At 70.5% G+C, this 922,746-nt stretch carries 761 protein-coding genes, 1 tRNA gene, 18 pseudogenes and 2 riboswitches (2 of these 782 cut by a window edge); of the genes and pseudogenes, 341 read left to right on the forward strand and 439 right to left on the reverse strand.

Annotation, left to right across the window (positions count from 1 at the left end; translation table 11 throughout):
- The 5 genes from OG385_RS01430 to OG385_RS01450 all read right to left on the reverse strand — a co-directional run.
- A protein-coding gene (locus OG385_RS01430) for a right-handed parallel beta-helix repeat-containing protein (RefSeq protein ID WP_266851073.1) crosses the window boundary here: on the reverse strand, nucleotides 1-2,166 show its 5' portion. It extends 57 nt beyond the left edge of the window; only the first 2,166 of its 2,223 coding nucleotides appear in the window; its start codon is at nucleotides 2,164-2,166; its stop codon lies beyond the left edge, outside the window.
- Complete coding sequence (locus OG385_RS01435; RefSeq protein ID WP_266851075.1) at nucleotides 2,163-3,623, reverse strand: M1 family metallopeptidase; 1,461 nt, start codon at nucleotides 3,621-3,623, stop codon at nucleotides 2,163-2,165. Before OG385_RS01435 ends, OG385_RS01430 begins: the two co-directional genes overlap by 4 nt.
- Entirely contained in the window at nucleotides 3,620-5,293 is a 1,674-nt protein-coding gene (locus tag OG385_RS01440; protein ID WP_323183622.1) for an extracellular solute-binding protein, read from the reverse strand. Before OG385_RS01440 ends, OG385_RS01435 begins: the two co-directional genes overlap by 4 nt.
- A 52-nt stretch (nucleotides 5,294-5,345) precedes the next feature.
- Nucleotides 5,346-6,206, reverse strand: coding sequence for a carbohydrate ABC transporter permease (locus tag OG385_RS01445; RefSeq protein WP_266860547.1), 861 nt, complete (start codon nucleotides 6,204-6,206; stop codon nucleotides 5,346-5,348).
- 85 nt (nucleotides 6,207-6,291) lie between these two features.
- Nucleotides 6,292-7,293, reverse strand: coding sequence for a sugar ABC transporter permease (locus OG385_RS01450; protein ID WP_266851078.1), 1,002 nt, complete (start codon nucleotides 7,291-7,293; stop codon nucleotides 6,292-6,294).
- A 340-nt stretch (nucleotides 7,294-7,633) separates the two neighbouring features.
- Between OG385_RS01450 and OG385_RS01455 the strand changes: the two genes are divergently transcribed.
- From OG385_RS01455 to OG385_RS01475, 5 genes are all read left to right on the forward strand, one after another.
- Nucleotides 7,634-8,620: a hydroxyacid dehydrogenase gene (locus tag OG385_RS01455; protein WP_266860549.1), complete on the forward strand. Its 987-nt coding sequence runs from the start codon at nucleotides 7,634-7,636 to the stop codon at nucleotides 8,618-8,620.
- 62 nt (nucleotides 8,621-8,682) lie between these two features.
- Entirely contained in the window at nucleotides 8,683-9,777 is a 1,095-nt protein-coding gene (locus OG385_RS01460; protein WP_266860550.1) for a LacI family DNA-binding transcriptional regulator, read from the forward strand.
- Nucleotides 9,778-9,918: 141 nt separating this feature from the next.
- Nucleotides 9,919-11,346: a M60 family metallopeptidase gene (locus OG385_RS01465; RefSeq protein ID WP_266851080.1), complete on the forward strand. Its 1,428-nt coding sequence runs from the start codon at nucleotides 9,919-9,921 to the stop codon at nucleotides 11,344-11,346.
- A gap of 46 nt (nucleotides 11,347-11,392) precedes the next feature.
- Nucleotides 11,393-13,846 carry a polysaccharide lyase 8 family protein gene (locus OG385_RS01470; RefSeq protein ID WP_266851082.1) on the forward strand — a complete coding sequence of 818 codons (2,454 nt, stop codon included), beginning with the start codon at nucleotides 11,393-11,395 and terminating at the stop codon, nucleotides 13,844-13,846.
- 136 nt (nucleotides 13,847-13,982) lie between these two features.
- Nucleotides 13,983-15,851: a DUF2264 domain-containing protein gene (locus OG385_RS01475; protein WP_266851083.1), complete on the forward strand. Its 1,869-nt coding sequence runs from the start codon at nucleotides 13,983-13,985 to the stop codon at nucleotides 15,849-15,851.
- Nucleotides 15,852-15,944: 93 nt separating this feature from the next.
- Here OG385_RS01475 and OG385_RS01480 read toward each other — a convergent pair whose 3' ends face one another.
- The 5 genes from OG385_RS01480 to OG385_RS01500 are packed head-to-tail and all read right to left on the reverse strand — an operon-like array spanning nucleotide 15,945 to nucleotide 19,928.
- Nucleotides 15,945-16,514, reverse strand: coding sequence for a GAF domain-containing protein (locus tag OG385_RS01480; protein WP_266851085.1), 570 nt, complete (start codon nucleotides 16,512-16,514; stop codon nucleotides 15,945-15,947).
- Nucleotides 16,511-17,164, reverse strand: a complete 654-nt coding sequence (locus OG385_RS01485) for an ATP/GTP-binding protein (RefSeq protein WP_266851086.1) — start codon at nucleotides 17,162-17,164, stop codon at nucleotides 16,511-16,513. Before OG385_RS01485 ends, OG385_RS01480 begins: the two co-directional genes overlap by 4 nt.
- A complete protein-coding gene (locus OG385_RS01490) occupies nucleotides 17,142-17,513 on the reverse strand; it encodes a DUF742 domain-containing protein (protein WP_266851088.1) in 372 nt (123 codons plus the stop codon). The genes OG385_RS01485 and OG385_RS01490 overlap by 23 nt, the downstream gene beginning before the upstream one ends.
- A gap of 2 nt (nucleotides 17,514-17,515) precedes the next feature.
- Complete coding sequence (locus OG385_RS01495; RefSeq protein ID WP_266851090.1) at nucleotides 17,516-17,950, reverse strand: roadblock/LC7 domain-containing protein; 435 nt, start codon at nucleotides 17,948-17,950, stop codon at nucleotides 17,516-17,518.
- Entirely contained in the window at nucleotides 17,940-19,928 is a 1,989-nt protein-coding gene (locus OG385_RS01500; protein WP_266851092.1) for a sensor histidine kinase KdpD, read from the reverse strand. The genes OG385_RS01495 and OG385_RS01500 overlap by 11 nt, the downstream gene beginning before the upstream one ends.
- Nucleotides 19,929-20,320: 392 nt before the next feature.
- Between OG385_RS01500 and OG385_RS01505 the strand changes: the two genes are divergently transcribed.
- From OG385_RS01505 to OG385_RS01515, 3 genes are all read left to right on the forward strand, one after another.
- On the forward strand, nucleotides 20,321-21,577 hold the full coding sequence (locus OG385_RS01505) for a cytochrome P450 (protein ID WP_266851094.1): 1,257 nt from the start codon (nucleotides 20,321-20,323) through the stop codon (nucleotides 21,575-21,577).
- A 166-nt stretch (nucleotides 21,578-21,743) separates the two neighbouring features.
- Nucleotides 21,744-22,967, forward strand: coding sequence for a cytochrome P450 (locus tag OG385_RS01510; protein ID WP_266851096.1), 1,224 nt, complete (start codon nucleotides 21,744-21,746; stop codon nucleotides 22,965-22,967).
- Entirely contained in the window at nucleotides 22,964-23,620 is a 657-nt protein-coding gene (locus tag OG385_RS01515; protein WP_266851098.1) for a TetR family transcriptional regulator, read from the forward strand. Before OG385_RS01510 ends, OG385_RS01515 begins: the two co-directional genes overlap by 4 nt.
- Before the next feature lie 93 nt (nucleotides 23,621-23,713).
- Here the strand turns inward: OG385_RS01515 and OG385_RS01520 are convergent, their stop codons facing one another.
- A complete protein-coding gene (locus OG385_RS01520; protein ID WP_266851100.1) occupies nucleotides 23,714-23,923 on the reverse strand; it encodes a DUF397 domain-containing protein in 210 nt (69 codons plus the stop codon).
- Entirely contained in the window at nucleotides 23,905-24,747 is an 843-nt protein-coding gene (locus OG385_RS01525; RefSeq protein ID WP_266851102.1) for a helix-turn-helix transcriptional regulator, read from the reverse strand. The genes OG385_RS01520 and OG385_RS01525 overlap by 19 nt, the downstream gene beginning before the upstream one ends.
- 263 nt (nucleotides 24,748-25,010) lie before the next feature.
- Between OG385_RS01525 and OG385_RS01530 the strand changes: the two genes are divergently transcribed.
- Together OG385_RS01530 and OG385_RS01535 are read left to right on the forward strand one after the other, a co-directional pair.
- Nucleotides 25,011-25,298 (forward strand): hypothetical protein, encoded by a 288-nt coding sequence (locus tag OG385_RS01530; protein ID WP_266851103.1) that lies wholly within the window; start codon nucleotides 25,011-25,013, stop codon nucleotides 25,296-25,298.
- A 62-nt stretch (nucleotides 25,299-25,360) separates the two neighbouring features.
- A complete protein-coding gene (locus OG385_RS01535; protein WP_266860551.1) occupies nucleotides 25,361-25,549 on the forward strand; it encodes a hypothetical protein in 189 nt (62 codons plus the stop codon).
- Nucleotides 25,550-25,582: 33 nt separating this feature from the next.
- On the opposite strand, the gene OG385_RS01540 is transcribed toward OG385_RS01535, so the two are convergent.
- Genes OG385_RS01540 through OG385_RS01555 form a run of 4 tightly spaced genes read right to left on the reverse strand, consistent with a single transcriptional unit; the run spans nucleotide 25,583 to nucleotide 29,024 of the window.
- A complete protein-coding gene (locus tag OG385_RS01540; protein ID WP_266851105.1) occupies nucleotides 25,583-26,155 on the reverse strand; it encodes a YbhB/YbcL family Raf kinase inhibitor-like protein in 573 nt (190 codons plus the stop codon).
- On the reverse strand, nucleotides 26,152-26,718 hold the full coding sequence (locus OG385_RS01545) for an isochorismatase family protein (RefSeq protein WP_266851107.1): 567 nt from the start codon (nucleotides 26,716-26,718) through the stop codon (nucleotides 26,152-26,154). Before OG385_RS01545 ends, OG385_RS01540 begins: the two co-directional genes overlap by 4 nt.
- Complete coding sequence (locus tag OG385_RS01550) at nucleotides 26,715-28,553, reverse strand: MFS transporter (protein WP_266851109.1); 1,839 nt, start codon at nucleotides 28,551-28,553, stop codon at nucleotides 26,715-26,717. Before OG385_RS01550 ends, OG385_RS01545 begins: the two co-directional genes overlap by 4 nt.
- Before the next feature lie 30 nt (nucleotides 28,554-28,583).
- The gene (locus OG385_RS01555) at nucleotides 28,584-29,024 is read right to left on the reverse strand and encodes a MarR family winged helix-turn-helix transcriptional regulator (RefSeq protein WP_266851110.1); all 441 of its coding nucleotides are present in this window, start codon (nucleotides 29,022-29,024) and stop codon (nucleotides 28,584-28,586) included.
- Nucleotides 29,025-29,094: 70 nt separating this feature from the next.
- Between OG385_RS01555 and OG385_RS01560 the strand changes: the two genes are divergently transcribed.
- A complete protein-coding gene (locus OG385_RS01560; RefSeq protein ID WP_266851112.1) occupies nucleotides 29,095-29,619 on the forward strand; it encodes a dephospho-CoA kinase in 525 nt (174 codons plus the stop codon).
- A 29-nt stretch (nucleotides 29,620-29,648) separates the two neighbouring features.
- On the opposite strand, the gene OG385_RS01565 is transcribed toward OG385_RS01560, so the two are convergent.
- Nucleotides 29,649-30,449 (reverse strand): alpha/beta fold hydrolase, encoded by an 801-nt coding sequence (locus OG385_RS01565; RefSeq protein ID WP_266851113.1) that lies wholly within the window; start codon nucleotides 30,447-30,449, stop codon nucleotides 29,649-29,651.
- 62 nt (nucleotides 30,450-30,511) lie between these two features.
- Here OG385_RS01565 and OG385_RS01570 point away from each other — a divergent pair, with 62 nt between their 5' ends.
- The 3 genes and pseudogenes from OG385_RS01570 to OG385_RS01580 all read left to right on the forward strand — a co-directional run.
- Nucleotides 30,512-30,931 carry a MarR family winged helix-turn-helix transcriptional regulator gene (locus tag OG385_RS01570; protein WP_266851114.1) on the forward strand — a complete coding sequence of 140 codons (420 nt, stop codon included), beginning with the start codon at nucleotides 30,512-30,514 and terminating at the stop codon, nucleotides 30,929-30,931.
- A 14-nt stretch (nucleotides 30,932-30,945) separates the two neighbouring features.
- Nucleotides 30,946-31,876: pseudogene (locus tag OG385_RS01575) on the forward strand (alpha/beta fold hydrolase); the annotation flags it as partial.
- Nucleotides 31,877-31,974: 98 nt separating this feature from the next.
- A pseudogene (locus OG385_RS01580) lies at nucleotides 31,975-32,052 on the forward strand (MerR family transcriptional regulator); the annotation flags it as partial.
- Between the two features lie 15 nt (nucleotides 32,053-32,067).
- Here the strand turns inward: OG385_RS01580 and OG385_RS01585 are convergent.
- Nucleotides 32,068-32,661, reverse strand: a complete 594-nt coding sequence (locus tag OG385_RS01585) for a GNAT family N-acetyltransferase (protein WP_266851115.1) — start codon at nucleotides 32,659-32,661, stop codon at nucleotides 32,068-32,070.
- 170 nt (nucleotides 32,662-32,831) lie between these two features.
- On the opposite strand from OG385_RS01585, the gene OG385_RS01590 reads away from it, so the two are divergent.
- The 3 genes from OG385_RS01590 to OG385_RS01600 all read left to right on the forward strand — a co-directional run bounded on the left by OG385_RS01590 (nucleotide 32,832) and on the right by OG385_RS01600 (nucleotide 34,380).
- Nucleotides 32,832-33,395 carry a hypothetical protein gene (locus OG385_RS01590; protein WP_266851117.1) on the forward strand — a complete coding sequence of 188 codons (564 nt, stop codon included), beginning with the start codon at nucleotides 32,832-32,834 and terminating at the stop codon, nucleotides 33,393-33,395.
- Nucleotides 33,392-33,742: a transcriptional regulator gene (locus OG385_RS01595; protein WP_266851119.1), complete on the forward strand. Its 351-nt coding sequence runs from the start codon at nucleotides 33,392-33,394 to the stop codon at nucleotides 33,740-33,742. Before OG385_RS01590 ends, OG385_RS01595 begins: the two co-directional genes overlap by 4 nt.
- A gap of 119 nt (nucleotides 33,743-33,861) precedes the next feature.
- Nucleotides 33,862-34,380 carry a DUF1203 domain-containing protein gene (locus OG385_RS01600; RefSeq protein WP_266851121.1) on the forward strand — a complete coding sequence of 173 codons (519 nt, stop codon included), beginning with the start codon at nucleotides 33,862-33,864 and terminating at the stop codon, nucleotides 34,378-34,380.
- Between the two features lie 59 nt (nucleotides 34,381-34,439).
- Here the strand turns inward: OG385_RS01600 and OG385_RS01605 are convergent, their stop codons facing one another.
- Both OG385_RS01605 and OG385_RS01610 read right to left on the reverse strand, forming a co-directional pair.
- Nucleotides 34,440-35,633 (reverse strand): MBL fold metallo-hydrolase, encoded by a 1,194-nt coding sequence (locus OG385_RS01605; protein WP_266851122.1) that lies wholly within the window; start codon nucleotides 35,631-35,633, stop codon nucleotides 34,440-34,442.
- Nucleotides 35,634-35,791: 158 nt separating this feature from the next.
- Nucleotides 35,792-36,592, reverse strand: a complete 801-nt coding sequence (locus OG385_RS01610) for an SGNH/GDSL hydrolase family protein (protein ID WP_266851124.1) — start codon at nucleotides 36,590-36,592, stop codon at nucleotides 35,792-35,794.
- 272 nt (nucleotides 36,593-36,864) lie between these two features.
- On the opposite strand from OG385_RS01610, the gene OG385_RS01615 reads away from it, so the two are divergent.
- Complete coding sequence (locus tag OG385_RS01615) at nucleotides 36,865-37,680, forward strand: tyrosine-protein phosphatase (RefSeq protein ID WP_266851126.1); 816 nt, start codon at nucleotides 36,865-36,867, stop codon at nucleotides 37,678-37,680.
- Between the two features lie 26 nt (nucleotides 37,681-37,706).
- On the opposite strand, the gene OG385_RS01620 is transcribed toward OG385_RS01615, so the two are convergent.
- The 18 genes from OG385_RS01620 to OG385_RS01705 form a co-directional block, all read right to left on the reverse strand.
- Nucleotides 37,707-37,886: a DUF6126 family protein gene (locus OG385_RS01620; RefSeq protein WP_266851127.1), complete on the reverse strand. Its 180-nt coding sequence runs from the start codon at nucleotides 37,884-37,886 to the stop codon at nucleotides 37,707-37,709.
- Between the two features lie 76 nt (nucleotides 37,887-37,962).
- On the reverse strand, nucleotides 37,963-38,529 hold the full coding sequence (locus OG385_RS01625; protein WP_266851129.1) for a helix-turn-helix domain-containing protein: 567 nt from the start codon (nucleotides 38,527-38,529) through the stop codon (nucleotides 37,963-37,965).
- Between the two features lie 70 nt (nucleotides 38,530-38,599).
- Nucleotides 38,600-39,997, reverse strand: coding sequence for an aspartate aminotransferase family protein (locus OG385_RS01630; RefSeq protein ID WP_266851131.1), 1,398 nt, complete (start codon nucleotides 39,995-39,997; stop codon nucleotides 38,600-38,602).
- Nucleotides 39,994-41,874 carry a 1-deoxy-D-xylulose-5-phosphate synthase gene (gene dxs, locus OG385_RS01635; RefSeq protein ID WP_266851133.1) on the reverse strand — a complete coding sequence of 627 codons (1,881 nt, stop codon included), beginning with the start codon at nucleotides 41,872-41,874 and terminating at the stop codon, nucleotides 39,994-39,996. The genes OG385_RS01630 and dxs (OG385_RS01635) overlap by 4 nt, the downstream gene beginning before the upstream one ends.
- Nucleotides 41,875-42,117: 243 nt before the next feature.
- Nucleotides 42,118-43,140, reverse strand: a complete 1,023-nt coding sequence (hpnH, locus tag OG385_RS01640) for an adenosyl-hopene transferase HpnH (RefSeq protein ID WP_266851135.1) — start codon at nucleotides 43,138-43,140, stop codon at nucleotides 42,118-42,120.
- A 5-nt stretch (nucleotides 43,141-43,145) separates the two neighbouring features.
- Nucleotides 43,146-43,790 carry a 1-hydroxy-2-methyl-2-butenyl 4-diphosphate reductase gene (locus OG385_RS01645; protein WP_266851137.1) on the reverse strand — a complete coding sequence of 215 codons (645 nt, stop codon included), beginning with the start codon at nucleotides 43,788-43,790 and terminating at the stop codon, nucleotides 43,146-43,148.
- A complete protein-coding gene (gene shc, locus OG385_RS01650) occupies nucleotides 43,790-45,817 on the reverse strand; it encodes a squalene--hopene cyclase (RefSeq protein ID WP_266851139.1) in 2,028 nt (675 codons plus the stop codon). The genes OG385_RS01645 and shc overlap by 1 nt, the downstream gene beginning before the upstream one ends.
- Nucleotides 45,818-45,919: 102 nt before the next feature.
- Entirely contained in the window at nucleotides 45,920-47,002 is a 1,083-nt protein-coding gene (locus tag OG385_RS01655) for a polyprenyl synthetase family protein (RefSeq protein ID WP_266851141.1), read from the reverse strand.
- Nucleotides 46,999-48,387, reverse strand: a complete 1,389-nt coding sequence (hpnE, locus tag OG385_RS01660) for a hydroxysqualene dehydroxylase HpnE (protein ID WP_266851143.1) — start codon at nucleotides 48,385-48,387, stop codon at nucleotides 46,999-47,001. The genes OG385_RS01655 and hpnE overlap by 4 nt, the downstream gene beginning before the upstream one ends.
- A 127-nt stretch (nucleotides 48,388-48,514) precedes the next feature.
- Nucleotides 48,515-49,465, reverse strand: coding sequence for a presqualene diphosphate synthase HpnD (hpnD, locus tag OG385_RS01665; RefSeq protein WP_266851145.1), 951 nt, complete (start codon nucleotides 49,463-49,465; stop codon nucleotides 48,515-48,517).
- A complete protein-coding gene (gene hpnC, locus OG385_RS01670) occupies nucleotides 49,462-50,382 on the reverse strand; it encodes a squalene synthase HpnC (protein WP_266851147.1) in 921 nt (306 codons plus the stop codon). Before hpnC ends, hpnD begins: the two co-directional genes overlap by 4 nt.
- A gap of 480 nt (nucleotides 50,383-50,862) precedes the next feature.
- On the reverse strand, nucleotides 50,863-51,648 hold the full coding sequence (locus OG385_RS01675) for an ABC transporter ATP-binding protein (RefSeq protein WP_266851149.1): 786 nt from the start codon (nucleotides 51,646-51,648) through the stop codon (nucleotides 50,863-50,865).
- Nucleotides 51,641-52,570: an ABC transporter permease gene (locus tag OG385_RS01680; RefSeq protein WP_266851150.1), complete on the reverse strand. Its 930-nt coding sequence runs from the start codon at nucleotides 52,568-52,570 to the stop codon at nucleotides 51,641-51,643. Before OG385_RS01680 ends, OG385_RS01675 begins: the two co-directional genes overlap by 8 nt.
- Before the next feature lie 97 nt (nucleotides 52,571-52,667).
- Nucleotides 52,668-53,513 (reverse strand): glycosyltransferase family 2 protein, encoded by an 846-nt coding sequence (locus tag OG385_RS01685; RefSeq protein WP_266860553.1) that lies wholly within the window; start codon nucleotides 53,511-53,513, stop codon nucleotides 52,668-52,670.
- A 50-nt stretch (nucleotides 53,514-53,563) separates the two neighbouring features.
- Nucleotides 53,564-54,343, reverse strand: a complete 780-nt coding sequence (locus OG385_RS01690) for a CDP-alcohol phosphatidyltransferase family protein (RefSeq protein ID WP_266851152.1) — start codon at nucleotides 54,341-54,343, stop codon at nucleotides 53,564-53,566.
- Nucleotides 54,321-55,382 carry an iron-containing alcohol dehydrogenase family protein gene (locus OG385_RS01695; protein WP_266851154.1) on the reverse strand — a complete coding sequence of 354 codons (1,062 nt, stop codon included), beginning with the start codon at nucleotides 55,380-55,382 and terminating at the stop codon, nucleotides 54,321-54,323. Before OG385_RS01695 ends, OG385_RS01690 begins: the two co-directional genes overlap by 23 nt.
- Nucleotides 55,370-56,122, reverse strand: coding sequence for a phosphocholine cytidylyltransferase family protein (locus OG385_RS01700; protein ID WP_266851156.1), 753 nt, complete (start codon nucleotides 56,120-56,122; stop codon nucleotides 55,370-55,372). Before OG385_RS01700 ends, OG385_RS01695 begins: the two co-directional genes overlap by 13 nt.
- Nucleotides 56,119-57,894: a DUF5941 domain-containing protein gene (locus OG385_RS01705; protein ID WP_266860555.1), complete on the reverse strand. Its 1,776-nt coding sequence runs from the start codon at nucleotides 57,892-57,894 to the stop codon at nucleotides 56,119-56,121. Before OG385_RS01705 ends, OG385_RS01700 begins: the two co-directional genes overlap by 4 nt.
- A 274-nt stretch (nucleotides 57,895-58,168) precedes the next feature.
- On the opposite strand from OG385_RS01705, the gene galE reads away from it, so the two are divergent.
- The 4 genes from galE (at nucleotide 58,169) to idi (ending at nucleotide 61,294) form a co-directional block, all read left to right on the forward strand.
- Entirely contained in the window at nucleotides 58,169-59,158 is a 990-nt protein-coding gene (gene galE, locus OG385_RS01710) for a UDP-glucose 4-epimerase GalE (RefSeq protein ID WP_266851158.1), read from the forward strand.
- 142 nt (nucleotides 59,159-59,300) lie between these two features.
- Complete coding sequence (locus OG385_RS01715; protein WP_266851160.1) at nucleotides 59,301-60,242, forward strand: cation diffusion facilitator family transporter; 942 nt, start codon at nucleotides 59,301-59,303, stop codon at nucleotides 60,240-60,242.
- A gap of 93 nt (nucleotides 60,243-60,335) precedes the next feature.
- Entirely contained in the window at nucleotides 60,336-60,605 is a 270-nt protein-coding gene (locus OG385_RS01720) for a hypothetical protein (protein WP_266851162.1), read from the forward strand.
- 113 nt (nucleotides 60,606-60,718) lie between these two features.
- Entirely contained in the window at nucleotides 60,719-61,294 is a 576-nt protein-coding gene (idi, locus tag OG385_RS01725) for an isopentenyl-diphosphate Delta-isomerase (protein WP_266851164.1), read from the forward strand.
- Here idi and OG385_RS01730 read toward each other — a convergent pair.
- Nucleotides 61,260-61,763, reverse strand: a complete 504-nt coding sequence (locus OG385_RS01730; protein ID WP_266860557.1) for an ATP-binding protein — start codon at nucleotides 61,761-61,763, stop codon at nucleotides 61,260-61,262. The two genes, idi and OG385_RS01730, sit on opposite strands and share 35 nt — an antisense overlap.
- Before the next feature lie 313 nt (nucleotides 61,764-62,076).
- On the opposite strand from OG385_RS01730, the gene OG385_RS01735 reads away from it, so the two are divergent.
- Complete coding sequence (locus tag OG385_RS01735; protein ID WP_266851165.1) at nucleotides 62,077-62,868, forward strand: enoyl-CoA hydratase/isomerase family protein; 792 nt, start codon at nucleotides 62,077-62,079, stop codon at nucleotides 62,866-62,868.
- Here the strand turns inward: OG385_RS01735 and OG385_RS01740 are convergent.
- Together OG385_RS01740 and OG385_RS01745 are read right to left on the reverse strand one after the other, a co-directional pair.
- Nucleotides 62,855-63,490, reverse strand: a complete 636-nt coding sequence (locus OG385_RS01740; protein ID WP_266851167.1) for a DJ-1/PfpI family protein — start codon at nucleotides 63,488-63,490, stop codon at nucleotides 62,855-62,857. The genes OG385_RS01735 and OG385_RS01740 overlap by 14 nt on opposite strands.
- Before the next feature lie 10 nt (nucleotides 63,491-63,500).
- Nucleotides 63,501-64,499, reverse strand: coding sequence for a GlxA family transcriptional regulator (locus OG385_RS01745; protein WP_266851169.1), 999 nt, complete (start codon nucleotides 64,497-64,499; stop codon nucleotides 63,501-63,503).
- A gap of 211 nt (nucleotides 64,500-64,710) precedes the next feature.
- Here OG385_RS01745 and OG385_RS01750 point away from each other — a divergent pair, with 211 nt between their 5' ends.
- Together OG385_RS01750 and OG385_RS01755 are read left to right on the forward strand one after the other, a co-directional pair.
- Nucleotides 64,711-65,565 carry a hypothetical protein gene (locus OG385_RS01750; protein ID WP_266851171.1) on the forward strand — a complete coding sequence of 285 codons (855 nt, stop codon included), beginning with the start codon at nucleotides 64,711-64,713 and terminating at the stop codon, nucleotides 65,563-65,565.
- Nucleotides 65,566-65,738: 173 nt separating this feature from the next.
- Nucleotides 65,739-68,144, forward strand: coding sequence for a Tex family protein (locus OG385_RS01755; protein WP_266851173.1), 2,406 nt, complete (start codon nucleotides 65,739-65,741; stop codon nucleotides 68,142-68,144).
- Nucleotides 68,145-68,256: 112 nt separating this feature from the next.
- Here OG385_RS01755 and OG385_RS01760 read toward each other — a convergent pair whose 3' ends face one another.
- Complete coding sequence (locus OG385_RS01760; protein ID WP_266851175.1) at nucleotides 68,257-69,894, reverse strand: ABC-F family ATP-binding cassette domain-containing protein; 1,638 nt, start codon at nucleotides 69,892-69,894, stop codon at nucleotides 68,257-68,259.
- A gap of 211 nt (nucleotides 69,895-70,105) precedes the next feature.
- On the opposite strand from OG385_RS01760, the gene OG385_RS01765 reads away from it, so the two are divergent.
- Both OG385_RS01765 and OG385_RS01770 read left to right on the forward strand, forming a co-directional pair.
- Nucleotides 70,106-71,599, forward strand: coding sequence for a M1 family metallopeptidase (locus OG385_RS01765; RefSeq protein WP_266851177.1), 1,494 nt, complete (start codon nucleotides 70,106-70,108; stop codon nucleotides 71,597-71,599).
- Nucleotides 71,600-71,754: 155 nt separating this feature from the next.
- A complete protein-coding gene (locus OG385_RS01770; RefSeq protein WP_266851179.1) occupies nucleotides 71,755-72,789 on the forward strand; it encodes a LacI family DNA-binding transcriptional regulator in 1,035 nt (344 codons plus the stop codon).
- On the opposite strand, the gene OG385_RS01775 is transcribed toward OG385_RS01770, so the two are convergent.
- The 3 genes from OG385_RS01775 to OG385_RS01785 form a co-directional block, all read right to left on the reverse strand.
- Nucleotides 72,752-73,696, reverse strand: coding sequence for an oxygenase MpaB family protein (locus OG385_RS01775; RefSeq protein ID WP_266851181.1), 945 nt, complete (start codon nucleotides 73,694-73,696; stop codon nucleotides 72,752-72,754). The two genes, OG385_RS01770 and OG385_RS01775, sit on opposite strands and share 38 nt — an antisense overlap.
- Nucleotides 73,697-73,869: 173 nt before the next feature.
- Nucleotides 73,870-75,363: an alpha/beta hydrolase gene (locus OG385_RS01780; RefSeq protein ID WP_266851183.1), complete on the reverse strand. Its 1,494-nt coding sequence runs from the start codon at nucleotides 75,361-75,363 to the stop codon at nucleotides 73,870-73,872.
- 69 nt (nucleotides 75,364-75,432) lie between these two features.
- Nucleotides 75,433-75,912, reverse strand: a complete 480-nt coding sequence (locus OG385_RS01785; RefSeq protein ID WP_266851184.1) for a hypothetical protein — start codon at nucleotides 75,910-75,912, stop codon at nucleotides 75,433-75,435.
- A gap of 176 nt (nucleotides 75,913-76,088) precedes the next feature.
- Between OG385_RS01785 and OG385_RS01790 the strand changes: the two genes are divergently transcribed.
- The 3 genes from OG385_RS01790 to OG385_RS01800 all read left to right on the forward strand — a co-directional run bounded on the left by OG385_RS01790 (nucleotide 76,089) and on the right by OG385_RS01800 (nucleotide 77,936).
- On the forward strand, nucleotides 76,089-76,514 hold the full coding sequence (locus OG385_RS01790; protein WP_266851186.1) for a MarR family winged helix-turn-helix transcriptional regulator: 426 nt from the start codon (nucleotides 76,089-76,091) through the stop codon (nucleotides 76,512-76,514).
- A 137-nt stretch (nucleotides 76,515-76,651) separates the two neighbouring features.
- The gene (locus OG385_RS01795; protein WP_266851188.1) at nucleotides 76,652-77,059 is read left to right on the forward strand and encodes an SgcJ/EcaC family oxidoreductase; all 408 of its coding nucleotides are present in this window, start codon (nucleotides 76,652-76,654) and stop codon (nucleotides 77,057-77,059) included.
- Between the two features lie 115 nt (nucleotides 77,060-77,174).
- On the forward strand, nucleotides 77,175-77,936 hold the full coding sequence (locus OG385_RS01800) for a MerR family transcriptional regulator (RefSeq protein WP_266851189.1): 762 nt from the start codon (nucleotides 77,175-77,177) through the stop codon (nucleotides 77,934-77,936).
- 56 nt (nucleotides 77,937-77,992) lie between these two features.
- Here the strand turns inward: OG385_RS01800 and OG385_RS01805 are convergent, their stop codons facing one another.
- From OG385_RS01805 to OG385_RS01815, 3 genes are all read right to left on the reverse strand, one after another.
- A complete protein-coding gene (locus tag OG385_RS01805) occupies nucleotides 77,993-80,164 on the reverse strand; it encodes a 3-hydroxyacyl-CoA dehydrogenase NAD-binding domain-containing protein (protein WP_266851191.1) in 2,172 nt (723 codons plus the stop codon).
- Between the two features lie 46 nt (nucleotides 80,165-80,210).
- On the reverse strand, nucleotides 80,211-81,425 hold the full coding sequence (locus OG385_RS01810) for an acetyl-CoA C-acetyltransferase (protein ID WP_266851192.1): 1,215 nt from the start codon (nucleotides 81,423-81,425) through the stop codon (nucleotides 80,211-80,213).
- A gap of 85 nt (nucleotides 81,426-81,510) precedes the next feature.
- The gene (locus OG385_RS01815; protein WP_266851193.1) at nucleotides 81,511-82,629 is read right to left on the reverse strand and encodes a CaiB/BaiF CoA-transferase family protein; all 1,119 of its coding nucleotides are present in this window, start codon (nucleotides 82,627-82,629) and stop codon (nucleotides 81,511-81,513) included.
- A gap of 131 nt (nucleotides 82,630-82,760) precedes the next feature.
- On the opposite strand from OG385_RS01815, the gene OG385_RS01820 reads away from it, so the two are divergent.
- Nucleotides 82,761-83,999, forward strand: a complete 1,239-nt coding sequence (locus OG385_RS01820) for an ROK family protein (protein ID WP_266851194.1) — start codon at nucleotides 82,761-82,763, stop codon at nucleotides 83,997-83,999.
- A 159-nt stretch (nucleotides 84,000-84,158) separates the two neighbouring features.
- On the opposite strand, the gene OG385_RS01825 is transcribed toward OG385_RS01820, so the two are convergent.
- Nucleotides 84,159-86,888: a beta-N-acetylglucosaminidase domain-containing protein gene (locus OG385_RS01825; protein ID WP_266851196.1), complete on the reverse strand. Its 2,730-nt coding sequence runs from the start codon at nucleotides 86,886-86,888 to the stop codon at nucleotides 84,159-84,161.
- 245 nt (nucleotides 86,889-87,133) lie between these two features.
- On the opposite strand from OG385_RS01825, the gene OG385_RS01830 reads away from it, so the two are divergent.
- Nucleotides 87,134-87,550: an SsgA family sporulation/cell division regulator gene (locus tag OG385_RS01830; RefSeq protein WP_266851198.1), complete on the forward strand. Its 417-nt coding sequence runs from the start codon at nucleotides 87,134-87,136 to the stop codon at nucleotides 87,548-87,550.
- Here the strand turns inward: OG385_RS01830 and OG385_RS01835 are convergent.
- Together OG385_RS01835 and OG385_RS01840 are read right to left on the reverse strand one after the other, a co-directional pair.
- Nucleotides 87,547-88,506: a GNAT family N-acetyltransferase gene (locus OG385_RS01835; protein WP_266851200.1), complete on the reverse strand. Its 960-nt coding sequence runs from the start codon at nucleotides 88,504-88,506 to the stop codon at nucleotides 87,547-87,549. The genes OG385_RS01830 and OG385_RS01835 overlap by 4 nt on opposite strands.
- 134 nt (nucleotides 88,507-88,640) lie before the next feature.
- Nucleotides 88,641-89,165: a YceI family protein gene (locus tag OG385_RS01840; protein ID WP_266851202.1), complete on the reverse strand. Its 525-nt coding sequence runs from the start codon at nucleotides 89,163-89,165 to the stop codon at nucleotides 88,641-88,643.
- Nucleotides 89,166-89,260: 95 nt separating this feature from the next.
- Between OG385_RS01840 and OG385_RS01845 the strand changes: the two genes are divergently transcribed.
- The 4 genes from OG385_RS01845 to OG385_RS01860 all read left to right on the forward strand — a co-directional run bounded on the left by OG385_RS01845 (nucleotide 89,261) and on the right by OG385_RS01860 (nucleotide 93,807).
- Nucleotides 89,261-89,836: a MarR family winged helix-turn-helix transcriptional regulator gene (locus tag OG385_RS01845; protein WP_266851204.1), complete on the forward strand. Its 576-nt coding sequence runs from the start codon at nucleotides 89,261-89,263 to the stop codon at nucleotides 89,834-89,836.
- 87 nt (nucleotides 89,837-89,923) lie between these two features.
- Nucleotides 89,924-90,769 (forward strand): class I SAM-dependent methyltransferase, encoded by an 846-nt coding sequence (locus OG385_RS01850; RefSeq protein WP_266851206.1) that lies wholly within the window; start codon nucleotides 89,924-89,926, stop codon nucleotides 90,767-90,769.
- Between the two features lie 272 nt (nucleotides 90,770-91,041).
- The gene (locus tag OG385_RS01855) at nucleotides 91,042-92,640 is read left to right on the forward strand and encodes an ABC-F family ATP-binding cassette domain-containing protein (protein WP_266851208.1); all 1,599 of its coding nucleotides are present in this window, start codon (nucleotides 91,042-91,044) and stop codon (nucleotides 92,638-92,640) included.
- Between the two features lie 189 nt (nucleotides 92,641-92,829).
- Nucleotides 92,830-93,807, forward strand: coding sequence for an acyl-ACP desaturase (locus OG385_RS01860; RefSeq protein ID WP_266851210.1), 978 nt, complete (start codon nucleotides 92,830-92,832; stop codon nucleotides 93,805-93,807).
- Nucleotides 93,808-93,986: 179 nt separating this feature from the next.
- On the opposite strand, the gene OG385_RS01865 is transcribed toward OG385_RS01860, so the two are convergent.
- Together OG385_RS01865 and OG385_RS01870 are read right to left on the reverse strand one after the other, a co-directional pair.
- Complete coding sequence (locus tag OG385_RS01865; RefSeq protein ID WP_266851211.1) at nucleotides 93,987-94,232, reverse strand: WhiB family transcriptional regulator; 246 nt, start codon at nucleotides 94,230-94,232, stop codon at nucleotides 93,987-93,989.
- A gap of 70 nt (nucleotides 94,233-94,302) precedes the next feature.
- Nucleotides 94,303-95,082, reverse strand: coding sequence for a VOC family protein (locus OG385_RS01870; protein WP_266851213.1), 780 nt, complete (start codon nucleotides 95,080-95,082; stop codon nucleotides 94,303-94,305).
- 241 nt (nucleotides 95,083-95,323) lie between these two features.
- Here OG385_RS01870 and OG385_RS01875 point away from each other — a divergent pair, with 241 nt between their 5' ends.
- Nucleotides 95,324-97,621: a DEAD/DEAH box helicase gene (locus OG385_RS01875; RefSeq protein WP_266860559.1), complete on the forward strand. Its 2,298-nt coding sequence runs from the start codon at nucleotides 95,324-95,326 to the stop codon at nucleotides 97,619-97,621.
- Between the two features lie 57 nt (nucleotides 97,622-97,678).
- Here OG385_RS01875 and OG385_RS01880 read toward each other — a convergent pair whose 3' ends face one another.
- From OG385_RS01880 to OG385_RS01950, 15 genes are all read right to left on the reverse strand, one after another.
- Nucleotides 97,679-99,118, reverse strand: a complete 1,440-nt coding sequence (locus OG385_RS01880; protein ID WP_266851215.1) for a gamma-aminobutyraldehyde dehydrogenase — start codon at nucleotides 99,116-99,118, stop codon at nucleotides 97,679-97,681.
- A 143-nt stretch (nucleotides 99,119-99,261) separates the two neighbouring features.
- Nucleotides 99,262-100,503, reverse strand: coding sequence for a lytic transglycosylase domain-containing protein (locus tag OG385_RS01885; protein WP_266851216.1), 1,242 nt, complete (start codon nucleotides 100,501-100,503; stop codon nucleotides 99,262-99,264).
- Between the two features lie 41 nt (nucleotides 100,504-100,544).
- Complete coding sequence (locus OG385_RS01890; RefSeq protein ID WP_266851217.1) at nucleotides 100,545-101,360, reverse strand: hypothetical protein; 816 nt, start codon at nucleotides 101,358-101,360, stop codon at nucleotides 100,545-100,547.
- Nucleotides 101,361-101,384: 24 nt separating this feature from the next.
- A complete protein-coding gene (locus tag OG385_RS01895; protein ID WP_266851218.1) occupies nucleotides 101,385-101,945 on the reverse strand; it encodes a hypothetical protein in 561 nt (186 codons plus the stop codon).
- Between the two features lie 11 nt (nucleotides 101,946-101,956).
- The gene (locus OG385_RS01900) at nucleotides 101,957-102,565 is read right to left on the reverse strand and encodes a hypothetical protein (RefSeq protein WP_266851219.1); all 609 of its coding nucleotides are present in this window, start codon (nucleotides 102,563-102,565) and stop codon (nucleotides 101,957-101,959) included.
- Nucleotides 102,562-103,074: a hypothetical protein gene (locus OG385_RS01905; RefSeq protein ID WP_266851220.1), complete on the reverse strand. Its 513-nt coding sequence runs from the start codon at nucleotides 103,072-103,074 to the stop codon at nucleotides 102,562-102,564. The genes OG385_RS01900 and OG385_RS01905 overlap by 4 nt, the downstream gene beginning before the upstream one ends.
- Complete coding sequence (locus tag OG385_RS01910; RefSeq protein ID WP_266851221.1) at nucleotides 103,071-104,333, reverse strand: MlaD family protein; 1,263 nt, start codon at nucleotides 104,331-104,333, stop codon at nucleotides 103,071-103,073. Before OG385_RS01910 ends, OG385_RS01905 begins: the two co-directional genes overlap by 4 nt.
- Nucleotides 104,333-105,442 carry an MCE family protein gene (locus tag OG385_RS01915; protein ID WP_266860561.1) on the reverse strand — a complete coding sequence of 370 codons (1,110 nt, stop codon included), beginning with the start codon at nucleotides 105,440-105,442 and terminating at the stop codon, nucleotides 104,333-104,335. Before OG385_RS01915 ends, OG385_RS01910 begins: the two co-directional genes overlap by 1 nt.
- Nucleotides 105,443-105,522: 80 nt before the next feature.
- On the reverse strand, nucleotides 105,523-106,707 hold the full coding sequence (locus OG385_RS01920; RefSeq protein WP_266851222.1) for an MCE family protein: 1,185 nt from the start codon (nucleotides 106,705-106,707) through the stop codon (nucleotides 105,523-105,525).
- The gene (locus OG385_RS01925) at nucleotides 106,704-107,753 is read right to left on the reverse strand and encodes an MCE family protein (protein ID WP_266851223.1); all 1,050 of its coding nucleotides are present in this window, start codon (nucleotides 107,751-107,753) and stop codon (nucleotides 106,704-106,706) included. Before OG385_RS01925 ends, OG385_RS01920 begins: the two co-directional genes overlap by 4 nt.
- Nucleotides 107,750-108,781, reverse strand: a complete 1,032-nt coding sequence (locus tag OG385_RS01930; protein ID WP_266851224.1) for an MCE family protein — start codon at nucleotides 108,779-108,781, stop codon at nucleotides 107,750-107,752. Before OG385_RS01930 ends, OG385_RS01925 begins: the two co-directional genes overlap by 4 nt.
- Nucleotides 108,778-110,019, reverse strand: a complete 1,242-nt coding sequence (locus OG385_RS01935; RefSeq protein ID WP_266851225.1) for an MCE family protein — start codon at nucleotides 110,017-110,019, stop codon at nucleotides 108,778-108,780. Before OG385_RS01935 ends, OG385_RS01930 begins: the two co-directional genes overlap by 4 nt.
- Entirely contained in the window at nucleotides 110,016-110,819 is an 804-nt protein-coding gene (locus OG385_RS01940; RefSeq protein WP_266851226.1) for an ABC transporter permease, read from the reverse strand. Before OG385_RS01940 ends, OG385_RS01935 begins: the two co-directional genes overlap by 4 nt.
- Before the next feature lie 3 nt (nucleotides 110,820-110,822).
- Complete coding sequence (locus tag OG385_RS01945; protein ID WP_266851227.1) at nucleotides 110,823-111,680, reverse strand: ABC transporter permease; 858 nt, start codon at nucleotides 111,678-111,680, stop codon at nucleotides 110,823-110,825.
- Nucleotides 111,677-112,666, reverse strand: a complete 990-nt coding sequence (locus tag OG385_RS01950) for an ABC transporter ATP-binding protein (RefSeq protein WP_266851228.1) — start codon at nucleotides 112,664-112,666, stop codon at nucleotides 111,677-111,679. Before OG385_RS01950 ends, OG385_RS01945 begins: the two co-directional genes overlap by 4 nt.
- 504 nt (nucleotides 112,667-113,170) lie before the next feature.
- Between OG385_RS01950 and OG385_RS01955 the strand changes: the two genes are divergently transcribed.
- Nucleotides 113,171-114,115, forward strand: a complete 945-nt coding sequence (locus OG385_RS01955; RefSeq protein ID WP_266851229.1) for a hypothetical protein — start codon at nucleotides 113,171-113,173, stop codon at nucleotides 114,113-114,115.
- A gap of 149 nt (nucleotides 114,116-114,264) precedes the next feature.
- Here OG385_RS01955 and OG385_RS01960 read toward each other — a convergent pair whose 3' ends face one another.
- Entirely contained in the window at nucleotides 114,265-115,770 is a 1,506-nt protein-coding gene (locus OG385_RS01960; protein WP_266851230.1) for a DUF6801 domain-containing protein, read from the reverse strand.
- A 171-nt stretch (nucleotides 115,771-115,941) separates the two neighbouring features.
- Entirely contained in the window at nucleotides 115,942-116,514 is a 573-nt protein-coding gene (locus OG385_RS01965) for a hypothetical protein (protein ID WP_266851231.1), read from the reverse strand.
- Between the two features lie 644 nt (nucleotides 116,515-117,158).
- Between OG385_RS01965 and OG385_RS01970 the strand changes: the two genes are divergently transcribed.
- From OG385_RS01970 to OG385_RS02000, 7 genes are all read left to right on the forward strand, one after another.
- Nucleotides 117,159-118,361, forward strand: a complete 1,203-nt coding sequence (locus tag OG385_RS01970; protein WP_266851232.1) for a helix-turn-helix domain-containing protein — start codon at nucleotides 117,159-117,161, stop codon at nucleotides 118,359-118,361.
- 132 nt (nucleotides 118,362-118,493) lie between these two features.
- Nucleotides 118,494-118,955 (forward strand): SCP2 sterol-binding domain-containing protein, encoded by a 462-nt coding sequence (locus OG385_RS01975; RefSeq protein WP_266851233.1) that lies wholly within the window; start codon nucleotides 118,494-118,496, stop codon nucleotides 118,953-118,955.
- A gap of 131 nt (nucleotides 118,956-119,086) precedes the next feature.
- The gene (locus OG385_RS01980) at nucleotides 119,087-121,150 is read left to right on the forward strand and encodes an MDR family MFS transporter (protein WP_266851234.1); all 2,064 of its coding nucleotides are present in this window, start codon (nucleotides 119,087-119,089) and stop codon (nucleotides 121,148-121,150) included.
- A 177-nt stretch (nucleotides 121,151-121,327) separates the two neighbouring features.
- Nucleotides 121,328-121,699: a BlaI/MecI/CopY family transcriptional regulator gene (locus tag OG385_RS01985; RefSeq protein ID WP_266851235.1), complete on the forward strand. Its 372-nt coding sequence runs from the start codon at nucleotides 121,328-121,330 to the stop codon at nucleotides 121,697-121,699.
- Entirely contained in the window at nucleotides 121,696-122,640 is a 945-nt protein-coding gene (locus OG385_RS01990; protein WP_266851236.1) for a M56 family metallopeptidase, read from the forward strand. Before OG385_RS01985 ends, OG385_RS01990 begins: the two co-directional genes overlap by 4 nt.
- A 105-nt stretch (nucleotides 122,641-122,745) precedes the next feature.
- Nucleotides 122,746-124,020, forward strand: a complete 1,275-nt coding sequence (locus OG385_RS01995) for an FAD-binding protein (RefSeq protein WP_266860563.1) — start codon at nucleotides 122,746-122,748, stop codon at nucleotides 124,018-124,020.
- A gap of 56 nt (nucleotides 124,021-124,076) precedes the next feature.
- Nucleotides 124,077-126,959, forward strand: coding sequence for a glycoside hydrolase family 2 TIM barrel-domain containing protein (locus OG385_RS02000; RefSeq protein WP_266851237.1), 2,883 nt, complete (start codon nucleotides 124,077-124,079; stop codon nucleotides 126,957-126,959).
- Between the two features lie 70 nt (nucleotides 126,960-127,029).
- On the opposite strand, the gene OG385_RS02005 is transcribed toward OG385_RS02000, so the two are convergent.
- The 3 genes from OG385_RS02005 to tdh are packed head-to-tail and all read right to left on the reverse strand — an operon-like array spanning nucleotide 127,030 to nucleotide 130,210.
- Complete coding sequence (locus tag OG385_RS02005) at nucleotides 127,030-127,944, reverse strand: LysR family transcriptional regulator (protein ID WP_266851238.1); 915 nt, start codon at nucleotides 127,942-127,944, stop codon at nucleotides 127,030-127,032.
- Nucleotides 127,941-129,128: a glycine C-acetyltransferase gene (locus OG385_RS02010; protein ID WP_266851240.1), complete on the reverse strand. Its 1,188-nt coding sequence runs from the start codon at nucleotides 129,126-129,128 to the stop codon at nucleotides 127,941-127,943. Before OG385_RS02010 ends, OG385_RS02005 begins: the two co-directional genes overlap by 4 nt.
- 53 nt (nucleotides 129,129-129,181) lie before the next feature.
- Complete coding sequence (tdh, locus tag OG385_RS02015) at nucleotides 129,182-130,210, reverse strand: L-threonine 3-dehydrogenase (protein WP_266851242.1); 1,029 nt, start codon at nucleotides 130,208-130,210, stop codon at nucleotides 129,182-129,184.
- A 268-nt stretch (nucleotides 130,211-130,478) separates the two neighbouring features.
- Here tdh and OG385_RS02020 point away from each other — a divergent pair, with 268 nt between their 5' ends.
- Nucleotides 130,479-130,874 carry a ribonuclease gene (locus tag OG385_RS02020; protein ID WP_266851243.1) on the forward strand — a complete coding sequence of 132 codons (396 nt, stop codon included), beginning with the start codon at nucleotides 130,479-130,481 and terminating at the stop codon, nucleotides 130,872-130,874.
- A gap of 6 nt (nucleotides 130,875-130,880) precedes the next feature.
- Here OG385_RS02020 and OG385_RS02025 read toward each other — a convergent pair whose 3' ends face one another.
- A complete protein-coding gene (locus OG385_RS02025; protein WP_266851245.1) occupies nucleotides 130,881-131,375 on the reverse strand; it encodes a YchJ family protein in 495 nt (164 codons plus the stop codon).
- Between the two features lie 174 nt (nucleotides 131,376-131,549).
- Between OG385_RS02025 and OG385_RS02030 the strand changes: the two genes are divergently transcribed.
- Nucleotides 131,550-132,497, forward strand: a complete 948-nt coding sequence (locus tag OG385_RS02030) for a GNAT family N-acetyltransferase (RefSeq protein WP_266851246.1) — start codon at nucleotides 131,550-131,552, stop codon at nucleotides 132,495-132,497.
- A 10-nt stretch (nucleotides 132,498-132,507) separates the two neighbouring features.
- On the forward strand, nucleotides 132,508-132,801 hold the full coding sequence (locus OG385_RS02035; RefSeq protein ID WP_266851248.1) for a YciI family protein: 294 nt from the start codon (nucleotides 132,508-132,510) through the stop codon (nucleotides 132,799-132,801).
- Between the two features lie 192 nt (nucleotides 132,802-132,993).
- Here the strand turns inward: OG385_RS02035 and OG385_RS02040 are convergent, their stop codons facing one another.
- A complete protein-coding gene (locus tag OG385_RS02040; RefSeq protein WP_266851249.1) occupies nucleotides 132,994-133,656 on the reverse strand; it encodes a TetR/AcrR family transcriptional regulator in 663 nt (220 codons plus the stop codon).
- Between the two features lie 274 nt (nucleotides 133,657-133,930).
- On the opposite strand from OG385_RS02040, the gene OG385_RS02045 reads away from it, so the two are divergent.
- Nucleotides 133,931-135,079: a DMT family transporter gene (locus OG385_RS02045; protein ID WP_266851251.1), complete on the forward strand. Its 1,149-nt coding sequence runs from the start codon at nucleotides 133,931-133,933 to the stop codon at nucleotides 135,077-135,079.
- Here the strand turns inward: OG385_RS02045 and OG385_RS02050 are convergent.
- Nucleotides 134,997-137,180, reverse strand: a complete 2,184-nt coding sequence (locus OG385_RS02050; protein WP_266851253.1) for an alpha-galactosidase — start codon at nucleotides 137,178-137,180, stop codon at nucleotides 134,997-134,999. The genes OG385_RS02045 and OG385_RS02050 overlap by 83 nt on opposite strands.
- Nucleotides 137,181-137,362: 182 nt before the next feature.
- On the opposite strand from OG385_RS02050, the gene OG385_RS02055 reads away from it, so the two are divergent.
- Complete coding sequence (locus OG385_RS02055) at nucleotides 137,363-138,448, forward strand: hypothetical protein (RefSeq protein ID WP_266851255.1); 1,086 nt, start codon at nucleotides 137,363-137,365, stop codon at nucleotides 138,446-138,448.
- Here OG385_RS02055 and OG385_RS02060 read toward each other — a convergent pair.
- The 6 genes from OG385_RS02060 to OG385_RS02085 form a co-directional block, all read right to left on the reverse strand.
- The gene (locus OG385_RS02060) at nucleotides 138,442-139,944 is read right to left on the reverse strand and encodes a cytochrome P450 (RefSeq protein WP_266851256.1); all 1,503 of its coding nucleotides are present in this window, start codon (nucleotides 139,942-139,944) and stop codon (nucleotides 138,442-138,444) included. The two genes, OG385_RS02055 and OG385_RS02060, sit on opposite strands and share 7 nt — an antisense overlap.
- A gap of 45 nt (nucleotides 139,945-139,989) precedes the next feature.
- The gene (locus OG385_RS02065; RefSeq protein ID WP_266851258.1) at nucleotides 139,990-140,604 is read right to left on the reverse strand and encodes an ATP/GTP-binding protein; all 615 of its coding nucleotides are present in this window, start codon (nucleotides 140,602-140,604) and stop codon (nucleotides 139,990-139,992) included.
- Nucleotides 140,585-140,959, reverse strand: a complete 375-nt coding sequence (locus tag OG385_RS02070) for a DUF742 domain-containing protein (RefSeq protein ID WP_266851260.1) — start codon at nucleotides 140,957-140,959, stop codon at nucleotides 140,585-140,587. Before OG385_RS02070 ends, OG385_RS02065 begins: the two co-directional genes overlap by 20 nt.
- On the reverse strand, nucleotides 140,956-141,363 hold the full coding sequence (locus tag OG385_RS02075; protein ID WP_266851262.1) for a roadblock/LC7 domain-containing protein: 408 nt from the start codon (nucleotides 141,361-141,363) through the stop codon (nucleotides 140,956-140,958). The genes OG385_RS02070 and OG385_RS02075 overlap by 4 nt, the downstream gene beginning before the upstream one ends.
- Nucleotides 141,360-142,940: an ATP-binding protein gene (locus OG385_RS02080; protein WP_266851264.1), complete on the reverse strand. Its 1,581-nt coding sequence runs from the start codon at nucleotides 142,938-142,940 to the stop codon at nucleotides 141,360-141,362. The genes OG385_RS02075 and OG385_RS02080 overlap by 4 nt, the downstream gene beginning before the upstream one ends.
- Nucleotides 142,941-143,199: 259 nt before the next feature.
- Nucleotides 143,200-145,833 (reverse strand): AAA family ATPase, encoded by a 2,634-nt coding sequence (locus tag OG385_RS02085; RefSeq protein WP_266851265.1) that lies wholly within the window; start codon nucleotides 145,831-145,833, stop codon nucleotides 143,200-143,202.
- 333 nt (nucleotides 145,834-146,166) lie between these two features.
- Between OG385_RS02085 and OG385_RS02090 the strand changes: the two genes are divergently transcribed.
- A complete protein-coding gene (locus tag OG385_RS02090) occupies nucleotides 146,167-146,940 on the forward strand; it encodes a DUF2127 domain-containing protein (protein WP_266851267.1) in 774 nt (257 codons plus the stop codon).
- Here OG385_RS02090 and OG385_RS02095 read toward each other — a convergent pair.
- Entirely contained in the window at nucleotides 146,930-147,553 is a 624-nt protein-coding gene (locus tag OG385_RS02095; protein WP_266851269.1) for a histidine phosphatase family protein, read from the reverse strand. The two genes, OG385_RS02090 and OG385_RS02095, sit on opposite strands and share 11 nt — an antisense overlap.
- 214 nt (nucleotides 147,554-147,767) lie before the next feature.
- Nucleotides 147,768-148,337, reverse strand: a complete 570-nt coding sequence (locus tag OG385_RS02100; protein WP_266851271.1) for a histidine phosphatase family protein — start codon at nucleotides 148,335-148,337, stop codon at nucleotides 147,768-147,770.
- A 282-nt stretch (nucleotides 148,338-148,619) separates the two neighbouring features.
- Here OG385_RS02100 and OG385_RS02105 point away from each other — a divergent pair, with 282 nt between their 5' ends.
- From OG385_RS02105 to OG385_RS02115, 3 genes are all read left to right on the forward strand, one after another.
- Nucleotides 148,620-148,844, forward strand: a complete 225-nt coding sequence (locus OG385_RS02105; RefSeq protein WP_266851273.1) for a CbtB-domain containing protein — start codon at nucleotides 148,620-148,622, stop codon at nucleotides 148,842-148,844.
- Between the two features lie 27 nt (nucleotides 148,845-148,871).
- Nucleotides 148,872-149,639: a CbtA family protein gene (locus tag OG385_RS02110; RefSeq protein WP_266851274.1), complete on the forward strand. Its 768-nt coding sequence runs from the start codon at nucleotides 148,872-148,874 to the stop codon at nucleotides 149,637-149,639.
- A 321-nt stretch (nucleotides 149,640-149,960) separates the two neighbouring features.
- Complete coding sequence (locus tag OG385_RS02115) at nucleotides 149,961-151,388, forward strand: alkaline phosphatase family protein (RefSeq protein ID WP_266851276.1); 1,428 nt, start codon at nucleotides 149,961-149,963, stop codon at nucleotides 151,386-151,388.
- A gap of 171 nt (nucleotides 151,389-151,559) precedes the next feature.
- Here OG385_RS02115 and OG385_RS02120 read toward each other — a convergent pair whose 3' ends face one another.
- The 3 genes from OG385_RS02120 to OG385_RS02130 all read right to left on the reverse strand — a co-directional run bounded on the left by OG385_RS02120 (nucleotide 151,560) and on the right by OG385_RS02130 (nucleotide 154,859).
- Nucleotides 151,560-151,988 carry a VOC family protein gene (locus tag OG385_RS02120; protein WP_266851278.1) on the reverse strand — a complete coding sequence of 143 codons (429 nt, stop codon included), beginning with the start codon at nucleotides 151,986-151,988 and terminating at the stop codon, nucleotides 151,560-151,562.
- Nucleotides 151,989-152,218: 230 nt separating this feature from the next.
- Nucleotides 152,219-154,264, reverse strand: coding sequence for a hypothetical protein (locus OG385_RS02125; RefSeq protein ID WP_266851279.1), 2,046 nt, complete (start codon nucleotides 154,262-154,264; stop codon nucleotides 152,219-152,221).
- Between the two features lie 139 nt (nucleotides 154,265-154,403).
- Entirely contained in the window at nucleotides 154,404-154,859 is a 456-nt protein-coding gene (locus tag OG385_RS02130; RefSeq protein ID WP_266851281.1) for an HD domain-containing protein, read from the reverse strand.
- Between the two features lie 129 nt (nucleotides 154,860-154,988).
- Here OG385_RS02130 and OG385_RS02135 point away from each other — a divergent pair, with 129 nt between their 5' ends.
- The 5 genes and pseudogenes from OG385_RS02135 to OG385_RS02155 all read left to right on the forward strand — a co-directional run.
- Nucleotides 154,989-155,720 (forward strand): response regulator transcription factor, encoded by a 732-nt coding sequence (locus tag OG385_RS02135; protein WP_266851283.1) that lies wholly within the window; start codon nucleotides 154,989-154,991, stop codon nucleotides 155,718-155,720.
- 115 nt (nucleotides 155,721-155,835) lie between these two features.
- On the forward strand, nucleotides 155,836-157,782 hold the full coding sequence (locus tag OG385_RS02140) for a cell wall metabolism sensor histidine kinase WalK (protein ID WP_266860565.1): 1,947 nt from the start codon (nucleotides 155,836-155,838) through the stop codon (nucleotides 157,780-157,782).
- Nucleotides 157,783-157,904: 122 nt separating this feature from the next.
- On the forward strand, nucleotides 157,905-158,393 hold the full coding sequence (locus OG385_RS02145) for a hypothetical protein (RefSeq protein ID WP_266860567.1): 489 nt from the start codon (nucleotides 157,905-157,907) through the stop codon (nucleotides 158,391-158,393).
- Between the two features lie 129 nt (nucleotides 158,394-158,522).
- Nucleotides 158,523-159,179, forward strand: a complete 657-nt coding sequence (locus OG385_RS02150; protein WP_266851284.1) for a class F sortase — start codon at nucleotides 158,523-158,525, stop codon at nucleotides 159,177-159,179.
- Between the two features lie 164 nt (nucleotides 159,180-159,343).
- Nucleotides 159,344-159,772 (forward strand): annotated as a pseudogene (locus OG385_RS02155) (SPW repeat protein); the annotation flags it as partial.
- 202 nt (nucleotides 159,773-159,974) lie between these two features.
- Here OG385_RS02155 and OG385_RS02160 read toward each other — a convergent pair.
- The 3 genes from OG385_RS02160 to sucC form a co-directional block, all read right to left on the reverse strand.
- Nucleotides 159,975-160,059: transfer RNA gene (locus OG385_RS02160), tRNA-Leu, on the reverse strand.
- Nucleotides 160,060-160,235: 176 nt separating this feature from the next.
- On the reverse strand, nucleotides 160,236-161,189 hold the full coding sequence (gene sucD / locus OG385_RS02165; protein WP_266851286.1) for a succinate--CoA ligase subunit alpha: 954 nt from the start codon (nucleotides 161,187-161,189) through the stop codon (nucleotides 160,236-160,238).
- A gap of 1 nt (nucleotide 161,190) precedes the next feature.
- Entirely contained in the window at nucleotides 161,191-162,441 is a 1,251-nt protein-coding gene (gene sucC, locus OG385_RS02170; RefSeq protein WP_266851288.1) for an ADP-forming succinate--CoA ligase subunit beta, read from the reverse strand.
- 165 nt (nucleotides 162,442-162,606) lie between these two features.
- Here sucC and OG385_RS02175 point away from each other — a divergent pair, with 165 nt between their 5' ends.
- The 4 genes from OG385_RS02175 (at nucleotide 162,607) to OG385_RS02190 (ending at nucleotide 169,132) form a co-directional block, all read left to right on the forward strand.
- A complete protein-coding gene (locus tag OG385_RS02175; protein WP_266851289.1) occupies nucleotides 162,607-164,289 on the forward strand; it encodes a thiamine pyrophosphate-binding protein in 1,683 nt (560 codons plus the stop codon).
- Nucleotides 164,290-164,300: 11 nt separating this feature from the next.
- Nucleotides 164,301-165,530 carry a formyl-CoA transferase gene (gene frc / locus OG385_RS02180; RefSeq protein WP_266851291.1) on the forward strand — a complete coding sequence of 410 codons (1,230 nt, stop codon included), beginning with the start codon at nucleotides 164,301-164,303 and terminating at the stop codon, nucleotides 165,528-165,530.
- Entirely contained in the window at nucleotides 165,530-167,665 is a 2,136-nt protein-coding gene (locus OG385_RS02185; RefSeq protein WP_266851292.1) for an acetate--CoA ligase family protein, read from the forward strand. The genes frc and OG385_RS02185 overlap by 1 nt, the downstream gene beginning before the upstream one ends.
- 69 nt (nucleotides 167,666-167,734) lie before the next feature.
- The gene (locus tag OG385_RS02190; RefSeq protein ID WP_266851294.1) at nucleotides 167,735-169,132 is read left to right on the forward strand and encodes an OFA family MFS transporter; all 1,398 of its coding nucleotides are present in this window, start codon (nucleotides 167,735-167,737) and stop codon (nucleotides 169,130-169,132) included.
- A 149-nt stretch (nucleotides 169,133-169,281) separates the two neighbouring features.
- On the opposite strand, the gene OG385_RS02195 is transcribed toward OG385_RS02190, so the two are convergent.
- Both OG385_RS02195 and OG385_RS02200 read right to left on the reverse strand, forming a co-directional pair.
- The gene (locus OG385_RS02195; protein WP_266851295.1) at nucleotides 169,282-169,959 is read right to left on the reverse strand and encodes a GntR family transcriptional regulator; all 678 of its coding nucleotides are present in this window, start codon (nucleotides 169,957-169,959) and stop codon (nucleotides 169,282-169,284) included.
- Nucleotides 169,960-170,099: 140 nt separating this feature from the next.
- Nucleotides 170,100-171,038, reverse strand: coding sequence for a beta-ketoacyl-ACP synthase III (locus OG385_RS02200; RefSeq protein ID WP_266851297.1), 939 nt, complete (start codon nucleotides 171,036-171,038; stop codon nucleotides 170,100-170,102).
- A 296-nt stretch (nucleotides 171,039-171,334) separates the two neighbouring features.
- Here OG385_RS02200 and OG385_RS02205 point away from each other — a divergent pair, with 296 nt between their 5' ends.
- The 6 genes from OG385_RS02205 to OG385_RS02230 all read left to right on the forward strand — a co-directional run bounded on the left by OG385_RS02205 (nucleotide 171,335) and on the right by OG385_RS02230 (nucleotide 178,942).
- Nucleotides 171,335-172,351: a 2-dehydropantoate 2-reductase gene (locus OG385_RS02205; protein WP_266851299.1), complete on the forward strand. Its 1,017-nt coding sequence runs from the start codon at nucleotides 171,335-171,337 to the stop codon at nucleotides 172,349-172,351.
- Nucleotides 172,352-172,455: 104 nt separating this feature from the next.
- Entirely contained in the window at nucleotides 172,456-174,414 is a 1,959-nt protein-coding gene (locus OG385_RS02210; RefSeq protein WP_266851300.1) for a molybdopterin oxidoreductase family protein, read from the forward strand.
- Between the two features lie 4 nt (nucleotides 174,415-174,418).
- On the forward strand, nucleotides 174,419-176,371 hold the full coding sequence (locus OG385_RS02215; protein WP_266851302.1) for an NAD(P)H-dependent oxidoreductase subunit E: 1,953 nt from the start codon (nucleotides 174,419-174,421) through the stop codon (nucleotides 176,369-176,371).
- A complete protein-coding gene (locus OG385_RS02220) occupies nucleotides 176,368-177,225 on the forward strand; it encodes a 2Fe-2S iron-sulfur cluster-binding protein (RefSeq protein WP_266851304.1) in 858 nt (285 codons plus the stop codon). The genes OG385_RS02215 and OG385_RS02220 overlap by 4 nt, the downstream gene beginning before the upstream one ends.
- 67 nt (nucleotides 177,226-177,292) lie before the next feature.
- Nucleotides 177,293-178,132, forward strand: a complete 840-nt coding sequence (gene fdhD / locus OG385_RS02225; protein ID WP_266851306.1) for a formate dehydrogenase accessory sulfurtransferase FdhD — start codon at nucleotides 177,293-177,295, stop codon at nucleotides 178,130-178,132.
- A 147-nt stretch (nucleotides 178,133-178,279) separates the two neighbouring features.
- Nucleotides 178,280-178,942, forward strand: a complete 663-nt coding sequence (locus tag OG385_RS02230; RefSeq protein ID WP_266851308.1) for a hypothetical protein — start codon at nucleotides 178,280-178,282, stop codon at nucleotides 178,940-178,942.
- A gap of 53 nt (nucleotides 178,943-178,995) precedes the next feature.
- Here the strand turns inward: OG385_RS02230 and OG385_RS02235 are convergent, their stop codons facing one another.
- Nucleotides 178,996-179,463, reverse strand: a complete 468-nt coding sequence (locus OG385_RS02235) for a MarR family winged helix-turn-helix transcriptional regulator (protein ID WP_266851310.1) — start codon at nucleotides 179,461-179,463, stop codon at nucleotides 178,996-178,998.
- 113 nt (nucleotides 179,464-179,576) lie between these two features.
- Between OG385_RS02235 and OG385_RS02240 the strand changes: the two genes are divergently transcribed.
- Nucleotides 179,577-180,503 carry a zinc-binding dehydrogenase gene (locus tag OG385_RS02240; RefSeq protein WP_266851312.1) on the forward strand — a complete coding sequence of 309 codons (927 nt, stop codon included), beginning with the start codon at nucleotides 179,577-179,579 and terminating at the stop codon, nucleotides 180,501-180,503.
- Here the strand turns inward: OG385_RS02240 and OG385_RS02245 are convergent.
- Nucleotides 180,493-181,515 (reverse strand): bile acid:sodium symporter family protein, encoded by a 1,023-nt coding sequence (locus tag OG385_RS02245; RefSeq protein ID WP_266851314.1) that lies wholly within the window; start codon nucleotides 181,513-181,515, stop codon nucleotides 180,493-180,495. The two genes, OG385_RS02240 and OG385_RS02245, sit on opposite strands and share 11 nt — an antisense overlap.
- A 119-nt stretch (nucleotides 181,516-181,634) precedes the next feature.
- Here OG385_RS02245 and OG385_RS02250 point away from each other — a divergent pair, with 119 nt between their 5' ends.
- A complete protein-coding gene (locus tag OG385_RS02250) occupies nucleotides 181,635-182,501 on the forward strand; it encodes a LysR substrate-binding domain-containing protein (protein ID WP_266851316.1) in 867 nt (288 codons plus the stop codon).
- A gap of 41 nt (nucleotides 182,502-182,542) precedes the next feature.
- Here OG385_RS02250 and OG385_RS02255 read toward each other — a convergent pair whose 3' ends face one another.
- The gene (locus OG385_RS02255; RefSeq protein WP_266860568.1) at nucleotides 182,543-183,553 is read right to left on the reverse strand and encodes an Lrp/AsnC family transcriptional regulator; all 1,011 of its coding nucleotides are present in this window, start codon (nucleotides 183,551-183,553) and stop codon (nucleotides 182,543-182,545) included.
- A gap of 135 nt (nucleotides 183,554-183,688) precedes the next feature.
- Here OG385_RS02255 and OG385_RS02260 point away from each other — a divergent pair, with 135 nt between their 5' ends.
- Complete coding sequence (locus OG385_RS02260; RefSeq protein WP_266851318.1) at nucleotides 183,689-185,191, forward strand: MFS transporter; 1,503 nt, start codon at nucleotides 183,689-183,691, stop codon at nucleotides 185,189-185,191.
- A gap of 458 nt (nucleotides 185,192-185,649) precedes the next feature.
- Nucleotides 185,650-187,470: a long-chain fatty acid--CoA ligase gene (locus OG385_RS02265; RefSeq protein WP_266851319.1), complete on the forward strand. Its 1,821-nt coding sequence runs from the start codon at nucleotides 185,650-185,652 to the stop codon at nucleotides 187,468-187,470.
- Between the two features lie 110 nt (nucleotides 187,471-187,580).
- Here the strand turns inward: OG385_RS02265 and OG385_RS02270 are convergent, their stop codons facing one another.
- Nucleotides 187,581-188,573 (reverse strand): glycosyl hydrolase family 18 protein, encoded by a 993-nt coding sequence (locus OG385_RS02270; RefSeq protein ID WP_266851320.1) that lies wholly within the window; start codon nucleotides 188,571-188,573, stop codon nucleotides 187,581-187,583.
- 293 nt (nucleotides 188,574-188,866) lie between these two features.
- Here OG385_RS02270 and OG385_RS02275 point away from each other — a divergent pair, with 293 nt between their 5' ends.
- Nucleotides 188,867-189,703 carry an aldo/keto reductase gene (locus OG385_RS02275; protein WP_266851322.1) on the forward strand — a complete coding sequence of 279 codons (837 nt, stop codon included), beginning with the start codon at nucleotides 188,867-188,869 and terminating at the stop codon, nucleotides 189,701-189,703.
- A gap of 183 nt (nucleotides 189,704-189,886) precedes the next feature.
- Here the strand turns inward: OG385_RS02275 and OG385_RS02280 are convergent, their stop codons facing one another.
- Both OG385_RS02280 and OG385_RS02285 read right to left on the reverse strand, forming a co-directional pair.
- Nucleotides 189,887-190,750, reverse strand: a complete 864-nt coding sequence (locus OG385_RS02280; protein WP_266851324.1) for a trans-aconitate 2-methyltransferase — start codon at nucleotides 190,748-190,750, stop codon at nucleotides 189,887-189,889.
- Nucleotides 190,751-190,853: 103 nt separating this feature from the next.
- Entirely contained in the window at nucleotides 190,854-191,159 is a 306-nt protein-coding gene (locus OG385_RS02285; RefSeq protein ID WP_266851325.1) for a 4a-hydroxytetrahydrobiopterin dehydratase, read from the reverse strand.
- 49 nt (nucleotides 191,160-191,208) lie between these two features.
- Between OG385_RS02285 and OG385_RS02290 the strand changes: the two genes are divergently transcribed.
- On the forward strand, nucleotides 191,209-192,015 hold the full coding sequence (locus OG385_RS02290; protein ID WP_266851327.1) for a helix-turn-helix domain-containing protein: 807 nt from the start codon (nucleotides 191,209-191,211) through the stop codon (nucleotides 192,013-192,015).
- Between the two features lie 98 nt (nucleotides 192,016-192,113).
- Here the strand turns inward: OG385_RS02290 and OG385_RS02295 are convergent, their stop codons facing one another.
- From OG385_RS02295 to OG385_RS02305, 3 genes are all read right to left on the reverse strand, one after another.
- Nucleotides 192,114-192,338: a hypothetical protein gene (locus OG385_RS02295; protein ID WP_266851329.1), complete on the reverse strand. Its 225-nt coding sequence runs from the start codon at nucleotides 192,336-192,338 to the stop codon at nucleotides 192,114-192,116.
- A 112-nt stretch (nucleotides 192,339-192,450) separates the two neighbouring features.
- Nucleotides 192,451-192,822 carry a hypothetical protein gene (locus tag OG385_RS02300; protein WP_266851331.1) on the reverse strand — a complete coding sequence of 124 codons (372 nt, stop codon included), beginning with the start codon at nucleotides 192,820-192,822 and terminating at the stop codon, nucleotides 192,451-192,453.
- A gap of 72 nt (nucleotides 192,823-192,894) precedes the next feature.
- A complete protein-coding gene (locus OG385_RS02305; RefSeq protein WP_266851333.1) occupies nucleotides 192,895-194,298 on the reverse strand; it encodes an NADP-dependent succinic semialdehyde dehydrogenase in 1,404 nt (467 codons plus the stop codon).
- Between the two features lie 153 nt (nucleotides 194,299-194,451).
- Here OG385_RS02305 and OG385_RS02310 point away from each other — a divergent pair, with 153 nt between their 5' ends.
- Nucleotides 194,452-194,931, forward strand: a complete 480-nt coding sequence (locus OG385_RS02310; protein WP_266860569.1) for a MarR family winged helix-turn-helix transcriptional regulator — start codon at nucleotides 194,452-194,454, stop codon at nucleotides 194,929-194,931.
- A 197-nt stretch (nucleotides 194,932-195,128) separates the two neighbouring features.
- Entirely contained in the window at nucleotides 195,129-197,186 is a 2,058-nt protein-coding gene (locus OG385_RS02315) for a phosphocholine-specific phospholipase C (RefSeq protein WP_266851335.1), read from the forward strand.
- Nucleotides 197,187-197,280: 94 nt separating this feature from the next.
- Here OG385_RS02315 and OG385_RS02320 read toward each other — a convergent pair whose 3' ends face one another.
- Nucleotides 197,281-199,362, reverse strand: a complete 2,082-nt coding sequence (locus OG385_RS02320; protein ID WP_266851336.1) for a phage holin family protein — start codon at nucleotides 199,360-199,362, stop codon at nucleotides 197,281-197,283.
- Between the two features lie 362 nt (nucleotides 199,363-199,724).
- Here OG385_RS02320 and OG385_RS02325 point away from each other — a divergent pair, with 362 nt between their 5' ends.
- The 6 genes from OG385_RS02325 (at nucleotide 199,725) to OG385_RS02350 (ending at nucleotide 205,448) form a co-directional block, all read left to right on the forward strand.
- Complete coding sequence (locus OG385_RS02325; RefSeq protein WP_266851337.1) at nucleotides 199,725-200,495, forward strand: MBL fold metallo-hydrolase; 771 nt, start codon at nucleotides 199,725-199,727, stop codon at nucleotides 200,493-200,495.
- Entirely contained in the window at nucleotides 200,492-201,124 is a 633-nt protein-coding gene (locus tag OG385_RS02330) for a DedA family protein (protein WP_266851339.1), read from the forward strand. Before OG385_RS02325 ends, OG385_RS02330 begins: the two co-directional genes overlap by 4 nt.
- Nucleotides 201,125-201,340: 216 nt before the next feature.
- Nucleotides 201,341-202,309 carry an alpha/beta hydrolase gene (locus OG385_RS02335; protein WP_266851341.1) on the forward strand — a complete coding sequence of 323 codons (969 nt, stop codon included), beginning with the start codon at nucleotides 201,341-201,343 and terminating at the stop codon, nucleotides 202,307-202,309.
- The gene (locus OG385_RS02340) at nucleotides 202,302-203,468 is read left to right on the forward strand and encodes an acyltransferase (RefSeq protein ID WP_266851343.1); all 1,167 of its coding nucleotides are present in this window, start codon (nucleotides 202,302-202,304) and stop codon (nucleotides 203,466-203,468) included. Before OG385_RS02335 ends, OG385_RS02340 begins: the two co-directional genes overlap by 8 nt.
- Nucleotides 203,455-204,783, forward strand: a complete 1,329-nt coding sequence (locus OG385_RS02345) for a sensor histidine kinase (RefSeq protein ID WP_266851345.1) — start codon at nucleotides 203,455-203,457, stop codon at nucleotides 204,781-204,783. Before OG385_RS02340 ends, OG385_RS02345 begins: the two co-directional genes overlap by 14 nt.
- Nucleotides 204,780-205,448, forward strand: coding sequence for a response regulator transcription factor (locus OG385_RS02350; protein ID WP_266851347.1), 669 nt, complete (start codon nucleotides 204,780-204,782; stop codon nucleotides 205,446-205,448). The genes OG385_RS02345 and OG385_RS02350 overlap by 4 nt, the downstream gene beginning before the upstream one ends.
- Nucleotides 205,449-205,575: 127 nt before the next feature.
- Here the strand turns inward: OG385_RS02350 and OG385_RS02355 are convergent, their stop codons facing one another.
- Both OG385_RS02355 and OG385_RS02360 read right to left on the reverse strand, forming a co-directional pair.
- Complete coding sequence (locus tag OG385_RS02355; RefSeq protein WP_266851349.1) at nucleotides 205,576-206,745, reverse strand: MBL fold metallo-hydrolase; 1,170 nt, start codon at nucleotides 206,743-206,745, stop codon at nucleotides 205,576-205,578.
- 31 nt (nucleotides 206,746-206,776) lie between these two features.
- On the reverse strand, nucleotides 206,777-207,994 hold the full coding sequence (locus OG385_RS02360; RefSeq protein WP_266851351.1) for an aminotransferase class I/II-fold pyridoxal phosphate-dependent enzyme: 1,218 nt from the start codon (nucleotides 207,992-207,994) through the stop codon (nucleotides 206,777-206,779).
- Nucleotides 207,995-208,300: 306 nt separating this feature from the next.
- Between OG385_RS02360 and OG385_RS02365 the strand changes: the two genes are divergently transcribed.
- Nucleotides 208,301-209,806, forward strand: coding sequence for a bifunctional phosphatase PAP2/diacylglycerol kinase family protein (locus tag OG385_RS02365; protein WP_266851353.1), 1,506 nt, complete (start codon nucleotides 208,301-208,303; stop codon nucleotides 209,804-209,806).
- Nucleotides 209,807-210,234: 428 nt separating this feature from the next.
- On the opposite strand, the gene OG385_RS02370 is transcribed toward OG385_RS02365, so the two are convergent.
- A complete protein-coding gene (locus tag OG385_RS02370) occupies nucleotides 210,235-212,103 on the reverse strand; it encodes a transketolase (RefSeq protein WP_266851354.1) in 1,869 nt (622 codons plus the stop codon).
- 312 nt (nucleotides 212,104-212,415) lie between these two features.
- Between OG385_RS02370 and OG385_RS02375 the strand changes: the two genes are divergently transcribed.
- Together OG385_RS02375 and OG385_RS02380 are read left to right on the forward strand one after the other, a co-directional pair.
- Nucleotides 212,416-213,225, forward strand: coding sequence for a methyltransferase domain-containing protein (locus tag OG385_RS02375; protein ID WP_266851356.1), 810 nt, complete (start codon nucleotides 212,416-212,418; stop codon nucleotides 213,223-213,225).
- A 115-nt stretch (nucleotides 213,226-213,340) separates the two neighbouring features.
- Complete coding sequence (locus OG385_RS02380; RefSeq protein ID WP_266851358.1) at nucleotides 213,341-213,739, forward strand: VOC family protein; 399 nt, start codon at nucleotides 213,341-213,343, stop codon at nucleotides 213,737-213,739.
- A gap of 36 nt (nucleotides 213,740-213,775) precedes the next feature.
- Here OG385_RS02380 and OG385_RS02385 read toward each other — a convergent pair whose 3' ends face one another.
- Nucleotides 213,776-215,716 (reverse strand): DUF5107 domain-containing protein, encoded by a 1,941-nt coding sequence (locus tag OG385_RS02385; protein ID WP_266851360.1) that lies wholly within the window; start codon nucleotides 215,714-215,716, stop codon nucleotides 213,776-213,778.
- 253 nt (nucleotides 215,717-215,969) lie between these two features.
- On the opposite strand from OG385_RS02385, the gene OG385_RS02390 reads away from it, so the two are divergent.
- On the forward strand, nucleotides 215,970-216,305 hold the full coding sequence (locus OG385_RS02390; RefSeq protein WP_266851362.1) for a DUF6204 family protein: 336 nt from the start codon (nucleotides 215,970-215,972) through the stop codon (nucleotides 216,303-216,305).
- An 82-nt stretch (nucleotides 216,306-216,387) separates the two neighbouring features.
- Here OG385_RS02390 and OG385_RS02395 read toward each other — a convergent pair whose 3' ends face one another.
- The 6 genes from OG385_RS02395 to OG385_RS02420 form a co-directional block, all read right to left on the reverse strand.
- Complete coding sequence (locus OG385_RS02395; RefSeq protein ID WP_266851364.1) at nucleotides 216,388-216,942, reverse strand: GNAT family N-acetyltransferase; 555 nt, start codon at nucleotides 216,940-216,942, stop codon at nucleotides 216,388-216,390.
- A 64-nt stretch (nucleotides 216,943-217,006) separates the two neighbouring features.
- Entirely contained in the window at nucleotides 217,007-217,987 is a 981-nt protein-coding gene (locus OG385_RS02400) for an LD-carboxypeptidase (RefSeq protein ID WP_266860571.1), read from the reverse strand.
- A 53-nt stretch (nucleotides 217,988-218,040) separates the two neighbouring features.
- The gene (locus OG385_RS02405; protein ID WP_266851366.1) at nucleotides 218,041-220,038 is read right to left on the reverse strand and encodes a prolyl oligopeptidase family serine peptidase; all 1,998 of its coding nucleotides are present in this window, start codon (nucleotides 220,036-220,038) and stop codon (nucleotides 218,041-218,043) included.
- 13 nt (nucleotides 220,039-220,051) lie between these two features.
- Nucleotides 220,052-221,398, reverse strand: a complete 1,347-nt coding sequence (locus OG385_RS02410; RefSeq protein ID WP_266851368.1) for a M20/M25/M40 family metallo-hydrolase — start codon at nucleotides 221,396-221,398, stop codon at nucleotides 220,052-220,054.
- The gene (locus tag OG385_RS02415) at nucleotides 221,391-222,224 is read right to left on the reverse strand and encodes a M55 family metallopeptidase (RefSeq protein ID WP_266851370.1); all 834 of its coding nucleotides are present in this window, start codon (nucleotides 222,222-222,224) and stop codon (nucleotides 221,391-221,393) included. Before OG385_RS02415 ends, OG385_RS02410 begins: the two co-directional genes overlap by 8 nt.
- A gap of 106 nt (nucleotides 222,225-222,330) precedes the next feature.
- Nucleotides 222,331-223,095 (reverse strand): AraC family transcriptional regulator, encoded by a 765-nt coding sequence (locus tag OG385_RS02420; RefSeq protein WP_266851372.1) that lies wholly within the window; start codon nucleotides 223,093-223,095, stop codon nucleotides 222,331-222,333.
- 100 nt (nucleotides 223,096-223,195) lie between these two features.
- On the opposite strand from OG385_RS02420, the gene OG385_RS02425 reads away from it, so the two are divergent.
- Nucleotides 223,196-224,020 carry a phytanoyl-CoA dioxygenase family protein gene (locus OG385_RS02425; RefSeq protein WP_266851374.1) on the forward strand — a complete coding sequence of 275 codons (825 nt, stop codon included), beginning with the start codon at nucleotides 223,196-223,198 and terminating at the stop codon, nucleotides 224,018-224,020.
- Between the two features lie 48 nt (nucleotides 224,021-224,068).
- Here OG385_RS02425 and OG385_RS02430 read toward each other — a convergent pair whose 3' ends face one another.
- Nucleotides 224,069-225,232, reverse strand: a complete 1,164-nt coding sequence (locus tag OG385_RS02430; RefSeq protein ID WP_266851376.1) for an ROK family protein — start codon at nucleotides 225,230-225,232, stop codon at nucleotides 224,069-224,071.
- A 153-nt stretch (nucleotides 225,233-225,385) separates the two neighbouring features.
- On the opposite strand from OG385_RS02430, the gene OG385_RS02435 reads away from it, so the two are divergent.
- The 6 genes from OG385_RS02435 (at nucleotide 225,386) to OG385_RS02460 (ending at nucleotide 233,363) form a co-directional block, all read left to right on the forward strand.
- Nucleotides 225,386-226,690 (forward strand): extracellular solute-binding protein, encoded by a 1,305-nt coding sequence (locus OG385_RS02435; protein WP_266851378.1) that lies wholly within the window; start codon nucleotides 225,386-225,388, stop codon nucleotides 226,688-226,690.
- Nucleotides 226,687-227,613 carry a carbohydrate ABC transporter permease gene (locus OG385_RS02440; RefSeq protein ID WP_266851380.1) on the forward strand — a complete coding sequence of 309 codons (927 nt, stop codon included), beginning with the start codon at nucleotides 226,687-226,689 and terminating at the stop codon, nucleotides 227,611-227,613. Before OG385_RS02435 ends, OG385_RS02440 begins: the two co-directional genes overlap by 4 nt.
- Nucleotides 227,610-228,488, forward strand: a complete 879-nt coding sequence (locus OG385_RS02445) for a carbohydrate ABC transporter permease (protein ID WP_266851382.1) — start codon at nucleotides 227,610-227,612, stop codon at nucleotides 228,486-228,488. The genes OG385_RS02440 and OG385_RS02445 overlap by 4 nt, the downstream gene beginning before the upstream one ends.
- Complete coding sequence (locus OG385_RS02450; protein WP_266851383.1) at nucleotides 228,485-229,741, forward strand: Gfo/Idh/MocA family protein; 1,257 nt, start codon at nucleotides 228,485-228,487, stop codon at nucleotides 229,739-229,741. The genes OG385_RS02445 and OG385_RS02450 overlap by 4 nt, the downstream gene beginning before the upstream one ends.
- 83 nt (nucleotides 229,742-229,824) lie before the next feature.
- On the forward strand, nucleotides 229,825-232,212 hold the full coding sequence (locus OG385_RS02455; RefSeq protein ID WP_266851385.1) for an Ig domain-containing protein: 2,388 nt from the start codon (nucleotides 229,825-229,827) through the stop codon (nucleotides 232,210-232,212).
- 158 nt (nucleotides 232,213-232,370) lie between these two features.
- Nucleotides 232,371-233,363, forward strand: coding sequence for an MASE1 domain-containing protein (locus OG385_RS02460; RefSeq protein ID WP_266851387.1), 993 nt, complete (start codon nucleotides 232,371-232,373; stop codon nucleotides 233,361-233,363).
- Nucleotides 233,364-233,418: 55 nt separating this feature from the next.
- Here the strand turns inward: OG385_RS02460 and OG385_RS02465 are convergent, their stop codons facing one another.
- The 4 genes from OG385_RS02465 to OG385_RS02480 all read right to left on the reverse strand — a co-directional run bounded on the left by OG385_RS02465 (nucleotide 233,419) and on the right by OG385_RS02480 (nucleotide 239,955).
- The gene (locus tag OG385_RS02465) at nucleotides 233,419-234,141 is read right to left on the reverse strand and encodes a class I SAM-dependent methyltransferase (protein WP_266851388.1); all 723 of its coding nucleotides are present in this window, start codon (nucleotides 234,139-234,141) and stop codon (nucleotides 233,419-233,421) included.
- 110 nt (nucleotides 234,142-234,251) lie between these two features.
- Nucleotides 234,252-236,690, reverse strand: coding sequence for a SpoIIE family protein phosphatase (locus OG385_RS02470; RefSeq protein WP_266851389.1), 2,439 nt, complete (start codon nucleotides 236,688-236,690; stop codon nucleotides 234,252-234,254).
- A gap of 217 nt (nucleotides 236,691-236,907) precedes the next feature.
- Nucleotides 236,908-239,313 (reverse strand): MFS transporter, encoded by a 2,406-nt coding sequence (locus OG385_RS02475; RefSeq protein WP_266851391.1) that lies wholly within the window; start codon nucleotides 239,311-239,313, stop codon nucleotides 236,908-236,910.
- Between the two features lie 186 nt (nucleotides 239,314-239,499).
- On the reverse strand, nucleotides 239,500-239,955 hold the full coding sequence (locus tag OG385_RS02480; RefSeq protein WP_266851393.1) for an SRPBCC family protein: 456 nt from the start codon (nucleotides 239,953-239,955) through the stop codon (nucleotides 239,500-239,502).
- Between the two features lie 144 nt (nucleotides 239,956-240,099).
- On the opposite strand from OG385_RS02480, the gene OG385_RS02485 reads away from it, so the two are divergent.
- Entirely contained in the window at nucleotides 240,100-241,155 is a 1,056-nt protein-coding gene (locus OG385_RS02485) for an Rv2578c family radical SAM protein (RefSeq protein WP_266851395.1), read from the forward strand.
- 28 nt (nucleotides 241,156-241,183) lie between these two features.
- Here OG385_RS02485 and OG385_RS02490 read toward each other — a convergent pair whose 3' ends face one another.
- The 4 genes from OG385_RS02490 to OG385_RS02505 form a co-directional block, all read right to left on the reverse strand.
- Nucleotides 241,184-241,768, reverse strand: a complete 585-nt coding sequence (locus OG385_RS02490; RefSeq protein WP_266851396.1) for a HEAT repeat domain-containing protein — start codon at nucleotides 241,766-241,768, stop codon at nucleotides 241,184-241,186.
- Nucleotides 241,769-241,875: 107 nt separating this feature from the next.
- Nucleotides 241,876-242,574 carry a gamma-glutamyl-gamma-aminobutyrate hydrolase family protein gene (locus tag OG385_RS02495; protein ID WP_266851398.1) on the reverse strand — a complete coding sequence of 233 codons (699 nt, stop codon included), beginning with the start codon at nucleotides 242,572-242,574 and terminating at the stop codon, nucleotides 241,876-241,878.
- Nucleotides 242,575-242,658: 84 nt separating this feature from the next.
- Complete coding sequence (gene eat / locus OG385_RS02500) at nucleotides 242,659-244,137, reverse strand: ethanolamine permease (protein WP_266851400.1); 1,479 nt, start codon at nucleotides 244,135-244,137, stop codon at nucleotides 242,659-242,661.
- 137 nt (nucleotides 244,138-244,274) lie between these two features.
- The gene (locus OG385_RS02505; protein WP_266851402.1) at nucleotides 244,275-245,006 is read right to left on the reverse strand and encodes a FadR/GntR family transcriptional regulator; all 732 of its coding nucleotides are present in this window, start codon (nucleotides 245,004-245,006) and stop codon (nucleotides 244,275-244,277) included.
- Between the two features lie 74 nt (nucleotides 245,007-245,080).
- On the opposite strand from OG385_RS02505, the gene OG385_RS02510 reads away from it, so the two are divergent.
- The 12 genes from OG385_RS02510 to pssA (OG385_RS02565) all read left to right on the forward strand — a co-directional run bounded on the left by OG385_RS02510 (nucleotide 245,081) and on the right by pssA (OG385_RS02565) (nucleotide 259,944).
- On the forward strand, nucleotides 245,081-246,448 hold the full coding sequence (locus OG385_RS02510; RefSeq protein ID WP_266851404.1) for a glutamine synthetase family protein: 1,368 nt from the start codon (nucleotides 245,081-245,083) through the stop codon (nucleotides 246,446-246,448).
- Nucleotides 246,449-246,459: 11 nt separating this feature from the next.
- Nucleotides 246,460-247,833, forward strand: a complete 1,374-nt coding sequence (locus tag OG385_RS02515; protein WP_266851405.1) for an aldehyde dehydrogenase — start codon at nucleotides 246,460-246,462, stop codon at nucleotides 247,831-247,833.
- Nucleotides 247,834-247,843: 10 nt separating this feature from the next.
- Complete coding sequence (locus OG385_RS02520) at nucleotides 247,844-248,629, forward strand: 3-oxoacyl-ACP reductase (protein WP_266860572.1); 786 nt, start codon at nucleotides 247,844-247,846, stop codon at nucleotides 248,627-248,629.
- A gap of 436 nt (nucleotides 248,630-249,065) precedes the next feature.
- Entirely contained in the window at nucleotides 249,066-250,847 is a 1,782-nt protein-coding gene (locus OG385_RS02525; RefSeq protein ID WP_266851407.1) for a 3-hydroxyacyl-CoA dehydrogenase family protein, read from the forward strand.
- Between the two features lie 91 nt (nucleotides 250,848-250,938).
- Complete coding sequence (locus OG385_RS02530) at nucleotides 250,939-251,754, forward strand: TetR family transcriptional regulator (RefSeq protein WP_266851409.1); 816 nt, start codon at nucleotides 250,939-250,941, stop codon at nucleotides 251,752-251,754.
- A gap of 389 nt (nucleotides 251,755-252,143) precedes the next feature.
- A complete protein-coding gene (gene ccrA / locus OG385_RS02535; protein WP_266851410.1) occupies nucleotides 252,144-253,538 on the forward strand; it encodes a crotonyl-CoA carboxylase/reductase in 1,395 nt (464 codons plus the stop codon).
- Nucleotides 253,539-253,547: 9 nt separating this feature from the next.
- A complete protein-coding gene (locus OG385_RS02540) occupies nucleotides 253,548-255,560 on the forward strand; it encodes a protein meaA (protein WP_266851412.1) in 2,013 nt (670 codons plus the stop codon).
- Nucleotides 255,557-256,531, forward strand: coding sequence for a CoA ester lyase (locus OG385_RS02545; RefSeq protein WP_266851414.1), 975 nt, complete (start codon nucleotides 255,557-255,559; stop codon nucleotides 256,529-256,531). The genes OG385_RS02540 and OG385_RS02545 overlap by 4 nt, the downstream gene beginning before the upstream one ends.
- A 3-nt stretch (nucleotides 256,532-256,534) precedes the next feature.
- Nucleotides 256,535-257,038: a MaoC family dehydratase gene (locus OG385_RS02550; protein ID WP_266851416.1), complete on the forward strand. Its 504-nt coding sequence runs from the start codon at nucleotides 256,535-256,537 to the stop codon at nucleotides 257,036-257,038.
- A 42-nt stretch (nucleotides 257,039-257,080) separates the two neighbouring features.
- Nucleotides 257,081-258,286 carry an acyl-CoA dehydrogenase family protein gene (locus tag OG385_RS02555; RefSeq protein WP_266851417.1) on the forward strand — a complete coding sequence of 402 codons (1,206 nt, stop codon included), beginning with the start codon at nucleotides 257,081-257,083 and terminating at the stop codon, nucleotides 258,284-258,286.
- Nucleotides 258,287-258,455: 169 nt separating this feature from the next.
- Nucleotides 258,456-259,103 (forward strand): phosphatidylserine decarboxylase, encoded by a 648-nt coding sequence (locus OG385_RS02560; RefSeq protein WP_266851419.1) that lies wholly within the window; start codon nucleotides 258,456-258,458, stop codon nucleotides 259,101-259,103.
- On the forward strand, nucleotides 259,090-259,944 hold the full coding sequence (pssA, locus tag OG385_RS02565) for a CDP-diacylglycerol--serine O-phosphatidyltransferase (protein WP_266851421.1): 855 nt from the start codon (nucleotides 259,090-259,092) through the stop codon (nucleotides 259,942-259,944). The genes OG385_RS02560 and pssA (OG385_RS02565) overlap by 14 nt, the downstream gene beginning before the upstream one ends.
- A gap of 91 nt (nucleotides 259,945-260,035) precedes the next feature.
- On the opposite strand, the gene OG385_RS02570 is transcribed toward pssA (OG385_RS02565), so the two are convergent.
- The 5 genes from OG385_RS02570 to OG385_RS02590 form a co-directional block, all read right to left on the reverse strand.
- Nucleotides 260,036-260,446 (reverse strand): MarR family winged helix-turn-helix transcriptional regulator, encoded by a 411-nt coding sequence (locus OG385_RS02570; protein ID WP_266860574.1) that lies wholly within the window; start codon nucleotides 260,444-260,446, stop codon nucleotides 260,036-260,038.
- 168 nt (nucleotides 260,447-260,614) lie between these two features.
- Entirely contained in the window at nucleotides 260,615-261,775 is a 1,161-nt protein-coding gene (locus OG385_RS02575; protein WP_266851423.1) for a glycerate kinase, read from the reverse strand.
- Nucleotides 261,776-261,874: 99 nt separating this feature from the next.
- On the reverse strand, nucleotides 261,875-262,417 hold the full coding sequence (locus OG385_RS02580) for a methylated-DNA--[protein]-cysteine S-methyltransferase (protein WP_266851425.1): 543 nt from the start codon (nucleotides 262,415-262,417) through the stop codon (nucleotides 261,875-261,877).
- A 31-nt stretch (nucleotides 262,418-262,448) separates the two neighbouring features.
- Complete coding sequence (locus tag OG385_RS02585) at nucleotides 262,449-263,918, reverse strand: AlkA N-terminal domain-containing protein (protein WP_266851426.1); 1,470 nt, start codon at nucleotides 263,916-263,918, stop codon at nucleotides 262,449-262,451.
- Between the two features lie 76 nt (nucleotides 263,919-263,994).
- Nucleotides 263,995-265,410 carry an NAD(P)/FAD-dependent oxidoreductase gene (locus OG385_RS02590; RefSeq protein WP_266851428.1) on the reverse strand — a complete coding sequence of 472 codons (1,416 nt, stop codon included), beginning with the start codon at nucleotides 265,408-265,410 and terminating at the stop codon, nucleotides 263,995-263,997.
- 87 nt (nucleotides 265,411-265,497) lie between these two features.
- Between OG385_RS02590 and OG385_RS02595 the strand changes: the two genes are divergently transcribed.
- Nucleotides 265,498-266,301, forward strand: a complete 804-nt coding sequence (locus OG385_RS02595; protein ID WP_266851430.1) for a nucleotidyltransferase domain-containing protein — start codon at nucleotides 265,498-265,500, stop codon at nucleotides 266,299-266,301.
- A gap of 38 nt (nucleotides 266,302-266,339) precedes the next feature.
- Here the strand turns inward: OG385_RS02595 and OG385_RS02600 are convergent, their stop codons facing one another.
- The gene (locus OG385_RS02600; protein WP_266851432.1) at nucleotides 266,340-267,884 is read right to left on the reverse strand and encodes a cytosine permease; all 1,545 of its coding nucleotides are present in this window, start codon (nucleotides 267,882-267,884) and stop codon (nucleotides 266,340-266,342) included.
- Between the two features lie 203 nt (nucleotides 267,885-268,087).
- Between OG385_RS02600 and OG385_RS02605 the strand changes: the two genes are divergently transcribed.
- Complete coding sequence (locus tag OG385_RS02605; RefSeq protein WP_266851434.1) at nucleotides 268,088-268,861, forward strand: GntR family transcriptional regulator; 774 nt, start codon at nucleotides 268,088-268,090, stop codon at nucleotides 268,859-268,861.
- Between the two features lie 30 nt (nucleotides 268,862-268,891).
- Here the strand turns inward: OG385_RS02605 and OG385_RS02610 are convergent, their stop codons facing one another.
- From OG385_RS02610 to OG385_RS02630, 5 genes are read right to left on the reverse strand one after another with little or no spacing between them, the layout of a single operon-like run.
- Nucleotides 268,892-270,397, reverse strand: coding sequence for an aldehyde dehydrogenase (locus OG385_RS02610; RefSeq protein WP_266851436.1), 1,506 nt, complete (start codon nucleotides 270,395-270,397; stop codon nucleotides 268,892-268,894).
- Complete coding sequence (locus OG385_RS02615) at nucleotides 270,369-271,148, reverse strand: alpha/beta fold hydrolase (RefSeq protein ID WP_266851438.1); 780 nt, start codon at nucleotides 271,146-271,148, stop codon at nucleotides 270,369-270,371. The genes OG385_RS02610 and OG385_RS02615 overlap by 29 nt, the downstream gene beginning before the upstream one ends.
- On the reverse strand, nucleotides 271,145-271,696 hold the full coding sequence (locus OG385_RS02620; protein WP_266851440.1) for an amino acid synthesis family protein: 552 nt from the start codon (nucleotides 271,694-271,696) through the stop codon (nucleotides 271,145-271,147). Before OG385_RS02620 ends, OG385_RS02615 begins: the two co-directional genes overlap by 4 nt.
- Nucleotides 271,693-272,295, reverse strand: a complete 603-nt coding sequence (locus tag OG385_RS02625; protein WP_266851442.1) for an amino acid synthesis family protein — start codon at nucleotides 272,293-272,295, stop codon at nucleotides 271,693-271,695. The genes OG385_RS02620 and OG385_RS02625 overlap by 4 nt, the downstream gene beginning before the upstream one ends.
- Entirely contained in the window at nucleotides 272,292-273,470 is a 1,179-nt protein-coding gene (locus OG385_RS02630; RefSeq protein ID WP_266851444.1) for an LLM class flavin-dependent oxidoreductase, read from the reverse strand. The genes OG385_RS02625 and OG385_RS02630 overlap by 4 nt, the downstream gene beginning before the upstream one ends.
- Before the next feature lie 304 nt (nucleotides 273,471-273,774).
- Between OG385_RS02630 and OG385_RS02635 the strand changes: the two genes are divergently transcribed.
- From OG385_RS02635 to OG385_RS02645, 3 genes are read left to right on the forward strand one after another with little or no spacing between them, the layout of a single operon-like run.
- Nucleotides 273,775-274,266, forward strand: a complete 492-nt coding sequence (locus OG385_RS02635; RefSeq protein ID WP_266851446.1) for an ester cyclase — start codon at nucleotides 273,775-273,777, stop codon at nucleotides 274,264-274,266.
- Nucleotides 274,263-274,784 carry a flavin reductase family protein gene (locus OG385_RS02640; RefSeq protein WP_266851448.1) on the forward strand — a complete coding sequence of 174 codons (522 nt, stop codon included), beginning with the start codon at nucleotides 274,263-274,265 and terminating at the stop codon, nucleotides 274,782-274,784. The genes OG385_RS02635 and OG385_RS02640 overlap by 4 nt, the downstream gene beginning before the upstream one ends.
- Nucleotides 274,768-275,412, forward strand: a complete 645-nt coding sequence (locus OG385_RS02645; protein ID WP_266851450.1) for a cysteine hydrolase family protein — start codon at nucleotides 274,768-274,770, stop codon at nucleotides 275,410-275,412. The genes OG385_RS02640 and OG385_RS02645 overlap by 17 nt, the downstream gene beginning before the upstream one ends.
- 9 nt (nucleotides 275,413-275,421) lie before the next feature.
- Here OG385_RS02645 and OG385_RS02650 read toward each other — a convergent pair whose 3' ends face one another.
- The 6 genes from OG385_RS02650 to OG385_RS02675 form a co-directional block, all read right to left on the reverse strand.
- On the reverse strand, nucleotides 275,422-276,249 hold the full coding sequence (locus OG385_RS02650; RefSeq protein ID WP_266851452.1) for an inositol monophosphatase family protein: 828 nt from the start codon (nucleotides 276,247-276,249) through the stop codon (nucleotides 275,422-275,424).
- A gap of 41 nt (nucleotides 276,250-276,290) precedes the next feature.
- The gene (locus OG385_RS02655; protein WP_266851454.1) at nucleotides 276,291-278,093 is read right to left on the reverse strand and encodes a gamma-glutamyltransferase family protein; all 1,803 of its coding nucleotides are present in this window, start codon (nucleotides 278,091-278,093) and stop codon (nucleotides 276,291-276,293) included.
- A gap of 489 nt (nucleotides 278,094-278,582) precedes the next feature.
- Complete coding sequence (locus OG385_RS02660) at nucleotides 278,583-279,350, reverse strand: FAD:protein FMN transferase (RefSeq protein WP_266860576.1); 768 nt, start codon at nucleotides 279,348-279,350, stop codon at nucleotides 278,583-278,585.
- Nucleotides 279,351-279,983: 633 nt separating this feature from the next.
- Nucleotides 279,984-280,847 (reverse strand): universal stress protein, encoded by an 864-nt coding sequence (locus OG385_RS02665; RefSeq protein ID WP_266851456.1) that lies wholly within the window; start codon nucleotides 280,845-280,847, stop codon nucleotides 279,984-279,986.
- On the reverse strand, nucleotides 280,844-281,140 hold the full coding sequence (locus OG385_RS02670; RefSeq protein ID WP_266851458.1) for a hypothetical protein: 297 nt from the start codon (nucleotides 281,138-281,140) through the stop codon (nucleotides 280,844-280,846). The genes OG385_RS02665 and OG385_RS02670 overlap by 4 nt, the downstream gene beginning before the upstream one ends.
- Before the next feature lie 195 nt (nucleotides 281,141-281,335).
- Nucleotides 281,336-281,779, reverse strand: a complete 444-nt coding sequence (locus OG385_RS02675; RefSeq protein WP_266851460.1) for a phage holin family protein — start codon at nucleotides 281,777-281,779, stop codon at nucleotides 281,336-281,338.
- Nucleotides 281,780-282,021: 242 nt separating this feature from the next.
- On the opposite strand from OG385_RS02675, the gene OG385_RS02680 reads away from it, so the two are divergent.
- The 5 genes from OG385_RS02680 (at nucleotide 282,022) to OG385_RS02700 (ending at nucleotide 286,246) form a co-directional block, all read left to right on the forward strand.
- Entirely contained in the window at nucleotides 282,022-282,681 is a 660-nt protein-coding gene (locus tag OG385_RS02680) for a DedA family protein (protein ID WP_266851462.1), read from the forward strand.
- Nucleotides 282,678-283,283, forward strand: a complete 606-nt coding sequence (locus tag OG385_RS02685; RefSeq protein WP_266851464.1) for a phosphatase PAP2 family protein — start codon at nucleotides 282,678-282,680, stop codon at nucleotides 283,281-283,283. Before OG385_RS02680 ends, OG385_RS02685 begins: the two co-directional genes overlap by 4 nt.
- Nucleotides 283,280-284,032, forward strand: coding sequence for a phosphatase PAP2 family protein (locus OG385_RS02690; RefSeq protein ID WP_266851466.1), 753 nt, complete (start codon nucleotides 283,280-283,282; stop codon nucleotides 284,030-284,032). The genes OG385_RS02685 and OG385_RS02690 overlap by 4 nt, the downstream gene beginning before the upstream one ends.
- Before the next feature lie 229 nt (nucleotides 284,033-284,261).
- A complete protein-coding gene (locus OG385_RS02695) occupies nucleotides 284,262-285,095 on the forward strand; it encodes a hypothetical protein (RefSeq protein WP_266851468.1) in 834 nt (277 codons plus the stop codon).
- Between the two features lie 101 nt (nucleotides 285,096-285,196).
- Nucleotides 285,197-286,246 carry a biotin/lipoate A/B protein ligase family protein gene (locus tag OG385_RS02700; protein ID WP_266851470.1) on the forward strand — a complete coding sequence of 350 codons (1,050 nt, stop codon included), beginning with the start codon at nucleotides 285,197-285,199 and terminating at the stop codon, nucleotides 286,244-286,246.
- Between the two features lie 30 nt (nucleotides 286,247-286,276).
- On the opposite strand, the gene OG385_RS02705 is transcribed toward OG385_RS02700, so the two are convergent.
- Entirely contained in the window at nucleotides 286,277-287,275 is a 999-nt protein-coding gene (locus OG385_RS02705) for a TIGR03842 family LLM class F420-dependent oxidoreductase (RefSeq protein ID WP_266851472.1), read from the reverse strand.
- 420 nt (nucleotides 287,276-287,695) lie between these two features.
- On the opposite strand from OG385_RS02705, the gene OG385_RS02710 reads away from it, so the two are divergent.
- Together OG385_RS02710 and OG385_RS02715 are read left to right on the forward strand one after the other, a co-directional pair.
- The gene (locus OG385_RS02710; protein WP_266851474.1) at nucleotides 287,696-288,280 is read left to right on the forward strand and encodes a nuclear transport factor 2 family protein; all 585 of its coding nucleotides are present in this window, start codon (nucleotides 287,696-287,698) and stop codon (nucleotides 288,278-288,280) included.
- Nucleotides 288,281-288,433: 153 nt separating this feature from the next.
- Nucleotides 288,434-289,399: a cyclase family protein gene (locus tag OG385_RS02715; RefSeq protein ID WP_266851476.1), complete on the forward strand. Its 966-nt coding sequence runs from the start codon at nucleotides 288,434-288,436 to the stop codon at nucleotides 289,397-289,399.
- 31 nt (nucleotides 289,400-289,430) lie between these two features.
- Here OG385_RS02715 and hydA read toward each other — a convergent pair whose 3' ends face one another.
- The 4 genes from hydA to OG385_RS02735 form a co-directional block, all read right to left on the reverse strand.
- Nucleotides 289,431-290,834, reverse strand: a complete 1,404-nt coding sequence (gene hydA, locus OG385_RS02720) for a dihydropyrimidinase (RefSeq protein WP_266851478.1) — start codon at nucleotides 290,832-290,834, stop codon at nucleotides 289,431-289,433.
- A gap of 216 nt (nucleotides 290,835-291,050) precedes the next feature.
- On the reverse strand, nucleotides 291,051-292,331 hold the full coding sequence (locus tag OG385_RS02725; RefSeq protein ID WP_266851479.1) for an aspartate aminotransferase family protein: 1,281 nt from the start codon (nucleotides 292,329-292,331) through the stop codon (nucleotides 291,051-291,053).
- Nucleotides 292,328-293,170 (reverse strand): nitrilase-related carbon-nitrogen hydrolase, encoded by an 843-nt coding sequence (locus OG385_RS02730; protein WP_266851481.1) that lies wholly within the window; start codon nucleotides 293,168-293,170, stop codon nucleotides 292,328-292,330. Before OG385_RS02730 ends, OG385_RS02725 begins: the two co-directional genes overlap by 4 nt.
- A gap of 265 nt (nucleotides 293,171-293,435) precedes the next feature.
- Nucleotides 293,436-293,687: a helix-turn-helix domain-containing protein gene (locus OG385_RS02735; RefSeq protein WP_266851482.1), complete on the reverse strand. Its 252-nt coding sequence runs from the start codon at nucleotides 293,685-293,687 to the stop codon at nucleotides 293,436-293,438.
- Between the two features lie 41 nt (nucleotides 293,688-293,728).
- Between OG385_RS02735 and map the strand changes: the two genes are divergently transcribed.
- Nucleotides 293,729-294,496: a type I methionyl aminopeptidase gene (gene map / locus OG385_RS02740; protein WP_266851484.1), complete on the forward strand. Its 768-nt coding sequence runs from the start codon at nucleotides 293,729-293,731 to the stop codon at nucleotides 294,494-294,496.
- A 21-nt stretch (nucleotides 294,497-294,517) separates the two neighbouring features.
- Here map and ggt read toward each other — a convergent pair whose 3' ends face one another.
- Nucleotides 294,518-296,344 carry a gamma-glutamyltransferase gene (gene ggt / locus OG385_RS02745; RefSeq protein ID WP_266851485.1) on the reverse strand — a complete coding sequence of 609 codons (1,827 nt, stop codon included), beginning with the start codon at nucleotides 296,342-296,344 and terminating at the stop codon, nucleotides 294,518-294,520.
- Between the two features lie 118 nt (nucleotides 296,345-296,462).
- Here ggt and OG385_RS02750 point away from each other — a divergent pair, with 118 nt between their 5' ends.
- Nucleotides 296,463-297,206, forward strand: coding sequence for a hypothetical protein (locus OG385_RS02750; protein WP_266851487.1), 744 nt, complete (start codon nucleotides 296,463-296,465; stop codon nucleotides 297,204-297,206).
- Here the strand turns inward: OG385_RS02750 and OG385_RS02755 are convergent.
- Nucleotides 297,145-297,768 (reverse strand): hypothetical protein, encoded by a 624-nt coding sequence (locus OG385_RS02755; RefSeq protein WP_266851489.1) that lies wholly within the window; start codon nucleotides 297,766-297,768, stop codon nucleotides 297,145-297,147. The genes OG385_RS02750 and OG385_RS02755 overlap by 62 nt on opposite strands.
- 94 nt (nucleotides 297,769-297,862) lie before the next feature.
- Between OG385_RS02755 and OG385_RS02760 the strand changes: the two are divergent.
- A pseudogene (locus OG385_RS02760) lies at nucleotides 297,863-298,171 on the forward strand (CocE/NonD family hydrolase C-terminal non-catalytic domain-containing protein); the annotation flags it as partial.
- Nucleotides 298,172-298,381: 210 nt separating this feature from the next.
- Here OG385_RS02760 and OG385_RS02765 read toward each other — a convergent pair.
- The 5 genes from OG385_RS02765 to OG385_RS02785 form a co-directional block, all read right to left on the reverse strand.
- Nucleotides 298,382-298,822, reverse strand: a complete 441-nt coding sequence (locus OG385_RS02765; protein ID WP_266851491.1) for a DUF6278 family protein — start codon at nucleotides 298,820-298,822, stop codon at nucleotides 298,382-298,384.
- Nucleotides 298,823-298,904: 82 nt separating this feature from the next.
- On the reverse strand, nucleotides 298,905-299,684 hold the full coding sequence (locus tag OG385_RS02770) for an exodeoxyribonuclease III (protein WP_266851493.1): 780 nt from the start codon (nucleotides 299,682-299,684) through the stop codon (nucleotides 298,905-298,907).
- Between the two features lie 30 nt (nucleotides 299,685-299,714).
- On the reverse strand, nucleotides 299,715-300,362 hold the full coding sequence (locus OG385_RS02775) for an MBL fold metallo-hydrolase (protein WP_266851495.1): 648 nt from the start codon (nucleotides 300,360-300,362) through the stop codon (nucleotides 299,715-299,717).
- 4 nt (nucleotides 300,363-300,366) lie between these two features.
- A complete protein-coding gene (gene pcaC / locus OG385_RS02780) occupies nucleotides 300,367-301,668 on the reverse strand; it encodes a 4-carboxymuconolactone decarboxylase (RefSeq protein WP_266851496.1) in 1,302 nt (433 codons plus the stop codon).
- Between the two features lie 916 nt (nucleotides 301,669-302,584).
- Nucleotides 302,585-303,490, reverse strand: a complete 906-nt coding sequence (locus tag OG385_RS02785; RefSeq protein WP_266851498.1) for an RNA polymerase sigma factor — start codon at nucleotides 303,488-303,490, stop codon at nucleotides 302,585-302,587.
- 98 nt (nucleotides 303,491-303,588) lie between these two features.
- Here OG385_RS02785 and OG385_RS02790 point away from each other — a divergent pair, with 98 nt between their 5' ends.
- Nucleotides 303,589-303,804, forward strand: coding sequence for a hypothetical protein (locus OG385_RS02790; protein ID WP_266851499.1), 216 nt, complete (start codon nucleotides 303,589-303,591; stop codon nucleotides 303,802-303,804).
- Nucleotides 303,805-304,081: 277 nt separating this feature from the next.
- Here OG385_RS02790 and OG385_RS02795 read toward each other — a convergent pair.
- The 4 genes and pseudogenes from OG385_RS02795 to OG385_RS02810 all read right to left on the reverse strand — a co-directional run.
- Nucleotides 304,082-304,226 (reverse strand): annotated as a pseudogene (locus tag OG385_RS02795) (IS701 family transposase); the annotation flags it as partial.
- Nucleotides 304,225-304,551, reverse strand: coding sequence for a hypothetical protein (locus OG385_RS02800; protein WP_266851501.1), 327 nt, complete (start codon nucleotides 304,549-304,551; stop codon nucleotides 304,225-304,227). The pseudogene OG385_RS02795 and the gene OG385_RS02800, both read right to left, overlap by 2 nt.
- 99 nt (nucleotides 304,552-304,650) lie before the next feature.
- Nucleotides 304,651-306,048: a DUF4331 domain-containing protein gene (locus tag OG385_RS02805; RefSeq protein WP_266851503.1), complete on the reverse strand. Its 1,398-nt coding sequence runs from the start codon at nucleotides 306,046-306,048 to the stop codon at nucleotides 304,651-304,653.
- Between the two features lie 77 nt (nucleotides 306,049-306,125).
- A complete protein-coding gene (locus tag OG385_RS02810) occupies nucleotides 306,126-306,368 on the reverse strand; it encodes a hypothetical protein (RefSeq protein WP_266851505.1) in 243 nt (80 codons plus the stop codon).
- A gap of 815 nt (nucleotides 306,369-307,183) precedes the next feature.
- Here OG385_RS02810 and OG385_RS02815 point away from each other — a divergent pair.
- Both OG385_RS02815 and OG385_RS02820 read left to right on the forward strand, forming a co-directional pair.
- Nucleotides 307,184-308,368, forward strand: coding sequence for an alpha/beta hydrolase (locus OG385_RS02815; protein WP_266851506.1), 1,185 nt, complete (start codon nucleotides 307,184-307,186; stop codon nucleotides 308,366-308,368).
- Nucleotides 308,369-308,442: 74 nt separating this feature from the next.
- Nucleotides 308,443-309,250 (forward strand): IS5 family transposase gene (locus OG385_RS02820; protein WP_266851508.1). Its coding sequence is split into 2 segments (ribosomal slippage): nucleotides 308,443-308,907 and nucleotides 308,909-309,250, totalling 807 coding nucleotides; the frame shifts between segments, so codons are not numbered across the junction.
- Nucleotides 309,251-309,277: 27 nt separating this feature from the next.
- Here OG385_RS02820 and OG385_RS02825 read toward each other — a convergent pair.
- Nucleotides 309,278-309,409 (reverse strand): annotated as a pseudogene (locus OG385_RS02825) (IS5/IS1182 family transposase); the annotation flags it as partial.
- 135 nt (nucleotides 309,410-309,544) lie between these two features.
- Between OG385_RS02825 and OG385_RS02830 the strand changes: the two are divergent.
- From OG385_RS02830 to OG385_RS02850, 5 genes and pseudogenes are all read left to right on the forward strand, one after another.
- The gene (locus OG385_RS02830; protein ID WP_266851510.1) at nucleotides 309,545-310,339 is read left to right on the forward strand and encodes an SDR family oxidoreductase; all 795 of its coding nucleotides are present in this window, start codon (nucleotides 309,545-309,547) and stop codon (nucleotides 310,337-310,339) included.
- Between the two features lie 54 nt (nucleotides 310,340-310,393).
- On the forward strand, nucleotides 310,394-310,819 hold the full coding sequence (locus OG385_RS02835; protein ID WP_266851512.1) for a transposase: 426 nt from the start codon (nucleotides 310,394-310,396) through the stop codon (nucleotides 310,817-310,819).
- A gap of 615 nt (nucleotides 310,820-311,434) precedes the next feature.
- Complete coding sequence (locus OG385_RS02840) at nucleotides 311,435-311,794, forward strand: hypothetical protein (protein ID WP_266851514.1); 360 nt, start codon at nucleotides 311,435-311,437, stop codon at nucleotides 311,792-311,794.
- 215 nt (nucleotides 311,795-312,009) lie between these two features.
- A pseudogene (locus tag OG385_RS02845) lies at nucleotides 312,010-312,626 on the forward strand (DUF1206 domain-containing protein).
- Nucleotides 312,611-312,810 (forward strand): annotated as a pseudogene (locus tag OG385_RS02850) (RNA polymerase sigma factor SigF); the annotation flags it as partial. The pseudogenes OG385_RS02845 and OG385_RS02850, both read left to right, overlap by 16 nt.
- Before the next feature lie 24 nt (nucleotides 312,811-312,834).
- Here OG385_RS02850 and OG385_RS02855 read toward each other — a convergent pair.
- The 3 genes from OG385_RS02855 to OG385_RS02865 are packed head-to-tail and all read right to left on the reverse strand — an operon-like array spanning nucleotide 312,835 to nucleotide 315,300.
- On the reverse strand, nucleotides 312,835-313,212 hold the full coding sequence (locus OG385_RS02855; RefSeq protein ID WP_266851515.1) for an STAS domain-containing protein: 378 nt from the start codon (nucleotides 313,210-313,212) through the stop codon (nucleotides 312,835-312,837).
- Between the two features lies 1 nt (nucleotide 313,213).
- The gene (locus OG385_RS02860) at nucleotides 313,214-314,497 is read right to left on the reverse strand and encodes a PP2C family protein-serine/threonine phosphatase (RefSeq protein WP_266851517.1); all 1,284 of its coding nucleotides are present in this window, start codon (nucleotides 314,495-314,497) and stop codon (nucleotides 313,214-313,216) included.
- Nucleotides 314,497-315,300: an alpha/beta fold hydrolase gene (locus tag OG385_RS02865; RefSeq protein WP_266851518.1), complete on the reverse strand. Its 804-nt coding sequence runs from the start codon at nucleotides 315,298-315,300 to the stop codon at nucleotides 314,497-314,499. Before OG385_RS02865 ends, OG385_RS02860 begins: the two co-directional genes overlap by 1 nt.
- A gap of 205 nt (nucleotides 315,301-315,505) precedes the next feature.
- Here OG385_RS02865 and OG385_RS02870 point away from each other — a divergent pair, with 205 nt between their 5' ends.
- Entirely contained in the window at nucleotides 315,506-316,519 is a 1,014-nt protein-coding gene (locus tag OG385_RS02870) for a YdcF family protein (RefSeq protein WP_266851520.1), read from the forward strand.
- A 149-nt stretch (nucleotides 316,520-316,668) separates the two neighbouring features.
- Here the strand turns inward: OG385_RS02870 and OG385_RS02875 are convergent, their stop codons facing one another.
- Nucleotides 316,669-317,046, reverse strand: coding sequence for a hypothetical protein (locus OG385_RS02875; RefSeq protein ID WP_266851522.1), 378 nt, complete (start codon nucleotides 317,044-317,046; stop codon nucleotides 316,669-316,671).
- Nucleotides 317,047-317,197: 151 nt separating this feature from the next.
- Here OG385_RS02875 and OG385_RS02880 point away from each other — a divergent pair, with 151 nt between their 5' ends.
- A complete protein-coding gene (locus OG385_RS02880) occupies nucleotides 317,198-317,716 on the forward strand; it encodes an adenylate kinase (RefSeq protein WP_266851524.1) in 519 nt (172 codons plus the stop codon).
- Between the two features lie 792 nt (nucleotides 317,717-318,508).
- Here OG385_RS02880 and OG385_RS02885 read toward each other — a convergent pair.
- Complete coding sequence (locus OG385_RS02885; RefSeq protein ID WP_266851526.1) at nucleotides 318,509-319,477, reverse strand: alpha/beta hydrolase; 969 nt, start codon at nucleotides 319,475-319,477, stop codon at nucleotides 318,509-318,511.
- A gap of 384 nt (nucleotides 319,478-319,861) precedes the next feature.
- Here OG385_RS02885 and OG385_RS02890 point away from each other — a divergent pair, with 384 nt between their 5' ends.
- A complete protein-coding gene (locus OG385_RS02890) occupies nucleotides 319,862-320,110 on the forward strand; it encodes a hypothetical protein (protein WP_266851527.1) in 249 nt (82 codons plus the stop codon).
- A gap of 318 nt (nucleotides 320,111-320,428) precedes the next feature.
- Here OG385_RS02890 and OG385_RS37455 read toward each other — a convergent pair whose 3' ends face one another.
- Together OG385_RS37455 and OG385_RS02900 are read right to left on the reverse strand one after the other, a co-directional pair.
- On the reverse strand, nucleotides 320,429-320,842 hold the full coding sequence (locus OG385_RS37455) for an NUDIX domain-containing protein (RefSeq protein WP_328379241.1): 414 nt from the start codon (nucleotides 320,840-320,842) through the stop codon (nucleotides 320,429-320,431).
- Nucleotides 320,843-320,916: 74 nt separating this feature from the next.
- The gene (locus tag OG385_RS02900; protein ID WP_266851530.1) at nucleotides 320,917-321,774 is read right to left on the reverse strand and encodes a hypothetical protein; all 858 of its coding nucleotides are present in this window, start codon (nucleotides 321,772-321,774) and stop codon (nucleotides 320,917-320,919) included.
- Nucleotides 321,775-322,450: 676 nt separating this feature from the next.
- Between OG385_RS02900 and OG385_RS02905 the strand changes: the two genes are divergently transcribed.
- A complete protein-coding gene (locus tag OG385_RS02905; protein ID WP_266851532.1) occupies nucleotides 322,451-323,098 on the forward strand; it encodes a hypothetical protein in 648 nt (215 codons plus the stop codon).
- Between the two features lie 511 nt (nucleotides 323,099-323,609).
- On the opposite strand, the gene OG385_RS02910 is transcribed toward OG385_RS02905, so the two are convergent.
- Together OG385_RS02910 and OG385_RS02915 are read right to left on the reverse strand one after the other, a co-directional pair.
- On the reverse strand, nucleotides 323,610-324,434 hold the full coding sequence (locus tag OG385_RS02910) for an SDR family oxidoreductase (RefSeq protein WP_266851534.1): 825 nt from the start codon (nucleotides 324,432-324,434) through the stop codon (nucleotides 323,610-323,612).
- Between the two features lie 153 nt (nucleotides 324,435-324,587).
- Nucleotides 324,588-324,958 (reverse strand): annotated as a pseudogene (locus tag OG385_RS02915) (DNA polymerase III subunit alpha); the annotation flags it as partial.
- 127 nt (nucleotides 324,959-325,085) lie between these two features.
- Here OG385_RS02915 and OG385_RS02920 point away from each other — a divergent pair.
- Nucleotides 325,086-325,448, forward strand: coding sequence for a heme-binding protein (locus OG385_RS02920; RefSeq protein ID WP_266860578.1), 363 nt, complete (start codon nucleotides 325,086-325,088; stop codon nucleotides 325,446-325,448).
- A 108-nt stretch (nucleotides 325,449-325,556) separates the two neighbouring features.
- Here the strand turns inward: OG385_RS02920 and OG385_RS02925 are convergent, their stop codons facing one another.
- The 6 genes from OG385_RS02925 to OG385_RS02950 form a co-directional block, all read right to left on the reverse strand.
- Nucleotides 325,557-326,138 (reverse strand): hypothetical protein, encoded by a 582-nt coding sequence (locus tag OG385_RS02925; protein WP_266851536.1) that lies wholly within the window; start codon nucleotides 326,136-326,138, stop codon nucleotides 325,557-325,559.
- Nucleotides 326,138-327,283 (reverse strand): ROK family glucokinase, encoded by a 1,146-nt coding sequence (locus OG385_RS02930; protein ID WP_266851538.1) that lies wholly within the window; start codon nucleotides 327,281-327,283, stop codon nucleotides 326,138-326,140. The genes OG385_RS02925 and OG385_RS02930 overlap by 1 nt, the downstream gene beginning before the upstream one ends.
- A 25-nt stretch (nucleotides 327,284-327,308) precedes the next feature.
- Nucleotides 327,309-328,277: an ATP-binding cassette domain-containing protein gene (locus OG385_RS02935; protein WP_266851540.1), complete on the reverse strand. Its 969-nt coding sequence runs from the start codon at nucleotides 328,275-328,277 to the stop codon at nucleotides 327,309-327,311.
- Nucleotides 328,274-329,311 carry an ABC transporter permease gene (locus tag OG385_RS02940; protein WP_266851542.1) on the reverse strand — a complete coding sequence of 346 codons (1,038 nt, stop codon included), beginning with the start codon at nucleotides 329,309-329,311 and terminating at the stop codon, nucleotides 328,274-328,276. Before OG385_RS02940 ends, OG385_RS02935 begins: the two co-directional genes overlap by 4 nt.
- Entirely contained in the window at nucleotides 329,308-330,312 is a 1,005-nt protein-coding gene (locus OG385_RS02945) for a sugar ABC transporter substrate-binding protein (RefSeq protein WP_266851544.1), read from the reverse strand. Before OG385_RS02945 ends, OG385_RS02940 begins: the two co-directional genes overlap by 4 nt.
- Nucleotides 330,313-330,623: 311 nt before the next feature.
- Nucleotides 330,624-331,388 carry a GntR family transcriptional regulator gene (locus OG385_RS02950; protein WP_266851546.1) on the reverse strand — a complete coding sequence of 255 codons (765 nt, stop codon included), beginning with the start codon at nucleotides 331,386-331,388 and terminating at the stop codon, nucleotides 330,624-330,626.
- Nucleotides 331,389-331,464: 76 nt separating this feature from the next.
- On the opposite strand from OG385_RS02950, the gene OG385_RS02955 reads away from it, so the two are divergent.
- The gene (locus OG385_RS02955; protein WP_266851548.1) at nucleotides 331,465-332,469 is read left to right on the forward strand and encodes a Gfo/Idh/MocA family oxidoreductase; all 1,005 of its coding nucleotides are present in this window, start codon (nucleotides 331,465-331,467) and stop codon (nucleotides 332,467-332,469) included.
- Nucleotides 332,470-332,540: 71 nt separating this feature from the next.
- Here OG385_RS02955 and OG385_RS02960 read toward each other — a convergent pair whose 3' ends face one another.
- The 5 genes from OG385_RS02960 to OG385_RS02980 all read right to left on the reverse strand — a co-directional run bounded on the left by OG385_RS02960 (nucleotide 332,541) and on the right by OG385_RS02980 (nucleotide 337,100).
- Nucleotides 332,541-332,969: a PaaI family thioesterase gene (locus OG385_RS02960; protein ID WP_266851568.1), complete on the reverse strand. Its 429-nt coding sequence runs from the start codon at nucleotides 332,967-332,969 to the stop codon at nucleotides 332,541-332,543.
- Between the two features lie 43 nt (nucleotides 332,970-333,012).
- On the reverse strand, nucleotides 333,013-334,200 hold the full coding sequence (locus OG385_RS02965; protein ID WP_266851569.1) for a cytochrome P450: 1,188 nt from the start codon (nucleotides 334,198-334,200) through the stop codon (nucleotides 333,013-333,015).
- A 4-nt stretch (nucleotides 334,201-334,204) separates the two neighbouring features.
- Nucleotides 334,205-334,885 carry a response regulator transcription factor gene (locus OG385_RS02970; RefSeq protein ID WP_266860580.1) on the reverse strand — a complete coding sequence of 227 codons (681 nt, stop codon included), beginning with the start codon at nucleotides 334,883-334,885 and terminating at the stop codon, nucleotides 334,205-334,207.
- The gene (locus OG385_RS02975) at nucleotides 334,873-336,087 is read right to left on the reverse strand and encodes a sensor histidine kinase (protein WP_266851571.1); all 1,215 of its coding nucleotides are present in this window, start codon (nucleotides 336,085-336,087) and stop codon (nucleotides 334,873-334,875) included. The genes OG385_RS02970 and OG385_RS02975 overlap by 13 nt, the downstream gene beginning before the upstream one ends.
- 185 nt (nucleotides 336,088-336,272) lie before the next feature.
- Entirely contained in the window at nucleotides 336,273-337,100 is an 828-nt protein-coding gene (locus OG385_RS02980) for an AIM24 family protein (RefSeq protein WP_266851573.1), read from the reverse strand.
- Between the two features lie 217 nt (nucleotides 337,101-337,317).
- Here OG385_RS02980 and OG385_RS02985 point away from each other — a divergent pair, with 217 nt between their 5' ends.
- Nucleotides 337,318-338,055, forward strand: a complete 738-nt coding sequence (locus OG385_RS02985; RefSeq protein WP_266851575.1) for an SDR family NAD(P)-dependent oxidoreductase — start codon at nucleotides 337,318-337,320, stop codon at nucleotides 338,053-338,055.
- A gap of 133 nt (nucleotides 338,056-338,188) precedes the next feature.
- Here the strand turns inward: OG385_RS02985 and allB are convergent, their stop codons facing one another.
- Nucleotides 338,189-339,526 (reverse strand): allantoinase AllB, encoded by a 1,338-nt coding sequence (gene allB, locus OG385_RS02990; RefSeq protein ID WP_266851577.1) that lies wholly within the window; start codon nucleotides 339,524-339,526, stop codon nucleotides 338,189-338,191.
- Between the two features lie 298 nt (nucleotides 339,527-339,824).
- On the opposite strand from allB, the gene OG385_RS02995 reads away from it, so the two are divergent.
- On the forward strand, nucleotides 339,825-340,628 hold the full coding sequence (locus OG385_RS02995; protein WP_266851579.1) for an IclR family transcriptional regulator: 804 nt from the start codon (nucleotides 339,825-339,827) through the stop codon (nucleotides 340,626-340,628).
- A 109-nt stretch (nucleotides 340,629-340,737) separates the two neighbouring features.
- Here the strand turns inward: OG385_RS02995 and OG385_RS03000 are convergent, their stop codons facing one another.
- Together OG385_RS03000 and OG385_RS03005 are read right to left on the reverse strand one after the other, a co-directional pair.
- Nucleotides 340,738-341,430 carry an ABC transporter ATP-binding protein gene (locus OG385_RS03000; RefSeq protein WP_266851581.1) on the reverse strand — a complete coding sequence of 231 codons (693 nt, stop codon included), beginning with the start codon at nucleotides 341,428-341,430 and terminating at the stop codon, nucleotides 340,738-340,740.
- The gene (locus tag OG385_RS03005) at nucleotides 341,427-342,470 is read right to left on the reverse strand and encodes an ABC transporter permease (RefSeq protein WP_266851583.1); all 1,044 of its coding nucleotides are present in this window, start codon (nucleotides 342,468-342,470) and stop codon (nucleotides 341,427-341,429) included. Before OG385_RS03005 ends, OG385_RS03000 begins: the two co-directional genes overlap by 4 nt.
- A gap of 135 nt (nucleotides 342,471-342,605) precedes the next feature.
- Between OG385_RS03005 and OG385_RS03010 the strand changes: the two genes are divergently transcribed.
- Entirely contained in the window at nucleotides 342,606-343,811 is a 1,206-nt protein-coding gene (locus tag OG385_RS03010; protein WP_266851585.1) for a sensor histidine kinase, read from the forward strand.
- Nucleotides 343,808-344,452 carry a response regulator transcription factor gene (locus OG385_RS03015; RefSeq protein WP_266851586.1) on the forward strand — a complete coding sequence of 215 codons (645 nt, stop codon included), beginning with the start codon at nucleotides 343,808-343,810 and terminating at the stop codon, nucleotides 344,450-344,452. The genes OG385_RS03010 and OG385_RS03015 overlap by 4 nt, the downstream gene beginning before the upstream one ends.
- Here the strand turns inward: OG385_RS03015 and OG385_RS03020 are convergent.
- Both OG385_RS03020 and OG385_RS03025 read right to left on the reverse strand, forming a co-directional pair.
- On the reverse strand, nucleotides 344,421-344,777 hold the full coding sequence (locus OG385_RS03020) for a VOC family protein (RefSeq protein WP_266851587.1): 357 nt from the start codon (nucleotides 344,775-344,777) through the stop codon (nucleotides 344,421-344,423). The genes OG385_RS03015 and OG385_RS03020 overlap by 32 nt on opposite strands.
- The gene (locus OG385_RS03025) at nucleotides 344,777-345,085 is read right to left on the reverse strand and encodes a DUF5955 family protein (protein WP_266851588.1); all 309 of its coding nucleotides are present in this window, start codon (nucleotides 345,083-345,085) and stop codon (nucleotides 344,777-344,779) included. Before OG385_RS03025 ends, OG385_RS03020 begins: the two co-directional genes overlap by 1 nt.
- 263 nt (nucleotides 345,086-345,348) lie before the next feature.
- Between OG385_RS03025 and OG385_RS03030 the strand changes: the two genes are divergently transcribed.
- The 5 genes from OG385_RS03030 to OG385_RS03050 all read left to right on the forward strand — a co-directional run bounded on the left by OG385_RS03030 (nucleotide 345,349) and on the right by OG385_RS03050 (nucleotide 351,336).
- Complete coding sequence (locus OG385_RS03030) at nucleotides 345,349-345,918, forward strand: NTP transferase domain-containing protein (protein ID WP_266860582.1); 570 nt, start codon at nucleotides 345,349-345,351, stop codon at nucleotides 345,916-345,918.
- 213 nt (nucleotides 345,919-346,131) lie between these two features.
- Nucleotides 346,132-347,754 (forward strand): malate synthase A, encoded by a 1,623-nt coding sequence (gene aceB / locus OG385_RS03035; protein WP_266851589.1) that lies wholly within the window; start codon nucleotides 346,132-346,134, stop codon nucleotides 347,752-347,754.
- A gap of 540 nt (nucleotides 347,755-348,294) precedes the next feature.
- Nucleotides 348,295-349,734 carry an NCS1 family nucleobase:cation symporter-1 gene (locus OG385_RS03040; protein WP_266860584.1) on the forward strand — a complete coding sequence of 480 codons (1,440 nt, stop codon included), beginning with the start codon at nucleotides 348,295-348,297 and terminating at the stop codon, nucleotides 349,732-349,734.
- An 82-nt stretch (nucleotides 349,735-349,816) separates the two neighbouring features.
- The gene (locus tag OG385_RS03045) at nucleotides 349,817-350,578 is read left to right on the forward strand and encodes an aspartate/glutamate racemase family protein (protein WP_266851590.1); all 762 of its coding nucleotides are present in this window, start codon (nucleotides 349,817-349,819) and stop codon (nucleotides 350,576-350,578) included.
- 137 nt (nucleotides 350,579-350,715) lie between these two features.
- Nucleotides 350,716-351,336 (forward strand): TIGR03086 family metal-binding protein, encoded by a 621-nt coding sequence (locus tag OG385_RS03050; protein WP_266851591.1) that lies wholly within the window; start codon nucleotides 350,716-350,718, stop codon nucleotides 351,334-351,336.
- 15 nt (nucleotides 351,337-351,351) lie between these two features.
- Here the strand turns inward: OG385_RS03050 and OG385_RS03055 are convergent, their stop codons facing one another.
- Both OG385_RS03055 and OG385_RS03060 read right to left on the reverse strand, forming a co-directional pair.
- Nucleotides 351,352-352,749 carry a cytosine permease gene (locus tag OG385_RS03055; protein ID WP_266851592.1) on the reverse strand — a complete coding sequence of 466 codons (1,398 nt, stop codon included), beginning with the start codon at nucleotides 352,747-352,749 and terminating at the stop codon, nucleotides 351,352-351,354.
- A riboswitch (TPP riboswitch) is annotated at nucleotides 352,741-352,835 on the reverse strand. (Overlaps the previous gene by 9 nt.)
- Nucleotides 352,836-352,951: 116 nt before the next feature.
- Nucleotides 352,952-353,635, reverse strand: a complete 684-nt coding sequence (locus OG385_RS03060; RefSeq protein WP_266851593.1) for an alpha/beta fold hydrolase — start codon at nucleotides 353,633-353,635, stop codon at nucleotides 352,952-352,954.
- A 267-nt stretch (nucleotides 353,636-353,902) separates the two neighbouring features.
- On the opposite strand from OG385_RS03060, the gene OG385_RS03065 reads away from it, so the two are divergent.
- Nucleotides 353,903-354,829, forward strand: a complete 927-nt coding sequence (locus OG385_RS03065) for a chitosanase (RefSeq protein ID WP_266851594.1) — start codon at nucleotides 353,903-353,905, stop codon at nucleotides 354,827-354,829.
- Nucleotides 354,830-354,938: 109 nt separating this feature from the next.
- Here the strand turns inward: OG385_RS03065 and OG385_RS03070 are convergent, their stop codons facing one another.
- From OG385_RS03070 to OG385_RS03100, 7 genes are all read right to left on the reverse strand, one after another.
- Nucleotides 354,939-356,288 (reverse strand): nucleobase:cation symporter-2 family protein, encoded by a 1,350-nt coding sequence (locus OG385_RS03070; protein WP_266860586.1) that lies wholly within the window; start codon nucleotides 356,286-356,288, stop codon nucleotides 354,939-354,941.
- A 456-nt stretch (nucleotides 356,289-356,744) separates the two neighbouring features.
- Nucleotides 356,745-358,130 carry an 8-oxoguanine deaminase gene (locus OG385_RS03075; protein ID WP_266851595.1) on the reverse strand — a complete coding sequence of 462 codons (1,386 nt, stop codon included), beginning with the start codon at nucleotides 358,128-358,130 and terminating at the stop codon, nucleotides 356,745-356,747.
- A gap of 174 nt (nucleotides 358,131-358,304) precedes the next feature.
- On the reverse strand, nucleotides 358,305-359,228 hold the full coding sequence (gene pucL / locus OG385_RS03080; protein ID WP_266851596.1) for a factor-independent urate hydroxylase: 924 nt from the start codon (nucleotides 359,226-359,228) through the stop codon (nucleotides 358,305-358,307).
- 7 nt (nucleotides 359,229-359,235) lie between these two features.
- Nucleotides 359,236-359,625 carry a hydroxyisourate hydrolase gene (gene uraH, locus OG385_RS03085; protein WP_266851597.1) on the reverse strand — a complete coding sequence of 130 codons (390 nt, stop codon included), beginning with the start codon at nucleotides 359,623-359,625 and terminating at the stop codon, nucleotides 359,236-359,238.
- A 5-nt stretch (nucleotides 359,626-359,630) separates the two neighbouring features.
- Complete coding sequence (gene uraD / locus OG385_RS03090) at nucleotides 359,631-360,200, reverse strand: 2-oxo-4-hydroxy-4-carboxy-5-ureidoimidazoline decarboxylase (RefSeq protein ID WP_266851598.1); 570 nt, start codon at nucleotides 360,198-360,200, stop codon at nucleotides 359,631-359,633.
- Between the two features lie 217 nt (nucleotides 360,201-360,417).
- Nucleotides 360,418-360,795: a helix-turn-helix domain-containing protein gene (locus tag OG385_RS03095; RefSeq protein ID WP_266851599.1), complete on the reverse strand. Its 378-nt coding sequence runs from the start codon at nucleotides 360,793-360,795 to the stop codon at nucleotides 360,418-360,420.
- Nucleotides 360,792-361,052: a hypothetical protein gene (locus OG385_RS03100; RefSeq protein WP_266851601.1), complete on the reverse strand. Its 261-nt coding sequence runs from the start codon at nucleotides 361,050-361,052 to the stop codon at nucleotides 360,792-360,794. The genes OG385_RS03095 and OG385_RS03100 overlap by 4 nt, the downstream gene beginning before the upstream one ends.
- Before the next feature lie 125 nt (nucleotides 361,053-361,177).
- Here OG385_RS03100 and OG385_RS03105 point away from each other — a divergent pair, with 125 nt between their 5' ends.
- From OG385_RS03105 to OG385_RS03115, 3 genes are all read left to right on the forward strand, one after another.
- Nucleotides 361,178-361,999, forward strand: coding sequence for a TIM barrel protein (locus OG385_RS03105; protein WP_266851603.1), 822 nt, complete (start codon nucleotides 361,178-361,180; stop codon nucleotides 361,997-361,999).
- 35 nt (nucleotides 362,000-362,034) lie between these two features.
- Nucleotides 362,035-362,925, forward strand: a complete 891-nt coding sequence (locus OG385_RS03110; RefSeq protein WP_266851604.1) for a 2-hydroxy-3-oxopropionate reductase — start codon at nucleotides 362,035-362,037, stop codon at nucleotides 362,923-362,925.
- Nucleotides 362,926-363,124: 199 nt separating this feature from the next.
- The gene (locus tag OG385_RS03115; protein WP_266851606.1) at nucleotides 363,125-364,582 is read left to right on the forward strand and encodes a catalase; all 1,458 of its coding nucleotides are present in this window, start codon (nucleotides 363,125-363,127) and stop codon (nucleotides 364,580-364,582) included.
- A gap of 435 nt (nucleotides 364,583-365,017) precedes the next feature.
- Here the strand turns inward: OG385_RS03115 and OG385_RS03120 are convergent, their stop codons facing one another.
- Both OG385_RS03120 and OG385_RS03125 read right to left on the reverse strand, forming a co-directional pair.
- On the reverse strand, nucleotides 365,018-365,674 hold the full coding sequence (locus OG385_RS03120) for a response regulator transcription factor (protein WP_266851607.1): 657 nt from the start codon (nucleotides 365,672-365,674) through the stop codon (nucleotides 365,018-365,020).
- Nucleotides 365,671-366,876 carry a sensor histidine kinase gene (locus tag OG385_RS03125; protein WP_266860588.1) on the reverse strand — a complete coding sequence of 402 codons (1,206 nt, stop codon included), beginning with the start codon at nucleotides 366,874-366,876 and terminating at the stop codon, nucleotides 365,671-365,673. The genes OG385_RS03120 and OG385_RS03125 overlap by 4 nt, the downstream gene beginning before the upstream one ends.
- Before the next feature lie 343 nt (nucleotides 366,877-367,219).
- On the opposite strand from OG385_RS03125, the gene OG385_RS03130 reads away from it, so the two are divergent.
- Together OG385_RS03130 and OG385_RS03135 are read left to right on the forward strand one after the other, a co-directional pair.
- Complete coding sequence (locus OG385_RS03130; protein WP_266851609.1) at nucleotides 367,220-368,206, forward strand: ABC transporter ATP-binding protein; 987 nt, start codon at nucleotides 367,220-367,222, stop codon at nucleotides 368,204-368,206.
- Nucleotides 368,203-369,225, forward strand: coding sequence for an ABC transporter permease (locus OG385_RS03135; protein ID WP_266851610.1), 1,023 nt, complete (start codon nucleotides 368,203-368,205; stop codon nucleotides 369,223-369,225). Before OG385_RS03130 ends, OG385_RS03135 begins: the two co-directional genes overlap by 4 nt.
- A gap of 95 nt (nucleotides 369,226-369,320) precedes the next feature.
- On the opposite strand, the gene gcl is transcribed toward OG385_RS03135, so the two are convergent.
- Entirely contained in the window at nucleotides 369,321-371,111 is a 1,791-nt protein-coding gene (gcl, locus tag OG385_RS03140; RefSeq protein WP_266851612.1) for a glyoxylate carboligase, read from the reverse strand.
- A gap of 203 nt (nucleotides 371,112-371,314) precedes the next feature.
- Between gcl and OG385_RS03145 the strand changes: the two genes are divergently transcribed.
- Entirely contained in the window at nucleotides 371,315-372,184 is an 870-nt protein-coding gene (locus tag OG385_RS03145; protein WP_266851614.1) for a hypothetical protein, read from the forward strand.
- A 27-nt stretch (nucleotides 372,185-372,211) separates the two neighbouring features.
- On the opposite strand, the gene OG385_RS03150 is transcribed toward OG385_RS03145, so the two are convergent.
- Entirely contained in the window at nucleotides 372,212-373,810 is a 1,599-nt protein-coding gene (locus OG385_RS03150) for an AMP-binding protein (protein ID WP_266851616.1), read from the reverse strand.
- Entirely contained in the window at nucleotides 373,807-375,486 is a 1,680-nt protein-coding gene (locus OG385_RS03155; RefSeq protein ID WP_266851617.1) for an AMP-binding protein, read from the reverse strand. The genes OG385_RS03150 and OG385_RS03155 overlap by 4 nt, the downstream gene beginning before the upstream one ends.
- Before the next feature lie 138 nt (nucleotides 375,487-375,624).
- Between OG385_RS03155 and OG385_RS03160 the strand changes: the two genes are divergently transcribed.
- Entirely contained in the window at nucleotides 375,625-376,449 is an 825-nt protein-coding gene (locus OG385_RS03160) for a helix-turn-helix transcriptional regulator (RefSeq protein ID WP_266851619.1), read from the forward strand.
- Nucleotides 376,450-376,575: 126 nt separating this feature from the next.
- Nucleotides 376,576-377,430 carry a GNAT family N-acetyltransferase gene (locus OG385_RS03165; protein ID WP_266851620.1) on the forward strand — a complete coding sequence of 285 codons (855 nt, stop codon included), beginning with the start codon at nucleotides 376,576-376,578 and terminating at the stop codon, nucleotides 377,428-377,430.
- Nucleotides 377,431-377,454: 24 nt separating this feature from the next.
- Here OG385_RS03165 and dmpI read toward each other — a convergent pair whose 3' ends face one another.
- The 3 genes from dmpI to OG385_RS03180 all read right to left on the reverse strand — a co-directional run bounded on the left by dmpI (nucleotide 377,455) and on the right by OG385_RS03180 (nucleotide 379,834).
- Nucleotides 377,455-377,637, reverse strand: a complete 183-nt coding sequence (dmpI, locus tag OG385_RS03170; RefSeq protein ID WP_266851622.1) for a 4-oxalocrotonate tautomerase DmpI — start codon at nucleotides 377,635-377,637, stop codon at nucleotides 377,455-377,457.
- A gap of 115 nt (nucleotides 377,638-377,752) precedes the next feature.
- On the reverse strand, nucleotides 377,753-378,643 hold the full coding sequence (locus OG385_RS03175; protein WP_266851624.1) for a LysR family transcriptional regulator: 891 nt from the start codon (nucleotides 378,641-378,643) through the stop codon (nucleotides 377,753-377,755).
- Between the two features lie 87 nt (nucleotides 378,644-378,730).
- Nucleotides 378,731-379,834, reverse strand: a complete 1,104-nt coding sequence (locus tag OG385_RS03180; RefSeq protein WP_266851625.1) for a winged helix DNA-binding domain-containing protein — start codon at nucleotides 379,832-379,834, stop codon at nucleotides 378,731-378,733.
- 264 nt (nucleotides 379,835-380,098) lie between these two features.
- Between OG385_RS03180 and OG385_RS03185 the strand changes: the two genes are divergently transcribed.
- On the forward strand, nucleotides 380,099-381,253 hold the full coding sequence (locus tag OG385_RS03185) for a magnesium and cobalt transport protein CorA (protein ID WP_266851627.1): 1,155 nt from the start codon (nucleotides 380,099-380,101) through the stop codon (nucleotides 381,251-381,253).
- A gap of 249 nt (nucleotides 381,254-381,502) precedes the next feature.
- Complete coding sequence (locus OG385_RS03190; protein WP_266851629.1) at nucleotides 381,503-383,725, forward strand: NEW3 domain-containing protein; 2,223 nt, start codon at nucleotides 381,503-381,505, stop codon at nucleotides 383,723-383,725.
- Nucleotides 383,726-383,917: 192 nt separating this feature from the next.
- On the opposite strand, the gene OG385_RS03195 is transcribed toward OG385_RS03190, so the two are convergent.
- The 6 genes from OG385_RS03195 to OG385_RS03220 all read right to left on the reverse strand — a co-directional run bounded on the left by OG385_RS03195 (nucleotide 383,918) and on the right by OG385_RS03220 (nucleotide 390,678).
- Nucleotides 383,918-384,682 carry a hypothetical protein gene (locus OG385_RS03195; RefSeq protein WP_266851631.1) on the reverse strand — a complete coding sequence of 255 codons (765 nt, stop codon included), beginning with the start codon at nucleotides 384,680-384,682 and terminating at the stop codon, nucleotides 383,918-383,920.
- 172 nt (nucleotides 384,683-384,854) lie between these two features.
- A complete protein-coding gene (locus tag OG385_RS03200; protein WP_266851633.1) occupies nucleotides 384,855-386,144 on the reverse strand; it encodes an MFS transporter in 1,290 nt (429 codons plus the stop codon).
- 152 nt (nucleotides 386,145-386,296) lie between these two features.
- The gene (locus OG385_RS03205) at nucleotides 386,297-387,235 is read right to left on the reverse strand and encodes a sugar phosphate isomerase/epimerase (protein ID WP_266851634.1); all 939 of its coding nucleotides are present in this window, start codon (nucleotides 387,233-387,235) and stop codon (nucleotides 386,297-386,299) included.
- Between the two features lie 145 nt (nucleotides 387,236-387,380).
- On the reverse strand, nucleotides 387,381-388,499 hold the full coding sequence (locus tag OG385_RS03210; protein WP_266851636.1) for a Gfo/Idh/MocA family protein: 1,119 nt from the start codon (nucleotides 388,497-388,499) through the stop codon (nucleotides 387,381-387,383).
- A gap of 83 nt (nucleotides 388,500-388,582) precedes the next feature.
- Nucleotides 388,583-389,506, reverse strand: coding sequence for a sugar phosphate isomerase/epimerase (locus OG385_RS03215; RefSeq protein WP_266851638.1), 924 nt, complete (start codon nucleotides 389,504-389,506; stop codon nucleotides 388,583-388,585).
- On the reverse strand, nucleotides 389,503-390,678 hold the full coding sequence (locus OG385_RS03220; RefSeq protein ID WP_266851640.1) for a Gfo/Idh/MocA family protein: 1,176 nt from the start codon (nucleotides 390,676-390,678) through the stop codon (nucleotides 389,503-389,505). Before OG385_RS03220 ends, OG385_RS03215 begins: the two co-directional genes overlap by 4 nt.
- Nucleotides 390,679-390,847: 169 nt before the next feature.
- Between OG385_RS03220 and OG385_RS03225 the strand changes: the two genes are divergently transcribed.
- From OG385_RS03225 to OG385_RS03245, 5 genes and pseudogenes are all read left to right on the forward strand, one after another.
- Nucleotides 390,848-392,035, forward strand: a complete 1,188-nt coding sequence (locus OG385_RS03225; protein ID WP_266851642.1) for an ROK family transcriptional regulator — start codon at nucleotides 390,848-390,850, stop codon at nucleotides 392,033-392,035.
- Between the two features lie 757 nt (nucleotides 392,036-392,792).
- Nucleotides 392,793-393,461, forward strand: a pseudogene (locus tag OG385_RS03230) (alkaline phosphatase family protein); the annotation flags it as partial.
- Between the two features lie 54 nt (nucleotides 393,462-393,515).
- Nucleotides 393,516-394,334 carry a chitosanase gene (locus tag OG385_RS03235; RefSeq protein WP_266860590.1) on the forward strand — a complete coding sequence of 273 codons (819 nt, stop codon included), beginning with the start codon at nucleotides 393,516-393,518 and terminating at the stop codon, nucleotides 394,332-394,334.
- A gap of 209 nt (nucleotides 394,335-394,543) precedes the next feature.
- On the forward strand, nucleotides 394,544-395,809 hold the full coding sequence (locus OG385_RS03240) for an MFS transporter (protein WP_266851644.1): 1,266 nt from the start codon (nucleotides 394,544-394,546) through the stop codon (nucleotides 395,807-395,809).
- 41 nt (nucleotides 395,810-395,850) lie between these two features.
- Nucleotides 395,851-396,867, forward strand: a complete 1,017-nt coding sequence (locus OG385_RS03245) for a hypothetical protein (RefSeq protein WP_266851646.1) — start codon at nucleotides 395,851-395,853, stop codon at nucleotides 396,865-396,867.
- A 55-nt stretch (nucleotides 396,868-396,922) separates the two neighbouring features.
- Here OG385_RS03245 and OG385_RS03250 read toward each other — a convergent pair whose 3' ends face one another.
- The 3 genes from OG385_RS03250 to OG385_RS03260 form a co-directional block, all read right to left on the reverse strand.
- A complete protein-coding gene (locus OG385_RS03250) occupies nucleotides 396,923-397,720 on the reverse strand; it encodes an SAM-dependent methyltransferase (protein ID WP_266851648.1) in 798 nt (265 codons plus the stop codon).
- 108 nt (nucleotides 397,721-397,828) lie between these two features.
- The gene (locus OG385_RS03255) at nucleotides 397,829-398,533 is read right to left on the reverse strand and encodes a M24 family metallopeptidase (RefSeq protein ID WP_266851649.1); all 705 of its coding nucleotides are present in this window, start codon (nucleotides 398,531-398,533) and stop codon (nucleotides 397,829-397,831) included.
- On the reverse strand, nucleotides 398,520-399,338 hold the full coding sequence (locus OG385_RS03260) for a class I SAM-dependent methyltransferase (RefSeq protein WP_266851651.1): 819 nt from the start codon (nucleotides 399,336-399,338) through the stop codon (nucleotides 398,520-398,522). Before OG385_RS03260 ends, OG385_RS03255 begins: the two co-directional genes overlap by 14 nt.
- A 392-nt stretch (nucleotides 399,339-399,730) precedes the next feature.
- Here OG385_RS03260 and OG385_RS03265 point away from each other — a divergent pair.
- A pseudogene (locus tag OG385_RS03265) lies at nucleotides 399,731-400,204 on the forward strand (ATP-binding protein); the annotation flags it as partial.
- Nucleotides 400,123-400,512, forward strand: a pseudogene (locus OG385_RS03270) (LuxR C-terminal-related transcriptional regulator); the annotation flags it as partial. The pseudogenes OG385_RS03265 and OG385_RS03270, both read left to right, overlap by 82 nt.
- 6 nt (nucleotides 400,513-400,518) lie before the next feature.
- On the opposite strand, the gene OG385_RS03275 reads toward OG385_RS03270, so the two are convergent.
- The 7 genes from OG385_RS03275 to OG385_RS03305 all read right to left on the reverse strand — a co-directional run bounded on the left by OG385_RS03275 (nucleotide 400,519) and on the right by OG385_RS03305 (nucleotide 406,481).
- Nucleotides 400,519-401,397 (reverse strand): urease accessory protein UreD, encoded by an 879-nt coding sequence (locus OG385_RS03275; protein ID WP_266860592.1) that lies wholly within the window; start codon nucleotides 401,395-401,397, stop codon nucleotides 400,519-400,521.
- Between the two features lie 59 nt (nucleotides 401,398-401,456).
- Nucleotides 401,457-402,134, reverse strand: a complete 678-nt coding sequence (ureG, locus tag OG385_RS03280; RefSeq protein ID WP_266860594.1) for an urease accessory protein UreG — start codon at nucleotides 402,132-402,134, stop codon at nucleotides 401,457-401,459.
- Between the two features lie 113 nt (nucleotides 402,135-402,247).
- Complete coding sequence (locus tag OG385_RS03285; protein WP_266860596.1) at nucleotides 402,248-402,934, reverse strand: urease accessory protein UreF; 687 nt, start codon at nucleotides 402,932-402,934, stop codon at nucleotides 402,248-402,250.
- A gap of 80 nt (nucleotides 402,935-403,014) precedes the next feature.
- Complete coding sequence (ureC, locus tag OG385_RS03290; protein ID WP_266851653.1) at nucleotides 403,015-404,739, reverse strand: urease subunit alpha; 1,725 nt, start codon at nucleotides 404,737-404,739, stop codon at nucleotides 403,015-403,017.
- Nucleotides 404,739-405,185 carry an urease subunit beta gene (locus OG385_RS03295; RefSeq protein WP_266851655.1) on the reverse strand — a complete coding sequence of 149 codons (447 nt, stop codon included), beginning with the start codon at nucleotides 405,183-405,185 and terminating at the stop codon, nucleotides 404,739-404,741. Before OG385_RS03295 ends, ureC begins: the two co-directional genes overlap by 1 nt.
- Before the next feature lie 32 nt (nucleotides 405,186-405,217).
- Nucleotides 405,218-405,523, reverse strand: coding sequence for an urease subunit gamma (locus OG385_RS03300; protein WP_266851657.1), 306 nt, complete (start codon nucleotides 405,521-405,523; stop codon nucleotides 405,218-405,220).
- A 4-nt stretch (nucleotides 405,524-405,527) separates the two neighbouring features.
- Nucleotides 405,528-406,481: an urea transporter gene (locus OG385_RS03305; protein ID WP_266851658.1), complete on the reverse strand. Its 954-nt coding sequence runs from the start codon at nucleotides 406,479-406,481 to the stop codon at nucleotides 405,528-405,530.
- Between the two features lie 580 nt (nucleotides 406,482-407,061).
- Between OG385_RS03305 and OG385_RS03310 the strand changes: the two genes are divergently transcribed.
- Nucleotides 407,062-407,412 (forward strand): hypothetical protein, encoded by a 351-nt coding sequence (locus tag OG385_RS03310; RefSeq protein WP_266851660.1) that lies wholly within the window; start codon nucleotides 407,062-407,064, stop codon nucleotides 407,410-407,412.
- Here the strand turns inward: OG385_RS03310 and OG385_RS03315 are convergent.
- Nucleotides 407,387-407,956 carry a hypothetical protein gene (locus OG385_RS03315; protein ID WP_266851662.1) on the reverse strand — a complete coding sequence of 190 codons (570 nt, stop codon included), beginning with the start codon at nucleotides 407,954-407,956 and terminating at the stop codon, nucleotides 407,387-407,389. The two genes, OG385_RS03310 and OG385_RS03315, sit on opposite strands and share 26 nt — an antisense overlap.
- Nucleotides 407,957-408,324: 368 nt before the next feature.
- On the opposite strand from OG385_RS03315, the gene OG385_RS03320 reads away from it, so the two are divergent.
- Entirely contained in the window at nucleotides 408,325-409,467 is a 1,143-nt protein-coding gene (locus tag OG385_RS03320) for a D-alanyl-D-alanine carboxypeptidase family protein (protein WP_266851664.1), read from the forward strand.
- A gap of 85 nt (nucleotides 409,468-409,552) precedes the next feature.
- Here OG385_RS03320 and OG385_RS03325 read toward each other — a convergent pair whose 3' ends face one another.
- The gene (locus OG385_RS03325; RefSeq protein WP_266851666.1) at nucleotides 409,553-410,422 is read right to left on the reverse strand and encodes a UbiA family prenyltransferase; all 870 of its coding nucleotides are present in this window, start codon (nucleotides 410,420-410,422) and stop codon (nucleotides 409,553-409,555) included.
- A gap of 167 nt (nucleotides 410,423-410,589) precedes the next feature.
- On the opposite strand from OG385_RS03325, the gene OG385_RS03330 reads away from it, so the two are divergent.
- From OG385_RS03330 to OG385_RS03340, 3 genes are all read left to right on the forward strand, one after another.
- Nucleotides 410,590-411,657 (forward strand): type III polyketide synthase, encoded by a 1,068-nt coding sequence (locus OG385_RS03330; protein ID WP_266851667.1) that lies wholly within the window; start codon nucleotides 410,590-410,592, stop codon nucleotides 411,655-411,657.
- Between the two features lie 117 nt (nucleotides 411,658-411,774).
- Entirely contained in the window at nucleotides 411,775-412,320 is a 546-nt protein-coding gene (locus OG385_RS03335; RefSeq protein ID WP_266851668.1) for an isoprenylcysteine carboxyl methyltransferase family protein, read from the forward strand.
- A complete protein-coding gene (locus OG385_RS03340) occupies nucleotides 412,317-413,330 on the forward strand; it encodes an NAD(P)/FAD-dependent oxidoreductase (RefSeq protein ID WP_266851669.1) in 1,014 nt (337 codons plus the stop codon). The genes OG385_RS03335 and OG385_RS03340 overlap by 4 nt, the downstream gene beginning before the upstream one ends.
- Nucleotides 413,331-413,343: 13 nt before the next feature.
- Here OG385_RS03340 and OG385_RS03345 read toward each other — a convergent pair whose 3' ends face one another.
- The 6 genes from OG385_RS03345 to OG385_RS03370 form a co-directional block, all read right to left on the reverse strand.
- Nucleotides 413,344-414,750 (reverse strand): LLM class flavin-dependent oxidoreductase, encoded by a 1,407-nt coding sequence (locus tag OG385_RS03345; RefSeq protein WP_266851671.1) that lies wholly within the window; start codon nucleotides 414,748-414,750, stop codon nucleotides 413,344-413,346.
- 123 nt (nucleotides 414,751-414,873) lie between these two features.
- The gene (locus OG385_RS03350) at nucleotides 414,874-415,629 is read right to left on the reverse strand and encodes an ABC transporter ATP-binding protein (RefSeq protein WP_266851673.1); all 756 of its coding nucleotides are present in this window, start codon (nucleotides 415,627-415,629) and stop codon (nucleotides 414,874-414,876) included.
- The gene (locus OG385_RS03355; protein ID WP_266851675.1) at nucleotides 415,605-416,567 is read right to left on the reverse strand and encodes an ABC transporter permease; all 963 of its coding nucleotides are present in this window, start codon (nucleotides 416,565-416,567) and stop codon (nucleotides 415,605-415,607) included. The genes OG385_RS03350 and OG385_RS03355 overlap by 25 nt, the downstream gene beginning before the upstream one ends.
- Nucleotides 416,564-417,628, reverse strand: a complete 1,065-nt coding sequence (locus OG385_RS03360; RefSeq protein WP_266851677.1) for an ABC transporter substrate-binding protein — start codon at nucleotides 417,626-417,628, stop codon at nucleotides 416,564-416,566. Before OG385_RS03360 ends, OG385_RS03355 begins: the two co-directional genes overlap by 4 nt.
- 50 nt (nucleotides 417,629-417,678) lie before the next feature.
- Nucleotides 417,679-418,221, reverse strand: a complete 543-nt coding sequence (locus OG385_RS03365; protein ID WP_266851679.1) for a flavin reductase family protein — start codon at nucleotides 418,219-418,221, stop codon at nucleotides 417,679-417,681.
- A 369-nt stretch (nucleotides 418,222-418,590) separates the two neighbouring features.
- The gene (locus OG385_RS03370) at nucleotides 418,591-419,880 is read right to left on the reverse strand and encodes an ROK family transcriptional regulator (protein WP_266851681.1); all 1,290 of its coding nucleotides are present in this window, start codon (nucleotides 419,878-419,880) and stop codon (nucleotides 418,591-418,593) included.
- 425 nt (nucleotides 419,881-420,305) lie between these two features.
- Here OG385_RS03370 and OG385_RS03375 point away from each other — a divergent pair, with 425 nt between their 5' ends.
- Nucleotides 420,306-420,812: a MarR family winged helix-turn-helix transcriptional regulator gene (locus OG385_RS03375; protein ID WP_266851682.1), complete on the forward strand. Its 507-nt coding sequence runs from the start codon at nucleotides 420,306-420,308 to the stop codon at nucleotides 420,810-420,812.
- A gap of 40 nt (nucleotides 420,813-420,852) precedes the next feature.
- On the opposite strand, the gene OG385_RS03380 is transcribed toward OG385_RS03375, so the two are convergent.
- The gene (locus tag OG385_RS03380) at nucleotides 420,853-422,100 is read right to left on the reverse strand and encodes a cytochrome P450 (RefSeq protein WP_266851684.1); all 1,248 of its coding nucleotides are present in this window, start codon (nucleotides 422,098-422,100) and stop codon (nucleotides 420,853-420,855) included.
- Nucleotides 422,101-422,250: 150 nt separating this feature from the next.
- Here OG385_RS03380 and OG385_RS03385 point away from each other — a divergent pair, with 150 nt between their 5' ends.
- The 3 genes from OG385_RS03385 to OG385_RS03395 all read left to right on the forward strand — a co-directional run bounded on the left by OG385_RS03385 (nucleotide 422,251) and on the right by OG385_RS03395 (nucleotide 424,096).
- Nucleotides 422,251-422,430 carry a hypothetical protein gene (locus OG385_RS03385; RefSeq protein ID WP_266851686.1) on the forward strand — a complete coding sequence of 60 codons (180 nt, stop codon included), beginning with the start codon at nucleotides 422,251-422,253 and terminating at the stop codon, nucleotides 422,428-422,430.
- A gap of 197 nt (nucleotides 422,431-422,627) precedes the next feature.
- Nucleotides 422,628-423,611 (forward strand): glycosyltransferase family 2 protein, encoded by a 984-nt coding sequence (locus OG385_RS03390; protein ID WP_323183625.1) that lies wholly within the window; start codon nucleotides 422,628-422,630, stop codon nucleotides 423,609-423,611.
- Nucleotides 423,608-424,096, forward strand: a complete 489-nt coding sequence (locus tag OG385_RS03395; RefSeq protein WP_266851688.1) for a GtrA family protein — start codon at nucleotides 423,608-423,610, stop codon at nucleotides 424,094-424,096. The genes OG385_RS03390 and OG385_RS03395 overlap by 4 nt, the downstream gene beginning before the upstream one ends.
- Here the strand turns inward: OG385_RS03395 and OG385_RS03400 are convergent.
- From OG385_RS03400 to OG385_RS03425, 6 genes are all read right to left on the reverse strand, one after another.
- On the reverse strand, nucleotides 424,071-425,567 hold the full coding sequence (locus OG385_RS03400) for a DUF6056 family protein (RefSeq protein WP_266851689.1): 1,497 nt from the start codon (nucleotides 425,565-425,567) through the stop codon (nucleotides 424,071-424,073). The two genes, OG385_RS03395 and OG385_RS03400, sit on opposite strands and share 26 nt — an antisense overlap.
- A gap of 153 nt (nucleotides 425,568-425,720) precedes the next feature.
- A complete protein-coding gene (locus tag OG385_RS03405; RefSeq protein ID WP_266851691.1) occupies nucleotides 425,721-426,872 on the reverse strand; it encodes an XdhC/CoxI family protein in 1,152 nt (383 codons plus the stop codon).
- A 38-nt stretch (nucleotides 426,873-426,910) separates the two neighbouring features.
- Nucleotides 426,911-428,389 carry an NCS2 family permease gene (locus OG385_RS03410; RefSeq protein WP_266851692.1) on the reverse strand — a complete coding sequence of 493 codons (1,479 nt, stop codon included), beginning with the start codon at nucleotides 428,387-428,389 and terminating at the stop codon, nucleotides 426,911-426,913.
- Between the two features lie 236 nt (nucleotides 428,390-428,625).
- The gene (locus OG385_RS03415) at nucleotides 428,626-431,010 is read right to left on the reverse strand and encodes a xanthine dehydrogenase family protein molybdopterin-binding subunit (protein WP_266851694.1); all 2,385 of its coding nucleotides are present in this window, start codon (nucleotides 431,008-431,010) and stop codon (nucleotides 428,626-428,628) included.
- Between the two features lie 2 nt (nucleotides 431,011-431,012).
- Complete coding sequence (locus OG385_RS03420) at nucleotides 431,013-431,606, reverse strand: (2Fe-2S)-binding protein (protein ID WP_266851696.1); 594 nt, start codon at nucleotides 431,604-431,606, stop codon at nucleotides 431,013-431,015.
- A complete protein-coding gene (locus OG385_RS03425; RefSeq protein ID WP_266851698.1) occupies nucleotides 431,606-432,496 on the reverse strand; it encodes a xanthine dehydrogenase family protein subunit M in 891 nt (296 codons plus the stop codon). The genes OG385_RS03420 and OG385_RS03425 overlap by 1 nt, the downstream gene beginning before the upstream one ends.
- Nucleotides 432,497-432,782: 286 nt before the next feature.
- Between OG385_RS03425 and OG385_RS03430 the strand changes: the two genes are divergently transcribed.
- A complete protein-coding gene (locus OG385_RS03430; protein ID WP_266851700.1) occupies nucleotides 432,783-434,486 on the forward strand; it encodes a PucR family transcriptional regulator in 1,704 nt (567 codons plus the stop codon).
- Nucleotides 434,487-434,638: 152 nt separating this feature from the next.
- A complete protein-coding gene (locus OG385_RS03435; protein ID WP_266860600.1) occupies nucleotides 434,639-435,409 on the forward strand; it encodes a hypothetical protein in 771 nt (256 codons plus the stop codon).
- Nucleotides 435,410-435,493: 84 nt separating this feature from the next.
- Here the strand turns inward: OG385_RS03435 and OG385_RS03440 are convergent, their stop codons facing one another.
- Nucleotides 435,494-436,324: a GntR family transcriptional regulator gene (locus OG385_RS03440; protein ID WP_266851702.1), complete on the reverse strand. Its 831-nt coding sequence runs from the start codon at nucleotides 436,322-436,324 to the stop codon at nucleotides 435,494-435,496.
- Between the two features lie 120 nt (nucleotides 436,325-436,444).
- Between OG385_RS03440 and OG385_RS03445 the strand changes: the two genes are divergently transcribed.
- Nucleotides 436,445-437,293, forward strand: coding sequence for a (2Fe-2S)-binding protein (locus OG385_RS03445; protein ID WP_266851704.1), 849 nt, complete (start codon nucleotides 436,445-436,447; stop codon nucleotides 437,291-437,293).
- Between the two features lie 166 nt (nucleotides 437,294-437,459).
- Complete coding sequence (locus OG385_RS03450; protein WP_266851705.1) at nucleotides 437,460-438,530, forward strand: DUF2637 domain-containing protein; 1,071 nt, start codon at nucleotides 437,460-437,462, stop codon at nucleotides 438,528-438,530.
- A 26-nt stretch (nucleotides 438,531-438,556) separates the two neighbouring features.
- On the opposite strand, the gene OG385_RS03455 is transcribed toward OG385_RS03450, so the two are convergent.
- On the reverse strand, nucleotides 438,557-438,955 hold the full coding sequence (locus tag OG385_RS03455; protein WP_266851707.1) for an ATP-binding protein: 399 nt from the start codon (nucleotides 438,953-438,955) through the stop codon (nucleotides 438,557-438,559).
- Between the two features lie 220 nt (nucleotides 438,956-439,175).
- On the opposite strand from OG385_RS03455, the gene OG385_RS03460 reads away from it, so the two are divergent.
- On the forward strand, nucleotides 439,176-442,322 hold the full coding sequence (locus tag OG385_RS03460; RefSeq protein ID WP_266851709.1) for a glycoside hydrolase family 38 C-terminal domain-containing protein: 3,147 nt from the start codon (nucleotides 439,176-439,178) through the stop codon (nucleotides 442,320-442,322).
- Nucleotides 442,323-442,504: 182 nt separating this feature from the next.
- Nucleotides 442,505-443,704 (forward strand): cytochrome P450, encoded by a 1,200-nt coding sequence (locus OG385_RS03465; protein WP_266851710.1) that lies wholly within the window; start codon nucleotides 442,505-442,507, stop codon nucleotides 443,702-443,704.
- A gap of 50 nt (nucleotides 443,705-443,754) precedes the next feature.
- On the opposite strand, the gene OG385_RS03470 is transcribed toward OG385_RS03465, so the two are convergent.
- The gene (locus tag OG385_RS03470; RefSeq protein ID WP_266851711.1) at nucleotides 443,755-445,497 is read right to left on the reverse strand and encodes a pyruvate dehydrogenase; all 1,743 of its coding nucleotides are present in this window, start codon (nucleotides 445,495-445,497) and stop codon (nucleotides 443,755-443,757) included.
- Between the two features lie 107 nt (nucleotides 445,498-445,604).
- Nucleotides 445,605-446,981 carry a protein phosphatase 2C domain-containing protein gene (locus OG385_RS03475; protein ID WP_266851713.1) on the reverse strand — a complete coding sequence of 459 codons (1,377 nt, stop codon included), beginning with the start codon at nucleotides 446,979-446,981 and terminating at the stop codon, nucleotides 445,605-445,607.
- Between the two features lie 266 nt (nucleotides 446,982-447,247).
- On the opposite strand from OG385_RS03475, the gene OG385_RS03480 reads away from it, so the two are divergent.
- The 3 genes from OG385_RS03480 (at nucleotide 447,248) to OG385_RS03490 (ending at nucleotide 451,402) form a co-directional block, all read left to right on the forward strand.
- Nucleotides 447,248-448,291 (forward strand): helix-turn-helix domain-containing protein, encoded by a 1,044-nt coding sequence (locus OG385_RS03480; protein WP_266860602.1) that lies wholly within the window; start codon nucleotides 447,248-447,250, stop codon nucleotides 448,289-448,291.
- Between the two features lie 140 nt (nucleotides 448,292-448,431).
- Complete coding sequence (locus OG385_RS03485) at nucleotides 448,432-448,914, forward strand: DUF456 domain-containing protein (protein WP_266851715.1); 483 nt, start codon at nucleotides 448,432-448,434, stop codon at nucleotides 448,912-448,914.
- A 133-nt stretch (nucleotides 448,915-449,047) separates the two neighbouring features.
- Entirely contained in the window at nucleotides 449,048-451,402 is a 2,355-nt protein-coding gene (locus OG385_RS03490; RefSeq protein WP_266851716.1) for a Tat pathway signal sequence domain protein, read from the forward strand.
- A 160-nt stretch (nucleotides 451,403-451,562) separates the two neighbouring features.
- On the opposite strand, the gene OG385_RS03495 is transcribed toward OG385_RS03490, so the two are convergent.
- The 4 genes from OG385_RS03495 to OG385_RS03510 form a co-directional block, all read right to left on the reverse strand.
- The gene (locus OG385_RS03495) at nucleotides 451,563-452,345 is read right to left on the reverse strand and encodes an ABC transporter permease (protein ID WP_266851718.1); all 783 of its coding nucleotides are present in this window, start codon (nucleotides 452,343-452,345) and stop codon (nucleotides 451,563-451,565) included.
- Complete coding sequence (locus tag OG385_RS03500) at nucleotides 452,342-453,361, reverse strand: ATP-binding cassette domain-containing protein (RefSeq protein WP_266851720.1); 1,020 nt, start codon at nucleotides 453,359-453,361, stop codon at nucleotides 452,342-452,344. The genes OG385_RS03495 and OG385_RS03500 overlap by 4 nt, the downstream gene beginning before the upstream one ends.
- 81 nt (nucleotides 453,362-453,442) lie before the next feature.
- The gene (locus OG385_RS03505; protein ID WP_266851722.1) at nucleotides 453,443-454,300 is read right to left on the reverse strand and encodes a DUF4097 family beta strand repeat-containing protein; all 858 of its coding nucleotides are present in this window, start codon (nucleotides 454,298-454,300) and stop codon (nucleotides 453,443-453,445) included.
- Nucleotides 454,301-454,410: 110 nt separating this feature from the next.
- On the reverse strand, nucleotides 454,411-454,935 hold the full coding sequence (locus OG385_RS03510; RefSeq protein ID WP_266851724.1) for a toxin-antitoxin system HicB family antitoxin: 525 nt from the start codon (nucleotides 454,933-454,935) through the stop codon (nucleotides 454,411-454,413).
- 265 nt (nucleotides 454,936-455,200) lie between these two features.
- On the opposite strand from OG385_RS03510, the gene OG385_RS03515 reads away from it, so the two are divergent.
- The gene (locus OG385_RS03515) at nucleotides 455,201-455,566 is read left to right on the forward strand and encodes a PPOX class F420-dependent oxidoreductase (protein ID WP_266851726.1); all 366 of its coding nucleotides are present in this window, start codon (nucleotides 455,201-455,203) and stop codon (nucleotides 455,564-455,566) included.
- An 83-nt stretch (nucleotides 455,567-455,649) separates the two neighbouring features.
- Here OG385_RS03515 and OG385_RS03520 read toward each other — a convergent pair whose 3' ends face one another.
- Nucleotides 455,650-456,981: a DNA-3-methyladenine glycosylase 2 family protein gene (locus OG385_RS03520; protein ID WP_266860604.1), complete on the reverse strand. Its 1,332-nt coding sequence runs from the start codon at nucleotides 456,979-456,981 to the stop codon at nucleotides 455,650-455,652.
- Between the two features lie 81 nt (nucleotides 456,982-457,062).
- Entirely contained in the window at nucleotides 457,063-458,181 is a 1,119-nt protein-coding gene (gene rsgA / locus OG385_RS03525; RefSeq protein WP_266851728.1) for a ribosome small subunit-dependent GTPase A, read from the reverse strand.
- A gap of 460 nt (nucleotides 458,182-458,641) precedes the next feature.
- On the opposite strand from rsgA, the gene OG385_RS03530 reads away from it, so the two are divergent.
- From OG385_RS03530 to OG385_RS03540, 3 genes are all read left to right on the forward strand, one after another.
- Nucleotides 458,642-460,258 carry a N,N-dimethylformamidase beta subunit family domain-containing protein gene (locus tag OG385_RS03530; protein WP_266851730.1) on the forward strand — a complete coding sequence of 539 codons (1,617 nt, stop codon included), beginning with the start codon at nucleotides 458,642-458,644 and terminating at the stop codon, nucleotides 460,256-460,258.
- A 126-nt stretch (nucleotides 460,259-460,384) separates the two neighbouring features.
- The gene (locus OG385_RS03535; RefSeq protein WP_266851732.1) at nucleotides 460,385-461,602 is read left to right on the forward strand and encodes an esterase family protein; all 1,218 of its coding nucleotides are present in this window, start codon (nucleotides 460,385-460,387) and stop codon (nucleotides 461,600-461,602) included.
- A gap of 87 nt (nucleotides 461,603-461,689) precedes the next feature.
- Nucleotides 461,690-463,219, forward strand: a complete 1,530-nt coding sequence (locus OG385_RS03540) for a hypothetical protein (protein ID WP_266851734.1) — start codon at nucleotides 461,690-461,692, stop codon at nucleotides 463,217-463,219.
- 29 nt (nucleotides 463,220-463,248) lie between these two features.
- Here OG385_RS03540 and OG385_RS03545 read toward each other — a convergent pair whose 3' ends face one another.
- From OG385_RS03545 to OG385_RS03560, 4 genes are all read right to left on the reverse strand, one after another.
- On the reverse strand, nucleotides 463,249-463,455 hold the full coding sequence (locus OG385_RS03545; RefSeq protein WP_266851736.1) for a hypothetical protein: 207 nt from the start codon (nucleotides 463,453-463,455) through the stop codon (nucleotides 463,249-463,251).
- Nucleotides 463,452-463,895, reverse strand: a complete 444-nt coding sequence (locus OG385_RS03550; RefSeq protein ID WP_266851738.1) for a hypothetical protein — start codon at nucleotides 463,893-463,895, stop codon at nucleotides 463,452-463,454. Before OG385_RS03550 ends, OG385_RS03545 begins: the two co-directional genes overlap by 4 nt.
- Nucleotides 463,896-463,901: 6 nt before the next feature.
- A complete protein-coding gene (locus OG385_RS03555; protein WP_266851739.1) occupies nucleotides 463,902-465,161 on the reverse strand; it encodes a hypothetical protein in 1,260 nt (419 codons plus the stop codon).
- Between the two features lie 546 nt (nucleotides 465,162-465,707).
- Nucleotides 465,708-466,475, reverse strand: coding sequence for a TetR/AcrR family transcriptional regulator (locus OG385_RS03560; RefSeq protein ID WP_266851740.1), 768 nt, complete (start codon nucleotides 466,473-466,475; stop codon nucleotides 465,708-465,710).
- A 132-nt stretch (nucleotides 466,476-466,607) separates the two neighbouring features.
- On the opposite strand from OG385_RS03560, the gene OG385_RS03565 reads away from it, so the two are divergent.
- Nucleotides 466,608-468,227 (forward strand): carboxylesterase/lipase family protein, encoded by a 1,620-nt coding sequence (locus OG385_RS03565; RefSeq protein WP_266851741.1) that lies wholly within the window; start codon nucleotides 466,608-466,610, stop codon nucleotides 468,225-468,227.
- A gap of 135 nt (nucleotides 468,228-468,362) precedes the next feature.
- On the opposite strand, the gene OG385_RS03570 is transcribed toward OG385_RS03565, so the two are convergent.
- Complete coding sequence (locus tag OG385_RS03570) at nucleotides 468,363-468,698, reverse strand: hypothetical protein (protein WP_266851743.1); 336 nt, start codon at nucleotides 468,696-468,698, stop codon at nucleotides 468,363-468,365.
- Between the two features lie 206 nt (nucleotides 468,699-468,904).
- Between OG385_RS03570 and OG385_RS03575 the strand changes: the two genes are divergently transcribed.
- Nucleotides 468,905-469,705: an SAM-dependent methyltransferase gene (locus OG385_RS03575; RefSeq protein WP_266851745.1), complete on the forward strand. Its 801-nt coding sequence runs from the start codon at nucleotides 468,905-468,907 to the stop codon at nucleotides 469,703-469,705.
- A 113-nt stretch (nucleotides 469,706-469,818) separates the two neighbouring features.
- On the opposite strand, the gene OG385_RS03580 is transcribed toward OG385_RS03575, so the two are convergent.
- On the reverse strand, nucleotides 469,819-470,598 hold the full coding sequence (locus OG385_RS03580) for a FadR/GntR family transcriptional regulator (RefSeq protein ID WP_266851747.1): 780 nt from the start codon (nucleotides 470,596-470,598) through the stop codon (nucleotides 469,819-469,821).
- A 408-nt stretch (nucleotides 470,599-471,006) separates the two neighbouring features.
- On the opposite strand from OG385_RS03580, the gene OG385_RS03585 reads away from it, so the two are divergent.
- The 9 genes and pseudogenes from OG385_RS03585 (at nucleotide 471,007) to OG385_RS03625 (ending at nucleotide 478,002) form a co-directional block, all read left to right on the forward strand.
- Nucleotides 471,007-472,176: a Gfo/Idh/MocA family protein gene (locus tag OG385_RS03585; protein ID WP_266851749.1), complete on the forward strand. Its 1,170-nt coding sequence runs from the start codon at nucleotides 471,007-471,009 to the stop codon at nucleotides 472,174-472,176.
- Between the two features lie 393 nt (nucleotides 472,177-472,569).
- A complete protein-coding gene (locus OG385_RS03590) occupies nucleotides 472,570-473,613 on the forward strand; it encodes an enolase C-terminal domain-like protein (protein ID WP_266851751.1) in 1,044 nt (347 codons plus the stop codon).
- An 81-nt stretch (nucleotides 473,614-473,694) separates the two neighbouring features.
- Nucleotides 473,695-475,662, forward strand: coding sequence for a glycoside hydrolase family 3 N-terminal domain-containing protein (locus OG385_RS03595; RefSeq protein ID WP_266851753.1), 1,968 nt, complete (start codon nucleotides 473,695-473,697; stop codon nucleotides 475,660-475,662).
- Entirely contained in the window at nucleotides 475,575-475,787 is a 213-nt protein-coding gene (locus OG385_RS03600) for a glycoside hydrolase family 3 C-terminal domain-containing protein (protein WP_266860606.1), read from the forward strand. The genes OG385_RS03595 and OG385_RS03600 overlap by 88 nt, the downstream gene beginning before the upstream one ends.
- Entirely contained in the window at nucleotides 475,784-475,957 is a 174-nt protein-coding gene (locus OG385_RS03605; RefSeq protein WP_266851755.1) for a hypothetical protein, read from the forward strand. Before OG385_RS03600 ends, OG385_RS03605 begins: the two co-directional genes overlap by 4 nt.
- A 168-nt stretch (nucleotides 475,958-476,125) precedes the next feature.
- Nucleotides 476,126-476,257, forward strand: a pseudogene (locus OG385_RS03610) (SAM-dependent methyltransferase); the annotation flags it as partial.
- Nucleotides 476,258-476,393: 136 nt separating this feature from the next.
- Nucleotides 476,394-476,675 (forward strand): hypothetical protein, encoded by a 282-nt coding sequence (locus OG385_RS03615; protein WP_266851757.1) that lies wholly within the window; start codon nucleotides 476,394-476,396, stop codon nucleotides 476,673-476,675.
- A 16-nt stretch (nucleotides 476,676-476,691) separates the two neighbouring features.
- Nucleotides 476,692-477,648, forward strand: a complete 957-nt coding sequence (tgmB, locus tag OG385_RS03620) for an ATP-grasp ribosomal peptide maturase (protein WP_266851759.1) — start codon at nucleotides 476,692-476,694, stop codon at nucleotides 477,646-477,648.
- A gap of 156 nt (nucleotides 477,649-477,804) precedes the next feature.
- On the forward strand, nucleotides 477,805-478,002 hold the full coding sequence (locus OG385_RS03625; protein ID WP_266851761.1) for an Ig-like domain-containing protein: 198 nt from the start codon (nucleotides 477,805-477,807) through the stop codon (nucleotides 478,000-478,002).
- Between the two features lie 189 nt (nucleotides 478,003-478,191).
- Here the strand turns inward: OG385_RS03625 and OG385_RS03630 are convergent, their stop codons facing one another.
- From OG385_RS03630 to OG385_RS03640, 3 genes are read right to left on the reverse strand one after another with little or no spacing between them, the layout of a single operon-like run.
- A complete protein-coding gene (locus tag OG385_RS03630) occupies nucleotides 478,192-479,022 on the reverse strand; it encodes a carbohydrate ABC transporter permease (RefSeq protein ID WP_266851763.1) in 831 nt (276 codons plus the stop codon).
- Entirely contained in the window at nucleotides 479,022-479,999 is a 978-nt protein-coding gene (locus tag OG385_RS03635; RefSeq protein ID WP_266851764.1) for a carbohydrate ABC transporter permease, read from the reverse strand. The genes OG385_RS03630 and OG385_RS03635 overlap by 1 nt, the downstream gene beginning before the upstream one ends.
- Nucleotides 479,999-481,291: an extracellular solute-binding protein gene (locus OG385_RS03640; RefSeq protein ID WP_266851766.1), complete on the reverse strand. Its 1,293-nt coding sequence runs from the start codon at nucleotides 481,289-481,291 to the stop codon at nucleotides 479,999-480,001. Before OG385_RS03640 ends, OG385_RS03635 begins: the two co-directional genes overlap by 1 nt.
- A 318-nt stretch (nucleotides 481,292-481,609) precedes the next feature.
- On the opposite strand from OG385_RS03640, the gene OG385_RS03645 reads away from it, so the two are divergent.
- Entirely contained in the window at nucleotides 481,610-483,991 is a 2,382-nt protein-coding gene (locus tag OG385_RS03645) for an Ig domain-containing protein (protein WP_266851768.1), read from the forward strand.
- A 95-nt stretch (nucleotides 483,992-484,086) separates the two neighbouring features.
- Here OG385_RS03645 and OG385_RS03650 read toward each other — a convergent pair whose 3' ends face one another.
- The 4 genes from OG385_RS03650 to OG385_RS03665 all read right to left on the reverse strand — a co-directional run bounded on the left by OG385_RS03650 (nucleotide 484,087) and on the right by OG385_RS03665 (nucleotide 491,792).
- The gene (locus OG385_RS03650; protein WP_266851769.1) at nucleotides 484,087-486,480 is read right to left on the reverse strand and encodes an Ig domain-containing protein; all 2,394 of its coding nucleotides are present in this window, start codon (nucleotides 486,478-486,480) and stop codon (nucleotides 484,087-484,089) included.
- A 50-nt stretch (nucleotides 486,481-486,530) separates the two neighbouring features.
- Entirely contained in the window at nucleotides 486,531-488,936 is a 2,406-nt protein-coding gene (locus OG385_RS03655) for a ricin-type beta-trefoil lectin domain protein (protein ID WP_266851771.1), read from the reverse strand.
- Between the two features lie 497 nt (nucleotides 488,937-489,433).
- Nucleotides 489,434-490,585, reverse strand: coding sequence for a low temperature requirement protein A (locus OG385_RS03660; protein ID WP_266860607.1), 1,152 nt, complete (start codon nucleotides 490,583-490,585; stop codon nucleotides 489,434-489,436).
- A 223-nt stretch (nucleotides 490,586-490,808) separates the two neighbouring features.
- Entirely contained in the window at nucleotides 490,809-491,792 is a 984-nt protein-coding gene (locus tag OG385_RS03665; RefSeq protein WP_266860609.1) for a L,D-transpeptidase, read from the reverse strand.
- A gap of 248 nt (nucleotides 491,793-492,040) precedes the next feature.
- Between OG385_RS03665 and OG385_RS03670 the strand changes: the two genes are divergently transcribed.
- Nucleotides 492,041-496,081: an amino acid adenylation domain-containing protein gene (locus tag OG385_RS03670; RefSeq protein ID WP_266851773.1), complete on the forward strand. Its 4,041-nt coding sequence runs from the start codon at nucleotides 492,041-492,043 to the stop codon at nucleotides 496,079-496,081.
- Nucleotides 496,082-496,172: 91 nt separating this feature from the next.
- Nucleotides 496,173-496,523: a hypothetical protein gene (locus tag OG385_RS03675; protein WP_266851775.1), complete on the forward strand. Its 351-nt coding sequence runs from the start codon at nucleotides 496,173-496,175 to the stop codon at nucleotides 496,521-496,523.
- Nucleotides 496,524-496,727: 204 nt separating this feature from the next.
- On the opposite strand, the gene OG385_RS03680 is transcribed toward OG385_RS03675, so the two are convergent.
- From OG385_RS03680 to OG385_RS03695, 4 genes and pseudogenes are all read right to left on the reverse strand, one after another.
- Complete coding sequence (locus OG385_RS03680; protein WP_266851777.1) at nucleotides 496,728-499,082, reverse strand: LuxR C-terminal-related transcriptional regulator; 2,355 nt, start codon at nucleotides 499,080-499,082, stop codon at nucleotides 496,728-496,730.
- 281 nt (nucleotides 499,083-499,363) lie between these two features.
- A pseudogene (locus OG385_RS03685) lies at nucleotides 499,364-499,477 on the reverse strand (AraC family transcriptional regulator); the annotation flags it as partial.
- A 69-nt stretch (nucleotides 499,478-499,546) separates the two neighbouring features.
- A complete protein-coding gene (locus OG385_RS03690) occupies nucleotides 499,547-499,723 on the reverse strand; it encodes a hypothetical protein (protein ID WP_266851779.1) in 177 nt (58 codons plus the stop codon).
- A gap of 286 nt (nucleotides 499,724-500,009) precedes the next feature.
- Nucleotides 500,010-500,144 (reverse strand): hypothetical protein, encoded by a 135-nt coding sequence (locus OG385_RS03695; RefSeq protein ID WP_266851780.1) that lies wholly within the window; start codon nucleotides 500,142-500,144, stop codon nucleotides 500,010-500,012.
- A gap of 22 nt (nucleotides 500,145-500,166) precedes the next feature.
- Between OG385_RS03695 and OG385_RS03700 the strand changes: the two genes are divergently transcribed.
- Entirely contained in the window at nucleotides 500,167-500,412 is a 246-nt protein-coding gene (locus OG385_RS03700) for a hypothetical protein (RefSeq protein WP_266851782.1), read from the forward strand.
- 39 nt (nucleotides 500,413-500,451) lie between these two features.
- Here the strand turns inward: OG385_RS03700 and OG385_RS03705 are convergent, their stop codons facing one another.
- Entirely contained in the window at nucleotides 500,452-501,306 is an 855-nt protein-coding gene (locus OG385_RS03705) for an alpha/beta fold hydrolase (RefSeq protein WP_266851784.1), read from the reverse strand.
- Nucleotides 501,307-501,396: 90 nt separating this feature from the next.
- On the opposite strand from OG385_RS03705, the gene OG385_RS03710 reads away from it, so the two are divergent.
- Nucleotides 501,397-502,353: a LysR family transcriptional regulator gene (locus OG385_RS03710; RefSeq protein ID WP_266851786.1), complete on the forward strand. Its 957-nt coding sequence runs from the start codon at nucleotides 501,397-501,399 to the stop codon at nucleotides 502,351-502,353.
- 405 nt (nucleotides 502,354-502,758) lie between these two features.
- Here OG385_RS03710 and OG385_RS03715 read toward each other — a convergent pair whose 3' ends face one another.
- Nucleotides 502,759-503,913, reverse strand: a complete 1,155-nt coding sequence (locus OG385_RS03715; protein ID WP_266851787.1) for a YihY/virulence factor BrkB family protein — start codon at nucleotides 503,911-503,913, stop codon at nucleotides 502,759-502,761.
- A 17-nt stretch (nucleotides 503,914-503,930) separates the two neighbouring features.
- Between OG385_RS03715 and OG385_RS03720 the strand changes: the two genes are divergently transcribed.
- The 17 genes from OG385_RS03720 to OG385_RS03795 all read left to right on the forward strand — a co-directional run bounded on the left by OG385_RS03720 (nucleotide 503,931) and on the right by OG385_RS03795 (nucleotide 522,577).
- Nucleotides 503,931-505,568: an acyl-CoA dehydrogenase family protein gene (locus OG385_RS03720; RefSeq protein WP_266851789.1), complete on the forward strand. Its 1,638-nt coding sequence runs from the start codon at nucleotides 503,931-503,933 to the stop codon at nucleotides 505,566-505,568.
- A gap of 422 nt (nucleotides 505,569-505,990) precedes the next feature.
- Nucleotides 505,991-507,304: a GAF domain-containing protein gene (locus tag OG385_RS03725; protein WP_266851790.1), complete on the forward strand. Its 1,314-nt coding sequence runs from the start codon at nucleotides 505,991-505,993 to the stop codon at nucleotides 507,302-507,304.
- Nucleotides 507,305-507,355: 51 nt separating this feature from the next.
- Complete coding sequence (locus OG385_RS03730; protein ID WP_266851792.1) at nucleotides 507,356-509,986, forward strand: GNAT family N-acetyltransferase; 2,631 nt, start codon at nucleotides 507,356-507,358, stop codon at nucleotides 509,984-509,986.
- Nucleotides 509,987-510,019: 33 nt separating this feature from the next.
- Nucleotides 510,020-510,598, forward strand: a complete 579-nt coding sequence (locus OG385_RS03735) for a GNAT family N-acetyltransferase (protein WP_266851794.1) — start codon at nucleotides 510,020-510,022, stop codon at nucleotides 510,596-510,598.
- A gap of 148 nt (nucleotides 510,599-510,746) precedes the next feature.
- Entirely contained in the window at nucleotides 510,747-510,830 is an 84-nt protein-coding gene (locus OG385_RS37345; RefSeq protein WP_310591794.1) for a putative leader peptide, read from the forward strand.
- 174 nt (nucleotides 510,831-511,004) lie between these two features.
- A complete protein-coding gene (locus OG385_RS03740) occupies nucleotides 511,005-512,702 on the forward strand; it encodes a nitrite/sulfite reductase (RefSeq protein WP_266851796.1) in 1,698 nt (565 codons plus the stop codon).
- Nucleotides 512,699-512,887, forward strand: coding sequence for a hypothetical protein (locus tag OG385_RS03745; RefSeq protein ID WP_266851798.1), 189 nt, complete (start codon nucleotides 512,699-512,701; stop codon nucleotides 512,885-512,887). The genes OG385_RS03740 and OG385_RS03745 overlap by 4 nt, the downstream gene beginning before the upstream one ends.
- Nucleotides 512,884-513,585 carry a phosphoadenylyl-sulfate reductase gene (locus tag OG385_RS03750; protein WP_266851800.1) on the forward strand — a complete coding sequence of 234 codons (702 nt, stop codon included), beginning with the start codon at nucleotides 512,884-512,886 and terminating at the stop codon, nucleotides 513,583-513,585. Before OG385_RS03745 ends, OG385_RS03750 begins: the two co-directional genes overlap by 4 nt.
- A complete protein-coding gene (gene cysC / locus OG385_RS03755) occupies nucleotides 513,585-514,154 on the forward strand; it encodes an adenylyl-sulfate kinase (protein ID WP_266851802.1) in 570 nt (189 codons plus the stop codon). The genes OG385_RS03750 and cysC overlap by 1 nt, the downstream gene beginning before the upstream one ends.
- Entirely contained in the window at nucleotides 514,151-515,086 is a 936-nt protein-coding gene (gene cysD / locus OG385_RS03760; protein ID WP_266851804.1) for a sulfate adenylyltransferase subunit CysD, read from the forward strand. The genes cysC and cysD overlap by 4 nt, the downstream gene beginning before the upstream one ends.
- A complete protein-coding gene (locus tag OG385_RS03765; RefSeq protein ID WP_266851805.1) occupies nucleotides 515,087-516,445 on the forward strand; it encodes a sulfate adenylyltransferase subunit 1 in 1,359 nt (452 codons plus the stop codon). It begins immediately after the preceding gene.
- A gap of 246 nt (nucleotides 516,446-516,691) precedes the next feature.
- A complete protein-coding gene (locus tag OG385_RS03770) occupies nucleotides 516,692-517,804 on the forward strand; it encodes an aliphatic sulfonate ABC transporter substrate-binding protein (protein WP_266851807.1) in 1,113 nt (370 codons plus the stop codon).
- A 103-nt stretch (nucleotides 517,805-517,907) separates the two neighbouring features.
- Nucleotides 517,908-518,693, forward strand: a complete 786-nt coding sequence (locus tag OG385_RS03775; protein ID WP_266851808.1) for an ABC transporter ATP-binding protein — start codon at nucleotides 517,908-517,910, stop codon at nucleotides 518,691-518,693.
- Complete coding sequence (locus OG385_RS03780) at nucleotides 518,680-519,558, forward strand: ABC transporter permease (RefSeq protein WP_266851810.1); 879 nt, start codon at nucleotides 518,680-518,682, stop codon at nucleotides 519,556-519,558. Before OG385_RS03775 ends, OG385_RS03780 begins: the two co-directional genes overlap by 14 nt.
- A 6-nt stretch (nucleotides 519,559-519,564) precedes the next feature.
- Nucleotides 519,565-520,314, forward strand: coding sequence for a sirohydrochlorin chelatase (locus OG385_RS03785; protein ID WP_266851812.1), 750 nt, complete (start codon nucleotides 519,565-519,567; stop codon nucleotides 520,312-520,314).
- 366 nt (nucleotides 520,315-520,680) lie between these two features.
- The gene (locus OG385_RS03790) at nucleotides 520,681-521,589 is read left to right on the forward strand and encodes a zinc-binding dehydrogenase (RefSeq protein ID WP_266851814.1); all 909 of its coding nucleotides are present in this window, start codon (nucleotides 520,681-520,683) and stop codon (nucleotides 521,587-521,589) included.
- A 70-nt stretch (nucleotides 521,590-521,659) separates the two neighbouring features.
- Nucleotides 521,660-522,577 carry an AraC family transcriptional regulator gene (locus OG385_RS03795; protein WP_266860610.1) on the forward strand — a complete coding sequence of 306 codons (918 nt, stop codon included), beginning with the start codon at nucleotides 521,660-521,662 and terminating at the stop codon, nucleotides 522,575-522,577.
- A 260-nt stretch (nucleotides 522,578-522,837) separates the two neighbouring features.
- Here the strand turns inward: OG385_RS03795 and OG385_RS03800 are convergent, their stop codons facing one another.
- Together OG385_RS03800 and OG385_RS03805 are read right to left on the reverse strand one after the other, a co-directional pair.
- Nucleotides 522,838-525,486, reverse strand: coding sequence for a fibronectin type III domain-containing protein (locus OG385_RS03800; RefSeq protein ID WP_266851816.1), 2,649 nt, complete (start codon nucleotides 525,484-525,486; stop codon nucleotides 522,838-522,840).
- Nucleotides 525,487-525,668: 182 nt separating this feature from the next.
- Nucleotides 525,669-526,691, reverse strand: coding sequence for a ketopantoate reductase family protein (locus tag OG385_RS03805; protein ID WP_266851817.1), 1,023 nt, complete (start codon nucleotides 526,689-526,691; stop codon nucleotides 525,669-525,671).
- 60 nt (nucleotides 526,692-526,751) lie between these two features.
- On the opposite strand from OG385_RS03805, the gene OG385_RS03810 reads away from it, so the two are divergent.
- Nucleotides 526,752-527,147 carry a hypothetical protein gene (locus OG385_RS03810; protein ID WP_266851819.1) on the forward strand — a complete coding sequence of 132 codons (396 nt, stop codon included), beginning with the start codon at nucleotides 526,752-526,754 and terminating at the stop codon, nucleotides 527,145-527,147.
- Nucleotides 527,144-527,944 carry an ABC transporter ATP-binding protein gene (locus tag OG385_RS03815; RefSeq protein WP_266851821.1) on the forward strand — a complete coding sequence of 267 codons (801 nt, stop codon included), beginning with the start codon at nucleotides 527,144-527,146 and terminating at the stop codon, nucleotides 527,942-527,944. Before OG385_RS03810 ends, OG385_RS03815 begins: the two co-directional genes overlap by 4 nt.
- Before the next feature lie 42 nt (nucleotides 527,945-527,986).
- On the opposite strand, the gene OG385_RS03820 is transcribed toward OG385_RS03815, so the two are convergent.
- Together OG385_RS03820 and mgt are read right to left on the reverse strand one after the other, a co-directional pair.
- A complete protein-coding gene (locus tag OG385_RS03820; protein WP_266851822.1) occupies nucleotides 527,987-528,535 on the reverse strand; it encodes a DUF1697 domain-containing protein in 549 nt (182 codons plus the stop codon).
- Between the two features lie 67 nt (nucleotides 528,536-528,602).
- Nucleotides 528,603-529,814, reverse strand: a complete 1,212-nt coding sequence (gene mgt, locus OG385_RS03825; protein ID WP_266851824.1) for a macrolide-inactivating glycosyltransferase — start codon at nucleotides 529,812-529,814, stop codon at nucleotides 528,603-528,605.
- A 132-nt stretch (nucleotides 529,815-529,946) separates the two neighbouring features.
- Between mgt and OG385_RS03830 the strand changes: the two genes are divergently transcribed.
- Both OG385_RS03830 and OG385_RS03835 read left to right on the forward strand, forming a co-directional pair.
- A complete protein-coding gene (locus OG385_RS03830; RefSeq protein WP_266851825.1) occupies nucleotides 529,947-530,798 on the forward strand; it encodes a phosphotransferase enzyme family protein in 852 nt (283 codons plus the stop codon).
- Nucleotides 530,799-530,989: 191 nt separating this feature from the next.
- Entirely contained in the window at nucleotides 530,990-531,334 is a 345-nt protein-coding gene (locus tag OG385_RS03835) for a glyoxalase/bleomycin resistance/extradiol dioxygenase family protein (protein WP_266851827.1), read from the forward strand.
- Nucleotides 531,335-531,489: 155 nt separating this feature from the next.
- On the opposite strand, the gene OG385_RS03840 is transcribed toward OG385_RS03835, so the two are convergent.
- Together OG385_RS03840 and OG385_RS03845 are read right to left on the reverse strand one after the other, a co-directional pair.
- Nucleotides 531,490-532,203: a 3'-5' exonuclease gene (locus OG385_RS03840; RefSeq protein ID WP_266851828.1), complete on the reverse strand. Its 714-nt coding sequence runs from the start codon at nucleotides 532,201-532,203 to the stop codon at nucleotides 531,490-531,492.
- A 144-nt stretch (nucleotides 532,204-532,347) separates the two neighbouring features.
- Entirely contained in the window at nucleotides 532,348-533,580 is a 1,233-nt protein-coding gene (locus OG385_RS03845) for an SAV2148 family HEPN domain-containing protein (RefSeq protein ID WP_266851830.1), read from the reverse strand.
- 218 nt (nucleotides 533,581-533,798) lie between these two features.
- Here OG385_RS03845 and glgX point away from each other — a divergent pair, with 218 nt between their 5' ends.
- Both glgX and treY read left to right on the forward strand, forming a co-directional pair.
- Entirely contained in the window at nucleotides 533,799-535,991 is a 2,193-nt protein-coding gene (glgX, locus tag OG385_RS03850; RefSeq protein ID WP_266851832.1) for a glycogen debranching protein GlgX, read from the forward strand.
- Between the two features lie 49 nt (nucleotides 535,992-536,040).
- Nucleotides 536,041-538,392 (forward strand): malto-oligosyltrehalose synthase, encoded by a 2,352-nt coding sequence (treY, locus tag OG385_RS03855; RefSeq protein ID WP_266851834.1) that lies wholly within the window; start codon nucleotides 536,041-536,043, stop codon nucleotides 538,390-538,392.
- 39 nt (nucleotides 538,393-538,431) lie between these two features.
- On the opposite strand, the gene OG385_RS03860 is transcribed toward treY, so the two are convergent.
- A complete protein-coding gene (locus OG385_RS03860; RefSeq protein WP_266860612.1) occupies nucleotides 538,432-538,998 on the reverse strand; it encodes a DUF1707 and FHA domain-containing protein in 567 nt (188 codons plus the stop codon).
- Nucleotides 538,999-539,126: 128 nt separating this feature from the next.
- Between OG385_RS03860 and OG385_RS03865 the strand changes: the two genes are divergently transcribed.
- A complete protein-coding gene (locus OG385_RS03865) occupies nucleotides 539,127-540,089 on the forward strand; it encodes a GNAT family N-acetyltransferase (RefSeq protein ID WP_266851836.1) in 963 nt (320 codons plus the stop codon).
- Between the two features lie 96 nt (nucleotides 540,090-540,185).
- On the opposite strand, the gene OG385_RS03870 is transcribed toward OG385_RS03865, so the two are convergent.
- Together OG385_RS03870 and OG385_RS03875 are read right to left on the reverse strand one after the other, a co-directional pair.
- Nucleotides 540,186-541,298: an alpha-L-fucosidase gene (locus OG385_RS03870; RefSeq protein ID WP_266851837.1), complete on the reverse strand. Its 1,113-nt coding sequence runs from the start codon at nucleotides 541,296-541,298 to the stop codon at nucleotides 540,186-540,188.
- Nucleotides 541,295-542,674 (reverse strand): GH1 family beta-glucosidase, encoded by a 1,380-nt coding sequence (locus tag OG385_RS03875; protein WP_266851839.1) that lies wholly within the window; start codon nucleotides 542,672-542,674, stop codon nucleotides 541,295-541,297. Before OG385_RS03875 ends, OG385_RS03870 begins: the two co-directional genes overlap by 4 nt.
- 149 nt (nucleotides 542,675-542,823) lie before the next feature.
- Here OG385_RS03875 and treZ point away from each other — a divergent pair, with 149 nt between their 5' ends.
- A complete protein-coding gene (gene treZ / locus OG385_RS03880) occupies nucleotides 542,824-544,569 on the forward strand; it encodes a malto-oligosyltrehalose trehalohydrolase (RefSeq protein ID WP_266851841.1) in 1,746 nt (581 codons plus the stop codon).
- A 28-nt stretch (nucleotides 544,570-544,597) separates the two neighbouring features.
- Here treZ and OG385_RS03885 read toward each other — a convergent pair whose 3' ends face one another.
- On the reverse strand, nucleotides 544,598-545,722 hold the full coding sequence (locus OG385_RS03885; RefSeq protein ID WP_266851843.1) for an aminopeptidase P family protein: 1,125 nt from the start codon (nucleotides 545,720-545,722) through the stop codon (nucleotides 544,598-544,600).
- A 77-nt stretch (nucleotides 545,723-545,799) separates the two neighbouring features.
- A complete protein-coding gene (locus tag OG385_RS03890) occupies nucleotides 545,800-546,420 on the reverse strand; it encodes a nucleoside/nucleotide kinase family protein (protein WP_266851845.1) in 621 nt (206 codons plus the stop codon).
- A gap of 75 nt (nucleotides 546,421-546,495) precedes the next feature.
- On the opposite strand from OG385_RS03890, the gene OG385_RS03895 reads away from it, so the two are divergent.
- Nucleotides 546,496-546,885, forward strand: coding sequence for a VOC family protein (locus OG385_RS03895; protein WP_266851847.1), 390 nt, complete (start codon nucleotides 546,496-546,498; stop codon nucleotides 546,883-546,885).
- 34 nt (nucleotides 546,886-546,919) lie between these two features.
- On the forward strand, nucleotides 546,920-548,410 hold the full coding sequence (locus OG385_RS03900) for a hypothetical protein (RefSeq protein WP_266851848.1): 1,491 nt from the start codon (nucleotides 546,920-546,922) through the stop codon (nucleotides 548,408-548,410).
- Nucleotides 548,411-548,661: 251 nt separating this feature from the next.
- Here the strand turns inward: OG385_RS03900 and OG385_RS03905 are convergent, their stop codons facing one another.
- Nucleotides 548,662-549,519 carry a class II fructose-bisphosphate aldolase gene (locus tag OG385_RS03905; RefSeq protein ID WP_266851850.1) on the reverse strand — a complete coding sequence of 286 codons (858 nt, stop codon included), beginning with the start codon at nucleotides 549,517-549,519 and terminating at the stop codon, nucleotides 548,662-548,664.
- Between the two features lie 3 nt (nucleotides 549,520-549,522).
- Nucleotides 549,523-550,407: an SIS domain-containing protein gene (locus tag OG385_RS03910; RefSeq protein WP_266851852.1), complete on the reverse strand. Its 885-nt coding sequence runs from the start codon at nucleotides 550,405-550,407 to the stop codon at nucleotides 549,523-549,525.
- A gap of 124 nt (nucleotides 550,408-550,531) precedes the next feature.
- Here OG385_RS03910 and OG385_RS03915 point away from each other — a divergent pair, with 124 nt between their 5' ends.
- Nucleotides 550,532-551,317 carry a DeoR/GlpR family DNA-binding transcription regulator gene (locus OG385_RS03915; protein ID WP_266851854.1) on the forward strand — a complete coding sequence of 262 codons (786 nt, stop codon included), beginning with the start codon at nucleotides 550,532-550,534 and terminating at the stop codon, nucleotides 551,315-551,317.
- Here OG385_RS03915 and OG385_RS03920 read toward each other — a convergent pair.
- The 10 genes from OG385_RS03920 to OG385_RS03965 form a co-directional block, all read right to left on the reverse strand.
- On the reverse strand, nucleotides 551,304-552,521 hold the full coding sequence (locus OG385_RS03920) for a Gfo/Idh/MocA family protein (RefSeq protein ID WP_266851856.1): 1,218 nt from the start codon (nucleotides 552,519-552,521) through the stop codon (nucleotides 551,304-551,306). The two genes, OG385_RS03915 and OG385_RS03920, sit on opposite strands and share 14 nt — an antisense overlap.
- 47 nt (nucleotides 552,522-552,568) lie before the next feature.
- Nucleotides 552,569-554,218, reverse strand: coding sequence for an extracellular solute-binding protein (locus OG385_RS03925; RefSeq protein ID WP_266851857.1), 1,650 nt, complete (start codon nucleotides 554,216-554,218; stop codon nucleotides 552,569-552,571).
- Nucleotides 554,219-554,252: 34 nt separating this feature from the next.
- Entirely contained in the window at nucleotides 554,253-555,116 is an 864-nt protein-coding gene (locus OG385_RS03930; RefSeq protein WP_266860614.1) for a carbohydrate ABC transporter permease, read from the reverse strand.
- 71 nt (nucleotides 555,117-555,187) lie between these two features.
- Nucleotides 555,188-556,201 carry a sugar ABC transporter permease gene (locus OG385_RS03935; protein WP_266860616.1) on the reverse strand — a complete coding sequence of 338 codons (1,014 nt, stop codon included), beginning with the start codon at nucleotides 556,199-556,201 and terminating at the stop codon, nucleotides 555,188-555,190.
- Between the two features lie 338 nt (nucleotides 556,202-556,539).
- On the reverse strand, nucleotides 556,540-557,268 hold the full coding sequence (locus OG385_RS03940) for a 4'-phosphopantetheinyl transferase (RefSeq protein ID WP_266851859.1): 729 nt from the start codon (nucleotides 557,266-557,268) through the stop codon (nucleotides 556,540-556,542).
- Nucleotides 557,269-557,276: 8 nt separating this feature from the next.
- On the reverse strand, nucleotides 557,277-557,897 hold the full coding sequence (locus OG385_RS03945; RefSeq protein ID WP_266851861.1) for a TetR family transcriptional regulator: 621 nt from the start codon (nucleotides 557,895-557,897) through the stop codon (nucleotides 557,277-557,279).
- 136 nt (nucleotides 557,898-558,033) lie between these two features.
- The gene (msrB, locus tag OG385_RS03950) at nucleotides 558,034-558,441 is read right to left on the reverse strand and encodes a peptide-methionine (R)-S-oxide reductase MsrB (protein ID WP_266851863.1); all 408 of its coding nucleotides are present in this window, start codon (nucleotides 558,439-558,441) and stop codon (nucleotides 558,034-558,036) included.
- A gap of 9 nt (nucleotides 558,442-558,450) precedes the next feature.
- Nucleotides 558,451-559,845 (reverse strand): UDP-N-acetylmuramate--L-alanine ligase, encoded by a 1,395-nt coding sequence (gene murC / locus OG385_RS03955; RefSeq protein ID WP_266851864.1) that lies wholly within the window; start codon nucleotides 559,843-559,845, stop codon nucleotides 558,451-558,453.
- A gap of 45 nt (nucleotides 559,846-559,890) precedes the next feature.
- Nucleotides 559,891-560,361, reverse strand: a complete 471-nt coding sequence (locus OG385_RS03960; protein ID WP_266851865.1) for an indole-3-glycerol phosphate synthase — start codon at nucleotides 560,359-560,361, stop codon at nucleotides 559,891-559,893.
- Nucleotides 560,362-560,465: 104 nt separating this feature from the next.
- On the reverse strand, nucleotides 560,466-561,263 hold the full coding sequence (locus OG385_RS03965) for a pyrimidine reductase family protein (RefSeq protein ID WP_266851867.1): 798 nt from the start codon (nucleotides 561,261-561,263) through the stop codon (nucleotides 560,466-560,468).
- 8 nt (nucleotides 561,264-561,271) lie between these two features.
- Here OG385_RS03965 and zapE point away from each other — a divergent pair, with 8 nt between their 5' ends.
- Both zapE and OG385_RS03975 read left to right on the forward strand, forming a co-directional pair.
- Nucleotides 561,272-562,369 carry a cell division protein ZapE gene (gene zapE, locus OG385_RS03970; RefSeq protein ID WP_266851869.1) on the forward strand — a complete coding sequence of 366 codons (1,098 nt, stop codon included), beginning with the start codon at nucleotides 561,272-561,274 and terminating at the stop codon, nucleotides 562,367-562,369.
- A 43-nt stretch (nucleotides 562,370-562,412) separates the two neighbouring features.
- The gene (locus OG385_RS03975; RefSeq protein WP_266851870.1) at nucleotides 562,413-562,838 is read left to right on the forward strand and encodes an OsmC family protein; all 426 of its coding nucleotides are present in this window, start codon (nucleotides 562,413-562,415) and stop codon (nucleotides 562,836-562,838) included.
- Between the two features lie 43 nt (nucleotides 562,839-562,881).
- Here the strand turns inward: OG385_RS03975 and OG385_RS03980 are convergent, their stop codons facing one another.
- The 4 genes from OG385_RS03980 to OG385_RS03995 form a co-directional block, all read right to left on the reverse strand.
- Entirely contained in the window at nucleotides 562,882-563,103 is a 222-nt protein-coding gene (locus tag OG385_RS03980; protein ID WP_266851872.1) for a hypothetical protein, read from the reverse strand.
- Nucleotides 563,104-563,186: 83 nt separating this feature from the next.
- Complete coding sequence (locus OG385_RS03985; protein ID WP_266851874.1) at nucleotides 563,187-563,855, reverse strand: ABC transporter; 669 nt, start codon at nucleotides 563,853-563,855, stop codon at nucleotides 563,187-563,189.
- The gene (locus OG385_RS03990; RefSeq protein ID WP_266860618.1) at nucleotides 563,852-564,721 is read right to left on the reverse strand and encodes an ATP-binding cassette domain-containing protein; all 870 of its coding nucleotides are present in this window, start codon (nucleotides 564,719-564,721) and stop codon (nucleotides 563,852-563,854) included. The genes OG385_RS03985 and OG385_RS03990 overlap by 4 nt, the downstream gene beginning before the upstream one ends.
- A complete protein-coding gene (locus tag OG385_RS03995) occupies nucleotides 564,718-565,395 on the reverse strand; it encodes an AIM24 family protein (RefSeq protein WP_266851876.1) in 678 nt (225 codons plus the stop codon). The genes OG385_RS03990 and OG385_RS03995 overlap by 4 nt, the downstream gene beginning before the upstream one ends.
- A 114-nt stretch (nucleotides 565,396-565,509) precedes the next feature.
- On the opposite strand from OG385_RS03995, the gene OG385_RS04000 reads away from it, so the two are divergent.
- The 3 genes from OG385_RS04000 (at nucleotide 565,510) to OG385_RS04010 (ending at nucleotide 569,630) form a co-directional block, all read left to right on the forward strand.
- A complete protein-coding gene (locus OG385_RS04000) occupies nucleotides 565,510-566,235 on the forward strand; it encodes a peptidyl-tRNA hydrolase (protein ID WP_266851878.1) in 726 nt (241 codons plus the stop codon).
- 169 nt (nucleotides 566,236-566,404) lie between these two features.
- Nucleotides 566,405-567,835: a DUF692 domain-containing protein gene (locus tag OG385_RS04005; RefSeq protein WP_266851880.1), complete on the forward strand. Its 1,431-nt coding sequence runs from the start codon at nucleotides 566,405-566,407 to the stop codon at nucleotides 567,833-567,835.
- Between the two features lie 136 nt (nucleotides 567,836-567,971).
- A complete protein-coding gene (locus OG385_RS04010; protein WP_266851882.1) occupies nucleotides 567,972-569,630 on the forward strand; it encodes an alpha/beta hydrolase in 1,659 nt (552 codons plus the stop codon).
- Between the two features lie 30 nt (nucleotides 569,631-569,660).
- Here the strand turns inward: OG385_RS04010 and hemQ are convergent, their stop codons facing one another.
- The gene (gene hemQ / locus OG385_RS04015; protein WP_266851883.1) at nucleotides 569,661-570,398 is read right to left on the reverse strand and encodes a hydrogen peroxide-dependent heme synthase; all 738 of its coding nucleotides are present in this window, start codon (nucleotides 570,396-570,398) and stop codon (nucleotides 569,661-569,663) included.
- A 4-nt stretch (nucleotides 570,399-570,402) separates the two neighbouring features.
- Entirely contained in the window at nucleotides 570,403-571,824 is a 1,422-nt protein-coding gene (gene hemG / locus OG385_RS04020) for a protoporphyrinogen oxidase (RefSeq protein ID WP_266851885.1), read from the reverse strand.
- Nucleotides 571,825-572,032: 208 nt separating this feature from the next.
- Here hemG and OG385_RS04025 point away from each other — a divergent pair, with 208 nt between their 5' ends.
- Nucleotides 572,033-573,412 carry an FAD-dependent oxidoreductase gene (locus OG385_RS04025; RefSeq protein WP_266851887.1) on the forward strand — a complete coding sequence of 460 codons (1,380 nt, stop codon included), beginning with the start codon at nucleotides 572,033-572,035 and terminating at the stop codon, nucleotides 573,410-573,412.
- 69 nt (nucleotides 573,413-573,481) lie between these two features.
- On the opposite strand, the gene hemE is transcribed toward OG385_RS04025, so the two are convergent.
- Nucleotides 573,482-574,546 (reverse strand): uroporphyrinogen decarboxylase, encoded by a 1,065-nt coding sequence (gene hemE, locus OG385_RS04030; RefSeq protein WP_266851889.1) that lies wholly within the window; start codon nucleotides 574,544-574,546, stop codon nucleotides 573,482-573,484.
- A 92-nt stretch (nucleotides 574,547-574,638) separates the two neighbouring features.
- Between hemE and OG385_RS04035 the strand changes: the two genes are divergently transcribed.
- From OG385_RS04035 to OG385_RS04065, 7 genes are all read left to right on the forward strand, one after another.
- Nucleotides 574,639-575,289 carry a DUF3000 domain-containing protein gene (locus tag OG385_RS04035; RefSeq protein WP_266851891.1) on the forward strand — a complete coding sequence of 217 codons (651 nt, stop codon included), beginning with the start codon at nucleotides 574,639-574,641 and terminating at the stop codon, nucleotides 575,287-575,289.
- Between the two features lie 312 nt (nucleotides 575,290-575,601).
- On the forward strand, nucleotides 575,602-576,258 hold the full coding sequence (locus OG385_RS04040; RefSeq protein WP_164259399.1) for a response regulator transcription factor: 657 nt from the start codon (nucleotides 575,602-575,604) through the stop codon (nucleotides 576,256-576,258).
- 118 nt (nucleotides 576,259-576,376) lie between these two features.
- On the forward strand, nucleotides 576,377-577,660 hold the full coding sequence (locus OG385_RS04045; protein ID WP_266851894.1) for a ribonuclease D: 1,284 nt from the start codon (nucleotides 576,377-576,379) through the stop codon (nucleotides 577,658-577,660).
- A 141-nt stretch (nucleotides 577,661-577,801) separates the two neighbouring features.
- Nucleotides 577,802-581,458 (forward strand): beta-galactosidase, encoded by a 3,657-nt coding sequence (locus OG385_RS04050; RefSeq protein ID WP_266851896.1) that lies wholly within the window; start codon nucleotides 577,802-577,804, stop codon nucleotides 581,456-581,458.
- Between the two features lie 181 nt (nucleotides 581,459-581,639).
- On the forward strand, nucleotides 581,640-582,869 hold the full coding sequence (locus tag OG385_RS04055) for an acetyl-CoA C-acyltransferase (protein ID WP_266851897.1): 1,230 nt from the start codon (nucleotides 581,640-581,642) through the stop codon (nucleotides 582,867-582,869).
- The gene (locus OG385_RS04060; RefSeq protein WP_266851899.1) at nucleotides 582,866-584,998 is read left to right on the forward strand and encodes a 3-hydroxyacyl-CoA dehydrogenase NAD-binding domain-containing protein; all 2,133 of its coding nucleotides are present in this window, start codon (nucleotides 582,866-582,868) and stop codon (nucleotides 584,996-584,998) included. Before OG385_RS04055 ends, OG385_RS04060 begins: the two co-directional genes overlap by 4 nt.
- A 180-nt stretch (nucleotides 584,999-585,178) precedes the next feature.
- On the forward strand, nucleotides 585,179-586,210 hold the full coding sequence (locus OG385_RS04065; protein WP_266851901.1) for a signaling protein: 1,032 nt from the start codon (nucleotides 585,179-585,181) through the stop codon (nucleotides 586,208-586,210).
- Nucleotides 586,211-586,334: 124 nt separating this feature from the next.
- Here OG385_RS04065 and OG385_RS04070 read toward each other — a convergent pair whose 3' ends face one another.
- The 5 genes from OG385_RS04070 to OG385_RS04090 all read right to left on the reverse strand — a co-directional run bounded on the left by OG385_RS04070 (nucleotide 586,335) and on the right by OG385_RS04090 (nucleotide 593,665).
- The gene (locus OG385_RS04070) at nucleotides 586,335-587,951 is read right to left on the reverse strand and encodes a glycosyltransferase family A protein (protein WP_266851903.1); all 1,617 of its coding nucleotides are present in this window, start codon (nucleotides 587,949-587,951) and stop codon (nucleotides 586,335-586,337) included.
- A 43-nt stretch (nucleotides 587,952-587,994) separates the two neighbouring features.
- Entirely contained in the window at nucleotides 587,995-588,822 is an 828-nt protein-coding gene (locus tag OG385_RS04075; protein ID WP_266851904.1) for an Ig-like domain-containing protein, read from the reverse strand.
- The gene (locus OG385_RS04080; protein WP_266851906.1) at nucleotides 588,819-589,634 is read right to left on the reverse strand and encodes a rhamnogalacturonan acetylesterase; all 816 of its coding nucleotides are present in this window, start codon (nucleotides 589,632-589,634) and stop codon (nucleotides 588,819-588,821) included. The genes OG385_RS04075 and OG385_RS04080 overlap by 4 nt, the downstream gene beginning before the upstream one ends.
- Before the next feature lie 50 nt (nucleotides 589,635-589,684).
- Nucleotides 589,685-591,838: a hypothetical protein gene (locus OG385_RS04085; protein WP_266851908.1), complete on the reverse strand. Its 2,154-nt coding sequence runs from the start codon at nucleotides 591,836-591,838 to the stop codon at nucleotides 589,685-589,687.
- Nucleotides 591,839-592,099: 261 nt separating this feature from the next.
- Complete coding sequence (locus tag OG385_RS04090; protein WP_266851910.1) at nucleotides 592,100-593,665, reverse strand: hypothetical protein; 1,566 nt, start codon at nucleotides 593,663-593,665, stop codon at nucleotides 592,100-592,102.
- 286 nt (nucleotides 593,666-593,951) lie between these two features.
- Here OG385_RS04090 and OG385_RS04095 point away from each other — a divergent pair, with 286 nt between their 5' ends.
- Complete coding sequence (locus OG385_RS04095; protein WP_266851912.1) at nucleotides 593,952-595,013, forward strand: LCP family protein; 1,062 nt, start codon at nucleotides 593,952-593,954, stop codon at nucleotides 595,011-595,013.
- 156 nt (nucleotides 595,014-595,169) lie between these two features.
- On the opposite strand, the gene OG385_RS04100 is transcribed toward OG385_RS04095, so the two are convergent.
- From OG385_RS04100 to ngcE, 10 genes are all read right to left on the reverse strand, one after another.
- Nucleotides 595,170-596,216 carry a hypothetical protein gene (locus OG385_RS04100; protein WP_266851914.1) on the reverse strand — a complete coding sequence of 349 codons (1,047 nt, stop codon included), beginning with the start codon at nucleotides 596,214-596,216 and terminating at the stop codon, nucleotides 595,170-595,172.
- Between the two features lie 112 nt (nucleotides 596,217-596,328).
- Complete coding sequence (locus OG385_RS04105; RefSeq protein ID WP_266851915.1) at nucleotides 596,329-597,804, reverse strand: amino acid permease; 1,476 nt, start codon at nucleotides 597,802-597,804, stop codon at nucleotides 596,329-596,331.
- Nucleotides 597,805-597,967: 163 nt separating this feature from the next.
- Nucleotides 597,968-599,890, reverse strand: a complete 1,923-nt coding sequence (dxs, locus tag OG385_RS04110; protein ID WP_266851916.1) for a 1-deoxy-D-xylulose-5-phosphate synthase — start codon at nucleotides 599,888-599,890, stop codon at nucleotides 597,968-597,970.
- A gap of 185 nt (nucleotides 599,891-600,075) precedes the next feature.
- Nucleotides 600,076-601,362, reverse strand: a complete 1,287-nt coding sequence (locus tag OG385_RS04115; RefSeq protein ID WP_266851918.1) for a sugar ABC transporter permease — start codon at nucleotides 601,360-601,362, stop codon at nucleotides 600,076-600,078.
- The gene (locus tag OG385_RS04120) at nucleotides 601,359-602,147 is read right to left on the reverse strand and encodes an ATP-binding cassette domain-containing protein (RefSeq protein ID WP_266851920.1); all 789 of its coding nucleotides are present in this window, start codon (nucleotides 602,145-602,147) and stop codon (nucleotides 601,359-601,361) included. The genes OG385_RS04115 and OG385_RS04120 overlap by 4 nt, the downstream gene beginning before the upstream one ends.
- A gap of 173 nt (nucleotides 602,148-602,320) precedes the next feature.
- Nucleotides 602,321-603,427, reverse strand: coding sequence for a sugar ABC transporter substrate-binding protein (locus OG385_RS04125; RefSeq protein WP_266860620.1), 1,107 nt, complete (start codon nucleotides 603,425-603,427; stop codon nucleotides 602,321-602,323).
- A gap of 132 nt (nucleotides 603,428-603,559) precedes the next feature.
- Nucleotides 603,560-604,759, reverse strand: coding sequence for an ROK family transcriptional regulator (locus OG385_RS04130; RefSeq protein WP_266851922.1), 1,200 nt, complete (start codon nucleotides 604,757-604,759; stop codon nucleotides 603,560-603,562).
- Between the two features lie 303 nt (nucleotides 604,760-605,062).
- Complete coding sequence (locus OG385_RS04135) at nucleotides 605,063-605,977, reverse strand: carbohydrate ABC transporter permease (RefSeq protein WP_266851924.1); 915 nt, start codon at nucleotides 605,975-605,977, stop codon at nucleotides 605,063-605,065.
- Between the two features lies 1 nt (nucleotide 605,978).
- The gene (locus OG385_RS04140; RefSeq protein ID WP_266851926.1) at nucleotides 605,979-606,902 is read right to left on the reverse strand and encodes a carbohydrate ABC transporter permease; all 924 of its coding nucleotides are present in this window, start codon (nucleotides 606,900-606,902) and stop codon (nucleotides 605,979-605,981) included.
- Nucleotides 606,903-606,951: 49 nt separating this feature from the next.
- Nucleotides 606,952-608,397 (reverse strand): N-acetylglucosamine/diacetylchitobiose ABC transporter substrate-binding protein, encoded by a 1,446-nt coding sequence (gene ngcE / locus OG385_RS04145; RefSeq protein WP_266851928.1) that lies wholly within the window; start codon nucleotides 608,395-608,397, stop codon nucleotides 606,952-606,954.
- A gap of 472 nt (nucleotides 608,398-608,869) precedes the next feature.
- Here ngcE and OG385_RS04150 point away from each other — a divergent pair, with 472 nt between their 5' ends.
- Nucleotides 608,870-612,694 carry a GH92 family glycosyl hydrolase gene (locus OG385_RS04150; protein WP_266851930.1) on the forward strand — a complete coding sequence of 1,275 codons (3,825 nt, stop codon included), beginning with the start codon at nucleotides 608,870-608,872 and terminating at the stop codon, nucleotides 612,692-612,694.
- Nucleotides 612,695-612,953: 259 nt separating this feature from the next.
- Nucleotides 612,954-614,123 (forward strand): xylose isomerase, encoded by a 1,170-nt coding sequence (gene xylA, locus OG385_RS04155; RefSeq protein ID WP_266851932.1) that lies wholly within the window; start codon nucleotides 612,954-612,956, stop codon nucleotides 614,121-614,123.
- Nucleotides 614,124-614,213: 90 nt separating this feature from the next.
- Here xylA and acnA read toward each other — a convergent pair whose 3' ends face one another.
- On the reverse strand, nucleotides 614,214-616,928 hold the full coding sequence (gene acnA / locus OG385_RS04160) for an aconitate hydratase AcnA (protein ID WP_323183627.1): 2,715 nt from the start codon (nucleotides 616,926-616,928) through the stop codon (nucleotides 614,214-614,216).
- Between the two features lie 445 nt (nucleotides 616,929-617,373).
- Here acnA and OG385_RS04165 point away from each other — a divergent pair, with 445 nt between their 5' ends.
- A complete protein-coding gene (locus OG385_RS04165; RefSeq protein ID WP_266851934.1) occupies nucleotides 617,374-618,414 on the forward strand; it encodes a hypothetical protein in 1,041 nt (346 codons plus the stop codon).
- Between the two features lie 174 nt (nucleotides 618,415-618,588).
- Here OG385_RS04165 and OG385_RS04170 read toward each other — a convergent pair whose 3' ends face one another.
- Nucleotides 618,589-619,527, reverse strand: coding sequence for a S41 family peptidase (locus OG385_RS04170; RefSeq protein ID WP_266851936.1), 939 nt, complete (start codon nucleotides 619,525-619,527; stop codon nucleotides 618,589-618,591).
- A 57-nt stretch (nucleotides 619,528-619,584) separates the two neighbouring features.
- Here OG385_RS04170 and OG385_RS04175 point away from each other — a divergent pair, with 57 nt between their 5' ends.
- The 4 genes from OG385_RS04175 to OG385_RS04190 all read left to right on the forward strand — a co-directional run bounded on the left by OG385_RS04175 (nucleotide 619,585) and on the right by OG385_RS04190 (nucleotide 626,007).
- Nucleotides 619,585-620,127, forward strand: a complete 543-nt coding sequence (locus OG385_RS04175; protein ID WP_266851937.1) for a helix-turn-helix transcriptional regulator — start codon at nucleotides 619,585-619,587, stop codon at nucleotides 620,125-620,127.
- Nucleotides 620,128-620,393: 266 nt separating this feature from the next.
- A complete protein-coding gene (locus tag OG385_RS04180; protein ID WP_266851939.1) occupies nucleotides 620,394-621,923 on the forward strand; it encodes a UDP-N-acetylglucosamine 1-carboxyvinyltransferase in 1,530 nt (509 codons plus the stop codon).
- A gap of 595 nt (nucleotides 621,924-622,518) precedes the next feature.
- Complete coding sequence (locus tag OG385_RS04185) at nucleotides 622,519-622,962, forward strand: hypothetical protein (RefSeq protein ID WP_266851940.1); 444 nt, start codon at nucleotides 622,519-622,521, stop codon at nucleotides 622,960-622,962.
- A gap of 207 nt (nucleotides 622,963-623,169) precedes the next feature.
- Nucleotides 623,170-626,007, forward strand: coding sequence for a glycoside hydrolase family 2 TIM barrel-domain containing protein (locus tag OG385_RS04190; RefSeq protein WP_266851942.1), 2,838 nt, complete (start codon nucleotides 623,170-623,172; stop codon nucleotides 626,005-626,007).
- Nucleotides 626,008-626,090: 83 nt separating this feature from the next.
- Here the strand turns inward: OG385_RS04190 and OG385_RS04195 are convergent, their stop codons facing one another.
- Entirely contained in the window at nucleotides 626,091-627,392 is a 1,302-nt protein-coding gene (locus tag OG385_RS04195) for a hypothetical protein (protein ID WP_266851944.1), read from the reverse strand.
- Complete coding sequence (locus tag OG385_RS04200; protein WP_266851945.1) at nucleotides 627,389-627,685, reverse strand: hypothetical protein; 297 nt, start codon at nucleotides 627,683-627,685, stop codon at nucleotides 627,389-627,391. Before OG385_RS04200 ends, OG385_RS04195 begins: the two co-directional genes overlap by 4 nt.
- Nucleotides 627,686-627,773: 88 nt before the next feature.
- On the opposite strand from OG385_RS04200, the gene OG385_RS04205 reads away from it, so the two are divergent.
- Nucleotides 627,774-628,496, forward strand: coding sequence for a TetR/AcrR family transcriptional regulator (locus OG385_RS04205; RefSeq protein ID WP_266851947.1), 723 nt, complete (start codon nucleotides 627,774-627,776; stop codon nucleotides 628,494-628,496).
- Between the two features lie 219 nt (nucleotides 628,497-628,715).
- Here OG385_RS04205 and OG385_RS04210 read toward each other — a convergent pair whose 3' ends face one another.
- The 3 genes from OG385_RS04210 to OG385_RS04220 all read right to left on the reverse strand — a co-directional run bounded on the left by OG385_RS04210 (nucleotide 628,716) and on the right by OG385_RS04220 (nucleotide 630,873).
- Nucleotides 628,716-629,090, reverse strand: a complete 375-nt coding sequence (locus OG385_RS04210) for an SH3 domain-containing protein (RefSeq protein ID WP_266851949.1) — start codon at nucleotides 629,088-629,090, stop codon at nucleotides 628,716-628,718.
- Between the two features lie 298 nt (nucleotides 629,091-629,388).
- Nucleotides 629,389-630,195, reverse strand: coding sequence for an ABC transporter permease (locus tag OG385_RS04215; RefSeq protein WP_266851950.1), 807 nt, complete (start codon nucleotides 630,193-630,195; stop codon nucleotides 629,389-629,391).
- 183 nt (nucleotides 630,196-630,378) lie between these two features.
- Entirely contained in the window at nucleotides 630,379-630,873 is a 495-nt protein-coding gene (locus tag OG385_RS04220) for a hypothetical protein (RefSeq protein WP_266851952.1), read from the reverse strand.
- A 215-nt stretch (nucleotides 630,874-631,088) separates the two neighbouring features.
- Between OG385_RS04220 and OG385_RS04225 the strand changes: the two genes are divergently transcribed.
- The 8 genes from OG385_RS04225 to OG385_RS04260 all read left to right on the forward strand — a co-directional run bounded on the left by OG385_RS04225 (nucleotide 631,089) and on the right by OG385_RS04260 (nucleotide 638,761).
- The gene (locus tag OG385_RS04225; RefSeq protein WP_266851954.1) at nucleotides 631,089-632,210 is read left to right on the forward strand and encodes a PP2C family protein-serine/threonine phosphatase; all 1,122 of its coding nucleotides are present in this window, start codon (nucleotides 631,089-631,091) and stop codon (nucleotides 632,208-632,210) included.
- A 446-nt stretch (nucleotides 632,211-632,656) separates the two neighbouring features.
- Nucleotides 632,657-633,814, forward strand: coding sequence for an ATP-binding protein (locus tag OG385_RS04230; protein WP_266851956.1), 1,158 nt, complete (start codon nucleotides 632,657-632,659; stop codon nucleotides 633,812-633,814).
- Nucleotides 633,811-634,221: a roadblock/LC7 domain-containing protein gene (locus OG385_RS04235; protein WP_266851958.1), complete on the forward strand. Its 411-nt coding sequence runs from the start codon at nucleotides 633,811-633,813 to the stop codon at nucleotides 634,219-634,221. The genes OG385_RS04230 and OG385_RS04235 overlap by 4 nt, the downstream gene beginning before the upstream one ends.
- Nucleotides 634,218-634,598, forward strand: a complete 381-nt coding sequence (locus OG385_RS04240; protein ID WP_266851959.1) for a DUF742 domain-containing protein — start codon at nucleotides 634,218-634,220, stop codon at nucleotides 634,596-634,598. The genes OG385_RS04235 and OG385_RS04240 overlap by 4 nt, the downstream gene beginning before the upstream one ends.
- Complete coding sequence (locus OG385_RS04245; protein ID WP_266851960.1) at nucleotides 634,573-635,163, forward strand: ATP/GTP-binding protein; 591 nt, start codon at nucleotides 634,573-634,575, stop codon at nucleotides 635,161-635,163. Before OG385_RS04240 ends, OG385_RS04245 begins: the two co-directional genes overlap by 26 nt.
- A gap of 9 nt (nucleotides 635,164-635,172) precedes the next feature.
- Entirely contained in the window at nucleotides 635,173-636,540 is a 1,368-nt protein-coding gene (locus OG385_RS04250; protein WP_266851961.1) for a cytochrome P450, read from the forward strand.
- Between the two features lie 165 nt (nucleotides 636,541-636,705).
- Nucleotides 636,706-637,896, forward strand: coding sequence for a cytochrome P450 (locus tag OG385_RS04255; protein WP_266851963.1), 1,191 nt, complete (start codon nucleotides 636,706-636,708; stop codon nucleotides 637,894-637,896).
- Nucleotides 637,897-637,996: 100 nt separating this feature from the next.
- Nucleotides 637,997-638,761: an enoyl-CoA hydratase/isomerase family protein gene (locus OG385_RS04260; RefSeq protein ID WP_266860622.1), complete on the forward strand. Its 765-nt coding sequence runs from the start codon at nucleotides 637,997-637,999 to the stop codon at nucleotides 638,759-638,761.
- A 51-nt stretch (nucleotides 638,762-638,812) separates the two neighbouring features.
- Here the strand turns inward: OG385_RS04260 and OG385_RS04265 are convergent, their stop codons facing one another.
- Genes OG385_RS04265 through OG385_RS04275 form a run of 3 tightly spaced genes read right to left on the reverse strand, consistent with a single transcriptional unit; the run spans nucleotide 638,813 to nucleotide 641,190 of the window.
- Nucleotides 638,813-639,646, reverse strand: a complete 834-nt coding sequence (locus OG385_RS04265) for an alpha/beta fold hydrolase (RefSeq protein ID WP_266851965.1) — start codon at nucleotides 639,644-639,646, stop codon at nucleotides 638,813-638,815.
- Between the two features lies 1 nt (nucleotide 639,647).
- Entirely contained in the window at nucleotides 639,648-640,046 is a 399-nt protein-coding gene (locus OG385_RS04270; protein ID WP_266851967.1) for a RidA family protein, read from the reverse strand.
- A gap of 34 nt (nucleotides 640,047-640,080) precedes the next feature.
- On the reverse strand, nucleotides 640,081-641,190 hold the full coding sequence (locus OG385_RS04275) for an acyl-CoA dehydrogenase family protein (RefSeq protein WP_266851969.1): 1,110 nt from the start codon (nucleotides 641,188-641,190) through the stop codon (nucleotides 640,081-640,083).
- A gap of 88 nt (nucleotides 641,191-641,278) precedes the next feature.
- Here OG385_RS04275 and OG385_RS04280 point away from each other — a divergent pair, with 88 nt between their 5' ends.
- Nucleotides 641,279-642,877, forward strand: coding sequence for an AMP-binding protein (locus tag OG385_RS04280; RefSeq protein WP_266851971.1), 1,599 nt, complete (start codon nucleotides 641,279-641,281; stop codon nucleotides 642,875-642,877).
- Between the two features lie 73 nt (nucleotides 642,878-642,950).
- Nucleotides 642,951-643,793 carry a GNAT family N-acetyltransferase gene (locus OG385_RS04285; protein WP_266851973.1) on the forward strand — a complete coding sequence of 281 codons (843 nt, stop codon included), beginning with the start codon at nucleotides 642,951-642,953 and terminating at the stop codon, nucleotides 643,791-643,793.
- Here OG385_RS04285 and OG385_RS04290 read toward each other — a convergent pair.
- A complete protein-coding gene (locus OG385_RS04290; protein ID WP_266851975.1) occupies nucleotides 643,786-646,104 on the reverse strand; it encodes a bifunctional salicylyl-CoA 5-hydroxylase/oxidoreductase in 2,319 nt (772 codons plus the stop codon). The genes OG385_RS04285 and OG385_RS04290 overlap by 8 nt on opposite strands.
- On the reverse strand, nucleotides 646,089-646,916 hold the full coding sequence (locus tag OG385_RS04295) for an enoyl-CoA hydratase family protein (protein WP_266851977.1): 828 nt from the start codon (nucleotides 646,914-646,916) through the stop codon (nucleotides 646,089-646,091). The genes OG385_RS04290 and OG385_RS04295 overlap by 16 nt, the downstream gene beginning before the upstream one ends.
- A gap of 268 nt (nucleotides 646,917-647,184) precedes the next feature.
- Between OG385_RS04295 and OG385_RS04300 the strand changes: the two genes are divergently transcribed.
- Nucleotides 647,185-647,616, forward strand: coding sequence for an ATP-binding protein (locus tag OG385_RS04300; RefSeq protein ID WP_266851978.1), 432 nt, complete (start codon nucleotides 647,185-647,187; stop codon nucleotides 647,614-647,616).
- Here OG385_RS04300 and OG385_RS04305 read toward each other — a convergent pair.
- The 12 genes from OG385_RS04305 to OG385_RS04360 all read right to left on the reverse strand — a co-directional run bounded on the left by OG385_RS04305 (nucleotide 647,588) and on the right by OG385_RS04360 (nucleotide 661,358).
- Nucleotides 647,588-649,054: an amino acid permease gene (locus OG385_RS04305; RefSeq protein ID WP_266851979.1), complete on the reverse strand. Its 1,467-nt coding sequence runs from the start codon at nucleotides 649,052-649,054 to the stop codon at nucleotides 647,588-647,590. The two genes, OG385_RS04300 and OG385_RS04305, sit on opposite strands and share 29 nt — an antisense overlap.
- A gap of 146 nt (nucleotides 649,055-649,200) precedes the next feature.
- Nucleotides 649,201-650,208, reverse strand: coding sequence for an ornithine carbamoyltransferase (argF, locus tag OG385_RS04310; protein WP_266851982.1), 1,008 nt, complete (start codon nucleotides 650,206-650,208; stop codon nucleotides 649,201-649,203).
- Nucleotides 650,209-650,328: 120 nt separating this feature from the next.
- Entirely contained in the window at nucleotides 650,329-651,555 is a 1,227-nt protein-coding gene (locus OG385_RS04315) for an arginine deiminase (protein WP_266851984.1), read from the reverse strand.
- A gap of 87 nt (nucleotides 651,556-651,642) precedes the next feature.
- Complete coding sequence (locus OG385_RS04320) at nucleotides 651,643-654,291, reverse strand: polynucleotide kinase-phosphatase (RefSeq protein WP_266851985.1); 2,649 nt, start codon at nucleotides 654,289-654,291, stop codon at nucleotides 651,643-651,645.
- A complete protein-coding gene (locus OG385_RS04325) occupies nucleotides 654,288-655,802 on the reverse strand; it encodes a 3' terminal RNA ribose 2'-O-methyltransferase Hen1 (RefSeq protein WP_266851987.1) in 1,515 nt (504 codons plus the stop codon). The genes OG385_RS04320 and OG385_RS04325 overlap by 4 nt, the downstream gene beginning before the upstream one ends.
- A 43-nt stretch (nucleotides 655,803-655,845) precedes the next feature.
- A complete protein-coding gene (gene mmuM, locus OG385_RS04330) occupies nucleotides 655,846-656,760 on the reverse strand; it encodes a homocysteine S-methyltransferase (protein WP_266851989.1) in 915 nt (304 codons plus the stop codon).
- A gap of 8 nt (nucleotides 656,761-656,768) precedes the next feature.
- The gene (locus tag OG385_RS04335; protein WP_266851991.1) at nucleotides 656,769-657,689 is read right to left on the reverse strand and encodes an LLM class F420-dependent oxidoreductase; all 921 of its coding nucleotides are present in this window, start codon (nucleotides 657,687-657,689) and stop codon (nucleotides 656,769-656,771) included.
- A gap of 105 nt (nucleotides 657,690-657,794) precedes the next feature.
- Nucleotides 657,795-658,283 (reverse strand): DUF6099 family protein, encoded by a 489-nt coding sequence (locus OG385_RS04340; RefSeq protein ID WP_266851993.1) that lies wholly within the window; start codon nucleotides 658,281-658,283, stop codon nucleotides 657,795-657,797.
- 122 nt (nucleotides 658,284-658,405) lie between these two features.
- A complete protein-coding gene (locus tag OG385_RS04345) occupies nucleotides 658,406-658,756 on the reverse strand; it encodes a nucleotide pyrophosphohydrolase (protein ID WP_266851994.1) in 351 nt (116 codons plus the stop codon).
- The gene (locus tag OG385_RS04350; protein WP_266851996.1) at nucleotides 658,753-659,877 is read right to left on the reverse strand and encodes an AAA family ATPase; all 1,125 of its coding nucleotides are present in this window, start codon (nucleotides 659,875-659,877) and stop codon (nucleotides 658,753-658,755) included. The genes OG385_RS04345 and OG385_RS04350 overlap by 4 nt, the downstream gene beginning before the upstream one ends.
- Nucleotides 659,878-659,933: 56 nt before the next feature.
- On the reverse strand, nucleotides 659,934-660,329 hold the full coding sequence (locus OG385_RS04355; RefSeq protein WP_164266402.1) for a cell division protein SepF: 396 nt from the start codon (nucleotides 660,327-660,329) through the stop codon (nucleotides 659,934-659,936).
- A gap of 153 nt (nucleotides 660,330-660,482) precedes the next feature.
- Entirely contained in the window at nucleotides 660,483-661,358 is an 876-nt protein-coding gene (locus OG385_RS04360) for an ABC transporter substrate-binding protein (protein ID WP_266851998.1), read from the reverse strand.
- 296 nt (nucleotides 661,359-661,654) lie between these two features.
- On the opposite strand from OG385_RS04360, the gene OG385_RS04365 reads away from it, so the two are divergent.
- The 3 genes from OG385_RS04365 (at nucleotide 661,655) to OG385_RS04375 (ending at nucleotide 662,917) form a co-directional block, all read left to right on the forward strand.
- Entirely contained in the window at nucleotides 661,655-662,005 is a 351-nt protein-coding gene (locus OG385_RS04365; RefSeq protein WP_266852000.1) for an SCO4225 family membrane protein, read from the forward strand.
- Between the two features lie 70 nt (nucleotides 662,006-662,075).
- Nucleotides 662,076-662,408 carry a cupin domain-containing protein gene (locus OG385_RS04370; RefSeq protein ID WP_266852001.1) on the forward strand — a complete coding sequence of 111 codons (333 nt, stop codon included), beginning with the start codon at nucleotides 662,076-662,078 and terminating at the stop codon, nucleotides 662,406-662,408.
- 86 nt (nucleotides 662,409-662,494) lie between these two features.
- Nucleotides 662,495-662,917 (forward strand): hypothetical protein, encoded by a 423-nt coding sequence (locus tag OG385_RS04375; RefSeq protein WP_266852002.1) that lies wholly within the window; start codon nucleotides 662,495-662,497, stop codon nucleotides 662,915-662,917.
- Nucleotides 662,918-663,029: 112 nt separating this feature from the next.
- On the opposite strand, the gene OG385_RS04380 is transcribed toward OG385_RS04375, so the two are convergent.
- Both OG385_RS04380 and OG385_RS04385 read right to left on the reverse strand, forming a co-directional pair.
- Nucleotides 663,030-663,758, reverse strand: a complete 729-nt coding sequence (locus OG385_RS04380) for a GntR family transcriptional regulator (RefSeq protein ID WP_266852004.1) — start codon at nucleotides 663,756-663,758, stop codon at nucleotides 663,030-663,032.
- Nucleotides 663,755-664,282, reverse strand: coding sequence for a peptide deformylase (locus OG385_RS04385; protein WP_266852005.1), 528 nt, complete (start codon nucleotides 664,280-664,282; stop codon nucleotides 663,755-663,757). Before OG385_RS04385 ends, OG385_RS04380 begins: the two co-directional genes overlap by 4 nt.
- Nucleotides 664,283-664,307: 25 nt before the next feature.
- Between OG385_RS04385 and OG385_RS04390 the strand changes: the two genes are divergently transcribed.
- Together OG385_RS04390 and OG385_RS04395 are read left to right on the forward strand one after the other, a co-directional pair.
- Nucleotides 664,308-665,216 (forward strand): threonine/serine dehydratase, encoded by a 909-nt coding sequence (locus OG385_RS04390; protein ID WP_266852007.1) that lies wholly within the window; start codon nucleotides 664,308-664,310, stop codon nucleotides 665,214-665,216.
- Nucleotides 665,217-665,367: 151 nt separating this feature from the next.
- Nucleotides 665,368-666,147, forward strand: a complete 780-nt coding sequence (locus tag OG385_RS04395; protein ID WP_266852009.1) for an SDR family NAD(P)-dependent oxidoreductase — start codon at nucleotides 665,368-665,370, stop codon at nucleotides 666,145-666,147.
- A gap of 46 nt (nucleotides 666,148-666,193) precedes the next feature.
- Here the strand turns inward: OG385_RS04395 and hypB are convergent, their stop codons facing one another.
- Nucleotides 666,194-667,033 carry a hydrogenase nickel incorporation protein HypB gene (gene hypB, locus OG385_RS04400; RefSeq protein ID WP_266852010.1) on the reverse strand — a complete coding sequence of 280 codons (840 nt, stop codon included), beginning with the start codon at nucleotides 667,031-667,033 and terminating at the stop codon, nucleotides 666,194-666,196.
- 2 nt (nucleotides 667,034-667,035) lie between these two features.
- Nucleotides 667,036-667,365 (reverse strand): hydrogenase maturation nickel metallochaperone HypA, encoded by a 330-nt coding sequence (locus OG385_RS04405; RefSeq protein ID WP_266852011.1) that lies wholly within the window; start codon nucleotides 667,363-667,365, stop codon nucleotides 667,036-667,038.
- A gap of 353 nt (nucleotides 667,366-667,718) precedes the next feature.
- Between OG385_RS04405 and OG385_RS04410 the strand changes: the two genes are divergently transcribed.
- The 12 genes from OG385_RS04410 (at nucleotide 667,719) to OG385_RS04465 (ending at nucleotide 680,838) form a co-directional block, all read left to right on the forward strand.
- Entirely contained in the window at nucleotides 667,719-668,774 is a 1,056-nt protein-coding gene (locus OG385_RS04410) for a hydrogenase expression protein HypE (protein WP_266852012.1), read from the forward strand.
- A gap of 34 nt (nucleotides 668,775-668,808) precedes the next feature.
- Nucleotides 668,809-670,602, forward strand: coding sequence for a nickel-dependent hydrogenase large subunit (locus OG385_RS04415; RefSeq protein ID WP_266852013.1), 1,794 nt, complete (start codon nucleotides 668,809-668,811; stop codon nucleotides 670,600-670,602).
- Nucleotides 670,602-671,546 carry a NifU family protein gene (locus tag OG385_RS04420; RefSeq protein ID WP_266852015.1) on the forward strand — a complete coding sequence of 315 codons (945 nt, stop codon included), beginning with the start codon at nucleotides 670,602-670,604 and terminating at the stop codon, nucleotides 671,544-671,546. Before OG385_RS04415 ends, OG385_RS04420 begins: the two co-directional genes overlap by 1 nt.
- Nucleotides 671,543-672,196, forward strand: coding sequence for a DUF5947 family protein (locus tag OG385_RS04425; protein ID WP_266852017.1), 654 nt, complete (start codon nucleotides 671,543-671,545; stop codon nucleotides 672,194-672,196). The genes OG385_RS04420 and OG385_RS04425 overlap by 4 nt, the downstream gene beginning before the upstream one ends.
- The gene (locus OG385_RS04430; protein WP_266852019.1) at nucleotides 672,193-672,849 is read left to right on the forward strand and encodes a DUF6084 family protein; all 657 of its coding nucleotides are present in this window, start codon (nucleotides 672,193-672,195) and stop codon (nucleotides 672,847-672,849) included. The genes OG385_RS04425 and OG385_RS04430 overlap by 4 nt, the downstream gene beginning before the upstream one ends.
- 5 nt (nucleotides 672,850-672,854) lie before the next feature.
- On the forward strand, nucleotides 672,855-674,270 hold the full coding sequence (locus OG385_RS04435; protein ID WP_266852021.1) for a hypothetical protein: 1,416 nt from the start codon (nucleotides 672,855-672,857) through the stop codon (nucleotides 674,268-674,270).
- 168 nt (nucleotides 674,271-674,438) lie between these two features.
- The gene (locus tag OG385_RS04440) at nucleotides 674,439-674,933 is read left to right on the forward strand and encodes a hydrogenase maturation protease (RefSeq protein WP_266852023.1); all 495 of its coding nucleotides are present in this window, start codon (nucleotides 674,439-674,441) and stop codon (nucleotides 674,931-674,933) included.
- Nucleotides 674,934-674,935: 2 nt separating this feature from the next.
- Nucleotides 674,936-677,548: a carbamoyltransferase HypF gene (gene hypF, locus OG385_RS04445; RefSeq protein WP_266852024.1), complete on the forward strand. Its 2,613-nt coding sequence runs from the start codon at nucleotides 674,936-674,938 to the stop codon at nucleotides 677,546-677,548.
- 94 nt (nucleotides 677,549-677,642) lie between these two features.
- A complete protein-coding gene (locus OG385_RS04450; protein ID WP_266852026.1) occupies nucleotides 677,643-677,945 on the forward strand; it encodes a HypC/HybG/HupF family hydrogenase formation chaperone in 303 nt (100 codons plus the stop codon).
- Complete coding sequence (gene hypD, locus OG385_RS04455) at nucleotides 677,942-679,045, forward strand: hydrogenase formation protein HypD (protein ID WP_266852028.1); 1,104 nt, start codon at nucleotides 677,942-677,944, stop codon at nucleotides 679,043-679,045. The genes OG385_RS04450 and hypD overlap by 4 nt, the downstream gene beginning before the upstream one ends.
- An 8-nt stretch (nucleotides 679,046-679,053) precedes the next feature.
- Entirely contained in the window at nucleotides 679,054-680,121 is a 1,068-nt protein-coding gene (gene hypE / locus OG385_RS04460; RefSeq protein ID WP_266860624.1) for a hydrogenase expression/formation protein HypE, read from the forward strand.
- Nucleotides 680,122-680,838, forward strand: coding sequence for a DUF6390 family protein (locus OG385_RS04465; protein ID WP_266852029.1), 717 nt, complete (start codon nucleotides 680,122-680,124; stop codon nucleotides 680,836-680,838).
- A gap of 1 nt (nucleotide 680,839) precedes the next feature.
- On the opposite strand, the gene OG385_RS04470 is transcribed toward OG385_RS04465, so the two are convergent.
- Complete coding sequence (locus OG385_RS04470; protein ID WP_266852031.1) at nucleotides 680,840-681,367, reverse strand: DUF6790 family protein; 528 nt, start codon at nucleotides 681,365-681,367, stop codon at nucleotides 680,840-680,842.
- A gap of 57 nt (nucleotides 681,368-681,424) precedes the next feature.
- On the opposite strand from OG385_RS04470, the gene OG385_RS04475 reads away from it, so the two are divergent.
- Both OG385_RS04475 and OG385_RS04480 read left to right on the forward strand, forming a co-directional pair.
- Entirely contained in the window at nucleotides 681,425-681,889 is a 465-nt protein-coding gene (locus tag OG385_RS04475; RefSeq protein WP_266852033.1) for a MarR family winged helix-turn-helix transcriptional regulator, read from the forward strand.
- Between the two features lie 166 nt (nucleotides 681,890-682,055).
- A pseudogene (locus tag OG385_RS04480) lies at nucleotides 682,056-682,541 on the forward strand (transposase); the annotation flags it as partial.
- Here OG385_RS04480 and OG385_RS04485 read toward each other — a convergent pair.
- Nucleotides 682,523-682,630, reverse strand: a pseudogene (locus OG385_RS04485) (IS5/IS1182 family transposase); the annotation flags it as partial. The pseudogenes OG385_RS04480 and OG385_RS04485 overlap by 19 nt on opposite strands.
- 2 nt (nucleotides 682,631-682,632) lie before the next feature.
- On the opposite strand from OG385_RS04485, the pseudogene OG385_RS04490 reads away from it, so the two are divergent.
- Nucleotides 682,633-682,962: pseudogene (locus OG385_RS04490) on the forward strand (transposase); the annotation flags it as partial.
- Nucleotides 682,963-683,244: 282 nt separating this feature from the next.
- Here OG385_RS04490 and OG385_RS04495 read toward each other — a convergent pair.
- A complete protein-coding gene (locus OG385_RS04495) occupies nucleotides 683,245-684,810 on the reverse strand; it encodes a gamma-glutamyltransferase (RefSeq protein ID WP_266852034.1) in 1,566 nt (521 codons plus the stop codon).
- 66 nt (nucleotides 684,811-684,876) lie between these two features.
- On the opposite strand from OG385_RS04495, the gene OG385_RS04500 reads away from it, so the two are divergent.
- The 4 genes from OG385_RS04500 to OG385_RS04515 all read left to right on the forward strand — a co-directional run bounded on the left by OG385_RS04500 (nucleotide 684,877) and on the right by OG385_RS04515 (nucleotide 687,273).
- Nucleotides 684,877-685,863, forward strand: a complete 987-nt coding sequence (locus OG385_RS04500; protein ID WP_266852036.1) for a transcriptional regulator — start codon at nucleotides 684,877-684,879, stop codon at nucleotides 685,861-685,863.
- 31 nt (nucleotides 685,864-685,894) lie between these two features.
- Entirely contained in the window at nucleotides 685,895-686,614 is a 720-nt protein-coding gene (locus OG385_RS04505; protein WP_266852038.1) for a VC0807 family protein, read from the forward strand.
- 166 nt (nucleotides 686,615-686,780) lie between these two features.
- Entirely contained in the window at nucleotides 686,781-687,020 is a 240-nt protein-coding gene (locus tag OG385_RS04510; protein WP_266860626.1) for a DUF1877 family protein, read from the forward strand.
- Nucleotides 686,959-687,273, forward strand: a complete 315-nt coding sequence (locus OG385_RS04515; RefSeq protein WP_266860628.1) for a DUF1877 family protein — start codon at nucleotides 686,959-686,961, stop codon at nucleotides 687,271-687,273. The genes OG385_RS04510 and OG385_RS04515 overlap by 62 nt, the downstream gene beginning before the upstream one ends.
- A 90-nt stretch (nucleotides 687,274-687,363) precedes the next feature.
- On the opposite strand, the gene OG385_RS04520 is transcribed toward OG385_RS04515, so the two are convergent.
- Nucleotides 687,364-688,293, reverse strand: coding sequence for a LysR family transcriptional regulator (locus OG385_RS04520; RefSeq protein WP_266852040.1), 930 nt, complete (start codon nucleotides 688,291-688,293; stop codon nucleotides 687,364-687,366).
- Between the two features lie 183 nt (nucleotides 688,294-688,476).
- Complete coding sequence (locus OG385_RS04525; RefSeq protein ID WP_266852042.1) at nucleotides 688,477-689,079, reverse strand: TetR/AcrR family transcriptional regulator; 603 nt, start codon at nucleotides 689,077-689,079, stop codon at nucleotides 688,477-688,479.
- 143 nt (nucleotides 689,080-689,222) lie between these two features.
- Between OG385_RS04525 and OG385_RS04530 the strand changes: the two genes are divergently transcribed.
- The 14 genes from OG385_RS04530 to OG385_RS04595 all read left to right on the forward strand — a co-directional run bounded on the left by OG385_RS04530 (nucleotide 689,223) and on the right by OG385_RS04595 (nucleotide 707,866).
- Nucleotides 689,223-690,719 (forward strand): cytosine permease, encoded by a 1,497-nt coding sequence (locus OG385_RS04530; protein WP_266852044.1) that lies wholly within the window; start codon nucleotides 689,223-689,225, stop codon nucleotides 690,717-690,719.
- Nucleotides 690,716-692,188: an aldehyde dehydrogenase gene (locus OG385_RS04535; RefSeq protein WP_266852046.1), complete on the forward strand. Its 1,473-nt coding sequence runs from the start codon at nucleotides 690,716-690,718 to the stop codon at nucleotides 692,186-692,188. Before OG385_RS04530 ends, OG385_RS04535 begins: the two co-directional genes overlap by 4 nt.
- Nucleotides 692,185-693,498: an ArgE/DapE family deacylase gene (locus tag OG385_RS04540; RefSeq protein WP_266852048.1), complete on the forward strand. Its 1,314-nt coding sequence runs from the start codon at nucleotides 692,185-692,187 to the stop codon at nucleotides 693,496-693,498. The genes OG385_RS04535 and OG385_RS04540 overlap by 4 nt, the downstream gene beginning before the upstream one ends.
- 122 nt (nucleotides 693,499-693,620) lie before the next feature.
- Entirely contained in the window at nucleotides 693,621-694,970 is a 1,350-nt protein-coding gene (locus OG385_RS04545) for an aspartate aminotransferase family protein (protein ID WP_266852049.1), read from the forward strand.
- Between the two features lie 137 nt (nucleotides 694,971-695,107).
- Entirely contained in the window at nucleotides 695,108-696,646 is a 1,539-nt protein-coding gene (locus tag OG385_RS04550; protein ID WP_266852050.1) for an APC family permease, read from the forward strand.
- A gap of 363 nt (nucleotides 696,647-697,009) precedes the next feature.
- Nucleotides 697,010-698,464, forward strand: a complete 1,455-nt coding sequence (locus OG385_RS04555; RefSeq protein WP_266852051.1) for an MFS transporter — start codon at nucleotides 697,010-697,012, stop codon at nucleotides 698,462-698,464.
- A 97-nt stretch (nucleotides 698,465-698,561) separates the two neighbouring features.
- Nucleotides 698,562-700,124: an FGGY family carbohydrate kinase gene (locus OG385_RS04560; protein WP_266852053.1), complete on the forward strand. Its 1,563-nt coding sequence runs from the start codon at nucleotides 698,562-698,564 to the stop codon at nucleotides 700,122-700,124.
- A gap of 114 nt (nucleotides 700,125-700,238) precedes the next feature.
- Complete coding sequence (locus tag OG385_RS04565) at nucleotides 700,239-701,912, forward strand: glycerol-3-phosphate dehydrogenase/oxidase (protein WP_266852054.1); 1,674 nt, start codon at nucleotides 700,239-700,241, stop codon at nucleotides 701,910-701,912.
- Nucleotides 701,909-703,462, forward strand: a complete 1,554-nt coding sequence (locus OG385_RS04570) for an FAD-binding oxidoreductase (RefSeq protein WP_266852056.1) — start codon at nucleotides 701,909-701,911, stop codon at nucleotides 703,460-703,462. Before OG385_RS04565 ends, OG385_RS04570 begins: the two co-directional genes overlap by 4 nt.
- 40 nt (nucleotides 703,463-703,502) lie before the next feature.
- Nucleotides 703,503-704,159 (forward strand): glycerol-3-phosphate responsive antiterminator, encoded by a 657-nt coding sequence (locus tag OG385_RS04575; RefSeq protein ID WP_266852058.1) that lies wholly within the window; start codon nucleotides 703,503-703,505, stop codon nucleotides 704,157-704,159.
- A gap of 6 nt (nucleotides 704,160-704,165) precedes the next feature.
- Nucleotides 704,166-704,468 carry a putative quinol monooxygenase gene (locus tag OG385_RS04580; RefSeq protein ID WP_266852060.1) on the forward strand — a complete coding sequence of 101 codons (303 nt, stop codon included), beginning with the start codon at nucleotides 704,166-704,168 and terminating at the stop codon, nucleotides 704,466-704,468.
- The gene (locus OG385_RS04585) at nucleotides 704,465-705,604 is read left to right on the forward strand and encodes a zinc-binding dehydrogenase (protein ID WP_266852062.1); all 1,140 of its coding nucleotides are present in this window, start codon (nucleotides 704,465-704,467) and stop codon (nucleotides 705,602-705,604) included. Before OG385_RS04580 ends, OG385_RS04585 begins: the two co-directional genes overlap by 4 nt.
- Nucleotides 705,605-705,734: 130 nt before the next feature.
- Nucleotides 705,735-706,547: a FadR/GntR family transcriptional regulator gene (locus tag OG385_RS04590; RefSeq protein ID WP_323183628.1), complete on the forward strand. Its 813-nt coding sequence runs from the start codon at nucleotides 705,735-705,737 to the stop codon at nucleotides 706,545-706,547.
- A complete protein-coding gene (locus OG385_RS04595) occupies nucleotides 706,544-707,866 on the forward strand; it encodes an MFS transporter (protein ID WP_266852064.1) in 1,323 nt (440 codons plus the stop codon). The genes OG385_RS04590 and OG385_RS04595 overlap by 4 nt, the downstream gene beginning before the upstream one ends.
- Nucleotides 707,867-707,950: 84 nt before the next feature.
- Here OG385_RS04595 and OG385_RS04600 read toward each other — a convergent pair whose 3' ends face one another.
- The 3 genes from OG385_RS04600 to proP all read right to left on the reverse strand — a co-directional run bounded on the left by OG385_RS04600 (nucleotide 707,951) and on the right by proP (nucleotide 712,916).
- Complete coding sequence (locus OG385_RS04600) at nucleotides 707,951-710,833, reverse strand: FUSC family protein (protein ID WP_266852066.1); 2,883 nt, start codon at nucleotides 710,831-710,833, stop codon at nucleotides 707,951-707,953.
- Nucleotides 710,830-711,288, reverse strand: a complete 459-nt coding sequence (locus tag OG385_RS04605; RefSeq protein WP_266852067.1) for a MarR family winged helix-turn-helix transcriptional regulator — start codon at nucleotides 711,286-711,288, stop codon at nucleotides 710,830-710,832. The genes OG385_RS04600 and OG385_RS04605 overlap by 4 nt, the downstream gene beginning before the upstream one ends.
- Nucleotides 711,289-711,383: 95 nt before the next feature.
- Nucleotides 711,384-712,916: a glycine betaine/L-proline transporter ProP gene (gene proP, locus OG385_RS04610; protein WP_266860631.1), complete on the reverse strand. Its 1,533-nt coding sequence runs from the start codon at nucleotides 712,914-712,916 to the stop codon at nucleotides 711,384-711,386.
- Nucleotides 712,917-713,308: 392 nt separating this feature from the next.
- On the opposite strand from proP, the gene OG385_RS04615 reads away from it, so the two are divergent.
- Together OG385_RS04615 and OG385_RS04620 are read left to right on the forward strand one after the other, a co-directional pair.
- Nucleotides 713,309-714,616 carry an MFS transporter gene (locus OG385_RS04615; RefSeq protein ID WP_266852069.1) on the forward strand — a complete coding sequence of 436 codons (1,308 nt, stop codon included), beginning with the start codon at nucleotides 713,309-713,311 and terminating at the stop codon, nucleotides 714,614-714,616.
- 160 nt (nucleotides 714,617-714,776) lie between these two features.
- The gene (locus tag OG385_RS04620; protein ID WP_266852071.1) at nucleotides 714,777-715,352 is read left to right on the forward strand and encodes a DUF4232 domain-containing protein; all 576 of its coding nucleotides are present in this window, start codon (nucleotides 714,777-714,779) and stop codon (nucleotides 715,350-715,352) included.
- An 82-nt stretch (nucleotides 715,353-715,434) separates the two neighbouring features.
- Here the strand turns inward: OG385_RS04620 and OG385_RS04625 are convergent, their stop codons facing one another.
- Nucleotides 715,435-716,226, reverse strand: coding sequence for a DUF4232 domain-containing protein (locus OG385_RS04625; protein ID WP_266852072.1), 792 nt, complete (start codon nucleotides 716,224-716,226; stop codon nucleotides 715,435-715,437).
- 65 nt (nucleotides 716,227-716,291) lie between these two features.
- Nucleotides 716,292-718,190 carry a protein kinase gene (locus OG385_RS37350; protein WP_323183629.1) on the reverse strand — a complete coding sequence of 633 codons (1,899 nt, stop codon included), beginning with the start codon at nucleotides 718,188-718,190 and terminating at the stop codon, nucleotides 716,292-716,294.
- Between the two features lie 64 nt (nucleotides 718,191-718,254).
- Between OG385_RS37350 and OG385_RS04635 the strand changes: the two genes are divergently transcribed.
- The gene (locus OG385_RS04635; RefSeq protein WP_266852073.1) at nucleotides 718,255-718,839 is read left to right on the forward strand and encodes an RNA polymerase sigma factor; all 585 of its coding nucleotides are present in this window, start codon (nucleotides 718,255-718,257) and stop codon (nucleotides 718,837-718,839) included.
- A gap of 177 nt (nucleotides 718,840-719,016) precedes the next feature.
- Here the strand turns inward: OG385_RS04635 and OG385_RS04640 are convergent, their stop codons facing one another.
- From OG385_RS04640 to OG385_RS04650, 3 genes are all read right to left on the reverse strand, one after another.
- Complete coding sequence (locus OG385_RS04640; protein WP_266860632.1) at nucleotides 719,017-720,294, reverse strand: MFS transporter; 1,278 nt, start codon at nucleotides 720,292-720,294, stop codon at nucleotides 719,017-719,019.
- Nucleotides 720,295-720,576: 282 nt separating this feature from the next.
- Complete coding sequence (locus OG385_RS04645) at nucleotides 720,577-721,746, reverse strand: acyl-CoA dehydrogenase family protein (protein WP_266852075.1); 1,170 nt, start codon at nucleotides 721,744-721,746, stop codon at nucleotides 720,577-720,579.
- 45 nt (nucleotides 721,747-721,791) lie between these two features.
- The gene (locus tag OG385_RS04650; protein WP_266852076.1) at nucleotides 721,792-723,348 is read right to left on the reverse strand and encodes a long-chain fatty acid--CoA ligase; all 1,557 of its coding nucleotides are present in this window, start codon (nucleotides 723,346-723,348) and stop codon (nucleotides 721,792-721,794) included.
- Nucleotides 723,349-723,490: 142 nt separating this feature from the next.
- On the opposite strand from OG385_RS04650, the gene OG385_RS04655 reads away from it, so the two are divergent.
- Nucleotides 723,491-724,132 (forward strand): TetR/AcrR family transcriptional regulator, encoded by a 642-nt coding sequence (locus OG385_RS04655; RefSeq protein WP_266852078.1) that lies wholly within the window; start codon nucleotides 723,491-723,493, stop codon nucleotides 724,130-724,132.
- Nucleotides 724,133-724,218: 86 nt separating this feature from the next.
- Nucleotides 724,219-725,430: a serine hydrolase gene (locus tag OG385_RS04660; protein WP_266852080.1), complete on the forward strand. Its 1,212-nt coding sequence runs from the start codon at nucleotides 724,219-724,221 to the stop codon at nucleotides 725,428-725,430.
- A 46-nt stretch (nucleotides 725,431-725,476) separates the two neighbouring features.
- On the opposite strand, the gene OG385_RS04665 is transcribed toward OG385_RS04660, so the two are convergent.
- Nucleotides 725,477-726,493 carry an Lrp/AsnC family transcriptional regulator gene (locus OG385_RS04665; protein WP_266852081.1) on the reverse strand — a complete coding sequence of 339 codons (1,017 nt, stop codon included), beginning with the start codon at nucleotides 726,491-726,493 and terminating at the stop codon, nucleotides 725,477-725,479.
- 171 nt (nucleotides 726,494-726,664) lie between these two features.
- On the opposite strand from OG385_RS04665, the gene OG385_RS04670 reads away from it, so the two are divergent.
- Nucleotides 726,665-728,074, forward strand: coding sequence for an MFS transporter (locus OG385_RS04670; protein ID WP_266852083.1), 1,410 nt, complete (start codon nucleotides 726,665-726,667; stop codon nucleotides 728,072-728,074).
- Nucleotides 728,071-729,264: a M20 family metallopeptidase gene (locus tag OG385_RS04675; RefSeq protein WP_266852085.1), complete on the forward strand. Its 1,194-nt coding sequence runs from the start codon at nucleotides 728,071-728,073 to the stop codon at nucleotides 729,262-729,264. The genes OG385_RS04670 and OG385_RS04675 overlap by 4 nt, the downstream gene beginning before the upstream one ends.
- Before the next feature lie 67 nt (nucleotides 729,265-729,331).
- Here the strand turns inward: OG385_RS04675 and OG385_RS04680 are convergent, their stop codons facing one another.
- The 11 genes from OG385_RS04680 to OG385_RS04730 form a co-directional block, all read right to left on the reverse strand.
- A complete protein-coding gene (locus OG385_RS04680) occupies nucleotides 729,332-730,645 on the reverse strand; it encodes an MFS transporter (protein ID WP_266852087.1) in 1,314 nt (437 codons plus the stop codon).
- On the reverse strand, nucleotides 730,642-731,943 hold the full coding sequence (locus tag OG385_RS04685; RefSeq protein ID WP_266852089.1) for an ATP-grasp domain-containing protein: 1,302 nt from the start codon (nucleotides 731,941-731,943) through the stop codon (nucleotides 730,642-730,644). Before OG385_RS04685 ends, OG385_RS04680 begins: the two co-directional genes overlap by 4 nt.
- 35 nt (nucleotides 731,944-731,978) lie before the next feature.
- Nucleotides 731,979-732,776 (reverse strand): CDP-diacylglycerol--serine O-phosphatidyltransferase, encoded by a 798-nt coding sequence (pssA, locus tag OG385_RS04690; RefSeq protein ID WP_266860634.1) that lies wholly within the window; start codon nucleotides 732,774-732,776, stop codon nucleotides 731,979-731,981.
- 186 nt (nucleotides 732,777-732,962) lie between these two features.
- Complete coding sequence (locus tag OG385_RS04695; RefSeq protein WP_266852091.1) at nucleotides 732,963-733,952, reverse strand: branched-chain amino acid transaminase; 990 nt, start codon at nucleotides 733,950-733,952, stop codon at nucleotides 732,963-732,965.
- Nucleotides 733,949-734,626 carry an HAD family phosphatase gene (locus OG385_RS04700; protein WP_266852093.1) on the reverse strand — a complete coding sequence of 226 codons (678 nt, stop codon included), beginning with the start codon at nucleotides 734,624-734,626 and terminating at the stop codon, nucleotides 733,949-733,951. Before OG385_RS04700 ends, OG385_RS04695 begins: the two co-directional genes overlap by 4 nt.
- A complete protein-coding gene (locus OG385_RS04705) occupies nucleotides 734,623-735,960 on the reverse strand; it encodes a D-arabinono-1,4-lactone oxidase (protein ID WP_266852095.1) in 1,338 nt (445 codons plus the stop codon). The genes OG385_RS04700 and OG385_RS04705 overlap by 4 nt, the downstream gene beginning before the upstream one ends.
- Nucleotides 735,957-736,865, reverse strand: a complete 909-nt coding sequence (locus OG385_RS04710) for an NAD(P)-dependent oxidoreductase (RefSeq protein WP_266852097.1) — start codon at nucleotides 736,863-736,865, stop codon at nucleotides 735,957-735,959. The genes OG385_RS04705 and OG385_RS04710 overlap by 4 nt, the downstream gene beginning before the upstream one ends.
- 9 nt (nucleotides 736,866-736,874) lie before the next feature.
- Complete coding sequence (locus tag OG385_RS04715) at nucleotides 736,875-737,549, reverse strand: RraA family protein (RefSeq protein WP_266852099.1); 675 nt, start codon at nucleotides 737,547-737,549, stop codon at nucleotides 736,875-736,877.
- Nucleotides 737,550-737,599: 50 nt separating this feature from the next.
- Nucleotides 737,600-739,516: a transketolase C-terminal domain-containing protein gene (locus tag OG385_RS04720; protein WP_266852100.1), complete on the reverse strand. Its 1,917-nt coding sequence runs from the start codon at nucleotides 739,514-739,516 to the stop codon at nucleotides 737,600-737,602.
- A 34-nt stretch (nucleotides 739,517-739,550) separates the two neighbouring features.
- Complete coding sequence (locus tag OG385_RS04725) at nucleotides 739,551-740,360, reverse strand: SDR family oxidoreductase (protein WP_266852101.1); 810 nt, start codon at nucleotides 740,358-740,360, stop codon at nucleotides 739,551-739,553.
- Nucleotides 740,361-740,367: 7 nt separating this feature from the next.
- Complete coding sequence (locus OG385_RS04730; RefSeq protein WP_266852102.1) at nucleotides 740,368-741,417, reverse strand: N-acetylneuraminate synthase family protein; 1,050 nt, start codon at nucleotides 741,415-741,417, stop codon at nucleotides 740,368-740,370.
- Between the two features lie 300 nt (nucleotides 741,418-741,717).
- Between OG385_RS04730 and OG385_RS04735 the strand changes: the two genes are divergently transcribed.
- Complete coding sequence (locus OG385_RS04735) at nucleotides 741,718-742,980, forward strand: ATP-grasp domain-containing protein (RefSeq protein WP_266852104.1); 1,263 nt, start codon at nucleotides 741,718-741,720, stop codon at nucleotides 742,978-742,980.
- A complete protein-coding gene (locus OG385_RS04740) occupies nucleotides 742,977-744,248 on the forward strand; it encodes an ATP-grasp domain-containing protein (protein ID WP_266852106.1) in 1,272 nt (423 codons plus the stop codon). The genes OG385_RS04735 and OG385_RS04740 overlap by 4 nt, the downstream gene beginning before the upstream one ends.
- A gap of 56 nt (nucleotides 744,249-744,304) precedes the next feature.
- Here OG385_RS04740 and OG385_RS04745 read toward each other — a convergent pair whose 3' ends face one another.
- The 3 genes from OG385_RS04745 to OG385_RS04755 all read right to left on the reverse strand — a co-directional run bounded on the left by OG385_RS04745 (nucleotide 744,305) and on the right by OG385_RS04755 (nucleotide 749,241).
- Entirely contained in the window at nucleotides 744,305-745,150 is an 846-nt protein-coding gene (locus OG385_RS04745; RefSeq protein WP_266852108.1) for a hypothetical protein, read from the reverse strand.
- Nucleotides 745,151-745,537: 387 nt separating this feature from the next.
- Nucleotides 745,538-748,411, reverse strand: a complete 2,874-nt coding sequence (locus OG385_RS04750; RefSeq protein ID WP_323183630.1) for an AAA family ATPase — start codon at nucleotides 748,409-748,411, stop codon at nucleotides 745,538-745,540.
- Between the two features lie 50 nt (nucleotides 748,412-748,461).
- Nucleotides 748,462-749,241 (reverse strand): TetR/AcrR family transcriptional regulator, encoded by a 780-nt coding sequence (locus tag OG385_RS04755; protein ID WP_266852110.1) that lies wholly within the window; start codon nucleotides 749,239-749,241, stop codon nucleotides 748,462-748,464.
- Between the two features lie 663 nt (nucleotides 749,242-749,904).
- On the opposite strand from OG385_RS04755, the gene OG385_RS04760 reads away from it, so the two are divergent.
- Nucleotides 749,905-751,476: an MFS transporter gene (locus OG385_RS04760; RefSeq protein ID WP_266852111.1), complete on the forward strand. Its 1,572-nt coding sequence runs from the start codon at nucleotides 749,905-749,907 to the stop codon at nucleotides 751,474-751,476.
- 262 nt (nucleotides 751,477-751,738) lie between these two features.
- The gene (locus OG385_RS04765) at nucleotides 751,739-752,419 is read left to right on the forward strand and encodes a TetR/AcrR family transcriptional regulator (RefSeq protein WP_266852112.1); all 681 of its coding nucleotides are present in this window, start codon (nucleotides 751,739-751,741) and stop codon (nucleotides 752,417-752,419) included.
- Nucleotides 752,420-752,452: 33 nt separating this feature from the next.
- Here the strand turns inward: OG385_RS04765 and OG385_RS04770 are convergent, their stop codons facing one another.
- From OG385_RS04770 to OG385_RS04835, 14 genes are all read right to left on the reverse strand, one after another.
- Complete coding sequence (locus OG385_RS04770; RefSeq protein WP_266852114.1) at nucleotides 752,453-757,744, reverse strand: type I polyketide synthase; 5,292 nt, start codon at nucleotides 757,742-757,744, stop codon at nucleotides 752,453-752,455.
- 19 nt (nucleotides 757,745-757,763) lie between these two features.
- A complete protein-coding gene (locus OG385_RS04775) occupies nucleotides 757,764-773,978 on the reverse strand; it encodes a type I polyketide synthase (protein ID WP_266852116.1) in 16,215 nt (5,404 codons plus the stop codon).
- 210 nt (nucleotides 773,979-774,188) lie between these two features.
- A complete protein-coding gene (locus tag OG385_RS04780) occupies nucleotides 774,189-774,857 on the reverse strand; it encodes an O-methyltransferase (RefSeq protein WP_266852118.1) in 669 nt (222 codons plus the stop codon).
- Nucleotides 774,858-775,076: 219 nt separating this feature from the next.
- A complete protein-coding gene (locus OG385_RS04785; RefSeq protein WP_266852120.1) occupies nucleotides 775,077-776,186 on the reverse strand; it encodes an HAD family hydrolase in 1,110 nt (369 codons plus the stop codon).
- Between the two features lie 24 nt (nucleotides 776,187-776,210).
- A complete protein-coding gene (locus tag OG385_RS04790) occupies nucleotides 776,211-777,311 on the reverse strand; it encodes an acyl-CoA dehydrogenase family protein (RefSeq protein WP_266860636.1) in 1,101 nt (366 codons plus the stop codon).
- A gap of 1 nt (nucleotide 777,312) precedes the next feature.
- Entirely contained in the window at nucleotides 777,313-777,603 is a 291-nt protein-coding gene (locus OG385_RS04795; protein ID WP_266852121.1) for an acyl carrier protein, read from the reverse strand.
- A complete protein-coding gene (locus OG385_RS04800) occupies nucleotides 777,600-778,466 on the reverse strand; it encodes a 3-hydroxyacyl-CoA dehydrogenase family protein (RefSeq protein WP_266852123.1) in 867 nt (288 codons plus the stop codon). Before OG385_RS04800 ends, OG385_RS04795 begins: the two co-directional genes overlap by 4 nt.
- Nucleotides 778,463-779,875, reverse strand: coding sequence for a methylaspartate mutase (locus tag OG385_RS04805; RefSeq protein WP_266852125.1), 1,413 nt, complete (start codon nucleotides 779,873-779,875; stop codon nucleotides 778,463-778,465). The genes OG385_RS04800 and OG385_RS04805 overlap by 4 nt, the downstream gene beginning before the upstream one ends.
- The gene (locus OG385_RS04810) at nucleotides 779,872-780,363 is read right to left on the reverse strand and encodes a cobalamin B12-binding domain-containing protein (protein ID WP_266852127.1); all 492 of its coding nucleotides are present in this window, start codon (nucleotides 780,361-780,363) and stop codon (nucleotides 779,872-779,874) included. Before OG385_RS04810 ends, OG385_RS04805 begins: the two co-directional genes overlap by 4 nt.
- On the reverse strand, nucleotides 780,360-781,601 hold the full coding sequence (locus OG385_RS04815) for a type III PLP-dependent enzyme (RefSeq protein WP_266852129.1): 1,242 nt from the start codon (nucleotides 781,599-781,601) through the stop codon (nucleotides 780,360-780,362). Before OG385_RS04815 ends, OG385_RS04810 begins: the two co-directional genes overlap by 4 nt.
- The gene (locus OG385_RS04820) at nucleotides 781,598-783,073 is read right to left on the reverse strand and encodes an AMP-binding protein (RefSeq protein ID WP_266860637.1); all 1,476 of its coding nucleotides are present in this window, start codon (nucleotides 783,071-783,073) and stop codon (nucleotides 781,598-781,600) included. The genes OG385_RS04815 and OG385_RS04820 overlap by 4 nt, the downstream gene beginning before the upstream one ends.
- Nucleotides 783,074-783,228: 155 nt before the next feature.
- Nucleotides 783,229-783,426, reverse strand: coding sequence for a ferredoxin (locus tag OG385_RS04825; RefSeq protein ID WP_266852131.1), 198 nt, complete (start codon nucleotides 783,424-783,426; stop codon nucleotides 783,229-783,231).
- A 16-nt stretch (nucleotides 783,427-783,442) separates the two neighbouring features.
- Nucleotides 783,443-784,537, reverse strand: a complete 1,095-nt coding sequence (locus OG385_RS04830) for a cytochrome P450 (RefSeq protein WP_266852132.1) — start codon at nucleotides 784,535-784,537, stop codon at nucleotides 783,443-783,445.
- 285 nt (nucleotides 784,538-784,822) lie between these two features.
- A complete protein-coding gene (locus OG385_RS04835) occupies nucleotides 784,823-786,391 on the reverse strand; it encodes an AMP-binding protein (protein ID WP_266852133.1) in 1,569 nt (522 codons plus the stop codon).
- Nucleotides 786,392-786,591: 200 nt separating this feature from the next.
- Here OG385_RS04835 and OG385_RS04840 point away from each other — a divergent pair, with 200 nt between their 5' ends.
- Nucleotides 786,592-786,834 (forward strand): phosphopantetheine-binding protein, encoded by a 243-nt coding sequence (locus OG385_RS04840; protein ID WP_266852135.1) that lies wholly within the window; start codon nucleotides 786,592-786,594, stop codon nucleotides 786,832-786,834.
- Between the two features lie 104 nt (nucleotides 786,835-786,938).
- On the opposite strand, the gene OG385_RS04845 is transcribed toward OG385_RS04840, so the two are convergent.
- The 6 genes from OG385_RS04845 to OG385_RS04870 form a co-directional block, all read right to left on the reverse strand.
- Nucleotides 786,939-787,802: an ACP S-malonyltransferase gene (locus OG385_RS04845; protein ID WP_266860639.1), complete on the reverse strand. Its 864-nt coding sequence runs from the start codon at nucleotides 787,800-787,802 to the stop codon at nucleotides 786,939-786,941.
- 230 nt (nucleotides 787,803-788,032) lie between these two features.
- Complete coding sequence (locus tag OG385_RS04850; RefSeq protein WP_266852136.1) at nucleotides 788,033-788,950, reverse strand: proline iminopeptidase-family hydrolase; 918 nt, start codon at nucleotides 788,948-788,950, stop codon at nucleotides 788,033-788,035.
- Complete coding sequence (locus OG385_RS04855) at nucleotides 788,947-800,307, reverse strand: type I polyketide synthase (protein WP_266852138.1); 11,361 nt, start codon at nucleotides 800,305-800,307, stop codon at nucleotides 788,947-788,949. The genes OG385_RS04850 and OG385_RS04855 overlap by 4 nt, the downstream gene beginning before the upstream one ends.
- A 7-nt stretch (nucleotides 800,308-800,314) precedes the next feature.
- Complete coding sequence (locus tag OG385_RS04860) at nucleotides 800,315-811,084, reverse strand: type I polyketide synthase (RefSeq protein ID WP_266852140.1); 10,770 nt, start codon at nucleotides 811,082-811,084, stop codon at nucleotides 800,315-800,317.
- Between the two features lie 44 nt (nucleotides 811,085-811,128).
- Entirely contained in the window at nucleotides 811,129-815,844 is a 4,716-nt protein-coding gene (locus OG385_RS04865; protein WP_266852142.1) for an SDR family NAD(P)-dependent oxidoreductase, read from the reverse strand.
- 131 nt (nucleotides 815,845-815,975) lie between these two features.
- Complete coding sequence (locus tag OG385_RS04870; protein ID WP_266852144.1) at nucleotides 815,976-821,528, reverse strand: type I polyketide synthase; 5,553 nt, start codon at nucleotides 821,526-821,528, stop codon at nucleotides 815,976-815,978.
- A gap of 352 nt (nucleotides 821,529-821,880) precedes the next feature.
- Here OG385_RS04870 and OG385_RS04875 point away from each other — a divergent pair, with 352 nt between their 5' ends.
- The 6 genes from OG385_RS04875 to metF all read left to right on the forward strand — a co-directional run bounded on the left by OG385_RS04875 (nucleotide 821,881) and on the right by metF (nucleotide 826,701).
- On the forward strand, nucleotides 821,881-822,654 hold the full coding sequence (locus OG385_RS04875; RefSeq protein WP_266852146.1) for a thioesterase II family protein: 774 nt from the start codon (nucleotides 821,881-821,883) through the stop codon (nucleotides 822,652-822,654).
- A gap of 38 nt (nucleotides 822,655-822,692) precedes the next feature.
- Entirely contained in the window at nucleotides 822,693-823,562 is an 870-nt protein-coding gene (locus OG385_RS04880) for a metallophosphoesterase (protein ID WP_266852148.1), read from the forward strand.
- Entirely contained in the window at nucleotides 823,559-824,329 is a 771-nt protein-coding gene (locus OG385_RS04885; protein WP_266852149.1) for a 4'-phosphopantetheinyl transferase, read from the forward strand. The genes OG385_RS04880 and OG385_RS04885 overlap by 4 nt, the downstream gene beginning before the upstream one ends.
- A 107-nt stretch (nucleotides 824,330-824,436) precedes the next feature.
- Nucleotides 824,437-825,654 (forward strand): methionine adenosyltransferase, encoded by a 1,218-nt coding sequence (gene metK / locus OG385_RS04890; RefSeq protein ID WP_266852151.1) that lies wholly within the window; start codon nucleotides 824,437-824,439, stop codon nucleotides 825,652-825,654.
- 1 nt (nucleotide 825,655) lies between these two features.
- Nucleotides 825,656-825,781 (forward strand): hypothetical protein, encoded by a 126-nt coding sequence (locus OG385_RS04895; protein ID WP_266852153.1) that lies wholly within the window; start codon nucleotides 825,656-825,658, stop codon nucleotides 825,779-825,781.
- A complete protein-coding gene (metF, locus tag OG385_RS04900) occupies nucleotides 825,778-826,701 on the forward strand; it encodes a methylenetetrahydrofolate reductase [NAD(P)H] (protein WP_266852155.1) in 924 nt (307 codons plus the stop codon). The genes OG385_RS04895 and metF overlap by 4 nt, the downstream gene beginning before the upstream one ends.
- Here the strand turns inward: metF and OG385_RS04905 are convergent.
- The 3 genes from OG385_RS04905 to OG385_RS04915 form a co-directional block, all read right to left on the reverse strand.
- Complete coding sequence (locus OG385_RS04905) at nucleotides 826,653-828,911, reverse strand: GH92 family glycosyl hydrolase (protein WP_266852157.1); 2,259 nt, start codon at nucleotides 828,909-828,911, stop codon at nucleotides 826,653-826,655. The two genes, metF and OG385_RS04905, sit on opposite strands and share 49 nt — an antisense overlap.
- A gap of 246 nt (nucleotides 828,912-829,157) precedes the next feature.
- A complete protein-coding gene (locus OG385_RS04910; protein ID WP_266852159.1) occupies nucleotides 829,158-831,956 on the reverse strand; it encodes a galactosylceramidase in 2,799 nt (932 codons plus the stop codon).
- A gap of 300 nt (nucleotides 831,957-832,256) precedes the next feature.
- On the reverse strand, nucleotides 832,257-832,382 hold the full coding sequence (locus tag OG385_RS04915) for a hypothetical protein (protein WP_266852161.1): 126 nt from the start codon (nucleotides 832,380-832,382) through the stop codon (nucleotides 832,257-832,259).
- A gap of 477 nt (nucleotides 832,383-832,859) precedes the next feature.
- On the opposite strand from OG385_RS04915, the gene OG385_RS04920 reads away from it, so the two are divergent.
- Nucleotides 832,860-834,764 carry a DUF2075 domain-containing protein gene (locus OG385_RS04920; protein ID WP_266852163.1) on the forward strand — a complete coding sequence of 635 codons (1,905 nt, stop codon included), beginning with the start codon at nucleotides 832,860-832,862 and terminating at the stop codon, nucleotides 834,762-834,764.
- A gap of 500 nt (nucleotides 834,765-835,264) precedes the next feature.
- Here the strand turns inward: OG385_RS04920 and OG385_RS04930 are convergent, their stop codons facing one another.
- Nucleotides 835,265-835,921 (reverse strand): TetR/AcrR family transcriptional regulator, encoded by a 657-nt coding sequence (locus OG385_RS04930; RefSeq protein ID WP_266852165.1) that lies wholly within the window; start codon nucleotides 835,919-835,921, stop codon nucleotides 835,265-835,267.
- 178 nt (nucleotides 835,922-836,099) lie between these two features.
- Here OG385_RS04930 and OG385_RS04935 point away from each other — a divergent pair, with 178 nt between their 5' ends.
- The 5 genes from OG385_RS04935 to OG385_RS04955 all read left to right on the forward strand — a co-directional run bounded on the left by OG385_RS04935 (nucleotide 836,100) and on the right by OG385_RS04955 (nucleotide 844,167).
- The gene (locus OG385_RS04935; RefSeq protein WP_266852167.1) at nucleotides 836,100-838,376 is read left to right on the forward strand and encodes a glycoside hydrolase family 3 C-terminal domain-containing protein; all 2,277 of its coding nucleotides are present in this window, start codon (nucleotides 836,100-836,102) and stop codon (nucleotides 838,374-838,376) included.
- A gap of 129 nt (nucleotides 838,377-838,505) precedes the next feature.
- Nucleotides 838,506-839,735, forward strand: a complete 1,230-nt coding sequence (locus OG385_RS04940; protein ID WP_266852168.1) for a glycoside hydrolase family 1 protein — start codon at nucleotides 838,506-838,508, stop codon at nucleotides 839,733-839,735.
- 143 nt (nucleotides 839,736-839,878) lie between these two features.
- Nucleotides 839,879-841,642, forward strand: coding sequence for a sulfatase (locus OG385_RS04945; RefSeq protein ID WP_266852169.1), 1,764 nt, complete (start codon nucleotides 839,879-839,881; stop codon nucleotides 841,640-841,642).
- Between the two features lie 170 nt (nucleotides 841,643-841,812).
- Nucleotides 841,813-843,156: an MFS transporter gene (locus tag OG385_RS04950; protein WP_266852171.1), complete on the forward strand. Its 1,344-nt coding sequence runs from the start codon at nucleotides 841,813-841,815 to the stop codon at nucleotides 843,154-843,156.
- A gap of 159 nt (nucleotides 843,157-843,315) precedes the next feature.
- Entirely contained in the window at nucleotides 843,316-844,167 is an 852-nt protein-coding gene (locus OG385_RS04955) for a formylglycine-generating enzyme family protein (RefSeq protein WP_266852173.1), read from the forward strand.
- Between the two features lie 129 nt (nucleotides 844,168-844,296).
- On the opposite strand, the gene OG385_RS04960 is transcribed toward OG385_RS04955, so the two are convergent.
- Nucleotides 844,297-845,625, reverse strand: a complete 1,329-nt coding sequence (locus OG385_RS04960; RefSeq protein ID WP_266852175.1) for a class I SAM-dependent RNA methyltransferase — start codon at nucleotides 845,623-845,625, stop codon at nucleotides 844,297-844,299.
- A gap of 150 nt (nucleotides 845,626-845,775) precedes the next feature.
- On the reverse strand, nucleotides 845,776-847,896 hold the full coding sequence (locus tag OG385_RS04965; protein WP_266852177.1) for an APC family permease: 2,121 nt from the start codon (nucleotides 847,894-847,896) through the stop codon (nucleotides 845,776-845,778).
- 235 nt (nucleotides 847,897-848,131) lie between these two features.
- Between OG385_RS04965 and OG385_RS04970 the strand changes: the two genes are divergently transcribed.
- Both OG385_RS04970 and OG385_RS04975 read left to right on the forward strand, forming a co-directional pair.
- Nucleotides 848,132-848,800 carry a TrkA family potassium uptake protein gene (locus tag OG385_RS04970; RefSeq protein ID WP_266852179.1) on the forward strand — a complete coding sequence of 223 codons (669 nt, stop codon included), beginning with the start codon at nucleotides 848,132-848,134 and terminating at the stop codon, nucleotides 848,798-848,800.
- Nucleotides 848,800-849,477: a TrkA family potassium uptake protein gene (locus OG385_RS04975; RefSeq protein ID WP_266852181.1), complete on the forward strand. Its 678-nt coding sequence runs from the start codon at nucleotides 848,800-848,802 to the stop codon at nucleotides 849,475-849,477. Before OG385_RS04970 ends, OG385_RS04975 begins: the two co-directional genes overlap by 1 nt.
- Before the next feature lie 150 nt (nucleotides 849,478-849,627).
- On the opposite strand, the gene OG385_RS04980 is transcribed toward OG385_RS04975, so the two are convergent.
- From OG385_RS04980 to OG385_RS05015, 8 genes are all read right to left on the reverse strand, one after another.
- Nucleotides 849,628-850,365, reverse strand: coding sequence for a DUF3159 domain-containing protein (locus OG385_RS04980; RefSeq protein WP_266852183.1), 738 nt, complete (start codon nucleotides 850,363-850,365; stop codon nucleotides 849,628-849,630).
- Between the two features lie 3 nt (nucleotides 850,366-850,368).
- Nucleotides 850,369-850,719, reverse strand: a complete 351-nt coding sequence (locus OG385_RS04985; RefSeq protein ID WP_266860640.1) for an OB-fold nucleic acid binding domain-containing protein — start codon at nucleotides 850,717-850,719, stop codon at nucleotides 850,369-850,371.
- Between the two features lie 145 nt (nucleotides 850,720-850,864).
- On the reverse strand, nucleotides 850,865-851,563 hold the full coding sequence (locus tag OG385_RS04990) for a response regulator (RefSeq protein ID WP_266852185.1): 699 nt from the start codon (nucleotides 851,561-851,563) through the stop codon (nucleotides 850,865-850,867).
- On the reverse strand, nucleotides 851,560-854,136 hold the full coding sequence (locus OG385_RS04995) for an ATP-binding protein (protein WP_266852187.1): 2,577 nt from the start codon (nucleotides 854,134-854,136) through the stop codon (nucleotides 851,560-851,562). The genes OG385_RS04990 and OG385_RS04995 overlap by 4 nt, the downstream gene beginning before the upstream one ends.
- A 214-nt stretch (nucleotides 854,137-854,350) precedes the next feature.
- The gene (locus tag OG385_RS05000) at nucleotides 854,351-855,493 is read right to left on the reverse strand and encodes an XdhC/CoxI family protein (protein ID WP_266852189.1); all 1,143 of its coding nucleotides are present in this window, start codon (nucleotides 855,491-855,493) and stop codon (nucleotides 854,351-854,353) included.
- Nucleotides 855,486-857,627, reverse strand: a complete 2,142-nt coding sequence (locus tag OG385_RS05005; RefSeq protein ID WP_266852191.1) for a xanthine dehydrogenase family protein molybdopterin-binding subunit — start codon at nucleotides 857,625-857,627, stop codon at nucleotides 855,486-855,488. Before OG385_RS05005 ends, OG385_RS05000 begins: the two co-directional genes overlap by 8 nt.
- Nucleotides 857,624-858,616, reverse strand: coding sequence for a xanthine dehydrogenase family protein subunit M (locus OG385_RS05010; protein ID WP_266852193.1), 993 nt, complete (start codon nucleotides 858,614-858,616; stop codon nucleotides 857,624-857,626). Before OG385_RS05010 ends, OG385_RS05005 begins: the two co-directional genes overlap by 4 nt.
- A complete protein-coding gene (locus OG385_RS05015) occupies nucleotides 858,613-859,248 on the reverse strand; it encodes a 2Fe-2S iron-sulfur cluster-binding protein (protein ID WP_266852195.1) in 636 nt (211 codons plus the stop codon). The genes OG385_RS05010 and OG385_RS05015 overlap by 4 nt, the downstream gene beginning before the upstream one ends.
- 297 nt (nucleotides 859,249-859,545) lie before the next feature.
- Here OG385_RS05015 and OG385_RS05020 point away from each other — a divergent pair, with 297 nt between their 5' ends.
- Nucleotides 859,546-860,124, forward strand: a complete 579-nt coding sequence (locus OG385_RS05020; protein ID WP_266852197.1) for a TetR/AcrR family transcriptional regulator — start codon at nucleotides 859,546-859,548, stop codon at nucleotides 860,122-860,124.
- A gap of 184 nt (nucleotides 860,125-860,308) precedes the next feature.
- Here OG385_RS05020 and OG385_RS05025 read toward each other — a convergent pair whose 3' ends face one another.
- The 8 genes from OG385_RS05025 to OG385_RS05060 form a co-directional block, all read right to left on the reverse strand.
- Nucleotides 860,309-860,974 (reverse strand): potassium-transporting ATPase subunit C, encoded by a 666-nt coding sequence (locus tag OG385_RS05025; RefSeq protein WP_266852199.1) that lies wholly within the window; start codon nucleotides 860,972-860,974, stop codon nucleotides 860,309-860,311.
- Nucleotides 860,975-860,979: 5 nt separating this feature from the next.
- The gene (kdpB, locus tag OG385_RS05030) at nucleotides 860,980-863,076 is read right to left on the reverse strand and encodes a potassium-transporting ATPase subunit KdpB (protein ID WP_266852200.1); all 2,097 of its coding nucleotides are present in this window, start codon (nucleotides 863,074-863,076) and stop codon (nucleotides 860,980-860,982) included.
- Nucleotides 863,073-864,749, reverse strand: coding sequence for a potassium-transporting ATPase subunit KdpA (gene kdpA / locus OG385_RS05035; protein ID WP_266852202.1), 1,677 nt, complete (start codon nucleotides 864,747-864,749; stop codon nucleotides 863,073-863,075). The genes kdpB and kdpA overlap by 4 nt, the downstream gene beginning before the upstream one ends.
- Before the next feature lie 6 nt (nucleotides 864,750-864,755).
- The gene (gene kdpF, locus OG385_RS05040; protein ID WP_266852204.1) at nucleotides 864,756-864,854 is read right to left on the reverse strand and encodes a K(+)-transporting ATPase subunit F; all 99 of its coding nucleotides are present in this window, start codon (nucleotides 864,852-864,854) and stop codon (nucleotides 864,756-864,758) included.
- A complete protein-coding gene (locus tag OG385_RS05045) occupies nucleotides 864,851-864,985 on the reverse strand; it encodes a hypothetical protein (protein WP_266852205.1) in 135 nt (44 codons plus the stop codon). The genes kdpF and OG385_RS05045 overlap by 4 nt, the downstream gene beginning before the upstream one ends.
- A gap of 202 nt (nucleotides 864,986-865,187) precedes the next feature.
- The gene (locus OG385_RS05050) at nucleotides 865,188-865,961 is read right to left on the reverse strand and encodes a DUF3710 domain-containing protein (protein WP_266852207.1); all 774 of its coding nucleotides are present in this window, start codon (nucleotides 865,959-865,961) and stop codon (nucleotides 865,188-865,190) included.
- A gap of 1 nt (nucleotide 865,962) precedes the next feature.
- Complete coding sequence (gene dut, locus OG385_RS05055) at nucleotides 865,963-866,478, reverse strand: dUTP diphosphatase (protein WP_266852209.1); 516 nt, start codon at nucleotides 866,476-866,478, stop codon at nucleotides 865,963-865,965.
- A complete protein-coding gene (locus OG385_RS05060) occupies nucleotides 866,475-867,059 on the reverse strand; it encodes a PaaI family thioesterase (RefSeq protein WP_266852211.1) in 585 nt (194 codons plus the stop codon). Before OG385_RS05060 ends, dut begins: the two co-directional genes overlap by 4 nt.
- A gap of 58 nt (nucleotides 867,060-867,117) precedes the next feature.
- Here OG385_RS05060 and OG385_RS05065 point away from each other — a divergent pair, with 58 nt between their 5' ends.
- Entirely contained in the window at nucleotides 867,118-867,570 is a 453-nt protein-coding gene (locus OG385_RS05065; RefSeq protein WP_266852212.1) for a DUF3093 domain-containing protein, read from the forward strand.
- Nucleotides 867,571-867,586: 16 nt separating this feature from the next.
- Here OG385_RS05065 and OG385_RS05070 read toward each other — a convergent pair whose 3' ends face one another.
- The 4 genes from OG385_RS05070 to OG385_RS05085 form a co-directional block, all read right to left on the reverse strand.
- On the reverse strand, nucleotides 867,587-868,570 hold the full coding sequence (locus OG385_RS05070; RefSeq protein WP_266852214.1) for a hypothetical protein: 984 nt from the start codon (nucleotides 868,568-868,570) through the stop codon (nucleotides 867,587-867,589).
- An 11-nt stretch (nucleotides 868,571-868,581) separates the two neighbouring features.
- A complete protein-coding gene (locus OG385_RS05075) occupies nucleotides 868,582-868,878 on the reverse strand; it encodes a DUF4193 domain-containing protein (protein WP_164260119.1) in 297 nt (98 codons plus the stop codon).
- Between the two features lie 395 nt (nucleotides 868,879-869,273).
- Nucleotides 869,274-870,521 (reverse strand): cell wall metabolism sensor histidine kinase WalK, encoded by a 1,248-nt coding sequence (locus tag OG385_RS05080; RefSeq protein ID WP_266852216.1) that lies wholly within the window; start codon nucleotides 870,519-870,521, stop codon nucleotides 869,274-869,276.
- A 7-nt stretch (nucleotides 870,522-870,528) separates the two neighbouring features.
- The gene (locus OG385_RS05085; RefSeq protein ID WP_266852218.1) at nucleotides 870,529-871,182 is read right to left on the reverse strand and encodes a response regulator transcription factor; all 654 of its coding nucleotides are present in this window, start codon (nucleotides 871,180-871,182) and stop codon (nucleotides 870,529-870,531) included.
- 309 nt (nucleotides 871,183-871,491) lie between these two features.
- Here OG385_RS05085 and OG385_RS05090 point away from each other — a divergent pair, with 309 nt between their 5' ends.
- A complete protein-coding gene (locus OG385_RS05090) occupies nucleotides 871,492-871,701 on the forward strand; it encodes a hypothetical protein (protein WP_266852220.1) in 210 nt (69 codons plus the stop codon).
- Between the two features lie 98 nt (nucleotides 871,702-871,799).
- Here OG385_RS05090 and OG385_RS05095 read toward each other — a convergent pair whose 3' ends face one another.
- On the reverse strand, nucleotides 871,800-872,600 hold the full coding sequence (locus tag OG385_RS05095) for an inositol monophosphatase family protein (protein ID WP_266852222.1): 801 nt from the start codon (nucleotides 872,598-872,600) through the stop codon (nucleotides 871,800-871,802).
- 55 nt (nucleotides 872,601-872,655) lie between these two features.
- The gene (locus tag OG385_RS05100) at nucleotides 872,656-873,768 is read right to left on the reverse strand and encodes a ferrochelatase (RefSeq protein WP_266852224.1); all 1,113 of its coding nucleotides are present in this window, start codon (nucleotides 873,766-873,768) and stop codon (nucleotides 872,656-872,658) included.
- Between the two features lie 139 nt (nucleotides 873,769-873,907).
- Here OG385_RS05100 and OG385_RS05105 point away from each other — a divergent pair, with 139 nt between their 5' ends.
- Nucleotides 873,908-875,185, forward strand: a complete 1,278-nt coding sequence (locus OG385_RS05105; RefSeq protein WP_266852226.1) for an MFS transporter — start codon at nucleotides 873,908-873,910, stop codon at nucleotides 875,183-875,185.
- Nucleotides 875,112-876,464, forward strand: coding sequence for a D-arabinono-1,4-lactone oxidase (locus OG385_RS05110; protein WP_266852228.1), 1,353 nt, complete (start codon nucleotides 875,112-875,114; stop codon nucleotides 876,462-876,464). Before OG385_RS05105 ends, OG385_RS05110 begins: the two co-directional genes overlap by 74 nt.
- A gap of 47 nt (nucleotides 876,465-876,511) precedes the next feature.
- Here the strand turns inward: OG385_RS05110 and OG385_RS05115 are convergent, their stop codons facing one another.
- Nucleotides 876,512-877,507 carry a hypothetical protein gene (locus tag OG385_RS05115; protein WP_266852230.1) on the reverse strand — a complete coding sequence of 332 codons (996 nt, stop codon included), beginning with the start codon at nucleotides 877,505-877,507 and terminating at the stop codon, nucleotides 876,512-876,514.
- Between the two features lie 476 nt (nucleotides 877,508-877,983).
- Between OG385_RS05115 and sepH the strand changes: the two genes are divergently transcribed.
- Nucleotides 877,984-879,051 (forward strand): septation protein SepH, encoded by a 1,068-nt coding sequence (gene sepH / locus OG385_RS05120; RefSeq protein ID WP_266852232.1) that lies wholly within the window; start codon nucleotides 877,984-877,986, stop codon nucleotides 879,049-879,051.
- A gap of 67 nt (nucleotides 879,052-879,118) precedes the next feature.
- Here sepH and OG385_RS05125 read toward each other — a convergent pair whose 3' ends face one another.
- Complete coding sequence (locus OG385_RS05125) at nucleotides 879,119-879,946, reverse strand: sulfurtransferase (protein ID WP_266852234.1); 828 nt, start codon at nucleotides 879,944-879,946, stop codon at nucleotides 879,119-879,121.
- Between the two features lie 205 nt (nucleotides 879,947-880,151).
- Here OG385_RS05125 and OG385_RS05130 point away from each other — a divergent pair, with 205 nt between their 5' ends.
- The gene (locus tag OG385_RS05130) at nucleotides 880,152-880,925 is read left to right on the forward strand and encodes a VOC family protein (protein WP_266852236.1); all 774 of its coding nucleotides are present in this window, start codon (nucleotides 880,152-880,154) and stop codon (nucleotides 880,923-880,925) included.
- An 81-nt stretch (nucleotides 880,926-881,006) separates the two neighbouring features.
- Here the strand turns inward: OG385_RS05130 and OG385_RS05135 are convergent, their stop codons facing one another.
- The 7 genes from OG385_RS05135 to argH form a co-directional block, all read right to left on the reverse strand.
- Nucleotides 881,007-882,452 carry an MmgE/PrpD family protein gene (locus tag OG385_RS05135; protein WP_266852238.1) on the reverse strand — a complete coding sequence of 482 codons (1,446 nt, stop codon included), beginning with the start codon at nucleotides 882,450-882,452 and terminating at the stop codon, nucleotides 881,007-881,009.
- Nucleotides 882,449-883,423: a polysaccharide deacetylase gene (locus OG385_RS05140; RefSeq protein WP_266852240.1), complete on the reverse strand. Its 975-nt coding sequence runs from the start codon at nucleotides 883,421-883,423 to the stop codon at nucleotides 882,449-882,451. Before OG385_RS05140 ends, OG385_RS05135 begins: the two co-directional genes overlap by 4 nt.
- Nucleotides 883,416-884,330: a polysaccharide deacetylase gene (locus OG385_RS05145; RefSeq protein WP_266852242.1), complete on the reverse strand. Its 915-nt coding sequence runs from the start codon at nucleotides 884,328-884,330 to the stop codon at nucleotides 883,416-883,418. The genes OG385_RS05140 and OG385_RS05145 overlap by 8 nt, the downstream gene beginning before the upstream one ends.
- A gap of 61 nt (nucleotides 884,331-884,391) precedes the next feature.
- Entirely contained in the window at nucleotides 884,392-885,267 is an 876-nt protein-coding gene (locus OG385_RS05150; protein WP_266852244.1) for an ABC transporter substrate-binding protein, read from the reverse strand.
- A 119-nt stretch (nucleotides 885,268-885,386) separates the two neighbouring features.
- Nucleotides 885,387-886,190 (reverse strand): amino acid ABC transporter ATP-binding protein, encoded by an 804-nt coding sequence (locus tag OG385_RS05155; protein ID WP_323183632.1) that lies wholly within the window; start codon nucleotides 886,188-886,190, stop codon nucleotides 885,387-885,389.
- Nucleotides 886,187-887,116, reverse strand: coding sequence for an amino acid ABC transporter permease (locus OG385_RS05160; protein WP_266852246.1), 930 nt, complete (start codon nucleotides 887,114-887,116; stop codon nucleotides 886,187-886,189). The genes OG385_RS05155 and OG385_RS05160 overlap by 4 nt, the downstream gene beginning before the upstream one ends.
- 161 nt (nucleotides 887,117-887,277) lie before the next feature.
- Nucleotides 887,278-888,702, reverse strand: a complete 1,425-nt coding sequence (gene argH, locus OG385_RS05165) for an argininosuccinate lyase (protein WP_266852248.1) — start codon at nucleotides 888,700-888,702, stop codon at nucleotides 887,278-887,280.
- 214 nt (nucleotides 888,703-888,916) lie between these two features.
- Here argH and OG385_RS05170 point away from each other — a divergent pair, with 214 nt between their 5' ends.
- Entirely contained in the window at nucleotides 888,917-889,564 is a 648-nt protein-coding gene (locus OG385_RS05170; protein ID WP_266852249.1) for a GntR family transcriptional regulator, read from the forward strand.
- A 98-nt stretch (nucleotides 889,565-889,662) separates the two neighbouring features.
- Here the strand turns inward: OG385_RS05170 and OG385_RS05175 are convergent, their stop codons facing one another.
- The 4 genes from OG385_RS05175 to OG385_RS05190 all read right to left on the reverse strand — a co-directional run bounded on the left by OG385_RS05175 (nucleotide 889,663) and on the right by OG385_RS05190 (nucleotide 895,298).
- Nucleotides 889,663-890,313: a thymidine kinase gene (locus tag OG385_RS05175; RefSeq protein ID WP_266852251.1), complete on the reverse strand. Its 651-nt coding sequence runs from the start codon at nucleotides 890,311-890,313 to the stop codon at nucleotides 889,663-889,665.
- 56 nt (nucleotides 890,314-890,369) lie between these two features.
- Complete coding sequence (locus OG385_RS05180) at nucleotides 890,370-891,566, reverse strand: alkaline phosphatase family protein (protein ID WP_266852253.1); 1,197 nt, start codon at nucleotides 891,564-891,566, stop codon at nucleotides 890,370-890,372.
- Nucleotides 891,566-892,153 (reverse strand): DUF5998 family protein, encoded by a 588-nt coding sequence (locus OG385_RS05185; protein ID WP_164260094.1) that lies wholly within the window; start codon nucleotides 892,151-892,153, stop codon nucleotides 891,566-891,568. Before OG385_RS05185 ends, OG385_RS05180 begins: the two co-directional genes overlap by 1 nt.
- A 151-nt stretch (nucleotides 892,154-892,304) precedes the next feature.
- On the reverse strand, nucleotides 892,305-895,298 hold the full coding sequence (locus OG385_RS05190; protein WP_266852256.1) for a bifunctional GNAT family N-acetyltransferase/acetate--CoA ligase family protein: 2,994 nt from the start codon (nucleotides 895,296-895,298) through the stop codon (nucleotides 892,305-892,307).
- A 140-nt stretch (nucleotides 895,299-895,438) separates the two neighbouring features.
- Between OG385_RS05190 and OG385_RS05195 the strand changes: the two genes are divergently transcribed.
- Complete coding sequence (locus OG385_RS05195) at nucleotides 895,439-895,720, forward strand: HPr family phosphocarrier protein (protein ID WP_266852258.1); 282 nt, start codon at nucleotides 895,439-895,441, stop codon at nucleotides 895,718-895,720.
- 11 nt (nucleotides 895,721-895,731) lie between these two features.
- Here OG385_RS05195 and OG385_RS05200 read toward each other — a convergent pair whose 3' ends face one another.
- On the reverse strand, nucleotides 895,732-896,625 hold the full coding sequence (locus OG385_RS05200; protein WP_266852260.1) for an NADP-dependent oxidoreductase: 894 nt from the start codon (nucleotides 896,623-896,625) through the stop codon (nucleotides 895,732-895,734).
- Between the two features lie 70 nt (nucleotides 896,626-896,695).
- Between OG385_RS05200 and OG385_RS05205 the strand changes: the two genes are divergently transcribed.
- A complete protein-coding gene (locus OG385_RS05205) occupies nucleotides 896,696-897,265 on the forward strand; it encodes a TetR/AcrR family transcriptional regulator (RefSeq protein WP_266852262.1) in 570 nt (189 codons plus the stop codon).
- A gap of 205 nt (nucleotides 897,266-897,470) precedes the next feature.
- On the opposite strand, the gene OG385_RS05210 is transcribed toward OG385_RS05205, so the two are convergent.
- From OG385_RS05210 to OG385_RS05225, 4 genes are all read right to left on the reverse strand, one after another.
- Nucleotides 897,471-898,148, reverse strand: a complete 678-nt coding sequence (locus OG385_RS05210; RefSeq protein WP_266852263.1) for a GntR family transcriptional regulator — start codon at nucleotides 898,146-898,148, stop codon at nucleotides 897,471-897,473.
- A 229-nt stretch (nucleotides 898,149-898,377) separates the two neighbouring features.
- The gene (locus OG385_RS05215) at nucleotides 898,378-899,139 is read right to left on the reverse strand and encodes a M23 family metallopeptidase (RefSeq protein WP_266852265.1); all 762 of its coding nucleotides are present in this window, start codon (nucleotides 899,137-899,139) and stop codon (nucleotides 898,378-898,380) included.
- A 12-nt stretch (nucleotides 899,140-899,151) separates the two neighbouring features.
- Nucleotides 899,152-899,311, reverse strand: a riboswitch (cyclic di-AMP (ydaO/yuaA leader).
- A 261-nt stretch (nucleotides 899,312-899,572) separates the two neighbouring features.
- Nucleotides 899,573-900,940, reverse strand: coding sequence for a pitrilysin family protein (locus OG385_RS05220; protein ID WP_266860644.1), 1,368 nt, complete (start codon nucleotides 900,938-900,940; stop codon nucleotides 899,573-899,575).
- Between the two features lie 20 nt (nucleotides 900,941-900,960).
- A complete protein-coding gene (locus OG385_RS05225; protein ID WP_266852267.1) occupies nucleotides 900,961-902,364 on the reverse strand; it encodes a pitrilysin family protein in 1,404 nt (467 codons plus the stop codon).
- A 181-nt stretch (nucleotides 902,365-902,545) separates the two neighbouring features.
- Here OG385_RS05225 and OG385_RS05230 point away from each other — a divergent pair, with 181 nt between their 5' ends.
- Entirely contained in the window at nucleotides 902,546-904,993 is a 2,448-nt protein-coding gene (locus OG385_RS05230; protein ID WP_266852268.1) for a DNA topoisomerase (ATP-hydrolyzing) subunit A, read from the forward strand.
- 30 nt (nucleotides 904,994-905,023) lie between these two features.
- Here OG385_RS05230 and OG385_RS05235 read toward each other — a convergent pair whose 3' ends face one another.
- Nucleotides 905,024-906,175 carry a GTP-binding protein gene (locus OG385_RS05235; protein ID WP_266852270.1) on the reverse strand — a complete coding sequence of 384 codons (1,152 nt, stop codon included), beginning with the start codon at nucleotides 906,173-906,175 and terminating at the stop codon, nucleotides 905,024-905,026.
- A 152-nt stretch (nucleotides 906,176-906,327) separates the two neighbouring features.
- A complete protein-coding gene (locus OG385_RS05240) occupies nucleotides 906,328-907,467 on the reverse strand; it encodes a citrate synthase/methylcitrate synthase (RefSeq protein WP_266852272.1) in 1,140 nt (379 codons plus the stop codon).
- Nucleotides 907,468-907,632: 165 nt separating this feature from the next.
- On the opposite strand from OG385_RS05240, the gene OG385_RS05245 reads away from it, so the two are divergent.
- Together OG385_RS05245 and OG385_RS05250 are read left to right on the forward strand one after the other, a co-directional pair.
- Nucleotides 907,633-908,961, forward strand: a complete 1,329-nt coding sequence (locus OG385_RS05245; protein ID WP_266852273.1) for a citrate/2-methylcitrate synthase — start codon at nucleotides 907,633-907,635, stop codon at nucleotides 908,959-908,961.
- A gap of 41 nt (nucleotides 908,962-909,002) precedes the next feature.
- Nucleotides 909,003-910,637, forward strand: a complete 1,635-nt coding sequence (locus tag OG385_RS05250; RefSeq protein WP_266852275.1) for a sensor histidine kinase — start codon at nucleotides 909,003-909,005, stop codon at nucleotides 910,635-910,637.
- Nucleotides 910,638-910,748: 111 nt separating this feature from the next.
- Here OG385_RS05250 and OG385_RS05255 read toward each other — a convergent pair whose 3' ends face one another.
- The 7 genes from OG385_RS05255 to OG385_RS05285 all read right to left on the reverse strand — a co-directional run bounded on the left by OG385_RS05255 (nucleotide 910,749) and on the right by OG385_RS05285 (nucleotide 916,341).
- Complete coding sequence (locus OG385_RS05255; protein ID WP_266852277.1) at nucleotides 910,749-911,261, reverse strand: SRPBCC family protein; 513 nt, start codon at nucleotides 911,259-911,261, stop codon at nucleotides 910,749-910,751.
- 239 nt (nucleotides 911,262-911,500) lie between these two features.
- The gene (locus tag OG385_RS05260) at nucleotides 911,501-911,992 is read right to left on the reverse strand and encodes a nucleoside deaminase (protein ID WP_266852279.1); all 492 of its coding nucleotides are present in this window, start codon (nucleotides 911,990-911,992) and stop codon (nucleotides 911,501-911,503) included.
- Between the two features lie 66 nt (nucleotides 911,993-912,058).
- The gene (locus OG385_RS05265) at nucleotides 912,059-912,466 is read right to left on the reverse strand and encodes a Dabb family protein (RefSeq protein ID WP_266852280.1); all 408 of its coding nucleotides are present in this window, start codon (nucleotides 912,464-912,466) and stop codon (nucleotides 912,059-912,061) included.
- Complete coding sequence (locus tag OG385_RS05270; protein ID WP_266852282.1) at nucleotides 912,463-913,110, reverse strand: TetR/AcrR family transcriptional regulator; 648 nt, start codon at nucleotides 913,108-913,110, stop codon at nucleotides 912,463-912,465. Before OG385_RS05270 ends, OG385_RS05265 begins: the two co-directional genes overlap by 4 nt.
- Before the next feature lie 334 nt (nucleotides 913,111-913,444).
- A complete protein-coding gene (locus tag OG385_RS05275; protein ID WP_266852284.1) occupies nucleotides 913,445-914,476 on the reverse strand; it encodes an ABC transporter substrate-binding protein in 1,032 nt (343 codons plus the stop codon).
- Between the two features lie 157 nt (nucleotides 914,477-914,633).
- Nucleotides 914,634-915,536 (reverse strand): ABC transporter permease, encoded by a 903-nt coding sequence (locus OG385_RS05280; RefSeq protein ID WP_266852286.1) that lies wholly within the window; start codon nucleotides 915,534-915,536, stop codon nucleotides 914,634-914,636.
- Entirely contained in the window at nucleotides 915,526-916,341 is an 816-nt protein-coding gene (locus OG385_RS05285; protein WP_266852288.1) for an ABC transporter ATP-binding protein, read from the reverse strand. The genes OG385_RS05280 and OG385_RS05285 overlap by 11 nt, the downstream gene beginning before the upstream one ends.
- Before the next feature lie 168 nt (nucleotides 916,342-916,509).
- On the opposite strand from OG385_RS05285, the gene OG385_RS05290 reads away from it, so the two are divergent.
- Nucleotides 916,510-917,232: a response regulator gene (locus tag OG385_RS05290; RefSeq protein ID WP_266852289.1), complete on the forward strand. Its 723-nt coding sequence runs from the start codon at nucleotides 916,510-916,512 to the stop codon at nucleotides 917,230-917,232.
- Here OG385_RS05290 and OG385_RS05295 read toward each other — a convergent pair.
- The 3 genes from OG385_RS05295 to OG385_RS05305 all read right to left on the reverse strand — a co-directional run bounded on the left by OG385_RS05295 (nucleotide 917,206) and on the right by OG385_RS05305 (nucleotide 920,043).
- Nucleotides 917,206-918,798 carry a cation acetate symporter gene (locus tag OG385_RS05295; protein ID WP_266860646.1) on the reverse strand — a complete coding sequence of 531 codons (1,593 nt, stop codon included), beginning with the start codon at nucleotides 918,796-918,798 and terminating at the stop codon, nucleotides 917,206-917,208. The genes OG385_RS05290 and OG385_RS05295 overlap by 27 nt on opposite strands.
- 11 nt (nucleotides 918,799-918,809) lie before the next feature.
- Nucleotides 918,810-919,280, reverse strand: a complete 471-nt coding sequence (locus OG385_RS05300) for a DUF485 domain-containing protein (protein ID WP_266852291.1) — start codon at nucleotides 919,278-919,280, stop codon at nucleotides 918,810-918,812.
- A gap of 202 nt (nucleotides 919,281-919,482) precedes the next feature.
- Nucleotides 919,483-920,043 carry a TetR/AcrR family transcriptional regulator gene (locus tag OG385_RS05305; protein WP_323183931.1) on the reverse strand — a complete coding sequence of 187 codons (561 nt, stop codon included), beginning with the start codon at nucleotides 920,041-920,043 and terminating at the stop codon, nucleotides 919,483-919,485.
- Between OG385_RS05305 and OG385_RS05310 the strand changes: the two are divergent.
- Nucleotides 919,933-920,615 (forward strand): annotated as a pseudogene (locus OG385_RS05310) (zinc-binding dehydrogenase); the annotation flags it as partial. The gene OG385_RS05305 and the pseudogene OG385_RS05310 sit on opposite strands and share 111 nt — an antisense overlap.
- Nucleotides 920,616-920,704: 89 nt before the next feature.
- Here OG385_RS05310 and OG385_RS05315 read toward each other — a convergent pair.
- The 3 genes in view from OG385_RS05315 to OG385_RS05325 are tightly spaced (each overlapping or abutting the next) and all read right to left on the reverse strand, a layout consistent with a single transcriptional unit that may run on beyond the window.
- A complete protein-coding gene (locus tag OG385_RS05315; RefSeq protein WP_266852297.1) occupies nucleotides 920,705-921,379 on the reverse strand; it encodes a response regulator transcription factor in 675 nt (224 codons plus the stop codon).
- Nucleotides 921,376-922,524, reverse strand: a complete 1,149-nt coding sequence (locus OG385_RS05320; protein WP_266852299.1) for a sensor histidine kinase — start codon at nucleotides 922,522-922,524, stop codon at nucleotides 921,376-921,378. Before OG385_RS05320 ends, OG385_RS05315 begins: the two co-directional genes overlap by 4 nt.
- On the reverse strand, nucleotides 922,521-922,746 hold the 3' portion of the coding sequence (locus tag OG385_RS05325) for a CcdC protein domain-containing protein (protein ID WP_266852301.1). It continues 296 nt past the right edge of the window; the window shows 226 of its 522 coding nt (coding positions 297-522); its start codon lies off the right edge, out of view — the gene reads right to left on this strand; the stop codon is at nucleotides 922,521-922,523. Before OG385_RS05325 ends, OG385_RS05320 begins: the two co-directional genes overlap by 4 nt.

The following is a 922,746-nucleotide window of genomic DNA, read 5'->3' on the forward strand; positions in this document are numbered from 1 at the left end:
CTTCACGTACCGCGTGTCGGTGTTCAGGTCCAGCACCGTGGGCCGCAGCGCCTTGCCGCCGACGTGGACGGTCTTCTTGTCCGCCCGGACGTCGAAGCCGGCCGTCGTGGTCGAGGCGTCGTTCCAGATCTCGATCCGGCCGACGTGCCGCACTGAGCCCAGATCCACCTGCCACCAGGCGCCCTGCTCGGAGAGCGTCCGGGTGTCCGTCGAGGTGTCCCCGTCGATGGCCAGTACGGCGGCGGCCCCGTCGGTGGACGACTGGGTGGCGGTGCCGGTGCGGGCCAGGTCGGGGCTGAGCTGCTCGACGGAGCCGCGGTGCGCGCCGGCCGCCGAGGCGATCTTCAGCGCCGCCGCCGGGAGCTGTTCCAGGCGGGTGTGGTTGTCCGTCATGGTCGAGCCGGTCCCCGCGATGGGGGGCGCGTCGGTGTCGGTCCAGTTGCCGCGTGCGGTGTTCTGGATGCCGTAGTCGGCCCAGTTGGAGACCCACTTGTAGCCGAGCCGGGTCAGGACGTTGTTCTCGACGGTGATGTACGAGGACTGCTCGTCGAGGTAGATGCCGTTGCCGTCGCGCTCGGTGTTGCCGTACGCGGAGCGGTTGATGTAGTTGCCGGAGACCACCGTGCCGGGCTGGGCGCCCTGGGTGTAGATCGCGCCGCCGTCGTGCTGGGCGTCCTTGACCTGCATGACGTTGGTGATGCGGTTGTCGGTGATCCGGTTGTCGCGCAGCACCGACTTCTGCGCCTCCGGCTGGTTCCAGCCCCAGCCGACCGAGATACCGGAGTAGGGCAGCTGGTCGAGGCTGTTGTGGTCGATCACGAGTCCGGCTTCGTAGCCCGCCCAGACCGCGGCCGCGTCGGTGTACTCGACGGCGGCGCGGGTGACCGTGTTGTAGGCGAACGTGTTGCGCTCACCAGCCAGTTCGGGCACGGGGTTGGGGTCGGTGTCGCCGATGTACGCGGCGCCCGACGACAGGTCGGTGAAGTCGGAGTGGGTGATCCCGGAGTCCTTCGTACCGGCTTCGAGGATCGCACCGGCCCCGCCGAGGTGGGTGAACGACGCCCCGTCGACGGTGACATGGCGGCCGCCGTGCACGGTGAGCGCGGCCGACGGCTTGGTGTAGTAGCGGCCGGAGTGGTCGACGGGACCGGTGGCGCCGGTGAGGGTGAGGCCGGCCTGCATCCCGGCGTAGCCCTCGTCGGTGTCCGGCTGGTGGTAGGCGGCGTAGGCGAAGCCGATCCCCCGGATGGCGACGTCGTGCGCACCGTCGACCGTCACCAGCTGCTCCGTGACGGGCGTGACGGCGGTGGTGTGCCGCATGTTCTCGCCCTTGCGCGGCAGGTACGTGATGGTGTGCGTGGCCGAGTCATGGACGAACTCGCCGGGCTGGTCGAGGAGTTCGGGTGCGTTCTCGAAGAACGCGACACCCGTGTAGCGAGTGGAGTCCACGGTCGTGGAGTCCCAGGCGGGGCCGGTGCGGTCGGTGCCGCTGGCCGAGTTGGTCCAGCAGGGCTGGGCGAAGGTCATGGTGTCGCCGCTGACCCCGGCGATCCGGCAGTGGTAGTTGCGCCAGCGGACCTTGATGACGGCCTCGGCGTCGGTGGGCCGCTTCCAGTCGGCGATCCCGGTCGCCTTCGCGCCGGTCATACCGGTCTTGGTGGCGTCGCAGACACTGGCGGCGCAGGCTCCGCCGCGGGCGGGAGTGGCCCGGACGCCGTTGACGAAGAGCTGCCGGGGTGTGACGCCGTCGGGCACCCGGGCGGTCCAGGCCCCGCCGGACGTCCTGGTCCAGCCGGTGACCGTACGGCCGCCGGAGAGGACGGGGCGGGCGCCGGGCGCCGCGGTCCAGGTGGTGCCGGAGTCGGCAGCGGTGAGCTTCAGGGCCGCGGTGCGGGTGTACGTACCCCCGGCGAGCTGCACGGTGACGTCATCGCCGTGCAGGGTGCGGGCCTTGTCGCGGGCGCCGTCCAGGGAGCAGGGGCGGCTGTGGGTGCAGGACGCTCCTGCGCCGTGCGGGGCCGCGTACAGGGTGTCGGTGTGCGAGGGCCGGGCGGCCTGCGCGAGCGGCGCGGTGGCCAGCAGCGCCGCGACGGCGGCGAGCGCGGTGCCGATGCGGCGGGCGGCCGGGCGGTGGATGGCTGAGCGGTGCGTGGTGCGGCGGTTCATGCGGCGGCCTTCCAGTCGGGGTGGCCCGGCATCGGCGGGTTGGTGGCGCCGAACAGCCAGTCGCGCAGAAAACGGTCCAGGGTGCGGTCGCCCGTGACGTCGACGGTGTGCCGGATGAACTGCTCGCTGGTGTACGTCGAGTCCTTGAACCGCCGGACCCACTCGCGCATGATCCGGTCGAACGTACGCTGTCCGACCTGCTGGTTGAGCGCGTACAGCACGAGCGCGCCGCCGTCGTAGATGTTGGCGCCGCCGAGCGCCTTGGGCAGTCCCGGCGGGCCGTCCTTGGCGCGGACCGCGTCCAGCGTCCCGTAGGTGGCCTTCATCTTGTCCGCGACGACCGACCAGCCGCGCTCCTCGCTGTACACGGCCGCGTAGTAGGTGGCGGGCCCTTCGTTGAGCCAGGCCTGCTGCCAGTCGTGCGGGGTGACGGAGTCGCCGAACCACTGGTGGGTCATCTCGTGGACCATGGTGTTCTCGTACGTCGGGTTGCCGTCGGCGTTGAGCTTGAACCAGTTGGTGCCCATCAGAGTGAGGGTCTGGTTCTCCAGCGCGTCGGTGTAGCCGTCGTAGATGTGGAGCCCGTACGTGGAGAACGGGAACCGCCCGAACTTCGCCTCCAACCAGGCCAGATGGTCGACGGTGCGCGCGACGATCGGCGCGTAGGTGTCCTCGTGGCCCTGCGGCACGATATGGCGCAGCGGCAGACCGGTGTGGCTGCTGCCGTACAGATAGGTGCCCTTGACGACCGCGATGCCGAGCAGTTCGGTGGGCATCCGCTCGCGGAGCGCGAAGTGCCAGACCGCCGAGCCGTCGGCGCGCGGGGTCCGGTGCAGCAACTCGCCGTTGGCGGCAGCCACATAGCCCTTCGGGGCGCTGATGTGGAAGGCCCAGGTGGCCTTGTCGGACGGGGTGTCGTTGCAGGGCAGGAAGGTGTCGGCGCGGGAGGACTGCACCGCGGACGCGAAGCCGCCCTCGCTGCCGAACACCCAGCCGCCCAGGCCGAGCCGCTTGTCCTTGCCGTTGCCGTGGTAGCGGATCTCGACGGTGAAGGGCCGGCCGTCGTGCAGCGGACGGGCCGGGGTGAGCGTCAGCTCCTGGCCGCTGCTGCCTGCCGACAGCTCCCAGCGGGCGGCGTGGCCGTCGACGGTGACCGCGTCGATGGTGTGGCCGTCGGTGTCCAGGTTGAAGGCGGACAGGTCCTGGGTGGCCCGCGCCGATATCCGCACTGCGGCGGTGAAGTCGTAGGTCACCGGGGTGAAGTCGAAGGTCAGGTCGTAGTGCGTGACCTCGTAGCCGCCGTTGCCGAGGGTCGGGAAGAGCGGGTCGCCGACCCCGCTGGAGCCGGGCTTCGGATCGAAGGAGCGGGCCAGGGCGGGTGTGCCGAGTACGGGTACGGCCGCGGCGGCGGCCACCGCCGCGCCGCCGAGCTGGAGGACAGTGCGTCTGGTGGTCACTTCTTCCCCTTCTGGACTGCCTCTTCGAACTCGTGACGGGCCTGCTCCGCGCCGTGCGCCAGGTACTGCTTGGTCAGCTCGGAGTAGTACGACATGGGCTTGCGGCCGGAGACGATGTCCTTGAGGCCGTCCAGCTTGAGCGTGTAGAGGCTGCCGTAGCCCTTGGAGTCCCAGGTGGGCGACGAGACCTTGAGGGTCGGGTCCTGCTCCATGATCGGGATCATCTTGGCGTACGCCTCGTGGACGTACCGCACACCCTTCTCGGTGTCCGTGCTGAACACGGCCGGTACGGCGGAGGCGAGCATCTTCCAGGGGACGGTGGCGTCCTGGCTGCCCTTCTTGGTGAGGATCGGGTTGCCCTTGGCGTCACGGGTGAAGTCGGTGCCCTCCACGCCGTAGTTGATGAGGGTGTACTCCTCGCTGCCGAACGGCGACGCGGCGAAGTCGGCGAGGGCGAGGAGCTGCTTGACGCGCTCGGTGGACGCCTTCTTGATGTGGGTGTTCTGGAGCGAGACGTTGTCCATCCAGGCGATGGCCTTGTCGCTGAACGGTGTGATGGGCCGGGGGTCGAACTTCTTGTTGACGGCCGCCATCGCCGCCACATAGCCGGTGCTGGGGGTGTAGTACGACGGCATCCCGTCGTACACATAGGCGCCCTTGCCGTTCTTGAACATGTCGGTGTACTGGGACTTCTGCGCGCCCGACATGCCGATCGTGCCGGGGTAGTAGCAGCCCGCCTTGTACAGCTTGCGCGACGTCTCGACCGCCAGGCGGAACTCGTCCGACTCCAGGTCCGTCGTGAACTTGCCGGTCTTCGGGTCCATCCGCCAGTAGAGGGGCGCCCCCGCCGACATGGCGAGCAGGTTGGTGGCGCTGGCGATGATGGCGTACTGGTCCTTCTTCGGGCGGGTCAGCTCCTTGCAGACCTCGACGAACTTGTCGAGGCTGGTGATCTCGTCGAGGCTGGAGACGCCGACCTCGGCGAAGAGGTCATGGCGGTAGAAGCCCGCGCCGCCGGTCCCCATCCGGGAGATCGGGATGCCGAACAGCTTCCCGCCGAAGATGGCTCCCTCCCAGGCCGCCTGCGGGATCGCCGCGAGGTTGGGGTAGTCCTTGACCTTGTCGCCGGCCAGGAAGGGCGTCAGATCGGCGCACTTGGCCGCGCAGAACGCCGCCTTGTTGTCGACGCCGCCGGTCTCCGGGTACATGAAGATGTCCGGCAGCGTGTCGCTGGCGACCATCGTGGTGAACTTGGTCGAGTAGTCGTCGGTCGGGACCGCGGTGACGTCGACCTTCCCGCCGAGCAGCTTCTCGATCGCCTGCCAGGCCGCGTTGTTGCCGCGTGCCGGAGGGGGCGGCGAGAAGGTCTCCATCGCCGCCGATATCGGCTTCGCGCCCTTGAGGACCTGTCCCTTGGTGGCACGCGGCGTGGTGGCCGGGTACCGGTAGAAGGCCTGCGGCACACCCGCGGCCGTCCCCGGCAGGTCGGGCTTCAGGCCGATGTTGCGCACGGTGGTGGTGGGCAGCAGGTCGGCGCTCTTGGCCTCGGCCTTGGCGGCCGTACCGCCGTCGCCGCAGGCGGCGAGCAGCGGGGTCGCGGCGAGGCCGAGGCCTATGCCCGCTCCCAGGCGGAAGAGGGTTCTGCGATTCATCGGGGTGGAGCTCGGCACGGACATCTCCTTGAGAGAAGGGAGGGAAGGCCGGGGGGTGGCGGAGGCGGGTTCAGCCCTTGATGGCGCCGGTGAGCACGCCCTTGGTGAAGTAGCGCTGGACGAACGGGTAGACGAGCAGGATCGGTACGACGGCGACCACCAGGACGCCCATCTGCACGGCCTCCTGCGGGGCGACGCTCTCGCCGGCCGCGGCGCCGCTGAGGCTCTGGCCCTGGAGGACGAAGGTGCGCAGCACCATGGGCAGCGGCCACTTGTCCGAATCCTGGAGGTACAGCAGCGAGTTGAAGAAGGCGTTCCAGTACGCGACGGCGTAGAAGAGGCCGACGACCGCGATGACCGCCTTGGAGAGCGGCAGGACGACCTGGAGCAGGATGCGGAAGTCCCCGGCGCCGTCGACGCGCGCCGCGTCGTACAGCTCCTCGGGCAGGTTCATGAAGAAGGCGCGCAGCACGACCAGGTTGAAGGCGCTCATCAGGGTGGGGATGACGAGTGCGGCGTACGTGTTGTAGAGGCCGAGCTGGTTGACCAGCAGGAAGTTCGGGATGATGCCGGCGTTGAAGAGCATGGTGAACAGGGCCGTCATCAGGATGAAGCGGGAGCCCGTGACATTGCGGCGGGAGAGCCCGTACGCCATGCCGATGGTGGCCAGCAGGCTGGCCGCGGTGCCGAAGACCGTGATGCCCACACTCACCAGGAGCGCCCGGGTCACCACACCGCCGGTGAAGATGGTCCGGTACGCGTCGAGCGTCGGGTGCTCGGGCCACAGGACGAGGCCGGTGGACTTGATGATGTCGGTCTGTGAGGCGAAGCTCGTGCCGATGACGCCCAGCAGCGGGTAGGCCACGGCGAGCACGACCAGGACCAGGACGATGCCCTTGCCGGTGAGGCCGAGGCGGGTCGGCCGCTCCATCCACGGCGGACGGCCGTCCGACGGCGTGATCACGGGTGCCGCCGCGAGAGGCGCCGCCGTGACGGGGGCTTTCGCCGGTGTCTTCTCAGCTGTCCGCACCGCGGTACACCCCTTCGTGGCCGAGACGGTGGGCGAACTTGTTCGCGCCCAGGACGAGGACGGTTCCCACGACTGCCTTCACCAGGCCGACAGCCGCCGAGATGCCCCACTGGTTGTCCTTGATGCCGTGGTAGTAGACGTAGGTGTCGAGTACTTCACCGGAGCCGGGGCCGACCGCGTCGCGCTGGAGCAGGATCTGCTCGAAGCCGACGGAGAGGATCTGGCCGAGGTTCAGGATCAGCAGCAGGATGATCACCGGGGCGATGCCGGGGAGCGTGACGTGCCACAGCCGGCGCCAGCGGCTTGCGCCGTCGATGGCCGCCGCCTCGTACTGCTGCTTGTCGATCCCCAGCAGCGCGGCGAGGATGATGATCGTCCCCCAGCCCGCGTCCTTCCAGATGGACTGGAGGGCGATCAGCCAGGGGAAGGCGTTGGGGTCGCTCATCATGTCGTAGCGCGGCAGCCCCAGGTCCCCGAGGAGATCGGGCAGCAGCCCGGCGCCGCCCAGGACCTGCTGGAAGATCGAGACGATGATGACCCAGCCGATGAAGTGCGGCAGATAGACCACGCTCTGGATGAACCGGCGGAGCTTGTCGCTGACGATGCTGTTGAGCAACAGGGCGAGCGCGATCGGCACGGGGAAGAAGAAGATCAGCTGTACGAAGGCGATCTCGACCGTGTTCGCGGTCGCCGACCAGAAGGCCGGGTCGGCGAAGGCGCTGGAGAAGTTGGCGAAGCCCGTCCACGCGCTGTGCATGTATCCGAGGTACGGCTGGTAGTCCTGGAAGGCGACCATGTAGCCGAGCAGCGGAATGTAGTGGAACACCACGAAGTACAGCAGTCCTGGCAGGGTCAGCAGCAGCATCACCTTGTCGCGCTTGATCCGCTGCCACAGGGACAGCCGGTGCTGGGCGACGCGGGGTGGGGATGGCGCTTTGGACTTCCTGCGCCGCTTGTCCAGCGGCATCGGAGGTGCTGTTTCAGCCATGGTGCAGTCCTGTTCGGCTGGGGTGGCGCAGAGCGAGCCTTCTGCCGCCGCAACGTAGTAAGCGGTTAACCCCACCGTCAAGAGATCGGAGGAAACGTCTGCGTTACTCGATGTTTCTGCCGGAGAGATCGCCCGGATAGGTCCCCAAATAGCGGCGCAAAGGGGGCAGATGGCCACGCAGATCGCTTGACGTTTGACGTCTGGGCTCCCTAGCGTGCCGCCCATCAATAGAACGCGTTTACTGTCCGGAGGCAGGGTGCGAACCACCGACGAGGCACCGGCCCAGACCGGTACGGACGAGCCGGACCCGCCCCCGCGGCGGCCTCGCACCGTACTGGCCATGGACCCCGGACTGATCGACGACATCTTCCCGCCACGGGTACGCACCCGTCTTGAGGAATCGGCCGATCTCCATCCGCCCTATGTCATCAGGGAGTTCAACTCCCCCGATGCAGCCGCCGCGCTGGCCGGCGCCGAGGTGCTGCTCACCGGCTGGGGCTGCCCGCCCATCGACGCCGGACTGCTGGAGCGGGCGCCGAGGCTGCGGGCCGTCATCCACGCGGCGGGCACCGTCAAGACGTTCCTCGCCCCGGAGGCGTACGAACGCGGGGTCGCGGTGTCGTCGGCGGCCGACGCCAACGCGGTACCGGTCGCGGAGTTCACCCTGGCCGCGATCATCATGGGCGCCAAGCGCGCCTTCCCGTTCGCCCGGCTCTTCCGCGAACGCCGCACCCACCGCACCGCCGCCGACCTCGACCGGCAGCACTGGATCGGCACCCACGGCCTGACCATCGGCGTCATCGGCGCCTCCCGGATCGGCCGCCGGGTCATCGAACTGCTCCGGGTACTCGAAGCGGACATCCTGCTGTACGACCCGTATGTCACCCCCGCCGAGGCCGAGTTGCTGGGGGCCGTCTCCACCGACCTCGACACGCTGATGGCGACCAGTGACGTGGTGACCGTGCACGCGCCCGACACACCCGTGACCCGGCAGCTCCTCGACGCACGGCGGATCGGTCTGATGCGCCCCGGCACCCTGCTGGTCAACACGGCACGCGGGCGCCTGGTCGACACCGAGGCACTCACCGGGCACCTGGTCAGCGGGCGGCTCGACGCCGTACTCGATGTGACGGACCCCGAGCCGCTGCCCCCGGGGCACCCGCTGTGGGACCTGCCGAACGTCTTCATCACCCCGCACATGGCGGGCGCCCAGGGCAACGAGATCGGCAGGCTCGGCGAGCTGGCCGTGGATGAGCTCTGCCGCTACGCGGGCGGCCTTCCGTTCCATCACCCCGTCCACCTGGCCGACTTGGAGCGGATCGCATGAACGGCCCCGCCTCGCAGGCCATAAGCTCAGCGGCACAGGACGACAACCAGGGGGTGGGACGGATGCGCCGCCAGACCTCGGCAGCCGACAGCCGACGACGCGCGACCGTCACCGACGTGGCACGGCTGGCGGGGGTGTCGACCGCGACCGTCTCCCGTGTGCTGAACCGCAACTACCCGGTGGCCACGGCGACCCGGGAGCGGGTCGAGGAGGCGATGCGCGAGCTGGGCTATGTCGTCAACGCGCACGCCCGCGCGCTGGCCGGGGTGTCGGGGCGCACGGTCGGCATCATCGTCAACGAGCTGATCGACCCCTTCTACGCCTACATCGCCCGCGGTGTGGAGCGGGAGGCGAGCCTCGGCGGACGGCTCTGCCTGGTCTGCTGCACCCAGGGCGACCCCAAGCGCGAGCTGGCCTTCATCGAGCTGATGCACGAGCGGCGCGCCGACGCCGTGGTCGTCGTCGGCGGCAGCGTCGCCGACCGCGCGCACACCGCCGAACTGGGGCGCAGGGCCCGCGATCTGGAGGCCGGCGGATCGAAGCTGGTGCTGTGCGGGCGGCCGTCGCTCGGCGAGGAGGCGTGCGGCGCGGCCGTCGAGTACGACAACGAGGGCGGCGCCTTCGCCATCACCGACCATCTGCTGACCCAGGGCCACGAACGCATCCTCTACCTCGGCGGTCCACCGGCCCTCTCGACCACCCGTGACCGGCTGGCCGGGCACCGGCGCGCACTGGAGCTGCGTGGTGTGGCCCGGGATCCCGGGCTTGAGCAGCTCGGCTCGTTCAGCCGCTCCTTCGGGCGCGGCCGGATGGCCGAACTCCTGCGGGAAGGACCGGACTTCACCGCGGTCTTCGCGGCCAACGACAATGTCGCGGCCGGTGCGGCCCAGGCCCTGGAAGAAGCCGGGGTCCGGGTGCCGCAGGACATGTCACTCGCGGGGTACGACGACATCCCGGTGGCGCAGGAGCTGCGGCCCCGGCTGACGACCGTGCACATCCCGCTGGAGGAGATGGGGCGCCAGGCCGTGCGGCTCGCGGTGCCCGGCGGGGACGAGGACGAGTGGCGGGAGCCGAGCACCGGCACCGTACGGCTCGGCACCCATCTCGTGGTACGCGATTCCGTGGCTCCGCCGCCGGCGCGCGGCCGCCGGGCGTGACCGCTTACTTACAGCCTGTCCCCAGTTGGCCATAGTAAAAGACAGTAACTTCCCCGATCCTCTTGCGGGTTGATAGCAACCGCTTACATGCTGACGCGCAGTTCGTACGCCACTCCATCACCTCTGCCCCTGGGAGTCCGGATGCGCCCTGCCCACCTGCCCCTCACCTCCGCCGCGGTCAGCCGCCGCTCCGCGCTCGCCGCGCTGGCGGGTGCCGGAGCCATCACCCTGCTCGGCGCCGGCAGTGCTTCGGCCGACGGATCCGCCGCCCGCACCGCCGGTCCGGCGGGCACCGGATCCCACGACGGCTCCCACGACGGCGCCACGATGCTGATCGAGGCGTTCCCCGGCGCGGAGACCGAGCGGCTGCGGCTCGACCGGTCGCTGCGTGCCAGCGAGTTCATCCCGACCGGCCGCTACGCCGCACCCGGCGCACAGGTCACGGTGCGGATCCGGCCGGGCCACGGGGCGCTGCCCGTCCTGCACATCGGGACGTTCGACGACTACAACACGAACCCGGACCTCAAGGCCCCCCGGGTGTTCCCGCTGCGGGCCGGCGAGAACACCGTCTCCGACGCCTACGGCGGCCCCCTCTACCTCAGCTTCGCCGGCCACGGTCAGCAGGCGGCGGTCACCTTCGTCTCCGGCACGGCGCGGATGGCCGGTTTCGAGCTGGGGCGCACCTCCGAGGCGGACTTCCAGCGGCAGCTGGACAGCATCACGGACGTGCCGTGGGTGGAGCTGACCACCGGGCACACCATCCTGACGCTGACCCGCGAGGGCGCGCTGCTCTACCGCGGTGAGGACCACGCGGCGCTGCTGCGGCTCTTCGACACCATCATCGACTCGCACAACAGAATCAGCGGCCTGGTCGGGCCGAAGCCCCTGAACCGCCCCAAGGCCGGCCGCTACCACTTCAACGAGGTGAGCGTCGTCCCCAAGGGCGTCGGCGCCTACGCCTGGCACGGCTTCAACGGCTTCCCCCGCGCCTATATGGACCGCCTCTGCACCGTTCAGGGGCTGCGCACCCGGGGCTGGGGGCTCTACCACGAGCTGGGCCACCTCAACCAGCAGGCCGCCTACCAGGCGGGCGGGCTCACCGAGGTCACCGTCAACATCTACTCGCTGGCCGCCCAGCGCACCCTGGGCCAGCCGTCCAACCTGCTCACCAAGGACGCGACGACCGGGCTCAACTGGTTCCAGTCGGCGGCGCCCAAGGTCGGCACGCCCGGCATCGCGTACGAGACGACGTTCGGCCCGTACGAGCAGCTGGTCCCGCTGCGTCAGCTGGAGCTGGCCTTCGGCGACGACTTCTGGCCGCGGCTGCACCAGCTGGTCCGCACCGAGCACCAGCACGACGCGCCGGTCGAGGATTACGACCACGACCCGGCCGTGGAGGCCAGGCAGTACCGGGCGCTCTCCACCTACGCCAGCCGGGTGTCGGGATACGACCTGACGGACTTCTTCGTACGGAAATGGGCCTTCCCCATCGATGCCACCGGGGTCGCCGAGATCGCCGCGCTGCGGCTGCCGAGCCCGCCCGTCGACCCCAGCTCGCTGAGCGACTGACCCCGCCCGACCGACTCCGGAACCGAAGGGACCGAAGGAAACCGCCATGGAACAGCCTCATTCCGCCCTCAGCAGGAGAACGCTCCTCGCCGCCGGGGCCGCATCGGCAGTCGCCGGGGCCACGGGAGCGGGAACGGCGCGAGCCGCGTCCCCCGCCGCCGGTGACGCTCGGGCGGCCGACGCGAAAGACACGGCAGACGCGACCGGCACAGCCGACACCTACGAGGCCGCGCTCGTCCGCGCCGAACAGCTCATCACCGGGGGCGATTTCGACGCGTCCGACCCCGATTTCGCCGCCGCGCTGGCCGCACTCGACGCGTCGGCCGCCGACTTCTGGAAGCGGCTGGACCGCACCGCCGCCCGTACCGCGCTCTGGCCGGACTACGTCCCGGTGACCGATCCGGGGATGTTCAGCCAGAGCTACACCCGGCTGCGGACCCTCGCCACCGCCTGGGCGACCACCGGCGCGGCGCTGCACGGCAGCGACGAGGTGGCGGACGCGCTGGTGTCCGCGCTGCGCTTCCTGCACGACACCGCGTACAACCCGGACAAGCGCGAGACCGGCAACTGGTGGTTCTGGGAGATCGGAGCGCCGCGCGCCCTGCTGGACTGCTGTGTGCTCCTCAGGACGCGCGTACCCGCCGACGATCTGACGGCCCACCTGGCGAGCGTCGAGAAGTTCGCGCCGAATCCGGACCGCCGCACCAACTCCCCCACCCTGGCCGAGACCGGCGCCAACCGGTCGGACAAGTCCGTGATCACGGCGCTGCACGGGCTGCTCGCCCGCGACCCGGCGAAGGTCGCGCTGGCCCGTGACGGCCTCTCCGACGTACGCGACAAGGGGCTCAACAGCCTCTTCCAGAACGTCACTTCGGGCGACGGCTTCTACGCGGACGGCTCTTTCATCCAGCACGACGCGGTCGCGTACACCGGCTCGTACGGCACGGTGCTGCTCGGCGGGGCCGCGTATCTGAGCGCGCTGCTCGCAGGTTCGCCCTGGGCGGTCAGCGATCCGCACATCTCCGTGATGTACGAGGCGGTCACCGGGACCTTCTCACCGGTGATCTTCGACGGGCTGATGATGGACGCGGTGCGCGGCCGGGCCATCTCGCGGGAGCGGGCCGCCGACCACACCGACGGCGCGGCAGCCGTATCGGCCATCCTGCTGCTGGCCGGCGCCGCGCCGGCCGCCGTCGCCGACGGCTGGCGGGCGACGGTCAAGGGCTGGATCGAGCGCAACCGCACCGATCCCTACCTCGGTCTGGTCGGGATCCCGCAGGTCGCGCTCGCCAAGGAACTGCTCGCGGACCGGAGCGTCACCGCCGCGGACCGGGTGACAGGTCACCATGTCTTCGCGGACATGGACCGGGTGGTGCACCGGCGGCCCGGCTGGTCCATGGCGCTGTCCCTCTCATCGAAGCGCATCGCCGCCTACGAGGCGGGCAACGGCGAGAACCTGCACGGCTGGTACACCGGTGACGGCATGACGTACCTCTACACCGGCGACGACCTGGGCCAGTTCGGCGACGGCTTCTGGCCGACCGTCGACTCCTACCGGCTGCCCGGCACCACCGTGGACACCCGCCGCCGCGCGGACATCACCGAAGGCGGCTACTACCTGCCGGGGAACACCGTCGCGGGCGGCGCGGTGCTGGACGGGCGGTACGGCGCGGCCGCCATGGAGCTGGCCGCGCAGGGCAGCACCCTGGTGGCCCGCAAGTCGTGGTTCCTGGCCGACAACGCGGTGATCGCGCTCGGGGCGGGCATCACAGCCAGCGACGGCCGCACGATCGAGACGGTCGTCGAGAACCGCAATCTGCACACGTCCGGCGCGCCCCGGCTGACCGTGGACGGCCGGCGCCAGCCGTCGGAGCAGGGCTGGAACGGCACGTTCCACGGCGCCCGCTGGGCCCATCTGGAGGGGGTCGGCGGCTATCTGTTCCCGTCGTCGGGCACTTCGCTGAAGGCGCTGCGCGAGGAGCGCACCGGCCGCTGGAGCGATCTGGACACGGGCGCGGACACCGCCGGTTCGACCACCCCGGTCACCCGCCGGTACGCGACGCTCTGGCTGGACCACGGGGTCTCCCCCACCGAAGCCTCGTACGCCTACATCCTGCTGCCCGGTGCGTCAGCGGCCGCCACCGCGGTCCAGGCGCACAGCCGGCCGGTGCGGATCGTGGCCAACAACGCCACCGTGCAGCTGGTCGAGGTGGCCAGGACCGGGCTGACCGCGGCCACCTTCTGGCAGCCGGGGACCGCGGCGGGTCTCACCGCGTCCGGCCCGGCATCGGTCCTGCTGCGGAGGCACGGCGGCGGCTACTCAGTCGCGGTCGCCGACCCCGGACACGAGCAGCAGACGCTGACGCTGGAACTGCCTTTCCGCGTGAGGGAGGTGGTCCGCGCCGACAGCACGGTGAGCGTCGCCACCGGACGCCGCCCGGTCCTGACGATCGACGTGGCCGGTTCGCGCGGCCATACTCACACCGCCGAGCTCCGCTGACACCCGTCCTGCCGGTGCCGGCGGGCCTGCGGGCCCCGCCGGCACCGGCCCACCCATTCCACGGCCCTCACCCATTCCACCGCCCCCGCCCATTCCACGGCCCCCGCCCTTCCCACAGCCCAGGAGCACCACCCGGATGACCCCGCCCTTCCTCCACCTGCCCCCGACCGACCGGCTCCTCTCCTCGCGCACCGGCTGGACCCGCGCCCACTGGGAGACGCTGGCCGACCGGATGCTGGACGCACTCGTGCCGTACGCGACCCCCGGTTTCGCCCAGTACCGGCTGCCGGGGCGCGGCAGTTGGTCGGGGGTGGTGTCGGACGGCCTCGAAGGGTTCGCGCGCTCCTTCCTGCTGGCCGCGTTCCGGATCGCGGGGGCGGGCGACGGGGCCGATCCGGCTCTGGTGGAGCGGTACGCGCAGGGCCTGGCCACCGGCACCGATCCGCGGTCCCGGGAGGCCTGGCCGAGGCTGACCGAGTGCTCCCAGCAGATGGTGGAGGCCGCTTCGGTCGCCGTGGCGCTGCACGAGACCCGCCCCTGGATCTGGGACAAGCTGGATACCCGGGTCCAGGAGCGGGTCGTGGACTGGTTCTCCGGCTTCGTCGGCAGCCGTACGTGGGACAACAACTGGCGTCTTTTCCAGGTGGTGTCCGAGCAGTTCCTCGCCTCGGTCGGCGCCCCGTACAGCCAGTCGGACATCGACGGCGGGCTCGACCGGATCGAGGACTGGTACGTCGGCGACGGCTGGTACACCGACGGCGACGGGCAGAACTTCGACTACTACATCGGCTGGGCGCTCCATCTGTACCCGCTGCTCTGGTCCCGGATCGCCGGTGAGGACCCGGACACCGGGCGCACCAAGGTCTACCGGGAGCGGCTCCGCCAGTTCCTGGACGGATACCAGCACTTCTTCGGCACGGACGGCGCACCCGTGCACCAGGGCCGCTCCCTCACCTACCGGTACGCGGCGCTCGCCCCGGTCTGGATGGGCGCCCTGGCCGACTGCACCCCGCTCTCCCCCGGCCGTACCCGCCGCCTCGCGTCGGGCACCCTGCGGCACTTCGCGGAGCGCGGGGTGCCCGACGAGCGCGGGCTGCTCACACTGGGCTGGTACGACACGTTCCTGCCCACCACCCAGCCGTACTCGGGTCCCGCTTCCCCGTACTGGGCGTCGAAGGGCTTCCTGGGGCTGCTGCTCCCGGCCGATCACCCGACCTGGACGGCCCGCGAACAGGCCCTGCCCATCGAGGAGTCGGACCAGTACACCGCGCTGCCCGCACCCGGCTGGCTGCTGCACGGGACCCGGCACGACGGCATCGTCCGGCTCATCAACCACGGGAGCGACCACAATCCGCCGCAGGGCGAAGCGGAGGACGACCCGCACTACGCCACGTTCGGCTACTCGACGGCGACCGCCCCCGATGCGGCGCCGCACGCCCGGGAACGGGCCGTGGACAACCATCTCGCGGTGCTCGGCCCGGACGGTGTGCCGTCGCGGCGGCGGCGCATCAACAGGCTGGCCTGCGAGGGCCGGACCGCGTCGTCCTGGTACGAGGACGCGGGGGCCCGGGTCGAGACGACGAGTGTGCTGCACGGCCCCTGGGAGATCCGGGTGCACCGGGTGGACGCCGCACAGGGCGTGACGGTACGCGAGGGCGGCCACCCGGTGGCCGCCCAGGAGCGCCCCTCGTCCGACGAGGGCGCCGGGTGGGCGCTGGCCCGTACGGCGGACGGGCTGACGAGTGCGCTCGTGGGGCTGCACGGCTGGGACGGGGCACAGGCGTCGGTCGCACGAGATGTGCAGGCCAACGCGTACGGCCCGCACTCCGCGACACCGTGTCTGAGCTGCGGCCGGCACCCGGGCGGGCGGAGCGTGCACGTCAGCCTGGTCGCCCTCTCGCGGGACGCGGTGCACCCCAGGGCGCTCCAGGAGTCGATCTCCGTCACGGTCACGGACGGCACGGTCGAGCTGCTGTTCCCGGACGGCACGACCGTGACCGCCTGACCGAACCGCCGCGGCGGGCGCTGGGCTTGGACACGAGAGGTTTGATCACGAGGGGTTCGAACACGAAGGGTTTGAACAGGGGGCGGCGGCCAGTCAGATCCCGCCGTCCTCCCGGTGGTGGATCTGCGCGACCAGCTCCGCCGCCGCCGCTTTGATGGTCTCCAGACCGGCGAGCCCCCACTGCCGCGGCACGGTGTCCACGACGCACACCGCGCCCAGTGCGGTGTCCGTACGGTCGATCAGAGGTGCCCCCAGATACGAGCGGATGCCGATCTCGTCCACCACCGGATTCCCGGCGAACCGCGGGTAGTCGCAGACGTCCTCCAGGACGAGCGCCTTGCGGCGGGCGACGACATGCGGGCAGTACCCGTGGTCGCGGGCCATGACGCGGTTGATCCCGCAGGCCGCGGCCACCGCGCTCAGGTCGCTGCCCGAGTGCGTCCCGGCCGGGGTGTGCAGTCCGGCGAAGAACTGCCGGTTCTCGTCGATGAAGTTGACCAGGCCGTACGGCGCCCCGGTCGCCTCGGCGAGCCGTCGGGCGAACTCGTCGAAGACCGGGTCGGGGTGCTGCCCCAGGCCGAGTCTGCGCAGCCGCCGCCCCCGGACGGGCGCGTCCCGGTCGACGGGGGTCAGCAGCAGCCGCCCGGTCGGGTCGTACGTCATGGGTGGACTCCCTGGGTGGTGACCGGACCCGGCACCTGGCCGGTAACCGGGTCTGTTGCCGGGTCTGTTGCCGGACCGGCCTCCGGCGCGGTGTCGAGCAGATGGCCCACGAGGGTGACCAGCGTGCGGATTCCCGAACTGGCGATACGGGCGTCGCACAGCACCACGGGGATCTCCGCCCGCAGGTCGAGTGCTGCCCTCACCTCGTCCGCCCCGTAGCGGAACGCCCCGTCGAACTCGTTGACGGCGACGATGAATCCGATGCCCCGCTGCTCGAAGAAGTCGATCGCGCCGAAGCATTCGGCGAGGCGGCGGGTGTCTGCGAGCACCACGGCGCCGAGCGCGCCCGCGGAGAGTTCGTCCCACATGAACCAGAAGCGCTCCTGGCCGGGCGTCCCGAAGAGGTAGAGCACATGCTGCGGGTCGAGGGTGATCCTGCCGAAGTCCATGGCGACGGTGGTCGTGGACTTGGACTCGACCCCCTCCAGGCTGTCCGTCTGCTCACCGGCCTGGGTGAGCATCTCCTCCGTGCTCAGCGGTGAGATCTCGCTGACCGCTCCCACGAAGGTTGTCTTGCCGACCCCGAAACCGCCCGCGACCAGGATCTTCAGCGCGGTGGGAAAGAGATCAGAGCCGTCGTCGTAGGCCATCGAGCACTGCCTCCAGCAAGGAAAGGTCGGTGGGGTCTTCGTCGGGGCGGGGCGCGCGCGTGGTGACCGCCCCGCTGTCCATCAGGTCCGAGAGCAGCACTTTGGTGACGACCACGGGCAGCCGCAGATGGGCCGCGATCTCCGCCACCGAAGTGGGCCGCTCACTGAGCCCGAGTGTCTGCGCGTGGTCGGGGCCGAGGTGGGACGGGAGCGGCACCCCGGTCGCCATCACCTGGGAGAGCAGGTCCAGCTGGGCTGTGGGCCGGGTGCGGCCGTTGCTCACGGCGTACGGGCGGATCAGCCGGCCGGCCGCCTCGTCGAGCCATGGGCTGTCCTGCTGGAACGGCACGTTCAGCGCCCCGTGGCGCTCGATGCGCCGACCCGGCTGCGGGCCGGTGTCACCAGATAGGGCCGCACGCTCTTCACCAGCATGGCCATTTCGTATCCGAGCACCGCCGCGTCCGTCTCGCGCCCGGCCAGTACGGCGAGACAGGTGCCCGAACCCGCGGTGGAGACGAACAGCAGGGTGGAGTCGAGTTCGACCACCACCTGCCGGACCTCCCCGCTGTCGCCGAAGCGTGTTCCGGCGCTGCGGCCGAGCGAGTACAGGCCGGAGGCGAGGGCCGCCATGTGGTCGGCGCTGTCGGCGTCGAGCCCGTGCACGGACTTCACCAGCCCGTCGGCGGAGAGCAGGACGGCGTTGCGGGTGAAGGGGACGCGCTGGACCAGGCCGCTCAGCAGCCAGTCGAGATCGGACACCTGCGCGGTCGGCGCTTCACTCACCATGGTGCATCTCCTCCTTGGAGGAATCGTCGGAGAATCCGTCGGGGGAACCGCCGGGGAAATCGTCGTCACGGTGCGGCAGTCGGCCGCCGTCCGGCCTCTCGCGGTCCGGCCTCTCGCGGTCCGGCCTTTCGGGCTCCGCCTCGGCGAGGCTGATGCCGCGCTGGAAGGCCGCCATCAGGCCCGGATCGTGGACGGCCGGGTGCTCCTCGTCCGTCCGGGGTGCGGGCGCGTCCTTGAGCTGGGGGACCAGGTGCTGCTGGCTTCTGCGCCGGGGCAGATCGGGCCGGTCCGCGGGCGAGAGCAGCGGTACGGGCCCGGTGTCGTACCGCGCGCCGTCGGTCACCGCTCCGGTGTCCGGCGGCGGCCCGTGGTGGGCGCCCGGGAGGGCCGCGGCCGGATTGGGCCGCGTGCCCTCCGGCTCCCGTACGGGCAGCGGCGGGGCGGAACGGCCGGACGGAGCCGCCAGCTCATCGGGGGCGATGGACGAGTGGGGCCCGGCCTGGAGCAGGGCGTCCGCCGTCCGCGGTCCCGGCCGGAGCGGGTCCGGGTGTGTCAGCGGGTCCTGAGGTGTCAGTGGGGCCCGGCGCGCCAGTGGGTCCGGATGTGCCGGTGGGTCCTGGTACGCCTGCGAGACCTGCTGCGCCTGGGGGGACTGCTGTGGCTGCTGTGGATGGGGGATACGTCCGGCTGCCCCAGTCTGGAGCCCGTTCTCGTCGGCGCCGAGCAGGGCGGCGGGCAGGACGAGTACGGCCTGGACCCCACCGTAGATATTGGTCTGGAGCCGGACCGAGACACCGTGCCGGCGGGCCAGGGCGGCGACCACGTACAGCCCGATCCGTCCGTCCTGGAGCAGATGGCCCACATTGACCTGGTCGGGCTCGGCGAGCAGGGCGTTCATCCGGTCCGTCTCGGTCACGGACATACCGAGGCCCCGGTCCTCGACCTCGACGGCCAGTCCGGCGGTGACGTGCTGGGCACGCAGCAGCACCTGGGTGTGCGGGGCGGAGAACACCGTGGCGTTCTCGACCAGTTCGGCGAGCAGATGGATGACGTCGGCGACAGCGTGGCCGCGCAGCGTTCCGTCGACCGGCGGCACCAGTTTGACGCGCGGGTACTGCTCGACCTCGGCTACAGCGGAGCGCATGACCTCGGTGAGGGAGACCGGATTGGACCACTGGCGCCGGGAGATGGCACCGCCGAGCACCGCGAGGTTCTCCGCGTGCCTGCGGATACGGGTGGCGAGATGGTCCACCTGGAAGAGGCCCTTGAGCAGTTCGGGGTCCTCGACCTGGTACTCCAGCTCGTCGAGCAGCTGAATCTCCCGGTGCACCAGCGACTGGAGGCGCCGGGCGAGATTGACGAACACCTCGACCTTCTGCTCGTCGACGGTGGTCACGGCGGGCGGGGCGATCCGCGCGGCCCGCACCACGGACTCCACGGCGGCTTCCTGGGCCCGGTTCAGCTCAAGGGCGAGCAGGTCGAAGGCGTCGCCCCGCGACGGCCCGGCGGTACCGCCCCGTCCGCCGGGCGGCGCCTCCCCCCTGCTGAGCCGGTCGACCACGCCCCGCAGGTCGGCCTGGCCGCGCACACTGGAGCGGCGCAGCGCGGTGCACCGGTCGAGCACTGTCCTGGTGACCCGGTCGGCGCCCAGCGCGGCGGCGGCCATGGCGGCCGCCGCGAGAGCCGCACATCCGGCCAGCACCCCACGCAGCGCCACCGAGGGGTGTACCCCGGCGGAGTGGATCGTGTAGACCACGGCCGCGGTGCCGCTCAGCGCCGCCACGACGGTGGGAAGAATGGCGGTACGCAGCAGCTGCGGCCGTATGCGGACCTCGGGCGTCGGCGGTACGGACCGCGAGCGGCGGGCGGACGGAGCCGGGGAAGGGCCCGGCCGGGAGGCCGGGCGGCTGCCCGTCCGGCCGTGCCGTCCGCCTTCCGGCCGGTCGTTCCGCGCTTCAGGTGCGCGAAGTTGAGACATCAGCGTCCTCGGTACGTGGGATACCAGGGCTCACCGACAGGGAATACAACTCACCTGACGCGTCTCCCTGTTGATCAGCAGCCACTCACAGTAGTCGCCACGCCGTGGCGTCCGATGTCTAGTTGCCGAACTTGCGCGCCGAGCGTCCCGCTCTGGTATGAGGGCTCGTACGCACGGCCGAAAATTATGCTGCTGTCACGGCCCCGATATGACTGGCGGCGCCGACATGACGTACGGAGCTGACATGACGGACGGAGCTGACCATGGCTGACAGGACCGACATAGCTGACAGTGCCGGCAGAACTGCCGGGGCCGACCAGGCATCGGGCCTGCGGAACGGCTGGGCATATGGTCCGGGCAGTATTGCGCGCATGACGAATATCCGTTCACGCATGACCACGTGGCTGGGCCGCCGGTATCTGGCGAATATCCGCAAGAAGGGCTTCGACCTGTCCCGCGCCTCGATGCTTCCCGAGGCGACCCTCATGCCGCTGCGCCGCACCGGCCTCGACCCGGTGGCCGACCTCGGCGAACTGCGGGAGAGGGAACCGGTCAGCAAGCTGTCCGTACCGCTCGGAATGAACATCTGGCTGGTCACGGGCTACGAGGAGACCAAGGCGGTACTGGGCCGCACCAAGGGCTTCAGTAATGACTTCACCAATTTGATAGGCAGCGGCGGCGTCACCGAGGACCAGCAGCACCCCGGCGGCCTCGGTTTCTCCGACCCGCCCGTCCATACGCGTCTGCGCCGGCTGCTCACGCCGGAGTTCACCATGCGCCGGCTCGCCCGGCTCACCCCGCGCATCCACGAGATCGTCGAGGACCGGCTCGACGAGATGGCGCGGACACCGGGCCCGGTCGACCTCGTCCAGGCCTTCGCACTGCCGATCCCCTCCCTGGTCATCTGCGAACTCCTCGGCGTCCCCTACGAGGACCGGGAGGACTTCCAGCGCCTGGGCACCACCCGCTTCGACCTTTTCGCCGGGGCCGACGCCTCGTTCGGCGCGATCTCCGAATCCCTCTCCTACCTCCGCGACATCGTCAAGAAGCAGCGCGAGAACCCGGGCGACGGACTGCTCGGGATGCTGATCAAGCAGCACGGCGACGCCATCGACGACGAGGAGCTGACCGGCCTCGCCGACGGCGTGCTGACCGGCGGCCTGGAGACCACCGCCAGCATGCTCGCCCTGGGCACCCTGGTACTCCTCCAGAACCCGGACCACTTCAAGACCCTCCGCGAGGACGACGCGGCCGTGAGCCCCTTCGTGGAGGAGCTGCTCCGCTATCTCACGGTGGTCCAGGTCGCCTTCCCGCGCTTCGCCCGCGAGGACATGGAGATCGCCGGTACCCGGATCGCCGCCGGCGACATAGTGCTCTGCTCCCTCAGCGGCGCGGACCGGGACGCGTCCCTCGGCCCGCACATGGACACGTTCGACCCCACCCGCCCGACCTCGTCGCACGTCGCTTTCGGTTACGGCATCCACCGCTGCATCGGCGCCGAACTCGCCCGGATGGAACTGTGCGCGGCCTACCCGGCCCTGCTCCGACGCTTTCCGGCCATGTCGCTGGCCGTACCGGAGGAGGAGCTCGCGTTCCGCAAGTACTCCGCCGTCTTCGGTGTCGACTCCCTGCCCGTAAACCTGGGCTGACCGGCGCCGGTCGCGCGCGGTCCGGTCCCGCCGGAGCAGGGGCGGGCGGGGCCGGCGAAGGGGCGCCCTCCCTTTTAAGTCACGCGCTTGACTTATGCCGGTGGGCTCCCTTCACTGATCGCGTACGCCGGAGACGACCCGGGCACGGGATGGCGAAGGGGCCGCGATGACACAGGACTTCCGCGAGGGCACGCTCAACTACCCGCTGGAGATGGCGGGCGCACTGGAACCGCCGGCCGAGTGGGCGGAGCTGCGGGACAAGTGCCCGGTGGCGGGCATCAGACTGCCCAGCGGGGACGAGGCGTCGTTGCTGACGCGCTACGACGACGTCCGGCTGGTCCTGTCCGATCCGCGCTGCACACGCCGGATGGACGCGGACGACGCCGCCAGGATCTCGGAGAACGATTCCGGCGGAGTCTTCAACGACTCGATGGCGGAGTCCATCAACTCCGCCGGGCAGGCCCGCTGGCGACGGATGCTGACCAAGTGGTTCACGGCGAAGCGGATGACCGCGCTGCGGCCGGGGATCGAGGCGATGACCCATCAACTGATCGACGGGATGGTCGAAGGGGCGGCCGGGGACGGCACCGCGGACCTCAAGGCGAGCGTCGGGTTCCCGCTGCCGGTCTGGGTGATCTGCGATCTCCTCGGCGTCCCGGACACCGACCGGGACCGCTTCGCCCGCTGGTCGGACATGCTGCTGAATCTGACGCGGTACGGCCAGAGCGAGATCGACGCCGCGAAGGCCGAGTTCCACGTCTATCTGGCGGAGCACCTGGAGACGAAGCGGGCCGAGCCGGGTGACGACCTGCTCAGCGCGCTGATCACGGCGGTCGACCCGGACGGCGGCCGGCTCACCGACGACCAGCTCGTCGCCACCGGACAGGCTTTGCTGGTCGCCGGTCATGAGACGACCGCCAACATGATCGGCAAGATGATGGCCATGCTGCTCGCGGACCGCGGGCGGTGGGAGCGTCTGGTCGCCGACCGCTCGCTGGTGCGTCCGGCGGTGGAGGAGGTACTGCGCTTCGACGCCAACCCCGGTTTCGGGATGCCCCGTTACGTGAACGAGGACATCGAGGTCTCCGGCACCGTACTGCCCCGTGGCACCACCGTGGTGTGCAGCATGGCCGCGGCCAACCGGGACGAGGCCGCGTTCGACGGGGCCGACGCCATGACGCTCGACCGGCGCCCCAACGCCCACCTCGCCTTCGGCGCGGGCCCGCACTCATGCCTGGGGCAGTCGCTCGCGCGGACCGAGTTGCAGACCGTGCTGGATGTCCTGCTCGATCGGCTGCCGACCCTGGAACTCGCCGTCCCGGCGGATGAGTTGCGCCGGGTCGAGGGTCTGGTCGTCGGCGGGCTCCGCGAGCTTCCGGTGCGGTGGTGACCGTGCCGGCCGCGAGAACCTCCCGCTCCCAGCGGGCCGACGGGACCAGGGAAGCCATTCTCGACGTGGCCGAGCGGATGTTCGCCGAACACGGTGTGTTCGCCGTCTCCAACCGCCAGATCAGCGAGGCAGCCGGACAGGGCAACAACGCCGCAGTCGGCTACCACTTCGGCACGAAGACCGACCTGCTGCGTGCGATCGTCCGCAGACACAGCGAACCGATCGACACCGTGCGGCGGCGCATGGTCGACGCGACCGGCGATTCGGCGGAAGTACGGGACTGGGTGGCCTGCCTGGTCCGTCCGAGCACCGAGCACCTGGCCGAGCTGACCCACCCCACGTGGTACGCGCGGTTCGGCGCACAGCTGATGACCGATCCGGTGCTGCGGGAGATGGTGATCGACGAGTCGTTCGGCCCGTCGATCCAGCAGACCCTGGACGGGCTCAACCGCTGTCTGCCCGGACTGCCGCTGCCCGTACGGATCGAGCGCGGCGACATGGCCCGCAACCTGCTGGTCCACATGCTCGCGGAACGCGAACGCGCCCTCGCCGACGGCGCCCACACAGCCCGCGCCAGCTGGCACACGTACGCGACCGGCCTCATCGACGCGATCACCGCGATCTGGCTGGCACCTGTGACATCGGCCGACTGAGCAGCCCGCCGACCAGTGGCCATGACGAGGCAGCCCCCGCCGACCGGTGCCGGTCGGCGGGGGCTGCCTCGGTGACTCGGGGCGTGGGTGCGGTCAGGCCTTCAACTCGCCGTCGCACAGGGCAGAGACGAACGCCGACCAACCGTGCGCGGCGAACGTGAGCGCGGGGCCGTGCGGGTTCTTGCTGTCGCGTACGGGAACGATGGCGGCGAAGTCGTCGGAGACCTCGACGCACGCACCACCATCCTGATTGCTGTAGCTGCTCTTGCGCCACGTCGCGGCATTCAGGTCGACGATTCGCACGAAACTTCCTCCAACAGGCGCAGGATGTATTTTCGCGACTCAGCGGGGGACAGCGCCAGGTCGCGCACCGAATCGTACGCCTTCTGAAGTCGCACAACCGGCGCACTGTCCTCGATGAGTTCGCCCCGGTATCCGTTCTCGGTGTAGGCCACCGTCCGGCCTTCCGGCAGCAGCAGATACCACACATCGAAGCCCATCAGCGCGTGCAGACCGGCGCCCTGGGGCAGTACGTGGACGGTGATGTTGTCCCGCCCCACCGCTTCCAGCAGATATTCCAACTGCGCTCGCCACTCCGCCGCATCCCGCAGGGGCGTGCGCAGCGCAGCCTCGGAAAGAATCGTTCGGAACGTCGGCGCATCGTCTGTCCACAGCAGTTCGCGGCGCCCCATCCTTGCCTCGACCTGCTGCTCCAGCTCAACTCCCTTGAGTCCACCAGCAGCCAGCACATCCCGCGCATACCCCGGCGTCTGCAACAGACCTGGCAGAACGCTCACCGCGAAATGCCACAGGCTGGTCGCATCCGACTCCAGAGCCATGTACTGCCGGTACCGCTCACGGAACTGCGTACGGTCCCTCATGGCCAGCTCCCAGAGGACGAGCAACATCCCCTGAGTGCCGAAGTAATGGTCCAACGCCTGAACCACTTCAGGCCCACCCAGCGTCTCGCCCTTCTCCATCTTGCCGAACAACGAGTAGTCCCAGCCGAGCCGTTCACCGAGCTGCCGCAGGTTGACCCCACGCTGGGCGCGCAGTTTCCGTAACTCCTCCGCGAACCGCTGGCGCGGCTCCTGGCTGCGGCTGGTGACGAGGCGTCGTTGCGGCATTGCGCTCCTTCCAGGGCGCTCCGGCCTGCCCGGAATCCGCCCCCGTACCGGTACACATACACGCGCGCCCGCCCGTCCCCCGCATTCCCTGTGGAACGTGTGGAACGACCCGGACCGCAGGAGAACGAGATCGCGCCATCGGTGCACCCCGGCCCACCTGGGCGGCATTCTCGTAACACCCCCACTACGCACCGTAATTCACGGCTGGTGGGCCGGGCAGCAAAACCTCACAATCCACGGAAACCGACCGCAAGGAGCCCCCCATGCCGACGCCTCCTCCGCTCCCCCGCCGTACGCCCCACGGCGGCCCCTCCACCGACAGTCCGAAGGTCCGGGAGGCGCTCGACGCGCGCGACACGCTCGCAGCGGCTCTGACCAGTGCCGGCATCCAACTCCCCGCCATGGACGTACGCACACCCTGGTTCGAGCCCGAGCCGGAACAGGACGACACCCCGACAAGCACCCGATACGCGCTCGTGTACCTCGGGGTGTGCTCCGCGCCGGTCGCGCTCGCGCTGGCCGCCGTCATCGCGAAGGGTGCGGGCCGGTGAACTCCACCCGGCAACCGGGCCCGGACACCGCACTCCCCCGCCCCGGAACGGCCGTTCGCGACATCGCGAGCAACCGCGTCGGCATCGTCATGGGGCACGAGGGCCCCTACCTCCAGCTCAGGCCGCTGGGCGGCGGCCGCGAGTGGGACGCCGACCCGGCGCGCGTACGCCCGGTCGGCCCGGCCGAACTGTTACAGGCCCGCGTCGCCGAGGCCAACGCCCGCAGCCGCTCCGAGCCGGGCACCGGTTGAGTGGCAGCAGTCGTCCGCAGCTTCGTCCTGGGGTCAGCGTTCGTATACGCCGGTCAGTCGGCCACGGTCGAGGACGCGTGCGGTGATGGCGGGCAGGAGGGCTCGGGGCCGTGCCCGGTCCACCGGCATCGCTCCGGGAGCGCTGTCCACGGGGGTGGAGAGAGCGAAGAGCTGGAAGGTGTAGCGGTGCGGCCCGTGGCCCTTGATGGGCCCGGGGCCGTGGTAGCCGCGCCCGATGGTGGACCGCAGCACCTGCACTCCGGTGGCTGGATTCCGTGCAGCGAGGGCGCCGGGGCCGAGGTGGTCGATTGCCGGGTCGATCAGGGCGAGGCAGTGCACGGCGGGTTTGGTGAGCGGGACGTCGATGTCTTCGACGGCCAGGAGGAGTTGGGCGGTGCCGGGTGGCGGTGCGGACCAGGCCAGGTGGGGGGAGAGGTCGTCTCCGCCGATGTTCTTCGCACAGCACTCCAGCGGAAGGGTGTCGCCGTCGCCGAAGCGCTGGCTGGTGAGGGCCATCAGCTCGGGGCCCTGGAGGTTGGGCAGGTTCCACGCCGTGTGGGTCTCGCCTGCCCTGCGGTTGTTCAGGAGTCGGCCGAGCAGGGTCATCGTGTTGCCTCCACCGTGTCGATGACCTCAGCGGTGGTGGCGGTTTCGCCGAGCTTGGGGAAGACGCGCTCGATGCTGTGGCGGTGTGCGTCGGCGTCCGGGTCGCTCATGGCGTCGGTGGTCAGGACGACGTGGTAGCCGTAGTCGGAGGCCGAGCGCGCGGTCGACTCGATGCCTGAGCTGGTCGAAATGCCGGTGAGCACGACCTGAGTGACGCCCAGATCCCGCAGGAGGGTGTCGAGGCCGGTGTCGTGGAAGGCACTGCGCCGCCGCTTGGTGATCAGGTGGTCGCTCGGCCGGACATCGAGTTCGTCGACGAGATCGGCCCAGCCGTCCGGCAGTGCCGCACCGTTGCGGGACCGTCCGGCCTCGGTGCGTCCCGGCGCACGTCCGGTGACGTTGACCAGTACCACGGGCAGGTCGTGCCGCCGGAACTCGGCGGCCAGAAGGGCCGCCTGCTTGACGACGGTGGCGGCCGGTCCGTCGGTGTGGGCCCCGACGATGCCCTTCTGCAAGTCGATCACGACGAGCGCGGACAGGGGATCGATCGTTGTCAGTGTCATGTGGTGGTTTCTCCAGTGGAGGTCGGCTGGTTGCCGGGGTCGGACGGTTCGGACTGTGAAGTGGCCCCTGCCGCCGGCGCACCTGTCCGGTCGCGCGAGGGGACACCGGTGGCGGCCCCCACCGGGCCCGGGGCCCTGGCGGCGGGGCCGGTGCCGGTGCCGCGCAGGGCGGAGGCGACAGCGGCGAGGAGAGCGAGGACGGCACCGAAGGCGAACACGATGACCAGCCCGGAGTGGAAGGGCCCGGATATCAGGTTCGGGAAGAACTCACTGCCGGTCAGGTTCTGTTGCTGCGCTGCCGTCAGGTGGGACAGGGCGCCGCTGGGCTGGAGCAGATGCCGCATCGGATTGACGCCCAGTTGGGCCGCGAACAGGGACGACACCGGGGGCAGGCTGCCGACCTGGGTGGCGACGTGGGCCGATACGCCCTGCTGTTGCAGTCCGCTGGTGAGGGTGTGCGGGAGACTGCCGGCCAGCCCGGCGATCATGAGGGAGAAGAACACTCCGATGGACACAGCAGTGCCGGAGTTCTGGAAGGTGGCACGCATACCGGAGGCGACGCCGCGCAACTGCGCGGGCACGCTGCCCATGATCGAGGAGGAGTTGGGGGAGGCGAACATGCCGCTGGCTATTCCGTTGAGTGCGATCAGCACCGCGAAGATCCAGTAACTGAAGTTGATCGGCAGGAGCATCAGGCCCAGGAAGGTGGCGCCGAACAGCAACGCGCCGCCGGTGGCCAGGCCCCGGGAGCCGAACCGGTCGGAGAGGTAGCCGGAGACGGGGCCCGCGGCGAGGAACCCGGCGGTCAGCGGCAACATGAAGAGGCCGGCCCACAGTGGCGTGTCGCTGTAGTCGTAGCCGTGCAGCGGAAGCCAGATGCCCTGCAACCAGATGATCAGCACGAACTGCATCCCGCCACGGCCGATGGAGATGGCCAGGCCCGCCATATTGCCGAAGGTGAAGGCCCGTTGGCGGAAGAGGCTCAGTTGGATCATGGGCGCGGAGACACGTTTCTCAATGGCGACGAATGCCGCCAGGAGCACCAGGCCGCCGACGATCATCCCGTCGGCCAGCGGGTTGGTCCAGCCCATGGTGTGCCCGCCGTAGGGTTGCAGGCCGAAGGTGATCGCGATCAGGACCGCGCTGAGGCCCACCGCGAAGGTGATGTTGCCCCACCAGTCGATCCGGCCGCCGCCGCGCTTCCCGGTTTCCCGCAGGGTGCGGTAGGCCCACAGCGTGAAGAACACGCCGACGGGCACATTCACCCAGAACACCGCCCGCCAGTCCCAGGCCGACAGCAGTCCCCCGGCGACCAGGCCGATGAACATCCCGCCCAGCCCCGCGACCTGGTTGATGCCCAGCGCGAATCCGCGCTGCTCCTGGGGGAAGGCGTCGGTCAGGATCGCGGCCGAGTTCGCGGTGAGCATCGAGCCGCCGACGGCCTGCACCACTCGCCAGGCGATCAGCCACATCGCTCCGTGGCCGCCGTCGAAAGGATCGAAGGACAGCAGGACCGAGGCGAAGGTGAAGACCGCGAACCCGGAGTTGTAGATCCGTACCCGGCCGTACATGTCGCCCAGGCGGCCCACCGTGACCACCAGGACGGCCTGTACCAGCCGGTACCCCATGATCATCCACAGCAGGTAGGCGATATTGCCCGGAGCGAGCGGGTCCAGGTGCACACCACGGAAGATCGCCGGCAGGGCGATCAGCACGATGGAGCCGTCCAGCGCGGACATGAAGACCGCGGCGGTTGTGTTCGTGAGCGCCGTCCACTTGTACCGGTCGTCACCGGCCGGGCGGTTCAGGGCGCGCGTCTTGGGAGGATCTGCCATCAGCTTGCGTCCTCGCGGTTCCGTCGGGTGTCAGATGTTCTGTGCCAGCCGCTCCAACAGCGGTGCAGCCGCTGCGAGTTGCTGAAGCTCCGCATGCGTGAACGTGTCGCCGGTGAGGGCCCGGGCGATGAGTTCGGCCCGCGCGTTGCGCTTGTCCTTCAGGGCCTGCACACCGGCATCGGTCACTGTCAGCACCACACGCCGCCCGTCGTCCGGGTCCGGACGGCGGTCGACCAGACCACGGGCCCGCAGCGTGCCGAGGGTCGCCCCCATGGCCTGCGCGGTGATCTGCACTTCCCTGGCCAGCGCCGACGAGGTGGTGGGGCCCGAGCGCTCCAGGTGCGACAGCGCGGTCCGCTCGGGCATCGTGAGTCCGCCCTCGACCGGCACTTGCCGTACCCGCCGCACCAGCACACTGAGACTCGCCAGCAGGGCTGAGGCGACTCCGTCGGGGTCCAGATCGTCGTTCATATACTAAGGCTACTTTATCAACCAGCCTTAGTAAATCCGGGGCCCGGACGGCCTTGCCTACACTGGCGGCATGTCGTTGGTGTGGGTGACGGGGAACTCAGGGACTGGCAAGTCGACGGTCTGCGAGATGCTACGAGCCCTGGGCCACGCTGCGTTCGACGCCGATGAGGGCTTCAGCCGCTGGATCGACCGAGGCACCGGCAAGGCCGTGACGGACCCTCCCTGCCCTGTTCCGGAGGGGTGGCTCGATCGATACGGATGGGCGATCACCCGCGAGCGCGTTGAGGCCCTTGTTGAGGATTCTCGTTCCCGAGTCACGTTCCTGTGCGGTTCGGCGGAGAACGAGGCAGACGTCCGTGATCTTTTCGACCTCACCGTGTGCCTCGTGATCGACGAGGACACCCTCCGCCACCGACTCGCCACCCGTACCACCAATACGTTCGGCCGACATCCCGAAGAGCTGGCAGCAGCCCTGAAATGGAATCCTCGGATGCGGGCTGTCTACGAGCGTCGTGGCGCGACGATCATCGACACCTCCAAGCCGGTGGCCGAGGTGGTGGAGCACGTGATCGGCGCGGCTCAGCACCTGGGTTAGCGGGAAGTCATCCGGCCGCCAACGGCCACTCAGTGTTGGTTGATAGAGCGCGTGGTCGTCTCGTGCAGGTGGGCGTCGATCAGGGCGATGGTGGCTTCCGGCTGTTCGATGTGCGGAAGATGGCCCGCCTCGGCGATGACGTGAAGTACGCCGTTGGCGAAGGCCTCGGCGTACGCCGCACCGTAGGCGGGGGTGACGATGCGGTCGCTCTCTCCCCAGACCAGGAGGGCAGGCGCCTGCACACGTCCGAGTCGGCGCAGGAGTTTGCGGTCGTGCATGTAGGGGTCGCCCGCGAGGGTGCGCATGGTGGCCATGTTGGCCTGTCGGCGGGCGAGTTCATCGGAGGGGGCGCCGACGGGGTCGACGTAGTAGCGGTCCGGGTCGTGCCAGGAGTGTTCGGCCACGCCGCGCGCGTCGAGGGCGAAGAAGTCGGTGATCGGTTCGGTTTCGACGTTCACGCCGACGGCGTCGATCAGGATGAGGCCGGTGATGATTCCCGCAGTGTCGCGTACGGCCATCTCGGCGGCGATCCAGCCACCGAGCGAGGAACCGATGACGAGGACATCGTGCAGTCCGCAGTCGTGCAAGAGGTGGAGGTAGGCGAGGGCGAGGTCATCTGTGCCGGTGAGCCATTCGGGACAGTGGGTGCCGTCCCAGCCGGGATGTATGGGCGTGATGGCGTGCGCGGTACGGGAGATGTGCCGGGCTAGGCCGGCGACCGTGGCCGGCCCCCCGCCGCCGTGCAGGAGCAGGACCGGCCGGCCGGCTCCGGCTTCGGACAGGGTGAGGGACAGGTCGGAGTACAGGGCTGCTGCGTGATCTGTGGGCATGCCTCCAGAGTAACTAAACATCTTTATCTAAGCTAGCTTGGTCATGTCGTAGACTTCGATCCATGAATGGTGAGCTGCAAGACCTTGGCAGAGCGGTCAAGCAGGCCCAGTACCGCCAGCACCGGGCGCTGGACAGTGCGCTCTCGACCGTCGGCACCACGCTGGCTCAGTGGGATGCCCTGCGCGCGATCAGCCGCACACCCGGGGCATCGGCCCGCGAACTGGCCGCGGCGACGTTCCAGACCGAGCAAGCCTTCGGAACGCTCGTCCGCCGGCTGACCGCCCAGGGCACGGTCGAGCGCCGGCCGGGACACGGTCGGCGCATCGAGCACCACCTCACCCCCGCCGGCGAGCAGGTCCTGACGGCCGGTCACAAGATCGCCGACGAGGTCCTCACCGCCTGCTTCTCCCCCCTGCCCGCAGCGGACCGCGCGACCCTGCTCGACCTGCTCCAGCGCCTCAACGCGGCAGAAGCCGCATAGACCCGACCGCCGAGCCCGGCCCTCGCCGATGGGAGCAGGGCGTCCCTCTCGCCGATTTCGTCGCCGATCCGCGCGCGCAGATGCCATTCCTCTGCTCTTGACGCATGGCTGGCCGGCAGCATCGCTGAGTTCATCGATGTAGTGGACGAGCTGGCTGATCCGAAAGAAGCGGACGCGCCGGCGCTCCACGTCGTGGTCCCGTCGCTACCGGGCTTCGGTTACAGCGACAAGCCGGCCACCACCGGGTGGGGGACCGAAAAGATCGCAGCCGCATGGGTGGAACTGATGGGAAGGCTCGGCTACACCAAGTTCGCGGCCCACGGCGGCGATTGGGGAGGGAATATCACCACGGTTCTCGGCGGCAGGTTCCCGGCGCACGTCCTCGGCATTCACACCACTTTCACGGAGGCACCACCCGGATTGACAACGGACGGGCTGACGGCGGTCGAGCGCCAATGGACCGAGGACACCCGCGATTTCTGGCACCACCGCGCGGCGTACGCGAAGCAGCAGGCGACCCGACCGCAGACCATCGGCTACTCACTCGTCGACTCACCGGTCGGGCTTCTTGCCTGGATCCTCGACAAGTTCGCCGAGTGGTCCGACACCGAAGACAGCCCGTTCGAGACGATTTCCATAGACCGCGTTCTCGACGACGTCACCCTGTATTGGCTGACGCGGACCGGCGCATCGGCGGCCCGCATCTACTACGAAAGCCACAACTCGCTGGACCCCGGACTACGGGCCGACGTCCCGTCAGCAATCACTATGTATCCCCGTGACATCGAGAAGTGTCCGCGCCCCTGGGCGCAGGAGCGGTACCGGCAGATCGTCCGATGGAGGTCGCCCGAAAACGGTGGACATTTTCCGTCGCTGGAGGTTCCCGACTATTTCGTCAAAGATCTGCAAGAGGGCCTCGCGGCAGTGCTGGCAGCCCATAGGTGAACGTGGTCGGGCAGGGCGTGGCGAAGTGAGCGTGGAGCATGTCGAGGCCGGCCGCCCCACAGCGTCGGATCAGCTCGAAGTGCGGCTGTTCGGCTTGGCCGGCGGACAGGGGCTATCGCTACTACACCGCCACCCAGCTCGCCCGCCTCAACCGGATCATCGCGCTCAAGGACCTCGCGGAGATGTACGCCCTATCCGCGCGATGCTTGCCCGGACGGCGCCGAAATCGGCACGGCCGACGGCTGCCACTCCCGCTTGATCAACCCGAACACCCACGAGTCGGATACCTCGCCGTTCACGACGCAGTCTTCCCGCAACGTCCCTTCCCGTACGAATCCGATCTTCTCCAGGACTCGGGCAGATGCCACGTTGCGCGTATCGGTCTCGGCCTGAACTCGATTCAGGTCCAGTGTGTCGAATGCCCAACGCAGCAAGGCGTGCGCGGTCTCCGTCGCGTAGCCGTGGCCCCACATCGCATCGCCGAGGCAGTAGCCCAACGACGCGCTGCGGTAGTCCGCGTTCCATCGGGTCAGACCGCACCAGCCCACGAAGGCCCCATCGGAAGCACGGTCGATGGCCACCCGCGCCCCGGTGCCTTCGTCCGCCATCGTCCGGCACTTCGCGATGAAGCGCTCCGCACGGTCCCGGTCGTTCCACGGCGCGGAGTCCCAGTAGCGCAGCACGTGGGCGCTGCTGTGCAGCGCGAAGAGGGAGTCCGCGTCGGCGTCGGTGAAGGGGCGCAGTCGCAGGCGAGCGGTGTGCAGTACGGGAGTGGCCAAAGTCATGCGCACCATGGTGCGTCCTCATGGGGCGGGCCGAACACCGAATATCCGATCCCGGTCCGGTCCTCACCGCCGAGGCGCAGCCTGCCAGCAGATCGTCAGCGCACGGACCTCCGGCGCTCCCCGCCCAGCGGGAGCGCAAGTACTTTCCACCCTGGAAAGTATGTGGCACGATGGCAAGCGACAGCCCGATCGTGTGCCCCAGGAAGGTCCGTGTGCTCATGCCGCCGCAGGAGAACGAGTCCGTACGTCTCAAGTCGACCGTCGGCTCGGTGGAGTACGCCGCGGACGCCCTGCGTGACGTGGAGACGGCACAGGAGCGGGCCCGCCTCAAGGCCGGCCTCCTCCCGGCCTGGTACGGACCGGCAGCGGCCGCGGCCGTGATAGTGCCGAGCGCGGTCCGGGCCTGGAGCGACGGCAAGGGCGCTCAGGCAACTCTGATATCGCTCGTGGTGGCGCTCCTGGCGGTCGTCGTCGTCGCCGTGCTCGTACGGGCGGCGCGCAGGGGAGCCGGGGTTCTGATCGACCGGTCCTGGCCCGCGCGTCTGTGGCGGAGCCGGGTCGCGCTGCCGGCCGTCTTCGTGGCGGGCGCCCTGGCTGGGGGGCTGTGCTGGGGCCTCGGAGCGAGCCAGAGCACGGCGCAGCTCACGGCGTTCGTCGTGTTCGCGCTCGGTGGGTGGGTGACGTGCCTGGTCCGGAACGCGATGATCAGGCGGACCCTGGCGGAGCTGGCATGACAGGCGCTCCACAGGGTGAGGGGCGGCCGGCACTGGACGAGACGATCCAGCATCCGACCCGGCTGGCCGTCGCCGCGTTCCTCTCCGCGTGCGACGAGGCCGAGTTCGCCGCCGTACGCGACGGCTGTCAGGTGTCCGACTCGGTCCTCAGCAAGACCGCTTCCGCGCTGGAGGCAGCCGGATATCTGGACATCCGCAAGGGCCATGTGGGCAAGCGGCCCCGGACCTGGCTGTCCCTCTCTCCCGTCGGCCAGCAGGCGCTGGACGACCACCTCACCGCGCTCCAGGACATCGTGGCCGCGGCCCGGCAGGCCAGCACCCGGGAGCAGGCCGGGCAGAGCGGCTGAGCGGCTGAGCGGCTGAGCGGCTGAGCGGCCGGATGCCCTCGTCCTGTCATTCGGATCATGTCGGCCTCGGCGTCAGAATTCCGCCAGCGCCTTCGGGGCGCGCCGCCGAGAGTGGAGCCATGACCGCCTACGCAGCTCTTCCCATTCCGCCCGCCGCCCTGCGGGAACTCCGCGTCTCCGACGACTCGGGCCGGCCCCTGCGGCCGTACACCGCCCGTGAGGACGGCATTCCCGTCGACTCCGTGGGCAGCCCGCTGCGCTGCTGTCTGCGGGCCGTCGAGCCCGGCGAGCGGGTGGCTCTCGTCTCGTACGCACCCCTGCGGCGGTGGGCGGCTGCGACGGGCGCCGCCCCAGGGGCGTACGACGAAGCGGGGCCGGTGTTCATCCACGCCGACGAGTGCGAGGGTCCGCGCGACGCCCACGGCTACCCCTTCGCACGTCCGGGGGCGCAGCGCACCATCCGGCGCTACAACGCCGAGGGGCACATCATCGGCGGCCGTCTCTTCGAAATCCCCGAGGACTCCGGGGCCGGTTTCGACCGGGCCTTCGACGATGCGTTCGCGGTCCCGGAGGTGGCGATGGTGCACGTACGCGCCGTGGAGTACGGCTGCTTCCAGTTCGCGGTACGGCGGCCGTAGGGCGCACTGGGCCCGCTCACCGGCGGTCTCTCGCCGGGCGGTGAGCGGGGGCCCAGTGCTCAGGTGTGCTGCTCCTCCGCGAGGCCGAGTCCGCTCCGGTCGGCCGGGGCGGTGTCCGGTTCCACGGTGGCGCGCCACGGGTGGGCGACCGGCGGGGACACCGCCCGCCACCACGGCTCGGACGGGATCTTGCCGGTGGGCTCGAAGGGTTCCCCGGCCCTGGGCAGCGCCACTGCCTGCCCGGCCTCCCCCGCGGCGTCCCGCGTCCACTCGCCGGGCTCCGCCCACGGGTGCGTGGCGAGGTTGAAGGTGCCCCAGTGGATGGGCAGCAGCACACCACCGGGCTTACCGCCCTGGAGATCCAGATGGGCCCGCACGCCTTCGGCCGGGGTCATGTGGATGTCGGGCCAGTACTCCGAATAAGCGCCGATCTGGATCATCGTGGCGTCGAAGGGGCCGTGCGCGGCGCCGATGTCCACGAATCCGGGGAAGTACCCGGTGTCGCCGCTGTGGTAGATCCGGTGCTCGGGTCCGGCGACGGCCCAGGACGCCCAGAGCGTGTGCTGCTGGTTGCGCAGCCCCCGGCCGCAGAAGTGCCTGGCCGGCGTGGCGGTCAGCCGGATGCCTGCCACTTCCGCGGTCTCGTTCCAGTCCAGCTCGCGCAGCCGGGCCGCGGGCACGCCCCAGCGCTCCAGGTGGGCGCCCACGCCGAGCGGTACGGCGAAGACCGTGTCGGTCCCGGCGAGTGCCTTGATGGTGGGGAGGTCCAGGTGGTCGTAGTGGTCGTGCGAGATCACCACGGTGTCGACGGGCCCCAGAGCGGCGAGCGGCAGCGGCACCGGGTGCAGCCGCTTCGGCCCCGCGAACGAGAACGGTGAGCAGCGCTTGCCCCAGACCGGATCGAACAGCACCCGCCGGCCGTCGATCTCGGCGAGCACGGTGGAGTGACCCATCCAGGTGAGCCGCAGCCCCGAGGCCGGTGGCTTCGCGAGGTCGGCGACCGTGGTCGCGTGGACGGGCACGGTGCCTTCGGGGGATCTGAGGGCCCGCTCCTCCTTGCGGAAGTAGACCTTCGCGAACTCGGTCATGGAGCCGGCCGGCCGGGTCCTGGCGCCCACCGGGTTCTGGAACACGCCGTCGGCGAAGTTCGGTGAGCGGCGGATACGCGCCATCCGCTCTCCGGCCGGGTCCGCACCGAAGCTCTCCGGCCGCAGCGCGCGGAGCCGGGGCGACAGAGAACGGGAATCGGGCACGAGGACCTCCAGGTGTGCGATGTCGATCCATTATGTGCGGCGAGCACGACGCTTATGTGCGGCGGGCACGACCGTGGAGGAACGGCCCCGTGAACGGTCGCCGCCGCCGGGGCACGGATCTGTCCCGCCGGATCCGTGCCGGGGCATGCGGACCCGCGTCAGAGCGGCAGCAGGTCGGGGCGCTTGGCCTCCACATGGTCGCCGGACGACTCGCCGCGGAGCCTGCGGCCTATCCACGGCACCAGGTGTTCACGGGCCCAGTGGATGTTGTCGCGCCGTACCTCGGCCGAGCCGCGCGGCGGCTCCGGGGGCCACGGCTGGTCCGGGTCCGCGGGTACGTCGAGACCGAGCACCTGCGCGGCCCGCAGCGCGACACGCGTGTGGCCCTCGGGCGAGAGATGCAGCCGGTCGTCGTCCCAGGCGCGCCTGTCCTGGATGGTCTTGAGGGACCACAGGTCGAGCACCGGGGCGCCGTGCCGGGCGGCGATGACCCGCACGTGCTCGTTGTACGTGGCGATCTTGCCGCGCAGATGGCGCAGGACCGGCACACCGCGGGTGTCGAACCCGGTGGTCACCATGACGGTGCCGACCGAGCCGGTCAGATCGGCGAGCGCCCGCTCGAAGCGCTCGGCCGCGTCGTCCGGGTCGGAGCCCGGCCGGATGATGTCGTTGCCGCCCGCCGAGAAGCTGACCAGGTCGGGGGCGAGCTCCTTGGCCCGCGGGACCTGCTCCTCGACGATCTGGTCGAGGAGGCGTCCGCGCACCGCGAGGTTCGCGTAACGGAAGGTGTGTTCGGGGACGCGGTCGTCCAGGAGTACGGCGAGCCGGTCGGCCCAGCCGACGAACTTCCCGTCGGGTCCGGGGTCTCCGACTCCCTCGGTGAAGCTGTCGCCGATCGCCGCGTACGACCCGATGATGTCTCTGTTCTTGATTGCCGAAATTGCCGAATCGTCTGCCACAACGGCCAATCCTGCACCTCGCGATGTGACCTACGCGACCGTATTAAGGGGGTGACGGGCCGTGAGAAAGGCCACCTGGGCAGTTTGTCTAAAGACGGAATAAGGGAAGCGTCCGCGCTTCTCCGGGGCACGATGCCTGCATGGCGCACCGATGTCGTATCGTCAAAAATCCAGGGCCGTTACGACACGGCCGGACGGCCGGTGCCACGGCACTGGTCCACCATGCGCCGACGGCGGCGACCAGCCGCGCCGGCAGGACACCGAGGAGCCCCGTGACGCAGCAACTTCCGCAGGTCCCGTCGGCAGAACCCGAGCTTGCCGGAGTCCGCAACTTCCGCGATGTGGGCGGGCTGCCGACCGTGGACGGACGGCGGGTGCGGCAGGGCAGGCTGTTCCGCAGCGGTCACCTCGCGCACGCGACCGCCGAGGACGCGGCTTTCCTGTCCTCACTCGGGCTCCACACGATCTTCGACTTCCGCAACGCCTCCGACGTGGCCCTGGACGGACGGGACGTCGAGCTGGCGGGCGTCCGCAATGTCAACATCCCGCTGACGGACCCGGCGGACGGTTCCCAGTTCTGGCGCATGGTCAGCGACGGCGATCTGGACCAGCTGCGCCAGGTCCTCTCCGACGACCGGGCCGCGGGCCGGATGGCCAGTTCGTACCGGTCGATCATCACCACCAGGACCGCCGAGCACAGCCGGGTGCTGCACGCTCTCGCCGAGGACAGCGTGCCTGCCCTGATGCACTGTGCGGCCGGCAAGGACCGGGCGGGACTCTCGATAGCGGTGACGCTGCTCGCGGTGGGGGTGGAGCGCGACGCCGTCGAGGCGGACTACCTCAAGTCGAACGACCCCCGGCGGCGCTACCTGTACAAGCGCAGTGACAAGTCGCCCGACGCGAACTCCGACGAGGTCATGCGGCTGCTGAGCCCGCTCTTCGAGGCCCGCGCCGAGTATCTGGAGATGGCCTTCGCGGCCATCGACGAGACGTGGGGCACCACCGACCGCTATCTCACCGAGGGTCTGAAGCTCAGCCCGGAGACGCGCGAGAAGCTGCGCGCGCGGCTGCTCGAAGACGCCGCCTGAGCCACCGGGCGAGGACGGCCGGACGGCTACTGCTGACCGCCGAGCGTGAACAGCAGATAGAGGAAACCGGCGAAGAGGTGGCCCGCCACCAGATAGGCGAAGAGCCGGATGACGAGCCCCCGGGGGAACTTCTTCTCCTCGCTCGACTTCTCCGGGTGCGCGCTCTCGCGATGCGGCTTCTCCGGGTCTGTTTCTGTTTCCGGCATGGTGCGGCCTCTCTTCGGAACGGATCGCGTGCGGGACCGGCCTCAGTGCGGCTCAGGGCTCAGTGCAGGACCGGGCTCAGTGCAGGTCGGGGCTCTGGATCAGGGTGTGCATGAAGAGCAGCTCGGTCCCGCCCCGGGTCGCCGCGGCGATCCGGTGCGGGGTGAGCGAGTCGAAGTGGGCGCTGTCCCCGGGGTCGAGATCGTGCGCCGCGTCCCCCAGGGTCAGCCGCAGCTTGCCGCTGAGGACGTAGATCCACTCCTCGCCGGGATGGACCCGGACGAGCTCGCCCTGCGCCCCGTACGGCACTTCCACGCGCAGTGCCTGCATCGCCCGGCCCGGGGAGCCCGCCGTGTGGTACGTCCAGCCGTCGGCCTCGACGGAGTCCCGGCGGTCGCCCCGGATGATCGGGTCCCGCTCGGGCGGCACCTCGCCGAGCAGCTCGGAGACCGACGTACCGTAGATGCGGGCCAGCGAGAGCAGCATGGGCAGCGACGGCTGCCGTGCTCCGGTCTCCAGCCGGGAGAGGTGCGCCGGGGAGAGACCGGCCCTGCGGGCGGCGGCCTCCAGCGTGAGCCGTCCTCGCCGGCGCAGTTCGCGCAGGCGCGGGGCGACATCGGGCAGATCCTCCGCTGGGGTGCTCATACCCACCATTGGGACAGCAGAATGCCTCAGAGGCAACTTTCTTGCCTCTGAGGCAAAAAGCCGTCGGCCCTCAGCGGTTGGCGACCGCCTGCTTCACCAGGGTCCGCCCGAAGTCCCACATGAGTCCGCCACCGCCGTGCGCGTCGTCCATGACAGCGGTGAACGCCTCGACGAAGCGGTCCACGTCCGCCTCACCGATGACCAGCGGCGGGATCAGTTTGATCACTTCCAGATGGTCCCCGGAGACCTGGGTGAGGATGCGGTGCTTCTGGAGCAGCGGTACGACGACCATCTGCGCGAAGAGCCCCTTGCGGGCCGCCTGGAGCATGGTCCACCGGCTGCGGAGCTTCAGCGACGTGGGGCGGCCGAACTCGATGCCGATCATCAGCCCCCGGCCGCGTACGTCGTGGAGCAGCTCGTACCGGGGAATCAGCGCGGCCAGCCGGGACTTCAGCAGCTCGCCGGTCGTGCGGGCGTGGGCGACGGTCTCCTCGTCCTCCATCACCGAAAGCACGGCGAGCCCGGCGGCCATCGCCTGGGCGTTGGAGCCGAAGCTCGCCGAGTGGACCAGCACCCGGTCCATGGACGAGTAGACCTTCTTGAAGATCCAGTCCTTGCCCAGGGTCGCGCTGACCGGTACGTACCCGCCGGAGAGCGACTTGGCCACACAGACCAGGTCCGGCTCGACGCCCTCCTCGTGCTGGTAGGCGTAGAAGTCACCGGTCCGCCCGAGTCCCGTCTGCACCTCGTCGGCGATCAGCAGGGCCTTGTGCCGGTGCAGCAGCTCCTGGGCCGCCCGCAGGAAGCCGGGCGGGGACTCCAGGACCCCCTTGCCCTGGATCGGCTCGACCACGAAGCCCGCCACGTCCCCGCGCTTCAACTCGCGTTCCAGCGCGGCCAGATCACCCATGCTGATCGCCGTGTCGGGCAGCAGCGGTGCGAATCCGTCCCGGAAGCCGTCCTCGCCGTTGACCGAGAGCGAGCCGGTCGTCAGCCCGTGGAAGGCGTGCGAGCAGTAGAGGATCCTGGGCTTCCCTGTGGCGTACCTGGCGAACTTCAGCGCCGTCTCGACGGCTTCCGTACCGCTGTTGCCGAAGAACACCCGGTCCAGGTGCGGCGAGTGGGCCAGCAGCTTCTCGGCGAGCAGGCCGGGCAGCGGCTGGCAGTCGAAGCGGGTCAGGTCGGCGAGCGAGGCGTCCAGGACGTCATGCAGCGCCTTGCGGACGACCGGATGGTGCCGGCCGAGCCCCATGACCCCGAAGCCCGCGAGCATGTCGAGGTAGTCGTTGCCGTCCGCGTCCCAGAAGTGGGCGCCCTCGGCACGCTCGTAGACGTTGTCGAAGCCGATGGTGTGCAGCATTCTCGGCAGCTGGTGGTTGAGGTACCGGGTGTGCAGCTCGTAGCGCTCGGCACCTCGTTCGGCCAGCAGGGTCGTCAGGTCGAAACCCTTGGGTGCGCCTTCCGTCATTCCGTCTTCTCCTTGGCTTTCAGGGCGGCGCTGATCCGTCCTGCGATCTCGACGGGCGTGAGCCCGATGTCGGCCAGCACTTCGGCACGTTTGGCGTGCGGGAGGAACTGCTCGGGGATTCCGAAGGTCCGCAGCGGTACGTCGACCCCGGCGTCCCGCAGCGCCTGGCCGACCGCCGAACCCACGCCGCCGCTGCGGCTGTTGTCCTCGGCGACCGCGACCAGCCGGTGTCCGGCGGCGAGTTCGGGGAGTTCGGCGTCCACCGGTTTGACCCAGCGCGGGTCGACGACCGTGCAGCCGACGCCGCCGCCTTCGAGGAGTTCGGCCGCCTGCAGGCAGACCGGGGCGAGCACCCCGACGGCGACCAGCAGCACCTGGGGCCGGTCCGCCCGGTGCAGTACGTCCATACCGCCGACCCGGCCGACCGCCGGGAGCGGCTCGCCCACCGACTCCTTGGGGAAGCGCAGTACGGTCGGCGCGTCGTCCACGTCGACCGCCTCCCGCAGCTGGGCACGGAGCTGGTCGGCGTCCCGGGGCGCGGCTATCCGCAGTCCCGGTACGGCCTGGAGGACGGACATGTCCCACATGCCGTTGTGCGAGGGCCCGTCGGGGCCGGTGACCCCGGCCCGGTCGAGGACGAACGTCACCCCGCACCGGTGCAGGGCCACGTCCATCAGGAGCTGGTCGAGTGCCCGGTTGAGGAAGGTCGCGTACACGGCGACCACCGGGTGCAGACCACCGGTGGCGAGTCCGGCGGCCGAGACCGCCGCGTGCTGTTCGGCGATCCCGACGTCCCAGACGCGGTCGGGGAAGCGCTCGGCGAACTCGGTGAGGCCGACCGGGTGCAGCATCGCCGCCGTGATGGCGACGACATCGGGGCGTTCGGCTCCGATCGCGGCGATCTCGGCGCCGAACACCGAGGTCCAGGAGGGTCCGCCGGGCGGGGCGAGCGGGGCGCAGGTCAGCGGGTCCATGACGCTGACGGTGTGGAAGCGGTCCGCTTCGTCCTCCAGCGCGGGCCGGTAGCCGCGCCCCTTCTCGGTGAGGCAGTGGACGAGCACAGGACCGTGGAAGCGCTTGGCCCGGTTCAGTGCCGACTGCACGGCCGCCAGGTCGTGCCCGTCGACCGGGCCGACGTACTTCAGCCCCAGGTCCTCGAACATGCCCTGCGGTGCGAAGGCGTCCTTGAACCCCTTCTTCGCGCCGTGCAGCGACTCGTACAGCGGCTGTCCCACGACGGGGGCCGCCCGGAGCACGTCCTTGCCCCAGGCGAGGGCCCGCTCGTAGCCGTCGGTCGTGCGGAGGGTGGCGAAGTGGTTGGCCAGGCCGCCGATCGTCGGGCCGTACGAGCGGCCGTTGTCGTTCACGACGATGATCAGCGGGCGGTCCCTGGCGGCCGCGATGTTGTTGAGCGCCTCCCAGGCCATGCCGCCGGTGAGCGCGCCGTCACCGATCACGGCGACCACATGGCCGGTCCTGCCGAGCACCTCGTTGGCCTTGGCGAGGCCGTCGGCCCAGCCCAGCACCGTCGAGGCGTGCGAGTTCTCGATGACGTCGTGCTCGGACTCCTCGCGGGAGGGGTAGCCGGAGAGGCCGCCCTTGCTGCGCAGTTTGGAGAAGTCCTGCCGGCCGGTGAGCAGCTTGTGCACATAGCTCTGGTGGCCGGTGTCCCACAGGATGCGGTCGACGGGTGAGTCGAAGACCCGGTGCAGCGCGACGGCGAGTTCGACCACCCCCAGGTTCGGCCCCAGGTGTCCCCCGGTCCTGGCTACCGCCTGGATCAGGAACTCCCTTATTTCTACGGCCAGTTCACCGAGTTCCGCCTCGGCGAGCGCCTTCAGGTCGTGCGGTCCCCGGATATTCTCCAAGATCGACACGCTCAGGCCCCCTCTCGGATTTTGTATCGCTCACACATCCGGTGCCGGTCGGTGACGGAGCCGGCGCCCGGGTCATCGACAGCACCGGAACCGGCGCGTACGCGCCTGAGAGCCTTTCGGCCGGCCTCTGATCGGGCGATCGAAGGTCACCCGAAAGGCTCTACGGCCGCCGGCCCGACCTGGACAGGTCGGGCCGGCGGCTCGGGGAGCCCGGGTGCGGCAGGCTCTCCTGCGACCGTCACGTCACCCGCGGTTTCCTGAAACCGTCTCGCGGGCGGCCCGGATGGTCTCCTTGAGGGAGCTCATCGTGGCGAGTACGGCAGTCGGCTCGTAACCGCAGTGCGCCATGCAGTTGGCACAGCGGTCGTCCTTGCCCCGGCCGTACTTGTCCCAGTCGGTCTTCTCGACCAGCTCCTTGTACGTGGGGACATACCCGTCGTTCATCAGATAGCAGGGGCGCTGCCAGCCGAAGAGCGAGTAGTTGGGAATGGCCCACGCGGTGCAGGGGAAGTCCACCTTGCCTTCCAGGAAGTCCAGGAAGAGCGGCGAGTGGTTCAGGCGCCAGCGGCCCCTGTTCCCGCCGGCGAAGGACTTCTTGAAGAGTTCCCGGGTCTGTTCGACCCCCAGGAAGTGCTCCTGGTCCGGGGCCTTCTCGTAGGCATAGGCGGGCGAGATCATCATCTCGTCCACCTCCAGATCGTCATTGAGGTAGTTGAGCACCTCGATGATGTTCTGCGGGGTGTCCGTGTTGAAGAAGGTGGAGTTGGTCGTGACGCGGAAACCGCGCCTCTTGGCCTCCTTGATCGCCTCCACGGCTTCGTCGAACACTCCCTCCTTCGCCACCGACTCGTCGTGCCGCTCGCGCAGCCCGTCGATGTGCACGGTGAACGCGAAGTAGGGCGAAGGCGTGAACTTGTCCATCTTCTTGCGCATCAGCATCGCGTTGGTGCAAAGGAAGACATATTTCTTCTTTGCCACCAGCTGGCGCACGATTTCATGGATCTGCGGGTGCATGAGGGGCTCACCACCCGCGATGGAAACCATCGGAGCACCCGATTCAAGGACGGCCCCCACTGCCTGCGCCACCGGCATGCGCTGCTTGAGCACTCCCGCCGGATGCTGGATCTTCCCGCAGCCCTCACATGCGAGGTTGCACGCGAAGAGCGGCTCCAGCTCGACGATCAACGGGAACTTCTCACGCTTGCGGAGCTTCTGTTCGAAGAGATACGTCCCGACCCTGATGGTCTGACGGAGCGGCATGGCCATCTAGCTCACCTCCTGGGGAGCAGCAAAGAACGGTGCCATTCATAGAAAGCTGGAAGGACGGCACGGAGTACGCGGAAGGCCGATATTCCACCGCGTACCGTCCCAATACGGACGAGTTCATGTTCTGGAGCGTCCACGACCACTCGTACGGCCGCAACCGGGCGGGGCCCGGTCCGTACAGCACTCCAGAGCGTCGCCGCGGATTCCATGTCCACGGCGATCGCCCCTGTGGCACGCAGCTCGGCCCTTTCGTGGCCGCGTACAACATGGTCTGACCCGGTCAGCGGACCGGTGTGCACAGTACGCCCGGGCAGGGCGGCGGCGAGTGCTTTTGCGAGCACCTCGGTGCCCACGCAGGCGGTGGCGCCCCTGCTGTCCCTGGTCTCATCGGCGACGATCACATCACCCGGATGCATTCCGGGTGCGAGACCGGCGCAGAAGCCGGAAGCGATCACGGCGGACTCCCGCGAGGGGAGCTCACCGAGTGTGCGGGTGACGGCGTACGCGGCCGCCTCGGGCCCCATGCCCGTACGGAGTACGGTCACCGGGCCCGGTGCGCCGCCGCGGCGGCCGCCCGTGCGCAGGGCGAACCGCTCGATGCCCAGCGCACAGGCGATCAGCAGCGGGGCGCTGTCCGGAGCCTCGGTCATCAGCTCCCCTGCCGGGTTCCGGCGAAGGGCTCACCGTTGACGTACCGTCCCAGCGCGGTCAGCGGGAAGACCTGCCGGTACAGGTTGTAGTTGATCGAGAAGTCCCAGGGGAAGCCGGTACCGGTGAAGTACGGCTCGTCCCATGAGCCGTCCTGGCGCTGCGTCTCGGCGAGCCAGGAGACACCCCGCTCCACGGCCTTGTTCTCCCGCTCCCCCGCCGCGAGCAGCGCCAGCAGCGCCCAGGCGGTCTGGGAGGGCGTCGAAGCGCCGTGCCCGATCCACTCCTCCTCCTTGTACGAGCGCAGGTCCTCGCCCCAGCCGCCGTCATCGTTCTGTACGGACTCCAGCCAGGAGACCGCACGGCGGATCGCCGGATGGGAGACGGGCAGCCCGGCCGCGGTGAGGGCCGGGACCACCGACCCGGTGCCGTAGATGTAGTTGACGCCCCAGCGCCCGAACCAGGCGCCGGTCGCCTCCTGTTCGGCGAGCAGCCACTCGATGCCGCGCCGGGTGCGCGGGTCGTGCGTCTTGCCCTCGACGGCGAGCATCTCCACGACATGGCCGGTGACATCGGCCGACGGCGGGTCGATGACCTCGCCGAAGTCGCAGAACGGCAGCCGGTTGGGGAACGGGCTGGTGTTGTCGGCGTCGAAGGCGCCCCAGCCACCGTCCTTGCACTGCATACCGAGGTTCCAGCGCACACCGCGCGCGATGGCCCCTTCCAGCCGCGCCCGGTCCGGCACCCGGACCCGGCGCAGCGCGAGGGCGACCTCGGCGGTGTCGTCGATGTCGGGGTAGTTGTCGTTGTGGAACTCGAACGCCCAGCCACCGGGGGCGAGTCCGGGGCGGCGCACCGCCCAGTCGCCGGGCCGGTCGATCTCCTCGGCGAGCATCCACTCGGCGGCCCTGACGAGGGCCGGGTGGTCGGGGCTCAGCCCCGCGTCGGCCAGCGCGATCGTGGCCAGACAGGTGTCCCACACCGGGGACTGGCAGGCCTCGATCATGCGGGCGCCGTCCTCGCGCCAGATGGCGAACCGGTCCAGCGACTCCAGGCCCGCCCGCATCACGGGGTGGTCGATGTCGTAACCGAGCAGATGGAGTGCGATGACCGAGTACACGGCGGGCGGCTGGATGCCGCCCCAGCAGCCGTCGTTCTCCTGCCGCTCGATGATCCACCGGGCCGCCGCGTTCATGGCCACCTTGCGGAGTCTTCGCGGGGCGACCTTGTGGTAGATGTGCAGCGCCTTGTCGAGGTGCTGGAACGCCCCGTCCCAACTGACCAGCGGGGCAGGCCGCTTGGCCGGATTCGGGTCGGCCGGGTCGGTGTGCAGCTCGTCGAGTGCGAAGGGGGCCGGGCGGACCGGGCGCTTCGCCGAGACGACGGTGAGCGGCACGATCGTCTGCCGGGCCCAGCAGCCGAAATCGTAGATGTTGAGCGGGAACCACTTGGGCAGGAAAATCATCTCAGGTGGTAGCTCGGGGAGGTCATCCCATTTCCACCAACCGAAGAGGGCGAGCCAGATCCTGGTGAACACCCTGCTCGCGGCCACGCCTCCGTTGGCGCGGATGAAGGCGGACGCCAGCGCCATGTGCGGGGCGTCGGGGGCGTCCCCGGCGAGCCGCAGCGCCACGTACGCCTCGATGGTGGTGGAGAGTTCGCCGGGGCCCTCGAAGAAGGTGGCCCAGGTGCCGTCCGCGCGCTGCTCGCCCCGGATGAACTGTCCGGCGGCCTTCGTGGTGCGCTCGTCCTGGATGCCGAGGAACTGCCGCAGCAGCAGGTCTTCGGCGTCCATGGTCACGTTTGTTTCCAGGTCGCCCTTCCACCAGCCCTGGGCGTCCTGGGCTTCCAGCAGGTATGCGACCGAGCGCTCTGCGGCCCGCTCGGCGGCGTCATGCACCGGGTGACCGGCAAGAATCGTTTCGGTGGTTTCAGTAGGTGCAGTTGCTGTAGTTGTCTCAGCTGTTCCCGTTGCCGAGGCTGCGCGGGGCTCCATGGCTCCGGGGCTTCCGTCGGTCGTCGCTGTCATGGCTTCCCCTTCGTGCAGTGCTTCCTCTGCTGTGCTGGGGTCTCCGTCGGCCGGTGTCCCGGGGACACCGGCCGGCGACCGCGAGTTATGTGGCGATGGTGATCATCTCTTCCGTACTACGACGAAGTCGGCGAGCGCGATGAGCTGCGCCCGCACCCTTTCCGGCATCTCGACCCCGGTGAGCGCGTCGATCGCGATCGCGTGCTGCCTGCGGGCCTCCTGCGAGGTCCACTCCCGGCCGCCCGCCTCCTCGATCAGAGCCGCCCGTACGGCGAACTCCTCCTCGGAGAACGTGTCGAAGTCACTGCTCTTGGCGTCGGCTGCGAGCAGTTCGCCCAGCCGTTCCGACGCCGGTCCGCCGGCCGCGAGAGCCGCGACGACGGGCAGGGACTTCTTGCGCTGGCGCAGATCGCTCCAGGTCTGTTTTCCGGTGGCCTCCGGGTCGCCCCAGATGCCGAGCAGGTCATCGACGGCCTGGAACGCCAGGCCGAGGTGGTAGCCGTACGCCTCCAGCGTGTCGGCCGTGCGGTCGTCGGCGCCGCCGAGTACCGCACCGATGGAGACGGCGCAGGCCAGCAGGGCGCCCGTCTTGTTGCCCTCCATCTCCAGGCACTCCTCGACGGTGACCCGTTCGCGGTGCTCGTAGGAGATGTCCTGGGCCTGACCGTCGATCAGTTTCCTGGTGGCGGTGGTCAGACGGCGCGTGGCGCGGCCGGCCTCCACGGTGCCGAGCTCCAGCAGGATCTCGTTCGCGAGCGCGAAGAGCGCGTCGCCGACGAGGATCGCCTGCGCGGGGCCGTGCACCTTCCAGACGGTGTCCCGGTGGCGGCGCTGTTCGTCACCGTCCATCAGGTCGTCGTGCAGCAGCGAGAAGTTGTGCACGAGTTCCACCGCGACGGCGCCGGGGATCCCGGCTTCGGCCGAGGCTCCGGCTGCCTCGGCCGACAGCAGCGCGAGCGCGGGGCGTACGGCCTTGCCGCCGTCCCCGTCCGCGGGGCGCCCCTCGGCGTCGATCCAGCCGAAGTGATAGGCGGCGACCGTGTCCATGGGCGGTGCGAGCCGGTCAATGGCAGCGCGCAGCACCGGTGAGGACAGGGTCCGTCCGCGCTCCAGGAGCGCGACAATATCGACGGTGTCTGCGGCCGGGGTCACAGGCTCTCCTCTTGTTCCAGTAACAGTGCTCATGCCGCCTCCTGAAGCGGATGGTCGTGGGTACGGCCGAGCGTGGTGAGCACGGCACCGGCGGCGCTGAGACCGCTGCGCACCGCGCCCTCCATGGTCGCGGGCCAGCCAGTGGCGGTCCACGCCCCGGCCAGGCAGAGGCCGGGGATGCGGGTGCGGGCGCCGGGACGCAGCCGTCCGACACCAGGGGCCGGAGTGAAGGTCGCGGTGCGCTCACGGGTGACGAAGAAGTCCCGTACACCGGCGCCGCGCGCCGCGGGCAACAGGCGCTCCAGCTCCGGGAGATAGCGCTCTCTGAGAACGGAGACGGGCTGGTCGATGTCGTCGTCGGCGACGGACTGGGACAGCGCCAGGTACTGCCCGCCGCCCTGGAGACCCGAGGAGTCCGTACGGTCGAAGACCCACTGGACCGGGGTGCCGAGCGCGGCGAAGAAGGGCCGGCGGAGCACCTTGCGGTCGTACACGACATGGACGTTGAGGATCGGTGACGTACCGATCTCCAGCAGCCTCTCCGGCTCGTCGAGCGCCCCTTCGGGGAGCAGCGCATGGGCCTCGCGCTGCGGTACGGCGAGCACCACGGCGTCGGCCTCCAGCGTCTCGCCGTCGGTCTCCACCCGCCAGCTCCCGTCCGCGGCCCGGCCGACACCGGCGACCCTGGCGCGCAGTTCGGTGCGCACCCCCGCCGCGTCGAGGGCCTTGCGGGCCAGCGTGTCGTGCAGGGCGCCCAGCGGCACCTGGGCCCAGCCGATGTCGGCCGCGCCCGCTTCGGAGAGCAGCCCGGTCTTGAAGACCATCGCGGCGAGACCCAGCGAGGCGTGCGGCGCGGTCGCGTTGAGCGTCGCGACGCCCACCAGGTCCCAGAGGGCTTCGATGGTGCGGTCGGACTGCCCGTGCGCGCGCAGCCAGCTCGCGAAGTCGGTGTCGTCCAGGGCGGGATCGGCGAGGTCGAGTCCCTTGAGCGCCAGCGCGGCGCGGCCGACGCTCGCCCGCTCGGCGAGCGAGAGATGCGGGTACGTCGCGAGGCTCCGGGCCAGGTGCAGCGGCACCGGCAGTCCGCTGCGGCGCAGCCGGCCAAGACGCGGGCCGCTCGCGGGCGCGATGTCGAGCACGGGCACGTCGAGCCGGTCCTGGAGGGGCGCGAGGGCGGCCCCTTCGATCCGGTCGAGGAACCAGCGGTACGCGGTGCAGCAGCGCAGGTACACGTGCTGGCCGTTGTCGACGGTCAGTTCGCCGCGCTGGAAGGAGAAGGCGAGACCCCCCAGCCGGGGCCGGCCTTCGAGCAGGGTCACGCGTACGCCCGCGCCGGCGAGTTCGAGTGCGGCGGTGGTACCGGCCAGCCCCCCGCCGACCACGACCGCGCGCGTCGGCCGCGCCGCGTCGGCTGTCATACGCCCCCCTTCCAGGACCGGCCGTCCCGGTGAGGACGGCAGGTTGTCGAAGTCAGGGACGCGTGATCTTCCCCGGAGGTTGAGTACCGCTCGGCGGACCGTTGCGGAGCGGGTCTGTCGAGGGGCATCAGGCGCGCCTCCGGGCGCTCTGACGTGTGATGTTCCGGGTGTCGAGACCGGAGAGACCGCGGACCGCGACGTACGCCTTCTCCCGGCCGGGCAGCGAGACCCGGCCGCGCAGGACCGCCTCGGGGTCGCGCTCGATGCGGTCCAGGAGGCGCCGGTAGATACCGGCCATCGCGGCGACGCATGCCCCGCTGCGGCGGTCGAGGAAGGGCAGCAGCCGGTAGCCCTCGGCGAACAGGGCGCGGGCGCGGCGGACCTCGAAGTGCACAAGACCGGCGAAGTCGGAGCCCGCCGGCGGCGTCGCACTGTGGAAGCCGTCCGAGCAGCCGAACTTGGCGAGGTCTTCAGCGGGGAGATAGGTGCGGCCGTTGCCCGCGTCCTCGCGGACGTCCCGGAGGATGTTGGTGAGCTGGAGTGCCAGGCCGAGCGTGTCGGCGTACTGGGACGCCCGGTCGGCGGCCGCCGTGCTCGCGGCGTTGCCGAAGACTCCGAGCGAGAGCCGGCCGATGGCACCCGCGACGCAACGGCAGTAGACCTCCAGGTCGTCCCAGGTCTCATAGGTCTCGCCGCGTACGTCCATCAGTACGCCGTCGATGAGTTCGTCGAGCCCGCCGAGCGGGATCGGGAACCGGCGTGCCGCGTCGGTCAGGGCCACCGCGACCGGATCGGTTTCGTCCTCCTCCACGGCTCCTTCGCGGATCCGTCCGAGGAGGTCGCGCGTCGATTCCAGCCGCTCCCGCTTGACGTCGGGGGCCAGGTCCCCGTCGCCGATGTCGTCCACACGTCGCGAGAAGGCGTACAGCGCGGACATGGCCTGCCGCTTGTCGGCGGGCAGCAGCCTGATGCCGTACGCGAAATTCCGCGCCTGCTGTCCCGTGACGGCCTCGCAGTACGTGTACGCGGCCATCACGGGCCCCGAAACCGGCGTTTGTCCCTCCACGGTCCGGCTCACCCCTCTCTACGCGTTCCTCGCAGGACGGCTCCCGTTTCGCGCAACAGGCCGAACTTGGTGGCTTTGGGCGGTCCGGGAAGCACGTCGAATCCGGCGGCGGAGACCGCCTGGAGGGCGGCGCTTCCACCGGCCACGAACCCGGCGAGCAGCAGCTTGAGCCTGCCATGGACGCTACCCACCAGCGGGGCGCCTTCATTCAGCAGGCCCCGGGCGCGTTCGGCTTCGTAGGCGATGAGCGCGCGCACCGATGCGCCCGCGCTCGGGACCGCCAGATCCGCCTCCTGGACGTGGAACTCCTTCATGTCCCGGGCGGGAAGGTAGATGCGGTCGCGGCCGAGGTCCTCGGCGACGTCCTGGAGGTGCTCGGCGATCTGCAGCGCCGTGCAGACGGCGTCGGAGCGCCGGATGCGCTCGGGGCTCGCCGTGCCCGTGATCTGCAGGACGAGACGGCCGACGGGGTTGGCCGAGAGCTCGCAGTACGCGAGGAGGTCCTCGTAGGTTTCGTAGCGCCGGACCGTCTGGTCCTGGCGGTTGGCCGCGATCAGCCCGAGGAACGGCTCAGGGGTGAGGGCGCAGCGGCGGACGGTCGGCCGGAGCGTGCGCAGGATGGGGTGGCGCGGCTGCTCGCCCGGTCCGGCGAAGACGCGCTGCAGGTCGGCCTCGAACGCGTCGAGCATCGCGAGGCGGTCGTCGGCGCGCGCGGGGTCGAGCCCCAGGAGCCGGGCCTCGGTCGCGGGAGACGCGAGGTCCCCGTCGCCGATGTCGTCGACGAGCCGGGCGTAGCCGTAGACCGCCATCAGGTCGTCGCGCCAGGCGCGCGGCAGGAAGAACGGGGCTACCGGGAAGTTCTCCCCGGACGCCTTGTCGAGTGTGGTGCGCGCATGGCTGTCGGTGCCCGCGTCCCGGACGCCCGTCACCGCATACTGCCAGGCGCGGGAACGGCGGAAACATCGCGGAGCTGGGACACGTCCGTTGCCATTGCCGTCACATCTCCCGTTCTACACTGCTGACTCAATACAACCCATTTCGGACACGCCGCGCAGACTGTCAGGCAAGGCGACGCCGGGTTGGCGACGCAGGGTATTGGCCCCGCTTGCCGTGAATCAGCACCGGTACAGCTTACGTTGTACAACGACTGGCACGTCAGCGGGGTGCAGTGCGCATTACAAGAACACTTCAATCCTCCGCAACCTTCCCCGCAGGCACAGTACTTGACGATCACTTGACTCACCCGGACCTGTGCACAACGGTCCGTCATTGGCCTGAACAGCCTGCTCGCACCGGCGTGTCGGGATGTTGCGGGCAGCGGGTGACCGCAGGGCAGCGGCCCCCCGCCGGAGGTTCCGGCGGGGGGCCGCTGTGGTGCTGCGGGAAGGCGGGAAGGGCCGACGGGGCGGCTACTTGCCGGTCTCCTTCTCGTACGCCTTGACGACCTCCTCGGTCGGGCCGTCCATCAGCAGTTCGCCCTTCTCCAGCCACAGGACGCGGTCGCAGGTGTCCCTGATCGACTTGTTGCTGTGGCTGACGAGGAAGACCGTGCCGGCCTCCTTCCGCAGCTCGCGGATGCGCTCTTCCGAACGGATCTGGAACTTGCGGTCGCCGGTGGCCAGCGCCTCGTCGATCATGAGGACGTCGTGGTTCTTGGCCGCCGCGATGGAGAACCGGAGCCTCGCCGCCATGCCCGACGAGTACGTCCGCATCGGCAGGGTGATGAAGTCGCCCTTCTCGTTGATACCGGAGAAGTCGACGATCCCCTGGTACCGCTCGCGGATCTCCTCGCGCGACATGCCCATGGCCAGACCGCCGAGGATCACATTGCGCTCGCCGGTCAGGTCGTTCATCAGTGCGGCGTTGACACCGAGCAACGACGGCTGGCCGTCGGTGTAGACCTTGCCGCTCTCCGTCGGCAGCAGCCCGGCGATGGCCCGCAGCAGGGTGGACTTGCCGGAGCCGTTGGAGCCGATGAGCCCGATGGCCTCGCCCCGGTAGGCCGTGAAGGTCACCCCGCGTACGGCGTGCACCTTGCGGACACCGCGCGCGGCGCTCTTGTCTTTGCCCACGATGCGGCTGAGCGCTGCGGTGGCCGCGCCCTTGCCGCCGCCGCCGGCGTTGACGCGGTACACGATGTGCACGTCGTCCGCGATGACCGTGGGGATGTACCCCTGATTGGTTTGCTCAGCCACGGCCGTACCGCTCCTCAGCCTTCCAGAAAAACACGAAGCCCACGAGGCCCAGCAGGACCGCCCAGGCCGCTGCGGCCGCCCAGACGTGCGGAGGCAGGTTCTCGGCGCCGTAACCGTCGATCAGAGCGAACCGGACCAGGTCCATGTAGACGGTGGCCGGATTCCACTGGAGCACATGGGCGATCCACGGCGGCTTGCCCTTGAGCATGACCGTGATGGAGAACATCACGCCCGACGTGTACATCCAGGTACGCATGATGAACGGCATCAGCTGCGCGAGGTCGGGCGTCTTGCTGCCGAGCCTGGCCATGATCAGGGCCAGGCCCGTGTTGAACACGAACTGCATCGCGAGGATGGGGATGACCAGGAGCCAGGACAGCGACGGATAGCTGTGGAAGCAGACGGCGACCACGATCAGCACGATCATCGAGTACAGCAGCTGCTGGAGCTGCTGGAGCGCGAACGAGACGGGCAGCGAGGCCCGCGGGAAGTGCAGCGCCCGCACCAGACCGAGGTTCCCCGAGATCGCCCGGACACCGGCCATCACCGAGCTCTGCGTGAAGGTGAAGACGAAGACCCCGGTCACCAGGAAGGGGATGAAGACGTCGTGCGGCAGCCCCCGCCTGGTGTTGAGGAGCAGGCCGAAGATGAAGTAGTAGACCGCCGCGTTGAGCAGCGGGGTCGCCACCTGCCAGACCTGGCCCAGCTTGGCCTGGCTGTACTGGGCCGACAGTTTCGCGGACGAGAAGGCCAGGATGAAGTGGCGCCGTCCCCAGATCTGGCGGACGTACTCCATGAGTCCAGGCCGGGCACCGCTCACCGACAGGCCGTACTTCCCGGCCAGCTCGGCCGAGGACAGACCGTCGTCGGGAGACGGGCGGTCGCTCAGCGCGACCGCTCCGTCATGGGTTGTGTCACTCACAAGTTGAAACTTTCGTGTTCAAGATGCGCTGCTGGATCGGGACCGGGCTCGGATGCCGGGCCCCGGAGTACGTCCGATGCTCTCAGAATCGAGCTTCTCAGATCACCGGAGGCCGGCCCAGTCGGGTCAGCCGCCAGACCGTACGCCATTTCATCGGTCGGCGTGGTCCGCAGGGAGTCGTCCAGCCCTCCTTGAACCCGCCGAACCATGCCTTGAGCGCGGCTCCGGAGGGGCGGCGGACCAGCGTGAGCAGCATCCACACCCCCAGGTAGACCGGCACCAGCGGTGCGGGCAGGTTCCGGCGGGCCAGCCAGACACGGTTGCGGGCCACCATGCGGTGGTAGACCGCGTGCCTGGACGGGGCCGTGGTGGGGTGGTGCAGCACCATGTCGGACCGGTAGTCGATCATCCAGCCGGCGTCGAGGGCCCGCCACGCCAGGTCGGTCTCCTCGTGCGCGTAGAAGAACTCGCCGGGGAGCGGTCCGGCCTCGGCGATGACCTTGGACCGTACGGCGTTGGCCCCGCCGAGGAAGGTCGTGACGCGCGAGGAGTGCATGGGGTCGGATGCGCGCAGCCGGGGGACGTGGCGGCGCTGGGTGACCCCGGTGTCGGGGTCGGCGATCCGGAAGCTGATGATGCCCAGCTCGGGGTCGGCCGCGAAGGCCTGGCGGCACAGCTCGGCCGTGTCGGTGTTGGGCAGCAGCCCGTCGTCGTCGAGGAAGAGCAGGATGTCGACGTCGGTGCCGGCCGGGCCGAAGGCCTCGATGCCGACGTTGCGGCCGCCGGGGATGCCCAGGTTCTCGGGCAGCTCGACGGTCCGTACGCCTTCGGGGACGTCCGGCACGGGTGCGCCGTTGCCGACGACGACCGTCTCGACCGGGTCGCCGTCCTGCTTGGCGACGGAATCCAGCAGTGCGCGCAGCTCGTCGGGGCGGTTGCCCATCGTGATGATGACCGCGCCGACCTTCGCGGAGCCGCCCGCGCCGGGGGCCGTCACTTGAGCCTGCTGGAGGCGAGGACGGACACGAGGTGGAGCAGGGACTGCAGGAGCGCGATGCCCGCCAGCACGGCGACGCCGAGCCGCGTGAAGAACAGGTCGCCCCTGATCTGGTCCACGATCGCGAGGACCAGGATGAGCAGCGACGCCTCGATGCCGAGGACGAGCCGGTGGAACTTCAGCGCCGCGGCCGCCCTGCGGGCCAGCGCCATGCCGGAGGAGCGCGGCTCGGACGCCGTCTCCTTGACCGGCGGCAGTCCCTGCTGGTGGCGGGCGACGCCGACGAGGTCGGTCTCGGACTTGATCATGACGGCGCCGAGGGCCGCGAGGGTGCCGAGGAAGGCCCACAGCCAGTCGATCCGCCCGGAGCCCCAGATGTCGGCCGCGCGCAGACCGAAGCCGACGAGGACCGCGGCGTCGAGTACATAGGCGGCTACGCGGTCCACGTAGACGCCGACCATCGAGTACTGCTTCTTCCAGCGGGCGACCTCGCCGTCGACGCAGTCGAGAAGCAGATAGAGCTGAGCCATCAGCACGCCGAGCACCGCGCCCCAGATCCCCGGCACGAGGAGGGCAGGGGCGGCGAAGGCGGCGGCGACGGTCATCACGTAGGTCAGCTGGTTGGGCGTGATCCGCGTGTTCACCAGGTGCCGGTCCACGCGCAGCGAAATCTCGCGCATGTAGAGCCGGCCGCCCCAGTGCTCGCCGCTCCGCCGGTCCTTGACGCCCGGAGGGTGAACGACCGGGCGGAGTTCAGCTACCGATGGCTTTTGCATAGTCGGCGTAAGCGTCCTTGATCTGGTCTGCGGACAGGTTGAGGTGTTCCAGGATCGTGAAGCGTCCGGGGCGGGTCTGCGGGGCGTACCGCACGACCTGGACGAACTCGTCCACGCTGAAGCCCAGCTCGCCGGGCAGTACGGGCAGGCCGTGCCGGCGCAGGACGTCCGCGAAGAGCCCGGCCTCGTCGGCCGCGCCGCGCAGGTGCATCGCGAAGGCGGCGCCGAGACCGACCTGCTCGCCGTGGCTGCCGGCCCGCTGGGGGAAGAGCAGGTCGAAGGCGTGGCAGATCTCGTGGCAGGCACCGGACGAGGGCCTGGTGTCGCCGCTGATCGAGATCGCGATGCCGGAGAGGACGAGCCCCTCGGCGAGCACCATCAGGAACTCGTCGTCGCCGACCCCGCCGGGGTGGCGCAGGACCGCCTCGCCCGCGGTGCGGGCCATGGCCGCCGCCAGTCCGTCGACCGCTTCGCCGTTGACCTTGTGCGAGAGCTCCCAGTCGGCGATGGCCGAGATGTTGGAGATCGCGTCACCGACGCCGGAGCGGATGAAGCGGGGCGGTGCCTCACGGATCACATCGAGGTCGACGACGATCGCGATGGGGGTCGGGACCCCGTAGGAGCCGCGTCCGTTGTCGTTGTCCAGGGTGGATACCGGCGAGCAGATGCCGTCGTGCGAGAGATTCGTCGCTACGGCGACCATCGGGAGCCCCACCCGGGCCGCCGCGTACTTCGCCACGTCGATGATCTTGCCGCCGCCGAGGCCGACCACCGCGTCGTACCGCTTGCCCTTGATCCCGTCGGCCAGCCGCACCGCGGAGTCGATGGTGCCGTCGGCGACGGAGTACCAGTCGGCCCCGGGCAGCACCGGCGCGAGCTTCTCGCGCAGTGCCCGGCCCGAGCCGTCACTGACGGCGAGGGCGAGCTTGCCGGAGGCCGAGATCCGCTGGTCGGCGAGGAGCCCCGCCAAGTCGTCGAGGGCGCCACTGCTGATGTCGACGACGACCGGGGACGGGATGAGCCTCGTCAGTACTGGCACGCGATGCCACGGCCCTTCGCGAGGTCGTCGTGATTGTCGATCTCGACCCAGGCGACGTCCCCGATCGGGGCCACGTCGATACGGAAGCCGCGGTTCACCAGCTCCTGGTAGCCGTCCTCGTAGTAGAGGTCGGGGTCGCGCTCGAAGGTGACCTTGAGCGCGTCCGCGAGCTCCTCGGCGGCCTCGGGCTCGATGAGGGTGACCCCGATGTACTCGCCGGTGGCCGTCGAGGGGTCCATCAGCTTGGTGATCCTGGTCACCGCGTCGGTGCCGTCCGTGATGACCTTCATCTCCTCGTCGGCGAGGTGCTTCACCGTGTCGAGGGCGAGGACGATCCGCCGGCCTTCGCCGCGCGCGGCCAGCAGCGTCTTCTCGACGGAGACCGGGTGCACGGTGTCGCCGTTGGCGAGGATCACACCCTGCTTGAGCACCTCACGGGCGCACCAGAGGGAGTAGGCGTTGTTCCACTCCTCGGCCTTGTCGTTGTCGATCAGCGTGATCGTGACTCCGTACTTGGCCTCGAACTCCGCACGGCGCGCGTACACCGCCTCCTTGCGGTAGCCGACGACGACCGCGACCTCGGTGAGTCCGACCTCGGCGAAGTTGCTCAGCGCGATGTCGAGAACGGTGGTCGGCTCGCCCTCCCCCTCGGGGCCGACGGGCACGAGGGCCTTGGGCAGCGTGTCGGTGTAGGGACGCAGACGCCTGCCTGCGCCGGCCGCCAGTACGAGGCCGATCATGCGGGTTCTCCTTCGTCATGTACAGCGGGTGCTCCGGAGGACACCCAGAAGCGGATGCTCTCCGCGAGGACCACGATCGCCACGGCCACGGCGAGCACCGTGAGCGCGACTGCGAAACCGTCACCGGCGGTGTGCTCCGCCGTGAGCAGGGCGGCGAGTACGGCGACCACCAGGGTCCGGCCGTCGTGGCCGCCGATCGTACGCACGAGCCACCGGGGCGGCGCGCCGGTGCCGCCCTTGATGCGGTACACCGTGTCGTAGTGATGGTAGGCGACGGCCGCCACCAGTCCGAAGGCCGCGGGCAGCGCCTCGTGGACATCGGAGCGGGCCGCGAGCACGAGGATCGTGACGTATTCGGCCGCCCGGAAGACCGGGGGCACCAGCCAGTCGAGCGCGCCCTTGAGCGGGCGCGAGACGGCCGTTCCGGAGAGTACGCAGTACACGGCGGCGGCCACGGCGGGCCACCAGCTGCCGACCGGCGCGAAGAGCGACACGGCCACCACGAGGGCGCCGCCCACGAACGCGATCACCGGCAGGGCGCCGCGCGGTCCCTTGAGGAACCGTGCGAAGAGCTCGGCGAGCGGTCCCGAGTCGGCGAGGTCGGCCAGTGCCTGGGCGGCGCGGTCGGTGCGGGTGGCCCGGCGGGTCAGCGAGCGCAGGATCCGGCCGGCCGTGGTGTAGCAGGCGGCCAGGGCGCAGCCGATGAGGAGCGCGTAGAAGACGATCCGGGGGGTGGTCACGGCGGTGAGCACGGCGATCATGGCCCAGCGTTCACCGATCGGGAGCACGATCATGCGGCGCACCCAGACCGTCCAGCCGACGCTGTCGAGCTTGTCGGAGAGGGCGGCGGTGGGGCTTGTGTTGGCTGTCGCGTCGTGGTTCGCCTCGTTGAAGGAGAAGTCCACGACGTGCCGGCAGGTCTGGAGGACCATCGCGCCGAGGGCCAGCACCCAGATGTCGTCGCCGTTGCGGGCCGAACCCAGCGCGAGCCCCGCGTAGTAGGCGTACTCCTTGGCCCGGTCGAAGGTCGCGTCCAGCCAGGCGCCGAGCGTCGAGTACTGGAGCGAGTACCGGGCGAGCTGACCGTCCGTGCAGTCCAGGACGAAGGAGCAGAGCAGCAGCACTCCGGCGGCGATGTATCCGCCGCGGGTGCCGGTCGCGGCGCAGGCCGCCGCTATCAGTGCGGTGATCAGCGAGGCGGTGGTGACCTGGTTCGGGGTCAGCCCGTGGCGGGCGCACCAGCGTGCGATGTACCGCGAGTAGGGGCTGATGCAGTACGTCGTGAAGAAGCCGTCCCGGGACTTCACCGCCGTACGGAGCCGCACGGCCTCGTCATCGACGGCGGCGACGGCGGCCCTGGCCTCGTGGCGGGACTGCGGGTCCTGCGGGACCGAGGCGACCAGCGTGCCCAGCTCGGGACGCTGCACAGGGGTCCCGGCGCTGTCCAGCGCCGCGGCCAGGGTGTCGGGGCGCGGTTCCGCGGCCGCCAGTACGCGGTTGAGCGCGGGGCGCGCCTCCGGCTGGACCGCGAGCGCGCCGGGGACCGCGGCCGCCGCGAAGCGGGGATCGGTCAGCGCCAGGCGGAGCGAGTGGAGATGGCCGACGAAACGGGTGTCGACGACCGCCACGCGTTCGTCGGCCGGTGCGGCGGTGAGCAGCTGCGCGGTCTCTGCCGCGTCGGCTGCGATGCGTACATCGAAGCCCAGCGACCGCAGATCGCCCTCCAGCGACGATCCGGGTACCGGCGCACCGGCGAGGATGGCGGTCGACAGACGAACTCACTCCTTGGAGCTGGCGTAACACACGCGGAGACGGCCCGGTCCCGGCAGGGGCGGGCGGCATGTCGGCAGAGGCTATCTGATGGACGTAAGCAGGCGTTCACGGGCCGTTTACGTCCCGATCCGACCGGGCATGACCCCGCGCCACCTGCTGCGGTCATCATGATCGATCCATGCCTCGCCCCACAAACCGTGCTCCCGTTCCGCTCGGAAGAGGCAGAGCCGCGGTGTCTCCGGGGCGTCTCCGGGGTGTCTTAGGGTGGCCGGTATGACGTGGCTGATCACAGGTGGGGCGGGGTACATCGGAGCGCATGTGGCGCGGGCGATGGTGGCGGACGGCGAGCGGGTGGTCGTCCTGGACGACCTGTCGAGCGGGCTCGCCGAGCGCCTTCCGGCCGGGGTCGAGCTGGTGCGCGGCTCGGTGCTCGACCGCGGCCTCCTGGACGCCACCCTGACCGCTCACGGAGGCGACATCACCGGGGTCGTGCATCTCGCGGGCAAGAAGCAGGTCGGGGAGTCCGTCGAGCACCCGCTGAGCTACTACCGGGACAACGTGCACGGCCTGACCGTGGTGCTGGAGGCCGTGGTCGCCGCCGGGGTGCGGCGCTTCCTGTTCTCCTCGTCGGCCGCCGTCTACGGCGTCCCCGAAGCGGAGCTGATCACCGAGTCGACGCCCTGCGCGCCCATCAATCCGTACGGCGAGACGAAGCTGGCCGGCGAGTGGCTGGTGCGGGCGGCGGGCACGGCGCACGGCCTGTCCACCGCCTGCCTGCGCTACTTCAATGTGGCGGGTGCGGCCGCGCCCGGGCTGGCCGACATCGGGGTCCACAACGTCATCCCGATGTTCTTCGACCGGCTGACCCGCGGTGAGGACCCGCGGATCTTCGGCGCCGACTACCCCACACCCGACGGCACCTGTATCCGTGACTACATCCATGTCGCCGATCTCGCCGACGCCCATGTCGCCGTGGCCCGCAGGCTCTCCGCCGACGGCGGTGCGGGGGATCTCACGCTCAATGTCGGCCGCGGCGCGGGCGTATCGGTGCGCGAACTGGCGGACCTCGTCGCCTCGGTCACCGGGCTGCCGATGTCCCCCGTGGTCGGACCGCGCCGTCCGGGCGACGCGGCGAAGGCCGTCGCGTCGGACGAGCTGATCGCCGGGGAACTCGGCTGGAAGGCCTCGCGCGGGGTGCGCGAGATGGTCGAGTCGGCCTGGGAAGGCTGGTGCCTGCGACACCCCGGCGCGCGCCGCAAATGATCTCGCGCCCCACTCTGACCTGCCATTATTTCCGCAGGTCAGAGTAGCTGACAATGGTGTTCGGTCTCGTGTTGCCCGATACCCCTGCCCCGTAGTTGGCTGACCTCTCGGGCCGGCACGCTCACGATCGGGAGGCGCTCTCATGGGGGCTGGGCACGACCACGGGCATGCGCACGGCGGACCGCCGCCTACCGGGACCGCCGGGGCCGCTCACCGGGTTCGCCTGCGCATCGCACTCTGCATCACACTGACCGTGATGGTGGTGGAGATCGCCGGCGGTCTGCTGGCCGACTCGCTGGCGCTGCTCGCGGACGCGACACACATGGCGACGGACGCGCTCGGGCTTGCGATGGCGCTCCTGGCGATCCACTTCGCCAACCGCCCGGCCAGCGAGAACCGGACCTTCGGCTACGCACGGGCGGAGATCCTGGCCGCACTCGCCAACTGCCTTCTGCTGCTGGGCGTGGGCGGTTACGTCCTGTACGAGGCGATCCAGCGCTTCATCACGCCGGCCGAGACAGCGGGCGGCCTGACGATCGTTTTCGGCCTCATCGGTCTGGTCGCCAACATGATCTCGCTCTCCATCCTCGTCCGGGGGCAGCAGGAGAGCATCAATGTCCGCGGCGCCTATCTGGAAGTGATGGCCGACGCGCTCGGCTCGGTCGCCGTGCTGATCTCGGCCACCGTGATCCTGACGACGGGCTGGCAGGCGGCCGACCCCGTGGCCTCGCTCGTCATCGGCCTCATGATCGTCCCGCGTACGGTCAAGCTGCTGCGCGAGACACTCGACGTACTGCTGGAAGCGGCCCCGAAGAACGTCGACATGGGCGAGGTCAGGGCCCACATCCTGGGCCTCCCCGGAGTGGCCGACGTCCACGATCTGCATGCGTGGACGATCACTTCGGGGATGCCGGTCCTCTCCGCGCACGTGGTGGTCAGCCCCGACACCCTGGACGCGATCGGTCACGAGAAGATGCTGCACGACCTCCAGGGCTGCCTCGGCGCCCACTTCGACGTCGCGCACTGCACCTTCCAGCTGGAGCCGGGCGGCCACGCGGAGCACGAGGCGAAGCTCTGCCACTGAGCTCTGTCACTGAGCTCTGCCACTCAACCGTGCCGCTGAGCCCTGCCACCGGGCCGCGGGCCGAGCGGATCGATCCGTACACTCGTGGCCGGCATGGCCGAACTCCCCCTCTCCGACGGTATGTTCGATCTTGTCCGGGCCGAGGGGTCCGGGTACATCATCGGCGCGGCGGAGTGCCGCGCCTTCCGGGAGTCCGCCGGCTCCCCGCTGCGCACCGCGGGCGAGGCCACCATGGGGCAGGCGCTTGCGGGCAGCCGCGAGGAACTCGCCATGCACCGGGAGCACGGTGGCGAATACGGCTGTGCAGCATATGCGCTGCGCCCGATGCACGGGGCCGGTTTCCCGGCAGGCGCCCAATTCTGATATTCCGGTCGGTGGCCCCGCCACGCAGTGTGGCGGGGGCACCGACACGTCCTGCGCTCCGAAGTGCGGACAAGCCGCTTTTGTACGGCAGACTGAGGAGCCGGTGACGCCCGATGCGAAGGATGGTTATGTCGAACGGCGCAGCAGAAGCGATCATGCTCGAACTGGTCGATGAGAGCGGCAGGACCATCGGAACGGCGGAGAAGCTCGCCGCACACCAGGCACCCGGCCAGCTGCACCGGGCCTTCTCGGTGTTCCTCTTCGACGGAGCGGGACGGCTGCTGATCCAGCGTCGGGCACTCGGTAAGTACCACTCCCCCGGCGTGTGGTCCAACACCTGCTGCGGGCACCCTTATCCGGGCGAATCCCCCTTCGCGGCGGCGGCCAGGCGCACCTATGAGGAGTTGGGCATCTCCCCGGCGCTGCTGGCCGAGGCGGGCACGGTGCGTTACAACCACCCGGACCCCGATTCGGGCCTGGTGGAGCAGGAGTTCAACCATCTGTTCGTCGGGCTCGCCCAGGCGGAACTGCGGCCCGACCCCGACGAGGTGGACGACACGGCGTTCGTCACCGCCACCGAACTGGCCGAGCGGCACTCGTCCGCGCCGTTCTCCTCGTGGTTCATGACGGTGCTCGACGCTGCGCGCCCCGCGGTCAGAGAGCTGACGGGGCCGAACGGGGGCTGGTAACGACCGGGGCGAGCGGCAGCGCGGACCAGATGACCTTGCCGCCGCTCGCCGTCTGTTCCACCCCGCAGGTCCCGCCGGCCTCCGCGGTGATCTCGCGTACGAGCATCAGGCCGCGCCCCCCGGTCTGCCCCTGGTCCGCGTCCAGCGCCCTCGGCCGGTAGGGGTGGTTGTCCTCGACCGACACCCGGATCCAGGAGGCCCCGACGGCGACCTCCACGGCCACCTCCGGGGAGAGCAGCGCGGCATGGCGTACGGCGTTGGTGACCAGCTCGGAGACGATCAGCAGCAGGCCCTGGACGGTGTCCGGGCCGACCGGGACCTGCTGGCGCGCCAGCAGATCGCGTACGGCGTGCCGGGCCTGCGGTACGGAGACGTCGACCGACGGGGCGGTGAACCGCCAGACGCCTTCGTAGGGCAGGGAGCCGGCGACCGCCGGGTCGGGCGGGCTGTTGCTCCCGCGGCTCTCCATATCCCGGCTCCCGCCCTCGCTCTCGATGGTGACCACGCATCGAGTGTTGGGAATGAGCCGGTCCGCACCGAGCAGCTGAACAGAAGTCAGCGCTAATCGTCGCTATTCGAAGGAATGTGACCGATCCCGTTAAGGGCGTGTCTATTTCTGGTGTCTATTGGCGGCTTTGGTGACGGGTGACAGAGATGTCCGCGGACCGTCCTTCAGCCCGCCGGAGACCACCGGAGACCACCGGAGAACCGCTGCGGGCCACCGGAGACCGTTCCGGGCAGCGGCTGATCACCGGCTCGGCCGGGCCGATAGCATCCGGCTCATGGAGCCGCAGCTGAAGCACACCGTCGCCGACGGGGTCGCCACCGTCGTGATCAGCAACACCGCCAAGCGCAATGCCATGACGGCTGCCATGTGGCGGGCCCTGCCGGCGCTGCTCGACCGGCTGGCGGACGACACCGGCGTCCGCGTCCTGGTCCTGACCGGAGCCGGGAACACCTTCTGCGCCGGGGCCGACATATCGACACTCCGGGACCCCCATGAGGACCCCCGCGAGGACCCCCAGCGACTCGCGGTCCGGGCCGAGGAGGCTCTCGCCGCCTTCCCGAAGCCGACACTCGCCGCCGTGCGCGGGTACTGCGTGGGCGGCGGTTGCCAGCTGGCGGCAGCCTGCGACCTGCGGTTCGCCGAGGAGGGCTCCCTGTTCGGGGTGACTCCGGCAAAGCTCGGGATCGTCTATCCGGCGGCCTCCACCGCGCGGCTGGTCTCCCTGGTGGGTCCGGCGACCGCCAAGTACCTCCTGTTCTCGGCCGAGTTGATCGGCACGGACCACGCGCTGCGGACCGGCCTGCTGGACGAGGTGGTGCCCAGGGACCAGCTCGGCCCGCGGGTGGCGGAGTTCAGCCGGGTGCTGGTGTCCCGCTCGCAGCTGACGCAGACGGCGGCCAAGGAGTTCGCCGCGGGCCGGGACGACCGGGGCGCGTACTGGCGGGCGGCGGCGCGGGACTCCGACGACCCGGTGGAGGGGGTCACGGCGTTCCTGGAGCGGCGGGAGCCCCGCTTCACCTGGACCCCGCGTCCCGGGGCGGTGTTGCGAGGCACTACCGGAGGATGAAGCGGCTCCTCCCGCGCATCTCCTCGACCAGGTCGGCCGGGGCCTTCAGCGGCGAGCCCGCGTCGTAGGGCGGCTGCGGGTCGTACTCGGCGCCCAGCTGGACCGCCTGCGCATACCGGTCCCCGGCGACCCGGCCGACCAGGGTGAGTGCCATGTCGATACCGGACGACACCCCGGCCGCCGTGATGAACTTGCCGTCGGTGACGACCCGTTCGCCCGTCGGTTCGGCCCCGAACGCGGCCAGGCTGTCCAGCGCCAGCCAGTGGGACGTGGCGCGGCGGCCGTCGAGCAGACCCGCTGCCGCCAGCAGCAGCGACCCCGTACAGACGGAGGTCGTCCAGGTGCTCGCCGCGTCGGCGGCACGCAGCCAGCCGAGGAGCTCCTCGTTCTCCATCTGGGCGGTCTGCCCGGGCCCGCCCGGCACCACGACGATGTCGGGTCGCGGCACCTCGTCGAGTGTCCGGTCCGCGACAAGCTGGAGGCTGCCTGCGTCATTGCGTACGGGGCCGGTCCGCTCGGCGACGAAAATCGTCTCGGCATCCGGGATGCGGCAGAGCATCTCGTAGGGGCCGACCGCGTCCAGTGCGGTGAAACGGTCGAAGAGAACGATCGCGATCTGCATGGTGTGCCTCTCAGTCAGGCTGCGACGGGGTGTCGGACGGGGCGCCCGATCGGTGGGCGGCGGGTGAGCGGAAGCGGCGGCGGTACTCGGCAGGCGCGGTGCCCAGTGCTTTCAGGAAGGCGCGGCGCATGGCCTCCGGTGTGCCGTAGCCACAGGTGCGGGAGATCTCCGCGACCGAGTCCGCCGTGTCTTCGAGAAGTCGCCGGGCGTGTTCCAGCCGGACGCCTTCGACGTAGCGTCCCGGTGTCGTCCCGGTCTCCGCGCGGAAGGCGCGGGCGAAGTGGCGGGGCGAAAGACGGGCGCGGTCCGCGAGGGATTCGACCGACAGATCGCCGCAGGGGTGCTCGCTGATCCACTGCTGGACTTCGCGCAGCGGATCGCGCCGCGCCGTCTGGGTGGCGAGCTGGACACTGAACTGGGCCTGGTTTCCCGGGCGTCGGAGAAAGACCACCAGATGGCGGGCGACGGTCAGCGCGATGTCGCGGCCCAGGTCCTCCTCGACCAGTGCGAGCGCCAGATCGATACCGGCGGTGACTCCGGCGGAGGTGGCGAGCCTCCCGTCCCGCACGAAGATCGGCTCGGGGTCGACCTCGACGGCCGGGTAGGTCCGCGCCAGGTGGTCGCAGACCGACCAGTGCGTGGTGACGCGGTGGCCGTCCAGCAGGCCGGCCCGGGCGAGCAGCAGCGCGCCGGTGCACACCGAGACGATGCGCTCGGCGCGCGGGGCGTGCTCACGCAGCCAGTCGATCAGCCGGGGGTCGGGCGTGCGGGTGCCCTGGCCACCGGGGACCAGCAGCGTGTGCGGGTCCCCGGCATCGGTCAGCGCGCCGTCCGGTACGAGCGTGAGGCCGCTGGACGTGCGGACGGCCGATCCGTCGAGCGAGGCCGTACGGACGGTGTACGCGTCCCCGCCGAGACGGCCGGCCCCTGTGAACACTTCCAGGGGGCCGGTCACATCAAGGCTCTGTAACTCGTCGAAGAAGACGATCAGCAAGGATCTCTGCGGCATACGACTCATCATTGGCGCCGAGCGACATGTCCGCAATGACGAATGTCCCACCTTTCCTGCCATACCTGCCATACCTGCCGCACCACCCGCCTCACTCGCTGCCGTAGCGCGCCGCCCGCCGCCCCTTCTCCGCCGGTCTCGCGCCCCGCATCCGCCGCCCTTCTCCACCCCTCCCTTCCCCACGTACCAACCAGTCGGTAACATTCAGGCCATGACCTCGCTCCAGCCGCGCGCCGGCCGTCGCTGCCACAACTCCGTCAACCCGCTGCACTCGACGCTCTACTTCTCCCCCGACTTCACCGAGCAGCTCGCCGGTGTCGGGATCGACGACGCGGGCGCCGCCTACTTCGCCGGGCGCGGTGCGGCGATGGGGGCTGTGGGCCCCGGCACGATCGCCGCCACTTTCTATAACTTCAACCCCGAGCTGATCGCCCGCCATGTCCCCGCCGTGTGGGAGACAGCCTCACCGCGGACCGTGCTCGACGCCCGGCTGCGGGCCGCCGACGCCACGCTGCGGCGGCTGCTCGGCGAGGAGGCGGTGGCGTCCGACGCGATGGCCGAGGCGGCGCGGCTCGCGCTGCGCGCGGCCGAGGCCTGCACCCGGCACGCCCGGCCGCTGTACTCCGCCCACGCCGACCTGCCGGTCCCCGAGCAGCCCCATCTCGCGTTCTGGCACGCGGCGACGCTGCTCCGCGAGCACCGCGGCGACGGCCATCTCGCCGTGCTGCTCGCCGCCGGGCTCGACCCGCTGGAGGCGCTGGTGAGCCACACGGCGACCGGCAAGGGCATGGCACCCCGCTGGATCCTCGCCACGCGCGGCTGGCGCCGGAGCGACTGGGACGCGGCCGTGGAGCGGCTGCGCGGGCGCGGGCTGCTGGACGCGGACGGCGGGCTCACCGATGCGGGCACCAAGCTGCGCCAGGACGTGGAGTCGGACACCGACCGCCTCGACCTCGCACCGTACGAACACCTGGGCGCCGAGGGCGTGGAGCGCCTCACCGAGCTGGCGCGCGGCTTCCTCGCCGCCGCAGTCGCGGCGGGCGCCTTCCCGTTCAGCCTCAGCTGATCCGGTCCCGGGCGGGCGTACCCCGCTCCGCCGGCCCCGCCTGCCACAATGCTGATGCACTGTTTCCCCGCGCGGCGGCGGGCCGGCTCCCACCGGCGGCCCGATCACCGCGCGGGGTCCGGGGGCTGCTCCGGAAGAATGCGGCAAGCTCAGCGAGAAGGCGGTACGGGATCGTGACCACGACCACCCCAGTTTCCATCGAAAGCAGGATCGCGGAGGAGCTCGGCGTCAGGGAACGGCAGGTGAAGGCCGCCGTCGAGCTGCTCGACGGCGGCTCGACCGTGCCGTTCATCGCGCGCTACCGCAAGGAAGCGACCGAGATGCTCGACGACGCGCAACTGCGCACGCTGGAGGAGCGGCTGCGCTATCTGCGGGAGCTGGAGGAGCGGCGGACGGCAGTTCTGGAGTCCGTACGGGAGCAGGGCAAGCTCGACGACGCGCTGGAGGCGCAGATCCGGGCCGCGGAGACGAAGGCCCGGCTGGAGGACATCTATCTGCCCTTCAAGCCGAAGCGCAGGACCAAGGCCCAGATCGCGCGGGAGGCCGGTCTCGAACCGCTCGCAGACGGGCTGCTGGCCGACCCCTCGGTGGAACCGCTCGCGGCTGCGGCGGCGTTCGCCGGCGCGGACAAGGGCGTCGCCGATCCGGCCGCCGCGCTGGACGGCGCACGGGCCATCCTCACCGAGCGGTTCGGCGAGGACGCCGACCTCATCGGTGAGCTGCGTGAGCGGATGTGGACGCGCGGGCGGCTGACGGCGAAGGTGCGGGACGGCAAGGAGGAGCAGGGCGCCAAGTTCGCCGACTACTTCGAGTTCGCCGAGCCGTTCACCGCGCTGCCCTCGCACCGGGTGCTGGCGATGCTGCGGGGCGAGAAGGAGGACGTGCTCGACCTGGCCCTGGAGCCGGAGGAGCCGTCGGACACCGCCGGTCCTTCGGCGTACGAGTCGATGATCGCGCGGTGCTTCGGGGTGGCGGACCGCGGCAGGCCGGGCGACGCATGGCTGACCGAGACGGTGCGCTGGTCCTGGCGCACCCGCATCCTGGTCCATCTGGGGATCGATCTGCGGCTGCGGCTGCGGACGGCAGCCGAGGACGAGGCGGTCAAGGTCTTCGCGTCCAATCTGCGTGACCTGCTGCTGGCGGCCCCCGCCGGGACCCGTGCCACGCTCGGGCTCGACCCCGGCTTCCGTACGGGTGTGAAGGTCGCCGTGGTCGACGCGACCGGCAAGGTCGTGGCCACCGATGTGATCCACCCGCACGTCCCCGCGAACCGGTGGGACGAGGCGCTGGCCAAGCTGGCCCGGCTCGCGAAGGAGCACGCGGTCGACCTGATCGCGATCGGGAACGGCACCGCGTCGCGCGAGACGGACAAGCTCGCCGGTGAACTGTGTGCGAAGTACCCCGAGTTGAAGCTGACGAAGGTGATGGTCTCGGAGGCGGGGGCTTCCGTGTACTCGGCGTCCGCGTTCGCCTCGCAGGAGCTGCCCGACATGGACGTGACGCTCCGGGGCGCGGTGTCGATCGCCCGCAGGCTCCAGGATCCGCTCGCCGAACTGGTCAAGATCGACCCCAAGTCGATCGGGGTCGGGCAGTATCAGCACGACCTCTCCGAGGTGAAGCTCTCCCGCTCGCTGGACGCGGTCGTCGAGGACTGCGTGAACGGTGTCGGAGTGGACGTCAACACCGCGTCCGCCCCGCTGCTCTCCCGGGTCTCCGGTATCGGCTCGGGGCTCGCCGAGAACATCGTGGCGCACCGCGACGCCAACGGCCCGTTCCGGTCGCGCAGGGCGCTCAAGGACGTGTCGCGGCTGGGCCCCAAGGCGTACGAGCAGTGTGCGGGCTTCCTCCGCATCCGGGACGGCGACGACCCGCTGGACGCGTCGAGCGTGCACCCGGAGGCGTACCCGGTGGTGCGGACGATGACCAAGAAGGCGGGCGGCAGCTCGCTCGTCGGGAACGCGGCGCTGCTGCGCTCGCTGGATCCGGCCGAATTCGTGAACGACACCTTCGGGCTGCCGACGGTGACGGACATCCTGCGGGAGCTGGAGAAGCCGGGGCGCGACCCCCGGCCCGCGTTCAAGACGGCCACCTTCAAGGAGGGCGTCGAGAAGCTGGGCGATCTGACGGCCGGGATGGTCCTGGAGGGCGTGGTCACCAATGTGGCCGCGTTCGGCGCGTTCGTCGACATCGGGGTCCACCAGGACGGCCTGGTGCATGTGTCCGCGCTGTCCAGGACGTTCGTGAAGGACCCGCGTGATGTGGTCAAGCCGGGCGACATCGTCAAGGTGAAGGTGATGGACGTCGACATCCCGCGCAAGCGGATCTCGCTGTCCCTGCGGCTCGACGACGAGGCCGGAGCCAAGCCGGGCGGCGGCAAGGAGCGGCAGGACCGGGGCAAGCGGGCGCAGGACGGCCAGGGCGGCCGGCCTCCGCAGCAGCGGCAGGGCGGCGGGGGCCGTCGCGGTGGCGGCGGGGGTGGCGGCCGGACGTCAGCGCCGGCACCGGCCAACAGCGCGATGGCGGACGCGCTGCGGCGGGCCGGGCTCACCGACCCCGGGCGCGGTAAGGGGCGCGGCTGAACCCGTGGTTCCTACCGCCGGATGACCTGACGCACGTCGCCGGGCGGGCCTGTTCGGGCCCGCCCGGCGATGTGCGTCAGGGATGTGCTCAGGGTCGTTCGGCCTGGCCGGTTCAGACTTCCGTGACCTTGCCGTCGGCCACCTCGATACGGCGCGTCGTACGGACCGCGTCCAGCATCCGGCGGTCGTGGGTGACCAGCAGCAGAGTCCCCTCGTACGAGTCGAGGGCCGACTCCAGCTGCTCGATGGCCTCCAGGTCCAGGTGGTTCGTGGGTTCGTCAAGCACCAGGAGGTTGACGCCCCGGCCCTGCAGCAGCGCGAGGGCGGCCCTGGTCCGTTCGCCCGGCGAGAGGGTGGTTGCGGGCCGCAGCACATGCGCCGCTTTCAGGCCGAACTTCGCGAGGAGCGTACGGACTTCGGCGGGCTCGGTGTCGGGAACCGCCGCGCAGAACGCGGCCAGCAGGGTCTCCGTACCGTAGAAGAGGCCGCGGGCCTGGTCGACCTCGCCGACCACGACGCCGGGGCCGAGCGCCGCGTGCCCGGTGTCCAGCGGCACACGGCCCAGCACCGCACCGAGCAGGGTGGACTTGCCCGCCCCGTTGGCTCCGGTGATGGCGACCCGGTCGGCCCAGTCGATCTGGAGGTGCGCGGGGCCGAAGGTGAAGTCCCCGCGGACGACGCTTGCGTCCCGCAGGGTGGCCACCACGGATCCCGAGCGCGGAGCGGCCGCGATCTCCATCCGCAGCTCCCACTCCTTGCGGGGTTCGTCCACGACGTCGAGGCGCTCGATCATGCGCTGCGTCTGCCGGGCCTTGGCCGCCTGCTTCTCGCTCGCCTCGCTGCGGAACTTACGGCCGAGCTTGTCGTTGTCGGACGCCTTGCGGCGGGCGTTCTTGACGCCCTTGTCCATCCAGCCGCGCTGCATCTGGGCCCGGCCCTCAAGAGCGGCCTTCTTGTCGGCGAACTCGTCGTACTCCTCCCTGGCGTGCCTGCGGGCGGTCTCCCGCTCCTCCAGATATCCCGCGTACCCGCCGCCGTAGAGGGTGATCTGCTGCTGGGCGAGGTCGAGTTCGAGGACCTTGGTGACCGTACGGGTGAGGAACTCGCGGTCGTGGCTGATGACGACGGTGCCCGCACGCAGCCCGCCGACGAAGCGCTCAAGACGGTCCAGGCCGTCGAGGTCGAGGTCGTTGGTCGGCTCGTCGAGGAGGAACACGTCGTACCGGGAGAGCAGCAGCGAGGCGAGACCGGCGCGGGCCGCCTGGCCGCCGGAGAGCGAGGTCATCGGCTGGTCGAGGCCGACGGTGAGACCCAGCGACGCCGCCACCTCATCGGCGCGCTCGTCGAGATCGGCCCCGCCGAGGTCGAGCCAGCGCTCCAGCGTGGTGGAGTACGCGTCATCGGCTCCCGCGACCCCGTCGACCAGGCCCTGAGTGGCCTCGTCCATGGCGCTCTGGGCGGCGGCCACCCCGGTGCGCCGGGCGAGGAACTCGCGTACGGTCTCGCCCTCGCGGCGCTCCGGCTCCTGCGGGAGGTGGCCGACGGTGGCGGTGGGCGGCGAGAGCCTCAGCTCGCCCTCCTCCGGGGTGTCGAGTCCGGCGAGGAGGCGCAGCAGGGTCGATTTGCCCGCGCCGTTCACACCGACGAGACCGATCACGTCTCCCGGCGCCACGACGAGGTCGAGGCCGGAGAAGAGCGAGCGGTCACCGTGGCCCGCGGCGAGGTCTTTGGCGACAAGGGTTGCAGTCATGAGGGAACCGATCCTAATCGGGCCGCGCCGCGCCCTCCTGACCAGGCGGCCGGTGCCCCCGGCGGGGCGGGCGGCGCGGGGTGCGGTGGTGCGGCAGAGTCCATGTCGGCCGAATGGCGATCCTGTGACAGCTGTGACCGTGGACATGACTAGTGGCGGGTGGGCTGAATAGGGTCGAACACAACGACGACCCCCACGACTTGGAGCATCAGTGCACCGCAGACTCATCGTCCCGAGCGTGCTCTCGGCCGCCTCGCTTCTGCTGGCGATCCCGGCATCGGCGGCCGGCTTCACGCCCGGGGCACCGGGCATCGGCGACCCGTACTACCCGGCATACGGCAACGGCGGATACGACGTCTCGCACTACGACCTCAAGCTGAAGTACCAGCCGTCGACGGACCGGCTGGACGGCACCGCGACGATCCTGGCCACCACCACCCAGGATCTCTCCCGGTTCGATCTGGACTTCCTGCTCGATGTGAGCGAGGTGCGCGTCAACGGCGCCAAGGCCTCCTTCGCCACATCGGGGCAGCACGAGCTGGTGGTCACCCCGGCCAAGGGGCTGGCCAAGGGCTCCGCGGTGACCATCGTGGTCCGCTACAGCGGTGTGCCGTCCACCAAGTCGGCGTACGGCTTCAACACCTGGCACCGCACCCCGGACGGCGCGGTCGCGGCGGACGAGCCCGAGTCGGCGTGGTGGTGGTTCCCGAGCAATGACCACCCGCTGGACAAGGCCACGTACGACGTGTCGGTCTCGGTGCCCGACGGCACCCAGGCGATCAGCAACGGCGTGCTCCAGTCGCAGCGTTCACAGCTGGGCCGGACCACGTACAACTGGCGGTCCAACAAGCCGCAGGCCACCTATCTGACGACGCTCGCCGTCGGCAAGTTCGACATCACCAACGGCACCACGGCGGCGGGTGTGCCGATCATCAACGCGTACAGCAAGGACCTGGGCGACAACGCCGGCGCCGCGCGCGCCAGTGTGGAGCGCACCGGGGAGGTCGCCGACTGGCTGAGCGGGTACTTCGGCCCCTATCCCTTCAGCGCGCTCGGCGGCTATGTGCCGAACACCACCACCGGGTACGCGCTGGAGACCGAGACCCGGCCGTTCTACAGCCCGAAGCAGTTCGCGAACGGCGCCAATGTCTCGGTGGTCGTCCATGAGCTGGCGCACCAGTGGTACGGCGACGACGTGTCCCTCAAGGGCTGGAAGGACATCTGGATCAACGAGGGGTTCGCGTCCTACGCCGAGTGGCTCTGGTCGGAGAACCAGGGCGACGGGACCGCGCAGGAGCTGGCGGACTATGTGTACGCCTCGCACCCGGCCGACGACGCGTTCTGGAAGGTGAAGCCGGGCGATCCCGGCGCGGCGAACCAGTTCGACGACGCCGTCTACGACCGGGGCGCGCTCGCCATCCAGGCGCTGCGCGACAAGATCGGTGACACCGCGTTCTTCAAGATCCTCAAGGGGTGGCCCGCCGAGCACGCCTACGGCAACGCGTCGGTGGCCGACTTCGAGAAGTACGCCGAGCAGGTCTCGGGGACGCCGCTGGACGCCTTCTTCGACACCTGGCTGTTCACCCCGTCCAAGCCCGCAGCGGGGGCGGCGAAGCAGGCCCGGATCGCGCATACGGACGCCCGGCCCGTGGCGCCGAAGTCCTGGCGGCAGATCGAGCGGACGCACACCGTCCACGACCGCTGACCTGCGACAGGAGGCCGCGCCGTCCCGTCGGCCGGGGCGGCGCGGCTTCCGGCGCGCGGCGGGCGGTGGTTACGCTGCTCCGATACCGCGGCCCGAGCACCGCCGCGGAGCGAGTACCCGTACGCCCTGCTGCCGCGCCCGACGAGGAGTACCCGTTGACCGATCCGATCCACGGCTCCCGGCCGACCCTGGAGGCCGTCGCGGCCCGCGCGGGTGTGTCGCGGGCGACGGCCTCGCGCGTCGTCAACGGCGGTGCCGGTGTGCGGCAGCCGCTGGTGGACCGGGTCCAGCAGGCTGTCGAGGAACTCGGCTACGTACCGAATCACGCGGCCAGGACGCTCGTCACCCGGCGCAACGGCGCGGTCGCGGTCATCATCGCCGAGCCGGAGATCCGGATCTTCTCGGACCCGTTCTTCTCACAGCAGCTGCGCGGCATCAGCCGCGAACTGACGGCCCACGACTCGCAGTTGGTGCTGCTGCTGGTGGAGGGCAGGCAGGACTACGACCGGATCGGGCGTTATCTGGCGGGCGGCCATGTGGACGGCGCGCTGGCCTTCTCGCTGCACACCGAGGATCCGCTGCCCGCGGTGATCCACCGGGCCGGTATCCCCACGGTCTTCGGCGGGCGGCCGGTGTGGGCGGGCCCCGAGTCCGGTCTCGCGCTGCCCTACGCCGACTGCGACAACCGGGGCGGCGCCCGCACGGCGGTCCAGCATCTGGTCTCGCTCGGACGCCGGCACATCGCGCACATCGCGGGCCCGCAGGACCAGACATCGGGGATCGACCGGCTGGACGGCTACCGGGATGTCCTGCTGGACGTCGACCCCGGGCTCACCGCACACGGGGCCTTCACGGTGGAAAGCGGCGCCGCGGCGATGTCCGAACTGCTTGAGCGGCGGCCGGAGGTGGACGCGGTGTTCGCGGCCAACGACCTGATGGCATCGGGGGCGCTCCAGGTCCTGCGGGAACACGGCCGACGGGTCCCCCACGACGTGGCGGTGGTGGGGTTCGACGACATGGAGAAGGTGGCGGAGTGCACCGACCCGCCACTGACGACGGTCCGTCAGGACATCGAGGGCATGGGGCGGTTGATGGTACGGATGCTGCTCCGGGGCCTGGACGGGGAGGGCGTCACACCGCCCGACTCCGTGATCATGCCGACCGACCTGGTCCGCCGGGTCTCCGCGTGACGTCCGGCGGTGTGACGCTCTCCCTGCCGGCCGGCGCGCCGCCGGACATCGCCGCCCGGTGGGCCGCCCGCGCCGCACGGGCCAGCGGCAGATAGCGCACCCGCTCGGGAAGCACGGGCACGACGGCCCGGACACACCGGCCGAAACGGCGCAGCGCCCGCTCCTGCGAGTCCGTCCACTCCAGACCGATCGCCTGACGTGCCTCCGGCGGCATCAGCCCCACGGTGACGAAGTGCCGGAAGCGGGCCAGCGGCGGCAGCAGCACCGGCCAGAGCAGCCGGAGCAGCGAGCGCAGCGGACGAGGTCCGCGGTCCGGGGGCGGTACGGGGCTGCCCGGGTCGGTCAGCTCCCGCACCACCGGGGTGGCCTCGATCTCGTCGGCCAGCATTTTCCGGTAGTACGGCCAGAACTCCTCGATGGTCTGCGGCATGTCCCGGTCGGCGATGCCGAGGACCCGCCCGACCTGGAGCCACTCCGCGTACAACTGCCGTTCCTGAGCGTCGGTGTAGGGGCGTCCGAGGTACTTCCGGCCCTGCAGGAAGACCGGGAAACCAGTGGCGTGCACCCAGGAGAAGGTGGCCGGAGCGAGGGCCTGGTACGGGCGGCCGCGGGTGTCGGTGCCGCGGATGGTCCGGTGCATACGGCGCAGCCTGCGCCCCTCTTCGGTAGCGGCGGCCCCGCCGTACACCCAGAGCTGCATCGAGCGCAGCGAGCGCTCGCCGCGGCCCCATGGGTCGGTACGGAAGACGGAGTACGCGTCGACGCCGGCGCCGACGGCCGGGTGTGCCACCTGCATGGTCAGCGCCGCGGGCAGCGTGAGCAGCACCCGGATGTCACCGACCTCGCTCCACAGCACACCGCCCGGCGGCGGTGGCGGCGGCCCGGCCGGCGTGGTGCGGCTGCTCATTGGCGGACTCCCGTCGCTGCTCCCGTCGGTCGTAGCGGGCTCCTGCCCGCGGCCCGTTCTTCCCTGCGTCCAGTATGCGACGGCCGAGGCCGGAGCGGCGCGGGGAGCGGGGAGGGGCAGGACGACCGTGGCCCGCGCGACCAGGGCGCAGGCCGGGCGGGGCACTCGAATGGTCAGGGGCTGGCCGGCTCTGCGGGGCAGTAGCTGTCGTGTGCGGCCCGCTTCCCGGTGGCCAGGTAATCGGTCACCGCGTCGTTCCCGCAGGCGTTCGAGCCCGTCAGGTAGGCCACGTGCCCGCCCTGGTCGACGGTGACCATCCGGGCCCGCTCACCGAGGGCCCGGCGCGTCCGCAGCGCCCCGGAAAGCGGGGTCGCCGGATCGCGGAGGTTCTGCACCATGAGGACGTTCGAGGGTCCCCGGTCGGTGATTTTCACCTTCGGCTCGGCGGGGGCAGGCCAGAAGGCGCACGGCCGGATGTTGGCCACGAACGCGCCGTACATCGGGTGGCGGACGCGGTCGACCGCGACGTTGTGCTGATAGGTCGCGAGGGCCGTCGGCCAGCGGGAGTCGCCGCAGATCACCCCGAGGTAGGCAGCGGGGAAGTTGTCGCTGTACGCGCCCCCGCCGCCGGTGTCGCCGGAGCCCGGGGGCGGCTGGTCCGTGTCCAGGGCGTGCCAGGTGGCGGCGAGGTAGGCGAAGTCGCTGTCGTCGCGGATGGCCCCCGCGGTGACGACGCGGAAGGTCGTGCCGTCGTATCCCTGTACGGACTTCTTGTCGAGGCGCGCGGCGAGTTGGAAGTACTTCTCGCGGACCGCGGACGGTGTGCTGCCCAGGTGGTACTGCTGGGGTGCGGCCGCGGCGAACTTCGCGAAGTCGGGGAAGCGGGTCTCGAAGCCCGTGCCCTGGCCGCGCAGCGCCGCGACGTCGTAGCCCTCGGGCGGCAGGCTGCTGTCGAGCACGATGCGGTCGCCGCGCCGGGGGAAGAGAGTGGTGTACACCGCGCCCAGGTAGGTCCCGTAGGACTCGCCGTAGTACGAGATCTTCGGCACGCCCAGTGCCGCTCGGATCCGGTCCATGTCGCGCGCGGTGTTCGCGGTGGTGATGTGCGGCAGCAGGTCCGCGGTCTTCGATGTGGCGCACCGTGCGGCGAGGCTCTTCGCCGTCACGGCCTGCTTCGCCACGTCGGCCGCGCTGCCGGGGTTGGGCGGGTTGGCCGCCACCTCACCCTGAGCACTGGTGAAGCCGCAGGTCAGCGGGGTGCTCTGGCCGACGCCTCGTGGGTCGAAACCGATCACGTCGTAGCGGTCGCGCACCTTCTGGGGCAGCTTCATCAGTGCGGGAACGGGGAGCCCGGGCAGGCCGGGGCCCCCGGGGTTGAGCAGCAGTACGCCGCGCTTCTCGGCCGGCTTCGTGCTCGCCAGACGGGACACCTCGACTTCGATCGTCCGCCCGTCGGGGTGACCGTAGTCGAGCGGCACCGCGAGCCGCGCGCACCGCAGGGCCGCCTCCGTCGGGCTGGGGCACGCGCCCCACCGCAGCGGCGACCGGGAGGGCGCACCCTCCTGCGACCGGGACGGCGCGCCCGCCGTGGCCATCTGCGAGACGCCCGAGGTCACCGCGACCGCGCCCACCGTGACGGCGAGCGCCGCGAGCCAGGTCCTGCGCATGGTTGTTCTCCTCACTTCGATAAGGCAGTGGGCCGAGAGGGCAGTGGAGGCCGACGCTTCGGCCGGGCGTCAGCCACCCGCGAGGGAGGTCGACCGGACGGCCGCCGCCGCCCGCTTGCGGCGCCTGCGCAGCAGCACGACGACGAGCGCGAAGACCTGGAGCGCGGGGTCCAGGCCCGGCAGGTCGGCGGTGGTCTCGGAGTGGACGTCTCCGGTGCGGCGGATCGTGCCGACGGGCACACCGTCGTCGCCTGCCATGGTGTACTCCCGGCCCGCCGCCGCGGTCTGGCGGAACGGGATGACCCGACCGGAGCACGTCATGTTCCAGATGCGGCGCACCCGGTCCGTGGTCGCGACGACGGTCCCGCCGACGTCGAGCAGTTCGTAGACACCACTGAAGCGGTGAGTGCGGATCTGGTAGTCGGCCCCGCTCAGGGTGAACCGTGCGCCGATGCGGCCTCGGCGCAACGAGAACGTCGTCAGCGCCCGGCCGTCCTCGGTCAGCTCGTAGTCCTGGCTCGGCAGATGAATCCTCTTCGCATGCAACATGACCCCATTGCAGCATCGGTCCACGGCGCGGACCCATGTCATTTGTCATGCGCGACCGGGTGACAAGCGGGCGCCCGGACAGGGCCGTTTCGGTGGGAACGGTCAGCTGCTACGTTTCCCGGGTGAGGAAAGGACCTGCCACGCGAAGCGCCGGCGCTGAGGAGCCACTCGGCTTCGTGATTGCTTCGGCGGGCAACGCGGCGGCCCTCGCCTTCGAGTCCGCCCTGGCCGCGGAGGACCTGCTGCCGCGGCATTTCGCCGTACTGCGCGGGCTGCGTGACGGCGAGGAACACGCACAGCAGCAGCTCGCCTCATCGCTGGGCATTCCGGCCAGCCGTCTGGTGGGGCTGCTCGCGCTGCTGATCGAGCGGGGCCTGGTGGAACGGCGCGAGTCGCCGGCCGACGCCCGGGTGAAACTGGTCCGCCTGCGGAAGGAGGGCCGGGTGGAACTGGAGAAGTTGATCCGGCTCGCGGGCGCGTCGGAGGAGCGGCTGACCGCGGGGCTGACGGCCGACGACCGGTCGGAGCTGCGCCGGTTGCTCGGCATCGTCTACGCCAATGTCGCCGTCGAGCCCGAAGGTCGTCCCGTCCGGGCCTGGTGACCGGCCCTTCCGGTCCGGGTCCCCGGTCCGGTGACCGGTAGGGGCTTGCGCAAATCGTTTCGGTAGGAATAGTTTCAGTGGGAAGCAATTGAGCGCTGCCGAGAGGCGGCCGACCACAGCCGACCGAGGAGACGACGATGGCGGTCACGAATCAGGACACGGTCGAAGGATTCCTGGAACGGATCCGGGATGCCTGGGACGCGGGGGACGCGAGCGGCTACGCGGCACAGTTCGCGGAGGACGCGTCATATGTGATCTTCATGGGGGACGCCATGCTCGGGCGCGCCGCCATCGAGCGGACACACCGTGAGGTGTTCACCCGGTGGCAGAAGGGCACGCGCATGACGGTCAAGCCGATCGACGTGCGGATGCCGGACGAGTCCACGGCGGTGGTGACCACCGTCGGCGGCGTCGGCAAGGGCAGCCGGATCGGCTTCGACAAGTTCCAGACGTTCACGCTGCACCGCCAGGAGGGACGCTGGGAATGCGTGGCCTTCCAGAACACGAGGATGAGCCGCCGGTCCAAGCGCGCCTACCGCTCCTGACGGTTGCCCACGGCCGCCCCGGACTTTCACAAGGATGGTGCGACAGCAATACTGTTGTACCGGACCGAGTGATCGACCCCGACCGACCGGGTATCCGGGAAACGAGGCACAAGCAATGGCGACCTGCCCCGACAGCACGGGCCCGGACACGGCTGCGGCCCTCACGGTCGACGAGCTGGCCGCGCGCGCCGGGGTGACCGTCCGCACCGTCCGCTTCTACAGCGCACGCGGCCTGCTCCCCCCGCCGGTGATCGGGCCGCGCCGCGTCGGACTGTACGGCCCCGCGCACCTCTCCCGGCTGGCGCTCGTCGAGGAGTTGCAGCACCACGGGATGACGCTGGCCGCGATCGAGCGCTATCTCCGCCAGCTCCCCGAGGGCCTGAGCGCGCATGATCTCGCGATCCACCGCGCCGTGGTGGCCTCGTGGGCGCCGGAGGGTGCGGACGAGGCGACCCGGGCGGAGCTGGAGCGCCGGGCGGGCCGGCCGCTGCCCGAACCGGACATCGACCGGCTGGCCGCGATGAACGTGCTGGAGCGAGTCGAGGGCGACAAGGACGCTTTCCGGGTGGATCCGGGGCTGCTCGCGCTCGGTGTGCAGTTGCTCGACGTGCCGATCGCCCACGAGACGATCCTGGCCGCGCGCACGGTGGTCCTTGAGCACACCCGGGCCGCGGCGAAGGAGTTGACCCGGCTCTTCCAGGACGAGGTGTGGGGGCCCTACCGGGAGCGGGAGAGCGACCCCGACGCGGTGGAGGCGATGAAGACCCTCTCCGCCGATATGCAGCCCATGGTGGTGCAGGCGCTGGTGACCGCGTTCCAGCGGTCGCTCAAGGAGGAGCTGCGGGCCCGTTACGCGGACGGACCCGCAGCCCCCTGACCCGGCCGGACAGCCGGGTCGGACCTGCCCCGGCCCCGTCTCCCGGCCTTCCGGCCTCAGCTGTCGCTGAACGTCTCGCCCCGCTCGGCCTTCCCGACCAGCAGCGCGGGCGGCGCGAACCGCTCCCCGTACTGCTCGGCGAGTTCACGGGCGCGCGCCACGAAGCCCGGCAGGCCACCCTCGTAACCGTTGATGTACTGGAGCACACCGCCGGTCCAGCCCGGGAAGCCGATGCCGAGGATCGAGCCGATGTTGGCGTCGGCGACCGAGGTCAGGACGCCCTCCTCCAGGCAGCGGACGCTGTCCAGCGCCTCGGAGAAGAGCATCCGCTCCTTCATGTCGGTGAAGGGGACGTCCGCCCCGGACTTCGTGAAGTGCTCACGCAGCCCCGGCCAGAGTCCGGTCCGCCTGCCGTCCTCGTAGTCGTAGAACCCCGCTCCCCCGCTACGGCCCGTCCGGCCGAACTCGTCGACCATCCGGTCGATGACGGCGTCCGACGGGTGCCCGGCCCAGGTGCCGCCCGCCTCCTCGGTGGCCCGCTTCGCCTCGTTGCGGATCTTGCGCGGCAGGGTGATCGTCAGTTCGTCCATCAGCGAGAGCACCCGGGCCGGGTAGCCGGCCTGGGCGGCGGCCTGCTCGACCGATGCGGGCTCGACGCCTTCGCCGATCATCGCCACGCCCTCGTTGATGAACTGGCCGATGACGCGTGAGGTGAAGAACCCGCGGGAGTCGTTGACGACGATCGGGGTCTTGTTGATCCGGCGTACCAGGTCGAAAGCGCGGGCCAGCGCCTCGTCGCCGGTCCGTTCGCCCTTGATGATCTCGACGAGCGGCATCTTGTCGACGGGCGAGAAGAAGTGCAGCCCGATGAAGTCGCTCTGCCGCTCGACGCCTTCGGAGAGCAGCGTGATGGGGAGCGTGGAGGTGTTGGAGCAGAGCAGCGCGTCGGGCTCGATGACGCCCTCGATCTCCTGGAACACCTTGTGCTTGAGCGACACGTCCTCGAAGACCGCCTCGATCACCGCGTCGCAGCCCGCCAGGTCGGCCGGGTCGCCGGTCGGGGTGATGCGGGCGAGCAGCGCGTCCCGCTGGGCCTCGGTGGTGCGGCCGCGCGAGAGGGCCTTCGCGAGCAGCTTCTCCGAGTACGCCTTGCCCTTCTGCGCGGCCTCGGCCGACACGTCCTTGAGTACGACGTCGATCCCGGCGCGCGCACAGGAGTAGGCGATACCCGCGCCCATCATCCCGGCGCCGAGCACGGCCACCTTGCGGACCTCGCGGGGTTCGATCCCCTGGGGGCGGCCGGCACCGGAGTTGACCGCCTGGAGGTCGAAGAAGAACGCCTGGATCATGTTCTTCGCGGTCTGCCCTGTGACCAGCTCGGTGAAGTACCTGGCCTCGATGGTCAGTGCCGTCTCGAAGTCGACCTGGGAGCCCTCGACGGCCGCGGCGAGGATGTTGCGCGGCGCGGGATAGGGGGCGCCCTGCAACTGCTTCTTCAGGTTGGCGGGGAAGGCGGGCAGGTTGGCGGCGAACTTCGGGTTGGACGGGGTCCCGCCGGGGATCTTGTACCCCTTGACGTCCCACGGCTGCTGCGACTCGGGGTGGGCGTCGATAAAGGCGTGCGCCTGGGCCAGCATCTCGTCGGCGGTGGCGGCGACTTCGTGGACGAGGCCGTTCTCCAGGGCGCGCCGCGGGTTGTACCGGGTGCCCTGGAGGAGCACCTTGAGCAGCGCGTCGGCGATGCCCATCAGCCGTACGGTCCGGGTGACACCGCCGCCGGCCGGCAGCAGACCGAGGGTGACCTCGGGCAGGCCGATCCTGGAGCCCGGCGCGTCGAGGGCGATGCGGTGGTGACTGGCGAGGGCGATCTCGTAACCGCCGCCGAGCGCCGAGCCGTTGATGGCCGCGACGACCGGCTTGCCCAGGGTCTCGATGCGGCGCAGCGAGTTCTTGATGGCCGTACCGGTGTCGAAGGCCTGCTGGGCGCGGTCGGGCCCGACCTGGATCATGTCCTTGAGGTCGCCGCCCGCGAAGAAGGTCTTCTTCGCGGAGGTGTAGATGATGCCGCGGATGGAGTCCTTCTCGGCCTCCGCGCGGTCGGCGACGGCCGCGATCGACTCCTTGAAGGCCTGGTTCATGGTGTTCGCGGACTGGTTGGGGTCGTCGAGGACGAGGGTGACGACGCCGGTCCCGTCCTGTTCCCAGCGGATGGTGGTGTTCTCGCTCATGGTGTGGCTGCTCCGTGAGGGCCGTGGGTCGTGGGAGGGGAGGCGGTCAGAGACGCTCGACGACGGTGGCGATGCCCATGCCGCCGCCGACGCAGAGCGTGGCGAGGCCGTACCGCTGGTCGCGACGGGCCAGTTCGTCGATGAGGGTGCCGAGGATCATCGCGCCGGTGGCGCCGAGCGGGTGTCCGAGTGCGATGGCTCCGCCGTTGACGTTGATCTTGTCCAGCGGGAGTTCCATGTCCCGGGCGAAGCGCAGCACGACGCCGGCGAAGGCCTCGTTGATCTCCACGAGGTCGATGTCGCCGATGGTCAGACCGGCCTTGGCGAGCGCCTTGCGGGTGGCGGGCGCGGGCCCGGTCAGCATGATCGTCGGTTCCGATCCCGAGACCGCGGCCGAGACGATGCGGGCCCGGGGCGTCAGCCCGTACCGCTCGCCGACCTCGCCCGAGCCGATGGCGACCAGCGAGGCGCCGTCCACGATGCCGGAGGAGTTGCCCGCGTGGTGGACGTGGTTGATCTTCTCGACCCAGTGGTACTTCTGCAGCGCCACCGCGTCGAAACCGCCCATCTCGCCGATGGTGGCGAAGGACGGCTTGAGGGCGGCCAGCGAGTCGGCGGTGGTGCCCGGCCGCAGGTGCTCGTCGTGGTCGAGGACGACCAGCCCGTTGCGGTCGGTGACGGGGACGACGGAGCGGGCGAACCGGCCGTCCTTCCACGCCTCGGCGGCCCGCTCCTGCGAGAGCGCGGCGTAGGAGTCGACGTCGTGCCGGCTGAAGCCCTCGATGGTGGCGATGAGGTCGGCGCCGACGCCCTGGGGTGCGAAGCCGGTGTCCCAGTTGGTCATCGGGTCCATCGCCCAGGCCCCGCCGTCGGAGGCCATCGGGACGCGGGACATCGACTCGACGCCGCCCGCCAGGATCAGGTCCTCCCAGCCGGAACGGACCTTCGCGGCGGCCAGGTTGACGGCTTCCAGACCGGAGGCGCAGAAGCGGTTCTCCTGGACACCGGCCACCGTGTCGGGGAGGCCGGCCGCGACGGCCGCCGTGCGGGCGATGTCGGAGCCCTGGTCGCCGACCGGGCTGACCACACCGAGCACGATGTCGTCGATGGCCGCCGGGTCGAGACCGGGGAACCTGCGGCGCAGCTCATGGATCAGCCCGACGACCAGGTCGATGGGCTTGGTGCCGTGCAGGGCGCCATTGGCCTTCCCGCGCCCGCGTGGGGTGCGGATCGCGTCGTACACAAACGCTTCGGTACTCAAGACAGCGGCCTTTCGGGATGCGGATCGAATGCGGGTGCGGGTGATGTGCGGGTGCGGGTCGGGGTGAGGCGGGCCGGAATGCCGGTCAGGTGAGTCCTTGTACGTCCCAGTCCCGGGCGACCTCCGCCGTGTCGGCACCGGGCTGGGCGGGTCCGAGCCGTACGGAACCGGGGGTGGCGGAGAAGCGCGGCGCCGGCGCGGGCTGGGTGATCCCGCTGTGCTCGATGAACGTCCCGCGGGCGGCGAGATGCGGGTGTTCCGGCGCCTCACGCAGCGAGAGCACCGGCGCCACACAGGCGTCGGACCCCTCGAAGAGCGCCGTCCACTCCGCCCGGGTCCGGGTCAGGAAGCGGGCGGCGATGGTCTCGCGCAGTCCGTCCCAGCGAGCGAAGTCCTTGCGTGCCGGGGCTTCGGACGCGATACCGAGCAGCTGCACGAACTCGTCGTAGAACTGCGGCTCCAGGGCGCCCACGGCCATGTACTCGCCGTCCGACGTCTCGTAGCTGCCGTAGAACGGGCAGCCCCCGTCGAGCAGGTTCGCCCCGCGCCTGTCCTGCCAGCCACCCGCCGCCAGCATCCCGTGGATCATGGTGGCGAGGTGCGCGGCGCCGTCCACGATCGCGGCGTCGACCACCTGCCCCGCTCCCCCTTCGGTGCGTGCGTGCTGGAGCGCGGCGAGGATGCCGATGACCAGATAGAGCGAGCCGCCCGCGTAGTCACCGACCAGATTGGCGGGGACGGTGGGCGGCTCGCCGGGGCTGCCGATCATCCCCAGGGTGCCGGTGACGGCGATGTACGCGATGTCGTGCCCGGCGCGTCCGGCGAGCGGCCCCTCCTGCCCCCAGCCGGTCATCCGTCCGTACACGAGCTTCGGGTTGCGGGCGTGGCACTCCAGCGGGCCGACGCCGAGACGCTCGGCGACACCCGGCCGGTACCCCTCGATCAGGATGTCGGCGCGCTCCACGAGTCCGAGGACACGGGCGGGTCCGTCGTCGGCCTTGAGGTCGATGAGCACCGAGCGCTTGTTGCGGTTGGTGAGGTCGTACGCCGGGTTGACCGCGAGCCCCGTGCCGCCGGGCCGGTCGACCCGTACGACGTCGGCGCCGAGGTCCGCGAGGACCATCGCGGCGAAGGGACCGGGCCCGATCCCCGCCAGCTCGACCACCCGGACCCCCGCCAGCGGGCCGTTCCCTGCCTCTGCCATCACGCCCCCAGGACTGTGACACAACTGATGTGACATCGATGATGTTAAGAACGTGTTCCACTCCGCACAAGACTTTTGGCTGAGCATCCGCTTAGTGGCGCGGTACGGGGTCGCATAGGCTCAGCGGCGATATGACCAATAACCTCACGCCGCTCGGCCCCAAGGCCGACAAGGACACCGTACGGCGGCAGAATCTCAGCCTGGTGCTGCGCGCCGTGCGGGAGCAGGGCGAGGCCACCAGGGCCGGTGTCGCCGCACGGGTGGGGCTGACCCGGGCGGCCGTTTCGTCGCTGGTCGAACAGCTCCTGGAGAGCGGCTTCCTCGCGGAGTCGGGCAAGACGTTCAGCGGGCAGGCCGGGCGGCCCGGCACGGTGCTCAAACCCGCCCGCACGGGCGTGGCGGGCATCGGCGTCGAGATCAACGTCGACTATGTGTCGGTCTGTGTGGTGGACCTGGCGGGCACCGGCCGCGTACGTCGGACGGAGCACCTGGACAACCGGGGCGCGCCGCCGGCCGGCGTGCTGGCCCGCGCCGCGCGTGTCGCGGCACGGGCGCTGGATTCGGCGCGGGAGCAGGACCTGCGGCCCGTCGGCGTCCAGCTGGCGCTGCCGGGTCTTGTCTCCGGGGGGACCGTGCGGCAAGCACCCAACCTCGGCTGGAACCGGGTGGCGGCCGAGGGGGTTTTCGCCCAGGCCCTCTCGGCGCTGCGCCCGGACAGCCGCCCGCTGCCGGTCAGTTCGGACAACGAGGCCAATCTGGCCGCGCTGGCCGAGCTGTGGTTCGGCGGGCTCGGCGCGATCCGCAGTTTCCTCTATCTGACCGGTGAGATAGGGGTGGGCGGCGCCCTGGTGCTGGACGGCGAACTGCTGCGCGGCGCCCACGGGTTCGCCGGTGAGATCGGCCATGTGGTGGTGGACCCCGACGGCCCGGAGTGCCGGTGCGGCTCGCGCGGCTGCCTGGAGCAGTACGCGGGCCAGTCGGCGCTGCTGTGGGCCGCCGGGATAGACGAGAGCGCCGGACCGTCCGGGGTCGCGGAGCTGGAACGGCGCGCGCACTCCGGCGACGAGCGCACCGTGGCCGCCGTCGCGGAGGCCGGGGTGATGCTGGGGCGGGTGCTGTCGGGGGCGGTGAACCTCTTCGACCCGGACGCGGTGGTGCTCGGCGGGATCTACCGCGGCCTGATGCCCTGGCTGGCGCCGGGTGCCGACCGGGAGCTGACCGGCCGGGTGATCTCCGGGCTCTGGCCGCGCGGCAGCGGCAGACTGCGTGCCTCATCGGTGGCGGGGGACGCCGCGCGGGGTGCGGCGGCGCTGATCGTCCAGGAGGTGCTGGCCGATCCGGTCGCGTACACGGAACAGCGGGCGGGGTGAGAGCACCCCGGTGCGCCGGGGCGGGGTGACGGCGGGCCGGGAGCGGGCCGGGAGCGTACCGGTGCGCCGGGGGGGTGCGCACCGCTGTCCGGATATGCCGTGGGGGCCCGGCGGTTCGTGGCCGCCCGGCCCCCACGCCACTGCGCGGTGTTCCCGCGGCTACTGCACGGCCACCTCATTGATCTGCGGCGCCGCCGAGCCCTTGGCCCACAGCAGGCGGACCGCGTCGGCGGTGACCGCACGGGTCGTGATGTGTGTGTACGGGCCGGTCGTCGCGCCGAGTGTCTGCCACCGGCCACCGGTACGGATCTGCACGGCCGCCTTGACGCCGTTCACTCCGCCGGGAGCCAGCACGGTCACCGAGTGCACCGTCTTGGCCTGCGGCAGGACGACGTCCAGGGACTCACCGGCCGCGGGTGCGCGTGAGGCGCGGTAGACGCTCTCCGCGTTCCCGTCAGCGGCGGATGCCTGGGTACTGCCGTCCGCCGCGGGCGGGTTTCCCGTGACGGCCGGTGCGTCCGCACCGCCCACGTGGAACTCCCGTACCACCACCCAGTTGGTCTGGTCGGCGGTCGCCCGGGCCCGTACGTACCGCGCGGTGGTGCCCGCCGGGGCCGTCGCCTTGGCCGTCGGCGAGTCCTTGAACGAACCGAGCGTGTGCCAGGTGCTGTTGTCCGACGAGTACTCCAGGACGCCCTGGTGGAGGTAGTCGGACTCGCTGCCGGACTTGCCCATGGTGACGGTGACGTCGCTGATGGGACGCTGGGCGCCGAGGTCCACCCCGACCCAGTCGTCCTTGGCCGCCGCGGCACTGCTCCAGAAGTAGGTGGAGTCGTCGCCGTCGGTCATCCGGGCCGGGGCGTTGCCCGAGTAGACACCCAGGTCGCTCTGGCCCGCCGGCTGCGGCGGAAGCCCGATGAGCCGGCCCTCATCGGTGAGCGCCCGGTTCACGAACGCGTCGAGCACACCGTCACCCACGACCACCGGGATCTTCCCGCCGTTCATGTCGGTGTAGACCGGCGCCTTCGCCTTCGCGACGAGACCGGCCAGCTGCTGCCGCTCCTGCCACGCGGCGGCGCCGTGCCCGGCCTTCGCGTCGTCCAGCATCCGCAGCGCGGCGAGTGTCGCCGTACCCCACGCCTGCGCGGAATCGAGCCAAGGACCGGCGTCGGTGACGAAGCCCTTGTCCGGCAGCTGTGCGCGCAGCACACCGGGGGCGTCGTGCAGCTCGCGCAGGGAGGCCGCGAGGGTGCGGGACGACGCTTTGCCGTCCCAGTAGCGGGAGATGACCGCGGACAGCTCGGGCGCCTCCTGTTTGTTGAGCGACGAGCTGTAGTTGACGTCGGTGAAGGCGCGCAGGGCCCGTTCCACCCGCGGGCTGCCGCCCGAGAGTTCGTGCACGGCCTGCCGGTAGGAGCGGTCGGGGTCGTACGCCGCGTCGTTCCACGTGTAGTCGGCGACGGTGTACAGGGCGAGCTTCGAGGCGTACGGCTGGATCATCGGGTTGGCCGTGATCCCCGCGAGCTGTTCGGCGAGCCCCTTCTCCCGTCCGTTGAACGGGCCGAGCAGCAGCCGGTTGGTCACGTAGTCGTTGACCGGGTAGTTGTCCCAGGTCAGGATCTGATGGCCGAACACCGTACGGGCGGACTTCGCCTGCGCGACCGTCATGGTCGGTGCGACGACGCCGACACCGGTCCACTCCACCAGGACGTCCTTGTCGAGCTGTCCGGCGATGGCGGTCTTGTACGGGGACGGGGTGACGTCGTAGTACTCGGTCGGCACCATCTCCAGCGGCTGCGCGCCCTCGTGGGTCTTGATGAACTCCTTGTTGACCCGGTTGAGCAGATACGCCTGCGCGGCGCCGGCCGCACCGCCACCGGTGCCGAACTTCGCCTGGTCGGCGTCGCAGTTCCAGTGGGTGTAGCTGATGTCGTCGAGCGGGATGGCGAACTGCCGCACGCCGATGTCCCAGATGGTCTGGAGCTTGTCGACCAGTGCCTTGAGGTCGGCGTCGGAGCTGTAGCAGGCGCTCAGTCCGGGCGAGAGCGCATAGGTGAACTGGACGTGGTTGGCACGCGCCCGGTCCACCAACTGCTTGATCGTGGCCAGCTGGTCCGGCGGGTAGGCGTCGCGCCACTTGTCCCGGAGGTAGGCGTCGTCCTTCGGCGAGTACACGTAGATGTTCATCTTGTGCGCGCCGTAGAAGTCCATCTGGTCCAGACGCGCGGCCTGCGACCAGGGGGTGCCGTAGAAGCCCTCGATGGTGCCGCGTACAGGTGTGGCGGGCCAGTCGCGCACGTTCAGGCCGCGCACCGGGGCACCGGGGCCGCTGCGGTGCGGGAGCACCTGGCGCAGCGACTGGGCGGCGTAGTACGTCCCGGTCGCGTCGGCCCCGGAGAGCACGATCCGGCCCGCGCTGTCGCCGTGGGCCCGGCCGGCCGCGAGTACGTAGCCCTCGGCGGCGAGGCCCTGCGGGCCCTGCACGCCGAGTGCGGTGAGGGCGGTGGCGGACGACGGGTTCTCGCCGGGGCCGCCGACGTAGACCGCCAGCCGGTCCCGGCCGGTGCTCTTCGGCCCGACGGACAAGTGGGAAGCTCCGGCGGATTTCAGGGACTTCTCCACCAGGGAGAGCGCTGCGGCGTCGGTCGTGCTGCCGGTGACGATGTCGACGTACGGGGTGATACGGACACTGTCGGAGCGGACGGACTCGGACTGCGGTGCGGGGGTGATGACAGGGGCGGCCGGCTTCGGGGCCGCGCTCGCGGTCCCGGCGGTGACCGCGCTGAGCGGGGCGGCCGACAGGGCCAGCGCGAGGCCGGCCACGAGGGGTCTGAGCAGGGGCCCGGAGAGCGGGCCGTGATGCGGTACGGCCGGCTTTTTGCGGAACATCAACGATCCTCCACGGTTCGGCACCTACCCCTGAGCGGGGCTGTGGAGGACTAGACCACTCGCCTGATTGTGTGTCAATGATGCGCGCAGGAAGGCTTTTCCGAGCAGCTGCGCGCATGACCCGCCACCCTTCCACCGCAGGGTGATGGATGTCACTCGGTCTTCCGGTGCACGGAACGGTCCCGCCGGACGTCTGACCCTTCGAGGGAACACCGTCGGCCGAACCGCGAGAAGGGAGCGAGACCTTGCCTCGTGTCGTCGAACAGGCTGTCCAGGCTCGCCTGGTCACACCCGCACCCCGGATGGAGACCGTCCCGACCACCTTGCGCTACGACCGTGCGGACCCCTTCGCGGTCGCCGTGGGCTTCCCGCCGCAGGCCACGCTGGCGGGCGTGGCGGTCACCTGGGCGTTCGCACGCGACCTGCTGGGCGCGGGGCTCCGTGCGCCGGCCGGTGTGGGTGACGTACGGATCCGGCCGTTCGGCTACGACCGGACCGTCCTGGAGTTCCACTCCCGCGAGGGCGTCGCGATGGTCCACATCCACACCGCCGAGCTGCGCCACTTCCTGAAACGGACCGAGACGCTCGTCCCGACCGGGCGCGAGCACCGCTATCTCGACGTGGACCAGGACGTCGTGGAACTGCTGCGGGACGCCTGCTAGGTCCTGTCCGCTGTCCCGGTTCTGATCAGCGGCGCGTCCCGCGAGAGCTCCCGGAACCCGACGCCGTAGTACAGGCCGCGCGCCTCCGGGTGCCCCGGCGCACCCAGGCAGGCGACCGTCGCGTGAGTGGCCCCGGCCGCCCGCGCCAGCCTCATCCCGTGCAGGAGCATGGCCCTTCCCAGGCCGAGCCGCCGGTAGTCCGGATGCGTTCCGACCGGCTCGAACTCGACGGTCCTGTTCGCTCCGTCGAGCCACATGATCGTCGAGGCTGCCATCGTCCCGTCCGGCGCCTCCACCAGGATGTGCAGGTCGCCGCGGTAGGACGCCGTCCGCCGGACGCCCTCATAGCTTTCGGCCGTGTACGTCGAGGGGGCCCAGGCATCCACATGGGCCCGGACCGCGGCCTCCGGTCCGGCCTCGTCCGCGGTGCGGAACCGGAATCCGTCCGGCAGCACCGGCCGGTCCACATCGGTGAGGTCCCGCTCGTTGAGCTGGGTCCAGTCCCCGGTGTCGCCGAGTGCGGCCGGGTCCACCGCATAACCGTGCGCCATCCACCGCTTCAGGGCGAACTCGTCGGCGGCACTCGGTATCACCGTGCGCTCGGGACCGGCCGCCACACCCTCGTACCAGTCGATCACTTCGTCGACCAGCCCCGCGTGGTCGGGATGGACCTGATACGTCAGAGAGGTACCGGTGGCCTCCTTCACCGACCCGTCACTGCGCCTCACCCGGCGCGGAAGACAGGCCCAGCCCCACGCCACCGGATCCCCGCCCACGAACCACAGCCGACGCGGCCAGGCCGCACCCTGGGCGGCATGGTCCTTGCCCCAGATCCAGGCCAGCTCCCCGTACGACGCGCCGGCGCCGATCAGGTCCGGACGGACGGCGGTGACACGCTGAGCCAGGCCCTGCATGAGGGGCACGTCCGCGGCGGTCATCAAATCCAAGCGCGTCATGGTGCGCCACTGTGCCAGGGCCCCGCGAGGCCGTCGATCGGTTTTCCGGCGCCGCCCGGCCGCAGCACCCAACGGCACGACACACCCGGTGGCACGGCACGTGCAGCGCATCGCCGCGGCGGCGGAGCCGATGGTCAGGCCTTGGTGAACCGGGCGCTGATGACCAGGTGGTTCCTGAGTCCCGCGCCCATCTTCGAGAACGTCATGCCCCACTCGCTGCGGTCGATTTCGGCCTCGACCACCACAGTGGCCCCGTCGTCGTCGGCGGCGGTCACCCGGCCGACGAGTGCGAGCTGCTGTGTCCGGCCGTGCAGCGTCAGTGTCCCGGTCAGCTCGACCCGGCCGGAGGCGGACACCGTGCCCGCGGTGGCCTCGTAGGTGATCGTCGGGTACTTCGCCACCTCGAAGAAGTCGGCGTCGCGCAGGTGCTGGTCCCGCTTGGCCGTGCCGGTGTCGATGGAGGCCGCGTCCACGACCAGCGTGCCGCTGACCGATCCGTCGGGGCCCACGGTGCCGCCGCCCTCGACCGCCTTCGCCGTGCCCTTCACCGGCAGCAGCCACATCGCCTTGGTGCGGATCGTGATCGAGGTACGGGCGGGGTCCAGGCTCCACGCTCCGGCGAGTCCGGCCGGGTCGAGAGGAGTGGGGTCGGCGGTCATGGGTGCCTCCAGCGGCCGTGGGTCATTGCTTCGGTCCGCACCATACTTTGGTTGGCCGAACCATTCGATCCAATCGGAAACAGTACGATCTGATCGTGATATTCGGACCACGCCCGCAGCCCGCCGACACCGCGGCGCAGGCCGGCGAGCCGGCCGGGGGCTCAGCCGTCGCCCCGGCCGAGCCCCCGGATCCCGGCGGGGTACCGGCTGCCGCGCCGTGCACGGTGCACGAGGGACTGCGCAATCTGGTGCAACTCCTCCCGCGCGTGGCACGTGCGCTGCGCTCCCGTACCGGACGCGGCGGGGTCTCGGACACCGTCCTCGGCCCGCGGCACGGCGCGGCCCTGGCGCTGCTGCGCGAGGAGGGCACGACGGTCGGGAACCTCGCCGCGGTCCTGGACCTCAACCTGGCCACCGTCAGCGGCCTCGTGGCGGACCTGGAACGGGCCGGGTTCGCCGAGCGCTCGACCGACCCCGCGGACCGTCGGCGCACCCTGGTGCGGATCGTCCCGGACCGGGAGGCGGCGGTGGACCGCTGGCTGGAGGAGTCCGCAGCACCGATCACCCGGGTCCTGCAACGGCTCAGCCCGCAGGAGCGCACCGTCTTCGTCAAGGCGATGGGCTATCTGGAGGCCGAGCTCAACGACGCGGGCTCGCCCTCCGGCCATTGAGCGGGCGCGGCAAACGCCCTGGTGCAGCGGTCGGCGGTGACCGCCCCGGCGATCTCGCATGCGGACGGGATCGGCGATACTCGCGGCATGGCTGACCACGGCGCGGACAACGGATACCTGCTCGACAACCAGCAGGCGGAAGCCGGCATCCGCTTCGACGCGCTGGCCGAGCTGTTCGATCCGGTGACCTTCCGGCACATCGACCGGCTCGGCGTCACGGCAGGGATGCGGTGCTGGGAGATCGGCGCCGGCGGCCCCACCGTTCCCATGGGTCTGGCCGCGCGGGTCGGTCCGGACGGTGCCGTGGTGGCCACGGACATCGACACCTCGTGGACCGAGTCCGCTCTCGGCACCGGCAGCGATACCGGCACCGACGGGAACATCGAGGTGCTGCGCCACGACGTGGCGGCCGACCCGCCGCCGCCCGGCGGATTCGACCTGGTCCACGCACGGCTGGTCCTGGTCCACGTCACCGACCGGGCCGAAGCCCTGCGCCGGATGGTGCAGGCGCTGCGTCCCGGCGGCCTGCTCCTGGTCGAGGACGCAGACCCCGGACTCCAGCCACTGCTGTGCCCCGACGAGTCCGGCCCCGAGCAGCGGCTCGCCAACCGTCTGCGGTCAGGTTTCCGCGAGCTGATGGCCGCGCGCGGCGCGGATCTCGCCTACGGGCGGACGCTCCCCCGGCTGCTGCGCGAAGCCGGCCTGGACGACGTACAGGCGGACGCCTACTTCCCCATCACCTCGCCGGCCTGCACCGTCCTGGAAGCCGCCACCGTGCGCCAGATCCGCTCCCGTCTCGTGGCAGCCGGGATCGCCACCGACGAGGACATCGACCAGCATCTGGCGAACGTCGCCACTGGCCGGCTCGATCTGGCGACGTCCCCCATGATCTCCGCCTGGGGGCGCCGCCCCGCCGGACCGCCGGCGCCGTGACCACGGGCGCCCGCGTACGACCGGACGCGGTAAATCGCTTTGCGGGCGGGCCGGATCGGCCGTAACGTTCTCCCTGGCCCTGTTGTCGTTGATCGGAGTAGGACATTGCGCTACTGAGGTCTTGAGACACCGTGCCGTGCAGTGACCACACCTGCGCGCACCGCGTGTGACCTCGGTATTCGAGCTGTCCTCCCGGAACAGGGCTTTCTCTGTGCCCTGCGGTGTCTCCACCCGTTGCCCCCACCCCTTTTCGCAGCAACCGGGAGACCCGTATGTCAACCCATTCGTCCACCCATATCTCCTGCACCGCGCTCTCCTTCTCCTGGCCGGACGGAACCTCGGTCCTCGACCAATTCCAGCTGGCCGTCGGCCCGGGCAGGACGGGCCTCATCGGCGTCAACGGGTCGGGGAAGTCGACCCTGCTCCGGCTGATCGCAGGTGAGCTGACCCCGAGCGGCGGAGCCGTCCGCGTCACGGGCGACATCGGCTACCTCCCGCAGAACCTCGTGCTCGACACCGCGCTGCGCGTGGACCAGGCGCTGGGCATCGACGTGCAGCGTGCCGCACTGCACGCCATCGAGGCAGGTGACGCGAGTGAGGAGCACTTCACGGCGGTCGGCGACGACTGGGACGTGGAGGAGCGCGCCCACGCGGTGCTCGGCCAGCTCGGACTCGGCTCGGTCGGTCTCGACCGGAGCATCGGCGAGGTGTCGGGCGGTGAGTCCGTCCTGCTGAGGCTCGCCGCACTGCTGCTGCGCAGGCCGGACGTCCTGCTGCTCGACGAGCCGACCAACAACCTCGACCGGCACGCCAGGCAACGGCTGTACGCGGCGGTCGACGCCTGGCCCGGAGTGATGGTCGTGGTCAGTCACGACCGTGAACTCCTGGAGCGCGTCGACCAGATCGCCGATCTGCGGGACGGCGAGGTCCACTGGTACGGCGGGGCGCTGTCCGCGTACGAGGAGGCCCTCGCGGTGGAACAGGAGGCGGCCGAACGCATGGTACGGGTCGCGGAGGCCGATGTGCAGAAGCAGAAGCGCGAACTGGCCGACGCCCAGGTCAAACTGGCGCGGCGCAAGCGGTACGGGCAGAAGATGATGGAGCAGAAGCGTGAACCCAAGATCGTGATGGGTGCGCGGAAGCGCGCGGCGCAGGAGTCGGCGGGCAAGCACCGCATCATGCACACCGAGCGGCTGGACGACGCGAAGGAGCGGCTCAGCGAGGCGGCGGACGCGGTGCGGGACGACGACGAGATCCGGATCGAGCTGCCGTACACCAAAGTGCACCCCGGCCGGAGCGTGCTGACCCTGCGGGAACTCCAACTGCCGTACGGGAGCGGTGTCGAGGGCGAGTTCACCGCGCACGGGCCCGAACGGATCGCCCTGGTCGGGCGGAACGGCTCGGGGAAGACCACGCTGCTGCGGACCATCGCGGGTCAGCTGGAGCCGGTCTCCGGGGAGGCGACGGCCCATGTGCCGCTCCGCTTCCTGCCGCAGCGGCTCGACGTACTGGACGACGGGCTGAGCGTCGTCGAGAACGTGGCGCGCAACGCGCCGGACGCCGGCAACAACCTGATCCGGGCACGGCTCGCCCGGTTCCTCTTCAAGGGGGCGCGTGCCGACCAGCCGGCCGGCACGCTCTCGGGCGGCGAACGGTTCCGGGCGGCGCTCGCCGCGCTGCTGCTGGCCGAGCCCGCCCCGCAGCTGCTGATGCTCGACGAGCCGACCAACAATCTGGACATGGCGAGCGTGCGCCGGCTGACGGCCGCGCTGGAGTCCTACGAGGGGGCGCTGATCGTGGCCAGCCACGACCTGCCGTTCCTGGAGTCGGTCGGCATCACCCGGTGGCTCACACTGGGCGGCAGCGAATAGCCCGGCTTGATCCACACGCCCGGCCCGAGGCGTGATGTGGCTCTCCGTATCGAGACCCGACCTGGAGGCATAGCAGACTGTAACGGTGCATATCGGAACCGGGGCTTGGCTGGGGCTTACTGCCGCCTTAACCTACGGAGACGTAACCTACGAATCCGTAGGTAAATACTCCCGTCCCCAGGAGCCCCCGTGACGATCACCTCTCCCCACCTCGGCAGTACGGACGCGTGGACAGACGCCCGGCTGCTGTATGCGCTGGAGGAGGTGGTGGAGAAGGAACTCAACCGCCATCTCTCCGTGGCCAAGGACTGGATGCCCCACGAGTACGTGCCGTTCTCCGACGCGCGCAACTTTCCCGGCTTCTTCGAGGACGGGAAGGCGTGGGAGCCCGAGCAGTCCAAGGTCACGGACATCGGCAGGACCGCGCTCGTGGTCAACCTGCTGACCGAGGACAACCTCCCCAGCTACCACCACGAGATCGCCTCACTCTTCGGGCGCGACGGCGCCTGGGGCACGTGGGTGCACCGCTGGACCGCGGAGGAGGGCCGGCACGGCATCGTGATGCGCGACTACCTGCTGGCCTCGCGCGCCGTCGACCCGGACAAGCTGGAGCAGTTCCGGATGGCGCACATGGCGGAGGGCTTCGAGTCCGACAACCGGCACTCGATGCTGCACTCGGTCGCGTATGTCGCCTTCCAGGAGCTCGCCACCCGGGTCTCGCACCGCAACACCGGCCACCAGTCGGGCGACCCGGTCTGCGACCGGATGCTGGCGCGGATCGCGACCGACGAGAACCTGCACATGGTCTTCTACCGCAATCTGCTGGGCGCGGCCTTCGAGATCGCCCCGGACCTCACCATGCAGGCGGTGCGCGACGTCGTCGTCGACTTCCGGATGCCGGGGCACGGGATGCCCGGCTTCGAGCGGGCCGCCGCGCAGATGGCGATCGGTGAGATCTACAACATGCGGATCCACCACGACGATGTGCTCCAGCCCGTCCTGCGGTACCTGAAGGTCCTGGACATCGACGGGCTCGGCCCGGAAGGACTGAAGGCGCAGGAGGAGTTGGGCATGTACATGGGCGGTCTGGACTCCGAGGCTGCCAAGTTCGACGCGAAGCTCGCGGCCCGCAAGGCCCGGATGGCCGCACGCGCCGCAGCGTCGTAGCCCCGGAGGCTCGGACGCCCGGAGAACCCGGAGAACCCGGAGCCACGGTGGATCCGGTGGCTCCGGAAACTCACCGGCGCGCTCTTCCCACCCCGGCCGGTGCCGCATGGCGGCCGTCGGCCGGGGTGGTGGCGCCCCCGGTTGCGGGCCCCCCGGCCCGTGTCCCCGTCCGGCCCGCGTCAGCTCGCGTCACGTCTCAGGCCGTACCGCTCCTTCTCGGAGAGTCCTCCCCAGACTCCGAACCGCTCGTCGTGATCGAGTGCGTACTCCAGACAGGCCACTCGCTCCTCGCAGATTCCGCAGAGCCGCTTGGCCTCACGCGTGGAGCTGCCCGGGTCGGGAAAGAAGAACTCCGGCCCCGTCTGGGCGCACAGAGCCCGCTCCTGCCAGGCGAGCTCAGGGGCGTTGCTGGTGGTGATCGACATGATGGACACAGTGCCCGGCAACGATCAATGTCTGTTCAACAAACGATGAACGAGCTTCCCGCCGCAGGTCTCACGCACCGCCGGACTCACCCTTGATCAGCGCGAACTGCGCTCCGTGGGGGTCGGTCGCCTTGGCGATCCGGCCCACGCCCGGCAGGTCGACCGGCTCCATGACGACGGAGCCGCCCAGCCGTTGCGCCGATGCCACCGCCGCGTCGGTGTCGGACACCTCGAAGTACGGCAGCCAGTAACCCGCGTCGGCCGCGCCGGTCTGGACGAAGCCCCCGATGTTGGCCTCGGGGCCGCGGCCCGCCGGGGCCGCCATCGTGTACGTACCCCCGGGGTACGGCGCGGAGTTGGTCTCCCAGCCGAACACCGCGTGGTAGAAAGCGGCGGCAGCCGGGACATCCGTGGTGTACAGCTCGGTCCAGCAGAGCGAGTTCGGGTCGTTCACCACGCCCATGCCCTTGTTCTCCCCCGGCTGCCAGGTCGAGAAGGGCGCACCTGTCCTGTCCGTGAATCCGGACATACGACCCAGGGTGGCCACGTCGTGCGGTCCGAAGAGCGAGGTTCCACCCGCCGCCTCGACGTCCCGCGCGGTCGCTTCGGCGTCCTCGGTCTGGAAGTAGACGGACCAGGACGCCTTGCCCGCCGGGCCCTCCGTCCCCTGCATCACCCCGCCGACCATTTTCCCGTCCAGGAAATACAGGCCGTAGCCACCGAAATCGGGGCCCGCCGACCGGAACTCCCAGCCGAACAGCGCGCCGTAGAAGGCGGTGGCCCCCTCCTGGTCGGGGGTCGCCAGATCGATCCAGTTGGGTGAGCCTGCGGCGAACGGGATGCTCAGCATGGTGCGCTCCTCGGTTCGGGGGTGGCCGGGGTCCCCCGTCGGCCTGCGTTTCCGAGTCTTGCACCGGGCACTGACAATCCGGCCCGCCGCGGGCCTCCGGGTACGGCCGGGCGGGTAGCCGGGCGACCCCAATGGCGTACCTGATCCGCACCCCGGACGGCGCCCCGCCCGCCCTTCCGGCGCGCCCCGGGACCGGCCGGAGTGTCCGGCGCCGCGTGAGATCATCCCTCCGGTGAGCGGCGTGAAGCACGGTCCGGCCCCGGCCGGCAGAAGAGCCCGAGCCCTCCTCCTGGAGGCGGAGCGGCTGCTCGGCGCGGCGCGGGCCGTCGTCGCCGACCGTGCCGCGGCCGCCGACGCCGTACGGAGCGCGCTCGCCCCGCTCCAGCAGGAGCTGGCCAGGGCCGAGCTGGAGCCGATCCCGCTCTCCCGGCTGCGGGACGTCACCGAGGGGCGGCTGCGGCTCGGCGCCCTGGAACAGGCGGGTCTCACCACGGTCGCCCAGGTGCACGACGCGGGCCGCTACGCGCTGCGGCAGCTGCCCGGGGTCGGCGCCCAGACCGCCGACCAGGCCGTCGCCGCCGCCGGGCAGATCGCCCGGGCGGTCGAGGAGACCGTCACCGTACGGATCGACATCGACCGTCCCGAGCCGCGCACGACGGCGCTCGTCAGATCGCTGCACGTGCTGGCGCAGGCCGGGCCCGAACTGCGCCGCGCCCATGACGCGGCGCAGCGGCTCAGCGCCGGGCTCGACCGCCTCTTGCCGCAGGCCGGGCCGGCCCGCAGCAGGCTCCGCATGGCGCTGGCCGGCCGGACCCGGCGTACGGAGGTGCTCGCCGCGCTCGAAGCCGTCGGGGAACTCACCCGGCAGTCGGCGGCGGACGGGGTGCCGCTGCTCCTCGCCCAGGTCTCGGCCGATCTGCTGCGGGTGCCCGCGTCCGACGCCGAGGCCTGGGTCGGCTTCGAGCTGCGCTCCGCCGACTACTACAGCCTCCTGGCGGAGTTCTCGGGCCAGGGCGCCGATCTCGCCGCGGCGGAGGGGTTCGTGCCCTCCGCCATCGCCGAACGGGTCCGTGCCCAGCCGCTGGACGACAGCAGGCTGCGGGTGTCCCTGCGTGGCTACCAGGCTTTCGGGGCACGGTTCGCGCTGGTGCAGCGCCGGGTGATCATCGGGGACGAGATGGGGCTCGGCAAGACGGTCCAGGCCATCGCGGCGATGGCCCATCTCGCGGCGGGCGGCGCCACGCACTTCCTGGTCGTCTGCCCGGCGAGCGTACTGATCAACTGGACGCGCGAGGTGGGCTCGCGCTCCACGCTGGCCGCCCGGCCCGTGCACGGACCGGCGCGCCGGACGGCCTTCGCCCGGTGGTGCGAGCAGGGCGGGGTGGCGGTCACCACCTTCGACGTGCTGCCTCTGCTCGCGGTCCCGGACGACGTACGCCCGGGGATGCTCGTCGTCGACGAGGCGCACTTCGTCAAGAACCCCCTCACCCGGCGGGCGAAGGCCGTGGCGGACTGGGCCGGCCCGTCCGAACGGGTGCTTTTCCTGACCGGCACGCCGATGGAGAACCGGGTCGAGGAGTTCCGCAGTCTGGTCCGCAGGCTCCAGCCCGAGCTGGTGCCCGCGGTCCGCGACCGGGACGCGGCAGCCGGCTCACAGGTGTTCCGCAGGGCGGTGGCCCCGGCCTATCTCCGCCGCAACCAGGACGATGTCCTCACGGAGCTGCCCGCGCTGGTGCACGTGGACGAGTGGGAGGAGCTCAGTGCGGGGGACCTGACCGCGTACCGGGAGGCCGTGTCGGACGGGCACTTCATGCGGATGCGCCGGGCCGCGTACGCCCGCCCGGAGGGTTCGGCGAAGCTCCGGCGGCTGCGCGAGCTGGTCGGTGAGGCGGCCGCCAACGGGCTGAAGGTCGTGGTGTTCTCGTACTTCCGCGAGGTACTGGCCACAGTGGGGACGGCCCTCGGCGGGACGGCGTACGGACCGGTAGAGGGCGCTCTGCCGGCCGCCCGCCGCCAGGAGCTGGTCGACGCGTTCTCGGCTGCCCCCGGGCACGCGGTGCTGCTGAGCCAGTTCCAGGCCGGCGGGGTGGGCCTCAACATGCAGGCGGCTTCCGTCGTCATCCTGTGCGAGCCGCAGATCAAACCGGCCATGGAGCACCAGGCCGTGGCGCGCGCCCACCGCATGGGACAGGTCAGGACGGTGCGGGTGCACCGGCTGCTGGCCGCCGACAGCGTGGATACGCGGATGCTCGGCGTACTGGCCGACAAGACCCGGCTGTTCGACGCGTACGCCCGGCGCAGCGAGGTGGCCGAGGCGACGCCCGACGCCGTCGACGTCTCCGACGGGGGCCTCGCCCGGCGGATCGTGGAGGAGGAGCAGCTGCGGCTGTTCCTGGCGAAGCGGGAACCGGCCGAGGGGGGACCCACCGGGAGCGGACTCTCCGGGGGACAGCCTCCCGCGCCGGAGATGCGGGAGATCCCGCGGCAGGGGGCTCCTGAGCGGCGGATCTGTGAGCAGGAGGCGGCCGGGGACGGGTGAAGGCCCGCATCCCTGCGGGCCTTCACGGGTACCGGTGTCGCGGCGGACCGCCGAGTGTCAGAGCGCGGTCATGACGTGCTTGATCCGCGTGTAGTCCTCGAATCCGTACGCCGAGAGGTCCTTGCCGTAACCGGAGAGCTTGAATCCGCCGTGCGGCATCTCCGCGGCGAGCGCCCCGTGGTTGTTGATCCACACGCAGCCGAAGTCCAGGCTCTTGGACATCCGCATCGCGCGCTGGTGGTCCTTGGTCCACACCGATGAGGCGAGCGCGAAGTCGACGCCGTTGGCGTAGGCGACGGCCTGGTCCTCGGTGCTGAACGACTGGACGGTGATGACCGGGCCGAAGACCTCGTTCTGGATGATCTCGTCGTCCTGGTGCAGTCCGGAGACGACCGTGGGGGCGTAGAAGTACCCCTGGTCGCCGACCCGGTGGCCGCCCGCCTCGACCGTGGCGTGGCCGGGGAGCCGGTCGATGAACCCGGTCACCTGGGCCAGCTGGTTCGCGTTGTTCAGCGGGCCGAAGAACGCGTCGGCGACCTCCGGGCCGCCGGTCCTGGTGGCTGTCGCCGCCTTGGCGAGCGCCTCGACGAACGCGTCGTGGACCGACTCGTGCACGATGACACGGGTCGCCGCCGTGCAGTCCTGGCCCGCGTTGAAGTAGCCGGCCACCGCGATGTCCTCGGCGGCCTTGGTGAGAGCTTCGCCGTCGAGGTCGTCGAAGACGACGACCGGCGCCTTGCCGCCCAGTTCCAGGTGGACCCGCTTGACGTCCTTGGCCGCCGAGGCCGCGACCTGCATGCCCGCCCGTACCGAGCCGGTGATCGCGGCCATCGCCGGGGTGGCGTGCTCGACCATCAGCCGGCCGGTCTCCCGGTCTCCGCACAGGACGTTGAACACGCCTTCGCTGTGGCCGAGTTCGGCCAGCACTCCGCCGATGATCTCCGCGACCAGGACGGTCGACGCGGGGGTGGTGTCGGACGGCTTGATGACGACCGTGTTCCCGGCCGCGAGGGCGGGAGCGAACTTCCAGACCGCCATCATCAGCGGATAGTTCCACGGCGCGACCTGCGCCACGACGCCGACCGGCTCCCGCCTGATGATCGAGGTCAGCCCCTCCATGTACTCGCCCGCCGACCGGCCCTCCAGGAGCCGGGCCGCCCCGGCGAAGAAGCGGATCTGGTCCACGACCGGCGGGATCTCGTCGTCCGTCAGCTGCGCGAGCGGCTTGCCTGTGTCGCGCGCCTCGGCCGCGATCAGCTCGGCCGCCCGCTCCTCGAAGACGTCCGCCACCCGCAGCAGCACCTTCTGGCGTGCGGCGGGGGTCGCGTCGCGCCACGCGGGGAACGCGGCGGCCGCGGCCTCCATGGCGGCGTCGACGTCGGCGGCCCCCGACAGCGCGGACGTCTCGTACACCTCTCCCGTACAGGGGTCGATCACATCGAGAGTGCGGCCGTCGGCCGCCTCCTTGAACTCACCGTTGATGTAGTTGCGCAGCATGGACACCAGCCTCACGGAATCCGCGGCCCGCGTGACCGGACAATGTGGAGCACCCGCCCCAGCCGCCCCCTACAGAACGGCACAGTCGGAGGAGGGCACGGACGAAGGAGCACGGTCGGAGGAGCAGGGCCCGAGGAGCACCGTCAGGACGGCGCACCCGGGGCTCCGGGGCCGGACGCGCAGCCGTCGCCCGGGGTGCTCGGCGTGCTCGTCGGGGCCGGGTCCGGCGTGGGCGAGCCGGAAGGGGACGGTGACGGCGACGGGCAGTCCGGCGGTGTGCTGCCGCCGCTGCCGGGGTCGGGCGACGAGGTGTCCGGCGGTCCCGACGTGGGGCCCGACGAAGGCGAGCCGGTGCCGCCGCCCGGATCTCCCGGGGCGCTCGGTGAACTGCCGGGCGGAGTCGGCGTGCCGCCGTCGGACGGGCTCGCGGACGGTGTGTGGGAGGGCGCGGGACCGATGACGATCCCGCCGCCGTGGCCCCCGTGTCCGTGCCCCTGTCCGTGTCCGTGTCCGCCGTGCTGGTGCGCCTTGCCGGTCTGTGCACCGTCGTTCGCGCCGCCCGCGCCCGGGCTCCTCGGCAGGACCCCTTCGCCGTCCGGGACCGCGTGCGTCCCGTGCCGGTAGAAGGAGAGCCAGGACAGCACCAGCCTCAGATAGGCGTCGGAGTGGTTGTAGCTGAGGACGGCGCTGTCCAGACCGCCGCTGCTGCGGAGATCACGGCCCCCGGCACAGAGATAGTGTCCGGCGGCGAGCGCGGCGTCGAAGACGTTGTCGGGGTCCTTCTTGCCGTCGTGATTCCCGTCCTGCCCCCAGGCCGCCCAGGTGGACGGGATGAACTGCATCGGGCCCACCGCCCGGTCGTACGTCGCGTCACCGTCGTACGCTCCGTGGTCGGTGTCGGGGATGTGCGCGAAGCCCGAGCCGTTGAGCACCGGCCCGAGGATCGGCGCGAGGGTGGTGCCGTGCTTGTCGACCGCCCCGCCCCGCGCCTGCCCCGATTCGACCTTGCCGATCGCGGCGAGCAGCTGCCAGGGCAGCCCGCAGGCGCGGTCGCTGCGGCGCAGCTGTGCCTCGGCCGACCGGTAGGCGGCCAGCACGGTCGCCGGGATCCCCGACTGTTCGTACACCGGTCCCACGCCACTGGCATCGACCGGATTGCCCGGCGGGGGCGGAGTGACCAGCGGCGGGATCTCGGTGTGGAACGAGTTGTCCGTGGGGCCTTCGACCTGAGCGGTGGTCTCACCGGCCGGTACGGATGATCTCTTGGGCTGCGGCAGCTGATGGTGCACGAGCCCTGGCGCCTGCGAGGCCGTGAGCGCGGCCATGGCCACCGCGGCCACCGCACTGCCCCCCAGTCCCCGCCGCATCCGCCGCACGTGCCTCATATGCCGCTCCCTCATCGGAGTTCCGGAATCCCCGGGCTGGGTCACCGGGTGAAGGTGTCGATGTTCGCGATCCGCCACTTGCCGCCACCGCGCACCGCGTCCACGGCGAACATGGCCGCGGCGTAGGTCGTCCGGTCCTTCTTCGCCGCTGTGTCGGTGTTGCTCTGGTCGGCGTAGAGGAGCACGCGCGCGCGGTCGCCGTCGATCAGCTCCACACCGCTCTGGGTGACGGTGGTGGTCAGCACGAGCTTCTGCTTGGCCGCCTGCGCGCGTACGGCCGCCAGCATGTCCTTGTGCTGCTTGACGGCCTTCCCGGTGAGGAGGGTCGCCGCGGCCCGGTCGGCCTTGGCCGTGTTGGTGTAGTCGTACGAGAAGAGGGCGTTGACGGCGCTGGTGACCTGACCCTTCACCTCGGTCGTACGGGCCACGTCGCTCAATGCGCCGTTGCTGGTCGCGGCGGAGTCGTGCAGGGCGGACGCCCGCGTCCCTGCGTAGGCGGCGAATCCGCCGAGCAGCACGGTGAGGACGGCGAGCACCACGGGCAGCCGCACCAGGGTACGGAGCCACGGGCGTGCAGCCCCGGCCGTCCCGGACGCGGCCCCGGCGCCGGACCCGGTAGCCCCGGCCGCTTCGGGTCCGGTCTCTTCCGGTCCGGCCTCTTTCGGTCCGGCCGTTTCCGGTTCGGCCGTTTCCGGTTCGGCCCCTACGGCTTCGGCATCCGCGGCGGCACCAGGACCGGCACCGGCGCCGGGACCGGGCGCTTCGGGCTGGTCCTCCGCCGGCCGTGGCCTGACGCGTACCGGGGCCACGGCCGCCAGTCGCCGCTGCCGGTTGATGAGATGACGGGTGGTCGACATGTCGTCCTCAGCTCCTCTCCTGGGTCAGCCGGCGGTGTTGCCGACGGGTGCCTGGCCCAGGGCGCTGAGTTTCCAGCCCCCGGACGTACGCGTGAGTTCGCCGAGCAGCCGGCTCTCCTTCTCGGCCGGTTTGCCCTTCGGCGCGGTCACCGTGATCCGCAGCGCCACCATCACGCTCGCCCTGCCCGCCCGGTCGTCCAGTTCGGTGACCGCGCCGGAGAGCACCCTCGCCGTGGAGACCGTCTGCGCCTGTTTGATCTGCTTCTCGAACTCGGGCCTGCCATCGGTGAGTTGCTTGTGCAGATCCCCGGTGGTCGACGCCTCCCACGCGTCGAGGCCGGTCGTCAGCTTCCGGTGGTCCAGGGTGTTCATGTTCTGTACGGCCTGCTCCCCCGCGGCCAGTACCTGGTCCCGCGACCGTGCGTACGCGGCGGAGTCGTCGTGCGCTGCCGCGTACCAGGACCACCCTCCCCAGCCCGCCGCACCCGCGGCCAGCAGCGCCAGCGCGAGCGCCACGACGGTCAGCGGATTCCTTGCCGTCCTGAGCGTCCCGAGCGTCCTGGTTGTCCTGGGTGTCCTGGGCATGTACGTCTCCCTCAGCGGGCCGTGATGTCGGTGATCAGCCAGTTGCCGCCGCGGAGTTCGGCGGTCACCGACAGCTGCGCGGCCACCACCCCGGCCGGTCTGTCCTTGCGCTGTGCGGTCTGGTCGAGGAAGACCAGCAGCCGCGCCTCGCTGCCGGTCAGCCGGGTGACTCCGGCCCGCACCACCTGGGTGGTGAGCGTCAGCTTCTGCTCCTTCGCCCGCTTCCCGACCTGTCCGAAGAGCGCCGTGTACTGCTTCGCGGCCTTCCCCGCGAGCAGTTCGCGCGCCGACTGCGCGGTGACGTCGGTGGCCTGCGGCGTGTAGGAGAGGACCTTGCCGAGCGTGTCACTGACGTCCCCGGTGACCTGCGAAGTGGCCTCCGTGTCGGTGAGCGCGCGGTTCCCGGCGGCCGGGGTGCTCCTCAACTGGTGGGCCCTGAACAGCATCCCGGCCCCACCGAGCACCAGCAGCAGGACGGCCAGACCTGCCGCGAGCAGGGCCCGCCGGTGACCGCGACCGCTCGCCTCGGGCGTCTCCTCGTCCGGGGCGTCCGGGGCGTCCTGCGTGTCCTGAGTGTCCTGGGCGTCCACTCCTCCGACGTCCTCCACAGTGCTGCTCACGCGCCCTCCTTACCGACCGGCACTGCGCTGAGTGCGGTGACTTTCCAGCCGTCCGGGGTGCGGGCGAGCGTGGCAGTGAAACGCTTACGGTCGGTCGTGGCCGTACCGCCCCTGGGGGTGATGGCGACCTTGACGGTGGCGATCAGCGCCGCCGTGCCCGCCCGGTCGTCGAGCGCGGTGAGCGCGGCGTCGGTGACAGTGCCGCGCGCGGAGGTGCCGGCCTTGGTCAGGGTGGTGCGGTCGGTGGCCCGGGTGGCCGCCAGCTTGTCGTGGAGCGCCCCGGTCGAGGCGTCGAGCCACTGCCGAAGCCCGCTGTCGGTGTCCTTCACATCGAGGGTGTTGAGCTGGGCGACCCGTTCGCGCCCGGCCGCCAGCGCGGCGTCCCGGGACGCCGCGTACCTCAGCGAACCGTCCTGGTGCGCCTGCCAGTACACCCACCCGGAGACCGCGCAGAAGACGACGGCCAGCGCGACGGCCACCCAGCTCAGCACCTTGGTACGGGTGGTCACGCGCCGCCTCCGAGACCGAGCAGGCCGCCCAGATCGGTGGGGCCGCCGGCGGGCAGTGCGGGCGTCCCCAGGGCGCCGGGGAGTGAGCCCGACCCTCCGGCGTCCGTACCCAGGAGCAGGGATCCCGGCTTGGCGGGTGCCCGGAGCGGGCCGCCGCCCGGTGCGTTCGCCGAACCGCGCACTTCCTTGCCGGTACTGGGCGGGGATGTGCAGCGGGCGCTGGTGTTGAGCTCCGAAGTGGCGCTGGTGTCCAGGCCGTTGCGGTACGTCGTCCCGCCGTACCCGGCGGTGCACGGCAGCGGCGAGAAGAAGGTGACGGCCATACCGAAACGTGCTCCCTTGGCGTTGATCGCTGTCGCCCCGGCCGCGGCCACCGCCGGCAGTTTCACCAGCAGTTCCTCCGTACCGCGCTGCCGGGTGACCGCCACGTCGGAGGTGGTCAGCAGATTGGCGACGACCACACTCAGATCCGGGTTCAGATCTCTGAGCAGTCCGCTGACCTGTGTCGCGGCCTCGGGCGTGGCCGCGATGAGCGCGCGCAGATCGGTGTCGGATTCCACCAGCTGTCCGGCAAGGCCCTTGGCGCCCCTGGCGAAGGACTTCAGCGCTTCGCCCTCCTGTGTCTGGGTGTGGAGCACCGTCTCGCCGTCGGTCATCAGCTTGGTGTCGGTGGGCAGCGCCTTGTCCGCGGCCTTGAGGAAGTCCTTGCTGCTGTCCATCAGTACCTGGAGGTCCTCGCCGCGCCCGTCGAACGCGGCGCCCGACTCGTCCACGACCGTGCGCAGCGCGTCCAGATCCACCGAGGACGTCAGGTCGTTGACGCTGGTGAGGACGTTGGTCACTGGGGCCGGGATGCTGGCGTCGGCGCGGGCGATCCTGGAGCCGTCCTCCAGGTACGGGCTGCCCGTGGCGGCCGGCCGCAGATCGATGTACTCCTCGCCGACCGCCGACAGGTTGGCGACGGACGCCTTGAGATCGGCGGGGATGGGGGGCGCCGAGTCACTGATCCGCAGGTCGGCCTCCACCCCGTCACCGGTCAGCCGGATCGGCCCGACCCGGCCCACCGAGACGCCCCGGTAGGTGACGTTGGCGTGGGTGAACAGGCCTCCGGTCTCCGGGAGTTCGACCTTCACCACGTAGTAGCCGCGCAGCCCGACCAGATGCCCGAGGTCGGCGTAGCGGGCGCCGAGGTAGCCGAGGACGAGCACCGCGATCAGCAGGAAGGCGATGTTCTTCAGCCGGGTGGCCCTGGTGACCATCAGTGGCCGCCTTCCGTGGACGGGGCGGTGAGGGAGGGCAGCGGCAGCGGCGGGGTGGCGGCGCCCGCCTTCCGCGACGCGCTGGCCCCGTCGGTGGTGCCTCCCTGCGCGCCTCCTCCCGAAAGGGTGATCGGCGGAACGATCCGGGTCCCGGGCACGGCCGTCACATCCAGATAGACATTGAGGTAGTCGCCCTTCACACCGCGCAGCACCTCATCGGTGAAGGGGTACGTGAAGAGCACCTGCAGCGAGTCGGGCAGGTCCTTGCCGGAGTCGGCGAGCTGCCGGAGCGTCGGCGCGAGCGCCTTGAGGTCGGCGACCATGTCGGCCTTGCTCTTGTTCACGGTGTCGACGGCGACCCCGGAGAGGGTGTCGAGCGCCTTGAGCATGGTGATCAGGGAGCCGCGCTGTTTCTCCAGCACCTTCAGCCCGGGGCTGAGCCCGGTGAGCGCCTTACTGATCTTCTCCTTGCGGGTGGCGAGCGTCGCGGAGAGCCGGTTGACGCCGTCGAGCGCCTGGGTGATGTCGCTCTTGTGCCCGTCCAGGCTGGTCACCAGGGTGTTGACGGACTGGAGCGTGGAGCGGATCTGCGGCTCCCGGCCGCCCAGGGTCTTGTTGAGTTCGGTACTGATGGTCTTGAGCTGCTGGACGCCGCCGCCGTTGAGCAGCAGCGAGAGCGCGCCGAAGACCTCCTCGACCTCCGGGTTGCGGTTGGTGCGCGAGATCGGGATGGTCTGGCCGTCGGTGAGCCGGCCGGCCGAAGCGCCCTTGTCGGGGGCGGTGAGCTGGATGAACTTCTCGCCGAGCAGGCTGGACTGTTCGAGTTGGGCGTAGGCGTTCCGCGGCAGGCGCACCTTGCCGTTGACCCGCATGGTGACCCGCGCCGACCAGCTCCCCGGCGAGAGCGTGATCCTGGAGACCCGGCCGACGGCCACGTCGTTCACCTTGACCGCGGCCTGCGGGACCAGGTTCAGCACATCGCCGAAGTCCGCGGTGATCTCGTACGGGTGCGAGCCGAGGTCGGCGCCACCGGGCAGCGGCAGGTTCTCGATGCCGGAGAACGACGGCGCCGCGCAGCCGCCGAGGGCAACGGTGCAGCCGACGGCCATAGCGACCGCGGCCGCGATGCCCGTACGCGAGGTGCGGGACGTACGGGAGGTGCGGGACGTACGGGAAGCAGTGGTCCGGCTCATCGGGCGGCCCCCTTGTGTGCCGTGGGATTCGCGGCCGTCCTCGACGGGGACCCGTACACGTCACCGACCGCCGGGAGCGGCAGCGTGGGCAGCGACTTCCGCTGTGACGGCTGTACGGGGACCAGGCCGTCGAGCCCCGCGCCGGCCGGGACCCCGCCGGCGGCTCCGGTCGCCGTTCCGGCCGTGGACGCCGCGCCCGCACCGCCGAGTCGGCCGTTCATGCTGATCTCGTTGAGGTTGCCCCGGCCGTCGATGGTGCGGTGCACGGGGTCGTAGGCGTTGAGGAGGTTCCCGGCCGCGAGCGGCGCGTCGTCCAGCATCTCGGCGAGCGAGGCCCGCTGTTCGACCAGCGTGTCGGTGATGGGCCGCAGCCGGCTGACGCTCTTCTTGAGGGACCCGCGGTTCTCCTCGATGAAGGTCTTCACCTGGCCGAGCGCGGTGCCCAGTTCCTTCAGGGCGGTCCCGAGATCGTCCTTGTCGTCGTTGAGGAAGCCCGAGACCGTGGCGAGCTGCTGCTCCGCCGTGTGCACCTTTCCGTCGTTGCCCTTGAGCATCGTGGTGAAGGACTGGAGGTAGGCGAGGGTGTCGAAGAGGTTGCCGCTGCTCTTGTCGAGTGTCTTGGCCGCCTTGCCGAACTGCTCGATCGAGTCGCCGATCGCCTTGCCGTTGCCCTTCAGGTTGGCCGCGCCGGTCTTGAGCAGATCGTCCAGCGCACCCTTCGAGTTGGCGCCCTTCGGCCCGAGTGCGGTGGCCAGCTGGGTGACGCTCGCGTACAGCTGGTCGACCTCGACGGGGGTGGCGTTGCGGTCCGCCGCGAGTGTGGCCCGGTCCTTGAGCTGCGGGCCGCCGGCGTACGCGGGTGACAGCTGGACGTACCGGTCGGCGACGATGCTGGGCGCGACGATCAGGGCGCGGGCGTCGGCCGGCACCTTCACGCCCTTGTCGAGGGCGAGGACCACCCGTACCTCCCGGCCCTCCGGCCGCACGGAGTCGACCCGGCCCACCTTGACTCCGAGAATCCGCAGGTCGGAGCCTGCGTAGAGGCCGGTGGCCCGGTCGAAGTAGGCGGTGATCCGGTGGCCTCCCGCACTGTCGAGGGCCATGACCCCGGTGGTGGTCACTCCCGCGACCAGGACGAGCCCGGCCCCGATCCCCACGAACCGCCTGGTGGTGTGGTTCATCGGCTGCTCCCCTGGCTCTGCCGGGGCGACACACATCCGGTGGCCGGAGGTGTGCCCGCGGGCAGGTAGTTCTTCGGGACGAGCCCGCAGATGTAGCTGTCGAACCAGCGCCCGTTGCCCAGGGTGTTGCCGACGAGCCGGTAGTAAGGACCGGCCAGGGACAGCGCCTTGTCCAGGCTCTTGCGGTTCTTCAGCAGGACGGCCGTGACCTTGTCGAGCGCGGTCAGGGTGGGCTTCAGCTGCTTGTTGTTGTCCTTGACCAGGCCGGTCAGTTCCGTACCGAGGTCGGTGGTGCCGGTGAGCAGCCGGCGGATGGAGTCCCGCCGGTTCTGGATCTCGCCGAGCAGCAGATTGCCGTCCTTGAGGAGGGCGTCGAAGCTGCTGTTCTTGTCGGAGAGGGTCTTGGTGAGCTGTTTGCTGCCCTTGAGCAGCTTGGCCAGTTCGGCGTCGCGCTGCGAGACCGTCCGCGACAGCGCGGAGAGGCCGGTCGCCGCGTTCTTCACGTCGGGGGGCGAGTCCTTGAAGGTGTCCGAGATCGTCTCGAAGCTCTTCGCGAGCTGCTTGGTGTCGAGGTCGCCGATGGTGTCGCTGAGTCCGCTGAACGCCTGGGTGACGTCGTACGGCGATGTGGTGCGGCTCAGCGGGATCCGGTCCGACGGGTTCTGCGGCCCGGTGCCGACCGGGTCGAGTGCCAGGTACTTGTCGCCGAGCAGCGTCTTGATGGCGATGGCCGCCGTGCTGGAGTTCCCGACCCAGGCGTCCTTGACCTTGAAGGTCACCTTCACCTTGGCGCCGTCGAGCGCGACCGCTTTCACCTGGCCGACCCTGACCCCGGCGATCCGTACCTCGTCGCCGGGGCCGATCCCCGCCGACTCGGTGAAGTCGGCGGTGTACGTGGTGCCGCCGCCGATGAAGGGCAGCGAGTCGGCGCGGTAGGCGGCGAGCCCGATCAGGGCGAGCACCAGCAGTCCGACCACGCTCACGGCGACCGGGTTGCGCTCCCGTACGGGTTTGAGCCGCGGGAGCCGCAGGCGGGGCGCGTTCATCCCTGGCACCTCGATTCGGTGACCGCGATGCCGGTGGGCGGCTTGCTGCCGTCCGATGTGGTCACGCCCGTCACGCGGGCCTCGCAGAGATAGAGGTTGAGCCACGATCCGTAGGAGGCGAGCCGGGTGACGGCCTGCATCTTGCCGGGTGTGTTCCGCAGGAAGTCCTGGAGCTGCGGGGTGCCGTCGCCCAACTGCTTCGACACCCTGCCGAGTTCGCTGATGTCCTTCTTCAGCGGCGCCCGGCCGTCCTGGAGCAGTCCGGCGGTCGAGGTCGTCAGTGCGCCCATCGCGGTGATCGCGTCCCCGAGGGGCTTGCGGTCCCCGGCGAAGCCGGTGACGAGCTGCTGGAGGGTGACGACGAGGTCGTTGAAGTCCGACTCCCGGTCGTTGACCGTCGTCAGTACCGTGTTGAGGTTCTTGATGACCTGGCCGATGACCTTGTCCTTGGCGGCGACCGTGGTGGTCAGCGATCCGACGTGCTGGAGCAGGCTGTCGACGGTGCCGCCCTCGCCCTGGAGCACCTGCACGATGGAGTTGGCGAGCTGGTTCATCTCGGCCGGGGCCAGCCCCTGGAGGAGCGGCTGGAACCCGTTGAACAGCTCGGTGAGGTCCAGGGCCGGTGTGGTGTGCGAGAGCTGGATGGTGTCGCCGGGCGGGAAGTGCTTCCCGACGGGCCCGGTGCCCTGCTCCAGGTCGACGTACCGCTGGCCGACCATGTTGAGGTACTTGATCGACGCGGTCACCGAAGCGGGCAGGGTGCGCCCCTTGTCCACCGCGAAGCGCACCTCGGCGAGCCGCCGGTCGGCGACCTTCACGGACTCGACCTGGCCGACCTTCACCCCGGCGATCCGTACGCTGTCCCCGGCGATCAGGCCGGTGGCGTCGGTGAAGCGCGCCCGGTAGGAGACGGTGTCGCCGACATCCGTGTTGGCGATGCTCAGCCCGAGTACCACGGTGGCCAGCGAGGTCACCAGGACGAAGACCAGGGACTTGACGAGCGGAGCCGTCAGGCTGCGGCGCTTCACTTGAGCCTCACCTCCGCACCGCGGAAGACCGGGCCGGCCAGCAGGCTGCTCCAGTCGGGAAGGGACTGCGCCGAAGCCTTCGCGCCGGGGGCAAGGAGTTCGTTGACGAGCTGGTTCTCCTGGGGCGAGTTGGGCAGCCCGAGGCTGTCCGACTTCTTCGCGCCGGTGGCGGCGGTCGGCACGGTCTTGCCGATGTAGGGGACGGAGTAGCAGTGCGGCCCGCCGCTCGCGGTGTAGGACGGGGTGTCCCGGCCCGGTGTGTACTTCCCGAGTGAGGGGACGGAGACGAGGCTGACATGCAGTCCCGGCTCGTCCGTTCCCTTGCCGAGTGCCTTGTCCATGGCGGGGACGAAGCCCGCCAGGGTGCTCAGGGTGCAGGGGAATTCGGGGGCGTACTTCGCGAGGAGTTCCAGGGTGGGCCGGCCGGTCGCGGAGAGCCGGATGATGTTGTCCTTGTTCTGCTGGAGGAAGGCCGTGACGTCCTGGGCGGTTCTGGTGGTGGTGCCGTACAGGCCCGCCAGTTCGGCCTGCTTCTCGGCGAGCGTCGAGCTGGTGGTGGTGAAGTCGGTGAGCGCGCTGAGGATGTCGGGCGCCGCGTCGGAGTAGACCTTGGTGACCTTCACCAGTTCCGCGATGTCCCGGTTGAGCGTGGGCAGTTGAGGGTTGAGCTTCTTCAGGTAGGTGTCGAGGGTGACGAAGGTGTCGCCGAGCTGCTGCCCCCGGCCGCTCAGGGCCTGCGAGACGGCGGTCAGCGTGGCGGAGAGCTTCTGCGGCTCGACCGCGGTGAGCAGCGGCAGCACATGGTCGAGCACCTGCTCCAGCTCGATGGCGTTGCGCGAGCGGTCCTGCGGGATGGTGTCGCCCGCCTTGAGCGCGCGGGTGGACGCGTGGGCCGGCGGTACGAGTGCGACGTACCGCTCACCGAACAGTGTCGTCGGCAGCATCTGCGCGGTGACGTCGGACGGGACCTGGCCCAGCTTGTCCGGCTGGATGGCGAGGGTGAGCCGGGCGCCGCCGCCGTCCGAGCTGATGCCGCGCACCTGCCCGATGACGACACCGCGCAGCTTCACATCGGCGTTGAGGTGCATCTCGCTGCCGACGGTGTCGGTGTCCACCCGGACCGTCGCCGAGTCGGTGAAGTCCTTCTGGTACACGGCGATCGACAGCCAGATCAGCAGGGCGGGGACCACGATGAAGACCACGCCGGCGAGCCTGCGCCGTACGGTCCGCGCGTTCATCCGGCCACCTTCACGGTCGTGGTGGCGCCCCAGATGGCGAGGGAGAGGAAGAAGTCGGTGACGCTGATGAGCACGATGGCGTTGCGCACCGAACGGCCGACCGCCACCCCGACCCCGGCGGGGCCGCCGGTGGCGCGGAACCCGTAGTAGCAGTGGGCCAGGATCACCAGCACGCTGAAGATCAGCACTTTGAGCACCGAGAGCAGGACGTCGTCCGGGGAGAGGAACAGGTTGAAGTAGTGGTCGTAGGTGCCGGACGACTGCCCCTTGAAGAGGACGGTCACCAGACGGGACGCGACGTACGAGCTGAGCAGCCCCATCGCGTACAGCGGGATGATCGCGACGACCCCGGCGATGATCCGGGTGGTGACGAGGTACGGCATGGAGCGCACCCCCATCGCTTCGAGGGCGTCCACCTCCTCGTTGATGCGCATCGCGCCGAGCTGTGCGGTGAAGCCCGCGCCGACGGTCGCGGAGAGGGCGAGTCCGGCCACCAGTGGGGCGATCTCGCGGGTGTTGAAGTACGCGGAGATGAACCCGGTGAAGGCGGCGGTGCCGATCTGGTTGAGCGCGGCGTATCCCTGGAGGCCGACGACCGTCCCCGTGAAGAGGGTCATGCCGACCATCACGCCGATGGTGCCGCCGATGACTCCGAGGCCCCCGCTGCCGAAGGCGACCTCGGCGAGCAGCCGCTGGACCTCTCTGATGTAGCGGCGAAGGGTACGCGGGATCCAGATGAGCGCCCGTACGTAGAAGACGAGTTGGTCGCCGGAGCGGTCGAGCCAGCCGAGCATGGACATCTCTCAGCTCCCCTTCGCGGGGACGATCTGGAGATAGACCGCCGTGAGGACCATGTTCACGAAGAACAGCAGCATGAAGGTGATGACGACGGACTGGTTGACCGCGTCCCCGACACCCTTGGGGCCGCCCCTGGGGTTCAGACCTCGGTAGGCGGCGACGATCCCCGCGAGGAACCCGAAGATCAGCGCTTTGACCTCGCTGATGTAGAGGTCGGGCAGCTGGGCGAGCGCGGAGAAACTGGAGAGGTAGGCGCCCGGTGTGCCGTGCTGAAGGATCACGTTGAAGAAGTAGCCGCCGAGTGTGCCGACGACCGAGACCAGTCCGTTCAGCAGGACCGCCACGAACATGGTGGCGAGCACCCGGGGGACGACGAGGCGCTGGACGGGTGAGACGCCCATGACCTCCATCGCGTCCAGCTCCTCGCGGATCTTCCGGGAGCCGAGGTCGGCGCAGATCGCCGAGCCGCCGGCGCCCGCGATGAGCAGCGCGACGATCAGCGGGCTGGCCTGCTGGATGACGGCGAGCACGCTCGCTCCGCCGGTGAAGGACTGGGCGCCGAGCTGCTGGGTGAGCGAGCCGACCTGGAGGGCGATGACCGCGCCGAAGGGGATCGAGACCAGGGCGGCGGGCAGGATGGTGACGCTCGCGATGAACCAGAACTGCTCGATGAACTCCCTTACCTGGAAGGGTCTTCGGAAGACGGCCCGGGTCACGGTGGCTCCGAGGGCGAAGAGCTTCCCGGTCTCGCGCAGCGGGGCGAGCACCCGCAGCGGCGGGCGGGGCTGCCGGTAGTCGGCGGCCTTGCCCCCGCCGCCGTCCGCGGACGGCTCGGACGGTCGGACCGGTACCTGTGCGGTCATGGCCGGCCACCGCCGGAGGCCGGGGCCGCGTAACTCCTGAGGATGGCGGTGCGCGCCGCTTCGGGCAGCTCCGCCATCATGCCCAGCACGCGTTCCCTGCGGCGCAGCACCGCCTGGCGCTCCGGCAGCCCTTCGGACGGTTCGAGCTGCGGGACGATGGGCCGCGGCGCCTGCGGGCGGGAGCCGGCCGCGCTGCGCTGCTCGGCCGCGAGGGTCGCCGCGTCCTTCTCCTCGGACATCCCGATCGGCCCTTCGCGCCGGCCGCTCAGGAACTGCGCGACCACCGGCTCCTCGCTGGTGAGGAGCAGTTCGCGGGGCCCGAAGGTGACCAGGTTGCGCAGGAAGAGCATCCCCATGTTGTCGGGCACGGTGGCCGCGATGTCGAGATTGTGGGTGACGATCAGCATCGTCGCGTCGAACTGCGCGTTCAGATCGATGAGGAGCTGGGAGATGTACGACGTACGGACCGGGTCGAGTCCGGAGTCCGGTTCGTCGATGAGGATGATCTGGGGGTCGAGTACGAGGGCGCGCGCGAGACCGGCGCGCTTGCGCATTCCGCCGGATATCTCCCCCGGCAGCTTCTCCTCCGCGCCCAGGAGGCCGACCATGTCCATCCGCTCCATGACGATGCGGCGGATCTCGGACTCCTTCTTCCTGGTGTGCTCCCGGAGCGGAAAGGCCACGTTGTCGAAGAGGGTCATCGATCCGAAGAGTGCACCGTCCTGGAACATCAGGCCGAAGAGCTTGCGGGTCTCGTAGATGTCGCGCTCGGGGCTGTTCACCATGTCGACGCCGTTGATGAGCACACTGCCCCGCTCGGGTTTCAGCAGCCCGATCAGAGACTTCAGGAACACGGTCTTTCCGGTGCCGGAAGGGCCGAGCATCACACTGACTTCACCGGCCGGGAGCGTGAGTGTCACGTCCTGCCAGATTCTCTGCTTGCCGAAAGACTTCGTGAGCCCTTCAACAACTACTTCGATTCCCATCTCACCTCCTGCATGCACTCACGAAGTGACAGAAGTGCGCCGAGAGGCGCACGTTAAGTTCACCGGCGCCGCCGGGACAAGCCCTTGAACAGGTAACTCCCCAAGAAATTGAGCTACTTGTCATGAGGTGACAAGCCCGTGCGGAAACCTTGTTGAAAAGTGCTCACTCACAGCATGGACGCAGGTGAGGGACTTACACCCGGCCTCAACCGGCCGAGAGGTTCGCGGAGAGCGACGTTACGGCCGGGTAACCTGGGGCCGCAATAGCCAGCCCCGCAAGTTTTGTCCCGGCATCTCGCCGCCGCCCTCCCCTTTGCGGTAACTGAGCAGCTCAGCAAGGAAATTCATCCAGAAGTGATAAATTCCGCGAGCAGGATTGTGCAGCGGTGTTTCCCGCCAGTAACCTCACGGCTCGGTGAATTCACACCTGTTCCGGCACGCCGCAGACCCATCAGGTCCGAGTACGGCACCGCCTTCCGGCCGGCTGCCGAAAAAGGGGAAGACATGAGATCCGTTTCCACCCGGTCGCGTCTGGGGCTGCTCGCCGGCTCCACCGCCCTCGCCGCATTTGTGTCCGTGGGCACGGCCACCGCGGCCAGCGGGCCCGTGAACCTCAACGGCAGCTGGGCGCCGTTCTCCCGGTGCCCCGTGGACGCTCCGGCGATGCTGGCCGCCGACGGGCAGAGCGACACCGCGCTCTGCGTCTCCTCGCACTCGGCGAACGGCTCCATCAAGCTCGGCAACTCCGTCGTGCCCACCGGAGCGAGCGATCTGCAACTCGGCGTGATCACCCACCCCGACGGCTCATCGACGCTGGTCTCCCCCGCGGGCGGCGCCCTGGTGGCCGACTCGGCACAGCTCCCGGGCGGCCTGCTGGGCCTGATGTGCCCGAGCAACGTCCCGTTGGTCAGCGGCATCTGCCACCAGATCACCGACAACAGCCTCAACCGGGTCACCGCCACCATCGAATCGGTGAACAACCCGAGCGACTTCACCCTGCTGGCCGGGGCCACCACGGGGAAGCCGATCGTGACGCTGCCGGTGCGGATCCATCTGCAGAACCCGTTCCTCGGCGACAAGTGCTACATCGGCACCTCGTCGGACCCCATCCTGCTGCGCCCGCAGAACGTCACCGCCCCGACCCCCGGCACCGAGGCGTTCGACGCCGACGGCACCGCCGACCCGAACGGCGCCCTGGGCCGGATCAACCTCATCGGCGCGAACCAGGGCGACTCGGCCTACGCGGTCCCCGGCGCCAGCGGTTGCGGGCTGGACCTGCTGAACTGGGCGGTGAACCTGAAGACGGCGCTGCCGTCCGCATCGGGCAAGAACAGCGTGACCCTGAACAGCGCTTCGACCTATGTCGCCACCCTCAACGACCCGGCGAGCGTCGCCCCTGGCGAGGGCAAGGCACTCTCGGACGCCTGGCACTCGGCCGTACGACCCTGACGGGTCTCGCCACACCTGCCCCGATGGGGCCGCCCCGGCTGCGGGGGCGGCCCCATCGGCCTGCCGGGCCCGGTGATGCGGCCCGGCACAGCGCCCGGTGCCGACAACCAGCCATTCATGGCGAGCGGTCGGCACGACGGAGCGTCACCTCACGGCTTGGAGGTCCCGGAGCCCGGCAGCTCGGGCATATCGGGCGGGCAGAGATTGTTGGGCGAGTCAGGAATGCAGGTCGTCCCCTGATTCATCTCAATACTGTTCCCGGGCCCCGAGAGTGATGCGGTGAAAAGCGGATCCAGGTCCTCACCGTTCGCACCGCACCCGGAGAACTTGGGAATGTCTATCGTGCCGTCGAGCGTGCCGCCGTAGAAGACATTCGTGTATTTGGCACCGCCGTTGAGAACCACCTTGTACGGTGTCGCGGTTCTGCACGCACTGCCGACATCCAGTGGAGTCCCGTTCACCTTCACGTCGTACAGCCGCAGGGACTGTTTGAACGAGATCACCGAGAACACACTCGTGCCGACATTCCCGGTCGATATGGTGACCGGCCCTGTCTCGAAATGCACCTTCGCCGTGACCGGCTGGAAGCCGAACGTCAGGAACGTCGATTCGGCGTCGGGGAGCCGCAGGTCCGCGAGTGAGTCGAGCCGCAGATAGAGGCCACCCGGCTGGACGCTCGACCGCACCGAGGAGTGGACGACCGCCAGCACGCTGATCGTCACCGGCTTGCGCTTCGGGTCATTGATGATCATCGCGCCGTTGAGCTTGCTGACGTTGGCCACCCCGAGGGCGTACGCGCAGCCCGGACTCCCGGGCAGGTCGTACTCCCCGGGTGTGGCACCCGGCGGCGCCACGGGCGCGTCGCTGATGTCGACCTTGCCCTTCGGTATCACGGTCGGGCACTTGCCCACCGGGGCGGGGTCGGACCGGGGCTGCACCGTGACACCGCCGTCCGCGTCCTTCCGTCCCTTCCCGCCGGCCGGCGTGCTGGCTCCCGGGCTGCCCGGCGAGGTGGCGGGACCGGTGCTCCCGGCCCCCGGTACCGGAACGGTCCCCAGCCGCAGGTCCTGGCCGGCGGCCGGCTCGCAGACCAGCGGGACCGGCTCCGGGGCGCCCTGCTGTCCGGTGCCGGGCGTCGCGGTCAGCAGCCCGAGCTTCAACTCACCTGCGGCCAGGGTGACATCACCCGTGCCGCCGACCGTGACGGTGGGCACCGGGCCCGAGTGGACGAGCCGCACATCGCCCTCCGCCGGAACAGGCGTACTGGGCGCGGCGAGATCCGACCACATCGCCGTGGCCGACTGGTCGTTCTGGCTCACCTTGACGGCGAGTGAGCCGGTGCTCAGCACCGCGTCGGTGTCCTTCGGCAGCAGCGCCGCGAGATCCCCGCGGGCCAGCCCGACCGTGACCTTCACCGGCCCCGGCTGCACGGGTTTGCCGGCCTCGGCGGATGCCGGCAGGTTCATCGCCACCTCGACGGTGGCACGGCCGGAGCCGGAAGGGAGACCGCAGTCGTACGAGAGGGTGGCCGGGGTGCCGCCCTCACCGGCGGCCGAGCCGTTGCCGGCCAGCAGTCCGGCGACGAGCGCGGCCGCCGCGGCCGAGGCCAGCCGTACCGGCCGCCTGCCGCCCTTCGCAGGTGTCCTGGGATTCATGCCGGCCCTGTCCCTCCGCCTCATACGGTCTTGTCGCTGTACGGGTCTGGTCGCTGTACGGTCCGGTCGCTGCTCTGCCGCGCGGTCCTGCCGGCTGCCGGGCCGCAAACGTGAAATCCGGGCCGGAGGCAGTCCTGCCGCCTCCGGCCCGTAGCGCTGTGCCCACCCGCGTTACGGCGTGCTGATCACCGGCAGGGTGCTCACCGCGTACGAGGCGTTGAAGCTCGCCACGTCACCGTTGTTGATGAGTCCGAGGCAGCTCGCGCCGGACGCGACCAGGCCGTTGCCCGTGCCGTCGATCACCAGGGCGTGGGCCGTGTTGTCGTAGTGGCCGTTGACCGTACCCGTGAAGTCGGCCGCGCAGCCGACGCCCGAGATGTGCGCCGAGATGGCGCTGACGGTGCCGTTGACCCAGGTCGGGTGGGTGGAGTTCATGCTGACCGCGTTGATCTTCCACGGGGTGGCCTTCATCGTGACGTTGAAGGTGATGCCGGCCACGCTGCAGCTGGTGAACTTGATGGTGCCGATGGTGCCGATCCCGGCGCCGTCGGGGCTCGTCGCCTGGAGCGAGCCCGCGGTCACGTCGGACGACGCACAGTTCAGAGTCGCCGCGGGCACCGCCAGTGAGGGGTTGACGGCGTGCGCGGTGTAGGCGCCGGAGTGGGTGACCGTCCACGAGGACGTGGCGGTGGCCGATGCCGATGTCGCGGCCAGCCCGACGGCCGCACCGATGGCGGCGGTCACGACTGCGGCTCTTGCGGCAAGCTTGTGCATGGTGTGATTTCCCTTCGTGGCGTCTTGATCAGATTCCCGGAGTTCCGTCCCCGAAGAACGGAACCCCCACGAGGTTCACTTGGCCGGAAGGCGGTTTCGTCCCGGGCGACCGTTTGTCCCGACCGTGCGGCGATGACGCTACGATTGAGTAACCTGAGTCCGCAATGGCCTGTACGAAGAAATCCGGGGGCGGGTTCTCCGTGGTGGATTTCCTGTTGTCCGGCGAGTAAGCGCCGAGGTCCGCATTAGCTGAATGTGAGTAATTCCGCGTGGCCCGCCGTGTGACCGGGTGACAGTTGCCCGTTCCTGGCCCGGCCGGCTCCCGGCATCACAGCACTCGTTCCGGCCGGCGCCTTTTTCTTGTCAGCAAATGACAAAGGAACGCGCCGAAACCGGAGAGGAATTGACCGGCCGGTCCGTCCGGCGCCCGGAACCCACGCCATGGATTGGCTGGATACGCTCCCCCGCTCACCTCCGGCCCTGTCGTGGTTGTGTCCACCGGCCCCCGCCTTCGGCTATGTTCGGCAGCCCAAATTGGTACGCACCTGAAGGTCTCCGGGAGCGCTCTCCCGTCGGCCACCCCCACCGGGCGCCGGAGAGCAAGGGGTCGAGGAATGCCGGGAGTTGCACAACCCTCGGACATCGGAGAACCACTGGGACCGCTCCCCCAGGAGTTCGCGGCCGTCATGCGGCCCGAACTCCCCAGCCTGATCAAAGAGATCGGGCTTGAGGTCACCCGCGCCTACCCCGAGTACGCACGGCTGCTCGAAGGCCCCTACGCCCAGGGCATCCGGATCGGCGTGGAGCAGAACATCTCCGTCTTCGTCGACCAGGTCGCCGAGCCCACCGCGTCGTCCGCGCTGCGGGACGAGATGTGCCGGAGATTCGGCCGGTTCGAGGCGTACGAGGGCAGGAGCCTGGACCAGCTCCAGGGCGCGTACCGGCTCGGCGCCCGGATCGCGCTGCGGCGGGCGAAGCGGGTGGGGCGGCGCTACAACCTCTCCCCCACCCTGATGCTCACCTTCGCCGACGCGCTGTTCACCTATGTCGACGAACTCGAAGCGCTGTCCCGCGAGGGCTATCTGGAGGTCAGGACGGCCGGCGGGGACCAGCTGGACAACCAGCGGCGCCGCCTGCTGCATCTGATTCTCGCGGGCTCGCCGGTACCCCGCGCCGCCATCGCCGAACTCGCGGAGCAGACCTGCTGGACACTGCCCGAACAGGTCACCCTGGTCGCCCTGCGACCGCCCGCGGGTATCCCTTCCGCCCTTCTGGACAACGATGTCCTCGCCGATCTGGCGGAGCCGCAGCCCCATCTGCTGATCCCCGGGCCGTACGACGAGCGAAGACAGCACATGCTCGACGCCGCACTCCCCGGAGCGCACCGCACCATCGGCATCGACGTCCCCCTCGCGAACGCCGCGGACTCGCTCCGCTGGGCCCGCCGGGTGCTCGACCTCGTCGACACCGGCATCATCGGGGACGCCCCGACGATCCGCTGCGAGGACCACCTGGTGACCCTCTGGCTGCTCTCCGACCGGGCGCTCCTCGAACAACTGGCAGGGCGGGAACTGGCCCCCGTCTCCCACCTCACCGCGAACCGCAAGGACCGTCTCCTGGAGACGCTGCACGCCTGGCTCGCGACTCGCGGCACCGCCGCCCAGCTGGGTGAGGTCCTGGATGTGCACGCACAGACCGTCCGCTACCGGATGCGCACCCTGGAGAGCATCTTCGGACAGCAACTGTCCGATCCGGAGCGGCGGTTCGCCCTGGAGATCGTCCTGCGCGCGATGCGGCTCGAATCGAGCGGCAGCTGATCCCGGCGAGCGCCCTCCGGATCCGGGCTCTTCCGGGCGCCGGCCCGGCGGCCGGACCGCCACCTTGCCCGTACGCCCGCCGCGCCATAACGTGACCTCCCGGTAAATTTACTCGGTAGTAAGGAAGCGCTCGTGGCGGACAACATCAGCGAGAGACTGGCGGAGCTGGATTTCGCTTCCGTCACTCCGCAGGAGTTCGCGAAGATCATCAAGGGGCTCTCCCCCAGGCAACTCGGCGAAATCGCCCGCGGTGACCTGCGACGGCAGGTACTCGCGGAGGTATTCGGGCGCGTGGAGCGGCAGTTCCGCCCGGACAGCGCCGGTTCGCTCGCCGCCGTGATCCGCTGGAAGATCACGGGCGAGAGCGACGTGGTGTACGAGACCACGATCGCCGACGGCGTGTGCACCGTCGCCGAGGGCCGCTCGGAGGCCGATCCGCGTCTCACACTCACCATGGGCGACGCCGATTTCCTCAAGCTGGTGTCCGGCAACGCGAGCCCGGTGACCCTCTTCATACTGCGCAAGGTCAAGATCGCGGGAGACCTGGGCCTGGCCTCGGGGCTCACCCGGTACTTCGACATCCCCAAGGCCTGAGAGCCACGCACTGACAACACGGGTACCGCCGAAACACGGGTACCGCCGAACGGCCGAACCTCACGGCGCGGCGATCGCCGGTCCGGCCTCCTGCGTATGCGCCGTTCGCGCGCCGGTGTGAGGGTGCCACTGTGACGACCGCCAGCAGTCCGGCCCCTGCCGCACCCCCGGTACTCGACGTCCGGCAGCGGAACATCGTGTTCGGCACGATCATGCTGGGTGTGCTGCTGGCCGCTCTCGACCAGACGATCGTCGGTACCGCGCTGCCGACGATCGTCTCGGACCTGGGCGGGGCGTCGCACATGTCCTGGGTGGTCACCGCGTATCTGCTCGCCGAGACGGTGGCGACCGTCCTGGTCGGCAAGTTCGGTGACCTCTTCGGCCGCAAGCTGGTCTTCCAGGTGTCGGCGGTCATCTTCATCACGGGCTCGTTCCTGTGCGGCCTGGCGACGGACATGTCCCTGCTGATCGCCTGGCGTGCGGTCCAGGGCATCGGCGCTGGCGGGCTGATGGTCACGGCGATGGCCCTGATCGCGGATGTCATCCCGCTGCGCGAACGCGGCAAGTACCAGGGCGCGATCGGTGCCGTCTTCGGGGTGTCCACGGTGATCGGCCCGCTGCTCGGCGGTGTGTTCACGGACCATCTGACCTGGCGCTGGGCGTTCTACGTCAACGTCCCGATCGCCGTCCTGGTGGTGATCGCGGCCGCCCGCAACATCCCGTCCGTCAGATCCGCCGGCCGGCCGGTCATCGACTACCTGGGCATCTCGCTGGTCACGGTCGGGGCGAGCGCGCTCATCCTGGCCACCAGCTGGGGCGGCAACCAGTACGCCTGGGGCTCCGGCGCCATCATCGGGCTGTTCGTGCTCGGCCTGGCCGCGCTCGCGCTGTTCTGCGTCGTCGAGACACGTGCGGCGGAACCGATGCTGCCGATGCGGCTGTTCTCGAACCCGGTGTTCGCGGTCTGCTCGATCCTCAGCTTCATCGTCGGCTTCGCGATGCTCGGGGCGATGACCTTCCTGCCGACCTATCTGCAGTACGTCGACGGTGACTCGGCGACGATCTCCGGAGTGCGGACGCTGCCGATGGTCATCGGGCTGCTCATCGCCTCCGTGTTCAGCGGGAACGTCGTCAGCAAGACGGGCAACTACCGGATCTTCCCCATCGTCGGAGCACTGGTGATGGCGGCGGGGCTGTTCCTGATGTCCCGGATGGGCCCGCACTCGGGGGTGTGGCGCGAGTCGCTGTACATGTTCGTGCTCGGCCTCGGCATCGGGCTCTGTATGCAGGTGCTGACCATCGCCGTGCAGAACACCGTCGACTACGCCGATCTGGGCACCGCGACGTCCGGGGTGACGTTCTTCCGTACGCTCGGCAGCGCCTTCGGTACCGCGGTGTTCGGCACCATCTACGCCAACACCCTCAAGCCGAAGCTCGGTACGGCCATCGGCCAGGCAGCGGCGGTGTCCGGTACCGGGCCGGTGCGGATCGCCCGCGCCGCCCAGGACCCGAAGTCGCTGCACAGGCTGCCCGGCCCCACGGCGGCCCCGATCATCGAGGCGTACGCGCACACCATCCACACCGTCTTCCTGTGGACGGTGCCGGTCGCGCTCATCGGTTTCGTCGTGGCGCTGTTCCTGAAGCAGGTGAAGCTCCGCGACTCCGCCCGCGCCGGGTCGACCGACATGGGTGAGGGCTTCGCCGCACCCGCGTCCGGGGACTCGGCCACGATGCTGGAGTTCTCCGTCGCGAAGATCCTGCACAGCCAGGGCCCGGACTCCGCCCGCCGGATCGTCGCGGAGTCCGACACCCGGCTCGACGTGGCGGGCGCCTGGGCCGTGATGCAGGTCGAGCTGCTCACCCGGCTGGTCGGGCACGCGAGCATCGGGGTGACCGCCGCCCGGTACCGGATCCCGCCGGAGGTGCTGGTGCCGGTCTTCGACCGGATGGTCGACGAGGGCTACCTCACCCGGGACGGCAACCTCTTCTCGCACACCGAGGCCGGCCGCCGGGAGGCCGGGACGATCACTGCGGCCTGGGCGCACTGGCTGAACACCCGGCTGGAGGCGGACACCGGCAGGCCGCGCAGCGCCGAGCTGCGGGCGGCGGCGGACGCCATCGCCAAGCGGCTGCTCGCCGAGGACCTGGCCACCGGTCTGCCGCACGCCCGCGGGACGGCCCCGGCCGCGCGCTGACCCGGGCCCGGCGCAGCCCCGCCCGGGGAACATCGCAGGCCAGGGGGGCTCGGGATCCGGACGCCGGGCGTTCTTTCATAATGGTGTTCGGGGCCTTCGCGGCGAAGGCCCCGGACGACCACGACAGTCCGGCCCGCCGACCGGATCAGCAGCGCCCATTCCTGGAGGAAGAGCCCCATGAGCGAGGAGCACCCGGAACGGCGCCCGGCCGGCGAGCTGGAGGCGAGCGTGCTGGCCGTGCTGTGGGCTGCCGGGGATCCGCTGACCCCCGCCGATGTGCAGCGCACCCTCGGCAGCGGGCTGGCCAGGACCACCGTGACGACGATCCTGAGCCGGCTGCACGACAAGGGGTGGGTCACCAGGTCCCGCGAGGGCCGCGGCTTCGCCTACACCCCGACCGAGGACTCCCCCGGGCTCACCGCCCGCCGGATGCACTCCGAGCTGGAGAAGGAGCAGGACCGCTCCACGGTGCTCGCCCGTTTCGTCTCCCGGCTGAGCTCCGACGACGAGCGGCTGCTGCGCGAGCTGCTGGAGAGCGAGGGCAAGTGATCTACGCGGTGTGGGTACCCCTGCTGATGCCGCTGCTCGTGGCGCCCGCCGCCCGGTGGCTCGCCGAGCTGCTGGCGCCGCGGCAGGCCGTCCGGCTGCTGACGGCGGCGGCGCTCACGCTCGGCTGCTGCTCGGCCACGGCGCTGGGGCTGCTCGTCGTGGCGGGTCTGCTGCGGCTCCCGCCCGTAGCCGCCCTCGGCCGGCTGATCCACCCGGTGGGCGGTGACGGGCCGGACACCACCGTCGTCGCGGCCGTGGCGGCCGGTGCCGCGCTCGCCGTCGGCGCCACCGCGCTGGTACGGACCGTGCTGCGGCAGCGCGCCGAGCTGCGCGCGGCCCGGCGGCAGGTCGGGGCCGGCGGCGAACTGGCCGTGGTCCGGGACACCGCCCCCGACGCGTACGCGCTGCCCGGCCGCCCCGGCCGGATCGTCGTCACCACCGGGATGCTGCAGGCCCTGGCACCGGCCGAGCGCGAGGCGCTGTTCGCCCATGAGCGCGCGCACCTCGCCGGGCGCCACCACCTCTTCATCGCGGCGGCGGAGCTGGCCGCGCTCTGCCACCCGGCGCTGCGCGGACTGCGGGCACCGCTCGGTTACGCCCTGGAGCGCTGCGCCGACGAGTCGGCGGCCGGGGCGGTCGGCGACCGGTCCCTCGCGGCCCGTGCCATCGGCCGCGCCGCGCTGGCCGGCCACCGGGTGCCCGCCGCGCGCCCCAGCGTCGTACTGGCCGCCACGGCCGGCCCTGTCCCGCGCCGGGTCGCGGCGCTCCTGGGCCACCGTCCGGCCGGCACCCCGGACCGCGGGTGGCACGGACGGGCCGCCCGTGCTCTCGCCGGGGCGCTGCTGGTGTGCCTCTCGCTGTCGGCGGGCGGAGCGCTCGACGCCGCGACGGATCTGCACGGCGGCATCGAGGCGGCCCAGGCCGCGTCCGGCCACCACTGACTGCGTCCGGCCACCACTGACGCGTAACGCGGCGGCGGCACCGGGCGGGCCCCGGCCGAATGCCCCGCTCAACACCCCTGCTGCGCCGCCCGACCGGCGATTAGCATCTCGAAGATGTTGACGAACTGGGCGGGGAACATCGCCTTCACGGCACAGCGCATCGACCGGCCCACCACCCTCGACGAGCTCCGCGCGCTCGTCGCCGCCTCCGCCCGGGTGCGCGTGCTGGGCAGCGGCCACTCGTTCAACACCATCGCGGACACCGACGGCACGCTGGTCTCGGTGGCCGGACTGCCCCCGGAGATCGAGGTGGACCGGGCCGCGTCCACGGTCCGGGTCGCGGCGGGCGTACGGTACGCCGAGCTGGCCAGGGAGGTGCACGCGCACGGGCTGGCCCTGCCCAACATGGCCTCCCTCCCGCACATCTCCGTGGCGGGCTCGGTGGCCACCGGCACCCATGGGTCCGGGACCGCGCTCGGCGGGCTGGCCACCGCGGTCAGGGAACTCGAACTGGTCACCGCCGACGGCGAGCTGCGGACGACCGGCCGCGACCGGGACGGCGAGCGCTTCGCCGGGTCCGTGGTCTCGCTGGGCGCGCTCGGCGCCGTCACCTCGCTCACCCTGGATCTGGTACCGGGTTTCGAACTGGCGCAGCGGGTCCGCACCGGGCTGCCCCTGTCGGTCCTGGACGAGCACTTCGACGCGGTGACATCGGCGGCGTACAGCGTCAGTCTCTTCACCGACTGGAGCGGTCCGCACTTCGGACAGGTGTGGCTCAAGTACGTGGCCGGCCGCGAGCCCGAGTTCCCCTGGGCCCCCGAGGCGCCGGGTCCGCTGCACCCCGTACCGGGTGTGCCGCCCGTGCACTGCACCCAGCAGCAGGGAGTGCCGGGGCCGTGGCACGAGCGGCTGCCGCACTTCCGGGCCGGGTTCACACCGAGTTCGGGCGAGGAGATCCAGTCGGAGTATCTGGTGGACCGGCGCCACGGGCTCGCCGCGCTGCACGCCGTCGACGCGGTCCGGGACGTGGTCGCACCGCTGCTGCAGGTCTGCGAGGTGCGGACGGTGGCCGCCGACGACCTGTGGCTGAGTCCGGCCTACGGTCACGACACGGTCGGGCTGCACTTCACCTGGGTCAGGGACACCGTGGCCGTACTGCCGGTGCTCCGCCTGCTCGAAGAGCGTCTTGAGCCGTTCGCCGCGCGTCCGCACTGGGGGAAGCTGTCCACCGTGCCGGCCGGGCGGCTTCCCGCGCTCTATCCGAAGCTGGCCGACTTCCGGGCCCTGGCCAGGGAGTACGACCCGCAGGGCAAGTTCACCAACGCCTTCCTGGCGCCGCTGCTCGATGATGCCCGAGCATCGAACACAAGCCTGTCGTAAGGGCGTTGTCGCGCGCATCCGGCCCGGGAGACCCCAGAGCGAGGAGAGCAGCACCGATGAGCACCCCGTACTACGAAGACGTGTCCCCCGGCACCGGCGCCCTTCCGGCGCGTGCCAGGTACGCGGCATCCGATGCCATGACCCTGTCGCTGAACGGAAGGTGGCGCTTCCGGCTCTCGCCGACCGCGGACGCGGCCGACGACTCGTTCGCCGCGCGGGGGTACGACGCCGGGAGCTGGGACGAGGTGGCGGTCCCCGGCCACTGGGTCCTCCAGGGACATGGTGCGCCGATCTACACCAACCATCTCTACCCCTTTCCGGTCGACCCGCCGCGCGTACCGACCGGCAACCCGACCGCCGACCATCTGCACACGTTCGACCTGCCGTCCCAGTGGCCGTCGGCCGGAGACGCCGTGCTGCGGTTCGACGGGGTCGAGTCGTGCGCCCGGGTCTGGCTGAACGGCGAGGAGCTGGGCGAGTTCAAGGGCAGCAGGCTGCCCCACGAGTTCGCGGTGGGCGCGCTGCTGCGGCCCGGCGGCAATGTGCTCGCGGTCCGCGTCCACCAGTGGTCGTCCGGGTCGTATCTGGAGGACCAGGACCAGTGGTGGCTGCCGGGCATCTTCCGCGATGTCACGCTGCTGCACCGCCCGGAGGGGGCCGCGGCTGACTTCTTCGTGCACGCCGGCTACGACCAGGTGACCGGCCGGGGCACCCTGCGGGTGGACAGCACGGTTCCGGGCCGGGTGACCGTCCCGGAGCTCGGGGTCGAACTGGCGGCCGGTGACGAGGTGTCGGTGCCGGTCGAGCCGTGGACGGCGGAGACCCCGAGGCTGTACGACGGTGAACTGGCCACCGCGGGTGAGCGGGTGGCGCTGCGCATCGGCTTCCGTACGGTCCGGGTCGAGGACGGCGTCATCAAGGTCAACGGGCGGCGGATCCTCTTCCGCGGGGTGAACCGCCACGAGTTCCACCCGGACACCGGCAGGACGCTGGACCTGGAGACCATGCGGGCCGATGTGGTGCTGATGAAACAGCACAACATCAACGCGGTGCGCACCAGCCACTACCCTCCCCACCCGGACTTCCTCGGACTCTGCGACGAGCTGGGGCTCTGGGTCGTCGACGAGTGCGACCTGGAGACCCACGGCTTCACCGAGCAGGACTGGCGGGGCAATCCGGTCGACGACGAGCGCTGGACCCCCGCCCTGCTGGACCGGGCGGCCCGCATGGTGGAGCGCGACAAGAACCACCCCTCGGTCGTCATCTGGTCGCTGGGCAACGAGTGCGGGACCGGGCGCGGGCTCACCGCGATGGCGGACTGGATCCGGGACCGCGACCCGGACCGGCCCCTCCACTACGAGGGCGACCGGTCCTGCGCGGACACCGACATGTACTCGCGGATGTACGCCTCGCACGCCGAGGTGGCGGCCATCGGCCGCGGCGAGGACGGCGGGCCCGCGGAGCGGCGCCAACTCCCCTTCATCCTCTGCGAGTACGGGCACGCCATGGGCAACGGCCCCGGTGGCCTCACCGAGTACCAGCAGCTCTTCGACGCGTACGAGCGCAACCAGGGCGGCTTCGTCTGGGAGTGGATCGACCACGGCCTGACCCACCCCGCACTCGGCTACGCGTACGGCGGTGACTTCGGCGAGGAACTGCACGACGCCAACTTCGTCTGCGACGGGCTGCTCTTCCCGGACCGCACCCCGTCCCCCGCTCTCGCCGAGTACAAGAAGGTCATCGAGCCGGTCGGTATCGAAGGCGACGGAGCGGCGGGGACGGTCCGTATCGTCAACCGCTACGACTTCACCGGTCTGTCGCACCTGGTCTTCGAGTGGTCGTACGAGGTGGCGGGCGGGACCGTGAGCGCGGGCGTCCTCGACATACCGGAGCTGGCACCCGGCAAGCGGGCCGAGGTACCGCTCCCCGCCCCGCCGGACACGGACCGGGACGCCGAGAGCTGGTGGACGGTGCGGGCGCTGCTCGCCGACGGCAGCCGCCACGAGGTCGCCTGGGCGCAGCTGCCCGCCGCGCCCGGCCGGCGGGCGGGCGTGGCGGTGCCGGAGAGCAGCGGCCCGCGCCGCGCCGGGGAGCTGATCACGCTCGGCCCGGCCGTCTTCGACGCGCGCACCGGGGAGTTGCGGACGGTCGGGCGCCCGGCTCTGCGGGAGCTGCGGCTGGACGTCTGGCGGGCGCCGACGGACAACGACAACGGTACGGACCCGGTGACCGGCGCCCGTTACGGGCAGCTCTGGCGCGAGCTGGGGCTGCACCGGATGCAGCACCGCCTGGACGCCGTCGAGCTGTCCGGCACCGCGCTGACGGTACGGACCAGGGTGGCGCCCGCGGCGCGGGACGCCGGACTGCTGACCGTGTACCGGTGGACCAGTGACGGGACCCGGCTGCGGCTCACGGTGTCCGTCACGCCCGACGGCGCGTGGAATGTGCCCCTCCCACGGCTCGGGATCCGCTTCGTGCTGCCGGCCGGCGCCGAATCTGCCGTCTGGTGCGGCGGCGGCCCGGGAGAGGCGTATCCGGACACCCGGGCGGCGTCGAGGCTCGGCCGGTGGGAGTCGTCGGTCGACGCCCTCCAGACGCCGTACGTCCGTCCGCAGGAGAACGGCGCCAGGGCCGACGTCCGGTGGGCCGCGATCGGGGGCGTACGGGTGGCGGGCGACCCGGAGTTCGGCTTCACGGCACGCCGCTGGACGAGCGAGCAGCTCGACGCGGCGGAGCACCGCACGGACCTGCGCCCGGCCGGCCGGCAGGTCTGGGTGAACCTCGACCACGCCCAGCACGGCATCGGCTCGCAGTCCTGCGGTCCCGGCGTCCTCCCGCAGCACCAACTCCATGCGGGGCCGGCCGAGTTCAGCTTCACCTTCACCGAGGACACAGAGTCGGCCATCGTCACCGGCGAGACCGGTGAGCCCGTGTCCTGAACCGGTACGCACACCGGGCCGGGCCGGGCCGGGTCGGGCCGCGCACCCCGGCGCCCCGCCCGGTGTGCGGTCAGCCCGTGGGCAGTCCGGCCGAGGCCGCGACGAGGGCGTCGAGGAGCGGCCGGAACAGCGGATGCTCCTCGGCGCCGCGCCGTACGGCGGCGAACACCCGGCGGGTGGCGGCCGGGCCCTCCACCGGGCGGACCACCGTGTCCTTCAGCTCCATCCCGCGCAGCGCCGAGCGGGGCACCAGCGCGACCCCGGCGCCCGCGCCGGCCAGCGCGACGACCGCCCTGAAGTCGTCCGAGGAGTGCACCAGCCGGGGCTGGAACCCGGCGCGCTCGCAGGCGAGGAGCACCACGTCGTGGCAGGGGTTGCCCGGATAGGGGCCGATCCACTCGCTGTCGGCCAGCTCCGCGAGGGTGACGTGCGGGCCCTGGCCGAGGGGGTCGCCCGCGGGCAGTACGGCGTCGAAGGGCTCGGCGTACAGCGGCACCCGGGCGAGCCTGCGGTCGTCCTCGCGGGGCGCCCCGCGGTACTCGACGGCCAGCGCCAGATCGGCCTCGCCGTCCAGGACGAGGGTGAGGCTCTCGTCCCCCTCGGAGTCCCTGGCCCTGACCCGGATGCCGGGGCTGCGCTCGGCGAGGGTGCGGATGGCCGGGGCCAGCACCTCGGCGATCCCGGTCGCGAAGGCGGCGACCGTGACCTCGCCGGAGACTCCGCCCGCGTACGAGGCCAGCTCGGCTTCGGCCCGCTCCAGCTGGGCGAGTACGGCGTGGGCGTGGGTGAGCAGGATCTCACCGGCGGCCGTCAGCCGTACCCCCCGGCCGCTGCGGGTCAGCAGCGCGTGCCCGGTCTCCTGCTCCAGCGCGGCGAGCTGCTGGGAGACGGCCGAGGGGGTCAGATAGAGCGCTGCGGCCGCGGCGGTCACCGTACGGTGGTCCGCCACGGCCCGCAGAATACGCAGGCGGCGGGGGTCGATCACCCTGCCATTGTCGCCCGTGCGTCGATGAACGCCGCCACGGCACGTTCCACGTCGGCGGTGGAGTGCGCGGCCGAGAGCTGGACCCGGATGCGGGCCTTGCCCATCGGGACCACCGGGTACGAGAAGCCGATCACGTAGACCCCGCGTTCGAGGAGCAGCTCGGCCATCCGGCCCGCCTCGGCCGCGTCGCCGATCATCACGGGGGCGATGGCGTGGTCACCGGGCAGGATCTCGAAGCCCGCGTCGGTCATCTTCGTACGGAACAGCCGGGTGTTGGCGTCGAGGCGTTCACGCAGCTCACCGGCCGACTCGATCAGGTCCAGGACCTTCAGCGACGCGGCGGCGATCACCGGGGCCAGCGAGTTCGAGAAGAGGTACGGGCGCGAACGCTGGCGCAGCAGGGCGACGATCTCGGCGCGGGCCGCGACATAGCCGCCGGAGGCTCCGCCGAGCGCCTTGCCGAGGGTGCCGGTGATGATGTCGACCCGGTCCATCACCCCGTGCAGTTCCGGGGTGCCGCGGCCGCCCGCGCCGACGAAGCCGACGGCGTGCGAGTCGTCCACCATGACCATCGCGTCGTAGCGGTCGGCCAGATCGCAGATCTCGGCGAGCGGGGCGACGTACCCGTCCATCGAGAACACACCGTCGGTCACGATGAGCCGGCGGCGGGCCCCGCCGTCGGCCGCTGCCTTGAGCTGCTGCTCCAGGTCGGCGAGGTCGCGGTTGACGTAGCGGAAGCGGCGGGCCTTGGAGAGGCGGATGCCGTCGATGATGGACGCGTGGTTGAGGGCGTCGGAGATCACCGCGTCCTCGGGGCCGAGCAGCGTCTCGAAGACTCCGCCGTTGGCGTCGAAGCAGGAGGAGTAGAGGATCGTGTCCTCCTGACCCAGGAAGGCCGACAGGCGCTGCTCCAGCTCCTTGTGGACGTCCTGGGTGCCGCAGATGAAGCGTACGGACGCCATGCCGTAGCCCCAGCGGTCCAGCGCGTCCTTGGCGGCGGCGACCACGTCCGGGTGGTCGGCGAGGCCGAGGTAGTTGTTGGCGCAGAAGTTCAGCACCTCGCCGGACGCGACGCCGACGGCGGCGCTCTGCGGGGTGGAGATGACACGCTCGGGCTTGAAGAGACCGGCTTCGGTGATCTCGTCGAGGGTGGCGCGCAGACCGTCGCGGACGGACTCGTACATCAGGGTGCTCCTCGTGGTGTTCGGGTCAGGAGGTTCGAGTCAGGCGGTCCGGGTCAGGCCGTCCAGTCGAGAATGATCTTGCCGCAGTGGCCGCCCGCGGCTTCGTCGAAGGCCGCGTCGAAGTCCTGGTAGGCGTACTTGCCGGTGATCACCGGGGAGAGGTCGAGACCGCCTTCGAGCAGCACCGTCATCGCGTACCAGGTCTCGAACATTTCCCGGCCGTAGATGCCCTTGACCGTGATCATCGAGGTGACGATCTTCGCCCAGTCGACGGCGAACTCCTCGGCGGGCAGGCCCAGCATCGCGATACGGCCGCCGTGGGTCATGTTGTCCACCATGTCGCGCATGGCCTCGGGCCGCCCGGACATCTCCAGACCGATGTCGAAGCCCTCCTTGAGGCCCAGGGCGCGCTGCGCCTCGGCGATGCCGCTCTCGGCGACATTGAGCGCGAGCGTCGCACCGGCCTTGCGGGCCAGGTCCAGGCGGTAGGGGCTGACATCGGTGATCACGACGTTGCGCGCGCCGGCGTGCTTCGCCACGGCCGCCGCCATGATGCCGATCGGGCCCGCGCCGGTGATCAGCACGTCCTCGCCGACCAGCGGGAAGGAGAGCGCGGTGTGGACGGCGTTGCCGAACGGGTCGAAGATCGCGGCGATATCGAGGTCGACCTTGGTGCGGTGCACCCAGACGTTGGAGGCGGGGAGCACCACGTACTCGGCGAACGCGCCGTCGCGTCCCACGCCGAGGCCCACCGTGGAACGGCACAGGTGCCGGCGCCCCGCGAGACAGTTGCGGCACTTGCCGCAGACGAGGTGGCCCTCGCCGCTGACCAGGTCGCCGACGGCGATGTCGGTGACGTCGGCGCCGACATCGGCCACCTCGCCGACGAACTCGTGGCCGAGGATCAGCGGGGTCCCGACGGCCTGCTGCGCCCAGCCGTCCCAGGAGCGGATGTGGAGGTCCGTGCCGCAGATCCCGGTGCGCGCCACCTTGATCAGTACGTCGCCGGGTCCGGCCTCGGGCTCGGGGACGTCCAGGAGCCACAGCCCGGGCTCGGCATGCTGCTTGACAAGGGCCTTCATCGCGGCGGCTCCAGGCGTGACGGTGACGTTCGGTGGACGGCACCAATCTGCCGAGCGGCGGCCCCCCAAGTCCATCGAGGATTTCTTAAGCGGGGTCACAGCGGAGCTTCACGCGACGCCCCGGCGGCCTTCGCCTGCCGCCTCCGTGCCGACCGGTGCATGCGTATTGCGTGAAAGTTCGGTAGAGGTCAATTACCCCCTGGTAAAGCGGAAGTGACGGTTCATCACGTCTCTTCCGCTGGGCTCCCGGCACCCTCATCCTGGACCCATGCGAATCACTCTACGCGCGTTGCGCACCCGTGCTGCTGCCGTCGGCATCGCCACCGCGATCGTCGTCACGCCTACCGTGTTCCTCGCGACCGAAGCCCATGCCACCGTGAGCGGCACCATCTGTTACGGCGCCCTCCCCTCCCAGGCACACGACACGCTGGACCTGATCAAGACCAACGGCCCGTTCCCGTACTCACAGGACGGAGTCGTCTTCCAGAACCGGGAGGGCGTGCTGCCGTCGCAGTCCACGGGCTACTACCACGAGTACACGGTGAAGACACCGGGCAGCTCGACCCGCGGGGCCCGGCGCATCATCACCGGCGAGAAGACCGCCGAGGACTACTACACCGCCGATCACTACGTCACGTTCAAGCAGGTCGACTTCACCTGCTGACCGGGGTCAGGATCCCTGCCCGGCTCCGCCGTCTCCCTCCACGACCCCGTCCACGTACACCCAGGCGCCCTCGTACCGCTCGAACCGGCTGTGCTCGCGAAGCTCGCCGGGCTCCCCCCGAAAGGTGTAGTGGGCGCGGAAGGTGACCGTGCCGGTGGTGTGGAAGGCGGTGCCGCCGGTGGTCGCCAGGATCTCCAGGCGCCGCCACCACTGCCCCGCGTCGAAGTCGACGCGGGGCGGCCGTGTTTCCGGGTGCCAGCTGCGCAGCAGATACGCGCCATCCTCGACGGCGAAAGCACTGAACCGGGACCGCATGAGCGCCTCGGCGGTGGGTGCGGCGGACTGTCCGCTGTGGAAACGGCCACAGCACTCGCCGTACAGGGCGGACAGACCGCAGGGGCAGGGCGCATCGGCGGCCGGCCGGCCCCGGCGGCCCTGCTGTGCCTGCTGTGCCTGCCGAGCTTGCTGAGGCCTCTGCGGCCGGGGGGTACGTCGGGACATACCCTGCATTCTGCCCGCAGACGGCACACGGCGGCACCGGGGCTCCCGTGCGGGGCGGGCATCCGTCCGCCGGCAGATATCCGGTTGCTGCGGGGGCCGCTCGCTGACTAGGTTCACCGGGCCTTCCGAACCGTCCTCGCCGCCCGAACCGTCCGCACCGGCCCTGGAGTTGCCTTGTCCGTTCGCCTCACGCCACTGACAGACCCGGGGAGCAGCCCGTCGAGCCACCGCCTGGTCTGGCTGGCGTCGGACGCGGACGGCAACCCGGTCGGCTCGCTCTTCCTGCGGCTGTTCACCAAGCCGGGCCAGGACCATCTCGCGGAGCTGGAACTCCAGGTGCACCCGGCCGAGCGGCGCAGGGGCACCGGGTCGCGACTGCTCGGAGCGGCCGTGGACGCCGCCCGGCAGGACGGCCGCAGCACCGTCATCGCCCAGGCCGGAGCCGGATCCGATGGGGCGGCCTTCCTGGCGGGCCGGGGCTTCCGTGATGTCCTGAGCCTCACCTACACACGGCTCACGCTCGCCGACGCGGACCTCCCCGCCCTGGCCCGCATCGTCGCGCAGCACAGGCCCGGCTACCGGTTGCTGTCCTGGGACGGAACGGTCCCCGACGAGCTGGCCGACACCTTCGCGGCAGCACACCGCGCGATGGACGACATGCCGATGGGCGAGACGGACTACGGCTCGGTGGTCTGGGACGCGGACCGCGTCAGGGAGGCCGCCGCGGTCGTCCGCAAACGGGGCGACCTGCTGTACACGGTGGCGGCGGTGGACGAGTCGGACGGCTCGATCGCCGGGTTCACCGAACTGGTCGTCCCCGGCGACGGGACGGGCGACGCCCAGCATTACGGCACCGGCGTACTGCCCGAGCACCGGGGGCGCGGACTGGCGCGCTGGATGAAGGCCGAGACGATCCACCGGACCCGCGAACGCCACCCCGCACTCGGCGGACTACTCACCGACACCGCGGACGGCAACCTGCCCATGCGGGCCGTCAACGACGCGCTGGGCTACACGCCGACCCACCGGACGATCGAGTACCAGCTGGACCTGGACCTGGACCAGGACCGGGAGCGGGGAACGGCAGCCGCACCGGACAGCGACAGCGACAGCGACAGCTAGCCTGCGGATCATGTTCGTACTGGAATTGACCTACACCGGCCCCATCGAGCGCGTGGACGAACTGCTCGGGGAGCATGTCGCCTGGCTGGACGCGGCGTACGCGGCAGGCGTCTTCATCGCATCGGGCCGCAAGAACCCACGCGACGGCGGGATCATCCTCGCGGCCGGCGAAGACCGCACAGCGATGGAGAAGCTCACCGCGACGGACCCGTTCATGACCGCGGGCGTCTGCACCTACCGGATCACCGAGTTCATCGCGACGAAGACGGCGCCCGGACTCGACGCGTTCCGCCAGGAGTTGTAGAGCGCGGACCGATCCGGTCGCCGGAGCCCCCTGCGCCGCCCGGAGTCCGCCGTTGTGCGGGCGGGCTCCGGGCGGAGGGGCGCGCCGCCCCCGTCCCCACGGTGCGGCGCAGGCGGTCCGCCGTCATCCGCTCGGCGACGGCCGCCAGTCTTCAGGGCCCGGTGCCTTCAGGCACGGGCTTCTGGATGTCCATCAGGCCGGACTCGCGGGGTCCGGTACCTTCGGGGTCTCGCGGTCGCGGGAGCCCGCCAGTCCCAGAGCGGGAAGCACCGCACCCTCGATGAAGCGGCTGAGGTACTCCGCATCACCGTAGTGGCCCTCCAGCATCGGCCGGATACGCATCGCACCCAGCAGCTGGGGCGCGACGAACTCCAGCGCCGGGTTGTCCGCCGCGACCTCGCCCCTGGCCACCGCACGGGTGACCATCGCGTTGATCGCGGCCGCCGCCGGCTCGACCAGCCCTTCGCGCAGCGCCTCAAGAAGCTCCGGGTTCTGCAGCGCCGCGTGGCTCAGCGCGTGCATCAGCGGGGTGTCGCGCCCCGAGTGCGCCCCCAGCGACGTCGCGGTCTCCCGCAGGTCCCCGGCGAGCGTACCGGTGTCGATGCTGGTGAGACTCCCGGCGCGGGTGCCGCGCAGGGCGCACGCCACCAGCTGCGGCTTGCTCCCCCACTGCCGGTAGAGCGTGGACTTGCCACAGCGCGACCGGGACGCGACGCCCTCCATCGTCAGCGCGTCGTAGCCGCCCTCACGGAGAAGCTCCAGTACCGCCTCGTAGAACTCCTGCTCACGCTCCGGTGTGATCTTGGAGCGCGAGGACGCCGTCGCGGGCTGCGTCGCGGAGTCCTGGGATGACATGAGCTCTCCCTTTCCGTGTGACGAGGAGCATCGTTATTCCATCGTACCGATACGCCAGTGTACCGATACGCTGGTGTACCGATACGTCTCCGTATCGGTACACTGTTGTTTCGATGATGCGTGATCCGGACTCCCCGGACTCCGGATCGAACTTTCTGTTACGCAGTGCAAAGCGATGAAAAGGGGTCGGGGTGATGAGTGCCCTCGCCACACCAGTCGAACGGGAGCCGTACTCCGCGCCCGCCCGTGCGCTCGCCGCCCGTGGAGCGTGCCCGTGAATGCCACCCTGGCCGCCGTCGCCCTCTCGCTCCTCTCCGCCGTCGGTTATGCGACGGCCGCGGTCGCTCAGGAGCGTCTCGCGTCCCGTACCCGGCCCGGCTCCGGGCTGCTGCGGCTGCTCGGCCACGGCGCCTGGTGGTGGGCGGTCGGCCTCAACGCGGCAGGGGCCCTCCTGCATGTGGCGGCGCTGAAATACGGGTCGCTCACCCTCGTACAGCCGCTCGGCGCACTCACCCTGGTCGCGGCCGTCCCGCTGGGCGCACGTCTCGCCGGGCGCCGGGTCGCCAGGACCGAATGGCGCGGCACCGTACTCACGCTTCTCGGCCTGGCGGCGCTGCTGCTGGCCGCCGGGGGCACGCCTCCGCACGAGACGCTCTCGCTGCCCGAGGCACTGGGGATCGCGGCGGTGGCTGTCGTCCTGGTCGCGGCGCTCGTACGGCGCTCGGGCAGGCCGGGCGCACGCCCCGGGCTGCGCTTCGCCACCGCGTCCGGACTCGTATCGGGCGTCGCATCGGCGCTCACCCAGACCGTGACGGTCTCGGTCACCGACCACACCCACGGTCCGGCGATCAGCTGGCGGACGGCCGTCGTGGCGCTGCTCGTCGCGGCCTTCGCGGTGGGCGGGCTGCTGCTCTCGCAGACCGCGTACCGGGGCGGCCTCGGCGCCCCGCTCGCCATGGTCACACTCGCAAACCCCGTCGCCGCGTCGGTGATCGGCCTGGCCCTGCTGGGCGAACGCCTCCAGGGCGGGGCCGTCGGAGTGCTGCTCGCCGGGGTGGGGGCGGTGGCCGCCGCCCGGGGAGTGGTCCTCCTCACCCGGGCGACCGCCACGGCACCGGCCGCGACTCAGCCGCCGGCCGCGCCACCGTCATCCACCCCGTCCACCCCCTCGGTGCCGCCGCCCCTGCTGCGGTCGTCCGCCGCACCCGAGCCGCCGACACCGCTGCCGTCGTCCGCGGCATCCGAGCCGCCGGCCCTTCCCCGGTCGTCCACCAGGCCCGAGCTGCCGGTCACCGTCCCGCTCCGGCCACCGCAGCCGCAGACCGCGCCCGCGTCGTCCGCTACACCCCCGCCACCCTCCGTACCTCGATCAGCAGCGCCTGCCCAGGATCGAGCACCGGCATCGGCACCCCTGCTCCACTGAGCACCGGTCCGGGCAGCGCCACCCATCCGTCCAGGGCGGCCGTGACCCAGGCGGGCGCGAGCACTTCGCGGAACGAGGGCAGTCCGGCCTCCGTCCGGACGCGGACCCGGTAGCTCCCCGTACGGTCCAGGCCGGGCAGCGCGATACGCCCCGGCTGGGCCTCCGGCGAACTGGCCAGCTGCGCCCAGCAGTACAGGGCGGCGCTCGCGTCCGGAGCCACCACCCCGTGCAGCAGCGCGGCGTCGCCGCCGAGATCCGCGCGGACCACCCGTCCGCTGTGCAGCAGCGGCCGCAGCTCCTTGTAGAGCGCGCCCCAGGCCGTCAGCTCCGCCAGCTCGTCCGGCGAGCACGCACCGAGGTCCCGCTCGATTCCGGCGTGGGCGAACAGCGCGGTGAGCAGCCGGAAGGAGCTGTCCGTGATCCGCCCTGTGGTGTGGCTGCGGGCCTCGCCGACATGCGAGCCGATCAGCTCGGGCGGCAGCAGCTGGCCGGTCCAGCGCTGGATGGCCTGGCGCTCGACGGGATCGTTGCAGTCCGACGCCCACACCCGGTCCGTACGGGCCAGGACCCCCAGGTCCACGCGGGCCCCGCCGCTGGAGCAGCTCTCGATCTCAAGACCGGGGTGCCGTTCCCTGAGTGCGTCGAGCAGCCGGTACAGCGCCTCGGTCTGCGCGTGCACGCCCGGACGGTCACGGCCGTCCGCCGACCGCTGGACGGCTTCGTGCAGGTCCCGGTTGTGGTCCCACTTCAGATAGTCGACGGAGTACCGCGTGACGATCGCGTCGAGCGATGTGAGCAGATACGCCCACGCCTCGGGATGCCCGATGTTGAGGCCGTACTGATGGCGGGAGCCGGGACCCAGCCCGGCGCTCGGCCCGAGGATCCACCCGGGGTGGGCGCGGGCCAGCTCCGATTCGAGGTTGACCATCTCCGGCTCGACCCAGAGCCCGAACTGCATACCGCGCGCGTGCACCCGGTCGGCGAGCGGCGTCAGCCCGTCGGGCCACACCGCGGTGTCGACGGTCCAGTCCCCCAGCCCCGCGGTGTCGTCCCGGCGGCCGAGGAACCAGCCGTCGTCCAGCACGAACCGCTCCACGCCGATGTCGGCGGCCAGGTCGGCGAGGGCGACAAGACGCTCGGGCCGGTGGTCGAAGTACACGGCCTCCCAGCTGTTCAGGGTCAGCGGGCGCGGCGTCACCGGATGCGAGGGACGTGCCCTGAGCAGCGCGTGGAAGCGGTCGGCGAGCCCGTCGAGCCCGGTGCCGGACCAGCTGAACCAGCAGACCGGCGAGGTGTACGTCTCCCCCGGCGCCAGGCGTATCTCCCCCGGCGCGAGCAGTTCCCCGCCGCCGAGCACGGCGGCGTGCGCCCCGGCGCCCTCGGGCAGCCGCTCGGCCAGCCAGCGCTGATTACCGCTCCAGCCGATATGGACACCCCACACCTCGCCGGCGCGGAACGCGAAGCCCGGCACCCCGGCGGTGAGCAGGTACGGGGCGTCCTGGCCGGTCCTGCCCCGGCGCTGCTCCCGTACGTGGCTGCCGTGCCCGAGCGGCCTGCGCTGCGGGGACCGTTCGCGGCACCACCTGCCGGTGAAATCGAGGATCTCCGAGGCCCTGCGCGGCAGCGGCAGCAGGGTGGTGACACCGCTGAGGTCGTACGGAACGGGGTCCGCGTCAGGCCGCCGGGCGACCGTGGTCCGCACCGCCAGCACCCCGGAGGGGTCCAGCCGGTAGGTGAGGGTGAGGTCGAGGCCCGCGCCGTCCTCGGTGAGGCGGAGGACCAGTTCACCGTCGCTCTCCTCGGCAGCGACGAAACGGGGCTTCGGCGTGGTGGCGGTGCCTGCCAGATGACCCTGGTGGGCAGGGGTACCCGACCAGCCGTCGGCCTCGGTGGGCCAGACCGTGAACTGCCGTGGTTCTTCCAGGGCGTTGTGGAGCGCGGCGCCGTCGGCGGTGAGTGCGAGCGCGGCGCATTCCTCGTTGGTGAGTGCGCCCAGATCCTCGCCCCAGTGCAGGATCCGGGGCAGCGGCGCGGACAGGTCGACGACCAGGCCCACACCGGCTGCGCGCAGTTGGACGGTTCTGGGGGCGGTGCGGGTCATACGGGGCTTCCTCTCTCCGGTCACAGACCATCGACCGCGGAACACACCTGCGCTAGATTCGATTCAAGACAATTATTGATCAATTGAGGCCACCCGTCTGGTAGTTGTAAGGTAAACAACGATCGGGCGTGGGCGTATATGCTCCAGCGCATCGTCAGGCATTCCGCACTTGGAGGCTGATCATGACCATCGCCCCGCAGCAGCGGCTGGTTCAGCAGCTCCCAGCAGCGCCTTTCTACTGCCCGGTGCCACCCGGCACGCACCCCGCGGCGGCCTCGCTCAATGAGGCGACCGTACGCTGGATGCTGCAGCAGCACATGGACACCGACGAGCAGCAGCGCCGCCGTCTCACCCTCTGCGACTTCGGTGGTCTCACCGCATCGACCATGCCGTACGGATGGATCGAGCCACTGACTCTGATGGCCCGGTTGCACGCCGTGCTGTTCTCTCTCGACGACGGACTGTGCGACGAGTCCTACGCGACCGCCGGCCTGCTCGCCCAGGAGACCGGCCGCATCATGCGCGCGGTCGAGGCCCCGTACTCGGCCCCTTCGCCCGGCGAGTCCGCGCGCACGGCCGCGCTGCGGTCGATCAGGCTCGACCTCGCCCGCCACGCGACGCCGGTCCAGCTGCGTCGCTGGACCGAGGCCATGCGCGTCTACACCTCCGGGCTCGTCTGGGAGGCGTCCTGGCGCAGCAGCCCCGGCCTCCCCTCACTGGACGACTACGTCACCCTCTGGATGCGGGCCATAGGGATGGCCCCCTCCACCGCGATGATCGAGATCACCGGAGGGCTGACGCTCGCCGACGAGGAACTGGACGATCCCCGGATACGCGCGCTGACCGAGATGGCCTGGACGCTGGTCAGCTGGGACAACGACCTCTACTCCCGCAACAAGGAACTCCTGCGGGCCGACGACGATCTGAACCTGATCGACGTACTGGCCCAGGAGTACGGCATCGACGCACTCCGCGCCCAGCAGGAGGCCGTGGTGATGCGCGACCGGGTGATGGTGCTCTTCATGCGGCTGCGGGAGCGCGCGCTCCGGGACGCCGGGCCCCAACTCCGGCAGTACGTCAACGGTTTGGGCCAGTTCGTGCGCGGCCACCTGGACTGGGCCTCGGTCTGCCCCCGGTACACCGTGCCGGGCGCACCGGCCGCCGGGCCCGACGGCTGGTGGAAGCGGCTCCCGGCCGTGGTGGACCAGGACCCGCTTCCCCTGCCGTCGATCTCCTGGTGGTGGGACCAGCTGGACGACGGTCAGTAGCCGCGCCACCAGCTGGTCAGGGCCCGCCAGAGCCGCTTCGGTGCCGAGCCGCGCTGGGCCGGTACCGCCGCCGCGGGCGGCGGCGTCCCCACGGGCGTCGCCCGGGCCGGCGGTGCGGGCTGCTGTACGACGGGCGGCGCGGCCGGCGGGTGCGAGGTGACCTCCCACTCGGCGCGGGGCGGCGGCATCGCCGCAGGGGACGGCGCGACCATGATGTCCTGCGGTGGTCGCGGCGCGAACGTCACGGGCAGCCGGTCCAGATGACGGGACATCAGCGAGCCGGTCCAGCTCAGTTCGTGTTCCTCCAGGGCCAGTTCCACATCGGGGAGCCGCATCAGCAGCGCGTCGACGCCGACATCGGCGATGGCGCGTCCGATGTCCTGCCCGGGACACTCGTGTGCCCCACCGCTGAAGGCCAGATGGGCCCGGTTGCCCTGCATGGAGGCGTTCGGGTCGGGGCGGACGACCGGGTCGATGTTGGCGGCTGCGATCCCGACCACGAGGGCGTCGCCCCCCTTGATCTGCTGGCCCCCCAGTTCGGTGTCACCGACCGCCCAGCGGCCGAGGATCGTGGTGAAGGGCGGTTCGTCCCACAGCGTCTGCTCGACCGCCTCGGGCACCGTCATATGACCGCCGCTCAACTGGGCCCTGAACCGCGGGTCGGTGAGGACCATGCGCAGCACATTGGCGATGAGGTTCGCGGTGGTCTCGTACGCGGCGATGAGCACCAGCCGCATGTGCTGGCTCACCTCGTCGTCGGTGAGCCCGGCGGGGTGCGTGATCAGCCGGCTGGCGAAGTCCTCCCGCGGCGCTGATCTGCGCTGGGCGACCAGCCGGTTGAGCGCGGCCATCACGAAGGCGTTGCTCACGATGGCGGTCTCGGTGCCCTTGATCATGTCGCGGGCGGCCTGCACCAGCCGTTCGCTGTACTCCTCGGGCATACCGAGGATCTGGCACATCACCATCATCGGCAGATGTTCGGCGAACCGGCTGACGAGATCGGCCTTGCCGTCCTGGCAGAAGTCGTTGACCAGCCGGTTGCTGTAGCGGTTGATGAAGCGGCGGGTGCTGCGGGTGTCGATGTGCGACATCGCGTCGGTGACCGCGCCGCGCAGCCGCTCGTGTTCGGCGCCGTCGGCGAAGACACAGATCGGCTGCCAGGTGAAGACCGGCGCGAGCGGGTGGTCGGGGGCCGCCGTGCCGTCCTGGAGGGCGCGCCAGCGGCGTGAGTCACGCGAGAAGAGCGAGGGTGTACGGGTCATGTACAGGTTCTCGCTGTGGCCGAGCACCAGCCAGGCGGGGACGTCGCCGTGCAGCAGCACGGGTGCCACCGGGCCGTGCTCGGCGCGCAGCTTCTCGTACAGGCCCATCGGGTCCTGCTCGGCCTCGGTCCCGTACAGCCGCCGCAGCCCGCCGGGCCCGAGCCCGTGGGCCGGGCACTGCGGAGGCGGGACTGCCGCGCCGGTGCCGGGCTGGTGGTCGAAGGGGGTTGTCACGGTCACTCCAATACGTACGGACGGGGACGGTACGGCCGGTACGGCCTAGGCACGCCGCATGGCGAGGGAGTGCAGATAGCGCATGAGGGCCATCAGGGTGTCGCGGCTGGAGGCGCGCTGCCGCGCGTCGCAGTCCACGATCGGGACCTCGTCGGGCAGGTCGAGCGCGGCCCGCAGCGCCTCCAGGCGGTGGCGGGGCGCGTCGGGGAAGGTGTTGATGGCGACGATGAACGGCACGCCGCGCTCCTCCAGCCTGCCGATCACATCGAAGCTGACCTCCAGCCTGCGGGTGTCGACCAGCACGACGGCGCCGAGCGCGCCCTCGAAGAGGCCGTTCCACAGGAACCAGAAGCGCTCCTGGCCCGGGGTGCCGAAGAGGTAGAGCACAAGCTGTTCGCTGATGCTGATCCGGCCGAAGTCCATCGCCACTGTGGTGGCGGTCTTGCTCTCCACACCGGAGTTGTCGTCGACTCCGACCCCGGCCTGGGTCATCGTCTCCTCGGTGGTCAGCGGGCGGATCTCGCTCACCGAACGCACCATCGTCGTCTTGCCGACCCCGAACCCGCCCACGATCACGATCTTGACCGCGGCCGTGGCCGTGTCGGGCAGTACGTCTTCCCTCCTGGGGCCTGCGATCGTGTCAGAGCTTCTGGAGTCCATGCATCACCGCTTCGAGAAGGGCCCTGTCCGGCAGCGCCGCGCGGACGATGGGCGCGCGCGACTCGACCAGTTCGGCCGCGAGGAGATCGGTCAGCAGCGCGGTCACCACGCTGAACGGCAGGCGCAGATAGGCGGAGATCTCGGCCACGGACAACGGCGACTTGCACAGCCGTACGATCGCGGCCTGTTCCGGCTGGACGGTCGGGGACGGCTCGGCCCGGGACACCACGATGGTGACCAGGTCGAGGGGGGCCCGTTCGCCGCCGTCCGGCCCGCCGGTGATCACATAGAGCCGTTCCGGGTCCCCCGAGTCCGGCTCCGCCTTCCGGCGTTCTCTGCGGGGCGGCGAATTCATCCGGCCTTCCCGTCGTGCCGCGGCGGGCTGGCCAGATGAGCTCCGATCCGTACCACCATGTCGCGCATCTGCGCGCCGACCAGGCCCGCTTCGACCCGTTCGTCGGTGAGGACGGCGAGATAGGAGCCGGTGCCCGCGGCCATCAGATAGAAGAACCCGCCGGTGATCTCGATGACGACGAGCCGCATCCGGCCGTCGCTGTCCGGGATCTCGGTGGCGACCGCGGCTGCCAGGCTCTGGAGCCCGGCGCAGGCAGCGGCGAGCCGGTCCGCGCCGTCGGGGTCACCGCCGTGCCGGGCGATCCGCAGGCCGTCCGCCGAGAGCACCACGATCTGCTGGATCCCGGGGACCCCGTCGGCCAGCTCCTTGAGCATCCAGTCCATGCTGCCCAGTTGCTGAATCACGCCAGGTCCCCCTTGTCCCATGGTTCGCCGGACTCTCCGACGGCCGACGGCTCCTGCGGCACTCCGTTGGCCGCCTTGGTGAAGGCCTCCAGCCAGATTCCCGGCTGGGGCTCCTCCTTCTCCGGTTGCTGCGTCTCCTCGGGCGCCCGGGGCGTGTAGGGGTCGGGCTCGGGCGCCGGGGCGGGCACCACGGCCTGTTCGGACCCGAAGGACGAACGGAGACGGCTGCGGCGCTGCGGCAGCCCGTTCGGGGTCCACTCGGTCACCACCGGTACGTCGTCCTCCATCGACAGCGCCGCCGGGGCGGGCCGCTTCGGCGCGGTGGCCTTGCGCGGCGCCCTGGAGGGGACCCGGTCGGCGAACGCGCCGATGTCCGTGTCCGCTCCGGTGCGGGGCTGTCCGGCCGCACCGATTCCGTGTGCGATCCCGGGGGCGGGGCCTGTGGTGATCATCTCGCGGGGCACGATCAGCACCGCCCGGACGCCGCCGTAAGCAGACTGACGCAGCGCCACCTTGAGGTTGTACATCTGGCTCAGCCGGCCGACGACGGCCATGCCGAGCCGGGGCGACTCGCCCAGGTGGTTCAGGTCGGCGCCGGCCTGCGCCTTGATCAGCATGCCCTCGGCCCGCTTGCGGGCCTCCTCGCTGAGGCTGACCCCGCCGTCCTCGATCTCGATGGCGATCCCGGTCTGCACCTCGACCGCGGTGACATGGACGCGGGTCTGCGGCGGGGAGTAGCGGGTCGCGTTGTCGAGGAGTTCGGCGACGGCGTGGATCAGCGGCTCGACGGCAGGGCCCACGATGGCGACCTTGGCGATGGAGTGCAGATCGACCCGCGGGTACTCCAGGATGCGGGACATCGCGCCGCGCAAGACGCTGAACAGCGGTACGGGCTTGGGCCACTGGCGTCCGGGCCGGGCGCCGCCGAGCACGGAGATGCTGTCGGCGAGACGTCCGATGAGCGCGTTGCCGTGGTCGAGCCGGAGCAGGTCGTCGAAGACCTCCGGCTGGCGGCCGTGGTCCTCCTCCATCTCCCGCAGTTCCGCCGCCTGCTGGTGGACGATGGCCTGGACGCGGCGGGCGATGCCGACGAACGCGAACTGCGCGCCCTCACGCTGCGACTCCTCGTTGTCGACGATCTGCAGCAGTGAGGCGAGGATCTCGCGCTGTGCGGAGGGGAGGTCGCGGTACATCTCGCTGTTGTCGACGAGGATGCGCATGACCTCAAGGGGCGACTCACCGTGCTTGAGCCGGTGGATCGCGGCGGGCATCAGCTCCTTGGCGAGCCGCACGGTCTCCGCGTCGTGCGCGGCGAGCCGCTGTTCCAGGAACGCCAGCCGCTCGCCGTAGGCCCGGTGGAGGGTACGGGTCGCGGAGGCGCGGCGGACGAGTGCGGTGACGAGTACGGCGACGACGACGGTGGCCAGTACGCCGGCCCAGACAAGGGGTATCCGGGCGGCCCGGTCGACCGCGACCGCGCCGACGGCCGTGGCTGCCGACGTCAGAACGACGGAGAGCAGCAGCGCACGAACCAGTGGCGCTGTCCGATCGGTTGGAGGCGCCTCAACGCGAACCATGTGATCCCTCTGGCAGTTGACGGTGGGGAGAATCGAACTATCAAGACATGTGGGAACAAGTGCATGAATATATGTCATCTCAACTCACAATGAGCGAGCGTAGCCCGATCAGATCACCGCGGCGGCATATTCTCCCAACCTTGTGCGGTGGCCACTCCAGAGGAATAGACTCGCCGGTTTTACACAGTCAGCTCCCGTTCACACACGAGGAGTCACCGAACATGTGTCCCAACTGCCCCCGAATGAGGACAGCTTGGTATCAGCGCAGGTGCAGGGCGCTCCGGGCCCGTTCGGCCAGCCCGTCGGCGCCGCAGGACTCGGCGAGGGCGAGCCCGCGCACCAGGTCGGGCTCGGAGCGGGCGGCGATCGCGAACTCCACCCGGGCCTGGGCGTGTTCGTACGCGCAAGGCGACGCTTCGAGATAGGCGACGGCGCCACCGAGCAGCTCCACGGCACGGCCACCGCTCTCCAGGACGGCCGCGGTCCGCAGCGACTCACCGATCGCGGTGTCCGTCCCGTACCGCTCGGCCCGGTCCCGTACATACGTCACCAGCCGCGCGGCGCGGGCCGGGTCCTCGGTCGCGAGAGCCCGCACCAGATCGGCCGCCCAGGGGGCCATGACGCTGTTGTGCCGGCCGCGCCCGCGCAACGCCTCGCCCGCGGCCTCCAGTTCGGCGATCGCTTCCTTCGTACGGCCGCATGCCAGCAGCAGCCTGCCGCGCACGGAAGGCGCGTCGGGAATGACGATGGTGGAGGGATACGGGGGCGCGAAGCCGTACTGTTCGGCGGCCTCCCGCGCGGCCTGGACATGGCCACGGGCCAGCAGCGTGTCGATGAGCATGCAGGCGGCGTCCCAGTTCATCGGGAGGCCGTTGCCGACCCGCTCCGCGAGGCGCAGGCTCTCGCGCAGATAGGTCTCCGCCTCGGCCAGCCGGCCGCGCCTGCGCTGGAGATAGCCGACGAGCGCGTTGGCGAACGAGAGATGGCCGCCGCTCCAGCCGGACACCTCGAACGAGCGGAGCGCCTCCGTGAAGAGGCTCTCGGCCCGGTCCAGCCGGTCGGCGAAGGCGTAGGAGAGGCCGAGCAGCGCGGCGGGCTCGAACCCCCAGGAGGTGCCGGTCCAGCCGATGCCCGGTGGCAGCCGTCCGTTGACCAGGGCCCGGTCGCAGATCTCGACGATCTCCTCGGCGCTCTCGCCGCGGGCGGTGCCGTCGAACGCGCGCAGTATGAGCAGGATCCGCTCGGAGTTGTCCTGGCCGCCGAGGCCGTCGGTCATCTCCGCGAGACGGCGGGAGCGCGCGGGTCCGTCGTCCTCGACCGCCTGGACGCCCTCCCAGAGGAAGTGCGCGGTCTGGAGCCGCCGCCTGGCGGGGCCCGGCTCGGTCACCTCCGCCTCGGCTGCCACCACCTCGGCCGCCTCACGGGTCTGGTTGTTGTGGGTCAGCGCCTGGGCGAGCCGGAAGACCGCGTCCACCCGCAGGGCCCCGTCGAGCCCCGGCAGGGCGAGCGCGGCCCGCAGATGGCCGACCGTGGTGGCCGGTGAGGTCAGCAGCGTGGCGCAGCCCAGCTCGTACAGGACGCTGGCGCGCACGGTCGGCAGCGGCGGCTCGTCGAGTGCCCGCTCCAGACACCGCCTGGCCGCGTCCGGTGCGCCCACCGCCAGGTGTTCGGCCGCCGCCTCCCGCAGCTGTGCGACCAGCTCGGGGTCGTCGTCGGGGTGGACCTGGAGGAGATGCGGTGCGGCGGCTGCCGCGCCCCGGCCCGCCATCGTGACGGCCCAGGCCGCCTGGCCGTGCATCGCGGTACGGGTGGCGGCCGGCACGGCCCGGTAGACGGCGCCGGCGATCAGCGGGTGGACGAACTCCATCGGGTCGGTACCGGTCAGGATGCGGGCCGCCCTCAGCCGCTCGGCGCAGTCGGCCGCCTCGCCCTCGTTCATACCGGCCAGCCGCCCGGCCAGCTGCAGCGAGATACCGGTGCCCAGGATCCCGGCGGCCCAGGCGAACCGGGTGGTTCCGGTGCCCAGTTCCTCCAGGCGCGCGATCAGCCCCGAGCCGCGCGCCGACGCACCCAGTGCGCGCAGGGCTCCCGCCGAGTCCTCGACCGGGTCGAGCGCGTCGTCCCGCACCCTGGCGAGAAGCTCGACGGTCTCGTACGCGTTGCCCCCGGTCACCGCCCAGACCTCGCGGCAGAACGGATCGTCGGCGTGCTCCCCGAGCGCGCTGCGGGAGAGCTGGGCGATGGCGTCGGGGGTGAGCGCGCGCAGCTGCACGTTCTTCTCGGCCGCCGCTTCCAGCATCCGCAGATACTCCGCGGCGTCGCCCACCGCCTCGCCCGTGCGGTACGCGAGGACCACGAGCACGGGCGGGCCGCCCTCGCGCCCGGTGAAGGAGGCCAGCCAGGCGAGCGTCTCCAGATCGCACCACTGGGCGTCGTCCACGATGAACACCAGCGGGCGGAACAGTCCGGCGATCCGCACGGCCACGGCGTCCAGCCCGTCGCGGACCCCCTGCGGGTCGGCCTGCTGCGCGCCGGGCGGGGCGACGCCGAGTGCGGGCCCGACGATGTCGTACCGGTCGTCGAGCAGATCGCGCGCGTCCCGGATCCCGGGCATCGCCAGTGCGGGCTGCAGGAGTTGGCGTACGACGTGGAAGGGTACGGAGGTGAGCGTCTCGCCGCCACGTGCCGACCACACCGTGCAGCGGCCGGCCGCATGGGCGCTGACCGTGTCGAGCAGCGCGGTCTTGCCCAGACCCGCCTCGCCGCTGTAGATGAGGAGGCCCCCGGCGGACTCCCCCGCGCACAGCGCCTCGACGGCGTGCGTGCCCACGGCGATCTCGTTCTCCCGCTCCAGCAGCGGTACGGCAGCCGGGCGTTCCTTCCGGGACCCCATCGTTCCTCCCCTGCCTGACAACGGATTTCGAGAATATCCCGGCAGGCCGGGGCCGCGGGGCGGTCCGGAGGGACCGGTTCACGAGTGAGCAGAAGTTCGCATGCCCTGCGGGCGTTGGCAGTAATCTTGTCGACAGCCCCTGTCTTGATCGCCTGCGCCTCGGTCTCCGCTGCCCTGAACCGCCCCGGCCTCGTCCCCGGCGTCTGTCGGTGCCCTGTCATCCGGGCGCATACGATGCCCTGCTACGGTCCGCGCTGGACCGGCCGGCCGCCACCGGCAGCATTCCTGCCGCCACCGGCGACATCAAGAACCGACAAGCACGGGGAAGACTGCATGAAGATCGACTGGGACCGGCGCACCTGCGCACGGCGCGGGCATGTGACATACGCCCCGCAGGAACCGGAACTGGCGGCGCGGCTGCGCGCCGAGACGGGATTCGGCGAAGCCTGGCGCTGCCTCCGCTGCGGGGACTTCGCCCTGGGGGACCCGCACGGAGCGGGTCCCGCACAGGACGCCCCGCTGGTGCCGCGCGGCAAGGTGCTGCGCGATCTGTTCATCCTGCGCTTCCTCGCCGTGGAGCGCGCGGTGCGCGGCGTGTTCATCGTGCTGGCGGCCGTGGCCGTCTGGAAGTTCAGCAACAGCCAGGACGCGGTGCGCCGGCTCTTCGACCAGAACCTGAACGTCCTGCGCCCGGTGTTCCGCCACTTCAACTACGACCTGGACAACTCGCCCGTGGTCGGCACCATCCAGAAGACCTTCGGCTACAAGCACTCCACGCTGCTGCTCGTGGCGGCGCTGCTGCTCGTATACGCGCTGATCGAGATCGTCGAGGGCGTCGGGCTGTGGCGCGCGAAGCGCTGGGCGGAGTATCTGACCGTCGTCGCCACCGCGATGTTCCTGCCGCTGGAGATCTACGAACTCACCGAGAAGATCAGCTGGCTGAAGATCGCCACTCTGACGATCAATATCCTCGCGGTGCTCTACATCCTGCTCGGCAAGCGCCTGTTCGGTCTGCGGGGCGGGCACGCGGCCTTCGAGGCCGAGCGGCAGAGCGCCTCGCTGCTGGAAGTGGAGACGACGGCCGGGCTGACGCCCGTCACCCGCTGACGGGCCCCGGGACCTGGTTCCACACGGCGAGGGCGGGCCGCCCGTGTTCGGTGCCGATCCGGCTGACCGATGCGGTGTCCAGCCGGAACAGCGCTCCGGCGGACGCCGGCAGTCCGAGGCGGCGCGCGGTCAGCACCCGCAGGAAGTGGGCGTGCGCGACCAGGACAACGTCTCCGCCCTCGCCGTCGAGGTCGGCGTCGCGCAGCGCCACGTCGACCCGCTTCAGGACACGGTCGGCGCGCTCGCCGACCTGCTGCGGGCTCTCACCGGGGTGCTCGGGCGGCCCCTCGGCCACTCCGTCGGTCCACAGGTCCCAGTCGGGCCGGTCCTGGTGGATCTCCGCACTGGTGATGCCCTCGTACGCCCCGTAGTCCCACTCGTGCAGGTCGGCGTCGGAGTGTGCGGGCACGAGCCCGGCCAGCTCGGCGGTCCGCCTGGCCCGGGTCAGCGTGCTGGTCAGGGTGAGCGCGATCCGCCGCTCGGCCAGCAGCGGTGCGACCTTGCGGGCCTGCTCCTCGCCGGACGCCGTCAGCGGCAGATCCGTCCAGCTGGTGTGTTTCCCGGTGCGGCTCCAGCTGGTCTCACCGTGCCGTACGAGAATCAGCTCTCCCATGACCGCCCTGCCTTTTCGCGTCTGTCACCTCGGCTCCGGTGATGTGATGCCGGTGCCGGCGGCGACGTCTTTGTTGATGTTGTACAAGGGCTTCAGCCTGTCACGACCAGCGAAGATTCCCGCAGCGGCGGTCCATCGGTGTGATGCTCGGCGCACTGCCGCCCGCCCCTCCTCCATCCATCGGAGCGCACCCGCCACCGGCGCGCATCCCGGGTCACTGCTCCAGCGGCCGTCCGATGCGCAGGTTCCACCGTCCGGCCCTGCCGCTCAGCTCGGTCAGCGTCAGCGGCGCCGCGTCCAGCCGCCAGAACGCCTCGGCGGGGAGCGCCAGCGCGTGCAGCACGGCTGCCCGCACCACGGCGGGGCCGGCCACCGCCAGCACCCGGCCGCCCTCGCCCGCCAGCCCTTCCAGCCAGCCGCCGGCCCGCTCACGGAGCGCGTCCAGCGACTCACCGCCGTGCGGCGCCGCGGAGGGGTCGGTCAGCCAGGCGGCCACCGCATCCGGTTCGCGCACGGTCAGATCCTCCAGGGTGCTGCCCCTCCAGCGACCCAAGTCCCAGCCCCGGACGGAGGGTTCGGGCTCGGCCCGCAGACCCAGCGCGGCAGCGGTCTCCCGGCAGCGGGCGTCGGGGGCGGTCAGCATCCGGCCGGCGCCCGGTACCGCGCTCGCGGCCCGCGCCGCCCGGCGGGCACCCGCCTCGTCCAACGGCCCCTCGTCGTCGATGCGGGCCTCGCGCAGCGCGGCGCTGTGAGCGGCTGAGATCAACATCACGCGTACCGTCATCGCTCTCCTCCTCCAGCTGTCCGTTCGCCGGGCGGGGCAAGCAGATCACGTGGGCCGGGGGCCTGGAGCGCAGGGGGTGACGGGCCGTCCGGCCGACCCGCACCGTAGCGGAGCCTGCCCGGCAGGCGGTACGGTCCACGTGAACATGACGAAGGCGTAATGGAAGTCCGGTGAAAACCCGGCACGGTCGCGCCACTGTGAACCCGCCCCGCGGGAAGTCAGACCCAGCACCTTCGTCTCAGGCACCACGACCGGGACGCGTGTTCCCCAGGAGGTTCTGCCATGGCAAACTCCCTTGCCCCCGTACCGAGCGCCCCCGCCACTCCGGCGATCGCTCCCCTCTCCCTCAAGGCCATTGCCCCCTGGGCGGTCTTCTTCGGGATCCTCATGCTCATCCTGCTGTACTTCGTCGGCGCCGAGCAGGGTGCCACCTCGGTCTTCTCGGGGACCGACGTGCACGAGTGGGTCCACGACGGACGTCATCTTCTCGGCTTCCCCTGCCACTGACCTTCTGACGTCCAGGGGACCTCTCTCATGAACTCCATATCCATACGCGCCCTGCTCGTCCGCGGAATGCTGGCCGGCCTCGCCGCCGGTGTGCTGGCTCTGGTCGTCGCCTATCTGCTCGGTGAGCCGCGGGTGGACTCGGCCATCGCGTTCGAGGACGCGCACAGCCACGAGCACGAGATGGAGGTGGTCAGCCGTTCCCTCCAGTCGACGGCCGGCCTGGCCACCGGTGTGCTCGTCTTCGGCGTCGCTATCGGTGGCATCGCCGCGCTCGCGTTCTGCTTCGCTCTCGGCCGTACCGGCAGGTTCGGTCCGCGGGCGACCGCCATGCTGGTGTCGGCCGGCGCGCTGCTCGCCGTGTACGTCGTGCCGTTCCTCAAGTACCCGGCAAATCCGCCGTCGGTGGGCGACCCCGACACCATCGGCAAGCGCACCACCCTGTACTTCCTGATGATGGTGCTCAGTGTGCTGCTCTCCGTCGCCGCGGTGATCCTCGGTAGACGGCTCGCGCCACGCCTCGGCAACTGGAACGCGACCGTGGCGGCGGGGGCGGCCTTCCTCGTCCTGGTCGGGCTGGCCTACGAGTTCTTGCCGGCCATCAACGAGGTGCCGAAGGACTTCCCGGCCACCCTGCTCTGGCAGTTCCGGCTCTCGGCGCTCGCGATCCAGCTCACCCTGTGGACCGCGTTCGGACTGCTCTTCGGCCACCTGGCCGAGCGTCATCTTCTGCCGCGGGCGGCTCCGGCACGCGACGCGAACGGCACGGCGGCGCCGACGACCGCTCCCGTCGGCTGACCGACCGGGAGTGCGCCGTACCGGCTGCCGGGCCGCCGCACCGGGCCCTGCGGTGACGCACTGACTGTTCCGCCTCCGCCCGGCGGCCACCACGGATCCCGCCCGGACCTGTCCGGGCGGGATCGTCCGTGTGCGGACACCGTTTCCGCCCGTGCCCGAAGTTTCCGCCCGTGCCCGAACACCAGGTTCTGGCTTGGCCAACCCCTTGCCGCTCATTGGCCACCTGTTCATCGTTTCACTCCTCCCCACCTCACCGGCCGCCCGCAAGAGTTCAGGAGGGGCCTGGAAAAGGGCCCGTCCGAGCTTGAGAAGGGGATGTTCATGGCCGAGTTGACGCGACGCAGACTCCTTGGCTCAGCGGCAGGCGCCGTCAGCGGTGCGGCGGCGCTCTCGCTGCTGCCGCCCAGCGTGCAGAAGGCGGTCGCGGCCGGACCGCCGCGCCACGGCTCCCTGCGCGACATCGAACACGTCGTCATGCTGATGCAGGAGAACCGCTCGTTCGACCACTACTTCGGCACGCTGTCCGGCGTGCGCGGCTTCAGCGACCCGCACGCGCAGAAGCTGGCCAATGGCAAACCGGTCTTCTACCAGCCCGACTCGGTGAACCCGAAGGGCTATCTGCTCCCGTTCCATCTGGACACGCACACGTCGAGCGCCCAGGCCATCCCGTCCACCAGCCACGCCTGGTCCGTGCAGCACGAGGCGTGGAACGGCGGCCGGATGGACCAGTGGCTCCCCGCGCACCGCAAGGCCGACGGCCTCAACGGCCCGTATGTCATGGGCTATTACACCCGGGAGGACATTCCCTTCCAGTTCGCGCTGGCGGAGACCTTCACCATCTGCGACAACTACTTCTGCTCGGTGTTCGGCCCCACCTGGCCGAACCGGCTGTACTGGATGACGGGCACGCTCGACCCGAACGGCACCCAGGGCGGCCCGATCCTGAACAACACGGCCCCCACGCCGTACCGCTGGACGACCTACGCCGAGCGGCTGCAGGCCGCGGGTGTCAGCTGGAAGGTCTACCAGCAGGAAGACTCCTATGGCTGCAACATGCTGGAGAACTTCCAGACCTTCAAGGACGCCAAGCCCGGTGACGAGCTGTACGAGCGCGGGATGCGCCCGCAGCCGGAGGGCACGTTCGAGGACGACGCCCGCAACGACCGGCTGCCGGCCGTCTCCTGGATCATGCCGACGAGCTACCAGTCCGAGCACCCGGACTACCTCCCGGCGGCGGGCGCGGACTTCGTGGCGCAGAAGATCGAGGCCATCGCGTCCAACCCGAAGGTGTGGGCGAAGACCGCGTTCATCCTCAACTACGACGAAAACGATGGCCTGTTCGACCATGTGGCGCCTCCCACCCCGAAGCCCGGCACGACGGACGAGTTCGTCCAGGGCCTGCCGATCGGCGGCGGTTTCCGGGTCCCGGCGATCATCGTGTCGCCGTGGACCGTGGGCGGCTGGGTCGCGGGCGAGCGGTTCGACCACACGTCGGCGCTCCAGTTCCTGGAGCGGTTCACGGGCGTACGGGAGCCCAACATCACCCAGTGGCGCCGCCGCACCTTCGGCGACCTGACGTCGGCCTTCCGCTTCTCCGGCGCCCACCACCGCCCGCCGCACCTGCCGGAGGACACGGCCGAGCAGCTGGAGCAGGCGAAGAAGGAGGTGGCCACGCTCCCGAAGCCGACACTGCCGGGGGCCGACCAGCGGTTCCCGCGCCAGGAGCGGGGGCACCGGCCGCGCACATAGGTCCTTTGGTTTGACTCATGCCCAGGGCACGAGCGTGCGCGGGAGGTCACCGAAACCCGCGGCGAGATTCTCCCTCCGACTCACCGCAATTTCCTGCGAGTTGGAGGGAGGACGCGGCCTGCTCCTGGCGCCGGCCCTCACGGACCGCTGGGGCTGGTATCCGCGTACGTCCTACGGCCGGGCGTAGGGCCGCGTCATGATCTCCATGTTGTGACCGTCCGGATCGTCGAAGTACGCACCGCGGCCGCCGAAGAGGCGGTTGATCCGGCCGGGCTCGGTGTGGCCGGGGTCGGCGTAGTAGGTGACTCCGACCGCCTCCAGCCGGGCGATCATGGAGTCGAACTGCGCATCGGGCACGAGGAACGCATAGTGCTGCGACTGGATCGGCTCGTCCCGCTTCTCGTAGAAGTCGAGCGTCACACCGTTGCCGGTATCGACGGGGAGGAACGGCCCGAACGGGGCGCCGACCTTCAGCCCCAGGATCGCGGCGAGGAACTCGGCCGACAGATGCCGGTCACTGGCGTAGACGGCGGTGTGGTTCAGCTGGACAGTGGTGACGGTCGGCTCGGTACCGGGCCGGCGCTGCTGTTCGTACGGCAATTCTGGTGCCTCTCCGGGTCTTGGGCTCCGCTGGTATCCGGCGCCACGCTCGGGCGCCGGGAGGGAAAACGCGGAGAGGCAGGCGGGGCTCGTGCCCGCCATGCGCTCACGCCAAGGCCGGGCGCCTCTCTCGTGCATGGCTCAAGGCCGACCCGGTAGTCACCTGGTCGATGTTAGGGCCTGTGCGGCGGATCGGAAACCGCCGGACAGGCCCGGGGCCGGGGCTCCGCTCACCTTCGGCGTTCGTGGCCCCCGCCCATCCCCTCGTGGCGGCTCCTCCGGTGGACGCGGCCGACCCGGGCGGCGGGCCGTCGGGCGGCCCGGGCCGCTACCTCCCGCAGGTCTTCCATCCCCGCCCGGTCAGGGTGGCCGGAGGCGAGGGCCGGCTTCAGGATCTTCTGGGTGTCTCCATCCTGACCTGCGAGCATCTCCAGGACACCGTCCTGCCCTGCCGTCTCCAGGAGCTGGAGGAGGCTCTCGGCGATCATGAGGAGGCTTTCAGGTTCGGTGAGGTCCTCTGCGTCCAGGATCTCGCGGCGCACCAGAACGCTGATCGCGGTGGGAGCGAGCAGCGGGTCGCCCCGCAGGGAGCGGGCCACGGTCTCGCCGTCGGGGTGGGCGTCGGTGAGTACCTCCAGCATGGCCTCGGCGCGGGTACGGAAGGGGCACACGCGCAGGGCGTCGGTGAGCTGGTCCAGGGCGGTGGCCGGGTCCGGGCGGGCCGCTGTCCAGGCGGCGAGTTCGGTGCGGGCGGAGTCCGGGTCGTAGTGGTCGGTGAGGACGCCGAGGAGACCGGCGGCCGGGGCGTGGATGAGTTCGCCGATGAGCGGGGCGTCGCGTCCCTCGGCGAGCAGCCGACGGCGTACGGAGTCGTGGCCGAGGGCGGTCAGCCGGATCAACTCGACCATTCCGTCGGTGAGTTCGGACCGGTACGCCTCGGCGGAGGCATCGGCGCCGGGGTGGCCGCCGAGCGAGCCGAAGAGTTCGGCCAGTTCGGGCGGCAGCCCGGCGGGTGGCTCCAGAGCCTCGGTGGGCGGCGCATCGAGGAATACCGGGTCGGCCATCCCCGCATAGCGCTCGATCGCACCCAGGTCCTCCAGGGCGTCGAGCATCCGGCGAAGAGCGTGGTCCGTGGTTCCGGGCGGCATGTCGTACCCGTCGCCGTATCCACCGCGCACGGTGTCCCGCAGCCGGGGCCAGGGCATCGGATACGTGAGGCTGTACAGGGTGTTGAGGACGTCGGGCACCACTTGCTCGTAGGCGATGGCGAGGGGCGAGGGGAGGTGCCGTCCGCCGCGCGGAACGATCAGCGGTTCCCGGAGATCGGTGAAGGCGTCGAAGGTGCGGCGCCAGAGGGCCAGAGGGTCGTCGAGGAGAGGCCGGGCCGCGGCGACGGCGTACATCCGGCCCTTGGCGATCCGCACCGTCCTGGCCTTCTTCGCCCATTCCACAGCGAGGCCGAGTTTCTGCAGTCGGGCCGAGGAGCGGACGCCGGCGCAGTCGTCCCCGGTGGCCAGTTCGGCGACGAGTGCCCGGGCGTCCGCGATGCGCGGATTGCCGGTCGTGGTGACCGGCCTGCCTTCGCTGCCCGCCCAGTCGGTGATGCCGCGCAGCCAGGTCAGGAGCGGGGACTGTGCGGCGAGCGCGCGCAGTTCGTCCTCGGCCGGCAGGGCGATGGGGAGCTGCGGCTCGGCGCGTCGGGCGGTGGCCGGTCCGTGCGTGTGGTGCCGGGCCACGATGTGGTCCAGCACCTTCTCGTCGTACCTGACTTCGCCGCGCCGGGCCCGCTCGACGAAGTCGCTGAGAGCCTGCTGGTCATGTACGTCGATGCCCTGCTCGGCGGCGGTGGTGAGCCAGAACCTGGCCATGCCCCAGCGGGTCCGGTCCTCCATCGCGGGCCGGTACCGGGGTGCGGCCGCCTCGATGGCCGCGAGGTTTTCGGCGAGAGTCGCGCCGCGTGGGTCGGCGAGCCCCACGGTGTCGAGGTAGCGCAGCAGGAGGGCGAGGGCGCCCGGCATGTCTCCGGGCTCGTCCTCCGGCAGCAGGGATACCGTCCGGGGCAGCCACTCCAGCAGGAATTCCTCGACATGCCGGGGCTCCCACAGGCCGAGGCGCCCGTCGCGGGTGCCCCGGTGACGGTAGTCGAGCGCGGACTCGGCGCCGAAGCCGTCCAGCGACTCACCGCGCTCGTCCGCCCACCGCCCGGCCCGATGGATCAGGAGCCCGCACGCCGCCTCGAACTCGTCGGTCTCCTCAGGCGCGAAATATAGGCGCACCACAACGCTCCTGCCTGTCCTGCGGTCGTCTCCGGGGAGCACGATACGGGCGGACGCCATGCCCCTCGCGGTCGACCGAACCGGTCACCCCGCACCTGAGGCGTGTCATCACCGCCTCGCCCGGGTACCTGTCGGTGCTTCAGCCCGCAACCAGTCCCAACAGCCGTCGCATCCGGGCGTACTTGGCGGTGAGCCGGTCCCGGGTCGGGGTGTCCAGTTCGGCCAGTCGCTGCGGATCCGCGTTGTGCGCGATGTCGGATTCCTTGATCAGCAGCGCGCCCGGCACCGCGAGGATCCGGGCCGCGTAGGTCTCCGGGCTCTCCCCCGGCCGCTTGGTCATGGCGGACACCATGTCCTTGACGCTGCGCGGCAGCGGCGCGTTCTCCAGCCAGGACTCGCTCAGCGCACCGTCCTCGACCGAGTCGTGCAGCCAGGCGGCGGCGATCTGTTCGTCGGTGCCGCCGCGTGCGGCGACTCCTTCCGCGACCGCTGCCAGGTGCACGGTGTACGGCCGGCCCGCTTTGTCGGTCTGCGTGGCGTGCACCCGGCGTGCGAGTGCCTCGACCTCGGTCAGGCTCAGGTGGCTGTTCAGCATGGGCCCTCATGCTAGGGGGCTGCGTACGCCTTGCGCGACAGACCACGATCACCGCATCGACGGCGCCTCCGGCGCCCGTCCACGCGGGGGCGTCCCGGTGGTTTTCCGAACTCATCTACGATCAACGGCGTGTGCGCACATGTCATCGTCGCTGAAGACGACGAGAAACAGGCCGAACTGGTACGCCGATACCTGGAACGCGAGGGCCACGCCGTCACGGTGGTGGGTGACGGCCTGGCGGCCCTGGAGGAGGTACGCCACGGAGCACCGGACCTCCTGGTCCTGGATGTGATGATGCCGCGCGCCGACGGACTGGACGTCGTACGGGTCCTGCGCGCCGAGTCACGGGAGCTGCCGGTGCTCATGCTGACGGCCCGCACCGCCGAGGACGATCTGCTGCTCGGGCTCGATCTGGGCGCCGACGACTACATGACCAAGCCGTACAGCCCGCGGGAGCTGATGGCGCGGGTCCGCACTCTGCTCCGCCGCTCGCAGCGGTCCGCGGGGGCGGCGACCGCCCCCGCTCCCGATCCGCTGCTGTCGGTGGGCACGCTGGTCGTCGACCCGGCACGGCACTCGGTGTCGGTCGGCGGCCGGCCGGTGGACTGCACCCCGGGCGAGTTCCGGGTGCTGGCCGCGATGGCCGCCGAACCCGACCGGGTCTTCACCCGGCAGCAACTGCTGGCCGAACTGCACGGCTTCGACCGGTACATCAGCAACCGCACGGTCGACGTACACGTCATGAATCTGCGCAAGAAGATAGAGACGGCCCCGCGCAGACCCGCCCGGCTGCTCACCGTGTTCGGCGTCGGCTACAAACTGACCGACCCGGCGAAGGGCGCCCAACTTGCCTCCCAGTAGCCGTAGCAGTCGCAGTCGCAGTACAAGCCCCGGTGGAAGCCGGCCCGAGCGTGTGCGGCGGACGCGGCTGCCGCTCCGCAAGAGTCTGTTCGGCCGGCTGCTGGCCGTGTCGGCGATGGTGGCAGCGTGTTCGGTGGTGGCGACCGCGTGGCTCGCCGCACAGACCACATCCGGTGCGATCAAGCAGGAGCAGGGCCAGAACCTCACCGCCGACACCCGCATCTACAACACCCTGCTCGGTTACGCCGCCGCCCATCCCCGGTGGGACGGTGTCGACGCGACGGTGCGCAAACTGGCCCACCAGTCCGGCCGCCGGATCGCTCTGACCACGGAGAACCACCAGTCCGTCGCCGACTCGGCGGCGGGCCGGAAGCCGCCGCCGGCGCTGCCGCCCCAGGTGTCGGCGGTCGTCGACCCGCTCTCCATGGACACCACGCTGGCGGCGCGGAGTTCCACCACGACCGACACCACGGCCGACCGGATCGACCCACGGGCGGTCGGACCGTTCCGGCTGCCCGCATCGGAGCGCGGAAAACTGAAGCGCGCCGCCGACCGCGCCGTGGCCTGTCTCGGCCGCCTCGGGATCGCATCGGACGCCGTGGAGGGGCCGAGCGGCCGACCCCGTATCCAACCGGTGGGCAACGACCCGGACCGCACGCAGGGAACGAGGTGCGAGACGGACGCGCTGGACGCGCCCACCCCGACGGAGCAGAAGGCGCTCACCGCGCTCAACCACCTGGCGGACGCCTGTCTGGACCGCCAGCACCGCGACCCGATACATCTGAGCCTGAACCTCTCCTGGAACGAAGCCGCGGCCCCTGAGGTGAAGAGGGCGGCTGCGAGAGCCGTGGCCGCCGAGCCCACTCCTGTGCCGCCGACGAGCCCCCGCAACAGCGATGACGACCGGGCCATCGCGTCCTGTGTCGGCACCGCGCGCCGCGAACAGCTCAGCTCGTACGTCGCGTCGCCGGCCCTGCTGTTCATCGGCGACCAGGGCGGGGCCACGGTCCCGGGGTTCAACCTCTCCCCGGCCAACACCGCCCGTATCGCGGGTGTCGCGGCCCTCGTCCTCGCCCTCACGGTCGGCGCTTCGGTGCTCGCCGGGGCCCGGCTGGTGCGCCCGCTGCACGCGCTCACCAACGCGGCGCAGCGGATGCGGGACGGCGGGAGTTCGGAGCCCGTCGAGGTCACGACGGACAACGAGATCGGGCGGCTGGCAGCCACGTTCAACGACATGTCGGCGCACCGCGCACGTCTTGAGGAGCAGCGCAAGGCGATGGTGAGCGATGTCGCGCACGAGCTGCGTACCCCGCTCAGCAACATCCGCGGCTGGCTGGAGGCCGCACAGGACGGCCTGGCCGAACCCGACCCGGCCTTCGTCTCCTCGCTCCTGGAGGAGGCGGTGCAGTTGCAGCACATCATTGACGACCTCCAGGACCTGTCGGCCGCCGACGCGGGGTCGCTGCGGCTGCATGTGGAGCCGGTACGGATCCAGGACCTCCTGGGCCAGGTCGCGTCGGCCCACCAGGCGCGCGCGGAGACGGCGGGGGTGACGCTGACGGTGACCGGAGCGCCACCGGGAACCCCGGCGCTGGTCCTGGCGGCCGACCCGGTCCGGCTGCGGCAGGCGGTGGGCAACCTGGTCTCCAACGCGGTACGCCACACACCGCCGGGCGGACGGGTCACGCTGCGAGTGCGGGGCGGTACGCCCGGTCCGGCCGGAGTCCGGGCCGCGGAAGCGCCCTGCACGGAGGCCGTGGTGGAGGTGGCCGACACCGGCACCGGCATCCCCGCCGAGTACCTTCCGTACGTCTTCGACCGCTTCTGGCGCGCCGAGAAATCACGTAACCGCCGTACGGGCGGCAGCGGCCTGGGCCTGGCGATCGTCCGCAAACTCGCCGAGGCGCACGGCGGCACCGCGAGTGCGGCCAGTACGGAGGGGGAGGGTTCGGTCTTCACCCTCAGGCTGCCCCTGCGACGGCCGGAGGCGGCAACGGACAGCGACGAGCCGGCCGGGAGAACGCAGAACCCGGCGGCTGAAACCTCGCCGCCCTCGCCCTGATCCAATGACCACAGCGTCCTGACAGCTTCCTCATAACTGCTTGCGAGTCTGTCGCTGTGCCCGGCACCTGCTGCGAACCGCAGCCAGGAATCACCAAGGCCGGGCTGGAACTGGAGCTGTTCATGTCCCCACGTCTGTCCCTGCGTACCGCTGTGCTCGCCGCCGTCGCGGTCGGCACGGTGATCGTCCCGTCGACCGCAGCCTTCGCGTCCGACAGCCCCAAGCCCGTCGCCCCCAAGGCCGAGCCGTCCGCGGCGTCGTCCGCCAGCAGGGCCAAGCCCACGCCGCCGACCGTGAAGCCCTCCACCGCCCGGGCGGCCGCCCGCCGCGAGGCAGCCCGGGCGGCCGCGCAGCCGACGGTGGCCCCGCGAGGCGCCGTGGCCGCGGGCGACAAGCCCACTCCGGCTGCACGGGCCGCCAAGCCCTCCGCGGCCCCCCAGGTCGCCAGGGCGGCCGCCGCCCCGCGAGGCGCCGTCGCCGCCGGTGAGCGGCCGGCCGGCAACAGCAGCGACACCACGGCGATCATCGGCTCGGCAGTCGGGGCCGCTCTGCTCTCGGGCGCCGGCACGATCGTGCTGCGCCGCCGCTCCGCCGCACAGCGCAACGGCTGACGCACCCTCAGCAGTGGCGCCGTCCGTCACCGGGCGGCGCCACTGCCTGCGTCCGCGCCCTCGCCGGCGCCCCTGTACTCACCCAGCCCCGTGCTGCTCTCCCGTAGCCCTGAACGTCCTGGAGCCCTCATGTCCCGTACGCACCAGCCGATATGGCGATCCGCCGCACTGCCCGCAGCAGCCGTCTGCCTCACCCTGGCAGCGCTCACGGGCTGTTCGTCCGGCTCCTCGGACTCAGCGGGGCACAAACCCGCCGGCACGGCGAGTACGGCGTCGGGCTCCGACGCAGGCAAGAGCACCGCGACCGACACCAAAACGGACACCAAGACGGACACGAAGCAGCCCTCGCCCCCGACGGAGGTGTCGATCCCGTCAATCGGGGTGACGAGTTCGCTGCTGCAGCTCGGTCTCAACGCGGACCGCACGGTCGAGGTCCCGCCGGCGGACAAAGGCATGACGGCGGGCTGGTACACGGGCAGCGTCACCCCCGGCGAAAAGGGAGCCGCCGTCCTGATCGGCCACAACGACACCCGCTACGGCAGGGCCGTCTTCCACGACCTCAGGAAGATCCACAAGGGCGCGGACATCGCCGTCCGCAACAAACTGGGCAAGACGGCCCACTTCACGGTCACCGGCACGGAGAGCGTCAGCAAGAAGGCGTTCCCGACCGACCAGGTCTACGGCAAGACCGCCGACCGCGCCCTGCGCCTGATCACCTGCGACGGATCGTTCGACGCGCAGGGTCACCCGGTGAACAACCTGATCGTCTTCGCCACGCTGCGCTGACCAACTGGCCCCGCCCGCAGGCCTTTGCCCCGAGGAGCCAGGACCACAGATCCTGGGCGCTTTATCTTGCCTATACAAAGCGCATAAACAGGCGCAAAATGGAACTTGCGCGGCTCAGCCGTGCAAACGCGGTCGGACTTGCAGCAGAGAAGGAGGCGAGTCGCATGGCCGACGTCTCACACACAAGAGGCGATCTAGCAACCCACCCCGACGTCCCAGAGATGCGGGCCCGGTATGACCGGATGCTCGGCGGGCGCGATGTGGCACTCGTGGACGGGCCGGTGTTTCTCGTCGGCGTGTACTGCGCGGTGTCCGCGTGGGTGATCCACTTTTCGAGCACCCAGTCGGCGCTGACGACGCACAACCTCATCATGGGCATCGCGATCGCCCTGCTGGGCCTCGGATTCACCATCATGCCGGAGCGGATGTACGGCCTCAGCTGGGCCATGGTCGTGATGGGCGCCTGGCTGGTCGTTGCCCCATGGGTCGTGGGCAGCCACCCGGACAAGGGCATCATCTGGAGCAACGCGGTCATCGGAGGCGTCACCGCCCTACTCGGGTTGGTGTGCACCGTCGTAGCGGCAAGGCGCAGTCGTCACGCCCACACCACCGGCGGCTCCATGGGCACCAGGGGAGCAAGCCGGCTCAGTCGCGCAAGCCGACCCGACCGCGCCGACTGAGGTGACGTCCGGCGAAAGCAGAAGAAACGGGGAACACAGAGAGACGGGTGGTGTGGGCCGGATATCCGGCCCACACCACCCGTCTCTTCACTGCTCAAAGCTTCACTGCTCAAAGTGTCCGAGGGGGGACTTGAACCCCCACGCCCGATAAAGGGCACTAGCACCTCAAGCTAGCGCGTCTGCCATTCCGCCACCCGGACAAGGTGTCTGTCGGCCACGGCTTTGTTCCCCGCGGCGACAAGAACAACAATACCAGGGGTTTGCGGTCGCCTTCACCTGTGTTTGCCGTGGTCAGCGGCTGGCCCCGGGGCGCGGCCCTGCGCCGTTCGGCGGCTCCTCAGCGCCGACGGCACCATGCGTAACAGCGTGCGCACCATCAGTGTCCGAGGTGGCTCCCGGGGGCGGTCACGGCTGGAGCTGTCAGAGCACTGCCAGGCGCCGTGCCCCGCAGGGCCGCGAGGCGCGCCAGGACCAGTTCCGCGGTCTCCGAAGGGGTCGACCCGACGCTCACACCCGCCGCTTCGAGGGCTGCCGTCTTGGCCTGGGCGGTTCCCGACGAGCCGGAGACGATCGCTCCGGCATGTCCCATGGTCCGGCCCTCCGGAGCGGTGAAGCCCGCGATGTAGCCGACCACGGGTTTCGTGATGTGCCCGGCGATGTATGCGGCGGCCCGCTCCTCGGCGTCGCCGCCGATCTCCCCGATCAGGACGATCAGTTCGGTGCCCGGGTCGTCCTGGAACGCCGCGAGGCAGTCGATGTGCGTGGTGCCGATGACAGGGTCTCCGCCGATGCCCACCGCCGAGGAGAAGCCCTCGTCGCGCAGCTCGTACATCAGCTGGTAGGTGAGCGTGCCGGACTTGGAGACCAGCCCGATCCGGCCGGGCGTGCCGGCGATGTCGGCGGGGATGATGCCGGCGTTGGACTGCCCGGGGCTGATCAGGCCCGGACAGTTCGGTCCGATGACCCGGGTGCCCCGGTTTTCGGCGTAGGAAGTGAAGACCACCGCGTCGTGTACGGGGATGCCCTCCGTGATGACGACGGCGAGGCCGATCCCCGCGTCGGCGGCCTCGGCGACCGCGGCGCCCGCGGAGGGCGGCGGGACGAAGACGACGGTGACGTCGGCTCCGGTGGCCTCGACGCCCTCGCGCACCGAGCCGAAGACGGGGACGGTCACACCGTCGAAGCCGACCGGCCGTCCGGCCTTGCGCGGGTTGACGCCGCCGACGACGCGCGTCCCCGCGGCGAGCATGCGCCGGGTGTGCTTCATGCCCTCGGTGCCGGTCATGCCCTGGACGAGTACCTTGCTCTCCGCGGTGAGGAAGATGGCCATCTCAGGCTCCCGGGTCGGTGTGGGCCACGGCGCGGACGCCGGTGAGGGCCTCGGCGGGCGTGGCATTGGCGGGTACGGCGTCGGCGGGCGTGGCATTGGCTGGTACGGCGTCGGCGGGTGCGCCGGCGCCTGCGAGGGCGGCCGCCCGGCGGGCCGCGCCGTCCATCGTGGTGACCTGCTGGACGAGAGGGTGGGCGCGCCGGTCCAGGATCGCGCGGCCCGCTGCGGCGCTGTTGCCGTCGAGCCGTACGACCAGCGGCTTGGTCACCTCGACCGACTCCAGGGCCTGGACGATGCCCTCGGCCACCGCGTCGCAGGCGGTGATGCCGCCGAAGACATTGACGAGGACCGACTTCACCTGGGGGTCGGAGAGGACGAGTGCGAGTGCGTCGGCCATCACGCGGGCCGACGCGCCACCTCCGATGTCGAGGAAGTCGGCAGGCCGGGCGCCGCAGCCGGCGACGACGTCGAGGGTCGACATGACCAGGCCCGCGCCGTTGCCGATGATGCCGACCCGGCCGTCGAGCCGGACGTAGTTGAGTCCCTTGGCCCGGGCCTGTGCTTCCAGCGGACCACCGTACGGATCGGTCTCGTCGGCGCCCCAACGCGTCTGCCGGAAGCGGGCGTTGTCGTCGATGGTGACCTTTCCGTCGAGGGCGAGCAGCCCACCGCCGGTGGTCCGTACGAGCGGGTTGACCTCCACCAGCAGGGCGTCCTCGCGGACCATGACCTGCCAGAGCCGCTGGAGCACGTCGGCGGCCCCGGCCGGCAGCCCGGCGGCGTGTGCGATCGCCGCGGCCTTGGCCGCGGTGACGCCTTCGGCCGGATCGACGGGGATCCTGACCACCGCGTCGGGCCTGGCCGCCGCCGTCTCCTCGATCTCCGTACCGCCGTCGGCCGATCCGATGGCGACGAAGGTCCCCGCCGCGCGGTCGAGGACGTAACTCACGTAGTGCTCCGCCTCGATGTCGGCCGGCCGGGCCAGCATCACCTTGCGGACGGGGTGGCCCTTGATGTCCATGGCGAGCATCTGACGGGTTGTCAATTCTGCTGCCGCCGGGTCCGCCGCGAGTTTCACACCGCCCGCCCTGCCCCGGCCGCCGGTCTTCACCTGGGCCTTGACGACGACGCGTCCACCGAGGAGTTCCGCGGCCGCACGCGCCTCGCGCGGGGCGGCGACGACCGCCGCGTCCGGTACCGGGATGCCGTGCGCCTTGAAGAGTTCCCTTGCCTGGTGCTCGTACAGATCCATGCCCGTACCTGCTCCCTGTGCTGTGAAGGAAAGTGCCGCACGCCCCCTGGACACCACCCACCGGATGAGGGATAACAAGGTTCATACAGTATTCGTCGACTGTATGCAATCTGCGCGCAGCTCCAGCAGAGCTCCAGCACCCCTACGAAGGGAACGGACTTCGCCATGCCCGACCCCAGCCAGGACCTCATCTCCGGTGGGCACTTGGTCGCCAAGGCGCTCAAAGCGGAGGGTGTCGACGTCGTCTACACCCTCTGCGGTGGCCACATCATCGACATCTACGACGGCTGTGTGGACGAGGGCATCGAAGTGGTCGATGTCCGCCATGAGCAGGTCGCCGCCCACGCCGCCGACGGCTACGCGCGCATCACCGGCAAGCCGGGCTGCGCCGTCGTCACGGCGGGCCCCGGCACGACCGATGCCGTGACCGGTGTCGCCAACGCGTTCCGGGCCGAGTCGCCCATGCTGCTGATCGGTGGTCAGGGAGCGCTGAGCCAGCACCGGATGGGGTCCCTCCAGGACCTCCCGCACGTCGACATGATGACGCCGATCACCAAGTTCGCCGCCACCGTGCCGCACACCGCGCGCGCCGCCGACCTGGTCTCGATGGCCTTCCGCGAGTGCTACAACGGCGCGCCGGGCCCGTCGTTCCTGGAGATCCCGCGCGATGTGCTCGACGCCAAGGTGCCGGCCGCACAGGCCCGCGTCCCGCAGGCAGGCCGGTACCGCGCGTCGACCCGCTCGGCCGGTGATCCGGCCGGCATCGAGAAGCTCGCCGATCTCCTCGTCCACGCGGAGAGGCCGGCGATCCTGCTCGGCAGCCAGGTGTGGACCACCCGGGCCACCGAATCGGCGGTCGAGCTCGTCCGTACGCTCAATGTCCCCGCGTACATGAACGGCGCGGGGCGCGGGACACTGCCGCCCGGCGACCCGCACCACTTCCAGCTCTCCAGGCGCTACGCCTTCTCCAACGCCGATCTCATCGTCATCGTGGGCACCCCCTTCGACTTCCGGATGGGGTACGGGAAGCGCCTCTCGCCGGACGCCACCGTGGTCCAGATCGATCTCGACTACCGCACGGTCGGCAAGAACCGCGACATCGACCTCGGGCTCGTCGGCGACGCGGGGCTGATCCTGAAGTCCGTCACCGAGGCGGCGTCCGGCCGGGTCAACGGTGGTGCGGTCGGGCGGAAGGCCTGGCTGGACGAGCTGCGGGCCGCCGAGCAGGTGGCGATCGAGAAGCGGCTGCCGTCGCTGAAGTCGGATGCCTCGCCCATCCACCCGTACCGCCTGGTCAGCGAGATCAACGACTTCCTCACCGAGGATTCGATCTACATCGGCGACGGCGGCGACATCGTCACGTTCTCCGGGCAGGTCGTGCAGCCCAAATCGCCCGGCCACTGGATGGATCCGGGCCCGCTGGGCACGCTCGGCGTCGGCATCCCCTTCGTGCTCGCCGCGAAGAAGGCACGGCCGGACAAGGAGGTCGTGGCGCTCTTCGGGGACGGCGCGTTCTCGCTCACCGGCTGGGACTTCGAGACACTGGTCCGCTACAACCTGCCCTTCGTCGGGATCGTCGGCAACAACTCGTCGATGAACCAGATCCGTTACGGCCAGGCGCAGAAGTACGGCCCGGAGCGCGAGCGCGTCGGCAACACACTCGGAGACGTCCGCTACGACGAGTTCGCCCGGATGCTCGGCGGCCACGGCGAGGAGGTCCGCGACCCGGCCGGCATCGGCCCGGCGCTGCGGCGCGCCCGCGAGTCGGGCAAGCCCTCCCTCATCAACGTCTGGGTCGACCCGGACGCGTACGCACCCGGAACCGTGAACCAGACCATGTACAAGTAGGGAGCCCCGCCATGACCAAGGCTCTTGAGGGCGTACGCGTCCTCGACATGACCCACGTCCAGTCCGGTCCCTCCGCCACCCAGCTGCTGGCCTGGCTCGGCGCCGATGTCGTCAAACTCGAAGCGCCGCACGGCGACATCACCCGCAAGCAGCTGCGGGATCTGCCCGATGTCGACTCGCTCTACTTCACGATGCTCAACTGCAACAAGCGCAGCATCACCCTCAACACCAAGTCCGAACGCGGCAAGGAGCTCCTGACCGAGCTGATCCGCCGGTCGGACGTGATGGTGGAGAACTTCGGTCCCGGCGCCGTCGACCGGATGGGTTTCACCTGGGAGAAGATCCAGGAGATCAACCCGCGGATCGTCTACGCCTCCATCAAGGGCTTCGGCGAGGGCCCCTACACCAACTTCAAGGCGTACGAGGTCGTCGCCCAGGCCATGGGCGGGTCGATGTCCACCACCGGCTTCGAGGACGGTCCGCCGCTCGCCACCGGAGCGCAGATCGGCGACTCGGGCACCGGTATCCACCTCGTCGCCGGGATACTCGCGGCGCTCTTCCAGCGTGAGCACACCGGCCGTGGCCAGCGCGTCAACGTCGCGATGCAGCACGCCGTACTCAACCTCTGCCGGGTGAAGCTGCGCGACCAGCAGCGGCTCTCCCACGGCCCGCTGGCCGAGTACCCGAACGACGACTTCGGCGACGAGGTGCCGCGCAGCGGGAACGCGAGCGGCGGCGGCCAGCCCGGCTGGGCCGTCAAGTGCGCGCCGGGCGGCCCCAACGACTACGTGTACGTCATCGTCCAGCCCGTCGGCTGGCAGCCGATCAGCAGGCTGATCGGCCGGCCCGAGCTGGCCGACGACCCCGGCTGGGCCACGCCGGAGTCCCGCCTGCCCAAGCTCGGCAAGATGTTCCAGCTGATCGAGGAGTGGTCGTCCACCCTTCCCAAGTGGGAGGTGCTCGACCAGCTCAACGCCCACAACGTGCCCTGCGGACCGATCCTCTCCACCAAGGAGATCATCGAGGACACCTCGCTCGCCGCGAACGAGATCGTGGTCGAGGTCGAACACCCCGAGCGCGGCACCTTCACCACCGTCGGCTCGCCGCTGAAGCTCTCGGACTCCCCCGTCGATGTGCGCAGCTCGCCGCTGCTCGGCGAGCACAACGCGGAGGTGTACACCGGTGAACTCGGCCTGGGACAAGAGGAACTGCGACTGCTGAAGACGGACGGAGTCATCTGATGGGGCAGCAGGACAAGGCGGCCGTACGGGCGGTGCTCGACGCCGCACTGGCCGGGGGGCGCCGGGCGCTCACCGCGCCCGAGGCGAAAGTGGTCGCCGACGCGTACGGCATTCCGGTCCCGGCCGAGGCGCTGGCCGAGTGCGCGGACGAGGCCGTCGCCCTCGCCGACCGGATCGGGTTCCCGGTGGTGCTGAAGATCGTCTCGCCGGACATCGTGCACAAGACGGATGCGGGCGGGGTGCGGGTCGGGGTGAGGTCCGCCGCCGAGGTGCGGTCCGCCTTCACGTCGATCGTCTCCCACGCCCGTGCCTACAGCCCCCGGGCGGCCATCAGGGGCGTCCAGGTCCAGCAGATGGTGCCGGCCGGCACCGAGGTACTGGTCGGCACCGTCACCGACCCGACCTTCGGCAAGATCGTGGCCTTCGGCCTCGGCGGGGTGCTGGTGGAGGTGCTCAAGGACATCACCTTCCGCCTCGCACCCGCCTCGCACGACGACGCGCTGTCGATGCTGGACTCGGTCCGGGCCGCCGAGGTGCTCCGCGGGGTGCGCGGCGGAGCGGCCGTGGACCGCGCGGCGCTCGCCTCGCTGATCACCGGGGTCTCCGGACTGGCCGCCGACTTCCCGGAGATCGCCGAGATCGACCTCAACCCGGTCTTCGCGTCCGCGGACGGCGTGCTGGCCGCCGACGTACGGATCCTGCTCGACCCGTCGCCCGTGACGCCGCGGCGCGCCTACAGCCGCGCCGAGATCCTCACCTCGATGCGCCGGCTGATGGAGCCGCGCTCGGTCACCGTCATCGGCGCCTCCAACGAGGACGGCAAGATCGGCAACTCCGTGATGCGCAATCTCGTCGACGGCGGTTTCGCCGGGGAGATCCACCCGGTGAACCCCAAGGCCGATGACATCCTCGGCCGTAAGGCGTACAAGAGCGTGATGGATGTTCCCGGTGAGCCGGATGTGGCGGTCTTCGCGATCCCCGCGAAGTTCGTCGCGACCGCCCTCGAAGAGGTCGGGCGCAAGGGCATACCGAACGCCGTGCTGATCCCGTCGGGCTTCGCCGAGACCGGGGAACACGCCTTGCAGGACGAGATCGTGGCGGTCGCCGAGCGGTACGGGGTCCGGCTGCTGGGCCCGAACATCTACGGCTACTACTCGACATGGCAGGACCTGTGCGCCACGTTCTGCACGCCGTACGACGTCAGAGGCGGAGTCGCGCTCACCTCGCAGTCCGGCGGGATCGGCATGGCCATCCTCGGGTTCGCCCGCACGACGAAGACCGGCGTGTCGGCCATCGTCGGGCTCGGCAACAAGTCGGACCTGGACGAGGACGATCTGCTCACCTGGTTCGGCGAGGACCCGCACACCCAGTGCATCGCCATGCATCTGGAGGACCTCAAGGACGGCCGGGCGTTCGTCGAGGCGGCACGGGCGACCGTGCCGAAGAAGCCCGTCGTGGTACTGAAGGCGGGCCGCACCAGTGCGGGCGCCAGGGCGGCGGGGTCGCACACCGGCGCGCTGGCCGGTGACGACGCGGTGTACGAGGACATCCTGCGGCAGGCGGGAGTCATCCGGGCGCCGGGGCTCAACGACATGCTGGAGTACGCGCGGGCGCTGCCCGTGCTGCCCACACCCCGGGGCGACAACGTCGTCATCATCACCGGGGCCGGGGGCTCGGGGGTGCTGCTCTCGGACGCGATCGTCGACAACGGGCTGTCGCTGATGGAGATCCCGCCGGATCTGGACGCGGCGTTCAAGGCGTTCATCCCGCCGTTCGGGGCCGCCGGGAATCCCATCGACATCACCGGCGGTGAACCTCCGGCGACCTACGAGGCGACGATCCGGCTCGGCCTGGAGGATCCGCGGATCCATGCGCTGGTGCTGGGCTACTGGCACACGATCGTCACTCCCCCGATGGTCTTCGCCGAGCTGACCGCGCGTGTCGTCGCGGAGTTCCGGGCGCGCGGCGTCGAGAAGCCCGTCGTGGCGTCGCTCGCCGGCGACGTCGAAGTCGAGGAGGCCTGCCAGTACCTCTACGAACGGGGAGTCGTCGCGTACCCGTACACCACGGAGAAACCGGTGGAGGTACTCGGCGCGAAGTACCGCTGGGCACGGGCGGCCGGGTTGCTCGGCTGACCCGGCTCCTCGGAACGAAAGGTTTGGACAGGGGGCGCTGGCCAGTTCTTTCGAGACCAAGGGGACCTGATGAGTACAGGGAACGAACGGTCGGCGGCCGGGGCGGTCGCCTACCGGGAAGTGTCGGACAGCAAGGGCCGCGTCTACCGCGTCGGCGAGACGGACCGGGATCTCCTGGGCCACTCGCGCAAACTCATGGTGTATCTGCCGTGGGTCGCGATGATGGCCATCAGCGTGTCGGAGTACGCATACGGTTCGGCCGAGGACACTCTCTCCTCGGCTCATGGGTGGACGCAGAGCAACACCTTCTGGATTCTGAGTGTCTGGGTCTTCTTCCAGGCGGGAATCGCCTTCCCCGCGGGCTGGATGCGGGAGAAGGGGATACTCAACGCCCGCCGCGCGACGGTTCTGGGCGCCGTTCTCTGTCTCGTCGGTTTCGTCGCACTCGCCCATCTCGACAATGTCTTCCTGGCGATCTGCGGTTTCGGCGTCATCGGCGGACTCGGCTCCGGCCTCGTCTACGCCACCTGTATCAACATGGTCGGCAAGTGGTTCCCCGAACGGCGCGGTGCGAAGACGGGGTTCGTCAACGGCGGGTTCGCCTATGGGTCGCTCCCCTTCATCTTCATCTTCAACTACGCCTTCGACACCTCCAACTGCGCCGAGGTGCTGGATCTGATCGGTGTCTATGTGCTGATCGCCGTGGTGATCTGCGCGTGGTTCTTCAAGGACCCGCCGAAGAACTGGTGGCCGTCGGAGATCGACCCGCTGCACTTCACGGGCGACCGGAGGAGCGCCCGGAGTCTGGCCAAGAACCCGCCCGCGGTGAAGCAGTTCACCCCGAAGGAGGCCATCAGGAGCGGCATGCTCCCGCTGATGTGGGTGGCCGTGGTCATCACCGCCGGGGTGTCGATATTCGGCATCTCCTTCCAGGTCGACTTCGCGAAGGAGGTGGGCTTCGGTCCGCTGGTGGCGGCGACGTCCATGGGGTTGATGGCCGTGGTGAACGGCGTCGGCAGGGCGGTGGTGGGCTGGCTGTCCGATCTGTGGGGTCGGAAGCTCACCCTGTTCTTCGTCATACTCGTCCTGGGTCTCGCGCAGTTCGGCGTGATCTGGGCCGGTGACATCCACAGCGAATGGCTGTTCCTGGTCTTCGCGTTCCTCTCCGGATTCGGCGGCGGTGCGTTCTACCCGATGTTCGCGGCCCTGACCCCGGACTACTTCGGAGAGAACTACAACGCCACCAACTACGGTCTGGTGTACAGCGGCAAGCTGGTCAGCGGACTGTTCGGCGGCGGGCTCGGGTCGACGGTGGTGGACGCCTGGGGGTACAACGGCGCGTACGCACTCGCCGGAGGGATCTCCATGGTGGCCGCGGTCATCGCACTGCTGCTGAGGCAGCCGGGGCGGCCACGCGCCGCCGACATCGCTCCGAACCCGCTGCCGGTCAGCAGGGAAGCCGTCTGATCCGGGCCGTCACCAGCGTACGGAGCAGCGTGTACGGAACGGCGTGTACGCAACGGCGCAGCGCAGCAAGTGGCCCTCCGCGCGGCTCGGTCCGAGCCGCGCGGAGGGCCGCTGCCGGATAGCCGGCCATGCCTCCGGGATCCGGGTGTTCAGCCCTTCTCGCGCTGGTGGTAGCTCGTACGGGTGTGCTCCGTGTGCGCCTGCATGACCGATGTCGCGGCCGCCTCGTCCCGTGCCGAGATCGCCGCGATCAGTGCCCGGTGCTCGGTCCAGGACTGTTTGCCGCGCCGTCGGGCGACCGGCTGGTAGTACCAGCGCACCCGGCGGTCCACCTGGCCGGCCAGCTCCGACAGGACGACATTGCCGGCCAGTTCCATGACCTTGGCGTGGAACTCGGCGTTGGTCGCCACGGCCAGGTCCACGTCGTCGTCGGCGACCGCCCGCTCGCCCTTGGCGCACAGCTTCTCCAGCGCGGCGATTCCCGCGGACCCGGAGTTCGCCGCGGCCAGCCGTGCGGCCTCCGCCTCCAGAAGCGTACGGACCGAGAGCAGCTGGTCGGCCTCCTGCTCGGTGGGCTCGTGGACGAACGCGCCCTGTGCGGGCCGCAGATCGACCCATCCCTCGGTGTTGAGCCGCTGGAGTGCTTCGCGCACGGGCTGCCGGGAGACGCCGAGATGGCCGGCGAGTTCGCTCTCGACCAGATGCTGGCCCGGGGACAGCGCCCGTGTGGTGATGAGTTCGAGCAGCGCCTCGTACACCCGCTCACGCAGCGGTCCCGGCCGCTCAAGCTTCGGTACGGCCCCTTGCGGCAGTCCTGTGGACAACATCGCGGTCCCCCTTCTGACCCCGGAGGAGCCAGCGGCGTGTCGGCGTAGAGCAATTGGCTATCGTCTACAGTCTACCGAGCGCAACGGGCCGTAACCGAACTACCCGGCCTCAGTGACGTACCTTCACCGGCCGGCGGCGGTCACGGGCAGCGGACGACCTGTCCCGCGTACGAGAGGTTTCCGCCGAAGCCGAAGAGCAGGACCGGCGCGCCGGACGGGATCTCCCTCCGCTCCACCAGCTTGGACAGGGCCATCGGAATGCTGGCCGCCGATGTGTTGCCGGAATCGACCACATCACGGGCGATCACCGCGTTCACCGCACCGATCTTCGCGGCGAACGGCTCGATGATCCGCAGATTGGCCTGGTGCAGTACGACGGCCGCCAGCTCCTCGGGGGTGACACCCGCCTTCTCGCAGACCTTGCGGGCGATCGGCGGCAGCTGGGTGGTGGCCCAGCGGTAGACGGACTGCCCTTCCTGGGCGAAGCGCGGCGGTGTCCCCTCGATCCGTACGGCGTCCCCCATCCCGGGGACCGATCCCCACAGCACCGGGCCGATGGCGTCCTCCGCGCACGCCTCGATCACGGCGGCGCCTGCCCCGTCCCCCATCAGGACACAGCTGGAGCGGTCGGTCCAGTCGGCGATCTCGGTCATCTTGTCGGCGCCGATCACCAGGGCACGCCCGGCGGATCCGGCGCGTACCGCGTGGTCGGCGACGGCCAGGGCGTGGGTGAAACCCGAGCAGACGACGTTGACATCCATGGTCGCGGGCGAGCCCATGCCCAGCTTGGCGGCCACCCGCGCGGCCATGTTCGGCGAGCGGTTGATCGCCGTGGAGGTCGCGACGATGACCAGGTCGATCTCGCCCGGCGCGAGTCCTGCACCGGCGAGGGCCTTGGCTCCGGCCTGGGCAGCGAGTTCGTCCACCGGCTCGTCGGGTCCGGCGATGTGGCGGGTCTTGATGCCCACCCGGGTCCGGATCCATTCATCGCTGGTGTCGACAAGGGCGGCTACATCGTCGTTGGTGAGCACCTTGGCCGGCTGGTAATGGCCGAGTGCGGCGATGCGTGTTCCGGTCATGCCCGGGACCCCTCTGCTGCTGATGTCAGGAGCCCTCCAGTCTCGTCAGCGACTCACGGGTACGACGGCATGTAAAGCAACAGGATTCGGGCGTTCCTCTTGGAGGCTTCGGATCACTTCCGGGCGTGGACCGGGCAGCGGCGGCGGACAGGGAAGCGCGTCAGCACCCTTGTCGACCGAAGCCCGATACTGTAGACACTATTTTGTCGACAGAATATGGGCGCGTCGACACGTCATGAGCACTCCGAGTGATCACCCGGTTTCCATCGGTACGTACGACCGAACGGAGAGCCCTCGTGAAAGTCGCAGTTCTCGGCGCCGGAGCAATCGGCGCCTATGTCGGAGCGGCACTGCACCGCGCCGGCGCCGATGTCCATCTGGTGGCCCGTGGGCCGCATCTGGCGGCCATGAGGCGGGACGGGGTGCAAGTCCTGAGCCCGCGTGGTGACTTCACCGCGCGGGTGCACGCCACGGACGACCCGGGAGCCATCGGCCCGGTCGACTATGTCTTCCTCGGCCTCAAGGCCACCTCGTACGCGGCGTGCGGGCCGCTCGTCGAGCCGCTGCTCCAGCGGCACACCGCACTGGTCGCCGCGCAGAACGGCATCCCCTGGTGGTACTTCCACCGGCACGGCGGCCCCCACGAGGGCCATCGGATCGAGAGCGTCGACCCGGGCGGGGCGGTCAGCGCCGTCCTGCCACCGGAGCGCGCGGTCGGCTGCGTCGTGTACGCGGCGACGGAGCTGGCCGGGCCCGGGGTGGTCCGGCACCTGGAGGGGACCCGGTTCTCCATCGGCGAGCCGGACCGTTCGACGTCGCGGCGCTGCCTGGACTTCAGTGCCGCCATGACGGCGGGCGGCCTCAAGTGCCCCGTGGAGGGCGACCTGCGCAAGGACATCTGGATCAAGCTGCTCGGCAACATCTCCTTCAATCCGCTGAGCGCCCTCACCCGGGCGACCATGCGTCAGATGTGCGTCCACCGCGACACCCGCCGGGTCATCGAGGTCATGATGGCCGAGACGCTCCAGGTCGCCACGGCGCTCGGCAGCCGCCCCGACATCTCCATCGAGAGGCGGCTGGCCGGCGCGGAGCGGGTGGGCGACCACAAGACCTCCACGCTCCAGGACCTGGAGAAGGGCAAGCCGCTCGAACTCGACGTGCTGCTCGCGGCGGTGGTCGAGCTGGCCGGGGTGACCGGGGTGCCGGTGCCCACGCTGCGGACCGTGCACGCCATGGCGGACCTGCTGAGCCGGTCGACGACGGCCGCACCGGCCACATCCGCTCCGACGAGCGCGACCACCACAGCCGGCTGATCCGGCCCGGCCGGACCGCAAATCCCTTGCGAGGGGCTTCCGTTCGGCCGGCGCCTACAGGATACTGTATGCAATTGGGCGCTGAATCATCGCTGATCATCTCCATGAGGAGCGCAAGCGTGAAGAAGCGAGACCGAACCCCGAAGACCTACGCCCGGCTCACCCACCCCCTGATGCGCGACAGCAACGGAGCACTGCGCAGGGCCAGTTGGGACGAGGCGCTGGAGCGGGCCGCGGAGGGATTCCGGGCGGCGCGCGGCGCCTTCGGGATGTTCTCCTGCTCCCGGGCCACCAACGAGATGAACTATGTGGCGCAGAAGTTCGCCCGGGTCGTGATGGCCACCAACAACGTCGACTCCTGCAACCGCACCTGCCACGCACCCAGTGTCGCGGGGCTGTCGGCGGCGTTCGGATCCGGCGGCGGCACCTCGTCGTACGGAGAGGTCGAGCACACCGACCTGATCCTGATGTGGGGCTCCAACGCGCGGTTCGCCCATCCGATCTTCTTCCACCATGTACTGAAGGGGATCAGGAACGGCGCCCGGATGTACGCGGTCGACCCGCGCCGCACATCGACCGCCGAGTGGGCGGAGAGCTGGCTGGGGCTGAACGTCGGCACCGACATCCCGCTGGCGCACGCCGTGGGCCGCGAGATCATCCACGCGGGCCTGCACAACAGGGCGTTCATCGACCGGGCCACGACGGGGTTCGACGCGTACGCCGCCGAGGTCGAGCCCTGGACGCTCTCCGCCGCCGAGCAGGTCACCGGCGTACCGGCGGAGGCGATCCGCGACCTGGCGCACGCCTACGCACGCGCCGAGCGGGCCCAGCTGTGCTGGACGCTGGGGATCACGGAGCACCACAACGGCACCGACAACGTACGGGCGTTGATCAACCTCTCGCTGCTGACGGGGCACGTCGGCCGGTACGGCTCGGGCGTACAGCCGCTGCGCGGGCAGAACAACGTGCAGGGCGGCGGCGACATGGGCGCCATCCCCGACCGGCTGCCCGGCTTCCAGGACATCCTGGAACCGGCCGTCCGCAGCAAGTTCGAAGCCGCCTGGGGCACGGTCATCCAGCCTTCGTACGGTCTCAATCTGACCCGGATGTTCGAGGCGATGGAGAGCGGCGACCTGAAGGCCGTCTACTGCGTCGGAGAGAATCCGGCGCAGTCGGAGGCCGACAGCGAACAGGCCATGGACCGGCTGCGGCGGCTCGACTGCCTGGTCGTGCAGGACATCTTCCTGACGAGGACCGCTGAACTGGCCGATGTGGTCCTGCCGGCGACCGCCGCCTGGTGCGAGACCGAAGGCACCACGACCAGCAGTGAACGGCGGGTGCAGCGGGTGCGCAAGGCGGTCGGCCCGCCCGGCGAGGCGCGCGAGGACATCGAGATCATCTGTGACCTCGCCGGGCGGCTCGGCCATCCCTGGAAGTACGCCGACGCGGAGTCCGTCTGGAACGAGCTGCGGTCGGTCTCCCCCCAGCACTGGGGCATGACGTACGAGCGGCTGGAGGAACACCAGGGCATCCAGTGGCCGTGCCCGGACACCGGGAAGCTCGAACCGCCTTTCCTGCACGCCAGGTTGTGGGAGCCCGATCCGGGACGGCGGGGGCGGCCGGCGCCGTTCGGAATCGTCCGGCACGACCCGCCGGTCGATCTCACCGATGAGGGCTTCCCGATCCGGCTGACGACCGGGCGGCGGCTCGACTCGTACAACACCGGTGTGCAGAGCGGCAGTTTCGCCTCGCCACTGCGGCGGGGCGAGTACATCGAGCTCTGCCCCGAGGACGCCGCGGCGTACGGGGTGGAGGCGGACGAGGAGGTACGGATCGCCTCACGGCGCGGTTCGGTGGTCGCCCCGGTGTGGATCGACCCCGGTCTGCGTCCCGGTCTTGCCTTCATGACGATGCACTTTCCGGACGAGGTCGACACCAACCAGCTCACCATCGAGGCAAACTGCCCGATCGCCGGCACGGCCGAGTTCAAGGCGTCGGCCGTCCGGATCGAGAAGCTGTCCGCCGCGGCCGTGCCGGACAGCGGCGCGGCTGTGAGGAGCTGACGCAGTGGACCTGCACTTCGGTGACTGCAAGCCGACCGACGAGGAGCGGGAGGCGGTCGACGCACTGCTCGGACCGCCCGCTTCGGCCTGGGAGGGCGGGGCGGAACGCGGGGAGGCGGATCTGCGCTGGGCGGTCGGCGGCCGGGCCGCACGCGAGCGGCGCGATCTGCTGCTGCCGGCTCTGCACGCGGTCAACGACCGGACGGGCTGGATCAGCGAGGGGGCGCTGGACTATGTGTGCCGCAGGCTGACCGTGCCGCCCGCCGAGGCGTACGGGGTCGCCACGTTCTACGCGATGTTCGCGGTCCGGCCCCGGCCGGCGACAGTGGTGCACGTCTGTACGGACCTGGCCTGCGCGGTGAAGGGATCGGCCGGGCTCCGCGCGGGGATCGAGGAACGGCTGGGCGCCGCCGGCACGGCCGCCGGGGGTGTCACCTGGCAGCCGAGTCCGTGTCTGGGGCTGTGCGAGCGGGCTCCGGCGGCGCTGGTGCTGCGGGCCGGTGAACCCGCGCCCGTGGCCGGGACGGAGGGACCATCTGACGGGCGCGGCGCCCTGCGGCACCGGGCCTCCGCCGTGGTCGCTCCCGCCACCGCCGAAGGTGTCGCGTCGGCCGCCGGAGCTCCGGAGGCGGCCCCATCCGAGCCGTCCGCCGCCATGGCCGTACCGCAGGCCGGGCAGGACGGGCTGATCCTCCTGCGGCGGGTCGGCGTCGTCGATCCGGCCTCACTGGACGACTACCGCGCGCACGGCGGCTACTCCGCCCTGCGCCGGGCCTTCGCCCTCGGTCCGGCAGGGGTGATCCGCGAGGTGACCGACGCCGGGCTCGCCGGACGCGGCGGCGCCGCCTTCCCCACCGGCCGCAAATGGCAGGCCACCGCGGCCCAGCCGGACCATCCGCACTATCTCGTCTGCAACGCGGACGAGTCCGAACCGGGCACGTTCAAGGACCGGGTGGTGATGGAGGGCGACCCGTACGCCCTGATCGAGGCCATGACCATCGCCGGGTACGCGACGGGCGCCCACCGGGGATACCTCTACATCCGCGGCGAGTACCCGTCGGCCGTGGCACGGCTGGAACACGCCATCGGCCGGGCCAGGTCCCGCGGCTTCCTCGGCGATGACGTCCTGGGGCAGGGGTACGCGTTCGACATCGAACTGCGGCGCGGCGCGGGCGCGTACATCTGCGGCGAGGAGACCGCCCTGTTCAACTCGATCGAGGGCTACCGGGGCGAGCCGCGGTCCAAGCCTCCCTTCCCGGTCGAGAAGGGCCTTTTCGGGAAGCCGACGGCGGCCAACAACGTCGAGACGCTGGTCAATGTGGCGCCCATCCTGACGATGGGGGCCGAGGCCTACGCCGCGATCGGTACGGAGGGGTCCACCGGGCCGAAGCTCTTCTGCGTCTCGGGACGGGTGGCACGGCCCGGGGTCTACGAGCTGCCGTTCGGTGCGACCCTCGGCGAGCTGCTGGATCTTGCGGGCCGGCCGGAGTCCCTGCGGGCCGTGCTGCTGGGCGGAGCCGCGGGCGGCTTCGTACGCCCGGACGAGCTGGACATCCCGCTCACCTTCGAGGGGACCCGCGCGGCCGGGACGACACTCGGTTCCGGTGTCGTCCTCGTCATCGACGACACCGTCGAGCTGCCCCGGATCCTGCTGCGGATCGCGGAGTTCTTCCGTGACGAGTCGTGCGGTCAGTGCGTGCCCTGCCGGATCGGGACCGTACGGCAGGAAGAGGCGCTGCACCGGTTGCTCGACCGCGGCGGGGCCGGCGCAGCCGCCGATGTGGCGCTGCTGCGCGAGATCGGGCAGGCGATGAAGGACGCGTCGATCTGCGGGCTCGGGCAGGCGGCCTGGAGCGCCGTCGAGTCCGCGATCGACCGCCTCGGCGTCTACGGAACACCCGTGTACGGAACACCGCAGGGATCAGAGGCCGGGCAGGGACCGAGGGGTGACCAATGACCGCCGTACCGCTGCAGCCGCCGAGGCGGCTCATCGAATTCCGCCTGGACGGGCAGGACACCCGGGTTCCCGAGGGTTCCACGATTCTGGAGGCGTGCCGGGCGGCCGGAAAGGACATTCCGACGCTCTGCGAGGGCGACACGCTCACCCCCAAGAACGCCTGCCGGGTGTGTGTGGTCGAGGTCGAGGGTGCCAGGACCCTGGCACCGGCCTGTTCGCGCCGGGCGGAGCCCGGTATGGCGGTGCGGACGGACACCGGTCGCGCCCGGCACAGCCGGAAGACCGTCCTCGAACTGCTGGCATCGGCGACAGACCTCTCCACCACTCCGCGCGCCGCCGAATGGATCAAGGAGTACGGTGCCGAGCCGGGCCGTTTCGGGACGGATGCGGCGCGGCTCAATGAGGAACCGAAGGTCGACAATGACCTGTACGTCCGCGACTATGACAAATGTATCCAGTGCTACAAGTGTGTGGACGCCTGCGGTGACCAGTGGCAGAACACGTTCGCGATCTCGGTGGCGGGCCGTGGCTTCGACGCCCGTATCTCCACCGAGCACGACGCACCGCTCACCGGTTCGGCGTGTGTGTACTGCGGCAACTGCATCGAGGTGTGCCCGACCGGGGCGCTCAGTTTCAAGTCGGAGTTCGACATGCGCGAGGCGGGAACCTGGGACGAGTCGGCGCAGACGGAGACGACCACGGTCTGCGCCTACTGCGGGGTGGGCTGCAACGTCACCCTCCATGTCCAGGAGAATGAGATCGTCAAGGTCACCTCGCCGCACGACAACCCGGTGACCCACGGCAACCTGTGCATCAAGGGCCGCTTCGGCTTCCAGCACGTGTCGCAGCGCTGACCGCAGCAGTACTGATCGCCGCAGCTCTGATCACCGCCGTACCGATCGAAGAGTAGGACTGATTCCCATGGGCCGGGTCACCGAACGCCGCCGCACCATCCGTATCCGGGACGGAGCGGTGACGACCCGCCCCGACACCCTGGTGGCCGAGGAGCCGCTGGAGATCCGGCTGAACGGCAAGGCTCTCGCCATCACCATGCGCACCCCGGGCGACGATTTCGCGCTGGCCGCCGGCTTCCTGGTCAGCGAGGGCGTGCTCGGTTCGGCGGACGAGCTCCAGTCGATCGTGTACTGCGCGGGGGCCACCGCCGACGGCTCGAACACGTACAACGTGGTGGACGTCAGGCTGGCGCCGGGCGTCGAGCTCCCGGACATCACGCTGGAACGCAACGTGTACACCACCTCGTCGTGCGGGCTCTGCGGCAAGGCCAGCCTGGACGCGGTCCGGACCACCGCGCGCTTCCCGATCGCCGACACTCCCCCGGTCCGGGTGGAACCCGATGTGCTCTCCGTCCTCCCCGACCGGCTGCGGGCGGCACAGCAGGTGTTCGACCGGACCGGGGGGCTGCACGCGGCCGCGCTCTTCACGCCGGAGGGCGAACTGCTGGACATACGCGAGGACGTGGGCCGCCACAACGCGGTGGACAAGCTGGTCGGCCGGGCCCTGCAGAACGGCCTGCTCCCGCTCTCGCAGGTTGTTCTCCTGGTCTCCGGGCGCGCCTCATTCGAACTGGCCCAGAAGGCGGTGATGGCGGGAATCCCGGTCCTCGCCGCCGTGTCCGCGCCGTCCTCGCTGGCCGTCGACCTGGCCGCCGAGTCCGGCCTGACCCTGGTCGGTTTCCTCCGTGGCTCCTCCATGAACGTGTACGCGGGTGACGAGCGGGTCGCCCTGCACTCCGGGGTCTGACACGCCCCGCGGCACGGGTCGGCGGACCGGCCGGCGGGGAGCGCCCCCTGCGCCGGCCGGCCCCGGGCCCGCCCGTCTGCGGCCGCCCCCCGAAGGGAGGCGGCGAGCGCTGTCGCTGTGCCGTACGGCGGCAGTACGGTCAGGGGCATGACCCGCCAGCCGTCCGCAGCCCAGCGCCGGGCGATCCGCACCGCCGACGCCGAGTCCGGACTGCTCCGGGGCCCCGCGGCGGCCCTCGCCTCGCTGGTCACCCAGGGTCTCGCGCTGCGCCACCCACGGCCCCCGCACCGGCACTATCTGACGCCGGCCGGGCAGCGGCTGCGGGAACGGCTGGACGCCGAGCCGGTCAGGCTGGTCCCGCAGCCGGACCCGGACCCCGAGCCGGACCCGGACCCCGCACCGGCGCCGGGATCCGGGGCCGGGGAGCCGACCGGCATCTTCCACGCCCGCACCGCCACCGGGGACACCGGAGCCCCGGCCGATCCGGACCCCCTGCGGGAACGCGAGGTGCGCAGCGCCTGGGCCGGTCTGGTCGAGATGCGCCGGGTCACCAACCCGGACCGCTCGGTGGAGCGGCCGTGCGACTGGGAGCGTACGCATCTGACGCAGGCCGCCGCCCTCGCCCTGGAGGCGGGCTGCTGCCGCGGCTATCTGGTGAGCGAGTCGGCGCAGCCCCAGGCGGTCCGGGTGGACGGTCCGGACTCCCGGGCGTACGCCGAAACGCTGGAGCGTGCGGGCTGGCAGACCTCGGCACATGCGGACCGGCGGGCGGGCGCGGCCTATCTGCTGGCCTCACCCCGGCGCGTCTGACCGCCCGGGGACCACCTCTGCGGGATCACTTCTGGGAGATCACTTCTGGGAGATCACTTTTCCTTGCCGGCCGTGCCGTCGGGCGCGTGCACGATCCGGGTGAGCAGTGCGGTGAGCTGGGCCCGTTCGGCCGGATCGAGCGGGGCGAGCAGTTCGTCGTTGGCGGCGTCGCCCAGCTCCTCCAGACGGCGCAGCGCGGTGCGCCCCGGGGGCGAGACGGCGATCGCGTTCTTCCGCCGGTCCGCGGGGTCGGCGGTGCGGGTGACCATGCCCTTGTCCTGGAGTTCGTTGAGCACCGTGACCATGTCCTTGGGGTCGATGCGCACCGTACGGCCCAGCTCCGCCTGGGACACGGGTCCGAGCGCGGCGACGGCGGTCAGCACCACATGGTGCGGCAGCCGCATCCCCTCACCGGCGAACGAGTCGGCGAGCAGCCGGTGTCCGCGGGCCGCTGCCCGGCCGAGCAGCCAGCTGGGGAGAGCGGTGATCCGGGCGAGGGCGGGAGGGGTGTCGGGAGTCATGAGGAAACCCTAGCGCGAAACCATTGGGCCTCCCAATGAAAATCAGATACCGTTGGGGCTCCCAACGACATCGCTCCCACGACACCGCTCCCCCACGACTTCTGGAGGCACCCATGCGCCGTGTTCGGTACGACAGGAACGGCGGGCCGGACGTCCTGTACCTGGAGGACGTTCCCGCCCCCGAACCCGGACCCGGCGAACTCCTGGTGCGCTCGGAGGCGATCGGCGTGACCCTGCCGACCGTACGGAAAGTGCGCGAGGGCAGTGAACCCGCGCCGCTGGGCGGGGAGATCGCGGGCACGGTCGTCGCCGTCGGGGCCGGGGTCGGCGGCTTCTCGGCCGGCGACCGGGTGACCGGGCTCTGCTTCGCCGGTTCCTATGCGGACCTCGCCGTCCTGGCAGAGCCGTTCGCCACCAGGATCCCGGAGCACGCGAGCGCGGTGGACGCCGTGGCCCTGGTGCGCAGCGGGCTGGTGGCGCGGGGCGCGCTGGCTGCCGCCAGGACCCGCCCCGGCGAATCGGTGCTGGTGACGGCCGCGGCGAGCGGCGTCGGCCATCTGGCGCTCCAGCTCGCCCGGCTGGACGGTGCCGCCCGGGTGGTCGCCGCCACCGGCTCGCCGGAGAAGTCGGAATTCCTGCGGGGGCTCGGCGCCGACGCGGTGGTGACCTACGACGCCCCGGACTGGGGCGAGCCGGTGGACGTCGTCGTGGACGGGGTCGGCGGAGCGCTGCTCACCCCGGCGGTCGCGGCCCTCGCGCCGAACGGACGGCTGGTCGCGTTCAGTTCGGGTGGCGGCACCCTTCAGGCGTACGACCTGCTGACCGGCGCCAAGTCGGTCATCGGGTTCCAGATGGCGCTCATCGCCAGGAACGAGCCCGAGCTGTACGCGAGGTGGTGCGCCGAACTGTGGGAGCTGCACCGCACCGGGCAGCTGCGGGCCGCCGTACACGCCGAGGTCCCGCTCGAAGAGGCCGCGCGCGCCCACCGGTTCATCGAATCCCGTGCCAATCTCGGCAAGGTGGTGCTGGTCACGTCATAGCGGTCTGGGCGGATTCGGTCTGCACGGCCTCTTCGGGCAGCGGGTCGCGCGAGCGGCGCTTGGCGATCACCGCGCAGACCATCAGCTGCATCTGGTGGAAGAGCATCAGCGGCAGCACCGCCAGCGAGGCCTGTGCGCCGAACAGCACGCTCGCCATGGGCAGTCCGGCCGCCAGGCTCTTCTTCGACCCGGCGAACTGGATGGCGATCCGGTCACCACGGGCGAAGCCGAGCCGCTTGGCCCCGTACCAGCTCAGGGCGAGCATGACGGCGAGCAGCACCGCCTCGGCCCCGAGCAGCCCCAGCAGCCGGACGAAGCTCACCTGGTGCCAGACACCGCGCACCATGCCCTCGCTGAACGCGGCGTAGACGACCAGCAGGATCGAGCCCCGGTCGACATAGCCGAGAACCTTCTTGTGCCGTACGAGGAAGCCGCCCACCCAGCGGCGCAGCAACTGTCCTGCCACGAAGGGCACCAGCAGTTGCAGCACGATCTTCAGCAGGGAGTCCGCGGAGAAACCGCCCCCGCTGCTGCCCAGGACCAGCGCCGCGAGCACCGGGGTCACCACGATGCCGGCGAGCGAGGAGAAGGAGCCGGCGCAGATCGCCGCGGGCACATTGCCGCGGGCGATCGAGGTGAAGGCGATCGACGACTGGATGGTCGACGGCACCAGGCAGAGGAAGAGCAGCCCGTTGTAGAGCTGCGGCGTCAGGACGAACGGTACAAGTCCCTTCGCCGCCAGACCGAGCAGCGGGAACGCGACGAAGGTGCAGGCCAGGACGGTGAGATGGAGCCGCCAGTGCTTCAGCCCCTCGACCGCCTCGGCGGTGGAGAGCCGGGCGCCGTAGAGGAAGAAGAGCAGGGCCACCGCTCCGGTCGACGCACCCCCGGCCACATCGGCCGCCGTGCCGCGGGCCGGCAGCAGCGCCGCCACGGCGACCGTGCCGATCAGAGCCAGGATGTACGGATCGATCGGCAGCCAGGACGGAAACTGCATCTTGCGGCGGCTCATGTTCTCCACTTGCTCTCGGGGTGCGGAACGTGCCCTCTCCATCGTCCACGCGATATCCATGATCGGGAATCCTGCATACCACTCTGACTGACATCACGATGCGCGATAACCTATGGATCATGTACGACCCCGCGCAGCTGCGTACCTTCCTCACCGTGTCGCAGACCCTGAGCTTCACCCAGGCGGCCCACCGCCTGGGGCTGCGCCAGTCGACGGTGAGCCAGCATGTCCGCCGGCTTGAGGACGCGACGGGCCGGATGCTCTTCACCCGGGACACCCACAGCGTGGAGCTGACCGAGGACGGCGAGGCGATGCTCGGCTTCGCCCGGACGATCCTCCAGGGGCACGAGCGGGCGGCGGCGTTCTTCGCGGGCACCCGGCCGCGCGGCAGGCTGCGGTTCGGCGCGTCGGAGGACTTCGTACTGACGCGGCTGCCGGAGATCCTGGAGTCGTTCCGCACCGAGCACCCCGAGGTGGATCTGGAGCTCACCGTCGGCCTCTCCGGCATCCTGCACGAGCAGCTGGCGGCGGGCGCGCTCGATCTGGTGCTCGCCAAGCGGCGCAACGGGCACAGCCACGGCGAGCTGGTCTGGCGCTCCGCCCTCACCTGGATCGGCGCCCCCCGGCTGCGCATCGACCCCGATCGCCCGCTCCCGCTGATCCTCTTCCCGCCGCCCGGCATCACCCGCGCCCGTGCGCTGGAGGTGCTGGAGGAGGACGGCCGCGCCTGGCGCATCGCCTGTACGAGCACCAGCCTCAGCGGACTGATCGCGGCGGCCCGCGCGGGCCTCGGCATCATGGCGCACACCCGCGGCCTGATCCCGCCCGGCCTCACCCAGGTCCCGGCCAGGGCCGGGCTGCCCGACCTCGGGGACGTGGACTTCGTCCTGCTGCACGGCCGTGCGGGCGGAAGCGCCCAGGAGGCAGCCGACGCACTGGCGTCGGCGATCCTGGCGGGCGCCGACCGGCTGCACCACCAGGCCTAGCCGGAGCGCTCCGGGGCCTGGCCTGATCCGGACGAAAGCCCCTAGGAGACCGTGCGGCCGGTGAGCCGCTCCTCGTACGTGAGCTGCTTGACCCGGCGCAGCATCGGTGTGCACTCCACGTGCTGGACCCCTTCCAGCCGGCCGAGGCGTGCGCTCACATACGCGTACAGCTCGGGGGTGTCGCGGCACACCACCACCGCGAACAGATTGCACGGCCCCGAGACGGCGCTCGCGGTGGCCGCTTCCCGGTGGGTCGCCAGCGCCCGCCCGACGGAGTCCAGGGCCGAAGGGGCCGCGGTGATCCACAGCAGGGCCGCGATCCCGTACCCGAACTGCTCGGAGTCGAACTGCACATCGACGAAGAGCGTGCCGGAGCCCAGCAGCTGGTCGAGCCTGCGGCGCACCGCCGACTCCGAACGGCCGGTCGCCTTCCGGAGTTCGGCGAAGGTGGCGCGGCCGTCGCGTTCGAGCGCGGCGACCAGCGGTTCGTCGTCCGCGGTGATGCCGGAGTCCGTGGCGGCGGCGCCATCCGTCCGCCCGGTCCCGGACGGACGGAGCGCCGCCACCTGTGCGTCGGTCAGGGCGCGGCTCTTGCCGAGCCAGCCGGCGGGGCCGCCGTAGAAGCGGTGCAGCAGCTGGTGGGCCCTGATCTCGGTGATGCTCGGGGTGCGCGGCAACTTGCCGAGCAGCAGCTCCTCGTGTTCGCCGCGGGTGCGCGCGCTGGTCTGGCCGACGACTTCCGTACCGCCCGACGTGAGTCCGATCCAGGCGGTGTCGGGGCGGCGGGCGAGCGCCCTGGCGATCGAGTCGGCGGCGTCGGGCGCACAGCGCAGCCGGAGCATCCAGGTGTCCTGGCCGAGGCTCGCCGCGTCACGGACCCCGACCACCCGCAGACCGCCTTCGGTGTGCAGCCGCCGGTACCGGCGGGCGACCGTCTGGTCGGAGACACAGAGCACGCCCGCGAGTCGGCTGAAAGAGACACGTGCGTTGACTTCGAGCCCGTGCAGCAGCTGGAGGTCGAGCTCGTCGAAGTCATGCGATTCCACCCGGATCTCGCCTCCTGATGTCGGGTTCCGGCGAATATCCGGCTGTGGTTAACGGATCCCGCCGTACTTCACCGATCGTACGGGTGACCGGAAACAGTACGGACCACCGGTCGTGGAACACGGCACACCGGGAGAGAACGAATGCGTAAGTGGGGGCCGCTCATAGCGGTCTGTCTGGGCACCTTCATGCTGCTGCTCGACGTGACGATCGTGATCGTGGCACTGCCCGACATGGCGGGTTCGCTGCATGCGTCGCTCTCGGATCTCCAGTGGGTGATCGACATCTATGCGCTCGCGCTCGCCGCGCTGCTGCTCGGCGCGGGGGCGGCGGCCGATGTCACGGGGCGGCGCAGGCTGTACGCGGCGGGCACCGCGCTGTTCGCGCTGGCCTCACTGGCCTGCGGCCTCTCGACGAGTCCGGCGATGCTCATCGCGATGCGCGGGCTGCAAGGGGTGGGCGGCGCTGCCATGTTCGCGACGACCCTCTCACTGCTCGGCGCCGCCTACCAGGGGCGGGACCGCGGCGTCGCGCTCGGGGTGTGGGGCGCGGTGAGCGGCGCCGCCGCGGCCATCGGCCCGGTGCTCGGCGGGGTGCTGACGCAGTCGCTGGACTGGCGGTGGATCTTCTTCGTCAATCTGCCGGTGAGCGCGGCGGCCATCTGGATCACGCTGCGTACGGTCACCGAGTCGCAGCGGCAGACCGACCGCAAGGTCGACTGGGCCGGTACCGCGGCCTTCGCGGTGTTCGCCGGGGCCCTGACGTTCGCCGTGGTGCGCGCGGACACCGTGGGCTGGACCTCCGGACGTACCGGGGCCGCCGTGGCCGTCGCCGTGGTGGCGCTGGCCGCGTTCGTGGTCGTCGAACGGCGTGCCGCCCATCCGCTGCTCGACCTGGGGCTGCTGCGCCGGCCGTCGTTCGCCGTGGTGATGGTGGGCGCGCTGGCCTTCAACGCTGCCGCCTTCGGCGTGCTGCCCTACACCTCGATCTGGCTCCAGACGCTGCTCGGGATGAGCCCGGTACGGGCGGGGCTCGCCGTACTGCCGCTGGCCGTAGCCTCGTTCGTGGTGGCGGCGCTCGGTGGCCGGCTGCTGCACGGCAGGTCGCCCCGGCTGGTGATCGGCGGTGGTCTTGTCCTCATCGGGGCAGGGGCGCTGGCCCAGGCCACGCTGGACGCGGGGTCGGACTGGACCGGTCTGTCGGCCGGACTCGTGCTGGCCGGGATCGGGGTCGGCCTGGTGTCGCCGGCGCTCGCGGGCGCGGCGCTCGCCTCCGTACCGCCGCGCAACGCGGGTATGGCGGGCGGCGCGGTCAACACCTTCCGCCAACTCGGGTTCGCGCTGGGCGTCGCGGTGTTCGGCACCGTGCTCACCTCGCGGATGGAGGGGGCCCTGCCCGGCCCCTCCGCGCAGGCGCACACCGCCGCCCATGTCCTGGCGGGCGGCGGAGCGTCCGCGCTGCGCTCCCGGATCCCGGATGCGACGCTGCACAGCGCCTTCGCGTCGGGGCTCAACGGCGCCGCGCTCATCGCGGGCATCCTGGGCCTGGTGGCCGGGATCGCCGTACTGGCCTTCCTGCGGCCCGCGCCGGCCGCGCCCGCGCCGGTGGTGCGCACCGAGGAGCTGGAGGTCGCCGCGGCCCGGTGACCCTGGCCCGTCCCGGGACAGCGCACGGCAACGCGGAGGGTGCCCGAACGAGTCGTTCGGGCACCCTCCGCGTTGTCCCCGGCTTCTGCATTTTCCGGCCACCTCGTGACCGTCCGTGACCACAGGTGACACCCCCGCGGTCACAGCGGGATCACAGCGACGTCACGGGACGCTGCCGCCGACGGAACGTGCGGCCCACATGACCTCCGCAGGTCACAGGGGTTGAGCGGCCTCCGTGCCTTCTCCGTACAGATTCGGTGGAGATTCCACCTCGCGGAACTTACCGTTCGGTCAGGAGGGTGCCCAACGCTTCGCCATCTGGGTACATTTCACCTGCTGGGCCCCTCCAGAGCCTCGCGATATCCCCACATTCCGGTCACCGGACCCCTCTCCCGCCGGAACTCGCGTTGGGGTAGCGTCACGGCGCTGTGCGGAGCGTCACATAGGAGCAGGTCATTTTGCGCGAGTTCACTGTCCCACCCATAGTGACGGCGCCCCAGGTCGGCGGACTGGCGGACGTCGTGTTCGAGCACGCCGAAGACGATCCCCACCGGTCTGCCCTCGGCCGGAAGGAGGACGGGCGCTGGTACGACATGTCGTCCGGCGAGTTCCGCGACCAGGTGCTCGCGCTCGCCAAAGGGCTGCTCGCCGACGGAGTGCGCTTCGGCGACCGTGTCGCGATCATGTGCCGGACCCGCTACGAGTGGACGCTCTTCGACTTCGCCCTCTGGGCCGTGGGCGCCCAGCCGGTGCCCGTGTACCCGACGTCGTCCGCCGAGCAGGTCTTCTGGATGCTGTACGACTCCGAGGTCAGCGCCTGCATGGTCGAGCACGAGGACCACGCCATGACCATCGGCTCGGTGATCGACCGGCTGCCCAATCTGCGCAGACTCTGGCAGCTGGACGCGGGCGCGCTGGAGGAACTGCTGGCTGCGGGCGTCGGCATCGACGACGAGGTGGTGCACCGCCACCGGCGGGCCGTGACCCCGGAGTCCGTCGCCACGGTCATCTACACCTCCGGCACCACGGGCCGCCCCAAGGGCTGCGTGATCACCCACGCCAATCTGATGTACGAGGCGGACACCATGGTCGCCCGCTGGGAGCCGGTGTTCCGCTCCAAGCGCGGCGAGACCTCGTCCACCCTGCTCTTCCTGCCGCTCGCCCATGTCTTCGGCAGGATGGTCGAGGTCGCCGCCATCCGCGGCCGGGTCAAGCTGGGCCACCAGCCCGAGCTGGCGGCCCGTGCGCTGCTGCCCGATCTCGCCGCCTTCCGGCCGACGTTCATCCTCGCCGTGCCCTACATCTTCGAGAAGGTCTTCAACGCCGCACGCCGCAAGGCCGAGACCGAGGGGAAGGCGGGGCCCTTCGACAAAGCCGTCGAGGTGGCGGTGCGCTATGCGGAGGCCCTGGAGCACAAGGCGTTCGGGCTGGGCCCTGGCCCCTCGGCGAGCCTGCGGATGCAGCACCAGTTCTTCGAGAAGGTCGTCTACGCGAAGGTGCGCGCGGCGATGGGCGGCCGGGTGCGGCACGCGATGTCCGGCGGCTCGGGGATGGACCGGCGGCTGGGTCTGTTCTACGAGGGCGCCGGTGTCTCGATCTACGAGGGGTACGGGCTCACCGAGTCGACGGCGGCGGCCACCGCCAACCCGCCCGAGCGCACCCGCTACGGCACGGTCGGCCAGCCGATCCCCGGCAACACCGTGTACATCGCCGACGACGGCGAGGTGTGGGTGCGCGGCCTGAACGTGTTCGGCGGGTACCTCAACTCCCCCAAGGCGACCGACGACGTACTCCACGAAGGCTGGCTCTCCACCGGCGACCTGGGCTCGCTGGACGACGACGGTTATCTCACGATCACCGGCCGCAAGAAGGAGATCCTGGTGACCTCCGGCGGCAAGAGCGTGTCGCCGGCCGGGCTGGAGGAGCGGGTACGGGGCCATCCCCTGGTCGGACAGTGCCTGGTCGTGGGCAACGACCGGCCGTACATCGCGGCGCTGGTCACGCTCGACCAGGAGGCGGTCGCCCACTGGCTCTCCCTCCACGGCAAACCGCAGATGTCCCCGGCCGCCCTGGTGCGTGATCCGGAGCTGGAGACCGAGGTCCGGCGGTCGGTGGTGGCGGCGAACACCCTGGTGTCGCAGGCCGAGTCGATCAGGACGTTCCGGATCCTCGCTCATCAGTTCTCCGAGGAGCACGGTCTGCTCACCCCGTCGCTGAAACTCAAGCGCAAGGCGATCGAGACGGCGTACAGCGAAGAGGTCGAGGCGCTCTACCGCTGAAGACCGGACAGGACGCGCGCCGTCAGGAGGGGTACGGCGGGGCGGCGGACAGCAGGGGCCTGCCCCCGCCGCCGGCCGCCCCGACCCGCCCCCACCCCCGTCCCCCGCTCTCAGCCCGTGTACTTGACGGCGATCTTGGTGAAGGCGTACGGCGACTGGGTGATCCCGCTGCACGCGTCCGTGTCGCTCCCGGACCCGCACTGGCGGTCCCGGTTGACCGCCCAGAAGGCGAACCGCGCGATGTGGTGCTGCTGTGCGTAGCCGAGGATCGTGTTGAAGTCCCCGGTGGTGACGGTCTCGTCGGTGTCGTCCGTCTTCCCGTTCATCGACGAGACACCGATGTGCCGGTACGCGGTGGCGTCGTCGTAGCCGTACGCGCTCTTGACCGCCGCCTTGAGACCGTCCATGGCCCCGACCGTCGCCTGGCCCATCGAGCCGCTGTGGCCGCCGAAGTCGAACGGCATGATCACCCAGGCGTCGTTGGCCAGTCCGGCCGCCGCGCCCTTCTTGATGAGGTCCTTGCCGGTGGCGTCGGGACCGTTCGGGGTGGTGCCCATCGTCACGTACGTCACGATGCCGGCGTTCTTCGACTTGACGATCTTCAGCGCGTCGACGACGCGCCGGCGGACCGTGCTGTTCGTGAACTCGGTGTCCTCGATGTCGATGTCGAGCGCCTTGAGGCCGTAGGCGTCGATCACCTTCTGGTAGGCACCCGCCAGGGCCGACGCACTGGAGCACTTCTCGCCGAGCTTGTTGCCGCTCCAGCCGCCGACCGAGACGACGACATCGCCACCCTTCGCCCGGATCGCCTTGATGGCGGCCTCGTCGGAGCCGCCCTTCAGCGCCCGGTCACCGTCCCACTTCGGGTTGCAGCCGCCGTCGGAGAGGACGAAGGCGAGGGTGAACCACTTCACGCCGGTCGCCGCCATCACATCCGCCGGCTTCTGCGGGCTGCCCCAGCCGAGGTATTCGTACGGGGCAGCCGCCATGGCGCCGGGGGCTGCCGCCGGGGCGGTGGACCGCGCGGCGCTGGCCGCAGGGGCAAGCGCGACGAGGGAGACCAGGCCGAGGGCCGCTGCGGGTACCGCCGTGACTCTGCGCATGTGGGGGTGGTCCTCTCGGAACAGTGTTAGGAAACTTTCCTGACCGACACCGCATATCAGCGGGCGGGACACTGGTTGTCAAGGGGACGCACAGGATCAACTCGAACTGCCCGCAAGGGAGTTCGAGCCATCGGGGCAGTCCGGACGGGAGCCCCCTGGGGGCGTGAGCACCCTCGGGACGGGAGATTTCCCCGGGACGGGGGCGGGAATGGGCCGCGGCGTGTGATCGTTGACCATTGGCGTATCAACCGATGACGTATTCGCCATCACGCACCAAGAGGAGTCAACCGCTCGTGAGCAAGGTCCCCTTCATCACCCTCAACAACGGCTCCCGGATGCCGCAGCTCGGTTTCGGGGTCTGGCAGGTCGCCGACGACGAGGCCACGAAGGCCGTCGGCACCGCGCTGGAAGCCGGCTACCGCAGCATCGACACCGCTGCGATCTACGGCAACGAGGAGGGCACAGGGAAGGCGCTCGCCGCATCGGGAATCGCCCGTGACGAACTCTTCGTCACCACGAAGCTGTGGAATTCCGAGCAGGGGTACGACTCGACCCTGCGCGCCTTCGACGCCTCGCTGTCCAAGCTCGGCCTCGACTACGTCGACCTGTATCTGATCCACTGGCCGGTCCCCTCCAAGGACGCCTACGTGGACACGTACAAGGCCTTCGAGAAGATCCACGCCGACGGCCGCGCGAAGGCCATCGGTGTCTCCAACTTCCTTCCGGAGCACTTGAAGCGTCTGCTGGGCGAGACCTCGGTGGTCCCGGCCCTCAACCAGATCGAGCTCCACCCGCAGCTGCAGCAGGCCGAGTCGCGCGCCTTCCACACGGAGCACGGCATCCACACGGAGGCCTGGTCGCCGCTCGGCCAGGGCAAGGGGCTGCTGGAGGTCCCCACCGTCGTCGCCATCGCGCAGAAGCACGGCCGCAGCGCCGCTCAGGTGGTGCTGCGCTGGCATCTGCAGACGGGGAACGTGGTCATCCCCAAGTCCGTGACGCCGTCGCGGATCAAGGAGAACATCGACCTCTTCGGCTTCGAGCTGGACGCCGACGACCTCGCGGCCATCGCGGCACTCGACGAGGGCAAGCGGCTGGGCGCCGACCCGGCCACCATGGCTCTCGGCGTCTGATCCCCGCCGGACGGCCCTCGGCGCCTGGTCCCGCCGTCCCGCACATCGCCCCGGGCCCGGTGACCCGTACCGCATCGGTGCGGTCACCCCGTACGGCGGCGGCGCCGCCCGGTTCGTTCCGGGCGGCGCCTTCGTGTGCGGGGCCGGTGTCCCCCTCGGCCGACGGGGCCGGGGTCCGGTGCGTCAGCCCCGGCGCGCGGTGTACACCGTGCGGGCCGTGAGCAGATACGTGTCGTCACGCAGCAGCAGTCCGCGCGGGTCCTCGGGGGTCAGCAGCAGATCGATGGCGGCCGTGTCCTCCTCCGTGAGCCGGCCCGCATAGACCTCCCGCTGCCGGGTGAAGTGCGCGACGAGCTGCTCGCGTGCGGCGTGGGGCAGCGGCGCGGGGATGTCGAGCAGGAACGACCGGGTGCCGCTCGGTGCGAGCCCCGACGCGGTCAGCAGCGCACGCCAGTCCTCGACCTCGCGCCGGGCACCGGGCAGCTTCGCCCGCATCTCGTTGAACCACTCGGCCCCGGCCGCGTCGAGCCGCGCCTCCAGGTCCGGCCTGCCGATGCCGGTGTCGCGCGGCAGATGGCGGGAGGTGAGGCCGCCCTCGACCAGCGCGAGGAGGCCGCCGGGGCGCAGCAGCCCGGCCAGGCCCTCGACGGCGGCGCGCTGGTCGCCGATGTGGTGCAGGGAGCTGCCCGCCCAGACCAGATCGGCTTCACCCAACTCGCCCAGCCCCTGGGGCAGTTCGGTGCAGTGGGTCTGGATGCGGTCGCCTGGACCGGTGCGGCCCGCCCGGTGCCGGGCGCGGTCGAGCAGGGCGGGTGAGGCGTCGACCGCGACCACTTCCGCGTACGGAAAGACCTCCGCGAGCAGGCAGCTGACGACTCCGGGGCCACTGCCGATGTCGAGGATCCGGCGGACGCCGGCCACGGGGAGTTGTTCGGCGATCCAGGCCGCCGCCGCCTCGTGGGCGGGCCTGTGCAGCTCGGCGCCCCGCTCCAGGAGCGGGGCCATGACGTCCCAGTCGATTTCGGTGGTGTCGTGGTGGTGGCTCATGCTGCCAGGGTGCCCCGTCCCGCCCCGATTGCGGGAGCGGTGTTGCCGTTGCGGCAAATCCCTCGCGCTGTGCGACGGTACGCGGGCGGCTGCGGACAGCTCCTCAGCCGGCGCCGTGCCCGGGAGCGGCCTCCTCGACCCGGCGGGCCAGTTCGAAGTCCTTGTCGGTGATCGCGCCGCCCGCGTCATGTGTGTGCACGCTCAGCGCCACGGTGTTGTATCCGAGTGTCAGATCGGAGTGGTGGCCCAGCTCCTCCTGGATCTGTGCGATGTGAACGACCATCGCGGTGGCGGCGAAGTGTCCGGGAAGCCGGTAGGAACGGGCGATCCGGTCACCGTCCAGGGACCAGCCGGGCAGCTCGCGCAGCCGGTCCTCGGTCTCTTTCTGCGTCAGCGGTTCTGCGGGCATGTTCGAAACTCCTTCCGGAAGACTGTGCACACGACGTTACGGTCTGGGTATGACAACTGTCGCTCTCGACACCGGAGTGGGGCCACTGCTGCGCGACTGGCGCAGGCAGCGCCGGGTCAGCCAGCTGGAACTGGCCCTGCGGGCCGACTCGTCGGCCCGCCACATCAGCTTCATCGAGACGGGCCGCGCCCGCCCCAGCAAGGAGATGGTGCTGCGCCTCGCCGAACACCTGGACGTGCCCGTCCGTGAGCGGAACGCCCTGCTGGTCTCGGCCGGCTACGCGCCGCGGTACACGGAGACCACGCTCGACGACCCTTCGATGGGTGCGCTGCACGAGGGGATCAACCAGCTTCTGCGCGGCTACGAGCCGTACCCGGCGCTAGTGGTGGACGGGCGGTACGACGTGGTCGCCGCCAACCGCGGTATCGCGATGCTCCTTGAAGGGGTGCCCGACCGGCTGCTCACGCCCCCGCTGAACGCGATGCGGCTCACGCTGCATCCTTCCGGGCTCGCGCCCCGTATCCGTAATCTCCGGGAGTGGCGGGGGCATCTGCTGCACCAGATGGAGCGCCAGATGGCGCTGGCCCGCTCCGAATCGCTGCGCGAGCTGTACGAGGAGGTCGCCGCCTATCCGCTTCCCGCGTCGGCGGGAGAACAGCCTGAGCGGGTTGCGGGGTCCGTTCAGCGTTTCGCGCTGCCGCTGGAGATCGAACACGACGGGCGGGTGCTGTCTTTTCTTTCGTCCATCTCCACCTTCAACACACCGATGGATGTGACGGTGGCCGAGCTGGCGATCGAGACGTTCCTCCCGGCCGATCCCGCGACGGTCGCCTATCTGCGGTCACTGGCGGACTGACGGTCCCGCGCCGCCCGGGACCGAACGACTAGGTCCTGTCCGGCCGAACTTCATGGGCCCGCGGCGTCCGGCACGGCCTGATCCACGAAGATCAGTCCCTAGGGCACCTGCCGCAGATACAGGGCGCCGCAGGAGTGGCAGAAGGGCTGGCTCTCAGGGGTACCCCAGACGTCCGTCGACTGTTTGGGCGCGGCCGGGTCCAGCTCGCGTCCGCACAGGGCGGTCGTGTCATTGACGTGCGCGATATGCCACCACTGCACCCTGGGGTGCTCGTCCGTGGGCGACGAACCCTCCTCAAGGTGGGCCTGCATCACGTATTCCATTTCCGCCTCCTTCCTTGTAATTCTCCCACCTCGCCGGGTTCCCGAACCGGTCACGACGGTCTGGAGCAGTTCAAGCCGGGGCGCGCCGGATGACCGGGGGCAGCCCTGGGCGCTACCTGTTCTCCAACTGGAGGTTCAGCTCTTTCTCCTGGTCACCGAGGGCCTCGCCCTGCTCCTGTACGGAGAACACGGTGCCCAGCGCGTGCCGCATCACGTCCACCGCGTGGTAGCCGCCCTGCACGGTCGCCAGGACCGGTGCCGTCAGGGTGGCTGCGCCGAGCTTCCCCGGGTCCGCGTCCAGCACCTCGTAGGACGCCGACCACACGGTCACCCGGCCGGGGACCTCCGCCTGCGGGGCGTCCCCGGCCGGCCGGTCGCTGGGGAAGGCCGAGCGCAGCGCGCCGAAGACGGCCGCCGCGTCCTCCTCCGAGTGGCCGGTGAGTGCCACCGTGACAAGCGTGTCCTGGTTCTCCGTGTCGGCCATCGTGCTCACTTTCCTTGCTGGATCGCGCGGGCGCGCGGGGTACGGGGAACGGGCCCGGGGCCCGGCTCCGGGTCACTCGCCGGGGTCGGCGCCGTGCCAGACGGTGGTGATGTTGCAGAACTCGCGGATGCCGTGGCCGGAGAGCTCACGCCCGTACCCGGAGCGCTTGGCCCCGCCGAAGGGCAGGGCCGGGTGGGAGGCGGTCATGCCGTTGAAGAAGACACCCCCCGCTTCGAGGTCCCGTACGAACAGGTCCACGTCGTCCTGGTCCCGGGTCCAGACGTTGGAACTCAGCCCGAACGGGGTGTCGTTGGCCACCCGTACCGCTTCCTCGGCGCTCGTCACCCGGTAGACGGTGGCCACCGGGCCGAACGCCTCCTCCTGGTGGATCCGCATGTCGCTGGTGATGCCCATCAGGACGGTGGGCGAGTAGAACCAGCCGCGGTCGGCCCCCTTCGGCCGCCCGCCGCCGCAGAGCGCCGTCGCTCCCCTGCGTACGGCGTCGTCGACCAGCTCCTCCAGATCGGTACGGCCCTGCTCGGTGGCGAGCGGTCCGACGTCGGTCGACTCGTCCAGCGGGTCGCCGACCGTCAGTGCGGCCATCCGGGTGGTGAACTCCTCCGTGAACGCGTCATAGACATCCGTATGGACGATGAAGCGCTTGGCGGCGATACAGGACTGTCCGTTGTTCTGTACCCGGGCCGTCACCGCGGTCCGCGCGGCCCGCCCGACGTCGGCCGACGGCATCACGATGTACGGATCGCTGCCGCCCAGCTCCAGTACGGTCTTCTTGACCTCGTCGCCCGCGACGGCCGCGACCGAGCGGGCGGCGGGTTCGCTGCCGGTGAGGGTCGCCGCGGCCACCCGGGGGTCGCGCAGGATCGCCTCGACCGCGCCGGAGCCGATCAGCAGGGTCTGGAAGCAGCCCTTCGGGAATCCGGCCCGCTCGAAGAGTTCCCCCAGGTAGAGGGCGGTCTGCGGCACGTTCGACGCGTGTTTGAGCAGCCCCGTGTTGCCCGCCATCAGGGTGGGCGCGGCGAACCGTACGACCTGCCAGAGCGGGAAGTTCCACGGCATGACGGCCAGCACGACGCCCAGCGGGCGGTAGCGGGTGTACACACGGGCGGCTCCGGAGTCCTCGGCGTCGGCCCGTGACGGGTGCTCGTCGGCCAGCAGCTCGGCCGCGTGCCTGGCGTACCAGCGCATCGTCTTGGCGCACTTGGCGGCCTCGGCGCGCGCCGCGGCGACCGGCTTGCCCATCTCGGTCGTCATCGTGCGCGCGATGTCCTTCTGCTCGCTCTCCAGCAGATCGGCGGCACGGTTCAGCAGTCGTGCCCGCTCGGCGAACTCCGTGGTGCGGTACTCGCGGAAGGTGGCGTGGGCGGCCGCGAGACAGCGTTCGATCTCCTCGGCGCCCAGCGCCTCGAAGGTCTGGAGCGTTTCACCGGTGGTGGGGTTCACCGTGGCGATGGGCATGGGTGGGTCCTCCTCGTACTCGCCCTTCCGACCTTCGCGCGCCCGGTGCGCCGCCGCAACGCGGGCGGCGGACGGGTGGGGCGGGGTGCGCCCGTCCGGAATCGTTCGCGGTGCGAACCAATCATGCGGGGCGCCTATGCTGACCCGATGGCGATGATCAAGAGTGAGGAGCCGATGGGGATCGCGGCCGCGCTGGTGCGGACGTCGTTCCTGGTGCAGGCCGTGTACACGGAAGCCAGCCGGGAGTACGGACTGCCCGTGCAGCAGGCCCAGTTGATCTGCGTTCTGATGGCTCAGCCGCGCGGCATGGGGGAGTTGAGCACCATGCTGGGCCTGGAGAAGTCCAGCCTGACCGGTCTCGTCGACCGGGCGGAGCGGCGCGGGCTCGTGCGCCGGGAGCCGGATCCGCTGGACAGGCGCGCGGTGCGGGTCGCGCTGTCTCCCGAGGGCGCCCGAGTGTCCGGCGATTTCTACGCCGATGCGAGCGCGCGGATGGAGGCCCTGGCCGACGGAGTGGGCCCGGCGGAGCGCGACCGGCTGGCGGCGGTGCTGGGGCGGCTGGTGCGGAGCAATGAGGTACCGATGGTCTTCATGGGGCCGAAGCAGCAGCAGACGGGGACGCCGACGACCTGACGGCAGACGTTCGGGTCCTGGCCGGGTGGACGAGTTGTATGAACAAGTCGCGGGAAAGGTGACCGGAATCAGCCGGGTTGTTCGCTTCAAATGCCGTGTTCTGTCACTCGGGTGTCGCCAGCTCTTCCCTTTCACCCCGTCATCTGGGAAGACTCGGCTGGATCATTCCCCTCACACTGCGAGAGGTCCCCCTACACATGCCTCAGTTCAATCGGCGCCGCTTCCTCCAGATCGCGGGCGCGACCGCAGGTTTCTCGGCCCTGTCGAACAGCATCGACCGCGCCGCCGCCATCCCCGCGAAGCGGAGCTCGGGAACGATCAAGGACGTCGAGCACATCGTCGTCCTCATGCAGGAGAATCGTTCGTTCGACCACTACTTCGGGTCCATGAAGGGTGTTCGCGGCTTCGGTGACCCACGCCCGGTGACGCCCGTCGACGGCAAGCCGGTCTGGTACCAGTCGGACGGCGCCAAGGACGTTCTGCCCTACCACCCGGACGCCGAGGATCTCGGCATGAAGTTCATCGCCGGCCTCGACCACGACTGGGCGGGCGGCCACAAGGCCTGGAACCAGGGCAAGTACGACCAGTGGATTCCCGCCAAGTCCGCGGGCACGATGGCCCATCTGACCCGCAAGGACATCCCGTTCCACTACGCGCTGGCCGACGCGTTCACGGTGTGCGACGCCTACCACTCGTCATTCATGGGGGCCACCGACCCCAACCGCTACTACCTGTGGTCCGGTCACGTCGGCAACGACGGCAAGGGCGGCGGCCCGGTGCTCGGCAACGCCGAGGCCGGCTACGACTGGACGACCTACCCCGAGCGCCTGGAGGCGTCCGGGATCTCCTGGAAGATCTACCAGGACATCGGTGACGGCCTGGACAAGGAAGGCTCCTGGGGCTGGATCGACGACGCGTACCGCGGCAACTACGGCGACAACTCGCTGCTGTACTTCAACAAGTACCGCAACGCGAAGGCCGGCGACCCGCTGTACGAGAAGGCGCGTACCGGCACCGACGCCAAGAACGGCGACGGCTTCTTCGACATCCTCAAGGCCGACGTGAAGGCGGACAAGCTCCCCCAGGTCTCCTGGGTCGCCGCCCCCGAGGCCTTCTCCGAGCACCCCAACTGGCCTGCCAACTACGGGGCCTGGTACGTCTCGCAGGTACTGGACGCGCTGACCTCGAACCCGGAGGTCTGGAGCAAGACGGCGCTCTTCGTCACCTACGACGAGAACGACGGCTACTTCGACCACGCCGTCCCGCCGTTCCCGCCCGCCTCCGCGGACCGGGGCCTCTCCACCGTGGACACCTCGCTCGACTACTTCCCCGGCGACGCGAGTTACGGCGCGGGGCCCTACGGCCTCGGCCAGCGCGTCCCGATGACCGTCGTCTCCCCCTGGAGCACCGGCGGTTACGTCTGTTCCGAGGTCTTCGACCACACCTCGGTCATCCGCTTCATGGAGCGCCGCTTCGGGGTGGCCGAGCCGAACATCTCGCCCTGGCGGCGGGCCATCTGCGGTGACCTGACGTCGGCCTTCGACTTCGGTCTCCAGAACACCGAGCCGGCCACGCTGCCGGACACCGACGGCTTCCGGCCGCCGGACAACAAGCGGCACGACAGTTACGTGCCCACGGCGCCCGCGGACCCGGCGCTGCCCAAGCAGGAGGCGGGGTCGCGGCCGTCCCGGCCGCTGCCCTACGCACCGCTGGTGGACGGGAAGGCGGCGCCGGCCGACGGGAAGTTCACGCTCACGTTCGGCGGGGGCGCGGCCGCCGGAGCCTGCTTCACGGTGACATCGGCCAACCGCGGCGACGGGCCGTGGACGTACACCGCCGAGGCGGGCAAGCAGCTCTCGGACACCTGGAACACGTCCTACTCCAAGGGCGCCTACGATCTGTCCGTGTTCGGCCCGAACGGCTTCCTCCGCACATTCAAGGGCCCCGGCACCACCGCCGGCCCCGAGGTGACCGCCCGTCACCAGGCCGCCGACGGCTCGGTCGAGCTGACGATGACCAATGCGGGCAGCGCCGACTGCCACCTCACGGTCACCAACGCGTACGGCGGGAAGAGCGAGACCTTCGCGGTCCGCAAGGGGAAGACCGTGGTGCACACGGTGGACCTGCGCTCCACCCGGCAGTGGTACGACCTGACCGTGGTCTCGGACCAGGACGGCAGCTATCTGCGCCGGCTGGCCGGACATGTCGAGAACGGCAGGCCCGGTGTGAGCGACCCGGCGATCATCACCGGCTGAACCGCCGCCGGTACCGGGTCCCGCGAGCCGGGGCCCGGTACCGGAGCGGATGCCCGCCGGCAGCGACAGCGCCGGAGCACGGCGGACCCCTGGCTCAGGCCGTGGCGTCGGGCGCGGCTCCGTCCGGCACGGGGACCGCTGCCCCGAGGGGGACCTCGGGACCCTGGCACTCGGTCAGCCAGCGCCGCAGGACGCCGTGCACCTGCTCGGCGCCGACCAGCTCCTGCCCCTCGTCCACCGGCGCCGAGAGATCGAGCGGCGCCAGCAGGAAGGGCGCCGACTGCTCGCCGCCGAGGCCGCCGTGCGAACCGATCTGCCCCTCGAAGGCGTGCACGGCACCGGTCTCCGGGTCGTACATCGAATTGACCATGACATCGGCGACATGCGGGAACCTGTCGGTCCTGCGTACGGCGTCGGCCGCACCGGGCCCGAAGCCCGCGAGCGGCCCCTCGCCGTCGGCCAGCCGGTCGACGGGCACCTCGGCGCCGCCCGGCCCGAGCACCACCGAGCCGTGCTTCTCGCTCGCCAGGAGCAGGAAGCCGATCCCCGGATGGTTGGCCAGGGTGGGCAGCAGCGCCGGGTGGCGGCGGTCCAGCTGCTCACGCGTCATCCGGCCGGGCGCGCCGGGAAAGGAGATCAGCCCGAGGTTCCCGGAGGCCAGCACGACCGGGTCCGAGCCGGGGTCGGGCGGGGTTTCGTCGCCGGCCGGCACCGGCCGGTGCAGCACCACACGGACCGCGGCCCGCGCCTCCGAGCCGCTCCTCGTCCGCTGCGCCCGGCGCGAAACCGGCAGTCCGCAGCCCGCCCGCACCAGGTCCTTGAGCGTCAGCCCGTACCGCCCCTCGAAGGTCTGCCCCGGGCTCTGCCCGTGGTCGGAGAGCAGCACGATGCGGTACGGACGCGGTGCGTGGTCCTCGGCCTTCGCGATCAGCGCCAGCGAACGGTCGAGCCGTGCGAGCACCTTCGCCGCGTCCCTGCTGTGCGGCCCGCTGTGGTGCGCCACCTCGTCGTACGCCACCAGGTCGGCGTAGACAGCGGTCCGCCCGGCGAACATGTCACCTATCACCGCGGACACCACCACGTCCCGCTCCACCACGGTCGCGAAGGCCCTGATGAACGGGTAGAGGCCGCCGCGCTTGATCCGGGGCTCCTCCTGCCGGGCGCGGGCCCGCGTCGACTCACCGATCTCGCGGCCGACCTCGGCGAAGAACGAGATCGCGGTCCGGACGGCGTTGGCCGGGTCGGAGAAGTACGCGAAGTAGCCGGCCCGGGAGCGGTGGTCGCGGTCCCGCCGTGCGGCGACCGAGAGGACCAGGGCCAGCTCGTCGGCGCCGCCGCTGAAGAGGTTGCCGCGGCTGGCGCCGTCCATGCTGAGCAGCCCTCCGTGGCCGGTGCGCGCGACCGCCCGGCGCTGGAGCTCGGCCGCGCTGGCCGGCCGGTTGCAGACCATCACGTCGCCGGTCTCCTTCTCGTACCAGCGGAAGGCGGGGATGTCGTGGTTGGAGCCGTGCAGGATGCCCAGCTGGCTGGCGCCGGTCTGGCTGGACCAGTCGGTGCGCCAGGCGTCGAGCCGGTGGGTGGAGCCGATCCACCCGGCGACGGTGGGCATCAGCCCGTCGTGGACCGCGCGCAGCAGCGCCGCGTGGCCCACCCCGTCGAGCTGGAGGAAGACCGTGCCGTGCGGTCCGCCCCGCCCGGTGTCCTCGCCGCGTCTGCGCCGTCTGCGGGAGGCGAGGCGCGAGAGCCTGCGGCGGTACGCCTCGTCGTCGCGCACCGCGAGAGCGGTGGAGGTCGCGGAGGCGACGGCGGACATCACGGCGGCGACCACGACCGCCGTCTCGGGGTTGGACGCTCCCCTGCCGTTCGGGATCAGGTCCAGGGCGACCAGCAGGAGCGAGCCGTTGAGGAAGAAGACCAGCAGGCCGAGGACGAGAGCCGGGACCAGCAGCAGCGCGCGCACCACGAGGGGCCACACCAGCGCGGTGAGCAGGCCGAAGGCCGCGGCGCCCCACCCGGCGGTGATCGCCACCGTGGTGGCGCTGTCGCCGTTGTCCGACTCCAGCTGGAAGTCCGGCAGGATCCCGGCGAGCGCCAGCATGGTCAGTGTGGACACGGCCCACACCACGATCACCCGGAACAGAGCGCTGCCCGCCCTGCGCCATCGCCCTGCGGCCACGCCTCTTCCACCTCACGTCCGTGCGGGGCCCCGGGTGGGCCCGTCGGTCAGCTTTTCACAGGACCTGGCAGCGCCCCGGCCACAGTCACGGCCACCGGGCGGCAGGAGTCACGTCAGGGCGGGGACGAGTACCCGCAGGAGTGGCAGATCTTCCAGCCGTCCTGCGTGACGGCGAGGACACCCCCGCAGCGCGGACACTGCACCGAGCACAGGGTCACGGAGCCTCCTCCCGTTTCGCCCTGATCGCTACCCACCGTGGGCCGGGACAGACGTGACAGGCTGTCCCGGGGACGGGGCGCATAAAGTCGCGTAGAACCCGGCGCGAACCGCCGTGACCAGATGTGACGTGAGGAGGCGAGCAGGTGCCGGTCGATGTGACCTGGTGGGGACATGCCACGTGTACGGTCGAGGACTCCGGGGTCCGGGTGCTGACCGACCCGCTGTTCGCGCGCAGGCTGGCCCACCTCCGCCGCCGCCGCGGCGCGGTGCCGCCGCCCAGAGCGGCGGCCGCCCGGGCCGTCCTCATCTCGCATCTGCACGCCGACCATCTGCATCTGCCGTCGCTGGCCCGCCTCGCCCCGGGCACCACGCTGATCGTGCCGCGCGGCGCGGTCCGCGCCGTGCCGGGGCTGCGGCGGCTCGGCCTGGACATCACCGAGGTCCGGGCGGGCGACGAGGTACGGGTCGCCGATCTGCTCGTCCGTGCGGTGCCCGCGCACCACGACGGCCGCCGGATGCCCTTCGGCCCGCAGCGCGCGCCCGCGCTCGGCTTCGTCGTGAGCGGTGAGGCGCGGACCTACTTCGCCGGGGACACCGGCCTGTTCGACGCGATGGCCGAGTCCGTGGGCGACGTCGACGTGGCGCTGCTTCCGGTCGGTGGCTGGGGCCCCTTCCTCGGGCAGGAACATCTGGACGCCAGGCGGGCAGCCGAGGCGCTGGCCGTCCTGCGGCCGCGCTCCGCCGTACCGGTGCACTACGGCACGTACTGGCCGGTCGGGATGGACGGTGTGCGCCCGCACGAATTCCACACGCCGGGCGACGAGTTCGTACGGCAGGCGGCGCTGCTGGCGCCCGAGGTCTCCGTGTACCGGCTGGCACACGGTGAACTGGTGCGGCCGGAGGTGGCCGGGTGATACCCGAACTGGTGAGCCAGGTCCCCCCGGAGTCGACTCAGCAGGCCGTGGGTTACCCGTCGTTGTTCCTGCTGGTGGCCCTGGGGTCCCTGGTGCCGGTGGTGCCCACGGGCGCGCTGGTGAGTTCCGCGGCCGTGGTCGCCTTCCACCAGACCGATCCGCTGTCGCTGCTCTTCGTGTTCGCCGTGGCCTCGTTCGCCGCTTTCCTCGGGGACATGGCCCTGTACTGGCTCGGCCGGCGCGGTGTGCACTCCAGGAACGGTTCGCGCTGGCTGGAGGCGCTGCGCAAGCGGGTCCCGCAGGCGCGTCTCGCGAAGTCGCAGAACCAGCTCGACCGGCACAGCAAGTCGGTGCTCGTGCTCTCCCGGCTGGTCCCGGCCGGGAGGATTCCGGTGATGCTGGCCTGTCTGCTCGGCGAGATGCCGCTGCGCAGGTTCGCCCGCGGAGACATTCCGGCCTGTCTCGCCTGGGCCGCCGCGTACCAGCTCATCGGCATACTCGGCGGCTCGCTCTTCGACGAGCCCTGGAAGGGCGTGGTCGCGGCGGTCGCACTCACCCTGCTGGTGAGCGGGGCGCCCGCCGCGTGGCGCAGGCTCAGGACGCGCCCCGGTTCGCCGGCGCCCCGCTGAGCACTCCCCCGGGGTCCGGCGGAGCCCTTCGCCACCGGGATCCCCGGGTCCGCCAACTGCCCTTCCGCCGGGTCCCGTTCGACCCACCCCTCCCCTACCCGTAGTACTCGGGAGTGACGCGGGAGGTTCGCTCCGCAGCGGGACGCCGGCACGGCAGGGTGCTCCATAGCTTCGGTACCGGAAGCACGAAAGCCATCCGGTACGGAAGGACCACCCATGGCGTCCCGCCACCACAGCAGCCGACTGCGCCGCGCCCTGCTCACCGCTCTTGTCACCGCTTCGGTGACCGTGCCGGTGTCGGGTGCGGCCCGCCCGGCGGCGGTCCCCGCGCCCGCGCCGACGGCCCTGGCCCCGCTGCGGACGGTGGCCCCGGCCGCCCTCGCCGTGCGGTACGCCGCGACCCGCGCCGACATCAGGGCCGCGGCGCGCACCGCCGAGGCCGACGGCGACACCGGGCGCGCCGGTTCGCTGCGTGTCATGGCACGGCCGGGCCGCCACTTCCTCTCCTTCGACGGGCGCGACGGCGGCCGCACCACCGAGGTCTTCGGCGACCTGTCGCGGGCCCGGCGGATCGCCGTACTGGTGCCGGGTTCCGACACCGGGCTCGACCAGTACGGACGTCTGCTGGCCGGTGCGCAGGCGCTCCAGCGGCAGTTGGGGAGCGGGGCTGCTGTCGTGGCCTGGCTCGGATACGCGACACCTGCCACGGTGAGTCCCACGGTGCTGACCACCGGCCGCGCGGACGACGCCGCACCCGTACTGCGGCGCTTCGTCGGGGAGTTGGGCGGCGCCGCACCGGCCGCCCGGATCTCGCTGCTCTGCCACTCCTACGGTTCGGTGGTCTGCGGCCGGGCCGCCCCCGGTATCGATGCCGCCGGCATCGTGCTGTATGGCAGCCCCGGCGCCGGGCGGAGCAGCGCTGCCGCCCTGCACACCCGGGCCACCGTCTGGGCCGGCCGGGGCGGCGACGACTGGATAGCCGACGTGCCCCACGTACGGATCCCGCTGCCGTTCGTCACCGTCGGTCTCGGCGCAGATCCGGTCGCGGCCGGCTTCGGTGCCCGGGTGTTCGACGCGGGCGGCGGAGGCCACAGCGACTATCTGAAGCCCGGTTCGCTCTCACTGGCGAACCTCGCCCGGATCGTCTCGGGACAGACCCCTTCCGGGGTGGTCCGTCATGCGTGATCTCGTGCGGCGGATCGAGTCCGCGACCCCGCCAGGACGCGACCGGGCCGTCGACGCGCTGCGCGCCCTCGCGATCCTCGGTGTGGTGCTCGGCCACTGGCTGGTGACGGCCCTGGTCACCGACAGCGGCACGGTGCACGGCGCGAGCCCGCTCCAGCACATGCCCGAACTCACCCCGGTCTCCTGGCTGTTACAGACCCTGGCGGTGTTCTTCCTGGTGGGCGGCCAGGTGGGCGCGGCGAGTTACGCGACGGCCCGCGGCCGGGGCGTCACCTACCGGCAGTGGCTGGAGGCCCGGCTGGTGCGGCTGGGCCGGCCGGTCGCCGCCGTACTGGTGGTGTGGACCGTGGCGGCGGCCGTGATGCTCGTGTCGGGCGCCGGCCCCGGGACCGTGCATACGCTGCTCAAGCTGGTGCTTTCGCCGCTCTGGTTCCTGCTGGTCTTCGCGGGGCTCACCGCGGCGACCCCGCTCGCCACCCGGCTGCACCCGCTGTGGCCGATCGCCGTGGTGCTCCATGTCGACCTGATCCGCTTCGGTCTCGGCGGGCCGTCCTGGCTCGGCTGGATCAATGTGGCGGCGGGCTGGCTCGTCCCGTACTGCCTGGGCGCGGCCTGGGCCCGCGGCGCGCTCAAGGACCGCCGGACAGCCTGGACACTGCTGCTGGGCGGCGCCGCGGCCACCGCGGGGCTGGTCCTGTGGGCGGGGTACCCGGCGTCCATGGTCGGGGTGCCGGGCTCCCGGATATCCAACCTCGATCCGCCGACCCTCGCCGCCGTCGCCTTCGGTCTCGCCCAGTGCGGAGCCGCTCTGCTGCTGCTCGGCCCGTTGCGCAGGATCCTGGTGCGCCCGGCTGCCTGGGCCGCGGTGGCGCTGGTCAACCTCTCCGCGATGACGGTCTTCCTCTGGCACCAGACTGCGATGATGGCGGTCACCGCCGTCGGTATGCTCACCGGCCGGGCGCTGCCGGGCCTGCACACCGTCCCGGACGGCTGGGGCTGGGTGCTCGCCCGGCTGGCCTGGCTGCCGGTGTTCGCCGCGGCGCTGCTGGTGTGCTGGGCCGCTTTCCACACGTACGAGCAGGGGCGGCGCGGGCACAGCAGGGTCGTGCGGACCGGGGCACCCGCCCCACGGGGGGAGACACATCATGACCATGCCTGAGACGGGCCGGGCGGCGGAGCAGGAACCGCCCCGGTGGGGCCGGGAGCGGGTGCGGGCAGCCGTGCGGCGTGCGCCGCACGCCCTGCTGCACGGTCTGACGGACCCGGCCGACCCGCTGCCGGCCGGGGCTCGGCCCGGACGTGCGTCCTGGCGGCCGGTGCTGGTGGTGCCGTTGGTCCTGTGCGCGGCGCTGCTCGCCGTGACGCAGGCGAACAGTCTCGCGCCGGACGAGGACGGTGCCATACCCGGGTTCACGGTGCTGCTGGGCCTCGCCCAGGGAGTGGCGCTCGTCGCGGGGATGTTCCGCCCCGTGCTCGCCTGGTGGGCGTCGACGGGCCTGCTGGTCGTCACCGTCGGCCTCGCCGAACCGGGGCTCGGTGCCGACGTGCCCTACCCCTGGACCGTTCCCGGGATGTTCCTGACGGGCGGGACGCTCTTCCTGCTGGCGCTGCGGGTACCGCCCCGGCGGGCGGGCGGGGCGCTGGTGGTCACCCTGCTCGCCGGAGCTGCCTGCGCCGTCTTCACCGGGCGGCCGCACAACTACGACATCGACCGCGCGGTGCCCATCCTGCTCGCTGTCGTGGTGGTCGGCTCCTCGCTGCGCGGACTGCGGAAGGCCCGCAGGGAGACCGACGCCCAGGCCGAACTCACGGCCGAGGAGCGGAACTTGCGCACCCTCCTGGAGGAGCGCAACCGGATCGCCCGCGAGCTGCACGATGTCGTGGCGCACCACATGTCGGTCATCTCCATCCAGGCGCAGGTCGCCCCGCACCTGGTCGAGAACCCGTCGGACGAGCTGCGGGAGAACCTCGCGGGCATCCGCGAGAACGCCGTGACCGCGCTCACCGAACTGCGCCGCGTACTGGGGGTGCTGCGCTCCGACGACGCGTCGGCCGACAGCCTGCGGCACGCGCCGCAGCCCACCCTGGACCAGTTGGACGCACTGCTCGGCCGGGTGCGTACGGCAGGGCTCACCGTCACCGCCGAGACGACCGGGCTCCCCCGTGCCCTGCCGCCGGGCGTCGGGCTGACGGCGTTCCGTATCGTGCAGGAAGCGCTCAGCAACGTGCTGCGCCACGCGCCCGGAGCGGAGGTACAGGTGGAGATCGCGTACCGGTCGTCCGCCGTCGACGTGCGGGTCACCAACACCGCACCGGCCGGACCCCCCAAACCCGCGACCGCACCCGGCACCGGCCACGGGCTGCTGGGTATGCGCGAGCGCGCCGCCATGCTGGGCGGCGACTTCGCCGACGGGCCGACCCCCGGCGGCGGATACGAGGTGGCGGCGATACTTCCCCTGGAGGGGCCCTCATGACCATCCGGGTACTGATCGCCGACGACCAGATGATGGTCCGTCAGGGCTTCACGGTGCTGCTCAACGCGGAGCCGGACATCGAGGTCGTCGGGCAGGCGGTCGACGGCCTCGACGCCATCGCCCGGGTCGCCGAACTCGCCCCGGACGTCGTCCTGATGGACATCCGGATGCCCGAACTCGGGGGCATCGAGGCCACCCGCCGGATCACCGGGCCCGGCGGTGCGGCGGTGCGGGTCCTGGTGCTGACGACCTTCGATCTGGACGAGTACGTGTACGAGGCGCTCCGCGCCGGCGCGGCGGGATTCCTTCTGAAGGACGCGTCGGCGGACGAACTCGCCCACGCCGTGCGGGTGGTGGCGGCCGGTGACGCGCTGCTGGCCCCGAACATCACCAAACGCCTCATCGCCGAGTTCTCCCGGGTGACCAACTCCCCCCGCACCGCGCCGAAGGGCCGGGCCGGCGATCTGACCGAGCGCGAGACCGAGGTCCTCTCCCTCATCGCCCAGGGGCTGTCCAACGCGGAGATCGCCGGGCAGCTGGTGGTGGCGGAGCAGACCGTGAAGACGCATGTGAGCCGGATCCTGGTCAAGCTGGGCCTGCGCGACCGGACCCAGGCCGCGGTCTTCGCGTACGAGACGGGCCTGGTGCGCCCGGCCGGATACTGACGGGCCCGTCGGGGGGAACGGCCGGATACTGCCGGGCCTGGTGCGCACAGCCGGATGCTCAATGCCCCCGTCGCGGAACGGCCGGGTGCTGACGGGCCGTACGGCCGGGTGTCCGTGGCCGGTCGGTTCAGTCGGCGGGCACTTCCTGGAGCACCCTGGACCCGCCGACCGGCAGGTCCCACAGCTCGTCACGGGGGCGGCCCGCCAGCTCCCAGGCCACCCGGACCCGGGTGAGCGGTTCGAGCACCGGTTCGGCGGAGAGCAGGAACGCGCCCCAGTGCATCGGCGCCATCCGGCGCGCCCCCAGATCCTCGCAGGCCGCGACCGCCTCCTCCGGGTCGGTGTGCACGGGCCCCAGCATCCAGCGCGGTTCGTACGCCCCGATCGGCAGCAACGCCAGATCGATGCCCGGGTGACGGTGGCCGATCTCCCCGAACCAGTGGCCGTACCCGGTGTCGCCCGCGAAGTACACCCGCTGCCCCCGCTCGTCGGTGAGGACCCAGCCGCCCCAGAGCGAGCGGCAGGTGTCGGTGAGGGTGCGCTTGGACCAGTGGTGGGCGGGCACGAAGTCGAAGCGGACACCGCCGGTCTCGGCCGACTCCCACCAGTCGAGCTCGGTGACGCGGCTGAACCGGCGGCGCCGGAACCAGCGGGCCAGTCCGGCCGGGACGAAGAGCGGGGTGTCGCGCGGCAGCCGCTTGATGGTGGGGGCGTCCAGGTGGTCGTAGTGGTTGTGGCTGATGACCACGGCGTCGATCTTCGGCAGGTCGGCCCAGCGGACCCCGACCGGCGTGACCCGGGCGGGCGTGCCGAGGATCCTGCGCGACCAGACCGGGTCGGTGAGAACGGTGAGACCGCCGATGCGCACCACCCAGCTGGCGTGACCCGCCCAGGTGACGGCGATGGTGGTGGCGTCGGTCTCGGGGAGCGGGCCGGGGGCGTACGGCAGCAGCGGGATGTCCCGCAGCCCGTCGGGGCGTGGCCGCACGGCGCCTTCGCGGGCCAGTCTGGCCATCGCCCTGACGCCGGGCAGCGGGGCGGTGAGCCGGTCGGCGAAGGACTTCGGCCAGAGCCTGGTCTCGCCGGGCGGACGCAGGATGCCGGGTGTGCGGGTACGGGGCCGGGTGTGCGGCCGGAGCTGTGTCTTCTCCGCGGCGGGGGCCTGCTGCCCGGTCCGGGTGCGGGACCCGGAACCGGACCCGGACCGGGCCTGCGGCTGCGGCTGCGACTGCGACTGCGGCTTCGTTCGTGTCGGTGGCTGTGGCTCGGTGAGGGAGCTCTCGGTCTGTTCCGTCATCGAAGGGCTCCGTCCGGTGGCGGTGAGTCGTTCATCGCAGATGCTCCAGGGCCGTCGCAAAAGTTCTCAACGCGCGGGCCACATGGGGAAGTTCGAGTGGCTCCGCCGAGTTGAGGGACTCCAGGCGCTCCTGGGGGGTTGATCCGACGAGCGGGCCCGTCGCGAACCGCACCCGCAGTGCGGCCGGATCGTCACCGAAGCGGTGGCCCCCGGGGGCCGGTGCGCCGATCCGCTGCCCCAGGTAGTCCTCCAGTTCCATCGCGTCGGTGACTCCGAGGGCCGCGAGGCCGGAGCGCAGCGGGTCCAGATCCGCGTACAGGTGGCGTCCGGCCTGCGGGGGCCTGGCGACCGCGCCGGCGGCGAGCACCGCGTGGTGGGCCGCGGTGGCCACCCGGGAGTGCAGCCGGTTCGCCCGCGCCGCCCGTTCCCGTACGGCCGCCGGTTCGCCCAGCGCGAAGGCGGCCGCAGCGGCGACCGGTGCGGACACCCCCGCGCCGATGGCGGTGAGCACATCAAGCGTTCTGGCGCGCCGGGCGGCCCCGTCCGCCGTGGCGGGGAACCGGGCGACGGCCACCGGCCAGGCCGTCGGGGTCAGTGAGCCCGCCAGGTCGGACAGGACGGTCACCTCTTCCGGCCACATCTCGGCAGGGCTGAGCAGCACGGTCTCGTCCGGACGGTGCCTGGTGTCGCGCCAGGTCTCGTCGCTGATGATGTGCAGCCCCTCGGAGAGGGCGGCCTCGCAGGCCTGGTGCAGCAGTTCGGGCGGGGCGGCGGTCGCGGTGGGGTCGTCGGCGACGGACAGCAGCAGCAGCCGGGGGTTGCCGCCCTCGGCGCGCACTCTGCGTACGGTCTCCAGGAGCGCGTACGGATCGGGCACCCCGCCGCACTCCGCCGGGGTGGGCACCGGGTAGGCGGACCGCCCGACGAGACGTGCCTGCGGTATCCACCAGGCGGGGCACGGGCGGGGCAGCATGAGGTCGCCGCCGTCCGCGGCGAGCAGCGCGAGGAGCAGCGACTGGGCGCCGCTGGCGGCGACCGTGTCACCCGGTGCGCAGCCGAGTCCACGGCGGGTCCAGTAGCCGGCGGCCGCCGACCGCAGCGCGGGTCCGCCGCCGGGCGGCTCGGGGTCGGTACGGAAGGCGGCGCCGGTGAGTGCGGCGGCCAGTTCGGGGAGCACCGGCAGTCCGGGTCCGGGGGCGGGCGGCCCGTAGCGGACAGGGCCGCGGCTCTCCGGAACCGTCCGCTGCATGCCCGCACCTCCGCTGTCGCCGGCCCCCCAGAGACCTTTATACGTAGATTTGCCCGGCCGGGCGACCGTGGCCACCGGGGTCCCTCCAGGCGGGGGACCGCGCGGAGGGACCCCGGTGGCCACGGCTTCCGGTGCTCGCGCCGGCCGGGGGCGCCCGCGACGTGCGACGACGCGCCGGGGGCCGTGGAGGCATCTCCCGGGCCGGACGGGGTACGACGATCGGTCAGCAGAACCGCCGCACAGGGCCGTCCGCCGCACGGGCAGCCGGCCCGGGACGTGCGGCGCTCACCGAGAGGGTTGATTTCCATGGCATCCGCCGTCCCCCGCAGCGGTCCGGTCCGTCTCGATCGGCTCACGGGCTGGCTCGGGGCAAGGGACCAGGCGCTGTTCCGGTCCGCGGCTGCCCGGCACTGGCCGGCCGCGGCGCCGGTGCTGCCCCGGCTGAGCCGCAGCGCCAACCACGGCCTGCTCTGGCTCGGCGCCGCCGCCGGGATCGCCGTGGCGGGCCGCTCGACCCGGGCGCGGCGGGCCGCCCTGCGCGGGGTGGCCTCGCTGGCCGTGGCCTCGGCCGTCGCCAACACGGTGGCCAAGGGGTCGGTCCGCAGATCGAGACCGATACTGGACGCCGTACCGGTGATGCGGCAGCTCAAGCGGCAGCCGGCCACCACGTCCTTCCCCTCCGGGCACGCGGCTTCGGCCGCCGCCTTCGCCACGGGCGTCGCGCTGGAGTCGAAGGGCTGGGGCGCGGTCGTGGCGCCGCTCGCCATCAGCGTCGCCGCTTCCCGTGTCTACACCGGGGTGCACTACCCGAGCGACGTGGTGATCGGGGCGGCGCTCGGGGTGGGTGCCGCCTTCGCGGTGCGGGGGCTCGTACCGACCCGCGACCAGCTGCCCGCCCCCGGACGCCCGCATACCGAGGCACCGGTCCTGCCCGGCGGCGAGGACCTCGTCGTCGTGGTCAACAGAGCATCGGGTTCGGCCGCGGCCAAGTCGGCTCTCGTCAGGGACGCGCTGCCGCTCGCGGAAGTGGTGGAGTGCGATCCGGACGAGCTGGTGGCCACCCTGGAGAAGGCAGCACAGAACTGCCGGGCCCTGGGCATCTGCGGCGGGGACGGAACGGTCAACAGGGCGGCCGTGGCCGCGGCCCGTCATGGTGTGCCGCTTGCCGTCTTTCCGGGCGGCACACTGAACCACTTCGCGTACGACGTCGGGATCGAGGAGGTCCACGACACCTGCCGGGCGCTGGCATCGGGCGACGCGGTCAAGGTCGACCTGGGCCGGTTCACACCGGGGCCCGACGGGCCCGGCGGCGGCCCGGGGCACTTCCTCAACACCTTCAGCCTGGGCTCCTATCCGGAGCTGGTGCGGATCAGGGAGCGCTGGTCCCCGAAGATCGGCGGCTGGCCCGCCGGGGTGCTGGCGGCCGCGCGAGTGCTCAGCTCGCAGCGGCCGCTCCGGGCCGAGTTCCAGGGCGAGCAGCGGGCCCTGTGGATGCTGTTCGCGGGCAACGGCATGTACCAGCAGATGGGGCCGACCCCCGGCCGGCGTTTCGATCTGGCGGACGGCCTGCTGGATGTCCGGGTGGTGCACGGCGGCCGGCTGCCGGGGCTGCGGCTGCTGGCGGCGGCCCTCGCGGGGCCGCTGTCCCGCTCCCCCGTGCACGCGGCGCAGCGGCTGCGCCGGGTCCGGGTCGCCGGACTGGCGCCCGGCACGCCGCTCGCGTTCGACGGGGAGATCACGGAGGCACCGGAGACGCTGTGGATCGACAAGGACGACGAGGCGCTCACGGTGTACCGCCCGCTGCCGCTCTAGGGCCTGTCGTCAAAGTGCCGTCGTTGCCCGAAGGGCGGCCGCGCGGCGTCTGGTGCGTGCGATCGCAAGGCGCCGGAATGTTCTCGTAGCGGAGCTACTAGGGCATTTCGGCAACGCCGCGAGCGTGCGTGCCAGACGCCGCGCGGCAGGCGGCACTTTGACGACAGGCCCTTGGGTCTTCCGTCCGGATCGGGCCGGCCGCCGGGCCCGTGTCCTGCCGGTGGGAATCCGGGTGGCCGAGCCGGCCACCCGGTCCACCACCCGGCAGAGCCTCCACCGGCGGAGCCCCACGAAGGGGCCCGCTGGGGGGCGGAAACCCACGAAGCGAGCCCGCCCGCCGGCCGAGCCCCGGCGAGGGACCAACGCCCACCGGCAGAGCCTCGCGAGGGAGCAACGCTCACGGGCGGAGACCCACGGAGTAGCCCCGCTCAGGCGGCCGAGCCCGGGCGGATCACTGCCCGCTCCACCAGCAGCCGGGCGCTCGCCGCGATGCTCTGCGCATCGATCCCGGCCGCCACCAACTGCTCGTGCGGGGTGGCGGAACCCGGCATATTGCCGACCGCGAGCCGGACCAGCCGGGGCACCGGCCTGCCGTCCGCGAACGCCTCCGCGACCGCGTCCCCGAGACCGCCCTCGGGGTGGTGGTCCTCGACAGTGACCAGGCAGCCCGTCTGGTCCGCCGCGGTCCGCAGGGTCCCCGCGTCCACGGGCTTGACCGAGTAGAGGTCGATCACCCGCACGGCGATGCCCTCCTGCGCCAGGATGTCGGCCGCCTCCAGGCACTCGTGGAGGGTCTGGCCCGCGCCGATCAGGGTCAGCTCGTCCTTCGCGCCGGAGCGCAGGACCTTGCTGCCGCCGATCGGGAACTCCTCGTCGGGACCGTAGATGACCGGGGTCTCCCCGCGGTTCGTGCGCAGATAGCGGATGCCGCGCGCGTCCGCCATCTCCGCCACGAGCCGGGCCGTCTGGTTGGCGTCGCTCGGATACAGAACCGTGCTGCCGTGGACCGACCGGAACATCGCCAGGTCCTCAAGACCCATCTGGGACGGGCCGTCCTGGCCGATCGCCGTACCGACGTGCGAGCCGACGACGTTGATGTCGGCGGCGCCGATCGCGGCCATCCGGAAGAAGTCGTGCGCCCGGGTGAGGAACGAGGCGAAGCTGCACGCGAACGGGACATAGCCGCACGCCTGCATACCGACCGCGCCCGCCGCCAGCTGCTGTTCCGCGATATAGCACTCGAAGTACCGCTCGGGGTGCTTCTTCGAGAAGAACTCGGCGCGGGTCGAGTCGCCGACCTCCCCGTCCAGTACGACGACTTCGCCGCGCGCCGTACCGAGGGCGGTGACCGCCTCGCCGAACGCGTTGCGCGTCGCGACCTCGTCGCCCTTCTCGTAGCGCGGCAGCTCCAGCTCCCCGCTGCCGGTGATCCGCCGCGGCTGGACGTCGGCGGGCTTGTGCACACCGACCCGGATGGACCGCCGGCCGCCCAGCTCCTCGACGGCCGCTGCGGCGTCGGGCAGCGGCTTGCCGTGCATGCCCTCGCGGTCCTCGACCGAGGCCACCCCGCGCCCCTTGCGGGTGCCCGCGACGATCGCGGTGGGCCGGTCCGTGACGGCGAGCACCTCCTCGTACGCGGCGTCGACGGCGGCGATGTCGTGCCCGTCGACCTCGACCGTGTGCCAGCCGAAGGCCTGCAGCCTGCGTGCGTACGCCGCGAGGTCCCGGCCGTGCCGGGTGGGACCGCGCTGTCCGAGCCGGTTGACGTCGACGATCAGGGTCAGCCGGCCGAGGTTCTCGAACCCGGCGTGCTCGGCCGCCTCCCAGACGGAGCCCTCGGCCATCTCGCTGTCACCGCTCAGCACCCAGACCCGGTAGTCCACCTGGTCCAGGCACTTTCCCGCGAGCGCCATACCCACGCCGACCGGCAGCCCCTGCCCCAGCGATCCGGTGGCCACGTCCACCCAGGGGATGCGCGGCGTCGGGTGGCCTTCGAGACGGCTGCCCTTCTTGCGGAAGGTGAGCAGTTCCTCGTCGTCAATGGCCCCCGCCGCGCGGTACATCGCGTACAGGAGCGGTGTGGCGTGTCCCTTGGAGAGGACGAAGCGGTCGTTGCCGGGATCGTCGGGCCGGTCGAAGTCGTAGCGCAGATGCCTGGCGAGCAGTACGGCGGCGAGATCCGCCGCGGACATCGATGAGGTGGGGTGCCCGGAGCCTGCCGCGTCCGCGGCGCGCACCGCGTCCACGCGGAGCTGCTGGGCCAGTTCGAAGAGTTCCGCGTTCTGATACGTGGTCATTGCTGTTCCCTTCCCGCGACCGGACCTTCAGCGGGGCCGTCGGTGCGGTGTGGCGTGGGCCGCTCCTGGAGTGGGCGTGCCCGGTTGCTCAGCCTGTCCCGGTCGCACAGCACCGCGTACCCGGTGCGCCGCGACGCGCACACGTTTCCCCGGCTTGGCGGCAGAAACCGCGCCAGGACCGGCCCTCGCGGGGTGATCGGCGCACCCCATCGCGTATCAGAATGCGAGATATGTATCTCACTATCCGGGTGGAGGATCTACGGTGGTGACACCACTTCGGATGAGTTCGACGTCGAACAGGGAGATCCCGCCATGCCGGAAGAGACTGCCGTCTACACCCACGGCCACCACGAGTCGGTACTGCGCTCGCACACCTGGCGGACCGCCGCCAACTCAGCGGCGTATCTGGTGGGCGAGCTCAAGCCCCATATGCGGATCCTGGACATCGGCTGCGGCCCCGGCACCATCACCGCCGACCTGGCGGCCCTGGTCCCGCAGGGCAGCGTCACCGGAGTGGACAGGGCTCCCGGGATCCTGGACAAGGCACGTGCGCTGGCCGCCGAACGCGGCCTGACCAACACCGAGTTCGCGGTCGCGGACGTGCACGGACTGGACTACCCGGACGACAGCTTCTGCGTGGTCCACGCCCATCAGGTGCTCCAGCACGTGGGCGACCCGGTGCAGGCGCTGCGCGAGATGCGGCGGGTCACCAAACCTGGCGGCATCGTCGCGGTGCGCGAGAGCGACTACGGGGCGTTCACCTGGTACCCGGAGTCCCCGGCGATGGACGACTGGCTGGACCTGTACCACCGGGTCACCCGCGGCAACGGCGCCGAACCGGACGCCGGACGGCGGCTGTTCTCCTGGGCGCGGCAGGCGGGCTTCACGGACATCAGGACGACGGCCACCAACTGGGTCTTCGCCACCGAGGAGGAGCGCGCGTGGTGGAGCGGGCTGTGGGCCGACCGTACGGTCGAGTCGGTCTACGCACAGCAGGCGGTCGAGGGCGGCCACGCGACGCAGGAAGAGCTGGCGGCGGTCGCGGGCGCCTGGCGCGAGTGGGGCGCGCAGGACGACGGGTGGTTCCTGGTGCCGCACGGCGAGGTCCTCTGCCGGGTCTGAGGCACCGTCCGGGAGCGGGCCGGCCGGCCCTGGGCTCCCCCGCGAGCGGGCCTGCCGCATCGGCGCAAGGCCCGCTCCCGCCGGCCCGGTTCCGGCGTCAACTAGGCTTCTCCGCATGGAGATCCTGGGAACCACGCTGCGTATCTGCGTCGACGACCTCGAAGCTTCGGTGTTCTTCTACGAACGCCTCACCGGCGCCAAGGCGCTGCGCTTCGAGCGCGGCGGGGTGTCCGTCGCCGCCGTCGGCTTCTTCCTTCTGATGAGTGGTCCTGAGTCGGAGCTGGAGATTCTGCGCAAGGTGACGGCGACCATCGCGGTACGTGATGTCGACGAAGCCCACACCACGCTCACCGAGGTCGGCGCACAGGTCATCGCGGGGCCGGTACCGACCCCGGTGGGCCGCAATCTGATCGCGGTCCACCCCGACGGGTCGGTGTTCGAGTATGTCGACAGAAACGGAAACGGAAACGGTACCGGGGCCGGGACCGGGACCGGGACCGGGACCACCGCCTGATCCGTACGGCAGCCCGGCCCCGGGGCTCCGGAGCCGTCAGCTCACCGGCCGCATCCGGTACTCGTACGCCTCCGGCAGCGGATCGTCCGTGAGGGCCGACCAGACCTCGTTGAGGATCTCCGCGCCCTCCCGGAGGTCCGCCACCTCGAAGCCCGCCTCGAATATCGCACGCGCCGCCCCGGTGTCCCCTTCGGCAAGCAGCAGTTGAGCCTCGATCAGCCGGAACCGGCCACGGGCGCGGGTCTCCTGCCCCAGCCGGTCCCAGACACGCCGCGCGTCCGCGGTGCGCCCCACCGCGAGCAGTACGTCGATCGCCTCGCGCCCCAGGGCGGCCGTCACCGCCGTCCAGTTCCGGCCTTCGCGGCGCTCCTCGCAGAGGTCGTCGAAGGCCTCGGCGCAGCGGTCGGCCGCCCTCCCGTCGTGGCCGTCGCACCGGTCGGCGACCGCGAGGCAGCGCAGCAACGGCCAGCGGGACGGAGCCAGTTCGAGGCCGCGCTCCCAGCTGCGCACCGCCTGGGCCCGGTCGCCGCCGTGCCACTGCGCGATACCCAGGTGGTACTCGGTCAGCGGTTCGGCGCGGGCCGTCTCCAGCATGTCCCGCCAGTGCCTGGAGACCAGCGAGGGACCGGGCGGGGTGACCCTGCGCGGCGCCGGGAACGCACCGGAGCGGTACAGCTCCAGCCAGGGCTGCTGGTCGTCGTCGAGCGCCGACGCGTAGAACGGCGTGCCCGGCAGCTTGTACCCGCCGCGCAGCACTTCGAGCGCGCCCCAGCCGGAGCCGGTGGCGAGCATCTCGTGCGGCTCGCGGTCCACGCAGCCGCGCCACGCGTCGTGGGCCGCCTCGACCGCGGCCCTGGGCAGCGCGGTTTCGAGCCGGCCCGCCGCCTCGTCGCGGGCCGCGGCCCAGTCGTCGCCGTGCACGGCCGACGCATCCGCTTCGAGCGGGCCGTACGCCTCCAGCCAGCTGAACTCGGCGCCCGCTTCCAGGCGTACATGCTCCAGCTGGGTACGGGCGAGACCCGCCTGGATCTCCGCGTAGCCGCCGGTGCCCGGCTCGGTCAGCCACTGCTGCCAGCGCCGGCCGCCGGTGCCCGAACCCCAGAGGAAGAGCTTGCGGCCGCGCAGCTGGTCGGTCGATGTCTGGACGAGCCCCCGTCCTTCCTCGTCCAGCGAGGCGATCCACTTCCTCTCCTCGGGCGGGACCTCGTAGAAGTAGTCGGCCGGGTACTCGCTGCGGAGGGGGTACGTACGGTCGGCGCCGTTCCATCCGGGGACCGGGACACGGCGCAGACTGCGCTCGTAGCCGAAGTGCCAGGCTTCGTCGGCGGGGGCCAGGACACGGGTCTTCGGGCCCTCGGGCACGGCGATGTTGGACCACCAGTAGGTGGGCACCGGCTGCTCGTGCGGGTTGCGGATCCGGACGCCGACGTAGAGGAAGTCGGAGTCCTCCGGCAGCCAGAGGTCCACCTGGAAGGGCAGGTCGCGCAGCCGCTCCCACTCCCAGAGCCGCACCATCTCACCGCCGTCGGGTGCGGTCACCAGCGCCGCGTGCAGCGGGGCGCAGCTGAGCGTGGTGTGCCCGGTCGCGCCGATGTTCCACTCGATGCCGCCGGAGAACCAGGCGCCGTTCAGCGCGAAATCGGCGGGCTGGAGGACGGGGTTGCGGTAGAGCAGCTCCCGGCCCGACGGCTTGTGGAAGAGGGAGTGGATCCGGCCGCCGAGACCGGGCAGCACAGTGGCCCGGAGCCGGTCGTTCTCGATCACGATCGTGTCGATGCCGGTGGGCGTGCGCTCCCTGGCGTACCCGTCGAGGACGCGCACGGGCAGCACGCTGGTCAGCTGCTCGTACCCGACCTGGCGTGCCATGTCGTGCGGGAGCCCGGCCCGCCCCTCGGCGTCCACGGTGTGCATCTCGTCGAGCGGCCGCAGCGCGGGAAGGGGGTTCTCCGGCCCCAACGGGGCAGCGGGCAGCGTCATTACGGCACGTCGCACGGTCGTGGCCAAGGCAACCTCACTCGCTCGTGGGGGCAGCCGTCCGCCCGGCCCCTCCCCTGATGACCATGGAACACCGGCGGGCCTGGTCTGACCAGGGGTTCCCGCAGGCCGATTTATCCGAAAGGCTGCCCGATCCGCGCGGAAGGCCGCCCCGGAGAAATTGGTCTGCGCCGGACTCGGCCGGACCCGTACCCTTCGCCGGGAACGGTGTACGAACGAGACGAGGGCGGACGAGATGGCCGAGCAGCACACCTACCGGGTCATTGTGCGGGGAACCTGGGACGGGCTGACGGACACCTCGCGGACCCGGCTGCTCGCGGACGTGGACGACCACGGGCTGACGCAGATGCACTTCACCGAGCAGGGCTCACTCACCTACGACAGGGCGTTGCGGCACTTCTCGTTCCGCTATGTCGTCGTCTCCGACGCGGCGGACGGCGAGGAGATGGCGGGCGCCATCGCCGAGGACCGGGCCGAGACCGCGCTGAAGGAGCTGGGGCACGGCTTCGGTCCGCTGCGCTCGACCGTGACGGACATGGACACCATGAAGATCAACCGCAAGGGCCGCTGACGGGCCCGGCCCAGCCCCGGTCCGGGCCGGAAGACGGGCCGGGGGATCCGTCTGAGGGATCCGTCTGAGGGCGGCGCCGCCGTCAGCGGACCGTCATTTCGGCGGTGAACGCCCAGCGTTCGTGGTCCCGCCAGGCACCGTCGATGAAGAGGAAGTCCGGAGAGAACCCCTCCAGCCGGAACCCGGCGCGGCGGATCAGCGCCAGCGATGCCTCGTTGGCGGGCTGGATGTTGACCTCCAGGCGGTGCAGGCCGAGCGGGCCGAAGGCGTACGCCATCACCAGGCGCAGCCCCTCCCCCATCAGACCCCGCCCTGCCGCGTGCGCGAACGCGCCGTATCCGAGCGCCCCGCTCCGGAACGCGCCCTCGACGATGTTGTTGATGTTGATGAACCCGGCGATGCGTCCGGCCGCCGCGCCCTCGTGTTCGCAGACCAGGAAGCCCGCCTTGGCCGGGTCCTCGATCAGCCGCCGCGCGTAGACGAGGAAGCTCTCGGGGTCGGCGGGCGGGGCGAGCCAGGGGTGGTGCAGTTCCCTGCTCTCCCGTACCAGCGCGGTGAACTCCCCCGCGTCCTCGTACGAGAAGAGACGTACGCCCACCCGGGGGCCTGCGGCGAGGTATGCGGTCGTGTCTGACATCGGGCAAGGCTAAACCGCCCGGGGCGCGCGGTACCGGGGCGGCCCGGATTCGCGCCCCGGCGGTTCAGACCAGTGCCGGCACGTCCAGCGTGAGGGTGCCCGCGCCGGCGTCCAGGACCGCGGGCACGCCGAGCGGCATCGTCTGCGCCGTGGAGCAGTGCCCGAAGCCGAACTCCGCGGCCACCGGCACACCGAGACCGCCGAGCCGGTCCTCCAGCACCGCCCGTACCTCGTCGCCCGGGGCGCACTCCTCCCAGGAACCGAGAGCGATGCCCGCGACGCCGTCCAGCAGGCCCGAGCGGAGCAGCTGGGTGAGGTTCCGGTCGATGCTGTAGCCCTTCTCGCCGACGTCCTCGATCAGCAGCAGCCCGCCGCGCCCCGTGGGGCGGGCGTGCGGTGTGCCGAGCTCGGCGGCGAGCAGCGCGACGCAGCCCCCGAAGGTGATGCCGGCCGCCCGGCCGGGGGCCAGGGTGCGGGCGGTGCCGAGGCCGAGCGTGCGGACCGTGTCGGGCTCGAAGAGTGTGGCGCGCAGGGATTCCTGGGTCTCCGCGTTCTCGATGAAGCTGAGGGCCGCGGTCATCGGGCCGTGCAGCGTGGAGAGCCCCAGCCGTACCGCGAACGCCTCGTGCAGCGCGGTGGCATCGCTGTAGCCGACGAACACCTTGGGCCCGGCCGCGCGCATCGCCGCCCAGTCCAGCAGATCGGTCATGCGCTGCGCGCCGTATCCGCCGCGTGCGCAGAGGACCGCGGAGAACTCCGGGTCGCACCAGGCCGTCTGGAGGTCGTGGGCGCGGGCCTCGTCGGCGCCCGCGAGGTATCTGAACCGCGGGTGCCTGTCGAGCACATGGGGCATCACGACCGGGTCCAGGTCCCAGCCGCGGAGGATGTCGAGCCCCGCCGTGAGCCGGTCCTCGGGGACGGGCCCGCTGGGCGACACCACGGCGACCCTGGCCCCCGGCCGCAGCCGGGCGGGCCGGGTCAGCGGCACGAGGGCGGGTGCGGTGCGGCCGGGCTGTGCGCGGCCCGGCGCCGTCGGGGACGGCATGGCGGGGGACGGCTGGGCGAGTGACGGCGGCGTGGGGGACGGCGGGGTGAGGCTCACTGGTTCAGCTCCAGGGCGGGCACGTCGGGCCGGTCGATGCCGAAGGTCTGTGCGTACAGGGAGAGTTCGGCCTCCAGCGCGCGGACCATGGTGTCGGCCCTGCGGAAACCGTGCCCCTCGCCCTCGAACGTGAGGTAGGCGTGCGGCACGCCCCGGCCCGCCATCAGCTCCAGGAACCGCTCGCACTGCACCGGTGGGCAGATCACGTCGTCCAGCCCCTGGAGCAGCAGGAACGGCGCTGACACCCGGTCCGCGTGCTGGGCGGGCGAGCGGTCGCGGTAGCGCTCGGGGACCTCGGCGAGCGGCCCGATGAGGGTCTCCAGGTACTGGGACTCGAAATCGTGGGTGCCGTCCTCCGACGCCCAGTCGGTCAGATCGAGGATGGGATACATGATGGTGCCGCAGGCGTAGACGCCGGACGACGCCAGCGAGGCGGCCGATGTCCAGCCGCCCGCGCTGCCCCCGCGGATCGCGAGCCGGGCCCGGTCGGCGGTGCCCTCGTCAGCGAGTGCCCCGGCGACGGCCGCGCAGTCCTCCACGTCCACGACGCCCCACTGCGCGCGCAGCCGGTTGCGGTACTCCCGGCCGTAGCCGGTCGAACCGCCGTAGTTGACTTCGGCCACCCCGATGCCCCGCGAGGTGAAGTAGGCGATCTCCAGGTCGAGTACGAGCGGTGTACGGCTGGTGGGTCCGCCGTGCGCCCAGACCACGAAGGGCGGCAGTTCGCCGTCGGGTGCGGTCAGGTCCGGGCTGTGCGGCGGGTGGATGTGGGCGTGGATCTCCCGGCCGCCGGGCCCGGTGAACGTACGGGTCTGCGGATCGGGGTAATAGGCGGGGTCCACCGCGTCCCGGTGCGGGGAACCGATGACGCGGGTGTGTCCTGAGCTGGTGTCCAGCTCCACGATCTCGAACGTGGAGCGCGGGCCCGCCGCCAGGCCGATCACCCGGCTGTCGTCCGCGGCCAGGGTCGCGGCCCACTCGCTCCAGTGGCCCGGCGCGTCGACGAGTTCGCCGGATTCCGGGTCGAGCACACCGAGCGCGGTGGTGCCCGCGCCGTGGACGACGGCGATCAGCCCGCTGTCCAGCGGCTCGAACCACTTCTGGCCGATCTTCCAGAGCGGCCCGCCGAACTCCTCGTCGCGGGGGCAGAGCGCGACGGCCGCGCCGTCCTGGTCCACGTCCGCCCGGTAGAGGTTCCACCAGCCGGTGCGGTCGGACGCGAACAGCAGCCGCCCGTCGGCCGCCCAGCCGACCTGTGCGACGGACTCGCCGGGTCCCCCGGCGACGTGCCGGGCCCCCTCGAAGAGGCCGTCGCCCGTGACATCGGCGACCATGACATCGGTCCCGTCCCACGGCATCCGCGGATGGTCCCAGCCCAGCCACGCTGCACGCCGCCCGTCCGGCGAGAGCCGTGCGCCGGTGACGAAGCGGTGCCCGCCGTCGGAGAGTTCGCGTACGGCAGCGCGGTCCCCGGCGGCCGAGCCGTCCAGCGGTACGGCCGCGAGGACCCGGCGCACATCGGTGGGCGAGCCGCCGGTGAACTCCTCCAGGACGCACCAGACTTCGCCGCGGTCCAGGTGGATCACCGGGTCCACCCAGCGCAGTCCGCCGCCCACGGCGGAGACCGGGGTCAGCGGCTTCGGCTGCGCCCCGGCGCCCCGCGCGTCCGGCTCGTACGCGTAGAGCCGCTGGTCGGCGAAGTGGACGAAGACCACGAGCGGTCCGCCCACGGGCCGCGCCGCCCCCGCCCAGGGCTGTCCGCCGTACTCGATGACCCGGCTGCGGACGTTCCACGGAGCGGGCAGGGCCGTCTCCTCACGGCCGTCCGCCCGCCGCCGCACCAGTGCGCGCCGGCCGCCCTCGGCGGGGCGCGGCGCGGTCCACCACACTTCCTCGCCGACCGTGCCGATGAACTCGGGACGGCCGTCCTGCGACGCGGCGAGGGCGGCGTCGATCGGCGAAGGCCACGTTCCGTAGGCCCCGGTGGATGCCATGCAGACAACTCCCCTATGCAGTACGCAGATAGTGATCGAGCACCCGGACACCGAAGTGCAGCGCGTCCACCGGTACCCGCTCGTCGACCCCGTGGAACAGGGCCTGGTAGTCGAAACCGGCGGGCAGCCGCAGCGGTGAGAAGCCGTACCCGGTGATCCCCAGCCGGGAGAACTGCTTGGCGTCCGTACCCCCCGACATGCAGTAGGGCACCACATGCCCCTCCGGTGCGAACTTCTCGACGGCCGCCCGCAGTTTGGCGTACGTCGGTGAGTCCACCGGCGCTTCGAGCGCGACCTCGCCGTGGTCGAACTCCCAGTCGACGTGCGGCCCGGTGAGCCGGTCGAGCGTCGTGCGGAACTCGTCCTCGCCGCCGGGCAGCATCCGCCCGTCGACGTACGCCGTCGCATGCCCGGGGATCACGTTGACCTTGTAACCAGCTTCCAGGATCGTCGGGTTGGCGCTGTTGCGGACGGTCGGCTCGACCAGCGCGGCCGCCGGGCCCAGCTTCGCGAGCAGCGCGTCCACGTCGAAGTCCGGGTCGGCGGTGTCGGTTTCGATGCCGTGCAGCGCGGCGATCTCGGTGAGCGCGGCCCGCACGGTCGGGGTGAGCCGCACCGGCCACTGGTGCTCGCCGATCCGGGCGACGGCGGCGGCGAGCGTGCTGACCGCGTTGTCCCGGTTGACCTTGGAGCCGTGGCCGGCCTTGCCGTGCGCCGTGAGCTTCAGCCAGGCAGTGCCGCGCTCACCGGCCGCGATGGGGTAGACGGGCAGGTCCGGGCCCGCGTGGAAGGTGAAGGCACCGGATTCGCTGATCCCCTCGGTGCAGCCCTCGAAGAGCCCGGGGTGGTGGTCGGCGAGGAAGCCGGAGCCGTCGACGGCGCTCGCCTCCTCGTCGGCCGTGTACGCGATGACGATGTCGCGCCGGGGGCGGACGCCCTCGCGCGCCCAGGCCCGCACCACCGCGAGGACCATCGCGTCCATGTTCTTCATGTCGATGGCGCCGCGGCCCCAGACCACACCGTCGCGGATCTCACCGGAGAACGGGTGCACGGACCAGTCGTCCGGCTCGGCGGGCACCACGTCGAGGTGCCCGTGGACCAGCAGCGCGTCCGCCGACGGGTCGGTACCCGGGATCCTCGCCACCACATTGGTACGCCCCGGGGTGCGCTCAAGGAGCACCGGCTCGATCCCCGCACCGGCCAGCCGCTCGGCGACGTACTCCGCGGCGGGCCGCTCCCGGCAGTCGCCGCCGCCCCGGTTGGTCGTGTCGATCCGGATCAGTTCCGAGGTGAAGTCCACCACCTCGTCGAGTGCCCTGGCGTCCAGCGGGACCGCTGCCATCGGGTTCACGTCAGCCATACTGTTCCTCCACCGCGGACGAGACGAGCGTCGTAACCGCCTTGAAGGTCCGAATGCCCTCATACATCGTCGCGCTGGTGTAGGCGACACGCCGTTCGGCTGTCCGCCTGACCCCCGGAACGACGGTCGCGGCGCCCACCAGATGCTCCGCGTCGAACTCCAGCTCCACCGTGAAGGACCGACCTGTCACGGGTTCATGGCGCACGGCGAGCGCGGTGGCTCCCGCTGCGGCCGACCGGATGTCGGATGCCGTACGGGCCGGGGTGCGGCAGACCGCCGCGTACCGCGACACGTGGTCCTTCACCGCCACCGTACGGGCCCGGGGCGCGTAGCCCAGCGCGTCGGCGCAGGCCAGGTCGTCGCCGGTGACGAGCACCACGGGGACTCCGTACTCCGCGACGACATGCGCGTTGAGGAGACCCTCACTCGCCCGTACGCCGTTGAGCCAGACGCCGGTGATCGAGTTGGCCAGGTAGGTGTGGGCGAGTACGCCCTCCATACCGGCGCCGGTGTGGTAGCCGACGAAGGCGATCCCGTCGACGTCGCCGTGCTGGACGCCCTCCACCATGGACAGCGACTTATGGCGGCCCGTGAGCATCTGGACCCGCTCGTCGAGCTGCTCGATGAGCAGATTCCGCATGGACCAGTGGGCTTCGTTGATGAGCACCTCGTCGGCTCCCCCGTCGAAGAAGCCGAGGGCGGCGGCGTTCACATCGGACGTGAACAGCGACCGGCAGCGTTCCCACTGCGCACTGCCGGGCAGCACATCACCGGGCCAGGTCACACCGGTCGCGCCCTCCATGTCGGCGCTGATGAGGATCTTCATGCGCATGACGCTACCTGCCGCCGAATATGCTGGCCAGCAGGTGTTCAACCACCACAGGTCCATACCGCTGGCATCGGTTCGTCCGCATGGCCGCAGCGCCGGCCGGTCATCCCCGCTGCTGCTGGGTACGGAAGGCGGACGGGGTGACGCCGGTCCGGCGGGTGAACTGGCGGGTGAAGTAGCCGGGGTCGTTGAACCCGGTGCGGCGGGAGATCGCCACCACGGTCAGATCCGTCTCCGCGAGCAGTTCCTTGGCCCGGTTGATACGCAGCCGCTGGACGTACTCCTTCGGACCATGTCCGGTCTGCTGCCGGACGACGCTCCTCAACCTCTCCGCGCTCAGGGACAGTTCGCGTGCCGTGACGGCCAGCGGGAGCGCGCTGTTGCGGGCCAGTGCGACCAGGACGGGGTGCGTGACCCGAGGGCGGCCCAGCGCGGTGATGAGTTCGTGGAGGGCGGCGGCGGACGCCGTCTCGGGGTCGGGGCGGTCGAGGGCACGGCGCAGCCGGGTGAACAGCAGGGCGGCCGATGCGGCGTCGGCCAGTGGGGTCACCTCGGCCGGGAGGTAACCGAGTTCGGCGTACGCGCCGGCGGCCGGGCCGTCGTACAGCGCCCACTGCTCACTCCAGCCGTGCCTGTCAGGACCGTAGGTGTGCGGCACGCCCGCCGGCAGGTGGAACAGGGCGGGCGGGCCGACCGCACGGCCGTTGCAGCGGCCGCGGCCGGCGGTCACGAGGACCACGGCGTGCGACGACAGCACCCGCTCGCGCACCGTGCCGATGTGGCCGCTCTGCCCGCCCGCTCCCAGGCACACCAGACCGAGTCCCCAGTGCGCGGCAGCGGGAGTGAGATAGCGCGACCAGCCCGGCATGCGGTCACTGTAGACGGCACGGACCGCGTACCGAAGAGTCCCCTTCACGACCCGCTTTCGTGCATGGCACCGCGGGCCCGGCACGTTCAGGCTCGTAGCCATGCTGACGTCCAACGGCTACGTACTCGACACCGCACCCGCCAGGATGGGCGCCCTCGCACCGGTACCCGACGAAGAGCGGCACGATCGTGACGCCCTCTGGGCCCGCCTGCGCCGCGACGGCTACCTCTATCTCAGGGGCGCCCTGCCCGTGGCTGCCGTGACCGCGTTCCGCCGCCACTACTTCGACACCCTCGCCCCGACCGGCCTGCGGGAGCGCGGCCGGGCCGACCCGGACCCGGCGGCCCTGCGCCGGGTGCTGTTCAAGGAGCTGGTGCCGGGCCACGCCTACCAGGAGTTCTGCACCCAGCCGGCACTCCGTGACTGGTACGCGTGGTTCCTGGACGCGGCGGCCTTCCTGCACCGACGGAAGATCATCCGGCACCAGCGGGCGGGCGACACGGGCATCGGGTTCGCCACCCAGGCCCACTACGACCTCGTGTATCTCCGGGAAGGCACCGACCGGGTGCTCAGCTCCTGGATCCCGCTGGGCGACTGCCCCGCCACGCGCGGCGGCCTCGTCTACCTGGAAGGCAGTCACGCACGGGTGCGCGCCGAAGAACGGGCCGGCCGGCTGCGCAGGCCCGCCGCGTCGATCACCGCCGACCTCCCCGCCCTCGCCGACGCCTACGACACCCGCTGGCTGACCACCGACTACGAGGCCGGCGACATGGTGGTCCACTCCCCCTACCTGGTGCACGCCGCCCTCGACAACGCCGACCCGGAAGAGGTGACCCGCCTGTCCACCGACATCCGGTACCAGCGCGCCGACGACCCCATCGACTGGCGCTGGCAGGAGCACTGGCACGACCGCGACGGTCTGTGACCGGAGACAGTTTCGATACTGCCTTTCGTATCTGAGGGCTCCGTATGTCTACCCGAGTGCGGGAGCGGGCCGCAAGGGTCCGGTCAGCAGCCGTTCCTTCACACCGTCAGCGGCCAGCCGGACCGCTCCCAGGGCGACCGCCTCGTCGCCGAGTCCGGAGACCGCGACTTCGGGCGGGAAGAGGCAGTGTGCGGCCAGATGCCGCCGCACCGGTCCGGCGAGCAGTTCCCCCGCACGTGACAGTCCGCCGCCGATGACGACGATCTCGGGGTCGACGGCCAGGACCATCGCGGCCAGCCCGTCGGCCAGCTCGCGCGCGAACGCGTCGACCAGGTAGCCCGCCTGCCGGTCACCGTCGCGCAGTGCGGCGAAGACCCGCGCCGCGGGCTCCGCACCGGCCGCCGGACCGTGCTCACCCTCGCGGTAGTCCGCGAACCGCTCGAAGGAGTGCATCCAGTTGAGGTAGCTGAGGTGGCCGATCTCCCCCGCGGCGCCGTGGCTGCCCCGCCGGGGCCGGCCGCCGAGCAGCAGGCCGGCACTGAGCCGGCGTCCGGCGTGCAGCAGGATGACGTCCTCCGCACCCTGGGCCGCACCCCGCCAGTGCTCGGCCAGGGCGCCGAGCCGTACGTCGTTCTCGACCAGTACCGGGACGCCGGGCAGGAACTCCCCTGCGGTGGCGGTCAGGTCGAGCCCGGTCCACTCGGGCAGGATGCTGCAGAGCGCGACCTGCCCCCGCTCGTCGATCACGCCACTGGTGCCGATCCCGGCGGCCAGCAGGCCGTCCGGTGCGAGGCCGGCGCTCTGCAGGCAGGCGAGGGCGTTGTCCCGGGCGGCGGCCAGCCGCGCGGCGGCGCCCATCTCCGGATCGAGCGGTGCCCGGCGCTCGGCTCGGACGTCGCCGCGCAGGTCGGCGGCGGCGGCCAGGGTCTTGTGTGCGCCGATGTCGATGCCGATGACGTGCCCGGCGTCCGCGCGGAAGCGGTAACGGCGGGCAGGACGTCCGACCTGTCGGGCGGCGGTCGGTGGTTCCTCCTCGGCCCAGGAACCCGCGATCAGTTCGTTGACGATCCGCTCGGCGGGTGGCCGGGTGACGCCGATGACGCTGCCCAGTTGGGCGACGGTGAGCGCGCCGGGGGCCTCCATCAGGGCACGCAGGGCCGCGGCCGAGTTGAGCTGCCGGAGGATCGAGGGGTCACCGCTGGTGCGCGCCATGGGGGTTGGAGTCTCCTCGTGCCGATTCTTGAGCTCTGCATAGTTCTTGACTGGACATCGGATGTCTTGCTAGACCTGCCCGGTACCCGCATTACGTTAGCAAGTTTAGTAATTGACGCCTTGCCGGCTCGAACCTTCGTTTCAGGGAGACCCATGTCCAGACGCCGCTACGGGCTCGCCGCGGCCGCCGCCGGCGCGGTCCTCGTCCTCGCTGCCACCGGCTGCACCGCAGGTGGCAGCGGGTCCTCATCGGCCGGTTCCGGCGGCAGGCCGGTGCTGACCTTCCTCACCTTCGAGACCCCCAACCTGGACGCGAAGTACTGGGACGCGGCCATCGCCCGCGCCTCGGCGAAGGTCCCCGGTGTGAAGATCAAGAAGCTGGTCGCACCCAGTGCCGACCGCAACGGCTACGTCAAGCAGCTCGCCGCCTCCGGCCAGCTCCCCGACCTCATGATCTCCGTCAACCCGGACGGCCTCGCCCAGTCCGGCAAGCTCACCGCCTGGTCCGCGGCCGACCTGGCCGACTACGTCTCCCCGAACGCCAACCCCATCGGCGGCAAGATCTACCAACTGCCCTACAACACCCAGCCCACCCCGCTCGTCTACTACAACAAGGACCTGTTCGCGAAGGCCGGGATCACCGCGACTCCGGCGACGTACCAGCAGTTCCTCGACGACTGCGCCAAGCTCAAGTCCAAGAGCATTGACCCGATCATTGTCGGGGGCGGCGGTAAGGACACCTTCGCCGACGGCTACCCCGATATCGCCGCCGTCGGCACCGACGTCTACCGGGCCAGGCCGAACTGGCTGGCCGAACGCCGGTCCGGCAAGCGCTCCTTCACCGATCCGGCCTTCGTGGGTGCGCTGAAGAAGGTCCAGGACCTGGCCGCCAAGGGCTATATCGACAAGTCCGGTCTCAGCCGCGACTACGCCGCCACCGAGCAGGCATTCCGCGACGGCAAGGGCGCGATGTATCCGATGGGTTCCTGGTTCGCGGCCTCCGCCGACGCCAAGAAGCCCGGCTTCGGCGTCGGCGTCTTCCCCTGGCCGAGCGACGACGGCAAGACCGTGGTCCCCGCCTACACCGGCGGCGGAATGAGTGTCAGCTCCACGGCCCCGGACGTCCCGCTGGCGAAAAGGTGGGCGAAGGCGTTCATGGAGGACAAGGCCAACCTCGACGCCTCGGTGCGCGCCGACGGGTCGATCATCGCCATCAGGGGATACACCCCACCGGCCGGTATGGGCCCGGTGTACCGGGCCACCGACGCGCTCTACCAGGACGCCGCCAAGCGGCATGCTCTGGTCAATGCCTTCACCGTCGAGACCGGCGACACCGGCCTTGTACCCGGCGTGTCCGACCGGCTGTGGGCCGGCACCGCCGACCTGATCAGCGGTCGCACCACCGCGGACGAGCTGGCCAAGAACCTCGACACCGAGTGGGCCAAGGACACCAAGTGACCATCACAAGCCCGCCGTCCAGGACGGCCCGTCGCCCGAGCCGCCGGTCGCCACTCGCCGGCATCGGCCACTTCCTCACCTTCGGCGCCCCCGGCCTCCTTCTCTACCTCGGCCTCGTCCTGGTACCCGTCATCATGAGCGTGCGGTCCAGCCTCACCGACGAGAACCCGCTGCACCGGTCGACCCGGTATACCGGTCTTGCCAACTACCGCGAGCTGTTGGGCGATCCGGCGTTCCACCGGGCGCTCGGCAACACGGTGATCGTCACCGCCATCGTCGTGGTCGTGCCCAACGTACTCGGCCTGGGCGTCGCGATTCTGCTGGACCGGCGCGGGCGCCTCTACCACGCACTGCGCGCCGTGTTCTTCACACCCGTGGTGCTCAGCTCCGTGGTCGTCAGCGTGATCTGGCAGGCGCTGCTGACCGATGACGGGATGGTCAACTCGCTGCTGCGGTCGGCCGGTGTGGACCACCCGCCGGGCTGGCTGTCCGACCCGTCGATCGCGCTGTACTCCGTCGCCTCCATCATCGCCTGGCAGATGCTCGGCTTCTGCGTCGTCGTCTACCTCGCCGGACTCCAGGGCGTGCCGCCGGAGCTGCATGAGGCCGCCGCGCTGGACGGGGCGGGCGCCGGCGGGCGCTTCCGGCACGTCACCTGGCCGATGCTGGCCCCCGCCGTCACCATCAACACCGTCATGATGCTGATCACCGCGTTCAAGGCGTACGACCACATCCAGGTGATCACCAACGGCGGACCGGGCGACGGGACCACGGCCACCATCGCGTTCTCCGTCGTCACCACCGCCTTCACCGGGAACCGGATCGGCTACGCCGCGGCCATGTCCACCGTGATGCTCGCCCTGGTCGCCGCGATCTCCGTCCTCGCCCTGCGCTTCCTTCAGCGCCGAGAGGTGAACCTGTGACCCTCGTACTCGACCGCGAACGCGCCCGGCCGGGCGTCGCCGCCCGCAACGGCCGGGCCCGCACCTGGCTGCGCCCCGTCGCCGCGGTCCTGGTGACGGCCTGCTTCTTCCTTCCGCTGTACCTGGTGCTGGCGAACGTCTTCAAACCGGGGGACGAGATCGTCAGGAGCCCGGCCGCACTGCCGTTCCCCCCGACGCTCGACAACCTCACCGCCGTACTGACCCGCACCGACCACTTGTTCTGGTTCGGGCTCATCAACAGCATCGAGATCACCGCCATTTCGATCACCGTGCTCACCGTGCTCTCGGCGATGCTCGGCCACTATCTGGCGCGGGCCGCCGGCCCGCTGCCGAAGATCGCCCTCGCGGTGCTGCTGTGCGGGCTGATGGTGCCCCCCGCGGTCATCATGACGCCGATCACCGAGGTCCTGCGCACGCTCGGGCTGATGACCTCCGTGGCCGGCGTGGTGCTGTCCAATGTCGGCTACTACGTGCCGTTCGGCGTGTTCGTGTTCACCGGGTTCGTCAAGACCATCCCGGTCGAGCTGGAGGAGGCCGCCGCCCTCGACGGTGCCGGGCGCTTCCGGACCTTCTGGCAGGTGATCTTCCCGCTGCTGCGGCCGGCCTCCGCCAGCGTCCTGATCTTCCTCGGGACCTGGATCTGGAACGACTTCCTCAATCCGCTGATCATCCTCGGACCCGCCTCCGGTACCACCGTCACCGTCGGCGTCTACCGCGCCATCGGCGAGCACCAGTCCGACTACGGCGCCGTGTTCGCGTTCATGTTCCTCGCCTCGATACCGATCCTCGTCTTCTACCTCGCCTTCCAGAAACACTTCGTCAAGGGCCTCACCGGAGGGGCCAGCAAGGGATGACCGCCATGCGAATCGCCTTCGCCGGGGCCGGCGCCCGCGGCGCCGCCTACGCCGAGCTGACGGCCGAACGCCCCGGACGGGCCGTGGTCACCGCGGTCGCCGAACCCGACGACGCGCGCCGCGAATCCTTCGCCGCCCACCACGAACTGGCGGACGGCCAGGTCTTCGCCGACTGGCGCGAGCTGGCCGCCCGGCCCCGCCTGGCCGATGCCGTCGTCATCGCCCTTCTCGACGACCAGCACCTGGACGCCGCGCTCGCCTTCATCGCCCGCGGCTACCACGTGCTGCTGGAGAAGCCCATGGCCGTCAGTGACGAGGACTGCGTCCGCATCGCCGAGGCCGCCGAGAACGCCGGTGTCCTCCTCGGCCTGTGCCACGTCATGCGCTACACCCGCTACACCCGTGCCCTCAAGCGCGAACTCGCCTCCGGGGCGGTAGGCGACATCGTCTCCGTCCAGCACCTGGAACCGATCGGCTCCTACCACTTCGCGCACTCCTTCGTACGCGGCAACTGGCGGCGCGAGGACGAGACCGGGCCGCTGCTGCTCACCAAGTCCTGTCACGACATCGACTGGCTCGGCGACGTCATCGGCCGGGCCCCGCGCCGCGTCTCCTCCTTCGGCTCCCTCACCCACTTCCGCCCCGAGAACCGGCCGCCCGGCGCCGCCGACCGCTGCCTGGACTGCCCGGCCGAGGTAGAGGCCGGATGCCCGTTCTCCGCCGCCCGCATCTACCGGCAGGGCCTGCGCGACGGTCACGGCCCCAAGCACTACTTCGCGAGTGTGGTCGCGCGCGACCTCACCGAGGACACGCTGACCGAGGCGCTGCGTACGGGGCCCTACGGGCGCTGCGCCTACGCCTGCGACAACGACGTCAACGACCACCAGACCGTCACCGTCGAATACGAGGGGGGCCTCACCGCGAGCTTCACTCTTACCGCCTTCACCCCGCAGGAGAACCGCCGCACCAGGATCTTCGGCACGCGCGGCCAACTGACCGGCGACGGGCGGTACCTGGAGGTCTACGACCTGCTGACCGAGCGCCGGACCGTCATCGACACCTCGGTCGACGGCTCCAACAACACCGAGGGGCACGCCGGCGGCGACCGGGCGCTGCTGTACGCATTCGTCGACGCGCTCAGCGACGGATGCCCCGAGCTGGTCGTCTCGGGCGCGCGTACCGGCGTGGCGAGCCACCGGCTCGTCTTCGCCGCCGAACGCGCCCGCCGCACCGGAACCGTCGTCACGCTCTGATCACCCGCCACCAGCACAGCAGTGTCCTGCCGAGCGGTCCGGGGTCCGTAATCGCCCGCTCACGAACCGAGAGGAACGATCGAATGACGCCACCCAGCAGAAGGAACCTCCTCCTCGCCGCCGGAGCGGGCGCTGCCGCTGCCGCGCTCGGCCCCTGGAGCGCGTCGGCGGCCGCACCGGTCCCCGGCGACCGACACCCCGCGGCCGGGATCCGGGTGAGGGCGGGCCACCTCACCGTCGGCCTGGACGCCACGGGCACCGTGTCCTTCCTCAAGGACGCCCGCACCGGCACCGACCACCTCGCACCCGGCAGAGCCGCCCCGCTGGTCAGCCTTGTCATCGACGGGCGGCAGGTGGCGCCCACCGCGGTGCGGCGCAGCCCCGCCCACCCCGACCTGCTGACCTTCACGAACCGCGCCGCGGGATGCGCGGTCGACGTACGAGTGGTCGACCGCGGCACCTTCACCACCCTGGTGGCCACCCGCGTCGCCGCCCCGGCCGGGGCCGACGTGCAGACGCTGCTGTGGGGGCCGCTGGCGACCGCCATCACGCAGACCGTCGGCGAAACGGTCGGCGTGGTCCGCGACGACGACTTCGCGATCGGCCTGCGTCCACTGACCGACCGGACGGAGGGTGCCTGGCCGCAGGAGTACCAGGACTTCGGCTGGGAGACAGAGGTGGCGGACAACCCGTCCGGGCTCCAGGTTGCCGCGCACGAGGAGTGGAGCGCCGCCGGCCGGACCACATGGGGCTCGGTGCTGCGTGCCTTCACGTACGACTACACCAAGGAGCGGTCGCGGCTCACCCGCGCGGGCCACCACATCCCGGTGGGCCCGCTGCCCGGCGGCGAGGGGCGGATCGCGGGATCGACGATCGCGCTGTTCGGCTCGGCACCGGACCTCGTTCCGACCGTGCTGTCCGAGATCGCCACCGGCGAGCACCTGCCGTACCCGACGCAGAACGGCCAGTGGCAGAAGGCCGCTCAGGCGTCCAGCCAGTCATTCCTCGTCCTGGGCGACCTCACCACCGGCAACATCCCCACCGCGGCCCGCCTCGCCGAGGCCGCCGGGATCGGGTACCTCTACTCGCTGCCGAACGCGGTGGGCCCCTGGCAGACCACCGGGCACTACCAGTTCGACGCGAGCCTCGGCGGCGACGACGCGGGCGCCAAGGCGGCGGTCGAGCTGGCGCGGGCGCACGGTATGCGTCTGGGCGTCCACACCATCTCGGACTTCATCAGCACCGACGACCGCTATGTTGTGCCGTCCCCGGCCGACCCGCGGCTGGCCCTCGGCGGACGCGCCGCCCTCGCGCGCCCCGCCTCAGCCACCGACACCACGCTGTACTTGGACTCCGGTGCTCCGCTGGAGGGCGGCCTGCACGGCCAACTGCTGCGCATCGGTGATGAGTTCGCTTCCTACGGAAGCGCTCAGCAGTCAGGCGGCGCATGGCAGCTGACCGGTGTGAAGCGTGCGCAGTGGGGTTCGGCCGCCGTCGCGCACCCGTCCGGTGAACGCGCGAGCCGCGTCATCGTCAACAGCTATGACGGTGCGACCGGCGGCCGGGGCATCCTCCAGGAGATCTCCACCCGCCTGGCCACCGCCTGGAACACCACGGGAATATCGTCCAACTCCTACGACGGTGTCGAATCGGCCTCCGAGTCCGGCTGGGGCAACTACGGCCAGGCGCTGCTCATCAACGGCACCTACCGGCAGAACCGCACCAGGGACGGCTTCATCACCGAGACCAGCCGGATGACGTCCAACACCTGGGACGCGCTGACCCGTGCCAGCTGGGGCGAGGTCGGCGTCACCACCATGGATCAGGTCTTCGTCAACAACGAGTTCTACCGCGCCAACTTCCTGCCCGGGATGCTTGGTTGGATCAGCCTGTCCGGCTCCGAGAGCCTGCTGAGCATCGAGGGCAAACTGGCGCGCGGCGCCGGCCTCAACGCCGGCGCCGGCTTCGAGACCTCGGTGGCCGGGCTCGAAGCCGGCGGGGACAACACCCTCCGCGTACTGGACGCGATCAAGCAGTGGGAAACCGCCCGCAACCTCGGCGCCTTCACCGAAGCGCAGCGCGCACTGCTGCGGGACACCACGACCAACTGGCACCTGAGCGTTGTCGAGGAGGGTCGCGAGTGGTCACTGCAGCGGCTCGACGCGGACGGCACACTGGTCGGGGCCCCGGAGCGGGTAGTGGTACCGACCCCGCGACTGACGACGACCGCACTGCCCCCGGCGGCGCGGGGCGACCTCTACGCGGCGAGGGTGGAGACGAACACCCCGGCGACGGTGCGCTTCGAGGTGACGGCCGGCGCGCTGCCCCAGGGTCTGACGCTCAACCGGGACACCGGTGGCATCACCGGCACACCGCGCAGGGCGGGCACGGCTTCGTTCACCGTCACGTCCCACCAGACGGGTGGTGCGCCGGATGCCACGGCGCACTACCGGATACGGGTCGCCCGCTGAGAAGGCCCGACGTCACTCGTCCGCCCCGGCGGACCGGGGGTCTGCTCCGCTGAAGGGCCGGTTGCTCTGGATCAGCTAACTTTCCAGGATTCGGCACGCCCCCGGCCCTCCACGGGGAATACCGGATCAAATCGACTCTTCTCCCCCGGGGCGCACTGATGGCGACTGCTCTGTTCGCGCCAGACACCCGGCGCCCGACGATGGTCGTCCTGCAGATGGTGCTGGTGGCAGCCGCCTACTACGGAGCAGCGCGTCTCGGCCTCCTCAGGGAGGTGGTCGTCGACGGAGCTGTGATCACACCGCTCTGGCTGCCCACCGGTGTCGCGCTCAGCGCCCTGCTCTATCTGGGGCTGCGCGTCTGGCCCGGCATCGCCGCCGGCGCGCTGCTCTCCATCTCCACGATCAGCGGGACCCTCACCCAGCCCGGTGTCACCATCGCGGCGGGCAACACCCTGGCTCCCGTCTGCGCGTTCCTGCTGCTGCGCAGGGTGGGCTTCCGCCCGGAGCTCGACCGGCTCCGGGACGGCGCGGCCCTGGTCTTCCTGGGCGCCATGGTGGCGATGCTGGTCAGTGCCTCGACCGGCTGCGCCACGCTGGCGGTGACCGGCAAGCTCCCCCTGCGGGACTTCTGGCCGGTGTGGTCGGCGTGGTGGACCGGTGACGTGATGGGGGTACTCGTGGCCACCCCGGTGCTGCTGGTGCTGCGCAGGGCCAGACTCCCCCGGGCCGGCGACAGATGGCTGGAGGCGACCGCGCTGGCCGTCGCCGCGGTCGTGGTCACCCTGCTGGCCACGCGGAACTCGCTCCCCCTCCTCTTCCTCGTCTTCCCCCTGCTCATCTGGGCGGCGCTCCGCTTCCAGTTGCCGGGCAGCGCACCCTGCGCGTGCCTGGTCTCGGTCTTCGCCGTGCTCGCGGCGACCGAGTACAACGGCCCCTTCCGCCACCGGACCCTGTTCGAGGCGACAGCCAATGTCGCGGTGTTCAACGGCTCGGTGGCGCTGACCGCCCTGCTGCTGGCCGCCATCGTCACCGAGCAGCAGAACATCCGCAGCAAGATCGAGCTGGCCTGCCTCGAACTGGCCGACCTGGTCGAGCAGCTCGCCCCCGGGCAGGTGGACATCCTGCCTTCCGCCGATGACGAGCCGGGCTGACCCACCCGCCCGGCCGCCCCGCCCGGGGCCAACCGCCCCCACGCGCCGCGACGGCTCAGGAAGCCGCGGCGAGTACGAACCAGCGCGCCGGCAGCTCGATCCGGGTGCCGTCCGCCATGTGTTCGGTCTGGGCCAGTGCCGTGTCACCGCTCGCCAGTACCGTCATCCCCGCGCCGATGAGCAGCTCGGGCACCTCCTCCTCGGAGGCGTCGGCCGGCTTGAGGCCGTGTTCGATGACCCTGCGCAGCTTCACCGGCGGCCCGCCGGGACCTTCTGTCGCCTTCCGGAGCACCTCCTTCGAATCGGGTGTCAGCTCCACGACGAAGGCCCGCCCCCGCTCGCCCAGCAGGGCGGCGACGGCCGCGGCGACGGCCGGGCGCGCATCGGGTTCGCTCTGGTGGATGACCGCACGCATATAGACGTTGGTGTCCCCGATCCGCCGGCCCAGGGCCCGGACCGCGTCCGTGTCGGCCAGGTCGAGCTGCTCGAACTCGGCCGCACCCGCGCTGTCCGCGCAGCGCGCGTGCCCGATCGCGGCGTGCGAGAGGTCCACGCCCAGCGCGCGGGCGAAGACGGTGGACAGGTAGCGGGTCTGGGTGCCGTTTCCGCAGCCGAGGTCCACGATCGGCAGTGCGGGGTCGGCGTACGGCAGCAGCAGCTCGCTGTGCGGTACGGAGGTGAGCGACGGGTCCGAGTCCCAGATCGCCTCGCCCTGGGTGTCCGATGTGGCCGACCAGAACCCTTCCCACGACTCCCGGTACCGCGGCGACACGTTCATACGTACTCCCAAGTCCATTGCGCCCTTGTGCACTGCTGGAGAACGACTACCGTTCCCTGGTGGGTGCGTGCAAGAGCACGGACGGACTCAGTTGCCTGCCGGCACCGCTCTCACCTGGTGTGCGCTCGGGGCGCCCGGGTCAGCGCCTGTTCGAACCAGACGGTCTTGCCGTGCGCGGTGGCGCTGGTGCCCCACTCGCGGGCGAGACCGCTCACCACCAGCAGCCCGCGGCCCGACTCGTCGTCGGCCGACGGGCCGAGCAGCGCGGCGGGCGCCGGTTCGTCGTCGCTGACCTCGCAGAGCAGCGCGGCCGTCCTGACCAGCCGCAGCCCGACCTCGTGGGTACGGCCGTGCCGGACGGCATTGGTGACGAGTTCGCTGACCATCAGCTCGGCCGGCTCCACCGCGTCCGGCAGCCCCCAGTCGAGCAGTTGCCCGCGCACCAGCCGCCGGGCCCGCGCCACTTCGCGGGGATCGAGGGCGAGCCGCCACTCGGCGACGTCGTCGGCGGGGATCCCGTTCACCCTGGCCATCAGCAGGGCCACGTCGTCCTTGCGGCCGCCGCTCGGGTTCAGCGCGCGGATGATCGTGTCGCAGGCGTCGTCCATGGACGCGGCGGGGTGCGCGGCGGACGCGCAGAGCGCGGCGAGACCGGCCCCGATGTCCTGGCCGCGTACCTCCACCAGACCGTCGGTGCAGAGGATCAGCCGGTCGCCGGGGCTCACCCGTACGGTCGCGGTCTCGAAGGCGACACCTCCGACACCGATGGGCGCGCCGGTCGGCAGATCGAGCAGTTCGGCCCGGCCGTCGGCGGCGCGGACCAGGACCGGCGGGATATGTCCGGCGTTGGCGATCTGGAGTTCGGAGCGGATCGGGTCGTAGACGGCATACAGACAGGTCGCCAGATACTGCTCGCCGAGCCGCTGCGCCAGGTCGTCGAGGTTGCGCAGCAGCTGGGCGGGTGGCATCTCCATGGTGGCCATGGTCAGGACGGCGGTGCGCAACTGGCCCATCATCGCAGCCGAGTTGAGCCCGTGCCCCATGACGTCACCGACGACGAGCGCGGTCCGGGAGCCGGGCAGCTTCACCGAGTCGAACCAGTCGCCGCCGACCCTGCCGAGCCGGGCGCCCGGCAGGTAGCGGGTGGCGATGTCGCAGCCGGCCATCCGCGGTTCGACCGTGGGCAGCATGCTGTCCTGGAGCGTCTCGGCGACATTCTCCTGGTAGGTGTACATACGGGCGTTGTCGAGTACGAGGCCGGCACGGGCGGCGAGTTCGGCGCCCGTGGTGCGGTCCATGTCGTCGAAGGGCTCACGGCCCGGCCGCCGCATCAGCACCATGAAGCCGAGCACCACGTCGCGGGCCTTCAACGGCACGATCAGCAGCGACCTGTGGGTGATCAGCGGCCGCAGGTCGCGCTTCTCGAACTCACCGGAGATCCGGTTGCTCAGCTCCTCGTCCACATGCCGGACGAGGACGGGCTCACCGGTGACCATGCACTGGAAGAACGGTGTGTGCTCGGGGAACGCGATGGCCTCGCCCACCGGCACAGTGTCGTCCCAGCGGCCCGGTTCGTCGTTGTGCTCGACCCACACCCGGTGCCAGACGGTGGTGACATCGGGCGGGCCGTCGGGGAAGCCTTCGCCCGCGAGCACCGCGGCGCGCAGATGGGTGCCCGCGAAGTCGGTGAAGCGGGGTACGGCGGCACTGGTCACCTCGCGGATGGTGCGTTCCAGGTCGAGGGAGGTGCCGATCCGCCCGCTGGCCTCGTTGAGGAACTCCAGCCGTTCGCGGACGGCGGCGTACTCCAGGTCGAGTTCGGGACGGGGCGCTGTGCGGGCCGCGCGGGGGCCGTCGCCCGTCCCCCGGGGCTCATCGCCGGGCAGTCCGCGCGGGGTGTGCCGCGGCACACCCCAGTCCGGGGTGACGGGGACCTGGTCGCGACGGCTGAATTCCAGTACCGGATAGCCCAGTTCGAGGACCTGGGCAACGATCCCGGTGGCCTCCTGGACGCTCATGTTCGGCAGGATCTCGGGGAGCCGTCCGGCCAGCTCCCGGTAGCCGGGGAAGTCGGTGTGGAGCGCGAATCCGGGGGCTATGGTCCCGGAGGCGCCGTCCTCGTCGCCGTCCGTCAGCTGGGCGGCGTCGGCCGCGAGGACGAGCAGCCGTTCCGGGCCGGGGCCGACCAGCGGATACGCCCACCAGAGCACATCGATACGGCCGCGCACCGGCTCGTCGAGCCGGGCCCGGCCCGCTGACGGGTAGGCGATGATCCCGCTGACCGAGCTGTCGAGTTCGGGACCGAGGTCGGTGTACGTCCCGTCCGGGCCGGGCTCTCCCTCCTGGCGCAACGCCCCGGAGACCGGCAGGAGTTCCCCTGCGGCGCAGCCGACCGCCTCCTCGCGCGGCACGCCGAAGAGCCTGCGGGCGCCCGTCGACCAGTGCGAGACCAGCCCTTCGGTATCGACGACCACCACGGCGAGCGGCACACGGCCCGCCGCGGCGCCGCGCGGCCGCTCCGGCCTCGGCCGCGGTACACCAACATCCATGGCTGGAAGGCTCCTTCCCGGCCGCAACGCTCTGCGGCACGTGAGTCCACCGTACGGCCCCGCGTCCGGCGCCCGGGGGCCATCGGCGGAATCGGCCCCGACGGGTGGTGCGCCCGGCGCACGCCGGACCCGTGCACTCGTCGTGGGCCGGTCCTCACCAGCCGGTTCTCACAGACCGGTCCTCATCGGCCGGTCCTCGGGGGTCAGTCCTCGGGGGTCAGTCCTCGTGCCCGAGCTGGAGATCGCGCTCGGTGCGCCCGCCGCCCGCGACCTGGAGCACCGTCGCCACCGGCGGGTAGCCGGCCGCGATCACCGTGTACTCGCCGGACGAGAGATCCACGAAGCGGAAGGTGCCGTCGGGGCCCGTGGTGAGGGTGTCCACCACGTTCCCCGCCGCGTCGAGCAGCGTCACCCGCGCGTCCTCGACCGGCCGTCCGCCGCCTGCCCGCACGGTGCCGCGCAGCACGGCGCCGCCCGCGAGTTCGACGTCCTGCCGGGTCTCGCGTGCGGCCTGCACGGTCACCGGCATCGCGGCCGGGCGGAACGCGGGGGCGCTTCCGGCCAGGGTGTACTCACCGGCCACCAACTCGTTGATGACATAGCCGCCTTCCCGGCCGCTGCGGGTGGACGCGACGACTTCGCCGCGTACGTCGGTGAGCGTCACGGCCGCGTCGCGCACCGGCGTGCCGTCCGCGGTGACCACGGTCCCGGCCAGCCGTCCGGCGCCGCCGAGCACCACGTCGAGATCGACTGGGCGCTCTCCGACGGTGACGCTGACGGCCTGCGGCTGGTGGCCGCCCGCCGCCGCGATGAGGACGTACGAGCCGGATCCGGGGACGCTCAGCGCGTACCGCCCGTCCTCGCCGCTCGCACCGCGCCCGATCTGGCGCCCGGTGATGTCGATGAGGGTGAGTGCCGCGCGCGGCACCGTTGATCCGTCGTAGTGCTGGACGGTCCCGCAGACGGGGACGCCCGGGACGTACGGGGCTTCCGGAGCGCGGGCCGCGGGCACGGTGGCATCCGGTGCGGCTGCGGGGGCGTTGTGGGACACCAGCGGTTTCTCCTTGAGGAAGAAGGCGATGAACAGGCCGAGCACGAGCACCGGCACCAGGTAGAGGAAGATCCGGGGCATCGCGTCGGCGTACGCCCGGATGTAGCCGTCCCGCAGGGCGGGCGGCAGCGAGTGGACCAGCTGCGGGGTGATCGACTCGGGGTCGGGGAGGTGCGCTCCGGACGGGATGCGGACCTTGAGGGCGTCGGTGAGGCGGCCGGCGAAGAGCGCGCCGAAGACTGCTGCGCCGACGCTGCCGCCGATCTGCCGGAAGTAGTTGTTGGCGCTGGTGGCGGTGCCGAGGTCGCGGGGGTCCACGGAGTTCTGCACGGCCAGCACCAGGATCGACATGATCAGGCCGATACCGGTGCCGAGTACGGCCATCCAGATGCTGTACGTGAGTTGGGGGGTGTCGGTCTCCAGACGGGAGAGCAGCCACATCCCGACGGCGGAGATCGCGCTGCCGAGCACCGGGAAGATCTTGTACCGCCCGGTGCGGCTGGTCAGCTGCCCGGAGACGATGGAGGCGATCACGACGCCGCCCATCATCGGCAGCATGAAGAGCCCGGACTCGGTGGCGCTGGCGCCGTCGACCATCTGCAGGAAGGTCGGCAGATAGCTGGCGGCGCCGAAGAGCGCGACGCCCACGACGGCCCCGACGAGCGCCGTCACATTGAAGATCGAGTCGCGGAACAGCCGCAGGGGGATGATCGGTTCGGGCGCCCGGTGCTCAACGGCCAGGAAGAGCAGGGTCGCCACGGCGCATCCGGCGGCCAGCCCGACGATGGTGTGCGAGCCCCAGGCGTACTCGTTGCCGCCCCACGTCGTCAGCAGCACCAGACAGGTCGAAGCGACGGCCAGCAGCAGCGCGCCCAGGATGTCCAGGCGGGGCTTGGCAGTTGGCTTCGGCAGCTTCAGCACGACCGCGATGACGGCCAGGGTGACCAGCCCGAACGGCACGTTGATGTAGAAGCACCAGCGCCAGGAGGCGTGGTCGGTGAAGAAGCCGCCGATGAGCGGACCTGCGACGGACGCGAGCCCGAAGACCGCGCCGATCAGCCCCATGAAGCGACCGCGCTGGCGCGGCGGCACGATGTCGCCGATGATCGCCTGCACGCCGATCATGAGGCCGCCGCCCCCGATGCCCTGGACGGCGCGGAAGGCGATCAGTTCGTTCATCGTCCTGGACCAGCCGGCCAGGGCGGAGCCGATCACGAAGACGATGATCGCGAACATGAAGATGCTCTTGCGGCCGAAGAGGTCGCCGAGCTTGCCGTAGACCGGCAGGCCGATCGTGGAGGCGAGGAGATACGCCGTGACGGCCCAGGACATCTTGTCCAGGCCGTGCAGTTCACCGACGATCTTCGGCAGCGCGGTCGCCACGATCATCTGGTCGAGGGCCGCGAGCAGCAGCGTGAGCATCAGCCCGAAGAAGACCATCCGCACCCGGCCGGCACCGAGTTCGGGCTGCTCCCCCGGTGCGGGGGGTGGTGGGGGCGGGACGGCCGCCGATTCCGTCAGGACATCGGTCTGCCCGTCCGGACCGTCCTTCACCAGAGTGATGCCACCCACGTACCGCTCCCCTCGTCGCGCCTGCGCCGCCCTTTTCTCGCATTCAGCGACAAGGGGTGCAAGCGCGACGATTGGCGCGCGAGGCGCACGCCGGGGGCTTCAGGGCCGGTGGGAGCACCTACGGCGCACAACAGGGCCGTACAGAAAACCACTCGAACCGGTGAGCATCATTTCCGCCCGAAGGGGTTACGCGGCCGACTGCTTGCCCACTTCGGCGTCGAGCTTCGCGAGCAGCTCGTCGTAAATGCGGCCGAGGCCCTTGGGGGCGAAGGTCTTCTCGAAGAAGCCACCGATGCCGCCGGCGCCGTTCCACACGGTGGAGACGACAGCCTTCGACTTGCCCTCCCCGGCGGGGGTGACCGTCCAGGTGGTCACCATGGAGGAGTTCCGGTCCTTCTCGACGAGCTGTCCGTCGGTCGGCTCGGTCACGTCGAGCAGGCAGTCCCGGATGCGCTTGCTGGTGGCCTGGAGCTTCCAGTGGACGAGCGTGCCGTCACCGTCGCCGCCCTCCCGGACCTCGTACTCGCTGAAGTGCCCCGGCAGGAGCTTCTCGCGGGTACCGCTGTAGTCGGCGAGCGCGTCGAACACCGCCTCGGCGTCCGCCTCGATGATCCGCTCCGTGGTGGCCTCTACCTGCGCCATACCAGTTCCTCCAGCTGTCGTACTTCAGTCGGTGTGATGAACCGTGCTGAGCCAACCACCTCGGGTGCGGGCACGGAAATCCGGGTTGCATGAATCATGGGAACAGGTGTTCTATTCGACTGTACGTGCTATCGAGGAGGCGCCATGCGCTGGGACCAGCTGACCGGGAAAGCCGGGAACGACACCACCGCGGGGGACGCCGGAACCGGTGGGAACGCCGCGCTGTTCGGGGCGGACTCCGTGACGACTCGCACCGTCGACACCCCGGAGTTCCGCGGAATCACCTTCCATGAGGTACGGGCACGTTCGATCGTGAACCGGGTGCCCGGCGCCTCCCGGATGCCGTTCGAATGGACGGTCAATCCGTACCGGGGGTGCAGTCACGCCTGTGTCTACTGTTTCGCGAGGAAGACCCACAGCTATCTGGACCTCGACACCGGTCTCGGCTTCGACTCGCAGATCGTCGTGAAGACCAACGCGCCGGAGCTGCTGCGCTCCAAGCTCGCCTCCCGCCAGTGGCAGGGCGCGCACATCGCGATGGGCACCAATGTCGACTGTTACCAGCGGGCGGAGGGACGGTACGGGTTGATGCCGGGCATCATCTCGGCCCTGCGCGACTACGCGAACCCGTTCAGCATCCTGACCAAGGGCACTCTGATCCTGCGCGATCTGGAGCTGCTCCAGCAGGCCGCGCGGGTCACCGATGTCGGTGTATCCGTCTCGGTCGGCTTCGTGGACGAGGAGCTGTGGCGCACGGTGGAGCCGGGCACCCCCGCACCGCTGCGCCGGCTCGGCGCCGTACGCACCCTGACCGACGCCGGTATCGGCTGCGGGGTGCTGATGGCACCGGTGATCCCGTTCCTCGGCGACCACCCGGACCAGCTGCGCGCCACGGTCCGCGCGGTCGCGGCCTCCGGGGCGACCTCGGTGACCCCGCTCGTCCTGCATCTGCGGCCCGGGGCGCGCGAGTGGTTCATGTCCTGGCTCGCGGAGCACCATCCGCACCTGGTCAGGCGCTACGAGCGGTTGTACGCGGCGGGAGCGTACGCCCCCAAGTGGTACCAGCGCCGGATCACCCGCCAGGTGCACGAGCTGGCCGCCGAGTACGGCATCGGCCCGGCCCAGCGCGGTGTGCCGCGCCGGATCCCGGCACCGCCCGAGACCTCACCGGCGGTGCCCACCCAGCTGACGCTGATCTGAACGGGATCTGCCCGGCCGGGCGTTGCCCTTATCCGAGCAGCCCCAGCGCCCGGGACGCCGCGACGTGCAGCGCCGGGCGGGCCAGGGCCGCTTCGAGCACCGGACGGGCGCGCGGGTCGCCGAGCACCCCCAGCCCCTCGACACAGCCGAGGGCGACCCGCGGATGAGGGCTGTCAGGTGCCAGCAGCGGCGCCAGTGTGCGGATCAGCGCGGGCGCGGACTCGGGGGCCCGCAACTCGGTGAGCAGCCGCACCGGCTGGAGTGCGTAGGCCGTGCGCAGCGGGTTGGTCGCGAGGGCCGCCGCTGCGCGGGCGGTGCGCGGGTCACCGAGGCGGGCGAGCGCGTACGCCGCCGGGGCACAGCGCTCCGGGTCACGGTGATTGAGCAGCAGCACCAGGGCCTCGAAGGCCCGGCGGTCCCCGGCGCAGCCCAGCCGGAACGCCGCCAGCTCCCGCGCCCACAGCGGCCGTCCCGGCTCGGTCAGGACGCCGGCCAGCTCCTCCAGGTCCCCGGTGACGGCCAGCCGTTCGTACGCCGCCGAGCCCCCGGCCTCACCGCGCAGCCGGTCCGTGAACGACCGCAGTTCCTCGTCCGTGCCGGAAGCCTCGTCCATGGCGGAAGCGTAATCCCGCGGCCGCGACCACGGCAGACGGCATCCGCGGCTGAGACGGGCGGGGAGTCCGTCCGGAAACGCCGGTCCACCGGCCGCTCCTCACCGGCTCACCGCACGGCGGACCCCTCGCGGGCCGCCGCCACCAGCGCGGCCACCACCCGGGTGTCGTCCCCGGCCTCCGGATGCCACTGCACGGCCAGGGTGAAAGCACGCGCGCCGGGCAGCTCCAAGGCCTCGACGGTGCCGTCCTCGGCATACGCCGAACCGAGCAGCCCGCGGCCGAGCCGGTCCACCGCCTGATGGTGGTAGGTCGGCACGGACACCGGCTCGGGCAGCGTCCTGCCCAGCAGTGTCCCGGGGACGGGCCTGATGACATGCCGTCCGAAGACGCCGGGCGCACCGGCGTGCCCTTCGAGGTGCTGGACAAGGGTGCCGCCCAGCGCCACGTTCAGCAGTTGCAGTCCGCGGCAGATGCCCAGCAGCGGTACGCCGCACTCCAACGCGGCCTCGATCAGGGCCAGTTCCCAGGCGTCCCGGTCCAGGGCGGGCGGCCCGGTCCTGGGGTGCGCGGCCGCGCCGTAGCGGGCGGGCTCGACGTCCGCCCCGCCGGCGATCACCAGCCCGTCCAGACGGGCGACGGCCGACGCGGCTGCCGACGGACTGTCCGGCGGCAGTAGCGCCGCGAGCCCGCCCGCGCGCTGCACCAGCCGGTGGTAGCCGGCGGGCAGCACCGCCGCGGGGAGCGACCACACCCCCCACCGGGCCTCCTCCAGATACGTGCTGATGCCGATCAGCGGCTGGGACATCGGCTCCTCCGTGCGTGTGGATGGCGGGGCGTGTGGTTGGCGTGTGGTCGGCGGCCGCCGGAGTGCGGGGCCGGGCGGCCGGGGTCAGCCTCGTTCGAGTTCGGCCTCGGCCGCCGCCAGCGCCGCGAATTCCTCCTCGGGCGCCGCGGCCACCAGATGGTGGCGGGAGTAGCAGGCGAAGTAGGCGAGCGCCACGCCGTAGACACTTAGCGCGATGAAGGCGGCCTCCTTGTCGACCAGGAAGGTCGCGACCAGCGCCGAGCAGGCCAGCACGAACGCGACGGACGAGGTCAGCATCCCGCCGGGGGTGCGGTACGGGCGGTACAGGCCGGGTTCGCGGCGGCGCAGCACGATGTGCGAGAGCGACATCAGCGCGTAGGAGATGGTGGCGCCGAAGACCGCGACATTCAGCATCCGGGCGCCGTCGCCGGTGGCCGCGGCGAGCGCGAAGCCCAGCGCGCCGGGGATCAGCAGGCCGAGGTAGGGCGCCTTGCGCCGGCTGGTGAGGGAGAGGAAACGAGGCAGGTAGCCGGCCCGGGAGAGCGCGAAGAGCTGCCGCGAGCCGGCGAAGATGAGGGAGAAGAACGAGGCGACCAGGCCCGCGAGGCCCGCGTAGTTGACGATCCGGCTGACCACGGTCGGCTCGCCGTGCGGCTGCAGCGCGTGGACCAGTGGATCGCCCACCGACTGGATCGCCGCGGAGCCGCGGGCACCGGTCGCCGCGGTGAAGGTGACCAGGGCGAGCAGCAGCAGAATGCCCATCGCGGCGGCCATCGCCTTCGGCAGGACGCGGGCAGGGTCCCTGGTCTCCTCGGCTGCCAGAGGTACGCCCTCGACGCCGAGGAAGAACCACATACCGAACGGGAAGGCCGCCCAGATGCCCAGAACACCGAACGGCAGCCAGGAGTTGGCACCGAGGGCGCCGCTCCTGACCGGGATGTCGTTGAGCGTGTCCACATGGAAGTCGGTGAGCGCGGCCAGCGCGAAGACGACGATCGCGGCGACGGCTATCGCGGTGACGACCAGGCTGAACCGCAGCGCCTCGCCGACGCCCCACAGATGGATGCCGATGAAGATCACGAAGCAGGCGAGATAGACCGGCCAGCCGGAGTGCAGGCCGAACAGGCCGAGCGCTTCGACATAGTCACCGAGGAAGATGGCGATCGCGGCGGGCGCCAGCACATATTCGATGAGGATCGCGGTTCCGGTCAGAAAGCCGCCCCAGGTGCCCAGCGCGCGCCGGGCGAAGCCGTAACCACCGCCCGCGGTCGGCAGGATCGAGGACAGCTCCGCCAGCGCGAAGACCAGGCAGGTGTACATCAGGCCCATCAGGACGGCGGCGATGGCCAGGCCGCCGAAGCCGCCGTGCGCCAGGCCGTTGTTCCATCCCGAGAAGTCTCCGGAGACGACGTAGGCGACGCCCAGACCGGTCAGCAGCAGGGGCCCGGCGCTGCCCCGGCGCAGCGCCCGACGCTCCAGATAGGTGTCCTCGGGCGACGGGCCGCCGCCCGGGGAGGGCGCGGGCGGTGGTGCGGTGCGTGCGGTTTCCTCGCTGTCGGCCATGAGCCGCTCCTGCCTCGCCGATGGGGATCCGGGTAAAGGTTTAGCCGCACACCTTTGCCGCCTGCGCCGTTCCGCGCAAGACCTCTGCACGAGACTTGGCGAGTTCCCGTACCCCCGAGGGGCCCGCCAACGGACCGTCAGGGCGCCGGGGTTGTCAGGAATCCCCGCAGGAGGGCGGCGGTCCCGCAGCAGTGCTCGCGCATCACCTCGCGCGCGCCGTCCGCGTCGCCCTCCAGCACCGCCTCCACCAGTGCACTGTGCTGGGCCTGCGAATGCTCCAGATTCCGTACCAGCAGCGGAATGCAGTCCAGCAGGTCGTTCACGCCCGCCCGCACCGCCGCGTACTGGGCCGCCAGCGACGCCGAACCGGACAGCTCCGCGAGCGTCAGATGCAGCATCGTGTCGCGCCTGCGGTAGTCCGCCAGCGGCGCGTCATGGGTCGCCGCGAGCGCGGAGCGCAGCCGGTCGCTCTCCGTGCCGGTCAGCCCGTGCGTCGCGCACAGTCCGGCCGCGCCGACCTCCAGCACCTCCCGGAAGCGCAGAGCGTCCTCGACATCCGTCCTCCCGATCCTGCGCCGCAGTTCGGCCTCGCCGGGATTCTCCGTACGCACCCGTACGAAGGTGCCGCCGTAGCGCCCGCGCCTCGCCTCCACCAGGCCCTGGTCCTGGAGTACCTTCAGCACCTCGCGCAGGGTCACCCGGCTGATCTGCAGCCGCTCGGCCAACTCCCTTTCGGAAGGCAGCCGTTCACCCTGCGGGACCAGACCGAGCCGGACTATCTGGAGTATCTGCTCCAGTGCCTCCTCGAAACCGTTGCCCGCGCGCACCGGCCGCAGCACGGGCGCAAGCCGGTCCAACGCACCGTCCATCACCAACACCTTCCCAATCAATGGTTCACCCGCATACCTTATGACCTCCGGATGCAGTGACAGGAGGCAGAACCGTGGCTGACCGCACGCCCCCACTCTCGCCCGAGGAGCTCAGAGTCCTCGTTGAAGCCGGAGAGATCGACACTGTCGTCCTCGCCTTCACGGATATGCAAGGCAGGCTCCAGGGCAAGCGGTTCGCCGCCCGCTACTTCCTCGACACGGTCCTCGAACACGGCACGGAGGGCTGCAACTACCTCCTCGCCGTGGATGTGGACCTGAATACCGTCGGGGGCTACGAAATGTCCTCCTGGGAGCGCGGTTACGGAGATTTCGCCATGCACGGCGACGCCGCGACCCTGCGCCGCACCCCCTGGAACCCCGGCACCGCACTCATCACCGCCGACCTGGCCTGGCACGACCGCTCGCCGGTCGTCGCCTCCCCCCGGCAGATCCTGCGCCGCCAGCTGGACCGGCTCGCCGAGCGGGGCTGGAGCGCGTACGCCGGCACCGAGCTGGAGTTCATGCTCTTCAAGGACACCTACGAAGAGGGCTGGTCCCGCGGCTACCGCCAGATGAACCCGGCCAACCAGTACAACGCCGACTACTCGGTGCTCGGCACCGGCCGGGTCGAACCACTGCTGCGCCGCATCCGCAACGAGATGGGCGGGGCCGGCATGACGGTCGAGTCCGCCAAGGGCGAGTGCAACCTCGGCCAGCACGAGATCGTGTTCGTGTACGACGAGGCGCTCACCACCTGCGACCAGCACAGCATCTACAAGACCGGCGCCAAGGAGATCGCGGCCCAGGAGGGCATGTCGCTCACCTTCATGGCGAAGTACGACGAGCGGGAGGGCAACTCCTGCCACATCCATCTCTCGCTGCGGGACGCGGACGGCCGGCCCGTGCTGGCCGACGACAACGGCCCGTACGGCATGTCGCAGGTCATGCGGCACTTCCTCGCGGGACAGGCCGCCGCCATGCGGGACTTCACGCTCTTCTACGCCCCGAACATCAACTCGTACAAGCGCTTCCGCGACGGCTCCTTCGCGCCCACCGCCGTCGCCTGGGGCCCTGACAACCGGACCTGCGCACTGCGGGTGATCGGCCACGGCCGCTCGCACCGGCTGGAGAACCGGCTGCCCGGCGGCGATGTGAACCCCTATCTGGCGGTCGCCGCGATGGTCGCAGCCGGCCTGTACGGGGTGGAGAACGAGCTGGAACTCCCCGAGCCCTGCACCGGCAACGCCTACAACAGCGACGCCGTACACGTCCCCACCACGCTCCGCGAGGCCGCCGAGCGCTGGGAGAACAGCCCGATCGCCCGGGAAGCCTTCGGCGACGAGGTCGTCGACCACTACCGCCACATGGCCCGCGTCGAACAGGACGCCTACGACGCGGCCGTCACCGACTGGGAACGCTTCCGCTCCTTCGAGCGCATGTGAGGAACAACCACATGGTCAATGTGCACGAGCTGGACATCATCAATCCGGCCAACGAGGAACTGGTGGCCACCGTCCCCACCACGTCCCCCGCCGAGGTCGACGCCGCGGTACGCCGGGCCGGCGCCGCCCAGGTGAAGTGGGCCGCCCTGGCACCCGCCGACCGGGCCCGCATACTGCGCCGGTTCGCCGACGTCGTGGACGCCCACCGCGGGCAGCTCGCCCGGCTGGAGATGCAGGAGGCCGGCCACCCGCTGGGCAACGCCGAGTGGGAGGCGGGCAACGTCCGCGATCTGCTGCACTACGCCGCCGGCGGAGTGGAACGCCTCAACGGCGCCCAGATCCCGGTCGAGGGAGGTCTGAACGTCACCTTCCAGGAACCGCTCGGCGTCGTCGCCGTGATCGCCCCCTGGAACTTCCCGATGCCGATCGCCGCCTGGGGCACCGCCCCCGCGCTCGCGGCCGGCAACGCGGTCCTCCTCAAACCGGCCGAGACCACCCCCCTCACCGCGCTCCGGCTCGCGCAGTACGCGCTGGACGCCGGACTCCCCGAGGGCCTCTTCCAGGTCCTGCCGGGTGAGGGCCCGGTCACCGGCGCCGCCCTCGTCGACCACCCCGGCGTCGCCAAGGTCGTCTTCACCGGCTCCACCGCCACGGGCCGGCGGATCGCGGCCCGCTGCGCGGAGCAGACCAAGCGACTGACCCTGGAACTGGGCGGCAAGAGCCCCAACATCGTCTTCGCCGACGCCGACATCGAGGCCGCAGCGGCCGCCACCCCCGGATCCTTCCTCGACAACACCGGCCAGGACTGCTGCGCCCGCAGCCGCATCCTCGTCCAGCGCTCGGTGTACGACCGCTACATGGAGCTGCTGGAGCCCGCGGTCAGAGCGTTCGTGGCCGGCGACCCCGCCGACCCCGCCACCCGGATGGGCCCGCTGATCTCCCACGCCCAGCGCGAACGGGTACGGTCCTACGTCCCCGAGGGGGCACCGGCCGCCATCCGCGGCGAGGCGCCCACGGGCAAGGGCTTCTGGTATCCGGCCACCGTCCTGGAAGGGCGCCCCGACGACCGTACGGCCGTCGAGGAGATCTTCGGCCCGGTCGCCGTCGTCCTCCCCTTCGACGACGAGGCCGACGCGATCCGGATCGCCAACGCCACCGACTACGGGCTCTCCGGCTCCCTGTGGACCCGCGACGTCGGCCGGGCGCTGCGCGTCTCGCGCGCTGTCGCGGCCGGCAACCTCTCCGTCAACTCCCACAGCAGCGTGCGCTATTCGACCCCCTTCGGGGGATTCAAACAGTCCGGACTCGGCCGTGAGCTGGGTCCGGACGCACTGTCCGCCTTCACCGAGACCAAGAACGTCTTCATCGCAGCCAAGGGGTACTGAAGTGACCGAAGTGACCGACCAGAGCCCCGTGTGCCGCCGGCTGGTGGGCCGCACCGCAGTGATCACCGGAGCCGCCAGCGGCATCGGGCTCGCCACCGCCCGCAGGCTGGCATCCGAAGGCGCCAACGTCGTCTGCGCCGACATCGACGACAAGGCGGGCAAGGCCGCCGCCGCCGAGGTAGGCGGCCTCTTCGTCCAGGTGGACGTGGTCGAATCCGACCAGGTCCAGGCGCTCTACAGGACCGCCTTCGACACCTACGGCTCGGTCGACATCGCCTTCAACAACGCCGGTATCTCGCCGCCCGACGACAACTCGATCCTCACCACGGAACTGGACGCCTGGAAGCGCGTGCAGGAGGTCAACCTCACCTCGGTCTACCTCTGCTGCAAGCACGCCCTGCCCTATATGCGGGACCAGCGCCGCGGCTCCATCATCAACACCGCGTCCTTCGTGGCCGTGATGGGTGCCGCCACCTCCCAGATCAGCTACTCCGCATCCAAGGGCGGCGTGCTCTCCATGTCGCGCGAACTGGGCGTGCAGTTCGCCCGCGAGGGCATCCGGGTCAACGCCCTGTGCCCGGGGCCGGTCAACACCCCGCTCCTGAAGAAGCTGTTCGCCGACGATCCGGCGCTCGCCGAGCGCCGGCTGGTGCACGTCCCCGTCGGCCGGTTCGCCGAGCCCGAGGAGATCGCGTCCGCCGTCGCCTTCCTCGCCAGCGACGACTCCTCCTTCGTCAACGCCGCCGAGTTCCTGGTCGACGGCGGGATCGCGGGCGCGTACGTCACGCCCGTCTGACGCCCTGCCGCACAGCTCACCCGTCTCGCCTCGCACCTCTCACCTCTCACCTCTCACCTCTCGCCGGGGCCGGCACCACCGTGTGCCGGCCCCGGCGGCGTCGTACCCCCAGCCGCGTCGTACCCCCGGCCGCCGGCGCCGCGGCGATCCAACGGCGCAGCAGCGATCCAGATCACAGCGCTCCAGGGATGGCGCGCTCGTTACTCACCGGTTAGTCTCAAGTGAGCGGGACACCCTCCCGCTCGTTCCACCTCAGCGCGGCCTGGTGACGCAGCCGCCACGAGTGTCTGTCGGTTCAGCACTTCTGTACGACGTGGCCCCGGGACCGGGTCCGTCGGCCCCTCTCACGACACCTCACGCACGCCCCCGGTGTACCGCTGGTACGGCCGGGCACCGCGTGCACCCCTCAGTCGTCACTCATCCCTGGAGTCCCCTGATGGACATCCCTCTCCACACCATCGCCGTGGTCGGCCTCGGCACCATGGGCACCGGCATCGCCGAGGTCCTGACCCGCGGCGGTCGCGAGGTCATCGGAATCGACGTCAGCCCCGACGCCGCGGCCCGCGCCGTGGCGGCACTGGAAGCCTCCACCGCCCGCGCCGTGCAGCGGGAGCGCCTCACCGATCAGGAGCGGCTGGACGTCCTCGCCCGGTTCCGCACCTTCTCCGACCTCCAGGCCGCGGCCGACGCCGACCTGGTGATCGAGGTCGTGCCGGAGTCGTACGAGACGAAGCAGCAGGTCCTCCGCGCCCTGGACGGGATCGTGCGCCCCACCGCGGTCGTGGCCACCGGCACCAACGCCCTGTCCGTGACCCGGCTCGCCGCCGACACCTCGCACCCCGAGCGCGTCCTGGGCCTGCACTTCTTCAATCCGGCGCCGGCGATGAAGCTGGTCGAGGTGGTCTCATCGGTGCTGACCGCTCCGACGGCCGTCGAAGCCGTCACCGACCTCGCCCGCGAGCTCGGCAAGGAGCCCGTCGCGGTCGGCGACCGCCCCGGTTTCGTCGCTGACGGGCTGCTGTTCGGCTATCTCAACCAGGCAGCGGCGATGTACGAGGCCAAGTACGCGTCCCGCGAGGACATCGACGCGGCGATGCGGCTCGGCTGCGGGCTGCCGATGGGCCCGCTCGCGCTGCTCGACCTGATCGGCATCGACACCGCGCGCACCGTCCTGGAGGCGATGTACTCCGCGTCCCGGGACCGGCTGCACGCGCCCGCCCCGATCCTCAAGCAGCTCAGCAACGCCGGGCTGACCGGCCGCAAGTCGGGCCGCGGCTTCTACACGTACCAGGAACCGGGCAGCGCCGACGTGGTGCGGGACGCCCTCACCCCGCTCGACAGTGCGCAGCTCGCCGCGGCCCGGCCCGTCACATCGGTGGGCGTCGCGGGCTCGGGGACGATGGCATCGGGCATCGCCGAGGTCTTCGCCAAGGCCGGTTACGACGTGGTGCTCGCCGCCCGCAGCCCGGAGAAGGCCGACGCCGCGAAGGCCCGTGTCGCCAAGTCGCTCGCCCGCTCCGTCGACAAGGGGCGGATGACCGCGGCGGCCCGTGACGAGGCGCTGGCCAGGATCGCCCCGGCCGGTTCGCTCGACGCGTTCGCCGGGGTGGATCTGGCCGTCGAGGCGGTCGCCGAGGACCTGGAGGTCAAGCAGCAGCTCTTCGAGATGCTCGACAAGGTCTGCAAGCAGGGCGCGGTGCTCGCCACCACCACCTCGTCGCTCCCGGTCATCGCGTGCGCCCGCGCCACCTCGCGCCCGCAGGATGTCGTCGGGATGCACTTCTTCAACCCGGCTCCGGCGATGAAGCTGGTCGAGGTGGTCCGCACCGTCCTCACCGCCGACGACGTCCACGCCACGGCCCGCGAGGTCTGCACGAAGGTGCGCAAGCACCCGGTGGACTGCGGCGACCGCGCCGGTTTCATCGTGAACGCGCTGCTGTTCCCGTACCTCAACAACGCGGTCAAGATGGTCCAGGAGCACTACGCGACGCTCGACGACATCGACGCGGCGATGAAGCTGGGCGGCGGCTATCCGATGGGCCCCTTCGAGCTCCTGGACGTGGTCGGCCTGGATGTCTCGCTCGCCATCGAGCGGGTGCTGCACCGCGAGTTCCGCGACCCGGGTCTCGCCCCCGCGCCGCTGCTCGAACACCTGGTGGCGGCGGGCTGTCTCGGCCGCAAGACCGGGCGCGGTTTCCGTGAGTATGCCCGTCGCTGATCCGCCGGGCGACTGGGGCGGGCTGCTGGAACCGGGCGGCGGCCCGCCCCCGCAAACACGTTCCGCAGGTCCGATGCAGTACGTTCGGACCATGCCCGAGCTCACCGGCCCCGTCCGACGGCCTGTCCGCAAGAAGGCGTCGTCAGACGCCCCTGAGAGTGCCGCAGGCAGCCGCGCGGCCGCCCAGCGCCTCAAAATGCGCCGCGAACTGGCTTCGGCGGCGATGGAGCTCTTCGCGGCCAAAGGGTACGAGGCGACGACCGTCGACGAGATCGCGGCGCAGGCCGGGGTCGCCCGCCGGACCTTCTTCCGGCACTTCCGCTCCAAGGAAGAGGCAATCTTCCCGGACCACGACGACACACTGGTGCGGGCCGAGGCGGTGCTGAACGCGGCGCCGCCGCACGAGCATCCGCTCGACACCGTGTGCCGGGGCATCAAGGAAGTCATGCGGATGTACGCGGCGTCGCCGGTGGTCTCGGTGGCGCGGTACAAGCTGACCCGTGAGGTGCCCACGCTGCGGGAGGCCGAGATCGCCTCGGTGGCCCGCTACGAGCGGCTGTTCACCCGCTATCTGCTGGGCCACTTCGACGAGCACGAGCAGCACGACGGCAACGACGACCCGCTGCTGGCCGAGGTGGCGGCGTCCGCCGTGGTCACCGCGCACAACCACGTACTGCGCCGCTGGCTGCGGGCCGGCGGCCAGGGCGACGTGGAGGCCAGGCTCGACCACGCCTTCGCCATCGTCCGGGACACCTTCGGCACCGGGATAGGCGCCGGCCGCACCGCCGAGCGCACCCCGGCCGCGACCGTGCGGAGCAGTGGTGAGGTGCTGGTGACGGTGGCGCGTACCGATGCCCCGCTCGACGAAGTCATGCGCACCATCGAGCAGGCGCTGAGGAAGCGCTGAGCACAGAACCGACCAGTATCTGACCGATCTGCATCGCGACGGCCGTCCCTCCGGGGGCGGCCGTTCCGGGTTTTTCTGCTCATCCGTGGCCCGGGGGTGACAACTGAGAGAATTTGTTGGCACTCAGTGTCTTGCGGCTTGGCACGGGGTGCCATACGTTGAAGGTGTCCGGGCGGCCGGCGTACAGCGACCTTCGTATGCCGGCTGTCCCCGTGAACCACGTGTTCACGCGCCCGGACGCCTGCGTCACAGGCACCTTCAGCGCCCCACCAGAGCGCCGCCGCTCCACTCACGCCGAACCGACGGCACACCTCCACAGCAGCAGCCCCGCCTCCCGCGGGGCTCACCCCCGACCAACTCCCCCAACACGCTTCGCCGGAGGCAGCACCGTGAAGGAAATCCTGGACGCGATCCAGTCGCGGACCGACACAGCAAGCGGATCCAGCGCTGCCACGGCGGCCGACTTCGCCGCCCTGGCACTCCCCGATTCGTACCGCGCGGTGACCGTGCACAAGGACGAGGCGGAGATGTTCGCCGGCCTCGAAAGCCGCGACAAGGACCCGCGCAAGTCCCTCCATGTCGAGGACGTGCCGGTGCCCGAACTCGGCCCTGGCGAGGCCTTGGTGGCCGTCATGGCCAGCTCGGTGAATTACAACTCCGTCTGGACCTCGATCTTCGAGCCCGTCTCGACGTTCTCCTTCCTGGAGCGGTACGGCAGGCTCAGCGAGCTCACCAAGCGCCACGACCTGCCGTACCACGTCATCGGCTCCGACCTCGCGGGCGTCGTGCTGCGGACCGGACCCGGGGTCAACGCCTGGCAGCCGGGCGACGAAGTCGTCGCGCACTGCCTGTCGGTGGAGCTGGAGAGCTCCGACGGCCACAACGACACGATGCTCGACCCCGAGCAGCGCATCTGGGGCTTCGAGACCAACTTCGGCGGCCTGGCGGAGATCGCCCTCGTCAAGTCCAACCAGCTGATGCCCAAGCCCGGCCACCTCAGCTGGGAGGAGGCCGCGGCCCCCGGCCTGGTCAACTCCACCGCGTACCGCCAGCTGGTCTCCCGCAACGGCGCCGGGATGAAGCAGGGCGACAACGTGCTGATCTGGGGTGCCAGCGGCGGACTCGGCAGCTATGCCACCCAGTTCGCGCTGGCCGGCGGCGCCAACCCGGTCTGTGTCGTCTCCAGTGACCAGAAGGCGGACATCTGCCGCCGGATGGGCGCCGAGGCGATCATCGACCGCAACGCGGAGGACTACAAGTTCTGGAAGGACGAGCACCACCAGGACCCGCGCGAGTGGAAGCGGTTCGGCAAGCGCATCCGCGAACTGACCGGCGGCGAGGACGTGGACATCGTCTTCGAGCACCCGGGCCGCGAGACGTTCGGTGCGTCGGTGTACGTCACGCGCAAGGGCGGCACGATCGTCACCTGTGCCTCGACCTCGGGGTACACCCACGAGTACGACAACCGCTATCTGTGGATGTCACTGAAGCGGATCATCGGCTCCCACTTCGCCAACTACCGCGAGGCCTGGGAGGCCAACCGGCTGATCGCCAAGGGCAAGATCCACCCCACCCTGTCGAAGGTGTACTCGCTCGACGACACCGGCCAGGCCGCGTACGACGTGCACCGCAACCTGCACCAGGGCAAGGTCGGCGTCCTGGCGCTGGCGCCCACCGAGGGGCTCGGGGTGCGCGACCCGGAGCTGCGTGCGCAGCACGTCGACGCCATCAACCTGTTCCGCAGCACCCCCGCGGAGCAGACCGCCGCCGGCCGGAACGTCTGAGGTCTCCAGATGACTGAGCGCCAGAAGGACCGCCCCTGGCTCATGCGGACGTACGCGGGCCACTCGACGGCCGAAGCGTCCAACGAGCTCTACCGGCGCAACCTGGCCAAGGGCCAGACAGGTCTGTCCGTCGCCTTCGACCTGCCCACGCAGACCGGCTACGACCCGGACCACATCCTGGCCCGGGGCGAGGTCGGCCGGGTCGGGGTGCCGGTCTCCCACCTCGGTGACATGCGGCGGCTGTTCCAGGACATCCCGCTGGAGCAGATGAACACGTCCATGACCATCAACGCCACGGCCATGTGGCTGCTCGCGCTCTACCAGGTGGTCGCGGAGGAGCAGGGCGCGGACGCCGACCGGCTCCAGGGGACGACGCAGAACGACATCGTCAAGGAGTATCTGTCGCGCGGGACGCATGTGTTCCCGCCCGGACCGAGCCTGCGGCTCACCACCGACATGATCACGCACACGGTCGCCCACATCCCCAAGTGGAACCCGATCAACATCTGCAGCTACCACCTGCAGGAGGCGGGCGCCACCCCCGTCCAGGAGATCGCGTACGCCATGTCCACCGCGATCGCGGTCCTGGACGCCGTACGCGACTCGGGGCAGGTGCCGCCCGAGCGGTTCGACGCGGTCGTCGCACGGATCTCGTTCTTCGTGAACGCGGGGGTCCGCTTCATCGAGGAGATGTGCAAGATGCGCGCCTTCGGCCGCATCTGGGACCGGCTGACGCAGGAGAGGTACGGGATCACGGACCCCAGGAAGCGCCGCTTCCGCTACGGCGTCCAGGTCAACTCGCTCGGGCTCACCGAGGCGCAGCCGGAGAACAACGTCCAGCGCATCGTCCTGGAGATGCTGGCGGTCACCCTGTCCAAGGACGCGCGGGCCCGCGCCGTGCAGCTGCCCGCCTGGAACGAGGCTCTGGGGCTGCCCAGGCCCTGGGACCAGCAGTGGTCGCTGCGGATCCAGCAGGTGCTCGCTCAGGAGAGCGATCTGCTGGAGTACGAGGACATCTTCGACGGCTCCCATGTCATCGAGGCCAAGGTCGATGAGCTCGTCCAGGAGTCGCTCGCCGAGATCGACCGCATCCAGCAGATGGGCGGCGCGATGGCGGCCGTCGAGTCCGGCTACCTCAAGTCGGAGCTGGTCTCCTCGCACGCCGGGCGGCGGGCCAGGATCGAGGGCGGCGAGGAGAAGATCGTCGGCGTCAACTGCTACGAGTCGACCGAGCCCAACCCGCTCACCGCCGACCTGGACACGGCGATCATGACGGTCGACCCGGAGAACGAGGCGAAGGTCGTGGCCGCCTTGCACACCTGGCGCGACAACCGCGACGAGAACGCGGCCCAGGAGTCGCTCGCAGCACTCAAGGCGACCGCGGCCGGTGACGGCAACCTCTTCGAGGCGACGGTGACGTGCGCCCGCGCGGGCGTCACCACGGGCGAGTGGTCCTGGGCGCTGCGCGATGTGTTCGGCGAGTTCCGGGCACCGACCGGGGTGGGCGGCGCACCGGTCGCGGTGACCGCGGAAGAGGGCACCCCGCTCGCCGCCGTACGCGCCGCCGTGACCCGTACGGCCCAGGACCTCGGCAGCGGACGGCTGCGCCTGCTGGTCGGCAAACCGGGCCTCGACGGACACTCGAACGGCGCCGAGCAGATCGCCGTGCGGGCCCGCGACGCCGGGTTCGAGGTGGTCTACCAGGGGATCAGACTGACCCCCGAGCAGATCGTCACGGCGGCCCTGGCCGAGGACGTGCACTGCGTGGGCCTGTCGATCCTGTCGGGCTCGCACGCCGAACTGGTCCCCGATGTGCTCGAACGGCTGCGCGAGGCAGGCGCGTCCGACATCCCCGTGATCGTCGGCGGGATCATCCCCAACGCCGACGGCACAGCCCTCAAGGAGGCCGGCGTCGCCGCCGTCTTCACCCCGAAGGACTTCGGGATCACCGAGATCATCGGACGTATCGTCGAAGTGATCCGGAAAGCGAACAAGCTCGACCCTCTGGAGGTCCCCGCATGACCGAGTCAAGCAGCCCTGTGAACCGTCTGCGTCCGAGGCGTTCGTGTCTCGCCGTGCCCGGATCGAACCCGCGCTTCCTGGAGAAGGCCCAGGGCCTCCCCGCCGACCAGGTCTTCCTCGACCTGGAGGACGCCTGCGCACCGCTCGCCAAGGAAGGCGCCCGGCACACCATCGTCGAGGCACTGAACAAGGGCGACTGGACCGGCAAGACCCGCGTGGTGCGCGTCAACGACTGGACCACCCACTGGACCTACCGCGACGTCATCACCGTCGTCGAGGGCGCGGGCCACAACCTCGACTGCATCATGCTCCCCAAGGTGCAGGACGCCCAGCAGATCGTCGCCCTCGACCTGCTCCTCACCCAGATCGAGAAGACCATCGGCCTCGAAGTCGGCAAGATCGGCATCGAAGCACAGATCGAGAACGCCAAGGGCCTCGTCAACGTCAACGAGATCGCCGCTGCCTCGCCCCGTAACGAGGCCATCATCTTCGGCCCCGCCGACTTCATGGCATCCATCAACATGAAGACCCTCGTCGTCGGCGAGCAGCCCCCCGGCTACGGCGCCGACGCCTACCACTACATCCTGATGAAGATCCTGATGGCCGCCCGCACCTACGACCTCCAGGCGATCGACGGCCCCTACCTCCAGATCCGCAACGTCGACGGCTACCGCGACGTCGCCAAGCGCGCCGCCGCCCTCGGCTTCGACGGCAAGTGGGTCCTGCACCCGGGCCAGGTCGAGGCGTCCAACGAGATCTTCTCGCCGTCCCAGGAGGACTACGACCACGCCGAGATGATCCTCGACGCCTATGAATGGTGCACGTCCGAGGCCGGCGGGAAGAAGGGCTCCGCGATGCTCGGCGACGAGATGATCGACGAGGCCAGCCGCAAGATGGCCCTGGTCATCTCCGGAAAGGGCCGCGCCGCCGGGATGCGGCGCACCACCGCCTTCGAAGCCCCGGAGGCCTGAACCATGCAGTTCGGACGCACCTACGAGGAGTTCGAGGTCGGCGCCGTCTACAAGCACTGGCCCGGCAAGACCGTCACCGAGTACGACGACCACCTCTTCTGCCTGCTCACCATGAACCACCACCCGCTGCACATGGACAGCAACTACGCGGAGAAGACCACCGACTTCGGCAAGAACGTCGTCGTCGGGAACTACATCTACTCCCTGCTCCTGGGCATGTCGGTCCCCGACGTCTCCGGCAAGGCCATCGCCAACCTGGAAGTCGAGTCGCTCAAGCACATCGCACCGACCTTCCACGGCGACACCCTCTACGGCGAGACCACCGTCCTGGACAAGACCCCCTCCAAATCCAAGACCGACCGCGGAATCGTGTACGTCGAGACCAAGGGCTACAACCAGGACGGCACCGTCGTCTGCGTCTTCCGCCGCAAGGTCATGGTCCCCACCGCCACCTACATCAAGGAACGCGGCGGAGAACAGCCCGGCCGCCCCACGCCTTCCCAGTAGGCGAATTCCCACCAACTGCGTGACGTCACAGGAGAAGCAGTCATGAGCCGACTCGCCCAGACACCGGGTCTCACCGATGTGCAGCAGGAAATCCTGGCCACCGTCAGGGACTTCGTCGACAAGGAGATCCTGCCGGTCGCGACCGAACTCGAACACCGCGACGAGTACCCGTCCCAGATCGTCGAGGGCCTCAAGGAACTCGGCCTGTTCGGGCTGATGATCCCCGAGGAGTACGGGGGCCTGGGCGAGTCGCTGCTCACCTACGCGCTGTGTGTCGAAGAAATAGCGCGTGGCTGGATGAGCGTGTCGGGCATCATCAACACGCACTTCATCGTGGCGTACATGCTCAAGCAGCACGGCACCCAGGAGCAGAAGGACACCTTCCTGCCGCGGATGGCCGCGGGCGAGGTCCGCGGCGCGTTCTCGATGTCCGAGCCGGCGCTGGGCTCGGATGTGTCGGCGATCACCTCGAAGGGGATCAGGGACGGCGACGACTACGTCCTGGACGGCCAGAAGATGTGGCTGACCAACGGCGGCACGTCCTCACTCGTCGCGGTCCTGTGCCGCAGTGACGAGGGTCACCCCGAGGGGACCGCCCGGCACAAGTCGATGACGACCTTCCTGGTCGAGAAGGAGCCGGGCTTCGGTGAGGTCCGGCCGGGTCTGACCATCCCCGGCAAGATCGACAAGATGGGCTACAAGGGGGTCGACACCACCGAGTTGATCATGGACGGCCTGCGAATTCCGGCCAATCGCGTACTTGGTGGCGTTACGGGCCGAGGGTTTTACCAAATGATGGACGGAGTGGAAGTCGGGCGGGTGAATGTCGCAGCGCGTGGCTGTGGAGTGGCACAGCGCGCCTTCGAGCTGGGCATCAGCTACGCACAGCAACGTCACACTTTTGGCAAACAGATCGCCCAGCATCAGGCAATTCAGTTCAAGCTGGCCGAAATGGCTACCAAGGTAGAAGCCGCCCATGCGATGATGGTCAATGCGGCACGCAAAAAGGACTCCGGGGAACGAAACGACCTTGAAGCGGGGATGGCCAAGTATCTGGCCTCCGAGTACTGCAAGGAGGTTGTGGAGGACGCCTTCCGCATCCATGGTGGATACGGGTTCTCCAAGGAGTATGAAATCGAGCGGCTCTACCGCGAGGCCCCGATGCTGCTGATCGGCGAAGGTACCGCCGAGATCCAGAAAATGATCATCGGTCGGCGCCTCCTCGAAGAGTACCGATTCCAGGGCTGATTGTCCCTTTCGTGGCGATATATCAGCGAAGAAGATCACAGCCAGTCATCATCTTCCGGCCGCCGACTCGGCTTCCTGGCTTGCCCAGTTGTGGTCCACAACCGATAGCATCGCCCGAAAGCCGCCGTCCCCCGTTCCCGCGCGGCATCATCCGCTACGAAGGTCATTCATGCCCCACAGCCAAACCTCTGCACCACGCGGTCGAGTCCGTCTCGCGCGCGGAGCATCGCCGTGGCTCCTGCCGACTGTCGCAACCGCGGCGCTCAGCCTGGCCCGGGCCCGCCGGTCCGGCCGCTGGGCTGCTGTCGCCGTGCCCACCACCGCCCTCGCGGCGGGAATGCTGTGGTTCTTCCGCGACCCCGAGCGGGAGATCACACAGGGCCGGGTCATCTCCCCGGCCGACGGTGTAGTGCAGAGCATCATGCCGTGGAAGGACGGGCGCACCCGCGTCGCGATCTTCATGAGCCCGCTGAACGTCCACGTGAACCGCGCACCGCTGGCGGGCACCGTGACGTCCGTCGAGCACATCCCCGGCGGTTTCGTTCCGGCGTTCAACAAGGAGAGCGAGAACAACGAGCGCGTTGTCTGGCACTTCGACACCGAGCTCGGCGACATCGAGATGGTGCAGATCGCCGGCGCCGTCGCACGACGCATCGTGCCGTACCTTCCCCAGGGTACGAAGGTGGAGCAGGGCGAGCGGATCGGCCTGATCCGTTTCGGCTCTCGCGTCGACATCTACCTTCCGGAAGGTATCGATGTCGCGGTCGAGGTCGGCCAGCCCACCACCGCGGGGGTGACTCGAATTGACCGTGATTGATCCGGAGACGCAGACCGCCTGGGTTCCCGAGGCGGAGGCCGAGGACGACATCGAGGACATGCCGCTGTCCCTGCGGCTGTCGATAGCGGACACGCTGACTCTCGGTAACGCGACGTGCGGATTCATGGCGGTGTACTTCACCACCACCGGGATCCTCATCCCGCACCTCCAGGGGAGCCAGGAGAACGGCATGGGGCGGCACTCCGCCGCGACCGCCGTGATCCTGATGCTGCTCGCCGCGATCTTCGACCTCTGCGACGGGCTGGTGGCGCGGAAGCTGCGCAGCTCGGCGATGGGCGCGGAGCTGGACAACCTCTCCGACCTGATCAGCTTCGGGCTCGCCCCGGCCTACTTCGTGCTCGTGTACGGGATGGTCGCGGACGACGCGCACCAGCGCGTGGCGGCGGTGGCGGCGATCGTGGTGCTGCTGGCGGTGGTGCTGCGGCTTGCGCGGTTCTCCTGCGTGACCATGAAGGACGGCACCTTCCAGGGGATGCCGTCCCCCTTCGGGGCGCTGACGGTGGTCTCCATCGTGCTCCTTGAGCTGCCCTTCGTACCGACGCTGCTCGCGGTCATCGGGGTCGCCTGGCTGATGGTGAGCCGGGTCGAGTACCCGAAGCCGCGGGGCGTCCTCGCGGTGGCGATGCTCAGCTGGATCGTGGGCGCCATGGGTCTGCTCGCCGCCTGGGCGTTCGACGCCCCCGGCGGCCAGCTGCTCCTGCAGACCGGCTGCGTGCTCCAGGTGGTGCTGGGTGCGGTCATTCCGCTCTTCGCCACCGCACGCCGGGTGAACACCTTCCGCGGCAACCGCCGCGAGGCGCGTACGGCGCAGCTGCCGTAGCTCCTGGACAACGCCGGAGGGCCCCGAGTGCATCAGCACTCGGGGCCCTCCGGCGTTCCCGGCCCGGACCGCTGAGCGCGGCCCGCCCGGGTCACGGAGTCCGGCCGGCCTCGGCACGGGCTGCGAAGACCCGCTCCAGCAGGTCCGCGAGTGCGGTCCGGTCGGCGTCGGGCAGGGCTGCGAGACCGGCCAGCGTCGTGTGCATCCCCGCTCTGATCGCGTCGACGGTGCGCTCGCCCTCCGCGGTGAGGAGGACGTTCTTGACGCGCCGGTCGGTGGGGCTGGGTTCCCTGCGTACGAGTGCGCGCTTCTCCAGCCGGTCGATGATCCCGGTCATGTTGGAGGCGTCACAGGCCAGTGTGGTCGCCAGGGCGCGCATCGCGGACGGCCCCCGGCGCAGCACACTGAGCGTCTTGCCCTGGCTGGCGGTGAGGCCCTCGGCGGCGGCCGCGGCCGTGAAGTCGCCGTAGTAGGCGCCGAGCGAGACCGAGAGCAGCTCCATGAGCCGGTCGGTACCGGCTCCGGGGGTTTCTGGCATGGGGCGATGCTACGCCAGGAAAGTTGACCATCTCAAACATTCGGGCGGGGGCCGGCCGCCCCTGCCCTGCGGCACGGGCCGGGCCGGGCGGTGACCCGCCCGGCCCGGTTCACACTCCGGAGTGACCGGCTGTCACTCGCGTACCAGGAAGTCGCGGGCGATGTTCTCGGCGGCCTGCTCCAGGAGCGGGCCCGCGTTGGCGATACAGCGCTCCACGTCGGGTTCCAGCTCCGTGAGGGCGTACGCACGGCGGATGCCCGCCCTGCCGAGGACGTCCGCCGGGAGCGTGAGGCGGCCGCAGACCGCGACGACCTCCTTGCCCGCGGCCCTCGCCGCCGCGGCGACACCCGCCGGTGCCTTGCCGTGCAGGGTCTGCTCGTCGAGCGAGCCCTCGCCGGTGACGACCAGGGTCGCCCGGGCCACGGCCGGGGCGAATCCCAGGACGTCGAGCATCACGTCGATACCCGCGCGGAAGCTCGCTCCCAGGCCGACCAGCGCGCCGAAGCCGATACCGCCCGCGGCGCCGGCCCCCGGCGCGAGAGCGGCTTCCGCGGCCCCCGCACCGATGGACTTCTCCAGCACGGCGGCGAAGTGCGCCAGCGCGGCGTCCAGGGCCGCGACCTGCTCCGGGGACGCGCCCTTCTGCGGCCCGTACACCGCGGGTGCGCCCTTGGGCCCGGTCAGCGGGTTGTCCACGTCGCTGGCGAGGACGATCTCCGTACCGGCAAGACGGGTGTCCAGACCGGACAGATCGGCGGTCGCCAGCTCGCTCAGTCCCCCGCCGCCCGGCCCCACGGGCTGTCCGGCCGCGTCCAGGAAGCGGGCGCCGAGCGCGGCCAGCATGCCCGCGCCGCCGTCGGTCGTGGCGCTGCCGCCGACGCCGAAGACGATGGACCTGGCCCCCGCGTCGAGCGCCGCGCGCAGCAGCTCACCGGAGCCGTACGTCGTGGCGGTCAGCGGTGCGAACACGCCGGCGGGCAGGTGCTGGAGGCCGGATGCCTCGGCCATTTCCACCACGGCCACACCGTCGCGCAGCGCGAACGCCGCGGTCAGCTGCTCGCCGAGGGGCCCGGTGACCCGCACCTCGTGCCGGTCGAACCCCGCCGCGACCGCGGCGGCGACGGTGCCGTCCCCGCCGTCGGCGACGGGCAGGGTCTCGATCTCCACGCCGGGAACGATCCGCCGCAGGCCGGCCGTCACCCGCTCAGCGACCTCCACGGCCGTGAGGGACCCCTTGAATTTGTCGGCCGCCACGAGCACCCGTGCGGCTTCAGTTACTGCTCCGTCCGTCACCTTGTTTATCCCTTGCTTTCGAACAGGCAGTCGCGCCGCTCCGACCCTATCCGCACCACCTGCCCGCTGCCCATACGGACCGGTCAGAAGACGGACCGTTCAGAAGAGGGCGTACTCCCCCGGAGCTGCGCCGCCCGACTCGAAGGCCAGCAGCCGCTGCTTGCGGTCGAGCCCGCCGCCGTATCCGGTGAGACTGCCCGTCGAGCCGATCACCCGGTGGCAGGGGACGATGATCCCGACCGGGTTCTTGCCGTTCGCCAGGCCCACCGCCCGTGAGGCGCCCGGTCTGCCGAGCCGGTCGGCGAGGTCGCCGTACGAGCGGGTCTCGCCGTACGGAATCTGCCGCAGCTGCTCCCAGACACTGCGCTGGAAGGGCGTGCCCGCCAGGTGCAGCTGCACGGTGAACTCGGTCAGCGCGCCGTCGAAATACGCGGCCAGCTCCTCCCTGACCTGCCCGAAGGGCCGGGGGTCGGGTTCGCCGAAGGTCTCGTCGGGCGGCCGGTGGCGCTGTTCCGTCATATACAGGCCGCTCAGCAGGCCCCCGGTCGCCACGAGGGTGAGCGGACCGTACGGGCTGTCGACCACGGTGTGCTGCTTCGCGGCCGGGTTCACTGACGGTTTCACGGACAGTTTCGCGGACATGGTTGTGCTCCTCTCCCCGGAATTTCGGGAGTCAGACGGGCAGCTGGTTGATGGGGTGGGAGTCGGTGGCCCACAGGTACTGCACGGCGTACGCCCGCCAGGGCCGCCAGGCCGCGGCCCTGGCGGTGAGCGCGGCAGGTGTCGACGGCAGGCCCAGCTCCCCCGCCGCCCGCCGGATGCCCAGGTCGGTGGGGAGGAAGGCGTCGGGGTCGCCCAGGGCGCGCATCGCGATGACCTCGACCGTCCAGGGGCCGAAGCCGGGCAGGTCGAGCAGCCTGGCGCGGGCCTCGTCCCAGTCGCTGTCCGGTCCGAGCGTGAGCGACCCGCCGGCGAGCGCGCCGACCAGCGTGGTCAGGGTGGTGCGCCTGCTGCGGGGCAGCGCCAGGGCCTCCGGGTCGAGGGCCGCCAGGGCTTGCGGCGACGGGAAGAGATGGGTGAGGCCGCCCCTGGCGTCGTCGACGGGCACGCCGTGCGCGGCGACGAGCCGGGCGGCGTGGGTGCGCGCTGCGGCCGTCGACACCTGCTGGCCCAGCACCGCCCGTACCGCGAACTCCGCCGCGTCGACGGTACGGGGCACCCGCCGGCCCGGTGCCTTGTCGACCATCGGAGCCAGCAGCGGGTCGTTGCGCAGCTCGCCGTCGACGGCCACCGGATCGGCGTCGAGGTCGAGCAGCCAGCGGCAGCGGCTGATGGCGTGGGTGAGGTCGCGCAGATCGGTGAGCGAGAGCAGACAGCCGATGTGGTCGGGCCGGGGCGTGAGTTCGGCGATGCCGTGCCCGTACGGCAGGGAGAGCGTTCTGCGGTACGCGCCGTCCCGCCACTCCTCCACGCCCGGGACCCCGGTCGCCGCGAGGTGGCCGAAGAGGTTGTCCGGGTTGAGGGGCGCGCGGAACGGGAGCCGGAGCGGGATGGTGCCCGGGGTGTGCGGTCGCGCGCCGCGGGCGACGCGGGCGCGCAGTTCGCCGGGGGCGAGCGCGAAGACCTCGCGGACGGTGTCGTTGAAGGTACGGATGGAGGAGAACCCGGCGGCGAACGCCACGTCCGCCAGGGGAAGTTCCGTCGTCTCGATGAGGATGCGCGCCGTCTGGGCACGCTGTGCGCGGGCCAGTGCGAGCGGGCCGGCACCGAGTTCGGCCAGGAGCTGGCGCTCGATCTGCCGGGTCGAGTATCCGAGCCGCCCGGCGAGGCCGGGCACGCCTTCCCGGTCGACGATGCCGTCCCGGATCAGGCGCATGGCGCGGGCCACGACATCGGCGCGGGCGTTCCACTCCGGGGAGCCGGGGCTGGTGTCGGGGCGGCAGCGCTTGCAGGCGCGGAACCCGGCCTGCTGGCAGGCGGCGGCGCTCGGGTAGAAGGTCATGTTCTCGACCTTGGGCGGCACGACCGGGCAGCTGGGACGGCAGTAGATCCTGGTGGTCAGGACGGCCGTGAAGAACCAGCCGTCGAAGCGGGCGTCCTTCGACTGGACGGCGCGTACGCAGCGCTCGGTATCGGTGTGCATGGCTCAAGCATCGGCCACCTCCGGTACCGGCGGCTGGCGAGAATCCGACATCTCCCTCGCCGGGGATGCTGCCGGCTCACGTCCGGCGCAGCCGCCGCCATACCGCCTTCGCCGCGTTGTGGCCCGACATGCCGTGGACCCCGGGCCCTGGCGGGGTCGCCGCCGAGCAGAGGTACACCGCAGGGTGCGAGGTCGTGTAGGGGAACAGCGAGAGCTTGGGGCGCAGGAGCAGTTGCAGTCCGGAGGCCGCCCCGCAGGCGATGTCGCCGCCCACGTAGTTCGCGTTGCGTGCGAACAGCTCGGCGGGTCCCGCGGTGGCGCGGGCGAGCACGCGGTCACGGAAGCCGGGCGCGAAGCGTTCGAGCTGCCGCTCGACGGCTTCGGTGAGGTCGCCGTCCCAGTCGTTCGGCACATGTCCGTACGTCCAGAAGACGTGCTTGCCTTCGGGCGCCCTGGACGGGTCGACCAGGCTGGGCTGGGCGCTGATCAGGAAGGGTGTTCCGGGGGCGCGGCCGCCGGATGCCTGGCGCAGCGCCGTACCGATCTCACGGCTGCTCGGGCCGATCTGCACGGTCCCGGCGACCCGGGGGGCCTCCGCCGTCCAGGGCACCGGCCCGTCGAGTGCGTAATCGATCTTGAAGGCGCTCGCCCCGTACCGGTATCCGTCGTAGGCCCGGCCGAGACCGGCGATGCGCGCGGCGGCCGTCGGCGAGGTGTCGAAGACGTACGCACGGGCGGGCGGCAGGTCGTCGAGCCGCTTCACCTCGAAGCCGGTGTGCACCACACCGCCCAGAGCACGCAGATACCCGGTCAGTGCGTCGGAGACGGACTGCGAGCCGCCACGCGGCAGCGGCCAGCCGCCCTCGTGCGCGGCCAGCGCGAACGTCAGGCCGACGGCGCTGGTGGCGAGGCCGTTCAGCGGTGCGATGACATGGGCCACGAGTCCGGCGAACAGCGCGCGCGCCCGGTCGTCGCGGAAGCGCTTCATCAGCCAGGTGGCCGGCGGGAGACCGGCCAGTCCGAAGCGGGCGAGGGTCAGCGGATCACGCGGCAGCGCGGTGAGCGGCAGCGACATGAAGTCCCGGGACAGCGTGTCCCACCGGCCGAGGAAGGGGGTGACGAGCCGCCGGTACGCACCCGCGTCGCGCGGCCCGAAGGAGGCCGCTGTCTCGGCGACCGACCGGGACAGCACAGCTGCGGTGCCGTCGTCGAAGGGGTGCGCCATGGGCAGTTCGGGGTGCAGCCACTCCAGGCCGTACCGGTCGAGCGGCATCGTCTTGAAGACCGGCGAGCCGACGCCCAGCGGGTGGACCGCGGAGCAGGGATCGTGGCGGAAACCGGGGAGCGTGAGCTCCTCGGTCCGCGCGCCCCCTCCGACGGTGTCCCGGGCCTCGAAGACCTCGACGGCGAATCCGCGGCGGGCCAGCTCCACGGCGGCGGTCAGCCCGTTGGGTCCCGCCCCCACGACGACAGCATCGAGCATCGACGGCACCTTCGGGCTCCTTCATCAGCCGACGGCCAGAGACCCCCAGGATATTCCCGCGCACCGACAGTGCGGCCGGGGGTAGCGTCACGGCTGATGAATCCGATGATCGAGACCATGGCCGAGCAGCTCCGCTGCGTCCCCGGCATCACGGCGGTAGCCCTCGGCGGAAGCCGCGCGCGGGGCGCCGAGCGTCCGGGCTCCGACTGGGATCTCGGCCTGTACTACCGCGGCGCCCCGGACACAGCGGCCCTCACGGCGCTCGCGTGCGCCATGGCCGACCGGCCCGTCGAGGTGGCAGGACCCGGCGGCTGGGGCCCCTGGGTGGACGGTGGCGCCTGGCTCACGGTCGGCGGGGTGGCGGTGGACTGGATCCTGCGCGACCTCGACCGGGTGCAGCGGGTCTGGTCGCAGTGTCGCGAGGGCCGTTACGAGGTGGGCGTCCAGCCGGGGCATCCGCTCGGCTTCTGGTCCCCCGCGTACCCGGGGGAAGTGGCGCTCTGTCGCGTACTCGCCGATCCCGCCGGGGAGTTGACGGCGCTGCGCGAGGAGACGCGCCGCTATCCGGAGCCGCTGCGCGCCGCGCTGACGGCGGCCGCCTGGGAGGCGGAGTTCTCGGTGGCCGCGGCCCGCAAGTCGGCGGGCGGCGGGGACACCTTGCATGTCTCGCTCTGCCTCTCCCGGGCTTTCGGCATCCTTGCCCAGTCCCTGCACGCACACCACCGTGTCTGGTGCGTCAACGAGAAGGGCGCGCTGGCTGCGGCCGCCGCCCTGCCGCGGACTCCGGCCGGCTTCGCCGAGCGGGCGTCGTCGGCGCTGCGCGCACTGGACCCGGCGGCCGTGGAGGCGGCGGCCGCCCTGGTGGCCGAGGTGCGCGCGGTGCTCGGCTCCGGCGGCTGACGGGCCCGGCCGGCCGAAGTCAGGGCGGCGGAGGCCCGTCAGGGCTTGGCCGGTACGTGCTGGTCCGCGGCCGGGGAGCTGTCCTGGCCCGGCTCCGCGCCCGCCGTGTCCTGCGTCTGCGCGGGCGCCGTCGCCGTCGCCTTCTCGGCAGCTGTCGGCTCCGCCGCGGCCCCCTGTTCCGGCAGCGCGGCGGGCCGGCGGTGCCACAGCGGCGGCAGGCGGTAGGTCAGCAGGTAGAGCACTGCGGCCACGGCGAACCCCACGTAGTACGTCAGCTCGCCCCAGCCGGGATGCGCGGCGGCGACCGGTCCTGTGTAGAGGTCCGACTGCCAGAAGGGCACCGAGCAGACGACCCCGGCCAGCCAGGCCACGAAGCCCCACTCCAGGATGCGGCGCTTCTCGTACAGCTCGGAGATCCGCGCCTTGTCGCGGCGCGGGCCGACGAAGTAGTCGAGCAGGATGACGGCCACGTACGGCGCGATGAAGTAGGCGGTGAGGTTGAGGAACACCTCGAAGGACGTGTAGATCCCGTCGGCTCCCCACAGGCTGACGCCGAAGGCGGCGGCGCAGATGAGGGTGACGCTCTGCCAGCGCTTGAGGGGCAGCCCCAGCGTCTGGAGGGAGATCGCGCCGCCGTAGACGTTGAGGAAGTTCTGCGAGAAGGAGGAGAGCAGGATCGCCAGCATCGCCGGGACGGACCACGGCCCGGTGAGTTCCTTCAGCGCCAGGATCGGGTCATCGGTGCTGGTCGCCGCACCGGCCAGGACGACTCCCGCGATGCCGAGCCAGGACAGGGTGACGAAGTTGCCCAGTGCCGTCAGCAGGCCGGCGGAGGTGCTGACCCGCTTGCTGTCCGGCAGATAGCGCGAGTAGTCCGAGGCGAACGGCAGCCAGGCGATGAGGAAGGCCAGGAACCAGCCGCCGAGCGTGACCCAGCCGCCGGCGGACCCGATGTATCCCGGAGCGCCGGGGTTGGCCGCCAGGAAGTGGCCGCCCCGGTACAGCGCGACGACCGTCACCAGGGTGAAGAGCAGGAACAGCACGACGGCCAGGATCCGCTGAAGGTAGTGGATCATGTTGTAGCCGAAGACGGCGACGGTGAGCTGGAGCGCGGTCAGCACCGCGGCCGAGAGCCAGAACGGGGTCCCCAGCAGGACGCCGAGCGCCTTGCCGCCGAGGATGACCGTGACGGCGGCCCAGCCGACGCCCGCGAAGACATTGATGTACGCCACGGGCAGCAGATTGCCCACGAAGCCCAGCGGGCCGCGGGCCTGCATCTGCTGGGGCACGCCGAGGCGCACCCCCATCCGGGACATGATCCCCATCGTGGCCGAGCCGACCAGGGCCCCGGCGAGGATGGCGGTGACCGCGGCGGTCATGGACAGGCCGAGGGCGGCGGCGCTGAAACCGAGCAGCATGATCGGGAAGTTGAGTCCTGCGGCGAACCAGATGGAGAACTGGGAGCCGGCCTTTCCGTGGCGCTCCACTTCGGGGATGTGGTCCACGCCGTACGGCTCCACCTTGGCGATGCTGTCGCGGTACCCCAGGTCGGGCGGTTGCTGCGCGGGCTTGTCACTGTCCATGCCATGCCTCCTACAGACTGCTGCCATGTTGTATGCCAGTGGTTAGAGTGAAAGTGCCATGTGTGCTTGTCAAGGGTTCCGGCAAGGGCCGGTTCGCACTCCGCCCAACAGCCTTACGCGGGTGGGCAGAGGGGTGCACCGGGGTGCGACAGCGGCGCGATATCGTCTTGACGCTGCAAGGAAGAGCACCCTAGGTTCGTGCCATGCAAGATACTTCTTCGAGCGAGTCTTCGAGCGGGTCTTCGAGTGAGGGTGCGCTCCCGGCCGACCGCAACCCCGCCGTACGCAAGCAACGGCTGAGCGGTATGAGCATCCAGAGCCGGGTGATCGTCGAGCTGCGCGGCCGCATCATCTCCGGCGAACTCGCCCCCGGTACCAGCCTGTCGGAGATCGTGCTGGCGGAGGCGTTCGGCGTCAGCCGCACCCCGGTGCGCGAGGCTCTGAAGCAGTTGCAGACCGAGGGGCTCGTCGATATCCGGCCCCGGGTGGGGACCTTCGTCGCCGCGCCGTCGCGGCGGGAGATCACCGAGCTGTTCCAGATGAAGGAACTGCTCGAAGGCGCCGCCGCGCGCCTGCTCGCCCAGCGCGGCCGGGTCCCCGAACTGGACGCGCTGGAGGCCAATCTGTCCACCGCCGATGCCGCGGTGCGCAGTGGCGACCAGGAGGGCTACGCCGAACTGGTCCACGAGTTCCACGACTTGGTGATGCGCGGCGCCGACAACGCCAAGCTCGCCGACCACTACCGCACCCTCATGAACCAGCTCGCCTACCCGCGCCTGGTGCACACCTCGCTGGCGCAGCCCGGCCGCCCCACCCGGTCCGACTCCGAACACCACCATGTGCTCGAACTGATCCGGGCCAAGGACGGGGACGGCGCGGAGCGGGTGATGCGTGAGCACGTACGGGCGAGCCACCGGGCGCTGATGGACGGTCTCGACCGGGCCGCTCCCGCCGCGGACGGCGGGGAGCCCGGCTGACCGGCATCAGGGCTTCAGGGCTGACCGGCATCAGGACTTCAGGACGAACGGGTCGTCGGCGGGGCCCTCGTCCGTGTTGATCCAGACGCTCTTGAGCCGGGTGTACTCCCCCATCACCTCGGTCCCGTGCTCCACGCCCATCCCGCTGGACTTGAAGCCGGAGCGCGGCGACATCGGGGACATCGAGCGGTAGGTGTTGACCCACACCGTGCCGGCGTCGAGCCGGGACGCGACGCGGTGTGCGCGGGCCAGGTCCCGGGTCCACAGCCCGGCGGCGAGGCCGTAGTCGGTGTCGTTGGCGAGCCCCACCAGCTCGTCCTCGGTCCCGAAGGGCATGATCGCCACGACTGGTCCGAAGATCTCCTCCCGGCAGAGCCGCATGCTGTTGTCGGCCCCGACGAAGGCGGTGGGACGGTAGAAGAACCCGTCAAGACCGCCGAGCCCGCCGGGTTCGGGCCGGCTGCCGCCCGCGACGGTCACCGCGCCCTCCGCCCGGCCCACGGCGACGTACTCCTCCACCTTGTCGCGCTGGCTCTCGATCGCCAGCGGCCCGAGCTGGGTCGCCGGGTCCAGCGGGTCGCCGAGCCGGATCGCGTCGGCCCGCGCCGCCACCCGCTCCACCACCTCGTCGTAGACGGCCTGTTGGGCGTAGACCCGGCTGCCCGCCACACAGGTCTGCCCCGCGGCGGCGAACACTCCGGCGACGATACCGACCGACGCGTTCGCCACATCCGCGTCGCCGAAGACGATGTTGGGCGACTTGCCGCCCAGCTCCAGCGTGGTGCGGACGAACCGGGAGCCGCAGCTCGCCGCGATCCGCGACCCGGTGCGGGTGCTGCCGGTGAACGTGACCTTGGCGACCAGCGGATGCTCCACCAGCGGCGTGCCGACCTCGTCCCCGTAACCGGTGACGACGTTGACGACACCGGGCGGGAAGCCGGCCTTCTCAAGGAGCGGAGCGAGCTGGAGCAGCGAGGCTGAGGTGTGCTCGGACGGCTTGACGACGACGGTGTTCCCGGCCGCCAGCGCGGGCGCCAGCTTGGTGATGGTCAGCAGCAGCGGAGAGTTCCACGGGGTGATGGCCACGACCACACCGAGCGGTTCGCGCACCGTGTAGTTGAGTATCTCCCGGCGGGAGGCCGGGATGGTGCTGCCGTGCACCTTGTCGGCCAGACCCGCGTAGTAATGCACGTACTCCGGCAGGCTGGCCAGCTGGGCGCGCATCTCGCTGAGCAGTTTGCCGTTGTCCAGTGTCTCGGTACGGGCCAGTTCCTCGCCGTGCTCGCCGATGAGTTCGGCGAGCCTGCGCAGCAGCGCGCCGCGCCGGGTCGCCGTCAGATCGCGCCAGGCCGGATCCTCGAACGCGGCGCGCGCGGCCCGGACGGCGCGGTCGGCGTCGGTGGCGTCGCCGCGCGCCGTCTCGTACCAGACCTCGGCGGTCGTCGGGTTGACGCTGGGCAGATAGGCGCCGCTCGCGGGCTGTACCCAGGCGCCGTTGATGTAGTGGTCATGACGCGGGAGCCGCGGTGCGGTCACGGTCCACCTCCGTGGTGTGTCGGATGATCTCGTCGGTGAGCCGGTCCGGCGCTTCCAGCGCGAGCAGATGCCGGGCGCCGGGAATGACCGCGGCCCGCGCCCCGGGTACGGCGCCGGCCAGCGCCCGGGTCATCGCCTCGGTCGAGCCGGGGTCGGCGCCGCCGGTGACGGCGAGCGTCGGCACCGTGAGCGACGGCAGCTGGGGCCACAGCTCGGCGTCGGCGCGGGTGAACACCTCGTAACAGGCCAGGTATGAGACGTGGTTCTGGCTCAGCAGGGTCGCCCTGACCTCTTCGACCAGGCCGGGCTCGGCCACCTGCCACTCCCGGGTGAACCAGCGGTCGATCGCCGCGTCCACCGAGCCGGGGAAGTCCTCCCGGGCACGTTCGAGCCGGCCGGCCACGTCCCGGCTCTCCTCGGGCGTGCGGCGGGCCACCGATGAGACCAGGGTCAGGGACGCCACGGCGGCTGGGCGCAGCAGGGCGGCCCGGGTCGCCACCAGGGCGCCGAGCGAGAACCCTACGAGGTGGGAGGGGCCTTCGAGGGTGTCCAGGACGTCGGTGGCGAGGTCGTCCAGGGTGATCCCGGGCGCGGCCGGCGGTGAACCGGCGTGGCCGCGCAGATCGACGGCCCGCGTACGGTGGCGGGCCGCGAGCGCCGGAAGGCAGCGGTCCCACATGTGCCGGTCGAGACCGACCCCGTGCAGCAGCACGAGGTCCGTGCCGCTGCCGTGGTCCTCGTAGCCGATCACTGCTCGGTCGCCAGGGGCGCGAGGCGGGCCTGCGGGCGGCCCTGGGCGGCGGCGGCCAGCGCGACGACGATCTCACCGGCGCGCGGCGCGTCGGGGATGCGGACCTCCATGGTCTGGTGGTGCGAGCGGATGGTGGCGTCGGTGATGTGCTTCAGCGGGATGTCGAAGACCGCGCCCGCCCCGGCGCGCTTCTCCACCGCGGGGAGCAGGGTGGTGGCGGCCGTCGCGTCCCGGAAGTGGTTGCCGAACTTCAGCGTGTGGATCAGCGCCGAGCCGTGCTCGGTCTCACCGTCCAGGCCGACGATGGCCGCCTTACCGTAGGCCTCGACGGTCCCGCCGAGCGCCTTGACGACCAACGGGGCCAGCAGCGCGCCGAGTTCGGACGCGGTCGCCTCGATACCGGGGCCGAGGTCCTGGACGAAGCCCTGGCCCGCCCAGGGGTTGTCGATGACGGCCGCGACCACAGCGGTACGGGCGGCGGGTTCGACGGGGGCGCCGCCCTCGGTGTGGATCTCGTCCACGAGGGTGACGATCTTACGGATGTTCATGGGGTCCTCTCGGGGGTTTCCAGGGTCGCCAGGGTCACTACGGGGTCGGTGCGCCGGTCCCCGATCCGGGCGTTGGGGCGCGGCCCGGTGGCCGCCGCCGCGACGATGACCAACTCGTCGGCGCGGGGACCGTCGGGGACCCTGATCCGGGTGGCGGCGTAGTGCGAGCGGGTCGCCGCTGCGGTCTTGTGCCAGATGGGGACCGTGACCGTGGTGCCCGCCGGGGCCTGCTCCTCGCTGAAGGCGATGATCGAGGTGCCTTCGAGGATCTCGCGGACGACATTGCCGAAGTACGGGGTGTGGATCAGGGCGCCGCCGTGCTCGCTCTCGCCGTCCAGGCCGACGACGGCAGCCTTGCCGAAGGACTCGATGGCGTCCGCGCCACCGAGCATGGCGGTCAGTCGGGAAGTGATCTCCCGGGCCAGGACCGGGGCGAGTTCGCGGGCCTCGGCCGACAGGTCGGGCACGGTGCCGCGGCCTGCCCAGGGGTTGCGCACGACCACCGCGACGGCGCCGCGCCGGACGGTCGTGGCGACGGGCTCGCCCAGTTCGCTGACGAAGTCCTCGCAGGAGGAGACGATGCGCCGGATGACGGTCACGAGCGGCCCGCGCCGCTCGTCCCGGCGGTGCTCAGCTCCGAGGTGCCCGTCTCCGAGGTGAAGCGGGGCATCACCTGCTCGGAGAAGAGCTCCAGACTGCGCATGGCGTGCTTGTGCGGCAGTCCGGGGTGGGTGGTCCAGAGCATCAGATGCTCCAGGTTGATCTCGTCCTGGAGTTCGCTGATCTTCTCGGCGACGTAGTCCGGGGTACCCACCAGCAGGTTGCGGTCCTGGAGGAAGTCGAAGCTCAGCTCGTGCTCATCGGTCAGCTCCTCGCCCTCCTCCATGAGGTTGGACAGACCCCGCCAGTGCGTGACCCACCGGTAGGTCTGCAGGAGCGCCTCCTGGAACTCCTCCCTGGCCTGCTCCATGGTGTCGGCGACATAGACGTCGCGGACCAGGGCGAGTCCCTCGCCGAGGGCGTGCTCACGGCCGGTCGTCTCGGTGGCGGCCCGCCGGTACAGGTCGAAGCGTCCCTTGAGCGCCGAGACCGGCGGCAGCCAGAGGATGCCCTGGATCCCGTTCCTGGCACAGGACTCGATGGACCGGGGCGAGTCCACGACCTGCCACATCGGCGGGTGCGGGCGCTGGTACGGGGCAGGGGTGACGGCCAGCTTGGTTATCTCACCGTCCGTGGTGAAGTCCTCGGTGGCCGGGGAGAGCGGGTGGCTCCACTTCAGGCCGGGGGCGGGGAAGTCGTAGAAGCGGCCGTGGTGTTCGAAGAACTCGCCGGTCCACGCCTTCTTCAGGATCTCCAGGGTCTCCTCGAACAGGGCACGGTTCTGCTCCTGGTCGCGCGGGTCCGCCTGCGGGTTGAGGTTCATCGCCTCGCGGCCGTAAAGACCGCGGCCCACCCCGACCTCGACGCGCCCGCCGGAGAGCTGGTCGAGCAGTGCCAGGTCCTCGGCGAGGCGCAGCGGATGCCAGAAGGTGACGATATTGGCGGCCTGGCCGATGCGGATGCGCTCGGTCCGCGCGGCGATGTCCGTACCCATCAGGACGGGGTTGGGCGTCAGCTCCTGGCCCTCGTGGCCGAAGTGGTGCTCGGTGTACCAGACCGACCAGAAACCCGCGTCCTCCGCAGCGACCGCGAACTCGCGCGCCTCCCGCATCAGACGGTGGTACTCGCCGAGCTGCCCAGGAGCGCCGAGCGCGTGAAAGATCGAGAAACGCATGGACCTGCCTCTCTGTGCCGGCCAGCAGCTGCTGGCATACAACAGACCGTAGGTGTCCGCTCTTTCAGTCGTCAAGACTCGGAATGACGTTTTTCAGAACGGCCCCTTTCACTGTGGCATAGCCGCTATATCCGTACAGAACAACGGAGTTGAGGCCGCGAAGACAGCAAGAACGGGGCGATCTCTTGACATGCAAGAGGAGCGTTCATAGCGTCCTGCCACACAAGAGCAGTGCACGGCGGAGCGGGACCGGCGGATCATCCCCGGGGCCCGGCTCCTCCGGAAAGGACACGGTGGACGACGTATGGGTACCGGAAGCACCGACATCAGGGAGCGCATCGCCGCGGCCTGGGGCGCGGCCTGGCAGCGCGGCGAGGTCGACGCACTCGACACGGTCCTGGCCGACGGCTACCGGCGGCACGGGCGCACCGCGCAGGGCGCGGCGGATCTCAAGGCCAACATCACCGCGTGCCGTGCGGGCTTCCCCGATCTGGTCACCGTGATCGAGGACTGCGTGGTCGAGGGGGACCGCGTGGCGACCCGCTGGGTCAGCAGGGGCACGCACACCGGCCGTCTGATGGACGTACCGCCGACCGGCCGAACCGTCACGGTCTCCGGCGCCACGTTCTCCCGTATCGAGGACGGCATGGTCGCCGAGGAGTGGGTCACCTGGGACCCCCGTCAGCTGCTGACCGCCCTGGGGATCATTCCGCTGGACAGCGCGCGGGCCGAGGCTCCCGCGCAGGCGGCGGCCGAGGCCCAGGGGCGTCACGCACGATCGGTGGTGGCGTCATGAGTACGACCGCCGAGAACCGGCCGGCAGCGGAAGTGGCCGAGTCCGATGTGAAGGGGCTGCACCGCAAGTTCATCACCGGCGTCACCATCGTGACCACGATGGACGGCGAACGTCCGCGCGGCCTTGCCGTCAACGCCTTCTCCAGCATCTCGCTGAGCCCCCCGCTGGTCATGGTCTGCGTCCAGCGAACCTCATCCACCTATGAACCGCTCTTCCGCGCGGACCACATGGGCATCAGCATCCTGGCCTCCGACCAGTTGCCGGTGGCGACGGTCTTCGCGGGCAAGGGCGACGACAAGTTCGCTGAGCTGCGCTGGACCGCCGGGGCCCACGGCTCGCCGCTGATCGACAGCAGTGCGGCCGTACTGGAGGCACGGATCCAGGAACGCCTGCAGACCAGTACGCACACCATCTTCATCGGACGGGTCACCCAGGCCGCCCACTCCGAACGGCCGCCCCTGATCTACAGCGCGGGCGGCTTCTACGACGGCGGGCAGCTCGATGCCGCCGCCCTCTGAACAAGCCGCCGGACAGACCGGGGAACAAGCCCGTCGGGCCGGGGAACAAGCCGGTCGGGCCGGGGACTCCGCGCCCGCGCCCTGGCTCGTCGTCATCGACATGCAGCGGGCCTTCGCCGAGCCCGGCAGCGCGTGGTCGGTGCCCCGCTACGCCCAGATCGAGCCGGTCATCGACGCGCTGTGCGAGCGGTTCGCCGGCCGCACCGTCCACACCCGCTTCGTACCCGACCCGGCCGAACCTGGCCAGTGGGCCCGCTATTACGACCGCTGGAGCACGATGCGCCGGCCGCCCGGCTCGCCGCTGTGGGGGCTCACGCGGCAGCTCCCCGACGGAGCACCGGTGGTCTCGCTGCCCACATTCGGCAAGTGGGGCGAGGAGCTGGCGGCGCTCACCGCCGGCGCCCCGCTGGTGCTGTGCGGTGTCGCCACGGACTGCTGCGTCCTGGCCACGGCCCTGGCAGCGGCGGACGCGGGGCGGGCGGTCACGGTCGTGGCGGACGCCTGTGCGGGCGCCGACGACCGCAGCCACGGCGACACCCTGCGCCTCCTCGGTCTGCTCTCCCCCATGGTCGAGGTGGCCGGGGCGCGCTCCCTGACCGGGGCCGGAGAGGCGGCCCCGCGACAGTGAGTCCGCGCCTCAGGCCCCCGCCGCCAGCAACTGCCGCACCCGGTGGGCCGTGGCCGCGTCGCGGGCGGCTGTGAACGGCAGCGCGTTGCCGCCGGTGACGCGGAACGGCTCGCCCGTGAGCGTCAGATGGGCGCCGCCCGCCTCCTCCACCAGGAGCAGACCTGCCGCGTGGTCCCACGCCAGTTCCCAGTTGAACGCCACCGCGTCGAGGGTCCCCCCGGCGACGGCCAGATACTCCAGGCCCGCCGAACCGCACGGCCTGGTGCGGATGCCTTCGGTGCGCAGGGCGAGCAGCGAGCTCTTCTGCTCGGGTGTGGTGAAGTCCGGGTGCGAGGTGGCCACTTGGAGTTCGGCGCCGGGTGCGGGTGAGCCCGCCACGAGTGGTTCCCCGTTGAGGCGGGCGCCACCACCCCGTACGGCAACGGCCATCTCGTCGAGCGCCGCGGCGTAGGTCCAGGAGGCGAGGAGTTCGCCGCGGTGGGCGAGCGCCACCAGGGTGCAGAAGCCCGCTTCGCCGCGCACGAACTGGCGGGTGCCGTCGACCGGGTCGACGATCCAGACGGGCGCGTCGCCCCGTATCGCCTCGTACGTGGACGGGTCGGCCGCCACGGCCTCCTCACCGACCACCACCGAGCCCGGCAGCAGTGCGGTGAGGGCGGCCGTGAGGTGTTCCTCGGCGCCGCGGTCGGCCACCGTCACCAGGTCGTGCGGACCGCTCTTCTCGGCGATCTCGTGCGCGGCGAGCTGCCGGAAACGCGGCAGGATCTCGGCGGCGGCCGCCTCGCGGACCACCGCCTCGACCTCGGTCAAATCCCTGGCCAGAAGCTGTTCGGTCATGCCTCCATCTCAGCACACCCCGGTGAAGGGACCGCACCGGTTCAGCGACCGACGGCGTAACCCTGCATACCGCGCGGGTTCGCAGCGGCGCTCAGTACCCCGGTCCGCGGATCGCGGGCGACCGCGCACAGCCTCCCCTCCGACCAGGCGTCGCCGACGGTGACGTCGTGCCCGCGGCGGCGCAGCTCCGCGATGACCCCCTCCCCGATCCGCGACTCGACGGTGACGCTGCCGGGCCGCATGGCGCGCGGGTAGAAGGAGCTGGGGAAGGAGTCGTTGTGCCAGTTCGGGGCGTCGATCGCGCCCTGGAGGTCCAGGCCGCCGCGGACCGTGGCGGTCAGCGCGACGGCGAGGAAGAAGTGCAGCTGCCACTGGTCCTGCTGGTCGCCGCCCGGCGTTCCGAAGGCGAGCACCGGCACACCGTCGCGCAGGGCGAGTGAGGGGGTGAGAGTGGTGCGCGGACGGCAGCCGGGGGTGAGCGAGTTCGGCAGTCCCTCGTCCAGCCAGGCCATCTGGAGCCGGTTGCCGAGCGGGAAGCCCAGTTCGGGCACCACCGGGTTGGACTGGAGCCAGCCGCCGCTCGGGGTCGCGGAGATCATGTTCCCCCAGCGGTCGACGATGTCGAGGTGGCAGGTGTCGCCACGGGTGGCGCCGTCCTTGGCGACGGTCGGCTCGCCCGCCCCCGCCGCGGAGATTCCCAGGGCGTCGAATCCGGGCTCGCCCGCCGCCACGGCGGTGGCCTGCCTGCTGAGCCGGGGCGCGCGGCCGTCGGGGCTGCCGGGGCGCAGCTCGTGCGAGGCCTCGCCGGTGATCAGGGCGCGGCGCTCAGCGTTGTACGCGTCGGAGAGGAGCGTGCCGAGCGGTACGTCCCCGGCGTCGCCGTACCAGGCCTCCCGGTCGGCCATCGCCAGTTTGCAGCCCTCGACGAGCAGGTGGACGTAGTCGGCGGACCCGTACCGGGGAAGCTCCTCGGGGAGCAGGGCGAGCTGCTGGAGGAAGACGGGACCCTGGCTCCAGCCGCCGGCCTTGCAGAGGGTCCAGCCGTTCCAGTCGTACGTCACGGGCGCCTCGTAGGACGCCGACCAGCCGGCCAGGTCGGCCGCGGTGAGGGTGCCGGTGTGGTGGGCGCCGCTGGTGTCCTGGGTGGGGCGCTGCGACTGGCGTACCAGCGCCTCGGCGATGAAGCCCTCGCGCCAGACCGCGCGGGCGGCGTCGATCTCGCCGGCCCGGTCCTGCGATCCAGCGGTGGCCTCGGCGATCAGCCGGCGCCAGGTCGCGGCGAGCGCGGGGTTGCGGAACAGCTCTCCGGGCGCGGGCGACCTGCCGCCGGGGAGGTACACGTCGGCGGAGGACCGCCACTCGGTCTCGAAGAGTTCCCGTACGGTCTCGACGGTCTGGCCGACCCGCTCGACGGGCGCGTGTCCGTCATCGGCGTAACCGATGGCGTACTTCAGGACGTCGGCGAGGGACTTGGTGCCGTGGTCGCGGAGCAGCAGCATCCAGGCGTCGAAGGCTCCGGGCACCGCGGCGGCCAGCGGTCCGGTGCCGGGGACCAGGTCGAGACCGAGCGAGCGGTAGTGCGCGGCGGTCGCGCCGGCGGGGGCGGGGCCCTGCCCGCAGAGCACCCGGACCTCGCCGCCGGCCGGGGCCATGACAGCGGGCACCTCGCCGGCCGGCCCGTTGAGGTGCGGCTCGACGACATGCAGGACGAAACCGGCGGCGACGGCGGCGTCATAGGCGTTCCCGCCGTCCTCCAGAACGGCCATCGCGGACTGCGAGGCGAGCCAGTGGGTGGATGACACCATGCCGAAGGTGCCCTGCAGAGTCGGCCGAGTGGTGAACATGGCACGTTCCCTTGCTAGTTACGCCTGTGAACGAACCGACCACGGCTCACCATCGAGCCTGGGAGGAATCTGGGGAGTTCGGTCCCGCCGGCCTGTTCACCTCATCTCCGAGCAGGCTATCGATTGCCCGTCACCCCTTGCTACCCGCTGCGGGCACGAAGTGTGGCCCGCAGCGGAATGGCTCAACCTCCCCTGTGGGCAGGGTTGGCGTGCTCGGCCGTCTCGCCCGCAACAGATTCCGGCATATCCACCAGGCGCGCCCGGCCGCCCTTCAGGAGCACGGAGTGGCCCGCGTCGAGATGTGCCCCTGGCTTCGGCCCGGCGCGGGTGCGCTCAGTCCGACAGCAGGACGGCGGTCGCGCCGTCGACCCGGCCGGCGGCCAGGTCCGCAAGAGCCCGCCCAGCATCCGCGAGGGCGTAGCGGGTGACTGTGGTACGCGCCCATAGCGCTCGGGGTGCTCACGGTCAGTCAGGAGCCTGCCTCCGGCTTCATGATCCGTATCCGCTGAATCCCGTGGTCCGCCATTCCCGGCCGTCGGGCAGGATCGCGAGGGCTTCGTAGCCCTCCAGGGTCTCCAGCCAGTCCCGGGCGCCCTCGCCTCTCGCGAAGGCGGCGGTGGCGTAGGTGTCGGTCGTGGTCAGGCGTGGGCCGATGACGGTCAGGGAGGCGAAGGTGGTGATCGGGGCGCCGTCGTGCGGGTCGAGGATGTGTGCGCCGCGTTCGGCGGTGCCGGAGGTGGCGACGGCCAGGTCGTGGTGGGTCGTGACGACCGTGGCGAGGTCGCCGGTGCGCAGAGGGTGGGCGATGCCGATGCGCCACGGGGTGCCGGGGGCTGCCTGGCCGCGGAGTTGGAGGTCGCCGCCGCCGTTGACGCAGGTGTTGCGTGCACCGGCCTCGTGGAGGAGACGGGAGGCTGCTTCGGTGGCCCAGCCCTTGACGAGGCCCGAGGGGTCGAGCACACCGGCGGGGACGATGCTGAACCAGCCGTCGCTGTCGCCGGTGGCCTGTGCGCAGAGGGAGAGCACCTCAGGGACTTCGGGCGGGCAGTCGGCGAGACAGATGTCTCCGCGGTCGAGGCGGCTGATGTGGCTGTCGGGCCGGTAGGTGGAGAACACGGCGTCGACCCGGTGGAGGTGGCGTACGGCCTCGGCGAGAGCGCGGTGGATGGCGGGGGTGGGCTCGTCCCGGATGTCGAAGGAGAAGGCGGTGCCCATCACGTGCTCGACGTGGCGCAGTCCGCGTGCGGTGTCATGCATCGTCATGGTCCGGAGCCCTCCGGAGGGACTGGATGTGGCGCCGGCCCTGTCCGGTGCAGCCGGGGCCGGTGTACGTACCCGTCCCCGTGGACGGGCCCGACGAGGCGCCCGCAGGGGTGTGCGGGGCGGACGAATGTGCTGGTCATGAGGCACCTCCAAAGGGAACTCGCTCAGACTGGGCTCGCTCCGACCGTGGATGGCCAGCCTCACAGCTCAACTTCTGTGAACCTTCTGAATTCACCCCCGCCGACAGGCCCTCAGAGCGGATTCAGAGGAACCTCTGAGACGCGGCTCCCGCAGCGGCAGCCCGTTCACCGTCGCCTTCGAGGAGGCTGCCCGGCGCGGTGGACACCCACGGCCGGTCCCGGGGCCGGCCGACCCCTTGCACGCCAAGCACCGCGAACTCAGGCTTTTGGTGAACAGCGCTTCTCGCCCGGGAGGGATCACGCGCTCCCCGCGCCTTGTGCGTGATGGGGTCCGAGCCGTTCGGATCAGATGCGCCCGTCAGGCCCTGCCGAGCAGAGACCCCGCCTCTTCCCCGTAGCGGTGAGCGTCGCCCGGCCGCCTTGCGAGTGGGCGCCCGGCGCCTCGTTCCCGGGCTCCTCGGACTGCCCTGCCAGGTTTTCCGGGAAGTCAGGTGTGGGGGACGACGGCAACCGGGCACGGAGCGTGGTGCACGGCCGCCGACGGCACATGACCGATACGACGGGGAAACGGTCGATGCCTCACCCGACGGCCGACGACGAGCAGTCCCGTACCGGCGATGTCGCGCACGACGGCGCGCGCCGGGCTCTCCATCTGCACACTCTCCACGACCCGCACGTCGGGGAACCGGCCGCGCCATGGACTGAGCGTCCTGGTGAGATCCTGCTGCGCCTCGCGAGTCAGTTCATGGGACAGGTACGGGTCGAGTCCGCCCCGGTTGTAGGCCGATGGCGGCAGATTTCTGCCGTGCACCACCCGCAGGGTGGAGTCTCGTCGGATCGCCGCGTCGAAGGCGTACTCGATGAGCTCGTCGCACGGACGTCGCAGGCTCAGCCCCAGCACCACATCACCGTCCTCCGTGATCGGGGCCGTATCCTCCCCGGCCCGTACGAGGACCGTCGGAACCTCGGCCCGCGCAAGGACGTGCATACCGATGTCGCCGAGGAAATACCCGGTGAGCGAGCTCAGTGCGCGTGAACCGAGAACCAGCGTCTGCGACTCCGTGGCCGCTTCCAGCAGGGCGTCCATCGGCTCCCTGGCGACCAGGTCCTCGTAGACCCGCAGGTCGGGAAAGCGCTGCCCGATTGCGTCGCGTGCATCGGACACGATCCGCTTGGGCCAGTAGTTGGGGTCGTTCTCCGACTGCTGCGCATCCCCTTCTGGTGCGAGCATCACCCAGGCGTGCAGCAGCCGCAGCGTCGCGCCACGCGCTGATGCCTCCTGAGCGGCCCAGAGCGCCGCAGACAGTGACTCGGGGGTGCCGTCCAGCCCCACCGTGACAACCGCATTCATGGCATCGCTCCGTTTCCCGCACGGTCGGGGTCCGTCCGGTAGCTCAGCCGCTCGGAGACCGAGACGGCTCCGTCCACGCTGGTCCACTGCCCTGTCAGCACGGGGGCCGGACCGCTGTCGTCCACCGTGCCGCGCACAAGGACCTCCCCCTCACTGGCCTCGACGGCGACGTCGGACGGCGCGAAACCCAGCGTCGTGGTGAGTACGTCGTGCACGATCTCCTCGACCGGTGGATCGGTCCGCACGCTCATCACATCGCGGGTCATGAGTTCACTGATCCTTCGGTGATCCATGTCCTCGCTCCCTTTCGCCGTAACCGCCGAACCGCAGCCACACATCCAGGGTGCGCTCGCTGCCGTCTTTCGGCAGGCGCCACCCGGCCCCTCCCGCAAGATGCTTCCTCCGGAAGGCCAGAAACACGGAAAGGACGCACGGGGCGGAGCCGGCGCACGGGGCAGGACCGCAGCCGGGTCACGCCGCCGCCCGGTTCACGGCCGGTGGTCTCCCGTACCGGGCCCGTGCTCCCGCCGGCGCGGGGGACGCCTGTGCAGGTCCCGGCGAGGGGGGATCCGGTGGTGCGGGCGGTGGACCGGCTGCGCCGGCCTGCGTCCGGCCCGGGTCCGCCGCGCGGCGGACCGGCCGCCCCCGCCGGTCACACCGGGCGAGGCCTCTTCGCCGCCACCACCGCCGCCGGGCCCCTCCGTCTTCTCGGCGGCCTGCGCCCGCTTGCGCAGGCGGAGCCCCTGGGCGGCGAAGACCGCGGCGATGACGATCCACAGAACGGTGGCGATCCAGGCGTACGGCTTCGGCGCCCAGGCCAGCCAGATGAACGCCCAGACGAAGAAGATTCCCGCCAGCGCGAAGTACCTGGTCGCCGTGGTGCGGACGAGCCACCTCGAAGCGGCTGCGGCCGGCCGTTCATCGCGCTCCATGAACGGAACCTACCCCGGGATCACACCCCGCCGTCCGCCGGCGGCGCGCACGGCGGAACCCCTGGGGGCCTTGAGCGGGATGTAAACATGACCGCGGCCCCTTATCGTCTACAGTTACGTAGACCGTCGACTGAACCGCAGTCACTTCGATGTGGTCCGCCGCCCCTGGCCAGGACCGCACGGCCCTCCGGTGCGGCGCCCCGGTCCGGGCCGTCCCCCGTCCGACCTGAAAGGCCGGAACCTTGCTCACAGCCTCGACACTCGCGGTGAACATCCTCGACGCGCAGTCCGTGCTGACCGCCTTCGGCGTGGCCGGAATCGCCGTGGTGATGTTCGCCGAGACCGGCCTGCTGGTCGGCTTCTTCCTGCCGGGCGACACCCTGCTGTTCACCGCGGGGCTGCTCTGCACCGGCAGCTCCACCGGCTCCCTGAAGCTGTCGCTGCCCATGGTGCTGCTCGCGTCGGCGGTCGGCGCGCTCGCGGGAGCACAGTGCGGCTATCTGATCGGGCGGAAGGCGGGGGGCGCCCTGCTCGCCCGCAGCCGTTCGGAACATCTGCGCAAGGGAGCGGCCCGCGCCGAGGAGTTGCTCGGCAAGTACGGACATGCGAAGGCCATCGTGCTCGCCCGCTTCGTCCCGGTGGTGCGCACGGTGCTCAATCCGATGGCGGGCGCGCTCGCCGTACCGGCCAGGACGTTCACGCTCTGGCAGGTGGTCGGCGGGCTCATCTGGAGCCAGGGCCTGGTGCTGGCCGGATACGCACTGGGGTCGTCCATCCCGAACGTGGACCACTACCTGCTGCCGATCGTCGCGGTGATCGTCGTCGTGTCCCTGCTGCCCCTCGCCCTTGAGCTGCGACGCTCCCGCAAGAACCGCCCGCGCACCGACGGAGCCAGTGGATGAACCTCGCGTACGACGGATCGTCGATCGACGGCGGTCTCTACACGGACACGGTGGACCTGGCCCATCGCGCCCCGGGGTGGCTGGACTCGGCCGTCTCGGCCTGGTCTGGGTACGGTCTGGCGCTGTTCGCCGTGCTGATGCTCGCCGGCTGGTGGCGGGCACGCCGGGAGGGCGCCACCGCCGGGCTGATGGCGCTGGCCGTGCCGGTGATCGTGGTGCTGGCGTACTGCGTCAATGACGCGGTCAAGCTGGTCGTACGCGAGGACCGGCCGTGTCAGAGCCTGCATGTGACGACGCTGGAGGCGTGCCCGGCACCGGGCGACTGGTCCTTCCCCAGCAACCACGCGGCTCTCGCCTTCGCGGCGGCGGTGGCCCTGCTCTTCGTCTCCCGGCGGCTGGGCGTGACCACCCTGGTCTGCGCGGTCGCGATGGCGGCCTCCCGGGTCTGGGTGGGCGCCCACTACCCGCACGATGTCGCCGTCGGCGCGCTGGTGGGCGCGCTGGTCGCGCTGGTGCTCGCGACGGCCCTGCGCCGACGGCCGGAGGCCCTGGCGAGGCGGCTCACGGACACCAGACTGCGGCCGCTGCTGGTCTCGTCGTGAACCGCAGGGCCGCCGCCGACCTGGCCGTGTCGGTGGCGGTGGGGACCCTGGTGGCCTTCGTACTGCTGGCACTGGTGGTGGCGGGACACCACGGCGCCCCGCTGCTGACGGACCGCGGGCTCCTCTCGTGGTCGGTGCACCACCGGCCGCCGGTCGCGATCGCAGCGGCGCGCGGTGTCACCGACACGGGTACGGGCGTCGTCCCGTATCTGCTGGCCGTGCTGGCGGGTGTGATCGCCGGGCGCGGTGTGCGGCGGCGGGTGACCGCCGCCGTCGCCTGTCTGGTCTGTCTGGGCTTGGCGCAGTTGGCGCGGTACGGGGTGATGTCGCTGGTCGCGCGGGCGCGCCCGCCCGTCGGCGACTGGGCCGCGCAGGCCACGGGCTGGTCGTTCCCGTCCGGGCACACCACCACGTCGGCCGTGACGGCGGGGCTGCTGGTCGCGGCGGTACTGCTGCGGGCGACACACGGCAGGAGGACGATCGCGGCCGGTATCGGCTGCTGGGCCGTGCTGGTCGGACTGAGCCGGGTGTACCTCGCGGTCCACTGGTCCACGGATGTCGTCGGCGGCTGGCTGTTCGCCCTCTGCTGGCTCTGCGTCTGCTTCCGGCTGGCTGTCCGGTTCTGCCCCGCCGTGCCGTCCGCACCGGACGACGACACCGCCCGCCTCCGGGACGAGGCCCCCGCACACCGCTCGTGGGACGGCGCCGACGGGCCCGCGGGTTCGCTGGGCGGCTCACCGGCAGGCTGACCGGGTTCACAGCCGACGGCGCCCGGCCGCCCGAGCCGTTCCGTCTCGCCGAGACCGCCGAGACCACAGAGCCCACCGCCCCGGCTGTGCGCCCCACAGCCACACCGTCTACAGTGCTGTAGACGCCCGACGGCCGGCCTGCACCGCCGGCCGTCGGGTTCCACCGGACCGGGAGCGCCCGGACGGCAGTTGACGTGGCGCCCGGCGCCCGGAGGGGTGACAGAGAACCATGCGAGAGCCAGTGGGCCGAACGGCCGTCGGACCGGCGCACGCGGTGCGCAGCCCGCGGGGACGGACTGCGCCCGGGTGGAGCAAAGTACCCGAGGTGACGGTCTGGTTCTGGGTCGTCAAGGTGCTGACCACCGGGATGGGAGAGACGGCGTCGGACTATCTGGCCCGGGTGCTCGGCCCGGTCCTGGCCGGCGCCCTCGGGCTGACCGGCCTGGTGGCGCTGCTGGTGCTCCAGTTCCGCACGACGCGCTACAACGCCTGGACCTACTGGTCGGCGATCGTGATGGTCAGTGTCTTCGGCACGATGGCCGCCGACGTCGTCCATGTGGTGGTGGGCGTCCCCTACGCGGTCTCGGCCGCGGGCTTCGCGGTCGCCCTGGCAGCCGTGCTGATGACCTGGTACGCGTCCGAGGGCACCCTCTCCATCCACAGCATCCGCACCCGTCGCCGTGAGGGCTTCTACTGGGCGACGGTGCTCGCCACCTTCGCCCTGGGCACCGCGGTCGGCGACCTCACCGCCGGGACCCTGCACCTGGGCTACTTCCCGTCAGGTGTGCTCTTCGCCGCCCTCATCGCGGTCCCGGCGCTGTGCAGGCGCTTCCTCGGACTCAACGCGGTGGCCGCGTTCTGGTGGGCGTACGTCCTGACCCGGCCGCTCGGAGCCTCGTTCGCCGACTGGATGGGCGCGTCCGCGCACCACGGCGGTCTCGGCTGGGGCACCGGCCCGGTCAGCCTGGCCCTGCTCGTGCCGATCGTGATCCTGGTGAACCATCTGGCCGTCAGCGAGCGCCGGCACACCCCGGAGGCACCGGCCGCGGCCCCGGCCGACTGACTTCCGGCCGGAATGACCCAGCCTGCTCCGGCGTTGTCGCTGGCCGGAGCCGGTTCGCGGGTGGACTCGCGGGCGGGCCGGGCAGATCTGGAGGCAAGGCTGTGCACGGTGAGTACAAGATCCCGGGCGGCAAGCTCGTCGTGGTCGACCTCGATGTCGAGGGCGGCGCACTGCGCAACGTCCGCGTGGCCGGTGACTTCTTCCTGGAACCCGACGAGGCGATCCTGGACATCGACGCGGCCCTGGAAGGCGCGCCCGCCCACACCGACGCCGCCGGGCTCGCCGCCCGGATCACCGCCGCACTGCCCCCGGCCGCCGTGCTGCTCGGCCTCTCCCCCGAGGGTGTCGCCGTCGCCGTACGCCGGGCCCTCACCCGGGCCACCGAGTGGAGCGCCCACCGCTGGCAGCTGATCCACGACCGCCCGCAGTCCCCCGCCCTCCACATGGCCCTGGACGAGGTCATCACCGCCGAGGTGGCGGCGGGCCGGCGCCCGCCGACGCTGCGGGTCTGGGAGTGGGCCGCCCCCGCCGTGATCATCGGCAGCTTCCAGTCCCTGCGCAACGAGGTCGACCCGGAGGCCGCCGAGCGCCACGGCGTGACGGTCGTCCGCCGGATCTCCGGCGGCGGAGCCATGTTCGTGGAACCGCGCAGCACCATCACCTACTCCCTCTCCGTGCCCGAGTCGCTGGTGTCCGGCCTCTCGTACGCCGACAGCTACGCGTATCTGGACGACTGGGTGCTCGGCGCGCTGGCCGACATGGGCATCAAGGCCTGGTACCAGCCGCTCAACGACATCGCCACCGAGGCGGGCAAGATCGCGGGCGCGGCCCAGAAGCGCATCGCGGGCGGCGGGGTGCTGCACCACGTGACCATGGCGTACGACATCGACGCCGACAAGATGACCGACGTGCTGCGCATCGGCCGCGAGAAGCTGTCGGGCAAGGGGATCGAGAGCGCCAAGAAGCGCGTCGACCCGCTCGCGCGGCAGACGGGTCTGCCGCGCGAAGAGGTCATCGAGCGGATGATCGGGTCCTTCCGCAGCCGTTACGGCCTCGCCGACGGCAGCGTGACGGATGAGGAGATGGCCCGGGCACGGGAGTTGGCGGCGGCCAAGTTCTCCACTCCGGAGTGGACGGCGCGGGTGCCCTGACCGCCGTGGCACCAGATCGGCTGCCCCGGGTCAGGCGAGGGCCGGGATGATCTGTTCGCCGTACGCGTCGATGACGGTCTCGCGCGCGTCGTGCATCGCGTACACCGCGAACTGGTCCACGCCCAGGGCCCGCAGCGCCCGCAGCTTCTCGATGTGCGCCTCGGCGGGGCCGAGCAGACAGAAGCGGTCCACGATCTCGTCGGGGACGAACGCGGTGTCCGGATTGCCGGTGCGGCCGTGGTGGCTGTAGTCGTACCCCTCGCGCTGCTCGATGTACGTGGTGAGCGCGTCGGGGACCAGGGCGGAGTGCTCGCCGTAGCGGGCCACCAGGTCCGCTACGTGGTTGCCGACCATCCCGCCGAACCAGCGGCACTGCTCGCGGGCGTGGGCCAGGTCGTCGCCGATGTACGCGGGCGCGGCGACGCAGATCGTCACGGAGTCCGGGTCCCGGCCCGCGTCGGAAGCGGCCGTCCGCACCGCCGAGACCATCGACTCGGTGAGGAAGGGGTCGGCGAGCTGGAGGATGAACCCGTCGGCCCGCTGCCCGGCCAGCGCGAGGGCCTTGGGGCCGTACGCGCCCATCCAGACGGGCAGTTTCCCGTTCTCGACCCAGGGCAGCCTCAGCGGCCGGCCGTCCACTTCGGCCTCGCGCCCCTCGGCGAGATCGCGGATGACGCCGATCGCTTCGCCCAGCGTGGCCAGTGTGTTGGGCTTGCGCCCCGCGACCCGCATCGCCGAGTCGCCGCGCCCGATTCCGCAGACCGTGCGGTTGCCGTACATCTCGTTGAGCGTGGCGAAGGTGGATGCGGTGACCTCCCACGTCCGGGTGGACGGGTTGGTGACCATGGGCCCGACGATCAGGCCGGTGGTGTGCTCCAGGATGCGGCTGTAGATGACGAACGGCTCCTGCCAGAGGACGGCCGAGTCGAAGGTCCAGCCGTAGCGGAAGCCGTTGCGCTCCGCGCGCCGCATCAGCCCGACGACGGCAGAAGCGGGCGGATCGGTCTGCAAAACGAGTCCGAAGTCCAAGGCGTGGCCTCCTGATGCGGATGCGGGTGCGGATCTGCGGGTGTGGATGCGGATGCGATGCGGATTTCGGGGGGGGGCGGCGACGCGGAGTCAGGTGAGGCCGGGTCAGGTGAGGCGGCGGCCCGGCAACGCGCAGCCGGGCGGAAGCGGTCCGGCTCCGCGGACGCCCGTATCACGTGCCGCGTCCCGGGAGATCCTTCCATATCGGGCCGTGCAGAAGCCTGTGCGACGACTCCTGGGACGCGAGTCGCGAGGGGACAATCCTGGACCGCTCGCCGGGCCTTGGGAAGACGCCCGCACAGACGGCCGCGCAGACGCCTGCCCACTGCATCTGCCCACTGCATCCGTACCGGCCGCGAAGGGATCTTGTGTAGCGTCGGGCAGCAGCAGAGGGCCCTGACCCCGTAGAAGGAGAACGAGATGACCGTGAGCACGCGCGTCGAGGACCGTTCCGCCATCGCAAGCCTGATGACCGGGTGGATACACCGCGACCTCGGTGAGTGGGAGCAGCTGGGTGAGCTCTTCCATTCCGACGGCACCATCGAGATCAGCTGGTTCGAAGGGCCGGCCGCCGACTTCGTGGCCGCCTCCGCCCGGATGGGCGCGTCCGACCTGCGGTCCAAGCACCAGATCGGCGGCCCGTCGATCACCTTCAACGGCGACCGGGCCCTGGTCGAGACGAGCGCGATGCTCATCGCCGAGAACGTCGCTCTCGACCTCGGCTGCACCGCCCACAACCGTTTCTGGGACCGCGTCGAGAAGCGCGACGGCGACTGGCGCATCGTCCACCGGGCGAGTGTGTACGACATGAGCTCGTTCAACTTCCTCGCGAAGGTCCAGGACATCGACGAGAGCGCCGTCCGCCGCTACCCGCGCGAGTACGCGGCCCTCGCCTACGTCCTGGAGAAGTCCGGCTACTCGGTGGCCCGTGAATTCCCCACCAGGAACAGCGAATTGGAGACCCGGATGAAGGCGGCGGGCCGGGCCTGGCTCGACGGAGCCTGAACCCCGCGCGAGACCCGTCCGAAGGCGAGCCGCGCGGCCGGGAGCGATCCGCGCCCCCTCACCGGCGGACTCCGGCGCGACGGTGACATCATGAGCGGGCCGGTCAGCAGCCCGGCGCTCAGCACACCCGCACATCATTACGGAGGAGGCCGCATGGGCCTGAACCGCCACGACCCCGAAGGCGCGATCGCCGAGTCCGCCAAGGCGTACTCGAACTGGGGGCGTTGGGGCGCGGACGACGTGCTGGGCACCCTGAACTTCCTCGACGAGGCCAAGCGCCGCGAAGGCGCGGCCCTCGTGCGCCGGGGCGCGAGTTTCTCGCTGTCGCAGAGTTTCGACATGGACGGCCCGCAGAACGGCTGGCGGCGGCGCACCAACCCCGTGCACACCATGCTCGACACCGGCACGGACGCCGTCATGGGCCACCAGGGCTTCCCGCACGGCATCGGCGGCGCCGACGACGTGATCTCGATGCCGCTGCAGTGCTCCACCCAGTGGGACGGCCTCGGCCACATCTTCGACCACGGCATCGCCTGGAACGGGCGGCCGGCGGAGCACGTCGTCACCTCCGCCGGTGACCTGGTCACCGGTATCGAGCACATGGCGCCGTACGTCGCGGGGCGCGGTGTCCTGCTGGACGTGGGCCGGTTCGTCGGAGGCGGAAAGGGCGAGCTGCCCGACGGTTTCGCCATCACCGAGGAGCAGTTGACCGACACCGCGCGGGCCCAGGGCGTCACCGTCGGACGCGGTGACATCGTGCTGGTGCGCACCGGACAGCTCACCCGCGTCCGCCGCGAAGGCTGGGGCGAGTACGCGGGCGGACCGGCCCCCGGCCTCTCCTTCACCACGGCCGGCTGGCTGCACCGTACCGAGATCGCCGCGATCGCCACCGACACCTGGGGCTTCGAGGTCCGGCCCAACGAGTTCGAGGCCGCGTTCCAGCCGCTGCACCAGGTGGTCATCCCCAACATGGGCCTCCTTGTCGGCGAGTTGTGGGATCCGGACGCACTGGCCGAGGACTGTGCCCGCGACGGTGTGTACGAGTTCTGGCTCACCGCCGCCCCGCTGCCCATCACCGGAGCCGTCGGCTCCCCGGTCAACCCGATCGCCGTCAAATAGCACGACGGCGCCTCGTGCGCCGTCCCAGCGCTCAGTGCGCGTACTCACCGAGCCCGCGCGGCACATAGGCCCCGTGCCCCGCGTGGCCGGCGTACTCACGGTTGTCGATCACCGGAACACCACGTGAGAGCACCGTCTCCACCCGGCCGGTCACCCGCTTGCCCTCGTACGCCGAGTAGTCGACGTTCATGTGATGCGTCGAGGCGGACATGACCTGCTCGGCGGCCGGGTCGTAGACCACGATGTCGGCGTCCGCGCCCGGGGTGATCGTCCCCTTCTGCGGATACAGGCCGAACATCCGCGCCGGTGCAGCGCAGGCGATCTCGATCCAGCGGCGGCGGCTGATGTGCCCGTCGACGACGGCCTGATGGAGCAGGTCCATGCGGTTCTCGACACCCGGCATACCGTTCGGGATCTTCGAGAAGTCGCCCTTCCCCAGGTCCTTCTGGCCCTTGAAGCAGAACGGGCAGTGGTCGGTCGACACCACCTGCAGGTCATTGGTGCGCAGGCCCCGCCAGAGCGCCGCCTGGTGCTCCTTCGGCCGCAGCGGCGTCGAGCACACATACTTCGCGCCCTCGAATTCGGGCTCGGCGAGATTGTCCGTCGACAGGAACAGATACTGCGGGCACGTCTCACCGAACACCGGCAGGCCCTCATGACGCGCCCGCGCGATCTCCGCCAACGCCCCCTGCGCCGACACATGCACCACATACACCGGCGCCCCAGCCACCTGCGCCAGCTTGATCACCCGGTGCGTGGCCTCCGCCTCCAGAAGCGCGTTGCGGACCTCGCCGTGATAGCGCGGGTCCCGCTCACCGCGCGCCAGTGCCTGCTCCACCAGGACATCGATCGCGAGACCGTTCTCCGCGTGCGTCATCACCAGACCGCCGTTGGACCCGGCACGCTGCATGGCCCGGAGGATCTGGCCGTCGTCGGAGAGGAACACCCCCGGGTACGCGGTGAAGAGTTTGAACGAACTGACGCCGCCCGAGACGAGCCGGTCCATCTCCTTGAGCGACGACTCGTTCACATCGGACATGATCATGTGGAAGGCGTAGTCGATCGCGCACTTCCCGTCCGCTTTCGCGTGCCAGGTGTCGAGCCCTTCACCGAGTGATCCGCCCTTGGACTGGATGGCGAAGTCGATGATGGTCGTCGTGCCGCCCCAGGCGGCCGCCCGGGTCCCGGTCTCGAAGGTGTCGGACGCGAAGGTGCCGCCGAAGGGCATCTCCATGTGCGTATGGGCGTCGACCCCGCCGGGGACCACGTACTTCCCGGTGGCGTCGATCGTACGGTCGGCGGTCCAGGCGTCCGCGGCGGCGGAGCCGTGCGCGGCGAGAGCGGCGATCCGGCCGTCCTCGATGAGGACGTCGGCGTGGGTCTCCTCCGCGGCGGTGATGACGAGACCGCCGCGGACCAAGGTGCGGGTACTCATGGTGCTCTGCTCCCTCTTTCGTACACCGGTGCGTGCTGCGGAACCCGCCGACCAGGGTCTGTCCGGTCTGTCTTCGTGGATCAGGCCGCGGCGTCCGGTGCGGTGCCTCGCATGGCGGAGGATCGCCCCCGTACTGGACGTACTGGGGTGACTCCGACAACGCCGCGAGGTGCCGTGCCGGGCGTCGCGGGCCCACGAAGACCGGCCGGACAGGACCTACCCCGCCCGCAGGGCCTGTTCGATGATGGCCGCGCCCGCTTCGGCCTCTGCGACATTGAGCGACAGCGGCGGTGCGATGCGCAGCACGCTGGTGTCGTGCCCGCCGCCCTTGCCGATGAGCAGCCCGCCCTCCCTGGCGGCCTCCAGGACGGCCGCCGCCGCCTCCGGGTTGGCCTCGTCGGTGCCGGGCTTCACCAGCTCGACGCCGATCATGAGGCCCCGGCCGCGCACTTCGCGTACGAGCGGGGAGTGCGCGCCGACGGCCCGCAGCCGTTCGAGCAGGAGGCCGCCGATCCGGCGCGCGTTGCCCTGGAGGTCGTGTTCCAGCAGATAGGTGAGGTTGGCGAGGCCCGCGGCCATGGTGACCGGGGAGCCGCCGAAGGTCGAAATGGAGTTGGCGTCCAGGCAGTTCATGACGTCGGCGCGGGCGACGACACCGCCGATGGACATGCCGTTGCCGATGCCCTTGGCGAAGGTGAGGATGTCCGGCGGGCCGTTCTCGGCGTGTGCCTGCCAGCCCCAGAAGTGGTCGCCCGTGCGCCCCCAGCCGGTCTGCACCTCGTCGGCGATCCAGAGGATGCCGTGCCGGTCGAGCACTTCGCGGAACGCGGCGTAGAGGCCGTCGGGCGGCGCGGTGAAGCCGCCGACGCCCTGGATCGGCTCGGCGATCAGGGCCGCCGCGTCATGGGTGTGGCCGAGCAGGTCCTCCAGGTCGGCGACGCACGCCTCGATGAACCGGGCGTCACTGAGCTGCGCGTACGGGCCCCGGCTGCGGACAGCGCCGTGGACGTAGAGCGTCTGGAGCGGGGAGATGCCGGTCGGCGACCAGCTGCGGTTGCCGGTGATGCCGACGCTCGTGAAGGAGCGCCCGTGGTAGCTGTTGCGCATCGCGAGGATCTGGCTGGACCTGCGGTACGCGGTGGCGAGCAGCAGCGCGGTGTCGTTGGCCTCGGTCCCCGACGTGGTGAAGAAGACACGGGCGTCCGGGATCCCGGAGAGCGTCGCGATCCGCTCGGCCAGCTCCACCATCGGCCGGTTGAGATAGAGCGTCGAGGAGTGCACGATCCGGCCGGCCTGCTCGCTGACCGCCTTGGTCACCTCGGGCAGGGCGTGCGCGGTCATGGTGGTGAGGATGCCGCCGAAGAAGTCGAGATAGCGGTTGCCGTCCGCGTCCCAGACGTACCGGCCCTCGCCATGGGTGATCTCGATGGGCTCCCGGTAGTACGTGGCGAGCCACTCGGGGAGGACGGCCCGGTGCCTGTTGTACAGATCGCTCACGGCTGCACCAGCCCGTCGTACGCGTCGGGCCTGCGGTCCCGGTAGAACGCCCACTGCTGCCTGACCTCGTCGATGAGATCCAGGTCGAGGTCGCGGACGAGGAGTTCCTCGCTCTTGTCGTCGGCGACGTCCCCGACGAACTGGCCACGGGGGTCGACGAAGTAGCTGGTGCCGTAGAAGTCGTTGTCGCCGTACTCCTCCTGGCCGACCCGGTTGATCGCGGCGATGAAGTACTCGTTGGCGACGGCGGCGGCGGGCTGCTCCAACTGCCAGAGGTGGGCGGAGAGACCGCGCGAGGTGGCCGAGGGGTTGTAGACGATCTGCGCCCCGTTCAGGCCGAGTTGGCGCCAGCCCTCGGGGAAGTGGCGGTCGTAGCAGATGTACACGCCGACCTTGCCCACGGCCGTGTCGAAGACCGGCCAGCCCGCGTTCCCCGGTTTGAAGTAGTACTTCTCCCAGAAGCCCTTGACCTGCGGGATGTGGTGTTTGCGGTACTTGCCGAGGTACGAACCGTCGGCGTCGATGACGGCCGCCGTGTTGAAGTAGAAGCCCGACTGCTCCTGCTCGAAGACCGGAACCACGATCACCATGCCGGTCTCGCGGGCGAGTTCCTGCATCCGGGTGACCGTCGGCCCGTCGGGCACGGACTCCGCCCAGCGGTAGTGCTCGGCCTCCTGCACCTGGCAGAAGTACGGGGCGTTGAAGACTTCCTGGAATCCGATGATCCGCGCACCCTGACGGGCCGCCTCGCGGGCGTGCTCCTCATGCTTGGCGATCATGGATTCGGTGTCGCCGGTCCAGGTGGCCTGGACCAGTGCGGCGCGTACGACGTGGGACATGAGCAGCTCCTTCAACAGGGCGCCACGAAGCTCTACGCACGTAGACGGGTTGCGTAGGAGGAGAACGTAAGCCCCGTCACACACTGGGGCAAGACCATCGCCGTTAACCGGCAGAGTCGATCACGTTTCGCCCCTTCATGATCACTTCGCCATCCCGCCGTGATCAGATTGCGCGCCCGCCCCCGCGTGGCGACCAGGCCAGGACCGCCCGCACACCAGGCCGGACCCACCACCGGGCGGCGCCGCGGCGGCCTGGGCGCTCAGGTCACACGGGCACCAGCGCGCAGCGCCCGGCGATCTCGTCCATGGAGAGGCCGAGCGCCGCCGCCAGCGCGGCGACCGTGAAGAAGGCGGGGGTCGGGGCCCGGCCTGTCTCGATCTTGCGGAGCGTCTCGGCCGAGATGCCCGCCGCAGCGGCCACCTCGGTCATGGTGCGCGCGCCGCGCGCCTCGCGGAGCAGACGGCCGAACCGTTCGCCGCGTGCGTGCTCTTCGGGTGTGAGAGGGGTACGGACCATGCCGTCATTCTAATACCGCTCGGACCGGTATAGTAATTGGCATGATCGAGATCAAGACAGACCTGTCCGTCGATGCGATGCGTGCGGCGGGCCGTGTGGTCGCCCAGGCCCTGGCGGCGGTACGGTCCGCCGCCCGGGTGGGAGTCACCCTGCGTACCCTCGACGCGACAGCCCACGCCGTCCTGCGCGAAGCCGGCGCCGGGTCCCCCTTCCTGGGCTACCACCCCGAATTCGCCCCCGGGCCGTTCCCCGCGGTCCTCTGCGTCTCCGTCAACGACGCGATCGTGCACGGCGTCCCGGACGACTACCGGCTCCGCGACGGTGACCTGGTCAGCGCGGACTTCGGAGCGATCCTGAACGGGTGGGCCGGGGACTCCGCCATCAGCTTCACGGTCGGTCGCCCCCGCCCCGAGGACCTGCACCTCATCGACACCGCCGAACGCGCCCTGGCTGCGGGCATCGCCGCAGCCGTGGTCGGCAACCGCATCAGCGACATCGCCCACGCGGTCGGCCGGGTCTGCCGCCGGGAGGGGTACGGCATCCCGGACGGTTTCGGCGGCCACGGCATCGGCCGTGCCATGCACGAGGACCCCGGCGTCCCGAACGAAGGCCGCCCGGGGCGCGGGGTGCCGCTGCGCCACGGCATGGCACTGGCGATCGAGCCGATGGTGATCGCCGGCGGCGGTGACGGCTACTACGCGGCCCCCGACGGCTGGACGCTGCGCACCCTGGACGGCAGCCGCGCCGCCCATGCCGAGCACACGATCGCCATCACCCACGCGGGCCCGCGCATCCTCACGGCACTCTGAGCCGCCGGCCCGGGGCCGCCCTCATGGGCGCCCGTCCGGGCGGACCACCATCGCGGAGCCGCCGCCCCGGCGGACCGGTTCCGCAGCGGCCAGCCAGCGGCCGTCCGGCAGCCGCTGCACCCCGGTCGCCGCGCCGATCTCCGGGTTGAGTGTGAACTTGTGCCCGAGTGCCTCCAGCCGGCCCCGCAACGGGCTGTTGTAGAGCGCCGGTTCGAGCTCTGTCGTCGTGGCGTTGCGCTGGCTCGCCCGTGGCGCGGCGATCGCGTCCACCAGAGGCAGCCCCCGGTCGAGATGGCCGATGAGCGTCTGGAGCACGGTGGTGATGATGGTGGCGCCGCCCGGCGATCCGACGGCCAGCACCGGCTTCCCGCCGTGCAGGACGATCGTCGGCGAGATCGACGAGCGCGGCCGCTTGCCGGGCCCCGGGAGGTTGGGGTCGGGCACGGACGGACTGGCCGGGGCGAACGAGAAGTCCGTCAGCTCGTTGTTGAGCAGGAACCCGCGGCCCGGCACGGTCATGGCACTGCCGCCCGTCTGCTCGATGGTGAGCGTGTACGCGACGACGTTGCCCCACTTGTCGGCCACCGTCAGATGGGTGGTGTTCTCGCCCTCGTACGTGGTGGGGGCCGCGCTGCCGCTGTTCCCGCACCGCTCAGGGTGGCGCGGGTCGCCGGGCGCCAGCGGGCTGGTCAGGACCGCGTTGTCCTTGATGAGGCAGGCGCGGGAGTCCGCGAAGCGCTGGGAGAGCAGTTCCTTGGTGGGTACGGATTCGAAAGCCGGGTCACCGACCCAGCGGCCCCGGTCAGCGAAGGCGATCCGGCTCGCCTCGATGTAGTGGTGCAGATACTGGACCTGCGAGGCTTTCGAAAGGTCGGTGCGCTCCAGGATGTTGAGCGCCTCGCCGACCGTCGTACCGCCGGAGGACGACGGCGCCATGCCGTACACGTCGAGACCGCGGTAGGAGGTCTCGGTGGGAGCGCGGTGCAGCGGTTCGTACGACCGCAGGTCCTTCGCGGTCAGGTCCCCGGGGCGGGCGTTGCGGGTCGAGCCGGGCGCCAGGTCCGGCTTGCGGACCGTACGTACGATGTCCTGCCCGAGGCGTCCCCGGTAGAGCTCGCCGACCCCCTTGCGGCCCAACTCCTGGTAGGTGCGGGCCAGATCGGGGTTCTTCAGCGTGGAGCCCACGGCGGGCGGCTGTCCGCCGGGCAGGAAGAGCTTCGCCGTCGCGGGGAAGTCCGCGAAGCGCGCCTGGTTGTCCTGCGTCTGACTGTGGAAGGTCGGGTCGACGGTGAAGCCGTCCGTGGCGATCCGTTCGGCCGGTTTCAGCACCGTCCCCAGCGACTTGCGGCCCCAGGAGGCGAGCGCGGAGTCCCAGGTGGCGGCGGTGCCCGGCGTGCCCACGCTCAGACCGCTGGTCACCGCGTCCGCGAAGGGCAGCGGTTTGCCGTTCTCCAGGAAGAGCGAGGAGTCGGCGGAACGCGGCGCGGTCTCGCGGCCGTCGATGGTGTGCACCCGGTGGGATCCGGCGTCGTAGTAGACGAAGTAGCCGCCACCGCCGATGCCCGCCGAGTACGGCTCGGTCACGCCGAGGGCTGCGGCCGTGGCCACCGCGGCGTCCACCGCGTTGCCGCCCTCACGGAGCACCTCGATGCCCGCGGCCGACGCGTCCTGGTCGACGCTCGACACCGCGCCGCCGTACCCGACCGCGACCGGAGTCTTCGCCGCCGTGCCCCCTCCGGGCGATCCCGCCGGCGCTCCGGCGGCGGAGGGCGGTGCGGTCGCGCCCACCGACAACAGGGCGGCAGCGACGGCCAGATACGAGAGCTTCCGGACGGTGACACGGCGCATCCATGACCTCCAGCGGAGAGACGTACGGCGCAGCGTAGCCCGCCCACCGCCCCTTCGTCATGGACACGTCGGTACCATGCCGCTCCGGACAGGACCGGACGGCCGAGGGGTATGCCACGTGAACGACGACCTACGCAACATCCTGCTCGGCGTGATCGCCGCCGGCGTCAGCGGCGCGCTCGGCTGGCTCGCGCGCACCTCGCTGTGGCGCCGCAGACTCCGCAGGAAGCAGCGCTTCTTCGGGCTGCCCCGGAACTCCGAGTGCCTGCTGGTGGTCAACCGCGAGGCGGGCGGCGACGGGGCCGTCGCCCGTAATGACGTCTTCGCGCTGCTCGAACTCTCCTCCCTCATCAAGGACTGCGGCGCACACGCCCAGATCCTGTCGGCCGACACCGCGCAGCAGGGCATCGGCGAGCGTACGGAGTTCTGCCTCGGGGGCCCCTCGTCCAACCGCCGGATGGCCGCCCACCTCCAGTCGCTGCTGCCCGGGGTCGACGTGAACACCGATGTGGACCCGGGCCCTGACCGCGCCGCCTTCCAGATCGGCAGCGAGCGCTACCGGCTGGAGAGCGGCCGGCTCGCCCATGTCCTGCTGGCCCGGCTGACCGCACAGCCCGGCGCCCGGCCGGTGTTCCTCTTCTGCGGCCAGCAGTCGATCACCAACCAGGCGGCCGCCCGCTATCTGGCCCGCAACCACGAGAAGCTGGCGCGCAAGTACGGCGACCGGTCCTTCTGCCTGCTGCTGAAGGTGGTCAACTCCCAGGCGTACGGCCCGGATGTGGTGGAACTGATGGCGGACGTCACCCGTGCGGCGCAGACCCCGATCCCGGCTCCCCGTACCTCGCACCGGGCGGATCGCTGACGGGGATGCCGCCGGGCGCGTACTCCCGGATCAGCGCCACCAGCCCGGCCGGGTCCACATCGAAGACCTGCGCCTCGATGCAGAGGCCCTGCGCCTGCTCGCTCCGGCCGAGTGACGGCGCGAGCCTGCGGTACATCGACCGCGGCCGGCAGAACCGGGGCAGCGCTTCGGCTTCCGGCGAGAAGTCCACGACGACATGGGCGCTGGTCCGGCCGCCCTCGGTGACGTCGGCGGCCGCCACGCCCGCCACCGCGGACCACGGCACGGTACGGGCGGGCCAGAGGGGCAGGTGTACGGTCAGGCCGTCGGCGCCCGGGGCCAGCCGCAGCGGCCGCACCAGATAGCCGACGAACGTAGCGGTGAAGAAGGCGAGCAGCAGTCCCGCGATCACCATCAGGGTGCCGCCGACCGCGCCGTACGCCCCTGAGACGACCGGCGGGATGGCCACCACCCAGGCGACCAGCACCACCACCGCCGCCACCGGGACCCACTGCAGCTTCCCCCTGAGCCGCAAGGTCATGTCCGTTCGCCCCCGGTCCGCGCCGTTCTCTGAATTCGTCACACGGAGAGCTTGGGACGCGGGGCGCGGTCGCGCCAGGGTTTCGCTGAATTCCGGTCAACAATTCACCGACGGCGGCGTCGCCATGCTCTCCAACACCCTCATCAGCACCAAGGGGAGCGGCACCCTCGTCGCGTACCTCTGCGACGTGGGGCCGCTCGGCCTCGGCAAGCTGGTCAGCAACGCGCCGTACACCTTCCACGGGAAGACGCCCGGCATGGCGTTCCCCGTGGACCTGGATCTGTTCTCCACGGCGTACGACGTGCCGGCGGGCCACCATCTGGCCCTGGTGACCGACACCGTCGACCCGCTGTACATCGAGCACAACCCGACCGGCGCGCAGCTGACCTTCTCCTCGCCCGAGTCCGACCTGTCGTACCTGTCGGTCCCGCTTCGCGAGAAGTGATCACCGGCTGCTGCCGGGCGGGCATGGTGCCCTACGTGCTACTGCGCACCCGGCAGCAGCGTTCCTGGTTCGGCCGGACCCGGCCGTCAGCGGACGGTCGATGACGCAAACTATCCACCCCGACAAGGGACTTCACACCCGACACGCGCTAGGTGACGATAAACCGTATTTGTATTGAAAAGCAGTGAAGTTGGTCAATTCGGGCGGCGGTCAGGCCTCTGCTGCCTCCGAGTAGACCTGTGAGAGTTCGGGTGCTCCGGTGACCGCCCAGTCGAGTCCGGCCTCGACCACATTGATCTCCCGCCCCGACGCCAGGCGGACCACCGGTGTGCCGCCCGGCAGGACGTCCCAGACCGCGCCGGGGACGGTCCTGACGATGGTGGTCCCGAGATAGAGACCCGCGTCGTTGCCCAGCCAGGGCAGCTCCTCGGGGTCGTCGCGCCAGTGCGGCGGAAGCTGGTCGAGTGCGGTCAACGAGGCCGGTGAGTCGTCGAGTTGAAGCCCTTCCTGACCGGCTCTGGCGCGCAGCAGCTCGCACTCGGCGAGCAGTTCGCCCACTCCCTGCGGGTTGTTCCGCACCGCCGTGGCGAGCGTCTCCGCGTGTTCCGTGCCGTGCCTTCTGCGCCAGTGTTCAAGGAAAGGGATATTCACACCGCTCAGCCTCGCATTCCGCCGGACAGTCGCACCAACAGGCGCGCGGATCCCCCGGCCCCGGAGGTCACCCGACAGCCTCTCAGATGTCGAGATCGACGACGACGGGAGCGTGGTCCGAAGCGCCCTTCCCCTTGCGCTCCTCCCGGTCGACATAGCTGTCCTTGACCGCAGCGGCGAAGGGCTCGTTGCCGTACACCAGGTCGATGCGCATGCCCCTGTTCTTCGGGAACGCCAGCTGCCGGTAGTCCCAGAAAGTGTACGGGCGTTCGTACTTGAGCGGGCGGGGCACCACATCGCTCAGTCCCGTCTCGCGGAGCGCGGTGAGCGCGGCCCGCTCGGCCGGGGTGACATGGGTGGCGCCCTCGAACAGCGCCGGGTCCCAGACATCCTCGTCCGCCGGGGCGACATTGAAGTCCCCGAGGACGGCGAACGGGCGCCCGCCCGCCGCGTCCGTGGCGGCCGCCGCCTTCAGCGCGGCGAGCCACTGGAGCTTGTACGTGTAGTGCGCGTGGTCGACCTCGCGGCCGTTCGGCACGTACACCGACCAGACCCGGACCGGGCCGCAGGTCGCCGAGATGGCTCGCGGCTCCTGCGTGCCCTCGTACTCCGGGCCGCCGGGCAGTCCCGTGACCACGTCGTCCAGTCCCAGCCGGGAGATCAGCGCCACCCCGTTCCACCGGCCGGTGGCGTGGACCGCCGACTCGTACCCCAGCTCACGCAGCTCGTCGGCGGGGAACTGCTCGGCGGAGCACTTGGTCTCCTGGACGCACAGCACGTCCGTGCCGGTGCTCTCCAGCCAGGCCAGCAGCCTCGGGAGACGGGCGGTGATCGAATTGACGTTCCAGGTGGCGATGCGCATGGGACCAAACCTAGCCGGTGGCACCGACAGTCACAGGTCCGTGGCGTCGCCCGGCATCAGACGGGTGTGGCCGGCGCCGCCGAGGTTGCCGATGTGTGTGTCGTACACACCGCGCGCCAGATCCTTGAGCAGCACGTCATGGATGTCGATGGCGCGCTGCGGCCGCACCTCGCGCACGTAGTCGATCACCTCGGAGATCTTGTTCCACGGGGCGTGCACCGGAAGCATCAGCGTCTCGACCGGCTGGTCGGGAACGGTGAAGGCGTCGCCCGGATGGAAGACCGAACCGTCCACCAGGTAACCGACGTTGGTGATCCGCGGCAGATCCGGGTGGATCACCGCGTGCAGTTCGCCGTGCACCTGGACGCCGAACCCGGCGGCCTCGAAGGTGTCGCCGTGGCCGACGGTGTGGACCCGGCCGGGGAACGCCGCGGAGAGCTGCTCGGCGACGCTGCGAAGGGTCCAGATCTCGGCGGCCGGGTTCGCCTCCATCCCGGCGCGCAGCCGGTTCTCGTCGAAGTGGTCGGGGTGCTCGTGCGTCACGAGAATGGCGTCGGCGCCCAGCGCCGCGTCCTCCTCGCTGAACCCGCCGGGATCGATGACGAGCGTCCGCCCGTCCTTCTCCAGCCGGACACAGGCGTGGGTCTTCTTCGTCAGTTTGATCGTCATACCCACCATCCTGCTACGCCTCGGGGGTGGTCTCCTGCTGGATCACGGCCCTGGCCACCTCGAAGGCGGAATTCGCCGCGGGAACACCGCAGTAGACCGCCGTCTGGAGCAGCACTTCCTTGATCTCCGTGGGGGTGAGTCCGTTGCGCAGGGCCGCACGGACATGGGAGGCCAGCTCCTGCGGATGCCCGCCGGCGACCAGCGCCGTCAGGGTCACCACGCTGCGAGTGCGGCGGTCGAGCCCGTCCCGGGTCCAGACCTCCCCCCAGGCGTACCGGGTGATCAGCTCCTGGAAGTCCCCGGTGAACGCGTCGGCCGCGGCCTCCACCCGGTCCACATGGGCGTCGCCCAGCACCTCCCGGCGTACCTTGATGCCCGCGTCGTACGGGTCGGGGCGCCCGGCTGGCACGGCGTCCGGCTGGGGCGCCGCGGGGGCGATCTCGGCGATGGGAGCCACCGGGACCGAGAGGCCCGGCACGTGCGGCGGCACCGGAATCGACGGCGAGGTGGTCGAGGTGGTCGACGAGGCGTTGTCCTGCCACCCGGTGGAGAAGTGCCGTACCAGCAGATCGGTTACGGCCGCGGGCTGCTCGACCGGCGCCAGATGGGAGGCGGCCGGGACCATCGCGAGCCGCGCGTCCGGTATGCCCGCCACCAGGGTGCGGGCATCCCCGGGTCCGGTCACCCGGTCCTCGGCGCCGACGACGACGAGGGTCGGCACGCCGATCCGGCCGAGTTCAGTGCGGATGTCGAAGGCCGCCAGAGCCTCGCAGGCCGCGATGTAGCACCCGGGGTCGGTGGTGCGGACCATCTGCACGGCCCACTCCACGATGGCCGGCTGCGCCGTCGCGAAGCCGTGCGTGAACCACCGCTCGGGGGCGCTGCGCGCCATCGGGTCGAGCCCGTTGGTGCGGACGATCACTCCGCGCTGGCGGAACTCGTCCGCCGTACCGAACCGGGGCGAGGCGGCGACCAGCGCCAGCGAGGCGACCCGCTCCGGGTGGCGCAGGGCCAGCTCCATGCCGATCGCGCCGCCGATGGAGCACCCCGCGTAACCGAAGCGCTGCACGCCGAGCTCGTCGAGCGTGGCGAGGAGCCGCTCGGCGATCCCGGCGACCGAGGGGACGGGGTGGGCGGGGGCGCCGCCGTGGCCGGGCAGGTCGAAGCGCAGGACACGCCAGGTCCTGGACAGCTCGGGCGTCTGCCGGTCCCACATGTGCCATGTGGTACCCAGTGAGGGACCCAGGACCAGGACCGGGGCGCCTTCTGGCCCGTCAAAGCGGTACTGGAGGGTCTGCTGCGTCGTCTCGCTCATCCGGCTCACGCTCTCATATCTCACAATCTCTCACGACGCCCGGTATGTCGTCTCCGGAGGACCCATGCAGTCCGCCCCACACTGTGGCAGCTCCACGAAGACCCTCCACACCCGGCGTGACGTACCGCCTCTTGGCGGTCCGGACGTTCGTGTCTCCCGCACACCGAGCCAACACGTGGTCCGGAACACCCATGTCGGCGAGGTATGTGAAACAGGACGCCCGGGCGTCGTACAGGCGCACCTGGCGTAGCCCCAGAAGCACCATGCTCCCGTATGCTCGCCGGCGGAGTTGCTTGATGCTCCGAGCCTCCCCCATCTCGTCCACCAGGACGTAGCCGGAGTCAAGCTAGCCAGGTCCGAGGGCCAGCTTCTCCTTGGCCCGGAGAGACTTGAACGACCGGAGCGCGTCCCGGACCGGAGCTGGCAAGGGAAGCTCGCGCTATCCGGCCATCGACTTAGTATTTTTCTCCACCACCGTCTCATTCCCCATCATCGTGCGGGTATTGGCGATGCCGATGGTTCCGGATTCCAAGTCGACATCCCCCAACGGAATCCGCAGACTTCTGCCGGGCGGAGACCCATGAGGGAAAGCAGGAGCGGTGCGCAGAGCCTGTCCGCTCTGATTCCCTGCACGAACACATGGACCTCCGCGACGTCCCAAGGTTTCAGTCCGCCTTGGTCCTCCGCTCCTCCTTTCGAGCCCGACGCGGAATCGTAAGATGCTGAGCCACATTCATAGGGACAAGCCGCTTGGATACCGCGTTTCAGGCACTCTTCAAGTCGCGCGATACCCAGGGCGCCTATTGGCGCGAGGAGCCGGTGTGCCGCCGGCAACGGGCACCGGGCGGTTGCGAGCAATGGTCAAGACCCGTGGATGGCCGTGCGGGACGGCGGTCACGACCGCTTTCCCTTCAGGTCAGCGGGGCCTGACCTTCCACGACCGGATCCGGGAGAGGAATCCCTTGCCTGGCCTACGCGCCGTAGCCGGGGCAGGCCAGGCGGCTGGTGTGAGGTCCCGGTAGCCCAGAACATCGTCGAAGACCGCCGTCCAGTTGACGCCGGCAAGCAGCACCACGGGCTGAAGAGACGTCAGCTGGCGGTTGACGTGGGTCATCTCGCCCTGCGCTGCCGCGCATTTCTTGCACGTGGCGATGTGGTCGGCGACCTTGCGTGCCTCGCGCCTGCCCAGGCTTCCCCGGGTGTACGCCGCGAGCCTCGCCTCGTCCTCACCGCACGTCGAATACGTCATCACCGCAGTCAGGTAGGCGTGGGAGAGAGCCTCCCGGGCCCGGTGCGCAGCGACAGAAGTCGCGTTGGGCGTCAGTCCCAGCATGGGTGCGACCTGTGAAGCCGGAAGGTCGTGCATCACCGTCAGTGCCAGGATCTGCTGGACGTGTTCGGGCAGCCGGTTGAGCGTCTCACGCGCGATCAGGACGTCCTCGACACGGCTCTGCTCCTCTCCCCACACGTTGACCGGCACAACGGCTGCGCTGATGCCGCTGTCGAAGACCAGGGGGAGATCCTGCGCGTGGCCATCACGCAGAAGGTTGTGCAGCACGGTGAACAGGTACGCCTTCGGATACTCGCGAGGTCCCTTTCCCTTGCGCAGCGCCGCGAGGGTGCGCGCGAAGCACTCGGCCGCCAGATCCTCGGCCTGGCCCGGATCCGGGGCCCGCCGTGCCGCGTAGGCACGCAGCAGGTCGACGTGCCGGAGGTAGAAGCAGGCGTAGGCGTCCTCGTCCCCGTCACGGGCCCGGGCGATGAGGGCCGTGTCGTCGAGGTGTTCCACCGCATGGGAGGGCGGGTCTTCGTAGGTCGTCACATACACAGAGACCGCGCGGACGCTTGCCTCTTACGCCGGTTCACAAAAAAATCTTCGCAACGCTGTAAGAGGAGACGCTGCCCCGGGTCTCAGACGGCATGAACATCACTCTCATCGTCGCCGCGGTCCCCGCATGCGCCGTCACCACGATCGCCGCACTCGCCATCGTCGGACCAGCCGCCCTCCGCCAGCGCGCCCTGGCCGTCCTGACCATCCTGCTTCACTCCCCCGCCGGCCCCGAACAGCTGCCCGACCACCCCGACACCCCGCCCCCGGGCGGCGTCGACCCCGCCTCAAACGATTCGGCCCGATAGCCCCCAGGGGAGCGCACCTGCGGGCGTTCTTACCCGCCGCGTTGCATCGAGGTCGTCCGGGTGCGGTCGGCCCGCGTCGCCTTCACCTCCGTCGAGCGGCGCGGCTGGAGGGCTGGGCTCCGCCCCCGAAATCACCGAAGTGGTGAAGGGGCATCGTGGGCGCGCTGCGCCGCTTGCTGGATCTCGTTGCGGGACAGCGGGGCCCAGGGCAGTCGACACCGGGGCGCGGGTGTGGCCTTCGGCACGGACGACGGTGAGGAAAGTGTGGGTGAGCATGGCGAGGGGCGGCCAGTTCGATGACTGCCCAATCGTAGAAGCGGTCCCTTGGCGCCAGCCTCTCCATGCAGCTTCTGCCAGGCCCTCTTCGGCGCCTTCCCGGCCAGGACATCTGCACGGAGCATCCCTGTACCGGTGGTGACTTCACGACCAGTGGTATTCGGTGACGCTTCCTCCGGTCACGGTGAGGGTGCCGTGTGGTGTGGTTGCGTCGAGCCACACGGTGTATTCGCCTGCGGTGAGCGGGGAGATGACCAGGCAGTGGATGGTGCGGTCTGCGAGGTGACGGGGCCGGACGGCAGCGTGGGTGCGGCGGTCCGGCTCATCCGTGGGGCTGACTTCGATTTCCAGACCGTCGTGTTCGGCGCGGGTGTGGATGATTACGGCGCCGGTGTCGGCTCCGATGTCGAGGACGACGCTGCCCTCGGTGGACGGTGCGGGCAGGGGCGCGTGGGTGTGGACGTCTGTCATGGCTGACTCCGTGTGGGTCGTGGGGACAGCTGGCGCCGCGCGCCGCGGCAGGAGTGGTGGCGGCACCAGCTGTTCGTCCGGGTGACGTGCGGGCGGGGGTCAGGCGGAGGGGTGGTGGTATCCGTCGTAGGGGACGCCGAGGTAGGGGAACTTGTTGAGGTAGGGGTTCTTCACGTCGTCGGGTGTCAACCCGTCGGTGACCTGTCCTGCTGCGGGGTCAGGGGTGTAGGTCTTGTCGACGAGCGGGACGGTGACTCCGGCGAGTGCGCGCAGTTCGACAGTGACGACGTCGTCGAACACGCGTCGGCCGTTGGGGAATCCGGCCGCGTCACCTGCGATGAGGCCCAGGATGTCGGGCTTGGTTGTGGGCGGCACCGCGACATTGAGGCGGAGCATGTCGGCCTGTGTGTCCCCGGTGTGGTTCTGGAAGCCTGGAACGACTCCGTCGGGGATGCCGGTCAGCAAGATCGCGAGGAGGTCGGCGCGCGCTTTGCCCGAGGCGTTGAGGGCGGCCAGCTTCGGAAAGACGCCGGGGTAGAGGGTGGGCAGGAGTTTGGCCAGCTCGGGGTGGGCGACGTACGTCGCGAAGCGCTTGTCCTGCGAGGGTGGCAGCGTGTTCCAGAGGTCCTTCTTACCGAGCGGGACGAGGACTTCGTTGAAGAGCGGGTTGCCGAGGCGGGAGACCTGGACGAACGGACCCGTTTCGTGGTCGGTGGCCTTTCCGGGCGACAGTACGCGGGCCTGTCGCCGGCTTGCCGTGGTCCACACACCGATCGTGGCCCTGGGGTCCTTGACGTCCCGGCCCCGCCAGCCGCGGCGCGTCAGTTCGGTGATCGGGACCTGCAGGGCCAGCGTGTGGACGTTGAGTTCCTTGGTGGTGTTGACGCCGTCCGCGGGCTGGGTGAAGACGCTCATGCCGAACTGGTTGTGCAGGTTCTGGAACGGCCTCAGGTTTCCGAGGTCGAAGATGGAACCGAGGTCTACGTAGAACCCTTCGGCGCGCTGGCCGGCGAAGACCTTGCGGCTGCGGCCGGCGCTGTGGACGGCCTTCGCGGCAAGTCCGGCGTAGTGCGGGGTGGAGAGCGGGCCGATGTTGCACGGAGGGCACTTCAGGTCGCGGCCCAGGACTGTGGTGCGTCCGCCTCGTTCGACGCGGGTGAGCGTGTAGCTCTGGTGGCGGTTCCAGTTGGGTGAGTCGAGGCTCAGGATCGGCCCGGTGTTGTAGAGGAAGCTGTCGGGGTTGCGCAGGCGGGTGGTGAACCGGAACTGGTAGGTCACATCCGGGCAGCCGTCGCCATCGTTGTCGATGTGGATCTCGTACAGGACGTCGTCGCCGAACTCGTAGAAGTTCGGTCCGCCCGCAGGGTTCTGGAGCGGAATGTAGTTGGCGATCAGAGTGACGCTGTCGGGCTGATCAGGGCTGACGAACGCATACACGTCCGTGCTGTCGGCGACGGGGTCCTTGGAGATCTCGGGTGCTTCGCGGTGGGAAGACATCGAATGCCTCACAGAGTTGGGTGCGGCCTGGGTCGCCGCGGGTGGTGGACGCAGCTGGGTTGCGGGGAACCCGTGGTTCAGCGGAGGTTGCGCATGATGGCCTCGGCCAGTCCACGGTCGACTACCTCGGTGTGCTGGTCACCGTGGAAGATGTCGGCTGCCCCGGTCATCGCGTTGCGAAGGTGCACCACCACCTGCTGGTCATCCCGACCGGCGGTGCCCGCCACTGACGGCGCGGTGATCGGGCCGCCCTGAGGCTGATCCGCAGCGGCGCTGCCGGCAGCGCCGAGGACCAGCACGGAGGCAGCTCCGGCACCCACGACGGCAGTGTTCTTCATCAGCCCCCGTCGCGAGAGCGGGGTCGTCTGCCCAGGTTCTGCCGGCTCGGATACTGAGATCTCTTCGGACATGAATACTCCCTGTTCCGGATGGGGATGGGGCGAGTCTGCATGCACGGGTGTGCACCTCAATGCGCGAGCAGAGGTGAAGTGGTGTCCCGTGATGGAAGGAGAACGCGCCGGATCCGACGCGAACGGCCGCCGTCGGCAGAGGGAGACGGCCTTTCTTCTTCCGGAAGAGAAGCCCGCCGACCTACAGCAAGTCAAGGAGACACGCGCAGTTTCCCTACGCCTCGCTGAACCGGACCAGCTCCGTCCGGGTGAATAAACACTCCCTGAGAACCCCGGCCAATCCAAAGCGTGCGTGGCCACGAATGCACTACCGGCAGACCTATCGAAAGGCGGCACCGAAACTGGCCTCATAAACCCAATAGAAAGCCGCACCACGACACCTCAACGCGCCCTACCCCATGCCCTGTTCAGGTCGCGTATCCCGGGTGCCGCCATCATCTGACGCCAAGGGCCTTCCTCCGCATGCCCTTGGATCATCTCAACTGGCTTGATCACTACACCTGTCCGACGATGAGGGGGTGTAGTTCGATCCGCGTGGGAGGCCGTGTGCGGGTGGGGCGTCGCCGGTGAGACGATTTGGCCGTTCTGAGGGTGTGGGTACTCGACCCTGGACGATGAGCTCTGGGGGCTGATCGAACCGTTGCGCCTCGCCTGCGGCCTGGACGGGCAGCTACCTCAAGTGCACCTTCGCAGCGAGCACTTCGCCCTCCCGCATCATCCCAACCGTGGTACCACAGAAGGGGATTGTCAGGTCGACTGTCGAACGGGGTGATGTGGTGGCTGTGGGCTATCTGGTGACCGTGGTGTTGGCCGTACTGATCGTGGTGTTCTGTCTGGCTCGCATACGCGGGCCGAAACCGCTCTTCTACTTCAGCTACCGGCTCGGCCTGGTCTTCAACGAGATCCCGCACCTCGCTCTCTACGCGTTGGTGGCCTCGACGGCACTGGCCTTCTCCGAGGGCGACATCACCACGACCTCCGACCGGGTGAACGTCGGGGTGGCAGGGGCCGCGGCTGCTGGGCTTGTGGTGGTCACCCTGCGCGGAATGCGGGCGGCGTCCGTGGTGCGTGTCGCCTTGGACGACGCGCTCGGCGTCGGGACGGGGACGCACCGCCGGCTGCCGCTGGCACGCATCCTGCTCAGGCCCGTCCTTCGCCGCCGCCGTGACGTCAAGCGGGTGGGCAACCTCAGCTACGGGGACGCAGGCCGTCGCAACCTCCTCGACGTCTACCACCACCGCTCACGCCCCGAGGGCGGCTCCGTAATGATCCACTTCCATGGTGGCCACTACGACCAGGGTCGGAAGAACACTCAGTCGCTGCCCCTGCTCTACCGGCTCGCCAGCCAGGGCTGGGTCTGCATCAGCGCCAATTACCGGCTGCGCCCCGACTTCCCGCATCCCGCCCATCTGATCGACGCGAAGAAGGTCATCGCCTGGGCGCGCGAACACGCAGCGGAGTACGGCGCGGCGCCTGCGGCGGCCGTGTTCGTGGCGGGGAGCTCCGCGGGTGGGCACATGGCGGCTCAGGCAGCACTCACCCCCAATGAGCCGGCCTACCAGCCCGGGTTCGAGGAGGCGGACACCTCCGTGACCGCCGCCGTCGTGCTCAACGGTTTTCTCGCGGAGTACTTCGACGGCGACCCGGCGACCTCGCCGGTGAACCTCGTCCGGACGGATGCACCACCATTCCTCATCGCGCACGGGGACCTGGACGAGCTGGTGGACACGGAGAACCCCAGGGCTCTTGTCACCGCTCTGGGGTCGGTCTCCACCTCGCCGATCGTGTACGTCGAACTACCTGGTGCCCACCACGCTTTCGACCTCTTCCACTCATTCCGGTTTGAGGCGCTCATCGGCGGCGTCGAGGACTTCGCCACGTGGGTGACGGCCCGGAAAGACCGGGCCTAGAGCTCGTATCAGGGACTTGTTGATGTGGGCTGGTTGGGCGTAACCGGTGTGACGATTCGGCCGTTCGTGAGGGTGTGGGTACTCGACCGTGGATCGTGGACGATGAGTTGTGGGCGTTGATCGAGCCGTTGCTGCCGCCGTGGCCGGATCGGTCGCCGGGACCGCGGCCGGTGTGGGACCGGCTCTGCCTGCAGGGCATCTTGTTCGTCCTCTACGACATAGCCTGGCAACTGCTGCCGCTCGTGCTGGGGTTCGGTTCGGGACAGACCTGCTGGCGGCGGCTGGACCGGTGGCAGAATGCAGGGGTTTTCGACCGGCTGCACCGGGCCCTGCTCGCCGAGCAGAACGCGGCCGGCGAGCTCGACTGGTCGCGGGCGTGCGTGGACGGCTCCCACATCCGCGCGAAAAAAAGGGGTCCCGGCACCGGTCCGTCGCCGGTCAACCGGCGGAAGACGGGCAGCAAACACCACCTGATCTGCGACGGACGCGGCACCCCGCTCAAGGTCATCACTACTGCGGCCAACGTCAACGACGTCACCCCAGACCCTCGCCCTGGTCGACGGCATCCCACCCGTCGCGGGCCGCCCCGGCCGACCCCGCCGACGACCAGAAGCCTTGCTCGGCGACAAGGGCTACGACTCCAAGCCCAACCGCGACGAGGGCCGTCATCGACGGATCCTGCCCGTCATCTCCCGCAAGGGCTCACCCAATATCAAGGGCATCGGCAAGCTCCGCTACGTCGTCGAGCAGACCTTCGCCCTGCTCCACCACTTCAAACGTCTCGCCGTCCGCTGGGAACGTCGCACCGCACTCCACGACGCCTTCCTCTCGCTCGCCTGCGGCCTCATCTGCTGGAGACGACTCAAGAAGGCCCGATCATGATCGTGTTACGAGCTCTTAGAAGTCATCTCATGTGGCGAGTCTGCGGTAGCAGATGAGGGTGCAGGCGATGCTTGTGAAGGCGAGGAAGTGCTCGGCTTTGTGCTCGTAGCGGCGGTGAAGACGGCGGCAGCCGGCGAGCCACGACATGGTGCGTTCGACGGTTGCGGACGCGGACCGTCGGGACCGGGATCCGCTTGCTTGGAGTGCACTCCAGGGTCATAGCGTCGAGACAGCTGAACCGAACACCCGACGCGTCGACGCGTCATCCCGCACGACCAATGAGAATGGCGGCAAGTGGTAGCCAACCAATTCACAACGCATGCAGAACTTTTCGATCTGTCTGGAAAGCGCGCGCTCGTCACCGGTGGCACCAGAGGCATCGGAATGATGATCGCGCGTGGCCTTCTCCAGGCGGGCGTCCGCGTGGTCATCAGCTCACGCAACGCAGAAGCGTGCGCCCAGGCGCAGGAACAGCTGTCCAAATTCGGTGAGGTGCGGGCCATCCCCGCCGACCTGTCCCGCCACGACGAGTGTCGGCGACTGTCCGACCTCGTCACCGCCGACTCGGAACGTCTCGACATCCTCGTCAACAACGCGGGCGCCATGTGGGACGAGCCGCTGGCGACGTTCCCGGACGCGGCCTGGGACACGGTCGTCGACCTCAATCTGAAGTCGCCGTTCTGGCTGGTCCAGGCGCTGCTGCCCGCACTTCGCAGGGCGGGCACCGCCGACGATCCCGCGCGGATCATCAACATCGGCAGCATCGCCGCCATCCACATCCCCCAGCGGCCCAACTACTCGTACTCCAGCAGCAAGGCCGCACTGCATCAACTCACCAGAGTGCTCGCCAAGGAACTAGGACCGCAGCACGTCACCGTGAACGCCGTGGCGCCGGGACCGTTCCCGTCGACGATGATGGCTGCAACCCTCGATGAGTTCGGCGAGGCGATCGCGGCGTCGGCCCCCCTACGCCGGATCGGCCGCGACGACGACATGGCGGGTGTCGCCGTGTTCCTCGCCAGCCGGGCAGGCGCATACCTAACAGGCGCCGTGATCCCCGTCGACGGCGGCATCGCCACAACCGCGTAGGCCGCCCAAGGTCTGTTTGCGAAAGTTGATCTTGATCGTTGATGGTCATGTCCTGTGGGACGTGGGAATCTGACGAACGGCCAGTGGGCCCGACTTGAACCCTGTTGCCGCGGGGGCATCAAGTCGGGCCGTCCGCCGGTATGGACGCGGCGGCAGCTGATGGACGGCATACGGTGGCGGGCCCGGACGGGTGCTCCCTGGCGTGACGTGCCGGAATGCTACGGGCCGTGGGGCCGGGTCTATGACCTGTTCCGGCGCCGGCAGCGCGATGACACCTGGGCCCGGATCGTCACTCAGCTGCAAGCCGAGGCGGATGCCAAGGGCCTGATCACCTGGGACATGAAGATCGGCTCCACGGTCTGCCGGGCCCACCGGCACGTGGCTGGGGCGGCGAAAAGGGGGATCTCCAGAAGGAACCGCCCGGCGGGATCACCGTCGAGCCGGCCGACCACGGGCTCGGACGCTCCCGGGGCGGCCTGACCGGCCAGATCCACCTCGCCGTCGCGCAGGGTCAGAAGCCGCTATCGGTGGTGATCACCGCCGGACAGCGGGGTGATTCGCCTCAGTTCGAGTCGGTCCTGGAGCGATCTGGGTGCCCCGGCTCGGAGTCGACAGACCGCGCAAACGGCCGGACCGGGTCCGGGCCGACAAGGCGTACGACTCCCGCAGCAACCGCGCCTGCCTGCGCAGACGCGGGATCAAGGCCACGATCCCGGTCCCGGCGGACCGCGTCCGCAACCGCCTCAAGCGCGGATCGCGAGGCGGACGGCCGCCCAAGTCCGACAAGGACGACAAGGACGACAACAAGCAGCGGCACCCGGTCGAGTGTGGGATCAACCGCCTCACGCGCCACCGGGCTGTAGCCACGAGGTATGACACCACTCGCGGTCCGCTACGCGGCGACCGCGCTGGTCGCAGTCCTCAACGAGTGGCTGTGACCAGCACTTTCACAACAGCCCCTAGGCCGCACCCATTCGTCGGCTTCGCCCCAGAGCCCCGGCGAGGCGAACACTCGGGCAGAGCTGCACTGCCTGCCCAGGTCAGAGCGCGAAGCGACTCCTCCCCTCTGTGCTGGCGTCGGGCTACTGTCCAGGCATGAGCAATGTGGATCCGCTACTGAAGAGGCTGACCGACCGCGTGGAGCGGGAGGGCCTCGCCCTGCCGATCACGCTCGTGGTGAAGGGCACCACCATCACAGGAGAGGTGGTGCAACATGCCGTCTGGGCCGAGCACATCGCCGAGCAACTCGCCGAATCGGAGAGCCGGGCGAGCGTCTTCGCGGCCGACTTCGCGTGGGCGCAAGCACAGCCCGAGAGCGGCGGGAGCTACCTCCATCTGAACGGCGGCAAAGTTGTCAGCGACGGAGCCTCGTTCCCGGAGCACGGTGGGCTGTTCCGTATCGGGCTGGATGAGGTGAGCGGTTGGTTCCTGGGAGAAATCCGAGCTCACGGTTAGCAGTGGCCGCAATTCGTATCCGGCTCGGCGGGTCAGAGGGAGCGGTGGTGGAAGCCCGACGAGCCGGCGAGTGCGTTCGCTCCACAGGTGAGCACTCCACACAGGGGTCGTAGTTGCCGCTTCTCGACGATGGCCAGGTAACAACGTGGCAGGCCACCTCTGGGGATCGCATCCCCGTGCGGGGGCACAAAGACCGGGATGGCAACGGGATCGGCATGACACGCGGACGCGGTCAGGCCCAGCGCGCGGCGGACAGTACAGCGGTCTCGGCGGGGGCCCGTGCGGGCTTCGCCGCCCGAGGGGTCATCTACGTACTGATCGGTGTCCTCTCGCTGCGAATTGCGTTTTCCGACGGCGATGGCAAACAGGCGGGACGGGGCGGGGCGGGGCGGGGCGATCGCAGAGATAGCCGATCAGCCCTTCGGCACTGTCCTGCTGTGGCTGCTCGGCATAGCTCTGGCGGGTATGGCGCTGTGGCGGCTGTCGGAAGCCGCCTTCGGACAGGCGGGCCCGTACGGCACGAAGGCGAACAGGAGGGTGACGGCTACGGGCCGTTCTGTCTTCTACGCCTTCGTCTCCTGCTCCGTGCTGTTCTACGCTGCGGGAGACAAGGGCAGTGGCAGCGGCAGTGGCAGTGGCAGTTCGGACAAGAACTCCCGTGACTGTCGCGGCCGCTGTTCAGCACAAGCCTGGTAAGGCCAAAGGCATGGACGACACATTGCGCTCATTCACCGAGACGCCTGCGGGCCCCTGGCTGCTGGCGCTGTTTGCAGTCGGCCTGGCGGCCTTCGGAGCCTTGTCCTGTGCCAACGCCCGCTGGCGCGAGGTCTGACGAGGGCGGTCTCTGTTCCTTACATCGCCGGCGATATCAAGCGATTCGTCCGCGACACCACCACGTGGTCCGTCCACGTCCCCAGGCGCTGCAGGAACTGCGCGTCACCCTCGCCAACTTCAGAGCGGAATTCGCTGCCACCCTGGGCCGGGGCGTCACGATCGCCGAACTGGCCGCGTACCTCGGATCAGCGAGGAAGGGGATCCGCTCACGCACCTTCCATACTGCTCATGGCTCGGCCCGGTAGCTGCGGGCCAGTGGCGGTGACGGCGTCCGGGTAGAGCGTGAAGACCCGGTCCAGGCCGATGGTGCGCAGGACTCGGGCGGTATTCGCCGGGACCGCGGCCAGGGCGATATCGGCGCCCTGTTCGGTGGCGATGTTGCGCGCAGCGAGCAGGACGGTGATGCCGCTGGAGTCGCAGAAGTCCAGCCGGGCCAGGTCCAGGACCAGCAGCTGGCCGCCGGCGATGGTGAGGTTCGCCAGGGCCTCGCGGACTTCAGGGGCGGTTGCGTGGTCGAGGTGGCCGCTGATCTCCAGTACGGGACCGGTTGCGGCGTCTCGGGTGGTGACCGTCAGCGGCCTCATGTCAGGTTTCACTCCCAGTGGTGGTCGGACGAACGGGGACGCCGAGGGCGAGCAGAGCTGTGTCATCGTCCAGGCCGTCGCCGAAGCCGGCGAGGAGTCCGGTCAGGGCGGTGATCAGAGCTTGGGGGCCGTCCGGGGGCTGTGCGGTGGTGAAGGCGTGCAGGGCGTCCTCGCCATAGAGGTCACGTGTGGGGCCGACCCTCGCTTCGGTCAGGCCGTCTGTGTAGAGGAGCAAGGTGTCCCCGTGGAAGAGCACAGTGCTGGCGGGTGTGAACTCGGCGTTGGGCAGGACTCCGATGAGCATCCCGCCGGGAGTGGTCAGGTACTCGGCGGTGCCGTCGGTGCGCTGTACCAGGGCCGAGGGGTGGCCGCCGGAGGCCAGGCGCACCGTGAAGCTGTGCTCACCAGGTTCCAGGAGGCCGAAGATGGCGGTGCAGTACCGGGCGTCACCGCTGGTGTAACGCTCGTTCAGCACGGTGTTCAGAGTCGTCAGGACACTGACAGGGTCAGGGTCGTGCAGGGCGGCGGCGCGCAGGGTGTACCGGGTCAGGGATGTCACGGCGGCAGCTTTGGGGCCCTTGCCGCACACGTCGCCGAGGAAGAACGCCCACCGGGTGCCGTCCAGGGGGAACAGGTCGTAGAAGTCACCGCCCAACAGGTCCGGTGAGGCGGTGAGGTAGTACGAGGCGGCCTCCAGGCCCGGCACTGCGGGAAGCTGGGAGGGAAGCAGGCTCTGCTGCAGTGCTTCCAGAGCTTCCTGCAGGCGCAGACGGTCGGCTTCGGCGCGCAGGCGGGCTTCTTCGGCGGCATGGCGTCCGCGCAGCAGCTCGGTTTCGTAGGCGCGGCGGTCGCGGGCGTCGAAGACGGTCGTGCGAATGAACAGCGGTTCACCGCCCTCGCTGGTCTTCACCTTGGAGGTGAGCAGCACCGGAAGCCGCTTTCCGTCGGCTGCTTTGATATCCAGAGCGATACCGCTGGCCTCGCCGTGCATCTGCAGCAACGGAGCAAAGTGCGTCTCGTGGTAAAGCTTGCCGCCCACAGTGAGCAGGTCGATGAAGCGCATCCGGCCCACCACCTGTTGCGCGGACAGCCCCAGCCAGTCCAGAAGGGTTGTGTTGATCTTCGCGATGGTGCCGTCCATGAGGGTGGACAGATATCCGCACGGCGCCTGCTCGTACAGCTCCTCGGCACTCTCCTCAAGCAGGGCGGTGAAGGCCGCGTCGGTGGCGGCAGTTGTGTCCTCTCCCCCGTCCGGCTCGTGGGGCAGCCGGCCGGTGCGGCACATCACCGGCTCTCACTCACGAAGCCGACGATAGCCTCGGCCGTGGCCTCCGGTGCGCTCAACTGCGGGCAGTGACCCGTTGCATCCAGCGTCACCAGTCGGCTGCCGGGGATCGCGGCGTGGACGTAGGCTCCCACCTCGCGGGGTGCGATCACGTCCTGCGCGCACTCCAGTACCAGTGTGGGCACTGCCACCTTGGGGAGATCCCTGCGGCTGTCCGACAGGAACGTGGTGCGGGCGAAGACGCGCGCCATCCCCGGGTCGGTCGCGCAGAACGACGCGGTCAACTCCTCACCGAGTTCCGGCCGGTCCGCATTGGCCATGATCACTGGAGCCATCGCCGCCGACCATCCCAGGTAGTTCGACTCCAGTGACTCCAGCAGTTCATCGATGTCCTCGGCGCTGAACCCGCCCCGATAGCCGTCGTCATCGATGTAGCGGGGGGAAGGAGCGATCATTACCAGCCGGGATATCCGCTCCGGTGCCGCTGCCGCCGCGAGCGCACCGGCCATGGCACTCACCGAATGCCCCACCAGGGCCACGTCCCGCAGGTCCAGCTCTTCGCAGACCTCCACGATGTCCCGGGCGTACCCGTCCAGCGAGCTGTAGCGCTCCTCACTCCACGCTGATGCGTCCGAGCGGCCGGAGCCGACATAGTCGAAGAGAACCACTCGGTGCTCCCTCGCCAGTGCCGGGACGACCAGTCGCCACATGTTCTGATCACAGCCGAACCCGTGCGCAAGCAGCACTACCGGCCCGTCCGCACAGCCCGTGACCACAACATTGTTCCTACTCACGGTATCCATTCCCCCATCCTTCCACTGTCCCGGTGGGCACCGCCGGGACAGCTGCTGGTGAGGATGCCTGATGCCTGTGAGGAGCCGGACTACGCCAAGCTGAGAAGTGCAGCAGGCGCCTCATCAGGGGCGGAACGTCAGATGACGGCCTCCCACGGGAATCCGGTCCGACCGGGTCGCTTCACCTTCCCCCAGGCCGCATACCCTGTGGAACATGCTGATCTACCTCCCGGCGGCGCTGCTCCTCCTCCTGTTCTGCGCCCGGGTGTTGGGGGACCGCCGCCGGATCGGCAATGCCGTTCTGCTCGGCCTCGTGCTGGTACTCGCCCTCGCGGCGTGGTTGGTCGAACTCTCCCGGGACCATCCGGCCCTTGCGAAGGATGTCGTAGTAGCGCTGACGGCTCTGCTGGCACTGGGCGTAGTCACGCTCGCCTGTTGTCTGCTCGCCAACGGAGTGGTCATGGTGCGCAAGGAGGGGGCGAGTCCGGGAAATCTGCTGTCCCTGCTCTCCGGGATGACGCTGGTGTGCGTGCTGGCCCTTCTGGTCACGGCGGCGGCCACGGAGCAGCACACGCTGCTGGTCATGGCGGCGACCGCTGCCGCCCTGTCCAGCTACATCGGCTTCTTGTTCCTCTGCTATCTCGGATATGCGTTTGTCTACGGACGGCTGTACGTCCCCCGCAAGGCCGACTATGTGGTGGTACTCGGATCGGGCCTGATCGGCGGAGCGACGCCGCCGCCCCTGCTGAGGAGCAGGCTCGACCGGGGCCGCAAGCTCTACGAGCGGCTCGCGGCACGGGGAGCACAGCCCGTACTTCTCGTCTCCGGGGGCCAGGGACCCGACGAGAAGGTACCCGAGTCGCATGCCATGGCCGACTACCTCGTCGAGCACGGAATCCCAGCCGGCGCGATCGAGCGTGAGGACCGGTCGACGAGTACCGACGAGAACCTCCGGTTCAGCGCGACGCTCATGGAGAAGGCGCGTCCGCACTACCGATGCGTGATCGTCACCAGCAACTACCACGCCTTCCGTGCTGCCGTGTCCGCCCGCCGCGCAGGGGTGAGGGGTCATGTCGTGGGTGCGCCGACGGCCGCCTACTTCTGGCCCAGTGCGACGATCCGTGAGTTCGTCGCACTGTCTGTGCTCTACCGGCGGACCAACCTCGCTGTGTGCCTGGTCCTCCTGCTCGGCGGGTTCCTCCTGTGGTGGCTCAGGCCGCTTTCGTGACGCCTCGCCAGTCTCACCGCGAACGCTCCTTTGAACATCGGGGGACGCCGAAGGCTCGTGGGGCAGTTCAGGCCCACGACGATGCGCAGCTCTACCTGGTGTGATCGTGACGGGCTGGTCGGCCACCAGTGGCCTGCGAGACCCGCACTTCAGCCCGGCAGGCAGGAGCGAAATCGGCGGAGCAGTTCAAGTGCGGCAGGACTCTCCGCGTCGAAGCTCTGGACTTGTTGTTCGACAGGAAGGTCCAGCCCCCACATACGGACACCGTGACAGCGGAAGCAGAAGGCGATCGCGAAGAGTTGATCCGTGGGGTCGTGTGCCCGGATTCCCCAGCCTGGGAGGAAGCAGCGATACAGCCCACTGCGCGGTAGGTCGGCGATCAGAGACAGGGCCTGCTGAGCTTGGTCGCCATCCCAGATGGCGGCGGTGTCGCCCGCCAGGTCCTCCGAGCTGAGGTGCCTGGCAGGATCGGTGATACGGATGACCTCGATGAGCTCGGTCTTCCCATGGGGTAGCGGCAGCAGCATGCCTCTAGACTCTCCGATCACGACTTCGCTGACCAGGACGCCAGAAAGCAAGATTTTCGTAGCCTCAGACGTCGTGTCATTCGATGAGTCGGGGGTTGCAGATGAGGGGCGCGGGAACGTTCCCACCAGGACGCCGGGATAGGGTGCGCCCGTGGAACGGATCTTGGTGGTGGGTGTCACCGGTGCAGGCAAATCCACGCTTGCCCGAGCCCTGAGCAGTCGTCTGGGCCTGCCCTACCATGAGATGGACGCGCTGTACTTTAACGGTCCCAACTGGGCCGTAAATGACAACTTGGCCGAAGACGTATCAAGGCTCACCGCCAAGTCTTGCTGGGTCATGGACTCCCTCGGCTATCCGGAAGTCCGTGATCTGCTGTGGAACCGGGCCGACACCGTGATTTGGCTGGACTATTCCAAACGCGTCATCATGCTTCGCGTCCTGCGCCGGTCCTTCCAGCGCACCGTTACCCGCGAAACTCTCTTCGGCGGCAACAGGGAAACCTGGACGGGCTGGCTGAGCCGGGAACACCCGGCCTGGTGGGCGTGGTCCCAACACGGGGCCCGTCGCCGCGAAGTCGGGCGCCGTATCCGCGATCCCCGTTTCGCCCCTCTCGACACTCTCCGCTTCGGCCACCCCGACGAGACCGCGGCCTGGCTGGCATCCTTCTGACCGGCCGGCTGCAGCTGGGACCTGCTTCGTCAACGGGCTGGGCATCCCACCCAGATGACCCTGATCTCGATCGTCATCCAGCGAGCCGGCGGTAGCAGATATCTCCAAGGGCTCCGCGACCGGGGCGTACTCGGATCCGGCCAACCGCACTCCTGAGCCGGTCATCTGTCCCCCGTGGTAAGCCCAGCCGAGCCCCGCCCTCCACAGCCGCCTACCAAGGCTCTGACCAGCGTGGTCAGGGCTGTGGTTAACCCTGACCACGCTGCCTCCATCCAGCGCGACCACCCGAGACTTCTTCGGGGGCCGCCACCGTCACCTGCTCGACCGCAGTCCCCACCATCTGGCCGGTCCATCAACGGCGTTGACCACCATGTGATCTGACGGAATGCGGCCGGGCTGTCGGAGGTGTCGGCGTTCGGACAGGTCACACCAGTGAACACCGGTCCGAACCCGGTGCAGAATTCCGTCGATCACGCGTCGTCATCGGCCAGGGGGAGCATTCTTCGCGACCTGCCCATGTCAGGTGAACCACAGCCCAGGTGAACGGGCGGTTCGCAACGCTGAACAGGACGTCGTCACATCCTTCTCATCGCGCCACAGCCGCGACCTCTGCTCCGTGCAACGGGTGCCCGGGCGGAAGCTCGCGATGCAGCTCCCAGTCGAAACCGTGCATGCCACCATCGGGCGCCCACCACGGGGCGGGCAGAAGCGAAGAATCATCCGGCGGGTGCCGCATCGCAGCATCCGTGCAGAACCCCGTGCGCCAACCGTGATCGGCCGGACAAGTCCTAGCTAGTCGGTGGCGAGGAGTCGCTCCAGCCAGTTGTGGCGCGCCGCGACGGCGGCCTTGCTGATCCGCGCCTCGGGGGCTTCCCGGTCGAAGGCGTGGATGCCGCCGGGCCACACGTGCAACTCGGCCTTGCCGCCGGCCTGCCAGATCCGGCTGGCGTAGGCGAGGATCTCGTCGCGGAGGCACTCGGCGGAGCCGACGTCGAGGAACGCGGGCGGCAGGCCGGTCAGGTCGGTGGCGCGGGCGGGCGCAGCGTACTGCGGTACGTCCGCTCCGCCGGGGACGCCGCCGAGCAGAGAGCTCCAGCCGAACCCGTTGTAGCTGCGGTTCCAGAATTCGATTCCGTCCATCTGCATGGCCGAGGCGCTGTTGTTGCGGTCGTCGAGCATGGGGCACATCAGCAGCTGGCCGAGCAGGCGGGGGCCTCCCTTGTCGCGCACGGTCAGGGCGAGCGCGGCGCTGAGGCCGCCGCCGGCGCTGGGGCCTGTGACGATGATGCGGTCCGGGTCGATGCCGAGCTCGTCCGCGTGCTCGGCGGTCCACAGCAGCCCGGTGTAGGCGTCGTTGATCTGGGCGGGGTAGGGGTGCTCGGGCGCGAGCCGGTAGCCGATCGAGATCAGCGTGGCCCCGAACTGCTCGGCTGTTTCAAGTACCTGGTCGAGCCCGGTGCGGTGATCGTTGCAGAAGAAGCCGCCGCCGTGCATGTAGTAGAGCACTGGCCGCGATGCGGGCGCGTCGGCGGGCGTGCAGACCAGTAGCGGGATCTGGGGGTCGCCGTCCGGGCCGGGCACCGAGGGTTGGGAGACGGTGAAGCGCCCGCCACGGCTGAGGTCCCCGAACGCTGCCACCTCGGCGTCGACCTCAGCGCGGATCTGCGGCAGCATCGCGAGACTCATCGGCGCCAGCTCCGGCTCCTCCGCCATGTAGGCGTCATAAGCGACCTGGAGTTCGGCGTCGAGTGGAACAGGCACGGTGGGCACAGTCTTCCCCGGTTCAAGATTCACGCGCGCACGCTAGCGACCCCGTTCCCTGCGCGCCAACCGATTTTCAGTACCGCGCCGATCGCGCAACGGGGCTGGGCGAATCAGCCGCCCGGGGCAGGCGGGCGAATGCCTGCTCGACCTGGGTCTTCAGGGAAAGCGGCTTCGGACGCTGCGGGCCCCGGACGCTCGGATCGGGTTCCAACATGACTGGCAATTCACCACTGTTTGCACGAAGGGTGACCAAACGGTTCCAGCAACCGTTGCCCACAGGGTCCGACCCGCCGGTTCACCACCCTCAGGTGGTTCCACGCCGACGCCTTCGACGCCTCGGCCGACTATCTGGGATGCACCGTCGAGATCGCTGCAGACGCGTTGACCGGCCCACAGATGGCCGAGGTCTTCGCCCGCGCCGCTGGCCGCCCGGTGCGCTTCCACTCCCAACCGACCGATCAGCTCCGTGCCCACAGCGAGGAGATGGCCGCCATGTTCGACTGGTTCAACACCGTGGGCTTCCGAGCCGATCCGGCCGCCCTCCGTGCACACCACCCCAATCTGACCACCCTGGCCACATGGGTGCACGACCACTGGTCGGCACCGGTGGAACCGACGCTGCCCAGCTGACGGGTCCATCGCGGCGTGCGTCTACTGAGCGCTTCAGTTGGCGATGCCTGCCAACTGAAGCGCTCAGTCACACGAGCGCCGACCCAACCGTGGTGGCCAATGCGCCCGCCGAGCACCTGGTCGACGCCACCGACGCGGGCCGCCCGGTAAGACCATCCGCACGGTGTAGTACGGGTTCTGGGTCATCGAGCAGATTTGCTGGCTGCCCCCGGGAGTTCAGCGTTCGACCGGAGCTGCTCGCTCCTGGCGTCGGCTTCCGTCGTTCTTACCGCAGGATGGCGGGCCGCTCGGGTGCACCTTGCGTCTGGTAGCTGGTGATCAGGTCACCGATGCCGAGCGGATAGACGGTCTCCCGGGTGGAGTTGAGATCATCGATCGACCACCAGCGGGTGGCCGTGATGGTATCGGCCTGCGTGGCCTGGGCCAGTTCAGGTCGGCCTCCGTGAGACGGGCGATGTAGTACCGCTCGATCTGGCGGACGTCACCGTCACCGACCGTGTGGTCCGAGGTGCGCTCGGCGAGCTGCGGACCGAGACGGACTCGGTCGCCGTCGACTCCGAGCTCCTCGCCGAGCTCGCGCCTCAGGGCCGCGGTGTGGTCCTCACCGCGGTCGAGAGAGCCGCCGGGCGTCGCCCAGAAACCGCCGTTCTCCTCGTAGCGCAGCAGGAGAACCCGCCCGTCGCCATCGAGGGCGATGACGCGGGCGGCGGGCCGCACAGGGAGCGTTGTCATGGGGCCCAGTCTGCCGTCGTGCTCGCCGTCGTACTGCGGGCGGTCGAGGTACGGCTGCGCTGAGGCCCTTCTTCTTAGGAGACGGGCGCTGGTGTTACATCGGCGGGCAGGTTGGGCGACGAGCAACCGTGGCGGGCGGCTGAGCGTTCAGCGAATGTCCGCAGATCGGCTTGCTCTCTTGCCGTGAGGGGTTGGGGATGGGGCTGGAACTTGGTCTCGGCCCGTTCTGTCCAGTACGGCGCGGTGCCTTGGGCCCCTGTGCATGTCGCTGAACCCCACACCATCCCCGCTTCATCGGTGCCTGCGGCTTTGTCGAAGGGCCCGAATCTTCCGCCGTCGTGGTTCTGTGAGGTGACGAACGGGCCGTAGAAGGACTTCAGACGCAGTCCGCCCTCAAGCACGCAGAACTCGACCGGAGCGGTGCCCGCTGCCGTCTCCCGTACTGCCGCCCGCGAGTGCACGCCCGCGCAGGTACCCCGGGCCTCGCCGACTCTCTTCTTCGCGGTGGCAGCCGAGGAATCGACACGGCTGATCCTGTCGCCGAAGCCCGCTTTGCAACCGGTGCGCTGCGCAGCTCGCTTCGCCGTCCCAGTGACCATCCGGGCGAGTTCTGCCCGCGCAGCGGGGTCGTTGTTGTCGCGAACATGAGCGAGGTGGGCGAGATCGGCACTGGCGGTCACCAGGATGCCGCTGCCGTGGCGGCTGTCCCAGTTCGGGCAGTCCAGCAGCACCGAAGCGCCTATCCCTTCCTCACCATCGGGAGCCAGCAAGCCCGACCAGTGCGCCCCCAGGGGGACCGGCAACACGTCATCGCCGCGAGCGAAAGTGGATAGACCAAGGCCGCTGGGGCCATCACTCGCAGGCTCGATGTGTACCTCAACGCCGTTGGCCCGGCACGCGGCAGGCAGCCCGTCCGGCTCCGTCACCTCCACGTCCCTCGACGGGACCGTACTGCCAGCTGTCGGTCTTGAGATCCGCGCCGCTGATCCCGCTCGCGGTCGTACCGGTCAGCGCCAAACATGTCATCGACGGGCAGCATCCCGCCGCACACCTCGGCCAGCCGTACCTCAGGCGTCCCCTGCCTGAACCAGACATAGCCGCCCCCCAACACCGCCACCGCCACGCCCGCCACCACGACGCGCCTGACCCAGACATTGATATTGCCCCAGTGCACGAACGCCCCCATCAGTCTCCCCGTCGCCGCTCAATCCGGAGGCTCAGACTCTCATCATGGCCGGAACTGCTTCCGGCGGCCTCGGCTGTGCACCTGTCCGTAGCGAAGGAACTGGGCGACGGCGACCGGGGAGAGGTCAAAGCCCTCCAGCCGCAGGGCGAATGCGCGGGCCGGCCAAACGCCGACGCCGCCGGTCCCGCGCCCGGCGTCGATGGCACTCGGTGCTCTGCACCGGGAGGAGCGGGCCGCCGGCTGGGTGTGCGCGCCGGGGGGCGCGGGAGCGGCCAAGCGCCTGGCGGCGTTCTTGCAACCCGGACAACCGCCGCGAGTGGCGCGTTCGGTGGGGCATCTGCTCACGCAGGGGAACGGGCAGCACCGGGACGGACGCACCCCAATGGGCCTTCTGCAACGGGCACTTGGGGCAGACTGAGTTCGTGGCTAACGAGTACTCACCCCCCACGTCAATGGAGTGGGGCGACCAGCGCAACGTGAATGAGCTGCTCAAAGCAGCGTGGGCCCAGGCCGACACCCTGCCCGATCCCGCACAGGTCCATTTAGCTCTGGCCTGGACAGTGTCAAAGCCTGGCCCGCCGTCAGCCCCCGTAGTGCAGCAGGTACGGGACGCAGGCGGCCGAGGCGCGGAGATCCTGCGGGAGTTCACTCACTCCCTACAGCGCGCCCTCGATGAGGAGTCCGCGGAGGCAGAGCCCAGGGACATGTGCGAGGGCACACGTTCGAAGCCGAAGCGGCGTGCAGCGTCCAAAGCAAGGACATCGGACCCGGGCGATCGGAGGCGGAGGAGGCATATCGAGAGTGCCGACGAGGCACTCAAGCGCCAGGCCGAACCCGAGCTGATCAACGAGATCCTGGCCGGCGGCGCCGTTGCCGCCTCCTTCACGGCTGCTGCCGGCGTCGCCAAGGCGAAGATTGAAGCCACTACCCAGCGCCGGAAGAACGATCTTGATGCAGATACTCAGCGGCTCAAGATCGCATCAGATGAGCGCATTGCAATGTTGCAGCCGAGGTTCCAGGAGCCCGTCTTCCAGACCACCGCAGAGGATGCCGAACCCGACGACGCTTGACTCGGTCTCGTGAGGCCCGCGCACGGACGACGTTCACCCTCGGAGACGGTGTGAGAGGTGAGGAAGCACAGCCTGCGCGCCCGACGGGTACGGTCCACGCGGATCTCGTCGGGAAGACGGCGTTGGCCATGTGGGCCACACCCCATGCAAACGCGTAAGGAACCCCTGTGGCCGCCGACGGCCTTGCTGCCTTCCGACCGCACAGACGGATCCACGTCTGGGGCCGCATCTACCGAATCTCTCTCGGTGCTGCGAAAGTCTGAGGTCATGACGGAACCCGACACCCGCCTGCGCCACCCTGCGACGACATGGGAGTACACCGTGTCTGGCTACTGATCAGAACAGTCTCTCCGTCAGACTTTCGGCATGGGCAGAACACAAGCAGCCCCTGCCCCACAGCCCCACGGAAGAGGAGCCGACCGGATTTCACCCCGGTCGGCCCCCTTCTTCGCGCACGGGCTTGTTTCCGCGTGCGGCTGCCCGCTCCGTGCGCCGGGCCTCCCGCCCCGGCTCAGCCCTGTGCCAGATCCGCCACGGGCTGCCACTTCTCCCAACCCGCGAGACGCTGCTCGTAGTCGGCCTTGGCGATGCCCAGCGGCGCCGAACCGAAGAAGCAGCGCAGCGGCGGCTCGTCGGCGTCGACGATCTCCAGCACGGCTGCGGCGGACGCGGTCGGATCGCCCGGCGTGCCGACGCGCTTGCGGCGCTGCTCCTGCACCTCGTTGTGGAAGTCGGCGTACGCGGGCAGCGGCTCGGACGTGCTCGACGAGGAACCTGCCCAGTCGGTGGCGAACCCGCCGGGCTCGATCAGCGTGACCTTGATGCCGAACGGCGCCACTTCCTGGGCCAGCGTCTGGCTCATGCCTTCGAGCGCCCACTTCGACGCGTGGTAGATCCCGACCAGCGGGAAGGCGCTGATGCCGCCGATGGAGGAGACCTGGAGAATGTGGCCGCTGCCCTGCTCACGCAGGAACGGCAGCGCCGCCTGTGTGATCCACAGGGCGCCGAACAAGTTGGTCTCCAGTTGCGCGCGTGCCTCGGCCTCGGTGAGTTCCTCGATCATGCCGAAGTGGCCGTAACCGGCGTTGTTGACCACCACGTCGAGGCGACCGAACCGTTCGTGCGCCTGCTGCACGGCGGCGAAGTCGGCGTCACGGTCCGTCACGTCGAGACGCAGGGGCAGCAGCCGTTCTCCGTACTGCTCGCGAAGGTCACCCAGCGTGGAGAGGTCGCGTGCGGTCGCGGCCACGGAATCGCCGCGTTCGAGGGCGGCGATGGCCCACTCCCTGCCGAAGCCGCGTGAGGCACCGGTGATGAACCAGATCTTCTGCGTCATGGTGTGCTCCTCAAGGAAAGTCGTCATGCGTACGATTCAGCACGTCGCGGTGTTTCTCCCACCACCCAACACCTTCGAGCGGGCTCGAAGGCAAGTTCAGTACTCGCGTTGGCGGCCTCCATCGCTACGAGGAGTGACTGTCCTGCGGGGCTGTCATCCGGCGCTGCCGGGGGATCTGTGTCCAAGTCGGCGCAGGTCGGCGTAGCGACTGCCCGCGGGCTGAAGGTCAGCCCAGGCGTCGAGCTTGGCGCCGGCGGTTCCATGGTCGAGTACCCGCTCAGCGGGTGCGGTGGACTTGGTGTTGTGGTCGGCGGGGGGTGTGGCGGTGGTGGTGTGCTGAGGAGGCCGAGGGGTGCCTGCGGGCCCTGGCCATGGCGGGCTGCCGCGACGGTGTCCAGGTCCCAGACTATGTCGCCGACCACGGTGCGACGCGGTCCGCGGGCCTCGACGGTGCCGCGGACCAGGAGCAGCCCGGAGTGGAGGATCGTGTGCGCGCACCTCTCGTGGGAGTTGTCGAAGAAGGCGAAGCCGAACCCGCATCCGGGTACCTGAGCATGCTGCGCGCCGGACGCGAACAACGCGAGACCGCCCGCTCTGCCATCTCTGAGCTGCGCTCCCTCAATAGCCATCGCCGAACAGGAAGAACCCGCACTGGCGCAGGCAGCGCATCTGAACGTCGCTGTCACCGTCGCCGTCGTGGACAGCGGTGGCAATCTCCAGACTCTCGCCCGTATGGACGGCGCCACGTTCTGGGCGACCAACGTCGCCACCCACAAGGCGGTCACGGCGGCGGGGCTCGGCGTACCGACCGTGGCCTTCGGCAAGTTCGCCGCACAGGATCCCGTCCTGCTCGCCACCATGGCCACCCAGCCGGGCTCCGCGTTGCTCCCCGGTGGCATCCCGATCACGGTCGGCGAGGCGATCGCGGGGGCCATCGGTGTCGCCGGTGGAACCAAGGGCGAGGACCAGCCCATCGCCGAGGCAGGCGCTGCCGCCGCGGCAGCCTCGGACTGACTGACGCGGCAGCCTCGGACTGAACAGAGCACGGGACTGGCCGAAGAGCACGGCCCTCCCTCCCGCGGGCGCGGGAGGGAGGGCCGAGTCCGATGGCCGCTGCGCCCCTCAGGGGGTGTCGGTCGAGACGAGGTACACCCTCTTGCCGTGCGGGAAGGTCCGGTCGACGGTGATGTCGACACTGGGCTGCGGACTCTTGCGGGTGACGGTCGTACCGGCCCAGTCGCGGGTGTCGGGGAACTTCCAGCCGACGATCTTCGCGTCGCGCGGGCTGACGGTGATCTTCCCGTCCTTGAGTGCGGCGGTGCTGGTGCCCGCCTTCTTGAGGAAGGCGTCGAGGCCGGCCTGGTTGGTGGTGAACCGCACGTACAGCCTGCTGACCTTCCAGTTGCTGGTCTGGTAGTACCAGACGCCCACCGCGTTCTCCGGGATCGGTACGTCGAACGTGCGGCGCAGCACCTTCGACGGCCAGTGGTGGGTGAGGCCGGTCGCCATGGCCTCCTTCTCGTTGGCCCGGCCGCCTTCGCGGCTCTGCTCGGCGGAGATGGCCAGATAGCCCGCCGGGATCCCGATGAGCAGCACGATGATGACCGCGGTGAGCCATCGGCGGCGGATCATGTGCCGGTGATCCTCCGGCGACTGCCCACCGCCCTCGGGGAGCGCGGTCTGGTGCGGCACGGACGTCGTCATTACGGGGATCCCTGGGTGGTGCGGGTGGTACGGGCAGCCTGTGCGTACCGCTCGTAGCGCTCCACACGGCGGCGGTTCGCCCTGCGGAACCGCCGGGCGATCAGCCTGGAGAGGTCGGCCGCCCCGACCATACCTGCCTCGGGCCCGAGCTGCGCCTTCGCGATCCGGGCCTCGGGGCGGTAGCCGCGGCCGGTCAGCTGGCGCCGGAAGGCGTCCCGCGCGGGTCCGATGAGCAGGTCGTCGGCGGCGCTGACGCCCCCGCCGATGACGAAGCAGGACGGGTCGAGCGCTGCGGCCAGATTGGCGATGCCGACGCCCAGCCACTGGCCGATGTCCTGGAACAGTTCGACGCACATCGCATCGCCCTCGCGGGCGAGTTCGGTGATGAGCGGCCCGGTGATGTCGGGGATGTTGCCCTTGACCCGGTCGATGATGCTGTACGCCACCGGGGAGTCGGCGGCGGCCATCTCCTTGGCCTCGCGGACGAGGGCGTTGCCGGAGCTGTACTGCTCCCAGCAGCCGCGGTTTCCGCAGGGACAGCGGTGGCCGCCGGGGACGACCTGCATATGACCGAATTCACCCGCGACGCCGTACTTGCCGCGCTTGACCTGACCGTCCTCCAGGATCGCGCCACCGATGCCGGTACCGAGCGTGATCATCACCAGATGGTCCTCGCCCCGGCCGGCGCCGAAGCGCCACTCGGCCCAGGCTGCGGTGTTGGCGTCGTTGTCGACCATGACGGGGACGGCGAGCCTGCCCTGGAGCGCGTCGCGCAGCGGCTCGTCGCGCCAGGCCAGGTGGGGGGCGAAGAGGACCCTGGAGCGGTCGGCGTCGACCCAGCCGGCCGCTCCGATGCCGACCGCGTGCACATCGTGGCGGTCGGAGAGATCGAGGACCAGCTCGACGATGGTGTCCTCGACGACCTTGGCGCTCTTGGACTTGTCCGGCGTCTCGGTCTTGATCTTCTCCAGGATGACGCCGTCGGCGTCGACGACGCCCGCCATCACCTTCGTACCGCCGATGTCGATGCCGACGGTCGGGACGCGGGGCGCTGTGAGGTGCGAGCGCCGCTCGCGGGTCCCGACGGTCCGCAGGACCGTGGCGCGGGCGGAGCCGCGGTGCGCGAAGTCACGGTACGTACTCATCGGTCAGATGATGCCACCCGAAACCTCAGGAGGCTCCCCCGGCGGGATTTCCGTCCGTCTTGTCTGGGCCGTGCTCGTCAGGGCCTGGCTCTTCGGTGCCGGGCTCTTCGGTGCCGGGCTCTTCGGTGCCGGGCTCTTCGGTGCCGGGCTCGTCGGTGCCGGGGCTGTCTCCGGGCCGCGGCGTCCGCCGGAGCTCGTGGCTGAGCTCCTCCAGTTCGCTGCCGCCCGCCATCTGCCGGGTGAGCTCGTCCAGGGTGATCTGGTCCTTGCTGTGGCTGCCGAACATCGCGCCGCGCTTCAGCAGCACGAAGCGGTCACCGACCAGGTAGGCGTGGTGCGGGTTGTGCGTGATGAGGACCACGCCGAGCCCGGCGTCCCGGGCCGCCGCGACGTACTTCAGCACCACCCCGGACTGCTTCACGCCGAGTGCGGCGGTGGGCTCGTCGAGTACCAGTACCTTGGCCCCGAAGTGGACGGCGCGGGCGATGGCCACGCACTGGCGCTCGCCGCCGGAGAGCGTGCCGATGGGCTGGTCGACGTCGCGCAGGTCGATGCCCATGCGCAGCAGCGCGGAGCGGGTCGTCTCGCGCATCAGACGGACGTCGAGGCGCTTGAAGGGGCCCGCGCCCTTCGTCGGCTCGGAGCCGAGGAAGAAGTTCCGCCAGACGGGCATGAGCGGGACGACGGCGAGGTCCTGGTAGACGGTGGCGATGCCCCGGTCGAGCGCCTCGCGCGGCTTGCCGAGGCTCGTCTCGTCGCCGTCGATCAGGAAGCGGCCCGCGTCATGCCGGTGCAGCCCGGAGATGATCTTGATGAGGGTCGACTTGCCCGCGCCGTTGTCGCCGAGCACACAGGAGATCTCGCCCGCGTGCACGACGAGGGAGACCTCTTCGAGCGCCTTGATGTTGCCGTAGAACTTGCTGACGCGGTCGAGTTCCACCAGCGGTGTGGTCCCCTCCGGCTCCGGCCGCTCCGGCGCTGTCTGCTCCGTCATCGCGACGCCTCCGCTCGCTTGCGCACCCAGGCATTGAGCAGGGCGGCCAGGAGCAGCATGGCTCCCAGGAAGAACTTGAACCAGTCCGGGTTCCACTCCGCGTACACGATGCCCTTGCTGGTCATGCCGAAGATGAACGCGCCGACCGCGGAGCCGATCGCCGAACCGTAGCCGCCGGTGATCAGACAGCCGCCGATGACGGCCGCGATGATGTACGTCAGCTCGTTGCCGACCCCCTCGCCCGACTGCACCACGTCGTAGCTGAAGAGCAGGTGCTGGCCGGAGATCCAGGCCGCGAAGGCCACTCCCATGTAGAGGCCGATCCGGGTCTTGACGACCGGGACACCGACCGCGCGGGCCGCGTCGTCGTTGCCGCCGACCGCGAAGATCCAGTTCCCGGCGCGGGTGCGCAGCAGCACCCAGGTCGCCACGGCGATCAGCGCCGCCCACCACAGCAGGGTGACCTTGAGGTCGACGTTGCCGATGGTCAGCTGGGAGGCGAAGACCTTCTTCGCCGAGGGGAAGCCCTCCATGTCGCCGATGGACTTCGTCGACACGGTGCCGCTGATCAGCTTGGTGAAGCCGAGGTTGAGCCCGGTCAGCATCAGGAAGGTGCCCAGCGTGATGATGAAGCTGGGGAGCTTGGTGCGGGTCAGCATGAAGCCGTTGAAGACGCCGATCGCGAGCGTGACCAGCAGCGAGACACCGACGCCGACCCAGACGTTCGCCGTCATCTGGTAGCTGAACATCGAGGAGATCAGCGCCGAGCTGGTCACCAGGACCCCGGCCGACAGGTCGAACTCGCCGCCGATCATCAGCAGCGCCACCGGTACGGCCATGATCCCCAGGGTCGACGCCGCGTAGAGCACCGTGGAGAGGCTGGACGGCCGCAGGAAGCTGTCCGCGACGACCGAGAAGAAGATGAAGACGGCGACAGCGCCGACGACCGAGCCCAGCTCGGGGCGGCCGAGCAGCCGGCGCAGCGGTGAGGAGCGCAGCAGCCGTTCGTCCGGCGTCTGTGCGGCGGTGCTCATCGAGTCCCCCGCTGGGTGTAGGCGGCCAGCGCGCCCGCGTCCTTCTTGGTGATGACCTGGGGGCCGGTGAGGACCGGGCGGCCGCCGCCGAGGACGTTGGCGTTGTACTTGTAGAGCCAGAGCAGGTCGACCGCCTCGTACCCCTGGAGGTACGGCTGCTGGTCGACGGCGAAGCCGAGGGTGCCCTTCTGCAGGGCGGACGCGACCTTGGCGTTGAGGTCGAAGGTGTCGATCTCGGCCTTGCTGCCCGCGGTGTCCTTGGCCTGGACGGCGGCGTCGGCGAACGGTGCGCCGAGGGTGACGACCGAGTCGATGGCGGGGTCGGCCTGGAGCTTGGCCTCGATGGAGGACTGGACGTCGGGCATGTTGGTGCCGTCGACGTACAGGTTCTCCATCGTGCCGTGGAAGTTCTTCTTGGCTCCGGCACAGCGCTGCTCGTGGCCCACGTTGCCCTGCTCGTGCAGGATGCAGAGGGCCTTCTTGCGGCCGCGCTTGTTCAGCTCGTCACCGACCGCCTCGCCCGCGATCGTCTCGTCCTGGCCGATGTGGCTGAGCGCGCCGAACTGCTTGGACTCCTCGGAGCCGGAGTTCACGGTGATCACCGGGATGCCGGCCTTCTCGGCCTTCTGCACGACGGCCTTCATCGAGTCGGGCTTGGCGAGGGTGACGATCAGTCCGTCGACCTTCTGGTCGATCGCGGTCTGCACCAGCTGGGCCTGCTGCTGGCCCTCCTCGCTGTGCGAGTAGAGGAAGGTGACGTTGTCCTTGGCGGCCGCCTGCTTGGCGCCCTTCTGGACGATGTCCCAGAAGGTGTCGCCGTCGCCGGAGTGGGTGACCATCGCGATCTTCCAGCGGGGGGTGTTCACCGCGGCCTTTCCGACGGCGGCGGCCCGTGAGGCGCGCTCCTCGGCCCGCTTGCCGCCGGTGCTGCTGCATCCCGCCAGGGAGAGCCCCAGCGCTAGCGCCAGCGCCCCGCTGACCCAGGTTCGTACCCTTGCCACGACGTGATGCCCTTCTCGGTGTTCCTGTGCTTGCTGCGGGCGCTGCGACTGCGGTGCTCGCTGCGGACGGTGGCCGGTCCCGTCCGGTCCGGCGGCCCAAGTATGGGTCACCCCTGATCGCCGGCGAGTCATCGGGTACCGCCCACGGGTGCGGCGAGGTGCGCTGCTGCTGTACGGGTCGTACGCAAGGGGGTCCGCCCTCTCTCCCGGCCGCCGGGTTGCGGCAGAGGAGTTCTAGCGGCGGGCACCGGGGCTCGTCAATGGTTTGTCAGAACATTCTTACGAACTGCGCCGGCCGCTCACCGGTCGCGCTACGGGCGCACCAGGAGCTGGAACTCGAAGGAGTACCGCGAGGCGCGGTAGGTGTGCGTGCCGAACTCGACGGCCCGTCCCGTGGAGTCGTACGTGGTGCGCTCCATCGTCAGCAGCGGCGCACCCTCGGGTTCCGCGAGGCGTATCGCTTCCTCGGCGGTCGCGGCCCGTGCGCCCACCGACTGGCGGGCGCTGTGCAGGGTGATCCCGGCGACGCGCAGCAGCCGGTACAGGCCGGTGGCCTCAAGGCGGGGTGTGTCGAGGGTCAGCAGCCCTTCCGGCAGGTAGTTGCGGAGCTGCGCCATGGGCTCTCCGTACGCGAGCCGCAGCCGCTCGACGTACCGGACCTGGCTGCCCTCGGGCACCGCGAGCGCGGCGGCGGCCTCGGCCGTCGCGGGGACGGTCTCGTTGCGCAGGACCCGGGTGGTGGGCCGCTGGCCCGCGGCGAGCAGGTCGTCGTAGAGGCTGCTCAGTTCGAGGGGGCGCCTGATCCGGCTGTGCACCACCTGGGTGCCGACGCCTCTGCGGCGTACCAGCAGCCCCTTGTCGACCAGCGACTGGATGGCCTGACGGACGGTGGGACGCGACAGGCCGAGCCGGCCCGCGAGGTCGATCTCGTTGCCCAGCAGGCTGCCCGGGACGAGCCTGCCCCGCTCGATGGCCGACTCCAGCTGCTGGGCGAGCTGGAAGTACAGCGGGACCGGGCTGCTGCGGTCCACGCTGAGCTCAAGGCTGAGGGCGGGGTCGGCCGCGGGTTTGGACACGCCGAGAGGGTAGCCCAGGTCCGGTTGTCAGGACAAAGGCTTGACAGCGGGCAGAGCTGCGGCCACGTTGGGGTCCATGCGTATCGGACTCATCGGGACAGGCCGGATCGGTTCCTTCCACGCGAGGGTGCTCAGCGGCCACCGGGACGTCGGCGCGCTGGTGGTGGCCGACACCGAGGGGGCGCGCGCCGCCGAGGTCGCGCGGCGGACCGGGGCGACGGCCGCCGCTTCGGTCGACGAGGTCTTCACCTCGGGCGTGGACGCGGTCGTCATCGCTTCCGCGACCTCGTCGCACGCCGCTCTGATCGGCAGGGCCGCCCGCGCCGGGCTGCCGGTCTTCTGCGAGAAGCCGATCGCCACCGACCTGCCGGGCACGCTGGCGGCGCTGCGTGAGGCCGAGGAGGCGGGCACCGTGCTCCAGCTGGGCTTCATGCGCCGCTTCGACGCCGGATACGCGGCGGCGCGCGAGCGCGTGCGGTCGGGTTCGCTGGGCCGGCTGCACACCGTCCGCGCGCTCACCTCCGACCCCGCGCCGCCGCCCGCCGCGTATCTGCCGCTCTCCGGCGGGCTCTACCGGGACTGCCTGGTGCACGACTTCGACATGGTGCGCTGGGTGACCGGGCGCGAGGTGGCCGAGGTGTATGCGACCGGGTCGGACGCGGGGCCCGCGATGTTCCGCGAGGCCGGTGATGTGGACACGGCCGCCGCGCTGCTCACGCTGGACGACGGCACGCTGGTCACCGCGACCGCCACCCGGTGCAACGGCGCGGGCTACGACGTCCGGATGGAGCTGGCGGGAGAGCTGGACCAGATCTCGGTGGGGCTCGGCGACCGTACGCCGGTGACCTCGACCGAACCGCAGGGCCCGCCGCCCGCGGACCGGCCGTGGCCCGGCTTCCTGGAGCGGTTCGCCCCGGCCTACGAGGCCGAGCTCGACGCCTTCCTGCGGGTGGCGCGGGGCGAGCTGGCCAACCCGTGCGACGGCCGGGAGGCGCTGGCCGCGCTGCGCATCGCGGAGGCGTGCGAGCTGTCCCGGCGCGAGCGGCGGCCGGTCCGCACGGACCAACTCGTCACCGGCTGAACAGACGCCCCGTCAATACGTACGGAGCGCTGATCCCCTGCCAGCTGAGCCTTCCCGGAGTTGACACCCCGTCAGGGTGACGGTGGCGCGGCAGCCGGGAGCACGGTCCCCTGCGCCACGGCGCAGAGCACCTCCTCACCGTCGTCGCGCACCATGACCAGATCGCAGCGGACGGTGGCCTGGCGGCGCCCGGTGTGCACCACCTCGGCGCGGGCGACGAGTGTGCGGCCCGCGCCGGGGCGTACGTACTGAATGGAGAAGCCGCCGGTCAGCACGGCGGCCCCCAGCGTCGTCCCGGCCGCGAAGGTGAGCGCGTTGTCGGCCGCGTACGCCAGCACTCCCCCGTGCAGAAAGCCGTTCTGCTGCAGCAGCTCGTCGCGGACGTCCACCTCCAGTACGGCCGAGCCGCCGCCGAACCGGGTGACGCGCGCCCCCAGCAGCCGGCTGAACGGCTGCGCGTCGAGCGTCCGGCGCGCCAGGTCCAGGTCGAGTTCACTCATCGCACCGCTCCTCGCGGTCCCGCGCCGGACCGCAGGCCCCGCCTCACCAGCGCACCGGCAGCTTCCGCACCCCGTGCATCAGCAGTCCGGGAATCCAGTGGTACGCGCCGCCGTCCGGGTCGAGTTCCAGATCGGGGCAGCGCTCCAGCAGCGTACGGACGGCGATCCGGCCCTCCATCCTGGCGAGCGGCGCGCCGAGGCAGAAGTGGATGCCGTGCCCGAAGGCGAGGTGCCCCTGCGGGGCGCGCCGGATGTCGAACCGGTCGGCGTCCGGGAAACGGTCCGGGTCACGGTCGGCCGAACCGAGCGAGACCAGTACGGGGTCGCCCGCCGCGATGTCCGCGGAGCCGATCCGCAGGGGCTCCGCCGCGTGCCGGTAGGTGGCGGTCTCCACCGGCCCGTCGTAGCGCAGCATCTCCTCGACCGCGCCGTCCAGCAGACTCATGTCGGCGCGCAGCGCGGCGAGTTGCTCGGGGTGGGTGAGCAGTGCGCGTACGCCGTTGGAGATCAGGTTGACGGTGGTCTCATGGCCCGCGACGAGCAGCAGGAAGGCCATACCGACGAGTTCGGGTGCGGACAGCTGGTCACCGTCCTCGTCGCGGGCCCGGATCAGCGCGCTCAGCAGATCATCGCCCGGCCGCTCCCGCTTGGCCTCGATCAGCGAGACGAGGTATCCGCTCATCTCCCGGACCGCGGCGCTCTCCTGGTCACCGCCGGTCGGGCCGATCAGCTCGTTGGACCAGACACGGAAGCTCGCCCGGTCCAGGTCCGGCACACCGAAGAGTTCACAGATCACGGTCATCGGCAGCGGGAACGCCAGCGAGTCCACCAGATCGGCCGTGCGCTCCGGAGCCGCGAGCATCGCGTCGATACAGGCGTCGGTGACCTCCTGCACGCGCGGGCGCAGCGCCTGGACCCGGCGCGCGGTGAACTCCCGTACCACCAGCTTGCGCAGCCGGGTGTGGTGCGGCGGGTCGGCGTCCAGCATGTTGGCGAAGAGCCCGCCCGACTCGTCCTTCCAACCCTCCATCTTCCGGGGGTCCTTGATGAGCCGGGGGTCGTTGAGCGCGGCCCGGGCCTCCTCGTGGCCGACGACCAGCCAGACACCGGCGTCCTCGGTGTCCTGAGTACGGACGCGGTGCACGGGCCCGGCGGCGCGCATCTTCTCGTAGTACGGATACGGATTCGCGTTGAAGTCCTCGGTGTCCTGCCGCAGATCGATCAGCGTCATCGCCTCAGCGTACGTCGCCGTCCCCGTCGAGGAACCCCGCATCGTGGACCAGCAACGCGATCTGGACACGGTTGTTGAGGCCGAGCCGGGCCAGCACGCGCGACACCTGGGTCTTGACCGTGGGCACGCTCAGATACAGGGCGGCCGCGATGGCCGCGTTGGACTCGCCGCGCCCTACGGCGACTGCCACTTCCCGCTCGCGGTCGGAGAGTTGGCCCAGCTGCGCGCGGGCCCGCACCGCACGGTCGTCCGCCGCGCCGCCCGCCACATGCGTCATCAGCTGCCGGGTGACCGCGGGCGAGAGCACCGGATCGCCGGCCGCCACCCGGCGGACCGCGGCGACGATGTCGGCGGGCGGGGTGTCCTTCAGCACGAACCCGGCCGCCCCCGCGCGCAGCGCCCGCAGCACCTGTTCGTCGGCGTGGAAGGTGGTGAGCAGGACGACCTCGGGCGCACCGGCGGCGCTCCGCAGCCGCTCGGTGGCCGTCAGCCCGTCCACGCCCGGCATCCGGATGTCCATCAGGACCACATCGGGGTGGACGGCGGCCACCAGCGCGGGCACCTCGGAGCCGTCCGCCGCCTCGCCGGCGATCTCGATGTCACCGGCGCCGCCGAGCATGAGGGCGAGCCCGGCCCGGACAAGGGGGTCGTCGTCGACGACGAGAAGCCTGATCACGCGGGCCAGGGTAGCCAGGCGGCGACCCGGAAGCCGCCGCCCTCCGTCGCGCCGTGGTCCAGACGGCCGCCCGCGAGGGTGGCCCGCTCGGTGAGGCCGATCAATCCCTGCCCGGATCCCGGCACCTTCGGTACGTCTCCGGGCGGCGGCGGATTCCGTACCTCGACGGTCAGCCCGGCCCCGGGGCTGCCGGTGACCGTGACGGTGACCTCGGCCCCCGGCGCGTGCTTACGGGCGTTGGTGAGCCCTTCCTGGACGATGCGGTAGGCGGTGCGGCCGGTCGCGGCGGGCACGGTGGCCGGGTCCGCGACCTTGTTGTGCAGGGTGACCGACATCCCGGCCTGCCGGGACTCGGCGGCCAGGGCTTCGAGCGTGACCAAGGTGGGCTGCGGCCGGTTCTCCTCGCCCTCGCCGGGGGTCCGGAGCACCCCGATGATCTCGCGCAGGTCCTGGAGCGCCTCGTGGGCGCTGTCCCGGATGACCCCGGCGGCGCGGGCGACCTCGGGCGCGGGTGCGCCGGGCCGGAATTCCAGGGCTCCGGCGTGGACGCTGAGCAGGGTCAGCCGGTGCGCCAGTACGTCGTGCATCTCCCGGGCGATGGCCTCGCGGGCCAGCCGCTGCGCCTGTTCGGCGCGGAGATCGGCCTCCGCCTCGGCGCGGTGGGCGCGTTCGCGCAGCACCACGACGAGCTGCCGCCGGGAGCGTACGAACAGGCCCCAGATGATCACCAGCAGCACCAGCACCGTGCCGAAGAGCGTCGAGCTGATCCAGGACATGGTCGGGTCGGGGCGCAGCGCGGCCTGCACTCCCCCGGCCGCCACCGCCCCTGCCCCCAGTACCAGGACCGGCCGGAACGGGCGGTGCACGGCCAGGCTGAACAGCGCCACCAGCACGGCACCGGCGGCGAGCGGAGCGAACGCGCTGACCACCACGAGCACCGCGGCGAGCCCGACGGGCCAGCGCCTGCGCACCCAGAGCGTGCAGCAGGACAGGACGCCGATCACCTGGTCGGCGGCGCTGTCGAGGTCGGTGTAGCCCGCCTGGTTCTTGATGGCGTCCAGGGCCAGCACACCGATGCCCAGCGCGATCAGGAAGGCCGTGATGTCCACGATCCAGTCGCGCAGGGTCCGGCGCGGCCTCTCCCGGTCCGCGGCGGGCTCGGCGCCGGCCAGGGCCGAGGGCAGCAGCCAGCGGTACTCCGAACGCGTCATGTCCACAAAGTTACGCAGGAGCCGCGCCGGGTGCGGTGTTCAGCGGAGCAGTCGAGACCAAAGTCGCGGAGTCCGAGACTTTGGGAGTCATCGCGCAGGCCCCGCTGGTCAGCGGGTGTCCGCACAGCCTGCCTGCGCGCCCGGCCGCATGATCCGCCCCGCGCCCGGCCGCCGGTGCGTCCCGGCTATCCGGCGTTCGTGGAGAAGAGTCCGCCCGTGGGCCCCTGCTTGTCGCCGCCCTGCGCCTTCTTCAGCGCGTTCGCCAGACCCTCGATGGTCAGCGACTGGAGGATGACACGGCCGTTGCCCTCCAGCGTGGCCAGCGACAGGCCCTCGCCGCCGAAGACGGCGTTCATCATGCCCTGGCGGTTGAGGCCGCCGATGCGCTGGACGCCGTACTCGATGCCCTCCTCGAAGGCGACGATGCAGCCGGTGTCGACCTCGATACGGCCGCCGAAGTCGGCCGGGTTGAGGTCGATGAAGTTGCCCGCGCCGCAGATGATCACGGTCCCCCGGCCGGTGAACTTCTCCAGGATGAAACCCTCACCGCCGCTGCGGCCCGTCCGGCCGCCCTGCCAGGCGATACCGAAATCGACGGTGGACTCCGCCGCCACGAACGCGTCCTTCTCGGCGAACCACGCCCGGGAGCCGTTCAGCTCCAGGGCGCGCATCTCGCCCGGGAGCACGCCCGCGAAGCCGACCGTGCCCTCGCCGCCGGTGGCCGCGAAGTACTGGAAGGCGAGCGATTCACCCGCCAGGGCCCGCTGGCCCACCTGCATCGCGGTGCCCATGGCCTGCCTGAGGATCCCGCCCATGCCGCCGGCCTGCCCCTGCTGACCGCCCTGTCCCTGCTGGCCGCCACCGCCGCCGGGCCCGGAGAGACGCGTCTCCATGCTCACGTTCGAGGTCTTGAAGAGGAACTTCCCGGCCTCGCAGTAGACGGTCTGGCCGGGCTGAAGGCTGACGACGGCCATCTGCATGGCGTTGCCGACGATCTCTTGCTGGAGGGTCACGGCCGGTTCTCCTTGGGGCGGTGGCGGGGGCCGGTACATCCGTACCGGCAGGTGAACGGCCGGGGCCCGCTGTTCGGTTCCGGCTGTCCGGTTCCGGGCGGGGCTGTCGGCACCGGACCCCGGACTCGCAGTCCGTTTCCCGCCGGTACGGGTGGCCGTCCGCCGCTTTGCTGGGACGTGCGAACACTACCGACGAAACGACGGGGCGGGACACACAATGTCTTCTCTGAACAGGTCAGCGCTGGACGGCCGGGCGGCGCTGGTGACGGGCGGCAGCCGCGGGATCGGGGCCGCCGTGGCACTGCGGCTGGCGCGGGAGGGCGCGGACGTCGCGATCACCTTCGAACGGAACGAGACCGCAGCCAAGGAGGTCGTCGCCGGGATCCAGGAGGCCGGCCGCCGGGGTCTGGCGCTGCGTACGGACGCGGCGACCGCCGTGGCCCGCACCGCCGAGGAGTTCGGCGGGCTCGACATCCTCGTGAACAACGCGGGGGTCGGTGTGCTGGCCCCGGTCGGCGATCTCACGGCGGCCGACCTCGACCGTACGCTCGCGGTCAACGTACGAGAGGTCTTCCTCGGCTCACAGGCCGCGGCCGCGGTGCTCAGGCCGGGCGGCCGGATCATTTCGACCGGCACGGCGCTGACCCGCTACGCGGGCGGTCCCGGGGCCAGCCTCTACGGAATGAGCAAGGCCGCGCTGACCGGGCTGACCCGGTCGCTCGCCCGGGAGCTGGGCGAGCGGGGCATCACGGTCAACGTGATCCAGCCGGGCCCGGTCGACACGGAGATGAACCCGGCGGACGGCCCGTACGCCGGGCCCCAGCGCGCGGCAACGGCGCTGGGACGCTTCGGGACGGCGGACGAGGTGGCCTCGCTGGTGGCGTATCTGGCCGGCGAGGAGGCCGGGTATGTGACGGGGGCCGAGCTGCTGGTGGACGGCGGGCACGCGGCGTAACACCGGCGCAGGGGGCCTCTCACACGCCGGCCTCCGCCCCGGAACCGGGCCGGCCGGCCTCCGCTCCGGGGCGGAGGCCGGCCGGCCCGGGCGTCGCGTTACCGGCGGCTCGGGCGTCGCGAAACCGGCAGGCTCAGGCGTCGCGTTCGAGCAGCCGGCCCACCGGCTCGCCCACTACGCCGTTCTCGGCGATCCGCTCGCCCCGCAGCCAGGTGGAGCGCACGACCCCGTACAGGGTCTTCCCGGCGTATGCCGTCACCTGGTTCCGGTGGTACAGCTCCGCCGGGTCGACGGTGAAGGTGTCGTCCGGCGCCAGCACCGCGAAGTCGGCGTCCCGGCCGGCCTCGATCGCGCCCTTGCCGGACAGCCCGGCGAGTGCTGCCGGCGCCGTGGACATCCAGCGGACCACGTCGTCGAGGCTGTGGCCCCGCTCGCGCGCCGCCGTCCAGATCGCCGGGAGCCCCAGCTGGAGGGAGGAGATGCCGCCCCAGGCGTCGGCGAAGTCGGGGGTCTTGAGGTCAGTGGTGCAGGGCGAGTGGTCGGAGACGATGCAGTCGATCGTCCCGTCGGCAAGCCCCTGCCACAGCGCGTCCTGGTTGGCGGCCTCACGGATCGGCGGGCAGCACTTGAACTCCGTTGCCCCGTCCGGGACTTCCTCGGCCGTCAGGGTGAGGAAGTGCGGGCAGGACTCCACGGTGACCCGGACGCCCTCGCGCTTGGCGGCGGCGATCAGCGGAAGCGCGTCGCTGGACGAGAGGTGCAGGACGTGGATGCGCGCGTCCAGCCGCCTGGCGAGCGCGATGAGGCCCTCGATCGCCTGGTTCTCGGCGGCGCGGGGGCGGGAGGCCAGGAAGTCCGCGTACTGCGGGCCGCTGCGCTGCGGGGCGTCGGCCAGCTGGTGCGGGTCCTCGGCGTGGACGATCAGCAGCCCGCCGAAGCCGGCGATCTCGGCCATGGACCGGGCGAGCTCCTCCTGGTCGAGCTCGGGGAACTCCTCGACGCCGGAAGGCGACAGGAAGCACTTGAAGCCGAACACCCCGGCGTCGTACAGCGGGCGCAGGTCCTTGACGTTGGAGGGGATCGCGCCGCCCCAGAAGCCGACGTCGATGTGCGCCTTGCTGCGGGCCACGTCCTGCTTGGTCCGCAGGTTGGCGGCGGTCGTGGTCGGCGGCAGCGAGTTGAGCGGCATGTCGAGCAGCGTGGTGATCCCGCCGGCCGCGGCGGCCCTGGTCGCGGTCCAGAACCCCTCCCACTCGGTGCGGCCGGGGTCGTTCACATGGACGTGGGTGTCGACGAGGCCGGGGAGCAGCACGTCGTCGCCGAAGTCCGTCAGCCGGGCGCCATCCGGCACCTCCGCGTCGTAGGGCAGCACTGCTGCGATCTTCCCATCGGCGACGGCGACCGATGCGGCGCGCGTCCCCTGGGGGGTGATGACTCGCGTCGAGCGCAGTACCAGTTCGGTGGTGGACACCCGGGCCCCTCTTTCCATATAGCGAAATTCACGTTCCAATAATGGAGTGTTCGCTGCGCGCCGTGGCTCGTCAAGACCGGACCGGCCGCCTGGATGATTCCACAAAGCAAAAGCCGAATTTCGGGTGCCGGAATGTGCTTCCCTCCGGTACCTCTGGGTCCGGATCGTACCCATCCGGCCGCCTGATCCGGACAAAGGGGTCCTGACCGGCCCCAACGCCTGCCGCCGAGGGGGATGCAGCGGGCTCCGGCCCGGTAGGCTGGCGCCTTGCCCCGCCCGCCTCGAAAGGACCGCCGCCGTGCCGCAGTCCCACGCCAGCGCACCCGACGCCAAGACCGCAGCACCGAGCGGTGGCGTCCAGTCCCTGGAGCGCGCCTTCGATCTGCTGGAGCGGATGGCCGACGCCGGTGGAGAGGTCGGCCTGAGCGAGCTCTCGGCCGCCAGCGGTCTGCCGCTGCCCACGATCCACCGGCTGATGCGCACCCTGGTCGCCTGCGGCTACGTACGCCAGCAGCCCAACCGGCGCTACGCGCTGGGCCCGCGCCTGATCCGGCTCGGCGAGTCGTCGGCCCGGCTGCTCGGGACCTGGGCCCGCCCCTATCTCGCGCGGCTGGTCGAGGAGACCGGGGAGACGGCGAACATGGCCCTGCTCGACGGGGACGAGGTCGTGTACGTCGCGCAGGTCCCGTCGAAGCACTCCATGCGGATGTTCACCGAGGTGGGGCGGCGGGTCCTGCCGCACTCCACCGGAGTCGGCAAGGCGCTGCTCGCGCACACCTCGCCGCCCGAGGTCAGGGCGCTGCTGGCACGGACCGGTATGCCGGCCGCCACCGAGAAGACGATCACCACGCCCGAGGGGTTCCTGGACGCCCTGGAGGTCGTACGCCGCGCGGGGTACGCGGTGGACGACAACGAGCAGGAGATCGGGGTCCGCTGTCTCGCGGTCCAGGTCCCCAACTCCCCCACGGCCGCCGCGATCTCGATCTCGGGTCCGGCGGGCCGGGTGACGGAGGAGGCGACCGAGCGGATCGTGCCGATCCTCCAGGGCATCGCCCTGGAACTCTCGGCCACCCTCGCGAGCGCGGGACCCCAGCAGGTCTGATCCGGCGCAGGTCCGGCCGGATGCAGGTCCGATCCGGCCGGGGGCGCGGCGGATCCGACCCCCGGACGCCGGGCGGTTCGGACGCCGGGCGGTCCGGACCACCGGCGGCTCAGACGACCGGCGGTTCAGCCACCGGCACCGTCAGCCGCCCGTCGGCCATCGACACCGTCCGGTCCATCCGGTCCAGGTGCGCATGGTCGTGGGTGACCAGCACCGTCGCAGTACCGCGTGCCCGGGTCAGCGTGACCAGCAGGTCCAGCACGCCCGCACCCCGCTCATGGTCGAGGGCGCTGGTGGGCTCGTCGACCAGCAGTACCGACGGCTCGTTCATCAGCGCCCGCGCGATGTTGACGCGCTGCCGCTGACCGCCGGAGAGCTGGTGCGGGCGCCTGCCCGCCTGGTCGGCGAGGCCCACCGCGTCCAGCAACTCCACGGCGCGGCCGCGTACTTGACCGGCCGGCCGGCCCGAGAGGTGCGCCATCACCTGGAGCTGCTCGGCGGCGGTCAGCGCGGGCAGCAGGTTCGGCTGCTGGAAGACGATCCCGATCCGTTCGCGCCGGAGTGCCGCCTTCGCCGCCCGGCTCAGCGAGGCCGTGTCCGTTCCGTCGACGACCACCCGGCCCCGCTCCGGGGTCACCAGCGTCGCCGCCACCGCCAGCAGGCTGGACTTGCCGGATCCGGACGGCCCGACCACCGCCGTCAGCGAACCGGCCGGAACATCGAGCGTCACCGTGTCCAGCGCGACCACCCGGCCGTCCCCGTCCGGGTAGGTCAGCGTCACATCGTCCAGGGCCAGGGTCATCGTGCGCTCCCGAGGGCGGTCAGCGGGTCGACGGCGGTGATCCGCCGGATGGAGAGGGCCGCGCCGAGCACCCCGAGGACGACGATCACGGCGGCGGGGAGAACGGAGGTCAGCGGGTCGAGCACGAAGGGAACACTCCCGGGCACGACGGCGCCGACCCCGGCGGCAAGGGCGGTGCCCAGCAGCGTCCCGGCCAGCAGCATCAGCACCGCCTGGCCCAGAGCGTCGCGCAGCAGATACGGAGTGGAGGCACCCAGCGCCTTCAGGACGGCGATGTCACCGCTGCGCTGGATCGTCCATACCGTGAAGAACGCGCCTATCACCATGGCCGAGATGACGAACAGGAAGCCGCGCATCAGCTGGAGCGATCCGTTCTCCGCCTGGTACGAGGGGAGCGCGCTGAGCGAGCCGTCCAGGGTGAGCGTCTTCGTACCGGCCGCCCGGTCTCCCGCGCCGAGGTCCGCCCCGCCGGTGGTGGTCAGGGCCACCACACTGGCGTGCTCGCCCGCGCGGAGCGAGGTCCACGCGACCGGGGTGTGGCTGTAGGAGTCGTCCCCGGCGACCGCCGTCACCGTGAACTTCCTGCCGGAGAGCGTGACGGTGTCCCCGGTCGCCGCGCCCAGGTCGTGCGCGGCGCCCCTGGACAGCACCACACCGGAGTGCCCGGGCTCCGCGGGCGCCAGACCGGAGCCGGGCCGTACCGCGAACTCGGAGACCGCGGCCGTGCGGCTGCCCGCTTCCGCGTTGCCGGTGCCGATGGCGACGGGCTGCGCGCTCTTCACCCCCGGCTGCGCGGCCCAGGTCCGCCAGGCGCTCTGCGGCAGCTGCGACCCGGTGAAGGAGGCGGACTGCCCCGAGGGCGGCGCGGCGAAGGCCAGGTGGTCGGCGGGCAGTCCGGTGACGGCCGATGTGTTGTCCCTGGCCAGCCCGGCGGTCAGCCCGGACAGCAGTCCGACCAGCAGGGTGATGAGTACGATGACCGTCCCCATCAGGGCGAACCGGCCCCTGGCGAATCTCAGATCTCTCCATGCGACGAACATGTGCCCAACCCTGCTGGCACCGGGGGCGCTTGGGCATCGCGCCACGGATGGCTCCGGGCGGATCGAAAGACGGAGCCGGCAATCAAACTTTCGATTGAGGGCGTTCCGGGACGATCCGCCTACGCTGGGAGGATCATGGATCCCCGTGCACTGACCCCCGCGCTGCTCGTCCTGCGGCTCTGCCTCCATCTGCTGATGGCGGGACTGCTGGTGCTGGCCGCGGTACGGGCGCTCACCGGACACGCGGCGAACGCCCCCGCGGTGGTGGCGGCGGCCGTGGTGCTGGGCGCGGTGTACGCGGCAGGTGCCGTCTGGCCTTCGGTACGGACCTCGCGCCGGTCCGCCGCCGTCTGGCTCGGCGTGCTGGGCCTCGCGTGGCTGGCGCTGCTCGTGGTCTCCCCGGAGGGGCTGTGGGTGGCGTTCCCGCTGTACTTCCTCCAGTTGCATCTCCTGCCGGTGCGCTGGTCGGTGCCCCTGGTCGTCGTCACGGCGGGCGCGGCCATCGCCGCGTACGTGGGGCACGGGGCAGCGCTGAACCCGGGTGCGTTCATCGGCCCGCTCCTCGGAGCGGCGGTCGCCGTGGCCACCGTCCTCGGCTACCAGGTGCTCTACCGCGAGAGCGAGAGCCGCCGCCGGCTGATCGAGGAGCTGATCTCGACCCGGGCCGAACTCGCCGCCGCCGAGCGGACCGCCGGCACGCTCGCCGAGCGTGAGCGGCTCGCCCGCGAGATCCACGACACCCTCGCCCAGGGGCTCTCCTCCATCCAGCTGCTGCTGCGGGCCGCCGGGCGCACCCTGCCCGCCGACGCGCCGGCCGCCGCCCACATCGAACAGGCCAGGCAGGCCGCGCAGGACAACCTCGCCGAGGCCCGCCGCTTCGTACGGGCGCTGTCGCCGCCCGCGCTGGAGCACGGTTCGCTGGCGGCCGCGCTCGACCGCCTCTGCACGGGCGGCCCCGGTCCGCGGGTCCGCTTCTCCACCAGCGGTACGCCGGTCGCGCTGCCCACGCCGTACGAGGTGGCGCTGCTGAGGATCGCGCAGTCGGCGCTCGCCAACACCGTCCAGCACGCCGGGGCGTCCCGCGCCGAGATCACCCTGAGCTTCATGGAGACCGCGGTCGCCCTGGACGTGGTCGACGACGGTTCCGGCTTCGATCCGCTGCTCGCCGGTACCGCGTCCGGCGACGGAGGTTTCGGGCTGCCCGCCATGCGCTCGCGCGTCGAGTCACTGGGCGGCACCTTCGCCGTCGAGTCCACACCGGGCCAGGGGACGGCCATCGCGGTCACGCTGCCGCTCCCCGACTCCGAAGAGGTGCCCATGTCCGAAGAGGTGTCCCCATGACGATCCGGCTGCTGCTCGCCGACGACCATCCGGTGGTGCGGGCCGGGCTGCGCGCCGTCCTCGACACCGAGCCGGGATTCCGGGTGGCCGGGGAGGCGTCGACCGCCGAACGGGCAGTGGAGCTGGCCGCTTCGGGAGAGTTCGACGTCGTGCTGATGGATCTCCAGTTCGGCGCGGGTATGCACGGCGCGGAGGCCACCGCCGCCATCGCCGCCGTCGAAGGGGCGCCCCGGGTCCTGGTGCTGACGACGTACGACACTGACGCGGACATCCTGGCCGCGGTCGAGGCCGGCGCCAGCGGCTATCTGCTGAAGGACGCGCCGCCCGAGGAACTGGCCGCCGCCGTGCGGACGGCGGCGGCGGGCCGCTCGGCGCTGGCACCCGCCGTCGCGCACCGGCTGATGGACCGGATGCGCGCACCGGGCGAGTCGCTCACCCGCCGGGAGCTGGAGGTGCTGCAGCTGGTCGGGGACGGTCTGTCGAACCAGCAGATCAGCAAGGCGCTGTTCCTCAGTCAGGCGACGGTGAAGTCCCATCTGGTGCATATCTACGCCAAGCTGGGTGTGGACTCCCGTACATCGGCGGTGGCCGCGGCCTCGGCGCGGCGGCTCATCCGCCGTGCCGGTGGCTCAGCACATTGACCACCTTGCCGTTCGGATCACGGACGAAGAACCGCCGTACGCCCCACTCCTCGTCCCGCAGCGGGTGCACGATCTCCGCCCCCGCTGCCAGCACCGCCGCGTGCACCGCGTCCACGTCGTCCACCTCGATGGAGAGGTCGGGCTGCACGGTGGCGCTCGCGTCGTGCGTGGTGAGGGTGATCTGCGCGGTCGGGTTGACGGACGAGGCGAGCGTCATGACCCAGCCCTGGTTCATGACCTCGCCGAGCCCGAGCAGACCGTAGAAGTCCCGGCTCTCCTCCATGGCGTGCGTCGTGATGTCCGGCACCACCCTGCGGACGGCCATCAGGAGGCCGATCCGAACAGCTCCACCGCGTTCCGCACCTCGGAGAGCGACACCGCGAGTGCGCTGACCGAGCCGATCGCCCCCGCGACCAGCAGCAACGAGCGACGCAGCCGCAGGATTTCCGGCACTCCGCTCCGGGCCATCGCCTCCAGAGCCGCCAGTTCGTCCTCGGCGATGGCACGGTCCGGGAACTGGGCCGGGTGAGCGGCCAGTTCACGGCGGAGCCGGGAGACGGAGGAGCTGAGCTCCGTCACTCTGGGGTCCGCACCGGTGCCCGTTACGCGTTTCTGCCCCGCACTTCGCAACAAAGTTCCCCCTCGCACAACTCTGTGCTGGCCATCCCTACGGTTGAACGACCGTGTGGCGCCGGTCGAACACCGCGGGTCACGAGTCAGTTAACGCCACCACGCGGCGTTCTCGCCACTCCACGACGGGAATTCAGCCGGACGGGGTGGTGTCCATGAGGTATCCAGTCCTGATGCGACACGAAGGCGGAACCGAAGTGAACAACACGGACACGGATGCCTCGCGGCCGGGACCCGGCCGGACGGCCGGACCGGTGATCGCCGGACTGCTGCTCGCGGCGGGCGGCGGGCGGCGGCTCGGAGGACGCCCCAAGGCGCTGCTCGAACACCGCGGCCGGCCGCTCGTCGAGCGCGCGGTCCGGGTGCTGCGCGCGGGCGGCTGCGGTCCGGTGCATGTCGTACTGGGTGCCGCCGCGGACGACGTACGGAAGCGGGCCGATCTCACCGGCTGTGTGCTGGCCGACAACCCCCGGTGGGAGGAGGGCATGGGGTCGTCCCTGCGCGCCGGACTCGCGTCGCTCGCCGGATCGGGCGCGGACGCCGCCCTCGTCCTGCTGGTGGACCAGCCGGGAATCGGCGCCGCGGCGGTGGCCCGGGTACGCGAGGCCGGCGGCTCCGCGACGAGTCTGGTGGCCGCCTCGTACGAGGGGAAGCGCGGCCACCCGGTGCTCTTCGGCGCCGACCGCTGGGCGGACATCGCGGCGACGGCGGTAGGGGACCGCGGGGCCCGCAGCTACCTCAAGGCCCACCGGGAAGCCATCACGCTGGTGGAGTGCTCCGACATCGCCGAGGAGTACGACATCGACACGGTCGAAGACCTGTTCCACTTGGAGTGACCGACCTGGCACTCTGCGACGAATTCTGTCGATCCGGAGAATCTCGATGTCAACATACGTTGAACTTCCACCATGAGGAAACTAGTATCCACACGTCAGAAGCGCTCTGTGCCCCACAGAGCGCCCGCGACCGTATCGCGACCCCGTGGCACTCCGTGCCACCATGAGAGTCCTGCGGCCGTCAAGTACCGCCCGCTGAAGGAGTGACAGCTCATGTCCGCACCAGCGCCGTCTCCGCTGGCCATCGTCGATGCCGAGCCCCTGCCCCGGCAGGACGAGGTCCTCACCGATGCGGCCCTGGCCTTCGTGGCCGAGCTGCACCAGCGGTTCACCCACCGCCGTGATGAGCTGCTCGTCCGCCGCGCTGAGCGCCGTGCCGAGATCGCCCGGACGTCCTCGCTCGATTTCCTCCCGGAGACCGCGAGCATCCGTAACGACGACAGCTGGAAGGTCGCGCCGGCCCCGGCCACGCTCAACGACCGCCGCGTCGAGATCACCGGCCCGACCGACCGCAAGATGACCATCAACGCCCTGAACTCGGGCGCCAGGGTCTGGCTCGCAGATTTCGAGGACGCGTCCGCCCCCACCTGGGAGAACGTTGTCACCGGCCAGCTGAATCTGACCGACGCCTACGAGCGCCGGATCGACTTCACGGACCCGAAGTCCGGCAAGTCGTACGCACTGAAGCCCGCAGCCGACCTCGCGACCGTCGTGATGCGCCCGCGCGGCTGGCACCTCGACGAGCGCCACCTCGTGCTGGACGACCGTCCGGTCCCGGGCGCCCTGGTCGACTTCGGCCTGTACTTCTTCCACAACGCCAAGCGCCTCATCGAGCTCGGCAAGGGCCCGTACTTCTACCTCCCGAAGACCGAGTCCCACCTGGAGGCGCGCCTCTGGAACGAGATCTTCGTCTTCGCGCAGGACTACATCGGCATCCCGCAGGGCACCGTCCGCGCGACCGTCCTGATCGAGACGATCACGGCGGCGTACGAGATGGAGGAGATCCTCTACGAACTGCGCGACCACGCCTCCGGGCTGAACGCGGGGCGCTGGGACTACCTGTTCTCCATCGTCAAGAACTTCCGCGACGGCGGCTCCAAGTTCGTCCTGCCGGACCGCAATCTGGTCACGATGACGGCGCCGTTCATGCGCGCGTACACCGAGCTCCTGGTCCGCACCTGCCACAAGCGCGGCGCGCACGCCATCGGCGGCATGGCCGCCTTCATCCCCTCCCGGCGCGACGCCGAGGTCAACAAGGTGGCCTTCGAGAAGGTCAAGGCGGACAAGGACCGCGAGGCCGCCGACGGCTTCGACGGCTCCTGGGTCGCCCACCCGGACCTGGTGCCGATCGCCATGAAGTCGTTCGACGCGGTCCTCGGCGAGAACCCGAACCAGAAGCAGCGCCTGCGCGAGGACGTCGCGGTGGCTCCGGGCGACCTGATCGCGATCGACTCCCTGGACGCCAGGCCGACGTACGAGGGCCTGGTCAACGCCGTTCAGGTCGGCATCCGCTACATCGAGGCGTGGCTGCGCGGCATGGGCGCCGTGGCCATCTTCAACCTGATGGAGGACGCCGCGACAGCGGAGATCTCCCGCTCGCAGATCTGGCAGTGGATCAACGCGAACGTGGTCTTCGAGAACGGCGAACACGCGACGGCTGAGCTGGCCCGGAAGATCGCGGCGGACGAGCTGACCGCGATCGAGAAGGAGATCGGCGAGGAGGCGTTCGCTGCGGGCAAGTGGCAGCAGGCACACGACCTCCTGCTGACGGTGTCCCTGGACGCCGACTACGCGGACTTCCTGACGCTGCCCGCGTACGAGCAGCTGGGGAGCTGAGGCACCACCCGCTGATCGCTCGACCCACTGACAGCAGGGGCTGTCCCGGAGCCAGGTGGCTCCGGGACAGCCCCTGCTGTTTTCGTGGCCCGACTGCTTCTCGGACCCCGCTGCTTCTCGGGCCCTGTTTCTCGGGTCCTGTTTCTCGGGTCCTGTTTCTCGGGTCCTGTTTCTCGGGCCCTTCTTCCGGGCGTCCGGTTTCGTGCGTACCGTGCGCAACCGGAACCAGCACCTCCGGATATGTCCCGATCGCCCCCTCCACGGCCGCCTGCAACCGCACCCACCAGGCATGTTGGAGAAACCCACAATCTATTGACAGTCCACTTGGACGAACCTAGCCTTGCCGCATTCCGATACTTATATTCCACATGGTGGAATCTACTCAGAATGAGTGGCCCGGTGATGAGTGCAGACACGCCTGTGGAACCACCCCGAGCAACGCCCTCCGTGAACACCACCGATATCGCCACTGATGTTCACGACAGTTCCGGAACCCCGTCCGGCGGCGACCGGTCGTCACCGGTTCACGCCGCACCTCCGCTGAGTCCCCGTCTGTACAACAACGACCTGGCGCCCACCGAGGTCCACGGGCGCCGCTGGGGCAGCTACAACATCTTCACCCTGTGGGCGAACGACGTGCACAGCCTGGGCAACTACACGTTCGCCACTGGGCTGTTCGCCCTCGGGCTCGGCGCCTGGCAGGTGCTGCTCGCTCTCGCGATCGGCGCGGCGCTGCTCTTCGGGATACTCAACCTCTCCGGGTACATGGGCCAGAAGACCGGGATCCCGTTCCCGGTCATGAGCCGTATCAGCTTCGGTGTCCGGGGCGCCCAGATACCGGCTCTCATCCGTGGCGCCGTCGCCATCGCCTGGTTCGGCATCCAGACGTATCTCGCGTCCCATGTACTGAACGTCCTGCTGATCACGCTGCACCACCCGCTCGTCCACCTGACCGAGAACTCCTTCCTCGGGCTGTCGACCCTCGGCTGGATCTCCTTCGGGTTCCTGTGGTGCGTGCAGATCGGCATTCTGATGTACGGCATCGAAATGGTGCGGAAGTACGAGGCGTTCGCGGGCCCGGTCATCCTGTTCACGCTGTCCGCGCTCGCCGTCTGGATGTTCTGGAAAGCGGGCTGCTCCATCTCGCTGTCCAACAACCACCCCCTGACGGGCGGGAAGATGTGGCACGAGATCTTCGCGGGAGCGTCTCTCTGGGTCGCCATCTACGGCACGTTCGCGCTGAACTTCTGCGACTTCACCCGGTCCTGTACGAGCAAGAAGTCGATCACGATCGGCAACTTCTGCGGCATTCCCGTCAACATCATGCTCTTCGGGACCATCGCGGTCGTGCTGGCCGGGGCGCAGTTCCGGATCAACGGGAAGGTCATCAACAGCCCGGCGGACGTCGTACAGGCCATCCCCAACACCTGGTTCGTGGCGCTCGCCAGTCTCGCGCTGATCGTCCTCACCGTCGCGGTCAACCTCATGGCCAACTTCGTGGCCCCGGCCTACGCGCTGGCCAATCTCTTCCCCAAACACCTCAACTTCAGGCGGGCCGGGATCGTCAGCGGCGTGATCGGCATCGTCATCCTGCCGTGGAACCTCTACAACAACCCGACCGTCGTCAACTACTTCCTGGGCGGCCTGGGTGCCTTCCTCGGCCCGCTGTTCGGCGTGATCATCGCCGACTACTGGCTGATCAGGAAGGGCCGGGTCAATGTGCCCGAGCTGTACACGATGGAGACGTCCGCCGCGTACCACTACACGCGCGGCGTCAACCTCCGCGCCATCGCCGCCTTCACCCCGGCGGCCGCCGCGGCCATCGTCTGCGCCCTGGTTCCGCTGTTCTCCGCCGTCGCACCGTTCGCCTGGTTCATCGGCGCCGGAATCGCCGCCGCCGTGTATGTCGGCGTCGCGGAGCGGAACGGCAGCCACGAGGACGTTCCGGGCGCGTCCATAGCCGTTCCGAGCGTGCACTGAGCCGGCGCAGGCCCTGTGACAGGCGCCGCCCGGCGTCCGCCAGAAACTCCCGCACCACCCGAACCACCTGTGAGGTACCTCCATGCGGATACTCGCCGTGAACGTGAACACCACCGAATCCATTACCGAGGCGATCGCCGCACAGGCGAGGTCGGCGGCGTCGGACGGCACGGAGATCGTGGGCCTGACCCCGCGATTCGGGGCCGAGTCCGTGGAGGGCAACTTCGAGAGCTACCTCGCGGCGATCGCGGTGATGGACCGGGTCCGCTCCTATCCGGAGCCCTTCGACGCCGTGATCCAGGCGGGCTACGGCGAGCACGGCAGGGAGGGACTCCAGGAGCTGCTGGACGTACCGGTCGTGGACATCACCGAGGCGGCGGCCAGTACCGCGATGTTCCTCGGGCACACCTACTCGGTGGTCACCACGCTCGACCGTACGGTTCCCCTGATCGAGGACCGGCTGAAGCTCGCGGGGCTCTACGACCGCTGCGCATCGGTCCGGGCCAGTGGCCTGGCCGTACTGGAGCTCGAAGAGGACCCGGCGGCCGCCGTCGAGTCGATCGTGTCGCAGGCGGAGCGCGCTGTGGCCGAGGACAGGGCCGAGGTCATCTGCCTGGGCTGCGGCGGCATGGCGGGGCTTGACGAGCAGATCAGGGAGCGCACCGGTGTTCCGGTCGTGGACGGTGTCAGTGCCGCCGTCGCCGTTGCCGAGTCGCTGGTCCGGCTCGGCCTCTCCACCTCCAAGGTGCGCACCTACGCGACACCCCGCCCCAAGCACATCGCCGGCTGGCCGTCCGCCGCCTTCGCGGACGCCGGCCGGACGACGGGCCACGCCCGCATCTGAAACGGCGCCGCATCAGGGGTACGGGGGCCGGCATCACGTCACCGCCCCCGCCCCCGCCCGACCAGGCAGGATGCCGGGGAGTCCAGGGGATTTCCCGCCGACCGATGAGTTCTCGTACCGGGTCCGGTCTGAAGGGTATGAACACGGACACGCATACGGATGCACCCGAGGAACCCGACAACGCCCGGCCCGACCTGGAGCCCCCGGCCCGGTACATCGCGAAGCTCGCCGACGCCGTCAGCGACGCGCAGCTGGGCGGTCCCACGCCCTGTCCGGACTTCGCGGTCCGGGACCTGATCGCCCACATCTCCGGATTGAGCGTGGCGTTCCGCGACGCGGCCAGGAAGGAGTTCGGGCCGAACACCAACACGGAACCGGGCACCGGCTCCCACCCCGAACTGACCGCGGACTGGCGGTCCGCGCTGCCCCTGCAGCTGGAAGAGCTGATCGTGGCCTGGCACTCCCCCGCCTCCTGGGAGGGCGACACCAAGGCGGGCGGATTCACCCTCCCCGCCCCGCTGGCCGCGCGGATCGCACTGAATGAACTGGTCGTGCACGGCTGGGACCTGGCCCGCGCGACCGGCCAGCGGTACGCGCCCGATCCGGCGAGCCTCGGCGTCTCGTACGCGCTGCTCGCTCCGGCGGACAGCGTGGCGCGCGAGCCTGCCTTCGGCCCGGCTGTCGAGGTGCCGCAGGACGCCCCGTTCCTCGACCGGGTGATCGGGCTCAGCGGACGCAGCCCTGACTGGAAGCCTTAGGAGCTTCCGGCTGGATCAGGCCGGGTGGCGGCGCAGCCTGAGGGGTGCGTAGACGACGAGCGCGGTGAGGAAGGCCACGTAGTAGGCGAGGTCGGCGCCGTGCAGTGCGGCAGCCACCGGACCTGTGTAGAGGCCCGTGTTCATGAACGGAATCGCCGCGGCGAAGGCGGCGCAGAATGCCACCAGCGCGGGTCGGCCCGACCGGGAGCGGACGCTCTCCAGGGTGGGGTCGACCGGTTCGCCGTCGCGGGCCCTGGCGAACCAGTCGACAGCGACGACGGCGACGAAGCCGGGGATCCAGTAGCCGACGAAGAGCAGCACGTTCTGGAAGCGGGCGGCCGTGTCAGCTGCGTGCATCCACAGCACCAGGGGGAAACCGAGTACGGCGGCGAGAGCGGCCGCGAACGGACGCGGGATGCGCAGACCGATGGTCTGCAGGGCCAGCGAACCGCTGTAGTCGTTCATGGCGTTGCTGCACAGAGCGGCCAACGCCACGGCCAGCAGCCCCAGGCCCCCGAGTATGCCGCCGCCCAGCAGTCCGTCGACACCCCGGGCGGTCTGGTCGGTGAAGACGGATGCTCCCCACAACCCGAGTGACTGGACGGCCACGAAGGAGACGCTGACGCCGAGGAGCGTGTACCAGAACATGCGCGGGCGGGAGGTCTCCTGCGGCAGGTAGCGGCTGAAGTCGCTGGCGTACGGGGCCCACGACAGCGCCAGACTGAGAGCGATGGTGCTGGTCAGGATGAACGCACCGGCACGGTCGGCGCCGTGGGCGCTGCCGGCGGCCGCGGGATGGACACCGTCCGGGAGCCTGAAGGCCAGGGCGACGAAAGCCGCCGCGAGTACGAAGGTCATCAGCTTCTGCAGCCGGTGGATCGCTTCGTAGCCCAGTACGCCGAGGGACCCTTGTCCCACCATCATCACCAGCACACCCAGCCAGAACGGCCAGCCGCAGAGCCGGGCCAGCGCGTCCCCGCCGAACAGCCCGATGAGCGCGTCCCAGGCGACCGACGAAAGCCATTGCAACAGGCCGGGCACCGTGACGGACCGGCCGAACGCGAGCCGGGCCAACGGCAGCTGACCTGCCCCGGTGCGGCTGCCCCACGTTCCGAGGTACGCGGTGGGAACAGCGCCGATGACGGTGCCCAGTACAACGGCGGCCAGCGCGGTGGGCAGGTCCAGACCGAGCGCGATACCGACGGTGCCGGTGAACACGCCGGTCATCGTCAGATTCGGGGCGAACCACACGGTGAAGAGCCGGCCGGGGCCGCCGTACCGGTGGTGTCCTGGCACCGGCGCGATTCCGCGAGCCTCGATCCGCAAGTCGCCGGGCTGGGCAGGCATCCGGCCGTCGAAGACGGACCCGGCATCCGCGGCCGGCGCGTTGCTGGGAGCAGGTGGCAATGACATGAGCGACATCCCTCCGCCAGTACTAACTGGTTCAGGTTCGGCGGGTGTGATCTCAGCCCCTGGGCGGGGCACCCCGTGTCCGGTACGACTGCAAGGCTAACGTGCGGCGCCACGCTGTCCATGGCGAGGGTGCGTGGCTGCGGACGCCGGCGGCGGGTGTCAGGTCTCCGTGTTCACCAGGCCGAACACCCACACCCGCCGCTCAGCTGGTGAAGAAGTCGCTGACGGCTGCCGAGAACTGTCCGGGCTCCAGAGCGTGCACGGTGTGGCCGGCCGGGATCGTGATCACCCGGCAGTCGGGAATCCCCGCTGCCATGTCGGGGATCCGGTCCTGCGGCATGGAGCTGTCCGGGCCGCCGGTCACGATCAGTGTCGGGGCGACGATCTCGCCGAGCCGCTCGGCCCACTCGGGAGCGGGCTCCCGGATCTCGTTCTTGATGGCGGGCACGACGTTCCAGTCGTAGTCGACGGGTCGTTCGGGGTGCTCCGGCTCGGCCACCTCCCTGGGGTAAGGCGGCGGGGTCTCCTCCAGGACGAGCCGCTCCACCCGGTCCGCGTGCTCCTGGGCGAGCAGATAGGCGACGACGCCGCCCATGGAGTGGCCGACGACGCCGACCCGGTCCAGTTCCAGTTCGTCCAGGAAGCCCAGCACGTCGTCGCGCATGAGCTCGAACGAGTACTCGTCCGGCCAGTCGCTCTCCCCGTGTCCCCGCAGGTCGAGGGCGTACACCCGCCAATCGTGTCCGAGTGCCCGGCCGGTGTCCTCCCAGGTCGCGGACGAGCCGCCGAGACCGTGCAGCAGCACCACCGGCGCGCCGAAGGGGTCGCCCCAGGTGCGGTACGCGAGCCGTACGTCGCCGACATCGACTACTGAGTGATCGTCCATACCGCAGACGCTACCGCGCTCGGGCCGGTGCCTTCGCCGCCGTGGCGCACGGCCGTGGTCCGGTCGCATGGAGTCACAATCAGGCAAAATAGTCTGTGCAATCCTCGGTCATCCCGACTCAACCCAGCGGGTCAGCGGTCAGGAACGGTCCAGGACACATCTGATTCGCTCAACTCCTTTCCCTCCAGGGGGTGTACGGCCCTTGAGGCAGCTGATAGGAAAGCTTCCTAACAGAACGCCGACGCATGAACTCCCCTTGGAGGACCGGTGAAAGCCCCCCACCGCAACACCGCTGGACGCAACAAGAGGATCATCACGCGCACCGTGCTCGGCCTGGCCCTGGTAGCCGTACCGGCCACCGCCTACGCGGCCAATGCCCCTGCGGACCACGTGAGTTCGCACAGCACACAGCACAGCACGCAGCACAGCTCGCCGTACGGCACGCAGCACGGCACTCAGCACAGTGCGCAGCGCGCCGCCTCGGCGACCGGACTCGACGACCCGGCGAAGAAGGAGATCGCCATGAAGCTGGTCTCCAGTGCCGAGAACTCCTCGCTGGACTGGAAGGCCCAGTACAAGTACATCGAGGACATAGGAGACGGCCGCGGCTACACCGCCGGCATCATCGGGTTCTGCTCGGGCACCGGCGACATGCTGGACCTGGTGAAGCTGTACACCGACCGCGAGCCGGGCAACCCGCTCGCCAAGTACCTCCCCGCACTGGAGAAGGTCAACGGCAGCGACTCGCACTCTGGCCTCGGCTCGGCCTTCGAGAGCGCCTGGAAGACCGCGGCCAAGGACACCGCGTTCCAGACCGCGCAGAACGACGAGCGCGACCGGGTGTACTTCGACCCGGCGGTCAAGCAGGGCAAGGCGGACGGCGTCGGGGTCCTGGGCCAGTTCACCTACTACGACGCCATCGTCATGCACGGTGACGGCGACGACAAGACCAGCTTCAGCTCCATCCGCAAGAGGGCGCTGGCCAAGGCCAAGACCCCGGCCCAGGGCGGCAACGAGACCACATATCTGAACGCCTTCCTGGACGCCCGCGTGTGGGCGATGCAGCAGGAGGAGGCCCACAGCGACACCAGCCGGGTCGACACCGAGCAGCGCGTCTTCCTGAAGAACGGCAATCTCGACCTGCACACGCCGCTCAACTGGAAGGTCTACGGGGACCCGTACAGCATCAGCTGACCGGCCGGCGTACCCCGGCGGGCCCGGCCGCGCACACCGGCGGGGCGCGTTCCGCACCAGCGATGCGGAACGCGCCCCGTATGTCATGCCATCGTCAGTCACACCACTGTCAGTGCAGTGCGGCTGCCGCCTTGGCGACGGCCTGCTGCGTCGCGTTGTCGTCGACAGACGGCTCGTTCACCGTCTCCAGGGCATCGGGCCCCTTCTTGCGCCCGAGATGGTTGAAGGCCAGGTTGAGCACGATGGCCACCACACACCCCGTGGAGATGCCCGAGTCGAGCACCACCAGCACGTTCTTCGGGAACGCGTGGTAGAAGTCCGGCGCCGCGATCGGTATCAGCCCGATACCCAGCGAGGTCGCGACGATCAGGGCGTTCTCGCCCTTCTCCATGGCCGCGCCCGCCAGCGTCTGGACACCGCTGGCGGCGACCGAGCCGAAGAGCACGATCCCGGCACCGCCCAGCACCGGCAGCGGTACGAGTGCGATCGCCGCCGCGGCCATCGGACAGAGACCGAGCAGGATCAGGATCCCGCCGCCGGTCGCCACGACGTACCGGCTGCGCACCTTGGTCATCGCCACCAGGCCGATGTTCTGTGCGAAGGCGCTCGCCATGAAGCTGTTGAAGAACGGGCTGATCAGGCTGGAGAGGGTGTCGGCTCGCAGACCCCCCTCGATGGTCCGCTCGTCGGCGGGGCGCCCGACGACCTTGCCGAGCGCCAGCATGTCGGCGGTCGACTCCGTCATACAGACCAGCATCACGATGCACATCGAGATGATGGCGGAGATCTCGAACTGCGGGGCGCCGAAGTGGAAGGGCGTCGGGAATCCGACCGGGTCGGCGTTGCGCATCGCGTCGAAGCTGGTCATGCCCATCGGTATCGCGACGAGCGTACCGACCACCAGACCGAGCAGGATGGCGATCTGCTGGAGGAAACCGCGGAGCAGTTTCCGCAGGGCCAGGACTATCAACAGGGTGAGAGCGGCCATGCCGATGTTCTTCATCGAACCGTAGTTCGCCGCCCCTTGGGTGCCCTGCGCCCACCCGAAGGCGACCGGCAGCAGCGAGACCCCGATGAGGGTGATCACGGTGCCGGTGACGACCGGCGGGAAGAAGCGGAGCAACTTGCTGAAGTACGGGGCGAGTATGAACCCCAGTACGCTCGCCACGATGATCGCGCCGAATATCACGGCGATGCCTTCGTGCCCGCGGCCCTTGCCGATGGCGATCATCGGGCTGACGCCGCCGAACGAGACACCGTTGACGAACGGCAGCCGGGAACCGACCCGCCAGAACCCGAGGGTCTGGAGCAGGGTGGCGATACCCGCGGTGAAGAGGCTTGCCCCTACGAGAAAAGCGGTCTCCTTGGCGTTGAGCCCCACGGCGGGGCCCACGATCATGGGCGGGGCGACAACTCCCGCGTACATGGCGGCCACATGCTGGAGGCCGCTGCTGAACATCTTGACGGGCGGAAGGACTTCGTCGACCGGATGGTGCTTCGCGGAGGTCTCTCCCTGTCCCGCTGAGGTGGTGCCGGGGTCCTCGGAGGTCGCTCCGGGGGCTCCGGTCGATTCGGTGTCGGCGGCTGTTTCTGCTGCATCAGTGCGAAACCTGGGCTCGGCGGCCACGGCGGCTCCTCCGGTCGGGTACACGTCAGCGGTGACGTGGGTGTCAGGGAGGTGGTGCGGAATGCAGGTGCGGCTGCGGGAGGGGTGGGGGCGGGCGGTACTGCTGCGTTTCTCGGTCAAGTACCGGGCGGGGCACGGGGGTTCCGGGGGTGGCTTCCGGGTACGTCACCGCCCCGGAGGGCGTATGCACTCTGGGCACACACCCCCCGGTCACGGCTGCCGTGAACCCCGCTCGGGTTCGCGGCCGCCGGCCGGGGACCGTCCTCCCCGGCCGGAGCTTGTCGGACGTCAGGCCTGCGCGGCGATCTGCGCCAGGCGCCGGGCCTCGTCCCGCGTGGAGCGGGCGATGGCGTCCTCGTCCACCGTGGTCAGGTGGTTGTCCTCGACGACGGGCTTGCCGTTGACGAGGGAGAGGGTGACGGGGGCCGCGGCGCCGAAGACGAGCGCGGTCACCGGGTCGGCGATGGAGGCATGGGCGAGGGTGTCCATCTTCCACAGCACGAGGTCGGCGAGCTTCCCCGGTTCCAGCGAACCGATCTCCGCGGCACGGCCCAGAACCTGGGCTCCGCCGTACGTCCCGAGGCGCAGCGCCTGACGGGCGTTGAGGGCCGCTTCGCGGTGGGCGCCGAGGCGGTTGATGAGCAGGGCGTTGCGCAGCTCGGTGTGGAGCTCGCCGGACTCGTTTGACGCGGTGCCGTCGACCCCGAGGCCGACCGGCACGCCGGCCTTGAGCATGTCGGGGACACGGGCGATGCCGGCCGCCAGACGGGCGTTGGACGACGGGCAGTGGGCGACGCCGGTCCCGGTGCGCGCGAAGGCGGCGATGTCGGAGTCGTTCATGTGGACGCAGTGCGCCATCCACACGTCGTCACCGAGCCAGCCGGTCGACTCGAAGTAGTCGGTCGGGCCCATCCCGAACAGCTCCTTGCAGAACTGCTCCTCCTCGACGGTCTCGCTGCCGTGGGTGTGCAGGCGTACGCCCTTGCGGCGGGCCAACTCGGCACCCTGTTTGAGCAGTTCGGTCGAGACGGAGAAGGGCGAGCAGGGGGCGACGGCGACCTGGGTCATCGAGTCGAACGAGGCGTCGTGGTGCTGGTCGACCGTCGCCTCGGTGGCCGCGAGCGCGCCTTCGAGGGTCTCGACGGCGAAGTCCGGGGGCAGCCCGCCGTCCTTCTTGCTGCGGTCCATGGATCCGCGGGCCAGCGTGAACCGTACGCCCATCTCGGCGGCGGCGCCGATGACGGCGCTGGACAGGTCGCCGGAGCCCTGCGGGAAGACATAGTGGTGGTCCATCGCGGTGGTGACACCACCGCGGGCCATCATCGCGAGGGATCCCTGCGCGGCCGAGCGGACCATCTGCTCGTCGATGCGCGCCCATGTCGGGTAGAGCGCGACGAGCCAGTTGAAGAGATTGTGGTCGGTGGCCACACCCCGGGTGATCCACTGGTAGAAGTGGTGGTGGGTGTTGACCAGACCCGGGGTCACCAGGTGTCCGGTGCCGTCGATCCGGCGTACGACGCCGGTGAGTCCGTCGGGGGCCTTGCCCGCGCCGACGGATTCGATGCGATTCCCTGCGACCACGACATGGCCCGATGCGTACTCGGTGTCGTGGGCGTCGACTGTCGCGATGGCTACGTTCTCAATGACCGTGCGCGCGGCTGCCGTTGCTGCCATGGGGATACCTTCTCTCGCAGTAGCGATGTGGGCACGGCAGGACCCCAGGAGGATTTGAGTGCCGCAGCCGCGTGGCTCCGGGTGCCGAAGTGGTGAAGTGAAGTTGTCTGTCGGGTCCGGGTCCGGTACGCCGCCGCCGGCTGAGGCGGCCGGCGACGGCGTACCGGTCGGGTCTCAGAGGTTGGTCATGTCCACCGGGATACGGGCCTCGGCGCCGTCCCGCAGGATGGTCGCCTCGATGAGTCCGTACGGGCGGTCGGCCGCGAAGTAGACCTCGTTGTCGTTCTTGAGCCCGAAGGGCTCCAGGTCCACCAGGAAGTGGTGCTTGTTCGGCAGCGAGAACCGTATTTCGTCGATCTCGCTGCGGCTGTTGATGATGCGCGCGCCCATCTGGTACATGGTCTGCTGCAGGGAGAGCGAGTACGTCTCGGCGAAGGCCTGGAGCATGTGCTTCTTCGCCTGCTCGTAGGACTTGTCCCAGTTCGGCATCCGGTCGGCGTCGTTGTTCCAGTTGTAGCGCCACTTGGCGGAGACCGCGGTCGCGAGGATGCGGTCGTAGGTCTCCTTGAGCGTCGTGTACCTGTCCTTGGCGTATCCCCAGAACTCCGAGTTGGTGGAGTTCATCACCGTCAGGTCCTTCAGACCGGAGATGACCTGCCACTTCTCCCCGTCGAAGGTGACCTCGGTGGTGCGCAGTTCCTGGCCCTTGCGGACGAAGGAGTGCTGCACGTCGTCGGCGCCGATGAACTGCGAGCTGGCGTCGGAGGTCGCGATGCGCTCCCAGGCGTACTCCTCGATCCGGATCCTGGCCCGGTGGATCGCGTCCTGGGTGGTCACGAAGTGCCTGGCCAGGTGGATGCCGAACTGCTCGGCGGACTCGATGCCGTGCTCCTTGGCGAACGCGAACACCGTGTTCTTGGTGGCGTCGGTCGTCAGGACGCTGGTGTTGGAACCGGAGTAGTGGACGTCGTCCATCTCACCGGAGAGGGCGACCGAGACGTTCAGGTCCTTGATGTGGTGGGTGTCGCCGTCCCGCGTGATCTTGACTACGCGGTTCTCTGCTTTGCCGTACTGGTTCTGGCCGAGAATCGTGGGCATGACGTTGCTAGCTCCCTCGGTATACGGAGTAGCCGAACGGGTTGAGCAGCAGCGGTACGTGGAAGTGCTCACCCGGGACGACGGCGAATGTGATCGCCACCTCCGGGAAGAAAGCGCCGCTGTCCCTTACGCGGGGGGCGTCCTGCTGTGCCTCGGCTTGTTTCTTGGAGAAGTACGCCTCGGTTTCGAAATCGAGGCGTACGTGGGTTGTTCCTTCCGGCAGAGCCGGCAGGTCCTTGCAGCGCCCGTCGGCGTCGGTCGCGGATCCGCCCAGTGCCGTCCACTGCTCGCCGGAGCCACTGCGGGCCGCGAGCGAGATGGCGACACCTTCGGCGGGGCGTCCCACGCTGGTGTCCAGGATGTGCGTGGACACCGAAGCGGTGGTCTGCGTGCTCAAGGCCTTCACTCTCCTTCTTCCGCGGCCGCCGCGTTCTCCGCGGTGGCCGCTGCGACCAGATTCAGCCGGATGCGGTTGATCTTGCCGAGTTCGGTGCGCACGATCGCGCGCTCCTGCTCGGGCGTATTGCCGGACCGGGCCTGCATCGCGTCGCGCATCTGCTCGCCGGTGGCACCGGTCGCGCAGATCAGAAAGACATGTCCGAACTTCTCCTGGTAGGCCAGGTTCAGTTCGAGCATCTCGGCCTTGAGCTCCTCGGTGGCCCCGGCCATCCCCCGCTGTTCACGGGAGGACGTCGGGTCTCCGGGTTTCGGCCGCCCGATCGGCGGGTGCCCGGCCATCGCCTCGGCCAGATCTTCCGCGGTCAGCTCGGCCGTGGCGGCGTCGCTGGCGAGAAAGAGGGCTTCAGCTGTGGCGTAGGGGCGCTGGGCGAGGATTTTGCTCCCCCAGACCGAACTGGCGCAGACCTCGTGAAGCACGGCTTGCGCCGCGCTGTCCCGCAGGGTGTTGAACCGGGCGAGACCCTCGGGGGTTCCGGGGTTCTCCCCCGGCAAGCGCTCTGGACTCGAAGTCACGGGGACCTCCGTGGCCTTGTATGGGCCTTGTGCTGGACGGGCTGCGGATAGCTAACGCCCTCGGAAACACCACGTCAACACTTTGTTGAAAACTTGGTGAGACAAAAACCGCCGCCCGGCATCCCGGACGGCGGCTGTCGGACGTGACGGGGCCTGCATCGCCCGCCACGGCACGGCTCAGTCATCACAAGGCCCGGTCACGGGCCCAGTCACGGGCTCAGTCACTCTTGGCGACGTTTTCCCGGTTCAGGTAGTTGTAGACGGTGAAGCGGCTGACCCCGAGCGCACCCGCCACCGTCTCCACGCCGTGGCGTACCGAGAAGGCACCGCGCCCCTCCAGTATCCGCACCACGGCCTGTTTCGTCTTGCGGTCGAGCTCCGAGAGCGGCACCCCGTGCCGGCGCTCCAGGGCCGCCAGGATGTGGTCCAGGGAGTCCGAGAGCTGCGGCAGCCGCACGGCCAGGACGTCCACCCCCTCCCAGGCGAGCACGACGTCGTCCTCCCTCGCCTGGTCCGGTACGAGGATCTCGGCCCCCATGGCATCGGCCAGCGGCTTCACCGCTGCGACAAGGGGGTGGTCTCCCGGCTCGGTCACTTCTGGTCCTCCCCGTCCTGCCCGATCACGTTCACCTGGAGGGAGACCCGGGTGGCGCCCGCGCCCAGGGCCTGGCGGAGCAGCGCGTCCACCGCGGTCAGCACCGCGTCCGACGCGCCCTCGGCGGTGTTGCCGAACGGCCCGACGTCCACCGCGTCCAGCTCGGCAGCCTGGATGACCTCCCGGGCGACCACCGCGTGGGGCGGCGCATCGTCCAGGTCAAAGGGCTCCGTCGTGAATTCCACTCTCAATCGCACGCGCACAACCTACTGCGCGAGTGACGAAAAAAGGCAGGCCCACTTGACAGCTGACCAGGACGGCAGGCAATCTTCCATCAAGTAGAAAGTAACTTCCGCAATACGGAAGGAGCGCCGAACGCCTTATGGGCTACACGGACCAGCGCTTCGATGTGAACCTCTCGATTCTCTTCACGGAACTCCCGCTTCTGGAGCGTCCCGCGGCCGCCGCCGCGGCCGGCTTCAGCGCGGTCGAGCTGTGGTGGCCCTGGATCGAGACCCCCACCCCTCCGCAGGCCGAGCTCGACGCGCTCAAAAAGGCGCTCGACGACGCCGGCACCCAGCTGGTGGGTCTCAACTTCTACGCCGGCCGCCTCCCCGGCCCGGACCGGGGCGCGCTCTCCGTCCCCGGCCAGGAGTCCGACCGCTTCCGCGCCAACATCGACATCGCGGCCGACTTCGCCGCATCGGTCGGCTGCAAGGCGCTCAACGCGCTGTACGGCAACCGCGTCGAAGGTGTGGACCCGGCGGTCCAGGACGAGCTGGCCCTGGAGAACCTCACGGTAGCGGCCCGCGCCGCCGACCGGGTGGGCGCGATCCTGCTCATCGAGGCGCTCAACAAGCCGGAGTCGCCGCTCTGCCCGCTGGTGAGCGCTCCGGCGGCCATCGACGTGGTCAACAAGGTCAACGCCCTGACGGGGCTCGGGAACGCGAAGTTCCTGCTCGACCTGTACCACCTGTCGATGAACGGCGAGGACCTCAACGAGGTCATCGACACCTACGCCGCGCAGACCGGCCACGTGCAGATCGCGGACAACCCCGGCCGCGGCGCGCCCGGTACGGGTTCGCTGCCGCTGGAGGACCTGCTCGACCGGCTGACCAAGGCCGGCTACGACGGCTGGGTCGGCCTGGAGTACAAGCCGGGCGACCGCCCGAGCGCCGACGCCTTCGGCTGGCTCCCCAACTGACCATCTCCACCCGCGTGTTGAAAGAGGACCCCCGCATGAGCAATCTCCCCAAGGTCGCATGGATCGGCCTCGGCATCATGGGCTCCCCGATGTCCGAGAACCTGATCAAGGCCGGCTACTCGGTGACCGGCTACACCCTGGAGCAGGACAAGCTGGACCGGCTCGCCGCCGCAGGCGGCACCGCCGTGTCCTCGATCGCCGAAGCGGTGCGCGACGCCGACGTGGTGATCACCATGGTGCCCGCATCGCCGCACGTCGAGGCCATCGCGTACGGTCCTGACGGCATCCTGGAGAACGCCAAGGCGGGCGCGCTGCTGATCGACATGTCGTCGATCACCCCGCAGACCTCGGTCGATCTGGGCAAGGCCGGCGGCGAGAAGGGCCTGCGCGTCCTGGACGCCCCGGTCTCCGGCGGCGAAGCCGGTGCCATCGAGGCCGTACTCTCCATCATGGTCGGCGGCGAGCAGGCCGACTTCGACGCCGCGAAGCCGATCCTGGACGCACTGGGCAAGACCATCGTGCTCTGTGGTCCGCACGGTTCGGGCCAGACGGTGAAGGCCGCCAACCAGCTGATCGTCGCCGTCAACATCCAGGCGTGCGCCGAGGCCGTGGTCTTCCTGGAGAAGTCCGGTGTGAACCTCAACGCCGCCCTCGACGTCCTCAACGGCGGCCTGGCCGGTTCGACCGTCCTGACACGCAAGAAGGACAACTTCCTGAACCGGGACTTCAAGCCCGGCTTCCGGATCGACCTGCACCACAAGGACATGGGCATCGTCACCGACGCCGCCCGCAACGTCGGCGCCGCGCTGCCCGTCGGCGCGGTCGTCGCCCAGCTGGTCGCCTCGCTGCGCGCCCAGGGCGACGGCGGCCTCGACCACTCCGCGCTGCTGCGCTCGGTCGAGCGGCTGTCCGGCTCGCAGGTCTGAAACCAAGTTCCACCCTTCCGGGGCTCCGTCCGGCCCCTTCCGCACTCCGGTCCGCGGCAGCGCTGACACCTGTCCTGTCGCGCCCAGGCGCTGCCGCGGCCCGGTCCCCTCACTTCAATTTCAACAAACTGTTGACGCGGCGTTCGCAGTGTATTTACGCTCCTCAAGCCGCCAGCAGCCCCAGTACGGAAGGTCCACGATGTCGAAGCGCGTGCTTACGACCGAGTCAGGCGCCCCGGTCGCCGACAACCAGAACTCTGCCACCGCCGGCGTCGGTGGCCCCATCCTCCTCCAGGACCAGCACCTGCTGGAGAAGCTCGCCCGGTTCAACCGGGAGCGCATTCCGGAGCGCGTCGTCCACGCCCGCGGCTCCGGTGCGTACGGCTACTTCGAGGTGACCGACGACGTCACCGGCTTCACCCACGCCGACTTCCTCTCCAGCGTGGGCAAGCGGACCGAGACGTTCATCCGCTTCTCCACCGTGGCCGACTCGCTGGGCGGCTCCGACGCAGTGCGCGACCCCCGCGGCTTCGCGCTGAAGTTCTACACCGGCGAGGGCAATTACGACCTCGTGGGGAACAACACCCCGGTCTTCTTCATCAAGGACCCCATCAAGTTCCCGGACTTCATCCACTCGCAGAAGCGCGACCCGTTCACGGGCAAGCAGGAGCCCAACAACGTCTGGGACTTCTGGGCGCACTCCCCCGAGGCCACCCACCAGGTGACCTGGCTGATGGGTGACCGCGGCATCCCCGCCTCGTACCGTCACATGAACGGTTACGGCTCGCACACCTACCAGTGGACGAACGCCCAGGGCGAGGCCTTCTTCGTCAAGTACCACTTCAAGACGAACCAGGGTGTCCGCAGCCTCTCCGCCGACCAGGCTTCGGAGCTGGTGGGCAAGGACGGCAACAGCCACCAGACCGACCTGCTCCAGGCGATCGAGCGGGGCGTCAACCCGTCCTGGACACTGCACGTGCAGATCATGCCGGCGGCCGAGGCGGCCGAGTACCGCTTCAACCCGTTCGACGTCACCAAGGTGTGGCCGCACAGCGACTACCCGCTGCAGCGCGTGGGCCGTCTGGTCCTGGACCGCAACCCGGACAACGTCTTCGCCGAGGTCGAGCAGGCGGCGTTCTCGCCGAACAACTTCGTCCCCGGCATCGGTCCCTCGCCGGACAAGATGCTCCAGGGCCGTCTCTTCGCGTACGCCGACGCGCAGCGCTACCGCGTGGGCATCAACCACACGCAGCTGCCGGTCAACGCACCGCGTAACGCCACCGCCGACAACTACGGCCGTGACGGCTACATGGCGACCCGCTACGGCAAGCGCGACGACAAGAACTACGAGCCCAACTCCCACGCGGGCCCGGCCCAGACGGACGCGCCGCTGGCCGCCCCGCTGGCCGTGACCGGCTGGACCGGAGCGCAGGCCGCTGCCGAGCACGTGAAGGACGACGACTTCTTCCAGGCGGGCGAGCTGTACCGGCTGATGTCCGACGACGAGAAGTCGCGACTGATCGCCAACATCGCGGGCGGCCTCTCCCAGGTCACCCTCGACGAGGTCATCGAGAAGAACCTCGCGCACTTCCACGCCGCCGACACCGAGTACGGCAAGCGCGTCGAGGAAGCGGTCCGCGCCCTGCGCGAGGACTGAGGCAACCGATAGACGGCGCCGGTGACTTGACGGGAGGTCAGGTCACTGACGCGGTCCGGGCCACCGTCCCGATGAGGGGTGGCCGGCGGTCCGGACAAGCCTGCGGACCGCGGCGGAGTGACGATGCCAGTGCGGTGGTCAAGGCTCCCCCGGCGCTCTCCTGATGTGAAGGAGAGGGACCGGAGGGCCGATCGCACTCCGCCGCGGTCCCCTGCTGTACCCACCAGCTGAAACCCTCCCCGCAGCCACACCGTTCAGAGGTTCGGAGCACCACCCCCAAGGCCCCGCCCGGCGGCACGAATGTCCTGTCGCGCCCAGCCTCGTACCGTCGGGCGGTAACCAGCACCACGAGCCGGAGTGCGGAACAGGGTCCACGATCCCTTGTTCCGCACTCCTTTTCGTGTGCCCTCAGGTGCCCTCGGAGCCGGAGGGGGCTCACCCCCGCCCGTCGACCAGGCCGGACTCCCAGGCCCAGGCGGCGATCTCCACACGGTTGCGGGCGGACAGTTTGATCTGCACGTTGGCGAGATGGGTCTTCACCGTGCCCACCGAGATGGACAGTTCGGTGGCGATCTCGGCGTTGGTCAGCCCTCTGGCCACCAGTCGTACCAAGTCCGTCTCCCGTGCCGAGAGCGCGGTGTGCGGCTCCCGGGGGGCGGGCACGGCGCTGTTGAGGCGCCGCAGCAGCCGGACCGTGATGGCCGGGCTCACCAGCGCCTCGCCCGATGCGGCCGCTCTGATGGCCTCGACCAGCAGGGCGGGGCCGGAGTCCTTGATCAGGAAGCCGGAGGCGCCTTCGCTCAGGGCGCGCTGGACGTACTCGTCGTCGTCGAACGTCGTGACCACGACGACCTTCGGCGGATTCACCGTGCCGGGGCGCGTCAGTCTGCGCAGTGCCTCCAGCCCGTCCATGCGGGGCATACGGATGTCCATCAGCACCACGTCGGGCCGGTGGCGCCCGGCGAGTTCCACGGCATGTACCCCGTCCGTGGCCTCCGCGACCACGTCGATGTCGTCCTCGGCGGAGAGGATCATCGCGAACCCGGCACGGACCATGGCCTGGTCGTCGGCGATCAGTACACGGATCGTCATGAGACCGCCACCCCTGCCGTGGACACCGGGAGCATCGCCTCGACGCCCCAGCCGCCGGCCGTCACCGGGCCCGCCTGGACGCTTCCGCCGATCAGGCCGACCCGCTCGGCCAGGCCCTTCAGCCCGAAGCCGCCGTGGGAGACGTGGCGCGGACGTCCGTCGTCGCTGACCCGTACGGTGAGCCGGTCTCCCGACCGGCCCACCCGCACCAGCACTTCGGTGCAACCGTGGGCGTGTTTGCGTACGTTGGTGAGAGCCTCCATCACCACCCGGTGTGCGGTGGTGGTCACCTCCACCGGCAGGTCGTCGAAGGTACCTTGCAGATCGAGCCGCGCCCGGGCGCCGCCGACGGCCGAGAACTCCTCGACCAGCGAGCGCACTTCGCCGATGCCGGCCAGCGGCGTCAGCGCCACTTCTCCGTCGGCGTCGCGCAGCATCCCCACCATGTGCCGCATGGAGGTCAGCGCCTCCGAGCCGGCCTGTTCGATCCGCTGCAACGCGGGCGGCACCAGTTCGGGCCGCCGGCCCGCCATCACCTGGGCCCCCTGCGCCTGTACGACGATGCCGGTCACATGGTGGGCGACGAAGTCGTGCAGATCCCTGGCGAACTCGGTCCGCTGCTCCAGCCGGAGAGCCGCCGCCTGCCGCCGCCGGTCCACCAGGAGCAGGCGCATCCCGAGGCCGATACCCAACGCCGTGACCGCTGCCAGGGCGAAGAGCAGCGCCAAGATGAAGGTGGACTGCCTCGCCGCGACCGACACCGGCCGCAGCACGACCGCCATGCCCAGCAGAAGGACGGCGAGCGTCGCCCACGAGGGCTTCCCCCTTCGGGCGACGAGCAGCAGGAGCCACACCAGCGCTGCCGGTTCGGCGAATCCCATCGCCTGCGACCCCACGTCCATCTCCACGTGCAGCCATACCGAGAGGCACAGCGACTCGACCGCGAGTACGCAGGCGGCCACCGGCAGCGCCCGGCTGCCGAGCCGGGGCGAGGCCACGACGAGACCGACGCCCAGCAGAGCGCCGACCAGCTTGGCGGGGCCGTGTTCCACGACCCAGTAGAAACCGGCCACCCAGTCGAGCAGGACGAGACCGGCCAGGCCCCCGACCAGCAGCAGCCACGCCGTGACAGGCAGTAGCCACGACCGCCCCTTCCCCCGTGCGGCTGTGGGCGCGACCGCTCCGTTCGCCGCCTCCAGCATCTCCCTCACCGTCTCCCTCGTGTACCGGCCGAAAGTCGGAGCCGGCCGCACATGATCTGTCTTTCGCCCGATCCGCTGCGAGACGCGGCGGAGCAGAGTCGTGTCCACCGGGCGGCGTTCGCCATTCATCGCACAAGGAGCATGCCATGACCACGGCAGACGTCGTCCCGGTGGGGAAACCCCGGGGACCCCGGAGCGCGCGTCCGTCGCGCCGCCCGCCCCGGTGACAGCCGCGCAGACCGCCCGCGCAGGCGATTTCCCGCAGTGGCCGACCCGCCCGCACAACAGCCGGCCCTCCCCCACCCGCACACGGCCGCCCCTCCCCCACGTACAGGAGCCACACATGGACCACGCAGAGACACACCACGGCGACGGAACGGGGTTCGATCGCCCTGTTGGCGGGTCGGCGATCGAGGCTCAGGGGCTCGGCAAGAAGTACCGGCGCGGCTGGGCCCTGCGGGACGTTTCCTTCCGGCTGCCGACCGGACGGGTATGCGGCCTCGTCGGCCCCAACGGCGCGGGCAAGAGCACCCTGATGGGCCTGGCCACCCACATGATCCGGCCGACGACCGGCGGCCTGCGGGTGTTCGGCGCGGCGCCCGGGTCGACGGATGCGGTCCTGCGGACCGCGTTCCTCACCCAGGAGAAGCCGCTGTTCAAGCGCTTCACCGTGGCCGAGACCCTGCGCCTCGGCCACGAACTGAACCCCCGCTGGGACCAGGAGGTCGCCGAGGGCATCGTCCGCGCGGGCCAGGTGCCGCTGGAAGCGAGGATCGGAACACTGTCCGGCGGCCAGCGCACCCGCGTCGCCTTCGCGCTGGCTTTCGGCAAGCGCCCGGATCTGCTCATCCTCGACGAGCCGATGTCGGATCTGGACCCGCTGGTCCGCCGCGAACTCATGGCCACACTGACGGCGGAGGCCGCCGGACACGGCACGACGGTACTGGTGTCCTCACACATGCTCGCCGAGCTGGAGTACATCTGCGACTACCTTCTCGTCATCGCGAACGGCGGTCTGCGTCTCGCGGGCGAAGTGGACGAACTGCGCGCCGCACACGCCCTGTTCGCCGTCCCGCCGGACGGCTCGCGCCCCGCGGTCGCACCGCACCGGGTCATCGAGTCCCGCAGCGGCGACGGTCGGCCGGGCGTCCTGGTGCGGCTCGGCGGACCGATCGAGTACGGCAGGCAGGCCGAGCCTCCGACCCTGGAGGAGCTTCTGCTCGCCTATCTGCGTTCACCCGACGCGCCCCCGCTGATCGCCCCCAGCGCCCGGGTCGGCGACATCCACGACATCATCACCCGCGACCCGAAGAAGGCTGTGACCGCATGAGCACGCTCACTCGTGACCCGGCCCGTACGGCGCCCGCCGGACCCACACGCAACAACTGGATCCCCCGGCTCGGCGGTCCGGTCTGGCTCGTCTGGCGCCAGCACCGCGCCGCGTTCTGGACGCTCATCGCCGTCACCCTCATCGGCACGCTCGTCATGCTCTGGCTGCGCGGGCAGATGATGGACTTCCTGGCCGCCCAGGACCCGGCCTCACGGAGGTCCGGCGGCCTGCCGCCCGAGTTCGAGACCTACGTCAACCCTCTGTTCAGCATCGGGAGCTACCTCGGCTATATCCCGGTCCTGGCCGGCGTGCTCCTCGGGGCCCCGCTCTTCGCGGGCGACCTGGAGTCCGGCACCGCCAAGCTGGTGACCTCGCAGTCCGTCAGCCGACTGAGGTGGCTGATCACGAAACTCGCCCTTCCCGCCGCGATGCTCGCTCTGTCGACCGGCGTGCTCACCGCGGTCCTCACCTGGTGGTGGGACCCGGTCAAGGGACTTTCCAGCGGCCTCATTTGGACCGCCTTCTTCAGTGTCACGGGGGTCACGCCGGTGGCCTACGCCCTGCTCACGTTCACCGTGGGCGCGGCGGTCGGCATGCTCCTGCGCCGCACGCTCGTGTCGATGGTGGTCACGCTCGGCATCGTCGGGGCGATCGGGTTCGTCTGGAGCGAGGTCTGGCGGAAGCTGGGACACACCATGTCGATCAGCACCGACAAGGGCGTCGGACACGGCGCGGTACCGCCGGAGCTGCCCGCCCAGGCGGAACAGCAGGGCCAGGGCACCTACTTCCTCACCGATTCCGGAGGCCGCCTGGACTGGACCACCTGTCTCGACAAGATGGACAACGACCGGGCGCACACCGCCTGCCTGGAGTCCAAGCACGTCGTCGGCTGGTCCCTGGACTACCTCCCCGTCTCCCAGATGCACACGATGCAGTGGCTCGGAGCCGGCATCATGCTCGCCCTCAGCGCCGCCGTCGTCGCCTTCGTCATCCTCTGGGGCCGCAAGCGGCTCCTGTGACCCGTAGCTTCCGGCCACTCCTGTGCGGCGGGGTGCCGGAACGCGCAAAGGGCGGACCGCCGTTGCCGGTGGTCCGCCCCTCGGGGTGCGAAGGGTCAGGAAGCTGTCATCGGACGGATCGCCGTCGGGGCGTGGCCCGGCTCGGTGGCGATCTCCTCGAACTCCTTGACCGCACTGATGTCCGCGGTCGGGCTCATCGCGATGTTGGTGATGCGCTCCAGGATCGCCTCGACGACGACCGGGACGCGGTACTCGGCGGCCAGCTTCTTGGCCTCCTCGAACGCGGGGAGCAGCTGGTCGGGCTCGGTGACGCGGATGGCCTTGCAGCCGAGTCCTTCGACGACCTTGACGTGGTCGACGCCGTAGACGCCCAGCTCGGGAGCGTTGATGTTCTCGAACTCCAGGTTGACCTGGAAGTTGATGTCCAGGCCGATCTGCGACTGGCGGATCAGGCCCAGGTAGGCGTTGTTCACGAGAACGTGGACATAGGGGATCTTGTGCTGCGCGCCGACCGCCAGCTCCTCCAGCATGAACTGGAAGTCGTAGTCGCCGGAGAGCGCGACCACGGGGGTCTCGGGGTCGGCGGTGGCGACACCGAGCGCGGCCGGGATGGTCCAGCCCAGCGGGCCCGCCTGGCCGCAGTTGATCCAGTGGCGCGGCTTGTAGACGTGCAGCATCTGCGCGCCCGCGATCTGGGAGAGACCGATGGTGGTGACGTAGCGCGTCTCCGGGCCGAAGGCCTTGTTCATCTCCTCGTAGACCCGCTGCGGCTTCATCGGCACGTTGTCGAAGTGCGTGCGGCGGTGCAGCGTGGACTTGCGCTCCAGGTGCGAGGCGACCCAGGCGGAGCGGTCGGGCAGCTTGCCCGCGGCCTTGAGCTCCTTGGCGATCTCGACGAAGAGCTCCAGCGCGGCCTTGGCGTCGGAGGCGATGCCGTAGTCCGGGGCGAAGATCTTGCCGATCTGGGTCGGCTCGATGTCGACGTGCACGAACTTGCGGTCCTTGGTGTACACGTCCAGCTTGTAGCCGGTGTGACGGTTGGCCCAGCGGTTGCCGATGCCGAGGACGAAGTCCGACTCCAGGAACGTGGCGTTGCCGTAACGCGTACCGGTCTGCTGACCGACCATGCCGGCGTTCAGGTCGTGGTCGTCCGGGATCGAACCCCAGCCCATGAGGGTGGGGACGACAGGGGTGTTGGTCAGCTCGGCGAACTCGACCAGCAGGTCCGACGCGTCGGCGTTGAAGATGCCGCCGCCCGCGATGATCAGGGGGCGCTCGGACTCCAGCAGGAACTGGATCGCCTTCTCGGCCTGGGCGCGGGTCGCGGCCGGCTTGTAGACCGGCAGCGGCTCGTACGTGTCCGGGTCGAAGTCGATCTCGGTCTGCTGGACGTCGATCGGCAGGTCGATGAGGACCGGTCCGGGACGGCCGGAGCGCATCAGGTGGAACGCCTGCTGGAAGACGCCGGGAACCTGAGCGGCCTCCAGGACGGTGGTCGCCGCCTTGGTGACCGGCTTGGCGATCGAGGCGATGTCGACGGCCTGGAAGTCCTCCTTGTGGAGGTAGGCGACCGGCGCCTGGCCCGTGATGCAGAGGATCGGGATCGAGTCGGCGATCGCCGAGTAGAGACCGGTGATCATGTCGGTGCCCGCGGGGCCCGACGTACCGATGCAGACACCGATGTTGCCGGGGTTGGCCCGGGTGTAGCCCTCGGCCATGTGCGAGGCGCCCTCGACGTGGCGGGCGAGCGTGTGGTGCACGCCGCCGGCGGCCTTGAGAGCCGCGTAGAACGGGTTGATCGCCGCGCCCGGCACGCCGAACGCGTTGCTGACGCCCTCGCGCTTGAGAATCTCGACTGCCGCTCGGGCAGCGGTCATACGAGGCATTGAATACTCCTGCTCGCCAGTCGGAGTGGGCCTCCTGTCGCGCCAACCTGAGATCGCCCAATTCCGTATTACGGAAGTTCATTTCTGCTATACGGAAGCAATGTAAGAGCTGGCTGCGCCTGCCGTCAAGGGAGGGGCTGCCGGCGTGCGTCACCTGTCCGAAGTACGCCCCCGGGCCGCGCCGCTTGATGGACGATGGGCCCATGGGAGAGGGAGCGGGAAAGGGTGCGGGAAGAAGCGCGGACGGATGGGCGACGAGCGCTGTCGTGCGCTGCCCCGTCTGCCACAAGGAACACGCCTATCTGGCGACGGTCCTGCCGTGCGCCTGCGGCGCTCCGCTCGCTCCGCCGCTGCTGACGGACGCCCCGCCGGAGCCCCTCACCCGCCGCAGCTGGTCGGACGAGTGGGTCGCGGTCCGCTGCACGTCGTGCGGCCGGCAGGACGAGTGGCCGCGACCGGAGCTCGGCTGCTCCTGCGGCACGGTGCTGCGCCTCGCGGTGCGCCCGGTGACGGCGCCCCCGGACACGGCTGCATCGGACACGGCTGCATCGGACACGGCGGTACCGGGCACGGACGCTCCGGATGCGACCGCTCAGGGCCTGACCGGCCGTACCGCCCCGGACGCCGCCGGCCCAGCCCGGCCCCCGGCGCATATCCCGCTGCCGCGCACAGCCGCCGCGCCCCGGCCCGCCTTCCGGCCCATGGCGATCCGCACCGCCGGCGACGTGGTGTCGACGGCGGCGCGCTATCTGAAGTGGCTGGGCTTCCAGGACATCGTGCAGCCGGAGCGGCGGCCCGCCTCCGGGATCGATCTGCACGGCCCCGGACTGATCGCCACGGTGGAGGCCACCACCCGGCCCGCCGCCCTGCGCGACATAGAGTGCCTGTGGCTGCACGGGATGAGTTCCGCGGCGGCGTGCGTCTTCTTCTCACTCTCCGGGTACGCCCAGGACGCGCGCGACCGGGCCGACGAACTGGCCGTCCCGCTCTTCGCGCTGGATCTCACCGGCGCCCCGCAGCCGGTCAACGGGCCGGCCGACGAACTGGTCAGTACGGGCGCGGCGCCGGCGTGACCGGATACCCCGCACCGGCCCGGCCTGCTACCCGGCGGCGCCCGGGCCGTACCGGTCGCGCAGCTCCACCTTCCTGACCTTGCCGCTGACCGTCATCGGGAAGGTCTCCAGGATCCGCAGCCCGTGCGGGATCTTGTAGTGGGCCAGCCGGTCGCGGCAGAACTCCCGGATCCCGTCCAGCGTCGGCGGGTCGGCCGGATCCCGTGGGATGACGCAGGCCAGCACCTCTTCGCCGTACCGCTCGTCCGGTACACCGACCACCTGGACGTCGGCGATCTTGGGGTGGCCGTAGAGGAACTCCTCGATCTCACGCGGATAGACGTTCTCACCGCCCCGGATGATCATGTCCTTGATCCGGCCGACGATCTGGACGTAGCCGTCCTCGCGGATGACGGCCAGATCCCCGGTGTGCATCCAGCGGCCCGCGTCGATCACCTCGGTGGTCCGCTGCGGCTCCTCCCAGTAGCCGAGCATCACGCTGTAACCGCGGGTGCACAGCTCGCCCGGCTCACCGCGCTCCACCGTGACCCCGGTCGCCGGGTCGACGACCTTCACCTCCAGATGCGGCAGCACCCGCCCGGCCGTCCCGGTCCGGCGCTCCAGATCGTCGTCGCGGCGGGTCTGGGTGGACACCGGCGAGGTCTCCGTCATCCCGTAGCAGATCGACACCTCGGCCATATGCATCTCGGCCACGACCCGCTTCATCACCTCGGCCGGGCACGGCGAGCCCGCCATGATCCCGGTACGGAGCGAGCTCAGGTCGTACGCCGCGAAGTCCGGGTGGTTCAGCTCAGCGATGAACATCGTGGGCACCCCGTAGAGCGAGGTGCAGCGCTCCTGCTCGACAGCGCGCAGGGTCGCCCCGGGGTCGAAGGAGGGCGCCGGGATGACGATGCACGCGCCGTGCGACGTGGCCCCCAGATTGCCCATGACCATGCCGAAGCAGTGGTAGAAGGGCACCGGCAGACAGATCCGGTCCTGCTCCGTGTAGCCCACCAGCTCCCCGACGAAGAAGCCGTTGTTGAGGATGTTGTGGTGGGAGAGGGTGGCGCCCTTGGGGAATCCGGTGGTGCCCGAGGTGTACTGGATGTTGATCGGGTCGTCGCAGGACAGCGCCGCGTCGAGCTCGAACGGCCGGGCGGCGGCGGTCAGTTCGTCCCAGGACGGGTCGCCGATGTAGTGGACGGACCGCAGCGCCGGGCAGTTGCCGCGCACCTCGCCGACCAGGGCCCGGTAGTCGGTGCCCTTGTGCCCGGTCGAGGCGATCAGCACCGAGATCCCGGCCTGGCGCAGCACGAACTCCAGCTCGTGCGCCCGGTACGCCGGGTTGATGTTGACCATGATCGCGCCGATCCGCGCGGTGGCGTACTGGACGAGCACCCACTCCGGGCAGTTGACCGCCCAGATCCCCACCCGGTCGCCCTTGCCGACCCCGCTGCCGGTGAACCCCCGGGCCAGCTCGTCCACCGCGGCGCCGAACCCGGCGTATGTCCACCGGCGCCCGGACGGCACATCGACGAGCGCCTCACGGTCGGGGAACGCCGCGACGGCGCGGTCCAGATTCGCGCCGATCGTGTCGCCCAGGAGCGGCGTCGTACCGGTGCCGTGCGTGTAGGAGAGGGTCATCGCAGGTCCCCCTCGTCGTACTCGGCGGTGGAGCCCTCCGCGGTCGCCCGGCGCAGTTCGATCCTGCGGATCTTCCCGGAGACCGTCTTGGGCAGCTCGGCGAACTCGATCCGCCGGATCCGCTTGTACGGGGCGAGCACCGCGCGCGAGTGCGCGAAGAGCACCTTCGCCGTGTCGGGGCCGGGTTCCCAGCCCTCCGCCAGGGCCACGTACGCCTTCGGGACGGTGAGCCGCAGCGGGTCGGGGGCCGGCACGACCGCGGCCTCCGCCACCGCTTCGTGCTCCAGGAGCGCGCTCTCCAGCTCGAACGGCGAGATCTTGTAGTCGGACGACTTGAAGACGTCGTCGGAACGGCCGGTGTAGGTGATGTAGCCGTCCGCGTCCCGTGAGCCGATGTCGCCGGTGCGGTAGTAGCCACCGGCCATCGCCTCGGCCGTGCGCTCCGGATCGCCGTGGTATCCGGTCATCAGACCGACGGGCCTGGCGGAGAGGTCCAGGCAGATCTCGCCCTCGCTCACCCCCGGCTCCCCGGTGACCGGGTCGAGCAGCTCGACCTTGAATCCGGGCGTCGGGCGGCCCATGGAGCCCGCCTTGAGGAGCTGGCCGGGGCTGTTCGCCACCTGGACGGCCGTCTCCGTCTGCCCGAAGCCGTCCCGGATCGTCGCACCCCAGGCGCGCCGTACGGTCTCGATGACCTCGGGGTTCAGCGGCTCGCCCGCCGCCGCGACCTCGCGCGGCGGTGTGCGCAGCCGGGTCAGGTCGGCCTGGATCAGCATCCGCCAGACGGTCGGCGGCGCGCAGAAGGACGTCACCCCCACCCGGTCCATCTCGGCCATCAGCCGCGCCGGGTCGAAGCGCGTGTAGTTGTGGATGAAGACCGTCGCCTCGGCGTTCCAGGGCGCGAACAGATTCGACCAGGCGTGCTTGGCCCATCCAGGTGAGGAGATGTTGAGGTGGATGTCGCCGGGGCGCAGACCGATCCAGTACATCGTCGCCAGATGGCCGACCGGGTACGAGGTGTGGGTGTGCTCCACCAGCTTGGGCCGGGCGGTCGTGCCCGAGGTGAAGTACAGCATCAGCGGATCGTCCGCACCGGTGGCCCCGTCGGGCTCGAAGCCGGCCGGCGCGGCGGCGGCGTCCCCGTACGACAGCCAGCCGTCCGGGGTGCCCGCGCCGACCGCGATCCGGGTGTAATCGCCTGCCACCTCGGCGAACTTGGGGGTGTCCTCGGTCCGTACGAGCGCATGGCGGGCGCCGCCGCGGTCGACGCGGTCGCGCAGATCTGCCGCTCCGAGCAGCGGAGTTGCCGGGATCACGACGGCGCGGAGCTTCATCGCGGCGAGCGCCGTCTCCCACAGCTCCTGCTGGTTGCCGAGCACGACCAGGATGCGGTCGCCGGCCCGGACGCCCTGCGCCCGGAGCCAGTTGGCGGCCCGGTCGGACCGCACGGCCATCTCCGCGAACGAGACCTTGGTCTCGGTGCCGTCCTCCTCGACGATGTGCAGCGCGGTCCTCGCGTTGTCCCTGGCGATGGTGTCGAACCAGTCGAGCGCCCAGTTGAAATGCTCGGGGCGTGGCCAGCTGAAGCCCTCGTAGGCCGTGCGGTACTCCGTACGGTGGCGGAGCAGGAAGTCCCGTGCGGCCCGGAACTCCTCCGTCGCGTTGTTCGACACCATGTGTCCTCCTCATTGCGGGACTGCTGCCCAGCATCGTGTAATCAGTGGTCCGGGTCCCACCACCCCCGAACGGGGGCAAAGCGTGGGTCCGCCCGAGGAGCGCCGGAGGCCCCGCCCCCGGCGGAGAGGAGCGGCCGCGTGCCGGAGCCGGTCGAGGCAGTGGACATGCGGGCGGCGCTGCTGCGGATGCGCCGCACCACCGGGCTGCCGGTCGCGTTCGGCGGTCTGCTGACGGGGAGCGGGCAGCTGCGCATCGCCGAGCTCAGCGGTACGGCGACACCGGCGCTGCGCGGCCTCACGGTGTCGGCCGGCAACGGTCTCGGCGGCAAGTCGATAGCGCTGTCGCGGCCGTGCGCGGTGACCGACTACCGCTCCTCGGTCCACATCAGCCATGAGTACGACACGGCGGTGGGCGCTGAAGGGCTGCACGCGGTGCTCGCCGTGCCGGTGGTGGTGAGGCGGCAGGTCCGCGGTGTGCTGTACGGGGCGGTACGCGAGCGGCTGTCGTTCGGCGACCGGACGTACAACGCCGCGGTCGAGGCGGCCCGCGACGTGGAGCAGTCGCTGGCGGTGCGGGACGAGGTGCAGCAACGGCTGGCGGCGGCGCGCGAGCCGGTGGCCGAGCCCGGCGCGTGGGAGCAGGTGCGCGAGGCGCACAGTGAACTGCGCGCGCTGGCGACACGCATCGCGGACCGGGAGCTGCGCGATGAACTTCTCGCCGTCTGCGCCCGGCTGGCCGGTGGCGGCGGAGCCGGGCTTGAACGCCCGGTCGCGCTGGCGCCACGCGAGGTGGACGTGCTGGCCTGGGTGGCGACCGGCGCGACGAACGCGGCGGCCGGTGCGCGGCTGGGGCTGAAGCCGGAGACCGTGAAGGGCTATCTGCGGTCCGCGATGCGCAAGCTGGGGGCGCACACCCGGCTCGAAGCGGTCGTGGCGGCCCGGCGGGCGGGTCTGCTGCCGTAACATCCCGGCCGAAGCCATGAGAAAAGCCCCACGCGAGTTCAGGCAGCTCAGACATACAAGTCAGCCGTGCAACTCAGCCATGCAACCCAGCCATTCAACCCAGAACTCACGACTTACGGAGCAGGCATGACGTACTCATCCGCCGGGCAGCTCGTCGTCGGGCCGGCGGCCGAGGAGGACTGGCCCGTCATCAGCGGGTGGGCGCACGACGAGGGCTGGAACCCGGGGATCAGCGACGCGCGGAGCTTCTTCGCCCAGGACCCCGACGGGTTCTTCCTCGGACGCCTCGACGGGGAGCCCGTCTCCGCGGTCTCGGTCGTCAACTACGGTGCGCACTACGCGTTTCTCGGCTGCTATCTGGTCCGCCCGGACCTGCGGGGCCGCGGCCACGGCCTGGCCACCTGGCAGGCCGCGCAGGGCCACGCGGGAAGCCGGACCATCGGCCTGGACGGGGTCGTGGCCCAGCAGCACAACTACCGCAAGTCGGGGTTCTCACCCGCTCACAGCACCTTCCGCCACACCGGCGTCCTGCCGCCCCGCGGATCGACGGGCGTACGGCCGGTCCGGGCCCAGGACCACGAGGCCGTCGCGGCGTACGACAGCGCCTGCTACCCGGCCGATCGCCCGCGCTTCCTGAAGCACTGGCTGACCACGGACGGGCACCGTGCGTTCGTACGCGTCGACGACGGGCACCTGACCGGGTACGCGGTGATCCGCCCGACGGTCGGTGAAGTCCTCCGTATCGGACCGCTGTTCGCCGATTCGCCCGCGGACGCCGAGGCACTGTTCGGGGCGCTGGCGGACGAGGCCGGTACGGCGCAGGTCGCCGTGGACGTCCCGGAGTCCAATGCGTCCGCCGTCGCACTGGTCAGGTCGCTGGGCCTCACGCCCTCCTTCGAGACGGCCCGCATGTACACGGGTCCGATCCGTCCGGTCGCCGACCAGTGCGTCTACGGCGTCACCACGCTCGAACTGGGGTAGGGCCTTTCGTTCGGATCAGCCGGGCTACTTGTCGGCAGTGAGCTTGCCGCCGATGGCCCAGCTGTCGGTGGGGACCTCCTGGATCCAGACCTGTACGGCCTCGGCGGGGATACGGAGCGAGTCGACGAAGGCGTCCGTGACGCGCTTGACCAGCTCGCGCTTGAGCTCGATGTCGCGCGGGCCCTGCTGGATAGTGACGATCGGCATGGCTGAACTCCCTGTCCCACGGCGGCTTCCCGGCTGTTCCGGGCCGCTCACCGGCATGACCCCAGTCCATCCGAACCGCGACGGGCGGCCAAGAGCCAGATCGCGACCACAGCGATCAGGATCCGTGATCGCTGCAGTCCGGCGGCGCGGCGCAGGCTTCGAGGAGCAGATCGATACCGGCGGGCGGGGCCGACCGCCGCACGGCGAGCGCCGTGGGCAGCGCGAGCGGTGCGGGCCGGAACGGGAGGAACGTCACGCGCGGACTGTGCAGTTGGCGGGCGTGTGCGGCGTACACGACGGTCCACTGCGGTGCCGGGGAGGCACCGATGGTGGCGAGGATGTCCTGGAGCGAGCCGCCGACCGGTCCGGACAGCGGCTCGAACCCTGCGGCGTCGCAGGCGGACATCACGAGGTCGACGAGGGGCGGATTGCTACGCCGGGCCACGATCCTGAGCCGGAGTCCGGCCAGGTCCTCCAGGGCGACGTCGGGCCGGTCCGCGAGCGGGTGCCCGGCTGGAACGGCCGCGACCAGCGGGTCCTCCCAGAGCGGGATGAGCCGCACCCCGCGCACCGGCTCCGCGGCCCGTACGAACGCCGCGTCCAGCCGCCCGTCCGCGACCTGTTCCAGCCGGGTCCGGGTCGGCGCGGAGACCAGCTCGACCGCCAGGTCCGGCGCGATCCCGGCCAAAGCGGTCAGGACCCGGTCCAGATGTTCGCCGAGTCCGGTGCTGGTCCCCAGCCGCAGGGTGGTACGCGGTGCGACTGCCGCCCTGGCCCGGTCCACCGCCGCCAGCACGGCCCGCGCTTCGGGCAGCAGCCGCTCCCCCGCTTCGGTGAGCCGTACGTGCCGGGGTGAACGGTCGAACAGCTCCTGCCCCAACTCCCGCTCCAGGCGCTGCACTTGCTGGCTCACGGCCGACTGGACGATGTGCAGGCGGTCCGCGGCACGGCCGAAGTGCAGTTCCTCGGCGACGGTCACAAAGTAGCTGAGCTGGCGCAACTCCATGCCCAGGACAGTAACCGGCCGCTGCGGAGCCAGCACATGCGGTTCACGCAGCTCACGGGGGCAGGCGGGGCAGGAGGCTCGCCCGGCTCATGCGTCGAGAGTGCCGAGAGTGCCGAACCCGATGTCGTGGACCTCGGCCTCCGTCATGCCGGTGAGCATCCGCTCGCCCTCGTCCGCCAGGGCCACCCGGTCGGCGCGGGTGAGCCGGGCGAACGGTTCGATACGGAGCGTGGCCGTGGTCCGGTGCTCCTTCAGCCGCCAGATACCGGCGAGGAACCCGTCGAGCAGGAAGCTGCCGAAGGCCTGGTTGCCCATGCCGTTGCGGCCCCGGTACTCGGCGGGGATGACGCGCGTACGGTCCGCGTGGGCGAGCAGCAGATTGTCGAACTCCGGCAGGAAGCGAGGTGGTGCGGGAGTATCCTCGTCCGGCCGGGGCGCGTCGGGCAGGTCGAAGAGTTCGGCGCCACCGGGGCCCCGGAAGGTGATCAGCTGCGGCCGCAGCCGCTCGAACACCCCGGCCAGCCGGGTCAGTCCCGCCCACATCTGCATGTCCTTGACCGAGGCGGGCCCGAAGGACCGCAGATAGCGCAGCACCGTCTCGTCGGGTGCCGGGACGGGCGCCGACGCACGGCCGAGCCACTGCCCGACGGTGGTGAGCGCGACCTGCCCACTGCGGCCCCACAGGCCGCGCGGGGTGACCTGCACGAGCGGGAGGCGGCAGCGGGCGGCGACGGAGAGAGCGAGCGGGTCGGCGTCCGGCCACTCCGTGAGCAGGTGCTCCCTGAGCTCCTTCATCGTGCGGGGACGTTCCTCCACCAGGTCGCGGGCCAGCTCCGCCAGCCGGTCGAGGTCGACCCCGGTCAGCCCGGCACGGAAGGCCTTCAGCTCTCGCTCCCGTGCGGCCTGGACGAGCGGCCGCAGGGTGAGGGCGTCGTCGGCGGTGTGCAGATGGATGGTGGAGCGCATGGTCACCATCCGTACGGCCGCACGGCTCTCCAGCAGCTCCGACAGCTCGTACGGGTCGAAATCCGCGAGCCGGGACCAGAGCTGGAAGTACGGCGGCCTGGTGTTCTGCGCCTGGAGCCCCAGCAGCCGTGCGACGGCCTCCCCGGCGGGCAGTTCGGCGCGGCGCAGCAGAAGCTGGCGTTCCAGGGTGGCGCGGTTGAGTGCGCGGGTGCTGATCGGGGCCATGCGGGGCACGCTACCGGGACGTGCGGTCCCTCCCGGCTGTCATGGGCTTGCGGGGGCACTGCTTCGGACCCGGCCGGCTGGCACCGCTCACCGGCGCGGCTTACGCGTACCGCTCACGAGCGCGGCTTGCCGGCATCTCCTGTCCGTGGTCGGGTGGCCGCTCCGTCATGCCTGCGTCATGCGGCCCGTATATCCTGCACCGAAGCCGGGCCACGCCGGTCGGAGCCGGGCCCGGCCCAGCCGGAACGGGAGGTGAGAGCCCATATGCCGCTGTCCCCGAGGAACCGGAACGCCCGTAAGCACTTCTGGCGCAGGCCCTCCCCGCCCGACCGCACGGAGCAGCCGCCCGACAGGACCCCGCCCGCCTCGGCCGCGCCCGAGCCCGTACAGCTGGACAACACCAGCGTGGTGCAGGCGGCGCTGTACCGCGACGGCCGCCGCGTCTCCACCCCCGCCTCGCTCGCGGAGACCTTCCGGCAGCTGCGCGAGTACCCGGACGGTATGGCCTGGATCGGTCTGCACCGCCCGACGGAGGAGGAAATCCTCTCGCTGGCAGCGGAGTTCGACCTGCATCCGCTCGCGGTGGAGGACGCACTGGAGGCCCATCAGCGGCCGAAGCTGGAGCGGTACGGCGACACGCTCTTCGTCGTCCTGCGTGCGGCGCGCTATCTCGACGCCCCCGAGGAGGTCGACTTCGGTGAGCTGCATGTTTTCATCGGCAGGGACTTCCTGATCACGGTCAGGCACGGCGCGGCGCCCGACCTGTCCGCCGTACGCACCCGTATGGAGGAGACCCCGGATCTGCTGGCGCTGGGCCCCGAGGCCGCGCTGTACGCGATCCTGGACGCGGTCGTCGACGGCTACGCCCCGGTCGTGACCGGCGTGCAGATCGACATCGACGAGATCGAGACCGAGGTCTTCAGCGGCGACCCGGCGGTGTCCCGCCGTATCTACGAACTCTCCCGCGAAATGGTCGAGTTCCAGCGCGCCACCCGGCCCCTCGTGGGAATGCTGAACGGCCTCATGGCGGGATTCGCCAAGTACGGGACGCATGAGGAACTGCAGCGCTACCTGCGCGACGTGGCCGACCATGTGACGCATACGAGCGAGCGGGTGGACGGATTCCGCCAGGCGCTGACCGAGATCCTCACCGTGAATGCCACGCTGGTGACCCAGCAGCAGAACGCGGAGATGCGCGCACTCGCGGAAGCGGGTTTCGAGCAGAACGAGGAGATCAAGAAGATCTCCTCGTGGGCGGCCATTCTCTTCGCGCCCACCCTGGTGGGGACGATCTACGGCATGAACTTCGACAACATGCCGGAGCTGCACTGGTCGTTCGGATATCCCTTCGCGATCGGCCTGATGGCGGTGGTGTGCGTAAGCCTGTACTTCATCTTCAAGAAGCGGGACTGGCTGTAGGCGTCGGACCGGACTCTTGCAGACCGACGCTCAGGTGCTGATGGACCTGAGCGGTGCCCGGCGATATCGCAGCGCTACTTGTCGCGATCCGCGGAGTCAGCAGGAGGCCGATCCGCATGGTCGTAGGCTTCCTGCGACGCATGACTGTTTGTGCAAGAAACTCGACGACATCTTGCACAAATGAACTTACGGAGGCACGGTGTTGGCCATCGCGCCGTCACTGAGGCGCGCTCGATGACGGGAGACGCCTTGTCCGCGAGAACGACCCCGATCCCTGCTTCCCTGCGACGGAGCCTGTACGCCCTGGCGGCGGCCACCGCACTCGCCCTCGGCGGGCTCGCCGGCCCGTCCGCCGCGGCGACGGGCACCCCGCTTCCCGCGCAGGGCGCGGGAAGCGCCAGTGCTTCGGGGAGCTCGTACCCGAATCTTGCCCCCACCCCGCCCATGGGCTGGAACAACTGGTCCTACTACGGCTGTGACATCGACGAGGCCACTGTCCTGTCCAACGCCCGGGCCCTGGTCTCCTCCGGTCTCGCCGCGAAGGGCTACAACACGGTCACCACCGACGACTGCTGGATGTCGCACAGCAGAAATGCCGACGGCGACCTGGTCCCCGACCCCGACCGCTTCCCGCACGGAATGGCCTACATCGGTCAGCAACTGCACGCGATGGGGCTGAAGTTCGGCATCTACGAGGACGCAGGCACCTCCACCTGCGGTGGATATCCCGGCTCGTACGGCCACATCCAGCAGGACGCCGACCTCTTCGCCAAGTGGCGCGTCGACTATCTGAAGCTCGACGGCTGCAACGTGCCCGAGAGTGACACCCGGACGCCCGACGAGGTCTACCACTCGCTCTACAGTGATATGAGCAATGCTCTCCTGCGGACCGGCAGGCCCATCACCTTCTCCGTCTCCGCCCCCGCGTACTTCGAGGGCGAGAAGGACTGGCACGACGTCATCGGCTGGTCGGCCCAGGTGGGCAATCTGTGGCGGGAGGGCGCCGACGTCGCGATGGAATCGGCATCGGCGAGTTCCAAGTGGTCTTCGATCAAGTACAACTACGGCTACAACGTGCCGCTCGCCGATCTGCAGAGCCCCGGCCGCTGGAACGACCCGGACTTCCTGCTCGCCGGCCAGTCCCGGCTGACCGGTGACGAGATCCGGAGCCAGATGTCACTGTGGTCGGTGATGGCCGCGCCGCTGATCTCCAGCACCGACCTGGCCAAGGCGTCCCCTGACGCCCTGTCCGTGCTCGGTAACCGTGACGTCATCGCGGTCGACCAGGATCCGACGGGGTTGCAGGGCCGCATTGTCCAGCAGGGCGACGGCTACGACGTGCTGTCGAAGAAGCTCCGCGGCGGGGACAGGGCCGTGGCACTCTTCAACTCCTCGGACCAGGCACAGACCATCACGACCACGGCGGCCAAGGCCGGGCTCCCGAAGGGCTCCTCCTATCTGCTGAAGGACCTCTGGTCGAAGCGGACCACACAGTCCACGGGCACCATCGCGGCGAATGTCCCCGCTCATGGCACCGTCCTGTACCGGATACACGCCGGGCAGGCACACAAGGTGCCGCCGGCCAGCGCGATCACCTGGAAGCGGACGGGGGGCGAGGGGACGTCCTCGACCTGGCAGGTCAGTCTGGCCGACCACGGCCCCGGCGGGCTGTCCGCGGCAGCGCTCGAAGTCGACGTGCCGCAGGGGTGGTCGGTCAGCCCGTCGAAGGCACGGCTCGGCCGCATCGCCCCCGGTGGCTCGGCCGGAGCGAAGTTCACGGTGAAGGGCCCGGAGGCGAAGCCGGGAACGACGACTGTCACGCTGAGCGCAACCGCCCGGTACCGCGCAGGATCCGCCGGCGAGTCCCGTACGACAGGACAGGGTTCCGTCGTGTCGGTCGTGCCCTATCCCGCTCTGGCGGACGCCTTCAACAATGTCGGTGTCACCAGTGAGGACGCCCCGCCGGCGGACGGCAACTACACGCTGGGCAATTTCGACGGCGGTGGTGACAGTTACTCCGCCCAGGCACTGGCCACCGCGGGTGTGACACCGGGAAGCACCGTCACCAAGGACGGCGTCAGCTGGGCGTTCCCGAAGACAGCACCCGGCGCACCGGACAACGTGACCACAGCGGGTCAGGTGATCAACATGGCAGGCAGCGGGACGAAGCTGTGGTTCCTGGGCGCTGAGGCAGGTGCCGCAGCGGGCAAGGTGACCGTCACGTACACCGACGGCACCACCAGCAGCGGCGATCTCGGGCTGCCCAACTGGTGCTGCACGGCGGGCACCGAGTACGGCGCCACGACGGTCGTCACGACCGATCACCGCAACACACCGCAGGGACCCGCCAACTTCGGGGGCGGTTACAAGCTGTTCGGTAACTCCGTACCGCTCGACGCAGGCAAGACAGTCCGCGCGGTGACGCTCCCGGACGAGGACGCCCTGCACATCTTCGCGATCACGGCACAGTAGAGGTCCGGACCTGCTCCGGTACTGGGACAGGTCATCAGTGAAAGGACGAGGCCGGTAGCTCGGCGAGGCGCTCGGCCGGGGATTCCCGGTCGAGCGTTGGCGTGGGCGGCGGGACGTCCTGACCGGCCCCGGGTCTTCGGCGAGCGCAGGGCCCGGGGTCCTGACGGCGGAGGGGCCGGGAGCCGGACCCGATCAGCGGTTCGGCCGTCGGCGGACCAGCACCCCGGCGATCACCAGCAGCAGCGCTCCACCTGCCACGTACCAGACGGCCGACGGGCCGGTCACCGCGAATCCGGGACGGGACCTGGGTGCGGGCCCGGCCGGCGAGCGGTCTGCGAACGCGACGGTTTCCGGCGCATCCCCGCCGGCCGTGGTGGGGCCGTTCGCCGGGGTTGCGTTCCACGGCCGGTACGAGCACCGCTCGCCCGGGATCCGGACGTATTCGGGGGCGTCCCAGGTGTACGCGTTGTTGATGACGGCCGGGTCGTCGGCCCCGGGCGGTCGCCACGACGGCGTCGGCGGGGTGGCCGACGCCGTCGTGGCGACCGCAGGGTCCGCGCCGACCGCTCCCGTACCGGTCAGCGGCAGCCCGTCGGGGTGTCCTTCGTTCAGCGAGATGTGCGACCTCGAACGGGGGATGAGGCTGTGCTGACCGGTCATCGGCCGGCCGCTGCCCTCGGGCCAGAACACCGTGCGGCCGTACGCCGGTTCCTCGTCGCCACCCCGTACCCGGATCCCTGCGGGGTACCACGCGCCGTCAGTGCTGCCCGCCTCGATGAGCAGGGCCGTCGGGTGGTAGTCCACGGGTGCGGTGAGCACGCTGGGTGTGTGCAGTGCGACGTGGTAGCCGTGCCCGTCGGGGGCACTTCCGGCGGCCATCGCCCTGTCGTGCTCGGTGGGAGCGGCGGCCGGGCACATGGCACAGGCGGTCACGGAGAGAAGACTGGTGCGACTCATGCCCGGCACGTTAAGCACACGATTTACGGCTCACCGGGGTGTCGGGCTCTGCCGGGTACGAATGCCCTCCGCACGGGTGCGCCTGGTCCGCCGGATGGCGGGTGAGGGGCACCGCTCGGCTGAAGGGCGCTGCTCGGTCGCGGGCGCTTCCTCGATCGAAGGGCCCGCTCGGTCAGTTGACCCCGCGGATTCGCTTGACCGCCGGGATGCCGAGCAGCGCGAGCACGATCCCGGAGACGAAGAGCGCCGGATAGTTGTCGCCGCCGCCGGTGCCGAGCAAGGTGGGTGCGTAGACCGGGACCAGGGAGCTGGGCAGGGTGACCGCGATGTTGACGACGCCCATGTCCTTCGCGGCGTCCTGCTCACTGGGCAGGACCGAGCTGGGCAGGGTGTAGTGCCCGCTGTAGAAGAAGCCGGTGCCGAAGCCCAGGACGATCGCGCCGGTGAACAAGCCGGCCATCGAGCGCGTGGTGATGAGGATGAGGAATCCGGCGATGGCCAGGATCCCGGCGAAGACCATGTAGAACTTCCGCCGGTGGAAGCGGTCGGCCAGCCAGCCGGAGACGAGGGCCGTGAGCGCGCTCGTTCCGTTGATGACGAGGGTGAGGACGAACGTCAGACCGGGGAGCCTGGATTCGCTGATGTGGAGGTAGTCGGAGAGGTAGTAGACCTCGTAGGTCACGAACGTCATGATCGCCGTGGAGATCAGCAGGATGCTGAGGATCGCCCAGCCGAAGTCGGGGCTCTTGCGCGGATTGAACCAGAAAGTGCGCAGGAACTGCACCGCGTTCCAGGGCTCTTGGTGTGCCCGGTCGAGCCTGCGGTCCTTGAGCTTGGCACACAGCAGGAGCACCGTCGCGGCGGCGATGGCCATCGGTGCCAGGATCATCGCCCGGGGTGCGGTGGTGGCCAGGCGCTGTGCGATCCAGGTACCGAGGATCAGGCCGACGGGATAGCAGATGCCCATCAGGCCCCCGACGATTCCGCGTTGGCGGGCCGGTATCTGGTCGGGGAGTACGGCGACGAGCGGGGCCAGCAGCGCGTTGAAGAAGATCTGGGCCACGCACCAGCCGATGAGGACCGTACCGGTGTTGGTGGCGTAGGCGACGAGCGCCAGGCCGGCCGCTCCACCGATGAGGCCCACGATCATCCATGGCCTGCGCATGCCGAACCGGGAGGTCGTGCGGTCGCTGAGCTTCCCGAAGAGGGGATTGGCGATGACTGCGCACAGCGCGCCGACGCTGAGGACCAGGGAGAGCGAGCCGACCTTGCCGGCGGGGTCGATCTGCTGGATCTTCAGTGCCAGGGAAACGACGGACGGGGTGATGATCGCGACGTAGCTGCCGAAGAGAGCCAGGATGTAGAGAGCGATGAAGGATCCGCTCGCACGCGCCGGGGCAGCGGGGGCGGACGGTGGGAGCTCACCTGACTTCTCCGGTGAGCTGACGACTCTGTCACTCATGGGTACGCCTTTCGACGGGCCAAAGCGACCCTTGTACGGGTGGAGCCGGGCGGACGCGCCGAGCGGCGAGGGCCGCCGCTCAGCGCGCGGGATGTGCTGTTACGGCAGGACACAGCGGGAGAGGCTGTGACGGGAAGCCGGCGGCGTGGCCGTCACGGGAAGACGGTCGAGAGGGACTGCTCGATGAATTCGCGGGCCGCCGTGATCTCCGTGACCGGGTCGGCGACCGCGTCCAGTTCCAGCAGGGCGAGGTCGGTGAAGCCGATCTCGCGCATGAGGCGGCCCCAGGCGAACCAGTCGACGGAGCCGGCGCCGACCCTGCGGAAGTACTCGCGGTGGCTGTCGTGGATCGAGTCGTCGATGGGAACCCGCAGCGGCGCGGGGCCGGTCGCGTCCTTCCAGTGCGAGATGACGACACGCTCGCGGTGGCGGGAGACGATCTGCGTGGGCTCGCCGCCGGCGAGCGCCAGATGCCCCGTGTCCGGGCACAGGCTGACGAACAGCGGGTCGGTGAGAGCCATCAGCAGGTCGACGTCACGGGCCGTGCAGAAGGTGGAGTGCGCCTCGGTGTGCAGCGCGGTGGTCACGCCCTCCTGGAGGCTGGCGTGGCCGACCACATGGGCGATGTCGGCGACGTTCTTGAGGAAGTCGAAATCGTTGAACTGCGGGGGCTCGGCGTTCCATGTCGTACGCATCGGGGGCGCGGCGACCAGCACGTCGCCGCCCGCCTCCTTGATGAAACGGGCGTAGGCGGCCGCGCTGTCGGCTATCTCGCCGCGGTCGGCGTCCGGCTCCCAGCTTCCTTCGAGGTAGAAGGCGCTCTTCAACTCCATCCCGCGGCCGTCGAGTTCCTTCTTGAACTCGGTGGCCGAGCCGAAGGCGCGGCGGATGCTGCCGATGTCGGCCGGGCCGAAGGTGACTTCGAGGCTGCTGACACCGGCGGCTGCTGCCGAGTCGAGGATCTTGCGCCAGATCGCGTCGGGGTCGCGGTCCGACAGCTCCTGGATAGCGCTCTCATCGGGCAGGTTCCAGAACGACGGGTTGTAGAAGGTGATCAGGTCGACGCCGAACTTGGGTGTGTTGCTGCTCATGCGGTTGCCGCTCCTCGGTTCTGTGCTGCGTGTTGGATGCGCTGTGCGGTGGTGGATGCCGCTGCGTGTTGCATACGCTGTGTGCTGGATGCGCCGCGTACTGGATGCGTGGCGTGCTGGATGCGTGGCGTGCTGGATGCGCCGCCTATGCCGATTGCCGGGGCATCGCCGCGGGGCGTTCGGCGGTCGAGGTGAGTTCCACGACCTGCCGCGTGCGGCTGGAGGTCTCGACCGCTTCGAGCGCTTCCAGTACGTGGAAGGCGAGTTCGGCCGATGCGCGGTGCGGTGCGCCGTCGACGGCACCGGCCAGGTCGTCGACACCCGCGCCGCGCAGCATCTGGACTTCCATGTCGAGCGGGCCGGACGGCGGGAAGACGGGCGGCAGCGTCCGCCACTGCTCCTCGTGGTTGCCCCGGAGGCGGACGTCGCCGTCGAAGCCGTTCGGGTCGGGGACCGTCAGGGTGCCCTCGGTGCCGTAGATCTCGATGAACGGCAGGTGGTGGTTCCACACGTCGAAGCTCATCTGGAGCGAGCCGATGACACCGGAGGCGAAGCCGAGGACGGCTGCCGCGTGCGTGGGTGTGGTGACCTCGATGCTCTCGACCACGCGGTCCGGGCTCGTCACCTTCCGTACGGGCGCGCCGATCCGGCTCAGGCCGGAGACGGTCGCGATCGGGCCGAGCAGGTTGACCAGGCTCGTCAGGTAGTACGGGCCCAGGTCGAGGCCGGGTCCGCCGCCGGGCGCGAAGAGGAAGCCGGGGTTCGGGTGCCAGGTCTCGGCCTTGCTGTGGGTGACGAAGGCGGTCGCGCCCACCGGTTGGCCGATCAGGCCGTCGTCGAGCGCCTTGCGGGCCGTCTGGGCCGCGCTGCCGAGGAACGTGTCGGGAGCCGAGCCGAACAGGACGCCGTTCCCGCCGGCCATCGCGGTCAGCGGCGCCGCCTCGGCGACGGTCGCTGCCACGGGCTTCTCGACGTAGACGTGCTTGCCTGCCGCGATGGCCTGGGCGGAGACCGCTGCGTGCGCGAGCGGTGGGGTGATGTTGACGACGATGTCCACGTCGGGGTCGGCGAGCAACGCGTCGACGGAGTCGTACGCCCTGATCCCGTGCTCGGCCGCGGCCTTGAGCGCGCGGGCGTGGTCCAGGTCGGCGCAGCCGGTCAGGCGCAGGCGCGGGTAGCGGGCCATGCCCTGGACGTACCTGTCGAAGATGTTTCCGGTGCCGACGATGCCGACCCGGGCCGGGTGTGCGGGTGAGAAGGTCATGGAGCGCTCCACATCACTGGTGCTGTTCAGAAAGGGTGTTGGTGTCTGGTGCCGGGTCTCGGTGTCAGCTGTCGGGACGCCCGTCAGCCGACGATCAGGGGGCGCAGGGTGCGGTAGGCGATGTCCAGGCCCTGCTTGGTACGGGTCTCCTCGCCGCCCCAGACGGGGTCCTCGTGCTCGACGGAGAGCGTGCCGGTGAAGCCGGCTTCGTAGAGCCGGTCGACCACACGCACCCAGTCGACCTGCCCGAGGCCCGGGACGCGGTAGCGCCACCAGCCCATGTCCCAGGGGTTGCCGCTGCGGTCCACGGCCGGGCCGAAGTGCCCCCAGCGCTGCCGGTCGCCCGGCCGCAGCTCCACGTCCTTGGCCTGGGCGTGCGCGATGTGCTCGATGTAGGGCGCGATGGTCTCCACCGGGTCGATACCGATCCAGGTGAGGTGCGAGGGGTCCCAGTTGAGGTACAGGCCGAGCGAGAACATCCACTCCCACAGCTCGGGCGAGTAGGCGAGGTTGCCCGGGTAGCCGTCGGGGTGCCAGCCCTCCATCACGCAGTTCTCGATCAGGAGCTTCACGCCGCGCTCCCCCGCGTAGTCGACCAGTGGCGGGAAGACCTTCTCGGCCTCGGCGAGGTTCTGCGCGACGGAGCGGTTCCAGTCGCGGCCGATGAACGTACCGACGTAGGGCACCTCCAGGGCCGCGGCCGCGTCGATCGCGTGCCGCAGATGGGTGCGGATCTCCTCGCGCCGGCCTGTGTCGGGGTGCAGGTTGTTCTCGTAGTACGCCAACGCCGAGATGGCCAGGCCGTGTCGGTCCAGGACCGCACGGGTGGCGTCGGCCTCGCGGGGGCCGAAACCGGCCACCGGCAGATGCGCGGCCTCGAAGTCCCGCCCTCCGGTGCCGGGCCACACCGCGACCTCCAGCGCCTCGTACCCGCGCGCCGCGGCCCATCCGGCGATCTGCTCCAGTGAGAGCTGCGGCAGGCAGGCGGTCAGCATTCCGAGTTTCATACGGCGTACTCCTTGGGGGTCGCGGAGGTGGCGGTGGCGGCGGTCACGGTCATCGCGTCGGTCGCCTTGCCGACGGGGGTCCAGGCCAGTGAGCGGGAGGATTCGAGGACCGCTTCGACGAGCCGCGCCGAGCGCACCCCGTCGGCGGCCACCGGCAGTCCGTCCGGCGCTCCCCCGTCGGCCGCCGCGTAGGCGTCGGCGACGAACGCGCGGAAGCAGTCCGCGTACCCCTGCGGATGTCCTGCGGGCAGCGTGGCCAGCCGCCGCTGCTCCGGGCTGCCCCGGCCGGGGTCGCGGGCGAGCACCCTGGCCCCCTCGGGAGTGCCGAGCCACACGGTCTCGGGCTGCTCCTGGTCGAAGACGGCGCTCGATCCAGCGCCGTCCAGTTCGAACCAGAGGCGGTTCTTCCGGCCGGCCGAGACCTGCGAGACGGTGAGCGTGCCCAGTACGCCTTCGGCGGTGCGCAACAGTACGGCCGCGGCGTCCTCGGTACGGACCGGTGTGCGGGGCGCACCGGGTGCGTCGCCTGCGGGGCGCTCGGGGACGGTGGTCGCAAGCCGCGCCGAGACCTCGCTGAAACGCACTCCGGCGACCCACTCGACCAGGTCGCACCAGTGCGAACCGATATCGGCGAACGCCCGGGACGGGCCGCCGCGTTCGGGGTCCACACGCCACCCGGTGGCGTCCGCGTCGAGCATCCAGTCCTGCAGATAGCTGCCGTGCAGGAGCTGCCAGGCCCCGAACTCGCCCGCCCGTACGCGCGCCCGGATCTCGCGGACCAGCGGGTGGTAGCGGTAGACGAACGGCACGGCCAGCAGACGCCCCGTCTCCTCGGCCACGGCGGCCAGCCGTTCGGCGTCCGCCACCGAGGTGGCGAGCGGCTTCTCGCAGATGACGTGCTTCCCGGCGCGGAGCGCGGCCTCGGCCTGGGTGGCGTGCAGCCCGTTCGGGGTGCAGATGTGCACCACGTCCACGCTCTCGTCGGCCAGCGCCGCCTCCAGCTGTGGATAGCTCCGCGGGATTCCCCACTCCGCGGCGACTCGCGCGCCGCGCTCGGGTGAGGAGGCGACCACCCCGCGCACTGTCGCGCCTGCTCCGCGCACCGCCTGGGCGTGCACCCCGGCGATCATGCCGGTGCCGACGATGGCTGCTCCCTTGTACCCGCGGGACATCTGGAGAACCTTCCTGTTGCTTTCGTTCAGTCGGACGGTGATCGATTCCGGTGTCCGACGGATTCCAGCCTTGTTCAGCCCGTTGACACACACAAGACGCCGGTTTTAGTTTTCTGTAGTGCATAAAGACGGCGACAGTGAGAGCTTTGAAGCCTTAAGCGGTCCGACCATGAACTCGGCGACCGTCGCCCTGCGCCGGATACTCGGCGCCGTGGCCTCGGGGGAGGCCACCAGCCGCGCGGAGATCGCCCGCCGTACCTCGCTGGCCCGCTCCACGGTGGGACACCAGGTCGACCAGCTGCTGCAGCGCGGCATCCTGGAGGAGACGGAAGTCGGCGCCTCCGTACGGGGCCGGCCACCCCGGGTGCTCTCGATCAGCCCGCACGCGGGAACCATCGCCGTCGCGGATGTGGACGTCAGCGGGACCAGGGTCGTCATCGCGGACCTCAGCCGCCGGATTCTCGCTCGCGACGTGGTCGCCGTACCGGTCGAGGACGGCCCGGCAGCTGTGCTGGGCGCGGTCACCGAGCGGCTGTGCGAGCTGCTCCAGGAGCACGGCCGGGGACGGGATTCGGTGCGGGAGGTCGTCGTCGGACTGCCGGCCCCGGTGGACTTCCAGCACGGCTGCGCCGTACGGCCGCCGATCATGCCCGGATGGGACGCCTTCCCCGTCGGCGCCTATCTGCGCGAACACTTCCACGCCCCTGTCGTGGTCGACAACGACGTGAATCTGATGGCGCTGGGCGAAGCCGAACGGCACGATGTGGACGCGCCCCTCCTGGCGGTCAAGGTCGGGGCCGGAATCGGTGCCGGAATCATCACCGCCGACGGCCGGGTGCACCGCGGCGCGGACGGAGCCGCGGGCGACATCGGCCATCTGCGGGCATCCAGCCACTCCGACACCCTGTGCAGCTGCGGCAAGACCGGCTGCGTGGAGGCCGTGGCCTCACACCACGCCGTGCTGCGCGACCTCGGATTCCATACCGGACCGGGCGACGCGTCGGCGGGCGCCCGGCTGCTGGCGGAAGCCGTCGCGAACGGCGACCCCCGGGCGCTCTACCGCATCCGGCAGGCCGCGACCGAAATCGGCGAAGTCGTCGCCATGCTGGTGCACATGTACAACCCGCGCACCCTGGTGCTCGGCGGACCGATGAGCGAGCAGCGCGACGAGTTGCTCTCCGGCGTGCGCGCCGTCGTCTACCAGCGGGCTCTCCCGCTGGCCACCCGCAAGCTAACCATCACCACCACGGAACCGGGCTCCGAGCCCGGACTGACCGGCGCTGTCGCCCTGGCCGCCCGCGACATCTTCAGCCCCGACGGCATCACGCGACTCCTGCAGTCCCAGCCGCGCATCTGACCGCAGCCCATCGCCATTTCCAGCAACCGCCGTACGAATCAAGGCAGTTGAGGCCTGCCATCGTCATCGCCGACCTCGATTCGCCAACTGTTAGTTAACTTTCCTGACGGTCCGAATTTTTACCGACCTGTCGATGCTCAGTCAAGAGCCGCAGGCGAACTCGGCCACCCCGGCGGAACGGTTGACAGGCCGCCGCGCCGACGAGTAGGAATCTCCGTCAGCGGCCTGGCGCGGAAGTTCGTAACCCGACGCGCTCAGTTGATTCTGTCCCGGCTGCCCGCGGCCCGATGCCGCTCGCGCTCACTGCGGCACCGGTTCGCCGCAGCACCAAGCCAACGCTGACACCTGCGGCATGGCCGAAACGCAGCCGGATGGTCCGCAGGCGTTCAGAAACCTCCACAGGCACGTCCCAGAACACCTCCTCAGGCACAGGCACGTCCTCAGGCACTCCCCCAGGTACCTCCCACGTCTGCCGAACCGACGGCAACCGCCCGTCAAGGAGATCCGTATGACGCCTCCCTACCCACCCCTGCGCGCACGCCGCACCCATGATCCGTCCGACGACGGCCCGGCCACCTGGATTCTGGCCGGAACGCGCCGTACCCGCCGCGCCGTTGTCGCGGCCGGCACAACGGTGGCGCTGAGCCTGCTCGGAATGGCCGGATCCGCCGCATCGGCGGAGACCGCGCCTCCCCCGCCGAAGGCGCCGACCACCACCGCATCCGGGATACCCCAGTACGACCACGTCGTGGTGCTCATGGAGGAGAACAAGTTCTACGACGACATCGTGGGCAGCAAGGACGCCCCGTACATCAACTCCCTCGCAAAGCAGGGGGCTTCGTTCTCCGACTTCCACGGGACCACACACCCCAGCCAGGGCAACTACGTGGCGCTGTACTCCGGTTCCACACACGGAGTCGCCGACGACGACTGCCCGCACGACTTCAGCGCCGACAACCTGGGCCACCAGCTGATCGGCAGCGGCCACAGCTTCACCGGATACTCCGAGGACCTGCCGTCCGCAGGTTCGAAGGACTGCGGTGACGACGGCGACAGCGGGTACGCCCGCAAGCACAACGGATGGGTGGACTTCGCCAGCACCCCGGCCTCGTCCAACCTGGGATTCGACCGATTCCCCTCGGACTACGGCAAGTTGCCCACGGTGTCCTTCGTGACGCCCAACCTGGACAACGACATGCACGACGGCAGCGTCAAGCAGGGCGACAGCTGGCTGAAGAAGAACCTCGACGGCTACGTCCAGTGGGCCAGGACGCACAACAGCGCCCTCATGCTGACCTGGGACGAGGACGACGGGGACGACTCGGACAACCAGATCGCCACCATGGTCGTCGGCGACCATGTGCAGCAGGGCGCCAAGTCGAAGGCCCACTACAACCACTACTCGCTGCTTCGCACGCTGGAGGACATGTACGGGCTCTCCCCGCTGGGGAAGGCCGCGTCGGCGAAGCCCGTCACGGACATCTGGGACACCTCCGTCGCACCCCCGAAGGGCTACGGAGCCGCCCCTGCGCCGGCACCGGCAGGCCCGCCGGCCAGTGCCCCGGCCGGCCGAGCGGCCGGTTCGGCAGCGGACCTGACGGACCCGCGCAAGAAGGACATCGCGATGGAGCTGGTCTCCAGTGCGGAGAACTCCTCACTCGACTGGAAAGCGCAGTACACCTATGTCGAGGACATCGGGGACGGGCGCGGCTACACGGGCGGGATCGTGGGGTTCTGCTCCGGCACCGGTGACATGCTCGACCTGGTCCAGCTGTACACGCAGCGCGAGCCGGGCAACCCGCTGGCCGCGTATCTGCCCGCGCTGCGCAAGGTGAACGGCAGCGACTCGCACGCCGGTCTGGGATCGGGCTTCGTCTCGGCCTGGCACACGGCAGCGTCGGACCCGGCGTTCCAGCAGGCCCAGAACGACGAACGGGACCGGGTGTACTTCACCCCGTCCGTGGACCGGGCGAAGCAGGACGGACTGCACGCGCTGGGGCAGTTCAGCTACTACGACGCGATGGTCATGCACGGCCCCGGAATGGACCCGGTCAGCTTCGGCGGGATCCGCGCCACGGCGATGAAGCACGCCAGGACCCCCGCACAGGGCGGCGACGAGACGACCTATCTCCACGCCTTCCTCGACGCCCGCAAGGCCGCGATGCTCACCGAGGCGGCGCACGACGACACCAGCCGGGTCGACACGGAGCAGCGGGTGTTCCTCGCCGCCGGCAACCTCGATCTGAACCCGCCGCTGTCCTGGAAGACGTACGGGGACCCGTACACGATCGCGCAGTGACGGCGTGACCCACCGGGCCGGCGGAACTCTGACCGGTCCATGAACCCCTGCCGGCCGGCACACACCGGTGTACGGCGTGCCGGCCGGCAGGCTCAGAAAGCGGGCACAACAGCCCAGCAGCACGGCAGTTCAGCGCGCTGGAGTTCAAGCCGGCGCAGGAGTTCAAGCCGGCGCGGCGCAGTCAGCAGAAGCCAGCAGGGAGGACAGCCATGTACGTCTCATCGAGCCGGTCCACCCCGGCGCCCGGCACCGCCGGGGTCGCGCGGCCGGGGCCCGGACGGGCGCGGGCGGCCGTGGCACCCAATGTGGTGGCACTGGGGTCGGTCAGCCTGATCACCGACATCTCCTCGGAGATGATCACCGCGGTCCTGCCGATGTACGTCATCTTCACCCTCGGCCTGAGCCCCCTCCAGTTCGGCGCCCTCAACGGCATGTACTTCGGGATCACCGCTCTCGTACGCCTGGCCGGAGGGCACGCCGCGGACCGCTGGCAGCGGCGCAAACTCGTGGCGGGCAGCGGGTACGCCCTGTCCGCCCTGTGCAAACTGGGCCTGTTCGCCGCAGGCGCGTCCGTGCCCGCCCTGGGCGCGGTGATCGCCGCCGACCGTACGGGCAAGGGCCTGCGCACCGGACCGCGGGACGCGCTGATCTCACTCAGCAGCACCCCCGGGACGCTGGGCCGCTCGTTCGGCATCCATCGTGCGCTGGACACCACCGGCGCCTTCCTCGGTCCCCTGGTCGCGTTCGCGCTGCTCATGGCGGATCCGGACCGGTACGACACGGTGTTCGTCGCGAGCTTCTGCATCGCGGCGTTCGCGGTGGTGGTGCTGGCCCTGACGGTCCGCGACCGGCGCGAGGCCCTGGCCGGCCCGCAGGGCGTGACCGTCCGCGCCGCGCTCCGGCTCCTCCTGCTGCCGCGCTTCCGCCGGGTCTGCATCGGCGCGGCCCTGCTGGGCGCGGTGGCGCTGAGCGACTCGTTCGTCTACCTGCTGCTCCAGGAGCGCCTGGACATCGCCGTCGAGTACTTCCCGCTGCTGCCGCTGGGCACGACGGCCACCTATCTGCTGCTGGCGGTCCCGTTCGGGCAGCTGGCCGACCGGCTCGGCAGGCTACGGGTGTTCACCGGCGGGTACGTGGCGCTGCTCGGCGCCTATCTGCTGCTGTTCGGCCCGGTCGGCGGAGCAGCTCTGCTGATCACCACGCTCGTCCTGCACGGCCTGTTCTACGCGGCCACCGACGGGGTTCTGATGGCCGCCGTCGGACCGCTGCTGCCGGCGGAACTGCGCGCCAGCGGCATGGCACTGATCCAGACGGGCCAGTCCGTGGCGATGCTGGCCTCCTCGGTACTGTTCGGCGCCGCCTGGACCCTCTGGGGGCTGCACGCGGCGCTCGCGCTGGCGCTCGCCGCCCTGGTGACGGCGGTACTCGCCGCGCTGTGGATCCTCCCGCTCCGTGAAGAAGGCAGCCGCACATGAGCCCGCAGACGAACGCCGCGAACTCCCCGAAGGATCCAGGCATGAGCACCCGGACGAGAGTGCTGGTCCTGGTCGTGACCGCTCTGGTCCTGGCCACCACCATCACCGGTTACGTCATGCACTCGCGGGACGACACCGCTGCCGGCCCTGCCGCCCGCATCCAACTGGACAGGCCGGGCCGGATCCTGTTCCGCGACACCGCGCCCGGCGCCGGTTTCGGCCATGCCGCGACCGTGTCCACCGCGCGCCCCGGCGGCGCCAGAACAACCGGGGCGGCGCGCTGCGACCGCCTCTACACCGCCCACGGCACCGGCATCTGCCTGCAGCGCAAAGGCCCGGTGCCGGCGACCTACGTCAGTGTCCTCGACCGCGACATGCACCGGACCCGCCAGATCAAGGCCGCCGGATTCCCCAACCGCGCCCGGGTCTCCGCCAGCGGCGCGATGCTGTCCTGGACCACGTTCGTCCAGGGCGACTCCTACCTCCGCGACGACTTCTCCACCCGTACGTCGATCCTGGACACCAAGACCGGCAGGCTCCGGAGCAACATCGAACGGATCCCGCTCACGCTCGAAGGCAAGCCGTACCACGCGGCGGACGTGAACTACTGGGGCGTCAACTTCGCCGCCGACGACAACACCTTCTACGCCACGGTACGTACCGGTGGCCGCACCTACCTGGTCAAGGGCGACTACCGGAAGTGGACGGCGCGCACCCTGCGCACCAACGCCGAATGCCCGTCCCTGTCGCCCGACGGCACCCGCATCGTGTTCAAGAAACGCGTCAACGCCAGCGCCAACCGCCCCTGGCGGCTGTACGTCCTGGACCTGGCAACCATGCGGGAGACCCCACTGGCCGAGGTCCACAGCATCGACGACCAGGCGGCCTGGCTGGACGGACACACCGTGATGTACGGCCGGCCACGCGGTTCCGGCGGCGGCTGGGACGTATGGGCGACCCCGGCCGACGGCACCGGCACCCCGCACATCCTCATCCACGACGCGACATCCCCCGCCGTGCTGAACGGCGGCGGCGGGCAGGCGGGGCCGGTGCGGTGAACTCCCCTTCCCCGCAAGCCGGTTCGACGGTCCAACGCGCCAACGGGCCAGCAGGTCAGCCGGTCTTGCGGGCCACCCCGCCGTAGAAGCCGATCTCGTCGGACCCGGCCGGCGGCGGGGTGTCCGGGCACCAGAACGGCACCTGGGCCAGGCCGGGTCCGACGAGTTCGAAGCCGTCGAAGAACCGCTCCACCTCGGCCCGGGAGCGCAGGTTCAGGGTGGCGGTGGCGTTGTTGTAGACGGCCTGGGCCGCGCTTCGGTCGGCGAAGTCGCTCGTGGCGTGCGAGAGCACCAGGAAGCTGCCGGCCGGCAGCGCGTCGCGCAGGGTGGCGACGACCTGCTCGGGCTTCTCCGCTTCGGTGAGGAAGTGGAGGATGGCGATGAGGAGCACGGCGACCGGCTCGTCGAAGTCGATGACCCGGCGGATGTCGGGGTGGTCCAGGATGGCTTGCGGGTCGCGCAGGTCGGCGAGCACGACGCTGGTCGCGCCGGAGCGGCTGAGCAGCGCATTGGCATGTGCGTTCACGATGGGGTCGTTGTCGACATACGCGATGCGCACGTCCGGCGCCACTTCCCGGGCGGTCTCGTGCACATTGGGCGAGGTGGGCAGCCCGGTGCCGATATCGAGGATCTGCCGGACGCCGCTGCCGAGCACATATCTGACGGCGCGCCGCAGGAAGGCACGGTTCGCCCGTACCCCGATCCGCACCTCGGGCGCCGCGGCGGCGAGTTCCTCGGCGGCCTGCTGGTCGACCTGGTAGTTGTCCTTGCCGCCCAGCAGGTAGTCGTAGATCCGCGCGGGGTGCGGCCTGCTGGTGTCGATCCCCTCGGCACGGAAGCCGCCCTGTGTCACGCTGCGCCCCTCTCGACGACCGCCCCGGCTCCACGCCGGCGAGCGGTTGCCGACAGCTTCCCACACCAACTTCACGGCGAATGAACGCAGTTCCTTCTGTTCCTGGCGTCAGGCGAGGTCGAGAAGTTGCTCGTAGAAACCACCGAAGCGGTTCTCCTCGTCGACCAGATGGATCTCCAGGATCCAGTGGCAGCGCCACCCGGCGCGGTCGGTGCGGCGGAGCGGGGTGTCGTTGTCCGGCGTGATGTACGACTCCGCCTTCGCCCCGTCGATCGTCTCGTGCGGGAACTCGCCGACCAGATGGCCCGCGTGCCAGCCGCCCAGCGTCCAGCCCGCTTCGGCGGCCAGCCGCTCGACCTGCGCGTACAGCTGCTGCCCCGTGATGTCCGGGTCCGCCCGGAACACCTCCCGGCCCGCCGCGAACACCGTCGCCAGGTCGTCGCGCAGCCGCTGCTTGTGGGGGTCACCGCCGAGGACGAAGGTGCGTCCGAAGTCCGCCTCGTACTCCTCGAAGATCGGACCGAAGTCGGCGAACGCGATGTCGTCCGCACCGATCACCCGGTCCGGCGGATTCTCCTGGTACGGGAACATCGTGTGCGGGCCGGAGCGGACGATCCGCTTGTGCCAGTGCTTCGTCGTCCCGAACATCTCGTTCGCGAGGTCCCGGATCCGGTCGCTGACCTCCCGCTCACCGGCGCCCGGCACCACCAGGCGCCGGGTCTCGACCTCCGCGAAGAGGGCCACCGCCTTGCGCTGCGCCTCCACCAGCCCGAGCGCGCGCAGTTGCTCGTCCATCCGATCAGGTACCGCCATGGTGCTGTTCCTCTGTTTCCTGGGCATCTTGCGGTGTCGCACGCACGATAACGAGCGATCCCTCGTAGTGCGACTGGCTGCGCAGGTGACCGAAGCGCGCGTCCCACGCTCCGGAGTCCAGATCCGCGCGCAGCCGGTCCGTGAACCGCTCGCGCACCCCGTCGTCCACGAAACTCCAGGCCGAGCACGCCTGCCGGGCGGCCGGGTCGAGCAGCATCTCCGGGCGGCCGTAGTACGCCTCGTTGAACCCGTCCGTGCAGTCCAGCGGGATCGGCACGGCCTGTACGTCGACGGTGCCGCCGAGGGCCTCGGCCATCGTCCCGAGCGCAGGGTAGCGCCGCGCCTCGGTGTCGAGGACCTCGGGGGCGTACTCGTACAGCCAGAAGTCCCTGACCAGTCCCGGATCGCAGGTCAGTACGGCCACCGGACCACGTGTCACCCGGCGCATCTCCCGCAGGCCCACGTCGACATCGGACCACTGGTGCACGCTGAAGAGGGTCATCGCCCCGTCGAACTCCCCGTCCGCGAACGGCAGGTTCTCCGCGACCGCGTCCACCGCCCTGGGCAGACCCGTGGACCGCTGCGCCCGCATCGACTCGGACGGCTCGACCGCCGTGACGGCCACTGCGGCGGACTCGTACGAACCCGCTCCCGCACCCACGTTGACGACCTTCCGGGCACCGCCCAGAGCGTCGGCGATGACCTGGGCGATCCGGGGATCGGGCCGCCGGTAGTTCGCGTAGCCGGTGCCGAAGCTGCCGTAGTCGACATCACCGGCGCTGCCATCAGAGCTGCGGACATCCATGAAGATCCAAACCTCGCCTCGTGAGCAGGGAATCAGGGAAGGAGGGAAGGCCGGACCACCCGGCGGACGCGGTGAATCCGCGCGACGGCTCCCGCACCTCGGACCTCTCCGCGACACCAGCCACCGTCTTCGCCTCCGCACCTACCGGGAATCCGTCACCCCACATACTGCATCTGCCATAGCCTTGACGTAAATCAGCTGGCTAATGCTCGTCCCATCAGCCAAAAAGCTCGCAGATGTGATCCTGTGGACACCTCCAGGAATACGTCGCAGGGGTTTAGTTGTGCGGGGGCGGCCGACCCGGCCCGGATGCTCGGAAGATCCTCCGGGAGCCCTCCGGCACGGTGTGCACGAGGGGCCCGCCCGAGGTCGGACGGGCTGTCAAGTGCGGGCTGCGGATCGCCCAGGGCGGGCTGGCCAACGTACGCGAGCACTCCGGTGCCACCACCGCCGCACTCACCCTGACCAGCCTGGACGACCAGGTGGTCCTCGACATCGCGGACGACGGCCGGGGCTTCGACCCCGAGCGGCCCGGGGCGCGGTCGTCCGCACACGGGCAGGGTCGGCGCGGAGAGGATCTGCGCGAAGAGGATCTGCGCGAAGAGGATCCGCGTGGGCAGGATCGGCGCGGAGAGGATCTGCGCGGGCACGGCCTGCCCGCGATCCGGGCGCGCGCCCGGCAGCTCGGCGGCACCCTCACCGTCGAGTCGGCTCCGGGCCGCGGCACCGTACTGTCCGTGTCGGTCCCCATCGACGGCGTCGAGACCCCCCCTCGGGCGGCCTGCATGTGCTGGTCCTCACCACGTACGACACGGACGCGGACATCACCCGGGCCATCGAGGCCGGCGCGACGGGTTACCTGCTGAAGGCCGTGCGCCCCGATGAACTCTTCGACGCCATCCACGCGGCAGCACAGGGCCGCACCGCGCTCTCCCCTCCGGTCGCCGGCCGGGTGATGGCCCGGATGCGCAGCCCCCGGCCCTCGCTCACCCCCCGGGAACTGGACATCCTCGGCCAGCTCGCCCACGGCCTCGGCAACCGCGACATCGCCCGCGCCCTGTTCATCAGCGAGGCGACCGTGAAGACCCATCTGGGCCGTATCTACAGCAAGCTGGGCGTCGAGACGCGGGCAGGGGCCGTCGCGGCGGCGAAGGAGCAGCGCCTCATTCCGTAGCCGCCGTCAGGTCTTGCGCAGGTCCGGCGCCGGCACCCCGATGAGGAGGCGGCGTACGGCATCCCACGCGGCACGCAGCGCACGGGTGACGGCCGGGGAGTCGCTGCCCATCACACGCGCCCACGCGCCCGTGTCGTCGGGCAGTACGCTCACGCCGAAGACCAGGCCGGTGGCCGCCAGCGCCTCGTGAAGGGTGTCGGCGACCAGGGCGGCGGGGGCCAGCGGTGTGAGCACATACAGCGAGGCCATCAGGTCATGCCCCGCGAAGACCGCGGGTCCTGTCACCCCGCCCGGGCCGTGCGGTTCGAGGCGTACGGTGTCGGCCGCCAGCAGCGTGCCGTCGGGGCGCTGGACCTCCAGATCGCTGAAGAGCATCCGGTAGGCGTGCCGTTCGTCCCGGGCCAGCCGCCCGGCCGCGATCGTCTCGCCGAGGAGTACGGTCGCCGACGGATCGGCCGTCACCAGGGTGTGCTGGTAGAAGCGCGCGTCCCGGTACGGGATCAGCGGATCGGGCAGGTACTCGACGTAACTGCCCTCCCCCACCGTCAGGTTGACCATCTGGGTCGCGTGGTCGAACTCCATACGGTGCACCTTGGTGGCGGCCTGCGTCGTCAGGTGCACGGAGGTGCCGGGGCCGCAGTCGATGTCGATCCGGTTGCGGTCGGCCTGGAGGATGCCGCCGCCGGTCGACATCAGATAGGTCACCGGCAGGTCGGGCCGGTGCGGGTCGATGTACAGCGGCCGCATGATCTGCAGCGGCGACTTCTGGTAGCGGTCGACGAGTTCGGTGCGGTCGCCGACGCGCGCGTAGCGCAGTTCGAGCAGGCCGACCTTGCCCGGGCGCCCGGCGGCCAGGGTGTCCGCCGGACCGGCCAGGCCGAGCAGCCGGGCCGGTGTCCGCCGGGGTTCGTAGTGCGCGGGATCCAGCCGCGCGGGCGCCGTGGTCACGCGGGAGCCGCCTCCTGGGCGGCTTCGTGGGCCAGGATGAAGTCGGCGATGGTGTCGAGGCCGTCGCCGGTGAGGGAGTTGGTCAGCACGACGGGCCGCCCCTCCCGGACCTTGAGGGCGTCCGACTCCATGGTCTCCAGGTTGCACCGCACGTACTGGGCGATGTCGACCTTGTTGATGACGAGCAGTTCGCACTCGGTGATGCCGGGGCCCCGCTTGCGCGGCATCTTGTCGCCCTCGGCGGTGTCGAGGACGAACAGGAAGAGGTCGACCAGTGCGGGACTGAAGGTGAGCGTCAGGTTGTCGCCGCCGCTCTCGAAGAGCAGCGTGTCCACGTCGGGGTGGCGCTCCAGGAGCTCGTCGGCCGCCGCCTGGTTCATCGTCGGGTCGTCCCGGACCGCGGTGTGCGGGCAGGCCCCGGTCTCGACGCCGACGATCCGGTCCGCGTCCAGGATCCCGTCGAGCGTGCGCCGGACATGGGCGGCGTCCTCGGAGGTGAAGATGTCGTTGGTGATGACGGCCGGGGTACGGCCGCGCGCGAACAGTACGGGGACGAGCGCCTCGATCAGAGCCGTCTTCCCCGAGCCGACCGGACCCGCGATCCCTACCCGCAGGACGCCGTCCTTCGGGCGCCGCAGGAGTTCGTCGTGGCTGTGGTGGTGCCGGGCCTGCATGGGGTCGTGCATGGTGATCCTTCTCTGGTGTGGTGTCTTCGCGTGGGTGGCGCCCGGTGCTGTCCCGGCGGTACGGCCGCACGGCCGGGTCAGCACCGCGTGCCGCGCTCCGCCTAGCTGGCGAACAGCCGGGCCTCCGCCCGCTCATGGCGGCCGGCCATGATGTCCGCCACCGGAACGAAGCCGCCGATGTCGGACAGCTCCCGCTCCAGGGCGGCTTCCGCGGTCTCCTCGATGACCGGCGCCGCCCGGTGCAGTACGACCTGCGCCTGACGGTGGTCGGTCAGCCGGAGCCGCAGGGCGGCCCCCACGAAACTGGCCGCGAAGGCGAACAGTTCGCAGGTGACCGCCTGCCGTACGGACACCGCGTTGCCGGCGTGGACCGCGGCGGCGACGACCGGCTGGCAGCCGCGCACGGCGCCGTCCCGGTAGAGGGTGCGGTACTGCTCGATCTCCGGGGTTCCGTACACCTCCGCCGCCAGGTCGAGGAGCTGCCGCCCGGTACGGACACAGGCCTGCCGGGCCTCACGGCCCAGTTTGGTGGCGTGCAGCCGCTGCTCGACGGCCGTCACCTCCGCCCAGTCGCCGGCGGTGACCGCGCGGTGCGCGAGCGCGAGCGCGGTGGCGTCGGACGGCCCCGCGCTGTGGCGCAGCAGGTCGTTCAGGAGGCCGGGCAGGGTGCGCGGGGTCACCGCGCGGGCCTGCTGGAAGCCCTCCAGACCGTGGGAGAGCGTGTAGTAGCCGCTGGGGAAGGCCGAGTCGGTGAGCTGGAGCCCGGTCAGCAGCGCGGCTGTGGGCATCGGGTCGTTCACGCCGGGGCTCCTTTCGTGCGAGGGGGTGGTTCGCGGTGATCCGGCTGTCGAAGACCGCGGGGGGGCGGTCAGACGATGTAGAAGAGGTGGTTGAGCGGGAGTTTCTCGGCGGGTTCGATCGTCGCGGGCTCGCCGTCGACGGTGACCTTGTACGTCTCCGGGTCCACCTCGATGCGCGGCAGCGCGTCGTTGCGCACCATGTGCTGCTTCCCGATGGTCCGGCAGCGCTGCACGGGCTCGGTCCGCCGCTGCAGACCCAGTTCCGCGGGGACGCCCGCGGCGATGGAGGCCTGCGACATGAAGGTGACCGAGGTCTGCTGCTTGGCGCGGCCGTACGAGCCGAACATCGGGCGGTAGTAGACGGGCTGCGGCGTCGGCAGCGACGCGTTGGGGTCGCCCATCAGCGCCCAGTTGACCATGCCGCCCTTGATGATCAGCTTCGGCTTGGCGCCGAAGGAGTGCATCGGCCAGAGCACGATGTCGGCGAGCTTGCCGGGCTCCAGGGAGCCGATCACATCGGCCGCGCCGACCGCGATGGCGGGGTTGATGGTCAGCTTGGCCAGGTACCGCAGCACGCGTGCGTTGTCGTTGCGGGAGCTGTCCTCGGCCAGCGGGCCGCGCAGCTCCTTGCAGTGGTGCGCGGTCTGGAACGCCCGGACGAACGACTCGCCGACCCGGCCCATGGCCTGGGAGTCGGAGGAGAAGATGCTGATCACGCCGAGGTCGTGCAGTACGGTCTCGGCCGCGATCGTCTCGGCGCGCACCCGGCTGTCGGCGAACGAGACGTCCTCGGGGATGTCGCGGGACAGGTGGTGACAGACCATCACCATGTCGAGCAGCTCGTCCACCGCGTTGACCGTGTACGGCAGCGTCGGGTTGGTGGAGGCGGGCAGTACGTTGGCCTCGCCCGAGACCCGGATGATGTCCGGGGCGTGGCCGCCGCCCGCTCCCTCGGTGTGGAAGGTGTGGATGGTCCGGCCATTGATCGCGGACAGGGTGTCCTCGAAGAAGCCGCCCTCGTTGAGGGTGTCGGTGTGGATGGCCATCTGCACGTCGTGCTCATCGGCGACCCGCAGCGCGGTGTCGATGGCGGCCGGGGTCGCGCCCCAGTCCTCGTGCACCTTCAGACCGGCCGCGCCCGCCTCGATCTGCTCGCGCAGGGCCTCGGGCTGGCTGCCGTTGCCCTTGCCGAGCAGACCCACGTTGACCGGCAGGTCCTCCACGGCCTCCAGCATCCGGTGGATGTTCCACGGGCCGGGGGTGCAGGTCGTGCCGTTCGTGCCGTCGGTCGGCCCGGTGCCGCCGCCGAAGAAGGTGGTGATGCCGTTGGACAGGCCCTCCTGGGCCTGCTGCGGCGAGATGAAGTGGATGTGCGTGTCGACGCCGCCCGCGGTGGCGATCAGGTGCTCGCCGGAGATCACCTCGGTGCCGGGGCCGATGACGAGCTTGGGGTCCACGCCGTTCTGGAGCTGCGGGTTGCCGGCCTTGCCGACCCCGACGATCAGACCGCCGCGGACACCGATGTCGCCCTTGACGACGCCGAGCACCGGGTCCATGACCACGACGTTGGTGATGACCAGGTCGAGGGCGCCCTCGCGGTTGAGCGCGGACGGGTCCTGGGCCATGCCGTCACGGATGGCCTTGCCGCCTCCGTAGACGGCCTCTTCCCCGTAGGAACCGGCGTTGTGGTCGTACTCGACCTCGACGACCAGGTTGGTGTCGGCGAGGTGGAACCGGTCGCCCACGGTGGGGCCGAACAGGTCCGTGTACTGCTTGCGCGGAATGATCGCCATCAGTGCTGAGTCCCCTCGGTGCCCGCGGTGCTGTCGGCGCCGGGCGTGTTCCCTGTGCTGTCCGTACCGGCGGTGCCGGCGTGTATGAATCCCAGCTCCGACGCGCGGCGCAGCGCGTCGCGCTTGGTGTCGGGTGCCGAAACGCCCCCGTTGACGAGCCCGGCGAATCCGACGAGCCGCCCGGCGCCGCCGAAGGCGCACAGGTCGACCTCCCGGCTGTCGCCGGGCTCGAAGCGCACGGCGGTGCCGGAGGGGATGTCCAGGCGCATACCGAAGGCGGCTTCACGGTCGAAACGCAGCGCGCGGTTGATCTCGAAGAAGTGGTAGTGCGACCCGATCTGGATGGCACGGTCGCCGGTGTTGGCGACCGTGAGCCTGACCGTGGCCCGGTTGGCGTTGATCTCTACGGGGTCATCTCCGTAGAGGTAGTGGGCTCCGCCCGACATCTCTGTCTCCTCGGTGGTTCAGGCTTCAGGCTTCAGGCACTGATCGGGTCGTGACAGGTGACCAGCTTCGTCCCGTCGACGAACGCCGTCTCGACCTGGAGGACCGTGAGCATCTCGCGCACTCCGGGCATCACGTCGTCCTGGGCGACGACCTTGCGGCCCAGCTCCATGCACTCGGCGACGGTGTGGCCGTCACGTGCTGCCTCCAGGACGGCTTCGGTGATCAGCGCGGCGGCCTCGCTGTAGTTGAGCTTGGTTCCCCTGGCCCTGCGGCGGCGGGCCAGGTCGGCCACCACATAGACGTGGAGTTTGTCGATTTCGCGTGGTGCGAGATTCATGGCGTCACTCTGCTTTCTCGAATGAGATGCCGGGCCGGCCCAGCGCTGGACCCGCCGCGAGGAAGAGCCAGGTCGTCACAACGAACGGCCAGGTGAAGGGGGATCCGCCGGACGGCCGGGTGAACGCCTCCCAGGCGGCGGTGAAGGGGACGGAGGCCACCACGGCGAGTGCGGCGTACCCGGCGGTCCACGGAGTGAGTGTCAGGAAGGTGGCTCCCAGCGCAATGGCACAGAGCACCCCGTTGTAGCCGTAGAGGCCCTCGGTGATCCGGTCGGCCGGCAGCCCGGCGACGCAGGCGGTCAGCAGCGCGAGGGCGCTGGCGCCGGCCGCCGCGACGGCGGCGGCCCGCGAGGTGACCAGGATCCCGACCAGCAGGATCAGGCCCGCGTACCACTTGTCGAGGAAGAAGATCTGCCCGATGTTGTCGCAGAAGGCCCGGCCCGCCTCTGCGGCGCTCAGCGTGGTGAACCCGCCGACCCGCGCGGTGGCCCCGGCCGCGGCCGGGGCCGTCGGCAGCGCGATCATCAGCGCCCCGGCGACCAGGCAGTACGGGGCTGTCAGCACGGGCAGTCCGACGCGCCCGAGGACACGGCCGGCCGCCGCGCTCAATATGGGGCAGACCGCCGCGCCGAGGACCGTGAGCAGGACGGTACGTCCCGACGAGCCGAAGGTGACGAGGAGGGCGAGACCGGTCAGGCAACCGCAGTAGCCCTCAAGCCCCTTGACGAGATTTCCGCGATCGGCGCCCAGCAGGGCGGCGGTCGCGGCGGACACGCCCGCGCCGAGCAGCCCGTACACGCCGGTACGCCACCCTTCGGCGAACAGCCCGACGGTGAACAGCAGTCCGGTCCACGGGTTCGCGCTGAGGGTGACCTGTGCGATGCCCCGCAGCTGTACCTGCCCGATCCGGAACGGTGCCCGGCTCCTTGCCTGCACCGCTTGTTCCGCCGCAGACATGTCTACTCCCTTGAGGACATGGCGAATTGGCCAGATACCCCCAGATCAGGGGAGATTGGCACTAGATCAACTTTCTGTTGAAAACCGTACGCCCGGCTCAAGGGGAGCAGCGTCCGGAAGATCGGACACCGAGCGTGCCCGGGGCGGTACGGTACGACATAACCGCTGTTGGGATGTGGTGCTCCACCGGCCCACCGCGACCTGCCCCCTGTCGGCCCGGCCGCAAGTCTTGGTAAGAGGTTGAACGTCTTTTGAATGCTTCATACCTGTCATTTGACCGAACTGGGCCTGGACTACCGGGCGCCCCGCCGACCTGGTGTTTCGGACCGGAGGAAGCATCCGGTTGCGGGGCCGCCGCCCCACGGCCATGCTGGAACGGCTTCTGCAGACTCTGCCCCCTGTGCCCCGACCGCTTGCGCCCCGACCGCCCGCGTCTCCACCGCCCCGGCAGAGCGACATCTCCATCGGCGCGACAGATTCTGATGTCGTCGTCGCCGTACAGGCCGTGTGAGGACCACCGCGGCCGGCCCCGGGGCGGCTCGCCCCGGACCTGCCTTCGACGAGCCGAAGGAGCCCCGCCATGCACTCCACACTGATGCGTACCGCGCTGGCCACGGCAGCTCTGGCCATCACACTCACCGCCGGCGCGATCACCCCGGGAAGTGTGCTCCACCCGACTGCCGCGCAGCCGTCGGCGCCCCGGACCGCGCCCCGGGCGGCTCCCCAGGCGGCTCCCCGGACCGAGGGCGACACGAATCCGCCGCCGTACGACCGGCGCGCGTTCACCGAGCAGACCGTACGGCTCAGCTGGAAGGGCACCACGGCGGCCGGCCGCGCCCGTATGTGCGCGCATCCGGACAGCTTCATCAGCCCGGCCCTCGACGCGCGCTACGCGGCGCAGCTGATCAGGGCGGAGTGCCGGGCCCACTGAGGCCCCGGCCCCGGCGGCAGCCACGCCGCCGGGGCAGCGCCCGGTACGGCGTTCCGGGTCCGGATGCGCCGTGTGCGGTGCGCCGGCGCAGGTGGAGGACCCCGCCGAGAGCCGCCGCGATCAGGACACCGCCCGCGACCAGCTCGGTGGTGTCCAGGTCGGTGAGCGAACCGCCGAGGACCGCTCTGATGCGCTTGTCCGGGGTGCCGGAGACCAGCAGCGGGGCGCTGCTCCGCCGCCCCGCGCACGCGAACGTCACGTCGTACCGCTTCCCGGCTTGCGCGCCCGGGTCGACGACCACCGTCGCGGGGTGTCCGTGGTGGAGGGTGACCGGGCCGAAGACGCCGGACGAGACAGTGACACCCGGTGCCCGGCAGCCGGTGGCGCCGAGGGTGACCGTGCCCCCGGGGGCAACCGATCCGGGTGACACGGTGAACCCCGACGGCGGGGCCCCGCCGTCGTCGCCCGCCGCCGCGGCCGGGGCGGCCAGGGACAGCACGGCGGCGCTCAGCAGGGCGGCAGACCCGATACTCGTCAAGCGCATTGGGGTACCTCCGGACACACGATGCGGGTACAGGACCGCGGCAGCAGGCCGGTGCGGGGCGCTGCGGCGACCGGGCTGCGGCCAACAGGGGTGCGCGGCAGAGGAACACGCGCACGGACCTGCCGGTGCAGCGGCCACGCGCTCAGCGGGAAACGCACACCACTGCCGGGCCACGGTAGGCGGATCCACCGTCGTCTGGCGAGCCCTGCCACCCGAACGGGGCGTCGGGTTGCGCCGGACAGGCCAGCTGGGCGGTCCGGCTGCTCGCGGGGCCGGTGCGGCGCCGTGAGCAGCCGCGTTTCGGCCGTTCGGACTCCTCGGCGTACGCCTGAGATGCGGGTGTCCCACAGTGTTTTTAACGTGACTGAATGATCTTCAGACCAGTAGTACGAAGCCTCTGCACCGGAGTTGTGGTGCTGGCCGCCGGCGTCACCGCGATCGCTCCCTGTGCCGCGTCGGCCCCGCAGCCCCGCTACCGCCCGCCCGGCAGCACGACGGGGAGCGGGACCCAGGCCCCGGCGTTGCCGGGAGAGGTCTCGGCTCTGTCCTGGGTGGTCGCCGACGCGACCACCGGCGATGTACTGGCGTCGAAGGACGCCCACCGCCGTCTGCCCCCGGCCAGCACCCTCAAGACACTCTTCGCCCTCACGGTGTTACCCCATCTGGCCACGCACCGGCTGCACACCGTGACCCGCGCGGATCTGGACGGCCTCGGTGAGGGGAGCAGCCGCGTCGGAGTGGTCGAGGGGCGCGCCTACCGGGTCGACGACCTGTGGCGCGGGGTCTTCCTCCGCTCGGGCGGCGACGCGGTGCACGTGCTGGCGTCCATGAACGGCGGCTGGCAGAAGACCAGGGACGAGATGCGCAAGCGGGCCGTCCAGCTGGGGGCCCAGGACACCCGTGTCATGTCCCCGGACGGCTACGACACACCCGGCCAGTACTCGTCGGCCTTCGATCTCGCGATCTTCGGCCGCACCGGCCTGGCCGACCCGGCGTTCGCCCGCTACTGCTCGACGAGCGTCGCGGAGTTCCCCGGCGGCCTTGAGAAGTCCGGCCGGACCGACGCACCGTTCGAGATCCAGAACACCAACCGCCTGCTGGCTGGTACGCAGGACGTCAGCCCCTACCCGGGTCTCATCGGCGTCAAGAACGGCTACACCACTGAGGCGGGCAACACCCTGATCGCCGCGGCGCACCGGGGCGGCCGCACGCTGATCGTGACGGTGATGAACCCTCAGGAGGGCACGGTCTACGAGGATGCCCGCTCGCTTCTCGACTGGGGCTTCGCCGCGTCCGGCAAGGTGCGGCCGGTCGGCTCGCTCCGGCCCCCCGTCGCGAGGACCAGTTCGGCGTCGGCCGCCGGCCCGGCGCAGGCGGGCGCGGCGCTCGTGGCGACCCACCACTCCACGACCAGGAAGGCTTCGGTGCTGGGAGGCTTCGCGGCGGTCGGGGCCCTGCTGGCTTCGCTCTCCGCGTCGCTCTGGCTGCTGCGGCGGCGGATGCGGCGCTGAGGCGGTCGGGCGCCGGAAGCTGTCAGGCCGTCAGGCCGTCAGGCGCTGGGGCGGTCAGGCGCCGAAGCCGTCACACATGGCGCGTTCAGACGATGGCGGCGCCGCTGAACAGCAGCAGCGTCACATCGACCGCGGCGACGACGACCGCCGCGGCGAACGCGGCCCGCTCCCTGCGCCGGCCCAGCAGCGTCCCCGCGACGGCGGCCGCGGTCGCCGCGGTGAGCGCCGCCAGGGACCGGCCGGAAGGCGGTCCCGCGGGCCCCAGGACGAGGACGGCGGACGCCGCGACCAGCGGGACGGGGAGCAGCAGCCGCGCCCCGTCGGGGCCGAGCCGGTGCGGCCAGCCGCGTACTCCGAGTACCAGGTCGCTGCGGATGTCCGGCAGGACGTCGCCCAGGTGGGCGCCGATTCCCAGCAGCGCGCCCGCGGTGACGATCCACCAGACGGGCCACGGCTGTCCCGGCAGCCCGAGTGCGACGAAGGCGGGCAGTGCGGCGAAGCCCACCGCGTACGGCAGCCAGGACCAGGCGGTCGCCTTGAGCCCGAGGTCGTACGCCCAGGCCCAGGCGACCCCGGTCAGATGGACGGCGCCCGCCCATGGCCCGCAGCCGAACGACAGCGGCACGCAGAGCGCCAGCGCGGTGAACGCCGCGGCCCACACGGTGCGTACGCCGACCGCGCCGTCGGCGACCGGCTTGTCGCTGCGGCCCGCGGCGGTGTCCCGGCGGGCGTCGACCGCGTCGTTGCACCAGCCGACGGACAACTGCCCGGTGAGCACGGCGGCGGCGGTCAGCACACACCGCGCCGGGCTCTGCCCCGCGGACACCGCGAGCGCCGCCAGCAGCACGGTGACCGCCACGACGGGACCCGGGTGGCACGACCCGGCGAGGGCAGCCACGACACCGCCCCGCCGGACGGCGGGTCCATCTGCCAGGGGATGTTCGGGAGTTCCCACCCGGTGATCGTAGGCGCGGGCGCCCGCACAGCGCGGTTCCGCGCGCTCTCCACACGTACGGGCGAATCGGCGGGCGGCGCCGGGACACCGGCCAGGGTGTCGGGGGCCGTGCCCGGGGCAGGGATGCTGCAATGCAGGGCACGTCATCCCCGAGGTGGGAGAACACATTGACCCGGATCGCAGCTGTCCACGGTGTCCTGGCACCGAACCGTCACGCCCAGCACGAGATCACCGACATGGTCGCCCGCGTCTGTCTGCCCGAAGGCACCGACCGGCGGGTCCTCGACCGGCTGCACCGCAGCGCCCGGGTCCGCTCCCGCCATATGACGCTGCCGCTCGACGCGTACGAGAAGCTGGACGGCTTCGGGGCCGCCAACGACGCGTTCATCACCGGCGCGACGGAGCTCGGCGCCACGGCGGTGCGGGGCGCGCTGCACGCGGCGGGGCTGCACCCCGAGGACGTGGACCTGCTGATCTTCACTTCGGTCACCGGAATCGCCGCCCCCTCGGTCGACGCACGGCTGGCCGGGCGGCTCGGGCTGCGCCCCGACGTCAAACGGCTGCCGCTCTTCGGGCTCGGCTGCGCCGGGGGCGCGGCGGGGCTGGCCAGGATGCACGACTATCTGGTCGGCCATCCGGACCAGGTCGCGGTGCTGCTCTCGGTCGAGCTGTGCTCCCTGACCTTCCAGCGTGACGACAGCTCGATGGCCAATCTGATCGCCACCGCCCTCTTCGGGGACGGCGCGGGGGCCGTCGTTGCCTGCGGCCCGGACCGCTCTGCCGGAGAGCGGGAACTGCCGGGCCCGACCGTCGTGGACACCCGCAGCAGGCTCTACCCCGACACCGGTCACGTCATGGGCTGGAACATCAGGAGCTCCGGCTTCCAGGTCGTGCTGGACGCGTCCGTGCCCGATGTGGTCCGCCGTCACCTCGGGGCGGACGTCACGGGTTTCCTCGCCGACCACGGGCTCAAGCCGAAGGACGTGGCCGCCTGGGTCTGCCACCCGGGCGGGCCCAAGGTGCTGGAGGCCGTGACCGAGTCGCTCGGACTGCCCGACGATGCGCTCGGCGTCACCTGGCGCCACCTCGCCGACGTGGGAAACCTGTCCTCGTCGTCGGTGCTGCACGTACTGCGCGACACCCTGGCAGAGGACCCCCCGGCGCCGGGCACACCGGGGCTGCTGATGGCGATGGGCCCGGGGTTCAGCTGCGAACTGGTCCTGCTGCGCTGGTAGGCCGCTGCTCCCCATCAGCAGGCCCGGGCCGGACGGACGAGCCGGACCGAGCAGGACCGAGCCCAACCGAGCCGGAGGACGCCATGTTCCGGAGGACGCAGTGATTCGGAGGACTCCATGATCTGGTACGTGCTGCTGGTGGCCGCTGTCGCCGCCGAGCGCATCGCCGAACTCGTCGTCGCCCGGCGCAACGAGCGCTGGAGCATGGCGCGCGGTGCGACCGTCGCCGGGCAGGGCCACTATCCGGCGATGGTCGCGCTGCACACCGGTCTCCTCGCGGCCTGCGTGGCCGAGGTCTGGCTGGGCGGCCGGCCGTTCCTGCCCGCGCTCGGCTGGCCGATGGCTGCCGTGCTGGTGGCCGCCCAGGGGCTGCGCTGGTGGTGCATCGGGACCCTGGGTCCGCGCTGGAACACCCGGGTGATCGTCGTTCCCGGCCTGCCGCTGGTGCAGGGCGGCCCCTACCGGTGGCTGCGGCATCCGAACTATGTGGCCGTGGTCGCCGAGGGGTTCGCGCTGCCGCTGGTGCACACCGCGTGGCTCACCGCGCTGGCGTTCACCGCGCTCAACGCCGTACTGCTGGCCGTCCGTATCCGCTGTGAGAACGCCGCGCTGGAGGGCGCCCGGCCCGCGCGGTCCGGTCCGGCGGGGAACGTCACCGCGTGATCGACGTACTGGTGGCGGGCGGCGGTCCCGCCGGGCTCGCGACCGCCGTCCATGCCGCGCTGGCCGGTCTTGAGGCGGTCGTCGTGGAGCCCAGGGCCTCGCCGGTGGACAAGGCCTGCGGTGAGGGAGTCATGCCCGGCGGTGTCGCCGCGCTGCGTGCGCTGGGGGTGGAAGCGGAGGGGCGGGACCTGCGCGGCATCCGCTATCTCGACGGCCGTCGCAGCGTCGAGGCGGCGTTCCGGGGCGGTACCGGCCTCGGGATCCGCCGTACGGTGCTGCACGCCGCGCTGCACGAGCGCGCCCGCGAGCTGGGCGTACGGATGGTCACGGGCAAGGTCGGCGCAGTGCGCCAGCGCACCGACAGCGTCAGCGCGGCCGGGCTCACCGCGCGCTGGCTGGTGGCCGCCGACGGCCTGCACTCACCGCTGCGGCGCGGTCTCGGGCTCGATCTGCCCGGCCGCTCCCCCGGCCGGTACGGGCTGCGCCGCCACTACCGGTGCGCTCCGTGGACCGACTTCGTGGAGGTGCACTGGTCCGCGTACGGGGAGGCGTATGTGACCCCCGTCGGCGAGGAGTTGGTCGGGGTCGCGGTGCTCAGCCGCAGCCGTCGCGGCTACGACGAACACCTGGCCGGGTTCCCGGCGCTCCACGCGGCGTTGCGCGGGCCGCACGCGAGCACCGTGCGCGGGGCGGGACCGCTCCGCCAGCGGGTACGGCGCCGGGTCGCCGGGCGGGTCCTGCTCGTCGGGGACGCGGCGGGGTACGTCGATGCCCTCACCGGCGAGGGCATCGCCCTGGCCCTGGCGAGCGCCGGGGCGGCGGTGCGCTGCCTGGCCGCCGGCCGGCCCGCCGACTACGAGGGCGCCTGGCAGCGTCTGACCCGCCGTCACCGGCTGCTGACCGGCGCCCTCCTGTCCTTCAGCGGCAGCCCGCGGACCGCCGGCCTCGTCGTACCGGCGGCCGCCCGGCTGCCCGCCGTCTTCACGGCGGCCGTCCACGCACTTCAGTAGCCGCGCCGGCACCTCACCGTGCCCGCGCAGGCACGGGCCGGCCCACAGGTGCCTGTCCGCCGCTCCCGGCGGGAGTGTCGAACAGCTGGTTGGCGGGGCGCGGCAGACCGTAGTGCTCGCGCAGCGTGCGCCCCGTGTACTCGGTGCGGAACAGACCGCGCTCCTGGAGGATCGGCACCACCCGGTCCACGAAGGTCTCAAGGCCGGAGGGCAGCACGGCGGGCATGATGTTGAACCCGTCGGCCGCTCCGCTGTCGTACCAGTGCTCGATAGTGTCGGCCACCTGCTCCGCCGTCCCCGCGAAGGTACGGTGGCCGCGGCCGCCGCCCAGCCGTCCGATGAGCTGCCGCACGGTCAGCCGCTCGCGCCGGGCCAGCTCCACGACGAGGGTGTACCGGCTCTTCGCCCCCTCGATCTCGTCCTCGGTGGGGATGTCATCGGGCAGTTCCTCGTCGAGCGCCAGGTCGTCCGGGGCGATCCTCAGCCGCTCGGCCAGCTGCCGCTTGGCGTACTCGGGCACGATCAACCGGTCCAGTTCGGCGTCCAGTTCACGCGCTTCGGCCTCGGTGTCGCCGATGACCGGGACGATCCCCGGCAGGATCTTGATGCCGCCGGGGTCACGGCCGACGGCCTGGGCGCGCCGTTTGACGTCCTGGTAGAAGGCGATGCCCTCCTCCAGTGTCTGCTGGGCGGTGAACACCGCCTCCGCGTAGCGGGCGGCGAAGTCCTTGCCGTCCTCGCTGGAGCCCGCCTGCACCAGCAGCGGATAACCCTGCGGCGGACGCTGGACGTTCAGCGGTCCGTCGACGCGGAAGTACGGGCCGCTGTGGTCGATCCGGCGTACGCGGTCCGCCAGCGCGTGCACCCCGCGCTCCTTGTCCGCGACCACGGCGTCGTCGGCCCAGCTGTCCCACAGTTTGGTGGACACCTCGACGAACTCGGCGGCCCTGCGGTACCGGTCGCGGTGCAGCGGAGTGTCGTCGAGGCCGAAGTTACGGGCCGCGTCGGCGCCCGCGGTCGTGACGATGTTCCAGCCGGCCCGGCCCCCGGAGACATGGTCGAGCGAGGCGAACCTGCGGGCCAGGTTGTACGGCTCGTTGTAGCTGGTGGAAGCGGTGGCGATGAGTCCGATGTGCTCGGTGGCGCCCGCCAGCGCGGTGAGCAGGACGGTGGGCTCCAGCTTGGCCGAAGGCCGCCTGCCCGGGTCGCCCATCAGGACCGGGCTGTCGGCGAGGAACAGCGAGTCGAGTCTGCCGCGCTCGGCGATCCTGGCGAGGTTCTTGTAGTGCTCGATGTCGGAGTTGGCGCGCGCCGGGCTCTCGGCGAGCCGCCAGGACGCCTCGTGATGGCCGGTGGACATCAGGAACGCGTTGAGATGCAGCGGGGCGCGGCCGGGGGTGGCGCCGGGGGTGCGTGGCATGACGGTGTCGTCTCCTCGGATGGTTCGCGGGTGTAGAGGTACGCGGGTGTGTTCGCGCGTGGGGCGCCTGCGCAGGGGCGCCCCGGGCACTCGGACAGGTGCTCGGGAGGGCCGGGGCGGGGGCTACGGCTGGGGCTGAAGCTGGGGTTCTGTCACGCCGAGGGCGGTGAGCAGGGTGTCCCGGTACTCCTGGAACCGGGGATCGCGCCGGCTCCTGGGTGCGTCGAGGCCGATCGTCAGGTCGAGGGAGATCCGGCCGCCCTCCAGGACCAGCACCCGGTCGGCGAGTTCGACCGCCTCGTCGACATCGTGGGTCACGAGCAGCACGGCGGGCCGGTGGCGTTCGTACAGCTCGCGCAGCAGCCCGTGCATCCTGAGCCGGGTGAGCGCGTCCAGTGCGCCGAACGGCTCGTCGGCCAGCAGCAGTTCGGGATCGCGGACCAGGGCGCGGGCGAGTGCGGCCCGCTGCTGCTCGCCACCGGAGAGTTCGTGCGGCCAGGACCGCTCACGGCCCGCCAGGCCGACCTCGTCGAGCGCGGTCAGCCCGCGCTCCCGGGCGCCGGGACCGCGTACCCCGAGCACCACGTTGTCCAGGAGGCGCAGCCAGGGCAGCAGCCGGGAGTCCTGGAAGGAGAGCGACACCCGCTCGGGGACGCTCAGCCCGCCCGAGCCGTCGACCGCGTGGTCGAGGCCGGCCACGGCCCGCAGCAGGGTGGACTTGCCCGAGCCGCTGCGGCCGAGCAGGGCGGTGAACTCGCCCCGGGCCAGCGTCAGATCGAGCTCGTGCAGGACGGTCCGGTCGCCGAAGCGGCGCACCAGCTTCGTCATCCGTACGGCCGCCGGAGGCGTACCGGTCAGCCCGCCAGGGTGCGTCGCCACGACAGGGCCCTCCTTCCGATCGTCTGGACCAGGGCGTCCGATGCGAAGCCGAAGATCCCGTAGACCACCAGACCGACGATGATGACGTCGGACTGGGCGTACTGCTGGGCCTGGAACATCATGTAGCCGATTCCGCTGGTCGCGTTGATCTGCTCGACCACGATCAGGCCGAGCCAGGAGGCCGTCACACCCAGCCGCAGCCCGACGAAGAAGCCGGGCAGCGAGCCGGGGCCGACCACCTTGCGGATGAACTGGAGGCGGCTGAGCCCGAGGGATTCGGCGAGCTCGACATACCGGCTGTCGATACCGGTCAGCGCGGCGTACGTGTTGACGTACACCGTCACCGCGACGCCCAGGGCGATGACGGTGACCTTCATCTCTTCGCCGATGCCCAGCCAGAGGATCAGCAGCGGCAGCATCGCCAGCGAGGGAATGGCCCGCTTGATCTGGAGCGGGCCGTCGAGCAGATACTCCCCGGTGCGGCTCAGCCCGGCCGCCACCGCGAGGACCGTACCGGCCGCCACCCCGAAGAGGAGACCGAGCCCGGCACGCTGGAGCGAGACCAGGACGTTGGCCTGGAGCCGTCCGTCGGCGGCCAGATCGCCGGCGGTGGAGAGCACGGTGCCGGGCCCCGAGAGGATCCTCGGGTCGAGATAGCCGAGAGCCGACGCGGCCCACCAGACGACGACCACCAGCACAGGACCGATCAGCCGGCCGAAGGGCACGGCCCGCCCGGGCCCCAGCCGCCTGCGGGCGGCACGGCCGGGAGGCCGCTGTGCCAACTCGGGGTGCGCGGGGTCGGTGTTCGTGGAGTCGGGGTGCGTGGAGTCCGCGTGGGTGGAGTCCGCGTGCGTGGAGTCGGCGTGCGTGGAGTCGAGGTGCGGCAACTCGGCGTCCGCCGCTTCCCGGACGCGGGCGTTCGGCAGTACTTCGGTCATGATCCCTCCCGGTAGGCGGCGGGTACGGCCTCGGCGGCCAGCCGCTCGAAGCGCCGGTCGAACAGCTTGGTGACGTCCTGACGGGGTACGAAGCCGCCCGAGGCCATCAGGTCGGCGGTCTCCTGCTCCCAGGCGATCGCCCGGTCCCAGTTCGTCGTGAAGACCGGTCTGGCCAGCGAGGCGACGATGCGCCTGCCGTCCGCCGCCGTGACGCCCTGGTCCTTGACGTAGTACCGGTCGATCCACTGGCCGGGGTGCTCCCATGCCCACACCTGGCCGCGTGCCCAGAGCGGGATGAAGTCACGGACAGCGGCGGCCTTGGCCCGGTCGTCCAGCACCTCGTCCGGCGCCCAGAGAACGGTGAGCAGGTCGACCACATCGGTGTGCACGCCCCGGGCGCCGTCCTTGGCGTACTGGCCGAGGTACTTGGTGAGCGTGGGCTCCGCGAGCGGGGCCACGTCGACCTGCCCGGACTGGAGTGCGGTCAGGAACTGGGTGCTGGGCAGGGCCACGAGGGTGACGTCGCTGTTGCGCAGACCGGCCTTCTGCAACGCCCGCAGGACGACCACGCCCTGGGCCTGCCCCTGCGAGAAGCCGATCTTCCTGCCCCGGAAGTCTCCGGTCCTCCTGATCGACGAGCCGGGCGCTGTGGCGAAGACGTACAACGGGTGATTGCGCTCCTGGACCGCCACGATCCGCGCGCCGACCCCGATCGCGGCGGCCTGGATCGGGGGAATTCCCGCATTGACCGCGAGGTCGATGGAGTGGGCGCGGAATCCCTGGATGATGTCGGGGCCCGCATTCAGATTGGGCCAGTCTGAGACGGTGAACCGCAGATCCTTTTTCAGCCCGGACGGGGCGAGTTGGAGTTGTGTGGTCCGTACGGCCACCGAGAGTTTCGTTCCCGGCGGCGGGGCGCCGGACGGGAGTTTTCCGAGCGGTTTCCCGCTGGCGGCCGTCGTGGTCTGCGGGGCGCAGCCGGCGAGGCCGAGTGCAGCTCCGCCCATGAGGGCGAGAAAGGACCTGCGGCCGGCGGGAGCCGATGGCGGAAAAGCTGGCATGGTGATTCCTGATCAGTGGGCGGTGGCGGACGGCGGCACGGACAACGGGTTCAGAGCGACAGGTAGTTGCCGTCGTGGAACACCAGCGGGCCCCGGCTCTCGTCGAGCCAGGACTCCTCGACCCGCGCCACCACGATCCGGTGGTCCCCGGCCGGCACGATCTGCTCGACGCCGAGTCGCAGCCAGCCGGCCACCCCGCCGAGCACCGGCTCGCCGCCCGGCAGCCTCCGCCACTGGGTCGGCGCGGCGAACCTGTCGATGCCGCTCTTCGCGAACGTCCTGGCCAACGGCTCCTGGTCGGAGCTGAGGAAGTTGATGACGGCGGTCGTGGCGCGCTCGATGTGCGGCCAGCTGGAGGCGGTCACCGCGATACCGAAGGACACCAGCGGCGGTTCGAGGGAGAGCGAGGTGAGTGAGGTCGCGGTGAACCCGACCGGCCCCCGGCCGGAGTCGGCGGTGACAGCGACCACCCCGGCGGGATAACGGCGGAACACCTGCCGGAACCGCTCGGGAGCGATTCCGGGAGCAATTCCGGGCGCGGAGTACGCGGACGGCACGGGGGACGGAGCGGCTGGAGTGGCGGTGACGGTCATGATCTCCCCAGGAGGAATCGGCCCTCAGGCATGACGGATCAACACGGCATACCCAGGGCAGGAAAGAACGGAAGAAGGAAAGCGGGATCGCGGGATCGCGGAAAATGCGAACCCCGGAAGCGGGGACTACGTGCGCTCTTCAACGGGAGCGGACGAGACGCCCAGCGGCTATCGGGACACCCGAGCCGAGCGACAACAGAAAAGGCGGGCGAAGAGGCCGGCCGACGCAGCCGCGCAGCAGTCGCACACCCCGAGGGGCATGTACGGGGAAATCCGCTGCGTTCCGGTCATGAATCCATCCTCGCGTCCTCTTTCCCGCCGGGTCAACAATGCAACCTTCTGAATTAATTCGGTGTACCGCCGGGAGCGTCAGCAGGCCGCGGTCACCGCGGGCCAGGGGCCGAGCGGGTCCGCGTACAGGGCACCGAGCGCCACCGCGCCGCCCGCGGTGGCCAGCACCGATCCGGTGAAACTGCCGGGTACCACGGCTCGTTCGGGGTCGTCGCAGACCAGAGAGCGCTCGCCCGCCTCCGCCCGCAGCACGGCCAGACACTCCGGCAGCCGGGCAACCCCCGGCTCGGCGACCACCAGGATCTCGGGGTCGAAGGTGTCCAGCAGCAGGGCCGCCGCCCGGCCGACGTACCGTGCCCGGCGCCTGAAGAGTTCCCGCGCGCGGGGCTCCCCGGCCAGGGCGAGATCGAGCAGCTCACTGAACACCCTTACATGCAGTCCCTGTTCGGCGGCCCGGCGCAGCAGTGCGGACTCCGAGGCCATGGAGTGGAGACAGCCCGGCCTGCCACACGCGCAGACCGCTGCGGCACCGGTCCCGCAGTCCGGGCCGACCGGCAGATGCGCCACACTCCCCGCCCCGGCACGCGGCCCCAGATGGACGGTTCCGGCGGAGGTGAACGCCGCGTCGATGACGGCACCGACGAAGAGCAGGACCGCGCTGGTACGGGTGGTCACCTCACCGAACATCTGCTCCGCGCGCGCCAACGCCCGTGCGTGGCTGTCGACATGGACGGGCAGCCCGGTGGCCGCGGCGAGGTGCTCGCGTACCGGCACATCGCGCCAGCCCAGTTGGGGATGGTGCACGATCGTCCCGGCGGCCGGGTCGACGCGGTTCCCGGTGGCCACGCCGAGCCCGAGCACGGTGCGGCCGCCGGCGTGCGCGGCCACCAGCCGGGGCAGCCGCGCGGCCAGTGCACGCAGCACCGGCCGGGGGTCCGTGTCCCGGTGCGGCTGCCGGTCCTCGGCCACGATCCGGCCGCGCAGATCCATCAGGGACAGCGTCGAGTGCGCCACGGCGATGTGCGCACCGGCCACCAGGCACTGGCCGGTGTCGATCTCGACCGGAATGTGCGGCCGCCCCAGACCGCGTGGCCCCGCGGTCTCCGCTGCCTCCCGGATCAGCCCGCGTGCCAGCAGCTGCCTGGTGTGGCCGGTGACCGATGCGGGCGAAAGGCCGGTGAGACGGGCGACGGTGGAGCGGGCGACCGGACCGTGGTCGAGGATCGCGGAGAGTACGGCGCCGGTGGCGGCACCGGCAGCACGGCGCTGCGGTCCGGCGGCCGGTATGTCGGAGCGGCGGACGGGGGTGGGACGGCGGACAGGGACGGGGCGGCGGGCGGGCGCGGGCGGACGGTCCACGGATGGCATCCCGTTGCTCGGTGGGGTGGCACTCCAGTACGGGGCTCCGCTGCGGAGCCACACGGCAGGCGCCGCCGACGAGGGCCGGTGGAGCTCTGCTTCTTCCGGGAAGGGCGCCGCGCTGCCCGGCGAGTCGGGTGCGGGGAGGTGAAGTCAGCGGGCGGCGCGTACAGCCAGGGCGTTCAGGCCCGGTTACACGCCGCGGAGCACACACGCTTCAGGTCGACATGACCACGCGTCGTCAGGTGTGCGGAAGGCTGCATGGCGCGCAACGTATCCGGCACGGCTGAACCCGGTCAAACCACCGACCACATCATGGACAGCCGCGGCGAAGGGCTGCTGGTACGTCGCACCGCGCCGCCGGTACCGGCCGCTTAGGGAGACAGCTCCAGAGAGGGCAGAATCGATCCGGACCGAGAGCGAGGAGGGTGTACATGGCCGAGGACATCGTCGCGGGGGTGATCCGGCAATGGGAGCAGGTGCTGCCCGGGCTCGACACCGACCCGATGGCGGTGATCGGACGGCTCAACCGCTGCTCCGCACTGCTGCAGCAGGCCGCCGACGCACCGCTCCGCCAGGAGGGTCTCTCCCGGCCGGAGTTCGACGTACTCGGCACCCTGCGCAGGGTGGACCGCGAGCTCACGCCGGGCCGGATCGCCCGCGAGACCTTCGCTTCGGGGGCCGCGGTGACCAAGCGCGTACGGCAGCTGGAGGAGCGCGGGCTCGTCGCCCGGCGGCCGGACGACCGCGACCGCCGTGTCTCGCACCTCTCCCTCACCGAGGAGGGCCGCACGCTTCTGGACCGGCTGCTCCCCGTCCAGCTGCGGTACGAGGCAGCCCTGCTCGACGGTATCGACGCCCGGGGACGCGCCGAGCTGTCCGATGCGCTGAGCGAACTACTGGTGCTGCTCGAAGGGCGGCTGGGCAGCCCGGTGGAGTGACCGCCGCCCCGGTCCCAGCGCGGGTCCGCCTGCCGCCGGTTCAGCGGGGCGGCGCAGCCCGGTCGGGCCCGAGTCGTACGGGAAGCTCGCGCACCCCGTTCCCCACGAAGCCCGGGTGCCGGGCCAGCTCCTCTTCGGGAACGGCCAGTTCCAGTCCGGGAAAGCGCGTGAAGAGCCGTTCCAGGGCGACCGTGGCCTCCAGCCGGGCCAGCGGTGCGCCGAGGCAGAAGTGCGGGCCGTGCCCGAGGGAGATGTGGCGGGCGTCCCGGGTGATGTCGAACCGGTCGGCGTCCGGTCCGTGGACGGCCGGGTCGCGGCCTGCCGCCGAGTACCCGGCCAGCACCGGGGTGCCGCGTGGGATCACCGTGCCCGCGACGGGCAGATCGCGAGTCGGGTAGCGGAAGGGGAAGAAGCTGACCGGGCTGTCCCAGCGCAGCGTCTCCTCGACGACGTCCAGCCAGGTGGCCCGGCCCGCCATGACCAGGGCGAGCTGGTCCCGGTGGGCGCAGAGCGCCCGGACCGCGTTGGCGACGAGGTTCAGCGTGGTCTCGTGACCGGCGACGATCATCAGGAGCAGGGTGCCTATCAGCTCCGGCTCGCTCAGCCGGTCGCCGTCCTCCTCGCGGGCAGCGATCAGCGCGCTGGTGAGATCGTCGCCCGGCCGCTCACGCCGCCCCGCCGCGACGGCGGCCAGCACGGCGACCATCTCCTGGTTGGCGGCCACCACCTCATCGGGACCGATACCGGTGGAGACGACCTGGTCGGAGAGGTGGTGCAGCCGCTCCCGGTACTCCGGACCGACCCCGAGGAGCTCGCAGATGACGCCCATCGGCAGCGGCAGCGCGTACTGCCGACGGAGGTCGACCGTGCCGTCGCGGTCCGCCGCGGCCGCGACGCCGTCGAGCAGCCCCGCGGCCAGCGTCTCGATCCGCGGACGCAGCGACTCCACCCGGCGCCCGGTGAACGCCCGGCTCACCAGGGAACGCAGCCTGCGGTGGTCGGCGCCGTCGGCCGTTGTCATGGACCGTACGGTGGCGAAGGTCCGCAACGGCCAGCCCTCCTCGATCCGCCCCTCCTGGAGTGCGGTGAAGTGCTGCGGCCCCTTGGCGACGTCGGGGTGCGCCAGGAACTCCCTGAGCGCCGCGTGTCCGAGGACCGCCGCCCCCTCGACCTCGCCGGGCAGGACGACCGGGACCACCGCGCCCTGGGCCAGGAGCAGCGCGTTGGCGGCGTGCGGGCAACCGCCGGACGGGTCCATCCGGTGCGGGGAGACGGGTGAGGTGGTCATCTCGGGACTCCTGGCTGGTTCGGGGCGGGTCCGGGGTACTCCGTGCCCCGGCGAGGTCGCCGGGGCACGGAGCAGCCGATCGTGCATGGTCCGGCGCTTTCCGGGCACCAGCGGCTGGACAGGAACCCGAGTTCTAAGGAACGTACGACCGTGAGCTATCCCTCCACCCCAGGTTCGCCGATATACGACCAGCTGGTCCAGGAGCAGGGCGACGTCCTCGCCGAGGCGCGGAAGCTCGCCGAGGAAGCCCTCCAGCAGGCGGACCCCGCGCAGTACTGGCAGGGCGCGCTGCCCCACCGGCGGACGTCAGGGAAGGTCCCGCAGGGCTGAGCCGTACACCGGCCCGCATCTCCGGGGCGGGTCCGACTCGCTACCGTTCGGATCCTTTTCGATCGTGATGGCCCGGTGACGCAAAGTCTGAATCGGTTTGGTCACGACAGGCAACCCTTCGCTCTCAGCACCGTTCTTCATGGGTAGCGATTTCCGGAGGGAGATCGCCGTTCGCAACAGACACGGAGTGAATGACGATGGTGCACCTTTCGGTTGTCGTACCGTGCTACAACGAAGCGGAGGTGGTCGGCGCCTTTCACACCGCGCTGGTCGCCGCACTCGAACCGACCGGGGAGACGTTCGAGATCTGCTACGTCGACGACGGCAGCGGAGACCGGACCCTGAGCGAACTCCGCCGGCTCGCAGCCGACGATTCACGAGTGCGCTACACCTCCTTCAGCCGCAACTTCGGCAAGGAGTCGGCGATGCTCGCCGGCCTGCGGATGACAGCGGGTGACGCGGCGGTCCTGATGGACGCCGACCTCCAGCATCCGCCCACGCTCCTGCCGCGCATGCTCGACCTGCACCGGCACGGTTACGACCAGGTCGTCGCCCAGCGTGACCGTACGGGCGAGGGCGCGCTGCGGTCCGCTCTCAGCCGGATGTACTACCGGCTCGTCCGGCGCTGCATGGACGTCGAAGTCATCGACGGAGCGGGCGATTTCCGGCTGCTGTCCCGGCGCGCGGTGGACAGTGTGCTGTCGCTCCCGGAGAGCAACCGCTTCTCCAAGGGGATCTTCTCCTGGATCGGTTTCGACACCGTCAGCTTCACCTACCAGAACGTCGAGCGGGCAGCCGGAGAGTCCAAGTGGGGCGGGCGCCACCTGCTCAACTACGGCATCGACGGGCTGCTCTCGTTCAACAGCAAGCCGCTGCGGCTCGCCATCCACACGGGCCTCTGCCTCTTCCTGTCGGCGCTCGTCTACGCGCTGTACATCATCGGGAACGTCGTGCTGGACGGGGTCGACACCCCCGGATACACCACGCTGATCACCGCGATCGTCGCGCTCAGCGGGGTCCAGCTCGCCACCCTCGGCGTCATCGGCGAGTACGTCGGGCGGATCTACCACGAGTCGAAGCGCAGGCCGCACTACGTGGTCAGCGAGACCGACGACCGCGCCAGGGACTTCTCGGCGCGCTCCCCGCTGGAGGCCGCGGGTCAGGTGCGGCCGACCTCATGAGCTCCGACGAAACGCGCACGTCCTCCGCACCTCCCCCGGTCCCGCCGCCGGCGCCCGCGAAGAAGGCCCGCACGCTCGGGCAGTTCGTCACGTTCGCGGCGATCGGGGTCGCCAACACCGCGGTCTACTACGCGGTGTTCGCCACGCTGAACCGCTGGCTGCCGTATCTGGCGGCCCATGTGCTGGGCTGGGCCGTGGGCATCACCGTGTCGTTCCTGCTCAACTCGTACATCACCTGCCGCACCCGCCCCACCTGGCGCGCCTTCGCGCGCTACCCGCTCTCCGGCCTGGTCAATGTCGTGGGCAGCGGAATCCTGCTCTACCTGGCGGTGAGCATGCTCGGGATGAACGAGGACATCGCCGCTATCGCGGCCGGTGTCCTCGTCACTCCCCTCTCTTTCCTGCTGGCCCGCTGGGCCATCGACTCGGGCACGGCGCCCGCGCCCGGCGAGGACCCCGTCAGGGCAGCCGCTTCGCGTGGGTGACGCGGTCGACGTGGTAGTAGTCGGCGACGCAGCTGGCCGGCCAGCCGTGCGGCTTCTTGCTGAACGGCTCCAGCATCTTGGCCACATGGAGCGGCTTGTACGGCAGCACCTTCGCCCCGGCCGCCGACTCCTTCCGCATCCACTGGTCCTGGCGGTCCCACTTCTCGGCCCTGACGTGCATCTGGTGCCCGAGGGTGTGCAGCGGTACGGCCAGTGAGACGCAGACTCCGGCGCAGATGACGCCCGCCGCGGCCGTCACGGCCAGCGCCCCACGCGGGCGCTGCCGGATCGCGCGGCCCAGCAGCGCGCCGACGCCGACGAGCAGCAGGACGTAGAGCAGCAGATAGTCGTTCCAGGTCCGCTGGGTGGTCAGGACGTGCTTTCCGAACACCGGGTACGTGATGACGGTGCACAGGAAGCCGGAGACCAGGACGGCCAGCGCACCGACGCCGGTCAGCAGGAAGGGACGGCACGGCAGCAGGGCCGTCGGCCTCTCCCGGCGCGCCACCAGACCGAGCACCAGTCCGGCCGCGACCGCGCCCAGGTACTGCCAGGTCGACAGGACCGTCCAGATGATGTGGGCGTAGAGGTGCAGGGAGGTGGTCAGCGAGTCGGGGGCCACCATCGAGGTCCCGGCGCCGAACTTCTGACGGCGCTCACGCGAGCCCGGTGACGTCACCAGGAGCAGTACACCGATGACGACTCCGGCCATCGTGGCGAGCGACCAGTGGCGGGCGTAGCGCCGTGCTTCGGCGGAGAAGACCTGACCGGCGAAGAGCACGACGGCCGAGAGGACCACGAGGAGCACGACCGAGGTCTCCTCGGACAGGGTCCCGATGAAGGTGCCCGCGAACACGGTGATGACCAGGGCTGCGATCCGGGCCCGGGGGCTGCGGGCCAGCAGCGCCGGGATGACCGCGGCGAGGGCGAGCACGGGCGCCACGGTGTGCGAGACGGAGGCCGCGGGCCAGAAGAACGTCTTGTACGTGTTGGTGGTGGCGAGGAGGAAGACCACGGCGGTGACGGACGCCACGAGCAGGGGTACGCCGCGCGGCACGGTGAGCCGGCCCGCCCGGACGGCCAGGGCGATCACCGCCCAGAGCAGCCCCACCATCAGCACGCCGCTGACCAGTCCGAACCACTGGTGGCCCGGGACTCCCGGCTCGGCGTAGAGGCCGACGAGCCAGCCGTTGGCGATCCGGCCGTTGTCGTGAAAGTAGAACTTGCCGGTGAGCCCGGAGATGCCGTGGTCACGTACGTACGGCAGGAAGCACCACTCGTCGGCGCTGGGGCGCACATACTGCCCGTACCAGACCGCCACGGTGAGCAGGCCGAGCGGCACCAGGGAGAGCACGAGCGCCCAGGACCTGGCCAGTTCCCGGAGCGGTCCGTCGCGCCCGGGGCCTCTCGACGTCCGGTCTCCGTCGCCCGGTTGCCTGGGGACGGTGACGCTCGATGCGTCGACGGCCATGTTCACCACTGCCTCTCGGGGTTATTGCCGGTCAGCCCCGAAGACGTGCTGCGATGCCCGCGCGTTCCATCCCGTACCCCCTCAGGACACCTAATTGCCCCGATCGGGTGAAGCCGGGCAGTGCGTCCCCCGGGCGCGCACTGCCCGGGGGTGTCAGGCGACGGAGCCTATCCGGCCTGCCGGGCCCGTCGAGCCGTCGTGGTGGATGGGCGTGTGTGCGCCGGTGAGCGGGACACCGGTGCCGCCCCGCCGGTGGGCGACGATCTCCGCGCCGATGGACAGGGCGGTCTCCTCGGGGGTCCTGGCGCCGAGGTCCAGGCCGATGGGCGAGCGGAGGCGGTTCAGTTCCATCTCGGTGACGCCGACCTCGCGGAGCCGGGTGTTCCGGTCGAGGTGGGTACGGCGTGAGCCCATCGCGCCCACATAGGCGACCGGCAGGGTGAGAGCCAGTTTCAGCAGCGGCACGTCGAACTTCGCGTCGTGCGTGAGGACGCAGAGCACGGTCCTGCTGTCGACCTCGGTGGACTCCAGATAGCGGTGCGGCCAGTCGACGACGATCTCGTCGGCGTCCGGGAAGCGGGTGACGGTCGCGAAGACCGGGCGTGCGTCGCAGACGGTGACCCGGTAGCCGAGCAGTTTGCCCACGCTGACCAGGGCCGACGCGAAATCGATCGCACCGAAGACGATCATCCGGGGCGGCGGCACGCTCGACTCGACCAGCAGCGTCAGCGGGCGCCCGCAGAGGGAGCCGTCCTCGCCGATCGTGATGGTCTCGGTGCGGCCCGCGTCCAGCATGGCCAGCGCCTGGGAGACGGCGGTGCGGTCCAGCTCCCGTTGGCCGCCCAGCGTCCCTTCGTACGATCCGTCGGTGTGGACCAGCACGGCGCGGCCCAGCAGATCGTCGGGGCCTTCGGTGATCCGGGCCACGGCTGCCGACGTGCCTTCGGCGGCGGCGGCCAGCGCGGCCATGTACGTCTGGCGCGACGGTGCGCCGGCCCGGAGCGGGGTGATCAGTATGTCGATGACTCCGCCGCAGGTCAGGCCTACGGCGAAGGCATCCTCGTCGCTGTAGCCGAAGCGTTCGACGACGCTGCGGCCGGTTTCCAGGGCTTCCTGGCAGAGTTCGTAGACCGCCCCCTCCACACAGCCGCCGGAGACCGACCCGATCGCGGTGCCCTCGGTGTCCACCGCGAGTGCGGCTCCGGGGCGGCGCGGTGCGCTTCCGCCGACCGCCACCACGGTGGCGACGGCGAATTCGCGTCCCTGCTCGACCCACCGGTTCAGTTCTTCGGCGATGTCCAGCATGTCGGTCTCCTCACGGATATGTGAAAGGGGGCGGGCGACTAACTGACGCCCAGCCAGCTCTCAATGGGATGGAGTGCGAAGTAGGCCAGGAACACTGCGGTGAGTACCCACATCAGCCAGCCGATCTCCCGGAACTTGCCCTGGACGGCCTTGATGAGGACGTGGGAGATGACGCCGGCCGCGATGCCCACGGTGATGGAGTAGGCGAACGGCATCAGAACGGTGGTCAGGAACACCGGGATGGAGGTGGCCTGGTCGTTCCAGTCGATGTGCTTGGCGTTGGTCAGCATCATCGAGCCGATGACGACCAGCGCGGCGGACGCGACCTGGGTGGGGATGAGCTGGGCGAGCGGGGTGAAGACCAGGCAGAGCGCGAAGCCGAGGCCGGTGACAACGCTGGCGAGGCCGGTGCGCGCACCGTCCCCGACGCCCGCGGTGGACTCGACGAAGACCGTCTGGCCGGACGCCCCGGCGAGACCCCCGACGATGCCGCCGGCGCCGTCGATCGTCAGGGCCTTGTTGAGGCCCGGCATCTTCCCGTCCTTGTCGACGAGGTTGGCCTGCTGGCCGACACCGATGATCGTGCCGATCGCGTCGAAGAACCCGGCGAGCACCAGGGTGAAGACGATGACACCGACGGTGATGCCGCCGACGTGACCGATACCGCTGAACGAGACACTGCCGAAGAGACCGAAGTCCGGCGCGCTGACGGGCGAGCCGTGGAGCGCAGGGGCGTTGAGTCCCCAGTCCTTCTGGCTGAGCCCGGCGACCTGGTTGACGATCGCGGCGAAGACGGTGCCGCCGACGATGCCGATCAGGATCGCGCCGGGGACCTTGCGGACCTGGAGCGCGAAGATCAGCAGGAGGGTGACGGCGAAGCAGACCACCGGCCACCCGGTGAGCATGTCACTGGTGCCCAGCTGGAGCGGCTTGGCTCCGGAGACGCCGCCGGGGCCCTTCATCCCGGTGACGAAGCCTGCCTGGACCAGGCCGATGAGGCAGACGAAGAGGCCGATGCCCATGGTGATGGCGTGCTTCAGCGCCAGTGGGATGGCGTTCATGATGAGTTCGCGCAAGCCGGTGACGACCAGCAGCACGATGATGGCGCCGTAGATGATGCACATCGCGAACGCGTTGCCCCAGGTCATCTCCGGGGCGACCTGGTACGCCATGACCGCGGAGACGCCGAGCCCCGCCGCGAGGGCCAGCGGCACGTTGCCGATGAAGCCCATCACCAGGGTGGTGACGGCCGCGGCGAGCGCGGTGGCGGTGGTGATCTGGCCGCCGTTGAGATGGTGGCCGGTGACATCGGCGCCGGAGAGGATCACCGGGTTCAGGAGGATGATGTACGCCATCGCCATGAAGGTGGTGATGCCGCCGCGCACCTCCGTCGCGACCGTCGATCCTCTCTTTGTTATGTGAAAGTACCGGTCCAGCCAGGACCTGCCGGCCGGCTGGCGCGTGCCCGCGCCGGCGTCTTCCGGCACGGTGTCTGGCTCAAGGGACTGCTGGGTCATGGTGCCTACTCCCAAGGTTCAAAGGGGCACCCGCCTGGAGATTGGAGACGCGGGATTTGGGATGCTGCGTGGGCTGCACGACCCGGGGGACGGCCCGAGACGAAGGGGGTACTGCTCTGTGGGGACTGTGGGGGCAAGGACCGCGAGCGGGGCGGTACTGGTAACTCCGGGCGGCGCGCGCTGGGAAGTGTGACGTTCCTAGGAGGCACAGCGCCGCCCGGAGAGCTTGGGGCCGGTCAGGTGGCCGTGAGGTGCTCCGGCCTGATCGGTGTCCGGTTCAGTTCGAGTCCGGTCGCATTGCGGATCGCCGCGAGGACCGCCGGGGTGGAGGACAGCGTCGGGGCCTCGCCGATACCGCGCAGACCGTACGGGGCGTGCTCGTCGGCGAGTTCGAGTACGTCGACGGGGATCGTCGGGGTGTCGAGGATCGTCGGGATCAGGTAGTCCGTGAAGGAGGGGTTGCGCACCTTCGCGGTCTTCGGGTCGACGATGATCTCCTCCATCACCGCGACGCCCAGGCCCTGGGTCGTACCGCCCTGGATCTGGCCGACGACGGAGAGCGGGTTGAGCGCCTTGCCGACGTCCTGGGCCACCGCGAGTTCGATGACCTTGACCAGGCCGAGCTCGGTGTCCACCTCGACGACCGCGCGGTGGGCGGCGAACGAGTACTGGACGTGCCCGTCGCCCTGGCCGGTCACCAGGTCGAAGGCGACCGTGGGACGGTGGCGCCACTCCAGTTCCAGGTCCACCGCCTCGTCCTCCAGCACGTCGACCAGGTCCGCCAGGACCTCGCCGCCGTCGGTGACGACCTTGCCGCCCTCCAGGAGGAGTTCGGCCGTCGCCCAGGCCGGGTGGTACGTGCCGAGCTTGGCCCGGCCGATCTCCAGGACCTTCTCGCGGACGGCCTCCGCGGTGTTCTTCACCGCGCCGCCGGTCATGTACGTCTGCCGGGAGGCGGATGTCGAACCGGCCGAGCCGACCTGGGTGTCGGCCGGGTGGATGGTCACCTGGTTGACGCCGAGTTCGGTGCGGACGATCTGCGCGTGGACGGTGACGCCGCCCTGGCCGACCTCGGCCATCGCGGTGTGCACGGTCGCGACGGGCTCGCCGTTGATGATCTCCATCCGCACCCGGGCGGTGGAGTAGTCGTCGAAGCCCTCGGAGAAGCCGACGTTCTTGAGGCCGACCGCGTAGCCGACACCGCGTACGACGCCCTCGCCGTGCGTGGTGTTGGAGAGGCCGCCGGGCAGGGCGCGGACGTCCGCGTCCTCGCCGGCCGAGAGCCACTGCTGCTCGGGCGGCAGCGGACGCGACTTGACCAGGCGCAGCAGTTCGGCGACGGGCGCCGGCGAGTCACAGGCCTGGCCGGTCGGCAGCAGCGTGCCCTGCTCCATGGCGTTGAGCTGGCGGAACTCCACCGGATCCATGTCCAGCTTCGCCGCGAGCTTGTCCATCTGCGCCTCGTACGCGAAGCACGCCTGGACCGCGCCGAAGCCGCGCATGGCGCCGCAGGGCGGGTTGTTGGTGTAGAGCGCGAGGGCCTCGATGTCGACGTCCTCGATGACGTACGGGCCCACGGCGAGCGAGGATGCGTTGCCGACGACCGCCGGGGAAGCGGACGCGTAGGCGCCGCCGTCCAGCACGATCCGGCACTTCATGTGGGTGAGCTTGCCGTCCTTGGTGGCGCCGTGCTCGTAGTGGAGCTTCGCCGGGTGGCGGTGGACGTGGCCGAAGAAGGACTCGAACCGGTTGTAGACGATCTTGACCGGCTTGCCGGTGCGGAGCGCCAGCAGGCAGGCGTGGATCTGCATCGACAGGTCCTCGCGGCCGCCGAACGCGCCGCCGACGCCGGAGAGCGTCATCCGGACCTTCTCCTCGGGCAGGCCGAGGACCGGCGCGATCTGCCGGAGGTCGGAGTGCAGCCACTGGGTGGCGACGTACAGGTCGACACCGCCGTCCTCGGCGGGCACGGCGAGGCCGGACTCCGGGCCGAGGAACGCCTGGTCCTGCATACCGAAGTAGTAGTCGCCGGTGACGATGACGTCGGCGCGCTTCGCGGCCTCGTCGGCGTCACCGCGGAAGATCGGCTGGCGGTGCACGATGTTCGGGTGCGGGACATGGCCGATGTGGTGGTCGTCGCGGCCCTCGTGGATGAGCAGCGCGTCCGGCCCGGTCGCCGACGCCTCGTCGGTGATGACGGGCAGCTCGACGTACTCGATCTTGATCTTGGCCGCGGCCCGGCGCGCGGTCTCCGGGTGGTCGGCGGCGACGAGTGCCACCGGCTCGCCGTGGTGGCGGACCTTTCCATGGGCGAGAACCGGGGTGTCCTGGATCTCCAGGCCGTAGTTCTTCACCTCGGTGGGCAGGTCGTCGTACGTGAGCACGGAGTAGACGCCGGACGTCGCGAGCGCTTCGGAGATGTCGATCGACTTGATCTCGGCGTGCGCGGTGGTGGAGCGGAGGGTGAAGCCCCAGAGCATGTCCTCGTGCCACATGTCGGACGAGTAGGCGAACTCGCCGGTGACCTTGAGGGTGCCGTCGGGGCGGAGCGTGGACTCGCCGATGCCGCCCTTGGTCTTCGAGCCCTGCTTGATGTTGGTGGGTGAACCAGTGACGCCCATGATCAGACCGTCTCTTCCTGGCGAGCGGACGCGAGGCGGACCGCGTCGAGGATCTTCTCGTAACCGGTGCAGCGGCAGAGGTTGCCGGAGAGCGCCTCACGGATGTCCGCGTCGGACGGTGAGTCGTTCTGCTCCAGCAGTTCGTCGGCGGCGACCAGCAGACCCGGGGTGCAGAAACCGCACTGCACGGCGCCGGCGTCGATGAACGCCTGCTGGATCGGGGAGAGGTCACCGGCCTCGCCGGAACGGCCGTCGGTCGGCTTGGACTGCCAGCGCTTGGCGGCGTCCAGGCTGGTGCCGCAGCCCGACGAGGAGCAGCCGGTGCCGGGGTGGGCGCCGTCGCGGTGCTTGGAGTAGTCCGCCAGGCCCTCGACCGTGACGATCTCGCGGCCCTCGGCCTGCCCGGCGGCGACCAGGCAGGAGCAGACCGGGACGCCGTCGAGGCGCACCGTGCAGGAGCCGCACTCGCCCTGCTCGCAGGCGTTCTTGGAGCCGGGCAGGCCCATGCGCTCGCGGAGCACGTAGAGCAGGCTCTCGCCCTCCCAGACGTCGTCGGCCTCCTGCGGACGGCCGTTGACCGTGAAGTTCACGCGCATTATGCGACTCCCTCTGTGCTGCGGCCGTTGCCGCGGTACGACTCCCAGGTCCAGCCGAGCGTGCGGCGGGCCATGATGCCGACGGCGTGACGGCGGTAGTTGGCCGTGCCGCGGACGTCGTCGATCGGGTTCGCGGCGCCGGAGACCAGCTGGGCGAACTGCTTGGCGATCGACGGGGTGATGATCTTTCCGCTCTCCCAGAAGCCGCCCTCGTCGAGCGCCGCGTTCAGGAAGTCCTCGGCCGCCTTCGCCCGGATCGGGGTCGGGGCGGCCGAGCCGATGCCGGTGCGGACCGTGCGGGTCTCGGGGTGCAGCGCGATACCGAAGGCGCACACCGCGATGACCATCGCGTTGCGGGTGCCGACCTTGGAGTACTGCTGCGGGCCGTCGGCCTTCTTGAGGTGGACCGACTTGATGAGCTCGTCGGGTGCGAGCGCGTTGCGCTTCACACCGGTGTAGAAGTCGTCGATGGGGATCAGCCGGGAGCCGCGCACCGACTCGGCCTCGACCTGGCAGCCGGCGGCGAGCAGCGCCGGGTGGGCGTCACCGGCGGGCGACGCCGTGCCGAGGTTGCCGCCGACACCGCCGCGGTTGCGGATCTGCGGGGAGGCCACGGTGTGCGATGCGAGCGCGAGACCGGGCAGCTCCGTGCGCAGATGCTGCATGATCTTGGCGTACGGGACGGACGCGCCCAGCTGGACGGTCTCCTCGCCGACATGCCACTCGCTGAGGAGGCCGATCCGGTTCAGATCCAGGAGGTACTGGGGCCGGCGGTGGTCGAAGTTGATCTCCACCATGATGTCGGTGCCACCGGCGATCGGCACAGCCGTGGGGTGCTCGGCCTTGGCGGCGAGCGCCTCCTCCCAGCTGGCGGGGCGAAGGAAGTCCATGTAGCGGCTCTCTTCTTCTCATTCGGGGTTGTTCGCTGGGGCCCGGGACGGCCGGCCCTCGACTGGACGTTCATCTGCTGTTAACGCTTGACGGCACAAGTACACAAGCCGGGCCGCGCGGGGTGCAGTCACCGAAACCATGAAGGAGTTGGCTGGTGTCCTTGGTCGTCTTGTATGTTCGAACGAAAGACGGGGTTCAGTTACCTCTTGGCTTTCCTCTGGAAACGACTAGTTCCGCCGACCGGCTGTACCGGGACGGCGGACGATACGGATCGGCGGCGACGAGATGCGGCTGCGCGCACTGCTGGACACGGACGCGCTGGGCCTGCGCCTGCTCGGTGGTGAGGACGAGCTGGACCGCACGGTCCGGGGCGTGATGACGACGGATCTGCGTGATCCGAGCCGGTACCTCACCGGGGGTGAACTGGTCCTGACGGGGCTCGCCTGGCGGCGCTCCGCCGAGGACTCCGAGCCGTTCGTACGGATCCTGGCGAGCGCCGGGGTGGTGGGGCTCGCGGCGGGTGAGGCGGAGCTGGGGGACATCCCCGACGACCTGGTGGAGGCCTGTGTGCGCCACCGGCTGCCGATCTTCGCGGTGGAGGAGTCGGTCGCCTTCGCCGTCGTCACCGAGTACGTGGTGCGGCAGGTATCGGGCGAGCGGGCCGGGGACCTGGCCGCCGTCGTGGACCGGCACCGCAGGCTGATGACGTCGGGGCCGGCGGGCGGCGGCCCCGACGTGGTGCTCGACCTGCTGACCACCGACCTGGATCTGCACGCGTGGGTGCTCTCCCCCACCGGCCGGCAGATCGCCGGGGCGGGCGACCCGCTGCCGGAAGGGACCGGCGCCGTGCTGGCGGCCGGGCACCTCGCCGCGACCCGGACCGGGCGCCGGGGACCGCACCGGGTGACGGTGCACTCCACCTCGTACTCGCTGTTCCCGGTGCGGGGCGGCGGGCGCGGCGCGGCCTCCGGCCTCCGCGATGTGCGCGAGACGGTGCTCTCCGACTGGCTGCTCGCCGTCGAGGCGGACGCGAGTGACTGGCCGGCCGCCCGGCTGGATCTGCTCCAGGGTGTGACCCAGCTGATCGCCGTCGAGCGCGACCGGCGCGACGCGGCCCGTACCGTACGGCGCAGGCTCGCCCAGGAAGTTCTCGAACTGGTCCAGACGGGTGCGCCGCCCGCCGAGATCGCCGCCAGGCTGCGGGTGGCCGCGCCGGTGCTGATGCCCGGGATCGGGGCGGCTCCGCGCTGGCAGGTGGTCGTCGCCCGGGTCGACTGGGACCAGCAGGACGGACCGGTCATCGACGCGGGCCCGGTGGCCCAGTCCCTGCTTGAGGAGATCCTGGTCGAGCAGGCGCTGCCGGGCGGCTCGGGCCCGGGTTCGTCCGACCGGATCGCGGTGGCCCACACGGGTGACGAGGCCATCGCGCTCGTGCCCCTGCCGCCGCTCGCGCCGGACGCCGGGGAAGACGAGGCGGACCGGACGCCGGACACCGGGCTGCACGCGGACGAGCTGCTCACCTCCGTACGCGAACCGCTCACGGCCGGGCTCGCCGACGACGGGCGGCTGACGCTCGGGGTCTCCGCATCCGTGCACTCGGCCGAGGGGCTGCGCGGCGCCCTGGAGGAGGCCAGGCACGCCCGGCGGGTGGCCGCGGCCCGGCCGGGCCGGGTCTGCGCCGCGGGCCACCACGAACTGGCCTCGCACGTGCTGCTGCTGCCGTTCGTCCCCGATGACGTACGGCGGGCGTTCACCGCCCGGCTGCTCGACCCGCTGCGGGACTACGACAGGCGGCACCGGGCGGAGCTGATCCCGACCCTGGAAGCCTTCCTGGACTGCGACGGTTCATGGACCCGGTGCGCGACCCGGCTGCATCTGCATGTCAACACGCTGCGCTACCGCGTCGGCCGGATCGAGCAGTTGACGGGACGTGACCTCTCGCGCCTGGAGGACAAGCTCGATTTCTTCCTGGCCCTGCGGATGAGCTGACGCGCGGGGCCCTGCGGGGGGCCCACGCGGAGCCGCACATTGTGAATTGATTCACCCAACCCCTTGGCCCGGCGTGCCAATCCGTGCTGAGATGCGCCCAGACTCAACAGCTCAATGGTGCGCTCGGGGAGGGCAATGTGGCCTATACCGCCATGTCTGGTTACGGAACGACAGCTGATGACGATCCTCCACTCCAGACCGCGGTATGGCGGCTGCGCTCGCGCGGCTGCTGGGCGGACGCGGCCGCCCTGCTGGAACCGCACGCGAAGCACGACGCCGAGGCGGCCCTGCACCGGGCCGCGCTGCTGATCGAGCGGTGTCTCTACACGGAACAGGGCTGGACGGACGCGGAGGACGCCCTGCGGACGGCCGAAGCGCTCGCCCGCAGCGACGAGGCACGGGGTGCCGCGGCCTGTGAACGCGGCCAGCTCGGTTACGCGTCAACACTGTTGGGCGTACGGGACCGGGCCGACGAGGCGCGGGCCGCGATGGGCAGGGCCGCCGCCCTGATCGCGCCGGGCTCGGCGGGCCGGCCGCTCCTGGACTTCCGCCGCGGGCTGATCGCCCAGAACCTGGCCGACTCCGCCCAGTCGGCGCGCGCCGCCTACCGCCGGGCCCACGCGGGCGCCACGGCGCACGGTCAGACACTGCTGCTCTCCTTCACCTGGCGCCATCTGGCCTCGCTGGCCCTGCGGGAGGGCGAACTCGCCGAAGCCAGGCACGGGTTCACCGAGTCCCTGCGGATACGGGAGGAGCTGGGCTACCTCGTCGGTACGGCCCCGGCACTCGCCGCGCTCGCCGACGCGGAGCCCGAACCGGAGGCGACCAGACTGCGGGCCGAGGCGGCCCGGCTGTTCCGGCTGCTCGACGGCGTACCGACCTGGCTGGCCGCGCAGCTCACACCACCGGCCGCGGCGGTGTGAGCTCAGCCGCGGCGCGGGGTGCGGTGCTGGGTGCTTCACCGGTGGCACAGGGCCGGTCGGTACGGCCCCTGCCGGTACTCCGGTTCAGCCGGGCGCCCCGGTGAAGTGTTCCCGTACGAGTGACTGGACGACCGTGAGGTCGCGGGCGATCAGGGCGTCCAGCAGGGCCGTGTGCTCCGACGCGTCGGCGAGGAGGTCGGCGCGCCGGGTGACGGGCGCGCTCACCAGCGGCCACTGGGCCTTGCGGTGCAGGTCGTCGGCGACGGCGACCAGCTGCTGGTTCCCGGAGAGCCCGAGCACGGCCCCGTGGAAGGCACGGTCGGACTCGGCGTAGCGGGCGCGGTCGCCGACCGCTGCGGCGGAGACCGTGGCCTCGGCGAGCGGCCGCAGCTCGGTCCAGCGGTCCGCCGGGACGGCGCGCGCCAGCCGCAGCATCACCGGGACCTCGATCAGGGCCCGCACCTCTGCCAGCTCGGCGAGTTCCCGGGCGCTGCGCTCGGCGACCCGGAAGCCCCGGTTCGGCACGACCTCGACGGCGCCCTCGACCGCGAGTTGCTGCATGGCCTCCCGTACCGGGGTGGCGGAGACACCGAAGCGCTCGCCGAGCGCCGGTCCGGAGTAGACCTCGCCGGGGACCAGCTCGCCGTCCACCAGGGCGGTGCGCAGCGCGTGCAGGATCTGGCCGCGCACCGAGTGGCGCCGCACCTGCTTCGCCCCGGACGCAGGCGCGTACGGCCCGTCGGGCACCGGCCGTACGGCGGACGCGGGCTGCTCGCAGCGGCTGTGCTCGCCGGGGGCCGGTTCCGCCGTTTCCCGCCGCTCCGGGCTGCGAGCGGGGTCGGGGATCCGGGCCGGGCCGGACGGGCGCGGGGGCGCGTACGGCTGTACCGCATCGCGTGCTCTGCCCTGTTCCACCTGGGTCCTCCTCCGGCGTCCTGTTCAGCACGATAGGCGGACGGGGCCCCAGTTCAAACATCGATCGGATCGGATAAGGTAAGGCTTACCTGCAAACGATCGCGATTCGGTGGTCCCTGCATGACCGTCTCCACCTTGCTGCGCTCCCCCGTGACCGCCGCCTACGAGCGACTGACCGAGGTGTTCCCCGGCCTGTCCGTCACCGAGCCCGCGGACGGACTCACCCCGTCGGGCGGCGGCTGGGTGACCGCCACCGGCCTCGCGGAGGGCGGCAGCGCGCTCGACGCCTTCCTCGACTGGGACAGCGCGCAGGTGGAGCGCGACTACGGGCAGCGGGCCCGGCCGGACGTCATCGCCGGCTTCGGTTTCCACCGGTACGCCTGGCCCGCCTGTCTGCTGATCACGGTCCCGTGGTTCCTGCACCGCAGGGTGCCGAGGCTCCCGGTCGGCGCCGTCTCCTTCCAGCGCACGCTGGGCCGGATGGCCGTACGGACCGGCGCCTTCGCCTGTCTGCCGGACGACCCGGCCGCCGGGGAGCCCGGCGCGTATGTGGTCGCGGACGAGGACGCGCTGCGCGCCGAGGTGCGGGCGGCGGTCGCCGAGCATCTGGAACCGGTGCTCGACGGCTTCGGTCCACGGATGCGCCGCGGCCGGCGGGCCCTGTGGGGGATGGCGACCGACGAGATCGTCGAGGGCCTCTGGTACGTCGCCCATCTGCTCGGCGAGGAGTCGCGCGGGGTGGCGGAGCTGGAGCTGCTGCTGCCGGGCGCGACCGCCCCGTACGCCGGCGGGGCGGGCTTCCGGGAGCTGACCGGGCCGCAGGGCCGGCCGCTGCCGACCCGCGACCGCGCGAGCTGCTGTCTCTTCTACACCGTGCGTCCCGGGGACACCTGCGTTACCTGCCCCCGCACCTGCGACGCCGACCGAGTGGCCAGGCTCAGCGCTGACACCCCTCCTTCGGCTGACTGAATTCGAACCCAACACGGTTCGCACGCAAGGTAGTTCGATCAGATCGCCCCTATCCGGTGCTCCCTGCACTCCGTTGGCGTGCTCTTGTCCCGAAACGCTCTGAGCGCCCCGGGATCTGAGCCAATATTGCGGCCGCAATGCACTGACGCGATGCAAGGGACACCGCATGCGACTGACCGACATATCTCTGGACTGGCTGCTTCCCGGTGGCGTGATGATCGCGGGGGTCCTGGTCGCTGTGGCGGTGCTCGTGCGCGGCAGGCGCTCCGCCGACAAGGGAGCGGCCGACGACACCTGGGAGCGCAGCGAGGAACGCAGACGGCACAAGGAGGCGGTCTACGGGACCGCCTCGTATCTGCTGCTGTTCTGCTGCGCGGCGGTCGCCGCCGCGCTGTCCTTCCACGGACTGGTCGGCTTCGGCCGGCAGAACCTCAACCTCACGGGCGGCTGGGAGTACCTGGTCCCGTTCGGCCTCGACGGCGCCGCCATGTTCTGTTCCGTGCTGGCGGTGCGGGAGGCCAGCCACGGTGACGCGGCGCTCGGCTCGCGGCTGCTGGTGTGGACGTTCGCCGGAGCGGCGGCCTGGTTCAACTGGGTACACGCGCCGCGCGGCCTGGCCCACGCGGGCGCCCCGCAGTTCTTCGCGGGGATGTCGCTCTCGGCCGCGGTGCTGTTCGACCGCGCGCTGAAGCAGACCCGGGTGGCGGCGCTGCGCGAGCAGGGGCTCGTACCCCGCCCGCTGCCGCAGATCCGGATCGTACGGTGGCTGCGCGCGCCCCGGGAAACCTTCGGCGCCTGGTCGCTGATGCTCCTGGAGGGTGTGCGGACGCTGGACGAGGCGGTCGACGAGGTCCGTGACGACCGGCGCCAGAAGGAGCAGAACCGGCTCCGGAAGCGGGAGCACGACAAGCTGGAGCGGGCCCACCTCAAGGCGATCAACAGGCAGCACCGGTCGCTGGGCCGTGGCCGCGGCAGCCGTCAGGTGGAGGTGGCGGGCACGGCTCCGGCTGCGGGCGCGCCAAAGGCGGTATCGGAGCCTGCCATACCCGAGCCGGGACAACTGCCCTTACGCGCCAGGCCCTCCCTCCAGGCCGTGACGAGTCCTGACTCCGACCGGGCCGCGGCGGGAACCGATGCCGTGACGGTCGACCTCACCGCCGAGGACGACACCCAGACGCTCCCCCGCCTCGACTCCCTGGAGCAGAAACTGAAGGATCTCGAACAGCAATTCGGCTGAGTGGCCCGGAGGCGGTCAGGTGTGAGTCATGCCTGACCGCCTTCGAGTTCGAACCAGACCGACTTCCCCACCTCGTGCGTCCGTACGCCCCAGGCGTCCGCGAGCGCCTGCACCAGGAGCAGCCCCCGGCCGTGCGTGCTCTCGTCGGTGGCGCCGCGGGGCTCCGGCTGCCCGTTCGTGAAGTCCCTTACCTCCACCCGGAGTCCGGCCGGGCCGACCCCGGCGGTGACGACCGCCCCCCGGTCCGTGTGGATCAGTGCGTTCGTCACCAGCTCGCTGGTGAGCAGCTCGGCCACATCGGCGCTGCTCTGGCTTCCGCACCGGCGCAGCAGCTCCCTGAGCCCGTGCCGTACGTCCTTCACCGCGGGCAGATCCCCCCGGCCCAGTCTGCGGCGCAGCCGCCCGGTCCGGCGCCCCCCTGGCATGCCGGATCCCTGGCCGCACCGGTCGGGTGCGGTACTCGTGCCACTGTGACGCCCCGTCATATCCCCCGCCTGCAAGTCGTGGTGCTCTGTCGTGCTCGAACAGCCTCCCGGAATGCATGCCCGGCAGGCGGGTGCTCACGCATGACGGGCGGGTGCCGTGCGCTCCGCCGGGGAAGGCAAGCGGGGAACGTCACGCCGAGCCGATCCCGTAGGAGCCGCGATGCACGACGACCGATCGCTGGTTGAGGGCCGCCTGGAGCGGGCCCTGAACCAGTTCATCCGCCCCGCTCAGTACACGGACCGGGTGGGGCTCACCCTGTCCGTCTGGCACGCGCCGGGCGAGCCGGTGCCCGTGGCGGAGGCCTTGCGCGGCATGTACGAGCCCTTCGTGGCCGGGACGGAGTGGGGCAGGCCCTGGTCGACCAGCTGGTTCCGGCTGGAGGGCGCCGTCCCCGACGCCTGGGCCGGGCGCCGGGTCGAGGCCGTGATCGACCCGGGATTCACCGGCGAAGGACCGGGGTTCCAGGCCGAGGGGATGATCTACGACGCCGAAGGCGTGCCGGTCAAGGGCATCCATCCGCGTAACCGCCAGGTGCCCGTCGCGGCGCCGGCCGCGGGCGGCGAGCCGGTACGTCTGCTGCTGGAGGCCGCCGCCAATCCCGCCGTACTGCGGCACGGCTTCGAGCCGACACCGCTGGGCGACGTACTGACCGCGGGCGACGATCCCGTGTACCGCTTCGCCTCCGCGGATCTCGCCGTGCTGAACGAGGACGTCTGGCAGCTGGTCATCGACATCGAGGTGCTCTCCGAGCTGATGCGGGAGCTGCCGGCCGACCGCAGCCGGCACCACGAGATCCTGCGCGCCCTGGAGGACATGCTGGACGCGCTGGACCTGCACGACGTACCGGGTACGGCGGCGGCCGGGCGGGCGGCGCTCGCGCCCGCGCTGGCCAGGCCCGCCGAGGCGGGCGCCCACCGGATCTCGGCCACCGGCCACGCCCATATCGATTCGGCCTGGCTGTGGCCGCTGCGCGAGACCGTGCGGAAGGCGTCGCGGACCTTCGCGAATGTGACGGCGCTGGCGGCCGACTACCCGGAGCTGGTCTTCGCCTGCTCGCAGGCCCAGCAGTACGCCTGGGTCAAGGAGCACCAGCCACACATCTGGGAACGCATCAAGAAGGCGGTGGCGGACGGGAACTGGGCTGCGGTCGGCTCCATGTGGGTCGAGTCGGACGCCAATATGCCGGGCGGCGAGGCGCTGGCCCGCCAGATCGTGCACGGCAGGCGCTTCTTCGCCGAGGAGCTGGGCGTCGAGACCGAGGAGATCTGGCTGCCGGACTCCTTCGGCTACACGGCTGCCTTCCCGCAGCTGGCGAAGCTCGCGGGGATCAGGTGGTTCCTCACCCAGAAGTTGTCCTGGAACCAGGCCAACCGGATGCCGCACCACTCGTTCTGGTGGGAGGGCATCGACGGGACCCGGGTCTTCACCCACTTCCCGCCCGTCGACACGTACAACTCCCAGCTGCACGGTGCCGAACTGGCCCACGCCGAGCGGAACTTCGCCGACAAGGGGCGTGCGACGCGCTCCCTGGTGCCGTTCGGCTGGGGTGACGGCGGAGGCGGTCCCACGCGCGAGATGCTGGAGAAGGCGCGCAGGCTCCGGGACCTGGAGGGCTCACCGCGCGTGGAGATCGAGAAGCCGTCGGCCTTCTTCGCGGCGGCCGAGGAGGAGTACGGGCGGCAGGCGCCCGTCTGGTCGGGCGAGCTCTATCTGGAGCTGCACCGCGCCACGTACACCACGCAGGCGAAGACCAAGCAGGGCAACAGGCGCAGCGAACACCTGCTGCGGGAGGCGGAGTTGTGGGCGACAGCGGCCGCGCTCCGGTCGGATACGTACAGCTATCCCCATGACGAGCTGGACCGGATCTGGAAGACCGTGCTGCTGCACCAGTTCCACGACATCCTGCCGGGTTCGTCGATCGCCTGGGTGCACCGGGAGGCGCGTGAGACCTACGCCGGGGTACGGGAGGAGCTGGAGGCGATCATCGCCGGGGCGGTCGCCGCACTCGAACTGGGCCCGGACGTCCGGCCGTTGAGTGAGAGCCACTCCCCCAGGTCCGTGCTCAACGCCTCACCGTACGGGCGCCGCGAGGTTGTCCGTACGGCAGCCGGAACCGGCGGCACGGCGGACAGCACCGGGGGTACGGCGTTCAGCACCGGGGGTTCGCAGGACGGCGCCCTCGCCTTCGCCGAGGTACCGCCGCTCGGTTCCGCGCCGCTCAGCGGTACGGCGCCCGGCGCGCCCGTGACGGTGGCGGAGGACGGGCCGGCGATCGTGCTCGACAACGGGCTGCTGCGGGTCACGGTGGACGCGGACGGGCTGCTGTCCTCGGTACGCGATCTGGCGGCTGACCGCGAGGTCCTGGCGCCCGGCAGCCGCGGCAACCTGCTCCAGCTGCACCCCGACCACCCCAACCAGTGGGACGCCTGGGACATCGACCGGCACTACCGGCGCAGCCGCACCGATCTCACCGCCGCCGAATCGGTGGAGGTCGTCGCTACGGGGCCGCTGCGGGCCGCGGTGCGGGTGGTGCGGACCTTCGGGGCCTCGCGCATCGCTCAGGAGCTGCGCCTCGACGCCGAGAGCACCCGGCTGGACATCCTCACGGAGGCCGACTGGCAGGAGTCCGAAAAGGTCCTCAAGGCGGCCTTCCCGCTCGATGTGCACGCCGAACGGTCCACGGCCGAGATCCAGTTCGGCCATGTGCACCGCGCCACGCACACCAACACCAGCTGGGACGCGGCCCGTTTCGAGATCTGCGCGCACCGCTGGCTGCGGGTCGCCGAACCGGGGTACGGGGTCGCGGTGCTCAACGACTCGACGTACGGCCACGATGTGACACGGGCCGAGCACCGGGACGGTCTTGGCACGACCGTACGGCTGACGCTGCTGCGCGCCCCGCACAGCCCGGACCCGGAGACGGACCTGGGGACCCACCGGTTCAGCTACTCGCTGTATCCGGGCGCCGGGGTGACCGACGCCGTACGGGAGGGGCTGGCGGTCAATCTGCCGCTGCGGACGGCGGACGCCCCCGCCCTGGCACCGCTGGTCGCCACGGACCATCCGGCCGTGACGGTGGAGTCGGTGAAGCTCGCCGAGGACCGCAGCGGGGATGTGGTGGTGCGGCTCTACGAGTCGGCGGGCGGCCGCGCGGACGCCGCGGTCAGGTTCGGCTTCCCGGTGGGGCGGGCCGAGATCACCGACCTGCTGGAACGTCCACTGCGGGAGGTGACGGCGGACGGGGACACGCTCGCGGTGGCGCTGCGCCCCTTCCAGATCCTGACCCTGCGGCTGCGCCCGGCCTGACCGCCGCCGCCCGCCCCGAGGTGGGTCCCGGGGCGGGCGGCGCCGCTTCCCGCCCCGGACACCACCCGCCCTGCGAGCCTGCCTGATCCAGACGACAGGCCCCGGGCATCTTGCGCTGCGCAGCGGCTGGGCAGGGAGCAGACGCCATTGACTCTTGCGGGCGCCGCCCCCACCCTCCCGGCATGACCACATCCCATCAGGCCCCGTTCGCCCCGTGCGCCGGCGAGAGCTGGCGCTCGCCGTGGGAGATGTACGCGACACTGCGCGACGCGCACCCCCTCCACCACGTCGCCGAGGGCGACTACTGGGTCCTCTCCCGTTACGCGGATGTGCTCGCCGCCGCCCGCGACACCGACCGCTACTCCTCCGCCGACGGCCTGACCATCACCTACGGCGAGCGCGAACGCCTCGGCATCACCGACGCCGCACCGATGGTGATGCTGGACCCGCCCGACCACACCGCCTTCCGCCGGCTGATCACCCGCGGCTACACCCCGCGCCGGGTCGCCGCCATCGAGCCGCACGTCCGGGCCTTCGTCAGGGCCCGCCTGGACCGCATCGCCGATCTCGGCGGCAGCTGCGACATCGTCGCCGAACTCTTCAAACCGCTGCCCAGTTACGTCGTCGGCCGCTATCTCGGCGTCCCCGAACACGACCGCGCCCACTTCGACGGCTGGACCCACGCCATCGTCGAGGCCAACGCGCTGGGCGACCCGCTCGCCGCCGCCGAAGCCGTCACCAGCCTCTTCGGCTACTTCAGCGAGCTGATCGAACGCCGCCGCACCGAACCCGCCGACGACACCGTCTCCGACCTGGTCGCCCTGATGCCCTCCGACGACACCACCACCCTGCTGCGCATCCTCGGGTTCGCCTTCACCATGGTCGCCGGCGGCAACGACACCACCACCGGCCTGCTCAGCGGCGCCGCCGAACTCCTCACCGCCCACCCCGGCCAACGCCGCGCCCTCCTGGACACCCCCGCCCTGCTCCCCTCCGCCATCGAGGAATTCCTCCGGCTGACCTCCCCCGTGCAGTGCCTGGCCCGCACCGTCACCGAGGACACCACCCTCCACGGCCGGACCGTCCCCGCCGGCCGCAAGGTCCTCCTCCTCTACGCCGCCGCCAACCGCGACCCGCGCGCCTTCGGCCCCACCGCCGACGACCCGGACCTCACCCGCGAGGGCCCCCAGCACCTCGCCTTCACCCACGGACCGCACCACTGCCTGGGCGCCGCCGCGGCCCGCCTCGTCTCCCGAACGGCCCTGGAGGAACTCCTGGCCCGCTTCCCGGACTTCGACGTCGACTCGGCGGCGGGCACCTTCGCCGACGGCAACTACGTACGGCGGTACGCGTCCCTGCCGTTCGCCGCGGCCGGGACCTGAGCGGTCTGTTGTGCTGGCGTGCTGGCGTGCTGGCGTGCTGGCGGTCCCGGCTACGGCCTCGGCACGTTCCGCAGGTTGGAGCGGGCCATCTGCACCATCCGGCCCACGCCGCCGTCCAGCACGATCTTGGAAGCGGAGAGCGCGAAGCCGCTCACCATGTCCGCGCTGATCCGCGGCGGGATGGACAGCGCGTTCGGGTCGGTGACCACGTCCACCAGAGCGGGGCCCTTGTGCTTGAAGGCGTCCGCGAGCGCCCCGGCCAGCTGTTTCGGCTTCTCCACCCGGACGCCGTAGGCCCCCGCCGCCCGCGCGATGGCCGCGAAGTCGGAGTGCTGGTGGGTGGTGCCGTACGCGGGCAGGCCGCCCACCATCATCTCCAGCTCGACCATGCCGAGCGCCGAGTTGTTGAAGACGACGACCTTCACCGGCAGGTCGTACTGCACGAGGGTCAGAAAGTCACCCATCAGCATCGAGAAGCCGCCGTCTCCGGACATTGCGACGACCTGCCGCTGCCGGTCGGTGAACTGGGCGCCGATGGCCTGCGGCAGCGCGTTGGCCATCGAGCCGTGGCTGAAGGAACCGATCACCCGGCGGCGGCCGTTGGGGGTGAGATAGCGGGCCGCCCACACGTTGTTCATTCCGGTGTCCACCGTGAACACGGCGTCGTCGTCGGCCACTTCGTCCAGGACCGACGCCACGTACTCGGGGTGGATCGGGGTGTGCTTCTCGACCTTGCGCGTGTAGGCCTTGACGACGCCTTCGAGGGCGCCGGCGTGCTTCTTCAGCATCTTGTCGAGGAACTTGCGGCTGGTCTTCGCCTTCACCCGCGGCGTCAGCGCCAGCAGGGTCTCGCGCACATCGCCCCAGACCGCGAGGTCCAGCTTGGTACGGCGGCCGAGGTGCTCCGGACGGATGTCGACCTGGGCGATCTTCACGTCGTCGGGCAGGAAGGCGTTGTACGGGAAGTCGGTGCCGAGCAGGATCAGCAGATCGCACTCGTGCGTGGCCTCATAGGCGGCCCCGTAGCCGAGGAGGCCGCTCATGCCGACGTCGTACGGGTTGTCGTACTGGATCCACTCCTTGCCGCGCAGCGCGTGGCCCACCGGGGACTTGATCCGCTCGGCGAACTCCATCACCTCGGCGTGCGCACCGGCCGTACCGCTGCCGCAGAAGAGCGTCACCCGGTCGGCCTCGTCGATCAGACGGGCCAGCTTCTCGATCTCCGCCTCGCCCGGACGGACCGAGGGGCGCGAGGTGACCAGTGCGGTCTCACCGGTCCGGTCCGGGGCCGGGGCGCCCGCGATGTCACCGGGGAGGGTCACCACACTGACACCGCTCTGGCCGATGGCGTGCTGGATGGCGGTCTGGAGCAGCCGCGGCATCTGCTGCGGGCTGGAGATCATCTCGCTGTAGTGGCTGCACTCCTGGAACAGCCGGTCGGGATGGGTCTCCTGGAAGTACCCGAGGCCGATCTCGCTGGAGGGGATGTGCGAGGCGAGGGCGAGGACCGGCGCCATGGAGCGGTGGGCGTCGAACAGGCCGTTGATCAGATGCAGGTTCCCGGGGCCGCAGGAACCGGCGCAGGCCGCGAGCTTCCCGGTGACCTGGGCCTCGGCGCCTGCCGCGAACGCGGCGGTCTCCTCGTGCCTCACCTGGATCCAGTCGATGGCCGCGTTACGCCGGATGGCGTCCACGACAGGGTTCAGGCTGTCGCCGACGACTCCGTACAGGCGCTCCACGCCCGCGCGGACGAGGATGTCGACGAACTGCTCCGCAACGTTCTGTTTGGCCATGCCTCCATCAACCCATGGGCGCCACGGTCGCGCCTGCGCTATTACGCCTTTCCATGAGCCCGGCTCCGAGGAGCCCCCGGGCCCTGGGGTGGGGCCACCGGTGCACCTCAGGTCTCCCAGACCGCGGCGGCGGTGCGGTCGTCGGCGTACCCCTTGACGCGTACCTGGGCGTCGGCCAGGAACTCCGCGAGCCCCGGCGGCTCGGGCGGCGCCCAGCGCGCGGCCAGTTCGTCGGAGAGCGCCGGCTCGCCGCGCAGCGGTTCGGCGAGGCCCGCGCTGCACAGCAGCAGGGTGTCTCCCGGCCGGGCCACCGACGCACGGAAGCGGAACGGCTCGGTGGGCGGCAGCTGCGGGGTTCCGGGGTGCGCGGCGGGCTCCAGGTCCTGCCAGGCACCGTCACGGAGGCGGAAGAGCCCGCCGTCCCCGACGCCGAAGAAGACCCGGGTGCGGCATTCGGGGTCTCCGGTGAGCAGCAGGCAGCGCAGGGACGCCGTGTACTCGTGGGGTTCGAGGCCCAGTTCGACGGCGCGGGCACGCAGTTTGCCGAAGCCTCGCCCGGTGAGCCGGTGCAGCCCCGATTTGAGATCGCCCCTGCGGCCCGCCCTGATGTCCTCGGCGAGCCGTAGCCTGCTGCGCCCGACGGCCCCGCCGATCCAGCGGCAGGCGTCGGCCGCTGCCAGGTGCGCGCCTTCCGACGCCCGGGCGCCACTGGCGACGGCGACCAGCACGAGCGCGCTGTCGCCGCTGCCGAAGCGGGCGGTGAGCAGGGAGTCCCTGCGGGGCTCGCCCCGGTACCGCGCGGAGTCACCGCGTACGGAGGTGGCGCGCACGGTGTACGAGCCGTAGCAGGCGCCGTCGATGACGGTGTCGGCGACGAGCTCGTCGAGGGCGTCGGGGTGCGCGTCGGGCAGGGCAGTGGGCTCGGCGTCGTAGGTGGGCGGCCCGTCACCCACATGAGCGACGGCGGGGCGCGCAGGGGTGACAGGGGTGGCGTGGGGGGCGGTACGGGGAGCGGGGGACGGCGCGGGTGTCGGGGATGGTGACGGTGTTGGGGATGGTGACGGTGATGGAGCGGGTGTCGCGGATGGTGTGGGGGCTGTGGGTGCACCGCGGCTCCTCCCCCGCTGGAACGGGAAGGTCCGGGAGGGCAGTACGCCTTCCACGGGCGGCTCCCACGGCGCCCGGTCCCTCGGTTCGGCCACCGGCCACGGAGCGGGCTCGGGGCCGGAGGAGGAATCGGTCCCGTACCGCGGGTCCACCGACGGCGGCAACTCCGCCTCTGTCCCCGGTGGTTCCTGCCGGACCGCACCAGGAGCCGCACCGGCATCCACCCCCCGTACGGCGCCCAGCGTCCCTGCCGCGGAGTCGAAGCGGTCGTCCAGGCTGTCGCCCTTGTCGGCGGTCGTCTGGTCCTCTGCGGTCTCGTCGTACAGCCGGCCCCACCAGTCGTCGGCGGTGGCGGGCTGCTCCCCCTGCTGACTCATGCCCCTATTGTCCACGGATGGGGTGGTCCAGGTACAGGGTGCGTGGAATTGCCCGTTGGGCCGCACCGCCCCCCACGGGGGTGCGGCCCAACGGAGTTGCGGAGTGAGCCGCTGCAAACCGCCCGATACGGTCAACCGGACCTGCCCGGAAGCCGGGTTCTGTTACACCAGTTCGATCACCCTGGCAGAAACCGGAGTTGAGCGGCGATGATGTGCCGCGGCGGAAACCCGCCGTGACTCAAAACCGCCAGCGGATCGAGGTTCCCTTGCTCGGTGTCATAGGTCTGGACGACCTCCAGGAGTCGGCGTACCGCTCACTCGTCGCGCTGGGCGCGGCCGATGTGGCCGATCTCGCGCACCGGCTCCAGCTCTCCGAGACCGACACGGAACGCGCCCTGCGCCGCCTCGAACGGCACGGACTGGCCGCGCAGTCGTCCGCCAGGACCGGCAGGTGGGTGGCCGCGCCGCCGGGGGTCGCGCTGGGGGCCCTGCTCACCCAGCACCGCCATGAGCTGGAACAGGCCGAGCTGGCAGCCGCGTTGCTGGTCGAGGAGTTCAGGGCGGAGGCCAGGGAGCCGGCGGTACTCGACCTGGTGGAGGTGGTCACCGGGGCGAACGCGGTGTCCCAGCGTTTCCTGCAGTTGCAGCTGGGCGCGGCCGACGAGGTCTGCGCGCTGGTGACCGGCGGCAGTCCGATCGCGGTGTCCGGCGGTGACAACGATGCCGAGGAGCGGGCGGCGAGCCGCGGGGTCTCGTACCGGGTCGTGCTGGAGCGAGTGGTCCTGGAGGAGCCGGGCGGGACAGCCGCGCTGGCCGAGGCGCTCGGCCGCGAGGAGCAGGTACGCGTCGTCGACCGGGTGCCGACGAAGCTGGTGATCGCGGACCGGAGCCTGGCGATGGTGCCGCTGACCGGCCGGGGCGCGCAGCCTTCCGCGCTGGTCGTCCACGAGAGCGGGCTCCTGGAATCACTGCGGGGACTGTTCGAAGCAGTGTGGCGGGAAGCGCTGCCCCTGCGGCTGGGTCCCGGTGGAGAGGTCGCCGAGGACGGTGAGCCCGGCCCCGATGCCACGGATCTGCAGATCCTCTCGCTGCTGCTCGCCGGGATGACCGACGCGAGCGTCGCCAAACAGCTGGAGCTGGGGCTGCGGACGGTGCAGCGGCGGGTAAAAGGCCTGATGGAACTGACGGGGGTCACCACCCGGCTGCAGCTGGGCTGGCACGCGTACGAGAAGGGCTGGGTCGCCAGGACCCCCGACCGGAACACGCCGGGCCGGAAAGCGCCGGTCGGCTCCCCCGACGGGAGCGGCTGACCGGGCCGGGTGGGTCGCGCCCCGCGCACCTGCCGGTCGCCCGCGCCGGATTCGTCCGGCCCGCTTCCGCTGTACGGCGCCGTCGGCCGGAAGCCCGGCGCCGCGCTGCGGGAGCCGGTCGCTTCCGGCACGCTTGGCAGATGAGTCTGTGGCAGCTCGTCGCGGTGGGCCTGGTGATGCTGCTCGGCCTGGTGGGGGTCCTGGTTCCCGGTGTGCCGGGGCCGGCGATCGTCTGGGCCGCCGCCGCGTGGTGGGCACTGACCGACACCACCGGCCTGGCCTGGGGCGTCCTCGCCGGTGCCACGGCCCTGCTGCTGCTCAATCAGGCGCTCCGTCCGCTGCTGCCCACGCGCCGTCCGCGCGAGTCCGGGGCGCCGCGCAAGACGGTGTACATCGGCGGGGCCGCGGGCATCGTGGGCTTCTTCATCGTGCCCGTGCTCGGCGGTATCGCCGGTTTCATCGGAGGGATCTACGGGGCGGAGCGGGTGCGGCTCGGCAGCCACCGGGCCGGCCGGGCGTCCACCCGTACGGTCATGCGGGCCATCGGGACAGCGATTCTCGTCGAACTGCTCGCCTGCCTCACCGTCATCGGCGCCTGGCTCGGCGCCGTCATCTGGGGCTAGCACCTTTCCGTCCCGACGGACAGCAATACATGGGATCTCTCCCGACTCATTGACGCACCTCAGTGCCGTGTCTACCTTTCTACGGTGGATAGCTCGGATGAATTCATGGTGTTACGAGCCGCCGGGAGGCGTCATGGCCGCTGTACCCGAACCACCGAAACGACGAACCGTTCTCGCCACAGGCACCGCCATCGGCGGCGCCCTGCTCACCGGGGGCCTGGCCGCCGTACCCGCACAGGCCGCCCCGCGCGACGCCGCCACTGCCACGCCCCGGATCACGCCGACGGCCGTCCAGTCATCGGACGACAGCTGGAAGGCGATTCTCGACGACGCCGACCTCGTCTGGCAGAAGATGCCGAAGACCTGGTACGAAGGCCCGTACCTCGGCAACGGCTACCTCGGTTCGGGCATCTACGCCGAGCCCGGCCGGAACGCGGTCCGCTTCAACGTCCAGCACTCCGAGGTCACGGACCACCGCCCCGAGTTCGGCTCGCTCTTCGGTCTCGCCCGGCTGCCCATCGGCTACTTCACGCTGGAACCGGCCGGCACCATCACCGGCATCGACTGGCGGCTGGGCCTGCGCGACGCCGAGCTGACCGGCACGCTGACCACCGACCGCGGCACCCTCACCCTGCGTGCCCTGGTCCACAACTCGCTCTCCGTACTGGCCGTGGAGATCACTCCGAGCAGCGGCGAGAAGGACTTCCGCTGGGTCTTCCACCCGGCCGAGTCGATCAGCCCGCGTGCCGCGTCGAAGCCGCTCCCCGACGGCTACACGGCCAATCCGCCCGCGGTGACCGAGGAGCACAGCGGGGTGACGACCGCCGTGCAGCCGCTCCTCGCGGGCGGCCAGCACGTGACCGCGTGGCAGGAACGCGCCCACGGCACACGGCGCACGCTGTACGTCACCGTGGCGCACTCCCATCCGAAGAACACCGCACTCGACCGGGCCGTTCGGCTGATACGCGGTGTGGCGCCGGTCCCCTTCGACGTACACGCGCTGACCCACCGCGCCTGGTGGCACGGCTACTACCGCAAGAGCTTCCTCTCCGTACCCGACGCCCGTATCCAGCGCTTCTACTGGATCCAGCTCTACAAGGTCGCGTCCGCCGCCCGTGCCGACGCGCCCGTCATGGCGACGTCGGGCCCCTGGCTGGAGCCGACGCCCTGGCCCAACACCTGGTGGAATCTCAACGTCCAGCTGGAGTACTGGCTGATCCACGGCTCGAACCATCTGGAACTCGACGCGGTGACGCGGGCGTTGGGCGAGTTCCGGGAGAACCTGTCGAACCAGCTGGCGGCGCCGTACCGCAAGGACTCGGCGGGCATCCCACGCACCACCGACCCCCAGCTGGTCAACGGGGCGGCCGTCGCCAACGGCGGTTACGGCGTGGGTATCCCCGGCGAGGACCCGCCGACGCCCGAGGTCGGCAACCTCACCTGGGCACTGCACAACGTCTGGCTGAGCTACCGCCACACCATGGACGAGCGGATCCTGCGCGACACGCTCTTCCCGCTGCTGCGCAAGGCCGTCAACTACTACCTGCACTTCCTGACCCCGGGCAAGGACGGCAAGCTGCATCTGCCGGCCACCTTCTCGCCGGAGTACGGCGTCGACGCCCCGGACACCAACTACGACCTGATGCTGCTGCGCTGGGGCTGCCGCACCCTGGTCGAGTCGGCCGGCACCCTGCGCGTCAAGGACCCGCTGAAGGAACGCTGGCAGGAGGTGCTGGCCAAACTGACGCCGTACCCGGTCGACGAGAACGGCTTCATGATCGGTGCGGGTGTCCCCTTCGCGATGTCCCACCGCCACTACTCGCATCTCCTCGCGGTCTACCCGCTCTACGAGCTGACCGGTCGCACCCCGGACGAACGGGCGCTGATCGAGAAGTCGCTGGCCCACTGGGTCGGCTTCGAAGGGGCTCTCCAGGGCTACACGTTCACCGGTGCCACGTCGATGTCCGCGCTGCTCGGCAAGGGCGAGGACGCGCTGAAGTACCTGGGCGAGCTGATGGCCCGCTTCATCCAGGCGAACACCATGTACAAGGAGTCGGGTCCGGTCATCGAGACGCCGCTGTCCGCGGCGCAGTCGCTGCACGACATGCTCTGCCAGTCGTGGGGCGGCGTGATCAGGGTCTTCCCGGCGGTCCCGGCGGCCTGGCGCGACCTCGTACTCCACGACTTCCGTACGCAGGGGGCGTTCCTGCTCAGTGCGGTACGGGAGAAGGGGGTGAACCGCTGGGTCAGGGTGACCAGTGAGGCGGGCGCACCGTGTGCCGTGCGCCATGGGATCACGGGACCCGTCGACGTACGCGACGGCCACGGGCACGCGCTGCGCTACGAGGACGCGGGCGATGGCACCGTCGTCATCACGCTCCACAGGGGCGAGTCGGCGCTCATCACCGCGGCGGGCGACCGCCCGGATCTGACGGTGCGGCCGGTCACACCGAACGAACAGGCCGCCCGCTGGGGCCTGCCCGCCTGAAACAGCGGGAGGCCACCGCGACGGATACGGCCTGCTGTCCGTACTCAGGCCCTGAGCGCGGACAGGCCCTGAGCGCGGACAGACCCCGAGTACGGACGCGAGGGCGGGCCGCTCACTCCCTGCCGGTGAGTGAGCGGCCCGCCCTCGCGCGGCCGGATGCTCAGCGCTTGGTGCTGCTGTTGAAGAGCGACCGCGACCAGACGTAGCCGACCAGGGCGATACCGGCGCACCAGGCGAGCGAGATCCAGCCGTCGTTGCCGATCTCCGAGCCGGAGAGCAGGCCTCGCAGCGTCTCGGTCATCGGCGTGAACGGCTGGTACTCGGCGAACCAGCGCAAGCCCGGCGACATCGACCCGGCCGGCACGAACGCCGAGCCGAGGAACGGCAGGAACTGGACGAGCAACGGCTTGTTGCTCGCCGACTCGACGGTCTTGGAGATCAGGCCGAGCGCCGTGGACAGCCAGGTAACCGCGAAGGCGATGGCCGCGAGGAGGCCGGCCGCGGCCAGCCACTCCAGCGGGGTCGCCCCGGACCGGAAGCCGACGGCGAGCGCGACACCGACGACCAGCACGGCGCTCAGCATCGTCTGGACGACGCTGCCGATGACATGCCCCGTCATGAACGACGAGCGCGTGATGTTCATGGTGCGGAAGCGGTTGATGATGCCCTCGGTCATGTCGGTGCAGACCGCGATCGAGGTCGACATCGAGCCGGCGGCCACCCCCATGATGATGATGCCGGGCGTCAGATAGTTCAGATACGCGTCCCGGCCGCCGCCCATGCCGGCGCCGATCGAGTCGCCGAAGGCGTACACGAACAGCAGCAGCATCAGGATCGGCGTCATGGCGCTGCCGAGCCCCACGGACGGATAGCGGATCGCGTGCTTCACGTTCCGCCGCAGCATCGTCATCGAGTCGTGCACGGCGTAGGTGAGGGTGCTCATCGCGCGGTCTCCTTCACATGCGTCTCCTTCACATGGGTCTCCTTCACATGGAGCGCGGTGTTGGTGCTGCCCCCGCCGGTCAGCGCGAGGAACACGTCGTCGAGGTCGGGGGTGTGCACGGAGAAGCCGGTGGCACGGATCCCGGCTGTGTCGAGCCGGTCGAACAGGGCGCGCAGCGCATCGAGGCCGCCGTCGCCCGCGACGCGCAGGGCGAGCTGGTCGTCGTCCCGGGCCGCACCGGGGAAGGCGGCGGCGGCGCGCTCGTACTCGTCGGGGCCGCTGAACCGCAGGCGTACATGACTGCCGGGGATCTGCGCCTTGAGCTCGTCGGCCGTCCCCTCGGCGACGATCCGCCCGCGGTCGAGCACCGCGATCCGGTCCGCCAACTGGTCGGCCTCCTCCAGGTACTGCGTGGTGAGTAAGACGGTGACGCCGCCGGCGACCAGCGATCGCACGGTTTCCCACATGGTGCGACGGCTGCGCGGGTCAAGACCGGTCGTCGGTTCGTCGAGGAAGATCACCTGTGGGTCGCCGACCAGCGTCATGGCGAGGTCGAGCCGGCGCCGCATCCCTCCGGAGAAGAACGCGGCGCGCTTGTGCGCGACGTCCGCGATCTCGAACCGCTCCAGCAACTCCCCCGCCCGCTTGCGTCCTTCGCGCTTGCCGAGGCGCAGCAGGTCGGCCATGAGGAGCAGATTCTCCTCGGCGGTGAGCAGGTCGTCGAGTGCGGCGAACTGCCCGGTGACGCCGATCGCCGCGCGCACACCGTCCGGCGACGTGACGACGTCGTGGCCGGCGACCTGGGCCTGCCCGCTGTCGGCGGAGATGAGCGTGGACAGGATCTGCACGGTGGTGGTCTTGCCGGCGCCGTTCGGCCCGAGCAGCGCGAACACGGTGCCGGGCGGGATCCGCAGATCGATGCCGTCGAGGACGGTCTTGTCGCCGTACGACTTGCACAGATCGGTGGCGGAGACGGCGGCGGCCGGCTGCTGACCTCCCCGCCTGAGCGTGGGCATGACAACAGAATGCATGGGGTCCTCCCCTTCGAAGGCGTGCTGAACGGTGAAGTGGCCGTGATCCTCAGGAGATCGGACGGGTCAGGCCCGGGCGCGGCGGATGTCGATGTTGCCGTAGCTCGTACGGGCCCTGACCTCGACGGTGTCCTCGGTCTTGTCCGGGCTGTCGGACGCCCCGAGCGCGTTGTGCACCTTGCCGAAACCCGAGCCAGCGTCGACCCAGGCGGCCGTGCCCTCACGGATGCCGATCTCGATGGCACCGTGGGAGGTCTCCAACTTGACGGTGCCGCAGGAGACATCGCCGACGCGCACGGCGCCGTTGGCCGTGGCGGCGGTGACCGAGGTCCGGGCGCGCTCGATGGAGATGTCGCCGTTGGAGCCGTTGACCCGCAGATCGCCCATCGCGTCGCCGACGGTCGTGGAGCCGTGCGAGTTCTTCAGGACGGCGGCGCCTTCGATGGTGCCGATGCGCATACTGCCGGAGCTGGTGGCCATCTCCGCGGGGCCCTCGACGCGGTCCACGGTGATACTGCCGTGGGACGCCGCCACATGCAGCGGCCCGGTGGTGTCGAAGCGGACGTCGCCGGACGAGGTCTTCACACGGACCTCGCCGAGCCGGCCCTCGCCGTACACCTGGGCCCAGGCGCCGGTCATGTCCACCCGCGAGCCCGTGGGCAGTTCGACCGTCACGTCGACGCTGCCGGTGCGCCCGATGATGTAGCGCTGCTTGGGTGTCCTGATGGTCAGCAGACCGCTCGCGTACCGCACTTCGGTCTGCTCGGCGACCCGTACGTCCTGGTTCCTCTTCGGATCACGGGGCTGCACATCGACGACGGTGTCGACACGGTCGGTCGCGATGAACCGGATGGATCCGGCGTCCACCTGGGCGGTGGCCGAGATCGGTTCGGGGGTGGCGAAAGGAGCGTCGAAAGTAGGCATGGCTGTCCCGTCCTCTTGGGTCTTCATGGCGTCCCCGCTGGTGGGACGTGGTGTGGGTCTGAAGTGGGTTGGGTTTGAAGTGGAGTGGCTCTGCGGTGGGTCGGGCGGGGCTAGCGCACCCAGCCCGTGAAGCTCTGTCCGGTACTCCGGGTGGTGCGGGTCTTCTCCGTCGTACGCGACGGGGCGCCGCCGTCGACCGCGGCCGACACGGCTCGTACCAGCCACGCGTTGACCGACAGGCCCTCACGGCTCGCGGCCTCCTCGGCCCGCGCCTTGAGGTGGGCGGGCAGGCGCAGATTGACACGGGCGGTGCCGCCGTCGTCGCCGTCGGCGGGTGCCGGGGCCTTGAGCAGCTCGGCGGGCCCGCTCCTGTCCTCGTACGCCTCGCCGCCCGCCGGCCGCGTCACCACGAAGTCGGGGTCGAGCCCGCGCAGTCGTACGTCGACCGACCCGGGGGCGAGTTCACGAGTGATCTCGTCCATCGCGGCGGAGAGCACATTGAGCATCGCCAGTCGGGTCGCCGACTCCAGGGGAGCGGTGAGCCGCTCGGCCAGCTCGCGGGCTTCCTCGCCGCCGGCTTCGGCGGCCACCGCGAGTTCGCGGCGGAGTGTGTCGACATACGGCGTGAGGTCCATGACGTCATAGTGGCACCACTATGGCGCCATGCGCAAGGCGGTAAGCGAGGCAACTGTCGGCCGGAGCTAGCAGAACACCCCTGACCTGCGGAAACGTACTGACATCAATCCGAGTCAATGCGATGCCACGTGACGCCTCGCCTCCTGTGGCGCATCCAGTGGCACCGCATGGCGCCACGTGACACCACGTGACACCACGTGGCGCCACCGGCACCCGGGCCGCGCCACCCATGCGGTGGCGGGGTCCGCGCGCGATGCTTGGCGCATGAGTGAATTCACCGATGCCGAACGCGCGTATCTCGCCACCCAGCGCCTGGGAAGGCTGGCCACCGTCGACCCCAGGGGGCAGCCGCAGGCGAACCCGGTCGGCTTCTTTCCGCAGGAGGACGGGACGATCCTGATCGGCGGGTACGCCCTCGGCACCACCAAGAAGTGGCGGAATCTGCAGGCCAACCCGAAGGTCGCACTGGTCGTGGACGACATCGTGAGCGTGCAGCCGTGGTCGGTGCGCGGGGTGGACATCAGAGGTGAGGCCGAGCTGCTGACCGGGCCGCACGAGCTGGGCCCGCACTTCAGCGACGAGCTGATCCGCATCCGCCCCACGAAGATCCACAGCTGGGGCCTGGAGTGACCCGGTAGGCACTCCCCCGGCGCACCGCCACCCTGCCGCCCGCGGCCGGCCAGATGCTCACGTGCTCATGGCTGACCGGGTGCTCACGGCTGATCGAGCCAGATGTGCCGCAGGGCGTACGAGCGCCAGGGCCGCCAGATCTCCGCGCCCGGCTCACCGGCGAGCGCCACATCGGGGTCGCCGAGCGCCCGCATCCGGATCAGCGCCGCCGCCCGCGGGGTCATGCCGGGCAGCGCGAGAAGCGCCTGTTCGGCTTCGTCGCGGTCGGCCCCCGGGTCGAGGCGTACGCCGGACACGGCGCCCAGCGACGGCTCGTCGGCCAAGAGTTCGGCCGGTGCGGGGAAGAGGTGGGTGAGGCCGCCGCAGGGCTGGTCGAGTGCTGTGCCGTAGCGCTCGACCAGCCACTGCGACTTCTCCCGCCCGGCCAGCGCCCGTACCGCGAACTCCTCGGGCTCCGCGGCACCGGGCGAGCGCAGCCCAGGGCGGCGCGCGACGAGCGGTGCGAGGCGCGGGTCGGCGGAGAGCCGTTCGTCGATGGCGTACGGATCGGCGTCCAGGTCGAAGAGCCGGCGCAGGCGCTGCACGGCGGTGGTCAGGTCCCGCAGATCGGTGAGGTGGATCCGCGCGTCCAGCCAGCGCCCGGCCGACCGCTCGCTGACAGCGGCGATGCCCGAGCCGTACGGCAGCCGCAGGGTGCGCCGGTAGGTGCGGGAGCCGGACGTGCCGAGCACCTCCTCGATCCGCGGGATCGTCTCCCGTGCCAGCAGGTCGAAGGCCTCCCGTGCCGCATAGGGGCCGCGGTGGGCGAGGCGCAGCGGGATACCGGCAGCCGTCCCGGCGGCGGCCCCCGGCACGACGGTGGCGGCCTCGGCCCGCAGCTCGCTCGGCGTGCGGGCGTAGATCTTCCGAATGGTGTCGTTGAACTGCCGCACGCTCGCGAAACCGGACGCGAACGCGATCTCCGTGACCGGCAGTCCGGTGGTCTGGAGCAGGACGCGCGCGGTGTGCGAGCGCTGTGCGCGGGCCAGTGCGACCGGACCCGCGCCGACCTCGGCGGTCAGCTGCCGCTGGACCTGCCGGGTGCTGTACCCGAGCCGTACCGCGAGGCCCGGCACACCCTCGCGGTCGACCACCCCGTCCCCGATCATGCGCATGGCGCGGCCGACGACGTCGGCGCGGATGTTCCAGGCGGCGGAACCGGGCACGGCGTCCGGCCGGCAGCGGCGGCAGGCGCGGAATCCGCCGCCCTGGGCCGCCGCCGCCGTCGGGTAGAAACGAACGTTCCGGCGTTTGGGGGTCACCGCCGGGCAGCTGGGCCGGCAGTAGATCCCGGTGGTGCGCACCGCGAAGAAGAACTCCCCGTCGAAGCGCGCGTCGCGGCTGCTCACCGCCTCGTACCTGGTCTCTTCATCCATCACGAGACCAGTGTGCCCCGGTCTCCGGGCCCCGGCTGGCGGAAAACGGACAGCGCACCCGGGGCCGGGGACCCGGCTGGTTCAGGGTTTGCGGACCTTGCCGCGCTTGGCCTCCATGTTGGCCCGGCCCTCCGCACCCTTCAGCTTCCAGTCGCGCCGGATCTCGGCGCGCATCCGGGCGTCGGTCCGCGCCAGGATGCGCTGGTTCTCCCGGAGCAGCTTGCGGTAGCTCTCCAGGCGGCGGACCGGCAGCGAGCCGTCGTCGATGGCCGCGAGGACCGCGCACCCCGGCTCCGACTCATGGGCGCAGTCGTGGAAACGGCACTCATCGGCGAGCGCGTCGATCTCGGAGAAGACCTGGCTGACCCCGCTCGACGCGTCCCAGAGTCCGACACCGCGCAGTCCCGGGGTGTCGATGAGGACGCCGCCGCCGGGCAGGACGAGCAGATTGCGGGTGGTGGTGGTGTGCCGGCCCTTGCCGTCCGCATCCCGGGTGGCCTGCACCTCCATCACGTCGGCGCCGATCAGGGCGTTGGCCAGGGTCGACTTGCCCGCGCCGGAGGCTCCGAGCAGCACGCTCGTCCCTCCGGCGACCACGGCGGCCAGGACGTCCACGCCGTCGCCGGTGGCGGAGCTGACGGGCAGCACCTGTACGCCGGGTGCGGTGGTCTCGACGTCGTCGACGAGATACGAGAGCCCGGTGGGGTCCGGTACCAGGTCGGCCTTGGTGAGGACGACCAGCGGCGTGGCGCCCGACTCCCACGCCAGGGCGAGGAACCGCTCGATCCGGCCGAGGTCGAGCTCGACGGCGAGCGACACGGCGATGATCGCGTGGTCGACGTTGGCGGCGAGGATCTGGCCCTCGGACCGCTCGGACGACGTCGAGCGCACGAAAGCGGTCCGGCGCGGCAGCAGCGCCCGCGCGAACTGCGGGTCGCCCGCCGGATCGACGGCGGCCCAGTCACCGGTGCACACGACCTTCATGGGGTCGCGCGGTACGACGAACTCGGTGTCGGCGCGGACGGGTCCGGCCGTGGTGATGACATCGCACCGCCCGCGGTCGACGCGTACGACACGACCGGGCAGGAGGCCCTGCTCGGCGTACGGAGCGAACTCGGCCTCCCAGTCCGCGTCCCAGCCGTAAGCGGCGAGCGGGTGCGCGGAAGCGGAGGAAGCCTGGGAGAAAGAAGAGAAAGACAAGGGGTGACCCTTCACAAGGGTGGCCCCGGCACCGCGCTCACTGGCGCGGAGAAAGAATGATCAGAGAGGGATCAGCCGGAGGCCACAGAGGTGGAGTGGATGAGCTTCCGGGTGCGGACAGCACCCAACATGACGACAGCCATCGGTCACACCTCCTGCCTTGCGTCAGCCAATACCGGCAGCAGCAGGCCGCCGGAGGAACACCGCAAACCTTAGACACAGGCCCGACCGCGCGCCAGCTCTTTTCTCCCGCCGAACCCCGTGACGCGACCAGACGCACGCGAGCCTGCTCTGCCGCGGTGGCTTTCGCCGCTCCCCGTGCGTTCACCGAGCCGGACCGCTACCCCCGCGAACGGACGTCCTGCGCTCGTGGGGCATCCCCTGCCGGTTCATGATGATTCCGACGCACGCACACCCACGCACACCTGCACCGGGCAGGGCGGACTGGTGAGAGGTTCGGATGGGCGAGGACACGGAGCGCGAGGGCCGCCGTCGGGGCCGCGCACCGGACGGTGCCGGAGCGGGCCTGGACCGCCGGCACTTCCTCGGGACGGCCGCCGCAGTGGGTGCCACCGGCCTCACGGCGGGCCTGCTGGCCGGATGCGACGCGTCGCCGGACGTCAGCACCGGCGCCCTGCCCCACCCCGACGCGTCGGCCGGTGGGGTGAAAGCCGCCGCCGCGGCGGAACGGGCCAGGCCAGGCAGCCCCGACTGGCGGATCCGCTCACAGGGCCCGCCCGAGGCGGTCGAGGGCTACACCGACAAGGTGAGCGTGCTGCCCGGCGAGGAGTTCGGGCTGCACGTCTCCACCACCGCCCCCGGCTTCCGGGTCTCGGCCTACCGGGTCGGCTGGTACGACGGAGCACAGGCCCGGCTGGTCTGGCGGTCGGGCCGGGTCGCCGGAGCGCACCAGCAGCAGTCCCGGATGATCTCCAGCACCCGCAGCATTCGGGCGGACTGGCAGCGCACCCTCGGCGTCCGGACCGAAGACTGGCCGGCCGGTGCGTATCTGCTCAGACTCGACGCGGAGAACGGGCACCAGCGATACGTACCGCTGATCGTCCGCTCGGCGAGCGCCTCGGGCGCGACCCTGCTGATGCACGCACCGACGACCTGGCAGGCGTACAACGCCTGGGGCGGGTACAGCCTTTACCGGGGGCAGGACGGCACGTACATCACACGTTCGCTGGCCGTCGGCTTCGACCGGCCGTACGACAGGAACGGGGCCGAGAAGTTCATGGTCTACGAGCGGGCCGCGGTCGTCCTCGCGGAGCGGCTCGGCATCCCGCTCGCCTACACCACCGGACTGGACATCCACCTCACCCCGTCGGTGCTCCACGGGGCCACCTCGGCCGTCTCACTCGGCCACGACGAGTACTGGACCCCGGAACAGCGTCAACACGTCACCCGCGCACGCGACACGGGCACCAATCTGGTCTTCCTGGGCGCCAACACCTGTTTCCGCCGGGTCAGGCTCGAACACGGACCGTCCGGCGCCGGCCGCACCGTGGTCTGTTACAAGTCCGCCTACCCGAACGACCCGCACTTCGCAGACCACCACGGCCTGCCGACCCACGACTTCCGCCAACCGCCCGCCGCGGACCCGGAGTCCACACTGACCGGCGTCCTGTACGAGGGGTTTCCCACAGACGCGCCCTATGTCGTCCACAGCGCGGATCACTGGCTCTTCGAGGGGACCGGGGTGAAGCGGGGCGACTCGTTCAAACACCTGGTGGGTGTGGAGTACGACCGGGTCACCCCCGGCGCGCCCACCCCGGCGCCCCTGGAGATCCTGGCCCACTCCCCGCTGGTCTGCGACGGCCGGAAAAGCCACTCGGACTCCGCGTACTACACCGTCCCGAGCGGGGCCGGTGTCTTCTCCACCGGGACGATGCGGTGGGTCGAGGGGCTGATGGCCGGGACCCGGGACAGCTGCCGTGATCACGGGATGGACGCCCGGACAAGGGCCTTCGTCACCCGCACCACCGAGAACGCACTCCGGGGCTTCGCCGCCGGCCCAGCGGCGAAAGCCCGGGCCGCGCCGAAGGACAACGTACAGAGTGTGTACGCGAGTTGACCGACCAGCCCGGCCACCGCCTGCCACCGGGTCCAGCCGCGCAGGCCCCATGGCCTCCGCCCACCTGCGTAAATCCATGGCAAAACGGGCAACCGACAGGCTCTCATGCTGCTCTTGCCTGCCGTGATGAGCCTGACCGGAACTCCCTTCTTCGTGACCGCGGTCCTGATGGCCGCCCTCGCCGTTACGGTGCCGCTGTTTCTCTGGCACAAGGTCGACGGACCCGTCGTGGTGCGCGGCGCCGTGCGGTTCGGCATGGTGCTCCTCGCGCAGGCGGCGGCGGTAGTCGCCGTATTCGTCGCCGTCAACAACGCCAACGGGCTCTACGACAATTGGGGTGACCTGCTCGGCACCGCCAGCCACGTCGGCGCGGCCCCCGACCTCGGCGTCGACGGGACCGGCGGGCGGGGCGCCTCCGCGGGGCCGCGGGTCAAGCAGACGTTTGTGCCGGTCGACGACTCCGGAATGGGGCCGGGCGTACGGGTCACGCATCTGACGGGCCGGGTGTCCGGGGCGGACGGTGAGGTGTACGTCTGGCTGCCGCCGCAGTACTCCGACCCTGCGTTCAAGGCCAAGGACTTCCCCGTCGTGGAGATACTCCCCGGCTACCCGGGCTCGGCCAAGGACTGGTTCTCCAACCTCGATGTGAACCGCCAGCTCCGGCCGCTGATGGCGAAGGGTGAGGTCAAGCCCTTCATCCTGGTGGCGCCACGCACCTCGCTGCTGGGCGGGGAGGACACCGGCTGCGCCAATGTGCCGGGCGTCGTCGACGCCGACACCTGGCTCAGCGTGGACGTACGCAAGATGGTCAGCGACAACTTCCGGGCCGAGACCGGGGCCCGCGGATGGGGCGTCGCCGGGATCTCGGCGGGCGCCCACTGTGCCGCCAAGCTCGCCATCGAGCACCCCGACCGCTACCGCGCCGGGGTCGCACTCTCCGGCTACAACGACCCGGCCGCCGAATCCGACTCGATCACGGCGAGCGACCCGGTGCTGCGCCGCGAGACCAACCCGCTGTGGATACTCACCCACGCCAAGCACCCGCCACGCACCTCGCTCTTCCTCACCGGGCAGCACGGCGACGGCTACGAGGACGGGCTCGCGCTCCGCAAGGCCGCGAAGGCGCCCACCAAGGTATGGGTGCAGCGGACCTACGGCGGCCATCTGAACGTGGTGTGGAAGCCGCTGCTTCCCGAGGTCTTCCGCTGGCTGTCCGGCCGGCTGAGCGGCGTCCAGGACGTCCGGGGCGGGCTGCATGCGCACGGCGGGAGCGGCGGCGCCGCTGCGCTCCAGGCCCCCGGCAGCCAGAGGCCGCCGCTCCGGCACGAGAGTCGCCGCCCCTGACTCCGCTCCAGGCAGGCCGCGTTGACCCTTTCGGCCGGATTCAGCACCTTCACCGGATTCCCGGCCGGCGGCTTGTAGGGTACCTGGATGAATGACGCTTATGCGGACAAATTGGGCAGCGGAATTCCGAGTGATCTCTCTTCCCCCGCCTCGTACCGTGTGGGCGTCGGATGGCTCGTAGCAGTTGCGGTGGCCTTCACGTCGTTGCAGTTCGCCTTCGTACTGCCGCACTTGGGGCTCGGCTGGGACGAGGCCGTGTACGTGAGCCAGGTGAGCTCCCACGCCCCGGCGGCCTTCTTCAGCGCCCCGCGCGCCCGCGGCATCTCGTACCTGGTGGCCCCCGTAGCTGCGCTGACCTCGTCGACCGTGGTGCTGCGCTGCTACCTCGCGGTGCTGTCCGGTGCCGGCCTGCTGGGTGCACTGTGGGTATGGCGGCGATTTCAGCCCGCGCCCCGGCTCGCCCTGGCAGGCGTGCTGTTCGCAGGGTTGTGGGTCACCCAGTTCTACGGGCCGCAGGCGATGCCCAATCTGTGGGTCGCGCTCGGCTCGCTGTCCTGTGCCGGATTCTTCCTGAGGGCGGTGGTCAGCCGTGGCGCCGGGCGGACGGACCGCCGGGCGCTGTCCGGCGCCGCGCTCTGCCTCGCCGCCGTGGTCCTGCTGCGCCCTCCCGACGGTTTCTGGCTCGCCCTCCCCCTTGTCGGCGCGGCGTTCCTGGTTCGCGAGTGGCGTCACTGGGCCGTATTCGCCGCGATCGCCTCCGGGCTGGTGGCGGGCGGTGCGGAATGGGTGGCGGAGTCGTACCTGCGCTACGGAGGGGTGGTGTCCCGGCTGCAGACCTCCGGCCGCGTCGAGGGTGGCTTCAGCTGGCATCTGGCCTTCGCCGACCAGTTGCGGGCGCTGAGCGGCCGCACGCTGTGCCGGCCGTGCAACGTGCCGTGGTCGGACAAGGCGGATTCACTGTGGTGGTTCGCTCTGCCTGTCCTCGCCGCCGGCGGGGTGGCCGTCGCCCGAAAGGGCCGCCGCCTGCCGTCCGTGCTGCTGCCCGCACTGTGCGGGGTGTCGATGGCAGTGCCCTATCTGTTGCTGGTCAACTATGCGGCGCCGCGCTTCCTGCTGCCGACGTATGCGTTGCTGGCGCTTCCGGTCGCCGACTGCCTGTGGTGGCTGGCCGCGGGCGCGGGCCGGCCGAAGCTCCGTCCGGTCGCCACAGGCTTGGTGACCTTGGTCCTCGCCGCCCACCTGGCCATTCAGTACGCCGTACTGGCCAACACGGTCAACCGCAACGTGACGGCCCACACCGACTACGGGCGGATCGCTGCCGACCTGCTCGGTCTCGGCGTCAGCCGGCCCTGTCTGGTGACCGGAACCAACGCCATCCCGATCGCCTACTACGCGGGCTGCGCCTCCGGCGCGACCTCGGGCAACAACGCCAACATCACCGTCCGGGGCATCACCGACACCGCTGGGCAGCGGCCGACTGCTGTCCTCGTCCCGGCGGGGCAACAGCCGCCGGCGTACGCCCGGACGTGGACCGGTCACCGGCTGTCGGACGTACAGCAACTCGGCCCCTGCACGGCATACGTGGCGCCGCGCCCCGCACGTCCGGGATCTCGCTGACGGCCGACTGCCCGGCGAAGGAGAGTGGCTCAGCGGCGGGTGTTGTGTGCGGCCCGGTGCAGTGAGAGGCCGAGGAGGGTGACCGCGGTGATCGGCAGAAGCCACCAGGCGTTGATGCCGATGTGGACCAGGCCCGCGGTCGCGGCGAGCGCGAGTGCGACGCCGACGGCGATGCGCCAGTCGTCCCCGACGACGAAGTCGTACCAGAACAGCGCGAAGGTACGGAGGCGGTTCACGGAGCGTCTCCTTCCGGGCCGGTGGGATCCCCGTCACGCTGGGCGTCGGGCGGCCTCGTCGCCGGGGTGGCGGTGCGGCGCAGCCATACGACCGCCGCCGCGGCGAGCACTGCAATCGTGGGGACGAGGATGAGCAGGGCCGCGTCCGAGCCGGGCCAGGTGGCCCCGGCACCCTCGGCGGCCCAGAAGGTACCGAAGGCGGTCAGCATGGTGCCGACCGCGAACTTCATGGTGTTCTCCGGCACACGGGCCAACGGCGTGCGCACCGCGGGGCCCAGGGCTGCCACGACGACGGCCAGGGCCGCCAGGGCGGCGACGCTTCCCTGCAGGGCCGAGGCCCACTGCCGGGTTGTACCGACGGCGAGAACCACCGTCAGGGCTTCGACCGCTTCGACCGCGCAGGCCAGAAACACCGTCAGGAACAGTGCCAAGCCGTTCATCCGTGGTCACCATTTCGTGCCATGGCCACCGCCGTTGTGGCCCAGGGCGAGGATGGTGGTCGTCAGGACCAACCAGCGGTCCGGCGGGCCGCCGCGGGGAAGCAGCGCCGCAGTGCTCCAGACTATCGCCGTGTACCAGGGCATCGAATACGGAGCCACCAGGACCCACGCGAATGCCAGCGCGAAGGGCGCTGAGACGGTCAGTGGGGTTTCCGGGGGGATCCTGCGGTGGATCAGCAGGGTGAGGGCGAGCATCAGAACGGGCCAGGCGACGCTGATGACGGTGCTCGTCGCACCTCGGCCGAGAGTTGCCTGGCCCAACTGCTGAACGGGCGCCCAGAGCGTGGGGGCGGAGACCATGTGCGAGGCCGCGGAGAGTGGCACGAGCGCATGCAGCCCGTAGAAGCCGTATCCGGAGAGCAGGACGAGCAGGCAGACGGATGTCTGCCGGGTGGCTCGGCCCCAGGCGCGTTCGCGCAGCAGGGGCCAGAGCAGCGCCAGTCCCAGCAGGGCTGCGCTGATCTTGATGCTGCAGGCCAGGCCGACGAGCAGGCCGATGAGCAGGTCACCGCGCAGCCGGGGGGCCTGGCCGGCCACGGCGATGGCACCGACCGCGAGTGCGGCGACGAGGGTATCCAGGTGCCCGCCCGCGACCAGTTCCACGATCAGCACGGGATTGGCGACCCAGATCAAGCCGGCCCGGACCGGATCGGGAGCCATGCGGAGCAGAACGTATCCAGCAGTGAGGAACACGGCACCGTTGGCGAGCATGAACAGCCAGATGGTCAACCATGGCCTGTGTCCACCGATTTGGGCCGCCGTGGTCTGCAACCAGGTCGCGGCCGGCCCGTACACCGAAGGGCTGTTCAGCCAGGCGTTGCCGACCCAGTGTGCGTAGGTCCCGCCGAGTTGTGCCGGTGTGGTCGTGTAGGGATCGCCGCCGAGGGCGGAGATCCGGCCGTATGCGGCGTAACTGGCCGTATCGGAGGAGCCGACGGGCGTCAGATTGACGACGACCGCCACGGCCAGAGCGCCGAGGCCGAACAGCTTCCGTGGACTGGGGCTCCAGCCGCGGCGGTGAGCCCCGAGCATGCCCATCGTCCCGAGGGACGACAGGGTGATGGAAGCGAAGGTGGCCAGGGTGGCGGCGAGGTCCGGCATGGGGGCCTGCGGCGGAATCGGCAGAGGCAACCTGAGTGTGTTGCTGTTGGGCGCACCGGCACCTACGAGAATCAGCAGGACCATGCCGGTCACCGACATCGTCACGGCAACCCCCGGCCGGGTGAACGGCCGGAACCAGTGACGGTGGGGTGAGACCGACTCCGCCTCGGACTCGACGTCGTGTGCAGCCGGCAACCTCTTCGCATCCGCGGCTTCACTCTGCCTCGGACGGACCGTCATTCTCATCGAACGGCTGCTCCGCATCCCTCCCTGAGTCCGGGAGGTGGCCGGTGCTTGCTCGTCGGTCGTCACGCTCGTTCTCTCACTCATGTACGTCGAAGGCATCAAGGGCGGGGCATTCAGGCGGCCTTCGGAGCCGGGCGGAGCATCGCCGGCTCCTTGGCTCTGCCACCTGACCTGTCGCCCTCCATGATCCGGACAGCCCGGTTACCCCCGCGATGCAAGCTACTACACGCATGTAGACGGCAGGGGGCCGCGACGCAGTGCCCCCTCCCCCGGCGGGCCGGCCGGCCTGTCCGAACGGTCCGCCTGCCAGGACTGCCGGCGGGCCAACAGGCTGGTCAGGGGTCGCCTGGGCGCGTGGCCGTGCCGACTGCCGGAGGGCCGATTTCCGGCTTGTTGAGCCGCAGTTCAGCGCGCCTTCGTTCGTCGAGCGATCAGGACCTCGATTCCGTCCAGGATCCGGGTCAGGCCGAAGTCCACCTCGTCGTCGCCGATGGCATCGTCGTATTCGTTGTGCGTCATCATGGACGCCAGAATGGGATAGCCGTGCTCATGCAGGAGCGGTTGCAGGAACCGTGTCACCGCGGCCGACTGAACCGGCGCCGCACTGCTGTCGCGCACGTCGCGGCGGGCACTGGCGATGCGCCGCGCGTAGCCGTCAAGCAGCAGCGCACACCCCAGCGATTCGGCAGAGCTCAGCCCGGCGCCGGTAAGCGCTTCCAGCAGCACTTCTGTCCAGCGCAGCAGATTCGGGGTCGCGGGCGCCCCGCGGATGGGCAGGTCGGGCAGCCATGGATGAGTGTCGCATCGCTCGATCATGGCCCTGGTCCACCTGGCGGCCGCGGCTCGCCACTGGTCCGTGCCGGTTTCCAGGTCCGGCGCCGGGCCCCACGCGGCCTCGGCGGCGAGCACCAGCAGTTCGTCCCGCGAACTGACGTACCGGTAGACCGCGTTGGCGGTGAGCCCCACCCGCCTGGCGATGTTCGGCATGGACAGGGCCGCGAAGCCTTCCGCGTCCGCCAGCCCGACAGCCGCTTCGACGATTCCCTCAACGCTCTGCGAGGGTTTCCGGCCCAGTCGCCCCGACTTGGCGGTCAGTCCCCACGCCAGGGCGAGGCCAGGTGGCAGCCGCTCATCGTCACTTGCCGGCATCGGGCTCATCTCCTTCTCGTCCACGGGTCATTGACTTTGTGGGTGCCTCGCACTTTATATTAGTGTGGACCCCACACGAACTCTTTGAGGATGTGAACGCCGGTGAATCCCCTAGGTCGGAATCTGTTACCGGGGCATCGCAGGTCGCAGGTCACGGTGCGGCCGCGCCTACGGACCCTGCTGGCCGCTCTGCTCTGCGGCGCCATGATCAGCGGCGCAGCCGGACCCTCGCAGGCAGCACAGCACGCCGAAGGTGGCCAAGGCGGTCCTGCCACCGTGGTCAGGACGGACGCCGGCTCGGTCGAAGGCCGCCTCGGCACGGGCACCCGGATGTTCCAGGGGATCCCTTACGCCGCCCCGCCGGTCGGGCAGCTGCGCTGGGCGTCGCCCCAGCGGGCCGCGTCCTGGTCGGGCGTACGGACCGCGACCGCACCCGGCAACCGGTGTGCACAGGCAGCAGGGCTCATCGACCAGCAGAGCACCAGTGAGGACTGCCTCTATCTGAACGTCACCACGCCTGTGCGCAGCAGCGCCCGCGAACTGCCGGTGATGGTGTGGATCCACGGCAACGGCTACATCAACGGCGCCGGGAGCCTTTACGACGCACAGCGCCTGGCCGGCATGGGCAAGGTGATCGTGGTCAGCTTCAACTACCGGCTCGGTATCTTCGGATTCCTCGACCATCCCGCGCTCGACCACGGTCCGGCCAAGCACCTGTCGGGCAACTTCGGCCTGGAGGACCAGCAGGCCGCGTTGCGGTGGGTGAGGCGCAACGCGGCGGCATTCGGCGGCGACCCGGCGAACGTCACGCTCTTCGGCGAGTCGGCCGGCGGCACCAGCGTCTGCGCGCATCTCGTGGCACCGGGGTCAGCGGGCCTGTTCCAGAAGGCGATCCTGCAGAGCGCCCAGTGCACGGGACGCAAATGGTCACCGGGTCCGCCGACCTGGTTCCCGCTGCCGCGCGCGGAGCGCGAGCGGCACGGGCTTGACGTAGCGGCCAAGCTCGGCTGCTCCGACCCCCGGACAGCAGCGGCCTGCCTACGCGCCGAATCCGTGGAGGAACTCCTCAAGTGGTCTGACTACGGACTCGGGTCCGGACCGGCGGTCGGCGCCGGCATACTGCCCGTGAGCCCCGAACAGGGGTTCGTCACCGGCCACTTCAACCGGGTCCCCATCATCCAGGGAACCACCCGGGACGAACATCGCCTGTTCACCGCGGCCATCGAGGCCGCGACCGGCCGGACGACGACCGGCGCCGGCTACCGGCAACAGATCCGGACACTCTTCGCCCCGAGCGACGCGGCCCGCGTCCTGGCCCGCTACCCCGCCGACCGCTTCAAGTCCCCTGGCGAGGCGCTGTCCGCGGTCATCACCGACTGGGCCTGGGGGTGCACGGTCCTCGACCGGGACCGGACCCTGGACCGGCACGTGCCGACCTACGCCTACGAGTTCGCCGACGAGAAAGCTCCCTGGTTCAGCACCCTCAAGAAACCCAACTTCCCCACCGGAGCGTTCCACGGCAGCGAGCTGGAGTATCTCTTCGACGACGAGCAGCTCCCCGGCCCGGCCACACCCGCTCAGCACCAACTCGCGGAAACGATGGTGCGCTACTGGGCCCAGTTCGCCCACACGGGCGACCCGAACGGCCACGGCGCGGCGCCCTGGCCCCGGTTCGGAACCGGCCAGCACGTCCAGTCGCTGCAACCGGGGAAGACGGAACCGGCCGATCTCGCCCAGGAACACCAGTGTGGCTTCTGGAAGACCATCGGCAGCTGACGGCTGCCACGGCGCCTGCCCTGGCTGGGCTCGCGGCCCGCCGGTCTGCGGCAGCTCCTTCTTCGCCCTCGGACCGGAAATGGACGACCGGTCGACGGTCCGCCCACACGGAAGCAGGCGCCATCACGTGCCGGATCACTCCGGATGGTCGAGTGCTGCCTTCTGCAGTTGCACCGCCGCCAGCAGGCTCAATTTCGGCTCCGCCTGGCGCAGCGCCTTCACCGCCGCGACCGAGTCGATGTCTCCGGTGAAGCCGACGGCTGCCAGCCGGGAGCGGACCCAGCGGGCACGCAGCCGGCCCTCGGTGGCTGCGGCGGTGGACTCCACGATTGCGGCGGCCCGTTCCAGACCCGGGCGCTCCTCGGGCGATGCCTCGGCCAACGCCTGACGCAGGGTCGCCGCGACCACGTCCGCGTCCCGGATGACCGGCACGAAGTTGTGCTTTCCGCTCAGTCCTGCAATGACTGCCATTGGATCACCGTGACGGCCGTGCTCCTCGTATGGCAAGGGACTTGAGGTTTTCCAGAGGATCAGCCCGAACCACGCCTCGCGCTCGACATCACCGCGATCGCCTGCCGCATAGGGAGCCCACCGGCCGGCGTCGCCTCGCTGTTCGGGTACTGGTTCGGCCCTGTACCGTCTGAGATCACTTTCGGCAGCGAGAAATGGAGCGGCCTGTGCGCAGTGCGCGCGATCGGATCGACACTTCAACGGCTCACTCCGCCCGGGTGTACGACTACATCCTCGGCGGCAAGGACCACTACCTCGTCGATGTCGAGGCGGGCGACGCCATGTGTCAGCACTGGCCCGCGCTGCCGGTGCACATGGGAGAGAACCGGCGGTTCATGCACCGCGCCGGGCGATACCTTGCTCAGGAACGTGGCATCCGGCAGTTCCTCGACATCGGGACCGGTCTCCCCACCGCACCGAACCTGCACGAGGTGGTGCAGGAGGTGGCACCGGAAACGCACGTGGTCTACGTCGACAACGACCCCATCGTCCTCGCCCACGCCCGTGCTCTTCTGCAGGGCTCATCCGAAGGCGCGACGGCCTACGTCGACGCCGACATGCACGATCCGGACGCCATTCTGGACAGCCCGGAGTTCCATGAGCTGCTCGATCTGGACAAGCCGGTGGGCCTGATGATCATCGGGATCCTCCACTTCATCCAGTCGCCGGAGGACCGGCGCCTGGTGCAGCGGCTGCTCGACCCGCTGCCGTCGGGCAGCTACCTGGCGATGACGATCGGCACCGCCGACTTCGCGCCCGAGGAGGTCGGGCGGGTGGCCGACGAGTACGCCCAGCAGGGCATGCCCATGGTGCTGCGCGACCTGGCTACCGCCACCTCGTTCTTCGACGGCATGGAACTGGTGGGGCCCGGCGTCACCCAGGTCCACAAGTGGCGGCCCGGGCCCGAACAGGACGGCATCGACGACGCGGCCATCGCCATGTACGGAGCGGTGGCCCGCAAGCTCTGAGGCGGTGGCGGACTGCGCTGCGGGCCCGCCCACCGCGTGACGGTCGGGCCCGTGAAGGTACTTGTCGCCGGAGGAGACGGCTTGACGGCCGGCGACACGGTGGCCCGTGTGGTTCAGGCGTGGGGATCGTCGCCAGGCACGACGCGGCGCCAGATCTCCTGCTGGAATTGCTGAGCGGTCATGTCGATGTGCTCGGCCATCAGCGCTTCGGCACGAGCGGTTTCTCCGGCGGCGATGGCCACGGCGATGGCCTCGTGCTGTTCGGCGGCCACGCGCAGGGATCCACCTGCGATACCGGCCAGCCCTATGGTCGTGACCTGGCGCTGCAGGCGCCGCATCGCGTCGACGGTCGAGGCGAAGAACATGTTCGAGGCGGCGGCCGCGATGCCGGCGTGGAAAGCCTCGTCGGCGAGCGTGAAGGCGTCGATGTCGCCCTGTTGTGCCGCCTGAGTGGACTGCTGCGCGGCTTCGCGCACCGTCTTGACCTGCGCGGGGGTGGCGCGCTGCGAGGCCAGGTTCGCGGTGGTGGTCTCCAAGTGGCGGCGGAACTCGAAGAGTTCGTCCACCTGCCGCAGGTCCGCGGGCAGAAAGTTGGCGAGCGACTGCTGCCAGGAGGACTGCTCCGGCTCGGACACATAGATGCCACGGCCCTTTTGCACGGACAGTCGCCCCAGCGCGGAGAGGATCTTCACCGCCTCCCGCACCACGGTCCGGCTCATTTCGACTTCTTCGGCCAGGTCCTTCTCGGTGGGCAGCCGGTCACCGGGCTGCAACCCCTCCCGGACGATGTACTCAAGGACGCGCTCGGCCGCGACCTCGTACCCGGGTCGGTAGCCGCCCCCCGTGCCCGTCGGCACAGGCGCGGGCGCGGCGATCCTCTCTGAGTGGATCAACAGCTCTCCTCGCTTCCCTCTTCGAGGCCCCCGGTCCGGCAGACCCCAGCCCCGACGCCAGCCAGATGTTTCCAATACATCATACGCCGCCAACCCAGTGAATCACACGCAAACTCTTGACGCCAGGATCCGGTAACCGCAGACTCTCCCTGTTCTTTTCGTGCCGCCTCACCTGAGACATTCCGTCCCAGGCGGCTACGGAAGCCCTCCCGGTCGGCCACCTCTACTGGCACAGATCTTACCGACAGAACCTCGCATGTATCTGAGTTATCTCCTCTCCGTGGCCCTCGCAGGCAGGGATACCTCCCCATGCATGCACTCGACCCTCCTCACGCCCCTCACCGGCCGCACAGCCCCAGCGGCAACCGTAACTCCGAACCCCGTCAACCCCTTTGAAAGGACAGCACGTTGAACGACATCAAGCTCGGCGTCATCGGCCTGGGCATTCGCAGCGACCTGGTCGAGCTGGTCCATCGGCCGGACTCGGGTTCCGTGGTGGCCGCCGCCTGCGACCGAGATCCACGGATACTCGCGCTCGCCGAGAAGCGATTCGGCAAGCACGTGCGGACAGCTGCCGACCATCACGAACTGCTCGATGCCGGACTCGACGGGGTGTTCGTCCTGACTCCCGACCATACGCACGAGCAGATCGGTCTCGACTTCCTCGCGGCCGGCGTCCCGGTCTTCCTCGACAAGCCGATGGCGATCACCACCGAGAGCTGCGACCGGCTCCTCGCGGCGGCCCGTGCGCACCGCACCCCGCTGTACGTGGGCCACAACATGCGGCACATGCCGGTCGTGGTGGCCATGCGCGAGCTGATCGACAGCGGGGCCATCGGACAGGTGAAGGCCGTCTGGTGCCGCCACTTCGTCGGCCACGGCGGGGACTTCTACTTCAAGGACTGGCACGCCGACCGACGCAACACCACAGGTCTGCTGTTGCAGAAGGGAGCTCACGACATCGATGTCATCCACTGGCTCGCCGGTGGATACACCCGGCGCGTGAACGCCATGGGCGCCCTGACCGTCTACGGCGGGATCAGCGACCGAAGGGAACGCAGCGGGGAGCGGATGACCGACTGGCTGTCGCACGACAACTGGCCGCCGCTCAGCCTGACCGGTCTCCACCCGGTGGTGGACGTGGAGGACCTCAGCATGATGCAGATGCAGTTGGACAACGGGGTTCTCGCCAGCTACCAGCAGTGCCACTACACACCGGACTACTGGCGCAACTACACGGTGATCGGCACCGAGGGCCGGCTGGAGAACTTCGGCGACTCCGAGGGGGCGGAGGTCCGGGTGTGGAACCGTCGCTCCGACTACCGGGCCGAGGCCGATCTGGTGGTGCCCGTGCCCACTCCCACCGGCACCCACGGTGGTGCCGATCCGGTTCTGGCCGCCGAATTCCTGAGGTTCGTACGCGAGGGCGGGGCGACCGTCACCTCGCCGGTGGCGGCCCGGGAGGCGGTGGCCGCCGGGTATGCGGCCACCCTCTCACTGCGGGACGGCGGGGGCGCCGTCGATGTCGCGCCCGTACCGGCCGACTTGGCCTCGTACTTCGCACACGGTCAGCGGTGAGACCGCTGGCAGGGCGCCGGCCACCGAGGTGACCCGGCGGTGGGGGCAGAACCACCAGCTCCGTGCTGACACACGAGCAAGCAATCGATAGATCTGATGCATGCCTGATGCATGCCAGGGCTCCGAGAGGCGGAGCGGTGTCGCCCCTCGTGCAGAACCACCGAGGGCGCGGAGGGTTCGACAGCAGTCAGCTGGGGGCATCTTCGCGCCCAAGTCCTGGTAAGAGCAGGCCAACCGGGAGGGAAGGAGTCCGGGGTTGCCGAGTCCTGGCGTCCAGAGTTTGGATGTGATTCACTGGCCACGAATTGAGCCATGTATAGGAAACATTGATGGCACCGAGGCCAGAGTGCGGGCCACTCCTGAACCCCGGACCTCCAGCCGTGAAGGACATCCATGCGAATCACCGATGTGACGGTGGAACTGGTCGACCTGCCCGCTCAGCCGCCCTTCCGGTGGCGGGCCGGACTGCCCGGCTCGGAACCCGCGGTGACGGGCGGAATCCTGCGGGTCCACACCGACGAGGGCCTGACCGGCGAGGCGCACACACGGCGCGGAGTGATCGTCTCCGACCTGGTGGAGCGGCGGATCCGCACGGACCTGACCGGCCGCGATCCGCTGATGCGCGAACTGCTGTGGCAGCGGCTGTGGGAGCTGGACCGCATCGAGGAGCTTCCGATCTATGCGCTCGGTCTGGTCGACGTGGCGCTCTGGGACCTCGCGGGCAAGGCGGCCGGTCTTCCGGTCCACCGGCTCCTCGGCCCGTACCGCGAGGCCATTCCCGCCTACGCGAGCACGGTCACCTTCGGCAGCACCGAGGAGTATCTCGATGTGGCCGACCAGTGCCTGGAGTTGGGGTACGTCGGCATCAAGCTGCACGGCTGGGGCGACCCGAAGGCGGACGCGGAGCTGTGCCGGAAGCTGCGGTCGCACGTCGGTGACGACGTCCCGCTGATGTACGACGGTTCGGCCGGCTTCGACCTCGCCGACTCGGTGTACGTCGGCCGCGCGCTGTCCGAGGCCGGGTACCTCTGGTACGAGGAGCCGATGCGCGAGTTCAGCGTGACCTCGTACCGCTGGCTGGCCGAGCGGGTCGACGTACCCCTGCTGGTAGCGGAGACCTCCGACGGCGCGCACCTGAATGCCGGTGACTTCATCGCGGCCGGTGCGGCGGGTGCGGTCAGGACGAGCGCGCAGCTCAAGGGCGGGATCACCGGGGCGCTGCGCATCGCGCATCTGGCCGACAGCTACCAGCTGCGGGCCGAGGTGCACGGCAGCGGCGTGGTCAACGCCCATCTGTGCATGGCGATACCGAACACCACGTCCTACGAGTCCCTGGTGTACACGAACCCCGTGGTGCGCGAGCCGTCGGTCGGTGCGGACGGTCTGGTCCGGGCTCCTTGCGCTCCGGGGATCGGATTCGACGCGCCCGGCTGGTGACCGTCCGCCCGGACCTTTCCTGTGCCGGGCGGGTTGCGAGACCTCCGTTCTCATCGACCCCACACCGACTGGGAGTCCACCGTGAGAACCACCACCACACGCGTGCTGCTGGGAGCATGTTTCCTCAGTCTGACGAGTATCTGTGTGCCCGCCCACGCGCCCCCTCCGCTCTCGCCATCGGCGTCGGCCGGTTCCGTGCCGGTCTACCTGAACACCCGTTACTCCTTCGCGGAGCGTGCCGCGGATCTGGTCTCGCGGATGACGCTCGCGGAGAAGGCCGTCCAGCTGAACAGCGACGGCATCGAGGGCATCCCCCGGCTGGGAGTGCAGGCGTACTCCTACGGAAGCGAGGGCCAGCACGGGATCAACGATCTCGGCAACGACACCAACCCGGGCCCGACGGACGGCGGCGCCCACAAGCCGGTGCACGCGACGAGCTTTCCCAGCAACTTCGCCTCCCCGATGAGCTGGGACCAAGGCCTGATGTACGAGGAGACCACCGCGATCTCGGACGAGGCGCGTGGATTCCTCGACAAGTCGCTGTGGAACGTCGGGCAGAACGACCTGGGACCGTCGGCGGCGGACTACGGCGCGCTGGTCTACTGGGCGCCCAACGTCAACATGGACCGCGACCCGCGGTGGGGCCGCACCAACGAGGCGTTCGGCGAGGACCCTTACCTGGTCTCGCAGATGGCCGGCGCCTACGTCAACGGCGATCAGGGCCAGACGCCGCAGGGCAAGCCGACCAGCAAGTATCTGAAGGTCGCGGCGACGGCAAAGCACTACGCGCTCTACGACGTGGAGAGCAACCGGTTCGCCAGCAACTCGGTGGCCAAGGACGCGGACATCCACAACTACTACACCGCGCCGTTCAAGAGCCTCATCGAGAAGTCTCATGTCGCCGGGTTGATGACGGCGTACGACGAGGTCAACGGCACCCCGACCGTCGCGCACACCTACCTCAACAATCAGATGGCTCAGCGTAGTTACGGCTTCAGCGGGTACACCACCTCCGAATGCGGGGGTGTGGAGACCGTGTACGGGAACGGGTCGTCCGGCGCCAACTGGGCCCCGCCCGGGTGGACCACCGACAAGGGCGGCCGCGGCGGTACCTGGACCAACACCGCCACCGGGCAGCAGATCCCCGCCATGGCGGGCGGTCAGGCCTGGGCGCTGCGGGGCGGCACCGACTCCAACTGCGGCGGCCCCGAGGCGAACCTCCAGAACATGGAGGCGGCGATCAAGGCCGGTGTGCTCAGCGAGGGTGTGATCGACAACGCGCTGGTGCACATGTTCACCGTCCGGATGAAGACCGGTGAGTTCGACGATCCGGGCAAAAACCTCTACACGAAGATCACCAAGGATGTGATCCAGTCCCCGACCCACCAGAAGCTGGCCGAGAAGGTCGCGGACAACTCGCTAGTGCTGCTGAAGAACGACAAGGTGACCGGAGCCGGCAAGCCGCTCCTGCCGGCGGACCCGGCAGAGCTGCACAAGGTGGTCGTCGTCGGGGACATGGCCGACAAGGTCGACAAGAGCGCCCTCGGCGGATACTCCAGCGACCCCAGCCTCAAGGTGAGCGCCGTGAAGGGGATCACCGACCAGGTGAAGGCCGCCAATCCGACCGCCGACGTGGTCTTCGACGCCGCCGGCACCTCCGTCGGGAAGGACGCGAAGACTCCCGCGGTGCTGAGCACACAGACGCAGGCCGACATCAAGAGCGCAGACCTGGTGGTGGTCTTCGTCGGCAACTCCAGCGAACACACCCTGGAGGGAACCGACCGGACCGATCTTCGGATGCCGGGCAACTACGGTTCGCTGATCGACCAGGTCACCGCGCTGGGCAACCCGCGCACCGCGCTGGCGATCCCGTCGGACGGCCCGGTCAAGATCGATGATGTCAGGACAAGTTCCCCGCCGTGGTCTTCAGCGGGTACAACGGCGAGAGCCAGGGCGCGGCGCTGGCGAATGTCCTCTTCGGGAAGCAGAACCCCAGCGGGCGGCTGGACTTCACTTGGTACAAGGACGAATCGCAACTGCCCGCGATGAGCAATTACGGTCTGACGCCCGGCGCCACGGGCGGGCTCGGCCGCACGTACCAGTACTTCACCGGGAAGCCGACGTATCCGTTCGGCTACGGATCGAGCTACACCACGTTCTCCTACTCCGTGTGAACTACCAGGCCGGTGACACCATCGACCTCACCGGCAGGAACCGCTGGATCCGGGACGACACCACGCCGGCCAACGAGCCCGACCGGAACATGGACGTCCAGGCCGACCATCCAGTTAGTCATTGCAGACACCGTGTCCCCCGCCGGGCGTGTCCCATTCCGGAGGGCTGAAGCTCCGACGCGTGAAGCGCTGCTGCGCAGCAGCGTGTCCCTTTCCCTGGGCTTGCGCATGACCAGCATCACAGCCGGAGAGGCTGGCGCGCTACAGCACCCTCTGCATACGCATTCTCGTCATGGGAGGGTCTGGCAACGTCGTGATCCTCTGAAGTCGCCAGATGGCTGAGCCTTCCCGCTGCGGTCCGAGAGTCGTGCAACACCATCGCTGTCGATTACGCCAGGCAGGTCAAGACGCGGGCGGAGCTGGATCCGTTGTCACGCGCGATGCTGGCTGCGTTCGCCGAGAGCGTCCGGGAGACCTGGCCGCGACGACGCGAAGAACGACGGCCAGCGGACCCCTCCCGGAGGTTTCTCCCCTTTGCCGCCGGGAAGGTAGCGGGGACGTGATGATGAGCCATCCCGTCCACGCAAGTGACAAGGAAGGCACACAGTGTTAAATGTCGAACAGAGCAAGTCGACAGGTGAGCTCCCCTTCGGGCTGCGCTACGCCGTTGATCCCCGCCCTGGAACGGAAGCCTGCATCGACTGGTCGGTCATTGGTTACGACCCGTGTCGGCAGATCGCCACCGTGACCGAGGACGGGGTGACGATGCCGTTGATCACGTCGGACAGCGCGACCGCTGTTCATTCCACGTCCAAGTCCACCAGCACCGCCTGGAGTGACGAAACCGGTACCCAGACCGACAGCGATTCGGAATCGGATTGGTCCTGACCAGAACCAATCTCAAATGACTGTCCTGGTCCTGACACAGCGGTTCGACCCCACCGCCGACTACGTGGTGGAAGAGCTGAACCGTCGAGGTGTCGACGTCTTCCGGTGCGATATAGGGGATTTCCCCCACATGTTGACGGTGACCGGTGTCCTTTCCGCTTCCGGCACCGGCTGGTCCACCCACCTGGAGTCTTCCGGTCGGAAGCTGAGTCTGGAGGACGTGAGCGGTGTCTACCACCGGCGGCCGAGCGCGTTCCGCTTCGATAACATGCCTGATCCGGTCGCGCAGTGGGCCGACAACGAAGCGCGGATGGGTGTCAGCGGGCTGCTCATGGCCGACGCCAGATGGCTGAACCACCCCCACCGGATCAGATACGCCGAGTACAAGCCGGTGCAGTTGCAAGAGGCGGTGCAGGCGGGGCTGACCATCCCGCGGACGGTGATCACCAACAACCCCCCGGCGGTCCGCGCCTTCGCCGACGAGGTCGGGGAAGTCATCTACAAGCCGCTGTCCTCACCGGTGCTTGACGAAGGCGTTGCGACAGGGCGCCTGCTCTACACTGCGGTCGTGGCTCCCGAGCATCTCGCCGAAGCCGAGGGCATCGCGGCAACGGCCCACATGTTTCAGGAACGCGTGAAACACACCGGCGCCGTACGGCTGACCGTGGTGGACGGCCAGATGTTCGCCGCGGCGATCCATGCCGCCACCGATGCCGCGCAACTCGACTGGCGATCGGACTACTCCGCACTGACATACCAGGTCGTGCCCGTGCCCGAGGATGTACGGCGCGGGGTCGTGAGCCTGATGGCAGCACTGCAACTGCGCTACGGAGCCTTTGACTTCCTCGTCACCACGGAAGGGTGGACGTTTCTGGAGGTCAATCCGAACGGGCAGTGGGCATGGATCGAAGACCGCACGGGCCTGCCCATCGCGGCGGCGCTCGCCACCGCACTCACCAGGGGGATTTGTTGATGGAGGCGCGACAGGAGGCAGCCTGGAGTGGCTGCCTCAAACGCGTTGCATGGCGCGGAGCCTAGATATCCGACACGGCCTCAGTGCAACAGACTTGGAGGAATCACTCCAAGGTGTATCCCAAGGAAAGCGACACGGTGATTAAGCAGCGACTTTGTGGTGGAGGCCGTCGACAACGACGGTTCCTTCGTCGACCTGTCCAAGGCGCACGTCAGCTACCGCAGCAGCGATCCCTCCGCGGCGACCGTCAGCGACAAGGGCATCGTCACCGCGGTCGGCAGCGGTGTGGCCACGATCGAGGTGGCCGTGGACGGCGTCACCGGATCTGCGGTCGTCACCGTGCACCGGGGGTGATTCCGGGTACGTCGGCGAACGGAGCCCCTGCTCGATGAGCGGGGGCTCCTTCCTGTTTTCGCATCAGGCCGGCGAAGTAGCGAGGGCCGCCTCGCCTCAGAGGCCGCAGGTTCGCGAAGCCTTCCCACCCAAGACGTCACTGCGGCGGGGGTGCCGATCAGCACCCCCGCCCCGACGCCGGGCGGCCGCTCAGCCCTTCGTCGCGCCTCCGGTGAGGCCCTTGACGAACTGCTTCTGGAAGGCCAGGTAGAAGACGAGAATGGGCAGGGTCGCCAGGAACATGAGGGCGAACACCGCGCCGTAGTCCGCCTGGTGTTCACCGATGGCCCGGTAGATGCCGACGGTCACCGTGGTGCCGGTGGCCGGGCCCAGGACGATCAGCGGGTTGAGGAAGTCGTTCCAGATCCAGACGCCGAGGAAGATCAGTACGCTGGCCGACGCCGGTCGCATCAGCGGGAAGACCACCTGCCAGAAGGTGCGAAACGCGCCGGCGCCGTCGATCGCCGCCGCCTCCTCGATCTCCCGCGGGATCGTCTTGACGAACCCGGCGAAGACGAAGACGCCGAACGGCATGTAGTACCCGACGTACGCGAGGATCAGGCCGGGGACGGTGCCCATGAGGCCAAGTCCCCTCAGTACATCGGTGATCGGGGTCAGGATGACCGCCGGCGGCACCATCAGCCCGCACAGCAGCACGACCATGGCGACCTTGGCCAGGGTGCCGCTCGCCCGGGCCAGGTAGTGGCCGAGCATCGCGGAGATCGCGGTGGTGACGATGATGGAGATCACGGTGACCTCCGTGCTGTTGACGAGCCCGTACCAGAAGAGGTGGTCGGGCCGGGACAGCACGCTCTCAATGTTGGCCGTGGTCGGCGGGACCGGCAGCCCCACCGGGTCCGACACGATCGCCGAACCGTCCTTGAACACATTGACCAGCACGAGGTAGATCGGCAGGAAGAAGAGGAGGCCGGCGAGGAGCGCGACGACCGGACGGAGCCAGGCCCTGGATGCGTTGACCATCAGGAGGACACCTCGCGTTTCTGCAGGAGGCCGAGCGCGATCACCGACACGGCGGCGACCAGGAGCAGCATCGCCACCGCCATCGCGGAGGCGTAGCCGACGTGGTTTCCGTTGAACGCGGTCTGGACCACCTGGAAGGCGAGGGTGGAGGTGGTGCCGGGTCCCGGGCCGCCGTTGGTGAGAACCTGGACCTGGTCGTAGGCCTTGAAGCCGCTGATCAGCGACATGACCGTGTTGATGGTGACGGCGGGCGCCAGCATCGGCCAGGTGACATGGCGGAAGCGTGTCGCCGGGCCGCAGCCGTCGATCGCCGCCGCCTCGTGCAACTCCTGGGGAATGGACTGGAGTCCGGCCAGGTAGATGACGACGCAGAAGCCGAGTCCCTGCCAGGCGATGACCCACGAGACCGTGTAGAGGGCGAGGCTCGGATCGGACAGCCACCCCGGCGGATGACTCACCCCCAGCTGCCGCAGCATGGAGTTGAGCAGCCCGTCGTCGACGAGGATCGCCTGCCAGATGACGCTGACGACCACGGCGCTGAGGACGACCGGGACGAAGAACACGCTGCGCAGGACGTTGTAGAGCCAGCCGCGCCGGTCGAGGAGCATGGCGATCGCCAGGCCGCCCGCGTTCGTGACGAGGGTGACGAGAACGGTGACGAGGACGGTGTTGCTGAGCGCTTTGAGGAATTCGTCGTCGGAGGCGAGGCTGGTGAGGTTGTGCAGGCCGACCCACTTGGTCGGCGGGTTGAACGGGTTCTTGTCGGTGAGGCTGTAGCCGATCGTGATACCGATGGGCACGAGCACGAGGGCCAGATAGACCAGCAGGCCCGGCGCCGCGAAGACGGCGAAGCGGGTCGCGCCGTCGCGGGAGCGTGCCTGCCGGGCCCGCTCCGGCGATCGTGGTGTCGAGTCCGTGGGCGCTTGCCGCCCGGACGGTGCGTCCGGCTCCACGGCAGTGAGGGTACGAGGTCGCATCAGTGGGTGGCCTTCTCCCACTGCTCGTCCATGTACGAACCGAACTGAGTGGCCGTCATCCGGCCGCTGAGGAGCTTCTGCACACCTGCCGCGGCCTTGTCGGACAGGCCCGGCGGCATCGAACCGTCACCGGTCTCCTGGGAGAAGGAGTTGACGACTCCGTCGGACTTCTGGGCCTGCCGGTAGGCGTCCGCGGTCTCCTTGTACACGGGGCCCATGTTCTTCGGCGGCGTATAGCCCTTGATGTCGATGATGAGCCCGTCGGCCTTGACGGCGGCGTCGAGGTTCGTCTCGTCCTCCATGAACGCCTTCGCCCACTTCTTGGCCAGCGCCACGTCCGGAGCCTTCGAACTCACCGTCATACCACCGCCGATGACGCCCGGCAGTGCCGGCGCTCCCTGGTCGGTGGGCCATGCGAAGACACCCGTGTCGAAGTTCGGTTTCTTCGCGTCGGCGGAGGCGGAGAACCAGCTGCCCATCGGGTACATGGCACCCTTGCCGTCGCGGAAGGCCTGCTCCGTGTCGGCGTAGGAACGGGAGAGCCCCGCCCGGTCGATGTAGCCCTTCTTCGCCAGGTCGGCGATCTTCTGAGCGGCCGTCACGAATGCCTGGTCGGTGAACTTGACCTTGCCCGAGCCGCGTTGGGAGAGCCAGTCCGGCGTCTTCTTGTAGACATCGGTCGCCACGGTGCAGATCAGCGGGAACATGTCGGCCCACGAGTCCTTGCCGCCACCACCGACCACGAACGGGTTGACTCCCTTGGACTTCAACTTTGCGCTGTCATCGACCAGTTCGGCATACGTACGCGGTGGAGCCTTGATACCGGCCTTCGCGAAGTCACCCTTGTTGTAGTAGACGAGCGTCGTCTGGGCGGCATAGGGCAGTTGGTAGACCTTGCCGTCGTACGTGTTGGCATGCGGATCCGCGTACTTCGCGAGCTCCTTGTCCGACCACGGCGCCAGCTTGCCCGCCTCGGCGAACCCGGCAGGGTTCAGGCCGATCATGATGTCCGGGAACTGGCCCGTGCTGTCCAGCTGCTTCGCGTACCCGGTGCGGTCGGCGCTGGGCGAGACGAGCTTCTTGACGGTCACTCCGGGCACCTTCGCCGAGGCGCGGGCGATCGCCGCGTCCCAGTACTTCGCATCCAGGTTGGGCGTCTCGAAGGTGAGGAAGGTCAAGGTCACCTTGCCACCCGATGACGCGCTCCCACTGGTGCCACCCGCCGTACATCCGGTCAGTACCGCAGCACCCGCGAGGGCCGCGACCCTCAGCAGCATCGGATTGCGTGTCATGCGTCTCTTCCCCTACCCGCCGAATCCAAGAACGCTCCCCCGGCGAAAGCGCTCTGAGTATCAAAGTCCGCTCACGACACTGTCAAGAGATGAAGCGCAACTATTTACCCCAACTGGGCGCAATAGATCTCATCTATCTCTTGACTCGCTCCGCGGTCAGCTGCACGCTAGATCGCACTTGTACTGGGCGTCTACCCACAAGAGGCAAGGAATTTCCCCTCCTGGCGAGGACGTGAAGACGTCCGCCTGCCACTCCTTCTGCCTTCCGTACGCCGACGAAGAGTACGAACTATCAAGGCTTCCCTCTGAGGAGGAACTATGGACAGACGGCGATTTCTCGTCGTCAGTGGTCTGGGCACGGTCGCGGCGGCAGGAGCGATGGGGCTCACCGCAGCCCCCGCTCAGGCCGAACCGCCCACCGCAGGCGGGGCAGCGTCCCGGGCGCGGCGCATCACCGCGGGCTTCCTGTCGCTGGGCCTCGACGCGTCCGGCCGGGTGACCGGTCTGGTGGACCTGCGCAGCGGCACCGACCATCTGGCGGCGGGCACTTCGGTGCCACTGGTCAGTGTGGTGGCCGACGGCGGGCATGAGGTGCCCGCCACGATGAAGGTCTCGCCGCGGGACCGGCGCGTGTTGGTGTTCAGCGGCGAGAAGGTGACGATCGAGGTAAAAGTCGTCGGATTCCCGACGCACAGCACACTTGAGGTGGTGGGCCTGACGGCTGCTCCTGGTGTGGACGTGCAGACGCTGCTGTGGGGACCGCTGCCGACGAAGCTCGACCGGACCATCGGTGAGACCGCCGGAGTGGTGACGGACGGCGACTTCCTCCTGGGAGTGCGACCGCTCAACGACAAGACCGTGGGCGGCTGGCCGAACGAGCACCTGGCGTACGGGTTCGGCCCGGATCTCGTCTGGAATCCGTACGGGTTGCAGACGGGCGAGAAGGACGAGTGGCTGGCGAGCAACGTCGCGGCGAAGACGACATGGGGCAGCGTGCTGCGCGCCACCACCTACGACTACAGCCGGGAGCGGATCCGGCAACGCACCACCGGGTACGAGATCCCGCTCGGGCCGCTGCCCGCGCCGGAGGGCCGGATCGTTGGTTCGAGGATCGCGCTCTTCGGCAGCGCTCCGGACCTGTCCCTCACCACGCTGAGCCACATCGCCAGGGAACACGGGCTGGCGTACCCGACACTCGACGGCCAGTGGCAGAAGGTGGCCCAGCGGACCGCGCAGTCCCACTTCTGGATCCACGATCTCACCACGGAGAACGTCACCGCCGCCGCCGGCTACACCAAGCAGGCCGGGGTCAGGAACATCTACGCCATCTCAGGCGACGGGCCCTGGGTGTCGCACGGGCACTACCAGTTCAACAGCGCGTTCGGTGGATCCGACGCCGCGGCCGCCCGGTTGGTGGCCGCCGCGGCCGGGGAGGACATCGAAGTCGGCGTGCACACCCTGTCCTCCTTCATCGACGCCAGTGACCCGTATGTGAAGGCCCCCGCCGACCCGCGTCTCGCCGAGGGAGGAAACGTCAGGCTGACCCGCGCACTCGGCACCTCGGACACCACCCTGTACGTGGACGGCGACCGCCCGCTCGCCGCCGGCGTCGACGGCCAACGGCTGCGCATCGGCGACGAGTTCCTCACCTACACCGCCGTCACGAAGACCGGTGACGCCGAGTGGCGGGTCGACGGCCTCGCACGGGCGCAGTGGGGATCGGCCGCACAGTCGTACCCGGCCGGGACCCGTGCCGCCCGGCTCATCCAGAACGGCTACGGCGGCGCGCTGGGCAGCCTGCCGATCATCGACGAGATCGCCACCCGCCTCGCCACCGCGTACAACGACACCGGTGTGCACGCCACGTCCTACGACGGCCTGGAGTCGGCGGGCTACAACGGCTGGGGCGGCTACGGTTTCGCGCACCTGGTCAACGGCGTGTACCGGCAGCTGGCCACCAAGGAGTTCATCACCGAGTGCAGCAATCTCGCGTCCAACACCTGGGACGCCCAGTCCAGGGCCAGTTGGGGCGAGATCGGCAAGACCGACTACGCCCAGCTGCTGCGCAGCAACACCTTCTACCGGGCCAACTACCTGCCCGGGATGATGGGCCAGCAGGGCTTCTCCGGCGACGACGACCTGGGGACCATCGAGGTCACCATGGCGCGCGCCGCGTCCCTCGACGCCGGAGTCAACTTCGAGACCAGCGTGCAGAGTCTGGCATCCGGGGGGAACACCGCGGCCCTCTTGGACGCCGTCAGGACGTGGGAGTCCGCGCGCCAGGCGGGCGCATTCACCGCCGCTCAGAAGAAGCTGCTGGGCGACCCCGACAAGCGGTGGCACCTGAGCGAGGTGACGCCACATCAGGAATGGTCACTGCAACAGGTGGACACGGAGGGCGATCCGGTCGGCGAACCGCAGCCGGCCAGGGCCCCGACACCTGGCTTCACCACGCCGCAGCCGCCGGACGCCCGGGTCGGTGAGCTGTACGCGTTCAAGGTCACCTCGGCGACGCCGCGGACCATCCGCTACGAGGTCACGTCCGGCCACCTGCCGAAGGGGCTCACCCTCAACCAGGACACCGGCGGCATCACCGGCGTTCCGACCGCCGCAGGACCCAGCAGGTTCACCCTCACCGCCCGGGGCGGCGAAGGCGTCGACGACGCGGAGATCACCTACCGGGTGACGACCAAGCGGTGAGCACGGCACCGTGACAACCCATGACAACCCGTGACACCAGGAAGGCCGCTCCCCCGTATCGGAAGAGCGGCCTTCCTGCCATATCTGATCAGTGGTCAACTCACCTTATTTTCTGAGATGTTCATTCGATACGTCACTGACGCGTCGGGTACACCGGCACCGCCACGGGCTGTGATGGTGAACGTCCTGGCGCCGGGCCCCGTGGGGACTCCGGTGATTCCGCCGGTGTCCTTGTTCAGGGTCAGCCCATTCGGCAGGGCGCCGGACGTGATCTCGTAGCCGACCGTCTGCGGTGTGCTGGAGGTGACCTTGAACGCGTACAGCTCACCGGCCTTGGCCTCGGGCGGGGCGGCCGTGACGAAGCCGGGCCGCGGCGCCCGTACGGTCTGCGCCGAACCGACGGGCTTGCCGTCCGCGTCCGTCTCCTGGAGCGACCAGCGCTTGCCCTCGGCCTCCTCGCTCAGGTGCCAGTACGTGCCCTGGTCCGCCATGAGCTGCCGCTGGGCGGAGGTGAAGGCACCGGCCGCGATCGCGGCGTTCCACGTCTTGACGGCGGCGAGGACCGCCTGGGTGTTGCCACCCTGGGACAGGCTGCTCATGCTGGTCTCGAACCAGCCGAAGTTCACGCCGAGGGACGCGCCCCGCGCCAGGTTCGTCTCGACGTCGAGCGTTTTCGTGTCGCTGCCGATCGGGAGTGAACCACCCATCAACGGGAGGTAGTTGGCCCGGTAGAAGTCGACGTTCCTGGACACCTGGTCGTAGTTCGAGTCGGACCATCCGATGCCACCCCAGCTGACCCGGGACTGAGCCTGCCAGGAGTTGGTCGACGGGTTGGAGGCCTCTGCGATGAAGTTGTCCTGCGACTTCAGTCGGCGGTGGAAGCCGTTGATCATGTGTGCGAAGCCCTGCCCGCTCCAACCGTTCCAGGCCACCTCCTCAAGGCCGTCGAACGAGATGTTCCTGATGCCGGTGGTGTTGCAGACCGTGGCCAGGCGGCTGGCGATCTCGTCGATGATCGGCAGGTCGCCCCGTGCGCCGCCGTACTGGTTCTCCGATGTCCGGACGGCGTCGGCCCCCTTGGGGCAGGACGCCGCGGCGGAACCCCACTGGGCGCGCTTGACGTCGGTGAACTGCCATTCGTCGCCGGCCCGGGTCACACCGGAGAACGTCACGAACTCGTCGCCGAGCCGCAGCCTGCGGCCCAGGACGTACCCGCCGCCGCCCGAGTCGCCGTCGGCGTACAGCGTCGTGTCGGCCGCGGCGAGCGGGCGGGTCAGCTTGACGGTCTTGCCGGTCGTGAGCCGCTCGTCGGCCGGCGCCGGTACGACATAGGGGTCGTTGGCGGCGATGAAGTTGGACAGGGTATGCACACCGACCCGTATCCCGCTCGCGGCGGCGGTCCTCGCCATCCGGGTCGCGGTGGCGTCCGAGCCGCCGAAGTTGCCGTTGAACTCGTAGTGGCCCGTCGACTTCCAGGGTCCGGCGGCGCTCTCGACGGAGTAGACGTTCCTGATCCCCGCCTGCTCGGCGAAGGCGACGGCCGCGGCCAGGTTCGTGGTGCTCAGGTCGTGCAGCGTCAAGAACGGCTGCCGGGTCGCCTCGGCCACCTTCTGCCACTGCCCGTCAACGGTCGGATACGCCAGCTTCTCGGCCTGCGCGACCTGGCTGAGCACGGTGAGCACGAGATCCGGTGCACTGCCGTACACCGCGAGCCCGGAGCCGACGATCTCGGCCTCGGATCCGGCGAGCGGGCCGGTCGGGATCTGCCCGTCCCTGATCCTCGCCTTCGTGTAGTCGTAGGTGTAGGCGCGCAGGATGCCGCCCCACGACGTCTTCGCACCGGCGCTCCAGTCGTTCTGTGTCCCGCTCTGCCCGTACGGTTTCGCCTCGACGTCCGCGCCGAACCCGAACGCGGCGAACTCCTTGGGCCAGGCCCCGACGGTCTTGTCGTTGAGCGGGTGGATGCCCAACACGAAGCGGCTGTCCCCGACGACGCCGACGCCCTCGCCGACCGTCTCGTTGACGCGCGACGCCAGCGGCCCCCACAGCAGTGTCTGCACCTCGGCACCCGGGGCTGCGCTGAGATCGACGACTTCCAGCGTGGAGTACGTCGCGTGCGCGGCGACCCGGACCTCGACGGTCACCTTGGCGCTGCTGAACACCAGCACCCGCGGATCACGTCGCGACACCCGCACCCGGGTGGGGACCTCCTGCTGTCCGTCCGCCAGCACGACGGACACCAGCGGGCCCGTTCTGTCGGCCGCCAGGTAGTCGGTGCCGTTGCGCAGGTCCACGAGGCCGGTCACCCGGCCCGTCCCGTCGAGACCCACGCCGAGGAAGCCCGCCGTGATACGCAGCGCTCCGGACGCGCCGGATACCCCGGATATCCCGGATTCCTGTGCCGCGAATGCAGGTTCTGCCGAACTCGGAAGAGCGACCGTCGCGAGCGAACCCACCCCGCCCGCGATCAGGAACCTCCGCCTGTCCATGATTCCTCCTGGTTGTTGTGATCAGTGCCCGTGCGGGTGATGGTCACGGCTCAGGGAAGCGTCCACCGTTGGTTGTCCTTGGCGTTGCAGTCCCACAGCGCCAACTGCACCGCGCCATTGCCCGCGGCACCTCCCGGGACGTCCAGGCAACGTCCGGAGCCCGCGTTCCAGAGGGTTCCGTCGGAGCGGGACACCCAGCGCTGGTTCTCGCCCCGGTCGCACGTCGCGAGCTGGACCGGGCTGCCGTTCCGGGTGCTGCTGGCGTCGGCCTCGACGCACTTTCCCGCCCGGCCGCCGAGCCGCAGCGCGCTCCCGTACGAGAACCACTTCTGCGCGCCGGACCCGTCGCAGTCCCAGAGCTGGATGCGGTTCCCGTCCGTCGTGGCGCCGCCGGCGTCGTCGAGGCACTTGCCGCTCAGGCCTGAGGCGACCTGACCGGTGCCGGGCTTCGGGGCCGCACCCGGGGTGAGCTTGAAGTCGTCGAACTGGTCCGTCCGGTAGCCGGTCACCCCGAGGCCCGCCTGGCCGCGGGTGAAGGTGGAGTCCTCCACGCCGCCGAGCTTCCTGCCGTCGAGGTACGCCGTCAGGGTCGGGCCCTGCATCGTGAACGCCAGCTTGTGCCACGTGTTCAGGCCCACGACGTGGGTCTTGCCCTTGGCCAGGGTCACGTAGTTCCATGTCCGGTCGCTCTTGTCGATCGACCAGGATCCGTCGTCGCCGAGTCTCATGTGGTAGGCGTCCAGGCCGTTGTTGTTACGTCCCTGCATACCGAGCCGGCCGAGGAGCTCGACGCTGCCGGACTGTTCCAGCATGACGTCGGCGGAGACCGTGTAGTTGGACCACGAGGCGTCGCCCATGAACGAGTACGGGGCGTGGTACGGCTCGTCGGTCCAGCGGATGGGGGTGGTCGGGGCCATCTGCCGCAGACACTTCCCGGAGCGCCCGCCGCCGCAGGCCACCTTCTCGAAGGCGCCGTTCATGTCGGAGAAGTACGTGGCGTCCGTGGATGCGCCGGGCTTGTCGAAGGTGTCGGTGTAGGGCAGCTTCATCGCGGCGCCCGCCGGGGCCTTGGCCGTGCCCTTGCCCTGACCCGTGGTGGTGGTCAGCGAGTAGACGTGCCCCGGCTTCAGGGTCAGGCTGTACGTGCCGTCCTGCGCCGGTGTGATGTCCTGGCCGCGCACGAAGTCGTCCGCGCTGCTGTCCGACGCCACGTCGGTGGACCACACGTGCACGGTGCCGGTGGACAGACCGCCGCCGACGGCGACGTTCACGGTCTGGTCCTCCTTGGCGTCCACGGTCTCGACGACCGTGGAGTAGTCACGGTCGTTCGCCGACTTCAGTGAGACGTAGCTGCCGTTCGCCCGGTCACCACCGAGATAGCCGCTCGCCGAGTCGATGTAGTGCCAGCCCGGCTTGGTGAACTGCGCGGTGTGCGCGGTGACCCAGGTCGTCGTGCCGATGCTGTAGTGGCCCGACCAGGGCTGCGCCGCGACCGACATGCCGTCGGTCGAGAAGAACAGGTTCGGGTAGAGCGCGGAGATGGCCGGCCAGTTGAAGTACGCGGTCATCCGGCCGTCGATGTAGTCGCGGTTGATGGCGCGGGCCACCGCGGGAGCGCCGGTGTCGGTTTCCAGGGATCCGTTCTCGCTCGCCCACAACTGCTTGCCGAGACCCTGCGCGGTGTCGGTGCTGGGGCACGAGGTGAAGGCCGTCTGGTAGCCGCACGGATAGTGCACGCCGACGACGTCGACCGCGTCCTTGAACTCGGGGTCGTTCTTGAGGGCGTCTGCCACGCCCCAGTCGCCGTAGTCGGCGGCGACGACCTTGGTGTGGTACCCCTTCGCCAGGAGCGTGGACTTGAGCTTCTTGTACCAGTCGGCGCTGAAGCCGTGCTCGTTCCAGCCGCCGATGGAGTCGATGTCCAGGTGGTGCTTCTTCGCGCAGCCGAACCAGGACAGGTAGTAGTCGATCATGTCCTGGGACCAGAAGTCGCCGCCGCCGACCCACCCCGGGGCGCCCCAGGCGAGGCCGGCCAGCTTGATGTCGGGGTTGCGCTTCATGGCCTGCTCGGCGAGCCACCACTCGTAGCCCTGGCCGCAGTCCACCTGGCCGCGGGTGTGTTCGTGGCTGGGCTCGGCGCCGTCGGTGGAGTTGGTGTCGCCGCCGACCTCCAGCTTCAGGACCTGCAAGGAAGCGCCGTATCCGGGCTTGAACAGGTAGTCGAGCAGCTGGCTGCGCTGCGGCTCCGGATAGTCGATGAGCAACCGGGAGTTGCCGCCGCCACCGCTGATCGCCCCGACCCCGTCGAAGGTGCGGCCGGGTTTCGTGCCGTCGACCGTGATGGAGGTACTCGGGGCGGCCGCCCGGGCGTGGGGCGTGGGCCCGTACACGAGGCCACCGATCACAAGGAGCAGGAGAGCAAGGAGAGTTGGTCTGCGTCTGAGCAGGGGTGTCATGTCGACTCCGGGAGAGTAGGGAGGACCGACCGTCAAACGCGCAATCTGCAACACGAACGAACACAGACGCGCAGTCGTGCCGATGGTGAGGGGTCGGAGACATCCTGTCAACGCCGAGCGACATGTTTCCGGTCTCATCCAGCGCTCGGACTCCGGTGGAGACATGGACGGTTCACGCCACTCGCCACCAACTCTGCGATGCCCAGGGGCGATTCACTCTTCGCCGCGCCGATCGATCCCCGCCCGGCGGCCACGGCCTACCCGCCGCCCACCCCGTGTCGGCTCGCAGAATGGCTCCGAACTAGCCTGCTCCGTATGCGCCTTGAGGCGGGAATGCTTCAGGAACAAGAGGGCGCATCACTCTTGACGCCCAGGGCTCCGGACCGTTCTCATGACTCACGCCGCGCGAGGCCGTCCAGGACTCTGCGCCGGGCAGGGGTGTGCCGCGGGATCCCGCCGCTGACGCCGCCGGCCCGCGAGGGGGCCGGCGGCGGCGGTCAGGCGGGCAGGACCGCCGTACCCGGCTCCCGGTGGGCCAGCGCGACGCCCACCGCGACGGTGGCGGCGGCGACGAGGCCGGCCAGTGGCACCGCCCAGTGGCCGGCGAAGGTCGTCGCGAGCACCAGCGGCACGCTGACCGGCAGCACCGCTCGCTGGGCCGCACCCCGTTTGAAGTGGCGCGTGTGCAGCAGCGACACCGTGAGCAGGAACAGCGCGGTGGGCACGGTGGCCGCCGCCGCTGCCGCGACCGCCGGAATGTGCGCGTGGCCCGTCACCTGCTCGACGGTGACCTCGATGCCGGCGCCGATCGCGGCGGCCGACGCGAAGACCAGATAGTGGCCGTAACCCCAGAGGAACGCCTGCCGGTTGGAGGCCAGGTGCTCGTGGATGGGCACCGCGAAGTAGATCCAGTAGGCGGCGAAGACGATGACGAGACCGCCCGCCGCGATCGGCAGCAGTTCGCCGAGTGCGGCCGACTCGTCCACCGCCGACTGCACCGCGACCGTCGCGGCCGCGACGGTCTCGCCGAGCATGATGATGGTGAAGAGGCCGTAGCGCTCGGCGATGTGGTGCGGATGCCACTGGGTCCGTTGACGGTGCTCGGCGAACGCGGGCACCGACAGATCGGCGACGGCCATGGGCACGAAGCCCCACTCCCACGCGGCGTCGGGCAGCAGCAGCAGAACGACCCAGCCGAGCTGTACGACCACGAGCCCGGCCGCGTACCGCAGGGCCGTGGCCCGGGCGGCGCCCGTCTCGCCGCGCGCCGCCCGGAGCCACTGGAGCGTCAGCACGACGCGCATGATCAGATAGCCGACGATCGCGACCCCGTAGTCGGCGTGGTCGAAGGCGCGCGGGACCCCGGCGGCGAGGACGAGCACCCCGGCGATCTGGACCAGGGTGGCGACCCGGTAGAGCACGTCGTCGGTGTCGTACGCGGACGCGAACCAGGAGAAGTTGACCCAGGCCCACCAGATCGCGAAGAACACGACCAGATAGCCGGTGATCCCGTGCGCCGGGTGGCCATCGGCCAGCGCGTGCACCAGATGGCTGCCCGCCTGCGACACCGCGACGACGAAGCACAGGTCGAAGAAGAGCTCCAGCGGGGTGGAGGCACGGTGCGGCTCGCCGGGATCCCGGGCCCGCATCCGCACCCCTGGCAGCGGGAGCCCGCCGCGTCCTGCCCCGGACGCCGCCGTCTCTTCGTTCATCAGCGCGCCGCTCCTCCGCTCACACCCGGCACCGGTCCCGTCCCGGGGCCGCTCAGCACCTCACCCTGACACGCGAACCGGCCCGCAGCGAGAACTGCGGGCCGGGAAACGCGGGTCGGCCTGGCGCGTGCGTCGGGCCGGTGCGGTGCGGTGCGGTGGGTCAGCCGGTGGTCGTCGTCTGCTGACCGGTGGCGCTGTCCTTCAGCCACTCCTGCCAGGAGAGGTTGAAGTCGGCGTAACCGTTGTCACCGGCCGCCTTGCCGCGCGGGGAGCCGGTGATGGTGATCGGGTCGCCCTGCTTGACGAAGTCGTAGAACCACTTGGCGTCCGCCATCGAGAGGTGCACACAGCCGTGCGAGCCATAGCTGTGGCCCGGGTAGGGGTCGCCGGTCGAGTAGTGGATGTAGGTACCGGAGTTGGTGAGGTGCACGTCCCACGGCAGGGTCAGGTCGTAGAAGTCGGGGCTGCCCTTGGTGCAGCTGATGCCGACGCTGCACGAGGTCATGTGGACCTCCTTCGCCTTGTCCATCACGGCCATCGTGCCGTCCCAGGAGGGGAAGCTGGGGCTGCCCGCGTCGATCGGAAGGGTGCGGACCGGCTTGCCGTTGCGCGTCACCTTCATCGAGTGGCCGGGCACCGACGCGGTGGCCTCGACGTCATCACCGATGGTGAACTTGTGCTGGTAGTTGTGCGTCCCGTAACGGCCGTTGCCGTTGCTCACGTCCTTCAGGTCCGCGTTCAGCGTCACCTTGGTGCCGGGCTGCCAGTACTTCTCGGGCCGCCAGTCGGCGCGGGTGCTGCTGAACCAGTGCCAGGCGCCGGTGACCGGCGCGGACGTGGAGACCTTGAGGTGCTTCTCGACCTTGTCGCGGGCCGAGGTGGCGACCGGGTTGGTGAAGACCACCGAGATCGGCATCGCGACCCCCACGGTCGTACCGGTCTTCGGGGCTATCGTTTCCAGCAGCATCGGCGGACCCGCGGGGTGCGTCGGTGACGGATGTGCGGCGGCCGACGCCTTGGGCGACCCCCCGTTGGCCGAGTCGCCCGAGGCGGACGCCGAGGCATTTCCCCCACAGGCACTCGTGCCGGCCAGTACCGCGCTGACCAGCAGTGCGATCCCTATGCTGCCCTTGACCCGCCCCATGCTCATGCTCCGCTCACACTACTTCCCGCCGGATACAACACCCGTAGAGACAATAGTCCGTGCGCAGCGGTTGCAGAGAATCTCGTAAAGCGCAGGCCAAGTCTTGGTACGGAACAGGCCACTCGGAGCGCGGCCCGTCCGGGAACGCCGGTCCAAAGAGTTTCGCCCCGGACCAATACACCTGTCCGGTGACGCTCGTTGGCCCTGATGGCCCTTAGACCAAGCACCTGCGTCAGGAGACGGCACGCATGAACAGGAAGTCCGGCAGCCGGAACGGTCGCTTGCCGCTGACCGCCGCACAGACGGGGATGTGGTTCTCCCAGGAGCTGGACGCGGAGAACCCCAACTACCGCGCGGCCGAGTTCGTCGAGATCCGGGGCCCGCTCGACCTGGAGCTGCTGGAGGAGTCCCTGCGCGAGGCCGTCGGCGAGACGCAGGCGCTGCGGGCCGGGTTCGAGACCGACGGCGAGGGCCGCACCTGGCAGCGCGTCGGGCCGGCACCCCGGTGGTCGCTGCCGCTGGTGGACCTGCGCGGCGCGGACGACCCGTGGGCCGCCGCGCACACCTGGATGTGGGACGACATGCGGTGCCCGCTGGACCTCGGGCGTCCGCCGCTCTTCACCTTCGCGGTGCTCAGGACAGCCGATGACTGCTTCCTGCTCTACATCAGCGTGCACCACATCGCGCTCGACGGTTACGGCTTCTCGCTCTTCATCCAGCGGGTGGCCGAGCTCTACTCCGCGCTGGAGTCCGGCCGGTTCCGCCCCGACCCGGCCTGGGGGACGCTGGAGGAACTGCTGGCCGACGAGGCCGCGTACCACGCGTCGGAGCGGTTCGCCGAGGACCGGGAGTACTGGGCGGCGCAGCTCGCCGACCACCCGGCGGCGCCCGACGCGGCGGGCCGGCTGAAGTCGGTCCCGCACCGCTTCGTACGGGAGAGCGGCCCGGTCGGCGCCCCGGCCGCCGCCGGACTGCGGGCCCTGGCCCGGCAGGCCAGGACGAGCCTGCCGTCGGTCGCGATGGCGGCGCTCGCGCTGTACGTGCACCGGCTGAGCGGGCGGGACGAGGTGTCACTCGATCTCACGGTGACCGGCCGCACCGGAGCAGTGGCCCGTACGGTCCCGGTGATGCTGGCCAACGTGCTTCCGCTGTCGGTACGTCCGGAGCCCGGCTCCACGGTGTCCGAGCTGGTACGCCATACCGCGCGGCAGGCACGCGGGCTGCTGCGCCACCAGCGCTACCCGGCGCCGTATCTCGTCAAGGACCTCGGCGGTATCCCCACCGGCGGGTATCTGGGCGACTGGGGCATCAACATCATGGGATACGACCCGCAGCTGTCGTTCGGCCGGCACCCCGCCGTCCTGCACAACCTCTCCAACGGCCCGGTGACCGGGCTCGGTGTGAACGTGTACGACCGCCCGGCGGACGGTTCACTGCGGATCGACTTCAACGCGGACCCCGGCCTGTACAGCGCGGAGGTCACGGCCGGACACCACCGGCGGTTCCTGGCCCTGCTCGACACGCTGGCCACGGCGGGTCCCGACCGGCCCGTGGCGGAGATCGGGCTGCTGACATCCGACGAGCGGCACCGGGTGGTGAGCGGCTGGAACGACACCGGGCGCCCGGTACCCACCGCCACTCTGACCGAGCTGTTCGAGGCCCAGGCCCACCGGACCCCGGAGGCGACCGCGCTGGTGTGCGGCGCGAGCGTCCTCACGTACGGCGAACTGAACGCGCGGGCCAACCGGCTGGCCCGGCTGCTGATCTCGCGCGGTGCCGGTCCCGAGACCTTCGTCGCGCTGGCGCTGCCGCGCACCGCCGACTACCCGGTCGCGCTGCTCGCCGTGCTCAAGTCCGGCGCGGCGTGCGTACCGGTGGATCCGGAGCACCCCGCCGAGCGCATCCGGTATCTGCTCACCGACGCCGCCCCGCTCTGTGTCGTCACCACCGCCGCTGCCGCCCCCGGGCTGCCCGCCACCGTGCCCGCGCTGCTGGTCGACGCCCCCGGTACCGTCCGCGAACTGGCGGCCGGGCCCGGCACCGACCCCTGCGACAGCGACCGCCGGGCCCCGCTGCTGCCGCACCACCCGGCGTACGTCAGCTACACATCGGGGTCCACCGGAGCGCCGAAGGGCGTGGTCGTCGAGCACCGCTCGCTCAGCAATCTCTGCGCCGACCACCACAGCGAACTGATCGCACCGGCGGTCGCGGCGGCGGGCCGGCCGCTGCGGTCCGCGCTGACCGCGACGTTCACCTTCGACACCGCGTGGGAGGGTCCGCTCTTCCTGGCGGCGGGCCAGGAGCTCCATGTGATCGACGACGCCGTACGGCTCGACCCGGCGGCGCTGGTCCGCTATGTCGACCGGCACGGGATCGACTTCCTGGATGTCACGCCCTCCTATCTCCACCAGCTGATCGCCGCCGGGCTGCTCACCGGCGCCCGGCACCGCCCGCGGCTGCTGATGGTCGGCGGGGAGCCGCTGGACGAGGCGCTGTGGCGCACGCTGCGGGAGTGCCGGGACACGGTCGCGTACAACTACTACGGCCCGACCGAGTGCACGGTCGACGCCGTGTACTGCCGGCTGGACGCGGAGGGTGATCTGCCGGTCATCGGGCGGCCCGGTCACAACGTCCGCGCCTATGTCCTGGACCAGGCCCTGAACCCGGTGCCGCCCGGGGTGCCCGGCGAACTGCACCTGGCCGGTGCGCAGGTGGCGCGCGGCTACCTCAACCGGCCCGAGCTGACGGCCGAACGTTTCCTCGCTGATCCGTTCGGTGCACCGGGCAGCCGTATGTACCGCACCGGCGATCTTGTGCGGTGGACCGGCCGGGGCGCGCTGGAGTACCTCGGGCGCACCGACGACCAGCTCACGCTCCGGGGGCTGCGGATCGAGCCGGGTGAGATCGAGGCGGTGCTCGCCCGCCACCCCGGGGTGGCCCGCGCGGCGGTCGCGGTACGCGAGTCTCCGCAGGGCGAACCGGTCCTGGCCGCTTACGTGGTGCCGGCCGGCCGGCAGGCGCCGCCGGCGGTCCCGGCGCCGAGGACCGCGGCCGACGGCGCCCTGTCCACCGCCGCGCTGCGGGCCTGGGCCACGGAGCGGCTGCCGGGCTATATGGTCCCCGCCTCGTACCTGCTGCTCGGCACGCTGCCGCTCACGCCGCACGGCAAGCTGGACCGGGCCGCGCTGCCGGCGCCCGAGGCGGCGGCCGAACCGTCCGGGAGGCCCGCCCGCAGCGCACAGGAGAGGACCCTCTGCGCGCTCTTCGCCGAGGTGCTGGGCGTCGGCGACGTCAGCATCGACGACGACTTCTTCGCCCTGGGCGGGTACTCGCTGCTGGCCGCCCGGCTCATCGGCCGTATCCGCTCCTCGCTGGGCGCCGCCCTCTCCATCGGCGCGGTCTTCGAGGCGCCGACGGTGGCCGGACTTGCCCGGCTGCTCGACAGCGGCGGGGCCCAGGACCCCTTCGCGATGCTGCTGCCGCTGCGCACCGACGGTTCCCGGCCGCCGCTGTTCTGCGTCCACCCGGCGGGTGGTCTGAGCTGGTGCTACGCGGGAATGCCGCGCCATCTCGCGGCCGACCTGCCGGTGTACGGGCTGCAGGCGCGGGGGCTCTCCGGGCCGGGCGGGCTGCCCGCGACCTTCGAGGAGATGGTCGCCGACTATGTGGCGCACATCCGCTCCGTACAGCCGTCCGGCCCCTACCACCTGCTGGGCTGGTCCCTGGGCGGCGCGCTGTCGCACGCCATCGCGGTACGGCTCCAGGACCGGGGCGAAGAGGTCGCCCTGCTGGCCATGCTGGACTCCCGGCCCATCGACCCGCGCAGTCGGCTCAGGTCGCTGCCCGACGACCACGCGGCCCTGGCCCTCCTGCTGGAAGCGGCCGGGCACACCCCGCGGGGCCCCGGTCTGTCGGCGCTGACCGCCACGGATGTCGCCGCGATCCTCAGCAGCGACGGCGGGAACGGGCGCCCCGCCCCGCTCACCGAGCGCCATGGGCTCGCCGAGCACCATGTGGCGGCGATGACCTCGGTCCTGACCAACTCGGTCCGGCTCCAGCCGACCTTCGTCGAGGGCGTGTTCGAAGGGGATCTGCTGTACTTCCACGCCACCCAGGGAAAGTCGGCGCAGGCCCTCGCCGGGGAGGCGTGGCGCCCCTGGGTGACCGGCCGGATCGAGTCGCACGACATCGCGTGCACCCATCACGCCATGACCCAGGCGGCGCCGCTCGCGCACATCGGGCGGTCTCTCAACCGCCATCTCGACGCCGCCACCGCGTCCTCCGTCTGACCGGACGCAGGACGCGGCGGGGCGCGGAAAATCGTCCCGGCGGAACTTCCGCGGAGACATCACCACGAAGGAATCGGACACACTCACAGGTATGAGCACCCCGGAGAGAGAACCATTCGACGACGAACGCGTGGGTACGAGGTACCGCGCCGACGTGGAGGCGGCGTACCGGAAGGTGGAAGCGGCCTCGGCTCCCGAAGCGCAGAATCAGCTCTCGCTCGGTGTACTGACCGGGTATCTGTGGGCCCTGGGCCGGGCGGACGCGGCGCCGGCCACCGGCATCACGGGCGGCGCGCCGGATCTCGGGCGGCTGACCGCCGAGGTGGACGCGGTGACCGTACAGCTGGAGGACGCCGTCCAGCGCGGGGTCCCGGACGACCATGCGCGCGGGCTGTACGACGCGCTGTCCTGGATCTGCGGCCAGAGCGACCGACAGCCCTGACGCCGCTGCCGCCGGCGGGCGCTGCGCCGGGGCGCGGGGCGGCGCCGTCGGGGCTCGCGGTCCGTACGGGCGAGGCTCGGGCGCGGGCCGCTCGGGCGCGGGCCGGGTGCGCTCGGGTCTGCTTCCGTACGGAACCGGGCGGGCGGCTACGGCCCGGCCGGAGCCCGGGTGCTGTCCGGTCTGTTTCCGTACGGAACCGGGCGGCTACTGCGGTGGCGCCGCTTCTGTGTCCGTGACCTGGGGCCGCCCCGCCAGTGCCGCGATCTGCGCGCGGGACGAGAAGCCGAGCTTGGCCAGGATGTGTTCGACGTGGGCGTCGGCCGTGCGCTTGGAGATCACCAGCTGTTCGGAGATCTCCCGGTTGGTGAGACCTTCGGAGACCAGCGCGGCGACCTGCCGCTCCCGGCGGGTCAGCATGTCGCCCGGTGCCGAGTCCAGCTGCCGGGGCAGCGGGGTGGCCGGGCTGTCGGCGTCCATGAGCGCCAGCTCGACGGCCCGGTCCAGCGGGAGTTCGGCGCCCTGCGCGAACAGCCGGGCGAACTCCGTGTCCCCCAGCTCGGCGCGGACGGCCCGCTCCACCCGTGTGTGGTCGTCCAGATACACCGCGGCGCCCATCATCGGGGAGCCGACCTTGCGCCACAGCGCCCCGGCGGCACCGAGGAGCCAGGCCGCCCTGCTGGGGCTGGCCAGTTCGGCGGCCCCCCAGGCCAGCAGTTCCAGGCTGTTCGCCGCGCCGAACATCTCCCGGACCTCGCGGCTGCGGTGCAGACCGGAGCGGGCCAGCGCCACACACTCCGCGGGCTCCCCACGTCCCCAGGCCGCCATGGCCTCGATGACCAGGATCTGGCCCTTGATGATGCATTCGCCGCTCTCGTCGCCGAGCAGCAGCAGCGCCTTCTCGCACTCCTCGACCGCTGCGTCCGAGTCGCGCAGCACCGCGTGCATATAGCCCTTCTGGTAGTGGAAGACGACCAGGCTCAGCCGGTCGTTGATGCGGTGCTGGCGGTCCAGCGCCTCGTCGAGAAGCCGCTGTCCCGTCTCGGGGTCGCCGAGGAGCCAGCGGACGCCGCCGGTGTAGCCGGTGGCGAGGGCGAGATCGAGTTCCGATCCCGCCTGCCCTGCCACCTCCCTGGTCGCCTCGAATCCGGCGAGTGCCGGTTCGAGATCGCCCTGCACCAGGGCGAGAAGGCTGCGCCAGAGCATCGCGAGCGCCCGTTCGGGGCAGGGCTCGGGGTCGGCGTCGATGCCCTTGCCCAGCCAGTAGCGGCCCTCCTTGGAGAGCCCGGCCGTCAGCCAGAACGGCCAGAGCCTCGCGGCCATCTCCAGGCCGGGCCTGATGCCGTCGGGCCGGGAGAGCGAGTAGTCGAGTGCGCTCCGCAGATCGGCGAGATCGCGGTACAACTCCCAGTAGAGCGGGACCTGTTCGGACGTCAGTACGGTCTCGTAGAAGTGCTGGACCCGGGCCAGATAGTGGGTGCGGTGGCGGGCGCGGCAGCGTTCCTGCTCATCGCCCAGAGCCGCGCAGCGGTCCGCTCCGTACTCCCTGATGGTGTCGAGCAGCCGGTAGCGGGAGCCGGTGTCGCCGTCCCGCACCACCCGCAGCACCACCGACTTGTCGACCAGGCCGACGAGGTGCTCAAGGATCTCGTCGCGCGGCAGCCCGGCGCCCGAGCAGACCTCTTCGACGGCCGCCAGGTCGAACGGCCCGGCGAACACCGACAGCCGCGCCCAGAGCAGCCGTTCCTCGGCCGAGCACAGGTCGTGGCTCCAGTCGATCGCGGTGCTCAGCGTCTGATGACGGGGCAGCACGGCGCTGCGCCGGCCACCGGTGAGCAGCCGGAAGCGGTGTTCGAGCCGGGCGGTCAGCTGGTCCAGCGGGATGGCTCTGAGCCGTACGGTGGCCAGCTCGATGGCGAGCGGAATGCCGTCCAGACGGCGGCAGAGCGCCAGCACGTCCTGGTGGTTGCCCGCGTTGATCCGGAAGCCGGGCACCACCGCCGCAGCCCGCTGTTCGAAGAGTGTCGCCGCGTCGTCGCAGGCCAGCGGCGGTACGTGCAGGGTGTGTTCACCCGGGACGTCCAGCGGCTGCCGGCTGGTGGCCAGCACCGTCACGCCGGGTGCCTCGCGCAGCACCAGGTCGGCGAGGAACGCGCAGGCGTCGAGATGGTGTTCGCAGGTGTCCAGGACGAGCAGCAGCCGGCGTTCCTGGAGGTGCTCCATGACGACGTCCAGCACGAGCCGCCCGGACTGCTCGGCCAGCCCCAGCGCGCTCGCCACTGCCTGGGGCAACAGTTCGGGGTCGTGCAGCGGGGAGAGCTCGGTCAGGACGACGCCGTCCGTGTAGTTCCCCTTGAGGGTCAGTGCGGCGCGCAGCGCCAGCCGGCTCTTGCCCACTCCGCCGGGGCCGACGAGGGTCACCAGTCTCGCCCGCGCCACCAGCTCCCGGATCCGGTCGAGTTCCGCGGAGCGGCCGACGAATCCGGTGACTTCCACGGGCAGTTCGCCGGTGCGCCGGCTGTAACCGAGTGCCATACCGCCCCCGCCGCGCTTCCTGAACATCTCTGCGTACACCGCGCGTCTCTGTCGCGCACCTCAGCGTACGGGGTGCGCCACGGTCAGTGACACCGGACGACCGGCAGAGCCACCGCACGAGCGACCCCGGCGAGCCGGGCGGGAACATTCCGTAAGGGCCTTCCCAAGCCTTACCCCAAGGCCGTAAAAGGCCGTAACCGGCGGCCCCGCGGACGGTTGCCCCGGGTACGACGCCGCGCGGTCCGGGGCGGGGATGGCGCCCTCGCCCCGGGACGGCGTACGGACCGCCCACGGGGCCGGGGCACGTCCGGTCCGTAGCCGAAGGCGTCCAGCGAACGGCGGTGCAGCCGGCGGGCGCCGAGCCCGACCGCGTCCGCGGTGGCGGCGACCGACCACCCGGCGCCGAGATGCGCGGCGACGGCGATCAGGCCGGGCTTGCCGTACGGACCACCCCTCGCAGGCCCTGGGCCGGTGAGCCGGCTGAGCCCGGGTCAGGCGGTGCCTGCTGTCACCTTCGACGCCGCGGCCAGGCAGGCCAGCACCAGGGGCCGCGCGTCGTCCCGGCGGGCGGCCACCGCCGGCCGGGACGGGGAGATGCCACGGACCGGCACGGCGGTCACCTCGTCGCGGACGACCAGCGGGGCGTTGCCGCCGGCCAGCAGGGCCACGCCCTGGCCGTTGGCGACCGCCTCGTGGGTCTCCTCGGCGCCGGCCAGGGGTGACCGGGTTCAGGGCTTCATCACTCGCCGACTGCGTATCCTGATTTCTGCTTCCGCTCGGGTTCCGCTCGGATTTCACTCGAAGGCATATCGGCGAGCACACGAGGAGCAAGCGGATGGCACGAAGGATCAACGGCCGGCCCCGCAGCGTGTTCGGCCTCGGCGTTGCGGCGGCTGTTCTGGCTGCGGTGTCGGGGTGCGGCGGTTCAGTATCCGCTCCGAAGGCCGCGGCAACTCATTCGGCCACTGCGCCGGGCTCGTCCGCGGCGACGACACCACCGGCGGCCCCGCCCAGTGCGGTGACGTCGGCGAAATCCGCTGTGGTGTACGGCTGCGACCAGAAGCCGGTCGCTTCGCCCGCGGACTTCACTCTCGCCTGCGGTGACGGCGAGGTGGGTCTCAAAGACCTGGTCTGGTCGGACTGGGGACGGCCGACAGCCGTCGCCAAGGGAAAGTACCTGGCTGTGAGCTGCGTGCCGTCCTGCGCGCAGGGCACCGAGGCCCCCTACCCGGCCAAGGTGACCGTCAGCGGCCTGAGCCACGGCAGTTACACGGTGCTGCACATCAGCGCGCCCCGGGCTCCGAGCCCTGCCCCCGCATACCGGCTCGACGCCCAGGGCCCGGTCGAGACGCACTGACGGAGCACTCACACGATCGGCTCATGAACCGACCGCCGGTCACCGGACCAGCGCCTCGGCGAGTTCCTGCGGCCGGGCGGCGAACGGGCTGTGGCTGCCCGGCAGGGTGTGAACGGTAAACGGCTCGCCCGGCATGGCCCGGTCGGCCTCGGCGATCATCAGGTCCTGTGCGGCCGGCGCCAGCGCCCGGTCCTGCGCGCAGCGCAGGAAGGTGCGTGGGATGCGGCCCCACCGCGCCGCGGTCAGGGTGACCGGGGTTGTCGGGATGGCCAGTGGCAGGTCGGGGCTGAGCGCGGAGCGCCAGCGGTCGAAGCGGCCGGCGGGCGTGTCGTGGTAGTGGGTCTGCCGTAGCTCCTCGACGTAAGCGGGGTCCGGCGAGAGCGGGTTGATGCGTACGGCGCCCAGTGCCCCGGGATCACCGAGGTTGAGGCTCTGTCCTTGTGCGGTGGCGTTCTCGGGGGTGCTGAGGTAGTCGAAGAACCGGGGGCGGCCGGCGGGGACGAACGCGGAGAGGTAGACGATGCGGTCGACCAGCTCGGGGGCGCGCTCCGCGGCCAGCGACGCGGGTCCGCCGCCCGCGCTGTGGGCGACGAGCACGACACGGCCGTAGCGGCGGACCCGGCGCAGCGTGTCCAGGACGGCATCGGCGCAGTCGTCCATCGTCACGGCGGCGAGCTGCGACTTCTCGGTCAGCAGACCCGGCTGACCGGGCAGCAGGTACCCGCTGGGCAGGGGGACATCGAAGCCGTGCCCGGGCATGTCGACAGCCAGGCTCGCGGCACCGAGACCGGCGAGTGCGCGCTGCGTCGCCGCCCACTGCCATGAGCCGTGCCAGGCGCCGTGGACGAGGACCAGGACGGTGTCGTTCACTTCGGTGTTCGGGGAGGTCGTCATGGCCGCCATCCCAGTCGGCGACGGCCGCTTCATCCAGCAGAAGATATGGCACGCTGGGTGGCGATACTTTTTGTGTATGAAGGGGTGGTCATGGAGGCGCGGCATCTGCGGTACGCGCTCGCCCTCGCCGAGCACGGACACTTCGGCCGGGCGGCCCACGCGCTGGGCATCGCGCAGCCCCCGCTCTCGAAACAGATCGCCGACCTGGAGCGCGAAATGGGAGCCCGGCTGTTCGACCGCACGCGCCAGGGCGTGTTCCCGACTGCGGCGGGCCAGGCGTTCCTCGCCCGGGCGCGGCGGGCTCTGGAGGAAATGACAGCGGCCACAGTGGACGCCGGCCGGGCGGCGCGCGGCGAGACGGGGCGGCTGCGCCTGGGGTTCATCGCCTCCGCGTTGCTCAACCCGCTGCCCGACGTCCTGAGCCGGTTCGGCCGCGAACGTCCCGATGTGAGGCTGGAGTTGCACGAGATGGCGTCCAGCCGCAGCGCCGCCACCCTCATCTCGGGCGAACTGGATGTGGCCGTTACCCTCGGACCGCCACGGGGCGCCGGGGCCGAGCACCTGGTGTCCGTCCCGGTCGGGCACGACCACCTGATCGCCGTCGTCAGCAGCACGCACCCCTACGCAGGCCAGACGTCGGTGAGCGTGGACCAGGTGCGGCGGCAACCGCTGATCGTGGCCGCCGGGGAGGACGAGCCCGCGGTGACCGCCGGGCTGCGCACCCTGTTGGGCGACGACGCGGTGGACGGCGCGTCCGTCGCCAGGGACGTGCACACGATCATCGGCCTGGCCGCCTGCGGGGTCGGCGTGGGCCTCGGGCCCTCCCGCATGCTGTCGGCCCCGCGCCCGGGCACCCGGTTCTGCGAGGTGACCCCGCGCACGGCACTGCCCGAACTGATCCTGTCCTTCAACGGCCAGGACCGCTCCCCCGTGCTGGGCGCCTTCCTCGACACCGTCCGCCGGAACTGTCCCGACGTCGGTGCCGCGCTCGACCGGCGGTCGGGCCACGCATGGAGACCGGATTCGGTTCCGTCAGCCACCCCCTGAACCATGGTTGTGCTCTGCACGATGAGGGGACCGGGGTGCTGCCGAAGTCCAAGGTCGGTCTGTACGCGGCGATCCGCCGTGATTCGCACCAACGGTGAAGCGGATCTTCGAGCTGCTGCTGGCTGATCACCGAGGTGGGGCCGTTTCACGGTCGGCGGCGGAGAGGTCATCCATCATTTCTCCGCGGTGGTGAGGGCCCGCGCGCGATGGCGGCTGACCGAGGCGGCGGCTCACAAGCCGATCGGTGCGCCTGGTGGGCACCTGACGCCGTCCATTGGAGAGTTCCCGGGGCGCAGAGGGGTGGCGAAGGCGGTCCGGTCCGGGCTCGGTGGCCGTCGGGCTCCGCAACTGTCGGGGTCGGTGGCCGTCGGGTTCCGTGGCTGCCGGGCGCGTGCCTGTCCGCCGTCAGTCCTGGTCCGGGGTGGAGCGTCTGTCCTCGGGCTTCTTCGTACGCAGCCGGGCCGTGACGTCCTCGGGGGGCAGGAATTTCGACCAGCGCTCGGGGAATTCGGACGGCATGTCCGACTCTTCGTCGTCGGCCTCGGGGGCTCCGGCGCCCGGGTGGTCCGCGGTGTGCGCTCCGCCCTCCGGGCGGGCGGTCTGCTGGAGCCGGAGCCGCTCGTTCGCCGCGCGTGCCGCCGCCGTGGCCACCGAGGGCCAGATCCGGTCGATCGCGGCGTTGACCGCGGCGCCGACCAGGACGGAGAAGGCCGACACCCCGATCCACAGCAGCACCGCGACCGGCGCGGCCAGTGAACCGTAGATCGTCGGTCCCTCGACCGTGCTCGTGAGGTAGATACGCAGCAGCAGACTTCCCAGGAACCCCATGCCCAGCGCCACCAGGGCCCCCGGCACATCCTCGACCCAGGGCGAGCGCACCGGTACGGACACGTGGTAGAGCGTGGTGAGGAAGGCGATCGACAGCAGGATGACGACCGGCCAGTACAGGACCGAGATGACCTGTTCGGCGCCGGGCACGAACTGCACGACCCGGTCGGGGCCCGCGACCGCGAGGGGCAGCACCACCGCCCCGATCACCAGCGCGACGACGTACAGCACGATGGAGAGCAGCCGGGTCATGACAATGCCGCGCCGGCCGTCGAGCCCGTACATCACCGTGATCGTGTCGATGAAGACGTTCACCGCCCGCGATCCGGACCACAGGGCGAAGGCGAAGCCGATGGAGACGACATCGGGACGCTTGCCGTGCGTGACGTTCTCCAGGAGCGGCTCGGCGAAGTCGTGGACGCCCCGGTCGGAGAGGACGGTGCTCGCCGCGTGCAGGATGTTCTTCTCCAGGCTGGCGACGGTGTGTGTGTCGGTCCAGCCGTCGACGTAGCCGAGCAGGGCGATCAGGCTGAGCAGCAGCGGCGGCAGCGAGAGCAGCGTGAAGAACGCCGCCTCGGCCGCGAGCCCCAGGATCCGGTACTCCATGCACGAGTTGACGGTGTCCTTGAGGAGCAGCCACGCCATTCTGCGTTTGGAGACGTTGCGATAGAGGGCTCTGGCCCGACGGAGCAGACCCGGATGCTGCTCCCCTGTTTCATTTGCTGCCTGCACCTCCATACCGTAGCCCCATGGCACCGAGCACTCACACAGTGACCAACCAGCCTCCGCCGCTGGTGGGACATGACGTCTTCACGACCGACCGGGTCCTGGCCGAGGCCGTGGACCGGCATACCGCGCCGGAACTCGTCGACGGCGTACGGGCGGAGCTGACTCTGCTGGGCCACAGCGCCGGGTCCTCGCAGGCGCGCGAGTGGGGGTTCCAGGCGAACGAGAACCCGCCGCGGCTGCGGACCCACGACCGGTACGGGCACCGGATCGACGAGGTCGAGTTCCATCCGGCCTGGCACCGGCTGCTCGGCAAGGCCGTGTCGGCCGGGCTGACGGACGCCTGGGGCCGGCCTGCCGGGCATGTGCGGCGTGCGGCCGGGTTCCTGGTGTGGTCGCAGGTCGAGGCGGGGCACGGCTGCCCGGTGTCGATGACCCATGCGGCGGTGCCCGCGCTGCGCGCCGATCCCGCGCTCGCCGCCGAGTGGGAGCCGCGGCTCACCTCGCACGTGTACGAACGTGAGCTGGGGGCTCCGGGCCGGAAGCCGGGGGCGCTGTTCGGCATGGCGATGACGGAGAAGCAGGGCGGCAGCGACGTCCGCGCCAACACGACCGCCGCGGTACCGGCCGCGGGCGACGACGGCGCGTATCTGCTCACCGGGCACAAGTGGTTCTGCTCGGCGCCGATGTCCGACGGCTTCCTGGTGCTGGCGCAGGCACCGGACGGGCCGACCTGCTTCCTGGTGCCCCGGGTACTGGCGGACGGGACGCGCAACGTCTTCGCGATCCAGCGGCTCAAGGACAAGCTCGGCAACCGGTCGAACGCGTCGGCGGAGGTCGAGTTCGACGGGACCTGGGCGCGCCGGGTGGGCGATGAGGGCCGGGGGGTGCGCACCATCATCGAGATGGTGGCGGCGACCCGGCTGGACTGCGCGATCGGCTCCGCCGCGCTGATGCGGCAGGCGGTGGCGCAGGCGGTGCACCACGCCACGTACCGCAGGGCGTTCGGCGGGGAGCTGATCGACAAGCCGCTGATGCGCAACGTCCTGGCCGATCTGGCGCTGGAGTCGGAGGCGGCGACGACGCTGGCGATGCGGCTGGCCGCCGCGTACGACAGCGACACGGAGGAGGAGCGGGCGTTCCTCCGGCTCGCGGTGCCGGCCGCCAAGTACTGGGTGACGAAACGCTGTACGCCGGTGGTGGCGGAGGCTCTCGAATGCCTGGGCGGCAACGGCTACGTGGAGGAGTCGGGGCTGCCCCGGCTGCTGCGCGAGTCGCCGCTCAACTCCATCTGGGAAGGCTCGGGGAACGTACAGGCGCTGGACGTGCTGCGGGCGCTCCAGCGCGAGCCGCAGGCGCTCAACGCGTTCCTCCAGGAGGTGGGCCGGGCGCGCGGCGCCGACCACCGGCTGGACCGGGCGATCAGGGACCTGCTGACCGAACTCGCCGATCTGGACGGCATCGAGGCCCGTGCGCGCCGGGTCGCCGAGCGCATCGCGCTGGTGCTCCAGGGCTCGCTGCTGGTGCGCTGGGCGCCGCCGGAGGTCGCCGACGCGTTCTGCGCATCGCGGCTGGGCGGTGACTGGGGTACGGCGTTCGGCACCCTGCCGCACACGTTGGATCTGGGGTCGGTCGTCGACCGGGCACGCGCCGGCGGCTAGGTCCTGTCAGGCCGGTCTTCGTGGATCAGGCCGCGGCGTCCGGTGCGGTGCCTCGCAAGGCGGAGGATCGCCCCCGTACTGGACGTACTGGGGTGACTCCGACAACGCCGCGAGGTGCCGTGCCAGGCGTCGCGGGCCCGCGAAGACCGGCCGGGGCACCGGCCGGCGGCGCGGGGCAGCACAGGGGGGGCCAGCCGGGGCTGATGCTGCGCCGACACGGCATCTCCCCGGCTGGGCAGCCCCCACCTTCGTACAACCGGCTGTGGTTGCGCCAGGGTTGCAGACGGTTGCACAAGGTTCTGTCGACTCCGGTGTGCCGCACCCCTCCGGGATGCACCATGGGGCACCGCATCAACCGGGCCGGCTCGACCGGACCGGCCGGCCCATCAGTCCGACGTCGTGGATCACATTCAGGAGTACCCATGAGGACCGGAGCCTTCAACGCGGCCGGCCCCCCGGCCCGGCACACCCGGGAGAGCGCCCGCACCCTGCACGGCATACGTGAGGCGACGCTCTCCGGGGACCGTCCGGAGGTCGCGCCGCGCCCCGTCATCGGCGCGTCGTGGCAGCGGATGCTCCGGATCGGCCTCGACCCGGAGCGGGACACCAGCAGTGTGCTGCTGGGCGCGGAGGAGCTGGAGCACCGGCGCAGATCCACCGTGCTCGGTGAGCTGCTGCCGACGCTCAGCAGCGGACTCGCCTCGGTCGCCGACGCGTCGATGCAGGTCATGGTGGTCACCGACGGAGACGGCCGGGTGCTGTGGCGGGAGGGCAACCGGGCCGTCCTCCGCCGGGCCGACGGCATATGGCTGCAGGAGGGCGCCGCCTGGAGCGAGGGCTCCACCGGCACCAACGCGGTCGGCACCGTCCTGGCGACCGGCCAGACCGTCCAGGTGCACTCCGCCGAGCACTTCGTCCGTACGCTGCAGGAGTGGACCTGCGCCGCCGCGCCCGTCCAGGATCCGCGCGACGGGCGGCTGCTCGGGGTCATCGACGTCAGCGGCCCCGACTCCACCTTCCATCCGGCGATGCTCGCGCTGGTGGACTCGGTGGCCCGGCTGGCGGCGGCGGAACTGCGGGACCGGCATCTCGACTCCGTCGAACGGCTGCGGTCGGTGGCCGCGCCGATCCTGAGCAGGGTGGGCGGCCGGGCTCTGGTGGTGGACGCGCACGGCTGGCCCGCCGCGGTGACCGGGATGCCGCCGGCCGGCCGGCTGACACTGGCCAAGTCCTTCGGCCCGGGGCGGGTCTGGCTGCCCTCGCTCGGGATGTGCTCGGTGGAGCCGCTGCCCGGGGGCTGGCTGATCCGGCCGGACGAGGAGAGGCCCGGGGTGCGACAGCCGGCCGAGGGGGCGGCGGTGAGCCGCGTCGTACTCGATCTGAGCGGGCGCAGGCGCTGGTCGGTGACCGTGTCGGGGGCGTCCGGCAGCTGGACCCAGGATCTGACGCCCCGCCACGCGGAGCTGCTGTATGTGCTGAGCCTGCACCGCGAGGGCCGCACCGCGGCCGAGCTGGCGCACGACCTGTTCGGCGACGCGACCCGGACAGTGACCGTGCGCGCGGAGATATCGCGGGTGCGCCGCGGTCTCGCCGAGGTGCTGGCGCACCGCCCGTACCGGTTCGCCGAAGGGGTCGAGGTGGAGGTGACCTGCCCGGACGACCCGGCGGAGCTGCTTCCGTACTCGACGGCGCCCGCCGTACGCCGGTCGGTTCCGCAGCCGGGAATTGTCTCCTGACCAGGCATGTATTAGCTTAGGTGAGCCTAACCTAATGGAACGGGGGCAAGGGTGAGCGCCGAGCTGCACCGCGACCACTGGGGCATTCCGCATCTGCGGGCGGACAGCGCGCAGGCCCTGGCCCACGCGCAGGGCCGCAACGCGGCGACGGACCGCGCCTGGCAGCTGGAGACCGAGCGGCACCGGGCGCAGGGAACGAGCGCCGCCTTCCTGGGCCCCGAGGCCGTCGCCTGGGACAGCTTCGCCCGGCAGGTCAGGCTGACGGACACCGCCAGACGCTGTTACGCGCACCTCGACCCGGACACCGCCGAGTGGGTCCGCTCGTACACCGACGGCGTCAACGCCGGGCTGGCCGAAGGGGCCCGGAACGCGACGGAGTTCGCCACCGCCGGTCTGGAGCCGGGCAGTTGGCAGCCGTGGACGCCGCTGGCGGTCTGGCTGTCCACCCACATCCTCTTCGCCGGGTTCCCCGCCAAGCTGTGGCGCGAGGAAGCGGCCGCCGCGCTGGGCGACCGGGCCATCGGCCTCTTCGCGACCGACGGCCCCCACACCTCGGGCAGCAACGGCTGGCTGGTCACCGGGGAACGCACCGCGAGCGGCGCGCCGATCCTCGCGGGCGACCCGCACCGCTTCATCGAGGCGCCGGGCGTCTACCAGCAGATCCACCTGGCCTGCCCGGAGTTCGACGTGGCGGGCCTCGCCGTGCCGGGCGTTCCCGGCATCGCGCACTTCGGGCACGCGTCGACGGTGGCCTGGTCGATCACCAACGCCATGGCCGACTATCAGGACCTCTACCGGGAGCGTCTGCGGCGCACCGGCGCGGGCGTGGAGGCGTACGGCCCGGACGGCTGGGAGCCCGCTCCGTCGCACACCGAGACCATCGAGGTGGCGGGCGGCGAGCCGGTCGTGGTGGAGGTGACCGAGACCGCACGCGGCCCGGTCATCGCCGGCGGCCCGGACTCCCCTTCGGCGATCAGCCTCCGGTATCCCCCGCGGGTCACCGGTGAACTCGGCTTCGAAGCACTGCCGTTGCTGCTGCGGGCCCGTACGGTCACCGATGTGGACCGGGCTTTCGACCGGTGGGCCGAGCCCGTCAACGTCGTCCAGGCCGCTGACACCCGGGGCGGTCTGCTGCACCGGGTCGCCGGGGCCGTTCCGGTCCGCGACCGGGAGAACGGGCTGCGTGTCGTCCCCGGCTGGGAAGCGCGGTACGCCTGGCGCGGTACGCGTGCGCCGCTGCCGCGCAAGGCGGTCGACGGGGCGGCGGCCGACGGGATGGCGGTGATGGCCAATCAGCGGGAGCTGGCCGCCCCGCTCGGGGTCGAGTTCGCTCCCCCGCACCGGGCCCGGCGGATACGGCAGTTGCTGGCCGGGACGGAGAACTGGTCGGCGCCGGACATGGCGGCGGTGCACATGGACACCCGACTGCCCCTGGAGCAGCCCCTGCTCGACCTGCTGGACGGGCTCGACGAGCCGGGTCCCGGTGCGGCCGCGCTGCGGGAGCGGCTGGCCGGCTGGGACCGCAGGATGGACGCCGGGAGCACGGAGGCCGCCGCGTACGCCGCGCTCCGTGCGGCCGTGGTGCGGCGGCTGGCCGGCCACCCGGCGCTCGCCGCGCTGGCCGGGCCCGAGGTGGCCGGGAAGTATCCGGAGGTCTTCCGCCCCTGGCTGGCCCTGGTCACCCGGGTCGCCTTCGCGCTGGACGGCCTGCTCACGTCGGAGCTGCTGCCGGAGACCGAACGGGCGGCGGTCGTCCGGGCGGCGGCCGAGGAGACCGCGCCGCCGGACGTCCCGTGGGGCGAACTGCACCGGCTCGCCCCGTGGCAGGCACTGCCCGACGAGCCGGGCGGCCCGTCGGGACCACCGCCCGGCGGGTGGCCCGGTCTCTCCGGCGACCACGACTGCGTCCTGTCCACCTCCGGCGTCCCCGGACTCACCCATCGCACCGGCCGGGCCTCCGCCGCCCGCTACGTCTGGGATCTGGCCCGGCGCGACGACAGCCTCTGGGCGGTCCCGCTCGGGGCGTCCGGCGTGGCCGGCGATCCCCACCGGCTCGATCAGCTGCCGCTGTGGGTACGCGGCGGGCTCGTCCCGGTGATCACCGACTGGAACCAGCTGAGGAGCTCCATGACCACCGTGCACGAGCAGCGGATCGACGGATTCGGGACCGTCCGGATCAGCCCGGTCGACCCGCGGCGGGACAGCGCCCTGATCCACAGCTGGGTCAGCCAGGAGCGGGCCCGCTTCTGGGGCATGGGCGACGCGAGCCCCGAGGACGTCCTGGAGACATACGAGTACGTCGACTCGCTGACCACGCACCACGCCTATCTGCTGTACCGCGACGGCGTACCCGCGGCGCTCTTCCAGAGCTACGAGCCGGAGGCCGACCCGGTGGGCGACTGCTACGACGTCCAGCCCGGCGATCACGGAATCCATCTGCTGATCGGCCCCGCCGACGGCAGGCCCGAGCACGGCTTCACCACCACGCTGCTGAGCGTCTTCCTGCGCTTCGTCCTCGCGGACCCTTCCCGGCAGCGCATCGTCGTCGAACCGGACGCCCGCAACCAGAAGGTGATCGACCGGCTGACGGGCTTCGGCTTCGAACTCGGTCCGGAGATCGACAAACCGGAGAAGCGGGCCCGGCTGGCGTTTCTGCGCCGGGGGTCCGCGGGGCTGCTGTGAGCCACCGCGCCGCCGCGTGATTCGCTGGCCCTCATGAAGAGCGAGCGCACCGTCACCGTGACCACCTGGTATCTGGAGCAGACCTCCCCGGCCGATCTGCGCCCGGCCGCCGAGCCCGGCGGCGACATCCGGATCGTCCGGGCCGAGGTCCCCTCGCCCGAGTTCAGCCGGTACCTCTACGCCTCCGTGGGCGGGGACATCCGCTGGACGGACCGGCTCTCGATGTCGTACGCCCAGTGGCAGGAGGTGCTCGCCCGGCCGGGCACCGAGACCTGGGTGGCGTACGACCGGGGCACTCCGGCCGGATACGTGGAACTGTGCGCGCACGACGACGGGGCCGTGGAGATCATGTACTTCGGGCTGATCCCTGCCTTCCGGGGGAGGCGGATCGGCGGCCACCTCCTCACCTACGGCATCCGGCGGGCCTGGGACCTCGCCGACCGCACCCCCGGGCGGGCGGCGACCGAGCGGGTCTGGGTGCACACCTGCAGCAAGGACGGTGCCCACGCGATGGACAACTACCTGAGCCGGGGCTTCCGCCTCTTCAACACCGAGACCGGGGAAGAGCCGGACGTCGAGACCCCGGGACCGTGGCCGGGTGCGGGCGCCTGAGCCCGCACCGCATGACACCCACCGCATGACACCCACCGCGTGAGCCCCACCGCGTGACGGACACCACATATTCCACGATGCGAGACTATCTCGTCCAGATAGTGGATAGTAGTGGACTGGCGCGAGATCGTCGTGACACGCTTCCGTCATGTCTGGAACTGGAATTGCCTTGGTGAGTCGACGCCACGTCGATCTCGGCCGCATGTCCAGCGCCATCTGTCCGGCGCGCTGATCTCCACCAGCCACGCCGTTTTCCCGCCGTCCCCGTCGTAGCGGACGAGCGAAGCCCCCCGCTGGGGTCCTGCAATCCCACCGCCACCGTGCCCTGCCCTGAACCGGCAGGTCACAGGGGTCCCTTCAGCTTGATCAACCGCCCCCTTGAGCCGCCACAGAAGGACGAAGCATCATGGCCGCCAGCCCTGGAACGCCCCCGCCAGCCACGCCCCGACGCAAGGCAAGCCGTCACCGTGGCGAAGGCCAGTGGGCCAAGGGCCACTTCACCCCGCTGAACGGCAATGAGCAGACCAAGAAGGACGACGACGGTCTCAATGTGCGGACACGCATTGAGACGATCTACGCCAAGCGCGGATTCGACTCCATCGACGGCGGCGATCTGCGCGGCCGGATGCGCTGGTGGGGTCTCTACACCCAGCGCGAGCAAGGGATCGACGGCGGCAAGACCGCGATCCTGGAGCCGGAGGAGCTGGACGCCGAGTTCTTCATGATGCGGGTGCGCATCGACGGCGGCCGCCTCACCACGGAGCAGTTGCGCGTCATAGGTGAGATCTCGCAGGAGTTCGCACGCGGCACCGCGGACCTCACCGACCGGCAGAACATCCAGTTCCACTGGATCCGGATCGAGGACGTCCCGGAGATCTGGCGGCGCCTGGAGGCGGTCGGCCTGTCGACCACCGAGGCGTGCGGTGACACCCCCCGTACGATCCTCGGCTCCCCGGTGGCGGGCGTCGCCGAGAACGAGATCATCGACGGCACCTGGGCCATCGACGAGATCCAGCGCCGCTTCATCGGCAACCCCGCGTTCTCCAACCTGCCGCGGAAGTTCAAGACCGCGATCTCCGGCTCCCCGCAGCTCGATGTGGCGCACGAGATCAACGACATCGCGTTCGTCGGTGTCGACCACCCCGACCACGGCCCGGGTTTCGACCTGTGGGTCGGCGGCGGGCTCTCCACCAACCCGAAGCTCGGTGTCCGGCTCGGCGCCTGGGTGCCGCTGGACGAGGTGCCCGACGTCTTCGAGGGCGTCATCTCGATCTTCCGGGACTACGGCTACCGCCGGCTGCGCACCCGCGCTCGGCTGAAGTTCCTGGTTGCCGACTGGGGCCCGGAGAAGTTCCGGCAGATCCTGGAGGACGAGTACCTCCAGCGGAAGCTGACCGACGGCCCCGCTCCCGAGCAGCCCGCCGACGTCTGGCGCGACCACCTCGGAGTGCACAAGCAGCAGGACGGCCGCTTCTACGTGGGGTTCGCGCCCCGCGTCGGACGGGTGGACGGCACGACCCTGACGAAGATCGCCGAGCTGGCCGAGGCGCACGGCTCCGGACGGCTGCGGACCACCACCGAGCAGAAGATGATCGTGCTGGACATCGAGGAGTCGCAGATCGACTCGGTGGTCTCCGCTCTCGAAGCGCTCGACCTCAAGGTCAACGCCTCGCCGTTCCGGCGCTCGACGATGGCCTGCACCGGCATCGAGTACTGCAAGCTCGCGATCGTCGAGACCAAGGCGCGCGGCGCCCTGCTCATCGACGAACTGGAGCGCCGCATCCCGGAGTTCGACGAGCCGATCACCATCAACATCAACGGCTGCCCCAACGCCTGCGCCCGTATCCAGGTCGCCGACATCGGCCTCAAGGGCCAGCTGGTGCTGGACGGCGAGGGCAACCAGGTCGAGGGCTTCCAGGTGCACCTGGGCGGCGCGCTGGGCCTCGATGCGGGATTCGGCCGCAAGGTCCGCGGGCTGAAGGTCACCGCGGCCGAACTGCCCGACTACGTCGAGCGGGTACTGAAGAACTTCCAGGCCGGGCGCGAGGACGGCGAGCGGTTCGCGACCTGGGCCGCGCGCGCGGACGCGGAGTCCCTCTCATGACCGAGCGGGCGGCGCCCTTCTTCTGCCCGTACTGCGGCGACGAGGACCTGCGCCCCAACGAAACAGGGCACGGCGCCTGGGAATGCGCGGCGTGCAACCGCGCATTCCAGCTGAAGTTCCTCGGGCTGCTGGCCCGCGGGCTCCAGCACCACTCGACCAACAGCGTTGAAGGCAACGGGATATGACCGGCACTCTGGAGACCGAAGATCCGAAGACCCTCGCCGAGCGCGCGGGCCGCGAACTGGAGGACGCGTCGCCCCTGGAGATCCTCACCTGGGCGGCCGGCACCTTCGGCAAGCGCTTCTGTGTGACCTCCTCCATGGAGGACGCGGTAGTCGCCCACCTGGCCTCCCGCGCCTTCCCCGGGGTTGATGTCGTCTTCCTCGACACCGGCTACCACTTCCCCGAGACCATCGGCACCCGCGACGCGGTGGAGGCCGTGATGGACGTCAACGTCATCACGCTGCTGCCCTGGCAGACCGTCGCCGAGCAGGACGCCGAGTACGGCCCGAAGCTGCACGACCGGGACCCCGACCTGTGCTGCGCACTGCGCAAGGTCAAGCCCCTGGAGGACGGGCTCAGGAACTACTCGGCCTGGGCGACAGGACTGCGCCGCGACGAGTCCCCCACCCGGGCGAACACGCCCGTCGTCGGCTGGGACGAGAAGCGGCAGAAGACCAAGATCTCGCCGATCGCCCGCTGGACGCAGGACGACGTGGAGGCGTACGTCGCCGAGCACGGCGTCCTCACCAACCCGCTGCTGATGGACGGATACCCCTCCATCGGCTGCGCACCGTGCACCCGGCGGGTCGCGGAGGGCGAGGACGCCCGCGCCGGCCGCTGGGCCGGCCGGAACAAGACCGAGTGCGGGCTGCACGGCTGATGACGAAGGATCAGGAGAACGAGATGACGACGGACCAGGGAGCCACTGTCTGGCTCACCGGTCTGCCGAGCGCGGGCAAGACCACCATCGCCCACGAACTCGCGGACACCCTCCGCGGCGAGGGCCACCGGGTGGAGGTGCTCGACGGCGACGAGATCCGCGAGTTCCTCTCGGCGGGCCTCGGCTTCAGCCGCGAGGACCGGCACACCAACGTCCAGCGGATCGGCTTCGTCGCCGAACTGCTGGCGTCCAACGGCGTGAAGGCGCTGGTGCCGGTCATCGCGCCGTACGCCGACAGCCGCGACGCCGTACGCAAGCGGCACGCGAGCACCGGCACCGCGTATCTGGAGGTGCATGTCGCGACCCCGGTCGAGGTGTGCTCCGTACGCGATGTGAAGGGCCTGTACGCCAAGCAGGCGGCGGGCGAGATCTCCGGTCTCACCGGGGTGGACGACCCCTACGAGGCGCCGGAGACCCCGGACCTTCGCATCGAGTCGCACACCCAGACCGTGCAGGAGTCCGCAGCCGCGCTGCACGCGCTGCTCACCGAGAGGGGCCTGGCCCGATGACGACCGCCGCCACTGTCACCGAAGGTACCGACAGCCCGTTCGCCCTGAGCCACCTGGACGCCCTGGAGTCCGAGGCCGTTCATATCTTCCGCGAGGTCGCGGGCGAGTTCGAGCGGCCGGTGATCCTCTTCTCCGGCGGCAAGGACTCCATCCTCATGCTGCATCTGGCGCTGAAGGCCTTCGCCCCGGCCGCCGTGCCGTTCTCGCTGCTGCACGTCGACACCGGGCACAACTTCCCCGAGGTGCTCGCCTACCGCGACCGGGTGGTGGCCGAGCACGGGCTGCGGCTCCATGTGGCCTCCGTCCAGGAGTACATCGACGCCGGGAAGCTGCGCGAGCGGCCCGACGGGCTGCGCAACCCGCTCCAGACCGTCCCGCTGACCGAGGGCATCCAGCAGCACCGCTTCGACGCGGTGTTCGGCGGCGGACGCCGCGACGAGGAGAAGGCGCGCGCCAAGGAGCGGGTGTTCTCGCTGCGGGACGAGTTCTCCCAGTGGGACCCGCGCCGCCAGCGCCCCGAACTGTGGCAGCTCTACAACGGCCGCCACGCGCCCGGCGAGCACGTCCGGGTCTTCCCGCTCTCCAACTGGACCGAGCTGGACGTCTGGCAGTACATCGAGCGGGAGCAGATCGCCCTCCCGGAGATCTACTTCGCGCACGAGCGTGAGGTGTTCAAGCGGTCCGGCATGTGGCTGACCCCCGGTGAGTGGGGCGGGCCCAAGGACACCGAGACCGTCGAGACCCGGCTGGTGCGCTACCGCACCGTCGGCGACATGTCCTGCACCGGCGCCGTCGACTCCGACGCCACCACGCTCGACGCCGTGATCACCGAGATCGCCGCCTCCCGGCTGACCGAGCGGGGCGCGACCCGCGCCGACGACAAGATGTCCGAGGCCGCGATGGAAGACCGCAAGCGCGAGGGGTACTTCTAAATGACCACGTCAACCAACCGGTCGGCCGAGCAGTTGTCGGCCACCACGCTGCTGCGCTTCGCCACCGCGGGCTCCGTCGACGACGGCAAGTCCACCCTGGTGGGACGGCTGCTGCACGACTCCAAGTCGATCTTCACGGATCAGCTGGAGGCCGTCGAGCAGGCGTCGATAGGCCGGGGCCAGGAGACCCCCGACCTGGCCCTGCTCACCGACGGGCTGCGCGCCGAGCGCGAGCAGGGCATCACCATCGATGTCGCGTACCGCTACTTCGCCACGCCCCGGCGCCGGTTCATCCTCGCGGACACCCCGGGCCATGTGCAGTACACCCGGAACATGGTGACCGGCGCCTCCACCGCCGAGCTCGCCGTGGTGCTGGTCGACGCCCGCAACGGCGTGGTCGAGCAGACCCGCCGCCACGCCGCCGTCGCCGCGCTGCTGCGGGTGCCGCATGTGGTGCTCGCCGTGAACAAGATGGACCTGGTCGACTACGCCGAGCCGGTGTTCGCCGCCATCGCCGAGGAGTTCACCGCGTACGCGGCCTCGCTCGGTGTCCCGGAGATCACCGCGATCCCGATCTCCGCGCTGGCCGGAGACAATGTGGTGGAGCCCTCCGCCCACATGGACTGGTACGGCGGCCCGACCGTCCTGGAACACCTGGAGACGGTCCCCGCCAGCCATGACCTCACCGGCTGCAAGGCGCGCTTCCCCGTCCAGTACGTCATCCGCCCGCAGACCGCCGAGCACCCCGACTACCGGGGATACGCGGGCCAGATCGCCTCGGGCGCGCTGCGGGTCGGCGAGGCCGTTACGGTGCTGCCGTCGGGCCGTACGTCGACGATCGCCGGCATCGACGTACTGGGGCAGAGCGCGGACATCGCCTGGGCCCCGCAGTCGGTGACCGTGCGGCTCACCGACGACCTGGACATCTCGCGCGGCGATCTGATCGCACCGACCGCGCACGCCCCGGCGCCGACCCAGGACGTCCTGGCGACGGTCTGCCATGTGGCCGACTCGGCGCTTTCGGTGGGCCAGCGGGTGCTGCTCAAGCACACCACCCGCACGGTCAAGGCGATCGTCAAGGACATCCCGTCCCGGCTGACCCTGGACGATCTGTCGCAGCACCCGGCGCCCGGTCAGCTGGTCGCCAACGACATCGGCCGGGTCGTGATCCGCACCGCCGAGCCGCTTGCGCTCGACGCGTACGCGGACTCCCGGCGCACCGGCTCGTTCCTGCTGATCGACCCGGCCGACGGCACCACGCTGGCCGCCGGGATGGCGGGCGACGCCTTCGCCGCCACGGCGCAGACCGCGGCGGAGACGGACGGGACCGCACCGGACGAGACCGGGTGGGACTTCTAGCCATGGCTCTTTACGTCCTGGACATCTACGCCACCTTCGCCAAGGAGGGCGGCCGGATCGGCAGCGGCGCCCTCGGCAGCGGTCAGGGCGGGGTCGGGCGATGTGCGTGAAGGCGTACGCGCACTGCCTGCGCGCCCGGACGCACCACTCGCCGCGCCCGACCCGGCGAAGACCTGGAAAACCAGCCGTCCGCCCGGCGGTGTCCTGAGGGACGCCCGCACCGGGCCATCGAGAGGAAACCCTCCCGTGCCTGCCACTCTCCCCCTGCGCCGCGGCCTCGCGGTTGCCGCCGCCCTCCCGCTGCTGGCCGTGGCGCTCAGCGCCTGCGGCTACGGATCGGCCAAGGCCAAGGACGACCAGGGCACGTCCCAGGTCGCGGCGGGGGCCAAGAAGCTCTCCGCCGACTCGGTGAAGATCGGCTACTTCCCGAACCTCACCCATGCCACCGCGCTGGTCGGCGACCAGCAGGGGATATTCCAGAAGGAGCTGGGCGGGACCCGGCTCAAGGCGTCCACCTTCAACGCGGGGCCCTCCGAGATCGAGGCGCTCAACTCCGGCTCGATCGACATCGGCTGGATCGGCCCGTCCCCGGCGATCAACGCGTACACGAAGTCCCAGGGCAAGAGCCTGCGCATCATCGGCGGCTCCGCGTCCGGTGGCGTCAAACTGGTGGTCAACCCGAAGAAGATCAAGACCCTGGACGACGTCAAGGGCAAGAAGATCGCCACCCCGCAGCTCGGCAACACCCAGGACGTCGCGTTCCTCAACTGGATCGCCGGCAAGGGGTGGAAGACCAATGCCACCAGCGGCAAGGGCGATGTCTCCGTTGTCCGCACGGACAACAGCGTGACCCCGGACGCGTACGCCTCCGGCTCCATCGACGGTGCCTGGGTCCCGGAGCCGACCGCGTCCAAGCTGGTGGCGCAGGGTGGCAAGGTGCTGCTCGACGAGAGCGACCTGTGGCCGCAGAAGAAGTTCGTGATCACGAACATGGTGGTGTCGCAGAAGTTCCTCAAGGAGCACCCGGACGTCGTCGAGGCCGTGCTGCGCGGTTCGGTGAAGACCAACGCCTGGATCAAGGCCCACCCGGACGCGGCGAAGGCGTCGGCCAACGCCGCGCTGAAGAAGCTGTCCGGCAAGGCGCTGCCGGCCAATGTGCTCGACCCCGCGTGGAAGTCGATCCAGACCACGGACGACCCGCTCGCGTCGACACTCAGCGCGGAGGCGGACCACGCGGTCAAGGCCGGTCTGCTGGAGAAGCCCGACCTCAAGGGCATCTACGACCTGCGACCGCTCAACAAGGTCCTGAAGGCCGCCGGACAGCCGGCTGTCCCCGACGCCGGTCTCGGCGTCAAGTAGCCCCGGATCCGGACCCGTTGATCCGGACCCGGATCCCGCTGACCCAGCGCCCCATTGATCCAGACCCCGTTGATCCAGACCCCGTTCCCAGGAGGTGACGACCATGGCCACAGCACTCGCCAAGGCCGACGACCGGACCGCGGTGACACACGCGGCCCGTATCGGCCACGTCTCGAAGTCCTTCGGCGGACCCGCCGGGCAGCTCGTCCTCGACGACATCACCCTCGACGTCGCCCCGGGCGAGTTCGTCACGCTCCTGGGGGCGTCCGGCTGCGGGAAGTCCACCCTGCTCAATCTGGTGGCCGGACTCGACGCGCCGTCTTCGGGGACCATCACGACCCCGGGCGGCCGGCCCGCGCTGATGTTCCAGGAGCACGCGCTGTTCCCGTGGCTGACCGCGGGCAAGAACATCGAACTGGCGCTGCGGCTGCGGGGCGTGCCCAAGGCCGACCGGCGGGACGAGGCGGAGCGGCTGCTCGCTCTCGTACGGCTGGAGGGCGCGTACGCCAAGCGGGTGCACGAGCTGTCCGGCGGGATGCGCCAGCGGGTGGCGCTGGCGCGCGCGCTGGCCCAGGACAGCCAACTGCTGCTGATGGACGAGCCGTTCGCGGCGCTCGACGCCATCACCCGCGATGTGCTGCACGACGAACTGACCCGGATCTGGCGCGAGACGAGCGTCTCGGTCCTCTTCGTCACCCACAACGTGCGCGAGGCGGTGCGGCTCGCCGAGCGGGTGGTGCTGCTCTCCTCGCGGCCGGGCCGGGTGGCGCGCGAGTGGGCGGTGGACATACCGCATCCGCGCCGGATCGAGGACTCCGCGGTCGCGGAGCTCTCGGTGGAGATCACTGAACAACTGCGTGGGGAGATCCGCCGACATGGCCAACACTGACATCAGGACGGACGAGCTGGCCGGCCTGGAAGCAGGCCTGGACGCGCTCGACACCGTACGGGTGGACCGGGTCCCGGTCCGCCAGGTGCTGGTGGGGAAGGTACTGCCGCCCGCCGTGGCGGTGGTGCTGGTGCTGGTCGTCTGGCAGGTCCTGATCTGGGCGAAGGTCACCGACAGCTACAAGCTGCCCTCGCCCGACCAGGTGTGGGGCGAGGTGACCGACGCCTGGGCGCAGGGCACCCTGCTCGGCTACATCTGGACGAGTGTCTCGCGCGGTCTGCTGGGCTTCCTGCTGGCGCTCGTGATCGGCACCCCGCTGGGTCTGCTCGTGGCGCGGGTGAAGTTCGTCCGCGCGGCGATCGGCCCGATCCTCTCGGGCCTCCAGTCCCTGCCGTCCGTCGCCTGGGTGCCGCCCGCGGTGATCTGGCTGGGGCTCAACGACACGATGATGTACGCGGTGATCCTGCTGGGCGCGGTCCCCTCGATCGCGAACGGTCTCGTCTCCGGCATCGACCAGGTCCCGCCGCTCTATCTGCGGGCGGGCCGTACGCTCGGCGCGTCGGGTCTGCGCGGCACCTGGCATGTGGTGCTGCCCGCCTCGCTGCCCGGATATCTGGCGGGCCTGAAGCAGGGCTGGGCGTTCTCCTGGCGCTCGCTGATGGCCGCGGAGATCATCGCGTCCTCGCCCGATCTGGGCGTGGGGCTCGGCCAGTTGCTGGAGCAGGGCCGGGAGACCAGCAGCATGTCGATGGTCTTCCTGGCCATCTTCCTGATCCTCATCGTCGGTATCGCCATCGACCTGCTCATCTTCAGCCCGCTGGAGCGGCGCGTGCTGCGCAGCCGCGGTCTGCTGGTCAGGAGCTGAACCGCGATGTACGACGACCGTCCGGTGCTGCTCGTCGTCGCGCACGGCAGCCGTGACCCCCGCCATGCCGCGGCCGTCCGCGCGCTGACCGGGCGGGTGCGGGCGCTGCGCCCCGGGGTGCGGGTGGAGACCGCGTTCCTGGACTTCGCCGCACCGTCGGTCCCGCGGCTGCTCGAACGGCTGGCCTCCGAAGGCGTACGGGACGTGGTGGCCCTCCCGCTCCTGCTGACCCGTGCCTTCCACGCCAAGTGGGACATCCCGGGGGTGCTGCGCGAGGCACCGGCCGGGATGCGGGTGCGCCAGGCAGAGGTGCTGGGCCCGTCCCCGCTGCTGCTGACCGCACTGGAACGACGGCTGTACGAGGCGGGGCTCTCCCCGTCCCGGAAGCGCTCGACGGGGCTGGTCCTGGCCTCGGCGGGCTCCACCGACCCGGAGGCGATCGCAGTGATCGCTGAAATTGCGCGGGAGCTGCGGCACACCGGTTGGTGCGCCGTGCGGCCTGCGTTCGCCTCCGCTGCTCTGCCCCGTACCGAGGACGCGGTACGGGAGTTGCGGGCCTCCGGCGTCAGCCGCGTCGCGGTGGCGCCGTATGTCATCGCTCCGGGCCGCCTGCCGGACCGTATCGAGGCGGGCGCCCGCGCGGCCGGCGCCGATGTGCTGTCCGGCGTGCTGGGCCCCTGCGGTGAGCTGGCCCGGCTGCTGCTGACCAGATACGACGAGGCCCGGGTGCCGGCGCCGGCGGCACTGAGTTACTGACCGGACCACGAGAAGACACGCCGGAGGCCTGTGCCTCACCCGCGTGGCCTGGCCGGTACACGTTGCGCATCCGAACGACGAAGGAGCGTAACGGTCTTGGGGCTCCCTCCCCGGAGCTGACGCCTCAAGATCATTACATTGCCGGGCGTGTCTGTGCCCGTCACAGCGTCATCCACCGGACGGGTGCAGGGTTCGACGCGCCGCGAGTCGCAATGACACAGATCGTCAACTGATTGATTCTCACGGGTCTGGTCGCTGTCCCGGTCCTGCGTAGGGTTTCAAGAAGACGGCAGTGCGGCATTTGCGCACTCGATCTGCTGCGCCGAGAGTTCAGGCGCACCCACCAGAGAAGGAAACACACTCCTTATGCGCGCCCTTGTGGTCGATCACAGTGAGGCCGGACCTGTCCGGTTCGCCGATGTCGATGAGCCCGTACCGTCCGCCGGTGAGACGTTGGTGGAGGTACGGCACATCGGTCTCAACTTCGGAGAGCTGAATTACGTGGACCAGTGGCCAGCCGGCGCTGTACACGGTCACGACGCGGCCGGCGTCGTGGTGCGCGCCGCATCCGACGGCTCGGGGCCGCCCGAAGGTACGCGCGTCGCAGTGGGAATGGCTCCCCACGCGTGGGCGGAGCGGGTGGCAGTCAGCCCGGCCTCGCTCGGCACCGTCCCCGAGGGCGTGGACCTGGCCGACGCCGCCGCGCTGGGGATCGCCGGAGTCACCCCATTCCGGGTGCTGCGCAAGCGTTCCCTGCTGGCGCGCAACGTTCTGATCACCGGCGCCAGCGGGGGCGTGGGGCACTTCGCCGTCCAGCTGGCGGCGCTGGCGGGCGCCCGGGTGACGGCACTCGTCGGTTCGCCGGAGCGGACCGCCGGACTCCGTGAACTCGGCGCCGACAAGGTCCTGACCGACTTGGCCGAGACCGGGGACCGGTTCGACCTCGTCCTGGACACGGTCGGCGGACCACTGGTGGCCCAGGCCTGGAGTTCCCTCGCCGAGGGGGGCACCATCCACCTGGTCGGTTACTCCTCGGGGCAGGAAACCACGTTCCCGTCAGGGGCCTTGTTCGGCTTCGGTGAACCCCGCAGCATCGCCACCTACGGCGACATGACGCCGACCAGCGGGGAGCTGACGGACCTGCTGGGCCTCATGGCCACCGGGAGGCTCTCGGCACCGGTCGGACTGCGAGGCGACTGGCAGGACGTGGACGACGCCGTCCACGCGCTGTTCGCGCGGAAGGTGCACGGAAAGGCCGTTCTTGACGTCGCCTGACGCTGTGGACGAGGACACATGCGCCTCGCCCGCCGGCGGGCGGTTCGCCGTGGTGGACGAGAATGGACCCATGGATGTGCTGGCGGAGGTCTTGCGTGTTTCGGGTGCGCGAGGCGCGCTCGGGGTCGTGCTGAAGGCCGGAGGAACCTGGGGCCTGCGGCTGGATTCCTCTTCAGGAGCGGCACTGCACGTGGTGTCCCGCGGCACCATGTGGCTCCACGTCCCAGGCGAGAAACCTCTTCAGGCGCAGGCCGGAGACGCCGTCCTGGTGTCGCCGGGCACCGCACACGGGATAGCCGGCGGGGCCGGCGTGACGATGGGTTCCTGCGACCGTGAGGCAGCGGCCCGGTCTTTTGGCGATGGCCGAGCCCTGCGTCTGGGCTCGGCGCCGGTGCAGACGGAAGTGATCGTGCTGCACTACGAGCAGGACCCGGAGGTGCGCACACCGGTGCTTACCTCCCTCACTCGGCCGATGCATGTCACAGCCCGGGAGAACGCGCAGCTCAGAAGGACCGTCGAACTTCTCGCCGCGGAGCTCGCACAGCCGCAGATCGGCACCACCGCCGCCATCAACAGCATCATCGACCTTCTGCTCGTCCAGTTCGTACGCGCCTGGCTGGCCCGCCACCCGCAGGAACAGTCCGGCTCATGGCTGGGAGCGATGCGTGATCCGGTCGTGCGCGACGCTCTGGCATGTGTCCACGCCCAACCGGAACACCCCTGGAGCACGGAGACCCTGGCCGCTGCGACGAGCGTCTCCCGGGCGACGCTGTCCAGGCGCTTCCGGTCCGCCCTCGGACAGACACCCGCCGCGTACGTGACGCAGTGGCGCATCGACCTGGCGTCCGTCCGGCTCCGCGATACCGATGAGCCGGTCGAGTCGATCTCCGGCGCGGTCGGATACGGCTCTCCGCACGCTTTCAGCCGTGCCTTCAGACGTGCCCGAGGCACAGCCCCTGGCGAGTACCGTTCTCGACTTCGCAAGTGATCCGGCCTCGGGACCGGTGGGCTCGCATGTTGAGGTGACGAGTTGGCGGATCGCGGGGGCCCTGCCACGCTGTGGCGGGACGCCGATCTCCCGCAGGTGGACTTGGAGACTGTCCGGATTCATCTCCTGTCCGGGCCGGTGGCCGGGGAAGGGCCACTCCGAACTTCTGCCGCTGACGTAGCAGTCACCTGCACGTCGGCGGGCACTGCGGTGCGCGGTGCCCGCCGGCGTGCGGCGGGTTCTGCTGTACGTTCCGGTTCCTATCCGGCCGTGGTGGTCGCCGTGACCGTGGCCGCCGGGCCCACGCCCGCCGCGGTGACGGAGGCGACTGTCACCGTGTAACCGGTGCCGGGCCTGAGGCCGCCGATCACCCGGAACATCCCCTTGCCCGAAGGCTGTCCGACCATCGCGTCCCGGCCGGTGACCTCGATGGTGCGGCCGTCGGAGACCGTCAGGCGGTAGCCGGTGACCTTGGCGTCCCCCATGTTCTTGGGCGGCGTCCAGGCGAGGGTCGCGGCCGTCTCCTCGGTACGGAGCTTCGGGCCGGTCGGCGCGTCGGGGAGCACGGTGGCCGCCGTCGGGACGAGCGGGGCGGATGCGAGGGACGGGGCGCTGCTCCCGTGCGCGTTGGCAGCGGTGACAGTGACGGTGAAGGGGCCGCCGCCCGCGGGGAGTCCGCCGATGCGGATGTACGCCAGCCGCTTGTAGTCGGCTGCCGACACGGTCTGCCGCGCGGCCTCGGTGCCGTCCGGCCGCAGGGCGTGCGCGGTGTAGCTGCGGACCGGTGAACCACCGTCGGCGAAGACCGGGTTGAAGATGGCGTACAGGGCGTCCGCCCCTGCGGTGCTGGTACCGACCCGGGACGGCGCCTCGGGAACGGAGACGGCTCCCGGGGTGCGGCTGAGAACGCTCCGGTAAGCGGGCTCGATTCCCGCGGCGGCGACGATCGCCGCGGGGGCGTCCGACGGCGAGGCCATGATGTGGTTGCCGGTCGTCACCAGACCCTTGTTGTCGCCGTCGGCGGTGCCTTCCTCCCACCAGTTGTCCTTGACGAGCGTCGGGTCGTTGTTGCCGAGCTGGTCGCGGTAGTCGGTGTGGCGGCTGGCGACATTGGCGTACGAGGCGCCGTAGAGCACGTTACCCTCGACGGTCTCGTACGTGCAGCCGTTGTCGGTGTAGACGCTCTTGCCCAGGCCCCACTGGTCGTGGATGACATTGCCCGTGACCTTCTCGCCGTCGGCCTGCGAGGTGCCCGTCAGGCCCTGGGTGTAGATCCCGCCGCCGTCGTCGAACATCTGCATGTAGTCGAAGATGAGATTGTCGCTCACCGCGTTGTCATGGCTGGGGTTGGGGGTCGCGGGTGAGCCGACCTTGTCGGGCCAGCCGCCCCAGCCCATGGAGATCGCGCTGTAGCCGAGGTGGTCGAGCTGATTGTGCGCGATGGTGTTGTGCTGGGTGTATCCGTTGAGGATGCCGACCGAGCCGTGGAACTCGCGTGGCAGGGCGTACAGATGATTGTCCGTCACTTCGACGTGGTCGGCGGGGGTCCGGCCGTCGACTCCGCCGATCTCCAGGCCGTTGCCCGAGATGTCGGTGAAGGTGTTGCCCCGGACCCTGGAGTCACTGGTTCCGGTGCCCAGTTCCAGACCGGCGGCGCCCAGGTGGGTGAAGTCGTCGTCGCTGAACTCGATGCGTCTGCCGTACGTGAACGAGACGTTTCCCGGCATCGGGGTCCAGGAGGCGAACGGGCAGGTGCCGCCCTTGACGAATCCGCACAGTCCCTGGGTGGCCCAGCCGTTCGCACCGGTGATGGTGTAGCCGGCCTGGATCTCCGAGAAGCCCTCGGGTGTGGACGGGGTCAGCCAGGTCGCGTAGCTGAACCGCACCCCCCGGAAGGCGACATCGTGGACCGGGGCTGATGCGGTGCCCCGCCCGTCGAGGAGCTTCTGCGCCGCCGCCGCCTCGACATCCGCGTGCCGGATGTCCTCCCCCTTGCGCGGGAGGTAGTAGACCGTGTGTGCCGTGCGGTCCAGGTACCACTCGCCGGGCTGGTCGAGGAGTTCGTACGCGTTCTCCACGTACGACGCCTTGCCGTTGTTGGTGAGATGTCCGGGCCCGACCATGGAGACGGTGCGCCCGGGGATGTCCGGGAACTCCACCCGCTTGTTGGAGTTGTCCCAGCAGGGCTGGGCCATGGTGAGCGTGGTGCCCTTCGCCGCGGCGATCCGGCAGCGGGGCTCGGTCCACTGGCCCAGGCCGTTGCGCTCGACGTTCCAGAGCTCCTCGCCGCTGGAGTACACGAATTCGGCGTCGGAGGGGTGGCGCCAGTGGGCGATGGTGTCCGCCGTCGTGGTGTACCCGGTCGGTGTGGCGGTCAGCCCGACGGGCACCTCGCCCCGGGCGCGCTGGGCCCGGACTCCGTCGACGTACAACTGGCGGGTGTCGGCGAGGCCTTGGGGTGCGGGCGCCGCGTAGAGACCGGGGCGCCCGTGAACCGGTTTCCAGCCCTGGACCTGCTTGCCTCCGCTGATGACGGTGGAGCCGGTGCCCTGCCAGATGATCCGGTGGCCGTCGTGCCCGGAGTCCCTGGCATCGAGGACGAGTGGCTCCGCCGTCCGGTAGGTACCCGATGCGAGGTGGACGGTGAGGTCCCCGTGCTGGTGGGCGGAGTTCACCCGGGCCAGATCCCGGGCGCGCTGAAGGGTTCTGACGGGGTGTCGGGCGGTGCCCCGGGCGTGGTCGTCGCCGGACGGGGTGACATATACGTCCGCGGAGTGCGAACCGGCGGAGCCGCCGGCGCCGGAGTCGGCTCCGGCCGCGGTCACGCCGCCAGGGACGCCGAGCGCCAGGACGGCGGAGAGAGCCGCGGCGAGCGTGGCTCTTCGGGGTGCGAGCATCTTCCCTCCCATGGAATCAGGTTCATAAGGCAGGAGAAAGGTAGGAGGGTTGTGATGCAACGGTCAACGGATCGGACAAGAAATGCCCTTCTGATCGATCTGATTCGACTGACACCCGTTCAGGTCATCGGAGGATTCAAGTCATCGGAGGTTCCACCCGGCCCCTCTCAGCACTGGGCCGGCGGCTCACCCCACTACTGCGCCGCGTCGGCAACCAGCGCGGCCAGCTCGGCGGCCGGCATGGAGCCCGCTGGGCGCCGCTCGCGCGCGAAGGTGTTGGCCACCCGCTGGAGTACGTCGTTCACCGGGGTCGGCACTCCGTGCAGCCGGCCGAGCAGGGCGATCTCGCCGTTGAGGAAGTCGGCCTCGATGGTGCCCGTGCCCCGGCTGAGGCTCTGCCAGGAGGAACCGCCGCCTCGCGGCCGCCCCTCGGCCGGCAGCTGGGTGATCTTGTCGCCGCGCACCCGCTGCTGCTCCTCGGCGCTCGCGGCCTCGATCCCGGCTGCCGCGTAGACGGCGCGCCCCTCGGCCTCCGCCTGCTGGAGCAGCTCCGCCATGATGGCGTCCGCCGCGGGGTCCGTGCCGTGGATTCCGCAGGCCGCCTGGAGTGAATTGACCAGGTTCGAGAGGAGTTTGCCGTACTTCCAGCGCATCACGTCGGGAACGACCGGCGCCTCGAACGGAGCCTTCTCCAGATCCGCCGAGATCTGCCGGGCGGTACGGTCCGTGCCCGCCGGATAGCGGCCGATGTGCAGCATCCCGGAGAGCGGGGAACCGGCCGCGGCGACGGAGCCCGGCTCCAGGAAGGTCGCGGGCAGCCAGACGCACATGCCGTACACCCGGCGGAAGCTGCGCAGCGCGAGGCGTTCGCTCTCCACGCCGTTCTGCGCACAGACCAGCGGGAGCACTTCGGCGGCCGTCGCGCCGGTGCCGGCCACCGGCCGCGGGCCCCAGGCGTCGAGGGCCGCGATGCTGTCCTGCGTCTTGACCGTCAGGACCAGGACGTCATCGGGGCGCAGTTCCACCGCGGCGGGGCCGTCGGCGACCGGCAGTGCGAGTGTGCGGGTGCCCTCCGGGGTCGCGATCCGCAGCCCGCCGTCCCGGAGTGCCTCGTAGTGCGCCCCACGGGCCACCAGAACCACTTCGCTGCCGCTCTCGGACAGCCGCCCGCCGATGATGCCGCCGACGGCGCCGGCTCCAATGATGATGTAGCGCATACCGGGACTCTGGCACAGCCGGACGGCGCCGGGCCATGATCCAGGACACCTCTCGGCCCGGTGCCGGGGTTCCCGTACTGTCCCGCCGTCCCGGTTCCCGTACTGTCCCGGTTCCCGTACGACGTCCCGTTCCGGCGCCGCGCGGCCGGCCGGACCGGGAGCCCCGGACCGGGAGCCCCGGACCGGGAGCAGCCGGACCGGGAGCAGCCGGGCGCCGTCGGCGCGCTGTGGCAGAAGAGTAGGATCCGGTACGTCGGCCTGGACACGATGACCGCCGACCAGCCTGAGCAGGCGCTGTCCCCGACCGGGACCGCCTCGGTGCAGAGCCGCCTCCCCCTCCTCGACCGCGCGTCGGCGGACGTACGAGCGGCGTGCGAGACGCACGGCCTCGCCTTTCTGCCCTGGTTCCCGCTGCCGGAGGGCATGCAAGAGATGAAGGAGCTGAACGACCTGTGAGCACCGTCGTGATCCGTGCGGACGACGTCGATTTCGTACGGGACGGAAACCTGCTGCTGGACTCGGTCTCGCTGACCGTGCACAGCGGGGAGCACTGGGCCCTGCTCGGTGCCAACGGCGCGGGCAAGTCGACCCTGCTCGGGCTGCTGGGCGCGGTGACGCACCCCACCCGCGGGAAGGTGGAGATCCTCGGGCGGACGCTCGGCCGGGTGGACCTGCGGGAGCTCCGCTCCCATCTGGGGCACATCAACCCGCGCCATCCGCTGCACTCACCGCTGCGGGTCCGCGACGTCGTGCTGACCGGTCTCACCAACTCCATCGAGCCCGTGCCGCGCTGGTCGCCGACCGAGGAGCAGGTCAAGCGGGCCGACCGGCTGCTGACCATGCTGGGCATGGGCGGCGAGAAGGCCGAGTCGCGCTGGCCGACGCTCTCGCAGGGCGAGCGCGGGCGGACCCTGATCGCCCGCGCCCTGATGCCCAGCCCCCGGCTCGTCCTGCTCGACGAGCCGGCCACCGGACTGGACCTGGCCGCCCGCGAGCAGCTGCTGACCAGCCTGGACGAGCTGCGCGCCGAGCACCCGGAGCTGGCGACGATCCTCGTCACCCACCATCTGGAGGAGCTGCCCGCGTCCACGACGCACGCGATGCTGCTGCGCGGTGGCGCGTGCCTGGGTTCGGGGCCGGCCGATGAGGTCCTCACCACCGACCAGGTCAGCAAGTGCTTCGACCATCCGGTACGGATCACTCGCACGGACGGCCGCTGGGCGGCCCGTTCGGAGCGGGCCGCCCAGCACTGACGGCGGGGCACGCCGGCGCTGACGGCGGGGCCCTGCCGCCGGTCAACCGCCGGTCAGCTCGGCCAGCTTGAGCACGGTGTTCCAGTTGCGGGAGGTGCCGGTGACGCCCTTGTTCACGGCGGGCCTGTTCAGGGCCTCAGCGAGCTTGGAGCGGCCGAGCCCGTCCGGGGCGTACAGATAGAGCGCCCGGTCGCCGAGCCTGAACTCCTCGGGCAGATAGGCCTGCTGGTCGATGGCGGCGTACCGCTCGGGCCCGACGGGGCCGGAGAAGTAGGTGACGTGCAGTTGCTTGCCCTGGAGTCCGGCCGCCTGGAAGGGGCAGTTGTCGGCCACGGCCCGCAGATAGGCTCCGCTGCGGACGAGGCAGGCCACCGTGAAGCCGAAACGGTTCGCGATGGCCTCCTCCACTGCCGCCGCCAGCTTGTCCTCGCCGGCCGTCGCGCTGCTGAAGACGGCGTTCCCGCTGTTGAGGTACGTACGGACGTCGTCGTGGCCGAGTCCGGTGAGCAGCTCCCTGAGGTCCGCCATGGGGACCTTCCTGTTGCCGCCCACGTTGATCCCGCGCAGCAGTACCGCGTATCTGGTCGTCATGGGGACGAACATAGACCGCGCGCCCGCGCCGGTAGCTGCTCGCCCCGGCAGCGCCCGGCGGCAGGGCCTACTCCGCGGGCAGTTCCGCCTCGATGAGGTCGGCCGCGCGCCGGGTGCCTCCTTCCGTCGCCATCCCGGCGCCGATACGCGCGAGCCGCCGGGCGACCTCCGGGTCATCGGCCAGCGCGAGCACCGCTTCGCGCAGTGTCGCCGCGCTGGCGTCCGCCATCGGTACGTGCCGGGCCACGCCCAGCGACTGGAGCATGTCCGCGTTGGAGAACTGGTCCACGGCCTGCGGGACGGCGACCATCGGCGTCGCCGTGGCCAGTCCCTCCTGGCTGCCGCCCGCGCCCGCGTGGGTGATGAAGGCGTCGGCCTGCCGGAGCACGGAGAGCTGCGGGGTCCAGCGCATCACCTCGAAGTTGGCCGGGACCGGGCCCAGTTCGGACACCTCCACGTACTTGCCGATCTGGAGCACCACATGCCAGCCGGGCAGGCCGCCGAAGGCCTCGATGCACTCGCGGTAGAAGCCCGGCTGCTTGGTGAAGGTCGAGCCGAGCGAGACGAGCAGCACCTTCTCGGCGCCCTCCGGACGCTGCCACTCCCCCTGCTCCTTGCGGTCGCCCTGGCAGGCGCCGACGAAGGTGTACCTGGTGTCGTCCACCCGGTCGCCGTTGGGCTGCATCGCGCGCGGGATGAGGACGATGCTGCGGCGGGGACGGCCGACGAACGGGTCGGGGTGCTCGTCGATGCCGTTCTCCTCCAGCCAGGCGTGGAAGCGCGCGTAGTAGGCCCGGCCCCGCTCGGTCGCCATGAGCTGGGCGACCACCGGCTCGCCGACCTCCTCCTCGTACCCCTGCCAGGCGACCAGGTTCGGGGAGAGCGAGACAGCGGGGATACCCCAGCGGCGGGACAGCACGATGGCCGGGTAGGAAGTGATGTCGTGCACGATCAGGTCGGGTACGCCCACTCCGTCCGGTCCCTCGTGCGCCTCGATCAGCTGCGGCAGGGCGGAGATGGCGTCGCGGAGGAACGGTTCGATGTTCTCGATCACCTCGGTGCCCCAGGCCTCGGGGTCGTCGTCGGTGGGCAGGGTCGATGTGTAGACGACGGGCTCGGCACCGGTCTCCGCGACCTTCTCGGCGAAGGATGCCGGGATCGCGTAGGTGACGCGGTGGCCGCGGGCGACGAGTTCCCGGATCACTTCGATGCTCGGGTTCACGTGCCCGGCAGCCGCGATGGAGAACATGGCGATATGAGCACGCTTGGGTGAAGTCATGCCATGACGGTAGGCGAGACGAGACGTCTCGTGCAACTTATTTCGACGGGCCCGGTGACCACCCGCAGATGCCAGGCCCCGTCTGCACGGATGCGAAACTTGGCCCGTTCCAACGAGAGCGGGAGACACCACATGGACGAGTCAACGGCGCGGGACATACTGCGCACGACCGGTCTGGCGAAGGACGCGGAGCTGCTGGCGCTGGGTGAGAACGCGGTCTTCGCGGACGGCGGGCTCGTCATCAAGGTGGGCAGGGCCCCGGAGCTGCTGGAGCGCGCGGAGCGCGAACTCTCCGTGGCGGGCTGGCTCGCGGAGGCGGGCATCCCCGCGGTGCGCGCGGCCGAGCCGTCGCCGCGGCTGGCGGACGGTCATCCGGTCACGCTCTGGCACCGGCTCCCCGACGCGGTCCGCCCGGCCGAGCCCGCGGACCTCGCGGCGCTGCTGCGCTCCGTCCACACGCTGCCCGCACCGGACTTCGCGCTCCCCCGGCGCGAACTCCTGGGCGGGGTCGAGCGCTGGCTGCGGCTCGCGGGGGACGCCATCGACCCGGCGGACGCGGACTACCTCCGCGAGCGCCGCGACGGCTTCGCCTCGGCGGCGGCCGCACTGACACCCCACCTGCCCCCGGGCCCGATCCACGGCGACGCGCTCCCGCGCAATGTCCACATCACCCCGCAAGGACCGGTCCTGGTCGACCTGGAGACGTTCTCTTCGGACCTGCGGGAGCACGACCTGGTCGTCATGGCCCTGTCCCGCGACCGCTACGGGGTGCCCCCGGAGGCGTACGACTCCTTCGTCCGCACCTACGGCTGGGACGTCCGCGAATGGGAGGGCTGCACGGTCCTGCGCGGCGCCCGCGAGACGGCGAGCTGCGCCTGGGTCGCCCAGCACGCCCCGGCGAACCCCCGGGCGCTCGACGAGTTCCGCCGCAGGGTGGCGTCACTGCGCGAGAACGACCCCGGGGTCCGGTGGTATCCGTTCTAGACGGACGAGTCCGATACCGGGGCGCTCCGGAAATTCGGCGTGGATTTGCCGATCGGGCTGATCAAGAAGGTCAAGTAACGCACCATCGAGTCGGGCATGTCGTTGTCGGCGCTGGTCGCTGACGCCCTGCGCGCCTGACACGGCGACGCCGAACGGACACCAACAGCAATCGACCGGAAAGGACACCTGACATGGCGACCGAAGGAATCGAGGCCGTGTTCCTGACGACCCACAACTGGGGCAGGGCGGCGAAGTTCTTCCAGGCGCTGGGCTACGAGCTGGAGTTCTCGACCGACCACAACTCCGGCCGGCTCCGCAGCGTCGACGGACCGTACCTCTTCATCGCCGAGGTCCCCGAGGACCAGGAGCCCCAGACGCAGATGGTGCTGAAGGTGCCGGACGCGGACGCGTTCAGTCCCGATCCTGCCGTCGAGGTCGTCACGCCGTTCGAGGAGACCCACTTCGGAACCAGGGCGATGACCATCCGCGACCCCGACGGGCGCCACTGGAGCGTCCAGGCCCCCGCCAAGAACTGACCGCGGCAGAAGGCGCACACCATGGCTGACGGGCGGACCGAGGTGCCCGACGGCTTCTGCACCCCGCCCGAGATGCTTCCACTGGCATGAAGTGAACACCGGCCAACCGTCCGGGTGCCGGCCCGGTCCGCGTCATCCCCCCGTCCCGCTCCGTGTCACCGGCCCCGGGGGATGACCGGCCAGGCCGCCTCCACGACCGCCGCCGGGTCGGCGGTGCGTCGCAGATACGCCTCCAGTGAGGCCGACTGCTCCGCTGCCGCACGCACCTGGAGGCCGTGCAGGTCCGCCAACGGCATTCTCCCTACGGGCTCGTGCAGCTCCCCCATGCGGCGTACCACCCGGGCGGCGGCCACCGCGTCCGCGCTCGCGTCGTGCGCGTCGTCGAGCGCCACCCCGTAGTAGCCGCACAGTGCCTGGAGGGCGCGCTTGCCCCTGCGGTACTTGTCGACGTGTTTGTCGATCACCAGCGGGTCAATGACGGGCGACGGCACGGTGCCGAGCCGCTCGCTGACCGACGCCACCCCATGACGCCCGCACTCACGGTCCAGGAGCGACAGGTCGTACCGCGCGTTCATCACCACCAGCGGCGCCCCCGAGCGCAGCACCCCGGCAACCGTGTGAGCGATCTCCTCGACGGCGGAGGCCGCCCGGGCCCCGTGCTCGCGGGCGTGGTCCGTCGAGATGCCGTGGATCGCCGCCGCCTGCTCCGGTATCGCCACCCCCGGGTCGATCAGCCAGGTGCGCTGCTCCTCGACGCCACCGTCCGCGTCCAGCCGCACGACCGCCGCCGTGACGATGCGGTCGGTCTCGACGTCGGTGCCTGTCGTCTCCAGGTCGAAGCCGACCAGTGGTCCCCGGTGCCAGCTCATGGCGGCCCTCCTCGTGGTGTGCCGTGGTGCGTCGTGGTACGTCCCCCAGGTCGTGACCACCCTCGCACGCGCCACTGACAACCGGTCCGGCCGCCCGGTCCACCGGGTCGGTGGCGCCCGCGGTGAGGCCCGGTCAGAAGTCGGTCAGGAAACCGGCCGCGAATCGCCCCACACGGACTCGAACTCGTCCCGGTACGTCTCGAAGAGGCCGTGCTCCGAGTCCTGCCCGTGCCGGACCACCGCACGCCCGCCGCCCCGGAGCACCAGGACCGGCGCCTCCATCCCGCGCGCCCTGCGCAGATACGACTGGACGACCGCGAGACCGTCCGCACCGTCGCCGTCGACCAGACAGGCCATGAAGCGCGGCGTCTCGTCGAACACATGGATCTCGAAGGCCCCGGGGTCCCGCAGCCGGGCCCGCACCCGGCGCATGTGCAGGATGTTCGTCTCCACCGCCCGGCTCAGCTCGCCCTTCTTGAGCCCCAGTTCCCGCTCGCGCCGCTTGACCGCGCTGCTGGCGGGGTTCAGGAAGAGCAGCCGGACCCGGCATCCCGACTCGGCCAGCCGGACCAGCCTGCGGCCCGAGAAGTTCTGGACGAGGAGGTTCAGGCCTATCCCTATCGCGTCGAGCCTGCGCGCCCCGCCGAAGAGGTCCTCGGCGGGGATCTGCCGCTGGAGCCGGACGCGGTCCGGGTGGACGCCGATGACGTCCGCGTACCGGTCCCCCACCAGGTCCTCGACCGCGTCCACCGGGAGCCGGTCGGCGGACGGCGCGCCCGACCCCGCGCCCAGGATGTTCAGCAGGCGCGACGAGGCCCGTTCCGCCTGGGCCAGCACCGCCTCGGAGAGCGCCCGGTTGCGGGAGACCACGTTGCGGGTGACCTCCAGCTCGTCCAGGGCCAGTTCCACATCGCGCCGGTCGTCGTAGTACGGCTCGAAGCACGGCCAGTGCTGGACCATCAGCTCGCGCAGCTGCGGCAGGGTGAGGAAGCTCAGGACGTTGTCGTCGGCCGGGTCCAGCAGATAGCCCTTGCGGCGCGAGACCTCCCGTACGGCAACGGCGCGCTGCACCCACTCCTGGCCTGCCGGGCCCGCGGCCGCGACCACCCAGTCGTCGGCGTGCACCGGTTCGTAGATGGGGCGCAGCACGGCGGCCACCACCGCGCGGAGGCGCTGCTCGACCAGGTTCAGCCAGATGTAGGCGCGCCCGGCGCGCTGCGCACGGGTCCGCACCTCGTTCCAGGCGCCGGCGTCCCAGTCGAGTTCCGCCCCGATCTCCATGGGCCTCGCCAGGGAGACCGCCCCGGGTGGGACACCTGCGGAGCCCCCGTCGTGACCCGGGTCACCTGGGGGCAACTCCAGCCCTCCCGAGCCCACCCGCGTACCGCCTTTCACTCCCCCTGCAACGATCAAGGAAGGGTACTCCGCGCGCGGGAGCCGGTGCAGCCGGATGCACAGGCTCCTTTCCCAACTCCCGTATTCGTGGTGACCGTTCCCCTCGGCCGTACGGGGCCGAGTGAGGGGATTCATAGTGGTTCGTGGCGAGGACGCGCTGACACGCGTGACTCGGTGCCTGATGTGGAAGAGTCGTGCCCATGCAGGTCTGGCCGGGACAGACATACCCGCTCGGTGCCACGTACGACGGCGCCGGGACCAATTTCGCGGTCTTTTCGGAGGCCGCCGACCGAATCGAGTTGTGCCTGCTGCACGACGACGGCTCAGAGACGGCGGTGGAGCTGAGGGAGACGGACGCCTTCGTCCGCCATGCCTATCTGCCCGGCATCATGCCGGGCCAGCGGTACGGGTTCCGGGTGCACGGTCCGTACGCGCCGGAGAGCGGGCAGCGCTGCAACTCGGCGAAGCTGCTCCTCGATCCGTACGCCAAGGCGGTGAGCGGCGAGGTCAAATGGGACGAGTCGGTGTACGGCTACCACTTCGACCGGCCGAACTCGCGCAACGACCTGGACTCCGCCCCGCACACCATGACGTCGGTGGTGGTCAACCCCTACTTCGACTGGGGCGACGACCGGCTGCCGCGGACCCCGTACCACGAGACCGTGCTCTACGAGGCCCATGTGAAGGGCCTGACCATGCTCCATCCGGCGCTCCCCGACGAGATGCGCGGGACGTACGCGGCGCTCGCGCATCCGGCGGTCATCGAGCATCTGACCGGGCTCGGGGTCACGGCGCTGGAGCTGATGCCCGTTCACCAGTTCGTCAAGGACCACCGCCTGGCGGACAGCGGGCTCTCGAACTACTGGGGCTACAACACCATCGGGTTCTTCGCCCCGCACAACGCGTACGCCTCCTGGGGCGACCGCGGTGAACAGGTGCTCGAATTCAAGCAGGCGGTACGGGCGCTGCACGAGGCCGGGATCGAGGTCATCCTCGACGTGGTCTACAACCACACGGCCGAGGGCAACCACCTGGGCCCGACGCTCTCCTTCCGCGGCCTGGACAACGCCTCCTACTACCGGCTGACGGACGATCCGCGCTACTACATGGACACCACGGGCACCGGCAACAGCCTGCTGATGCGCTCCCCGCACGTCCTCCAGCTGATCATGGATTCGCTGCGCTACTGGGTGACCGAGATGCACATCGACGGTTTCCGCTTCGACCTGGCGGCGACCCTGGCCCGTCAGTTCCACGAGGTGGACCGGCTGTCGTCCTTCTTCGACCTGGTGCAGCAGGACCCGGTGGTCTCCCAGGTGAAGCTGATCGCGGAGCCGTGGGACGTGGGCGAGGGCGGTTACCAGGTGGGGAACTTCCCGCCGCTGTGGACCGAGTGGAACGGCAAGTACCGCGACACCGTACGGGACCTGTGGCGGGGCGAGCCCCGTACGCTCGCGGAGTTCGCCGGGCGGCTGACCGGCTCGTCGGACCTGTACCAGGACGACGGGCGGCGCCCGCTCGCCTCGATCAACTTCACCACCTGCCACGACGGGTTCACGCTGCACGACCTGGTGGCGTACAACGACAAGCACAACGAGGCGAACGGCGAGAACAACCGGGACGGCGAGAGCCACAACCGGTCGTGGAACTGCGGCGTCGAGGGCGACACCAACGACCCCGGTGTGCTGGAGCTGAGGGGCCGCCAGATGCGGAACTTCATGGCCACGCTGCTGCTCTCGCAGGGGGTGCCGATGCTGAGCCACGGCGACGAGTTCGGCCGTACCCAGCACGGCAACAACAACGCGTACTGCCAGGACAGCGAGCTGGCCTGGGTCCACTGGCCCAGCCCGGAAGGGACCGGGCCGGAGGACGGGGTCGGGCCGGAGCAGGACAGCTCGGGCCGGGACGGCTCCGCTCCGAACGGCCCGGGCGGGAGCAGCACCCTGCTGGCCTTCACCCGTGCGATGGTGGCACTGCGCCGTGAGCATCCCGTCTTCCGGCGGCGGCGCTTCTTCCACGGCCGCCCGGTGGAGGGCACCCACGACGACCTCTCCGACATCGCCTGGTTCACCCCGGAGGGCGAGGAGATGGTCCAGCGCGACTGGCAGGCGGCGCACGCCAAGGCCCTGTCGGTCTTCCTGAACGGGAACGCCATCTCGGAGCCGGGGACGCGCGGCGAGCGCATCGCCGACGACTCGTTCCTGCTGATGTTCAACGCGAGCGCGGACGAGATCGAGTTCCTGGTGCCGGTGAACCACGGCAGGCAGTGGGAGGTCGTCGTGGACACGGCCCATGAGGACGGTGTGCCGCCGGGACCGGGCCCGAAGGTGGACGCCGGCGACCGGCTGGCGCTGATCGGACGGAGTCTGGCCGTGCTGAAACGGCCGGCCTGACCGGCTGCGGGGTGACAGGGAGCCGGCGAAACGGGGTACGTAGGTTCCCATGACGCCCACTGCGACGTACCGGCTCCAGATCCAGCCGCAGTTCCCGTTCTCGGCCGCCGAGGCAGCCGTGCCGTATCTGGCCGCCCTCGGTGTCTCGCACCTCCATCTGTCGCCGGTCCTTGACTCCGTCCCCGGCTCCACGCACGGCTACGACGTCGTGGACCACACCCGGGTCCGCGACGAGCTGGGCGGCGAGGCCGGGCTGCGGGCGCTGGCGCACACCGCGCGCACGCACGGGCTCGGGCTCGTCGTGGACATCGTGCCGAACCACATGGCGGCGGCCCCCCGGTACAACCGGCCACTGTGGGACGTACTGCGCGAGGGCCCGGTCTCGCCGTACGCGCGCTGGTTCGACATCGACTGGGAGTCGGGCGGCGGCAAGGTCCTGCTGCCCGTGCTCGGCCACCGGCTCGGCGACGAGCTGGAGCGGCTGCGGGTCGACGGGGACGTGCTGCGCTATTACGACCACGCCTTTCCGCTGCGCGAGGGCACCGCGAAGCTGCCGCTGCCCGAACTCCTCGACGCCCAGTGGTACCGGCTCACCTGGTGGCGGCTCGCCCGCACCGAACTCAACTACCGCCGCTTCTTCACCATCTCCGACCTGATCGGGGTGCGCGTCGAGGACCCGGCGGTCTTCGACGCCACCCACGCCAAGATCCTGGAGCTGATGGACGACGGCGTCATCGAGGGGCTGCGCATCGACCACCCGGACGGACTCGCCGACCCCGGCGCGTATCTGCGGCGGCTCGGCGAGGCGACGGGCGGCCGCTGGACGGTCGTGGAGAAGATCCTCACCGGCGAGGAGCAGCTGCCCGCCGACTGGGCGGTGGCGGGGACCACCGGTTACGACGCACTGCACCGGATCGACGGCCTGTTCACCGATCCGGCGGGCGCCGACGAACTGGTGCGTTGCTACCGGGACTACGCGGGGCCCCCGGGCGACCGGGGCGGGTACTGGGAGTCGACGGTCCGCCGGGCCGCGTACAAGGTCATCACCCATGAGCTGGCGGCCGAGACCGCCTTCCTGGTCCGCACCGCCGAACGGATCTGCGCGGCGGACCCGGCGCTGCGCGACCACGCGCCGTGGGCGCTGCGGGCCGCGCTGCACGAGCTGCTGGTACGGGTACCCGTCTACCGGCCGTATGTGACCGCGGGCGGGCCGACGCCCGACACCGCGGAGGCCACGCTGGATCCGGAGACGGTACGGCAGGCCGCCGCGTCCTTCGCCGTGCCGGAGGAGTCGGCCGCCGTCGGGGTCGTACGGGACCTGGCGCTCGGCAGGCTGGGTGGCGGCCCCGACCGCGCCGCTTTCTGCGCCCGGTTCGCGCAGACCGCGTCGGCGCTGCGCGCCAAGTCCGTGGAGGACACCGCCTTCTACCGGTACGCGCCGCTGGTTTCGGCCGGCGAGGTCGGCGGCGACCCCGGGGCTCCGGCGGTGAGCCCGGCACGGTTCCACGCGTTCTGCGCACGGGCGGCCCGCGACTGGCCGGCCGGCGGGACCGTACTGACCACGCACGACACCAAGCGCAGCGCGGACGTCCGGGCGCGGATCGCGGTCCTCACCGAGTGCCCCGGGCAGTGGGCCGCGCTGCTGGACCGGCTGACCACTCCGGCGCCCGATCCGCAGCTGGCCTGGGTGGCCTGGCAGAGCGCGTTCGGCTTCGGGCTGCCCGACCGGGACCGGCTCGGTCCCGCGCTGCTGAAATCCGTGCGGGAGGCGGGGCTGCACACCAGCTGGACCGAGCAGGACGAGGCGTACGAGCAGGCGGTCGCCGACTTCACGGCTGCGGGGCCCGCGGGTCCGCCGCAGTCGGCCGTCGCCGCGTTCGCCCGCGGGCTGGCCCCGTACGTACGGGCCAATGTGCTGGGCGCCGCGCTGGTCCACCTCACGATGCCTGGCGTGCCCGACGTCTATCAGGGCACGGAGGGCACGTACATCGCGCTGGTGGACCCGGACAACCGCAGGCCGCCGGTGCCCGTCGACCCCTCGGACGAGAAGCTGGCCCTGACGACCACGGCGCTGCTGCTGCGCCGCGACTGCCCCGATGTCTTCGGCGAGTCGGGCACCTACACACCGCTGACGGCGGAGGGCCCCGCCGCCTCCCACTGCCTGGCCTTCTGCCGCTCGGGCGAGGCCGTGACCGCGGTGACCCGGCTGTCGCTGCGGCTCGAACAGGAGGGCGGCTGGCGCGACACGGAACTGCCGCTGCCCGCCGGGGTGTGGCTCGATCTGCTGGCGCCCGAGCGGGAGTTCACCGGGCGGGTCGCCCTGAGCGAGCTGTTCGCGGTACGGCCGGTGGCGCTGCTCAAGCGGGTGGTACCGGCGGCGGCAGAGCCGTACCAGCACTGAACCGCTGTGCGCGGCACGGCGGTCGGGCGGCCACCGGGGTCACTGCGACGCGAGCCGGAAGTGGATCCGTCCGAAGCCGACCATGTCGCCGTCGCGGACCACGACCGCGCCGGTGACCCGGTGTCCGTTGACCGTCGTCCCGTTGGCCGAGCCCAGATCGCGCAGCACCCACACGCCGGCCTGCGCGCCGAGTTCGGCGTGCAGCCGGGACACCGTCTCGTGGTTCAGCCGCAGGCCGTTGACCGGGTCGCGGCCGATGCGCAGTGGGTACGGGCCGGCCATGGGCAGCAGCAGCTTCGGCAGCCGCTCGGCGGCCCAGGCCCTGCGCATCCGGCCGGGGAAGGCCGACACCTGGCCCACCGCGCCCAGCAGCCGCTGCGACCAGCCGGTCCCGCTCTCCAGGTCCGCGGTGAGCGCGGCCAGTTCGTCCGACCTGCGGGCCGCCAGGGCCAGTTCCATCCGGCGCATGAAGGTGTCGTGGGAGAGCTTGCCCTGGACCGCGCCCTCCTTGAGCACGCTGAGCACCCGGTCACGCTCGGCGTCGGACAGCCGGGCAGGAACCGCGTGCGGCTCGTGGGCGGGCGCCGGGGGCTCTGGAGAGGACATCACAGGACTGATTGTCGGTGGGACCCGATCCAGGTGTCCAGGCGGACCCCGGGTTTGCGATATCCATGTGACCAGGCCGGACGCCGATTGTTACGGTCTGCGGACATCCCCCCGTCCCAGGAGCCGAATTGCCCGAGCAGCCGCACGCCCACGAGCTGGTGATCCGCCCGTTGACCGGGCCCGAAGAGCTCCCTCTCTTCCGTACACTGCCCTACGTCCTCGACCATGAACTCGCCGACGACCTCGCGAGCGGTCTGCGCCGTCCCGAGTGGATGTGGGTGGCGCTGCGCGGCGACCGCGTACTGGCGCGGGCCGCTTGGTGGGCCCTCTCGCCCGGCGGCGCCCCGTACACCCTCGACTTCTTCGATCTGGACGACAGCCTGCCCCCACCGGAGCGCGTCGAGACCGGCGTACGGCTGCTGGAGACGGCGATGGCGCGGCTCTTCCCGGCGGGGGCCGAGCGCCCCGAGTACGGCCGTTACATCCCGCCGGACTGGCGCACCGACCCGGTCGCCCGCGATGTGGTCGAGGCGCGGATGCGGGCGGTGGAGCGGACCGGGGCGCGGCTGCTGGTCGAGCGGCTGCGGCTGGAGTGGACCCCCGGAGCGGCGGCGGCTCCGGCGCCCGGAGCCCGGCTGGTGTTCCGTGCGGTGCGCGACCGGGAGGATCTCGTCCCCCTGATGACGCAGGTCGCCGAGGGCTCGCTCGACGCGCACACCCGGGCCTCGTTGGAGTCCGGGCTGAGCCCGGGTGCGGTGTCCGAGGCGCAGTACGACGAGGAGCTGGCGGGCTACCGGAGCCCGGACGGCTGGTGGCGGATCGCGGAGCTGCCGGACGGGGATCCGGTCGGCTTCGTGATCCCCGCACGCAACAACTACCACGCGATCATCGCGTACATCGGGGTGCTGCCCGGCCACCGGGGACACGGGTACATCGACGAGATCCTCGCCGAGGGGACCCGGATCCTCGCCGGCCAGGACGTGCCCCGCATCCGCGCGTCGACGGACGTCGGCAACGTCCCGATGGCGCGGGCCTTCGAACGGGCCGGCTATGTGAACTTCGAGCGGGCGGTCAACATGGTGTGGGACTGATCCGATCGCATCCGGCCAGATCCGATCTGCCCGGAACAGCCGGTGAGTTGGAGCGTGCCGCTCGCCGGGGTCTACGGGGTCTACGGGGTCCGGGGTCTACGGGGCCGAGCCGACCCCCGCGGCCTCGCCGAGCCAGTCCAGGCGGCGCTGCTGCTCGGGCGGGATGGTGGCGTCCTCGCCGCGCGGACCGACGTTGAGCAGCAGATTGCCGCCGTCGGACCGGACCGTCCCGAGCAGCGCGGCCAGCGCGTCACGGCCGATGAAGGAGTCATCGCCCGAGTTCCGGTTGTAGCCGAAACTGTGGTCGACACCGCGGGTGATCTCGAAGGGGTCGGGGCCGGTGTAGCGGGAGTACTCCGGTGTCCTGAAGTCGTAGTACGGCGGCTTCTTGGGTACGAAGCCCTCGTCGCTGACGACCGTGCGGCGCTCCCAGCTGTTGTACGCGGCCCGCAGACCGGGCAGCCGCAGCGCCCGCCAGAGCGGTGTGTACGGATAGAGCCGGTCGTTCACGACACCGTGCGGGACGGTGAACCGGTAGTACTCCACCAGGTTCCGGATCGCGGCGCGCCCCGCGGGCCAGGCGATGTCGTTCCAGAGGATGTCCGGGTGGTAGCGCCTGATCAGCTCCCGCAGCTGGGCGTCCGCGTACGCCGGGTACGCGCCGCGCGGGACGGCGGCGACGGTGTCAGCGGCGGTGGCGATGGGGCGCGGCTGGAACGTCCAGTCGAGGCCGCCCGAGTAGTAGACACCGAAGCGCAGCCCCTCGGCCCTGACCGCTTCGGCGAACTCACCGACGACGTCGCGCGGGGTGTGCCAGCCGGGGCGGTGGGGGTTGCGCACCTCGGAGGGCCAGAGGCAGTAGCCGTCGTGGTGCTTGGTGACGAGGACCGCGTAACGGGCCCCGGCCGCGCGGAAGCGGCGCGCCCACTCCGCCGGGTCCCAGCCGCTCAGCGCGTCCGCGAAGTCCCCGCCGAACGCCGTGTACGGGCGGCTGCCGTAGGTCTCCCGGTGGTGGGCGGAGACCGGGCTGCCGGGGAAGCGCAGGGAGTTCTCGTACCACTCGCCGTACGACGTCCAGCCGAGGTGTGCGCGACCCGCGGGGTCGTACGGCGGGGCCCACCCCGGCACGGACGCGGGCGTCCAGTGCACGAAGATCCCCAGCTGAGCCTGTTGCCACCACGGAGCGACCATGGTTGAAGTATTGATCATTTCTCGGGGTCTTCGTCAGGGTGTCCGGCCTGTGAACTGCGGATCACCTCGCGGTACCACCGGTAGGAGTCCTTCGGGGTGCGCCGCATCGTCTCGTAATCCACGTGGACCAGGCCGAACCGCTGGGCGTTGCCCTCGATCCACTCGAAGTTGTCGGTGAGCGACCAGGTGAAGTAGCCGCGGACGTCGATGCCCTCGGCCATGGCCGCGTGCAGGGCGCGCAGATGGCCGTCGAGGAAGTCGATCCTGCGGCTGTCCCGCAGACCGTCGTAGCTGCAGCCGTTCTCGGTGATGTAGAGCGGCGGCAGCCGGTCACCGTAGCGGCTCTCCAGCTGGATCAGCATGTCGCGCAGCCCGTCGGGGACCACCGGCCAGCCGAAGTCGGTGCGGTCGTACCCCTCTATCTCCCTGATCCCGAAGGGCAGTTCGGCCGGTATCCCGAACCCGGCGAAGGTGTCGAGGGCCTGCGGGGCGGGCGCGCCGACGAGGGTGGGGTTGTAGTAGTTGACCCCGTACCAGTCGAGCGGGGCCGAGATGATCTCCAGGTCGTCGGCGACCGGTCCCGGCATCAGCGCCGCGAAGTTCTCGTCGGGGTAGGCGCCGGTGAGGAGCGGGTCGGCGAACAGCCAGTTGGAGACCGTGTCGTAGAGCCCGGCCCCGAACCGGTCCTCCTCGCTCTCGCCTGCCGTCCAGACCGGGGTGTGCGAGACGGCGATCCCGATGTTCGATGCCCCTGCCGCGCGCAGCGCCCCCACGGCGAGGCCGTGCGCGAGCAGCTGGTGGTGAGCGGCGGGCAGCGCGTCGAAGAGCAGCTTCTTGCCGGGGGCGTGCTCGCCCAGCGCGTAGCCGAGGAGCGTCACCTCGGCGGGTTCGTTGATGGTGATCCACATCGGGACCCGGTCGGCGAGGCGCTCGGCGACGGCGCCCGCGTAGTCGGCGAAGCGGTACGCGGTGTCGCGGTTCAGCCAGCCGCCGCTCTGTTCGAGCGCGAGCGGGGTGTCCCAGTGGTAGAGCGTCGGCGCGGGGGTGATGCCCCGGCCGCACAGCTCGTCGACGAGCCGGTCGTAGAAGTCCAGGCCCGTCGGGTTGAGGGGGCCGGAGCCGTCCGGGACGACGCGCGGCCAGCTCACCGAGAAGCGGAAGGCCCCGGCGCCGAGCCCGGCGAGGAGCGCCACGTCCTCGCGGTAGCGGTCGTAGAAGCCGGTGCCGCGTGAGCCGTCGGCGCCGTCCTTGATACGGCCGGGGAGCGCTGCGAAGGCGTCCCAGCCGGACGGGCCCTTGCCGTCGGTGCCCGCCGAGCCCTCCGTCTGGAAGGCGGAAGCGGATGCGCCCCACAGGAATCCGGGCGGGAAGGCTGGCAGTGGCGGAATCGTCATGGCTCGCGACCCTAATGGCCCGAGTGCGCACGCTCCAGCCCCTGATCTTGTCAAGATGAGAGCCTGCCGGCCGGCCGATGGCGGTCCCGACGACATGACCTGGTCCCGACGGCACGATCTGGTCCCGAAGAGACGACCGAGGGGATGCTGTGCTGTTCGAGGTGTGGGCACCGGAGAAGAGCGACGTCACGCTGGAGCTGGCCGGGCGCCGGTCGGCCATGGAGCGTGATCCGCTGCGGGACGGCTGGTGGGCCGTCACCGCGGATGCGGAGGACGGCGACCACTACGGCTTCCGGCTCGACGGGGGCCCCGTGCTGCCCGACCCGCGCTCGCGCCGCCAGCCGGCGGGCCCCGACGGCCTGAGCGCCGTCGTCAGGCACGACGCATACCAGTGGCGCCAGGAGTGGCCGGGCCTGGCGCTGCCGGGCGCCGTGCTGTACGAGCTGCACATCGGCACGTACACCCCCGAGGGCACCTTCGACGCGGCGGCCGGGCGGCTGGACCATCTGGCCGCGCTGGGCGTCACCCATGTGGAGCTGATGCCGGTCTGTCCCTTCCCCGGCCGGCACGGCTGGGGGTACGAGGGGGTCTCGCTGTGGGCGGTGCACGAACCGTACGGCGGCCCCGAGGGGCTGAAGCGCTTCGTCGACGCGGCTCACGAGCGCGGACTCGGGGTCGTGCTGGACGTGGTCCACAACCACCTCGGCCCGTCCGGCAACCATCTGCCCTCCTACGGCCCGTACTTCACCGACACCCACCACACGCCGTGGGGCTCGGCGGTGAACCTGGACGCGCCCGGCTCCGACGAGGTCCGGGCGTATCTGCTGGGCAGCGCGCTGGCCTGGCTGCGCGACTACCGGATCGACGGGCTGCGTCTTGACGCCGTCCACGCGCTCGCCGACGGGCGGGCGCTGACCTTCCTGGAGGAGCTGTCGGCCGCCACCGACGCGCTCTCGGCCGGTCTCGGGCGCCCGCTCTTCCTGATCGCCGAGTCGGATCTCTGCGATCCCCGGACGACGACCCCGCGCGAGGCGGGCGGTCTTGGTCTGCACGCCCAGTGGAACGACGACTTCCACCACGCCCTGCACACCGCGCTGACCGGTGAGTCCCAGGGGTACTACGCGGATTTCGCCCGCGCGCCGCTGGCCGCCCTGGCCAAGACGCTCACCCGGGTCTTCTTCCACGACGGCACGTACTCGACGTTCCGCGGCCGGACCCACGGCCGTCCCGTGCACCGTGCGTCGACGCCCGCGCACCGCTTCGTCGGCTTCTCGCAGACCCATGACCAGATCGGCAACCGGGCGCTCGGCGACCGGCTCTCGGCGACCCTGTCGCCCGGTCTGCTGGCGTGCGCGGCGACCCTGGTGCTCACCGGGCCCTCCGTGCCGATGCTGTTCATGGGCGAGGAGTGGGGGGCGGCCACCCCGTGGCAGTTCTTCACCGACCACACCGATCCGGACCTGGCGGAGGCCGTACGGAACGGCCGGCGCCGGGAGTTCGCCGAGCACGGCTGGGCCGAGGGGGAGATCCCGGACCCGCAGTCGCCCGCCACCAGGGAGCGGTCCTGTCTGAACTGGGGCGAGCTGGACGGCGGCCACCACTCACGGCTGCTCGCCTGGTACCGCGAGCTGGTCGCGCTGCGCCGCACCTGCCCGGACCTGGTCGACGCGGATCTGGCCTCGGTCAAGGTGGCGTATGACGAGGAAGCGCGGTGGCTGGCGTTCCGCAGGGGCGATCTGCGGATCGCGGTCAACCTCGGCGACGGGGAGGCCAGGATCCCGCTGAACGGGCGCGGCAGCCGGATCCTGGCCTCCTGGGAGCCGGTCCGGCCGCCGGGCCCCGACGGTCTGTTGCTGCTGCCGCCGGAATCGTGTGTCGTACTGACGGACTCCTGACGGCCCTCCAACAGGTGTGCGGAGGCGACTACTCGACGATCGCCAGCTCACGGCGGGTGGTGTTCAGCCGTCGTCCGCCGTCCCCGGTGACGGTGACGATGTCCTCGATCCGCACGCCGAAGCGGCCGGGGAGATAGATGCCCGGCTCGACGGAGAAGCACATACCGGGCACCAGCGGCTGCTCCTCGCCCTCGATCATGTACGGGGGCTCATGGGTGGTGACGCCGATGCCGTGACCGGTGCGGTGGATGAACCGCTCGCCGTACCCGGCTTCGGTGATGACCGCGCGCGCCGCCCGGTCGATCTCCTGGCAGGCGACGCCGGGACGCACCGCCCGGCAGCCCGCGTCCTGCGCCTCGCGGACGATGTCGTGCACCCGCTGCTCCTCGGCGCCCGGGGCGCCGACGTGGACGGTGCGGGAGGTGTCGGAGCCGTAGCCCTCCTTGAGCCCGCCGAAGTCCAGGACGACCATGTCGCCGGACCCGATGACCCGTTCGCCCGCCTCGTGGTGCGGGTTGGCGCCGTTCGGGCCGGAGCCGACCACCGTGAAGTCCACCTGCGAGTGCCCGAACTGCCGCAGCAGCGCGGCCAGATCGGCGGCGACGTCGGTCTCCCGGCGCCCGGAGAAGCGGACCTTGAGGATCTCCTCGTACGTCGCGTCGGCCGCGGCGCCCGCCGCTTCGAGGCGGGCCAGCTCGGGCGCGTCCTTCACGGCGCGCAGCATCGGCAGGGCCTCCGTCAGCGACTGGTACGAGCTGTCGGGCAGGGCACGCTGGAGCCCGAGCAGATGCATCGCCCAGCCGTTGTCGCTGACCGCGAACCGGCCGTCCGGGTCGAGGAGCGCGGCGGTGATGCCGTACGGATCCTTCCCGTCCGTCCAGTCCAGCAGGGTGAGCGCGGGGGCGCCGACGGCGTGCTCGGCGTCCGCGGCCTCCAGTGTCGGTACGACGAAGACCGGGTCCTGGCCTGCCCTGATGACCAGCATGGTCATCCGCTCGGTGGCGGCGGTCGGCCGGTAGCCGGTGAGGTGGACGAGGTCGGGGCCGGGTGCGACGAGTACTCCGGCGAGTCCGGCGTCCGCCGCGCTCTGTGCGGCACGGGCCATACGGGCGCGGTAGTCGTCGGCGGTGAACGGTACGGGTTCGGTGGACATGGCCCCATCCTGCCGGGCCGCGTCCGGGGATGCGACGCGGTGCCCGTCAAGCGACGCGGAGCTGCGGGATGTTCCTCTCAGGGATGCGGCACGAGCAGGTCCGCCCGGTCCCTGGTGCGCTCGACGACCCGTGCGTTGGCCTCGTCGGACCGGTGCACCCAGCGCTCGGCCTCCGCACGGGTCCTGCCGTACCGGATGTGACGTTCGATGAGTCTGCGGACGCGTGCCTCGTTCCCGGGGCTCCTGGGGTTCTCGTCCCCGATGAACCACGCCTCGTCGAGCAGGGCCCTCGCGCGCGGCCAGTGCAGCAGATAGTTCCCCTCGGTGATCACCAGCGGAACGTCGGGGGCGACCGCCACCGATCCCGCGACGGGCTCCTCCAGCGCGCGGTCGAAGGCGGGCGCGTACACCACGTCGCTGCCTGGCGTACGCAGCCGGGCGAGCAGAGCCACGTACCCGGCCTCGTCAAAGGTGTCGGGGGCGCCCTTGCGGTCGGCGCGGCCGAGGCGGCGCAGCTCGGCCCCGGCGAGGTGGAAGCCGTCCATCGGGACCACGACGGCGCTCGCCCCGAGCGCGCCGGCGAGACCGGCGGCGAGGGTGGACTTCCCGGCGCCCGGCGGGCCCGCGATGCCGAGGATCCGCCGGTGCCCGGTCCCGGCGAGCAGCCGGGCCCGGTCGATGAGGTGCTGCTCAGTCATGGCGGCCATTGTCGCCACAGCGGCCGCCTCCGCGCGAGTGGTACGTATAACCAGTCTGCCGTTAGCCTTCCCGCCATGTCTCACATCGCACTGATCACCCTGGTCGTCCACGACTACGACGAGGCCATCGGCTTCTACACCGGCGCCCTCGGATTCGCGCTGTCCGAGGACACCGACCGCGGCGACGGCAGCCGTTGGGTTGTGGTCACACCGCCCGGTGGGCAGCCGGGGACCGGTCTGCTGCTGGCCCGCGCCAAGGGCGACGCGCAGCGCGCGAGCGTCGGCGCCCAGACAGGCGGCCGGGTGGGTTTCTTCCTGCACACCGGGGACTTCGCCGGGGATCACGCCCGGATGCGGGCCGCGGGCGTCCGCTTCCTGGAGGAGCCGCGCCATGAGCCGTACGGTTCGGTCGCCGTCTTCGAGGACCTCTACGGGAACCGGTGGGACCTTCTGCAACCGGCGTGAGAGTCATGTCGGACATGGCTGTTACGTTTCCCGTATGACGTTTTACGGACGTGCCATCGCTCTCCTCGTGGACCGGCCGGAGCTGGCCGAAGTGGCCGCGTACCCCTTCGGTTTCGACGTGGCCGGGGCCGCACACGGCGCGGCGGTCCGGCTGGCGTCGGGCGCCCCGCTGGAGGCGGTGGCCGGGGACGGGACGGGTGGCACGTTCTTCGTGTGTGGCGGAGGCGCCGTGCTGTACGCCTCGGGCGACGGCGCGGCCGGGCTCGTCGCCGCGAGCGCCGACGAGGCGCTGGAGATGGCGATCGGGCTGCCCGGGTGGCTCGGTCTGCTGCACCTGTCCCCCGCCGGGGCCGAGGCGGGACTGCCGGCCGCGGTGACCGCGTCGGAGGAGGCGATACGGGAGTCGCAGCCGGATCTCGACGCCCGGCGGGCCGCACTGCGCGGGGCACTGGGACTGCCCGTCCACTCCCCCGCCGAGCTGTTCGCCCGGCTGCACACGGCCCTGCTCCGTACCGAGCCGGACCATCTGCTGCTCGACACGGCCGGCGGCCGGGCCCGTGCACGGCTCGATCCGCATCCGCGCACGCCCTTGCGCGAGACCGTACTGAGTCCCGGTCTGGCGGATCTGGCACGACTGCGCGACAACACGGCGCAGTGGACCGAAGTGGCCGGCGACAAGGCGCGGCGCGCCACGGTGCTGCGTGCGGCGCAGTTCGACCGGCAGGACCACGATCTGCCGCTGCTGCGGCGTCTGCTGGCGGCCGAGACCGCTGATGCGGGGACGAGCGAGGAGCTGCGGCTCGCCGCAGTACTGGTCGCGCTGCACGGCAGCGCGGAGGATCTGCCACTGCTGCGCGCCGCCCACGCCGCGCCGCAGGCCGTCCGGTGGGGCCTGCCGGAGGTGCCCGAGCAGCCCGGGGCCGTCGTGGAGTGGGCGCGCGGGCTCGACGGCTCGTACCTGGGTGAGGACCCCGCACGGGAGCCGGAGCTGACCTGGATACGGCTGGCCAGGCGGCAGGGCCGCACCGAGCTCGCACGGGCGGCGCTGCTGCGCATCCTGGACTCCGCCGAAGAGGCCGCCACGGCTGAACAGGCCGATCTGCTGCGGGTGCTGAGCGTCGAGCTGGAGGCGCTCGGCGACCTCGGCCAGGCGGCGCGCGCCCAGTCCGGGCACGCCGCTCTGGTGGACGAGCCGCGCGACCGGGGGGTGGCGTGCCGCAGGCTCGCCGAGCTCCAGCGGCGCACCGGTGATCTGCCGGCGGCCTGGCGGACTCTGCGGCCGGTCCCGGAGATCCTCGACACGGACGGTTCCGAGCTTCGGTGGCGGCGGCTGGGCCTGGGACGGATGGTCGCCGCCGAGCACTTCGAGCTCGCCCGGGCGGCCGCCGGGGCGGGGCTCGCGCCGATCGCCCTGGAGTCGCTGGCCGTCGCCAGGGAACTGCACGCCGGAATGGGCAAGTCAGCCCAGCGGAGCCTCGGCATGCTGGCCCAGGAGACGAAGTGGGCCGTGGCCCGGCTCAAGTAGCACCGTGCGCCAGCCCAGCCGGTCGCGGCGCCGTTCAGTGGTCCGGGGTTCGACGGACCGGGGTTCAGCTGTCCGGGGTTCAGCGGACCAGGGTTCAGCTGTCCGGGGTTCGGCGGACCGGACATCGGCAGTCCGGACATCGGCGGCAGGCACGCTTCCGTACCTGCCGCCGGCGCAAGCCGTGTCCGCGATGCCGCGCCCGGCTCAGGGTGCCCCCGTTCCGGCACCGCCACCGGCCCGCTGCCGCCTCGTCAGGCGGTGGCGCCGACCAGCTTGACAAGACCGGTGACGGTGTCCGCCATGGCCTGCCGCCCGGCCTTGAGGTACTTCCGTGAGTCGACCGCATCGGGCTGGGCCGTCAGCACCTCACGGATCGCCGCGGTCATGGCGATGTTGAGCGCCGTACCGATGTTGACCTTGGCGATACCGCCGGTGACGGCCGCCGACAGTTCGGTGTCCGGCACCCCCGATGAGCCGTGCAGCACCAGCGGCACACCGACAGCCTCCCGCAGCCTGCCGAGCAGTTCGTGGTCGAGGACCGCGGTGCGCGAGGTCATCGCGTGCGAGCTGCCGATCGCGACGGCGAGCGCGTCCACGCCGGACTCGGCCACAAAGGCTGCGGCCTCCTCCGGGCGGGTCCGCGCACCGGGTGCGTGCGCGTCCAGCGGCGCCGCCCCGTCCTTGCCGCCGACCTCGCCCAACTCGGCCTCGATCCACAGCCCATGGGCGTGCGCCCAGTCGGCCGCGGACCGGGTCGCGGCGAGGTTCTCCGCGTACGGAAGGTGCGCGGCGTCGTACATCACCGAGCTGAACCCGGCGTCGGCGGCCTGCCGCAGCAGGGCGTCGCTCTTCACATGGTCGAGGTGGAGGGCAACCGGTACGGCAGCCGCCCGGGCCAGTTCGGCGGCGGCGCGGGCCAGTGGAAGCACCTGGCCCTGCCGGTACTTCACCGCGTTCTCGCTGATCTGGAGGATGACCGGGGCGCCCGCGGCCTCGGCCCCGGCTATCACGGCCTCCGCGTGCTCCAGCGTGATGATGTTGAACGCGGCCACCGCGCCGCGCTGCGCCGCCGCGCCCGCGACCAGCGCTCCGCTCTCGGCGAGGGCCATCGCTCAGCCCTCGTCGAGGATGACGGAGCGGGTGAGGTGGCGCGGCGAGTCCGGGTCGAGGCCGCGCGCGGCCGCGATGGCGACGGCGAGGCGCTGCGCCCGTACCAGCTCGGCGAGCGGGTCGAGACCGCCCGCCACCCACATCCCGCCGGTGGCGCGGACCTGCTCCTCCAGGCCCTCGGGGGTCTCGCCGAACATCCAGGTGGCGGTGCCCTCGGTGGTGATACTGATCGGACCGTGGCGGTACTCCATGGCCGGGTACGCCTCGGTCCAGGAGAGCGACGCCTCCCGCATCTTCAGCGCGGCCTCCTGCGCCAGGCCGTTGCTCCAGCCGCGGCCGAGGAAGGTGAACTGCGAGCAGTCGACGAGCCCTTCGGGCAGCGGCTCGGTGAGCGCGGTCCGCCCGTCGGCCACGACGGCGTCCGTGTGCAGGCCGAGGTGGGCGCGGAACAGGGTGAGCGCGGTGGTGGCGAACCGGGTCTGGACGACGGACTGCTCGTCGGCGAAGTCGAGGACGACGATGTCGTCCGCGGCCTCCATGACCGGCGTCTTGGGGTCACCGGTGACGGCGGTCGTCCGGGCCTGTCCGCGTACCTTGCCGAGGAGTTCGAGCACCTCGGTCGTGGTGCCCGAGCGGCTGAGCGCGATCACCCGGTCGTAGCTGCGGCTGAAGGGGAACTCGGACGCGGCGAAGGCGTCGGTCTCGCCCTGGCCCGCCCCTTCCCGCAGCGCGGCCACGGCCTGCGCCATGAACCACGAGGTACCGCAGCCGACGATCGCGACGCGCTCCCCGGCGGCCGGCAGCGCCGCCGCCTGGCTCCCGGCCAGCGCCGCTGCGCGCTCCCAGCACTCGGGCTGACTGGCCAGCTCGTTCTGGACATGGCTCATGCTGATCCACCCCTCAAGGTAATGATTGTTTCTGCAAGATACTGCGTTGTTTCAAGCACAATCAAGCACGTAGACGTTTCTGGGTTAAGGTCACAGCGTTCCACCGAAGAGGAGAGTGCGAGAGATGTCCCAGTCCCGCGACGCGCGTTGGAAGGCACTCCTGGAACTGCTCGTCGAGCAGGGCCGCCTCGATGTCGAAGCGGCGGCTCTCGCGCTCGACGTCTCGGCCGCCACCATCAGGCGCGATTTCGACCAACTCGCCCAGCAGCAGATGCTGGTGCGCACCCGTGGCGGCGCCGTGGTCCACGGTGTCAGCTACGAACTCCCGCTGCGCTACAAGACGGCCCGGCGCGCCTCCGAGAAGCAGCGCATCGCGCAGGCCGTGGCCGAGCTGATCACCGCGGGCGAGGCGGTCGGCCTGACCGGCGGCACCACCACCACGGAGGTGGCCCGCGCCCTCGCCGTCCGGCCCGACCTGGCGTCCGGCACCCCGGCGCTCACGGTCGTGACCAACGCGCTGAACATCGCCAACGAGCTGGCGATCAGGCCCCAGTTCAAGATCGTGGTGACCGGCGGGGTGGCCCGCCCCCAGTCGTACGAGCTGACGGGCCCCCTCGCCGACGGCGTACTCGGCCAGATCACCATGGACACCGCCGTGCTCGGGGTGAACGGCTTCGATGTCGTCCATGGCGCCGCCGCGCACCACGAGGACGAGGCGGGCATCAACCGGCTGCTGTGCGAGCGCGCCGAGCGGGTGGTCGTCGCAGCGGACTCCACCAAGCTCGGGACCCGCGCCTTCGCCAGGATCTGCACCACCGACCAGGTGGACACCCTGGTCACGGACACCGGCATCAGTGAGGAGATGACCGCTCTCTTCACCGATGCCGGTGTCGAGGTCATCGCGGTGTGAGCGCCGGGGCCGCGTCCTGCGCGCCCCGCTGCTGGCCCGACTCGAAGTAGGCGATCAGTTCCGGGTCGAGCGGCGGCACGTCGTACGGCGTCCCGCCGGCCCGCAACGACTGTGTGGCCATCACTCCGGCGGCCACACTCATCCGGGCGGCGACCGGCGAGGTGTCGGTCACTCCGCCGTCCCTGGCGAAGCGGCAGAACTCACCGATGATCCGCTCGTCCGAACCGCCGTGCGAGCCCTTCGAATCCGGCACCTTGTAGACCACGTCGGCGTCGGCACGGTAGCCGGTCGGACCGGTGTTCCAGACCTTGACCTCGTCGCCCGGCCGGTCGCCGAAGTTCTCCAGCCGGCCCTCGGTCCCGATGACCGTGTAGTTACGGAAGTAGTCGGGGCTGAAGTGGCACTGCTGGTAGGCGGCGATCACGCCGTTGTCCAGCCGCATGTTCATGACGGACACGTCCTCGACGTCCACCACGTGGTGGAGGTCCTTGCGGGTGGCCGGCGGCCAGTCGAACTCCCGCAGCCAGCCGTCGGGCCTCGGCGTGCCCGGCTCGCGGCGCGGCAGGTCCCCGTACATCATCAGGTCGCCCATGGCGTTGACGCGTGAGGTGTAGCCGTTGGCCAGCCAGTGCACCACGTCGATGTCGTGGGCGGCCTTCTGGAGCAGCAGCCCGGTGGTGCGGGTGCGGTCGGCGTGCCAGTCCTTGAAGTAGTAGTCGCCGCCGTACGAGACGAAGTGCCGCACCCACACGGTCTTCGGCTCACCGATGTCGCCGCGCGCGATGATGTCGCGCATCAGCCGGACCACACCCATGTGGCGCATGTTGTGGCCGACGTAGAGCCGGGTGCCGGTCTCGTGGGCGGTGCGCAGGATGGTGTCGCACTGCTCGACGGTGATGCCGAGCGGCTTCTCCACGTACACCGGCTTGCCCGCACGCAGGATGTCGCAGGCGACGGCCTCATGGGTGTCGTCGGGGGTGGCCACGATGACGGCATCAATGTCGTCAACGAGGTTGCCGTCGAGCAGCTTGCGGTAGTCGTCCACGGCGACCGCCCCGGCGAACCGGTCCGCCACCTTGGCCCGCACGGCGGGGTCGGTGTCGGCGACGGCGGCCACGACGGACCCGGCGCCGGGACGGTGGGCGGCATCGGCCAGATTGGCCCGCAAACCGAGGCCGACCACACCGATACGGAGGTCTTGCATGGTGCTCCTTGAACGCAGTTGTGCGGATGCGGTGGCGGTACGGCCGGTCACTTGGTGGTCAGCGCGATGGACTTCTCGAACTCGGCGCGGATCTTGTCACCGCCGCCGGAGCGCCAGGTGCGCACCAGGCCGTCGTACGCCGAGATCGGCTTGCGTCCGGCGACGATGTCCTTGATGCCGTCATTGACGGCCATCGTCAGGGAGGCACCCTGGCTGGCGTTCGTGTCCGAGTAGTGGCCGACCGTCGGGTTGATCACGGCCATGGCGATGAGCTTCTTCTGCCAGTCGTGGATCCGGCGCGTCAGATCGGCCTGGCCCGGCAGGTAGAGGTACTCGGGCGCGTTGGCCAGGAAGGAGACCGGCATACCCGTCGTCACAGCTTCCGCGTTGCCCTTGTCCGTCAGCTCGACGTCGCCCTTCGCGGTGCGGTGGAAGTGCGTTCCCTCGATCCCGTTGTCGAGGAACAGCCGCTCCTCGGTGCCGAACGGGGCAGCGAGGTAGTCGAGGACCTTGAGGAGCATGTCCAGACGCTTCTTGTCGGCCTTCTTGTTGATCGCGGTGAAGCCGACCGAGCCCAGACCGTAGTAGAAGTGCGGGGTCACCCCGGCCTTCGCCGCGAACGGAAGGATCATCCCGAAGGGGAAGTTGTACGTCTTGACGTCCACCAGGAAGGAGGGGAAGGACTGGACGTACGCACCGAGGGAGCCCTGCGCCATCTTCTCGCGGGTCGTGGTGAGGTTCGGGTCCGGCCAGAACAGCCCGGCCTTGCTCACCTTGACGCCGAATTCCAGCGCCTCACGGAATTCATCGGTCTCGAACTGGTGGGTCAGCTTGCCGTTCCTCAGGGACCAGGCAGACGGCGCGCCGAACCACTGGGCGTACATGCCGACATGGTTCACATAAGCGGGCTCCAGAACGTACTTGTGGCGTTTGGCGTCCAGCAGTTCCTTGCCCTTGGCGAGGAAGTCCTCGGCGCTGGTGAACGTGGCACCGCCGACCGGCTTCCAGAAGTCCTCATTGGTGACATAGACCTGGCCCATGCGGCCGTACGCCACCGGGATGCCGAAGATCTTGCCGTTGATGACGGCCGTCTTCCAGGCGAATTCCGGGAGGTTGGCGAGGTTCGGGTACTTCTTGACCGCGTCGCCCGAGAGGTGCGCTGTGAGGTCCTGGAACTTCGCGTCCAGCAGCTCGGGGATCCTGCGCAGCCCCTGGTTCGGGGGAATCCATACGAGATCGGGGATCTCGCCGCCCGCTATCGCCGCATTGAATTTGGACGAGTAGCTGTCGTCGGTGGTCTCGACGACGATGTTCATCCTGAATTCGGAGCCCAGGCGCTTGTTGAGCTCCTTCCAGTACGCGTTCTTCCCCATCGCGGGGGCCGGCGTCGTGAAGGTCTCGGTCAGCGCGGTGATCGGGGAGCCGTCACCGGGCGGCGCGGCGACCGACTTGACGAGGTTCTTCGGGTAGCGGAGGTAGGCGGCGTCCAGGCCTTCGGCGCTGCCCGCGAGGTCCGGCGCCGCGACCTTGGCGGGCACGTACGTCGGGAGTTTGACCTTGTTGAACGCTTCGGCGCCCTTGCCCGCGGCGGCGGTCCCGGTGGAACACCCGGTGAGCGTCGACATTCCGGTGGCGGCGAGTCCGATGACGCCCGCTGCGCCGAGGAACGTACGCCTGTTGACGTGCTGAGAAGACATGATTCTCCTGGAAAGGCAGGATCGGTGAGAGGGGTCAGCCCTTGACGGCGCCCGTGAGGACACCCTTGGCGAAGTGCTTCTGCAGGAAGGGATAGACCAGCAGGATCGGCACGAGCGCGATGATCAGCACGGCCATCTGGAGCGAGATCGAGGGCGGCAGCACATTCACGCCGAGTGCGTGGGCGTTGATCGTCTCGCCCTGGACGACATACGAGCGAAGGATGACCTGGAGCGGGTATTTCCCCGAGTCGTTCATGAACAGCAGCGCGTTGAAGAAGCTGTTCCAGTAACTGACCGCGTAGAAGAGACCCGCCACCGCGATGACGGCCTTGGACAGCGGCAGCACGATGCGGCAGAGAATGGCCAGTTCACCCGCGCCGTCGAGGCGGGCGGCCTCGTACAGCTCGGTGGGAATTCCCTGGAAGAACGCCCGCACCACGATCACGTTGAACACATTGAGCAGGACCGGCAGGATCAGCGACGCATAGCTGTCGAGCAGACCGAGCTGCTGCACCACGAGATACGTGGGGATGATGCCCGGCGCGAAGAGGAAGGTGCCGAGCACGATGAGCAGGATGGGCTTGCCCATCAGCATTCCGGGCCGGGAGAGGCCGTAGGCCAGTGTGACCGTGCAGAGCAGGCTGAGCGCGGTGCCGATCAGGGTGATCCCGATGCTCACCAGCGTCGCCCGGGTCACCACACCGCCCTGGAGCAGCACGTTGTACGCCTGGAACGTCGGGTGGTGCGGGATGAGGACGTAACCGCCGCGCGCCTCCAGCTCCTTCTGGCCGGCCAGGCTGGTGCCGAGCGCCAGCAGGAACGGGTACGTCACCATGACCACGATCAGGGCGAGCGCGAGCGCCTTCGCGCCCTGGCCGAACCAGCTGGGGCGTTCCATCCACGGTGGCCGCTGCCCGCCGGACCGCAGCCGGGCCAGGTAGTTCTCTCGCTTCGGAGCGACTGACGTGGTCATCGGTAGACCCCCTGCTCACCGAAGCGGTGCGCCAGCTTGTTCGCCGCGATGATCAGCCCGAGGCCGATCACGCCCTTCATCAGCCCTGCGGCCGTGCTCATGCCCCAGTCCCCGTCGATCACACCGTGGTAGTAGACGTAGGTGTCGAGCACTTCTGACGCATCGGGTCCCACCGCGTCGCGCTGGAGCAGCATCTGCTCGAAACCGACCGAGAGAATGTCGCCGAGGCGCAGGATCAGCATCATGATGATCACCGGCCGGATCCCGGGCAGGGTGACGTGCCACATGCGCCGCCAGGTGCCCGCGCCGTCCATCGCGGCCGACTCGTACTGCGTCATGTCGATGGAGGCCATCGCGGCGAGGAAGATGATCGCGCCGTAGCCGCAGTCCTTCCAGATCATCTCCGAGGTGACGAGCACCTTGAAGGTGTCCGGGTTGCTCATGATGTTGCCGACCGCGAGGCCGTGGTTCTGCAGCAGGCTGGTGACCGTGCCGGTACCGCCGAACACCTGCTGGAACATCGCCACGACCACGACCCAGGACAGGAAGTGCGGGAGGTACACGACGGTCTGGACGAGCCGCCTGACCTTCTCCCCGACCAGGGAGTTGAGCAGCAGCGCCAGGGCGATGGGGGCCGGGAAGTAGAGGATCAGCTGGAGGACGGTGATCTCCAGCGTGTTCCGCACGGCGGACCAGAACTCCGGCTGGGCGAGCAGTGCGGTGAAGTTCTGGAAGCCGACGAACGGGCTCGACTTGAAGCCGAGGAACGGCTGGTAGTCCTGGAACGCGACGACGTTGCCGGCCAGCGGCAGATAGAAGAACACCGCGAAGTACAGGACGCCCGGCACACACAGCAGCAGAAGCATGCGGTCACGCCGGAACCGCTGACGGAACGACGTCCGCCCGCGAGGGCGCCCGGCCGGGGTTGCGACCGGGGAAGACGGCTTGTCGTCAGGGGCTTCCGACTGAGATGTGTCCGGACGGGGCGAAGTGGGCGCAGCGGCCGACACAGTCACCTCCGCGTAGAGGGTGGTCAGGGGGACGCAGACCTGCCGAACCCCGTCCAAAAGCGGAATCTGGTGTTCTGGCCTGCAAGATGCACTGATCCTGCACTGTCATGGCCGGAAATGACAAGAGCTGCTCGGAAAAACCTTTGACAGCGCAGTTACGAGCACGTTTCACGCACTCTTCGAGCACGGAACGGTCTCTGACCTGCACGGCGGCGGGGGCGCGGGGTCGCCTCAGCGGCCCCCGCCCCAACTGGGCTGCGGAGGAACGGAGTACACGCGCGGGCGGGGTGTCCGAGAACTGTCGCTTCAGAGAACCGGAGTACGCGCGGGCGTCGGCATCAGTGGCCGACGGCGACCGCGGTACGGATCAGTCCGTCCTGAATCGTCCACGTTCCGTCGAACCCGGCGAGCGCCTTCCCGGCGACCACGGGGCCGGGCACGAGCAACCGTGCGGTGAACGTGCCCGCGTCCGGGTCCGGGGTGATCACGGCATCCTCGAAACCGAGCCACCGGCCGGTGATCGGGTACCAGGCCTTGTACACACTCTCCTTTGCGCTGAAGAGCAGCCGGTCCCAGCAGACCTCCGGGCGCCGGGCGGCCAGCTCCAGCAGATGCCGACGCTCCTCGGCCACCGTGACCAGCCGCAACTCCCCCTCCCCCGGCATCGGGAGGTGCGGTTCGGCGTCCATGCCCAGCGAGACCACGTCGGCCGCGCGGGCCACGGCGGCCGCACGGTACCCGGCGCAGTGCGTCATGGCGCCGACGATCCCGGCGGGCCACAGCGGCTCGCCCCGCGCACCGCGCAGGATGGCGGCGGGCGCCACACCCAGCTGGGCCAGCGCCGCGCGGGCGCAGGCCCGCGCCGTCGCGAACTCGGCCCTGCGGGAGGGCACCGCGCGCGCCACCAGCTGTTCTTCCCCGGGGAGCAGCGGGGCTGTCTCCGCGGGGTCGCCGTAGGACTCGACGAGCACGACCGGACCGGTCCGCGACTCCTCCGCGCCCGGTGCGGACGGCCCGAACCTGCCGGTCCTCAGACCGGGCCCGGGGGTGCCCCCCGGCTGTGTCATCCGCACGGTCAGATCCTCAAACCATCGGAGAGCAGGGACAGTTGGCGGTCGAAAAGCTCGGCGAGGTCCTCGGCGCCGCCGCCCTCCGTCCAGTACCGGACGACCGCCGAGAAGACAGCGGTGATCGCCGCGGCGGCGCAGTGCACCTCAAGGTCGCCCGGTTCGCGGCCCGTTCGCTCCACGATCAGCGCGGCGACGGCGTCCTGGCTGCGCAGCTGTTCCTCCGCCGCACGCACCCTGATGGCCGGGACGGCGAAGGCGAGCCGGGTCCTGAACAGCAGCTCTTCCCGGTCGGCGCCCAGGAGTTGGGCCAGCGAGCCGGTGAACGCGTGCCGGAGGGCGTCCACGACCGGTTCGCCGGCCGGCCGGGACTTCAGCGCCTCGGCGAGCACCGGGGTGTACTCGTCGACGAGGACCACGTCCTCCTTGGTGGGGAAGTACCGGAAGAAGGTGCTGGGCGAGACCTCGGCCGCCTCGGCGATCCGGTCGACCGTCGTCGCCGCGTACCCCTGCTCGGCGAAGAGGCGGTACGCCTCCCGCCGGATGGTCTGCCGGGTCTTCAGCTTCTTGCGCTCGCGCAGCCCGGGAGCGGGCGTCGCGGAGGCGGTCGGGGTCTCCGTGGGGCTCATACCGGTGATTCTCCGTGCCCGGGCCCCCGGCCGGCCACCTCGGGGGCCGCTTCCGCGGTCCCGGCCGGGAGGGGACGGACACGGGCAGGGGCCCGGCCCGCGGCGCCGACGGCCGCGGGCCCCTGCCCGGTAACTCTCAGCCCGCGTCCGGTGTCAGCCGCAGCGAGATGGAGTTGATGCAGTACCGCTGGTCGGTCGGGGTCGGATAGCCCTCCCCCTCGAAGACGTGCCCGAGGTGTGAGCCGCACTTCGCGCAGCGCACCTCGATCCGGCGCATCCCGTGCGAGCGGTCCTCGATCAGTTCGACCGCGTCCGTGTCCTTCGGGTCGTAGAAGGACGGCCAGCCGCAGTGCGATTCGAACTTGGTGTCCGAGCGGAAGAGCTCGGCGTCACAGGCCCGGCACGAGTAGACACCGGTCGTCTTCGTGTCCGTGTACTCGCCGACGAAGGCGGGTTCGGTGCCGGCCTTGCGCAGCACGGCGTACTCCGCTTCGGACAGCTCCGCCCGCCACTGCTCGTCCGGCTTCTCGATGTCGTACGGCATGGGGCTCCCTCAGCTCGACAGGTGGTCCAGGATCCGCGGGCCGAGGTCGGTGACGTCGCCCGCTCCCATGGTGAGAACGAGATCACCGGGCTTCGCCATTCCCGCGACGGTCGCGGGGACCTGCTCCTTGTCATGGACGGCCGTGACGTCGGCGCCTGCCGCGCGGGCGGCGTCGATGATCAGCTCGCTGGTGATGCCCGGGATCGGGTCCTCGCGGGCCGGGTAGATGTCCAGGACCACCGAGGCGTCCGCGAGACGGAGCGCCTGGCCCATCTCGATGCCCAGTTCCTGGGTACGGGAGAACAGGTGGGGCTGGAAGACCACGAGGATCCGCGCGTCACCGACCGCGCCGCGCATGGCTTCGAGGTCGGCGGTCATCTCGGTGGGGTGGTGGGCGTACGAGTCGACGACCTGGACCCCCGCCGCCTCGCCCTTGAGCTGGAGGCGGCGTTTGACCCCGGTGTACTTGCCGAGCGCGGACGCCAGGTTGTGCGCCGGGATACCGAGGGCGACACCGGCCGCCAGAGCGGCGACCGCGTTGTGGGCGTAGTGACGGCCGGGGACGGAGACCGTGAAGGTCAGGAACTTCCCGTTGAGCAGGACCGTGACCTCGCTGGTCAGACCGCGCGGGGTGACCTTGTGGACGCGGACGTCGGCGGTTTCGGACGCCCCGTAGGTGACGACCTTCAGGGTGGAGAGGTCGCGGACCCGGGCGGTCAGTTCGACCGCACCCGGCTGGTCGGCGTTGATCACCAGGGTGCCGCCGGGGACGATCTTGCCCACGAAGGTCTCGAAGGAGTCGTAGATCTCGTCCATCGAGGCGTAGTTGGCGTGGTGGTCCAGCTCGACATTGAGGACGACGGCGACCTCGGGGTCGTACTTCTGGAAGCTGCGGTCGCTCTCGTCGGCCTCCGCGACGAAGATGTCGCCCGCGCCGTGCCGGGCGTTCGTGCCGGGCCCCGCGAGGTCGCCGCCGATCGCGTACGCCGGGTCGAGTGCCAGCTCGGTCAGGGCCACCGCGAGCATCGAGGTGGTCGTCGTCTTGCCGTGCGTGCCAGCCACCGCGATGGAGCGCAGCCCCGTCATCAGCGAGGCGAGCGCGTCCGAGCGGTGCACCACCGGGATGGACAGCTCCGCGGCGCGGACCAGCTCCGGGTTGTCCTCGCGGATGGCGCTGGACACGACGACACAGGTCGCGTCCTCCGCCAGATGCCCGGCCGCGTGGCCCACGTGCACCGTCACACCCAGCCCGCGCAGCGCCTCGGCGGCCGGCGAGTCACGGGCGTCGCTGCCCGCCACCCGGGCGCCGCGCTGGGCGAGGATCTTCGCGATGCCCGACATCCCGGCGCCGCCGATGCCGATGAAGTGCGGTCGGTCCATGGCGGTCGGGCTACCGGGTGCCATACGGGTGTCTCCCCAAGCTGTACGTGCGTAATGGAAGGCCCCAGCCTATTCGCTGTGCGCGAAGAGTTTGAGCACCGGTACGCCCACCTTGTGACGGGCTCGCGAGGCCCAGTCCCGGTGGAAGAACTCCTCCACGTAGTGCGGCGCGGTCAGCACGATCACCTCATCGGCCGACTGCTCCGCGACCACGGACTGCAGCAGATCGAGCGGATGCTCCTCGACGACCCGCCCGGTCGCCTTGCAGCCGGTGGCCCGCAGCGCCTCCAGCGACTGCAGGAGCGCCGACTCCGCCGGGACCCGCGCCTCCTGCCCTTCCGGCACCTCGGTCTCGCGTCCCGCCTCGTCGAGCTCGCCCAGGGCCACGTCGTCGATCGCCCGGAGCAGGAAGTCCGCCTGGTCACCGCGTGGCTGCATGAGCACGATGAAGGAGACGGGTTCGTCCCCGTGCAGCGTGGTCACGAACTCCACGTCCTCGGACGTCAGTGGTTTCTCGATCATCAATACGCTCGTGAACAACTGAGGGCCCTTCTGCTGAAACCATCCTTCCCCGTGCCCGCACGGGGTCTGCGATCTAAGTCTGCCCAATGAACAGAAAGCGGAACGGTAGATTCCGCAGATTGTCAGATCCGAAGGTATCGGGCAAAAAGGAACCCGGCCTCTTCCAGCAGCGATGCCAGGGCGAACCGGTCGGGCACCGCGAGCCCCGGACCACCCACGATGCGCTGGGCGTCACCCGATGTGAGCATCGGCGAGAGCGTCAGGCACAGCTCGTCCAGCACCCCGGCCGACACGAACTGACCGAGCATCCGCGGCCCGCCCTCGGTCAGCAGCCGCCGGAAGCCGAGAGCGGCCAGCTCCCGCACGGCCCTGGCCGGGTCGACCACGCTCGCGTCCCCCGCGATCACGACCCGCGCACCGGCCTGCCGGGCCGCTTCCAGCCGGTCCGACGGGGCCCCGGCGCCGGTGACCACCAGGGTCGGCACGAGCGGAGCGGTGAACAGCGGGAGCGAGAAGTCCAGCTCCAGACTCGCGCTGACCACCGCGATGGCGGGCGCGGGGGCCTGCCCGGCCGCCTCGCGCCGCTCGGCGAAAGCCGCCCGCGCCCGCGCCGGGCGGTACCCCTCCAGACGTACCGTTTCCGCGCCGACCACCACCACATCGGCGAGCGCGCGCAGCGTGCCGAAGATCCGCATGTCCGTCTCGGTCGAGATCGGCTGGGAGCGCCCCTCGTGCTGGGCGGCGCCGTCCAGCGAGGAGACCATGTTGGCGCGCAGCCACCCACGGTCCTGTCCGGCGTCCACCGGATACGCGTAGGCCTCGGCAAGCTCGTCCAGGCTCCACTCACGAGCGGCCCCGCCGGGCTGCTCCGTTCCGGGAGCGGCAGCTGTCTGGTCGGTCACAGGGAGCAGGCGTCGCATGTCAGGCAGTGTGGCATGGCCATTACCCTGGGGTCGTGTCGTCGCCCATAGCTGAAGTGGTCCCCCAGTCCCTCTGCGCCCGCGAGCCGCGCGTCCCCGCCGACCGTCTGGTCGCCGAGATGGTGCCGCCGCCGCGCTTCGACTCGGTCCGCTTCGATACGTACGTACCGGACCCGAACCAGCCGAGCCAGAGCGAGGCGGTGACCGTGCTCAGCGCCTTCGCCGCGGGACTCGGCGGGGCGACGGCCAGCGGCTCGGGCCGCAAGCGCTGGTTCGGCGGCCGCAAGCCCGCCGCGCCCGCCGGGCCGCGCGGTGTCTATCTCGACGGCGGTTACGGCGTCGGCAAGACCCATCTGCTCGCCTCCCTCTGGCACGCGACGCCCGCCCCGGCGGAGCACAAGGCGTTCGGCACCTTCGTCGAGCTGACGAACCTGGTCGGCGCGCTGGGCTTCCAGCAGACCGTACGGACGCTGAGCGGCCACCGGCTGCTCTGCATCGACGAGTTCGAACTGGACGACCCGGGCGACACCGTCCTCGTCTCCTCGCTGCTCAGCAGGCTGGTCGAGGCGGGTGTCGCGCTCGCCGCCACCTCCAACACACTGCCGGGCAAGCTCGGTGAGGGCCGGTTCGCGGCAGCCGACTTCCTGCGGGAGATCCAGGGGCTCTCGGCCCACTTCAGGCCGCTGCGGATCGACGGCGACGACTACCGCCACCGGGGTCTGCCCGAGGCCCCGGCCCCGTACGACGACGAGCAGGTCACCAAGGCGGCGTACGCGACCGCCGGGGCCTCGCTCGACCCCTTCCCCGCTCTCCTCGACCATGTCGCCCGGATCCACCCGAGCCGCTACGGCGCACTGACCGAGGGCATCAGCGCGGTCTGCCTCACGGGTGTGGAGCCGGTGGGCGACCAGTCGACGGCGCTGCGTCTGGTCGTACTCGCCGACCGGCTCTACGACCGGGAGGTCCCGGTTCTCGCCTCCGGGCTCCCCTTCGACCGGCTCTTCAGTGACGAGATGCTGAACGGCGGATACCGGAAGAAGTACTTCCGGGCGATCTCCCGGCTGACGGCGCTGGCACGCGACGCGAAGCCGCTAGTGGGCCAGTAGGTTGGAGATCCGCCACCGGATCCGCCACCTGAAGGGAATCAACATGGCCACCACGCGTGTCGCTCACACGGTCTGGGAGGGCGAGCTCTTCAAGGGCTCGGGCACGGTCACCTTCGACACATCGGGCATCGGCGACTACCCGGTCACCTGGGCCTCCCGCGCCGAGACGGCGAACGGCAGGACCAGCCCGGAGGAGCTCATCGCGGCCGCGCACTCCAGCTGCTTCTCGATGGCCCTCTCGAACGGCCTGACCGGCGCGGGCAATCCGCCCGCCAGGCTGACCACGCAGGCGGAGGTCACCTTCCAGCCGGGCGAGGGCATCACCGGTATCCACCTCACCGTGGAGGGCGAGGTTCCCGGCATCGATGCGGACGGCTTCACCGCTGCGGCCGAGGACGCCAAGGCCAACTGCCCGGTCAGCCAGGCCCTCACGGGTACGAAGATCACGCTCACCGCCAAGCTGAGCTGAGCCGCCCGCCCCGCCGGCCGGGCGCACCCCGGCCGGCCCGCGCTCAGCCGGAGCAGGCGGTCCGGCCCGCTTCCTGCCACTCGCAGACGGGGCAGAGCGTCGCACCGCGCGTCGACTCCGGGTACTCGGTCGGCTTGCGGCACAGCACGCACTCGGCATACGAAGGGCCGCCCGGCACGGTCTCGTCCGCGGGTGGTGCGGATGGTGTGGATGCGGGTGTTGCGGGCGCGGGTGCCGCAGGGGTCTCGCAGTAGGACTCGTCCATGCGTACGAGCGTACTCAGCCGGGCCCCTGCTCTTCGCGGTGCCGGCCGCACTCAGCCGGACCCTGTCCGGCCGGGCCCCTGCTTCAGCCCCGTCGTGCGGCGAGCGCGCTCGCGCCGGTGGCCGCCAGGGCTGCGACCAGCACCGCGAAGAGCAGGGGCAGCACCGGGGTGTGCACAGTGCCGGTCCGCGACCCGGAGACCAGGCCGTACACCGCCGACCTGGCGGGTGAGCCCCCGGTGACCAGCAGCAGGAGCGCGGCGAGTGAGGTGGCCGCGACCGACCAGCCCCTGCCGTGCAGCACCGGGCGGGTGAGGACCGCGCCCGCAGCGGCGCCGGTCAGCGCGCAGACGAACGAGGCGAGCAGCCCGGCCACCCCGGCCGGGAACAGTGGAACGGCCACCTGGTGGCTGGTGTCGGTCGGCGAGCTGATCAGCGTGATCACCAGGGTGCCCGCGCAGCCGAGCAGGGCCGCGCACCCCGCGGCGACGCCCAGCGAGGCGAGATGGCCCCGGCGCGGGCTCGTCGCGGCTGCGACGCAGTCGCGGGCGGCCGCCGGTTCCTGGTTGACGCAGATCCGCACCAGCCAGGCCGCGACCGGCAGCAGCGCGGCGGCGGCGTAACCGAGCGAGTCGAGCACCGGATCGCCGCTCCCGGCGCCCACCGCGAGGAAGATCCCGTACAGCAGGACGGGCGCCAGCCAGCGCTGGGAGCGGAGCAGCAGAGCCGCCTGGTAGCGGAGGAGTGCGGTCATCGTTCCCCGTCGGTGAGCGGCTCCGCGAGGGAGCCGGCGGCGGTGACCGCGCGGATGTGCCAGGGCGGGCCCGCCGCGAGCAGGGCGCGCAGCAGGGCGTCGGAGTACGCGGCGGAGACGGTGAACACCGTGGTGTCCGCCCGGCTTTCGTGCACCGGGTTTCCCGGCAGCCCGGCGGGTACCACCGCTCCCGGCGGCCCGCCGGCCTCGATCCGGACCATGCTCCCCCGGGCCGCGGCCGACTGTCCCGGCACCGCCGGGACCTGGACGAGCGAGGTCCCCTCGACCCGTAGTCGCAGGTCGGCCGCGTCCGCCAGACGCTGCGGATCGTGGTCGACGAAGACAGCCGTGGCACCGGCCGCGACCCGCTCGGCGACCGCCCGGTCGAGCTCCGCACGGGCCGCGGTGTCCAGGCCGGTCCAGGCCTCGTCGAGGATCAGCAACTCCGGCCCGGCCAGCAGCGCCTGGGCGACCGCGACCTTCTGAGCGGTGCCCTTGGACAGTTCACCGAGCGGTGTACGGGCATGGCCCGCCGCCCCGAAGCGGGTCAGCCACTCCTCGGCGCGCGCCGCAGCGTCCGCCCGCCGCAGGCCGTGGATCCGGCCGAGGTGGACGAGGTAGCCGGTGGCGGTGAACGGCAGGGCGGCGGAGAAGCGTTCGGGGACGTACGCGGTACGGGGACGGCCGGTGATCCGGCCCGCCGTCGGGGTGTCGATCCCGGCGAGCAGCCGGAGCAGGGTGGATTTCCCGCTGCCGTTGGGGCCTTCGACCCGGACCAGCGCGCGTGCGGGCAGGTCGAGGACCACCCCGCGCAGCACCCAGGGGCCGCCGAGGCCGTACCGGCGGCCCACCGCTTCGAGCCTCAGTGCTGCTGCGGTTTCTCGGGCTTGGCCTCGCTGGGCCGTACGATCACGAATCCCTCGCCCTGGAGCATCAGTTGGACGGCCTCACCGGAGCCGCCGCGGATCATGGAGCCGATCGACTGCGAGCGGTGCAGCGAGGTCTGCAGGTGGGCGGACCAGCCGACGACGGCGTCGGTGTCGACGTAGACCGGCTGCTGCGGGGTGACCGGGATGACGATGGGGTTGCCCTCGCAGATCAGCCCGAGCTTGCCGTAACCGGTGAAGAGGCTGTTGAAGAGCCCGCCGCCCGCGATGCCGGAGCCCTTCACGGTCTTGATCTCGTACGAGAGCGTGGAGTCGAAGCACAGGACGTTGCGGCCGTTGATGGTGAGCGCGTCGCCCTGCTCCACGTCGACGATGAAGCAGTTCGCCGCCTCGTGCGCGAACCAGGCCTCGCCCTGCCCGGTGACGGACATCAGCGGCAGCCCCTCGCCGGTGACGGCGCGCTTGAGCATTCCGCCTATGCCCTGGCCCTTGCGCTCGAACTGGAGATTCCCCCGGTAAGCGATCATCGCGCCCTGCCGCGCGAGCATGTCACCGTTGACGGTGTACTTGATCGACTTGGCGTTCTGCAGGGTCATGCCGGGGGCAGTCGCCTGCTGCGCCATGTACTCGGTCTGGAAAAGATCGCTCTTCATGGGGGCATCCTCACCCGGAAGATTCCCCTCCGCCAAGAATCGGTGGAGCACCGCCGGGAATCCAGGGGGAATCCGCGGGAAATCCGCTGGCACCCGACTGGCAGACTGGGGCGGGTGAGCAGCAACGACAGCCCTTTCCGCGCGGAGCCGACGGCACGCGACGAGGCCCCGCAGTTCGTCCTTCCGCTGGTGGTTCACATCGAGAAGGCCGAACCCCCGGCCCGTACGGACGCGCTGGAGACGGCAGCTCGTGCGGTGCTCGTGATGCTGTCGGACGAACGCTCGCTGGGTGACGGCGAGTGGGCGCAGGCGATGGCGGACTGGCAGGACGCCCGGATCCGCAAGGTCGTACGGCGGGCGCGCGGCGCCGAGTGGCGGAAGGCTTCGGCGCTGCCGGGCATCACCGTCACCGGGTCCGCGGCCGAGGTACGGGTCTTCCCTCCGGTGCCGCTGGACGGCTGGCCGAAGGAGCTGGCGAAGCTCCAGGTCAGCGGCACCGACCTGGACGATCCCGAGCTGCTGCCCGCGCCGGACCGCACCGCGCCGGTCATCTGGCTCAACCCTCAGCTGGACATGTCGGCAGGCAAGTCGATGGCGCAGACCGGCCATGGCGCACAGCTCGCCTGGTGGGAGCTTTCGGACGCCGAGCGGGACGCGTGGCGGGCCGCCGGGTTCCCGCTGTCGGTGCGGACGGCGGCTCCTGGGCACTGGGGCGAACTGACCGCGAGCGGGCTGCCGGTCGTGCATGACGCGGGGTTCACCGAGATCGCGCCCGGGGAGACCGTCGCGGTCGAAGGGGGCAGCCGCTTCTGCCCGCTCCCGCGGGGACGACGGCCGTAGGCGGGCCGCCGGGGAACCGGGCTCCGGTACGCGATCGCGACGCTCGTGTGGGGCGTGCCCGCCGGGAACCTCAAATCAAGCTCTGAACGTCCCATCGGGTGGATTCACCGCGGCCCCGCGGGGTCATCACCCCCGCACGCGCCGCGATTGCGGCGGCGGAGGGGGAACCATGGGAACCATCGAGAAGCTGGGCACCGGTATCGGATGGCGGCCGGAGATCGCCACGGCGGTGGAGGAGCTGCCGGGCATCGACTGGGTCGAGGTGGTCGCGGAGAACCTCTGCCCCAGCCATCTCCCGGACTCTCTGCTGCGGCTGCGCGAGCGCGGGGTGACGGTGGTTCCGCACGGTGTCTCACTGGGCGTCGGCGGCGCCGAGCGCCCGGCTGCCGACCGGCTCGCCGCGCTGGCCGAGCGGGCCCTCCTGCTGGAGTCGCCGCTGGTCACGGAGCACATCGCCTTCGTCAGGGCCGGCGGCCCGCTCACCGCGTCCCCCGGTCTGGAGGCCGGCCATCTGCTGCCGGTCCCGCGCACCTGGGACGCGCTGCATGTGCTGTGCGAGAACGTCAGGGCCGCCCAGGACGCCCTGCCGGTCCCGCTCGCCCTGGAGAACATCGCCGCGCTGATCTCCTGGCCCGACGAGGAGCTGACGGAGGGGCAGTTCCTGGCGGAACTGGTGGAGCGCACGGGCGTACGGCTGCTGATCGACGTGGCCAACCTCCACACCAACCACGTGAACCGCGGCGAGGACCCCGCGGCCGCCCTGGACGAACTCCCGGTGGAGGCCATCGCGTACGTCCATGTCGCGGGCGGTGTGGAGAAGGACGGCGTCTGGCACGACACCCATGCCCACCCGGTGACCGCGCCGGTCCTCGACGTGCTGGCACAGCTGCGGGACCGGGTGGACCCGCCGGGGGTGCTGCTGGAGCGGGACGACGACTTCCCGCCCGCGGCCGAGCTGGCCGGTGAGCTGTCCGCGATACGGGAAACCCTGGCAGCCCGGGAGGCTGTGACTGCCAGGGGGGCTGTGACCGTCAGGGAGGCTGTGACTGCCAGGGGGGCTGTGACCGTCAGGGGGGCTGTGACCGTCGGAGAGTCCGCCACTGCCCGGGAGGCTGCGGCTGTCGAAGAAACGGTCACCGTCGGAGAGTCCACCACCGCCCGGGGGACCGCCCCCGCATCCACCACCGGCCCCCGGCAGCGGCTCGCCCTCGCCGAGACCGCGCTGCTCTCCGCCCTGGTCGCGGGCACCCCTTCGCCCGAGGGCTTCGACACCCGGCGGCTCGGTGTGCAGAGCCGTGCGCTGGCCGCCAAGCGCGCCGATGTCGTGGCGCAGGTGGCCCCCGAGCTGCCCGCCCTGCTCGGCGCCGGGTACCGGACCGCTTTCCTGGCGTACGCCAAGTCCCGCCCGATGAGCGGTGGTTACCGGCGCGACGCGCTCGACTTCGCGGAACAGCTGCTCCGCGCCGGGCTCCCCGCCGACGCCGCGGCCCGGCGCCGGCTCGCCCTGTGGTGGCAGGAGCGGTCGGCCCCGCGCCGGCCGACCAGGGCGGCCAGGTTCGCCCGTGCGGCCCGGACCCGGTTCGGCCGCGCGTACCGGTGACTCCCGGCCCGTCCGCCACGGGTCGGCGGGGTCATTGACACCGACACCGCCGAACGGTCCTTTACAACGTCAGCCGCCGGACGAATTATCCCTTTTATTCAGTAGCTGCAGGAAGCAGCTGGACGAAGGGGTCCCGATGAAGGCAGTCGCGCTGTACGGAACGGCCGGTGTTCTGGTGCTGTCCGGACTGGCCGCCCTGGCCGCCGCGCCGCCGGGCAGCGCGGATGCCCCGGCCGGCACGTACGCGGACGTCGGCGGTCCGGGCGACGGGACAGCCACGGCCCCGGGCACCCGGGCGGCCGAGGCGGCGGGCACCCTGACCGCGGCCGCCCGGGCCGCCGCCGCGGGTATCGCCTTCGGCACCTGCCCGACGAGCGAGTCGCTGCCCGCGTCCGTGCGGTGCGGCAGCGTCCGGGTCCCGCTCGACTATGCCCGGCCGGACGGCGCGCAGATCTCCCTGACCGTCAGCAGGGCGCACGCCACCGGCAAGCCCGCCGACCGCCAGGGCGCACTGATCTACAACCCGGGCGGCCCCGGCGCCTCCAGCATGTACTTCCCGATGGCGGCCGCGGTCCCCGCGTGGAAGCCGCTGGCCGCCGCGTACGACCTGGTGGGGTACGCGCCGCGCGGCGTCGGCCGCTCGGCGCCGCTCTCGTGCGAGGACCCCGCCGCTTACGCGAAGCCTTCGAAAACGGCGCCGATCTACCCGTCGGAGGCGTTCAAGCAGAAGAAGATCGCCCAGGCGAAGGCCTACGCCCAGGGCTGCGCCCGCCGGGCGGGTGCGGCCCTGGGGCAGTACAACTCGCTGAACAACGCCCGGGACCTGGATGTGCTGCGGGCCGCGCTGGGCGAGCGGAAGCTGACCTTCATGGGCGCCTCGTACGGCACGTACTTCGGTGCGGTCTACGCGACGCTCTTCCCCTCGCACGTGCGCCGGATGGTCTTCGACTCGGCGGTCGACCCGGACCCCGCCAAGATCTGGTACCGCGACAACCTCGACCAGTCACTCGCCTTCGAGCGGCGCTGGACCGACTTCCGCACCTGGGTGGCGCTCCACGACAGGACGTACCACCTGGGGCGCGACGCGTCGGATGTGCTGGCGGGCTACGAGACGGCGCGGTCCCGGCTCGCGGAGCGGCCGGCGGGCGGTGTCGGCCCGGCGCAGCTGCAGAGCACCTTCCTCCAGGCCGGTTACTACGACGACGTCTGGCCGGCCACCGCCAGTGCGCTCGCGCGGTATCTGCAAGGGGACCCGAAGCCGCTGATCAAGCTGGCCGCTCCGGACCCGGCGGCGGCGAAGGCGGACGAGAACAGCACGGCGGTCTACACGGCCGTCGAGTGCAACGACGCGCAGTGGCCTGCCGACTGGCACGTCTGGGACACGGACAACACCGCGCTGGCGCGCCGGGCGCCCTTCGAGACCTGGGACAACGTCTGGATGAACCTGCCGTGCGCCTACTGGCCGGCACCGCGGCAGCAGCCGCTCGATGTCCGCAGCTCCGGCGGTGCGCTGCCGCCGACGCTGATCCTGGCCGCCGAGCGGGACGCGGCCACCCCCTACCCGGGTGCGCTGGAGCTCCAGCGGCGGCTGCGGGGGTCGGTACTGATCACTGAACGGGGCGCGGGTACGCATGGCATCGCCGGCGGCCCCAACAAGTGCGTCAACGCGTATCTGGACGACTACCTGCTGACGGGGCGGACGCCGGTGCGGCGCGCTACCTGCGCGCCGCACCCGCTGCCGGACCCGGTGTCGCTGGAGAAGCGGACGCTGCCGAGGCCGCGGCCCGCTCTCTGATCTTCCGGGTCATGGACGACCGGGTCCGCCTCAGGCGAGCCCGGCCACCAGGTCGGCCACCGACTTGCGCCGGCCGGTGAAGAAGGGAACCTCTTCGCGTACGTGCATCCGCGTCTCGGAGCCGCGCAGATGACGCATCAGGTCGACGATGCGGTACAGCTCGTCGGCCTCGAAGGCCAGCAGCCACTCGTAGTCGCCGAGCGAGAACGACGCAACCGTGTTGGCGCGCACGTCCGGGAAGCCACGGGCCATCTTGCCGTGCTCGGCGAGCATCCTGCGGCGGTCCTCGTCGGCCAGCAGGTACCAGTCGTAGGAGCGCACGAAGGGATACACCGAGACGTAGTCCCGGGGGGTCTCGTCGGCGAGGAACGCCGGAATGTGCGACTTGTTGAACTCGGCGGGGCGGTGCAGCGCCATGTTCGACCAGACCGGGTCGAGGGCGCGGCCGAGACGGGTGCGGCGGAAGAGGTTGTACGCGGTCTGGAGCTCGTCCGAGGTCTCCGCGTGCCACCAGATCATCACGTCGGCGTCGGCGCGCAGCCCGGAGACGTCGTACGTGCCGCGGACGGTGATGTCCTTGGCGGCGAGCTGGTCGAACAGCTCCTGGACCTCACCGGCCACCGCGGTGCGGTCGGTGTCGCCGGGGAGCACGTCGCGCAGCTTGAAGACGGACCACAGCGTGTAGCGCACGACCTCGTTGAGGTCCTTGGCCTTCTTGCCCGCGTTCGGGGCCTTGGGGGACGTCACGGTCTCCGGAGCATCAGTCATGCCGCTATTCTCCCGCGCCGCCGGTGGTGCCCGACGCCAGGGTTGCTGTGATCTCCTTCGCAGCCCGCTCGGCACTGGCGACACAGGCCGGAATGCCCACTCCGTCGTAGGCCGCGCCGCAGATCCGCAGGCCGGGCAGCGCGGCCACCGTGTCCCGTACCCGGGCCACCCGGGCGAGGTGGCCGACGGGGTACTGGGGCAGTCCGCCGATCCACCGGGTCACCTCGGTGGCGACCGGCTTCGCGGTGAGCCCGACGGCCTCGCCCAGGTCGCGCAGCGAGAGATCCACCAAGTCGGCGTCCTCGCGGTGCAGATGCTCCTCGTCGCCGTAGCGGCCGAGCGAGGTCCGCAGCACGACGAGCTCCGGGTCGGCGTCGGACCAGGCCCACTTGCGGCTGGAGAAGGTGGACGCCTTGATGGAGTGGCCGTCCACGGGCGGTACGAGAAATCCCGTGCCGTCGGGGAGGTTCAGCTCCGTACGGCGGAAGGCCAGGGTGACGAGCGACATCGAGGCGTACTCGACGGCGGCCAGCTCGGCGGAGGCGGCGGGCGCCTCGTCGGCCAGCAGCGCGGAGGCCGCCCAGGCCGGTACGGCGAGCACCACGGCGTCGGCCTCGATGGGGCGGCCACCGTCCTGCCCGCCGGTGCGGATCAGCCAGCCGTCCGCGGTGCGCCGCAGCTCCAGCGCGGGCCGGTGCAGCAGGACTTCGCCGCCCCGGGCGCGGACCGCGTCGGCCACGGCGGGCGGCAGGGTGCCGATGCCCCCGTCCAGTCCCATGAAGACCGGGCCCGACGCGGGGGTGACGCGCTGCTGGAGCGAGCGCACGGCGGCGCCGAGCGTGGGGTGGGTGCGGGCGGCCTCGTAGAGCGCGGGGACCGCGGCGCGCATCGAGGTGCGGTAGACGTCGCCCGCGTAGACCCCGCCGAGCAGCGGCTCGACGAGCCGGTCGACGACCTCGCGGCCCATCCGGCCGGCCACGTACTCGCCGAGTGCGATGTCCTCGCCGATCTCGGCGGGCGGCAGTTCGGCGTCCTGGCCGATCCGGCGCAGCCCCTCGTCCGAGAGCACACCGCCGAGCCGGCCCGCGTCGGCCGGTACGCCCATGACGTGGCCGGTGGGCATCGGGGTCAGCGCGCCCCTGTTCCAGAGGGCGGCGCCGCTGGTGGCGGGCGGCTGGAGCGCGTCGCCCAGACCGGCCTCACGCGCGAGCGCGACCGCCTCGGGGCGCCGGGCGAGCATCGACTCGGCGCCGAGGTCGACCCGTACGCCTTCGATCTCGCCCGTGTGGAGCTTGCCGCCGACCCGGCCGGTGCCCTCCAGCACCGTCACCCGTGCCCCGCCGCCGGTCAGCCGGAGCGCTGCCGCGAGACCCGAGATCCCGCCTCCGATGACGACGACATGAGCCGTACGCGTGTCCGCATTCATGCCCCCACTCTCTCAAATCCTTTCCGGGGTCCGAACGTCACCGTGGTCCGGTGGATCACGGGGGGCGTTCGCGCGACCCGGGGTACGGCCTCCCGCGCCGCGCGGGAATGTTCCGGGGTCCGCACACGTACCTTCCCAGAGGGCGACGGAGCGGGAAGCGCCCGCACGGAAAGCGGCAACAGCGGTAACAACCACGGAGGTACGCGCAATGGCAGCGGAGCGACTGGTGGTCATCGGCGGGGACGCGGCGGGCATGTCCGCAGCGTCCCAGGCCCGCAGGCTCAGGGGTCCGGATGAGCTGGAGATCACCGCCTTCGAACGCGGCCACTTCACCTCGTTCTCGGCGTGCGGCATCCCCTACTGGGTGGGCGGCGAGGTCGGCGAGCGCGACGACCTCGTCGCCCGCACCCCCGAAGAGCACCGGGCACGGTCGATCGACCTCCGGATGCGGACCGAGGTGACGGAGATCGACGTCGCCGGGCAGCGGGTGCACGCCCGCGACCTGGAATCGGGGGCGGCCGGCTGGACTGCGTACGACAAGCTCGTCATCGCCACGGGCGCGCGTCCGGTACGCCCCGAGCTGCCCGGCATCGACGCGCCGGGCGTGCACGGCGTGCAGACGCTGGACGACGGCCAGGCCCTGATCGACTCGCTGCGGACGGCGTCCGGCCGCCGCGCGGTGATCGTCGGTGCCGGTTACATCGGCGTCGAGATGGCGGAGGCGCTGCTGCACCGCGGGTACGAGGTGACGGTCCTGACCCGCGGCGCCCAGCCGATGTCCACGCTCGACCCGGACATGGGGAAGCTGGTCCACGACGCGATGGACGGCATGGGCATCACCACGGTGACCGGCGCGGAGGTCACCGCGGTCCGCACGGACGAGCGGGGACGGGCCAGCGCCGTCGCGACGGACGCCGCCGAATACCCGGCTGACGTAGTGGTCCTGGGGATCGGCGTGGAGCCGCAGACCGGCCTCGCGGCCGCCGCGGGGCTGCCGCTGGGCGAGTACGGCGGGCTGCTGACCGATCTGTCGATGCGGGTGCGCGGCCACCGGAACATCTGGGCGGGCGGCGACTGCGTCGAAGTCCTCGACCTGGTCTCCGGCCGGGACCGGCACATCCCGCTCGGCACACACGCGAACAAGCACGGCCAGATCATCGGCGCCAACGCGGGCGGTGGATACGGCACGTTCCCCGGTGTCGTCGGCACCGCGGTGAGCAAGGTCTGCGATCTGGAGATCGCCAGGACCGGGCTGCGCGAGAAGGACGCGCACGCGGCCGGGCTGCGGTACGTCACGGCGACCATCGAGTCGACCAACAGCGCCGGTTACTACCCGGGCGCGGCCCTGATGACGGTGAAGATGCTCGCCGAGCTGCGGACCGGGCGGCTGCTCGGCACGCAGATCGTGGGGCGGGAGGGCGCGGCGAAGCGGGTGGACATCGCCGCCGTCGCCCTCACCGCGGGCATGACGGTGGAGCAGATGGTCTCGCTGGACCTGGGGTACGCGCCGCCGTTCTCACCGGTCTGGGACCCGGTGCTGGTCGCCGCGCGGAAGGCGGTCACAGCGGTGCGCCGGGCGGGCGGGTAGCGGTGCGGTGTGCGCTCCCGGTGCGCGGGTCGGCCTGTGGACCGTCCCGCGCACCGAGGGCGGGACGGTTCAGCGGGCCGTGCGGGTGTGGACGTACTCCACGAGCCGGGTCAGCGCGTCGGGGTCGGTGTTGGGCGGGACGCCGTGGCCGAGGTTGAAGACATGGCCTTCGAGCCCCGCCGCCGCGGCCAGCACCTCGTCGGTCTTGGCCTCGACCGCCTCCCGGGTGGAGAAGAGGACGGCCGGGTCGAGGTTCCCCTGGAGCGCCTTGCCGGGGCCGACCCGCCGGGCCGCCTCGTCCAGCGGCACCCGCCAGTCGACGCCGACGACGTCCGCACCGGCCTCGCCCATCAGCCCGAGCAGCTCACCGGTGCCGACACCGAAGTGGATGCGCGGCACCCCGTACGGCGCCACCGCGTCCAGGACCTTCGCCGAAGCCGGCAGCACCGAGTGCCGGTAGTCGGCCGGGGCGAGGGCGCCCACCCAGGAGTCGAAGAGCTGGACTGCGCTGGCGCCCGCCTCAATCTGGATCCGGAGGAAGGCGGCGGTGATCCCGGCGAGGCGGTCGAGCAGGTCGGCCCAGAGCTCCGGGTCGCCGTACATCATCGCCTTGGTGTGCTCGTGGTTGCGGGACGGACCGCCCTCCACGAGGTAGCTGGCGAGCGTGAAGGGCGCACCGGCGAACCCGATGAGCGGTGTCTGTCCCAGCTCGGCGGTGAGCATGCCCATCGCCTCGGTGACGTACCAGACGTCGGCGGGCTCCAGATCGCGCAGCCGGGCCAGGTCGGCGCGGGTGCGGATCGGGCTGGCGATCACCGGCCCGACACCCGGCTTGATGTCGAGGTCGATCCCGATGGCCTTGAGCGGCACGACGATGTCGCTGAAGTAGACCGCCGCGTCCACCTTGTGGCGGCGGACCGGCTGGAGGGTGATCTCGGTGGCCAGGTCGGGCCGCATGCACGAGTCGAGCATGGCGATCCCCTCCCGCGCCTTCAGGTACTCGGGGAGTGAGCGTCCGGCCTGCCGCATGAACCAGACAGGGGTGTGCGGCACCGGCTCTCGCCTGCACGCCTTGAGGAAGGCGGAGTCGGCTGTCGGGTTCTGGGCGCCCATGGGGCGGTCGTTGGCACTCACGCCGAGAAGTTTCGCATGTGCGGGGGAAGCGGATGCCCCGGGCCGGGTGTCCTTCCCCCCGCAACTGCCTCGTTCCGCCTAGTCTTCCCGGCATGGCTGCGGCTCAGGGACGATTTTCAGATGGCGCTGACGGTATGACCAGCGCGGAGACGGACTCCGTCCCGCCCGCGTTCAGGGAGGCGGTCGACGCCTTGCAGTCAGCCCGTCTGCGGCCGGAGATGGAGATCGACCCGACGAAGCCGCCGCGCAAGCTCGCCCCGTACGCCTACGCCCTGGAGGCGGCGGTCGTCGAGAACGACAACGACCTGGCGGACGGCAGGCTCGTCCTGCTCCACGACCCCGCCGGCCATGACGCCTGGCAGGGATCCTTCCGTCTGGTGACACTCGTGCGCGCGGAGCTGGAGCCCGAGATGGCCGCCGACCCGCTGCTGCCCGAGGTCTGCTGGTCGTGGCTGACGGGCGCCCTCCAGGGGCGCGGACTGTCGTACGGGGAGGCCAGCGGCACGGTCACCCGCGCCGGGTCGCACTACTTCGGCGGGCTCTCGGAGCGCAAACCCGCGACCCAGATCGAGATCCGGGCGTCCTGGACCCCGCGCGAGGGTCTGAGCGGAGTGCCGGACACCGGGGCACATCTGGCGGCCTGGTGCGATCTGCTCTGCCAGATCGCCGGGCTGCCGCCGGTCGGGCCGCCGGACGCCGGTGTGGTCTCGCTGCCGCAGCGGCGCGGGCCCCGCGCGCACTGACGCGCTCCATGCGCTGACGGGCTCGTGCGCTGGCGCAGCTGCCGGCCGGCGCACCACCCGGAGCCCCGGCCGGCGCATTCGACGGACCCACTGGCTGACGCGCCGACGGCACGAACAGCATCTTCGCAAACACGGGCATCTTTCGAACGATCGGTCAGGCATCCGATTTGCCCGAATTGTTACTCACTAAATCGTGATCATTCTCTAAAGGCGGGCGGGTTTGCTGCCGAAGAAGTCTGTGACCCTTCAAGCACGGTTCGCCCCGGCTCTTCCCCCGGCCGGCGTTCGTTCCGCACCTTCCCAGGAGGCCTGGTGTCCGTTCTCCTTGAGCAGCCCGCAAGCCTGGTCGCCTACCGCCCGAACAAGCCGACGGCCATGGTCGTCGTGGCCGACCCACGCGTCCGCTCCACCGTCACCCGCCATCTGTGGGCCCTTGGAGTACGTGACGTCATCGAGGCGTCGTCCATCGCGGAGGCGCGTCCCCGCGTCGGCAAACCACGTGACATCTGCGTGGCCGACGTCCACCTGCCCGACGGTTCCGGGCTGACCCTGCTGTCCGAGACCCGGGCCGCAGGCTGGCCCAACGGTCTGGCCCTCTCCGCCGCCGACGACATCGGCGCCGTGCGCAACGCCCTCGCGGGCGGCGTCAAGGGCTATGTCGTCACCGGCACCCGCAACAACATCGGCCACCCGACCCGGCCCGGCGCCGCACCCATCGGCGCCGCCCGGATGCAGCGCCGCCCCCCGGGCACCCCGAGCCACCCGGGCGGCTACCGCGAGCTCTCCGGCCGTGAGGTCGAAGTGCTGCGGCTGGTCGCCGAAGGCCAGTCCAACAAGGCCATCGGCGTCTCCATGGGGCTCTCGGCCCTGACCGTCAAGAGCCACCTCGCCCGCATCGCGCGCAAGCTCGGCACGGGTGACCGGGCCGGGATGGTCGCGGTGGCACTCCGTACCGGAATCATCCACTGACGTGACCCGTCCGACAGGGCCGGCCACGACACGGCACTGACTGGTTTCAGCCCCCTCAGCACCCGCCGACGCAGCGTTACGTCGGCGGGTGCTGTGCGTTCACCGATACCCTTGACGGGTGACCGACGCTCAAGAGACCGCAGCAGAGACAGCACTGCGAACCACTGGGGGCGCTCCCCCGGACGACGTCGAACAGGCGCCGATCCCCTTGCTGGAGCCCCGCGAGGGCATTCCGCCGGTGGTTGCCACCGATGAAGCACTGGCCGCTGTCGTGGCGGCGTTCGCCGCGGGGACGGGGCCTGTCGCCGTCGACGCCGAGCGCGCGTCCGGCTACCGCTACGGACAGCGCGCGTATCTGGTGCAGCTGCGCCGCGAGGGCGCGGGCAGCGCCCTCGTCGATCCGGTGGGCTGCCCCGACCTCTCCTCGCTCGGCGCGGCCATCTCCGACGCCGAGTGGGTGCTGCACGCCGCGACCCAGGACCTCCCGTGCCTGCGGGAAATAGGCATGATTCCCACCCGGATCTTCGACACCGAGCTGGCCGGGCGACTGGCCGGCTTCCCGCGGGTCGGCCTCGGCGCGATGGTCGAGAGCGTGCTGGGCTTCACGCTGGAGAAGGGCCACTCGGCGGTCGACTGGTCGACCCGCCCGCTGCCCGAGCCGTGGCTGCGCTACGCCGCGCTCGACGTGGAGCTGCTGGTCGATCTCCGGGACGCCCTGGAGGAGGAGCTGGACCGGCAGGGGAAGCTGGGCTGGGCGATGGAGGAGTTCGACGCCATCGCATCGGCACCGCCCGCCCCGCCGCGCAAGGACCCCTGGCGCCGTACGTCCGGGATGCACAAGGTGCGCAGGCGCCGTCAGATGGCGGTGGTACGGGAGCTGTGGAACACCCGCGACGCGGTGGCGCAGCGGCGGGACGTCTCCCCCGGGAAGGTCCTCGGGGACGGTGCGATCGTCGAGGCCGCCCTGGGCCTCCCGGTGAATCTCCAGGAGCTCACCGCGCTGCCCGGTTTCGGCCACCGCATGGGCAAGCGCCAGCTGGAGCAGTGGCAGGCGGCCGTCGACCGGGCCAAGGCGCTCCCCGACACCGCGCTTCCGCAGCCGGGCCAGCAGGTGGCCGGCCCGCCGCCGCCCCGCGCCTGGGCGGACAAGGACCCGGCGGCCGCCGCCCGGCTCTCCGCGGCGCGCGCGGCCGTGTCGGCCCTCGCCGACGAGCTGAACATGCCGCAGGAGAATCTGATGACCCCCGACACCGTGCGCCGGGTGTGCTGGGAGCCGCCGCGGGAGCGGACGGTGGAGAAGGTCTCAGCCGTGCTCGCCGAGCTCGGCGCCCGGAACTGGCAGATCGAGCAGGTCGCTCCGCTGCTGACGGCCGCGGTCCAGGACCCGCCGGGCCAGAACTGACATCCCGGGTCTGCGGCAGCCCCGCCGCAGACCCGGAAAACACCAAGACCGGACCGTATCCAACACGGACCAACAGCTTTAGGCTGTGCGTCGCATCAGATTCTTTCAGCATGCCCATGCGACTGAAGGCGCAGGAATGACATGCACACGCCATTGAACCTGTTGAGACGCCCCCTCACCGCCGCACTCGCCGTGCTGGCGCTCAGCGCCGGTGCGCTCACCCCGGCCGCGGGGGCGGAGCGGCCCGCACGGGACGCCGCACACCCCGCCGGAGCCAGGGCCGCCACACACCCCACCGCCCACACCGTCGGGCACAACGACACCGCCCTGACCATCGACGGCAAACCGCTGAACATCTGGTCCGGCGAGTTCCACTACTGGCGGCTGCCCAGCCCCGACGCCTGGCGCGACGTCCTGCAGAAGATGAAGGCGGGCGGTTTCAACGCCGCGTCCATCTACTTCGACTGGGACTTCCACTCCCCCGAGCCCGGCGTCTACGACTTCAAGGGGATCCGCGACGTCGACAAGCTCCTCGACATCGCCCAGGAAGCGGGCATCTACGTCATCGCCCGCCCCGGCCCGTACATCAACGCGGAGACGGACGGTGGCGGCTTCCCCGGCTGGCTCACCCAGCAGAAGGGCAAGGCCCGTACGACCGCGCCCGACTATCTGGCGGCGGCCGACGAGTGGCTGTCGAAGATCGACCCCATCATCGCCAGGCACCAGCTGACCAACGGCACCGGCTCGGTGATCGCCTACCAGGTCGAGAACGAGTACTACCAGGACACCCCCGACGGCCACGCCTACATCCAGCACCTGGCGGACAAGGCGCGCACCGACGGCATCACCGTCCCGCTGACCGGCAACCACAACGGCGTCTTCGCCAAGGAACTGGACATCGACGGGCACGATTCGTACCCCCAGGGCTTCAACTGCTCAAGTCCGGACAAGTGGAGTGGACTGCCCGATTTCTCCGGTGCGAAGACGGCTGGGCAACCGCTATTTCTGGCCGAATTCCAGGGCGGTTCGTTCGACCCCTGGGGCGGGCCCGGCTACGACAAGTGCCGGCAGCTGACCGACGGTGACTTCGAAAAGGCCGCGTACGAGAACAACATCGCCTCCGGCGCCACCATGCAGAACTTCTACATGGCGTACGGCGGCACCTCCTGGGGCTGGCTGCCCTCACCGAGCGCGGTCTACAGCTCGTACGACTACGGCGCGCCGATCCAGGAGGACCGGCAGCTCGGCGAGAAGTACCTGACCGACAAACGGCTGGGCTACCTCGTGCAGTCGCTCGCACCGATGACGAAGACCGAGCCGCTGACGGCTGCCGCGCCGGAGAACTCCGCGGTGCAGCGCCGCGACCGGCGCAACCCCGACGACGGGACGACGATCACCGTCGTACGCCACAAGGACGTCAACGACAAGGCGAAGGACACCACGCATCTGGCGCTCGGCGGCTATCCCTCGGTGCCGCAGGAGCCGGGGACCGCGCTGACCGTCGACGGGCGCGACTCCAAGCTGCTGGTCTCCGACTACGCCATGGACCACCAGCAGCTGCGGTACTCGACGTCGGAGCTGATGACGCACGGGACCTTCGGACAGCGTGATGTGGCGCTGCTGTACGGACGGCACAGCCAGGACGGCGAGACCGTGCTGCGGTACGCCGCGAAGCCGGACGTCAAGGTGACCGGCGGGACGGTGAAGCAGAGCTGGGACCCGGCCACGGGCGACCTGCGTCTCGACTACCGGCACGACGGGCTCGCGCAGGTGCTGATCACCCCGCCCGGTGCGAAGACGCCGCTGCTGCTCCTGCTCGCCGACGACGCGACCGCCGACACCTACTGGCGGCTCGACACCCCGCAGGGCCCGGTGCTGGCCGCCGGTCCCGAACTGCTGCGCACCAGTGCGTACGCGAACGGCGTGCTGAAGCTGACGGGCGACACCGGCAAGGCGTCCCAGCTGAACGTCATCACCGGCGCCCCCGCCACCGCCGTGAGCTGGAACGGGCACCCCGCCAAGGGCGCACTGAACACCACAGGCGCCGCGCTCCCCGGGCCGAAGCCGGTCACCCTGCCGACGCTCGGGAAGTGGAAGTTCCAGCGCGAGACCCCGGAGGCGCAGCCCGGCTTCGACGACGCCGCCTGGCGGGCCGCCGGCGGGCAGGCGCTTGCGGCCGACGGCTACGGCTTCCACGCGGGCTCCGTCTGGTACCGGGGGCACTTCTCGGCCACCGGCACGGAGAGCGCCGTACAGGTCAACGCCAGTACGGGGAAGGGCGGTTCGTATCTGGCCTGGCTCAACGGCCACTACCTCGGCAGCTCGGACTCCGCCACGCATACCTTCACCGTCCCGCCGGGCACGCTGAAACCCGGCGAGGACAATGTGCTCGCCGTACTGGCCGCCGACATGGCGCACGAGCAGGACTGGTCGGCGGACGACGGCCACAAGCAGCCGCGCGGTCTGACATCGGTACGTCTGGTGGGCTCGGCGCGGCAGATCGGCTGGCGGATCCAGGGCGCACTCGGCGGCGAGAACCTGGTCGACCCGGTGCGCGGCCCGCTCAACACCGGTGGTCTGTATGGCGAACGCCAGGGCATGCACCTGCCCGGCTACCCGGACGCCGAGTGGCCGGACGTCTCGCTGCCGGACACCCGCAAGGGCGCACCGGGCGTCTCCTGGTACCGCACGGGCTTCGACCTGCGGCTGCCGAAGGACCAGGACGTCCCGATGGGGCTGACCTTCTCCGACGACAAGGCGAAGAACTACCGGGCTCTGGTGTACGTCAACGGCTGGATGGTGGGCCTCTACATCAACGACCTGGGGCCGCAGACCAGTTTCCCGGTGCAGCCGGGGATGCTCCGCACCGACGGGCACAACACGGTCGCCATCGCCGTCATCGGTGAGGACACCGAGGGCGACGGGCTCGGCAAGGTCTCCCTTGAGCAGTACGGGAACCACACGACGCCGCTGCGGTACGGCGACATCGCGTCGCCGGGGTGGTCGGCCGCGGTCAACCACGACCCGAAGGCGAGTGCGGATGTACGGATCACCGCGCCGGACACCGTCGGGCGCGGTGGCTCGGGTTCGGTGACCGCCTCCTTCACGCCGCGCGCGAAGACCGCGCGCGACGCCGCGCTGGAGCTGCGGCTGCCCGAGGGCTGGAAGGCGGACACGGCGCTGCGACAGTCGCTCGGCGACGTACGGGCCGGGCGGACGGTGACGCGCAGCTGGCGGGTCACGGCTCCCGAGGGCTCGCAGCCGTGGTCGGCCGTGCTGTCGGCGGCGGCCCGGTACTCGGGTCGTGGCTCGGCGGCAGCCGCGGTGAGTGTGGCGTCGCCGCCGCCCGCGCCGGGGGCGGGGAAACACGACCTCGCCGCCCTGGACTTCACCGCCACCAACGGATGGGGTCCGGTGGAGCGCGACACCTCCAACGGCGAGGAGGCCGCAGGGGACGGCAGACCGATGTCCGTCGCGGGCACTGCGTACGCGAAGGGCATCGGGACGAACGCCGACAGCGACATCACCGCCTATCTGGGCGGGGCCTGCACCCGGTTCACCGCGTCGGCCGGGGTGGACGACGAGACGAACGGCGGCGGCTCGGTGACCTTCACGGTGCTGGCCGACGGGAAACAGGTCGCCACCACCCCGGTACTCAAGGGGAAGCAGGCGGCCGTGGCGCTCGACGCGGATGTGTCGGGCGCCCAGGTGGTGGATTTGGTCGTCAAGGACGGCGGGGACGGCAACGGGCTCGACCACGGCGACTGGGGGAACGCTTCGGTGAGCTGTACGGGCTGAGCGCACCGGCACCCGGGCACGCCGGGCGGGCCCGTTCGCGGGCCCGCCCGGCGTGTGACCTACGACGCTCCCGGCCCAGGGACTGGGCAGCATGGTTACCCGTGGGTAGCATGGCCTTGTGCAGCGCGCTCCGGCGCGCCCGCAGCAGCAGTGCCATCCCGCACCCTGGAGGAGAGCCATCGTGCCTCGTACCATCCGGGACGTCGTCTTCGTCGACGGCGTCCGCACCCCGTTCGGCAAGGCGGGCCCGAAGGGCATCTACCACGAGACCCGCGCCGACGATCTCGTCGTGAAGGCGATCCGGGAGCTGCTGCGCCGCAACCCGGATCTGGACCCCGCGAAGATCGACGAGGTGGCCATCGCGGCGACCACGCAGATCGGCGACCAGGGCCTGACCCTCGGGCGCACCGCGGGCATTCTGGCCGGGCTGCCGCAGTCGGTGCCCGGCTTCTCCGTCGACCGCATGTGCGCGGGCGCGATGACCGCCGTGACGGCGACCGCCGGCTCGATCGCCTTCGGCGCGTACGACATCGTCCTCGCGGGCGGTGTCGAGCACATGGGACGCCACCCGATGGGTGAGGGCGTCGACCCCAACCCCCGGTTCGTCTCCGAGAAGCTGGTCGACGAGTCCGCCCTCTTCATGGGCATGACCGCGGAGAACCTGCACGACCGCTACCCCACGATCACCAAGCAGCGCACGGACGAGTACGCCGTGCGCTCGCAGGAGAAGGCCGCCAAGGCGTACGCCAACGGCAAGATCCAGCAGGACCTGGTGCCCGTGTCGGTGCGCAGGACCAACCCGGAGGCCGGGGAGACCGGCTGGGGTCTGGCGACCGCCGACGAGCCGATGCGTCCCGGCACCAGCATGGAGTCGCTCGCCGGCCTCAAGACGCCGTTCCGGGCGCACGGCCGGGTCACCGCGGGCAACGCCGCAGGGCTCAACGACGGCGCCACCGCCTCGCTGCTCGCGTCCGAGGAGACCGCGCGCGAGCTCGGGCTGCCGGTCAAGATGCGCCTGGTGTCCTACGCGTACGCGGGCGTCGAGCCGGAGGTCATGGGCTACGGCCCGATCCCGTCGACCGAGAAGGCCCTCGCCAAGGCGGGTCTCTCCATCGACGACATCGGCCTCTTCGAGATCAACGAGGCCTTCGCCGTCCAGGTGCTCGCGTTCCTGGAGCACTACGGCATCGCCGACGACGACGCGCGCGTCAACCAGTACGGCGGCGCCATCGCCTTCGGCCACCCCCTCGCCTCGTCCGGTGTGCGTCTGATGACGCAGCTGGCGCGGCAGTTCGAGGAGCAGCCGCAGGTCCGCTACGGCCTGACCACGATGTGTGTCGGCTTCGGCATGGGTGCCTCGGTCATCTGGGAGAACCCTCACTTCGACACCACTGCCGGAGGCACCAAGTGAGCACCACCACCTCCGATCTCCTGAAGGGCGCGGCCGAGCTGTTCCCCGGCGAGGTCGTCACACAGGCGCACGTACGCCACCTCGAACTGCCGGGCGGCGCGGGCAGGTTCGCGCTGATCACGCTCGACAACGGCCTGGACCACACCAAGCCGACCACCTTCGGCCCGCAGTCGCTGGCGAACCTCGACGCCGCCATCGATCAGGTCGAGAAGGAGGCCGCCGAGGGCACGGTCGTCGGTGTAGGAATCACCGGCAAGCCGTTCATCTTCGCGGTCGGCGCCGACCTCAAGGGCGTCGAGCTGCTGAAGAACCACTCGGACGCGCTCGCCATCGGCAAGGGCGGCCACGACGTCTTCAAGCGGCTGTCCACGCTGGCCGTCCCCACCTTCGCGTACTACAACGGCGCCGCGATGGGCGGTGGCGTCGAGGTCGGTCTGCACTGCGCGTACCGCACGGTGACCAAGTCGCTGCCCGCCTTCGCGCTCCCCGAGGTCTTCCTCGGCCTGGTACCGGGCTGGGGCGGCTGCGCGCTGCTCCCCAACCTGATCGGCGCGGACCGCGCGGTCTCGGTCATCATCGAGAACTCGCTGAACCAGAACCGTCAGTTGAAGGGCAAGCAGGTCTACGAGCTGGGGATCGCCGACGCGATCTTCGAGGGCGCGGACTTCCTGGAGCAGTCGCTGATCTGGACCTCCGCCGTCCTGCGCGGCGAGATCGAGGTCGTACGCCCGGAGATCGACCGCGGCGACGCCTGGGACGCTGCGGTCGCGCGCGGCCGGGCCATCGCCGACTCGAAGGTGCACGGCGCGGCCCCGGCCGCCTACCGCGCGCTGGACATCATCGCCGCCGCCAAGGACGGCGACCTGGACCGGGGCTTCGACTCCGAGGACCAGGCGCTGGCCGACCTGATCATGGGCGGCGAACTCCGCAGCGGGATCTACGCGTTCAACCTGGTCCAGAAGCGTGCCAAGCGCCCGGCCGGCGCCCCGGACAAGAACCTGGCGCGCCCGGTCACCAAGGTCGGCGTCGTCGGCGCCGGTCTGATGGCCTCGCAGCTGGCGCTGCTCTTCCTGCGCCGCCTCGAAGTGCCGGTGGTGCTCACCGACATCGACCAGGAGCGCGTCGACAAGGGTGTGGGCTATGTGCACGCCGAGATCGACAAGCTGCTGCTGAAGTCCCGTATCAACCAGGACAAGGCCAACCGCCTCAAGGCTCTGGTGAGCGGTGTGCTCGACAAGGCCGAGGGCTTCGCGGACGCCGACTTCATCATCGAGGCGGTCTTCGAGGAGATCGGCGTCAAGCAGCAGGTGTTCGCGGAGGTCGAGGCGGTCGCCCCGGCGCACGCGATCCTCGCCACCAACACCTCCTCGCTGTCGGTCTCCGAGATGGCGTCGAAGCTGAAGCACCCCGAGCGGGTCGTCGGCTTCCACTTCTTCAACCCGGTCGCGATCCTGCCGCTCCTGGAGATCGTGCGCGGCGAGCAGACCGACGACGCCTCGCTGGCCACGGCGTTCGGCGTGGCGCGGAAGCTGAAGAAGACCGCGGTCCTGGTGAAGGACGCCCCGGCATTTGTCGTCAACCGCATCCTCACCCGCTTCATGGGCGAGATCCAGAACGTCATCGACGAGGGCACCCCCGTCGAGGTCGCCGAGAAGGCCGTGGAGCCGCTCGGTCTCCCGATGTCCCCGCTGGTCCTGCTCGAACTGGTCGGCCCGGCCATCGGTCTGCATGTCTCGGAGACGCTGCACCGCGCCTTCCCCGAGCGCTTCACCGTCTCGGAGAACCTGGCCGCCGTCGTCAAGGCGGGCAAGCGCGGCTTCTACGTCTACGAGTCGGGCACGCCCGAGCTGGACCCGGAGGTCGCCGCTCTCCTCAAGCAGGGCACGTCGGTGCTCTCCGCCGAGCAGACCCGGGACCGTGTCCTGGACGCGGTGGCGCAGGAGATCGGTCTGATGCTGAACGAGGGTGTCGTGGCCGAGGCCCAGGACATCGACCTCTGCCTGATCACCGGCGCCGGCTGGCCCTTCCACCTCGGCGGCATCACGCCGTACCTGGACCGTGAGGGTGTGTCGCAGCGGGTGAACGGCAAGCCGTTCCTCGCGCAGGGTGTGGCGAGCGTTCCGGCCTGACCCGCGGGCTCCCGCAGTCCGGAGCCCCTTCGTGCGAGTGCCCGTCCCGGTCGTCCCGGGGCGGGCACTCGCCGTTGAGGGCCCGCGGTCGTGGTGTGACAAAATGACCTTTCCCCGGGTTCGTGGGGGTGGGGAGTCGAGTACCTGCCGGTCGGCGGACGCTGGGGAGCAATTCGGTTCGTGGAACGGCAGCGGAAGTACTCACGCAGGACCGCGCTGTGGGCGGGCGTCTCGGCGGCGGCCGCGGCCGGTGGCCTGGCCGGCGGCCGGTGGTACGCGGAACAACGGGCGCACGGGGACGGCACGTTCGAGGCGGCGGACCCCTCGCAGATCCTGACCCCCACCGCGCTGCACCAGACCACGGTGCCCCAGTCGTTCGCCTTCGACGACAGCCGGGGCGACATCTACGCGGTGCAGCTGGTCCAGGGCGGTGTGCGGCTGCCCGGTGAGCCGCGCCGGCTGTCGAGCGCGGAGCGGGACAAGCGGGGCGATCTCTGTGTGACGCGGCTGTCCGCGGACGGGCGGACGCGCGGCCATATGTTCCTGCGCGGGTTCGGCCACGGTGTCTCCCTCGGGGTCGAGCCGTCGGCGTCCGGCGCGCTCCTCTGGACGGAGTCGCAGGCCCACCCGGAGACCGGGTACGGACAGGCCATCACCCGGTTCGCGTTCCGGGACGGCGCTGTGCTCGACAGCGACCACCCCGGACTGCGCCACCACCGCCCGGTGCCCGGCTCAGTGGCCAACCAGCCCAGTGTCGACATGACCGCGCGGCGGGTGATGGTGAGCTACTGGACGGTCCCGGCGTACGGGAGACGGCAGCAGTGGTACGCGGTGTACGGCATGGCCGACTTCCTCGCGGGCCGCTACGAGCCGCTGCACACGGTGCGCCAGCGGGGACGGGGTGCGGCCGAGACGTTCCAGGGGTGTGTGCTGTACGGGGACCGGGTGTACCAGCTCGCGGGCAACGCGTACACACCGTCGTCCGGCGCCAACCCGGCCGTTTCCGGGGGCAATGCCCGGGTCACCGCGGTCGGCCTGCGGGGTGGCCAGGTCCCCGCTCCGCGACGGATCACCGTGGCGGCGGACCTCGCCTACCGGGAGCCGGAAGGGCTCGCCGTCAGGCTGACGGGCGGCCCCCGGCTCTGTGTGGGCTTCGCTACCGGCAGCTCGCGGGCCAGGATGCTGGCGATCCACTCGTGCGGCAGGGTGTGAGAGATCCGCGGGGAGGACCGGCTTGAGGGAGCCGCGTGAAGGACCCGTGTGGCAGACCCCGCCCGTGTGCAGACCCCTGTGACAGCCCGTGTGACAGCCCGTGTGACAGACCCGCGCCCCGCCGTCACTGCGGCAGCGGGCGCCTCGCGGAGACCTCGGCGGTGAGGTTCCCGGCCTTCGTGGCGTAGAGGTGGCAGACCGTCTCCAGCCCTGACGCGTCCGCCCGGCCGACCACGACACCCTGCCGCGTCCGGTCGGTGACCGTGTCCGCACGGGTCCCGCCGAGCCGTACCTCCTTGCCCGCTCCCTGGTAGGAGACGTGCAGGAACATGTCCCAGAGCCCGGGGGCGACGGGCTGGAAACCGTCGGCGGCCGACAGGTCGAGCCTCGCTTCGAACCCGGCCTGCGCACGGTCGGCACGGGTGGCGGCGTCCAGCTTGGGGGTGGGCGTGGAGTAGACGCGGAAGCGGTACTCGGCGCCGCTCGCCCGCTCGCGCAGCACCACGCGGACGGCAGGATCGCGGGTGGACAGCTGCTCGATGTAGCAGTGGCCGTGCACACTGAGCACGGTGCCCGACCAGCTCAGCCTCGTCAGCCGGTGCTTGGCCCGCAAGGTGTGAGTGATCTCGAACTGCTCGTCGGGCAGCCCCAGTTCGGGGTCCCGGAAGAACGGGTACCGGCGGAAGGCGCGCCCCTCCTCCACGAGCAGCGCGGCCTTCTCCTTGCCCTGCTCGAACGCGATCATCCGCTCGGCCTCGGCGAACAGGCCCCGGCGGATCAGCTCCAGGCGTACCGAGAGCGGCCGGGGCAGCTTCCGGAACACCTCGGGACCCGCGTGGAGTTCGAGCAGCCCACGGCACTCGGTGAGCGCGGCCCGGCGCAACTCGGGATCCTCGCAAGCCAGATAGGCGGCCCCGGTGGCCTTGCCGAGCTCCAGCTCGAAGTGGCGGGCGAGCAGCTGGTCCCTGAGGGGGCCCGGCTGGACCCGTTCCGTGACGAGGGAGACCATCCGGCGGGTGAGCGCCATCCGGTCGGCGAGAGAACCGCTGAACCGCGAGGTGTTCACCCCGGCGACCCGGCGCGCCTGCTCGACGCAGACCTGGCCGGCGACGACCGAGATCCGGTCCGCGTACAGATAGGCCAGCGCGGTGAACGCCTGGTCCTCACCGAGGGACCAGTCCTCGGGGAAGCGCAGTCCGCAGCGGTCGATCAGCGAGCGGCGGAACAGCTTGTCGGCGCTCAGCGACCAGTACACGCGTGAGGCCGCGACATCGGCGTCGGCCACGCTCCGGGTGAACATGGACGTGCCGACCTTCTGCCCGTCCAGGCCCGCCACCTTGCCGAGGACGACGTCGGCGTCGTTCTCGTCGGCTGCCCGCACCATGCTCTTCAGCGCGCCGGGGGCGAGCCGGTCCGTACCGCTGAGGAACAGGAGATGGCGGCCGGTGGCCTGCTCGATGCCCGCGTTGCGCGCCTGTGCCGGAGTGTCCGTCGCGGTGGGCGACGAGGAGCACTTCAGCGCCGGGTACCGGGCCGCCCACTGCTGGAGCGTCTCGCGGGTGCCGTCCTGGGAGCCGCGGTCGAGGACCAGCACCTCCACCAGGAATCCGTCATCGCCCTGGGCCAGCACCGATTCGAGGCAGCCGCCGATCCGGCCGACGGCGTCGGCCACGTCGACGATCACGCTGACGTCGGGCTGTTCCTTGGGGTGGAGGGACACGGGGTTCACGACGCTGATCACCAGACTTCATTGCGTACGGGGGTGGTGCGAGCGGGGGCGCGGGTCAGCCGGGGAGGGCTGCGCCCTCGTGCGGCCAGGGCAGCGGACCGTGGATCTTCGGCTGGGTCCACGGCGCGTGCGCGGTGGTGCCGGCCCCGTTGAAGCCGGGCGGGGTCAGCAGCCCCGGGGTTTCGGAGAGATCACCGATGTGGATGACCACCCGGCCCTCGGCCCGCTCCCCCGACGGCGACTGCACGGCGTACTGGAAGTGGTCGTAGCCCACCGCGCCCGGAGCCGCCTGGAAGGCCAGCACACCGTCGTGGGTGACGGTCACCTGCCCGGAGCGCGGCTGGCTGTGTCCCACCACGGCCGTGCCCTGCGGCAGGCCGTCCCGTACGTCGACGAGCGCGGGCGCGTACGCGGCGTGCTCGGAGACGTTCAGGGCGCGGCCGGGGGCGGAGAAGCCCCTGATCCGCACCCCCAGGTCGGCCAGTGGTTCGGTGCGCAGCAGCCTGCGGGGGTCCCGGCCGGGGATGGCGGCGGAGACCGCCGGACGCAGCACGTGCTCCGTGCTGTCCTGGCGGATCCGCAGGGTCAGGACGGCGCTCTCCGAACCGCCGCTCTCGGCGCGGGACCGGTAGTGCCGCAGGAGGGAGGAGTACTCGGCGCCCTGGACCGCCACCACGTCTGCGGCCCCGGCGAAGGAGTCCTCGGCGAGGTAGCCGTAGGCATGTCCGATGCCCGGTCCCGCCTGGACCGTCAGGGCGATCCGGACGGTCTGCCCGGGAGCGACGGAGGTCATGGGGTGCGCGTCGCAGTGCACGGCCGCCTGGGTCGCGCTGTCCGGGAAGCCCGGTTCCTGGATGCGGACCACGCCCAGCAGGAAGGTCATCGCCCGGCTCCGATCCGCGCCGCGTCCGGCACCTGTGCCACTCGCTCCTTGGTCAGCCGGTCGAACGTCGCGGTGTCCAGCCAGCCCATCTCGTCGGTGGTGAAGTCCGACCGGTCGAGGCTGTGCACCCAGGACGCGGGGACGAGCCCCTGGTCCCGCAGGGCGCGGGCGATGAAGCGCGCGCACTCCACCGCCGCCTCGGCGCGGAGGTGGGTGTCGTCGGCGCCCTTGAGATTGGCGACGGGGTTCTCGTAGGGCCGCAGATGCGCGAAGAGCTCCTTGGCGGCGTCGCTGCCGAGCTCCTCCCACCAGGCCATGCTCTGGGCGTAGAGGTCGACGAGCGGTGCGGACATCTCCTCCGCGACCTCCCGCATGGCCATCGGGTAGGTGCGCAGGAAGCGCCGGAGATTGCCGTACGCGTCGAACTTGCGCCGCTCGTGGGTGAGTACGAGGACGGGGTGCGCCTGCGCCTCCCTGGTGAGGTGCACCATCTGCCGCAAGTACTGCTGGTACGCCTCGAAGGGCTCGGTGTGCAGGCCGTCCGCCGGCTCCCAGTCGACCTGGCCGAAGCTGATGAGCACGTAGTCACCGGGGGCGGCCCGTTCGAGGATCCACTGGAAGCGGCCCCGGTCGTAGAAGCTCCTGGAACTCGCCTTCGCCCGCGCGCAGTTGATGACCTCCACCGCCGGGCCGAGGAACAGCGGGAGCGTCTGCCCCCAGCCGGCCATCGGGAGGTAGTCGACGGAGCGCGTCACCACCGTGGAATCGCCCGTGACGAACATCCGTCTGCGAGGCATCTCCTGCCCGTACATCGCCGTACCCTCCATCGGATCGTGTCACCGCCCGCAGGCCGGAACACAGGTCAGAAGTACTGTTCCATCGATTCCTGGGGCCCGAGCTGCTGCCCGATCCACCCCAGCTGCGGCATGGGCGCGGTGTTTTCCAGCAGCTGGTCCGGTACCGCGGCGGCCCCCTGCGTGAACGGGTTGGCGAGGATCGGCTCCGCGGTGTCCCCGGCCGGGAATTCCGCGATGCCCCGCGCGAACAGCTGGTTCACCGCGTCGTTGAAGCGGACCATGGAGTCCCCGTCGCCGAGCAGATAGCGCTTGAGGTGCTCCCGGTGACCGGCCAGCCGGTCCCGGCCGCCGGAGCGTGCGGCGTCGACGCAGACGGCCAGCTCCTCGCAGGACGGGCCGAGGATGTACGCGGCGGACGCCGCCGGGTTCAGCTGCTTGAAGAGCTCGGGGTCCGAGTCGGACGGGTTCGACACCGCGTACGGCTTCTCGCTCGCCACGAAGTCGGACACGACGCTGGAGATGTCACTGATCAGCATGTCGGCTTCGTTGAAACAGCTGTAGAGGGACGGGAGTTGCCCGGTGACCACCTGGTGGCGCTCACCGCCGCCCGCGGCCCAGAAGGTCTCGTGCCACTGGGTCTGCAACTCCTCCCAGGTCTCCTTCGGCGGCCGGGCGAGCACGGACCTGTCCTTGTGCCAGAGGCCGTAGACCCCGACCACGGTCCATGCCTTCAGCCGGGCCATCCGGCTCTCAAGGCCGGCCAGCTTCTTGTCGCCGTCCGCCTGCGAGGCGCGGGAACTCCGGCCGTCCTTGGTGCGGTCGCGCTTGGCGTTGTCGGCGTCGAGGAGCGCCACGATGCGCCGGTGCACCCGGGTCGCCTCGGCCGACCGCTTGCCCGTCAACGGGTGCGGCTTGTAGAGGATCCGGACCGGTTCCTGCTGGTTCAGCAGCATCCTGATGAGCTTCTCGCCCATCAGGATGAGCGAGGTGTGGAACGGGTCGGCCGTCCACCCCTCCCAGGTGGGCGCGTACAGCACGGTGGTCATCCGGCCGCCCGGCCGGGCCGAGACCGACTCGACCGCGCTGAGCTGCGGGCGGCCGACCGGCACGAGGGCGGAGCCGGGGATGGTGCCGCGCAGCCGCTGGTAGCGCTCCTCGCCGCCCTGGCCCGCCGTCCATATCTCGTCGTAGACCTTGCTCACCCGGTTGCTGCTGGCCAGCTTGTCGCTGTCGCCGTGTCCGATGAAGACGTGCTTGGCCTCCGCCACCCGCAGCATGTGGACGTTCTTGCCCGCGTTCGCCGGATAGAGGATCACCCGGACCTCGGGCAGCTCCAGCAGGCTGAGGTCATCGGCCTTCGGGAGGCAGACGACGGGCAGCGAGGTGTACGCGAGGAAGCGCAGGGTGGTGACCTCGCGGAGCACGATCAACGGCCGCCTGCCGAGCCGGGAGAGGGTGTCCAGCCACATGTTGACCTGGTAGGCGGAGTCGCGCGCGCCGGCCGCGTAGGTGAAGTAAAGGACGACCTCGGGGCGGTACTTGGCGACCTGCTTGTTCAGGATGCGGAAGGTGCGCTCGTGGCTGGGCACCCGGCGGCACTGCCTGATGGTCGGCAGCAGGATCACCATGCCGAGAACAGCGACGGTCACCGCCAGCGCGCCGCCGAGGACGCTGAAGCCGATCACATGTGTGGCACGGGAGGCGATGGCGCCGGCGATGACCGCACTGTCCAGGTGGAGCAGCTTCCGCTCGTAGGACTTGAAAGCGATCGGGGGCGGCGGCTCTGGCATGTTCAGGGCGCTGAGATCCAGGTTGCGCACGCGCACCGGGAGGGCGCGGCGCCGCTTGATGAACATGCAGAGGAACGTGTAGAGCAGGCGCAGCGAGTGCACGGCCGCGAAGCCGAGGAAGACCACCGTGAAGATGTCGCGGTCGTCACCGACGGTGTCCCGCAGCAGCACCAGCACGCCGAGTTCCCGTGTCAGGACACGGATGCTGAGGCCCCACTTGAGCTTGCCGAGGAAGCGGATCAGGTCGGGTTCGGCGCGGTGCAGGTAGAAGTCGGCCGCGTAGCTGAGGACCAGGGTTGCAGTGAAGGCCCAGAGGAGACCGAGGGCGCCCGAGACCAGCATGCCGAAGTAGCTCGCCAGCAGCAGGAACAGGACAAGAACGTTCTTGCCCTTGCCTATTTCGGCATGGCGGATCAGTGCGGCTATCAATCTCGTCCTCTTCTCATCGTCGAAACGCACACCCGGACCCGCATTTCCCCCCCAGGGCATGCGTGCGCGACTGAGCGCGGACGCAAAAGCGGCACCACAGTGACGGCAAAGCTTCAGGGGACCCACCCAAAACGTTAACCTGAGCTTTACCTTGGGTCAGAATAGTACCCGGAACCAGGTTACGGACAAGACACCAGTACGTTACGTACCGGCAGGTTTTGGCCGCCCCCGCGAGCCGCCTGACGCCCGGACCTGGCCCAACTAGGCCCAGGGGGCGAGATCCAGCCCCTGCCCGCCGGGCAGCTGCCGCGTGACGGCGAGCCGGGCATCGGGCCCCAGCGCGGCGATCGTGATCCGGCCGAGCCGGTCCCGGACGAGGGCGGGCGGAACGAGGCACCACTGCTCCGTACTCGACCACCACACACCGGAATCGGGCCGTCCGTCGACATGGAAACCGGCCAGGCAGTACCCGTACGCGTCGGTCGAGACGAGCACGGTACAGGCCCAGCCGCCGATGTCGGCACCGGTCGCACCGGCGACCCTTCCCATGGCATCGGAGCTGTGCAGCGTCACCGGGCCCGGGGCGTTCCACTGCCACTGGCAGAGCTCGCCGGTCCCCGCGTACCGGTAGCGCAGTGCGCCGCTCTCCGGCGCGGGCGCCAGACTGTCCGCGGCCGCATGGACGTTGGAGCCGGTGTCCTCGGCCCAGGCGCCGTCGCGCCCCGTCCGGCTCCAGCGCGCCGTCCCGGGGGCGTCCCGCAGCCGGGCGAAGAGCTCCACCCTGCCGTCCGGCACCCGGAGGGCCACCAGCTCGTCCGCGGTCTTGGCGCCGCGCAGATGCTGCCAGGACGACCACGACCCATTGGGCTTCTCGTGGCGGGTGTTCACGGTGTGCTCGTCGTTGCGGATGAAGACATGGAGCGTCCCGTCGTCGTCGAACGCGGCCACGGGGAAACCGACATGGCGGCCCCGCTCCGGTTCGGCGCGGTGCGGATTGCCCAGCGAGTGCCACGGCCCGGCCGGGCGCCCCGTCTGGTACTGGGTCGCGCACACGACGTCGACGGTGACCGCGCCGCCGCGGCCTTCGGTACGACGCAGACCGACGAGGCGTACGTAACCGTCCGGCCCCTGCACCACGGTCAGCCCGGGCAACAGGCCCGGGGCTTCCAGCCGTTCGGGACCCGACCACCCGCCGGTCACGCCCTCGGTCCAGCGCAGCACCGCACCGGCCGTGGGCAGATACCCGGAGAGACGGCCGTCGTTGCCCCTGATCAGCCAGGTGCCCGGCGGCGCGTACCGGGGGCGGAGCAACGGGCCGGCGGCGTCGGTGGGCGCCGGCTCCCGGCAGTCCACGAGGAGCGGCTGCCCGCTCTCGCGCTGGTAGGCATCGGCCGCCCGGAGAGCGGCGCTCGCGGCTGCGGTGCGGCGCTGCTCCGTACCGGGGTCCCCGGCGGGAGTTCCCGAGGGTGCGTCGGGGCCCGTGGTGAGGACCACCGCCGGTCGTACGGCGCGGAGTTCGTCCAGGACCGCCTGCGTACCGTCGCCACGTGACGCGAGGACGCGCGGCTCGCCCCGGACCCGCCGGCCCTGCCGTACGGCGTCGGACACGGCCCGGTCGAACATCTGCCGCTCCTGCGGTCCCCCGCTCTCCAGGCAGACCACGGCGACCTCGCCGGGACCGCCGGTGCCGGCGAGCAGGACGGCCGCGTCGGCGGGTGTGGCCGCGACGAGCAGGACGGCGCCCGCCTCCCGCCGGGCCCCGGCAGACCCCGCGGGCCGCGGGTCCCGCCCGTACTCCTCGGCACGGGGCCCGGTTGATGCCACCATCGCGCTGTCGCTCCTTCCGCCGCGGAGTCCGCGGTTCCCGCCCCTGAGCCTGCTGGACGGCCTCCGGCCGGGTGGCCGCCCGTCAGGCTCTTACGCACACCAGCACGATAGACGCACACAAGACGCACACATTTGCCTATATGCTCTGGTGCCAATCGAAACCGGCGGCAACGACGCCCCCCTTTTTTCGCGCTGTCGCACTCGACCGACCGCCAGTCCCCCCATGCCAGACGCGGTCGTCACTCCGCCACAAAGCCGATTACCGGGATCAGAGGACAACTACGGCATGACTCAGGCCACCACCACACCGCCCCACTCGCGCAAAGCCCCCCGGCAGCGCCGTCGTGGACTCCGCATCGCTCTGCTCGTACTCCTGGTGCTGCTGCTCGCCGCGGGCGGAACCGCATGGTGGCTGTACAGCAACCTGAACGGCAACATCAAGGGCGTCGACATCAACAAGTCGCTCGGCAAGGACCGTCCGGAGAAGCTGCCCACCACCGGACAGAACCTGCTGGTGCTCGGCTCCGACTCCCGCGCCGGGGAGAACGGGAAGATAGCCGGCGGCAACGTCAGCGGCGCCCGCTCCGACACCGCGCTGGTGATCCACGTGCCCGAGGGGCGCAGCAGGGCGACCGCGGTCAGCATCCCGCGCGACACCCTGGTGACCCGGCCCGAGTGCGCCAAGTCGGACGGCTCGTCGGTGCCTTCCGCGAACCGGGTCATGTTCAACTCGGTCTACTCGCAGGTCGGTCCGGCCTGTGTGGTGAAGACCGTGGAGCAGATGTCCCACGTACGGATCGACCACTACATGGAGGTCGACTTCGCCGGATTCAAGGGCCTCGTGGACGCGCTCGGCGGGGTCACCGTCGATGTCCCGCAGGACATCCACGACGGGGCCAGCGGCCTCAACCTCAAGGCGGGCCCGCAGAAGCTGAACGGCACCCAGTCGCTGGAGTTCGTACGGACCAGGCACGGCATAGGCGACGGCAGCGACCTGGGCCGGATCGGGCTCCAGCAGCAGTTCCTGCTCGACCTGCTGAGCGAGGTGCAGAAGCAGGACGTGCTGAGCAGCCCCACCAAGACGTACAAGATCGCCAACTCCGCGACCAAGTCGCTGACCACCGACTCGGATCTGGCGTCGCTCACCAAGCTGGCGGAGTTCGCCCGCAGCATGAAGGGCGTCAACCCGGACACCATGGAGACGATCATGCTCCCGGTGGCGTACGACAAGGCCGACCCCAACCGGGTGGTGGCGGCCGAGCCGCAGGCCACGCAGTTGTGGAAGGCCATCCACACGGACACGGAGATCCCCGAGTCGGCCAAGAAGTCCCCGGCGCACGGCGGTTGACCGCTTTGGTCCGGCTCCGTACGGACCGGTTCTGATTCCGGCACGGCCCCGTTTCGGCGAATTCGAGGGGCCGGTGCCGGAATCAGTCCGGGGAGCCGGCCACGGGACCGCCGTTTCCGGCTGCCATCCGGTACCACCCGCCGCAGGAACGGCAGTTCAGGCCCTGGTCCATGCCGCCAGTGCGAGGCCCGGTTCCGCTTTCTGGCGTGCCACCCGCAGGGTGCCGTCCCCGGCGATGGCGGCGAGCACCACCCGCCCCTCCGTGTCCACCGCCAGCGCGGGCGCGCCGACCGACGGCTCGCCGGTCTCCGTCCACCACAGGCCGTCCGCCTCGCCCTCGGTCGGGCAGGCCGCGATGGCCGGGCGGCCGTTCCTGGCGCGGTGGGCGAGGACGGTGCAGTCATAGCCCTCTATGGAGGTGCGCAGCACCGCCACCGGACCGCCGTCCGGCGCGCCGCCCAGCGCCAGGGCGCCGGTCCCCCGGCGGTGCGCGGTCACCCCGGCGCCGCCGGGGGCGCAGCCGTAGTACGTGGCGCGGTCGTCCGCGGTGCACAGCCCGGTGACGGATCCGGCGGCGGCCGTGGCGGTGAACGGTTCGGCTTCGGTGAAGTCGCCCCCGGGCTCCTCCTGGCACCAGCGCGACAGCTGCTCATCGGCGGGGACCAGCAGCTCGACCCGGCCGCCGACGGCGACCGCCGCGGGCATCCCGTCCAGGAGGTGACTGCCCTTCAGGTCCTTCCACCCCTCCCACTTGCCGGACTTGCCCTGTCTGCGCAGGCTGACGCCGCCGGCCGCGTTGCGTACGAAGACATGAACCCGGCCGTCGTCGGCGACCGCCGCCGCCGGGACCCCGACCGCGCGGGCGCGGTCCTCCTCCTTGTGCGGATTGCCGAGGGAGTGCCAGGGGCCGAACGGCCGGCCCGTCTGGTACTGCGTCGTGTGCATCAGCTCGACACCCTTGGCGGTGGTGCGCCGGGTGATCAGATGAACATAGGTGTCCGGGCCCTGGGCCAGGGTGGCGTGGGTGAGACCGGGGGCCTCGATGAAATCCGGCCCCGTCCAGTCGGGCCCGCCGGGCCGCTGTTCGGTCCAGCGGAGCAGACCGCCGTCCGCCGGGGCGTAGGCGCTGAGGCTGCCGTCCTTGCCCCGCAGCAGCCAGCAGCTCGTGGCGGGGCCTGCGGCCTGTACGGAACGCGACGACATGGCTGGCTGCCAGCCTTCCCTCAACCGGTCGAACGGTACCGCTGAGAATAACATTCCGCCTGGTGAGAGCGGTGGGTGCCCGAGCCCGCCGGGGCCCGGGCACCGGGCCGGGCTACTTCTGCGCCCGCTCGGACATCCGGCTGTGCCCGCGCCCGTACCAGACATACACGACACCGCCGACGACCATCCAGATGCCGAACCTGATCCAGGTCTCGGCCGGCAGGTTCAGCATCAGCCAGAACGAGGCGAGCGCCGAGAGGATGGGCACCAGCGGCACGAGCGGGGTCCGGAACGCGCGCGGCAGATCCGGGCGCTGCCGGCGCAGGATGATGACTCCGACAGCCACCAGGACGAACGCGAACAGCGTCCCGATATTGACCAGGTCGGCGAGCACGCTGATCGAGGTGAAGCCCGCCACCAGCGCCACGATCAGACCGAGCAGGATCGTGGAGCGGTAGGGCGTACCGAACCTTGGGTGCACCCGCGAGAAGACCTTGGGCAGCAGTCCGTCACGGCTCATGGCGAAGAAGACCCGGCTCTGGCCGAGCAGCAGGATCATACAGACGGAGGTGAGGCCGACGGCCGCGCCGAAGCTGATCACGCCGGCCCAGAAGGGGTGTCCGACCGACTTGAACGCGTCGGCGAGCGGGGCGTCCGTGGACAGCTGGGTGTACTTCTGCATCCCGGTGACGACGATCGAGACCGCCACGTACAGCACGGTGCAGACCGCCAGCGAGCCGAGGATGCCGCGCGGCACGTCGCGCTGCGGATTGCGGGTCTCCTCGGCCGCGGTCGCGACGATGTCGAAGCCGATGAAGGCGAAGAACACGACGGCGGCCGCGGTGAAGATGCCCATCACACCGAAGGAGCCGGGCGCGAACCCGAAGAGCTGTACGAGCGGGGCGCTGAGGCTGCTGCCTGCCGAGCCCTTCACGGTCGGCGGGATGAAGGGGTGGTAGTTCGATCCGGTGATGTAGAACGCGCCCACAATGATCACCAGCAGGACCACCGTGACCTTCACGGCCACGATGATCGTCGTCACGCGCGAGGAGAGCTTCATCCCCAGGACCAGGATCCCGGTCAGCACCAGGACCAGGATGGCCGCCAGCAGATCGAAGCCGAACTTGCCGTTATGCGTCCCGGAGAGGACCTGCGGCATGCCGATCCCGGCCGTGTCCATCAGTGAGCGCACATATCCGGACCAGCCGACCGCCACCACCGCACAGCCCAGGGCGAGTTCGAGGACCAGGTCCCAGCCGATGATCCAGGCCGGCAGCTCACCGAGCGACGCGTACGAGAAGGTGTAGGCGGAACCCGCGACCGGCACCGTGGACGCGAACTCTGCGTAACAGAGAGCCGCGAGGGCGCAGACGACACCGGCCACCACGAAGGCCAGGGCGACCGAGGGGCCCGCGGTCTCCTTGGCGATCAGTCCGGTCAGGACGAAGATCCCGGTACCGATGACGACCCCGATACCGAAGACCGTCAGATCCAGTGCGGACAGCGTTTTCCTGAGTGCGTGCTCCGGTTCCTCCGTGTCCCGGATCGACTGCTCCACGGATTTCGTCCGGAAGAGACTGGTGCTCACGGGCGTACCTCCACGCTTGTAGTCCTCGCCATGATCGGAGCGCGTGAGTGCGATGTACCCGCAGGTGAGGACCTTTCACACGAATGAGCCGGTGGGACCACCCGTACAGGTAGGCCCCACCGGCTCGTCCGGTGCCGCGCGGCCGCGCGCGTGGGTGGTGCGGTCAGTCGCGGGCGGGCTCCGCCGACGCGGCCGACGGGCTGTCGTACCGGCCGTCGATCTTCGCGACGAGGCCGGTGACCTGGCGCGCGATGTCCGGCGCGGTCAGCCCGATCTCGGCCATGACCTGCTTGCGCGAGGCGTGGTCGAGGAAGCGCGGCGGGATGCCGAAGTCCCGCAGCGGGACGTCGACCCCGGCGTCGCGGAGCGCCTGGGCGACCGCTGAACCGACGCCCCCGGCCCGGCTGTTGTCCTCGACGGTGACGACCACCCGGTGCTGCTCGGCGAGCGGGGCGAGCGCCTCGTCGACCGGCTTGACCCAGCGCGGGTCGACCACGGTGGTGGAGATCCCCTGCTTGTTGAGCAGTTCGGCGATCTCCAGGCACATCGGGGCGAGCGCGCCGACGGAGACGAGCAGGACGTCCGGCGCGGTGGTGCCCGCCTCGCGCAGCACGTCCATCCCGCCGACCCTGCCGACGGCGGGGACGGCCGGGCCGACCACGCCCTTCGAGTAGCGCACCACGGTCGGCGCGTCCTCGACCCGGACGGCCTCGCGCAGCTGGGCGCGGACCTGCTCGGCGTCGCGCGGGGCGGCGATGCGCAGCGTCGGGACGCACTGGAGGATGGACATGTCCCACATGCCGTTGTGCGAGGCGCCGTCGTCGCCGGTGACCCCGGCCCGGTCCAGTACGAAGGTGACACCGCACTTGTGCAGGGCCACATCCATCAGGAGCTGGTCGAAGGCGCGGTTGAGGAAGGTCGCGTAGACCGCGAAAACCGGGTGCAGCCCGCCCGTCGCGAGCCCGGCGGCGGAGACCGCCGCGTGCTGCTCGGCGATCCCGACGTCGTACACCCGCCCGGGGAACTCCTTCGCGAACTTGGTCAGGCCGACCGGCTGGAGCATGGCCGCCGTGATGGCGACGATGTCCTCGCGCTCCCGGCCGAGCTTGACCATCTCGTCGCCGAACACCGAGGTCCAGCTCGCGGCGGCGGCCTTGATCGGCAGACCGGTGTCCGGGTGGATCGGGCCGATGCCGTGGAAGTGGTCGGCCTCGTCCTGCTCGGCGGGCTGGTAGCCGCGGCCCTTCTCCGTGAGGCAGTGCACGATGACGGGTCCGCCGAAGCCCTTGGCGCGCTCCAGCGCCGACTCCAGGGCCGCGATGTCGTGGCCGTCGATCGGGCCGACGTACTTCAGGCCGAGGTCCTCGAACATGCCCTGCGGGGCGATGAAGTCCTTGAGGCCCTTCTTCGCGCCGTGCAGGGTCTCGTACAGCGGCTTGCCGACGACCGGCGTGCGTCCCAGGAGGTCCTTGCCGCGGGCCAGGAAGCGCTCGTATCCGTCGGTCGTGCGGAGCGTGGCGAGGTGGTTGGCCATCCCGCCGATGGTGGGCGCGTAGGAGCGCTCGTTGTCGTTCACGACGATGACGAGCGGGCGGTCCTTGGCGTCGGCGATGTTGTTCAGCGCCTCCCAGGCCATCCCGCCGGTGAGCGCGCCGTCACCGATCACGGCGACGACGTGGTCGTCCTTCTTGAGTACCTGGTTGGCCTTGGCGAGGCCGTCGGCCCAGCCCAGCACCGTCGAGGCGTGCGAGTTCTCGATGACGTCGTGGTCGGACTCGGCGCGCGAGGGGTAGCCGGAGAGGCCGCCCTTGGTGCGCAGCATCCCGAAGTCCTGGCGGCCGGTGAGCAGCTTGTGCACGTAGCTCTGGTGACCGGTGTCGAAGAGCACCCGGTCCTTCGGTGAGTCGAAGACGCGGTGCAGGGCGATGGTCAGCTCGACAACACCCAGATTCGGGCCGAGATGGCCACCGGTCTTGGACACGGCGTCGACGAGGAAGGTCCGGATCTCCCCGGCCAGCTGTTCCAGCTGCTCCGGGCCCAGCCTGTCCAGATCGCGCGGTCCCCTGATGCGGGTCAGCAGCGGCACCCGTGCCTCCTTGCGTTCGAACTGTGATCGAGCTTTGCCGGGTCTGTCGAGTCTAATGTTCCATCCGGGACAGTCGTCATCGGGCGGTGCGTCGTACGTCACCCGTTCGGCGTACGGGACGCACGGGAGCCCGGCGCGGGAGTGTCCCGGCCGGGCGTCCGATGTGCGGGTTGTCCGCCGCGCGGTCAGGCGCGGCCGGCGGACTTCTGGGTCTTGCGGGTCACGGCGTCGATCACGACCGTGGCGAGCAGGACGCCACCGGTGATCATGTACTGGATGGGCGAGGCGATGCCCTGAAGCGACAGGCCGTACTGGATCGAGACGATCACGAGTACGCCGAGCAGCGCGTTCCATGTGCGGCCGCGGCCGCCGAAGAGGCTGGTACCGCCGATGACGGCCGCCGCGATGGCGTTCATCAGCAGGTCACCGCTGCCGGCGCCCTGGTTGGCGGTGGCGATCTTGGAGGCCAGGAAGAGACCGCCGACGGCGGCGAACGTACCGGCGATGGCGAAGACGGAGATCCGGATCATCGTGACGTTGATACCGGCCCGCCGGGACGCCTCGACGCTGCCACCGAGTGCGAAGACCTTGCGGCCGTACGTGGTGCGGCGCAGGGCGAAGTCCGTGCCGACCAGTACCACCAGGAAGATCAGGACGGCGAGCGGCAGGCCCTTGTACTGGTTGTACATGTAGGCGACGGCGAGGCCGACGACCGCGAGCACGGCGGTCCGCAGCACGATCTCGCTGAGCGGCCGGGACGGCACGCCCGCGGCCTCACGGCGCCGGGCGTCGAGGAACGAGGTGAGGAAGAAGATCACCACGCCGACCACGGCGACGGCGTAGGCCACCGCCACGTCGGAGAAGAAGTAGCCCGTCATGTTCGCGATGGGCCCGTCGTCGGGCAGGTTGATCGTGCCGTTGTCGCCCAGGATCTGGAGCATGAAGCCGTTCCAGAACAGCAGACCGGCCAGGGTCACCGCGAACGCGGGAACGCCGATACGGGCGAAGAAGAAGCCGTGGATCGCGCCGGCGACCGTGCCGGTGAGGATGGCGAGCACCAGGGCCAGCCACTGGTTCATCCCGTGTGTGACGTTCAGCACGGCGAAGGCCGCACCGGAGACACCGGAGACCGAGCCGACCGAGAGGTCGATCTCGCCGAGCAGCAGGACGAAGACGATACCGACGGCGATCATGCCGGTACCGACCATGGTCACCGAGATGTCGGTGAGGTTGCCCGCGGTGAGGAAGCGCGAGTTCACGCTCTGGAAGATCGCGGCGATGACGATCAGGCCGACGATCACCGGGATGGAGCCGAGCTCACCCGCGCGTATCTTGCGCCGGAACTCGGACAGATAGCCGGCGAAGCCCTGCTCGCGGACGAGCAGCCGGGGGTCGACGGCGGCCACCGCGTCGGCGGCCGGGGCCGGGGCGTCCACCGCGGCGGGCGCGGGGGAGGTCTTGTCGATGCTCACTTCTGAACCTCCACACCGCGCGACGCACGACGGGTCACAGCGTTGTCCGTGGCGCCGGTGATGGCGGCGATGATCTCTTCCTGCGAGGTGGTCTTCACGTCGAAGACACCGTTGTTGCGGCCGAGCCTGAGCACCGCGACCTTGTCGGCGACGGCCTTGACGTCCGCCATGTTGTGGCTGATGAGCAGGACCGCGTGGCCGCGCTCACGGAGCCGCTCGACGAGGTCGAGGACCTGCGCGGTCTGCTCCACGCCGAGGGCCGCGGTCGGCTCGTCGAGGATGACGAGCTGGGGCTCACCGAGCATGGAACGCGCGATGGCCACGGTCTGGCGCTGACCGCCGGAGAGCGAGGCGATCGGGATGCGCACGCTGGGGATGCGGATCGAGAGCGTGGTCAGCAGCTCGCGGGAGCGGCGCTCCATCTCGACCTCGTCGAGGATGCCGCGCTTGCGCAGCTCCCGGCCGAGGTAGAGGTTGCCGACGACATCGATGTTGTCGCAGAGCGAGAGGTCCTGGTAGACGGTCGCGATGCCCAGGTTCTGCGCGTCGTGCGGCTTGTTGATCTGTACTGCCTTGCCTTCCCACTCGATGACACCGTCATCGATGGGGTGCACGCCTGCGATCGTCTTGACCAGCGTGGACTTTCCGGCTCCGTTGTCGCCGACCAGGGCGAGCACTTCACCGCCGTAGGCTTCGAGCTCCACATCGGTGAGCGCCTGGACGGCACCGAATCGCTTGGAGACCCCACGCAACGCCAGCACGGGCGTAGCGGACACTTGAACCATCTCCTTCGCCGCCTGACCGGCGGGGATACCGCGCTGCCATGAGAGCGCGGTGGCGTAAAGGACCCCTTGACCGGGGTGTACCGTCCGACGCCCGGCCCCGGTAGCGGGACGGTTGGGGGGCGGGGCGCCGGACGGGCTTCAGTGAGGCGTAATTCCCTTGCGGAGCAGGGGAATTACTTCAGACCGATCTTGTCGCACGCGGCCTTGTAGGCCGGGGTGCAGATGTCGGCGACCGTGTAGATGCCGTCCTTGATGACGGTGTCCTTGATGTTCGCCTTGGTCAGTGAGTAGACCGGGAAGATCACCGAGGGGATGTTCTTCTCGCTGGAGCTGTCGACCTTGGTCTTGACGATCGAGTCGAGCTTCTGGCCCTTGGCGAGCGCCACCGCCATCTCGGCCGCGACCGGGCCCTCACGGAGGTACGGCTTGTAGACGCTCATGTACTGCGTACCGGCCACGATGCGCTGCACACCGGCGAGTTCGGCGTCCTGACCGGTGACCGGCGGGATCGGGGAGACACCGGCGGACTTGAGGGCGGTGATGACGCCGCCCGCCATGCCGTCGTTGGCGGAGAGGACGCCGATGACGTTCTTCTTGCCGATGGCGGTGATCGCGCCCTCCATGTTGGAGTTGGCGTTCTCCGGCTTCCACTCCTTGGTGTCGTACTCCTTGCCGATGTTCACCTTGCCGTCGAGGACGGAGTGAGCGCCCTTCTTGTAGTCGGCGGCGTTCGGGTCGGTCGAGGAGCCGTTCATCATGACGATCTTGCCGGACTTGGCCTTGGAGCCGAGCGCCTTCAGCAGCGCGGTGCCCTGCGTCTTGCCGACGGTCTGGTTGTCGAAGGAGACATACGAGTCGATCGGTCCCTCGGCGAGGCGGTCGAAGGCGACGACGGGGATGCCCGCCTCCTTGGCCTTCTTGACCGAGGAGGCTATCGACTTGGCGTCGACGGCGTCCACGATGATGGCGTCCACCTGGTTGGTGACCATGGTGTCCATCTGCTGGCTCTGCGTGTCGGCCTGCTGCTTGGCGTTGACGTAGGTGATCTTGCCCTTGCCGTGCGTCAGCTCCTTGACCTTCTTCTCGATCAGGGGCTTGTCGAACTTCTCGTACCGGGCGGTCTGGTTCTCCGGCAGGAGCAGACCGATGTTGAGGGCATCGCCCTTCTTGGCGGAGTTCGAGGACGCCTTGTCCTTCCCGCCCGACTCCTTGGCGCTGCCACAGGCCGCGAGAGAGACAGCCATAGCGGTGACGGCCACGGCCACGGCGGCACGACGCATCTGCGTGTTCACTTCAGAAACCTCCCTGACGAGGCCGCGACATTGCGGCCGAGGTGCCTGGAGTCAACTCGGCTGCCAGGCCAGCGTCAAGGAGTAAATCCTTAACGAGATGGCAACGGTGTCATTCGTTATCTAAGTGAAGGCAGGAGTGCCGGTGGGCAGCGCCGTGTCCAAAAGACTTGAATCGCCCATTTCACTGAGGACCAGCGCCAGCGCGCCCAGCACTTCGGCCCGGCCGCCGAGCGCCCCGGGGAGCACCGACAGCTGCCGTGCCGCGCTGGGGATCGCGTACCTGCCGACCGACTCCCGGATGGGGTTGAGCACCAGCTCACCGGCCTCGGCGAGATCCCCGCCGAGCACCACCCTGGTGGGGTTCAGGAGGTTGCAGAGGTTGGCCACGCCGCTGCCGATGTGCCGGCCGACGTCCGCGATCACCCGGCGGCAGCCCGGATCGCCCCCGCGGGCGAGCTGGACGACCCGCTCGATGGTCAGACCGGTGCCGTGGCTGGACTCCAGCAGGGGCAGGACGTACCGGGCCGCCGTGAAGGTCTCCAGGCACCCGCGGTTGCCGCAGCGGCAGACAGGGCCCGACTCGTCGAGCGTGATGTGCCCGATCTCGCCCGCCGTGCCGCCGGGGCCCCGGTAGATCTGCCCGTCGATCACCAGACCGGCTCCCACCCCGCTGGCGACCTTGATGTAGGCGAGGTCCCTGACCCCGCGCCCGCTCCCCCAGACCAGTTCGCCGAGCGCGCCCAGGTTGGCGTCGTTGTCGACGTACACCGGCACTCCGAGCCTGGACGCCAGCTCGTCGCTCGGGTTGATCCCGGACCACCCCGGCAGGATCGACGTGGAGCCGAGGGTGCCCGACTCGACGTCGATCGGCCCCGGCACCCCGAGCCCCACACCGACGACCTTGTCAGCGCCGATGCCGGTGGCCTCGATCAGCCGGTTGACCAGCTCCTCGGCCCGGCCGAAGCCCTCCGCGGCCGAGGCGTCCACATCCAGCGGCTCGGACTCCTCGGCGAGCACCTGGTGGGCGAGGTTGCCCACGGCCACCCGCAGATGCGTATGCCCGAAGTCGACCCCGATCACGATGCCCGCGGACCCGCTCAGCGAGACGCTGCGGGCGCGGCGTCCGCCGGCCGATGTCGGGGTGACCTCGACCGTGCCGCCCTCTTTCAGCTCGCGGACGATATTGGAGACCGTGGCTGCCGAGAGCCCCGTGCTGCGGGCGATCTCCGCCTGAGTGAGCGAGCCCGCCATACGCACCGCGCGTACGACCCGCTCAAGGTTGGCCCGGTGCAGAGATGTCTGCGACCCCGGAGTCTCCATCGACTCATCCACTCCTGCCACTGGCGGACGGCACGACGGCCGTCCCCGCGCGGGGCGCGTGTATTGAGCCCCGCCCTATCTCCAACATGTGAACCCTCAGCTGACCCTTTGGCCCTCTCTCCCGTCAAGACCTTGAGCAAGACCTTGAGCAAGGGCCGACACGGATGAGCGGGCGACACCCGGGGTGAAACGGACGAACCGCCCGACAGCGGATGCCGTCGGGCGGTTCGGAGCACAGATCCGGCGTGAAGATCCGGGCTGGGGACCCGGGCTGGAGACCCGGGGCGAACGGAAGAGGAAGTTCTACTTCAGTGCTCCCGCGGTCAGCCCCGCCACGACCTGCCGCTGGAAGATGATGTACGCCGCGAGGACCGGCAGCATCGCCATCACCAGACCGGCGAAGAGGCCGGAGTAGTCGCCCTTGTAGCCCTGGCTGGTGGCCAGTTCGACCAGGCCCTGGGCCAGCACCCGCTGCTTCGGGTCGGTGTTCAGCACCGTGGGCAGCAGGTACTGGTTCCACTGGCCCAGGAAGTTGAAGATGCCCACGCTGATCAGGCCCGGCTTGGCCATCGGCAGCATCACCTGGAAGAAGGTCCGGGTGTGCGAGGCGCCGTCGAGCGTCGCGGCCTCGGCCACTTCTCCCGGCAAGGTCCGGAAGAACGAGGTGAGGAAGAAGACCGTGAACGGCAGTGAGTAGGCGATGTAGACCAGGATCAGGCCCTGGGTCGTGTTCAGCAGACTCATGTTGTTCATGACGAAGAACAACGGCACCAGCGCCAGGATGATCGGGAAGCTCATCCCCCCGACGAACAGGTAGTAGATGAACCGGTTCCCCGGGAAGTCGAAGCGCGCCAGCACATAGGCCGCCATGGAGCCGAGCAGCAGCGTGCCGATCAGCGAACCGCCGACGACCACGATGGTGTGCCCGAAGTACTGACCCATGTGCGCCTGGCCCCAGGCACGGGACCAGTTCTCGAAGTGCAGCCGGTCGGGCAGCTTCCACGGCTTGGCGAGGATGTCGTGGTCGTTCTTGAACGAGGACATCACCGCCCACAGCAGCGGCACCACGACCAGGACCGCCCAGATGATGAGCACGCCGTGCGAGAAGACGTTGAGGGTGCCGCCCTCGCTCTTCTTCGCCGGGGGCGCGGTGGGCTTGGCCGGCGGCGCGGGCTCGCGGTCCTTGGTGAGCTCGGCCGGAGGGGTGTCAGTGGTCATCTCAGAACTCCAGCCGCTCGCGCCGGCCCAGTCGCATCACGATGGCGGCGAACACCATGGTGAGTACGAGGAGGGCGACACCGATCGTTGTCGCGTATCCGGCCTGCCCGTCGCGGAACGCCGTCTGGTAGACGAACAGCGGCAGCACGGTGGTCGATTGGGCGGGCCCGCCCGGTCCCACACTCATGATGTTCACCGCGGCGAACGCCTCGGCGCCGAGGGACAGGATGCCCATGTACACCCAGCCCGACTGCACGGTGTCCCAGAGCAGCGGAAGAGTGATCCGGAAGAAGGTCGTGACCCGGCTGGCGCCGTCCAGCAGCGCCGCTTCGTAGAAGTCCTTCGGGATGGACGCCATACCGGCGGAGAAGAGCACCACGAAGAAGCCGACCTGGGACCAGACCAGGACCGCGAAGATGCACCAGAGGGCCAGCTTCGGGTCGCCGAGCCAGTCCGGCTGGATGCTGTCGAGATGGACCGCGCTCAGGGCCCCGTTGAGGATGCCCCCGTCGGGGTTGTAGATGAACCTGAAGAGCAGGGCGACGATCGCGATCGACAGCACCTGCGGGAAGAAGTACGCGATCTTGTAGAACCCCGAGCCGCGTACGCCCGCGATGGCCGCGCCCTTACGGCGGCGGCCGCCGACATTCAGCATGAAGGCGAAGAACAGCGCGAGGCCGAGCGTCACCAGCGGCAGCAACAGCACGAAAAGGACGCTGTGTTCCAGGGACTTCCAGAATGTGGAGTCGTGGAGCATCCGGCTGTAGTTGTCGAAGCCGACCATCTTGAAGTCCGGGCTCAAGCCGGTCCAGTCGGTGAACGAGTAATAGATCGACTGAATGAACGGCCATATGACGAAGACTGCGTACAACGCCAGTGGGACTACCAAGAATCCCACAATGAACCGGTACTTACCTTGTTGCATGGTTACCGACCCCGATCTTCCGGCGGGTGCCGCCGCTGGTGACGCGTGCTCACTGGTGCTTGTAGTGGGTGATCGACGTGTCCTTGGCCGCCGCGTCCGTGTACTGCTGACACTTCTTGATGGCCTCGGCCGGGGTCATACGGCCGGCCATCATCTCGCCGAGTACGGAGACACCGATCTGCTCCTTCTGGAGCTTCACGTACCAGTCCTGGAGGCGCGGGTTGAGGACGTTGTCGCCCGCAGCCTTCAGAGCGCCGAGGGCCGACTTGAGGCCCGGCGTCAGCGTCAGACCGTCGGTGCCGCCGTTGAAGGCGGACAGCGACTTCACCTTGGACGTGAAGGTCTTGGAGGATGCCTCGCTGAGCATGATGCGCAGCTGGTCCATGCCCGCCTCGGGGTTCTTGGCGTTCTTCGGCACGATGAAGGGCTCACCGCCACCGGCCCAGAGGGTGCCGAACGGCATCTTGTCGGAGGAGTCCAGGCTGGACGGCGCGCCGACCCGCATCTCGAAGTCCTTGGGCGTGGTCTTCGCCGACTCGTTCTCCACCCAGGAGCCGTTGGGGATGAAGAGCGCCTTGCCCGCGGTCCAGGCCGTCTGGGACTGGATGTGGTCGATGCCGGGCGTGCCCTTGAGGATGTAGCCCTTCTTGAAGAGCTCGTAGTAGGCCTCGAACCCGGCCTTGACCGCGGGGTGCTTCCAGGCGTTGGGCGCCAGGTCGTCGATGTCGTCGAGGACCTTGCGGCCGCCGATCTTGCCGATGAAGGGGAAGAGCGAGAACGGCAGGTAGTACGGGTACTTGCCCGCGTACGTCCAGCCGGCGATGCCCTTCTTCTTCGCCTTGGCACAGACGGAGAGCATGTCGTCCCAGGTCTTCGGGTACTCGACGCCGAGCTTGTCCAGGTTGGTCTGCGAGTACCACACGCCGTAGACGGTGTACGCGTAGTTCATGATGTAGCAGGCCTGGCCCTCGTACTGGCCCATCTCCACGATGCCCGCGCGCAGGGTGTCCCTGACCTTCTTGGCCGGGTCGTCGACGGACGGCGCGTCCAGCAGCGGCGTGAGGTCGGTCAGCTGCTTCTTGCCGACCAGGACACCCATGTCCATCTGCTCGGCGCCCGAGTTGTCGATCAGGTCCGGCGGGGTGCCGCCGTTGAAGCGCGGCTGCAGCTCGGACTGGATCTTCTGCGTGGCCGAGAAGTTCACCTTCGACTTCGGGTGCGCCTTCGAGTACAGCGCGTTGGCTGCCTTGGCGTAGTCGGTGCCGAAGCCACCGTCGAAGACGACCATGTCGAGCGGGGCGGTCTCGTTCACACCCAGCGGGTTACTGGCGGTCGTCTTGCCCTTTTTGACCTGCTTGTCGCCGCTGCTGTCACTGCTCGCGCAGGCAGAGAGGAAACTCATCGTCGGAACGGTGATCAGGCCGAGAGCGGCAGACCGCTTGATCAGATCACGACGGCCGAGGCCCTCATTGGTGCGGGCGGAGGTGGATCCCATGCTCAAGTCCTCGCCTTCTACAGGACTCAGGCGGTGTACCGGTCGCCCGTTGAGAATTCGCCTCAGGCGAAGGGCCCCGCCACCGCGGTCAGTTGACGCTGGGGTTGCACTGGCTGCAGGAGGGAAAGCTTGGGAATACGGCCGGGGTGCCGTGAAGCCCCCGCCCCGATCCCCGCCCCCCTGGTCCGCCGCCAAAGACACGGCTAGGCGGACGTCGACAGGTATAGTCCACTTCCCTTCGACTGGGCAAGATCGAATGCAGGTTTGAACGTCAGTCTTTCCCGAGTTGAGACCTCACAGACATCTGGTGCACTCCGCCCACGGAGTGACACCCACTCCTGAGAGCGCGTCCAATTCTTCCTGCCGCGCGCCGTCAACACCCTTGACTCAGCTGTCACTTACCTTCCTACTGGACTTTGCGCAGCAGAATGACAACGTTGTCCATAACGTTCAGGTGAGAGGAAAGACCCTCATGCAGACCAGACCTCGGCACAGGGCCGGCCCGGCCGCCGCCCTGGTGGCGGCCGCTTTTGTGCTCGTCGTGGCGGGGCAGGGCGCGGCCGTCGCCCAGCCCGCCCAACCCCATGTAGGGGACAAGGGGTTCAGCTCCTCGTTCGAAGCGGACCAGCCGCAGCCGGACTGGCGCAATACCGTTGAAGTGGACCAGGACGGCCATAAAAGGTCCTCCGGTATCGATGGCACCATCAATGCGGGAATACCCGGCAATGTCACGGACCATGTCGTCACCGTGCGGGCCAGTGACGAGAACGCCGGAAGCGGTGAGGGCAAGGGCAGCCTCATCGACATCAACCCGGACACCAAATGGCTCGCATTCCACCCCACGGCATGGGTGGAGTTCGATCTCGACGAGGCGGTCAAGCTCAAGACGTACGCGCTGACGTCCGCCAACGACCACGACGAGCGCGACCCGAAGGACTGGACCCTCCAGGGCTCCACCGACGGCAAGGACTGGAAGACCCTCAGCACCCAGCAGGGCCAGGACTTCGACAAGCGGTTCCAGACGAAGTCGTACGACATCGCGGGCGCGGACACCGCGTACGCGCACTACCGCCTCGACATCACCGCCAACCACGGAGCCACCGACGCGGTGCAGCTCGCCGACGTCCAGTTCTCGGACGGCGACACGAGCACGCCCCCGCCGTCGGACATGGTGACCCGGGTGGACAGCGGGCCCACCTCGTCGCCGACCGCCAAGACGGGCGCCGGGTTCACCGGCACCAGGTCGCTGCGGTACGAGGGTACGCAGAAGGGCACGGGCCGCGCGTACTCGTACAACAAGGTCTTCGACGTCAACACCCGGATCAGCCGGAACACCGAGCTGTCGTACAAGGTCTTCCCCGAGATGGGCAAGACCGACCTGAACTACCCGTCCACCAATGTGGCGGTCGACCTCGCCTTCACGGACGGCACCTATCTGAGCGATCTGAAGGCCACCGACTCCAATGGCGGGCTGCTGACGCCGCAGGGGCAGGGGGCCGCCAAGCGGCTGTATGTCAACCAGTGGAACGCCGTCTCGGCGGACATCGGGACGGTCGCCGCCGGCAAGACCGTCGACCGGATCCTGGTGGCGTACGACTCCCCCAAGGGCCCGGCGGTGTTCCGGGGCTGGATCGACGACATCTCGCTGGCGGCCAAGAAGGCGGAGAAGCCGTCCGCGCACCTCTCCGACTACGCCCTGACCACCCGGGGCACCAATTCGAGCGGCTCCTTCTCGCGCGGCAACAACTTCCCGGCGACCGCCGTCCCGAACGGCTTCAACTTCTGGACGCCGGTCACCGACGCAGGCTCCACCAGCTGGCTCTACAACTACGCGAACGGCAACAACGCCGACAATCTGCCCACACTCCAGGCCTTCAGCGCCAGCCATGAGCCGAGCCCCTGGATGGGTGACCGGCAGACCTTCCAGGTGATGCCGTCGGTGGACTCCGGCACCCCCGACGCCTCCCGGACCAAGCGCGCCCTCCCCTTCAAGCACGAGAACGAGGTCGCGAAGCCCGACTACTACGGGGTCACCTTCGAGAACGGCCTCAAGGCCGAGATGACGCCGACCGACCACGCGGCGATGATGCGGTTCACCTACCCCGGTGACAACGCCAGCATGATCTTCGACAACATCTCCAACGACGGCGGCCTCACGCTGGACCCGAAGACCGGCACCTTCAGCGGCTACTCGGACGTCAAGAGCGGCGGCTCCACCGGGGCCACCCGGATGTTCGTCTACGGCGTGGTCGACACCCCGGTCACCGCGAGCTCCAAGCTCACCGGCGGGGGCGGCGACAACGTCACCGGCTACATGCGCTTCAAGCCGGGCAAGAACCGCACGGTCACCCTGCGCATCGCCACCTCGCTCATCGGCGTGGACCAGGCGAAGTCCAACCTCGCCCAGGAGCTCCCCGCGTCGTCCACCTTCGCCGGGACCGAGGCGAAGGCCCGCTCCCAGTGGGACAGGATCCTCGGCAAGATCGAGGTGCAGGGAGCCACGCACGACCAGCTGACCTCGCTCTACTCGTCCATGTACCGGCTGTATCTCTACCCGAACTCGGGCTCGGAGAAGGTCGGTTCGAAGACGGAGTACGCGAGCCCCTTCTCGGCCAAGGCCGGTGACAACACCCCGACGCACACGGGCGCCAAGGTCGTGAAGGGGTCGGTGTACGTCAACAACGGCTTCTGGGACACCTACCGGACGACCTGGCCGGCGTACTCCTTCCTCACCCCGAAGAAGGCGGGAAAGCTGGTCGACGGCTTCGTCCAGCAGTACAAGGACGGCGGCTGGATCTCCCGCTGGTCCTCCCCCGGCTACTCCGACCTGATGACCGGCACCAGTTCGGATGTGGCGTTCGCCGACGCCTATGTCAAGGGCGTGAAGTTCGACGCGAAGGCGGCGTACGAGGCGGCCCTGAAGAACGCCACGGTCGTCCCGCCCAGCTCGGGCGTCGGCCGCAAGGGCATGGACACCTCGCCCTTCACGGGCTACGCCTCCACCGCGACCAACGAGGGCATGTCGTGGTCGATGGAGGGCTACGTCAACGACTACGGCATCGCGCAGATGGGCAAGGCGCTCTACAAGAAGACCCACGAGACCCACTACAAGGAGGAGTCGGAGTACTTCCTCAACCGGGCGCAGAACTACGTCAAGCTCTTCGACCCCGAGGTCGGCTTCTTCCAGGGCCGTACCCCGGACGGCAGCTGGCGGCTCCCGGCCGACAAGTACGACCCGAGGGTCTGGGGCTACGACTACACCGAGACCGACGGCTGGGGGTATGCCTTCACCGCTCCGCAGGACTCGCGCGGTCTGGCCAACCTCTACGGCGGCCAGGCGGGTCTGGCGAAGAAGCTGGACACCTACTTCTCGACGCCGGAGACGGCGGGCCCCGAGTACACCGGCTCGTACGGCGGTGTCATCCACGAGATGACCGAGGCGCGCGACGTACGGATGGGCCAGTACGGGCACAGCAACCAGGTGGCGCACCACGTCACCTATATGTACGACGCGGCGGGTCAGCCCTGGAAGGCGCAGGAGAAGATCCGCGAGGTGCTCGGCCGGCTGTACACCGGCAGTGACATCGGGCAGGGCTACCACGGCGACGAGGACAACGGCGAGCAGTCGGCCTGGTACATCTTCTCCTCGCTCGGCTTCTACCCCCTGGTGATGGGCAGCGGCGAATTCGCCGTCGGCTCACCGCAGTTCACCAAGGCCACCGTGCACCTGGACAACGGCAAGGACCTGGTGGTCAAGGCTCCGCAGAACAGCACCAAGAACATCTATGTGCAGGGCCTCAAGGTGAACGGCAAGGCGTGGAACTCCACCGCGCTGCCCAATGACGTTCTGCAGCACGGCGGCACCCTGGACTTCGCCATGGGCCCGCAGCCGTCGAAGTGGGGCACCGGGAAGAACGCGGCCCCGGTCTCGATCGCCAAGGACGACAAGGTGCCGTCGCCGCGCGAGGACGCGACGAGTGGTTCCGGTGCGCTCTTCGACAACACGTCGAAGACGGACGCCACGTTCACCTCGGCCGACCTCCCCGTGAAGTCGGCGACGCGGACCGTGCAGTACACCCTCACCTCGTCGGACAAGGCCAAGGCCCCGACCGGGTGGAAGCTGGAGGGCTCCACGGACGGCACGAAGTGGACCACTCTGGACCAGCGCTCGGGTGAGTCGTTCGGCTACGACAAGCAGACCCGGGTCTTCTCCGTGGCCCACCCCGGCACGTACCAGAAGTACCGCCTGGTGAGCACCGGGACGGCGACGCTGGCGGAGGTGGAGCTGCTCTCCTGATCCGCGGGTGATCGACCGCACGGAGTGAACTGCGGGGGCGGGGCCGGGACTTCCTGGCCCCGCCCCTCGGCGCGTACGGGGCCCGGCGGCCACGCCGGTCCCGGGCCGTGCGCTCCCGTACCCACGGCCGGGTTCCGTGCGGATCACCGCCGACCTCTGGAAACATCTCCGGCGATGCCGTATTAGTAATGTCGGCAAACAAATCGATCGGGCGGCAGTCCGCGACCCCGCCCGACCCCTCGTCGACAAGAGGCTGAACATGCCGGACCGCTTCACCCCCACGCCCGCAGACAGGTTCACCTTCGGTCTGTGGACCGTCGGCTGGAAGGGCAACGACCCCTTCGGCGACCCGACCCGCCCCGCCCTGGACCCCGTCGAGTCCGTGGAGCGCCTGGCTGAACTGGGCGCGCACGGTGTGACCTTCCACGACGACGACCTGATCCCGTTCGGCGCGTCGGAGAGCGAGCGTTCGGCGCTCGTCGCGCGCTTCAAGGACGCGCTGGACCGCACCGGTCTCAAGGTCCCGATGGCCACGACGAACCTGTTCACGCACCCCGTCTTCAAGGACGGCGGCTTCACGTCCAACGACCGGGATGTGCGCCGCTTCGCGCTGCGGAAGGTCATCCGCAACATCGATCTGGCGGTGGAGCTGGGCGCGCGGACCTATGTGGCCTGGGGCGGCCGCGAGGGCGCCGAGTCCGGGGCCGCCAAGGACGTACGGGTGGCGCTCGACCGGATGAAAGAGGCCTTCGACCTGCTCGGCGAGTACGTCGTCGACCAGGGGTACGACCTGCGCTTCGCCATCGAGCCCAAGCCGAACGAGCCGCGCGGCGACATCCTGCTGCCCACCGTCGGCCACGCCCTCGCTTTCATCGAGCGGCTGGAGCGCCCGGAGATGTACGGGGTGAACCCGGAGGTCGGCCACGAGCAGATGGCCGGGCTGAACTTCACCCACTCGATCGCCCAGGCGATCTGGGCGGGCAAGCTCTTCCACATCGACCTCAACGGCCAGTCCGGCATCAAGTACGACCAGGACCTGCGCTTCGGGGCGGGCGACCTCCGCCAGGCGTTCTGGCTCGTCGACCTCCTGGAGAGCGCCGGCTACACCGGACCGCGCCACTTCGACTTCAAGCCGGTCCGCACCGACGGCTTCGACGGCGTCTGGGAGTCGGCGAAGAACTGCATGCGCAACTACCTGATCCTCCAGGAGCGCGCGCTGGCGTTCCGTGCCGACCCGACCGTCCAGGAGGCGCTGGCCGCCTCGCGCCTGGACGAGCTGGCCGTGCCCACCGCCGCCGACGGCGTCAAGGGGCTGCTGGCGGACCGCTCCGCGTACGAGGAGTTCGACACCGGCGCGGCAGCGGAGCGCTCCATGGCTTTCGAGGCGCTCGACCAGCTGGCCATGGAGCATCTGCTCGGCGTCCGCTGACCCGCGGGCACGGGCGCATGGGGAAGGGCCGTACCCTGCCGTGATGTCCGGCTGGGGTACGGCCCTTTCGCGGCCTCGCGGCCCGTCCGCCTACTTGCGGATCAGGTTGCGCAGCACGTACTGCATGATGCCGCCGTTGCGGTAGTAGTCCGCCTCACCGGGGGTGTCGATGCGGACGACCGCGTCGAACTCCACGCCGGTGTCGGTGGTGACCTTGACCGTGCGGGGCGTGGTGCCGTTGTTCAGCTCGGTCACACCGGTGAAGGAGAAGGTCTCCTGGCCGGTCAGGCCGAGCGACTCGGCGGTCTTGCCCTCCGGGAACTGGAGCGGCAGGACGCCCATGCCGATGAGGTTCGAGCGGTGGATGCGCTCGTACGACTCGGCGATGACGGCCTTGACGCCGAGCAGCGCGGTGCCCTTGGCCGCCCAGTCGCGGGACGATCCGGAGCCGTACTCCTTGCCCGCCAGGACGGTCAGCGGGATGCCGGCGGCCTGGTAGTTCTGGGAGGCGTCGTAGATGAACGACACCGGCCCGTCCGGCTGGGTGAAGTCGCGGGTGTAGCCGCCCTCGGTGCCCGGCGCGATCTGGTTGCGCAGGCGGATGTTGGCGAAGGTGCCGCGGATCATGACCTCGTGGTTACCGCGGCGCGAGCCGTAGGAGTTGAAGTCGCGGCGCTCGACGCCGTGCTCCGTGAGGTACTTGCCGGCCGGGGTGTCGGCCTTGATCGCGCTGGCCGGGGAGATGTGGTCGGTGGTGACCGAGTCGCCCAGCTTGGCGAGGACCCGGGCGCCGGTGATGTCCTCGACCGGGGTGGTCTCCATCGTCATGCCCTCGAAGTACGGGGGCTTACGGACGTAGGTGGACTCGGGGTCCCACTCGAAGGTGTTGCCGGTCGGGATCGACAGCGCCTGCCACTGGGCGTCACCCGCGAAGACGTCCAGGTAGGACTTGTTGAACATGTCCTCGCCGATGGTGTTCGCCACCACGTCGTTGACCTCGGCCTCGGTGGGCCAGATGTCCTTGAGGTAGACCGGCTTGCCGTCCTGGTCGGTGCCCAGCGAGTCCTTGGTGATGTCCACCTTCATGGAGCCCGCGATGGCGTACGCGACGACCAGCGGCGGGGAGGCCAGGTAGTTCATCTTGACGTCGGGGTTGATGCGTCCCTCGAAGTTGCGGTTGCCCGAGAGCACCGACGTCACGGCCAGGTCGTGGTCGTTGACGGCCTTCGAGACCTCCTCGGGCAGCGGGCCCGAGTTGCCGATGCAGGTGGTGCAGCCGTAGCCGACGAGGTTGAAGCCGACCTTGTCGAGGTACGGGGTGAGCCCGGCCTTGTCGAAGTAGTCGGTGACGACCTTCGAACCCGGGGCGAGGGTGGTCTTGACCCAGGGCTTGCGGGTCAGGCCCTTCTCCACGGCCTTCTTCGCGACGAGCGCGGCGGCGACCATGACGTACGGGTTCGAGGTGTTGGTGCAGGAGGTGATCGCGGCGACCGTGACGGCGCCGTGGTCGATCTCGTACGTCGAACCGTCGGGGGCCGTGACGGTGGTCGGACGGCTCGGCACACCGTTGTGGGTGGCCGGGGCGTCGGAGGCCGGGAAGGACTCCTTGCCGGACTCCTCGTCCTCGGAGACGTAGTTGCGGACGTCCTGGGCGAACTGCGCCTTGGCGTTGGCGAGGACGATGCGGTCCTGCGGGCGCTTCGGGCCGGCGATGGAGGGGACGACCGTGGCGAGGTCGAGCTCCAGCTTCTCGGAGAAGTCGGGCTCGGCGGCCGGGTCGAGCCAGAGACCCTGCTCCTTGGAGTACGCCTCGACGAGCGCGACCTGCTTCTCGTCACGGCCGGTCAGACGCAGGTAGTTCAGCGTCTCGGCGTCGATCGGGAAGATCGCGGCGGTGGAGCCGAACTCCGGCGACATGTTGCCGATGGTGGCGCGGTTCGCGAGGGAGGTCGCGGCGACGCCCTCACCGTAGAACTCGACGAACTTGCCGACGACGCCGTGCTTGCGCAGCATCTCGGTGATCGTGAGGACCAGGTCGGTGGCGGTGGTGCCGGCGTTCAGCTCGCCGGTCAGCTTGAAGCCGACGACGCGCGGGATGAGCATCGAGACCGGCTGGCCGAGCATCGCGGCCTCGGCCTCGATACCGCCGACGCCCCAGCCCAGCACGCCCAGGCCGTTGACCATGGTGGTGTGCGAGTCGGTGCCGACGAGGGTGTCGGGGTACGCCTGGCCGTTGCGGACCATGACGGTGCGGGCCAGGTGCTCGATGTTCACCTGGTGGACGATGCCGGTGCCCGGGGGGACGACCTTGAACTCGTCGAACGCGGTCTGGCCCCAGCGCAGGAACTGGTAGCGCTCCTTGTTGCGGCCGTACTCCAGCTCGACGTTCTGCGCGAAGGAGTCCGACGTACCGAACTTGTCGGCGATGACGGAGTGGTCGATGACCAGCTCGGCCGGGGCGAGCGGGTTGATCTGCGCCGCGTCACCGCCGAGCTCCTTCACGGCCTCGCGCATGGTGGCGAGGTCGACGACGCAGGGCACGCCGGTGAAGTCCTGCATGATCACGCGGGCCGGCGTGAACTGGATCTCCTGGCTCGGCTGGGCCTGCGAGTCCCAGCCGCCGAGCGCCCGGATGTGGTCGGCGGTGATGTTCGCGCCGTCCTCGGTACGCAGCAGGTTCTCCAGCAGGACCTTCAGGCTGTAAGGGAGGCGAGCGGAGCCCTCGACCTTGTCCAGCTTGAAGATCTCGTACGACTCGTCGCCCACGCGCAGCGTGCTGCGGGCGTCGAAGCTGTTCGCCGACACGACAGTCTCCTTCATCAAAGTGCGCGTTCTACCGCGCCGCGCCTCATGAGCGCCGGCGCCGCGTGGTGCCGCCTGCGGCTGCTCGGCCATCCGCTACAGTGAGGATTAGTTAGGTAACCCTTACCGAGTGACGGCCGCGATGCGCCTCGGCAGATATCTCGATGTCGAGATAACTCTAGTACACGTCCGCTCGGAGGTCATGTGGGGCCACTGTCCTGTCTCAATGACAGGGGCACCGCCTGGGCGATCATGAGCATGCCGCCTGCATGGTCGACAGCCGCGCCGCGGCCCTGGGCATGAGCCGAACGGGTGCATCTGAGCCGCTCTGCGGGCTGGGCCGCTGTGATCGCGATCTCGCCTCGGCCGCCGGGTTAAGGTCCGCGTGGAAACGCTCCCCTGAGGCAGTTCCCGCTGCTCCCGCCGGCGTCCTTGGAGGCTCGCAGGTATGCCCCGTTCGTACGGCGGGCCAGCGAACGGCCGACGTGACTTCCTGGCCGGGCTCCCGCCGGGAGCGGCCGCCCTGCTCGCAGCGGTCGCTGCGGTGCTGAGCACGCTGATCATCGCCACGCCCGCCGCTGCGGCCGCGCCCAGTTGCAGTGTCGGGGCTTACGTCACCGACCTCTACGCGGTGGATCCGGTCCAGGGCACCGTGAACGCGGAGCTGTGGCTGTGGAGCGTATGCCCACACAAGGATCTTGACGCTCTCCAGCGTCTCGAATTCACCAACGCGACGAAGACGATGCTGACCGCGCCTTCCAGCGAGAAGGTGGACAACGAGTACTGGACCCAGGTCAAAGTGGCCGGGACCTTCCGGCAGACCCTGAACCTGACGGACTTCCCGTTCGACAAACAGGTCGTCCGGATCCAGGTTGAGGAAAACAAACTGGACAAGTCACGGTTCGTCTACCGGGCGGATGTGAAGAACTCCACGTACAGCCCCAGGATCCATCCCGGCGACTTCAAGATCACGCGATTCCGGATCGGTGTCGGCGACGCGCCCTACCGGACGAGCTTCGGCGATCCCCGGCTCAAGCGAGGAGGCAGCAGTCACTACTCCCAGCTGGTGATCGAGTTCCAGCTCACCCGAGTGGACATCACGAGTTTCGGCAAGCAGATCCTGCCGGTCTATGTGGCTCTCCTGGTCGCCCTGGTCTCGTTTCTGATCTGGTCGAAGGACAACGAGGTCGCCATGGTCGCACGGCTCGGGATTCTCGGTACCGCGCTCTTCACGATCATGCTCAATCTGCGGGCGGTCGACGAGGCGCTGGGCACCTTCCTGAACGTGACGCTGGTCGAAGAGATCCACTTCATGAGCCTGATCTACGTACTGGTCGGTGTCGCCAACACCACCTACGTCATGAAGCTGTTGACCGATCCCATGGCCGAACCGGCGGCGCGGCGCTTCAACAACCGCACTTTCGCCATCTCGACGGGCTTGTACCTCATCGCCAACATCGTCGTCATCGCCCTCACCGTGTCGTTCTGAGTCTCCGGGAAGCGGTGGAGGCTCGCCGACGCCGCCGCATCCGCACTGATACCTCCCAGTGCACTGAGCCGCGCGACCAGGTTCGCCGGGATGGAAGCCCGAATGGCTGGGGTCGTTGAGATGACGGCTCGATCGAGTGCGAAGGGACAGCCGCCCGGCCGCCCCTGTCCTTTGTCATGCCATCGAGGCGTTCGACTGCGAACCAGCTATTTCTGCCAGCCGGGCGAGGGCCAGCGCGTGCGCACGGTCGAGGGAGTCGGCAGCAGCGCACAGGATGTCCGGTTGCACACCGGCGCCCTCCCAGTTCGTGCCGGAGACGGGATTGATCGCGCGGCCCACGGGGACGGTGGCTTCCAGGCGCGGGTGCACGGTCCAGCCCTGGCACGGATGTGCGCCACCGCGGGTGCGCTCGCCGACGACAACGGCGCGGCCGAGCTGCTGGAGGTCGTACGCCAGCTCTTCAGCGGCAGAGAAGGTGCTGTCACTGGAGAGCACATACAGCGGTTTGCTGCCACCGAAGCAGGCGCCGGGAACGTGCGGCAGGCTCCAGGACTGCTCGTGGCGCTCGCCGTCCCGCCAGTACATGGTGTTGAGGTGAGTGCGCTCGTCCAACAGGTAACTGCAGACGAAGGCGACCGTGTCCGGGTCGCCGCCCCGGTTGGCACGAAGGTCCACGATCAGCGCCTGGGCGCGGGACGCCAGGGTGAGCGCGGCGCTCAGCGGTTCAGCGGCCCACTCCAGCGGAAACAGCATCGGCGCCAGCTCCACCACGGCGACCCCTCCGTCGAGCAACTCCACCCGGGGCGCACCGCCCAGCGAGGTGTCGAAGTCCCGGCGCATGGAGGCCAGGGTGGCCGCCCCCTGCTCCGGAGGCACCCGGTCAGCGTGGTACTTCAGCCTCAGGTGTCGGTCGCCGTTGACGGACTGCAGGTCCGCGGTGACAAGCCGACCGAGCTCTTCGGCGCCGTCGACGTCATAGGCGCCCTCGGCGAGGCGCCGTCGCAGCAGGCCCGCCAGCTGCTCGGCTGTCTCCGGGAAAACGTAGTGCTCGATCAGGAGCCGGGCCGTCTCGTCGATGACAGGTGCTGGCCGAAACTGCGTAAGCGTCGTCATGGCTGGGAGTAGAGCACCGCCCTTGCGAAAGCGTCAAGAGAGTTAGACACTTTCGGTATGCGCAACCAGCCTCCCTATCTGCCACCTCCTGAGGACGTCCAGGAGATCGGTGCGCCCGAGCAGTTCGCGGCGCTCGCCCACCCATTGCGTCAGCGGTTGCTCTTCGCCCTGGGCCACCGGCCTGCCACCACCAGCCGGCTTGCGGCGCAACTCGACGCGAAGAAGGGCAATGTGGCCCACCACCTCAAAGTGCTCCGCGAAGCCGGGCTGGTCCACATCGCCGAGACCCGCCAGGTCCGCGGCGGCACCGAGCAGTACTACCAGCGCACGGCCCGCCACATGGTCGTCGCCGAACCCCGGGCGGCAGGCACCGCCGCGATGCTCGCCGCGGTCGCCCAGGAACTGGACCGCTCGCCCGCCGAGACCCACCTGGCACTGCGCCACCTGCGCCTCAGCCCCGGGAAGGCACGAGAACTCGGCGAGGCCCTCGCCGAACTGGTCGACGGGGCCGAGGAAGATACCGAGGACCAGCCCGTGCACGGTGTGTTGGTAGCGCTCTACCAACAGGCTCCGCCGGCCGGCACCACCAGCTCCACCTGAGCGGCACCAGCCTCCCGGCACCCCCGCTCCGCCCAGAAGTGGACAAACCGGCCGGGCCGCCTCCGCCTCACATGCGACTCACAGACGACGCGCCCGCCCGCCATACCTCCGGCCCCGGGGCGCCCAGCCGGATGCGTGGCGGGCCCGGTCGGCAGCCGGGGCGTCGCGTCACGGAAGGCGTCCGCGTCCGGGCCGTCGCCACACCCGTCACTCCAATGGCCCACCCCGACGAGTCGGCATCTCATATGTGAGATAACGTCTGCCGTATGGCAGATGACTACCTCGTACGCATCGGCAAGCTCATCCGTGACGCCCGTCAGCACCGGGGCTGGACACAGACTCAGCTGGCCGATGCGCTCGCCACAAGCCAGAGCGCCGTGAACCGCATCGAGCGCGGAAACCAGAACATCAGCCTTGAGATGATCGCCCGGATCGGCGAGGCTCTCGACAGCGAGATCGTTTCGCTGGGCTACGCCGGGCCGATGCATCTGCGGGTGGTCGGCGGACGCCAGCTCTCCGGCGCGATCGACGTCAAGACGAGCAAGAACGCCTGTGTGGCGCTGCTTTGCGCCTCGTTGCTCAACAAGGGGCGGACGGTGCTGCGCAGAGTCGCCCGCATCGAGGAGGTGTACCGCCTGCTGGAGGTGCTCAACTCCATCGGTGTACGCACCCGTTGGATCAACGACGGCAAGGACCTGGAGATCGCCCCGGGCGCCGAGGTGGACATGGCCGCCATCGACGCGTCGGCCGCCCGCCGCACCCGCTCGATCATCATGTTCCTCGGCCCGCTGCTGCACCGCCTGGACAACTTCAAGCTGCCGTACGCGGGCGGCTGCGACCTGGGCACCCGCACCATCGAGCCGCACATGATCGCGCTGCGCCGCTTCGGTCTTGAGATCACGGCGACGGAGGGGCTCTACCACGCGCAGGTGGAGCGGGGCGCCACTCCCGACCGCCCGATCGTGCTGACCGAGCGCGGCGACACCGTCACCGAGAACGCGCTGCTCGCGGCCGCGCGCAGCGACGGCGTGACCGTCATCCGCAACGCGTCCTCCAACTACATGGTCCAGGACCTGTGTTTCTTCCTGGAGGCGCTGGGCGTACGGGTGGACGGCGTGGGCACGACGACGCTGACCGTGCACGGAGTGCCGGACATCGACGTGGATGTCGACTACTCCCCCTCCGAGGACCCGGTCGAGGCGATGAGCCTGCTGGCCGCCGCCGTCGTGACGGAGTCGGAGCTGACGATCCGCCGGGTCCCCGTGGAGTTCATGGAGATCGAGCTCGCGGTCCTGGAGGAGATGGGCCTCGACCACGACCGCAGCGCCGAGTACGCGGCCGACAACGGCCGGACCCGGCTGGTGGACCTGACCGTACGGCCCTCCAAGCTCGAAGCCCCGATCGACAAGATCCACCCGATGCCCTTCCCGGGGCTCAACATCGACAACGTGCCGTTCTTCGCGGCCATCGCGGCGGTCGCGCAGGGCCAGACCCTGATCCACGACTGGGTCTACGACAACCGCGCGATCTATCTGACGGACCTCAACCGGCTGGGCGGCCGACTCCAACTCCTGGACCCGCACCGGGTATTGGTGGAAGGACCGACCCGCTGGCGCGCGGCGGAGATGATGTGCCCGCCGGCGCTGCGCCCGGCGGTGGTGGTGCTGCTGGCGATGATGGCGGCCGAGGGCACGTCGGTGCTGCGCAACGTGTACGTGATCAACCGCGGATACGAGGAGCTGGCGGAGCGCCTCAACTCCGTTGGCGCACAGATCGAGATCTTCCGGGACATCTGAACCGGTCCTGCCCGACGCACCCCTTCCTGGCCCGCATTCGTGCGGCCGGGAAGGGGTGCGTCGCCATCTCCTCACAAGCTTCACTCGGACATGTCACACCTTTCCGCCCAACCCCCTCCCCGTCCTCCGTAAGGGGGTTTCGGGTTATGGGTGTTCCTCCAAGCAACCGTGAACCATGTCTCAATAGCCGTCAACTTCCGCTGGAAGCAACGGGTTTACTCTGCATTTACAGTCCCTTGATGGTCGCTCGCGACGAGCGATCCGGAAGGGACACACAAGTTGAGTACACACATCACCGGACGCGCGGCCCGATCCGGACGAAGAAGGGTCCAAGTCCCCTCACTCGCACTGCTGTTACGGGCCACCGGAACCGATCCGGCTGACGGTCGGGCGGCAGCCGCCGAGTCCGTCGCCACCGCGGTCGCGGGGAGCGGGCCGCGGGCCCGGCAGCCGTCCGCGGCGGCCGAAGACCATGAGGCCGACCCGGCCTGGGCCACCCAGCGCAGCGCCCCCTGAATCGCCTCCCGAAAACAGCAACGTGCGGCGGATACCGGCAAGCCCAGCCATCTCGCCAGTCAGATTCGACAGGACCGAATTGAACAGCCTTGAGATCCATACGACCAGCCGGCAACTCGCCGCCCTGCTGTGGCGTCAGCACACCGTCTACCGGGAGCGCGGCGGCAGCGCCGTCATCCGCGGCGAGCACGTCGGAAAGTGGATAAGTCTGACAGCCCGCGGAACAGGCCACGTACACATCCGCGCCGGCCGGCTGCTCGATGGCGGCACCTCCGCCCCGGCCCGCGCCGAGACCACCGCACCCTTCGACGGCAACATCACCGAACTGGCCGCGCACTGCCGTGCGTTGCTGCTCGAAACGGTGGACACCACCACGGGCACCGCACCTGCGGACCCGGCCACGCCCGCCCACGGACAACGCCCGTTACGGTCCGGCAATCGGGGCTCGATCACCCTCGCGCTGGCCTGTAGCGCTGTCGCTCTCGGGCTGTTCCTCGCCGCCATGGGCGGTGTGCTGGGCTGACCACAGAAGCCACCGCCCCCACCCCGACCTGCGACATGCCGGTTCAGGGAGGGGTGGTGGCGTCTGCGGGCCGGCCGTCGGCGGCAGGTGGGAGCCCGTCGGTACCGAGCCCTGGCCCCAAGGCCGTTGACAAAGGGATCAGGGCCTGCCGACCATGGAACTCACATCGGCACTGACAACGTTGTCGAACGACGCACCGGGAGCGACGTGACCCAGTTGAATCGCAGGCGTTTCCTGTCCAGCGGGATCGCCACCGCCGGTGGTGGTGTTCTCGGCGCGCTCGGGCTGTCCGGCGTCGCCGACGCAGCGCCGGGCGGCGGCACCACAGGCACCGCGGGCACCCCGAACAGCCAGAGCACCCATCTCGTCCGCACCGACGGCCGCGAGATCACCAGCGGCTGGACCTTCACCGCGGCGGACGGCACGACGCCGCCCGGGAACCGGATGGCCAGCGCGCAGCGCATCACCGGCCTGAAGCCGGCTGTCGTGCCGGGCACGCCGCTCACGAGCATGATCGCCAACGGCGAGTACCCCGATCCGCTGTACGGCCACATCGTGACCGACACGGTCCCTGACACCCTCAAGGACACCGACTACTGGTACCGGGTCGCGTTCCCCGTGCCGCGGCTGATCCCGGGCCAGCGGTTCTGGCTGCGGTTCGACGGCATCAACTACCTCGGGACGATCTGGCTCAACGGCACCGAGGTGGGCACCATCGAGGGTGCGTTCAAGCGGGGCGTCTTCGATGTCACGGACATCATCGCGAAGGCCGACGGCACGGCTCACCTCGCGGTGCTGATCGGCAAGCTGGACTACGTCGACCCCCCGGCGTTGCCGAGCTACGCCAGCGGCGTGACCCGCGGCGGGCGCAACGGCGGCAAGACCGGGATCACTCTGAAGAACGGCCCGACGTTCTTCTGTACGGCGGGCTGGGACTGGCTGCCGACCATCCCCGACCGGGACCTGGGCATCTGGCAGCCGGTCACCTGGTCCACGACGGGGCAGATCCGGCTGACCGACGTGCACGTCGATCCGACGCTGTCCGCTGATCTGAGCACGGCCGACATCGCGATCGGACTCACCCTCGACAGCGCCTTCGACTCGTCCCGGTCCGTGGTGGTCAGGGGCACCCTCGACGGCCACGAGTTCGCCCGGACCGTGACCGTGCCGGCCGGCGCATCCACGGTGACGGTGACGTCGAAGGACATCGACTGCCTGCGGCTGAACCGCCCGAAGCTGTGGTGGCCCAACGGGTACGGCGACCCCCACCGCTACCGGCTCTCGATCGGCGTCGAGTCCGGTGGCCAGGTCCACGACGAGCGGACGGTGGACTTCGGCGTCCGGCGGATCGAGTACACCAAGCCGATCCAGTCACAGACCGGCACGCCGACTGACTGTCTGGCGATCACCGTCAACAACCAGCCGATCCTGGTGATGGGCGGCAACTGGGGCCTGGACGAGGCGCTCAAGCGCATTCCGCGGGAACGGCTCCGCGAGCAGGTGCGGCTGCACAGCGAAGCCAACCTCAACCTGATCCGGAACTGGAACGGCCAGAGCAGCACCGAGGACTTCTACGAGGCGTGCGACGAGTTCGGCATCCTCGTCTGGCAGGACTTCTTCTGCTCGACGGAAGGTCCTGCCCCGGCGAACGTCACCCGCGACCTGGACAACATCCGGGAGTGCATCGTGCGGTTCCGCAACCACCCGTCGGTCCTCCTGTGGTGCGGCGGCAACGAGGGCCCGCCGCCGCAGCAGCTCGTCGACGGCCTGGACGCGCTGGTCGCCGAGCTGGACCCCAAGCGCGCCTCGCTGACCAGTTCGGCCGGCGACACCGGCAAGAACCCCATTGGCGGTTACAGCTCGGGCGGGCCGTACCACTGGGTCACCCCCAGCACCCACTTCGACCTCAACGACGGCACCCACTGGCCGCCGTTCCACAACGAGGTCGGCTCGTACTCGATCCCCACGCTGGAGTTCATCAAGAAGATGATCCCCGAGGCGTCGTGGGAGCACCCGGACGACTCCTGGGCCGACCGGGACGTCAACGGCAACGGCGGCAACGGCGGCGGCGCGGGCTACCTCCAGATCACCGCGAAGCGCTACGGCGATCCGCAGAATCTCCCGGACTTCGCCCGCAAGTCCCAGCTGATGAACTACGAGTGCATCAAGGCGATCTACGAGGCGCACGCCGCGAACATGGAGAGCGCCGCGCCGGGCAAACCGTACCCGCGCACCGGCGTCATCATGTGGATGACCAATCCCGCGCAGCCCAGTTTCGTCTGGCAGATGTACACGCACGATCTTGAGGCACACTCGTCGTTCTACGCGGTCCAGCACGCCTGCCGGCGGGTCAACGTGATCCTCAACAGCAAGACGTACGACGTGGTGGTGGCCAATCACACCCGAGAGGCCGTGCGGGGCACCGTAGCCGTCACGCTCTACGACCTGGACGGGAAGGCGTTCGCCAACACCTCCTGGCGCGTCGGCGGGGCAGCGGCATCGGATCACACGGTGATCGGCAACATCGCCACGCAGCTGAACGGCGCACCCTCCGATGTCGCCTTCGTCCGGCTCTCGTTCAAGGATGCGCACGGCGCCGAACCGGTCCGCAACTTCTACTGGATCGAGAACCCGGCCCGGGCCGCGGGATTCCTGAGCCTGAACGATGTGGCCCCGGCCGCCGTCTCCGTCACGGCCGACGTGAAGCACGGGAGGGACAACACCGAGCTGACCGTGGAGGTCGAGAACACCGGCGGGGCCGTGGCACTGATGGTGCACCTGCAGGTGTACGACACCCGGACCGGCGAACGCATTCTGCCGGCGACGTTCGACGACAACTACCTGAACCTGGTGGGCGGTGAGTCGCGCACTGCCAGGGTCCAACTGGACACCGGTCAGGTCCGGGACCACAAGAACATCGGGGTGCGGATCGACGGCTGGAAGATCGACCAGCGCGCCTCCCGGCTGCGGGGACACGGCCTGGCCGTCACCTTCAACCAGGCGGCGTTGTCGACCCATCCGGCGACGAAGACCTTCGGCGGGTAACCGGAACGCGCGGGTATGGCCGGCCACGGCGGCCGGCCATACCCGTCATCCGGGCCTTCACCCACCTTGCAAACCCAGTGGAACTAGCTGCCGGTCCTGTCGTGGACCCGGACGATGCCGCTGTACGTGGAGATGTAGGCGGAGCCGTCGGGACCGAGGGTGATCGGGGACCAGTTGTTGTTGTAGGCGTCGCCCGTCCCGGTCAGGGTGCGGAAGCGCGTCTTACCGGTGCGCCAGTCGATGGCGGTGAGGTACCAGGCGTCGACCCCCTTGCTGCTCTCCGGCTTCGAGTAGGCGTACAGCAGGCCGTTGGAGCGGGAGAGCTTGGTGACGACTGTGGGTGACTGTTCCTTGCTGGTCCAGGCGACCTTGCAGCCGGTGCCCGCCTTGTTGACCTCGATCTTGGTGATCCCGCCGGGGGTGCTCCGGCCGCCCTGGGTGCTCTTGGTGGACGTGTAGCCGTAGTCGTTCTCCACCGAAAAACCGTTGCCCCAGGCGGTCAGCGAGTTTTCGGTGGCGCCTGCGCCGGGCCGGAAGACAGGAACGGAGCAGACCAGGCGGTTGCCGTTGACGTGGTTGCCGCGCCGGTAGACCAGGACGTGCATACGGGGATCGGCGTTGTCGGTGATGCCTGCGTACTTGTTGCCGAGCAGGGCGGGCGTCGCGCCTGTGCCCTGGTTGATCTGGCCGGGCTTGGTGCGGGTCCCGCGGTCGTACGTCTCGCGCCAGTCGGTCCGCGGCGTACCGTCCGGCCCCGCGTGCATCTTGTACAGGGCGTGGTCGGTGGCGATGAATGCGCCGTCGGGGCCGGTGGAGAAGGAGTTCTCGATCTGCTCGCCGTGGAGGTCGACCGTCCGGACGGTGCCGGTGTCCGGGTCGACCGTACCGACGCGGCCGTGGTCGCTGACCCACCACATCAGGCCCTGGTAGTCCACCTGGACCGCGGTCACCGGGTCGCACTCGCCCTTCGGGTCCGGGTCGGCTGCGGTGGCGCAGGTGTGCGGCAGGTACGGGCGCAGGTCCCAGTTGTCCGTCTGCTTGAACTCCCAGCGACCGGAAGGTATGTGATCCACCGTCAGTCGCTGGATGTGCTGATCGGCGCTAGCGATGACGATCCGGTCGCGGTTGTCCAGGTAGTAGTAGGAGCCCGAGGTGTCGGAGAACATCAGGGCGGGGTTGCCGGTAGCGGCCGCCTGGTAGGTGGAGGGCCGCACCGGGAGCGGGTAGGAGGCCAGGTCCTTGAGGGTGGTGGGGTCCTCCAGCCGCAGGGTCGGATGGTGCGAGGCGCCGCCGCAGTTGAGGACCATCAGCCCGTTGCGAAGGAACGTGGCCGTGGCGCACTGGGCCGGGTCCTTCGGGTCGGTGACCTTGCTGGAACTGGTCACCCCGGGGTGGCGTCCCAACGGACCACCCTGCGGCTGGGTGTTGCTCGCATACTGTCGCCGTGCATGGCGCTCCGGCCGTCCTGCGCCATGAACGGGTTGTGGACCTCGCTGCCCGGCACCGCGTGCGGGCTCGCCGGGCGGCCGGTGGAACCGGGGGCCCGGCTCGGGCCGGGGCCGCTCAGCAGTGGCCCGGCCTGCGCCGCTCCGGTGCCGGCGAGCACCAGCGCGGCGGCACCGGCAGCCGATGCGGCCAGTGTCGCGACGCGACGCAGTTTCGAGGTGGGGGATTTCATGGGGGATCCTTCCCTGGCGCTCAGAAATAAGGCGAGTGCCTTAGCAAGGTACACCAATCTTTAAGGCGGGTGCCTTACAATGGGATCCATGACCAGAGGAAGCACGACACGCGAGGCCATGGCCGAGGTGGCCCTGCACATGTTCGCCGAGCGGGGGATCGACGCCGTATCGCTCCGGGAGATCACCGCGGCCTCGGGTCAGCGCAACAAGTCGGCGGCCCAGTACCACTTCGGCAGCAAGGAACAGCTCGTCCGGGAGATCTTCGAACGCCATACGGGGCAGGTGGACATCCGCCGTCAGCACCTGCTGGCCACCCTGTACGAGAACGGCCGGGAGCCCTCCCTGGAAGAACTGGCCGACGCCCTCATCCGTCCGCTGGCCGGCGCGCTCATCGAGCAGGAGCACAGCCATTACGCGCGCTTCCTCGCCCAAGTGGCCACTCCCCCATGGACGGTGGCCCTCGTACCGGCCGATCCAGCGGCCACACAGAGCGTGCAGACCGTCTTCAGCGCAATCGCCCGCCTCCTGGACGACCTGCCCGAAAACATCCTGCGCACGCGGCTCGCCCTGGCCATGATGCTCACCGTCCGCGCCCTGGCCGCGTGCGAGCACGCCATGGAACAGAGCGGGTCCGACAACGCGCGGCGGGTCGCGCTGCTCACCGCCAACCTCATCGACAGCACCATCGGAATCCTGCGGGCACCCGTGTCCGAGGCCACGCGAAGCCTTCTCCCCCCGGACCCGGAGCCGGTGACCCGCGATGACGACTGGCCCTGGCACCTTCTCATCGGTGCCGAAGCGGGGTTCTGACCACAGAACTCGATGCCGCCGTTGGGGCCCTCGCCCGGCCGGACCGCACGGTGCGGGCGGCGAACGCCCTCGTCGGAGAATTTCGTATCAAAAACGCTTCGTCGCCGGCCCCCTGGAGCACAGGGCCGGCGACGAATGCAACAGCGGCAGATCAAGCCCCTTGCGCAATATGGCGCGACAGCAGGAATGTCACCGCACAAGGGGTGTTTCCGCTCGGGTTCAGCAGAAGCGCGGAATGGCACCGATGTTGGTGATGTACCGCGCCGACACGAAGTTACCGCGGGGCGTCTTGTACCACAGGTTGTTACCCGCGACGTTCTGGCCGTGCACCTTGCACACGATCTCGATGATCGAGTTGTGCGAGTAGGAACCGACGACCCGGAAGCGCTGGCTGGGGCCGCTCCGCACCAGCACGCCCGTCGGGGAGATCACACGCCCCTTGTAGAAGGACTTGGCCGCGACAGTCATCTGGCCGTTGCTGGCCGTGCCGTTGCTGAGGTCGCCGGCCAGAGCGGGACCTGCGGCCACGCCGACGGCCATCACACCGGCAGTCAGCGCCATGACGAGCTTGCTGGTCTTGGGCTTGGGGAACACGCATTGCCTCCACGAGGTCACAGACCGATGGGTAGATGCCGTGAGGCGACGTCCCCGTACATGCGCCGACACGAACGGCTCACTGCTCGCACAATCCGCCGTCGAACGGCCCACAGAGGGAAATGAATCGCCTCAGCAAGAGGAAGCTACTGCCACCACCACAGCAACCGTCCGAACACGCAATTCAACACACAGCGCGATCTCCTGAATGGGCGTACGGCATTGATCCGTTCGAGGTAATTCGACTGTGCAGCCGGATCTCCTGGACGGATCAGCGGGCTCCAGCAATTCCGCACGGTCAGGAGGCTGGCCCGGTCTCCGCCCGCGCCGGGCGGAACAGGCGCCGACGAGCTATCAGTTCGACGGTCACGGCAACGGCGACGGCCTGCACAGCCATGAGGGCGATCAGGACGAACAGCTGCGCAGCGCCGGCCATCATCGGGCTCGCACCCCCAAGGAGCATGCCCACGAACGCCCCGGGAAGGGTGACCAGCCCGACAGTACGCGTCTGATCCAACCCCGGAAGCAGGGCGTCGGATGCCGCGGGACGCGCGATCTCCATCCGCGCATCCCGGTCGAAGAAGCCCAGCGCCATCGCAGCCTCGACCTCTCCCCTGCGCTGTTCCAGCTGGTCCAGGGCGCGGCGTCCCGCGAGCACCGTTGCGGTGAGGGCGCCGCCGATGAGAATGCCGGTGATCGGAATGAGTACGAGGCCCTTGAGGGGAACCAGCCCCGTCAGCAGCAGCGCCGTCACCGTGGGGACGACGCCGGCCGCAAGGGGTGCGGCGGTGAGCCACCAGGTGTGGTTGCTGGTCAGCCGTCGGCCTGCCGTGCGTACGGCGACGGTGAACATCACGACCAGGAACGCTGCCAGCCCGGCCACCCTGGTGACCGCCCAGGTGATGATCAACGACACCACGGCGAGCTGGGCGGCCGCACGCACTCCTGCGACCAGGATTTCCCGGGGACGCCCGGCCGGGGAATCAGAGGAATCAGGGGACAGCCGGAAGAACCAGGCGACCCCCGCCGCCACCGCCAGCAGCACCACCAGCAGGACTCCGAGGGTGATGTTGACCGGCAGAAGAGATCTCGCACTCAGGGTCACATGCCTCACCGTAAGGGGCACCCCCGGCGCGACCCAGCCCGGGCCCGGGACTGGAGCATCACGTTCCACGGCCTCACATCACGGTGGAACAGGGCCAGTTCGCGGGCCGCCGCCGGCCGGCGATCCGGTCCGGCAGCCACAGCGCGGCAGCGGATCACCCCCGGCTTCCGAACGGCCGCTCGCTCAGTGGCTCAGGATGTTCGCCGCCACGATCAGAAGCCCGATCAGCATGTCCACGCCACCGGTGCGGGACGCCCTGCCCCAGCTGCGGCCCGCCACACGTGCGGCCCAGAGCCCCCAGCCGAACAGCGCCACCGTGTTGATGCCGAGGGAGAACGCGATCGCGGATTCCTCCCCCCACCAGCCCGCGTGCGCGCCGAGCAGGGCGGCCACCGTGGGCAGCACCGCGGCGGCCAGCGGCCACTCGGTGAGCACCGACCGTACGGTGCTGCTGGTGACCGGCACTCCGTCGGCCTTCCGGTGGGCGATGGCATGGGCGTAACCGTGCGCCGCCGCCGACGCGAGTGACGTGAGCAGAACCCAGAGCGCGTCGTACCCGGGGTCGGGGCTGCCGTTGTCGTTGTCCAGAGCGGCGGCCAGTGCGCTGGCGAGGATCGTTCCGTAGATGCCGCCGAACAGAAGCCGTTGCAGTGGTTCGGCGCGCCGAGCCGGGGACACGGGAACACTCGGGCTGGCGGGCAAGGCGCATCCTCCCATGGCGAACAAGTCAGTCGGTCGATACAGGGATACAACCGCATACCGTCGTGATTCCCCCGTATCTGCGTGCGGGAGCCACTCGGTCCGGCAGCGGCTCACCCCGGAGCGCGGCGGCACGGCGGCACGGCGGCACGGCCACGGGGAGCGTGAGCGGCCCGTGTGCGGTATCCAGAGATATGAGCCCGCTGCGGATACTGCGCCCGCTCCACGAGGACCTACCGCGCCCGAAAGCGCTCATCGCGGTGCCGTTCGCCCTGATCGCCGTCGTCACGGTGCTGGACGTCAACGCGCCACCGGACGTCCACCTCGGCCCTTTTCTCGTGGCGGCTCCGGCGATCACGGCGTCGTTCGCCGGCCCCCGTACGACCGGCCTCGTCGGTGCGGTCGCTGTCCTGGCCCAGTCGCTGGTGGGCATCGCGCGCACCAGCATCAACGACCTCAATCACACGTACCAGATCGCCGCGCTGTTCCTGATCTCCGTCTTCGTCACCTTCTTCGCCCATGTGAGGGAGCAGCACGTGCGGGAGATGTCCCAGCTCCGCTGGGTGGCACAGGCGGTGCAGCGTGTGGTGATGCCCGCGCTGCCCGAGCGGAGCGGGACGCTGCACATCGCGTCGCGCTATCTGGCCGCCGAGGCGGAGGCGCAGCTCGGCGGCGATCTGTACGCGGCGGCCCGCACGACCTGGGGCACCCGCGTGATCGTCGGAGACGTACGCGGCAAGGGACTCGACGCGATGGGCGAAGCCGCCCAGGTCCTGGGCTCCTTCCGGGCCCTGACCCACCAGGAACCCGGACTTCCGCAAGCCGTGGCCCAGTTGGAGGCCGGGGTCGCCGCGTACGCCGACGGACTGCCGCCCTCGGAGGGGGACGCGGAACGCGGTACGGAGGCTTTCGTGACCGCTGCCGTGCTGGACATCCCGGACGCCGACCCGGAACTCCGTCTGGTCAGCTGCGGGCATCCGCCGCCCCTGCTGCTGCGGTCCGGCCGGGTGCTCTCGCTCGACGTCCGGGAGCCCGCACCGCCGCTGGGGCTGGGGGCGCTGGCCGGGTCGGCCTTCACCGCCCAGACGTTCCCCTTCGGTGTCGGCGACATCCTGCTCCTGTACACGGACGGCGTCATCGAGTCCCGCGACGGGGCAGGCCGCTTCTACCCGCTGACCGACCGGATCGCAGCGTGCCGCGCCGACGGACCGGACGCGCTGCTGGAGGATCTGTGCGCCGATCTGCTGCGTCACGCCGACGGCAGCCTGGGAGACGACGCGGCCCTGGTGGCCATCGAACGGCTCGCCGCACCCTGACGACACGGCCGCCGGACGGCCCCGGCCGAGGCTTCCCCGGGCCCGGTCCACGCCCGCGGACATTCGTCCCGAAGAATTCACAATCATGATCAATCGGGCACGTCCGGCAAATAGTCAACGCCCACAAGACCCCATATGAGCACCTTGCTGAATTTCCGTCAGATGCCAGAAAGATAACGCTTCCCCGGGATCGTCACCCCATCCCGTGGTGCTAAGATCATCACGCTTGCCAGGCGGTACCAAACCCGCTATGGCGCTTAATTGCGCAGCGCGTCGGGCCAGAATTCCGCCACCCCGGGGGGAACTTTGCCATCAGCCGGGCCTTTAAAGGCAGTCGGGCAGGAGAACGCGCGCGACCGATCCCGTATGTCTGCGGCCACGAGTGCACTCGACCGCGCCCCCGAGACATTCAGAGCCCGGCGGCCCCGCCACCCGAAGAGAGCCCTATGACTCAGTACCTCCAGGATCCAGCACTCTGGGCTTTGATAGCTGGTACTCCTGTCGCCGCTACCGCGATCGTTCGCGGAAGAAAGTCGATTTCCAAGCTCCGTACGGAAAAGCAAGAACTCAGAAGCCACTACGCCACCCTGGAAGAACACTACGCGGAATCCGTGGAAGAGGCGAAAGAGCGGGCCGAAGAAGCCACCAAGACCGCTCTGAAATCCGCCATGCGGACGCTTCAGGGTCTTGCGAGTGAGCAGCAGCTCGCCATTTCGAAACTCCAGGGCAAGTACGGCGAACTCCAGATTCTCCAGGACCTCCTGGACATCGACCACATGAATTCCCAGTTCGCACGGCGCGCCCAGTCCATTGCCGTGCTCTGCGACGGCTGGCTCGGCCGTCAGCGCGCCGACGCGTCGCTCTACGACGTGGTCCGCAGCGCGAAGGGCCGTATCCGCCACTTCACCCGAGTGGAGATCCGGACCCAGAGTCATTTCGCCATCGTGAGCCGCGCCGTCGAACCGGTCGCGCTGACACTCGCGGAGCTGCTCGACAACGCCACTAGTTACTCGGCGCCGGAAACCATGATCGAGATCAACATCCGGCCGGTTCCCAAGGGCGTCTGCATCATCGTCGACGACGCCGGTGTCGGCATGAACGAGGAGGAGAAGAGCCGCGCGGCCAAGCTCCTTTCGAGTGAGCGCTCCCCCGGCGTCGCGGGACTCGGCAACCCGCCGCAGTTCGGATTCACCGTGATCGGCGTGCTCGCCGCACGCTACGGATTCAGTGTCTCCGTGGACACCACGTCGCCCTACGGCGGTGTGCGCGCGGTCGTGCTCCTGCCCGACGACCTCCTCACGTCGATGCCGGAACCCGCCCCCCAGCCCCAGGCGAAGGAGATTCCCACCGTGGCCGCGTCCTCCCCGATGCCGCCCGAGGAGGATCCGGCGGCAGCACCGGCACCGGCTCCCACGACCACCTTCGGCGGCCTCCCGAAACGCAGCAGAAGGGGGCCGATCTCCATCGTGCCGGAAGCCGACGCCGGGGCCGCCCCTGCCAGGTCGACCGAGCAGATCGCCTCAGTGATGGGGGCGTTCCAGCGGGGGACCCAGTCGGGACGCCGTTCCACCAGTGCAAGCAGCGAAGGGCCTGAGACTCAGTGAACTACGACCTGTCATGGATGCTTGACAGCGCCCTGGAAGTCCCCGAAGCGCGGCACGCGATCCTCGTCTCGGCGGACGGCCTGCTCATGGCCCGCTCCAAGGAGGTCGGCAAGGACCACGGCGACACCATCGCCGCCGCGATGAGCGGGATGCAGTCCCTGAGCCGCACGGTGGCCGACTTCTGCGGCCGCCCGCCGAACGACCGGCCCCAGTGGCGCCAGACGCTGGTCGAGTTCGAGCACGGCTGGGTGTTCCTCATCTCCGCAGGCGAGGGCGCCTACCTCGCCGTTTCGGCCTCCCCCGAGGTCGACATGGCGGAGATCTCCTTCCGTATGCAGCAGTTGGTCGGCCAGCTCGGCAAGGCACTGACCAGTCCTCCGCGCGAGATTGCCGACGCCGACGCATGACGACGACAGAGGAACCGGACCAGGAGCCGGAAGCCCCGCAATTAGTGCGTCCGTACGTCATCACCAACGGCCGCAGCCTGGTGGACGATCACGAGTTCTCGCTGATCACGCTGATCACCGTGGCCGAGAACTGCCCTGCGATCGGCCATCTCGACCCGGAGAAGCGCCGGTTGGTCGAGCTGTGCTCCGGGGGGTACCTCGCGGTCGCCGAGATCGCGGGTCACACCCAGTTGCCCGTCGGCATTGTCCGCGTCCTGCTCGCCGATCTCACCGATGCGGGATACCTCTACACGCGCAAACCCATTCCGCGGGCCGAGCGTGTCGAACGACGCATACTTGAGGAGGTGCTGAATGGCCTTCAAGCCCGTTTCGGATAGCGGGGTCTATCTGAACGAAACCGTGCAGACCGCGGCGAAGATCCTGGTGGTCGGGCACTTCGCCGTCGGAAAGACCACATTCATCGGAACCATGTCGGAGATCCCTCCGCTGCGGACCGAGGAAGTAATGACGCGGGCCGGCGAGGAGATAGACGACCTCAAGGGAACGCGCGGCAAGACCACGACAACCGTCGCGATGGACTTCGGCCGACTCACGCTCAGTGAGAATTTGGTGCTCTATCTCTTCGGAACACCGGGACAGCAGCGTTTCGTCCAGGTATGGGAAGACATGTCGCGCGGGGCGCTCGGCGCCCTCGTACTGGTCGATCCCGAGCGGCTTCAGGAGTCGTTCCCCGTGATGGACCTGGTGGAGCAGTACGGCATTCCGTACACCATCGCCGTCAACCGGTTCGACATCGGTACGAAACACGAGGACACGGAGATCAGAGAAGCTCTCGACCTGCTTCCCGAGACACCTCTGGTGAGTTGCGACGCGCGCGATCAGCGCTCGTCCGCGAATGCTCTGATCGTCCTCGTCCGCTATCTTCAGTCGCGCCTTTCCTAGGAGTTCGGCATGCAATACCGTTCCGAAGACCAGGGTCCGCCCCCTGGCTGCCCCGCCCACAACAGCGGCAAGAGCGTTCCGCTGTACGGGCCCGAGTTCGCCGCCGATCCCGATGCCTACTACGAACACATGCGGGCGTACGGCACGGCGGCACCCGTCGAGCTGTCCCCCGGCGTGGAGGCACATCTCGTCACGGACTACGCGGCCGCGCTCCATGTGCTGCAGAATCCGGACGTGTTCGCGCGGGACTCGCGCCGCTGGCGAGCCCTGAGTGAGGGGCAGGTGCCGCTGGACAGCCCGATCCTGCCGATGATGGCGTACCGGCCGAACTGCCTGTTCACCGACGGCACTGAGCATCTGAGGCTCCGCCAGGCAGTGACGTCCTCGCTGGCCCGGATCGACACGCACCGGGTGAGCCGACACGTCGACCGAGTCGCGACGTATCTCATCGAGCAGTTCAGCGGCCGCGGCCGTGCCGATCTGATCGCCGAGTACGCCCAGTTGGTGCCGCTGCTGGTGTTCAACGATCTCTTCGGCTGCCCCGCTGAGATCGGCGACCGGCTGGTGTACGGGATCTCCTGCCTCTTCGACGGCGTCGACGTCGAGAAGGCCAGCGAGATCCTGACAGAGTCCCTGTTCGAACTGGTCACGCTCAAGCGCTCCCAACCCGGTGAGGACATCACCTCCTGGCTGATGCAGCACGAGGCGCGGCTGTCCGACGAGGAGATGATCCACCAACTGGTCATGCTCATCGGGGCCGGCACCGAGCCCACCCAGAACATCATCGCCAACGCGCTGCGGCTACTGCTCTCCGACGACAAGTACTCGGGCGGCCAGCACTCGGCGGGTCTGCTCGTCGAGGATGCCATCAACGACGTGCTCTGGAATGGTCCGCCGATAGCCAACTACGCGGCGCACTACCCGTTGTACGACGTCGACCTCTCCGGAACGACCCTGCGGGCCGGTGATCCGGTGGTCATCAGCTTCGCCGCGGCCAACAGCGATCCGGCCCTGTCGATGAGTCGTCAGACGCTCAGCAAGCGCGCGCACCTCGCGTGGGGCGCGGGCGTGCACGCCTGCCCGGCCAAGGATCCCGCACTGCTGATCTCGGTCCTGGCGATCGAGAAGCTCCTCAACACTCTGCCGGACATCGACCTGGCGGTACCCGCCGACACCCTGACCTGGCGGCCGGGCCCCTTCCACCGCGCGCTCGCCGCACTGCCCGCCCGCTTTACGCCCGAACACCGGGAAAAGCGCACATCCAGGCCTTACGCGACTGGCCCGCGCATACCGGAAAACACACCCGCGCCGCAGGGCCGCGGAAAGCCGGGAAAGGGTAGCTGGTGGAGTGGATTCCTGACATGGTGGAAGGTGTGACATCCACAACACCTTGAGTGACTTTACCGTCGCATGAATGTTCAGGCGGACGGGTAGACAGGGTTGGCAAATCTTACGTGATCTCTTCAACAAGGAGTCGCAGTGGAGCTCTCCCTGGCTACCCTGCCCGTCGAAAGGCGAGCGGTCGTTTCGCTTTTCTCGCGCATGCGAACACCGGCAGGCCAGGCGAATCCTTTCCCTTTCTACACGAAACTCAGGGAAATGGGAGACGTGTTCCCCGCCCCGTGGGGCGGGTACCTGGTCACCCCGTACGACCTGTGCGACCAGGTACTCAGGGACCGGTCCTGGGCTGTTCCGAGCAGCGAGTGGCGTACCCGGCAGGCGGACGCCGCTCGCTGGAGCGCCCCCGCCTCGCTCCAGATGGGCGACACACTGCCCATGCTCAATCCGCCGGATCACACCCGAATGCGGCGCTCCATGGGGCACATGTTCGACCGCAAATCCCTTCAGATAATAAGTCATTCGGTCGACAGGAACACCGATCGACTGCTCGACCGGCTGACGGAGAAATTGCAGGACGGTGAAGCCGATTTCTGCAAACTGGTGAGCGAGGAATTGCCGGTCGCGGTCATCGGCGAATGGCTCGGCCTGCCCCCCGACGATTACCCACTCATGCGTGAACTCACGCACGATCAGGTATTCACCCAGGAATTATTCCCGTCGCACAGTCAGCTCGCGCTCTCGGATTCCGCGACCGCCCGATTGCGTGAGTACTTCACCACCCTGATCCGGGAGCGCCGCCGGAATCCGGGGAACGATCCGGTGTCAGCCTGGATCCGGACCTGGGACGGGATGGAACCCGACCGTGCCGTCGCCGACGAAGCGGTCTACTCCCTCGCGCTCTTCGTGGTGGTCGCCGGTCTGGAGACCACCTCCCACCTGCTCTCCGCCTCGGTCCGGCTGCTGCTTGAGCACCCCCTCCAGATGGAGTGGCTGCGCACGCACCCCGAGAACCTGCCGGCCGTGATCGACGAGGTGCTGCGCTACGACCCGCCGATCCACATGATCAGCAGGATCGCCCCGGCGGACAGCGTGCTCGGCGATGCGCTGATCCGTAAGGACGAGATGGTGCAGTTGCTGGTCGGCGCCGCACACCACGATCCGGCGAAGCACGAGGACGCCGAATTGTTCAACATCCACCGCAGGTCTTCGCACTTGAGCTTCGGCGGCGGAATTCACTACTGCCTGGGGGCCCCGCTGGCGCGGCTGGAGGCGACCTCCCTGCTGACCGGTGTGCTCAGGCGGCTGCCGGGGCTGCGTCTCAGCGGCACCCCGGTCTGGGCGCCGCGCGTGGCATTCCGCCGGCTCACGGAACTCATGGTCGTCCAGGACTGAAGAGCCGACGGGCCGGCCGGCCCCGGCAAAATCCGGAATATCTCAGTCAGCTCGTGGAAAGCGCATATGCCACGGGCCAGATCACAAGGAATAGAAGCACATCGTGGAAGATCTCAAAACACTCCGTGTGACGCATGAAGGCGCCGTACTGAAAGTGGAGTTGAGTACTCCGGAGACGGGCAATGCGATCTCCGGCCGTGTCCTCGATGAACTCCTGGCCGTACTGGACAACTTGCACGACGATCCCGGAATCAGAGTGCTGGTGCTGTCCGGCGCGGGAGACGATTTCTGCCTGGGCGGTGAGCGCAGCGAATTCGCCGCGCTGCTCGCCACGGACCCCGGCGGCGCGGGGCTCCACGCGCTGGGCAACAAGGCGCGCCGGGTCTGCGACGCGCTCGCCACCGCCCACGCGGTGACCATAGCCCGGCTGCACGGCGGCGTGATCGGCGCCGGTCTCGGGCTCGCGGTCTTCTGCGATCTGCGGGTCGGCGCGGACACCAGCCGCTACCGGATGCCGGAGCTGGGGCTCGGTGTGCCGCCCGCCTGGGGCGGCGTACTGCCCCGGCTGCTCAACGAAGCGGGGACCGCCAGGGTCCGCGAACTGATCCTGACCTCGGACAACTTCAGCGCGGCGAAGGCGGCCGAGCTCTCCGTACTCCACAAGGTCGTTCCGGAGAGCGAGCTGGACGGCGCCGTAGCCCGGTGGATCAGACCACTGGTCAGACGATCGCCCGCCGCGCTGCGCAGCGCGAAGGTCATGCTCAACGCCTACGCAGGGGCCAGTCGGCTCGCGGACGCCTCACTCTTCGACACGGAACTGCTGCTGGCATCGGTGACCGCCGCGGAAGCGGCGCGGCTGCGCTGAGGCGACGGTCATACGGAGGGGCCGCCGGGCCGCACCCCGGCGCAGCCGCCTTCAGCCAGTGCCGGCGATGAACTCCCGCAGTGCGGCGATCAGTTGCTCCGGCTGGTCCTCCGCGATCAGCGTTCCGCTGTCCTCGATCTCCAGGAGCCGCCCCTGCGGCAGCAGTTCGGCGAGACGACGGCCGTGGGCCCGGGGCATCATGCGGTCCTCCAGCGCCCACACCACCAGCGCGGGTCTGTCGAACGTCCGCAATCCCTCCGCTGCCTCCAGCAGCTCCGACTTGCGTACGCCCAGACCGTAGCGGCGGAAGTCCTCGCGGATCGCCCTGTCGGTGCGGAGCGGGCGGAGCCAGCCGTCGACGATCTCGTCGGGCACGGGCCGCTTGGTGAGCGCTCCGAAGCCGACCGGCAGACGCCGCAGCGGCTTGATCGCGAGGGTATGGACCAGCAGCGGGATGCCGCCCGGCATCCGGCAGGCCAGTACGAGCAGCTTGCCCGGGATGCCCGGCGGGTAGTTGTCGAAAGCCTCGCAGGAGATCAGGACCAGCCGGGCGAGCCGCTCCGGGTGCCGGGCTGCGACGGACTGGGCGCGGCCGCAGTCGTTCTCGACGAGGGTGACGTCCCGCAGCTCCAGCCGGTCGAGGAACTCGGCGATGAGCTCCGCCACCGAGTCCGGTGTCAGCGGTACGTCGCGGCGCATGGGGGTGCGGTGTGCGCCGTACGGCAGGGTGGGCGCGAGCACCCGGTGGTCGGAGCGCAGGCCGTCGATCACCTTGCGCCAGACGGTGGCGTCGTGCACGAGCCCATGGAGGAGGACGACGACGGGGCCTGAGCCGCCGGTGTCCACGTAGTCGACGGTGCCTGCGGTGAGTGTGATCTCGGGCATGTCAGGACAGTACGGCGACTCCGTCGATTTCCACCATCGTCTGTTCGTCCCAGAGCCGCGTGGCGCCGATCACCGCCATCGCCGGGTAGTCGCGGCCGGCCAGCTTCCGCCAGATACGGCCCAGTTCGGCGGCGTGGGCGCGGTAGTCGGCCACATCGGTGGCGTACACCGTGACACGCGCGAGGTCGGCCGGATCGCCGCCCGCGGCGCGCAGTGCGGTGAGCAGGTTCGACAGCGCCACCTCGAACTGGGCCACCAGGGTGGTTCCGGTGACCTCCCCCGCACCGTTCAGCGCGGTCTGCCCCGCGAGGAAGACCAGCCGGGTACCGGTGGCGGCGACGGCGTGGGAGAACCCGGTGGGCGGGGAGAGCTCCGGCGGGTTGACTCGGTCGAGGCTCATGCGTACAGCTCCTTGGCGTCGGCGCGGTCGGGACTCATCGGTACAGCTCCTTGGCGATGATGGTCCGCTGGACCTCGGTGGCGCCCTCGTAGATGCGCGGGGCGCGGACCTCGCGGTAGAGGTGTTCGAGGAGGTGGCCGCGCTGGAGGGCCCGGGCGCCGTGCAGTTGGACCGCGGTGTCCACGACGTACTGGGCGGTCTCGGTGGCGAAGAGTTTGGCCATGGCGGAGCGCTTCGCGATACCGGGGTCGCCCGCGTCGCAGGCGGCCGCCGCCGCGTGGACCAGCAGGCGTGCGGCCTCGGTGCGGGTGGCCATCTCGGCGACCTGGTGGGCCACCGCCTGCAGGTCCTTCAGCGGGCCGCCGAACGCGGTACGCCGGGAGGTGTGGCCGATGGTCGCGTCCAGGGCCGCCTGTGCCATGCCGACGGCGAAGGCGCCCACGCTGGGGCGGAAGAGGTTCAGGGTGTTCATCGCGACCCGGAAGCCCCGGTCCGGCTCGCCCAGGACGTCCTGCGGCCCGACCGGCACCCCGTCGAAGTCCAGCGTCCCGATGGGGTGCGGCGAGAGCATGTCCAGCCGCGAACCCGTCAGCCCCGGGCGGTCGGCCGGCACCAGGAACGCGGTGATCCCCCGGGCTCCGGCACCCTCGGTCGTACGGGCGAAGACGGTGTAGAAGTCGGCGTCGGGGGCGTTGGAGATCCAGCACTTCGTGCCGGTCAGCCGCCACCCCCCGCCGTCCGGTGCGGCCTTGAGCTCCAGGGCCGCGGCGTCGGACCCCGCGCCGGGCTCGCTCAGCGCGAAGGCCGCGACGGCCCTGCCCGCGATCACCTCGGGCAGCAGCCGCTCGCGCTGGTACATGGTGCCGGCCTGGACGAGGGGGTAACTCCCGAGGCCCTGGAGCGCGAGCGCGGTCTCCGCCTCGGTGCAGGCGTACGCGAGCGACTCGCGCAGCAGGCAGAGGTCCAGCGCGCCCGCCCGGAACAGCCGCTCCAGCAGGCCATGTTCACCGAGGGCGGCGACCAGAGGGCGGTTGACACGGCCGGGCTCCCCGGCCGCGGCGAGCGGGCCGAGCCGTTCGGCGGCCAGGGTGCGCAGTTCGGCGCACCACTTGCGCTGGTCCGGGTCCAGTGCGAATGCGGTCATCCCCGATCCCCTCTATCGTGAACCGTTGACTGTCGTCACGCAAACGATACGCTCCATGTGCGATGCCGCCTAAGGGGGCGATCCTGTGATGGAGCTGAAAACCTCAGCGCACGTCGACACTTTTCCCCGCGACCAGCTGCCGCCCGCCGACCAGTGGCCCCGGCTGCTCCTCGATGACCTTCCCGGGCCGGCGTATCCGGACCGGCTCAACTGCGGGGCGGAGCTGCTGGACCGGACCGTCGAGCGCTTCGGCGCCGACCGCCCCGCCTTCCGCACCGGCGCCGGTGAGCTCTGGACGTACGGCGAACTCCGGGCCGAGGTCGGCCGTATCGCCCATGTCCTCACATCGGATCTCGGCGTCGTGCCGGGGAACCGGGTGCTGCTGCGCGGTCCCACCACACCCCATCTCGCCGCCTGCTGGCTCGCGGTGGTGAAGGCGGGCGCGGTGGCGGTGACCGTGCTGGCCACCCAGCGCCCGCACGAACTGGCCGAGGTGTGCTCCCTCGCCCGGGTCAGCCATGCGCTGTGCGACATCCGCGCCGTCGACGATCTGGTGAAGGCGGAGGTCCCCGCGCTGCGGATCACCACGTACGGCGGTGAGGGGCCACAGGACCTGCTGCGGCTGGCCGCGGCCAGACCCGATGTGTACGAGGCCGTCGCGACCTCCGCCGACGACGTGGCGCTGATCGCCTTCACCTCCGGGACCACCGGGCGGCCGAAAGGCTGTATGCACTTCCACCGCGATGTGCTGGCCGTCGCGGACACCTTCGCTCGGTACGTGCTGAAGCCCCGCCCCGACGACGTCTTCGCGGGCAGCCCGCCGCTCGGTTTCACCTTCGGCCTGGGCGGTCTGGTGGTCTTCCCGCTGCGCGCGGGCGCCTCGGTCCTCCTGCTCGAACGGTCCGGGCCGCGCCAGCTGCTGCCCGCGCTCGCCACTCACCGGGTGTCGGTGCTGTTCACGGCGCCGACCGCGTACCGCGCGATGCTGGACGAGCTGGACTCGTACGACGTCTCGGCGCTGCGCCGCTGTGTCTCGGCCGGGGAGAATCTGCCCGCGGCCACCTGGCACGCCTGGCACGAGCGGACCGGACTGCGCATCATCAACGGCATCGGGGCGACGGAGCTGCTGCACATCTTCATCTCCGCCGCGGACGACGCGGTGCGCCCCGGGACGACGGGGGTTCCGGTGCCCGGCTGGCAGGCCCGGGTGGTGGACCGCTCCGGCCGCCCGGTGCCCGACGGCGAGCCGGGCCTGCTCGCGGTGCGCGGTCCGGTGGGCTGCCGCTATCTGGCCGACGAGCGCCAGTCGGAGTACGTACGGGACGGCTGGAACCTCACAGGCGATACGTATCTGCGTGACCGGGACGGCTACTTCACCTATGTGGCACGCGCCGACGACATGATCATTTCCGCCGGGTACAACATCGCGGGCCCCGAGGTCGAGGACGCACTGCTGCGCCATCCCGACGTCCTGGAGGCGGCGGTGGTGGGCCGCCCGGACCCGGAGCGGGGGCAGGTGGTGGTGGCGCATGTGGTGCTGCGCGAGGGGGCGGCGCGGGAGGCGGAACCGCTGCGAGAGTTCGTGAAGTCCGAGCTGGCTCCGCACAAGTGCCCCCGGGAGGTGGTGTTCGCAGGGTCACTGCCGCGGACCGGGACGGGCAAACTCCAGCGGTTCCGGCTGGGGTGAGCGGGTTGACGGCGCAGCCCGTCGCCCGGAAACCCGCGTGCCTCCCGCGCCGCCGCCGCGCACCATGTGCTGCATGACATGGACCTTCACCCACGATCTCGACAGCTTTCTCGCCACGGCGGAGCCCGCCGCCGCCCTGCACCCGGCCGGGAACACGCTCGTGCTGACCATCACCGCTGTACTGAAGCGCCATGGGGCGCGCTTCTACGGGGACGGCGCCCCGCTCTTCGGCTGGTGGCGGTCCCCGGCCGGCGTGGTGGACGGTGTCATCGTGTGGACGCCGCCGCACCCTCTGCAGGTCGGAATGGTGCCCGACGAAGCCGTGCTGTCGCTCGCGAATGCCTTCGAGGAGTGGGGGGTGACCGCCGTCAACGCCGAACGGGCGGTGGCCGATGCGCTCACCGCCTCGTGGCCGGATCGGGCCATCGCACAGGAGCAACGCCTCCACCGACTGGCCGAGTTGACCCCGCCGTCGCCCTGCCCGGCCGGACAGGCACGTACCGCCACAACCGCCGACCATGAGCTGCTGGTGGAGTGGCACCGCGCGTTCGGTCGCGACACCGGACAGCCGGTGGCCCGGGCGGAGAGCTCCGTCGACGACCGGATCTCGTACGGCGGACTGGCGCTCTGGGAGCACCGGGGCGTCCCGGTGTCCATGGCCGGGATGACCCGCCCCACCGCGGGCACGGTGCGCGTCGCCCCCGTGTACACCCCGCCCGGCCTGCGCGGTCGCGGCTACGCGGCGGCGGTCACCGCGCACATCAGCCGGGCGGCGCTGGACGCGGGCGCGGCCGATGTACTGCTCTTCACCGACCTCGCCAACCCGACCAGCAACGGCGTGTACCGGCGCATCGGATACCGGCCCGTGGCCGACCGGGCCGTTGTCACCAGGACGGCCGTCCCTACCGTCACTTGAGCGTGAGCCTCGGCTTGGGGCCGTCCGCTCTGCCGGTCCTCGGTGCGCGGCTGCCCGCCCGGTACGGGAGGGGCCAGGGCGCGGCCTGGCCCTCGTAGCCCTGCTCCGCCGCCGCGTGCAGGGTCCAGTGCGGGTCGTACAGATGCGGGCGGGCCAGCGCGCAGAGGTCCGTACGGCCCGCCAGCAGCAGCGAGTTGACGTCGTCCCAGGAGGAGATCGCCCCCACCGCGATCACCGGGACGCCCAGTTCGTTGCGGATGCGGTCGGCGAACGGGGTCTGGTAGGAGCGGCCGTAGGCGGGTTTCTCGCCGGGGACGACCTGCCCCGTCGAGACGTCGATCGCGTCGGCCCCGTGGGCCGCGAAGGCGCGGGCTGTCGCGACTGCTTCGTCCGGTGTCGTACCGCCGGGTGCCCAGTCGGCGGCCGAGATACGGACCGTCATCGGCCGGTCATCGGGCCAGACGGCCCGCACCGCGTCGAAGACCTCCAGGGGGAAGCGCAGCCGGCCCCGGAGCGGGCCGCCGTAGCCGTCGGTGCGCAGATTGGTGAGCGGGGAGAGGAATCCGGAGAGCAGATAGCCGTGCGCGCAGTGCAGTTCGAGCAGGTCGAAGTCCGACCGTGCGGCGCGGCGGGCCGCATCGGTGAACTGTTCGCGCACCGCGGTGAGTCCGGCCGCGTCGAGTTCCGCCGGGAGCTGGCTGACGTCCGGCAGGTACGGGAGCGGGGACGCGGCCGACAGCGGCCAGTTGCCGTCCGGGAGCGGCTCGTCCATACCGTCCCACATGAGACGGGTGGACCCCTTGCGGCCGGAGTGCCCGAGCTGGACGCCTATCGCGGTGCCGGGCGACTGCTCGTGCACGAAGGAGGTGACGCGGCGCCAGGCCGACGCCTGTTCGCCGGTGTAGAGGCCGGTGCAGCCGGGTGTGATGCGGCCCTCGGGGCTCACGCACACCATCTCGGTCATCACCAGACCGGCGCCGCCGAGGGCGCGGGCGCCCAGGTGGACGAGGTGGAAGTCGCCGGGGACACCGTCGTGTGCCGAGTACATGTCCATGGGCGAGACGACGACGCGGTTGCGCAGTTCGAGACCGCGCAGCCGCAGCGGGGTGAACATCGGCGGTGTGCCGTCCCGGCAGCCGAAGTCGCGTTCCACCGTGTCCGTGAAGGCGCGGTCGCGGAGCCGCAGATTGTCGTGCGTGACCCGGCGGCTGCGGGTCAGCAGGTTGAAGGCGAACTCCCTCGGTGGCTGGCCCAGATACATGTCCAGCTGCTCGAACCACTCCAGGCTGGCTCGTGCCGCCCGCTGGGTGGAGGCGACGACCGGGCGGCGCTCGCTCTCGTACGCGGCAAGGGCCGACGGCAGGTCGGGCTGCTCCTCGATGTTCGCCGCCAGCGCGAGCGCGTCCTCGACGGCGAGCTTGGTGCCGGAGCCGATGGAGAAGTGCGCGGTGTGGGCGGCGTCGCCGATCAGCACCGTGTTCCCGTGCGACCAGCGGTCGTTGACCACGGTACGGAACGCGGTCCACGTGGAGTTGTTGCCGGTGAGCGGCCGGCCGCCGAGCGCGTCGGCGAAGATCCGGGCGCACCGCGCGGTGGACTCCCGCTCGTCGCACCGGTCGAGCCCCGCGGCCTGCCAGACCTCCTCGCGCATCTCGACGATGACGGTGGAGTCCTTGGGCCCGTACGGGTAGCCGTGCAGCTGCATCACACCGTGCTCGGTCTCGGCGATCTCGAAGCGGAAGGCGTCGAAGGCGAAGGGCGCGGAGAGCCAGATGTAGCGGCAGCGGTGGGTGGTGACGCGGGGCGCGAAGACCTCGGCGTAGGCCCGGCGGGCGGCACTGTGCACCCCGTCGGCGGCGACCACCAGGTCGTGGGTGGCGGCCAGTTCGGCGGGGGGCGGCGCTTCGGTGCGGAAGCGGATCCGTACCCCCAGCTCGTGGCAGCGCTCGTGCAGGATCTCCAGGAGGCGGCGCCTGCCGAGCGCCGCGAAGCCGTGGCCGCCCGAGGTCAGGGTGGTGCCGCGGTGGACGATGTCGATGTCGTCCCACCGTACGAACTCGTCCTGGAGCGCGCGGTGGACGGCCGGGTCCGCCTGCTCGATGCCGCCCAGGGTCTCGTCGGAGAGGACGACGCCGAAGCCGAAGGTGTCGTCGGGGGCGTTGCGCTCCCAGACGGTGACGGACCTGGCGGGGTCGAGCCGCTTGAGGAGGGTGGCCGCGTAGAGACCGCCGGGTCCGCCGCCGACGACCGCGACCCGAAGGGCGGCGGCGCGCTCCCCCTCACCGGCCGCCACGGCTACCTGCCCTGCCACTTGGGGGGCCGCTTCTCGGTGAAGGCGGCGTGGAACTCGGCGTAGTCCTCGCCGTTCATGAGCAGCGCCTGTGTGGTGGCGTCCAGTTCGACGGCAGCGGCGAGCGGCATGTCGAGTTCGGCCGTGAGCAGCGCCTTGGTCTGCGCGTACGCGAGCGCCGGGCCCTCGGCGAGGCGGCGGGCCAGCGCGGCGGCCCGCTCGCCCGCCCGGCCCTCGTCGGCCAGTTCGCTGATCAGGCCGATCCGCTCGGCCTCCGGCGCCAGGACCGGTTCCCCCAGCATCAGCAGCCGGGTCGCGTGGCCGAGGCCGACGACGCGCGGCAGCAGATAGGCGGCGCCCATGTCGCCGCCGGACAGCCCCACCCGGGTGAAGAGGAACGCGAAGCGGGCGGTCGGGTCGGCGACCCGGAAGTCCGCGGCCAGCGCGAGGACGGCGCCCGCGCCCGCGGCGACCCCGTGCACGGCGGCGATCACGGGGAAGGGGCACTCGCGCAGCGCCCGGACGACCTGTCCGGTCATCCGGTTGAAGTCGAGCAGCTGGGCGGTGTCCAGGGCCAGGGTGGCGCCGATGATCTCCTCGACGTCGCCGCCCGAGCAGAATCCGCGGCCCTCGCCGGCGAGAACGAGCGCCCGTACCGACCGCTCTCGGGACAGCTCCGCGAGCAGGTCGCGCAGATCGGCGTAGGCGCCGAAGGTCAGGGCGTTCAGCTTCCCGGGGCGCGCGAAGGTGACGGTCGCGACCCCGTCCTGCCTGGTCACACGGAGATGGTCCCAGTGCTCCACAGAGTCTGCTGAGCCGGAAAAGGGGCTCATGGTGTGCGGCCTCCTTCGGTCGGGGGACTCGTCCGAAGGCCGGTCGGAGACCCGGTGAAAGAGCGGCGTTCGCCTTTAAATTATCACTCGTACGTGACTACCGTCACGAGTACGCGATAACAAAGATGGTGAGGCTTCCCGCCGGAAGTCCGGTCAGAATGTGGCACAGGTCCCATTTCCTCCCGGCCGCTGCCTCTACTCGCAACGCCTCCGGCTCCGTATCGTTGAAATCAGGACAACCCCCTCCACACCGAACGGAACACCAGCCGTGCCGGACACCTCGCGCCCCGCCTCGTGGCGCATCGCACTGCCGCACACCGCGGCCGCGGTGCCGATAGCGCGTGCGCTGATCCGTACCGTGCTCGCCGATCTGGAGGGCGAGGACGCCGCGGACTCCGACACGGCCGAGCTCCTCACGTCCGAGCTGGTCGCCAACGCCGTGGAGCACACGCTTGGCAGCGACCCCATAGAGCTGGTCGTGGAGGTCCTGCACACCGGCTGCCAGGTCGAGGTGCACGACCGGGACCCGGTGGCACCCGGCGAGCTGACCCGGACGCCGCCGACAGGCCCGCCCGACCCCATGCAGGAGCACGGCCGCGGCCTGCTGCTCATCCGGACCCTCAGCTCGTCCTACGGCCACCGCCCGACCGAGCACGGCAAGGCCGTCTGGTTCACCCTGCCGGCGGGTCCTGGCGACTGAGCTGCTGCGCTCCGAGCCGGGAGCGGCGGCGCCCGTAGGCGGCGTAGACGGCCGCACCGGCCAGCAGGAAGCCCGCGAACTGGAGCCAGGTCCGCCAGCCGGTCCCGTACATCAGATACACGCAGAACCCGACCCCCAGGACGGGGCTGACGGGGAACAGCGGCACCCGGAAGGTCCGCGGGAGCGCCGGGTGGCTGCGGCGCAGCGCGATCACCGCGACGTTCACGGCCACCATCGTGGCCAGCGCCCCGATGGTCGTCAGGTTCACCACGACGTCGAGCGAGGAGAACGCGGCGGGAACGGCGACCACGGTCGCCACGATCCAGGTGTTGGAGACCGGCGTCGAGGTCTTCGGGGAGACCCTCTCGAAGACCGCGGGGACCAGTCCGTCGCGGGACATCGACATCAGGATGCGGGTCTGCCCGTACATCACGGCCAGCACCACCGATGCGATGGCGACGACCGCGCCGAACGCGATGACACCGCCGCCGACCGATGAGCCGGTGACCTGGTTGACGATCAGCGAGAGCGCGGCGGGCCGGTCGGCGACGGCGGGCGCCCCGAACGCGCCGATGGCCGCCACGGCGACCGCACAGTAGAGCACGGTGACGATGCCGATACAGATCATGATCGCGAGCGGGATGTTGCGCCGCGGGTTCCTGACCTCCTCGCCGGCCGTGGTGATGGCGTCGAAGCCGATGTACGAGAAGAACGCGATCGAGGCGCCGGAGGTGATGCCTCCGATGCCGTCGGGTGCGAATGGCACCAGATGGCCGTGGCGGAACGCGGTGAAGGCGATGGCGCAGAAGGCCAGCAGGATGCCGATCTTCAGTACGGCCATCGCGGCCGTGGCGCGGGCGCTCTCCCGGACACCGCGCACCAGCAGGACGGCGGCGAGTCCGATCACCACGACGGCGGGCAGATTGATCACTCCGCCGTCGGCCGGGCCGCTGGAGAGCACGGCCGGCAGCTGCCATCCGGTGACGCTGTTCAGCAGCTCGTTGAGGTACTGGCTCCAGCCGACGGCGACCGCGCTCACCGAGATGCCGTACTCAAGGAACAGACACCAGCCGACCAGGAAGGCGGTGCGCTCGCCGAGCGTGGCGTACGCGAAGGAGTACGAGCTGCCCGACACCGGGATCGCGCCGCCCAGCTCGGCGAAGGAGAACGCCGTGAAGACGCAGGTGACCGCGGCGAGTACGAACGAGACGATGACGGCGGGACCCGACTTGGCCACCGTGTCGGAGAGGCCGACGAAGATCCCGGTCCCGACGATGGCCCCGACACCGAAGCACACCAGTTGGAAGAGCCCCATCGTGCGGCGGAGGCCGTGCCCCTCCAGATCCGCGCCGGATTCGGCGATCAGAAGCTCGGGCGACTTGACGCGCAGCCCCGGCCGACGGGGCGGCCGGGGTCCTGCGAGGTGGGGCGAACGCATGGGGGCGGGTCTCTTTCCGGACGTGCGCGGAGCGGCGCGCACAGCAGCACACACAGCGAAATGGGGTTCGAGCGTGCGAGCTCGAACCCCACCAATGGACGACATAGTAGCCGCCTTATCGCATATTCACCCAATTGGGCGTATGACTATCCCTTGCCTGCCAGGGTGGCCACCAGGACGGCCTTGATCGTGTGCATCCGGTTCTCCGCCTCGTCGAAGACGACCGAGTGCTCCGACTCGAAGACCTCGTCGGTGACCTCCAGCTCGCTCAGCCCGAACTGCGCGTGGATGTCGCGCCCGACCCGGGTGCCCAGGTCGTGGAAGGCCGGCAGACAGTGCAGGAACTTCACCCCCGGGTTACCGGTGGCACGCAGCACGTCCATCGTCACGGCGTACGGCGCGAGCGCGGTGATGCGCTCGGCCCAGACCTCCTTGGGCTCCCCCATCGACACCCAGACGTCGGTGACGACGAAGTCGCAGCCCCGCACGGCCTCGGTGATGTCCTCGGTGAGGGTGACGGTCCCGCCGCTCGCCGCGGCCAGCTTCCGCGCCTGCGCGACGACGTCGTCGGCGGGCCAGTAGGCGCGGGGCGCGGCGATCCGGACGTCGAGTCCGAGCAGCGCGCCGGTGATCAAGTAGGAGTTGCCCATGTTGAAGCGGGCGTCGCCGAGATAGGCGAAGACGATCTGCTCCAGCGGCTTGTCGGTGTGCTCGGTCATGGTGAGCACGTCCGCCAGCATCTGGGTGGGGTGCCAGTCGTCGGTGAGCCCGTTGTAGACGGGGACCCCGGCGTGCTCGGCGAGCTCCTCGACCTGCGGCTGGCTGTCGCCGCGGTACTCGATGGCGTCGAACATCCGGCCCAGCACCCGGGCGGTGTCCTTGAAGGACTCCTTGTGCCCGATCTGCGAGCCGGAGGGGTCGAGGTACGTCGTCGACGCCCCCTGGTCGGCCGCGGCCACCTCGAAGGCACAGCGCGTCCTGGTCGAGGTCTTCTCGAAGATCAGGGCGATGTTCCGGCCGCGCAGCCGCTGCACTTCGGTGCCCGACTTCTTGGCCGCTTTGAGTTCGGCGGCCAGCTCGACCAGAGCGCGGAACTCCTCCGCGGTGAAGTCGAGCTCCTTGAGGAAGTGGCGGCCTGCGAGGTCTATCGCCATGGTGGCTGCTCCTTGGGGCGCGAGTGGATGGAGGGATGGAGAGAGGGACGGCACAGGGATTCAGTGGAATTCTATGCGGTTGAGCGCATCACTATACGGCATCCCGCATACGGCATCCGCTCAGACCGCATCCCGCTGGACCGGACAGCTCATGCACCGCGGCCCTCCTCTGCCCCGCCCCAGTTCGCTGCCGGGAATCTCGATGACTTCGATGCCCTCCTTGCGCAGATGCGTGTTGGTGGTGAAGTTCCGCTCGTACGCCACGACCACACCCGGCTCGACGGCGAGGACGTTGCAGCCGTCGTCCCACTGCTCGCGCTCCGCCGAGTGCACGTCCTGGGTCGCGGTCAGCACCCGGATACCGCTCAGCCCCAGCGCACCCGCGATGGCGTGGTGCATCCGCTCCGGCGGGTGGTCGGTGACCTTCAACTCCCGGTCGCCGTAGCCCGGTTCGATGGTGTACGAGCGGAGCATCCCGAGCCCCGCGTACTGGGTGAAGGTGTCTCCGTCGACCATCGTCATCACGGTGTCCAAGTGCATGAACGCCCGCCGCTTGGGCATGTCGAGTGCCACGATGGTGCGCGCGGACCCGGCCGCGAAGAGCCCGCGGGCCAGCATCTCCACCGCCTGCGGGGTGGTCCGCTCGCTCATCCCGATCAGGACGGCGCCGTTGCCGATGACCAGGACGTCGCCGCCCTCGATCGTGGACGGGTAGTCGACCTGCCCCTGTGACCAGTGGTGGAAGGCGCCCGAGCCGGTGAAGAGCGGGTGGTAGCGGTAGATCGCCTCGAAGTGGACGGTTTCGCGCTGCCGGGCCGGCCAGCGCATCGCGTTGATGGAGACACCGTCGTAGATCCAGGCCGATGTGTCGCGGGTGAACAGGTGGTTCGGCAGCGGATCGAGCAGGAAGTCGTCCAGATCCATCACATGGAAGCGGACCGAGACCGGCTCCCGGTACCGCTCCAGGAACTCCCGCTTGGTCATTCCGCCGACCAGCACCTCCGCCAGGTCACCGACGGACAGGTCGTCGAAGACCGTCCGCAGATGGTGGGTGGCGAGCGGGCCGTACTCCTTCTCGTCGAAGACCCGGTCCAGGATGAGCGTGCGGGCCTCGGGCACCTCCAGCGACTCCCGCAGCAGGTCGTCGAAGAGATGCACCTCCACACCCCGCTCGCGCAGGACGTTGGCGAAGCCGTCGTGCTCCTGGCGGGCGCGGCGCACCCACAGCACGTCGTCGAAGAGCAGTGCGTCCTTGTTGCTGGGGGTGAGCCGCTTCAGTTCCAGACCCGGCCGGTGAAGGATGACGCGGCGCAGCGGCCCCGTCTCGGAGTCGACATGGAATCCCATCCCCCCATCCTGTCCCCGGTCCGCCCCGCTCACCCCTGAAGGGACGGGCGGGGCGTGTCCGGTCGCGCCTTCGGAGGGGAGCGCCGCTCAGAGTCTCGGGTCGACCGGCTCCGACTCCAGGGCCAGCACGGCGAATACCGCCTCGTGGATCCGCCAGAGCGGTTCGCCGTCGGCGAGCCGGTCCAGCGCCTCCAGGCCGAGGGCGTACTCGCGCAGGGCGAGGGAGCGCTTGTGGCCGAGGGAGCGCTGCCGGAGCCTGGCCAGGTTGTCCGGGCGGGTGTACTCGGGGCCGTAGATGATCCGCAGGTACTCGCGTCCGCGCACCTTGATGCCCGGCTGGACGAGCCGCCCCTTGCCGTCGCGTACGAGTGCCTGGAGCGGCTTGACGACCATGCCCTCACCGCCGCGTCCGGTCATCTCCAGCCACCAGTCGGTGCCGGAGCGGACGGACTCCTTGTCGCCCGTGTCGACGACCAGCCGGCGGGTGGTCCGCAGGAGGCCGCTCTGGTCGTGCTCGACCAGCCGGTCGAGCCAGGCCAGCTGCTCGTCGTGCGGTACGGCGGCGAGGGAGCGGCCCTCGGCCGCGAGCAGCTGGAACGGGGCGAGCCGTACGCCGTCCAGGCCGTCCGTCGTCCAGCAGTACCTCCGGTACGCCTCGGTGAAGGCGACCGCGTCATCGGCCCTCGCGCGCTGCCCGGCGAGCAGCCCGCCGACCTCCACGCCCCGGGCGGCGGCCGCTTCCAGCGCCCCGACGACGCCGGGGAACACGGCGCGCGACGCGGCGCCCACCGCCGCGTACTGCTTGCGCAGCAGCCCCGTCGCCTTGAGCGACCAGGGCATCAGCTCCGCGTCGAGCAGCAGCCAGCCGGTGGCCAGTTCGTCCCAGAGACCGGCGTCGGTGACGGCCGTGCGCAGCCGTCCGAGGATCTCCTCGGTGACGGCGGGGTCGTCGAAGAAGGGGCGGCCGGTCCTGGTGTGCAGCGAACCGGTCGGCCCGGACACCCCGAAGCGCTCACGCGCGGCTTCGGCGTCCCGGCAGACGAGGGCGACCGCGCGGGAGCCCATGTGCTTCTCCTCGCACACGACCTTCGCGACACCGTCCGACCTGTACTGCGCGAAGGCCTCGGCGGGGTGTTCCAGATAGCCGTCCAGATGCGAGGTGCCCGTGGGAGACATGGTCGGCGGAAGGTACGCGAGCAGCTGCGGGTCGACCGCGAACCGGCTCATGACCTCCAGCGCCGCCGCCGCGTTCTCCTCGCGGACCGCGACCCGGCCGGTGTGCCGGGTCTCCACGACGCGCCGGCCGCTGACGTCGGCGAGGTCGAGCGGGCGGCCCTCGTGGCCGCCCGGCGCCTCGGTGGTGAGCGGGCGGGCCGGTTCGTACCAGACCTGTTCGGCGGGGACGTCGACCAGTTCGCGCTCGGGCCAGCGCAGCGCCGTCATCCGCCCGCCGAAGACCGCGCCGGTGTCCAGGCAGAGGGTGTTGTTGATCCAGCTGGTGCTCGGTACGGGTGTGTGTCCGTAGACGACGGCGGCGCGGCCGCGGTAGTCCTCGGCCCAGGGGTAGCGCACCGGCAGCCCGAACTCGTCGGTCTCGCCGGTCGTGTCCCCGTACAGCGCGTGGGAGCGGACCCGTGCGGAAGTGCGGCCGTGGTACTTCTCGGGCAGCCCGGCATGGCAGACGACGAGCCGGCCGCCGTCCAGGACGTAGTGGCTGACGAGCCCGTCGATGAACTCCCGCACCCGCTCACGGAAGTCCGGGTCCCGCGCGTCCTCCTTCTCCAGCTGCTCGATGGTCTCGGCGAGCCCGTGGCTGTGCTGGACCTTCCGTCCCCTGAGGTAACGGCCGAGCTTGTTCTCGTGGTTCCCGGGCACACAGAGCGCACTGCCCGCGGCGACCATCGACATGACGCGGCGCAGCACACCCGGGCTGTCCGGGCCGCGGTCCACCAGGTCGCCGACGAAGACGGCGGTACGGCCTTCGGGGTGCGCACCGTCGGTGTAGCCGAGGCGGGTGAGCAGGGTGTCCAGCTCGGAGCTGCAGCCGTGGACGTCACCGATGATGTCGAAGGGGCCGGTGAGGTGGGTGAGGTCGTTGTACCGCTTCTCCAGGACGACTTCGGCCGTCTCGGCCTCGGCCACGCTGCGCAGGATGTGCACCTTGCGGAAGCCCTCGCGCTCCAGGCCGCGCAGTGAGCGCCGCAGTTCGCGGCGGTGCCGCTGGATGACATGGCGGGGCATACCGGCCCGGTCGGGGCGTACGGCGTTGCGCTCGGCGCACACCTCCTCGGGCAGGTCGAGGACGATCGCGATGGGCAGCACGTCGTGCTCGCGCGCCAGCCGCACCAGCTGCTTGCGGCTCTCGGCCTGCACGTTCGTCGCGTCCACTACGGTCAGCCGCCCGGCAGCCAGCCGCTTCCCCGCGATGTAGTGGAGGACGTCGAAGGCGTCGCCGCTGGCGCTCTGATCGTTCTCGTCGTCGGCCACCAGGGCGCGGCAGAAGTCCGACGAGATGACCTCGGTGGACTTGAAGTGCCGTTGCGCGAAGGTGGACTTGCCCGAACCGGTGGCTCCGACGAGGACCACGAGGGAGAGATCGGTCACCGGGAGGACGCGCGGTCCGGCGGACGCGCGGGGGCCGGTGCCGGTGGTGCCGGTGGTGCTGGTGCCGGTGGTGGTGGTGCCGGTGCCGGTGGTGGGCGTTTCGGTGCTGCTGGTGTCTTCGGTGCCGCTCATGCCGCTTTCGCCTCCTTCGGGGCCGTGGTGGACTCCTGGGTCACGGTGGAGTCCGGGCCCGTGGCGGACTTCGGGATCATGGTGAACACGGCGAGCTGGGTCGGCGGCCCCACCTCGGGGTCATCGGGCCCCACAGCCCTGAACTCGACGCCGTATCCGTGCCGTTCGGCCACCTTCCCGGCCCAGCCGCGGAACTCCTCGCGGGTCCACTCGAAACGGTGGTCACCGTGGCGCACCTGCCCGGCCGGCAGGGACTCCCAGCGGACGTTGTACTCGACGTTCGGCGTGGTCACCAGGACGGTCTGCGGCCGCGCGGCGCCGAAGACCGCGTACTCCAGCGCGGGCAGCCGCTCGGGGTCGACATGCTCGATGACCTCGCTCAGCACCGCGGCGTCGTACCGCTTGAGCCGCTTGTCCGTGTACGCGAGAGAGCCCTGGATGAGCTTCACCCGGGCCGCACGGCGCTCGCCGAGCTGGTCCAGACGGAGTCTGCGGGCCGCGATGTTCAGCGCGCGCATCGACACATCCATGCCGACGACCTCGGTGAAGCGGGCGTCCTTCAGCAGCTCCTGCACCAACTGGCCCTGGCCGCAGCCCAGGTCGAGCACCCGGCTCGCGCCGGCCGTGCGCAGCGCGTCCAGGATCGCCGCGCGGCGCCGCACCGCCAGCGGTACCGGCTTCTCCTCGGTGTCCGTGGTCTCGTCGACGGCGTTGTCGATCGACTCGACCTCGGTGTCGTCGGCCTCCGCGAGCCGCACCAGCTCCAGTGCCTCCATCGCCTGCCGGGTCAGTCCCCAGCGCCGCGACAGATAGCGGCTGGTGATCAGTTTCTGCTCGGGGTGCTCGGCCAGCCAGCCATCGCCCGCGCGCAGCAGTTTGTCGACCTCGTCGGGTGCCACCCAGTAGTGCTTGGCGTCATCGAGGACGGGCAGCAGCACATAGAGCTGCCGCAGCGCGTCGGCGAGCCGCAGCCGGCCTTCCAGCACGAGCCGCACATACCGCGATTCGCCCCACTCCGGGAACTTCTCGTCCAGGGCGACCGGCTCGGCCTTCACCCGCTCCCAGCCGAGCGGGGCGAAGAGCCTGTGCACCAGGCCGGGGCCGCCGCTCGCGGGCAGTGCGGGCACCTCGATCCGCAGCGGCATCGGGGTCTCGGCCCGCTCCGGGAGTGCGGTGCACACGCCGCGCAGAGCGCTCTTGAAGACGGTGGTCATGGCGACGGACAGCAGCGAGGACGCGGCGTACGGCCGGTCGTTGACGTACTGGGCGAGCGCCGCGTCGGGTGCGCCGCCGCGCCCCTTGCCCCTGCCGCGCCGCACCAGCGCCACCGGGTCCACCTCCAGCAGCAGCGCGGCCGTGCAGCGCTCGGCGGTGGCCTCCGGATAGAGGACGTGCGCCGTGCCGTGCGAGGTGGAGAACGCCTGCGCCTTGTCGGGATGCTTGTGCAGCAGGAAGCCGAGGTCGGTGGCGGGGCGCTCTGGGGTGCCGGTGGTGCTGATCGTCAGGAACACGGGTCCGAGTATCACCCGGTTGGCCGGGCCCGACCAGAGGTTTTCATGGTATTCGGGGCGACATCCGGAGCTGTGCGAGGTCCGCGATCTCCTCAGGGCCGACCCGGCAGCAGCCGCCGACCAGCCTGGCTCCGGCCTCCTCCCAGCCGTGCACCTGTGCGGCCACGAAGGTGGAGCGGCCACGCCAGCCGCGGCGCTCCGCGTCCCACTGCTCGCCGCTGTTCGGATAGACGACCACGGGCTTGCCGGTGACCGACGACGCGAGTGCCGCGGCGCGGCCCACGTCCTCGGAAGCGCAGCAGTTCACGCCGACGGCGACGACCTGGTCCCGGTCCGCCGCAAGCGCGAAGGCCTCGGCCAGCGGCTGCCCGGCCCGGGTCCGCTCCCCCGTGATGCTGTACGAGAGCCAGACCGGCGTCCCGCAACCGTCGGCCGCCCGCAGCAGCGCCTCGGCCTCGTCGGTGTCCGGCACTGTCTCCAGCGCGAGCGCATCGGGGCCGGCCGCGGCCAGCGCCTCGATCCGCGGCCGGTGGAAGAGCTCAAGCTCCCGGACGGTGAGCCCGTACCGCCCGCGGTACTCGCTGCCGTCGGCGAGCATCGCGCCGTACGGACCGACGGAGGCGGCGACCCAGACCTCGCGGTCCACCGTCCCGGCGGCCTCCCGGGCCAGCCGCACACTGCGGGCCAGCAGCCCGGCGGCCTCGGCCCGGCCCGCTCCGCGCCGGGCGAAGCCCTCGAACGTGGCCTGATAGCTCGCGGTGATGAGTACCTGGGCGCCCGCCCGTACATACGCCGTGTGCGCCGCCACGATCTGCCCGGGATCGTCGGCGAGCAGCCGCGCCGACCAGAGCGCGTCGGAGAGATCACAGCCCTGCGCCTCCAACTGGTTGGAGAGGCCGCCGTCGAGGACGACGGTGGACTCGGCGAGCGCGGCGGCGAGTGTACGAACGGGGCGCACCCTTGCTCCTACGTCAGCTGGGAGAGGACCTGCGAGGAGATCAGCTCCAGGTGGTCCAGATCGTCGAGGTCGAGCACCTGGAGGTAGATGCGCGACGAGCCGATGGCCCCGTAGCGGCCGATCTTGTCGACGACCTCGGCGGGCGAGCCGCCGAGCCCGTTCGCCTTCACGTCCGCCGTGTCGCGCCCGATGGCCTCCGCGCGGCGCGCCACTTCGGCGTCGTCCTTGCCGACGCAGACAACCAGCGCGTTGGAGTACACCAGGTCGTCCGCCCGGCCGGCCGCCTCGGCCGCTGCCCTGACCCGCCCGAACTGCCGCTCGCTGTCCTCGATCGAGGCGAACGGGATATTGAACTCATCGGCGTACCGCGCGGCCAGCCGGGGTGTACGGGTCGCCCCGTGCCCGCCGATCAGCACGGGCACCTTCGTCTGGGCGGGCTTGGGCAGCGCGGGCGAATCGCTGAGCTGGTAGTAGGTGCCGTCATAGCTGAAGGTCTCACCGGTCCTGGTCTCCCAGAGCCCCGTGATGATGGCCAGCTGCTCCTCCAGGCGGCCGAACTTCTCCCTGGGGAACGGAATCCCGTACGCCCGGTGCTCCTCCTCGAACCAGCCCGCGCCCAGGCCCAGTTCGACGCGGCCCCCGGACATCTGGTCGACCTGCGCCACCTGGATCGCGAGGACACCGGGCAGCCGGAACGTGCCCGCCGTCATCAGCGTCCCGAGGCGGATCCGCCGGGTCTCGCGGGCGAGCCCCGCCAGGGTGATCCACGCGTCGGTGGGGCCGGGGAGGCCGTCCCCCGATCCCATCCGCAGATAGTGGTCCGAGCGGTAGAAGGCATCGAAGCCGAGGTCCTCGGTTGCCTTGGCGACGGTCAGCAGAGTGTCATAGCTGGCCCCTTGCTGGGGCTCGGTGAAGATTCGAAGATCCATGCATCCATCCTGCACCTTCGGCCGTCTCCCGACGCCTCCCGCAGTGCCCGTCCGGCTGGTGTCCGGCGATCCCCTCGCGCCTCCGACGGGAGACCACCGCCCCCCTCACTCCGAACCGCTCCGGCTCCGGCTCTGCCCCGGGGACTTCTCCGCGTCCCGCTCCTCCAGCTTCCGCAGCATTCCGCGCACCCGGTCACCCGACTCGTCCGCCGCGTCCATGGCCTCGATGCACTGCCAGTAGACCGACTCCTCGTCGGTCCCGCAGGCGACACCGACCAGGGCGATACCCACCTCGCCGAGCAGCACCCCGAGCGCCGTCAACACCTCCCGCACGTCCGACACTTCGGTCAGCTGCGCAGCCCGTATCAGCCCGCCGCGCACGGTAGGCACTTCGAGCGCCCCGCAGCCCCGGCCGCCCGATTCGCTGAGCGCCCGCGCTTCGGCCCGCAGCTCCTGCGGACCGCGCAGGGCCAGATGCCCGCCCACGGCACCGGAGAGCGCCTGCGCCTGCCAGGCCTCCACCATGGTGTCCCGTTCCGGAAGGCTCCGTGCCAGAGCGTCCCGGCTGATTGCGATGAGCCGCACTCCGTCCATCCCTGTCCCCGTTCGTATGACTTACCATCTCCCCTTTCATTACCCAGAGTGAAGGCTGATGGACCATAAAGCCAGAGGAATTCGGAAATCTGTGGACGCAAGAGGCATTGTTGATAACTCACTCACTCCGGAGAGTGACGATCCACGGTGCGCTTCGCCGGAAACCGTGTCTCATTTCGGTCAATTTTGTCCGAAAGTGCCGTAAGAACATCGATCCCCAGCACCTCGCAGAACTGCAGCAGATACGCGAGAACATCGGCGACCTCGTCCGCCACCCGGTGCGCCGACCCGGGATCGTCCATCACCCGCGCCGACTCGTCGGGCGTCAGCCACTGAAAGATCTCGACCAGTTCGGACGCCTCCACGCTCAGCGCCGCGGCCAGGTTCTTCGGCGTGTGGTACGGCTGCCAGTCCCGCGCCGCGGCGAACTCGGCCAGCCGGCGCTGCAATTGCGCTACATCCAGTTCCGTCACGCGCCCAGGTCTACCACCGAGACACCCGCCAGCTCACCGGCCCACCGCGCGTCCGACACCGTGCCCACCACCCTGATGTGGCCCTGGGCGCAGATCGCCGCGGCGAGAGCGGCGATCTCCCGGGCCTGCCGCGGATCGAGGGAACGGTCGAACCCGTCGGCCAGCACCGTCAGCGACTGCATCGCGGGCGGCACCTCGCCCGCGGGATCCACCGCGAGCACCCCTGGCCCGGTCAGCAACACCACAGCGAGCGCCAGGTAGCGCAGCTCGCCCTCGCCCAGCCGCTCCACCGGTGTGCCCGCTCCACCGCCCCGGCCGAGCACCGCGCGTACCCGCCCGTCCGTCAACTCCTCGGCCGCGAGCCCCGCCACCGGCCCCGCGCACCCCGCACGCGCCGCGGCGACCAGCTGCCGGTGCCGGTTCGCGCACTCGGACTGGGTTCGGTAGAGCACCGAAGCCAGGTTGTCGCAACCCCGCCGCAGCAGCCCCGCACCGACGGCCACCGGACGGCGCATCCGGTGCGGCTGGGGGTCGCAGGCGAAGGCCGAGCGCAGCGCCACCACCACCTGCTCGGCAGCGGCCAGCACCTTCAGCTGCCCGTCGGTCTTGCCCGCCACCCGCAGCGGAAGCAGCGCGGTCCCCATCCGGTCGTCGGGCAGCGGCGCCCGGGTCACCGGGACCGCGCCCGCCGTGTGCCAGGCGGCCTGCACGGCCCTGCGCGCCGGATCACGCAGCGCCGTGGAGAGCAGCAACTGACCGTCCGCGGTGAGCCGTTCGCCCACCACACGCAGTTCGGGCTCGGCCTGCACCGCCAGATCGAGGTGTACGGGGCCGGCCGGGCCGTCGACGGTGCAGCCGATCCGGAACCCCCGCCGCCCCTGCGCGTCCGCGCCGGCCCGCTCCGGGACACAGCCGGCCGGATCATCGAAGACCTCACCCAGCTCGTCCCCCGCGCCGAGCCGCGCCAGCGCCTCGTACACCTGGAGCGCGCTCGTCTTACCGCTCCCGCTCGCCCCGGTGAACAGGGTCAGCGGGGCGAGCGGGAAGACGGCGCCGCGGTGCGACTTGAAAGCCGAAAGCCGCAGTTCGGTGACGGTGGGGCGTGCGTAGGTTGTGTCCATGGTCCGGACCGTACGCACGCGTCACGGTGGCGAACCGTTCCGTCTGCATGACCTTCCTACGATCGGGGGACTGCCGCCGCTGCGATCCCCTCCACCTCCATGCCGGCCGGGGCCAGCAGGAAGACGTTCTTGTCGACCCGGTGCATCCCGCTGCCGAGGCCGAAGACCACACCGCTGCTGAAGTCCAGGATGCGCTTGGCCACTTCGGTCTCCGCGCCGGTCAGGTCCAGCAGCACCGGCACCTGCCCGACGAGGTACTCGGCGACTTCACGGGCATCCGCGAAGACCTGGACGCGCAGGACCACGAAACGGCGCTGCTCGGCCGCGTACTCGTTGGGGATCGTCTCGTGATCGACTCGCGAGGGCCATTCGTTGCGCCCCCGCAGCGGCACCACCTGGGCGAGCCCCTCCCACTGCTCATCGGTGACGTCGTACTCGTCGTACCTGCTCACCGGACCACCTCGGCTGGGCTTTCTATCTGCATCAGCCAATTCTGACCCCCATCACCCGTTCGGCCCAACACCGACACGGATGAGTGCCTTGATCAGCGCCGGGTGTGAGCGCACTCACTCGGCACACTCACTCCGTCCGCCCGCTCCGTGCACTCACTCCGCAGCGGCCTCCAGCGCGTCGGCCACCGAGGCGAAGAACCGGGTGTGGGACCGGGCGCTGTCCGGGGCTTCCGGATTCCACGGCAGGACCCGGGCCCGGCCGGTGAGGCGCAGCCACTCGTCGTTGCCGCGCAGTTCACCGAGCGGGGTGGCGTTCGACCGGACGTCGGCGAGCACCACATCGGGGCGCAGCGCCGCCGCCTCCGCCCAGCTGACGGTGGCCCAGTTCGCACCCGCGCCGTCGGGCGGCCGCACCATGCTGACGCCGTGCTCCGTCAGCGCGCGCAGCTCGGGCCAGGCGCCGGGGCGCGCCAGATGCACCTGGTCGGGCCCGGCGGGCGAGAGCGCGAGCACCCCCGGCCGGGTCGGCAGGTCCGCCGCCGCGCGCAGCCGGTGGTGTGCGGCGTCCAGCGACTGCTGCTGTTCTCCGTCGCCGCGGGCCCCCAGCGAGCGGGCGAGCGCGTCGAACCGGCCCCTGATCCCGTCCAGCGTGTGTGTCTGCCCCACGTCGATGACCACGACGGGTATCTGCTCCTCCAGGTGTTTGGCGGTGTCCGGGTCCAGTCCGTACACCTGACCGCCGCCGTAGCTGACCGCCACGACGAGGTCCGGGCCGCCGCTGAGCAGCGTCTCCAGGTCCAGGGCGTTACCCGCCCCCAGATAGCGGATGTCGTCGGGCGGCAGCGTCCCCGCCTTCGCCGGGTCGACCGCCGCGCCGTCGTGCAGGGAGCCGAAGACCGCGTGCGGGGCGAGTCCGTGGTCCCACAGAGTGGCTCCGGCCCGGATGTACGCCGTCACTCTCGACGGTGACCGTCCGGCCGTCGACAGCTGTCCACGGTCGTCGGAGAACTGCCAGCCAGCTTGTTCCATGACGTCTCGCGCCCCCTCCGGGCCGGCACCGACGGGCCTTCCGGGCGCCGCACACCCGTACCTGCCCAGCTCGCGTGTACGGCATTCGGAGCGGGCCGGCCCACGTCCGGGATTCGCGCACCGCCGCGTACTCGGCCACGGTTGAGTAGCGGTACTCACGTCACGGCCGCCCGGTTCCGGCAGTCTGGGAGCAGAGGGAAGCGGGGGTGCGGCCCACGGGAACGCACACGCGGGGCCTGCGGTGACAGGCAGGCGCGGCATCCCGGTCACAACGACACGACGGTGGTGGAGAGACGATGAACGGCAGGAGCCTGGTGCAGCGGATCGGCCGGACAGTGGCGGGTGACTGGGTCTCACGCGGGTACCTCGTGGTCATCGCGGCCCTGCTGGTCTGGGTATGGGTGGACACCACACTGGTCTCACACCCGGACGCGTCGTTCTCCGGCGTGTACCCGATCCTGCTCACCATGCCGACCAGCCTGCTTCTGCTGCTGCCCGCCGTCGAGGCACCGCTGACGTGGGTCGTGCTCGTGGCGGCGGCGCTGGTCAACTCGACGGTCATCAGCCTGATCGTCCGCCAGGCCTTCGGGCAGGGGCACAGGCACAGCAGCCGCCGTACCGGGCCTGGTGCGGCCTCGGCCCGGTGACCTACCCGGCCCGGTGACGTACCGGTCCCGTCCGCGTTGCCCGGGCGGGCGGATGCGGGAGAATGACAGCATGCAGAGACTCTCTCTCGAAGCCCTGGCCCGCCAGCAGATCGAACTGGCTGCCACGGCCGGTGGCGGTCACACAGCGGACACCGTCTACGGCGGTCATGAGAAGGTCCTGCGCCAGACGGTCATCGGGATGACGCGCGGATCGCTCCTCGCCGATCACGAGAATCCCGGCGAGGCCACGGTGCAGGTGCTGCAGGGCCGGGTGCGGCTCTCGGCGGGCGATCTGTCCTGGGAAGGCCGGCAGGGCGACCTGATCATCGTGCCCGACAACCGCCACCGGGTGGAGGCCCTGGAGGACTCCGCCCTTCTGCTGACCGTGGCCAAACTGCTCTGACGGCCCCGGGCACACCACTCCCCGGGCAGCCCGGTTAGCCTCTGCGGCCTGATGGTTTTCGGCCGACGGGCAGCGGGGGTACAGCAGTGAGCGGCGAGCGCGACGACATACCGGGAGAACCCGAACGAGTCCGGCCCGCACGGTCGTTGGGCAGGCTGCCCACGGTCGTACGCGGTGGTGCGACCCTCGCCCTGCTGATCGCGGTGGCAGCGGTGGGTCTGCTGCTCCTGCCGGTGTCCCCGACGGTCCCCGACCCCTCCGAGTACGCGGAGCAGAACGACACCGTGCAGGTCACCTGCGGCTCGGTCCTGAGGCCGGCGGGCGACGACGCACTGGCGGACAACCGCGACACCGCACCGGCCTGCGGCTCCGCCCGGATCCAGCGCATGGGATGGTCCGGCGTGGGACTCGGCTCCGCCTTCGTCGTGCTGGTGCTGTCGCTGCTCATGGGGGACGGAATGTCCGAGGACCCCGCGCCCCGGCAGGACCCGCCCGAGAAAACCCTGTGATCCGTCCAGGGGCCCTGATCGGCTGAGAAGACGCTCATCGGCTGGTGCCGCAGCACCGGGGAGTGCCTTTCCGATGGTCCGCGCGGGTCGGCACGGGTCCGAGCACGACAGCTCACGACGCCCGGTCCGTGTGGGGCCGGGCAGGTGCAGAACCGGCTGACGGGGCCGTCGTCCCCCGTTCCGACGAGAGCCATTCGGCGATACAGCGCCTGCCGTCGTGCCAGTGCTCCTCGATGACCGCTGCCGCGCGCTCGCGGTCGCCCGCCGCCAGCGCCGAGAGCACCAGCCGGTGCTGCCGGTCCGCCGGACCGCGCGAGGGGGTGTGCTGCATGTAGGCGATCTCGTAACGGGAAAGGCTGGTACGCAGTTTCGCGATCGCCTCCTGGAGGTGCTGATTGCCGCAGAGGCTGATCAGCCCGGTGTGGAAGGCCGTGTCGAGCGCGCGCCGCGCCACCGCGTCGCCGCTCGCCTCCAGTTCGTCCAGCAGCCCGGCCAGCCGGTCGTGCTCCGCGGTTTCCAGCGGGCGGGGGGCCGATCGTACGGCGAGTGCTTCGAGAGCGGCCAGGATGGGGTACACCTCGGACACCTCACGGTCACTCAGCGGCCTGACGACGAAGCCGCGCGCCAAGGAGGAGTGCACGACACCTTCGGCCTCCAGGCGCAGCAGAGCCTCGCGCACCGGTGTGCGGGAGACATCGAGAGAGCGGCTGAGGGCTGCCTCCGTCACGGACATACCGGGCGAGAGGCGCCCGGTGGAGAGCAGCGTGACGATGCGGGCGTAGACGGCCTCCCGCAGCGGCTCGTTCCGGGTGATGGGAGCGACGGGGTCGGGTGTGCTCATCGGCGGTAGGGGCTTTCGTCGCGGTGCCGCGCCTCGAATTCCGTGCGCATGCAGAGGGTGGAAAGGTCGGTCATGCGGTCGACGGCGAGGCAGCCGTCGAGGTGGTCGATCTCGTGCTGGAGCAGTTCGCTGAGCTCTCCGTCGGCACGCAGGGTGTGCGCCCGGCCGTCCGGTGACCGGTAGTCGACGGTGACCCAGGTATGGCGGCGGACGCGGCAGAAGATCTCGACGGAGAAGCTGAGGCAGGCGTCCCAGGGCTCCCAGGTCGTCTCCGAACGCTCCGTGATGCGGGGGTTGACGAGCGTCCAGGGCTCGTCGAGCCGCAGGTGCACCATCCGGACGCCTGCCCCGATCTGCGGAGCGGCGATCCCGCGGCCGTAACCGGTGCGCTTCACCCAGTCCGCCAGGGTGTCGTCCAGGTCGGCGGCGAGCGCACGCGCCCGACCGGACAGCGGAGTGGTGAGCGGCTGAGCCGGAGTACGCAGGAACGGGTCGCCGAGTTGCAAGGTTTCTCGTACCGTCACCCGCCTATCGTATACGATCGACAGCATGGTGTCAGCAGAGGATATTGAGGAAGCAAGCCGTGCCATCGACTCCGCGTTCGTCAACACCCCTCAGTTCGAGGACGACGCGCTCTGCGCCGCCGTCGGCCGCCGGCTGATCGTCAAGGTGGAGACGCTCAACCCGGTTCGTTCGTTCAAGGGCCGCGGCGCGGACCACTTCATGAGGGGGCTCGCCCCGGGCCGCCACGTGGTGTGCGCATCGGCCGGGAACTTCGGACTCGCCCTGGCCTGGGCGGCGAACCGTCACGGCGTCACCGTGACCGTCCACTGCGCGGAGAACGCCAACGCCGTCAAGCTGGCCCGCATACGCAGCCTCGGCGCTCAACTGGAAGTCGGCGGACAGGACTTCGACGAGGCGAAGGAGCGCGCGCTCCGGCATGCCGGAGAAGACCGCGCCGCAGTGTTCGTGGAGGACGGCGACCACCCGCGCATCACGGCCGGCGCCGGGACCATCGCCCCCGAACTCGCCGCCCTCGCCCCCGACACCGTCCTTGTCCCGGTCGGCAACGGAGCACTCGTCAACGGTGTCGGCACCTGGTTGAAGGCCCGCTCGCCCCGCACGCGCGTGGTCGGGGTGTGTGCGGCAGGCGCCCCGGCGATGGCACTGAGCTGGCGCGCCGGCGAAGCCGTCACCACGCCCACCGTCCGTACGGCCGCCGACGGGGTGGCCGTACGGGTTCCCGTGCCGGGCGCCCTGACCACCATGCTCGAAGTCGTCGACGACATGCTGCTGGTCGACGAGACGGCCATCGGCCGCGCACAGGCGCTCGCACATGAGCATCTGGGGCTGGTCCTCGAACCGGCGGGCGCGGTGGCTCTGGCCGCGGTCCCAGGGTTCGGCGCCGGCGAGCGTCCAGCGGTGGTCCTCACCGGCGGCAACCAGGCACCTCGGTAGAAACCCGGTGTACGGGCCATGGCAGGCTCCGTACGGGACCGACGGGCCGCGTTCGCCCGGCCGGCCACCACACACGGAAGGACTGCACGTTGATCACCACCGCCACAGCGTCCGCGCCGGAGGGCACCGTCGTCCACTCCGGGAGGCACGCATGACCTCCGGGGCCTACCTCTCCGAACTGTTCTCCCTGGACGGCCGGGTCGCCATCGTGACCGGTGGGAGTTCCGGCATCGGCCGGAGCATCGCCGGAGCACTCGGCCGGGCCGGTGCGAGCGTCGTCATCGTGGCGCGCAGGGAGGCGGAACTGGCCGCCACGGTCGACGGACTGACGGCCGACGGCTGCCGGGCAGCATGGGTGAGCGCCGACCTGGGCACCCGCGAGAGCGTGCGCGCGGCGGCCGAAGAGGCAACCGAAGCGTTCGGCGAGCCCGACATCCTGGTCAACTGCGCCGGAGTCAACCTGCGCCCGCCGATGGGCGAGTTGGACGACGAGGTGTGGGACACCACGATGGCCGTGAACCTGGAGGCGCCGTACCTGCTGGGGCAGCGGTTCGGTCCCGGCATGGCCGAGCGTGGCTTCGGGCGGATCATCCACGTCACCTCGCAGCAAGCGCACCGGGCCTTCGTGCAGAGCGGCGCCTACGGGGTGTCCAAGGGGGCGCTGGAGTCCCTGGCCCGTTCGCAGGCCGAGGCCTGGTCGCCGCACGGCGTCACCTGCAACACGCTCGTGCCCGGTTTCGTGATGACGCCGCTCAACGAGCGGCTGTCGTCCGACCCGGAGAAGACAGCCGCACTGGCGGCGCGCACGATGATCGGGCGCAACGGCCTGGCAGAGGACTTCGAGGGCGCAGCGGTGTTCCTGAGCAGCCGCGCCTCCGCGTATGTCACGGGCCAGGCGATCTTCGTGGACGGCGGGCTCTCCGTCCACTGAGCCGCCGGCCCGCCGCTCAGGGGCTCAGGGGCTCAGGGGCTCAGCGTCAGCTCAGGAGCATCCGGTCGTCCAGCGCCGCCACCCACGCGTACCACTGGTCCATCCCCTCGCCCGTCGTCGCGGACACCGTCAGCACCCGTACGTCCGGGTTGACCGAGCGCGCGTACGCCTCGCACCGGGCCACGTCGAAGTCGACGTAAGGCAGCAGATCCGCCTTGTTGATGAGGACCAGATCGGCGGCGCCGAACATATAGGGGTACTTGAGCGGCTTGTCGGTGCCCTCGGTGACCGAGATGATGACGATCCGGCTGCTCTCACCCAGGTCGAAGAGGGCCGGGCACACCAGGTTCCCCACGTTCTCCACCAGGACCAGCGCTCCCCTTTCCGGGGCGAGGGCCGTGAGTGCACCCTGCATCATCTCGGCGTCGAGGTGGCAGCCGGCGCCCGTGTTCACCTGCACCACGGCGCATCCGACGCGCTTGATGCGCTCGGCGTCGAGCATGGTCTCCTGGTCGCCCTCGACCACGGCCACCGGACGCCGTCCGGAGAAGTCCCTGATGGTGCGCTCCAGCAGGGTGGTCTTGCCCGCGCCGGGCGAACTCATCAGGTTCACCGCCACGATGTGCCGCTCGGCGAGCCAGGCACGGTTCTGCTCCGCCTGGAGCTCGTTCTTGGCGAGCACCCGCTGCTCAAGAGTGACTGTCTCGCCCGTGTCGTGGGCGCCCTCGTGGTCGTGGCGGCCCTGGTCATGGCTGTGACTGTGGCTGTGGCTCTGGCTCTGGTCATGGCTGTGGTGCGGACGGCCGGTGGCCCGTGTGTGCTCCTCGTGGGGCAGGGAAATCCGCGTACCGCCGCCCTCGTCACCGCAACCGCAGGTACCGCACATGGTCAGCCCACTTTCATCGAGATGATCTGCAGTTCACGCCCCGACGTGATCTCCACGTCGGCGCTGCCGCACGGACAGAGCAGTACGGGATCGGGCAGGGCGAAGTCCTGTTCGCAGGTACGGCAGCGCGCCGCTCCCGGAGGCTGGTCGATCTCCAGTCGCGCGCCCTCGGCCACCGTGCCCGCCGTGATCAGGTCGAAGCAGAACCGCATCGACTCGGCCACGACCGCCGTGAGCACACCGACCCGCACCCTGACCGTGCGGACCGGTCTGCCTTCGGCGCGTTCGCAGACCATGTCGACGACGCTCTGCGTGATCGATAATTCATGCATCTCTGCCTCGTTCCCGCATCGGTGGCACGACCGTAGGACCTGAAACCCGGGCGTGCCTCTTACGGTTGATTCGGTCGGCCCTTTTCCCATTCCGGTTTCATTCGACCGGCGCAATCCGCGTCAGGTCGCACCCGGAAATCCCCGCCAGTTCTGTCCTGCCGGTTCACATCCGGTGTTCGCACCGCCGAATGGCACGGTCCGAGGCCGCTCATACGGATTTCTTCTCGCGTTGACAGGGCGCGCGCACCGGGCCTAGATGGTAGCAATGTGAGCGAAAACACACTCATGAGCCAGGCGCCCCGGTCCAGTGCCATCTGGGAATGGGAACGCCGGCCCCGGAAGGCGGCAGTGCTATGCCGACAGAAGCAGCGGTAAAGGCAGAAGAGACGCTGATCCACGTTCTCTGGATCAATGCCGGACTCAGTTGTGACGGCGATTCCGTGGCCCTGACGGCGGCCACTCAGCCCAGCATCGAGGAGATCGCGCTCGGCGCCCTGCCCGGCCTCCCCCAGGTCGCGGTGCACTGGCCGCTCATCGACTTCGAGTGCGGGCCGACCGGCGGCGCCGACGACTTCCTTGAGTGGTTCTTCAAGGCCGACCGAGGAGAGCTGGAGCCGTTCGTCCTGGTCGTGGAGGGGTCGATCCCCAACGAGCAGTTGCACGACGAGGGCTACTGGTGCGGCTTCGGCAACGACCCCGCCACCGGACAGCCGATGACCACCAGCGAGTGGATCGACCGGCTGGCGCCGAAGGCCACCGCGATCGTCGCGGTCGGGACCTGCGCGACCTACGGCGGTATCCATGCCATGTCGGGCAACCCGACAGGTGCGATGGGAGTGCCCGACTACCTGGGCTGGGACTGGAAGTCCAAGGCGGGAATTCCGATCGTGTGCGTCCCCGGATGCCCGATCCAGCCGGACAACCTGTCCGAAACACTGACCTATCTGCTCTACATGGCCACCGACCAGGCCCCGATGATTCCGCTCGATGACGCGCTGCGCCCTTCCTGGCTGTTCGGACAGACGGTCCACGAGGGGTGCGACAGGGCCGGCTACTACGAGCAGGGTGATTTCGCCACCGAATACGGATCGCCGAAGTGCATTGTCAAACTCGGCTGCTGGGGACCCACGGTCAAGTGCAATGTGCCGAAGCGCGGCTGGATGAACGGTATCGGCGGCTGCCCCAACGTCGGCGGAATCTGCATCGGCTGCACCATGCCGGGATTCCCGGACAAGTTCATGCCGTTCATGGACGAGCCGCCCGGCGGGAAACTCTCGTCGAACGCGGTCGGACTGTACGGCGCGACCATGCGCCGGCTGCGCCATATGACCACTCACACGCTGGACCAGGAGCCGAAGTGGCGCAGGCCCGGCAGGACTCTCACGACCGGCGCCACCCGCAACTGGTAACCGACCGCAACGGACAGAAAGATGAGGCGGCGCAATGACCGCGACGCAACGCAGGGGTGGCAGCGGGAAACAGGGCAAGGACGGCCTTGTCGAGATGGCGTGGGACCCCATCACCCGCATCGTCGGCAGCCTGGGCATCTACACGAAGATCGATTTCAAGCAGAAGGTGGTGGCCGAGTGCCACAGCACCAGCTCCATCTTCCGCGGCTACTCGGTCTTCATGAAGGGCAAGGACCCGCGCGACGCGCACTTCATCACCAGCCGCATCTGCGGGATCTGCGGAGACAACCACGCCACGTGTTCCTGCTATGCGCAGAACATGGCGTACGGGGTGAAGCCGCCGCACATCGGTGAGTGGATCGTCAACCTCGGCGAGGCCGCGGAGTACATGTTCGACCACAACATCTTCCAGGAGAACCTGGTCGGGGTGGACTACTGCGAGAAGATGGTCGCGGAGACCAACCCGGGCGTGCTGGAGCAGGCCAACCGCACCCCGTCACCGCACGCCGAGGACCACGGGTACAAGACCATCGGCGACATCATGCGCTCGCTGAACCCCTTCACCGGTGAGTTCTACCGCGAGGCGCTCCAGGTCAGCCGGATGACCCGGGAGATGTTCTGCCTCATGGAGGGCAGGCACGTACACCCCTCCACGCTCTACCCGGGCGGCGTGGGCACCGTGGCGACCGTTCAGCTGATGACGGACTACATCACCCGGCTCCAGCGCTACGTCGAGTTCATGAAGAAGGTCGTGCCGATGCACGACGACCTCTTCGACTTCTTCTACGAAGCGCTGCCCGGCTACGAGCAGGTCGGCAACCGGCGCATCCTGCTGGGCTGCTGGGGCTCGTTCCAGGACCCGGAGTACTGCAACTTCAAGTACCAGGACATGACCGAGTGGGGACGGAAGATGTACGTCACCCCCGGTGTGGTCGTGGACGGGAAGCTGGTCACCACCGACCTGGTGAAGATCAACCTGGGCATCCGGATCCTCCTCGGCTCGTCGTACTACGGCGACTGGGAGGAGCAGGAGATGTTCGTGACCCACGACCCGCTCGGGAACCCGGTCGACCGCAGGCACCCGTGGAACCAGCACACCAACCCGCAGCCGCAGAAGCGGGATCTGGACGACAAGTACAGCTGGGTCATGTCGCCGCGCTGGTTCGACGGCAAGGACTATCTCGCCCTCGACACCGGCGGCGGCCCGCTGGCCCGGCTGTGGACCACCGCGCTGGCCGGGCTCGTCGACATCGGGTACGTCCAGTCCACCGGGAACAGCGTCAAGATCAACCTCCCGAAGACCGCGCTCAAGGGCCCGGTCGAGCTGGAGTGGCACGTCCCGAAGTGGAGCAACACGATCGAGCGCAACCGGGCGCGCACCTACTTCCAGGCGTACGCGGCCGCCTGCGCGCTGCACTTCGCGGAGAAGGCGCTCGTGGAGATCCGGGCTGGCCGGACGAAGACCTGGGAGAAGTTCGAGGTACCGGAGGAGGGCGTCGGCTGCGGCTTCACCGAGGCGGTGCGCGGTGTGCTCTCGCACCACATGGTGATCCGGGACGGCAAGATCGCCAACTACCACCCGTATCCGCCGACCCCCTGGAACGCGAGCCCCCGCGACACCTTCGGTACGCCGGGGCCGTACGAGGACGCGGTGCAGGGCCAGCCGATCTTCGAGGAGAACGACCGGGAGCACTTCAAGGGGATCGACATCATGCGCACGGTGCGCAGCTTCGACCCCTGTCTCCCCTGCGGCGTGCACATGTATCTCGGCGAGGGCAAGAAGCTGGAACTGCTGCACTCCCCCACCCAGTCCGCGGGCAGCGAGTGATGGCGGAGGAGACCGCGTCCGGGCCCACCGACTGGCGGGCCACCGGCGACCGCATCGACACGCTGATCGCCGCCAGTGCGGCGGGCGGCGCCGTGGCCCGCGAGCGGAGCGAGGAACTGGTCCGGCTCGTCACGGACTTCTACGGCGCCGGGCTCGAACGACTGCTCGACCTGGTGCACGAGCAGGGCCGGCTGGACGACGAGGTGCTGGCGGCCCTGGCGGCCGACGATCTGGTGGCCAGTCTGCTGCTGGTGCACGGGCTGCACCCGTACGGCGTGGAGACCAGGGTCGAGGAGGCGCTGGAGAGCGTCCGGCCGTATCTGGGTTCGCACGGCGGCGATGTGGAACTGCTGGGCGTCACGGCGGACGGGGTCGTCACCCTGCGGCTGCTCGGCAGCTGCGACGGGTGCCCCTCGTCGTCGGCCACCCTCAAGCTGGCCGTGCAGAGCGCCGTCGAGGCCGCGGCCCCGGAGATCACCGGGATCGAGGTGGAGGCACCCGCCGAGGACGGGACGGGGGAACCCGGACCGCTGGTCACGGTGGACTCGCTGTTCTCCCGGCTCCACGAGGCGGCGTCGGCTCCGGGCGACGGCGGTTCATCCTGGGAGGCCGTGCCCGGACTGGAGGCCCTGGAGCCCGGTGGCGTACGGCACTTCACCGCGGGCGCGGTCCCGGTACTGGCCTGCCGGATCGGCGCCGACCTGTTCGCCTTCCGTGACTGGTGTGCCCGGTGCGACCGGTCCCTGGAGGGCGCCGCACTGGCCCGGCGGCTGGGCGGCGGGGCTGCTGACGCCGTGCTGCGGTGCCCCGGCTGCCGTGCGCACTACGACGTACGGCGGGCCGGTGCCTGTCTCGACGCCGACGGGCTGCATCTGGACCCGCTGCCCCTGCTCGTGGACGGCCCGACGGTCTCCGTCGCGGTGCCCGCCCCGGTCTCCGCGTGAGCGCCCCGGGCCGGACGGCGACCCCGGTGTCCGCGCTGCGGCGGATCACCCGCAACCGTCCGCAGCCGGCGGCCGGGGAACGCTGCGAGATGTGCGCGGAGCCGGTCGCCCCCGAGCACTCGCACGTGGTGAATCTGGAGAGCCGCGCGCTGATGTGCAGCTGCCGCGCCTGCTATCTCCTCTTCACCGAGGAGGACGCGCGGCAGCGCTACCGGGCGGTGCCGGAACGGTATCTCCGCTTCGACGGAGTGCCGCTGGACGCACGGGCCTGGGACGAACTCCAGATCCCGGTGGGTCTGGCGTTCCTCTTCCGCAACTCGGTGCAGGGCCGCACGGTCGCGTTCTACCCCGGGCCCGCGGGCGCCACCGAGTCCGAACTTCCGCTGGAAGCCTGGGACTCCATCGTCGCGTCGGCGCCCGCCCTCGCGGTGCTGCGTCCCGACGTGGAGGCGCTGCTGATCCGCCGCCCCGGCACCGGCGACGGCTCGTGCCATCTGGTCCCGGTCGACGCCTGCTACGAGCTGGTCGGCCGGCTGCGGACGCTGTGGCGCGGCTTCGACGGCGGCCGTGAGGCGCACGCGGCGATGGACGCCTTCTTCGACCAGGTGCGGGACCGCAGCAGGACCGTCCCGGCGGAGGGGGTCTCGTGAGCGGCACGGACTTCTCCGTACTGGACTTCTCGGTGCTCGATGTGGTGGCCGAACGGTACGCTGCGGCACCCCAGTTGACGGCCCGGCTGCGGATCGAGGAGAGCAGCGGCGAGCGGATCCACGCGATCGTCCTGCAGTGCCAGGTCCGTATCGAACCGCAGCGCCGTTCGTACGACAAGGCCGAGGAGGAGGGCCTGCGCGGGCTGTTCGGGGAGCGGTCCCGGTGGGCTGACACCCTGCGGCCGTTCCTCTGGATGCAGTGCAACACCACGGTCCAGGGGTTCACCGGCGCCACCGAGGTCGACCTCGCGCTGCCCTGCACCTATGACTTCGACGTGACCGGCTCGCGGTATCTGCACGCACTCGGGGAGGGCGCGGTCCCGCTCACCCTGCTCTTCTCGGGCACCGTCTTCACCAAGGGCAGCGCCGGCTTCGGCGTACGGCAGGTGCCCTGGGACTGCGAGGCCCGTCATCCGATGCCCGTCGCGGTATGGCGGGAGATGATCGCCGCCCACTTCCCGAACGCCGGGTGGATCAGGCTCGACCACGACGTCATCACCGAGTTCGCCGGCTTCCGCGCCCGGCACGGGCTGATCAGCTGGGAAGAGACGGTCCGCACCCTGCTGGCCGAGACCGGAGAGGTGGTCCAGTGACCCCCGTGAACGCCCCGAGCCTGGACCACGTCCGTACGGTCGCCGACGCGGTGCTGTACGAGGGGTATCTGCTGTACCCGTACCGGGCCAGCTCCCACAAGAACCAGTCACGCTGGCAGTTCGGGGTGCTGGGGCCGCCGTCCGCGGCGCCCGCCTGCTTCGGCGAGGAGCCGGACATGGCGATGGAGTGCCTGCTGGCCCCGGACGGGTCACCCACCGCGGTCACGGTTCATCTGCGCTTCCTCCAGGTGCAGGTGCGTGAGGTGCAGCGGCGCGAGGCGGACGGCGGCCATACCCCGGTCGCCGAACTGACCGTCGACGGCGCCCAGGTGCTGAGCTGGGAGGAGGCGGTCGAGCAGGAGATCGTGCTGCCCGCGCTCTCCCTCACGGAGCCGGCCGATGTGCGGCGCACGGTGCCCGGCGGCGAGGAGGTGGAGCAGCTGACGGACACGGACGGCGCACCGGTCGGCCGGATCGTACGGCGCCGGCTTCCGCTGGACCTCCGGATCCGGGTGGGCGCCACCGCCGACGACGGTCTGCTCCGGCTGTCCCTCGCCGTGGCCAACGAGCACCCGGGGACACCCGGATCCAAGGACGAGGCGATCCGCAGCTCGCTGATCGGAGCGCATCTGATCCTGCGGGCGCACGGCGGCGCGTTCGTCTCGCTGCTCGAACCGCCGGAGCACGCGGTGGCCGCCGCCGCCCGCTGCCGGCAGCGCAGATGCTGGCCGGTGCTGGCCGGTGCCGAGGGCTCGGCGGACACCGTCCTGGGCGCGCCGATCATCCTCTACGACTACCCGGAGGTGGCCGAACAGAGCCCGGGTGCCCTCTTCGACTCCACCGAGATCGACGAGATCCTGACCTTGCGGGTCATGACCATGACCGAGCAGGAGAAGGCAGAGGCGCGGGCCACCGACCCACGGGCCAGGGAGATCATCGAACGCTGCGACGCCATGTCCGCCGCGGATCTCCAGCAGTTGCACGGTCTGCTGCGCGAACCGCACGCGGCAGCGGTGCCCGGCTCGCTGCCACCGCTGAACGCCGACCTCCGGGACAGTGAGCCGCCCGGGTTCGACACCGGCGGCGCGCCCTGGTGGGACCCCGCTTCGGACGCGGCCGTGCGTCCGTCGTCCGACGCGGTGGTGATCAACGGCGTCAGCGTCTCGCAGGGCAGCCTGGTGCGGGTGCACCCCTCGCGCCGCGCGGACGCCCAGGACCTCTTCTTCGCCGGTCAGGTGGCGCGGGTGACCGCGGTGCTCTCGGACGTCGACGGCGGGACGCATGTCGCCCTGGTCCTCGTCGACGATCCGGCGGCGGACATGCACGACTGGTACGGCCGTTACTTCTATTTCGCCCCCGACGAGCTGGAGCCCCTGCCCGTCGGGACCACCCTCGAAAACCGAGAGGAGAGCCCATCGTGAAGACCCTTGGCGTGATCACCGCAGTCGCGGGCGCAGTTCTGGTGGCAGCCGCTGTGGCCGTGGGAGTCCAGTCGATCCCGGACATCCGCCGGTATCTGCGAATGCGTTCGATGTGAGCGCGGCGTCGGCCCCGGCGCCCGGCCCCGCAGCAGCCGGGACGTGGCGCCGGTGACGGATCGCGTACTGATCGCCGGGGTCGGCAACCTCTTCCTGAGCGACGACGGCTTCGGCCCCGAGGTGGTCCGCGCACTCACCGGCGCGGGCTCACTGCCGCCCGGCGTCCGCGTCGTGGACTACGGAATCCGGGGCATGCACCTCGCGTACGACCTGCTGGACGGGTACGACGCGCTGGTGCTGGTCGACGCCTGCCCGGGCGGGGGGCAACCCGGCGAGGTGACCGTACTCGAAGTGGGTCCTGACGACCTCGGTTCGGGTGAATTCGACGCACATGGCATGAATCCGGTAGCAGTGCTGGCAAATCTGGAACAACTGGGCGGTACCCTTCCGTCCACCTACGTCGTGGGCTGCACCCCAGCCGACGTCGGTGAGGGCATCGGGCTCAGCCGCGCGGTCCTCGCGGCGGTGCCCGCGGCCATGGACGCCGTACGGATTCTGGTGGACCGGCTGCTGCCCGCCGAGCCCGCCCCGACCAGGAGGTCCTGATCATGTGCCTTGGCATTCCGGGCCGGGTCGTGGAGCTCGTCGACGGATATGCCGGTCAGCTCGCGCTCGTCGATGTCGAGGGCGCGCGGCGGCGCATCAATGTCGGGATGCTCGACTCTCCTCCGGCCGACGGCGACTGGGTGCTTCTCCATATGGGCTTCGCGCTGGAGGTCATCGACGCGGCGAAGGCCGGGGAGGCGCTCTCCGGCCTGGAGATGATGGGCCGCGCCCGCGACGAGGAGCCCGCGCCCGGTGAGGCGACGCCCGCCGAGTCTGCGCACGGTGCACCCGCTGAGCACCGGCTGCGGCGGCGCTTCGAGGTGCACGGTGTGGTCCAGGGGGTCGGCTTCCGGCCCTTCGTCTACGTCAGTGCGCGCGAACTCGCCCTCAGCGGAACGGTGGTGAACACCGGCTCCGGTGTGGTCGCCGAAGTCGAGGGCGGCGCAGCGGCGGTGGCCGAGTTCGGCAGGAGGCTGCGGACGGACGCGCCGGTGCTCGCCGTGGTCGAGTCCGTCCACGAGTCGGACCTGTCGCCCCTGGGCGGGACGGAGTTCACCATCGGGGAGTCCCGTGACGAGGGGCCCGCCCGCACTCTGGTCTCGCCGGATGTCGCGACGTGCCGGGAGTGCCTGGCCGAGATGCGCGATCCGGCGAACCGCCGCTACCGCCATCCCTTCATCACCTGCACCCACTGCGGCCCCCGGTTCACCATCGTCACCGGTGTGCCGTACGACCGGGCGGCCACCACGATGGCCGCGTTCGAGATGTGCGCCGACTGCCGGGCGGAGTACGGCGATCCGGGCGACCGCCGCTTCCACGCCCAGCCGGTCGCCTGCCACGCGTGCGGGCCCGCACTCGAACTGGTCCGCAAGGACGGGGCGCCGGCGGCGAGCGGCGAGGACGCGTTGCGGGGAGCCCGGGAGCTGCTGGCCGATGGCCGGATCGTCGCGGTGAAGGGGCTCGGCGGCTACCACCTCGCGTGTGACGCCCGCAACGACACGGCGGTGGCCGAGCTGCGGCGGCGCAAGCGGCGCGGTGGGAAGCCCTTCGCGGTGATGGTCGCGGACACCGCTGTGGCGGCGGAACTGGTGACGCTGACCGGCGACGAGGAGCGGCTGCTGACCGGGGTCCGCAGGCCGATCGTGCTCCTGCCGCGGCGCGGGACGCCGGAGGGGGCCGGGGTCTCCTCGTCGGTGGCGCCGGGCAGTCCGGATCTGGGTCTGATGCTCCCGTACACGCCTCTGCACGTCCTGCTCTTCGGTATCGGGGACGACCGGCCGGGCCCCGACGCGCTGGTGATGACCTCGGCCAACCTGGCGGGTGAGCCGATCGTCACCGACGACGCCGCGGCCCTCACCGGTCTTGCGCCGCTGGCCGATGCCTGGCTGCGGCACGACCGGCGGATCGAGGTGCCCTGCGACGACTCGGTCAGCCGGTTCGTGGCGGGCGCGGAGCTTCCGCTGCGCCGGTCCCGCGGGTACGCCCCGCTGCCGTTGGCGCTGCCCTTCGAGGTACCGCCGCTCCTCGCGGTCGGCGCGGATCTCAAGAACACCTGCGCGCTCGGCGACGGGCGGTACGCCTGGGTCAGCCAGCACATCGGCGACATGGACGACCTCGCCACGGCCGACGCGCTGACCAGGACCGAGCGGCAGCTGGAGCGGATCACCGGGGTCGAGCCCGCTCAGCTGGTGGCCGATCTGCACCCCGGCTACCGGTCGGGCGCCTGGGCCGTGGCGCACTCGGGGTCCCGGCCGGTGCGGCGGGTGCAGCACCACCACGCCCATGTCGCCTCGGTCATGGGCGAGCACGGCATCGGGGCGGACGAGAGCGTGATCGGTGTCGCCTTCGACGGCACGGGCGCCGGTACGGACGGGGCCGCGTGGGGCGGCGAGGTGCTGATCGCCGGCTACAAGTCGTTCGAGCGGGCGGCGCACCTGGGGTACGTACCGCTGGCGGGCGGCGACGCGAGTGTGCTGCGGCCGTACCGGATGGCGCTGGCCCACCTCCGTGCGGCCGGGGTCGCCTGGGACGAGGGGCTGCCGTCCGTACGGGCGTGCCCGCCGAGGGAACGGGACGTGCTGGCCCATCAGTTCGGTACCGGGTTCGGCTGTGTGCCGACGTCCAGCATGGGCCGGCTCTTCGACGCCGTGGCCTCGCTGGCCGGGGTCCGGCACGAGGTGGAGTACGAGGCCGAGGCCGCGATCGGCCTCGAAGGGCTGGCCAGGTCGGCCGGGGCGGACGGTGCGGGTGCGGACGTCCGGTACTCCTTCGGGATCCGGGAAGCGGCGGACGGGCAGCCTGTCGTCGCCGACCCGGGACCGGTCGTGCGCGCGGTGGTCTCGGACGTACGGGCCGGGGTGCCGGCCGAGCTGATCGCGGCGCGGTTCCACGCCTGCGTCGCCGCCCTGACGGTCTCCCTCGCCGAGCTCGCACGCGCCCGCACGGGGCTCGGGGTGGTGGCTCTCGGCGGTGGCGTCTTCCAGAACGCCGTACTGCTCGGGGCGGTCCAACACGGCCTGGAGGCAGCGGACTTCAGGGTGCTGCGGCCGAGACTCCTGCCCCCGAACGACGGGGGAATCGCCCTGGGGCAGCTCCTGATCGCCGCGTCGGGCTGACCCTCGTACGCCAGGTCATCCGCGCCAGGTCATCCGTGCCAAGCCATCCGTACAGATCCACGGGATCCACGGGGATCCACAGAGAAGAGGGACCATGTGTCTGGCAGTTCCGGGGCGCGTCCTCAGTACCGCCGAGGTCGACGGCACGTTGATGGCCGATGTCGACTTCGGCGGGGTGCGCAAAGAGGTGTGCCTCCAGTACATCCCGGACGTGACGGCCGGTGAGTACGTCGTCGTACATGTCGGGTTCGCCATTCAGCGGCTCGACGAGGAGTCGGCCCGGCGGACGCTGGCCGATTTCGACAGGCTCGGCATCCTGGAGGAGGAGTTCGGAGACGGTTTCGAACTCGCCGCACGGGCCGGGCAGCAGGAGTTCCCCGAAGGAGTCGGCCGGTGAAGTATCTCGACGAGTTCAGCAACCCCGAGTCGGCCAAGAGGCTGCTCGACCAGATCCACGCGGCGACCACTCGGCCGTGGGCCATGATGGAGGTCTGCGGCGGCCAGACCCATTCGATCATCCGGCACGGCATCGACCAGCTGCTGCCCGACGCCGTCGAGCTGATCCACGGACCGGGCTGCCCGGTCTGTGTCACCCCGCTGGAGATCATCGACCGGGCGCTCGCCATCGCGGCCAGGCCCGGGGTCATCTTCTGCTCGTTCGGTGACATGCTCCGGGTGCCGGGCAGCAGCCAGGACCTGTTCTCGGTGAAGAGCGCCGGAGGGGACGTCCGGGTGGTGTACTCGCCGCTCGACGCGCTGAAGCTGGCCCGGGAGAACCCGGACCGGGAGGTCGTCTTCTTCGGGATCGGCTTCGAGACCACGGCCCCGGCCAACGCCATGACCGTGTACCAGGCCAAGCGCCTGGGGGTACGGAACTTCTCCCTGCTGGTCTCCCATGTCCTGGTGCCGCCCGCGATCTCGGCGATCATGGAGTCCGCCACCTGCCGGGTGCAGGCCTTCCTGGCCGCCGGGCACGTGTGCAGCGTGATGGGCACGGCGGAGTACCCACCGCTGGCGGAGAAGTACCGGGTGCCGATCGTCGTCACCGGCTTCGAGCCGCTGGACATCCTCGAAGGCATCCGGCGCACGGTCGTCCAGCTCGAAGAGGGCCGCCACGAAGTGGAGAACGCCTACCCCCGCGCCGTACGCGAGGAGGGCAACCTGCCCGCCATGGAGATGCTGCGGGATGTCTTCGAGGTGACCGACCGGACGTGGCGCGGCATCGGAATGATCCCGCGCAGCGGCTGGCGGCTGGCGCCCGGTTACGCCGAGTTCGACGCGGAGCAGCGCTTCGACGTGACCGGTATCCATACGGCCGAGTCGGCCCTGTGCCGGTCGGGAGAGGTTCTCCAGGGCCTGATCAAACCGCATGAGTGCGCGGCCTTCGGCAAGGAGTGCACCCCGCGCAAGCCGCTGGGCGCCACGATGGTGTCGTCCGAGGGCGCCTGCGCCGCCTACCACACATACCGCCGACTGGAACTGGTCGAAGCCAAGTGACCGAAGCGATGCAGTCCCCCGCCGAGCTCGACTTCGAGAGCTGGGTCTGTCCGGTCCCGCTGCGCGAGACGCCGTCCGTGGTGATGGGCCACGGGGGCGGCGGCGCGATGTCGGGCGAGTTGATCGAGCATCTGTTCCTGCCCGCGTACGGCGCGGCGGCCGCAGCCGAACTGGGCGACTCCGCCGTGCTGTCGGTCGGTGGCGGCCCCCGGCTCGCCTTCTCCACCGACTCCTATGTGGTGAAGCCGATGTTCTTCCCCGGGGGGTCGATCGGCGACCTGGCCGTGAACGGGACGGTGAACGACCTCGCGATGTCGGGCGCGGTCCCGCTGTTCCTCTCGACGGCCTTCATCCTCCAGGAGGGCACCGCGCTCGATGAACTCGGCCGTATCGCCGAAGCGTTGGGAGCTGCGGCGCGGTCCGCGGGCGTCCAGCTGGTCACCGGGGACACCAAGGTCGTCGACAGCGCCAGCGGCGACGGCGTCTTCATCAACACCTCCGGGATCGGCCTGGTGCCCGACGGCGTCGACATCGGCCCGCGCCGTGCGCGCCCCGGCGACGCGGTGCTCGTCAGCGGTGACATCGGCGTGCACGGGGTGGCGGTGATGAGCTGCCGGGACGGGCTTGAGTTCGGCACGACCGTCGAGAGCGACACGGCAGCGCTGCACGGTCTCGTCGCCGGCATGATCGCCACCGGTGCGGATCTGCATGTACTGCGGGACCCGACCCGTGGCGGTGTCGCGGCCTCACTGAACGAGATCGCCCGCGCTTCGGATGTCGGTATCGAGCTGGTGGAGCGGGAGTTGCCGGTCCCGGAGACGGTGCGCGACGCGTGCAGTCTGCTGGGGCTCGACCCACTGCAGGTGGCCAACGAGGGCAAGCTGATCGCGGTGGTTCCCGGTGAGAGCGCCGACCAGGTCCTCGCGGCGCTCCGCGCCCACCCCCTGGGCCGCTCGGCCTGCCGGATCGGCACCTGCGTCCCGGACCACGCCGGGATGGTGGTGGCCAGGACCGGGCTCGGCGGCAGCCGGGTGGTCGGGCTGCCGATCGGCGAGCAGCTGCCCCGGATCTGCTGAATGAGCGCCGAGGGCGCGCTGCTGTTCGCGCGATACGCCTATCCCCCCAACGAACTCGGCTACTGCGGTCCGGACGACGCCGCGGCGCTGCTGCGCCCCGGCGCGGTGGCCGGGATGGAGGAGCGGGCCCGGCAGTTCGAGGGTGCCTGGTGCTATCTCGAATTCCTGGCGGAGTCCGCGGGCATCCCGGATCCGCTCGACGTCCGGGTGGTGGAGGCGTACTGGATCGGCAACGAGCTGCTGGACCTGGCCGACTCCGGGGCGCTGGTGGACCGCCTCCTCGACCGGTTCCGGGGGCAGCCGGGCGGCACCTGGCGGGAGGCGGCGCACCGGGCCGTCCCCCACCACAGCTTCCAGGTGTTCGACGTGTACCCGTGGGCGGCCCTGCTGCGCGCAGGCGGCAACCCGGTCGCGCTGTCGGTGCTCGACCAGTGCCGTATCCGTACGGGCGTGGTCGTCGGCGTCGACGGTGAGTCGGCGACCGTGGAGTCCCGCCCGCTGAGCTGGGACGGGAAGGTGTTCGTACCGGCGCCGCCCCGGCGGGAACAGGTCCGCTGGTCGACCGACGGCAGATCGCTGATCGCCGGGGTGTCCCCCGGCGACCGGGTGGCGCTGCACTGGGACTGGGTCTGCGACGTGCTCACCGACGACCAGGCCGCGCGCATCGAGTCGATCGAGGACCGGCGGCACGGTGCGGTTCCGGAGGGCGCCGCTTAGCTTATCGTCCATCGCCCGGCTGCTGGCGGTGGCCCGAGCCGGTGCGGCGGACGTCCCGGGCGGCCAGGGCGATCATGACGGCGGGAATGAGAACGTCGTTGGCCAGGATGCCGCCCGTGTTTCCGGCGGCGTGGTCGCCGTTGGCGAACCATTGGTAGACGTGGCCGATCGTGGCTCCCCACAGGAACGCGGCGGCCGCCAGCCCGCTCGTGAGGCGCTCGCGGGGCGACGCGGACGCGCCACGGAAGCCCAGCACGGCGAGGCCGAGGTTGGCGAAGGCGATCTCGAACTGGAACGGCGAGGTGGCGAAGCCGATGGCGTCGGCCATGCCCTTCGGAATCGCCAGGAACGAGATCGTGATCCACAGGCTTCCGATGCCGAGGGCGCCGACCGCCCACCAGCGCTGCCAGATCTCCGCCGCCGACCGGCCCGGGCTGCGGCGACGGCAGCTCAGCAGCGCCCCGAGAGCGGGTACCAGCATGAAGAGAAGCGGAAACGTGGTCCGAACGGCGTAAGGGAGGTTGTCCATGAAATTGAGTGTTGCATGGTTAATATTAACGCTGCAAGTGTCCGGTAGGGTGGACGTATGGACGAAGGACTGGCAGAGCTCCTGTACCGCGTGGTCATGCTGATGGGCGAGGCGAGCCGGCGCCGCTCCGACCCGAACCAGCGCCTTTCCCACAGTCAGCTGCGGCTGCTGGGCACTCTTGAGGAGATCCAACCCGCCACCCAGCACCAGCTCGCCGAGGCGCTGACCCTGTCCGACCCCGCCATCAGCCGCTCCCTGCGCCCACTGGAGGCGCAGGGGTACGTGACAGTCAGGGTCGATCCCGCCCACCGGCGCCGACGCCTGGTCACCCTCACCCCGACGGGCCAGGCGGCCTTCCTGGCCGAGGGCAAGCCCCTGGAGGAAGAACTCCGCACCGCCCTCCTGCAGGCCGGCTTCCCCTACGACCGCTACCTCGCGGAGACCCACCGCCTCGCCGCGCTGCTGACACCCGCGCAGCCACGGCGCGCAGCCACGGCCCGGGGATCAGAAACAGGTTCCTAGCTTGCCGTTTATCCACCTGCGTCGAACGAGCTCGAACTTGTTCGGGTTTCCCCGGTTCACCGGACGTGCGAGAGCCGGGCCCCGATCCTGTGCTCAGGGTTGATTCAGTACGGAGGCCGGGATCGTGGGACTGGTCGAGCACAGCGTCCAACGAGATGCGTTCGCGATGGTGCCGGGGTTCCGATCGGAGCTGTACGCGTGCCTGACAGCGCGGTCGGATGCCCTGTTTGACTTGTGCGACGCGTTGCTGTGCACCGACGGACCGGTCCGCACCCTCGTGGACCTGGCGCTCGCGCCGGAACACCGGCGCGGGCACGGAGCCCTGTACTCCGGGATCAACCGGGGCCGGATCGACGTCGCCCGGCTTCGTCGCGCGCTGGCAGGTGTGCCGTTGCCCCGGGCGAGCGACGGCCGGCTGGTGTTGGCCGTGGACGTCTCCCCGTGGCTGCGGCCGGACGCCGACACCTGCTCGGACCGCTCCTTCTGCCACACCTTCGGCCGCGGCCTGGGCAAGCACCAGATGGTCCCCGGCTGGCCCTACTCGATCGTTGCCGCCCTGGAGACCGGCCGCACGTCGTGGACCGCACTGCTCGACGCGATCCGGCTGGAGCCCGGCGCCGACCTGGCCGCAGTCCGGTCGGCCGCTGTCCGGTCGATCGGCAGCAGCGTGCCGTCCAGCATCACGAACGCCTTGGTGGAGGCAGTCTTCATCGCTTCGGCGAGGGTCGGCGCGAGAGCGGCGGCTGATCGACGAGCTGGTGGGCCGGGCTCAGGCCGAGTGCCTGCAGCTGACCGGCGAAGGCGGGCAGCTCCAGCAGCTGACGAAGCGGCTCCTGGAGTCCGCTCTCGAGGGTGAGATCACCGATCACCTCGGCTATGACAAGCACGATCCGGCGGGGAAGAACGGCGGCAACTCCCGCAACGGCACCCGCGCCAAGACCGTACTGACCGATGTCGGCCCGGTGGAGATCACCGTGCCCCGCGACCGCGACGGCTCCTTTGAACCGAAGATCGTCAAGAAGCGGCAGAAGCGTCTGACCGGCGTCGACGAGATGGTCATCTCACTCGCGGCGAGCCGGTCGTCCACAGACTTCGACGGGGTCGTCTCAGACGGCTCGACGGGCTCGGCCCCGGTCACATTGTTGCTGGTCATCGATGCATCTTCCATGATCGGGAGTTACACCGAACGTTTTACAGTCCCTTCCGTGACGGTCTGCCGACGTAGTGAGTGAACCGTTGGGGCTATCAGGAATCACCATTGATTCCTGATAGCCCCTCGTGACTTATCGCTGCGTCGACAGGAGACGCGCGATCGACTCATGCAGCCAGCACTACATGGTGTGTGCTCCTGTCGGTCATCCGATCGTGCGCGCCGGGCCTTGGCCGTACGGGGTACGTGCTGCGGTGTGCACCCCGGTATCGGGATCGGTGGTGATCGCGGCCCAGAAACCGCGGGGCAGCGTCGGGTCATCGGCGGATCGTGGCGTCACGGCGTGTCCAGCGTCGCGAGCCGCCTCCAGACACGCGTCGGGGAAGCAGTCGTCGATGACTCGGCTGGGCGTCGGCAGTTCGCGGTGGGCCAGTATGGAGGTCACCGAGTCGCCCATGATGATGTCGTGGCCGTGGACCAGCGGGGCATCGACCGCCGCCGCGAGAGGTTGTTCGAGGGCGAGAACGCGGTGCAGACCGAGCACGGTGGCCGGGTGCAGTCCGACGCCGATGCTGCTGCAGGCGAGGACGGGGCGACCCTCGCGCAAGGCAATGGCGGGCTCGACGGGCATGGGGAGGTGGTCCCCGGGGGTGAGTTCGGCGAGGAGCGGCTGCTGGAATGCCGCCGGGTCGGGGAGGGGGATGCCGTCCACGACGATGCCGGTGGTGCCCCACATCGCGGTGTTGATGCTGTGGCACAGTGCGGCGAGGTTGCCCTCGGCGTCGACGGCTAGCACGTAGTCGGAGTGGCTGCCGGTCGAGGGCGAGCCGTCGAGGGCCGTGAGGAATCCGGCCAGGGCGTGCGGGTCCTGTGCGGGTTCGCCGATCTCGGCTGTCTCCAGTCGTGCGAGGTTGGCGAGCAGATTGGTCCCACCGGTGTCCGGGGCGGGCAGGGTCGCGATCTCGTGGCCTGCGAAGGACCCGCGTGCCGGTTCGCCGCAGCGGGCCCGGTAGCCCGCGAGATCCTCCATGCTCGCCTGGCCTCCCTCCCTGCGCACCGCCGATACGAAGTGCTCCGCCCAGGGCCCCTGATACATCCAGTCCGGTCCGTGTTCGGCGAGGGCCGCGGCGGTGGCCGCCAGACGCTGCTGGGTGAAGAGTTCGCCGGCCCGCGGTAGCCGTCCTTGCGCAGCGAATGCGGCGCGGCCCTCGTCGGTGCGGGTGAGGACATCGGCTCGCTGGGCAAGTAGGCGCGAGAGGTGCTCGGTGACTGGGACACCCCGTTCGAGCAGGTACCGCGCGGGTGACCAGAGCTGCTCCCAGGGCAGTCGGCCCGAGCGGGTGTGGGCGGCGTAGGCGCCTGCGATGAATCCGGGGACCAGGGCGGTGCGTCCGCTCGGTTGCGGGGCGGGCGGGATCTCCAGCGGGTGGGTTTCTCCGGCGAAGGTCCTGAATCCGGCGGACACGCTGGTCGTTGCTCCGGTGGCGGCCTCGTGGTGCACCATGCCGAACAGTCCGGCGTAGCTGACCCATGAGCCCAAAGACAGCGCGATCTGGGTGAAGGCGGTAGCCAGCACGGCATCGGTGGCGCTGCCTGCGGCGTCGAGGGTGTAGCGGCCGGCGAGGGTGGCAAAGGGGCCGGTGGACCCGACCAAGGCCCCCGACGTCCCGGTCGCGCAGGCGGAGCGCGGATCGAGTCCGATGTTCCGCCAGTCCAGGGCGTGCGCGCGTTCCCCGGGATCCCAGCCACTGGGGTCGAGCTTGTCAGTCATGTTTAGCGACCTTTCCCTTTTGGAGTGTAGTCTCAATCTGAGACTACACATGGATCAGGAGTTCAAGTGGCGGAGCAAGAGCCCGAGTCAGGGTTGCGCGAAGTGGTTCACCAGCGGGTACGCCTCGGCGTCTTGGCCATCGTCGACCGACGTGGACCGTGCACGTTCTCGCAGTTGCGGGACGCTCTGGGGCAGTCCAACGGCAGCCTGAGCCGCCACCTGGGCGTGCTGGAGGAGCACGGCTACATCACCACGGAGAAGGTGTTCGAGAACCGGCGGCCGCGGACCTGGGTCCGAATGACCGCGGCCGGAGCCGAAGTGTTCCGGGAAGAGCAGGAACTGTTGACCAAGCTGCTCACCACGGCTTCGCAGGAGGCCGGCCGGACCGGAACCGACCCGGACGAGGACCGCGTCGCGGCCATGTCCATCGTGTTCGCAGCCCTGCTCGCCGACGACGACACCGCCGCGGACACCGCCCGGGACGCGCGAGCGGACGGCTGTGGTGAGGACGCGTCCCCGGGCCGGATCGACCACTCGACCCTCCTGCCGACCGACCCGGTGCTGGCCGGGCGGCGCGCGGAGCCGCTGCGTTCCGGGCCCATCAGTGCGCGCTACGACATGCCGGCCGGCTACTCGGGCTTCACCGAACAGCGCGAACAGCGGCTGATGTTGATGAGTCACGGGCTGCGCGGTGGCTGGATCACGTCATGGCCGATCGTCGGCCCAGAGCACAACAGCAGCGCGGAGGACGGGGGTGAGCAGGAGGGCCAGGGCATCGCACACGCGATCGTGGTTGAACTCGGCGGCGCGTCGGACTGCACATCGATCCTCGCGGTCATGAATCCCTCCGCGGTGGACGTCGGCGTGCCGGCAGCCCGCGGCTACCTGCTGCCCGCCAACGAGGACGGAGCACCGGCCACGGCGGTGGCCTGGTTCTCCGTCGGCCGCTACCTCGTCTCGATCGCGGTGGCCGCGCTCGCTGACATCGCCACTGCGGTGATGAAGGACCTCGCGGTCGAGGTGTACCGCCCGCTGTCCACCCGTCACCCCTGACCAACTCCGACTGTCCGTGGAGGGCACGCTCATGACCACCCCAGCCCCGGCCCCCAGTGCCTGGCGCTCGATACTGCTCAACCTCGTCGTCGACGTGGTCCCGTCGATACTGGTCTTCTACGTCCTGCGGGCGTTCGGGATCAGTGACGTGCTCGCCTATCTCGCCGGTTCGGTCGTCCCGCTGGCTCGACTGATCGCCGACCGCCTCCGTGGACGTCCGTTCAACGCGATCTCCGGCCTGATCCTGATCTTCCTCGTGGTGTCGATGGTGCTGGCGCTGGTGACCCACGACGCCCGGGCGGTGATCGCGCGCGGCGGCCTGATCTACCTGGCCCTTGCCGTGGCCGCGGCCGTCTCGGTGCCCACACGCAGCCCGCTGATCTTGCTGATCGCGCGCTACTTCACCATCCGCAACCGGCCCGATGCGGCCCCGCGATTCAACGCGGTCTCCCGCCAACCGCGTGGTCTACGCGCCATGCGGATCCTCACTGTCCTGTGGGCGGTCGCGTTCGGTGTGTCGGCCCTGGCCTGCGTCGCCTTCGCCTACACGCTCCCGGTGACCGTGTCCGCCGCTGTCACCTCGCTCGTCGAGCCGGTCATGGCACTGCTCGTGGCCGTCGGGACAGGGCGGTACATACGTCGGTCACTGGCCCCGCTGTTCAAGGCCGCGGCCACGCCCAGCTCCGACCCGTCGCAGCCCCCGGCTGGCACGTTCGAGGGCGGCTCCGACACACCGATCACACGGCAGTAGCCGACCTGTCACCGCCGCACCCCGACCGTTCCCTGCCCACTCCGAACAGCCACTCCAGGACCGACACACGACTACGCGGCACCCGAAGTCTCGCGTGGTGCCTTCAGCGGGGTCGGCAAGCCCACGGCCACTGTCAGACATGCTTCGTATGCTTCCGCCCATGAGCATGAATGGGGAGTACCTGCGTGTCACACCGGCGGAACTGGACCGGGCCTTGAAGGATCCCGCATGGGCACTGGATCTCGCCGAGGAGATTCAGGACGCGCAGGAAGAGAGCGAGCCCGCCCCCCTCCGAAGCGCTCCACTTCACCACGCACAAGACATGGCACCTGCTGGAGTTCCTTCTGCAACGCTCCGCCTTCCCTGTCGGCATCGTCCACGGCGAGGAGCCCCTCACCACCGATGACTGGGGCTACGGACCGCCGCGATACGTCGCCCCGGACCGAGTGCAGCTCGCCGCTGACATCCTGCAACAGACGACGTATGACCAGCTCATCCAGGATGTTGACCCCTCCGAACTCACCAAGGCCGAGATCTACCCCCAAATCTGGGACTCGCCCGCCTCGATGGAGTGGGCCCGCGACCTGTTCACACCCCTTACCGAGTTCTTCCGGGGTGCCGCATCCACCGGTCACGCGGTGCTCATCTGGCTCGACTGATCCACCCCGGAGCGGCGCCAGACGTTAAACGTCAAGCCTAGCGGGACATGCCCCCGGGGCGCCGCGTCCCCGGTGCTGCGGGCTCGTACGTCAGGACGGGACCCCGGGCGGTACGGCGCCCGCCACCACCTCGCGGACCATGTCCATCAGGGCCCTCGCCCGGTGCGTCTGGCGCACTCCGGCGAGCTGGGCGATCACCAGGTCCAGCGGGGTGTGCGCACTGGCCAGCGGGAGTGCGACGACCTCACCGCCGCTGTACGTCTGGGCCGTGGCCGGCAGCTGGTTGAGCACCGAGAACCCGTGCCCGCGTGCCACCAGCGAGCGCACCGTCTCATAGCTCTGGGTGCGGTGGCGGACGACCGGGCGGGTGCCTGTCGCATTCACCATCGACCAGAAGTAGTCGCGGCTGTACGGCAGATCGAGCAGGACGAGCGGTTCGCCGGCCAGCTCGGCCAGGTCGACCGACTGCCGTCCGGCCAGCCGGTGGCCCGCGGCCACCAGGGCATGGGCCGGCACGGTGGCAACTGTCTCCCGCTGGACCTCGGGGCCGAACCCGAGGTCGTAGGTCAGCGCCCAGTCGATCCGCCCCTCGCTCAACGCCCGGCCGAGCTCGGTCGCTTCGGCCTCCAGCACGGTCACCTCGACGCCGGGGCAGCGGTCGGCGAACTCGGTGAGCAGCGCCGGGAGGAAGAACGGCGCCAGCGTGATGAAGCAGCCCAGCGCCACCGGCCCGGTGAGCTCCGCGCCCGTCCCCTTCGCCTCGTCGGCGACCTCCCTCGCATGGGCCAGGAGCTTCCGGGCCTCGTGCAGCAGACGGCTGCCCGCAGGGGTCGGTGTCAGCCCCTTGGCCCGTCGCCTGAGGAACAGCTGCACGCCGAGCTCGTGCTCCAGATTGGACACGGCCGTGGAGACCGCCGACTGGGCGATGAGCAGGCGTTCGGCGGCGCCCGTCATGCTGCCCGCCTCGGCCGCGGCGACGAAGTAGCGCAGCTGGACCAGGGTGAACGCGACAGGCGGCATGGGCAGTTCCTCTCCTGGAGTTCCGGTCCTGGATCCCGTCCTGGATCCTGTCCTTGAGCCGGTGCGGAGAACCGTATCTCTATTTTCGATGAACCAGTTCCAAAAGATTAGCTTTACTGATGCGGTTCGTTCCTCCCATAGTGGTGGCGCGGCACGCGGCCTCCGCGGGGCGGCGCCGGTGGCTCACAGCTCCGGGCAATCGGTGACCGTGCGCGCGTAACCGGCGATCATCCGCAGCGCGGCCGTGCGGTCCACGGCGGTGTTGCGGCTGACGATGTGCAGGCCGTAGCCGTCCTCCAGGGTCACCAGATTGCGGGCTGTGTCCTGGAGTGGTTCGGTCAGCGTGAAGTCGCCCGCCGCGGCGCCGAGTTCGAGGATCGTCGCGTACAGCGCGGTCTCCCGGGCGAAGAGCGATCCCATGAGCGCGGCGTGCGAAGCGCTGCGGTCGGCCCTGCTGTGCAGTTCGTACAGCAGTCGGTGCGCGGCGTCGTCGGCGTCGGCCGGCAGGCCCGACGCGATGGCTTCGCGCAGCCGTGCCACCGGATCCGCGATGCCGTCCGTACGGCTGTGCCGGTCGGCGAGGAACCGCTCGACAGCACCCTGGTGGACCTCGAAGACGAGGTCGTCGAGGTCCGGGTAGTAGTAGAGCACCGAACCGGCGGAGACGCCCGCCTCGGCCGCGATGTCCTTGATCCGCAGGCCGGCGATGCCTCGTTCGGAAATCGCCCGGCCGGCCGCGTCTATCAGCGCCTCGCGTCGGGCTCCCTGGTTCTTGGGTCGAGCCATGAAGTCATTCTCCGTCCGTCGATTCAAGTTACCTGATCTCAACGTGCCGTTGGTATTGACGGCACCATCCATCATTGTTTGAATCTCGCATCAAAGAATCCGGCCTTGCAGGGCGCGCGCCGAACGGGCGCCGAGGAGGCAGCATGGAACACCACTCGTCGCCCGTCCCGGGCGTCGTGGAGAAGCGCACCATCGACGCCGTCCCCGCCACCGAGCGGCACGGCCGCACCCGCGATCTGTTCACGATCTGGTTCAGCGCGAACCTGGGCCCGCTGACCGTCGTCACCGGCGCCCTCGCCCCGACCGCTTTCGGCCTCTCCTTCCGGTGGAGCCTGGCGGCCCTGCTCGTCGGCCATCTCGGCGGCGGCTTCCTCATGGCCCTGCACTCGGCGCAGGGCCCGCAGCTCGGCGTACCGCAGATGATCCAGAGCCGGGGCCAGTTCGGCTCCGTGGGCGCGCTCGCCGTCGTCCTGGTCGTCATCGTCATGTACCAGGGGTTCTTCGCCTCCAACCTGGTCGTCGGCGCCCAGTCGCTGAGTGAGGTGACCCCGGTCGGACAGCACACGGGTGTGCTGCTCGGCGCCGTGGTCAGCCTGGTCGTCGCCGTGGTGGGGTACCGCCTCATGCACCGGATCGGCGCCCTCACCAGCTGGGTGTTCGGAGCGGTCCAACTCGTCGGCGCCGTATGGCTGTTCGTCGGCGGCCTGCCCGAGGGCTTCCTGACCCGGGGAGGCTTCAGCATCGGCGGGTTCCTGGGCGTGGTCTCCGTCGGCGCGCTCTGGCAGATCGCGTACGCGCCGTACGTCTCGGACTACTCGCGCTACATGCCGGCCGACCGGGCCGGTGTCCGCTCGACGCTCTGGTGCACCTACGCCGGGTGCGTACTCGGCAGTCTGCTCCCCATGGTGGTCGGCGCCGCGATCGGCCTGGCCGGCGGCGACAACCCGATCGCGGCGCTCGACGGTCTGCTCGGGAACACGCTCGGGCAGCTCACCCTGTGGAGCTTCGCCCTGGTCACGATGCTCACCAACTCCATGAACCTGTACGGGGCGGTGCTGTGCGCGGTCACCGCGGTGCAGACCTTCGCGCACCGCTGGCTGCCCCGCGCCACCGGCCGCGCCGTCCTGGGGACGCTGCTCACCGTGCTCTCCGTGTTCCTGGCCCTCAAGCTCGCCGGTTCCTTCATGAGCAGCTATCTCGATCTGATCTACGTCCTGCAGTACGTCCTGATCCCGTGGACGGCGATCAATCTCGTCGACTTCTATCTGATCCGGCACGGCGACTACGACATCGCGTCGTTCTTCGCCAGGGACGGCGGCATCTACGGCCGCTGGAACCCGACAGCCCTGGGTGTCTACGCACTCGGCATCCTCGCCGAGATCCCGTTCATGGCGCAGTCCCTCTACACCGGGCCCGTCGCCCACGCACTCGGCGACACCGACCTCGGCTGGATCGCCGGGCTCGTGGTCACCGTCCCCGTGTATCTGCTGGCCGCCCGGCTGACCTCGCGCAGGCGCCGCCCGGCCGCCGGCACCGAGTCCCCCGGCACAGAGTCCGCCGACGCAGCCGGTGATGAGTCCCCCGACACCACGACACCGCCCGCCTCCCCCGCACCGACCTCCGGAGCCCCGACCGTATGAACACCCTCGCCGACTGGCAGCGGCGCGCCGCAGCCCTCGACATCCGTACCCGCGTCTTCACCGACGGCCGCTGGACCGACGCCGCCGACGGAGCCACTTTCGCCACCGTCGATCCGGCCACCGGCCGGACCGTCGCCGACGTCGCGCAGGGCGGCGCTCCCGAGATCGACGCCGCCGTCCGGGCCGCCCGTACCGCCTTCGATGACGGCCGCTGGTCCCGCACCGACCCCGCCGTCCGCAAACGGGTCCTGCTGCGCCTCGCCGCACTCATCGAGGCGAACGGCCCCGAACTGGCGCTCCTCGACACCCTCGACATGGGCAAACCGATCACCGAGTCGTACGGCACCGACGTACCCGGCGCCGCCGGCTGCTTCGCCTGGTACGCGGAGGCCGCGGACAAGCTGTACGACGAGGTCGCCCCCACCCCGCCGGGCAGTCTCGCGCTCGTCCGGCGCGCACCGCTCGGGGTCGTCGGCGCGGTGGTGCCGTGGAACTTCCCGCTGGACATCGCCACCTGGAAGCTCGCGCCCGCGCTGGCAGCGGGCAACAGCGTCGTACTCAAGCCCGCCGAGCAGTCCCCGCTGTCGGCCCTGCGGCTGGCCGAACTCGCCGCGGAGGCCGGGCTGCCGGACGGGGTGCTCAATGTCGTCCCCGGCCCCGGTCCGACGGCCGGGCGCGCGCTCGGGCTGCACCCGGACGTGGACACCCTGGTCTTCACCGGCTCGACGTCCGTCGGCAAGCAGTTCCTGTCGTACGCGGCCGACTCCAACATGAAGCAGGTGTGGCTGGAAGCCGGCGGCAAGAGCCCCTGCCTGGTCTTCGCCGACGCCGACCTGGACGCCGCGGCGGAGCGCGCCGCGTGGGGCTTCCTCTACAACGCGGGCCAGGTCTGCTCCGCCAACACCCGGCTGCTCGTGGACGCCTCGATCGCCGACGAGTTCACCGAACGGGTCGTCAAGCACACCGCCGACTACGTGCCCGGCGATCCACTCGATCCGGCCACCCGGCTCGGTCCACTGGTCGACGAGCGGCAGGCCGCCCGGATCCTCGGGGCGGTCAACGGATCGGGTGGCCGCATCGCCTGCGGAGGCACCCGCCCCGACCGGGACGGCGCCTACCTGGACCCGACCGTGGTCACCGGTCTCGCCCCGGACGCGCCGCTGGCCCGCGAGGAGCTCTTCGGGCCGGTGCTGACCGTGCTGCCGTTCACCGACGAGGCGGACGCGGTACGGATCGCGAACGACTCCCCGTACGGGCTGGCCGCGTCTCTCTGGACCCGCGACCTCTCCCGCGCCCACCGTGTCGCCGACGCGCTGCGGGCCGGGACGGTCTCGGTGAACACCGTCGACGCGCTGAGTCCTGCCACCCCCTTCGGCGGGTTCAAGCAGTCGGGCTTCGGACGCGATCTCTCCCTGCACTCCTTCGACAAGTACACCGGCCTGAAGACGACTTGGATCGACTACGCATGAACACACGTGTTCTGGACGAGATCGACCGGCGCGCCGACGACCTGGTCAGCCTCACCTGCGACCTGGTGGCCTTCGACACGACCGTGCGTGGCAGCGCGGCCGAACCCGCCCGCGACGAGGCCGACCTCCAGGAGTATCTGGCGGGCCGGCTGCGCGCGGCCGGTGCCACCGCCGACGTCTTCACCCCGGCCCCGGGCGGCCTGCCCGCGTCGCCGCAGACACCGCCCGGCCTCGGCTTCGACGGCCGCCCGCAGCTGATCGCCCGCTTCCCCGGCACGGGCGGCGGCCGGTCGCTGCTGTTCAACGGCCACATCGACGTGGTGTCCGCCGAGCCGCGGTCCGCCTGGACCAGTGATCCGTTCCGCGCCGAGGTCCGCGACGGGCGGCTGTACGGGCGCGGCACCTGCGACATGAAGGGCGGCATCGCGGCGGCGGTCGTCGCCGCCGAGGCGCTCGCCGCCCTCGGTGTCCGGCTCCCCGGCGACCTGCTGATCAACACCGCGACCGACGAGGAGTGGAACGGCGCGGGCACCCTCGCCTCGGTCCACCACGGCGTACGCGCGGACGCCGCGATCGTCCCGGAACCGACCGACCTCGATGTCGTCACCGCGCAGCGCGGCATACTCGGCGGCACCGTCACCGTCGCGGGCCGCCCCGGGCACGCCGAACACCCGCCGGGAGACTGGCGGGCCGGGGGCGCTGTCAACGCCATCGAGAAGACCCTTCCGGTACTCGCCGCCCTCCAGGGGCTGCGCGAACGCTGGGCGGCCGACCCCGCGCACCGGCACCCGCTGCTGCCGCCTCCTTCGATCGTGCCGACCACCATCCGGGGCGGTGAGTGGTGGGTGACCTACCCGGCCTCCTGCGAAGTCGGCCTGGACATCACCTATCTGCCGGTCCAGGCCGACGACGGCGGCTGGGCGAGCCGGGTACGGGACGACATCGAGCGGACGGTACGGGAGGCCTGCGCGGCGGACGGCTGGCTCACCGCGCATCCGCCCCGGTTCGCCTGGGACACCGAACTGCCGCCCGCGGAGGTCGGATCCGGCCACCCGCTGGTCGGCCGGCTCGCCGACTGCGCCACCGCGCTGGGCCGTACGCCCCGGGTGCTCGGCGAACCCTCCTGGACCGACGCGGCGACGCTCACCCGCATCGGCGGCACGCCGGCCGTCTGTCTGGGCCCCACCGCGACCCGGCCCGACGGATCGCCGACCCTCCACACCATCGACGAGTACATCGAGGTCAGCGATCTCGTCGACACCGCGAAGGCGCTGGCACTCGCCGCCGTCGAACTGACCGGCCCCGTCTGACCCGCACCACCGGCCGGCACCCCCCGACCACCTCAGTCACAGCTCCTCAGTCACGAGCAACCCAGTCACCAGCAACCCAGTCACCACCACCTCAGCGCACATGAAGGAAAGGACGCACGGCCATGCCGTTCAGCCACGCCGAACTCGCCGCCACCGACCGGGCGCACATCATCCATCCGTACCTCCCCGGGACCGCCGAGGAGCGGGTCGTGATGACCGGCGGCTCCGGCTGCCGGCTCACGGACGCCGAGGGACGCTCGTACCTCGACGCGACCGGTGGGCTCTGGCTCGCCCAGATCGGCCACGGCCGTGAGGAGGTCGCCCAGGTCGCCTTCGACCAGATGAAGCAGCTGGAGTACTTCACCAGCTTCTGGGAGTTCTCCAACGACAAGGCCGTCGCGCTCGCCGCCCGGCTGGCCTCGCTCGCCCCCGCGGGCCTGGACCACGTCTACTTCACATCGGGCGGCTCCGAGGGCAACGAGGCCGCCATCAAGATGGCCCGCTACTACCACCACCGGCGCGGCGACACCGACCGCACCTGGATCCTGGCCCGCGACAAGGCGTACCACGGCATCGGTTACGGCGGCGGCTCCGCGACCGGATTCCCCGTGTACCACGAGGGGTTCGCCCCGATGATGCCGCATGTCTCGCACCTCACCCCGCCGTGGCCGTACCGCACCGAGCTGTACGGCGGCCAGGACCCCACCGACTTCCTGATCGGTGAACTGGAGGCCCGTATCGCGGAGATCGGGCCCGGCAACATCGCCGCCATGATCGGCGAGCCCATCATGGGCGTCGGCGGGATGCTCGTGCCGCCCGCCGACTACTGGCCGCGGGTCCGCGAAGTCCTGGACCGGCACGGGATCCTGCTCATCTTCGACGAGGTCGTCACCGCCTACGGGCGCGTCGGCGAGTGGTTCGCAGCCCAGCACTTCGGCGTCACCCCCGACATCATCGTCACCGCCAAGGGCATCACCTCCGGGTACATCCCGCTCGGCGCGCTCCTCGTCGCCGACCGGGTGGCCGAGGTGCTGCTGCGCGACCACGGCTTCCCGATGGGCTACACGTACAACGGCCATCCGGTGGCGGCCGCCGTCGCCCTGGCCAACCTCGACATCATCGAACGCGAGGGGCTGCTCGGCCGCGCCGTCACCATGGGCGCCCGGCTGCACGCCGAACTGGACGCGCAACTGGGCCAGTTGCCGATCGTCGGTGAGATCAGGTCGGTCGGCATGATGCTGGCCGTGGAACTCGTCGCCGACCGCGGGACCCGCGCCCCGCTCCCGCTGGATCCCGCCCGGATGCCGCACGACGTCATCCGGCGCGAGACCGGGGTCATCGTCCGCGACTCGGCGCACAGCCTGGTCCTGTCGCCGCCGCTGATCATGACGGACGCCGAGGCCAAGGAGGCGGCGGTGGCGCTGCGTTCGGTCCTGGAGCGCACCCTGCCCACCGGAGAGGTCCAGGCCTGATCACCGGGCGGGACCATCCCGGGCCTCCCTCCGTACGGGAGGCCCGGGATGGTCCCGCCTGCCGCCGGGAACGCCATCAGCCGACCGCAACCGTTCGTCACGTGCCTGCCCGCGGCGCGTGCCAGCAGGAGGACCCCGTGTCTGCACCACCGGCCTCACCCGCACCAGCCGCCGTGCCCCCACCACCCCATCTCTCCCGCAGCCTGCGCCGCTTCGACATCATGGCCATGGGGATCGCCGCCGTCATCTCCTTCGACGTGGTCGGCCAGATCGCCACCGGCGGCGGTGAGGCGGTCACCTGGACCGCCGTCATCGCGCTCCTCTTCCTCGTCCCGTACGCGCTGCTCTTCGCGGAGACCGGCGCCGCCTTCCCGCAGGAGGGCGGCCCCTATGTCTGGGTCAAGCTCGCCTACGGCAAGGCGACGGCCGCGCTCACCACACTCTTCTACTGGGTCACCAACCCGGTCTGGCTGGGCGGTTCGCTGGTCTTCGCCGCTTCCGACGCGTGGAACAGCTATGTGTCGCACCTGGGCAGCGGCACCTTCGCCGACTACGTCTTCAAGCTCGCCTTCATCTGGGCCTCCATCCTGACCGCAGTCGTCTCACTGCGCCGCGGCAAATGGATCACCACCGCCGGTGCGGTCGTCAAGGTGGGCTGTGTGCTCCTGTTCACCGGAACCGCCCTGGCCTACGGCCTGCGGCACGGTTTCGCGGGCCTGCACCACGCCCGGTTCACCCCGACCACCGCGGGGTTCCTGGCCCTGGTCCCCGTCCTGCTCTTCGCGTACGTGGGCTTCGAGGCCCCGAACGCGGCCGGTGACGAGATGCACGACGCCAAGCGGGACGTCCCTGTCTCCATCGCGGTCTCCGCGTCCGTCGCGACCTGCTGCTATCTGCTGCCCGTGCTCGCCATCCTGTCCGTGGCACCCGCCGACAAGGTCACCGGCATCGGCGGGTTCATGGAAGCCGCGGCCCTGGTCTTCGGGGTGTACGGCTCCTGGAGCGGCCCGCTGCTGACCGCGGCCGGGGTGATGTTCGCCTTCGCGCTGCTCACCCAGGGCAGCGCCTGGATGATCGTCAGCGACCGTATGCAGGCCATGGCGGCGGCCGACGGCGGGTTCTTCGGCCGCTCGCTCGGCGCCTTCCACCGCGGGCTCGGCACCCCGGTACGGATGAATCTGGTGTCGGGGATCACCGCCACGTTCTTCATGATCGCCGCGACGAACCTCGTACGGGGGGACAGCGCGGCGGTCTTCGGTGTCGTCCTCACCGTCGCCATCACCACGCTGCTGCTCTCCTACCTGGTCGTCGTGCCGGCGCTCGTCACCCTGCGCCACCGCCACCGCGAAGCCCCCCGCCCCTACACCGTGCCCTTCGGCAATGCGGGCTTCCGGGTCTGCGCGGTCCTCGTCTACGTCTGGATCCTGCTCGGCTCCTGGGTCGCCCTCTTCCCCGGCACCCTGGAAGCGGTCCTCGGCGTCGGCTACGACTTCCGGCACACCTGGGGCGTCACGCGCACCACGTTCGAGGCGTTCACGCTCGGCACGGTGCTGCTCCTGCTCGCCATCGGCGCACTCGGCCGGGGCGTGGGCGCGATCCGGGACCGTGCGACGCGTACCGAGGAGGGCTCCGACGCCTCCGGGTCCACCGCGCGCGTCCACACCACTGCCCCGTAGCACCTCTGTCCGCAGCACCGCTGTCCGTAGCACCGGGGTGACGGCACGCCGGGAGCGCAGGAAGTCCCGGACATGCCGGGCACCGGCGGACGCCGCAGTGGCGGGCGGGGCAGGTTCACGCCCGCGCCCGCCCGCAGTGCGATGTCACGAGGAAGTAACCCGCTGGAAACCCTTGACGTACCCCTGGCACGTTCTTAGCCTCACTGAGTAGTTCCACTCGCTTTTCCAGTCAGTTGAGTTCACTTGCTGCGGCCTTTCGCAGTGTTTTGACAGGCACAGACATAGACCACCTGTCGGTGGTTTCGTCGTGCCTGTTTTTCTGTGCTCCCGTGCCGCCGATGGGTCTTCCTCAAAGGCGGATTCATGGCACAACGTCCGAGCGTCAAGGGTGTCGCCGACGTCGTTGCGCTCATCGACGGGCTGGGAAAGATATCCGGCCGGGCGCAAGTGATCTGGTTCCTCGTGTTCGGCGGGCTGTTCCTCGACGCCTATTCGAACGCGGCACTGAGCGCGGGACTGGGACCGATGACGGCCCAGATGGAGCTGTCCAGCACCCAGATCTCGATCCTCACCGCGACCGCCCCGGCCCTGGCGATCATCTTCAACCCGGTCGGCGGCTGGCTCGCCACCCGTATCGGCCGGGTCCCCCCGCTGCTCATCGCCAAGGCGTTCGCCATCGGGGGCGCTCTGCTCGCCGCGTTCGCCGGTGGCTTCACCGTGGTCTGGCTGGGCCGGGTCCTGGTCGGCATCGCGTACGGCATCGACTTCGCCGTCGCCATGGCGCTGCTCGCCGAGTACACCCCCGCCAAGTTCGGCGGCCGGCTGAACCTCTGGCAGGCCGTCTGGTACGCCGCCTCCACCAGCAATCTGGCGCTCGCCCTGGTCTTCTTCAATCTGGACGCGGGCGCGGACATCTGGCGCTGGTCCGTCGGATCGGGCGCCGTCGTCGCCGGTGTGCTGCTGATCTCCCAGTGGGCGATGCTCTCGGAGAGCCCCACCTGGCTCGCGAGCAAGGGCAGGCTGGAAGAGGCCGTGCACAACCTGGACCGGATCTTCCGGATCAAGGCCGTCGCGGGGAAGCCCGACGAGGCCACCCGCGCCGCCACCGCCGCCCCCGCCATCGGTATGCGCCAGGCCGGGCTGCTCTTCAAGGGCGACTATCTGCCGCGCACCGTCCTCTCCTCCGCGATCTCGCTCGGGCAGTCGATGCAGTACTTCGCGGTCGGCTGGTACCTCCCGCTGATCAGTCTGACGATCTTCGGCGAGAGCTTCGAGAAGGCCACCGTCGGATCGATGGTGTTCAACGCCTTCGGCATCGTGGGCGGGCTGCTGTCCGCGTACTTCGGCCGCCGGCTCGGGCTGCGCCTCAGCTCCGCCGCCGGTTTCGCCGGGGTCTTCGTCGCGCTGCTCGCGATGGGGCTGACCTTCGGGAAGGTCCCCACGGCGGTGGCGTTCCTGCTGCCCGTGCTCTTCATCCTCTGCCACTCCGCGGGCCCCGGCGCCAACGGCAAGTCCATCGCGGCCCTCTCGTACAGCAGCGACGTCCGCGCGCTGGGCACCGGGGTCACCGGGATGGTGGGCAGCTTCGGCAGTGTCGTCGGGCTGTACGTCTTCCCGCAGATCAAGGACTCGCTGGGGCTCGCCCACACCTTCCTGGTGCTGTCCGTCGTACCGCTGCTCGGCCTGATCACCTGCCTGGCGATCCGTTGGGACCCGACGAAGGCCGGATCACCCGACGAGGCGCCCGGCCCCGCCGGTACGGACGCCGTGGCGCAGGCCGGCCCGCCCGAATCCCCGGAATCCGTGACCGCGCGCTGACCGGCCGCTCAGGCAGCCGCATCACACGATGGTCCCTCCCCCGGCTCGCGCAGCAGCGAGCGCGCACAGCCGCCAAGCTCGAAACGAAAGGGCCGCAATGACGCAGACGCCCCCCAGCGCCGCCGCACGGCGCGGTGTGCTGGCCGTCGACGAAGGCACCACGGGCACCCGGGCCGGAGTCGTCCTCGACTCCGGCGCCGCGCACGAGGTGTTCTACCGGTCGATAGAGGTCAGCCATCCTGACGACCTCTCGGTCGAGCAGGATCCGATGGAGATCCTCACCGCCACCCTCGACGTCGCGCGGCAGACCGTGCGCCGGGCCCGCGAGGACGGCATCGAGATCGCCGCGGTGGCCCTCTCCACCCAGCGGGCGACCGCGGTGCTCTGGGACCGGATCACCGGGCGGCCGCTGCTGCCCGCGCTGGTGTGGCAGGACCGCAGGTACGCGCAGGAGCTCGGCGCGTACGAGGCGGAGTGGGACTCCGTGCTGATGGCCCGGCAGGGCCGGCCGGTCGGCGCCCGCGCGCCGTTCCTCTGGGCCGCGCGGCAGATCGCCGCGCATCCGGAGGTGGCCGCCGCGCACCGCGAGGGCAGGCTGCTCTTCGGCACCGTGGACACCTGGCTGATCTGGTCGCTGACCGGCGGCGCCTGCCACGCCACCACACCCACCAGCGCGGCCTCCACCGGCGGCTATCTGCTCACGGAGCACGCCTGGGACAAGGAGTGGATCAGCCGGCTCGGCTTCCCGCTCGACCTGCTGCCGGAACTCCGCTCCGACGACGCCGGGTTCGGCACGACCGACCCGGCCGCCCTCGGTATCGCCGTACCACTGGCCGCCTCGATGGGCGACCAGCACGCGGCCCTGCTCGCGCTCGGTGGCCTCACTGCCGGGCAGGGCATGATCATGTACGGGACGGGCGCCTTCGTGGACGCCGCGACCGGCACCACACCCGCCCTGCCCCGGCCGGAGATCTCGGGGGTGCTCGCCCAGCCCGCCCGGCGGCAGGGCGGCACCAGCCACTTCAGCCTGGAGGCCTACACCTCCACGGCGGGTTCCGCACTGCGCTGGCTCTGTGACGACCTGGGGCTCTTCGCTTCGCCGAAGGAGCTCGGCGAGGAGGCGGGCCGGGTGCCCACCCGGCCGGGCCGCACCCCGCGTTTCGTGCCCGCGCTCGCCGGGGTACGGACGCCGGTCTGGCATCCGGAGGCCACCGCCGCCCTCACCGGGCTGACCCTCGCGACCACCCGCGCCGACCTCGCCCGCGCCGTACTCGACGGGATCGCGCACTCCGTCTGCGACCTGATCGACGGGATCGCCGGCACCATGGGCGCGCCGTTCACCCGGCTCCGGGTGGGCGGCGGGGTGTCGGGGAGCGATCCGCTGATGCAGATCCAGGCCGACCTGACCGGGCTTCCGTTGGAGCGGGTCTGCGGCTCCTCCACCGCCAGCCTGCGCGGCACCGCGTATCTGGCCGGGGTCGCCCGGGGCCTGTGGTCCTCACTCGACGAGGTCGTCGAGGCCCAGCCGCCCGGCCGGACCTTCACGCCGTCGATCGGTGCGGGCGACCGCGCCGGCCAGCGGTCGGCCTGGCGGTCCGTGCTGATCAGCCACCTCAAGGACCCCGCACTGAAACCGCACACCCCCCACCAGCAGCACTGACAGCGCTGACAGCTGACGGCACTGACAGCACTGACAGCGCCGACAGCCCGCGCCGTCACCCGGCGGCCGGTACGACCACACGGCCGCCGCACCGAAACACCAGGAGTTGATGTTGTGATCACCATGCCCGCCCGGAAGCCACGGCGCAGTGCCGCGGCCACCCGTGAGAAACCCCTGCTGCTCGACCGCGCTGCGGCCAAGCGGCGGCTGGCCGACGACACCTACGACGTGGTCGTCATCGGCGGCGGCATCACCGGCGCCTACGCCGTACTCGACGCGGTCTCGCGCGGGCTGCGCGCGGCGCTCGTCGAGAAGGACGACTTCGCGTCCGGCACGTCGTCCAAGTCGTCGAAGATGGTGCACGGCGGCCTGCGCTACATCGAGCAGGGCAACGTCAACCTCGTACGCCACTCCCTGCTGGAGCGGCACCGGTTCCGCAAGAACGCCCCGCACCTGGTGCACCGGCTGCCGTTCCTCTTCCCGATCCTGGAGAAGGAGGGCATCTTCGACGCCCGGCTCGCCAAGGGTTTCGAGGGGCTGCTCTGGACGTACGACCTGGTCGGCGGCTGGCGGATCGGCAAGCTGCACCAGCGGCTCTCGGTACCGGAGGTCCTCGCGCAGGCGCCGACGCTGCGCGCGGAGAACCTCCGGGGCGGGCTGATGTACTTCGACGCCCGCACCGACGACGCCCGGCTCGTCCTGACCATCGTCAGGACCGCCGCGGCGCTCGGCGCGACCGTGCTCAACGGGGTCAGGGCCGACGGCCTCCTGATGCAGGGGGGCAGGGTTTCCGGGGCCCGGGTCTCCGTGGACGGCGACAGCTTCGACATCCGGGCGCGGGCCGTCGTCAACGCCACCGGGGTGTGGACCGACGAGCTGGACGCGAAGGCCGACGACGGCCACCAGCCGCAGGTCCGCCCGGCCAAGGGCGTGCACATCGTGGTGCCGTGGGAGAAGGTGCGGATCAACTGCACGGTGACCGTGCCGATTCCGGGCCGGGCCCGCCGTGCCACCTGCACCCGCTGGGGCAACAGCGTCGTCCTCGGCACCACCGACGAGGACTACCGGGGCTCGCCCGACGACGTGCACTGCACACGCCAGGAGATGGACTTCCTGCTGGAGGGCGCCAACACGGCGTTCGAGGGGAAGCTCACCCCCGACGACGTGGTCGGCTCCATCGGCGGGCTGCGCCCGCTGGTCGGCGGCAAGGAGGGCGCGACGCTCGACATGCGCCGCGACCACCACATCACCGTCGGGCGCACCGGCATGGTGACGGTGACCGGCGGCAAGCTCACCACCAGCCGCCACATGGGCGAGCTGGTCATCGACAAGGTGATGGCGGTGCTGGGCCGCAAGGGCTCCAGCCGTACGACGAACCTGCCGCTGCTCGGCGGCGCGGGCTACGACGCCGAGGCCGTCGCCGCGTCCGGTGGCATCGCCGCACACCTGGGCGAGCGCTTCGGCACGGAGGCCCGCTTCGTCGGTGACCTCATCCAGGACGACCCGTCGCTGGCGGAGCCGATCGTCGCGGGCCTCCCGTACACCAGGGCGGAGGTCGTCTACGCGGCCCGCGCGGAGCTGGCCCGGTCCGTCGACGACGTCCTCTCCCGCCGCACGCGCGCGCGGCTCTTCGCCCGGGACGCCTCCGCGGATGCGGCGGGCGCCGTGGGCGCGATCCTCGGCCGGGAACTGAACCTCACGGAGGCGGAGGTCGAGCGCTCCGTCGCCGACTACCTCGCAGCCGTCCGTCACGAAAAGTCCGTACTCCTCGAAGGGGCAACAGCATGATCAGCCGTCAGACCATCACCCACCCGTTCAACCGGGGCAACTACACCGTCGGCGCGCCGAGTTTCGCCAAGTGGGCGCAGAACACCCCGGTCGGCGAAGGCGAGGCCGCGCTCCAGGTCGATCCGGTGGCGGTGCCGGAGACCGTGATCGAGGCGCTGCGCGAAGCCGCCCACGCCGTGCACACCACCCGCGAGGAGGTCGTCACCCGGACCCGCGACTGGTGGGCCGGTTCGATGATCGGCGAGACAGAAGGCCGCCCTGCGACACCGGACGCGGTGGTCGTCGAGGCCGCGGACGCCGAGCAGATCGCCGCCGTCCTGCGGATCTGCCACGCGGCGGGCATTCCCGTCACACCGTCCGCGGGCCGCTCGAACGTCACCGGCGCGGCACTGCCCGTCTTCGGCGGTGTCGTCCTGGACGTGTGCGCGCTGAACCGGATCACCGGCTTCGACGCGGAGTCGAACGTCGTGGACGTCGAGGCCGGGATGTTCGGCGACCTCTTCGAGAAGCAGCTCCAGGAGGAGTACGGCGTCACGACCGGCCACTGGCCCTCCGCGTTCGCCGTCTCCACGGTCGGCGGCTGGATCGCCTGCCGGGGCGCCGGGCAGCTCTCCACCCGCTACGGCAAGATCGAGGACATGGTCGTCGGTGTGGACGTCATCCACGCCGACGGCACCCGTGCCACCTACGGCGACTACGCGCGCGCCGCCGTCGGCCCCGACCTGCGCCAGCTGTTCATCGGCTCGGAGGGCACGCTCGGGGTGATCGTCTCCGCACGGCTGCGGGTGCACCCGCTGCCGGAGTACGCGAACGCGGTGGCATACGGCTTCGCTTCCTTCGCGGAGGGCCTGGACGCGTGCCGCGAGATCATGCAGCGCGGTGCGACCCCGGCCGTCCTGCGGCTGTACGACGCCCTGGAGTCCGGCACCCACTTCGGCCACCCGGAGACCAATCTGCTGCTGATCGCCGACGAGGGCGACCCGGCGATCGTCGACGCGTCGATCAAGGTGGCGGCGGAGGTCTGCGCGGCGTACGGCCCCGAGCTGGACTCCAAGGCGGTCTTCGAGCGCTGGCTGGACGAGCGGATGCTGGTCGGCAAGTCGGCGGACGGCTTCAAGCCCGGCCCAGGCTTCGTCGCCGACACCCTGGAGATGGCCGCGTCCTGGACCTCCCTGCCGGTGATCTACGACGAGGTGGTGGCCGCGATCCAGTCGGTGCCGGGCACACTGGCCGCGTCGGCCCACCAGTCCCACGCGTACACCGACGGTGCCTGCGTCTACTTCTCGCTGCGCGGCGACGTGGCGCCTGAAGCGCGCAGGGACTGGTACCGCTCGGTGTGGGACGCGGCCAACGCGGTCCTCATCGCGCACCGGGCCGCGCTCAGCCACCACCACGGCTGCGGGCTGCTGCGCGGCCCCTACCTGCAGGAATCTCTCGGCGCCGGGTTCACGACCTTCGTCGCGGTCAAGAACGCACTGGACCCGGCGGGCATCCTCAACCCTGGCAAACTGGGCCTTCCCAGCCGTTTCGGCACGTCTCCGCTGAACTGACGTCAGCAGCCGTGCTCCGCCGATCCGTCCCAGGCAGGTCATGAATTCCTCCCCCCGGTCCAGTTCCGCACTCGCCCCCCGGCTCGTCTCCGCGTTCGCGGAGGTGCCGGTCGTCGCGTCGGTCGTCGGCACCCAGCCGCTGCGGCAGTTCCTGACCGCGCCGGCCCGGGTCTGCATCCTCGCGTCGTTCGCGGTGGGTCAACTGCCTCAGGTGGTACCGGCGTTGGGCCGGGCGGGGAAGACGGTGTTCGTGAACGTCGACAGCAGCCCCGGTCTCGCGCAGGACCGGGGCGCGCTGGAGTTCATCAAGAACATGGGCGCGCACGGCGTGGTGAGCACCCGGCTCTCACTGATCGAGAAGGGCCGGCCGCTCGGGCTGCTGACGATGATGAAGGTGTTCGTCACCGACCGGTCCAATCTGCGCCGCTCCACGGACGCGATCTCGCGCGGGGCGCCGGACCTGGTCGAGGTCATGCCCGCCCCGATCGTCGGCCGGATGAGCGCGCAGGCCCAGCGCGCCATGTCCCCTTATGTGGCCGCCGGGTTCGTGGAGTCCCCCGCGGACGTGGCGCTCGCGCTGGCCCTCGGGTCGGCCGCGGCCGCCACCTCCGACCCCCGCCTCTGGCATCTGCGCCGGGACCAGCTGCCGCCGGTCCCGCCCGCCGCACTGAAGAGGCCCGCACCACCTCAGGAGTAGTTCCCCATGAGTTACGTAGTAGTGGCCCGCTATCGCACCAGGCCCGGCGAGGAGGCCACCGTGCTGTCCCTCCTCGACACCATGGCCGCCGCCTCCCGCGAGGAGCCCGGCAACCTCAGCTACCGGGTCCACCAGGGCACCGAGGACCCGCGGGCGATCGTGCTGTACGAGGAGTACGCGACCGAGGCCGACTTCACCGCGCACTGCGCGACCCCGCATTTCCAGGAGATCGTGCTGGGCCGGGTCGTGCCGCTGCTGGAGAGCCGCGACGTACTGCGCTGCACGCCGCGTCCGGCGGTGGAGTCGTGAGGACGCGCGCCGTGGTGCTGCGCGGCATATCGAACGAACGCCCCTACGGCGAGACCCGGCCGGCCGGGGTCGAGGAGCTGGAACTCGGCGCGCCGCGCGAGGGCGAGGTGCTGGTCCGGGTCGCCGCGGCCTCGCTCTGCCACTCCGACCTGTCGGTCGTCAACGGCGACCGGGTCCGCCCGCTGCCGATGGCGCTGGGCCATGAGGCAGTGGGAGTGGTCGAGGAGACCGGCCGCGGCGTCGGCCGGGTCTCCCCCGGCGACCATGTCGCCCTGGTGTTCGTGCCCAGTTGCGGCTTCTGCCACGACTGCGCGGCGGGCCGCCCGGCGCTGTGCGCGGCGGCCGCGGCGGCGAACGGCTCCGGCGGGCTGCTGCACGGTCCTTCCCTGCTGACGGACTCCGCGGGCCGGACGGTCCACCACCAGCTCGGCGTCTCGGCCTTCTCCGAGTACGCGGTGGTGGCGCAGGAGTCGGTGGTCCCGATCCCGGCGGACGTGCCGTTCGCGGTGGCGTCGATGTTCGGTTGTGCGGTCCTGACCGGCGCGGGCGCGGTCATCAACACGGCCGGGCTGCGCCCCGGCGAGTCGGCGGTGGTGTACGGCCTGGGCGGGGTGGGCCTCTCCGCGGTGCTGGGCGCGCGGGCAGCGGGCGCGTACCCGGTCATCGCGGTGGACCCGGTCCCGGAGAAGCGGGCGCTGGCGCTGCGGCTGGGCGCCACCCATGCGTACGCGCCGGAGGACGCGGCCACGGCTGTCGCCGATCTCACCGGCGGCGGCGCCGGGTCGGCGGTGGAGGCGGTGGGCAGCCCGCGGGTGATGGCCGACTGCCTGGCCGCCGTGGCCCGGGGCGGGAAGGTGGTCTCGGTGGGGCTCCCGGCGCCGGGCCGGGTGCTCGAAGTCCCGGCCCTGGCCTTCGCGGGTGAGGGCAAGTCGCTGCTCGGCTCCTACATGGGCGACGCGGTGCCGCGCCGGGACATCCCGAGGTTCCTCGACCTGTGGCGGGCCGGTCTGTTCCCGGTGGAGGAGATGCACACCGGGACGCTGCCGCTCACCGGCATCAACCACGCCATGGAGGAGCTGGCCTCCGGGCGGGCGATCCGCCAGGTGCTCGACACCTCGGGGCTGCTGGGCGTCTGACCCGGTCACACGACCGCACACGGCCGGGGACGGCACGGCGCCGCTCCGCCACACCCGCCACACCCGCCCACCCGGCTCGGCCGCCGGACCCGGCCCGCACGTAAGCATCAAACATGGGATGTTAGGTTGATTGGAGGTATTGAACCTGGAGAACCTGGAGGTGGACATGCCGCTACGCGCGACGGAGCGCTCCAGCCTGGTCGGACGCGTGATCGACCAGCTGCAGACCCTGATCGAGTCACGGGAGTGGCCGGTCGGTACGAAGATTCCGGCCGAGCCGGTCCTGGTGGAGCTGCTGGGGGTCGGCCGGAACACGGTGCGCGAGGCGGTGCGCGCGCTGGTGCACAGCGGAATGCTGGAGCCCCGCCAGGGAGACGGGACCTACGTACGCGCCGCCGACGACCTCGGCGCCGCGCTGCTGCGGCGGCTGCGGCGGGCGAGCCATCTGGAGGCGCTGGAGGTCCGGGCCGGTCTTGAGCGCGACGCCGCCCGGCTTGCGGCCGAACGCCGCACCCCCGAGGACGTGGCGGCGCTGCGGGCCGCCCTGCGGCGCCGCGACGAGACCAGGCAGGAACCCGATCCCGCGGAGTTCGTGGACGCGGACGTCTCCTTCCACCACGCGGTGGTGGCCGCGGCGCACAACGGGATGCTCACCGACCTGTACAGCCATCTCACCGACGGGCTGCGCGCCGCGATCACCTCCGTCGCGCACGCTCCGCTGCCGGACGGGCCGCGCTTCCAGCTGGATTCGCACGCCGCCCTGGTGGACGCGATCGAGGCGGCGGACGCCGACCGGGCGATCCGCTGTGTCGAGCAGTACATCAACGAGACCATCGCCTCCGTACGGACCCTGCAGGACGCGGATCCGCTGCCCGGACGGCCCGGCAGCGGCGATTCCGGCCCCGGGACAGGCACCGGCGAGAACACCGGAGGCCGCTCATGAAGGGCACCCCTGCTGAGCGGAGTGCGACCCGGCCGCCCGGCGAGCCGATACCGGCCGCACCCGCGTCCGCACCGGCACGGGACGCGGCGCGGACACCGGTCCGGCCGGGCGGGCTGCTCGCGTTCGGCGTGATCATCCTGGCGCTGAATCTGCGCCCCGCCCTGGTCGCCGCGTCGCCGCTGCTCGACACCATCCGTACCGGAACGGGCATGTCCGCCACCGCGGTCGGGCTGCTGACCACCCTGCCGCTGCTCTGCTTCGGCCTGCTGGCCCCCTTCGCACCGCGCCTGGGACGCAGGTTCGGCATGGAGCCCGCGCTGCTGGGCACCATGGTGCTGATCTGCGCCGGAACCGCGCTGCGGCTGGTGCCGTCGATGGCTGCGCTGCTCGGCGGCACCGTCGTCGTCGGCGCGGGCATCGCCGTCGCCAACGTCCTGCTGCCCGGGGTCATCAAGCGCGACTTCCCGCACCGGGTCGGCCTGATGACCGGTCTCTACTCGATGTCGCTGTTCGGCGGGGCCGCGCTGGCGGCCGGTATCACCGTCCCCGTCGAGCACGCCGCCCACCTGGACTGGCGCTCCACGCTGGCGCTGTGGGGGCTGCTCGGTGTGCTGGCGGTCATCGTCTGGGCCCCGCAGCTCCGCCGCCACAGCCGGGCCACCGCGGCCGAGGCGCGCAGCGCGGCGCATCCCGTGCGGGGGCTGTGGCGGCACCCCGTCGCCTGGCTGGTCACCGGCTACATGGGCCTGCAGTCCCTCTCGTACTACGCCGCCGCCGCATGGCTGCCGACCATCCTGAGCAACGCGGGGATGGCCGAGGGCACAGCGGGCTGGATGCTGTCGTTCTCCAGCCTGCTGGGGATCGCCGGGGCCTTCGTCTCCCCCGTCCTCGCCTCGCGGGGCGTGCGGCCCGGGCTGCTGGCGACGGTCGGCGCCGTGCTGACCGCTGCCGGTTTCGCGGGGCTCGTCCTGGCCCCGGTGGGCTGGGCCTACCTCTGGATGGTGCTGCTCGGGCTCGGCCAGGGCGCGGCGATCTCGCTGGCGATGCTGTTCATCGTGGAGCGGGCGCCGGACGGCCGGCACGCCGCGCAACTGTCCAGCATGGCGCAGTGCTTCGGCTATCTGCTGGCCTCGGTGGGGCCGCTCGCGCTGGGTGCCGTGCACCAGCTGACCGACAGCTGGACGGTGCCGCTGGTGATGCTGATCGTGCTGCTGGTGCCGCAGGCGTTCATCGGCATCGGTGCCGCCCGCGACCGCCACGCCGCGCCGGACCAGGGCACACAGGACCAGGGCACGCAGGTGCGGGGAACGACGGACTGACGGAGCCTGCCGGGGACACCACCGCCGGCCGGACCGGCTGTGCGGGCCACTCGCCCGCGCAGCCGGTCCGGCCGGCGGTTTCCTTCACTGCCCCGACGCCGGGTGGAGCTGGATGTCGCGGTGCATCTCGCCCTCCGTGCCCGTCACCGAGAGGAACTCGGCGCGCGGAGCGTGGGACTGGCCGGCCGCGATGAGCGTGTACGTGCCGGGCTCCAGACCGGTGATCCGGTAGCGGCCACCGGCCGCCCGGACGCCTGCCTGGCGCTTGCCCCGGGAACTGACCACCGTGATCCACGCACCGCAGTCGACCGGGTGGTCGGCGCACCGCACGGAACCGCTGACGGTGACGGAACCGCCGGTCCTCGAACCGCCGTTCCGCGCACCGGCGGTGTCCGGAACGCCGCCGTTACGCGCCCGGTCCCGCCCGCCGTCGGCCGTGCGGGCGGCGGGCGCCGTACCCGGGCCGGCGTTCTGCGCGGGAATCGCCGTTCCGGGGCCGGCCTGGGCCGTGACCGGTCCGTGCGCTCCCGGTGTGCTGCCCGGCGTCCGCTCGCCGGCCTGGAGCCGGGTCTGTGCGGCCCACGCTGCCAGGACCTCCTGGGTACGGCGCTCCCGTGGCGTGGTGGCCGGCGTACGGGGAGCTTCGGCGGGCGCGGTGGCCCGCTCGGCGGAGGCGGTGACGGTCTCCAGACCGCGGCCCTCGGCCAGTCCGGCCAGCACCTCGTCCAGCGCGGCCAGTTCCCTGAGCGCGATGTGCAGCCGGTCGGCGCGTGGACCTGCCGGCGCCCCCCGCAGCTCCCCTTCGAGGTCACGGATGAGCGGGCTCACCCGGACCCAGGTACCGCCGGGCTCCCCGGTCGAGAAGTGCAGGTCGAGTGCCCGCAGCGACTCCAGGAGCGTCTGCGTGATCCGCTCGACGTGCCCGGTGAGCCGGGGCCCGAGATCGATGTCGACATCGGCCGCGGCGGCGAGTGCCCGTGCGTGCGCGGTGGCGGTGGCGAGGAGTGCGAGCCGGTTCTCGGCGCCGCGTCCCCGTATCCCCAGCGGCATCCGGACCAGCGGCCGGGCCACGCTGCGGACCTGGAAGAGGGCCGCGTCGACCCCGCGGGCCGCGCCGCGCAGCCGGACCGGGGCCTCGGGGTCCTCCCAGCGTTCGCGGATCTGGGTGATCAGGTGCTGGAGCGCCGCGACATAGCCGCGATCGGCCTCCTGGGCGACCTTCCGGGTGGAGAGCGGGAAGATCAGCGCGGCACAGGCGGTGGCGACGAGGATTCCGAGCCCGTTGTCCAGCAGACGCTCGCCCAGCAGGTGGTCCATCCTGCTGTAGGGGGTGGACATCCCGTAGAGCTGGACGAGCGCGGTGACGAGTCCCACGACCCAGTAGGCGTACTGGCGCTGCATGCCCCAGGCGCCCAGGCCGAGTCCCGCCACGATGACCAGAAGCGTCCAGTAGACGTGGCCGGGGCCGATGAGGTGGAGCAGCCAGATGCCGATCACCGCGCCGGCGACCGTGCCGACCATGCGGTGGGCGAGCTTGCGCAGCCGCTCATGGGTGGTGTTGGTGCCGAACAGCGTGATCATCACGCCGATCAGTCCCCAGTAGAAGCGCCGGGGGTCGATGGCGTCGGTGATCGGACAGACGATGGCGCAGGCCACCGCCGCGTGCAGCGGTACGCGTACGTACGGAATGACGCGGCGCCAGCCCTTCCGCTCCTGGGCCGCCGCGATCCGCCGGGCGACCGCGCCGGCTCCGGCCGGGCGGTTCTGCTCCAGGGCGACCGTGGGCTGGAAGGGGACCTTGGCGCGGGCCTTCGGCGCGTTCCAGCCGAGTTCGAGCCAGTGCGCGAGGGAGTCGGCGAGCGAGTCGAGGAGGTGGCCGACCCGCCGGGCCAGCATCGCGGCTTCGGCCTCGTCGGGGCTCGCGTCCCGGTCGGAGAGAATCTCGGTGGCCTGCTGCTGGATGAGCCGGGCCGCCGGGTGCAGGGCGTCGGCCCGGCCGAGCGGGGTGTCCCGGGCGACGACCAGCGCGACGACCATCGCCTCGCGCAGGCGCGGCGGCACGGGCATCCGGGCGAGCCGCTGCACCGCCTGGCCTATGCCCTGGAGGGCCAGCTCGGCGTCGAAGAGGTACTGGTGGAGCAGTTCGGCGGTGTGCGGGTCGGCGGCGACCTCGGGCTGGGCGAGGCGTCCGTCGATGGTGACGGTGGTGATGTTGAGACGGCGCAGGCTCCGCCGCATCCGCTTGATGGCGACGTCGTGGTCGGCGTCGGGGTCCAGCGCGGCCGTGGCGGCGTCACCGACCCGGCGCGCCTCGACGACGAACGCGCGCTGGGTACGGAGCAGGTCCTCGCGGGGCATCGGGCAGCAGAGCAGCAGCCGGGAGACGAGGATCCCCACCGCGGACACCAGCGCCACGACGAACAGCTTCCCGCACAGGTTCAGCGGGATGTTCGACATCATGCCGACCATGAACGAGTTGAAGAGCATCATGCCGGTGAGCAGCGCCAGCGACCCGAACCGTGCGAGGAAGAACGTCAGCGCCAGCGCCACCACCATCAGGGTGAGCTCCAGCACACGGTCACCGATCAGCCACGCGGAGAGCGCCAGCACGGCCGAGAAGGGGAACGGCATCCACAGGATGGAACGGGTCAGCCGCAGCGGGGTGTTCTCCGCGATGGCGAACGCGCTCATCATGCCCAGCATGCCGCCGACCATCATGCCGAGCATGGCGGGCAGGGTCAGGGCGACGGACATCCCGTAACCGACGGCGAGGCCGGTGATGATGGCGACCATCGAGCGCCACCCGGCCTGTAGCTGACCGAGACCGGGGTCGGCGGCGAGTACCCCGTCCCACCAGCGTCTCGGCCCGCCGACCCGGCGGGGTGCGACGGAACCTCCTGTACGGGGTGGCCGGCCTCCGTCCGGCTCGGCTGTGGCTTGGGCGGCTTCGGTAGCTGGGGTGGTCAACTGACCTCCGGTTCGACGGCGTGCAGAAGGGTGGATACCGCATCCCGGGCCAGTCCCACAGCCCGCTCCGGATCGTCGACGTTCGTCCCCAGTCCTTCGAGAAGGGCCGAGGCCATACGCTGCCGCGCCCGCTCCATGAGCTCTGCGCCGGCAGGTGTGAGCGACGCCTCGACGACGCGCCGGTCCTTGACACAGCGCTCGCGCTCGATGAGTCCGCGCTCCTCCAGCTCCTGGAGGACGACGGTCACCCGCGGCTGGGCGATGCCGGTGTAGGCGGCGATCTCGGTGACCCGGCGCGGCCTGGGATCCAGGGCGTCGAGTATGGCGGTGTGGCTGCGCGGAAGTCCGAATTCTCCGGCCCTGAACAGCGCCTGGGAGAGCCGTCCGATGCCTCGCAGAAGCCCTCGGGCGGCGTCCTCGATCCGCTGCTCGTCGGAGGCCGGAGATAGATGCATATCGCAATTATATATTGCCGTCAGGAGTGCTCATCGACACGCCGCCCGCCGGACGGCACCGTCAGCCCGCGCGGACGGTGCGGCCCCGGCGGATGTCAGCCCTGCTTGTCGCCGTTGTGCCGGGCCCACGGGTGCCGCAGATGGATCCACACGTCCCGCGCCCGGCGCCCGGCCTCCGTACGGCTCTCGGCGACCAGGGAGCGCGCCTGGTCGTGGGTCTCCACCATGGGACCCGAGCCGCGCAGGGGCCGGCCCGCCGTCTCGTGCAGGAAGTAGGTGGCGATGAATCCGATGACCCCGGCGACCATCAGGTAGTACGCGGGGACCATGTCGTTCTTGGTGACCTCGACCAGACCCGACGCGATCAGCGGCGTCGTACCGCCGAAGAGCGAGACCGAGACGTTGAACGAGATCGACAGGGCCCCGTACCGCAGCCGGGTCGGGAAGAGCGCCGGCAGGGTGGAAGCCGACGTACCGGCGAAGCACACCAGCAGCAGGCCCAGGATGAGGCAGCCGAACGCGGGCAGCAGGATGCCACCCTGCTTGATCAGGAGGAACGCCGGAACCGAGAGGACGATGAGCGCGATACTGCCCGCCATGAAGACGGGCCTGCGGCCCCAGCGGTCGGAGCTGCGACCCACCGTGGTGATGGTGAGCACCACCACGATCATGGTGCCGAGCACCAGCAGCTGGGCGGTGAGCGCGTCCTGGTTGAGCGTCTCGGTCATGAAGGTCGGCAGGTACGACGTCACCATGTAGTTGGTCACGTTGTAGAGCAGGACAAGACCCATGCAGATGAGCACCGCCTGCCAGTGCTGGGTGAAGATCTCCTTCAGCCGTCCGTGGCCGGACTGCCGGGCCACTTCCACCGGGTCCTCGTCGCCCTCGTCGTGCGGCTCCTTCGCGTACTCCGCCGCGGCCTCCTCGGCCTGGCGCTTGAAGGCGGGGGTCTCCTCCAGCCGCAGCCGCATGTAGAGGCCGATCAGCCCGAGGGGCCCGGCCACCAGGAACGGGATCCGCCAGCCCCAGTGCACCATCCCGTCGTGCCCGAGCACCGCGGTCAGGATGGTGACGATGCCGGAACCGAGCGAGTAGCCGACGAACGTACCGAAGTCCAGCCAACTGCCCAGGAATCCACGCCTCTTGTCGGGTGAGTACTCGGCGATATAGGTGGTCGCCCCGGCATATTCACCACCGGTGGAGAAGCCCTGCACGAGACGGCAGACGAGCAGCAGGATCGGTGCGGTGAATCCGATCGAGTCATAGCTCGGCAGGAACGCGACGGCGAATGTACTGATCGCCATCATGATCATGGTCGCGGCGAGTACGCGTTTACGTCCGATACGGTCGCCGAGCGGGCCGAACACCAGGCCGCCGAGGGGCCGTACGAGGAATGCGGCGGCGAACGTGGCGAACGTGGACACGACCTGCGCACCGGGCGAGCTGGAAGGGAAGAAGACCTCGCCGAGGATGCCCGCCAAATAGGCGTACACACCGAAGTCGAACCACTCCATCATGTTGCCGAGAGCGGATGCGGACACCGCTCTGCGCACTTCGGGTTTGTCGGTGACCGTCACGTCATCGACACTCAGTGACCGTTTGCGGCGCCGTAGCAGGATACGGAGCAGCCGGTCGTTGGCGGAGTTCGATCCGCCGGACGGCCGTGTTTCTCGTCGGGGGCGTCCCTTGCTCATGTCATCCCGTCTGCAGAGCGGCATTGCCGCGTTCATCATCGCTTCGGTCTCCCCTGTCCAGTTTCTTCGGGGAAACACAGGAGACCGCGTGTCGGCGCGCCCTCACGCACAACCGTCCGCAGTACGGAGTGCCGGACCACTCCGTACCCCGCATTGCCGGGACAATGCAGCTGCGAAATCCCGGCTGCCCATGCCGGCCGCTCCATCAGTGCAGTACAGCGCAGTACAGCGCACAGACGGTCGCGCCGCAGCCGGCGCGGACCACGGGCCGCCGACCGCCGGCCGCCGACCAGGACCGCGAACCACGAACAGATCCGGAGAAAGGCATGATCCCCCAGGAGACAGGCGATTTCGGTACGGCAGCTGCGGAAACGGCGGACAGCGAGGACGGGAAAGTCACAGCCGAGCAGTGGAAATGGTCGGTGCTGGCCGGTATGGCCTCCTACATGGACGCCGGATCCATCGTCGCGCTGGGCGCGGGGCTCGTGATGTTCCAGTCCTATCTGCACCTGAGTTCGAATGCCGTGGGGCTGCTCGCGGCGCTGGGACCCAATGCGGTCGGCTGCGCGATCGGCGCGTTCATCGGGGGCCGGCTGGGTGACACGCTGGGCCGCAAACGTATCTACAAGTACGACCTGCTGGTCTATGCGGCGGGAATTCTCTGCATCGCTCTCGCGGTCAACCCGCTGATGCTCTTTCTGGGTACTTTTGTCGTCGGACTGGCGGTCGGCGCGGACGTCCCCACTTCGCTCGCCCTGGTGGGTGAGTTCGCTCCGGCAGCGGCGCGTGGAAAGCTTCTCGGATTCACCCAGATCGCCTGGAGTCTGGGCCCGGTCATTGTGCTGCTGCTCGCGCTCGCCCTCGCCCCGTTCGGCCTGCTCGGTATTCGGCTGGTGTTTCTCCAGCTGTTCGTCGTGGCGCTGGTCACGTGGGCACTGCGGCGCGGTCTGGCGGAATCGGCGCGCTGGAAAAGGGCGTTCGCATCGGGGCTGTCGGCGCGGCCCACCGCGAGGGCCCTCTTCCAGGGGCCCAACAGGAACGCGCTGATCTGGACCGGGACGATCTACCTCTTCTGGGGACTGGCCGCAGCGACCAACGGCATCTTCACCCCGTACATGATCAGGACCCTGCACGCGGGCAGCCAGTCGGCGGGGGTGGGTCTCGCCTGTGCCGGGTTCGTGGTGAGCATCGGTGCGGCCCTGCTGTTCATGAGCTACGTCGACCGGAGCCACCTCACCCGCAAATGGATGTGGGGTGCGGGCGGCGCCATGCAGGTCATCGCCTATGTCAGCTATCTGGTCCTGCCGTTCACCATCCCGGTCATCATCCTGAACATCGTGCTCTTCGCGGTGGGCGGCACATTCGCCGGGGAACCGCTCTACAAGATCTTCAGCCAGGAGCTGTTCCCGACCATGCTGCGCGGCACGGCCCAGGGCTTCACTTTCGGCCTCTCACGGACCTTCGTCGGTATCTGGAGCCTGTTCGTACCGGCGCTCGCCAGCACCGGCATCCGGCCGGTGGCCGCGCTGCTGGCCGTGTTCCTGGTGATCAGCGGGTCGGTCGGCTTCTTCTTCATGCCCGACACGGCCGGCAAGTCACTGGAGGAGATCGAGGCGGAGCGCGCCTTCGCCTGAGGGGGCCGTTCCGCTTCCGTCACCCGTCGTATCCGGCGTATCTGGGCGGATTTACCGTGAACTTTCTGGCTGTCTTCCCCATCTCATTGCATGGGGGACGCGAAGAGAACGCGCACCGCAGCATCGAGAAGCGCACCATTGAGAGTGGAGATCGATCGACATGGCTGAGCAGTATCGGAACAGCACCGCCGGGCGCGCAGGCGCCGGCACCCGCATCGCCCGCCGTATAGGCGGCGCGGGGCTCGCCGTCGTCGCTGTCGCCGGACTCGGGCTCGCCGGAGCCGGGGCCGCCCAGGCGGCGTCCGTGCCCACCTGCACCACATCGGGGCTCACTGCCTCCTTCGGGCAGGGACTGTCCGGGGGGATGAACCACGAGGGCGTCGTCCTCAAGCTCAAGAACACCAGCGGCCACACCTGCGACCTGCGCGGATACCCGGGACTCGGGCTCCAGGACGCGAGCCACCACACACTGGGGTCTTCGGTGCACTGGGGCAGCACGTGGTACGCCAAGAGCCCGGCCAAGCAGACCCTGACCCTCAAGAACGGTCAGAGCGCCGAGTCGGTCATCGCCTGGACGCACGCCAACACCGGTACGTCCGATGCCCGGCACGCCTCCTACCTGGTGGTCACGCCGCCCGCGTCCACCACGCACAAGACCCTGAAGTTCCCGCAGTGGGTCGACAACGGTGAACTCGACGTCACCGCGCTCGCCTCGCACATCAGCGTCACCGGCTGACCGAGGCACCGGAACACGTGGCACATCGGAAGGGGCGGGCCGCAGATGCGGCCCGCCCCTTTCTGGTTTCCGCGTCCTGTACTCAGCCGCCCGAGCCCGCCGAGAACGACCCGACCTGCGGCCCCGAGTTTCCGTCCGCCGGCACCGCGCCGCCGTTCCACGGCACGATCAGCGCGACCTTCTCGTCCGGCGGGGTGACTCGTACGGTCGGCGGTGTCACCTTGCCCGCCCCCGACACATCCGGGTTGGTGAACGTCAGCGGCGCCCAGGCGCTCGCCCCGGGTGCCACCTTCACCGGCCCGCCGGAGGAACCGGTGCGCACGGGATCCACCGAGACCTGGCTGCCCCCGTTGTCCACGAAGGCCAGGCCCGGGAAACCGCTGACGGTGCAGGTGTGGCCGGACATGTTGGTGAGGACCAGCGCGAAGTCCTCCTGCCCCGCGCCGGGGTGGTCGTCGCCGATCGTCAGACGGAGTTCGGAGGTGTGGCAGCGGGTCGGGGCCGCAGGTGGGGGTGTCTTCCCACCTCCGCCGGTGCCGCCGCTCCGCTGCGGCGCTGCGGTGCTGCTCCCGGAGCTCTCCGCCGCGGACGGAGGGGTGGGCGACCCCTGGCCGCTTCCGGACCCCGACTCCTGCGGGGTCGGTTCCTTGCCGGTGCCGGCCGCGGGGACCGACGCGCCACTGGTCACCGGGCCGCCGACGCTGGCGACCTTCTGCGGTCCTGAGTCGCTGTTGCCGCACCCGCCGAGCAGCAGTGCGCTCGCGACGGCCGCTGCGGCGGCCCCGGCGACCATGCCTCGGCGGCCGGCGAACGTGGCCCTCCCGCCCGCCCCGGTCAGATGGCCCTCGCTGCCCCGCTGTCCTCGATTCGGCATGGTGCCGACCGTCCCTTCTGTGGCGTCCCTATGACTACCTCCGATGACCGGAAGGACCGAAAAGTTCACGCCGCGGCCCGCACACTCCGCAGAATGCGGTCGGTGGCGCCGGAGCCGAAGCTCTCGGCACACCTGATCTGTACGTACACCGGAGGGTTGCCCTCGGCGACCGGGACGAGCGCGATCTCCTTGAGACTCCTGCCCCCGGTTCCGCAGGAATCCCAGGTGCGAACGGTGCCGTGCCACCTGCTGTCCGAGTACGTCTTCGTGCCGGCGTCCCGGCAGCCCGGGTGGGTGCTCTTCTTCACCTTCGCGGTCAGGGCCGCCGAACTGCTCGTCCCGGGAGCGACCGTACCGGCGAACACGCCGTCGTCGTCCGTCCGCAGATCGGACCAGCCCGAGACGGAGTCCGCCACTGTCAGGCCGGCCCGGTGCGTACGGCCGAGGCCGAGGACGCCGGGTGACCAGCCGGAGTCGGCCAGCTGCACGGCCCAGGCGTGCGGGACTTCCAGACTGAGCTTCCCGGTGGCGTCGCTGACCTGCTCCGTGCTGGGCGGCCTGCGCTCCCACAGGGTCAGCGCCGTTCCCGCCCCGGCGACGACGACCACGGCCGTCAGTACGGTCAGTACGGTCCGCAACGTCCGGGGACGCCGCGTACGGGTGGGCCGCGGGGCATCAGGGCCGCCCCCGCCGGGTGCCGCAGGCACCGGGGACACGGAGCCCGCGGGCTGCCCGGGCCGCTCGGGCGAGGTGAAGGACGCGGAGGCCCCCGGGGAGGCGACGAATTCGGGGGCGCCGAAGGACTCGGAGAACGCCACGGGCTCCGGGGAGGGCGACGGCGCGGCGAAGTCGCCCGGATTCGCCGGTACGGGCGAGCCGAACACCGGACCAGGAGGTACGGGCGAAGCGCTGGGGGCCGAAGGTGCACCGAAGGCCGGTGGTACGGGCGAACCAGCAGGGGCCGAAGACGCACTGGAAGCGGACGGTACGGGCGAACCACTGGGGACGGAAGGTGCACCCGTGGCCGGCGGAACGGGCGAACCCACAGGGGCCGAAGACGCACCGGAGGCGGACGGTACGGGCGAACCGGCCGGGGCGGACGGTGCCGGCGAACCAGCAGGGGCCGAAGGTACCGGCGGGCCGACCGGGGCCGGTGCCGTCGCCCCGGACGTGGGGAGCTCCCGCAGCCGCTCCAGCTCCGCCGTGAACGCCCGCGCGCTCTCCCAGCGCTGCTCCCGGTCCGGCTCCATGGCCCGCTGCACCGCCGCCACGACCTGCGCGGGCAGGCCGGGCCGCAGCTCGTCGGCCGGGAGCACCTTGCCGGGCGGGCCGGGAACCGTGCCGGTCAGCAGGTGGTGGAGGACGGCGCCGAGACTGTAGACGTCGGCGCGCGCGTCGATGCCGTCGTACGGCTCCGCCTGCTCGGGCGCCATATAGCCGCTGCTGCCCGCGATCACGGTGAGGCCGGACGCCTGGGCCAGGTTCTTCGCCAGGCCCAGGTCGGCGATGAGGACCCGCTCGTGGCCGCCCGGACGGCCCTTGAGCAGGATGTTCGACGGCTTGATGTCCCGGTGCACGATGTCCGCGTCGTGCAGTGCGGCCGCGCCGCGCGCCGCCTCGGCGGTCAGCCGCAGCGCCTCGTCCACGTCGAGCTCGCCCGCGGTCAACAGGTCGTCCAGGGTGCCGTGGTCGGCGTACTCCATGACGAAGTAGGGCCGTCCGTCCGGGAGATCGCCGATGTCGAAGACCTGGACCACGCCACCCGAGTTGGCTCTGCGCAGCAATCGCGCCTCCGCCACGAAGCGTTCGCGGATGTCCAGGCGGTACGACCAGTTGTCGGCCATCACCTTCACCGCGACCTCGGCGTGCAGCCGTTCGTCGTGGGCCAGCCACACCACGGCGAAGGCCCCCGTGCCGAGGCGCCGCAGTACGCGGTACCGGCCAATCTCTTCTGGTACGGACATGTGGCTATCATGCATGGGTGATCCCCCAGCGAGTCCAGCCGGCCCGAACGGCGGACACCCTCCCGTGACCCGGCCCGCCGATGGAACAGAGGCCCTGGCCGTCCGTGCGTCCAGCGGCGACCAGGCAGCTCTGGACGCCCTGCTGCGGGACATCAGTCCCGATGTGCTGCGCCGCTGTGCCCGGTTCCTCCTGTACCGCGAGGACGCCGAGGAGGCGGCCCAGGACGTGCTCGTCCAGGTGGCGCGCAACATCCACCGTTTTGAAGGCCGCAGCAAGTTCAGCACCTGGCTGTACACGGTGGTCGCCAACTGTTCGCGGCAGAAGTACCGCGAGCTCAAGCGGCGCTCGGCCGAGACCCCGCTGACCACGGCGGAGGCGACCCACCCCGACCCGCGCACCACCAGCGTGATCGCGGGCTCGCGCGTCGATCTGCTCGAAGCCCTGGAGCGGCTGGAGCGCGAGGCTCCGCAGCTGGTGACGCCGCTGATCTACCGCGACATCTGCGAACTCGACTACGCGGAGATCGCCGACCGGATGAACCTGCCGGTCGGCACCGTGAAGTCCCGCCTGCACCGCGCCCGCCAGCAGGTCAGGCCCTGGCTGATGGGCGGGGACACCAGCCGGGAACCGGGCGGCGCCGAAGCCTGAGGGCTGTCGCAGCCGCACTTCCGTCATGCCCGGTATGCCGGACATGACGGTTGTCATGTGTCCGCCCGTCAGCGGCTCGCCCCGCGGAACCCGATCAACACTCCCCCTCAGCCAGGTCGAGAAGCGCTTGCTGCTCCCAGTCGGGTCATCAGCTCCCGGGCGGGCCCCATCCCGAAATCATCCACAGCATGTTCCGCCGGGCTCCGGACACTTCGGCGAAGTCGGTGAACAGCCCGGCCTCCTCCCGGTGGCCAGGCCCAGGCGCCGTGCGTCGTGTTCGGGCCGGATAGCGGCGATGGCCACCGCTCCGGCGACGAACATGACGCCGGCAGCGAGGAGAAACGCGGTGCGGTAGCCCTCCTGTTGGGTCGGCCCCGCGTCGATGAGGTGGCCGGTGACGGCGGGAACGACGAGGCCGGGAAGGGTACCGGTGGCGGCGACGATGCCGAACACCGCGCCTCGCTGGGAGGCGGGAACGGCCTCGGCCGTGGTCATGTAGTGCAGGGGAACAGCTACCGAGGCAACGGCGAAGGCCACGGCGATGAGCAGGACGCGGGGGCCCGGCGCATGGGTCAGGGGGAAGCCCGCCATGGCCACCGCCGCGACGCACACCACGGCGCCCTGCAGCCCACCGCACGCCCAACGGCTCGACATGCCGCGCGACTTGAGCCGGTCGACGAAGAGGGAGACCGTCAGCAGGAGGACGAGGCTGAAGGCCGATACGGCGCTGATGGTGGTCGCGGCGGTCCCCGCCGACATGCCGAGCTGTGTCCGGAGGTAGGGGGCCAGCCACGCCTGGCTCAGGGACAGCGCCCAGGAGGCGCCGAAAGCGCTGGATATGCTCCCCAGCACCGTGCCGCTGAGCAGCAGTTTGCGGTAGGGCAGCCGGTCGGAGGCCTGCGGGGCGGCCGGGCCGTGAGGCGGCCGGCCAGCATCGTCGTACGGACCGTCATGTCCGCCCTTCCACCACAGCAGGCTCCAGACCGCGCCGGCCACGCCGAGGGCGGCGAAGGCCGAACGCCAGCCGAAGGCGCTGATGAGCCAGGTGACCACCGGTGCGGCGACCAGGGTGCCCAGGGCCGCGCCGCCGATCTGCAGCGCCGATGGCAGCCCGCGCCGCTCGGGCGGGAACCACTTGTACAGGGCGTGCATGGACATCGAGGCGGCGGGCCCTTCGGCGGCCCCGAGCAGCAGGCGGCCGGCGACGAGGGTGGGCACCGTGGCCACGACGACGACCGGGAGTTGGGCCACCGCCCACAGCAGCCCCATGACGAACAGCAGCAGCCGGCTGGACAGCCGCGAGGAGAAGAACCCGACGACCAGACCGGAGAGGCTGAACAGCAGGGAGAAGGAGCTGGAGACCAGCCCGTAGGTGCTGTTACTGATGTGCAGGTCGGCCATCACCGGGACGGCGGCCAGGCCCAGGGCGGACTTGTCGGCGAAGTTGACGACCATGAAGGCCACGATCAGGGCGGTGACCAGCCAGGCGCGGCGGCGGTCGTAGGAGGGTGAGGGAGAGGGCGCTGCGCGGCCGCCGCTGCCTCCGTCGGCAGAGGACCGGGGTTCGGGGAGGGGACGGGGTTCAGGGAAGGGTCGGGGTTCAGGGAAGGGTCGGGGCCGGGGTGCCAAGAGTGACTCCTGCGGGTTCGTGGAAGAGCAGGGGGGGCCGGAGTGCCGGGCGGTCCGTGCTCGGCACGCACCTGCCCGGCGCGCGGCTGCCCGGCCGACGGCTGCCGCTCAGATCAGCGACTTGGCGATCGCGTTCTTGTGGATCTCGCTGGTCCCGGTGACGACGCGGAACATGCGCAGCGTCCGGAAGATCTGCTCGACCTCGTGGCCGCGGGTGAGCCCGGCCTTGCCGTGGATCTGTACGGCCTGGTCGGCGACGCGGAAACAGGACTCGGCGGTGAGCAGCTTGCACATGTTGGCCTCGACGCCGATGTTCGCCCCCTGGTCGGCGCGGGCTGCCGTGGCCATGACCGCGGAGCGGGCGGCGTAGATGTCGGTGGCCATGTCCGCGAGCTTGTGCTGGATGGCCTGGAGGGCGAGGAGTGGCTGCCCGAAGGCGACGCGGCTCTTGGAGTACTCCACGGACAGATCCCAGGCGCGCCGTGCCGCACCGATGAGCGAGGGGCAGTGCAGGAGGCGGTTGAGGGTGATGCGGCCGATGCCGATGCGCAGTCCCTGGCCGATCTCGCCCAGCAGGTTCGCGGCGGGGACACGGCAGCCGTCGAAGTCCAGATCGCCCTCCATCTGCTGCCCGGACATGGGGACTTCGCCGTCGAGTACCCGGCAGCCGGGGCTGTCGAGGTCGACGAGGAACGCGCTGTACGCCTCCTCCGTACCGGCCATGCGGGCGACGACGACGGCGAAGTCGGCGAAAGGCGCGGCCGAGCTGAACACCTTCCGGCCGGTGAGGACGTAGGAATCGCCGTCAGGTGTGGCGGTGGTGGTCATGCGCCGTACGTCCGAGCCCGCGTCCTGCTCCGTGATGGAGAAGCAGCAGGCACGTTCGCCCCGGATGACGGGGAGCAGATAGTGCTTCAGCTGGTACTCGGTCGCGTACTTGACGATGGAGCCTGCGCGCAGCGGTCCGCCCATGTCGCCGAGGACCGAGTGGGACAACACGGCTCCGGATGCGGTCAGTTCCTCCTTCAGAGCGCAGAGTTCGGCCAGGCTCAGCCCCTGTCCGCCCAGTTCGGGGGGCAGGCTGACGCCGTAGAAACCGAGTTCGCGGCTGCGTTTCCAGACGTGTTCGAGAGTGGCCCGGTCGAGCTTGGTCTCCGGGGTCAGGCCCCGCTCGCGCTCGTACGGGATGAGCTCCTCGTGGAGGTAGCGGCGCAGGTCGGCGACCAGTGTCCGCAGGCGCGGGTTGTCGTCGTAGGAGGGTTCGAGGGTGAAGGGCATGGTGTGGCTCCTGTTCAACGGGGGTCCGGGGGCAAGCGGCAGACCTCAGTGGACGCGGCGCCCGGAGCCCGCCCAGTAGGGGTCGCGGATCGCACGGCGGTCGATCTTGCCGTTGGGGTTGTGGGGCAGCGCGTCGACGAAGTCGACCGAGCGGGGCTTCTTCATGCGGGCCAGGCGTTCGGCGCAGAAATCGATGAGCCCGGCCTCGGTCAGCGTGCTGCCCTCGCGCGGCACGACGACGGCCTTGACCGCCTCGCCCCACCGGTCGTCCGGGACACCGACCACGGCAGCCGCGTACACCTGCGGATGCTGGTGCAGGACGGACTCGACCTCGACGGCGTAGATGTTGAAACCGCCGGAGATGATCATGTCCTTCTTGCGGTCGACGATGAAGACGTAGCCGTCCGCGCGGCGGCGCGCGAGGTCGCCGGTGAGGAACCAGCCGTCGCGGAAGGAGGCGGCGGTGAGGTCCGGTTCGTTGAAGTACCCGGGCACGACGTCAGGGCCCCGTACCGCTATCTCCCCGATCTCGCCGTCCGGCACCGGCACCCCGTGCTCGTCCACGACCTCGACCTCGGCCTCGGCCCGCGGCCGGCCGCAGGACAGCAGCAGTTCCTCGTCCTCGCCCTCGATGGCACGCCGGTGGTCATCCGTCGACAGGAACAGCACTCCCGATGTGGTCTCCCCGCAGCCGTATCCCTGGGACAGCACCGGGCCGAACAACTCCCAGGCCTCACGGATGCGCTGGGGCGACATGGGCGCGGCCCCGTATATCAGCTGGCGCAGGGTGGAGACGTCGTAGGAGCGGGCTTCCGGCAGCGCGAGCACCGTGTTGACCATGGTCGGGACGACGAACGCATGCGTCGCGCGTTCCCGTTGGACGGTGGCGAGGAAGCCCTCGGCATCCCAGCTCGGCAGCACCACCGCGCACCCGCCCGCGAAGAAGATGCCGAGCAGCGGCATACCGGAGGCGTGGGTCACGGGGCCGGCCAGGATCTGCCGGTCGCCGGGGCCGACGCGGGTGTCCGGACCCATCACCATCTTGCGCATCACCGCGGCGCGGTTGCCGTACGTCTGGATCGCGGCCTTGAGCTTGCCCGTCGAGCCGGAGGTGAAGTGCAGGACGGCGGGGTCGCCGTCGTCGCAGTCGGTGTCGACCGGGTCGGGGGTGGCATCGGCGAGGAGGCCGGCATAGCCGGGACCGAGATCGCTCGGCCCGTCGTAGCCGATCACCGTCCGCACCCCGCTGCCGGGCACCGCGTGCCGCGCCGCGTCCAGGTGGGAGGCGTCGGCGAGCAGGACGCGCGCTCCCGACTCGCGCAGCAGATGGGCCACTTCCCGCTCACCGAGCCGGGCGTTGACCGGGGCGCGCACCAGCGCCGCCTTGTAGAGGGCCATCTCCGTGACGACGAGCTCCGCGCGGTTGCCCGCCAGGGTCGCCACACAGTCGCCCTTGCGGAGGCCCAGGCCGTGCAGTGCGGTGGCGAGCCGGTCGCTCTGCTCGTCGAGGGCCGCGTACGTGAGCCGGGCCACCCCGCAGACCACGGCTTCGGCGCCGGGCTGATGGCTGGTCGTCCTGCGTACGTACCGTCCGAGGTTCATCGCGCTCCCTCACCAGTTCCTGATCGTCCCTGAACGACATCGTTCCTGAACACTCTGTCCAGTAACAATCTTGGTGTACGAGAACGTAAATGCAGCGTTAGTGTCAGGTCAACGGTTCGCACGAAGAGGAAATAATCCGGCCATGAAGCCCGCAGCCCCGAAACCCGCCGAGGACCGCCGCGTCCGCCGCACCCGCCACGCACTGCGCTCGGCTCTCGTCGGTCTCGTCCTGGACCACGGATTCCACGCGATCACCGTGGAGGAACTCACCGAGCGCGCGGATGTCGCCCGCGCCACCTTCTACTCCCACTACCGCGACAAGGAGGACCTGCTCGTCGACGTCGTCCGGGAACTCGCCGCGGACCGGGAGCGGCTGCTGCCGGCCGTCGAACAGGCCCAGGCCCAGGGCTTCACCGGCCTGCCGGTTCTCTACATCTTCCAGCACGCGGAGCAGGAGAAGCCCGTCTACCGGGTCATCCTCAGGGGCGAGGGCGACGGCCGGGCGCTGCGGGAGTTCACGGAGATCATCTGCGACCGCGTCGAGCGCCTCTTCCGTGAACGCGCCGGGGAGCTCGGCGTCACCCCGCGCATCCCCTTCGACGTCATCGCGCGGGCATGGACGGGCGAGCTCATCGGCATGCTGACCTGGTGGGTGGAGAACGACACCGGGTACAGCGCCGCCGAGATCACGGGGCATCTGCGGGACCTGTCCGTGTACGGGCGGGTGTGGGCCTCGGGGCTGACACCGTCGGACGCACCGGGAGCCGTCGACAGCACGCCCTGACCGCGCCTCCCGCTCACTCCTACTCCACACTTACTGAACACTTCGTATGGTATCTATCGGTACTTCAGACCGATAGGAGTGAGCGCATGACGCAGCCGGTGGAGATGTCCTCGTTGGCGGACCTCGTCTGGGCACGAGGTTTCACGGATCCGGCGTGGGTGCGCCGGCACAATGCCGCAGGCCGTGAGACGGTGCCCAGCCGCCGTGTCTGGCGCGGCCGGGACCGGCCACGCGAACTCCCTGCGGCGGAGCGGGACTCCGGCATCGACAGCCTCCGGCTCACCACGCCGGACGGCCGCGCGATCCCTCTCCCCGAGGTGTTCGCCGCGGCCCAGACGGATGCCTTCCTCGTCCTCCACCGCGGAACCGTCGTCCACGAGACCTACCTGCACGGCTACGAGGCCCACGTGCCGCACTTCAACGCCTCGGCGGCGAAGTCGTACATAGGCCTGCTGGCGGCGGTACTCGCACACGAGGGACTGCTCGACCGGACGGCCCGGGTCACCACATACGTCCCCGAACTGGCGGGCACCGCCTTCGGTGAGGCCGAGGTCGGCCACCTGCTCCACATGGGCACGCAGATGAGCTATGCGGGCCGCCCCTACGACAAAGCGCTCGAAGCCCAGCGCTACGCCGCCATCCTCGCCCCGCGACTGCGCCCGTACGGCTACACGGGTCCGGCGACCATCCGCGAACACCTCGCCACCGCACGGGCGACCGCCGCCCCGGGCACCGGGTTCCGCTACGAGAACGGCAATGTGGAGGCGCTCGCCGAAGTCCTGCGCCGGGTCACCGGAACGACCACCTCCGCGCTGCTGTCCGAACTCCTCTGGTCCCGCATCGGGGCGGAGGAGGACGCCTACTACATCCTGGACTCCGAAGGTGCCGAGGCCGCCTGCGGCGGCTTCAGTGCGACGGCGCGGGACGTGGCCAGGCTCGGCGAGATGATCCGCTGCGGCGGCACGGCCGGCGGCCGGCAGGTGCTGCCGGAGTCCGTTGCCGCCGCCATCACCACCCCGGTCCCGGACTACACCCGGCGCGTCCGCTTCCCCGCGGCCCCCGCGACCACGCCCGCCACCCTCTCGTACCACGACCTGTGGTGGATTCCGAACGACCCGCACGGCTCCTTCATGGCCAGCGGCATCCACGGCCAGCGGCTGTTCGTCTCACCCGGACTCGACCTCGTCATCGTGCACTTCGGCTCACAGGTCATGTCACCCGCGGTGCCGCAAGTCCCCCTGATCGAGGCGTTCCTCCTGGTGGGCGCCCACCTCAACGGCGCCCGTACCCACAGCTGAGGAGGAGCCCGTCCAGCCTGTACGCCGGGGCCCCCGCGGGCCCCGGCTACCAGGGGGCGATCGGCTGCACCCCCACCCGGCGCCCCTCCGCGTCGAGCAGATGGCCCATGCGTTTGACCGTGTGCAGGCCGACGATGCGGTCGGTCACCGTGAGGGTGGGCAGCCGGGCGCACAGGGCGGTCTCGCGGCGCTGGATGTCACCGAGGTCGTGCACCCAGAGCGTGGTGAAGATGTTCGAGGGACCGGTCACGGCCGCGACCAGCCGGCATTCGGGCAGAGCCACCAGTGTGCGGTGAACGGTGCCGATGTCGCGCGCGGGCACCTGCCCGAGCAGCGAGACCGGGACCGGATGCCCCGCCAGGGCTGAGGCGATGTCACAGCGGAAGGTCAGGACCGACGAGTCCGTGAGGCGGCGCATCCGGCGGCGGACGGTGGCCGGGCTGGTGGACGTGCGCTCGGCGAGTTCGGCCAGACCGAGCCGGCCGTCGCGGACCAGTTCGTCGAGCAGGGCCCGGTCGACGGCGTCGAGTCCGGGCGTACGGGTGGACTCCCCCACCGCCGCCGGGCTGCCGAGCGCCGTCAGCTGGGCGGGGGCCAGGGAGCGCAGCCGCCAGCGGCTGCCCTCGACGTAGAGCTCCGTGGTGAGCAGGCAGGTCATCGATGTGATGCCCGGTATCGGGTCCAGCTTCTCGCTGAGGAACCGGGTGAGCGCCGTCAGATCCGGGGCGAGCACGTCGAGCAGCAGATCGGCGGTGCCGGCGCCGGTCAGCTCGATCGTCACGGCTTCCGGGAGCGGGCTCAGCTCCGCCATCAGCCGGGACCGGTCCCGGGGAAGGCAGCGCAGCAGGACGAAGGCCGAGCAGCGGTTGCGGGAGAACTCGCGCCCGGGCGCCGCGTACACCCAGGCGAGCCCCTCCCCGGTCAGCCGCTCCCAGCGACGGGCCAGCGTGCCCGCGGTCACGCCGAGCAGCGGGGCCAGCTCCGTCCAGGGGGCTCTGGGCCGCAGCTGGAGGGCGTTCACCAGCGCGAGGTCGAGTTCGCTGGTGGTGACCGTTTCTCGCATCACAAGGCCTCCGTACGGACGAATCCATGAATATTCGAGGTCGTTCGTGCCTCGGCCCGCACAGTAGCCACGACATTCGGTTCCGGCCACCCATTGATCCACCGGCCCCAGTGATCCAGAGGTGAAGCTGTGCTTCCACGTATATCGGGAACGGAACGCGGACCCGGAGCGATGAGCTCCGGACCCGCCATGCTCGCGACCATGGCGTTCGTGATCCTGTTGAGCGGCATCGCCCAGGGCTATCTGACGCCGCTGCTGCCCGCGGTGGGCCTCAGTCTGCACATCAGCACGGTGGGCCAGAACAACATCTATCTGCTGTCCCAGGTGGCCTTCGCGGTGATGACACCGCTGCTCTCGCGCCTCGGCGACCTGTACGGCCACCGCAGGCTCCTGCGGGTGTCCATCGCGATGGTGGCGGGCGGCTCGCTGCTGATCGCCGTGCATCCGTCCGCCGTGACGCTGGCCGTCGGGGTCGTGCTCCAGGGCGCCGTCGTCGGCTTCTTTCCCCTGCTCGTGGGCATCCTGCGGTCCCGTGCACCCGAGCGGAACCGCAGCGGGATCTCCCTCCTCGTGGGGGTCCTGCTCCTGTCGATCGGTGTGGGGGGCCTGGTGGCGGGCGCGCTCAGCGAGCACCACGCCGAGGCCGGGCTGTGGACGGCCGTTCCGGTCGCCGCCCTCGCCGTGGTGGCCGGAATCGTGCTGCCCCCCAGCGACGCACCGCGCGGCGGCCGCTTCCACTACGGGGCGGCCGTGCTGCTCACCGCGGGTCTGGTGGCGCTCGTCCTGGTCCTCGCGCAGGGCAGTACGTGGGGCTGGGGAGCACCGCGTACGCTCGCTCTCGCCATCGGAGCGGTCGTCCTCCTCACCGTCTGGGTGGCGGTCGAGCGGCGCTCGGTGAACCCGCTGGTCAGCGTGCGGATGCTGAGCAATCCACGGCTCGCTGTGGTCAGCTGCTTCACCTTCTGCGCCGCCTTCGGCACGATCGGCTTCCTCGGCGCCAACGCCCTCTTCCTGGGCGCTTCGCGGTCCGCGACCGGTTACGGCATGGGTCTGGGGCCGCAGGCCATCGCCACGATCTCGCTCGCCATGGTGACCGTCGGATTCGCCGGATCCGCACTGACCCCGCGCCTCACCCGCCGGCTCGGTGACCGTGCCGTGCTCGCGTCGGCGGGCGGCCTCGTCGCCCTGGGCTTCCTGGGGCTGGTCGTCTTCCACCGCACCCTCACCCAGTACGTGATCTGCGCCCTGGTCGTGGGGCTCGCCACCGGACTGTTCGAGTCGATCACGCGGACGCTCTCCGCCGAGGCCGTCGCGGAGAAGGACACGGCCCTGGCCGTCGGGCTCAACGAACTGGCCCTGTCCCTCGGCGCGGCCATCGGCGCCGCCGTGATCGGCGCGTTCTTCGCGGCGCACATCACGCCCGGCACCACGAACATCGCCGAGTCCGGCTACCTGTGGGGCTGGGGCGCGTGCGCCGTCATCGCCCTCGCCGGCACGGGCCTCGCACTGCGCTACCGCAGCCCGCGCGAGACGGACCCGGCGCACCATCAGCACCTGACCCAGAGCGGAGAGCTCGCATGACGGAGCCCAGCAGCAGTGCGGACATACGCAGGACCGTGACCAAGGCGGTCGGCTCCTGGAGCGGGCAGCTCGTGGACCTCAGCCACGGACTGCACGACGAACCCGAGATCGCGCTCCAGGAGCACCGCGCCGCCGCCAGGATCGGGGACCTGCTGGAGACGGCGGGCTTCACGGTCGCCCGGGGGGTCGCGGACCTCCCCACGGCCGTCGTCGCCACCTGTGGGACCGGGGACCTCGTCATCGGGTTCTGCGCCGAGTACGACGCCCTGCCCGGTATCGGCCACGCCTGCGGGCACAACGTCAACGGAGCATCGGCCGTCGGCGCCGCCCTCGGCCTCGCCGCCGTGGCGGACCAACTCGGCCTGACCGTCAAGCTGATCGGCACACCGGCCGAGGAGGACATCGGCGGGAAGGTCCTCCTCCTCGACGCCGGGGTCTTCGACGACGTGGCCGCGGCGATGATGGTGCACGCCGGCCCGGACGACAGCGTCGGCGCCTCCTCACTGGCCATCGGCTCCTGGGACATCACGTACCGGGGCAAGCCCTCGCACGCCGCGCTCGCACCCTGGGAAGGGGTCAACGCCCTCGACGCGATGACCGTCGCGCAGACCGCCGTCGGGCTGCTCCGCCAGCAGTTGCCGCCCGGGGTGGTCGTCCACGGCATCGTCACCGACGGCGGCCGGGCCGTGAACGTCATACCGGACCGCACCGGTGCGCGCTGGGAGGTCAGGGCCCGTACGGTGGAGCAGCTCGCCGAGGCGTGGCAGCGGGTACGTGCCTGCTTCGAGGCCGGCGCCCTCGCCACCGGAGCGGAGCTCGAAGTGAGCCCGCACGGACGGGACTTCGCCGATCTGCGGCAGGACGCCGACCTGACGGACGCGTATGTGGAAGCCCTCGGCGAACTGGGCCGCACGGCGACACCACTGCACGGCGAGTCGATGGCGTCGACCGACATGGGCAACGTCTCGCAGCGCGTCCCCACGATCCACCCGACGATCGGCTACGAGACGGACGGCGCCAGGCAGCACACCCCCGAGTTCACCGCGTACGGCAAGAGCCCCGGCGCCGACCGGGCCGTACTGGACGGCGCCACGGCCCTGGCCCTGACGGGCGCGGCCATGGCGGCGTCCCCGGACCGCCGGAGCCGGCTGCTGGACGGGGTGCGGGAGCGGCAGCGGAGCCGCCGCTGAAACGCGGGACGCTCACCGGGGCCGGATGCGGCCCGTCCCCGCCGGTGGGCGGGTACGGGCCGCCCGGTCACCCGACCGCGCTCGACCCGTCGGGCACGACGGCCGTCTCCTCCACGACGGCCGTCACGTCGTTTCCGGCCGCGCGGTCGCCACGGGTGAGCCACCAGGTGGCGCAGCCACTCCCCAGCACGGCCACCGCGAGCACCAGCCACCCCCAGGACCGGAACGTGATCACGAGGGCGGGCAGTACCGCAGGGCCGATGACGCGTTCCGCCGTGTTGCCCAGGTTGAACGTGGAGAGGTACTGGGAGCGGTTGCCCTCGGGGGCGAGGTCCATCGAGATCTGCCAGGAGGACGCCGCCTGCCACATCTCGGCCACCGTCAGCGCGAGTACACCGGCGATCAGGACCGGGATCGCAGCGGCCGCGTCGTCCCACCACGACGACACCAGGAAGAAGCAGGCCGCCAGCGCGAGCATCGCGGCGGACGCGAACGCGGCCCGGCCCGCCCCGGGGAGGCTGGATATGTGCCGGGTGGCGGGCAGTTGCAGGAGCGAGACGATGACCGTGTTCACGATCAGCGGGACGGCCACGAAGGTGTCGGGAATCCCGGGTGTCGCCAGGATCCAGAGCGGCAGCAGCACATTGAGGGTCGTGACGTGCAGGGTGAGCAGCGAGTTGAGCCCGGTGAAGGCCAGATAACGGCGGTCCCGGAAGGCCCACTTGCGCTTGGTCCGCAGCGGCACCGGCACCGGGTTCGACAGCTTGATCCGCATGAGCAGGCCGGCGCAGAGCACATAGAACAGTGCGATGCCCAGCAGTGTCGCCTTGAAGACCCAGGGCCGGTCCGTCGCGATCGCCAGGCCGGCGACCAGCCCGCCCACCGCGTAACCCACGTTACGGACGGACCGCACGACGGCCATCAGCCGCACCCGGCGGTCGTCACCGGCGACGTCGGCGACGATGGCCTGACTGACACCGCCCGCCGTACGATCGGCCACCGCGGTCAGCAGGACGACGGCCAGGTAGACGGGGAACGACGTGACGAAGATGTAGCAGGCGAACCCGGCGGCGCGCCACAGGTTGAGCACGATCAGGGTGCGACGCGCTCCGAAGCGGTCGCCGATGACCCCCATCGGAATGGTCAGGACGAACCCGACCGCGCCGGCGAGGGACAGCCCCAGGGCGAACTGAGTGGGTGTGAGGCCGCTGATCCGGGTGAAGAAGATCGCCGCGAGTGCGGCGAACAGGCCGGTGCCCATGGAGTCGGACAGGCAGCTCACGACAAGGGCGCGCTCCGCGGTCGAGCTGCCGCTCACCGCCTCACGGAGTCTGCGCAGCGGCCCCTTCACGGCTTCGGGCGCCGGAGCACCGGCGGTCATGCGGGGCTGCCGGGGACAGCGACCACGAAGCGCAGACCGGCCACCGCCGTGCGCGCCGCCGCCAGGGCCTCCTCGGGCCCTTCGGCGACCACCCACACATGTGCGGGACGGCCACCGGATGAGGTGACCGGTTCCAGCCGGTCGCCGGGTCCGCTGCGCACGACGACGTCGCATATCCCCGGCCGGGTCCTTATCTCATCGGCGCCGATGACCTCCACTATCTCGCCGGGTGCCTGGGGCGTCGCGTACCAGATCGCGGCGGAGCGGGTGTCGCCCGCGGCCTTCTCCAGCTGGCTGCGGGCCTCACCGAGGGAGGGCACGCCGATGCTCTGCCGGGCCAGCGCCGCGACGATGTCGACGCCGCGGGCCTCGCGCAGCAGATAGGGGATGCGGTCGCCGCCCTGGCGCAGGTGGGTCTCCACGATCCTGACCGTCTCCCCGGTCACGATGACCTCGGTGTGGCTGGCGCCTTCACGGATGCCCAGTGCGTCCAGGGCCCGTGCGACCGTCGTCACGATCCGGTGCTCGTCGGCCGCGGCGAGCGGCGCCGGGAGTACATGGCCCAGCTCCACGAAGCCGCCGGGCAGGAGGTGCTTCTCCGTGACGCACAGGGCGAGGTGCTCGCCGTTCTCACTGAGGCACTCGACGCTGAACTCCGCGCCCTCGTGGAAGGGTTCGACCAGCACCTCGGTGTGGTGCAGACCGGCCGCGGCCGAGCGGGAGACCGCGAGCAGGCCGTCCAGGCCGTCCGGCCCTTCGAGCCGCACCACTCCGTGGCTGCCGACCCCTTTGCCCGGCTTGCAGATCAGCGGGTAGCCCACCCGGGCGCCGAACTCGGCGATCTCCTCGGCCGTGCCGGCCTCGATGCAGGGGGTGTCGTCGACGCCCGCACCGGCGAGCCGCTCCCGCATCAGCTTCTTGCTGTCGACAGCCCGGACGGTCTGCGGGGTGTGCCAGGACAGTCCGAGCTCCAGCGCGATCTCGGCGGCGGGGGTCTGTCCCGCCTCGCCGTAACAGACCACCCGGTCCACCGGCTCCACCGCGTGCACGAAGCGGGCGGCGGCGACCCACTCGCCGGCCGGGGCGTGCTCGTCCAGGACGACCACCCTGCGATGGTCCTCGGCGCGCCCCGACTTGCGGGCTTCCTGGGGGGTGCACAGGACGCTGGTCCGCAGACCGGGAGAGAGCTCCCTGGCGTACGCCACGATGTCCCGCTCGTCACCGACGACCAGAAGGTGTCCCACCGGCGATGTGACCGGTGAGGGGGCCGGCGGTGGGGTCTGTTCATTCGAAGGCATCTGCGCCGCACTCCAAGAAGGGTCGTATGGGGGCGTCAGGCCGCGCGTCGCTGCCGCACGGCGTTGATCCGACGCATCCCCGCGAAGACTGGCAGGACGGCCGCCACCAGCACCTGCAGGGTGCAGCCGGTGACCATCAGCTTCTCGCCGCCCGCGATACCGGTGGCCCAGGCCACCAGGCACCCGATATTGGCCGATCCCCACACGATGGTGGCGACCGCCAGCTTGCCGGTGGGCTTCGGGTACTCGACCCGGCTCACCATCAGCCAGGCGACGCCCAGGACGGCGAGCAGGGTGGGAACGAACGGCAGTTGAAGCAGAACGATCGAGACGACGGTGAGGGCGGCGAAGGGAATCGGCATCCCCTGGAACATGCCGTCCTGCATCGTGGTGCAGGAGAACCGGGCCAGCCGCAACAGCCCGGCCAGCAGCACCGCGAGGCCGGCCAGGACGACGAGGCCCGGGTAGTCGGTGCCGCTCACCAGCCCCCAGACGACGACGAAGTAGGCCGGCGCGAGACCGAAGCTGATCAGGTCGGAGAGGTTGTCGAGTTCGGCTCCCATGCCGGAGCTGCGGAACCTGCGCGCGACCAGCCCGTCACACAGGTCGAACAGGGAGGCCATCAGCATGAGCAGGACCGCGGTGGCACCGGCCTGGCGTACCTCTCCCACTCCCTGGCCGGGGCCGTCACTGAGGTAGGGGACCAGCACGTTGGTCGTGATGAAGTACACCGAGGCGAAGCCGCAGACCGCGTTGCCGAGGGTCAGCACATCGGCGATCGAAAGCCGCGCAGGGGACACCGCGTTCTGAGCGCTCTCAGCGCTCTCGGCGATCTCCTCCGTTGTCCATGACGCCGGAAGCTCGGAATCGGTAACGCTCAACGGTCTCTCCTTCTGGACACTCTGGCTGTGGGCGAAGCCGACCGCGCGAATGGCCGCAGCCGGGCGGCGGGGCCCGGTGGCCGGACGGTCGAAGACCTGACCGTACAGCCGAGCACCGCCGTCGGCCCAATGCACCGATCAGAACGGGATCTCGGTCAACCAGTCCGCGTGCTGCGGGGATTGGCCCCGGACGGCCGCGCCGTACGCCGCGTCCAGCGCGCGCGTCACCCCGCCGGCCGTACCGTCCCCCACCTGGAGTCCGTCCACCCAGGTCACCGGCAGGATCTCCCAGCCGGTGCCCATGAAGAACACCTCGTCGGCCAGATAGAGTTCGGTACGGTCGACCTCGCGCTCCACGACCTCGTGGCCCAGCTCCCGCAGCAGGGTCAGCGAGGTCTCCCGGGTGAGGCTCTCCAGGATTCCGCTGGTCGTCGACGGCGTGATCACCACCCCGTCGCGCACCAGGGCGATGCAGGCGCCGGGCCCCTCACTCACCTTGCTCCGCTCGTTCAGCAGAATCGGCCAGTCGTGTCCGTTCTCCCTCGCCTCGATCATCGCGAGCCGGCCGTTGTGGTAGTTGGAGAAGGCCTTGACCCGCGGAGGCATGGACGACTCGTTGATGCGGGTCCAGGAACTGACCGCGGCCCGGCAGCCCCGCTCGGTGCCCAGGCCGCTCTGGAACGTCCAGCTGTCGACGACCACTTCGCAGCGCACACCCGCCGGGACCATCTGCTCCTGGATGGTGCCCGCCGGGAAGGCCCACGGCCGCAGATACACGTCCTCGCGGTACCGGTTGGCCGCGATGACCTCCAGGACCGCCGCCCGCAACTCCCCCAGGCCGTACGGCAGATCGAGCCGCACGATGCGCGCGGAGTCGTAGAGCCGCCTGAGGTGTTCGTCGAGCCGGAAGACCAGCAGCCTGTCCCCGTCGTGCGAGAGATAGGCCTTGATGCCTTCGAACACCGCCGCGACGGAGGCATGACCCACGGCGTTGACGTGGATGGTCGCCTCCGCCCACGGCACGAGTTCACCGCTGCGCCAGAGCCACTCGGGCCCGCCGCGGTCGGGGCGCACCAGTGAATCCATGATGGACATGGCCGCGCCGGAGATCTCAGTTTCGGTCGTCATACGGATGTCACCTCTTGGTGCTTGGTGGGTGTGAGGTGTTCCAGGCTCGCCAGCACCAGGTCGGCTTCGCCCAGCGTGCGGCGGCTGCCACGCTCTCCCGGGACCGCCACACAGCGCAGCCCCGCTGCCTTGGCAGCGGCGACGCCCGTGGCGGAGTCCTCCAGGGCGAGGCCGTCCTCCGCCCGGGTGCCGAGTAGCTCAAGTCCTCGCAGATACAGGTCGGGTGCGGGTTTCCGGGCGTGGACCTGGTCGCCCGTGACCACCTCGGCGAACCGGTCGATGACCCCCAGGCGTTCGAGGTGTCCCCGCACCCAGGCGCGGTCGGAGCTGGAGACGACAGCGCACGGGATGCCCTGCCGCCGGGCACCGTCCAGCAGCCGGGCCACTCCCGGCCGCAGCGGTTCGGCGCCGGCGAGCCGTGCCTTGTCCGCGCGCCGCTCCGCCAGTTCCTCCGGGGTGAGCGCCCGGCCCAGCCTCCCGGCCAGGTCGTCGGCGGCGTACGACTCCCCCGAGGCCCGGCCCGTCATCGCCGCCCAGACCTCGTCGGGGAAGACCAGACCGTGCCGCCCGTAGAAGTTCTCCCAGGACAGATGCGCCGCCCGTTCCGTGTCACAGATCAGGCCGTCGAAGTCCAGCAGGAGCGCCTGGGCGGTGAGGGCGCGGACGGCAGTCACCGGCCGGTGCGTGTGCCTCCGAGCACACGCCTCAGGTAGTCGCTGGTGAACAGGGACGACGGGTCGAGTTCGGCGCGGACGTCCTGGAACGTCTTCCAGCCCGGGTAGCGGTCCGCGATGAGCTCGGCCGTCGCCGTGTGGGCCTTGCCCCAGTGCGGGCGGCCTTCGTGCTCCAGCAGCACCGCCTCGAAGGTGCGCAGCAGTTCGGTGTAGCCCACCGTTCGCGGCACGGTGATGTTGACGTAGGCCGTCGTCCGCCCGTGGGCCGGGCTGAGCAGCAGGTCGTCACCGGCGCTGAAGCGGACCGTGACCGAGTACGGGGTGCGCAGACCGAAGGCCTTGACGTCCTCGTGCACATGGCGGACCGCGTCGGTCGCCGAGGTCAGCGGCAGGGCGTATTCCAGGGAGAGGAACTTGACCGGCTGCGGGAAGGTGAACGCGTTGTAGCTCACGTCCACGTAGTCCCCGGGACCGGGTCCGCCGCCGAGCTGGGCGGTCATGATCCGCCGTACGGCGCGCTGGTCGATCCGCCCCACCAGTCCGGCCGTCGTGCAGCGGACCTCGCCGAGGGTGTTCGCCCGGCGGCGGCGCTCGGCGTCCGCCGACGGCGGCGCATCGGTCGGGTTCAGCTTCAGGGTGGAGGCGCTGTCGCTCCATCCCTTGAGCGAGAAGGTGGCGTGCTCGGCGCTGCGGGCGTACGCCTCGATGTCCTCCAGAATGCTGTCCAGTGGGCAACTGCCTTCTGTCACACGGAGGTTGTAGCGCGGCACGCACTGGAGGGTGACCGTCGATATGACACCGAGCGCGCCGAGCGAGGTGGCCGCAGCGGCGAACAGCTCGGGGTCCTCGTCCCGGCCGCAGCTGCGGATCGTCCCGTCGGCCGTGACGAGTGTCAGGGCGATGACCTGGCCCGAGAAGGGCCGGTGGCCTATCCCGCTGCCGTGGTTGCCGGTCGAGATGGCGCCGGCGATGGTCTGATATTCGAGGGTTCCCATGTTGGACAGGGCGAGTCCGGCCTTGTCCAGCGCCCAGTTGAGCTCCCTGAGCAGGGTGCCGCCGCGCACGGTGACGGTCGAGGCGGCGGGGTCGAGGGCGACGATGCCGGTGTAGCCGGTCATGTCCAGGACGACGCCACCGGTCGTGACCAGCGGGTTGAACGAGTGGCCGGTGCCGGCGGCGCGCAGGACAAGACCGCGGTCGGCGGCGTAGCGCACGGCGTCGACCAGGTCGCTCTCGTGGGTGGCTCGGATCAGCCGGTCCGGGGTGCAGCGGGCCGAGCGTGCCCAGTTGCGCCAGCTGGTCGGGGCTCCGGCGCCCCGGTTGAGCAGGCTCATACGGTCGTCCTCCGGGATTCGGTTTCGCTGCGCAGCACCGCGCAGTGGCGGGCCACGGCGTCCTGCCAGGTCGGCATGGTCACACCGAGCGCGGCCAGCCGGTCGGTGTTGAGTGCCGAGACCTTCGGGCGGCCCCCGACGAAGGTGCAGTCGTCGAACGAGACGGCGGTCGGCGGGTGTTCCGCGTGCAGCTTCGGGTCGTACGCGTTGAGGGCGTGCGCCCCGAGTTCGTACCGGGTCGCGCTGTTGCGGTTGGCGACATGCACCGTGCCGACCGGGAACTCGTCCAGGCCGATCAGGTGGATGATCGCCCGCGCCAGGTCCACGGTGTACGTGGGGCGGCTGTACTGGTCGTCGATCAGCTCCTGGCGCTCACCTCGCTCGGCGGACCGGATCGTGGCCAGGACGTCGTCGTTGTTCTCGGCGGCTCCGCCGAAGAGCCAGGAGGTGCGGACCACGAGGTGCTCGGGTACGCGTTCGGCGATCTGCTCACCGGCGAGCTTGGTCAGGCCGTACACACTCAGCGGGTTGGGTGTGTCGGTCTCCCGGTAGTCGCCCTCCGGTGCGGCGATCCCGTCGAAGACGTAGTCGCTGGAGATGTAGACCATGCGGCTGCCGGCCGCCCGGCAGGCCTCGGCGACCTGGTGCACACCGGCGACGTTGACGCGCAGGCCGAGTTCGACGTCGGTCTGGCAGGCGGCCACGATGGATATGGCGGCCAGGTGCAGGACGACGTCGGGACGGAACCCGGCGATGGACTCGGCCACGGCCTGCTCGTCGGCGATGTCGAAGTCGGATACGGAGACGCCGAGTACGGGCCAGCCCGCGGTCCGCGGGTCGGCGGCCAGCTCCTGGGTGACGGCCTTGCCGAGGCTGCCGTCCGCTCCGGTGATGTAGACGCGCATCGTCACTCCTCAGAGGTTTCCGAACTCGGCCCGCAGGTCTGCCGCGGTCGCACCGGAGCTGATCCGGTCGCGGATCTCGTTCTCGCGCGCCGCGACGCCACGGGCGCTCTCCAGTACCTCCTTGGCGGAGCCGGACGGGACGGTCGCGACGCCGTTCTCGTCGGCCACGACGATGTCGCCCGGGAAGATGACCTGTCCGCCGACCGAGACCGGGACGTTGACCTGGACGGGCTCGATGCGGTCGTGGACGGCACCGGGCGACTGCCGCGGGGAGGTGGTGCGGTACCAGACGGGGAAGCCGATGTCGCGGATCTCGTCGATGTCGCGGGCGGCCCCGTCGATGATGGCTCCGGCGATGCCGAACTTGTGGGAGACCGTGGCGGTCAGACCGCCCCACATGGCGGTGGTCGCCAGACCGTGGCAGGCCATCACGATGACGTCGCCGGGCTGGGCGCGGGACAGGATGGGCAGCGTGTTGACCCAGTCGTCGATCGACAGGTTGATGGTGAACGCCGGACCGGCGATCTTCTGGTCGTTCCGGACGACCTGGAAGCCGCCCAGGGCGCCGGCGCGGCGCTGCGCGTCGGTCACCACACAGCTGGGGCTGTACTCGGCGAGCAACTCGCGGAAGCCGTCGGTGATTTCCTGGCTCGGCCGGACGAGTTCGTTGTAGACGGTGTCCATACGGTGCTCCTGTTTCGGAAGGTGTGGGTTGCGGCTCGGGCCCGGGCGGGTCAGCTGCCCGTGGCCTGCCGGATGCGGTCCTGGATCCGCGCGGCGAGCCGCTCCGCGCTGAGGCCGTGGGCGTCGAGCACCTCGGCCTCGGTGCCGCACAGCGGTACATCGGTCAGGCCGATCCCGGTGAAGGACGCGACCCTCTCGGTGCCGAGCTCCAGGAGGGCCCTGGCCAGCAGGTCCGCCTGCCCGCCGTGGGTGTAGTGGTTCTCCACGACGAACAGGTCGTCGGTGTCGGCCGCCAGGGCGGAGAGCCATCCGCTGTCCACCCGGTTCAGCCAGGGCAGCGCGACGACGGTCAGGTCCACTCCGTCGGCGGCGAGCAGGTCGGCTGCGCGCAGCAGTTGGGTCAGGACCACCGGTCCCGAGCCGATGGCCACGGTCCTGCCGCCGGCGCGTACGACCCGGCCGTGTCCGGTGGCCAGCGGCTCCGCGCCCAGGGCCTCTGCCTCGTCGGGCACCGGGGTGCTGACGAGCCGGAGATACACGCTCGCATCGGTCTCGGCACAGAACCCGACCGCGGCACGGGCCTCGGCGGAGTTGGCAGGCTCCAGCACGACCAGGCCCGGGATGGCGCCCACGGCGCTGACGTCCCGGACGGCCTGGTGGGAGTGGCCGGGGCCGGCCGGCAGCAGGCCCGCGAGGGAGCCGACGTAGACCACCTTCCGGTGCTCCGACGCGTTGGTGTACATCTGCTCGTTCGGGCGTGCGTGCAGGAAGCACGAGAAGGAGTGCACGAAGGGCAGCAGGCCGCGCGAGGCGAGGCCGCCGGCCATCGACACCATGTCCTGCTCCGCGATGCCGCACTCGACGAAGCGCTCCGGCAGTGTCTCGGAGAACGGGATGAGGCCGGTGTCGAGCACCAGGTCCGCGTCGAGCGCGACGATGCGCTCGTCCGTCCGTGCGCGCTCGGCGAGCGCGCGCCCGTACACCTCGGGCAGCCGCGGCCCGGTGGCCTTGGCGGGCGGAGCCGTGTCCGCGTGCGAGAAGGTGAGCGGGGCAAGACCGTGGCGGGCCAGCAGGGTGTCGACGGCGGTGGTGAGTTCCCGGTGTGCGCCGAGGTAGTCATCAGCGGCCGGGGCTCCGCTGTGGAAGCGGTAGCGCCATTCGTCGTCGGGCATCGAGGTGGCGGCGAAGGTGGCGCAGCCGGCGCCCTTCACGGTGTCCGCGATGATCACGGCGGGCTTGCCCGCGTGCTCCTTCTCACGGAGCCGGAACGCCTCGTCGAGTTCGTGTGCGTCGTTGCCGTCGCAGCGGAGCACGCCCCAGCCGAAGGCGGCGAACTTCGCCTCGATGTCGCCGAGATCGCTCACATGGGCGACCCAGGTGTCGGACTGGATCTTGTTGTGGTCGACGATGACCGTCAGCTCGCCGAGGCCCCGGTGGACCGCGCCCGCCAGCGCCTCCCAGTTCTGCCCCTCCTGGAGCTCGCCGTCGCCGGTCAGTACGTAGACACGCCGGTTCACGCCGGTGAGGCGGTTGGCCAGGATCATGCCCTTGGCCTTGGAGATCCCCATGCCGAGTGAGCCGCTGTTGGCGTGCATGTGCGGGATGGAGACGTCCGGGTGACCGGGCAGCCCGCCGAGCCGGCGCAGCTGGTGGAGCTTCTCCTGCGGCAGTGCTCCGAGGGCGATCAGGGCCGAGTAGAGGCCGGGTGCGTCATGGCCCTTGGACGAGAAGTAGATGTCGCCGTCCCCGGCGAACGGCGAGCGCATTTCCTCCAGCAGCAGCCAGGCGACGGTGTCGGCCGCGCTGAAGCTGGATCCGATGTGCCCGGATCCGGCGCGCATGATGCTGTACAGCGTGTTGATGCGGGCCGCGTCGGCGAAGGCCTTGTTGCGGTCGTGCCGGTCGGGGATGCCGTCGAGAATGCGGGTGAACTCGTCGGCGGGCAGCCAGGCGAGAGAGGTGTTCATGGGTTCTCCAGAAGTAGGCGGGGCGGGCTGCGCCTCACCAGCTGACGTAACCGCCGTCCACGAGCAGCTCGGTGCCCGTGACATAGCTGCTCATACCGGAGGCGAGGAAGAGCAGCGGTCCGGTCAGGTCCGCTGCCTCAGCCATCCTGCGGAGGGGGACGCGCTCGCCGAACTTGCGGCGGAACTCTCCGTCCTGACCACCGCTGACACCGCCGGGCGAGAGCGTGTTGACGCGTACGCCCACCGGTCCCCACAGCGCCGCGAGGTACCGGGTGAGGGCGGCCGCTGCCGCCTTGGACATCCCGTAGGCCGGCGGCTTGAGGAACGGCGGATCCTGCGGCAGGTGCTCGTACAGGCGCGGATCGGGCGCCATCGACCCGTACAGGGAACCGATGTTGACGATCGACCCGGCGCCGTTGCGTGCCATCTCGGATCCGAAGACCTGGCAGACCCGCAGGACTCCCAGGGCGTTGACGTCCAGTACGGCTGCGGACACGTCGGCCGGGATGTCCCCGAAGAGCCAGCTGCCGCCGGTGGCCGACGGTGGCTGGTCGATACCCGCGTTGTTGACGAGGATCGTGGGCGTACCGGCCATGGCCTGACATGACGTCAGTGCCGATGTGAGGCTGCCGGTGTCGGTGACGTCCGCCGTTACGAGGTGGAAGCGCCGTTCGTCATGACGGCTCGTCACATCCTTGAGGGCGTCGGGCAGTACGGTCGTCCGGTCCAGGCCGACCACCTGAGCGCCCGCGCCCAGGAGTGCGTCCGTCCAGATCGCGCCGAGCTTGCCCAGGACACCGGTGACGACCGCGACCTGTCCGGTGAGATCGATGTGCGCGTTCACGGCGCCGTCAGCCGAGGTTGCTGAGCTGAATGCTGTCGTCCGCGGCCAGCGGCTCCAGCAGGGTACGGCCGACCAACTCACCCAGCAGGTACGGCCGCAGGCCGTCACCGGGCGACTTGATGGCGATGCTGTCCGTGGTCAGCGTCTCACCGGCGCGCAGGTCGCGTGCGGCGACCAGTTTCTTGGCCATCTTGTGCAGGGCCGGCTGCTCGACCGGCAGCACCTGCTTGACCGGGTCGCCCAGCGAACGGCGGGTCCGCTCCAGGCCGTCCACCAGCACGCGCAAGTGGTCGGCCTCCAGCGAGAAGTGGTGGTCACTGCCCGGCATGGTGCGGTCCAGGGTGACGTGCTTCTCGACGACACGTGCGCCGAGCGCGTACGCGATGACGCTGGACTCCGTCTCGACGTCGTGGCCCGACAGGCCGACGACGACATCCGGGAACTCCTCGCGGAAGGTGCTGATGACCGAGAGGTTCAGCACGTCCGGGGTGGCCGGGTAGGCGGCGGTGCACTGGAGCACGGCCAGCTGGGAGTTGAGCGGCAGGACGGTGTCCACGGCGCGGCGCACGTCTTCCATGGCCGCGCCACCCGTGCTGATGACCAGCGGGATGCCGGTCTTCGCCGCGTAGGCGAGCAAGGGGGTGTTCGTCAGGTCGCCCGAGGCCATCTTGATGGCGGGCATGCCCAGTTCGGCGAGGAAATCGACGCTTTCGAAGTCGAACGCGGTCGAGAAGAAGGCAATGCCGGTCTCGGCGGCCACACCGGCGAGGTGCCGGTACTCCTTCTCGCCGAATTCCACCGCTTCGCGGTGCTCACCGTAGGTCGCGCCATAGCTGTTGCGGCCGGTGTAGGGGCTGTTGTACATCGCCTTGGTGAACAGCGCCTTGTTATTGCGCTTCTGGAGCTTCGCAGCGTGCGCGCCGGACTTCGCGGCCATACGCACGAGTTCTTCCGCCAACCCGAGATCGCCACCGTGATTGTGGCCGATCTCGGCTATGACATACGCATCCGTACTGTCAGTGATGGTGGAGTTGCCGATAGTTATACTGCGCGCCATTTTTGCGTTCCCCCCGCTTATGCGCAATCCCCTGTTTAATCCCCCAGCAGGCGGCTCGGCATACCGGCCAGCATCGCCCCCGAGGTGATTGACCTTCAGAACGCTAGCATGGTCTGATGCCGAAGGCACCTGTGAAAGATGCCCCAACGCCCCTGCAATCAGGGCGTATTGTCGGAAGACGTCGCATGTACGGACCGCAGGCGGAAGGCCTGCGATGGTCGCGGCTCTGCTTTCCCGTTACCTCATCCTGGCGCGGCCTTCAACGGCACGGCCCTTCAACGAATTGAGAGACATACCACGGTGAGCATCCTCCTCCTGCACACACGGAACCTCAGTCGGCGCAAGCATCTGGCTCAGGTACGGCGCTACGCACTGGAGCACGGTGAGCGTCTCCTGATGGTCATGAAGAATCCGACGTGGGAGGCCGGCTTCGTCGACCGGGTGGTCGAGGCCGACACGGCCGACCTCCAGGAGACCCTGGACGCCGCCCGCCGGCTCGCCGCGGATGAGACCGAACCCATCCGCGGTGTGCTGACGTTCGTGGAGCAGAGCGTCCCCGCGGCCGCCGCCGTCGCCGCCGAACTCGACCTGCCATCGGTGGGCGAACAGGCCGCCTACCTGGCCCGGGACAAGTTCGCCATGCGTACCGCGTTCGGCGCGGCGCAGCTGGGTCAGCCCGGCTTCGCGCTGGCCCGCGACCTGGCCGAGGCGCGCGAAGCGGCCGCCCTGGTCGGCTACCCCCTGGTCCTCAAGCCGCTCATCGGCGGCGGCAGCAAGTACGTACGGCGGGTGGATGACGACGCCGGGCTCGCGGAGCACTTCGACTCCATCCAGCGCGGGGCGTGGACGGGCTTCACCCATGACCCGCTGCATGTGAGCACCCGTCAGGAGTACGGCGAGGCCATCCTTCTGGAGAGCTATGTCCCCGGCTCCGAAATCAGTGTCGAATCCATCGTGGTCGGCGGGCGGACACATGTGGTGGCGATCCATGACAAGCCGCTGCCCATGGAAGGGCCCTTCTTCGAAGAGGTCTACTACACAACTCCCACACGCCTTCCGCAGGAACTTGTGGATCGCATCACAGCGGCGACTGCGACAGCTCACCGCGCGCTCGGAATCGATACCGGGGCCACACATACGGAGTTCCGGATCACTGCGGAGGGCGATCTCCGCATTCTGGAAACGGCGGGACGTCTGGGGGGCGGGCCCGTATATCAGTCCGTACTCCTCAGCACGGGTATCGACATGGTCGACGCCCTGCTCGACGTGAGCACGGGGCGCGAAGCCGACCTCGTTCCGCCACGGCCCGCGAAGCCCACCGGTTTCTATCTGTTCTTCGCGGAACGGGCGGGTGAACTGACGGGTGTGCACGGTATGGACAAGGTCGCCGACGACGAACGCGTCGCGGAAGTGGTGATGTACGGGGAGCCGGGCGACAAGGTCCTCGTACCGCCCCATGCTTCGGCCGCGCACGGACACGTTCTGTTCTCCGACGAGACCGCCGAGGCCGTGGACGCCGGATTCCGTGAATTCCGCGACATAATCTCTGTGGAGGTCTCGTGAGATTCCTCGTACTCAACAGAACACCCCTCTCGGGCCGCCGGTTCCCGGAGTGGATCGGTGACCGGCACGAGGCGGTGCTGCTCACGGACGCGGCAGCGGTCTCGGCGGACCCCGCGGTCCGTGCGGAGCAGCTCGCCGGTTACGCGCACGTGGAGATCGCACACGACTTCCACTTCAACCCGCTCATGGAGCAGCACGCCCTGGAGCTGCACCGGGAGACGCCCTTCGACCGGGTGATCGCCCTGTCGGAGTTCGACATCCTGCGGGCCGCCCGCCTGCGCGGGCTGCTCGGGGTGCCGGGTCAGGACAGCGAGAGCGCGAGCGCGTTCCGCGACAAGCTCCGGATGAAGCAGCTGCTGGAGAAGTCCGCTGTGCCGGTGGCCCCTTACGCCCCGGTGTGCCATCTGGACGATCTGCTCGGTTTCGTCGCGGAGCACGGTTTCCCGGTAGTCGTGAAGCCCCGGCGGGGTGGCGGCTCCATGGGGGTCCGGGTCATCCGGGACACGGACGGTCTGCGGGCCCTGCTCGCGGACCACCGCGAGCTGGGCACGGACGACGGTGCCCAGTTGCTGGCCGAGCGGTACATCGAGCACGAGCTGTTCCATGTCGACGGCATCGTCACGGACGGCGTGCCGAGGCTGATGTGGCCCTCCACCCAGGGGGACACCTCGTGCCTGGACATCATGGCGGGGAAGCCGCTGCACAGCGCCCTGCTGGATGCCGGTGATCCGCTGCGGGAGCCGCTGGTGGCCATCACCCGTGAGGCCCTGGCCGCGCTGCCCTCTCCCGGGACGTTCATGTTCCACGCCGAGGTCTTCCGGGACACGGCGGGGCGGCTCGTGTTCAACGAGGTGGCGAGCCGTATGGGCGGCGGCATGATCGAGCAGGTTCTGCAGCTCGGCTTCGGCGTCACCCTGCCCGAGGTCTATGTGCGGTCCCTGGCCGGCAACGCGGTGCCGCAGATCCCTGCCGTCCCGCAGCGGATCGCCGGGCTGTCCCTCTTCCCGCCCCGTCCGGGCACGCTGGTGGAGATCCCCGGCGAGTGCCCGGTGCCCGGGATCACCGCCTACCACCGGCATGCGGAGGCGGGGACGGTTCTCGGGACCGCTCGGACCAGCGTGGAGAAGATCGGTTCCGTGCTGGCCACCGGAGACTCACGGGCCGAGGTGGAAGCCTCGCTCGCGGCAGCTCTGGACTGGTTCGAGCGTTCCACGGTGATCCGTACGCCGGAGGACGAGCTCGCCACGACGGCGGTCCCCGCGGTCTGAACACGGCAGCGCCCCGGCCTCCGGGCCGGGGTGCTGCCGTGGGGGGCCTTCATGGGTCAGGCGTCCGAACTGCCCAGCAGTTCCGACGCCATACGGGCGACGGTCGTGCTCCTGAGGACCTCGGCATGCCGGTCCTCGAAGAGGATCTCCCTGCCGACGAGTGCCGCGTCCGGCAGCAGCAGCACGGACCGGGTGCGGTTCAGTCCGCTGTCGGGGCTGGACGAGCAGAGCGCCGTCCCGGCCGACCACAGCGGAACCACGTTGACCGCGTCCGCGATGGCCAGCGACGAGAGCCGCGCGGTCGCCAGGCCGAGTGCCTGGCCTGCCATCCCCGCCACGGAACCGACCCGCTCCGGCTCATCGCCGATGGCCTGGCTGAGGACCCCGTGGAGTCCGATGGCCAGCGCTCCGGCGTCGTCATCGGCCCCGGCGTCGGCCAGCAGGGCCGCGCTCTCGCGCTCCAGCCGCTCCAGGGCCCGGCCGGTGAGGCTGTGGGACACGGTGGAGACCAGTCGGCGGAACTCGTCCACGACAGTGCCGGAATCGACGAGTTCAGGGTCGAACAGCAGGACCTCCGGGGCGCGCCCCTGGTCCCTGCCGACCCCGTCGGCGATGGCTCCGGCGAAGATGCCGCCCACCCCGTAGCCGAGTACGGCGCGCACCCGCAGACCAGCGGCGCGTACTTCATCGGTCCAGGGTGCGATGTACTCGTCGAGGCACGTGCCGCGCGGGTGGGTCCGGTCGCTCTCCGTGGCCCGCCAGACGGTGTGCCGGGTGTCCAGAAGTGGAATCAGCTCCCGGAAGTCGGAAGGGGCCGGACCGCGGGGAGGGGTGTCGACCGCGAGAATCAGTTCTCCGGAATCCCCGGAGCGCAGCTCTTCCCAATGTGCAAGACCGCGCATGGCACCCTCCACGTGGCGAGAAATGTTGTGGTGCGTGAGTCCGTCTGTGACACCTGTGCCGTCAGCACCGACGACCGGCCCGGAGTGCAGGGTTTGCGGGGGATGGATGACCCCGCCGCTCCGGACCGACCGGCGGGAGAGCGGCTCATGTCATCCGGGGATGCCATGGGGCCGCTCTCTTCGTGGACGGCCGGGACCACACGCACAGGTCCCTCGGGGGGCCCGGGGCGGGACACTGATGCGCTGTTCGGCCGTTCCTCGCCTCCTACGGTATGGACGGGGCCACTCCGCCCATACCCCTAGTGGCCCCTAGCCCTGCCCTGCCGTGTCCTGCCCTGCCGTGTCCTGCCGTTCCTGCCGTGTCGTGTCGTGTCCTGCCCTGTCCGGTCACATGGACTGCAGCTGGGGCAGCGGGAGGAAGGTGGGCAGCGCCCGCCTGCTGTTCACCCCGAGCTTGCGGTATACGCGCGTCAGGTGCTGTTCCACGGTGCTCACCGTGATGAAGAGCCGGCGGCTTATCTCGCGGTTGCTGAATCCCTTCGCCGCCAGCACGGCGACCCGCTCCTCCGCCTCGCTGAGCGTCACCGCGTCCGGGCAGGCGCCCGTTCCCTCGCTCGGCGGCGCCTGGTCCGGCTCCTGCGCGGGTGGCGCCGTGCGCTGGGCCGGCAGCACCGGCGCGGGCCTGAGGCCCGATTCGCAGATCTTCGTCTCCTGGACCGCCCGCCAGGCCGTCACCCTTGCCTCGTCGAATTCCCCGACGCTCCGGTGTGCCTCGCTGAGGTCCGCCAGCGAGCGGGCCAGCTCCATCCGGTCGCCGGAGAGCTGGAGCAGGTCGACGGACTGGCGCAGCAGCCTGGTGCGCTGCATCAGATCGCTGCTCCCGGCGAGCAGCCGCAGCGCCACGCCCTGGGTGTGCATGTCCACGCCCTGGGGCCTGTTGAGTTCCTGCTTGACGAGGTCCTGGGCCACCTTCGTACGGCCGAGCTGCATATTGGCCTCGGCGAGGCCGTTGCGCCACGGTACGAGTTCGGAGACGTCCAGGTCGTGGTCGTAGGCCAGCCGGCCGCAGGTCTGGAAGTCCTTGACGGCGGCCAGGACCCGGTCGGTCGCCAGGTAGTAGTGGCCTCGCGCGTTCAGGAAGCGCAGTCCCCAGACGGTGGTGGGCGCTGCCTCCGAGGTCATCTGACGAACCGATTCCTCCGCGGCCTCGTACATGTGGAGGCCCGTCTGGGCCCGGATCAGGGTACTCAGGGGGTATCCGAGCATCACCCCCCAGCTCTGCGCCGGCAGCAGGGCGAGCGCCGCCGATGCGTGCGTGGCGGCGCCACTGAGATCACCTCTGCGCAGCGCGATGTCGGCCCGGACGGCGCCCAGCGCGGCCTGCCAGGTCAGTCCGCCGCGGCGGACCGCCTCCGCGTACAGGGCCTCACAGCGCTCGGACGCACGGTTCAGCTGGTTGCCGCACAGCAGCGTGAGCAGTGCGGCGATGACGACCTCCAGCAGGGTCTCGCCGAGCCGGCAGCTCTCCAGGATGTGTACGGCGCTGGACAGGGCGGCCCTCGCCGCGGCCGAACCGGGCCCGCCGGACACCGATTTGACCGCCCGGGTCCACGGGTCCTCCTCGCATTCGGGGTTGCCGCCATCGGAGCGGCATGCGGTGTGCCCGGACGCCGATCCGTAGAACCACCGGTAGATGAGGACGAGTTCGGCCTCGGTGTACTCGTTCCGGGGGCCTTCGAGCGTCATGTACGCCTCGTTGGCGGTCCGGGCCGTCTCCAGGTCTCCCTGCCAGAGCGACTGCCGCAGGAGCGAGACGGCGTCCTGCTTGGTCACCTTGCCCTCGTGCATCGCCTGCCGGGCACACGCGTGGTACCGGTCGGCGGCGGCCGGATCGCGCTGCCAGACAGCGCGGGCGAGCCCCCTGCGCAGTTCGCGCCGCTCTTCCGCCGAGGTGCAGGCGGTGACCGCCAACTCCAGGCATTCGATGACGAGATCGACGTCGTCGTCCGCCTGGGCCCAGACAGCGGCGCTCCGCAGGACCGGGACCGTCCAGTCCCCGACGGCTCTGCCCGACGCGATGACATGCCCCGCGACGGTCACCGGGTCGGCGCCGCCGTTCTGCAGCAGTTGGGCGCTCACCCCGTGCATCCGGGCCCGTTCGACGGTGTCGAGTGTGCCCAGCACGGCGGTCTGGGCCGCGCCGTGCCGGAACCGGGCGCCGTCCAGCAGGCCGGCCGCCGACAGCACTTGGATCACCTGCTCGGCGCTTTCCACCGGGAGCGAGAGCAACTGCCCCACCAGCGGCGCCGATGCCTCCTTGCCCAGTACGGCGAGCCCCTGGGCCACCCGCAGCAGCCGGGTGTCCCAGCGGTAGAGGCAGGTGAGCACCGCCTGGGCGAAGGCGGGACCGGCGACCTGCTCGGCGAATCCCTCCTCGTCCCCCTCACTCCCCGGGCTGCCCGGCCCGGCGTACAGGTCCTCCAGCACAGCCCGGACCAACAGCGGGTTGCCCGAGGTGAAGCGGTGGAGATCCGGTGCATAGCGCTCGGCGCTCTGCGGTTCCGTCTCCTGCGCCATCAGCGCGGACACCTCCGCGACCGTCAACGGCGTGAGCCGCAGCCGCCGGTGCGGCTGCTGGGTGATCTCGGCGTGGAAGCGCGAGAGTGCCGGGTGCGCCCAGCTCCATTCGGTGAGCACGATCATCACCTGGGCCGAGGCCATGCGACGGCGCAGGTGGAGGATGAGGTGGAGCGAGAGCCCGTCCACGAACTGGATGTCGTCGATGCTGATGACCAGCGGCTGTTTGCGGGACAGCTCCAGCAGTTCGAGGCAGATCGCGTGGATGATCCGCGCGTCCTCCTGGCTGAGATCCGGGCCATCCGGGCTGGACCCCCTGGTGAGGGAGTCCGACTGAAGTACCCGGGCGATCCGTTCGGCCGTCTCCGGCGGGATCTCGGCGCTGCGGAACAGCTGGTCGATCACGCCTACCGGGAAGGCCGACTCCGCGCGGGAGCCGGTGGCCGCGAGATGGAGTGCGCCGGTCTTTTTCACCTCTCTCGAAAATTCGTACATCAAGTGGGTCTTTCCGCTCGCCAAACCGCCTGTGATCAGGGCGAGTTGCCCTGATCCGCCAGCGCATTCAGCGAACTGACCCCTAAGATTTTCCAGCGCTCCACGGTGTGCGATTTGCACCATGTTCCGCCGCCCCCTGATATCTGCAAAGATGAAGAAAAATGATGGGGCTTCACGCCCCGGCGTCATCGGTCGCGCCTAGCAGAAATAGCACGCCGTAAAGACTGACCAGAAAAAAGCTACCGGCAGCGAGCCTTCACTCCGTTGAGCACCAAGTGGGTGATCTCCCGGAGTTCGGACTGCAACTGCGCGTCGGCGCCCGAGCGGCACCACCGATAGAGCGAGCCCAGGTAGACGTCGTGCAGTACGTTGCCGACCTGCGCGACATCGATGTCCTGGGAGAACTCGCCGCAGGCCTTTCCCCGCGCCACCACATCGGCGAACAGCTCCGCCGTGAAGGGCTCTTCCGAGAGCGGGTATCCGGCCTTCACCCATGCCTTGATCATGGCCTGGGTGCATTCACCGTCGTTCTCGTTCATCTTGCCGAGGGCGACCAGACAGCCCGACAGCCTCTGTTCGGCGTCACGTTCACCATCGGCCATATTGACCTCCTCGATACAGTCCCTCAATCTCGCCCGTCTTCGCTCTCCCCATTCGACAATCAGATCCTCCTTGCGGTGGAAGTGATTGAAAAAGGTGCCGCGTGCGACATCGGCACGCGTGGTGATCGCTTCGATCGACGTGCCCTCGTAACCATTTTCGGCGAACAGCGCGATGGCCGCTTCGTAGAGTTTCGCCCTGACCTGCCGCTTGTTGCGCTCGCGGCGGCCGCCGGTCGCGACGCGCCCGTCAGCTGTCTGTTCGTGGTCCACCGTGTCTCCTCGTCCCTGTGGGGTCGTCTCCGCGTCCGAGTCACGTGCATGGGTGCCGCCCTGCCCGGTGGGCAGGCAGTCGGTCCAGACATTCGGGGTGGTGTGCGCGGCGACGAGTGAGGACGGGCGGGCGGTGTCGACCACCACGCCGGGGCCGCGCAGGTACAAGTACAGGGGAGAGCCGTCCGGCGGTGACCGCCCGGATGCGGGCTCCGGTCGAGCCCCGGGTGCTGCGCCCGCTCAACGGGCGGTGCTGATCGGCGTATTCGGCGATGACCCGGCCCACCCACACTCCGGAGCGGCCGGCGGCCACGCCGCCCGGGCCGATCCGGGCGTCTTCGAGGGCTCCCCGCGCGGCCGGGTCCTGTTCGGCGCGCAGCGGACGCTGTCGCGGATCCATGACCTCGGCCCCGGCTATGCCGTTGGCCCCCGGTAACCGGCCGCCCATCCCGATGGCAGCGACCTGCCGGCGCGCATCACTGAGCCAATCCCCCATGCCCGACGCATCCCTTCGACTTCCCCGTAGGCCCCACCGGGGCCCATCGCCGATATCCGTAGCGGGTGTTACTGCGCGAAACCTCTACTTGAGTCCAAACATAGCCCTCGGTCCACGAGAGGCACCACACCCACCTCAGGGCCACCGGCCGTCACAGGGCGTTGGACTGCTTCAGGGCAGACCGCTCAGGGGTCGAGGTCACGGATCAAAAGTTGGACTGGGGGTGACGCACTTGATGCTCACTAGAGTAGCCAGTACGCTGAGCGTATGCGATACGCTTTAGCGTGCGGCGTACACACCGAAAAGGGAGAGCGATGAACACCAATGCCAAGGCAGGGACCAAGGAGTGGGTGGGCCTCGCGGTCCTCACGCTCGGGTCGCTGTTGATCATGCTGGACATCGGCGTGCTCAACTTCGCCGTACCGGCCATGAGTGCCGATCTCCGCCCCAGCGCCCCCGAGTTGCTGTGGATCATGGATGTCTACCCGTTCGCACTCGCCGGGTTGCTCATTCCGATGGGGTGGGTGGGCGACAAGATCGGCCGGCGCAAGCTCCTGATCATCGGTGCGCTGCTGTTCGGTGTCGCCTCGGCCTGCGCGGCCATGGCGACCACCCCCGAAGCCCTGATCGCCTCCCGGGCCCTGCTCGGTGTGGCGGCCGCGCCGGTGACACCCACCGTGCTCGGAATGATCCGCGTCATGTTCAACGACGCCGACCAGCGCAAGACCGCCATCGCGGCCTGGACCGGCGTGCTCACCAGCAGCACCGCGTTCGGCCCCATCATCGGCGGCCTGCTGCTCAACCACTTCTGGTGGGGCTCGGTCTTCCTCATCAACATCCCGATCATGGTCCTGCTGGTGGTGCTCGCGCCGTTCCTGCTCCCCGAGCACAGCGACCCGTCGCGCGGCAAGCTGGACGCGATCGGCGCCGTGCTCTCCTTCGCGGCGATCCTCACGGTGGTGTACGGCGTCAAGGAATTCGCCGTGAACGGCTACAGCCTCACCTCGGTGATCAGCATCGCGGCCGGGCTCGTTCTGGGCTTCGCCTTCGTACAGCGCCAGCGCACGGCGGCCAGCCCGCTGCTCGATCTGGAACTCTTCCGCTACCGGGCGTTCAGCGGTTCGGTGACGATCACCCTGATCGTCCACGGCACGCTCATCGGCATCAACCTGCTGGTCAACCAGTACATGATGTCCGTCCTGGGGATGCGCCCCTTCACCGCGGCCCTGTGGTCGCTCGCGGCGTTCCCCGTGGTCGCCATGGCCGCGCCGATCACGGCCAAGTACTCACGCCGCGTTCGCCCGGGCAATTTCCTCGCCTGCGGCATGGTGGTCATGGCGGTGGGCTGCGGGGTGCTGTTCTTCGTCCGGATGGACTCCCATGTGCTGTTCGTCATGGCGGGTGTCGCCCTCATCGCAGCCGGCCTGCTGATGGTGAAGGCACTGGTCGCGGACATCGTCCTGACCGCCGCACCGCCCGAGCGCGCCAGCTCGTCCGCGGCTGTGTCGGAGACCGCCAACGAGCTGGGCAACGCCCTCGGCTTCGCCACCTTCGGCACCATCGGCCTGGCCGTGTTCCACCACCAGATGGCCGGTGTGCACCCCTCCGGCCTGTCCAGCAGCGATCTCGACGCGGCCCGGGGCAGTATCGGCGGCACCACCGCGGCGGCCGGCCGGCTGACGGGCGGGACCGCCGACAGTCTGCTGCACGCCGGCCGTGAAGCCTTCACCCACGGTCTCAACCTGGCGGCGCTGACGGCTGTGGGCGTCCTCGGGGTGGCCGCCGTGATCATGGCGGTCGTGCTGCGCAAGGAGCCGATCCCCGCTCCCGCACCGGCCGAGCCGGCCGAGAGCACGCCTCCCCGGGTGGCGGATCCCGCGCGGTGAGGGTCAGCTCAGCTCCGGCAGCGTCCCGTCCACGACCGGACGGGACGCTGCCGGACAGGTACATTTCAGCCAAGAACGATGGACAATGCAGACTGGACTCACGTGGGGCGGGAGGCCTGCGAGGGCCGCGCCGCCTCCGTGCGGTCGTCCGCACCATCACCTTCCATCCCTCCCCCTCGAAGGCGAGCATCAGGTGAGCACCGTAGACAAAGGGAGCGCCCTCCCCCCGAGCGTGGCACGACTCTGGGAGTCCAGGCGCCGTGTGCCCCGGAGCTCCCTGCCCGAGCTGAGCCAGGAGCGGATCGTCGCGGAAGCGGTCAGGTTCGCCGACTCCGACGGTCTGGCGAAGCTGTCCATGGCCCGGCTCGCCGAGCGGCTGGGCTGCGCGACCATGTCGCTGTACCGCCATGTGGCGACCAAGGACGACCTGCTGGTCTTCATGCTCGACACCGCGTACGGGAAGCCGCCCTTCCCCGAGGCCCCGGTGGACAACTGGCGCGCGGGTCTTGAGCTCTGGACGACGGAGCTGCTCGCCGTCTACCGCCGCCACCCCTGGATGCTGCAGATCCCGACGGCCGGCCCGCCGCTGGAGCCCGGACAGCTGTCCTGGATGGAGTGCGGGCTGCAGATGCTGCACAGGACCGGGCTCAGCGCCACCGAGAAGTTCTCCGTCGTGCTCCTCATGAACGGCTATGTGCACGCCGGTACGAAGCTGTCTCCGGCAGCCCTGCAGATGCCGGACGACGATGACGAAGCGATGCCGCAGTACGGGCGCCTCCTGGCGAAGCTCGTGGACGCGGACCACTTCCCCGTCCTGAGCGAGCTCGTCACGGCCGGCGTCATCGACGCCCCCACCGATGAGTTCGTCTTCGGACTCCAGCGTGTTCTCGACGGCGTCGAGGTCATGGTGAACGCGCGCCAGGAGAGCCCGAAGGCCTCCTGACGCACGCGGCACGCATGACGGCTGCGGACGGGGTCAGCCCGGCATCCCGAGACCATCCAGGATGTCGAAGAGTTCGTCCGCAGTCGCCGAGGTCAGCGCGGAGCCGGCGTCCTGCTCCGTGCCGCCGAAGAACTCCTCGTTCAGATGAGTGGCCAGGGCCGCCGCCGATGGATGGTCGAAGAGCAGGCTCGGCGGCAGCGGGTGTCCGATCGCGGTGATCAGACGGTTCCGCAGGTCGAGAGCGCTGAGCGAGTCGAAGCCGATGTCGAGGAAGCCGCGCTCCGGATCGATCGCCGCCGGCCGGTCATGGCCGAGAACGAACGCCGCATGGGTACGGACGACATCGAGCAGGATCCGCTCCCGCTCGGCCCCACCGCACGAGGTGAGCCGCTGCTTCAGCTCGTCCGCCGCCTCCGCCCCGGACGCGGCAGCGCCACCGCCGGACGCGGGCCGGGCCGGCCGTCGCACCAGGCCGCTCAGCAGCCCGGACACCGGCGCTGCGCCCTGGGCGGCCAGCGCCGCGAAGTCGAGCCGTGCCAGGACGAGTTGGGCCGCGTCCAGAGCGAGCGCGCTGTCGAGGAGAGCGAGCCCCTCGTCCGGCGACAGCGGTGGGAAGCCCGCACGGCGCAGCCGCTGCACATCGGTTTCGGACAGCTGCTCCCCCATGCCCGTGCCGGACCACAGGCCCCAGGCCAGTGAGGTGCCGGGCAGACCCGCCGCCCGGCGCCGGTGCGCCAGCGCGTCGAGGGAGGCGTTCGCAGCCGCGTAGTTGGCCTGCCCCGCACTTCCGAGGGTGCCCGCGACCGAGGAGAAGAGCACGAACATCGCGAGGTCGTCGGCCGCGGTCAGCTCGTGCAGATGCTGCGCCGCCCGCGCCTTCGGGCCCATCACCCGGTCCAGCTGGTCCGGGGTCAGGGTGGTCAGGACCCCGTCGTCCAGCACACCGGCGGCGTGCACCACGCCGGTCAGGCGGTGCGCCTCGTCCACGGTGGCCAGCAGCCCTGCCAGGGCGTCACGGTCGGCGACGTCGCAGGACGCCACCGTCACTTCGGCCCCGAGAGCGCCGAGTTCGGCGGCCAGTTCCGGGGCGCCCGGCGCTTCCGTGCCCCGTCTGCTCGTCAACAGCAGCCGCCGTACGCCGTGTTCGGTGACCAGATGGCGGGCCACGACCGCGCCGAGGCCGCTGGTGCCGCCGGTGATGAGCACCGTGCCGTCCGGGTCGAGCTCCTTGCGGTCTCCCGCGGTGAGCGACGCGCGTTCCAGACGGGGTACGAGCCGCGCCCCCTCGCGGGCGGCGAGCTCCGGTTCCCGGGTGGCCAGTACAGCCGGCAGGACCCCGTCCAGTTCCTCGCCGGGGCCGAGGTCGAGCAGGCGAAGCCGGTCCGGGTACTCGGCCTGGGCCGAGCGTACGAGACCCGTCACCGCGGCGAGCTCCGGGTCCGCCGGCTCTCCCGGAGCCGTGGCGAGTGCCCCGCGCGTGACCACCAGCAGCTCGGACCCGGCGAACCGCTCTCCGTCCAGGAACCGCTGGACCGTGCCGAGCACCTGGTGCACTGCGGAGGTCCGGGTCCCGCCGGGCGCGTCACCGGCCGTGTGCCGTGGCTCGAACACGACGGTGCCGGTGACCTCTCCGGCCGTCGGTACGTCGCCCCACGCCGTGTGCGCGGCGGAGCCCGCCGGGCCGGCCGGCAGGGGTGACCACAGGACCTCGAAGAGCGCGTCCTGCGGGAGCGCGGAGCCGGCTGCCAGCTGCTGCGCCTGCACGGGCCTGCCGATCAGCGAGTCCAGCCGCAGCACAGGGGCGCCGGCGGCGTCGTCCATCGCGATCGCGATCCGTTCCGGGCCGGGGCGGGTGATCCAGACGCGGACGGCCGAAGCTCCCGCCGTGTGCAGCCGGACCCCGGTCCAGCAGAACGGCAGGACAGTCCCGCCGTCGCCCGTGTCCGGGCCCGCGAGCAGATCGGCGTGCAGCGCCGCGTCCAGCAGCGCGGGGTGCAGACCGAACCGCGCCGCGTCGGCGGTGTGCGGTTCGGGCAGCGCGAGTTCCGCGTACACCTCATCGCCCAGCCGCCACAGGGACCGCAGGCCCTGGAACGCCGGCCCGTAGTCGTATCCGCGCTCGCGCAGGCTCTCGTACACGCCCGCCAGGTCCACGGCCACCGCCTCGGGAGGCGGCCAGCCGGCTGCGGCGACCGCCGGCGGCGGCCCGGCGGGCGGCGGGCCTGCTGCCGGGGCGACGATCCCCTCGGCGTGCAGCACCGGGTGGTCGCTGCCGGATTCGTCGCGCGAGTGGATGCGCACCGCGCGCCGCCCGGACGCGTCGGCCTCCGCGACCGACACACTGACCGCGACGCCCCCGTTCGTGGGCGGAACCAGCGGTGCGAGCAGGGTGAGTTCCTCCAGCAGCCCGCAGCCGACCTCGTCCCCGGCCCTGAGCGCCAGCTCCACGAACGCCGTGCCGGGCAGCAGCACGGTGTCCAGCACCCGGTGGTCGGACACCCACGGCTGCGTGGCCGTCGACAGCCGTCCGGTGAGCAGGACGCCGTCGGAGTCCGGGAGGCGTACGACCGCCCCCACGAGCGGGTGCCCCGCGGGCGTCTGCCCCAGGTCCGACGCGTCGCCCGCCGAAGGCGATTCCATCCAGTACCTGCGGTGCTGGAAGGCGTACGTGGGCAGTTCGACGGGACGGCCGCCGAGGCCGTCGAAGAACGCCTCCCAGTCGACGGGCACGCCGGTGGCGTCGAGCCGGCCGACCGCCTCAAGGAGGGTGCCCTCCTCGGGCCGGTTCTTGCGGAGCAGCGCCACCGCGGTGACCGCGTCCGTACGGGCGCACGCCCCGGCCATACCGGTCAGCACACCGTCGGGACCCAGCTCGACGAAGCGGGTGACCCCGGCGTCCTCCAGGGCCCTGACGCCGTCCATGAAGCGGACCGGCTCGCGCACATGGCGCACCCAGTAGCCGGGATCGGTGAGCTCCGCAGCGGAGGCCTGGACACCGGTGATGTTCGAGACCACGGGGATGGCCGGCGCCCGGTAGGTGAGGCTCTCCGCCACCTTCCGGAAGTCGGCGAGCATGGGCTCCATCAGCGGCGAGTGGAAGGCATGGCTGACCCGCAGCGAGGTGGTCCTGCGGCCGGCGGCGGTGAAGTGGTCCGCGATCAGGCCGACTTCACCGGATTCACCGGAGATCACCACAGCGGCGGGGCCGTTGATGGCGGCGATGCTCACGCCGGGCGTCAGCCTGGGCAGCACCTCCTCCTCACTCGCCTCGACGGCCGTCATGGCCCCGCCCGCGGGCAGTTGCTGCATCAGACGGCCACGTGCGGCCACCAGGGTCGCCGCGTCGGCGAGTGTGAGGACGCCCGCGACGTGGGCGGCGGACAGTTCACCGATCGAGTGCCCGGTCACGAAGCCGGGCCGCACTCCCCATGACTCCAGCAGCCGGAACAGCGCCACCTCCAGGGCGAACAGGCCGGCCTGCGCGTACACGGTCCGGTTCAGCGTCTGTCCGGCCCGGTCGTCCGTGGCCCACAGGATCTCGCGCAGCGAGACACCGAGCCGTGCGTCCAGTGCGGCCACGGCGTCGTCGAAGGCACGCGCGAAAGCCGGGTGGGCGGCGTGCAGTTCACGCCCCATGCCGGGCCGCTGGGCGCCCTGGCCGGTGAACATGAAGGCGGTACGGCCCTTCGTACGCGTCCAGCCACGGGCCACTCCGGGGGCCTCCGCGCCGTCCGACAGCGCCCGCAGTCCGCGCAGCAGCTCGTCGCGGTCCGCCCCGGTGACCACGGCACGGTGGTCGAGGCGGGTGCGGGTCAGGGCCAGGGAGTGCCCGAGATCGAGCGGTTCGGCATCCGGGCGGGACTCCAGGTGTGCCAGCAGGCGGCTGCCCTGGTCGCGCAGGGCCTGCCCGGTGCTGCCGGAGACCACCAGCGGGAGCACGGAAGGCCCGGCGGAGGGGCGGGGCGGCGGTTCGTCCGCCGGCGGTGCCTGCTCGACGATCACATGGGCGTTGGTGCCGCTGATCCCGAAGGACGACACCCCCGCTCTGCGGGTGCCGCCGTGCTCCGGCCAGGGCCGGGACTCGGCCAGCAGCCGCACCGCGCCGGACTCCCAGTCGACCTTGGGGCTGGGATCGTCGGCGTGCAGTGACTTCGGGAGCACACCGTGCTTCATCGCCTGGACCATCTTGATGATCCCGGCGACACCGGCAGCGGCCTGGGTGTGACCGAAGTTCGACTTGACGGAGCCCAGCCACAGCGGCCGGTCCCCCGGCCGCCCCTTGCCGTACGTCGCCAGCAGGGCCTGTGCCTCGATGGGGTCGCCGAGCACCGTTCCGGTTCCGTGCGCTTCCACCGCGTCGACATCGGCGGTGGTCAGGCCGGCGGCGGCGAGCGCCTGGTGGATGACCCGCTGCTGCGCCGGACCGTTGGGGGTGGTGATGCCGCTCGACGCGCCGTCCTGGTTGACGGCGCTGGACCGCACCACCGCGAGCACCCGGTGCCCGTGGCGGCGCGCGTCCGACAGCCGCTCCAGCAGGAGGGTGCCGACGCCTTCGCCCCATCCGGTGCCGTCGGCCGCCGCTGAGAACGACTTGCAGCGGCCGTCCCTGGCGAGCCCCCGCTGCCGGTTGAACTCGAAGAAGGTGTCCGGTTCGACCATGACGGTGACACCGCCGGCCAGGGCCAGCGTGCACTCGCCGGCCCGCAGCGCCTGGACGGCCCAGTGCAGGGCCACCAGGGACGAGGAGCAGGCCGTGTCCACCGTGACGGCGGGACCCTCCAGGCCGAGCGTGTAGGCGACCCGGCCGGAGACCAGACTGCCGTCGCTGCTGCCCGGTCCGTAGTCGTGGTACATCAGGCCCGCGAACACACCGGTCCTGCTGCCCTCCAGGCTGCGGGGGTCGATCCCGGCGTGCTCCAGGGCCTCCCAGGAGACCTCCAGCAACAGCCGTTGCTGCGGGTCGAGGCGCAGGGCCTCGTTGGGGCTGATCCCGAAGAAGTCGGCGTCGAAACCGGCCGCGCCGTACAGGAACCCGCCCTCGCGGGCGATGCTCCTGTCGGGCTTTCCGGGTTCCGGGTCGTACATGCCCTCCACGTCCCAGCCCCGGTCGGCGGGAAAAGCGGCGACCGCGTCGCGCCCTTCGGCCACCAACTGCCAGAGGTCGTCGGGGGAGTTCACGCCGCCGGGGTAGCGGCAGCCCATTCCCACGATCGCGATCGGCTCGGTGGCGGCGCTGGTGAGAGCGCCGTTCTCCGAACGGAGCCGTTCGTTCTCCAGCATGGACTTGCGCAGCGCCTCGACGATCTGCTCGACGGATGTATCCACGTAGAACTCAGCCCTTCAGTCAGTTGGATTCACCGGCGGCGAGCGCTGCCCGCACCAGATCGTCGACGGACATGGTCGTGATGTCCTCGGCGGGCCCGGCGTCCGGACCGGGCTCTCCGGCGGACCCGGACTCTGCGTCCGGAGCCGTACTGGCCAGTGCGAGCAGAGCGTCCAGCAGGCCGGCCTCGCGGATGGCGGCGAACGGCACGGCTTCCAGCGCCCGCCGGAAGGCCTCCTCCTGCACCGCCTCGTCCTGCTCGTCCGACCCGTCCGGAAGGTCCGCCGTCAGCTCCTCCAGCAGGAACGCGGCCAGCCCGCGCGGGCTGGCGTAGTCGAACATCAGCGTGGCGGGCAGGCGCAGCCCGGTGGCGGCACCCAGCCGGTTGCGCAGTTCGATCGCCGCCAGCGAGTCGAGGCCGAGGTCGGTGAAGCCCTTGCCCATGTCGATGCTGTCCGGGTCGTCGTGGCGCACCTCGGCGACGTGTTCCCGTACGAGGTCCGCCACGGTGCTCGCCCGCTCGGCGGTGCTCATCCGGGCGAGCCGCTCCACCAGGGTCGCCTCGTCCGGCTCGGGCCGGGCGGCCGGCGCCGCCGACTCGGTCACCCGGCGCGCCGGGAGCAGTACGAGTTCACGCAGCAGCGCGGGGAGCGTGCCCCGGGCGGCCTGCTCGCGCAGCACCGCCAGGTCGAGGTGGAGCAGCCCCGGGACCGGCTCGCCGGAGGCCAGCGCCGCGTCGAACAGCGCCAGACCCTCGTCCACTGTGAAGGCCGGCAGCCCCTGCTTCCGCATCCGCTCCAGGTCGGCGTCGGTCAGCGTGCTGCCCATTCCGATGCCGCCCCACAGGCCCCACATGAACGACTGTGCCGGCAGGCCGCGTTCGCGGCGGTAGGAGGCGAGTGCGTCCAGGTAGGCGTTGGCCGCGGCGTAGTTCGCCTGCCCGGGTGCGCCCATCGTGCCGGCCACCGAGGAGAACGTCACGTACAGCGTGAGCGGGGACGACGCGGTCAGCTCGTGCAGGTTCCAGGCGGCTTCGGCCTTCGGACGCAGCACCGCGTCCATCCGCTCCGGTGTCAGTGCGCCGATCACGCCGTCGTCCAGTACCCCGGCGGCGTGTACGACGCCGGTCAGCGGGTGCTCCTGCGGGATCGTGCCGAGGAGTTTGCGCAGCGCGTCCCGGTCGGCCACGTCGCAGGCCTCCACGGTGGCCGCGGCCCCGTGCCGGGCGAGCTCCGCGACCAGCTCGGTGACGCCGTCGGCCGCCGCGCCCCGGCGGCTGACCAGCAGCAGCCTGCGAGCACCGTGGACAGCTGCCAGATGGCGGGCGATCGCCGCGCCCAGGCCGCTGGTCCCGCCGGTGACCAGCACCGTTCCTGCCGGGTCGACCACCTGGGGGCGGCCGGTGCCGGAGTCGTCGCTCCGCTCGCCCGGCCGGGGTGTGCCCCCCGCCGCCACCAGCCGCGGCACCCGTATCTCTCCGTCGCGCACGGCGACTTCGGGTTCGCCCGATGCGATGACCGCGCTGAGGACCGACGCACCGAGCGGGGCGGTGCGGCCGTCCGCCGCGGTCCCGGTGCCCTGGATATCGGCCAGGACGAACCGGCCGGGGTTTTCCGCCTCGGCGGACCGGACGACGCCCCATACCGCGGCGGCCGCGGGGTCGGCCGACGTGGCCGCCATCGCGTTCCTGGTGACCACCACCAGGCGGGAGGCGGTGAACCGGTCGTCCGCGAGCCATGACTGGACCACGTCGAGGATCCGGTGGACCGGCCCGCGAGCGCCTTCGCCCGGTTCGCCTTCGGTCGCGTCGCAGTTGAAGACGGTCACAGCGGGTGCGGGCACCGTGCGGTACCGGTCCGCCCAGTCGGCCGACGGGGCCGGCGCGGCCGGTGCGACGTTCTGCGGCAGGGCCATCCACTCGACCCGGTGCAGCAACGTGCCCTGCCCGGAGTCGAGTTGTCCTTCCGATACGGGCCGGTCCACGAGGGACCTGACGGTGAGGACGGGTTCGCCCGTGAGGTCGGCGGCCTCAAGGGTGATCCCACCGGCCTGGAGGGGTGCCACCCGTACGCGCAGAGCGGTGGCCGCCGAAGCGTGCAGCGATACATCGGACCAGGAGAACGGCAGCAGCGTGCCGCCGCCTTCCGGCTCGTCGATCAGGTCGACGTGCAGGGCCGCGTCGAGGAGGGCCGGGTGTACGCCGAACCGTCCCGGTTCACCGGCCTCGTCCGGCAGCACGACCTCGGCGAAGAGCTCGTCCCCGCGCCGCCAGGCGGCACGGAGCCCGCGGAAGGCGGTGCCGTATCCGTATCCACGGGCGGCCAGCTCGTCGTACATGCCGTCCGTCTCCACCGCGACCGCCCCTGCGGGCGGCCACTCGGCGAGCGAGAACGATGCGTCCTGCGCGTGCGGGGCCAGGAATCCGTCGGCATGCAGGATCCAGGCGTCGTCCGCCCGGTCGTCACCGCGCGAGTACACCTTGACCGAGCGCCGGCCGTCCGCCTGGGCGGCGCCGACGACCACTTGCAGGGCAGCGCCGCCGGATGCGGGAAGCACGAGGGGCGCCTGCAACGTGAGTTCCTCCAGGAGCCCGCACCTGACCTGGTCGCCGGCGCGGATCGCCAGCTCCACGAAGGCGGTGCCGGGCAGCAGCACGGTGCCCTGGATCGCGTGATCGGCGAGCCACGGATGCGTGGCGGCCGAGACGTAGCCCGTCAGAACGGCTCCGTCGGAGTCGGGTGCGGTCAGTACGGCGCTGAGCAGCGGGTGCTCGGCGGGAAGCTGGCCGATGCCGCTGACTGATCCAGCGGACGCGGGGGGCAGGTCGAGCCAGAACCTCCGGCGTTCGAAGGCGTAGGTGGGCAGGTCCGTACGGCGGGGATGCAGGGGTGCGAAGAAGTCCTTCCACCGCAGACCGGTTCCGCCGGCATGGAGCCGGGCCAACGCCGTTATCAGCGACTCGGGTTCGGCACGGTCCGCCCGCAGTGCGGGCACCAGCCGGGCCGGCTCGGACCGGTCGACGCCGTCGAGGCAGGTCTCGGCCATGGCGGTGAGTACACCGGCCGGGCCGAGCTCGATGAAGGTGTCGACGCCACGGGCGGCCAGGGTGGTCACGGCATCAGCGAAACGGACCGGCTCACGCACCTGCCGCACCCAGTAACCAGGATCCGACCACTCACCCCCGACCGGACCACCGGTGACGGTCGAGACGGCCGACAACTGAGCCGTATTGAAGGTGAGTTTCTCTACTACAGCCGCGAAGTCGTCCAGCATCGGGTCCATCAGTACCGAGTGGAACGCGTGACTCACATCGAGCCGCTTCGTCTTACGACCGAGCGCAGCGATCCGCCCGGCCAGCTCCATGACCTCGACCTCAGCACCCGAAATCACCACGGAGGAAGGGCCGTTGACGGCGGCGATACACACACCGTCCGACAACAGCGCGGCAACCTCACTCTCGGGAGCCCCGACCGCGACCATCGCACCACCCGAAGGCAGCGCCTGCATCAACCGCCCACGCGCGGCCACCAACACCGCCGCGTCCTCAAGCGACAACACCCCCGCCACATGGGCAGCGGCCACCTCACCAATCGAATGGCCGGTCACGACGTCAGGCCGTACACCCCACGACTCAAGGAGCCGGAACAAGGCCACCTCAACCGCGAACAAACCGGCCTGCGCAAACACGGTCCGGTTCAGCGCACCAGCATCAGTGCCCCAGACCACCTCACGCACCGACACACCCAACCCGGCATCCGACAGCTGGGCATCCAGCAACCCCACCACCGCATCAAACGCCTCAGCGAACACCGGGAACGCCTCATACAGACCACGCCCCATCCCCACCCGCTGAGCACCCTGACCCGTAAAGAGAAACGCCGTTCCCTCACCAGTACGCGCGATATCCCGGACCACACCCGCCCCGGACTCACCCGCCGCAAGCGCCGACAACCCAGCGACAAACCCCTCACGGTCCCCCGCCACCACCACAGCCCGGTGCTCCAGAGCCGCCCGCGATGTCGCCAGCGAGAACGCCGTATCCACGACACTCACACCCGACTCCACATGCGCCACCAGAGCAGCGGCCTGACGGAAGAGTCCTGCCTCGTCCTTCGCCGAAAGCACCATCGGCACCGGTGTCCCGGCGGTGTCGTCGTCACCCCGGTCCTGGGCGGCGGGCTCCTCCGGCTCCCCCGGTTCCTCCAGGATGACGTGCGCATTCGTCCCGCTCAGACCGAACGACGACACACCAGCCCGCCGCGGACGACCCACCTCAACCGGCCACGCCCGCTCCTCCCTCAACAGCTCCACCGCACCCGCAGACCAATCCACCTGCGACGACGGCTCATCCACATGCAACGTCCGCGGAAGAACACCCTCCCGCAACGCCATCACCATCTTGATCACACCGCTGACGCCTGCGGCGGCCTGGGCGTGCCCGATGTTCGACTTGATCGAGCCCAGCCACAACGGCCGGCCGTCGGGCCGGTCCTGGCCGTATGTCGCCAGCAGCGCCTGCGCCTCGATCGGGTCGCCCAGCCGGGTCCCCGTACCGTGCCCCTCGACCGCGTCCACGTCCGCCGCGACCAGACCGGCCGAGGACAGCGCCTGCCGGATCACCCGCTGCTGCGAAGGACCGTTCGGAGCCGTCAGACCATTGGACGCACCATCCTGGTTGATGGCACTCCCCCGGACGATCGCCAGGACGGGATGCCCGTTGCGTCGCGCGTCCGACAGCCGCTCGACGAGCAGAAGGCCGATGCCCTCGGCCCAGCCGGTGCCGTCCGCGGCGGTGGCGAAGGGCTTGCACCGGCCGTCGGCCGCCAGGCCGCGCTGCCGGCTGAAGTCGACGAAGATCTCCGGTGTCGGCATGACGGTGACACCTCCCGCGAGGGCCATGGTCACCTCGCCCTGCCGGAGTGCCTGACAGGCCATGTGCAGGGCCACGAGCGAGGAGGAGCACGCCGTGTCCACCGTCACCGCCGGGCCCTCAAGGCCGAGCGTGTAGGCCACCCGGCCCGAGGCGATGCTGCCCGCGCTGCCGTTGCCGAGGTAGCCGGTGAGGTCATCCGGCGCATCTCCCGGCCTGCTCCCGTACTCGTGGTACATCAAGCCCGTGTACACACCGGTCCTGGTGCCCCGCATGGTGTCCGGGTCGATACCGGCACGCTCGAACGCCTCCCATGCCGCTTGCAGCAGCAGCCGCTGCTGCGGGTCCATGGCCAGGGCCTCCCGCGGCATGATCCCGAAGAACTCGGGGTCGAACTCGGCCGCGTCGTAGAGGAAACCGCCGTCCCGTACATACGTCTTGCCGGGCAGGCCGGGCTCCCGGTCGAAGATGCTGTCGACGTCCCAGCCACGGTCCTGCGGGAACCCTCCCACCGCGTCGCGGCCCTCGGCCACCAGGCGCCACAGGTCCTCGGGCGAGCGCACACCACCCGGGAAGCGGCAGCTGATGCCGACGAGGGCGATCGGCTCGTCCGTACGGTCCGACGCCTGAACCGTCCTTGCGGTGGCCGGCGAGGCCTCCGCCGGGCCGTCCGTGAACCGTCCGGCGAGGTGGGCGGCCACAGCGCGCGACGTCGGGAAGTCGAAGACCAGGGTCGCGGGCAGCCGCTGCCCCGTCGCCTGGGTGAGCGCGTTGCGCAGCTCCACAGCGGCCAGGGAGTCGAAACCCAGTTCACGGAACGCGCGGTCCGGCTTCACCTGGTCCGCGCTCCCGTGACCGAGCACCGATGAGGCGTGCTCGCGTACGAGTTCCAGCAGGGCGCGCTCCCGGTCCGTGGCGGACAGCGCGCTCATCCGCTGCTCGAACTCCGAGCCGGCGAGCACCGTTCCGGCCGCGTCGACCGCGCGCCGGGCCCGGCCGCGTACGAACCCCCTCAGCAGCGCGGGCACTTCGTCCGCCCTGGCCCGCAGGGCTGCCGGGTCGGTGTCGAGCGGTACGAGCACCGGCCAGGCATCGGTGGCGAGTGCGGCATCCAGCAGCGCCAGCCCCCGGGCGGGGGGAAGCGCGGGAAGGCCGAGCCTGCGCATCCGGGCCAGGTCGGTCTCGTCGAGCGGGCCGCCGAGCCCGGTGTCCGCCGCCCACATACCGAAGGCGAGGGCATGGGCGGGCAGTCCGGCTGCCCTGCGATGGTGGGCCAGAGCGTCGAGGAACACATTGGCCGCCGCGTAGTTCGCCTGACCGGCAGCCAGCACGAGCCCTCCGGCGGAGGAGAACAGCACGAAGGCCGTGAGGTCCAGATCGCGGGTCAGCTCGTGCAGATGCCAGGCGGCGTCCGCCTTCGGCCGCAGCACCGTGTCGAAACGCTCCGGTGTGAGTGTGCCGACCAGCCCGCTGTCGGCCACGGCCGCAGCGTGCACCACACCCCGGAGGGGGCGGTCGGCGGGCACCTGGCCGATCAGCCCGGCGAGGCTGTCGCGGTCCGCGACATCACACGCGGCGATGGTGACATCGGCTCCGGCGTCTGCCAGCTCCGCCCGCAGCTGCGCGGCGCCGGGGGCGTTCTCGCCCCGCCGGCTGGTGAGCAGCAGGTGACGGACGCCGTGCTCCGTGACCAGATGCCGGGCGACCAGGGCGCCCAGACCGCTGGTGCCGCCGGTGACCAGGACCGTGGCCTGCGGGTCCCACCGCACGGCGGGGTCGGACGAGCCGGACGTGCCGGTGGCCGTCGGGACGAGCCGGGGCAGCAGCAACTCGCCTTCGCGTACGGCGGTTTCGGGTTCCCCCGAGCCGGCCACGGCCGCGAGCAGCGCGTCGGATGCGGCCGTGCCATCGGAGTCGATCAGTACGAAACGGCCGGGGTTCTCCTCCTGGGCCGCCCGGACCAGGCCCCAGACCGGGGCCTGGGTGAGGTCGACGGTGTCCTCCGGCCGGGCGGCGACCGCGTTCCCGGTGACGACAACCAGGGTTGATCCGGCGCACCGGGGGTCACCGAGCCAGAATTGGACCGCTTCCAGGGCCTCTTCGGCGGCAGCTCGTACGCCGGACAGCACCTCGCGGTCACCGGCCGCCCCGATGCGGTGGAGGACAACCGGCGGGAACGGGCCGTCACCACCACGGAGGGTGTGGAGCGCAGGCGGCTCCCCGGATCCCGCACCGGTCTCCGGGGCCGGCGCGGGGCGCCAGTCGAGCCGCAGCAGCGAGGGTGTGCCCCCGCCCCGGGCGCTTTCGAGCTGTTCGGCCGACACGGGCCGGGCAACGAGCGACTCGACGGTCGCCACCGGCCGGCCCTCCCGGTCAGCGACCCACATGGCGGACACCTCGTCGCCGCGCAGCCGGCGGATGTGCACCCGCAGATCTGCCGCGCCCGACGCATGGAGCGAGACCCCGTTCCATACGAAGGGGAGAAGGGTCTGAGCATCCTCACTGCCGGCCTCGTTGAGGAGGTCGGCGTGCATGGCGGCGTCGAGCAGCGCCGGATGGAGCCCGAACCGGGCCGCCTCCGAGCGGGCCGGCTCGGGCAGCGTCACCTCGGCGAAGACGTCGTCGCCGCGCCGCCACATCCGCTGAAGCCCCTGGAAGGCGGGGCCGTATCCGTAACCTCGCCCGGTCAGTACGTCGTACGGGGCGTCGAGCGGAATTTCGTCGGCGCCGGCCGGCGGCCACTGGGTCAGGTCGAAGCCGGGCTGGGGCGCCTGCGAGACGAGCAGGCCTGCGGCGTGCCGGGTCCACGGCAGCTCGTGGCCGTGCTCGGCGCGGGAGTAGATGTGCACAGTCCTGGCGCCGTCGGCCCGTGCCGCGCCGACGACCACGCGCAAGGCGACCGAGCCACGTGCGGGCAGCATCAGCGGTGCTTCGAGAGCGAGTTCCTCAAGGGCGGCGCAACCGACCTCGTCACCGGCGCGCACGGCCAGTTCGACGAAGCCCGTGCCCGGCAGGATGATCCCGCCGAGTACCTGGTGATCTGCGATCCAGCGCTGGCTGTCCGCGGAGATACGTCCGGTCAGGACGACCGAGCCACTGTCCGGCGAGACGACCGCAGCGCTCAGCATGGGGTGCTCGACGGCATCGAGTCCGGCGGCGCCCACCTGTCCGGTACCGGCGGCAAGCCCGTCGAGCCAGTACCTCTGGTGTTGGAAGGCGTACGTGGGGAGTTCGGTCAGCCGGGCAGTGGATCCGGCGAAGAACGCCCGCCAGTCCACCGGAACGCCACGCGCGAACAGCCCTCCCAGACCTGTCAGAAGCTCCGTAGCCTCATCACGACCACGACGCTGCAACCCAACAAACGCCACCCCATCAGCGGCCCCATCATCGCCGACCACCTCCACACCCATCGGAACCAGAGCCGCATCCGGCCCCACCTCCACAAACGACCCCACACCACGGCCGGCGAGTGTGGTCACCGCATCCGCGAAACGCACCGGCTCACGCACCTGCCGCACCCAATAGCCAGGATCCGACCACTCACCCTCGACCCCACCACCGGTGACGGTCGAGACAGCCGACAACTGGGGTGCATTGAAGGTGAGTTTCTCTACTACGGCGGCGAAGTCGTCCAGCATCGGGTCCATCAACACCGAGTGGAACGCGTGACTCACATCAAGCCGCTTCGTCTTACGACCGAGTCCAGCGATCCGCCCGGCCAGCTCCAGAACCTCGGCCTCATCACCCGAAACCACCACGGAGGAAGGGCCATTGATGGCGGCGATACACACACCGGCCGACAACAGCCCGGCAACCTCACTCTCCGGGGCCCCGACCGCGACCATCGCACCACCCGAAGGCAGGGCCTGCATCAACCGCCCACGCGCGGCCACCAACACCGCCGCGTCCTCAAGCGACAACACCCCCGCCACATGAGCCGCAGCCACCTCACCAATCGAATGACCGGCCACAAAGTCAGGCCGCACACCCCACGACTCAAGCAACCGGAACAACGCCACCTCAACCGCGAACAACCCCGCCTGAGCAAACACCGTCCGATTCAGCACACCAGCATCGGAGCCCCAGACCACCTCACGCACCGACACACCCAACCCGGCACCCGACAGCTGGGCATCCAGCAACCCCACCACCGCATCAAACGCCTCAGCAAACACCGGGAACGCCTCATACAGACCACGCCCCATCCCCACCCGCTGAGCACCCTGACCCGTAAACAAGAACCCAACACGCCCACGACGAACCGAATCCACCACACGACCCGCACCCGAAACCACCGAACGCAGACCCTCGATGAACCCCTCACGGCCCCCCGCCACCACCACAGCCCGATGCTCCAGAGCCGCCCGCGACGTTGCCAGCGAGAACCCCACATCCACCGGGCGCAGCTCAACCCCCGACTCCACATGCGCCACCAAAGCAGCAGCCTGCGCACGCAACGCCTCAGCACTACGCCCCGACACCACCCACGGCACCACACCACCAACAGGCACATCGGCAGTCTCCGGCACGGATACGGGCACCGCCTCCGCCTCCTCCAGCAGCACATGCGCATTCGTGCCGCTGATACCGAAGGACGAGACACCGGCCCGGCGAGGGGTTGTGCGCGCCGGCCATGCAGTCTGCTCCTGGAGCAGCTGGACCGCGCCCGCCGTCCAGTCCACCTGCGGCGAGGGCTCGGCCGCGTGGAGGGTTCCCGGGAGGACGCCCTCCCGCATCGCCATCACCATCTTGATCACACCCGCCACACCCGCAGCAGCCTGCGTATGACCGATGTTCGACTTCACCGAGCCCAGCCACAACGGCCGTTCATCCGCACGGTCCTGGCCGTATGTCGCCAGCAGCGCCTGGGCCTCGATCGGGTCGCCCAGCCGGGTCCCCGTACCGTGCCCCTCGACCACGTCCACGTCCGCCGCGACCAGACCGGCCGAGGACAGCGCCTGCCGGATCACCCGCTGCTGCGAAGGACCGTTCGGAGCCGTCAGACCATTGGACGCACCATCCTGGTTGATGGCACTCCCCCGCAGCACCGCAAGCACCTGGTGCCCGTTGCGCCGTGCGTCCGACTGGCGCTCCAGGAGGAGCATTCCGACGCCTTCGCCCCAGCCGGTCCCGTCGGCTCCTGCGCCGTACGACTTGCACCGGCCGTCGGCGGCCAGGCCCCGCTGGCGGCTCATGTCCACGAACGTGTCGGGGGTGGACATGACGGTCACCCCGCCCGCCAGCGCCAGGCTGCACTCGCCCTGGCGCAGGGCCTGGGCAGCCCAGTGCAGGGCCACGAGCGACGAGGAGCACGCCGTGTCCACCGTCACCGCCGGGCCCTCAAGGCCGAGCGTGTAGGCCACCCGGCCGGAGATCATGCTGGCGATGCTGCCGTTGCCGTGGTACCCGGCGACGTCCTCGGGCAGCGGACCGAGCCGCAGGCCCCAGTCGTGGTACATGACACCGGCGAAGACACCGGTGTCGCTGCCCTTGACGCTGTGCGGGTCGATACCCGCCCGCTCGAAGGTCTCCCACGAGGTCTCCAGGAGCAGCCGCTGCTGCGGGTCCATCGCCTGGGCCTCACGGGGACTGATGCCGAAGAACCCGGCGTCGAACTGGGCGGCGTCGTAGAGGAATCCGCCCTCGCTCGCGTAGCTCTTCCCGGGCTTGCCGAGTTCCGGATCGTGGATGTCCGGGTCCCAGCCCCGGTCCGTCGGGAACGGCGCCACCGCGTCCGTCCCGTCGAGGACGAGCCGCCAGAGGTCCTCGGGCGAGGTGACATCGCCCGGGTAGCGGCAGGCCATTCCCACGATGACGATCGGGTCGTCCGCACCGGCGGAGCGCTGCCGTGCTCCGGGCCGCGGCCCGGTGGTCGTACCCGCGTCGAGCAGTCGCTCCACGAGGTGGGTGGCCAGCGCGACGGGTGTCGGGTAGTCGAAGGTGAGGGTGGCGGTGAGTCGCAGGCCGGTCGCGGTGTTGAGCTGGTTGCGCAGCTCGACGGCGGCGAGCGAGTCGAAGCCCATCTCGGTGAACGCCCGGTCGGGGTCGATCATTTCAGCGCCGTCGTGACCGAGGACCCTGGCCGCGGCGGCGTTGACCAGGTCGAGCACCAGCGCGGCCTGCTCGGCTCCGGCGAGGTCCGCCAGTGTCGCGGCGAGCGGCAGCACTCCGCCGCCGGCGGGCTCCGGTGTGCCTGCCCTGCGGGCGGGCGTCCGGATCAGTCCGCGCAGCAGGGCGGGCACGGGGTTCCCCTGTGCCCTCGCCGCGGTGTGGACACGTACCGGCACGACCACGGGTGCGGGGCCGGACAGTGCGGCGTCGAACAGTTGGAGGTTCTCCCGGGTGGTCAGGGCTTCCAGCCCGATCCGCCGGATGCGCTCAAGGGCCGGGACGTCCAGGGTTCCGCCCATGCCGCCGCCGTCGCTCCACAGCCCCCAGGCGAGGGCGGTGGCGGGCAGTCCCAGCGCGGTGCGGTGGGCGGCCAGGGCGTCCAGGAAGACATTGGCGGCGGCGTAGTTGCCCTGGCCCGCGCCATCGAGGAGGCCGGCCGTCGAGGAGAACAGGACGAACGCCGACAGGTCGAGGTCACGGGTCAGCTCGTGCAGGTGCCAGGCGGCGTACGCCTTCGAGCGCAGTACGGTGTCCAGCCGCCCCGGGTCGAGGGAGGTGACCAGCCCGTCGTCGAGCGTGCCTGCCATGTGCACCACGCCGGTCAGCGGGTGCTCGGCGGGGATCGCCGTGATCAGCGCGGCGAGCGCGGCACGGTCGGCCACGTCGCAGGCCGCGACGGTCACCTGGGCGCTCAGGCCGGACAGTTCGGCGGTCAGCTCGGCCACGCCGGGGGCCTGCGCTCCGCGTCGTCCCGCGAGGAGGAGGTGTCGTACGCCGTGTTCGGTCACCAGGTGCCGGGCGACGTGGGCGGCGAGACCGCCGGTGCCGCCGGTGATCAGGACCGTCCCGTCGGCCGTCCACGGCTCGGCGGGGTCGCCTTCGGGCGTCCCCGCGGTGGCGAGGCGAGGTGCGAGCAACGTGCCGTCGCGCAGGGCGAGTTCCGGCTCGTCGGTCGCGGCGATGGCGTTCCTGATGTGCGGGGGCAGGCCGTCGCCACCGGCTTCGGCGTCGGCCCAGGAGCCGGCTTCGACATCGAGGAGCAGGAAGCGGCCGGGGTGTTCCGCCTGGGCCGCCCTGACGAGGCCCCAGACGGGGGCGAGTGCCAGGTCGATGGTGTCCGTGGCCCGGGTGACGACCGCACCCCGGGTGACGATCGCCAGGCGGGCCGTGGACGACTCGTCGGCCAGCCGCAGCTGGATCTGTTCCAGTACGGCGGCCGTCGCGGCGAGCACCGCCGCCGGCACGTCCCCGGAGCCTGCGTCCGTCCCGGCCGTGCACCAGTGGACATCCAGGTCGTGCGGGGTGTCGTGGCTCGCGTCGGCCACCGCGGTCCAGCGCACCTGCAGCGGGGTCGCCTGCCGCGTCACCCGGGCGGCGCGCAGTTGTTCGTCGGAGACCTCCCGGACGAGGAAGGAGTCGACGGTCGCGACGGGGGCTCCGGTGGCGTCGGCGAGCGCCAGGGAGACCTCGTCGGTTCCGGTCGCCTCGATGCGTACCCGTACCGACGCGGCGCCGGTCGAGTACAGCTCCACCCCGCTCCAGGCGAACGGCAGCCGGGTCCGCTCGGAGACCGGCTCGTCCGCGGCGAAGTCGGTGGCGTGCAGCACGGCGTCGAGCAGCGCCGGGTGCAGGGCGAACGAGGCCGCTTCATCGGCGGCGGAGGCGGGCAGGGCGACGTCGGCGTACACCGCGCCGTCGGCGCGCCAGGCTGCCCGCAGGCCCTGGAACGCCGGACCGTAGGCGTAGCCCTGGCGGGCCAGATCGGCGTAGAGCCCGGTGAGATCGATGGTCTCGGCGTCCGGCGGCGGCCACTGGGTCAGGCCGAAGGTCTCGGTGGCGGGCCGGGTGGTGCCGGACGGTGCGAGGACACCGCCGGCATGGCGGGTCCAGGGGACGTCGGCCGGCGCGTCCTCGGCGCGCGAGTAGAACTCCACCCTGCGGCGGCCGGTCCCGTCGGCCGCGCCGACGACCACTTGCAGGGCGACGCCGCCGTGCTGCGGCAGCGCGAGCGGGGTCTGCAGGGTCAGCTCTTCGAGCAGGTCGCACGCGACGTGGTCACCGGCGCGTACGGCCAGCTCCACGAAGGTGGTGCCGGACAGCAGGTTGGTGTCCCCGATGACGTGATCGGCGAGCCAGGGGTGGGTACGCAGCGACAGGCGGCCGGTGAGTACGGCGCCGCCGGTGTCGGCGAGGCCGACGACCGCGCTGAGCAGCGGGTGTCCGGCGGCTGTCTGGCCGAAGCGGGACGCGTCGGCGGTGGAGTCCGGCGCGGCCAGCCAGAACCGGCGCCGCTGGAAGGCGTAGGACGGCAGCTCGACCTGCCGGGGGGCATGGCCGGCGAGCAGCGCGTGCCAGTCCAGGCCGGCCCCGCGGGCATGTGCGAGGGCCAGCGCGGAGAGCAGTTCGCGCTGTTCGGCGCGGCCGGCCCGCAGCAGGGGTGCGAAGGCATGGGTGTCCGGCAGCCCGTCGAGGCAGTCGCGGCCCATGGCGCAGAGCACCGCGTCGGGGCCGAGCTCCAGATAGGTGCGGACGTCCTGGGCGGCCAGCCACTCGACGGAGTCCGCGAACCGGACCGCTTCGCGTACGTGCCGCACCCAGTATTCGGGCGAGCAGAGTTCCTCGGATGTGGCGGCCCGGCCGGTCACGTTCGAGACGACCGGAATGTGCGGCCGGTGGTAGTCGAGGATCTGGGCGAGCTGCCGGAACTCGGCCAGCATGGGCTCCATGAGCGGCGAGTGGAACGCGTGGCTGACCCGCAGTCGCTTCGTCTTGCGGCCCCGGTCGGTGAACTGTGCGGCCACCGCCAGGACTTCGTCCTCGGTGCCCGATATCACCACGGCCGATGGCCCGTTGACGGCGGCGATGCTCACCCCGCCGGTGAGCAGCGGGGCGACTTCCGCCTCCGTCGCCTGGAGGGCGACCATCGCGCCGCCGCGGGGCAGCGCCTGCATCAGCCGGCCCCGCGCGCCGACCAGTGTCGCCGCGTCCTCCAGCGACAGCACCCCCGCCACATGGGCCGCGGCCAGCTCACCGATGGAATGGCCGGCCACGAAGTCGGGCCGCACCCCCCACGAATCGAGGAGCCGGAAGAGCGCCACCTCGACGGCGAACAGCGCGGCCTGGGTGTACACCGTCTCGTCCAGCAGCGCCGCCTCCGGCGAGCCCTCGGCGGCGAAGAGCACGTCCCACAGGGAGCGTTCGAGCTGGAGGTCCAGGTGGCCGATGGCCTCGTCGAGCGCCTCGGCGTACACGGGCCAGGTGTCATACAGTTCCCGGCCCATGCCGAGCCGCTGGCTGCCCTGGCCGGTGAACAGGAACGCGAGCCGGCCGCCGGCCGCGGTGCCGCGCAGCACGCCGGGGGCGTCGGTTCCGTCGGCGAGGGCCCGCAGGCCCCGGATCGCCTCGGCGCGGTCGCCTGCCAGGACGACTCCGCGATGGGACAGCGCGGCGCGGGTGACGCCCAGGGAGTGGCCGAGGTCGGCGGGGCGGGCGTCGGGCCGGGCCTCGACATGCGCCAGCAGCCGGGTCGCCTGGGCGCGCAGGGCCGGTTCGCTGCGGGCCGAGAGCGGCAGCAGGGCGGGCCCCACGGCGGTGCCGGTCTCCGTGGCGGTGCCGGTCTCCGCAGGCGTGGCGTCGTCGGCGGGCCGGTCGGCTTCGGCCGGCTCCTCCAGAATGACGTGGGCGTTGGTGCCGCTCACACCGAACGAGGACACTCCGGCCCGGCGCGGGTGGCCGGACTCGTCCCAGCTCACCTGCTCGGTGAGCAGGCGTACGTCGCCCGCGGTCCAGTCGACGGCAGGGGACGGCGCGTCGACATGGAGGGTGCGCGGCAGGATCCCGTGGTGCATGGCCTGCACCATCTTGATCACACCGGCGACACCGGCCGCGGCCTGGGTGTGGCCGATGTTCGACTTGACGGAGCCGAGCCACAGCGGGTTTCCGGCGGCGCGGTCCCTGCCGTACGTGGCGATGAGCGCCTGTGCCTCGATGGGGTCGCCGAGCGTCGTACCTGTGCCATGGGCCTCGACGGCGTCGACCTCGGCGGCGGTCAGTCCCGCGTTGGCCAGTGTCTGGCGGATCACCCGCTGCTGGGCAGGACCGCTGGGGGCCGTGAGCCCGTTGGAGGCTCCGTCCTGGTTGACGGCGGAGCCGCGTACGACGGCCAGGACCCGGTGCCCGTTGCGGCGCGCGTCGGAGAGCCGCTCAAGGACGAGGACGCCGACGCCCTCGGAAAACCCGGTGCCGTCGGCGGCGGCAGCGAACGGCTTCGCCACCCCGTCCGCTGCCAGCCCGCGCTGACGGCTGAAGGAGGTGAAGACGCCGGGGCTGCCCATGACGGCCACACCGCCGGTCAGCGCGAGCGTGCACTCGCCACGCCGCAGTGACTGCGCCGCCAGGTGCAGCGCCACCAGCGAGCCGGAGCAGGCGGTGTCGACGGTCAGCGCCGGGCCTTCCAGCCCGAGCGTGTAGGAGACGCGGCCCGAGACGACACTCGGGGCGTTGCCGGCGAGGAGGTAACCGTCGAGGCCGTCGGGGGCCTCGTGCAGCCGCATCCCGTACTCCTGGGGCTCCGCCCCGATGAAGACCCCCGTCGAGGTGCCGTGCAGCGAGTCCGGAGCGATGCCGGACCGCTCAAGGGCTTCCCAGACCGTTTCGAGGACGAGCCGCTGCTGCGGGTCCATCGCGGAGGCCTCCCGCGGGCCGATCCCGAAGAATTCCGCATCGAAATCGGCCGCGTCGGGAAGGAATCCGCCCTGCCGCACATAAGTGGTGTGCGGAGTGGCCGGGTCGGGGTCGAAGAGCTCTTCCAGATCCCATCCGCGGTCGTCCGGGAAATCGGTGATGACATGCCGGCCATCGGAAACCAGATGCCACAGTTTCTCCGCGGAATCCACTCCGCCCGGATAGCGGCAGCCAATTCCGACAATGACGACGGGCTCGTCGTCGGCGGCGCCGGCCGGCAGCGGCTCCTCGTCGGCCTCGGCGGTGATGCCGAGCAGCGCGGTCCGCAGGCGGTCGGCCAGGTGCCGTGGGGTCGGGTGGTCGAAGGTGAGGGTCACCGGCAGGTCGAGGCCGGTGGCGGCAACGATCCTGGCGTGCAGGTCGACCCCGGCCAGCGAGTCGAAGCCCAGCTCGCGGAAGGAGAGCCCCGCGTCCACCCCGTCGGCGTGGTCCCGCCCGTACCGGCTCAGGACCGCCTGCGTCTCGGCGCGGACAAGGTCGGTGAGAATACGGGTCTGTTCAGCGGCCGGCATGCTTTCCAGCCCGCCGGACAATGCCTGCGCCCATCCCTCCCCGGCCGTTTCCGCACGGTCAGAAAAGAAGCTACCGGACTCGCTCATCTCACCACTCCACGCTATCCCTGTAATACGCAGACCAACCTCAGCCACGTCCGGCCACGGCACACCCGGCACCGTATGCCGGTACCGCACACCGACCCCACCCCTAGCTGCCCCTAAAAGGGATCAGAGGGATTTCTTGCGGACGAGCGTGATGCCGTCCGCCATGACGAGGAGGGACATCTCCACCCGGTCGTCCCCGTGCAGGAACGCGTTGAGTTCGCGTACCGCGAGGGTGTCCGCGTCCTGGGCCGCGGGGTCGATGACCCGGCCGAAGAAGAGGGTGTTGTCCACCACGATGAGCCCGCCCGGCTTGAGGAGCGCGAGCGACGCCTCGTAGTACGCCGGGTAGTTCGCCTTGTCCGCGTCGATGAACACGAAGTCGACGCTCTCCGGGCCGCGTTCGGCGGTGAGGTCCGCGAGGGTGTCCACCGCGTTGCCGACGCGCAGGTCGATCCGGTCCTGGACTCCGGCCTGCTTCCAGTAACCGGCGCCGATCTCGGGCCACTTGTCGAGGATGTCGCAGGTGATGACCTGCCCGCCGGCCGGGAGGGCACGGGCCATGCACAGGGTGCTGTAGCCGGTGAACGTGCCGATCTCCAGTACGGTGCGGGCTCCGGTCAGACCGACCAGGAGGGCCAGCAGCTGGCCCTCCTCGGCCATGACCTGCATGGCTTGCCCTGCGGGCAGCTCGGCCGTCTCCGCGCGGAGGGCGGCCAGGATGTCGTCGTCGCGCAGGGAGACCCCCCGGACGTAGTCGAGCAGCTCCGGGCCGGACAGTATCTGTTGCGCCATGGCTGGTGAGGGGGCGCCGCCGCGTCGCGGCCGCGCCCCCGTCCTCCTCACGAAGAATGACCGGGCCGGCCGGGGCCGGACCGGAAGGAAAGGGCGAGTTGGGGGTTCCCCGCCCCCTACACGGCCACCGCCGGTACCCCGTAGGGGGTGCCGACGGCGGTGTCGGAGGAGCGGGGCAGGTACGGGGCGGCCGGGTCAGGGCGGGTACGGATCCCCCGGTCAGACCGCGGAGGGCACGCCTCCGGCGAGGTGGGGGGCGATGAGGGTCAGGGTCGACGGGGCTTCGTGCCGGGCCGGGACGAGGTGCAGCCGCTGGATGTCGTCACCGCCGTCCCCGCCGCCGTCCCCGTCCGTTCCGGCGAGGCACGCACAGTCCTCGCCGTCCCCGAAGCCCGCGAAGCGGTAGGCGACTTCCATCATCCGGTTGCGGTCGGTACGCCGGAAGTCGGCAAGGAGGTGGACGCCTGCCCTGGCCGCCTGGTCGGCAAGCCAGTTCAGGATGGCGGTGCCCACTCCGAAGGACACCACCCGGCACGAGGTGGCCAGCAGCTTCAGGTTCCAGGCGGCCTCGCCGCTGGTGTCGAGCAGCATCACGCCGATGGCGCCATGCGTGCCGAACCGGTCGGTCAGTGTTGCCACCAGGACCTCGTGGTCCGGATCGGCCAGCAGCCCGCGCAGCGTCTCGTCCGAGTAGTGCACACCCGTCGCGTTCATCTGGCTGGTGCGCAGGGTCAGTTCCTCGACCCGGGACAGCTCCTCGCCACCGGCCCGGCCGATGCGCAGCTCCAGCTGGAGCGAGCGCAGGAACTCCTCGTCGGGGCCGTTGAACTTCTCCTGCTCGGCCGACCTGCGGAAGCCTGCCTGGTACATCTCACGGCGCCGGCGGGAGTCCACGGTCACCGACGCGGGGCTGAACTCCGGCAGGTCAGGCAGCGACAGTGCCTGGGTGGCGTCGTAGCAGCGGACCTCGGGCGCGTGGAAGGCCACCTCGGCCCGCTCGGCGGGCTGGTCATCCATGAAGGCGATGGTGTTCTGTGCGAACTTGAGCTGCTCGGCGATGTCGAGCACCGCGTCCGACTTGCGGCCCCAGCCGATGTGCGGGAGCACGAAGTACTGGGCGACGCCCAGCTCTTCGAGCCGCGCCCACGCCCGGTCGTGGTCGTTCTTGCTGGAGACGGAGTGCAGGATGCCACGGGAGTCCAGCTCGACGATGACGTCACGCACCGCATCGTCCATGCTGACCTCACCGTCCTCCAGCAGGGTTCCCGACCACAGGGTGTTGTCGAGATCCCAGACCAGGCACTTCACCACGTTCGGTTTGCCGGACACGTCGTGTTCTTCCCCTCGTTCGAGTCACTCGGCATGGCTGAGGGCGTGCTGAGACAGGATCAGCTGGCAGATCTCGTTGCTGCCCTCGATGATTTCCATGAGCTTGGCGTCGCGGTAGGCCCGCGCCACCACATGGCCGTCCTGGGCCCCGGCGGATGCCAGCACCTGCACCGCGGCCGCGGCCCCTCGTGCAGCATGGCCTGCGCCGATGTGCTTGGCCGTGACGGCCGCCACGACCATGTCCGGGGACTTCGCGTCCCAGCGGCCGCTGGCGTGCTCGCAGGCGCGCGACGCGATCTGCTCGGACACATACAGTTCGGCGATGTGCCGGGCGACCAGCTGGTGTTCGGCGATCGGTTTGCCGAACTGCTGCCGGCCCTTGGCGTGGGTGGCGGCGGCGTCCAGGCAGGCCCGCAGGATGCCCACACAGCCCCAGGCCACCGACATCCGGCCGTAGCCGAGCGCCGCGGTGACGACGAGCGGCAGCGGGAGCCCCGTTCCGCCCAGCACGTTCTCCGCCGGTACGCGTACGGAGTCGAAGCGCAGGTCGGCGTGGCCGGCCGCCCGGCAGCCCATCGGCTCGGCGACGCGTTCCACGTGCACGCCCGGTGTGTCGGCCGGGATGACCACCGCCGCCGCGCCGTCGTCGTACTGGCCGACGATCACCAGCAGGTCCGCGTAGTGCGACGCGGTGATCCAGCGCTTGGCGCCGTCCACCACGACCGAGTCGCCGTCGCGGCGGATCCGGGTGCCGATCGCGGACAGGTCACTGCCCGCGTCGGTCTCGCTGAAGCCGACCGCGGCCAGCTGTCCGCTGCTCAGACCCGGCAGGAACGCGCGGTGCTGCTCCCGGGTGCCCAGCCGCTCGATGGTCCAGGCGGCCATGCCCTGGGAGGTCATGACGCTCCGCAGCGAGCTGCACAGGCTGCCCACGTAGGCGGTGAACTCGCCGTTCGTGCGGCTGTCCGCGCCCCGGCCGCCGTGGGCGGCGGGGATCTGCGCGCTCAGCAGACCGAGGCCGCCGAGCTTGCGCAGCAGCTCCAGGGGCAGCAGTCCCGCACGGTCCCATACGCCGGCCTGGTCGCCGACGAGTGCGCGGACCGTTTCGCGCTCACCGTCGAGCAGGTCAGCCACGGTCGACCACGGCCTCACGGAGCCTGAGCACCAGGGAGCCCATCGACTGGACCGTGCGGAAGTTCTCCAGCTTCAGATCGGGGCCGGAGATGACGATGTCGTACTCGCCTTCGAGGTGGACGACGAGTTCCATGGCGAACATGGAGGTGACCAGGCCCGATCCGAACAGGTCGTGGTCGGGGGTGAGCTTCGTCTTCGTCCGGCCCTCCAGGTGAGCGAGCAGCTCGGCCTCGATGGTCTCGGCGGTGATCTCGGCAGTCCGGGTGGTGTCATTCGTGGTCACGACAGTGCCTTTCCGTAGTCATAGAAACCGCGGCCCGACTTGCGGCCGTTGTGGCCGAGCCGGACCTTTTCGAGCAGCAGGTCACAGGGGCGGCAGCCCTCGTCGCCGGTCCGCGTGTACAGCGCGGCGAGCGAGTCGACGAGGTTGTCGATCCCGATCAGGTCGGCTGTGCGCAGCGGCCCGGTGGGGTGCCCGAGGCACCCTTCCATCAGGGCGTCGACCGCTTCGGCGTCGGCGGTGCCGGCCTCGACCAGCCGCGCCGCGTCGTTGATCATGGGGTGGAGCAGCCGGCTGGTGACGAAGCCGGGTGCGTCCTGGACGACGACCGAGCGCCGCCGCATTGCCGTGAGCAGCCCCACGACCCCGGCCATCGTCTCCTCGCTGGTGCGCGGCCCCTTGATCACCTCCACCATCGCGATCAGATAGGTGGGGTTCATGAAGTGGGTGCCGACCAGTTCGTCCGGCCGGGCCACGGCTTCGGCGAGTTCGTCGATGGGGATGCCGGAGGTGTTGGAGATCAGCGGGGTGCCGGGCCGGATCACTCCGGAGACCTCGGCCAGCACCTTGGCCTTGAGAGCGGCGTCCTCGGTGATCGCCTCGATCACCGCGGTGGCGTCCGCGCCGTCCACGGGGGACAGTGCGGTGGTGAGCTCTCCGGCGGGGGTGTCCGCCGGGAGCGCCCCCATCAGCTGTGCGTGGCGCAGCAGTTGGGAGATCTGGGTGCGGGCGCGGTCGAGCGTGCTCTGCTCGACGTCGACCAGGACGACGGGGATCCCGTGGCCCAGGGCCGTCGTCGCGATGTTCACGCCCATCACGCCCGCGCCGAGAATCGTCAGGCGCTGGTTCTGTCCATCGGTTGTCATCGGCTCTGTGCACCGTCCTTCGCTGGCGGTTGTACGGACGCTCGGGTGGCCCCCTGAAGGGGCGTACGGGGTGCGCCGGCGGCCCCGTCACGCGGGCCGGGCAGCGGCGCGGGTCCAGGTGGCGCCTCGTCGAATCGGCGGCGCATGTAGGAGAGGTCGGTGAGCAGCCCGGCCGAGGTGACCCGGCGGCTGTGCCCGCCCTCGGCCAGCCCGCCCAGGGGGAGCGAGCCGGTGTCGGCCCAGCGCAGCCGGCCGTCCCCGTCGATGTAGCTGCGGCAGCTGCCGCGGTTGTCCGGGTGGAGGCAGTACGGGATGTCGAGGAACCCCCGCCGGAAGGCGAGGAGCAGTGCCCGCGAGATGTCGCGGTCGAGGTCCAGGGTGGCCTCGATGAGGGCGCGGGCCTCCCGGTAGGTCTGCGAGTCGGTGGCATCCGCGTCACCGATCACCGGCCCGCTGCCCGCGGCGGTGTCCCCGGCGAATTCCAGCGCGTCGACGTTCTCCTCGACGGTGGGGATGCGGCGGGACTCCGCGACGGTCTTGACGATGAGCCGCTCCGACCCGGTGCCGACCGCGAGTTCGGCAGCCCGGCCCAGCAGGGCCTGTGCGCCGTGGTCGGTCATCGGGTAGACGCCCATGTAGGCGTAGATGACCACGTGCCAGTTCTCGGTCGGCAGGAGTTCGGCGCAGAGCCGGCGCAGGGCGAGCACCGCTTCCCTGTCCTGGGCGGCGCTGGTCTGCTGGGCGTAGCTGACGGAGACGCTGCGGATTCCGTACCGGCAGAAGAACAGTGCTTCCAGGACGCTGAGCGCCACCAGCATGCTGGGCGGGCAGAGTTGTCCCAGCATGCAGCCGCCGAAGGTCTCCAGATGGGGTTCGACCCCGGCCTCCAGCAGGGTGGCGTAGCGCCGTGTGCACTGCTGCCAGTTCTCGATGGAATCGGCGAGAGCGGTGCGCCCGTACGGCAGGCAGTAGGAGACGGGGCCGCCCTCGGTCGCGTTGAGGCGCAGCTCGATGAGCCGTTCGAAGATGTCCTGCGGTACGGCGGAGCCGTGCCGGACCTGTACCGGGAAGCGGTGGTCCCGGATGCCGTCGAGTACCGCTTCGGTGACCTCCGTCCCGTAGGTGACGATCGGATAGCCGTTGAGGCCCACTCCGTGGCGCAGGGCTTCCTCGACCGACTCCAGCTCACCGACGCGGGTGAAGCTGTCGAGGGTGATGGTGCCGACCGTGGTGGCCCTGGCCGCCCTGGTCGCGGCGAGGCCCGTCCGCATCGGGCCGGGGCCGCCGAACCCCATGCGCGGCTGGACGACGAGCCCGCCCGAGCCGCCCGCACGGCGTACGAACGCACCGAAGTCGACGGGCCGGCTGTGGGCGAGGGCCCGGCGCACCGAGCGGACGATGGAGGTCATGACGCGACAGCGGCCATCTCCGCCGTGGCGCCGGCCTTCGCGGGCAGCGAGTGGACGAAGTCCTGGAAGCCCGCGGTGCTGCTGCCCTCGAACACGGCGTGGAAGCCGGCCGCCATCAGCTCGTCGACGTAGGTGGCGTTCTCATCGGAGATGCCGAGCATCCCGCCGATGACGACGGGGGTGTCGGCGAGCTCCGCGCAGGACCGCAGCCGGCCGATGACACGCATTCCGTCCTGATAGCCGTGTCCGTTGACACTGCTGATGACGACCATGTGGGGGGAGAGCGCGCGGCATTCGTCGACGAGGAGTTCGTCGGGCACGCACGGGCCGAGGTTGACGACGTCGTATCCCAGCTCTTCCACCAGGAGCTGGAGGAAGACCAGGTTCCAGGTGTGGGAGTCGGAAGCCATCCCGGTGACGACGACGGTGCCGCGGGCAGCGGGCGCCTCCGGACTCGGGGGGAGGACTGCGGACGGTGCGCTGTTCACTCTCGTGCTCCGGTTCCGGTCGGCAGGTACGCGCGGTGGTGTTCGATACGCGAGGCGGAGATGCTCCCGTCCGCGCGGACGGTCACCTCGGTGGGCGCCGGCCTGCCGAGGAACATGAGGAGGCTCGCGGTGGGGCCGTACGCTCCGACGTTGGGGACGCTGACGAGGTCGTCGGCCCGGAGCACCGGCAGTTTGATCTCCCGGCCCAGTACGTCACCGGGCGTGCACAGGGGGCCGACCAGGCTCGCGGACTCCACATCGGCACCCGCCCGGGGCTGCACCGCCACAGGCAGCAGCCGTCCCAGGCCCGACATGCCGCCGAAGGTGTTGATGCCGGCGTCCGTGATCACGAACTTGCGGCCGCGGCTGACCTTGACGTTGCTGACGGAGGCCAGCAGCGTGCCGCTCGCGCCGATGAGGAAGCGGCCCGATTCGCAGGCCAGCCTGGGGCTGCCGGACCGCCACTCGGGGAAGTGCGTGTCGAGGGCGGCTTCGAGTTCGGCGCGGAGCTTGGGGTAGCTGCCGCGCTCGCCCGGGACTCCGTACGGGACGGTGAAGCCGCCGCCGATGTCCAGGTAGTCCAGCGGGATGTCCAGCTCCTGGTGGAGCTGCGCGGCGACGGCGATGGTGTGCTGGAACTCGCCGATCAGCGATTCCTCGTCCTTGGCGTTGCTCAGCGGGAAGAAGTGCATGCCCGTGAGCCGGGTGCCGGGGACGTCCCGCAGTTCGGGCAGCACTTCGGCGAGCGTCTCGCTGTCGAAGCCGAACTGCGAGGGGGTGCCTGTCATCCGGATGCTGCTGGTGGCGCTGGCCGACGCGCTGTTGATACGGAGCAGACAGTCGGCCACGACGCCGTGTTCCAGCGCGGCCGCGCCGACCCTGCGCACATCGGTGACGGAGTCCGTCGAGAACATCCGCACGCCCAGGCCGATGGCCTCGCTCAGCTCCCCGAGGGTCTTGCCGGGGCCCGTGTAGAGGCAGTCCGCGCCGGAGAATCCCGCTTCGAGAGCGGCAGCGAGTTCGCCCGTCGAGCTGATCTCGGGGCGGCAGGTCCGGCCTTCGCCCTCGCGCAGCGCCCGGACCAGGTCGGGGTGGGGGTTGGCCTTGAGCGCGTAGTAGAGGTGGAAGCTCTCGGGCAGCGCGTCGAACAGCTCGCGGCGGGCCGCGGTGACCTCGGCGAGGTCGTAGACGTAGAGGGGTGTGCCGTAGCGCACCGCCAGCTCTTCGTGACGGGTCACCGTCCCTCCCCTTCGAGCATGTCGATCAGCGCCTGGCGCGCGTTCTTCCCGTGGAGCGTCAGCGGCAGTTCCGGGATGACCTTGCACAGGGCGGGCACCTTGGCGGGTTCCAGCCGCTTCGCCAGCTCCTTGAGCACGACGGTCGGCGCCAGATCGGCTTCGACGAAGACCGTCAGGTCCCGCCCGTCGTGCGGCGGGAGCACCGCGGCGACCCGGACACCGGGGACGTCCATGGCGGCCGCCTCGATCTCGACGGTGCTCATGCGGATGCCCTTGCGTTTGAACATGTCGTCCCTGCGGCCCTCGAAGTAGAGGTAGCCGTCGGCGTCGAGACTTCCGTAGTCGCCGGTGTGCAGGCGCGGTTCGCCGGTGACCGGGTCCGGCCGGAAGTTGCCGGCCGACAGCTCGGGGGACCGCCAGTAGCCGGGCATCACATGCGGCCCCGCGGCCACGATCTCGCCGGTCTCGCCGACCGGCAGTTCGGTGCCGTCCGCGTCGAGGATCAGCACCCGGGTGCCGGGCAGCGGGCGGCCGACCGACTGGAGGCGTTCGCCGTCCTCGTGGGGCGGCATGATGGAGATCCGCTTGCACTCGGTCTGCCCGAACTGGCGCACCACCCGTACGCCGGGGAACGCCTCCCGCAGCGCCGAGATGGTGGTCGCCGGAAGGGCGGCGCCGGTGTTGGTGAACATCCGTACCGGCGGCGGCTGTCCGGTGTCCCGGGCAGCGAGGGTGGCGATCATCGCGGCGAGCGAGGGCACGATCGGTACGACGGTGGCGCCGGTCTCCCGCATACGTGTGAGCAGGACGAGGTCGGACTCCTCGCCGGCGAGGACCAGTTCGGAACGGCCCAGGCAGGAGAGCAGGACCTTGTACAGGCCGTAGTCCCAGGAGAGCGGGAAGCGGCAGAAGACCACGTCGTCCGCGCGGTATCCCAGCTCCGCGTTGATCGCCGACGATGCGAAGGTGACCTGCCGGTGCGGGCACACCACGGCCTTGGGGGCCGCGGTGCTGCCCGAGGTGTAGACGAGGGCGGCGACGTCCTCGACGCCGACCTCGACGGCCACCGGCTCCGGCGTCCTGTCGGCCACGGCGAGGATGTGGGTCCAGGCGACGGAGATGTCGTGGACCGGTACGGCGGTGTTCTCGCGCAGACCGGGAGCCGAGGCGGCGTCGCCGATGACCAGCGCCGGCTCCGCGTTCTCCAGCACCGACGAGAGGTGGAACCGCTTCATGGCCGGGTTGAGCGGCACGAAGATCGCGCCGCACCGTACGACTCCGTAGAACAGGGCGACCAGTTCGACCCGGCTGGGCAGTTGCACGACCACCCGATCACCGGGGGCGACGCCCTGTCCCCGCAGCCAGTGGGCGACGGCGTGGCTCAGCTCGTGCAGCCTGCGGTAGCTCAGGGCGGTGACGGAGTCGCGTACGGCGCGGGCATCGGGCACCTCTGCCGTGGCGTCGTCCAGCAGGCTGTGGACGAGTGTCCCCTGCGGGTACGCGAGTCCCGTTTCACGATCGGTCAGTTGATTTTGGGCATGCAAAGCCGTTCTCCGATTTCTGGAAAAGGCGGGCCGGGTCGCATTCCGGTACGTGGGGAGTCAGAAACTCCCCACGTACCGCGCAATTACTCGTCGATCAGCTTGAGCGCGTCCGCCGGGCAGACGTCAATGGCTTCGAGCACGGCATCGCGCAGCTCGGAACCGGGATTGTCGATGAGCAGAAAGACCCGGCCGTCCTCATCGTTCTGCTCGAACAGGTCCGGCGCCGCGAGCACACAGCAGCCTGCACCCACGCACCGATCGTCATCAACCAGCACACGCATAAGGGGATTTCCTCCGTTACCAGGTGACCGGGAGTTCGTGAATCCCGTGGATGAGCGCGTCCTCGCGCACACGCAGTTCCACGGCGGGAACATCGAGCCGCAGCTCGGGAATGCGCGTGAACAGGGTGGTGAGGGCTATCTGGAGTTCCAGGCGTGCCAGGTTCTGCGCGACACACCCGTGCGGGCCGTATCCGAATGCGAGGTGGCTGCTCGCGCCCCGGTGGATGTCGAAGGTGCCCGGGTCCTCGAAGGCCTCGTCGTCGTAGTTGGCCGCGACGCGTGAGGTGATGATTCCGTCACCCGCGCGAATCAGCACTCCGCCGATCTCGATGTCCTCGGTCGCGACCCGGGAGGTACCCCAGTCGTTGGTGCTGGCGTAACGCAGCACCTCTTCGACGACCTTGGGCGCGAGCGAGGGGTCGGCCTTGAACTCGGCGAGCTGGTCCGGGTGCTGGAGCAGCGCGAGGACCCCGAGGGTGAGGTTGTTGGCCGTGGTCTCGTGGGCGGCGCCGTTCAGGACGTTCGTCATCCAGGCGATGTCCTCGTGAGTGAGGCCGTGGCCCTCACGCTCGTTCTTCTCCAGGACACGGCTGGGCAGGTCGTCACCGGGGTTGGCGGCCTTCTCGGCGATCTGCTTGCCGAGGTACTCCTCCATCTGCCCGATGATCCGGATCTGCTCCTCGGGCAGGGTGGCGCTGTTCATCAGCGTGCCCGACCACTTCTGGAAGACTTCCCGGTCCTGGAAGGGAATGCCCAGGATCTCGCAGACGACCTGCGACGGCATGGGGATGGAGAGGGCCGCCACCAGGTCGACAGGGCCACCCTGCTCGATCATCCGGTCGATGTATCCGTCGACGATCGACTGAATGCGCGGGCGCAGCTTCTCCAGCGTCTTGACGCTGAACTCGGGGCCGAGAAGGCGTCGCTGCACGGCGTGGTCGTGACCGTCCAGGTTGAAGAGCCCCCGGCGGACCGTCTGGACGTACGCGTCGTCCACATTGATCGGGATCGGATATCCCGGCAGCTTGATGTTCGCACTCAGCCGGGGGTCGGAGAGGATCTGCCGGATGAGGTCGTATTTGGTGAAGAGCCAGGCGGGCCGGCCGTTCACGGCTACGGTCACCTTGGACACCGGTTCGGTCTTACGCAGCTCCGCGTACTCGGCCGGTGCACCGAACGGACAACGAGCGGCAAGCGGAAACGGGCGCCTTACCTCTGCCTCAGTGTTTTCCGCTTCAGCTATTTCGGTCATGATTCCCCTCTTGGGACGGGCCTTGCCGGCAGGTGATCCACCTCGCGGTCAATGGCTGCGGCCACGGTCCCGCACACGGCACGAGCGAGTTTCTTGAGCCAAACGCTATTCAGCGCGGGACGCCTCCAGCACCCCTAACGACCCCTAAACCACTGCTGTTTCAGCCATGGGGGTCCCGGTGGCGCACGCGGCCGCGAGTTTGCCCCGGTCGATCTTCCGGTTCGAGTTCAGGGGCAATTCGTCCAGGTGCCGGTACTCGCGCGGCAGCATCCCCTGCGGCAGCGTCTGGCGCAGCTCCCTGGCCAGCACGGACGGCGCGGTCGGGGATCCGGTGTAGTAGACGACGAGTTCGAGTCCGTTGCCCGAGGCGCGGGTGACGGCGACCGCTTCCGTGACACCTTCGGCTGCGCGCAGGGCGTGCTCCACCTCGGAGAGCTCGACGCGCCAGCCCTGGATCTGCACCTGGTTGTCGAGCCGGCCCAGGTAGATCAGCTCTCCGTTGTCCAGCGTGCGCACCCTGTCCCCCGTGCGGTACCACGTACGGCCGTCGTAGGGGTGGAAGCGGCCCTGCTCGTCGGCGGGATCCAGATAGCCGGGGACCATCTGAGGCCCGGTGACGCACAGTTCGCCCTCGCCCCGCACCGGGTCACCGTTGCCGTCGAGCAGCAGGTGGTCGTGGCCTTCGTTGACGGCGCCGATGGGGACCAGGCCGTTGACGCACCGGGCGGGCGAGTCCTGCGGGGACCAGCGGTGCCCGGTGATGGTGACGGTCAGCTCGGTGGGCCCGTAGATGTTCTCCAGCGTCGAACCGGGGGCCGCCGACTGCCAGTCCACGGCGTCGGCAGCCTTCAGTGCCTCACCCGCGAACAGGGACCAGCGCAGTGTGGGCAGGGATCCCGGCCCGAGGCCGCTCATCCTGCGGATCAGGGGGATGGCACTCGGCGTGGAGAACCAGACGCTGATGTCGTGTCCGGCGAAGAAGGACGGCATGTCGCTGTAGGCCTGCGCGGGCACCGCCTGCACGGTGGCTCCCGCGCCCCAGGCGTTGAAGACGTCGAACATGGCGCAGTCGAAGTTCAGGTCGAAGGTCTGGGAGAAGACGTCGTCCTGGTGGAAGTCGTAGCGCCGGTCCAGGAGTTGGAAGTAGTGGTGCAGGTTGCCGTGGGTGATCCGTACGCCCTTGGGCCGGCCGGTGGAACCGGAGGTGAAGAGCATGTACGCGGTGTCGTCGCTCCCGGCGGGCCGCGGGGCGTCGAGGGTGCCGCGTGGCCCGGTTCCGATGGCCCGGTGCCCGTGGGGCACGGATGCGCCGCCGAGCGGCAGGACGGGAAGGTCCGTGCCGGGCGCGGCCCCGTCCGCCAGCGCGGCCAGCCCCTGTTCGTCCGCCAGGACCGCCGACACCGCGGAGGTCTGGAGCATGTACCGGGTGCGGGCGGCGGGGAAGCCGGGGTTCAGCGGGACGGCGGCGGCACCGGCGTAGAGCGCGGCCAGCAGTCCCACGTAGGCGTCGACGCTCTTGGCGGCCAGTACGCCGACCGCGCGCGGCGCGCTCTCCCCGCTCGAACCTGCCAGCAGGGCGCCGGCCCAGCGCAGCGCACGCTCGTGGGCCTCCTCGTAGGTGACGGACTCCCGGCCGGCCCGTACCGCGGCCTTCCCGGGCGAAAGTTCGAGACCACGCAAGAAGCGCGCGTGGAGAGCCTTGTCGGCGGACATGTTTCCAGCCTCCTCAAGAGGTACCGAAAAGAAGGGGGAGATAGGGGGTGCCTTCATCGCACACGCCGAATACAGTCACATTGAAAATTATTGCGGCACATAGCCCGACACATAGCCAGACGCCTAGTCCAGCACACAAGTCCGGCACACAAGTCCGGCGCATAGTCCGGCACCTAGCAATTACAAGATGCGGAGTCACCATGTGGGACGAGCAATTCGAAGAGCTGCTGCGCAAGTATCTGCCGTTCCTGGGTCCGCATGAGACCCTGACCGCCGATTCAGGTCTGCGTGACCTCGGACTGGACTCGCTCGGTACCGTGGAAATGCTGGCGTCACTGGAGACGATGTACGACGTTCGCTTCGTCGACGACATGCTGACCACGGAGACGTTCGCGACTCCGGGGGTGCTCTGGGCGGCGGTCTCCCGGAGTCTCGCCCGCTGACCCGGTTCCTCCTGCGGCCCCGGACAACAGCGGGTCCGGACACAGAAATTGCCCTTCGCGATCTCCTCGATTACGGAGGGCACTTCTGTGTGCGCGTTCCCTCGTTATGCGGCGCCCCGGCGGCGCGGTTGCAGCGCGAGCCTCGGATTGACCGGAACGACCTCGAAGTTGCGGGTCGTGACGCCGACCCGGCCGAAGAGGCTGTCCGGACCGGAGACGAACACCTTCCGCACGCCCGCGTCCTTCAGCGCCGCCACCACGTCCGGCCACTGGACCGCCTGGACGAAACCGTCCAGCAGCATGGCGCGCACCTCCGCACCCGTGGTGAGGACGCGGCCGTCCTGATCGGCGACCACCGGCCGCACCGGGTCGGTGAAGTGCAGGTCGGCGAAGATGTCCTGCTCCACGCTGTCGCGCAGCGGACGGAACGCGCCGGAGTGCATCGGCGGGCGCATCGTGTAGAGCGGCAGACCGCCGAGGGACCGGACACGGGACTTCAGCCACTCCAGCCGGCTCTCGTGGAGCGAGAGCATGTGGAAGTCGTGGTCGACGCGGCAGGAGATGTCGTACCACTCGCCCTGCTCGTCGAACTCGGCCAGGATCTTGGCCAGCGCGTCCTCATCGGTGCGGGCGAAGGAGTGCGTCACCACGTCCCGGTGCGCGACGGCGAAGTACTCCTCCAGGGCCCGCGCCCAGCGCGCCGTCATGCCGACGGCCTCCTCGAAGGGCAGGGCGCCCGAATACACGGCCACTGCTTTTCCGCCGAAACTCGGCCCCACACAGAGATCCGGCCGCAGCCCGATTGATTCCTCCGCCCATTCGGCCAGCGCCAGGCAGTTGACGAGGAAAGCGACCTGGGCGTATTCGCTGTAATCCCCTTCGGTCTCCCGGAACCGGTCCACGAGTGAATATCCAAGTACTTCGTCCGCAGTGGCCACGAGTTTCCTCGCTGCGGGATTCACCAGCATGAACTTCGCCACGTCACTGAATGGGCAGGGACCCATTCCGGGAAAAATGACCGCGCTGGCCGCGCTGCCGGACGGCGGAACACTCTCCATGGTCCTGTCCCCTACGCAATTCTCATATCGGCGGTGCGACGGCAGGTTCCGGCCGTCCCGGCCAGTTTGTTCCGGTGGGGCCGCCGCCAGTACCCCTAGCGGCCCCTACCGGTTCCCGGACTCCCCTGCCGCTGCCCGGACTACACGTTTCTCTGCCCGGACCGCAGACTCGTCAGATACTCCGTCATGATCTTGTTGAACAGTTCCGGCTCCTCCAGGTGCGGCAGGTGACTGGAGTTCTCCAGGATCTCCCACCTCACGTCCGGTATGAGGTCCTGGAACGGCTGGACGGTGGCAGGGGTGGCCTCGTCGTGCCGTCCCGAGATCAGCAGCGTCGGCACCTCGATGTCCGGGCAGCAGTCCTCGACGGACCAGTCGCGCAGTGTTCCGGTGACATGGAACTCGGTCGGGCCGTTCATGGTGTAGTACACCGTCGGGTCGTTGTAGACCTCGTAGAACGAGGCCAGGTAGTCCCGCGGCCAGGGCCTGAGCAGGCAGACATGCTTCTCGTAGAAGACCCGCATGGCCTGGTGGTACTCGTCGTTCTCGGTGGTGCCCGCGGCCTCGTGGCGGCGTAGCGTCTCATCGACGCCCGGGGGCAGTTCGGCCCGGAGCCGGTCCATCTCCTGGCGCCACAGCGGGTACGAGGCGGGCGAGTTGGCGATGACGAGGCCGCGCAGTCCGGCCGGCCGGGCAGCGGCGTGCCGGGCGACCAGCATGCCGCCCCAGGACTGCCCGTAGAGGATGTAGCCGCCGGCGATGCCGAGCCGCTGGATCAGGTTGTCCAGCTCGGCCTCGAACAGGTCGGTGGTCCAGAAGTCGGCGCCGCGTCCGGGCAGGTGGGTGGAGCCCCCGTTGCCGAGCTGGTCGTAGTGGACGACGGGCCAGCCCTCTTCGGCGAGCGCGGTCAGGCTCAGCAGGTAGTCGTGCGTGCTGCCGGGCCCGCCGTGTACGACGACGACGGGCGGGCGTCCGGAGCTCAGGTCGCCGGTGATCCGGTACCAGGTCTCGTACTCACCGAACGGGACCGTTCCCTTGGCGGTGGGTGCCAGCGTCATGAAGTTCGCCCTCGATCCGTTGAGTTGAGCCAGTCGGAGATCAGCGCGGCGGTGTCCGTCGCCTGCTCCTCGATGACCGTGAAGTGGTTCGCCCGTATCGGGGCGACGTCATGTTCCGGGAACCAGGGCTGGGCCCGCCAGGTGTCGGCGTCCTGCCCCTCGCTCTCCCCGGACGGTGCGAAGGACTCCGTGCACTGCACGAGCAGCACCGGAGCGGCCACGGGAGCCGGCGCGAACTCGGAGAGGACCTTGCCCCAGCCCGCCATGCCCGAAAGCCGTGCGTCGTCGAAGCCGCCGAAGGCGGACTCCTTGGCGAGCAGCCCGTGCGCCAGGGCGTCCAGTGACACCCCGCCCGTCGCCGAGTCCATCCGGAAGCTGTCGAGCAGGACGACTCCGGCCGGGGTGATGCCCAGTTCGTTCTCCAGGTACGCGGCGGTCGCGTACGCGAGTGTGCCGCCGGCCGAGTAGCCGATCAGGACGAACGGTTCGCCCTCGGCGGCGTCGAGCACCGCGCCTGCCACGACGTCGACCGCGGCGGATGTACTCGCGGGCAGCGGCTCCCCGGTCCGGAATCCCGGCAGCGGTACCGCGGAGACCTGGCGTTCCCCTCGGAACGCCGCGGCCAGCCGGGCGTGCTGGGCGACGCCTCCGGTTGCCATGGGGGTGCTGATGCAGATCAGCCGGGGTGCGCCCGGGCCTTCGGCCAGCCGTACCGGAGCCGCGAGCGGTCCGGCCTGTGCCGCCGCGTCGAACGTCGGCCGGAAGTCGGCCACCGTACGCAGCAGGTCGAATCCCTTGTCCATCCGCCCTGCCTCGGCCGCTGCCCGGAACAGTGTGCTCAGAGAGCCCGCTCCGGAGACCTCACCCGGGACGTCCCCCGCCTCCGCTTCGCTCGCCCCCGACGGCGCCTGCGCCGCCAGCAGGCCGTGCAGGAACCGGGCCAGCTCGGCCGGGGTCTTGTTGTCGAACACAGCGGTCGGCGAAAGCCGCAGCCCGGTTGCCCGGTTGAGGCCGTTCCGCAGTTCGAGGGAGGTCAGCGAGTCGAAGCCCGACTCCAGGAAGTCCCGCTCCGGGTCCACCGCGTCGGCACTGTCGTGCCCCAGGACCTTGGCCGAGCCGTCCCTGACGAGCTGGAGGAGCAGCGCCTCCTGTTCCTGCTCGTCCAGACCGGCCAGCTGTTCGCGTACGGATGCCTGAACTGGTGCACCGGCACCGGCCGGGCGGCGCCTGACCGTGGGCACCAGGCCGCGCAGCAGGGGCGGCAGTTCCTCGCCCGCCGCGGCGAGCACCGCCGGGTTGAAGCCGACCGGGAGCAGTACGGGAGCCTCCGCACGGATCGCCGCGTCGAAGAGCGCGAGCCCCTGGTCGGTGGTGAGTTCGTCGATGCCGCGCCCGCTCATCCGCTCCCGGTCGTGGTCGGTCAGCGTGCTCGCCATGCCCACGTCCCTGGACCAGGCGCCCCAGGCGAGCGAGGTTCCCGGGAGTCCGGCGGCCCTGCGGTGCGTGGCGAAGGCGTCCAGGAAGGCGTTGGCCGCCGAGTAGCCGGCCTGGCCGGCGTTGCCGAACACACCGGCCATGGAGGAGAACAGCACGAACGCGGTGAGGTCCAACTCCTTGGTGAGTTCGTGGAGATGGAGTACGGCATCGACCTTGCTGTGCAGAGTCGCATCGACCCGTCCGGGCGTCAGTGTGGCGATCACTCCGTCGTCCAGCAGCCCCGCCGCGTGCACCACACCGGTCAGCGGGTGTGCTGCCGGTATGCCGTCCAGTACGGCGGCCAGCTGGGCACGGTCACCCGCGTCGGCCGCCACGGCCCGGACCTCGGCCCCCATCGCCGTCAGTTCGTCCATCAGCTGCGGTATGCCGTCGGCGGCCGCACCGCGCCTGCTGGTCAGGAGCAGGTGCCTGACTCCATGGGCGGCCACGAGGTGACGCGCGATCAGCCGGCCGAGGGTGCCCGAGGCGCCGGTGACCAGCACCGTGCCGGCCTCGCCGAACCCGCCGGGGCGCACGGGGCCTGCCGGGACCCTGCTCAGCCTCGCCACATGGGCGGTACCGCCCCGCAGCACCGCCTGGGACTCCGCAGCGGCCGCGGCAGCGATCCGCGGCACTTCGACGTCGGCCACCGTGCCGGGACCATCGTCCGTGCCGAGGTCCTCGTCCGTGTCGGCGAGCAGGATGCGGCCGGGGTTCTCCTGCTGCGCCGCGCGCACCAGCCCCCATACCGTCGCACCCGCCAGGTCGGTCACGTCCTCGCCGGACATCGCCACGGCGCCCCGGGTGAGGACGAGCAGCCTGGTTCCGGCGAGCCGGTCCTCGGCGAGATAGGCCTGGACGGCTTCCAGTGCCTGCCTCGTACGGTCGTGCACGGCCGCGGCGTCGTGGCCGGGCCTGCTCCGCAGGAGGAACAGGTCGGGCAGGGGGCTGTCCTGGACCGCTGCCCCGTGCTCGGCGCGACCCGCCCAGTCCGCCCAGTCCGCCCAGGTGAGTGGCGGTCCGTCGAGTGCCGGGGCAGGAAGCGGGGCCCAATCGACCTGGTAGAGGCTCTTGTGGTGCCCGCCCGCTCCGGCTGCCCCCAGCTGGTCGAGGGACACGGGCCTGGACAGCACGGATCCGGCTGCCAGCACGGGCCGTCCGGTCTGGTCGGCCACGGCCAGTGCGATGCCCTGTTCGGTGGGGGTGAGCCGGACGCGCAGACCGGAGGCGCCGGTGGCGTAGAGGGACACATCCATCCAGGCGAAGGGCAGCACGGCGCTGTCTCCGCCGGGTGCACCGTCATGGATCAGTGCGGCGTGGGTGGCCGCGTCCAGCAGTGCGGGGTGCAGGCCGAGCCGGCCCGCATCGTCGTGGGCCTCCTCGGGCAGCGTGATCTCCGCGAAGATCTCCTCCCCGGCGGTCCATGCGGCCGTCAGTCCCTGGAACACCGGACCGTAGCCGTATCCCCGGCCCAGCAGCCGGGCGTACGCATCGGTCACATCCATCGGCTCCGCACCGGCGGGCGGCCACTGCGTCAGCTCGAACGCCGCCGGACGCGCGCCCGGCGCGAGGAACCCCTCCACATGGCAGGTCCACGGGCCGCCGGATGCGTCCTCCGCTCGGGAGTAGACGCTCAGCGACCTGCGCCCTGACGCGTCGGGGCCGGCGACCACTGCCTGGATCTGCGTTCCCTGGTCCTCGGCGAGCACGAGGGGCGCCTGGAGGGTGAGTTCCTCCAGTACATCGCAGCCGACCTGATCGCCGGCGCGCAGTGCGAGCTCGACGAAGCCGGTGGCCGGGAAGAGGATGGTCTCACCGAGCCGGTGATCACCCAGCCAGGGCTGGAGGCCAGGCGAAAGCCGTCCGGTCAGTACGCGGCTGTCATCTCCCGGCAGTTCGACGACAGCACCGAGCAACGGGTGCTCGGGGTCGCCCAGGCCGAGCGATGACGCGTCGCCGGAGCCGACGGGTGAGTGGGCCCAGTAGCGCTGGTGTTGGAAGGCGTACGTGGGGAGTTCGGTCAGCCGGGCACTGGATCCGGCGAAGAACGCCCGCCAGTCCACCGGAACGCCCCGCGCGAACAGCCCTCCCAGACCTGTCAGAAGCTCCGTGGCCTCATCACGACCACGACGCTGCAACCCAACAAACGCCACCCCATCAACATCATCGTCACCGACCACCTCCACACCCATCGGAACCAGAGCCGCATCCGGCCCCACCTCCACAAACGACCCCACACCACGGCCGACGAGTGTGGTCACCGCATCCGCGAAACGCACCGGCTCACGCACCTGCCGCACCCAATAACCAGGATCCGACCACTCACCCTCGACCCCACCACCGGTGACGGTCGAGACGGCCGACAACTGGGGTGCATTGAAGGTGAGTTTCTCTACTACAGCCGCGAAGTCGTCCAGCATCGGGTCCATCAACACCGAGTGGAACGCGTGACTCACATCAAGCCGCTTCGTCTTACGACCGAGCGCAGCGATCCGCCCGGCCAGCTCCAGAACCTCCGCCTCAGCACCCGAAATCACCACCGAGGACGGGCCATTGACGGCGGCGATACACACACCAGCCGACAACAGCCCGGCAACCTCAGCCTCCGGGGCCCCGACCGCGACCATCACACCACCCGAAGGCAGCGCCTGCATCAACCGCCCACGCGCGGCCACCAACACCACAGCATCCTCAAGCGACAACACCCTCGCCACATGAGCCGCAGCCACCTCACCAATCGAATGACCAGCCACAAAGTCAGGCCGCACACCCCACGACTCAAGCAACCGGAACAACGCCACCTCAACCGCGAACAACCCCGCCTGCGCAAACACCGTCCGGTTCAGCGCACCAGCATCAGTGCCCCAGACCACCTCACGCACCGAAACGTCCGTACCGGCACCCGACAGCTCGGCATCCAGCAACCCCACCACCGCATCAAACGCCTCAGCAAACACCGGGAACGCCTCATACAGACCACGCCCCATCCCCACCCGCTGAGCACCTTGACCCGTAAACAAGAACCCAACACGCCCACGACGAACCGAATCCACCACACGACCCGCACCCGAAACCACCGAACGCAGACCCTCGACGAACCCCTCACGGTCCCCCGCCACCACCACAGCCCGATGTTTCAGTGCCGAGCGCGAGGTAGCCAGGGAGTAGGCCACATCCACCGGATGCAAGTCGGCGCCTTGCTCCACATGCGCCACCAGAGCCGCAGCCTGCGCACGCAACGCCTCAGCACTGCCCCCGGACACCACCCACGGCACCACACCACCAACAGGCACCTCAACCGGCACCGGCAGCGCCTCCGGTTCCTCCAGGATGACGTGCGCATTCGTCCCGCTCAGGCCGAACGACGACACACCAGCCCGCCGCGGACGACCCGCCTCAGCAGGCCACGCCCGCTCCTCCGTCAGCAACTCCACCGCACCCGCAGACCAATCCACCTGCGACGACGGCTCATCCACATGCAACGTCCGCGGAAGAACACCCTCCCGCAACGCCATCACCATCTTGATCACACCCGCCACACCCGCAGCAGCCTGCGTATGACCAATATTCGACTTCACCGAGCCCAACCACAACGGCCGATCCTCCGCACGGTCCTGGCCGTATGTCGCCAGCAGCGCCTGCGCCTCGATCGGATCACCCAGCCGGGTCCCCGTACCGTGTGCCTCCACCACATCCACATCGGTCGGACGCAGGCCGGCGATGGACAGGGCGGCCTGGATGACGCGTTCCTGCGAGGGTCCGTGGGGGGCGGTCATGCCGTTGGACGCGCCGTCCTGGTTGACGGCTGATCCCTTCAGCAGCGCCAGCACCGGGTGACCGTTGCGCCGCGCATCCGACAGACGCTCCAGCACCAGGACGCCCACACCCTCCGAGAGCGCGGTGCCGTCGGCGCCGCTGGCGAAGGACTTGCACCGGCCGTCGGGGGCCAGGCCCCGCTGGCGGCTGAAGTCCACGAACATGTCGGGGGTGGACATGACGGTCACACCACCCGCCAACGCCAGCGAACTCTCACCCGACCGCAACGACTGCGCCGCCAAATGCATCGCCACCAACGACGACGAACACGCCGTATCCACCGTCACCGCCGGACCCTCAAGACCCAACGTATAAGCCACCCGACCAGAAACCAGACTCCCCCCACTGGTCACCGCAGCCTCAGCACCCAAACCATAATCGTGATACATCAACCCCGCGAAAACACCCGTCGCACTCCCCTTCAACGACAAAGGATCAACACCCGACCGCTCCAACGCCTCCCACGACGCCTCCAACAACAACCGCTGCTGCGGATCCATCGACAACGCCTCATTCGGACTCACCCCGAACAAACCCGCATCAAACAAACCCGCACCCCCCAGAAAACCCCCCTCCCGCGCATACGACTTCCCCGCCCGACCCACCACCGGATCGAACAACCCACCAACATCCCAACCACGATCCCCCGGAAACACCCCCACAGCATCCACACCACCGGACACCACACCCCACAAACCCTCCGGCGACGACACCCCACCCGGATACCGACACGCCATCCCCACCACCGCAACCGACTCCCCCGCCAACAACCCCTCCGCGGGGACTGTCCGGTTGGGCTGCTTCGGCTTCACACCGGCGAGTGCCGTGTCCAGGTAGGACGCGACAGCTTGTGCGGTGGGATGGTCGAAGATCAGGGTCGCGGGCAGCCTCAGTCCGGTGGCCGCGTTGAGGCGGTTGCGCAGTTCCACCGCGGTGAGCGAGTCGAAGCCGAGGTCCTTGAACGCCTGGTCCGGGTCGAGCGCGTCCGGGTCCGCATGGCCGAGCACGCCCGCGACGTGGCTCCGTACCAGGTCCAGCAGTTTCCGTATCCGCTGCTCGGGGCCTGCACCGGCCAGCATCCGCTGGACGGCGGACGCGTCCGACGTCCCGTCCGCGGCCTTGCGCAGGCGACGGCCGGGCACCCTGGCCAGACCGCGCAGCAGCGCGGGGATCTCGTCCGCACGGGCACGCAGCGCCGCCTGATCGATCCGGAGGGGGGCCAGCACCGGGGCCCCGATCTCCAGGGAGGTGTCGAGCAGGGCGAGGCCCTCGTCCACCCGGAAACCGGGCAGACCCTGACGGGCCATCCGCTGAAGATCGACGTCCTGGAGGAGCCCGCTCATACCGGCCCCCAGCCACAGGCCCCATGCCAGTGACGTACCGGCCAGGCCGTGGTGGTGCCGGTGGACGGCGAGCGCGTCCAGGAACACGTTGGCTGCCGCGTAGTTGGCCTGGCCCGAGGCCAGCACCATGCCGCCGGAGGAGGAGAACAGCAGGAACAGGCCGAGATCCATGTCGCGGGTCAGCTCGTGCAGATGCCAGGCGGCGTCCGCCTTGGCGCCGAGCACGGCGTCGAACCGTTCCGGTGTGAGCGTGCTGAGCAGCCCGTTGTCGGTGACACCGGCCGCGTGGACGACACCGGTGAGGGGGTGCCCGGCGGGGACGGTGCCCAGCAGCGCCGTCAGCGCCGCGCGGTCCGTGACGTCACAGGCGGCCACGGTGGTCTCGGCGCCCAAAGCGGCCAGTTCCGTGCGCAGTTCACCCACACCGGGGGTCTGCTCGCCCCGCCGGCTGGTCAGCAGCAGATGCCGTACGCCGTGGACCGTGGCCAGGTGGCGGGCGACTTCCGCGCCGATTCCGCCGGTTCCGCCGGTGATCAGGACGGTACCCGCCGGGTTCAGGACGGGAGGTGCGGCGTCCTCGGGGTGGTTGGCCGCCACGAGCCTGGGGGTCAGCACGGCGCCGTCGCGTACGGCAGTCTCCGTCTCCCCCGACCCGATGGCAGCGGCGAGGCCCTGGGGCCCGTCCGCGGTGCCGAGGTCGACCAGCAGGAAACGCCCCGGGTTCTCCGCCTGCGCCGCACGGACCATTCCCCACACGGGTGCCTGGCCCAGATCGATGTCCCCGTCCGGAGCACCGGTGCTGCCCTGGCCCGGCTCTGAGCCGGTGACAGCGACGGCGTGGCGGGTGACGACGGCCAGTCGTGAGTTCGCGAAGCGCTCGTCGGCCAGCCATTCCTGGAGGGCGGCCAGCGTGCGGTGCGCGATGTCCCGTACGCCGCCGAGGACGTCGTCGGCGACGGACGGCTCCACCCGGTGCACGACGGTGTCCGGTGCGGTCTCCCCCTCGTACCGTGCGTCCCATTCGGTGAACTCGGTGTTCTCGTCCGCCCCTTCGCCCGGGACCGGCTGCCAGCTGATGCGGTACGGAAGCTCGCGGCGGCCCTCCTCGGCAGCGCCCAGCTGCTCGGCGGTCACCGGCAGTGCGGCCAGCGAATCGACCGAGAGCACCGCACGCCCCGTCGCGTCGGCGACGGCGACGGACACCGAGTCGTGCTCTGCCTTGGTGATCCGCACCCGGAGTGCCTTGGCCCCGGCCGCGTGGAGGGTGACGCCGCTCCAGGCGAAGGGCAGGACGGTCGCGCCGTCCCTGCTGCCGCCGTCTTCGAGGAGGCCGGCGTGCATGGCCGCGTCGAAGAGCGCCGGGTGCAGCCCGAACCGTTCGGCGTCGGCATGGGCCTGCTCGGGCAGCACCGCCTCGGCGAAGACCTCGTCGCCCCGGGTCCAGAGCGCCTTCAGGCCCTGGAACACCGGCCCGTAGTAGTAGCCCTGCTCCAGCAGCCGGTCGTACGCACCGTCGAGGGAGACCTCAGTAGCGTCCACCGGCGGCCATTCGGTGAGTTCGAACGACGGGCGGGCCGCGCCGCACGCGAGGATCCCCTCGGCGTGCAGCGTCCACGGGTCGGTCGTCGCGTCCTGGAGACGCGAGTAGACCTGCACACCGCGCCGCAGCGCGTCGTCCGGCGCACCGACCACCACCTGCAGATGGATGCCGCCCTGCCGGGGCAGTACCAGCGGTGCACGCAGCGTCAGTTCCTCCAGCACGTCGCACTCGACCTGGTCGCCCGCCCGGATGGCCAGCTCCACAAGACCGGTGCCCGGCACCAGGACGGTGCCGAGCGCGTCGTGGTCACCGAGCCACGGGTGGGTCTGCAGGGAGAGCCTGCTGGTGAACACGTAGCCGTCGCTGTCCGCGAGGGCGACGGCCGCCCCGAGCAGGGGATGCTCCACGGGCAGCTGGCCGAGCGCGGTCACGTCCGACGCACCGGCGTCGGGAATGATCCAGTCGCGCCGCCGCTGGAAGGCGTAGGTGGGCAGCGCGACCCGTTCGCCCGCGGGGGCGCAGCGCGTCAGGTCCACGGAGGCACCACGCACATGGGCCTCCGCGAGGGACAGGGTCATACGGGTGGAGCCCGCGTCCTCGCGGGCGAGTGAACCGACGGAGGCGGCGCGGGCGCCCGTGTCCTCGAAGATCTCCTCAAGTCCGGGCCTGAGCACCGGGTGGGGGCTGCACTCGACGAACAGGGTGTGCCCGTCGGCCAGCGCGGCCAGGGCCGCCTGGTGGAACTGCACGGGAGAGCGCAGATTGCGGTACCAGTACGCTGAATCCATGGCGTCCGTGGCAGGCAGGAGCGCCCCGGTGAGAGTGGAATAGACGGGCACCTCGGGGGCGCGCGGCGTCACTCCGGAGAGGGCATCGGCCAGTTCGCCGGCGATCTCCTCGACATGCGCCGAGTGAGCGGCGAAGTCCACACCCGGGATCGTCCAGCGCATGGCGCGGGCCTTGGCCAGGACGGTCTCGAACTCCCGCAGGGCCACCGCGTCGCCCGACACCACGACGGCGTTGGGACCGTTCTCCGCGGCCACCGAGATCCTGTCCCCGTACGGGCCGAGCCGCTCACGCACGAAGTCGACGGGCTTGACGATGGACATCATCGCGCCCTTGCCCGATATGGAGAGCAGAGCCTTGCTCCGCAGCGCCACGATGCGCGCGCCGTCCTCCAGCGAGAGAGCACCGGCCACGCACGCGGCCGCGATCTCGCCCTGGGAGTGCCCGATGACCGCGGAGGGCCGCACCCCGTGCGCACGCCACACCTCGGCCAGGGAGATCATGACGGCCCACAGCATCGGCTGCGCCACGTCGACGCGGTCCAGGGTCGGGGCGTCCGGCGCCTGGCGTGCCACCTCCAGCGGTGACCAGTCGATGTGCGGGGCCAGCGCACGGGCGCACTCGTGCATCCGTGCCGTGAACACCTCGGAGACATCCAGCAGCCCTGCGGCCATGCCCGGCCAGTGCGAGCCCTGCCCGGGGAAGACGAACACGGTCTTGCCGGGTTCCTCGGCCGTGCCCTGTACCAGGCCGGCGGACGGCAGGCCCTCACTCAGGGCGTGCAACCCGGTGAGCAGGGATTCCCGGTCACTGCCGACGACCACGGCGCGCTGGTCGAAGACCGTACGGCCGGTCAGCAGGGAATGGCCGACGTCGGCCGCCCGGAGACCGGGGTGCTCATCGAGGTGCGCGATCAGGCGGCCGGCCTGGGCGCGCAGCGCCGGCCCGGTCCGCGCGGACAGGGCCCACGGAAGTACACCCGTGGCCTGCTGCGGGGGCTGCTCCGGCACCGGCGCCGAGCCGCGATCGGTGGCCTGCTCGGGGCTGAGTTCCGGGGCCTGCTCGACGATGACGTGCGCGTTGGTGCCGCTGAAGCCGAAGGAGGAGACTCCGGCCCGGCGCGGCCGCTCGTTCTCGGGCCAGGGCCGGGCCTCGGTCAGCAGCCGTACGTTGCCCGTGCTCCAGTCCACCTGGTCGGTGGGCTCGTCCACGTGCAGTGTCCTGGGCAGCAGGCCGTGCCGCATCGCCTGCACCATCTTGATGACACCGGCGGCTCCGGCCGCGGTCTGGGTGTGGCCGATGTTGGACTTGAGCGAGCCGAGCCACAACGGCCGGTCAGCGGGCCGGTCCTGCCCGTACGTCGCCAGCAGCGCCTGCACCTCGATCGGGTCGCCGAGCGTGGTGCCCGTACCGTGCGCTTCGACCACGTCGACATCCGCCGGGGTCAGCCCGGAGTTCTCCAGCGCCTGCCGGATCACCCGGCGCTGGGAGGGGCCGTGCGGCGCAGAAAGGCCGTTGGACGCACCGTCCTGGTTGACCGCGGACCCCTTGATGACCGCGAGCACCTGGTGGCCGTTGCGCCGCGCGTCGGACAGACGCTCCAGGAGGAGCAGGCCCGAACCCTCGGCCCAGGCCGATCCGTCGGCCGCCGCGGCGAAGGACTTGCAGCGGCCGTCCCTGGCGGATGCCTTCTGGCGGCTGAACTCGATGAACGTCTCAGGCGTGGACATCACGGCGACGCCGCCCGCCAGCGCGAGTGTGCACTCTCCGGAGCGCAGCGCCTGCGCGGCGAGGTGCAGCGACACGAGAGAGGAGGAGCACGCGGTGTCCAGGGTCACCGACGGGCCTTCGAAACCGAAGACGTAGGAGATCCGCCCGGAGGCTATGGCGCCCGAATTATTGTTGTGCGTGTAGTCGTGGTACATCATCCCGGTGAAGACCCCGGTGGGGCTGCCCTTGAGGGGGCGGGGGTCGATACCCGCGTGCTCGAACGCCTCCCACGCCGTCTCCAGCAGCAGCCGCTGCTGGGGGTCCATGATCAGCGCCTCGTTCGGGCTGATCCCGAAGAACTCGGCGTCGAAGTCGCCTGCCTCGTGCAGGAATCCGCCCTGGTCGACGTACGAGGTGTTCTCGCGGCGCGCCTCCGGGTCGTACAGCCGCTCCAGATCCCAGCCCCGGTTGTCCGGGAACGCGCTGATCGCGTCGGTCTCGTCGGCGACCAGCTGCCACAGGGCGTCCGCGGAATCCGCGCCCCCCGGGTACCGGCAGGCCATGCCGACGATGGCGATCGGTTCACTGGAGGCCGCGGCCAGCTTGCGCTTCTGCGTGCGCAGCCGCTCGGCCTCCTTGACCGATGCCCGCAGCGCATCGACCAGCTTCTGCTCGGAGCCACCCATCACAGCCTCACACTTCCCGGTTCGCGTCGTCGAGGCCGGAGCCTCCGAGTGCAATGTTGATCAGACTCTCGGCGTCCATCTCATCGATCGAACCGAGCTCGCCCGCCGCGTCTCCGCCGGCGTGCTCCGGCCGGCTTCCGGCCAGTTCCAACAGGCTTTCCACCAGCCCCGCTTGACGCAGTCTGGCGATGGGCAGGGCACGCAGGATGCGGCGTACCTCCGCGTCCTCCGGGCTGTCCGCCGGGTTCCCGTCCGGGTACCCCTCCGGACCGGATCCGCCCTGCCCGGCGCCGAGTTCCGTCGACAGCTCCAGCGTCAGATAGTCGGCGAGGGCGCGGGAGTTCGGGGCGTCGAAGACGAGCGTGGCGGGCAGTCGCAGCCCGGTCACCTCGTTCATGACGTTGCGCAGCTCCACGGCCGCGAGGGAGTCGAAGCCCAGGTCGCCGAAGGCACGGTCGGGTGCCACGGCCTCGGCACCCGGGTGCCCCAGGATCACCGCCACCCTGGACCTCACGAGATCCAGGAGCGCTTCGTGGCGCTCGACCGTCGACAGCCCCGCGAGGCGCTGCCGGAGTGTGGCACCGGCGTCCTGGCGGTCTTGCGCCGTACGCCGGGTACGCGTCCGGACCAGGGCACGGAACAGGTCGGGCACCGCGCCCGCCGGGTCTGTGGCCAGGGCCGACGGGTCGAAGCGCATGGGCAGGAGCACCGGGGCGTCCAGAGTGCCTGCCGTGTCGAACAGGGCGGCTCCTTCGGCGCCGGACAGGGCCGTGATGCCCGTCCGGTCCATCCGCTGCCGGTCGGCGGCGGCCAGACCACCGGCCAGACCGCTCTCACCGGTCCAGGGGCCCCAGGCCAGCGACTGGCCCGGCAGCCCGTGGGCGCGGCGGTGCGTGGCCAGCGCGTCCAACAGGGCGTTGGCGGCGGCGTAGTTGCCCTGCCCCGGGTTGCCGAGCACACCTGCGGCCGAGGAGAAGAGGACGAACGCCGTCAGATCCAGGCCGCGGGTCAGCTTGTGGAGGTTCAGCGCGGCGTCGGCCTTCGCCGCCAGCACCGCGCCCAGCCGGTCCGGCGTGAGCGAACCGATCACCCCGTCGTCCAGTACGGCGGCCAGGTGGATGACCGCGGTGAGCGGGTGCTCGGCCGGAATCGCGTCCAGCACCCCGGCCAGCGCGTCCCGGTCGGCGGCGTCGCAGGCGACGACGTCGGCGTGGGCACCGAGTGCGGCGAGTTCCGCGACGAGTTCGCCGGCTCCTTCGGCCTTCGGGCCCGTACGGCTGGCCAGCAGCAGCCGGCGCGCTCCCCGCTCGGTCACGAGGTGGCGGGCGAAGAGCCGGCCCAGGCTGCCGGTGCCGCCGGTGAGCAGCACCGTGCCGTCGGCGTCGAAGCCTGCGGGAACCTCGGCCGTACCGCCGACCGCCCTGACGAGACGGGCGGCATGAACGACACCGTCGCGCACCGCCACCTGCGATTCCGCCGTGGCGATCACCGCGGGAAGCAGGGCACGGGGCGCATCGGCCAGCAGGATCCGGCCGGGGTGCTCGGACTGGGCCGAGCGGGCCAGGCCCCAGACCGCCGCACCGGCCAGGTCCGTGACGTCCTCGCCGGGCAGTGCCACGGCGCCTTCGGTCCGGATCAGCAGCATGGAGTGCGCGAAGCGGTCCTCGGCCAGGGCCGCTTGCAGCCCGGCCAGGGCCCGGTGCGTCGCCGCGTGCACCGACGCAGCATCGGTGCCGCCCGTGCAGGACAGCACGACGACATCGGGGGCGGGGCCGTCGCCGAGGTCGTCCCACTCCCCGATGGACACCTCGGCGGGCTCGGCGACGGGCACCTCGTGCCACTCCGGGCGGAACAGCGAGTCGTGCACGGCGCGCCCGGGAACGGCTGGTCCACCGGCCGGGATCTCCCGCGATACAAGGGAGTTGACCACCAGGACGGGGTTGCCCGCGGGGTCGGTGGCGGTCAGCGACACCTCACCGCCGCCGGGGGCGGTGATACGTACCCTCAGCCGGGAGGCGCCCGAGGCGCTGAGGGACACTCCGGACCAGGCGAAGGGCAGGCGGGCGGCGCCCCCGTCCACCTCGGTCAGCGCGATGGCGTGCAGCGCCGCGTCGAGCAGTGCCGGGTGCAGCTCGTAACCCTGCCCCGCGTCCTCGTCGGACAGGGCGACCTCGGCGAGGATGTCCTCCCCGTGGCGCCAGGCGGCCTTCAGCCCCTGGAACGCGGGCCCGTACTCCAGACCTGCCTCGGCCATCGATGCGTAGAACCCGGTCAGGTCGGCCGGCTCCGCTCCCGGCGGTGGCCAGACGCCGTCGGTCACGGGCGGCTCCACCGCCCCGGGGGCGAGCACACCGGTGGCGTGCCTGGTCCAGTCGGGTTCGGTGGCGTCGGGGCGCGTGTACACCCCGAAGGTGCGCCGTCCGGAACCGTCGTCCGGACCGACCGCCACCTGGAGCGCCACACCACCGTGTTCCGGCAGGGCGAGCGCAGACTCGATGGTGAGCTCCTCCAGCACGTCGCAGCCGAACTGGTCGCCGGCGCGGATGGCGAGCTCGACGAATCCGGTACCGGGGAACAGCGTGATACCGCCGACCGCGTGGTCCTGGAGCCAGGGGTGCGACTGCGCGGACAGCCGGCTGTTGAACAGCGCGCCGTCGCCGTCGGCGAGGGGAACCACCGCACCGAGCAGAGGGTGACCGGCGGCTTCAAGACCGATGGCGGCGGGGCTGGTCCCGGTGCCGGAGTGCTCCAGCCAGTAGTGCTGGCGTTGGAAGGCGTACGTGGGGAGTTCGGTCAACCGGGCACTGGATCCGGCGAAGAACGCACGCCAGTCCACCCCAACACCCCGCGCGAACAGCCCACCCACACCGGTCAGAAGCTCCGTAGCCTCATCACGACCACGACGCTGCAACCCAACAAACGCCACCCCATCAGCGGCCCCATCATCGCCGACCACCTCCACACCCATCGGAACCAGAGCCGCATCCGGCCCCACCTCCACAAACGAACCCACACCACGAGCCGTGAGAGCCGTCACCGCATCCGCGAAACGCACCGGCTCACGAACCTGCCGCAGCCAATAACCAGGATCCGACCACTCACCCTCAACCACACCACCAGTCACCGTCGAAACCGCCGACAACTGAGCCGTATTGAAGGTGAGTTTCTCTACTACAGCCGCGAAGTCGTCCAGCATCGGGTCCATCAGTACCGAGTGGAACGCGTGACTCACATCGAGCCGCTTCGTCTTACGACCGAGCGCAGCGATCTGCCCGGCCAGCTCCATGACCTCGGCCTCAGCACCCGAAATCACCACGGAGGAAGGGCCGTTGACGGCGGCGATACACACACCGGCCGACAACAGCGCGGCAACCTCACTCTCGGGAGCCCCGACCGCGACCATCGCGCCACCCGAAGGCAGGGCCTGCATCAACCGCCCACGCGCGGCCACCAACACCGCCGCGTCCTCAAGCGACAACACCCCCGCCACATGAGCGGCAGCCACCTCACCAATCGAATGACCAGCCACAAAGTCAGGCCGCACACCCCACGACTCAAGCAACCGGAACAAAGCCACCTCAACCGCGAACAACCCCGCCTGAGCAAACACCGTCCGATTCAGCACACCAGCATCAGTGCCCCAGACCACCTCACGCACCGACACACCCAACCCGGCATCCGACAGCTGGGCATCCAGCAACCCCACCACCACATCAAACACCTCAGCAAAGACCGGGAACGCCTCATACAGACCACGCCCCATCCCCACCCGCTGAGCACCCTGACCCGTGAACAAGAACCCAACACGCCCACGACGAACCGAATCCACCGCACGACCCGCACCCGAAACCACCGACTCCAGACCACGCACCAACTCCACGCGATCCGAACCCACCACCACAGCCCGATGCTCCAGAGCCGCCCGCGACACCGCCAGCGAGAACGCCACATCCACCGGACGAAGGTCAGCGGCGCCTTGCTCCACAAACGCCACCAAAGCAGCAGCCTGCGCACGCAACGCCTCAGCACTACGCCCCGACACCACCCACGGCACCACACCACCAACAGAAGCCTCAACCGGCACCGACAGCGCCTCCGCCTCCGGCTCCTCCAGAATCACATGCGCATTCGTCCCGCTCAGACCGAACGACGACACACCAGCCCGCCGCGGACGACCCGCCTCAGCAGGCCACGCCCGCTCCTCCGTCAGCAGCTCCACCGCACCCGCAGACCAATCCACCTGCGACGACGGCTCATCCACATGCAACGTCCGCGGAAGAACACCCTCCCGCAACGCCATCACCATCTTGATCACACCCGCCACACCCGCAGCAGCCTGCGTATGACCAATGTTCGACTTCACCGACCCCAACCACAACGGCCGGTCACCCGCACGGTCCTGGCCGTACGTCGCCAACAACGCCTGCGCCTCGATCGGATCACCCAACGTCGTGCCCGTACCGTGCGCCTCCACCACATCCACATCAGCAGCCGACAACTGCGCATCCGCCAACGCCTGCCGGATCAACCGCTGCTGCGCCAGACCGTTCGGAGCCGTCAGACCATTCGACGCACCATCCTGATTGACCGCACTGCCCCGCAACACCGCAAGCACCTGATGCCCGTGACGCCGCGCATCCGACAGACGCTCCAGCACCAGCACACCCACGCCCTCCGAGAACCCGGTGCCGTCGGTGGAGTCCGCGAACGACTTGCACCGGCCGTCGGCCGCCAGGCCGCGCTGCCGGCTGAACTCCACGAAGAGCTCCGGGGTGGACATGACGGTCACACCACCCGCCAGCGCCAGCGAACTCTCACCCGACCGCAACGACTGCGCCGCCAAATGCATCGCCACCAACGACGACGAACACGCCGTATCCACCGTCACCGCCGGACCCTCAAGCCCCAGGCTGTAGGAGATCCGCCCCGAAGCCACGGCACCGGTACTGCTGTTGTACTTGTAGTCGTGGGCCATCATTCCGGCGAAGACACCGGTCGGGCTGCCCTTCAGCGACAGCGGATCGATCCCGGCCCGCTCCAGCGCCTCCCACGACGTCTCCAGCAACAGCCGCTGCTGCGGATCCATCGACAGCGCTTCGTTCGGACTGATACCGAACAGGTCGGCGTCGAAATCGCCGGCCGTGTAGAGGAATCCGCCGTGCCGGACATAGCTGGTGTCGTCCCGGGAGGACGAGGGGTCGTAGATGTCCGGGAGGTTCCACCCTCGGTCCTTGGGGAACTCCCCTATCGCGTCCGTCCGCTGAGCGACGATCCGCCAGAGGTCCTCGGGGGACTCGGCGCCGCCGGGGTAGCGGCAGCTCATCGCGATGATGGCGATCGGGTCGTCCGTCGTACCAGCCGCCCGGCCGGCCTTCCGCGGCTGGGCCGAGCCTGCCACGGCACCGGCGCCCTCTCCCGTGCCGACGCTCTCGGCCAGCAGATGGCGGGCGAGCACCATCGGGCTCGGATAGTCGAAGACCAGGGTGGCGGGCAGCCGCAGACCGGTGGCATCGTTCACGCCGTTACGGAACTCCACCGCGCGCAGTGAGTCGAAGCCCAGGTCCTTGAAGGCCTTCTCCGGTTCGATCGCCGAGGCCGAGCTGAATCCGAGCACCTCGGCGACCTGGCGCAGCACCACGTCCAGGACGGCCGCCTCGTGCTCGTGCGCGGGCAGTGCGGCGAGCCGCTGAGCCAGGCCGCCGGCTTCAGCGCCTGATTCCGCCCGCCGACGCCGTACGCCCGGGACGAGCGTACGGAAGAGACCCAGCATCCCGGCGCCCTGGGACCTCAGAGTCGCGAGGTCGAGCCTGGCCGCGACCAGGGCGGGGTCGGCCAGTCGGAGGGCTGTGTCGAACAGGCCGGTCCCTTGCTCGTCGGAGAGGGCGACGACACCTGTGCGCCCGATGCGGCCCCGGTCGTCGGCCGTCAGGTCGCCCGTCATGCCGCTTCCCTGGGCCCACATGCCCCAGGCGAGGGACTGCGCGGGCAGGCCTTCGGCATGCCGTTGTGCGGCGAGGCCGTCCAGGAAGGCGTTGGCGGCGGCGTAGTTGCCCTGGCCTGGGTTGCCGAACACTCCGGCGACGGAGGAGAACAGCACGAACGCCGTCAGATCCAGGTCGCGGGTCAGCTCGTGCAGGTTCCATGCCGCCAGGGCCTTGGGCCGCAGCACCGTGTCGAGACGCTCCGGTGTCAGCGAGCCGATGATGCCGTCGTCGAGAACGCCCGCGGTGTGCACGATGCCGACGAGCGGCCGGTCGGCGGGGATCGCGGCGAGCACGGCGGCCAGGGCCTCACGGTCGGCCACATCGCAGGCGGCCACCTCGGTCTCGGCGCCCAGGGCGGCGAGTTCGGCGACGAGTTCCGCCACACCGTCCGCTGCGGCGCCCGAGCGGCTGGTGAGCAGCAGTCGCCGTACACCGTGGGTGGTGACCAGGTGGCGTGCGAACAGCTTGCCGAGCATGCCGGTGCCGCCGGTGATCAGCACGGTGCCCGCCGGGTCGAAGGACCCGGAATCGCCCGGGTCCGAGGACACTGTCGCGGCCGCCCCGGGTGCGGGCACCCTGACCAGCCGCGGCATCAGGGGTGCGCCCGCGCGCAGGGCGATCTGCGTCTCGTCCGTGCCGGTGAGCAGCGGCAGCGCGGCGTCGAGGTCCGTACCGGCCTCCAGGTCGGCGAGTACCACGCGTCCGGGATGCTCGGACTGGGCTGATCGCACCAGGCCCCAGACCGCGGCTGCGGTGAGGTCCACAGGCTCCCCGTCCCCGGTCGCCACCGCGCCACGGGTGACCACGAGGAGCCGGGACGCCTCGAAGCGCTCGTCCGTGAGGAAGGTCTGCAGTGCGGCCAGCACATGCTGCGTCCGTGCGCGGGCGGCGTCCGGGCCCCCGCGCCCCGCGCCGCCGGCACGGTCGGAGCCGCCCTCAGGGGCGTCGTCGGCGACGGACAGGACAACCAGCTCGGCCACGTCCTCGCCGTCGGCCGTGTCCCAGTCCTGGGTCGCCACGGTGCGGGGTGACGTCACCGGCGCCGTGGTCCAGTCGATCCGGTACAGCGCGTCGTGGAGGGCGGAGGCGGAGGCGGGCCGCTGCTCCGCGAGCCTGCGCAGCGTCAGGGAGTCCACCGTCAGGACCGGGCGGCCGCTCGGGTCGGTCACCAGGACCGACACCGCGTCCTCGCGTACCGGGGTGACGTGCACCCGTACGCTCGAAGCGCCTTCGGCGTGCAGGGCGACTCCGCTCCACGCGAAGGGGAGCACGGCCTCGTCGCCGGCGATCGGCGTCAGGCCGACCGTGTGGAGTGCGGCGTCGAGCAGGGCGGGGTGCAGACCGTAGCCGTCGACGGCGATGCCGGACGGCAGCTCCGCCTCCGCGAAGATCTCGTCGCCGGACCGCCAGACGGTCCGCAGGCCCTGGAATCCGCTGCCGTAGGCGAGGCCGGCACCGGCCAGGGCCTCGTAGTAGCCGTCGATGCCGACCGGTTCGGCGCCGGCGGGCGGCCACTGGGTGAGGTCGGCGTCCGGGGTGCCGGCCACGGGGGCGATTACACCGGAGGCATGCCGGGTCCAGGGCGAGCCGGCGTCCTCGGCGCGTGCGTACACGGCGACCGCTCGCCGTCCGGTGGCGTCCTGGGCATCCACCGCCACATGCACGGCGATCGCACCGCGCCCGGGAACGACCAGCGGTGCCTCGATGGTCAGTTCTTCGAGACCGGGGCAGCCGACCCGGTCACCGGCCCGGATCGCGATTTCGACGAAGCCGGTGCCGGGGAAGAGCATCGTGGAGTCCACGACGTGATCGGCCAGCCACGGGACGGACTTCACCGAGATCCGGCCGGTCAGGGCCGTTGTGTCGGTGTCCGGCGCGGCGACAGCGGCGCCCAGCAGGGGGTGGCCCACCGGTTCCAGGCCCGCGCCGGCCACGTCCCCGAGGTCGGTGGGCGGCTGGATCCAGAACGACTCACGTTGGAAGGCGTACGTGGGGAGGTCCACGGGGCCCCCGGGGTCCGCAGGACCGGCGTTGCCCGCGGAGTCACGCGCGGAGTCACCCGTGGGCTCGCCCGTGGGGTAGAAGTCGCTCCAGCGGACGGACGCACCGTGCACATAGGCCTCGGCGAGGGAGGTGGCGAAGCGCTGTGGGCCGCCCTCCTCGCGGCGCAGCGAGCCGACGGTCACGGCGGTCGCCCCGGCGTCCTCGATGGTCTCCTTCATGCCGACCAGCAGGCCCGGGTGCGGGCTGCTCTCGATGAAGATCCCGTACCCGTCCGCCAGTAGCGCCCGGGTGGTCTCCTCGAAGCGGACCGTGTGACGCAGGTTCCGGTACCAGTACTCGGCATCCGTCGCGGCGGTGTCCAGCCTGGCTCCGGTCACGGTGGAGTAGAACGGCACCGTGGGTACGAGGGGCTGTACGTCCGCCAGTTCGGCCAGCAGCCGGTCGCGGATCTCCTCGACGAACATCGAGTGCGAGGCGTAGTCCACCGGGATGCGGCGGGCCTGGACCCCCTCGGCCTCCAGCTGCACCTTCAGCTCGTCGAGCGCGTCGGTGTGGCCGCACACCACCACCGAGCCCGGACCGTTGACGACGGCGAGCTGGAGGCGCCCGTCCCACTCGTGCAGCCGGTCCGCGGCCCGGTCGGCGGGCAGGGCCACGGACATCATGCCGCCCCGGCCTGCCAGTTCATGACGGATGATCTTGCTGCGCAGGGCGACGACGCGGGCACCGTCCGCCAGCGACAGGGCGCCCGCCACGCACGCCGCGGCGATCTCGCCCTGCGAGTGACCCACGACGGCGCCGGGCTCCACACCGCGGGCGCGCCACAGTTCGGCCAGCGAGACCATCACGGCCCAGAGCACCGGCTGCACCACGTCCACCTCGACGAGGGACGGCGCGCCGGGCTCACCCCGCAGCACGGACAGCAGGTCCCAGTCGACGAAGGGGGCCAGCGCCCGCGCACACTCGTCGAGCCGGGCCGCGAACTCCGGTGCGGAGGCGATGAGTTCCACGGCCATGCCCTGCCACTGCGAGCCCTGGCCGGGGAAGACGAAGGCGACCTTGGCGTCGCCGATGACCGTCCCGCGGACCACTCCGGCGCTCTTGCCGCCGTCGGCGAGGACGTCCAGTCCGGCGAGCAGCTCGTCACGCTCCGTCCCGAGGACCACCGCCCGGTGCTCCATCCGGGCGCGCGTGGTGACGAGGGCGCGGCCGATGCCTGCGACGGAGAGTCCGTCGTGTTCCCGTACGAAGGAGGCCAGCCGGGCGGCCTGCGCCTTCAGTGCCTCTCCGCCCCGGGCCGAGACCAGGAACGGCGCCACGGGGGCGTCGGCGGCGGTCACAGTGACAGCGGGCCCGGTGGTGGCGGCCGGCGCCTCATCGGCCGGTTCCGGCACATTCTCCGCGGGAGGCGTCTCCTCGATGATCACATGCACATTGGTGCCGCTCAGACCGAAGGCGGAGACGGCGGCCCGCCGCGGGTGGGGGTTCTCGGGCCAGTCGCGCGCCTCGGTGAGCAGTTCGACTGCACCCTCGTCCCATGCGACGTGCCGGGACGGTTCGGTGACGTGAAGCGTCTGCGGAAGCCTGCCGTTGCGGATCGCCATCACCATCTTGATGACACCGCCGACACCCGCCGCGGCCTGAGCATGACCGATGTTGGACTTGAGCGAGCCGAGCCACAGCGGCTGGTCGCCGGTCCGGTCCTGGCCGTACGTAGCGAGCAGGGCCTGCGCCTCGATCGGGTCACCCAGTGTCGTACCGGTGCCGTGCGCCTCCACCGCGTCCACCTGGGAGGCGGGAATGCGCGCGTCGGCCAGGGCCTGCCGGATCACGCGCTGCTGGGCGGGGCCGTTGGGAGCGGTGAGCCCGTTGGACGCCCCGTCCTGGTTGACCGCGGACCCCTTGATGACCGCGAGCACCTGGTGGCCGTTGCGCCGGGCGTCCGACAGACGCTCCAGGAGCACCACCGCGGCGCCCTCCGACCAGCCCGTGCCGTCGGCGGAGTCGGAGAAGGCCTTGCACCGGCCGTCGGCGGACAGCCCGCGCTGGCGGCTGAAGGCGACGAACGGGGCAGCGGTGGACATGACCATCACGCCACCGGCAAGCGCCATCGCGCAGTCGCCGCGCTGCAGGGCTCCGGCCGCCAGGTGCATGGCCACGAGGGAGGAGGAGCAGGCGGTGTCGACAGTGATCGCCGGACCTGCCAGGCCCAGCGTGTACGCGACCCGGCCGGAGATGACGGAGGCCGCACTGGCGGTGGCCATGTAGGCCTCGACCAGGTCGGAGCTGCCGGCCACGTCGCCGTAGTCCTGCGCACCGGAACCGACGTACACGCCGACCGACTCACCGCGGAGCGCGTCCGGGTCGATCCCGGCCCGTTCGAAGGCCTCCCAGCAGACCTCCAGGACGAGGCGCTGCTGCGGGTCGGTGGCAAGGGCCTCGTTCGGGCTCATACCGAAGAAGCCCGGGTCGAAGGCCCCCGCCTCACGCAGGAAGCCGCCGCCGCGCACGTAGTTCGTGCCGCCGCCGTCCGGGCCGCCGCCCAGCAGTTCATCGAGGTCCCAGCCGCGGTCCTCGGGAAGGCCCGTGATGGCGTCCCGTCCTTCGGCGACCAACCGCCACAGATCTTCGGGGGAGTTGACGTCACCGGGGAAACGGCAGCTCATCGCCACGATGGCGATGGGTTCGTCCCCCTCGGTCTCCAGTTCGCGCAGCCGGTGCCGGGTCTGGTGCAGGTCAGCGGTGACCCGCTTGAGGTAGTCGAGCAGCTTCTTGTCGTCGTTCGGCATGTCAGTCCCACGAATCCTTTGTCCGGCGGCAACGGTCCCTGCACTCAGGCGAGGCCCAGTTCCTTGTCGATGAAGTCGAAGACGTCCTCTGCCGACGCCGAATCGAGCTGACCGCTCACATCACTGCCGTTCCCCTCGTCACCGGCCAGCCGCCCCAGCAGGGCCTGCAACCGACCGGTGATCCCCATGCGCTCCACTTCCTCGGGGGCGAGCGCTGCCACCGTCGTCTCGAACCGGTCGAGCGCCGCGAGTACGGGCAGCTCCCCGGCGGCTTCCCCCTCGCACAACTGCGTGCGCAGATAGGCCGCGAGAGCCCCGGGGCTCGCGAAGTCGAAGACCATCGTGGCCGGGAGCTTCCTGCCCACGGCCTTCACCAGCCTGGTGCGCAGATCGACCGCGGCGACGGAGTCGAAGCCCAGGTCGTCGAAGGACCGGGCCGCGTCGACCTCGCCCGGTGTGTCGTAGCCGAGCAGGCCGGCCACGTGCGTACGGACCAGGTTGAGCAGCACCCGGTCCTGCTCGGGCTGCGACAGCCCGGCCAGTTCCCCGGCCAGCCGGGCCCCCGGGGTGTCCGATGCTGCGACGTCGTCGTCCTCCAGGGCCGCCACGGCCTCGGGCAGCGAGTCAAGCAGAGGACGAGGACGGGCGAGCGTGTACGTGGGGGCGAAGCGCGACCAGTCGAAGTCGGCGACCACCACATGGCTCCCGCCGCTCGCGAGCACCTCACGCAGTGCCGCGACAGCCCGGCGAGGGCTCATGGGAGGTGCGCCGATGCGCCGGCTCATCGCGCTGACCTCGGCGTCGACCATCCCGGCCTCCCAGGAACCCCAGGCGATCGAGGTCGCGGCGAGCCCTCGTGCCCGGCGCTGGTGGGCCAGGCCGTCCAGGTAGGCGTTGGCACTGCCGTAAGCGGCCTGTCCGGCGCTGCCCCAGACAGCAGCGCCGGAGGAGAACAGCACGAACGCGTCGAGCGGTCGGTCACCGAGGATCTCGTCCAGATGGGCCGCGCCGAGCACCTTCGCGCGGGCCGTCGAGGCCAGTTCTTCGACCGTGGTCTCCGCCGCGGTGGAGGGCCGCTGCATGGCTCCGGCGGCGTGCACGACCGTCGTGAGCGGCAGCTCCGGCCCGATGGCCTCGATGAGCTCGGTGAGCGCCTCACGGTCGGCCACGTCACAGGCCGCGATGGTCACCCGGGATCCCAGTGCCACGAGCTCGGCCTCCAGCTCGGCGGCCCCTTCGGCGGCGCTGCCCCGGCGACTGGTGAGCAGCAGATGAGGTGCGCCGTCGGCCGCCATCATGCGGGCCACGTGGGCGCCGAGGCCGCCGGTTCCGCCGGTGATCAGTACGGTTCCGGGCCCCTCTGTGGCGGCCTGGGCGGGCCGCTTGGCGGACGGGGCGCCGGTGAGCGGAGCCCGCACGAGGCGACGGCCGTACGCACCGTCGGAGCGGAGCGCGACCTGGTCCTCACCACCCGGTCCCCCGGCCAGTACCTGGGAGAGCCGCTGGGCGACCGACTCGTCCACACTGACCGGAAGGTCCAGGATGCCTCCCCAGGTGTCGGGCTGGTCGAGGGACAGTCCGATACCCAGGCCCCACAGGGCGGTCTGCCCCGGGCTGGCGGCCTCGGCGGGATCGCGTACAGCCACGGCCCCGGTGGTGACACACCAGAGCGGCGCCGTGCAGCCCGCGTCGCCGAGCGCCTGGACGAGCAGCAGGGTGGCGGCGGTTCCGTGAGCCAGCTCGGGATACTGATCGTGAGCACGGTCCTCCAGAGCCAGCAGTGACAGCACCCCGGCCGGTGTCTCGCCGGCGGCGGCAGACCTCAACTGCTCGGCGAGAGCCCGCCGGTCCGCGCCGTCGCTCTCGATCAGAGCTACGGCGGCACCGCCGCGGACGAGGCCGTCTGTAACCGCGGACACGGACTGGTCCTTGCTGCGGCCTTCCGGTACGACGACGAGCCAGAGTCCGTCGACGGAGGGACCTTCGGCGGGCGGAAGCCGGAGCCACTCCACCTCGTATCCGAGCGCGTCCACGTTGCTCTGCTGGGGGCGGGAGGGGGTCTCAGCAGCGAAGTCGTACCAGTAGTGCTGGCGTTGGAAGGCGTACGTGGGGAGATCCGTCAGCCGGGCAGTAGATCCGGCGAAGAATGCCCGCCAGTCCACCGGAACGCCCCGCGCGAACAGCGCGCCCAAACCTGTCAGAAGCTCCGTGGCCTCATCACGACCACGACGCTGCAACCCAACAAACGCCACCCCGTCATCGTCGCCGACCACCTCCACACCCATCGGAACCAGAGCCGCATCCGGCCCCACCTCCACAAACGACCCCACACCACGGCCGACGAGTGTGGTCACAGCGTCCGCGAAACGGACCGGCTCACGCACCTGCCGCACCCAATAGCCAGGATCCGACCACTCACCCTCAACCACACCACCGGTGACGGTCGAAACAGCCGACAACTGCGGAGCATTGAAGGTCAGCTTCTCCACCACGGCTGCGAACTCATCCAGCATCGGGTCCATCAACACCGAGTGGAACGCGTGACTCACATCAAGCCGCTTCGTCTTACGACCCTCCGACGCCAACCGCCCGGCCAGCTCCATAACCTCGGCCTCAGCACCCGAAATCACCACAGAGGACGGACCATTGACCGCGGCAATACACACACCGGCCGACAACAGCCCGGCAACCTCAGCCTCCGGAGCCCCGACCGCGACCATCACACCACCCGAAGGCAGCGCCTGCATCAACCGCCCACGCGCGGCCACCAACACCGCCGCGTCCTCAAGCGACAACACCCCCGCCACATGAGCCGCAGCCACCTCACCAATCGAATGACCAGCCACAAAGTCAGGCCGCACACCCCACGACTCAAACAACCGGAACAACGCCACCTCAACCGCGAACAACCCCGCCTGAGCAAACACCGTCCGATTCAGCACACCAGCATCAGTGCCCCAGACCACCTCACGCACCGACACGTCCGTACCGGCACCCGACAGCTCGGCATCCAGCAACCCCACCACCACATCAAACACCTCAGCAAACACCGGGAACGCCTCATACAGACCACGCCCCATCCCCACCCGCTGAGCACCCTGACCCGTGAACAAGAACCCAACACGCCCACGACGAACCGAATCCACCACACGACCCGCACCCGAAACCACCGAACGCAGACCACGCACCAACTCCACGCGATCCGAACCCACCACCACAGCCCGATGCTCCAAAGCCGCCCGCGACACCGCCAGCGAGAACCCCACATCCACCGGACGAAGGTCAACCCCCGACTCCACATGCGCCACCAAAGCAGCAGCCTGCGCACGCAACGCCTCAGCACTACGCCCCGACACCACCCACGGCACCACACCACCAACAGAAGCCTCAACCGGCACCGACAGCGCCTCCGGCTCCTCCAGAATCACATGCGCATTCGTCCCGCTCAGACCGAACGACGACACACCAGCCCGCCGCAGACGACCCACCTCAACCGGCCACGCCCGCTCCTCCGTCAGCAGCGAGATGTTGCCTTCCGACCAGTTCACCTGGGGTGTGGGCTCGTCGATGTTGAGGGTGCGCGGGATCAGTTCATGGCGCATGGCCTGCACCATCTTGATCACGCCGCCGACACCCGCAGCGGCTTGCGCGTGGCCGATGTTGGACTTGAGCGAGCCGAGCCACAACGGTCGGTCAGCGGGACGGTCCTGGCCGTACGTCGCCAGCAACGCCTGCGCCTCGATCGGGTCGCCCAGCGTCGTGCCTGTGCCGTGCGCCTCCACCACATCCACATCAGCAGCCGACAACTGCGCGTCCGCCAACGCCTGCCGGATCAACCGCTGCTGTGCCAGACCGTTCGGCGCCGTCAGACCATTCGACGCACCATCCTGATTGACCGCACTGCCCCGCAACACCGCAAGCACCTGATGCCCATGACGCCGCGCATCCGACAGACGCTCCAGCACCAACATGCCGATACCCTCGCCCCAGCCGGTCCCGTCGGCAGCCGCGGCGAACGACTTGCACCGGCCGTCCGGCGCGAGGCCCCGGTCCTGGCTGAAGCCGACGAAGGCCCGGGGCGTCGCCATGACCGTCACACCTCCGGCCAGTGCCAGCGAACTCTCACCCGACCGCAGCGACTGCGCCGCCAGATGCATCGCGACCAAGGACGACGAACACGCCGTATCCACCGTCACCGCCGGACCCTCAAGACCCAGGCTGTAGGCGACGCGCCCCGAGGCCACACTGGCCAGGCCGCCGATGCCGCCGTCTCCGACGTAGTCGTGGTAGGCGATCCCGGCGAAGACACCGGTCGGGCTGCCCTTCAGCGACAGCGGATCGATCCCGGCCCGCTCCAGCGCCTCCCACGACGTCTCCAGCAACAGCCGCTGCTGCGGATCCATCGCCTTGGCGTCCCGCGGGCTGATCTTGAAGAAGTCGGCGTCGAACTCGTCGGCCTCGTGCAGGAATCCGCCGTCGCGGGAGTACGTCTTGCCGGGGGTCGCCGGCTCCGGGTCGTACAGCCCCTCGACGTCCCAGCCACGGTTCTCGGGAAGGGTGGTGATGGCGTCCCGGCCCTCCGCCACCAGCTGCCAGAGGGCGTCGGGCGAATCCACCCCGCCCGGGTACCGGCAGCTCATCGCGACAATGGCGATCGGCTCGTGCTGGCGTGCATCCGCCTCGCGCAGCCGCCGCTTGGTCTGCTGCAGTTCAGCAGTGGCACGCTTGAGGTACTCGCGGAGCTTCTCGTTGTCGCTCATCTCCACCTTGACCGATCTCGTGTTGCAGGGAAGCGGAATGTTGCGGGGGATGTCACCGGCGACGCGGCGGCCGTGGCCGGCCGTCGAGGCTGTCGAAGTCGCCGCAGCCTCTGTAGTGATGGGCGGCCCGGCTACGAAATGCCGAGTTCCTGATCGAGGACGTCGAACAGCTCGTCGTCCGTAGCCGCGTCGGCGATCGCCTTGATCTCAGGCTCCCCCGCACCTGCGCCATGGGTGTCGCGCCACTTGCGCAGCAGTGCTTCCAGTCGTGAGGTGACCCTTGTACGGCTGTCTGTCCGGCCGTCGTCCGTGTGGCCGTCGTCGAGCGCGGTCTCGCCGAGCAGGGACTCCAGCCGGTCGATCTCCCCGATCAGCCGACGCGCGATGTCCTCATCGGCCGGGGCGATCAGGGTCGCGATGTAGGCCGCAGCGGCAAGGGAGTTGGGGTAGTCGAAGACCAGGGTGGCGGTGAGCTGAAGCCCGGTCGCCTCGCTGAGCCGCCTGCGCAGTTCGACGCCCGCGAGCGAGTCGAACCCCAGCTCCTGGAAAGCCCGGCCGGGCTCGACGTCGTCCACCGAGGGGTGTCCGAGGACCGCTGCGGCGTGCGTCCGTACGACGTCCAGCAGCTCGTCCTCACGTTCTTGAGGCGGCAGTCCGGCGAGCCGTCGCCGCAGGTCGCCCGTACGCCGGCCCGGTGCCTGCTGCCGGCGTCGCCCGTTCGCGGGCACCACACCGTGCAGAACCGGCGGCACATCGTCGCCCATCGAGCGCAGTACGGGGCGGTCGAGGCAGAGGGCGAACAGCGCCGACTCACCCGACTCTCCTGACTCACCCGACTCGACCGACTCGACGGCAAGGTCGAGGAAGGCCAGGTCGAAGAGGGCCAGCCCTTCTTCCTCGGTCAGCGCGGGGAGCCCCAGCGCTCCCATGCGCCGGTGGTACTCGTCTGCCGACCCGTCGTCCGCGTCCGCGGCCCACGGACCATAGGCCAGCGCGACCGCCGGGAGCCCCGCGGCCCGCCGGGTCGCGGCGAGTGCCTCGGCGAAGGTGGCCGCGGCAGCGGTGCCGGGCCGGCCGGCTCCGTGCAGGAGTCCGCCCGATGTCCCGATCAGGACGAAGGCGTCCAGGGCGAGGTCTCGCGTCGCCTCGTGCAGGTTCCAGGCCGCGGTGGCCCGTGTACCCAGGACCGCGGTCAGCTGTTCCGGGCTCAGCGTGCCGATCAGCGCATTGTGCTCAGTGGAATCGGCGTGCACCACGGCGGTCAGCGGGTAGGCCTCGTCGATACGTGACAGCAGCACGGCAACTGCTCCGGGGTCGGCCATGTCACCCGGTTCGACGGTGACGTGGGCACCGAGTTCCGCCAGCGCGGACACCAGAGCTGCGGCTTCGGCGCCGGAACTGCCGGTCAGGACCAGCCGCCGTGCTCCGTGAGCGGAGACCAGGTGGCGCGCCAGGACGGCGCCCACGCCCCGGGTGCCACCGGTGATGAGGACGGTGCCCTCCGCCGGGGCCACCGGGTGGTCTTCGGGGGTGGGAGCGGGGGCCGGAGCCAGCCCGGGACGGAGCAGTACCCCGTCGCGTACGGCGGTCTCGGGCTCGCGAGCGCCGAATGCCGCTCCAAGGGCCCACGCACACTCCTCCGTACCGGCCGCCGGATCCAGGTCAATGAGCAGGAACGTGTCGGGGTGCTCGGCCTGGGCCGCGCGTATCAGACCCCATACCCCCGCCTGGGCAGGATCGGCCGCGCCCCCGTGTACAGGAACGGCGCCCTGCGTCACCACGGCGAGGCGGGAAGTGTCCAGCCCGTCCTCAGCCAGCCATTCCTGAACGGTCCGGAGAGTACGTCGTGCCAGGTCTCCTGCGGCATGGGCAACATCACCATCGGTACGAGGCAGCGCCAGGACCGCCGTACGAGGACCGGAGCCGTCCACGGCCAGCTCGGCGGAGAGTTCGGCCGGCGTCGCATAGACAGGTACGGGACCGAGCGGCGCGTACTCCGCACTGCCCAGCAGCACGACGTCCTGCGCATCAGGGTCGCCGGGCCGAGTCCGTTCCCTCGGGGCCCAGTTGAGCCGGTACAGCGCGCCACGGCCTGTCGGCGCCACGGCACGGGCTTGGATCCGTCGCGACCGGAGGGAGCCGACGGTGAGGACGGGAGCGCCCGCCGGATCGGTCAGGCTGACACCCACCCGGCCTGCCTCGCCGGGCACGATACGGACACGCAGCTGGGACGCTCCCGCCGTGTGCAGGGTGACGTCGCTCCATTCGGCGGGCACGATGGGGGTTCCATCGTGCTCTGCACCGGCGTGATGCGTCTGCAACGCCGCGTCCAGCAGCGCCGGATGGACTCCGAACTCCGCGCCCTCGCCGGCCTCTCCGGGCAGAGCGACCTCGGCGAGCAGGTGTTCCCCGTCCTTCCACGCGGCCGTGATCCCCTGGAACGCCGGCCCATAGTCGTGGCCGCGCGCGAACAGTTGCTCGTACACCTCGTCGACATCGAGCGGGACAGCTCCGACCGGCGGCCAGACACCGGGCGGGTCATAGGCTTCCGGCGCCCCCTCACCAACCGCCAGCACGGCCTTGGCATGCAGGGTCCACGGCGTATCGATGCCTTCTGCACGGGAGTGCACGCTCAGCGGCCGCTCCCCTGTCTCGTCAGAGGCCCCTACCCAGACGCGCAGGGCGGTGGGCGGCCCGTCATGCGCCAGGAGGAGGGGTTCCTCAACGGTGAGGCTCCGTACGACGTCGCACCCGATCTGCTGACCGGCGGCCAGAGCAAGCTCGATGAGCCCGGTCGCGGGGAACTCCTTGACGCCGTTCAGGCTGTGATCTGCGAGCCATCGCTGGTCGCCGAGGCCGAGGCGTCCGGCCAGAACCAGGCCGTCGCCCTCGGGCAGCTCGACAACAGCACGCAGGAGGGGATGTTCGGCCGCCGTAAGTCCGACGCTCGCCACATTGTCGAGCGGCTGGGCGTTCAGCCAGTAGTGCTGGTGCTGGAAGGCGTACGTGGGGAGTTCGGTCAGCCGGGCAGTGGATCCGGCGAAGAATGCCCGCCAGTCCACCGGAACGCCCCGCGCGAACAGCGCGCCCAGACCTGTCAGAAGCTCCGTGGCCTCATCACGACCACGACGCTGCAACCCAACAAACGCCACCCCATCAGCGGCCCCATCATCGCCGACCACCTCCACACCCATCGGAACCAGAGCCGCATCCGGCCCCACCTCCACAAACGACCCCACACCACGAGCCGTGAGAGCCGTCACCGCATCAGCGAAACGCACCGGCTCACGAACCTGCCGCACCCAATAACCAGGATCCGACCACTCACCCTCAACCACACCACCAGTCACCGTCGAAACCGCCGACAACTGAGGTGCATTGAAGGTCAGCTTCTCCACCACGGCTGCGAACTCATCCAGCATCGGATCCATCAACACCGAGTGGAACGCGTGACTCACATCAAGCCGCTTCGTCTTACAACCAAGCGCAGCGATCCGCCCGGCCAGCTCCAGAACCCCGGCCTCAGCACCCGAAATCACCACGGAAGAGGGGCCGTTGACGGCGGCGATACACACACCGCCCGACAACAGCGCGGCAACCTCACTCTCCGGGGCCCCGACCGCGACCATCGCACCACCCGAAGGCAGCGCCTGCATCAACCGCCCACGCGCGGCCACCAACACCGCCGCGTCCTCAAGCGACAACACCCCCGCCACATGGGCAGCGGCCACCTCACCGATCGAATGGCCGGTCACGACGTCAGGCCGTACACCCCACGACTCAAGGAGCCGGAACAAGGCCACCTCAACCGCGAACAAACCGGCCTGCGCAAACACGGTCCGGTTCAGCGCACCAGCATCAGTGCCCCAGACCACCTCACGCACCGACACACCCAACCCGGCATCCGACAGCTGGACATCCAGCAACCCCACCACCGCATCAAACGCCTCAGCAAAGACCGGGAACGCCTCATACAGACCACGCCCCATCCCCACCCGCTGAGCACCCTGACCCGTAAAGAGAAACGCCGTACCCTCACCGGCACGCGCCACATCCCGGACCACACCCGCCCCGGACTCACCCGCCGCAAGCGCCGACAACCCAGCGACAAACCCCTCACGGTCCCCCGCCACCACCACAGCCCGATGCTCCAGAGCCGCCCGCGATGTCGCCAGCGAGAACGCCGTATCCACGACACTCACACCCGACTCCACATGCGCCACCAGAGCAGCAGCCTGCGCACGCAACGCCTCAGCACTACGCCCCGACACCACCCACGGCACCACACCACCAACAGGCACCTCAACCGGCACCGGCAGCGCCTCCGGCTCCTCCAGGATGACGTGCGCATTCGTCCCGCTCAGACCGAACGACGACACACCAGCCCGCCGCGGACGACCCACCTCAGCCGGCCACGCCCGCTCCTCCCTCAACAACTCCACCGCACCCGCAGACCAATCCACCTGCGACGACGGCTCATCCACATGCAACGTCCGCGGAAGAACACCCTCCCGCAACGCCATCACCATCTTGATCACACCCGCCACACCCGCAGCAGCCTGCGTATGACCAATATTCGACTTCACCGAGCCCAGCCACAACGGCCGATCCTCCGACCGCCCCTGGCCATACGTCGCCAACAACGCCTGCGCCTCGATCGGATCACCCAGCGTCGTCCCCGTACCGTGGCCCTCCACCACATCCACATCAGCAGCCGACAACTGCGCATCCGCCAACGCCTGCTGGATGACGCGTCGCTGCGACGGTCCGTGGGGAGCCGTCAGACGGCTCGACGCGCCGTCCTGGTTGACGGCCGATCCCTTCAGCAGCGCCAACACCGGATGACCATTGCGCCGCGCGTCCGACAGACGCTCCAGCACCAGCACACCCACGCCCTCGCCCCAGCCGGTCCCGTCGGCGGCGCCGGCATAGGGCTTGCACCGGCCGTCCGGGGCCAGGCCGCGCTGCTGGCTGAAGTAGATGAAGACATCGGGGGTGGACATGACGGTCACGCCACCCGCCAACGCCAGCGAACTCTCACCCGACCGCAACGACTGCGCCGCCAAATGCATCGCCACCAACGACGACGAACACGCCGTATCCACCGTCACCGCCGGACCCTCAAGCCCCAACGTATAAGCCACCCGACCAGAAACCAGACTCCCCCCACTGGTCACCGCAGCCTCAGCACCCAAACCATAATCGTGATACATCAACCCCGCGAAAACACCCGTCGCACTCCCCTTCAACGACAAAGGATCAACACCCGACCGCTCCAACGCCTCCCACGACGCCTCCAACAACAACCGCTGCTGCGGATCCATCGACAACGCCTCATTCGGACTCACCCCGAACAAACCCGCATCAAACAAACCCGCACCCCCCAGAAAACCCCCCTCCCGCGCATACGACTTCCCCGCCCGACCCACCACCGGATCGAACAACCCACCAACATCCCAACCACGATCCCCCGGAAACACCCCCACAGCATCCACACCACCGGACACCACACCCCACAAACCCTCCGGCGACGACACCCCACCCGGATACCGACACGCCATCCCCACCACCGCAACCGACTCCCCCGCCAACAACCCCTCCGCACGGGAGAGACGTTCGCGCGTCGTCTGCAAATCGGCGGTGGCACGCCTCAGGTATTCCAGAAGTCTTTCCTCGTTGCCCACCGGAGGCCCCCCTCTGCGTCAGTCCGGATACCCATGGCCCACACGGCACCGAAGCCGGGAGTTGAGTCGTTTTCAGTCATTCGTCTCGACGTTTCACAAGACGCCTGATCTTCGCTTCGGAGGCTACTGAGGCCCTTGTGGGTGGCCAACCCCTGACTGAGGCCAAGGGGGTACCCCTAGTCCGGGCCGGGCCTTGGGTTAGGGGGTGAAAGGGAGGTCCCCGGGCGTCTTCAGGGGGTGATTCGTCTGGTGGCCGCCGTATCGGTCCGGCTTGAATGTTGCTCAGGTTCGACTGCCCGTCGGCCAGGACGGCGCTCGCCTTGTGGGCGGAGCACAGAAGGGAACCCTGCCAGTGAATGAGGTCGCGGCACCGGAACGAACCAGTGCGTGGATCCGACGCTTCCAGCCGGCGCCGGAGGCAGCCACGCAGCTGGTCTGCTTCCCGCACGCGGGCGGTTCGGCAGCGTACTTCCTCCCGGTCGCCCGCGCGATGTCGCCCGCGGTGGACGTACTGGCGGTCCAGTATCCGGGTCGGCAGGACCGCCGCGCGGAGCCCTGCGTGGAGGACGTGCACCAGCTGGCGGATCTCGCGGCCGCCGAACTGCTCCAGTGGGCCGACCGCCCGCTCACCCTCTTCGGCCACAGCCTCGGGGCCACGCTGGCATTCGAGGTCGCGGTACGGCTGGAGCGTGCGGGAATCGAATTGACCGGTCTGGTGGCCTCGGGACGCCGGGCCCCTTCCCGGTACCGCGCGGAACGCATCCACGAGATGGACGACAAGGGACTGATCGAAGACCTGAAGCGGTTGAGCGGAACGGATGACCGGATGCTCAACGACCCGGAAATCCTGGCAATGATCCTTCCGTACGTACGCGCCGACTACAAAGCCGCCGAGACATACCGCTACCGTCCCGGTGACGGATCCGGGATCAACTGCCGGATCGTCGCCATGACGGGGAATTCCGATCCGCATGTGTCGACCGACGAGGCCAGGGCCTGGTCCACGCACACATCGGGGGCCTTCGGGCTGCGGGTGTTCTCCGGCGGACACTTCTTCATCAACGACCACGCACCCGCGGTGATTCAGGCAATCAGCGAGTTCATCGACGGCCGTATACCGGCCTGAGCCGAACACCACGGGCAGTTCAGAAAATGGGGCTTTCGATGTCGGGGCACGGAAAACTCCTGGCCATCAGCGACCTCCATGTCCGCTACGAGGACAACGAGGAGATCGTCCAAGGGATCCGGCCGGATTCGGACGACGACTGGCTGCTGGTCGCGGGGGACGTCGGGGAAACCAGCACCGATATCCACCGGACACTGGAGCTGCTCGCCGACCGGTTCAGCAAGGTGATCTGGGTGCCGGGCAATCACGAACTGTGGACCACTCCGGACGATCCCCTGCGGCTCAACGGGGTGCGGAGATACGAGCATCTGGTCGCAATGTGCCGCGAGTTGGGTGTGGTGACTCCCGAAGACCCCTTCCCTGTGTGGGAGAGCGCGGACGGACCCACGGCGATCGCCCCGCTGTTCGTCCTGTACGACTACTCCTTCCTGCCCGCGGGCGCCGTGGACAAGCAGTCCGGACTCGCCATCGCGGAGCGGGCGGGGATCGTCTGCAGTGACGAGTTCATGCTGCATCCGGACCCGTATCCCTCCCGGGAAGCATGGTGCCGGGCCAGGCTGGAGAGCACCGAAGCACGGCTGGCCGCGCTGCCCGCCGACCTGCCCACCGTGCTGGTGAACCATTTTCCGCTGGTCCGCGAACCCACGTTCATCCTCACCCATCCGGAGTTCGCCATGTGGTGCGGGACCGTCGCCACCGCCGACTGGCCAATCCGTTTCCGTGCGTCGGCGGTGGTCTACGGGCATCTGCACATCCCCCGGCTCATCCACCACGACGGGGTGCCGCACCACGAAGTGTCCCTCGGGTATCCACGCGAGTGGCGGCGGTACGGCAGGGCCCCGGGCCGGCTCGTGGAAGTCCTCCCGGCCGCCGCCGGTCGGAACAACGGGAGGATGGTGCGCCCGTGATCGAAGATCTGCTGCCGTCGCCCACCGAGGTGGCCGAGTCGTTCGGTGACGCCCCCGTCGAGTCGCTCTTCCCCGCGGAAGCCGAGATCGTCGCACGTGCGGTGCCCGTGCGGCGCCACGAGTACGCGACCGTCCGGGTGTGTGCCCGGGAGGCGCTGGGCCGGCTCGGTATTCCTCCCGCGCCGCTGCTGCCCGGGGCGTCCGGTGAGCCCCTGTGGCCGGCCGGGATCGTGGGCAGTATGACCCACTGCCGTGGGTACCGGGCAGCTGCGGTCGCCCGGTCGACGGACGTCACCACCATCGGACTGGACGCCGAGCCCAACCAACCGCTGCCCAGCACCGGGGTGCTGGACCACGTGGCGCGGCCCGAGGAGCAGCGCCTGCTCGCCCGGCTCGCCGAGAAGCGGCCCGACGTCTGCTGGGACCGGCTGCTCTTCAGTGCCAAGGAGAGCATCTACAAGGCCTGGTTTCCGCTGGCCGGCCGCTGGCTGGACTTCCTGGAGGCCACGGTCGTCATCAATCCCGATGAAGGCACGTTCTCCTCGCGGCTGCTGGTACCCGGGCCGCTCGTGGACGGCGTCCGGGTGCACGGTTTCCGTGGCGGCTGGCTGGTCAGGAACGGGCTGGTCCTCACCGCGATCACCCTGACCCGGGCCGATTCCGGGGCCGGGGCCGACGCCGCGACCGCCCGTACGGTGGCCGCCCCAGCAACTCCTCCGCACACCGGGCCGGGCCCCCTGGAACACCCGGCAGGCACGGCCCCCTGAATCGCGGTCAGGGACGGCGGTCACGGCCCCCGCCCCTCTCGTCGCCGAATCGAATACTTCGAATACTTCACATACATCCACATCGAATACGTCCCGTACGGAGAGCCATGTCCCGTCGTCTGTTCACCTCGGAATCTGTTACCGAGGGCCACCCTGACAAGATCGCTGACCAGATCAGCGACACGATTCTCGACGCGCTTCTGCGTGAGGACCCCGCTTCCCGTGTGGCCGTGGAGACGCTGATCACCACGGGCCAGGTGCATGTGGCCGGTGAGGTCACCACGAAGGCGTACGCGCCGATCGCGCAGCTCGTGCGGGAGAAGATCCTGGAGATCGGTTACGACTCGTCGAAGAAGGGCTTCGACGGTGCTTCCTGTGGTGTGTCGGTGTCGATCGGGGCGCAGTCCCCGGACATCGCGCAGGGTGTTGACACCGCGTACGAGAAGCGGGTGGCCGCTTCGGGTACCGAGGACGATGATCTCGACAAGCAGGGCGCGGGCGACCAGGGCCTGATGTTCGGCTACGCGTGTGACGAGACGCCCGAGCTGATGCCGCTGCCGATCCATCTGGCGCACCGGCTGTCGCGTCGTCTGTCCGAGGTTCGTAAGAACGGGACGATCCCGTATCTGCGTCCGGACGGGAAGACTCAGGTCACCATTGAGTACGACGGTGACAAGGCGCTGCGGCTGGACACGGTCGTGGTCTCCTCGCAGCATGCGAGTGATATCGATCTGGACTCGCTGCTCGCGCCGGACATTCGTGAGTTCGTTGTCGAGCATGTGCTGAAGCAGCTGATCGATGACGGCATCAAGCTGGACACCGAGGGGTACCGGCTGCTGGTCAACCCGACCGGTCGTTTCGAGATCGGTGGCCCGATGGGTGACGCGGGTCTGACCGGTCGCAAGATCATCATCGACACGTACGGTGGGATGGCCCGCCACGGCGGCGGCGCGTTCTCGGGTAAGGACCCGTCGAAGGTGGACCGCTCGGCGGCGTACGCGATGCGCTGGGTTGCCAAGAACGTGGTGGCCGCAGGCCTCGCCACCCGCTGCGAGGTCCAGGTCGCCTACGCGATCGGCAAGGCCGAGCCGGTGGGCCTGTTCGTCGAGACGTTCGGCACCGCCACCACGGACACCGAGAAGATCGAGCACGCCATCAACGACGTCTTCGACCTCCGTCCGGCCGCGATCATCCGCGACCTGGACCTGCTGCGCCCGATCTACGCCCAGACCGCCGCATACGGCCACTTCGGCCGCGAACTCCCCGACTTCACCTGGGAGCGCACCGATCGGGCAGCCGCACTGCGCAGGGCCGCGGAGGCCTGATATGCGCATCACCACCGGAGGCCCGGCCTCCACCGGTCACCTGGTGACCGCCCCTCATGAACCGCTGGTAGGCGGATGCCGCCCGGTCACCACCATCGCCAGGGCCGCCTTCGGCGGCGCCCCATGACGACCCTTCAGGCTCCGGCAGCCCGCCGGAGCATCACGGACACACTGGCGACCGGGCAGCGCTCGTACTCCTTCGAGTTCTTCCCGCCGAAGACGGAGCGCGGCGAGCGAACCCTGTGGCAGGCACTGCGCCGGGTGGAGGCGGTGAACCCGACGTTCGTCTCCGTGACGTACGGCGCCGGAGGCTCCTCCAGGGAGCGCACAGCCGCCATCACCGAACGGATCGCGGAGGAGACGACACTGCGGCCGGTCGCGCATCTGACCGCCGTCGGGCATTCGCTCGCTGAGCTGCGGCACATCATCGGACGCTACGCGGACGCGGGCATCCGTGACGTCCTCGCACTCCGGGGTGATCCGCCGGGCAACCCACGGGGGCCCTGGATGCCGCACCCCGACGGGCTTCAGCACGCCATCGATCTGGTGCAACTCGTAGGCCGCTGCGGTGACTTCGACATCGGAGTCGCGGCTTTCCCGGAGCGGCATCCGCGGTCTGCGGACTGGGAGAGCGAGATCCGGCATCTCACGGCGAAGTTCCGGGCGGGAGCCGGGTACGCCATCACCCAGATGTTCTTCAGCGCGGACCACTACTTCCGTCTGCGCGACAGACTTGCCGCGGCGGGGTGCCACGCACCGGTGATTCCCGAGATCATGCCGGCCGTACGGTTCGAGCAGATCACCCGGTTCGCCGAACTCAGCGATGCCACATTCCCTGATCAGTTGGCCCGGCGGCTGGAGGCCGCACGGAACGACCCGCAGGCGGCACACCGCATCGGCGTCGACCATGCGACGGAGCTGGCGCAACAACTCCTTGACGCGGAGGCCCCCGGCCTGCACTACATCACGCTGAACCATTCGACAGCCGCCCTCGACATTCATCGCGCGCTACGGCTGCCCGCGCATCCGGCACAGCCCTTGTCATAGGCCGGATCGGGGTTCGGCGGAGGCGGTGCGGTGGTGGCGGCCCATGCCTGCGGCGCGGAGTTCATGGTGAACTTCAGGTGTCCCCCGCGCACCAGGTCGCTCTGGCTCAGGGAGGGCTCCGTGATGCTCCGGCCGTTGAGGGACAGCGACTGCACGTACGGCTTCGCTGCTGCTCCCGGTGCGCTGATCACCAGCGGACGGGAGGAGGCGGGAAGGCGGAGTACCGCCTTGTCGAAGAACGGGCTTCCGACCGCGTACTGGGCCGACGCGGGGTTGACCGGGTAGATACCGAGTGAGGACAGCACATACCAGGCGGACATCTGTCCGCAGTCCTCGTTGCCGCTGAGGCCGTCGGGACTGTTGGCGTAGTTCGTACGGGCGATGCGGCGCACCTGTTCCTGCGTCTTCCACGGCTGTCCGGCGTAGTCGTAGAGGTAGGCGGCCTGGTGGCTGGGCTCATTGGTGTGGTTGTTGTGGCCACCGGCGAAGTAACTGTCCAGCCAGGAAGCGAACTTCTCGTCGCCGCCCTTGAGGGCGATCAGTCCGGGGATGTCGTGCAGCACGTCGAGCGTGTACACCCACTGGTCGCCCTCGGTGAACCCTCCGTCGGCCCAGGAACCGTCGAGGTTACGGGACTGCATGAAGCCGGTGGAAGTGTTGAAGAGCTTCTTGTAGTTGTTGCTGCGCGCCAGGAACACATCGGCGTCGGCGGTCTTACCCACCTTCTTGGCGATCTGCGCGACCGCCCAGTCCTCGTAGGCGTAGTCCAGCGTGCGCGACCCGGCCTCAGAGGTGTGGTCGGCTGCGACCCAGCCGTTCTGCTTGTAGGTGGTCAGACCCGCTCTCGCCTCCACGGGTGTGCCCTGCTCGCGGTCGTGGAAGTCCAGTTCGGTGTCCCGGTCCGGTGGTGTCGTCGCGTCCTTGTACACCGCCCGGTAGGCCAGTTCGCGGTCGAATCCGGTGAAGCCCTTCGCCATGTCCTCGGCGATGATCGAGTCGGCGTTCGTGCCGACCATGATGTTGGTCTCCGTGATGTTCTTCCACATCGGCAACCAGCCGCCCTGCTGGTAGTCCTGGAGCATCGAGGTGACCATGCCGTTGACGCGTTCCGGGGCGAAGAGCGTCAAGAACGCGTTCTCCGCCCGGTAGGTGTCCCACGTCGAGTACCCGGTGTAGCTGACGCCGGAGTGGACCTTGTCGTCGTAGGCGCTGTAGTAGCGGCCATGCTCGGACATCTCCGACGGGTACTGCAGGGCGTGGTACATCGCGGTGTAGAAGACGGCCTTCTGGTCAGGCGTGGCACCCGTCAGATCGACCCGGTCGAGCTTGTCGCTCCACTGCGCCCGGGTCCTGGCCACGGTCTGCTCGAAGGTCTGGTCGTCGGGCACTTCGGCGGCGAGGTTGGCGCGTGCCTGGGCGACCGAGATGAACGAGGTCGCGATCCGGACCTGGACCTTCTGGGTACCGGACGGGAAGCCCACGTACGCGGACACATTGCCGTCGGTGCGGTCGGCCCGGCCCTCGTACTGGGTGGCTCCCGTGGCGGTGCCGTAGCCGGCGAAGGGGGTGTCGAACCGCGCGACGAAGTACCCCTTGAAGTGGGGTGCCTTGAACGGGCCGAGGTCGCTGTCCTGCCGGTCGGGGTTGTAGCCGGTGATCTCCCGCGCTCGGGGATCGACGTGCACCTGGCCCGTGATGCCCGGCCGCGTGGCCTGCAGGACGAAATTGGACTCCGCGCCGTGCGGGTAGGTCATCCGCAGGAACCCGACCCGTGAGGTCGCTGTCATCTCCGTCCGGAGTGTCTGCCCTGCGCCCGTCTGCATGTTCACCGTGTAGCGCGCGGGCGAGGCGGTCTCGTCGGCATGGGTGAACGCCAGCCCGCGGTCGGCCGCGGCCGTCTTCACGGCGCCGACCCCCGGCATTCCCACCACATAGCCGGAGTCGCCCATCCAGATCGCCGGCTGGTGCGTGCCGATGAAGCCGGTGATCTTCGGGTCGTTGAGGTGGTACGGAGTTCGGCTGACGTAGTTGTCCCGGGTCATCGGCGACCACCTGGTCATACCGAACGGCGGAGCCGTGCTGGGGATCATGCCGCCGTACTCGGTACTGCTGGCACCGGTCGTCCCGATGAACGGGTTGACCAGGCTCACATTCGACGATCTGCCGTCCGCCCGGCTGGTGGCGGCGAACGGCGGGAGGCACAGGGCCACGAGCGCGGTTACGATCGTGATCGTCCACGTCAGGGGCGCCGGCCCGGAGAATCGGCCGAGCCTGCGGATGCCCGAACCACGAGGTCTCTCCAGGTACATGACACACCTCCGAGTGGCAGCGTTGTCGAAGCGATCGAGTCTCGCACGAGCGGGGACCGAGCGCGGCGGTGTCGCCACGCCGGTCCCCGATCGGGACAGCCGCGGGTCCGTGTTCCCACGGCCCCGACTGCCGGATGTTCAGCCGGTCTACGAGGCGAGCACGTGGACCGGGGTGGTGGGCGCCGACATCAGGCCCGTCACCGGATCGACGCCGGCTGCGGTGAGTACCGCCCGCCCGCGCGGGACGTGCGCGCCGCAGCGCCAGTTCCCGTGCCGGTCGGCGGGTTGGCTCACGCAGGCGGCCTTGCCGGACACCGAGACGGTGATCAGTTCGCCCGGGGTGGCGGTGCCCTCGATTCGTACCTGGCCCGCGTGGATCGAGGAATTGTCCGCCGGCTTCGCGAGCACCGGCGCGGAGACCACCTTGCCCGGCACGGTCACCAGGGCACCGGCCACGGAGGCGAAGGTGCCGCCGGATGCGGGGTTCTTCGTACCGGTGGCGGTCACCGTCATCGTGTGCTGCTTGGCGGGGTCGAGACCGGTGCGGGTGAACACCGGTGTCAGGCCGCCGCTGTTGCTGTAGAGGTCGGCAGCGGTGGGCGAGTCGCCGTCCACCGACACATTGACGATGCCGTTGCTGTCGTTGGCCATGGACTGGAGAGTGACGCCGTCCCCCCGGAAGGTGAGCGTCGCCTTGTCGCCGGCGGTGTCGTCCCACGTGTTTCCGCCGCCGGACTGCCATGAGCCGCTGTACTGCCACTGGTTCACCGCGCCGCCGATGGTGGCGTAGCTGACGTTCGTCACCGATTCCGGGGTGTGCGTGCCGGGCGGCAGCGTCACCGGGACGGCCGGATCGGTCAGCGTGCTCACCTTCAGGTTGTCGTACTGCTCTCCGGCCAGGTAGCCGCCGGCGACGAGACCGACCTTTCCGGCGGAGAAGGAGGTGTCCGTGACCGAGCCGACCGTGGTGCCGTCGACCGAGGCGTAGATCAGCGATCCGGCGAACGTGAGTGCCAGGTTGTGCCAGGTCTTCAGCCCGGCCGCCGAGGACACGGTTCCGCCGGTCAGCGACGCCGCGGGCTTCCCGGAGCCGTCGGCGCGGTTGATCGACCAGGCGCCGGTGTCGCTGAGGGTGAGCGAGTAGTAGTGCACCCGGGACGGGTCTTCCTCCGTGCCGCCGAGATTGCTCTGGCGGCCCAGGATCCCGACCGAGCCCGGCTTGGCGTTACGCACGTCGGCGGACACCTGGTAGTTGCTCCACGCTGCGCTGCCGCCCACCGTGTACGGGTAGGGGGTCTGGATGTTCGACTGCCACTCAAGCGGCTTGGCCGGAGTGTCCATCTGAACGCACTTACCGGCACGGCCCGCACACGGCTCGACGGTGAACGCACCCTCCATGGTGGCCAGATAGCGGGCCTGCTGGCCCTGGGTCCCCGTGGTGAACGAGTCGGAGTAGGGCAGTGCGAGCGCCTTGCTCGCCGGTACCGCGGTGCTTCCCTTGTGCTGCCCGGTGGTGGTCGTGAACGAGTAGAGGTAGTTCGGCTGAAGGGTCATCGTCACCGTGCCGTGCGCGTCGGGCACGAGCGTCCGGCCCTGCGCGAACCACTGCGAACGGTCGCCGGAGACCAGGTTGGTACTCCAGACGTGCACGGGCCGGGTGGACAGGCCGCCACTGACGGTGACCTTGACCGTCTGCGGGCCGGTGGCCCGGGTCGTCTCGACGACGGAACTCCAGTCCTTGCCGCCTGGCGACTTCAACGTCACGTAGCTGCCGACCTGGTCGGAGGTCTGGCCGCCCAGATAGCCGCTGGCGCCGTCCAGGTACTGCCAGCCCGGCTGCGCGAACTGCGTCGTGTGCGCGGTCACCCACGTCGACAGGCCGACGTCGTACGAGCCCGTCCACGGCTCGTTGGCCATGACCAGCCCTTGGTCGGCGAAGCCGACGTCCGGGTAGGCCGAGGCGACGACCGGCCAGTTGATGCTCGCGGTCATCCGGCCGTCGACGTAGTCGATGTTGTCGGCACGGGCCATCGGCAGACCGCCGGCGTTGTAGCTCATCGAGCCCTGTTCACTGGCCCACAGCGGCGTGTTCAGTGCCTGAGCGGCCTGCGAGGAGGGGCAGGACGTCTCCACGTTGGGGTAGTCCGAGATCGGCGTGGGGCCGTTCCACCCGCAGGGGTAGTGCTCACCGATGGCCGATACCGCCTTGGCGAAGTCCGCGTCCTGCGCCATGGCCCCGCTGACATCCGAGAACGAGCTGACCTGATCCGCGGCCACCAACTTGACCCCGGAGAAGCCGTGCTGGTCCAGCGCGGCCCGAAGGTCCTTCCACCAGGCCGCGGTCCAGCCGCCCTTCTCGTTCCAGCCGCCCATGTAGGCGAAGGTGAGGCCGCGCTGCTTGGCGCAGCCCAGCCAGTCGGTGATGTACTGGATGCCGTTCTGCGTGTACATGCTGGAGCCGACCCAGCCCGGTGCCGCCCAGGTCAGCCCGTAGAGCTTGATGTGGGGGTTGCGCTTCAGCGCCTGCTGGGCGAGCCAGAACTCGTACCCCGCCTGGCAGTTGATCGCTCCCCGGGTCTCTTCGATCGTCTGCTCGGCGCCGGAGGTGGTGTTCCCGTCCCCGCTGGTCTCGACCTTGAGGATCTGGAGGTTGGCGCCGTATCCGGGCTTGAAGAGGTAGTCCAGGATCGCGTTGCGCTGTGCGGCCGGGTAGTCGGTGAGCAGCCGGGTGTTGCCACCGCCGCCGCTGATCGCGCCGAGCCCGTCGAAGGTACGGCCGGAGTCCTGGCCGTTGACCGCTATCGACGTGTCCGGCAACGCGGTTGCGCCGGCTCGGGCCGGGGCCAGCAGGACCGCCGCAGCGGCCATGATCAGGGCCAGGACGGCAGCGACGGCCACGAAGCGGTCCCCGCCACCCGCCTGCCGTTTGTCTCTGTGCGTGTACATGGCTTGTCTCCTGGAGCGACGACGTCCTCATCGATGGATGACTGCTGGTCCGGCGGAATGATGTGTGAAACCGATCGCTAAACACACTTGAAACAACTAAACCAATCAGATTCGCTCAGACGCCTGAGGGTAAGCAGCCGCTCGCACGGCGTCAAGGTTTCGCACAAGTAACGTTCCGCGCAGGACTGATTGGAACGAGGCCGCATCGATCAACTTCACTCAGCCGTGGGCGTGTTCGGAGCATCGGTGGACCACCGAGGCCCCCGAGCGCCACGGATTCGCCGCCGGGACTTGAGGCCCTCAGTTCCGTCGGGAACAGGCACAGATCGGCCAGGTGCCGGCGGACCGGCGGACCGGCTTGATGATGTTGTCGCCGGCTCGGGAGACGCCTCCGCCGCCGATGACCAGCGACGGGTCCACGGTCATCGACATGACGGTGAATCAGGTGTGCAGGTCGCGTACCAAGCGTGCGCGCGATCGCCGCTACCCGCCGACCGGCGCTGATCTCTCCCAGCCAGTACCGCCCACCGGAACAGCAAGGTCCAGGAGGCCGTCGAAGCGCGGGAGACCCTCGACGCCGCATTGTCCGCCGCCGGCATCCAGTTGTCCGCCACGGACATCCCCGTGGTCGGAGCCGATCCCCCGGTCCCGGGTGACGATGAGGACACACGGCAGGAGCGATACGCCTTGATCCACCTCCGCATCTGCTCGACCCCCTTCGTGCACCACGGCCCGCGCGCTCGCCCGCCCAGCCCGTCCCAAACCCCTGCCGCTCGATCCCGCCCCCTGTCCTAGGATGTGCGAGATCATCTGCGGCCCGACGGGCTTCCGTTCCGCGTCAGCGGACTGAAGAGGACATGCCCCCACCCGCACGAGCTACTTCGTGCTGCCTGGGGGCATTCCTTGCTATTCCGCGAGTCCACCGCGACCGTCGCTGCCCGCAGCCAGGAAGGGGCCCTGGCACTGCACCTGATGGAGAATTTCCAGCACGCGCTCGGCCACCGGCCCGGAGCGTCCGAGGTGCGGTCCTGGGAACGCAGCATCCCTGCCCTCACCGGTGCGCTGCTCGATGCCGGGCTCGGCGACGTCGAGATGCTGATCGAGTACACCCTCCCCCTGACCAGCAAGCGTGCCGACGTGATACTCGCCGGGGTGCACCCGTCGACCGGCGAGCCGTCGTACGTCGTGGTCGAGCTCAAGCAGTGGAGTCAGGCCTTCGCCGAGGAGGAGGACCCCCTTCTCTGCCGGATAGACGCATACCCGCGTCCCGTGCTCAACCCGATCGAGCAGGTCCGAGGGTACTGCTCCTACCTGGTCTCGTTCAACGGTGCGCTGGAGCGGACACCGGAGGCGGTGGCCGGGGTGGCGTTCCTGCACAACGCGACGGAGTTCGGCATCAGTTCCCTGCGTGAGGTCCCGGAGGACCTCCAGGGCCGTCTGTACACCGCGGAGCAGCGCGGGGCGTTTCTCGCCTTTCTGCGTTCGCGGCTCGCGCCCAAGTCCGGGGCAGGGGCCGCCGACCTGCTCGTCCAGGGCAGGACACGCCCGTCGAAGCAACTGATGGCCGTGGCGGCAGCCGAGGTCCGGGACCGCAAGCAGTTCGTCCTCCTCGACGAGCAGCGGATCGCCTATGAACTGGTCCTCTCTGCGGTGCGCAAAGCCAAGCGCTCGAACCACAAGCAGGTGGTCGTGGTGACCGGCGGCCCCGGTTCCGGCAAGAGCGTCATCGCGCTGTCGCTCCTCGGCGAGTTGTACCGGCGCGGGGTGACCGCTCTGCACGCGACCGGTTCGGCGTCGTTCACCAAGACGATGCGCAAGATCGCCGGCGCCCGGAAGCCCGAGGTGCAAAGGCTGTTCATGTACTTCAACAGCTTCATGGCGGCGGAGCCCAACGACCTGGATGTCCTCATCTGCGACGAGGCCCACCGGCTCCGTAAGACGTCCGCCAACCGCTACACCAAGGCCGCTCTGCGCACCGACCGACCCCAGGTGGCGGAACTGATCGACGCGGCCCGGGTGCCGGTGTTCCTGCTCGACCAGCACCAGGTGGTGCGGCCCGGCGAGATGGGTACCAAGGAGCAGATCAAGGACGCCGCCGCCGCGCAGGGCCTCGACTGCGTCGTGGTGGAGCTGGACAGCCAGTTCCGCTGCGGCGGCAGCGAAGCCTATGTGCAGTGGGTCGCGAACCTGCTCGGTCTTGAGAGCGACGAGCCGACCGTCTGGGAGCCGGACGGCAAGGTGGAGCTGCTGCTCGCCGACAGCCCGCAGGAGTTGGAGGACTTCCTCGTCGCCCGCCGCGATGAAGGCCAGGGGAAGAAGTACAGCGCGCGCATGACGGCCGGGTACTGCTGGAAGTGGACCACGAGGATCACACCTGAGATGTCCGAGCTGCCCCGCGACGTCGTCATCGATGACTGGTCACGGCCCTGGAACGTTCCCGGCGACCGGTCCCTGTTCGGCGCCCCGTCGGCACCGCTCTGGGCCAACGATCCGGCCGGTTTCGGCCAGGTGGGCTGTGTATACACCGCCCAGGGCTTCGAGTACGACTGGTCAGGCGTGATCATGGGCCCGGACCTGGTGTGGCGCACCGACCAGTGGGTGGTGAACCGTAATGCTTCAAAGGATCCGATCTTCACAAAGGCGACCCCGGGCGCCGAGGTCCACCGGCTCATCCGCAACACGTACAAGGTGCTGCTGACCCGCGGGATGGTCGGGACGATGATCTACTCCACGGATCCTGAGACCCGCGAGAAGCTGCGCTCGCTCGTCCACCCGGAGACAGGAGCCAAGGTGGCTGTTCACGCGTGATCTGCGGGACTACGTGGTCAAGGGTGGCTACGGGACAACTTCGACGAGGCTCTGGGGCTGATCAAGGCCGCGCTGGACGTCACACTCCAAGACGGCCTATCTGTGCGGCTCGTTCGGTTCGAGTAAGTCGCACCCCATGGCGGTGCTGCACGCACTGCTGAGCGGCAGCACCGCCGCCGGGTCCCGCAACGGCCTCGACCCATGCTGACCAAGCACGCCTGGCTCGGCTGCCAAGAACTTCCTGCTCGCGCCGTACCACATGGTCGGGGTCGAGGCCCTGGCGCAGCGGGTCCTGGGCAGCTAGGTCAGCCACGCCGCACGCTCCCACCCATGCCATGCCCAGCACGAGGCTGTGTGGGGGCTGGGAAGTCGATCACGATGAGGCGACGCAACCCCGCGATCCACCACATCGTCACGGACCTCGGCCGTTTACGGAACAGGAGAAGGCGTCAGCCGGCTGGCCGGCTCCGTGCGCACCACGGCCCTGTCCACCATGCGGGTCACGTTCCCGTGGTCGGCGCATCGTCCGAGACTGTCCGCTGCACCTGACCGCCATCGGCGGCCACCACTCCCAGAAGTACCTCGCTGAGCGTGGCCATGTCAGCGGCCATGTCGATGTCCGGGTCGAGGAGCCATTGCAGCTGGAGGCCGTCGACCGCCGCCAGCAGGATCCGCGCCGCCCAGTCCGCGTCAGGTGTACTGCGCTCGGCCCCGAGGTCCTGCCGGTGTTCGACGCCGTCGGTCAGCAGACCGCCCAGGCTCTCGCGAAGGCGGGGGTAGCGCTCGGTGAAGTAGGCATGGGCCGGGTGGTCAGGTTCGGCCGCCGCGGCGGCAACGTCCAGGAAGAGCTTGACCAGGCCGGGCGTCGTGGCGTTGTGGGCGAGGAGTTCGAATGCCGCCTTCGGATCACTGCCGGCATCCCCGAACGCGGTCCGATCGGCCTTCTCCCGCGCCTGCAGGACGGCGGTGAACAGTTCCTCGCGGCTGCCGAAGTGGTGCATGACCCCGGCATCGGTCATGCCTACACGCTGGGCGATGTCCCGCACGGAAACGCCACGGCTCCCGGCCTCCGTATAGGCGGCCAGGGCGGCGTCGATGATCTGCTCCCGCCTGGCGACGGTCTTGCGGTAGGGGCCCCTGGGGCTGCGGCTGCTCACCACGCGAGTCTAGGCCGCCGAGCGAGCCTCCCTGTCGAAAACATTGACACTCAATGTTTTTAATTCCATGCTGACCGGGTCAGATCCTCAGCTCCCCTGCGCAGCGATGTGCTGCTCGCCGCTCCGTCGCCGGGGCCTCCTCAGCCCTCCTCCTGCGGCTTCACAGAAACGGACCCCCATGCATGACAGCAAGCACACGAAGCGACCGGAACACCTGACGCTGGGCCAGAAGGCGGCGCTGACCTCGGGCGGCGACTTCTGGCACACCCAGACGTTGCCGAAGGCCGGAATCGCACCGGTCATGCTCGCCGACGGCCCGCACGGCCTGCGCAAACAGCCCGAGGGAGGCGATGCCCTGGGCATCGGGACGAGCGTGCCCGCCACATGTTTCCCGCCGTTGGTGGGCCTCGGCTCGTCCTGGAATCCCTCCCTGGTGGAACGGGTGGGCAGGGCGATCGCCCGCGAGGCGATCGCGCATCAGGTCGGCGTCGTACTGGGGCCGGGCGTCAACATCAAGCGCTCACCCCTGGGCGGCCGGAACTTCGAGTACGTCAGTGAGGACCCGCTCCTCACAGGGTGCATCGGCGCGGCCTGGGTCAACGGTGTGCAGTCCCTCGGCGTGGGCACGTCGCTCAAGCACTTCGCGGTCAACAGCCAGGAGACGGACCGTCTTCGGGTCAGTGCCGAGGTGGACGAGCGGACCCTGCGCGAGATCTACCTGCCCGCGTTCGAGCACATCGTCACCACGGCCCGGCCGACCACCGTCATGTGTGCGTACAACGGTGTCAACGGCGTCCCGTGCAGCCAGAACAGCTGGCTGCTGACCGACGTACTCCGCGGCGAGTGGGGTTTCGACGGTCTGGTGGTCAGCGACTGGGGCGCGGTGTCCGACCGTGCCGCCGCGCTCGAAGCCGGCCTCGACCTGGAGATGCCGCCGTCCGGCGCGGACCACACCCTGGTCGAGGCCGTGCGCGCGGGCGACCTCGACGAGCAGTACCTGGACGCCTCCGCGCGGCGGGTCCTTGAGCTGATCGAACGCACCGCCCGAGCCCGGGACACCGAGATCGGCACCGCCGCAGGCGTGGAGGAGCACCACGCACTGGCCCGGGTGGCCGCCACCGAGTCGGCGGTGCTGCTGAGGAACGAGGGCAGCGTGCTGCCGCTGGATCCGCACGCCGGCACCCCCCTCGCCGTCATCGGGGCTTTCGCCGAAACACCCCGATTCCAGGGCGGCGGCAGCTCGCACGTGGTGCCTACCCGCGTCGACAATGCGCTGGAAGCCATCCGGGCGACCGTCACCGACCCTGCGCGGATCCGCTTCGCCACCGGATTCACGCTCGACGGAATCCCGGACGGACAGCTCGTCGAGCTAGCCGTGGAAGCCGCGCGCGGTGCCGCGCAGGTGCTGCTCTTCCTGGGGCTGCCCGATGCGGCCGAGTCCGAGGGATTCGACCGCACCGACATCCTGCTCCCCGCCGACCAGCTCGCCCTGCTGAACGCCGTCGCAGAGACCGACGCGAGCATCGTCGTCGTCCTGTCCAACGGCGCCACCGTGCAGATGACCCCGTGGCAGGACAGGACCGCTGCGGTGCTGGAGGGTTGGCTGCTCGGTCAGGCCGGCGGATCGGCCCTCGCCGACCTGCTGTTCGGCATCGCCAACCCCTCCGGACGACTCACCGAAACGGTCCCGCTGCGCCTGGAGGACACCCCGTCCTATCTGCACTTCCCCGGTGGCGACGGCCATGTCCACCACGGCGAGGGCCTGTTCGTCGGATACCGCTCCTACGACACCCTCGGCAAGGCGGTCGCCCACCCCTTCGGCCACGGCCTGAGCTACACCACCTTCGCCTACAGCGATCTCGACGTGACCGAAACAGGCCCGAACCGCTTCGCCGCCTCCTTCACCGTGACCAACAGCGGCTCGCGGGCCGGAGCGGAGGTCACGCAGTTGTACGTCCACCAGCCGGTGTCGCGGCTGCGGCGCCCCGTCCAGGAACTCAAGGCGTTCGAGAAGGTGTTCCTGGACCCGGGCGAGCACACCCGCGTGACCCTCGATCTGGACGAACGGTCCTTCGCATACTGGTCGCCGCGCGACAGCGGATGGAGGGTCGACCCAGGTGCGTTCGAGCTACGCATCGGGGCCTCCTCCCGCGACGTGCGTCTTCGGGCCACCGTGCGCTGCGACGGCACTGCACGCCCGGGCCGGCTCGCCGCCGACTCGACGATCGGCGAGTGGCTGGCCGATCCGGTCGGAGGCCCGCTGCTCGCGGCAGCCATGGCAACCGACCTGGCCGACTCCCCCGTGTCCGTGACCTTGGACGCCTCCGAGATCTCCGCCATGGCAGCCGCATTGCCGCTGGCACGCATACCGGCATTCCTCGCCGGCGTCACACACGACCACATCGCCGCGCTGGTCGCCGCCGCCGACGAGGCCCGCGCCACCACCGAAGCCTGATCCACCGCCGCACGGCCGGAAGCGTCACTCAGCCGTGCGGTGCCCGCCCCGCCCCGTCACCGCCCCGCCACCGCCGCTCCGTGGCCCCGTCGCCCGCGCCCGTTCCCGTACACACGAAAGAACCTGACCATGAGTTCCGATCGCCACTTGCCCGGCAGCTTCCTGTGGGGCGCCTCCACCTCCGCGCACCAGACCGAGGGCGGCAACACCAACAGCGACTGGTGGGCCTTCGAGCACAGCGGCATCGACGTCATCAAGGAACCCAGCGGTGACGCCTGCGACAGCTACCACCACTGGCCGGAGGACATGGACCTCCTCGCCGAACTCGGCTTCACCGATTACCGGTTCAGCATCGAGTGGTCACGTATCGAACCGGCACCGGGTGAGTTCTCCCGTGCTGCCGTCGCCCATTACCGGCGCATGGTCGAAGGTGCTCTCGACCGCGGCCTGCGCCCCATGGTGACGCTGCACCACTTCACCACCCCGCGCTGGTTCATGGAGCGTGGCGGCTGGGCCGCCACCGGATCCGACGAGCTGTTCGCCCGCTATGTCGAAGCGGCATCACTCGTCTTCGCCTCCGGTGTCGACCATGTCTGCACCATCAACGAGCCCAACATGGTCGCGGTCATGGCGGCCATTCAGCGCGCGCTCACAACTGACGGATCCCAGAGTCCAGTTGGGCTGCCGCTGCCGGACGAGGCCACCACCGAGGCCCTGATCCGGGCCCACGCCTGCGCCGTCGAGACGGTCAAGTCCCGCGCGCCGCACGTACGTACAGGCTGGTCCGTCGCCAACCAGGTCTATCAGGCGCTGCCCGGCGCCGAGGACGTCGCGACGGCGTTCCGTTACCCGCGTGAGGATGTCTTCCTGGAGGCCGCCCGCGGCGACGACTGGCTCGGCGTGCAGTCCTACACCCGCGGACTCATCGGCCCCGACGGGCCGCTGCCCGTTCCCGACGACGCCGAACGCACCCTCACCGGCTGGGAGTACTACCCCCAGGCTCTCGGAGAGGCCGTACGCCACTGCGCCGCGCTCGCACCCGGCACACCGCTGATCGTCACCGAGAACGGCATCGCCACCGCCGACGACGCCCGCCGCGTCCACTACACCGCCGGCGCCCTGGACTCTCTCGCCCGCGCCATGCACGACGGCATCGACGTGCACGGCTACTTCCACTGGAGCGCCCTGGACAACTACGAATGGGGCCGCTACGAGCCGACGTTCGGCCTGATCGCCGTCGACCGCGAGACCTTCGCCCGCACCCCCAAGCCCTCCGCCGGCTGGCTCGGTGCCGTCGGACGCAGCCGCATCCTGCCCGCCGTCGGTGAGAGCCCGGCTGGGGTGAACACCGGCTGCTGAGTCCGTCCTTGTCCCGGGAGGCGGCGGCCCTGACACCGTCGCCTCCCGTCAGCCGTCCACGAAACCCGCCTCGTGAACGGCCGGAAAGTCCCCGCCCGAGTAACCGTCCCACCCACCCCCGCACGAAAGGAGTCGTCCTCGTCATGAAGGCGATCATGGTGATGTTCGACAGTCTGAACCGGCACCTGCTGCCCCCGTACGGAGGTGACTGGACGCATGCCCCCAACTTCGCCCGGCTCGCGGAGCGCACGGTGGCCTTCGACAACGCCTACGCGGGCTCGATGCCGTGCATGCCGGCCCGCCGTGAGCTCCACACCGGCCGCTACAACTTCCTGCACCGCAGCTGGGGGCCGCTGGAGCCGTTCGACGACTCCATGCCCGAGCTGCTCAAGCAGAACGGCGTGTACACGCACCTGGTCAGCGACCACCCGCACTACTGGGAGGACGGCGGGGCCACCTACCACGGCCGCTACAACACCTGGGAGTTCTTCCGCGGCCAGGAGGGCGACCCGTGGAAGGGCCACGTGGCGGACCCACCGATCCCGGAAACCCTGAAGAAGCTGCGCTCCGAGGGCTTCAGGCAGGACTGGGTGAACCGCGCGTACATGCCGACCGAGGACCGTCACTCGCAGACTCTGACGTTCGACGCCGGACTGGAGTTCATCCATACCAACCGGGAGGAGGACCGCTGGTTCGTACAGATCGAGACGTTCGACCCGCATGAGCCCTTCTTCAGTCACCAGCAGTACAAGGACCTCTATCCGCACGACTACGACGGCCCCAACTTCGACTGGCCCGACTACGCGCGGGTGACACAGACCGACACCCAGGTCGAGCACGCCCGCTACGAGTACGCGGCCCTGCTGTCCATGTGCGACCGCTCGCTGGGACGCGTCCTGGACACCATGGACGAGTTGGGCCTGTGGGACGACACCCTCCTGATCGTCAACACCGATCACGGTCTGCTGCTCGGCGAGAAGGGCTGGTGGGGCAAGAGCGTCCAGCCCTGGTACAACGAGTTGGTCCGGCTGCCGCTGTTCGCGTGGGACCCCCGGGTGCAGGCGGCGGGCGAGCACCGGCAGTCCCTGGTCCAGACGATCGACATCGCGCCGACACTCCTGGACTACTTCGATGTCGATGTGCCCGCCGACATGCAGGGCGCGCCGCTGCCTGTCGCCGACGACACCGCCGTCCGCGAGGCCGGCCTCTTCGGTATCCACGGCGGCCACGTCAACCTCACCGACGGCCGGCACGTCTACATGCGCGCCCCCGCCACCCCGCAGAACGCTCCCCTGGAGGAACACACGCTGATGCCGACCCACATGCGCGGGCGCTTCTCACCCGCGGAGCTGGCCGGCGCCGAGCTGGCGGAACCCTTCACCTTCACCAAGGGTGTACGGACCCTGCGCACCCAAGGCCGGACGTTCTTCAATCCCTACCAGCACGGCACGCTCCTGTTCGACCTGGCGAGCGACCCCGAGCAGCGGACGCCGATCATTGACGACGACGCCGAGCGGCGTATGGCCACCCTCATGGTGGAGTTGATGCGTGCCACGGACGCACCACCCAGTCAGTACGAACGGCTCGGTCTGCCCGCCGATGGGCCGGTGGGCGATGAACATCTGCTGGCCCGTCGTCAGGCCGAACAGGCCGGCAAGGCGGCCGAGCCGATGCCGCGCGCCGACGACTACCCGGCCGGCCGCCTCTCGCTGCGCACGCCGGTCAAGGCGCTGATCTCCGATCCCATGGCGGTGGAGATTCTGCGCCGTCATATGCCCGGACTCGTCGACTCCGAGCTGCTCCAGATCGTCGGGGCCACACCGCTCATCGACCTTGTCGCGCTCTCGGGCGGGTTCCTGTCCCCCGCGAGCCTGCGTGAGGTCGCCGAAGAACTCGCCGCGCTCTGACACGACGAGCCGTGCACCGATGCGGTCGAGTTCTGGACACCCACGGTCACGCACGTGAGAAAGCCGGTGGCAAGGATGCCGTCCTCTGTCGCCGGCGCACGCACCCTCCCACCTCACCTCACCTCACCTCACCCCACCCTCACCCGCTCCCGCGCAGAAAGAGGTTCGTGGTGACCGACCTCGCCCGCGATCCCGCCAAACCCCACGAGGATGCCAAGGGCGCTGTGGTCCCGGACCGCTGGCGACAACTGCCCCTCCTCGGTGGCACGATGCTCATCGACAGCGCCGAAAGCGGTCTGATCAGCGGCCTGTTCCCCGTCATCCGGCAGGCTCTGGGCCTGTCGCTCGGCGCTCTGGGCGTGCTGGGCGCCGCCGGTAAACTCATCGGCGTCATCACCGCCCCGCTGTGGGTATGGCTGGCACACCGCTGGTCCCGCAAAGGCGTCCTCATCGTCTCCACCGGCCTGTGGGGCGTGTGGGGCGTGGCAGCAGGATTCGCACAGAACTTCACCCAGCTCCTCATCCTCACCACCGTGCTCGCCGCCGGTTACGCCGCCGCCCAGCCCATCGTCACCGAAATCATCGGCGACCTGTTCGACACCCCCTCGCGCGGCCGAGCCGTCGGCCTTCTCTACGGAGGGGTCGCGCTGACCAGCGCCATCGTGGCAGCGCTCAAGGGGCAGTTGGCCGGCTTCGATGACGGCTGGCGCTGGGGTCTGTGGGGGATCGGTATCTTCAACATCCTCTTCAGTCTGGTGCTCTGGCTGTGGCTGCGCGACCCCGGCCACGGCGCGGCCGAACCCCAGCTCGCCGACCTCGCCCCCAAGGCCCGCAGAGCGACCGCGAGCGTCACCCGGGCCCAGATCGCGGCGCTGCTGAAGATCCGCACCTTCCAGCTCCTGCTGATCTCCCGCCTCATGTCCGGCCATCTGGTGGGGGCCGCATTCGCCGTCGTCTTCCTCGTCGACGTCCACGGCTTCACCACCCAGGCTGCCTCCGTCATCCTGCTCCCCCTCGGCATCGGCTACTTCGCCGGTACCGTGCTCGGCGGTCTCGTGGCCGACTGGGCCTCCCGGCGCAGCCCTCGCTACGGGCTGCCCGCCGTGTTGCAGACCGCACAGATCGCCTTCGCCGTCCTGGCCTACTTCGGCACCCAGTTCGACTACGGTTCCCTCGCCCTGTTCGCCGTGTTCTTCGCCCTCATGGGGACGGCGCAGGGCGTCAACCCCGGCGTCAACCGCCCGATGGTCATGGCGGTCACACCGCCCGAACTGCGCGGAGCCGCCTTCACCGTCTACGGCTCGATCGCCGAGGCCATTGCCTGGGCCGTCTTCAGCCTGGGCGCCGGGTATCTCGGCGACACCATCGGACTACGGGCTGTGTTCCTGTGGGTCCTGGTCGTCCTGATGCTCGCCAACGGCGCCTTCCTGACCCTGCTGTACCGCCCGTACGCCGACGACGTACTCCACGCCCAGCAGGAACTGGACCAGCGACGATCGACCGCCCTGTCCTGACCGGCCGACCAACCGACCGACCCACCGACCGACCCACCGACCGAGGTGAGAACTGTGCCCGACCGCCGTCCCGTTCCCAGCTGTTGCATGCCGCGAGGCGGCGGCGCTACCCGGGCGACACCCCTGGTGCCACCGGCTCGACGTGGCAGCGGCGAGGGCATGGCCCGAATTCCCGGCGGCCCGTTCCTGATGGGCGGCCAGGACAGCCACACTCTGCACGCCGACGGCGAAGGCCCGGTCCGGGAGGTACACGTGGCCCCGTTCCTCATCGACATTCACGCCGTCACCAACGACGCCTTCCGCGCTTTCGCCGAGGACAGCGGCTATGCCACCGATGCCGAACGGATCGGCTGGTCATACGTCTTCGCCGGCTTCCTGCCCGACCGCCTTCGCCGAGGTGCGCCGAGTCCCGGCCACAGCCCGTGGTGGTGCGCGGTGCCCGCCGCCACCTGGGCACGGCCCGAAGGGCCCGGCAGCAGCCTCGATGGCAGGGGCGACCACCCGGTGGTCCATGTGTCCTGGAACGATGCCACGGCATATGCGCACTGGGCGGGCAAACGCCTGCCCACGGAGGCGGAGTGGGAGTGCGCGGCACGCGGCGGCCTCGCCCAGCGCCGCTATCCCTGGGGCGACGAGCTGAACCCGGAGGGTGAGTACCGGTGCAACATCTGGCGCGGCCGCTTCCCCCATCACAGCACCGGCGACGACGGCTTCCACGGCACCGCACCCGTCGACGCGTTCCGTCCCAACGGCTACGGACTGTTCAACATGGTCGGCAACATATGGGAGTGGTGCGCGGACTGGTGGACCACCGACCACCACAGGCACGGGCTCACCGACCCGACAGGGCCCGCAAACGGGGCCGCCAAGGTCATCCGGGGCGGCTCCCACATGTGTCACGCCTCCTACTGCAACCGCTATCGTGTCGCGGCACGCACCGCCAACACCCCCGACAGCTCCAGCGGCCACGCCGGATTCCGCTGCGCCCGCGACGTGCCGCGCCCAACCTGAGATCCGCAAGGCCGGGCATTCCCTGGCCGGACTCCTGCCGAGACTTGGATCGCATGGGCCGAAAGACCGGGTTCAACACCTGGCCCCGCTCAACGGATCGATCCGGACACCACCACCCGAACCCGCAGGTCAGGCGGCCTTAGCGAGGGGCTCCAGAATCGCCACGCACTCCACGTGGTGCGTCATCGGGAACAGATCGAACGCCCGCAGCACCCGCACCTTGTACCCGCCCTCCCGGAAGTACGCCAGGTCCCGGGCCAGCGCTGCCGGGTCGCACGCGACGTACGCGATACGGCGGGCGCCCAGGGCCGACAGGTGCTTGACCGTCTGCTTGCCCGCGCCCGCTCGGGGCGGGTCCAGGACGATCAGGTCGGTCTCGGTGATGCCCGTGCGGGGCAGGGCCGCCTCGACCTTGCCGTGTTCGATGCGGACCCTCGGCAGTTCCTTCAGGTTGTGCCTGGCGTCCTCGCATGCGCGCTTGGAGGACTCGATGCCGAGCACCGCGCCCTGCTCGCCGACCCGTTCGGCGATGGCGCCCGCGAACAGGCCGACTCCGCAGTACAGGTCGAGCGCCGTGTCGCCCTTGCGGGGCATCAGGCCCTGCATCACGGCCTTCAGCAGAGTGTCGGCCGCCTGCGGGTGGACCTGCCAGAAGCCGCCCATGCCGACGCGGTACGTGCGGCCGTCGGCCCGTTCGCGGACGAAGGGGCGGCCGTGGACGCGGTGCACTCCCCCGTCGTGTTCCTCGACGCGCAGCACGGAGACCGGCTGGTCGAGCTCGACCAGCGGCAGCCGGCCGCCCGGCTTCGGGGTGAGGACGACCTGGCGGTCGCTGGAGCCGGTGGCCGCGATGGCCTCGACCGATGCCAGCTGCGGCCACTCGCGCTTCTCGATGCCCAGTTCCGTGACCCCCGGCGCCGCGATCATGCAGTGGTCGATCGGCTCGACCTCGTGCGAGCGGTGCTTGCGCAGCCCCGCCCTGCCCTGGTCGTCCACCGTGTACTGGACCCGGGTGCGCCACGCGGGCACCTCGCCCGCCGGCAGCTTGTCACCCTCGGCGGGCATCACGGTGCCGTCCCAGCCCGCTTCCTCCGGGGTCAGGCCCGCCAGCCGCTGGAGCTGCTCGGCGATCACTTCGCCCTTGAGCCTGCGCTGTGCGCCCGGCTTGGCGTGCTGCCAGTCGCAGCCGCCGCACCGGCCGGGGCCGGCGAAGGGGCACGGGGCCTCGACCCGGTCCTTGGACGCCTCGATGATCCGGACGGCGTCGGCCCGCAGGAAGCGTGAGCTCTCCTCGCCGTCGGTCACCCGGGCGACGACCTTCTCGCCGGGCAGGGTGTGCCGTACGAAGAGGACTCGGCCCTCCTCGTTGCGGGCGATGCAGTGGCCGCCGTGCGCGACGGGGCCGACCTCGACCTCGTACTCCTCCCCGACCAGCGATGACGTGGGTTCTGTCTGCATGGCGGGGGGACTCCAGAAGATCAAAAGGGAACAGCCGGACAACGACCCACCAGTCTACGTGGGTGTTGCCCGGCTGTTCACCAGTCGCCGCCGGATGCAGGCGGAACGCCGGCAGAACAGACCGGGCCGGTGCCGGCCCGGCCCGTCCGCTCAGCTCTCGCCCTTCGGCCCCTTCGTGTCCTTCGTGTCCTTCGTACTCTTGGCGCCCTTCGCGCCCTTCCCTGCGGCAGCGCCCACGGGCTCCTCGGGCCGCCTGGCCACCGGGCCCCGGCGCACCGCGCCCGGCGCGTTCCAGTCGGCCCGCTTCTTCGCGCGCTTCTTCGCGAGTTCCGAGGACTCCAGCTGGTACGGGACCGAGGTCACCATGACACCGGGGGTGAAGAGCAGCCGCCCCTTCAGGCGCAGGGCGCTCTGGTTGTGCAGGACGTGCTCGTACCAGTGCCCCACCACGTACTCGGGGATGTAGATGGAGACCACGTCCCGCGGGCTCTCGCGCCGCAGGCCCCGTACGTACTCGATGATCGGCCGGGTGATCTCCCGGTACGGGGAGTCCAGGATCTTCAGCGGCACATTGATGCCGCGCCGCTCCCAGTCCTCCTTGAGCGCCTTCGTCTCGGCCGGGTCCACGCCGATGGAGAGCGCCTCCAGGCGGTCGGAGCGCATCAGCTTCGCGTAACCGAGCGCGCGCAGCGTCGGCTTGTGGAGCTTGGAGACCAGCACGATCGAGTGGACGCGCGACGGGCGCAGGCTGTCGTCGGACGGCTCGTCCGGCGCCGCGATCTCCTCGGCCACCCGGTCGTAGTGCTTGCGGATCGCGGTCATGGTCCCGAAGAAGATCACCATGCCGAGCAGGGCGACCCAGGCGCCGTGGGTGAACTTGGTGGCCAGGACGACGACCAGCACCAGACCGGTGAAGAAGGCGCCGAAGGCGTTGATCGCACGCGAACGGATCATGTGGCGGCGCTTGTTGGGGTCCTTCTCCGTCGCCAGGTGGCGGTTCCAGTGCCGGACCATGCCGGTCTGGCTGAGGGTGAAGGAGACGAACACGCCGACGATGTACAGCTGGATCAGCCGTGTCGAGTCGGCGCCGTAGATCACCACGAGCAGCACGGCGGCGCCCGCCAGCAGCACGATGCCGTTGGAGAAGGCCAGCCGGTCGCCCCGGGTGTGCAGCTGGCGCGGCAGGTAGCGGTCCTGGGCGAGGATCGAACCGAGCAGCGGGAAGCCGTTGTACGCGGTGTTGGCGGCCAGGAAGAGGACCAGCGCCGTCGCCGCGGCGAGGACCACGAACAGGAAGGTGCCGTTGCCGAACACGGCGGCGGCCACCTGCGAGATCACCGGGTCCTGGTTGTAGCCGGACCCCACCGGGACACCGTGGTTGAGCAGATCGGTGGCGGGGTTGGACGCCATCCGCACGTTGGTGGCCATGGCGAGGCCGATGATTCCGCAGAACATCGTGACGGCCAGGATGCCCATCAGCGCCAGCGTGGACGCGGCGTTCTTGCTCTTCGGCTTGCGGAAGGCCGGTACGCCGTTGCTGATCGCCTCGACGCCGGTGAGCGCCGCACAGCCGGAGGAGAAGGCCCGCAGCAGCAGGAAGACCATGGCGAAGCCGCTGAGGCCGCCCCGCTCGGCGTGGATCGTGAAGTCCGCGGTCGGGGCCTTCATGGTGTCGCCGAGCACGAACCCCCTGAAGGCGCCCCACGCGATCATGATGAAGACGCCGGCGACGAAGACGTACGTAGGAATAGCGAAAAGCTTCCCCGATTCCTTCACACCGCGCAGGTTCATCAGGGTCAGCAACACGATGATCGCGACGGCGCAGAACACCTTGTGCTCGACGACGAAGGGGATCGCCGAGCCGAGGTTCTCGACGCCGGAGGCGATCGACACCGCGACGGTGAGGACGTAGTCGACGAGCAGGGCGCTGGCCACGGTGAGCCCGGCCTTCGGCCCGAGGTTGGTGGTGGCGACCTCGTAGTCACCGCCGCCGCTCGGGTAGGCGTGCACGTTCTGCCGGTAGGACGCCACCACGGTGAACATCAGCACCACAACGGCGACCGCGATCCACGGGCTGAAGTGGTAGGCCGACACACCCGCTACGGAGAGGACGAGCAGCACTTCTCCCGGGGCGTACGCCACCGAGGACAGGGGGTCGGAGGCGAAGACGGGAAGCGCGATGCGTTTGGGGAGAAGGGTCTCGCCCAGCTTGTCGCTGCGCAGCGCCCGGCCGATCAGGATGCGTTTGGGCACGTCGGTCAGTTTGGACACGGTGAGGATCGTAAGCGTTCGATATAGGGGACGCGCACCCCCACCCCCTCATCGCCACGGGCTCGTCACGGCGGAACTTCCCCCTCCTTGTCAGAGGCTCCCCGCACAGGGCTCCCCACCCGCACCGCGCGTGTGTAGCTTGGCCGCTTGTCTGAGAGTCTTTATTCCTCGGCCGGGGCCATTTTCCGGTGGAACAGTTATGACCGAAAATTTACGGACGTGTGGAAGGACGGTCGTGCACATCGTCATCATGGGCTGCGGGCGAGTGGGAGCCGCTCTCGCGCAGACCCTGGAACAGCAGGGGCACACGGTCGCAGTCATCGACCAGGACCCCACGGCCTTCCGCCGTCTGGGCGCCGGGTTCGGCGGTCGCCGGGTCACCGGAGTCGGATTCGACCAGGACACCCTCCGTGAAGCGGGTGTCGAGGAGGCCGGTGCGTTCGCCGCGGTGAGCAGCGGGGACAACTCGAACATCATCGCGGCGCGGGTCGCCCGCGAGATGTTCGGGATCGAGAACGTCGCCGCCCGCATCTACGACCCCCGCCGTGCCGAGGTCTACCAGCGCCTGGGCATCCCGACCGTCGCGACGGTCCGCTGGACCGCCGACCAGATGCTGCGGCGGCTGCTGCCGTCCGGCGCCGAACCGCTGTGGCGCGATCCGAGCGGGGGTGTGCAGCTCGCGGAGGTGCATACGTCGGCTGCCTGGATCGGCCGCAAGATCAGCCAGCTCCAGGAGGAGACGGGCGTGCGCGTCGCGTTTCTCACACGTCTGGGGGAGGCGACGCTGCCCACGTCCCGGACTGTGCTCCAGGAGGGTGATCTGGTGCACGTCATGATGCACACGGCCGAGGTCGAAAAGGTCGAAGCGGCCTTCGCCCGAGGTCCCGAGGAGGGCGGTCACTGATGCGTGTGGCTATTGCCGGGGCCGGCGCGGTGGGGCGTTCCATCGCGGGTGAGCTGCTGGAGAACGGGCACGAGGTCCTGCTGGTCGACAAGGCGCCCACCGCCATCTCGGTGGAGCGGGTGCCGCTGGCCGAGTGGCTGCTCGCGGACGCCTGCGAGATCACCTCGCTGGACGAGGCGGCGCTGCAGCGGTGCAACGTGGTGATCGCCGCGACCGGTGACGACAAGGTCAACCTGGTGGTCTCGCTGCTCGCGAAGACGGAGTACGGGGTACCGCGGGTCGTGGCCCGGGTGAACAACCCGAAGAACGAGTGGCTGTTCAACGAGTCCTGGGGCGTCGATGTCGCGGTCTCCACGCCGCGGCTGATGTCGGCGCTGGTCGAGGAGGCCGTGAGCGTCGGCGATCTCGTACGGCTGCTGCGCTTCAGCCACGGTGACGCCAACCTCGTCGAGCTGACGCTGCCGCCCGAGTCGGCGCTGGCCGGTACCCAGGTCAGTGATGTGGCGTGGCCCGAGGACACCTCGCTGGTCACCATCATCCGCGGCACGCGCGTCCTGACGCCGAGTCCGGAGGAGACCCTGGAGGCGGGCGACGAGCTGCTGTTCGTGGCCGCGCAAGCGCGCGAGGAGCAGTTGGAGGACCTGCTGTCGGTACGCCGGGAGGGCGCGGCCGGGTAACCGCTCCGGCCAGGAGCCGTACCGTACGGGCTGCCCGCACAGCGGAACGCCGTACCGGGATCGATCCGGTACGGCGTTCGGCGTGTGCGGGGTTGCTGTGTGCGGTGGCCGTGTACGGGTGGCCGTGCGGCTCTGTGCCGGCGCCGCCGGTCAGGCCTCGCCGCGCTGTGTCTCGGCGGCCGCGGCCGCCTTCCGGGCCTTCTCGGCCTCTTCCTCGGCTTCCATCTCCGCGAACACGTCGATGGGCGGCGGCGCCTTCGCCAGGAAGACCCAGGTGAGGTAGACCGCGAGCAGGAACGGCGGGATCTTCAGCGCGATCAGCACCCAGCCGAACTGCGTGGTGTCGGCCCACCAGTACAGCGGGAAGAGGATCGCGCACTTGGCGAGGAGGATCAGCCCCCAGGCCCAACTCGACTTCGCGTACGCCGACTTGCGACCGGGGTTGCGGTTGCGCCAGGAGAGGTTCTCCTTGAAGACCGGCCCGAGGATCACCCCGATCAGCGGGAAGCCGACCGCCGCCGTGACGAGGTAGGCGAGAGCCAGGCCCAGCGTGTAGAGCATGCCCGGCAGATAGAAGTCCTTGGCGTTGCCGGTCATCATCGCGAAGACCACACCGAACGCGACGCCGAAGACGCCGCTGAAGGCGTGCTTGACGGTGTCCCTGCGGACCAGCCGCACCACGACGAGCACCAGGGAGACCGCGACGGCGGCGATCGCGGAGGTCTTCAGGTCCTTGTTGATCGTGAAGATGGTCACGAACAGCAGGCCCGGGAGCACGGTCTCCACCATGCCCCGCACTCCGCCGAAGGCTTCGAAGAGAGCTGCCTCCGTGACGGCTCTGGCGGCGGTGTCCTGGTCGGTTGTGGTCGGCTTGTCGAGAGACGTCACCGGCTACTCCTGTCCGAGCGGTCGCAGTTCGTATTTGGGGTTGAACAGCACCCGCCGGCCGTGGCTCATGGAGATCCGGCCGGAGGCGATCAGCTTGCGGCCGGGCTCTATGCCGACGATCGAGCGCCGCCCCAGCCACACCACGTCCAGCGGGGCCGTGCCGTCGAACAGCTCGGCCTCCAGGGCGGGCACTCCGGCCCGGGGACGCAGGGTGACCGTGCGCAAGGTACCAGTCACCTTGACGATCTCGCGGTCGGTGCACTCGGAGATCCTGGTGCACCCGGTGGCCTGCGAGTCCTCCTGCAGCTCCGCGGAGTGCAGATCCTCCTGCGAGGTCGACAGCCGGTCGATCATCCGGCGGAAGCGGCCGGTCGGCTTAGCGCTCATAGGTGAAGGGTACCGGGGGCCCGGTACCCGTTGCCCCCCGCTGTCCCATCCCTGCCGGCCCTCGCCGGCGCCTCCGCCTGTTGCCCTCACTCTCCCAGTGCTCGAAACCCTCTCAGTGCTCGAAGCGGTACCCCATGCCGGGCTCGGTGACGAAGTGCCTGGGGTGTGAGGGGTCGGCCTCCAGTTTGCGGCGCAGCTGGGCCATGTAGACGCGCAGATAGTTGGTCTCCGTGCCGTACGAGGGGCCCCAGACCTCCTGGAGCAGCTGTTTCTGGCTGACCAGCCGGCCGGTGTTCCGTACGAGCACCTCCAGGAGGTGCCACTCGGTCGGCGTCAGGCGGACGTCGCGGCCCCCGCGCTGCACCTTCTTGGCCGCCAGGTCGACAGTGAACTCCGCGGTCTCCACCAGCGAGACGTCCTCGCCCCCCGCCCCGGAGTCCGGCCCGACGGGCTCGGCCCTGCGGACCGCGGCCCGCAGCCGGGCCAGCAGCTCGTCCATGCCGAAGGGCTTGGTGACGTAGTCGTCGGCGCCCGCGTCCAGCGCCTCGACCTTCTCGTCCGATGTGTGGCGGGCGGAGAGCACCAGGACGGGAACCCGGGTCCAGCCGCGCAGGCCCTTGATGACCTCCACACCGTCCATGTCGGGCAGCCCGAGGTCCAGGAGGACCACGTCGGGGTGGCGGGCGGCGGCCAGCCGGAGTGCGGTGGCCCCGTCCTGGGCGGCGTCCACCTCGTACTTGCGCGCCTTCAGGTTGATCACAAGGGCGCGCACAATCTGCGGATCGTCCTCGACCACGAGCACCCGGGTCATAGCTGGATCTGCCTTTCTGCCGATGGGGTGGCCGTGGTGGAGCCGACGGGCGGCGTGGAGCCCGCGGCTGCCGGTCCCGTGGCCGCTCTCAGGGTGAGGACCATGGTCATGCCGCCGCCTGGGGTGTCCTCGGCGCCGAGCGTGCCGCCCATGGCCTCGGCGAAGCCGCGGGCGACCGCGAGTCCGAGGCCGACGCCCACGCCGCGCGGGGCGTCGCCGAGGCGCTGGAAGGGTTCGAAGATGCGTTCCTTGGCCTCGTCGGGGACGCCGGGCCCCCGGTCGGCGACGCGCAGTTCCACGCGGTCGCCCAGCGCGCTGGCGGCCACGGTGACGGGCACGTCCCCGGGGTTGTACTTGACGGCGTTCTCGACGATGTTCGCGACGGCCCGCTCCAGCAGGCCCGGGTCGACGGCCACCATGGGCAGCGTCTCCGGGATGTCCAGCTCGGCGCTGCCCTCGGGGACCCCGCCCAGCGCCATCGGGACGACCTCGTCGAGGTCGATCTCGCGGATCAGCGGGGTGACGGTGCCGGTCTGGAGCCGCGAGACGTCCAGGAGGTTGCCCACGAGGTGGTCGAGGCGGTCCGCGCCGTCCTCGATGCCCGCGAGCAGTTCCGTCTCGTCCTCGTCCGACCAGGAGACGTCGTCGGAGCGCAGCGAGCTGACAGCCGCCTTGATGGCGGCGAGCGGGGTCCGCAGATCGTGACTGACGGCCGCGAGGAGCGCCGTACGGATGCGGTTGCCCTCGGCCAGCCTGCGGGCCTCCTCGGCCTCGCCGACGAGGCGCCGGCGGTCCAGTACGACGGCGGCCTGGGCGGCGAAGGCGCCGAGCACCCTGCGGTCCTCGGCGGGCAGCACACGGCCGGTGAGCGCCATCGCCATATGGTCGCCGATCGGCATGTCCACGTCGGCGTCCTCGGGGCGTGCCAGTGGCCGGGGCCCGACGCTGCCCACGCAGACCCATGGGTCGACGTCGCTCTTCCGTTCGAGGAGTGCCACGGAGTCCATGGCGAACGTCTCCTTCACCCGTTCGAGAAGCGCGTCCAGTGAGGTCTCGCCGCGCAGGACGCTGCCTGCCAGGAAGGAGAGGATCTCGGACTCGGCGCGCAGCCTCGCCGCCTGGTGGGTGCGGCGGGCCGCCTGGTCCACCACGGACGCCACCGCCACGGCCACCGACACGAAGATCACGATGGCGACGATGTTCTTGGAGTTCGAGATCGTCAGCAGATGCAGCGGTGGCGCGAAGTAGTAGTTCAGCAGCAGCGAGCCGAAGGCCGCCGACGCGAGCGCCGGCAGCAGCCCGCCGAGCAGCGCGGCGGCCACCGTCAGCGACAGGAAGAGCAGCATGTCGTTGGCGAGGCCGAGCTCGGCGTCGATGTTGGTCAGCAGCACGGTGAGGAGGGCCGGTCCGACGACCCCGGCCAGCCAGCCCCAGATGATCCGTACGTGCCCCAGGCGCGCCCCGCGTGCGACCGGCAGCCCGCGCCCCTTGGCGACCTCCTCGTGGGTGACGATGTGGACGTCCAGATCGGGCCCGGAATCCCGGGCCACGGTCTGTCCGACGCCGGGGCCGAAGATGTACTGCCAGGTCTTGCGGCGGCTGGAGCCGAGCACGATCTGGGTGGCGTTGACCCCGCGGGCGAATTCCAGCAGCGCGGAGGGGATGTCCTCCCCTATGACGTGGTGGAAGGTGCCGCCCAGGTCCTCCACCAGCGTCCGCTGGAACGCCAGCTCCTTGGGCGAGGCTGAGGTCAGGCCGTCGCTCCGGGCGATGTAGACGGCGAGGATCTCGCTGCCCGAGCCCTTCGCGGCCATCCTGGCCGCGCGGCGGATGAGCGTACGGCCCTCGGGGCCGCCGGTGAGTCCCACCACGATGCGCTCGCGGGCCTGCCAGGTGGAGCGGATGTTGTGCTCGCCGCGGTACTGCTGGAGGTACTCGTCCACCCGGTCGGCCACCCAGAGCAGCGCGAGCTCGCGCAGGGCGGTGAGGTTGCCGGGGCGGAAGTAGTTGGAGAGGGCAGCGTCGACCTTGTCGGGCTTGTAGATGTTGCCGTGGGCCATCCGGCGGCGCAGCGAATGGGGCGACATGTCGACCAGTTCGAGCTGGTCGGCCCGGCGGACCACTTCGTCAGGGACGGTCTCGCGCTGGGCGACGCCCGTGATCGACTCGACGACGTCGCCGAGCGACTCCAGATGCTGGATGTTGACGGCCGAGACGACGTCGATGCCCGCCTTGAGCAGCTCCTCCACGTCCTGCCAGCGCTTGGCGTTGCGCGAGCCCGGGACATTGGTGTGGGCCAGCTCGTCGACCAGGGCGACAGCTGGCGCGCGTTCCAGGACCGCGTCCACGTCCATTTCGGTGAAGACGCCGCCGCGGTAGCCGATCTCACGGCGCTGGATCTGCTCCAGGCCGTGCATCATCACCTCCGTGCGCGGCCGGTCGTGGTGCTCGACGAAGGCGACGACGCAGTCGGTTCCCCGCTCCACCCTGCGGTGGGCCTCGGACAGCATCGCGTACGTCTTCCCGACGCCCGGTGCCGCGCCGAGGAATATTCGAAGCTTGCCTCGTGCCATGGCCCCATTGTCTTTCAGAGAACGGGTGAGTACTCTCCGTCGACCTTACGGCCAGGGATTCCGGCATAACGGACGGGGGGCCGCATCTGCGGGTGTCTTGACGCGATCCTGATGACTGCGGCGGGCCCTGGTCGGGCAGGACCCGCCGGGTCGGATGTCCTGGACTGCCACCCCCGGTGGACGGCATCGGCCGAGCAGCCGCCACCGGCATCCGTCAGGCAGCCGCCACGCCCCCGCGCTCTCCCCCCTCGGCGTGAATCGGGCTCTCCGAGCCCGTCAGCGGGACGCCCGTCCCTCCCCGCCGGGCCGCCACGATCTCCGCCGCTATCGACAGGGCGGTCTCCTCGGGGGTGCGGGCGCCGAGGTCGAGGCCGATCGGCGACCTCAGCCGGGCCAGCTCCCCCTCGGTCAGACCGACGTCACGCAGCCGCCGGTCGCGGTCCAGATGGGTCCGGCGCGACCCCATGGCGCCGACGAACGCGACCGGCATCCGGAGCGCCTCCTTCAGCAGGGGGATGTCGAACTTGGCGTCGTGGGTGAGCACGCACAGGACCGTGCGCCCGTCGGTCCGGGCACGCCGCAGATAGCGGTGCGGCCAGTCGACCACGATGTCGTCGGCCTCGGGGAAGCGGTCCCTCGTGGCGAAGACGGGCCGGGCGTCGCACAACGTCACGTGGTAGCCGAGGAACTTGCCCGCGCGCACGAGCGCCGCGGCGAAGTCGACCGCGCCGAAGACGATCATGCGGGGCGGCGGCACGTTCGCTTCGACGAGCAGCGTGAGACCGCCGGGGCAGTGCGATCCGTCCTCCGAGAGGCCGACCGTGCCGGTGCGCCCGGCGTCCAGCATGGCCCGGGCCTCGGCCGCCGCCGTCCGGTCCAGTTCCGCGCCGCCGCCGATGCTCCCTTCGTGCGGGCCGTCGGGGCGTACGGCCAGGGCCCTGCCGAGGAGTCCGGCCGGGCCCCGGACGACCCGGGCGACCGCCACCGGCTCCCCTTGGGCGGCGCCGGCCAGCACCGCCCGGAACACCGACCGCCAGGGCGCGTCTGCGGCGACCGGCGTGACCATGATGTCCAGGGTCCCGCCGCAGGTGAGCCCCGCCGCGAAGGCGTCCTCGTCGCTGTAGCCGAAGCGTTGGACGACCGTCTCCCCGTCCGCCAGCGCCTGTCGGCACAGCTCGTACACCTCGGCCTCCACACAGCCTCCGGAGACCGAGCCGATGACCTTCCCCCCGCCGTCGACGGCCAGGGCGGCGCCGGGGCCGCGCGGGGCGCTGCCACCGACGGCGACGACGGTGGCGACGGCGAAGTCCCGGCCCTCCTCGGCCCAGCGGTGCAGCTCGTCGGCGATGTCAAGCACGCGGGTCCCCCGTACCGGCCAGGATGACGCGGTCGGGCCTGATGGGCAGGGCCCGGTGGCGTACGCCCGTCGCGTGCCAGACCGCGTTGGCGATGGCCGCCGCGGCGCCCACGATGCCGATCTCGCCGATGCCCTTGATACCGACCGGGTCGTCCGGGTCGTCGGTGGCCGGGTCCTCGATCCAGTCCGCCTCGATGGCGGGCACGTCGGCGTGCGTGGCGACGTGGTACCCCGCGAGGTCGGCGCCGTAGTGACCGCCGGAGGCGCGGTCCCGGACCGCCTCCTCGTGCAGGGCCATGGAGATGCCCCAGGTCATTCCGCCGAGGAACTGGTTGCGGGCGGTGAGCGGGTTGACGATCCGGCCCGCCGCAAAGATGCCGAGCATCCGCCGTACACGTACCTCGCCGGTGGCGACGTCCACGGCGACCTCGGCGAACTGCGCCCCGAAGGAGTGCCGTTCCTTCTTTTCGAGTGCGCCGATGGCCTCGGTGGTGTCCGACCGCACCGTGATGCCCTCCGGCGGGATGTCACCGCCCGGGACGAGCCGCCCGCGCAGTTCGCCGGCCGCGGCCGTGATCGCCCATGCCCAGGACCTGGTGCCCATCGACCCGCCGGCGATCATCGCCGGTCCGAAGTCGCTGTCGCCGATCCGTACCCGGACCCGGTCCGGGGCTGCCTCCAGCGCGTCGGCCGCCACCAGCGTGAGCGCGGTCCGCGCGCCCGTTCCGATGTCCGCCGCGGAGATCCGCACGGTGAAGGTGCCGTCCGCCTCAGCCGTCACAGCGGCCGTGGACGGTGCGGCCCCTGCCGGGAACGAAGCCGCCGCCGTGCCGGTGCCGAGCAGCCAGCGCCCCTCGGTACGCAGGCCGGGACGGGGGTCCCGGTCCGCCCAGCCGAACCTGCGCGCGCCTTCCCGGAAGCAGCCGTTCAGGTTCCGGCCGCTGAAGGGCAGGCCGGAGACGGGGCCCCGCTCCGGCTCGTTGCGGGCGCGCAGCTCGATCGGGTCGATGCCGCACTTCTCGGCGAGTTCGTCGAGCGCCGACTCCAGCGCGAACGACCCCGGCGCCTCGCCCGGTGCGCGCATGAAGGTCGGTGTCGGTACGTCGAGGCGCACCACCCGGTTGGCCGTGTGGTGGGCGTCGGCGTCGTACATGACGCGTGGCACCCCGGCGCTCGGCTCGATGAACTCGTGCACGGATGAGGTGAGACTCAGGGAGCGGTGTTCCAGCGCGCGCAGCCGCCCGTCGGGGCCGGCGCCGAGCCTGAGCCGCTGCGCGGTGGGGCTGCGGTAGCCGGCCAGCGAGAACATCTGACGGCGGGTCAGCACGACGCGGACCGGGCGCTGGAGGACGGTCGCTGCCATCACCGCGGCGACCTGGTGGGCGCGCGCACCCTTGCTCCCGAAGCCGCCGCCGACGTGTTCGGACCGCACGCGGACCGAGGCGGGGTCGAGCGAGAACAGATTCGCCAGCTCACCCGCGACCCAGGTGGTGCCCTGGTTGGAGTCGACGACTTCGAGCCGGCCGCCCTCCCAGAGGGCCGTGGCCGCATGTGGCTCCATCATGCTGTGGTGCTCTTCGGGGGTGGTGTACTCCTCGTCCACGACGACGGCGGACGCGGCGAGTTCGGCCTCCAGGTCCCCCTTCGCGGTCACGGCCGGCATATGGCCGTCCACGGGATACGCGTCCGGACGGTCGGCGGTGAACCCGACGTCGTGCGGTTCCACGTCGTACTCCACGACCAGCGCCTCGGCGGCCTCCCTGGCCTGCTCGGACGTCTCGGCGACGACCAGCGCCACCGGCCACCCCATGAACGGCACCCGGTCCTGCTGGAAGAGCGCACAGGTCGGGTCGGGCGGGCCTCCCAGGAGGCCGACGTAGTCGGAGTCGACGCGCGGCGCGTTGCCGTGGTGGAGGACGGCGAGAACCCCGGGCATCGCGAGGATCTCGGCGGTCTCCATCGCGCGGATCCGGCCACGGGCGACGGTGGACAGCACCAGCCAGCCGTGGGCCAGTTCGGCGAAGGGGATCTCACCCGCGTAGCGGGCGGCCCCGGTGACCTTGTCGCGGCCCTCCACCCGGATGTGCGCGGTCCCGACCGCGCTCTTCAGCCTGGTGGTCGTGGTGGTGGTCATCGGGCGGCCTCCTCGGCGAGTTCGGTCAGCACCGCCACGACGAGATTGCGCATCAGCGCCACCTTGTATCCGTTGTGCGGCAGCGGTTCGGCGGCCGCCAGTTCGGCGTCCGCGGCGGCGGCGAACGTCTCACTGCCGGCGGGCGCCCCGGTCAGCACCGCTTCGGCCGCCCGGGCCCGCCACGGGCGGGACGCGACCGCCCCGAAGGCCAGGCGTACGTCGTGGACCACTCCGTCCCGGACGTCGAGCGCGGCGGCGATCGAGCCGATCGCGAAGGCGTACGAGGCGCGCTCGCGCACCTTCCGGTAGCGGGAGAAGGCCGCGACCGGGGCGGGCGGCAGGGTGAGGCCGGTGATCAGCGCCCCCGGCGGCAGAGCGGTCTCCAGATGTGGGGTGTCACCCACGGGCGTGTAGAACTCCGTGAGGGGCAACTCGCCGGGTCCGTCGGCCGTTTCGTACGACACGACGGCGTCGAAGGCGGTCAGTGCCACGCCCATGTCCGAGGGATGGACCGCCGCACAGTGGTCGGACGCGCCCAGGATGGCGTGGTTGTGGTGCTCGCCCTCGATGGCGGGGCAACCGCTGCCGGGGACGCGCTTGTTGCACGGTTTGGTCACGTCCGTGAAGTAGCCGCAGCGGGTGCGCTGGAGCAGGTTCCCGCCGACGGTGGCCATGTTGCGCAGTTGCCCGGAGGCACCGGCCAGCACGGCCTGTGTCAACGCCGGGTAGTTCCGGCGGACTTCGGGGTGTGCGGCGAGGTCGCTGTTGGTGACGGTCGCGCCGATCCGCAGACCGCCGCCGTCGGCCGCCTCGATACGGTCCAGGGGCAGTTCGCGTACGTCGACGAGGCGAGTGGGGCGCTCGACGCCGGCCTTCATCAGGTCGACGAGGTTGGTGCCACCGCCGAGATACCGGGCGCCGGAATCGGCGTCGAGCAGCGCGAGGGCGCCGGAGACGTCGAACGCACGCTCATATCCGAACTCCTTCATGCCGCCGCTCCCCCTGCCGCCGAGGCCGCTGCGGCCCCTGTGGTGTCTGTGCTCTCTGTGGTCTCTGTGGTCTCTGTGGTCGATCCGTGGGCCGCCGCCGCGCGGGCGACCGCCTGCACGATCGACACATAGGCGCCGCAGCGGCACAGGTTGCCGCTCATCCGCTCCCGGATCTCCTCGGCGGTCAGCGGGGTCGGACCCGCCTCGGGCCGCACATCACCGGTGACGGCGCTCGGCCAGCCCGCCGCGTGTTCCTCGATCACCGCCACCGCCGAACAGATCTGTCCCGGCGTGCAGTAGCCGCACTGATATCCGTCCAGGTCGAGGAACGCCTGCTGGACCGGGTGCAGTTGACCGCCTTCTTCGGCGACGCCCTCGATGGTGGTGATCTCGCGCCCCTCGGCCGCCACGGCGAGTTGCAGACAGGCCACGGCACGGCGCCCGTCGAGCAGGACGGTGCAGGCACCGCACTGCCCCTGGTCGCAGCCCTTCTTGGTGCCGGTCAGATCGAGCCGCTCGCGCAGTGCGTCGAGCAGGGTGGTGCGGTGGTCGACGGGCAGCGTGTGTTTCTCGCCGTTGACCTTCAGGGTGATGGCGCTGGACGCCGACGGGGTGGCTGGGACAGGGGCCATGATCAGTCTTCTTTCGCGTACGCCGGAGTCCGTCGGGAGGGCGGGCCGGCAGGCGGTCGAACGAGGAGACGTAAGGGGAATCCCGGGCCTGCGACCGTGCGCGGCGAGGCGGGCTCGGGAGAACCGCAGGCAGGGGAGGTACAAGGCGGGCGCCGGCGGGCGCCGGCCGGTCGTATCGCCGCCGGCCGAATCGCCGCTATGGTGAAGGTAAGCGGACAGCTGTCCATTTGCAGGGAGCGTAATGGACACCTGTCCGGTTAGCAAGGGCCAAGATCGGCCACGCCGCCGGGAGGACGAGTGGAACAGAAGAGGGAGGCGGCGCTGCGGTCGGACGCCCAGCGCAACCGCGAGCGCATCCTCGAAGTGGCCGTGGTCGAGCTGACACGGTGCCCGAACGCCTCGCTGAGCGCGATCGCCAAGAAGGCGGGCGTCGGGCAGGGCACGTTCTACCGCAACTTCCCCAACCGCGGGGCACTCGTCCTGGAGATCTACCGCTACGAGATGCAGCAGGTCGCCGACACAGCAGCCCAGTTGCTCGGAACGCGGGAACCGGACCAGGCGCTGCGCGAGTGGATGGACCACCTGACCAGGTTCGCCATGACCAAGGCCGGCCTGGCGGACGCCATCCGGCTGGCCACCGGCGGGCCCGGGGCGCCGCCGAAACCGGGGCACACCCCGCTGACCTCCGCGGCCGGGCTCCTGCTGAGCGCCGGCGAAGAGGCCGGCACCATCCGCCCGGGGGTGACCGCCGACGACTTCCTGCTCGCCATCGCCGGCCTCTGGCAGATCGACCCGCACTCGGACTGGCAGCCGCGCGCCACCCGGCTGATGGACCTCGTGATGGACGGACTGCGGGCGGGCGCACCGGGGCGGTGACCGCCGGCCGCCCTCCCGGCGGGCGCCGCGGTCAGGACGTACGGAAGCCCGGGAACCGTGAGCGACCGGTTCCCGGGCAGTCCGTACCGCAGGGGCGGTTGGCCCCCTGATCAGCCGCAGGCGGGCCGCTTCAGCGGCACAGGGAGATCAGCCTCGGACCGGCTGCTCGGGTGCCACGTCGGGTTCAGCTTCCGGTCAGCTGCTTCAGCGCCACGTTGAGTTCCAGGACGTTGACCCGGGGCTCCCCCACGAAGCCGAGCGTGCGGCCGGTGGTGTGGTCGGCGACCAGCCGGTCGACCCGCGCCACCGTGAGGTGGTTGCGCGCGGCGATCCGGTGCACCTGGAGCTTCGCGTACTGCGGGGAGATGTCCGGGTCGAGACCGGAGCCGGACGAGGTGACGGCGTCGGCCGGCACGTCGGACGGCCGCACCCGGTACCCGGCGGTCGAATTGTCCTTGATGACGGCGGACTTGGCGTCCTTGACCCACTTGATCAGTTCGGCGTTGTCCCCGGACCGGTTGGTCGCGCCGGACACCAGCAGCTTGTACTGGGTGTTGACGCTGTTGGTGCCCAGGCCGTTGGACGGACGCGGCTGGAACCACCTGAGGTCGGGCGCGGGGGTCTGCTGTCCCTTCTTCAGCGGCAGGGTGTAGCGCTGCCCGATGAGGGAGGAACCGACGACCTTGCCCCCGGACTTGAGCTCCGAGCCGTTGGCCTGATGGCCCATGACCGCCTGGGCGACGCCGGTGACGGCGAGCGGGTAGATCACACCGCAGACGACGGTGAGGACGAGAAGGGCGCGCAGACCGGCCCAGAGCAGGCGGCCCGTTCCGCTCACGGAGTTGTTCATGATGGTCACCCGATACCAGGTATGAGGGAGATGAGCAGATCGATGATCTTGATGCCGATGAACGGTGCGACCAGGCCGCCGAGCCCGTAGAGCCCGAGGTTGCGGCGGAGCATCCGGTCGGCGCCGGTCGGCCTGTACCGCACGCCCTTCAGCGCCAGCGGCACCAGCGCGACGATGACCAGCGCGTTGAAGACGACGGCCGACAGGATGGCGGTCTCGGGCGACGAGAGACGCATGATGTTCAGCTTGTCGAGGCTCGGGTACGCCACCGCGAACATCGCGGGGATGATCGCGAAGTACTTGGCGACGTCGTTGGCGATCGAGAACGTCGTCAGCGCGCCCCGGGTGATGAGCAGTTGCTTGCCGATCTCGACGATCTCGATCAGCTTGGTCGGGTTGGAGTCCAGGTCCACCATGTTCCCGGCCTCCTTGGCGGCCGAGGTCCCGGTGTTCATGGCCACCCCGACGTCCGCCTGGGCCAGCGCCGGGGCGTCGTTGGTCCCGTCACCGGTCATCGCGACCAGCTTGCCGCCGGCCTGCTCGCGCTTGATCAGTGCCATCTTGTCCTCGGGGGTGGCCTCGGCGAGGAAGTCGTCGACACCCGCCTCCTGGGCGATGGCCCTGGCCGTCAGCGGGTTGTCGCCCGTGATCATGACGGTCTTGATGCCCATCCGGCGCAGCTCGTCGAACCGCTCCCGCATCCCTTCCTTGACGACGTCCTTGAGGTGGATGACACCCAGCACCCGGGCGCCCTCCCCGTCCTCGACGGCGACGAGCAGCGGAGTGCCGCCCGCCTCCGAGATCGCATCGGTGAGCGTCTGCGCGTCCTCGGAGACCTGGCCGCCGTTCTCCCTGACCCAGGCCACCACGGAACCGCTCGCGCCCTTGCGGATGCGGCGGCCGCCCGCGTCCACGCCCGACATCCGGGTCTGGGCGGTGAAGGAGATCCAGTCGGCCCCGGTCAGCTCACCGCGGCTGCGCTCGCGCAGCCCGTACTTCTCCTTGGCGAGTACGACGACCGAGCGGCCCTCCGGCGTCTCGTCGGCCAGCGACGAGAGCTGCGCCGCGTCGGCGAGCACAGCCTCGGTGACGCCCCTGACGGGGACGAACGCGGCGGCCTGCCGGTTGCCGAGGGTGATGGTGCCGGTCTTGTCGAGCAGCAGGGTCGACACGTCGCCCGCGGCCTCGACCGCGCGTCCGGACATGGCCAGCACATTGCGCTGGACGAGCCGGTCCATGCCCGCGATACCGATCGCGGAGAGCAGCGCTCCGATGGTGGTGGGGATCAGACAGACCAGCAGTGCGGTGAGCACGATCATCGACTGCTTCGCACCGGCGTACGTCGCGAACGGCTGGAGGGTCACGACCGCCAGCAGGAAGACGATGGTGAGTGAGGCGAGCAGGATGTTCAGCGCGATCTCGTTGGGCGTCTTCTGCCGGGCGGCGCCCTCCACCAGCTTGATCATCCGGTCGATGAAGGTCTCGCCGGGCTTCGTCATGATCTTGACGACGATCCGGTCGGACAGCACCTTCGTACCGCCGGTGACGGCCGAGCGGTCACCGCCCGACTCCCTGATGACGGGGGCCGATTCACCGGTGATCGCGGACTCGTCGACCGAGGCCACCCCTTCGACGACATCGCCGTCCCCGGGGATGATGTCACCGGCCTCGCAGACCACCAGGTCGCCGATGCGCAGCTCGGTGCCGGGCACCTGCTCCTCGACGGCGCCGTCCAGCCGCCGGGCGACGGTGTCGCTCTTGGCCTTGCGGAGCGTGTCGGCCTGGGCCTTGCCGCGGCCCTCGGCGACCGCCTCCGCCAGATTGGCGAAGACCGTGGTCAGCCAGAGCCAGCCGGTGATGGCCCAGCCGAACCAGTCGCCGGGGTCCTTCAGGGCGAACCCCGTGGTGACGACGGAGCCGACCTCGACCACGAACATCACGGGCGACTTGACCATGATCCGCGGGTCGAGCTTGCGCAGCGCGTCGGGGAAGGACCTGAGCAGCTGCCGGGGGTCGAAAAGACCGCCGCCGACGCGCCCTTCGGGCTTGGGGCCCTGCGACGGGTCCTGGTGGGGGACGCGGGCCGGGGTGAGGGTACTCATGACGCCAGCCCTTCAGCGAGCGGGCCCAGCGCGAGCGCCGGGAAGTAGGTCAGACCAGCGATGATCAGGATCGTGCCGACGAGGAGCCCGGCGAAGAGCGGCTTGTCGGTACGGAGGGTCCCGGAGGTCTCGGGTATCTGGCGCTGCTCGGCGAGCGAGCCCGCGAGCGCCAGGACGAACACCATGGGCACGAAGCGGCCGAGCAGCATGGCGAGTCCGATGGTGGTGTTGAACCACTGGGTGTCGGCGCCCAGCCCGGCGAAGGCGGAGCCGTTGTTGTTGGCGCCGGACGTGTAGGCGTAGAGGATCTCCGAGAAGCCGTGCGCCCCGGAGTTGGTCATCGAGTGGCCGGGGGTCGGGAGAGCCATCGCGGCCGCGGTGAAGCAGAGGACGAGCGCCGGGGTGACGAGGATGTAGCAGGCCGCGAGCTTGATCTCGCGGACGCCGATCTTCTTGCCCAGGTACTCGGGCGTGCGGCCGACCATCAGGCCTGCGATGAACACCGCGATGACCGCCATGATCAGCATGCCGTAGAGGCCGGAGCCGACGCCGCCCGGCGCGATCTCGCCGAGCTGCATACCGAGCATCGTGATGCCGCCGCCGAAGCCGGTGAAGGACGAGTGGAAGGAGTTGACCGCGCCGGTCGAGGTGAGCGTGGTCGCCACCGAGAAGATCGACGAGCCGCCGATCCCGAAGCGGGTCTCCTTGCCCTCCATGGCGCCGCCCGCGATGTCGAAGGCGGGGCCGCCGTGGTGGAACTCGGTCCACATCATCAGGGCGGTGAAGGCGAGCCAGATGGTCACCATCGTCGCCAGGATCGCGTAACCCTGCTTGAGGGAGCCCACCATGCGGCCGAAGGTGCGTGTCATCGCGAAGGGGATGACGAGGATCAGGAAGACCTCAAGGAGGTTGGAGAGGCCGTTGGGATTCTCGAAGGGGTGGGCGGAGTTGGCGTTGAAGTAACCGCCGCCGTTGGTGCCCAGCTCCTTGATGGCCTCCTGGGAGGCGACGGCGCCGCCGTTCCACTGCTGCGACCCGCCGCCGAACTGCCCGACCTCGTGGATCCCCGCGAAGTTCTGGATGGCGCCGCACGCCACCAGGACCAGCGCGCCGACGACGGCGACGGGGATCAGGATGCGGACGGTGCCGCGGACCAGGTCGGCCCAGAAGTTGCCCAGTTCACCGCCGGACGTGGTGGTACGGGAGCGGGCGAAGCCCCGTACGAGGGCGATCGCGACGGCCATGCCGACGGCGGCCGAGACGAAGTTCTGCACCGCGAGGCCGCCGGTCTGCACGACGTGGCCCATGGCCTGCTCGCCCGAGTAGGACTGCCAGTTGGTGTTGGCGACGAAGGAGGCTGCGGTGTTGAACGCCTGGTCCGGGTCGATCGACCGGAAGCCCAGCGAGCCGGGCAGACCACCCTGCACCCGCTGGAGCAGATAGAGGAAGAGGATGCTCACCAGGGAGAAGGCGAGGACCCCGCGGAGGTACGCCGGCCAGCGCATCGCGGAGTCGGGGTTGGCGCCGATGGCCTTGTAGATCCACTTCTCGACCCGCAGATGCCGGTCGGAGGAGTAGACGCGGGCCATGAAGTCGCCGAGCGGTCGGTAGACCAGACCAAGCGCCACGATGAGCGCGAGCATCTGGAGCACACCGGCGAGGACGGGGCTCATCAGGACTCAGAACCTCTCCGGGTGGACGAGGGCGAGGACGAGATAGCCCAGCAGGGAGACGGCCACCACGAGGCCGATCACCGCTTCAACGGCAGAACCGGTCACAGCTTCGACACCCCCTTGGCGATGAGCGCCACCAGCGCGAAGACCGCGACCATGGTGACGACGAAGGCCACATCGGCCATCGTGAGCTCCTGAAGAGTTCGGGAATTCGGAAGAACGGACTCCCTGAGCAAACCCCCTCGAACGGCGCGTCAGCCGTTCGTTGACGCCACCCATACGGCGATCGCCCCGCCCTTGACGCGATCCCTACGCGGCGGCCTGTGATCCGGTCCCACGCGGCTGTGACCAGCAGAAAGGCCGGTGGCCCGCACCCCCGTCGGGGAGTGCGGGCCACCGGCCCTGCTGTGCTGTGCTGTGGTTCAGGCTGTACGGCGGTCAGCGCACCTCGGTGATCTCCGGGCCGCGCTGGAGCTGGCCCATGCCACCGGAGAAGCGCGAGCCCTCCTGGTCCTCCTGCTGGACACCATCGGGCATCATCTGCGCGTCGTCCGGCAGCTTGAGGACGATCGGGTCCCGGGGGGCCATCGGCCCCTCGCCCCGGACGACCACGGTGTCCCGGAAGATCTGCTCCAGCACCCCGGCCGCCTCGGGCTGGACAGCGCCCTGCCCCGAGATGACACCGCGCAGGAACCAGCGCGGCCCGTCGACGCCGACGAAGCGCACCAGCTGCACGCCGTTCGTACCGTCCGGGAGCTGGACGGGCACCTGGGCCCGCAGCTCCCAGCCGAGGGGCCCCTCGACCTCGTCGATGATGCCGCCCTGCTGGGTGATGCCCGAGGCGATCTCCTCGCGCACCTCACCCCAGATGCCTTCCTTCTTCGGTGCCGCGAAGCCCTGGAGCTGGACCGCGCTGTCGCGCAGGACGACCGTCGCCGCGACGATCGCGTCACCCGCAACCTCGACCCGCAGCTCCATGCCCTCGACTCCGGGGACGAACAGACCGCCGAGGTCCACCCGCCCCTCGGCCGCCTCACGGACCTCGGAGATGTCCCAGGGGCCGTCGGGCCGCGGGGCGGGGGGCAGGCCGGACCTGTGTGCCCCGCTCACCTCTGCCGACTCATCGCTCCCGGCGCCGGCGCCGTCGTTGAACTGCCCGGCCTCGCCCGTCGGGTCCTCGTCGGAACCGCTGTTCTTGCGACGTCCGAACACGTCACTGTCCTTCCCGGTCGGATACGACCGATGCGTATCGATTCCCACCCTGTGGCCCGCCCACAGCGGCATGTCCGCCGGTGGACCCGAAGCCCCCTCCGGCCCGTGCCGAGCCGGGAAGCTCCGCCACCTCGTGGAAGCGCACCTTCTCGACCTGCTGCACTACCAGCTGGGCGATCCGGTCGAAGCGCTCGAACCGCACCGTCTCGCGCGGATCGAGATTGACCACGATCACCTTGATCTCTCCACGGTACCCGGCATCGACCGTCCCCGGGGCATTCACCAGGGCAACCCCGCAGCGGGCCGCGAGCCCGGAGCGCGGGTGCACGAAGGCGGCGTACCCGTCGGGCAGCGCCACCGAGATCCCGGTGGGCAGCACGGTCCGCTCCCCCGGCGCCAGCTCGGCGGCCTCGGTGGTCACCAGATCGGCGCCCGCGTCGCCCGGGTGCCCGTAAGCGGGGAGCGGCACCTCGGGGTCGACACGGCGGATCAGTACGTCTACGGGGGTACGGCTCATGGGTTCACCTCGAAGGCGCGGACGCGCTTGATCTGGTCGGGGTCGTCCATCGCGGCCCGGATCTCCTCCGGCCGTCCGTTCTCGGTGAAGTGCTCGACCTTGACCTCGATGAACAGGCCTTCGGCGCGGACCGCGACAGGCCCGTCCGGGCCGCCGATCCGGCCGGTCGCCGTGGAGTAGATCTTCCGGCCGCTCACCGCGGTGACCCGGGCGTCGAGGTGGAGCACGGTGCCCACCGGGACGGGCCGTACGAAGTCGGTCTCCAGCCGGCCGGTCACCGCGATGACCCGCAGCAGCCAGTTCAGCGATCCGAGCGTCTCGTCGAGCGCGGAGGTCAGGACACCGCCGTGCGCGAGGCCCGGTGCGCCCTGGTGAGCGGACTGCACGGTGAATTCGGCGGTGACGGTCACGCCTTCACCGGCCCGCGCCTGGAGGTGCAGCCCGTGCGGCTGCCCCTCGCCGCAGCCGAAACAGTGCGCGTAGTGCGCTCCGAGGAGCTCTCCGGGGGCCGGGGCATCGTGGTGGCGCACGGGCGCTATGGCGTCGGCCGGGGGCGTCAGCGCTGAAGATGTTCGTGTCACAGCCGCAGACATTACCCGCGCGGCAACGCGGGGACGGCACCATGCCAAGCTTGGCTTTATGCAGCCTTACGAAGAACGTCTCACCGCGCCCCGTTCCTGGTGGCTGATCGCCCTGCTCGTCGGGATCGCGGGCGCGCTGATCACCCTGCCGCTCGGCACGCTGCCGATGCTCGGCGGCCTGGTCGGCGGGGCGGCGGTGGCGGGCATCATCGTGAGTTCGTACGGCTCGGTCCGCATCCGGGTCGTCGCGGGTTCGCTCGTCGCGGGCGACGCGAAGATCCCGCTGTCGGCGCTGGGTGAGGCCACGGTGCTGGACGCCGAGGAGACGGTCGCCTGGCGCTCGTACAAGGCCGATCCGCGCGCCTTCATGCTGATGCGCAGCTATGTGCGGACGGCAGTGCGGGTGGAGATCACGGACCCGTCCGACCCGACGCCGTACGCCTATCTCTCGACCCGCGACCCCGAGGCGCTCAAGACGGCGCTGACTGCGGTGGCCGCCGACCGGGGCTGACGGCCGCGGGGGACGCTCAGAGCCCCTCGGCCTGTCCGCCGGGGAGCTCCTTCGGCCGGCTCAGCGGTGGCAGCTCGGGAAGGGCGTCCCAGGGGACCTGGCGCTTGCGCATGTCCTTGCGCACCTTGTCGGCGAGTTTCCTGGTGTCCCGGCGGTTCATCACGGCGCCGACGGTGGCGCCCACCATGAACGGCATCAGGTTCGGCAGGTCGCGGACCGTGCGTTTCATGATCTGCTGGCGCATTTCGCGCTTCATCTGACCGCCGAGCGCCGTGAACGTGGCCGGCTTGGTGATGTCGAAGCCGCGCTCGCCCGACCACGCGTGCAGATAGGCGGTGGAGCGGTCCTTGAGGCCGCCCGGCGGGCGCATCCCGTAGACCTCGTGCAGTTCGGCGATGAGCTTCAGCTCGATCGCCGCGACCCCGGTGATCTCCGCGGCGATCTCGGCCGGCATGGCGAGCGGTACGGGGAGCATCGCGGCCGCTCCGATGCCCGCGCCGACGGTGGACGTCGCGTTGGCCGCGCCCGCGACGAGCCGGTCGGCGATCTCCTCCGGTCCGAGACCGGGAAAGTGCTTGCGCAGCGTCGTGAGATCGCGGACCGGGATCCGTGGTGCGATGTCGATGATGCGGTCGGTGATGTACGCGAACCCCGCCTTCGCGCCTTCGCCGCCCTTCTGGATGCCCTGCTGTATCCCGTGCTGTATGCCGTGTCTGAGAGCACCCAGCCGACGGGCCCCGGTCATGGGTCCGTCCTGCACGCCCCGCGCCACCGCAGCGAAGGGCGCCGCTTCGTCGAGCGAGGCCGGGAGGCCCCGCTCGTCGTCACGTGCGCTGCTGACGAGCGCGCTCGCCCCGTGGTCGTCCTCCTCCGGGGGCCGGAGGGCGAGGGGCTCGGCGGGTGCTTCCGCACCTTCTGCCGGGCCCGTGCCGCCCTGCTGGTCCTCGGGGGAACCCTTCCGCCGGAAGCACCGCTTCCGGGACGGTGTCGCGCCTGCCACGGCCGACTGCCTCAGTCGCAGTCGCGGCAGATGGGCTGGCCGTTCTTCTCGCGCGCCAGCTGACTGCGGTGGTGCACGAGGAAGCAGCTCATGCAGGTGAACTCGTCGGCCTGCCGGGGCAGCACCCGGACCGACAGCTCTTCGTTGGACAGGTCGGCGCCGGGCAGCTCAAGACCCTCGGCCTGCTCGAACTCGTCTACGTCGACAGCAGCTGTCGACTTGTCGTTCCGACGTGCCTTGAGCTCTTCCAGACTGTCCTGGTCGCTGTCGTCGTCGGTCTTGCGTGGAGTGTCGTAATCCGTAGCCATGTCGCGCTCTCCCCCTCTGGGTATTTGCGGTGTCTCCAGCGCACGTAACGCGTGAGAGGCCGGACTTGTGCCCGACCCGAGGCGGAGATTTTGCCTCACATCAAGGTCTGTTACTCAATCGACACCCAACCGGATCCCCGGGGAGAGATCGATTTGGATGGCGATCGGGACCGTACACGGTCCCGGGGTAGTGCTTTGCGGGCACCACCCCGTGTACTTCCCGTGATCGCACCCCCTGGAAACCCAGGGTTTTCCCGGGTTTTCGGGGATTTGGGGATCACGGAGAGTAGGTAGACGGAAAATCGGCCCTGTGACCGATCGCACATCTGTCTCACGGGAACGCGTCCCGAAAATTCCGCGCAAAGCGAACATCCGGCCTACCCCCGCCGACCGGCTCAGACAGGCAACGTGACACGCATCACGAGGCCACCGCCCTCGCGGGGCTCCGCGATGATACGGCCTCCGTGGGCGCGGGCGACCGAGCGCGCGATGGACAGACCCAGCCCGACGCCCTTGTCGCTGCCGGTCCGCTCGGTGCGCAGGCGCCTGAACGGCTCGAAGAGGTTGTCGATCTCGTAAGCGGGAACCACGGGACCCGTGTTCGAAACCACCAGCAGCGCCTGGCCCGGCTGCAGTTCGGTGGTGACCTCCACCCAGCCGTCCTCCGCGACGTTGTAGCGCACGGCGTTCTGGACGAGGTTGAGGGCGATGCGCTCCAGCAGGATGCCGTTGCCCTGGACGACCGCGGCCGACTGCTCCCCGCGGATCTCCACCCCCTTCGTCGCGGCCTCCGCGAGGGTCTGGTCGATGGCGCGGGTGGCCACCTCGGCCAGGTCGACCGGCTTCCGCTCGACGATCTGGTTGTCGCTGCGGGCCAGCAGCAGCAGCCCCTCGACCAACTGCTCGCTGCGCTCATTGGTGGCCAGCAGCGTCTTGCCGAGCTGGGTGAGCTCGACGGGCGCACCCGGGTCGGAGAGGTGCACCTCCAGGAGCGTGCGGTTGATGGCCAGCGGTGTGCGGAGTTCGTGCGACGCGTTGGCGACGAACCGCTGCTGCGCGGTGAAGGCCCGCTCCAGCCGGTCGAGCATCTCGTCGAAGGTGTCGGCGAGCTCCTTGAGCTCGTCGTCCGGGCCGTCCAGCTCGATCCGCCGGGTCAGGTCCGTACCGGCCACGCGGCGGGCCGTACGGGTCATCCTGCCGAGCGGGGACAGCACCCGGCCCGCCACCGCGTAGCCGAAGGCGAAGGCGATGATGCTGAGGCCCACCAGGGCGTACAGCGAACGGGTCAGCAGGTCGTCGAGCGCGTGCTGGCGCTGTGCGGAGACACAGGCCTGGAGGGCCGCGTTCGCCTGGTCGGCCGAGATGCCGCTCGCCGAAAGGGCAGGGCACGAGTTACTGGTCAGCTGCACCTTGCTGTCGGGAATGAGACGGAACGGCGGCTGGCTGCCGTTGTGCAGCGCCTGCGCCGCCAGCATGTAGATGATCGTCAGCAGCAGGATCCCGGCGATCAGGAACATCCCGCCGTACAGCAGCGTCAGGCGTATGCGGATGGTCGGCCGCAGCAGCGGGGAGAGGGACTCCGAGCTCTTCGGGTCCCAGGTCGGTTTGGGCGGCGCCGCGGGCGGCGCCGGGGTGTTGGCCACGGGGCGCTCAGATCCGGTAGCCCGAGCCCGGGACGGTCACGATGACCGGGGGCTCACCGAGCTTGCGGCGCAGCGTCATGACGGTCACCCGTACGACGTTGGTGAAGGGATCGGTGTTCTCGTCCCAGGCCTTCTCCAGGAGTTGCTCGGCCGAGACGACCGCGCCCTCGCTGCGCATCAGCACTTCGAGTACGGCGAACTCCTTGGGGGCCAGCTGGATCTCGCGGCCCTCCCGGAAGACCTCGCGGCGGTTGGGGTCCAGCTTGATGCCGGCCCGCTCCAGGACGGGCGGCAGGGCGACCGTCGTACGGCGCCCGAGGGCCCGGACCCGCGCGGTCAGCTCGGTGAACGCGAAGGGCTTGGGCAGATAGTCGTCCGCGCCGATCTCCAGGCCCTCCACGCGGTCGCTGACGTCGCCCGAAGCCGTGAGCATCAGCACCCGGGTGGGCATGCCGAGTTCGACGATCTTGCGGCAGACGTCGTCGCCGTGGACCACCGGCAGGTCCCGGTCGAGGACCACGACGTCGTAGTCGTTGACCCCGATCCGCTCCAGGGCCGCGGCGCCGTCGTACACGACGTCGACGGCCATGGCCTCCCGGCGAAGTCCGGTGGCCACCGCATCGGCGAGCAGCTGCTCGTCCTCGACGACGAGTACGCGCACGGCGCTTGTCCTTCCGTTACAGCCCGTGTCCGGGCAGGTCTTGCATGGGGTGTGTACTTCCATCCTGCCCCGTACGGCCATAAACCGGCTGTAAGGCAGTGCCCGGCAGCGGACGCCGGGGAATTCAGGGATTCCCGGTGCGGTTGAGGTTTCTCTGAGGCAGAGCAAGGGGAGGACGACTGCACACCCGCCGATCACGCCCTGTACGGGGCACGCCACACCCCGCTCCGCCACCACCGGGGACGCGTGATCAGTTGACAACCCTCGGCACACCCCCGTGCCACCGACCCACGACGAGGGGGCGCACCCATGGACGCATTCACCGCAGGTCTGCTGCAGCGTATAAAGGCCACCCAGACCGACCTGACGCGTGCCCGCGAGTCCGGCGACGACTTTCTGGCGGAGGTCGAGCAGGGCGAGCTGGACGATCTTCACCGCCTCGCGGCCGAACACGGTGTGGCGGTCGAGCCCGCCCTGACCGCCGAGTCCGGCGTGGACATCCACACCGCGGCCGCCTGACCAGCACAGCGCATCCGGACCAGCCCGACATCCGGACCAGCACAGCGCAAACACGAGGCCCCCGGCACCTGGGACGGTGCCGGGGGCCTCGTCCGCGCTCAGTCGTGCCAGGCGCCATACTGCTCCAGCAGCGCCTGGAGCGGTTCGAAGACACCGGGCGGCGCGGCGACCGTCAGATCGTCCGTCGGGCGCTCCCCGGGCCGTCCCCCGGTCAGTGCGCCCGCCTCACGGGCGATCAGGTCACCGGCCGCCCGGTCCCAGGGATGCAGCCCGCGCTCGTAGTAGCCGTCGAGCCGGCCGGCGGCCACGTCACAGAGGTCGATCGCGGCCGAGCCGCCGCGCCGGATGTCCCGCAGCTGCGGGATCAGCCGCTGGGCCACGGCCGCCTGGTGGGTGCGCACGGTCGTGACGTAGTTGAAGCCGGTCGACACCAGCGCCTGGTCGAGCGGGGGCGCGGGCCTGCACCGCAGCCGCGCGCCGCCGAGGTGGGCGCCGCCGCCGAGCACCGCGTGGAACGTCTCACCGCGCATCGGGACCGCCACCACCCCCGCGACCGTCTCGCCGTCCTGCTCGGCCGCGATCGAGACGGACCAAGTGGGCAACCCGTAGAGGTAGTTGACGGTGCCGTCCAGCGGGTCGATGACCCAGCGGACACCGCTGCTGCCCTCGGCGCTCGCGCCCTCCTCGCCCAGGAAGCCGTCGTCGGGACGCAGACCGGTGAGATAGCCGGTGATCAGCTTCTCGGCCGCGATGTCCATCTCGGTGACGACATCGATGGGGCTGGACTTGGTCGCCGCCACCTCCAGGTCGGCGGGGCGCCCGTCCCGCAGCAGCGCCCCTGCGCGCCGGGCGGCCTCCAGTGCCAGTTCGAGCAGTTCGGTGTGGAGCTGGTCGGTCACGGTTCTCCCTCGGATCGCGCGTACGGACACTGATGCACGTGTACGGCTGTCGGCTCTACGCGTACGGGCTGTCGGCGCCCGCGGCCGCCGGCCTGGCCGTGCGGGCCGGGCAGCAGCCGACCGGGCAGACGTCGTGCGAGGCGCCCAGCACGCCGAGAGCGCAGCGCTCCACCGGGCGGCCCTGCTCGGCGGCCGCCCGCTCCAGCAGGAGGTCGCGTACCGCAGCGGCGAAGCGCGGGTCGGCGCCGACGGTCGCCGACCGCACGGCGGGCAGGCCCAGTTCGGCCGCCTTCGCGACCGCCTCGGTGTCCAGGTCGTACAGGACCTCCATGTGGTCCGACACGAAGCCGATGGGCACCATGACGACGGCGGGCACCCCCGCCCCGTGCAGCTCCGTGAGGTGGTCACAGATGTCCGGTTCCAGCCACGGGGTCTGCGGGGAGCCGCTGCGCGACTGGTAGACGAGCTGCCAGGAGTGGTCGGCGCCGGTCTCGGCGCGGACCCTCTCGACGATCACCCGTGCCACGTCCAGGTGCTCGGCGACGTACGCCCCGCCTTCGGGCCCCGAGCTGTCGGCCGCGGCGGTGGGGATGGAGTGCGTGGTGAACGCCAGGTGCGCGCCGGCCCGGACCGCGTCGTCCAGCTCCGCCAGGGACTTCAGGACGCCGTCGGCCATGGGCCCGACGAACCCCGGGTGGTTGAAGTAGTGCCGCAGCTTGTCGACGCGCGGCAGATCGAGCCCTTCCGCCTCCAGCGTGGCCAGCGCCCCCGCGAGGTCCTCGCGGTACTGGCGGCAGCCGGAGTACGAGGCGTACGCGCTGGTGGCCAGGACGGCGATACGGCGGTGCCCGTCGGCGGTCATCTCGCGCAGGGTGTCGGTCAGATACGGCGCCCAGTTGCGGTTGCCCCAGTACACCGGCAGGTCGAGACCGTGTCCGGCGAAGTCCTTGCGGAGCGCGTCGAGGAGGGCCCGGTTCTGGCCGTTGATGGGGCTGATCCCGTCGAACAGGAAGTAGTGCTGCCCCACCTCCTTGAGCCGTTCCTTCGGGATGCCGCGGCCGCGGGTCACGTTCTCCAGGAACGGGACCACGTCGTCCGGGCCCTCGGGACCGCCGAAGGAGAGCAGCAGGAGGGCGTCGTAGGGAGCTGGATCGCGCTGATCGGACATGCCCCAGATCCTGCCACCCGGGTCCGACAGGCTCCGGGACCCCCCACGGAACGCCTGGTCGTAGCTGCCCCCCGGTGCTCGGCGCCGATCACCGCCCGTAAGCTGCGCAAACCATCAGTACGCCTTACCGGAGCCCTTCTTGACCAGTCCTTACCGTGCGATCTTCGCCGCCCCCGGCACCAAGGGGTTCTCGGCGGCCGGACTCCTCGGCCGGATGCCGCTGTCCATGCTGGGCATCGGCGTGGTGACCATGATCTCGCAGCTCACCGGGCGGTACGGACTGGCCGGCGCGCTCTCGGCGACGCTCGCGCTGTCCGCCGCCGCCATCGGCCCGCAGATCTCCCGGCTCGTCGACCGGCACGGACAGCGGCGGGTGCTGCGCCGGGCGACCGTCGTCTCCGCCGTCGCCGTGGCCGGGCTGCTGGTCTGTGCGCAGCAGCGGCTGCCGGACTGGACGCTCTTCGTCTGCGCGGCCGGCGGGGGCTGTGTCCCGAGCGTCGGCTCGATGGTCAGGGCCCGCTGGGCGGCGATGCACCGGGGCGATCCGCGCATGCTGCACGCGGCGTACTCCTGGGAGTCGATCGTCGACGAGGTGTGCTTCATCTTCGGTCCGATCCTCTCCATCGGGCTCTCCACCGCCTGGTTCCCCGAGGCCGGCCCGCTGATGGCGGGCGGCTTCCTCGTCGTGGGGGTGTGCTGGCTGACCGCGCAGCGCGCCACCGAACCGGCTCCGCATCCACACGGCCACGGCCCCGGTGGCTCCGCGCTGGGCTCCCCCGGGCTGCGGCTGCTGGTGCTGACGTTCGTGGCGACGGGCGCGATCTTCGGATCGATCGACGTGGTGACGGTCGCGTTCGCCGACGAGCGCGGCCACAAGGCGCTGGCCAGTCTGGTCCTCGCGGTGTACGCGCTCGGATCGTGTCTGGCCGGGGCGGTCTTCGGGCTGCTGCATCTCCGGGGGGCCGCTTCCAGCAGGTGGCTGGTGGGGGTGTGCGCGATGGCGCTGAGTATGATCCCCCTCCAACTGGCCGGGAACCTGCCGTTTCTGGCCGGGGCGCTCTTTGTCGCGGGGCTCTTCGTCGCACCGACGATGGTGACCACGATGGCCCTCGTCGAGCAGCACGTACCGCGCAGCAGGCTGACCGAGGGCATGACCTGGACCAGTACCGGGCTCGCCGTCGGGGTGGCACTCGGCTCTTCGGCCGCCGGCTGGGCGGTCGACGCGGGCGGGGCACGCCAGGGTTATCTGGTGCCGCTCGTGGCGGGAGCGCTCGCGGCCGTGGTGGCGTTGCCCGGGTACCGCCGGCTCAATCTGCCGGTGCCACTAGACGGGAGCGGGGCGGATGACCGGTACAGCGAGAACACCGGCTGCGGCACGGACGGCGACGGCGGTACGGCCGGCGGGGACCTGGCGTAACTGGGCGGGGAATGTCACCGCCCGCCCGGCGCGGGAGGTGACCCCGGCGTCCGCCGCCGAGCTGGCCGATGCCGTGAGGCGGGCGGCGGACGAGGGCCTGAAGGTGAAGGCCGTCGGCACCGGCCACTCCTTCACGGCTGCGGCGGCGACCGACGGGCTGCTGATACGCCCCGGTCTCCTCACCGGCATCCGGGAGATCGACCGCGCGGCGGGCACCGTGACCGTCGAGGCCGGAACACCGCTGAAGCGGCTCAACCAGGCGCTGGCGCGTGAGGGGCTCACCCTCACGAACATGGGCGACATCATGGATCAGACGGTGGCCGGCGCCACCAGCACCGGCACCCATGGCACCGGCCGCGAGTCCGCCTCGATCTCCGCGCAGATCCGGGCGCTCGAACTGGTGACGGCCGACGGCTCGGTGCTGACGTGCTCGGCGACGGAGCACCCCGACGTCTTCGCGGCCGCCCGGATCGGGCTCGGTGCGCTGGGCGTCGTCACGGCGATCACCTTCGCGGTGGAGCCGGTCTTCCTGCTGACGGCCCGCGAGGAGCCGATGGGCTTCGACCGGGTGACCGCCGACTTCGACCAGCTGGTCGCCGAGAACGAGCACTTCGAGTTCTACTGGTTCCCGCACACCGGCAACTGCAATACGAAGCGCAACAACCGCAGTGCGGGTCCGGCCGCCCCGCCCGGCCGGGTGTCCGGCTGGATCGAGGACGAGCTGCTCTCCAACGGTGTCTTCCAGGCGGCGTGTTCGCTGGGGAAGGCCGTCCCCGCGACGATTCCCGCGATCGCGAAGATCTCCAGCCGGGCGCTGTCGGCCCGCACCTACACGGACATCCCGTACAAGGTCTTCACAAGTCCGCGCCGGGTGCGCTTCGTGGAGATGGAGTACGCCCTGCCCCGGGAGGCCGCGGTCGACGCGCTGCGGGAGGTCAAGGCGATGGTGGAGCGCTCGCCGCTGCGGGTGAGCTTCCCCGTGGAGGTCCGCACGGCGCCCGCGGACGACATCGCGCTCTCCACGGCCTCGGGCCGGGACAGCGCGTACATCGCGGCGCATGTGTACCGGGGCACCTCGCACCGGGCGTACTTCACCGCGGTGGAGCGGATCATGACCGCGCACGGCGGCCGGCCGCACTGGGGCAAGCTGCACACCCGCGACGCGGCGTATCTGGCGGAGGTCTACCCGCGCTTCGGCGAGTTCACGGCCGTACGCGACCGGCTCGACCCGCAGCGGCTGTTCGGCAACGACTACCTGCGCCGGGTCCTGGGCGAGTGACCTCCGCCGGGTGACGGGCCCCGCAGGCCCGTCACCCGGTGGAGGTGCTATCCCGCGGGGTTCTCGGCGGCGGCGTCCGGCGCGTTGTCCTGCCCGCCGGTGCTGTCGTGGCCCGAGCCGGAGCCGGAGCCGTCACCGGACGAGCCGGAGGGCGTCGGATCCGGAGTCTGGCCGCCGCCCGTCGCGGACTGCGAGGGGCTGGGCGTCGGATCGGTCGACGCGCCGCTCTTTCCGGGGTCGGGCTTCGACTGGCCGGTGTCGCCCGAGCCCGTGCCGGAGCCGGTGCTCGGCGACGGGTCCGGGCCGGTGCTCGGCTGCCGGTCGTGCTGCTGGGGGTCCTGGCTCTGCTGCGGGTCGGTCGAGACCGCCGGCGCCGGCGAGTGGTGCCGGGTGCCGTTGCCGCCCTGGACCACTGAGCCCACGGTCGTCCCCGAGCCGCCGCTGAGACCGTGACCCGAGAGCAGCTCGTAGCCGGTGATCCCGCTCATCGCCACCAGGAACACGACCAGGGCCGCGATGGAGGAGCGCTTCCAGCCCCGCACCCGTGTCCCGTGGGTCGTGGCCTCGGTGAACTCCTCGTCGGTGACGGGCGTCAGCAGCCGCGTCGCGTCCGGCTCGCCGTCGCCGTGGGCGTGCCCCGTCCATCCCGTCCACTCCGTCCGGTCCGCATCGGACGGCCCGGGCCACGGCACCACGATCGTCGGCGGCGCCTCCCCCGGCTCCGAGGCCCCCGGCACCTGCCGCACCGGGACCTTCAGGACCTTGGGTTTGACCTGCACCGTCACTTCGCGGATCTGCTCCCCGGTGCGCCGGAAGAGATGCTGGAAGATCGTGCCGCCACAGGTGGCGACCACGCTCACCAGACCCGCGCCGATGATCGTCCCGTACACGCCGAGCTGCGAGGCCAGCACCGCTGCCACCACAGCGGCGAACGCGCTGCCCGCGACCTGAGGGACGCTCAGATCGAGCTGTCTCCTCTTCCCGCTTCCGGCCTCTGCGCCGCCGTCCGGCTTCTGCTCCATCACCAGCCCCTGTTTGTCCATCTGGGTACACCCTGCACCAGAAAGGGACATTTGAGCGAAGTGGATAGTTCCACTTCGGGAGATTCTGTGAAGCACAACACCCACAGGCATACGCTGGCGGCACTTACGAGGCTCCCCCTCCGCCGGACCCCGGGAAGTTCAGCGGCGAGCCGTCCACCCGCTTGGCCCGAATGGAGTACTGTGGCGAGCCCTGGGCCCGGCCTCCCTCAGGGGTGTCCGGACCAACGGGAGGGGGCCTAAGGCGGCACTCGAACCGGCGGCACCATGGCACTGCACGGGGGCCTTGCTGCACAGAGTGACCGACGGTCGCTCTGCGTCGCAAACAGGTAACCGTGCCATAACGGCGTTCCAGGGCTGAGGCCCGACACGCCGGATAACTCGGCAAGGTTGTGGCGTGCTGTACCCGGGCAGGCCACACTCGACTAGCGGAAGCAGCGACGCACGTGACGTCGGCAGGCACCACCCGGGAGGTTCCCATGCCCGAACTGCGTGTCGTGGCCGTCTCGAATGACGGCACACGACTGGTGCTCAAAGCTGCGGACAGTACGGAGTACACGCTTCCGATCGATGAGCGGCTGCGTGCTGCGGTCCGTAATGACCGCGCCCGCCTCGGCCAGATCGAGATCGAGGTGGAGAGCCACCTCCGGCCCCGTGACATCCAGGCGCGTATAAGGGCCGGTGCCTCCGCCGAGGAGGTCGCCCAGATGGCCGGGATCCCGGTCGACCGGGTCCGCCGCTTCGAGGGGCCCGTGCTCGCGGAGCGCGCGTTCATGGCCGAGCGCGCCCGCAAGACACCCGTACGGCGTGCCGGTGAGAACACCGGCACCGGTCCGCAGCTCGGCGAGGCGGTGAACGAGCGGCTGTTGCTGCGCGGCGCCGAGCGGGACACCGTGCTCTGGGACTCCTGGCGCCGCGACGACGGGACCTGGGAAGTCCTGCTGGTCTACCGGGTCGCCACCGAGACGCACTCGGCGAGCTGGAGCTACGACCCGCCCCGCCGTCTGGTGCAGGCCATGGACGACGAGGCGCGGTCGCTGATCGGCGAGTCGGACGACTCGCTGGCGGCGCCGGAGCCGAGCTTCCCGTTCGTACCGAGGATCGCCCGGCTGCCCCGCGACCGGCCGCTCGACCGTGCTCTGGACCGGCAGATGGACCGGATGGAGCGGCCCACCGCACCGGTGCCTGCACCGCCCGAGCCCGAGGAGAGCGGCAGCGGTGAGCGGGACTCGCTGACCAGCCTGCTGGAGGCCGTACCGAGCTTCCGGGGCGACATGATCGTGCCCGAACGCCCCGCGCCGCCCGAACTCCCGCCGTCCGAGCCCGCGCAGGAGCCGGAGTCCGAGGAGCCGCCCGCGGCGTCCGCGGGGGCCGGTTCGGCGTACGCGGATGTGCTGATGCCGCGCGCGGTGGCCGGTCACCGCGACCGGCTGACCGGGACGACGGACCGGCAGGCCGAGGCGGACGGTGTCCGCCCGGGCCGGCGCGCCGCCGTGCCGAGCTGGGACGAGATCGTCTTCGGCACCCGCCGCAAGAAGCAGGAGTAGCGGTAAAGCAGGAGCAGTTGACCGAGCTGGGGCCCGTACGCAGTGCGTACGGGCCCCAGTCAGGTGATCAGGGCGTCGGCCCCGTGGCGACCGGGCGGGACTCGTCCGACGACCACTGCGACCAGGAACCGGCGTAAAGCGCGGCCCGGATCCCGGCGATCTCCAGCGCCAGCACCTCATGCGCGCCCGACACGCCCGATCCGCAGTAGACCCCGACCTCCGTGCCCTGGTCCGCCGCCCCCAACGCGGCGAACCGCGCGGCCAGTTCGCCGGCGGCCAGGAAGTGCCCGCCGGCCGCGGTGTTCTCCGACGTCGGGGCCGACACCGCGCCGGGGATGTGTCCGCCGACCCGGTCGATGGGCTCCACATCACCCCGGTAGCGCTCGGCGGCGCGGGCGTCGAGCAGTACGCCCTTGCGGGCCAGCTCGGCCGCGCCGTCCGCGTCGAGGAGCGGCAACCCCCCGGGCACGGGTACGAAATCGCCCGGCGCGGGCACCGGTGTCCGCGTGGAGAGCGGCCCGGACCAGGATGCGAGACCCCCGTCCAGCACCCGGACGGCCTGGTGGCCGGTCCAGCGCAGCAGCCACCAGGCGCGGGCCGCGGCCCACCCCTGGCCGCCGTCGTACACGACGACCGGGGTGCCCCCCGAGACACCCGCCCGGCGCAGCACGGCGCCCAGTTCGGCGGGGTCGGGCAGCGGGTGACGGCCGCCCGCGCCGGGCGGACCTGCCAGCTCCGTGTCCAGGTCGACGAAGACCGCGCCGGGGAGGTGGCCGGCCTCGTACTCGGGGCGCAGGTTCGGGCCGCCGAGCTGCCAGCGGACGTCGAGGAGCACCGGCGGACGGGGTCCGGCCAACTCGCTCGCGAGATCGGTTGCGGTGATGATGGGTGTCATGACTGCCATCCTCGCCCAGAGTCCGGCGCGAACGTAACGCCGTAGAAAAGGACGAGGAGTACCAAAACAGGCATCCTCCTGCTGGAACGTGCAAAATGCGGCGCGGCCGGGGCGCGGCGCGCGGCAGGTGGTGGAAGCATCTGGGCGGGGGGCGGCCCACCGGCCCCCGCACGGCCACCACCGATGGTCCGAGGAGAGAGCGAAAATGACCGAGGCAGCCTCGCGGCGCAGGCCCGGAACCCCCTGCTGGGTGAGTCTGATGGTGCACGGCCTGGCAGAGACCCGGGAGTTCTACGGCGACCTGTTCGGCTGGGAGTTCCAGCCGGGCCCCGAGCAACTGGGCCCCTACGTACGTGCGCTGCTGGACGGCCGTGAGGTCGCGGGGATCGGACAGATGCCGCCGGACCGCCATCTGCCGATCGCCTGGACGACGTATCTGGCATCCGACGACGTCGACGCCACCGCGGAGACCGTCAGGCACTGCGGCGGGACGGTAGGAGTGGGCCCGCTCGATGCGGGAGAGGCGGGGCGGCTGGCCATAGGGTCGGACCCCGACGGCGCGGTCTTCGGCGTCTGGCAGGCGGCGGCCCATCTGGGCACCGCGGAGTGGGGCGTGCCCGGAACGCCGGTGTGGAACGAGCTGGTGACCCGGGAGACCGGCTCGGTCGCCAAGTTCTACCAGGCGGTGTTCGGTTACGAGACGGAGGCCGTCGTCTCGGCCGACTTCGACTATCTGACGCTGTATCTGGAGGGCCGGGCGGTCGCCTCGCTGCACGGCGTCGGCCAGGCGCTCCCCCGTGACAGGGGGGCGCACTGGATGACGTACTTCGAGGTGGCGGACGTCGACGCGGCCGCGCGCCGGGTGACCGAGCTGGGCGGGCAGGTGCTCCAGCCGCCGCGCCAGGGCGAGACGGGGCGGCTGGCCACGGTCGCCGATCCGGAGGGCGCGGTCTTCACCGTCGTACGGACGGAGCGCTGACGTCCTGCCGGAAGCCAAGCGCCAGGAGGGCGCGCGCCGTTGGCGGTGTCACGGTGATCCGGGCGACTGCCGGATCGCGGGTCATCCGCGCCCCTGGGCACCGGTCGGCGCACCGGGTCCGGGTGCCGTGGTGGCGAGTGCCGAGAGCAGCACCCGCACATCGGGCAGGTCCGGCAGTTCCCGCACCGTGTCCGCGACGGTGTGTGCGACGGCGGGGTCCAGTACCCGGGTGGCGAGGCCGTGGAACTTGGCGGTGACCGCGGCGCTGTCCAGGGGGTTCGTGGGCGAGCCGAGCGGGTCGGTCACCTGGCCGGTGTGACAGGCACCGGTGCGGGTGGTGAGCGTGATCACGGGCTCGGTGTCGCCGGTCATCGACTCGTCCACCTCCAGGGTGATCCGGTCCAGGACCGACCGGACAGCGGCCGACGCACGGTTCTCCGCGGAGTACGCCGTGAGGTCGGCCGTTCCGAGCGCCACCCGCACGGCCACCGCGTACGGAAGACTGAGCTGGGCCGCGGCGAGAGTGCCGCACTCGGCGGCGCCGCACATCCCGTGGATGAAGGCGGAGAGCCGTACATGGACCGATGCGACGTCGTCGGGCCCGAGCTCGTGGTCCGCCAGGAGCCCGGCCACCGCGTCGACCGATGAGTGGGTGGAGCGGCACGAGGCGTACGGCTTGATCGAGCACCGGGAGACGCGCCACCGGTCACCGAGACCCGCGGTGAGCGCGGCCGGTGTGGCGGAGCCGGGCGCGATGGTGCGCAGGAAACCGCCCCAGGTGTCGTCGAACACCCCGCGCGGCCCGGTGATCCCGTGCCGCGCCGCGAGCGCGGCGGTGAGCCCCGCCTCCGCTGCCCGCCCCGCGTGCAGTCGCTTGCTCATGGCCCCGTCGTGCACGAACGCCCAGATGCCGCCGCTGAAGCTGGCGGAGAGCGCGAGGGCGTGGGCGGTGCTGTCCGGGCCGAGTCCCAGGACGGCTGCCGCCGCAGCGGCCGCCCCGAACGGGCCGCAGGTGCCGGTGGAGTGCCAACCCGCCTCGTTGTGCGGCGCATAGCCGCCGCACGCCTCCAGAACACGGCGTGCCACGTCGTAACCGACGATGACGGCGGCGAGCAACCGGGCTCCGGACACCGGGTGTTCCGCCACCTCGGCGGCGGCGAGTGCGGCGGGGACGACGACGGCGCCCGAGTGGTCGCAGCCACCGGCGTCATCGAGTTCGAGGGCGTGCGCCGACACCCCGTTGACGAGAGCCGCCGCACGCGGCGCCACCCGGGGGCCGGTTCCCCAGACCGTGCCCGCTCCGCCCGGTTCGGAGGCGGCGAGCAGCTGGAGCAGGGCGGTGGTTTCCGTACTCGCGGAACCGGCCAGCGCGGCCCCGAGGGTGTCCAGGACGTGGTGCTGGGCCTTGGTGACCACCGGCCGGGGAATCATGGCGAGCCGGGTGTTCGCGGTGAACCGGGCCAGTGCGCCGAGCGCATCGCCGGCCCGTCCGGAACCCGGCGCCGTTGGGGCCGTTGGGGCCGTCATGCCAACTCCCTGGTGCAGCGGTCGAATACCTCGGCCGGATGGCCGGGCGCGTTGCCGGTGTTCCTGGACCTCCACCAGTCGGCGACCTCACCGGCTGTCGCGATCCAGACGTCGTCATGGCTGCGGATGTGGCGGAGGAGTTCCCGCACGATGCCGATCCGGCCGGGGGTTCCGGTGACTTCGGGCTGGAGCCGCAGGGTGTAGCAGAGCCCGAACCGGCGGTAGGCGTCGAACTCCGTGGTCCAGTTGCCCAGCACCTCGCGGTACGACGCGATCCTCGACTGGCCGACGGGGAACGCCGGGTCCAGGTTGAAGAAGAAGTACGGATGGTCGTGCAGTTCGTGGTGGACCGGGATTTCGATCAGCCGGCGCGCGGTGCCCCTACCGGTCCCCGTACCGACACGGGGACCGGCCGTCCGGGCCGGATGGAAGTGGGGCAGATCGTCGCCGTGCAGCGACGAGGACCAGGTGAATCCCCGGTCCGCCAGGGCGTCGGGGAAGCCCGCGGCCCACTCCCCCGCCGGGATACGGAAGCCGCGGGGCCGCTCGCCCGTCACGTCCGCGATGGCCTCGGAACCCCGGTCGGTCACTTCCAGCTGTCCGGTCAGGCCGAGGCGGCTGAAGTCCTCGTGCGCGTGGCCGTGGTGGGCGATCTCGTGTCCGTGCCCGGCGATGGCGCGGATGAGGTGCGGATACCGTTCCGCGTTGCGGCCGGGAACACACCAGGTGGTCGTCACCCCCTGCGACTGGAACTCGGCGAGCAGCCGGTCCACCCCGCGGGTCGCGCCGTAGCGGCCGACGGAGAGGGTCTTGACCCGCTGTGCGGTGGTCGGGTCGGCGGCCAGCAGCGGAAGTTCGGCGTCGAAGTCGACGCTCACGACGACGGCGCAGCGGATCCCCCGGGGCCAGCGCGGGGACTCCACGGCGGCCTCGGCCGGACGGGGGGCGGGGGCGGCGGTCGTGTCAGGCATGGGCGGTCGCCTCCGGCCCGCCACCGGCCTGCGGGGCCGGACGCTGCGCCCACCATGCGGCGATCTCCCGGCAGGCTGCGAACCAGACCCCGGGCTGTGCGCTCATATGCGCCAGGAACCGTTCGAGCAGCAGCAGCCGGCCCGGCTTGCCGGACACCTTGGGATGGAACAGGGTGGTCATGCACAGCCCTTCGGCGTGGTGGCCGTCGAACTCCCTGATCCAGTTGTCCAGGGTCAGTTCGTAACTGGCGATACGGTCCTGGCCCTTGGGGAAGTCGGGCTCACGGGTGTAGGCGAGAGAGGCGTAGTCGTCGAGGTCCCACCGGCCGGGAATCTCCACCAGGGAAGTCGGCGCCCCGTCGATCTCGTGGAAGTAGGGCCGGTCGTCGCCCCGCATGGAACTGGAGTAGGTGAATCCCGCTTCGAGCAGGAGCCGTGGTGTCTGCGGATGCCAGTCGCCCGAAGGCGTACGGAATCCCTGGGCCGGAGCGCCGAGCACCCGGGTGAAGACCTCTTGACTGCGGGAGATCACCTCGGCCTGCTCTGCCGGTGTCAGATCCCAGTACCGCTCGTGCCGGTAACCGTGGTGGGCCACTTCGTGCCCCTGCTCCACGATGGCGAGGCACGCATCGGGCCAGGTCTCGATCACCCACGCGGGCACGAAGAAGGTGGCGGTCACTCCGGCCGACCGGAGGAGGCCGAGAATGCGCGGCAGCGCGCGGTACGGACCGTAGGCGCCCAGCGAGAAATAGGCGGGCTTGCGCCAGATCTCGCCGCTCAGCATCGCGTCGCCGGTGGGGCCGTCCAGATCGAAGGCGAGCGCGACGGCGCTCCGGGCCCCGCCGGGCCAGCGCGCTCCGGGTGCGGCTGCGGTGGACAGGGCGGTCGTGTGTGCGGGCGTGCTCAAGAGCGCTCGATTCGCTGGAAATTGGCGTGCGGGCAGGCGGGCTGACGTCATCCGGGCCGGGTCATGACCCGGTGCCGTTGATCACCGGCTCCGTGCTGCCGTAGCCGAGGCCTGCGGCCTTGAGGACGCGTTGGTACTCGCCCGACTTCTCGACGGCCTTCAGCGCCTTCAGTACCGCGTTGGCCATCGTGGTGTCGCCCTTCTTGATCACGACGGCGAAGGGGGTGCTCGGCAGCGGGGGCATCACGACGGAGTACGCGGACGGGTCGCTCTTGCCGAAGTAGGTGAGGTTCTCCTCGCCCTGCGCGGCGAGTTCGACCCGGCCCTGCTGAAGCTGGAGCCGCGCGGCGGCGCCGGAGTCGGCGGGCAGGATCCGGATCGGCGGACGCCCGGCGTCCACACAGTATTTCCGGCTCACGTCCTGGATCTGCTGGTAGTAGTCCACCTTCTTGCCGACCGCGAGGTGTTTGCCGCAGGCGTCGGTGAACTTCCGGTACGCGCCGGCCTTGCCCTTGAGCGTGTAGATGCGCCCGCGTGCCGCGAAGTAGTCGACGAAGTCGACGGTCTTCTGCCGTTCCACCGTGTCGGAGAGGCCGGACATCGCGATGTCGGTTCTGGTGGTCTGCACGGAGCTGGTCAGCTGGTCGAAGGACTGCTGGACGATGTCGACGCGCACGCCCATCTGCTTGCCGACGGCCCTGATCAGATCGATGTCCACCCCGGCCACCTGGTGCGTCTTGTCGTCCAGGTACTCCATGGGCGGGAAGTCCGGCGACATGCCCACCCGGAGAGTGCCCGTCTTGGCGACGGCGTACGGGAGACCGGCGGCCTTGGCCTTCGCCGCCGGCACCGGGTGGTAGTGCGTGCAGCCGGAGATGAGCAGGACCGCGGCGGTCGCGAGTACGGCGAGGCGCGGCCGGCCGGAGTTACGGAGCATACGGATCTCCCCAATGAGTGTCCGCCGACAGGGATGGGCGATCGCCCGGTTCACGAGAAACGGGACAGGACTGGACACGGGACGGGACACGAGACGGGACGTGGACGGGGCACGGCCGGTCACAGGACATGGGACAGAAATGCCTTGGTGCGCTCGTTGCGGGGAGAGCCCAGCACCTCGGACGGTGTGCCGATTTCGAGGATTCTGCCGCCGTCGAGGAAAGCCACCCGGTCGGCCACCTCCCGGGCGAAGCCGATCTCGTGGGTGACCACGATCATGGTGAGCCCGGTGTCCGCCAGGTCCTTCATGACGGTGAGGACTTCACCGACGAGTTCGGGGTCCAGGGCGGACGTGGGCTCGTCGAACAGCATCAGCCGGGGCTCCATGGCCAGCGCCCGCGCTATGGCGACCCGCTGCTGCTGTCCGCCCGAGAGCTGACGTGGATAGGCATCGCTCTTGTCCCCGAGGCCCACCCGCTCCAGCAGCCGGATCCCTTGCTCGCGCGCGGCTTTGGGCTTCTCGCCCTTGACCCGTACGGGCCCCTCGATGACGTTCTGGAGCGCGGTGCGGTGCGGGAACAGATTGAAGCGCTGGAAGACCATGCCCATGGACAGCCGCTGGCGCACGATCTCCCGCTGGGACCTCTCGACCAGGTGCCCCTTCCGGCGGCGGTAGCCGATCGTCTCGTCGCCCAGCCATATCTGCCCCGCGTCAATGGTCTCCAAGTGATTGATGCAGCGCAGGAATGTGCTCTTACCGGACCCCGAGGGGCCCAGCAGACAGAGCACTTCACCGGCCGGGACTTCCAGGTCGATGCCCTTGAGCACGTGGTTCTCACCGAACCGCTTCTGGACGGCTTCGGCACGGAGCAGCGGGGCTTCGCCGGGGGCCGCACCCGGCCCGGAGAGGTGGTCGGGGTTCATCGGGGCACCGGCTTTCCGCGCGTGGCGGCGAGCAGGCGCCGCAGGGGGCTGGGGGGAACGGGCCGGGCGGAGCCCCTGGCGAAGTACCGCTCCAGATAGAACTGCGCGATGCTCAGTACGGAGACCGCCAGCAGGTACCAGACGGCGCAGACGATCAGCAGTTCCATGATCCGGTTGTTGACGAAGTACAGGTGCTGGGCCTGCAGCAGGATCTCGGTCACCCCGACCGCCGAGGCGAGCGAGGTGGTCTTGAGCATCCCGATCGTCTCGTTGCCGATGGGCGGAATGATCACCTTCATCGCCTGGGGAAGCACCACCCGGCGCATCGCCTTGGCCGTGCTCATACCGATCGTGTAGGCGGCTTCGAGCTGCCCTTCGTCCACCGACAGAATCCCGGCGCGGACGACCTCCGAGGTGTACGCGCCCTGGTTGATGCCCAGGCCGAGGGCTGCGGCCACGAACGGCGTCATCAGGTCGACGGTCCGCGCCGTGTAGACACCGGGCACCGAGACCAGCGGGAAGATCAGCGCCAGGTTGAACCACAGGAGAAGCTGCAGATACACCGGCGTCCCGCGGAACACCCAGACGTAGAACCAGGCGACGCCGCTCGTCACCGGATTCTTCGAGAGCCGCATGACGGCGACGAGCAGTCCCAGCGCGATACCGAGCACCATGGAGACAAGCGTCAGAACGAGGGTCGTCACGAGGCCGGTCATCAGCTCGGTGGCCCCGAGATAGTGGCGGACGACTCCCCAGTCGATCTGGGCTCCGGCAAAGGCGTGGACGAAGAACACCGCGACCAGGGCGACCACTGCCGCGCCGACCCAGCGGCCGGGGTGGCGGCGCGTGCGGGTGAGCAGATCCTGGTCGGGGGCGCGGCCCGGCGAAGGGCGTGCTCGGCCGGCCGTGAGCGCTGGCTCAGTCATGTCGTGTCCCTAAGAATGGTTGGCGGCCCGGTCCGGCTGCGGCCCGCGGAATCGGGGGCGGACGCGGGTCGGACCGAAGGGGGTGTGGAGTTCACGTGCGCTGGGCTTCGGCGGGAACACATGCGGTGCTTCGGACCGGCCGGCACATGGGGGGGGCGGTCTCAGACGCGCGGGCCCCGGTAGTCGGCGGCCCACCGGCGGTGTGTCCCGACGTGTTCGGCCAGTTCGCCGATCTGCGCGACCACTTGGGCCGGCGCGGTGCCGCCCGTCGCGGACCTCGCCGCGAGCGCGCTCTCCACGGTGAGCACCTGACGGACCTCGGGGGTGAGCCTCGGATCTATCCCCGCGAGTTCGGCATCGGTGAGATCCGTCAGGTCGACGCCCGAGTCCTCGCAGGTGCGTACGACAGCCCCGGTGATCTCGTGGGCCTCGTGGAACGGCACGCCGCGCAGCGCCAGCCAGTCCGCGATCTCGGTCGCCAGGGTGAACCCGGCGGTGGCCTGGACCCGCAGCTCCTCGGTGTTCACGCGGAGGGATCCGATGAGACCGGCCATCGCGGGCAGCACGATGAGCAGCGTCTCCACACTGTCGAACGCGGCGTGCTTGTCCTCCGCGAGATCTCGGTTGTAGGCGAAGGGGAGCCCCTTGAGCGCGCCCAGCAGCCCCATCAGATTGCCCGTCAGACGGCTGGCCTTGCCGCGGGCGAGTTCGGCGATGTCCGGGTTCTTCTTCTGCGGCATGATCGAGGAGCCGGTGGCGTAGCGGTCGTCGAGTTCGACCCAGCGGAACTGCCGCGAGGACCACAGGCACACCTCTTCGGCCAGCCGCGACACGTCCACGGCGAGCATCGAGGCCACGAACAGGAATTCCGCCACGTGGTCCCGGCTGCCCACCGCGTCCAGCGAGTTGGCACAGGGCCGGTCGTATCCGAGCTCGGCGGCGGACAGCTCCGGATGGCCCGCGATGGAGGATCCCGCGAGGGCCGCGGCACCGAGCGGCGAGCGCGCCGTGCGTATGTCCCAGTCACGCAGCCGGTCCATGTCCCGGTCCAGCGCGTGGGCGTGAGCGAGCAGTTGGTGGCCGAACACGATCGGCTGGGCGGGCTGGAGGTGAGTGAACCCCGGAGCCGCGGTGTGCGTGTGGTCGGCCGCCTGCGCGGTCAGGGCCTCGATCAGCTCGCAGGAGGCATCGCTGATCCGGCGCGCCTGGTCACGCAGATAGAGCCGCAGGTCGTTGGCGCACTGGTCATTGCGGGAGCGACCGGCTCTCAGCTTTCCGCCGAGCGTCCCGAGCCGCTCCATCAACACCCGCTCCAGGAAGGTGTGCACGTCCTCGTCGCCCGGTTCCGGAGTCACGGCGCCGTCGCGGTAGTCCTGGTCCAGTACGTCGATCGCGTCGAGTACGACGGCCAGTTCGCCGTCGTCGAGGATGCCCGCCCTGACCAGTTCCCTGGCGTGGGCACGGGAGCCCGCGAGGTCGTAGGGGGCCATGTCGAAGTAGCTCGGTTCGGAGCGGGAGAGCCGGGTGAGAGCGGGCGCCGACGGTTCACGGAATCGGCCGCCCCACAGGCGGGTGGTCACAGTCACGTGGGTGCGCTCCTAAGGGGCCTGAGGGAGGGGCAGAACGGAGAGGGCATAGCGGCGGGCATGGCAGCGGGCATGGTCCGGCCGGGACGAGCCGGAACGGGATGTTCCGCAGCGCAGATCTCCCGCTCCGGATTGTCCGACAATCTGCCATCGCAGTTCCCGGGAAGTCAATAGATCGTCCGACAATCAGACAACCCGGCAGTAGAGTGGGCTCATGGAATCAATCCAGATCTCCCGGTCCAGCGTGGTGGACCGGGTCGCCGAGGCTCTGCGCCAGGAGATGCACAGCGGGCGGCTGCGCCCGGGAACGCCGTTGCGTGAGAGCAGTCTGGTGGAGAGCTTCAAGATCTCCCGCAGCACCGTGCGTGAGGCACTGCAGATGCTGACGGTCGAGGGGCTGCTGGTGAAGGTGCCGAACAAAGGCGTCTCCGTCCGGCGGCTGACGCACACCGAGATCGACGACATCTTCCGTACCCGACGCATCCTGGAGGTCGCCGGAGTCCGCGCGGTGGTGGACGCGGACCACGCCGAACTGGCCGCGCTGGCCGACGCGATGTCCGCCTACGAGGCCGCGGTGGAGGCCGGTGACCCCTCAGCGATCAGTGAGGCACATCTGCGGTACCACGTGTCGATCGTGGGGCTGCTCGGCAGTTCACGGCTGGCGGCCGTCGAGGAATCGCTGATGGCCGAACTACGGCTCGCCCTCACCCTGGTGGACATGGACAGCGACGATCTGCCGGAGATGTTGCGCGAGCACAGCGAGATGATGTCCCTGATCCGGCAGTCCAGGGTCGAGGAGGCGGTGGTTCGGGTCGAACGCCATCTCTCCCATGCCAAAGCATTCGTCATGCTGTCGGACTGAACGCTGTCGGACTGAATGCTGTCGGACTGGGAATCCCCCCTGGCCCCGGCCTCCCTGCGGCCGGCCCGGCCGCAGGGTGAATACCGGAAGGCGTGCTCTCAGGCGGAGTTGGAGGGAAGGACGTCGGGAGAGAGCGCCGCGGCCCGGACCGCGCCACTCGTCATGCGCCGGCGGTGATGCCGTCGGCAGAGAACCTCGTAACCGACCTCTTCGGCCGAGCGGTCGACGTCACCCACGACGACCTGCTCGCCCTCCACGACCATCGCGCCGTCCACGGTACGGGCGTTGTGGGTGGCGCGGGCGCCGCACCAGCACAACGCCTCGACCTGCAAGGACTCTATCCGGTCCGCGAGTTCGATCAGCCGCTGCGAGCCCGGGAAGAGTTTGGTGCGGAAGTCGGTCGTGATGCCGAAGGCGAAGACGTCCAGGTTCAGGTCGTCCACGACGCGGGCCAGCTGATCGATCTGTTCGGGCGCCAGGAACTGCGCCTCGTCCACGATGACATGGTCGACCCGGCCGCCCTTCGACATCAGGTCCACCAGATGGGCATAGAGGTCCATGCCGGGCGCCGCCTCGACAGCCTCCGTCACCAGACCGAGGCGGGAGGAGAGCTTGCCCTGGCCGGCGCGGTCGTCGCGGGTGAAGATCACGCCCTGCAGCCCGCGCGCGGAGCGGTTGTGTCCGATCTGGAGCGCCAGCGTGCTCTTTCCGCAGTCCATCGTTCCGGAGAAGAACACCAGCTCGGGCATGGGGGGTCGCGGGCCTTTCAGATCTGGGGGAGGGCAGGAGGGGGCGCCGGGCGCGGTTACGAGCGTACTTCGAGCAGCGGTACCAGCTGCTCCGCAGGGGTCATCGAGCCGTGCATACCGACCATGGCCGACTCGTGCGGCTCGCGGCGGGACGCGGTGATCACCACGTCGGCGTGGGCCGCGGCGACGACGTCGCCGATCCGCCCGTACACCCGCTCGTCGACCGCCGGGCCGAACCAGCCCGCCGCGATGGCCTCGTCGCGGCTCGCCACCCAGAACTGCTCGCCGAGCACCTCACGCCAGACGGCCAGCACATCGCTCCGGGCGCCCGGAACCGCGTAGACGTGCCGGGCCCGGCCCTCGCCGCCCAGCAGGGCGACGCCCGCGCCCAGTTCCCAGTCCTCGTCGAAGTCGATGCGCGACTCCTCGTCGAACGGGATGTCGATCATGCCGTGGTCGGCGGTGACATACAGCGCCGAACGGGGCGGGAGCTGCTCGGCGAGGCGCTGGACGAGCCGGTCGACGTACATCAGCTGGCCGCGCCAGGCGTCCGAGTCCATGCCGAACCGGTGACCCTTGGAGTCCACCTCGCTGTAGTACGTGTAGATCAACGAACGGTCGGCCGCGCCCAGTTGGGCGGCGGCCAGGTCCATCCGGTCCTCGCCGGTGAGCCGGCCCCTGAAGGTGCCGCCGCTCAGCGCGATCTTGGTGAGCGGGGTGTTCTGGAAGTCCGGCGACGAGACCTGCGCGGTGTGCACGCCCGCCGCGTCGGCGAGCTGGAAGACCGTGGGGTACGGCTGCCAGACATGCGGGTCGGTCCACGGGCGCCAGCGCAGCTGGTTCATCAGCTCGCCGGTGGCCGGGTTGCGGGTGGTGTACCCGGTGAGGCCGTGCGCGCCGGGCGGCAGTCCGGTGCCGACCGAGGCGAGCGAGGTCGCCGTGGTGGCGGGGAAGCCGGCGGTGAGCGGACGGCCGGAGCCGCCGCGCGAGGTCGGCAGCAGCGAGTGGAGGTACGGCGCCTCGTCGGGGTGCGCGCGGATCTGCTCCCAGCCGAGGCCGTCGATGAGGAAGACGCAGTTCCGGTCGGCGGGTGCCAGCTCCGGGATCGCGGAGGTGCAGCCGGGAACTCCCAGCCCCGCGGCGAGCGTCGGCAGCAGATCGGCGAGCGAACCCGAGCCGTACTCCGGTACCGGGGCGGTGGAGAGGGCGAGCGGAGCGGTGTCGTCCGCGTACGGCCAGTCGGGCAGAGCCATCAGCGGCCGGCCGCCGCGGTCGCCTCGGAGAGCGCCTGGGAGAAGGCGAGGGTCTGGCGGACCGTGTCCGGGCCGTCGCCCGCCTCGCTCACCCGAAGGCTCAGGTCGTCGGCGGTGGAGCTGCCCGTATACCCGTGGTCCGCCTCGCAGTTGGGGTCGCCGCAAGCGGCGGGCTCCAGGTCGAGCCGGGCGACCGCGCCCCAGCCGATGGTCAGGACGACCTCGCGGGGCAGGGTGCCGGGGACGTACTTCTCCGGGTTCGCCACGACCCGGCTGAGCACCACGGAGGAGATCCGGCCCAGCTTCACCGACTCGGTCGACGTGGTGGCGAACGGTGTCGGGGAGCTGCCGTCGGCGGCCTGCTCGTCGGTGTGGCTGACGATGAAGCGGTTGCCCGTCAGGACGAGGACCGTGACATGGCGGCGGACCTCGTTGGAATCGAACGTCGTCTCCTGATGCACCAGATACGAAGAAACCGGCTCGCCTCCGACAGCGGCCTCCACCGCCTCGGCCACGAGGGCCGGGTAGTAGCCGCTGCGCTCGATCGCCGCGCGGAGCCCCTGGGTCGTTGTACCGGTCTTCGCCATGGGCTCCATCTTAGACCGATGGCTGTGGGGGAAGAGGCCCCCGGAGCAGGGCCTGTACGGGGCCCTGCGGCGGCCCGCAGCAGGGGCGGCCCTCGGCAGCCGGCCCGCATCAGCGGCGGGCAGCCGGCAGCTTGCCGTCAGCAGCTCGCCCTCAGTAGCTGGGGAGGCGGCGCGGACCGAGGTCGCCGAGTGTGTTCGCGGGCGCGAGCCGTACGGCGGCCCCGAGCACGGAGAGTCCGTTCTGCCCGACCACTACCGGTTCGAGAGCGACGGACACCACTTCGGGGTGGTCGTCCACCAGCCGCGACACCCGCAGCAGCAGCTCTTCGAGAGCCGCGGTGTCGACGGGCGCCGAGCCGCGCCAGCCGAACAGGAGGGGTGCGGTCCTGATGCTTCTGATCAGTTCGGCGGCGTCCCGGTCGGTGGCCGGGACGAGGCGGTGGGCGGTGTCACCGAGCAGTTCGGACGGCGCCCCGGCCAGGCCGAAGGAGAGGACGGCTCCGACGGCCGGGTCGATCGCGGACCGTACGACCGTGTCCACACCGCGCCCCACCATGGCCTGCACCACGGGCCGGACCTCGGCCGGGCCGCCCAGGTCGGCGGAGAGTTCGGCGTAGGCGCGGCGCAGTCCCGCCTCGGTCGCGATATCGAGCCGCACACCGCCGAGATCGGGGCGGTGGCGCAGATGGGGCGCCGTGGCCTTGAGCGCGACGGGGTAGCCGAGGTGCTCCGCCGCGGCGACGGCGGTGTCCGCGTCCGGGGCGGGACGGACCGGCAGGACGCGGATGCCGTACAGGCCGAGGAGTTCGCAGGCGTCGTCGGGCGAGAGGGCCAGGCCGCGTGTGACGTCGACGCGGGCGGTGCCGAGCAGCGCCTCGATCCGGCCGGCGGCGGCGTTCTCGTCGATGTCTTCGTACTCGGGGACCCGGCCGGGCTCGGCGGCCTCGCGGCGCCACCGCGCGTACCGGACCGCCTGGGCGAGTGCGCGGACGGCCCGCTCGGCGGCCGGGTAGGCGGGGATGCTCCGGGTGCGGGCGGCGGGGGGCGCGACGGCGGGGGCTGCGGTGTCGGCGGTGTCAGCTGCGGCTGCTGTGACTGCTGAATCGCCTGTGGCGCCTGCGGCTGCCGTGTCTCCTGTGCGTGCTGTGCGAGCTGTGCGAGCTGTGCCCGCCGTACCGGTGTCTGCTGCTGTGTTCACGCCGGCCCGCTGGACCTCTCCCCCGTCGCTTTCCGGGGTGGTCGCCGGACCCGGGCCTGCCGTCCCGGCGGCCGTCCCGCGGCGGCCGCGCACCGTGCCGGTGGCCGCCGCCAGGGCCTCGGCGAGACCGCCGATCTCCAGATGCACCACGGCGACCGGCTTGGCGGGGGCGTCCGCGACCGCTTCACGCAGGGCCGCGGCCAGCACTTCGCCGTCACCCGACTCGGTCACGCCGTTCTCGCCCACCCAGGGGATCGCGGTGATCAGCACCGCGTCGCACCCGTCGTCCGCCAGGGCCCGGCCGAGCGCGTCCCGGAAGTCCTGCGGGGTCGCGTCCGTCGTCAGGTCGACAGGCGGGAGCGGACGCAGGCGCTCCGTGAGACAGGCGTCGTACGTCAGCAGGCCGAGCGACTCGGAGTTGCCGAGGATCGCGACACGCGGTCCCGCGGGCAGCGGCTGGTCCGCGAGCAGCAGACCCGCGTCGACGAGTTCGGTGACGGTGTCGACCCGGATCACACCGGCCTGCCGCAGCAGCGCGGAGACCGTGGCGTCGGGGACCCGGGTGACCGGGACCGCATGGCCGGGCGGGGCGCTGCCGCTGTGCCGGGCGCCCTTGACGACCACGACCGGCTTCACCGCCGCGGTGCGCCGGGCGAGGCGGGTGAACTTCCGGGGATTGCCGATCGACTCCAGGTAGAGGAGGGCGACATCGGTGTCCGGGTCGTCGTGCCAGTACTGGAGGAAGTCGTTGCCCGACAGATCGGCGCGGTTGCCCGCCGAGATGAAGGAGGAGAGTCCGGCGCCGCGCCGGTGCAGCGTGGAGAGCAGCGCGATCCCGATGGCGCCGGACTGGGTGAAGAGTCCGACCCGCCCGCGCGCCGGGGACTCGGGGGCCAGCGAGGCGTTCAGCCGGACGGCTTCCGCGGTGTTGATGAGGCCGAAGGCGTTCGGCCCGATGATGCGCATGCCGTACGAGCGGGCCCGGCGCAGCAGTTCGCGCTGGCGCAGCAGCCCTTCGGGCCCGCTCTCCGCGTAACCGGCGGAGATCACGACGAGCCCCTGCACCCCGCCGGCCCCGCAGTCGGCGACCACGTCGGGCACCTGTGCGGCCGGTACGGCGACGACCACCAGGTCGACCGCCTCACCGGTGGCGGCGATGGACTCCACCGAGCGGTAAGCAGGGGCGCCGTCCACCTCGGTGAGCCCGTCGGGGAAGGCGCGGTTCACCGCGTAGGTGCGCCCGGTGAAGCCGGAGCCGTGCAGATTGCGCAGGACCGCGCGCCCGACCCCGCCGGGGGTGCGTCCCACTCCGACGACGGCGACGGAGCTGGGGGCCAGCAGCCGCTGCACCGACCGTGCCTCTGCTCGCTGTTCGCGGGCGCGCTGGACGGCGAGGGACGCCTCGGTGGGTTCCAGATCGAAGGTCAGGTGGACCGAGCCGTCCTCGAAACTGCGCTGCTGCTCGTACCCGGCGTCCGTGAAGACCTTGATCATTTTGTTGTTGGCGGGCAGCACTTCGGCGACGAAGCGGGTGACCTCGCGCTCCCTGGCGACCGCCGCGATGTGTTCGAGCAGCGCGGAGGCCACACCGCGCCCCTGGTGCGCGTCCTGGACGAGGAAGGCGACCTCGGCCTCGTGCGTGCCGATCCGGTCGTAGCGGACGGTCGCGATGAACTCGCCGCCTACGGTCGCCGCAAGACCCACCCGGTCGACGTAGTCGTGATGGGTGAAGCGGTGCACGTCCTTGGCGGAGAGCCGGGGGTACGGAGCGAAGAAGCGGTAGTACTTCGACTCGGGCGAGACCTGCTCGTAGAAGCTGACGAGCCGGTCGGCGTCCTCGGTGGTGATCGGCCGGATCCGCGCGGTACCGCCGTCGCGCAGCACCACATCCGCTTCCCAGTGGGCCGGGTACTCCTGGTGCGGGTTCTCCTCCAGCGGGGGCTGCATGCTGAAAGCGTACGGGTCGCGGTGGTACGGGGAGCGGTGCAGTCTGGGATCCGGCAGAGCGGTCCCGCACCACATCCGCCCCCGCACCACCCGTGCAAGAATGGTCTAGACAACTAGCACAGAACTCGAAGGGCAACACCATGGCTGAGCGTCGTGTCAAGGTCGGCTGGACCGAGGGCCTGCACGCCCGGCCGGCCTCCATCTTCGTCCGTGCCACCACCGCTTCCGGCGTCCCGGTGAAGATCGCGAAGAACGGCAGCGACCCGGTCAACGCGGCGTCGATGCTCTCCGTTCTCGGCCTGGGCGTGGAGGGCGGCGAGGAGATCGTGCTCACCTCGGACGTGGAGGGCGCCGACGCCGCCCTGGACCGGCTGGCCAAGCTGGTCGCCGAAGGGCTCGACGAACTCCCCGAGACCGTCTGAGCGGAAACGGCTCAGACGACTATGACCCGGCGCCCGCGCGTGTGACCGGCATGACTGTCGATGTGCGCTGCCGCGGCCTCGGCCAGCGTGTACGACTTCTCGACCGGGATGTGGAGCTTCCCCCGCGAGATGAGGGCGGCCGCCTCGGCGAGCGCATCCGGCACGCTCCCGGCCACACCGGAGAACCGGACACCGAGGGCCGGCGCACCGAGATCGGCGATGGAGATCACCTTCTGCGGATCCCCGGTCAGCTCGACGAGCTCACCGATCACGCCCGTACCGGCCAGATCGAGAGCCGCGTCGACGTGGCCGAGCTGCCGCACCCGCTCGACCCAGCCCTCGCCGTACGTCGTGGCGACGGCACCCAGGCTCCGTAGATAGTCCTGGTTCGCGGCGCCGGCCGTGCCGATCACCGCGATGCCGCGGTCGCGGGCGATCTGCAGCACCGCCGAGCCGACTCCCCCGGACGCACCGCTGACCAGCAGCGTCTGCCCGGAGCGCACACCGGTCTCGCGGATGACGCGCAGCGCAGTCTCCACCACGGAGGGGTACCCGGCCGCCTCTTCGAACGTCAGGCCCTCGGGCATCCGGGCCCAGGCCGACAGCACGGCGAACTCGGCGTAGGTGCTCGCCCCTTCACCGAACACATGGTCGCCGGCCTCGACCCCTTCGACGCCCTCGCCGACCTCGTCCACCACCCCGGCGGCGTCCAGCCCGACACCGGAGGGCAACTCGGTCGGATGGGCCCCCAGGACCTGGCCTTCACGGACCCTCCAGTCGACGGGGTTCACACCCGCCGCCCGCACGGCGATACGTATCCGGCCGGGGCCCGCATGGGGCTCCTCGGCATCTATGAGTTGCAGAACGTCCGGACCGCCGAACTCGGCGAAGCTCACTTTCTTCATGCGGTCGAACGTAGCACTAACCGTTAGCGTTTAACAACGACTACGCCTTTGTAACTGATAGCATCACGGCATGACCGAGCCGCCCGGACGCCGTGAGCGCAAGAAGGCCGCGACCCGCCAGAAGATCGCTGACACCGCCCTGCGGCTGTTCCTGGAACGCGGGTACGACGCGGTGGGCATCCGCGATGTGGCCGCCGAGGCCGACGTGGCCGTCACCACGCTCTTCTCCCACTTCGCCTCGAAAGAGGCCCTGGTGTTCGAGCGGGACGACGACTTCGAGCAACGCCTCATCCAGGCGGCCACGGGCCGGGCTCCGCACGAGCCGCTCATCCCTGCGCTGCGCCGCGAGATCCTGGCCCTGGTGCGACATTGCACAGCGGACAGCGCCGCCCCGATCTGGCACATGGTGGACGGATCACCCGCCCTGCGGGAGTACGAGGAGTCGATGAGGCTGCGCCATGCGGAGTCGCTGGCAACAGCCATCGCCGCCGATCCCGGCCTGTCACGGACCACAACGGCCTGCCGGACGATCGCGAGGTTCGTGATCGACGCCTATTCACTGGCCCGCGAGGCGGCCGATCCGCAGGCCGCGGTGGACGAGATCTTCCGGATGATCGAGGCGGCCTGGGAGGTCACCTGACCTTCCCGCGCTTTCCGGACCGGGTGCCCGGCACCGGGCATCCGGGACCGGGACCGCACCGGGACATCAGAAAAGCAGAAAATAAAAAGACGGCACGGGGCTGAGCGGCGAATCCGACAGGACGGATACGGCAGGACGGATACGGCAGAGGGAAAAGCCGAAATCCCCCGCCCCTTTATCCCCTCCGCTGTATACGGCAGCACTGTTAATCAGTGATGCCCGCAATGTTTACAGCATGTTGCGAATCCCTCACGCGCCCCTGCTTCCGCAGCCGGTGCGCCGCCATGGCGCGTTCGGCGTGCACCGCGGTCAGAGCGCGGGCCCGCTCCGCGTCGCCGCGCGCCACCGCGTCCACGATCGAGCCGTGCTCGGCCCAGGACACGACAGGAAGGGCCGGCTGGTCGACCGCGTACATCCAGCTGATCTTCTGCCGCAGCTGACCGAGCAGCGTGGTCAGCGCCGAACTGCCCGACGCCTGCGCCAGCGTCTCGTGGAACCAGCCGCCGAGCGACCGCAGATCCTCGCCCTGGCCGCGCCCGGCCCGCTCCTGCCCCAGCCTGACCAGGCCGCGGAGCACCTTCAGATGGGCTTCGGTCCGCCACTGGGCGGCGCGCGCCGCACCCATCGGCTCCAGCAGTATCCGTATCTCCAGCAGGTCGGCCGCCTCCCGCTCGGTCGGCTCGGCGACACAGGCGCCCGCGTGCCGGCGGGTGACCACGAACCCCTCGGATTCCAGGGTCCGCAGGGCTTCGCGGACCGGGACACGGGAGACGCCGTACCGGCGCGCGAGCACCTCCTCGGTCAGCCGGCCGCCCCGCTCGTACACCCCCGAGATGATGTCGTCCCGGATTGCCGTGCATACCGAATGTGCGGGAACGCGCATGACCGAACCTCCGCATCGACGCCCGCATATCGCGGTCTGTGCACACCTGTGCGGCGACTCTATGGCAGGGCATGTTAATTCCCGAAGGCCCCCGGTAAATCATGGATATCTTTTGGCCGGCCAAAAACCGGACGTACGAACACCCGGCGCGAGGAAAATACCCGTGCGAACCCCGGAACGCGTGTGGCCCCGGCGCGACGAGCGCCGGGGCCACACGGGACAGCCGGGTTCAGACCTTGACGCCGTGCGAGCGCAGATACGCGACGGGATCGATGTCCGAGCCGTAGTCGGGGCCCGTGCGGGCCTCGAAGTGGAGGTGCGGGCCCGTGGCGTTGCCGGTGGCGCCGGAGAGTGCGATCTGCTGGTCCGATGTGACGGACTGGCCGACCGAGACGCCGATGGATGAGAGGTGGCCGTACTGCGTGTACGTGCCGTCGTGCATCCGGATGACGATGTTGTTGCCGTACGCGCCGCCCCAGCCGGCCTCCACGACCGTGCCCGCGCCGACGGCGTGGACCGGGGTGCCGCTCGCGGCGTGGAAGTCGATGCCGGTGTGGCTGCCGGACGACCAGAGGCTGCCGCCGGTCTTGTAGCCGGTGGAGACATACGAGTTGGCGACCGGGGCCACATAGGCGTTGAGGCGCTTGCGGGCAGCGGCCCGGGCCGCGCGCTGTTCGGCCGCCTTCTTGGCCTCGCGCTCGGCCTTCGCCTTCGCGGCTGCCGCCTCGGCCCTGGCCTTCGCCACGGCCTCGTGCTGCTGTGCGGTGGCCTGGGCGGCTATCTCGTCGGCCACGGTGTCACCGACGAGGATGGTCCGGTCGAGACGGACTTCCTGCGCCGTGGAGACCGTCGCGCTGTCGGCCATCGCCGGGGAGGCGAGGGTGCCGACGACACCGGCCGTGGCGAGGGTGGCGACTCCGGCGACGCCCGCGGTCCTGCGGGTCAGGCGCTTCGGGCCACGGTGCTTGCCGGTAGGGCGGCTGAACGCCATGAAGGGGCTGGTCCTTTCCTTCCCTCTCGCCTACCGGGTTAGCTGACGGGTTCGGAGCAGGAAGGTCTCCTACGGGCCCGCCCCTGCGGAGCGGCCCCGATTCACCCCAGGGACTGAGTGGGTCCCCGGCTCCCCGGGCTCGCGCCTGACGGGGACTCGGCGATCGCTGCCCGGCGCCGCGGTTGCGGCTTACGTCCGACGGACAGCGAGTGTGACGGTAAGTGGTCCGTCCTGGTTGCGCCAAACAGACGGCGGATTTTGTCGCACATCCCACAGACGCACATCCCACAGACGCCAACCCGCAGGCGTACACAGCCACGCGTCCCGGAGGCCCGCACGCCCCCGGCATGCAGTCGGGGCCCCGGTGGACGAACTGCCCACCGGGGCCCCGCAGATCCGGTCCGGCCGCCCGGTGCCCCGGAGCGGCCGGGACTCAGCTCTCGACCACGGTCACTTCGCCGATGCCCAGCGCCCTGACCGGCTCCACGATCTGCGCGGCGTCCCCCACCAGGACCGTCACCAGCCGGTCGGCGGGGAAGGCGGAGACCACGGCGGCGGTCGCCTCGACCGTGCCGGTCGCGGCGAGGCGCGCGTACAGCTGTGCCTGGAAGTCGTCCGGCAGGTGCTGCTCGACCTGATCGGCGAGCGTGGCCGCGACCGCGGCGGCCGTCTCGTACTTCAGCGGGGCGACGCCCACCAGGTTCTGTACGGCGATGTCCCGCTCGGTGTCGGTCAGCCCGCCCGCGGCCAGCGTCCTGAGGACCTTCCAGAGGTCGTCGAGCGCGGGGCCCGTCGACTCGGTGTCCACCGAACCGCTGATGGCGAGCATGGCGGCGCCGGTGCCGTCGGGGGCGGAGCGGAGCACCTGGCTGAAGGCCCGCACGCCGTAGGTATAGCCCTTCTCCTCGCGCAGAACGCGGTCCAGACGGGAGGTGAGCGTGCCGCCCAGGCAGTACGTGCCGAGGATCTGGGCCGGCCAGACACGGTCGTGCCGGTCGGCGCCGATCCGGCCGATCAGCAGCTGGGTCTGGACCGCTCCCGGCCGGTCCACGACGATCACCCGGCCGGTGTCGTCCGCGGTGATCGGGGGCACCGGCCGGGGCGTGCCCGCGTTGCCCTTCCACTCGCCGAGGCTCTCGGCGAGCACCGCGTCCAGGTCGGTCCCCGCCAGGTCGCCGACGACCACGGCGGTGGCGGTCGCCGGCCGGACGTAGGCGTCGTAGAAGGCGCGGACGGCGGCCGCGTCGATGCGCGCCACCGTCTCCTCGGTGCCCTGGCGCGGACGCGACATGCGCGCGGTGGCCGGGAAGAGCTCCTTGGAGAGCTGCTTGGCCGCGCGGCGGGCCGGGTTGGCCAGCTCGTGCGGGATCTCGTCCAGCCGGTTGCCCACGATCCGCTCGACCTCGCTCGGGGCGAAGGCGGGCGCCCGCAGTGCGTCGGCGAGCAGACCGAGCGCCTTGGGCAGCCGGGAGACCGGCACTTCGAGGGAGACCCGGACGCCGGGGTGGTCGGCGTGCGCGTCGAGGGTGGCGCCGCAGCGCTCCAGCTCGGCGGCGAACTCCTCCGCGCTGTGCTTGTCGGTGCCCTCGGAGAGCGCCCTCGCCATGATCGTGGCGATGCCGTCGAGCCCCTCGGGCTCGGCGTCCAGCGGGGCGTCGAGGCTGATCTCGACCGCGACGACCTGCTGTCCGGGACGGTGGCAGCGCAGCACCGTCAGGCCGTTGGGCAGGGTGGAGCGCTCGGGGGCCGGGAAGGCCCAGGGCCTGGGCGCACCCGCCTGGGGCTGCGGGTGGAAGGCCATCATCACGGCCGCGGGGTCGGTCACTGGTCCGCCTCTGTGCTCTGGGTGGCTGCGGTGGTCGCGGTGGCTGCGGTGGCCTCGTCGGACGCGCCGTCCGCACTGGTCTCTTCGGGCTCATCGGCGGTGGCGGGCTCGTACACCAGCACAGCCCGGTTGTCGGGACGCAGCCGGGCCTTGGCGACCTGCTGCACCTCTTCGGCGGTGATGTCCAGCACCCGGCCCACAGCGGTCAGCGCCAGCTGCGGGTCGCCGAACAGCACGGCGTACCTGCACAGTTCGTCGGCACGGCCGGCGACCGTACCGAGCCGGTCGAGCCACTCGCGCTCCAGCTGGGCCTGCGCGCGCTCCATCTCCTCGGCCGTGGGGCCTTCGGCGGCGAAGCGGGCCAGCTCCTCGTCGACGGCCGCCTCGATCTGCGGGACCTCGACACCGCCCGACGTCTTGACGTCCAGCCAGCCGAGCGAGGGGGCGCCGGAGAGCCGCAGCATGCCGAAGCCCGCGGCGACCGCCGTACGGTCCCGGCGCACCAGCCTGTTGTGGAGCAGCGACGACTCGCCGCCGCCCAGGATGGTCAGCGCGATGTCCGCCGCGTCGCACGCGCGGGTGCCGTCCTCGGGGAGCCGGTAGGCGGCCATCAGGGCACGCGAGGGCACCTCCTCGTACAGCTCCTCGCGCACCTCACCGCCGAGGGTGTCGGGCAGCGAGCCGTCCCGCGGCGGCTGCTTGCCGTCGTGGGAGGGGATGGTGCCGAAGTACTTCTCGACCCAGGCGAGCGTCTGCTCCGGGTCGATGTCGCCGACGACCGACAGCACGGCGTTGTTGGGTGCGTAGTTCGTACGGAAGAACGCGCGGGCGTCCTCCAGCGTCGCCGCGTCCAGGTCGGCCATGGAGCCGATCGGCGTGTGGTGGTATGGGTGGCCCTCGGGGTAGGAGAGGGCGGTCAGCTTCTCGAACGCGGTGCCGTACGGCACGTTGTCGTAGCGCTGGCGCCGCTCGTTCTTGACGACGTCCCGCTGGTTCTCCATGGACTCCTCGTCGAGCGCGGCGAGGAGGGAGCCCATCCGGTCGGCTTCGAGCCAGAGCGCCAACTCCAGCTGGTGCGTGGGCATCGTCTCGAAGTAGTTGGTGCGCTCGAAGCTGGTGGTGCCGTTGAGCGAGCCCCCGGCCCCCTGTACCAGCTCGAAGTGGCCGTTGCCCCGGACCTGTCCGGAGCCCTGGAACATCAGGTGCTCGAAGAGGTGGGCGAGTCCGGTACGCCCCTTGACCTCGTGGCGTGAACCGACGTCGTACCAGAGGCAGACCGCGGCGACCGGGGTCAGGTGGTCCTCGGAGAGCACCACCCGCAGGCCGTTGGCCAGCCGGTGCTCGGTCGCTGTCAGGCCGCCGGAACCGGCCTCGGCTGTGGCCGTGTGACCCATGGGCATGTACGTCCCTTCGATCGCGTGTGTTGACCGCGTTGAAATGCAGTCCTGCCACTGTATGCAAGCCCGCCGACAGCCGGCAGCCATCCCGGTGTGCACGGGTCGCGGTCGGTGTTGTCAGTGGGACAGTCCACAATGGTCGGCGTCAGTACCGGACCAGGCACGTGAAGGAGCCGCAGCAGCGATGGCCCGCCGCAGCACGAAGACCCCGCCGCCGGAGGACTTCGAGGAGAAGATTCTCGACATCGACGTGGTCGATGAAATGCAGGGCTCCTTCCTGGAGTACGCGTACTCGGTGATCTACTCACGGGCCCTGCCGGACGCCCGTGACGGCATGAAGCCCGTACACCGGCGCATTCTCTACCAGATGAACGAGATGGGGCTGCGGCCCGACCGCAGCTATGTGAAGTGCGCCCGTGTCGTCGGCGAGGTCATGGGCAAGCTGCACCCGCACGGCGACGCGTCGATCTACGACGCCCTGGTGCGGCTCTCGCAGCCCTTCTCCATGCGGCTCCCGCTGGTCGACGGACACGGCAACTTCGGCTCGCTCGGCAATGACGACCCGCCGGCCGCGATGCGGTACACCGAGTGCCGGATGGCTGACGCCACGTCGCTGATGACCGAGTCGATCGACGAGAGCACCGTCGACTTCGAGCCCAACTACGACGGCCAGGAGCGCGAGCCCGTCGTGCTCCCGGCCGCCTATCCGAACCTGCTGGTCAACGGCTCGTCCGGGATCGCGGTCGGCATGGCGACCAATATGCCCCCGCACAATCTGGGCGAGATCATCGCGGCGGCCCGCCATCTGATCAAGCACCCGGGCGCCGACCTCGACACCCTGATGCGCTTCGTGCCGGGCCCCGACCTGCCGACCGGCGGCCGGATCGTGGGTCTTGACGGGATCAGGGACGCCTACGAGCGCGGGCGCGGCACCTTCAAGATCCGCGCGACGGCCACGGTGGAGGACGTCACCCCGCGCCGCAAGGGCATCGTCGTCACCGAACTGCCCTTCGCGGTCGGGCCGGAGAAGGTCCGCGCCAAGATCAAGGACCTGGTGGCATCGAAGAAGCTCCAGGGCATCGCCGACCTGAAGGACCTCACGGACCGGGCGCACGGACTGCGGCTGGTCATCGAGATCAAGAACGGCTTCGTGCCCGAGGCCGTGCTCGAACAGCTCTACAAGCTCACCCCGATGGAGGAGTCCTTCGGGATCAACAACGTGGCGCTGGTCGACGGACAGCCGCTGACGCTGGGCCTCAAGGAGCTGCTGGAGGTCTATCTCGACCACCGCTTCACGGTCGTCAGGCGGCGCAGCGAGTTCCGCAGGACCAAGCGGCAGGACCGGCTGCACCTGGTGCTCGGCCTGCTCGTGGCGCTGCTCGACATCGACGAGGTCATCCGTCTCATCCGGTCGAGCGACAACTCGGCGCAGGCCAAGGAGCGGCTGATCTCGCACTTCTCGCTGAGTGAGATCCAGACGCAGTACATCCTGGACACTCCGCTGCGCCGGCTCACCAAGTTCGACCGGATCGAGCTGGAGAGCGAGCGCGACCGCCTGAACGAGGAGATCGAGGAGCTGACCCGGATCCTGGAGTCCGACGCGGAGCTGCGCAAGCTGGTCTCGGGCGAACTGGCCGCGGTGGCGAAGAAGTTCTCCACCGACCGCCGCACGGTGCTGCTGGAGTCGGCGGGCACCCCGGTCGCCGCGGCCTCGCTGGAGGTCGCCGACGACCCGTGCCGGGTACTGCTGTCGTCCACGGGGCTCCTGGCGCGTACGGCCACCGCCGACGCGCTCAGCACGGAGGGCCAGAAGCGCACCAAGCACGATGTGGTGGTCTCGGCCGTACCTGCGACCGCGCGGGGCGACATCGGTGTGGTGACGTCGGCCGGGCGGCTGCTGCGGCTCGCCGTGATCGACCTGCCCCAGCTGCCGGACACCGCGGCCGCGCCCAGCCTGGCGGGCGGCGCGCAGATCGCGGAGTTCGTCTCGCTCGCCGACGGTGAGGAGGTCGTCTGCCTCACCACGGTCGACGAGTCGTCACCAGGTCTGGCGATCGGCACCGAACAGGGCATCGTCAAGCGGGTGGTGCCCGACTACCCGGCCCACAAGGACGAGTTGGAGGTCATCGGCCTCCGGGACGGTGACCGGATCGTCGGCGCGGCCGAACTGCGCACCGGTGACGAGGACCTGGTCTTCATCACGGACGACGCGCAGCTGCTGCGCTACCCGGCCGGGCAGGTCAGGCCGCAGGGACGCCCGGCGGGCGGTATGGCAGGCGTCAAGCTGTCCGACGGGGCCAAGGTGATCTCGTTCACCGCGGTGGATCCGGCGGCGGGCGCGATGGTCTTCACGGTCGCGGGCTCGCACGGCACGCTGGACGACTCGGTGCGTACGGCGAAGCTGACCCCGTTCGACCAGTACCCGCGCAAGGGCCGGGCGACCGGCGGGGTGCGCTGCCAGCGCTTCCTGAAGGGCGAGGACCTGCTGGTGCTCGCCTGGGCGGGAGAGACCCCGGTACGGGCCGCCGCCGCGAACGGCGCCCCGGCCGAACTGCCCGACCCCGACCCGCGCCGCGACGGCTCGGGCCTGCCGCTCACCTCGGCGGTGGCGAAGCTCGCGGGGCCGGTCTAGCCCGGACCCGCACATCGGCCGCGCCGGTGTTCAGTACAGCAGCCCGGCCTCTTCGGTCCCGTCCGGTTCCCCGGGCCCTTCGGAGAGGCCGGGCACGTACCGCAGGACGCCCCACATGGATTCGGCGGGGACGTCCTGCGGAGCGTGCTCCCGGCAGCCGTCCAGCCGGGCGCGTACCGCTTCGGTGTCGATGCCGGAGCCGATGAGGACCAGCTCGGTGAGGGTCTCCTCGCCCTCGGCCCGGGGCGAGGGGTAGAAGCGCAGGAAGTTGCCCACCGCGTGCAGGGTGTACTTCTCCGGGTGGCCGGGGACCCCGAAGTGGACGAACCCCTTGATGCGGTAGAGGCCGTCGGGCCGTGCGTCCAGGAACTCCATGAGCCGCCGCGGGTTCATCGGCTCGGCCGAGACGAACCCGACACTCTCGTAGAGCGCGTGCAGATGGCCGCTGTGATCACCGTCGTCCGCGCGGCTGCCCGCTTCCGCCGGTGCGGTGTCCGTCCCGGCCGGCCCCCGGTCGTCACGCACGTCGTCATGCACGTCGTCACGCAGGTCGTCGAAGGAGAGCTGCCCGACGCGCTCACCGGCCGGTCTGCGGTCGATGAGCAGCCCGGGGTCGATCTGCCCGTACGCGGCACTGACCACCGGAACCCCGACGGCGTGCTCGCCGACCGCGGCGCGGATACGCGCGCGGCCGGCCTCGTCCACCCGGTCGGCCTTGTTGAGGACGACCAGATCGGCGAGGGTCAGATGGCGGTCGGTCTCGGGGTGGCGGCTGCGGGTCGCGTCGAACTCGGCTGCGTCGACGACCTGGACGAGCCCCCCGTACACGATGTCCGGATTGTCGCTCGCCAGGATCATCCTGATGAGCTCCTGCGGCTCCGCGAGGCCGCTCGCCTCGATCACGATGACGTCGATCCGCAGGTCGGGGCGGGAGAGCCGGCCCAGATACTCGTCGAGTTCGCTGGTGTCGACGGCGCAGCACAGACAGCCGTCGCCGAGCGAGACCATCGAGTCGACCTGCCCTGCGACGGTCATCGCGTCGATCTCGATGGCGCCGAAGTCGTTGACGACGGCGCCGATCCGGGTGCCTCGGCTCTGCCGGAGCAGATGGTTGAGCAGCGTGGTCTTGCCGGATCCGAGGAATCCCGCGAGGACGACGACGGGCACGGGTTTCCTGGACATGGGGACCGATCCTAATCGAGCCGCACACCGCGAAGACCGGGCGGACCGGGCGGACCGGGCAGGAGCCGCCCCCCGCCGGCCCCTGCCTGAAGCACCCCGCAGGCGCACCCGCCCGCTGCCCACCCGCCGCACCCCGGCCCGCACGGACCAGATCAGCCGATGGCCGGCACCGGCTGCGGCGGGGGCGGGCCCACATAGCGGGCCGCAGGGCGGATGATCTTGGAGTCCGCCGCCTGCTCCAGGATGTTGGCGCTCCAGCCGATCACCCGCGCCACACAGAACGTCGGTGTGAACATCTCGCGCGGCAGCCCGCACTGCTCCATGACGACCCCGGCGTAGAACTCGACGTTGGTGTGCAGTTCACGACCGGGTTTGAGTTCGGCGAGCAGCGCCTCCACCCGCTCCTCGACCTGGACGGCGAAGTCGACGAGCGGCCCGCCGAAGCTCAGGGCGATCTCCCGCAGCATCCGCGAGCGCGGGTCCTCGGTCCGGTAGACGGGGTGCCCGAAGCCCATGATCCGGTCGCCCGCCAGCACCCTCTCCCGTATCCACGGGTCGATCCTGTCCGGTGTGCCGATCGCGTCGAGGGTGTCGAGCGCCCGGCTCGGCGCCCCGCCGTGGAGCGGCCCGGAGAGGGCGCCGACCGCGCCGGTCAGGCAGGCCGCCACATCGGCGCCGGTGGACGCGATGACGCGGGCGGTGAAGGTGGAGGCGTTGAAGCCGTGGTCGACGGTGGAGACCAGATACTGCTCGACAGCGCGCGCCCGGTCCGGGTCCGGCTCCGAACCGGTGATCATGTAGAGGTAGTTGGCGGCTGCGGGCAGGTCGTCACGCGGCTCGACGGGCTCCAGACCCTGGCCGATCCGGTACAGCGCGGCCAGCAGCGTCGGTACGACCGCGCAGGCCGCGAGGGTGTCGGCGACCCGGCGGTCCGTGCCGATGTCGTAGACAGGCCGGAAGTCCGACTCGGCCCCGAGCAGGGAGAGCGCGGTCCGCAGCCCGGCGAGCGGACCGGATCCGGCGCGGGCGATGGCAGGCAGTACCTCCCGGACCCCGGCGGGAAGCCGGCGCAGCGCGGCGGTCCGGGCGGTGAAGGCCTCGCGCCGGGCGGCGTCGGGGAGTTCACCGTGGAGCATCAGGTACCAGACGTCCTCGAAGGTACGGAGCCGGGCGAGGTCGACCGCCGAGTACTGCCGGTAGTGGTAGAAGCCCTCGCGGCCCCGCACATCGCCCAGTTCGGTGTCCGTGACGACTACGCCCGCGAGCCCTCGTGGGGCGGTGATGGTGGACATGGCTGTCTCCTTGGTCAAAGTGCGCCGCTCGGTCACAGTGCGCCGCGTGGGACGTGTCCCGTCAGGTGTGCTCCGTGACGCGTTCCCTCTTCATTGATTCGACTGTCCATGATTGACTTGGATCCTGTCAATGTTGATTGAATCAATATAGATACGGTGAACCACATGAGCGATCAACCAGCGGCAGCGGAACCCTGGCGGCTGACCACCAGGGAGGCGGCCGACCGGCTCGGAGTGAAACCGGAGACCCTGTACGCCTATGTCAGCCGCGGCCAGCTCGGCAGCCGCCGCGCACCGGGCGGCCGGGGCAGCACCTTCGACGCCGCCGAAGTCGAGGCGCTGGCCGCACGCGGCGCCCGGCGGGAGCCCCAGCCCTCCGGTGCCGACCTCGCCTTCCGCACCGGCGTGACACTGATCGACCCGGACGCCGACCGCTACTACTTCCGGGGGGTGGACGCGACCGAACTCGCCGGGCGGTACGGCTACGAGGAGGTGGCCGAATGGCTGTGGACCGGAACGCTCCGCCCCGGGACGCGGTTCACCGCTCCCCCCGAAGCGCTGGCGGCCGGGCGGCGCGCGGTCGCGGCACTGCCCGCGCACAGCACGGCGATGGACCGGCTCCGGGCGGCGGCCGTCGCCGCGTCGGCTGCCGATCCGCTGCGTTTCGACCTCTCGCCCGACGCCGTACTGGGGACGGCACGCGCCCTGATCCCCACGCTGGTGGGCTCACTGCCACCCGTGGCAGGCGCACCGGGCGACGCTGCGGCGGAAGCCGGGACAGCCGGAGACGCAGAAAATGACAGGGACGGGGCAGACAGCGACAGGACGGGGCTGGCGCGCGGGCTCTGGCGCCGGCTCACCGCACGCACACCTGACGACAGCTCACTGGCCGTACTGGAGGCGGCTCTTGTGCTGCTCATCGACCACGACCTGGCGGCGTCCACGCTGGCGGCACGCGTCGCGGCATCCGCCCGCGCGCACCCGTACGCCGTCGTCTCCGCCGGGCTCGGCGCGCTGGAGGGCCCCCTGCACGGCGCGGCCAGCGGACTGGCCCACCGGATGCTGGCGGAGGTGCTGGAGCGGGGCGGGGCGGCCCCGGTCGTCGCCGACCATCTGCGGGCCGGGCGGCGGGTACCGGGGCTCGGGCACCGGCTCTACCGGGGCGAGGACCCCCGGGCCGCGACGCTCTTCGCGCTGCTCGACCGGGTCCCCGCGGCCGGTCCCGCGCTCGCCGCCGCCCGCGACGTGGTGACGACGACGGCCCGCCACACCGAGCTGCACGCCAACGTCGATCTGGCACTCGCCGTGCTCTCGGTGGCCTCGGGAATGCGCGCCGAGGCGGGGGAAGCGGTGTTCGCCGTCGCCAGGACGGCAGGCTGGATCGCCCATGCCCTTGAGGAGTACGCGGAACGGCCGCTGCGGCTGCGCCCGAGCGGCCATTACAACGGCCCGCGCCCACCACGTGCCCTGCCCCTGCCCGTACCCCTGGCGTGAGAACTTCCGGTAGCTCCTCCCGCCCTCTACCGTTCTGCCTCATGAACACCGGACACCCCTGGAAACGTCGCATCGGGCTGCCCCGACGGGTGTTCTCCCAGGTGCTGCTGATGCAGCTGACCATCGCCGGCGGCGTACTCGTCCTGGCCACCGGCCTCTTCCTGCGCCCCCTCGGCGCGCAGTTGGACGACCAGGCCATGCGCCGTGCCCTCGCGATCGCCGAGACCACCGCCTCGCCCCGGCTCGCGGCGGAACTTCTCGCCTCGCGGCCGACACCCGGCGGCCCCGTCCAGGCCGAGGCCGAACGCATCCGGCACGCCACCCACGCCGAGTACATCGTGGTCATGGACCTGCACGGAATCAGGTGGTCGCACACCACCCGCTCCGAGATCGGCCGCCCCGTATCGACGAGCGCCGACGCGCCGCTCTCCGGCCACGAGGTCATGCAGATCGACAGCGGCACCCTCGGCCGGTCCGCCCGCGGCAAGGTCCCGCTGCGCGACAGCCACCACCGGATCGTCGGCGCGGTGTCGGTCGGCATCAGGTACGACAGCGTGCGCGCTCATCTGCTCGCGGCGATCCCGGGGCTCCTCGCGTACGCCGGCGGTGCGCTCGCCGCCGGGGCGCTGGCCGCGTATCTGATCTCCCGAAGGCTCCAGCGGCAGATGCACGACCTCGCGTTCTCCGACATCTCGGGACTGCTCGCCGAGCGTGAGGCGATGCTGCACGGGATCCGCGAGGGCGTCGTCGCGCTGGACGGCGGCGGCAGGATCCGGCTCATGAACGACGAAGCCCAGCGACTGCTGGACCTCGGCCCCGAGATCATCGGGCTCCCCCTCACCGAGGCGCTGGGCGAGGGGCGCACCACCGATGTGCTGGCGGGCCGGGTCACGGGTGAGGACCTGCTGGCGGTACGCGGCCGCCGCGTCCTGGTCGCCAACCGGATGCCCACCGACGACGGAGGCGCCGTGGCCACTCTCCGCGACCGGACCGAACTGGAGCGGCTGGGCCGTGAACTCGACTCCACCCGCGGGCTGATCGACGCCCTGCGCGCCCAGGACCACGAGCACGCCAACCGGATGCACACACTTCTCGGCCTCCTCGAACTGGAGATGCACGACGAGGCCGCTGAGTTCATCACCGAGGTGGTCGGGGTACACCGCACCACCGCCGAGCAGATCACCGAGAAGATCCATGATCCGCTGCTGGCGGCCCTGCTGGTCGGCAAGGCCACCGTGGCGGCGGAGCGCGGGGTCACCCTGCGCCTCACCCCGGAGACGCTGCTGCCCGACGGGCTGGTCGACCCGCAGGGCCTGGTGACGATCGTGGGCAATCTGGTGGACAACGCCCTGGACGCGGTGTCCGGTTCAGCCGGCGCGCGGGTGGAGGTCGAGCTGCTCACCGAGGGCCATACGGCCGTTCTGCGGGTCTGCGACACCGGCGATGGGATACCGGAGGAGCAGCATGAGCTGATCTTCACCGAGGGCTGGTCGACCAAGAAGCCGCCCGCGCACGGCAAACGCGGGCTGGGGCTGCCGCTGGTGCGCAGACTTGCCGAGCGGCAGGGCGGCAGCGCCGGGGTCGGGGCCGGCGCCGACGGTGGGGCCGAGTTCACCGTCGTACTCCCGGAGGCGCTGACCGGGCAGCGGACGGCGGCACAGGAGTCGGCCGTCTGACGACCGGGATGTGCGGTGCGCTCCTGCCCGCAGGGCTCTGGTGCCGGCCGGGCCTTTCGTACGGATCAGGCGTGCCGGGCCCGTGAGCCCGGCACGATCCGGACGTGAGCCCTACGCCTCCGCCTCGGCCTTGACCCCGGCCAGCGTCGCCTCGATGCCATTGCGCAGCAGCGCCAGGCGGCCGGCGATGATCTCTTCCTCCTGCTCCGGGTGCTTCTCGACGAAGTCCTGCAGCGGGCCGCGGGCCGCGCCGATCCGCATGCCGTGCTGCAGACGGGTGCCGGCCCCTCCCGCGACCGGCTCCAGCGTGTACGTCCATATCGCCAGCGCGTCACCGTCGCGCCGGTCGTGGTCGTAGACGACCTCCCACTGGAAGGTGCGAGGCTCCTCCAACTCCGCGATGCGGCTGACGGTGTGCCACTCCCCCAGCCCTTCATTGCGGTTGCGGCCGGAGAAACACGCGCCGACGGCCGGACCTTCGACGCCGTCCAGCCACGCCACCTCCTGCAGTTCCGGACTGTGCCGGGCCGAGGTCGCGATGTCCGACACCAGCCCCCACACCTGCTCCGGTGCAGCGGCGATCTCGATCTGGCACTCGATGTGCGGACCGTCGGCAAGACGCATGGTGCTACCTCCAGGGAGTGTTCCGGGCCGCACACAGCCGAGGCTCGAACTCGGATCCTGGACACGGATCGCGGCGTCGGCCAGGGTAGTTGATGGTGCTCGCAGTGGTCTCGGAAACCTGGTGGCGATGCCGGCGTCGGCGCCGTACCGGCCGTGCCGCGGTCTGTCCGCCGTCGAAGGTGCGGCGTCCGGGGACCGGGACGCTCACAGCTGTGCAGACCGTCCCGGTCCGGATGGGGTCAGCCCCAGAACCCCTCGTGGACGGCGCGCGCACCATCCATGTCGACGGGTCCGACGACGGGCAGATCGCGCTGGCCCGCTGCGAAGACGTCACGGCAGGGCAGGGCCATGGTGGGGTTCTCCGGGTCGGCTCCGGTCATGGCGAGCAGCTGATCCTCGCCGAGTGCGTAGACGACACGGCCGATGCCGGACCAGTAGATCGCGCCGGAGCACATCGCGCAGGGCTCGGTGCTGGTGTAGAGGGTGCAGGTGCGCAGGAACGCCGCGTCGTATGCGGCGGTGGACAGGCGCACCAGGTTGGTCTCGGCGTGGCCGGTGGCATCGCGTTCGGTGGTGACGGTGTTCTCCGCCTCCAGCAGGATCGTGCCGTCGGGGCCGGCGAGGACCGCGCCGAAGGGGTGGTTACCGGCCTCGCGGGCGCGCCGGGCGACCGTGACTGCGGTGTGCAGGTGCTGGACGTCGGTGGCGGAGGCGGTCTGGGCGGCGGCCATAGGGGAATCTCCTCTGGTTGAGCCGGAAAGGGAACCTCGGGGTTGGACCGGAACGGGCAATGACGGTCAGCCCACCGGTGCGCTGCTCCCGGTGTAGGAGGGCAGATCGGTGACCAGCTGGGTGAGGACCGGGTCGTCCGCGTAGCGGCGCGCGTGGAGTTCGGCGATCTTCTGGGCGATGTCGGGGTCACCGCTGTCGGTGGTGTCGTAGGAGACGAACGTTTCGAGCAGCGGCAAGCCGATCCGGTCGGTCCGGGCGTGTGAGGGCGCCCTCAGATACTCGTCGTACCCGTCGAGGTCCCTGAGAACGAAGACGGCGCCGTACTCGAACTCGCCGCCGACATCCCTGCCGACGACGTACTGCACGACCGCTTCGATGGACTCGCCCTGGTTGCGCAGGCTGTCGAGAGCCTCCTCCCGCTGCTCGGCGGTAACGGTCTCCTTGAATGCGAAACGGTTGTGGTGATAGATCATTTCTCTCCCCTGTCTGCCGGGCGGTCGACGGTCGGGCGGCGCTCTTGAGGGTGCGCGGGCGGTCCTGACCAGTAGCCGAGCAGCGCCGACACGGCCTGACCTGCGAGGTGATGGGCACGGGGGAATCCGACGTCCTCGATCGCCCCGATACCTGCGAGGCCGTGCAGCGCGCTCCACAGCAGATCGCAGGCGTCCTCGGTGCAGTACGCTCCGGCTCCGGTCTCGGCCGCCCACGCGTGAATGATCTGCTGGGTGAAGACGAGCACGTCGGCGGCGGCCGCGCGGCGGGTTGAGGCGTCGACGTCCGTGCCGGGCCCGCCCGACATGAGCTGGTACGGTCCCGGTCGCGATCGAGCGAACTCCAGATACGCGGCTGCCGCCAAGTGCGGCCCCCGCGAAGCCGGTTCGTCGGCGACCGCAGCCCGCATCCGCTCCAGCAGGTCCGTGTTGCCCCGCTCCAGCAGCGTCCGCAGGACGGCTTCCTTGCTCGGGAAGTGCTGGTAGATCACTGGCGCGCTGTAGCCGATCTCGGTGGCGATCCGCCGGATCGTCACGGCCTGCCAGCCCTCCGCCTCCGCCATCCGGCCGGCGGTTTCCAGAATTTCTGCGAACGTCCGCCGACGCACCTCTTCCCGCTTCCCCACCCGAACTCCTAACGCCGTTAGATTATCTAACGGCGTTAGCATTTTGCGGATCTCCGGTTCTGTCAAGCCCGCCCGGCCCTCCGCCCTGCCTGCGATCGCACGCACCGGTGCACAGGTGCGGCGCCCGACCGACAGGCCGGGCGCCGCAATCCGTACATCACACCTGCGAGGTGGCCCCGCGGCCGAAGTGCCGGGCGAAGACCGCGGCCGTGATCCCGGGGTCGGGCGCCAGGAACGGCACTCGGGCGGTGTCACGGCCGCCGGGAAGCCACCAGCCCGGACACGCCGGCCTCCACCCGTTCTGCCGCGACGTGATCACCACTCCGGACAGCCCCTAATGGGCCTTCTTCGCGAACTCCGTCGTGTACGTCTTGGACAGGTCCACCGTGGCGTTCTTGAGGTTGGGGTTGAACGCCTTGAGCACCTTCTCGACCGTCTCGGGGCCGTTGGCCGGCATCACCCCGTCCTTGGTGAACATCGGCAGGGTCGCCTTGATCGACTGCGCGTAGAGGCTCTTGCCGCCCTGCGCGTAGTCCGCCGGCATCTTCGCCGCGATCTCCTCGGGAGAGTGCGACGACATCCACTTCAGGGTCTTCACGAACGCGTTGACCAGCTTCTGCACCGCCGGCTTGTGACCGTCGACCCAGTCGGCGTTCATGTAGAGGCTGGACGAGGGGTAGGGACCGCCGAGCGCCGCCTGCGAGCCCTCGGGGGTACGCATGTCGATGAGCACCTTGCCGAGCTTCTGGTCGAGGATGTTCGCGACCGTCGGGTCGGTCGTCATACCGCCCTGGATCGAGCCCTGCTTGAGCGCGGCGATGAACGTCTGCCCCGCGCCCACCGCGACGGGTGTGAAGTCGCTGCTCTGCCCGCCCGCGCGGACCGCCAGGTACTTGGTGAGGAAGTCGGTGGACGAGCCGAGGCCGGTGACACCCAGCTTCTTGCCCTTGAAGTCCTTGGGGCCGGTGAGGGATCCAGCCGCCTTGTTGGAGACCACCTCGACCTCGCCGGGCGCATGCGAGAACTGCACCACCGACTCCACGTGCTTGCCCTTGGACTGGAGATCGAGCGTGTGGTCGTAGAAGCCGACGGTGCCCTGGACGTCCCCGGAGACCAGCGCGGTCTCGGCCTGGACACCCGCGGGCTCGGTCAGCAGCGAGACGTCGAGGCCCTCGTCCTTGAAGTAGCCGAGCCGCTGGGTGAGCATCGCGGGCAGATAGATGACCTTGTCCAGGCCGCCCACCATGATCTTGATCTTGCCGGCGTCCTTGCCCTCACTCGGGGAATCGCCGCCGCAGCCGGTGAGCGCGGTCAGCGCCAGCACACCTGTCACCGCGACTGCCGACACTCTGCTGATGCTGCGCATGTTCATCACGTCCCTGTGATTCGTACGAAGATTTGTGCGGAGATTTGCGCGGAATTGCCTGGCGCGGAATCTGCCGGGAGGTCCGGATTCGGGGCCGGGGCACCGGGGTGCGAGCCGGGGGCGCCCCGGCCCCGAAGCGGGGGCGTCCTCGAAGCCGTCAGCGCTCGCTCCCGGCATCCACCGGTCGCCATCGGAACAGCCGCCGCTCGGCGAAGGTGAGCAGTCCTTCGGTGATCAGGGCGACGACCGCGAGGATCACCATCGCCGCGTACACACCGGCGGCGTTGAAGGTTCCCTGAGAGGCGGACACCAGCAGTCCGAGGCCCTTGGTCGCGCCGATGTACTCGCCCACGATCGCGCCGATGAGGGCGAAGCCGAAGCTGACATGAAGGCTGGTGAAGATCCAGGAGGTGGCGGAGGGGATGACCACCTGGAAGGTGACACGCCGGTTGCTCGCGCCGAGGATCCGCGCGTTGGCGACCAGGTTGCGGTCGACTTCCCTGGCGCCCTGGAAGGCGTTGAAAAAGACGGGGAAGAAGACCAGCACCACGGCGGATGCGACCTTCGAGGCCGGGCCGAGACCGAACCAGATGAGGAAGACCGGCGCCAGCACGATACGCGGAATGGCGTTGAGGACCTTGATGTACGGGCCGAGCACATCGGAGAGGAACCGGATGCGGCCGAGAGTGATACCCAGGACCACACCGGCGATCACACCGATGACCCAGCCGAGCAGCGCCTCGTACATCGTGTACCAGATCTGTTCCCAGAGGGATCCCTGAGCGGTGCCGTGCAGCGCCCACTCCCGGATCTGGTCCCAGATCTTCGACGGCATCGAGAAGTTGAAGGGGTCGATGACCTTGGCGCGGGCCAGGATCTCCCAGAGGGCGACCACCGCGATCAGCAGCAGCGCACGGCTCACGTACACCACCGCGCGGCGGTTGCGTGCGGCCCGCTGGCGCTCCTCGGTCCGGCCGGTCCGCTTGTCGGGGGTGGCCGTCGGGCCGACGGACGGCAGGGTGGTGGTGGCACCCGGCACGGGTTCGGTCTCAGGCGGCATCAGCGGCACCTCGCTCACGGGTGATACGGACTTCCTCGCCCAGCGAGGCCCAGATCTCGCGGTAGATCTCGACGAACCGTGGTTCGAGCCGGACGGCCTCGACCTTGCGGGGCCTGGGCAGGTCGATCTCGAAGACCTGTTTGACGGTCGCCGGGCCGGCCGTCATCACCACCACCCGGTCGGCGAGCGCGATGGACTCCTCCAGGTCGTGGGTGACGAAGACGACCGAGGTACCGGTGCCCGCGCAGAGTTCGAGGAGTTCGTCGGACATCAGCGCCCTGGTCTGGACGTCGAGCGCGGAGAACGGCTCGTCCATCAGCAGGATCTCGGGATCGTTGACAAAGGTCGCGGCGAGCGCGACCCGCTTTCGCTGGCCTCCGGAGAGCTGGTGCGGGTAGCGGTCCTCGAACGCGGAGAGGCCGACACGGGCCAGCCACTCGCGGGCCTTCTCCTTGGCTTCGGCCTTCGGTGCGCCGCGGAAGCGCGGGCCCGCCATCACATTGGACAGGACGGTCCGCCAGGGGAAGACAGCGTCCTGCTGGAAGACGAATCCGACCTTGTCGCCGATGCCGCGGACCGGCTCACCGGCCACCAGTACCTCGCCCTCGGTGGGCTCCTCCAGGCCGCTGACCAGGGTCAGCGTGGTCGACTTGCCACAGCCCGTGGGGCCGACGACCGCGACGAACTCACCGCGCCCGACGGTGAGATCCAAGTCCCGCACGGCGGTGTGCGGCACCCCCGACGGGGTCCGGAACACCTTGCTGGCGCCCCGCAGCTCAATGGCGGGGCTCGTGTCTGTGCTCATGAACCGGGACCGTAGATGTGGCACACAGCACAGCGGCAGCCTTGTGGGCGCAAGGCAGTCTTCTGCCTGCAAGAGACTGTTGTGCTCGTTTTGCGCGCGCTACAACTACGTGGTTAACAAGAACGTCTCAGACCGGTAATGGCACCGGTAATGACAGAGAGCGGCCCGATGATTGATGTCCTGGTGGTCGATGACGACTTCCGTGTCGCTGAGATCAACGCTGCGTACGTGGGGAAGGTTCCCGGATTCCGCGTCGCGGCCCGTGCGCACAGCGCCGCCCAGGCCATGGCCGCACTGGAGCGCGAACGCATCGATCTGGTCCTGCTCGACCACTATCTGCCGGACGAGACGGGACTCTCACTGGTCCGGCGGATGCGCGAACTGGGCCACCACACCGACGTGATCATGGTGACCGCGGCCGGCGACGTGGCGACCGTGCAGGCAGCCATGCGCCATGGCGCCCTGCACTACCTGGTCAAACCGTTCACCTTCTCGGTGCTGCGTTCCCGGCTGGAGGGCTACGCGGCGCTGCGGCGCACGGTGAGCCGCGTCGTAGGCAGCGGGCAGTGCGCGGGACAGGAACAGGTCGACCGGATCTTCGGCGCGCTGCGGACCACCGGGCCCGCCGCGTCATCGGGCCTGCCCAGCGGGCACTCCGTACCGACTTCCGACCTGATCCGCGAGGTTCTGACGGGCGCCCGGCAACCGCTGTCGGCGCACCAGGTGGCCGCCCGGACGGGGCTGAGCCGCTCCACCGCACAGCGCTACCTGCGGCAGCTGGAGCAGACGGGGCGGCTCAGACTGACCCTGAAGTACGGGGACACGGGGCGGCCCGAGCATCGCTACGCCTGGGCCGCGCCCGGATCAGACGGCCCCGGCACCGGTCAGTGACCGCACCTCCGTCTCGGCGTGCCGGGCGGCGTCCGGCGGCTCGGACGAGGTGACCGTACCGAGCCAGCCCGCGAGGAATCCGAGGGGGATGGAGAGCAGGCCCGGATTCTCCAGGGGGAAGAACTGGAAGTCCACGCCGGGGAAGAGCGAGGTGGGGCTCCCGGAGACGACCGGCGAGAGGACCACCAGGACGACTGCGGGGATGAGCCCCCCGTACACCGACCAGACCGCGCCGCGCGTGGTGAAGTTCCGCCAGAACAGCGAGAAGAGCAGCACGGGGAGATTGGCCGATGCCGCGACGGCGAAGGCCAGCCCCACCAGGAACGCGACGTTCAGGTCCTTCGCCAGCAGACTGAGCCCGATGGCCACGGCACCGATCCCGGCCGCCGCGACCCGGGCGACGGCCACCTCGCTGCGCTGCTTGGCGCTGCGGCGTGTGACGGTCGCGTAGAGATCGTGGGCGACCGAGGCCGACGAGGCCAGCGTGATCCCTGCGACGACGGCGAGGATGGTGGCGAAGGCCACGGCGGCGACCACGGCGAAGAGGACCGTCCCCCCGGTGGACTCCGCTCCCCCGCCGACCTCCAGAGCGAGCAGCGGTACCGCGGTGTTCCCGGCCGGGTTCGACGCCCGTACCTGGTCGGAGCCGACGAGCGCGGCCGCACCGAAGCCGAGCACGATCGTCATCAGATAGAAGCCCCCGATGAGCCCGATCGACCAGACGACGGAACGGCGGGCGGCGCGAGCGGTGGGCACGGTGTAGAAGCGCGACAGGATGTGCGGCAGCCCGGCCGTTCCGAGGACCAGCGCCAGGCCGAGGCTGATGAAGTCGATACGGGAGGTCCAGTCTCCGCCGTACTTGAGTCCGGGAGCCAGGAACTTCATGCCGTGGCCGCTGCGGTGCGCGGCGGAGTTGAGCAGCAGGTTGAAGTCTCCGTGGAAGCGCACCAGGACGAGCACCGTGAGCAGGATCGATCCTGTCATCAGCAGGACGGCTTTCACGATCTGGATCCAGGTGGTGGCTCGCATCCCGCCGAGCGTCACATAGATCACCATCAGCGCCCCGACACCGATCACGGCCCAGGCCTGGGCCGCGCCGCTGTTCCCGCCGAGCAGGAGCGAGACGAGGCTTCCGGCACCGACCATCTGCGCCACCAGATACAGCACCGACACCGTGACGGATGACGAGCCCACCGCGATCCGGACCGGGTGTTCACTCATCCGGGCCGCCACGACATCGGCGAGCGTGAACCGGCCGCAGTTGCGCACCAGTTCTGCCACCAGAAGCAGAACGACCAGCCAGGCGACGAGGAATCCGACCGAGTAGAGCATGCCGTCGTAGCCGAAGAGCGCGATCAGTCCCGAGATACCGAGGAAGGACGCCGCCGACATGTAGTCGCCGGCGATGGCGAAACCGTTCTCCATCGGGGAGAAGAGGCGCCCGCCGACGTAGAACTCCTCTGCGGAACCATGCCGGTTGCGGCCCACCCAGGTGGTGATCGCGAGGGTGGCCGCGACAAAGACGCTGAACAGCAGCAGCGCCAGGGTCTGGTGCTGCGTGGTGATCGCATGGTTGCTCAACGGCTGATCCCTCGTGTCAATTCCTGTGTGTCCCAGCGGAGATCGAGCGCCGCCCGGTCCCTGCGCAGCCGCGCGTGACGGGTGTATGCCCAGGTGAGCAGGAAGGTGGAGAGGAACTGCCCGAGCCCCGCCAGCATCGCCACATTCACCGCTCCGGCCACCGGGCGCGCCATGAACCCCGGTGCGGCCGTGGCCATGACGACATACGCGAGGTACCAGACGAAGAACGCGCACACCGCGGGGACGACGAACCTCCGGTAGCGGCTGCGCACTTCCTGGAAGGCGGAGCTGCTCTGTACCTCCAGGTAGATGTCGGCCGCGCTGCGTCCCCGCTCCGGGGCGGCCTGCGCCGGTACGGCCACGGGAACACCGGTGCCGTCCGACTCGCCCCAGCCGGAGGCCAACGCGTCGTACCAGGGGTCGTCCAACCGCACCTCAGCGGCGTCGAGCCCGTCGTCCTTCTCCACCGAACACCCTCTCCCTGTGCGCGACCGCTTCAGCCGCGTGCCCAAGGATGGGTACTTCGGAGGGCTTCCGAACCCTTATCGCCCCCTCTTCACCCCTTTAGGTGATGGACCAGGCAACGGACCAGCGCACGGCACTCGACGATCCGTTCCAACTGTTCCAAGGGATTCAGCGGTTCACGCGGAGAGCCTGGATATCGCTCGCTCACGGTCGGGCGCCGGCCGGTGCTGCGGATGCCAGTCGTGCCGCTGGTGGGAGCGGTGCGTGGTGGGGGCAGGCTTCGAACGCCTGGATCGCCAGCGCTGCGAAGCGCCGGGAGGCCGTGACCTGGGCGGCGGTGGATGTGGCGTGGATCCCCTTGCTGGCCATGAGGACGAGGAAGAGGTCGTCCAGGACGAAGCCGGGCCTCAGGCGCCCTGCGTCCTTGGCCCGCCGGACCAGTCCGACGACTGCTTTCACCGTGTACTCACGTCCCGCAACATCGGGCGCCCCCGGGAGTGTTGACAGGAAGGCTTCGGTGAAACCCCGGTCGCGTGCGTGCAGTTCACAGATCCTCTCGATCGCCAGGCAGAGGCCACGCCACGGATCAGGATCTGCGCACCCCTCGTCGACGATGGTGCGGCATGCACGCAGCTGGTCCGCGAAGGCTCCGGCGGAGGCTACGTCGAACAGGCCGTCACTCGGGTCGATGAGGTCCTCCCCCTGCCCAGTGGCCTGTCCGCCGTCGACGCGGTGACGCTCGGCACCTCGGGTGCGGTGGCCCACTTCGGGCTTCGCCACGCCCACTTCGCTCCCGGGGAGACGGTCTTGGTGCGTGGCGCGGCCGGCAGCATCGGGATCATGGCAGTGCAGCTCGCGGCTCCCGGTGGCGCCGCCGCGGTGGCGGTCACAACATCGTCGGCCGAGCGCGGTGAGCGGCTGCGGCGTCTCGGCGCGACCCATGTGCTGGACCGCTCCGGCAACGGACGGGAAGGGGCTCCCGCGGGCTATGACGTCATCATCGACGTTGTGGCCGGTGAGGACATGCCGTCCTTCTTCAACCGACTCAACCCGAACGGCCGCATGGTCGCTGTGGGCGCTGTCGCAGGTCAGCCGCCTGCGCACTTCGGTACGAAGATGATGGCGGCTTTCCAGAAGTCGATGTCCTTCGCGACTTTCAGCGCGGCCACCGTCACCCAGGCCGACCTGCGTGCCGTGCGCAGCGAACAGTTGGCCGCAGCCGGTCGCGGCGAGACCGAAACGGTGGTGCACGAGGTGCTGCCACTGGACCAGGCCGTGCTGGCTCACAGAAGATGGCCGCGGGCGAGGTCTTCGGCAGGATCGTGCTGACACCGTAATCGAAGGTATCCACGCCGCAAGGGCGGGCCGGAACAGCCCAACGCACCCCCGATCAAGAGCCGTTGCGGCAGGTCATCGAATCCGTCACCTAGGTGACGGTCGCTCCCGGCGGGAGGGCGAGACCGTGCCGGTAGGCATAGCGCACGGCCTGCGCCCGGTCGCGGATCCCGGTCTTGGCAAAGAGATTGTTGATGTGCGTCTTCACGGTGGCGGGCGAGATGTGCAGTGAGCGGGAGATCTCCGAGTTGGACAGCCCTTCCGCGATCAGGGCCAGGATCTCGGCCTCCCGGGGGGTGAGGCCGTCGGGCAGCTCCACGGCGGTCCGCGGGGCCGGCGCGGGCGGCGCGGTGACCCGCTCGACGAGGAGCCGCTGCACGCTCGGCGAGAGCCCGGCCTGTCCGGCCATGACGTCCTCGATGGCCCGGACGATCTCCTCGCCCCCCGCGTCCTTGGTGAGGTACCCGCGCGCCCCGGCCTGGAGTGCGGGAAAGAGCGAGTCGTCGTCGGAGAACGTCGTGAGCACCACGACCTGAGTGGACGGATACTGCTCGCGGATACGACGGGTCGCCTCCACCCCGTCGCAGCGTGGCATCCGCAGGTCCATCAGGACCACGTCGGGGGCGTGTTCGCCCACGAGCGCGACGGCCTCCACTCCGTCCCTCGCCGCTCCCACTACCTCGACCCCGGGCAGCAGCCCCAGCAGCATCACGATGCCCTCACGCACGACGGACTGGTCGTCGGCCACCACCACCCGTGCCGTCATGCCGGCACCCTCAGCCGTACCAAGAAGCCCTCCTCATCGGGTCCAGCCTCCAGCGTCCCGCCGAGCAGCTCGGCGCGCTCCCGCATTCCGACCAAACCGTATCCCGAGCCACTGACAGCGAGCTCATCAACCGCTTCCCCTCGGCCCGAGTCCCGTACTTCCAGGGTGACTTCGTCCGGCAGATACTCCAGCCGCAACCGGACCTCGGCGCCCGGAGCGTGTTTGCGCACATTCGTCATCGCCTCCTGCGCCACCCGCCGTACGGTCTGCGAGGCCTCGGCGGGCAGCTGTCTGCGATCCCCCGTCACAGCGAGCCGCGAACTGCCCGCCACCTCCTCCAGGAACTCCTCCACCGGCGTCATCTCACCACGCAGCGCCGAGAGCGCCTGCCGGGTCTCGACGAGCCCCTCACGAGCCATCCCCCTCGCCGCCACCACCCGTTCCAGGATCTGGTCCCGCCCCGCGTCGCGCTCGATCAGCAGCCTGGCCGCCTCCAGATGCACCATCTGCGCGGAAAGGCTGTGGGCGAGAACATCGTGGATCTCCCGGGCGATACGGGAACGCTCGGCCAGCGCCGCGGACTCCGCCTCGGCCGCCAGGGCCGCCCGCTCCTGCACCAGCAGCCGCTGAGCACTGCCCCTGGCCTCCGCGTCGAGCCGCATCACGTAGCCGACAAGCGCCAGCCCGACGGTGGTCACCGCGATCGTCAGCCGCTGGCCATCGCTGAGCAGGGCATAGGCACCGAGGGCTGCGGCCGTACAGGGCAGTGCTGCCGCCAACGGCAGCCGCTCCAGTGCGGTGACGGCGCAGCCGCACCAGAGCACGGCGGCAGGAGCGGTGAGCCCCGTCCACTCCGCCAGGGCGGCGACGCCCAGCAGCACCGCGAGCAGCGCCACGGAAGGCCACAGACGGTGCTCCAGGCTGGTCCGGAAGAGGGCCCAGGTCGCCCCCACGCAGACGGCGAGGCCGGACACCGCGGCGACCAGCGCCCCGGCGTCGTCGCCCACCTTCGTGAAGGTGCTCCACAGGAGCACGCCGAGAGCGATGCACCGTACAGCCCAGTTGAGCGAGCGCCGCGCACTGGTCAGGTCCGTCCGGGAAAGAGCCTCCCGGGAGGGCCAGCTCGTCCAGGCGCCGGGCGTCATACGCGGTCCTTCCTTGCCCCTCCGGGCGATGCTGCGGCAGGGACACCGTACGACGGGTGTATTCGCCCGGCCCGCCATGCCAGCACCCCGGCCCGTACGAGCAGGGAGGACGCCAGCGCGAGCAGCATCGCCCCGGTCCCGAGGCTCACTCCGGCCAGCGCGCCAAGACCCGCCACCCCGAACCTGACGATCATCCCCACTATCCAGACGGCCGCCGTGGCC

Source organism: Streptomyces sp. NBC_01306 (genome assembly GCF_026340465.1).
Lineage (GTDB): Bacteria > Actinomycetota > Actinomycetes > Streptomycetales > Streptomycetaceae > Streptomyces.

Coding starts and splice junctions, on each gene's coding strand:
- OG385_RS01445 (WP_266860547.1), bottom strand. CDS start 6,206: ATGGAGCGGCCGACCCGCCTCGGCCTCACCGGCAAGGGCATCGTCCTG.
- OG385_RS01450 (WP_266851078.1), bottom strand. CDS start 7,293: ATGGCTGAAACAGCACCTCCGATGCCGCTGGACAAGCGGCGCAGGAAG.
- OG385_RS01455 (WP_266860549.1), top strand. CDS start 7,634: ATGGACCCCGGACTGATCGACGACATCTTCCCGCCACGGGTACGCACC.
- OG385_RS01460 (WP_266860550.1), top strand. CDS start 8,683: ATGCGCCGCCAGACCTCGGCAGCCGACAGCCGACGACGCGCGACCGTC.
- OG385_RS01465 (WP_266851080.1), top strand. CDS start 9,919: ATGCGCCCTGCCCACCTGCCCCTCACCTCCGCCGCGGTCAGCCGCCGC.
- OG385_RS01470 (WP_266851082.1), top strand. CDS start 11,393: ATGGAACAGCCTCATTCCGCCCTCAGCAGGAGAACGCTCCTCGCCGCC.
- OG385_RS01475 (WP_266851083.1), top strand. CDS start 13,983: ATGACCCCGCCCTTCCTCCACCTGCCCCCGACCGACCGGCTCCTCTCC.
- OG385_RS01480 (WP_266851085.1), bottom strand. CDS start 16,514: ATGACGTACGACCCGACCGGGCGGCTGCTGCTGACCCCCGTCGACCGG.
- OG385_RS01485 (WP_266851086.1), bottom strand. CDS start 17,164: ATGGCCTACGACGACGGCTCTGATCTCTTTCCCACCGCGCTGAAGATC.
- OG385_RS01495 (WP_266851090.1), bottom strand. CDS start 17,950: ATGGTGAGTGAAGCGCCGACCGCGCAGGTGTCCGATCTCGACTGGCTG.
- OG385_RS01500 (WP_266851092.1), bottom strand. CDS start 19,928: ATGTCTCAACTTCGCGCACCTGAAGCGCGGAACGACCGGCCGGAAGGC.
- OG385_RS01505 (WP_266851094.1), top strand. CDS start 20,321: ATGACCACGTGGCTGGGCCGCCGGTATCTGGCGAATATCCGCAAGAAG.
- OG385_RS01510 (WP_266851096.1), top strand. CDS start 21,744: ATGACACAGGACTTCCGCGAGGGCACGCTCAACTACCCGCTGGAGATG.
- OG385_RS01525 (WP_266851102.1), bottom strand. CDS start 24,747: ATGCCGCAACGACGCCTCGTCACCAGCCGCAGCCAGGAGCCGCGCCAG.
- OG385_RS01530 (WP_266851103.1), top strand. CDS start 25,011: ATGCCGACGCCTCCTCCGCTCCCCCGCCGTACGCCCCACGGCGGCCCC.
- OG385_RS01540 (WP_266851105.1), bottom strand. CDS start 26,155: ATGACCCTGCTCGGCCGACTCCTGAACAACCGCAGGGCAGGCGAGACC.
- OG385_RS01545 (WP_266851107.1), bottom strand. CDS start 26,718: ATGACACTGACAACGATCGATCCCCTGTCCGCGCTCGTCGTGATCGAC.
- OG385_RS01550 (WP_266851109.1), bottom strand. CDS start 28,553: ATGGCAGATCCTCCCAAGACGCGCGCCCTGAACCGCCCGGCCGGTGAC.
- OG385_RS01555 (WP_266851110.1), bottom strand. CDS start 29,024: ATGAACGACGATCTGGACCCCGACGGAGTCGCCTCAGCCCTGCTGGCG.
- OG385_RS01560 (WP_266851112.1), top strand. CDS start 29,095: ATGTCGTTGGTGTGGGTGACGGGGAACTCAGGGACTGGCAAGTCGACG.
- OG385_RS01565 (WP_266851113.1), bottom strand. CDS start 30,449: ATGCCCACAGATCACGCAGCAGCCCTGTACTCCGACCTGTCCCTCACC.
- OG385_RS01570 (WP_266851114.1), top strand. CDS start 30,512: ATGAATGGTGAGCTGCAAGACCTTGGCAGAGCGGTCAAGCAGGCCCAG.
- OG385_RS01585 (WP_266851115.1), bottom strand. CDS start 32,661: ATGACTTTGGCCACTCCCGTACTGCACACCGCTCGCCTGCGACTGCGC.
- OG385_RS01590 (WP_266851117.1), top strand. CDS start 32,832: ATGGCAAGCGACAGCCCGATCGTGTGCCCCAGGAAGGTCCGTGTGCTC.
- OG385_RS01595 (WP_266851119.1), top strand. CDS start 33,392: ATGACAGGCGCTCCACAGGGTGAGGGGCGGCCGGCACTGGACGAGACG.
- OG385_RS01600 (WP_266851121.1), top strand. CDS start 33,862: ATGACCGCCTACGCAGCTCTTCCCATTCCGCCCGCCGCCCTGCGGGAA.
- OG385_RS01620 (WP_266851127.1), bottom strand. CDS start 37,886: ATGCCGGAAACAGAAACAGACCCGGAGAAGCCGCATCGCGAGAGCGCG.
- OG385_RS01625 (WP_266851129.1), bottom strand. CDS start 38,529: ATGAGCACCCCAGCGGAGGATCTGCCCGATGTCGCCCCGCGCCTGCGC.
- OG385_RS01630 (WP_266851131.1), bottom strand. CDS start 39,997: ATGACGGAAGGCGCACCCAAGGGTTTCGACCTGACGACCCTGCTGGCC.
- hpnH (WP_266851135.1), bottom strand. CDS start 43,140: ATGGCCATGCCGCTCCGTCAGACCATCAGGGTCGGGACGTATCTCTTC.
- OG385_RS01645 (WP_266851137.1), bottom strand. CDS start 43,790: ATGACCGAGGCTCCGGACAGCGCCCCGCTGCTGATCGCCTGTGCGCTG.
- shc (WP_266851139.1), bottom strand. CDS start 45,817: ATGACAGCGACGACCGACGGAAGCCCCGGAGCCATGGAGCCCCGCGCA.
- OG385_RS01655 (WP_266851141.1), bottom strand. CDS start 47,002: ATGAGCACTGTTACTGGAACAAGAGGAGAGCCTGTGACCCCGGCCGCA.
- hpnE (WP_266851143.1), bottom strand. CDS start 48,387: ATGACAGCCGACGCGGCGCGGCCGACGCGCGCGGTCGTGGTCGGCGGG.
- OG385_RS01685 (WP_266860553.1), bottom strand. CDS start 53,513: ATGGGCAACCGCCCCGACGAGCTGCGCGCACTGCTGGATTCCGTCGCC.
- OG385_RS01690 (WP_266851152.1), bottom strand. CDS start 54,343: ATGCAAAAGCCATCGGTAGCTGAACTCCGCCCGGTCGTTCACCCTCCG.
- OG385_RS01700 (WP_266851156.1), bottom strand. CDS start 56,122: ATGATCGGCCTCGTACTGGCGGCCGGCGCAGGCAGGCGTCTGCGTCCC.
- galE (WP_266851158.1), top strand. CDS start 58,169: ATGACGTGGCTGATCACAGGTGGGGCGGGGTACATCGGAGCGCATGTG.
- OG385_RS01715 (WP_266851160.1), top strand. CDS start 59,301: ATGGGGGCTGGGCACGACCACGGGCATGCGCACGGCGGACCGCCGCCT.
- OG385_RS01720 (WP_266851162.1), top strand. CDS start 60,336: ATGGCCGAACTCCCCCTCTCCGACGGTATGTTCGATCTTGTCCGGGCC.
- idi (WP_266851164.1), top strand. CDS start 60,719: ATGCGAAGGATGGTTATGTCGAACGGCGCAGCAGAAGCGATCATGCTC.
- OG385_RS01730 (WP_266860557.1), bottom strand. CDS start 61,763: ATGGAGAGCCGCGGGAGCAACAGCCCGCCCGACCCGGCGGTCGCCGGC.
- OG385_RS01735 (WP_266851165.1), top strand. CDS start 62,077: ATGGAGCCGCAGCTGAAGCACACCGTCGCCGACGGGGTCGCCACCGTC.
- OG385_RS01740 (WP_266851167.1), bottom strand. CDS start 63,490: ATGCAGATCGCGATCGTTCTCTTCGACCGTTTCACCGCACTGGACGCG.
- OG385_RS01745 (WP_266851169.1), bottom strand. CDS start 64,499: ATGCCGCAGAGATCCTTGCTGATCGTCTTCTTCGACGAGTTACAGAGC.
- OG385_RS01750 (WP_266851171.1), top strand. CDS start 64,711: ATGACCTCGCTCCAGCCGCGCGCCGGCCGTCGCTGCCACAACTCCGTC.
- OG385_RS01760 (WP_266851175.1), bottom strand. CDS start 69,894: ATGACTGCAACCCTTGTCGCCAAAGACCTCGCCGCGGGCCACGGTGAC.
- OG385_RS01775 (WP_266851181.1), bottom strand. CDS start 73,696: ATGAGCAGCCGCACCACGCCGGCCGGGCCGCCGCCACCGCCGCCGGGC.
- OG385_RS01780 (WP_266851183.1), bottom strand. CDS start 75,363: ATGCGCAGGACCTGGCTCGCGGCGCTCGCCGTCACGGTGGGCGCGGTC.
- OG385_RS01785 (WP_266851184.1), bottom strand. CDS start 75,912: ATGTTGCATGCGAAGAGGATTCATCTGCCGAGCCAGGACTACGAGCTG.
- OG385_RS01795 (WP_266851188.1), top strand. CDS start 76,652: ATGGCGGTCACGAATCAGGACACGGTCGAAGGATTCCTGGAACGGATC.
- OG385_RS01800 (WP_266851189.1), top strand. CDS start 77,175: ATGGCGACCTGCCCCGACAGCACGGGCCCGGACACGGCTGCGGCCCTC.
- OG385_RS01805 (WP_266851191.1), bottom strand. CDS start 80,164: ATGAGCGAGAACACCACCATCCGCTGGGAACAGGACGGGACCGGCGTC.
- OG385_RS01815 (WP_266851193.1), bottom strand. CDS start 82,629: ATGGCAGAGGCAGGGAACGGCCCGCTGGCGGGGGTCCGGGTGGTCGAG.
- OG385_RS01820 (WP_266851194.1), top strand. CDS start 82,761: ATGACCAATAACCTCACGCCGCTCGGCCCCAAGGCCGACAAGGACACC.
- OG385_RS01825 (WP_266851196.1), bottom strand. CDS start 86,888: ATGTTCCGCAAAAAGCCGGCCGTACCGCATCACGGCCCGCTCTCCGGG.
- OG385_RS01835 (WP_266851200.1), bottom strand. CDS start 88,506: ATGACGCGCTTGGATTTGATGACCGCCGCGGACGTGCCCCTCATGCAG.
- OG385_RS01840 (WP_266851202.1), bottom strand. CDS start 89,165: ATGACCGCCGACCCCACTCCTCTCGACCCGGCCGGACTCGCCGGAGCG.
- OG385_RS01850 (WP_266851206.1), top strand. CDS start 89,924: ATGGCTGACCACGGCGCGGACAACGGATACCTGCTCGACAACCAGCAG.
- OG385_RS01855 (WP_266851208.1), top strand. CDS start 91,042: ATGTCAACCCATTCGTCCACCCATATCTCCTGCACCGCGCTCTCCTTC.
- OG385_RS01865 (WP_266851211.1), bottom strand. CDS start 94,232: ATGTCGATCACCACCAGCAACGCCCCTGAGCTCGCCTGGCAGGAGCGG.
- OG385_RS01870 (WP_266851213.1), bottom strand. CDS start 95,082: ATGCTGAGCATCCCGTTCGCCGCAGGCTCACCCAACTGGATCGATCTG.
- OG385_RS01880 (WP_266851215.1), bottom strand. CDS start 99,118: ATGCTGCGCAACTACATCAACGGTGAGTTCAAGGAGGCGGCCGACGGC.
- OG385_RS01885 (WP_266851216.1), bottom strand. CDS start 100,503: ATGAGGCACGTGCGGCGGATGCGGCGGGGACTGGGGGGCAGTGCGGTG.
- OG385_RS01890 (WP_266851217.1), bottom strand. CDS start 101,360: ATGTCGACCACCCGTCATCTCATCAACCGGCAGCGGCGACTGGCGGCC.
- OG385_RS01895 (WP_266851218.1), bottom strand. CDS start 101,945: ATGCCCAGGACACCCAGGACAACCAGGACGCTCGGGACGCTCAGGACG.
- OG385_RS01910 (WP_266851221.1), bottom strand. CDS start 104,333: ATGGTCACCAGGGCCACCCGGCTGAAGAACATCGCCTTCCTGCTGATC.
- OG385_RS01915 (WP_266860561.1), bottom strand. CDS start 105,442: ATGGCCGTCGGCTGCACCGTTGCCCTCGGCGGCTGCGCGGCGCCGTCG.
- OG385_RS01920 (WP_266851222.1), bottom strand. CDS start 106,707: ATGAACCACACCACCAGGCGGTTCGTGGGGATCGGGGCCGGGCTCGTC.
- OG385_RS01925 (WP_266851223.1), bottom strand. CDS start 107,753: ATGAACGCGCCCCGCCTGCGGCTCCCGCGGCTCAAACCCGTACGGGAG.
- OG385_RS01935 (WP_266851225.1), bottom strand. CDS start 110,019: ATGAACGCGCGGACCGTACGGCGCAGGCTCGCCGGCGTGGTCTTCATC.
- OG385_RS01940 (WP_266851226.1), bottom strand. CDS start 110,819: ATGTCCATGCTCGGCTGGCTCGACCGCTCCGGCGACCAACTCGTCTTC.
- OG385_RS01945 (WP_266851227.1), bottom strand. CDS start 111,680: ATGACCGCACAGGTACCGGTCCGACCGTCCGAGCCGTCCGCGGACGGC.
- OG385_RS01950 (WP_266851228.1), bottom strand. CDS start 112,666: ATGGGAATCGAAGTAGTTGTTGAAGGGCTCACGAAGTCTTTCGGCAAG.
- OG385_RS01955 (WP_266851229.1), top strand. CDS start 113,171: ATGAGATCCGTTTCCACCCGGTCGCGTCTGGGGCTGCTCGCCGGCTCC.
- OG385_RS01960 (WP_266851230.1), bottom strand. CDS start 115,770: ATGAATCCCAGGACACCTGCGAAGGGCGGCAGGCGGCCGGTACGGCTG.
- OG385_RS01970 (WP_266851232.1), top strand. CDS start 117,159: ATGCCGGGAGTTGCACAACCCTCGGACATCGGAGAACCACTGGGACCG.
- OG385_RS01985 (WP_266851235.1), top strand. CDS start 121,328: ATGAGCGAGGAGCACCCGGAACGGCGCCCGGCCGGCGAGCTGGAGGCG.
- OG385_RS02000 (WP_266851237.1), top strand. CDS start 124,077: ATGAGCACCCCGTACTACGAAGACGTGTCCCCCGGCACCGGCGCCCTT.
- OG385_RS02010 (WP_266851240.1), bottom strand. CDS start 129,128: ATGTACGAGTCCGTCCGCGACGGTCTGCGCGCCACCCTCGACGAGATC.
- tdh (WP_266851242.1), bottom strand. CDS start 130,210: ATGAAGGCCCTTGTCAAGCAGCATGCCGAGCCCGGGCTGTGGCTCCTG.
- OG385_RS02020 (WP_266851243.1), top strand. CDS start 130,479: ATGCGAATCACTCTACGCGCGTTGCGCACCCGTGCTGCTGCCGTCGGC.
- OG385_RS02025 (WP_266851245.1), bottom strand. CDS start 131,375: ATGTCCCGACGTACCCCCCGGCCGCAGAGGCCTCAGCAAGCTCGGCAG.
- OG385_RS02035 (WP_266851248.1), top strand. CDS start 132,508: ATGTTCGTACTGGAATTGACCTACACCGGCCCCATCGAGCGCGTGGAC.
- OG385_RS02040 (WP_266851249.1), bottom strand. CDS start 133,656: ATGTCATCCCAGGACTCCGCGACGCAGCCCGCGACGGCGTCCTCGCGC.
- OG385_RS02050 (WP_266851253.1), bottom strand. CDS start 137,180: ATGACCCGCACCGCCCCCAGAACCGTCCAACTGCGCGCAGCCGGTGTG.
- OG385_RS02055 (WP_266851255.1), top strand. CDS start 137,363: ATGACCATCGCCCCGCAGCAGCGGCTGGTTCAGCAGCTCCCAGCAGCG.
- OG385_RS02065 (WP_266851258.1), bottom strand. CDS start 140,604: ATGGACTCCAGAAGCTCTGACACGATCGCAGGCCCCAGGAGGGAAGAC.
- OG385_RS02070 (WP_266851260.1), bottom strand. CDS start 140,959: ATGAATTCGCCGCCCCGCAGAGAACGCCGGAAGGCGGAGCCGGACTCG.
- OG385_RS02080 (WP_266851264.1), bottom strand. CDS start 142,940: ATGGTTCGCGTTGAGGCGCCTCCAACCGATCGGACAGCGCCACTGGTT.
- OG385_RS02085 (WP_266851265.1), bottom strand. CDS start 145,833: ATGGGGTCCCGGAAGGAACGCCCGGCTGCCGTACCGCTGCTGGAGCGG.
- OG385_RS02090 (WP_266851267.1), top strand. CDS start 146,167: ATGAAGATCGACTGGGACCGGCGCACCTGCGCACGGCGCGGGCATGTG.
- OG385_RS02095 (WP_266851269.1), bottom strand. CDS start 147,553: ATGGGAGAGCTGATTCTCGTACGGCACGGTGAGACCAGCTGGAGCCGC.
- OG385_RS02100 (WP_266851271.1), bottom strand. CDS start 148,337: ATGACGGTACGCGTGATGTTGATCTCAGCCGCTCACAGCGCCGCGCTG.
- OG385_RS02105 (WP_266851273.1), top strand. CDS start 148,620: ATGGCAAACTCCCTTGCCCCCGTACCGAGCGCCCCCGCCACTCCGGCG.
- OG385_RS02110 (WP_266851274.1), top strand. CDS start 148,872: ATGAACTCCATATCCATACGCGCCCTGCTCGTCCGCGGAATGCTGGCC.
- OG385_RS02115 (WP_266851276.1), top strand. CDS start 149,961: ATGGCCGAGTTGACGCGACGCAGACTCCTTGGCTCAGCGGCAGGCGCC.
- OG385_RS02130 (WP_266851281.1), bottom strand. CDS start 154,859: ATGCTGAACAGCCACCTGAGCCTGACCGAGGTCGAGGCACTCGCACGC.
- OG385_RS02140 (WP_266860565.1), top strand. CDS start 155,836: ATGGTGGCAGCGTGTTCGGTGGTGGCGACCGCGTGGCTCGCCGCACAG.
- OG385_RS02145 (WP_266860567.1), top strand. CDS start 157,905: ATGTCCCCACGTCTGTCCCTGCGTACCGCTGTGCTCGCCGCCGTCGCG.
- OG385_RS02150 (WP_266851284.1), top strand. CDS start 158,523: ATGTCCCGTACGCACCAGCCGATATGGCGATCCGCCGCACTGCCCGCA.
- sucD (WP_266851286.1), bottom strand. CDS start 161,189: ATGGCCATCTTCCTCACCGCGGAGAGCAAGGTACTCGTCCAGGGCATG.
- sucC (WP_266851288.1), bottom strand. CDS start 162,441: ATGGATCTGTACGAGCACCAGGCAAGGGAACTCTTCAAGGCGCACGGC.
- OG385_RS02175 (WP_266851289.1), top strand. CDS start 162,607: ATGCCCGACCCCAGCCAGGACCTCATCTCCGGTGGGCACTTGGTCGCC.
- frc (WP_266851291.1), top strand. CDS start 164,301: ATGACCAAGGCTCTTGAGGGCGTACGCGTCCTCGACATGACCCACGTC.
- OG385_RS02185 (WP_266851292.1), top strand. CDS start 165,530: ATGGGGCAGCAGGACAAGGCGGCCGTACGGGCGGTGCTCGACGCCGCA.
- OG385_RS02190 (WP_266851294.1), top strand. CDS start 167,735: ATGAGTACAGGGAACGAACGGTCGGCGGCCGGGGCGGTCGCCTACCGG.
- OG385_RS02195 (WP_266851295.1), bottom strand. CDS start 169,959: ATGTTGTCCACAGGACTGCCGCAAGGGGCCGTACCGAAGCTTGAGCGG.
- OG385_RS02200 (WP_266851297.1), bottom strand. CDS start 171,038: ATGACCGGAACACGCATCGCCGCACTCGGCCATTACCAGCCGGCCAAG.
- OG385_RS02210 (WP_266851300.1), top strand. CDS start 172,456: ATGAGGAGCGCAAGCGTGAAGAAGCGAGACCGAACCCCGAAGACCTAC.
- OG385_RS02220 (WP_266851304.1), top strand. CDS start 176,368: ATGACCGCCGTACCGCTGCAGCCGCCGAGGCGGCTCATCGAATTCCGC.
- fdhD (WP_266851306.1), top strand. CDS start 177,293: ATGGGCCGGGTCACCGAACGCCGCCGCACCATCCGTATCCGGGACGGA.
- OG385_RS02230 (WP_266851308.1), top strand. CDS start 178,280: ATGACCCGCCAGCCGTCCGCAGCCCAGCGCCGGGCGATCCGCACCGCC.
- OG385_RS02235 (WP_266851310.1), bottom strand. CDS start 179,463: ATGACTCCCGACACCCCTCCCGCCCTCGCCCGGATCACCGCTCTCCCC.
- OG385_RS02240 (WP_266851312.1), top strand. CDS start 179,577: ATGCGCCGTGTTCGGTACGACAGGAACGGCGGGCCGGACGTCCTGTAC.
- OG385_RS02245 (WP_266851314.1), bottom strand. CDS start 181,515: ATGAGCCGCCGCAAGATGCAGTTTCCGTCCTGGCTGCCGATCGATCCG.
- OG385_RS02250 (WP_266851316.1), top strand. CDS start 181,635: ATGTACGACCCCGCGCAGCTGCGTACCTTCCTCACCGTGTCGCAGACC.
- OG385_RS02260 (WP_266851318.1), top strand. CDS start 183,689: ATGCGTAAGTGGGGGCCGCTCATAGCGGTCTGTCTGGGCACCTTCATG.
- OG385_RS02270 (WP_266851320.1), bottom strand. CDS start 188,573: ATGCGCAGAGTCACGGCGGTACCCGCAGCGGCCCTCGGCCTGGTCTCC.
- OG385_RS02280 (WP_266851324.1), bottom strand. CDS start 190,750: ATGAGCCACCACCACGACACCACCGAAATCGACTGGGACGTCATGGCC.
- OG385_RS02285 (WP_266851325.1), bottom strand. CDS start 191,159: ATGCCCGCAGAACCGCTGACGCAGAAAGAGACCGAGGACCGGCTGCGC.
- OG385_RS02290 (WP_266851327.1), top strand. CDS start 191,209: ATGACAACTGTCGCTCTCGACACCGGAGTGGGGCCACTGCTGCGCGAC.
- OG385_RS02295 (WP_266851329.1), bottom strand. CDS start 192,338: ATGGAATACGTGATGCAGGCCCACCTTGAGGAGGGTTCGTCGCCCACG.
- OG385_RS02300 (WP_266851331.1), bottom strand. CDS start 192,822: ATGGCCGACACGGAGAACCAGGACACGCTTGTCACGGTGGCACTCACC.
- OG385_RS02305 (WP_266851333.1), bottom strand. CDS start 194,298: ATGCCCATCGCCACGGTGAACCCCACCACCGGTGAAACGCTCCAGACC.
- OG385_RS02310 (WP_266860569.1), top strand. CDS start 194,452: ATGATCAAGAGTGAGGAGCCGATGGGGATCGCGGCCGCGCTGGTGCGG.
- OG385_RS02315 (WP_266851335.1), top strand. CDS start 195,129: ATGCCTCAGTTCAATCGGCGCCGCTTCCTCCAGATCGCGGGCGCGACC.
- OG385_RS02335 (WP_266851341.1), top strand. CDS start 201,341: ATGGCGTCCCGCCACCACAGCAGCCGACTGCGCCGCGCCCTGCTCACC.
- OG385_RS02340 (WP_266851343.1), top strand. CDS start 202,302: ATGCGTGATCTCGTGCGGCGGATCGAGTCCGCGACCCCGCCAGGACGC.
- OG385_RS02345 (WP_266851345.1), top strand. CDS start 203,455: ATGACCATGCCTGAGACGGGCCGGGCGGCGGAGCAGGAACCGCCCCGG.
- OG385_RS02350 (WP_266851347.1), top strand. CDS start 204,780: ATGACCATCCGGGTACTGATCGCCGACGACCAGATGATGGTCCGTCAG.
- OG385_RS02355 (WP_266851349.1), bottom strand. CDS start 206,745: ATGACGGAACAGACCGAGAGCTCCCTCACCGAGCCACAGCCACCGACA.
- OG385_RS02360 (WP_266851351.1), bottom strand. CDS start 207,994: ATGCAGCGGACGGTTCCGGAGAGCCGCGGCCCTGTCCGCTACGGGCCG.
- OG385_RS02365 (WP_266851353.1), top strand. CDS start 208,301: ATGGCATCCGCCGTCCCCCGCAGCGGTCCGGTCCGTCTCGATCGGCTC.
- OG385_RS02370 (WP_266851354.1), bottom strand. CDS start 212,103: ATGACCACGTATCAGAACGCGGAACTCTTCGAACTGGCCCAGCAGCTC.
- OG385_RS02375 (WP_266851356.1), top strand. CDS start 212,416: ATGCCGGAAGAGACTGCCGTCTACACCCACGGCCACCACGAGTCGGTA.
- OG385_RS02380 (WP_266851358.1), top strand. CDS start 213,341: ATGGAGATCCTGGGAACCACGCTGCGTATCTGCGTCGACGACCTCGAA.
- OG385_RS02385 (WP_266851360.1), bottom strand. CDS start 215,716: ATGACGCTGCCCGCTGCCCCGTTGGGGCCGGAGAACCCCCTTCCCGCG.
- OG385_RS02390 (WP_266851362.1), top strand. CDS start 215,970: ATGGCCGAGCAGCACACCTACCGGGTCATTGTGCGGGGAACCTGGGAC.
- OG385_RS02395 (WP_266851364.1), bottom strand. CDS start 216,942: ATGTCAGACACGACCGCATACCTCGCCGCAGGCCCCCGGGTGGGCGTA.
- OG385_RS02400 (WP_266860571.1), bottom strand. CDS start 217,987: ATGCCGTCCCCGACGGCGCCGGGCCGCGCACAGCCCGGCCGCACCGCA.
- OG385_RS02405 (WP_266851366.1), bottom strand. CDS start 220,038: ATGGCATCCACCGGGGCCTACGGAACGTGGCCTTCGCCGATCGACGCC.
- OG385_RS02410 (WP_266851368.1), bottom strand. CDS start 221,398: ATGGCTGACGTGAACCCGATGGCAGCGGTCCCGCTGGACGCCAGGGCA.
- OG385_RS02415 (WP_266851370.1), bottom strand. CDS start 222,224: ATGAAGATCCTCATCAGCGCCGACATGGAGGGCGCGACCGGTGTGACC.
- OG385_RS02420 (WP_266851372.1), bottom strand. CDS start 223,095: ATGCCGGGCTGGTCGCGCTATCTCACTCCCGCTGCCGCGCACTGGGGA.
- OG385_RS02425 (WP_266851374.1), top strand. CDS start 223,196: ATGCTGACGTCCAACGGCTACGTACTCGACACCGCACCCGCCAGGATG.
- OG385_RS02430 (WP_266851376.1), bottom strand. CDS start 225,232: ATGGCGCGCACCAGCGGTGACCCCTCGATCCTCCGGCAGCTCAACTCG.
- OG385_RS02435 (WP_266851378.1), top strand. CDS start 225,386: ATGTCCAGACGCCGCTACGGGCTCGCCGCGGCCGCCGCCGGCGCGGTC.
- OG385_RS02450 (WP_266851383.1), top strand. CDS start 228,485: ATGACCGCCATGCGAATCGCCTTCGCCGGGGCCGGCGCCCGCGGCGCC.
- OG385_RS02455 (WP_266851385.1), top strand. CDS start 229,825: ATGACGCCACCCAGCAGAAGGAACCTCCTCCTCGCCGCCGGAGCGGGC.
- OG385_RS02460 (WP_266851387.1), top strand. CDS start 232,371: ATGGCGACTGCTCTGTTCGCGCCAGACACCCGGCGCCCGACGATGGTC.
- OG385_RS02465 (WP_266851388.1), bottom strand. CDS start 234,141: ATGAACGTGTCGCCGCGGTACCGGGAGTCGTGGGAAGGGTTCTGGTCG.
- OG385_RS02470 (WP_266851389.1), bottom strand. CDS start 236,690: ATGGATGTTGGTGTACCGCGGCCGAGGCCGGAGCGGCCGCGCGGCGCC.
- OG385_RS02480 (WP_266851393.1), bottom strand. CDS start 239,955: ATGGCGCAGGTAGAGGCCACCACGGAGCGGATCATCGAGGCGGACGCC.
- OG385_RS02485 (WP_266851395.1), top strand. CDS start 240,100: ATGCGCTGGGACCAGCTGACCGGGAAAGCCGGGAACGACACCACCGCG.
- OG385_RS02490 (WP_266851396.1), bottom strand. CDS start 241,768: ATGGACGAGGCTTCCGGCACGGACGAGGAACTGCGGTCGTTCACGGAC.
- OG385_RS02495 (WP_266851398.1), bottom strand. CDS start 242,574: ATGTCCCAGCCGCTGATCGGCATCAGCACGTATCTGGAGGAGGCCCGG.
- eat (WP_266851400.1), bottom strand. CDS start 244,137: ATGGCCGACAGCGAGGAAACCGCACGCACCGCACCACCGCCCGCGCCC.
- OG385_RS02505 (WP_266851402.1), bottom strand. CDS start 245,006: ATGGACGGTGCGTTGGACCGGCTTGCGCCCGTGCTGCGGCCGGTGCGC.
- OG385_RS02515 (WP_266851405.1), top strand. CDS start 246,460: ATGGTCAATGTGCACGAGCTGGACATCATCAATCCGGCCAACGAGGAA.
- OG385_RS02525 (WP_266851407.1), top strand. CDS start 249,066: ATGGACATCCCTCTCCACACCATCGCCGTGGTCGGCCTCGGCACCATG.
- OG385_RS02530 (WP_266851409.1), top strand. CDS start 250,939: ATGCCCGAGCTCACCGGCCCCGTCCGACGGCCTGTCCGCAAGAAGGCG.
- OG385_RS02540 (WP_266851412.1), top strand. CDS start 253,548: ATGACTGAGCGCCAGAAGGACCGCCCCTGGCTCATGCGGACGTACGCG.
- OG385_RS02545 (WP_266851414.1), top strand. CDS start 255,557: ATGACCGAGTCAAGCAGCCCTGTGAACCGTCTGCGTCCGAGGCGTTCG.
- OG385_RS02550 (WP_266851416.1), top strand. CDS start 256,535: ATGCAGTTCGGACGCACCTACGAGGAGTTCGAGGTCGGCGCCGTCTAC.
- OG385_RS02555 (WP_266851417.1), top strand. CDS start 257,081: ATGAGCCGACTCGCCCAGACACCGGGTCTCACCGATGTGCAGCAGGAA.
- OG385_RS02560 (WP_266851419.1), top strand. CDS start 258,456: ATGCCCCACAGCCAAACCTCTGCACCACGCGGTCGAGTCCGTCTCGCG.
- OG385_RS02570 (WP_266860574.1), bottom strand. CDS start 260,446: ATGGAGCTGCTCTCGGTCTCGCTCGGCGCCTACTACGGCGACTTCACG.
- OG385_RS02580 (WP_266851425.1), bottom strand. CDS start 262,417: ATGTCCGCGAAACTGTCCGTGAAACCGTCAGTGAACCCGGCCGCGAAG.
- OG385_RS02585 (WP_266851426.1), bottom strand. CDS start 263,918: ATGCACACCGATACCGAGCGCTGCGTACGCGCCGTCCAGTCGAAGGAC.
- OG385_RS02595 (WP_266851430.1), top strand. CDS start 265,498: ATGAATCCGATGATCGAGACCATGGCCGAGCAGCTCCGCTGCGTCCCC.
- OG385_RS02600 (WP_266851432.1), bottom strand. CDS start 267,884: ATGGACAGTGACAAGCCCGCGCAGCAACCGCCCGACCTGGGGTACCGC.
- OG385_RS02605 (WP_266851434.1), top strand. CDS start 268,088: ATGCAAGATACTTCTTCGAGCGAGTCTTCGAGCGGGTCTTCGAGTGAG.
- OG385_RS02620 (WP_266851440.1), bottom strand. CDS start 271,696: ATGAACATCCGTAAGATCGTCACCCTCGTGGACGAGATCCACACCGAG.
- OG385_RS02630 (WP_266851444.1), bottom strand. CDS start 273,470: ATGCGTTTCTCGATCTTTCACGCGCTCGGCGCTCCTGGGCAGCTCGGC.
- OG385_RS02635 (WP_266851446.1), top strand. CDS start 273,775: ATGGGTACCGGAAGCACCGACATCAGGGAGCGCATCGCCGCGGCCTGG.
- OG385_RS02640 (WP_266851448.1), top strand. CDS start 274,263: ATGAGTACGACCGCCGAGAACCGGCCGGCAGCGGAAGTGGCCGAGTCC.
- OG385_RS02645 (WP_266851450.1), top strand. CDS start 274,768: ATGCCGCCGCCCTCTGAACAAGCCGCCGGACAGACCGGGGAACAAGCC.
- OG385_RS02650 (WP_266851452.1), bottom strand. CDS start 276,249: ATGACCGAACAGCTTCTGGCCAGGGATTTGACCGAGGTCGAGGCGGTG.
- OG385_RS02655 (WP_266851454.1), bottom strand. CDS start 278,093: ATGTTCACCACTCGGCCGACTCTGCAGGGCACCTTCGGCATGGTGTCA.
- OG385_RS02660 (WP_266860576.1), bottom strand. CDS start 279,350: ATGCATGACACCGCACGCGGACTGCGCCACGTCGAGCACGTGATGGGC.
- OG385_RS02665 (WP_266851456.1), bottom strand. CDS start 280,847: ATGAATGCGGTTGTCACGGTGGGGCTGGACGGCACCCCCGAGTCACTG.
- OG385_RS02670 (WP_266851458.1), bottom strand. CDS start 281,140: ATGGATCACCGAAGGATCAGTGAACTCATGACCCGCGATGTGATGAGC.
- OG385_RS02675 (WP_266851460.1), bottom strand. CDS start 281,779: ATGGAGCGCGATGAACGGCCGGCCGCAGCCGCTTCGAGGTGGCTCGTC.
- OG385_RS02685 (WP_266851464.1), top strand. CDS start 282,678: ATGAACCTCGCGTACGACGGATCGTCGATCGACGGCGGTCTCTACACG.
- OG385_RS02695 (WP_266851468.1), top strand. CDS start 284,262: ATGCGAGAGCCAGTGGGCCGAACGGCCGTCGGACCGGCGCACGCGGTG.
- OG385_RS02710 (WP_266851474.1), top strand. CDS start 287,696: ATGACCGTGAGCACGCGCGTCGAGGACCGTTCCGCCATCGCAAGCCTG.
- OG385_RS02715 (WP_266851476.1), top strand. CDS start 288,434: ATGGGCCTGAACCGCCACGACCCCGAAGGCGCGATCGCCGAGTCCGCC.
- hydA (WP_266851478.1), bottom strand. CDS start 290,834: ATGAGTACCCGCACCTTGGTCCGCGGCGGTCTCGTCATCACCGCCGCG.
- OG385_RS02730 (WP_266851481.1), bottom strand. CDS start 293,170: ATGTCCCACGTCGTACGCGCCGCACTGGTCCAGGCCACCTGGACCGGC.
- OG385_RS02735 (WP_266851482.1), bottom strand. CDS start 293,687: ATGGTCCGTACCCCTCTCACACCCGAAGAGCACGCACGCGGCGAACGG.
- map (WP_266851484.1), top strand. CDS start 293,729: ATGATCGAGATCAAGACAGACCTGTCCGTCGATGCGATGCGTGCGGCG.
- ggt (WP_266851485.1), bottom strand. CDS start 296,344: ATGCGCCGTGTCACCGTCCGGAAGCTCTCGTATCTGGCCGTCGCTGCC.
- OG385_RS02770 (WP_266851493.1), bottom strand. CDS start 299,684: ATGCGCATCGCCACCTGGAACGTCAATTCGATCACCGCCCGTCTCCCG.
- OG385_RS02775 (WP_266851495.1), bottom strand. CDS start 300,362: ATGGTGGGTATGACGATCAAACTGACGAAGAAGACCCACGCCTGTGTC.
- pcaC (WP_266851496.1), bottom strand. CDS start 301,668: ATGAGCGAGACGACGCAGCAGACCCTCCAGTACCGCTTTGACGGGCCA.
- OG385_RS02790 (WP_266851499.1), top strand. CDS start 303,589: ATGAACATCACTCTCATCGTCGCCGCGGTCCCCGCATGCGCCGTCACC.
- OG385_RS02800 (WP_266851501.1), bottom strand. CDS start 304,551: ATGACAGACGTCCACACCCACGCGCCCCTGCCCGCACCGTCCACCGAG.
- OG385_RS02805 (WP_266851503.1), bottom strand. CDS start 306,048: ATGTCTTCCCACCGCGAAGCACCCGAGATCTCCAAGGACCCCGTCGCC.
- OG385_RS02840 (WP_266851514.1), top strand. CDS start 311,435: ATGAGCAATGTGGATCCGCTACTGAAGAGGCTGACCGACCGCGTGGAG.
- OG385_RS02855 (WP_266851515.1), bottom strand. CDS start 313,212: ATGAGGCCGCTGACGGTCACCACCCGAGACGCCGCAACCGGTCCCGTA.
- OG385_RS02860 (WP_266851517.1), bottom strand. CDS start 314,497: ATGTGCCGCACCGGCCGGCTGCCCCACGAGCCGGACGGGGGAGAGGAC.
- OG385_RS02865 (WP_266851518.1), bottom strand. CDS start 315,300: ATGGATACCGTGAGTAGGAACAATGTTGTGGTCACGGGCTGTGCGGAC.
- OG385_RS02870 (WP_266851520.1), top strand. CDS start 315,506: ATGCTGATCTACCTCCCGGCGGCGCTGCTCCTCCTCCTGTTCTGCGCC.
- OG385_RS02875 (WP_266851522.1), bottom strand. CDS start 317,046: ATGCTGCTGCCGCTACCCCATGGGAAGACCGAGCTCATCGAGGTCATC.
- OG385_RS37455 (WP_328379241.1), bottom strand. CDS start 320,842: ATGACAACGCTCCCTGTGCGGCCCGCCGCCCGCGTCATCGCCCTCGAT.
- OG385_RS02910 (WP_266851534.1), bottom strand. CDS start 324,434: ATGACGCAGAAGATCTGGTTCATCACCGGTGCCTCACGCGGCTTCGGC.
- OG385_RS02925 (WP_266851536.1), bottom strand. CDS start 326,138: ATGACGACGTCCGTGCCGCACCAGACCGCGCTCCCCGAGGGCGGTGGG.
- OG385_RS02930 (WP_266851538.1), bottom strand. CDS start 327,283: ATGAGTACGTACCGTGACTTCGCGCACCGCGGCTCCGCCCGCGCCACG.
- OG385_RS02935 (WP_266851540.1), bottom strand. CDS start 328,277: ATGACGGAGCAGACAGCGCCGGAGCGGCCGGAGCCGGAGGGGACCACA.
- OG385_RS02940 (WP_266851542.1), bottom strand. CDS start 329,311: ATGAGCACCGCCGCACAGACGCCGGACGAACGGCTGCTGCGCTCCTCA.
- OG385_RS02955 (WP_266851548.1), top strand. CDS start 331,465: ATGCGTATCGGACTCATCGGGACAGGCCGGATCGGTTCCTTCCACGCG.
- OG385_RS02960 (WP_266851568.1), bottom strand. CDS start 332,969: ATGAGTGAACTCGACCTGGACCTGGCGCGCCGGACGCTCGACGCGCAG.
- OG385_RS02965 (WP_266851569.1), bottom strand. CDS start 334,200: ATGACGCTGATCGATCTGCGGCAGGACACCGAGGACTTCAACGCGAAT.
- OG385_RS02975 (WP_266851571.1), bottom strand. CDS start 336,087: ATGACGCGTTCGGAGTACCGCTGGCTGCTGCCCTCGGCCCTGGCCGGC.
- OG385_RS02985 (WP_266851575.1), top strand. CDS start 337,318: ATGTCTTCTCTGAACAGGTCAGCGCTGGACGGCCGGGCGGCGCTGGTG.
- OG385_RS03000 (WP_266851581.1), bottom strand. CDS start 341,430: ATGACCCTGGCCCTGGACGATGTGACGCTGACCTACCCGGACGGGGAC.
- OG385_RS03005 (WP_266851583.1), bottom strand. CDS start 342,470: ATGTTCGTCGCATGGAGAGATCTGAGATTCGCCAGGGGCCGGTTCGCC.
- OG385_RS03010 (WP_266851585.1), top strand. CDS start 342,606: ATGGATCCCCGTGCACTGACCCCCGCGCTGCTCGTCCTGCGGCTCTGC.
- OG385_RS03015 (WP_266851586.1), top strand. CDS start 343,808: ATGACGATCCGGCTGCTGCTCGCCGACGACCATCCGGTGGTGCGGGCC.
- OG385_RS03020 (WP_266851587.1), bottom strand. CDS start 344,777: ATGGCCGTCCGCAGGGTGGTGCCGGACATCACGACGCACGCCATGGAG.
- aceB (WP_266851589.1), top strand. CDS start 346,132: ATGTCCGCACCAGCGCCGTCTCCGCTGGCCATCGTCGATGCCGAGCCC.
- OG385_RS03045 (WP_266851590.1), top strand. CDS start 349,817: ATGCGGATACTCGCCGTGAACGTGAACACCACCGAATCCATTACCGAG.
- OG385_RS03050 (WP_266851591.1), top strand. CDS start 350,716: ATGAACACGGACACGCATACGGATGCACCCGAGGAACCCGACAACGCC.
- OG385_RS03055 (WP_266851592.1), bottom strand. CDS start 352,749: ATGTCATTGCCACCTGCTCCCAGCAACGCGCCGGCCGCGGATGCCGGG.
- OG385_RS03060 (WP_266851593.1), bottom strand. CDS start 353,635: ATGGACGATCACTCAGTAGTCGATGTCGGCGACGTACGGCTCGCGTAC.
- OG385_RS03070 (WP_266860586.1), bottom strand. CDS start 356,288: ATGTTCAGCAGCGGCCTCCAGCATGTGGCCGCCATGTACGCGGGAGTT.
- OG385_RS03075 (WP_266851595.1), bottom strand. CDS start 358,130: ATGGCAGCAACGGCAGCCGCGCGCACGGTCATTGAGAACGTAGCCATC.
- pucL (WP_266851596.1), bottom strand. CDS start 359,228: ATGCCCACGATTCTCGGCCAGAACCAGTACGGCAAAGCAGAGAACCGC.
- OG385_RS03105 (WP_266851603.1), top strand. CDS start 361,178: ATGGGCTACACGGACCAGCGCTTCGATGTGAACCTCTCGATTCTCTTC.
- OG385_RS03110 (WP_266851604.1), top strand. CDS start 362,035: ATGAGCAATCTCCCCAAGGTCGCATGGATCGGCCTCGGCATCATGGGC.
- OG385_RS03115 (WP_266851606.1), top strand. CDS start 363,125: ATGTCGAAGCGCGTGCTTACGACCGAGTCAGGCGCCCCGGTCGCCGAC.
- OG385_RS03120 (WP_266851607.1), bottom strand. CDS start 365,674: ATGACGATCCGTGTACTGATCGCCGACGACCAGGCCATGGTCCGTGCC.
- OG385_RS03125 (WP_266860588.1), bottom strand. CDS start 366,876: ATGCTGGAGGCGGCGAACGGAGCGGTCGCGCCCACAGCCGCACGGGGG.
- OG385_RS03130 (WP_266851609.1), top strand. CDS start 367,220: ATGGACCACGCAGAGACACACCACGGCGACGGAACGGGGTTCGATCGC.
- OG385_RS03135 (WP_266851610.1), top strand. CDS start 368,203: ATGAGCACGCTCACTCGTGACCCGGCCCGTACGGCGCCCGCCGGACCC.
- gcl (WP_266851612.1), bottom strand. CDS start 371,111: ATGCCTCGTATGACCGCTGCCCGAGCGGCAGTCGAGATTCTCAAGCGC.
- OG385_RS03145 (WP_266851614.1), top strand. CDS start 371,315: ATGGGAGAGGGAGCGGGAAAGGGTGCGGGAAGAAGCGCGGACGGATGG.
- OG385_RS03150 (WP_266851616.1), bottom strand. CDS start 373,810: ATGACCCTCTCCTACACGCACGGCACCGGTACGACGCCGCTCCTGGGC.
- OG385_RS03155 (WP_266851617.1), bottom strand. CDS start 375,486: ATGGTGTCGAACAACGCGACGGAGGAGTTCCGGGCCGCACGGGACTTC.
- OG385_RS03165 (WP_266851620.1), top strand. CDS start 376,576: ATGACGTACTCATCCGCCGGGCAGCTCGTCGTCGGGCCGGCGGCCGAG.
- dmpI (WP_266851622.1), bottom strand. CDS start 377,637: ATGCCGATCGTCACTATCCAGCAGGGCCCGCGCGACATCGAGCTCAAG.
- OG385_RS03175 (WP_266851624.1), bottom strand. CDS start 378,643: ATGGAGTTGCGCCAGCTCAGCTACTTTGTGACCGTCGCCGAGGAACTG.
- OG385_RS03180 (WP_266851625.1), bottom strand. CDS start 379,834: ATGGCCCCGATCAGCACCCGCGCACTCAACCGCGCCACCCTGGAACGC.
- OG385_RS03185 (WP_266851627.1), top strand. CDS start 380,099: ATGCCGCTGTCCCCGAGGAACCGGAACGCCCGTAAGCACTTCTGGCGC.
- OG385_RS03195 (WP_266851631.1), bottom strand. CDS start 384,682: ATGAGTCGCACCAGTCTTCTCTCCGTGACCGCCTGTGCCATGTGCCCG.
- OG385_RS03200 (WP_266851633.1), bottom strand. CDS start 386,144: ATGAGTGACAGAGTCGTCAGCTCACCGGAGAAGTCAGGTGAGCTCCCA.
- OG385_RS03205 (WP_266851634.1), bottom strand. CDS start 387,235: ATGAGCAGCAACACACCCAAGTTCGGCGTCGACCTGATCACCTTCTAC.
- OG385_RS03210 (WP_266851636.1), bottom strand. CDS start 388,499: ATGACCTTCTCACCCGCACACCCGGCCCGGGTCGGCATCGTCGGCACC.
- OG385_RS03215 (WP_266851638.1), bottom strand. CDS start 389,506: ATGAAACTCGGAATGCTGACCGCCTGCCTGCCGCAGCTCTCACTGGAG.
- OG385_RS03220 (WP_266851640.1), bottom strand. CDS start 390,678: ATGTCCCGCGGGTACAAGGGAGCAGCCATCGTCGGCACCGGCATGATC.
- OG385_RS03225 (WP_266851642.1), top strand. CDS start 390,848: ATGAACTCGGCGACCGTCGCCCTGCGCCGGATACTCGGCGCCGTGGCC.
- OG385_RS03240 (WP_266851644.1), top strand. CDS start 394,544: ATGTACGTCTCATCGAGCCGGTCCACCCCGGCGCCCGGCACCGCCGGG.
- OG385_RS03245 (WP_266851646.1), top strand. CDS start 395,851: ATGAGCACCCGGACGAGAGTGCTGGTCCTGGTCGTGACCGCTCTGGTC.
- OG385_RS03255 (WP_266851649.1), bottom strand. CDS start 398,533: ATGGCGGTACCTGATCGGATGGACGAGCAACTGCGCGCGCTCGGGCTG.
- OG385_RS03260 (WP_266851651.1), bottom strand. CDS start 399,338: ATGGATGTCCGCAGCTCTGATGGCAGCGCCGGTGATGTCGACTACGGC.
- ureG (WP_266860594.1), bottom strand. CDS start 402,134: ATGCAGGCCCGGCACCACCACAGCCACGACGAACTCCTGCGGCGCCCG.
- OG385_RS03285 (WP_266860596.1), bottom strand. CDS start 402,934: ATGCCCACAGCCGCGCTGCTGACCGGGCTCCAGCTCACCGACTCGGCC.
- ureC (WP_266851653.1), bottom strand. CDS start 404,739: ATGGCGATCATTCCGCGCAAGCAGTACACGGACCTGTTCGGCCCCACC.
- OG385_RS03295 (WP_266851655.1), bottom strand. CDS start 405,185: ATGTCGGGCGGAGCCCACTACCTCTACGGAGATGACCCCGTAGAGATC.
- OG385_RS03300 (WP_266851657.1), bottom strand. CDS start 405,523: ATGAATCTCGCACCACGCGAAATCGACAAACTCCACGTCTATGTGGTG.
- OG385_RS03305 (WP_266851658.1), bottom strand. CDS start 406,481: ATGTCTGCGGCGGAACAAGCGGTGCAGGCAAGGAGCCGGGCACCGTTC.
- OG385_RS03310 (WP_266851660.1), top strand. CDS start 407,062: ATGCACTCCACACTGATGCGTACCGCGCTGGCCACGGCAGCTCTGGCC.
- OG385_RS03315 (WP_266851662.1), bottom strand. CDS start 407,956: ATGCGCTTGACGAGTATCGGGTCTGCCGCCCTGCTGAGCGCCGCCGTG.
- OG385_RS03320 (WP_266851664.1), top strand. CDS start 408,325: ATGATCTTCAGACCAGTAGTACGAAGCCTCTGCACCGGAGTTGTGGTG.
- OG385_RS03335 (WP_266851668.1), top strand. CDS start 411,775: ATGATCTGGTACGTGCTGCTGGTGGCCGCTGTCGCCGCCGAGCGCATC.
- OG385_RS03345 (WP_266851671.1), bottom strand. CDS start 414,750: ATGCCACGCACCCCCGGCGCCACCCCCGGCCGCGCCCCGCTGCATCTC.
- OG385_RS03355 (WP_266851675.1), bottom strand. CDS start 416,567: ATGACCGAAGTACTGCCGAACGCCCGCGTCCGGGAAGCGGCGGACGCC.
- OG385_RS03360 (WP_266851677.1), bottom strand. CDS start 417,628: ATGCCAGCTTTTCCGCCATCGGCTCCCGCCGGCCGCAGGTCCTTTCTC.
- OG385_RS03365 (WP_266851679.1), bottom strand. CDS start 418,221: ATGACCGTCACCGCCACTCCAGCCGCTCCGTCCCCCGTGCCGTCCGCG.
- OG385_RS03370 (WP_266851681.1), bottom strand. CDS start 419,880: ATGCCATCCGTGGACCGTCCGCCCGCGCCCGCCCGCCGCCCCGTCCCT.
- OG385_RS03375 (WP_266851682.1), top strand. CDS start 420,306: ATGGCCGAGGACATCGTCGCGGGGGTGATCCGGCAATGGGAGCAGGTG.
- OG385_RS03380 (WP_266851684.1), bottom strand. CDS start 422,100: ATGACCACCTCACCCGTCTCCCCGCACCGGATGGACCCGTCCGGCGGT.
- OG385_RS03390 (WP_323183625.1), top strand. CDS start 422,628: ATGGTGCACCTTTCGGTTGTCGTACCGTGCTACAACGAAGCGGAGGTG.
- OG385_RS03395 (WP_266851688.1), top strand. CDS start 423,608: ATGAGCTCCGACGAAACGCGCACGTCCTCCGCACCTCCCCCGGTCCCG.
- OG385_RS03400 (WP_266851689.1), bottom strand. CDS start 425,567: ATGGCCGTCGACGCATCGAGCGTCACCGTCCCCAGGCAACCGGGCGAC.
- OG385_RS03405 (WP_266851691.1), bottom strand. CDS start 426,872: ATGCTGGACATCGCCGAAGAACTGAACCGGTGGGTCGAGCAGGGACGC.
- OG385_RS03410 (WP_266851692.1), bottom strand. CDS start 428,389: ATGACCCAGCAGTCCCTTGAGCCAGACACCGTGCCGGAAGACGCCGGC.
- OG385_RS03415 (WP_266851694.1), bottom strand. CDS start 431,010: ATGGGCGTCACTGGTTCACCCACCAACATCAAGCAGGGCTCGAAGACC.
- OG385_RS03420 (WP_266851696.1), bottom strand. CDS start 431,606: ATGCGCGTGAACTTCACGGTCAACGGCCGTCCGCAGGAGGCCGACGAC.
- OG385_RS03425 (WP_266851698.1), bottom strand. CDS start 432,496: ATGGACTTCCTTCGCCCCGCCAGCTGGGAGGAGGCGCTCGCCGCCAAG.
- OG385_RS03430 (WP_266851700.1), top strand. CDS start 432,783: ATGCGGCTGCGCGCACTGCTGGACACGGACGCGCTGGGCCTGCGCCTG.
- OG385_RS03435 (WP_266860600.1), top strand. CDS start 434,639: ATGTCTGGTTACGGAACGACAGCTGATGACGATCCTCCACTCCAGACC.
- OG385_RS03445 (WP_266851704.1), top strand. CDS start 436,445: ATGACCGTCTCCACCTTGCTGCGCTCCCCCGTGACCGCCGCCTACGAG.
- OG385_RS03450 (WP_266851705.1), top strand. CDS start 437,460: ATGCGACTGACCGACATATCTCTGGACTGGCTGCTTCCCGGTGGCGTG.
- OG385_RS03455 (WP_266851707.1), bottom strand. CDS start 438,955: ATGCCAGGGGGGCGCCGGACCGGGCGGCTGCGCCGCAGACTGGGCCGG.
- OG385_RS03460 (WP_266851709.1), top strand. CDS start 439,176: ATGCACGACGACCGATCGCTGGTTGAGGGCCGCCTGGAGCGGGCCCTG.
- OG385_RS03465 (WP_266851710.1), top strand. CDS start 442,505: ATGACCACATCCCATCAGGCCCCGTTCGCCCCGTGCGCCGGCGAGAGC.
- OG385_RS03470 (WP_266851711.1), bottom strand. CDS start 445,497: ATGGCCAAACAGAACGTTGCGGAGCAGTTCGTCGACATCCTCGTCCGC.
- OG385_RS03475 (WP_266851713.1), bottom strand. CDS start 446,981: ATGAGTCAGCAGGGGGAGCAGCCCGCCACCGCCGACGACTGGTGGGGC.
- OG385_RS03485 (WP_266851715.1), top strand. CDS start 448,432: ATGAGTCTGTGGCAGCTCGTCGCGGTGGGCCTGGTGATGCTGCTCGGC.
- OG385_RS03490 (WP_266851716.1), top strand. CDS start 449,048: ATGGCCGCTGTACCCGAACCACCGAAACGACGAACCGTTCTCGCCACA.
- OG385_RS03495 (WP_266851718.1), bottom strand. CDS start 452,345: ATGAGCACCCTCACCTACGCCGTGCACGACTCGATGACGATGCTGCGG.
- OG385_RS03500 (WP_266851720.1), bottom strand. CDS start 453,361: ATGCCCACGCTCAGGCGGGGAGGTCAGCAGCCGGCCGCCGCCGTCTCC.
- OG385_RS03505 (WP_266851722.1), bottom strand. CDS start 454,300: ATGCCTACTTTCGACGCTCCTTTCGCCACCCCCGAACCGATCTCGGCC.
- OG385_RS03510 (WP_266851724.1), bottom strand. CDS start 454,935: ATGGACCTCACGCCGTATGTCGACACACTCCGCCGCGAACTCGCGGTG.
- OG385_RS03515 (WP_266851726.1), top strand. CDS start 455,201: ATGAGTGAATTCACCGATGCCGAACGCGCGTATCTCGCCACCCAGCGC.
- OG385_RS03520 (WP_266860604.1), bottom strand. CDS start 456,981: ATGGATGAAGAGACCAGGTACGAGGCGGTGAGCAGCCGCGACGCGCGC.
- OG385_RS03530 (WP_266851730.1), top strand. CDS start 458,642: ATGGGCGAGGACACGGAGCGCGAGGGCCGCCGTCGGGGCCGCGCACCG.
- OG385_RS03535 (WP_266851732.1), top strand. CDS start 460,385: ATGAGCCTGACCGGAACTCCCTTCTTCGTGACCGCGGTCCTGATGGCC.
- OG385_RS03540 (WP_266851734.1), top strand. CDS start 461,690: ATGAATGACGCTTATGCGGACAAATTGGGCAGCGGAATTCCGAGTGAT.
- OG385_RS03550 (WP_266851738.1), bottom strand. CDS start 463,895: ATGAACGGCTTGGCACTGTTCCTGACGGTGTTTCTGGCCTGCGCGGTC.
- OG385_RS03570 (WP_266851743.1), bottom strand. CDS start 468,698: ATGGCAGTCATTGCAGGACTGAGCGGAAAGCACAACTTCGTGCCGGTC.
- OG385_RS03590 (WP_266851751.1), top strand. CDS start 472,570: ATGCGAATCACCGATGTGACGGTGGAACTGGTCGACCTGCCCGCTCAG.
- tgmB (WP_266851759.1), top strand. CDS start 476,692: ATGACTGTCCTGGTCCTGACACAGCGGTTCGACCCCACCGCCGACTAC.
- OG385_RS03630 (WP_266851763.1), bottom strand. CDS start 479,022: ATGGTCAACGCATCCAGGGCCTGGCTCCGTCCGGTCGTCGCGCTCCTC.
- OG385_RS03635 (WP_266851764.1), bottom strand. CDS start 479,999: ATGCGACCTCGTACCCTCACTGCCGTGGAGCCGGACGCACCGTCCGGG.
- OG385_RS03640 (WP_266851766.1), bottom strand. CDS start 481,291: ATGACACGCAATCCGATGCTGCTGAGGGTCGCGGCCCTCGCGGGTGCT.
- OG385_RS03645 (WP_266851768.1), top strand. CDS start 481,610: ATGGACAGACGGCGATTTCTCGTCGTCAGTGGTCTGGGCACGGTCGCG.
- OG385_RS03650 (WP_266851769.1), bottom strand. CDS start 486,480: ATGGACAGGCGGAGGTTCCTGATCGCGGGCGGGGTGGGTTCGCTCGCG.
- OG385_RS03655 (WP_266851771.1), bottom strand. CDS start 488,936: ATGACACCCCTGCTCAGACGCAGACCAACTCTCCTTGCTCTCCTGCTC.
- OG385_RS03660 (WP_266860607.1), bottom strand. CDS start 490,585: ATGCGGGCCCGGGATCCCGGCGAGCCGCACCGTGCCTCCACCCCGCTG.
- OG385_RS03665 (WP_266860609.1), bottom strand. CDS start 491,792: ATGGGGCGGGTCAAGGGCAGCATAGGGATCGCACTGCTGGTCAGCGCG.
- OG385_RS03670 (WP_266851773.1), top strand. CDS start 492,041: ATGAACAGGAAGTCCGGCAGCCGGAACGGTCGCTTGCCGCTGACCGCC.
- OG385_RS03675 (WP_266851775.1), top strand. CDS start 496,173: ATGAGCACCCCGGAGAGAGAACCATTCGACGACGAACGCGTGGGTACG.
- OG385_RS03680 (WP_266851777.1), bottom strand. CDS start 499,082: ATGTTCAGGAAGCGCGGCGGGGGCGGTATGGCACTCGGTTACAGCCGG.
- OG385_RS03705 (WP_266851784.1), bottom strand. CDS start 501,306: ATGACGACCTCCCCGAACACCGAAGTGAACGACACCGTCCTGGTCCTC.
- OG385_RS03710 (WP_266851786.1), top strand. CDS start 501,397: ATGGAGGCGCGGCATCTGCGGTACGCGCTCGCCCTCGCCGAGCACGGA.
- OG385_RS03720 (WP_266851789.1), top strand. CDS start 503,931: ATGGCACCGAGCACTCACACAGTGACCAACCAGCCTCCGCCGCTGGTG.
- OG385_RS03725 (WP_266851790.1), top strand. CDS start 505,991: ATGAGGACCGGAGCCTTCAACGCGGCCGGCCCCCCGGCCCGGCACACC.
- OG385_RS03735 (WP_266851794.1), top strand. CDS start 510,020: ATGAAGAGCGAGCGCACCGTCACCGTGACCACCTGGTATCTGGAGCAG.
- OG385_RS37345 (WP_310591794.1), top strand. CDS start 510,747: ATGTCTGGAACTGGAATTGCCTTGGTGAGTCGACGCCACGTCGATCTC.
- OG385_RS03740 (WP_266851796.1), top strand. CDS start 511,005: ATGGCCGCCAGCCCTGGAACGCCCCCGCCAGCCACGCCCCGACGCAAG.
- OG385_RS03745 (WP_266851798.1), top strand. CDS start 512,699: ATGACCGAGCGGGCGGCGCCCTTCTTCTGCCCGTACTGCGGCGACGAG.
- OG385_RS03750 (WP_266851800.1), top strand. CDS start 512,884: ATGACCGGCACTCTGGAGACCGAAGATCCGAAGACCCTCGCCGAGCGC.
- cysC (WP_266851802.1), top strand. CDS start 513,585: ATGACGAAGGATCAGGAGAACGAGATGACGACGGACCAGGGAGCCACT.
- cysD (WP_266851804.1), top strand. CDS start 514,151: ATGACGACCGCCGCCACTGTCACCGAAGGTACCGACAGCCCGTTCGCC.
- OG385_RS03765 (WP_266851805.1), top strand. CDS start 515,087: ATGACCACGTCAACCAACCGGTCGGCCGAGCAGTTGTCGGCCACCACG.
- OG385_RS03775 (WP_266851808.1), top strand. CDS start 517,908: ATGGCCACAGCACTCGCCAAGGCCGACGACCGGACCGCGGTGACACAC.
- OG385_RS03780 (WP_266851810.1), top strand. CDS start 518,680: ATGGCCAACACTGACATCAGGACGGACGAGCTGGCCGGCCTGGAAGCA.
- OG385_RS03785 (WP_266851812.1), top strand. CDS start 519,565: ATGTACGACGACCGTCCGGTGCTGCTCGTCGTCGCGCACGGCAGCCGT.
- OG385_RS03790 (WP_266851814.1), top strand. CDS start 520,681: ATGCGCGCCCTTGTGGTCGATCACAGTGAGGCCGGACCTGTCCGGTTC.
- OG385_RS03795 (WP_266860610.1), top strand. CDS start 521,660: ATGGATGTGCTGGCGGAGGTCTTGCGTGTTTCGGGTGCGCGAGGCGCG.
- OG385_RS03800 (WP_266851816.1), bottom strand. CDS start 525,486: ATGGGAGGGAAGATGCTCGCACCCCGAAGAGCCACGCTCGCCGCGGCT.
- OG385_RS03805 (WP_266851817.1), bottom strand. CDS start 526,691: ATGCGCTACATCATCATTGGAGCCGGCGCCGTCGGCGGCATCATCGGC.
- OG385_RS03820 (WP_266851822.1), bottom strand. CDS start 528,535: ATGACGACCAGATACGCGGTACTGCTGCGCGGGATCAACGTGGGCGGC.
- mgt (WP_266851824.1), bottom strand. CDS start 529,814: ATGACTTCACCCAAGCGTGCTCATATCGCCATGTTCTCCATCGCGGCT.
- OG385_RS03830 (WP_266851825.1), top strand. CDS start 529,947: ATGGACGAGTCAACGGCGCGGGACATACTGCGCACGACCGGTCTGGCG.
- OG385_RS03835 (WP_266851827.1), top strand. CDS start 530,990: ATGGCGACCGAAGGAATCGAGGCCGTGTTCCTGACGACCCACAACTGG.
- OG385_RS03840 (WP_266851828.1), bottom strand. CDS start 532,203: ATGAGCTGGCACCGGGGACCACTGGTCGGCTTCGACCTGGAGACGACA.
- glgX (WP_266851832.1), top strand. CDS start 533,799: ATGCAGGTCTGGCCGGGACAGACATACCCGCTCGGTGCCACGTACGAC.
- treY (WP_266851834.1), top strand. CDS start 536,041: ATGACGCCCACTGCGACGTACCGGCTCCAGATCCAGCCGCAGTTCCCG.
- OG385_RS03860 (WP_266860612.1), bottom strand. CDS start 538,998: ATGTCCTCTCCAGAGCCCCCGGCGCCCGCCCACGAGCCGCACGCGGTT.
- OG385_RS03870 (WP_266851837.1), bottom strand. CDS start 541,298: ATGATCAATACTTCAACCATGGTCGCTCCGTGGTGGCAACAGGCTCAG.
- OG385_RS03875 (WP_266851839.1), bottom strand. CDS start 542,674: ATGACGATTCCGCCACTGCCAGCCTTCCCGCCCGGATTCCTGTGGGGC.
- OG385_RS03885 (WP_266851843.1), bottom strand. CDS start 545,722: ATGTCCACCGAACCCGTACCGTTCACCGCCGACGACTACCGCGCCCGT.
- OG385_RS03890 (WP_266851845.1), bottom strand. CDS start 546,420: ATGACTGAGCAGCACCTCATCGACCGGGCCCGGCTGCTCGCCGGGACC.
- OG385_RS03895 (WP_266851847.1), top strand. CDS start 546,496: ATGTCTCACATCGCACTGATCACCCTGGTCGTCCACGACTACGACGAG.
- OG385_RS03900 (WP_266851848.1), top strand. CDS start 546,920: ATGACGTTTTACGGACGTGCCATCGCTCTCCTCGTGGACCGGCCGGAG.
- OG385_RS03905 (WP_266851850.1), bottom strand. CDS start 549,519: ATGGCCCTCGCCGAGAGCGGAGCGCTGGTCGCGGGCGCGGCGGCGCAG.
- OG385_RS03910 (WP_266851852.1), bottom strand. CDS start 550,407: ATGAGCCATGTCCAGAACGAGCTGGCCAGTCAGCCCGAGTGCTGGGAG.
- OG385_RS03915 (WP_266851854.1), top strand. CDS start 550,532: ATGTCCCAGTCCCGCGACGCGCGTTGGAAGGCACTCCTGGAACTGCTC.
- OG385_RS03920 (WP_266851856.1), bottom strand. CDS start 552,521: ATGCAAGACCTCCGTATCGGTGTGGTCGGCCTCGGTTTGCGGGCCAAT.
- OG385_RS03925 (WP_266851857.1), bottom strand. CDS start 554,218: ATGTCTTCTCAGCACGTCAACAGGCGTACGTTCCTCGGCGCAGCGGGC.
- OG385_RS03930 (WP_266860614.1), bottom strand. CDS start 555,116: ATGGAACGCCCCAGCTGGTTCGGCCAGGGCGCGAAGGCGCTCGCGCTC.
- OG385_RS03940 (WP_266851859.1), bottom strand. CDS start 557,268: ATGACACAGCCGGGGGGCACCCCCGGGCCCGGTCTGAGGACCGGCAGG.
- OG385_RS03945 (WP_266851861.1), bottom strand. CDS start 557,897: ATGAGCCCCACGGAGACCCCGACCGCCTCCGCGACGCCCGCTCCCGGG.
- msrB (WP_266851863.1), bottom strand. CDS start 558,441: ATGCCGTACGACATCGAGAAGCCGGACGAGCAGTGGCGGGCGGAGCTG.
- murC (WP_266851864.1), bottom strand. CDS start 559,845: ATGGCACCCGGTAGCCCGACCGCCATGGACCGACCGCACTTCATCGGC.
- OG385_RS03965 (WP_266851867.1), bottom strand. CDS start 561,263: ATGCGACGCCTGCTCCCTGTGACCGACCAGACAGCTGCCGCTCCCGGA.
- OG385_RS03975 (WP_266851870.1), top strand. CDS start 562,413: ATGGCCACCACGCGTGTCGCTCACACGGTCTGGGAGGGCGAGCTCTTC.
- OG385_RS03980 (WP_266851872.1), bottom strand. CDS start 563,103: ATGGACGAGTCCTACTGCGAGACCCCTGCGGCACCCGCGCCCGCAACA.
- OG385_RS03985 (WP_266851874.1), bottom strand. CDS start 563,855: ATGACCGCACTCCTCCGCTACCAGGCGGCTCTGCTGCTCCGCTCCCAG.
- OG385_RS03995 (WP_266851876.1), bottom strand. CDS start 565,395: ATGAAGAGCGATCTTTTCCAGACCGAGTACATGGCGCAGCAGGCGACT.
- OG385_RS04005 (WP_266851880.1), top strand. CDS start 566,405: ATGGGAACCATCGAGAAGCTGGGCACCGGTATCGGATGGCGGCCGGAG.
- OG385_RS04010 (WP_266851882.1), top strand. CDS start 567,972: ATGAAGGCAGTCGCGCTGTACGGAACGGCCGGTGTTCTGGTGCTGTCC.
- hemQ (WP_266851883.1), bottom strand. CDS start 570,398: ATGACTGATGCTCCGGAGACCGTGACGTCCCCCAAGGCCCCGAACGCG.
- hemG (WP_266851885.1), bottom strand. CDS start 571,824: ATGAATGCGGACACGCGTACGGCTCATGTCGTCGTCATCGGAGGCGGG.
- OG385_RS04025 (WP_266851887.1), top strand. CDS start 572,033: ATGGCAGCGGAGCGACTGGTGGTCATCGGCGGGGACGCGGCGGGCATG.
- OG385_RS04035 (WP_266851891.1), top strand. CDS start 574,639: ATGGCTGCGGCTCAGGGACGATTTTCAGATGGCGCTGACGGTATGACC.
- OG385_RS04050 (WP_266851896.1), top strand. CDS start 577,802: ATGCACACGCCATTGAACCTGTTGAGACGCCCCCTCACCGCCGCACTC.
- OG385_RS04075 (WP_266851904.1), bottom strand. CDS start 588,822: ATGACCTTCCTGCTGGGCGTGGTCCGCATCCAGGAACCGGGCTTCCCG.
- OG385_RS04080 (WP_266851906.1), bottom strand. CDS start 589,634: ATGTACGGGCAGGAGATGCCTCGCAGACGGATGTTCGTCACGGGCGAT.
- OG385_RS04090 (WP_266851910.1), bottom strand. CDS start 593,665: ATGGTGGCATCAACCGGGCCCCGTGCCGAGGAGTACGGGCGGGACCCG.
- OG385_RS04095 (WP_266851912.1), top strand. CDS start 593,952: ATGACTCAGGCCACCACCACACCGCCCCACTCGCGCAAAGCCCCCCGG.
- OG385_RS04100 (WP_266851914.1), bottom strand. CDS start 596,216: ATGTCGTCGCGTTCCGTACAGGCCGCAGGCCCCGCCACGAGCTGCTGG.
- OG385_RS04120 (WP_266851920.1), bottom strand. CDS start 602,147: ATGGTTCAAGTGTCCGCTACGCCCGTGCTGGCGTTGCGTGGGGTCTCC.
- OG385_RS04125 (WP_266860620.1), bottom strand. CDS start 603,427: ATGCGTCGTGCCGCCGTGGCCGTGGCCGTCACCGCTATGGCTGTCTCT.
- OG385_RS04130 (WP_266851922.1), bottom strand. CDS start 604,759: ATGGAGACTCCGGGGTCGCAGACATCTCTGCACCGGGCCAACCTTGAG.
- OG385_RS04135 (WP_266851924.1), bottom strand. CDS start 605,977: ATGACCACTGACACCCCTCCGGCCGAGCTCACCAAGGACCGCGAGCCC.
- OG385_RS04140 (WP_266851926.1), bottom strand. CDS start 606,902: ATGCAACAAGGTAAGTACCGGTTCATTGTGGGATTCTTGGTAGTCCCA.
- ngcE (WP_266851928.1), bottom strand. CDS start 608,397: ATGGGATCCACCTCCGCCCGCACCAATGAGGGCCTCGGCCGTCGTGAT.
- OG385_RS04150 (WP_266851930.1), top strand. CDS start 608,870: ATGCAGACCAGACCTCGGCACAGGGCCGGCCCGGCCGCCGCCCTGGTG.
- xylA (WP_266851932.1), top strand. CDS start 612,954: ATGCCGGACCGCTTCACCCCCACGCCCGCAGACAGGTTCACCTTCGGT.
- OG385_RS04165 (WP_266851934.1), top strand. CDS start 617,374: ATGCCCCGTTCGTACGGCGGGCCAGCGAACGGCCGACGTGACTTCCTG.
- OG385_RS04170 (WP_266851936.1), bottom strand. CDS start 619,527: ATGACGACGCTTACGCAGTTTCGGCCAGCACCTGTCATCGACGAGACG.
- OG385_RS04175 (WP_266851937.1), top strand. CDS start 619,585: ATGCGCAACCAGCCTCCCTATCTGCCACCTCCTGAGGACGTCCAGGAG.
- OG385_RS04180 (WP_266851939.1), top strand. CDS start 620,394: ATGGCAGATGACTACCTCGTACGCATCGGCAAGCTCATCCGTGACGCC.
- OG385_RS04200 (WP_266851945.1), bottom strand. CDS start 627,685: ATGAAATCCCCCACCTCGAAACTGCGTCGCGTCGCGACACTGGCCGCA.
- OG385_RS04205 (WP_266851947.1), top strand. CDS start 627,774: ATGACCAGAGGAAGCACGACACGCGAGGCCATGGCCGAGGTGGCCCTG.
- OG385_RS04225 (WP_266851954.1), top strand. CDS start 631,089: ATGAGCCCGCTGCGGATACTGCGCCCGCTCCACGAGGACCTACCGCGC.
- OG385_RS04230 (WP_266851956.1), top strand. CDS start 632,657: ATGACTCAGTACCTCCAGGATCCAGCACTCTGGGCTTTGATAGCTGGT.
- OG385_RS04240 (WP_266851959.1), top strand. CDS start 634,218: ATGACGACGACAGAGGAACCGGACCAGGAGCCGGAAGCCCCGCAATTA.
- OG385_RS04245 (WP_266851960.1), top strand. CDS start 634,573: ATGGCCTTCAAGCCCGTTTCGGATAGCGGGGTCTATCTGAACGAAACC.
- OG385_RS04250 (WP_266851961.1), top strand. CDS start 635,173: ATGCAATACCGTTCCGAAGACCAGGGTCCGCCCCCTGGCTGCCCCGCC.
- OG385_RS04255 (WP_266851963.1), top strand. CDS start 636,706: ATGCGAACACCGGCAGGCCAGGCGAATCCTTTCCCTTTCTACACGAAA.
- OG385_RS04265 (WP_266851965.1), bottom strand. CDS start 639,646: ATGCCCGAGATCACACTCACCGCAGGCACCGTCGACTACGTGGACACC.
- OG385_RS04270 (WP_266851967.1), bottom strand. CDS start 640,046: ATGAGCCTCGACCGAGTCAACCCGCCGGAGCTCTCCCCGCCCACCGGG.
- OG385_RS04275 (WP_266851969.1), bottom strand. CDS start 641,190: ATGACCGCATTCGCACTGGACCCGGACCAGCGCAAGTGGTGCGCCGAA.
- OG385_RS04280 (WP_266851971.1), top strand. CDS start 641,279: ATGGAGCTGAAAACCTCAGCGCACGTCGACACTTTTCCCCGCGACCAG.
- OG385_RS04285 (WP_266851973.1), top strand. CDS start 642,951: ATGACATGGACCTTCACCCACGATCTCGACAGCTTTCTCGCCACGGCG.
- OG385_RS04295 (WP_266851977.1), bottom strand. CDS start 646,916: ATGAGCCCCTTTTCCGGCTCAGCAGACTCTGTGGAGCACTGGGACCAT.
- OG385_RS04305 (WP_266851979.1), bottom strand. CDS start 649,054: ATGCGTTCGCCCCACCTCGCAGGACCCCGGCCGCCCCGTCGGCCGGGG.
- argF (WP_266851982.1), bottom strand. CDS start 650,208: ATGGCGATAGACCTCGCAGGCCGCCACTTCCTCAAGGAGCTCGACTTC.
- OG385_RS04315 (WP_266851984.1), bottom strand. CDS start 651,555: ATGGGATTCCATGTCGACTCCGAGACGGGGCCGCTGCGCCGCGTCATC.
- OG385_RS04320 (WP_266851985.1), bottom strand. CDS start 654,291: ATGAGCGGCACCGAAGACACCAGCAGCACCGAAACGCCCACCACCGGC.
- OG385_RS04335 (WP_266851991.1), bottom strand. CDS start 657,689: ATGGATCTTCGAATCTTCACCGAGCCCCAGCAAGGGGCCAGCTATGAC.
- OG385_RS04340 (WP_266851993.1), bottom strand. CDS start 658,283: ATGGACGGAGTGCGGCTCATCGCAATCAGCCGGGACGCTCTGGCACGG.
- OG385_RS04350 (WP_266851996.1), bottom strand. CDS start 659,877: ATGGACACAACCTACGCACGCCCCACCGTCACCGAACTGCGGCTTTCG.
- OG385_RS04360 (WP_266851998.1), bottom strand. CDS start 661,358: ATGGAACAAGCTGGCTGGCAGTTCTCCGACGACCGTGGACAGCTGTCG.
- OG385_RS04365 (WP_266852000.1), top strand. CDS start 661,655: ATGAACGGCAGGAGCCTGGTGCAGCGGATCGGCCGGACAGTGGCGGGT.
- OG385_RS04370 (WP_266852001.1), top strand. CDS start 662,076: ATGCAGAGACTCTCTCTCGAAGCCCTGGCCCGCCAGCAGATCGAACTG.
- OG385_RS04380 (WP_266852004.1), bottom strand. CDS start 663,758: ATGAGCACACCCGACCCCGTCGCTCCCATCACCCGGAACGAGCCGCTG.
- OG385_RS04390 (WP_266852007.1), top strand. CDS start 664,308: ATGGTGTCAGCAGAGGATATTGAGGAAGCAAGCCGTGCCATCGACTCC.
- OG385_RS04395 (WP_266852009.1), top strand. CDS start 665,368: ATGACCTCCGGGGCCTACCTCTCCGAACTGTTCTCCCTGGACGGCCGG.
- hypB (WP_266852010.1), bottom strand. CDS start 667,033: ATGTGCGGTACCTGCGGTTGCGGTGACGAGGGCGGCGGTACGCGGATT.
- OG385_RS04405 (WP_266852011.1), bottom strand. CDS start 667,365: ATGCATGAATTATCGATCACGCAGAGCGTCGTCGACATGGTCTGCGAA.
- OG385_RS04410 (WP_266852012.1), top strand. CDS start 667,719: ATGCCGACAGAAGCAGCGGTAAAGGCAGAAGAGACGCTGATCCACGTT.
- OG385_RS04415 (WP_266852013.1), top strand. CDS start 668,809: ATGACCGCGACGCAACGCAGGGGTGGCAGCGGGAAACAGGGCAAGGAC.
- OG385_RS04420 (WP_266852015.1), top strand. CDS start 670,602: ATGGCGGAGGAGACCGCGTCCGGGCCCACCGACTGGCGGGCCACCGGC.
- hypF (WP_266852024.1), top strand. CDS start 674,936: ATGTGCCTTGGCATTCCGGGCCGGGTCGTGGAGCTCGTCGACGGATAT.
- OG385_RS04450 (WP_266852026.1), top strand. CDS start 677,643: ATGTGTCTGGCAGTTCCGGGGCGCGTCCTCAGTACCGCCGAGGTCGAC.
- hypE (WP_266860624.1), top strand. CDS start 679,054: ATGCAGTCCCCCGCCGAGCTCGACTTCGAGAGCTGGGTCTGTCCGGTC.
- OG385_RS04465 (WP_266852029.1), top strand. CDS start 680,122: ATGAGCGCCGAGGGCGCGCTGCTGTTCGCGCGATACGCCTATCCCCCC.
- OG385_RS04470 (WP_266852031.1), bottom strand. CDS start 681,367: ATGGACAACCTCCCTTACGCCGTTCGGACCACGTTTCCGCTTCTCTTC.
- OG385_RS04475 (WP_266852033.1), top strand. CDS start 681,425: ATGGACGAAGGACTGGCAGAGCTCCTGTACCGCGTGGTCATGCTGATG.
- OG385_RS04495 (WP_266852034.1), bottom strand. CDS start 684,810: ATGACTGACAAGCTCGACCCCAGTGGCTGGGATCCCGGGGAACGCGCG.
- OG385_RS04505 (WP_266852038.1), top strand. CDS start 685,895: ATGACCACCCCAGCCCCGGCCCCCAGTGCCTGGCGCTCGATACTGCTC.
- OG385_RS04510 (WP_266860626.1), top strand. CDS start 686,781: ATGAATGGGGAGTACCTGCGTGTCACACCGGCGGAACTGGACCGGGCC.
- OG385_RS04520 (WP_266852040.1), bottom strand. CDS start 688,293: ATGCCGCCTGTCGCGTTCACCCTGGTCCAGCTGCGCTACTTCGTCGCC.
- OG385_RS04525 (WP_266852042.1), bottom strand. CDS start 689,079: ATGGCTCGACCCAAGAACCAGGGAGCCCGACGCGAGGCGCTGATAGAC.
- OG385_RS04530 (WP_266852044.1), top strand. CDS start 689,223: ATGGAACACCACTCGTCGCCCGTCCCGGGCGTCGTGGAGAAGCGCACC.
- OG385_RS04535 (WP_266852046.1), top strand. CDS start 690,716: ATGAACACCCTCGCCGACTGGCAGCGGCGCGCCGCAGCCCTCGACATC.
- OG385_RS04540 (WP_266852048.1), top strand. CDS start 692,185: ATGAACACACGTGTTCTGGACGAGATCGACCGGCGCGCCGACGACCTG.
- OG385_RS04545 (WP_266852049.1), top strand. CDS start 693,621: ATGCCGTTCAGCCACGCCGAACTCGCCGCCACCGACCGGGCGCACATC.
- OG385_RS04555 (WP_266852051.1), top strand. CDS start 697,010: ATGGCACAACGTCCGAGCGTCAAGGGTGTCGCCGACGTCGTTGCGCTC.
- OG385_RS04560 (WP_266852053.1), top strand. CDS start 698,562: ATGACGCAGACGCCCCCCAGCGCCGCCGCACGGCGCGGTGTGCTGGCC.
- OG385_RS04570 (WP_266852056.1), top strand. CDS start 701,909: ATGATCAGCCGTCAGACCATCACCCACCCGTTCAACCGGGGCAACTAC.
- OG385_RS04575 (WP_266852058.1), top strand. CDS start 703,503: ATGAATTCCTCCCCCCGGTCCAGTTCCGCACTCGCCCCCCGGCTCGTC.
- OG385_RS04580 (WP_266852060.1), top strand. CDS start 704,166: ATGAGTTACGTAGTAGTGGCCCGCTATCGCACCAGGCCCGGCGAGGAG.
- OG385_RS04595 (WP_266852064.1), top strand. CDS start 706,544: ATGAAGGGCACCCCTGCTGAGCGGAGTGCGACCCGGCCGCCCGGCGAG.
- OG385_RS04605 (WP_266852067.1), bottom strand. CDS start 711,288: ATGCATCTATCTCCGGCCTCCGACGAGCAGCGGATCGAGGACGCCGCC.
- OG385_RS04615 (WP_266852069.1), top strand. CDS start 713,309: ATGATCCCCCAGGAGACAGGCGATTTCGGTACGGCAGCTGCGGAAACG.
- OG385_RS04620 (WP_266852071.1), top strand. CDS start 714,777: ATGGCTGAGCAGTATCGGAACAGCACCGCCGGGCGCGCAGGCGCCGGC.
- OG385_RS04625 (WP_266852072.1), bottom strand. CDS start 716,226: ATGCCGAATCGAGGACAGCGGGGCAGCGAGGGCCATCTGACCGGGGCG.
- OG385_RS37350 (WP_323183629.1), bottom strand. CDS start 718,190: ATGTCCGTACCAGAAGAGATTGGCCGGTACCGCGTACTGCGGCGCCTC.
- OG385_RS04640 (WP_266860632.1), bottom strand. CDS start 720,294: ATGGTCGTCAACTTCGCCGACAAGTCCGCCCTGGGCCTGGCCGCCGTC.
- OG385_RS04645 (WP_266852075.1), bottom strand. CDS start 721,746: ATGCCCTTCACCCTCGAACCCTCCTACGACGACAACCCGCGCCTGCGG.
- OG385_RS04650 (WP_266852076.1), bottom strand. CDS start 723,348: ATGAACCTCGGACGGTACGTACGCAGGACGACCAGCCATCAGCCCGGC.
- OG385_RS04655 (WP_266852078.1), top strand. CDS start 723,491: ATGAAGCCCGCAGCCCCGAAACCCGCCGAGGACCGCCGCGTCCGCCGC.
- OG385_RS04660 (WP_266852080.1), top strand. CDS start 724,219: ATGACGCAGCCGGTGGAGATGTCCTCGTTGGCGGACCTCGTCTGGGCA.
- OG385_RS04665 (WP_266852081.1), bottom strand. CDS start 726,493: ATGCGAGAAACGGTCACCACCAGCGAACTCGACCTCGCGCTGGTGAAC.
- OG385_RS04670 (WP_266852083.1), top strand. CDS start 726,665: ATGAGCTCCGGACCCGCCATGCTCGCGACCATGGCGTTCGTGATCCTG.
- OG385_RS04675 (WP_266852085.1), top strand. CDS start 728,071: ATGACGGAGCCCAGCAGCAGTGCGGACATACGCAGGACCGTGACCAAG.
- OG385_RS04680 (WP_266852087.1), bottom strand. CDS start 730,645: ATGACCGCCGGTGCTCCGGCGCCCGAAGCCGTGAAGGGGCCGCTGCGC.
- OG385_RS04685 (WP_266852089.1), bottom strand. CDS start 731,943: ATGCCTTCGAATGAACAGACCCCACCGCCGGCCCCCTCACCGGTCACA.
- OG385_RS04695 (WP_266852091.1), bottom strand. CDS start 733,952: ATGACGACCGAAACTGAGATCTCCGGCGCGGCCATGTCCATCATGGAT.
- OG385_RS04705 (WP_266852095.1), bottom strand. CDS start 735,960: ATGAGCCTGCTCAACCGGGGCGCCGGAGCCCCGACCAGCTGGCGCAAC.
- OG385_RS04710 (WP_266852097.1), bottom strand. CDS start 736,865: ATGCGCGTCTACATCACCGGAGCGGACGGCAGCCTCGGCAAGGCCGTC.
- OG385_RS04715 (WP_266852099.1), bottom strand. CDS start 737,549: ATGGACACCGTCTACAACGAACTCGTCCGGCCGAGCCAGGAAATCACC.
- OG385_RS04720 (WP_266852100.1), bottom strand. CDS start 739,516: ATGAACACCTCTCTCGCCTGGCTGCCCGCCGACGAGTTCACCCGCATT.
- OG385_RS04730 (WP_266852102.1), bottom strand. CDS start 741,417: ATGGCGCGCAGTATAACTATCGGCAACTCCACCATCACTGACAGTACG.
- OG385_RS04745 (WP_266852108.1), bottom strand. CDS start 745,150: ATGCGCGGTCTTGCACATTGGGAAGAGCTGCGCTCCGGGGATTCCGGA.
- OG385_RS04750 (WP_323183630.1), bottom strand. CDS start 748,411: ATGACGCCGGGGCGTGAAGCCCCATCATTTTTCTTCATCTTTGCAGAT.
- OG385_RS04760 (WP_266852111.1), top strand. CDS start 749,905: ATGAACACCAATGCCAAGGCAGGGACCAAGGAGTGGGTGGGCCTCGCG.
- OG385_RS04775 (WP_266852116.1), bottom strand. CDS start 773,978: ATGCCGGCCGCTGAACAGACCCGTATTCTCACCGACCTTGTCCGCGCC.
- OG385_RS04780 (WP_266852118.1), bottom strand. CDS start 774,857: ATGGCGCAACAGATACTGTCCGGCCCGGAGCTGCTCGACTACGTCCGG.
- OG385_RS04800 (WP_266852123.1), bottom strand. CDS start 778,466: ATGACAACCGATGGACAGAACCAGCGCCTGACGATTCTCGGCGCGGGC.
- OG385_RS04805 (WP_266852125.1), bottom strand. CDS start 779,875: ATGACCTCCATCGTCCGCTCGGTGCGCCGGGCCCTCGCCCACAGCCGG.
- OG385_RS04825 (WP_266852131.1), bottom strand. CDS start 783,426: ATGCGTGTGCTGGTTGATGACGATCGGTGCGTGGGTGCAGGCTGCTGT.
- OG385_RS04835 (WP_266852133.1), bottom strand. CDS start 786,391: ATGTCCGCCGACAAGGCTCTCCACGCGCGCTTCTTGCGTGGTCTCGAA.
- OG385_RS04840 (WP_266852135.1), top strand. CDS start 786,592: ATGTGGGACGAGCAATTCGAAGAGCTGCTGCGCAAGTATCTGCCGTTC.
- OG385_RS04845 (WP_266860639.1), bottom strand. CDS start 787,802: ATGCTGGTGAATCCCGCAGCGAGGAAACTCGTGGCCACTGCGGACGAA.
- OG385_RS04850 (WP_266852136.1), bottom strand. CDS start 788,950: ATGACGCTGGCACCCACCGCCAAGGGAACGGTCCCGTTCGGTGAGTAC.
- OG385_RS04855 (WP_266852138.1), bottom strand. CDS start 800,307: ATGGGTGGCTCCGAGCAGAAGCTGGTCGATGCGCTGCGGGCATCGGTC.
- OG385_RS04860 (WP_266852140.1), bottom strand. CDS start 811,084: ATGCCGAACGACGACAAGAAGCTGCTCGACTACCTCAAGCGGGTCACC.
- OG385_RS04865 (WP_266852142.1), bottom strand. CDS start 815,844: ATGAGCGACAACGAGAAGCTCCGCGAGTACCTCAAGCGTGCCACTGCT.
- OG385_RS04880 (WP_266852148.1), top strand. CDS start 822,693: ATGTCGGGGCACGGAAAACTCCTGGCCATCAGCGACCTCCATGTCCGC.
- metK (WP_266852151.1), top strand. CDS start 824,437: ATGTCCCGTCGTCTGTTCACCTCGGAATCTGTTACCGAGGGCCACCCT.
- OG385_RS04895 (WP_266852153.1), top strand. CDS start 825,656: ATGCGCATCACCACCGGAGGCCCGGCCTCCACCGGTCACCTGGTGACC.
- metF (WP_266852155.1), top strand. CDS start 825,778: ATGACGACCCTTCAGGCTCCGGCAGCCCGCCGGAGCATCACGGACACA.
- OG385_RS04910 (WP_266852159.1), bottom strand. CDS start 831,956: ATGTACACGCACAGAGACAAACGGCAGGCGGGTGGCGGGGACCGCTTC.
- OG385_RS04915 (WP_266852161.1), bottom strand. CDS start 832,382: ATGACCGTGGACCCGTCGCTGGTCATCGGCGGCGGAGGCGTCTCCCGA.
- OG385_RS04935 (WP_266852167.1), top strand. CDS start 836,100: ATGCATGACAGCAAGCACACGAAGCGACCGGAACACCTGACGCTGGGC.
- OG385_RS04940 (WP_266852168.1), top strand. CDS start 838,506: ATGAGTTCCGATCGCCACTTGCCCGGCAGCTTCCTGTGGGGCGCCTCC.
- OG385_RS04945 (WP_266852169.1), top strand. CDS start 839,879: ATGAAGGCGATCATGGTGATGTTCGACAGTCTGAACCGGCACCTGCTG.
- OG385_RS04955 (WP_266852173.1), top strand. CDS start 843,316: ATGGCCCGAATTCCCGGCGGCCCGTTCCTGATGGGCGGCCAGGACAGC.
- OG385_RS04960 (WP_266852175.1), bottom strand. CDS start 845,625: ATGCAGACAGAACCCACGTCATCGCTGGTCGGGGAGGAGTACGAGGTC.
- OG385_RS04975 (WP_266852181.1), top strand. CDS start 848,800: ATGCGTGTGGCTATTGCCGGGGCCGGCGCGGTGGGGCGTTCCATCGCG.
- OG385_RS04985 (WP_266860640.1), bottom strand. CDS start 850,719: ATGATCGACCGGCTGTCGACCTCGCAGGAGGATCTGCACTCCGCGGAG.
- OG385_RS04990 (WP_266852185.1), bottom strand. CDS start 851,563: ATGACCCGGGTGCTCGTGGTCGAGGACGATCCGCAGATTGTGCGCGCC.
- OG385_RS04995 (WP_266852187.1), bottom strand. CDS start 854,136: ATGGCACGAGGCAAGCTTCGAATATTCCTCGGCGCGGCACCGGGCGTC.
- OG385_RS05005 (WP_266852191.1), bottom strand. CDS start 857,627: ATGACCACCACCACGACCACCAGGCTGAAGAGCGCGGTCGGGACCGCG.
- OG385_RS05010 (WP_266852193.1), bottom strand. CDS start 858,616: ATGAAGGAGTTCGGATATGAGCGTGCGTTCGACGTCTCCGGCGCCCTC.
- OG385_RS05015 (WP_266852195.1), bottom strand. CDS start 859,248: ATGGCCCCTGTCCCAGCCACCCCGTCGGCGTCCAGCGCCATCACCCTG.
- OG385_RS05025 (WP_266852199.1), bottom strand. CDS start 860,974: ATGAACAACTCCGTGAGCGGAACGGGCCGCCTGCTCTGGGCCGGTCTG.
- kdpB (WP_266852200.1), bottom strand. CDS start 863,076: ATGAGTACCCTCACCCCGGCCCGCGTCCCCCACCAGGACCCGTCGCAG.
- kdpA (WP_266852202.1), bottom strand. CDS start 864,749: ATGAGCCCCGTCCTCGCCGGTGTGCTCCAGATGCTCGCGCTCATCGTG.
- dut (WP_266852209.1), bottom strand. CDS start 866,478: ATGAGCCGTACCCCCGTAGACGTACTGATCCGCCGTGTCGACCCCGAG.
- OG385_RS05065 (WP_266852212.1), top strand. CDS start 867,118: ATGCAGCCTTACGAAGAACGTCTCACCGCGCCCCGTTCCTGGTGGCTG.
- OG385_RS05075 (WP_164260119.1), bottom strand. CDS start 868,878: ATGGCTACGGATTACGACACTCCACGCAAGACCGACGACGACAGCGAC.
- OG385_RS05090 (WP_266852220.1), top strand. CDS start 871,492: ATGGACGCATTCACCGCAGGTCTGCTGCAGCGTATAAAGGCCACCCAG.
- OG385_RS05100 (WP_266852224.1), bottom strand. CDS start 873,768: ATGTCCGATCAGCGCGATCCAGCTCCCTACGACGCCCTCCTGCTGCTC.
- OG385_RS05110 (WP_266852228.1), top strand. CDS start 875,112: ATGACCGGTACAGCGAGAACACCGGCTGCGGCACGGACGGCGACGGCG.
- OG385_RS05115 (WP_266852230.1), bottom strand. CDS start 877,507: ATGGACAAACAGGGGCTGGTGATGGAGCAGAAGCCGGACGGCGGCGCA.
- sepH (WP_266852232.1), top strand. CDS start 877,984: ATGCCCGAACTGCGTGTCGTGGCCGTCTCGAATGACGGCACACGACTG.
- OG385_RS05125 (WP_266852234.1), bottom strand. CDS start 879,946: ATGACACCCATCATCACCGCAACCGATCTCGCGAGCGAGTTGGCCGGA.
- OG385_RS05130 (WP_266852236.1), top strand. CDS start 880,152: ATGACCGAGGCAGCCTCGCGGCGCAGGCCCGGAACCCCCTGCTGGGTG.
- OG385_RS05135 (WP_266852238.1), bottom strand. CDS start 882,452: ATGACGGCCCCAACGGCCCCAACGGCGCCGGGTTCCGGACGGGCCGGC.
- OG385_RS05140 (WP_266852240.1), bottom strand. CDS start 883,423: ATGCCTGACACGACCGCCGCCCCCGCCCCCCGTCCGGCCGAGGCCGCC.
- OG385_RS05150 (WP_266852244.1), bottom strand. CDS start 885,267: ATGCTCCGTAACTCCGGCCGGCCGCGCCTCGCCGTACTCGCGACCGCC.
- OG385_RS05155 (WP_323183632.1), bottom strand. CDS start 886,190: ATGAACCCCGACCACCTCTCCGGGCCGGGTGCGGCCCCCGGCGAAGCC.
- OG385_RS05160 (WP_266852246.1), bottom strand. CDS start 887,116: ATGACTGAGCCAGCGCTCACGGCCGGCCGAGCACGCCCTTCGCCGGGC.
- OG385_RS05170 (WP_266852249.1), top strand. CDS start 888,917: ATGGAATCAATCCAGATCTCCCGGTCCAGCGTGGTGGACCGGGTCGCC.
- OG385_RS05175 (WP_266852251.1), bottom strand. CDS start 890,313: ATGCCCGAGCTGGTGTTCTTCTCCGGAACGATGGACTGCGGAAAGAGC.
- OG385_RS05180 (WP_266852253.1), bottom strand. CDS start 891,566: ATGGCTCTGCCCGACTGGCCGTACGCGGACGACACCGCTCCGCTCGCC.
- OG385_RS05185 (WP_164260094.1), bottom strand. CDS start 892,153: ATGGCGAAGACCGGTACAACGACCCAGGGGCTCCGCGCGGCGATCGAG.
- OG385_RS05190 (WP_266852256.1), bottom strand. CDS start 895,298: ATGCAGCCCCCGCTGGAGGAGAACCCGCACCAGGAGTACCCGGCCCAC.
- OG385_RS05195 (WP_266852258.1), top strand. CDS start 895,439: ATGGCTGAGCGTCGTGTCAAGGTCGGCTGGACCGAGGGCCTGCACGCC.
- OG385_RS05200 (WP_266852260.1), bottom strand. CDS start 896,625: ATGAAGAAAGTGAGCTTCGCCGAGTTCGGCGGTCCGGACGTTCTGCAA.
- OG385_RS05205 (WP_266852262.1), top strand. CDS start 896,696: ATGACCGAGCCGCCCGGACGCCGTGAGCGCAAGAAGGCCGCGACCCGC.
- OG385_RS05210 (WP_266852263.1), bottom strand. CDS start 898,148: ATGCGCGTTCCCGCACATTCGGTATGCACGGCAATCCGGGACGACATC.
- OG385_RS05215 (WP_266852265.1), bottom strand. CDS start 899,139: ATGGCGTTCAGCCGCCCTACCGGCAAGCACCGTGGCCCGAAGCGCCTG.
- OG385_RS05220 (WP_266860644.1), bottom strand. CDS start 900,940: ATGGCCTTCCACCCGCAGCCCCAGGCGGGTGCGCCCAGGCCCTGGGCC.
- OG385_RS05225 (WP_266852267.1), bottom strand. CDS start 902,364: ATGCCCATGGGTCACACGGCCACAGCCGAGGCCGGTTCCGGCGGCCTG.
- OG385_RS05230 (WP_266852268.1), top strand. CDS start 902,546: ATGGCCCGCCGCAGCACGAAGACCCCGCCGCCGGAGGACTTCGAGGAG.
- OG385_RS05235 (WP_266852270.1), bottom strand. CDS start 906,175: ATGTCCAGGAAACCCGTGCCCGTCGTCGTCCTCGCGGGATTCCTCGGA.
- OG385_RS05240 (WP_266852272.1), bottom strand. CDS start 907,467: ATGTCCACCATCACCGCCCCACGAGGGCTCGCGGGCGTAGTCGTCACG.
- OG385_RS05245 (WP_266852273.1), top strand. CDS start 907,633: ATGAGCGATCAACCAGCGGCAGCGGAACCCTGGCGGCTGACCACCAGG.
- OG385_RS05250 (WP_266852275.1), top strand. CDS start 909,003: ATGAACACCGGACACCCCTGGAAACGTCGCATCGGGCTGCCCCGACGG.
- OG385_RS05255 (WP_266852277.1), bottom strand. CDS start 911,261: ATGCGTCTTGCCGACGGTCCGCACATCGAGTGCCAGATCGAGATCGCC.
- OG385_RS05260 (WP_266852279.1), bottom strand. CDS start 911,992: ATGGCCGCCGCCCAGACCGCCTCCGCCACCGACGTCCAGCACCTGCAC.
- OG385_RS05265 (WP_266852280.1), bottom strand. CDS start 912,466: ATGATCTATCACCACAACCGTTTCGCATTCAAGGAGACCGTTACCGCC.
- OG385_RS05275 (WP_266852284.1), bottom strand. CDS start 914,476: ATGCGCAGCATCAGCAGAGTGTCGGCAGTCGCGGTGACAGGTGTGCTG.
- OG385_RS05280 (WP_266852286.1), bottom strand. CDS start 915,536: ATGCCGCCTGAGACCGAACCCGTGCCGGGTGCCACCACCACCCTGCCG.
- OG385_RS05285 (WP_266852288.1), bottom strand. CDS start 916,341: ATGAGCACAGACACGAGCCCCGCCATTGAGCTGCGGGGCGCCAGCAAG.
- OG385_RS05290 (WP_266852289.1), top strand. CDS start 916,510: ATGATTGATGTCCTGGTGGTCGATGACGACTTCCGTGTCGCTGAGATC.
- OG385_RS05315 (WP_266852297.1), bottom strand. CDS start 921,379: ATGACGGCACGGGTGGTGGTGGCCGACGACCAGTCCGTCGTGCGTGAG.
- OG385_RS05320 (WP_266852299.1), bottom strand. CDS start 922,524: ATGACGCCCGGCGCCTGGACGAGCTGGCCCTCCCGGGAGGCTCTTTCC.